At 64.7% G+C, this 722575-nt stretch carries 643 protein-coding genes, 1 tRNA gene, 9 pseudogenes and 2 riboswitches (1 of these 655 only partly in view); of the genes and pseudogenes, 388 read left to right on the top strand and 265 right to left on the bottom strand.

Annotation, left to right across the window (positions count from 1 at the left end):
* Positions 1 to 508 precede the first annotated feature (508 nt).
* Both RAD04_RS03765 and pdxH read right to left on the bottom strand, forming a co-directional pair.
* Positions 509 to 1261, bottom strand: coding sequence for an SDR family NAD(P)-dependent oxidoreductase (locus tag RAD04_RS03765; protein ID WP_461622682.1), 753 nt, complete (start codon positions 1259 to 1261; stop codon positions 509 to 511).
* Between the two features lie 26 nt (positions 1262 to 1287).
* A complete protein-coding gene (gene pdxH / locus RAD04_RS03760) occupies positions 1288 to 1929 on the bottom strand; it encodes a pyridoxamine 5'-phosphate oxidase (protein ID WP_038950564.1) in 642 nt (213 codons plus the stop codon).
* A gap of 38 nt (positions 1930 to 1967) precedes the next feature.
* Between pdxH and RAD04_RS03755 the strand changes: the two genes are divergently transcribed.
* Positions 1968 to 2450 (top strand): RT0821/Lpp0805 family surface protein, encoded by a 483-nt coding sequence (locus tag RAD04_RS03755; protein WP_461622681.1) that lies wholly within the window; start codon positions 1968 to 1970, stop codon positions 2448 to 2450.
* A gap of 109 nt (positions 2451 to 2559) precedes the next feature.
* A complete protein-coding gene (locus RAD04_RS03750) occupies positions 2560 to 3522 on the top strand; it encodes a DnaJ C-terminal domain-containing protein (RefSeq protein ID WP_461622680.1) in 963 nt (320 codons plus the stop codon).
* Between the two features lie 321 nt (positions 3523 to 3843).
* Here the strand turns inward: RAD04_RS03750 and RAD04_RS03745 are convergent, their stop codons facing one another.
* Positions 3844 to 4614, bottom strand: coding sequence for an anti-sigma factor family protein (locus RAD04_RS03745; protein ID WP_461622679.1), 771 nt, complete (start codon positions 4612 to 4614; stop codon positions 3844 to 3846).
* Between the two features lie 106 nt (positions 4615 to 4720).
* Positions 4721 to 5209 (bottom strand): sigma-70 family RNA polymerase sigma factor, encoded by a 489-nt coding sequence (locus RAD04_RS03740; protein ID WP_461622678.1) that lies wholly within the window; start codon positions 5207 to 5209, stop codon positions 4721 to 4723.
* A 173-nt stretch (positions 5210 to 5382) separates the two neighbouring features.
* Here RAD04_RS03740 and fabI point away from each other — a divergent pair, with 173 nt between their 5' ends.
* From fabI to RAD04_RS03720, 4 genes are all read left to right on the top strand, one after another.
* Positions 5383 to 6198: an enoyl-ACP reductase FabI gene (fabI, locus tag RAD04_RS03735; RefSeq protein ID WP_092259949.1), complete on the top strand. Its 816-nt coding sequence runs from the start codon at positions 5383 to 5385 to the stop codon at positions 6196 to 6198.
* A gap of 13 nt (positions 6199 to 6211) precedes the next feature.
* Complete coding sequence (locus tag RAD04_RS03730; RefSeq protein ID WP_461622677.1) at positions 6212 to 6811, top strand: histidine phosphatase family protein; 600 nt, start codon at positions 6212 to 6214, stop codon at positions 6809 to 6811.
* Positions 6812 to 6993: 182 nt separating this feature from the next.
* A complete protein-coding gene (gene aroC / locus RAD04_RS03725) occupies positions 6994 to 8082 on the top strand; it encodes a chorismate synthase (protein ID WP_038972670.1) in 1089 nt (362 codons plus the stop codon).
* A 112-nt stretch (positions 8083 to 8194) separates the two neighbouring features.
* Positions 8195 to 9385, top strand: coding sequence for an adenylate/guanylate cyclase domain-containing protein (locus RAD04_RS03720; protein WP_461622676.1), 1191 nt, complete (start codon positions 8195 to 8197; stop codon positions 9383 to 9385).
* 25 nt (positions 9386 to 9410) lie between these two features.
* Here RAD04_RS03720 and RAD04_RS03715 read toward each other — a convergent pair whose 3' ends face one another.
* The 6 genes from RAD04_RS03715 to RAD04_RS03690 form a co-directional block, all read right to left on the bottom strand.
* Complete coding sequence (locus tag RAD04_RS03715; protein WP_461622675.1) at positions 9411 to 10166, bottom strand: hypothetical protein; 756 nt, start codon at positions 10164 to 10166, stop codon at positions 9411 to 9413.
* A gap of 78 nt (positions 10167 to 10244) precedes the next feature.
* Complete coding sequence (gene clpS / locus RAD04_RS03710) at positions 10245 to 10550, bottom strand: ATP-dependent Clp protease adapter ClpS (protein ID WP_018322577.1); 306 nt, start codon at positions 10548 to 10550, stop codon at positions 10245 to 10247.
* Between the two features lie 44 nt (positions 10551 to 10594).
* The gene (locus RAD04_RS03705) at positions 10595 to 10936 is read right to left on the bottom strand and encodes a DUF190 domain-containing protein (RefSeq protein WP_018322578.1); all 342 of its coding nucleotides are present in this window, start codon (positions 10934 to 10936) and stop codon (positions 10595 to 10597) included.
* A gap of 2 nt (positions 10937 to 10938) precedes the next feature.
* On the bottom strand, positions 10939 to 11361 hold the full coding sequence (gene crcB / locus RAD04_RS03700; protein WP_091964733.1) for a fluoride efflux transporter CrcB: 423 nt from the start codon (positions 11359 to 11361) through the stop codon (positions 10939 to 10941).
* Between the two features lie 6 nt (positions 11362 to 11367).
* Positions 11368 to 11757 (bottom strand): fluoride efflux transporter CrcB, encoded by a 390-nt coding sequence (gene crcB / locus RAD04_RS03695; RefSeq protein ID WP_461622674.1) that lies wholly within the window; start codon positions 11755 to 11757, stop codon positions 11368 to 11370.
* A gap of 19 nt (positions 11758 to 11776) precedes the next feature.
* Positions 11777 to 12985 (bottom strand): MFS transporter, encoded by a 1209-nt coding sequence (locus RAD04_RS03690; protein ID WP_461622673.1) that lies wholly within the window; start codon positions 12983 to 12985, stop codon positions 11777 to 11779.
* Between the two features lie 113 nt (positions 12986 to 13098).
* Positions 13099 to 13189: riboswitch (Fluoride riboswitch) on the bottom strand.
* Between the two features lie 272 nt (positions 13190 to 13461).
* Between RAD04_RS03690 and RAD04_RS03685 the strand changes: the two genes are divergently transcribed.
* Both RAD04_RS03685 and RAD04_RS03680 read left to right on the top strand, forming a co-directional pair.
* On the top strand, positions 13462 to 14325 hold the full coding sequence (locus tag RAD04_RS03685) for a DUF1194 domain-containing protein (RefSeq protein ID WP_091964726.1): 864 nt from the start codon (positions 13462 to 13464) through the stop codon (positions 14323 to 14325).
* A gap of 168 nt (positions 14326 to 14493) precedes the next feature.
* A complete protein-coding gene (locus RAD04_RS03680) occupies positions 14494 to 15129 on the top strand; it encodes a hypothetical protein (RefSeq protein ID WP_461622672.1) in 636 nt (211 codons plus the stop codon).
* A 38-nt stretch (positions 15130 to 15167) separates the two neighbouring features.
* On the opposite strand, the gene RAD04_RS03675 is transcribed toward RAD04_RS03680, so the two are convergent.
* Positions 15168 to 16121 (bottom strand): enoyl-CoA hydratase/isomerase family protein, encoded by a 954-nt coding sequence (locus RAD04_RS03675; RefSeq protein ID WP_461622671.1) that lies wholly within the window; start codon positions 16119 to 16121, stop codon positions 15168 to 15170.
* Positions 16122 to 16165: 44 nt separating this feature from the next.
* Between RAD04_RS03675 and RAD04_RS03670 the strand changes: the two genes are divergently transcribed.
* Together RAD04_RS03670 and RAD04_RS03665 are read left to right on the top strand one after the other, a co-directional pair.
* Entirely contained in the window at positions 16166 to 16549 is a 384-nt protein-coding gene (locus tag RAD04_RS03670) for a bleomycin resistance protein (protein ID WP_461622670.1), read from the top strand.
* A 77-nt stretch (positions 16550 to 16626) separates the two neighbouring features.
* Positions 16627 to 17259, top strand: coding sequence for a hypothetical protein (locus RAD04_RS03665; RefSeq protein WP_461622669.1), 633 nt, complete (start codon positions 16627 to 16629; stop codon positions 17257 to 17259).
* A gap of 52 nt (positions 17260 to 17311) precedes the next feature.
* On the opposite strand, the gene RAD04_RS03660 is transcribed toward RAD04_RS03665, so the two are convergent.
* Positions 17312 to 18142 carry a GntR family transcriptional regulator gene (locus tag RAD04_RS03660; protein ID WP_461622668.1) on the bottom strand — a complete coding sequence of 277 codons (831 nt, stop codon included), beginning with the start codon at positions 18140 to 18142 and terminating at the stop codon, positions 17312 to 17314.
* Between the two features lie 170 nt (positions 18143 to 18312).
* On the opposite strand from RAD04_RS03660, the gene RAD04_RS03655 reads away from it, so the two are divergent.
* Genes RAD04_RS03655 through RAD04_RS03635 form a run of 5 tightly spaced genes read left to right on the top strand, consistent with a single transcriptional unit; the run spans position 18313 to position 23247 of the window.
* On the top strand, positions 18313 to 19248 hold the full coding sequence (locus RAD04_RS03655; RefSeq protein ID WP_461622667.1) for a hydroxymethylglutaryl-CoA lyase: 936 nt from the start codon (positions 18313 to 18315) through the stop codon (positions 19246 to 19248).
* Positions 19245 to 20459 carry a CaiB/BaiF CoA transferase family protein gene (locus tag RAD04_RS03650; RefSeq protein WP_461622666.1) on the top strand — a complete coding sequence of 405 codons (1215 nt, stop codon included), beginning with the start codon at positions 19245 to 19247 and terminating at the stop codon, positions 20457 to 20459. Before RAD04_RS03655 ends, RAD04_RS03650 begins: the two co-directional genes overlap by 4 nt.
* A gap of 42 nt (positions 20460 to 20501) precedes the next feature.
* Positions 20502 to 21548 (top strand): ABC transporter substrate-binding protein, encoded by a 1047-nt coding sequence (locus RAD04_RS03645; protein ID WP_461622665.1) that lies wholly within the window; start codon positions 20502 to 20504, stop codon positions 21546 to 21548.
* The gene (locus tag RAD04_RS03640; protein ID WP_461617474.1) at positions 21545 to 22393 is read left to right on the top strand and encodes an ABC transporter ATP-binding protein; all 849 of its coding nucleotides are present in this window, start codon (positions 21545 to 21547) and stop codon (positions 22391 to 22393) included. Before RAD04_RS03645 ends, RAD04_RS03640 begins: the two co-directional genes overlap by 4 nt.
* A 2-nt stretch (positions 22394 to 22395) precedes the next feature.
* Complete coding sequence (locus tag RAD04_RS03635) at positions 22396 to 23247, top strand: ABC transporter permease (RefSeq protein ID WP_461622664.1); 852 nt, start codon at positions 22396 to 22398, stop codon at positions 23245 to 23247.
* Between the two features lie 10 nt (positions 23248 to 23257).
* Here RAD04_RS03635 and RAD04_RS03630 read toward each other — a convergent pair whose 3' ends face one another.
* The 8 genes from RAD04_RS03630 to RAD04_RS03595 form a co-directional block, all read right to left on the bottom strand.
* Complete coding sequence (locus RAD04_RS03630; RefSeq protein ID WP_461622663.1) at positions 23258 to 24505, bottom strand: class I SAM-dependent RNA methyltransferase; 1248 nt, start codon at positions 24503 to 24505, stop codon at positions 23258 to 23260.
* Positions 24498 to 25232, bottom strand: coding sequence for a TlyA family RNA methyltransferase (locus RAD04_RS03625; RefSeq protein WP_183231754.1), 735 nt, complete (start codon positions 25230 to 25232; stop codon positions 24498 to 24500). Before RAD04_RS03625 ends, RAD04_RS03630 begins: the two co-directional genes overlap by 8 nt.
* Before the next feature lie 39 nt (positions 25233 to 25271).
* The gene (locus RAD04_RS03620; RefSeq protein WP_461622662.1) at positions 25272 to 25826 is read right to left on the bottom strand and encodes a nucleoside 2-deoxyribosyltransferase; all 555 of its coding nucleotides are present in this window, start codon (positions 25824 to 25826) and stop codon (positions 25272 to 25274) included.
* Between the two features lie 203 nt (positions 25827 to 26029).
* A complete protein-coding gene (dxs, locus tag RAD04_RS03615) occupies positions 26030 to 27958 on the bottom strand; it encodes a 1-deoxy-D-xylulose-5-phosphate synthase (protein ID WP_028144212.1) in 1929 nt (642 codons plus the stop codon).
* Between the two features lie 611 nt (positions 27959 to 28569).
* Positions 28570 to 28821, bottom strand: coding sequence for an exodeoxyribonuclease VII small subunit (locus tag RAD04_RS03610; RefSeq protein WP_008132970.1), 252 nt, complete (start codon positions 28819 to 28821; stop codon positions 28570 to 28572).
* Positions 28822 to 28893: 72 nt separating this feature from the next.
* The gene (locus RAD04_RS03605; RefSeq protein WP_026202776.1) at positions 28894 to 29823 is read right to left on the bottom strand and encodes a histone deacetylase family protein; all 930 of its coding nucleotides are present in this window, start codon (positions 29821 to 29823) and stop codon (positions 28894 to 28896) included.
* Between the two features lie 133 nt (positions 29824 to 29956).
* Positions 29957 to 31612 (bottom strand): bifunctional metallophosphatase/5'-nucleotidase, encoded by a 1656-nt coding sequence (locus RAD04_RS03600; RefSeq protein ID WP_461622661.1) that lies wholly within the window; start codon positions 31610 to 31612, stop codon positions 29957 to 29959.
* 190 nt (positions 31613 to 31802) lie between these two features.
* Entirely contained in the window at positions 31803 to 32561 is a 759-nt protein-coding gene (locus RAD04_RS03595; RefSeq protein WP_461622660.1) for an enoyl-CoA hydratase-related protein, read from the bottom strand.
* A 207-nt stretch (positions 32562 to 32768) separates the two neighbouring features.
* On the opposite strand from RAD04_RS03595, the gene RAD04_RS03590 reads away from it, so the two are divergent.
* Complete coding sequence (locus tag RAD04_RS03590; RefSeq protein WP_461622659.1) at positions 32769 to 34022, top strand: MFS transporter; 1254 nt, start codon at positions 32769 to 32771, stop codon at positions 34020 to 34022.
* A 54-nt stretch (positions 34023 to 34076) separates the two neighbouring features.
* On the opposite strand, the gene RAD04_RS03585 is transcribed toward RAD04_RS03590, so the two are convergent.
* On the bottom strand, positions 34077 to 35855 hold the full coding sequence (locus RAD04_RS03585) for an acyl-CoA dehydrogenase (RefSeq protein ID WP_461622658.1): 1779 nt from the start codon (positions 35853 to 35855) through the stop codon (positions 34077 to 34079).
* 257 nt (positions 35856 to 36112) lie between these two features.
* On the opposite strand from RAD04_RS03585, the gene RAD04_RS03580 reads away from it, so the two are divergent.
* Positions 36113 to 36187, top strand: a tRNA-Gln gene (locus RAD04_RS03580).
* A gap of 87 nt (positions 36188 to 36274) precedes the next feature.
* Here the strand turns inward: RAD04_RS03580 and RAD04_RS03575 are convergent.
* Entirely contained in the window at positions 36275 to 37258 is a 984-nt protein-coding gene (locus RAD04_RS03575; protein ID WP_461622657.1) for a LysR family transcriptional regulator, read from the bottom strand.
* 102 nt (positions 37259 to 37360) lie between these two features.
* Between RAD04_RS03575 and RAD04_RS03570 the strand changes: the two genes are divergently transcribed.
* The 12 genes from RAD04_RS03570 to RAD04_RS03515 are packed head-to-tail and all read left to right on the top strand — an operon-like array spanning position 37361 to position 46698.
* Positions 37361 to 38305 carry a ketopantoate reductase family protein gene (locus tag RAD04_RS03570; protein WP_461622656.1) on the top strand — a complete coding sequence of 315 codons (945 nt, stop codon included), beginning with the start codon at positions 37361 to 37363 and terminating at the stop codon, positions 38303 to 38305.
* 4 nt (positions 38306 to 38309) lie between these two features.
* On the top strand, positions 38310 to 38696 hold the full coding sequence (locus tag RAD04_RS03565) for a VOC family protein (RefSeq protein ID WP_104464925.1): 387 nt from the start codon (positions 38310 to 38312) through the stop codon (positions 38694 to 38696).
* Positions 38697 to 38708: 12 nt separating this feature from the next.
* Complete coding sequence (locus RAD04_RS03560; protein ID WP_461622655.1) at positions 38709 to 39179, top strand: MaoC family dehydratase; 471 nt, start codon at positions 38709 to 38711, stop codon at positions 39177 to 39179.
* Positions 39176 to 40417 carry a CaiB/BaiF CoA transferase family protein gene (locus tag RAD04_RS03555; protein ID WP_461622654.1) on the top strand — a complete coding sequence of 414 codons (1242 nt, stop codon included), beginning with the start codon at positions 39176 to 39178 and terminating at the stop codon, positions 40415 to 40417. The genes RAD04_RS03560 and RAD04_RS03555 overlap by 4 nt, the downstream gene beginning before the upstream one ends.
* A 3-nt stretch (positions 40418 to 40420) precedes the next feature.
* Positions 40421 to 41248 (top strand): shikimate dehydrogenase, encoded by an 828-nt coding sequence (gene aroE / locus RAD04_RS03550; protein WP_461622653.1) that lies wholly within the window; start codon positions 40421 to 40423, stop codon positions 41246 to 41248.
* Positions 41249 to 41254: 6 nt separating this feature from the next.
* Complete coding sequence (locus tag RAD04_RS03545; RefSeq protein ID WP_461622652.1) at positions 41255 to 42118, top strand: shikimate dehydrogenase; 864 nt, start codon at positions 41255 to 41257, stop codon at positions 42116 to 42118.
* A 51-nt stretch (positions 42119 to 42169) separates the two neighbouring features.
* Positions 42170 to 42838, top strand: coding sequence for an amino acid ABC transporter permease (locus tag RAD04_RS03540; RefSeq protein WP_461622651.1), 669 nt, complete (start codon positions 42170 to 42172; stop codon positions 42836 to 42838).
* Positions 42839 to 42847: 9 nt separating this feature from the next.
* Positions 42848 to 43504: an amino acid ABC transporter permease gene (locus RAD04_RS03535; protein ID WP_461622650.1), complete on the top strand. Its 657-nt coding sequence runs from the start codon at positions 42848 to 42850 to the stop codon at positions 43502 to 43504.
* A 56-nt stretch (positions 43505 to 43560) separates the two neighbouring features.
* Positions 43561 to 44388, top strand: a complete 828-nt coding sequence (locus tag RAD04_RS03530) for a transporter substrate-binding domain-containing protein (protein ID WP_461622649.1) — start codon at positions 43561 to 43563, stop codon at positions 44386 to 44388.
* A gap of 59 nt (positions 44389 to 44447) precedes the next feature.
* Positions 44448 to 45194, top strand: coding sequence for an amino acid ABC transporter ATP-binding protein (locus RAD04_RS03525; protein WP_091964650.1), 747 nt, complete (start codon positions 44448 to 44450; stop codon positions 45192 to 45194).
* A 13-nt stretch (positions 45195 to 45207) separates the two neighbouring features.
* Complete coding sequence (gene aroQ, locus RAD04_RS03520) at positions 45208 to 45657, top strand: type II 3-dehydroquinate dehydratase (protein ID WP_461622648.1); 450 nt, start codon at positions 45208 to 45210, stop codon at positions 45655 to 45657.
* A 6-nt stretch (positions 45658 to 45663) separates the two neighbouring features.
* The gene (locus tag RAD04_RS03515) at positions 45664 to 46698 is read left to right on the top strand and encodes a Gfo/Idh/MocA family protein (protein WP_461622647.1); all 1035 of its coding nucleotides are present in this window, start codon (positions 45664 to 45666) and stop codon (positions 46696 to 46698) included.
* A 25-nt stretch (positions 46699 to 46723) separates the two neighbouring features.
* On the opposite strand, the gene RAD04_RS03510 is transcribed toward RAD04_RS03515, so the two are convergent.
* Positions 46724 to 47065 carry a hypothetical protein gene (locus tag RAD04_RS03510; RefSeq protein ID WP_461622646.1) on the bottom strand — a complete coding sequence of 114 codons (342 nt, stop codon included), beginning with the start codon at positions 47063 to 47065 and terminating at the stop codon, positions 46724 to 46726.
* 103 nt (positions 47066 to 47168) lie between these two features.
* On the bottom strand, positions 47169 to 47624 hold the full coding sequence (locus RAD04_RS03505) for an Hsp20 family protein (protein ID WP_461622645.1): 456 nt from the start codon (positions 47622 to 47624) through the stop codon (positions 47169 to 47171).
* A gap of 323 nt (positions 47625 to 47947) precedes the next feature.
* On the opposite strand from RAD04_RS03505, the gene RAD04_RS03500 reads away from it, so the two are divergent.
* Both RAD04_RS03500 and RAD04_RS03495 read left to right on the top strand, forming a co-directional pair.
* A complete protein-coding gene (locus tag RAD04_RS03500) occupies positions 47948 to 48172 on the top strand; it encodes a hypothetical protein (RefSeq protein ID WP_461622644.1) in 225 nt (74 codons plus the stop codon).
* Positions 48169 to 48348 carry a hypothetical protein gene (locus RAD04_RS03495; protein WP_028143162.1) on the top strand — a complete coding sequence of 60 codons (180 nt, stop codon included), beginning with the start codon at positions 48169 to 48171 and terminating at the stop codon, positions 48346 to 48348. Before RAD04_RS03500 ends, RAD04_RS03495 begins: the two co-directional genes overlap by 4 nt.
* Before the next feature lie 32 nt (positions 48349 to 48380).
* Here RAD04_RS03495 and RAD04_RS03490 read toward each other — a convergent pair whose 3' ends face one another.
* On the bottom strand, positions 48381 to 49292 hold the full coding sequence (locus tag RAD04_RS03490; protein ID WP_461622643.1) for a LysR substrate-binding domain-containing protein: 912 nt from the start codon (positions 49290 to 49292) through the stop codon (positions 48381 to 48383).
* 113 nt (positions 49293 to 49405) lie between these two features.
* Between RAD04_RS03490 and RAD04_RS03485 the strand changes: the two genes are divergently transcribed.
* The 3 genes from RAD04_RS03485 to RAD04_RS03475 all read left to right on the top strand — a co-directional run bounded on the left by RAD04_RS03485 (position 49406) and on the right by RAD04_RS03475 (position 52467).
* Positions 49406 to 50038 (top strand): DsbA family protein, encoded by a 633-nt coding sequence (locus RAD04_RS03485; RefSeq protein ID WP_461622642.1) that lies wholly within the window; start codon positions 49406 to 49408, stop codon positions 50036 to 50038.
* 43 nt (positions 50039 to 50081) lie between these two features.
* Entirely contained in the window at positions 50082 to 50981 is a 900-nt protein-coding gene (locus RAD04_RS03480) for an MBL fold metallo-hydrolase (RefSeq protein WP_461622641.1), read from the top strand.
* A gap of 298 nt (positions 50982 to 51279) precedes the next feature.
* Positions 51280 to 52467, top strand: a complete 1188-nt coding sequence (locus RAD04_RS03475; protein WP_461622640.1) for a CaiB/BaiF CoA transferase family protein — start codon at positions 51280 to 51282, stop codon at positions 52465 to 52467.
* On the opposite strand, the gene RAD04_RS03470 is transcribed toward RAD04_RS03475, so the two are convergent.
* Positions 52464 to 53186, bottom strand: coding sequence for a DUF72 domain-containing protein (locus RAD04_RS03470; RefSeq protein WP_183712239.1), 723 nt, complete (start codon positions 53184 to 53186; stop codon positions 52464 to 52466). The genes RAD04_RS03475 and RAD04_RS03470 overlap by 4 nt on opposite strands.
* 92 nt (positions 53187 to 53278) lie before the next feature.
* On the opposite strand from RAD04_RS03470, the gene RAD04_RS03465 reads away from it, so the two are divergent.
* Positions 53279 to 53494 (top strand): hypothetical protein, encoded by a 216-nt coding sequence (locus tag RAD04_RS03465; RefSeq protein WP_461622639.1) that lies wholly within the window; start codon positions 53279 to 53281, stop codon positions 53492 to 53494.
* A 1-nt stretch (position 53495) separates the two neighbouring features.
* On the opposite strand, the gene RAD04_RS03460 is transcribed toward RAD04_RS03465, so the two are convergent.
* The 3 genes from RAD04_RS03460 to RAD04_RS03450 form a co-directional block, all read right to left on the bottom strand.
* Positions 53496 to 54644 (bottom strand): amidohydrolase, encoded by a 1149-nt coding sequence (locus RAD04_RS03460; protein ID WP_461622638.1) that lies wholly within the window; start codon positions 54642 to 54644, stop codon positions 53496 to 53498.
* 275 nt (positions 54645 to 54919) lie between these two features.
* The gene (locus RAD04_RS03455; RefSeq protein ID WP_461622637.1) at positions 54920 to 56008 is read right to left on the bottom strand and encodes a mandelate racemase/muconate lactonizing enzyme family protein; all 1089 of its coding nucleotides are present in this window, start codon (positions 56006 to 56008) and stop codon (positions 54920 to 54922) included.
* Between the two features lie 172 nt (positions 56009 to 56180).
* Positions 56181 to 57374 carry a M20/M25/M40 family metallo-hydrolase gene (locus RAD04_RS03450; RefSeq protein WP_461622636.1) on the bottom strand — a complete coding sequence of 398 codons (1194 nt, stop codon included), beginning with the start codon at positions 57372 to 57374 and terminating at the stop codon, positions 56181 to 56183.
* 239 nt (positions 57375 to 57613) lie between these two features.
* On the opposite strand from RAD04_RS03450, the gene RAD04_RS03445 reads away from it, so the two are divergent.
* Positions 57614 to 58501, top strand: a complete 888-nt coding sequence (locus RAD04_RS03445; RefSeq protein ID WP_461622635.1) for an outer membrane protein — start codon at positions 57614 to 57616, stop codon at positions 58499 to 58501.
* 54 nt (positions 58502 to 58555) lie between these two features.
* On the opposite strand, the gene RAD04_RS03440 is transcribed toward RAD04_RS03445, so the two are convergent.
* Entirely contained in the window at positions 58556 to 59806 is a 1251-nt protein-coding gene (locus RAD04_RS03440) for an MFS transporter (protein ID WP_461622634.1), read from the bottom strand.
* Positions 59807 to 60112: 306 nt separating this feature from the next.
* The gene (locus RAD04_RS03435) at positions 60113 to 61633 is read right to left on the bottom strand and encodes a CYTH and CHAD domain-containing protein (RefSeq protein ID WP_461622633.1); all 1521 of its coding nucleotides are present in this window, start codon (positions 61631 to 61633) and stop codon (positions 60113 to 60115) included.
* Between the two features lie 286 nt (positions 61634 to 61919).
* Between RAD04_RS03435 and RAD04_RS03430 the strand changes: the two genes are divergently transcribed.
* From RAD04_RS03430 to RAD04_RS03420, 3 genes are all read left to right on the top strand, one after another.
* Entirely contained in the window at positions 61920 to 63338 is a 1419-nt protein-coding gene (locus RAD04_RS03430) for a TAXI family TRAP transporter solute-binding subunit (protein ID WP_461622632.1), read from the top strand.
* 177 nt (positions 63339 to 63515) lie between these two features.
* Positions 63516 to 63755 carry a hypothetical protein gene (locus RAD04_RS03425; RefSeq protein ID WP_461622631.1) on the top strand — a complete coding sequence of 80 codons (240 nt, stop codon included), beginning with the start codon at positions 63516 to 63518 and terminating at the stop codon, positions 63753 to 63755.
* A 197-nt stretch (positions 63756 to 63952) separates the two neighbouring features.
* Positions 63953 to 64117 (top strand): hypothetical protein, encoded by a 165-nt coding sequence (locus RAD04_RS03420; protein ID WP_461622630.1) that lies wholly within the window; start codon positions 63953 to 63955, stop codon positions 64115 to 64117.
* Between the two features lie 163 nt (positions 64118 to 64280).
* Here RAD04_RS03420 and RAD04_RS03415 read toward each other — a convergent pair whose 3' ends face one another.
* The gene (locus RAD04_RS03415; RefSeq protein WP_461622629.1) at positions 64281 to 64577 is read right to left on the bottom strand and encodes an HGGxSTG domain-containing protein; all 297 of its coding nucleotides are present in this window, start codon (positions 64575 to 64577) and stop codon (positions 64281 to 64283) included.
* 284 nt (positions 64578 to 64861) lie between these two features.
* Here RAD04_RS03415 and RAD04_RS03410 point away from each other — a divergent pair, with 284 nt between their 5' ends.
* The 4 genes from RAD04_RS03410 (at position 64862) to RAD04_RS03395 (ending at position 66965) form a co-directional block, all read left to right on the top strand.
* Complete coding sequence (locus tag RAD04_RS03410) at positions 64862 to 65377, top strand: hypothetical protein (protein ID WP_461622628.1); 516 nt, start codon at positions 64862 to 64864, stop codon at positions 65375 to 65377.
* 13 nt (positions 65378 to 65390) lie between these two features.
* Positions 65391 to 65720: a hypothetical protein gene (locus RAD04_RS03405; RefSeq protein WP_461622627.1), complete on the top strand. Its 330-nt coding sequence runs from the start codon at positions 65391 to 65393 to the stop codon at positions 65718 to 65720.
* A gap of 19 nt (positions 65721 to 65739) precedes the next feature.
* The gene (locus RAD04_RS03400; RefSeq protein WP_461622626.1) at positions 65740 to 66237 is read left to right on the top strand and encodes a hypothetical protein; all 498 of its coding nucleotides are present in this window, start codon (positions 65740 to 65742) and stop codon (positions 66235 to 66237) included.
* Between the two features lie 446 nt (positions 66238 to 66683).
* Positions 66684 to 66965, top strand: coding sequence for a hypothetical protein (locus RAD04_RS03395; protein WP_461622625.1), 282 nt, complete (start codon positions 66684 to 66686; stop codon positions 66963 to 66965).
* 45 nt (positions 66966 to 67010) lie between these two features.
* Here RAD04_RS03395 and RAD04_RS03390 read toward each other — a convergent pair whose 3' ends face one another.
* Positions 67011 to 67313: an HGGxSTG domain-containing protein gene (locus tag RAD04_RS03390; protein ID WP_461622624.1), complete on the bottom strand. Its 303-nt coding sequence runs from the start codon at positions 67311 to 67313 to the stop codon at positions 67011 to 67013.
* A complete protein-coding gene (locus tag RAD04_RS03385; RefSeq protein WP_461622707.1) occupies positions 67310 to 67963 on the bottom strand; it encodes a hypothetical protein in 654 nt (217 codons plus the stop codon). Before RAD04_RS03385 ends, RAD04_RS03390 begins: the two co-directional genes overlap by 4 nt.
* A gap of 453 nt (positions 67964 to 68416) precedes the next feature.
* Here RAD04_RS03385 and RAD04_RS03380 point away from each other — a divergent pair, with 453 nt between their 5' ends.
* Positions 68417 to 69400 (top strand): Bug family tripartite tricarboxylate transporter substrate binding protein, encoded by a 984-nt coding sequence (locus RAD04_RS03380; RefSeq protein WP_461622623.1) that lies wholly within the window; start codon positions 68417 to 68419, stop codon positions 69398 to 69400.
* 21 nt (positions 69401 to 69421) lie between these two features.
* Here RAD04_RS03380 and RAD04_RS03375 read toward each other — a convergent pair whose 3' ends face one another.
* Positions 69422 to 69883: an NUDIX domain-containing protein gene (locus RAD04_RS03375; RefSeq protein WP_461622622.1), complete on the bottom strand. Its 462-nt coding sequence runs from the start codon at positions 69881 to 69883 to the stop codon at positions 69422 to 69424.
* Between the two features lie 106 nt (positions 69884 to 69989).
* Here RAD04_RS03375 and RAD04_RS03370 point away from each other — a divergent pair, with 106 nt between their 5' ends.
* On the top strand, positions 69990 to 71117 hold the full coding sequence (locus tag RAD04_RS03370; RefSeq protein WP_461622621.1) for a DUF1236 domain-containing protein: 1128 nt from the start codon (positions 69990 to 69992) through the stop codon (positions 71115 to 71117).
* 48 nt (positions 71118 to 71165) lie between these two features.
* Here the strand turns inward: RAD04_RS03370 and RAD04_RS03365 are convergent, their stop codons facing one another.
* Positions 71166 to 72125, bottom strand: coding sequence for a lytic transglycosylase domain-containing protein (locus RAD04_RS03365; RefSeq protein WP_461622620.1), 960 nt, complete (start codon positions 72123 to 72125; stop codon positions 71166 to 71168).
* Between the two features lie 184 nt (positions 72126 to 72309).
* Between RAD04_RS03365 and RAD04_RS03360 the strand changes: the two genes are divergently transcribed.
* Complete coding sequence (locus RAD04_RS03360; protein ID WP_461622619.1) at positions 72310 to 73344, top strand: L,D-transpeptidase family protein; 1035 nt, start codon at positions 72310 to 72312, stop codon at positions 73342 to 73344.
* 7 nt (positions 73345 to 73351) lie between these two features.
* Here the strand turns inward: RAD04_RS03360 and RAD04_RS03355 are convergent, their stop codons facing one another.
* The 3 genes from RAD04_RS03355 to RAD04_RS03345 all read right to left on the bottom strand — a co-directional run bounded on the left by RAD04_RS03355 (position 73352) and on the right by RAD04_RS03345 (position 75911).
* Complete coding sequence (locus RAD04_RS03355; protein ID WP_461622618.1) at positions 73352 to 73627, bottom strand: hypothetical protein; 276 nt, start codon at positions 73625 to 73627, stop codon at positions 73352 to 73354.
* A 77-nt stretch (positions 73628 to 73704) separates the two neighbouring features.
* On the bottom strand, positions 73705 to 74562 hold the full coding sequence (locus tag RAD04_RS03350; protein WP_461622617.1) for a VOC family protein: 858 nt from the start codon (positions 74560 to 74562) through the stop codon (positions 73705 to 73707).
* A gap of 146 nt (positions 74563 to 74708) precedes the next feature.
* On the bottom strand, positions 74709 to 75911 hold the full coding sequence (locus RAD04_RS03345) for a urate hydroxylase PuuD (RefSeq protein ID WP_461622616.1): 1203 nt from the start codon (positions 75909 to 75911) through the stop codon (positions 74709 to 74711).
* Between the two features lie 178 nt (positions 75912 to 76089).
* On the opposite strand from RAD04_RS03345, the gene RAD04_RS03340 reads away from it, so the two are divergent.
* Positions 76090 to 77454: a PQQ-dependent sugar dehydrogenase gene (locus RAD04_RS03340; RefSeq protein WP_461622615.1), complete on the top strand. Its 1365-nt coding sequence runs from the start codon at positions 76090 to 76092 to the stop codon at positions 77452 to 77454.
* Positions 77455 to 77498: 44 nt separating this feature from the next.
* On the opposite strand, the gene RAD04_RS03335 is transcribed toward RAD04_RS03340, so the two are convergent.
* A complete protein-coding gene (locus tag RAD04_RS03335) occupies positions 77499 to 78299 on the bottom strand; it encodes an SDR family NAD(P)-dependent oxidoreductase (RefSeq protein WP_461622614.1) in 801 nt (266 codons plus the stop codon).
* A gap of 249 nt (positions 78300 to 78548) precedes the next feature.
* Here RAD04_RS03335 and RAD04_RS03330 point away from each other — a divergent pair, with 249 nt between their 5' ends.
* Genes RAD04_RS03330 through cyoD form a run of 4 tightly spaced genes read left to right on the top strand, consistent with a single transcriptional unit; the run spans position 78549 to position 82396 of the window.
* Entirely contained in the window at positions 78549 to 79382 is an 834-nt protein-coding gene (locus tag RAD04_RS03330; RefSeq protein WP_179735500.1) for a cytochrome ubiquinol oxidase subunit II family protein, read from the top strand.
* Entirely contained in the window at positions 79372 to 81372 is a 2001-nt protein-coding gene (cyoB, locus tag RAD04_RS03325) for a cytochrome o ubiquinol oxidase subunit I (protein WP_461622706.1), read from the top strand. The genes RAD04_RS03330 and cyoB overlap by 11 nt, the downstream gene beginning before the upstream one ends.
* Positions 81372 to 82013: a cytochrome (ubi)quinol oxidase subunit III gene (locus RAD04_RS03320; RefSeq protein WP_461622613.1), complete on the top strand. Its 642-nt coding sequence runs from the start codon at positions 81372 to 81374 to the stop codon at positions 82011 to 82013. Before cyoB ends, RAD04_RS03320 begins: the two co-directional genes overlap by 1 nt.
* Positions 82010 to 82396: a cytochrome o ubiquinol oxidase subunit IV gene (cyoD, locus tag RAD04_RS03315; protein WP_461622612.1), complete on the top strand. Its 387-nt coding sequence runs from the start codon at positions 82010 to 82012 to the stop codon at positions 82394 to 82396. Before RAD04_RS03320 ends, cyoD begins: the two co-directional genes overlap by 4 nt.
* Positions 82397 to 82615: 219 nt before the next feature.
* Here the strand turns inward: cyoD and RAD04_RS03310 are convergent, their stop codons facing one another.
* Positions 82616 to 83404 carry a thermonuclease family protein gene (locus RAD04_RS03310; RefSeq protein WP_179735506.1) on the bottom strand — a complete coding sequence of 263 codons (789 nt, stop codon included), beginning with the start codon at positions 83402 to 83404 and terminating at the stop codon, positions 82616 to 82618.
* Between the two features lie 200 nt (positions 83405 to 83604).
* Between RAD04_RS03310 and RAD04_RS03305 the strand changes: the two genes are divergently transcribed.
* From RAD04_RS03305 to RAD04_RS03290, 4 genes are all read left to right on the top strand, one after another.
* The gene (locus RAD04_RS03305; RefSeq protein ID WP_461622611.1) at positions 83605 to 85203 is read left to right on the top strand and encodes a GMC family oxidoreductase; all 1599 of its coding nucleotides are present in this window, start codon (positions 83605 to 83607) and stop codon (positions 85201 to 85203) included.
* A 7-nt stretch (positions 85204 to 85210) separates the two neighbouring features.
* The gene (locus RAD04_RS03300; protein WP_461622610.1) at positions 85211 to 85657 is read left to right on the top strand and encodes a hypothetical protein; all 447 of its coding nucleotides are present in this window, start codon (positions 85211 to 85213) and stop codon (positions 85655 to 85657) included.
* 92 nt (positions 85658 to 85749) lie between these two features.
* Positions 85750 to 86760 carry a S1C family serine protease gene (locus RAD04_RS03295; protein ID WP_461622609.1) on the top strand — a complete coding sequence of 337 codons (1011 nt, stop codon included), beginning with the start codon at positions 85750 to 85752 and terminating at the stop codon, positions 86758 to 86760.
* Positions 86761 to 86819: 59 nt separating this feature from the next.
* Positions 86820 to 88550, top strand: a complete 1731-nt coding sequence (locus RAD04_RS03290) for an FAD-dependent oxidoreductase (protein ID WP_461622608.1) — start codon at positions 86820 to 86822, stop codon at positions 88548 to 88550.
* 266 nt (positions 88551 to 88816) lie between these two features.
* Here RAD04_RS03290 and RAD04_RS03285 read toward each other — a convergent pair.
* Positions 88817 to 92305 (bottom strand): annotated as a pseudogene (locus tag RAD04_RS03285) (indolepyruvate ferredoxin oxidoreductase family protein); the annotation flags it as partial.
* A 152-nt stretch (positions 92306 to 92457) separates the two neighbouring features.
* Between RAD04_RS03285 and RAD04_RS03280 the strand changes: the two are divergent.
* From RAD04_RS03280 to RAD04_RS03270, 3 genes are all read left to right on the top strand, one after another.
* Positions 92458 to 93405 (top strand): hypothetical protein, encoded by a 948-nt coding sequence (locus RAD04_RS03280; protein WP_461622607.1) that lies wholly within the window; start codon positions 92458 to 92460, stop codon positions 93403 to 93405.
* 370 nt (positions 93406 to 93775) lie between these two features.
* Entirely contained in the window at positions 93776 to 94474 is a 699-nt protein-coding gene (locus RAD04_RS03275) for a cysteine hydrolase family protein (protein ID WP_461622606.1), read from the top strand.
* Between the two features lie 10 nt (positions 94475 to 94484).
* The gene (locus RAD04_RS03270) at positions 94485 to 96152 is read left to right on the top strand and encodes a regulator (RefSeq protein WP_461622605.1); all 1668 of its coding nucleotides are present in this window, start codon (positions 94485 to 94487) and stop codon (positions 96150 to 96152) included.
* 52 nt (positions 96153 to 96204) lie between these two features.
* Here the strand turns inward: RAD04_RS03270 and soxA are convergent, their stop codons facing one another.
* Genes soxA through RAD04_RS03235 form a run of 7 tightly spaced genes read right to left on the bottom strand, consistent with a single transcriptional unit; the run spans position 96205 to position 102188 of the window.
* Positions 96205 to 96984, bottom strand: a complete 780-nt coding sequence (soxA, locus tag RAD04_RS03265) for a sulfur oxidation c-type cytochrome SoxA (protein ID WP_461622604.1) — start codon at positions 96982 to 96984, stop codon at positions 96205 to 96207.
* Positions 96981 to 97298, bottom strand: a complete 318-nt coding sequence (gene soxZ, locus RAD04_RS03260) for a thiosulfate oxidation carrier complex protein SoxZ (protein WP_461622603.1) — start codon at positions 97296 to 97298, stop codon at positions 96981 to 96983. Before soxZ ends, soxA begins: the two co-directional genes overlap by 4 nt.
* Positions 97298 to 97765, bottom strand: coding sequence for a SoxY-related AACIE arm protein (locus tag RAD04_RS03255; protein WP_461622602.1), 468 nt, complete (start codon positions 97763 to 97765; stop codon positions 97298 to 97300). The genes soxZ and RAD04_RS03255 overlap by 1 nt, the downstream gene beginning before the upstream one ends.
* 8 nt (positions 97766 to 97773) lie before the next feature.
* Positions 97774 to 98226 (bottom strand): sulfur oxidation c-type cytochrome SoxX, encoded by a 453-nt coding sequence (soxX, locus tag RAD04_RS03250; RefSeq protein ID WP_461622601.1) that lies wholly within the window; start codon positions 98224 to 98226, stop codon positions 97774 to 97776.
* Positions 98219 to 99487, bottom strand: coding sequence for an FCSD flavin-binding domain-containing protein (locus RAD04_RS03245; RefSeq protein ID WP_461622600.1), 1269 nt, complete (start codon positions 99485 to 99487; stop codon positions 98219 to 98221). Before RAD04_RS03245 ends, soxX begins: the two co-directional genes overlap by 8 nt.
* Positions 99488 to 99539: 52 nt before the next feature.
* Complete coding sequence (locus RAD04_RS03240; RefSeq protein ID WP_461622599.1) at positions 99540 to 101726, bottom strand: xanthine dehydrogenase family protein molybdopterin-binding subunit; 2187 nt, start codon at positions 101724 to 101726, stop codon at positions 99540 to 99542.
* 12 nt (positions 101727 to 101738) lie between these two features.
* The gene (locus RAD04_RS03235; protein WP_165637755.1) at positions 101739 to 102188 is read right to left on the bottom strand and encodes a (2Fe-2S)-binding protein; all 450 of its coding nucleotides are present in this window, start codon (positions 102186 to 102188) and stop codon (positions 101739 to 101741) included.
* A gap of 332 nt (positions 102189 to 102520) precedes the next feature.
* On the opposite strand from RAD04_RS03235, the gene RAD04_RS03230 reads away from it, so the two are divergent.
* Both RAD04_RS03230 and RAD04_RS03225 read left to right on the top strand, forming a co-directional pair.
* A complete protein-coding gene (locus RAD04_RS03230; protein ID WP_461622598.1) occupies positions 102521 to 104137 on the top strand; it encodes a B12-binding domain-containing radical SAM protein in 1617 nt (538 codons plus the stop codon).
* A 261-nt stretch (positions 104138 to 104398) separates the two neighbouring features.
* Positions 104399 to 106594, top strand: coding sequence for a hypothetical protein (locus RAD04_RS03225; RefSeq protein WP_461622597.1), 2196 nt, complete (start codon positions 104399 to 104401; stop codon positions 106592 to 106594).
* Between the two features lie 38 nt (positions 106595 to 106632).
* Here the strand turns inward: RAD04_RS03225 and RAD04_RS03220 are convergent, their stop codons facing one another.
* Positions 106633 to 108021: an MFS transporter gene (locus RAD04_RS03220; RefSeq protein WP_461622596.1), complete on the bottom strand. Its 1389-nt coding sequence runs from the start codon at positions 108019 to 108021 to the stop codon at positions 106633 to 106635.
* Between the two features lie 173 nt (positions 108022 to 108194).
* Here RAD04_RS03220 and RAD04_RS03215 point away from each other — a divergent pair, with 173 nt between their 5' ends.
* On the top strand, positions 108195 to 109256 hold the full coding sequence (locus RAD04_RS03215; protein WP_461622595.1) for an isocitrate/isopropylmalate dehydrogenase family protein: 1062 nt from the start codon (positions 108195 to 108197) through the stop codon (positions 109254 to 109256).
* 209 nt (positions 109257 to 109465) lie between these two features.
* Here RAD04_RS03215 and RAD04_RS03210 read toward each other — a convergent pair whose 3' ends face one another.
* The 3 genes from RAD04_RS03210 to RAD04_RS03200 all read right to left on the bottom strand — a co-directional run bounded on the left by RAD04_RS03210 (position 109466) and on the right by RAD04_RS03200 (position 110588).
* Positions 109466 to 109741: a hypothetical protein gene (locus RAD04_RS03210; protein ID WP_461622705.1), complete on the bottom strand. Its 276-nt coding sequence runs from the start codon at positions 109739 to 109741 to the stop codon at positions 109466 to 109468.
* A 14-nt stretch (positions 109742 to 109755) separates the two neighbouring features.
* Positions 109756 to 110187, bottom strand: coding sequence for a pyridoxamine 5'-phosphate oxidase family protein (locus RAD04_RS03205; RefSeq protein WP_461622594.1), 432 nt, complete (start codon positions 110185 to 110187; stop codon positions 109756 to 109758).
* A 224-nt stretch (positions 110188 to 110411) separates the two neighbouring features.
* Positions 110412 to 110588 (bottom strand): hypothetical protein, encoded by a 177-nt coding sequence (locus tag RAD04_RS03200; RefSeq protein ID WP_018322718.1) that lies wholly within the window; start codon positions 110586 to 110588, stop codon positions 110412 to 110414.
* 938 nt (positions 110589 to 111526) lie between these two features.
* Here RAD04_RS03200 and RAD04_RS03195 point away from each other — a divergent pair.
* From RAD04_RS03195 to RAD04_RS03180, 4 genes are all read left to right on the top strand, one after another.
* Complete coding sequence (locus tag RAD04_RS03195) at positions 111527 to 113107, top strand: coiled-coil domain-containing protein (protein ID WP_461622593.1); 1581 nt, start codon at positions 111527 to 111529, stop codon at positions 113105 to 113107.
* A gap of 62 nt (positions 113108 to 113169) precedes the next feature.
* A complete protein-coding gene (locus RAD04_RS03190; protein ID WP_461622592.1) occupies positions 113170 to 114213 on the top strand; it encodes a TAXI family TRAP transporter solute-binding subunit in 1044 nt (347 codons plus the stop codon).
* Positions 114210 to 114839: a hypothetical protein gene (locus RAD04_RS03185; protein ID WP_461622591.1), complete on the top strand. Its 630-nt coding sequence runs from the start codon at positions 114210 to 114212 to the stop codon at positions 114837 to 114839. The genes RAD04_RS03190 and RAD04_RS03185 overlap by 4 nt, the downstream gene beginning before the upstream one ends.
* Before the next feature lie 24 nt (positions 114840 to 114863).
* Positions 114864 to 115481: a DsrE family protein gene (locus tag RAD04_RS03180; protein WP_461622590.1), complete on the top strand. Its 618-nt coding sequence runs from the start codon at positions 114864 to 114866 to the stop codon at positions 115479 to 115481.
* Positions 115482 to 115542: 61 nt separating this feature from the next.
* Here RAD04_RS03180 and RAD04_RS03175 read toward each other — a convergent pair whose 3' ends face one another.
* Positions 115543 to 116286, bottom strand: a complete 744-nt coding sequence (locus RAD04_RS03175) for an SDR family NAD(P)-dependent oxidoreductase (protein ID WP_461622589.1) — start codon at positions 116284 to 116286, stop codon at positions 115543 to 115545.
* A 146-nt stretch (positions 116287 to 116432) separates the two neighbouring features.
* Here RAD04_RS03175 and RAD04_RS03170 point away from each other — a divergent pair, with 146 nt between their 5' ends.
* From RAD04_RS03170 to RAD04_RS03150, 5 genes and pseudogenes are all read left to right on the top strand, one after another.
* On the top strand, positions 116433 to 117203 hold the full coding sequence (locus tag RAD04_RS03170) for a methyltransferase domain-containing protein (protein WP_461622588.1): 771 nt from the start codon (positions 116433 to 116435) through the stop codon (positions 117201 to 117203).
* Positions 117204 to 117401: 198 nt separating this feature from the next.
* Complete coding sequence (locus RAD04_RS03165; protein WP_461622587.1) at positions 117402 to 118403, top strand: DctP family TRAP transporter solute-binding subunit; 1002 nt, start codon at positions 117402 to 117404, stop codon at positions 118401 to 118403.
* 153 nt (positions 118404 to 118556) lie between these two features.
* Positions 118557 to 119033, top strand: a pseudogene (locus RAD04_RS03160) (TRAP transporter small permease); the annotation flags it as partial.
* A gap of 219 nt (positions 119034 to 119252) precedes the next feature.
* Positions 119253 to 120533: a TRAP transporter large permease gene (locus RAD04_RS03155; RefSeq protein ID WP_244550726.1), complete on the top strand. Its 1281-nt coding sequence runs from the start codon at positions 119253 to 119255 to the stop codon at positions 120531 to 120533.
* Between the two features lie 200 nt (positions 120534 to 120733).
* Positions 120734 to 122662, top strand: a complete 1929-nt coding sequence (locus RAD04_RS03150) for an alkyl/aryl-sulfatase (protein ID WP_461622586.1) — start codon at positions 120734 to 120736, stop codon at positions 122660 to 122662.
* Between the two features lie 160 nt (positions 122663 to 122822).
* Here the strand turns inward: RAD04_RS03150 and RAD04_RS03145 are convergent, their stop codons facing one another.
* A complete protein-coding gene (locus RAD04_RS03145) occupies positions 122823 to 123893 on the bottom strand; it encodes a glycosyltransferase family 4 protein (RefSeq protein WP_461622585.1) in 1071 nt (356 codons plus the stop codon).
* Positions 123894 to 124003: 110 nt separating this feature from the next.
* Positions 124004 to 124243: a hypothetical protein gene (locus RAD04_RS03140; protein ID WP_461622710.1), complete on the bottom strand. Its 240-nt coding sequence runs from the start codon at positions 124241 to 124243 to the stop codon at positions 124004 to 124006.
* Here RAD04_RS03140 and RAD04_RS03135 point away from each other — a divergent pair.
* The 4 genes from RAD04_RS03135 to RAD04_RS03120 are packed head-to-tail and all read left to right on the top strand — an operon-like array spanning position 124171 to position 130046.
* Positions 124171 to 125934, top strand: a complete 1764-nt coding sequence (locus tag RAD04_RS03135; RefSeq protein WP_461622584.1) for an ABC transporter ATP-binding protein — start codon at positions 124171 to 124173, stop codon at positions 125932 to 125934. The genes RAD04_RS03140 and RAD04_RS03135 overlap by 73 nt on opposite strands.
* Before the next feature lie 58 nt (positions 125935 to 125992).
* Complete coding sequence (locus tag RAD04_RS03130; protein ID WP_461622583.1) at positions 125993 to 128197, top strand: amylo-alpha-1,6-glucosidase; 2205 nt, start codon at positions 125993 to 125995, stop codon at positions 128195 to 128197.
* Between the two features lie 20 nt (positions 128198 to 128217).
* Positions 128218 to 128736 carry a PRC-barrel domain-containing protein gene (locus RAD04_RS03125; RefSeq protein ID WP_461622582.1) on the top strand — a complete coding sequence of 173 codons (519 nt, stop codon included), beginning with the start codon at positions 128218 to 128220 and terminating at the stop codon, positions 128734 to 128736.
* A 23-nt stretch (positions 128737 to 128759) separates the two neighbouring features.
* A complete protein-coding gene (locus RAD04_RS03120) occupies positions 128760 to 130046 on the top strand; it encodes an MFS transporter (protein WP_461622581.1) in 1287 nt (428 codons plus the stop codon).
* Positions 130047 to 130114: 68 nt separating this feature from the next.
* Here the strand turns inward: RAD04_RS03120 and RAD04_RS03115 are convergent, their stop codons facing one another.
* The 4 genes from RAD04_RS03115 to fixL all read right to left on the bottom strand — a co-directional run bounded on the left by RAD04_RS03115 (position 130115) and on the right by fixL (position 133551).
* The gene (locus RAD04_RS03115; protein ID WP_026202804.1) at positions 130115 to 130813 is read right to left on the bottom strand and encodes a helix-turn-helix domain-containing protein; all 699 of its coding nucleotides are present in this window, start codon (positions 130811 to 130813) and stop codon (positions 130115 to 130117) included.
* Between the two features lie 103 nt (positions 130814 to 130916).
* Positions 130917 to 131339, bottom strand: coding sequence for a response regulator transcription factor (locus tag RAD04_RS03110; protein ID WP_461622580.1), 423 nt, complete (start codon positions 131337 to 131339; stop codon positions 130917 to 130919).
* Positions 131340 to 131398: 59 nt separating this feature from the next.
* Positions 131399 to 132016 carry a response regulator FixJ gene (fixJ, locus tag RAD04_RS03105; protein WP_461622579.1) on the bottom strand — a complete coding sequence of 206 codons (618 nt, stop codon included), beginning with the start codon at positions 132014 to 132016 and terminating at the stop codon, positions 131399 to 131401.
* Between the two features lie 17 nt (positions 132017 to 132033).
* The gene (gene fixL / locus RAD04_RS03100; RefSeq protein ID WP_461622578.1) at positions 132034 to 133551 is read right to left on the bottom strand and encodes a sensor protein FixL; all 1518 of its coding nucleotides are present in this window, start codon (positions 133549 to 133551) and stop codon (positions 132034 to 132036) included.
* Positions 133552 to 133751: 200 nt separating this feature from the next.
* Between fixL and RAD04_RS03095 the strand changes: the two are divergent.
* The 10 genes and pseudogenes from RAD04_RS03095 (at position 133752) to ccoS (ending at position 143181) form a co-directional block, all read left to right on the top strand.
* Positions 133752 to 134584 (top strand): annotated as a pseudogene (locus RAD04_RS03095) (universal stress protein).
* A 34-nt stretch (positions 134585 to 134618) separates the two neighbouring features.
* Positions 134619 to 135044, top strand: a complete 426-nt coding sequence (locus RAD04_RS03090; protein ID WP_461622577.1) for a CBS domain-containing protein — start codon at positions 134619 to 134621, stop codon at positions 135042 to 135044.
* A 220-nt stretch (positions 135045 to 135264) separates the two neighbouring features.
* Positions 135265 to 136914, top strand: a complete 1650-nt coding sequence (gene ccoN, locus RAD04_RS03085; protein WP_461622576.1) for a cytochrome-c oxidase, cbb3-type subunit I — start codon at positions 135265 to 135267, stop codon at positions 136912 to 136914.
* 11 nt (positions 136915 to 136925) lie between these two features.
* Positions 136926 to 137660: a cytochrome-c oxidase, cbb3-type subunit II gene (gene ccoO / locus RAD04_RS03080; protein ID WP_018322741.1), complete on the top strand. Its 735-nt coding sequence runs from the start codon at positions 136926 to 136928 to the stop codon at positions 137658 to 137660.
* A 13-nt stretch (positions 137661 to 137673) separates the two neighbouring features.
* Complete coding sequence (locus RAD04_RS03075; protein ID WP_018322742.1) at positions 137674 to 137838, top strand: cbb3-type cytochrome oxidase subunit 3; 165 nt, start codon at positions 137674 to 137676, stop codon at positions 137836 to 137838.
* A gap of 6 nt (positions 137839 to 137844) precedes the next feature.
* On the top strand, positions 137845 to 138720 hold the full coding sequence (ccoP, locus tag RAD04_RS03070) for a cytochrome-c oxidase, cbb3-type subunit III (RefSeq protein ID WP_461622575.1): 876 nt from the start codon (positions 137845 to 137847) through the stop codon (positions 138718 to 138720).
* A gap of 112 nt (positions 138721 to 138832) precedes the next feature.
* Positions 138833 to 140299 carry a cytochrome c oxidase accessory protein CcoG gene (ccoG, locus tag RAD04_RS03065; RefSeq protein ID WP_461622574.1) on the top strand — a complete coding sequence of 489 codons (1467 nt, stop codon included), beginning with the start codon at positions 138833 to 138835 and terminating at the stop codon, positions 140297 to 140299.
* A 19-nt stretch (positions 140300 to 140318) separates the two neighbouring features.
* Positions 140319 to 140810, top strand: a complete 492-nt coding sequence (locus tag RAD04_RS03060) for a FixH family protein (protein ID WP_461622573.1) — start codon at positions 140319 to 140321, stop codon at positions 140808 to 140810.
* Between the two features lie 11 nt (positions 140811 to 140821).
* Complete coding sequence (locus RAD04_RS03055; protein ID WP_461622572.1) at positions 140822 to 143014, top strand: cation-translocating P-type ATPase; 2193 nt, start codon at positions 140822 to 140824, stop codon at positions 143012 to 143014.
* Positions 143014 to 143181 carry a cbb3-type cytochrome oxidase assembly protein CcoS gene (ccoS, locus tag RAD04_RS03050; RefSeq protein WP_461622571.1) on the top strand — a complete coding sequence of 56 codons (168 nt, stop codon included), beginning with the start codon at positions 143014 to 143016 and terminating at the stop codon, positions 143179 to 143181. The genes RAD04_RS03055 and ccoS overlap by 1 nt, the downstream gene beginning before the upstream one ends.
* Here the strand turns inward: ccoS and RAD04_RS03045 are convergent.
* Both RAD04_RS03045 and RAD04_RS03040 read right to left on the bottom strand, forming a co-directional pair.
* Entirely contained in the window at positions 143178 to 144380 is a 1203-nt protein-coding gene (locus RAD04_RS03045; protein WP_461622570.1) for an MFS transporter, read from the bottom strand. The genes ccoS and RAD04_RS03045 overlap by 4 nt on opposite strands.
* Positions 144381 to 144470: 90 nt before the next feature.
* Positions 144471 to 144953 (bottom strand): cupin domain-containing protein, encoded by a 483-nt coding sequence (locus tag RAD04_RS03040; RefSeq protein ID WP_461622569.1) that lies wholly within the window; start codon positions 144951 to 144953, stop codon positions 144471 to 144473.
* A gap of 235 nt (positions 144954 to 145188) precedes the next feature.
* Here RAD04_RS03040 and RAD04_RS03035 point away from each other — a divergent pair, with 235 nt between their 5' ends.
* On the top strand, positions 145189 to 145473 hold the full coding sequence (locus tag RAD04_RS03035; RefSeq protein ID WP_461617324.1) for a hypothetical protein: 285 nt from the start codon (positions 145189 to 145191) through the stop codon (positions 145471 to 145473).
* Between the two features lie 73 nt (positions 145474 to 145546).
* Positions 145547 to 146263, top strand: coding sequence for a peroxiredoxin-like family protein (locus RAD04_RS03030; protein ID WP_461622568.1), 717 nt, complete (start codon positions 145547 to 145549; stop codon positions 146261 to 146263).
* 17 nt (positions 146264 to 146280) lie between these two features.
* Here RAD04_RS03030 and RAD04_RS03025 read toward each other — a convergent pair whose 3' ends face one another.
* Positions 146281 to 147162, bottom strand: a complete 882-nt coding sequence (locus tag RAD04_RS03025) for a LysR family transcriptional regulator (RefSeq protein WP_461622567.1) — start codon at positions 147160 to 147162, stop codon at positions 146281 to 146283.
* Positions 147163 to 147363: 201 nt separating this feature from the next.
* On the opposite strand from RAD04_RS03025, the gene RAD04_RS03020 reads away from it, so the two are divergent.
* Both RAD04_RS03020 and RAD04_RS03015 read left to right on the top strand, forming a co-directional pair.
* Positions 147364 to 148500, top strand: a complete 1137-nt coding sequence (locus tag RAD04_RS03020; RefSeq protein ID WP_461622566.1) for a DUF3734 domain-containing protein — start codon at positions 147364 to 147366, stop codon at positions 148498 to 148500.
* A gap of 91 nt (positions 148501 to 148591) precedes the next feature.
* Positions 148592 to 149542, top strand: a complete 951-nt coding sequence (locus RAD04_RS03015) for an oxygenase MpaB family protein (RefSeq protein WP_461622565.1) — start codon at positions 148592 to 148594, stop codon at positions 149540 to 149542.
* Between the two features lie 290 nt (positions 149543 to 149832).
* On the opposite strand, the gene glgA is transcribed toward RAD04_RS03015, so the two are convergent.
* Entirely contained in the window at positions 149833 to 151248 is a 1416-nt protein-coding gene (glgA, locus tag RAD04_RS03010; RefSeq protein WP_461622564.1) for a glycogen synthase GlgA, read from the bottom strand.
* 191 nt (positions 151249 to 151439) lie between these two features.
* Here glgA and RAD04_RS03005 point away from each other — a divergent pair, with 191 nt between their 5' ends.
* From RAD04_RS03005 to RAD04_RS02970, 8 genes are all read left to right on the top strand, one after another.
* A complete protein-coding gene (locus tag RAD04_RS03005) occupies positions 151440 to 152636 on the top strand; it encodes a CaiB/BaiF CoA transferase family protein (RefSeq protein WP_461622563.1) in 1197 nt (398 codons plus the stop codon).
* Positions 152637 to 152767: 131 nt separating this feature from the next.
* Positions 152768 to 154312 carry an ABC transporter substrate-binding protein gene (locus RAD04_RS03000; RefSeq protein WP_461622562.1) on the top strand — a complete coding sequence of 515 codons (1545 nt, stop codon included), beginning with the start codon at positions 152768 to 152770 and terminating at the stop codon, positions 154310 to 154312.
* A gap of 7 nt (positions 154313 to 154319) precedes the next feature.
* Positions 154320 to 155270, top strand: coding sequence for an ABC transporter permease (locus tag RAD04_RS02995; protein ID WP_461622561.1), 951 nt, complete (start codon positions 154320 to 154322; stop codon positions 155268 to 155270).
* A complete protein-coding gene (locus RAD04_RS02990) occupies positions 155257 to 156129 on the top strand; it encodes an ABC transporter permease (protein ID WP_461622560.1) in 873 nt (290 codons plus the stop codon). Before RAD04_RS02995 ends, RAD04_RS02990 begins: the two co-directional genes overlap by 14 nt.
* Positions 156126 to 157118 carry an ABC transporter ATP-binding protein gene (locus RAD04_RS02985; protein ID WP_461622559.1) on the top strand — a complete coding sequence of 331 codons (993 nt, stop codon included), beginning with the start codon at positions 156126 to 156128 and terminating at the stop codon, positions 157116 to 157118. Before RAD04_RS02990 ends, RAD04_RS02985 begins: the two co-directional genes overlap by 4 nt.
* Entirely contained in the window at positions 157115 to 158086 is a 972-nt protein-coding gene (locus tag RAD04_RS02980; protein ID WP_461622558.1) for an ABC transporter ATP-binding protein, read from the top strand. The genes RAD04_RS02985 and RAD04_RS02980 overlap by 4 nt, the downstream gene beginning before the upstream one ends.
* Positions 158087 to 158162: 76 nt before the next feature.
* Positions 158163 to 159230: an alcohol dehydrogenase gene (locus RAD04_RS02975; RefSeq protein WP_028143068.1), complete on the top strand. Its 1068-nt coding sequence runs from the start codon at positions 158163 to 158165 to the stop codon at positions 159228 to 159230.
* Positions 159231 to 159338: 108 nt separating this feature from the next.
* The gene (locus RAD04_RS02970; protein ID WP_461622557.1) at positions 159339 to 160418 is read left to right on the top strand and encodes an isocitrate/isopropylmalate dehydrogenase family protein; all 1080 of its coding nucleotides are present in this window, start codon (positions 159339 to 159341) and stop codon (positions 160416 to 160418) included.
* A gap of 66 nt (positions 160419 to 160484) precedes the next feature.
* Here the strand turns inward: RAD04_RS02970 and RAD04_RS02965 are convergent, their stop codons facing one another.
* The 4 genes from RAD04_RS02965 to RAD04_RS02950 form a co-directional block, all read right to left on the bottom strand.
* Complete coding sequence (locus RAD04_RS02965) at positions 160485 to 160772, bottom strand: hypothetical protein (protein ID WP_461622556.1); 288 nt, start codon at positions 160770 to 160772, stop codon at positions 160485 to 160487.
* Between the two features lie 103 nt (positions 160773 to 160875).
* Positions 160876 to 161697 carry an enoyl-CoA hydratase gene (locus RAD04_RS02960; RefSeq protein WP_461622555.1) on the bottom strand — a complete coding sequence of 274 codons (822 nt, stop codon included), beginning with the start codon at positions 161695 to 161697 and terminating at the stop codon, positions 160876 to 160878.
* 271 nt (positions 161698 to 161968) lie between these two features.
* On the bottom strand, positions 161969 to 162340 hold the full coding sequence (locus RAD04_RS02955; RefSeq protein WP_020608151.1) for a helix-turn-helix domain-containing protein: 372 nt from the start codon (positions 162338 to 162340) through the stop codon (positions 161969 to 161971).
* 29 nt (positions 162341 to 162369) lie between these two features.
* On the bottom strand, positions 162370 to 163419 hold the full coding sequence (locus tag RAD04_RS02950; protein WP_461622554.1) for a LysR family transcriptional regulator: 1050 nt from the start codon (positions 163417 to 163419) through the stop codon (positions 162370 to 162372).
* Positions 163420 to 163900: 481 nt separating this feature from the next.
* Between RAD04_RS02950 and RAD04_RS02945 the strand changes: the two genes are divergently transcribed.
* Both RAD04_RS02945 and RAD04_RS02940 read left to right on the top strand, forming a co-directional pair.
* On the top strand, positions 163901 to 164167 hold the full coding sequence (locus RAD04_RS02945; RefSeq protein ID WP_028143063.1) for a hypothetical protein: 267 nt from the start codon (positions 163901 to 163903) through the stop codon (positions 164165 to 164167).
* A gap of 206 nt (positions 164168 to 164373) precedes the next feature.
* Positions 164374 to 165105 carry a cytochrome c biogenesis CcdA family protein gene (locus RAD04_RS02940; RefSeq protein WP_461622553.1) on the top strand — a complete coding sequence of 244 codons (732 nt, stop codon included), beginning with the start codon at positions 164374 to 164376 and terminating at the stop codon, positions 165103 to 165105.
* Positions 165106 to 165136: 31 nt separating this feature from the next.
* On the opposite strand, the gene RAD04_RS02935 is transcribed toward RAD04_RS02940, so the two are convergent.
* Together RAD04_RS02935 and RAD04_RS02930 are read right to left on the bottom strand one after the other, a co-directional pair.
* Positions 165137 to 166354, bottom strand: coding sequence for a 3-hydroxybenzoate 6-monooxygenase (locus tag RAD04_RS02935; protein ID WP_461622552.1), 1218 nt, complete (start codon positions 166352 to 166354; stop codon positions 165137 to 165139).
* Between the two features lie 18 nt (positions 166355 to 166372).
* Positions 166373 to 166927 carry a MarR family winged helix-turn-helix transcriptional regulator gene (locus RAD04_RS02930; protein WP_177237259.1) on the bottom strand — a complete coding sequence of 185 codons (555 nt, stop codon included), beginning with the start codon at positions 166925 to 166927 and terminating at the stop codon, positions 166373 to 166375.
* A gap of 177 nt (positions 166928 to 167104) precedes the next feature.
* Here RAD04_RS02930 and RAD04_RS02925 point away from each other — a divergent pair, with 177 nt between their 5' ends.
* From RAD04_RS02925 to RAD04_RS02915, 3 genes and pseudogenes are all read left to right on the top strand, one after another.
* Positions 167105 to 168172, top strand: coding sequence for an amidohydrolase family protein (locus tag RAD04_RS02925; protein ID WP_461622551.1), 1068 nt, complete (start codon positions 167105 to 167107; stop codon positions 168170 to 168172).
* Positions 168141 to 169499: an MFS transporter gene (locus RAD04_RS02920; protein WP_461622550.1), complete on the top strand. Its 1359-nt coding sequence runs from the start codon at positions 168141 to 168143 to the stop codon at positions 169497 to 169499. The genes RAD04_RS02925 and RAD04_RS02920 overlap by 32 nt, the downstream gene beginning before the upstream one ends.
* A gap of 87 nt (positions 169500 to 169586) precedes the next feature.
* Positions 169587 to 169823: pseudogene (locus RAD04_RS02915) on the top strand (DoxX family membrane protein); the annotation flags it as partial.
* Here RAD04_RS02915 and RAD04_RS02910 read toward each other — a convergent pair.
* Positions 169749 to 169919: a hypothetical protein gene (locus tag RAD04_RS02910; RefSeq protein WP_461622709.1), complete on the bottom strand. Its 171-nt coding sequence runs from the start codon at positions 169917 to 169919 to the stop codon at positions 169749 to 169751. The pseudogene RAD04_RS02915 and the gene RAD04_RS02910 sit on opposite strands and share 75 nt — an antisense overlap.
* Between RAD04_RS02910 and RAD04_RS02905 the strand changes: the two genes are divergently transcribed.
* Positions 169918 to 170052 (top strand): hypothetical protein, encoded by a 135-nt coding sequence (locus tag RAD04_RS02905; RefSeq protein WP_461622708.1) that lies wholly within the window; start codon positions 169918 to 169920, stop codon positions 170050 to 170052. The genes RAD04_RS02910 and RAD04_RS02905 overlap by 2 nt on opposite strands.
* A 39-nt stretch (positions 170053 to 170091) precedes the next feature.
* Here the strand turns inward: RAD04_RS02905 and RAD04_RS02900 are convergent, their stop codons facing one another.
* Both RAD04_RS02900 and RAD04_RS02895 read right to left on the bottom strand, forming a co-directional pair.
* Entirely contained in the window at positions 170092 to 171549 is a 1458-nt protein-coding gene (locus RAD04_RS02900; protein WP_461622704.1) for a sensor histidine kinase, read from the bottom strand.
* Between the two features lie 309 nt (positions 171550 to 171858).
* Positions 171859 to 171996, bottom strand: a complete 138-nt coding sequence (locus RAD04_RS02895) for a DUF1236 domain-containing protein (protein WP_461622549.1) — start codon at positions 171994 to 171996, stop codon at positions 171859 to 171861.
* 512 nt (positions 171997 to 172508) lie between these two features.
* Here RAD04_RS02895 and RAD04_RS02890 point away from each other — a divergent pair.
* The 3 genes from RAD04_RS02890 (at position 172509) to RAD04_RS02880 (ending at position 175423) form a co-directional block, all read left to right on the top strand.
* The gene (locus RAD04_RS02890; protein WP_018322778.1) at positions 172509 to 173507 is read left to right on the top strand and encodes a TRAP transporter substrate-binding protein; all 999 of its coding nucleotides are present in this window, start codon (positions 172509 to 172511) and stop codon (positions 173505 to 173507) included.
* Between the two features lie 84 nt (positions 173508 to 173591).
* Positions 173592 to 174107, top strand: coding sequence for a TRAP transporter small permease (locus RAD04_RS02885; protein ID WP_461622548.1), 516 nt, complete (start codon positions 173592 to 173594; stop codon positions 174105 to 174107).
* The gene (locus RAD04_RS02880) at positions 174104 to 175423 is read left to right on the top strand and encodes a TRAP transporter large permease (RefSeq protein WP_461622547.1); all 1320 of its coding nucleotides are present in this window, start codon (positions 174104 to 174106) and stop codon (positions 175421 to 175423) included. The genes RAD04_RS02885 and RAD04_RS02880 overlap by 4 nt, the downstream gene beginning before the upstream one ends.
* 52 nt (positions 175424 to 175475) lie before the next feature.
* On the opposite strand, the gene RAD04_RS02875 is transcribed toward RAD04_RS02880, so the two are convergent.
* The gene (locus RAD04_RS02875; protein ID WP_461622546.1) at positions 175476 to 176750 is read right to left on the bottom strand and encodes a serine hydrolase domain-containing protein; all 1275 of its coding nucleotides are present in this window, start codon (positions 176748 to 176750) and stop codon (positions 175476 to 175478) included.
* A 158-nt stretch (positions 176751 to 176908) separates the two neighbouring features.
* On the opposite strand from RAD04_RS02875, the gene RAD04_RS02870 reads away from it, so the two are divergent.
* Together RAD04_RS02870 and RAD04_RS02865 are read left to right on the top strand one after the other, a co-directional pair.
* Positions 176909 to 177826, top strand: a complete 918-nt coding sequence (locus RAD04_RS02870) for a dioxygenase family protein (RefSeq protein ID WP_461622545.1) — start codon at positions 176909 to 176911, stop codon at positions 177824 to 177826.
* Positions 177827 to 178204: 378 nt separating this feature from the next.
* The gene (locus tag RAD04_RS02865) at positions 178205 to 178354 is read left to right on the top strand and encodes a hypothetical protein (protein ID WP_165637759.1); all 150 of its coding nucleotides are present in this window, start codon (positions 178205 to 178207) and stop codon (positions 178352 to 178354) included.
* Between the two features lie 801 nt (positions 178355 to 179155).
* Here RAD04_RS02865 and RAD04_RS02860 read toward each other — a convergent pair.
* Together RAD04_RS02860 and RAD04_RS02855 are read right to left on the bottom strand one after the other, a co-directional pair.
* Positions 179156 to 180892 carry a protein kinase domain-containing protein gene (locus tag RAD04_RS02860; RefSeq protein ID WP_461622703.1) on the bottom strand — a complete coding sequence of 579 codons (1737 nt, stop codon included), beginning with the start codon at positions 180890 to 180892 and terminating at the stop codon, positions 179156 to 179158.
* A 60-nt stretch (positions 180893 to 180952) separates the two neighbouring features.
* The gene (locus RAD04_RS02855) at positions 180953 to 181792 is read right to left on the bottom strand and encodes a formate/nitrite transporter family protein (RefSeq protein ID WP_092259682.1); all 840 of its coding nucleotides are present in this window, start codon (positions 181790 to 181792) and stop codon (positions 180953 to 180955) included.
* A 675-nt stretch (positions 181793 to 182467) separates the two neighbouring features.
* Between RAD04_RS02855 and RAD04_RS02850 the strand changes: the two genes are divergently transcribed.
* From RAD04_RS02850 to RAD04_RS02800, 11 genes are all read left to right on the top strand, one after another.
* Positions 182468 to 183787: a CmpA/NrtA family ABC transporter substrate-binding protein gene (locus tag RAD04_RS02850; protein WP_183258565.1), complete on the top strand. Its 1320-nt coding sequence runs from the start codon at positions 182468 to 182470 to the stop codon at positions 183785 to 183787.
* Positions 183788 to 183847: 60 nt separating this feature from the next.
* A complete protein-coding gene (ntrB, locus tag RAD04_RS02845; protein WP_461622544.1) occupies positions 183848 to 184744 on the top strand; it encodes a nitrate ABC transporter permease in 897 nt (298 codons plus the stop codon).
* Positions 184745 to 184757: 13 nt separating this feature from the next.
* Complete coding sequence (locus tag RAD04_RS02840; RefSeq protein WP_461622543.1) at positions 184758 to 185552, top strand: ABC transporter ATP-binding protein; 795 nt, start codon at positions 184758 to 184760, stop codon at positions 185550 to 185552.
* A 336-nt stretch (positions 185553 to 185888) separates the two neighbouring features.
* Positions 185889 to 187268, top strand: coding sequence for an MFS transporter (locus RAD04_RS02835; protein ID WP_461622542.1), 1380 nt, complete (start codon positions 185889 to 185891; stop codon positions 187266 to 187268).
* A 119-nt stretch (positions 187269 to 187387) separates the two neighbouring features.
* Positions 187388 to 187816: a globin family protein gene (locus RAD04_RS02830; protein ID WP_461617297.1), complete on the top strand. Its 429-nt coding sequence runs from the start codon at positions 187388 to 187390 to the stop codon at positions 187814 to 187816.
* Positions 187817 to 187826: 10 nt separating this feature from the next.
* Complete coding sequence (locus RAD04_RS02825; RefSeq protein WP_461622541.1) at positions 187827 to 189044, top strand: NAD(P)/FAD-dependent oxidoreductase; 1218 nt, start codon at positions 187827 to 187829, stop codon at positions 189042 to 189044.
* A gap of 28 nt (positions 189045 to 189072) precedes the next feature.
* Positions 189073 to 191769: a nitrate reductase gene (locus RAD04_RS02820; RefSeq protein WP_461622702.1), complete on the top strand. Its 2697-nt coding sequence runs from the start codon at positions 189073 to 189075 to the stop codon at positions 191767 to 191769.
* 207 nt (positions 191770 to 191976) lie between these two features.
* Positions 191977 to 192879, top strand: coding sequence for an SMP-30/gluconolactonase/LRE family protein (locus tag RAD04_RS02815; RefSeq protein WP_461622701.1), 903 nt, complete (start codon positions 191977 to 191979; stop codon positions 192877 to 192879).
* A 45-nt stretch (positions 192880 to 192924) separates the two neighbouring features.
* On the top strand, positions 192925 to 193764 hold the full coding sequence (locus RAD04_RS02810) for an aldo/keto reductase (RefSeq protein WP_461622540.1): 840 nt from the start codon (positions 192925 to 192927) through the stop codon (positions 193762 to 193764).
* Between the two features lie 186 nt (positions 193765 to 193950).
* A complete protein-coding gene (locus RAD04_RS02805; RefSeq protein WP_461622700.1) occupies positions 193951 to 194892 on the top strand; it encodes a DMT family transporter in 942 nt (313 codons plus the stop codon).
* Positions 194893 to 194952: 60 nt separating this feature from the next.
* Complete coding sequence (locus tag RAD04_RS02800) at positions 194953 to 196032, top strand: zinc-binding dehydrogenase (RefSeq protein WP_461622539.1); 1080 nt, start codon at positions 194953 to 194955, stop codon at positions 196030 to 196032.
* 157 nt (positions 196033 to 196189) lie between these two features.
* Here the strand turns inward: RAD04_RS02800 and ppk2 are convergent, their stop codons facing one another.
* Together ppk2 and RAD04_RS02790 are read right to left on the bottom strand one after the other, a co-directional pair.
* Positions 196190 to 197110 (bottom strand): polyphosphate kinase 2, encoded by a 921-nt coding sequence (gene ppk2, locus RAD04_RS02795; RefSeq protein WP_179739524.1) that lies wholly within the window; start codon positions 197108 to 197110, stop codon positions 196190 to 196192.
* A gap of 96 nt (positions 197111 to 197206) precedes the next feature.
* Positions 197207 to 197668: an Lrp/AsnC family transcriptional regulator gene (locus tag RAD04_RS02790; protein WP_028144303.1), complete on the bottom strand. Its 462-nt coding sequence runs from the start codon at positions 197666 to 197668 to the stop codon at positions 197207 to 197209.
* A gap of 134 nt (positions 197669 to 197802) precedes the next feature.
* Between RAD04_RS02790 and RAD04_RS02785 the strand changes: the two genes are divergently transcribed.
* Both RAD04_RS02785 and RAD04_RS02780 read left to right on the top strand, forming a co-directional pair.
* Complete coding sequence (locus tag RAD04_RS02785; RefSeq protein WP_461622538.1) at positions 197803 to 200166, top strand: transketolase; 2364 nt, start codon at positions 197803 to 197805, stop codon at positions 200164 to 200166.
* 324 nt (positions 200167 to 200490) lie between these two features.
* Positions 200491 to 201921: an aldehyde dehydrogenase family protein gene (locus RAD04_RS02780; RefSeq protein WP_461622537.1), complete on the top strand. Its 1431-nt coding sequence runs from the start codon at positions 200491 to 200493 to the stop codon at positions 201919 to 201921.
* Between the two features lie 202 nt (positions 201922 to 202123).
* Here the strand turns inward: RAD04_RS02780 and RAD04_RS02775 are convergent, their stop codons facing one another.
* The gene (locus tag RAD04_RS02775) at positions 202124 to 203101 is read right to left on the bottom strand and encodes an SMP-30/gluconolactonase/LRE family protein (protein ID WP_461622536.1); all 978 of its coding nucleotides are present in this window, start codon (positions 203099 to 203101) and stop codon (positions 202124 to 202126) included.
* Positions 203102 to 203190: 89 nt separating this feature from the next.
* Here RAD04_RS02775 and RAD04_RS02770 point away from each other — a divergent pair, with 89 nt between their 5' ends.
* The 3 genes from RAD04_RS02770 to RAD04_RS02760 all read left to right on the top strand — a co-directional run bounded on the left by RAD04_RS02770 (position 203191) and on the right by RAD04_RS02760 (position 204800).
* On the top strand, positions 203191 to 204015 hold the full coding sequence (locus tag RAD04_RS02770; protein ID WP_461622535.1) for an NAD-dependent epimerase/dehydratase family protein: 825 nt from the start codon (positions 203191 to 203193) through the stop codon (positions 204013 to 204015).
* A 36-nt stretch (positions 204016 to 204051) separates the two neighbouring features.
* Positions 204052 to 204252, top strand: coding sequence for a hypothetical protein (locus RAD04_RS02765; RefSeq protein WP_461622534.1), 201 nt, complete (start codon positions 204052 to 204054; stop codon positions 204250 to 204252).
* A gap of 122 nt (positions 204253 to 204374) precedes the next feature.
* Positions 204375 to 204800 carry a hypothetical protein gene (locus tag RAD04_RS02760; RefSeq protein ID WP_461622533.1) on the top strand — a complete coding sequence of 142 codons (426 nt, stop codon included), beginning with the start codon at positions 204375 to 204377 and terminating at the stop codon, positions 204798 to 204800.
* Between the two features lie 36 nt (positions 204801 to 204836).
* On the opposite strand, the gene RAD04_RS02755 is transcribed toward RAD04_RS02760, so the two are convergent.
* The 3 genes from RAD04_RS02755 to RAD04_RS02745 form a co-directional block, all read right to left on the bottom strand.
* Positions 204837 to 205394 (bottom strand): hypothetical protein, encoded by a 558-nt coding sequence (locus tag RAD04_RS02755; RefSeq protein WP_461622532.1) that lies wholly within the window; start codon positions 205392 to 205394, stop codon positions 204837 to 204839.
* 34 nt (positions 205395 to 205428) lie between these two features.
* Complete coding sequence (locus tag RAD04_RS02750) at positions 205429 to 206604, bottom strand: TAXI family TRAP transporter solute-binding subunit (protein WP_461622531.1); 1176 nt, start codon at positions 206602 to 206604, stop codon at positions 205429 to 205431.
* A 176-nt stretch (positions 206605 to 206780) separates the two neighbouring features.
* The gene (locus RAD04_RS02745) at positions 206781 to 207464 is read right to left on the bottom strand and encodes a GntR family transcriptional regulator (protein ID WP_461622530.1); all 684 of its coding nucleotides are present in this window, start codon (positions 207462 to 207464) and stop codon (positions 206781 to 206783) included.
* 174 nt (positions 207465 to 207638) lie between these two features.
* On the opposite strand from RAD04_RS02745, the gene RAD04_RS02740 reads away from it, so the two are divergent.
* From RAD04_RS02740 to RAD04_RS02725, 4 genes are all read left to right on the top strand, one after another.
* On the top strand, positions 207639 to 209354 hold the full coding sequence (locus RAD04_RS02740; protein ID WP_461622529.1) for an IlvD/Edd family dehydratase: 1716 nt from the start codon (positions 207639 to 207641) through the stop codon (positions 209352 to 209354).
* Positions 209355 to 209409: 55 nt separating this feature from the next.
* Positions 209410 to 210417 carry a TRAP transporter substrate-binding protein gene (locus RAD04_RS02735; protein ID WP_461622528.1) on the top strand — a complete coding sequence of 336 codons (1008 nt, stop codon included), beginning with the start codon at positions 209410 to 209412 and terminating at the stop codon, positions 210415 to 210417.
* Between the two features lie 187 nt (positions 210418 to 210604).
* Positions 210605 to 211183 carry a TRAP transporter small permease gene (locus RAD04_RS02730; RefSeq protein ID WP_018322810.1) on the top strand — a complete coding sequence of 193 codons (579 nt, stop codon included), beginning with the start codon at positions 210605 to 210607 and terminating at the stop codon, positions 211181 to 211183.
* Positions 211180 to 212520, top strand: coding sequence for a TRAP transporter large permease (locus RAD04_RS02725; RefSeq protein ID WP_461622527.1), 1341 nt, complete (start codon positions 211180 to 211182; stop codon positions 212518 to 212520). The genes RAD04_RS02730 and RAD04_RS02725 overlap by 4 nt, the downstream gene beginning before the upstream one ends.
* On the opposite strand, the gene RAD04_RS02720 is transcribed toward RAD04_RS02725, so the two are convergent.
* Both RAD04_RS02720 and RAD04_RS02715 read right to left on the bottom strand, forming a co-directional pair.
* A complete protein-coding gene (locus RAD04_RS02720) occupies positions 212480 to 213088 on the bottom strand; it encodes a histidine phosphatase family protein (RefSeq protein WP_461622526.1) in 609 nt (202 codons plus the stop codon). The two genes, RAD04_RS02725 and RAD04_RS02720, sit on opposite strands and share 41 nt — an antisense overlap.
* A complete protein-coding gene (locus RAD04_RS02715; RefSeq protein ID WP_461622525.1) occupies positions 213085 to 213879 on the bottom strand; it encodes an enoyl-CoA hydratase/isomerase family protein in 795 nt (264 codons plus the stop codon). Before RAD04_RS02715 ends, RAD04_RS02720 begins: the two co-directional genes overlap by 4 nt.
* A gap of 228 nt (positions 213880 to 214107) precedes the next feature.
* On the opposite strand from RAD04_RS02715, the gene RAD04_RS02710 reads away from it, so the two are divergent.
* Positions 214108 to 215328: an NAD(P)/FAD-dependent oxidoreductase gene (locus RAD04_RS02710; protein ID WP_028143468.1), complete on the top strand. Its 1221-nt coding sequence runs from the start codon at positions 214108 to 214110 to the stop codon at positions 215326 to 215328.
* On the opposite strand, the gene rbsK is transcribed toward RAD04_RS02710, so the two are convergent.
* Both rbsK and RAD04_RS02700 read right to left on the bottom strand, forming a co-directional pair.
* Positions 215329 to 216243 carry a ribokinase gene (gene rbsK / locus RAD04_RS02705; RefSeq protein ID WP_461622524.1) on the bottom strand — a complete coding sequence of 305 codons (915 nt, stop codon included), beginning with the start codon at positions 216241 to 216243 and terminating at the stop codon, positions 215329 to 215331. It abuts the gene before it with no gap.
* 18 nt (positions 216244 to 216261) lie between these two features.
* Positions 216262 to 217155, bottom strand: coding sequence for a sugar kinase (locus tag RAD04_RS02700; RefSeq protein ID WP_461622523.1), 894 nt, complete (start codon positions 217153 to 217155; stop codon positions 216262 to 216264).
* Positions 217156 to 217378: 223 nt separating this feature from the next.
* On the opposite strand from RAD04_RS02700, the gene RAD04_RS02695 reads away from it, so the two are divergent.
* The 11 genes from RAD04_RS02695 to RAD04_RS02645 all read left to right on the top strand — a co-directional run bounded on the left by RAD04_RS02695 (position 217379) and on the right by RAD04_RS02645 (position 228130).
* A complete protein-coding gene (locus RAD04_RS02695; protein WP_461622522.1) occupies positions 217379 to 218227 on the top strand; it encodes a VOC family protein in 849 nt (282 codons plus the stop codon).
* Positions 218228 to 218449: 222 nt separating this feature from the next.
* Positions 218450 to 219157, top strand: coding sequence for a TetR family transcriptional regulator (locus tag RAD04_RS02690; RefSeq protein ID WP_461622521.1), 708 nt, complete (start codon positions 218450 to 218452; stop codon positions 219155 to 219157).
* A gap of 419 nt (positions 219158 to 219576) precedes the next feature.
* The gene (locus tag RAD04_RS02685; RefSeq protein ID WP_461622520.1) at positions 219577 to 220386 is read left to right on the top strand and encodes an ABC transporter permease; all 810 of its coding nucleotides are present in this window, start codon (positions 219577 to 219579) and stop codon (positions 220384 to 220386) included.
* Between the two features lie 53 nt (positions 220387 to 220439).
* A complete protein-coding gene (locus tag RAD04_RS02680) occupies positions 220440 to 221432 on the top strand; it encodes an ABC transporter substrate-binding protein (protein ID WP_461622519.1) in 993 nt (330 codons plus the stop codon).
* Between the two features lie 151 nt (positions 221433 to 221583).
* Positions 221584 to 222426, top strand: a complete 843-nt coding sequence (locus tag RAD04_RS02675; protein WP_461622518.1) for an ABC transporter ATP-binding protein — start codon at positions 221584 to 221586, stop codon at positions 222424 to 222426.
* 203 nt (positions 222427 to 222629) lie between these two features.
* Positions 222630 to 224027: an enolase-like domain-containing protein gene (locus RAD04_RS02670; protein ID WP_461622517.1), complete on the top strand. Its 1398-nt coding sequence runs from the start codon at positions 222630 to 222632 to the stop codon at positions 224025 to 224027.
* Complete coding sequence (locus RAD04_RS02665) at positions 224024 to 225175, top strand: Gfo/Idh/MocA family protein (protein WP_092259617.1); 1152 nt, start codon at positions 224024 to 224026, stop codon at positions 225173 to 225175. The genes RAD04_RS02670 and RAD04_RS02665 overlap by 4 nt, the downstream gene beginning before the upstream one ends.
* Before the next feature lie 136 nt (positions 225176 to 225311).
* Positions 225312 to 226502: a dihydrodipicolinate synthase family protein gene (locus tag RAD04_RS02660; protein WP_461622516.1), complete on the top strand. Its 1191-nt coding sequence runs from the start codon at positions 225312 to 225314 to the stop codon at positions 226500 to 226502.
* A complete protein-coding gene (locus RAD04_RS02655; RefSeq protein WP_461622515.1) occupies positions 226502 to 227365 on the top strand; it encodes a sugar phosphate isomerase/epimerase family protein in 864 nt (287 codons plus the stop codon). The genes RAD04_RS02660 and RAD04_RS02655 overlap by 1 nt, the downstream gene beginning before the upstream one ends.
* A 188-nt stretch (positions 227366 to 227553) precedes the next feature.
* Positions 227554 to 227829, top strand: coding sequence for a hypothetical protein (locus RAD04_RS02650; protein ID WP_461622514.1), 276 nt, complete (start codon positions 227554 to 227556; stop codon positions 227827 to 227829).
* Between the two features lie 127 nt (positions 227830 to 227956).
* Positions 227957 to 228130, top strand: a complete 174-nt coding sequence (locus RAD04_RS02645; RefSeq protein WP_165637131.1) for a hypothetical protein — start codon at positions 227957 to 227959, stop codon at positions 228128 to 228130.
* 190 nt (positions 228131 to 228320) lie between these two features.
* On the opposite strand, the gene RAD04_RS02640 is transcribed toward RAD04_RS02645, so the two are convergent.
* The 3 genes from RAD04_RS02640 to RAD04_RS02630 form a co-directional block, all read right to left on the bottom strand.
* Positions 228321 to 229691 (bottom strand): Spy/CpxP family protein refolding chaperone, encoded by a 1371-nt coding sequence (locus RAD04_RS02640; protein ID WP_461622513.1) that lies wholly within the window; start codon positions 229689 to 229691, stop codon positions 228321 to 228323.
* A gap of 585 nt (positions 229692 to 230276) precedes the next feature.
* Positions 230277 to 231491 carry an ornithine--oxo-acid transaminase gene (rocD, locus tag RAD04_RS02635; protein ID WP_461622512.1) on the bottom strand — a complete coding sequence of 405 codons (1215 nt, stop codon included), beginning with the start codon at positions 231489 to 231491 and terminating at the stop codon, positions 230277 to 230279.
* A 193-nt stretch (positions 231492 to 231684) separates the two neighbouring features.
* Positions 231685 to 232905, bottom strand: coding sequence for a cytochrome P450 (locus RAD04_RS02630; RefSeq protein WP_461622511.1), 1221 nt, complete (start codon positions 232903 to 232905; stop codon positions 231685 to 231687).
* 105 nt (positions 232906 to 233010) lie between these two features.
* On the opposite strand from RAD04_RS02630, the gene RAD04_RS02625 reads away from it, so the two are divergent.
* The 9 genes from RAD04_RS02625 to cnbZ all read left to right on the top strand — a co-directional run bounded on the left by RAD04_RS02625 (position 233011) and on the right by cnbZ (position 244491).
* Positions 233011 to 233553 (top strand): phosphonopyruvate decarboxylase, encoded by a 543-nt coding sequence (locus RAD04_RS02625; protein ID WP_028143453.1) that lies wholly within the window; start codon positions 233011 to 233013, stop codon positions 233551 to 233553.
* Positions 233550 to 234140, top strand: coding sequence for a thiamine pyrophosphate-dependent enzyme (locus RAD04_RS02620; RefSeq protein WP_461622510.1), 591 nt, complete (start codon positions 233550 to 233552; stop codon positions 234138 to 234140). The genes RAD04_RS02625 and RAD04_RS02620 overlap by 4 nt, the downstream gene beginning before the upstream one ends.
* A 160-nt stretch (positions 234141 to 234300) precedes the next feature.
* Positions 234301 to 234987 carry a TetR/AcrR family transcriptional regulator gene (locus RAD04_RS02615; RefSeq protein WP_177237251.1) on the top strand — a complete coding sequence of 229 codons (687 nt, stop codon included), beginning with the start codon at positions 234301 to 234303 and terminating at the stop codon, positions 234985 to 234987.
* A 1-nt stretch (position 234988) separates the two neighbouring features.
* Positions 234989 to 236182, top strand: coding sequence for an efflux RND transporter periplasmic adaptor subunit (locus RAD04_RS02610; protein WP_165637128.1), 1194 nt, complete (start codon positions 234989 to 234991; stop codon positions 236180 to 236182).
* A 71-nt stretch (positions 236183 to 236253) separates the two neighbouring features.
* A complete protein-coding gene (locus RAD04_RS02605) occupies positions 236254 to 239349 on the top strand; it encodes a MexW/MexI family multidrug efflux RND transporter permease subunit (protein ID WP_461622509.1) in 3096 nt (1031 codons plus the stop codon).
* A gap of 155 nt (positions 239350 to 239504) precedes the next feature.
* Complete coding sequence (locus RAD04_RS02600; protein WP_461622508.1) at positions 239505 to 242102, top strand: sensor histidine kinase; 2598 nt, start codon at positions 239505 to 239507, stop codon at positions 242100 to 242102.
* A complete protein-coding gene (locus RAD04_RS02595; RefSeq protein WP_461622507.1) occupies positions 242099 to 242488 on the top strand; it encodes a response regulator in 390 nt (129 codons plus the stop codon). The genes RAD04_RS02600 and RAD04_RS02595 overlap by 4 nt, the downstream gene beginning before the upstream one ends.
* Complete coding sequence (locus RAD04_RS02590; RefSeq protein ID WP_461622506.1) at positions 242485 to 243735, top strand: adenylate/guanylate cyclase domain-containing protein; 1251 nt, start codon at positions 242485 to 242487, stop codon at positions 243733 to 243735. The genes RAD04_RS02595 and RAD04_RS02590 overlap by 4 nt, the downstream gene beginning before the upstream one ends.
* A gap of 9 nt (positions 243736 to 243744) precedes the next feature.
* Entirely contained in the window at positions 243745 to 244491 is a 747-nt protein-coding gene (gene cnbZ, locus RAD04_RS02585; protein WP_461622505.1) for a 2-amino-5-chloromuconate deaminase CnbZ, read from the top strand.
* Positions 244492 to 244707: 216 nt separating this feature from the next.
* Here the strand turns inward: cnbZ and RAD04_RS02580 are convergent, their stop codons facing one another.
* The 12 genes from RAD04_RS02580 to RAD04_RS02525 all read right to left on the bottom strand — a co-directional run bounded on the left by RAD04_RS02580 (position 244708) and on the right by RAD04_RS02525 (position 258619).
* Entirely contained in the window at positions 244708 to 245592 is an 885-nt protein-coding gene (locus RAD04_RS02580; RefSeq protein ID WP_461622504.1) for an ABC transporter permease, read from the bottom strand.
* A gap of 3 nt (positions 245593 to 245595) precedes the next feature.
* Complete coding sequence (locus RAD04_RS02575; RefSeq protein WP_461622503.1) at positions 245596 to 246537, bottom strand: ABC transporter permease; 942 nt, start codon at positions 246535 to 246537, stop codon at positions 245596 to 245598.
* A gap of 10 nt (positions 246538 to 246547) precedes the next feature.
* The gene (locus tag RAD04_RS02570) at positions 246548 to 248056 is read right to left on the bottom strand and encodes an ABC transporter substrate-binding protein (protein ID WP_461622502.1); all 1509 of its coding nucleotides are present in this window, start codon (positions 248054 to 248056) and stop codon (positions 246548 to 246550) included.
* A gap of 22 nt (positions 248057 to 248078) precedes the next feature.
* Positions 248079 to 249188, bottom strand: a complete 1110-nt coding sequence (locus RAD04_RS02565; RefSeq protein ID WP_461622501.1) for an ABC transporter ATP-binding protein — start codon at positions 249186 to 249188, stop codon at positions 248079 to 248081.
* A gap of 175 nt (positions 249189 to 249363) precedes the next feature.
* Complete coding sequence (locus tag RAD04_RS02560) at positions 249364 to 250353, bottom strand: ABC transporter ATP-binding protein (protein WP_461622500.1); 990 nt, start codon at positions 250351 to 250353, stop codon at positions 249364 to 249366.
* A complete protein-coding gene (locus RAD04_RS02555) occupies positions 250350 to 251060 on the bottom strand; it encodes a DUF1028 domain-containing protein (RefSeq protein WP_461622499.1) in 711 nt (236 codons plus the stop codon). Before RAD04_RS02555 ends, RAD04_RS02560 begins: the two co-directional genes overlap by 4 nt.
* Before the next feature lie 9 nt (positions 251061 to 251069).
* On the bottom strand, positions 251070 to 252875 hold the full coding sequence (locus RAD04_RS02550) for a gamma-glutamyltransferase family protein (RefSeq protein WP_461622498.1): 1806 nt from the start codon (positions 252873 to 252875) through the stop codon (positions 251070 to 251072).
* A gap of 81 nt (positions 252876 to 252956) precedes the next feature.
* Positions 252957 to 253946: an ABC transporter ATP-binding protein gene (locus tag RAD04_RS02545; protein ID WP_091953652.1), complete on the bottom strand. Its 990-nt coding sequence runs from the start codon at positions 253944 to 253946 to the stop codon at positions 252957 to 252959.
* Positions 253943 to 254929, bottom strand: coding sequence for an ABC transporter ATP-binding protein (locus tag RAD04_RS02540; RefSeq protein WP_028143437.1), 987 nt, complete (start codon positions 254927 to 254929; stop codon positions 253943 to 253945). Before RAD04_RS02540 ends, RAD04_RS02545 begins: the two co-directional genes overlap by 4 nt.
* A 28-nt stretch (positions 254930 to 254957) precedes the next feature.
* Entirely contained in the window at positions 254958 to 255929 is a 972-nt protein-coding gene (locus tag RAD04_RS02535; RefSeq protein WP_028143436.1) for an ABC transporter permease, read from the bottom strand.
* A 9-nt stretch (positions 255930 to 255938) separates the two neighbouring features.
* Positions 255939 to 256919 (bottom strand): ABC transporter permease, encoded by a 981-nt coding sequence (locus tag RAD04_RS02530; protein ID WP_026201522.1) that lies wholly within the window; start codon positions 256917 to 256919, stop codon positions 255939 to 255941.
* A 104-nt stretch (positions 256920 to 257023) separates the two neighbouring features.
* Entirely contained in the window at positions 257024 to 258619 is a 1596-nt protein-coding gene (locus RAD04_RS02525) for an ABC transporter substrate-binding protein (protein ID WP_461622497.1), read from the bottom strand.
* Positions 258620 to 258924: 305 nt separating this feature from the next.
* Here RAD04_RS02525 and RAD04_RS02520 point away from each other — a divergent pair, with 305 nt between their 5' ends.
* From RAD04_RS02520 to RAD04_RS02495, 6 genes are all read left to right on the top strand, one after another.
* Positions 258925 to 259182, top strand: coding sequence for a DUF6489 family protein (locus tag RAD04_RS02520; RefSeq protein ID WP_028135213.1), 258 nt, complete (start codon positions 258925 to 258927; stop codon positions 259180 to 259182).
* Positions 259182 to 259982, top strand: coding sequence for an esterase/lipase family protein (locus RAD04_RS02515; protein WP_461622496.1), 801 nt, complete (start codon positions 259182 to 259184; stop codon positions 259980 to 259982). Before RAD04_RS02520 ends, RAD04_RS02515 begins: the two co-directional genes overlap by 1 nt.
* A 47-nt stretch (positions 259983 to 260029) precedes the next feature.
* Entirely contained in the window at positions 260030 to 261580 is a 1551-nt protein-coding gene (locus RAD04_RS02510) for a WS/DGAT/MGAT family O-acyltransferase (protein ID WP_461622495.1), read from the top strand.
* A gap of 10 nt (positions 261581 to 261590) precedes the next feature.
* Entirely contained in the window at positions 261591 to 262586 is a 996-nt protein-coding gene (locus RAD04_RS02505; protein ID WP_461622494.1) for an alpha/beta fold hydrolase, read from the top strand.
* 115 nt (positions 262587 to 262701) lie between these two features.
* Complete coding sequence (locus tag RAD04_RS02500) at positions 262702 to 265938, top strand: bifunctional cytochrome P450/NADPH--P450 reductase (protein ID WP_461622493.1); 3237 nt, start codon at positions 262702 to 262704, stop codon at positions 265936 to 265938.
* Positions 265939 to 265968: 30 nt separating this feature from the next.
* Complete coding sequence (locus RAD04_RS02495) at positions 265969 to 266643, top strand: spermidine synthase (protein WP_461622492.1); 675 nt, start codon at positions 265969 to 265971, stop codon at positions 266641 to 266643.
* Here RAD04_RS02495 and RAD04_RS02490 read toward each other — a convergent pair.
* A complete protein-coding gene (locus tag RAD04_RS02490) occupies positions 266640 to 267554 on the bottom strand; it encodes an alpha/beta fold hydrolase (protein ID WP_461622491.1) in 915 nt (304 codons plus the stop codon). The two genes, RAD04_RS02495 and RAD04_RS02490, sit on opposite strands and share 4 nt — an antisense overlap.
* Positions 267555 to 267720: 166 nt before the next feature.
* Here RAD04_RS02490 and RAD04_RS02485 point away from each other — a divergent pair, with 166 nt between their 5' ends.
* From RAD04_RS02485 to RAD04_RS02410, 16 genes are all read left to right on the top strand, one after another.
* Entirely contained in the window at positions 267721 to 268104 is a 384-nt protein-coding gene (locus tag RAD04_RS02485; RefSeq protein ID WP_461622490.1) for a hypothetical protein, read from the top strand.
* A complete protein-coding gene (locus tag RAD04_RS02480) occupies positions 268101 to 269183 on the top strand; it encodes a PHA/PHB synthase family protein (protein ID WP_461622489.1) in 1083 nt (360 codons plus the stop codon). Before RAD04_RS02485 ends, RAD04_RS02480 begins: the two co-directional genes overlap by 4 nt.
* Positions 269180 to 269773, top strand: a complete 594-nt coding sequence (locus tag RAD04_RS02475; RefSeq protein ID WP_161966493.1) for a GNAT family N-acetyltransferase — start codon at positions 269180 to 269182, stop codon at positions 269771 to 269773. Before RAD04_RS02480 ends, RAD04_RS02475 begins: the two co-directional genes overlap by 4 nt.
* 224 nt (positions 269774 to 269997) lie before the next feature.
* Positions 269998 to 270453, top strand: coding sequence for a phasin (locus tag RAD04_RS02470; RefSeq protein WP_092259565.1), 456 nt, complete (start codon positions 269998 to 270000; stop codon positions 270451 to 270453).
* 221 nt (positions 270454 to 270674) lie between these two features.
* Positions 270675 to 271961 (top strand): DUF445 domain-containing protein, encoded by a 1287-nt coding sequence (locus RAD04_RS02465; RefSeq protein WP_461617247.1) that lies wholly within the window; start codon positions 270675 to 270677, stop codon positions 271959 to 271961.
* A 188-nt stretch (positions 271962 to 272149) separates the two neighbouring features.
* Positions 272150 to 272920, top strand: a complete 771-nt coding sequence (locus RAD04_RS02460) for an esterase/lipase family protein (RefSeq protein WP_461622488.1) — start codon at positions 272150 to 272152, stop codon at positions 272918 to 272920.
* Positions 272921 to 273017: 97 nt separating this feature from the next.
* Positions 273018 to 273884: a phenylacetic acid degradation operon negative regulatory protein PaaX gene (paaX, locus tag RAD04_RS02455; RefSeq protein WP_461622699.1), complete on the top strand. Its 867-nt coding sequence runs from the start codon at positions 273018 to 273020 to the stop codon at positions 273882 to 273884.
* Positions 273885 to 273960: 76 nt separating this feature from the next.
* The gene (gene paaA, locus RAD04_RS02450) at positions 273961 to 274953 is read left to right on the top strand and encodes a 1,2-phenylacetyl-CoA epoxidase subunit PaaA (protein ID WP_461622487.1); all 993 of its coding nucleotides are present in this window, start codon (positions 273961 to 273963) and stop codon (positions 274951 to 274953) included.
* A gap of 10 nt (positions 274954 to 274963) precedes the next feature.
* The gene (gene paaB, locus RAD04_RS02445) at positions 274964 to 275251 is read left to right on the top strand and encodes a 1,2-phenylacetyl-CoA epoxidase subunit PaaB (RefSeq protein ID WP_008136594.1); all 288 of its coding nucleotides are present in this window, start codon (positions 274964 to 274966) and stop codon (positions 275249 to 275251) included.
* Positions 275251 to 276027: a 1,2-phenylacetyl-CoA epoxidase subunit PaaC gene (paaC, locus tag RAD04_RS02440; protein WP_461622486.1), complete on the top strand. Its 777-nt coding sequence runs from the start codon at positions 275251 to 275253 to the stop codon at positions 276025 to 276027. The genes paaB and paaC overlap by 1 nt, the downstream gene beginning before the upstream one ends.
* Positions 276021 to 276524: a 1,2-phenylacetyl-CoA epoxidase subunit PaaD gene (gene paaD, locus RAD04_RS02435; protein WP_461622485.1), complete on the top strand. Its 504-nt coding sequence runs from the start codon at positions 276021 to 276023 to the stop codon at positions 276522 to 276524. The genes paaC and paaD overlap by 7 nt, the downstream gene beginning before the upstream one ends.
* 2 nt (positions 276525 to 276526) lie before the next feature.
* A complete protein-coding gene (gene paaE, locus RAD04_RS02430) occupies positions 276527 to 277609 on the top strand; it encodes a 1,2-phenylacetyl-CoA epoxidase subunit PaaE (protein ID WP_461622484.1) in 1083 nt (360 codons plus the stop codon).
* Positions 277610 to 277710: 101 nt separating this feature from the next.
* A complete protein-coding gene (gene paaI / locus RAD04_RS02425; RefSeq protein ID WP_461622483.1) occupies positions 277711 to 278160 on the top strand; it encodes a hydroxyphenylacetyl-CoA thioesterase PaaI in 450 nt (149 codons plus the stop codon).
* 38 nt (positions 278161 to 278198) lie between these two features.
* Positions 278199 to 279530, top strand: coding sequence for a phenylacetate--CoA ligase PaaK (gene paaK, locus RAD04_RS02420; protein WP_461622482.1), 1332 nt, complete (start codon positions 278199 to 278201; stop codon positions 279528 to 279530).
* Between the two features lie 63 nt (positions 279531 to 279593).
* Positions 279594 to 280598: a quinone oxidoreductase family protein gene (locus RAD04_RS02415; protein WP_461622481.1), complete on the top strand. Its 1005-nt coding sequence runs from the start codon at positions 279594 to 279596 to the stop codon at positions 280596 to 280598.
* 2 nt (positions 280599 to 280600) lie between these two features.
* Positions 280601 to 281659: a YeeE/YedE family protein gene (locus RAD04_RS02410; protein WP_461622480.1), complete on the top strand. Its 1059-nt coding sequence runs from the start codon at positions 280601 to 280603 to the stop codon at positions 281657 to 281659.
* On the opposite strand, the gene RAD04_RS02405 is transcribed toward RAD04_RS02410, so the two are convergent.
* On the bottom strand, positions 281638 to 282552 hold the full coding sequence (locus RAD04_RS02405) for a DMT family transporter (RefSeq protein WP_461622479.1): 915 nt from the start codon (positions 282550 to 282552) through the stop codon (positions 281638 to 281640). The two genes, RAD04_RS02410 and RAD04_RS02405, sit on opposite strands and share 22 nt — an antisense overlap.
* 100 nt (positions 282553 to 282652) lie before the next feature.
* On the opposite strand from RAD04_RS02405, the gene pdxR reads away from it, so the two are divergent.
* Positions 282653 to 284083 (top strand): MocR-like pyridoxine biosynthesis transcription factor PdxR, encoded by a 1431-nt coding sequence (pdxR, locus tag RAD04_RS02400; RefSeq protein ID WP_461622698.1) that lies wholly within the window; start codon positions 282653 to 282655, stop codon positions 284081 to 284083.
* Between the two features lie 10 nt (positions 284084 to 284093).
* Here the strand turns inward: pdxR and RAD04_RS02395 are convergent, their stop codons facing one another.
* From RAD04_RS02395 to RAD04_RS02375, 5 genes are read right to left on the bottom strand one after another with little or no spacing between them, the layout of a single operon-like run.
* Positions 284094 to 285317 carry a bifunctional alpha/beta hydrolase/OsmC family protein gene (locus tag RAD04_RS02395; RefSeq protein WP_461622478.1) on the bottom strand — a complete coding sequence of 408 codons (1224 nt, stop codon included), beginning with the start codon at positions 285315 to 285317 and terminating at the stop codon, positions 284094 to 284096.
* 27 nt (positions 285318 to 285344) lie between these two features.
* A complete protein-coding gene (locus tag RAD04_RS02390; RefSeq protein WP_461622477.1) occupies positions 285345 to 286004 on the bottom strand; it encodes a sulfite oxidase-like oxidoreductase in 660 nt (219 codons plus the stop codon).
* 3 nt (positions 286005 to 286007) lie between these two features.
* Positions 286008 to 287330, bottom strand: a complete 1323-nt coding sequence (locus RAD04_RS02385) for an MFS transporter (RefSeq protein WP_461622476.1) — start codon at positions 287328 to 287330, stop codon at positions 286008 to 286010.
* A gap of 28 nt (positions 287331 to 287358) precedes the next feature.
* The gene (locus RAD04_RS02380; protein ID WP_461622475.1) at positions 287359 to 288579 is read right to left on the bottom strand and encodes a cytochrome P450; all 1221 of its coding nucleotides are present in this window, start codon (positions 288577 to 288579) and stop codon (positions 287359 to 287361) included.
* A gap of 57 nt (positions 288580 to 288636) precedes the next feature.
* Positions 288637 to 288846 (bottom strand): ferredoxin, encoded by a 210-nt coding sequence (locus RAD04_RS02375; RefSeq protein WP_007607931.1) that lies wholly within the window; start codon positions 288844 to 288846, stop codon positions 288637 to 288639.
* 154 nt (positions 288847 to 289000) lie between these two features.
* Between RAD04_RS02375 and RAD04_RS02370 the strand changes: the two genes are divergently transcribed.
* Entirely contained in the window at positions 289001 to 289648 is a 648-nt protein-coding gene (locus RAD04_RS02370) for a TetR/AcrR family transcriptional regulator (protein WP_461622474.1), read from the top strand.
* Here the strand turns inward: RAD04_RS02370 and RAD04_RS02365 are convergent.
* The 4 genes from RAD04_RS02365 to RAD04_RS02350 form a co-directional block, all read right to left on the bottom strand.
* Positions 289645 to 290295: an aspartate/glutamate racemase family protein gene (locus RAD04_RS02365; RefSeq protein WP_461622473.1), complete on the bottom strand. Its 651-nt coding sequence runs from the start codon at positions 290293 to 290295 to the stop codon at positions 289645 to 289647. The two genes, RAD04_RS02370 and RAD04_RS02365, sit on opposite strands and share 4 nt — an antisense overlap.
* Before the next feature lie 82 nt (positions 290296 to 290377).
* Complete coding sequence (locus RAD04_RS02360) at positions 290378 to 291391, bottom strand: amino acid ABC transporter substrate-binding protein (RefSeq protein WP_461622472.1); 1014 nt, start codon at positions 291389 to 291391, stop codon at positions 290378 to 290380.
* 1 nt (position 291392) lies between these two features.
* Entirely contained in the window at positions 291393 to 292751 is a 1359-nt protein-coding gene (locus RAD04_RS02355) for an aspartate aminotransferase family protein (RefSeq protein ID WP_461622471.1), read from the bottom strand.
* A gap of 3 nt (positions 292752 to 292754) precedes the next feature.
* The gene (locus RAD04_RS02350; protein ID WP_461622470.1) at positions 292755 to 293627 is read right to left on the bottom strand and encodes a MurR/RpiR family transcriptional regulator; all 873 of its coding nucleotides are present in this window, start codon (positions 293625 to 293627) and stop codon (positions 292755 to 292757) included.
* Positions 293628 to 293715: 88 nt separating this feature from the next.
* Between RAD04_RS02350 and RAD04_RS02345 the strand changes: the two genes are divergently transcribed.
* Positions 293716 to 294903 carry an amino acid ABC transporter permease gene (locus RAD04_RS02345; protein WP_461622469.1) on the top strand — a complete coding sequence of 396 codons (1188 nt, stop codon included), beginning with the start codon at positions 293716 to 293718 and terminating at the stop codon, positions 294901 to 294903.
* A 2-nt stretch (positions 294904 to 294905) separates the two neighbouring features.
* Positions 294906 to 296012 carry an amino acid ABC transporter permease gene (locus RAD04_RS02340; RefSeq protein WP_461622468.1) on the top strand — a complete coding sequence of 369 codons (1107 nt, stop codon included), beginning with the start codon at positions 294906 to 294908 and terminating at the stop codon, positions 296010 to 296012.
* A 147-nt stretch (positions 296013 to 296159) separates the two neighbouring features.
* Here RAD04_RS02340 and RAD04_RS02335 read toward each other — a convergent pair whose 3' ends face one another.
* Positions 296160 to 297578: an amidase gene (locus RAD04_RS02335; protein ID WP_461622467.1), complete on the bottom strand. Its 1419-nt coding sequence runs from the start codon at positions 297576 to 297578 to the stop codon at positions 296160 to 296162.
* A gap of 122 nt (positions 297579 to 297700) precedes the next feature.
* Positions 297701 to 298477, bottom strand: a complete 777-nt coding sequence (locus tag RAD04_RS02330) for an SDR family oxidoreductase (RefSeq protein WP_461622466.1) — start codon at positions 298475 to 298477, stop codon at positions 297701 to 297703.
* A 154-nt stretch (positions 298478 to 298631) separates the two neighbouring features.
* Here RAD04_RS02330 and RAD04_RS02325 point away from each other — a divergent pair, with 154 nt between their 5' ends.
* Positions 298632 to 299705 carry a tartrate dehydrogenase gene (locus tag RAD04_RS02325; RefSeq protein ID WP_461622465.1) on the top strand — a complete coding sequence of 358 codons (1074 nt, stop codon included), beginning with the start codon at positions 298632 to 298634 and terminating at the stop codon, positions 299703 to 299705.
* A 115-nt stretch (positions 299706 to 299820) separates the two neighbouring features.
* Here RAD04_RS02325 and RAD04_RS02320 read toward each other — a convergent pair whose 3' ends face one another.
* The 4 genes from RAD04_RS02320 to RAD04_RS02305 all read right to left on the bottom strand — a co-directional run bounded on the left by RAD04_RS02320 (position 299821) and on the right by RAD04_RS02305 (position 304167).
* A complete protein-coding gene (locus RAD04_RS02320; RefSeq protein ID WP_461622464.1) occupies positions 299821 to 300894 on the bottom strand; it encodes a malate/lactate/ureidoglycolate dehydrogenase in 1074 nt (357 codons plus the stop codon).
* Positions 300895 to 301042: 148 nt separating this feature from the next.
* Entirely contained in the window at positions 301043 to 301954 is a 912-nt protein-coding gene (locus RAD04_RS02315) for an NAD(P)-dependent oxidoreductase (RefSeq protein WP_461622463.1), read from the bottom strand.
* A 12-nt stretch (positions 301955 to 301966) separates the two neighbouring features.
* Positions 301967 to 303217: an allantoate amidohydrolase gene (locus RAD04_RS02310; RefSeq protein ID WP_461622462.1), complete on the bottom strand. Its 1251-nt coding sequence runs from the start codon at positions 303215 to 303217 to the stop codon at positions 301967 to 301969.
* Between the two features lie 32 nt (positions 303218 to 303249).
* Positions 303250 to 304167 carry a LysR family transcriptional regulator gene (locus tag RAD04_RS02305; protein ID WP_018315615.1) on the bottom strand — a complete coding sequence of 306 codons (918 nt, stop codon included), beginning with the start codon at positions 304165 to 304167 and terminating at the stop codon, positions 303250 to 303252.
* A gap of 119 nt (positions 304168 to 304286) precedes the next feature.
* Here RAD04_RS02305 and RAD04_RS02300 point away from each other — a divergent pair, with 119 nt between their 5' ends.
* The 6 genes from RAD04_RS02300 to RAD04_RS02275 all read left to right on the top strand — a co-directional run bounded on the left by RAD04_RS02300 (position 304287) and on the right by RAD04_RS02275 (position 309865).
* Positions 304287 to 305102: a putative hydro-lyase gene (locus RAD04_RS02300; RefSeq protein ID WP_461622461.1), complete on the top strand. Its 816-nt coding sequence runs from the start codon at positions 304287 to 304289 to the stop codon at positions 305100 to 305102.
* An 89-nt stretch (positions 305103 to 305191) separates the two neighbouring features.
* Positions 305192 to 306436 carry an ABC transporter substrate-binding protein gene (locus RAD04_RS02295; RefSeq protein ID WP_026201530.1) on the top strand — a complete coding sequence of 415 codons (1245 nt, stop codon included), beginning with the start codon at positions 305192 to 305194 and terminating at the stop codon, positions 306434 to 306436.
* A 196-nt stretch (positions 306437 to 306632) separates the two neighbouring features.
* Positions 306633 to 307466 (top strand): branched-chain amino acid ABC transporter permease, encoded by an 834-nt coding sequence (locus RAD04_RS02290; protein ID WP_240536472.1) that lies wholly within the window; start codon positions 306633 to 306635, stop codon positions 307464 to 307466.
* Entirely contained in the window at positions 307466 to 308449 is a 984-nt protein-coding gene (locus tag RAD04_RS02285) for a branched-chain amino acid ABC transporter permease (protein ID WP_091953533.1), read from the top strand. The genes RAD04_RS02290 and RAD04_RS02285 overlap by 1 nt, the downstream gene beginning before the upstream one ends.
* Positions 308446 to 309177: an ABC transporter ATP-binding protein gene (locus RAD04_RS02280; RefSeq protein ID WP_018315620.1), complete on the top strand. Its 732-nt coding sequence runs from the start codon at positions 308446 to 308448 to the stop codon at positions 309175 to 309177. Before RAD04_RS02285 ends, RAD04_RS02280 begins: the two co-directional genes overlap by 4 nt.
* Positions 309161 to 309865, top strand: a complete 705-nt coding sequence (locus tag RAD04_RS02275) for an ABC transporter ATP-binding protein (protein ID WP_461622460.1) — start codon at positions 309161 to 309163, stop codon at positions 309863 to 309865. The genes RAD04_RS02280 and RAD04_RS02275 overlap by 17 nt, the downstream gene beginning before the upstream one ends.
* A 16-nt stretch (positions 309866 to 309881) precedes the next feature.
* On the opposite strand, the gene RAD04_RS02270 is transcribed toward RAD04_RS02275, so the two are convergent.
* Positions 309882 to 310283 carry a hypothetical protein gene (locus RAD04_RS02270; protein ID WP_461622459.1) on the bottom strand — a complete coding sequence of 134 codons (402 nt, stop codon included), beginning with the start codon at positions 310281 to 310283 and terminating at the stop codon, positions 309882 to 309884.
* 384 nt (positions 310284 to 310667) lie between these two features.
* Complete coding sequence (gene otnC, locus RAD04_RS02265; protein ID WP_461622458.1) at positions 310668 to 311354, bottom strand: 3-oxo-tetronate 4-phosphate decarboxylase; 687 nt, start codon at positions 311352 to 311354, stop codon at positions 310668 to 310670.
* A gap of 104 nt (positions 311355 to 311458) precedes the next feature.
* Here otnC and ltnD point away from each other — a divergent pair, with 104 nt between their 5' ends.
* From ltnD to RAD04_RS02235, 6 genes are all read left to right on the top strand, one after another.
* Entirely contained in the window at positions 311459 to 312376 is a 918-nt protein-coding gene (ltnD, locus tag RAD04_RS02260) for an L-threonate dehydrogenase (RefSeq protein WP_461622457.1), read from the top strand.
* A gap of 14 nt (positions 312377 to 312390) precedes the next feature.
* On the top strand, positions 312391 to 313173 hold the full coding sequence (otnI, locus tag RAD04_RS02255; protein ID WP_091953525.1) for a 2-oxo-tetronate isomerase: 783 nt from the start codon (positions 312391 to 312393) through the stop codon (positions 313171 to 313173).
* On the top strand, positions 313170 to 314444 hold the full coding sequence (otnK, locus tag RAD04_RS02250) for a 3-oxo-tetronate kinase (protein WP_461622456.1): 1275 nt from the start codon (positions 313170 to 313172) through the stop codon (positions 314442 to 314444). The genes otnI and otnK overlap by 4 nt, the downstream gene beginning before the upstream one ends.
* 168 nt (positions 314445 to 314612) lie before the next feature.
* Entirely contained in the window at positions 314613 to 316304 is a 1692-nt protein-coding gene (locus tag RAD04_RS02245) for a methyl-accepting chemotaxis protein (protein ID WP_461622455.1), read from the top strand.
* Positions 316305 to 316578: 274 nt separating this feature from the next.
* Positions 316579 to 319758, top strand: a complete 3180-nt coding sequence (locus RAD04_RS02240) for an efflux RND transporter permease subunit (RefSeq protein WP_461622454.1) — start codon at positions 316579 to 316581, stop codon at positions 319756 to 319758.
* Entirely contained in the window at positions 319745 to 320941 is a 1197-nt protein-coding gene (locus RAD04_RS02235) for an efflux RND transporter periplasmic adaptor subunit (RefSeq protein ID WP_461622453.1), read from the top strand. Before RAD04_RS02240 ends, RAD04_RS02235 begins: the two co-directional genes overlap by 14 nt.
* A gap of 151 nt (positions 320942 to 321092) precedes the next feature.
* On the opposite strand, the gene RAD04_RS02230 is transcribed toward RAD04_RS02235, so the two are convergent.
* Complete coding sequence (locus tag RAD04_RS02230) at positions 321093 to 322601, bottom strand: acetyl-CoA acetyltransferase (protein WP_461622452.1); 1509 nt, start codon at positions 322599 to 322601, stop codon at positions 321093 to 321095.
* Positions 322602 to 322787: 186 nt separating this feature from the next.
* Positions 322788 to 323921: a nitronate monooxygenase gene (locus RAD04_RS02225; RefSeq protein ID WP_461622451.1), complete on the bottom strand. Its 1134-nt coding sequence runs from the start codon at positions 323919 to 323921 to the stop codon at positions 322788 to 322790.
* Positions 323922 to 324307: 386 nt separating this feature from the next.
* Here RAD04_RS02225 and yghU point away from each other — a divergent pair, with 386 nt between their 5' ends.
* Positions 324308 to 325186, top strand: coding sequence for a glutathione-dependent disulfide-bond oxidoreductase (gene yghU / locus RAD04_RS02220; RefSeq protein WP_461622450.1), 879 nt, complete (start codon positions 324308 to 324310; stop codon positions 325184 to 325186).
* Between the two features lie 90 nt (positions 325187 to 325276).
* Here the strand turns inward: yghU and RAD04_RS02215 are convergent, their stop codons facing one another.
* The 3 genes from RAD04_RS02215 to RAD04_RS02205 form a co-directional block, all read right to left on the bottom strand.
* On the bottom strand, positions 325277 to 326554 hold the full coding sequence (locus RAD04_RS02215; protein WP_461622449.1) for an acyl-CoA dehydrogenase family protein: 1278 nt from the start codon (positions 326552 to 326554) through the stop codon (positions 325277 to 325279).
* 312 nt (positions 326555 to 326866) lie between these two features.
* Positions 326867 to 327247 (bottom strand): VOC family protein, encoded by a 381-nt coding sequence (locus RAD04_RS02210; protein ID WP_461622448.1) that lies wholly within the window; start codon positions 327245 to 327247, stop codon positions 326867 to 326869.
* Between the two features lie 110 nt (positions 327248 to 327357).
* Positions 327358 to 328137 (bottom strand): SDR family NAD(P)-dependent oxidoreductase, encoded by a 780-nt coding sequence (locus RAD04_RS02205; RefSeq protein ID WP_461622447.1) that lies wholly within the window; start codon positions 328135 to 328137, stop codon positions 327358 to 327360.
* Between the two features lie 167 nt (positions 328138 to 328304).
* On the opposite strand from RAD04_RS02205, the gene RAD04_RS02200 reads away from it, so the two are divergent.
* From RAD04_RS02200 to RAD04_RS02190, 3 genes are read left to right on the top strand one after another with little or no spacing between them, the layout of a single operon-like run.
* A complete protein-coding gene (locus tag RAD04_RS02200; RefSeq protein WP_104462367.1) occupies positions 328305 to 329093 on the top strand; it encodes an enoyl-CoA hydratase/isomerase in 789 nt (262 codons plus the stop codon).
* Positions 329090 to 330076, top strand: coding sequence for a phosphotransferase family protein (locus tag RAD04_RS02195; RefSeq protein WP_461622446.1), 987 nt, complete (start codon positions 329090 to 329092; stop codon positions 330074 to 330076). Before RAD04_RS02200 ends, RAD04_RS02195 begins: the two co-directional genes overlap by 4 nt.
* A gap of 3 nt (positions 330077 to 330079) precedes the next feature.
* A complete protein-coding gene (locus RAD04_RS02190) occupies positions 330080 to 330457 on the top strand; it encodes a DUF6285 domain-containing protein (RefSeq protein WP_461622445.1) in 378 nt (125 codons plus the stop codon).
* A gap of 212 nt (positions 330458 to 330669) precedes the next feature.
* On the opposite strand, the gene RAD04_RS02185 is transcribed toward RAD04_RS02190, so the two are convergent.
* On the bottom strand, positions 330670 to 331449 hold the full coding sequence (locus tag RAD04_RS02185; RefSeq protein WP_461622444.1) for an enoyl-CoA hydratase-related protein: 780 nt from the start codon (positions 331447 to 331449) through the stop codon (positions 330670 to 330672).
* Between the two features lie 213 nt (positions 331450 to 331662).
* Between RAD04_RS02185 and RAD04_RS02180 the strand changes: the two genes are divergently transcribed.
* On the top strand, positions 331663 to 332937 hold the full coding sequence (locus RAD04_RS02180; RefSeq protein ID WP_461622443.1) for an acyl-CoA dehydrogenase family protein: 1275 nt from the start codon (positions 331663 to 331665) through the stop codon (positions 332935 to 332937).
* A 119-nt stretch (positions 332938 to 333056) separates the two neighbouring features.
* On the opposite strand, the gene RAD04_RS02175 is transcribed toward RAD04_RS02180, so the two are convergent.
* Positions 333057 to 334634, bottom strand: a complete 1578-nt coding sequence (locus RAD04_RS02175; RefSeq protein WP_461622442.1) for a fatty acid--CoA ligase — start codon at positions 334632 to 334634, stop codon at positions 333057 to 333059.
* Between the two features lie 278 nt (positions 334635 to 334912).
* Complete coding sequence (locus RAD04_RS02170) at positions 334913 to 335785, bottom strand: SDR family oxidoreductase (protein ID WP_461622441.1); 873 nt, start codon at positions 335783 to 335785, stop codon at positions 334913 to 334915.
* A gap of 116 nt (positions 335786 to 335901) precedes the next feature.
* Between RAD04_RS02170 and RAD04_RS02165 the strand changes: the two genes are divergently transcribed.
* The 4 genes from RAD04_RS02165 (at position 335902) to RAD04_RS02150 (ending at position 339894) form a co-directional block, all read left to right on the top strand.
* Positions 335902 to 336711, top strand: coding sequence for a crotonase/enoyl-CoA hydratase family protein (locus RAD04_RS02165; protein WP_461622440.1), 810 nt, complete (start codon positions 335902 to 335904; stop codon positions 336709 to 336711).
* A gap of 110 nt (positions 336712 to 336821) precedes the next feature.
* Positions 336822 to 338366, top strand: coding sequence for an acyl-CoA synthetase (locus RAD04_RS02160; RefSeq protein ID WP_461622439.1), 1545 nt, complete (start codon positions 336822 to 336824; stop codon positions 338364 to 338366).
* A gap of 139 nt (positions 338367 to 338505) precedes the next feature.
* The gene (locus tag RAD04_RS02155; RefSeq protein ID WP_461622438.1) at positions 338506 to 339300 is read left to right on the top strand and encodes an enoyl-CoA hydratase/isomerase family protein; all 795 of its coding nucleotides are present in this window, start codon (positions 338506 to 338508) and stop codon (positions 339298 to 339300) included.
* 189 nt (positions 339301 to 339489) lie between these two features.
* Positions 339490 to 339894, top strand: a complete 405-nt coding sequence (locus RAD04_RS02150) for a YccF domain-containing protein (protein ID WP_461617197.1) — start codon at positions 339490 to 339492, stop codon at positions 339892 to 339894.
* Between the two features lie 80 nt (positions 339895 to 339974).
* Here the strand turns inward: RAD04_RS02150 and RAD04_RS02145 are convergent, their stop codons facing one another.
* Complete coding sequence (locus tag RAD04_RS02145; RefSeq protein ID WP_461622437.1) at positions 339975 to 340892, bottom strand: NADP-dependent oxidoreductase; 918 nt, start codon at positions 340890 to 340892, stop codon at positions 339975 to 339977.
* A gap of 632 nt (positions 340893 to 341524) precedes the next feature.
* Here RAD04_RS02145 and RAD04_RS02140 point away from each other — a divergent pair.
* A complete protein-coding gene (locus tag RAD04_RS02140; protein WP_461622436.1) occupies positions 341525 to 342559 on the top strand; it encodes a phosphatase PAP2 family protein in 1035 nt (344 codons plus the stop codon).
* A gap of 294 nt (positions 342560 to 342853) precedes the next feature.
* Here the strand turns inward: RAD04_RS02140 and RAD04_RS02135 are convergent, their stop codons facing one another.
* The 3 genes from RAD04_RS02135 to RAD04_RS02125 all read right to left on the bottom strand — a co-directional run bounded on the left by RAD04_RS02135 (position 342854) and on the right by RAD04_RS02125 (position 344477).
* Positions 342854 to 343123 carry a hypothetical protein gene (locus RAD04_RS02135; protein WP_461622435.1) on the bottom strand — a complete coding sequence of 90 codons (270 nt, stop codon included), beginning with the start codon at positions 343121 to 343123 and terminating at the stop codon, positions 342854 to 342856.
* Positions 343124 to 343571: 448 nt separating this feature from the next.
* Complete coding sequence (locus RAD04_RS02130) at positions 343572 to 344000, bottom strand: hypothetical protein (protein WP_461622434.1); 429 nt, start codon at positions 343998 to 344000, stop codon at positions 343572 to 343574.
* An 87-nt stretch (positions 344001 to 344087) separates the two neighbouring features.
* The gene (locus RAD04_RS02125; protein WP_461622433.1) at positions 344088 to 344477 is read right to left on the bottom strand and encodes a hypothetical protein; all 390 of its coding nucleotides are present in this window, start codon (positions 344475 to 344477) and stop codon (positions 344088 to 344090) included.
* 977 nt (positions 344478 to 345454) lie between these two features.
* Between RAD04_RS02125 and ppc the strand changes: the two genes are divergently transcribed.
* On the top strand, positions 345455 to 348247 hold the full coding sequence (gene ppc, locus RAD04_RS02120; RefSeq protein ID WP_461622432.1) for a phosphoenolpyruvate carboxylase: 2793 nt from the start codon (positions 345455 to 345457) through the stop codon (positions 348245 to 348247).
* A 119-nt stretch (positions 348248 to 348366) separates the two neighbouring features.
* On the opposite strand, the gene RAD04_RS02115 is transcribed toward ppc, so the two are convergent.
* From RAD04_RS02115 to RAD04_RS02100, 4 genes are all read right to left on the bottom strand, one after another.
* Positions 348367 to 349479, bottom strand: a complete 1113-nt coding sequence (locus tag RAD04_RS02115) for an SMP-30/gluconolactonase/LRE family protein (RefSeq protein ID WP_461622431.1) — start codon at positions 349477 to 349479, stop codon at positions 348367 to 348369.
* Positions 349480 to 349595: 116 nt separating this feature from the next.
* Entirely contained in the window at positions 349596 to 350510 is a 915-nt protein-coding gene (locus RAD04_RS02110; RefSeq protein WP_038947755.1) for an SDR family oxidoreductase, read from the bottom strand.
* A 136-nt stretch (positions 350511 to 350646) separates the two neighbouring features.
* On the bottom strand, positions 350647 to 351786 hold the full coding sequence (locus RAD04_RS02105; RefSeq protein ID WP_461622430.1) for a thiolase C-terminal domain-containing protein: 1140 nt from the start codon (positions 351784 to 351786) through the stop codon (positions 350647 to 350649).
* Positions 351787 to 351789: 3 nt separating this feature from the next.
* On the bottom strand, positions 351790 to 352203 hold the full coding sequence (locus tag RAD04_RS02100) for a Zn-ribbon domain-containing OB-fold protein (protein ID WP_027568974.1): 414 nt from the start codon (positions 352201 to 352203) through the stop codon (positions 351790 to 351792).
* A gap of 193 nt (positions 352204 to 352396) precedes the next feature.
* Here RAD04_RS02100 and RAD04_RS02095 point away from each other — a divergent pair, with 193 nt between their 5' ends.
* The 4 genes from RAD04_RS02095 to alkB all read left to right on the top strand — a co-directional run bounded on the left by RAD04_RS02095 (position 352397) and on the right by alkB (position 355992).
* Complete coding sequence (locus RAD04_RS02095; protein ID WP_461622429.1) at positions 352397 to 353746, top strand: amidase; 1350 nt, start codon at positions 352397 to 352399, stop codon at positions 353744 to 353746.
* Positions 353739 to 354425, top strand: a complete 687-nt coding sequence (locus RAD04_RS02090) for a DUF2848 domain-containing protein (RefSeq protein WP_461622428.1) — start codon at positions 353739 to 353741, stop codon at positions 354423 to 354425. Before RAD04_RS02095 ends, RAD04_RS02090 begins: the two co-directional genes overlap by 8 nt.
* Positions 354426 to 354583: 158 nt before the next feature.
* Positions 354584 to 355330, top strand: coding sequence for a 2OG-Fe(II) oxygenase (locus RAD04_RS02085; RefSeq protein WP_461622427.1), 747 nt, complete (start codon positions 354584 to 354586; stop codon positions 355328 to 355330).
* Between the two features lie 8 nt (positions 355331 to 355338).
* A complete protein-coding gene (alkB, locus tag RAD04_RS02080) occupies positions 355339 to 355992 on the top strand; it encodes a DNA oxidative demethylase AlkB (RefSeq protein WP_461622697.1) in 654 nt (217 codons plus the stop codon).
* Positions 355993 to 356160: 168 nt separating this feature from the next.
* On the opposite strand, the gene RAD04_RS02075 is transcribed toward alkB, so the two are convergent.
* From RAD04_RS02075 to hpaH, 6 genes are all read right to left on the bottom strand, one after another.
* Positions 356161 to 357789, bottom strand: coding sequence for a thiamine pyrophosphate-dependent enzyme (locus RAD04_RS02075; RefSeq protein ID WP_461622426.1), 1629 nt, complete (start codon positions 357787 to 357789; stop codon positions 356161 to 356163).
* Positions 357790 to 357814: 25 nt separating this feature from the next.
* Positions 357815 to 358684, bottom strand: coding sequence for a fumarylacetoacetate hydrolase family protein (locus tag RAD04_RS02070; RefSeq protein ID WP_461622425.1), 870 nt, complete (start codon positions 358682 to 358684; stop codon positions 357815 to 357817).
* Entirely contained in the window at positions 358684 to 359667 is a 984-nt protein-coding gene (hpaD, locus tag RAD04_RS02065) for a 3,4-dihydroxyphenylacetate 2,3-dioxygenase (protein WP_183258476.1), read from the bottom strand. The genes RAD04_RS02070 and hpaD overlap by 1 nt, the downstream gene beginning before the upstream one ends.
* Before the next feature lie 105 nt (positions 359668 to 359772).
* Positions 359773 to 361311, bottom strand: a complete 1539-nt coding sequence (gene hpaE, locus RAD04_RS02060; RefSeq protein WP_461622424.1) for a 5-carboxymethyl-2-hydroxymuconate semialdehyde dehydrogenase — start codon at positions 361309 to 361311, stop codon at positions 359773 to 359775.
* Positions 361304 to 361702 (bottom strand): 5-carboxymethyl-2-hydroxymuconate Delta-isomerase, encoded by a 399-nt coding sequence (locus tag RAD04_RS02055; RefSeq protein WP_339038451.1) that lies wholly within the window; start codon positions 361700 to 361702, stop codon positions 361304 to 361306. The genes hpaE and RAD04_RS02055 overlap by 8 nt, the downstream gene beginning before the upstream one ends.
* A gap of 30 nt (positions 361703 to 361732) precedes the next feature.
* Complete coding sequence (hpaH, locus tag RAD04_RS02050) at positions 361733 to 362539, bottom strand: 2-oxo-hept-4-ene-1,7-dioate hydratase (RefSeq protein ID WP_091953424.1); 807 nt, start codon at positions 362537 to 362539, stop codon at positions 361733 to 361735.
* Between the two features lie 111 nt (positions 362540 to 362650).
* Here hpaH and hpaR point away from each other — a divergent pair, with 111 nt between their 5' ends.
* From hpaR to RAD04_RS01975, 15 genes are all read left to right on the top strand, one after another.
* Complete coding sequence (gene hpaR / locus RAD04_RS02045; RefSeq protein WP_183258472.1) at positions 362651 to 363169, top strand: homoprotocatechuate degradation operon regulator HpaR; 519 nt, start codon at positions 362651 to 362653, stop codon at positions 363167 to 363169.
* 396 nt (positions 363170 to 363565) lie between these two features.
* On the top strand, positions 363566 to 364342 hold the full coding sequence (locus RAD04_RS02040; protein ID WP_008549964.1) for an HpcH/HpaI aldolase family protein: 777 nt from the start codon (positions 363566 to 363568) through the stop codon (positions 364340 to 364342).
* 96 nt (positions 364343 to 364438) lie between these two features.
* Positions 364439 to 365962, top strand: coding sequence for a UxaA family hydrolase (locus RAD04_RS02035; RefSeq protein WP_461622423.1), 1524 nt, complete (start codon positions 364439 to 364441; stop codon positions 365960 to 365962).
* A gap of 228 nt (positions 365963 to 366190) precedes the next feature.
* On the top strand, positions 366191 to 366709 hold the full coding sequence (locus tag RAD04_RS02030) for a PAS domain-containing protein (protein WP_461622422.1): 519 nt from the start codon (positions 366191 to 366193) through the stop codon (positions 366707 to 366709).
* Positions 366687 to 367991 carry a methyl-accepting chemotaxis protein gene (locus tag RAD04_RS02025; protein WP_461622421.1) on the top strand — a complete coding sequence of 435 codons (1305 nt, stop codon included), beginning with the start codon at positions 366687 to 366689 and terminating at the stop codon, positions 367989 to 367991. The genes RAD04_RS02030 and RAD04_RS02025 overlap by 23 nt, the downstream gene beginning before the upstream one ends.
* Before the next feature lie 285 nt (positions 367992 to 368276).
* The gene (locus RAD04_RS02020) at positions 368277 to 371546 is read left to right on the top strand and encodes a transglutaminase family protein (RefSeq protein ID WP_461622420.1); all 3270 of its coding nucleotides are present in this window, start codon (positions 368277 to 368279) and stop codon (positions 371544 to 371546) included.
* A 27-nt stretch (positions 371547 to 371573) separates the two neighbouring features.
* Positions 371574 to 374096, top strand: a complete 2523-nt coding sequence (locus RAD04_RS02015; RefSeq protein WP_461622419.1) for a circularly permuted type 2 ATP-grasp protein — start codon at positions 371574 to 371576, stop codon at positions 374094 to 374096.
* A complete protein-coding gene (locus RAD04_RS02010) occupies positions 374093 to 374971 on the top strand; it encodes a transglutaminase family protein (RefSeq protein WP_461622418.1) in 879 nt (292 codons plus the stop codon). The genes RAD04_RS02015 and RAD04_RS02010 overlap by 4 nt, the downstream gene beginning before the upstream one ends.
* 215 nt (positions 374972 to 375186) lie before the next feature.
* Positions 375187 to 376014: a metal-dependent phosphohydrolase gene (locus RAD04_RS02005; RefSeq protein WP_461622417.1), complete on the top strand. Its 828-nt coding sequence runs from the start codon at positions 375187 to 375189 to the stop codon at positions 376012 to 376014.
* A gap of 112 nt (positions 376015 to 376126) precedes the next feature.
* Positions 376127 to 377017, top strand: coding sequence for an alpha/beta fold hydrolase (locus tag RAD04_RS02000; protein ID WP_461622416.1), 891 nt, complete (start codon positions 376127 to 376129; stop codon positions 377015 to 377017).
* Between the two features lie 136 nt (positions 377018 to 377153).
* Positions 377154 to 377780: a GTP cyclohydrolase I FolE gene (folE, locus tag RAD04_RS01995; protein ID WP_461622415.1), complete on the top strand. Its 627-nt coding sequence runs from the start codon at positions 377154 to 377156 to the stop codon at positions 377778 to 377780.
* Between the two features lie 27 nt (positions 377781 to 377807).
* A complete protein-coding gene (locus tag RAD04_RS01990) occupies positions 377808 to 379331 on the top strand; it encodes an FAD-dependent oxidoreductase (RefSeq protein ID WP_461622414.1) in 1524 nt (507 codons plus the stop codon).
* 127 nt (positions 379332 to 379458) lie between these two features.
* Positions 379459 to 380034 (top strand): HdeD family acid-resistance protein, encoded by a 576-nt coding sequence (locus RAD04_RS01985; protein WP_461617174.1) that lies wholly within the window; start codon positions 379459 to 379461, stop codon positions 380032 to 380034.
* Between the two features lie 112 nt (positions 380035 to 380146).
* Complete coding sequence (locus RAD04_RS01980) at positions 380147 to 381358, top strand: ABC transporter substrate-binding protein (protein ID WP_461622413.1); 1212 nt, start codon at positions 380147 to 380149, stop codon at positions 381356 to 381358.
* A gap of 186 nt (positions 381359 to 381544) precedes the next feature.
* Entirely contained in the window at positions 381545 to 382759 is a 1215-nt protein-coding gene (locus tag RAD04_RS01975; protein ID WP_461622412.1) for an acyl-CoA dehydrogenase family protein, read from the top strand.
* 65 nt (positions 382760 to 382824) lie between these two features.
* On the opposite strand, the gene RAD04_RS01970 is transcribed toward RAD04_RS01975, so the two are convergent.
* Positions 382825 to 383733, bottom strand: coding sequence for a LysR family transcriptional regulator (locus tag RAD04_RS01970; RefSeq protein ID WP_461622411.1), 909 nt, complete (start codon positions 383731 to 383733; stop codon positions 382825 to 382827).
* A 219-nt stretch (positions 383734 to 383952) separates the two neighbouring features.
* Here RAD04_RS01970 and RAD04_RS01965 point away from each other — a divergent pair, with 219 nt between their 5' ends.
* Together RAD04_RS01965 and RAD04_RS01960 are read left to right on the top strand one after the other, a co-directional pair.
* Complete coding sequence (locus RAD04_RS01965; protein ID WP_461622410.1) at positions 383953 to 384969, top strand: zinc-dependent alcohol dehydrogenase family protein; 1017 nt, start codon at positions 383953 to 383955, stop codon at positions 384967 to 384969.
* An 84-nt stretch (positions 384970 to 385053) separates the two neighbouring features.
* Positions 385054 to 385818: an SDR family NAD(P)-dependent oxidoreductase gene (locus RAD04_RS01960; RefSeq protein ID WP_461622409.1), complete on the top strand. Its 765-nt coding sequence runs from the start codon at positions 385054 to 385056 to the stop codon at positions 385816 to 385818.
* Positions 385819 to 385843: 25 nt separating this feature from the next.
* Here the strand turns inward: RAD04_RS01960 and RAD04_RS01955 are convergent, their stop codons facing one another.
* Entirely contained in the window at positions 385844 to 387184 is a 1341-nt protein-coding gene (locus tag RAD04_RS01955) for an epoxide hydrolase family protein (protein ID WP_461622408.1), read from the bottom strand.
* Between the two features lie 564 nt (positions 387185 to 387748).
* On the opposite strand from RAD04_RS01955, the gene RAD04_RS01950 reads away from it, so the two are divergent.
* A complete protein-coding gene (locus RAD04_RS01950; RefSeq protein ID WP_461622407.1) occupies positions 387749 to 388141 on the top strand; it encodes a hypothetical protein in 393 nt (130 codons plus the stop codon).
* Positions 388142 to 388383: 242 nt separating this feature from the next.
* Here the strand turns inward: RAD04_RS01950 and RAD04_RS01945 are convergent, their stop codons facing one another.
* A complete protein-coding gene (locus RAD04_RS01945; protein WP_461622406.1) occupies positions 388384 to 390123 on the bottom strand; it encodes a methyl-accepting chemotaxis protein in 1740 nt (579 codons plus the stop codon).
* Positions 390124 to 390345: 222 nt separating this feature from the next.
* Here RAD04_RS01945 and RAD04_RS01940 point away from each other — a divergent pair, with 222 nt between their 5' ends.
* The 5 genes from RAD04_RS01940 to RAD04_RS01920 all read left to right on the top strand — a co-directional run bounded on the left by RAD04_RS01940 (position 390346) and on the right by RAD04_RS01920 (position 398332).
* On the top strand, positions 390346 to 391728 hold the full coding sequence (locus tag RAD04_RS01940) for an ethanolamine ammonia-lyase subunit EutB (protein WP_461622405.1): 1383 nt from the start codon (positions 390346 to 390348) through the stop codon (positions 391726 to 391728).
* 151 nt (positions 391729 to 391879) lie between these two features.
* Positions 391880 to 393466 carry a B12-binding domain-containing radical SAM protein gene (locus RAD04_RS01935; RefSeq protein ID WP_461622404.1) on the top strand — a complete coding sequence of 529 codons (1587 nt, stop codon included), beginning with the start codon at positions 391880 to 391882 and terminating at the stop codon, positions 393464 to 393466.
* 6 nt (positions 393467 to 393472) lie between these two features.
* Positions 393473 to 394258, top strand: a complete 786-nt coding sequence (gene eutC / locus RAD04_RS01930; protein ID WP_461622403.1) for an ethanolamine ammonia-lyase subunit EutC — start codon at positions 393473 to 393475, stop codon at positions 394256 to 394258.
* A 209-nt stretch (positions 394259 to 394467) separates the two neighbouring features.
* Positions 394468 to 396834 carry an efflux RND transporter permease subunit gene (locus RAD04_RS01925; RefSeq protein ID WP_018315688.1) on the top strand — a complete coding sequence of 789 codons (2367 nt, stop codon included), beginning with the start codon at positions 394468 to 394470 and terminating at the stop codon, positions 396832 to 396834.
* Between the two features lie 229 nt (positions 396835 to 397063).
* A complete protein-coding gene (locus RAD04_RS01920) occupies positions 397064 to 398332 on the top strand; it encodes an MFS transporter (RefSeq protein ID WP_461622402.1) in 1269 nt (422 codons plus the stop codon).
* On the opposite strand, the gene RAD04_RS01915 is transcribed toward RAD04_RS01920, so the two are convergent.
* Together RAD04_RS01915 and RAD04_RS01910 are read right to left on the bottom strand one after the other, a co-directional pair.
* A complete protein-coding gene (locus RAD04_RS01915; RefSeq protein ID WP_461622401.1) occupies positions 398298 to 399131 on the bottom strand; it encodes a hypothetical protein in 834 nt (277 codons plus the stop codon). The two genes, RAD04_RS01920 and RAD04_RS01915, sit on opposite strands and share 35 nt — an antisense overlap.
* A 92-nt stretch (positions 399132 to 399223) precedes the next feature.
* A complete protein-coding gene (locus RAD04_RS01910; RefSeq protein ID WP_091953368.1) occupies positions 399224 to 399721 on the bottom strand; it encodes a hypothetical protein in 498 nt (165 codons plus the stop codon).
* Between the two features lie 459 nt (positions 399722 to 400180).
* Between RAD04_RS01910 and RAD04_RS01905 the strand changes: the two genes are divergently transcribed.
* The 9 genes from RAD04_RS01905 (at position 400181) to RAD04_RS01865 (ending at position 408136) form a co-directional block, all read left to right on the top strand.
* A complete protein-coding gene (locus tag RAD04_RS01905) occupies positions 400181 to 400414 on the top strand; it encodes a hypothetical protein (RefSeq protein ID WP_461622400.1) in 234 nt (77 codons plus the stop codon).
* 193 nt (positions 400415 to 400607) lie between these two features.
* Positions 400608 to 401492, top strand: coding sequence for a squalene synthase HpnC (gene hpnC / locus RAD04_RS01900; protein WP_461622399.1), 885 nt, complete (start codon positions 400608 to 400610; stop codon positions 401490 to 401492).
* Positions 401482 to 402321, top strand: coding sequence for a presqualene diphosphate synthase HpnD (hpnD, locus tag RAD04_RS01895; RefSeq protein WP_461622398.1), 840 nt, complete (start codon positions 401482 to 401484; stop codon positions 402319 to 402321). Before hpnC ends, hpnD begins: the two co-directional genes overlap by 11 nt.
* On the top strand, positions 402321 to 403577 hold the full coding sequence (hpnE, locus tag RAD04_RS01890) for a hydroxysqualene dehydroxylase HpnE (protein WP_461622397.1): 1257 nt from the start codon (positions 402321 to 402323) through the stop codon (positions 403575 to 403577). The genes hpnD and hpnE overlap by 1 nt, the downstream gene beginning before the upstream one ends.
* Before the next feature lie 64 nt (positions 403578 to 403641).
* Entirely contained in the window at positions 403642 to 405624 is a 1983-nt protein-coding gene (gene shc, locus RAD04_RS01885; protein ID WP_461622396.1) for a squalene--hopene cyclase, read from the top strand.
* On the top strand, positions 405558 to 406370 hold the full coding sequence (locus tag RAD04_RS01880) for a phosphorylase (protein WP_461622395.1): 813 nt from the start codon (positions 405558 to 405560) through the stop codon (positions 406368 to 406370). The genes shc and RAD04_RS01880 overlap by 67 nt, the downstream gene beginning before the upstream one ends.
* A 188-nt stretch (positions 406371 to 406558) precedes the next feature.
* Positions 406559 to 406834 carry an AbrB/MazE/SpoVT family DNA-binding domain-containing protein gene (locus RAD04_RS01875; protein WP_461622394.1) on the top strand — a complete coding sequence of 92 codons (276 nt, stop codon included), beginning with the start codon at positions 406559 to 406561 and terminating at the stop codon, positions 406832 to 406834.
* Positions 406821 to 407213, top strand: coding sequence for a type II toxin-antitoxin system VapC family toxin (locus RAD04_RS01870; RefSeq protein ID WP_179733964.1), 393 nt, complete (start codon positions 406821 to 406823; stop codon positions 407211 to 407213). The genes RAD04_RS01875 and RAD04_RS01870 overlap by 14 nt, the downstream gene beginning before the upstream one ends.
* 74 nt (positions 407214 to 407287) lie before the next feature.
* Complete coding sequence (locus tag RAD04_RS01865; RefSeq protein WP_461622393.1) at positions 407288 to 408136, top strand: hypothetical protein; 849 nt, start codon at positions 407288 to 407290, stop codon at positions 408134 to 408136.
* Positions 408137 to 408280: 144 nt separating this feature from the next.
* Here RAD04_RS01865 and RAD04_RS01860 read toward each other — a convergent pair.
* The 5 genes and pseudogenes from RAD04_RS01860 to ispH all read right to left on the bottom strand — a co-directional run.
* Positions 408281 to 408535, bottom strand: a pseudogene (locus tag RAD04_RS01860) (transposase); the annotation flags it as partial.
* Complete coding sequence (locus tag RAD04_RS01855; protein WP_461622392.1) at positions 408507 to 408776, bottom strand: hypothetical protein; 270 nt, start codon at positions 408774 to 408776, stop codon at positions 408507 to 408509. The pseudogene RAD04_RS01860 and the gene RAD04_RS01855, both read right to left, overlap by 29 nt.
* Positions 408777 to 409075: 299 nt before the next feature.
* A complete protein-coding gene (locus tag RAD04_RS01850) occupies positions 409076 to 409381 on the bottom strand; it encodes an antitoxin (protein ID WP_461622391.1) in 306 nt (101 codons plus the stop codon).
* Between the two features lie 1144 nt (positions 409382 to 410525).
* Positions 410526 to 411686 (bottom strand): adenosyl-hopene transferase HpnH, encoded by a 1161-nt coding sequence (gene hpnH / locus RAD04_RS01845; RefSeq protein WP_461622390.1) that lies wholly within the window; start codon positions 411684 to 411686, stop codon positions 410526 to 410528.
* A gap of 37 nt (positions 411687 to 411723) precedes the next feature.
* Positions 411724 to 412650 (bottom strand): 4-hydroxy-3-methylbut-2-enyl diphosphate reductase, encoded by a 927-nt coding sequence (gene ispH / locus RAD04_RS01840; RefSeq protein ID WP_461622389.1) that lies wholly within the window; start codon positions 412648 to 412650, stop codon positions 411724 to 411726.
* A gap of 460 nt (positions 412651 to 413110) precedes the next feature.
* Here ispH and hpnN point away from each other — a divergent pair, with 460 nt between their 5' ends.
* Positions 413111 to 415699 (top strand): hopanoid transporter HpnN, encoded by a 2589-nt coding sequence (hpnN, locus tag RAD04_RS01835; RefSeq protein ID WP_461622388.1) that lies wholly within the window; start codon positions 413111 to 413113, stop codon positions 415697 to 415699.
* On the opposite strand, the gene RAD04_RS01830 is transcribed toward hpnN, so the two are convergent.
* Positions 415667 to 416299, bottom strand: coding sequence for a DUF2147 domain-containing protein (locus tag RAD04_RS01830; RefSeq protein ID WP_461622387.1), 633 nt, complete (start codon positions 416297 to 416299; stop codon positions 415667 to 415669). The two genes, hpnN and RAD04_RS01830, sit on opposite strands and share 33 nt — an antisense overlap.
* Before the next feature lie 141 nt (positions 416300 to 416440).
* Here RAD04_RS01830 and hpnO point away from each other — a divergent pair, with 141 nt between their 5' ends.
* Positions 416441 to 417832 carry an aminobacteriohopanetriol synthase HpnO gene (gene hpnO, locus RAD04_RS01825; RefSeq protein ID WP_018315705.1) on the top strand — a complete coding sequence of 464 codons (1392 nt, stop codon included), beginning with the start codon at positions 416441 to 416443 and terminating at the stop codon, positions 417830 to 417832.
* 118 nt (positions 417833 to 417950) lie between these two features.
* Here the strand turns inward: hpnO and RAD04_RS01820 are convergent, their stop codons facing one another.
* From RAD04_RS01820 to RAD04_RS01795, 6 genes are all read right to left on the bottom strand, one after another.
* Positions 417951 to 418715, bottom strand: coding sequence for an anti-sigma factor family protein (locus RAD04_RS01820; protein ID WP_461622386.1), 765 nt, complete (start codon positions 418713 to 418715; stop codon positions 417951 to 417953).
* Entirely contained in the window at positions 418712 to 419263 is a 552-nt protein-coding gene (locus RAD04_RS01815) for a sigma-70 family RNA polymerase sigma factor (RefSeq protein ID WP_461622385.1), read from the bottom strand. The genes RAD04_RS01820 and RAD04_RS01815 overlap by 4 nt, the downstream gene beginning before the upstream one ends.
* Before the next feature lie 103 nt (positions 419264 to 419366).
* The gene (locus RAD04_RS01810) at positions 419367 to 419702 is read right to left on the bottom strand and encodes a cupredoxin domain-containing protein (RefSeq protein ID WP_461622384.1); all 336 of its coding nucleotides are present in this window, start codon (positions 419700 to 419702) and stop codon (positions 419367 to 419369) included.
* Between the two features lie 14 nt (positions 419703 to 419716).
* On the bottom strand, positions 419717 to 420661 hold the full coding sequence (locus RAD04_RS01805) for a metallophosphoesterase family protein (RefSeq protein WP_461622383.1): 945 nt from the start codon (positions 420659 to 420661) through the stop codon (positions 419717 to 419719).
* Between the two features lie 306 nt (positions 420662 to 420967).
* On the bottom strand, positions 420968 to 421795 hold the full coding sequence (locus tag RAD04_RS01800; protein ID WP_461622382.1) for an alpha/beta fold hydrolase: 828 nt from the start codon (positions 421793 to 421795) through the stop codon (positions 420968 to 420970).
* Positions 421785 to 423404, bottom strand: coding sequence for a GMC family oxidoreductase (locus RAD04_RS01795; protein ID WP_461622381.1), 1620 nt, complete (start codon positions 423402 to 423404; stop codon positions 421785 to 421787). Before RAD04_RS01795 ends, RAD04_RS01800 begins: the two co-directional genes overlap by 11 nt.
* Positions 423405 to 423604: 200 nt before the next feature.
* Between RAD04_RS01795 and RAD04_RS01790 the strand changes: the two genes are divergently transcribed.
* Positions 423605 to 424777: a M20 aminoacylase family protein gene (locus RAD04_RS01790; protein WP_461622380.1), complete on the top strand. Its 1173-nt coding sequence runs from the start codon at positions 423605 to 423607 to the stop codon at positions 424775 to 424777.
* A 72-nt stretch (positions 424778 to 424849) separates the two neighbouring features.
* On the opposite strand, the gene RAD04_RS01785 is transcribed toward RAD04_RS01790, so the two are convergent.
* From RAD04_RS01785 to RAD04_RS01775, 3 genes are all read right to left on the bottom strand, one after another.
* A complete protein-coding gene (locus RAD04_RS01785) occupies positions 424850 to 426478 on the bottom strand; it encodes an inorganic phosphate transporter (protein WP_461622379.1) in 1629 nt (542 codons plus the stop codon).
* 98 nt (positions 426479 to 426576) lie between these two features.
* Positions 426577 to 428019, bottom strand: coding sequence for a UdgX family uracil-DNA binding protein (locus RAD04_RS01780; protein ID WP_461622378.1), 1443 nt, complete (start codon positions 428017 to 428019; stop codon positions 426577 to 426579).
* The gene (locus RAD04_RS01775; RefSeq protein ID WP_461622377.1) at positions 428019 to 429254 is read right to left on the bottom strand and encodes a putative DNA modification/repair radical SAM protein; all 1236 of its coding nucleotides are present in this window, start codon (positions 429252 to 429254) and stop codon (positions 428019 to 428021) included. The genes RAD04_RS01780 and RAD04_RS01775 overlap by 1 nt, the downstream gene beginning before the upstream one ends.
* A 163-nt stretch (positions 429255 to 429417) precedes the next feature.
* Here RAD04_RS01775 and RAD04_RS01770 point away from each other — a divergent pair, with 163 nt between their 5' ends.
* The 3 genes from RAD04_RS01770 to RAD04_RS01760 are packed head-to-tail and all read left to right on the top strand — an operon-like array spanning position 429418 to position 435075.
* The gene (locus RAD04_RS01770; RefSeq protein WP_461622376.1) at positions 429418 to 430206 is read left to right on the top strand and encodes an ImuA family protein; all 789 of its coding nucleotides are present in this window, start codon (positions 429418 to 429420) and stop codon (positions 430204 to 430206) included.
* Entirely contained in the window at positions 430103 to 431698 is a 1596-nt protein-coding gene (locus RAD04_RS01765) for a Y-family DNA polymerase (RefSeq protein ID WP_461622375.1), read from the top strand. The genes RAD04_RS01770 and RAD04_RS01765 overlap by 104 nt, the downstream gene beginning before the upstream one ends.
* Entirely contained in the window at positions 431695 to 435075 is a 3381-nt protein-coding gene (locus tag RAD04_RS01760; protein WP_461622374.1) for an error-prone DNA polymerase, read from the top strand. The genes RAD04_RS01765 and RAD04_RS01760 overlap by 4 nt, the downstream gene beginning before the upstream one ends.
* A 158-nt stretch (positions 435076 to 435233) precedes the next feature.
* On the opposite strand, the gene RAD04_RS01755 is transcribed toward RAD04_RS01760, so the two are convergent.
* The gene (locus RAD04_RS01755) at positions 435234 to 436004 is read right to left on the bottom strand and encodes an SDR family NAD(P)-dependent oxidoreductase (RefSeq protein WP_461622373.1); all 771 of its coding nucleotides are present in this window, start codon (positions 436002 to 436004) and stop codon (positions 435234 to 435236) included.
* A 242-nt stretch (positions 436005 to 436246) separates the two neighbouring features.
* Positions 436247 to 436534, bottom strand: a complete 288-nt coding sequence (locus RAD04_RS01750; protein WP_212251384.1) for a hypothetical protein — start codon at positions 436532 to 436534, stop codon at positions 436247 to 436249.
* A 53-nt stretch (positions 436535 to 436587) separates the two neighbouring features.
* On the opposite strand from RAD04_RS01750, the gene RAD04_RS01745 reads away from it, so the two are divergent.
* The 3 genes from RAD04_RS01745 (at position 436588) to RAD04_RS01735 (ending at position 442535) form a co-directional block, all read left to right on the top strand.
* Complete coding sequence (locus tag RAD04_RS01745; protein WP_461622372.1) at positions 436588 to 437988, top strand: CoA transferase; 1401 nt, start codon at positions 436588 to 436590, stop codon at positions 437986 to 437988.
* A 145-nt stretch (positions 437989 to 438133) separates the two neighbouring features.
* Positions 438134 to 439384 (top strand): efflux RND transporter periplasmic adaptor subunit, encoded by a 1251-nt coding sequence (locus tag RAD04_RS01740; protein ID WP_461622371.1) that lies wholly within the window; start codon positions 438134 to 438136, stop codon positions 439382 to 439384.
* Between the two features lie 34 nt (positions 439385 to 439418).
* Positions 439419 to 442535 (top strand): efflux RND transporter permease subunit, encoded by a 3117-nt coding sequence (locus RAD04_RS01735; RefSeq protein WP_461622370.1) that lies wholly within the window; start codon positions 439419 to 439421, stop codon positions 442533 to 442535.
* Positions 442536 to 442538: 3 nt separating this feature from the next.
* On the opposite strand, the gene RAD04_RS01730 is transcribed toward RAD04_RS01735, so the two are convergent.
* From RAD04_RS01730 to RAD04_RS01710, 5 genes are all read right to left on the bottom strand, one after another.
* A complete protein-coding gene (locus tag RAD04_RS01730; protein WP_461622369.1) occupies positions 442539 to 443501 on the bottom strand; it encodes an amidohydrolase family protein in 963 nt (320 codons plus the stop codon).
* A gap of 51 nt (positions 443502 to 443552) precedes the next feature.
* Positions 443553 to 444110: a P-loop NTPase family protein gene (locus RAD04_RS01725; protein ID WP_092256703.1), complete on the bottom strand. Its 558-nt coding sequence runs from the start codon at positions 444108 to 444110 to the stop codon at positions 443553 to 443555.
* A gap of 24 nt (positions 444111 to 444134) precedes the next feature.
* Positions 444135 to 445532 (bottom strand): TolC family outer membrane protein, encoded by a 1398-nt coding sequence (locus RAD04_RS01720; RefSeq protein WP_461622368.1) that lies wholly within the window; start codon positions 445530 to 445532, stop codon positions 444135 to 444137.
* 221 nt (positions 445533 to 445753) lie between these two features.
* Positions 445754 to 446533: an enoyl-CoA hydratase gene (locus RAD04_RS01715; protein ID WP_028143187.1), complete on the bottom strand. Its 780-nt coding sequence runs from the start codon at positions 446531 to 446533 to the stop codon at positions 445754 to 445756.
* Positions 446534 to 446667: 134 nt separating this feature from the next.
* Positions 446668 to 447369 carry a hypothetical protein gene (locus RAD04_RS01710; RefSeq protein WP_461622367.1) on the bottom strand — a complete coding sequence of 234 codons (702 nt, stop codon included), beginning with the start codon at positions 447367 to 447369 and terminating at the stop codon, positions 446668 to 446670.
* Positions 447370 to 447659: 290 nt separating this feature from the next.
* On the opposite strand from RAD04_RS01710, the gene RAD04_RS01705 reads away from it, so the two are divergent.
* On the top strand, positions 447660 to 448205 hold the full coding sequence (locus tag RAD04_RS01705; RefSeq protein ID WP_028143185.1) for a sigma-70 family RNA polymerase sigma factor: 546 nt from the start codon (positions 447660 to 447662) through the stop codon (positions 448203 to 448205).
* Between the two features lie 2 nt (positions 448206 to 448207).
* Positions 448208 to 448846 (top strand): NrsF family protein, encoded by a 639-nt coding sequence (locus RAD04_RS01700; RefSeq protein WP_461617135.1) that lies wholly within the window; start codon positions 448208 to 448210, stop codon positions 448844 to 448846.
* 11 nt (positions 448847 to 448857) lie between these two features.
* On the opposite strand, the gene RAD04_RS01695 is transcribed toward RAD04_RS01700, so the two are convergent.
* A complete protein-coding gene (locus tag RAD04_RS01695) occupies positions 448858 to 449961 on the bottom strand; it encodes a DUF2336 domain-containing protein (RefSeq protein WP_461622366.1) in 1104 nt (367 codons plus the stop codon).
* 63 nt (positions 449962 to 450024) lie between these two features.
* Positions 450025 to 451182 (bottom strand): GGDEF domain-containing protein, encoded by a 1158-nt coding sequence (locus RAD04_RS01690; protein ID WP_461622365.1) that lies wholly within the window; start codon positions 451180 to 451182, stop codon positions 450025 to 450027.
* A 438-nt stretch (positions 451183 to 451620) separates the two neighbouring features.
* Between RAD04_RS01690 and RAD04_RS01685 the strand changes: the two genes are divergently transcribed.
* The 4 genes and pseudogenes from RAD04_RS01685 (at position 451621) to RAD04_RS01670 (ending at position 455885) form a co-directional block, all read left to right on the top strand.
* The gene (locus RAD04_RS01685) at positions 451621 to 452190 is read left to right on the top strand and encodes a sigma-70 family RNA polymerase sigma factor (RefSeq protein ID WP_018315733.1); all 570 of its coding nucleotides are present in this window, start codon (positions 451621 to 451623) and stop codon (positions 452188 to 452190) included.
* The gene (locus tag RAD04_RS01680; protein WP_091953286.1) at positions 452187 to 452882 is read left to right on the top strand and encodes a hypothetical protein; all 696 of its coding nucleotides are present in this window, start codon (positions 452187 to 452189) and stop codon (positions 452880 to 452882) included. The genes RAD04_RS01685 and RAD04_RS01680 overlap by 4 nt, the downstream gene beginning before the upstream one ends.
* A gap of 16 nt (positions 452883 to 452898) precedes the next feature.
* Positions 452899 to 454613: pseudogene (locus RAD04_RS01675) on the top strand (S8 family serine peptidase).
* A gap of 525 nt (positions 454614 to 455138) precedes the next feature.
* Positions 455139 to 455885, top strand: coding sequence for a TIGR03809 family protein (locus RAD04_RS01670; RefSeq protein ID WP_461622696.1), 747 nt, complete (start codon positions 455139 to 455141; stop codon positions 455883 to 455885).
* Positions 455886 to 455914: 29 nt separating this feature from the next.
* On the opposite strand, the gene RAD04_RS01665 is transcribed toward RAD04_RS01670, so the two are convergent.
* From RAD04_RS01665 to RAD04_RS01640, 6 genes are all read right to left on the bottom strand, one after another.
* Positions 455915 to 457285, bottom strand: a complete 1371-nt coding sequence (locus RAD04_RS01665) for a TIGR03808 family TAT-translocated repetitive protein (protein ID WP_461622364.1) — start codon at positions 457283 to 457285, stop codon at positions 455915 to 455917.
* Between the two features lie 234 nt (positions 457286 to 457519).
* On the bottom strand, positions 457520 to 458176 hold the full coding sequence (locus RAD04_RS01660) for a pyroglutamyl-peptidase I (protein WP_461622363.1): 657 nt from the start codon (positions 458174 to 458176) through the stop codon (positions 457520 to 457522).
* A complete protein-coding gene (meaB, locus tag RAD04_RS01655; RefSeq protein ID WP_461622362.1) occupies positions 458173 to 459162 on the bottom strand; it encodes a methylmalonyl Co-A mutase-associated GTPase MeaB in 990 nt (329 codons plus the stop codon). The genes RAD04_RS01660 and meaB overlap by 4 nt, the downstream gene beginning before the upstream one ends.
* 51 nt (positions 459163 to 459213) lie before the next feature.
* Complete coding sequence (locus RAD04_RS01650; RefSeq protein WP_091953273.1) at positions 459214 to 460725, bottom strand: tripartite tricarboxylate transporter permease; 1512 nt, start codon at positions 460723 to 460725, stop codon at positions 459214 to 459216.
* Positions 460726 to 460731: 6 nt separating this feature from the next.
* The gene (locus tag RAD04_RS01645) at positions 460732 to 461223 is read right to left on the bottom strand and encodes a tripartite tricarboxylate transporter TctB family protein (RefSeq protein ID WP_461622361.1); all 492 of its coding nucleotides are present in this window, start codon (positions 461221 to 461223) and stop codon (positions 460732 to 460734) included.
* 141 nt (positions 461224 to 461364) lie between these two features.
* Positions 461365 to 462357: a tripartite tricarboxylate transporter substrate binding protein gene (locus tag RAD04_RS01640; protein ID WP_152103274.1), complete on the bottom strand. Its 993-nt coding sequence runs from the start codon at positions 462355 to 462357 to the stop codon at positions 461365 to 461367.
* Positions 462358 to 462462: 105 nt separating this feature from the next.
* Here RAD04_RS01640 and RAD04_RS01635 point away from each other — a divergent pair, with 105 nt between their 5' ends.
* Positions 462463 to 463041, top strand: coding sequence for an SRPBCC family protein (locus RAD04_RS01635; RefSeq protein WP_461622360.1), 579 nt, complete (start codon positions 462463 to 462465; stop codon positions 463039 to 463041).
* Positions 463042 to 463048: 7 nt separating this feature from the next.
* Here the strand turns inward: RAD04_RS01635 and RAD04_RS01630 are convergent.
* The 11 genes and pseudogenes from RAD04_RS01630 to RAD04_RS01580 form a co-directional block, all read right to left on the bottom strand.
* Positions 463049 to 463820: pseudogene (locus tag RAD04_RS01630) on the bottom strand (RsiV family protein).
* A 31-nt stretch (positions 463821 to 463851) separates the two neighbouring features.
* Complete coding sequence (locus RAD04_RS01625; protein ID WP_461622359.1) at positions 463852 to 464148, bottom strand: nucleotidyltransferase family protein; 297 nt, start codon at positions 464146 to 464148, stop codon at positions 463852 to 463854.
* A gap of 36 nt (positions 464149 to 464184) precedes the next feature.
* Complete coding sequence (gene scpA, locus RAD04_RS01620; RefSeq protein ID WP_461622695.1) at positions 464185 to 466341, bottom strand: methylmalonyl-CoA mutase; 2157 nt, start codon at positions 466339 to 466341, stop codon at positions 464185 to 464187.
* A gap of 16 nt (positions 466342 to 466357) precedes the next feature.
* Complete coding sequence (locus tag RAD04_RS01615; protein ID WP_461622358.1) at positions 466358 to 466822, bottom strand: GFA family protein; 465 nt, start codon at positions 466820 to 466822, stop codon at positions 466358 to 466360.
* A complete protein-coding gene (locus RAD04_RS01610) occupies positions 466819 to 468690 on the bottom strand; it encodes a methylmalonyl-CoA mutase family protein (RefSeq protein WP_461622357.1) in 1872 nt (623 codons plus the stop codon). Before RAD04_RS01610 ends, RAD04_RS01615 begins: the two co-directional genes overlap by 4 nt.
* Positions 468691 to 468771: 81 nt before the next feature.
* Positions 468772 to 469263, bottom strand: coding sequence for a 2-amino-4-hydroxy-6-hydroxymethyldihydropteridine diphosphokinase (gene folK / locus RAD04_RS01605; RefSeq protein WP_091953251.1), 492 nt, complete (start codon positions 469261 to 469263; stop codon positions 468772 to 468774).
* Positions 469263 to 469631, bottom strand: coding sequence for a dihydroneopterin aldolase (folB, locus tag RAD04_RS01600; protein ID WP_091953248.1), 369 nt, complete (start codon positions 469629 to 469631; stop codon positions 469263 to 469265). Before folB ends, folK begins: the two co-directional genes overlap by 1 nt.
* Positions 469628 to 470488, bottom strand: a complete 861-nt coding sequence (gene folP / locus RAD04_RS01595) for a dihydropteroate synthase (RefSeq protein ID WP_461622356.1) — start codon at positions 470486 to 470488, stop codon at positions 469628 to 469630. Before folP ends, folB begins: the two co-directional genes overlap by 4 nt.
* A 246-nt stretch (positions 470489 to 470734) precedes the next feature.
* On the bottom strand, positions 470735 to 471142 hold the full coding sequence (locus tag RAD04_RS01590) for a DUF4332 domain-containing protein (RefSeq protein WP_028142940.1): 408 nt from the start codon (positions 471140 to 471142) through the stop codon (positions 470735 to 470737).
* Positions 471143 to 471168: 26 nt separating this feature from the next.
* Positions 471169 to 471534, bottom strand: coding sequence for a DUF2267 domain-containing protein (locus RAD04_RS01585; protein WP_461622355.1), 366 nt, complete (start codon positions 471532 to 471534; stop codon positions 471169 to 471171).
* 12 nt (positions 471535 to 471546) lie between these two features.
* Positions 471547 to 471837 (bottom strand): hypothetical protein, encoded by a 291-nt coding sequence (locus RAD04_RS01580; protein WP_461622354.1) that lies wholly within the window; start codon positions 471835 to 471837, stop codon positions 471547 to 471549.
* A 45-nt stretch (positions 471838 to 471882) separates the two neighbouring features.
* Here RAD04_RS01580 and RAD04_RS01575 point away from each other — a divergent pair, with 45 nt between their 5' ends.
* From RAD04_RS01575 to RAD04_RS01560, 4 genes are all read left to right on the top strand, one after another.
* Complete coding sequence (locus tag RAD04_RS01575) at positions 471883 to 473505, top strand: helicase HerA-like domain-containing protein (protein WP_461622353.1); 1623 nt, start codon at positions 471883 to 471885, stop codon at positions 473503 to 473505.
* Positions 473506 to 473548: 43 nt separating this feature from the next.
* Complete coding sequence (locus RAD04_RS01570; protein WP_461622352.1) at positions 473549 to 473701, top strand: hypothetical protein; 153 nt, start codon at positions 473549 to 473551, stop codon at positions 473699 to 473701.
* 61 nt (positions 473702 to 473762) lie between these two features.
* Positions 473763 to 475091 carry a glycosyltransferase family 87 protein gene (locus RAD04_RS01565; RefSeq protein WP_461622351.1) on the top strand — a complete coding sequence of 443 codons (1329 nt, stop codon included), beginning with the start codon at positions 473763 to 473765 and terminating at the stop codon, positions 475089 to 475091.
* Positions 475092 to 475116: 25 nt separating this feature from the next.
* Positions 475117 to 476511, top strand: a complete 1395-nt coding sequence (locus RAD04_RS01560; RefSeq protein WP_028142943.1) for a M20/M25/M40 family metallo-hydrolase — start codon at positions 475117 to 475119, stop codon at positions 476509 to 476511.
* Between the two features lie 219 nt (positions 476512 to 476730).
* Here the strand turns inward: RAD04_RS01560 and RAD04_RS01555 are convergent, their stop codons facing one another.
* Positions 476731 to 477510, bottom strand: a complete 780-nt coding sequence (locus tag RAD04_RS01555; protein WP_461622350.1) for a class II aldolase/adducin family protein — start codon at positions 477508 to 477510, stop codon at positions 476731 to 476733.
* A gap of 183 nt (positions 477511 to 477693) precedes the next feature.
* Positions 477694 to 479343: a glycosyltransferase family 39 protein gene (locus RAD04_RS01550; protein WP_091953227.1), complete on the bottom strand. Its 1650-nt coding sequence runs from the start codon at positions 479341 to 479343 to the stop codon at positions 477694 to 477696.
* 312 nt (positions 479344 to 479655) lie between these two features.
* On the opposite strand from RAD04_RS01550, the gene RAD04_RS01545 reads away from it, so the two are divergent.
* Positions 479656 to 480543 (top strand): DUF308 domain-containing protein, encoded by an 888-nt coding sequence (locus RAD04_RS01545; RefSeq protein WP_461622349.1) that lies wholly within the window; start codon positions 479656 to 479658, stop codon positions 480541 to 480543.
* 132 nt (positions 480544 to 480675) lie between these two features.
* Positions 480676 to 481092, top strand: a complete 417-nt coding sequence (locus tag RAD04_RS01540) for a Ros/MucR family transcriptional regulator (RefSeq protein ID WP_036005917.1) — start codon at positions 480676 to 480678, stop codon at positions 481090 to 481092.
* Positions 481093 to 481246: 154 nt separating this feature from the next.
* On the opposite strand, the gene RAD04_RS01535 is transcribed toward RAD04_RS01540, so the two are convergent.
* Positions 481247 to 481675 (bottom strand): SufE family protein, encoded by a 429-nt coding sequence (locus RAD04_RS01535; protein ID WP_028142948.1) that lies wholly within the window; start codon positions 481673 to 481675, stop codon positions 481247 to 481249.
* A gap of 67 nt (positions 481676 to 481742) precedes the next feature.
* Entirely contained in the window at positions 481743 to 482186 is a 444-nt protein-coding gene (locus tag RAD04_RS01530; RefSeq protein ID WP_461622348.1) for a DUF5330 domain-containing protein, read from the bottom strand.
* A gap of 411 nt (positions 482187 to 482597) precedes the next feature.
* On the opposite strand from RAD04_RS01530, the gene RAD04_RS01525 reads away from it, so the two are divergent.
* The 4 genes from RAD04_RS01525 to RAD04_RS01510 all read left to right on the top strand — a co-directional run bounded on the left by RAD04_RS01525 (position 482598) and on the right by RAD04_RS01510 (position 485920).
* Positions 482598 to 484463 carry a PAS domain-containing sensor histidine kinase gene (locus RAD04_RS01525; RefSeq protein ID WP_461622347.1) on the top strand — a complete coding sequence of 622 codons (1866 nt, stop codon included), beginning with the start codon at positions 482598 to 482600 and terminating at the stop codon, positions 484461 to 484463.
* Positions 484456 to 485166 carry a peptidoglycan-binding domain-containing protein gene (locus RAD04_RS01520; RefSeq protein WP_461622346.1) on the top strand — a complete coding sequence of 237 codons (711 nt, stop codon included), beginning with the start codon at positions 484456 to 484458 and terminating at the stop codon, positions 485164 to 485166. Before RAD04_RS01525 ends, RAD04_RS01520 begins: the two co-directional genes overlap by 8 nt.
* A gap of 146 nt (positions 485167 to 485312) precedes the next feature.
* Complete coding sequence (locus RAD04_RS01515) at positions 485313 to 485522, top strand: hypothetical protein (RefSeq protein WP_461622345.1); 210 nt, start codon at positions 485313 to 485315, stop codon at positions 485520 to 485522.
* Positions 485523 to 485575: 53 nt separating this feature from the next.
* Entirely contained in the window at positions 485576 to 485920 is a 345-nt protein-coding gene (locus RAD04_RS01510) for a DUF1491 family protein (protein WP_461622344.1), read from the top strand.
* A gap of 139 nt (positions 485921 to 486059) precedes the next feature.
* On the opposite strand, the gene RAD04_RS01505 is transcribed toward RAD04_RS01510, so the two are convergent.
* The gene (locus tag RAD04_RS01505) at positions 486060 to 487037 is read right to left on the bottom strand and encodes a DUF2336 domain-containing protein (protein ID WP_461622343.1); all 978 of its coding nucleotides are present in this window, start codon (positions 487035 to 487037) and stop codon (positions 486060 to 486062) included.
* A 253-nt stretch (positions 487038 to 487290) separates the two neighbouring features.
* Here RAD04_RS01505 and RAD04_RS01500 point away from each other — a divergent pair, with 253 nt between their 5' ends.
* Positions 487291 to 487479, top strand: coding sequence for a hypothetical protein (locus RAD04_RS01500; protein WP_018315770.1), 189 nt, complete (start codon positions 487291 to 487293; stop codon positions 487477 to 487479).
* Between the two features lie 15 nt (positions 487480 to 487494).
* Complete coding sequence (locus RAD04_RS01495) at positions 487495 to 488256, top strand: hypothetical protein (protein WP_104462801.1); 762 nt, start codon at positions 487495 to 487497, stop codon at positions 488254 to 488256.
* Here RAD04_RS01495 and RAD04_RS01490 read toward each other — a convergent pair.
* Complete coding sequence (locus tag RAD04_RS01490) at positions 488240 to 489112, bottom strand: LysR family transcriptional regulator (protein WP_461622342.1); 873 nt, start codon at positions 489110 to 489112, stop codon at positions 488240 to 488242. The two genes, RAD04_RS01495 and RAD04_RS01490, sit on opposite strands and share 17 nt — an antisense overlap.
* 95 nt (positions 489113 to 489207) lie before the next feature.
* Between RAD04_RS01490 and RAD04_RS01485 the strand changes: the two genes are divergently transcribed.
* Entirely contained in the window at positions 489208 to 490071 is an 864-nt protein-coding gene (locus RAD04_RS01485; protein ID WP_461622341.1) for an MBL fold metallo-hydrolase, read from the top strand.
* Here the strand turns inward: RAD04_RS01485 and RAD04_RS01480 are convergent.
* The gene (locus RAD04_RS01480; RefSeq protein WP_461622694.1) at positions 490055 to 490972 is read right to left on the bottom strand and encodes a LysR substrate-binding domain-containing protein; all 918 of its coding nucleotides are present in this window, start codon (positions 490970 to 490972) and stop codon (positions 490055 to 490057) included. The two genes, RAD04_RS01485 and RAD04_RS01480, sit on opposite strands and share 17 nt — an antisense overlap.
* A 133-nt stretch (positions 490973 to 491105) precedes the next feature.
* On the opposite strand from RAD04_RS01480, the gene RAD04_RS01475 reads away from it, so the two are divergent.
* The 5 genes from RAD04_RS01475 to RAD04_RS01455 all read left to right on the top strand — a co-directional run bounded on the left by RAD04_RS01475 (position 491106) and on the right by RAD04_RS01455 (position 496812).
* Positions 491106 to 491867, top strand: a complete 762-nt coding sequence (locus RAD04_RS01475) for an SDR family NAD(P)-dependent oxidoreductase (RefSeq protein ID WP_461622340.1) — start codon at positions 491106 to 491108, stop codon at positions 491865 to 491867.
* Between the two features lie 17 nt (positions 491868 to 491884).
* On the top strand, positions 491885 to 492730 hold the full coding sequence (locus RAD04_RS01470; protein WP_461622339.1) for a transketolase: 846 nt from the start codon (positions 491885 to 491887) through the stop codon (positions 492728 to 492730).
* A complete protein-coding gene (locus tag RAD04_RS01465; RefSeq protein ID WP_461622338.1) occupies positions 492727 to 493734 on the top strand; it encodes a transketolase family protein in 1008 nt (335 codons plus the stop codon). Before RAD04_RS01470 ends, RAD04_RS01465 begins: the two co-directional genes overlap by 4 nt.
* 163 nt (positions 493735 to 493897) lie before the next feature.
* Positions 493898 to 494923, top strand: coding sequence for a TRAP transporter substrate-binding protein (locus RAD04_RS01460; protein ID WP_461622337.1), 1026 nt, complete (start codon positions 493898 to 493900; stop codon positions 494921 to 494923).
* Positions 494920 to 496812 (top strand): TRAP transporter large permease, encoded by a 1893-nt coding sequence (locus tag RAD04_RS01455; RefSeq protein WP_461622336.1) that lies wholly within the window; start codon positions 494920 to 494922, stop codon positions 496810 to 496812. Before RAD04_RS01460 ends, RAD04_RS01455 begins: the two co-directional genes overlap by 4 nt.
* Before the next feature lie 18 nt (positions 496813 to 496830).
* On the opposite strand, the gene RAD04_RS01450 is transcribed toward RAD04_RS01455, so the two are convergent.
* The 3 genes from RAD04_RS01450 to RAD04_RS01440 all read right to left on the bottom strand — a co-directional run bounded on the left by RAD04_RS01450 (position 496831) and on the right by RAD04_RS01440 (position 499078).
* Positions 496831 to 497409, bottom strand: a complete 579-nt coding sequence (locus RAD04_RS01450) for an amino acid synthesis family protein (protein WP_461622335.1) — start codon at positions 497407 to 497409, stop codon at positions 496831 to 496833.
* Between the two features lie 8 nt (positions 497410 to 497417).
* Positions 497418 to 498281 (bottom strand): fumarylacetoacetate hydrolase family protein, encoded by an 864-nt coding sequence (locus RAD04_RS01445; RefSeq protein ID WP_461622334.1) that lies wholly within the window; start codon positions 498279 to 498281, stop codon positions 497418 to 497420.
* A 92-nt stretch (positions 498282 to 498373) separates the two neighbouring features.
* Complete coding sequence (locus RAD04_RS01440; RefSeq protein WP_461622333.1) at positions 498374 to 499078, bottom strand: GntR family transcriptional regulator; 705 nt, start codon at positions 499076 to 499078, stop codon at positions 498374 to 498376.
* A gap of 112 nt (positions 499079 to 499190) precedes the next feature.
* Here RAD04_RS01440 and RAD04_RS01435 point away from each other — a divergent pair, with 112 nt between their 5' ends.
* The 7 genes and pseudogenes from RAD04_RS01435 to RAD04_RS01405 all read left to right on the top strand — a co-directional run bounded on the left by RAD04_RS01435 (position 499191) and on the right by RAD04_RS01405 (position 507814).
* Positions 499191 to 500183, top strand: a complete 993-nt coding sequence (locus RAD04_RS01435; protein ID WP_461622332.1) for a zinc-dependent alcohol dehydrogenase family protein — start codon at positions 499191 to 499193, stop codon at positions 500181 to 500183.
* Positions 500184 to 500199: 16 nt separating this feature from the next.
* Positions 500200 to 501102, top strand: a complete 903-nt coding sequence (locus RAD04_RS01430; protein ID WP_461622331.1) for a VOC family protein — start codon at positions 500200 to 500202, stop codon at positions 501100 to 501102.
* A gap of 72 nt (positions 501103 to 501174) precedes the next feature.
* Positions 501175 to 502152: a tripartite tricarboxylate transporter substrate binding protein gene (locus tag RAD04_RS01425; protein ID WP_461622330.1), complete on the top strand. Its 978-nt coding sequence runs from the start codon at positions 501175 to 501177 to the stop codon at positions 502150 to 502152.
* A gap of 132 nt (positions 502153 to 502284) precedes the next feature.
* Positions 502285 to 502650 (top strand): hypothetical protein, encoded by a 366-nt coding sequence (locus tag RAD04_RS01420; protein ID WP_461622329.1) that lies wholly within the window; start codon positions 502285 to 502287, stop codon positions 502648 to 502650.
* Positions 502651 to 502751: 101 nt separating this feature from the next.
* The gene (locus RAD04_RS01415; RefSeq protein WP_461622328.1) at positions 502752 to 503144 is read left to right on the top strand and encodes a FixH family protein; all 393 of its coding nucleotides are present in this window, start codon (positions 502752 to 502754) and stop codon (positions 503142 to 503144) included.
* An 80-nt stretch (positions 503145 to 503224) separates the two neighbouring features.
* Positions 503225 to 504643 (top strand): efflux RND transporter periplasmic adaptor subunit, encoded by a 1419-nt coding sequence (locus RAD04_RS01410; RefSeq protein ID WP_461622327.1) that lies wholly within the window; start codon positions 503225 to 503227, stop codon positions 504641 to 504643.
* Positions 504640 to 507814: pseudogene (locus RAD04_RS01405) on the top strand (efflux RND transporter permease subunit). Before RAD04_RS01410 ends, RAD04_RS01405 begins: the two are co-directional and overlap by 4 nt.
* A 35-nt stretch (positions 507815 to 507849) precedes the next feature.
* On the opposite strand, the gene RAD04_RS01400 reads toward RAD04_RS01405, so the two are convergent.
* The gene (locus RAD04_RS01400; RefSeq protein ID WP_461622326.1) at positions 507850 to 508926 is read right to left on the bottom strand and encodes a Cj0069 family protein; all 1077 of its coding nucleotides are present in this window, start codon (positions 508924 to 508926) and stop codon (positions 507850 to 507852) included.
* Between the two features lie 417 nt (positions 508927 to 509343).
* Between RAD04_RS01400 and RAD04_RS01395 the strand changes: the two genes are divergently transcribed.
* A complete protein-coding gene (locus RAD04_RS01395) occupies positions 509344 to 509577 on the top strand; it encodes a PepSY domain-containing protein (RefSeq protein ID WP_461622325.1) in 234 nt (77 codons plus the stop codon).
* Between the two features lie 39 nt (positions 509578 to 509616).
* Positions 509617 to 510504, top strand: coding sequence for a DUF1259 domain-containing protein (locus RAD04_RS01390; protein ID WP_461622324.1), 888 nt, complete (start codon positions 509617 to 509619; stop codon positions 510502 to 510504).
* Positions 510505 to 510538: 34 nt separating this feature from the next.
* Here RAD04_RS01390 and RAD04_RS01385 read toward each other — a convergent pair whose 3' ends face one another.
* The gene (locus RAD04_RS01385; protein WP_461622323.1) at positions 510539 to 510946 is read right to left on the bottom strand and encodes a GFA family protein; all 408 of its coding nucleotides are present in this window, start codon (positions 510944 to 510946) and stop codon (positions 510539 to 510541) included.
* A 276-nt stretch (positions 510947 to 511222) separates the two neighbouring features.
* Here RAD04_RS01385 and RAD04_RS01380 point away from each other — a divergent pair, with 276 nt between their 5' ends.
* Complete coding sequence (locus tag RAD04_RS01380; RefSeq protein ID WP_461622322.1) at positions 511223 to 511648, top strand: hypothetical protein; 426 nt, start codon at positions 511223 to 511225, stop codon at positions 511646 to 511648.
* Positions 511649 to 511793: 145 nt separating this feature from the next.
* On the opposite strand, the gene RAD04_RS01375 is transcribed toward RAD04_RS01380, so the two are convergent.
* A complete protein-coding gene (locus RAD04_RS01375) occupies positions 511794 to 512507 on the bottom strand; it encodes a Crp/Fnr family transcriptional regulator (RefSeq protein ID WP_461622321.1) in 714 nt (237 codons plus the stop codon).
* A gap of 1067 nt (positions 512508 to 513574) precedes the next feature.
* Between RAD04_RS01375 and RAD04_RS01370 the strand changes: the two genes are divergently transcribed.
* Together RAD04_RS01370 and RAD04_RS01365 are read left to right on the top strand one after the other, a co-directional pair.
* Positions 513575 to 514042 carry a phasin family protein gene (locus tag RAD04_RS01370; RefSeq protein ID WP_461622320.1) on the top strand — a complete coding sequence of 156 codons (468 nt, stop codon included), beginning with the start codon at positions 513575 to 513577 and terminating at the stop codon, positions 514040 to 514042.
* A gap of 209 nt (positions 514043 to 514251) precedes the next feature.
* Positions 514252 to 514467, top strand: coding sequence for a hypothetical protein (locus RAD04_RS01365; protein ID WP_461622319.1), 216 nt, complete (start codon positions 514252 to 514254; stop codon positions 514465 to 514467).
* Positions 514468 to 514671: 204 nt separating this feature from the next.
* On the opposite strand, the gene RAD04_RS01360 is transcribed toward RAD04_RS01365, so the two are convergent.
* Positions 514672 to 515718 (bottom strand): LysR family transcriptional regulator, encoded by a 1047-nt coding sequence (locus RAD04_RS01360; RefSeq protein ID WP_461622318.1) that lies wholly within the window; start codon positions 515716 to 515718, stop codon positions 514672 to 514674.
* Positions 515719 to 515915: 197 nt separating this feature from the next.
* Between RAD04_RS01360 and purU the strand changes: the two genes are divergently transcribed.
* From purU to RAD04_RS01310, 10 genes are all read left to right on the top strand, one after another.
* The gene (gene purU / locus RAD04_RS01355; protein ID WP_461622317.1) at positions 515916 to 516788 is read left to right on the top strand and encodes a formyltetrahydrofolate deformylase; all 873 of its coding nucleotides are present in this window, start codon (positions 515916 to 515918) and stop codon (positions 516786 to 516788) included.
* A gap of 16 nt (positions 516789 to 516804) precedes the next feature.
* Positions 516805 to 518085, top strand: a complete 1281-nt coding sequence (locus RAD04_RS01350; protein WP_461622316.1) for an aminomethyltransferase family protein — start codon at positions 516805 to 516807, stop codon at positions 518083 to 518085.
* Between the two features lie 7 nt (positions 518086 to 518092).
* The gene (locus tag RAD04_RS01345; RefSeq protein WP_461622315.1) at positions 518093 to 519001 is read left to right on the top strand and encodes a bifunctional 5,10-methylenetetrahydrofolate dehydrogenase/5,10-methenyltetrahydrofolate cyclohydrolase; all 909 of its coding nucleotides are present in this window, start codon (positions 518093 to 518095) and stop codon (positions 518999 to 519001) included.
* A 102-nt stretch (positions 519002 to 519103) separates the two neighbouring features.
* Positions 519104 to 520474, top strand: a complete 1371-nt coding sequence (locus tag RAD04_RS01340; RefSeq protein ID WP_461622314.1) for an MFS transporter — start codon at positions 519104 to 519106, stop codon at positions 520472 to 520474.
* A 350-nt stretch (positions 520475 to 520824) separates the two neighbouring features.
* Positions 520825 to 521244, top strand: coding sequence for a CopG family transcriptional regulator (locus tag RAD04_RS01335; protein WP_091953913.1), 420 nt, complete (start codon positions 520825 to 520827; stop codon positions 521242 to 521244).
* 3 nt (positions 521245 to 521247) lie between these two features.
* A complete protein-coding gene (locus RAD04_RS01330) occupies positions 521248 to 522441 on the top strand; it encodes an extracellular catalytic domain type 1 short-chain-length polyhydroxyalkanoate depolymerase (RefSeq protein ID WP_461622313.1) in 1194 nt (397 codons plus the stop codon).
* Positions 522442 to 522795: 354 nt separating this feature from the next.
* Positions 522796 to 523308 (top strand): phasin family protein, encoded by a 513-nt coding sequence (locus RAD04_RS01325; RefSeq protein ID WP_461622312.1) that lies wholly within the window; start codon positions 522796 to 522798, stop codon positions 523306 to 523308.
* A 177-nt stretch (positions 523309 to 523485) separates the two neighbouring features.
* On the top strand, positions 523486 to 524445 hold the full coding sequence (locus RAD04_RS01320; RefSeq protein ID WP_461622311.1) for an alpha/beta fold hydrolase: 960 nt from the start codon (positions 523486 to 523488) through the stop codon (positions 524443 to 524445).
* 180 nt (positions 524446 to 524625) lie between these two features.
* Positions 524626 to 525582: an ABC transporter substrate-binding protein gene (locus RAD04_RS01315; RefSeq protein ID WP_018315804.1), complete on the top strand. Its 957-nt coding sequence runs from the start codon at positions 524626 to 524628 to the stop codon at positions 525580 to 525582.
* A 245-nt stretch (positions 525583 to 525827) separates the two neighbouring features.
* A complete protein-coding gene (locus tag RAD04_RS01310) occupies positions 525828 to 526808 on the top strand; it encodes an ABC transporter substrate-binding protein (RefSeq protein ID WP_092256520.1) in 981 nt (326 codons plus the stop codon).
* Positions 526809 to 527024: 216 nt separating this feature from the next.
* Here the strand turns inward: RAD04_RS01310 and RAD04_RS01305 are convergent, their stop codons facing one another.
* From RAD04_RS01305 to RAD04_RS01295, 3 genes are read right to left on the bottom strand one after another with little or no spacing between them, the layout of a single operon-like run.
* Positions 527025 to 527609 carry a DUF1254 domain-containing protein gene (locus RAD04_RS01305; protein ID WP_461622310.1) on the bottom strand — a complete coding sequence of 195 codons (585 nt, stop codon included), beginning with the start codon at positions 527607 to 527609 and terminating at the stop codon, positions 527025 to 527027.
* On the bottom strand, positions 527606 to 528184 hold the full coding sequence (locus RAD04_RS01300) for a DUF1214 domain-containing protein (protein ID WP_018315808.1): 579 nt from the start codon (positions 528182 to 528184) through the stop codon (positions 527606 to 527608). The genes RAD04_RS01305 and RAD04_RS01300 overlap by 4 nt, the downstream gene beginning before the upstream one ends.
* Positions 528185 to 528193: 9 nt before the next feature.
* Positions 528194 to 530482 (bottom strand): transglycosylase domain-containing protein, encoded by a 2289-nt coding sequence (locus RAD04_RS01295; protein ID WP_461622309.1) that lies wholly within the window; start codon positions 530480 to 530482, stop codon positions 528194 to 528196.
* A gap of 294 nt (positions 530483 to 530776) precedes the next feature.
* Between RAD04_RS01295 and RAD04_RS01290 the strand changes: the two genes are divergently transcribed.
* Complete coding sequence (locus RAD04_RS01290) at positions 530777 to 531292, top strand: YcgN family cysteine cluster protein (protein WP_018315810.1); 516 nt, start codon at positions 530777 to 530779, stop codon at positions 531290 to 531292.
* Positions 531293 to 531455: 163 nt separating this feature from the next.
* Entirely contained in the window at positions 531456 to 533039 is a 1584-nt protein-coding gene (locus RAD04_RS01285; protein ID WP_461622308.1) for an MDR family MFS transporter, read from the top strand.
* Positions 533040 to 533144: 105 nt separating this feature from the next.
* Here RAD04_RS01285 and RAD04_RS01280 read toward each other — a convergent pair whose 3' ends face one another.
* The 7 genes from RAD04_RS01280 to ku all read right to left on the bottom strand — a co-directional run bounded on the left by RAD04_RS01280 (position 533145) and on the right by ku (position 543400).
* Complete coding sequence (locus tag RAD04_RS01280) at positions 533145 to 534845, bottom strand: alpha/beta hydrolase (protein WP_461622307.1); 1701 nt, start codon at positions 534843 to 534845, stop codon at positions 533145 to 533147.
* 27 nt (positions 534846 to 534872) lie between these two features.
* The gene (locus RAD04_RS01275) at positions 534873 to 538451 is read right to left on the bottom strand and encodes a GAF domain-containing sensor histidine kinase (protein ID WP_461622306.1); all 3579 of its coding nucleotides are present in this window, start codon (positions 538449 to 538451) and stop codon (positions 534873 to 534875) included.
* Positions 538452 to 538545: 94 nt separating this feature from the next.
* Positions 538546 to 540201 carry a thiamine pyrophosphate-requiring protein gene (locus RAD04_RS01270; protein WP_461622693.1) on the bottom strand — a complete coding sequence of 552 codons (1656 nt, stop codon included), beginning with the start codon at positions 540199 to 540201 and terminating at the stop codon, positions 538546 to 538548.
* 114 nt (positions 540202 to 540315) lie between these two features.
* Positions 540316 to 540735 (bottom strand): hypothetical protein, encoded by a 420-nt coding sequence (locus tag RAD04_RS01265; protein WP_461622305.1) that lies wholly within the window; start codon positions 540733 to 540735, stop codon positions 540316 to 540318.
* 921 nt (positions 540736 to 541656) lie between these two features.
* The gene (locus RAD04_RS01260) at positions 541657 to 541821 is read right to left on the bottom strand and encodes a Flp family type IVb pilin (RefSeq protein ID WP_461622304.1); all 165 of its coding nucleotides are present in this window, start codon (positions 541819 to 541821) and stop codon (positions 541657 to 541659) included.
* A gap of 289 nt (positions 541822 to 542110) precedes the next feature.
* The gene (locus RAD04_RS01255) at positions 542111 to 542347 is read right to left on the bottom strand and encodes a hypothetical protein (RefSeq protein WP_461622303.1); all 237 of its coding nucleotides are present in this window, start codon (positions 542345 to 542347) and stop codon (positions 542111 to 542113) included.
* A gap of 57 nt (positions 542348 to 542404) precedes the next feature.
* Positions 542405 to 543400, bottom strand: coding sequence for a non-homologous end joining protein Ku (ku, locus tag RAD04_RS01250; protein WP_461622302.1), 996 nt, complete (start codon positions 543398 to 543400; stop codon positions 542405 to 542407).
* A 237-nt stretch (positions 543401 to 543637) separates the two neighbouring features.
* On the opposite strand from ku, the gene RAD04_RS01245 reads away from it, so the two are divergent.
* The 14 genes from RAD04_RS01245 (at position 543638) to RAD04_RS01180 (ending at position 560979) form a co-directional block, all read left to right on the top strand.
* On the top strand, positions 543638 to 543793 hold the full coding sequence (locus RAD04_RS01245) for a hypothetical protein (protein WP_018315820.1): 156 nt from the start codon (positions 543638 to 543640) through the stop codon (positions 543791 to 543793).
* 231 nt (positions 543794 to 544024) lie between these two features.
* Entirely contained in the window at positions 544025 to 544690 is a 666-nt protein-coding gene (locus RAD04_RS01240) for a response regulator transcription factor (RefSeq protein WP_018315821.1), read from the top strand.
* Between the two features lie 94 nt (positions 544691 to 544784).
* Complete coding sequence (locus RAD04_RS01235; protein WP_461622301.1) at positions 544785 to 546161, top strand: ATP-binding protein; 1377 nt, start codon at positions 544785 to 544787, stop codon at positions 546159 to 546161.
* A 161-nt stretch (positions 546162 to 546322) separates the two neighbouring features.
* On the top strand, positions 546323 to 547723 hold the full coding sequence (locus RAD04_RS01230; protein WP_461622300.1) for a hypothetical protein: 1401 nt from the start codon (positions 546323 to 546325) through the stop codon (positions 547721 to 547723).
* Positions 547724 to 547823: 100 nt separating this feature from the next.
* Complete coding sequence (locus tag RAD04_RS01225) at positions 547824 to 548093, top strand: hypothetical protein (RefSeq protein WP_461622299.1); 270 nt, start codon at positions 547824 to 547826, stop codon at positions 548091 to 548093.
* Positions 548094 to 548224: 131 nt separating this feature from the next.
* Positions 548225 to 549334, top strand: a complete 1110-nt coding sequence (ccmI, locus tag RAD04_RS01220) for a c-type cytochrome biogenesis protein CcmI (protein WP_461619171.1) — start codon at positions 548225 to 548227, stop codon at positions 549332 to 549334.
* Positions 549335 to 549371: 37 nt separating this feature from the next.
* Positions 549372 to 549899, top strand: coding sequence for a cytochrome c maturation protein CcmE (gene ccmE / locus RAD04_RS01215; protein WP_461622298.1), 528 nt, complete (start codon positions 549372 to 549374; stop codon positions 549897 to 549899).
* Complete coding sequence (locus RAD04_RS01210; protein ID WP_461622297.1) at positions 549896 to 551878, top strand: heme lyase CcmF/NrfE family subunit; 1983 nt, start codon at positions 549896 to 549898, stop codon at positions 551876 to 551878. The genes ccmE and RAD04_RS01210 overlap by 4 nt, the downstream gene beginning before the upstream one ends.
* Before the next feature lie 4 nt (positions 551879 to 551882).
* Positions 551883 to 552365, top strand: a complete 483-nt coding sequence (locus RAD04_RS01205) for a cytochrome c-type biogenesis protein (protein ID WP_461622296.1) — start codon at positions 551883 to 551885, stop codon at positions 552363 to 552365.
* A gap of 105 nt (positions 552366 to 552470) precedes the next feature.
* Positions 552471 to 553814, top strand: coding sequence for a methyl-accepting chemotaxis protein (locus RAD04_RS01200; protein ID WP_461622295.1), 1344 nt, complete (start codon positions 552471 to 552473; stop codon positions 553812 to 553814).
* Between the two features lie 222 nt (positions 553815 to 554036).
* Positions 554037 to 555614 (top strand): Do family serine endopeptidase, encoded by a 1578-nt coding sequence (locus RAD04_RS01195; protein WP_038970595.1) that lies wholly within the window; start codon positions 554037 to 554039, stop codon positions 555612 to 555614.
* Between the two features lie 274 nt (positions 555615 to 555888).
* Positions 555889 to 556569, top strand: coding sequence for a response regulator transcription factor (locus RAD04_RS01190; RefSeq protein ID WP_038947105.1), 681 nt, complete (start codon positions 555889 to 555891; stop codon positions 556567 to 556569).
* Positions 556553 to 558013, top strand: a complete 1461-nt coding sequence (locus RAD04_RS01185; RefSeq protein WP_461622294.1) for a sensor histidine kinase — start codon at positions 556553 to 556555, stop codon at positions 558011 to 558013. Before RAD04_RS01190 ends, RAD04_RS01185 begins: the two co-directional genes overlap by 17 nt.
* Positions 558010 to 560979: a bifunctional [glutamine synthetase] adenylyltransferase/[glutamine synthetase]-adenylyl-L-tyrosine phosphorylase gene (locus tag RAD04_RS01180; RefSeq protein WP_461622293.1), complete on the top strand. Its 2970-nt coding sequence runs from the start codon at positions 558010 to 558012 to the stop codon at positions 560977 to 560979. Before RAD04_RS01185 ends, RAD04_RS01180 begins: the two co-directional genes overlap by 4 nt.
* Here RAD04_RS01180 and RAD04_RS01175 read toward each other — a convergent pair.
* The 5 genes from RAD04_RS01175 to RAD04_RS01155 are packed head-to-tail and all read right to left on the bottom strand — an operon-like array spanning position 560954 to position 566919.
* The gene (locus RAD04_RS01175) at positions 560954 to 561184 is read right to left on the bottom strand and encodes a formate dehydrogenase subunit delta (RefSeq protein ID WP_461622292.1); all 231 of its coding nucleotides are present in this window, start codon (positions 561182 to 561184) and stop codon (positions 560954 to 560956) included. The genes RAD04_RS01180 and RAD04_RS01175 overlap by 26 nt on opposite strands.
* Positions 561174 to 562001 carry a formate dehydrogenase accessory sulfurtransferase FdhD gene (fdhD, locus tag RAD04_RS01170; protein WP_461622291.1) on the bottom strand — a complete coding sequence of 276 codons (828 nt, stop codon included), beginning with the start codon at positions 561999 to 562001 and terminating at the stop codon, positions 561174 to 561176. The genes RAD04_RS01175 and fdhD overlap by 11 nt, the downstream gene beginning before the upstream one ends.
* A gap of 4 nt (positions 562002 to 562005) precedes the next feature.
* Positions 562006 to 564879 (bottom strand): formate dehydrogenase subunit alpha, encoded by a 2874-nt coding sequence (fdhF, locus tag RAD04_RS01165; RefSeq protein ID WP_461622290.1) that lies wholly within the window; start codon positions 564877 to 564879, stop codon positions 562006 to 562008.
* Positions 564880 to 564889: 10 nt separating this feature from the next.
* On the bottom strand, positions 564890 to 566446 hold the full coding sequence (locus RAD04_RS01160) for a formate dehydrogenase beta subunit (protein ID WP_461622289.1): 1557 nt from the start codon (positions 566444 to 566446) through the stop codon (positions 564890 to 564892).
* Positions 566443 to 566919, bottom strand: a complete 477-nt coding sequence (locus RAD04_RS01155) for a formate dehydrogenase subunit gamma (RefSeq protein ID WP_183258692.1) — start codon at positions 566917 to 566919, stop codon at positions 566443 to 566445. Before RAD04_RS01155 ends, RAD04_RS01160 begins: the two co-directional genes overlap by 4 nt.
* 224 nt (positions 566920 to 567143) lie before the next feature.
* Between RAD04_RS01155 and RAD04_RS01150 the strand changes: the two genes are divergently transcribed.
* Positions 567144 to 568037, top strand: coding sequence for a LysR family transcriptional regulator (locus RAD04_RS01150; RefSeq protein WP_018315839.1), 894 nt, complete (start codon positions 567144 to 567146; stop codon positions 568035 to 568037).
* Between the two features lie 3 nt (positions 568038 to 568040).
* Here the strand turns inward: RAD04_RS01150 and RAD04_RS01145 are convergent, their stop codons facing one another.
* From RAD04_RS01145 to RAD04_RS01075, 15 genes are all read right to left on the bottom strand, one after another.
* Positions 568041 to 570371 (bottom strand): PAS domain-containing sensor histidine kinase, encoded by a 2331-nt coding sequence (locus RAD04_RS01145; protein WP_461622288.1) that lies wholly within the window; start codon positions 570369 to 570371, stop codon positions 568041 to 568043.
* 225 nt (positions 570372 to 570596) lie between these two features.
* On the bottom strand, positions 570597 to 571970 hold the full coding sequence (locus RAD04_RS01140; RefSeq protein WP_461622287.1) for a cation diffusion facilitator family transporter: 1374 nt from the start codon (positions 571968 to 571970) through the stop codon (positions 570597 to 570599).
* A 178-nt stretch (positions 571971 to 572148) separates the two neighbouring features.
* Positions 572149 to 573117, bottom strand: a complete 969-nt coding sequence (locus RAD04_RS01135; protein ID WP_461622286.1) for a quinone oxidoreductase family protein — start codon at positions 573115 to 573117, stop codon at positions 572149 to 572151.
* Between the two features lie 25 nt (positions 573118 to 573142).
* Complete coding sequence (locus RAD04_RS01130) at positions 573143 to 574195, bottom strand: NAD(P)H-dependent flavin oxidoreductase (protein WP_461622692.1); 1053 nt, start codon at positions 574193 to 574195, stop codon at positions 573143 to 573145.
* A 1173-nt stretch (positions 574196 to 575368) separates the two neighbouring features.
* Positions 575369 to 576019 (bottom strand): hypothetical protein, encoded by a 651-nt coding sequence (locus RAD04_RS01125; RefSeq protein WP_461622285.1) that lies wholly within the window; start codon positions 576017 to 576019, stop codon positions 575369 to 575371.
* A gap of 57 nt (positions 576020 to 576076) precedes the next feature.
* The gene (locus RAD04_RS01120) at positions 576077 to 576274 is read right to left on the bottom strand and encodes a hypothetical protein (RefSeq protein ID WP_246926536.1); all 198 of its coding nucleotides are present in this window, start codon (positions 576272 to 576274) and stop codon (positions 576077 to 576079) included.
* 515 nt (positions 576275 to 576789) lie between these two features.
* Positions 576790 to 577563, bottom strand: a complete 774-nt coding sequence (locus tag RAD04_RS01115) for a fumarylacetoacetate hydrolase family protein (protein ID WP_461622284.1) — start codon at positions 577561 to 577563, stop codon at positions 576790 to 576792.
* An 11-nt stretch (positions 577564 to 577574) separates the two neighbouring features.
* Entirely contained in the window at positions 577575 to 578594 is a 1020-nt protein-coding gene (locus RAD04_RS01110) for a 2-dehydropantoate 2-reductase (protein ID WP_461622283.1), read from the bottom strand.
* A 98-nt stretch (positions 578595 to 578692) separates the two neighbouring features.
* Positions 578693 to 579121 (bottom strand): CBS domain-containing protein, encoded by a 429-nt coding sequence (locus RAD04_RS01105; protein WP_091953045.1) that lies wholly within the window; start codon positions 579119 to 579121, stop codon positions 578693 to 578695.
* A 175-nt stretch (positions 579122 to 579296) separates the two neighbouring features.
* Entirely contained in the window at positions 579297 to 580631 is a 1335-nt protein-coding gene (gene oxlT / locus RAD04_RS01100) for an oxalate/formate MFS antiporter (protein WP_461622282.1), read from the bottom strand.
* Between the two features lie 258 nt (positions 580632 to 580889).
* Positions 580890 to 582179 (bottom strand): oxalate/formate MFS antiporter, encoded by a 1290-nt coding sequence (oxlT, locus tag RAD04_RS01095; RefSeq protein WP_461622281.1) that lies wholly within the window; start codon positions 582177 to 582179, stop codon positions 580890 to 580892.
* Between the two features lie 404 nt (positions 582180 to 582583).
* On the bottom strand, positions 582584 to 584083 hold the full coding sequence (locus tag RAD04_RS01090; protein ID WP_028143032.1) for a tripartite tricarboxylate transporter permease: 1500 nt from the start codon (positions 584081 to 584083) through the stop codon (positions 582584 to 582586).
* Between the two features lie 42 nt (positions 584084 to 584125).
* Positions 584126 to 584617, bottom strand: coding sequence for a tripartite tricarboxylate transporter TctB family protein (locus tag RAD04_RS01085; RefSeq protein ID WP_461622280.1), 492 nt, complete (start codon positions 584615 to 584617; stop codon positions 584126 to 584128).
* 92 nt (positions 584618 to 584709) lie between these two features.
* Positions 584710 to 585717: a Bug family tripartite tricarboxylate transporter substrate binding protein gene (locus tag RAD04_RS01080; protein WP_461622279.1), complete on the bottom strand. Its 1008-nt coding sequence runs from the start codon at positions 585715 to 585717 to the stop codon at positions 584710 to 584712.
* Positions 585718 to 586172: 455 nt separating this feature from the next.
* Positions 586173 to 586310, bottom strand: coding sequence for a hypothetical protein (locus RAD04_RS01075; RefSeq protein WP_162832240.1), 138 nt, complete (start codon positions 586308 to 586310; stop codon positions 586173 to 586175).
* Between the two features lie 393 nt (positions 586311 to 586703).
* On the opposite strand from RAD04_RS01075, the gene RAD04_RS01070 reads away from it, so the two are divergent.
* Entirely contained in the window at positions 586704 to 588035 is a 1332-nt protein-coding gene (locus tag RAD04_RS01070; protein WP_461622278.1) for an Hsp70 family protein, read from the top strand.
* A gap of 231 nt (positions 588036 to 588266) precedes the next feature.
* On the opposite strand, the gene RAD04_RS01065 is transcribed toward RAD04_RS01070, so the two are convergent.
* On the bottom strand, positions 588267 to 588710 hold the full coding sequence (locus RAD04_RS01065) for an SRPBCC family protein (protein WP_461622277.1): 444 nt from the start codon (positions 588708 to 588710) through the stop codon (positions 588267 to 588269).
* Positions 588711 to 588842: 132 nt separating this feature from the next.
* Positions 588843 to 589532: a hypothetical protein gene (locus RAD04_RS01060; protein WP_461622276.1), complete on the bottom strand. Its 690-nt coding sequence runs from the start codon at positions 589530 to 589532 to the stop codon at positions 588843 to 588845.
* A gap of 346 nt (positions 589533 to 589878) precedes the next feature.
* On the opposite strand from RAD04_RS01060, the gene RAD04_RS01055 reads away from it, so the two are divergent.
* From RAD04_RS01055 to RAD04_RS01045, 3 genes are all read left to right on the top strand, one after another.
* Entirely contained in the window at positions 589879 to 590088 is a 210-nt protein-coding gene (locus RAD04_RS01055) for a cold-shock protein (protein WP_026201564.1), read from the top strand.
* A 200-nt stretch (positions 590089 to 590288) separates the two neighbouring features.
* The gene (locus RAD04_RS01050) at positions 590289 to 590531 is read left to right on the top strand and encodes a transcriptional regulator (RefSeq protein WP_461619145.1); all 243 of its coding nucleotides are present in this window, start codon (positions 590289 to 590291) and stop codon (positions 590529 to 590531) included.
* 56 nt (positions 590532 to 590587) lie between these two features.
* A complete protein-coding gene (locus tag RAD04_RS01045; protein WP_018315861.1) occupies positions 590588 to 590812 on the top strand; it encodes a hypothetical protein in 225 nt (74 codons plus the stop codon).
* Between the two features lie 72 nt (positions 590813 to 590884).
* On the opposite strand, the gene RAD04_RS01040 is transcribed toward RAD04_RS01045, so the two are convergent.
* The 4 genes from RAD04_RS01040 to RAD04_RS01025 form a co-directional block, all read right to left on the bottom strand.
* Positions 590885 to 591082 carry a hypothetical protein gene (locus tag RAD04_RS01040; RefSeq protein WP_104463936.1) on the bottom strand — a complete coding sequence of 66 codons (198 nt, stop codon included), beginning with the start codon at positions 591080 to 591082 and terminating at the stop codon, positions 590885 to 590887.
* Between the two features lie 281 nt (positions 591083 to 591363).
* Positions 591364 to 592641, bottom strand: a complete 1278-nt coding sequence (gene frc, locus RAD04_RS01035; RefSeq protein ID WP_018315863.1) for a formyl-CoA transferase — start codon at positions 592639 to 592641, stop codon at positions 591364 to 591366.
* A gap of 65 nt (positions 592642 to 592706) precedes the next feature.
* A complete protein-coding gene (gene oxc / locus RAD04_RS01030; protein ID WP_461622275.1) occupies positions 592707 to 594440 on the bottom strand; it encodes an oxalyl-CoA decarboxylase in 1734 nt (577 codons plus the stop codon).
* A gap of 66 nt (positions 594441 to 594506) precedes the next feature.
* The gene (locus RAD04_RS01025; RefSeq protein ID WP_161966556.1) at positions 594507 to 595202 is read right to left on the bottom strand and encodes a GntR family transcriptional regulator; all 696 of its coding nucleotides are present in this window, start codon (positions 595200 to 595202) and stop codon (positions 594507 to 594509) included.
* 351 nt (positions 595203 to 595553) lie between these two features.
* Between RAD04_RS01025 and RAD04_RS01020 the strand changes: the two genes are divergently transcribed.
* The 7 genes from RAD04_RS01020 to RAD04_RS00990 all read left to right on the top strand — a co-directional run bounded on the left by RAD04_RS01020 (position 595554) and on the right by RAD04_RS00990 (position 604490).
* Positions 595554 to 597683, top strand: coding sequence for an acetate--CoA ligase family protein (locus tag RAD04_RS01020; protein WP_461622274.1), 2130 nt, complete (start codon positions 595554 to 595556; stop codon positions 597681 to 597683).
* A 167-nt stretch (positions 597684 to 597850) separates the two neighbouring features.
* Positions 597851 to 598693, top strand: coding sequence for an IclR family transcriptional regulator (locus RAD04_RS01015; protein ID WP_461622691.1), 843 nt, complete (start codon positions 597851 to 597853; stop codon positions 598691 to 598693).
* 106 nt (positions 598694 to 598799) lie between these two features.
* Positions 598800 to 599768 (top strand): Bug family tripartite tricarboxylate transporter substrate binding protein, encoded by a 969-nt coding sequence (locus RAD04_RS01010; RefSeq protein WP_461622273.1) that lies wholly within the window; start codon positions 598800 to 598802, stop codon positions 599766 to 599768.
* Positions 599765 to 600250 carry a tripartite tricarboxylate transporter TctB family protein gene (locus tag RAD04_RS01005; protein ID WP_461622272.1) on the top strand — a complete coding sequence of 162 codons (486 nt, stop codon included), beginning with the start codon at positions 599765 to 599767 and terminating at the stop codon, positions 600248 to 600250. The genes RAD04_RS01010 and RAD04_RS01005 overlap by 4 nt, the downstream gene beginning before the upstream one ends.
* Positions 600250 to 601749, top strand: coding sequence for a tripartite tricarboxylate transporter permease (locus tag RAD04_RS01000; RefSeq protein ID WP_183238291.1), 1500 nt, complete (start codon positions 600250 to 600252; stop codon positions 601747 to 601749). Before RAD04_RS01005 ends, RAD04_RS01000 begins: the two co-directional genes overlap by 1 nt.
* Before the next feature lie 52 nt (positions 601750 to 601801).
* Positions 601802 to 602602 (top strand): NYN domain-containing protein, encoded by an 801-nt coding sequence (locus RAD04_RS00995; protein WP_461622271.1) that lies wholly within the window; start codon positions 601802 to 601804, stop codon positions 602600 to 602602.
* 85 nt (positions 602603 to 602687) lie between these two features.
* Positions 602688 to 604490 carry an adenine deaminase gene (locus RAD04_RS00990; protein ID WP_461622270.1) on the top strand — a complete coding sequence of 601 codons (1803 nt, stop codon included), beginning with the start codon at positions 602688 to 602690 and terminating at the stop codon, positions 604488 to 604490.
* Between the two features lie 61 nt (positions 604491 to 604551).
* On the opposite strand, the gene RAD04_RS00985 is transcribed toward RAD04_RS00990, so the two are convergent.
* Positions 604552 to 605757: a tetratricopeptide repeat protein gene (locus RAD04_RS00985; RefSeq protein WP_461622269.1), complete on the bottom strand. Its 1206-nt coding sequence runs from the start codon at positions 605755 to 605757 to the stop codon at positions 604552 to 604554.
* Between the two features lie 247 nt (positions 605758 to 606004).
* On the opposite strand from RAD04_RS00985, the gene gcl reads away from it, so the two are divergent.
* The 4 genes from gcl (at position 606005) to RAD04_RS00965 (ending at position 610191) form a co-directional block, all read left to right on the top strand.
* Positions 606005 to 607795, top strand: a complete 1791-nt coding sequence (gene gcl / locus RAD04_RS00980; RefSeq protein WP_461622268.1) for a glyoxylate carboligase — start codon at positions 606005 to 606007, stop codon at positions 607793 to 607795.
* Positions 607796 to 607809: 14 nt separating this feature from the next.
* On the top strand, positions 607810 to 608595 hold the full coding sequence (gene hyi, locus RAD04_RS00975; protein WP_461622267.1) for a hydroxypyruvate isomerase: 786 nt from the start codon (positions 607810 to 607812) through the stop codon (positions 608593 to 608595).
* A 209-nt stretch (positions 608596 to 608804) separates the two neighbouring features.
* Positions 608805 to 609692 carry a 2-hydroxy-3-oxopropionate reductase gene (locus RAD04_RS00970; RefSeq protein ID WP_461622266.1) on the top strand — a complete coding sequence of 296 codons (888 nt, stop codon included), beginning with the start codon at positions 608805 to 608807 and terminating at the stop codon, positions 609690 to 609692.
* A 115-nt stretch (positions 609693 to 609807) separates the two neighbouring features.
* Entirely contained in the window at positions 609808 to 610191 is a 384-nt protein-coding gene (locus tag RAD04_RS00965; protein ID WP_018315876.1) for a DUF1236 domain-containing protein, read from the top strand.
* A 45-nt stretch (positions 610192 to 610236) separates the two neighbouring features.
* Here the strand turns inward: RAD04_RS00965 and RAD04_RS00960 are convergent, their stop codons facing one another.
* The 3 genes from RAD04_RS00960 to RAD04_RS00950 form a co-directional block, all read right to left on the bottom strand.
* The gene (locus tag RAD04_RS00960; RefSeq protein WP_461622265.1) at positions 610237 to 610614 is read right to left on the bottom strand and encodes a VanZ family protein; all 378 of its coding nucleotides are present in this window, start codon (positions 610612 to 610614) and stop codon (positions 610237 to 610239) included.
* Between the two features lie 77 nt (positions 610615 to 610691).
* Positions 610692 to 611288: a thiamine pyrophosphate-dependent enzyme gene (locus tag RAD04_RS00955; protein WP_461622264.1), complete on the bottom strand. Its 597-nt coding sequence runs from the start codon at positions 611286 to 611288 to the stop codon at positions 610692 to 610694.
* 8 nt (positions 611289 to 611296) lie between these two features.
* Complete coding sequence (locus RAD04_RS00950; protein ID WP_461622263.1) at positions 611297 to 611857, bottom strand: thiamine pyrophosphate-binding protein; 561 nt, start codon at positions 611855 to 611857, stop codon at positions 611297 to 611299.
* A gap of 241 nt (positions 611858 to 612098) precedes the next feature.
* On the opposite strand from RAD04_RS00950, the gene RAD04_RS00945 reads away from it, so the two are divergent.
* From RAD04_RS00945 to RAD04_RS00935, 3 genes and pseudogenes are all read left to right on the top strand, one after another.
* Positions 612099 to 613148, top strand: coding sequence for a hydroxyacid dehydrogenase (locus tag RAD04_RS00945; RefSeq protein ID WP_461622262.1), 1050 nt, complete (start codon positions 612099 to 612101; stop codon positions 613146 to 613148).
* A 115-nt stretch (positions 613149 to 613263) separates the two neighbouring features.
* A pseudogene (locus RAD04_RS00940) lies at positions 613264 to 613714 on the top strand (flagellar basal body rod protein FlgC).
* A 119-nt stretch (positions 613715 to 613833) separates the two neighbouring features.
* Complete coding sequence (locus tag RAD04_RS00935) at positions 613834 to 614046, top strand: hypothetical protein (RefSeq protein ID WP_018315882.1); 213 nt, start codon at positions 613834 to 613836, stop codon at positions 614044 to 614046.
* Positions 614047 to 614049: 3 nt separating this feature from the next.
* Here the strand turns inward: RAD04_RS00935 and RAD04_RS00930 are convergent, their stop codons facing one another.
* The 6 genes from RAD04_RS00930 to RAD04_RS00905 all read right to left on the bottom strand — a co-directional run bounded on the left by RAD04_RS00930 (position 614050) and on the right by RAD04_RS00905 (position 621417).
* Positions 614050 to 614625: a GNAT family N-acetyltransferase gene (locus RAD04_RS00930; protein WP_461622261.1), complete on the bottom strand. Its 576-nt coding sequence runs from the start codon at positions 614623 to 614625 to the stop codon at positions 614050 to 614052.
* A 6-nt stretch (positions 614626 to 614631) separates the two neighbouring features.
* On the bottom strand, positions 614632 to 616986 hold the full coding sequence (locus RAD04_RS00925; RefSeq protein WP_461622260.1) for an Orn/Lys/Arg family decarboxylase: 2355 nt from the start codon (positions 616984 to 616986) through the stop codon (positions 614632 to 614634).
* A 100-nt stretch (positions 616987 to 617086) separates the two neighbouring features.
* A complete protein-coding gene (locus tag RAD04_RS00920; protein ID WP_461622259.1) occupies positions 617087 to 619291 on the bottom strand; it encodes a xanthine dehydrogenase family protein molybdopterin-binding subunit in 2205 nt (734 codons plus the stop codon).
* Between the two features lie 7 nt (positions 619292 to 619298).
* Positions 619299 to 620315, bottom strand: coding sequence for an FAD binding domain-containing protein (locus RAD04_RS00915; protein WP_018315886.1), 1017 nt, complete (start codon positions 620313 to 620315; stop codon positions 619299 to 619301).
* Positions 620312 to 620797 carry a (2Fe-2S)-binding protein gene (locus RAD04_RS00910; RefSeq protein WP_461622258.1) on the bottom strand — a complete coding sequence of 162 codons (486 nt, stop codon included), beginning with the start codon at positions 620795 to 620797 and terminating at the stop codon, positions 620312 to 620314. Before RAD04_RS00910 ends, RAD04_RS00915 begins: the two co-directional genes overlap by 4 nt.
* A gap of 140 nt (positions 620798 to 620937) precedes the next feature.
* Positions 620938 to 621417: an Lrp/AsnC family transcriptional regulator gene (locus RAD04_RS00905; RefSeq protein ID WP_201759988.1), complete on the bottom strand. Its 480-nt coding sequence runs from the start codon at positions 621415 to 621417 to the stop codon at positions 620938 to 620940.
* Positions 621418 to 621562: 145 nt separating this feature from the next.
* Between RAD04_RS00905 and ald the strand changes: the two genes are divergently transcribed.
* The gene (gene ald, locus RAD04_RS00900; RefSeq protein ID WP_461622257.1) at positions 621563 to 622678 is read left to right on the top strand and encodes an alanine dehydrogenase; all 1116 of its coding nucleotides are present in this window, start codon (positions 621563 to 621565) and stop codon (positions 622676 to 622678) included.
* Positions 622679 to 622908: 230 nt separating this feature from the next.
* Here the strand turns inward: ald and RAD04_RS00895 are convergent, their stop codons facing one another.
* Genes RAD04_RS00895 through RAD04_RS00885 form a run of 3 tightly spaced genes read right to left on the bottom strand, consistent with a single transcriptional unit; the run spans position 622909 to position 626953 of the window.
* On the bottom strand, positions 622909 to 624819 hold the full coding sequence (locus RAD04_RS00895) for a flavin-containing monooxygenase (protein ID WP_461622256.1): 1911 nt from the start codon (positions 624817 to 624819) through the stop codon (positions 622909 to 622911).
* On the bottom strand, positions 624816 to 625463 hold the full coding sequence (locus RAD04_RS00890; RefSeq protein WP_461622255.1) for a TetR/AcrR family transcriptional regulator: 648 nt from the start codon (positions 625461 to 625463) through the stop codon (positions 624816 to 624818). Before RAD04_RS00890 ends, RAD04_RS00895 begins: the two co-directional genes overlap by 4 nt.
* Entirely contained in the window at positions 625460 to 626953 is a 1494-nt protein-coding gene (locus RAD04_RS00885) for an AMP-binding protein (RefSeq protein ID WP_461622254.1), read from the bottom strand. Before RAD04_RS00885 ends, RAD04_RS00890 begins: the two co-directional genes overlap by 4 nt.
* Positions 626954 to 627125: 172 nt before the next feature.
* Between RAD04_RS00885 and RAD04_RS00880 the strand changes: the two genes are divergently transcribed.
* The 19 genes from RAD04_RS00880 (at position 627126) to mmsB (ending at position 647333) form a co-directional block, all read left to right on the top strand.
* Positions 627126 to 628385, top strand: a complete 1260-nt coding sequence (locus RAD04_RS00880) for an ABC transporter substrate-binding protein (RefSeq protein WP_461622253.1) — start codon at positions 627126 to 627128, stop codon at positions 628383 to 628385.
* Between the two features lie 90 nt (positions 628386 to 628475).
* Positions 628476 to 629378, top strand: coding sequence for a branched-chain amino acid ABC transporter permease (locus RAD04_RS00875; RefSeq protein WP_461622252.1), 903 nt, complete (start codon positions 628476 to 628478; stop codon positions 629376 to 629378).
* Positions 629375 to 630394, top strand: coding sequence for a branched-chain amino acid ABC transporter permease (locus tag RAD04_RS00870; protein ID WP_461622251.1), 1020 nt, complete (start codon positions 629375 to 629377; stop codon positions 630392 to 630394). Before RAD04_RS00875 ends, RAD04_RS00870 begins: the two co-directional genes overlap by 4 nt.
* A gap of 2 nt (positions 630395 to 630396) precedes the next feature.
* A complete protein-coding gene (locus RAD04_RS00865) occupies positions 630397 to 631152 on the top strand; it encodes an ABC transporter ATP-binding protein (protein WP_461622250.1) in 756 nt (251 codons plus the stop codon).
* Complete coding sequence (locus RAD04_RS00860; RefSeq protein ID WP_461622249.1) at positions 631149 to 631862, top strand: ABC transporter ATP-binding protein; 714 nt, start codon at positions 631149 to 631151, stop codon at positions 631860 to 631862. The genes RAD04_RS00865 and RAD04_RS00860 overlap by 4 nt, the downstream gene beginning before the upstream one ends.
* A 166-nt stretch (positions 631863 to 632028) precedes the next feature.
* Positions 632029 to 632247 (top strand): hypothetical protein, encoded by a 219-nt coding sequence (locus RAD04_RS00855; RefSeq protein WP_461622248.1) that lies wholly within the window; start codon positions 632029 to 632031, stop codon positions 632245 to 632247.
* A 112-nt stretch (positions 632248 to 632359) separates the two neighbouring features.
* Positions 632360 to 633418 carry a YeiH family protein gene (locus tag RAD04_RS00850; RefSeq protein ID WP_461622247.1) on the top strand — a complete coding sequence of 353 codons (1059 nt, stop codon included), beginning with the start codon at positions 632360 to 632362 and terminating at the stop codon, positions 633416 to 633418.
* Positions 633419 to 633513: 95 nt separating this feature from the next.
* Positions 633514 to 634686: a fumarylacetoacetate hydrolase family protein gene (locus RAD04_RS00845; RefSeq protein ID WP_461622246.1), complete on the top strand. Its 1173-nt coding sequence runs from the start codon at positions 633514 to 633516 to the stop codon at positions 634684 to 634686.
* 381 nt (positions 634687 to 635067) lie between these two features.
* Positions 635068 to 636033, top strand: coding sequence for a galactofuranose ABC transporter, galactofuranose-binding protein YtfQ (gene ytfQ / locus RAD04_RS00840; protein WP_018315902.1), 966 nt, complete (start codon positions 635068 to 635070; stop codon positions 636031 to 636033).
* Positions 636034 to 636151: 118 nt separating this feature from the next.
* Positions 636152 to 637696 (top strand): sugar ABC transporter ATP-binding protein, encoded by a 1545-nt coding sequence (locus RAD04_RS00835; RefSeq protein WP_461622245.1) that lies wholly within the window; start codon positions 636152 to 636154, stop codon positions 637694 to 637696.
* Positions 637693 to 638685 carry an ABC transporter permease gene (locus tag RAD04_RS00830; protein ID WP_461619114.1) on the top strand — a complete coding sequence of 331 codons (993 nt, stop codon included), beginning with the start codon at positions 637693 to 637695 and terminating at the stop codon, positions 638683 to 638685. The genes RAD04_RS00835 and RAD04_RS00830 overlap by 4 nt, the downstream gene beginning before the upstream one ends.
* Positions 638682 to 639662, top strand: coding sequence for a galactofuranose ABC transporter, permease protein YjfF (gene yjfF, locus RAD04_RS00825; RefSeq protein ID WP_461622244.1), 981 nt, complete (start codon positions 638682 to 638684; stop codon positions 639660 to 639662). The genes RAD04_RS00830 and yjfF overlap by 4 nt, the downstream gene beginning before the upstream one ends.
* Positions 639659 to 640423, top strand: a complete 765-nt coding sequence (locus RAD04_RS00820; RefSeq protein WP_104463054.1) for a FadR/GntR family transcriptional regulator — start codon at positions 639659 to 639661, stop codon at positions 640421 to 640423. Before yjfF ends, RAD04_RS00820 begins: the two co-directional genes overlap by 4 nt.
* The gene (locus RAD04_RS00815) at positions 640420 to 641346 is read left to right on the top strand and encodes a Gfo/Idh/MocA family protein (RefSeq protein WP_461622243.1); all 927 of its coding nucleotides are present in this window, start codon (positions 640420 to 640422) and stop codon (positions 641344 to 641346) included. Before RAD04_RS00820 ends, RAD04_RS00815 begins: the two co-directional genes overlap by 4 nt.
* 2 nt (positions 641347 to 641348) lie before the next feature.
* Positions 641349 to 642425, top strand: a complete 1077-nt coding sequence (locus tag RAD04_RS00810; RefSeq protein ID WP_461622242.1) for an aldose epimerase family protein — start codon at positions 641349 to 641351, stop codon at positions 642423 to 642425.
* Positions 642425 to 643303 carry an SMP-30/gluconolactonase/LRE family protein gene (locus RAD04_RS00805; RefSeq protein WP_461622690.1) on the top strand — a complete coding sequence of 293 codons (879 nt, stop codon included), beginning with the start codon at positions 642425 to 642427 and terminating at the stop codon, positions 643301 to 643303. The genes RAD04_RS00810 and RAD04_RS00805 overlap by 1 nt, the downstream gene beginning before the upstream one ends.
* A gap of 72 nt (positions 643304 to 643375) precedes the next feature.
* Entirely contained in the window at positions 643376 to 644449 is a 1074-nt protein-coding gene (gene chvE / locus RAD04_RS00800; RefSeq protein WP_461622241.1) for a multiple monosaccharide ABC transporter substrate-binding protein, read from the top strand.
* Between the two features lie 122 nt (positions 644450 to 644571).
* Positions 644572 to 646146: a multiple monosaccharide ABC transporter ATP-binding protein gene (gene mmsA, locus RAD04_RS00795; RefSeq protein ID WP_461622240.1), complete on the top strand. Its 1575-nt coding sequence runs from the start codon at positions 644572 to 644574 to the stop codon at positions 646144 to 646146.
* Positions 646143 to 647333, top strand: coding sequence for a multiple monosaccharide ABC transporter permease (gene mmsB, locus RAD04_RS00790; protein ID WP_461622239.1), 1191 nt, complete (start codon positions 646143 to 646145; stop codon positions 647331 to 647333). The genes mmsA and mmsB overlap by 4 nt, the downstream gene beginning before the upstream one ends.
* Positions 647334 to 647460: 127 nt before the next feature.
* Here mmsB and RAD04_RS00785 read toward each other — a convergent pair whose 3' ends face one another.
* Complete coding sequence (locus tag RAD04_RS00785) at positions 647461 to 647628, bottom strand: hypothetical protein (protein ID WP_461619107.1); 168 nt, start codon at positions 647626 to 647628, stop codon at positions 647461 to 647463.
* 173 nt (positions 647629 to 647801) lie between these two features.
* On the opposite strand from RAD04_RS00785, the gene RAD04_RS00780 reads away from it, so the two are divergent.
* The 15 genes from RAD04_RS00780 (at position 647802) to RAD04_RS00710 (ending at position 663024) form a co-directional block, all read left to right on the top strand.
* Positions 647802 to 648380, top strand: coding sequence for a cytochrome c oxidase subunit 3 family protein (locus RAD04_RS00780; protein WP_461622238.1), 579 nt, complete (start codon positions 647802 to 647804; stop codon positions 648378 to 648380).
* Positions 648380 to 648640: a cytochrome C oxidase subunit IV family protein gene (locus RAD04_RS00775; RefSeq protein ID WP_461619191.1), complete on the top strand. Its 261-nt coding sequence runs from the start codon at positions 648380 to 648382 to the stop codon at positions 648638 to 648640. The genes RAD04_RS00780 and RAD04_RS00775 overlap by 1 nt, the downstream gene beginning before the upstream one ends.
* A 113-nt stretch (positions 648641 to 648753) precedes the next feature.
* Positions 648754 to 649206, top strand: coding sequence for a c-type cytochrome (locus RAD04_RS00770; protein WP_018315916.1), 453 nt, complete (start codon positions 648754 to 648756; stop codon positions 649204 to 649206).
* A gap of 100 nt (positions 649207 to 649306) precedes the next feature.
* Positions 649307 to 650653, top strand: coding sequence for a cbb3-type cytochrome c oxidase subunit I (locus RAD04_RS00765; protein WP_461622237.1), 1347 nt, complete (start codon positions 649307 to 649309; stop codon positions 650651 to 650653).
* 63 nt (positions 650654 to 650716) lie between these two features.
* Positions 650717 to 651526, top strand: coding sequence for an AAA family ATPase (locus RAD04_RS00760; RefSeq protein WP_461622236.1), 810 nt, complete (start codon positions 650717 to 650719; stop codon positions 651524 to 651526).
* 10 nt (positions 651527 to 651536) lie between these two features.
* Positions 651537 to 653453, top strand: coding sequence for a nitric oxide reductase activation protein NorD (locus RAD04_RS00755; protein ID WP_461622235.1), 1917 nt, complete (start codon positions 651537 to 651539; stop codon positions 653451 to 653453).
* Positions 653454 to 653525: 72 nt separating this feature from the next.
* Positions 653526 to 654188 carry an HAD family hydrolase gene (locus RAD04_RS00750; RefSeq protein ID WP_461622234.1) on the top strand — a complete coding sequence of 221 codons (663 nt, stop codon included), beginning with the start codon at positions 653526 to 653528 and terminating at the stop codon, positions 654186 to 654188.
* Positions 654189 to 654195: 7 nt separating this feature from the next.
* Complete coding sequence (locus RAD04_RS00745) at positions 654196 to 655146, top strand: sugar-binding transcriptional regulator (protein WP_461622233.1); 951 nt, start codon at positions 654196 to 654198, stop codon at positions 655144 to 655146.
* A gap of 316 nt (positions 655147 to 655462) precedes the next feature.
* The gene (locus RAD04_RS00740; protein ID WP_461622232.1) at positions 655463 to 656776 is read left to right on the top strand and encodes an ABC transporter substrate-binding protein; all 1314 of its coding nucleotides are present in this window, start codon (positions 655463 to 655465) and stop codon (positions 656774 to 656776) included.
* 85 nt (positions 656777 to 656861) lie between these two features.
* Positions 656862 to 657734: a carbohydrate ABC transporter permease gene (locus RAD04_RS00735; protein WP_091953901.1), complete on the top strand. Its 873-nt coding sequence runs from the start codon at positions 656862 to 656864 to the stop codon at positions 657732 to 657734.
* A gap of 3 nt (positions 657735 to 657737) precedes the next feature.
* Positions 657738 to 658568 carry a carbohydrate ABC transporter permease gene (locus tag RAD04_RS00730; RefSeq protein WP_091952887.1) on the top strand — a complete coding sequence of 277 codons (831 nt, stop codon included), beginning with the start codon at positions 657738 to 657740 and terminating at the stop codon, positions 658566 to 658568.
* 15 nt (positions 658569 to 658583) lie between these two features.
* The gene (locus tag RAD04_RS00725; RefSeq protein ID WP_104463041.1) at positions 658584 to 659591 is read left to right on the top strand and encodes an ABC transporter ATP-binding protein; all 1008 of its coding nucleotides are present in this window, start codon (positions 658584 to 658586) and stop codon (positions 659589 to 659591) included.
* A 31-nt stretch (positions 659592 to 659622) separates the two neighbouring features.
* On the top strand, positions 659623 to 660396 hold the full coding sequence (locus tag RAD04_RS00720; RefSeq protein WP_461622231.1) for an SDR family NAD(P)-dependent oxidoreductase: 774 nt from the start codon (positions 659623 to 659625) through the stop codon (positions 660394 to 660396).
* 40 nt (positions 660397 to 660436) lie between these two features.
* Positions 660437 to 662083 (top strand): FGGY-family carbohydrate kinase, encoded by a 1647-nt coding sequence (locus RAD04_RS00715; RefSeq protein ID WP_461622230.1) that lies wholly within the window; start codon positions 660437 to 660439, stop codon positions 662081 to 662083.
* A gap of 5 nt (positions 662084 to 662088) precedes the next feature.
* Positions 662089 to 663024 (top strand): carbohydrate kinase family protein, encoded by a 936-nt coding sequence (locus tag RAD04_RS00710; protein ID WP_461622229.1) that lies wholly within the window; start codon positions 662089 to 662091, stop codon positions 663022 to 663024.
* Between the two features lie 9 nt (positions 663025 to 663033).
* Here the strand turns inward: RAD04_RS00710 and RAD04_RS00705 are convergent, their stop codons facing one another.
* Entirely contained in the window at positions 663034 to 663921 is an 888-nt protein-coding gene (locus tag RAD04_RS00705) for a LysR family transcriptional regulator (RefSeq protein ID WP_461622228.1), read from the bottom strand.
* 123 nt (positions 663922 to 664044) lie between these two features.
* Here RAD04_RS00705 and RAD04_RS00700 point away from each other — a divergent pair, with 123 nt between their 5' ends.
* The 9 genes from RAD04_RS00700 (at position 664045) to RAD04_RS00660 (ending at position 674360) form a co-directional block, all read left to right on the top strand.
* Entirely contained in the window at positions 664045 to 665466 is a 1422-nt protein-coding gene (locus tag RAD04_RS00700) for an amidase (protein ID WP_461622689.1), read from the top strand.
* A gap of 253 nt (positions 665467 to 665719) precedes the next feature.
* Positions 665720 to 666670, top strand: coding sequence for an ABC transporter permease (locus RAD04_RS00695; protein WP_461622227.1), 951 nt, complete (start codon positions 665720 to 665722; stop codon positions 666668 to 666670).
* Complete coding sequence (locus tag RAD04_RS00690) at positions 666667 to 667560, top strand: ABC transporter permease (RefSeq protein ID WP_461622226.1); 894 nt, start codon at positions 666667 to 666669, stop codon at positions 667558 to 667560. The genes RAD04_RS00695 and RAD04_RS00690 overlap by 4 nt, the downstream gene beginning before the upstream one ends.
* A 2-nt stretch (positions 667561 to 667562) precedes the next feature.
* Positions 667563 to 668576, top strand: coding sequence for an ABC transporter ATP-binding protein (locus RAD04_RS00685; protein ID WP_461622225.1), 1014 nt, complete (start codon positions 667563 to 667565; stop codon positions 668574 to 668576).
* Positions 668573 to 669577 (top strand): ABC transporter ATP-binding protein, encoded by a 1005-nt coding sequence (locus RAD04_RS00680; protein ID WP_461622224.1) that lies wholly within the window; start codon positions 668573 to 668575, stop codon positions 669575 to 669577. The genes RAD04_RS00685 and RAD04_RS00680 overlap by 4 nt, the downstream gene beginning before the upstream one ends.
* A gap of 54 nt (positions 669578 to 669631) precedes the next feature.
* Positions 669632 to 671128, top strand: coding sequence for an ABC transporter substrate-binding protein (locus RAD04_RS00675; RefSeq protein WP_461622223.1), 1497 nt, complete (start codon positions 669632 to 669634; stop codon positions 671126 to 671128).
* 202 nt (positions 671129 to 671330) lie between these two features.
* Positions 671331 to 671519: a hypothetical protein gene (locus tag RAD04_RS00670; protein ID WP_461622222.1), complete on the top strand. Its 189-nt coding sequence runs from the start codon at positions 671331 to 671333 to the stop codon at positions 671517 to 671519.
* Between the two features lie 191 nt (positions 671520 to 671710).
* Positions 671711 to 672913 (top strand): calcium-binding protein, encoded by a 1203-nt coding sequence (locus RAD04_RS00665; protein WP_461622221.1) that lies wholly within the window; start codon positions 671711 to 671713, stop codon positions 672911 to 672913.
* 241 nt (positions 672914 to 673154) lie between these two features.
* The gene (locus RAD04_RS00660) at positions 673155 to 674360 is read left to right on the top strand and encodes a calcium-binding protein (RefSeq protein ID WP_461622220.1); all 1206 of its coding nucleotides are present in this window, start codon (positions 673155 to 673157) and stop codon (positions 674358 to 674360) included.
* A gap of 152 nt (positions 674361 to 674512) precedes the next feature.
* On the opposite strand, the gene RAD04_RS00655 is transcribed toward RAD04_RS00660, so the two are convergent.
* From RAD04_RS00655 to RAD04_RS00645, 3 genes are all read right to left on the bottom strand, one after another.
* The gene (locus RAD04_RS00655) at positions 674513 to 674665 is read right to left on the bottom strand and encodes a hypothetical protein (protein ID WP_018315939.1); all 153 of its coding nucleotides are present in this window, start codon (positions 674663 to 674665) and stop codon (positions 674513 to 674515) included.
* 395 nt (positions 674666 to 675060) lie between these two features.
* Complete coding sequence (locus RAD04_RS00650) at positions 675061 to 675687, bottom strand: alpha/beta hydrolase (protein WP_461622219.1); 627 nt, start codon at positions 675685 to 675687, stop codon at positions 675061 to 675063.
* Positions 675684 to 676622, bottom strand: coding sequence for a ring-cleaving dioxygenase (locus RAD04_RS00645; RefSeq protein WP_461622218.1), 939 nt, complete (start codon positions 676620 to 676622; stop codon positions 675684 to 675686). Before RAD04_RS00645 ends, RAD04_RS00650 begins: the two co-directional genes overlap by 4 nt.
* Positions 676623 to 676750: 128 nt before the next feature.
* On the opposite strand from RAD04_RS00645, the gene RAD04_RS00640 reads away from it, so the two are divergent.
* Together RAD04_RS00640 and RAD04_RS00635 are read left to right on the top strand one after the other, a co-directional pair.
* Entirely contained in the window at positions 676751 to 677683 is a 933-nt protein-coding gene (locus RAD04_RS00640; RefSeq protein WP_461622217.1) for a LysR family transcriptional regulator, read from the top strand.
* 315 nt (positions 677684 to 677998) lie between these two features.
* The gene (locus RAD04_RS00635; RefSeq protein ID WP_461622216.1) at positions 677999 to 678475 is read left to right on the top strand and encodes a hypothetical protein; all 477 of its coding nucleotides are present in this window, start codon (positions 677999 to 678001) and stop codon (positions 678473 to 678475) included.
* 137 nt (positions 678476 to 678612) lie between these two features.
* Here the strand turns inward: RAD04_RS00635 and RAD04_RS00630 are convergent, their stop codons facing one another.
* The 3 genes from RAD04_RS00630 to RAD04_RS00620 all read right to left on the bottom strand — a co-directional run bounded on the left by RAD04_RS00630 (position 678613) and on the right by RAD04_RS00620 (position 683515).
* Positions 678613 to 679548: a c-type cytochrome gene (locus tag RAD04_RS00630; protein WP_461622688.1), complete on the bottom strand. Its 936-nt coding sequence runs from the start codon at positions 679546 to 679548 to the stop codon at positions 678613 to 678615.
* A 245-nt stretch (positions 679549 to 679793) separates the two neighbouring features.
* Positions 679794 to 682487 carry a hybrid sensor histidine kinase/response regulator gene (locus RAD04_RS00625; RefSeq protein ID WP_461622215.1) on the bottom strand — a complete coding sequence of 898 codons (2694 nt, stop codon included), beginning with the start codon at positions 682485 to 682487 and terminating at the stop codon, positions 679794 to 679796.
* Complete coding sequence (locus RAD04_RS00620) at positions 682484 to 683515, bottom strand: ABC transporter substrate-binding protein (protein WP_461622214.1); 1032 nt, start codon at positions 683513 to 683515, stop codon at positions 682484 to 682486. The genes RAD04_RS00625 and RAD04_RS00620 overlap by 4 nt, the downstream gene beginning before the upstream one ends.
* 293 nt (positions 683516 to 683808) lie before the next feature.
* Here RAD04_RS00620 and RAD04_RS00615 point away from each other — a divergent pair, with 293 nt between their 5' ends.
* The 3 genes from RAD04_RS00615 (at position 683809) to RAD04_RS00605 (ending at position 703358) form a co-directional block, all read left to right on the top strand.
* The gene (locus RAD04_RS00615) at positions 683809 to 684558 is read left to right on the top strand and encodes a hypothetical protein (protein WP_461622213.1); all 750 of its coding nucleotides are present in this window, start codon (positions 683809 to 683811) and stop codon (positions 684556 to 684558) included.
* Between the two features lie 69 nt (positions 684559 to 684627).
* Complete coding sequence (locus RAD04_RS00610; protein WP_461622212.1) at positions 684628 to 701658, top strand: leukotoxin LktA family filamentous adhesin; 17031 nt, start codon at positions 684628 to 684630, stop codon at positions 701656 to 701658.
* Between the two features lie 11 nt (positions 701659 to 701669).
* On the top strand, positions 701670 to 703358 hold the full coding sequence (locus RAD04_RS00605; RefSeq protein WP_461622211.1) for a ShlB/FhaC/HecB family hemolysin secretion/activation protein: 1689 nt from the start codon (positions 701670 to 701672) through the stop codon (positions 703356 to 703358).
* A 108-nt stretch (positions 703359 to 703466) separates the two neighbouring features.
* Here the strand turns inward: RAD04_RS00605 and bluB are convergent, their stop codons facing one another.
* The 3 genes from bluB to cobU are packed head-to-tail and all read right to left on the bottom strand — an operon-like array spanning position 703467 to position 705386.
* On the bottom strand, positions 703467 to 704099 hold the full coding sequence (bluB, locus tag RAD04_RS00600; protein WP_461622210.1) for a 5,6-dimethylbenzimidazole synthase: 633 nt from the start codon (positions 704097 to 704099) through the stop codon (positions 703467 to 703469).
* A 4-nt stretch (positions 704100 to 704103) separates the two neighbouring features.
* Entirely contained in the window at positions 704104 to 704886 is a 783-nt protein-coding gene (gene cobS, locus RAD04_RS00595; RefSeq protein WP_461622209.1) for an adenosylcobinamide-GDP ribazoletransferase, read from the bottom strand.
* Positions 704883 to 705386, bottom strand: a complete 504-nt coding sequence (cobU, locus tag RAD04_RS00590) for a bifunctional adenosylcobinamide kinase/adenosylcobinamide-phosphate guanylyltransferase (protein WP_461622208.1) — start codon at positions 705384 to 705386, stop codon at positions 704883 to 704885. The genes cobS and cobU overlap by 4 nt, the downstream gene beginning before the upstream one ends.
* Positions 705387 to 705507: 121 nt before the next feature.
* Between cobU and cbiB the strand changes: the two genes are divergently transcribed.
* Together cbiB and cobD are read left to right on the top strand one after the other, a co-directional pair.
* Entirely contained in the window at positions 705508 to 706449 is a 942-nt protein-coding gene (gene cbiB, locus RAD04_RS00585; RefSeq protein WP_461622207.1) for an adenosylcobinamide-phosphate synthase CbiB, read from the top strand.
* Positions 706450 to 706460: 11 nt separating this feature from the next.
* On the top strand, positions 706461 to 707426 hold the full coding sequence (gene cobD, locus RAD04_RS00580; protein WP_461622206.1) for a threonine-phosphate decarboxylase CobD: 966 nt from the start codon (positions 706461 to 706463) through the stop codon (positions 707424 to 707426).
* Here the strand turns inward: cobD and RAD04_RS00575 are convergent.
* Positions 707415 to 708863 carry a cobyric acid synthase gene (locus tag RAD04_RS00575; protein WP_461622205.1) on the bottom strand — a complete coding sequence of 483 codons (1449 nt, stop codon included), beginning with the start codon at positions 708861 to 708863 and terminating at the stop codon, positions 707415 to 707417. The two genes, cobD and RAD04_RS00575, sit on opposite strands and share 12 nt — an antisense overlap.
* A gap of 5 nt (positions 708864 to 708868) precedes the next feature.
* Complete coding sequence (cobO, locus tag RAD04_RS00570; protein WP_461622204.1) at positions 708869 to 709504, bottom strand: cob(I)yrinic acid a,c-diamide adenosyltransferase; 636 nt, start codon at positions 709502 to 709504, stop codon at positions 708869 to 708871.
* A gap of 40 nt (positions 709505 to 709544) precedes the next feature.
* A riboswitch (cobalamin riboswitch) is annotated at positions 709545 to 709764 on the top strand.
* Positions 709765 to 709859: 95 nt separating this feature from the next.
* Between cobO and RAD04_RS00565 the strand changes: the two genes are divergently transcribed.
* The 7 genes from RAD04_RS00565 to cobJ are packed head-to-tail and all read left to right on the top strand — an operon-like array spanning position 709860 to position 717767.
* A complete protein-coding gene (locus RAD04_RS00565) occupies positions 709860 to 710234 on the top strand; it encodes a DUF1636 family protein (RefSeq protein WP_018315957.1) in 375 nt (124 codons plus the stop codon).
* Positions 710231 to 711265 (top strand): cobalamin biosynthesis protein CobW, encoded by a 1035-nt coding sequence (cobW, locus tag RAD04_RS00560; RefSeq protein WP_461622203.1) that lies wholly within the window; start codon positions 710231 to 710233, stop codon positions 711263 to 711265. Before RAD04_RS00565 ends, cobW begins: the two co-directional genes overlap by 4 nt.
* On the top strand, positions 711265 to 714513 hold the full coding sequence (gene cobN / locus RAD04_RS00555) for a cobaltochelatase subunit CobN (protein WP_461622202.1): 3249 nt from the start codon (positions 711265 to 711267) through the stop codon (positions 714511 to 714513). Before cobW ends, cobN begins: the two co-directional genes overlap by 1 nt.
* Entirely contained in the window at positions 714510 to 715673 is a 1164-nt protein-coding gene (gene cobG, locus RAD04_RS00550) for a precorrin-3B synthase (RefSeq protein WP_461622201.1), read from the top strand. Before cobN ends, cobG begins: the two co-directional genes overlap by 4 nt.
* Positions 715673 to 716302 carry a precorrin-8X methylmutase gene (locus tag RAD04_RS00545; protein ID WP_461622200.1) on the top strand — a complete coding sequence of 210 codons (630 nt, stop codon included), beginning with the start codon at positions 715673 to 715675 and terminating at the stop codon, positions 716300 to 716302. Before cobG ends, RAD04_RS00545 begins: the two co-directional genes overlap by 1 nt.
* A 2-nt stretch (positions 716303 to 716304) precedes the next feature.
* A complete protein-coding gene (locus RAD04_RS00540) occupies positions 716305 to 717036 on the top strand; it encodes a precorrin-2 C(20)-methyltransferase (protein ID WP_461622199.1) in 732 nt (243 codons plus the stop codon).
* Positions 717033 to 717767, top strand: coding sequence for a precorrin-3B C(17)-methyltransferase (gene cobJ / locus RAD04_RS00535; RefSeq protein WP_461622198.1), 735 nt, complete (start codon positions 717033 to 717035; stop codon positions 717765 to 717767). Before RAD04_RS00540 ends, cobJ begins: the two co-directional genes overlap by 4 nt.
* Here the strand turns inward: cobJ and RAD04_RS00530 are convergent.
* Positions 717743 to 718489 carry a cobalt-precorrin-6A reductase gene (locus RAD04_RS00530; protein ID WP_461622197.1) on the bottom strand — a complete coding sequence of 249 codons (747 nt, stop codon included), beginning with the start codon at positions 718487 to 718489 and terminating at the stop codon, positions 717743 to 717745. The genes cobJ and RAD04_RS00530 overlap by 25 nt on opposite strands.
* 10 nt (positions 718490 to 718499) lie before the next feature.
* Between RAD04_RS00530 and cbiE the strand changes: the two genes are divergently transcribed.
* The 5 genes in view from cbiE to cobA are tightly spaced (each overlapping or abutting the next) and all read left to right on the top strand, a layout consistent with a single transcriptional unit that may run on beyond the window.
* On the top strand, positions 718500 to 719681 hold the full coding sequence (cbiE, locus tag RAD04_RS00525; RefSeq protein WP_461622687.1) for a precorrin-6y C5,15-methyltransferase (decarboxylating) subunit CbiE: 1182 nt from the start codon (positions 718500 to 718502) through the stop codon (positions 719679 to 719681).
* Positions 719678 to 720046 (top strand): cobalamin biosynthesis protein, encoded by a 369-nt coding sequence (locus RAD04_RS00520; RefSeq protein ID WP_461622196.1) that lies wholly within the window; start codon positions 719678 to 719680, stop codon positions 720044 to 720046. The genes cbiE and RAD04_RS00520 overlap by 4 nt, the downstream gene beginning before the upstream one ends.
* Positions 720043 to 720825 (top strand): precorrin-4 C(11)-methyltransferase, encoded by a 783-nt coding sequence (gene cobM, locus RAD04_RS00515; RefSeq protein WP_461622195.1) that lies wholly within the window; start codon positions 720043 to 720045, stop codon positions 720823 to 720825. The genes RAD04_RS00520 and cobM overlap by 4 nt, the downstream gene beginning before the upstream one ends.
* On the top strand, positions 720825 to 722135 hold the full coding sequence (locus RAD04_RS00510; RefSeq protein WP_461622194.1) for a cobyrinate a,c-diamide synthase: 1311 nt from the start codon (positions 720825 to 720827) through the stop codon (positions 722133 to 722135). The genes cobM and RAD04_RS00510 overlap by 1 nt, the downstream gene beginning before the upstream one ends.
* Positions 722132 to 722575, top strand: the 5' portion of a protein-coding gene (gene cobA / locus RAD04_RS00505; RefSeq protein ID WP_461622193.1) for a uroporphyrinogen-III C-methyltransferase. 288 nt of this gene lie beyond the right edge of the window; only the first 444 of its 732 coding nucleotides appear in the window; its start codon is at positions 722132 to 722134; its stop codon lies off the right edge, out of view. The genes RAD04_RS00510 and cobA overlap by 4 nt, the downstream gene beginning before the upstream one ends.

The following is a 722575-nucleotide window of genomic DNA, read 5'->3' as shown; positions in this document are numbered from 1 at the left end:
GCGAGCCCAACCGGGCAGACTGCATCATCAATTCGCGGGGCGAGGGAGGCCAGAAGGAATGGTCGGCTCCCGGGAGATCACGGCATAAGCCGTCCAACCATCGCGCAGGGAAGGCCGAGTGATTGGCCACACCTGTATGCTGCTGTGCGGTTCTTCTGCGTGTGCCTATTGCGCAGCAGACCGCGGGTGCGAGCTGGGCACCCGGCCTTCCCTGCGCCCTCTTGGATTTAGAGGGTAGCGAGACCAAGCAAAGCTCGGGCGAAATCCGCCGCGAGGCCGAGGAGGCATGTCTGCAGCCACATACTCGCTGTCATCGCCCGCCTTGTGCGCACTTGCGCACTGGGGCGGGCGATCCAGTATTCCAGAGACGCTCGTGGCTGAACCGATGGGCCGCGGCGTACTGGATTCCCCGCCTGCGCGGGGAATGACGGCGTCACCTGGAGAAGCAAGCTGTCACCTCATACTCCGTCATTGCGAGGAGCGCTGCGCTCGCAATGACGCGAACCGGTCAAACGTGCTGGCCGCCGTTGATGTGGATCTCGGCGCCGTTGACGTAGGACGAGGTGTCCGTGCACAGCACGTAGATGATTTTTGCCACTTCGTCGGGCGTGCCGAGGCGGTGCATCGGGATCTGCTGTTCGACGATCTTCTCGGTGCCCGGCGACAGGATCGAGGTGTCGATCTCGCCCGGTGCGATCGCGTTGACGCGGACGCCGACGCGGCCGAAATCGGAGGCCATCTCGCGCGTCAGCGATGCGAGTGCGGCCTTCGACGTGGCGTAGGCGGCGCCCGCAAAGGGGTGCACGCGCGAGCCCGCGATCGAGGTGACGTTCACGACCGAGCCCTTGGCCGCCTTCAATTCCTCGATCAGCCCGCGCGCCATCATGATCGGCGCGAAGAAATTGACGTGGAAGACGTGCGTCCAGGTGTCGAGATCGGTGTCGACCGAGCCGAGCCTGGAGCCGCCCGCGCCCTTCGGCGAGATCGCGGCGTTGTTGACCAGCGCATGCAGCGTGCCGCCCTCCAGCCGGCTGCGTATCTCGCTGATCGCGCGCGCGGTATCCTCGGGATTGCCGAGGTCGACCTGGATGTGGTCCTCGGGTCCCGCGTCCCACGGGCAGTCCTCCGGAAACGGATGCCGCGAGCAGGTGATGACGCGCCAGCCCGCCGAGGAGAAGCGGATCACGGTGGCGTGGCCGATGCCGCGGCTGGCTCCGGTCAGGAGCAGTGTGCGGCGCGGCGCATTGGACGAATGCGGCATGGACATCTTTCAGGTCGGCCTAAAGCTTAGGGGTACATCCGCGTCTTGGACCACTTCTGGCCGGCCGCGTCACGGCGAAATTCGATGCGGTCGTGCAAGCGGAACGGGCGGTCGTGCCAGAACTCGATACGCGAGGGCGTGATGCGCCAGCCGCTCCAGCCCGGCGGCCGCGGCACTTCGCCGATGACGTATCTGGCCGCGACCTTCGCGATCGCCTGCTCGAAGGCGAAGCGGGACTCCAGCTCTTGCGACTGCTTGCTTGCCCAGGCGCCGATCTGGGCCTGCTTGGGTCGGGTGGCGAAATAGGCGTCGGCCTCGGCCTCGGTCACCGGCGTCACGTTGCCGCGGATGCGGACCTGACGGCGCAGCGACTTCCAGTGAAAAAGTAACGCTGCCTTAGGATTTGAGGCGAGTTCGCGGCCCTTCTGGCTGGCGATGTGGCTGTAGAAGACAAAACCCTCGGTATCGAAGCCTTTCATCAGCACCATGCGCACGTCAGGCAGCCCGTCGGGGTCGACGGTTGCGAGCGCCATAGCGTTCGGATCGTTCGGCTCGCTCTTGATCGCCTCGTTCAGCCAGGCCTCGAACAGCGCAAATGGCTCGTCGGCGGCGGTGAAATCACCGGATGTTAAGGGTGTCTGGTGTTTCATCGAGGTCGTGTCGGTCATGTCTGGAGTCCGAGTTGCGTCCCGCGGCCCAAAACGCGATGTCGTCCGCTACCGCCCTATATAGGGCATGGGGACGCGTTGGCCTATCGGCGATCCGGCCGTCCGGCTTTGTCGTGACGATCATTCTCATCGGGGTCGGTGCCGGAGGATGCAGCTTTTCCCGCAATGACAAGAGTGCCTACGCCAAGGCCGACGACAGCGACCTCACCGGTTCGATCGCGCGGCCGGCGAAGGACGCCCCGCCGACCGAGACCGATCTCGCCTTCGCCCGCAACGCCGCCTCCGACGTCCTCAGCAAGGGCGACAGGGATTCCAGCCAGCATTGGGAGAATCCGGAGACCGGCGCGCGCGGTTCGGTGACGCCGATCGCGCAGTCCTATGCCGCCGAGGACGGCCGCAGATGCCGCGATTTCCTGGCGAGCTACGTCAACGGGGCGACCGAAAGCTGGCTCCAGGGCGCCGGCTGCCAAAGCACCCGTGGCCGTTGGGAGATTCATACGCTAAAGCCGTGGCGGAGCTAGGATTCGGCGCGCGCCCCTAGTTGCAAAAATGCCACTCTCTTCCCACATGAATCCCTGGTGGGGCGGGGAGCCCTTTGAACAATTCGATTTCTTGAAGGAGACGTGACGGATGCGCGACCCCTATGAGGTCTTGGGGGTGCCGCGGAGCGCCAGCGCTGCCGCGATCAAGAGCGCCTATCGCAAGCTTGCCAAGAAGCATCATCCCGACAGCAACAAGGACGACCCGAAGGCCGCCGAGCGCTTCTCCGAGATCAACTCGGCGAACGAGATCATCGGTGACGAGGACAAGCGCAAGCAGTTCGACCGCGGCGAGATCGACGCGGACGGCAAGCCGCGCTTCCAGGGTTTTCCGGGCGGTGGGGGGCCGCGCGGCCGCGCCGGTCCCGGCGGGTTCGAAAGCTATACGTTCCGCTCCGGCGGCGGCCCCGGCCAGGGCGGCGGCGCGTTCGAGGATATCCTCAACAGCATGTTCGGCGGCGGGGTGCGCGGCGCCCGGCCTGGGGCTGGCGGCGCCGGGCAGTTCGAATTCGACACCGGCGGCGTCGGGCTCGATCTCGACGTGAATGTCGCCATGTCCGTCTCGCTGGAAGAGTCGGTCAAGGGCGGCGAGAAGCGCGTCCGGCTGCCGACGGGCAAGGAGCTCAACGTCAAGATTCCGGCCGGCGTAACCGAGGGCCAGCAGATCCGGCTCCGGGGACAGGGCGAGTCCGCGCAGGGCCATCCGCCCGGCGATCTCCTGATCACGATCAGCATCGCGCCGCACGCCCACTTCAAGGTTGAGGGCGCTGACTTGCGGATCGATCTGCCGGTGACGCTCTACGAGGCGGTGCTCGGGGCCAAGGTTCGCGTGCCCACCCTCGGCAACGCCGTGGAGCTTTCGGTTCCGAAAAACACCTCCAGTGGCCGGACCTTCCGCCTCAAAGGTAAGGGATTGCCGAAATCTGGCGGAACCGGGGATCTCTTCGTCACCATCAGGATTATGCTACCGGACGGGAACGACGCCGAGCTTGAAGCATTGATGGAGAAGTGGCGGGACCAACACCCCTACAATCCACGTAGCGGACTCGGCTAGGGCGCTAGCCGAGGCATCCCGACGATCGGAGCATTCTCTTCCCGAAAGGATGATGCTCAACATACGCCTGAAGCGCGGCTCGCGCTTCGACGCTGACGTTCGAGACGTGTCGGTTGCCCGGCGGGGCAGCCGATAAAAAGGTGCGGCCTCGAGAGGGGGACCAGCGCGGTACCAAAAACCCCAATCGAGGCCGCCCGCGTCGATCGGCGGATCGAACGCTGCTCATTTTCGCGTGATCATCCGGTGCGATAATGAGACGCGCCGATGTCTTCATTCCAAATTTTCAATGACGGAATCTAGGCACCGCCCTCAAGCGGCTGTCTAGGTGCCGTTTTTCTCGGCCTGATCATAGACCGCCTGCGCCACCCGGGTCAGCCGGTCGCGATCACCGCCGCCGCTGACGACGTAGCCGACGCCGCGCTCGGCCCAGAACAACGCGCCGTCCTTGTCCGTCTTGGCGTAGCGCATTTGCGTCGCACCATTCTCGGTCTTGGCGGTGTAGATCGTGTAGCGTTCGCCCGAGGCGCCCTCATACATCAGGAAGGAGGCCGGACCGCTCGGACCCGGCAACAGCCGGCCGCCGACGAGCTTCAGCCCGCTCGCCTCCAGGTTCGGCGCGAACACGGTCCAGCCGCATCGCCGGGTCAGCCAGGCCTGCAGGTGGTCGCGCTCGTTGCCGCCGACCTCGACGGGGTGGCGGACCTCCACGACATAGAGGCGGTGGGCGTCGAGCGCGTCCGCCGTAAAGCTCCGGAAGGTGGAGGGGGCATTGGCGGCGCCATGCCCGACCCAGCCGGCAGCGCCGCCGGCGACGAAGGCGACCAGCACCGCCGCCGCGGCGCCATAGAGCCATTGCCGCGGGCGGCGTTCCAGCCGCTCGAGCTCCAGTCGGGCCGGCACCGGCTCCTGGGCGACGGAGTCGTAGCGGGCGTGCAGCATCTCAGCCATGGCGCGCCAGGACTGCACGCGCTCGGCCTCTTCAGGATGGGCGGCGAGCCAGGCCTCGACGTCGGCGCGGCGCTCGGCCGGCAGCTCGCCGTCGACATAGGCGTGCAGCTCGTCCTCGGTCACTGGGATATTGCGGTCGTTCATATCAATCGTCTCTGGCTCTGTGGCCTTAAATGTCGTTCAAAGCTCGACGTCGCGTAGCTCATCTTCGTGCTGCGGGCGGACGACACGCGATGCATCAACCCTGCCATCATTTCACCCGCCTGAGCGTCGGTCGCTCGCCCTCCAGCGATGCCTTGACGTGGGCGCGGGCACGGGCGAGGCGCGACATCACGGTGCCGATCGGCACGCCCTGGATGTCGGCGACCTCGCGATAGCTCATGCCTTCCAGCATCACGAGGAGCAGCACCGAGCGTTGCTCCTCGACGAGCGTCGCCAGCGCCCTCTCGATGTCGCGCGCTTCGGCTTCGGTGCCGCTGGCATCCGGGTTGTTCTCCGTCAGCTGCATGAACTGCGGCCGCCTCGCCAGCGAGCGCCGCCGGTTCTTGTTGAGGTTGGTCAGGATCGTGTAGAGCCAGCTCCTGACGTCGCCTCCGAGAAACAATCGCTCCGAACGCAGTGCCCGCACCAGCGTGTCCTGCACCAGATCGTCGGCCGCGTCCGCGTCGCGCGTGAGCGCGCGGGCGTAGCGGCGCAACGCCGGGATCATGGCTTCCACACTCTGGCGAAACGCACTCATTGCGGTCTTGACGTCCTGGTATCAGGCGCGAGCGCCTATAGCGATCATAACACCCGAACGGAACGGCTATTCCGGCGCTCGAAACAGCGTTAACGCGGCGTATTAGGGCTGTACCGCAGGGTAGGGCTGGTGTACCTCCAGACCTCACCAAGAGTTCGACGGGACGTTCAAAAATGGCGCAGAATTCGGGTCTGATGCAAGGAAAGCGCGGAGTGGTCCTCGGCGTTGCCAACAACCGCTCGATTGCCTGGGGCATCGCCAAGGCATGCCACGCCGCCGGCGCCGAGCTCGCCTTCACCTATCAGGGCGATGCGCTGAAGAAGCGCGTCGAGCCGCTCGCCGCCGAGATCGGTGGTCTCGTGCTCGGCCATTGCGACGTCACGGATGCCGCGACCATCGATGCCGCGTTCGCGGTGCTGAAGGAGAAATGGGGCAAGATCGACTTCCTGGTGCACGCGATCGCCTATGGCGAGCAGCTCGACGGTCGCTATGTCGACACCACGCAGGAGAATTTCTCCAAGTCGATGCTGATCTCCTGCTACTCGTTCACGGCCGTGGCGCAGCGCGCCGAGAAGCTGATGACCGACGGCGGCTCGCTGATCACGCTCAGCTATTACGGCGCCGAGAAGTGGATGCCGCATTACAACGTGATGGGCGTCGCCAAGGCGGCGCTGGAGGCCAGCGTGCGCTATCTCGCCGCCGACCTCGGCGAGAAGAACATCCGCGTCAATGCGATCTCGGCTGGTCCGATCAAGACGCTCGCGGCATCAGGCATCGGCGATTTCCGCTATATCCTGAAGTGGAACGAGGCCAACGCGCCGATGCGACGTAACGTGTCGACCGAGGACGTCGGCGGCAGTGCGCTGTATTTCCTCTCCGACCTCTCGCGCGGCGTCACCGGCGAGGTGCATCACGTCGACTCTGGCTATCACGTGCTCGGCATGAAGCGCCCGGACGCGCCGGACATCTCGTTCGGCGGCAAGGACTAGCCGCAAATCCGGAATGGCCGTGCCCACGATCTATTACCTTCGCCATGGTGAGACCGAGTGGAATGCGCTCGGGAGGCTTCAGGGCACCAAGGACGTTCCGCTGAACGCGCGTGGACGCGGTCAGGCCGTGCAGGCCGGCGGCATTCTCGCCGATCTCTTCAAACGCGAAGGGCGTGACAAGGCGGCGCTACCGTATGTGTCGAGCCCGCTCGGCCGTGCGCGCCAGACCATGGAACTCGCGCGCGCCAAGCTCGAGCTGCCGGTGGCGGACTATTCGCTCGACGATCGCCTGCGCGAGATCGGCTACGGCGTCTGGGAAGGTCTGACGTTGGCCGAGAGCGAGGCGAAGGATCCCGGCGTCTATGCCAGGCGCCTCGCCGACAAATGGACGGTCGGCCCCGACGGCGGGGAGACCTATGCCGACGTGCAGGTCCGCGTTCGCGCCTGGTACGACCAGCTGCGGACCGACATCGTCGCGGTCGCCCATGGCGGGACCTGCCGGGCCCTGATGGTTTCGCTCGGCCTGGAGACCCCCGTCAGTGCTGCCGAGCTCTATATCGAGCAGGGCGCCGTCTACGTGTTCCGCGACGGCCGGCTGGAGAAGTTTAGTTAAGCCCATCGCTGTCATTCCGGGGCGGTGCGAAGGGCGAACTCCGGTGCGCCCTTGCGCACCTGAGAATCTCGAGATTCCGGGTCTGGTCCTTCGGACCATCCCGGAATGACGGAACGGGGTTGAACGACCTGTTCCCGGGCGCTACCACAAGTCAGAACTGACTTACGCACCAGCGAGCAGCGATGTCCTTCAACACCTTCGGCCACATGTTCCGCGTCACCACTTTCGGCGAGAGCCATGGGGTGGCAATCGGCTGCGTGGTCGACGGCTGTCCGCCCATGATCCCGCTCACCGAGGCCGACATCCAGCAGGACCTCGATCGCCGCCGGCCGGGCCAGTCGCGCTTCACCACCCAGCGCCAGGAGCCGGACCAGGTCAAGATCCTCTCCGGCGTGATGGCGCATCCGGAGACCGGTGTGCAGGTGACGACGGGCACGCCGATCGGGCTCCTGATCGAGAACACCGACCAGCGCTCGAAGGACTATTCCGAGATCAAGGACAAGTTTCGCCCCGGTCACGCCGACTTCACCTATGAGGCCAAATACGGCCTGCGCGATTATCGCGGCGGCGGCCGCTCCTCGGCGCGCGAGACCGCGACGCGCGTTGCCGCCGGCGCCATCGCGCGCAAGGTGCTGCCCGACGTCAAGGTGCGCGGCGCGCTGGTGCAGATCGGCCCGCACAAGATCGACCGTGCGAAGTGGGATTGGGACGAGATCGCCAGAAATCCGTTCTTCTGCCCGGACAAGGACAAGGCCGCGTTCTTCGAGACCTATCTCGACGGCATCCGCAAGAGCGGCTCTTCGATCGGCGCGGTGATCGAGGTCGTCGCCGAAGGCGTGCCGGCCGGCCTTGGCGCACCGATCTACGCCAAGCTCGATTCCGATCTGGCGGGCGCGATGATGACCATCAACGCGGTGAAGGGTGTCGAGATCGGCGCCGGTTTCGGCGCGGCGGAATTGACCGGCGAGGAGAACGCCGACGAGATGCGCACCGGCAACGACGGCACGCGCTTCCTGTCCAACCATGCCGGCGGCGTGCTGGGCGGCATCTCCACGGGGCAGCCGGTGGTGGTGCGTTTCGCGGTGAAGCCGACGTCCTCGATCCTGCAGCCGCGCCGGACCGTCGATCGCAAGGGCGCGGACACCGAAATCTTCACCAAGGGCCGCCACGACCCCTGCGTCGGCATCCGCGCCGTCCCCGTCGGCGAAGCCATGATGGCCTGCGTGCTGGCCGATCACTTCCTGCGCGACCGCGGGCAGGTGGGACGCTAGGTCTTCACCTCTCCCGTATTTAGAGGTGAAGATCCGCGGTGACGCTTTAATGTCGCGGTACTAGCCCACCGCGCAGCTTGACGGCGCTACAACTTCGTCCGCAAATGCGGGCATGCATAGCTCCGAGCTCCAGCGCATCACCAACTGGCTGATCGACGGCGCGCGGTCGTCGGGCACCCCGGCCGCGATGATCGCGGACGTCTGCGAACATCTGGTCGAAGCCGGCCTGCCAATCTGGCGGTTCGGCATTTTCATCCGCACCCTGCATCCCGAAATCTTCGGCCGCAACTTCATCTGGCGGCAGGGCGAGGAGGTCGAGGTCGGCACCGTCGATTTCGATGTCCTGGACACGCCCGAATTCGCCGCAAGCCCGCTCCGCATCGTGTTCGAGCAGGGAATCGAGGTCAGGGGGCGCGTCGGCGATCCCGACAATGCGCGCTTTCCGATCGTCAACGACATGGGCGCCGAAGGAGCGACCGACTATATCGCGGTGCCGATGCCGTTTCTCGACGGCTCGGTCCACGCGACGAGCTGGGTGACACGTCATCCCGGCGGCTTCACCGACGACCACATCGCGGCGATCCGCTCCATCGTGACGCCGCTGGCGCGCGTCAGCGAGATCATCAGCCTGCGCCGCACCGCCGAGATGCTGCTCGACACCTATGTCGGCAACCGTGCCGGCGCGCGCATCCTCGGCGGCCAGATCCGTCGCGGCCACAACGACACCATGCAGGCCGCGATCTGGCTCTCGGACCTGCGCGGCTTCACCGCGCTGTCGGACCGGCTGCCGGCCGAGACGGTGGTCGAGATCCTCAATCACTATTTCGACTGCCAGGTGACGGCGATCCGCGGCCATGGCGGCGAAGTGCTGAAATTCATGGGCGACGGCCTGCTCGCGGTGTTTCCGATCGACGAATATGTCGGCGATGCCGCCCATGTCTGTTCGCGCGTACTGGAGGCGGCGCGCGAGTCCCGCGCCAGCGTCGAGGCGCTGGCCTTTCCGGTCGGCGAGGCCGTCGAGCGCTTCCGCTTCGGCGTCGCGCTGCACGTCGGAAACATCCTCTACGGCAATATCGGCGGCGGCAACCGCCTCGACTTCACCTGCATCGGACCGGCCGTCAATCTTGCCGCGAGGCTGGAGAAGATCACGGGCCGCCTGGGGCGGACCGTCGTTGCCTCGGAAGGTTTTGCCAATGTCTGCCGCCACGACTGGCGCGAGCTCGGCGAGTTTCCGATCGCGGGATTTTCCAAGGCGCAGCGCGTGTATGGGCTTGGCGAGGAGACCCCGGTTGTGATGGCCTAGCGGACGGCACCGGCGACGAAACTAGTCAGCGCACATATGACTGCCTCAGCCCAAGCGTCAGGATCGTCAGAGTGATCCACAGCCGCAGCATCGCAAAGCTGAAGATGAAAACGAAATAGATCAGGTTCTTGCTGAACTGGCTCGCTGACGAGGTCTGCCAGAAATTCCAGATAGCGCTCCGCACCGCTTCCTGTCCGTAGGCGAGGGCGACGTTGATGACACCGAGCGCGATCACGGCGGCGCCGAGCCACAGCCCGCGCCGTGCAAACTCGCCGACGGCGGCGAACAGGGCGACCCTGCCGTCATCGCGCTCGGCACGGATGATCATGAGCAGCACGATGGTGCCGATCCATGCACTCCAGAAGCGCCCGGGATGGGTGAACTGGTCGAACGCCATGCCATCGAGCCCCGCCAAGAGATGATAGGAAGCCTCAAAGCCGGCTAATCTGGCGCTGAGCGCCGCCGCGATCATCACGAGTGCGATCCGCCACAGGATCGAGAAGGACAGCTTGAACTGCTCGCCCAATCTCAGCGCGCCGATCGAGGACTGGCCGCCGGCCGCCTCGATCGATTGTTGCGCCGTTGCGAAGAAGGCCAGGAGCACCGAAATGTCGGCAATGATTATTGCCGGCAGCGCCACGGCGCCGCCGCCGAACGCGATCACCCGCATCGCAGCCGCCAGGATTAGCCAGGGCAGGGCGTGCAGGAGCTTGAACGGACCGAACGAGGTTTCTGGGCGGGCCGGCTTGAGCGCGAGCTGTTTGCGCAGTGCAACTGTCATCTCACGGTGGTGACACAGGAGATTGAACCTGTGGTAGCGGGGATCGATAAAATTGACCGGAAGCGGGCAAACGACGCCCTATTCCTCCGGCTCCGTCGTAAACAGCAGCGGATAGCCCTTGGCGCGGCCGGCATCGGTGGCGCGGGTGGCCTTGGTCTCGGCGACGTCCCTGGTGAACACGGCGACGACGCAGGCGCCGAGCTTGTGCGCGGTGATCATCACCTTGTAGGCCTGATCCTCGGTCATGCGGAATTCGGCCTTCAGGATCATGGTGACGAATTCGCGCGGCGTGTAGTCGTCGTTGATCAGGATGACCTTGTGCAGCTTCGGCCGCTCGACCTTGGTCTTGGTCCGCGTCTTCGGCTTGGTGACAGTGTTGTTCATTCCGCCTCCCGGACACCGCGGGCTCGGGTTCCCTGCCGCAGCGATCAGCTTGCAGCCTTCGCACCATATTGCAGGACCTGCACCTTCTCCAAGGTGATCAGCCCGCTCGACATCATGCCATCCAGGATGGGCAGGAATGCGTTGATGTTGTCCTCGCTGTCGACGATCTCGATCAGGAGCGGCAAATCTTCCGACAGCCGCAGGATCTTCGACGTATGCAGCCGGCTCGACTTGCCGAAGCCCATGGGGCCGCGCAGCACGGTGGCGCCGGCAAGGTGCCGCTCGCGCGCGGTCATCACGATCGCTTCATAAAGCGGCTTGCCGTCGAAATGGTCGCTCTCGCCGATGAAGATCCGGAGCGAAACTGCCTGATTGGGGATTTGCATGGTCAGCTCCTCGCCAAGCGGTTGTAGCGGCTCGCCATCATATGCCCTGCCCATACCGACACCAGCCAGCAGATGACGGATGCCGCGATATAGGCCAGCGCGGTGTATTTCATGCCGCTGTGGAACAGGCGGAAGGTCTCCAGGCTGAAGGTCGAAAAGGTGGTGTAGCCGCCGCAGAACCCGGTCATGACGAATTGCCGGTGCTCGGGCCGCGCCAGCATGCGGCCGTCGGGGCCGGTCAGCGTCGCGTAGAAGCCGATGATCAGCGAGCCCGTGGCGTTGATGAACAGCGTCGCGAAGGGAAAGCCCGGCCCGGTGTCGAGCGCGAGCCCGACGAGATAGCGCGTCAGGCCGCCTACGATGCTGCCGGCGGCAACCCAGGCATAGAGCAGCGCAGTGCGCCAGCGCTCGGCGGGAGAGTTCATCGGCCTCTATCCTCCCAGACCGTCGGTAAGGAGGAAACCGCAGCTGACGGCGGCAAGGCAGAGCCCGACCGAGAACACGATATTGCCGAGCGCATGCATCGGTTCGCCGTTACGCGCGAGTGTCAGGGTCTGCAGGCTGAACGAGGACACCGTGGTGTAGCAGCCGAGAAATCCCGTCACCGCGAACAGCCACGGATTGGGCGTGGCGAAGGCCGAGCCGGGATGGGTCGCCAGCGCGCCGAAAATACCGATCAGGAAGGCGCCGGTGACGTTGATGGTCATGGTGCCCCACGGAAACGTCTCGCCCAGCCGCCGCGCGATCACGCCAGACAAGAAATAGCGCGCGCAGCCGCCGAGCACGCTGCCGACCATGATCGCGATTGCTCCGCTCAGCACGATGAACGACCTCCCATCCTCATTTGTCCTCCGCTGCCAGACCGTTGCCGACGGCCAGGAGGCCCACGAGCGAGACCAGCGCGAAGCCGAGCCCCGCAAAGAACGTTCCTGCCGGACCATAGGCGTCCCACAGCGCGCCGGCGATCACGCTCGCGGCCAGCAAGGCAAGGCCGGTGAACAGGTTGAAATAGCCGAACGCGGTGCCGCGCAGGCTGGGCGGCGCGGCGTCGGCGACGAGGGCCGAGAGCAATCCTTGCGTCAGTCCCATATGCAGCCCCCACAGCGCGACGCCGAGCGCGAGGCCGCCAAGGCTCGGCAGCAGCGCCAGCGCGAGATCGGCACACGCGAGGAAGACGAGCCCGAGCGCGAGCAGGCCGGTCCGGTTGATCCGGTCCGAGAGCACGCCGGCCGGATAGGCCGACAGCGCGTAGACGATGTTCATCAGCACCAGCACCGCCGGCACCCACATTGCATTGAGCCCGATGTTCTGTGCCCGCAGGATCAAAAAGGCCTCGCTGAAGCGCGCGAGGGTGAAGACGACGCCGACAGCCACGACGCGCCAATAGACCGCGCCGAGCTGCCGCATCGCGGCAAGATTGAGCGGATTCCCTGCAGGCTCCCGGCTCGGATCCGGCTCCGGCTCGCTCACCGCGAACGCGATCAAGCCGAAGGACAGGAATGCCGGCAGCACCGCCACCCAGAACACCGCGGTAAAATTGTCGGCGGTCCACCACATCAGGCCGATCGCCACGAGCGGTCCGACGAAGGCGCCGATGGTGTCGAGCGACTGCCGCAGGCCAAAGCTCGCCCCGCGCAGGCCGCGAGGTGCGATATCGGCGATCAGCGCATCGCGGGGCGCGCCGCGAATGCCCTTGCCGACGCGGTCGATGAAGCGCGCGGCCACCAGCCATCCGACGCTGGGGGCAAGCGGGAACAACGGCTTGGTGAAGGCTGCGAGCCCGTAGCCGAGCGCTGCGAGCAGCTTGCGCCGGCCGAGCCAGTCGGACAATGCGCCGGAAAAGATCTTCGTGATCGAGGCCGTCGCCTCCGCGATGCCCTCGATGAAGCCGACGGTGAGCGTCGAAGCGCCGAGCACGGTGACGAGATAGACCGGCAGGAGCGCGTGGATCATCTCGGAGGAGATGTCCATCAGCATCGACACGAAGCCGAGCACCCAGATCCCCCTGGGCAGCCCCGCACGCGCAGCATTCGGTGTCGTCGTCGTCACGTCTTCGCCGTCTCCTTCGCGTTCTCCCGGCTTTCGTCGCCAGACAACAAAAAACCCGCCACCGGCGGGTTTGTCCATGCTCCCGCCGAAGGCAGAGGCCCAAGAACGCCCCTCCTCAAGCAGGAGTCATCAGCCCATCACGGTCCAAGATTCGGGTTCAAGGCCGCCGGGCGGTTATCGGGGGACTCCATCCCCATCTGTGTGGCCAACCTAGCATGGAAATCGTGCCGGACAAGTAGGCGGGACGCTCTGTCCCGCGGCTCGTCGTTCGGGCTTTGCGCATCGCGAGCCCGATGATGCGAGCAATCTGGCGCGTTCCAGCGGCGCGAGCGCGGCAACACGGCGGCAGCCTTGCGCAAGGGCGTGCACATACCCAACCCGCAGCTTCCTAACTCGAATGTGAAGCGCAAGCGATCTTCGCCCTTTGCGGCTCGGCGATTGCATGTCACCATCGCGTCATACGACGGGAGACTGCGATGCGCTTGCTGTTCTCGATCGGGGCTGTGCTGGTTGCCGGCATGTTTGCCGGAGGGGACGTCGCGGGCATCGCGGCACCAGGACCAAAATTCGAACCGCCAAAGAACGAGCCGCAGCGGCTTGCAGCCGACAGGGACGCGCAGACGGTCGACGTCGAGCTGATCCTCGCCGTCGACGTGTCCTACTCCATGGACATGGACGAGCTCGCGATCCAGCGCGAAGGCTATGCGCAGGCAATCCAGTCGAAGGAATTTCTTCAGGCGCTGAAGCTCGGTCCGAACGGCCGGATCGCGGTGACCTATTTCGAGTGGGCCGCCTCGAGCGACCAGAAGATCATCATCCCCTGGCGGCTGGTCGACGGGCCGGAGACGGCGGATGCGGTCGCGGCCGAGATCATGAAGACGCCGATCCGGCGCGCCTCGCGCACCTCGATCTCCGGCGCGATCACGTTCGCGATGCCGCTGTTCGACGAGGATCCCTATCGGGGCCTGCGCCGTGTGATCGACATTTCCGGCGACGGCCCCAACAACAATGGCGGCCCCGTCACGGTGGCGCGCGATGCTGCGCTGGAGAAGGGCGTCGTCATCAACGGCCTGCCGATCATGGTCAAGGAGCCGTCCTATTCGACCATGGATATCGACAATCTCGATTTCTATTACGAGGACTGCGTCATCGGCGGTCCGGGCTCCTTCGTCATCACGATCAAGGACCGTGACAAGTTCAAGGAGGCGATCCGCACCAAGCTGCTGATGGAGGTCGCCGGCCGCACGCCGGAGCGCCCCGTGATGCGGGTCGCCGACAAGGAGCCGCGCGTCAATTGCCTGATCGGCGAGAAGATCTGGTCGGACCGCTGGGGGCGCTGAAGCCCCCCGGCTGAGACCTTTTGCCCATCCAACCGGCAGTTGAACTTAACGGCTCGTTAACCGGTGCATGGCCCTAATCGGTCGGTTTCTGTCCGTTTCCAGTCGGCGTCCCGATATCGCTGAAGCCGAACGAAGCGGGTCTGTCGGGCCCGTCTTCCGAGCAATCACATGGCCGTCATCTCATCGAGCACCAACCAGATTTCGCCCGCCAACGAGCGCCTGTATCACCAGAGTGCTCTGGTCGGCGACTGGAAGGGCAATTGGGTGGGCAACAACCAGCCCGTCGGCTTCAAGGTCGTGAACATCCGCGGTGCCCGGGCGCAGGTCGAGTACACCCATAACGGGCACACCGAGCGCGGCTTTGCCGAGGTCCAGGGCACGCTCATCACCTTCGGCGGGGTCACGGTCGGCACCAAGGACGGCAAGAACATGGTGATGCTGTTCTCCTTCGGGGGCGCTGGCAAGCAGACCGCGAATCTCGAGAAGCAGGCCCCGCCGGCTTCCGACAGCCGTCTCATGGGAAGTTGGGGCGGCTATTCCAGCGCCAACGGCAAAAGCGCGAGCTTCAAGGTGCTCGCGGTCAATGGCAAGGAAGCGCAGGTCAGCGTCACCACCGATGGCGTCACGCGCCAGGGCACCGGCTACGTCTACAAGAACGTCATCATGTTCGGGCAGACGCAGATCGCGACCGATGACGGGCAGAACGGCAATGTCATCTACCAGGTCGGCACCAAATCCTTCATGGTGCCGGTGACGAAATATCCGCCGGCCGATTCATCGTCCTCCGTCGACAGGACCGCCTGAACGCGCAGCGCTTCCGACGCGCGGGGGCCCTGCTGTCCTCACCATTTCGGCGCCCGCTTCTCCACGAACGCCCTCAAGCCCTCCTGCGCCTCATCCGACGTCGCGACGTTGCAGAAATCGTCCACCGCGCTCGCAATGCTGCGGCGATAGTCGAGATCGATCTGGCGCATGAAGGCGGCCCGCCCCATCCGCAGCACCGCGGCCGATTTGCCGGTGAACTGCGCAGCGAGCTTCGCCACCTCGGCCTCGAGCGCCGCATCCGCGACGACGCGGTTCACCACGCCGAGCTCGCGTGCTTCCATGGCGCTGAAGACCCGGCCGGTGAACAGCAGCTCGAAGGCGCGGTGTCGTCCCACGATGCGCGGCAGATGCGCGTAGTGGATCGCGGGAATGACGCCGACGTCGATCTCGGGATAGCCGAACGTCGCGCTCTCGGCTGCCAGCACCACGTCGCAGGACACCGCCATGGTCATGCCGCCGCCGCGCGCCGCACCGCCGACCGCGGCGATCGAGGGCTTTCCGAGCCCGTACTGTGCATCGTAAAGGTCGATATAGAGCGCCTGGAGGAATTCCCGGATCTCGGCGCCGGATCTGCCAAGCAGGATGTCGAGGTCGAGGCCCGCCGAAAAACGTTTTGCAATTGCGCTCGCCAGCACGACCACGCGTGCGCCGTCGTCGTCCGCAGCGCGGCGCAAGGCTGCGACAACTGCGCGGATCATCTCGAGGTTCAGCGCATTGACGGGCGGGCGGCGCAGCGTGATGCGGGCGATGTTGCCAACGCATTCGTACGCGACGGGATTGTCAGAGGTCACCGAGTTCTCCATGCTTCGTTGGGGCAGCACCTTCAACTGCCGCTCGATCTTGCGCAAGACTTCGCGGGCGGGCGCAAGGGCGCCATCGCCGATCAGCCGCGCCAGACATTCGGCCCGTTCCGCCAGATGCGGGATCAGCTTACGTTGCGGCGCGACCCGTGCAAGACCTCGGGCGCGCATGCTAGGCTGCGTGCGGGAGATTGCTCGCGACTTGGAGAGGACAGATGACCGACGAACATCCCATGATGGCCGGCTCCGCCACCGTTTTCGTCGTCTCCGACATCGCCGCGAGCCTCGTCTATTACCGCGACGTGCTCGGGTTCGAGGTCACCTTCGAATATGGTGCGCCCTTGTCCTATGCCTGCCTCTGCCGCGACGTGGTCGCCCTGCATCTGCTGGCAGCGGCCAGGACGAAACGATTGCCCGGGCAGGGCGGCCTCTGCATTTTCGTCCGCGACGTCGACCAGCTCTATGCCGAATTGTCCGGCCGTGGTGCCAGGCCCATCAACCAGCCGGAGGATCGCGATTACGGCATGCGCGATTTCGACATCGTTGATGCCGACGGCAATCAGCTCACCTTCGGCATGGGTATCCCGGAACCCGGCTGAGGCGACGCCGGCGCAGCCTCGCTGGCATTCCTCATCGCCGGAGGGTATGATTTGCGAGGTTTTCGAAGGTTACCTGAATGTCTCGCCTTGCAACTTCATGCGGTCTTGCAGCTATCTTCGCCGTGCTCTGGCTCGGCGGCACCTCCGTTGATGCGCAAGTTGCACCGCTGAGGTATGTCATACCGGGCGGACCGTTTGGCTTTGGCGGCAGCGATGGCCAGGGCTCCGATCCTTACGGGAATTTTCCGAGCTTCAATGCCGGTGACGCAGGCGGGCGCACTAATTTTGCGAACGGCTTCTTCGTCGGCAGCCAGCGCGGCAACCTCAATTGGAGCGGGCTCAGTCAGACCGGACTTAGTCAGAGCGGACTTAGTCAGAACGGACTTGCCGGCAATTTCAGCGCGCTCTCCTATGACAGCACGCAGTTCGGCTACACCACCAAGACAGCCGGCGGCTTGCCCGTGACGTTCTTTGCCGGCTTCGACACGCTGAAATATGGCAATGGCATCGGCAGCTCGGTGGCGCCGCTGACCTCGGGCGGGGCCCCCGGCACCAGCGCATTTGCGGGTGTCGAGTTCAAACCGACGTCCAATCTCAGCCTGTCGTTCGGCGCCGGTTTCATCCAGCAGGACTCGGGTCGCATGGACAGCGATATCAGGTCGAACATGCTGCCCGGCGAGTCGCCGGCCCTGAGCGGCCTTCGGCGTTAGGATCGCATCGATCACGTTCGGATGACGGGGCCACGCAATCCTGGTTTGGGCATCACGACAAGCCCGCCACCAGCGGCCGTTGCAGGTGCTTGGCCATCAGTTCCGCCGCTTCGGCATAACGCCCGGTTTCCAGAATGTCGAGCAGGCGCAGATGCTCGCGCACGTGACGCCGCATGCCGTCGCGGTCGGCGAAGCTGCGGTAGGCGAACAGGCGTCTGATCGAGTTCACGCGCCTGAGCGCTTCAAGGAAGAAAGGATTGCCGGCGCCGCGGATGATGTCTTCGTGGAATTCGCAGCCGGAGTGAAAGATCTCCCCGATCGTCATCTTCTCGAGTTCGCCTTCGAAGACGCGCTGCTGGCGCTCGCGCAGACGTACGATCACTTCCCGCGGCAGGGCAAAACCCGGCTGCGCGATTGCTGCCGGCTCGATCACCGCACGAAACGCCTTGGCCTGTGCTTGAGATTCGGGACTTGAGACCGTCTCTGCGAAACGCCAGCCATAGCCCGGCAGGCGTGCGATCCAGCCCTCGGCAGCAATCCGGTCGAGCAGCCGCTGCAGCTCGGCCCGCGTGACGTCATAGCGACGCATCAGCTCCGCCTCGGTAACGTCGGTCGGCAGCCGGCTCGCGAGCACGTCGCCTGCGACGGACGCATAAACCTGCTCGTTGCGCCTGACTGCCGCGAGCGCCGGTTGGGCTGCGCCGCTGGTGGGATTCTTGGCCAGCACAAAGCCGCGATGCGGCTCGCCGCGCGCCAACCCCGCGGCCTCCAGAGCCTTGAGGCCGAGCCGGATCGGCGCGCGTGAAAGGTCCAGCGCGTCGGCAAGCCTTTGTTCGATCAAGCGGTCGCCGGCCTTCATGCCTTCGCGCCGGGCGAACGCCATGATGAGGCCGGCGAGGTGCTCGGCGCGTTCGGAACCGTCGGTTCGGGTGCCGCGCTGTCGGGAACTGTCGGATGCAGTCATTGCAGTGCACGCAAAGTTTAGGGCTTGACAGACTGTCCCATGGATTGTTCTTTTATGCAACAATATACAATCGACCCAGGGAGAACCCGATGGCACGCGCGCCGGATGTCCATATTTGCGAGGTCGCTCCCCGCGATGGTCTGCAGAATCTCGACATCTTCGTTCCGACCGAAGCCAAATGCGCGTTGATCGACACGATAGCTGCTGCCGGCGTGCGTGAGATCGATGCCGGCTCGTTCGTGCCGCCAAAGGTCGTGCCGCAATTCGCCGACGTCGATACGGTGATGGCGCACGCGCTCACGCACAAATCGGCAACCATCGGTGCGCTGGTGCCGAACGTGAAGGGCGCCGAACGCGCCATCGCCGCCGGTGTCGACGCCATCTATTTCGTCATCTCGGCGAGCGAGACGCACAACCAGGCCAATGTGCGCCGCACGGTCGATGAGCAGATCGAAGGATTTCGCGCGGTTCGCGCCGCGATCGACTCTCGTCCGGCGGACCAGCGGCCGCAGCTGATGGGCGCGATCTCCACCTCCTTCGGCTGCTCGCTGGAAGGTGAGGTGAGCGAAGCAGCCGTGTGCCGGGTGGCGCGCGCCTTTGCCGAGGCCCGTGCCGACGAGATCGGGCTTGCCGACACCGTCGGTTACGCCACCCCAAAGCTGATCGGCCAGATCGTTGCAGCCGTGCGGCGCGAGATCGGGCCGCAAATGACGTTGCGGCTGCATCTGCACGATACGCTCGGCGCGGGCCTTGCCAATGCCGTCGCCGGTCTCGAAGCCGGCATCCGCCGTTTCGACGCCGCCGTATCAGGCCTCGGTGGCTGCCCCTTTGCTCCCGGTGCGCGCGGCAACATCGTCACCGAGGACCTCGTATTCATGCTGGAACGCATGGGCCTCTCCACCGGCATCGACCTCGACCGTCTGATGCAGACGCGCGAGATTCTCGCCCGTCATATCCCGGCAAAACATTTGACGGGGCATCTGCACGAGGCGGGTATTCCCAAAGTCCTGCGGAGTGCGGCATGACCTCGGTTGCGCGTGAGACGGCATCGGAGCTTCGCCCGCTCGCCGGGCTTCGCGTCATCGAGTTCAGTCAGATGGTGATGGGGCCGAGTTGCGGCTTGATCCTCGCTGATCTCGGCGCCGACGTGATCAAGGTCGAGCCGCCCAAGGGCGACCGCACCCGCACTTTCAAGGGCCCAGCCGCCGGTTTCTTCGCCACCTACAGCCGCAACAAGCGCAGCATAGCGTTGGATACGTCGACCGCGGAAGGCCAGAACATCGCACGCAGGCTGATCGAGAACAGCGACGTCCTGATCGAGAATTTCCGGCCGGGCCTCTTGAAGCGGATCGGCCTCGACTACGAGAGCGTCGCGGCCTTCGCACCGCGCCTGATCTATTGTTCGCTCAAGGGGTATCTGCCTGGACCCTACGAGAACCGCCTCGCACTCGACGAGGTCGTGCAGATGATGGGGGGCCTCGCCTACATGACCGGCTTGCCCGATCGTCCCATGCGCGCCGGGGCTTCGGTCAACGACGTCATGGGCGGCATGTTCGGCGTGATCGCGATCCAGGCGGCGCTCGCCGAGCGGCAGCGCACCGGCCGAGGCCGTTACATCCAGAGCGCGCTCTACGAGAACAACGTGTTCCTGATGGCGCAGGCCATGATGTGCGAGGTGGTCAGCGGCCAGCCTTCGATTCCCTATTCGATCAAGGACAGCCCGTGGCCGGTTTACGATCTCTTCGACACCAGGGACGGATCGAAGCTGTTCGTGACCATCGTCGGCGAGGAGCAATGGGAGGCGTTCTGTCGTGCCTTCGATCGTGAAGCCTGGCTCATTGATCCGCGGTTTGCGACGAGCAATGACCGCGTCGATCATCGCGGCTGGCTGATCCCGGAAATCGCGAAGATCTTCAAGCAATGGGACAAGGCCGATCTCGCCGCGCGCCTCGAGCAGCTTGATCTGCCCTACGCGCCGGTCAACAAGCCCGGCGATCTCTTCGACGATCCGCATCTCAACCAGTCCGGCGGCCTGATCGACATCAGGCTGCCCGACGGTAACGAGGCCAAGACGCCGCTGTTACCGATTTCCATGGACGGAAGGCGCCTGCCCAACCGCTACGATCCACCTGGGATCGGTGAGCACAGCAGCGAGATCCTGCGCGAGATCGGCATGTCTCCGGAAGACATCGAGGCGCTGCGACAAGCAGGGACGATCAAGTTCGCGCCGTCCTGACCGATCGGCGTGATCGAACAAGAAACGAGGGGGGAGGAGCACATGAGCATTACCAGGCGCCAGGCGCTGATCGCGGGCTCCACACTGGCCGGAGCATCGCTGTTGCCGGGACGATTGCTTGCGCAGAGCAAGCAAGTCTCCCTTGCGTTCGGACCGGTGTCGCCGGTGTACGCCATCGGCATGATCGCGGAGCTGAAGGGGTACTTCAAGGACGAAGGACTCGATTCAAAGCTCATCACCGGCAATGCCGGGACGTTCGGACGCCAGACGCTGGCGGCAGGGCAGGCGCTGTTCGCGCATGGCGATGCCAGCCACCCGCTCCAGCTCGGCGCGCGCGGCAAGCCCTGCAAGATCCTGCTCGCCACCGAGATGGTGTGCTCCTACGCCAACATCATGGTCCGGCAGGACCTCCACGACAGCGGCATCAATTCGGTCGAGAAGCTCGCGGAGTACAAGCGCGCCGACGGCGCCAAGCCGATCGTTGCGGCGACCGCCATCGGCTCGGGCACCTGGGTGTTCGGCACCTATGTGTTCGAAGCGCGCGGGCTCGGCGACAAGGTGAACTGGGTCGCGGGCGGCGGGACCAACACGATGTTCCCCTCGCTTCAGACCAAGCAGTTCGACGCCATTATGGCGCCGCCGAGCTGGATCGTCGAGGTCGAGAAGAAAGGGTTTGGCAAGACGATTTACGACACGTCCAAGCCGGGCGTGTTCGAGAAGGATTTCGGCGGCACGCTGCCCGTGCTCGTGATCTACGCGCTCCAGGATACGGTGGAGCAGGACAAGGCGTTGGTGCAGGCCTACGTCAATGCGATCTACCGCGCCATGGCCTTCGTGAAAGCGGCGCCGCTCGCGGAGGTGCAGGCGCTGGTCGCGCCGAAATATTTCTCGGGCATCGATCCCGACGCGGTCAGTGCCGAACTCGGGTTCGACAAGTCGACCTGGGCCTATGACGGTGTCATCGACAAGCCCGCGTTCGAACGCGGCGCCAAGCCCTGGTATCGCAAGGGCACGGATATTCCCGAGACGAAATACGAGGATGCCGTCGACATGAGCTTCCTCCAGGCGGCCAGGGCGAAATACAAATGATCGCCGCGCCGGGCCAGGGCCTTGCGCTCGCGCGCGACGAAGGTCACACAGCGGCAGCGCGCGTCCGCATTGCCGTGCAGGGGCTTGCCAAGCGCTTCAACGCGTCCGGCCGCGAGTTCGTGGCGGTGGATGACGTCTCCTTCGAGGTCAAGCAGGGTGAGTTCGTTGCGCTGCTGGGTCCATCCGGCTGCGGCAAGAGCACCATTCTCAACATGGTCGCGGGGTTGTTGCCGCGCTCTGGTGGACGCATCCTGATCGATCAGGACACGGTCGAGACCGGCAAGGTCAACCCCAGGGTTGGTTATGTCTTCCAGCGCGATACGCTGTTTCCCTGGCGAACCGTGGAGCAGAACATCGGCTATGGGCTGGAGATCGCGGGATTGCGGAAGACCGAGCGCGCCAGCCGCGTCGCTTCGGCGGTCGAGAAGGCCGGGCTCTCGGGGTTTGGGCAAAGCTTTCCACGCATGCTGTCCGGCGGCATGCGCCAGCGCGTCGCCTTGATGCGCACGCTGATCCTGGAGCCCGAGATCCTGCTGATGGACGAGCCGTTCGGCGCGCTGGACACCCACACCAAGCTGGAGATGCACAAGACGCTTCTGGAGATCTGGGAGCGCGAGCGGCAGACCGTGCTGTTCGTGACGCACGATCTCGGCGAGGCGCTGACGCTGGCGAGCCGCATCATCCTGCTTTCGGCGCGGCCCGGGCGACTGAAGGAGGACTTCGACGTCGCCATCCCGCGGCCGCGTGACCCCGTGGCCGTGCGCGAGAGCGCCGAATTCGGTCGCCTCTATTCTCACATCTGGCACTCCCTCGGCGAAGAATTCCGCCGCACCAGGGCCGATTGACCATGTCCAACAGCCGCATTGTGATCCTGTTCTGGCAATTGGCCATTCTCGCAGCCGTGCTCGTCATCTGGCAGTGGGGCTTTGAATGGAGCAAGGCGTTGCTGCCGAGGGCTTACGTGCCCAAAATCCTCGATCCTTATTTCGTCGCCAAGCCGTCGCTGATCTGGCAGAGCTTTCTGCGGCTCGGCTGCTTCTCTGACGCCGGCGGCTTTGCCGCCTGCATCAGGGGCAACGACAACAATCTGTGGCTCGCCACGCTCGTCACGCTGAAGAATACTTGGTGGGGCTTTCTGTTCGGCTCTGCGAGCGGCATCGCGGCTGGCCTGGTCCTCGGCCGTTCGGATTTCCTTGCCCGCGTGTTCGGACCCTACATCGTGGCGCTCAACTCGATACCGCGCATTGCGCTGGTGCCGCTGGTCATCCTGATCTTCGGCCTCGGCGATCTCTCCAAGATCGCGACCGCCTGGCTTGTCGTGTTCTTCGTGGTGTTCTTCAACACGTTCGAGGGAACGCGGGCGGTCGACCGCGACCAGATCGCTGCCGCCCGTCTGCTCGGCGCCAGCGAGTTCACCGTGCTGCGTACGGTCGTGATCCCGTCCGCGCTCGCCTGGGTGTTCGCTTCGCTTTTGCCGGCGGTGTCCTTCGCGCTGATCGGTGTCATCGTCGGCGAGTTCATCGGCGCCGAGCGCGGCCTCGGCAAGCTCATCATCGAAGCGGAGGCGCGCGCCAATGCCAGCGAGATGATGGTCGCCATCTTCGTCATGATGTTCGTCGGCATCCTGCTGGCGATCGCGGTGCGCTCGCTGCAGTCCTATTTGTTGCGATGGCAGCCGCAATTCGAGCCGTCAGCATAGCGGCCCGACCTCAACGGCTGAACCGCGCCACCAGCTCCACATGCGGCGTGTGGCGGAACTGATCGACCGGCACCACCGCCTCCAGCCGGTAGCCGCCGTCGATCAGCAGCCGCGCGTCGCGGGCAAATGTCGCAACGTTGCAGGACACCGCGACCACGACGGGCACCTTGCTCGCGGCGAGCTTGAGCGCCTGCGCCTGTGCGCCCTGGCGCGGCGGGTCGAACACCACGGCATCGAAATCGCGCAACTCCGGCGGCACCAGGGGAAGGCGGAACAGATCGCGCGGCTCGGCCTTGATCGGCTTCAGGCCCGGCGTGCGCGCGGCTTTTGCCAGCGCTGCGACAGCGCCGGCGTCGTTATCATAGGCGGTGACGCGCGCTTTTTCGGCGAGCCGCAAGGCGAACGGCCCGACGCCGCAGAAGAGGTCGAGAACCTCCTTGGCCTTGCCGATGCGTTCCGCGACGAGCGCTGCCAGCGTCTCTTCGCCCGCGACGGTCGCCTGCAGGAACGAGCCCGGCGGCAGCGTCACCTCTGCGCGGCCCATCTTTATTGTCGGCGCCAGGCGTTGCAGCACCAATTCGCCATGCCGCGTCAACCGCGCCAGGCGGTGCTGCTCGGCGACGCGCGAGAGCGCGGTGACGAGCGCTGTCGGCAGCGGGCCGGAGCCGCGCACGTCGACATCGAGGCCGTTGGCGGTGGCGGTGACCTGGATGTCCAGCGGCTTGGTCACCGGCATTCTGGACGTCAAAGGCTCGGCGAGCGCCCAGGCGGCATCGAGCGCGCCATGGAGCGCGGGATCGAGGATCGGGCAGCGGTGGATCGGGATGACGTCATGAGAGCTCGTCGCGGAGAAACCGACCTTGAGGATATCATGCGTGCCGAAGCGGCCGTGCAGCGTGACACGCCGGCGGCCGGCGCCATGGGCGTCGACCAGCGGCGCCACTTCGCAATCGATGCCGGCCTGTGCCAGCGTCTCCACCACGATGCCGCGCTTCCAGGCGTGATACGGCTCGGCCGCCCAATGCTGGATGGCGCAGCCGCCACAGACGCCGAAATGCGGACAGAACGGCTCGATGCGCTCCGAGCTTGCCACATCGACCGCGAGCAGCTTGCGGCGGTCGGGATGGTTGCCCACGACGTGATCCACCTCGACGGTCTCACCGCCAAGCGTATAGGGCACGTAGATCGCTTCGCCGGCGTCGAGGCAGACGCCGTCGCCGCGATGGCCGACATGATCGATCCTGATGCGCTCAACCACGACGCGCGCCCAGGAAGAATTCGATATTGCCGTCGCCGCCCGTGATCGGCGAGGGGAATATCTCGATGTCGGTGCAGCCGAGCGAAGCGGCAAAGGCGGCGATGTCGTCGCAGATCTCCCGGTGCACGGCGGCGTCGCGGACGATGCCCTTCTTGTTGTGCTTCCTGTCAGCCTCGAATTGCGGCTTGATCAGCGCCAGCAGGCTCATCGGCGCGGCCGCCAGCGACAGCGCCACCGGCAACACGGTCTTCAGCGAGATGAAGCTGACGTCGATGACGACGACATCGGGCCGCGCCGGCAGCCGCTTGCCCTCATAGCTGCGGATGTCGGTCTCCTCCATCGACACGATCTTGGGATGGTCGCGCAGCGAGGGATGCAGCTGGCTGGTGCCGACATCGATGGCGAACACCAGGCTCGCGCCGTTCGCCAGCAGTACCTCGGTGAAGCCGCCGGTGGAGGCGCCGACGTCGAGGCAGACATGGTCCTCGATCTCGATCGGATACCGCTCCAGCGCGCCGGCGAGCTTGACGCCGCCGCGGGAGACGTAGGGGTGCGCGGGCTCGGCCTGGATCACGGCGTCCTCGGCAATCGTCTCCGACGGTTTGGCGACCGGCTTGTCGTCGGCCGTGACGAGGCCCGCCTCGATCGCCGCGCGCGCCCGCGCCCGGCTCTCGAACAGGCCGCGCTCGACCAGCAATACATCTGCGCGCTTGCGGGCAGGGGACATCACGCTCTCTTGGGACTCTTCTTGGAACGATTGATCTGCTTATGTAGCGATCAATCGCGCGGCCGCCATCCGGACGCAAGTCTCGAACGCGGCCAGATCGTGCCAGACGTCGATCGGCATCGCGGCCGGCGTCACCAGCGGGCAGCCGTGCAGCTCCAGGGCATGGATCATCATGAGATTGTCGACGAGGCCGAAATCCTCGACCGTCAGCCCCTGCGCATCGACCAGCCGCCCGTCCTCGGAGGTGACCTCCATGAAGCGGCCGACACGGTCGGCATAGGCGGCGCCGTCGTTGGAATAGGCCAGACAGAATTTGCGGCGGCCGGCCATGTAGCCGAGCTCGTAGACGGTGCCGGGATCGGCGCCGGCGCCGCGGAACGGGGTGAGGTTGGCAATGATGGCGTCGGCCGCGTCCATCATCGCCTCGTTGCCGCAAAAGATCTGCCGCGCGGCATCGGGCACCGTGAGGTCGATGGCGTTGTCGAGCGGATAGAGGCCGGTGAGCCCGTAGCGATCGCAGATCGCGACCTTCTGCCGGCCGATCTCGATTGCATCCGGCAGGAACACGTCGGGGCCTGCCAGATAGATTTTCATGGCGTCACAGCCGGACAAGATTGGATCGAGGTGCGAGCCGCAGCGCGTGCTCTACTCCCTCTCCCGTTTGCGGGGAGGGTTGGGGTGGGGGTGTCTCCGCGAGCGAGAACCCCCAGGAGGAGAGAACCCCCTCACCCGGATCGCTTGCGCGATCCGACCTCTCCCGCAAGCGGGAGAGGTAAGGGGCAGCGTCCGTTCGGCAATCAGGCCAGCTTGACCGTCTCGGCCTTCACGTCCTTGCCGAGCGCCTCGAACACCTTGGCGACGATGCCCTTGGCGTCGAGACCGGCGCGGCCGTACATCGCGGCCGGCGTGTCGTGGTCCTGGAACACGTCGGGCAGCACCATCGAGCGGAACTTGACCATGCCGGTGTCGAGCACACCCTGATCGGTCAGGTACTGCGCGACATGCGAGCCGAAGCCGCCGACCGAGCCTTCCTCGATCGTGATCAGGATCTCGTGGTCGCGGGCAAGCTTGAGCACCAGCTCGGTGTCCAGCGGCTTCATGAAGCGCGCGTCGGCGATCGTGGTCGACAGGCCGTGGGCTGCGAGCTCATCGGCCGCCTTCTCGCATTCGGCGAGGCGGGTGCCGAAGGAGAGCAGGGCGATCTTGCTGCCCTGGCGAATCACACGGCCCTTGCCGACCTCGAGCGGAATGCCGACCTCGGGCATCTCGATGCCGCGGCCTTCGCCGCGCGGATAGCGCAGCGAGCTCGGACGGTCGTCGATCGCGACCTGGGTCGCCACCATGTGCACGAGCTCGGCTTCATCCGCCGCCGCCATGATCACCATGTTCGGCAGGCAGCCGAGATAGGCGTTGTCGAACGAGCCGGCATGCGTGGCGCCGTCGGCGCCGACGAGGCCGGCACGGTCGATGGCGAAGCGGACGGGCAGGTTCTGGATCGCGACGTCATGGACGATCTGGTCGTAGCCGCGCTGCAGGAAGGTCGAGTAGATCGCGCAGAACGGCTTGTAGCCTTCGCTGGCAAGACCGGCGGCGAAGGTCACCGCGTGCTGCTCGGCGATACCGACGTCGAAGGTGCGGTCGGGGAAGGCCTTGTTGAAGATGTCGACACCGGTGCCCGACGGCATCGCCGCGGTGATGGCGACGATCTTGTCGTCCTTCTGCGCTTCCTTGACGAGGCTCTGGCCGAACACGTTCTGGTAGGCCGGCGCATTCGGCTTGGCCTTGGCCTGGGTGCCGGTTGCGACGTCGAACTTGACGACGGCGTGGTACTTGTCGGCGGACGCTTCCGCCGGGCCGTAGCCCTTGCCCTTCTGCGTCACGACGTGGACCAGGATCGGGCCGGTCTCCATGTCGCGCACGTTCTTCAGGACGGGCAGCAGATGGTCGAGATTGTGGCCGTCGATCGGGCCGACATAGTAGAAGCCGAGCTCCTCGAACAGCGTGCCGCCGTCCATCATGAAGCCGCGGGAATATTCCTCGACGCGGTTGGCGCGGTTGGCGATGATCTTGGGCAGGCGCTTGTTGATCTGCTTGGCCGCATCGCGCAGCGTGCGATAGGTCTTGCCGGAGTAGAGCCGCGACAGATAGGCGCTCATGGCGCCGACCGGCGGCGCGATCGACATGTCGTTGTCGTTGAGGATGACGATCAGGCGCGAGTTCATCGCACCTGCATTGTTCATGGCTTCATAGGCCATGCCGGCCGACATCGCGCCGTCACCGATCACGGCGATAACGTTGTTCTTGCCGCCGGAGAGGTCGCGCGCCACCGCCATGCCGAGGCCGGCGGAGATTGAAGTCGAGGAATGGGCCGCGCCGAACGGATCGTAATCGCTCTCGCTGCGCTTGGTGAAGCCGGACAGGCCGCCGCCGGTGCGCAGCGTGCGGATGCGGTCGCGCCGGCCGGTGAGGATCTTGTGCGGATAGGCCTGATGGCCGACGTCCCAGATCAGCCGGTCGCGCGGCGTGTCGAAGACGTAATGAATCGCGGTGGTGAGCTCGACCACGCCGAGGCCCGCGCCGAAGTGACCGCCGGTCACCGAGACGGCATCGATGGTCTCCTGCCGCAGCTCGTCGGCGACTTGGCGAACCTGCTCGATCTTGAGCTTGCGCAGGTCGTCCGGCGTCCGGATGGTGTCGAGAAGCGGCGTTTTACTGTATGCGTTCACGGCGATTTCCAATTTGTCAGCGCCGGAAGGTCATTCCGGTGCGCGATGGGTTTGCACAATATCGGCGCAGCGCGAGTCCTCAAACCGTCGGAGCCACCTGCATGGGGCAAGGCCCCGTCTTCAAGCTTAGGTAAGCTTAAGTGCGCTCCGGTTCAGTCTCTGTGATCCCTGTCACTTAGATCGGCTTCGTCCGTCCCAGCCAATTTCATTAGCAGTTTGAAGCGCTTGTCGTCGGAATTCTCTGCCCACGCAAGGCTTGCAAAAAGCCACACTCCGCGCAGCTTTACACCAAAGCTTGGGCCAAAGCCAACCCGCAGGACCGATTGGGGGTATGCAGATGCAACCGGCGGGCCAGAGTGGTTAACCGTGGCCCGGGACAATGGGTTCCAGCCTAGCCGGGTCCCCTGGCAGGCTTTTTCGCCTGAATGAGCTCTTTTTTTGGTCCTGAAGGACGGATTTCCGCAAGGGGCGGCAGCGATCCGCGTGCACGGAACCGCGCTGCTCAGCGGGATAGCGCTGTGCGATCGTGAAATCGATGCGGGCAGCCACGCTGCCGTGATGACGTTTCGGGGCCTGCCCTCAGAAGACTGGGCGGGAAAGTCTCGGCTTTCCTACTGCACGTCCAGCGGCGCGGTGCCGGTGGCCTGGCCGCTGGCATCGGTGGTGATCTTGTCGACGCGCGCCTCGGCCTGGCGCAGCAATTCCTCGCAGCGGCGCTTCAGCGCCTCGCCGCGCTCGTAGATCGTCACGGATTCCTCGAGCGGCACCTTGCCGTCCTCGAGCCGCTTCACGATCGTTTCGAGTTCCTCGATCGCGCGCTCGAAGGTAAGCCTGGAGACGTCGACTTGGGTATTTTCGGCCATATCCGTTTCCGATTGCCCGATTCGCTTTCCTTGCAGTGAAGGCGGTTTGCGGGCTTAATGTGGCGGGCGTCGTCAGGCGCCCATCAGGGCGCCGACATGCGCCGTAACAGATTCTTTCAGTCCTTGCAGGTCATAGCCGCCCTCGAGCACCGAAACAACGCGCCCCCCCGCGGACTTGTCGGCGAGATCCATCAGCTTGCGCGTCACCCAGGCATAATCCTCCGCGCGCAAATTCAGCGAGGCCAGCGGATCGCGATAATGCGCGTCGAAGCCGGCGGAGATGATGAGCAGCTCGGGGCTGAATTTCTCGAGCTGCGGCAGAATCAAATTCTCGAACGCGGAGCGGAATTCCGGCCCGCCGTCCTCGGAGGCGAGCGGCGCGTTGACGATGGTGTCGTGGTCGCCGCGCTCGCCGGTGGCGCCGGTGCCCGGAAACAGCGGCATCTGGTGCGTCGAGCAGTACATCACGGTCGGGTCCGACCAGAAGATGTCCTGCGTGCCGTTGCCGTGATGCACGTCGAAATCGACGATGGCCGCGCGCTTGATGCCGTATTTGCGCTGCGCGTGGCGCGCGGCGATGGCGACATTGTCGAAGAAGCAGAAGCCCATCGGCTTGCCGATCTCGGCGTGATGGCCGGGCGGGCGCACCGCGACGAAGGCGTTGCGATGCTCGCCCGCCATCACCGCTTCGGTCGCCGCCACCGCGCCGCCGACGCCGCGCATCACCGCTTCCCACGTGCCCGGCGACATCGAGGTGTCGCCGTCGATATAGACCTGCCCGCTGCTCGGTGCGATGTGGCGCAGCTCGGTGACGTAGTGCTCGTTGTGGCACAGCGTGACGAGATCGAGATCACCCTCCGGCGCCTGGTCGCGCACCAGGAACTGGAAGCGCTCATGCGACAGCGCTTCCTCCACCGCACGCAGGCGATCCGGCCTTTCAGGGTGTCCTGGCGGCGTGACATGGTCGAGGCAGGCCTTGTGGGAAAGGAGAAGCGTGCTCATCAGGTCGGCCTCATGGATCCGGGCTTTCGACGTCGCTTGGCGCATCCGGCGCCAAAACGCAATGCAAATCCCAATCTATGCGTTTGAACGGGAATGGCAAAGGGTCGTCCGGTTCTGGCCCGTTTGATCCGGATCAATTCACGCGCAGGATGCGGCTCAGCGGCAGCGGGCCGATCGGGCCGTGTGCCCGGAAGAACGCGAACAGCGCGTCCGCGTCGTAGCCGCCATATTGTGGCGCCGTGCCTTGTTTGGCGACGGTAAAACCATCGCCGCCGACGGCGAGGTAATCGTTGAGGGTGACGCGGTAGCCGCTGGCTTGCTCGATCGGTCTGCCGCCCAGCGTCATCTTGTCGGCGATCACGCGCTCGCCGAATGACTTCGACGCATCCCAGGCATAGCTGAACCCGTTCGACACCTGGAGAATCCGCGGCCGCTTCGGGTCCAGCCATTGCTGCTCGAGCATGTCCTTGAGCTGACTGCCCGTCAGCGTCATCGTCACGAGGCGGTTGCGGAATGGCTGGCTGGCGAAAACATCGCCGAAGGAGATCGCGCCGTTCTCCTTCGGGACGATGTCGGTCCGGATGCCGCCCGGATTGGTGAGTGCGATGACAGCGCTGCCATCCTTGGCGTCCCTGGTCGCAGCAAGCTGCGCGTCCGCGATGATGTCGCCGAGCGCGCTTTCGCCGGCCTCGTTCGGCACGCGCGATAGCGTCTGCGTCACCGATCCGGCCGGCCGGTTGGCAATCGGCGCCGAGAGCCGATCATAGGCCTCGATCAGCGCGGTCTGCTCCGCGTCCTTCGCCAGCGAGGCATTGGCGACGATGACGTTCTCGGCTTTGGCGCTGACGATGTCGCGGGTTACAGGATCGAGCTTGAGATCGATCGCGGTGACCAGCGTGCCGTATTTGTCGCCGCTGGTGACGAGCCGCCCGTCGATGTCGCAGACATAGGCGCGGTGGGTATGGCCGCTGACGACGACGTCGACGGCGCGGTCGAATTTCTTGACGATGTCGACGATCGGCCCGGTAATGGCAGGGCATTCATTGTAGTCGCCGGCGGGCTCGCCGCCCTGGTGGATCAGCACCACGATCGCCTCGACGCCGCGCGCCTTCAACTGCGGCACCAGCGCGTTCACCGTCGCGGCTTCGTCGCGGAATTCGAGCCCGGCGATGCCCGACGGTGAAACGATGCCCGCGGTCTCCTTCAGGGTCAGCCCGATGAAGGCGATCGGAATGCCGTCGAATTCCCTGATATCGTAGGGCGGCAGCACGCTGTTGCCCGTCGCGGTCTCGATGGTGGACGCGGCGAGATAGCGGAATTTGGCGCCCGTGAACGGATGCGGCCCCTGGCAGCCGTCGACCGGATGGCAGCCGCCGTTCTGCATCCTGAGCAGCTCGGTCTTGCCCTCGTCGAACTCGTGATTGCCGACCGAGCTGATCGCAAGACCCATCAGCGAAAGCGCCTCGATTGAAGGCTCGTCGTGAAACATCGCCGACAGGAAGGGGCTCGCGCCGATCAGGTCGCCGGCGGCGACGAAGATCGTGTTCTTGTGCCCCTCGCGCAGCTGCTTCACCAGCGTCGCCATGTATTCGGCGCCGCCGGCCGCCACCATCACCTTCCTGGCTCCGTCCTCGGGATCGGCGATGCGGATGCCGCCCGGCGGCGGCCGCAGATTGCCGTGAAAATCGTTGATCGCGAGCACGCGCAGCTCGACCGGCGCGGCGATCTGGGCCGAGGCGGGGAGGGCGGCGATGAGGGCGAGGGCGGCAAGGATGGATCGGTATCGCATGGAACAAGATTAGTCGGTCCGCGCGAAGATTTCACGAAGCATTGTCGTGACCGTACGGGATGAGAGGGTCTGTCCCCGACTACGGCCTCGTAGGGTCGGCAAAGGCGCACTTGCGCCGTGCCCAAGCCTTAAGACGTGGGCACGCTTCGCTTTGCCCACCCTACGATACCGGGCTCGCGGAGAGAGCCCGCTACTTCTTCTTCCGGTTCGCAAACGCGTTGAACGCCGCCACCGCTTCCTCCGACTTGAGTCGCTCGCCGAACAGATGGCCTTCCTGGTCGATGCGGCGGGTGAGCTCTTCGGCCGGCGCGCGCAGCAATTTGCGGGAGGTTGCGACCGCCTCGGCCGGCAGCCGGCAGATGTCGCGCGCCACCTTGCGCGCCTCGACCTCGGTATGTCCGGGCGACACCACGGTGTTGACGAAGCCTGCCGCATGCGCCTCCGCGGCGGAAAAAGTCCGCCCCATCACCAGCATCGCGAAGGCGCGCTGATATCCCATCGTGTTCGGCATCAAGAGGCTGGCGGCGCCGACCGGCACCAGCCCGAGATGGATGTAGGGCGCGGAGAAGGTCGCAGCGTTCGAGGCCAGCACATAGTCGCAGTGAAACAGCATCACGGTGCCCACGCCGATCGAGGCGCCGTCGACGGCGGCGATGATCGGCTTGACGTTGAGGGCGAGCGAATAGAGAAACTTGGCGCCTTCCGACAGCGTCTCGGGGCGCGCAGTGTCGGCGTGCATGAAATCGTCGATGTCATCGCCTGCGGTGAACACGCCGGAGCCGCCGGTGATGATCATGCAGCGGATATCGGGGTTGTTCTGCGCGGTGTCGATCGCGTGGCTCATCTCCCGGTACATGTCCTGGGTGATCGCGTTCTTCTTGCCCGGGCGGCGCAGGGTGATGACACGCGTTCCGCGCTCTTCGGTGACGACGATATTGCCATTCGGCATGAGAGCCCCCTGCGCTCGCCGCGATGCTCGCCGCTTCGCGAGTCTCGCCGAGTATCAGCCTACATGATCCCGCAGGCGTGCCAATGCGCTGAGTCAACCTTTTCGGCGCCAACGCGCCGCAACAATTGGCTACAATGTTTCATTTGAAAAACCGGTGGTTGTGGCGCACGATCCCGCGCGGTTCCATGTGACCCGATTGCCCGATTGATGATTGCCGCAACCCGCGTCGACGAATCCTCGCTGCACTACCGCGGCTGGCGCGTCGTGCTGGCCTGCTTCCTGATGGCCTTTTTCATGTTCGGCTTCGGCCTGTATGGGCAGGGCGTCTATCTCGCCGAGCTGCAGCGCGCCCATGGCTGGCCGGGCACGCTGGTCTCCGCGGCCAGCACGTTCTCGTTTCTCCTGACCTCCGTCCTCGTCATCTTCACCGACGATCTGCTCGCGCGCATCGGCCTGCGGTCGCTGATCCTGTGCGGCCTGGCGGCGCTCGGCGCCTCGACGGTGCTGCTGGCGCTGATGCAGACGCCGTGGCAGCTGTATCTCGCCTATGCGCTGATGTCGGTCGGCTGGACCGGCATGGGCACCGTGGTGATCGCGACCGTGCTGAACTCCTGGTTCGAGCGCCGGCGCGGGCTCGCGCTCAGCCTCGCATTCAACGGCGCGACCTGCGGCGGCATCATCCTCGTTCCACTGCTGCTGTCATTGACCGGCAGCATCGGATTTCGCTCCGCCATGCTGGCGGCCACGCTCGCGATGATGGTGCTGGTGCTGCCAGTGGTCGTGACCTTCATCGGCTGGCCTGCCGGGACCTCGCCGGCTTCGGGCGGACGCCCTTCCGGTGAGAGCGCGGCCGCGCCAAGCCATTCCCGCAAGACGCTGCTCGCCAACGCGGCGTTCTGGACCATGGTGCTGCCGATCGCGATCGCGCTGCTGGCGCAGATGGGATTCATCATCCACCAGGTGACGTTTCTCGAGCCGCTGATCGGCCGCTCGGCCGCAGGAGGCGCGGTCACCATCATGGCGGCGATGGCGGTGGTCGGCCGCCTGTCGCTCGGCCTGTTCGTCGACCGGCTCGATCCCAGGCTCGCCTGCGCGGCGTCGATGACGAGCCAGGCGGCGGCGCTGTTCGTTCTCGTGCAGAGCACGAGCCCGACCGTGCTGCTGGTGTGCTGCGCCGTCTACGGCTTCTCGATCGGCAACATGATCACGTTTCCGCCCCTGATCATCCAGCGCGAGATCGGCGCCGCCGCCTTCGCCGCCGCAATGGGATTGGGCACCTCGATCAGCGGCGTCGTCAGCGCCTTCGGTCCGGGCATCGTCGGCCTCGTGCGGAGTTTGACGGGCAACTACACGATGGCGTTTGCGATGTGCGTCGTGCTGGATCTCGTGGCGGCGGGCATCGTGTTGTGGCGGCCGGGGAGAGGAGCGGGAGAGTCGCACAATCTATCCCCGTCACCCTGAGGTGCCGGAGCGAAGCGGAGGCCTCGAAGGATGACGGGTTGGCAGTAAGCCTCCTTACCCCAGCAGCACCGCATCCGCCGCCGCGACCGATTCCGCGCTCTCGGTCACGGTGCGCTCCAGCGCGCCGGCCTGCACACTGATGTTCTCGGCGAAGAAGCGTGCGAGCGAGACGTAGCGCGCGGCGTCCGTGTTGCCGTCGGCCTTGGCGGCAAGCGCCTCGGAGGCGAGCACGCAGCCGCCGAGCGTCGAGCCGAACTGCTGCAAATAGGGTGTCGCACCGGCAAGCGCCTCGTTCGGCGCGGACGTCACGCGCTCCAGCAGCCATTTGCTGGTGCGCGTCAAGGCCTCCAGCGCTTCGCGCAGCTTGACGCCCGTGGTGCCAAAAGCCGGATCGTTCGACGCTTCGACTTTCTTGACCGTCGCTGCGAGCTCGTCGAGCAGCGCCCAGACGGCAGCGCCGCCATTGGCCGCGAGCTTGCGCGTGACGAGGTCGATCGCCTGAATGCCGTTGGTGCCTTCGTAGATCGCGGTGATGCGGGCATCGCGATAATGTTGGGCCGCACCGGTCTCCTCGATGAAGCCCATGCCGCCATGCACCTGCACGCCGAGATAGGCGACCTCATTGCCGATGTCGGTGGAATAGCCCTTGGCCATCGGCGTCAGTAGCGCTGCGCGCGCGGCGGCATCGGCACGCACCTTGGGATCCCTGGCGCGCGTCGAGACGTCGATCGCGACCGCGGTCGCATAGCAGATGGTGCGCGCGGCGGCGGTCTGCGCCCGCATCCGCATCAGCATGCGCTTGACGTCGGGATGCACGAAGATCGCGTCCGAGCCTTCGCTCTTGCTGCCGACGGCGCGGCCCTGCTTGCGTTCCTGCGCATATGACAAAGCCTGCTGATAGGCACGGTCGGCGACGCCGACGCCTTCGAGGCCGACGCCGAGGCGGGCCTGGTTCATCATCGTGAACATGCAGCGCATGCCCTGGTTCTCTTCGCCGATGAGGAAGCCGATGGCGCCGCCATGATCGCCCATGGTCATGGTGCAGGTGGGGGAGGCATGCATGCCGAGCTTGTGTTCGACGCCGCTCGCATAGATGTCGTTGCGCTGCCCCAGCGAGCCGTCTGCATTGACCATGAACTTGGGCACGAGGAACAGCGAGATGCCCTTGGTGCCGGCGGGCGCATCGGGCAGACGCGCCAGCACGAAATGGACGATGTTGTCGGTCATGTCGTGCTCGCCATAGGTGATGAAGATCTTCGTCCCCTTGATGAGATAGGTGCCGTCGGCTTGCTTCTCGGCGCGGGTGCGCAGCGCGCCGACGTCGGAGCCGGCCTGCGGCTCTGTGAGCTGCATCGTGCCGGTCCATTCGCCGGAGACGAGCTTTTCGAGATAGATCTTCTTCAGCTCACTGCTGCCATGCGCGTCCAGCGCCTCCATCGCCGACGCCGTCAGCAGCGGGCAGAGGCCGAAGGCGAGGTTCGAGGCGCTCCAGATCTCGGTGCAGGCCGCATTGATCGCGATCGGCAGGCCCTGGCCGCCGAAATCTTCGGGGCCGGACACCGCGTTCCAGCCGCCCTCGGTCCAGCGCTTGTAGGCATCGGGCCAGCCCGGCGCGGTCGTGACCTTGCCGTCGCTGAGCTTGATGCCGTGCTCGTCGCCGACCTTGTTGAGCGGGGCCAGGACGTCGGTTGCGAACTTGCCGGCTTCCTCCAGCACGGCCGCGGCGATGTCGGCGTCGAAATCGCCGTAATGACCGGCCTCCACGGCAGCCTTGAGGCCGGCGCCGTGATTGAGCGACAGCAGCATGTCAGAAATCGGCGCGCGGTAGGTCATGGCTCACTCCCGTGGACAGGTCTTGGCGCCCTATTCCCATGAAATGGGGGAGGTCTCAATGGGGCGGGAGGGGCCGGACGGTGGCGGTCAGAACGGGGCCGTCGCGGGCCCATAATAGAGAGTGTAGCGGGGCCGATCCCGGGGCTGTGGTATTTTGCCCTTCCAGGCGGTTGAAATGCTGCGCCGCTCCCTATAGACCGGCTGCGACCAAGGGAATCTGCGGTAGCCAGTTCTTCCGCCGGCCCCAGGTCGCCTGTTGGGGCGTAGCCAAGCGGTAAGGCAGCGGATTTTGATTCCGCCATTCGGAGGTTCGATCCCTCCCGCCCCAGCCAGAAGCTTAAGCTGCTGTCTTGCGCAAGACGGAGGTTCGGCTTCGATCGTTTGGCAGCGAAGAGCCGAAAACTGTCTCAATAAGCGCTTCACTGCGACCGCATTTTGCGTGGCCCTCGTTTCTTTGGCCGACTGGAAGGATGCAGACCCCGCACCTCCTGTTGTTGAAAAAGTTCCGCGCAGATGCCACGCAGCCATTGGCTTGCCGGGTCGTGATGGAAGCGGGCGTGCCAATATTGCTTCACAGTAAAGCCGGCGATCGCCAGCGGGCAGTCGAGCACGCGCAGTCCGTAATAGTGAGCCAGCGTTTCGCCAATGTGCCTTGGCAGGGTGGCGATCAGGTCGGTCGTCCCCACGATTGCGGGCAGTCCCAAAAAGCCGGGTAGCTCAAGCGCCACGTCAAGGACTAGCCGCTGCTCCTGTAGCGCGGTCGCGAGCAACTGATGTCCAGTGCCGGAGCGAATGAGGACGTGGGCCTCGCGCCTGAAATCCTTTGCGGTGATACGGTCGCGGATCCGGGCATGTTTGGCGTTCGCCAAGCAGACCCAATCCTGCGGAAAAAGTGCCTGTTGGAAATGTCCGGCGTCGAGACCCGAGATGTAGCCGAGGGCCAGATCGGCCTCACCGGATTGCAGCATCCGTGGAGTGTCCGCGCCGATCTGTGTCGCCTCGATACGAACGCCCGGGGCGACGCGGCGGATGTGAGCGAGGATGGACGGAAGCAGCGTGACGTGGCTTCCATCCGTCATGCAGATCGCGAAACGGCGCTTTGCGGTTGTGGGATCGAAGTCGGTGCGAAGCTCAGCCAGACGACGCAGCGTTTCCAGGGCCTGCCTCGCCGTGCCGATGAGAGCCTCGGCGCGCGGCGTTGGCAGCATTCCCTCCGCCGACCGGATGAAGAGCGGATCGTCCAGTTCCTTACGCAGTCGCGCCAGCCAGATCGAGATGGTCGGCTGACTTTGACCGAGCTTTTCTGCTGCCTTGGTGACGCTGCCCGTGGTGAATAACGCGTCGAAGAGCCTCAGCAGGCGCGGGTCCAGCAGGTTGGTCTCGACATTATCCGCGTGCGTCATTGCGATTCACAATAATGGATATAAAGATCATATCATATCTTAATATGGATCGGCCTGCTACCACGCTTCCAGCGCCAAGAAGGGCGCGCGGGGAAGCGTTGGATGAGGATCTGCTTTATTGGAGCGGGAGCCTTGGGCTCGACCATCGGCGGCACGCTGGCGCGCGGCGGTGCCGAGGTGTGGTTGATCGATCCGTTTCAGGCTCATGTCGACGCCATCAATGCCGCGGGCCTTCGGATGCTCGAAGGCGACGCCGAAACCATCGTGAAGGTCGCCGCTTGCACCTCCGCGGCCCAAGTCGGCGTAGAGGCCGACCTCGTCATCGTCCTTGTCAAATCCTACTACACGCGGGATGCGATCCGCGCTGCAGCGCCGATCATCGGGCCGCAGACGGTTGTGATGTCGCTTCAGAACGGTCTTGGTCACGAAGACATCCTTTCGGAGGAAGTTGGTCGTGACCGGGTCATGGCGGGGAAGACCTACGTTGGTGGCGTGCTGCTTGGCCCCGGTCATGTTCGCTCCGGGGTCATCGGCAAGGAAACCATCATCGGTGAACTTGACGGACGCTTGACGGAACGCGCGCAGCGAATCTCCGAGGTTTTCAATCGTGCCGGCATTCTCATGCTGCTCAGCGACAACATCTTGGGCACGATGTGGGACAAGCTTTTTATCAATGTCGCCGGCGGCGGCGTTACGGCCATTACCGGCCTGACCTATGGCGGCCTCTATTCGCTCCCCATCCTGGAGGAGTGTGCGCTGGCAGCGATTTCAGAGGGCATCGCGGTCGCGCAGGCGGCCGGCGTGAAGATCTCGATTACCGACCCGCTCCGCGCCTGGACAATGGCATCCGCCGGTCTGCCGCCCGAGTTCAAGACGTCGATGTTGCAGAGCTTGCAGTCCGGCAATCCGACCGAGGTTGACTACATTCACGGCTCTGTCGTCCGTTGGGGCGCAAAGCTCAACGTGCCGACCCCGGTCAATTCTACCCTCGTCGCGTTGGTCAAAGGGCTCGAATACGCCCGCAGCGACTATCCCGGAAAGAGCTGAGACGATGTCGCTGCCTCGCGCTTATATCGAGCACGTCGCGATCCGTGTGCCGGACATTGATCGTCACGTCGACTTCTTTCGCGAGGTGCTTGGTCTCGCCATTCGCGACGAGCAACCCGCCGATGGTGCGCGCCCGCGCCAGGTGTGGGTGCTCGGAAGCGTGCAACTCATCGAAGATCCGAATTTTGTCGGACCGGAGGGGCGTCTCGCCCATCTCGGCATCATGGTCGACGACTACGAAGGCGTGCTCGCCCGCGCCGCCGCCTGGGGCGCCAGGGCGTTGCCCGCGGGGCCGAACTGGCTCGAACTGCCGGGCGGGCTCAACGTCGAGATCTTGCAAGCCAGCGCAGGCGCTGTGGAAGCCGCCCTGGCGATCAATCCACGGGCCTAGGGAAAACGCGACATGATCGATGAGCACTACTGGGACGATGCCAAGGTCGGTGACGAATGCGTCACCCCCTCGGTGACCGTCACCGAAGCAATGGTGAATACCTATGCCGAGCTGACGGGTGATTTTACCCCGGTCCATGTCGACGAGGAATACGCCAAGACCACACCATTCGGCACGCGCGTCGCGCACGGGCTGTTTGGTCTGTCGCTGGCCGACGGTTTGAAGACCCGTGCGGACTACCGCTTCCTTCCAGGGATGTCGCTGGGCTGGACGTGGGATTTCAAGCTGCCGATCAAGCTCGGCGACACCGTGCACGTGAAGTTCCGTGTCGGCTCGATGCGCACCACGAAGCGTGATGGGTGGGGCATCGTTGTGCTGCCCTCGGAGCTGATCAATCAGCGCGGCGAAGTCGTGCAGCTAGGCGAGCATCGGTTGATGATTCCGATGCGCCCGAAGAACAACGCCGCAGGAGAGCAGGCATGACCGCGCAAGATCTGCCGCTCCAAGATCTGCCGCTCAGAGGCATTCGCGTCATCGACTACAGCCATTTCCTGGCAGGCCCGTTCATGGGCCGTTGCCTCGCCGCGATGGGCGCGGAAGTCATCAAGGTGGAGCGCCCTAGGGAAGGCGATGCGGGACGCGCCCACGGATATTTCAAGGACGGGCAATCCGGCTACTTCCTGCAGCAGAACATGGGAAAGCAGGGGCTTTGCATCGACCTGCGCGACAAGCGCGGTCTCGACATGATGATGAAGCTCGTCGACACGGCCGATGTCTTCATCGAGAACTACCGCCCCGGCGCACTCGAGCGCCTCGGGCTCGGTTACAAGGCGCTGTCGGCCCGGAATCCCAGACTGATCTACTGCTCGGTCTCCGCCTACGGACACACCGGTCCCTATGCCGACCGTCCGGGCTTCGGTCTGATCGCGGAGGCGATGTCGGGTGCACTGGCGCAACTGGGCACTCCCGGTGAAGCTCCGCCGTTGCTGCGGATGCCGCTGGCAGACATGTATACCGGCATCCACGGCGTAGCAGCCATCAATGGGGCGCTGGTCGGCCGCGTATCGTCCGGCCGCGGCCAACACATCGATCTGGCGCTGTACGACTGCATGGTCTCGATGCACGATTATGCGGTTCAGCGTTACTTCCTCTCCGACGGCGCCGATATGCCGAAGCAGACCGGCAGCGGACAGCCGGACTCGACCGTCTACGGCGTCTTTCCGGCCAAGGACGGTAATCTCGTCATCGCCGCCCAGGTCGATGATGCCTGGCGGCGATTGGCGACGCTGATCGGCGGGAGCGCGTTGGCATCCGACCAACGCTTCGCCAAGCCTGCTGCGCGCAACGCCCATTACGCCGAGGCCATGGAGATTGTGCGCAACTGGACTCTGTCACAGCCGTCTCGAAATGCCTGTCTGGCGGCACTCGAGCAAGCAGGTGTGCCGTCCGCTCCCGTGCAGACCATCGAAGAGGTCGTGAAGGATCCGCAGATCCACGCGCGTGGCATGCTGGTCGAGCAGGAGCATCCCGTGCTCGGCAAGGTGACGTTGCCGAACCTGCCTTTCCGCTTCTCCGACTGCGACACCACGGTGCGCACTCCGGCGCCGCTGCTCGGCCAGGACAATCGCCGCATTGCAGAGTCGCTGGGATTGTCGGCCGAAACCGTCGACGCGATGGTGCGCGACGGCGTGCTGTACAACGAAGTCGCAGTGCAGGAGTGAGCGATGAGCGATCGTTATGCGGTGATTGGCAATCCGATCGGCTTCAGCAAATCACCCCTCATTCACAGTACTTTCGCCAAGATGACGGGACAGGACCTCGTCTATGAGGCGATCGAGGGCCCCCTCAATGGCTTCAACGGACGCGTTGATCAATTCCGGACAGAGGGTGCCAAGGGGTTGAACATCACCGCCCCGTTCAAGCTCGATGCCTTCGAGTACGCAAACGAGCTTTCGGAGAGCGCCGAGCGAGCTGGCGCCGCAAACTGCCTGAAGTTCGTCGGCGATCGGATCATTGCCGAGAATTTCGACGGAATCGGCCTCGTCCGTGACATCACCGTCAATCTCGGCGTCAAGATGGCGGGCCGGCGCGTCCTGATGCTCGGCGCTGGAGGCGCGGCGCGTGGCGCGTTGCTGCCGTTCCTGCGCGAAGAGCCGTCCGAGTTGGTTCTCGTCAACCGAACGCTGTCGAAAGCTGTGGCTTTGGCCGAAGAGTTTGCCGGCTGTGGTCCCCTGATCGTCAGCGGCTATGCTGAACTGGCCGATCTTGCCGAAGGCTACGACGTCGTCGTCAACGCGACCTCGGCCAGCCTGCGAGGTGAGATGCCGCCACTTCCGGGCAACGTCTTCCGCGGTGCGGAGCTGGCGTACGAACTTGCCTACGGCAAGGGGCTCACGCCCTTTCTGCACGTGGCCCGCGCCGAAGGCGTCGCCAAGCTCGCCGACGGCGTCGGCATGCTGGTGGAGCAGGCGGCAGAAGCTTTTGCCTGGTGGCGCGGCGTTCGACCTAGCACGGCTCAGGTCATCGCCGAGCTGACCCTTCCATTGCGCTGACGGACTATGCCGAGCATTCAACCCAAACCCAGCTTCCTCGTCGGCCTGATCGGCAGCGGCATTGCTGCGTCCCGCACGCCGCCCATGCACGAAGCGGCCGCTGACGCCGCTGGCATCCGCTATCTCTACAAGAAGATCGATCTGTCCGAGTTGAAGCTCGGTGCGGAGGCATTGCCGGAATTGCTCATGGCCGCGAGGCGGATGGGCTTTGACGGGCTGAATGTGACCCATCCCTGCAAGCAGGCGATTATTCCACTCCTGGACGAGCTCTCGACTGACGCGGAGGCGCTTGGCGCCGTGAACGCCGTGGTCGTCAGGAATGGCCGGATGACCGGCCACAACACCGACTGGTTCGGTTTCGCCGAGAACTTTCGCCGCAACATGCAAGGCGCATCACTCGGTCGGGTCGTCCAGTTCGGCGCGGGCGGCGCAGGCGCGGCAGTCGCTTTTGCGCTGATGAAACTCGGCGTGCAGGAGTTGATCATTGTCGACTTGGACCTGGCCAAGGCGCAGAGCGTGGTGGACGGATTGTCCTCCCGATTTGCAGAAGGACGCTTAAAGGCCGGCCAGGATGTTGCAACGGCCGTGGCGGCCGCAGACGGAATCGTCAACGCAACGCCGATCGGCATGGAGAAGTATCCGGGCACGCCGCTGCCGACGGCCTTGCTGCGTCCCGATCTATGGGTCGCCGAGATCGTCTATTTCCCGCTGGAAACCGCACTGCTGCGCGAGGCGCGCGCCCTCGGTTGCCGCACCGTCGACGGTGGTGGCATGGCGATCTTCCAGGGCACCGAAGCATTCCGCCTGTTCACGGGTATTTCACCCGATCCAGACGTCTTCTTCTCAACTTTCGCATCCCTGGGAGGGTGACACCCGGCCGATGGGCGAGCGGCACGCACAACGCCCGAGAGGAAACGCAAGATGGGCTATACGCTCGATTTCTCGGTGGTTTGGCATGCCATGCCCGCGCTGCTGTGGGGGTGCGTGGGCACGCTGGGGCTGGCGCTTGCCGGCATGACACTGGCGATGATCATCGGCGTCGCCGGCGTCGCGGCACGCGATTCGAAGATGGCCTGGTTGCGTGCCATCGTGATCGGCTTCGTCGAGATCGTGCGCAATACGCCTTTCCTGGTGCAGATCTTCTTTCTGTTCTTTGCACTGCCGCTCATCGGATTGAAGCTCAATCCGACCGCCACCGCCATCATCGCACTCGGCGTGAATGGAGGCGCGTACGCCATCGAGATCATCCGGGGCGGTGTGCAGTCTGTTCACCAAGGACAGGTTGAGGCCGGCTACGCGCTCGGATTGCACAAAGGACAGGTGTTCCGCTTCATTGTACTCAAGCCCGCGCTTCGCGCGATCTACCCGTCGCTCACGGGGCAGTTCATCATGCTGACGCTGACTTCGTCGATCTGTTCGGCGGTATCGGCCTACGAATTGACGTCGGTTGCGCAGCGGATCGAGAGCGACACGTTCCGCAGTTTCGAAGTCTATTTCTCCGTCACCTTCCTCTATCTCGCGATCTCCTGGCTGCTGATGCTGGGCTTTGCGGTCATCTCTCACCGTTTCTTCTCCTATCCGACACGCTGAGGAGGGATCATGACACCGCATTTTGGCCTTCCGGAGTTCGGCTTCCTGCTACGTGGTCTGCAATGGACCGTGCTGCTTACGCTGGTCGCATTCGCAGGCGGCTGCACGGCGGGGCTCGCCGTCGCATTGCTACGCACCTGTGGTCACAAGGGCGTGGAATGGATCACCAGCGTCTACATCGGGATATTCCAGGGCACTCCGCTGCTGCTGCAGCTTTTCGTCGTGTATTACGGATTGGCGCTGACCGGGCTGAAGCTCGACGCCTTCGCCGCGGTGGCGATCGGCTTCACCGTGAATGCCTCCGCCTTCCTCGGCGAGATCTGGCGCGGCGCGATACAGGCCGTACCGCGCGGTCAAACTGAGGCCGCAATGGCGCTCGGCCTGCATTATTCCTCCCGCATGCGCGACATCGTGCTGCCGCAGGCGATCCGCATCTCGCTGCCGGCGACCATCGGCTATCTCGTGCAGCTGATCAAGGGCACCTCGCTTGCCGCCATTGTCGGCTTCATCGAACTCGCCCGCGCCGGTCAAATCGTATCGAACCAGACCTACCAGCCGTTGCTCGTCTTCGGCGTGGTTGGCGCGATGTATTTCATCCTCTGCTGGCCACTCTCATGGTGGGGCAGCCGGATGGAGGCCAGGCTCGCCCTGGCCAATCAAAGGTAGGAACGGCGCACCTACCCAATCAAATACAGTCATCACCAGGAGGAGGAGAACACCAAATGCTATTTTCGATCACTCGCCACCAGCTCGGCATCGCGCTACTCGCACTGGCAGCTGTCGCCACCGCGGGCAAATTGCAGGCCGCTACGTTGGAAGACGTGAAGAAGAAGGGTGTCGTCGTCATCGGCATTCAGGGCGATAATGCGCCTTGGGGCTTTGTCGACAGCTCGGGAAAGCAGGAGGGCATCGACGCTGACATGGGGCGTGCCTTCGCTGAATTCCTTGGCGTGAAGGCCGAGTTCTCGCCTCTGGCCGTGGCCAATCGTATCCCGGCACTGACCACGGGCCGTGTGGACATCCTGTTCGCGACCATGGCTATGCTGCCGGAGCGTGCGAAGGCGGTGCAGTATTCCAAGCCGTATGTCGCCAATGAGATTACGCTCGTCGCGGCCCAGGCAACGCCGATCAACAGCAATGCCGATATGGGCAAATATGTCATCGGTGTCCCGCGCTCCTCGACGCAAGATACGCAGGTCACCAACAACGCGCCGTCCGGGACCGAAATCCGCAGATTCGACGATGACGCGGCCACGATACAGGCACTGCTCTCTGGCCAGGTCCAGGCCGTCGGTGCGAACTTGTTTTACCCGCAGCGTCTGAATGCCGCGAAACCGGAACTCGGGTTCGAACCGAAGCTTCATTTCTCCGCTCTATACAACGGCGCATGTACGCGCCTGGGAGACAAGGAGTGGAACGAGACGGTCAACAAGTTCATCGACCAGATCAAATCGAACGGCAAGCTGGCCGCCTTCTACGCCAAATGGATGAAGGTGCCGGTCCCGGTTTTCCCCGACTCGGTCCCCGGCGTCCCTTTCACCGTTCAGTAGTCCCTGCGAGCGGTCGACGCGCGATCCGCGTTGGCCGCCGCCCGACAGCGGAGGCAAGCATGCAGGACCAGAACCTGATCGAAATGAAGGGCGTGCAGAAGTGGTACGGCGGGTACCAAGCTCTCCGCGATGTCGATCTCACCGTGCGCAAGGGCGAGAAGATCGTGCTCTGCGGTCCGTCCGGTTCGGGCAAGTCGACGCTGATCCGCTGTATCAACCGCCTGGAGGCGATCCAGCAGGGCAGTATTGTGGTGAACGGTCATCGGCTGGACGACAGCATCAAGGCGATCGATGTCGTACGTCAGGACGTCGGCATGGTTTTTCAGAGCTTCAACCTTTTTCCGCATATGACGGTGTTGCAGAACTGCATGCTCGCCCCCATTCGCGCGCGCCGCATCGGCAAGGCCGAGGCAGAGGCGACCGCGCGAAAATATCTGGAGCGGGTACGCATCGGTGACCAGGCCGAGAAATATCCGGCTCAGCTTTCGGGCGGCCAGCAGCAACGTGTCGCGATCGCGCGTGCGCTCTGTATGCAGCCCAAGGTGATGCTGTTTGACGAGCCGACCTCGGCTCTCGATCCTGAAATGGTCAAGGAGGTGCTCGATACGATGATTGGCCTCGCCAACGACGGCATGACCATGATTTGCGTCACCCACGAGATGGGCTTTGCCCGCCAGGTTGCCGATCGTGTCATCTTCATGGCCGAAGGGCACATCATCGAGGAAGGCGCGCCCGACGCTTTCTTCCGCAATCCACAGCACGCCCGCACCAGGCAGTTCCTCGGCGAGATCCTTGCCCATCACTGAACGGAGTTCTTCCATGAGTCGTCTTGTCTACGTCCTCAACGGGCCAAATCTCAATTTGCTTGGCAAGCGCCAGCCTCACATCTACGGTCACGAGACGCTTGCGGACGTGGAGCGGGATTGCCGGGCGCTGGCCGGGGAGCTTGCACTGGAGATGCGCTTTTACCAATCGAACAGGGAATACGAGCTGATCGACTGGATCCACGAGGCGCGCGAGACGGCCGCCGGTATCGTGATGAATCCGGCGGCCTTCACCCATACGTCGGTCGCCATCCTGGATGCTTTGAACACGTTCGAGGGCACAGTGATCGAGGTGCACATTTCGAACGTGCACAAACGCGAGGAATTACGCCACCACTCGTTTGTGTCCAAACGAGCTGATGGGGTCATCGCAGGCTTCGGTACTCAGGGCTATCTGCTCGGCTTGCGTCGTGTGGCCAAGCTGCTCGATGAGAAGAAGGGGTAGTCTCGCATGAGTGCACCCGTCCGCCTGTCAGTGATGGGAGCGGGTCTCATCGGCAAGCGACACATCGAACACATTCTCGCGCGGCCGGAGGCGGTGCTGTCGTCGATCGTCGATCCGACGCCGGCGGCCCGAGAGTTGGCGGTTTCGCTGAAGGTGGACTGGTTTCCATCCTTGCAGGACATGCTGTCCGAGAACCGGCCAGAGGGAGTGGTTGTCGCCACCCCCAATCGGATGCACGTGGCCAACGGCATGGATTGTATCGCTGCGGGCCTCCCGGCTCTCATCGAGAAGCCGCTAGCGGATGACGTCGTCGCTGCACAGGTCCTGGTCGAAGCCTCCGAGCGGGCGGGGGTGCCGCTGCTCACCGGCCATCATCGCCGCCACAATCCGATGATCCAACGCGCCAAGGCGGAGATCGAGAGCGGTCGCCTTGGCCAGATCGTGTCGGTCCATGGCATGTTCTGGCTGATCAAGCCGGACGAATATTTCGATATGGCGTGGCGCCGCGAAAAAGGGGCGGGGCCTGTTTTTCTGAATCTCATTCACGATGTTGACCTGCTGCGGTACCTGTGTGGGGATATCGCGGCTGTACAAGCTGCCCAATCCAATCGACTGCGTGGAAATGCGGTCGAAGAGACAGCGGTGATGATCCTGCACTTCGTCTGCGGCGCGCTGGGAACGGTCAACGTCTCGGATACCATCCAGTCGCCCTGGAGCTGGGAATTCACCGCCGGTGAGAACCCGGCGTACAGTCATGCGCAGGAGACGTGCTATCACATCGGCGGCACGAGGGCATCGCTGGCTATTCCGCAACTCGATCTATGGCATCATCCGAGCAAGGCCAGCTGGTGGGCGCCGATCGAGCGCGAGCGGCTGAGCTACGAGAAGGAAGATCCGCTCGGCCTGCAGATCGCCAATTTCTGTGGGGTTATCCGCGGCACGGCCAAGCCTGTGGTGAGCGGGCGCGAGGGGCTGAAGACCCTCAGAGTGATCGACGCGGTCAAACGTGCAGCGGAAACCGGAGATCTCGTGTCGGTTTGATACTGGAAAGCCAAGCCGGCCTTGTTCAGATCCTTTGGCTGGTCCTCGATGACGGCGTTGCGGCGGCCCAGGGCCGCCGCAGCCGCATCGGGACGCCGCCGCCGGGCGGCGGGTCGTCGTCGTCATCGAGCTGGCGCAGCGCGGCGAGGATGTCCGCGAGCCGGATCGGCCGATCCATGCCGGGAATCTCGCGCAGCGCCGGATGGGATTCGACGGCGTACATGTCCGAGGCCCACGACGACAATATGATCCGCTTCTCCGCCGTCGAGAGCTTGCCGTCGTCGAGGACGGCGCTAGGCGAAGCATAATGCGCAGCGGGATGGAACAGCGCACCGAGCCCGCCGGAGGTCGCATTGGCATTGGTCATCTCTCGTCTCCCTCTACACTCCTTTCGAAGGGATGTTCGATCGGCGGATGGCGATCCGGTCGCCATCCGCCATGGTCGTCGTAGTCAAACGCGTTCGACTGGCCTAAGCCGCCTTCTTCTGCTCGATCTGCTGTGACGCAGCACCCGTGATCTGGATTCGGCGCGGCTTCATGGCTTCCGGAATCTCGCGCAGCAGATCGATGACCAGGAGACCGTCCTGGAAAGCGGCCTGCTTGACCTGAACGTAGTCGGCGAGATTGAACACGCGGCGGAACGGACGCGCGGCGATACCCTGATAGAGATATTCGCGTGTGGCGCTGTCCGGCTTCCGGCCCTCGATGGTGAGCGCGTTCTGTTCGGCGGTCACGCTGATGTCGTTGACGCCAAAGCCCGCCACGGCCAGCGTGATCCGGTATTGGTCTTCGCCGGAGCGCTCGATGTTGTAGGGCGGATAATTGTCCTCGCCCGCCTGGCGCAGCGTGCTGTCGACGAGGTCGGCCAGATGGTCGAAGCCGATGGTGGAGCGCCACAGCGGCGCGAAGTCAAAGGTGGTCCTCATACCAAGTCCTCCAAAGAGCAAGATGGATACGAAGGAGCGCCAGTCAGGAATCGGGAAGATCCGAAGACCCGGCCCGGCGCCCGCGCCGGACCCGATCGGGCATCCGGCACACCGCTCTCGCGGCGAAAAACGACTTAGAGCGCCGCAAGGCCCTTGCAAGAGGGACGCGCAAAATTTTTTCGGTGGCCCCCGGGCGGCGTCCGGGAAGCGGCGAGAAGGGTCTTGACAGGAAAACAGGTCTGAATATTTTTTGCGCCGGAAGATGCTTCTTCCGACACCGCTAATTCGAAAAGGACCGTGAAAGACCGTCAGGAGTGACGACGATGCTCGATCAGGATTTCGCCCGTATCCGCGCGCACCGCAACAACCTCTCTCGTTATCGACGTTTGCTCAAGACTGAGCTGTCGGACATTGAGCGCCAGTTTATCGAACGACGCCTCGCCGAGGAGCAGACCGCGCTCGAGGCTCTCGCCGCCAATGCCTTCCCGGCCGCATTCACCGTTCCGAACTCGCCATCGCCGATTGCCACGACCGGAGCGGAACGATGAGTGACGTCCGCAACCTCCTCATCAGCGGCAGCGAGAAAGTAATCGGGCACTATCGCGTGTTGCTGGCCGGTGCCAGAAGCGAGAGCGAACGCGAGCTCTACCGCGCCCGGATCGAGCGCGAGCAGCGCCTGCTTGACGCCCTGCGGGGCGGCCTGCCGGATCGATCGGCGGCGTGAACAGGCGCGCATGTGTCATTCCGGAAATTTTTTCATTCCGGAAATTTGCTGGCGAGCGTGCGGCCTTCCTGCACCAGCATGGCCACGAACGCCGTGATCTTCGGCGGCCGGAACCGGGCTGCGGGGTACACGGCATGGATGCCGCCGGTCGGCAAGCTCCAGGACGGCAGGACATGGACCAGCCGACGGGATTTCAAATGCTCCGCGGCCAAATAGTCGGGCAACACGCAGAGCCCGCCGCCGGCGAGGGCTGCGCCCAGCACCGCAGGCGTCGTGTTGATCGAGATCGACTGCCGCATGCGGATCGTGCGGCTGTCGATATCGCGTCTGGTGAAGCGCCAGACCAGCGGCTCGTCGAGCGCGCCGTTGGCGATGAACGGCAGAGCCGCAAGCGCGTCGGGCGTCTTGCTCCGGAACGCCGCGGCCACGTCCGGCGCGGCCACCAGCAATTGCCGAAACGATCCGATCCGCCTGGCCTGCTGACTTGAATCGTTCAGCCAGCCGACCCGGATCGACAGGTCGATCTGGTTGGCGAGGAGGTCCGTTCGCGTGTCCGACAGGATCAGCTCGACACTGCAAGCGGGATATTTGCGCGCAAACTTCGCCGCCAGCGGCGCGATCATCGTTGCGCCATAGTCGTTCGGCGCGGCGATCCGCAGCATGCCCATCGGCTCGGCGTTGGTCTGGGCGAGTTCGTCCACGGCATCTTCCGCCGTGCGCAGAATCATGACGCAACGGGCATGCAGCAACCGGCCGGCTTCGGTCGGCTCGACCCTCCTGGTGGTCCGCAGCAGCAAGGCCGTTTTCAATTCCGCTTCGAGCCGTGCGACCTGCTGGCTGACGACGGTCTTGGTGATGCCGAGGCGCTCGGCAGCGCGTGTGAACGAGCCGGCATCGACCACGGCTGCGAAATAAGCGAGGCGGTTGAGGTTGATCGCTTCCACGCGGTTGTCGCCATTGTTAGCTAATAACAAACAATATGTACCATTATCTGATATTTATCAAATAATGATCGGCCGCTAGGTTTCTCTGCATCGAACATTGGCGGCCCGACATCATGCAAATCACCTATCTCTTCGACCCTCTCTGCGGCTGGTGCTACGGCGCCTCGCCGGTGCTGGAGCAGCTTGCCGCGCACGGCGATGTGACGCTGGTGCTGGCACCGACCGGCCTGTTTGCGGGCCCTGCGGCGCGGACCATGGACCAGCATTTTGCCGCCTATGCCTGGCAGAACGACCAGCGCATCGCGCGGTTGACCGGCCAGCCGTTCAGTGAGGCCTATCGCACTGGCATTCTCGGCAATACCGGCAGTCTGTTCGACTCGGCGGCGGCGACCCTTGGCGTCGTCGCCGTGGGTCTCACTGACCCCATCCGTGAGCTCGAGGCGCTCAAGCTCTTGCAGCGCGCCCGCTATGTCGATGGCCGCGACAATTCCAGCCTTCAAATCGTCGCCGACGTGCTCGAGGGCGCGCAACTGACCGATGCGGCACGGCGCGTGCGGGCGCCTGACGAGGCATTGATCGCGGCTTACCAGACGCGGATCGCGGCCGCGCGCGCCGACATGACGCGATTTGGGGCCGGTGGCGTGCCGGCCTTGGTGGTCGGCGAGGGCGTCGGGCGGAGGCTGCTCGACGGCAGCATGCTGTTCGGGCGGTTCGATCTGCTGGCCGCACAACTCCGTGCCGCCTGATCACCCAAACCGATTTTCCCTGCAGAGTTCGATGGAGAGAGCCATGTTGTCGAGGAGACAGATCATGAAGACCAGCCTTGCCGCGGGTGCTGCCGCATTATTCGCAGCCGCCGACGTCGGTCATGCCGCGGAGGCCAAGCTGAGCTGGAAACATTTTCCCGCAGGCCCCAACGGATTTTTCCGTGCGCCCGTCCTGCTTTCCGGTCCGACCGAGGCGGTGCTGATCGACGGCGGCTTCTCCTATCCGGACGGACGCGCGCTCGTCGAGGCGATCAAGGCGAGCGGCAAGAAGCTCACCACCATCTATATCAGCCAATCCGATCCGGACTATTATTTCAGCCTGAAGCCGGTGCGGGAGGCTTTCCCGAATGCCAAGGTGCTGGCGGCGTCCGCGACGCTCGCGGCCATCAAGGCGAATGTGGAGAAGAAGCTCGCCGTCTGGGGACCGCAGCTCAAGGAGAACGGTCCGCAGACGCTTGCCGATGTCGTGCTGCCGGAAGCTTTCGACGAGGCTTCTCTTGGTGTTGACGGCGAGGCGATCGAAATCGTCAACGCCGAAGGTCTCGCCAACCGCCGCTATGTCTTCGTTCCGTCCCTGAATGCCGTGTTCGGTGGCGTGATGATCTTCTCCGGGGTGCATGTCTGGACCGCCGATACCCCGACCAGGGAGCAGCGCGCAGCCTGGATCGCCAACCTCGACAAGATCGCGGCTCGCAAGCCGTCCCTCGTCGTGCCCGGTCACATGGCAGCGGGCGTCGCCGTCGATCTTTCCGCTGTCGAGCATACCAGGACATATCTGCTCGCATTCGACGAAGAGCTGGCGAAGGCCGCTGACAGCGCTGCGCTGAAGGCGGCCATGGAAGCGCGCTTCCCGAATCTCGGCATGGGCGTCGCGCTCGATATCGGCTCCAAGGTCGCCAAGGGCGAGATGAAGTGGGGCTGAAGGGAAGAAGCTACGCCAACGCCGCCGACAATTTGCGCATCGACCCGGTCGAGCACCGCCACTTCTTCGGCGGTTAGCGCCCCAAGCAGCTTCGTCTCCCGCGCCAGCGCGTAGGGCACGATCTTGCGATAAAGCGCGCGACCGGCTGGGGTCAGCGAGACGATCAGCTCGCGCCGATCGTCTGGTTGCGGGCCCGCGGGCCCGGCGGCAAAGGCCCATGCGCCCTGCGATCTTGCCGTGGCAGCCAGTCCCTGTAATCTGGCGAAAACACCAGGCAAACGGCGCAGGGAAGGAATCGATGGGAGGAGTTCTGGAGGGCGTGCGCGTGCTCGATTTCGGGCGCTATATCGCAGGGCCCTATTGCGCGACATTGCTGGCCGAATTCGGCGCCGAGGTCATTCGCGTGGAGAAACGCGAGGGCAGCGAGGATCGGTTCGTCGCGCCGGTCGGCGAAGGCGGCGAGGGCGCGTTGTTCCTCCAGGTCAACCGCAACAAGAAGTGCATCACGCTCGATCCGATGAAGCCGGAAGGGCAGGAGGTGATGCGCCGCCTGGTTGCGACCGCGGACGTCGTCGTCGCCAACCTGCCGCCGCAAACCCTGCGCGCGATGAAGCTCGACTACGAGTCCTTGAAGGCGATCAAGCCCGACATCATCCTGACGACCGCAACCGCGTTCGGCGGGCCGGGCCCCTGGTCCGACCGGGTCGGCTTCGACGGCGTCGGGCAGGTGATGTCGGGATCGGTCTACATGACGGGCACCGGCGAGCCGCCGTACCGCGCCGCGGTGAACTGGGTCGATTTCGGCACCGCGCTGCACTGCGCGTTCGGCACGCTCGCCGCGCTGATCGAGCGCGGCAAATCAGGGCGCGGGCAGGTCGTCGAAGGCGCGCTGCTCGCAACCGCGCTGTCCTTCACCAACGCGACGCTGATCGAGCAGGCTGTCATCAACGTCAATCGCGTGCCGACGGGCAATCTCGGCCAGACCGCAGCGCCCGCCGACATCTACCGCACCCGGGACGGCTGGGTGCTGTGCCAGGTCACGGGACATCCGCTGTTCAAGCGCTGGGCGAGGCTGATGGGCGAGGAGGAGGTGTGGCTGAACGATCCTCGCTTTGCCGATGACATCAGCCGCGGCAACAACGGCGCCATCATCAGCGAGCGGATGGCGCGCTGGTGCGCCGGGCGCACCACGCAGGAAGCCGTCGATGCGCTGGGCCAGGCCATGATCCCGACCGGGCCGGTCCTCTCACCGCAACAGGCGCTGGATCATCCGCACATCCGCGCCGCCGGCTTCATGCAGGACGTCGATTATCCCGGCCTGCCGAGGCCCGCCCCGGTGACGCGTGCCGCCGTCAGGTTGTCGGAAACGCCGGGCGAGATCGCGAGCCGCCCGCCGACGCTCGGTGAGCACACCGATCACGTCCTCGCTGAACTCGGCTATGACGAGGCTGCGATCGCGGCGCTTCGGCAAAGCCGTGTCATCTAGAGCAGCTGCTTCAACGCCTTGGCGTCCGCGGGTGCCGCGCTCTTCTGGTCGTTGTCGAAATAGACATAGACGTCGCAGCCTTGCCGCTTCCACGACTTGATGCGCTTCGCCCATTGCGCCAGCGCCGCCCTGGTATAGTGCCCGTGATAGCGCCCGCCCGGGCCGTGCCCGCGGACATAGACGAAATCCGCCGTGCGCTTCCATGGCGCGGGTGCATCGTGATGGTCGGATAGGCACAGCGAGATGTTCTCGTCCGCCAGCATTTTGAGGATGCGCGGCTGATACCAGCTCGGATGCCGGAATTCGAAGCTGTAACGCCGTTTCCGCGACAACAGCTTGAAGAAGGAGGCGAGGCGGTCCGCATCCGCCTGGAATTGCGGCGGCAGCTGGAACAGGATCGGGCCGGCCTTGCCGCCAAGCCGTGAGATGCGGTCCTCCAGCAGCTCGAGGCTGTTGACGGAGCGCTCCGACAGGCGCTTCCAGTGCGTGATGAATTTTGATGCCTTCCAGGCGAACACGAAATCGCGGCCGGTCTGCTCGCGCCAGCCTTTCACCGCTTCAGGCGTCGGCGTGCGGTAGAACACGCCGTTCAGCTCCGTGGTGTCGAACTGTCCGGCGTAATAGCTAAGCTGCTGCTTCAGCGTCACGCCTTCAGGAAAGAACGGGCCGCGCCAGGAGTCGTAATGCCAGCCCGAAGTTCCGACCAGAACGCGCGCCATTGTTTCCGTGCCCTCCGTTGCCTTTGCCGGAGAGGAACGTCCAGGCAGCCGATACGTTGCTGGTGAACCCGCCAACGCAAGGACCGGAACCGATGTACGCGCTGTTCGAAGGCAACAAGCAGATCGGCGATCCCTTTCCGACCGAGAAGGAGGTGTGGGAAGCCGCCTTGATCGAAGGCCTCGTGACCGACGTTCCGGTCGCAGACGAGGAGGGCGGCCGGCTTCTCCCTGCCGGATATCACGTGGCGCCCGTCGAGGAGAACTTCGCGCCGCGGTCGGATTGGAAGCTGCCGCGCGAGATTTCGTGAACTAGTTCGACGCCAGCGCCGCCTTGGCGACTTCCGCCATCCAGCTCGACGCCACCGGCAGAATCGCGTCGTTGAAATCGTAGCGCGGGCCGTGCAGCTCGGCGCCGTCGCGCAGTTCGCCATTGCCGATCCAGACGAAGGCGCCCGGCCGCTGCTGGAGATAGTGGGCAAAATCCTCGCCGGCCATGCTGGGCGCGAGGTCGCGCCGCACCTCGGCCTGCACCTTCTCGGCGGCGATGCGCGCAAGGGCGGCCTCATCAGGCGTGTTGACCACGACGCCGACACCCCAGACGATTTCGGGCGTCACCTTGATGCCAAAGCTGGTCGCGATCCCGGCGCAGGTCCGTTCGATGCCGTCGAGGATGACGTGCTTGACTGCCTCGCGATGGTACCGCAGCGTGCCGCGAATGGTCACGCGACCGGCGATCTGGTTCGGCGCGGTGCCGCCCTCGATGGTGCAGAGCGACAGCACGGCGGTGTCGAGCGGATCGACGCTGCGCGAGGCGATCGATTGCAGCGCCACGATCAGATGGCCCGCCGCCATCACCGGATCGCGCGTCAGATGCGGCATGCCGGCGTGGCCTGCATGGCCCTCGATGGTGATGGTGATGCGTCCGCCGGAGGCCATGACGACGCCGTCATGCACGGCGATGGTGCCGGCGGCAAGGCCCGGCCAATTGTGAAAGCCAAACACCCGTTCCATCGGAAAGCGGTCGAACAGTCCGGCCGCGACCATCGCGCGCGAGCCGCCAAAGCCTTCCTCGGCCGGCTGGAAGATGAAATCGACCGTGCCGCTCCAGCTGCTGTCAGCGGCGAGCAGCGCAGCGGCGCCGAGCAGCGAGGCGGTGTGTCCGTCATGGCCGCAGGCATGCATCACGCCTGATGTCCTGGAGGCGTAGGCAAGCCCGGTATCTTCGGTGATCGGCAGCGCATCCATGTCAGCGCGCAAGCCGACGCGGCTGCGTGCGTGCCCGCGCGTCAAGGTCGCGACGATGCCGTGGCCGCCAATGCCCGCCTCGAAGGGAATCCCGAGCTCGGTGAGCTTGTCCTGCACGAAGGCGGCGGTCTCCTTCTCCTGGAGCGACAGCTCCGGGTGCGCGTGAAGGTGCCGGCGCCACGCGGTCAGTTTCTGGTGCAGCTCGGGGGTCAAGGCGGGGGGATCTTTCGCAAAGTGTTGGTTGCCGCCACCATAGCGGATTATCCGCGCCCCGCATCAAGCGCCTTGGAATGCCTCGCGTGCAGCAACGCGCTTCGTCGGCGTGAGATCAGGTTCGACGGTGCCGCGGGAAAAGATGCGCCCCCTCTCCCGCTTGCGGGGGGAGGGTCGGGGTGGGGGTGCCTCCGCGGTGGGATTCCCAACGAGGAGAAAGTCCTCACCCGCGCCCTTCGGCGCGACCTCTCCCAGGAGAGGTTAGGACACCGAGTCTAAGGCACCAGCTTCGCCAGCCCCGCCCAGTCGAAGCTGATGCCGTGCCCGGGTCGGTCCGGAGCCAGCGCCTTGCCCTCCTGCAGCACCAGCGGGTGCGCGATATATTTGTCGAGCCCGAAGCCGTGCGCCTCCAGATAGGATCGGTTCGGGCAGGCCGCGAGCAGGTGCACGGTAATGTCGTGCGCGCCGTGGCTGGTGACGGGCAGGTTGAAGGCCTCTGCCAGCCGCGCGATCTTCATGAAGGCGGAAACGCCGCCGCAATTGGTGACGTCAGGCTCGGGATAGGACACCGCGCCACTGGCGATGTAGCTCTTGAACTCCCACAGCGAGCGCAAATTCTCGCCCGCCGCGATCGGAACGCCGCCTGCTTGCAAGATGCGCGCGTGGCCGGCGACGTCGTCGGGGATGATCGGCTCCTCGAGCCAGGTGAGGTCGTAGGGAACGAAGGCCCGGGCGGCGCGGATCGCCTCTTCGACCGTCCATTTCATGTTGGCGTCCACCATCAGCGGAAAACCGTCGCCGAGGTGCTGTCGCATTGCGGAGACCTTCGCGACGTCGGATTTGAGATCGGGCCGGCCGACCTTCATCTTGATGGCGCGAAAGCCCTTGGCGAGATTGCCGTCGGTCTGCTTGAGCAGCGCCTCCACGGAGAGATCGAGGTCAATGCCGCCGGCATAGCACGGCACGCGCGCATCGAATCCGCCGAGCAATTGGTACAGCGGCAGCTTGGCGCGCCGCGCCTTCAAATCCCACAGCGCGATGTCGAGCGCCGAGAGCGCCAGCACCACGGGCCCGCCACGGCCGCCATAATGCAGCGCCCACCAGACGTGATGCCAGATCGCCTCGGTATCGTCGGCCTCGCGTCCTTCGATCAGTGCCGGGATCTCGCGCTTGAGGATGTCGGCGACGGCGCCGCCGTTACGGCCCACGGTGTAGGTGTAGCCGACGCCCTCGGCGCCGTCGGCATCGCGGATGCGGCAGGTGATCAGCTCGAACGCCGCGATCTCGCCATGCGTGGAGTCGGAGAGCGTGACGGGGAGGGGGATCCGGTAGAGCCCGGTCTCGATATTTGCGATGTGCGGCATGTGGCCTCCCTTTTTGTTTTTGTTTCGTAGGGTGGGTTAGCCGAGCAGATGCGCAAAGCGCATGTGCTCGGCGTAACCCACCACTTCTGTCGGCGCGGAAAGTAAAGAGGTGGGTTACGCCAGCGGACTGCGCTTCGCGCAGCCGCTAGCTAACCCACCCTCCGCCCTTGCCTCACCGCATCGTCGCAAGCTGCACGGCCAGCGCGCAGGCGCGGTCGTATTCGTCGAGATTGATCCATTCGTCGATCGTGTGCGCCTCGTTCTGGCCGGCGCCAAAGGTCACGGTCGGAATGCCGTGGCGGACCATCCAGTTGGCATCCAGGCCGCCATTGGCGGTGCGGACGTTCGGCGTGCCGCCGACCGCGGAAACAGCCTCGACCGCGCGCTTGATGACGGGCTGGCTGTCCTTCATGCGGAACGGATAATAGTCGGTCTCGGCCTTGAACTTGACTTTGCCGGATTTGCCCTGCGCATTCGTCACCTTCTTGGCCGCCTTCTCGAACGCGGCCTTGTAGGCTTTGGTGATCTCCTTGAAGAACTTTCCGTCATGGCTGCGGCTTTCGCCACGGACATGCACGTAGTCGGTGACGACATTGGTGGCGTCGCCTGCGGGGCGGCCCTCGCCGCCGGTGACGGGACCGACATTGCTGGTGCCTTGCCGCTTGCCCTTCACCACTTTGCCGAACCAGCCGCCGGCCTTCACCTCGGCAAGCGCGAGCGCCATGATCATGGTCGAGGAGATGCCGCGCTCGGGCGCGACGCCGGCGTGCGAGGCGCGCCCCATGATCTCGACGGTCCAGCGGTCGGCGCCGACGGCACCGATGATGACGTTGGAGGCCGAGCCGCCGTCATAATTGAAGGCCATCACGGGCGAGCCGAGCTCGTCCAGCTTGACATGGCGCGCGCCATAGAGCCCGCTCTCCTCGCGCACGCAGAACAACAGCGTGATCGGGGGATGGTCGAGCTTGTGCTTCTCGAGCTCGGCCGCCAGCGTCACCAGCACGCCACAGCCGCAGCGATTGTCGCCGCCGAGCGCGGTCTTGGCGGAGTTGACGATTTTGCGGCCCGATTTCTTCGGCTTGGCCCCGGCACACAGCGGCACGGTGTCCATGTGGGTCATGAACATGATGCGCGGCTGGTTGTGCAGCGCGCCGCGGCCGGGCAGGTCGACGATCAGGTTGCCGGTCTCGGTCGGCACGGGAATGCGGGTGTTGGCATCGTCGAGCCGGATCGCCTTCGCCGCCACGCCGCTCTCCTTCAATGCGGCGGTGATCTCTCGCCCGATCGCCGCCTCCTGTCCGGTCACGCCCTCGACGGCGAGGAAGCGCATGAGGCGGTCGGTGGCGGCTTTAGTGTCGACAGGCATGAGTTCATTCCCTTGATGCGCGATGCTTGCTAGCATCCCTTGCAGCACGCCGTTGTGCAAGGCGGCCTCGACGCATGAAGGACGGAGCTGCGTTGCCATGCGCGCATGGTCCCGCAGGCGGCGTCGCGTCGCGCGAACACAATGTGTCCGGATGTTGCTGTCAGGTGACAGCGTCGGCTGCGATTCGCTTCTAACTTAAGGGTGTTTCTTGGCGCCGCGGCACGCCGACACTTGCCGAAATGTTGGGGACGACGATGCGGATCGCGGCCGTTGCGGGTAGTGCCTTATTGTTCGGTGTCGTGGCGGCAAATGCCGCGGATATGGCAGTCAAGGCGAGACCCGTGCCGGTCGCTGCGCAGATCTTCAGCTGGACCGGCTTCTATGTCGGCGCCAATGTCGGCGGCGCCTGGACTCCCGGCAGCGGTGACAGCGATTTCGGACCGCTGTTTCCCGCTTTCGGCGTGCCGCCCCCGGTCGCACCCGTGCTGACGATTGTTCCCGAACAGAGGGGCACCATTCCCGGTGACGGCCGCCACAGCGGTGTCATCGGCGGCGGCCAGATCGGATACAATTGGCAGGTCCAGCAGTTCGTGCTCGGCGTGGAAGCCGACGTGGTCGGCACCGGCTTGAACGGCAGCAGCGGCAGCGCGTCGCGTACCTTCGGCGCTCCGACATTTGCGCCGCCGGTGACGCAGACGGTGACGGTCGATTTCGGTCACATCGACTGGATGGCCACCTTCCGCGGCCGCGCCGGCGTCACGGTGGACCGGGCGCTGTTCTACGTCACCGGCGGCGCCGCCGTTGCGGAGATCGGCGGTTCCAGGACCACCGTCGTCAACGGCCCGGGTATCGGCATTCCGGCGGGAACGTTCACGGCAACGAACGGCTCGACCACGCGCTGGGGCTGGACCGTCGGCGGAGGCATCGAGTGGGCGTTCACCCCGAACTGGAGCCTGGCCGGCGAATATCGCTACACCGACTTCGGCCGCCGCAGCGTCGCCTTCACCGTTCCCGATGGGTTCGGCGGCGTTTTCGCGACGGGGACGTCAAGCTCGCGGCTGACCGTCGAGCAAGCGGCCCTCAGGGTCAATTATCGCTTCGGCGGGCCGGTCGTCGCCAGGTACTGAGCTCGGCCGCGGGAGCGCTCTGAGAGCGTGGAAGGATGGGGTTGAGCGAAGCGCTCAGCCCGTCCCGCGTAGCGGCAGCGTATAGGCCAGGAAGACCAGCACGCCGATTGCCAGCATCGCTGCCATGAACAGCAGCACCGCCGGCAATCCCGCGAGCGCCGCCACCGCGCCGGTCACCGACTGCACCAGCGCCGCGCCGAGGAAGAAGGCGAGGTTCACGGCCGCCAGCGCCTTGCCCGTAGTCTGCGCGTCGACCAGCTGCCGCGACATCCCGAACAGCAGCGGCTGGGCGGAGGTCGCAAGGCCGATCAGCACAAACAGAACGAGGTCGTATTGCGGCGGCATCACGGGCACGCCGAACAAAACGGACACGGGGTAATGTGGCGCCCCGAGCGCCATCAGCGCCAGCAACAGCGCCCCGGCCATATGCGAGCCTGCCACCAGCGCGCGGCGCCGGCCGAGCCTGCGATCGATCATGCCGATGCACAGGGGCCCTGCGATCATCGCCAGGGTGAACGCGCCGAGCTGATTGCCGGCCTCGACCCGCGACAAGCCCTTGACGTCCATCAGCCACGGTCCGCCCCACAGGCCGCGCAGCACCAGCGAGGTTGCCAGCGACACCAGCGCGAGCGCAATCAGCCCGCGTAAGGGACGTGAGAGGCCGAGCCTGAGCACCTCGATCATCTGTGACAACGGCGAGGAATCGTCCTTGTGCTCGGCCGGCTGCTGCGGCACCAGCGCGAACACGGCGAGCGCGACTGCAACGCCGCCAGCCGCGGACATCCAGAACCCGGCGCGCCAGCCGTAAACGTCGACCACGAAGGCGAGCGGGCTCGACGACAGCAGCATGCCGATATTGCCGATCGAGAGGATCGCGCCCGACCACAGCCCGAAGCGGCCCGCCGACAATTGCTTGGCCGCCAGCGTCATCGGGCACATCAGCATGCCGGACGTGGCAACGCCCAGCATGAACTGCCCGACCGCAAAGCTCGCAGCCCCCGTGGCAAAGCCCGACGCCACCGCGCCGAGTACGGTCCCCGCGAGCAGGCTCAGCGACACCGGCCGCACGCCAAACCGGTCCATCGCCGCCCCGACCGGGATCTGCGCTGCGGCAAAGGCGAAAGGATAGATCGAGGTGAGGCTGGCGAGGGCTTGCGGCTCGATGTGGAAATCCGCGGCCATGAGGTCGAGGCTGACGGCGGGAATAGTGCGCAACAAGGTCGAGAGCATATGGCCGCAGGCGAGCGCGAGAAGTGCAAAGATCAGCGTGCGGGTGGCGGTGCCCGCGTCGTCGGTGGTGGCCATGGGCGTCCCGTCCCGGAAGGTTTGGATGGGCGTACATGATGACGAGGCGGGCGCCAATGGCGGCAGCGCGACCCCCTCATTCCGGATTGTGGCGTCTCGGGATCAGCGCGCGGAAAGACGAGATACAGGCAGCCGGCGGTTCGTCGTCGGCTACCTCAGGGCCCGCGCGAGCACGACGTTGCTGATCGTCGCCGTTCGCGGGCCCCTTTTTGCTGACGGTTCGCATCGTCAGTGATGGGCAAGATGGAGCCGAACTGATTTCGCCAGTTGCCGACCCAAGCGATGTCAGTTGCCATGCCGGCCCTCCTACGCTCGCGCGCTCGGCATCGCGCGCAGCCGGCGCAACCTGCTCAGCTGCTTCGTTGCGTCCTTCATCAGGCCGTCAGCGGCCTCGCGTTCCTGGCCGACGACGACGCCCGATGCGAAGGCCTGGGCGCGGCGGTGCGCAGGCGGCGCCGTCAGCGCCGCCTCCGTTGCCAGCTCGCGGTGCGCCATGAAGTCGTTCAGCGATCCGAGCGCGGATTGAATCTGCTTCAGGCGGTCGGACAGGGCTGCAAGCTCCTTGCGGTCGCGATCAGCGTAGAGGCTTTCGAAGAAATCGACGGCGTAGCGGATCTTCTTGATCTTTATCCGCAGCTTGTGGCGCCGCATCGGATCCAGATCGTGCAGGCGCTTGCCCTCCTTTCGCGCCTTCCTGATGCGCCGGTCGAGCAACTCCGCGGCGTAAGCGGCGATCGAACGGTCATCATCGCCGTGGGGCCGTCCGCCTCCGATCCACTCGATCACGTCGATCAGCAGGCGGCGGTAAGGCGCCGACATGACCGCATCGCGTGCCCGCTCGAATGCCGCCACCCGTTGCCGGGAGAACCTCTTGCGGATCGCGCGGGCGCCGCGTCGCGGCACGTCCCGTTCGGTGATCGGCCGGATGCTCTCGTTCAGGAATACGTCGATTTCACGCGCCGGCGCCAGCTCGCTCGTGAGCCATTTCAGCTCGGCCTTGATCCGCGCGGTGCTCGTCCGCGGAAGGATATCAGCGAACAGCGAGATGGCCGCACGCAGACGCCGCAGGCCGACCCGCATCTGATGAATCCCTTCGGCGTCCATCTCACGCACCGGATCGGCATTCGCGGTGACCTGACGCAACGTCGAATGCGCGATGACGCGGAACGCCTCGCGCGGTGAGAGTCCGTCATCCAGCGCGATCGGCTCGGCGTGCTGTGCGCCGCCGCCACTGCCCGCGACGAGCAGGTAGCCGCGCTCGGATTTCGAACGCAGATCGAGCTCCGCCCCGGTTTTGCGTTCGAGATCGCGGGCAAGGCGGAACAGGTCCGCGACATGCCCGGACTTCAGCTCCAGCTCCAACTCGGCGACGGGCCGCGACCGGTGGCCGGCGCTGATGCGGCCACGGTCGACCGCTAGTTCGATCTGGCTCTTCCGGACGCGTCGCGCCTGAGCCAGGCGATGAATGTCGGTCTGGAAGACCGGCTTCAGCTTGCGAGGAAGCTTTCGCGTCGCAAGATCCCGGAGCGGCGTGTGTCCCGTCTTGTTCAGGTCGGGACGTGCACCGGAAACCTCGTGCTCCCATTCGCCCCGCTTCACGCCACCCGTGCTGCCGGCTTTCACGGTCTGCACGTAGCGCCCCTCGATCTTGCGGACGCGCAGCGTCAGGCCATGGCGCCTGAGCTTGTGCTTGGTCGTATCGTAGTAGGTCGACACGAGCGACTGCTCGGACTGGTCGCCGCGCCGCCCACTCAAACCGCCCGTCCGCAACACTGGCGACAATTTTTGCGGCGCAACGCGGAATTTAAGTTCCGTTTCGGAGGCCATGGCGAATTCTTCCGTTTGCTGAATTCAAAGTGGTGCTGGCTCGGGAAGTTCCGGGCCCGCCAGCTTTTCAACCCGCACGCTGCTGCGGGAGCCGCAAAGGCACGGAAACGTTACACGATTGAAAGGCAACGCCATGAACTGAAGCGGCGCCCTGGGCCGAACCAACGCAATCGCGATCCTCGTCACCGTTCGCGGTACGGACCAGGCCGGCTGCCAGAGATTGTTCCCGGGAAAACGTGGTATCCTGCGGAGCAGGGAGAACCACGATCTGCGGTTGGCTGCGGCCATGTCTTCGTCCGAGAGTACGAGTAAAACGACCAGTGAAGCGGCCCGCCGCGAGCGGAGAAGGAGCAATTCCTTACTGTTGGTCCTCGCCGTTGGATTTCTCATTTTTGCCGCCGCAGCCGGCGCGCTCTATTATGCGTTGCGGCCGGACACTCTCCGGATCGCCGTTGGACCGTCCGGCAGCGATGACTACAAAGTCATTCAGGCGATGGCCGACACCTTCGCGAGCGAAAGCCGAACTGTCAGGCTGCTTCCCGTCAAAACCGACGGGGCGGTGGAGTCCCTCGCCCTGCTTGGGGCGGGCAAGGCCGACCTTGCCGTCGGCCGCGGCGATCTGGACATGCCCGCCGAGGCACAGACCGTCGCCGTCGTGCGCAAGAACTTCGTCGTGCTGTGGGCTCCGTCTGGACCTGCCGGCAAGAGCTCGAAAAGAAAGCCCTCGCCGAGAATCAAGGAGGTCGCCGATCTCGCAGGGCGCCGCGTCGGCGTGATCGGCCGGACCCCGGTAAACGCCGCATTGCTACGCGTCATCCTGAGCGCCTCCGGAGTGGAGGCGGACAAGGTCGTCGTGACACATTTCGGCACGGACCAGACCGAGGAGCTGGCACGCGATCTCACCATCGATGCATTCATGGCGGTCGGGCCGCTCGACAGCAAAATCACGTCCGATGCCGTGGCTGCAACGGCGCGCCTGCGCGGCGAGCCGAAGTTTCTCGCCATCGAGACATCGGAAGCGATCGCCCTGAAGCATCCGCGGTATGAATCGGAGGAAATTCCGCCCAGCGTCTTCAATGCGGATCCGGCCTGGCCGGGTGACAAGGTTGAAACGGTCAGCGTCAGCCACCTCATCGTCGCGAGAAAGTCCCTGCCTGAAACGACAGTCGCCGCCTTTTTCCGCCAGCTCTTTGCCGTTCGCCAGGCGATTGCAAGACAGGTCCCGGGTGCTGCGCATATTATCAAGCCTGATGTCGACAAGGACACGGAGCTGCCGGTGCATCGGGGAGCGGCGGCTGTCATCGACGGCAACGAACGTACCTTCCTCGACCGATACGGCGATTTCTTCTGGTTCGGGTTGCTGCTTCTCTCCGGGATCGGCTCGGCCGCCGCGTGGTTGCGTCGCTATTTGAATCGCGACGAAAGAGAGGAAACCAACGACCACCGCAAGAGAATCCTGGCCATGGTGTCCAGTGCGCGAACTGCGGGATCGAACCAGGAGCTTGTGGCTCTGCAGCGCGAGGCCGACGCCATCATAGCTGAAACGCTCGAATGCTACGACGACGGCGCGATCGAGGAAGAGGAGCTCGCAGCATTCGGTCTGGTGCTCGGCCTGTTGAGCAACGCCATCGCGGAGAGACGAGCCGCGCTGCAGCCCGCCAACTTCGAAACCGTTCGAGGCGCGGCGAGCGCGCCGCGAGGTTGAGACGACCGGCGCTGCGACGCATCGGCCCGCAACGGATCGAGGGGCGGAGCCGCCTAGGTCAACTTCTGCTTGTGTGCATGGGCTTCCGACGCGGTCGAAGTTCTCCGCCCGCGCTGTTCGGGAAGAATCGGAACAAAACGGACATCATCGCTCTTACTCTAGATAGGAGACCTGCTCATGCTGTGCTCAAGGCCGCCACGGGTCATTCGCACGACGCTTGATCTTGCGAACGCAAAGCAGGTCAAGTCCGTTCGAAAGCGCCTCAAGATCTCCGATGCCGATCTGGTCAGGATCGTCGAAAGGATCGGCAACTCTCTGACGGCCATCGAGAAGGAAGTTCAGCTCGAAAAGCTCGAGCTCGTGGAGCAGAGCAGCGCCAAGGATGGACTCAAGGGTGGACTCACGTCCTCCGGATAGATTCAGTTACCCGATCGAAAAAGGAGAACTCCGATGAACGGCCTGATTTACCTGATAGGATTAGTCGTCGTGATCGCAGCCATTCTGTCGTTCTTTGGCTTGCGTTGACCGTTCTTCTTGTGCGTTCGCGATGCGCCACCTCTTCCGGGTGAATCCGTTCGCAACTTCGCGTGCATCAAATGGATGATTTGCACCAGGTGAATACCATCATCGCCACGACCATTTGCGCGTTCTTCAAGGGACATCCCGACGCGCAGATCGGGACCGAAGAGGCCAAGCTGCTGGCGAAGCAGATTGCCCAGGCGCTGGATGAGGCAGGGCTGCAGATTTCCGCAGTCGATCCGACAGACGCGCCGCGCTAGCTTTTCGGCTGGCACCCGGTGATGTGGCCAGACGCCGGTTGCGCAGCCGGGCAGCCTTTGCAGGTCCTTCGCGACACAGTCCGATTGCGGTTGATCTTGCTGCGGGGCTCGGGATGCCGGCATTCAAGGCGCGACGGCCTGCTTCAGCCGGAGATCGCGCCTGCTAAGCGGTTTGATCCCTCGGATCGCCCGACACCATCTCCCCCAGCAGTCTTCCTGCCTCATCGAGCAGTTCCCGGATCGCCCTTCGCTCCGCGATCCGCTCCTTTGTGAAGGCGCCATGCTTGTGCGCGTTGTGGTTTCCCCATCGCGCGCCCGATCCGAGCGCGCCGCCGTGCATACGGCAGCGGAGCTTGCCGCGCACGGCCGGCGCGCGGCAGGCGAGGCCGCCGCGGGTGCCGGCGCCGCAGCGCGGGCTCGCCGCCATCGCGCGCGTGTTGCGGATGTGACCGGCACTCACGCCGTCGCACCTTGCATGGCCTCCGCCGATTTATACTGGTGTTCGCCGGCTTCGCGGGACTGGACCAGTCCTGGTCTGTCGCGGGGCCCGGCTCGGCAACGATCGGATGCGCGTGCTGCGCGACATTCCCCACAATCGCCTTGCCGCCGTCCTGGGCAGCTTATTGGCGCGCGTAAGCATCCGCTTACAACAGTTGCTCTTCCCTCAATGGTTGTGCATACTTCGCTTGGGGCCGTTCCTTAACGAAAAGGATCATCTGTCATCCGGGCAACTTCGGGGGGAGTATGTCTGTCGTATTTTTGCGTTCGACTATTGCCGCGTTTCTTTTTCTAACGCTCGCTGCCTGTGGCACGCTCATTGCGCCTTATGACGATACGTTCGATCAGGGCCTGAATAAGTTTTCGGACGATACGGCCAAGCTTCTTGCGTCGGCGTCAGCCGGCGCGGCTGAGCAGTCATATGTGTCCAAGGAAGCCGCGGCGTATTATGCGAGCGCCTACAACCTTCTCGATCGTCTCGATGCAAGAGCCCAGCTCTCGCGCGCCAGCGTTGGATGCCCTGCAAACGACGCTCTTAAGGCGACATTAGCCGATCCGGCCACGCTTCCGGCAGGGTATGAAAAGTTCGATTGCAGAGAGGTTCAGCTCTTTATCGTCCGCAATTTCGTTCACCAGCTGGAGGCGGATCACAAGAGCGGCGGAGCGCTTTCACGCGCAGAGGCAAAGATATCGGGAGGCCAGCTCCAAAGAGCAATTCTTGGAGCCATTCAGGTCTTCTTGATCAACAAGCCGAGCAAATAGTCAGGGGAGCAATATGGCAACCGACGTCAATTCGATCATCCAGCAGATATTGGATGCCGCGTCGCTACGCGGTGGAGAAACCTGGGACAAGATAAAGAGCGGCGCACCTTTGTATACGAAGGCGTATGCCCAAAGTCTGGTCGACATAGCAGAGGCGGTCGCATCCGGAGATATGTCTGTTACCGATGGCGAGGCCCATGCCCAAACGGCCAGGCTGTTGCTGATTCAGGGCTTTGCGTTCAGCTCTCAAGTGGTGCTGTACGAGGTGCAAAAGTTCATCGACAGCGTGATTCAGACCCTGAAGGACGCGATCAACTCCAAGCTTCCCATTGCTCTTCTCTAGGCGTACCGGGAGACCATCTGTGCCAAATCCGCCACCTGAAGCACCCAAGAGCGGCGATACGCCGCAAGACCGGCTTGCAAAGCTCTTGCCCGGCGACGTGACCGCCGCGTTCCTCAGCGCAAAAGTCGCGCTAGTGGCTCAAGCCAACGACAAGGCAGCTCCGTATGTCTTCTGGACTTTTGTCGCCGTGCTTTGCCTTTGTCCGTTCTATTTCTGGTTCGTGACCAAGGCAAAGTCGGTGTTCCACACGTTTTTTCTCACTGCTTCATTCGCAGTTTTCGCAATCTCGATCGCCAATGTGGAGTTCGAAGCGTTCTTCAAAGACACGATTCCGCAAGCTGTTATTCGCGCGGTGGCGATCGTGCTTCCCATCCTATGGACTTATCTCGTCACGCAGATTTCCGTCGCAGCGCTCGACCAACAAACGCCGCCCGGTGGTGTTCCGAAGCCGGATAGCCCTGATCCGGCAGCCGGCTCCGCCGCAGCTCGACCCGTCAGTGTGGGTGCCGGCTCGTGAATACTCTCGTCCGTTTCGCAGTAAGTTCTGCGCTCTGCGCGATCGCCGGGACTGCGGTGGCCCAGGACGCTTGCTCGCGTCCGACGCCGGTTGCTGCCTTGAGCCACGTTCGGGCCAATATCCTGGCTCTGAGATCGAGCTTTGGGCCCGCTTCTGTCGAAGAAGGGTGCAGCCGTCTTGATCACGACGGACGCTTCACCGGAATAATCCAGTTCTACCTGTTTCCGCCAGCGTCCAGCGACGCTGCCCCCGCATACGTCTTGATCAAGTCCTACCGAACGTTCGCGAGGCGAACTCGGGACAAGATCAAGATGAGTCGCGGAGGAGGTTGGCACACCGAAAGATCGACGTCTGCGAAACCGGATTATATGTCGCCACCTCTGTTGAGAGATCGTCCGTTCAGCGGGAGCGTGCCCCAGTGGAACGAAGCCCACACGTCCAGCGCCTTGCCTGAGGCCATGGCGGACAGGCTTGGCCAACCGTTTCACGCTTATGCGGATGCCGACAAAGCCTTGCCGTCGACGGAGCCGGCGGCGTTCTGGCAAACCGGCGCCTTCGATTTCAGCAAGGGGTCGCAAACCAATTATATGATCCGCTTTCCAGCCAACTCCAGTACGCCGATTCCATTCGAGGTGGGCTACGGCGAAGACCTGACGGAATTTCGGCTCGAATTCTATTCGAGTATCGATGCTCTGTCCGAGAAGAGCTACCGCTTCGTTTTTAGATGATATCGACGAGTGGACCGCTAGTAGCGCACGAACGGCACTTTTGGACTACCCAGTTGGCTCCCTCGCTGGCAGGCCGCCCGACGCCATCTCCCTCAGCAGTCTTCCTGCCTCATCGAGCAGTTCCCGGATCGCCCTTCGCTCCGCGATCCGCTCCTTTGTGAAGGCGCCATGCTTGTGCGCGTTGTGGTTTCCCCATCGCGCGCCCGATCCGGGCGCGCCGCCGTGCATGCGGCAGCGGAGCTTGCCGCGCACGGCCGGCGCGCGGCAGGCGAGGCCGCCGCGGGTGCCGGCGCCGCAGCGCGGGCTCGCCGCCATCGCGCGCGTGTTGCGGATGTGACCGGCACTCATGCGGTGGCGCCTTGCATGGCCTCGGCCCGGTCGTGTTCGCGTTCGCCGACGTTGCGGGACGGGACCGGTCCCGCGTCGATGGCGGTGCCCGGCTCGGCGACGCTGAGATGGGCATGCTGCGCGACATTCCCCACGATCGCGCTGCCGCCGTCCTGCACCGACAGATTTTGCACCGTAATCGGACGCTCGCCGTTGCCGCGATGGCGGTTGAGAGCCTCCATCTGGGCTGCGAAGGTGCGGGCCAGCCGGGTCAATGTGCGTGCGACGCCTTCCTGCTGCGGGATGCCTTCGGCGAAGGCGAGGCGACAGGCAAAGCGCATGGTCGCGACGTGGACGGACACCATCTGCGCCGTCAACATGGTCTCGAGGGAATCCCGCGGCGCGATGCTTTTCACCATCGAGATCATGAAGGCGAGATTATTCTCATCGGGCTTCTGCAGGATCACGCTGGCTTTCATCAATTGCTTGAGGATGCCATGCAGAGCGTCTTGATCGGCGGCACCGAGCGCCTCGCCCATCAAGTGCTCGCCGGTCTCCGCGTCCGGATGCTGAATTGCGATCCGTTGTCCGGTGAGCTTGACCCGCGGGGTGGGCCTGCTGCCGTACCTGACGATTGGCGTCGTGCTGTTGCGTGTCATGGCTGTTGTCATGTCGATGTCTCCTTTGAGCCCACGGCACGCGCGAGCAGGCCTCTCTGGTGCGAGCCGACCCTCTCGGTTGCCGTGCGGCGGTTGCGTATTCAAATTGTCGATGCTGGGCTTGTTCGCGATCGAAGCGAGGCCCACATGGCTGTGGAGGCCGATTGCTCACGCGGATCGCGATGATGGCATTATGCCCCTGTTTTGCCCGACGAGTCAAAATTGACTTCGTACAATCCGAACGACTCTGCCTGGCGTAAGTCCTTGTTCCGACAGGGGCCGTCTACTGTGCATGGGGTTGTTTTCGCATTTTTTGTTTGCAAGCGATGCGCACGTGCCGCGCGGCGGAATGCCGGCGAGCAAACGCGATTGCGAAATCCCGGACGGCCGCTATTCATGTTCTTCGGATGCGTCGCACCAACAAGCCTGCACAAGCGGCGCTGCTGATGTCTGGGGAGAGAACCAATGCAACGAACCGCCCGTCTGCTCGCCGTCGTCGCCGGATTGTGTGCCTCTGCGCTGTCGACGCAGGCCATGGCGCAGAAATATCCGGTGCGGCCGGTCAAGGTCATGGTCGGCTTCAGCGCCGGCGGTCCGGTCGATGTTGTCGCGCGCATTATCGGCGATCGCCTGGGCAACAAACTCGGGCAGCCCTTCGTGGTGGAGAACCGCGCCGGCGCGAACGGCATGATCGCAGCCGAGGGCGTCGCGCGTGCGGACGGCGACGGCTACACCATGCTCGCCTGCAATTCGTCCACCATCACGCTCAACAAGACGCTGTTCAGGGATATCCGCTACGATCCGGAAAAGGACTTCGCGCCGCTGACAACCGTCGTGTCGGCACCGCTCGTGCTCGTGGTCAATCCGGAGAATCCGAAGACGGCTAGTATCAAGACCGTCGCCGATCTCGTCGCCGCGGCGAAGGCGGCACCCGGCGCGCTGGCTTACGGTTCGGGCGGCAACGGCAACCTTGCCCATCTCGCCATGGAGCTGCTCAGCCAGAAGGCCGGCATCAAGCTGATCCACGTGCCCTATCGCGGCGGTTCGGCCGCCGAGGTTGGCATCCTCGCCCAGGAGGTGCTGGCCGTGTTCGATCCGCTCTCCGCCGTGCCGCTGGTCGAGGCCGGAAAGTTGCGCGCGCTCGCGGTGTCGTCGGCCGAGCGGCTGCCCTCACTGCCGGATGTGCCGACCGTCGCGGAAGCAGGCTTCCCCGGCTTCGACATCTCGTTCTGGGTCGGCTTCTTCATGCCGAAGTCGACGCCGGCGCCGATCCTGGAGACGCTGCATCGGGAGATCGCCGCGGCCGCCAAGGATCCGGCGGTCGCGGAGAAGCTCGGCTCGCAGGGCGTGGTCAGCGTGCTGACCCCGGCCGAGTACGCCGCGAAGATCGCGAAGGAGACGAAGGAGCTCGCCGAGGTCGTCGCAGCCGCGGACATCAAGGCGGAGTAGGGAGCGCACCTGCTTCCATCGCTATTCGCCGCCGGTCAGCTGCGCCAGCCGATCGAGCAGCGGGCGTTGTCCCGCGTTGATCTTCTCTCGCGCCTCCTCGAGCGTGAACCACTCGGCACGGTCGACCTCCGGGAAGACTTGCCGTTTGCTGCTGCGCGGCGGCCATTCCATCTCGAACGTGTTGCTGCGGATGCTGTGCACGTCGATATCGAGCTCGGCGGCGAACGCGGTGACGAGCTTGCCGCCGCGCTGCTTGACCTGGCCAAGCGCGATCAGCGGCACGGACAGCTCGAATCCCAGCTCCTCGGCAAATTCCCGTCGCGCGGCGGCCTCCGCATCTTCTTCGTCCGCATACTCGCCCTTGGGGATCGACCACGCGCCGAGATCCTTGTTGCGCCAGAACGGACCGCCGGGATGAACGAGAAGGATCTCGATCGCCCGGCGTTTGCGATAGGCGATGGTCCCGGCACTCTTCGATGGCATCGCAGGTTCCGTACAGAAGCGGTCCGCTTTGTCTCGGGAAAAAGTGGAACCGGCCGTTTTAGCGCAGGTTAGTAGCCAACGTTCATTTGATAAAAGGGAGTGAACCATGATCCGCCTGTTGGCAACCACCGCATTGGGGCTGGTGCTGGCGAACGCCGCCTTCGCGCAATCGCCCAGTATGACCACGAAGTCTGAGCAGACGCCGCAATCCCAATCACATTCCACGGCGCCAGCGACGACCTCGCCATCCGGCACGGCAGGCACGCAGCAGACCACATCGCAGCCGCAGCAATCACCGCCGACAGGAACTTCGGCGCAGACGACGCAGAGCACCGCGCCGTCCTCCGGGGCTGCCAATTCCGGATCGGGCACGTCCAATGCTGCGAACAGCACGGACACCTCGCGGCCGCAGAGCGGCACGGCAAGCTCGAACACGACCGGCAACCAGCCCGCGACCCAGCAGGGCGCCAACCCGCCGCCGGCAAACACGAACCAGGCGCAGGATCGGTCCAATCCGCCGCCGGCCAATAGCAATCAGGCGCAGCAGGCGCCCGCTGCATCCGGGACCAACCAGGCTCAGCAGGCGCCGACTGCGCCAACCGGCAATCAGGCGCAGGGCGAGCGGTCCGGAACCAACTCTCAGGCGGCTGCGCAGACCAACGTCAATCTGAACCGCCAGCAGGAGACCAGGATCAGCACCTCGATCTCGCGCCTGAACGTTCGGCCGCTGACCAGCGTCAATTTCTCGCTGAATGTCGGCACGGTGGTGCCGCGCGATGTGCATCTGTCGACACTGCCGCCTGACGTGGTCGAGGTCGTGCCGCAATATCGCGGCTACAGCTTCGCGCTGGTGAAGAATGAAATCGTCGTGGTCGATCCGGCGACGTACAAGATCGTGACGGTGCTACCCTATTCGGGGCAGTCCACGGCAACGACGACGTCAACCACCCGCGAGCGTACCGCCAGCAAGTTCTCCGACCGCGATCGCGATGCGATCCGCAAGCATGCGAAAGCTCGTCCCGAAGGCCGGAGCGAACGGCAGACCACCGGAAGCACTGCACGCACCGAGATCCATGTCGGCGATCGCGTCCCTGATAGTGTCGAGGTCGAGGAATTTCCGAGCACGGTCTACCGTGATGCGCCCGACCTGCGGGAGTACCGCTACATCCATCGCGATACCCGGACTTATGTCATCGAGCCTCGCGAACGACGCGTGATCGAGGAGATCGACTAGTTCGCAGCCGTCGGAAGCCGCCAATCGGGCGGCTTCTCGATCTGTGCGTCAGATCGCCGAACGTTCGCGCGCTGCAATGCGGATGGCGCGAGCCTTGGTGCCCTTCGCCGCGCGGACTGCAATCATGCTCCTCGCCTTGCCACGGGCCGAGGCGTTCTTGTGGAGCAGGGATACGAATCGCTTGTGCGCGCGGTTTGTCGACAGGCGCGCCGCAAGCTGTTCGGCCTTGCGAATGATGGTCGCGACCGAGGGTGTCAGGTTGACCGGGACCCAGGCGACATCCTTCGCCTTGGAGAGGCTGCCGATGCCTTCGCACGGCGCCTCGCGCGGCAGGTCGATCCTGATCGCGAGCGCCTCCGACCGCTCGGTCCAGTCCTCAGCCTTGGTGCCGGTGATGATGCGGACATAGTCGCGCGTCTCACGGGGCAGCTCGCTCTCCTTGGCGAGCCACTTCTGAACGCGGCCGGGACCGGCATTATACGCAGCCGCGGCGAGGCCGAGATTGCCGAAATCGTCGCGAAGCTTGCGCAGGAATTTTGCCGATGCAGGCAGCGCCTGCATGGGATCGAAGGGATCGTCGAGCCCGACTTCGGCGGCCGTCCCGGGCATGAACTGCGCCACGCCCTGGGCGCCGGCCTGGCTCACCTCGTTGGACTTGAAGCGGCTCTCCTGCCAGAGCAGGCGGGCAAAGAATGGCACGGGAATGCCGCTGGCCTCGGCGGCCTCGCGAAGCGCGTGGCAAAATCGCTCGGTCGGGGAAACCGGCGCCCGTAGGGCTGGCTCGTCCGCGCGGGGCGGCTCGATCACCTGCTCATGGGCGGCACGCGCGTTGGCGAGCTCGATGGCCTGCACACTTGCGAGGAAGAGTTCGACCACTGGAACAAGTGGGGAGGCCTGATTGTTCTGAATAACGGCGCGGTCGAAAGTTGATGTTTGCCGGGACGCCGACGGATCGAGGTCGCACATCAGAATCATGAACGCGGCGCAAGCCGCGATGACAAATCGCATTTGCGGAGACAACCTCGAACTGTGTGATGAACGGCCAGCGGTGCGCCGGCGATAAGGAGTTCTTAACCGTTCGATTGCGGCAAAGCTGCGGTCTCGTCGGTTCCTTCGGTGTTACTACGGTGTTCCCAAACAGAAACTTCCCGCGGTTTCGCGGACCTCTATTTTGCGAATTGGACGAGCGATCATGATGCGATGGATGCTTGGCGCGGTGATGTCGCTGTGGTTCGTCTGCCCGGTGCTCGCGGGCAATCTCGATGCGAAAGCGGTGAATGATGCCGCGCGGCCCGCAAAACAGCCGGCCACCGACAAGCTCAACGCATCGGTGGTGAAGCTTCAGGTCCTGCTCGATCGTGCGCAATTCTCGCCCGGCGAGATCGACGGCAAGCTCGGCGAGAACGCGCAGAAGGCGCTGAAGGCATTCGCCGAGCAGAACGGTATCGCATCCGACAAGGCAATTGCGCCCGAACTCTGGGACAAGCTGACGGCAGCGAGCGAGGGGTCCATCGTCGTGGACTACAAGATCGAGGAGGCCGATGTAAAAGGGCCCTTCCTGAAGGAGCTGCCGGCCAGGCTCGATCAGATGAGGTCGCTGAAGGCGCTGAGCTACACCAGCGCGCTCGAGGGGCTCGCCGAGAAATTCCACATGAGCGCGGATCTGCTCAAGGCGCTCAATCCGGGAAAATCCTTTGACAAGGCCGACGAGACGATCGTCGTTGCGAATGTCTCCGCGCGAAAGGAGCTGCCGCGCATTGCACGTCTCGAGGTCGACAAGAAACAGGGGACGCTCAAAGCGTTCGACGGGAGTGGTGCTCTGCTCGCGTTCTACCCAGCTTCAATCGGTAGCCCGGATCGTCCGACGCCGAGCGGCACACTCAAGGTCACGAGCACCAACGAGAAGCCGACCTACCACTACAATCCCGAGTACAAGTTCAAGAGCGTTAAATCCAGGGAGCCATTCGACATCAAGCCGGGCCCGAACAATCCGGTGGGATCGTACTGGATCGGGCTGTCGGCGCAGGGCTATGGCATCCACGGGACGGCGGAGCCCGACAGGGTCAGCAAGTCGGCGTCCCACGGCTGCGTCAGGCTGACCAATTGGGACGCCCGCACGCTCGGCGACAACACCAAGCGCGGTACGCCCGTCGTCTTCCTCGATGCGCCGACGGAATCTTCCTCGAAGCAGAAGGGCAATACGGCCGGCAGGCGCGCTGCGAATTAGTCCTTGCTTAGTCCTTGGGGAAATCCTTGCGCATCGCCATCTCGGCGGCATCGCCCGGCGACAGCACGGTCTGATCGAAGGCCGCTTGCGGCTTCGTCATGATGTCGTAGAGCGAGATGCCCTTGATCGGCTTGCCCATGAGCTGGCGGACGCAGTCGGCGAGCGTGCCGTTGTAGATGAGATAGGGCGGACCTCGGTCCTTCTGCCTCTCGCCCTTCAGCGACGGCCACTTCTTCAGTTCGGCCGGCGCGTCATAGGCGATCGGCGATCCCTCTTTGAACATGCGTCGGGCCCCGGTGGCTTGGATTGCAGGGAATCCTAGAGCCGCCGGGTAAACACGCGTTGAAGAACTAGTTCAAATCAGGCGGCAATGAAGGCGAGCAGGGTGCCGTTGGCCTTGGCTGGCGGCACACAGAGCGCAGCCCCGCTCCGCACGGCGGCCGACCCCAGCGCCTTCTCGGTTGCCGCGAGATCGCCGCTGACCAGCACCAGCGCCGCGCCGCCGCGCTCGGAGAGGCCCGCGAGCGGGACGCCGGGATAGCGCTTTCCGAGCTGGTCCAGCGTCAGATAGACGAAATCGGCGCGCTCGCCGCCGGAGGGCACGGTCACGGCGCCGTCGGCCTCGGCCTTCGGCTCGCGGTCGATCAGCCGGCCGAGATGGGCGGCATCCTTCGCCGGCTCCGGCGTTGCGATCAGCGTCTGCTTGATCCGCCTGGCCGCATTGGCGTGCTTCATCAGCTCGGGGATCCACACGGTCTCGCGGGTCTTGTGCTGGCAGGCGAAGATGCGCACGCCGCCCGGCGCCTCCGCGGTCGGCCACATGAAGGTGCGGAATTTCGCCGCCGAGATCGTACCATCGGGCAGCGTGACAGGGCGTTCGAAATCAGTGGGGCCGATCGGCGTCAGGCCGCGCGCGCGAATCTCCTCCGCGCCGGCGGCGCTGTCGACCGCGGTGAAGGCGATGCGCTCGATACCCTCGCCGTGCCGCTCGACGAATGTGCGGGCCGGCGCATTGTGCTCGGTCGCCACCAGCACGCCGAGCAGCTCCATATAGTCGGGGTCGAACATGATGGTGTAGTTGCCGGTGCCCATATGCGCGCTGTGGGTGCCGCGCGGGGAGATGGTGAAGCCGAGCTGGCGATAGTTCTCGGCGGCCTTGTCGAGATCCTTCACCATGACCACGGCGTGGTCGATACCGATGACGTTTTTGAGGGCCACTGTTCTTATCCCCGAATGCAAACTGAGTTGGACCGCACCAGCGGCCGCCGTCCCTGTCTACGCCGGATAAGCGGTCAAGTCATTTTCAATTCAGTGGGAGATGCGGAATTTCATTCCGCGAAACGCGTTATCGACGCATGACGGCCTCAGCGGGCCTGCTCGATATAGGCGGCGAGGATGGCGCGCTCCTCGTTGGTCATCTCGGTGATGTTGCCCGGCGGCATTGCATTGGACCAGGCGGCGACGCGGCCGATCAGGCGAATGTTGCGCTGGATGTGCTCGGGCGCATCGAGCAGGATGCCCTTCGGTGCGGTCACGATGCCGGCCCAGACCGGCTCGGCGGCGTGGCACATGCTGCAACGGGACGTCACGATCTCCTCGACAGCGGCAAGGGTCGGCTGTGTCGGCAGTGCGCCGGACTTGACCTCGCGCGGTCCTGCGGCGGAAAGGAAGAGGATCGCAATCACGCCGATTGCCGCGACGCCCCACACCCACCATGGCGATTTCCGCCCCGCGTGACGCTCGTTGAAGAAGTGACGGATCACCGGCCCCAGCCCCAGAATGATCGCGACGATGATCCAGTTGAATTTTGTCGCGTAGAGCAGGGGATAGTGGTTGCTGATCATCAGCACGACCACCGGCAGGGTCAGGTAGTTGTTGTGGACCGAGCGCTCCTTGCTGGCCTTGCCGAGCTTCGGATCCGGCGTCTGTCCCGCGATCAGGCTGGCCACGATCTTCTTCTGGTTTGGGATGATCAGCGCGAAGACGTTGGCGACCATGATGGTGCCGATGATCGCGCCGATCTGGTTGAAGGCGCCACGGCCGCTCAGCACATGGGTGAAGGCATAGGTCAGCGCGACCAGGAACAGATAGCCGCCGATGGCGAAGGGCAGCTCGCGCTGGGCAAGGCCGGTACGGCAGGCGGCTTCATAGAGCAGCCACGCCAGTGCCAGGCTTGCGAGGCTGAACAGGCCGGCCTGGAACGGCGTGAGGTCGAGGATCGACTTGTCGACCAGGAACAGATCGGCCTCGAGATAATACACCACCACCATCAGCGCGAAGCCGGACAGCCAGGTGGTGTAGGCCTCCCATTTGAACCAGGTCAGCTCGTCCGGCATTTGGTTTGGAGCGACCAGATATTTCATGATCCGGTAGAAGCCGCCGCCATGGACCTGCCAGGCTTCGCCCTGGACGCCGTCGGGCAGGTCACTCGTTCGGTTGCCCTTGGGCCTGAGGCTGAGGTCGAGGGCGATGAAATAGAAGGAGCTGCCAATCCAGGCGATCGCCGCCACGACGTGGAGCCAGCGCAGCAGCAGGCTCGCCCATTCCGATATGATGGATCCCCACATGATCATCCCGTCAATTGCGACAGCGATGCCGCAGCTTTGATGACCGCAACCCCCGCCCTTACAATGTGTCGCACCTATCTGCGGTGTTTTCCAGTACGATGGGCGCAGCTGATGCACATCGTGCGGGCATCGGTTGACGTGGGATGCGGCAGAGCTTCGACCTGTCGCGGTGGTATCGATGTTCGAGATCGCAGGCCGGGAGGACAATTTGAAGAGCAGAATTTTGTCCGTCGCGATATCCGCGGGGCTACTGATTGCTACCGGTGCGCAGGCCGAGCCGGTGTTGCAGGGCAAGGACGCTTATGGCGATTGGAAGGCTGACAAGCCGGGCACGGTCAGGCTGATCCGGCCGCAGGATCTGGTCAGGCCCGGCGCGACGCGGTCGATTGCGAGCTCGTCGCGCGTGGTGCCGCGTCCGCCGGAGGCTGCGCTCCAGGTGCCGGCGGGCTTCAAGATCGAGCTGTTCGCCGAAGGCCTGCGCGCGCCGCGCATCGTGCGGGTGGCGCCGAACGGCGACGTCTTTGTCGCGGAGACGCGGGCCAGCACCATACGCGTGCTTCGTGCCGGGGAGGGCAACAAGCTCGCGACCAACGAGGTGTTTGCCAGCGGACTGAGGCAGCCGTTCGGCATCGCCTTCTTCCCGAACGGTGACAATCCGCAATGGGTCTATGTCGCCAACACCGACAGCGTCGTCCGCTTTCCCTATCAGGCCGGCGATCTCAAGGCGCGCGGCAAGGCCGAGACGATCGTGCCGAGCCTGCCGCATGACGGCGGTCATTCCACCCGCGACATCGTCTTCACGCCCGACAACAAGCGTATGCTGGTCTCCGTCGGCTCGCTCAGCAACGTTGCGGAAGGCATGGGCACGCCGCCGGGCGGGATGGAGGCGTGGGCGAAAACGCAACCGCTCGGCGCAGCCTGGGCCAGCGAGACCGAACGCGCGGCGGTGCTGGCTTTCAATCCCGATGGCAAGGAGCGGAAGATCTACGCCACTGGCATCCGCAATTGCGTCGGCCTTGCGATCCAGCCGCAGACCGGTCTGCCCTGGTGCTCGACCAACGAGCGCGACGGCCTCGGCGACGATCTCGTTCCTGATTACGTGACCAGCGTGAAGGAAGGCGCATTCTACGGCTGGCCCTGGTTCTATATTGGCGGCAATGAGGACCCACGCCATGCCGGTGCGCGGCCTGATATCAAGGACAAGGTGACAATCCCCGATGTGCTGGTGCAGCCGCACTCGGCCTCGCTCGGCTTGGCCTTCTATCAGGGCACGCAGTTTCCGCCCGAGTATCAGAGCGACGCCTTCGCGGCCGAGCATGGCTCCTGGAACCGGTCGAAGCGCACCGGCTATAAGGTGATCCGCATCCGGATCAAGGACGGCAAGCCGACGGGCGAGTACGAGGATTTCGTCACGGGTTTTGTCGTCAGCGACACGGAGGTGTGGGGCAGGCCGGTGGGAGTGGCCTTGGCGAAGGATGGATCGCTGCTGGTGTCGGAGGACGGCAACGGCACGATCTGGCGGGTCACGCACGCGCCGCCCTGACGGTGCACCCCTCCAGGGGAGGGTAAGAAAGGCGCTCGCCTGACCTACCCCCGTCTCACGCTCGCCCCACCATCCACCGGCAGCGTCACGCCCGTAATGAAGTTCGCCTCATCCGACGCCAAAAACAGCGCCGCGTTGGCGACGTCCCATCCGGTGCCCATTTTCTTGCGCAGCGGCACCTTGCTGTCGCGTTCGGCTTCGACCTCGGCGCGGGTCTTGTGCCATTCGCGGGCGCGGGTGTCGACGGCCATCGGCGTGTTCATCAGGCCGGGCAGGATGACGTTGGCGCGGATGCCGTATCCGGCGTTCTGGTAGGCGAGCTGTTCGGTGAAGGCGATCATCGCCGACTTCGTCGCCTTGTAGGCGACATAGGGATAATTCGTGATCGCCGCCATCGAGGAGATGTTGATGATGGCGCCGCTGCCTTGCGCGCGCATGATCGGGATCACTTCTTTTGCCGCCAGGATGCAGCTCTTCAGATTGATGGCGACGACACGGTCGAACGCTTCCTCGGTCAGTTGCAGCAGCTCGGCATCGCCGCCGGACAGGCTGACGCCGACATTGTTGTGCAGCACGTCGATCCGGCCCCAGCGCGACTGCGCGTCCTCAACCATCGCCTTGATGTCGGCCGACTTCGTGACGTCGGCCTTGAAGGCCGCGGCGGTGCCATGTTTCGCGGTGATCATTGCCACCGTTTCCTGCGCCGATTCCAGATGATGATCGACGCACAAGACCTTTGCGCCCTCGCGCGCAAAGGTCAGCGCGGTGGCGCGGCCGTTGCCCATGCCTTCGCCGGGACTTTGCCCGGCTCCGACGACGATGGCGACCTTGTCCTTCAAGCGCATCTCGGTTCACTCCCTGATCCCGGACTTCTCGCTATTTTCGTGCAGATTAGCAATCGCCCCGACCGGAGAGAAGGGTGCGGCTTTTGCGTTCATGTCATTGACATCGCATGGAATTGCATGTTGCGCCGGCCCAACGCGCATGGCTGGCCCTCGCGGTTCAGGAACCGTTCTGACCTCGCAGCGTTTGTTGCGGAGCCTTTCCCGCGCTAGGCTGTGTCCCGGGGCTTCCCAACCGCCAGTGGCTTGCCGATGAATCTGCTCGACCCACAAGGGCCCGTGGCTGCGGCCAACAGCACCATTCTGGTCGATTCCGTCTTCATCATGCTCGTGATCGTGGTGCCGACCATTTTCGCGATTCTCGGCTTTGCGTTCTGGTTTCGCGCCTCGAATCCAAAAGCGCGCTACCAGCCTGACTTCGTTTATTCCGGCCGGGTCGAGATGGTGGTGTGGGCGATCCCTGCGCTCACCGTCATCCTGCTCGGTGGCGTCGCCTGGATCGGCTCGCATCAGCTCGATCCCGCAGCACCGGTGCCGGGGACCGGAAGCCCGGTGCGGATCCAAGCGGTCTCGCTCGACTGGAAATGGCTGTTCATCTATCCGGACCAGCGCATCGCCACCGTCAACACGCTGACCGTGCCGGCCGGCGCCGAACTGAACTTTCAGCTGACGTCGTCGAGCGTGATGAACACGTTCTTCATCCCGCAGCTCGGCAGCATGATCTACACCATGAACGGCATGGTGACGAAGCTGAACCTGCGCGCCGACAACGAAGGCAAGCTGCAGGGGTTGTCCGCGCATTTCTCCGGCGACGGCTTTCCCGACATGATGTTCGACGTCAACGTGGTCTCGCCGCTCGCCTTTCCGGAGTGGGTGGCGGCCACGGCGAAGACCGATGCCGTGCTGAATGAGGACAGCTACAAGAAGCTGATGCAGCAGGGCGTCGAGAAGGGCAGGCCGATCTATCGCCTGGAAGATCCCCGCCTGTTCGATCTGATCGCGACCCAGCACATTCCGCCGGGACCGGGGCCGGAGCTGCTCTCCGATGCAGGCCGTCCGCACAGTGGAGGCCATGATGCTCGGTAAGCTCGATTGGTCGGCCATTCCGTTCGATCAGCCCATTCCGCTGGTCGCGGGTGCAGTGGTGCTGGTCGCGATCCTGGGCGTGCTGACCTGGGTCGTGGTGAAGGGGCATCTGCCCTATCTCTGGAGCGAATGGATCACCAGCGTCGATCACAAGCGCATCGGCGTCATGTACATTCTGCTGGCCTCGGTGATGCTGCTGCGCGGTGGCAGCGACGCCATCATGATGCGGATCCAGCAGGCCGTCGCCTACCAGTCGCAGGGCTACCTGCCGCCGGAGCACCACAACCAGATCTTCTCGGCGCACGGCACCATCATGATCTTCTTCGTGGCGATGCCGTTCGTGATCGGGCTGATGAACCTGATCGTGCCGCTGCAGCTCGGCGTCCGCGACGTCGCTTTCCCGACGCTCAACTCGGTCGGGTTCTGGCTGACCGCGACCGGTGCGCTGCTGGTCAATCTCTCGCTCGTGATCGGCGAGTTCGCGCGCACCGGCTGGCTCGCCTTTCCGCCGCTGTCGGAACTGTCCTATTCGCCGGGCGTCGGCGTCGACTATTACGCCTGGTCGCTGCAGATATCCGGCGTCGGCACGCTGGTCGCCGGCATCAACCTTGTCACCACGGTGCTGAAGCTGCGCACCAGGGGCATGAATTATCTGCGCATGCCGATGTTCTGCTGGACCACGCTGGCCTCGAACCTTCTCATCGTCGCGGCCTTCCCGATCCTCACCGCCACGCTCGCGATGCTGCTGCTCGACCGTTACCTCGGTTTCCACTTCTTCACCAACGAAGCCGGCGGCAACGTGATGATGTTCATGAACCTGATCTGGGCCTGGGGACATCCGGAGGTCTACATCCTGGTGCTGCCGGCGTTCGGCATCTTCTCCGAGGTGGTCTCGACCTTCTCCGGCAAGGGGCTGTTCGGCTATCGCTCGATGGTGCTCGCGACCATGGCGATCTGCGTCATCTCCTTCATGGTCTGGCTGCATCATTTCTTCACGATGGGGGCAGGGCCCGACGTCAATGCGATCTTCGGCATCGCCAGCATGATCATCGCGGTGCCCACGGGCGTGAAGATCTACAACTGGCTGTTCACGATGTATGGCGGCCGCATCCGCTTCGCGACGCCGATGCTGTGGGCGGTCGGCTTCATGGTGACATTCATCGTCGGTGGATTGACGGGCGTCCTGCTCGCGGTGCCACCGGCTGACTTCATGCTTCACAACAGCATGTTCCTGGTGGCGCACTTCCACAACGTCATCATCGGCGGCGTGCTGTTCGGCGCCTTCGCCGGCTTCGAATACTGGTTTCCGAAGGCGTTTGGCTTCCGCCTCGACGAACGCTGGGGCAAGCTGGCGTTCTGGTTCACCTTCCTCGGCTTCTTCATCACCTTCATCCCGCTCTACATTGCCGGCATGCTCGGCATGACCCGGCGCATGCAGCACTATGACGTCGCGGCGTGGAGGCCCTGGATGATCGTTGCAGCAATTGGCATGGCCGTGCTGACGATCGGGGTGATCTGCCAGATCGTGCAACTCGTGGTCAGCATCCGCAACCGCGAGGCGCTGCGCGACCGCACCGGCGATCCCTGGGACGGCCGCTCGCTGGAATGGGCGACCTCGTCGCCGCCGCCGGTGTTCAACTTCGCCTTCAATCCCGATGTACGCGGCGAGGACGCCTATTGGGACATGAAAGTCCATGCCCAGCAGCAATCGCTCGAACGCGACAGGCCGGAATATCAGGACATCGAGATGCCCCGGAATTCTCCCACCGGTTTCGTCTGCGCGTTCTTTGCCACCATCATGGGCTTTGCACTGATCTGGCACATTTGGTGGATGGTGATTTTGGGCGGCCTCGGCGCGTTCGCGACCTTCGTCGTGTTCGCCTGGCGCGACCATGACGAATACGTCATTCCGGCGGAGGAGGTCGCCGCGATCGACCGCATCAATCTCGAGGAGCGACGCGGCCTCATCAGCATGGCGGGGGCAGTCTGATGGCGATGACTGCGACCGCCGGCCACGCGCATGCCGATCCCCATCACATCGGGCTCGTCGTCGAGCATCCCGGACCCGCTTCGAAGCGGATCGTGACCGCCTACGGCTTCTGGATCTTCCTGCTCTCCGACATCGTGATGTTCTCCTGCTTCTTCGCGGCCTATGCGGTGCTGTCTGGCCAGACGGCCGGCGGCCCGAAGGGCTCGGAAATCTTCGAGCAGCGGAATGTCGCGATCGAGACGGTCTGCCTGCTTCTATCGAGCTTCACCTGCGGCATGGCCAGCATTGCGGCCGATGTGCGCAACCGGTTCTGGTTCTATCTCGGCATGGCCGTGACTTGTCTGTTGGGACTCATATTCCTGGCGATCGAATTCCGCGAATTCGCCGACCTCGTCGCGCGCGGCTATGGCCCGTCGCGCAGCGCGTTCCTGACCGCGTTTTTCTCGCTGGTCGGCTGCCACGGCCTGCATGTCTCGGCCGGCGTGCTGTGGCTCCTCACCATGATGGCCCAGGTGTTCGCGAAAGGCTTTCGCGCCGACGTTCTGCGCCGGATGATGTGCTTTGCGCTGTTCTGGCATGCGCTCGACATCGTCTGGGTCGGGGTGTTCTCCGTCGTCTATTTGCTTGGGAGTGCCGCATGAGCGATCAGAGCCACGCGCGGACCGACCACGACCTCGCGCCGGGCGAGGAAGAGCAACACAGTGTCGGCACCCGCATTCTCGGCTACGTCGTCGGCCTTGTCCTGGCGCTGCTGCTCACGGCGACGTCGTTCTTCATCGCCGGCACCGATCTGGTCTGGCAGCCATCCATCCCGGTTGCGTTGATCGTGCTGGCGATCGCGCAGATGGGGGTGCATCTGGTGTTCTTCCTGCACATCACGACCGGCCCCGACAACACCAACAACGTGCTGGCGCTGGCCTTCGGCCTGCTGGTGGTCTTCCTGGTGGTGGGCGGCACGGTCTGGATCATGGCGCATCTGAATGCGAACATGCCGCCGATGGACCAGATCATGCGGATGCAGTGAAAGGACCGCCCAAAAAAGAAGAGCCGCTTGTTGTGACAAGCGGCCCAAGTCTAGGGAGGAAACGCCCAAGCAAGGCAATCAGGCCGGAGCCGGATTTCTGCCAAGGAAACGCCCGCGCAAGCGCTTGCGTATCTTTATGAGTGCAGCAACTCGCGAAGGAGTTCAATTCCGGATCAATACGGTCATGGAGTACTACTCACGGATGCGTGAGGGAATTATTCACTTCGGCCGGCGGCAATTGTAGGCCTTGCGGAAGCCGGCGGCCTGGGCGTCGTCCTCCGAGCAGAACCAACGGTCCGGCTTGGTGGTCGCCGGGTAGCTCGGGCAACCCCGCAAATGATAGATGCCGATATTGCCGGTGACGCGTGCGCGCACCGCGAGCTTTCCCTTGATGCTGCAACTCGGCGGCATCGTCAGCTCCTCCGGGAACAGCACGGCTCGAATTTCCTTGTCGCGGTCCGGGCGGCAGGCGGCGCCCAGCAGTGCGCCGTCCTTCTTGCCCGCGCGAAAGTCTTGCGGTGCAACAAAACAGCCCTTCCAGATCCCGGCGGCGGCTGACTTGGCCTCGGCCACGGCCGGCTTGACGTTCGCCTTGATCGGCTCCCGCGCGACGGCAAAGCCGAGCTTGACCAGCTGTTCGTTCAAGCTGGCCTTGTCGCCCTCGGCCGTGCAGATCGCGCGGTGCCGTTTGCCAAAGCTCTTCTCCGGCCCGACATCGTCACAGCGCACGGAGCGCTTGTTGATCAGCTTCGCCAGCTGGTCACGAGCCTCGATGCCGCAGGTCCAGGAATCGGCGTGGTCGTCGATGCAGACCTGGTCCAGCTCGGGCGCGTCGACGCCGTCGAGCCGGTAGGTGACGTCGCCAAGCTGGATGGAGTTGCCGTCGCGGACTGTCGCGGCGGCGGTCAGCGCGGAAGCCGGCTCGGAAGACGCCAGGACTCCGGACAAGGCGAAAAACAAAACGAGCGCAAAAGCGCGGGCGGCGGCAAAGACATTTCGGAAGGACATACGGTCTCGCTATCGATTGCTCGTGCGCCTGTTCCTAGCATCCGGATGTGGCGATACCAATGGTCTGCACCCTGCGAAGTGCGACATTCCGGCCCCGCGGCTTTACTCCCCGCCTGCTCTGACCCTATCGTTCGCAGGCCTTGCGGACTGTGCAGGCCGAATCGCCCGGGAAGCGGCGAGGGCGGGAGGAAAAGGTTGCGATGAAAGACCCCGTGGACGTCCTGATCATCGGCGCCGGCGCTTCGGGCGCGGCGGTGGCGTGGTCGCTGGCCGAGACCAAGATGCACATTCTCTGCCTGGAGCAGGGCGGCTGGATGAACCCGGCGGAATATCCCAGCACCGGCCGCGATTGGGAGGCCAAGTTCTACGGCGAGTGGTCGTCGAGCCCGAACGTGCGCGGCCGGCCCGAGGACTATCCGATCAACGACGACAATTCGCCGATCAAGGTCGTGAACTACAATGCGGTCGGCGGCTCCACGGTGATGTACACCGCGCACTGGCCGCGGCTGCATCCCTCCGATTTCAAGGTGAGGACGCTCGACGGCGTCGCCGACGACTGGCCGATCGATTACGACACGCTGACCCCGTTCTTCGAGGAGAACGATCGGATCATGGGCACGTCGGGACTATCGGGCGATCCGCTGTCGCCGCTGACGCATCCGCCGATGCCGCAACAGCCGCTCGGATTGTCCGGCGCCATCATCGGCAAGGCCATGAACAAGCTCGGCTGGCACTGGTGGCCGTCGGATACGACGGTCGCGACGATGGACTATGAGGGCCGGGCGCGCTGCATCAATCTCGGCCATTGCACGCCGGCCTGCGCGCAAGGCGCGAAATCCTCCACCGACATCACCTATTGGCCGCAGGCGATCCGCGCCGGCGTCGAGCTGCGCACGCATTGCCGGGTGCGCGAGATCACCACCGACGAGAGCGGTATGGCTTCGGGCGTGGTCTATTACGACAAGGACGGCATCGAGCAGTTCCAGCCCGCGCATGTCGTCATCATCGCCTGCAACGGCGTCGGCACGCCACGGCTATTGCTGAATTCGGCGTCCTCGCGCTTTCCGAACGGCCTTGCCAATTCGTCGGGCCTCGTCGGCAAGAATTTGATGTTCCATCCCTACGCACAGATCTACGGCTATGTAAAAGAACCGACCGATAGCAACCGCGCGCCGCCGACCTGCCTGTGGAGCAAGGAGTGGTATGACACGGACCCCTCGCGCGGCTTCGTGCGCGGCTATGGCGTTCAGTTCGTGCGCGGGGCCGGACCGGTGTTCGAGGCTGTCGTCAGCGAGCAAAAGGGCATTCTGCCCTGGGGCGAGGATCATCACCGCGTCTTCCGCAAGCTGAACGGCCATCGGCTCGGATTCTCCGCGATCTGTGAGGACCTGCCGGAGGAGCATAATCGCGTCACGCTCGATCCCGTCCTGAAAGACAGTCACGGCATTCCCGCGCCGAAGATCGACTACACCATCAGCGAGAACAGCCGGAAGATGATGGAGCATGCGCTGGCGCGCGGCCGGGAGGTTTTGGAGACCGCGGGCGCCACCGATATCTGCATCAACTCGCCGATCCCCTGGGGCGGTTGGCACCTGCTCGGCACCGCGCGCATGGGCACCGACCCCGAAAAATCCGTCGTCAACGAATGGGGCCGCACGCACGACGTGAAGAACCTCTTCATCGTCGACGGCAGCATCTTCGTCACGTCCGGCGGCGTGAACCCGACCTCCACCATCCAGGCCCTCGCGCTCTACATCGCCGACCAGATGAAGCAGCGCCTCGCCAATTTGTTCGACTGAGGCCGCCATGTCCGCAGACAATCTCACGCGCGCCCAACGCGACGACCTCCGCAGCATCGCCGCGATGATCGTTCCCGCGAGCGACGAGTACAAGGTGCCCGGCGCCGACGACCCCGCGATCCAGGCAGATATGCTCGCAACGCTTGGCCGCGATACCAAATTGGTCGTGGCCGCGCTGGATGATCTGGCGCGGCTGGCAGGAGCGCCGCTGGCCGAGCTCGATGCCACCAGGCGCGATGCGGTGGCGCAGGAGTTTCGCAAACACGGCGGCGTCGCCGCCGCGACGCTCGTCCGCGTCGTGCTGCAATGCTACTACCGCGACGACCGCGTGCTGGGTTCGCTGGGGATCGAACTGCGGGCGCCATTCCCGAAGGGCCATGTGCTTCCGGATGGGGACTGGTCGCTGCTCGACCCGGTGAAGGCGAGGGCCGGTACGCTCAGGCGGGCGCCCTAGCCATCCGGGCAGTCCAGCCCTGCGCGCCCGGCTGGCACCTTGCGCGGCCGGGCAAAGGCTACCATCTGTGTGAGCCTTCAAGGACTCTTGCCATGCTGGATTTCACCTCAGATATCGTCGATGACGCACCGTCGGCGGCCTCTGCCCCGGTCGACGACCGGGCGCTGCTGGACGCCTATTCCAATGCCGTGATCGATGTGACCGATCGGGTCGGTCCTGCGGTCGTGCGCGTCGAGACCGGACCAAAAGTGCCGAACGGCTGTGAGCGCGGCGGACTCGGCTCGGGCATCGTGATCTCGCCTGATGGCCTCGTCCTCACCAACAGCCACGTGGTCGGCACGTCGAAGGAGATCCGGCTGCGCGACGTCGAGGGCCATGTCGGCGAAGCCCAGGTGCTCGGTGTCGATCCCGACACCGACCTCGCGCTCTTGCGTGCCAATGGCGTGCGTGACTTGCCCTATGCCGCGCTCGGCAATTCCAAGACGCTGCGCCGCGGCCAGCTCGTGATCGCGATCGGCAATCCGCTCGGTTTCGAATCGACCGTGACTGCCGGCGTGGTCTCGGCACTCGGCCGCTCGATCCGCTCGGTCAGCGGGCGCACCATCGAGGACGTGATCCAGACCGATGCCGCGCTCAACCCCGGCAATTCCGGCGGCCCGCTGCTGTCGTCGAATGCCGAGGTGATCGGCATCAACACCGCCATCATCAACGGCGCCCAAGGCATCTGCTTCGCGGTCGCCAGCAACACCGCGCAATTCGTGCTGTCGGAGATCATCCGTCACGGCTATGTCCGCCGCGCCTATATCGGCGTCGCCGGACAGACCGCGCCGGTGCCGAGGCGGCATGCGGTGCTGGCCGGCATCGAAAACAAGATGGGCGCGCTGCTCGCGCAGATCGAGCCGGATGGTCCGGCGGCGAAGGCGGGCCTGCTGCCCGGCGACGTCGTGATCAGGCTCGACGGCGTCGAGATCAACGGCGTCGACGATTTGATCCGCGTGCTCGATCGTGACCGGATCGGCAGGCGCCTGGCCATGGACGTGCTGCGGCTCGGCCGCCTGCGGGCGATCGATATCGACCCGATCGAGCGCAAGCCGCGGCGCTAGCGCCGAAGGGGCGAGGCGAGGTATGACGGTGTCATGCCTCGCATTTGGACACTCGCCGCATGATGCCGGCGTATGAGACCTACGACGTCATTGTCATCGGCGCTGGTGCCGGCGGGATGACGGCGGCGGCCGTGGCCGCTGCGCAAGGCCAGCGCGTGCTGGTGATCGAGAAGACCGCGTTCGTCGGCGGCACCACCGCCTGGTCTGATGGCATGGTCTGGATCCCCGCCAATGCCAGGATGAAGGAGGCCGGGCTCTCCGACAGCGTCACGGATGCGGTCCAATATCTGTCGAGCACGGTGCCCGAGCCCGCCAATGCCGGCCTGCGCGCCGCCTTCCTCGCGCGCGGGCCCGAGGCGATCGCCTATCTCGAAGCCAACACGGAAGTTCGCCTTCAGCCGGTGAAGGCCTGTCCGGATTGTTATCCGGAGCGGCTGGGCGCAACGGCTGGCGGCCGCGTGCTGGAGCCGGTCGGTTTCGATGGCGCGCGGCTGGGCGAGGCTCTTGCGCGATTGCGGCCGCCGCTGCCGGAGTTCACGCTGTTCGGCGGGATGATGGTCGATCCTGTCGACGTTCCGCACCTGCGCAGCGTTGGAAAATCGCTGCGCTCGACCATGCGTGTGGCGCGGCTGGTCTCTCGATATGCGCTGCAGCGGCTGCGCAGCCCGCGTGGCACGTCGCTGCATCTCGGCAACGCACTTGCCGCGCAACTCTATGCTTCGCTGCTGGCGCGGCAGGTTGAAGTTTTCTTCAGCGTCGACGTCGAAGACCTCTTGATGCAGGGCGAACGCGTCAGCGGCGTGGTGATCCGTCATGGCTCCCGCGACCGGCCGATCGCAGCGCGCCGCGGCGTGGTGCTGGCGACCGGCGGCTTTTCGCACGATGCGAGCTTGCGCAAACGCTTCTTCCCGGCTGGCGCCGGTTTTATCTCGGCGGCCAGCACCTCGGCGACGGGCGATGGACTTCGCCTCGGAGCCACGGCCGGTGCCGCGCTCAACACGGACGCGTCCAGCCCGGCCTATTGGGTGCCGGCATCGCTATTCCGACGCAGGGACGGAAGTCGCGGCGTTTTCCCGCATACCGTGACCGACCGCGCCAAGCCCGGCGTGATCGCGATCAACGCAGTGGGCCGGCGTTTCGTCAACGAGGCGCTGTCCCACCACGAGTTCGTGCTCGCCATGCTCCGTCATGGCGATGGCGATCCGGACCGGCCGTTCTATTTGATCTGCGACCGCCGGTTCCTGTGGGCTTACGGCCTCGGCCGGATCAAGCCGTTCACGCGAAGCTATCGGCGCTATGTGGCGAGCGGCGAGCTGGTCGAGGCGCCTGATATCGCGGGACTCGCGGCGAAGATCGGCATCAAACCGCGGGTGCTGGCGGCGACGATCGCGAGCTACAACGAAGGCGCGAACGAGGGGCGCGATGGCGAATTCGGCCGCGGCAGCACTATCTACCAGCGCCATCTCGGCGATATCAGCCACAAGCCCAATCCCTGCGTTGCGCCGATCGTCCGCGCGCCGTTCTTCGCGATGCGCATCCATCCGGCTGATCTCGGCACCGCGATTGGTATGAAGGTCGATGCGCAGGCCCGCGTGCTGCGCGCGGACGGAGCGCCGATTGCGGGCCTCTACGCCTGCGGCAATGACATGGGCTCGATCATGAACGGGAATTATCCGGCGCCGGGGGTCACGCTGGGGCCGGTGCTGGTGTTTGGATATATCGCAGGAAAGCATTTGGCGGAGGGGAGCGTCACACGTGAGACCGCTGCCGGCGTGTCGGCGTCGGTTTAGCTATTTCCACCGCTGTCATGCTCCGCGAAAGCGGGGCATCCAGTACGCCGCGGCCCATCGGTTCAATCACAAACGCCTCGGAGTACTGGATCGCCCGGTCCCGGCTCCGCCAAGGCTACGCCGAGGCCCACACGAGCGCTTGGCACGCCGAAGCTTCAGCGAAGGCGGCAAGCCGGGCGATGACACTGAGTATGTGGCGAGACTCTGGATTGCTTCGTCGCAAGGGCTCGTCGCAACGACGCGCGGAAAGAGTGTGCGACCATTCGCTACTCCGCCGCCGCCGCAAAACGGCTGTTCTCCAGCTCCGCTTCCAGCCGCGCCTTCTCAGCCTCCGCCAATTTGATGTTGGCCTCCTTGACGTGGCCGAAGCCTCGGATGGTCTCCGGCACCCTCGCGAGCCTTGCCAGCAGCGGGATCTGCTCCGCTTTCAGCCTCGCGATCCGCTGATCGATCATGCCGAGATAATCCTCAACCAGCTTGCGCTCGGTCCGGCGCTCTTCGGTGCGGCCGAACGGGTCGAAGGCGCCGCCGCGCAGGAACTTGAGTTTGGCGAGAACGCCGAAGGCATGGATCATCCAGCCGCCGAACTCCTGCTTCTGCAGCCGGCCCGTCGTCTTGTCGCGCTTGGCGAAGATCGGCGGGGCCAAATGGTATTTCAGGGTGAAGTCGCCGTCGAACTTCTCCGACACCTTCTTCGCAAAGCTGCCGTCGGTGTAGAGCCGTGCGACCTCGTACTCGTCCTTGTAGGACATCAGCTTGAACAGATTCTTCGCGACGGCCTCGGTCAGTTCGGTTGACGCGGGCGAGGCGAATGTTTCTGCCTTGCGTACCTTGGCGACGGCCGCGAGATAGCGGTCGGCATAGGCCTTGTCCTGATAGCTGGTCAAAAACTCCGTGCGGGTCGCGATGATGTCGTCGAGCGACTTCGTCGGCGCCGACGCCCGGCTCTTGAACTGGAGCACGTTGCGCACTCGCGACATGTCGTGGGCGGCCAGGCGCCCCCAGGTGAAGGCGAGCTTGTTCATCTCGATTGCGGCACCGTTAATCTCAATGGCGCGCAGCAGCGCCTCCAGCGACAACGGGATCGCGCCCTTCTGGAAGGCAAAACCGAGCATGAAGGGGTTGGTCGCGATGCTGTCGCCCATCAGCGCGGCGGCAATGCCGGTGGCATCGATGATATCGAGGTTCTTGTCTCCGACGGCGTCGCGCAGCACCGTCTGCATCGTGCCCATCTCGAAGTCGAGATCGGGATTTTGCACGAAGCTCGCGGTCGGCTGCAGATCGGCGTTGATATAGGCTTTGGTCACGCCACGTTCGGCGCGGCTGAGCGCGGTGGGGCCGGCCGAGACAATCATGTCGCAGCCGAGGATGACGTCCGCGCCGCCCGTGGTGATGCGGACCGCGGAGATGTCTTCGGGCCTCCGTGCGATGCGGACATGGCTCATCACGGCGCCGTTCTTCTGCGACAGGCCGGTGAAGTCGAGCGCCGAGCAGCCGCGGCCGTCGACATGGGCCGCCATGCCGAGCAGGGCGCCGATGGTGATGACGCCGGTGCCGCCGATGCCGGTGACGAGGATGTTGTAGGGCGCGTCCAGCTCGCGTGCGGGCGGCAACGGCAAATCGGCGAATAGCTGGCCGGAATCGACCGCCGAGGTCTTCATGCGCTTCAGCGAACCGCCATGCACGGTCACGAAACTCGGGCAGAAACCTTCGACGCAGGAAAAGTCCTTGTTGCAGTTCGACTGGTCGATCTGGCGCTTGCGGCCGAACTCGGTCTCCAGCGGCTGCACCGAGACGCAGTTGGAGGCCTGCGAGCAATCGCCGCAGCCTTCGCAGACGAGTTCGTTGATGAAGGCGCGCTTGGCGGGATCGGGATAGAGGCCGCGCTTGCGGCGGCGGCGCTTTTCCGCGGCGCAGGTCTGGTCGTAGATCACGACGGTGAGACCCTCGATGTCGCGCAGCTCGCGCTGCACGGCATCGAGCTCGCGGCGGTGGTGGATGGTCGCGCCTTGCGGGAAGTAATTTCCTTGCGGGTACTTGCCCGGATCGTCCGAGACGATGGCCAGGCGCTTGACGCCCTCGGCCCAGACCTGATGCGCGATCTGCGCGACGTTGAAGGCGCCTTCGGCGGGCTGGCCGCCGGTCATCGCGACGGCGTCGTTGTAGAGGATCTTGTAGGTGATGTTGATGCCGGCGGCCGAAGCCGCGCGAAGGGCGAGAAGCCCGGAATGCGTATAGGTGCCGTCGCCAAGATTCTGGAAGATGTGCGTCTCGGTGGTGAAGGGCGATTGCCCGATCCAGTTCACGCCCTCGGCGCCCATATGCGAGATCAGATCGGTGCGGCGGGTCGGCATGCTCAGGGCCATGCCGTGACAGCCGATGCCGGCCATGGCGCGGCTGCCTTCGGGCACGCGGGTCGAGGTGTTGTGCGGGCAGCCCGAGCAGAAGAACGGCGTGCGCGCGAGCTTGATCTGCGTGCTGGTGGTGACAGGATTGTCGAAGGTCTCGAGCCGGGCGAGGCGCTGCTCCAGCACCGGGCTATGATGGCCGAGCTTGCGCAAGCGTGCCACCAGCGCGGAGGCGACGATGGTCGGCGTCAGCTCGCCTTCGCTCGGCAGCAGTGGCGCGCCGCGCTCGTCGCGCTTGCCTGTGATCGTCGGGCGCCTGGACGCATCGATATTGTAGAGGATGCGCATCAGCTGGTCTTCGATGAAGCCGCGCTTCTCCTCGACCACGAGCACGTCTTGCAGACCCTCGGCGAAACGCTTGGCGCCACTCTCCTCCAGCGGCCAGGTCATCGCGACCTTGTAGATGCGAAGGCCCAGATCCTGCGCGTCCTTGTCGGTAATGCCGAGATCGGCGAGCGCCTGGCGCAGATCGAGATAGGCCTTGCCGGTGGCGACGATGCCGAGCCGTGCCGGCTTTGAATCAAGCACGATGCGGTCGAGCTGGTTGGCGCGGGCGAAGGCCTGCACCGCGGCCATCTTCGGCCCGAACAGGCGCCTCTCGGCATCCAGCGGCGGATCGGGCCAGCGGATGTTGAGGCCGCCGGGCGGCATCTCGAAATCCTCGGGCAGCACGATCTTGATGCGTTCAGGGTCGCTGTCGATCGACGCCGAGCTTTCCACGGTCTCGCTGATCGCCTTGAAGCCGACCCAGCAGCCGGAGAAGCGCGACAGCGCGAACCCATAGAGGCCGAGATCGAGATAGTCCTGCAGCGTCGCCGGATTGATCACGGGGATCAGCGCCGCCGCGAACACCTGCTCGCTCTGATGCGCCAGCGTCGAGGACTGGCAGCCGTGGTCGTCGCCGGCCAGCGCCAGCACGCCGCCGTTGAGCGAGGTGCCGGCCGCATTGGCATGCTTGAGCGCATCGACCGAGCGATCGACGCCGGGGCCCTTGCCGTACCAGATGCCGAATACGCCATCGACCTTGGCGCCCGGAAACAGGCCGACCTGCTGGCTGCCCCAGACCGCGGTTGCAGCCAGATCCTCGTTCAGGCCCGGGACGAAGGCGATGTCATGCTGCTGGAGGTGCGACTTTGCGCGCCACAACGCGTGGTCGTACATGCCGAGCGGGGAGCCGCGATAGCCGGAGATGAAGCCGCCGGTGTTGAGGCCCTGGAGCCGGTCGCGTTCGCGCTGCAACATCGGCAATCGAACCAGGGCCTGCGTGCCGGACAGGAAGATCCGCTTCGATTCGAGCCGGTATTTGTCGTCCAGCTCGACCTGCAACAGCGTCATTTCGGCAGTCCTCGTTGTACTATCCGGCGAGGGATTTTGCGCCGCGGGAGGTTTGCGGCTTTGCGAAGCGGAAGATCGCAGTCAAGAGCATGGGCCCGCGAAGTCAATATCGCTGGCCGCATCCGTGGCGCTCCTGCTAGTCATGGCTTCCAGTGGAGAACATCATGGCTGCAAGCGCATTCGACACCGAGATCACAGCGACGGCCGAGGCCCTGATCGGACCGTGGCGCCAGCCGCGTCAGATGCTGCAAGCGCAAACCTACGACGCGCACGCGTCCATTCATGACGACGCCACCGCGCAGAAGCTCGGCTTCAAGGGCGGCACCATCGAGGGCCCGACGCATTTCAGCCAGTTCGCCCCGCTCGGCGCGCAGCTGTGGGGACGCGCCTGGTTCGAGACCGGCTGCCTGTCCGCGCATTATCGCAGCGTGTGCTATGAAGGTGAGGAGGTGCAGGCGATCCTGTCGAAGCCACTGCCCGGGACAAGCCAGTGCCAAATCCAAATGGTCAAGCGCGATGGCACGGAGGTGCTGCGCGGCTCGGCGTCCGTCGGCGAGCCGCACGCAGCGACGGCGCTGGAGGCGCGCCTCGCCGAGCTCAAGCCGTTCGCCGACCCCGTGATCCTGCGCGACGTCAAGGTGGCGCAGACCGGCAAGCGGCAGACGGTCCGCATGACGTTCGATCAGACCATGGGCGACCTTTATCCCTTCTCCCTCAGGCAGAAGCTCGCCGTCATCACCGAGAACTCGTCCTATTATTCCGGCGCGGACAATCCGTGGCGCAAGCCCATCATCCCGATGGAGATGCTGAGCGTGCTGTTCCAGTATCGCTCGAAGGACGATCCGCTGCCGGCCAAGGGGCCGGCCGTCGGCTTGTTCGCCGACCAGGAGATCCGGCTGATCAAGGGCCCGCTTTTCGTCGACGAGGAGTACGCGGTCGAGCGCGAGATCGTCGCGCTCTCCGGCAGCCGCCGCACGGAAAGCGCCTGGGCCAGGACGCGTGTGTTCGACAAGGCGGGCAGCATGGTCGCCACCATGCTGCTGAACATGGCGACGATGAAGGACTCCTATGCGCCGTACGAGGAAGAGTATCGGCAGCTGTATGGGGCGTAGGGGTGATGACTGCACCCTCTCCCCTTTGTGGGAGAGGGTGGCTCGCCGCGCAGCGGCGAGACGGGTGAGGGGTCTCTCTCCGCGGTGACGCTGACTATGGTACGCGCGGATAGAGACCCCTCATCCGGCGCTTCGCGCCACCTTCTCCCACAAGGGGAGAAGGGAAGAATGCTGCCAATCGGCCGCTCATCCCTTAGGCAAATGCTCTTCGCGAAGCCGTCGCACAGGGAATGAGCAGACGTCGATCTGCGTCCTAACCGTCTGAGCGCACTTCAAATTCTCTCGCCGCCCACGCTCCACCGCAATTGTACACAATGGCACGGCGCTTGCAGAACTCCGGCAAAGAGAGTTCTCGCGAGGGGCGGGCGTCATGCTGGACTCGAGCAAGTCGACATTGGGCGTCATCAGCGCCGAGCCCGAGCCCATCAAGCTCGATTGGCCGAGCACCGCGCTTCTCATCATCGACATGCAGCGCGACTTCATGGAGCCCGGCGGCTTCGGCGAGACGCTCGGCAACGACGTCAGCCAGCTTGCGCGCGCGGTGAAGCCGATCGGCACCGTGCTGACGGCGGCGCGCGACACCGGCATGCTGGTGATCCACACCCGCGAGGGCCATCTGCCCGATCTCTCCGATGCGCCGCCGGCGAAAGTCGAGCGCGGCGCGCCGTCTTTGCGCATCGGCGATCCCGGCCCGATGGGCCGCATCCTCATCCGTGGCGAAGCCGGTCACGACATCATTCCCGAACTCTATCCGCTCGACAGCGAGATCGTGATCGACAAGCCCGGCAAGGGCGCGTTCTACGCCACTGAGCTCTCCGACGTGCTGGAGAAATACGGCATCGAGAATTTGCTGGTGTGCGGCGTCACCACCGAGGTGTGCGTCAACACCACGGTGCGCGAAGCCAATGACCGCGGCTACCGCTGCGTCGTCATGTCGGACGGCTGCGCGTCCTACTTCCCCGAGTTTCACGAGATGGGCCTGAAGATGATCAAGGCCCAGGGCGGCATCTTCGGCTGGGTCGCAACCTCGGCCGCGGTTCTGGAGGCAATGAAGGTTTCGACCACATAGGGGTATTGTCATGAGCACATTGACGGGGACGACCGGCAAGTCTGAGATCAATACGTCCGAGTTCAGGCCGGCACTATGGACATCGGGCGACTGGAACGCGTTCTTCGGCTTCGGCACCAACATCCTCGTCAACATGCTGGTGCTCACGGGGCTCCTCCGCTTCGTTTTGAAGATGCCGGACAGCCTGGTGTTCGGCCGCATCCTGCCCGCGCTCGGGCTGATGATGTGCCTCTCGACCTTCTACTACGCCTACCTCGCCTATCGTCTGGCGCAGAAGACCGGCCGCAACGACGTCTGCGCGCTGCCCTCGGGCGTCAGCGTGCCGCACATGTTCATTGTCACCTTCGTGATCATGCTGCCGATCACGCTGAAGACCGGTGACCCGCTCAAGGGCTGGTCGGCCGGCCTGGTCTGGGTGTTCTTCCAGAGCTTCATTCTCATGATCGGCGGCTTCATCGCGCCGTTCATCCGCAAGATCACGCCGCGCGCGGCGCTGCTCGGCACGCTTGCCGGCGTTTCCGTCACCTTCATCTCGATGCGCCCGGCGCTTGAGATGTATATGACGCCGCAGATTGGTCTCGTCTGCTTCGCCATCATCCTGGTGAGCTGGTTCGGCGGCGTGAAATACTGGCGCGGCATTCCCGCCGGTCTTGTCGCGATTGCCGTCGGCATGATCATCGCCTGGGGTTCGAACCTGTTTGGTCTCGGTCTCGGCGGCTTGAGCGTGAAGGGCGTCGGCGATGCCTTCGCCAATTTCGGCTTCTCGGTGCCGATTCCCGCCGTGGGCTACGTGTTCTCCGGCTTCGAATTCCTCGGCATCATCCTGGTCACCGCCATTCCGTTCGGCATCTACGACCTCGTCGAAGCCATGGACAATGTCGAGAGCGCGGAAGCCGCCGGCGACGAATATCCGACCACGCGGGTGCTCACGGCCGACGGCGTCGTCAGCCTGATCGGCTGCCTGATGGGCAATCCTTTCATCAACGCCGTCTATATCGGCCATCCCGGCTGGAAAGCGATGGGCGGCCGCATCGGCTACTCCGCCGCAACCGGCATCATGGTGATCGTGCTGGCCTGGTTCGGCATCATCTCGGTGCTGCTGGCGCTCGTGCCCGTGGTCGCGATCTCGCCGATCCTGCTCTATATCGGCATGCTGATCGGAGCGCAGGCGTTTCAGACCACGCCGGTCAAGCACGCGCCCGCGATCGTGCTGGCGCTGACGCCGCATCTGGCCGCCTGGGCCAAGCTGCAGATCGACACGATGCTCGGCTCGACCATGAATGCGGCGGCAACCGTCGGCGGCATGGCGGCCGACAAGGCCGACGCGGTGAAGGCTGCTGCGATCGCCGCGCTGCCGCAGCAGGGTGTGTTCTATCACGGCCTCGAGGTCATGGGCGGCGGCTCCATCCTCGGCGGCCTCATCCTGGGCGCGATCGGCGTCTTCATCATCGAGCGCGACTTCGAGAAGGCCTCAGGCTTCGCGCTGGTCGGTGCGGTCCTGACCTATTTCGGCTTCATGCATGGCGAGGCCGTCGGCATTGGCGGTGGATTCGGTGTCACGCCCGCTGTCGCGCTCGCCTACGCCGCGATGGCCGCCGGCCTGTTCGCGGCCAGCAAGCTCGGCGCCGGCGAACACTATGCCGCGCATCCCGAGATGTCCGCCGCGCCGGCGGAGTAGGTAACGGCGCGGACTTCCGTAAAGCGGCCGGCCGATGCCGGCCGCGTTCGTTTCAGGGCCGCACGGCCGGCGTCTCCATCGGCAGGCCGCGCGCGCGCGACATCAGATAGAGCTCGAGCGCGACCAGCTCGGGCGAGCCGTAATCATAGGCCTGGGCGCGGACGCCGCTCATGCAGCTGCGCAGCCGCCGCTCCAGCGATCCCAGCGTTTGCCATTCCAGGCGGTAGAGCGGATAGCCGGTCGGCTGTCCTTGCGTGATCGGCGCGCCCGCGAGGCGCTTGTCGAAATTGTCGTCGTGGCAATTGGTGCAGGCGAGGTTGAGCTGGCCCTGCCGCTGCATGAAGAGGTCGCGGCCTTGCTCCGCGAAGAGCTTTGCTTGCGGATCGTCGCCGGCGGTGATCGCGACACCGCGCGATTGATGGGCAACGAAGGCGGACAGCGCCAGGAGCTCGCGGCTCTCGTAAGGCAATGGCGACGCCTGTTGATGATTGGTGCGGCAGAGATTGATGCGCTGGTCGAGCGTGACGGGGCGACTGAGCGCCTTGTCGAAGGCCGGGTAGCGTGCGGCAACACCCTTCATGCTGCTGCGTGCATCGCCATGGCAATCCGCGCAGGCCTTCTCGGCGCTGCCGGACTTCTTCGTCCAGAGGGCCTCGCCGTCGAGCACGAACAGCATGCCCGGATTGGAGGTGTCGTCATCCTGCATGGCGCGCGTGTCCGGGCCCATGAAGGAGTAGCCGGACCGGCGCGCGTCGGGCAGGATTTCACCGGCGAGCAGGGCAGGGGCTGCGGCGAACAACGCCGCTGCTGCTATCGCGTGCCAAACGCTCATTCGACAGTGATCGACGCCGACGCAGTGGACGAATAGCCGTTGTCGCCGATCCATTCGAACTCGAACTTGCCGCTTTCCCTGGCGATCGTGAAGAACGACAGATAAGGATTGGCCGCGATCGCCGGAAACAGGTCGGCGCGAAAGATCTCGGCGCCGTTGTAGCGGCAGGTGAAGCTCGTGATGATGTCGCGCGGCACCAGCTTGCCGTCCACGGTGTGGCGGAAGCCTGTTTCCATGATGTGCGAGGTCAGCGTGCGGATCTCGATGACGTCGCCGCGCTTGGCCTTCGCGGGAACGTTGATGAGCGCGGCCATCAGTTCATCTCCTCGGTACAGGCGGCCAGCGTCACGACCACGTCGACGGCGACCTGCCAGAACGTGTCGTCGGACAGGCGGGCGATCGCAACCACCTTCTGGGTGTCGGCGAGGCGGATGCGGGTCGCGACCTGGGCGCGGCCGGAGGAGGGGCCGAGATAGAAATTGCCGATGTTCGGCTGCGGGTTCTTCTCGTTGAAGATGTGGATGCTCTTGACGTGGTCGTCAGCGGTCATCGGGCTTGCAACGCTCACCGTCACCGGCACCGTATTGCCGTTCTCGACCAGCGGCGGAATGTCGAGCTTCACCTTGCCGGTGCGAATCGGCGCTTCGCCGACGGCGTTGCGGATCGCGGTGTTGAGCATCGCTGGCGTCGCGTGAAGCGGACGCAGGGTGACGATCGGGATCGTCCCGGCGGCAGTGATGCCTCCGGCGAGGCTCAAGAATTGTCGTCGCGTGGTTGGCATGAACAGTCCTAGTCGCGAAGCGTTGCAAGAAAAGCCACGATGTCCTCGATCTCCGCCGCCGACAATATCGGCTTGCCGGTGAAATTGCGTCCGACACGCACGAAGCCATCGTTGCGATAATAGGACGGCATGATGGTCTCCGGGTTGAAGCGGGCCGCATCGACCAGCCGAAGCCGCAACTGGCTCACCGACCAGCGGTTCCCGGCGCCTGTGAGGTCAGGTGCGAGATCGCCCTGGAACCGCGTTTCCGGGAAGGGACCGGAATGGCAGAGGATGCAGGTCGTGGTGCGCGCCAGCACCAGCGCGCGGCCGCGCACGGCATCGCCTGGCGTGCCCGTGAGCGATTCCACAATGCCGTCGCCGGCTACCTTGTAGGAGGCGAGTTCGTCCGCGCGCGCAACGCTGACGAAGGCCAGATTGGCAGCGATCAGCGCCACGCCATGGATGGAGGATTTAGCCAAAGGTGTCCGCCGTGATGGTTTGAAACCAGCGCTCGGCTTCGGTCGCCTCGCGGGCGCGCAATTCGCGCGGGGCATCGACCGGGCTGGTCGCGCCGCCCTCGACCTCGGCAAAGATGTCGCCTTTCGGCTGATAATTGCCTGCAAGCAAAAATCCATAGCCTGGCGCGACGGTGTTGTAGCAGACGCCTGTCAGCCGTGGCGTCTCGGGTGCTCGGCCCGCGAGCAAAGCGACGATGGCAGCGGCGCACGCCTTGCCCTGCGCGCTTGCGGCCGAGGCCGATTTGGGAATGCCGCCGCCGAGGCAGGCGTCGCCGATGACATGGATGTTCTTGACGAGCTTCGACTCGAAGGTCACGGGATCGATCGGACACCAGCCGGTGTGGTCCGCCACGCCTGCGATCTCGGCAATGCGTCCCGCGCGTTGCGGCGGAATGACATTGGCGACATCTGGCGTGTAGTTGCCGAACTCGGTGACAATGGTCATGGTCGCCGGATCGACCGAGGTCACGCGGCCGCCTTGCGACAGCGCGATGCGCTCGATCATGTCGCCGTAGAGCTCCTTCCACGCCTTTTCGAACAGCCGCTGTTGGGAGAAATTGTCCTTGGCGTCGAGGATCAGAACTTTTGACCGTGGCTTGTTCGTCTTTAGATAATGCGCGATCAGGCTGGCACGCTCGTAAGGCGCCGGCGGGCAGCGCAAGGGATTGGCGGGGATTGCGATCGCGACCGTACCGCCGTCCGCCATCGCTTGCAGCTGCCGGCGTAGCAGCAGCGTCTGCGCGCCGGCTTTCCAGGCGTGCGGCATCTTCTCCGATGCGGCGTCATAGCCGGGCAGGGCTTCGAAGTGGAAGTCGATGCCGGGCGAAAGGACGAGGCGGTCATAAGCAAACGTGGTGCCATCGGCGGCCGTCACGCTGCGCTTTTGCGCGTCGACGGCCGTAGCGGCCTGAGCGGCGACGGTGATGCCCTCGGCGGCGAGCCTGTCATAGCCGAACTGCTGCGCTTCGATCTCGCGCAGGCCGGCGATCACCTCGTTGCTGAAGGGGCACGACGTGAAGGTCTTGTTCGGCTCGATCAGCGTCACCTGCAAGCCCGCCTGCGCGCGCTTGAGCGCCCGCGCGCAGGCCGCGCCGCCAAAGCCGCCGCCGATCACGACGATGCGGCCTGCCGATTGCGCGCGGAGGATCGAGGGGACGGCAAACGATGTGGCCGCGGCAGTGATGCCGAGAACGGCATTCCGCCGTGTCACCGGCGCATTCATGAATCTTGTCCGTAGAATGCCGCGGCGGCCGATAGGACCGCCGCGGCTGCTTTTAGGCGAAGGTGATGTTCTGGTCCCGCAGCGGCACCGAGCGGATGCGCTTGCCAGTGGCGGCGAAGTACGCGTTGAGAACCGCCGGCGCGGCGACGCCGATGGTCGGCTCGCCGACACCGCCCCAGAACCCGCCGCTCGGCACCATCACCGATTCCACCTTCGGCATCTCGTTGATGCGCATCGAGTTGTAGGTGTCGAAGTTGGTTTGCTCGATCTTGCCGTCCTTGACGGTGCAGCCGCCGTAGAACAGCGCGGAGAGGCCATAGACGAAGGAGCCCGCGATCTGCCGCTCCACCTGCGCCGGATTGACGACGTAGCCGGGATCGGTCGAGGCGACGATGCGATGCACCTTGATCTTGCTGCCATCGGTCACCGAGATTTCGGCGGCGCCGGCAACATAGCTGCCATAGCCCATGACCTGGGCGATGCCGCGATAGACGCCCTGCGGCGCCGGCGTCGTCCAGCCGATCTTCTCGGCGACCGCATTGAGCACCGCCAAATGCTTGGGATGGTTGCTCATCAGCTTGCGGCGGAATTCGAGCGGGTCCTGGCCTGCGGCCTGGGCCAGCTCGTCCATGAAGCATTCCATGTAGATCGCGTTGTGATTGACGTTGACGCCGCGCCAGAAGCCCGGCGGAACGTGCGGGTTGCGCATCGCGTGCTCGACCAGCAGGTTTGGCACCGAATAGCCGAACGCGGCTTCGCCGGATTGGGCGACGCCCTGGAAGGCGGCCGGATCCATGCCATTCTGCAGCGCTTCGGGGCGCAGCGAGAACAGGATCGATTGCCCGGACAGGCGGTAGTGTAGCGCGACCAGATTGTTGTTAGCGTCGAACGCGCCGGTCATCTTGCATTGGGTGATCGGGTGATACCTGCCATGCGCCATGTCCTCTTCGCGCGACCACAACAGCTTGACCGGCGTTCCCGGCATCTCTTTGGCGATCATCACGGCCTGGCGGACATAGTCGGTCTGGCCGCGCCGGCCGAAACCGCCGCCTAACATCACCTTGTGCACGTCGCACTTGTCCGCCGGCAGGCCGGAGGCCTCCAGCACCGCTGCGAATGCCGCCTCGCCATTCTGCGTGCCGCACCAGACCTCGCATTTGTCCGCCGTGTAGAGCGCGGTGGCGTTCATCGGTTCCATCGTGGCGTGGTTCTGGTAGGGATAGGAGTAGACGGCCTCGACCTTCTTGGCGGCGCCGGCAATCGCGGCCTTCGCATCGCCGTTCTTGTTGCCGACATAGGCCGGCTGGTCGTTGTTGAGGCCTTCGGCCAGCCACTTCGCAATCGACTCGCTGGAGACTTTTGCGTTGTCGCCCTCGTCCCAGACGATCGGCAACGCCTCGAGCGCGGTCTTGGCGTGCCACCAGGTGTCGGCAACGACCGCGACCGCGGTATCGCCGACTTTGACGACTTTCTTGACGCCTTTCATGCTGGCGATCTTGGCTTCGTCAAAGCTCTTCAGCTTGCCGCCGAACACGGGGCAATCCTTGATCGCGGCATTCAGCATGCCCGGCAGCTTGATGTCGGCGCCGTAGATCATGGCGCCGTTGGTCTTGTCGACGGTGTCGAGCCGTTTCACACCCTTGCCGATCAGCTTCCAGTCCTTGGGGTCCTTCAGCTTGACCTCGGCCGGCGGCGACAGCTTGGCGGCGGCCTCGGCGACCTTGCCGTAGGTGGTGGTCCGGCCGGACGGCGTATGGGTGATGACGCTGTTCGCGGCCGCGCATTCGGAGGCCGGCACCTTCCAGGCGTCGGCGGCGGCCTGGATCAGCATCACGCGCGCGGTGGCGCCGCCCTTGCGGACATAGTCCTGCGAGGAGCGGATGCCGCGGCTGCCGCCGGTCGAGAAATCGCCCCATACGCGCTTGCGAGCGACGCTCTGGCCGGGTGTCGGATATTCGGTCGTGACCTTGGTCCAGTCGCATTCGAGCTCCTCGGCGACGAGCTGGGCGAGACCGGTGAGTGAGCCCTGGCCCATCTCGGAGCGGGCGATGCGAATCACGACGGTGTCGTCGGGCCTGACCACGACCCAGGCGCCGATCTCGGGCGAGCCGTCGGCGGCGCGAACCACGGCGGGGCCGCCGAAGGGGAGGTCGAGGCCGATGGCGAGGCCGGCACCGACCGCGGCCGTGCCGATGACGAAGGCGCGGCGGTTGAGCCGCGGCGAGACATGCTTGTTCATGTAGGGATTTCCTTACGCGCTTGCGATCGTGTGGATCGCTTCGCGCACCTGCTGGAAGGTGCCGCAGCGGCAAATATTGGTGATGGCCTCATCGATATCGGCGTCGGTCGGCTTCGGCTTCTCGCTCAGCAGCGCCGCCACCGCCATGATCATGCCGCTCTGGCAATAGCCGCATTGCGGCACGTCCTGGGCGATCCAGGCCTCCTGTACCTTGTGCAGCGTATCCCCGGAGGCGAGCCCCTCGATGGTGGTGATCTTCTTGCCCTCGGCTTCGCTGACCGAGACTCCGCAGGAGCGGGTGGCGACGCCCTCGATGTGCACGGTGCAGGCGCCGCATTGTGCAATGCCGCAACCATATTTGGTGCCCGTCAGGCCGGCATTCTCGCGAATCGCCCAGAGCAGCGGCGTATCCGGCTCGACGTCGAGAGTGAAGGTTTTTCCGTTGATTGTTAGGTTTGCCATCGCAGTCCCCTGATTGGCCCAATCCACCGATTGAACTCAGGGGCGCAATGTGTCCGGCAAACTGGAACTGTTCAAATCAACAGTCCGAGGGGTGAAATGCGAAGAATTACGCCGCCGAGGGAAGATTGTGGGGAGGGTGGTGTTTTGTCTCGCCCTCCATCATGGTTGATTCGGTCGACCTTCCGCGGGCGCCAATCCATGGGTCTGAGGCGACGCCCGGCTGTGAAGGCCGGTTCCATGGCCGGTCGAGGGCACGGCGACAGTTTGTCCCTTTTGCCGGGGTGCAAGACGCAGGCGCTTTGATACACTGCGCCGATGCCAGAAGGAGTTCCATGAACGTGCCGAGTCCCAACGTGCTGATGCTGTACCCGCTGTTCTCGGCAGAGTCCTTCTGGACCTTTGGCGAATCCTGCAAGGTATTGGGCGTAAAGCGCCCGGCCGCTCCTTTGGGCCTGATCACCGTTGCCGCGATGCTGCCCGAAAGCTGGACGGTCCGGCTGATCGATTGCAACACGGCGCCCTTCAACGACGAGGATCTCGCCTGGGCTGACGTCGTCTTCACCGGCGGGATGATGCCGCAGCAGGCCGACACGCTGCGCCTGATCGAGCTCTGCCGTGCCGCAGGCAAGCCGGTGGTCGTGGGCGGTCCCGACCCGACTTCAAGCCCCCACATCTATGAGCGGGCCGACTTCCGGGTGCTCGGCGAGGCCGAGAGCGTCATCGACGAATTCATTGCGGCCTGGGAGGGTGGCGCGCGGAGCGGTACCTTCACCGCACCGAAATTCCAGGCGGACGTGACCAAGACGCCGGTGCCGCGTTTCGACTTGCTCAAGTTCGAGGACTATCTCTATCTCGGTGTGCAGTATTCGCGCGGTTGTCCCTTCACCTGCGAGTTCTGCGACATCATCGAGCTCTATGGCCGCGTGCCGCGGACCAAGACGATCGAGCAGATGTTCGTCGAGCTCGAGAGGCTCTATCAGATGGGCTATCGCGGCCATCTCGACTTCGTCGACGACAATTTCATCGGCAACAAGAAGTCGCTGCGGCAGTTCCTGCCGAAACTCGCAGAATGGCAGCGGACCCACGGCTATCCGTTCGAATTGTCGACCGAAGCCTCGGTCAACCTGGCCGATGATCCCGAGCTATTGGAGTTGATGGGGGCTGCGAATTTCTTCGCCATCTTCGTCGGTATCGAGAGTCCGGATCCGGCAACGCTGGTCGCGATGCGGAAGAAGCAGAATACGCGGCGCAACATCGCCGAGAGCATCCACAAGATCTACGCCGCCGGCATGCTCGTCACCGCTGGCTTCATCGTCGGCTTCGACAATGAGAAGGTCTCCATGGCGGACGCCATGATCGATTTCATCGAGGAAGCGGCGATTCCCGTCAGCATGGTCGGACTACTCTATGCCTTGCCGAACACGCAGCTGACGCGCCGCCTGGAGCGCGAAGGCCGGCTCCACGCGGGCCACGATGTGGCGCCGACCATCGGCGCCGATCAGTGCACGGCTGGAATCAATTTCGATCCGGTGCGCCCGCTCCGCGACATCCTGACGGACTACAAGCGGGTGCTGGAGCACGTCTACAGCCCGGCTGCCTATTCAGGACGCGTCGACCGCCTCATGACGCTGCTCGACCGGTCCCGGCAGCGCCACGAGCTCGCCGAAGGCGATATCCGCGCCAAGCTCGGTGCGATGGAGACGGTGCACAAGGTGGTCACCGCCCTTCCCGAGGCGCGTGGACCGTTGTGGCAAACTTTCATGAACTGCGCCAAGCGCGACACGACATCCGCGCGCATTGCCGTGCAGATGATCGCAGCCTATGCCCATCTCGGACCGTTCTCGCGCAAGGTCATCGCCGCCATTGATTCGCGCCTGGCGGCGCTGGACGAGCAAATGCCGAGTCCAGCCGTGGCTGCGGGCGCGACCGAGGCTCGACATCTGGCCTGACATCGGGAGCGATGGAACCGCCCACGACGCTGTGATGCGCTGCCCGGCGTGCCATCGGCAATCAAACTGGCTGTCATGTGTGAGATCCCCGCTTGACAGCAGGACAACCTCAAGCTGATCGTCATCAGGACGACACCGGGCCTGCCGCGATTTCGGCGTCTCGACGTTCCGCGCGGGCATTTGAATTTGCCCGCGAGGCTCAGTGCTCGTCTGCCATTGCGACCGACGTCATCGCCGGAAAAGCTTTAGCGGGGGTGGGCCATGTTCAAGAAGGTGATCCGCTGGTCTGTTGCGCTGATTGTCGTAGCGGTGCTGGTCCTCGCGTATCTGCCTTCCTTCATCGCCGATTCCATCTACAAGAACGTCGACGACATCACCGACGGTGAGATGCCCGCCACCGTCACGGCCTTTCAATCGGGGCCGGACGTCGTCAGTACCATCGGTGGCAGCGGCGAGGGCTTGAACTGCAGCCTGCCGCCTTGGGCCAACATATTTTTCGACGGCGGCAGGGATTCCAACCAAAAGCGCCATCTCGTCCTGCAGCGCTTCAGGCAGGCGTGCGTCTTCCATGACCTGTGCTATCGCCACGGCCTTGCGACCTACGGCTATAACCAGAACGATTGCGATCGCATTCTGCAGAACGCGGCTTTTCGACTCTGTCTCTACATACGAAACGGCAGCCAGGAGAGCAGCGCGGCGCGTTGTCAGACCGACTCCAAGATGGTTCTAGCGGGCGTGAGCCTCGGCGGATACGACGCCTATCGCGGCTGGGACCGATCGACCTATTTCGAGTTCGATTCGGACCCGTCGCGGTCGAACGGATTTCTGGTCAGCCGTGTGGTGGATCATCCGTTCAAGGCGGCCGCGCCGGCCAAATACGGCAGCGACCCCGATCAGGTCATTCTCATGTTCGAGAACGTCCGCTCCAATCTTGCGGTGACCTGCATCACCTGCGCGAGTGTTCCCGTTCTCGAGTGGACGACCGATCCCAACGCCGTCAGCGCCGAGTTGCGCTCGCTCGGCGTGACGCGGTTGCCGGAAGCGCTGCTCAAGCGGGAGCCCATGCTGTCCGAAACCATGCCGGTCTGGTTGCCGCCGCGCCGTCGACACGCGGCGCCGCATCTCCTGGTCGACGGAGCGGGCAAGGACCATCTGATCTGGATGAGCCGGAACAACCCGCAGGACAGCATGTCCTGCATCGTCGGCGCCGATCCGGCGCGTCTCCTCACCAATACCCTGCCGACCCGGGATCTCTGCTCGGTCGATGCGGGCCCGTCGCTCAGCAGGGTGGAGGTCGACATGTTCGCGACCTCTCCGCTTCCGATGGAAGTGCCCGGAAGTCCGGATCTCGTCTACGCGACGTCGATCAGCACACAGAAGACAAAGGAGCAGCATCTGAGCTTCTGCTCCCGCTCTGCATCCAGGAAGGTCGAGGAGTCCGGAGGCGACGACCAGTCCAAATGCGTCACCTTCCCCGAACCGGAGGTTCGCAAGGGCGCGGCGCTCGGTGCATTTCAGAACTTTCCGCTGGTTCGCGCCGGACAGCAGATTTATTTCGCGCGGGACATCGATCAGCGGACGGATTCGCTGCTGACTGCCGCCTGGCAGCGCGCCTTCGGCAACAGCTTTTCGCCCGGCGGTGCCCTGCTTGTGATCGACGTGGCACCGCCGCTCGCCGCCAAAGGGCCTCTCTCGGCCAAGCTGAAGAAGATCGTCCGGTTCAACATCGACGATCGCTTCGATCCGATGATGCCGATCACGCGCAAGGCCGACGATTTGCGATTCCTGAGCCTCGAGGCGTCGAAGTCGAGCGTGCACCTTCGCACGATCGATTTCGCGAGGGACAACCCTTCCGTTGGCAATGTGCTGTTGACGATGGGCAACGGTGAGGTGGACCTGGACCGCTCGTGGGCGGAGAGACCCATGCTGGTGCTGGAGACCAAGGAGGCGCGACCGAGGACCAAGCTGGTGTTCTCGCGTGGGGAAATAGCGATCGAGCCGGGCAAGCCGGACGTGTCCCGCGCGACGAGCGAAGTGCTGACGCTGCAGACCCTGGTTTTCGAACGCGATGCGGCCGCGCCGTCGGATGCGCCGTTTGTGAAATCGGCTGGCGCGGCATGCCGGATCGTCTATGAGTTCGAAGCGAACCACACCGATTGGCCGTGCTACCGCGCGTTCGACCCCGACCGCACGATGCGGGCCTCCCCGGCGACGCGGATGCAGGCTTCCCAGACGCTGGTTGGGCGGTTCAGCCCAGGCGGGGGCCATGGCCTCGCATTTCCCGATCTCTGCCTGAAGTCGGAGCCGATCATCCTGACCCCGCAAGGGGGCACGTTTGCGCCTCTGCGCGAGACCGCGGGCTGGAACGGCCCGCCAAGGCTGACACGGACGATCAAATGCGAGCCGCTCGATGCCGCGGCAATCGTGAGCCGTCCCATCGCGCAAAAGGCTCCGTGAAGGCAGGCCGGCCGATGAGGCGCGGAAATGCGTTCGGTCTACTTCACCGCCAGCCTCAGAAAGCTCATCACGCTGCCGAGTGCGGCAAAGCCGGCGCCGAGCGCCAGCGCGACGGTTGCCCCGTCGTGGCCGGCGAGCGCGAAGCAGAGCGCCGCGAGGGCCGCCCCCGTCGTCTGTCCCGTCAGGCGCGCGGTCGCGACGATGCCCGAGGCGCTGCCGCTGCGATGCGGCGGCGCGCTTGACATCACCGCCTTCATGTTCGGCGCCTGGAAGAAGCCGAAGCCCATGCCGCAGATCACCATCCGCCAGATGATGTCGGCGATGGCGGGGTTGGCCGGAAGCGTCGCAAGCAGCGCCATGCCGAGGCCGAGCAGCACCAGGCCGATGCCGCCGAGCAGGCCAACCGCATGGCGGTCGGACAGGCGTCCCGCGATCGGCGCCATGATGCCGACCACCAGCGGCCACGGCGTCATGAAGAAGCCGGTCTCGACCTGCGAGCGCCCGAGCACGTCCTCGAAATAGAACGGCAGCGAGACGAAGGCGAGGCCCTGCACGGCGAAGGAGCACACCGCGGTCGCGGCCGACAGCGCGAACATCGGCCGGCTGAACAGGTCGATCGGCAGCATCGGCGCCGGGTGATCGGCGTGACGTCGCGTCAGGATGAAGCCGAGCGCGAGGGCCGTGACCAGCTCGATGCCCACGACGATCGGCGACAGATTATGCGCGGCACTGCCGATGCCGGTGATGAACAGGCCGAGGCAGGCGGCGGCCAGCAGCGCGCCGAGAAAGTCAAAGCCGTGATCGGCCCGCGGCGTCTTCGGCAGCATCGCAAAGCCGATGCCGATCGCGACGAGGCCGAACGGGATGTTGACGGCGAACAGCCACGGCCACGGGCCGATCGCCAGGATGGCGGAGGCGATCGTGGGGCCGAAGGTGAAGGCGGTCGCGACCACAAGCGCGTTGTGGCCAAAGCCGCGGCCCAGCATCCGGCCGGGATAGACGAAGCGCACCAGCGCGGTGTTGACGCTCATGATGCCGCTGGCACCCAGCCCCTGCAGCGTGCGCGCGACCAGCAAACTGTCCAGCGACCAAGCCTCCGCGCAGAGCAGCGAGGCGATGGTGAACAGGATGAGGCCGCCGAGATAAATGCGCTGGTGTCCGACGATCTCGCCGAGCGCGCCCAACGGCAGCAGCGTCGCCACCAGGGCGATCTGGTAGACGTTGACCACCCAGACCGACTGCTCCGGCGAGACATGCAGATCGGCGGCAATGGCGGGCAGGGCGATGTTGGCGATCGCGGTGTCGAGCGAGGCCATCGCCAGCGCGGTGAAGATCGCGGCGATCGCCCAGCGCCGCTGCGCGGCGGGGAGGCCGTCAGAGATGGTGTGGTCGGGCTCGCGCGCGGCGGCAGGTAACGTGATCGTCATTGCGTTGGCGCGTGGCTCCGGCGGCGCGGCTCAAATCGGTCATTTCGCATGTACTACGGTGGGGCCGCCTTCCACAGGCATATGCTTGCATGCTGTGTATGCGTGAAGGTGGGGCGATGCCGCCTCGCGCTGCCGTACGATCGCGCCGCTGCTGCAAAAATCAGGGGGTCGCCATGCAAATCGTCGTTCTGCCCGGTGACGGCATCGGACCCGAGATCACGACCGCGACATCGGGCGTGCTGCGCGCGGCCTCCGAGCGCTTCCAGCTCAATTTGCGCCTCGAGGAGCACGCAGTCGGACATGCGAGCCTGAAGCTATCAGGCACGACCGTGCGCCCCGAGTTGCTCGACATCGTCCGCGCCGCTGACGGCTTGATCCTGGGTCCGACTGCGACGTTCGACTTCAAGGACGAGGCGCGTGGCGAGATCAATCCGTCCAGGTACTTCCGCAAGAACCTCGACCTCTACGCCAATATCAGGCCCGCGCGCACCTATGCGGGGCGGCCCGGCCGCCTTGGTGATTTCGACCTCGTCGTGGTCCGCGAGAATACCGAGGGGTTCTACGCCGACCGAAACCTGGAGCAGGGCAATGGCGAGATGCTGGTCACGCCTGATGTGGTGATCTCGCTGCGAAGGATCACACGCCTATGCTGTGAGCGCATCGCGCATGCCGCATGCCGGCTCGCCATGAAGCGGCAGAGACACCTCACCATCGTGCACAAGGCCAATGTGCTCAAGATCGGCGACGGCATGTTTCTCGAGATCTGCCGCGCGACGGCGAAGGCCTATGCAGGACTGAGCGTCGACGACATCCTGGTCGATGCCATGATGGCGCATGTGGTGCGCAGTCCCGATCGTTTCGACGTCATCGTGTCCACCAACATGTTCGGCGACATCCTGTCCGATCTTACCGCCGAACTTTCGGGGAGCCTCGGCCTCGGCGGCTCGCTCAATGTCGGCGAGCGCTACGCGATGGCGCAGGCCGCGCACGGCTCCGCGCCCGACATTGCCGGACAGGACGTCGCCAATCCCGTCTCGTTGATCCTGTCGACCGCGCTGCTGCTGGCCTGGCACGGCGAGAAGACTGGTGCGGTCCGCTATGAAGAGGCCGGGCACGCCATCGAGGCGGCGGTGGCGAAGGCGATTGGCGAGGGCAGGGCGACGCGGGACGTCGGCGGCAAGCTCGGCACGGTAGCGGCGGGGGCGGCGATTGCGGAGATCCTGCAGGCGGAGTGAGCGGTGCTTGTACATTTTTCTCGGGGTCCAAGACAAAAAGTCGAAAAACAACCCCATGCACAGTAGAAGTCCCCTTGATTGACAAGGGATTTTTGTACCGCCTTGCGACGGCAGTCGCGGCTGCGATCAAGTTGACCCGTCGGGCAAAACGTGATCCCCGAAAGTTTTCTGATCGGTGCCGATCAGGTGATGGACTGAAATACGTGGGTTCACGGCAGAAGCGTCATGAATTCATAGACGACTACGGCAGCGCCGAGACAGCGCCGCCAGGGATTCACGCCGCGGAAGACCTCGTCGGCGCCCCAGACGACGAGTCCGCCCTTCATGACGATCGTCAAGCCGGCGCTGACTTTGCCTGAGGAAGGCCAGATCCAAAGCAGAAGGCCCGCAACGATAACGATCCAAAGAAGAAGATTCGGCCACTGCGCGATGGTGATGGCACCTGTTTCGCGGCTCCGGAACAACCAATCAACGAATCGCCGCACCGTCACGGAGCCGATCAGAGCGCAACCACACCCTCTTCACGGCCCTTCCAATAAGTGATGCGGTTGGCTTTGACCTTGATCAGCACGATGCCAGGCGTATCGATGCCGTGGTCGAACCATTTGTCGAGATCGCTCGTCCAGTGCTGCTGGAAAGCCGCCTTGTCCCGGATCAGTTCGGCCGTTCCCTCGACGGCGACGTAGATCCCCTTCGAGAAGAGGCCCGCTTCTGACGAAAACCCGAGCGCGACTTTCGGATTTCGTTGGATGTCCGAGACGGTGCGGGTCTGTTCATAGGCGAAGTAATAAGACGTGCCGTCGTAGGCGACATCGCCGTTGTTGCTCATGGGACGGTTGGCGATTTCGCCGTTCTCGGTGTGGGTCGAAAGAATGGCGATATCGATGTCGGCCATTTCCTTCGCGATCTCGGCGAGCGATGTCTTGGACATGAACTTTCCTCCAGTGGGGCTGGAGCAACGGCGGGATGCAGACCATGTTCCCTGATGGATAGAGCGGGGGGCCATGCCCATCGGCCATTACATCGCTGATGTTTTGGGCAGGCTTGGCGGGTTTGAAGGAAAGGCCGTCGGCGCGGGTCTGATTGGCGCGCGCTTTCTACCTCGAAATAAAACCGCCCCCGACATCAGCCGGGGGCGGTTTGGATGAGATCGTATCAGTGGCCGGTGCCGGGCTTGGTGGTCTTCGGGGGCTTGCCGTCTTCCATGCGGCCCTCATTGCGAAGATCGCGTCCCTCTTGAGCCTTGCGCTGGCTCTCGGGATCCTTGCCATGCTCGTTCATCTCTTCCTTGATGTAACCGGCGCCTTCCTTGATCTTGCCTTCAACGCTCATGATCTTCTCCTTCGATATGGGAGATAAACGCGTTGGCGGACTTGGCGTTCCGGCCTCAGAACGGCGCAGATTTGCGGAACCGAGTTGTGCCTTCCCGAGCGTCTAACGCGCAGAATGGCAGAGCATTTGCGAAACTCATCGTGCTGAGTGCTGAACGTTCGTCGATGGGTGTCGCTGCGCGTTCATGGCGTGGCTCGCTGCCACGGGAGGGGCGACTTGCGCCATGCAGTACCTGTTGATCCGCAGGTGGTGGTTGAAGAAGCCGGCGGCGGGTCAGTGATCGTGCGCGCACCTCTCACGAGCACGATTGGCCGCCTTTGAAGGCAAGGAAGATGCTCGGCGCGCTGTCGCCGACATTGTTGTCGGCGCGAGGTCGCGGCAAGACGGCTGGTAAGAAACCGGCGGGCTAAGTGACGTGGAGATCAACGCTCGTGGTGGAAAACCGTCACTCGAATACAAGCCCCAACGCCAACCAGGTCGCAAGAGACAAACAGACGCCAATTCCCAAATAGGGCAATGCAAGGCGCATCGGTCACTCCTCAGCTCCGAGACGCTGCGAAAACGCCGTCAGCTTCGCATGTTCGCCGTGCCCTGCCCATATTCCATACGATGTACGAGCTTTGGTTCACCGTGGGCGGCAACGTACCCGACTGCGCGATGAAGACGATGCCAACAGGAAACAAGCGCGCCTGATTTGACGCCCCCTTGCCGTACCAGGCTGATTTAATTTGACTCCGCATTTCGTTCAAAATATATAATTTATTTAAATATTTAATTGCGGTATGATTTCTGCCAAGCCATTTTGATCTAAGGGATTTTCTTCCATGCCGGACTGCGAAACAGGCGGAGCAAGCGCGCCGCTCTAGCCGTTATCTAAAGAGGCGTGATCGATGCGCCGACCGATTGATACTGCACCCAGGGACGGAGAAGACATCTGGGTGGAAGATGTGACCGGGGCTGTTGACGTGGCTCGCTGGTCGCCTCAAGCAGGCAAATGGGTCTCCAAAGACGGCGCTCCAATCAACGCTGAGCCGACCCATTGGTATTCCGAAACTGAGGACAGTGACCCGGAGGGCGGGCCATTGGGCATTCCGCTCGGAGCGGGTGTCATTTTGCTTCCCGCGATCCTGATTGGAGCGGCCTTACTGGGTGTGTTCGACACTTTCGGTGCACGAGCGATTCCGGAAACGACGCAAATCGGCGGCGAGAGTGCCCTCAGCCTCGACCAACGGCCGGAAATAGGGGCGGGGTCGCAAGCGCTCCTTCAGCGCGAAGCGAGCGGAGCCCTGACGTACACGGTGCCGGCAGGGATGGTGCAGCCTGAGCCATGGCCCGATCGAGATGCTTTGCACAGTCATGCGCGCGCCAGTGAACTGGACGGGGCGCGCAGGGAACTTGACGAGGCGGTCCAGCACGCGCAGGCGGCAAAAATTGAGGCGGACGAGTTGCGGCAGTCGCTGCAACAGGAGCAAGCGCGCAACGTTGCGCTCGCGAACGACGTTGCCGAATTCCGCCGCGAGATCGATGCCCGCGACGCAGGATCGCGGAAGGCGGAGGATGTGGCCGCGCAGCAGAGAGAGGCGGCGCAGCGGGAGATCGCAGAACTAGAGCAGTCCCTGCAGCGCGAGCGGGAAAATAGCGCCGTCCGCGCAAGGCAGGTGAACGCCGCACAGGCAGCGGCGGCGAGCGCCGAGCAGGAACGCCACGAGGCGCAGTCGCGCGCCGCCGCGCTCGCGAGCGAACTCGCCGGAATGCCTCGCCACTTGCCTATGACGGAAGCTGCGACCGCGGAGCAAAGCCCGGCGGCGGGCCCGGAGATTGCGGAACTGCGGCAATCCTTGCAGCAAGAGCAGGAAAAGAACGCCGCTCTCGTCACGGAAGCCAAAGCAGCACAGGCAGCAGCTGTCGATGCCGATCAACAACGCCGCGCTCTCGAACAGGCTCAGGCGCACGCCGCTGCGCTGGAGAGCGAACTTGCCGAAGTGCGCCGGGAGATCGAAACCCGCAACGTGCAATTTCGCGAGGCCGAAAATGCGACCCGGCAGCAGAGACAGGCAGCCGAACGAGAGATCAGTGAACTGCGGCAGTCGCTGAAACAGGAGCTGAGCAAAACCGAGGCCAGGGAGAGAGACCTTGCACGGCGCTCCACCCATGAGCGCGTCCTCGCCGAGCGAGCAAATGCCGCCCCGGTCTCGCCGGCGACGCGGAGCGTGGAAGTGGCGGCGCCACCGACCGACGCAGTCAAGAACGAGGCGGAGGCCCGTTTGATCCCGCGTGCCAGGGCGCTGCTCGATCAGGGAAATATTGGTGCAGCACGCATTGTACTCGAGCTCGCGGCTGAGAAAGACATTGCGCGGGCAAGTTTCATGCTCGCCGAGACCTATGATCCGGCGGTTCTATCCGCTTGGGGTACTTATGGAACTCGCGGCGAAGCGGCCAAGGCGCGCGAACTCTACGCGAAGGCACACAGGGGCGGAATTCGCGAAGCAAAGGAACGGCTGGATGCGTTGCGACCCTGAGAGTGGGCTTCTTGCAGTCCGAGAGACGAAAGCTTGCGGTGGCTGAGCCGGAAGGGAACGACATGAACAAGGCGCCAAAGTCACGCTCGTTGCTCCTGCTCACTTGGTTGGTGCCGGTCGCTATGATGCTTCAAACGGCCTGCCTGGAAGCGCAAACGGCGAGAAATGCCAAGGCCGATGCACAGCTCGAACGACGGCCGCTTCCGAAAGAGAACGAAAAGGACCGGATGAACGCCTGGACGGTCGGGCTCGCCGGGGGCCTGCTCGAGGGCGCGCCGATCCGCCTCGCCGCAGAAATGGCTCGCGTCGTCGACGACGGAGCAGACCTGCATCTCCTGCCGATCGTCACCCGTGGGGCCACCGACAATCTGAATGCGCTGCTCTATTTGCGCGGCGTCGATACTGCCATCATCAATTCCGACGCGTTCGAGGAGTATAAGATTCAGGCACCGCAGATCAAAAGCCGCATAACCTATCTGCTCAATCTCTTCCCATCCGAGCTGCACATCTTTGTGCGGCCTGAAATCACAAGCCTGCAGGATCTTGTCGGCAAGAAGGTGAACTTCAACACCCTGGGCACCGCGGCCGCTTATTCAGGACCACTCATCTTCAGCCGTCTCGGGATCGATGTCGAAAAGACATTCATCCCGCATCAGGTTGCCCTGGAACAGATGCGCAAAGGCGAAATGTCGGCCGTGGTGTTCATCACCTCGAAACCCGTCGACGCCTTCGTAAAGGGTCGCTGGGAGGCTGGATTCAAGTTCCTCCCGATCGGTTACGACAAGAAGTTCGAGGACTATTATCTGCCCGCGACCTTGGACGCCAATGAGTATCCCAACCTGATCAAGCAGGGTGAGCGGATCTCGACCATCGCGGTCCCGACAGCGCTTGTCGCTTTCAACTGGTCGCCGGGCTCCAATCGCTATCAACGCGTGGCTCGCCTTGTCGAGTACCTGTTCTCGCGCATCGATCGCCTGCAGGCACCAGGCTTCGATCCGAAATGGCAGTCGATCAATCTTGCGGCATCCGTCCCGGGTCTCACCCGTTTCCAAGCCGCGCAGGAATGGCTGGATCGCAAAGCGCGCAGCGTACAGGCGAGGCCATGAAGACTGCCGCGCCGCCGCTCGCTGTCGCCTTCAACGTCGCCTGCGGTATCGCCTACGCGCAAAGTACGAGCGATCCCATGGAAACACTTAGGGCTTGTTCGGCGATGGAGGGACAAGCCCGGCTGGAATGTCTGCAAGACGTATCGCGCAAGATTCCACCGTCCAGTCGGAGTAGCCGGGATACTGACTGGATCGTCAGCGAGACGACTTCGCCAGTCGATTATCTGCCGGTCGTCACCGCCACCGCCACTTCTGTCGGCAGCTCGGATGGCGCCGCGATGCAGCTCGCAATCCACTGCCGCAGAGGCCGCACGGAAGTCATCGTCGCCGGACCGGCGCTGTCACTTAGCGCCAGCGAATACGTCATATCCTTTCGGCTGAATGCGGATACGCCAATGCAATTCACGGCAGCGTCGCCGTCGTTCGGCTCCGGCGTCGCTTTCGGAGGCGACGTCGTAAAGTTGTTGAGCTCACTACCCGACGAGGGTCAAATCGTTGTGAGCCTTTTCACCCGCACTGGCCCGGCGCAAGGCGGACAATTCCTGCTCAGCGGATTCGAAAACGTGCGCAAGAAAATGGCCGCAGCATGCAAATGGCCACATGCTGTCGCCAGACCGGGTAGGTGATGGCCAGGAAATGGGAGACACGAGATGATAACTCCAAAATTGGTGATGGCAATCATCGGCGGCTTGACGATAGGGCTTCTGGTCGGACCAAGCGCGCGGGCGCAGCAGGACCACCAGTGGATCCCGCAGGCGCGCGAGAAGAGCCAAGCGAGCACCCCGAAGCATCCGGGTGGCCAGAAGCAGGTGAGCAAGCCGCGGCAGAATCACGCGATCAGGCAGGATCCTGCGAACAACACGAAGATGGCTCAGGCTACAAAAACCGAGAGCGCGAAAAAGCCGCACCGGCTGATACTGCAGGTCAATTCCAACGAGCCTGCGATGATGAACCTCACGCTCAACAATGCGAGCAACGTCGCGCAATACTATCGCGATCTCGGTGAACCGGTGTCGATCGAGGTCGTCACCTTTGGTCCCGGCCTTCACATGCTGCGCGACGACACCTCGCCGGTAAAGCCGCGCATCGAGGTGCTCGCGATGAGCCATCCCGAAATCTCCTTTAAAGCTTGCGGCAACACGCAGGAAAACATGCGCAAGGCGGAGAACAAGGACATAAGCCTGATTCCACAGGCCACGATCGTCAAATCCGGCGTCGTCCGCGTCATGGAGCTGCAGGAGCAGGGCTGGAGCTACGTCAAACCGTGAGGTCCGGCGGCAAACCAGGACGTGGCGTGCGTTCGCGGGCCGTGGATTCAGGAGGCCAACCCTAGAACTGATACCGCCGCAGGCCGCCATCCACCGGGATCACCGTGCCCGTGATGTAGCGCGCCACCGGTGAGGCCAGGAACACTGCCAGTGCCGCCAGATCTTCCGGCTCGCCCCAATAGCCGACCGGAATCTCCTCCTCCGCAAAGCGCTCGCGATAATCAGGCGCGTAGTTGCGCCGGATCTGCTCGCTCATGATGCGGCCGGGCGGGATGCAGTTGATGGTGATGCCGTGCTCGCCGATCTCGCGCGACAGGCCCTTGGCCCAGGCGTGCACGGCGGCCTTGGCGGCGAACGCCGCGTTGAGGCCTTCTGGCTCGGACTTGCCGGTGATGTTGACGATGCGGCCCCATTTGCGTTCGATCATCTGCGGCAGCAACGCATGCGCGATGCGGCGGTAGCTGGTGAAGTTCAGCGCGATCGCCTCGTCCCATTTGCTGTCGGGTGCATCGATCGGCAGGGGGCGGCTGCCGCCGGCATTGTTGATGAGGATGTCGACATGGCCGAGCTCCTTCACCGCAAAGGCCGCGATCCGCTCCGCCGCGTCCTTGGCCATGACGTCCTGCTCGAGCGGCGTGATCAGCCCGCCATCGACCTCCTTCACTAGCTCGACGAGAAGATCGGTGCGCCGCGCCACGCCGACCACGCGCACGCCCTCGGCGGCGAGGCCCTTGGCGATGGCGCGGCCGATGCCGATGCTCGCGCCGGTGACGACAGCGGTTTTCGATTTGAGCCCGAGGTCCATTGTGACACGCTCTCTTGTTTGGTTCTTGCTTATTGCTGTTCGTTTCCTGCCCTTCCCGCGCGCCTTGCGAATTGCCTGAGCGGGACGAGCAGTGGTAACCAAGTGCGACCTTGAAGGAAACACGAAAAAGAAGAAGGCGTTGAGCGATGGTCTGGGATCCGCAGCAATACTTGAAATTCTCCGGCCACCGGCTCCGGCCCGCCGTTGACCTCTTGATGCGGATTCCGGATTTTGGCCCGCGCGAGATTGCCGATCTCGGCGCGGGTGCCGGCAACGTGACAAAACTCATCAAGGAGCGCTGGCCGGAGGCGAGCGTGACCGGCGTCGAGGGCTCCGCCGAGATGGTTGCCGCCGGCCGCAAGGCTGCACCCGATGTGGAATGGTCCCACGAGGACCTCGGCCATTGGCGCCCGGCCAGGCAATACGACTTGATCTATTCCAATGCCGCACTGCACTGGCTGCCCAATCATGCGGCGCTGTTTCCCTCGGTCATGGAGAAGGTGAAGCCTAGCGGCATGCTTGCGGTGCAGATGCCGCGCAACTTTCTGGCGCCGTCGCATGTGCTGATCGGCGAGACTGCGCTTGATGGTCCGTGGCGGTCCAAGCTCGAGCATCTCGTGACGCCGCCGCCGGTCGAGGGGCCGGCGTTCTATCATGATCTTCTTGCGCCGATGTCGGCCAACATCGACATCTGGGAGACCGAATATCTGCAAGTGCTCGAAGGCGAGAACCCCGTCAAGGAATGGACCAAGGGGACCTGGCTGACGCGCTATCTCGACGTGCTCGCAGGCGAGGAGAAGATCGCATTCGAAGCCGCCTATGGCGCGCGGGTTGCGAGGGCCTATCCGAAGAATGCGGCGGGGCAGACCCTGTTCCCGTTCCGCCGCCTTTTCATGGTCGCGCAGCGCAAGAGCTGATGCACTGCCGCAATGCGACATAAGCGCTCGTTCCCCTGGACGGAAGCAGGTGCCGGGTTGCGTAGACAACGCTCGTCAAGATAGCTTGGCTGCGGCAAATTGGGCTTAGGTCTAGTTGTTCGGCCTGCGGATTGCTGCCACTACTCAAACCGGAAAACAAAAAAGCACCCGGTTTGTCGAGGTTGTTGGGAGGTCTTCATGCGCAAACTGCTTCTTGCGGTCGCGGCGGCCGCGCTGATTCTGGCCCCTGCCGCTGCGCAGGCCCAAACTCCGATCGTCATCAAGTTCAGCCACGTTGTCGCCAACGACACCCCGAAGGGGAAAGGCGCGCTGAAGTTCAAGGAGCTCGCCGAGAAATACACCGACGGCAAGGTCAAGGTCGAAATCTACCCGAACTCCACGCTCTACAAGGACAAGGAAGAGATCGAGGCGCTGCAGCTCGGCTCCGTGCAGATGCTCGCGCCCTCGACCGCGAAATTCGCCCCGCTCGGCATCAAGGAGTTCGAGGCGCTCGACCTGCCCTGGCTGTTCAAGGACGACCAGACCTATTCCAATGCGATGAAGGGTACGGTCGGCAAGTGGCTGTTCCAGAAGCTGGAAGCCAAGGGCATCACCGGGCTCGCCTATTGGGACAACGGCTTCCACATGGTTTCTTCTAATCGTCCGTTGGTGAAGCCGACGGATTTCCAGGGCCTGAAATTCCGCATCTCCGGATCAAAGGTCGCCGACCAGTACTTCCGTCTGGTCGGCACGATCCCGCAAATCATGGCGTTCTCGGAAGTCTATCAGGCGCTCCAGACCGGCGTGGTCGACGGCTGCGAGAACACGGCGTCGAATTATTGGACGCAGAAATTCTACGAGGTGCAGAAAGACATCACCGTCTCCTATCACGCGCATCTGCAATATGCGGTCATCGTCAATTCGAAGTTCTGGTCGAGCCTGCCGCCCGATATCCGCACCCAGCTCGACAAGGCAATGGCGGAGGCATCCGACTACACCAATTCGATCGCACGCCAGGAGAACGAGGATGCGCTGGCCGAGATCAAGAAGACAGGCAAAACCAATCTGCATTACCTGACCGATGCCGATCGCAAGGCGTGGCAGGAGGCGATGCAGCCGACGTATAAATGGGCAAAGGGCCGGGTCGGGCAGGAAGTGCTCGACCTCGTCGCCAAGGAACTCGACGTCAAGATGAACTGACGGCCGCCCTAACAAGAACAATAGCAACGGTCGGGGGTGATCGCACTCCCGGCCGTTTCGCTCTTGAATGGACGAGCCAATCCTGGGGGAACGAAGTTGCTGCGTGTGCTGAATCGTGTGCTCGATCATCTCGAGGAATGGCTGATCGCGACGATGATCGCGGCTGCGACGTCGCTCATCTTCGTCGCCGTGCTGCACCGCTACGGCGCCGGGCTGTCGATCGACCTCGCCAAATGGGCGGAAGCCCGCAACCTGACCTTCCTCGCCGTCCCGGCGCGCGCGACGTTCACCTGGCTTGCCGCCCTCGATCTGTCCTGGGCGCAGGAACTCTGCATCTACATGTTCATCTGGATGGCCAAGTTCGGTGCCGCCTACGGCGTGCGGACCGGCATCCATGTCGGCGTCGACGTGCTCGTCAACATCCTGCCCGGCGGATCGCGCCGGCGCGTCATCACCTTCGGTCTGCTGTGCGGCGCTCTCTTCACCGCCATCGTCGCCTATTTCGGCGCCGCGTTCGTCGGTCAGATGTGGCAGACCGGCCAGCAGTCCAACGATCTGGAAGCACCGATGTGGATGGTCTATCTCACCATCCCGCTCGGCTCCGGTCTGATGTGCTTCCGCTTCCTGCAGGTCGCCTGGTCGTTCCACCGCACCGGCGAGCTGCCGCATCACGACATGGCGGGCGTCGAGGGCGTCGAGGCCGATCCGGTGCATCCGGCGCCGGTCACGCATAGTCAGGTCGTCCGCGACGAGCGCAGCCCGCTCGGCTGGATCCTGATGCTGCTGCCCGTCCTGATCGTCGCGCTTTGCTTCGCGCATGCGGGCCATGTCATCACGCTGCCGCAGGGCTTGCGCGTCCTCATCGTGTTCGCGCTTCTGCTCTCCTTGATGCTGACGGGCATGCCGATCTCGATCGCGCTCGGTCTCACCGTGCTCAGCTTCATGTTCACGCTGACCGACGTGCGAACGGAATCGGTGGCGCTGAAGCTGTTCACCGGCATCGAGAATTTCGAGATCATGGCGATCCCGTTCTTCATCCTCGCCGGCAACTTCCTGACCCATGGCGGGGTGGCGCGGCGGATGATCACCTTCGCGACCTCGCTGGTGGGCCATTGGTACGGCGGTCTCGCGCTGTCGGGGGTGGTCGCCTGCGCGCTGTTTGCCGCCATTTCCGGCTCGTCGCCGGCGACCGTGGTGGCGATCGGCTCGGTGATCCTGCCGGCGATGGTCGCGCAAGGCTTCCCGAAGCGGTTCGGCGCGGGCGTGATCACGACGTCGGGCTCGCTCGGCATTCTGATTCCGCCGTCGATCCCGATGGTCCTCTACGCCGTCTCCACCAACAGCTCGGTCGGCAAGCTGTTCATTGCCGGCATCGTGCCGGGATTGGTCCTGGCCACGCTTCTCGGCGCCACCACATTCTATCGGGCCTGGCGCAACGACTATCCGCGGATGCCGAAGGCAACGCTGCGCGAGCGCTTCGATGCCTTCCGCAAGTCGATCTGGGGCATCCTGCTGATCGTGATCGTGATCGGCGGCATCTACAGCGGCCTGTTCACGCCGACCGAAGCTGCCGCCGTCAGTGCGGTCTACGCCTTCATCGTCGCCGTGTTCATCTACAAGGACCTGAAGCTGAGCGACGTGCCGCGGGTGCTGCTGTCGTCCGCGAATCTTTCGGCGATGCTGCTCTACATCATCACCAACGCCGTCCTGTTCTCGTTCCTGATGACCTACGAGAACGTGCCGCAAGCGCTGGCGCAATGGATGATCGACCAGGGCTTGGGGTGGATCGGCTTCCTGCTCCTCGTCAACCTGCTGCTGCTGCTGGCGGGCAACGTGATGGAGCCGTCCTCGATCATCCTGATCATGGCTCCGATCCTGTTTCCGGTCGCGATCAAGCTCGGCATCGACCCGATCCATTTCGGCATCCTGATGACGGTCAACATGGAGGTCGGCCTCTGCCATCCGCCTGTCGGCCTCAACCTCTACGTCGCTTCCGGCATCGCCAAGATGGGCATCACCGAGCTTACGGTCGCGGTCTGGCCATGGCTGCTGACGATGCTGGGATTCCTGGTGGTGGTGACGTACTGGCCCGGCCTGTCGCTGTGGCTGCCGCGATTGTTGGGGATGTAGCATTCGCCGTCCCCTTTCCCTTGCGGAAGAGGGGACGTGTCGTAGCCCGGATGGAGCGTAGCGCTATCCGGGGCCTCCGTATCAGCGGATAGATTCCCGGATTGCGCTTCGCTCCATCCGGGCTACGCGTCCTCCATCGCCGATAGTAATCGCCTGCGAGATGCGGTTAGATGCCGCGCAACCGGCGGGGAGGAGCAAATATGACAGAACCCAGCAGCGAACCAAAGGACGCGACGCCGTCCGTCATCGCGCAGCAGACGGCGATGCTGAATGCGCTGCCGTTTTCCGACACGCGGGATTTCGACGATGCCGCGCGCGGCTTCCTCGGCACGATCGAGAATGCGGCGATCACGAACTCACAGGGGCGGACGGTCTGGAGCCTCGAGCCTTACGGCTTCCTGTCCACCGAACAGGCGCCGCCCACGGTCAATCCGAGCCTGTGGCGGCAGTCGCAACTCAACATGCAGCACGGCCTGTTCGAGGTCGTGCCCGGTGTCTACCAGGTACGCGGGCTCGACATCGCCAACATGACGCTGATCGAGGGCGATAGCGGCGTCATCGTCGTCGACACCCTGACCTCGATCGAAGGCGCCCGCGCCGCGCTCGATCTTTACTTTACCCATCGCGGCCTGAAGCCCGTTGCGGCCGTGATCTTCACCCACACCCACACCGATCATTGGGGCGGCGCGCGCGGCGTGCTGGAGGAAGACGCACTCGCAACCGGCCGCGTGCCGATCATCGCTCCGAACCTGTTCATGGAGCACGCCGTCTCCGAGAACATCATCGCGGGCCCCGCGATGCTGCGCCGGGCGCAATACCAGTTCGGGCCGCTGCTCGCCAAGGGGGCGCGGGGGCAGGTCGATTGCGGGCTCGGCAAGTCGATGGCGGCAGGATCAGTCGCGCTGCTGCGGCCGACCGATTTGATCATGGCGACCGGCGACAGGCGCGTCATCGACGGCGTCGAATTCGAATTCCAGATGGCGCCGAACAGCGAAGCACCGGCGGAGATGCATTTCTTCATCCCGCGCTACAAGCTGTTGAACCTCGCCGAGAACTGCACGCACAATTTCCACAATCTGCTGCCGTTCCGCGGTGCCGACGTGCGCGACGCGCTGGCCTGGTCAAAATATCTGGGCGAGGCCTTGCAACTCTGGGACGGTAAGGCGGAGGCGATGTGCGGCCAGCATCATTGGCCGGTGTGGGGAGCTGAGCGCATCGGCACGATGATCCGGCAGCAGCGTGACCTCTACAAATTCGCGCATGACCAGACCATTCGTCTGATGAATCACGGCCTCACCGCGGCCGAGATCGCCGAGACGATCCAGTTGCCGAAGAGCCTGGAAGGCGCCTGGCACGGCCGCGGCTATTACGGCCACATCCGCCACAATGTGAAGGCGATCTACCAGAAATATCTCGGCTGGTACGACGCCAACCCGGTCAATCTCGATCCGCTGCCGCCGGTTGAGTCGGGCAAGAAGTATGTCGAGTATATGGGCGGGGCGGATGCGATCCTCGCGCGGGCGCGTGCGGATTTCGACAAGGGTGAGTTTCGTTTCGTCGCCCAAGTGCTCGGCCATCTCGTCTTCGCCGAGCCTGACAATGCGGCGGCGCGCGGTCTGCTGGCCGACACGCTGGAGCAGCTCGGTTACGCCGCCGAAAGCGCGACCTGGCGCAACGCCTATCTGTTCGGCGCGCAGGAATTGCGCCACGGCATGCCGAAGGTGCCGGCGCGCCCGCCGATGCCGCGCGAGACGCTGGCGGCGCTGCGCACCTCGCAGCTCTGGGACGTGCTCGGCATCCGCCTCAACGGTCCGAAGGCGGAAGGAAAGCACATCGTGCTGAACTGGAGTTTTTCCGATACCGGCGAGACCTTCGAGCTTAATCTGGAGAACTGCGCGCTGACCTATACCGAGGGCGTGCAGGCAGAGGGCGCCGATGCCAGCTTCACGCTGGCGCGCGCAACGCTTGACGAGGTGATCGCCAAGCTGACGAGCTTTCCGGAAGCGGTGGCTGCCGGCAAGGTCAAGCTGTCGGGCAACCCGATCAAGCTCGCCGAGCTGATGGGCTTGATGGACGAATTCCCGCGCATGTTCGAGATCGTGGAGCCGAAGCGGGCGGTGGTGAGGTAGGGTGTGCCCCGGACGCAGTGCAGCGCTTCTTCAGCGGAGCGCTGCAGAGCCGGGGCCCATGCCTCCGAGAGCATGCCCTGCCGCGTGGGTCCCGGCTCTGCGCCGCAACGCGAAGAGCGTTGCAGCGCGTCCGGGACACGTGAGTTGCGGGTGGGCCTCGCTACTCCGCGCTGCTCACCAGCTTGATCCGCGGCGACTGTTCCTCGGCGAGGCTGCGATAGGCGGCGAGGTAATCCAGCGCCATTCGCCGCGCCGTGAAACGCGTCTCGAACTGCTTGCGGATCGCGGTGCGGTCGAGTTGCGGAAGGCGATTGACGACGCCGGCTGCGCTGAGGACGTCCTCGACGACGAAGCCGGTCAGCCCCTCGTCGATGATCTCAGGCACCGAGCCGCGGTTGAAGGCGACCACCGGCGTTCCGCAGGCCATGGCTTCGATCATCACGAGGCCAAACGGCTCCGGCCAGTCGATCGGCAGCAGAAGGCCGAGCGCGCCGCTCAAAAAGTCCGACTTCTCGTGATCGCTGATCTCGCCGATGAACTCCACCAGCGGATTGTTCTCGATCATCGGCCGGATCAGCTCGTCGTAGTAATCCTGATCGGCGCGATCGACCTTGGCCGCGATCTTCAGCGGAATGCCGCAATGGGTCGCGATCTTGATGGCGCGGTCGACGCCCTTCTCGGGCGCGATGCGGCCGAGCACGGCGAGATATTCCTGTTTCACCGGCTTCGGCGTCAGCAGATTCTCCGGAAGACCGTGATGAATCGTCGTCACCCAGTTCGCCTGCGGCACCGGCCGTCGCTGCGCATTGGAGATCGAAATGACGGGCATCTTCGAGAAGGTGTTGAACACCGGCTGATGCTCCGGCAGGTCGAGCCGGCCGTGCAGCGTGGTCAGGAATGGCGTCGGCTGGCGGTGGAACAACGACCACGGATAATAGTCGAGATGGAAGTGGAGGAAGTCGAACTCCTCGTCGTCACATTTTTGCCGCACACGCTCCAGCAGCACCATGTGCAGTGCATTGGGGTCACGTACGGAACCGTCGAGACGGAGCGCCTTGGGCCACAGCGCATCCAGCTTGGCTGATGTCTGCGAGTCGCCGCTGGCGAAAAGCGTCACGTCGTGCCCGAGGGCCACCAGCTCTTCCGTCAACCAATGCACCACCCGCTCGGTGCCGCCATACAGCTTGGGTGGAACAGCCTCCGTCAACGGAGCAACCTGCGCGATGCGCATCTCACCATCTCCTTTGTGCGATCATGATCGTAGAAAGCCCCCGCTTGTCGGCACCGGCAATGCCAGCCAAGGGAACGTTCCCGCACTTGCGAAGTTCCTTCCTCCAAACGTTACTTATTCGACACGTCCGGTGTTCGTCGCGATGATGCCATCACATCTTCGCAGATCGTCCGCATCCGCATGTCGTGATGAGGTTGCCCGGGAACCGAGGCGAACTGGTCGATGTTCAGTCGATCAGTAACAAAATTGAAGATCAGCAGAACGGGGCGATAGCCATATGGATCATCTTTCTGGATACGCGCGCAGGCCATTTGCCTTTGTCTTGCGCTATCTTCGGATGCGAATGACATCGCATCTGGTGATCCTGGCCGCGGTCGTCGCGGCGGTTGCCTGCTCCGTAGGCACCCAATACGGGGTCAAATCCCTTGTCGACGCCTTGTCTGCGGGTCCTTCGCAAGGCGGTGGCGTATGGCTGGCATTCATTTTACTCATGTCGCTGATCGCCGCCGACAACTTCCTGTGGCGGATCGCGAGCTGGACGGCGAGCTTCACCTTCGTTCGTGTCACGGGTGATTTACGACGTGACATCTTTCGTCATCTGACCGGACACGCGCCCAGCTACTTCTCGGACCGGATGCCCGGCATGCTGACGAGCCGTATCACCGCGACTTCGAACGCGGTGTTCACGGTCGAGAACATGTTCGTCTGGAACGTGTTGCCGCCCTGCATTGCCACAATTGCGGCAATCGCCCTGATTGGAACCGTCAGTCCTTACATGGCGCTTGGCCTGAGCGTGATTGCCGGCGGCATGGTGGTTGCGATGTTCCGTCTCGCCGCCGCGGGCAAGCCGCTGCATGACGACTTCGCCGACAAGGCCGCTGTGGTCGACGGCGAGATGATCGACGTCATCAGCAACATGCCCCTGGTGCGGGCCTTCTGCGGTATCGGCCACGAGCACGAGCGGTTCGACGCGACGGTAAGCCGGGAACTGACCGCTCGAAGCCGCAGCCTGCGTTATCTGGAAAAGCTGCGGCTGTTGCATGCCGCGGTGACCGTGCTTCTGACGATCGCGCTGATGGCCTGGGCAGTCACGCTCTGGCAGCAGGGCGAGGCGACCACCGGCGACGTGGTGCTGGTCTGTACGCTCGGTATCTCCATCCTGAGCGCGACACGCGACCTTGCGGTGGCGCTGGTCGATGTCACCCAGCACGTTGCGCGGCTGACCGAGGCGATCGCCACGCTGCTGGTGCCGCACGAATTGCGTGATCATCCCGAGGCGGAACCCCTGGTCAAGAGCGGCGCCGCGATCGCGTACAATAACGTCACCTTCGGCTATCCCGGCGGCGAGAAGATTTTCGAGCGCTTCAGCCTGCGGCTCCAGCCCGGCCAGCGCGTCGGCCTGGTCGGCCAATCCGGCGGCGGCAAGTCCACACTGTTCACGCTGCTGCAGCGCTTCTACGATACCGACGAGGGCAGCATCACGATCGACGGCCAGGACATTTCGAAGGTTACGCAGCAGAGCCTGCGCGAGGCGATCTCCGTGGTGCCCCAGGACATTTCCCTGTTCCACCGTTCCATTCGCGAGAATATCCGCTATGGTCGGCCGAACGCGACCGATGACGAGGTGCTGCGCGCGGCGATCGCGGCGCGCTGCGATTTCGTCGAGAGCCTGCCCGAGGGCCTCGATACCATGGTCGGCGACCGCGGCGTCAAGATGTCCGGCGGCCAGCGCCAGCGCATCGCGATCGCGCGCGCCTTCCTGAAGGATGCGCCGATCCTGCTGCTGGACGAGGCGACCGCCGCGCTCGACAGCGAATCCGAGGAGGCCATCCGCGAGGCGCTGTCGCGCCTGATGCGCGGCCGCACGGTGATCGCGATCGCGCATCGGCTGGCGACGCTGCGCAATTTCGACCGCGTGGTGGTGCTGAGGGCCGGCAAGATCATCGAGGACGGCGCGCCCGACCGACTGATGCAGGGTCACGGTCCCTACCGTGAGCTGGTGACGCAGGAGATGAGCCGGCTCGCGAAGTTCGCCGCGTAAACCCAGCAGTCGCGTTCGCGTTGGTTGCGTTTCGAATCAAGCCGCAGGGGAGCAGCTCATGGCAGCCGAAGCCGTAACCAAGATCGTCTCCGTATCGCAGACGGTGGAGGCCGTCGCGGAGCAGACGTTCTACATTCCGATGACGGGGCCCGCCGCGCGGCCGCGGCGGTCCCTGAAACATGACGACACCTTCATCGTGCTCGACAGCCATGGCGACATCGGCGCGTCGGCCGGCGGGCCGGACGGCCTGTTTCACTACGACACCCGCTATCTGGCGCGGCTGGAGCTCGTGCTCGAGGATCTCCAGCCGCTGCTGCTCGGCTCCAACCTGCGCGACGACAATTCGGCGCTCACCGTCGATCTCACCAATCCCGACATCTATCGTCAGGGCCGCCTCGTCTTCCAGAAGGACCTGCTGCACATCGTGCGCACGATCTTCCTGTGGCACGGCACGGCCTATCAGCGCATCGGCGTGCAGAACCACGGCGACGGACGGGCCAGTTTCGAGCTGACGCTACTGTTCGACAACGACTTTGCGGACCTGTTCGAGGTCCGCGGCGAGCGGCGCCCGCGGCGCGGGACCGGCACGAGCAAATTGCTTGGGCCGACCGACGTGCTGTTCGAATATCGCGGTCTCGACGACACCGAGCGCACCACGGGGCTGCATTTCGACCCGCGTCCGACGCGGCTGTCGGTGAATGCCGCGACCTGGCAGATCGAGCTGGACCCGCATGAATCGAAATCGCTGTTCGTAGCCGTATCCTGCAATCGGCCGGTCGCGGAGAAGCCCGCACGCTTCTTCAGGGGCCTGCTCGCCCATCGCCGCGAGATGCGCCAGTCCACGATGGGCGCCGCCAGCATCGAGACCTCGAACAACATCTTCAACGAGGTGCTGTGCCAGGCCATGGCCGACCTCAACATGCTGATGACGGAGACGCCGCAAGGGCGTTATCCCTATGCCGGCATTCCCTGGTACTCGACGACGTTCGGCCGCGACGGCCTGATCACCGCGCTCCAGATGCTGTGGGTCGATCCGCGCGTCGCCAAGGGCGTCTTGCGCCGGCTTGCGCATTTCCAGGCCAAGGCGACAGATCCGCTCGCCGATGCCGCGCCCGGCAAGATCCTGCATGAGATGCGCGGCGGCGAGATGGCGGCGCTGCGCGAGGTGCCGTTCGCGCAATATTACGGCAGCGTCGATTCGACCGCGCTGTTCGTCCTGCTCGCCGGAAGCTATGTCGAACGGACCGGCGACGAGAAGACCTTGATCGAGCTATGGCCGGCGATCGAGGCGGGGCTGGCCTGGATCGACGGTCCCGGCGATCCTGATAAGGACGGCTTCGTCGAATACCAGCGCGCCACCGAGAAGGGACTTGCCAACCAGGGTTGGAAGGATTCCTACGACGCGATCTTCCATGCCGACGGCCAGCTTGCGGAAGGCAATATCGCGCTCGCCGAAGTCCAGGGCTACGTCTATGCCGCCAAGCTGCTCGCCGCGCGTTGCGCGCAGCGGCTCGGCAAGCTGGACCGCGTGCGCAAGCTCGAGGCCGAAGCCACGGCGCTGGCCGAGCGCTTCGAGAAGGCATTCTGGTGCGAGGAGCTCGGCACATACGCGCTCGCCCTCGACGGCAGGAAGCGGCCCTGCAAGGTGCGGACCTCGAACGCCGGGCAGGTGCTGTTCAGCGGCATGATCCGCGAGGACCGTGCTCGCCTTGTCGCCGCCGATCTGATGCGGCCGCATTTCTTCTCGGGCTGGGGCATCCGCACCGTCGCGCGGGGCGAAGTGCGCTACAACCCGATGTCCTATCATGACGGGTCGATCTGGCCACACGACAACGCGCTGATCGCGCTCGGGCTCGCGCGCTACGGCCTCAAGCATTCGGTCGCGCATGTCTTCAAGGGGCTGTTCGACGCCGCCACCTATATGGACCTGCGCCGGCTGCCCGAATTGTTCTGTGGCTTCCGGCGCGAGAAGCGCCGCGGTCCGACGCTCTATCCGGTCGCCTGCGCGCCGCAGGCCTGGGCCAGCGCGACGCCGTTCACGCTGCTGGAGGCGGCGCTCGGCATCGAGTTCGACGTGGCGCGCAGCGAGATTCGTCTGCGCAACCCGCATCTACCGGCGTTCCTCAACGAGGTGATCCTGCGCGATCTCAGGCTCGGCGAATCCAGCGTCGATCTTCGCGTCAGCCGCCACGGCGACGACGTGGCGCTGGAAGTCTTGCGCACGCGCGGCCAGATCCAGGTCTCGATCGTGCTGGCGCGCTAGCGGCGCGCAGGGAGAGTGTCATGCGTGCGATCGGAGCGTTGATCCTAGGCATAGCCATCGTCGCGGGCCTGGCGGTGCCAACGTCGCGCGCCGCAGAGGAGCCGCCTGCAGGGCAGAGTGAGGCGAAAGCGCCGACGGCACCGTCGCCGACCTCGGCCGTCCCGGTCACGCCGAAGGACGCCGCGCCGCCGCCGTCGGTGACCATCATCGGCGCGAGCGAGGCCCATGGCGTGCTCGGTCGCGACGTCCGTAGCGCCGCGGATGAGGACATGGGCCGTATCGTTGACGTCATCGTCGATCGCGGCGGCCATGTCCGTGCCGCGGCCATCGATTTCGGCGGATTTCTCGGCGTCGGCAGCCGCAAGATCGTGGTGGACTGGAACGCATTGCGCTTCGGCAAGATTGCCAACAAGAAGGACAGCATCACGCTGGAATTGACCAAGGCGCAGGTCGCGGCCGCGCCGGAATACAAGGAAGACACGCCGATCGTCGTGCTCGGCGCATCCGGCAGCCTTCAACCGCTGCAAGCGATCCAGTGAGGTGCCGGGAGGGCTGACCGCCTGTGCTGTTGTCGAGGAAGCCGAACCATGCAGATCGTGACGCCGGCGCCGAACAGGACAACGTCGCCGCGCTATCGGCCGCGAGCATTCCGGCGCCGTCGCGCCAGAGCCTGCGCGGCCTCGACTGGTTCATCTTCTTCCTCGCCGACGTGCAGACCGGATTCGGTCCCTTCATCGCGGTCTATCTGACGACCCAGAAATGGACCCAGGTCGAGATCGGCCTTGTGCTGTCGATCGGCGGTATCGTCGCGTTGATCGGGCAGATGCCGGGCGGGGCGATCATCGATGCCGCGAAATCGGAGCGACTGGTCGCCGCCCTTGCGATCGCGACCATCGGCGCTTGCGCGCTGGCCTATGCCGCGATGCCGATCTTTCCCGTGGTGGTGGCCGCAGCCACCTTGCACGCGGCGGCGAGCTGCGTGCTGGGGCCTGCGATTGCGGCGATCAGCCTTGGTCTGGTCGGCCCATTCGCGATCGGCGAGCGGCTCGGCCGCAACGCGCGCTTTGCCTCCCTCGGCAACGGCGTTGCCGCGGCGGTGATGGGCACCGCGGGCTATCTGCTGTCGAGCCGCTCGGTCTTCCTGGTCACCTTCCTGCTCGCGATCCCCACCCTGATCGCGCTCTCGCGCATCCGCGAGAACGAGGTCGACATCGCCCGCTGTCATGGCGAGATGCCGCGCGAATCGGCGGATCGCGGCGACACCAACATCTGGCACCTGATCCGGCAGCGCCCGCTCATCGTCTTCGCGCTCAGCGTGCTGCTGCTGCAACTCGCAAACGCCTCGATGATGCCGCTGATGGCGAGCGCTGTGACGGCGCGGTCCGCCCAATGGGCGACGGTGCTCGTCGCCTTTTGCATCGTCGTTCCGCAAGCGATCGTGGCGCTGCTGTCGCCGACGGTCGGGCGCAAGGCGCAAGCGTGGGGCCGGCGGCCGCTGCTGCTGATCGGTTTCGGTGCGCTGGCTATTCGCGGCCTGTTGTTTGCGACCGTGCGCGATCCGTATCTGCTGGTCGCCGTGCAGGTGTTTGACGGCATCACCGCGGCGGTGTTCGCAGTGATGATTCCGCTGATCGTGGCCGACGTCGCCTTCGGCAGCGGACATTTCAATCTGGCCCAAGGGATCGTCGGCACCGCAACCGGCATCGGCGCGTCGCTGAGCACGGTGCTCGGCGGCTATGTCAGCGACAAGTTCGGCAATGCGACTGCCTTCATCGGGCTATCCGGCGTTGCCGCGACGGGCCTGTTGCTGATTCTTTTCGTGATGCCGGAGACGCGGCGCACGGCATGACTCGCGGCCCAAAGAAAATGGCCGGCCGAAACGCATTCGGCCGGCCAAGTGGGTAGGGAGGAGGAAGATCAGGCGTCGAGATGTTGCAGGCGCTGGCGGTTGCGCAGCACGATCTGGCGGGCGCCGGAGAAGCCAAGAATGCCCTGGGCGTGAAGCTGCGACAGCGCGCGCGACACGGTTTCAAGAGTGAGGCCGAGATAGTCGCCGATGTCGCGGCGGCACATCGGCAACGCCATCATGCCGGCAACGGCGAGGCGGCGGTCCATTTCGAGCAGGAAGGTCGCAACGCGCTCCATCGCGGTCTTGCGGCCCAGCAGCAGCATGTGGTCCTCGGCATGGCGCAGCTCGGAGGCGGTCATCGCCCAGAGCTTGCGGGCAACCTGGACGTCGGTGCCTGCGGCCTTCTCGAGGCTGGCGCGCTTCACGAGGCGCACGGTGGTGTCGATGATGGCTTCGGCAGCAAGGCGGTGAGCCGGACCGGATTCGAGGCCGAACACGTCGCCGGGAAGATGGAAGGCGCCGATCTGGCGGCGGCCGTCGGACAGGAGCTTGTAGCTGCTCACTGCGCCGGACACGACCTGGTAGACATATTCGGCCGGCTCGTCCTCGCCATAGATTTCCTCATCCTTGCGGTAGGAGAACTCGGTGGCGACGAGGCCGACATGGCCGGTGATGGCGCCGAACTGGTCGGTGACGGGATGGCCGGGGGCGATCTTGCCAACAATCTGGGTGTTGATCGCCTGGGTGTTGAGGGTCTGGGTGAGCATCTGCGCCATCTCCGTTGTGATGGAGCATTGCTACGCGGGATCGTGCAATCCGGAAATTTCGAGCGATATCTTAAGGATGATTACCTACGTAGAATCCCGTAGGTCAGGTGTGGGGACGGTCCTGGATGGCATGGCGGATGCACTTGACCAGGTTTTCGTCCAGAAGCGGCTTCAAAACCACGTCTTTGATGCCCGCAGTCGCAGCCCGGGCCGAGATGTTCTCGTCGGGATAGCCGGTGATCAGGATCACAGGCGTGTCGCGGGAGGATTCGCGCAACTGGCCGGCGAGCTCGATGCCGTTGATGCCTGGCATCTTGTAGTCGATCACGTAGCAGTCCGCCCCGCGCGCGCCGCCGGCGTTGAGCAGCGCGGTGCCGCTCCTGAAGGTTCGCACGGCAAAGCCGTCGGTTTCCAGCAGGAATTGCAGGGAGCCCAGCACGGCGGCGTCGTCGTCGACCACGTAGACGGTGGGCCTTGCCGGTGACGCCATAGGGAGCTGTTGAGGGTGCGAGCCGATCTCGATCATGCAGCCTTGGCTAGCACAGCCGGGCGGAGCGATCTTGACTTGCCTCAATCCGGTTTGGCTCAATCCTTGAGCATGCCGGCGCGCATTGCGAGGCGGACCAGCTCCGACAGGCTGTTGGCCTGCATCTTGGTCATGACGTTGGCGCGGTAGACCTCGATGGTGCGCGGGCTGATGTCGTATTCGCGGGCGATCAGCTTGTTGGACAGGCCTGCGATCAGCCCTTCCATGACCTGGCGCTCCCGGGGGCTCAAGGAGGCGACGCGGGCGGCGATGTCCTGCGTGACGGCCTCGCTCTTGGCGGCGGGCTCGGCCTGGCGGATCGCCGTCTCGATCATGGTGGTGAGGCGATCGTCCTCGAACGGCTTTTCCAGGAAGTCGACCGCGCCCAGCTTCATCGCCTCGACCGCGAGTGGCACGTCGCCGTGACCGGTCATGATCAGGATCGGAAACGGGCTTTGCTGCGCCTTCATCCGTTTGAGCAGCTCGATCCCGTCGAGTCCCGGCATGCGCACGTCGGAGACGACGCAGCCGAAGGCGAGGCTGGGCAGGGCGTCGAGGAAGCTCTGCGCATTGTCGAACAGCGTGACGCCGAAGCCGGAGGAATCCAGCAGGAAGTTCAGCGAATCCCGCATCGCCGCATCGTCGTCGATGACGTAGATATGTCCCTTGGTGGTCATGAATCGGTTCTCGTCAGTCAGTTCTCGGCGGTCGCCGGCAAGGTGAAGCGGAATGTCGCGCCGCTCGATGCATTGCTCTCGGCCCACATGCGGCCGCCGTGAGCCTCGATGATCGAGCGGCTGATGGACAGTCCCACGCCCATGCCGGTTTCCTTGGTGGTGAAGAAGGTCTGAAACAGGTTTGGAATGACGTCGCCCTGGAAGCCGGAGCCGGTGTCGGAGACCTCCACCTCGATCATGTCGTCGGCGACACGGGTGTTGGCGACGACGAGCTCGCGGCGCGGCGACTGCGCCATCGCCTCCAGCGCGTTGCGGAACAGATTGACCAGCACCTGCTGGATCTGCACGCGGTCGGCGAGGACGAGATCGGCGTCGGGATCGAGGCTGAAGCGGAGCTGCACGTTCTGCTCGCGCGCGCCGGCGAGCCCGAGCGCGCCGGCCTCCTCGATCAGCTTGGACAGGCTCTCGACCCGCTTCTCCGACTCGCCGCGCGAGACGAAGTCGCGCAGACGCCGGATGATCTGACCGGCGCGCAAGGCCTGCTCAGCCGCGCGATCCAGCGCACTTTCGATCTTCGGCGTGTTCGCGTCGGTGCTGCCGGCGAGCAGCCGCCGCGATCCCTTCATGTAGTTGCTGATCGCGGCCAGCGGCTGGTTGAGCTCGTGGGCGAGCGCGGAGGCCATTTCGCCCATCGCGGTCAGTCGCGAGACGTGGACGAGCTCGGATTGCAATTCCTGGAGCCGGGCCTGGGTCTGCTGGTGCTCCGTGAGGTCGCGGACGAATCCGGTGAAATAGGGCTCGCCGGCGGATTCCATCTCTCCGATCGACAGGTGCATCGGAAAGGTCGTGCCGTCGCGGCGCTTGCCGGTCACGATGCGGCCGATGCCGATGATGTGCGGATCGTTCGTGGAGCGGTAGCGGGCGATGTAGCCGTCGTGGCGGGTGCGATCAGGCTCCGGCATCAGAATGCTGACGTTCTGACCGATCGCCTCGTGCTCAGACCAGCCGAACAGGCGCTCCGCAGCCGTGCTGAACAGCTGCATGATGCCGTGGCCGTCGATGACGATCATGGCGTCGGGAATAGTATGGAGAATCGAGCGGAGGTGGGTCTCGCGCGTGCGCAGCGCCTCCTCGACCTGCTTTTCCTCGTCGATGTCGAGAAAGATGCCGCTGAGATGACGTGCCGTGCCGGCTTCGTCCCGAATGAGTCCGGCCCGGGCGCGGATCCATTGCCCGTTGCCTGAGGGGTTCGCGACCTTGAAAGACACGTCGAAGCTGCCGCCACGTTCGGAAACGCGCTTGATAGCGCTCTCGACCCGCTCCCTGTCGATCGGTTGAAGCCGCGACAGGAAGAGATCGTAACTCGCCGGCTGATCCGGTTCGACGCCGAGCAGAGCCCTGGCGGTATCGGACCAGTCCAATTCCCGTGTCGCGAGGTCGAGATCCCAGGTGCCGACGCCGAACCCTTCGATCCGAACGCGAAAACTTTCGCCCCGACCGTCGTCATGCGAGTGCGTTACGCGGGTCGGCGACAAATGTTGTTCCTCATCCTGATGCGGCGGCACCGGACGCGGTTACCGCTCCCCTAATGTCGCCTAAGGCCGGGCCGGAGGCAAGTTCTGTCGGCTTGCCGATTGACGGCACGTCGGACGCCGGCGCCCTCCTTGATCTATCTCATCCCGATGTGCGGAGGCAGGCGTAAATTTCACCAAAGTCTTTGCACTGGAGAATTCCGATGACATACGCGACGGTGATGGTCAGCCTGGCGCTCGACCAGCCCAACCAAGCGCGTCTTCAGGTCGCGGGCGAGCTCGCCGAACGATTCGAGGCTGATATCGTCGGGGTCGCCGCAGCCCGGTTCGCGCCGCCGCTTTATTTCACCGATGGTGCGGAGGCCCAGCGCCTGATCGATCAGGAGGAGGCCTCAGTCAAGCGGTGTCTGGGCGATCTGGAGGCGGAATTCCGCGCCGCGACCCGGACTCGCGGCGGGCGCGTGGAATGGCGCTGCGCCACGGATTTTCCCACGCGGTTCGTCCTGGCTCAGACGCGCTGCGCCGACATCATCGTCAGCGGCGGGCAGAGTCCGGCCTTCTCCGATGCCTTTTCGCTCGCAAGCCCCAGGGACTTGGTGATGCAGGTCGGCCGACCGTTGCTGGTGGTGCCTGATCGAATCAACTGGCTCGATCTGCGCAGCGTGCTGTGGCCTGGAAGGACACGCCCGAGGCGCGGCGCGCGGTGGCGGACGCACTGCCGATGCTGCGCAAGGCGAGGGATGTCACCATCGTTGAAATCCCAGAGCGCGATGATGACCGCTCGGCCGTGATGGCCGGCGTCACCGACGTTGCCGCCTGGCTAGCCCGCCACGGCGTCACCGCGGCCGCGCGCATCTGCGAAGGCGCCCGGAACGAAACCGCCGCCGCGCAATTGGAGAAAGTCGCCGGCGACGTCGATGCCGGACTGATCGTTGCGGGCGCCTATGGTCATTCGAGGTTTCGTGAACTGATCCTTGGAGGCGTCACCCAATATCTGGTCACGCAGACCGCCCGCAGCGTGCTGCTGTCGCACTGACGGCCGGCCAGAATCGAATCGAGGAGGACGCGCCGTGTACAGATTTCTTGAACAGACCGTCGACGGCTACATGACGCGCAACGTCAAGGCGGTGCAGCGCGACCGTGACCTGCTCGAGCTCAGCGAGATGTTCGAGGCCGACGATTTCAACTCTTATCCGGTCGAGGACGACGGGCAGGTGGTCGGCATCGTCACCAAATTCGACATCCTGAAGTGCTTCGCCTTCACGCCGAGCCAGATGCTGCCCCGCTATCACGACCTGATGAGCCGCAAGATCGGCGACGTCATGACGCCCGAATTCATCTACGTCAGCCCCGACACGCGGCTGACGCGCGTGCTCCAGATCATGGTGGAGCATCGCATCAGGAGCATCATCGTGCTCGACGGTGGGCAGAAGCTGGTCGGAATCATCGCCCGCGAGGATGTCATCGCGGCGCTGAAGGCGACGGCGCGCGACTGACGGACTATCCCTGATCGATTTCATTGTCGCCTCCGTGATCATACGGAGGCTATTCCCGCTTGCGCGTCACGCCGGGCCGGCCTGCTCGTGCGTCGAGATTTTGAAGGGAACCAGCGGGATCGCCGACTGCGAAGAACTTAAGTGCCGCTCTTGATTTCAATCAATTCCCGGTGAGAGTGGATGTGGTTTCTGGCGCTGTGTTCTTTCAGAGAGAATCCGCATGAGCCAGCCCTCCATTTCCAAATCCATGACCATCGGTGAAAGCGGCCTGGCTGTCGTGTTCGCAGTCACCGCCTTCCTCTGCGTGATCGCCTCGGCCAAGGCGCTCGATGCGCCGTTCGCCTTCCACGCCGCGCTCAGCGCGGCGGCGAGCCTCGCTGCGGTTTTCGTCATCGTCAACCGCTACCTCGACCGTCCGGTGGCGCTGCCGCCACAGGAGATCAACGGGCGCCCGAACTACAACATGGGCCCGATCAAATTCTCCTCCTTCATGGCGATGTTCTGGGGCATTGCCGGCTTCCTCGTCGGCCTCATCATCGCCTCGCAACTGGCGTGGCCCGCGCTGAACTTCGATCTGCCCTGGACCAGCTTCGGCCGCCTGCGGCCGCTGCACACCTCCGCCGTGATCTTCGCCTTCGGCGGCAACGTGCTGATCGCGACCTCCTTCTACGTGGTGCAGAAGTCCTGTCGCGCGCGCCTCGCCGGCGACCTCGCGCCTTGGTTCGTCGTGGTGGGCTACAATTTCTTCATTCTGATCGCCGGCACCGGCTATCTGCTCGGCGTCACCCAGTCGAAGGAATATGCCGAGCCGGAATGGTATGCCGATTTATGGCTGACCATCGTCTGGGTGACCTATCTGCTCGTCTTCCTTGCCACCGTCATCAAGCGCAAGGAGCCGCATATCTTCGTCGCGAACTGGTTCTATCTCGCCTTCATCGTGACGATCGCGGTTCTGCATCTCGGCAACAACCCCGCGCTTCCCGTCTCGGTGTTCGGCTCGAAGTCCTACGTCGCCTGGGGCGGCATCCAGGACGCCATGTTCCAGTGGTGGTACGGCCACAACGCGGTCGGCTTCTTCCTGACCGCCGGCTTCCTCGCCATCATGTACTACTTCATCCCGAAGCGCGCCGAGCGGCCGATCTATTCCTACCGGCTGTCGATCATCCATTTCTGGGCGCTGATCTTCCTCTACATCTGGGCAGGTCCCCACCATCTGCACTACACGGCGCTGCCGGACTGGACGCAGACGCTGGGCATGACCTTCTCGATCATGCTGTGGATGCCCTCCTGGGGCGGCATGATCAACGGCCTGATGACGCTGTCGGGCGCCTGGGACAAGCTGCGCACCGATCCCGTGCTGCGCATGCTCGTGGTCTCCGTCGCCTTCTACGGCATGTCGACCTTCGAGGGCCCGATGATGTCGATCAAGGTGGTCAACTCGCTCAGCCACTACACCGACTGGACCATCGGCCACGTGCACTCCGGCGCGCTCGGCTGGGTCGGCTTCGTGTCCTTCGGCGCGCTCTACTGCCTGGTGCCGTGGGCCTGGAATCGCAAGGGGCTCTACAGCCTGAAGCTCGTCAACTGGCACTTCTGGGTCGCGACCCTCGGCATCGTCCTCTACATCTCGGCGATGTGGGTGTCCGGCATCCTCCAGGGCCTGATGTGGCGCGCCTACACCTCGCTCGGCTTCCTCGAATATTCCTTCATCGAGACCGTCGAGGCGATGCATCCCTTCTACATCATCCGCGCCGCCGGCGGCGGGCTGTTCCTGATCGGCTCGTTGATCATGGCCTATAACCTCTGGATGACCGTTCGCGTCGGCGAGGCGGAAGTCCAGATGCCCGTCGCTCTTCAGCCGGCGGAATGAGGAGCTCCACCATGTCGTTCTGGACACGCCACCAAATCTTCGAAAAGAACTCGATCATCCTGATCGTCGGCATCCTGCTGGTGATCGCGATCGGCGGTCTCGTCGAGATCACCCCGCTGTTCTACCTCAAGAGCACGATCGAGAAGGTCGACGGGGTCAGGCCCTACACGCCGCTGGAGCTGGCGGGCCGCAACGTCTACGTTCGCGAGGGCTGCTATCTCTGCCACTCGCAGATGGTCCGCCCGCTGCGCGACGAGGTCGAGCGCTACGGCCACTTCTCGCTCGCCGCCGAGAGCATGTACGACCATCCGTTCCAGTGGGGCTCGAAGCGCACCGGTCCCGACCTTGCCCGCGTCGGCGCAAAGTATTCCGACGACTGGCACGTCACCCATCTGACCAATCCGCGCGCGATCGTGCCGCAGTCGGTGATGCCGGGCTATCCGTTCCTCAGCCAGACCGAGGTCGACCCGGACACGATCGCCGACCACATGCGGACGCTGAAGGCCGTCGGCACGCCTTACACGGACGACCAGATCGCCAACGCGGGCGCCGACATGAAGGCCCAGGCCGACCCGGACAATTCCGGCGGCGATGCCTTCAACAAGCGCTACGCCAAAGCCGTCGTGCGCAATTTCGACGGCAAGGCCGGCACGCCGACCGAGATGGACGCGCTGGTCGCGTACCTGCAGATGCTCGGCACGCTGGTCGACTTCAAGATCTACAACGAGAAAGCCAATCTTCGCTGAGAAGGCATGAACGATGAAAGCTATCCTGTCAGTCCATAATCTAGCGTCCGAACTCGTGACGACGATCTGGACCCCGGTGTTCGTCGCGATCTTTCTCGCGATCATCGCCTACGCATTTTGGCCCCGTAACAAGGCTGTCTTCGACGAAGCAGCGCACCTGCCGTTGCGGGAGGAGTGAGAGACCATGACCGATCATCATAGCGACATCGATTCCGTCTCCGGCAAGTCCACGACCGGACACGAGTGGGACGGTATCAAGGAGCTCAACACACCGTTGCCGCGCTGGTGGGTGATCTCGTTCTACCTCACCATCGTCTGGTCGATCGGCTACTGGATCGTGTATCCGGCCTGGCCGCTGATCCAAGGCAATACCACGGGCATGTTCGGCTACTCCTCGCGCGCCGACGTCGCGGTCGAGCTCGCCAACCTCGAGAAGATCCGCGGTGACAAGATGGCGGCGCTGGGCGCGGCCTCGCTCGCCGACATCGAGAAGGACCCGGCCTTGCTGGCGCTCGCCCGCGCCAAGGGCAAGACCGTGTTCGGCGACAATTGCGCACCTTGCCACGGCTCCGGCGCGGCCGGCGCCAAGGGCTATCCGAACCTGAACGACGACGACTGGCTGTGGGGCGGCACGCTCGACCAGATCATGCAGACCATCCAGTTCGGGGCGCGCTCGGGTCATGCCAAGACCCATGAGGGCCAGATGCTCGCCTTCGGCAAGGACGGCGTGCTGAAGAGCGACGAGATCGTCACGGTTGCCAATTACGTGCGATCGCTGTCGGGCCTTTCGACCCGCAACGGCTTTGATGCCGCCAAGGGTGAGAAGATCTTCGCGGAAAATTGCGTCGCCTGCCACGGCGACGGCGGCAAGGGCAACCAGGAAATGGGCGCCCCGAACCTGACCGACAAGATCTGGCTCTACGGCTCCGACGAGGCGGCTCTGATCGAGACCATCAGCCAGGGCCGTGCCGGCGTCATGCCGGCCTGGGAAGGGCGGCTCGATCCCGCCACCATCAAGGCAATGGCGGTCTACGTCCATTCGCTGGGCGGTGGAAAATAGCAGATCTCGCTGCAGGCGGGGGTGAACAAAAATGCCCCCGTTTGCGCTGGATCAACTGACGCGGCGGTGTCGGGTCTAGGTTCAATCGCACCTTTTCGAGAAGCTCCAGGCGATGAACAAGACCGTGAACCCCAAAGACCTCACATCGGAAGATGACGTCGGGCCGCTCTACGCAGCCCACAAGAAGGTCTATCCCCAGAGCGTCAACGGCACCTTCCGCCGGATCAAATGGGGCCTGATGGCGTTCTGCCTCGGCGTCTATTATTTCCTGCCCTTCGTGCGCTGGAATCGCGGCCTCGGCGCCCCCAGCCAGGCGGTGCTGATCGATCTTCCCAACAGCCGCTTCTATTTCTTCTTCATCGAGCTGTGGCCGCAGGAGGTCTACTACTTCACCGGCCTCTTGATCGTCGCCGCGGTGGCGCTGTTCCTGATGAATTCCATCGGCGGCCGCATCTGGTGCGGCTATCTCTGCCCGCAGACCGTCTGGACTGACCTGTTCTATGCCGTCGAACGCCTGATCGAGGGCGACCGGCGGGAGCGCATGAAGAAGGATGCGTCGTCCGATCCGATGAAGCTCGAGCGCATCTCCGAGATCGTGCTCAAGCATTCGATCTGGCTGCTGATCGCCTGGTGGACCGGCGGCGCCTGGGTGCTCTATTTCAACGACGCGCCGACCCTGGTGAAGGAGCTCGTCACCTTCCAGGGGCCGATGATCGCCTATATCTGGATCGGCATCCTCACCGCGACGACCTATGTGCTCGCCGGCTACATGCGCGAGCAGGTCTGCACCTATATGTGCCCGTGGCCGCGCATCCAGGCCGCGCTGACCGACGAATGGGCGCTCAACGTCACCTACCGCTATGACCGCGGCGAGAAGCGTACGTCGGTCAAGAAGGCCGCCGAACTGCGCGCGCTCGGCCAGCAGGTCGGCGATTGCGTCGATTGCTACCAGTGCGTCGCGGTCTGCCCGACCGGCATCGATATCCGCAACGGGCCGCAGATGGAATGCATCCAGTGCGGCCTCTGCATCGACGCCTGCGACAACGTGATGACCAAGATCGGCCGGCCGAAGCGGCTGATCGGCTACGACAACGACATCAACGTCCATCGCCGCCAGGAAGGCAAGGCGCCGATCTACCGCATCGTCCGCTCCCGCACCATCGTCTACAGCGCGATCATCGCGGCGATCGGCGGCTTCATGATCTACACGCTGGCGACGCGCAGCCTGCTCGACGTCAACGTGCTGCACGATCGCAATCCGGTCGCGGTCAAGCTCAGTGACGGCTCGATCCGCAACGCCTACACGGTGCGGCTGCTCAACAAGAGCGGCTATGACCGCGTCATCGCGATCGACGCGAACGGCCCGGCCAACGCGACTATCCACGTCATCGGCATCGATTCCGTGACGCCTGATAGGCCGATGATCGTGATCCCGCGCGACTCCACCAGCGAGCTGCGGCTGCTCGTCACCGCGCCGGCCGAGGTCAATCCGGAGAAGTCCGTTCCCGTCCGTTTCCACGTCACCGATATCGGGCTCGGCGAGGTCGCTTCCGCCACCGACAATTTCGTCTCGCCTTGAGAAAATTCTGGAGTTAGCCATGGCATCCGCCCCGAAGCCGCTGACCGGAACCAAAGTCTTCCTGATGCTGGTCGCCTTTTTCGGCCTCGTGATCGGCGTCAACGTCACCATGATGAAGCTCGCGATCGCGACGCTGCCCGGCACCGAGGTCGACAGCCCCTATGCCGCGGGCCTGACCTACGATCGCGAGATCTCGGCAGCGCACGACCAGACCGCGCGTAAATGGAAGGTCAACGCCCATATCGAGCGCCGCAACGACGGCGGTGCCGTGCTTCAGGTCGAAGCACGCGATGCCGGCGGCCAGCCGATCGCCGGACTGAAATTCGGCGGCCGGCTGGAGCGGCCGACCGACAAGCGCGCCGATCTCGCCGTCGAGCTCACCGAAGCCGGTATCGGCCTCTATCGCGGCAATGCCGCGTCGGTCGCGCCCGGGCAATGGGATCTGGTGATCGAGGGCGAGGCGCGGGGGACGCGTGTGTTCCTGTCCCGTAATCGCGTGATCTTGAACTGAAGGACTTCGACATGCACGTCACGCGGGATTTCTCGCACTACGTCCGGGCCGCGGGCGAGGGCGTCCAGCACATCGATCTCGCGGTCGAAGGTGTTCACTGCGCCGGCTGCATGGCCAAGATCGAACGCGGCCTGTCCGCCATTCCCGACGTCACGCTGGCGCGCGTCAACCTCACTGACCGCCGCGTCGCACTGGAATGGAAGGCGGGCACGCTCGACCCCGGCCGCTTCATCGATCGCCTCGAGGAACTCGGCTACAAGGCCTATCCGTTCGAGACCGAGAGCGCGGAAGCGTCCGAGGTCGCCGAGTCGCGTTTCCTGCTACGCTGCCTCGGTGTCGCCGCCTTCGCCACCATGAACGTGATGATGCTGTCGATCCCGGTGTGGTCGGGCAACGTCTCGGACATGCTGCCCGAGCAGCGCGACTTCTTCCACTGGCTCTCGGCGTTGATCGCATTGCCTGCGGCGGCCTATGCCGGCCAGCCGTTCTTTCGCTCGGCCTGGCGCGCGCTGTCGGCGAAGACGACCAACATGGACGTGCCGATCTCGATCGGCGTGATCCTGGCGCTCGGCATGTCTGTGGTGGAGACCATCCACCACGCCGAGCACGCCTATTTCGACGCGGCGATCATGCTGCTGACCTTCCTGCTTGTCGGCCGCTTCCTCGACCAGAACATGCGGCGGCGGACCCGTGCGGTCGCCGGCAATCTCGCGGCGCTGAAGGCGGAGACGGCCGCGAAGTTCGTCGGACCCGACGAGATCTCGCAGGTACCGGTCGCCGCGATCCATCCCGGCGATATCGTGCTGCTCAGGCCCGGTGAGCGATGCGCGGTCGACGGCACCGTGATCGAGGGGCGTTCGGAGATCGACCAGAGCCTGATCACTGGCGAGACGCTCTACGTCACGGCCGAGCAGGGCACGCCGGTCTATGCGGGCTCCATGAACATCTCCGGCACGCTGCGGGTGCTGGTCTCGGCGGCCTCCGAGGCGACACTGCTCGCCGAGATCACGCGGCTGCTCGACAACGCGCTGCAGGCGCGCTCGCGCTACATGCGGCTCGCCGACCGTGCCTCGCGGCTCTATGCGCCGGTGGTGCATGCGACCGCGTTCATCACCATCCTCGGCTGGGTCATCGCCGGCGCATCCTGGCATGATGCGATCGTGACCGGCGTTGCCGTGCTGATCATCACCTGTCCCTGCGCGCTGGGGCTTGCCATTCCGACCGTGCAGACCATCGCCTCCGGCGCGATGTTCAAGTCCGGGGTGTTGCTGAATTCTGGCGATGCGATCGAGCGGCTGGCCGAGGCTGACCACGTCATCTTCGACAAGACCGGCACGCTGACGCTGCCCGATCTCGAAGTGATGAATGCCGCCGATATCCCCCGCGAGATCTTCGAGCTCGCCGGCCGGCTCGCGCTGTCGAGCCATCACCCGGTCGCCGCCGCCGTGGCGCAGGCTGCGAGCGCGAGATCGCCGGTCGTCGGCGCGGTCGAAGAGTCAGGGCAGGGCGTGCGTGCCGTGGTCGACGGCACCGAGCTTCGTCTTGGCCGTCCGTCCTTCTGCGGTGCCGAGGCGCTGGTTGCGGACGCCACCCGTCTCGACCCCGAGGCCTCGATCGTGGCGTTCAGCAAGGGCAGCGAGAAGTTCATCCTCTCGGTCCGCCAGGGCCTGCGTCCGGATGCGCAGGCTGTGATCGCGGCGTTGAAGGCCCGCAACATCGGCATCGAGATTCTCTCCGGCGATCGGGAGCCGGCAGTGATCGCGGCGGCCCATGCGCTGGGCATCGCGGAATGGCGTGCCGGCGTCACGCCGGCCGACAAGATCGCACGGATCGAGGAATTGAAGCAGCGCGGCGCCAAGGTGCTGATGGTCGGCGACGGCATGAACGACGCGCCGTCGCTCGCGGCAGCCCATGTCTCGATGTCGCCGATCTCGGCCGCGCATCTGAGCCAGGCCACCGCCGATCTCGTCTTCCTTGGCCGGCCGCTGGCGCCGGTGGTTGCCGCCATCGACGCCTCGCGCAAGGCGCTGCATTTGATGCGGCAGAACCTCTGGCTTGCGATCGGCTACAATGTGCTCGCCGTGCCGGTTGCGATCAGCGGTGTCGTGACGCCCCTGATCGCGGCGGCGGCCATGAGCGGATCCTCGATCCTGGTCATGCTGAATTCGTTGCGCGCCCGCAGCACCTCGCGGGAGATCAAGTGATGGAGATCCTGGTCATCCTGGTCCCGCTGGCGCTGATGCTCGGAGGCGCCGGTCTCCTCGCCTTTCTCTGGTCGCTCCGGAGCGGCCAGTACGACGATCTCGACGGTGCCGCCTGGCGCGCCATCGCCGACGACGAGCCGCCGCAGGAGGCGCCGGCCAAGCGCTAGCGCTTCAGGTTCAGCGCGAGCAGACCAGCGGCCGCAAGGGCTATGCCCACGCCGGTCACGCAAGCGTGCCAGCCGAAGGCATCGAACAGTCGGCCGAGCACGGCTGTGCCGACGAGCCCCCCGCAGAAATAGCACGCAAGATAGGTGCCGCTGGCGACGCCACGGTTCTCAGTCGCGGTCTGCCCGACGAAGCCCGTGGCTACCGCCTGTGCAAAGAAGGTCCCGACCGCGACCAGCACCATTCCGGTGAGCACTTCAGGCAGCCGCGCAGTCAGCATCAGCGGCAGCCCGATGCCGGCAACCGCGAGCGAGCCCCAGATTGTCGGGCGCGCTCCGATGCGCGAGGCGACCCGTCCCGCCAGCAAGGTCGTGACGACCGAGGGCAGGAACACCAGATAGACAAGGCCAAGATCCATCATGCCGAGCGACAGCGGCGGTCGGACCAGAACGAAATTGACGAAGGTGAAGGTGCCGATGAAGGCGAACAGGATGCAGAAGCCGATGCCGAAGGCCGCGCGCAATCGCGGATTGCGCCAATGCGCGATGGTGGCTTTGAGCGGCGAAGCAGTCGGCATCATCGCATGCATCGGCTGCACGCGTCGAATCGTGAAATAGACCAGCACCGCGCCGGCCAGATTGAGCGCTGCGAACAGATAGAAATTCCAGGCGAGGCCCAGGCCATCGGCAATTGCGGCCGAGATCAGCCGGCCGACGAGATTGCTCGCGACATTGCCGGTGATGTAGGCGGCAAAGGCGCCGCCGGCGTCCATCGCGCTGCATTGCTCGCCGAGATAGGCGAGGGTGAGCGCGAAGGCGGAGGCCATGCACAGGCCCTGCGCGACTCGCAAGGTGGTGAAGACGACAAGATTTGGCGCCGAGGCCAGCAGGCTCGTCGGGAGCGCCAGCAGCGCCAAGCTGAGCAGGATGCCGAGCCGGCGATCGATATGCGGGCTGAGAAAGCCAATCACGAGGCTGGCTGCAGCCATGCCGAATGTGCTGGCGTTGACGGCAAAGCTCATCGCCGCCGGCGTGACGCCGTAATGGCGCGTCAGCGAGGGCAGGATCGCTTGCGTTGCAAAGAGATCGACAACGGTCAGGAACGCGGTCAGGCCGATGACGAGCGAGCGCAGCCCGAGACCCGGCGAGTGCGCTTCCATCGTCATCGCGACCGGTTTGATCGGCGCGGAAAGGTCGGTCATGGCGATTGTCCTGTGGGGATGCGGCGCCCGGAGTGGGGAGTTCCGGGCGCCACATCTCGTAACGAGTGCGCTGGGGCTGGAATGTGCTCGTTACATGTGGTGGTCGTTGGGATCCTTGCGGACGTCGCCGACATAGAGAATGACGGTGTCCTTGCCGAGGTTCTTCCACCAATGCGAGGTGCCGAGAACCTCGGGGCGGATGTCGCCGGCCTTGTGCACGATCGGATCGACGCAGTTGGAGGCGTATTCGACGATCTCGCCCTGCTGCACGAAAATGAGAGCGGGGCGGTCGTCATGGCTGTGCCAGGGCACGATGCCGCCAGGCTCGATGGTCAGCTTGCGGAAGCGCAGCTCGCGGCCCTCGATATGCGCCGGCTGCTTGCCGAGGTCGATCGCCCCCAGCGTGACGTCGGTAACGCCGACGGGTTTGTAGTCGACCATCTGCTGGGCGTTCGGCTTGATCTTACCGGCCGGGCACTCGCCGGCAACGACCGGCTGTGCCGAGAGCGTCAGCGCGGCGGCGATGGCAAGGCCTGGCCAGATCAGACGCGACAAGGCATGGCTCTTGAACATGGGGAGATCTCCTGTGTTGGCCGCAACCCCGCTGGTCGCCGGCGATGACGGAAGCTTCATCGAGATCGCGTCGATCCTGAAATGCCGGCTTGCTCTCGATGCGATAGCGGTGCGCTATGTTGATGCGCGGCGGCTATCGATCCGATTGGCCAACGGCATTTCCGCTTTCGCGGCATTCGGCGTCCGATGGCAAGGCGCCCGATGGTGGGCGTCACATCAATCCGCAGGAGCCCCAATGCCGAAATTGTCCAGGACCCTGATCGCCGCCGCCGCGTTTGCGGTCATCGCCACCTCGGCCTTCTCGGAGGTCGCCTGGGACTTCAAGGCCGGCATGGCCTATGTCTATGGCGGACCCGGCAAGATGTCGGCGATGGCCATGGCCCCGGCCGAAAAGAACCACGAGGCGATGATGAAGAACGCCAAGAAGGTGCCCGACAACACCGTCTTCTTCATGAGCAACGGATCGCTGTACTCCACCTCGGGACGGCTCGATCCGACCGGAAATTTCTACGTGAATTGAACGGGCCCTGGCGGCCGCCCCTTGCGGGCGGCCGAACCGGGAAACTAATATTGGCCGAATGCCGGAGCAGAAGATGACAGCTCTCTCGCCAGCCGACGCCGAACAGCTCAGGCTTGCCTTCCAGCGCTGCCGCGACATGGACGGCACGCTGAACGAGCAGCTCAGCGCCTATGCCGATGCCAGCCGTGCGGTGTTTCCGGCCTATGGCGAGGCCGTCGATCGTCTGGTGGTGAGATTGGGCGGGAACGGCGGTGGCGAGACCGCGCCTCACCCGGGCGATGCGATGCCGCCGTTCATGCTGCCGGACGACGCCGGGCGTCTCGTCACGCTGCCTTCGCTGCTGGAGCGCGGTCCGCTCGCCGTGATGTTCTTCCGCGGCCATTGGTGTCCCTATTGCCGGCTCAATGTCCGCGCCGTGGTCCAGGCGCTCGACCGCATCACAGCCATGGGTGCGCAGATCATTGCGGTCATGCCGGAGACGCAGGAATTTACCCGCCAGCTCAAGGCTGAATCCGGCGCGCCGTTTCCGATCCTGACCGATCTCGACAACGGCTATGCGCTGTCGCTCAATCTCGCGATCTGGCTCGGCGGCGAGATCCAGGACCTGTTGTCCTATCAGGACATGGCGAAATTCCACGGCAATGACGGCTGGATGCTGCCGATCCCGGCCGTGTTCGTGGTCGGCCGCGACGGCATCGTGAAGGCCCGCTTCGTCGATCCCGATTTCCGCAAGCGCATGGAGATCGACGATCTGCTCGCGGCACTGGAGAGCGCGGGCAGGGAGAACTGAGCGCTCGCGACGCGGGCTTATCCTGCAATTTCCCGCCAGTCGGCACCGCGCAGCATGCGCATCACTGCGTTGGCCACCGCCGTGCGTTGCCGGCCGGCGACCCCGTAAAGGCTGACGGTGCGGCGGGCGTCCAGGCCGGCGACGGCGGCACGCGTCAGTGTCTGCGGCAGGGGCGAGGTGTGCGGCACCATGGCGACGCCGATGTCGGCTTCGACGAGCTCGATCAGGTCGCGCTCGCTCGAAATCTCGTGGCCATGCTCGATGCCGTGCTCGCGCAGGCTCGCGGAGATGCGGCGCGAATGCTCGCAGAACGTCCGGCTCAGCAGTTGCTCCGAGCGCAAATCGTCCAGTTCGATGCTGCTGCGTCCGGCCAGCCGATGTCCGTCGCCAACGACGAGTTCGAAGCTCTCGGTGAACAGCGGCCAGGCGTCGAGCCGGTCCCAGGCCTCATCGATCTCGGCGGCGATGCCGAGCTCGGCTTCACCCTTCTTCAAGAACTCGCCGACCTCACGGCTCGTCCCGCGCAGGAAGCGGAATTCGAGCCGGTTGAACTGCCTCCTGATCTCGTTGAGATGCGGAATGAGCAATGCCAGATCGATCGAATGCGTCAGAGCGATACGGAGCGCGCCGACCTCTCCGCTCCGGAACGAGGAGGCGAGCGAGCGGGCGCCGGCGGCGGCGTCGAAACACTGCTTCAGGAGCGGATGCATGCGCTGGCCGAGCTCGGTCAGTTGCGCGGCCGGCCGTTCTCGGCGGAACAGATCGCCGCCAAGCTCGGCCTCGAGCTGCTTGATCGCGCGCGTCAGCGAGGGCTGCGTCACGTTGCACTCCTCGGCCGCGCGCGTGAAATTGAGCAGCTGCGCCACCGCGAGGAAATAGCGGACCTGGTGCATTTCCATGGATCGGCTCCCAGCGAAATCGACCTCAAATCTAGCCGATCGGAGCCAGAAATGACATCCCACGCGCGATAGCACGGACGCATGGACTTGGAAGCCAACCGGCATTTCAAAAGATCCCGCCATCTCTTAAAATGATCGCGGGTAACAATGCCGCCGCGTCCGACGAAAATTCGGCCGGTGCAGGCTCACCAGGAGCGAACCATGAACGGCATGAAGGGCAAAGGTGCGGATATCCCAGGTCAGGTCGTGCTGGTGCTTCAGGGGGGTGGTGCGCTCGGCTCCTATCAGGCGGGCGTCTACCAGGCGCTGCACGAGGCCGGCATAGAGCCGGACTGGGTCATCGGCACCTCGATCGGCGCCATCAACGCGAGCCTGATTGCCGGCAACGTGCCGGAGCAACGGCTTGCGCGCCTGAAGGAATTCTGGAAGCGGATGGAGCAGACCCCGGTCTGGACCCTGGGCGGTGCCTTTCCCGACTTCAACGACAGGCTCGCTTACTGGTCGACTGTCACCGGCGGCATTCGCGGCTTCTTCTGGCCCAATCCATTGGCGCATGCGGGCGATGCCTATCCGCTCGGTGCCGACAACGCGGGCTATTATTCGACCGCGCCGCTGGAGAAGACGCTGAGCGAGCTGGTCGATTTCGATCTCGCCAATCGCTGTGCCCCGCGCCTGACGGTCGGTGCGGCTCATGTCGGCACCAGTGAAATGCGCTATTTCGACAGCCGCAACAGTGAACTCACGGTGAAGCATGTGATGGCGTCGGGCGCGCTGCCGCCGGCTTTCCCGGCGGTGCGCATCGACGGCGAGCTCTATTGGGACGGCGGCATCCTGTCGAACACGCCGACGGAAGCGGTGTTCGACGATAATCCGCGCAGGGATTCGCTGATCTTCTCCGTGCATTTGTGGAATCCCGTCGGGGCCGAGCCGAACACGATCGCGGAGGTGCTGAACCGGCACAAGGACGTGCAATATTCCAGCCGCATTTCGAGCCAGATTGCGCGCCAGCAGCAGGCCCATCGCCTGCGCCATGTCATCAACCAGCTTGCGGCACGGCTTCCGGAGAGCGAGCGCAGCGATCCTGCGGTGAGAGAGTTGATGAGCTATGGCTGTCCGACCCGCATGCATGTGGTACGGCTGCTGGCGCCGCAGCTCGAGCGCGAGACCCATACCAAGGATATCGACTTCAGTCCGTCGGGGATCACACGGCGCTGGCACGCTGGTTACGCTCACACGCGATCGGTCCTGGCACGCAAGCCCTGGATCGGCGAATTCGATCCGCTTGCCGGCGTTGTGCTGCATGAGCATACGGACGAGATGCCGATTGCGGCGGAGTGAGGGCTTTGCGCGTTATTGTCTTGCGCAGTGACGATTTCCCGACGGCACGGTCTGGGCTATTGTTGCCGCGTCTTCGTCGCGAGGCTTGCAATTGGTCGCTGAAAAGGATCTCGAGGCAACGCTCGATCTGGTCCGCGCCCACGCGGCGGGACCGGTGGCGGGCGTTTTCGGTCCTGATACGCTGACCTGGCGGATCGACCGGGAGGCCGTCATCTTTCTCGGCGCGGGACGCGCGCTGTTGCTGCAACTGGCGCATCCCTGGGTCGCCGCCGCCATCGCCGAGCATTCGAAAACCCTTGCCGATCCGATCGGCCGCTTCCATCGCACCTTCGACATCGTCTTTGCCATGGTGTTCGGCTCACTCGACCGTGCCTTGCGCTCGTCCCGGCAGCTGCATCGGCGGCACAGCATGATCGTCGGAGAGATGCCCGAGACGGTCGGTCCCTTTGCGGCAGGCTCGCGCTACAGCGCCAACGATATCCCCTCGCTGCGTTGGGTCCATGCGACGCTGGTCGAGACGGCGCTGATGGCGCACGAGCTGGTTCTGCCGCCATTCTCGGTGGAGGAGCGCGAGCGCTACTGGACCGAGAGTCGGACGTTCGGTGCATTGTTCGGATTGACGGCGGATGATCTGCCCGCGGACTGGTCGGGCTTTACGGCCTACACCGCGGCGATGGCGCAGTCGGACACGCTGACCGTGAGCCCGGCGGCGCGCGAGATCGCGGCGCAGATTTTTAGCGGCGCGCGACCGTGGTTGCGGCCGCCACGATGGTATCGCGCGCTCACGGCGAGCCTGCTGCCGGAACGATTGCGCGCCGGCTTCGGGTTTGAGCTCGGCGAGCGGGAGGTCAGATCGGCCGACAACGCGCTGCGATGGATCCGGCGCATCTATCCGACATTGCCGGACCGGCTGCGCTATGTCGGCCCCTACCAGGAAGCCCAGGCCCGCTTGCGGGGCGAGCCGCAGCCCGACTGGATGACCCGCTGCCTCAACCGCGCCTGGATCGGACGGTCGCAGATGGATGTGCGCGGGAAGGGGTAAAGGCCCGATTTCTCGTGTCTCGGACAAGCCACAACGCGCATAGCGCGTTGCGGCGCAGAGCCGGGACCCAGAGGCCACGAGCTCCGCCGAGACATGGGCCCCGGCTCAGCAGCGCACCACGTCGCAAGCGCGACGCGCTGCGTCCGGGGCACGAGAGGAGAGTGAGGCGCACACTTTTTCCGCACCGTCATCGCGAGGAGTGCTTGCGACGAAGCAATCCAGACAGTCGCTGCGGAAGGATTCTGGATTGCTTCGCTGCGCTTGCAATGACGGAGAATGAGCGGCGCGCCTCACACCGATGCCAGCTTCCGGTAGAGCGCGCTGTAGGTCCCCGCCGAGATGCTCCAGGAGAACGATCGCCCCATGGCGCTGCGGCGCATGGTGTCGAGCTGGTCTTGCGCCATGAAGGCCGAGAACGCGCGGCGGACACCGCCGAGGAAGGACTCGCGCGAGGGCCTCGTGAACAGGAAGCCGGTCTCGCCGTCGGTGATGGTTTCGGCAAGGCCGCCGGTCTGGTGACCGATCGGCAGCGAGCCGAAGCGCTGGGCGTACATCTGGCTAAGCCCGCACGGCTCGAAGCGCGAGGGCATCAGGGTGAAATCGCTGCCGGCGAAGATGCGGCGCGCCTGGGCTTCGTTGAAGCCGATCACCACCCCGATGGCGTCGGGGCGGCGGCGATGCGCGTCGATCAGGGCCTGCTCCAGCGCCGGCTCGCCGGAGCCGGTGACGACGATCTGCCCGCCGGCATCGACGATCTCGTCGGCCGCCGACAGCACGAGGTCGATGCCCTTCTGATGGACGAGGCGCGCGACGATGCCGAACATCGGGCCGCGCGACACCGCCAAGCCAAACTGCTTGCGGACGTAATCCGCATTGGCCCTCTTGCCGACCCAGTCGCCGGCGCCGAACTGCTGGGCGAGCTGGGCGCAGGAGCGCGGGTCCCAGCTCTCGTCGATGCCGTTGAGGATGCCGGTGAGCTCGGACGCGTCCGAGCGCAGGCGGAGCAGGCCCTCCAGGCCGCAGCCGAATTCGGCCGTGGTGATCTCGCGCGCATAGGTGCCGCTGACGGTGGTGAGGTGCGAGGCGTAGACGAGGCCGGCCTTGAGGAAGGACAGTTGGTCGTAGAACTCGACACCGTCGATGTGGAAAGAGCTCTCCGGTGCGCCGATCCGCCGCAGCGAGTCCTTCGGGAAGAGGCCCTGATAGGCGAGGTTGTGAATGGTCAGGATCGACGGCAGCTTGGAGCCGCGCCAGGCGAGATAAGCCGGCACGAGCGAGGCCTGCCAGTCATTGGCATGGATCAGGTCAGCTGCCCAATTCTTGTCCAGCTTGCCCATGGCAAGCTCAGCGGCGGCCGAGGCAAAGCGCGCGAAGCGGATGTCGTTGTCGGGCCAGTCGCGCCCGGACTCGTCGCCATAGGGGTTGCCGGGCCGGTCGTAGAGTTGCGAGCAGAGTAGCACGTAGACCGGCAGGCCGTCCTTGGTCGCGGCCCGTCCGAGCGAGCAGGCCGGCATCTCCGCGAAGGCCGGGCAGCGGCCAACGATCTGAATATGCGTGAGTTGCTCGATGATGTCGCGATAGCCGGGCAGCATGATCCGGATATCGGTAAAGGAGCGAAGGGCGCGGGGCAGCGCAGCGGATACGGCTCCAAGGCCGCCGACGCGGACGAAGTCGTCCATCTCCGTGGTGACGAACAAGACCTTCAAGAACAGCTGCCCTCTGTCGATCCCGTTCGATGCTATGCAAGAACGGGTCCAGTTGTCCGGGAATTCTTAAAGCCCACCCACGCGGCGCGTCGGTTCGGTAAACACTTTCCTACTCGGCCGCCGCCCTCTAGGGTCGCGCATCAACAACAGAGAACTTCGAGAGTTCCTAAGACCCAAGGACGTGAGCAGGCATGCAGCTAGCAGATAAGCATGAGGGGACGACGACAAAAGCCTTCGCAGGGCTCAGGGTCCTGGATTTTTCGACCACCATTGCCGGTCCTCACTGCGCGCGGATGCTTGCCGACATGGGCGCTGAGGTCATCAAGATCGAGACCGACGGCGGGGAGACGATGCGAACGCGGCCGCCGCTGCGCAAGGGATGCAGCACCGCGTTCGGCCAGCTCAATGTCGGCAAGAAGAGCGTCGTGCTCGACCTCAAGTCCGAGGACGGCAAGGAGGCGGTGCGCCGGCTGGCCGCGACATCAGACATCCTGGTCGAGAACTTTCGCCCCGGCGTGATGCACCGTCTGCGGCTCGACTACGACAGGCTGCGCACCGTCAACTCAAGGCTGATCTATTGCTCGATCTCGGGCTACGGCCAGACCGGCCCCTCGGCCGAGCTGCCGGCTTATGCTCCGGTGATCCATGCGGCCTCCGGCTACGATATGGCGCATCTGGCCTACCAGCCGGGCCGCAATCGCCCTGATTATTGCGGCATCTATCACGCCGACGTGGTCACCGGCACCTATGGCTTCGGCGCGATTGCTTCGGCGCTCTATCAGCGGACCGTGACCGGCCTTGGCCAGCACATCGACGTGTCGATGCTGGAATCGATGCTGTCACTGACGTTGACCGAATTGCAGAGCGCACAATTCGCCGTGAAGCCGCCGCCGCGCCCGATGTTCGGGCCGACCGAGACGGCAAGCGGCTACGTCATGATCACGGTCGCCAGCGAAAAGACGTTCCAGGGATTGATGGGTGTGATCAGTCACCCCGAATGGATCTCCGATCCGCGCTTTGCGACCTATGCCGCGCGCCGCGACAATTGGGCGGAGGTGATGGACGGCGTCGAAGCCTGGTCGCGGGAACTCACGACCGATGCGTGTCTCACAGCGCTAGGGGCTGCCGGCGTGCCGGCGTCGGCCTATCGCACCGTGTCCGAGGCGCTGGCCGATCCGCAGCTTGCGCACCGGCAGGCGCTCTCCGAGGTGCGTGACGAGGGCGGCTCCTTTCAGGTGCTCAACCTGCCATTCCGGATGTCGGGTGCTGATACCACGCCGGCCAAGACGATGGCCGTGCTCGGCGAGCATACGGATGCGCTGCGCGAGGAGATCAGCCTCGCCGACGATGCATCAATTCCGACAGGCAAAACTGCCGCGACAGGCTGAGCACCATTACGCCGCACGTGCGGCGTGTGATCTGTCGCGCGTTCCTCTTGCCGTGGCGAGCTTTTGTCGCCAATCTCGTCCCCAGTCATTCAACGATCCGAAACATCGGACGAGGGATCCCGGGAGGAACCATGACGAACATTGCTGCCGCAGCGCGCAAGCACGCGCCGATTTTCCTTGTTGCGGCATTTGCCCTCCTTCCGCTGGCCGGGCCGGCGCAGGCACAGAAGCCGGGCGGCAGCATCACCGTCGGCCAGGAGCTGGAGATTGCGGGCTTCGATCCACTCAAGGTCGGCGTCTACGACACCTCCACCTTCACCGCGGCCGCAGCGATCTTCGATACGCTGACCACGCTCGACGACAAGGGCGAAGCCGCGCCGAAGCTCGCGGTGTCCTGGACTCATTCCGACGACTACATGACCTGGACCTTCAAGCTGCGCGATGGCGTGAAATTCCATGACGGCACACCGTTCAATGCGCAGGCCTTCAAGGAGAATTTCGACCGGCAAAAGGACCCGGCCAACAAATGCCGCTGCGCCTTCTACATCACCAACGTCAAGGAGGTCTTGGCGCCCGACGACAACACCCTCGTCTACAAGCTCACCGATCCCTCGGTGAACCTGCCAGCGGTGATCACGATCCAGAGCTCCAACAACGTCATTCAGTCGCCGACCGCCTGGAAGACCAAGGGCGACGATTACAATCGCAATCCCGTCGGCACCGGTCCCTACATCCTGAAATCATGGACCGCCGGCGACCGCATGGTGCTGGAGAAGAACCCCAACTACTGGGACAAGGGCCTTCCCTATCTCGACCGCATCATCTTAAAGCCGCTGCCCGATGCGCAGTCGCGCTTCGCCTCGCTGCAATCGGGCGAGGCCGACATCATCTGGGACGACGAGAACGACGCCGACAACATCATGAGGGCGCAGAAGGAATCCAAGCTCACGGTGCACACCTACAAGGGCTCGGGCGCGCAGGTCTACGCCTTCAACACCAAGGTCGCGCCGTTCGACGATGTCCGCGTGCGTCAGGCGCTGGTGATGGCGCTCGACCGCCCGAAAATGTCGCAGGCGATCAGCAACGGCCTGAGCCGGCCCGCGACCAATCCCTATGGCGATGGCTCCTGGGTCAAATGCAAGGACGACGGCGCGCTGCCGTTCGATGTCGAGAAGGCCAAGGCGCTGATCAAGGATTACGGCAAGCCGGTCGAGTTCAAGACGCTGGTGACTGCGACGCCGCGCGGTCGGATGATCGGCCAGGTGCTCCAGCAGTTCTGGAAACGCGCCGGTGCCAATATGGAGATCGAGCAGGTCGATCAGGCCACCATTCCCTCGCGCGCCTTCACCCGCCAGTTCCAGATGACGCCGTGGCGCATCGTCGATCTCGCTGATCCCGATCCGCAGATGTACGCGAATTTCCGCAGCGGCAGCCCGCTGGCATTGGCCGGATACTCAAATCCTGAGCTCGACAAGCTGCTGGACCACGCCCGCGTCACTGCCGACCTCGGCCAGCGCACCGAGGATTACTGCGCCATCAGCCGCCTGATCAACAAGGAGGCGATCTGGTTCTGGACCTTCCAGAACACCTATTACGCGCTGTCGAGCGCCAAGCTGAAGGGCTTCCCCAAGATCTACAACGGCGTGATCGACGTTTCGCGGACCTGGCTGGAATGAACGCGCGATGCTGAACTTCGTCGTTCGGCGGCTGCTTGGCATGCTGCCGGTGTTGCTCGCCGTCTCTCTGCTGACATTCCTGATCGCCTCGCTGCTGCCGGGCGATCTCGCTCTCGTCATCCTCGGCGATCAGGCGACGCCGGAGAATGTCGCGGCGCTGCGCCGCGACATGGGGCTCGACCAGCCGCTGTGGTGGCGCTATTTGAGCTGGCTCGGTCACGTCTTGCAGGGCGATCTCGGCCGCTCGTTCCGCACCGGGCAGACGGTGTTGCAGGCGGTGGCCGAGCGCATTCCGGTTTCACTTCAATTGATGCTGATGGCTGAGTTCATTGGCCTCGTGATCGGCGTTCCCGTCGCGATCGCATGCGCTGCGCGTGCCGGCGGCGCCTTCGACCGTTTCATGACCGGCAGCGCGTTCGCGATGCTGTCGATGCCGTCCTTCCTGGTGGCGATCCTGCTGATCTATCTGTTCGCGGTCGAACTGCACTGGCTGCCGGCGACCGGCTATGTGCCGTTCACCGAGGCGCCGCTGGCCAATCTGCGCTTTTTCGTGCTGCCGGCACTGACGCTGGCACTGGCGGAATGGCCGGGAATCATGCGGGTGCTGCGCTCCGACATGATCGCGACCTTGCAGGAGGATTATATCGCGCTCGCCAAGGCCAAGGGTCTCAAGCCCGCGCGTATCCTGTTCGTGCATGCGCTCAAGCCCTCGTCGCTGACGCTGGTGACGGTGACTGGCATCAATATCGGCCGTCTGCTCGGCGGCACGCTGATCGTGGAATCGATCTTCGCGCTGCCCGGCATCGGCCGGCTTCTGGTCGGGGCGATCTACACCCGCGACCTGGTCATCCTCCAGGGCGTGGTGCTGCTGGTCGCCTGCGGCTTCGTCATCGTGAATTTCATCGTCGACATGCTCTACGCCGTGCTCGACCCCAGGATCCGCCATGGCCACGCTTGAGCTCTCGATGCAGGACGAGGCGGCGCCCGTGCCCGTCGGCCGCAAGCGCAGGCTCGGCCTGCTGTTCTGGCTCGCGAGCACCTGGCTTGCGATTATCCTTGCGCTCGCGATCCTTGCGCCGGTGCTGCCGCTGCAGAACCCCGTGGACATGGACATGCTGGAGCGCCGCGCCGCGTTCTCCGGCGAGCATTGGCTCGGCACCGACGGACTCGGCCGCGACGAGCTCGCCCGCCTGATTTTTGGCGCGCGCGTGTCGCTGACCGTCGGGCTGATCGCGCCGATGATCGGCCTTACGCTCGGCGGCGCGCTCGGCCTGCTCGCCGGCTATTTCCGCGGCCGGTTTGAGACGCTGGTGGTCGGCAGCATGGACGTGCTGCTCGCCTTTCCGCCGCTGATCTTCGCGCTCGCGGTGACGGCTTATCTCGGTCAGTCCGTCCCCAACCTCACCCTGATCCTCGGCGTGCTCGGCATTCCCGCCTTCATGCGTGTGGCGCGGGCCGCGACGTTGACGCTGGCGCGACGCGAATTCGTGATCGCTGCCGAGGCATTAGGTGCCAGCCATGCGCGCATCCTGCTGCGCGAGCTGTTGCCGAACGTGATCCTGCCGCTGCTGGCCTTCTTCCTGCTCGGCGTCGCCGTCACCATCGTGGTCGAGGGGGCGCTGTCGTTCCTCGGTCTCGGCGTGCCGCCGCCGATGGCGAGCTGGGGCAGCATGATCGGCGAGGGACGCGACAGCCTCGACGTCGCGCCGCGGCTGGCGTTCCTGCCGGCGGCCGGACTGTTCCTCACCGTGCTGGCCTTCAATCTGGTCGGCGATACCTTGCGGGCGCTGACCGACCCGCGTCAGGGGGCGCTGTGAGCGCTCCGCTCTTGACCATCGAGGACGTCGCGGTCGAGCTGCCGACGCCGCGCGGTAATCTGCGCGCCGTGGATCACGTCGACCTGTCGCTGGAGGCGGGCCGCACCCTCGGCATCGTCGGCGAATCCGGTTGCGGCAAGACCATGCTCTCGCGCGCGGTGCTTCAGCTGCTACCGAAAAAAGCAAAGCTCACGGGCCGCGTGATGTTCGACGGCCAGGATCTGGTGCGGCTCGATGCGGAACGCTTGCGTCGCTTGCGCGGGCGCGATCTCGCAGTCGTGTTCCAGGACCCCATGACCTCGCTCAACCCGGTTCTGACCATCGGCACGCAGTTGATGGAGACGATCCAGGAGCATCTCGAGCTCGATGCTCCCGCGGCGCGGAAGCGCAGCATCGAGCTGCTGGCGGCTGTCGGTATTCCGGCGCCTGAGCAGCGGCTCGCGCAATATCCGCATCAATGTTCCGGCGGCATGCGCCAGCGCATCGCAATTGCGATCGCGTTGTCCTGCGAACCGAAGCTGCTGATCGCGGACGAGCCGACCACCGCGCTCGACGTCACCATCCAGGCACAGATCCTCGATCTGCTCGCGCGCGAGCAGCGCCGCCGCCACATGGCGATGATCATCATCACCCACGATCTCGGTGTGGTCGCGGGCCGCGCCGACGAGGTCGCCGTGATGTATGCGGGCAGGGTGGTGGAGCGCGCCCCGACCCAGGCGCTGTTCAGGCGCATGCACATGCCCTACACAGAGGCGCTGCTGGCGGCGATCCCGAAGCTGGAGACCGCGCCGCATACGCCGCTGCCCGCGATCTCGGGCCGTCCGCCCGATCCGACACGACCGCTAAAGGGCTGCTCCTTCGCGCCGCGCTGCCGCTATGCCGCTAGCCGCTGTCATGAGGCCAAGCCCAACCTGAAGAGCGCCGAGATGCCCGATCATCTCTATGCCTGCTTCCATCCGATCCAGATGACGGAGGGAGTTGGCGCATGATGCAGCTTGCCACGCGCGCCGAGCCGCTGCTGAACGTCGACAATCTCGTCGTCGAATATGGTCTCGGCAACAAGACGGTGCATGCGGTGTCCGGTGTCAGCCTTGCGGTCGCGCGCGGCGAGACGCTGGGGCTGGTCGGAGAATCCGGCTGCGGCAAGTCGACGCTAGGGCGCGCCGTGCTGCAATTGCGCCGCGCCAAATCCGGCCGCGTGCTGTTCGACGGTGAGGACCTCACCGCGATGGAGGGCGAGGCGTTGCGCAAGATGCGCCGCCGCGTGCAGTTGATCTTCCAGGATCCGATCGCCTCGCTCAATCCGCGCCGTCGCATCGGCGACATCGTGGCCGAGCCGCTGATCATCGCCGGCGTCAAGGATGCCGCCGAGCGCAAGCGCAGGGTTCACGAGGTGCTCTCTGCGGTCGGGCTCGATCCTGATCTCGTGGCGGGCCGCCTGCCGCATGAATTCTCCGGCGGGCAGTGCCAGCGCATCTGTATCGCGCGGTCGCTCGTCCTCAATCCGGAATTCATTGTCTGCGACGAACCGGTCTCAGCGCTGGACGTCTCCATCCGCGCACAGATCCTCAATCTGCTGGAGGAGATGAAAGCACGCTTCGGCCTCACGCTGTTGTTCATCGCGCATGATCTCGCAGTGGTCAAAGCGGTCAGCGACCGCGTCGCGGTGATGTATCTCGGCCGGCTCTGCGAGGTCGGTCCGTCGGAGCAATTGTTCGCAAATCCTGCGCATCCCTATACCGGGCTCTTGTTGCAGGCGATCCCGGTGCCCGATCCGGATGTGCGTCCCGCCGAGAGTGTGGCGGCGGGTGAGCCACCATCGCCGATTGCGCCGCCGTCCGGCTGCCGCTTCCGCACCCGCTGTCCGCGGGCAGATCAGCGATGCAGCGCGGAGATACCGGAGTTGCGCGAAGTCGGGCCCGGCCAGTTCGCGGCTTGCCATCATCCGCTGACCTGAACTAAGACCGGTTTGTCTCGCCTCGCCGGCCATGGCATGGTGGCGCGACAACGACAAGCATGCCGGGAGAACGCCGATGAAGAGTTTCAAGGTCGCCGATTTCAAGGCGCCGCTGCAGGAGTTCGACGAGGCGACGCCGCAGCCCTCGGGCACGCAGGTGCTGATCAAGGTGAAGGCCGCCGGCGTCTGCCACAGCGACCTCCACATCTGGGAGGGCGGCTACGATCTCGGCCATGGCCGCAAGCCGCTGTCGCTGAAGGACCGCGGCATCAATCTGCCGCTGACCATGGGTCACGAGACGGTCGGCGAAATCCTGGCCTTCGGCCCTGACGTGAAACCGACCGACCAGGGCGACCTGAAGCTCGGCGATGTCGGGCTGGTCTATCCCTGGATCGGCTGCGGCAAGTGCGCGACGTGCCTCGCCGGTGACGAGAACATGTGCCTGACGCCGCGCTCGCTCGGCGTCTATTGCGACGGCGGCTATTCCGATCACATGCTGGTGCCGCATCCGCGCTATCTGCTCAATCTCAGGGGACTCGATCCCGCAACGACCGCGCCCTATGCCTGCTCGGGCGTCACCACCTACAGCGCGCTGAAAAAGGTCGAGCAGCATTTCGACACGCCGATCGTGATGTTCGGCGCCGGCGGGCTCGGCCTGATGGCGCTGTCGCTCTTGAAAGCCATGGGCGGCAAGGGCGCGATCATGGTCGATATCGACGCCAGGAAGCGCGAGGCGGCGGAGAAGGCCGGCGCGCTCGCCACCGTCGATCCCAAGGCGCCGGATGCGCTGGAGCAACTCGCCAAGAAAGCGGGCGGGCCGATCCGTGCCGTGATCGACCTCGTCGGCAATGCCGCGACGACGCAGCTTGGATTCGACTGCCTGACCAAGGGCGGCAAGCTCGTGATCGTCGGCCTGTTCGGCGGCGGCGCGACCTGGGCGCTGCCGCTGATTCCGATCAAGGCCGTGACGATCCAGGGCAGCTATGTCGGAAACCTGCGCGAGACGCAGGAATTGCTCGACCTCGTCCGCACCAAGAAGGTGCCGCCGATCCCGGTGACGACGGCACCGCTCGCCAAGGCCAACGACGCGCTGGTGCAATTGCAGCAGGGCGCGGTGGTCGGGCGCACGGTGCTGACGCCGTAGTTTCTTCTGTCATTCCGGGGCGGTCCGCAGGACCGAACCCGGAATCTCGAGATCCCGGGTTCGGCTCTTCGAGCCGCCCCGGGATGACGCATCCGCTATAGGAACCCCATGTCCGCAAACAACGCCTTCCACATTGCCGTGCTCGCCGGTGACGGCATCGGTCCCGAAGTCATGGCGCCGGCCGTCGAGGTGCTGCGCAAGATCGAGCAGAAATCGGATTTGCGCTTCCGCTTCACCGAGGCACCCGCCGGCGCCAACAATTATCTGGCCACCGGCAAGTCAATGCCTGACTCGACCATCAAGCTGTGCGAGGAGGCGGACGCAATCCTGCTCGGCGCCTGCGGCCTGCCGTCGGTGCGCTACCCCGACAATACCGAGATCGCGCCGCAGATCGAGCTGCGTTTCATCTTCGATCTTTATGCCGGCGTGCGACCGGCGCGCCTCATTCCGGGCGTGCCGAGCCCGATCGTCGGCGCTGATGCGCGCGGCATCGATCTCGTCGTGATCCGGGAATCGACCGAAGGCTTGTTCGCCTCGATGGGCAAGGGCGTCGTCACCGATGAGGACGCGCGCGAGACCATGGTGATCACGCGCAGGACATCAGAGCGCCTGTTCGACTTCTCGTTCCGCCTCGCCGAGCGGCGCAAGGCGCGCGGCAAGCCCGGCGCGCTTGCCTGCGTCGACAAGGCGAACGTGTTCAAGGCGTTCGCGTTCTTTCGCGGCATTTTCGACGAGATCGCCAAGAAGCATCCCGACGTGAAGACCGATCGGCTCTATGTCGATGCCTGCTCGGCCATGCTGGTGAAGCGTCCCTGGGATTTCGACGTGATGGTGATGGAGAACATGTTCGGCGACATCGTCTCCGACATCACTGCGAGCCTGATCGGCGGTCTCGGCATGGCGCCGTCGGCGGACATCGGCGACAAATATGCCGTGTTCCAGCCCTGCCACGGCACCGCGCCCGACATCATGGGGCAGGGCAAGGCCAATCCCACCGGCATGATCCTGTCGGCGGCGATGATGCTGGACTGGCTCGCCGACAAGCACGGCGTCGAGAGCGCGGCGGAAGCCGGCGAGACGATCGAGCGTGCGGTGGATCAGGTCTATGCGGGCGGCATCAAGCCGATGGAGTTCGGCGGCAGCAACGGCACCGCGGACATCACGAAAGCGGTGCTCGCGGCGCTCTGAAAAGCAGTCGAGCCGCGGGCGCCGGTTCATCTCAAAGAAAAAGGGGCCTTGCGGCCCCTTTGTCGTTCACCAGCGGCGCCAATGGTGGTGGCGATGGCCCCAGCCCCACGGGCGCGGGCCGTAGAAGCGTCGCGGGCCGCCGTAATAGCCGTAGGCGCCGTAATAGTTCGGACGCCAGAAGCAGCGGCCCCACGGGTTGCACACCCAGCGCACCTGATCGATGTCAGCGGCCGGACCGCTTGCAATCTTGTCCGCCTGCGGGATGCCATTCGGCATGGCTGCGAGCGCCTCGCCCGACGCGAGCGCCACACCGCCGATGGCAGCCAGAGCAAGAACAGCAGATTTCATTGTCATCGCGATCTCCCTCGTTGTGGCGGGAGAACTTTCGTCAGATCAACTAGTTGCTACCGCGCGGAGCTGCACGAGGAATTTAATCTTCCTGAACGTCGGTTCAGCTTCAACGCCCCTGGAACTGCGGTTTGCGCTTTTCCATGAAGGCCTGCCGGCCCTCGCGAAAATCCCGGGAATCCATGCAGGCATTGCCGATCGCCTTGATCGCGTCCATGTCGCGCTGACTCTCATCCTTCAGCACCTGCGCGATGGTGATCTTAGCGGCCTTGATCGCGAGCGGGGCGTTCTGCGAGATCGTCTCGGCAATCGTCATGGTCTCGCCCCAGAACTCGTCGACCGGGAACACGCGCTCGATAAGGCCAATGCGCAGCGCTTCGGCGGAATCGATGCGCATGCCCGTGTACATCAGAAGCCGCGCCCAGGACGGGCCGACCAGCGACACCAGGTGCCGCAGGCCGTCGAAGCCATAGGCGATGCCGAGCTTGGCCGCGGGAATGCCGAACTGGCTGCCGTGCGCGGCGATGCGGATGTCGGCGAGCATCGCGACCTGCATGCCGCCGCCGAGGCAAAAACCCTCGATGCAGGCAATCGTCGGCTTGGGATAGTCTGCGAGCAGTGCGCGCTGGGCGGCGCTGCGCCTGGCATATTCCTCGGACGCTGCCGCGTTATGGCGGGTCTTCTCGAACTGGCTGATGTCGGCGCCGGAGACAAAGGCCTTGCCGCCGGCCCCGCGCAGGATCACGACGCGCACCGTCTCGTCGTCGCGCAGGCTCGTCAAGGCCTCGCCAAATCCCTCCCACATCTCCAGCGACATCGCGTTGCGCTTGTCGGGATTGTTGAAGGTGATCACGCCGACGCCGTCGGTGGTGTGCTGGAGAATCTTGCCGTCCGCGTAGGGTGTACCGGTCGTGCTGAATATGTCGGACATCGCTTGCTCGCTCGTCATGTGCGAGGGGCAATGTGCTGCGCTGGCGCTTCCGGGGTCAACCGCGGCAGGGTGGGCGAGTCTGCATCCGCCTGTACCGGGATTGCATGGCGCGTCGTCCCGAGTGTCGCGCGCGCAAAAAAAAGGGGCGGTCGTGCCGCCCCGCAAAGGCCGCGCGCAAGCGCGCGAGCCGGAATATGATCGTTCAATCCGGCCGCGTCCCCGCGACGCGGCGGATTGAAGATCGGCCGCAAAGGCCAGACCGTCGACGGCCTCAGCTCTCGTTCGCCGCGATCGATTCCATCAGCGAGACCAACTGACGCTGCACGGTCTGGTCCTTGATCTTGCTGTAGGCGCGCAGCAGGCGGAGGCTGAAGGCCGAATCGAGGAACAGCAGGCTCTCGACTTCGCGCGCCTTGTTGTCACCATCGTAGAAGAAGGTCACGGGCACGTCGAGGGCGGAAGCGATCTGCTGCAGACGAGCTGCGCCGACGCGATTGACGCCCTTCTCGTATTTCTGGACCTGCTGGAAGCTGACGCCGAGCTTCTCGCCGAGCTCGGCCTGCGAGATCTTCATCTCGACGCGCCGCAGACGAATCCGCTTGCCAAGCTCGATGTCCGGCTTGCCAGCACTGCGCTGCTTCATTCTTTTCGCCGCTGCTTTCATCTTCGTTTTCACCTTTGTTCTTCGGTTGAAAATCCCCCGAAGAGCTGGGTCAGGGGTTCGCCCATATACGAGTCCTTGAATTCATGCGGATGCACGAACTCTTCCTTAAACCACGGGAAGCGAGCCGGACTGAAAGCTTCGATCAGCCAATCAATCATGTGCCGCACGCGTGGAATACGGCCGCTACCGGGATGGTAGGACAACCAGATATCCAGCGGTCGGTTCAACTCGACCTCCAGTGGAATCAACTTCCCGCCAAGCGCAATGGCGTAGCTCGGGAAGACGCCGATGCCGGCGCCATTCGCGACCGCCCAGTAGTTGGCGCTTGAGACGTTGGTCTTCATGACCAGAAGGTCACGTTCCGATACGCCCGGGAAGAAGCTCTCGAAGGATTCCTTGGCGGCAAGCTGGTCGGCGAATTGCAGCACCAGGCGATGCTTGATCAATTCCGCCGCCGAGCGCGGCGCGCCATGCTTCTCGATGTATTTCTCGGAGGCCCAGAACATCAGATGCATGCGACCGAGCCGGACCAGCTTGATGTCGAGCGCCGAGGGACGCGACAGATGGATGGCGACGTCGGCCTCGTGGCGCGAGACGTCGGCCGAGCGCATCGCGCAATGCAGGTCGACCAGGATCTTCGGATAGGCCTGCTGGAATTCGACCAGGCGCGGGGCGAGCCAGAACGTGCCGAGCCCCTCGGTCACGGCGACGCGCACCTCGCCGGACAGGGCGTTGGCCATCGAATCGCTGGCGCGCAGCACGTCGAAGGTGGCGGCCTCCATGCGCTCGACGGCGGAGACCACGAGCGCGCCCTCATCGGTGAGATGAGTGCCATGGACATCACGGGTGAAGAGTGTGGTGCCGGTCTGGCGTTCGAAATCGTCGATTCGCCGGCGCACGGCGTTGATCGACAGCGACAGGCGCTCGGCCGCCGATCGGAAACTTCCGCATCGGACGACTTCAAGGAATATGCGGGCCGCATCCCAATCAGAGAGGCCGCTGAGATTTGTTTTTGGGCGTTCCGCCACAGGAACGCCCCTTTCCGCCAAGGACTGCATACAATTCCCTTCGGTTGGCTAAAGTGGCAGAATCTGGCGCAAACCACAACCACTGCGGGTTGGGGGATGACGAGTTTTGAACGTCATCCTTACTACCGGTGGGTGGTATCTGAGTGCTGCCAAGAGTTGGGAATCGGGCAGGCCATTGCCCGGATGAGGGGTGTGGCGTGAGTTCCGTTGCGAGCCGTGAAATGGCTGCGGGATTGCAGGCGCTGTTGGCAACGAGTGTGCTTGCGCGAAAGCCGGCGCCATCTCTCTCAATGGATCAATCACAGCGCGCTGGGCGTTTGCTCTCGGACCGTTTCGACCATGGCCAACGGCGCAGCGCGGCGATGTTAGCCGAAACCGCAGTTCCGCGGCAGAAACCCACTGAAATCAGGTTCAGAGGCGCGGTGGCCTCGTGCTATCCTCCGTATTCCATGGGGGCCGAAGGGGTCGTCACCAACACGTCTCGCAGGCCGAATTAACGGAAAGAACGCCGGTGTCGCATTCAGACGAACAGTTGCAGTCGGTGCTGGAAACGCTCGAGGGGTGCCGCAGGGTTCTCAACGCGTGCGACAGCCGTGAGTCGGCCGAGCTGCTGTCCATTGTCATCCTCGACGTCAGGATGAAACTCAAAGGAATTGACAGTGCCGATCTCAAGGCACTGTGCGACGAAATGCTGCGGAGCGCTGCGAGCGAGCCGCCGTCCCCTTCCAAGCAGACGCAGGACCAGCCCCGGCGTCCGCTGCTCCGCGTGGTGAAGTAGCCGCGCCGCCGAATCTCGCTTTTTGGCGAGGTTTGTGCGCGTCCCGATGCCGCACCTGTGATCGCAGGCGGCATCGGGAGGAGCCCTGGTTTGGTGCGCCTCTGTTGCGCATTCTCCGGCATCGGTTACACCAGAGCCGGTTCGGCTCCGGGCCGCGCGCATTCCCGGCGCGCTGCACCGGTGCCTGAGATGGCTCAGACGGCATCATGCAAAATGTTTCGATCCCGGCGGCGCTGATTGCCGGCCTCGTCAGCTTCCTCTCGCCATGCGTCCTGCCCCTGGTCCCGCCCTACCTGATCTACCTGACGGGCGCCACGATCGAGCATGTCGAGAGCGACGAGAAGGGCTCGGCCTCCAAGCGCGCGATCATGATGTCGGCGCTCCTGTTCGTGCTCGGCTTCTCCACGGTGTTTGTCGCGCTCGGCGCCAGCGCCTCGCTGGTCGGCGGGCTGATCCGGGCCTGGTCGGCCGAGTTGTCGATCCTCGCCGGCATCGTCATCATCATCATGGGCCTGCACTTTCTCGGATTGACGCGCATCGGCCTGTTGATGCGCGAGGGACGGCTGCCGATCCCCAAACCGGTCGGCCTCTGGGGCGCCTACATCATGGGGCTCGCCTTCGCCTTCGGCTGGACGCCCTGCATCGGCCCGATCCTCGCCGCGATCCTTTCGATCGCCGCCGCTGAGGCCACGGTGACGAAGGGCGCAGGGCTGCTCGCGGTCTATTCGGCCGGTCTCGGCATTCCCTTCCTGATCGCCGCGCTGATGATCGAGCAGTTCTCCGCGCTGTTCGCACGCATGAAGGGCCATCTCGTCAATGTCGAGCGCGCCATGGGCGTCCTGATGGTGATCACCGGCATCGGCTTTCTCACCGGCGCGGTCTCGAATGTGAGCATCTGGTTGCTGGAAACGTTCCCGGCGCTGCAGACGTTCGGATAGAGCCAAGCCCGGCCGGGTAAGCCACATCGGCTCAGGACTGCGCGACTCGCGGTGCCGCATCTGACGGCCGCTCGGAGAACGGGTCCTCATAGAGCCAGGCGAGATTCTCGCAGAAGCGCTCCAGGCTGGTCTCGCGCATCAGCTGATTGCGCAGCAGCGCATGGACGCCGGCCGGGTGATAGACGTGAGTGCCGAGCTCCCGGGCCTGGAGCTGGACGCGCGCGGTGCGCAGCAGGCGGGCATTCCTGTAGCGATCGAGCGCATGCGCGATGTCGTCCTGCGTCTCGTCGAGCGCATCAGCGAGACAAACCGCGTCCTCCAGCGCCATGCAGGCGCCTTGCGCGAAATATTGCAGCATCGGATGCGCGGCATCGCCCAGCAGAACGACGCGGCCGTCGATCCAGCGTTCGGTGGGATCGCGGTCGCAGGTCACCCACGCCTTCCAGTCCCTTCCGTGATGAATGATCGCCTTTGCGCGCGGATGCACATCCCGAAAACCTGCGAGGACTTCTTCGTGGGTCACGGGCCTCGCCGCGAAGGCCTCGGCGGGGTCGTTGTGGCAGGTGATCGCGAGGTTGAACACCTTCCAGCCCGAAAGCGGGTAGTGCACGAGGTGGCACTTCGCGCCGGCCCACAGGGTCGCCGCGTTCCAGCGCAGATCCTCGGGCATCTGTTCGGTCGGGATGACCGAGCGATAGGTGGTGTGGCCGGCAATGCGCGGCGCGCCGTCGCCGACCATCTGCTGGCGAATGCGGGAGCGAAGCCCGTCCGCGCCGATCAGCAGACACCCGGTGACGCGCTCGCTGGACTTGAGCGCTGCCGAGGCCTCTGTGCCGTTCTGCTCATAGGCGACTACGTCGCAGTCGGTTCGCAGCGTGACATTGGGATGCGCCTCGCCGGCGCGGACGAAGATGCCGTGCAGGTCGCCACGATGGACCACCGCGTAGGGATTGCCGAAGCGCCTACGGAAATAGCTGGCGAGATCGACATGGGTGATCTCCTCAGCCGAGATCGCGTCCATCAGGCGGAGCTTGTCGATGAAGACGGCAATCGCGCGCGCGGCATCGCCGAGCCCGAGACGATCGAAGGCGTGAAATGCATTGGGACCGAGCTGAATGCCGGCGCCAATCTCCTGGTAGCGCGACGCGCGCTCGAGGACCGTGACCTGGAAACCCTTCTGCGCCAGCGCGATCGCGGCCGCGAGCCCGCCGATGCCGCCGCCTGCAATGATGATGGGATCCTGTCGCATGGCCTCTCCTTGGTTTCCCTATTTTCTAGATGTCCTGCCGCGCGGCTGGCTCGTCCTGGCTTTCGCCTCGGGCCGCTCGTCGCGGATTTCTTTCGGCCGCGCGGGCGGCGGGACCTTGATCGATCCGGCTTCGACTTCCTGCTCGAGCCGGTCGATGTTCTTGTAGAGCTCGACCAGCACGCGCTTGAGCTCCGCCGCTTCCTTGGCGGACATGCTGCCGGTGACGACTTCTTCATAATAGGCGGCGAGCGGCATCAGCCTTCCCGCCAACTCGGTGCCCTTGGGCGTCAGGACGACCTGGAGGCTGCGCTGGTCGTTTTCGGGACGGTCGCGCGTCAACAGGCCCGCACGGCTCATCTCAGCGACGATGCGCGACAAGGTAGACACGTCGGCCGATGTCAGCTCGGCGATTTCGCCGAGACGCAGCGGGTGACCCTGCTCGGATAGAGCGGCCAGCACGCGGTACATCGGAAGCGTCAACTTCTCGTGACGGATCACGCGCGCGAAGAGGTCGCCCATGCGCACGCCCAGCCGGGCGAGCAGATAGGGAAGCGAATTCGAAAATCGGTACATGAGTTTAGGTCCGGGCTTGGGTCCTGGCGGGAGAGCTCCGCCCGGAATAAGCGTCAACCTTCGCATATGCAATATTTGCATATCAATCATTTGCAAGTGCAACTTTCTCATTGACAAGTATCTGGATCAGGCGCTTTGCTTTGTCAACGCCGAAAGCGGAGCCGAAGGAACGACGCCATGCAGGGAAAGATTGCGCTCGAGGAGCATTTCGCGATGGACGAGACCGTCCAGGACAGCGCGGGCTTCGCGCCGACCGAGGACTGGGTCGAGCTGAAGGCCCGGCTGCTCGACATCCACGATCGCCGGCTCGCGGAGATGGACGCCCACGGCATCGAGATGATGCTGCTGTCGCTGAACGCGCCCGCCGTGCAGGCCATTCCCGACCGCAACCGGGCGCTGGACCTGTCGCGCCGCGCTAACGACTTTCTGGCGGAGCAGGTCGCAAGACGGCCTGACCGCTTCCGCGGCCTCGCGGCGCTGCCGATGCAGGATCCCGAGGCGGCGGCAAGCGAACTCGATCGCTGCGTCAGCGCGCTTCGCTTTCGCGGCGCGCTCGTCAACGGTTTCAGCGAGCTCGCCGGTGTCGATCAGGCCATCTATTACGATCGCAAGGAGTTCTGGCCGTTCTGGTCGGAGGTCGAGCGTCTCGGCGTTCCCTTCTACCTGCATCCGCGCAATCCGTTGCCGAAGGACGCGGCCATCTACGAGGGGCATCGCTGGCTGCTCGGCCCAACCTGGGCGTTCGGGCAGGAGACCGCGGTGCATGCGTTGCGCCTGATGGGATCCGGCCTATTCGACGCGCACCCGCGGCTCCAGATCATCCTCGGCCACATGGGGGAGGGGTTGCCCTATTCGATGTGGCGCGTCGATAACCACAACAAGTGGATGCGGGCGCAGAAAGTCTATCCCGCACGGCGCAAGATCGCCGACTACTTCAGGGAAAATTTCTACATCACCACGTCGGGCAATTTCCGCACCCAGGCGCTGATCGACGCGATGCTCGAAATCGGCGCCGACCGCATCCTCTTCTCCGCCGACTGGCCATTCGAGAACATCGACCACGCCGCCGACTGGTTTGACACGGCTGCCATCTCCGAAGGCGACCGCATCAAGATCGGCCGCGACAACGCGTGCGCCCTGTTCGGGCTCGGCAAGGCCTCAATTCAATCTGCCGCAGAGCAGAGCAATTCATCAATTTCCATGGAGGAACCCCGTGAGCATCTCGTCCGAAATCGACGTGCATGAGGAATTGTCCGCCGCTCCGATCGGCCCGTTCCACAAGCTGCTCGGCATTCTCATCACGCTCATCACGCTGTTCGACGGCTATGACACCTTCAATCCGGCCTATGTCATCCATTACGTGGTCCAGCCCTGGGGGCTCGCACCAAGCCAGGCGGGGTTTTTGGTAAGCTCGGGTCTCGTCGGATTCCTGTTCGGCGCAATCGGACACGGTAGCGTGGCGGATCGCTTCGGCCGGCGCGGCACGCTGCTCGCGGGCTTGTGGATCGTCAACGTCTTCACGCTGCTGACTGCCGTGCTGGCGAACGATTTCTGGAGCTACTGCGCCCTCCGCTTCGTCACCGGGCTCGGCCTCGGCGTGCTGCTGCCGCTCGGCACGACCTTCATCAACGAGCTTGCGCCGAAGCGTGTCAGCAACACGTTCTCGCTCTGGGGCGTGACGCTGGGCTGGTCGCTCGGCGGCGTCTGCGCCGGTCTCGTCGGCGTTTTCCTGACGCCGCAACACGGCTGGCAGATCCTTTATTATGTTGGCGCGTTGTCGATCCCGCTGACCTTCGTGGCGCACGCCATCCTGCCCGAAAGCCCGCAATTTCTGGCCACGAGGTCGCGGGTCCCGGAGCTGCGCGCACTGCTTGCGCGATTGCGGCCGGAGCGGGCGTCCGTCTACCAGACTGCGACATTCGCCGCGGTCGGCGGCGGGACGCCGCAGAGCACGATCGGTGCCTTGCTCGGTCCGCGCTATCGCCGCGTCTCGCTGACCATCTGGGTCACGGCGTTCCTCAGCCTGTTCGCGATCTTCGGTCTCACCAGCTGGATTCCGACGGTGATGCTGAAGCGCGGCGAGACCTTTGCCGCCTCGTTCGGCTTCGGGGCCCTGATGCAGGCGATGTCCTTCATCGGCGGTCTCACGCTGGCCATGCTGGCCGACCGCAATTTTACGCTGACGCCGCGCTATCTGGCGACATGGTGGCTGAGCGGCGGGATCGCGGTGCTGGCGCTCGTCTTCGTCAGCGGCCACGGCGTCAATCTCGCCATCGTCGCAATTGCCGGCTTCTGCATCATCGGCGCGCAGCACGTCCTCAACAATTTCACCGCCGGCTCGTACGAAACCTGCTTCCGCGCCAGCGGCGTCGGGATGGAGCTCGGCATCGGCCGTGTCGGAGCGATCCTCGGCCCCTATGTCATCGGTCTCCTCCAGCAAGCCACCGGCGGTCCGGATGCCGTGTTCTGGGCGATCGGCGGAGCGTCGATCGTCGGCGCGCTGGCGATCGGATCGCTTGGTCTTGCCGCTGCAACGCGCCTGCCGACGGCCGATGTCGCCGCCGCGGAGTGACGAGGCGCGTTGATCCATCGATGGGGGTGATGTGGATCATCCCTCCGCTTTCCCCGACGAAAACTAAAAACTAGAAGGAGATCCCGAATGCCGATATCCACTCGTTCCACTGACGCCGCAGGCCAGTTCGATGCCTGGGTGCTCCTGTTCGCGCGCGTCGCGATCGCGCCGCTGTTTCTCTACAGCGGCGTCGGAAAGGTGCTGGCATTTGCCGTGACCGCCGGCAGGCTTCCGGGAGGAGCGGATGGGTTAGGGGCCGTTCTCGCCGCGGGCGCGATTGCGGTCGAGCTCGGAGGCGGCATGGCCCTGCTGCTTGGGCTGTTCGCGCGCCAGGCGGCGATGGCTCTGATTCCGTTCACCGTCGCCGCGACGCTGATGTTCCACAATTTCTGGGCCGTGCCGGGAAGCCGCGGTCGTCATGCAGACCATCAACTTCCTGAAGAATCTCGGCCTGCTCGGCGCCCTTGCTCTCATCGCCTGCTATGGACCCGGCGCTTATGCCGTACAGGCCGCCATGAAGGCCGATCCCAGGGGGGCTCCCCGGCTCTCGTGATGGTCTGCCAGGCTGGCCGCGGGAGTTCTGCTCTCCCGCTCACCGCGCCTCGTCCAGCGTACAGACCACCGTGCAGACCACGCCGCGCGGCAGGAAATCGACCGTGGCCTCGCCGCCGAGCTGGTCGCGTGCGCTGCGCTCGATCAGGCGCGAGCCGAAGCCGCGCTGTACCGGCGCGGTCACCGGCGGTCCGCCGATCTCGGTCCAGATCAGGCGCAGCCGCGGTTTCGGGGCATCGGCGATGATCTCCCAGTCCAGCGTCACCCGGCCGGTCTCGTTGGACAGCGCACCATATTTCGCGGCGTTGGTGGCGATCTCGTGCACGATCATCGACAGCACCACGGCGAGCCGCGGCGACAGCGGCACGGCGGGTCCGGCCATGCGGATGCGGTCGGGACTGTTCATCAGGAACGGCTGAAGCGCGCGGGCGATCACCTCGCGCAGCTCAGAGCCCGCCCATTTCTCCTGGCTCAGCAAATTATGCGCTTCGGCCAGTGCGCCAAGCCGTCCCTCGAACTTCGTCCGCTCGTCCCGGCTGGCGCTTCGGAAGGTCTGCACCGCGATCGCCTGCATCAAGGCAAGCGTGTTCTTGACGCGATGGTTGAGCTCATCGATCAGGAGATTGTGCAGCATCTCGCCGCGCGCGATCGTGGTCGCCATCCTGACCGCGAAGGTCAGGCCGGTCAGCAGCAGGATGCCGCCGATCAGGCTGGTGATCGCGATGTTGCGCCAGAGCGGCGCAATCAGTGAGCTTTCGTCGACGCCGGCGGCGATCGTCCAGCCCGTCAGCCGCGATCGTGTGTAGGCCGCGGCCAGAGCGACGCCGTCGAGCGACACCGTCGGGAGCGATGCCTCGCTGCGGCGAAACATCTCGGCATAAAGCGAGGGCGAGGCGCGCTTGCCAAAGGTCTCGCTGGGGTTCGGCGCGCGCGCAAACACGATGCCCTTGGTGTCGAGCAGAGTCACGGTCCAGAGCCGGTCGGGCCGTTGCTTGTCCACCAGGTCCTGAAAGATGCTGATCGGTGGGCTGAAGCAGAGGTCGTAGATCACCTCGCCGTCGCGGAACACGGGAACCTCGACGGTGAGCACCTGCCGCCCGTTGATCGCGCCGGTGAACAGGTCGGAATATTGCGGCGACCTGGTCGCAAATACCTTTTCGATGATCTCGAGATGGCCGCGTGGCGGCAGGCTTGCGGTGTCTTCCGTTGCGGAGGAGAACAGCAACCGGCCCTTGCGATCGGAGATCAGCACCAGCCCGCCCTTGCCATATTGGTCGAGGAAGCCGAGCGCGATACGGCGGAAATTCTGGAAGTCGTCGTTGCGCAGCGAATTCGTCAGTGCAAGGACCTGCAAGCCGCCGGTCATCCGCTGCACCTCGGAGTCGAGCACGAGGCGCATGCTGCGCACGTTCTCCAGCACCCGGCGGGTCGCGTCGCTTCGATCCTGCTTGTAATTGTAGAACACAATGCCAACCGCAAAGACGATCAGCGGCAACATCGTTCCCGTCACCAGAAGAGCGAGCCGGACCGGCAGGGTGAGCTTTGACAAACGCGGGCGTCCCGGTTCCGGCGCAGCGGCGCCGGATTATGATTTTGGGCAGACCATACGTGCGGGACTTGCGCAGCGCCATGTATTTCACAGATAGCGAGCGGTTCGGAAACGAGATGTTGCAGCGCGGTCCGGGATGTCCGCGCGTCAGCTCATGCGGAGTGCGGTCAGGAGTGGCGATCCGGGCCTCTCGATGCGATGTTATGCGGTCAAGTCCGGGCAGGCGACCGCCTTCAGGCCGGCCGCCTCACGACTTGATCAATCGATTTCCTGAACCACTGTGCGCGAGCCTGGGTCCACGAGCATCACGCGATCGCCGGAATACAGGTAGCGATACTTGGTGAGCGACGGACCCCAATCGGACGGCACGGCCTCCAGCTCGACGTCGCCGGGCACGGTCGCGCCGTCGTCGACAAGAAGCCGACGGACACGATGATGACCGTCGTCAGCCCGTCGGGCACGATCTACAAATCGCGGACCGAAGCTGAATGCGGCATGAAGACCGTGAAGGTCTGCTCGTCAAACTGAGGAGGATGACAAATGCCGGTATTGATCTTGTGGGCCGTACCGGCCGTGCTGGTGATGGCGGCGGCATCTATCTGATCGGGCATATGCACTAGGCCTGCAGCAGCGGGCGAGCGGGTCCGTGCGTGGCAGCGCACAGGTCCGCTCGTGGCCGGCCTCCTCCGGGAGTGCGACCGTGCCCATGGCCTGCCCGCGCCGTCAGGGGCGCGAGTTGCAGTGCAACAGGTGTGCCGGGCGTAGCCCTGCGACGAAGAGTACCTCCAGCGCACGCGAAATGACTTCCGTCCGGCCGACGTTTTTCATACGCTTCCCCTTCGTCAGCCGCATACCGGCTGCGCTCACGGCCCGGCTACAGGGCCGGAGCATCAAAGGGAGGGGAGACGATGAAGCGAAGGTCATTTCTCGCTGGTATCGGTGCGACCACTGCGGCGGCCACGATTGGGATGCCGTCGATCCTCAGGGCGCAAGCGCCGATCTCGCTGAACGGCGCAGTCCAGTTCAACGACGACCACGCCTTCAACCGGGCACTGCTCCGGTTCGAGGAGTTGGTGAAGAAGTATTACGGCAAGCCCGTCAACTTCACCCTGCACAGGAACTCCTCGCTCGGCCTCGAGAAGCAGTATTTCGAGTACATGTCGCAGGGCAAGGCGGTCGATTACGGCATCGTCTCGCCGGCTCACATGTCGACCTTCGCCAAGGCGGCCCCCTTCATCGATGCACCCTTCGTGTTCAAGGGCATCGAGCACATGAACAAGGTCGTCGAAGCCAATATCCTGGCGCCGATCGCCGACGAGGTCGCGGCGAAGGCCGAGGTCGTCCTGATCGGCTATTCCGGCGGCGGCATCCGCAACATCTTCGCCAACAAGCCACTCAAGAATCTCGCCGATCTCAAGGGACTCAAGGTTCGCGTGCAGGGCGCGCCGATCTGGTCGAAGACCTTTGCGGCGGTCGGCATGAGCCCGACGGTGATCGCCTATAACGAGATCTACAACGCGATCCAGAACGGCGTGATATCGGCCGGCGAAAATGAGGCGGCCGGCGTCGAGGCGATGAAGTTCTACGAAGTCGCTCCGCATCTCAACCTGACTCAGCACGCCGTATCGATCCGGCCGATCTGCTTCTCGGTGAAGACGTTGAAGACCCTGCCGAAGGAGTTGCAGGATGCGATCATGAAGGCCGGCAAGGAGGCTGGCGACTACGGCCGTCAGCTCGAATCGAGCGAGGAGGTGGTCAAGCTCGACACGCTCGAGAAGGCCGGCAAGCTCAAGCGCGTTCCCTTCGAGGAGCGGGACGCCATGAAGAAGCTCGCCGACCCCGTGATGGCCACCTACGCCAAGGAAATCGGTGCGGAGGGCATTTTCGAGAAGATCAACGTCGTCTGAGGTCTTTGCGTCCGCCGACAGCATCTCCGGGCAAGCCCCGCTTCTTGCCCGGCGCTGGCGGATGAGCCGCTGCACGGAGCCCCAATGTCTGAAATGCCCGTCCCGTCCACACCGTCGCTGTGGCGCCGCGTATCGGCGGCCTATGCGAAGCTGCTGGAATTCCTGCTGGCCGCCTGTGTCGGCGTCCTGGTTGTTCCGGTCACGCTGCAAATCATCTCACGCTACACGCCCTTCATTCCGTCCTACATCTGGACGGAGGAGATGGCGCGCTTCCTGTTCGTCTGGACGATCATGATCGGCGCCATGGTCGGCGTGCGCGAAGCGCAGCATTTCGAGGTCGATGTGTGGCCTGACCTGTCGCGGCGGTCGGAGGCCGCGGTGCGAATCCTCGCGCGGCTCGGCGTACTGGCGCTGGCGCTGGTGTTCGTATCGGCCGGCCTCGAGTTCACCCGCTTTGCCTGGAACAGGACTTCAGAACTGGCCGATCTGCCGCTTTGGCTGATTCACGTCGCCTGGCCTGTGACTGGCATGACGTGGATCGTCTTTGCGGGTGAACAGATCATCGATGAAATGCGCATTCTGGTTGGGGCAGGGCGATGAGCGGCAATGTACTCTCTGCCGGACAGGCCGCGATGGTGCTGTTCGGGGTTTTCATCGGCCTGCTCATCGTGCGCGTGCCGGTCGCCTTCGCGCTCGGCCTTGCCTGCGTGCCGATTCTGCTGATCGAGCCTCATCTCTCGATGATGATGCTCGCGCAGGAAACCTTCAACGCCTACAATTCATTCATCCTGCTCGCGGTGCCGTTCTTCCTGCTGACGGCCAACCTGATGAGCATCGGCGGCATCACCGACCGCCTGGTGGCGCTGTCGCGCTCGATGGTCGGGCACTGGCCGGGGTCGCTGGCGCAGATCAATGTCGTGCTGTCGGTGTTCTTTGCCGGTATCTCCGGCTCCTCGACCGCCGATGCGGCGAGCCAGTCCAAGATCTTCATCGATGCGCAGACCAAGGAGGGCTACGATCTCTCGTTCTCCATCGCCATCACGGCGGTGTCGGCGGTCCTGGCGGTCATCATCCCGCCGTCGATCCTCATGATCGTGTGGGGCGGGCTGATCTCGACCTCGATTGCGGCGATGTATCTGGCCGGCATCGTGCCGGGTTTGCTGATCGCGGGCGCGCAGATGGCGACGGTGCACGTCTATGCCGTGCGCCGCGGCTACCCGACTTATCCGAAGACAAGCTGGGTCGAGATGCGATGCGCCATTTGGAAGTCAATTCCGGCGCTGATGACGCCCTTCATCATCGTTGGGGGCATTCTGCTCGGCTGGTTCACCGCAACCGAGTCCGCCTGCGTCGCGGTGCTATATTCCGTCGCGCTCTCTGCGTTCTTCTATCGGGAGACAGGGATACGGGAATTGTACAAGGCCTTGCTCGACACCGGGGGCCTTGCCGGCGTGGCGCTGTTCTGCGTCGGCACCGCAAGTGCGTTCGGCTGGCTGCTCGCCTACTACAAGATCCCGCAGGAGCTGCTGGCCAACGTCTCGACATGGGGCATGGGCGCTGTTGCGGCCGGCTTCTTCATCTCCTTCTGCTTTCTGGTGGTGGGCTGCTTCCTCGATGCCATCCCGGCGATCGTCATCGTCGGTACCGTGCTGGAGCCGCTCGCCAGGTCTGTCGATCTCCATCCCGTCCAGTTCGCGATCATTTCCATCGTGTCGCTGGCCTTCGGACTGGTGACGCCGCCCTACGGCCTGTGTCTGATGATCGCCTGTTCGATCGCCGGCGTGCGGCTGCGCTATGCGCTGAAGGACACGGTCATCATGCTGATTCCGATGCTGCTCGTGCTCGCGGCAGTCATCGTCTGGCCAAGCGTGTCGCTGTTCTTGCCGCGTCTGATCGTGCCGGAGATGCTCAAATGAGCGTCTGATGGCGCGATCCCGCGGCGGTGGGCCGCGGGATCGGCTGGATTGGTTACAGATTGCTCTCGGTAATCGCGGCGTAGACCATGCTGCGCAGCTCGCGCCGGATCGGGTAGGCGCTCGACGGCAGCACCTGCGTCATGAAGATCGCGATCAGCTCTTCGGCCGGATCGATCCAGAACGAAGTCGTGGCCGCGCCGCCCCAATTGTATTCGCCGGGGCTGCCGGCGATCAGCGTCTCGGACGGGCGCATGGTCACCGCGAAGCCGAGGCCGAAGCCGATGCCGTTATAGGTGGCCTCGGAGAACAGCGAGCGCGACACTTCGGGCAGGGCGCCGCCGCCCGGAATGTGGTTGCTGGTCATCAGCGCCAGCGTCTTGGGACCGATCAGCCTGATACCGCCGAGTTCGCCGCCGTTGAGCAGGGCGCGGCAGAAGGTGAGATAGTCGGCCACCGTCGAGCACAGGCCGCCGCCGCCGGAGATGAAGGAGGGCGGAGACAGGAATGAGCTCGTTGCCGGATCGTCCTGGAGCGTCAGGCCCTCGCGCCGCTGGCCGGCATGGAAGGTCATGCCGCCGCCGGGATCGGCGGAATAGCAGGCGGCAAAGCGATGCGCCTTGGAGGCCGGGACGTAGAAATCGGTGTCGGTCATGCCGAGCGGCTCGAGAATGCGTTGCTTCAGGAATTGCTCAAAGGGGATTCCCGAGATCTTGCCGATGAGATAGCCGAGCACGTCGGTCGAGACCGAATAGTTCCAGGCCTCGCCCGGCGAGAACTCCAGCGGGATTTTTGCGAGGCTCTCGATCATGGTCTGGAGCGTGCCTGACTTCTCGACCTCGCCGATTTTCTCCGCGCGATAGGCGGCATCGACATTGGAGCGCTGCTGGAAGCCGTAAGTGAGGCCGGAGGTGTGGCGCAACAGATCCACGATCAGCATCGGCCGGGACGGCGGGCGGGTCAGGAAGGCAGGCGAAGTGCCGGCGACGAACACGCCGAGATCCTTCCATTCCGGAATGAATTTGGCGACGGGCTCGTCGATCGCGACCAGGCCTTCCTCGACCAGCATCATGAAGGCGACGCTGGTGAGCGGCTTGGTCATGGAATAGATGCGGTAGATGGTGTCGTCCTTGACCGCCAGCTTGCGCTCGACGTCGGCAAAGCCTTGAACCGAGCTGTGCGCAACCTTGCCGCGGCGGTAGACCAGAAGATGCGTGCCGGGGAAGCGGCCGGCATCGATGTACCGTTTCCTCAGATGCGCATCGATGCGGTCGAGCGCGGCCTTGGACATGCCGACGGATTCGGGCGAGGCGGGGGTGGGGGCGAGCATCAGTTCCTCCGGGCAGTTTTGTCGGTCCGTTGATAGCCAAATGACGGGCCCATTCCAAGCCGCTCGCGCTTAACGCGAGCGGGCCGACTGGTGTAGGCTGGCCCCTGGAACGCCTCCAGGCCCCCCGGGGCCAATGAGAAAACGCAGGGCAAACCATCATGACCCAGTTCAACGAGACTGATCTCACCCAGGCCGTCGTCAAAAGCTTCGACAGCACGCCCAATCCGCGCGCGAAATTCCTGCTCCAGGAATTGGTGAAGTCGCTGCACGATTACGTGAGCAAGACGGGTCTCACCTTCGAGGAATGGGACCACGCCATCGATTTCCTGACCCGCACCGGGCAGAAATGCACCGACACCCGCCAGGAATTCATCCTGCTGTCCGACGTGCTCGGTGTCTCCATGCTGGTCGACGCGGTCAACCATCGCGACCGCGAGGGCGCCACCCAGACCACCGTGCTCGGCCCGTTCTATGTCGGCGAGCATAAGGTCACCGCGCACGGCACCGATATCTCGCCGAACAATCAAACCGGCGAGCGGATGTTCGTGCAGAGCCGCGTTACCGATCTCAATGGCAAGCCGCTGGCCAATGTCCCCGTCGACGTCTGGCATGCCGATGACGACGGCTTCTACGATTCCCAGAAGCCGAACTATGACGAGGTCGGCGCTTCGGCGCGGGCGCGCTTCATCACCGATCACGACGGTCGCTTCTTCTTCCGTACCATCTTGCCGTGCAGCTATCCGATCCCGACCGATGGCCCGGTCGGCGAGATGATCGTGCAGACCAAGCGTCATCCGATGCGCCCGGCGCATGTGCACTTCCTGGTCAACGCGAAGGGATACGAGCCGCTGATCACGCACGTCTTCATGGACGGCGACAAATATCTGGATTCCGACGTGGTGTTCGGGGTCAAGGATGATCTCGTCGCCAAGGTCGAGCCGCGCAACGATCCCGCGATGCCTGACGGCTCCAAGGCGAACGGCCAGTGGCATCTGATGACCTACGAATTCCACCTCAAGCCCGGTGGCGGCATGGCGCCGACGCCGCTCGGTGTGAAGGCTGTGGAGCGGGCCTGATGGCCCGCCGGGATGCCGCGGCACTCCGGGCGCGTACGACGTCCGCTGTGTTTCTGATAGCGGCACAATAACGGACCTCAGCGTTCGGAGTTGGAAGTCGTCAACCTACCAGCGATTAAACCGGCACTTGGTCGACTGATCCCGAGTCACCGCCCAAGTCTACCTAGGTATGGTCACTTCATACCTGCGCGCGATGGCGCTGACCAAGTGCTTGGTGTTACCGATGCATCCAGAGTGAAAAGCAACGGAACCGGCCTGCGAGCCGGCAGTTGCGGGACAAGGCCGGCGGCGTAGCGCCCGCCGGCCCTTCTCCCAAACCAGCGGGAGCTTTGTCGCTCAATTGATGCTTATTGCCATGGTTGGTGCAGAGAGTACGCCATGAGAAACATCGCCGATCTCCTGATGCGGTTCTGGCAGGGAAGCCGACCCGCGTCCAATACTCAGATTGCGGCTATGGCTGAAAACCAGGATCGATCCAGCATGGCTGATTTTGTCAGGATCCTGCAGGCCTACGATCAAGCCCCGTAGGGCCGAGTGCGTCAGTCCGTGAAGACGCGGCCTCACCGCTAGATGGGCTCGTCAGCGACGGGGATCTTGAAGTCTCGGAATTCGGCCGGTGTGCGCACAATGCGTTGCACGATTACCGATCAGGGTTTGGGACCCATTCCTCCGCGGTCGAGTCCCAATGATGGGTGTCGTCGAACTGTTTCCAGAGTGGCCGCCCTGACTTACTTTCACCGCTCTGTCGGTTTGCATTCGGTGCGCGGAGTTGGACGACGAGCGCCCCGGCCTTCATCACCCATTCGCGAGCGTTATATCGGGAGTTCCATTTGATTGCCGCGAGCATTGGATGCCTCCTTCGAAGTAAGAAGCCTTCGTCACTTTAGCCCGAGCCAGCCCCCAACGATGTAAACCACTTCACAGTTGGTCAACAATCTTCGACATAGCCGCGGGCGATCTCACTATGCGGCGACCGCAAGCTACGTTCGCTCGCTATTCAGGCCTCGGCATGGGTCACGTTGCCGCGCGATCAAAAGGCACGCGACGAAACGCAGCATTGTACTTGCGCGCGAAGGCGCGTCACTTTGAGAAAGTGTATTCTATCGCTGATGGGCGGCGCTCGATAGAGGCCAGCGCATGCTTGAGCTTTGGAACAGCTGGTACGACACCTTGGCCTCGGTGGAGGCGCTTGCCACGGTCATCATCATTGTCCTAGTGGCTGCAGGCGCTATCACGCTGGCGGATAGTCGGCGCCGAGGTGTCCGAGATTGATTGGGGGGAGACCTCGATAAGGTTCCCGTATGACCGCCAGAAGCTGACGCTTCGGCCCTAGCGGGCGTGCAGTAGCGCCAGCAGCACGACAACGGCGCAGGCGAGCGCGGCCGAGGTCAGCTTCCAGAACATCAGCGGGCTGCGCTCCAATAGCGGCGTGATCCGCGTGTCCAGATAGGCTGGATTGGGCGTGCGAAGCTCGAAGACGAACTCGGACAGGTCCTCGTGCCGCTTGTAGGGATCGGGATGCAGCGCGCGGCGGAGCGCGCCGTCGATCCAGGCCGGCACGTTGCGGTCGTCGTCTGCGGAGCGATATTTGAGCCTGCGCACGTCCGCCTTGCGCCGGATCCTGGCAATTTGGGCGCCGTAGGGAAGCTTTCCCGTCAGCATCTGGTAGCAGATCACCGCCAGCGAAAACATGTCGGAGCGCGGCGAGCCGCCTTGCCCGAGAAAATACTCCGGCGCCGTATACTGGACCGTGCCCAGGATTTCGTCGGCCTCGTCCCGTGGCGCGGCCTCCGCCACGCCCGCGACCCTGACCGATCCGAAGTCGATGATCTTCGCGGTGCCGGTCTTGTCGATCAGGATGTTGTCGGGCCTGAGATCCTGATGCAGCATCTCCATGCGGTGGAAGGCGCGCAGGCCCGCGGCGATCTGCTCAATGATGCCACGCACGGTTTCGAGATCGGGGCGCGGATTGTCGGTCATCCACTGCTTCAGGGTCTGCCCCTCGACGAATTCGGTCGCGACATAGAGATAATTGCGGCGCCGCGATTGCGAGAGCGGCTTCAGCACGTGCGGGCTGTCGATCCGGCGCGCGATCCACTCCTCCATCAGGAAGCGCTTGAGATAGGCGGCGTTGTCGCGCAAATCGACCGACGGCAGCTTGAGTGCGACCGGCTCCTCGGTCTCGACATCGACGGCGAGATAGATGTGGCTGCGGCTGCTGCCGTGGATCTCGCGGACGATCCGGTAGCCGTCGAACATCGCGCGCGGCTCCGGCAGCGGAGGCAGCGGCAATTGTGAGGTCTGATTGAAGATGCCGGCCGGCTCGCGCTGCGGCACCGCGTCGATGCGGATAATCTGGACGGTGATGTTGTCGTCGCTGCCGCGCCGGTAGGCTTCCTCGACGATCGCCCTTGCCGCTCCGTCGAGCTCGCCTGCGTGCTCGTTCAGCGCGCTCGTGATGAAGCGCGCGTCGACAAATTCGTAGGCGCCGTCGGTCGCCAGCAGGAACGTGTCGCCGGCCTCGACCTCGAACGCCAGGTAGTCGATCTCGAGCTGTGGATTGATGCCGAGCGCGCGGCCGAGATAGGTCTGCTCCGACGACACGATGATCCGATGATCGTCGGTCAGTTGCTCGAGCGCCTTGCCGGCGACGCGGTAGATGCGGCAGTCGCCGACATGGAAGATGTGCGCGGTGGTCGCCTTGATGACCATGGCGCTCAGGGTGCAGACGTAGCCCTTGTCGCGGTCATAGGCGTATTGGCTCTTGCGCGTCTGCGCGTGCAGCCAGGAATTGGTCGCGTCCAGCACGCGGCGGGCGGAGGTCTTCACCGTCCAGGATTCCGACGTGCAGTAATAGTCCATCAGGAAGCTCTTGACCGCCGACTCGCTGGCGATCTGGCTCACCGTGCTGCTCGAGATGCCGTCGGCGAGGACCGCCGCGATGCCCTTCAGGCCGAGCAGCGGCTCCTCGGGAATCAGGACGCCGTGGAAATCCTGGTTGACCGGCTTGCGGCCCTTGTCCGAGTGCTGGCCGACCGAGATCAGGAGTCCGCGGGTCATCGTCATCACCAGGAGAGGGGAGCCTCACCCTGCTCGGGCGAGGCTCCCCTGTCGAGACGTATTCGATCAGGCGGCGACGCGGGGCTTTGCAGCCTTGTCGACCTGGCGCTTCGGCAGGGTCATGACGTGCGTGGCGTAGAGGGTCATGCCGGTGAAGGCGAGGCCGCCGACGAGGTTGCCGAGCACAGTCGGGATCTCGTTCCAGATCAGATAATCCAGGATCGAGAATTTTGCGCCGAGCAGCAGGCCGGACGGGAACAGGAACATGTTCACGACGGAATGCTCGAACACCATGTAGAAGAACACCAGGATTGGCATCCACATCGCGATGACCTTGCCGGGGACCGAGGTCGAGATCATGGCGCCGACGACGCCGGTCGAGACCATCCAGTTGCAGAGCATGCCGCGCATGAACAGCGTCGCCATGCCGGCCGCACCGTGCGCGGCGTAACCGAGCGTGCGGCTTTCGCCGATGATTCCGATCGCGGTACCGACCTTGTCCGGCGGCTGCGTGAAGCCGAAGGTGGTGACGAAGGCCATCATGAAGGCGACCGTGAACGCACCGGCGAAATTACCGATGAACACGAGGCCCCAGTTGCGCAACACGCCGCCGATCGTGACGCCAGGACGCTTGTCGATGAGGGCAAGCGGCGAGAGCACGAACACGCCGGTCAGGAGGTCGAAGCCGAGGAGGTACAGCATGACGAAGCCGACCGGAAACAAGAGCGCGCCGACCAGCGGCTGACCCGTGTTGACGTTGATCGTGACGGCGAACCATGCGGCGAGCGTGAGGATGGCGCCGGCCATGTAGGCGCGGATGATGGTATCCCGGGTGGACATGAAGATCTTGGACTCGCCCGCATCCACCATCTTGGTGACGAATTCCGAAGGCGCGAGATACGACATCAATGGTTCCTTTTGCTTCGTAAGAGAGATCGACGCGCCCGGGAGCGCGGCTGCAACGTCATGGACCGTGCCGGCCGGCCTGCCGCGCACGAGGGCTATGGAATGTCTGGAAGCCTTGGGAATCGCGTCGCGAGGACTAAAGCCGGGAAGGGCCGCGAAGCAGTTGAGCTTCCGGATGCAGCCGCCAGAGGCTGCAGCAATGCGGCGAACCGCAGTCTTCGTTGACGTCTAAGGAAATGCAAGTTGCGTGCCGTACCGCTGACCAAGAAAGATATGAGCAATATCAAAGAGATGGATGGTGGCTCGATCCGGCGCTACTGCGCTTGGTAGCCTCTTGCTTGATCTGCTGCACAAGGTTTGTGCGGCGCACAAGGATTGAGCAGGTCGCAACTTTCGCATGCGGAGCGCCCCTGCGACAGTCGCGCGCAGTCTCTACAACACACTGATTGATAAGCAATTTTTGTGGTGTCGGGCTTGGCATGAAGCTTGAATAGTTCCATGCCGACGCCATTGAAGCCGTCCCGCGAGACTTCTCATCCGACTTGCCGACGCCATCAGGCGGGGGTCTCCCCGCCGTGCGTTCGCATGCGCCAAAGACGGCGCCGCCGGACGGACGGGCTGCTCGTGTGCACTGACGCCATCAATTCTGCAACGATGCAAAGGACGACACTGCCTATGACCAAGCGCACCCGCCGGCCCTCGGAGACGGGCCTCAGCCGCCGTCAATTGTTGAAGGCCACCGGCTCGACCGCCGCACTTCTCGCCGCCGCAAAACTGAATTTCCCCGCCGGCGCTTTCGCGCAGGATTCAGGCCCCGAGGTCAAGGGTGCCAAGCTCGGCTTCATCGCGCTGAGCGATGCCGGCCCACTCTTCGTCGCCAAGGACAAGGGCCTGTTCGCTAAATACGGCATGCCCGACACCGACGTGCAGAAGCAGGCCTCCTGGGGCACCACGCGCGACAATCTCGTGCTCGGCTCCGAAGGCAATGGCATCGACGGCGCGCATATCCTGACGCCGATGCCGTATCTGATCTCGGCCGGCAAGGTGACACAGAACAACCAGCCGACGCCGATGTACATCCTGGCGCGGCTCAATCTCGACAGTCAGTGCATTTCGGTCGCCAACGAATATGCCGACCTCAAGCTCGGCGTCGATGCATCGCCGTTCAAGGCCGCGCTGGAGAAGAAGAAGGCCTCCGGCAAGGCCGTGAAAGCCGCGATGACCTTCCCGGGCGGCACGCACGACCTCTGGATCCGCTATTGGCTCGCTGCCGGCGGCATCGATCCCGATAAGGACATCGAGACCATCGTGGTGCCGCCGCCGCAGATGGTGGCCAACATGAAGGTCGGCACCATGGACTGCTTCTGCGTCGGCGAGCCCTGGAATCTGCAGCTGATCAATCAGAAGATCGGCTACACCGCGGTCAACACCGGCGAGCTCTGGAATAAGCATCCGGAAAAGTCCTTCGGCATGCGCGCCGCCTTCGTCGACAAATATCCGAAGGCCGCCAAGGCGCTGCTGATGGCCGTGATGGAAGCCCAGCAATGGGCCGACAAGGCCGAGAACAAGGCCGAGCTCGCCGCCATCATGGGCAAACGGCAGTGGATGAACTGCCCGGTCGAGGACGTGCTCGATCGCAGCGCCGGCAAGTTCGACTACGGCATTCCCGGCAAGGTGGTCGAGAACTCGCCGCACATCATGAAGTACTGGCGCGACTTCGCTTCTTACCCCTTCCAGAGCCACGACCTCTGGTTCCTCACCGAGGACATCCGCTGGGGCAAGTATGAGCCTGGCTTCGACACCAAGGCGCTGATCGCCAAGGTCAATCGCGAGGACATGTGGCGCGATGCGGCCAAGACGCTCGGCGTTGCCGCCGCGGAAATTCCAACCTCCACCTCGCGCGGCAAGGAGACCTTCTTCGACGGCAAGGTGTTCGATCCGGAAAATCCGGCAGCCTATCTGAAATCGCTCGCGATCAAGCGCGTCGAAGTCTGATGGAGCCTGCGGCCGCCGTCAGGCGGCCGCTTCGTCCTTTGAAGCCGGAGAGGGATTTCGATGAACATGCCTGCCACGAAGATTGAGCTTGAGACCGCGTCACCTGCGGCCGTTGCCGCGCCGGTCGTCGCACTGACGCCGAAGCGTCCGCCGCGCAAGGAAGCCTATGCACGGATGGCGCGGGAAACCGCCGTGCGCGTGCTCCCGCCGCTGGTCGTGATCGCGCTTTTGACGCTGGTGTGGGAACTGGTCTGCCGTCGCGCCGGCTCGGCGCTGCCGCCGCCGTCGAAAGTGTTCAAGGACACCAAGGAGCTGATCCTCGATCCGTTCTTCGACCATGGCGGCATCGACAAGGGCCTGTTCTGGCATCTGTCCGCCAGTCTGCAGCGCGTTGCCCTGGGCTATTCGCTCTCGGCGATCGCCGGCATCGCGCTCGGCGTCCTGGTCGGACAGTCGGTCTGGGCCATGCGCGGGCTCGATCCGCTGTTCCAGGTGCTGCGCACGATTCCGCCGCTGGCCTGGCTGCCGCTGTCGCTCGCGGCCTTCCGCGACGGTCAGCCCTCGGCGATCTTCGTCATCTTCATCACCTCGATCTGGCCGATCATCATCAACACAGCGGTCGGCATCCGCAACATCCCGCAGGACTATCGCAACGTCGCCGCGGTGGTGCAGCTCAATCCGCTCGAATTCTTCGCCAAGATCATGATCCCGGCGGCTGCGCCCTACATCTTCACCGGCCTTCGCATCGGCATCGGCCTGTCGTGGCTGGCGATCGTCGCGGCGGAAATGCTGATCGGCGGTGTTGGCATCGGTTTCTTCATCTGGGACGCCTGGAACTCCTCACATATCAGCGAGATCATCCTGGCGCTGTTCTATGTCGGCATCGTCGGCTTCGTGCTGGACCGCGTGATCGCTGGCCTCGGCAAGGTCGTCACCCGCGGCACCGCGCTGAACTGAGAGGAGAGGGCACATGACCGCCTATCTGAAGCTCGACCACATCGACAAGGTCTTTACCCGCGGTGCCGCCACCACGGAGGTGCTGAAGGAGATCAATCTCACGATCGAGAAGGGCGAATACGTCTCGATCATCGGCCATTCCGGCTGCGGTAAGTCGACCCTGCTCAACATCATCGCGGGGCTGACCAACGCCACCACCGGCGGCGTGCTGCTGGAAAACCGCGAGGTCAACTCGCCGGGGCCCGACCGCGCCGTGGTGTTCCAGAACCACAGCCTGTTGCCGTGGCTCACCGTGTACGAGAACGTCAGGCTCGGCGTCGACAAGGTCTTTGCCAGGACCAAGTCCCGCGCCGAGCGTGACGCCTGGGTCACGCACAATCTCAATCTGGTGCAGATGGCCCATGCCAAGGACAAGCGTCCTTCCGAAATCTCCGGCGGCATGAAACAGCGCGTCGGCATTGCGCGGGCGCTGGCGATGGAGCCGAAGGTGCTGCTGCTGGATGAGCCGTTCGGCGCGCTCGACGCGCTGACCCGTGCTCACCTGCAGGACTCGGTGATGGCGCTGCATCAGAAGCTCGGCAATACCATTTTGATGATCACTCACGACGTCGACGAGGCCGTGCTGCTGTCCGACCGCATCGTGATGATGACCAATGGGCCGAGCGCGCGGATCGGCGAGGTGCTGGAGGTGCCGCTGGTGCGTCCGCGCAAGCGGCTCGAGCTCGCCACCAACACCACCTATCTGAAGTGCCGTCAGCGCGTGCTCGAATTCCTCTACGAGCGTCATCGCTTCGTCGAGGCCGCGTAACGAAGAGTTAACGCAAGCGGATGCCCGCGCACAAATAATCGACATCCCGCTCAATCCTTGTGCGTCGCACAAGGTTTGAGCGAATCGCAAATTTAGCGTGCGGAAAAGCCCTGCAAAAACTTCTGGCAATACGAATAACGTCCTGAAATCCCTATATTTCCAGCGTGCGCGCAACTGGCACGGAAATTGAAGTGTCTTTGCGCGACGCCAACGACGACGTCCCTCAACATCATCAATCAGCATCGTGAACTCGCCACCGGGGTGAAGCCTCGGAGCGTGCCTCCATGTGAGGCAGAGCCTGCAACGACGCAGCGGTGAGCCTGGAAGGGATACTCAATGACGAAGAATCCTACTTGGATTTCAGACTGGCGCCCCGAAGATGAGGCGTTCTGGAATGCGACTGGCAAGACTATCGCGCGACGCAACCTGATCTGGTCGATCGTGGCCGAGCATATCGGCTTCTCGGTCTGGCTGATCTGGAGCATCGTCACCACCAAGCTGCCGCAGGCGGGCTTTCACTATTCAACCGACCAGCTGTTCCAGCTGATCGCGGTGCCGGGGCTGATCGGCGCCCTGATGCGCTTTCCCTACACTTTCGCGGTGACCACGTTCGGCGGCCGCAACTGGACTATCTTCAGCGCGGCGATCCTGTTCATTCCGACCTTGTCGCTTGCCTATTTCGTGAGCCAGCCTGATACGCCGTTCTGGCTGATGCTACTGATCGCCTCGACCGCGGGTCTCGGCGGCGGCAACTTCGCCTCCAGCATGACCAACATCTCCTTCTTCTTCCCTGACCGGATGAAGGGCTGGGCGCTCGGCCTGAACGCGGCCGGCGGCAATATCGGCGTCTCCAGCGTGCAGCTCCTGACCCCGATCCTGATGACGCTCGCCGTCTTCAACCTGTTCCAGGCGACCCCGGTCGACGGCATCTTCCTGCAGAATGCCGGCCTGATGTGGGTGCTGCCGATCGCGATCGCGGTGTTCGGTGCCGTGTTCTTCATGAACAACCTGACCACGGCGAAGTCGTCGGTGAAGAACCAGCTTGCGATCGTCAAGCGCAAGCACACCTGGATCATGGCGTATCTCTATATCGGCACGTTCGGCTCCTTCATCGGCTATTCGGCTGCGTTTCCGCTGCTGATCAAGACCCAGTTCCCGCAAATCACGATTGCGATCGCGTTCCTCGGGCCTCTGGTCGGATCGCTGTCGCGTCCGCTCGGCGGCTGGCTCGCCGACAAGATCGGTGGCTCCATCATCACCTTCTGGAACTTCATGGTGATGGCGGGCGCAACGGTCGGCGTGCTCTACTTCGTCGGGCAGAAGGATTTCATCGGCTTCCTGTCGATGTTCCTGATCCTGTTCGTGACGACGGGCATCGGCAACGGGTCGACCTATCGCATGATCCCCTCGATCTTCCGCGAAGAGAACCTGTTCAAGGTGCGCGGCAAGGGCGATGCGGCGCGCGCGCTCGCGCTGAAGACGGCGAGCATCGAGAGCGGTGCGGCGGTCGGCTTCATCGGCGCGATCGGCGCCGTCGGCGGCTACCTGATCCCGACCGGTTTCGGCAAGTCGATCGCCCTGACCGGCGGCCCCCAGCTCGCGCTCGCGATCTATCTCGGCTTCTACGCCAGCTGCCTCGGCTTGACGTGGTGGTTCTACCTGCGTCGCGGCCCGCAGGGTGAGGGCGCCTCAAGCCTCGCGGAGGCGCGAGTCTGACACTTGGTACGAATCTCGCTTCTCCCCGTACGCGGGGAGAAGCATTGCCCGACAGTTTGACCATGAACCTGGTTCGCAATGGCGCGCACCAAGGCAAACCCAACAGGCAGGAGAACATCATGACGCCAGAACAGATCACCCTCATCCAGCAGAGCTTCGCCAAGGTCGCGCCGATTTCGCAAGCTGCCTCCGTGTTGTTCTACGATCGTCTGTTCGAGGTGGCGCCGTCCGTGCGCGCGATGTTCCCTGAAGACATGACCGAGCAGCGCAAGAAGCTGATGGGCATGCTCGCCGCCGTCGTCAGCGGCCTGTCGAACCTGGAGACGATTCTTCCCGCGGCCTCCGCGCTCGCCAAGCGTCACGTCGCTTACGGCGCCACGGCCGAGCACTATCCCGTGGTCGGTGCGACCTTGCTGTGGACCTTGGAGAAGGGCCTTGGCGAGGCCTGGACGCCCGAATTGGCAAAGGCCTGGACCGACGCTTACGGCGTGCTGTCCGGCTACATGATGTCCGAGGCCTATGGCGCGCAAGCGCAGGCCGCTGAATAGGAGATGCCTCGTGAGTGAACCGCTGGTCATCGTCGGTAACGGTATGGCAGCCGCGCGTCTGGTCGACGAGCTCGCCAAGACCGCACTCGGCCGCTACGCGGTCGCCGTGATCGGCGAAGAGCCGCGGCTCGCTTACAATCGCGTGCTGCTTTCATCCGTGTTGGCCGGCGAGACCGGCTCGCACGAGATCGAGCTCCGGCCGGCCGATTGGTGGCGTCATCGCGGCGTCACGGTGCGCTACGGCTATCGCGTCACCGAGATCGACACCGGCCGCCGCGAGCTCAAGATCGAGGGCGAGGAGAGCATGGAATATTCCAAGCTCGTGCTCGCCACCGGGTCGACGCCGCTGCGGCTGAATTTGCCGGGCGCCGATCTCGCCGGCGTGCACACGTTTCGCGATACGCGCGACGTCGACCTTTTGCTGACGCTGGCCGCTGCGAAGAAGCGCGTCGTCGTGGTTGGCGGCGGCCTGCTCGGGCTCGAGGCAGCCTACGGCCTTGCCAAGGCCGGTGCGCCGGTGACGCTGCTGCATTTGATGGACCGGCTGATGGAGCGTCAGCTCGATGGGCCGGCCGCCGACCTGCTCAAGACGCTGGTCGAGCGCAAGGGCATCCGCATCCTGCTCAATGCCTCGACCGCCCGCATCCAAGGCGATGGTCATGTCGAGGCCGTCGAGCTTGCCGATGGCAGCCGCATCGAGGCCGATGCGGTGATCTTCGCCGCCGGCATCAAGCCGAACGTGGCGCTTGCCAAAGACGCCGGCATCGCGGTCAACCGCGGCATCGTCGTCAACGATTTGATGCAGACGGCATCACCCGACATCTTCGCGCTCGGCGAATGCGCCGAGCATCGCGGCACCTGCTATGGCCTGGTCGAGCCCGCCTATGAGCAGGCGCGGGTGCTGGCACGGCATCTGGCCGGGCGGCCCGCCGCCTATCAGGGCAGCGTGGTCTCGACCAATTTGAAGGTCTCCGGCGTCAGCGTGTTCTCCGCCGGCGACTTCATGGGCGGGGAGGGCAGCGAGAGCCTGGTGCTGACCGACCGCAGGCGCGGCACCTACAAGAAGCTCGTGATCGCCGACGGCCGGCTCACCGGCGCGGTGCTGATCGGCGATACCGTCGATGCGCTCTGGTATATCGAGCTGATCCGCAATCGCGACAAGGTTGCGGCGATCCGCACCGACATGATGTTCGGCCGCGCGCTCGCGCGTCCTTCCAAGGCGGCTTGATAGAGCCGGCGTGACAAGGCAGCTTGATATGACGGCGATCGATCCCACGCTTCGTGCCACCAAGACGACCTGTCCCTATTGCGGCGTCGGCTGCGGCGTGTTGGCGACGCCGGACGGCAAGGGCGGGGCCGCGATCGCGGGCGACCCCGACCATCCCGCCAATTTCGGCCGGCTCTGCTCGAAGGGTTCAGCGCTCGGCGAGACCGTCGGGCTGGAAAGCCGGCTGCTCTATCCGATGATCCGCTGCAAGGGCGTGCTGGAGCGCGTCGCCTGGAGCGATGCGCTCGATCATGTCGCCCATCGCATGCAGCACATCGTGGCGCGAGATGGCGCCGATGCGGTCGCGTTCTATCTCTCCGGCCAGCTCCTCACCGAGGATTATTACGTCGCCAACAAGCTGATGAAGGGCTTTGTCGGCACGGCGAATGTCGACACCAATTCACGGCTCTGCATGTCGTCCTCGGTCGCCGGCCATCGCCGCGCCTTTGGCGCCGACACAGTCCCCGGCTGCTATGAGGATCTCGACCAGGCCGATCTGCTGGTCTTCGTCGGCTCGAACGCGGCCTGGTGCCATCCGGTGCTGTTCCAGCGCATGCTGAAGAACCGTGGGAAGCGTGGCGCGCGCATGATCGTGATCGATCCGCGCCACACCGACACTGCAAGCGATGTCGATCTGTTCCTCGGCCTCAAGCCGGGCACCGATACCGCGCTGTTCTCCGGCCTGTTTGTCCATCTCGCCGACAGCGGCGCGCTGGACCAGGACTACATCGCGCAGAACACGAGCGGTTTCGACGACGCGCTGGCGCGTGCGCGCAGCATCGCCGGCAGCGTCACTGCGACGGCGCTCGCGACGGGTCTCTCCGAGCAGGATGTCGCCACTTTCTTCAAGATGTTCCGCGACACGGACCGCGTCGTCACGCTGTATTCGCAGGGCGTCAACCAGTCGGCGCAGGGCACCGACAAGGTCAACGCGATCCTGAACTGCCATCTCGCGACGGGGCGCATCGGCAAGCCCGGTGCCTCGCCGTTCTCGCTCACCGGTCAGCCCAACGCGATGGGCGGCCGCGAGGTCGGTGGTCTTGCCAATATGCTCGCCGCGCATATGGGCTTCACGCCGCCCGACATCGATCGTGTCAGGCGGTTCTGGAAGGCGCCGCGCATCGCGACCCATGAGGGCTTGAAGGCGGTGCAGCTGTTCGAGGCCATCCATCGCGGCGAGGTCAAGGCACTCTGGGTGATGGGCACCAATCCCGCGGTGTCGCTGCCCGATGCTGACTTCGTGCGCGAGGCGTTGAAGAAGCTCGAGCTGTTCGTGGTCTCCGAGAACGTGCTCTCCAATGACACGGTCGATGCCGGTCCGCATGTGCTGCTGCCGGCGCTCGCCTGGGGCGAGAAGTCGGGCACAGTGACCAATTCCGAGCGCCGCATCTCGCGCCAACGCTCGTTCCTGCCGGCGCCGGGCGAGGCGCGGCCGGACTGGTGGATCCTGAGCGAGACGGCAAAGCGTCTCGGCTTCGGCGACAGCTTCAACTACAAATCGGCGGCCGAGATTTTCCGCGAGCACGCCGCGCTCTCGGCGTTCGAGAACGACGGTAGCCGCGATTTCGACATCGGCGCGCTGACCTCGCTTTCGGACGAAGGCTTCGATGCCCTAAAGCCGGTACAGTGGCCGGTGCGTGAAGGCGAGACGTCCAGCGAGCGCTTCTTTGCAAAGGGTGGCTTCTTCACCAATGACGGCAAGGGCCGCTTCATCGCGCCGGAGGTGCCGTCGCTGCGCGGCGAGACCGGCGCCTCGCGTCCCCTCAGGCTCAACACCGGACGCATCCGCGACCAGTGGCACACCATGACGCGCACGGGCCTCAGCCAGCGCCTGGGCGCGCATCTGCCGGAGCCCTTCGTCGAAATTCACCCTGATGATGCCGGCAAGTACGGCATCGTTCACGACGGCTTTGCCCGCGTTACCACCGATTACGGTCAGTGCATCCTGAAGGTCGTCGTTAGTGACGGCACTCAGCGTGGCACGTTGTTCGCGCCGATCCACTGGAGCGCGATGAACGCCTCGCATGGCCGCGTCGGAGCGCTGGTGCAGTCCTTCACCGATCCATTCTCAGGGCAGCCGGAATCCAAGGCGACGCCGGCTGCGATCGCGCCTTACGAATTCGTCTTCCGCGGCTTTGCGCTGTCGCGGAAGCAGCTCGATCTGCCGCCGAACCTGTTGTGGACCCGCGTCACGGTCACCGGCGGCTTCGGCTATCTCTTCGCCGACAACGCCGACCTTTCGCGCTGGCCGGCCTGGCTCGAGAGCGTCGCCGGCGAGGACGTTGCCGACTATCGCGACTTCGGCGGCGGGGTCTATCGTGCGGCGTCGTTCGCGGGCGATCAGATCGAGACCTGCCTGTTCGTCGGCCCCGCGCATGATGCGGGCGACTGGGAGGTGGTGAAGAGCCTGTTCGTGGCCGACCTCGTCACCGACGATCAGCGCCGCATGCTGCTGTCAGGCAAGTCCGGCGAAGGCGCCGCCTCGACCGGACCGATCGTCTGCGCCTGCTTCGGCGTCGGCCGCGGCACCATCTGCGAGACCATCGCGGCCGGCGCGCGCTCGGCTGCCGAGATCGGCGCCAAGCTCAAGGCCGGCACCAATTGCGGCTCCTGCATTCCGGAACTGAAGCGCCTGATCGCGACGACGGACGTGGCGCCGGTGAAGCAGGCGAAGGTCGTCGCATAGGCTCGGCTGTCATCGCCCGGCTTGACTGGGCGAGCCAGTACGCCGAGACATCTGTGATGAAGCGGTGAGGCCGCGGCGTACTGGATTCCCCGCTTTTGCGGGGAACGACAGTGAGGGCGAGGCGCCATGCCTCCGCCTCAATCGACGCGCCGTCGATTGTGCCCTATGCTGCCCGCTCCCCCCTCAACACGTCCAAAAACAACAATGATGTACCTGGAAACGCCGCCGCGCCTGATCGAGACGAAGATCTTCTCCACCATGCCCGAAAAGTTCCGCCGCAAGGGCGTGCGGACCGATTGGGCTGACGCCAACCGGCCGAATGTGCCGACCGACAGCTTCATCGAGGGGCCTTCCTTCGACAGGGACGGCAATCTCTACATCGTCGACATTCCCTTCGGCCGCATCTTCCGTATTGCGCCTGACGGTGAGTGGTCGCAGGTCGTCGAATATGAGGGTTGGCCGAATGGACTGAAGATCGCATCCGACGGCCGCATCCTGGTGGCCGACTACATGCACGGCATCATGGACCTCGATCCCAAGGCCGGTCGCATGAAGCCCGTCCTGACCGCGCGCAATTCGGAATCGTTTCGCGGCTGCAACGATCTGCATCTTGCTTCGAACGGCGACATCTATTTCACCGATCAGGGCCAGACCGGCCTGCACGACCCCAGCGGTCGCGTGTATCGCCTCGCATCGAATGGTCGGCTCGATTGCCTGATCGACACCGGCATCAGCCCGAATGGCCTGGTGCTCGATCCCACCGAAACCGTGCTGTTCGTCGCGATGACGCGCGACAACGCGGTGTGGCGGTTGCCGTTCATAAAGGACGGCCGCGTGTCCAAGGTCGGCCGCTTCTGCTCGCTGTTCGGCACCAGCGGTCCCGATGGCTTGACCATGGACGCCAAGGGCCGCCTGTTCGTCGGCCATGCCTCGCTCGGCCACGTCTTCGTGTTTGCGCCGAACGGCGAATTGCTTGCGCAAATCAAGTCGTGTGCGGGGCCGAATTGCACGAATTTGGCGATCGGTGGCGCCAACAAGGATCGTCTCTATATCACGGAGTCATCGACCGGCAGCGTGCTGGTTGCTGATATCAGCGGATTGAACTCCTGAGCCTTGTGGCGGTTGCCCGAGCGGAGGAGCGACAGCGGAGCAAACATGAACACAAACCCTTTCGGCAAAACCGGTGCCAACGTCTCCGTCATCGGGCAGGGCACCTGGTATCTCGACCATGGCGACCGCAAGCGCGCGGTCGCGGCGCTCCAGCGCGGGCTTGATCTCGGCATGACGCACATCGACACCGCCGAAATGTATGGCGATGCCGAGCTCGTCATTGCCGATGCGATCGCGGGTCGCCGTGATGAGGTGTTCCTCGTCTCCAAGGTCTTGCCGAACAACGCGTCGCGTAGCGGCACCATCACCGCCTGCGAGCGGTCCCTAAAGCGGCTGAAGACCGATCATCTCGATTGCTATCTCCTGCACTGGCGCGGTTCCTATCCGCTCGAAGACACCGTCGCCGCGTTCGAGGAACTGGTGAAATCAGGCAAGATCAAATCCTGGGGCGTTTCCAATTTCGACGCCGACGATCTCGACGAGATTCACGATGTCGCCGGCGAGGGTCGTATTGCCTGCAATCAGGTGCTTTATCATCTGAAGGAACGCGCGATCGAGCACGCGGTGATCCCCTGGTGCGAGCGGCATGGTGTCGCCGTGGTCGCCTATTCCCCGTTCGGTCATGACGATTTCCCTGATGCACGTAGCAAGGGCGGTGCCGTGCTGGCGCGCATCGCAGAGGCGCGTCGCGTGACGCCGCGTCAGGTCGCACTCAGCTTCCTCACCCGTGCGACTACGGTGTTCGCGATCCCGAAGGCCTCGTCTGCCGAACATGCCGGCGAGAATGCGGCCGCCGGTGATCTCGCGCTGACGAAAGACGAGATTTCGGCGCTCGATGCGGCGTTTCCGCGCGGGGCGAAGCCGCGCAGCCTACCCATGCTGTAATGCACAACGCCCATTATTAACGGAGCATTGACGCGCGCGGCGGCCCGCGCATATCGGCATCCTGTTTTCGGAAGTTGTGAACGCGGCGCATTTGTCGTTTTTTACAATCGTTCTCGATTCGCATTTTCCCGGGTTCCAACCGTGACACCGCCGCCCGCCGCAGCCGCAAGGCTCGACAGTATCCCCATGCCCGTGCCGGAGAAGAAGCAGAAGGCTCGCCGCGCGCCTGCGCGCGTCGACCATCCCTTCAAGGGCATTGCGCTGGTGCTGCTGTCGACGATCTTCCTCGGCTGCTCCGACACCACCGCGAAATACCTCTCGACCAGCCTGCCCTCGATCGAGATCACCTGGATCCGCTTCGTCACCTTCGCGCTGATGTTCACGCCGGTGATGCTGCCGGGCTCGCCGCTGCATGCGATGCGCACCGAGCGGCTCGGCCTGCAGCTGATGCGCGGTGCCGCGCTGCTCGGTTCCTCGCTGTTCTTCATCACCGGCCTAAGCTTCCTTCCCATCGCGGAAGCCTCCGCCACCGGCTTCGTCTCGCCGCTGTTCGTCACCGCGCTGTCGATCATATTCCTCAGCGAAAAGGTCGGTATGCGCCGCTGGATCGCGACCGGGATCGGCCTGACGGGTGTGCTGATCATCCTGCGGCCAGGCACCAGCGCGTTCCACGCCGCCGCGTTCTTCCCGATCATCTCGGCGTTCTGCTGGGCCGCCGCGCTGATCCTGACGCGGATGATGAGCGGGCGTGAAGCCGTGCTCACCACGATGGCGTATTCCGCGCTCACGGGCGTTGCGATCCTTTCCGTGATGGTGCCGTTCGTCTGGGTCACGCCGAGCTGGACCGCGATCGGGCTCGGCATCGTAATCGGCGTCGCCTCCACCGTCGGCCAGTGGATCATCGTGCTGGCCTATCGCTATGGCGATGCCTCGGTGCTTGCGCCGTTCTCCTACACGCAACTGCTCTGGGTCAGCATTTTGGGCTTCTTCATCTTCGGTGAAGTCCCTGATGTCTGGACGGTCGTCGGCGCAGCCTTCATTGTCGCCAGCGGTCTCTACATCGCCCATCGCGAGCGTATCCGCCGCGCTCAGCTGCTGGTGCTGGAAGAGCGTTCCCCGAACGCCTGACGCAAGATCACGCGTCCCGCTTCGTGCTATCAACGACTCCAACGACAGGGGAGGAGCCGGATGCGCGCTGCGATTTTCAGGAACGGTGAGATTGTCGTCGACCGGATGGCCGAGCCGAAGCCGGGCCCCGGCCAGGTGCTGGTCAAGACGCTCGCCTGCGGCATCTGCGGCTCCGACCTGCATGCGCGCCAGCACGCACCGCGGATGGTGGAGATGGCCAGGAAGACCGGTCGCACGCCGATGGATCTGTCGCGTGACGTCGTGTTCGGTCACGAATTCTGCTGCGAGATCGTCGATTACGGCCCCGGCACGGAACGCAAGCTCAAACTGGGGACGCATGTCTGCTCGCTGCCCGCGCTGGTGACGCCGGAAGGCATCAAGGGGATCGGCTATTCCAACGACTTCGTCGGCGGCTATGCGGAGCAGATGGTTTTGAGCGAGCCGCTCCTGCTCGAAGTGCCCAACGGCCTTGCGCCGGAACATGCGGCGTTGACCGAGCCGCTCGCAGTCGGCGTTCACGCCGTGGCAAAGGCCAATATCCGGGGCGGCGAGGTGCCGCTCGTCATCGGTTGCGGCCCTGTCGGGCTCGCAGTGATCGCGGCGCTGAAGATCAAGGGGCTGCACCCGATCGTCGCCGCCGACTATTCGCCGGCGCGCCGCGCGCTCGCGGCAAGGCTCGGCGCCGACATCGTCGTCGATCCCAGGGTGTCGCAGCCCTATGCGACCTGGGCCGAGCACGCGCAGATGTCGGATGCGGAGAAGGCCGCGCGGCCGCCGTTCCAGGCCATGCTGCCGGCGCTGAAGCCCGCGATCATCTTCGAATGCGTCGGCGTGCCCGGCCTGTTGCAGCAGGTTTTCGAAGGCGCGCCGCGCGACGCCAGGATCGTCGTGGTCGGCGTCTGCATGGAGACCGACAAGAGCGAGCCCATGCTCGGCATCATGAAGGAACTGAACGTCCAATACGTGCTCGGCTATACGCCGGAGGAGTTCGCCGCGTCACTTCGGCTGATCGCGGAAGGGCAGGTGGATGCGGCGGCGATGGTCACGGCCGAGGTCGGCATCGACGGCGTCGCCAAGGCGTTCGCCGATCTCGCCAATCCTGAAGTCCACACCAAGATCATCGTGCAGCCGTGGCGGTGACGTTGCTGCGTAGGGTGGGTTAGCCCTGCGACTGCGCGAAGCGCAGTTCGCGCGACGTAACCCACCACTTCTCTTGCGGCGGAGACAGAAGAGATGGGTTACGCCGAGCAGATGCGCTACGCGCATCAGCTCGTCTAACCCACCCTACGAGAACTTCTCAATACTTCTCCGGCACGTACATCTCCGGCGGAACCGGGCCACGCTGATAGTCGGGGTGGCGGACGCGCGGCGGCAGCATCACCGGCGCGCGAGCGACCTCCTGATACGGGATCTGGCTGAGGAGATGCGCGATGCAGTTGAGCCGCGCGCGCTTCTTGTCGACGGCATCGACGATCCACCACGGCGAGTCCGGCAGGTGCGTGTGTTCGAGCATCGTCTCCTTGGCCTTGGTGTATGCCTCCCAGCGGCTGCGCGCCTCGACGTCCATCGGGCTCAGCTTCCACTGCTTGAGCGGATCCTTGATGCGCATGGTGAAGCGGAACTGCTGCTCGTCGTCGGTGATCGAGAACCAGTATTTGACCAGGATGATGCCGGAGCGGATCAGCATGCGCTCGAACTCGGGCACCGTCTTGAAGAATTCCTGGTACTCCTCCTCCGAGCAGAAGCCCATCACGCGCTCGACGCCGGCGCGGTTGTACCAGCTGCGGTCGAACAGCACGATCTCGCCGCCGGCCGGCAGGTGCGACACGTAGCGCTGGAAGTACCATTGCGTGCGCTCGCGCTCGCTCGGGGCGGGAAGCGCCGCGACGCGGCAGATGCGCGGATTGAGGCGCTGGGTAATGCGCTTGATGACGCCGCCCTTGCCGGCGGAGTCGCGGCCCTCGAACAGCACGACAACCTTCTTGCGCTCGCTTTGCACCCAGTCCTGCAGCTTGACCAGTTCGCCCTGGAGCCGCAGCAGCTCCCGGAAATAGAGCTTGCGATCGACCGTCGGACCCGGAGTGTCGGTTTCGTCCAGGAGCTCGTCGAGCCTCGTGTCATCGAGCTCCATCTCCAACTCCTCGTCGAGGTCGTCGGCCATCTCCTGAATGATGCGCTCGCGCTTGGCGGTTTGGAAGGTGCGGTCGGATGCGGTCATGGGCTTCTTCTCTCGGCTAGGGTGCCAGTGTTACCAACGACCATCGGCGGGGTTTGTTGCGTCCATGTGACAGCCGCTCTGTCACGCTGAGGCAGGTCACACCGGCAGCGCGATCGAATATTTCACCTGGCTCAGTGCAAAGCTGGACTCGATCGAGGCGATGCCGTCGAGCCGGGTCAGCTTGGTCTTGAGAAACGTCTCGTAGGAGGCGAGGTCGGCCGCAACCACGCGAAGCAGATAGTCGCGGTTGCCGGTCATCAGATAGCATTCCAGCACCTCGTCCCATTTCGAGATCGCGCGCGCGAAGCGGTTGAGATCCTCCTCCTTCTGCCGCGCCAGCTTGATCGAGATGAAGACGCTGACATGCAGGCCGAGCGCCTTCTGGTCCACGGTCGCAACGTAGCGGCTGATGACGCCGCGCTCCTCCAGCAGCTTGACCCGGCGATGGCAGGGCGAGACCGAGAGCCCGACCTTGTCGGCGAGTTCCTGCATGGTCAGCCGGCTGTCGGCCTGAAGCAGCGCGAGGATTTTGCGGTCGATGGCGTCGAGCTCTGGCATTGGGACGAAACCTGTATATTCGGGGTAATCATTAGTATGGTATCCCAATATCGGGCGGTATTGCGCGAAAAATTGAGAAGTTTGGCGCCTCCCACGGGCGTATCATCGCGCCACCTGTTCCCGGGAGCATTGCCATGCCCGTCGATACCGCTCGCCTCGACACCTTGACCGCGCTTAGCCGCAAGGCGCTGTGGCTGTCGTCCTGGACCATCCACCACGCCAACCACATCCGCCCCAACGCCGACGGCCTCAAGGTCGGGGGACATCAGGCCTCGTCCGCCTCGCTCGCCACCATCATGTCGGCGCTGTATTTCCACGTGCTGCGCCCCGAGGATCGCGTCGCGGTGAAGCCGCATGCCAGCCCGGTGTTCCACGCCATCCAGTATCTGTTCGGCCGGCAGAGCCGCGAAAAGCTGGAGAACTTTCGCGGCTTCAAGGGCGCGCAGTCCTATCCCTCGCGCACCAAGGACGTCGACGACGTCGATTTCTCCACCGGCTCGGTCGGCCTCGGCGTCGCGCAGACGCTGTTCGCCTCGCTGGTGCAGGATTACGTCAAGGCCCATGGCTGGATGAAGGATCGCCGCGAAGGGCGGATGATTGCGCTGGTCGGCGATGCCGAGATGGACGAGGGCAACATCTGGGAGGCGCTTGCCGAAGGGTGGAAGCACGGCCTGCGCAACACCTGGTGGGTGGTCGACTATAACCGCCAGTCGCTCGATGCCGTCGTGCGCGAAGGGCTCTGGGAAAAATTCGAGACCATGTTCCGCAATTTCGGTTGGGACGTCGTCATCGTGAAATACGGCCGCCTGATGCGCGAGGCCTTCGCCGAGCCCGGCGGCGAGGCGCTTAAAGCTTGGATCGACAATTGCCCGAACGCGCTTTACGCCGCGCTCTGCTTCCAGGGCGGCGCCGCGTTCCGCAAACATCTGCACGACGAGATCGGCGACCAGGGGCCGATCACGAAACTCATCGACAGGCGCAGCGACGAGGAATTGCTGGCACTGATGTCGAACCTCGGCGGCCACGACATGGCGAGCATGCTGGAGGCGTTCGAATCCATCGATCACAATCGTCCGGTCTGCTTCATCGCCTACACCATCAAGGGCGTCGGCCTGCCGTTCCAGGGCCACAAGGATAATCACGCCGGCCTGATGACGGTCGCCCAAATGGAAAAATATCGCGACAGCCAGAACATCCGGCCCGGGCATGAATGGGAGAAGTACGAAGGCCTCGCGCAATCCGCTGCCGAGCTCGATGCGTTCCTCGCGCGCGTGCCGTTCAACCAGGACGGCCGCCGGCTGACCGCGCCCGTCGTCGAGGTGCCCCAGCAGCTCGCGTTCAAGCCGTCACCGCAGATGTCGACCCAGCAGGGCTTTGGCCTCGTGCTGAACGAGATCGCCCGCGGCGACAGCGAACTGGCCAAGCGCATCGTCACCACCTCACCCGACGTCACGGTCTCGACCAATCTCGGCCCCTGGGTGAACCGGCGCGGCCTGTTCGCGCGCGCCGAAAAGGCGGATTTATTCCGCAGCGAGAAAATTCCCTCCACCTTCAATTGGGACTTTTCGCCCAAGGGCCAGCATCTCGAGCTTGGAATCGCCGAGATGAACCTGTTCATCATGCTCTCGGCGCTCGGGCTGTCGCACCAGATCAACGGCGAGCGGCTGCTGCCCGTCGGCACGCTGTACGATCCCTTCATCGAGCGCGGGCTCGATGCGCTGAACTACGCCTGCTACCAGGACGCGCGCTTCATGGTGGCGGCGACGCCGTCAGGCATCACGCTCGCGCCCGAGGGCGGCGCGCACCAGTCGATCGCGACGCCCCTGATCGGCATGGCACAGGACGGGCTCGCCTCGTTCGAGCCGGCTTTCGTCGACGAGCTCGCCGTGATCATGGCGTTCGGTTTTGAGCACATGCAGCGCGAAGCGGGCGAGGGCGGCTCGGTGTACTTGCGGCTCTCGACGCGCAGTATCGAGCAGGCCCAGCGGATCATGACACCGGAGCTGCAGCAGGGCATCACCGACGGCGCCTATTGGCTGCGCAAGCCGGGCCCGAATGCCGAAGTCGTAATCGCCTATACCGGTGCGGTGGCACCTGAGGCGATCGAGGCGACCGGCTTCATCGGCGAGAGCCGGCGCGACATCGGCCTGCTTGCGATCACCTCGGCGGACCGCCTCCATGCGGGCTGGACCGCCGCACGGAAATTGCGGCGGGATCGCCGCGGCGTGCAGCATCTCAGCCACATCGAAAAACTGCTGGCGCCGCTGCCGCGCGACTGCGGCATCGTGACCGTGATCGACGGCCATCCGTCAGCACTCGGCTGGCTCGGCAGCGTCCGCGGCCACCGCGTCGAGGCGCTCGGCGTCGAGCAGTTCGGCCAGACCGGCACGATCGCGGACCTTTATCGGCACTACGGCATCGACGCCAACGCCATCATCGATGCGGCCGAAAGCCTCACCACCGGCGCGCCGGTGCTGCATCGGAAGATGGCGGTGTAGTCGAGGTAACCGGTCGCATGGGCCCCGGCTCTGCAACGCACCGCTGCTCTGGACGATGCTTCGCATCGCCAGGATAGCGCTGCGCTGCGTTCGGGGCACGAGCCTGGTTGGACTCACTCCAAATCGTGTCCCGGACACGGCGCGACACGAAATGTCGCGACGCAGAGCCGGGACCCAGGCCGCTTGCCTCGCTTCAAATCGCGTCCCATATTCCGCGCGTCCGCCGCAACGCTGGCCCCGCATATGGCGGGTTCAATTGCCGGCGCTTTCGTGCAAGGATGCCTGCCGAAACGCCCCCACCATGCCCCCAAGAAGAGGTTAACGATGGTCAATCGCATGCAATTCTACATCGACGGCGCCTGGGTCGATCCCGCCGTCAAGAAGTCCACCGCCGTGGTCAATCCCGCGACGGAAGAGGCGATGTACGAGGTTGCGCTGGGCTCCAAGGCCGACGTGGACAAGGCGGTTGCCGCCGCCAAGCGCGCCTTCGCAACCTTCTCCCAGACCAGCCGTGATGAGCGCGTCGCGCTGCTCACCAAGGTCATCGAGGTCTACAAGGGCCGTCTCAAGGAGATCGGCGCCGCCGTCTCCGACGAGATGGGCGCCCCGCTGCCGATGGCGGAGAAGCTCCAGGCCGGCGCCGGCCTCGGCCATCTCATGACCACGCTCGACGTGCTCAAGAACTATCATTTCGAGGAGCCGGTCGGCACCGCCATGGTGCTGCGCGAGCCGATCGGCGTGGTCGGCATGATCACGCCCTGGAACTGGCCGCTCAACCAGATCGCCTGCAAGGTCGCGCCCGCGCTCGCCGCCGGCTGCACCATGATCCTGAAGCCCAGTGAGTTCACCCCGACCTCGGCGCTGATCTTTGCGCAAATCCTCCATGATGCCGGCGTGCCCAAGGGCGTGTTCAACCTCGTCAACGGCCTCGGCCCCGAGGTCGGCGCCGCCATGAGCGAGCACCCCGACATCGACATGATCTCCTTCACCGGCTCGACCCGCGCCGGCATCGATGTGGCGAAGCGCGCTGCCCCCACCGTGAAGCGCGTCAGCCAGGAGCTCGGCGGCAAGTCCCCGAACGTCATCCTCGAAGGCGCCGACCTCACGAAGGCGGTGACCGGCGGCGTGATGCACATGTTCAACAACTCCGGCCAGTCCTGCAACGCGCCCTCACGCATGATCGTGCCGCTGTCCAAGATGAAGGACGTCGCCGCGATCGCGAAGGCGGTCGCCGACAAGACCAAAGCCGGTGATCCCCGCGCCGAAGGCACCACCATCGGCCCCGTCGTCAACCGCGGCCAGTGGGACAAGATCCAGGGCCTGATCAAGAAGGGCATCGACGAGGGCGCAACGCTCGTCGCCGGCGGCCCGGGCCTGCCCGAAGGCGTCAACAAGGGCTTCTATGTCCGTCCGACCATCTTCGCCGACGTCACGCCCGACATGACGATCGCCCGCGAGGAGATCTTCGGACCGGTGCTGACCATCATCGGCGCCAAGGACGAAGCCGAGGCGGTGCAGATCGCCAACGACACGCCGTATGGCCTCGCCGGCTATGTCACGGGTGCCTCGGTCGAGGACGCCAAGCGCGTCGGCCGCCAGATCCGCGCCGGCAACGTCAACCTTCAGGGCGTGCCAAACGACCGCACCGCGCCGTTCGGCGGCTACAAGCAGTCGGGCAACGGCCGCGAGTGGGGCAAGTACGGCCTCGAGGATTTCCTCGAAGTGAAGGCCGTCGCCGGCTTCAACGCGGCGTAAGTTTTTTTGCGCGTGAACGAACGACGCCGGAGCGGGCAACCGCTCCGGCGTTTTTGTTTTGGGCGGCGTGTCGCGACAAGGCGAGGTGCCGTAGAGTGGGCAAAGCGAAGCGTGCCCACGTCTTCGCGCCCGCGACGGCGCGGTGGTGGGCACGTCGCTTACGCTCCTTTGCCCACCCTACGAGACCGTCATTTGTGAGCGCCTATCCCCCCAACGCGCCCTGCGTGTTCACATACAGCGCGTAGATCGACTGGCTCGCCGCCATGAACAGGCGGTTGCGCTTGACGCCGCCGAAGCAGAGATTGGCGCAGCGCTCGGGCAGCGCGATGCGGCCGATCATGACGCCGTCGGGCGCGAACACCACCACGCCGTCGAGCTCGGGATCGCCCATGCCCCAGCCGCACCAGAGATTGCCGTCGATGTCGCAGCGCATGCCGTCCGGCGTGCCAGGACCTGCATCGATGTGGACGCGCTTGTTGGAAATCTCGGTGCCGTCAGCCGAAACGTCATAGGCGAGGATTTTTCGGTTTGGCACGCCGCGGGATTCCACGACATAGAGGATCTTCTCATCCGGCGAGAAGCACAGCCCGTTCGGCCCGAGCACCCCCTCGGCGACAATGGTCGCCTTGCGCGTCTCGGGATCGAGCCGGTAGACATTCGGCTCGATCTCGGGCTCGGCCTTGTAGCCCTCGTAATTGCCGAGCAGGCCGAAGGTCGGATCGGTGAACCAGATCGAGCCGTCCGATTTAACAACGACATCGTTCGGCGAGTTCAACCGCTTGCCGTTGAATTGATCCATCAGCACGGTGATGCTGCCGTCATATTCGGTGCGCACCACCCGCCGGCCGCCATGCTCGCAGGTGACGAGCCGTCCCTGCCGGTCGCGCGTGTTACCGTTGGCGAAATTGGAGGGCTTGCGGAACACGGAGACCGCGCCGGTCTCTTCCTCCCATTTGACGATGCGCTGGTTCGGGATGTCGCTGCACAGGAGATAGCGCCCGTCGCCGAACCACACCGGACCCTCGGCCCAGCGCAGGCCGGTCGCCAGCCGTTCCACCGCCGACAGTTTCAGCCAGTATTTTTCGAAGCGGGGATCGAGTGCACGAATGGCCGGGTCGGGGTAATACGTCGCAGGCCGCCAGCCTGGCCGCTCCTGGGTGTGGGACGATGCCTCATTCATGTCGGTTCTCTCGTTTCGTTCCCTCTGGACAATCCTGCTATCATTAGAGACATGTGACCGCAAATCGGTCACCACAGGCGAGGGAAGACATGCCGCGTATTTTGATGACGGGAGCTTCGGGCGGAATCGGCACGAGTCTGCGAAGACTGCTGCCGCCGATCTATTCGGATCTCCTGCTGTCCGACATCAAGCCGCCCGCCGATCTCGGCGCGAACGAGAAGTTCAAGGCAGCGGACCTCGCCGATCTCGCGCAGTGCGAGGCGATCTGCGAGGGCGTCGACGGCATCATTCATTTCGGCGGCTATTCGGTCGAAGGCAGCTGGGATCAGATCCTCCAGGCCAACATCATCGGTGGCTATAATCTGTTCGAGGCGGCCTACCGCAAGGGCGTCAAGCGCGTGGTGTTCGCCTCGTCGAACCACGCCGTCGGGTTCTATCCGCGACACCACAAGATCGGCACCGACGTCACCCCGCGTCCCGACGGGCGCTACGGCGTCAGCAAGGTGTTCGGCGAGGCCGTCGGCGCGCTCTACGCCGACAAGCACGGGATGAAGGTGACGTGCCTGCGCATCGGCAATTTCGGCGACATGCCGCTCGATCAGCGCCGGCTCTCGATCTGGCTCAAGCCCGACGACCTCGTGCAGCTCTGCCGCATCGGGCTCGAGCATCCCGACATCCATTTCGAAATCTTCTACGGTGCATCCCTCAACGAGCGCGCCTGGTGGGACAACAGCCGCGCCTACGAACTCGGCTATCGCCCCACCGGCCGCTCAGAGGATCACGTCGCGCACGCGTTGGCCGAGCAGGCCAAGCTGAAGCCGGATCCGGTCGGGGATTATTTCCAGGGCGGCACGTTCTGCAGCATGGAGTTCGATGGCGACACCAGCCGTATCATTGACTGGAAGAAGCGGTAGGGAAGCCGTGGCCGCGCAGCGCAAGTCATTCGGTACATGAAGGACTTGAATGACGCACTTGCGCTGCCGCAGGAACGATTTTTCTTCGTCCGAGAGGATACTGGTGTCCTGTATTTGACTGTTGGAGGCGTCAAGACAGATCGAGAAATGGGGTGGTTCGATCAGGCCGTCCTTTTCTGTCCATTTTGCGGGGCGGAGCTTCAAACGCGCGACGAGATCAAGTCGGCGACGACCTAGCGCTTCGGGCCGCTGGACAAGCCCGGGCATGACGACCCGTTGATCTAGATCAACCTTGCGCTCGTCGCTTGGCTCTCGATCCGTACGATCCTGGTCGATTGTCGGCAGCGAGAACCACGAGAATGAAAATCAAATTGTCAGTCGTCGCGACGCACGCGGCGATCGTGCAAGGACTCTTCTCAGGACCGGCGCTAGCCGTACCCCTCACCGAGGCCGAGGCGGCATTCCTCGACCAGCTTGTCACCGCATCAGTGGTGCTCGAACAGCGATGCGACGGTTACGAGGTCGATGGCAGCGGCAGCGTTCAGCTCGGCGCCCGGCTGCTCGGCAGTCCCGACGTCGCGATGGCCATGATCGACGCCTATGCCGCGGCCATCAAGGCCCGCGACGGCGAGAGCTACGATCCCCGCAAATTCCGTCCCGAAGTGTCCGACGCGGCCCGCAAAACGTTCAGGCGGGTCCGAACGGACCTGATCCAAAACCCGAAAAGGGCCTGCGCCGATTATGGCGAGACCAGCGTGGAGCGTGGCCTGCTGAGGCGGTACTGACATCGTCAGTGACGTGATCGCATGACCTGTCGTACGTCATTTGGCAACGCGCTCTTCCTGTTTCTTGGTCACGTGCCAGAGAACCACATGGTAGTGCGGCACATCCACGCCGGGGTGACCTGGGTTGAAGTAGAAGCTGACGTGGTCAACTGGTCCTGCTGACCCCGCCCCCTCCAACGTTTTGTGATCGTCGATGTCCTTGTTCGGGACCATGTAGACGGTCGCGACCAGACGGTCCCTGCGATCGAAGGTCAGGAACGGCCCCAGCGGCAAGGTGTCGGGCTTGACGAATATGATGCCGAGGCCCGGAAAGAACTTCGGAAAGTTCACGAGATCGCTGACCCGCTGGTATCCGTTTTTTTCCGCGACCTCCCGCTGGTTTGGCGGTGGACGAACGACTTTGTGCTTTCTATGTGCCTTCTTTCGGTGAGGAGCTGTCCTGGTTTTTTCGACCTCGTCGGCCGGTGGCGCTGTGCCCGGGAGCAGCTGCGGCGCTTGTGGCCAGAAGGGAGCAAATTGGGCGGCGGGGCGCCTCACATCGGCGATCAAGGCGAGCAACGCAACAAGGGCTGCGCCCACCACGGTTTTGCGCATCGATACCTCCCGAGGTTTGTTTGCCCAAGTCTGCTCACTTGGCCGGATTGCGTTCTCTCCAGCGCAGGAAATCCCGAAACAGTTCTTCGCGATCAGGTAGATCGGCAGTTGGCTTTCCCTCGATGAACCGGCCGAACGCCTTGCGAAGCGCGGCTTCCCCTCCCGATTGCTGCTGGAGCCAGCGCTCTGCTGGTCGGAATCGTCGCCATCCGGGGAGTTGTGCGGCCAGGTTTACTTCGCGCCACTTAGGATGATGGGCGTCGCCGAGAAATTCGGGAAAGCGCGTGAACAATGTCTGGACGAAGAACTCCAGCAACCGAAATCGCTCGTTGCCGCTCGGCCAGTTGTAGGCGAAGAGGGCGGATTTGATCGCGATCGTGTCAACGCTCGCTTCGGCGGCGATCAGATTCGGGTAATCCTTGTGGCGGAACGTCGATGGCAGATAATCTTGTTGCAGCAGCTCCTTGAAGTAGGGGATCGGCAGGAGGTGAATACCATCGAGTTGCGAGACCTGCGTCAGGAAGCTGAGCGGTTTTCCTGAGACCAGCAGAGCGGCGGAGAGATCTCCCTTCCTCAGACCATCCAGCGCGGCCTCCGGTCCCAGGTTCGACTCCATGATCTCGACGCCCAGACGGTTCAACACTTCGCGGCCGAGAATGGCGCCGGCACTGCCGTCGTCCCCGAGATTGACCCTCTTTCCCGAAAGCTCCGTCAGGCTTCCGATTTCCGCCCGTGCGAGAAGATGGAATTCTTCGATATGGAGCGGGGCAATGTAGGTCAGCCTGTCAGAAATATCCCCGAAGGTCCTTGTCTCCCGGAGCCGGTCGACGAGGACGACGGGCGAAATCGCCACGTCGGCACCTGCGAGGGTGAGCACATCAAGGACGTTGCGGGCACCACCGTCTCCCACGATGGGCAGGACCCGCAATGCGACCTGGCCATGAGGACCGGTCTCCTGGCCGCCGGCGAGCGTGGTCGCAATGTCCTGAGCGATCGCGAATTCAGTGCATTGCGGCGAACCGGTTACAAATCCCACCGTATACGGGTCCGCAGGTCGTCCCGCTTCCTTCTTGGGGGTGCCTTCCTTTCTCGGAGACACCTTCGTGGATTCGCCCGGAGAAACCGACGGCCGCTTTTGCGCGTAAGAATCCTGGACCTGTCCGCCGAGCCAGGCCGCCGCAATCAATGCGATGAACAAACCGGTCCGCATCGCTCCGCAGACCCTCATTGTTCAACCTGCTCGGTCAGTCCTCCCTTGGGCGTGACATACTGCGAGAAACTGCCGCCCGCGGCGTCCGAACCAAGACCGAGCCTTATGCTCGGCCTTCCAACGCGCCCGGGGCACCGGCGTTCCGTGATGGATGCCTGCAGCAGAAAGTTTGCCGACTAGCGCCTGGCCTCGTCCGCAATCCGCGCCAGATAGTCCTTCTTGCTGAACTGCATATGATCCACACACAGCTGCGCCAGCGCCCAGCTGTCGCGCCCCCTCAACAGCTCGATCATCATCTCATGCTGCCGCCGCGATTGCGCGAGCCCTTCGCGGTCGGCGAGATTCTTGGCGCGCATCGGCAGCGTCAGGTTCATGTAGTCCTGGAGGGAGCGGACCAGATAGGGATTGCCGCAGGCCGAAAACAGCGCGAGGTGGAAAGCGTCGTTGGCTTCGTGGATGCCGCGCAGATCCTGCGCATCGGCTCTCGCGCAATATTGCCGTTGCAGCGCGGAGAGCTCGTCGATCAGCGATCGCGGCGCGGGCAGGGGGATCATCAACGCGGCCTGCCGGGTCAGCATCTCCCGGACCTCGTAGATCTGCCGGACCTCCTCGGCCGAGTAGAACCGCACGGTGGCGCCGACGTTCTTCTCGCGGCGGACGATGCCGCGCCGCTCTGCATCCACCAAGGCCTGCCGCACGAAGTGGCGCGAGGTGCCGTAGCGCGACATCAGCGCGTCCTCGGTGAGGCGCCCGCCGGGCGGCAGGCGGCCAAAGATGATGTCCTCCTCCAGCCGCGCGACAATGTCGTCCGGATCGTCGTGCCGGACCGGCATGCTGTCTGCGGTGCGAATGTCGGACATGCCCTCGGCCTCCCGGCGTCTGGCCGGCTCGCCCTGTGGAGCAGGGAAGGGACGGATTGTCAATAATTTGTGCCGAAGAGGGTGCCTGCCGGCCGAAAATGCGACAATATGGACCAAGCTTATTGACAATCGAGGTTCAGGCTGTACCACAATGGCAAGTGAAGGAGTGGCATGATGACGAGTGGTTTGCGCAAGGGTCTGACGAGCTATGGCGATGCCGGCTTCTCGCTGTTCCTGCGCAAGGCGTTCATCAAGGCCATGGGCTATTCCGACGACGCGCTGGAGCGTCCGATCGTCGGCATCACCAACACCTATAGCGACTACAATCCCTGCCACGGCAACGTCCCGCAGATCATCGAGGCCGCCAAGCGCGGCGTGATGCTGTCGGGCGCGATGCCGTTCGTGTTCCCGACCATCTCGATCGCCGAGAGCTTTGCGCATCCGACCTCGATGTATCTGCGCAATCTGATGGCGATGGACACCGAGGAGATGATCCGGGCCCAGCCGATGGATTCGGTGATCGTGATCGGCGGCTGCGACAAGACCCTTCCCGCGCAGGTGATGGCCGCGATCAGCGCCGACCTGCCGACCGTGGTCATTCCGGTCGGTCCGATGGTGGTCGGCCATCACAAGGGCGAGGTGCTGGGCGCCTGCACCGATTGCCGCCGTCTCTGGGGCAAGTATCGCGCCGGTGAAATCGACGATGTCGAAATCGAAGCAGTGAACGGCCGCCTCGCGCCGTCGGTCGGCACCTGCATGGTGATGGGCACGGCGTCCACCATGGCCTGCATGATCGAAGCCATGGGCCTGTCGCTGCCGATGAGCGCGACGATTCCCGCGCCGCATGCCGAGCGTTTCCGTTTGGCGGAAGCGAGCGGCAGGGTTGCCGCCGAAATGGCCAAGACCAAGGGACCGAAGCCGAGCGAGCTTTTGACGCCGGCATCTTTCAAGAACGCGCAGGTCGTGCTCCAGGCGATCGGCGGCTCCACCAACGGCCTGATCCATCTGACCGCGATGGCGCATCGCTCGCCGCATCGGCTCGATCTCGACGTGTTCGACCAGATTGGCCGCGAGGTGCCGGTGCTGGTCGACCTCAAGCCGTCGGGCGAGCACTATATGGAGCATTTCCATCACGCCGGCGGCGTGCCGAAGCTGCTGGCGCAGCTCGGCGACCTCGTCGATCTTGATGCCAAGACGATCTCGGGCCAGACGCTGCGCGACGTCGTCGCCGATGCGGAGGACGTGCCGGGCCAGGATGCGATCCGTCCGCGCGACAATCCGATCAAGGCGGAAGGCGGCCTCGCCGTCCTGCACGGCAATCTCGCGCCGCGCGGCGCAGTGATCAAGCAATCGGCCGCGAGCCCGAAGCTGTTGAAGCATACCGGGCGGGCCGTCGTGTTCGAATCCGTCGAGGACATGACCTTGCGGGTCGACGATCCCGATCTCGACGTGACCGCCGACGACGTGCTGGTGCTGCGCAATGCCGGCCCCAAGGGTGCGCCGGGCATGCCGGAGGCGGGCTACCTGCCGATCCCGAAGAAGCTGGCGCGCGGCGGCATCAAGGACATGGTGCGCATTTCGGATGCGCGCATGAGCGGCACCGCGTTCGGCACCATCGTGCTGCACATCACCCCGGAATCCGCGGTGGGCGGGCCGCTGGCGCTGGTGAACAACGGCGACATGATCAGCCTGGATGTGGCCAAGCGCAGCATCGAGCTGCTGGTCGATGCGGCCGAGCTGGAGCGCCGGCGCACTGCATTGAAGACGGCCGCCGCGCCCGATGAAGCGCGGCGCGGCTATGCCTGGCTGTTCAACGAAACCATCATGCAGGCCGACGAGGGCTGCGACTTCGATTTCATGCAGAGGACTGGGAAGACCGAGACAAGCTGACCGAACGACGACTGCTCAGACCGCAGAAGCGGCGGGCATAACACAGGGGGAAACGATGATTGCACGATCCATGCCAGGATTCTTACATGGGTTGGCGGCTGCGGCTGCCGTGCTGTTCGTGACCGGGGCGGGGGCGCAGGAGGTGAAGCACTATCGCTTCGCCTACGACCAGCCGCGCAACACGGGCTATTCCATCGCGGGCGACATCTTTGCCGAAAAGCTCAAGGAGTTGAGCAAAGGCACCATGATCATCGACCAGTATCCCGGCGCGCAGCTCGGGCAGGAGCCGCAGGTGCTCCAGCTCGTGAAAGCCGGGGACGTCGAATTCTCGATCATCTCCTCCGCCAACACCGCGACGATCTCGCCGCAGGCCGGCGTGATGTCGCTGCACTATCTGTTCCGCGACGAGAACCACGTGGTGAAGGGCCTCGCGGATCCCCGCGTGTTCGAAGCGCTCAAGGCCATGATCGACGAGACCACCCAGGGCCTGCATGTGATCGCGACCGGCTCGCAGGGCGTGCGCCACATGTACGCGAAGCGGGAGATCCGCAATGTGGCTGATATCAAGGGCGCAAAGGTCCGCGTGCAGGCGACCGCGACTGAGGACACCATGTTCCCAGCTTACGGTGCCCAGACCGTGCACATGCCGTTCGGCAGCGTCTACACGAGCCTGCAGACCGGCGTCGTCGACGTCGCCGAAAACAGCATCAACGTCTACCTCGTCAACAAGCATTACGAGGTCGCGCCGGTCCTCAACATCACCGAGCACGAGGCCAACAACGCGCTGGTGTTCATCTCCGACAAGCTCTGGCAGAGCCTCTCGGCCGAGCAAAAGGGCTGGGTGCAGACCGCGGCCAACGAGATCAGCACCAAGGAACCGGCGAAGGCGTTCGAGCTGGAGCGCACCGCGGCCGAAAAGCTGAAGAAGATGGGCGTGAAGATCGTCGACAACGTCGACAAGAAGACCTTCACGACGGTCGCCGATCCCTATCTCGACAAGCTCGCCAAGGAGCTCGGCCCGCACGCCGAGAAGGTCAAGGATCTGATCCGGTCGATCAATTAGGTCGCTTGCGGCCATCCTTCGAGACTCCCGCCTTGCGGCGGGCCCTCAGGATGAGGTCTCGTTTCGCGGCGAGATTTTAGACCCTCATGGTGAGGAGCCCGCGAAGCGGGCGTCTCGAACCATGCAGGCCGAGCGTGATCGGCAGCTTCCCAGCTGTCACATCCGATAGCTTTGGGACGGGGGACTAATGGCCATCGCCGACAAACTGCTCGTGCATCGCCAGCGCCACCTGAAATGGCGCTGGCTCGACTGGCTCGAGCTCGCGCTGATGATCCTCTGTGGCGTGCTCTGCTTCGGCTTCTCGCTGTCGGTCACCGCGGACATCGTCACCCGGACCATCGGTCATCCCTGGCTGTGGCTGCAGGAGGTCACCTCGACGCTGTTCATCTACGCGATCTTCATCGGCACGGCGGCCGCGACCCGGCGCAACGACCACCTCTATCTCACCGCGATCTCCGAGGCCTTGCACGGCACCTCGCGGCTGATCGTCGAGCTGATCATCCGCCTCGTCGTGCTCGGCGTCGCCTTCTGCCTGATCTGGTACGGCTATCAGAATTATCTGCGCGGCTTCGGCAGCTTTCGCCTGCCGTCGGGCACGCCGATCGCCTCGCTCTACGCGATCATCCCGTTGTCGGGCGTGCTGATCGGACTGTTCACCATCGAGCAGCTCGTCAACGGCCTGCGCAACGGCTTCGACCATCCCGAGCCGCCCGAGGAAGATGGAACGCCCATCGTCACCGACGCGCAGGCGAGGGCGCAGCTATGAGCGCACCTGTTGTTCTGGCGTTGATGACGATCTGCTTCCTGTCGTTCGGCTATCTCGGCGTGCCCGTGCCGTTCTCGTTGATGGCCGGCGTCTTCATCGGCGCTCTCCTGTCCGACGTTTCGCTCGCCGCCATCATCCAGAAGATCTTTGACGGTGTCGATTCCGAGGCGCTGCTGGCGATCCCGTTCTTCCTGCTGGTCGGCGAGCTCATGAGCTCCGCGAACGTGGTGGTGCGAATAGCCAATCTGTCAGTGTCGCTGGTCGGTCACATCAGAGGCGGGCTGTCGCAGGTCGTGGTTGTCTTCAGCATGTTCTTCTCGGAAATGTCGGGCTCGACCACCGCCGACGTCGCCGTGATGAGCCGCGCGCTCGGCGGCCCGATGAAGCGCGAAGGCTATGATCCGGCCTTCATCGCCGCCATCATCGCCTCGGCCTCCACAATCGCCGCGCTGGTGCCGCCGAGCATTACCGCCGTGGTCTATGGCGCGGTCGGCAACGTCTCGATCGCGGGCCTGTTCATGGCGGGCGTGGTGCCCGGCCTGATGATCGGCTTCGGTCTGATGCTTTATTGCTACTTCTTCGGCCCTTCGGGCCTGCGCAAGCCGCGCGCGCCGCTGCGGCAGGTGGTGTTCGCGGCCGGTGATGCGGCCTTGCCGCTGATGATCCCGGTGATCCTGCTCGGTGGCATCCTGACCGGCTGGTTCACGCCGACCGAAGCCGGCGTGGTCGCCGTGGTCTGGATTGTCCTGGTCGTGATCCCCGCGCTCAATCGCGGGCACATCAAGAGTATCCCTTACGATTTCTGCATTGCCGGACTGATCTTCTCGCTGCCGCTGGTCACCATCGGCGCAGCCAATGCCTTCGGCTGGATGCTCGCTTATTTGCGAGGCGCGAGCTACATCGCCGATGTCATCACCTCGATGGCAGGTAACGATCCGCATCTGATCATGCTGCTGATGGTGCTGCTCTTCACCGTCGTCGGCGACTTCATCGAACCGGTGCCGACCATCATCATCTTCATGCCGCTGGTCAACACACTGACGGAGGCGGGTGACATCAATAGCGTCCATATGGGCGTGGTGCTGATCGCCACGCTCGCCTTCGGCCTGATCACGCCGCCTTACGGACTGGTGCTGCTGATGGCGTCGAAATTCGTCGGCATAAGTTTCGCGAAAGCGCTACGCGCTGCGTTGCCGATCTATCTGGTGTTCCTGGGGACGATCGCATTCGCGATCTACTTCCCGAGCGTGGTGCTGTGGCTGCCGCAGAAGGTGCTGCCGGAATCGGTCGGCTGCTTCAAGTCGCCGGCGGGGACGGGCTATATCTGTCCGAAGTAACGACTTGCTCGACCCGCCAATGAGCTTGCTCGCGCACGTAACGGAACGGTGTGCCATGGCTATTCTTGAAGTAGCTACCGCACAGCGCGTTGGCCATGCCCTGCATCACGGCGTCGTGGCAGACGAACAGCAAATTATCACCGGGATGACGGTCGAGCCACGCGGAGACGCAAGCCAACGACCGTTCCGTCATGGCGTCCCAGCTCTCGCCGTCGGCCGGCAGGATCGAGACAAGGCCCGTCGCTGACGTGACGCCGTGCTTGATCATGAGGTCGCGGACAGGGAGGCCCTCGAAGCTGCCGAAGTCGAACTCGATGATGCCGTCGTCGATCGCGAGCGGCACCGAGATCGCGGCCGCGATGATCTCGGCCGTTCGCGCCGCGCGGGCCAAGGGACTTGCGACGATGCGGCTGATGCCTGCGCCGCGCAGCATGTCCACGGCCTCGTGCGCCTGCCGCAGGCCGTCCTCGTTCAGCGGATTGTCGGTCCGCCCCTGGAATCGTCCCTCGCGATTCCAGTCGGTCGCGCCGTGACGAAGGCCGTAGAACGTACGCGCCGGCGTCGTCACTTCGACTTGCTCGTGAACTTCTTCACGGCGCTGCGAAATTCGTCCGTGTTCATCGCCATGATGATCTTGTGCTCCTCGGCATCGAGCTGCTGCTTCACCGGCGTGGTGGCGGCCTGATAGACCAGCGATTTGGTGCCGGCGATTGCGGCCGGCGGGTTCTGCGCCAGACGCTCGGCGAGTTTTCGCGTGGCCGCTTTCAGTTCGGCGGCCGGAACGGTCTTGGCGACGAGGCCCCATTCATAGGCTTGCTGCGCGGTAAAATTGTCCTCGGATAGGAAGATCTGCAGCGCCCGGCGCGAGCCGACCGTGCCGACGATGCCGACCGTCGAGCCGCCGTCCGGCGACACCCCGATCTTGGCATAAGCCGGCGTGAACTTGGCATCATCGGCGGCGATGCAGAGATCGGTGACGAAGGCGAGACCCATGCCGGCGCCGGCGGCCGAGCCGTGAACGCTGGACAACGAAATTTTCGGCATGCGCCTGACGATCTCGATGAAGGCGTGATAGTGCTTCAGGAGCTCGCCGACAACGGGCGTCACCGTGCCCGCTTCGGCGGCGGCACCAATCGTCTGCAGATCGCCGCCGGCCGAGAACGCTCGGCCCTCGCCTTCGAGCACGACGACCCTGATGTCGTCAGCGGCTTCGATATAGGCCGCGAGTTGCTCGAGCTTCTGCGCGATGGCGAGATCGATGGAGTTGTACGCTGCGGGGCGGTTGAGCGTGATGGTCGCGATCGGGCCGTCGATCCGCAGCAGGGCGGGATCATCGGGCTGGGAGATGGGGGCTGGCATCTGAGAAAGTCTCCGGCAGGAGGTGGTTGCTGCAACTAAATCGCAGAAGGGCAGGGGTGACAATCCCCGACCGCCGCCCTTGCGCGGGGCGAAACGATAGGCTCAAATGGGGCTGCCTTCGCCAAGGGACGGACACGAGCGCCGGCTCCTCGTAAGGCCAGCAACCAAAATCAGCGAGAGAGGAGACGACATGGGTCACGCTCGTGTCTTCCGGAAATGGGCTGTCCAATGAGCGACGGTCCGGTGATCATCGTCGGTGCCGGCCATGGCGGCTATCAGGTCGCGGCATCCCTGCGCCAGGCGGGCTTTTCGCAGCGCATCTGCCTGATCAATGACGAGGCGCATCTGCCCTATCAGCGGCCGCCTTTGTCCAAGGCCTATATCAAGGGGTCGGCCGGGCCGGAGAGCCTGATGTTCCGCCCCGAAAAATTCTACCAGGACCAGAAGATCGAGCTGATCGCGGGCCGCGCAGTGTCGATCGACCGCGCCGGCCACAAGGTGCTGCTCGCCTCGGGCGAGACGCTGGCCTACGCTCACCTCGTGCTGGCCACCGGCGCACGCAACCGGCTGCTCGACCTGCCCAACGCCAATCTGCCCGACGTGAAATATTTGCGCATCCTCGACGAGAGCGATGCGCTGCGTGCGATCATGCCCTCGAAGACACGGGTCGTGGTGATCGGCGCCGGCTTCATTGGTCTCGAATTCGCGGCCACCGCCCGGATCAAGGGCCTCGAGGTCGACGTGCTCGAGCTTGCCCCGCGCGTGATGGCGCGGGCGGTGACGGCGGAGGTGTCGGAGTATTTTCAGGAACGCCATCGCGAGGCCGGTATCCGCGTCCATCTCGGCGTGCAGGCGACCTCGATCGAGGCGGAGGGCGGCAAGGTCACCGGGGTCTCCCTGAGCGACGGACGGCATCTGCCCGCCGACCTCGTCGTGGTCGGCGTCGGCGTGCTGCCGAACATCGAGCTTGCGGCTGAGGCCGGGCTGCCGGTCGCCGCCGGCATCATCGTCGACGAATATCTGTCGACGGCTGACCCTGACATTTCCGCGATCGGCGATTGCGCACTGTTCGCAAGCCCCCGCTTCGGCGGATCGCTGCGGCTGGAATCGGTGCAGAACGCGACCGACCACGCCCGCTGCCTCGCCGCGCGGCTGACCGGCGACAAGAAGCCCTACGACAGCCATCCCTGGTTCTGGAGCGACCAGGGCGATGACAAGCTCCAGATCTCAGGCCTCACCACCGGCTACGACCGCGTCGTGCTGCGTGGCAGCGCCGCGAACAAGGCGTTCTCCGCCTTCTGCTACAAGGGTGAGACGCTGCTCGGCATCGAATCCATCAACCGCGCCGGCGACCACATGTTCGGCCGCCGCTTGCAGGGCATGAATCGCTCGATCACGCCGGCGCAGGCCGCGGATGAGAGCTTCGATCTGAAGAGCGCGCTGGCGTGATCAGCCAGCGCGGAGCACCGCCGCCACTTCCGTGGCCGTCGGCATCGACGGCCCCGCGCCCATGCGCTGCACGCTGATCGAGGCGGCGGCGTTGGCGAAGGCGAGGGCGGCGCGCAAGGGCACACCGTCAGCCAGTTGCGCGGCGAGCGCGCCGACAAAACAATCGCCGGCACCGGTGGTATCGACCGCCTTCACGGCACGCCCGGGCACGGCGACCTCTTCGCGTCCCGCAAGCGCAAGCACGCCGCGCTTGCCGAGCGTGATGCAGATGGTCTGGTCCGCGCGCGCCTGAAGTTTTCGCGCGACGTCGAAGATCTTTGCGGTCTCGTCGGCGTCCTTAAGCTCCACTCCGGTAAGGAAGCCGAGCTCGGTCTCGTTCAGCACGAGGATGTCGACCAGCGCGAGCAGCTCACCGGACATCTTCTGCGCCGGCGCCGGGTTGAGCACGGTCACGACGCCGGCCTCGCGCGCACGCCGGAAGAACGCGGCGATCGTCGGCAGCGGGATCTCGAACTGGCTGACCGCGACATCGCCCTTCGCCAGCGGCACGTCCGCCACATCATCCGCGCTGACCAGGGCATTGCTGCCGGGGATGACGACAATCGTATTGTCGGAGGCGGCGACGGTGATGATCGCGGTGCCAGTATGCGTGTCGGCGTCGCGCACCGAGCCGAGATCGATACCCTGCGCGCCGAGGAACGTCTTCAGCTCAGTGCCAAATGAATCCTTCCCCAATCGCCCGATCAACGTGGTCTTCGCGCCAAGCCGCGACGCGGCCACCGCCTGGTTCGCCCCCTTGCCGCCTGGAAAATACAGCACCTCGCGGCCGGCGACGGTCTCGCCGACGCGCGGGTGGCGATCGGCGGTCGCCACCACATCCATGTTGATGCTGCCGGCGACGAAAACGCGCCCCATAACAAACCCCAGCGAACGCTAAACCCTGACCTCGAACTCGTGCCGGACCTTGGCGATATCGACGAGCGTCGGCAGGCCGGCCTCGTTGCCGAGGCGCTGGATCTTGAAGGTCGAGGCGGCCCGGGCAAAATCGAAGTGCTCGCGCCAGCTTTTGCCGGGATGGGCGAGGTAGGAGTAGACATAGGCGCCGTGGAAGACGTCGCCGGCACCGTTGGTGTCGATCACGCGCTCGCGCGGGATTGGCATCGCCGGCATGATCTCGACCGCACCTGTCTCGTTGTACCAGAGCAGGCCCTTCTCGCCCATGGTGATGCCGCCGATCCTGCAGCCGCGGCTCTTGAGATAGTCGAGCATCTTCTCCGGCGTCAGGTCCATCTGCTCGCACAGGCGCTCGGCCACGATGGCGACGTCGATAAATTCCAGCAGCTCATGGGTGTTGGTGCGCAGGCCGCCGCCGTCGAGCGAGGTCAGGATGCCGGCCTCGCGGCAGACTTTTGCGTAGTGGATCGCGGCATCCGGTTGGTGGCCGTCGACATGCAGCGCGCGGCAGCCGCCGAGATTGAGCATCGGAAAGGGATGGATGTGCTCGTCGTCGCGGCAGCGGACGATGGCGCGCTTGCCGTCCTTGGGCATGATGAAGGAGAGCGAGGACTGGTTGACCTTCCGCCCGTGCAGCGAGATCGCGTATTTCGCGCACATGTCCTGGAACATGCGCCCCAGCCAGTCATTGGCCGCGGTGGCGATGAGATCCGGCACGATGCCGAGCTTGGCGCAGCAGAACGCCGCCGTCACCGCGTTGCCGCCGAAGGAGACCGCGTAGTCCGAGGCCACGTGCTTCTCGTCCCCGGTCGGCATGTGGTCGGTGATGAAGACGACGTCGATATAGGTCTGTCCGATGAAGAGAGCCTGCATTGCTTGTCCGTCATGCGCTTTGTGGTCCAGGCCGGCGCGCTTACTGTAACACCGGTTCCGCTCAGGGATCGCTGAAATTATTCGCAAATCTGCCGCCCCAAGCGCTTGAGGTCAGCATGAGGCCGGAATACGACCATCGCCGGGCAATGCCAAGCCCGGACAAGCGCCGTGTTTCGGCGCATTGGTTCCAGGTCAATAAAAGGGTCGATCAAAAGGGGGACATATGATCACCGGCCTCGATCACATCGTCGCTCTGGTCAGGGATATCGGTGCAGCCAAGGCGGCCTACCAGACGCTGCTCGCCCGCGCGCCGGCATGGCAGAATTCCGGCGAGGGCGCCGACCGCGTGCTGTTCACCCTCGAGAACATGACGATCGAATTGATGGCGCCGAGCGGTTTCAGCGTGACGGCCGATCGCATGCGCGCGCTGCTCGACGACCAGGAGGGCGTGCTCGCCAGCCTGTGCTTTCGTGTCGCAGACATGAGCAGGATGCATCGGCGGCTGCAGCGGGTGGCCTTGAGCCCGGATCCGGTCGCCGAGGTCGAAAGCAGCGATTCGGAAACCGGCAACGTCCTGCACTGGAGGCGCACGCGGGCCGCCACGGAACTGACGCGCGGCGTGCGCATGTTCTTCCTCGAGCTGGCCGACGAGCGTCCGCTCTCCCCGGCGACCGACATCGCGCCGATCGACGCGCTCGATCACGTCGTGGTCACCACCGAGGATTCCGAACGCGCCGCCGCGCTCTACGGTGCGCGGCTCGGGCTCGATCTGGCGCTCGACCGCTCGCACCAGGATTGGGGCCAGCTGATGTTCTTCCGCTGCGGCGATCTGATCGTCGAGGTGGTGCGCCGGCCGGTCGCCGGCGGCGACCTCGCGCATGACCGGCTCTGGGGCCTGAGCTGGCGGGTCGCCGACATCGACGCCACGCGCGCCCGCCTGATCGCCGCCGGCCTCGACGTTACCGAGGTCCGCAACGGTCGTAAGCCCGGCACGCGAATCATGACGGTGCGAAACGGCACCTGCGGCATTCAGACGGTGCTGCTGGAGCGCTCGCCCAAGCCGGTGGAGTGAGGGACGCCCGCAGGTGGCAAAGCGACTTGTCCGCCGAAGCTCGTAGAGCGAAGGCGGAAGCGTGCCCACGTCCTTGCCCAATTGATGCGAGGACGTGGGCACGGCGCAAGAGCGCCTTTGCCACCCTACGAAACCGGCTTGCTCGGCTTTCACTGTCGCGAAACTATGCGGCGGGCTGCGCGCGTGTTACACGCGTACCGACAGCACCAGCGAGCACCCGGTTTGGCGAAGGCAAAGCGAACTCTGAAATGGCAGCGCGATCCCGAGGGGATGCGGCTGCGCATTCTCGAAGCCGCCAAGCAGGAGTTTTCCGCTCACGGGCTCGCCGGCGCGCGCGTCGACCGCATTGCGGCCAAGGCCGGCGCCAACAAGCGCATGCTGTACTACCACGTCGGCAACAAGGACGAGCTTTACCTCGCGGTGCTCGAAGGCGCCTATGACAAGATCCGCAGCGAGGAGCGGGGGCTCGATCTCGAGCATCTCGAGCCGCCCGAGGCGATCCGGCGGCTGATCGAGTTCACCTGGAATTACTTCCTGCGCAATCCCGAATTCCTGTCGCTGCTCCAGACCGAGAACCTCGCGCGTGCAAAGCACCTGAAGAAATCGACCAAGGTCAAGTCGATGCACTCGCCCTTCGTCGAGATGATCCGCACCGTGGTGCGGCGCGGCGTCGACAGCGGCGACTTCCAGGTCGCGGTCGATCCGGTGCAGCTCTACATCTCGATTGCAGGGCTATGCTTCTTCTATCTCTCGAACTCGGCGACGCTTAGCGTGATCTTCGGCCGCGACCTCCTGGACAAAAAGGCCAAGGACGAGCGGTTGGCCCACATGGTCGGCCTGGTGCTCGCAGCGCTGACCGGGCAGTCCGTGGCGTTGTTCGAGATCGCGAAAGCGCCGAAGTCGCGCAGCGTGGTGGCGCAGACGGTCTAGCGGCGCACAGCGCGCTGGTAGGCGGCCCGACCGTTTCCCACAATCTCAGTGTCATCGCCCGCGAAGGCGGGCGATCCAGTATTCCAGAGAGCGTGAGGGCGCCCCGGAGGGGCCGCGGCGTACTGGATTCCCCGCTTTCGCGGGGAATGACACCGAGGGTGAGGCGCTCTCGTGCCCCGGACGCAGCGCAGCGCCCTTAGCGGTGCGCTGCAGAGCCGGGGCCCACGCTTCGACGGAGCACGTAGCTTATGGGTCCCGGCTCTGCGCAGCAACGCTTCGCGCTGCAGCGCGTCCGGGACACGGAGACGACAATCCCACAGCCCGGAACCGGCACAAAACGTCACAGGGAAAGCTCTGGACAGTATTTATCCAACGGGTTAATTTCTCCCCACAACGAAGAAGACTGCCGGGAGTGAAAATTGGCCGAGCCGAAGCCGCAGAATGCGATCTCCAAGGTGCTGAATGCAGCCTGGGTTCGGCCGTTCTTGTTCCTCGTCTTCATCGTCGTTGCCTGGGATCTGGCCATCCGGCTGTTCAGGATCCCCGCCTACCAGATACCGGCGCCTCTCGATGTCGTCGCCGTCCTGCGGACCGAGTGGCCGGAACTGCTGCGACAGTCCTGGCCGACGACCTATGCGACGGTCTGCGGTTTCGCGCTGTCCGCTCTGTTCGGCATTCCCGTCGCGATGCTGATCGCAGGCTCGAAGACGGTGGAGAGCTACGTCTATCCGCTGCTGGTGTTCTCGCAATCCGTGCCCAAGATCGCGATCGCGCCGCTGTTCGTGGTGTGGTTCGGCTTCGGCATCATTCCAAAGGTGATCTCGGCGTTCCTGCTCGGCTTCTTCCCGGTGGTGGTCTCGGCCGTGCAGGGCTTCAAATCGGTCGATCCTGACATGGTCGACCTCGCCCGCGCCATGCAGGGCAGCCGCTTCCAGGTGTTTTGTGCGGTGAATCTGCCGCACGCGCTGCCTGCGATCTTCTCGGGTCTCAAAGTGTCGGTGACGCTCGCGGTGGTCGGCGCCGTCGTCGGCGAGTTCGTGGGATCCAATTCCGGGATCGGCTACGTGATGCAGCGCTCGATCGGCACCTTCGACTTGCCGACCATGTTCGCGGCCCTCGTCATTCTCGCGCTGCTCGGCGTGATCCTGTTCTGGATCGTCGACCGGATCGAGAAGCTGGTCATTCCCTGGCATGTCAGCCAGCGCGAGGACGTGATTTTCGCTTCTTAACTAGCACAAACGGCCACCAACGGCCGAAACAACAACGGCAAGGGAGAGTGACGATGAAGCGGTTGATTGGGGCTGTCTCAGCGGTGCTGATGGTGTTTGCGGCCATGCCGGCACAAGCGGCCGACAAGGTCGTGCTGATGTTGAACTGGTACGTCTACGGCGAGCACGCGCCGTTCTATTACGGCAAGGCCAAGGGCATCTACGCGGCCGAAGGCATCGAGCTAGAGATCCAGGAAGGCCGCGGCTCGGCTGCGACCACGCAAGCCGTCGCTGCCAAGACCGCCGATTTCGGCTATGTCGACGTTCCCACCATGATGCGCGCCGCGATCAAGGGTGCGCCGGTGGTTGCGACCGGCGTGCTGCTGCAGACCTCACCGATGTCCGCCATGGGTTTTGCTGACAAGAACATCAAAAAGCCCGAAGACATCAAGGGCAAGACGGTGGCGATCACGCCGGCCGATTCCATGACCCAGATCTGGCCGCTGTTCCTGAAGAAGACGGGTCTGAAGGAGAGCGACTTCCAGACCGTTGCCGGCGACGGCCAGACCAAGCTCAACGCGGTCATCAACGGCCAGGCTGATCTGCTGCTCGGCTATGTCATGGACCAGTCGATGAAGATCAAGGACGCCACCGGCAAGGACGTCTACCCGATCAAGTTTGCCGACTACGGCATCAACATGGTTTCGTCAGGCATCATCGCCAACGCCGATTATGTGAAGGCCAATGCCGATCTCGTCCGCCGCTTCATGTCGGCGACGACCAAGGCGGTTGAAGCCGCCGAGAAGGAGCCGAAGGCGGCGGCGCAGTCGATCCTCGATGCCAACCCGAAGGGCGGCAAGATCGACACGCTGACGCAGGGTTTTGAGCTGACCATTCCGCTGTACCGGACCGCGGAAACCAAGGCCAAGCGGCCATTCCAGGTCACCGACCAGAACATGACGGACTCCGTCAATCTGATGGTCGAATATGGCGGACTGGATGCCAAGGCCAAGGACAACCCGAAAGCCTTCTACACCAACGACTATCTGCCGAAGAGTGGCTCGTGAGCGATCAATATTCGCTGTCGTCCCTGCGAACGCAGGGACCCATAACCACCGGCCTCGATTGTTGCAGAAGGTCTCTCCCCGCGTGCCCGGACGCGCCGGCACGGCGTATGGGTCCCTGCGTTCGCAGGGACGACGCGGGGAGAGCGCTGCGATGAACCCTGCGACCAAACCAATCGACGTCCAGCCCACCGCACATCTGAGACTGGTGAGCGACCGGGCCGGTGATGCCTCGGGGATCAAGCTCTCAGGCGTGTCGAAGACCTACAGGACGCGCGACGGCGATGTGCCGTCGCTGCGTCCGCTCGACTTCCACATCAACGACGGCGAGTTCTTCGTCGTGGTCGGGCCATCCGGCTGCGGCAAGTCCACGCTGCTCAAGCTGATCTCGGGCTTGCTGCCGCCGACATCGGGCGAGATCCTGGTCGAGGGCGAGAAGGTGACGACCCCGCACGGCAATGTCGGCATCGTCTTCCAGAACGCGTTGCTGCTGCCCTGGCGCAACATCCTGTCCAACGTCATGCTGCCGATCGACATGAAGCGGCTGCCGCGGGACGAATATCTTGCCCGTGCCAAGGCGCTGTTAAAGCTGGTCGGGCTCGAAGGCTTCGAGAAGAAGCTGCCCTGGCAGCTTTCCGGCGGCATGCAGCAACGTGCCTCGATCTGCCGCGCGCTGGTGCACGATCCCAAGATCATGCTCATGGACGAGCCGTTCGGCGCGCTGGACGCACTGACGCGCGAGCGGATGAATGTCGAGCTGATGCGGATCCAGCGCGAGACCAGGAAGACAGTGCTCCTGATCACGCATTCGATTCCGGAAGCCGTGTTCCTCGCCGACCGCGTCCTCGTCATGACCGAGCGTCCCGGCGCGGTCGCCGCGATCTACGACGTGCCGCTGCCGCGCCCGCGCTCGCTCGACGTGATGGCCGACCCGGTTTTCACCGAACTCGTGCAGCGCATCCGCAAGCATTTCTTCTCGCAAGGGGCATTGGACTGAGGCAATGCGATTGATCTCGGCTGCAACCACGACGACGGTGCGCTCCCTCTCCCGCTTGCGGGGGAGGGTTGGGGAGGGGGTGTCTCCGCTCGCGAGGACCCCTAACAGGAGAAAACCCTCACCCGGCGTGTTGCGCCGACCTCTCCCGCAAGCGGGAGAGGTGCACCGCCGCCGTGGCGAAATCGTCGGGACTAACTAGCACCATGTCACCCCGCCTGAAGCTGCGAGACATCGCCTTCTTCGAACGTCCCGTGCAGTTCGCGCGGCCGTTCCGCTTCGGCGCAATCACCATCAACGCGACGCCGCAGCTGTTCGTGCGCGCCGAGATCGAGGTCGAAGGCAGGGGCGTTGCGGTCGGTGCCAGTGCCGAGCTGCTGGTGCCAAAGTGGTTCGACAAGCGGCCGGACTTGTCGCCGGCGCAGACGGTCGATGGCCTGCGCCGTTCGCTGGAGATTGCGCGGGGGCTCTATCTGGCGCGCAACGGATACCAGACCGCGTTCGATCTGCATGCCTCGTGCATCGGCGCCCAATTCGCAACCTGCGCGAAAAAGAACATTCCGCCGCTCGCCGCGGCTTACGGTCCAGCGGAAATCGACAAGGCGATCCTCGACGCGTTGCTGCGAGCCGCCGAAATCAGCTTCTTCGATGGAATGGCCGGCAACATCGCCGGCATCGATGCGCGACTCTCACCCGACCTCGTGGGATCGGACATCACGACCTTTCTCTCCGGCCGGGCGGCGCTGGAGCGTGTTGCCATCAGGCACACCGTCGGCCTTGATGATGCCATCGAAGGCGAGGGCGGCGTCGCCGATGCCCGCGAGAACTCCGGTGCACGTTACTTCAAGCTGAAGCTGTCGGGCGATCCCGCAGCCGACGCGGCGCGGCTCGCCCGCATCGGCAAGCAGCTCGCTAGGCTGGGACACGACTACAAGGTGACGCTCGACGCCAACGAGCAATATGCCGACCTCGCCGCGCTGCGGGCGCTGATGGACCGGCTCGATCATGACGCCGCGCTGCGCCCGATCGCAGCGCGCCTGCTCTATGTCGAGCAGCCGATGCCGCGCGACATCACGAGGCAATCGCCGCTTGGCGCATTGGCCGCGCACGGCTTCATCATCGACGAGGCCGACGATTCCTACGATGCGTTCCCGGCAGCGCGGACGCTCGGCTATTGCGGTATTTCCTCGAAATCCTGCAAGGGTCTCTACAAGTCGATCGTCAATGCGACGCGCGCCGCGAAGTGGAGCGCGGACAGCGAGAGGTTCTTCGTGACCGGCGAGGACCTTACCTGCCAGGCCGGCCTTGCCGTGCAGCAGGACCTCGCGCTCGGCGCCTTCATCGGCGTCACCCATGCCGAACGCAACGGCCATCACTATGTCGACGGCTTTGGCGAGACGCCTCTCGCCGAAGCGCGGGCCTTCGCGGCGGCGCATCCCGATCTCTATGCCGATTCCGGGCAGGGTATCCGGCTTTCCATTCACGACGGCGATCTCCTGACGGGATCGCTCAACACGGTGGGCTTTGCGACGTCGGTTCATCCGGACTGGTCGGCGCTCCGCCCGCTCGAACAGCCAAGATCACTTCAGGAGCAATTGACATGACCACCCAACGCCTCGGCCTCATCATGAACGGCGTCACCGGCCGCATGGGGCTCAACCAGCATCTGATCCGCTCGATCGTCGCGATCCGCGAGCAGGGCGGTGTACGGCTGAAGAACGGCGACCGCGTGATGCCCGATCCGATCCTGGTCGGCCGCAGCGCCGAGAAGGTCGAGGCGCTTGCCAAGCGCTACAACATCACACGTTGGACCACCGATCTCGATGCGGCGCTCGCCGACAAGAACGACACCATGTTCTTTGATGCCGCGACCACGCAGGCGCGCCCGGGTTTGCTGACCCAGGCGATCAATGCCGGCAAGCACGTCTATTGCGAGAAGCCGATCGCGACGAATTTTGAGGAGGCGCTTGAAGTCGTCAAGCTCGCCAATGCCAAGGGCGTCAAGCACGGCACGGTGCAGGACAAGCTGTTCCTGCCCGGCCTGAAGAAGATCGCGTTCCTGCGCGATAGCGGCTTCTTCGGCCGCATCCTCTCGGTGCGCGGCGAGTTCGGCTATTGGGTGTTCGAAGGTGGTTGGCAGGAAGCGCAGCGGCCGTCCTGGAACTACCGCGACGAGGACGGCGGCGGCATCATTCTGGACATGGTTTGCCACTGGCGCTACGTGCTCGATAACCTCTTCGGCAATGTCCAGAGCGTGAGCTGCATCGGCAACACCGACATCCCCGAGCGTTTCGACGAGCAGGGCAAGAAGTACAAGGCGACCGCGGATGATTCCGCCTATGCGACCTTCCAGCTCGAAGGCGGTGTCATCGCCCACATCAACATGTCCTGGGTGACGCGCGTCTATCGCGACGACCTCGTCACCTTCCAGGTCGACGGCACGCATGGCTCGGCGGTCGCGGGGCTCAGCGACTGCATGATCCAGGCGCGGCAGGCTACCCCGAGGCCGGTCTGGAATCCCGACGAGAAGCGGCTGCACGATTTCTACGGCGACTGGCAGAAGCTGCCCGACAACGTCAGCTACGACAACGGCTTCAAGGAGCAGTGGGAGATGTTCATTCGCCACGTCTACGAGGATGCGCCCTACAAGTTCACGCTGTTGGAAGGCGTCAAGGGCGTGCAGCTCGCCGAATGCGCGCTCAAGAGCTGGAAGGAGCGGCGCTGGATCGACGTCGCGCCGATCAAGGCGTGAGATCGAATAGATAGAGCCCCGATGTCTACCAAGCCGTCATTGCGAGCGGAGCGAAGCAATCCAGAGTCTTTCCGCAGAGACAGCCTCGATTGCTTCGTTGCTCGCTCCTCGCAATGACGGGGAGAGGTCCGAAAACATGAACAAGCCCGTCCAACCGATGTCGTCATTGTCGCTGAAATTGCCGAAGGCCGATCGCTCGATCGAGACCTACCGCCTCGCGGCCTCGCGCACGTTCCCCGCAAAGCTCGAAGGACCGCTGAACCGCATAGCCTTCTCGGCCGTGCACACGGTCGTCGATCCCTTCGCGGACAACGATCCCTGGCTGTCGGCTGCCGTCGACTGGGACAAGACTATCGCCTTCCGCGAGCACGTCTGGGACCTCGGTCTTGGCGTTGCCGAGGCCATGGACACCGCGCAGCGCGGCATGGGGCTGGACTGGCCGACCTCGCTGGAGCTGATCACGCGTTCGGTCGCCGCCGCCAAGCGCCGCAACGCGCTGGTGTTCTCCGGCGCCGGCACGGACCATCTCGCGGTCGAGGATGCCAGGAGCCTCGACGACGTGATCCGCGCCTATGAGGAGCAGATCTCGGCGGTGGAGAAGGTCGGCGGCCGCATCATCCTGATGGCGTCGCGCGCGCTGGCAAAACTCGGCCGCAATGCCGACGATTACGCCAAGGTCTATGACCGCGTGCTGTCGCAGGTCCGCGAACCCGTGATCATCCATTGGCTCGGCGACATGTTCGATCCGGCGCTGTCGGGATATTGGGGCACCGGGGATCTCGACAGGGCGATGGACACGGCGGTCGCCATCATCAACGGCAACGCCGCCAAGGTCGACGGCGTAAAAGTGTCGCTGCTCGACAAGCAGCGCGAGATCGACATGCGCCGGCGCCTCGACAAGCGCATCAAGATGTACACCGGCGATGACTTCAACTATGCGGAGCTGATCGCCGGCGACGAGCAGGGTTTTTCACACGCGCTGCTTGGCATTTTTGACGCCATTGCGCCGGCGGCATCCTACGCACTGTCGCGACTGGCGGCCGGCGACGAAGCCGGATTCCACGACGTGCTGGGGCCGACAGTGCCGCTGTCGCGTCACATCTTCAAGGCGCCGACGCGGTTCTACAAGACCGGCGTGGTGTTCATGGCGTATCTCAATGGCCACCAGGACCATTTCACCATGGTTGGGGGACAGGAGAGCACGCGCTCCACGTTGCATCTGGCCGAGCTGTTCCGTCTGGCCGACAAGGCCGGCCTGCTCGCCAACCCTGAACTCGCGACGCAGCGGATGAAGACCGTGCTCGCCACCCACGGTATCGAATCCTGATGCGCGATTTTTCGTCCGACCATCGCTGGCTGTCGCTCAACACGGCGACCGTCCGCAAGCAGGGTGACCTCGTCGAGATCATCAACGCCTGTGCAAAGCAAGGCATCCGCGCGATCGATCCCTGGCGCGATCAGGTCGCATCCGTCGGTCTCGAGCGCGCCGCGCGCGCGGTGCGCGATGCCGGCCTCGAACTCTCAGGCTATTGCCGCGGCGGCATGTTCACCTCGGACGCATCGCGCCGAGGCGAGGTGCGCGACGACAACAGGCGCTGCGTCGACGAAGCCAAGGCGCTGGGCGCGCCCTGCATCGTCCTCGTCGTCGGTGGCCTGCCGCAATATTCCAGGCCGGGCAGCGAGGCCTCGAAGGATATCGTGACGGCGCGCGGGCAGGTCGAGGAGGCTCTCGCCGATATGCTCGACTATGCCAGGCAGGCAAACCTGCCGCTGGCGATCGAGCCCTTGCATCCGGCTTACGCGGCCGACCGCGCCTGTGTGAACACCACGAAGCAGGCGCTCGATATCTGCGACCGGCTCGATCCCGCACGCAGCGGCATGCTCGGCGTCGCGCTCGACGTCTATCACATCTGGTGGGACCCGGAGCTGATGAGCCAGATCGCGCGCGCCGGCAAGGATCGCCTGCTCGCGTTCCATGTCTGCGACTGGCTGGTGCCGACAAAGGACATCCTCAACGATCGCGGCATGATGGGCGACGGCGTGATCGACATCAAATCGGTGCGTGCGGCGGTCGAAGCGCAGGGGTTCGCCGGCTATTCCGAGATCGAGATTTTCTCCATCGACTGGTGGGGCAAGCCGATGGAGGAGGTGCTGCGAACCTGCATCGCGCGTCACAAGGCGGCGGTGTAAAGTTACCACGAGTGCGGCCCCTACGGGCTTGCGAGCTGTTGCAGCGTGTTGAAGCGGACCTTCTGCTCGCTGTTCGGCGTCGCATAGAACTCGTCCAGCAAGTTTGCCCCGCTGGCGAAGCAGCGAGCTGGTCGGAGTACCACCAAAGATGTGGTGGACTGCCATCAGCTTTCAGGCAGAATGTCATCATGCCGATGCCGCAGCCTCGCCAGATCGGATGCGGTAATCAGTGGCATCAACGATCAGCAGGGACGGCGGATGTACCCAAGCCTGTTGATCTTGAATGGCCCCGACGTGCAACCGTCGGGGCCATTGCCATGATCGGCGTGGCATGGCTGGCAAGCTTTGCCGAAGGCACCGGCGTGCTTTATTGCGGCGAAAGACCGCCAAGGACGATCTGCAATTCAATGCGCCAGGCCAAACTGGTTTGCGATCGAATTTGCCGGGCACCGGCCGTCCGCTGAAAAGTCGGACGATTGCGCTATCATTGATTCACCGTCAAACACCGGACTATCACCCGTCAATTTGATCTGCGAAGCTGTGACAACACAAATGCGCTTGCAAACAAGCAAGCGTGAAGGAGGGTCCGCAGTGGATAAGGTGCAGCGTTTGCGTGCGATGAGCTCACTGTGCCGCCAACAGGCAGCGTACAACAGCATGAACAAATGGAAGCTGCTCGCAGAAGCGGAATACTGGGATCATCTGGCTAATCTCGAATTGTCTTCTCACTTCGAGCAATGCAACGCGATCCCAAGCGCGAATTAGGCTGGGCAGAAGACGATTTCCTCGTGAGGTCGGAAACGGGGCTGTCGCTTGCGTTACGTGCCGCTGCACCCTCACAGAGAGTGCCTGCAGGGACATACATGGTCTCGTCGAGCTTTGAAGCAGGACGATTACGTCACCCCGCTTCGTTCGACCGCGGCGCAAATTGCAACGAGAGAACGCGATGCCGTCCTCACGGCCCCGCGACCTGTTGCAGCGTGTTGAAGCGCGCCTTCTGCTCGCTGCTCAGCGTGGCATAGAACTCGTCCAGCGCAGGCTCTACCAGCTTGGCGGCCGTCAGCATCGCCTCGAGCCGGCGCTGCATCGCCTCCAGCCGTCCGACCGGCGTCAGCGGCACATCGTTCGGGCAAGCCGCTTGCAGGCCTTCAACGCCTTTGGCTGTCGCTTCACTGAGGCGGTCGAGCGCCTCCTTCTGCTTGCCGGCGGGGTGGAGCACGGCCTCGATCCTTTGCATCGGGAGCTGGGTCAGGCCGGATTTCGGATCGCCGCAGCCCTCGACGTTGGCTTGCTGCTGCGGCGAGCGTTCGCCGATATTCGGACCGAGCGCATTGAAGCCAGCCTGCTGCTCGTCACTAAGCGAGTTGTAAAAATTCTCCAGTGCCGGTCGCACGATCTTGACGGCTTCAAGCGTCGCGCTGATGCGGTTCATCATCGCGCGCAAGCGGCCAGGGGGAGTCAGTGCATAAGTCTCCGCGCAGGAGTCCTTGAACACGCCGGCAGCGTTGGCCGCCGCGGTCTTCAATTCGTCGAGCAGTGCGCGTTGCTCCGGCGACGGCCGCACCGCTTTCGCGATATCGGCAAGCGGCCAGGCGGTGACGCCCTTGTCCGGTGTGCCGCACAATTGCTGTAGCGTTTGCGGGCTCACGCTCGCGCGCGGACGGGCGCGGCTGCCGCCACCGGCTTGCGGATAGTCATAAGGGTTGGTGCTGGCATAGGCGGAATAGGGGCCGTCGCCACCCCAGAACACGGTGTCGACGAAGTCGTCATAGGCGTATGCCCAATAACCGGGCTCGTAGCCGTAGGACCAGAACGTGTAGTTGAAAATGTCGGAATAAGCGTAAGGCCAGAACACGGGCCCAAGCCACGCCACGAACACCGCGGGATGGCGGTGTCGCCAGGCCTGCCGGGGAGCCCAGCCGCTCTGGCGGGTGGTGAGCGCTGCCTGCGCTTGCGCAGGGGCCTGCTCGCGGAAGCGCTCGGCAAATCGCCCGCGCTCGGCCGCCTGCACGGCGGCGGCAGTGGCAACTCGCCCAACTGTGGTGGACTCGGGGCCCAACCGCTGCAGGCGCGCCTGATCGCGCTGCTGCATGCCCTGTTCGCGCTGGAGCAGGCGGTTCTGCGTCTGCAGCGTCCGCTCCTGTGCACGTTGCGCCCGCACCCCTTCCGGCTTCTGCGACTGCAATTGCTGCACGCGCTGTTGCATCCGATCGATGCGGCTCTGCCGTTCCGAGCTCTGACGTGTGAGCATCTCGCGCTGCCGCTGCTGCACGATTTGCTGTCGCTGCTGGATCTGCTGCTGGTGTTGCTGCGCGCGCTGCTCCATCCGCTCCTGTCGCGACGGCCGCGCGGTCACAGCCGGTGGCGCGCTTGGGCGCGAGGGGGCTGCGATATGCGGCGTCGGCCGCGGGGCCATGGCCGGACGTTGCGGTGCTGCCGGCGCCCGGTGGATTTCAGGTCGCGGCGCCGCCACGTGCGGGGCCGCTCGCGGCGGTGGTGCTGCAAAGCGGGGGGCCGGACGCGGCGGCGGTGCGGCGATGTGGGGCGCCGGGTGCGGCGCCATGGCCGGTCGCTGCGGCATGGCCGGTGGATGGAATGCCGGGGCGGCGGGTCGTGCCATGGCTGGCGGTGCCGCCGGACGGGCCATGGCCGGTGGTGCTGCTGGCCGTGCTGCCGGCGCTGCGGCCGGACCGGCAGGTCCGCCCCTTCCATGTCCCTGGCCGGGTCCTTGGGCGAGCGCGCCGACGCTCGTCAGCATCGAGACACCAATGAAAGCAGCCGTAAGGCAAGCGCCATGCGGAAGCATGATTGTCGCTCCCAGCTCGTAATCGCCCACGACGTTCAACGCGCAGCTGGCGGAATCGTTCGTTGCTGGCCGCGGCCGGCATTGCGATCTTCCGACGCAGGCCGCTCAGGAAAAATCCTGCGTCAGGGCGGTGGCGAGCCGCTCCAGCGCCCAGTCGACCTGGTCGCTTGTGATCACCAGCGGCGGAGCGATGCGGATCGTTTGCTCGTGGGTATCCTTGGCGAGGATGCCCATGCCCTGAAGCGCCTCGCAGTAGCGGCGGGCGCGGCCGGCGTCGGGATGCAGTTCGACCGCCAGCATCAAGCCACGTCCGCGCACCTCGCGGATCGTGTTGGCACGAATGTCTTTCAAACCTTCCAGAAAGCGCGCGCCCTGCCTGGCCGCGTTCTCGATCATGCCTTCCTCGGTCAGCACGCGCAGCGCGGCGCGCGCCACCGCGCAAGCAAGCGGATTGCCGCCGAACGTCGAACCGTGCTGGCCGGGCCTCAATGTCCCGAGCACGTCGTTGTTCGAGAGCACGGCCGACACCGGATAGAAGCCGCCGGACAAGGCTTTGCCGAGCAGCGTCACGTCCGCCTCGATTCCCTCGTGCTGTTCAGCGAGAAGCTTGCCGGTGCGGCCGAGCCCGGTCTGGATCTCATCGAGCACCAGCATCACGTTGTTGGTGGTGCAGAGCTCCCGCACCTCAGTGAAATAGCCGGCTGGAGGAAGGATGACACCGGCTTCGCCCTGGATCGGCTCGACCAGAAAGGCGACCGTGTTTGGGGTGATTGCCTCCGCCAGCGCCGCGGCGTCGCCGAACGGGATGATCTTGAAGCCCGGCGCGAACGGTCCGAAATGTGTGCGTGTGTCGGGGTCGGTTGAAAAGCCGACGATGCCCAACGTGCGTCCGTGGAAATTATTGGCACAGACGATGATCTCGGCCTGGCCGTCCGGCACGCCCTTCACCTCGTAGCCCCATTTGCGCACCGACTTGATCGCGCTTTCGACCGCCTCGGCGCCGCTGTTCATCGGCAGCACCTTATGGGAGCCGGTGAGCGCCGCGATCTCTTCGTAGAAGGGGGCGAGCTGGTCGTTGTGGAAGGCCCGCGAGGTCAGCGTCAGCCTGTGCGCCTGTTCCACCATCGCCGCCAGGATCTTGGGGTGGCAGTGGCCCTGGCTGACCGCCGAATAGGCCGAGAGGCAATCGAGATAGCGGTTGCCTTCGGTATCCCAGACCCAGACACCTTCGCCGCGCGACAGGACGACCCCGATCGGCTCGTAATTATGGGCCCCAAAGCGTGCTTCCGTTGCGACGAAATCAATGACCGACGCGCTCATCTGTCGTCACTCCATTGCTGCGCGCGGCGGTGCCAACCAACTGCACCGGCGGCCTCAGCTTGATCTGGGTATCAACTTGCCGCCTTGGAAGTCTTCATCCTTCCGATGGTGTAGCCCGATCTGATTTGCCTAAAGTATCAGAGGGTTCTCTACTGTGCATGGGGTTGTTTTCGCAGTTTTTGGTGTCGGGCCCTCAGCGAAGCGCACACGGCACGCCCAAGAAGCCACGAAACCGCACCCGTCCGCCCCGCACCGGCTGCCCGCTCACGGCATAGTTCGGGAAGCGCGCCAGGAAGCGCGAGATCGCAATCGCGCCTTCGAGCCGCGCCAGTGCCATGCCGGCGCATTGATGCGCGCCGGTGGCGAAGGCGAGATGCCGGTTCGGCGTGCGCGCGATGTCGAAGCTTTCAGGGTCCGGAAACTGCGCGGGATCGCGGTTGGCCGCGCCAATGCACAGGGTCACCGACGTGCCGGCCTCGAGCATGACGCCGCCGAGCTCGACCTTCTCCGTGGTCATGCGGTTGCCGAGCTGGTTGGAGCTCTCGTAGCGCAGCATCTCTTCGACGGCGGTCTTGATCATGTCGGGATTGCCGATCAGCCGCTGCTTCTGGTCCGGATTGCGGTCGAGCGCGACGAGGCCGTTGCCGATCAGATTGGTGGTGGTCTCGTGTCCGGCATTGAGCAGGAAGATGCAATTGTGCAGCAGCTCCTTCTCGGTCAGCCGCTCGCCGTTCTCCTCACCCTGGATCAGGCGCGTCAGCACATCGCGCTCGGGATTGCCGGGCTTGTCGCGCCGGCGTGCAACCAGCGTCTGGAGATAGCTGAGAAAATCCGTCACCGCCTTGTTGCCGCGCGCGGCGACCTCGGGCGACACCACAGGTTCGAGCGCACCAAGGATCGCCAGCGACCAGTCGCGCAGTGGTCCGCGTTCCTCATGAGGCACGTCGAGCAGATTGCCGATCACCTCGATCGGAATGGACGCCGCGAAATCCTCGATCAGCTCGCAAGCACCTTTGGCCGCGATGGCGTCGAGCAAGCCGTCCACCAGCTTGACGATGTCGGACTCCATGCCGGCGATCGCCCGCGGCGACAGCGCGCCCATGATCAGGCGACGCACGCGGGTATGCGCCGGCGGATCGTTGAAGACGAGGCTGGTGGTGTGATGCTCGTAGAGCGGGGTGTCGCCGTATTTCGGCGCGAACTCGCGCTTCTTGTCCGAGCTGAACGACTTGGTGTTCTTGTAGGTGGTGACGAGATCGTCATAACGAGTCAGGAACACGGTGCCGTTCGGCAGGCGCTTGACCGGCTCGTTCTCCCGCAGTGCACGATAGGTCGGGTAGGGGTCGTCGTAGAATTCCGGCGTCAGCTTCTCGAGGTCGAAGCTTGCCGCCAGCGCCTTCGCATCTGCGTTCATCCCGTTATACTCGCCGGTTAAAGCCGTTATGCCGTTTTTGTTGTTCTGGTCGGCGCATTCATGCGTCTACAGTCTTCCCACCTTGCTAGCCGACCGGACAGGAAAATGCACGCACGCGCTGACGCTGCCGACACGGCGCCGAATTGGCCCGACGATATTTTCGCGACCCTGCAACGCTTCGATATCCGGCAGGTGCCTTACGTGCCGGATGCCGGCCATTCGAGGCTGATCCAGCGCGTGCTGGCCTCATCCACGATGCGCGGCATTCCGCTCACGACGGAGGAGGAGGGCGTGGCGCTTCTTGCCGGCGCCTGGGCCGGCGGACAGCGCGGCGTCTTGCTGATGCAGTCGAGCGGCGTCGGCAATTGCATCAACATGCTGTCGCTGATCCCGATCCTGCGCTTTCCGTTCCTCACGCTGGTGACCATGCGCGGCGAGTGGGGCGAGTTCAATCCGTGGCAGGTGCCGATGGGATCGACCACGCAGGGCGTGTTCGAACTGTCGGGTGTCCAGGTGCTGCGGGCCTCGAACGCAGCCGAGGTGCCGGCCGTGCTCGAAGCCGCTGCGTCGCAAGCCTACAACGCGCTCACGCCTACCGCCGTCCTTCTGTCGCAGCGCCTGATCGGCGCCAAGGTTTTCACCAAATGAGCAAGGCCAATCTCCTCGACCGCCGGCAGGTGGTGTCCACGCTCCTCGCGAACCGCAAGGACGTCGTCGCGATCGGCGGCCTCGGTGCCTCGACCAACGACATGTGCGCGGCCGGCGACCACGCCCGCAATTTCTACCTTTGGGGCGGCATGGGCGGCGCCGCGATGATCGGGCTCGGCCTCGCCCTGGCGCAGCCAAAACTGCCGGTGCTGGTCATCACCGGCGACGGCGAGATGCTGATGGGCATGGGCAGCCTGGCCACCATCGGGCTGCAAAAACCGTCGAACCTCTCGATCGCAGTGCTCGACAACGAGGCCTATGGCGAAACGGGCGGCCAGACCAGCCACACCTCCGCTGCCGCCGACCTCGTCGGCGTCGCCAAGGCCTGCGGCATCGGGGATAGCCGGGCCGTCACGACCATGGCCGAGGTCGAGGCCTTCGGCAAAGCCGTCCACGACGTCTCTGCGGGGCCTCGCTTTGCCAATATGAAGATCGACAGCGCCAGCCTGGAGCGGATTTTGCCAAGCCGGGACGGGACTTACATCCTCAACCGGATCCGCGGCGACCTAGGCTTCCAGCCAATCTAGGGCGGGCCTGTCCATTCCCGTCGGCGCCCAGGTCCTGCACGGAAGCCGTGCAGGCGGAGCCAATTTCCACTGAATTAACGACGCACTCAGGTTGCGATGCAACATAGTGCTTGACTTTTGCGTGGGTGAGTGCTTACTCACTAGCATGAGCTCATTGCGTATGACGAGCGACCTGAGGCGTCAATTGATCCTCGGAGCCGCGAAACGCTGCTTTGCCCGACATGGCTATACCGGCACCACGACCAAGAGCGTGGCGGCCGCCGCTGCCATTTCCGAGGCGTTGCTGTTCAAGCATTTCCCGTCCAAGGCGGCCCTCTACGCCGAAATCCTCAGCGACGAATGTGAGGCGGACCCGGCACTCACCGAGCTTCTCGAGCGGGAGCCTTCGACCGCCACGCTGGTCGAGGTGATCCGCGGCATGGTCGAGCATTTCCTGCACATCGCTGATGGTCCCGATCAGGAAGAGGCCCAGCGCCTGCGACTGATGGCCACCAGCCATTTGGATGATGGCGAATTCGCCCGTTTGCTGTATGCCAAGATCGAGACGCTGATCGGGGCGATCTTCGTCTCCTCGCTCGAACGTGCCGTTGCCGCCGGGGACGCGCGGCCATGCAGCGGCAATCCACTCAACCTGTTCTGGTTTGCGCATCACTCGGTGATGACTGCGGCGCTGACCAGGCTGCCGGCCACGCCTTGCCTCGCTTACGGCAAGGCTGAAGACCTCGAGCGGCAGCTGTGTGAGTTTCTCCTGAGGGGTATCGGACTTAACGACGCCGCAATTGCTTCGCATCTGGGCCACAATCAGGCCGCGGATGCCGGCAAGGCGGCGATTGCAGAGAGTGCATGACATGAACATCGTAACCGAACACAAGATTTCGGGCGAACCGATCGACAACAAGGCTCCCAAGCGTCCGGTCCGGCCGGTGCTCTGGTTCATCATCGTCGGCACGCTCCTGGCGGTGCTGGTCGGCGGCCTCGTCTGGTTCAATTATTTCCGCGGCCAGATGATCAAGCAGTTCTTCGCCAACAACAAGCCGCCGCCGACCGCGGTCAGCGCGGCAGAGGCCAAGTCCGAGGTGGTGCCGAACTTGCTCACCGCGGTCGGCGGCCTCGTCGCCGTGCACCAGGTCGACGTCAGTGCCGACGTCAACGGCCGCGTCACCGAGATCAAGTTCGCGCCGGGCACGCGGGTCGAGGCCGGCACGCCGCTGGTCCAGCTGTTCGACGCGCCGGAGCAGGGCGATCTTGCCAATTACAAGGCCCAGGCGACCGTGGCGCAGCTTTCACTCGATCGCGCCAAGCAGCTGGCCTCGCGCCAGTTCGGTCCGCAGGCGACCGTCGATAACGCGCAGGCCGCCTACGACCAGGCGCAGGCCGGCATCGCCAAGACCGAGGCGCTGATCTCGCAGAAGCTGGTGCGCGCACCGTTCTCCGGCGATCTCGGCGTCCGCAAGGTCGAGGTTGGTCAGTATCTGACGGCGGGTACGGCGATCGTGTCGTTGACCGATCTGTCGGAGCTGTGGGCCAACTTCACCGTGACGGAAAAGGATTCCGGCAACCTCAAGGTCGGCCAGACTGTCAAGTTGAAGGTCGATGCCTATCCGGGCCGCATCTTCGAAGGCAAGATCACCACGATCGAACCGCAAATCTCGACCGACACCCGCAATATCCGCGTGCAGGCGACGATCGCCAATCCGGAGAAGATCCTGAAGCCCGGCATGTTCGTGACCACCACGGTGGTGCTGCCGGACAAGCCGGCCGTGATCACCGTTCCGGAGACGGCGGTCGACTACACGCTGTACGGCGACTCGGTGTTCGTGATCACCGAGAAGAAGGAAGCCGACGGCAAGACCAGCCTGTCCGCGGTGCGCACCTTCGTGCAGACCGGCAATCGGGTCGAAGGTCGCGTCGAAATCATCAAGGGCGTGAAGGCGGGCGACAAGGTCGTTGCCGTCGGCCAGCTCAAGCTGCAATCGGGTGCAGCGGTGTCGATTTCGACCGACCCGGCTCCGCAGATCCCGGCGCAGCCGCCGCGCTACTGATCCATTGGCACTCAAGTGATCCGGCTCGGCCGGATCACTTTTCTTGAGACATATAAATCGAGATCGCCGCGATGCGCTTTACCGACATTTTCATCAAACGCCCGGTTCTGTCGGTCGTCGTCAGCCTGTTGATCCTGCTGATCGGCTTGCGCGCGGCCATGGTGCTGCCGATCCGGCAATATCCCAAGCTGTCGAACACGGTCATCAACATCACGACCGTCTATCCGGGCGCGTCCGCGGACCTGATCCAGGGCTTCATCACGACGCCGATCGAGCAAGCGGTCGCGTCCGCCGAGGGCGTCGACTACATCACCTCGTCCTCGGTGCTCGGCACCTCGACGATCCAGGTCTACATCAAGCTGAACTTCGATCCGAACCAGGCGCTCACCGAGGTGCTGGCGAAGACCAATTCGGTCAAATACCTGATCCCGAAGGAATCCAACGACCCGATCGTCACCAAGACCACGGGCCAGACTACGGCCGTGATGTATCTCGGCTTCTCGTCCGAGGAGCTCTCGGGCTCGGCGATCTCGGATTATCTGACGCGCGTGGTGCAGCCGGTGCTGTCGACCGTCGACGGCGTGGCTTCTGCCGACATTCTCGGCGGGCAGACCTTCGCGATGCGGCTGTGGCTCGATCCCGAGAAGATGGCCGGCCGCAACGTGTCGCCGGCTGACGTCGCTGCGGCGATCACCGCCAACAACTTCCAGTCCGCGGCGGGCCAGACCAAGGGCTATCTCATCGTCTCGAACGTCTCGACGAACACGGGCCTGACCGACGTCAACCAGTTCAAGAAGATGATCGTCAAGGCCAAGGACGGCGGCTTCGTGCGGATGGAGGACATCGGCACCGTCGAGCTTGCCGCCCAAAGCACGGACGCGAGCGTCGCCTTCAACGGCGAGCACGCGATCTTCATCGGTGTGCAGGCAACCCCACAGGGCAACCCGCTGACACTGGTCAAGGGCGTGCGCGCGCTGTTCCCCGAGCTCGAGCGCAATCTGCCGCCTTCGATGAAGATGAAGGTCGCCTACGACTCGACCAAGTTCATCCAATCCTCGATCGATGAGGTGGAGAAGACGCTCGGCGAAGCCGTGATCATCGTGATCGTGGTGATCTTCCTGTTCCTGGCGTCGCTGCGGTCGGTCATCATTCCCGTCGTCACCATCCCGCTGTCGATGATCGGCGTCTGCACCCTGATGCTGGCGCTGGGATTCAGCTTCAACCTTTTGACCCTGCTCGCGATGGTGCTCGCGATCGGCCTCGTGGTCGACGACGCCATCGTCGTGGTGGAGAACATCCATCGCCATCTGGAGGAGGGCAAGACGCCGGTCCAGGCGTCGCTGCAAGGCGCGCGTGAAATCGTCGGCCCGGTCATCTCGATGACCATCACGCTCGCCGCGGTGTACGCGCCGATCGGCTTCCTTGGCGGCCTCACCGGTTCGCTGTTCCGCGAATTCGCCTTTACGCTGGCGGGCTCGGTGATCGTGTCGGGCGTGATCGCGCTGACATTGTCGCCGATGATGTGCTCGGTGCTGCTGAAGAACACCGAAGAGGGCCGCTTCGCCAAGGCCGTCAACAAGGTGTTCGGTGCGCTGACGCGCTGGTATGGCCGCAGGCTCGACCGCTCGCTTGACTACAAGGCGATCACGGGCCTGTTCGCGGTGACGATCCTCGGACTCGTCGGCTTCCTCTACATGCACACGTCGAAGGAGCTGGCGCCCGAAGAAGACCAGGGCATCGTGTTCGCGGTGACCAAGGCGCCGAAATACGCCAACATCGACTATGTCGATTTCTACGGGGACAAGCTCGACCACGAATTTTCGAAATTCCCCGAGACCGATCTGCGTTTCGTGCTGAACGGCATCAACGGCCCGCAGGGCGGCATCGCCGGCATGCTGCTCAAGCCCTGGGAGGAGCGCAAGCGCTCGTCGATCCAGTTGAAGCCGCTGGTGCAGGCCGAGCTCTCCAAGATCGAGGGCGTGCAGGCCTTCGCATTCAACCTGCCGCCGCTGCCGGGCGGGCCAGGCGGTCTTCCGGTGCAGATGGTGATCAATTCCACCGCCGGGTTCCAGACGGTCTATGAGCAGATGGAGAAGCTGAAGGACGCTGCGCGCAAGAGCGGCATGTTCATCGTCTCCGACAGCGATCTTGCCTACAACCAGCCGAACGTGAAGGTGACGATTGACCGCACCAAGGCACAGGATCTCGGCGTCAACATGCAGAACCTCGGCGCCACGCTCGCGGTCCTGCTGGGTGGCAACTACGTCAATCGCTTCAATCTGGAGGGCCGGTCCTACCAGGTGATCCCGCAGGTTCCGCGCGCCAAGCGGCTCTCGCCGGAATCGCTCGGTGGCTTCTATGTGACGACCAACACCGGCCAACAGCTTCCGCTGTCGACGGTGGTGTCGATCGAGACCAAGACTGACCCGAACTCGCTGACGCACTACAATCAGCTCAATTCGGCGACGTTCTCGGCCGTGCCGATGCCCGGCGTGACCGTCGGTGCGGCGGTCGACTTCCTCGAAAGCGAGGCCAAGAAGCTGCCGCAAGGTTTCAGCCACGACTATCTCGCGGACTCCAGGCAGTACGTGCAGGAAGGCAATCAGCTCGCGATCACCTTCGGCTTCGCGCTGATCATCATCTTCCTGGTGCTGGCCGCGCAGTTCGAGAGCTTGCGTGACCCGTTGGTGATCATGATCTCGGTGCCGATGGCGATCGTCGGTGCGCTGATCCCGCTGTTCTTCGGCGTGGCGACCATGAACATCTACACCCAGGTCGGTCTGCTCACCCTGGTCGGCCTGATCACCAAGCATGGCATCCTGATGGTGGAGTTCGCCAACGAGCTCCAGGTCAACGAGCGGCTCGACCGCCGCTCGGCCATTGAAATGTCGGCCCGCATCCGCCTGCGGCCGATCCTGATGACGACGGCCGCGATGGTGACCGGCCTGATCCCGCTGCTGACCGCGACCGGCGCGGGCGCGGCCAGCCGCTTCTCGATCGGCCTGGTGGTCGTGGCCGGCATGTCGATCGGCACGCTGTTCACGCTGTTCGTGCTGCCCGCGGTCTATGTGGTGCTGGCGACCGACCATCGCGCGGCGGCCGATTCCGAGCGGAACAAGCAGGTCAACGACCTTGACCTCGGCTCCAAGGCGCTGCGGCCGACCTGACGCCGTTACTAGCAAAGCGAACCAGAGGGCGGCAGCGGTCAATCCGCTGCCGCCTTTTCGTTGTGCCCGGGGGCGCTGGCACGGGATCCAATGGACGGGGCCTTATCCCGTGCTAGCGAAAGACAAGGTGCCGCCTTCTTGCTAGATTTGGGGGCATGAGCCTTTCCCTCCATCCCGACGCCCCGCAAGCCAGGACGCTGCCGAGCGCGGCTACGGCTGGCGCTGCCTCCGGCGCGGCCGCGGGGCGGGGGATCAGGACCCGGCTGTTCACAAAATATGTCGCGCTGTTCGTGGCCGTCGTCGCCATCGCGCTGCTGGCCAACGGCCTGTTCGAGGTCTTCTTTTATTATCGCGAGCACAAGGCTTCGCTGATCCGGGTCCAGCACGAGCAGGCCGAGGCGGCCGCGGCCAAGATCGGCCAATTCGTCAAGGAGATCGAGAGCCAGCTCGGCTGGACCACGCAACTGCCGTGGTCGGCGGGCTCGATCGAGCAGCGCCGCTTCGACGCGCTGCGGCTGCTGCGCCAGGTGCCTGCCATCACCGAGCTTGCCCAGGTGGATTCGACCGGCAAGGAACGGTTGCGGGTCTCGCGGTTGGCGATGGACGCGATCGAGAGCGGGATCGACCTGTCCAATGATCCGAAGTTCACCGAGGCGGTCGCGCACAAGGTCTATTATGGCCCGGTCTATTTCCGCCGGGAGTCCGAGCCCTACATGACGCTGGCGCTGGCCGGCGCGCGCAGGGATGCCGGCGTCAGCATCGCCGAGGTCAATCTCAAGCTGATCTGGGACGTGGTCTCGCAGATCAAGGTCGGCCAACACGGGCATGCCTATGTCGTCGGCCCGGAAGGGCGCCTGATCGCGCATCCCGATATCAGTCTCGTGCTGCGCAACACCGACATGTCCGGCCTCGCGCAGGTGCGCGCCGCGCAGGCTGCCGGTGGCACCATGCCGGACGCGCTCGAGGAAGCGCGCAACATCCAGGGTCGGAAGGTCCTGACCGCGTCGGCGCCAATCGCGCCGTTGCACTGGACCATGTTCGTCGAGCTGCCGGTCGAGGAGGCCTATGCCTCGCTCTATGCCTCGCTGCAGCGGCTTGCGATCGTGCTGCTCGCGGCGTCGATCTTCGCGGTGCTTGCGGGGATATTCCTTGCGCGCCGCATGGTGGGGCCGATCCAGGCGCTGCGCAGCGGCGCCGAACGGATCGGCGGTGGCGACTTCTCCCAGCGCATCTCGATCCGGACGGGCGACGAGCTCGAAGGGCTCGCTGACCAGTTCAACGACATGGGCGCGCGCCTGCAGGAGTCCTATGCAGACCTCGAAAACAAGGTCGAACGTCGAACCGCGGAGTTGAGCGAGACTCTGCAGCAGCAGACGGCGACGGCAGAAGTGCTCGAAGCAATTAGTTCGTCGCCCGGGGAGCTCGAGCCGGTGTTCCGGAAGATGCTCGAGAACGCCACGCGGGTCTGCGCGGCCAATTTCGGCGTGATGCATTTGATGCAGGGCGGTAGTTGCATGGTCGTCGCAGATCATAACTTGCCCGAAGCGTATCGCGCTTCGCGAGCCGGGCTTCAGGTCCACCCGCATCCGGAAAGCGGTCTCGCGACGGTCATACGCACGCATGCGATCTCTCACATGGCAGACTTGCGGGAGGGCGGTGCCTATCGCGCCGGGGCTCCTCACGCGCTCAAGCTCGCCGACATTGCCGGGGCGCGTACGGTCCTCGTCGTGCCGATGCTGAAGGAAGACGAGCTGATCGGCACGATCACGATCTTCCGGCAGGAGGTTCGGCCGTTCACCGAAAAACAAATTGCTCTAGTCGAGAACTTCACCAGGCAAGCCGTCATCGCCATCGAGAACACGCGGCTGCTTCGTGAGCTGCGCGAGCGCACCGAGGCGCTGTCTCAATCCCTCGACGACCTGCGCGCCGCCCAGGATCGCCTGATCCAGACCGAGAAGCTTGCCTCGCTCGGCCAGCTCACCGCCGGCATCGCTCACGAGATCAAGAACCCGCTCAACTTCGTCAACAATTTCTCCGCGGTCTCGACCGAGCTGATCGACGATCTCAACGAGGCGCTGCAATCGGCCGCGCTCGACGGCAAGACCAGGGAGGATGTCGACGAGCTGACCGGCATGCTCAGGAGCAATCTCGAGAAGGTGGTGCAGCACGGCAAGCGCGCCGATTCCATCGTCAGGAACATGTTGCTGCATTCGCGCGAGGGCTCCGGCGAGCATCGGGCCGTCGACATCAATGCGGTCGTCGAGGAGAGCCTCAATCTCGCCTATCACGGTGCGCGGGCCGAACGTCCCTCCTTCAACGTCACGCTCCAGCGCGCGTTCGATCCCGCTGCCGGCATGGTCGACATCTATCCGCAGGAGATCACGCGCGTCTTCCTCAACCTGATCTCGAACGGCTTCTATGCCACGGCCAAGCGCAAGGAGAGCGCGGGCGAGGCGTTCGAGCCGACCTTGAGCGCGGCAACCAAGGATCTCGGCGGCAGTGTCGAAATCCGGATCCGTGACAATGGCATGGGAATTCCGCCCGAGGTGAAGGAGAAGATGTTCAATCCCTTCTTCACCACCAAGCCGGTCGGCGAGGGCACCGGGCTCGGGCTGTCAATGAGCCATGACATCGTCGTGAAGCAGCACGGCGGCACCATCGACGTGAACACCACACAAGGTGTATTCACCGAGTTCATCATCACCCTGCCGCGCACGATGGCGGCGGACGGCACTTCCGGAGGCAAGTCGTGAACGTTTACATCCTGGTCGTCGACGACGAGCCCGACATCGAGGTGCTGTTCCGGCAGCAATTCCGGCGCGAGCTGCGCGCGGGCCGTTTCCAGATGGAGTTCGCCTCCTCCGCGCCCGATGCACTCAAGCGGGCCGCCGAGGTTCGCGATCCTTCGTTGATCCTGATCCTGTCCGACATCAACATGCCCGGCATGAGCGGGCTGGACATGCTGCCGAAGGTGCGTGCCGCGCATCCGGACGTTCCCGTCATCATGATCACGGCCTATGGCGACGCCGAGACACGGCGGAAGGCGATCGAGCGCGGCGCCGTCGGGCTTCTGACCAAGCCGATCGACTTCGCGCTGCTGCGGCAGGAGATCGACACGAGGCTCGAGCAAGCCGCATGAGCGCGACCATCCTCTTCGTCGACGACGAGCCGGATCTCGAAGCGCTGGTCCTGCAAAAATTTCGCAGGCAGATCCGCGACGGACAGGTCGCCATCATATTCGCCCGCGACGGTCTCGAGGCGCTGGCCTCGCTCGAGCAGAATCCGCAAGTCGACATGGTGGTCTCCGATATCAACATGCCCAGGATGGACGGGCTATCGCTGCTCGCGAAACTCCAGGAGGCCGAAGACAAGAAGTCGACCATCATCGTCTCGGCCTACGGCGATATGAGCAACATCCGCACCGCCATGAACCGCGGCGCGTTCGACTTCCTGACCAAGCCGATCGACTTTGCCGATCTGGAAGCCACGATCGGGAAGACCATCCGCCATATCGAGATGCTGCGCGAGGTGCGCCGGCGCCAGATGGAAGCCGAGCGCGCCCATGCCGCGCTATCGCGTCATTTCTCGCCCGAGCTTGCCAAGCGTCTGGCCGCCAGCGGCGACGGCGAGGGCATCGAAGTCCAATGGCGCGATGTCGCCACCATCTTCACCGATATTACCGGCTTCACCTCGTTGGTCGAGAGCGCGCCGCCCGAGACATTGGGTAAGTTGCTCAACGAGTATGTGGGCGGCATGACCGAAATCGTCTTCGTCCATGAGGGCACGGTCGCGAAGATCATCGGCGATGCTATCCAGGTGCTCTTCAACGCGCCCGGCGATCAGCCAGATTATGCCACGCGTGCGGTCGCCTGCGCCCATGAGCTCGACGCCTGGGCGCAGAACTTTCGCGCGCGCCAGAGCGCCATGGGCGTGACCTTCGGTGCCACCCGCATCGGCATTCACGCCGGTCCCGCGCTGGTCGGCAATTTCGGCGGCAATCGCTTCTTCGACTACACCGCCTATGGGGACTCCATCAACATTGCGGCGCGGCTGGAGGCCGCCAACAAGCATCTGGGCACCCGCATTTGCGTCAGCGCCAGCGTCGCCGAGGCGGCCGACAATTTTCAGGGCCGCCCCGTGGGGGAGCTGATGCTGCGCGGACGCAGCGAGCCGTTGCGCGCCTTCGAGCCGCTGCCGCCGGGCAAGTTCGAAGCGCCGGAAACGGCGCTGTATTCGGAGGCCTTCGCCAAGATGGAGGCCGGCGATGCCGCAGCCATGCCGGCCTTTGCCGCGCTGGTCGGCATGCACGCCGACGATCCCCTGGCCGGCTTTCACCTGAAGCGCCTGCTCAACGGCGCCAAGGGAATTCGCATGCAACTGGAATAGGGGTTCGACATGATACGTGACTTCTCTGCCGGCAATTATCGTTTCATTCCGTCCGTGTTCCAGTATTCGGCGGGCGCCGCCGCGGATGACGGCTACGAAATCGAACGCGTCCGCTTCGACCGTGTGGTCCCGCTCGCGGAAGGGTTTGCGCTGGCGGCGAAATTCATCCAGGAGGCAGGGCGTCCGCTGACGGCGTTCTGTGCCTGCGAGCTGCGTTCACCGGCAGCCTTCAGCGAAGAGGGCTTTCGCGCCTTCAACCTGCACTACGTGAAGACGCTGTCCGAATGGGGCATCTTCGACGGCACCACCAATCCGGTGGCGCGCAGCAATGTCTGTCCCGAGATCGATCCGCCGTCCGAGCCGTCGTTCTATGCGTTCTCGTTCACGCGTCCGACCCGCTCGAAAGCGCCGTCCTTCGTGATATCAGGCGGTGCCGAGGCGCGCGAGGGCAGCGGCACCTATGTCGAGCGCACCGTGCGCTATCGCGACCTCAGCCCGGAGGGGCTGCGGGAGAAGGTGCGCTTCACGACGACGTCGCAGATGGAAAGCCGGATGGCGGCCTTCGGCTTCGGCTGGAGCGACACCACCGCGGTGCAGGCCTATTCCGTGCACGACTTCCACCATGCGCTCGTCGACGAACTGGTGCGCCGCGGCGCGTTGCGCTCCGGCCTGACCTGGCATTTCGCCCGCCCGCCCGTGGTCGATCTCGAATACGAGATGGATTGCCGTCGGGTATTGCGGGAAGTGGTGATCTAGAGTTTCTGACGGCAACGCTCTCTCCGTTCCCTCCCCCCTTGTGGGGGAGGGGCAGGGAGGGGGGCCACACGGGGATTCCCTCCGTGGCGCAGCCGTCCTCCGCGCGCAATCAACCGGCACCTTTTCCTGGTTACCCCTCTCCCTAGCCCTCCCCCACAAGGGGGGAGGGAACGCACCTCCGCTGGAGGTGCTAGCTGAGTTTACTCTGATCGGACCTCAGCGCTGCCTCGGGTCCAGCGCGTCGCGCAGGCCGTCGCCGAGCAGATTCAGCGACAGCACCACGAGGAAGATCGCAAGCCCTGGCCAGATCGCCATCCACGGCGCCTGCGTCAGGAAGCGTTGCGCGGCATTGAGCATGCTGCCCCAGGACGGTGCCGGCGGCTGCTGGCCGAGCCCGAGGAACGACAGCGCGGCTTCGGCGATGATGGCGGCGGCAATCGACAGTGTCGCCTGCACCAGCAGCGCGGGCAGGATGTTCGGCAGGATATGCGACAGCGCGATCCGCCATGGCGGATTGCCGAGCGCGCGCGCGGCTTCGACATAGTCCTCGGCCTTAACGACGAGCACCTGGCCGCGGGTCAGGCGGATGAAGATCGGTGTTGCGGAGATGCCGATCGCAATCATGGCATTGCCGAGGCTCGGCCCGAGGAACGCCGCCAGCGCGATCGCCAGGATCAGGAACGGGCAGGCCAGCATCGCATCCGTGATCCGGCTGATCAGTGCATCGACGAAGCCGCCGCGATAGCCGGCGAGCAGGCCGAGCGGCACGCCGATGCCGAGCGCAATCGCAACCGAGATGAGGCCCGCGAGCAGCGAGGCCCGCGCGCCGTAGACGATCCGGCTGAAGATGTCGCGGCCGAGCTCATCGGTGCCGAACCAATGCGCCGCGGTGGGCGGCTTGCGCACCAGGCTCCAGCTCGTCGCGATGGGATCATAGGGCACGATCAGCGGGGCCAGCACGGCGAGCACGATGAACATCGTGAGCACGACGAGCCCGAATATCGCCGCCTTGCGCTTGAGCAGCCGCCGGCGCGCGCGGCGGGCCGGGCTATCCAGCTCGTCGGCTTGCGTGAGAGGGCCCGGCAGCGCGGCGTCGGTCATGCTCTAACCCCGCAGCCGCGGATTGACGAGGATATAGGCGATGTCGGCAACGAGATTCAGCGTGATGTAGATCGTGGCCGTCACCAGCACGACGCCTTGCACCACTGCGTAGTCGCGGTTGAAGACGGCATCCACGATCAGCTTGCCGAAGCCGGGGATGGAGAAGATCTGCTCGGTCAGGACTGCGCCCGACAACAGCGTGCCGAGCTCGAGTGCGCCGAGCGTGATGACGGGCGTCAGCGCATTGCGCATGGCGTGCTTCAGGATCACCGAGCGCTCCAACAATCCCTTGGCGCGCGCGGTGCGGACGTAGTCGCTCTCCAGCACCTGCAGCATGGCGCTGCGGGTATGCCGCATCAGGACCGCGGCAATGGCATTGCCGAGCACGAAGGCCGGCATGATGGTGACCGCCAGGCTCGCGCGCCAGTTCTCGGTGAGCGGCACGTAGCCGGACGCCGGTAGCCAGCCGAGCTCGATCGAGAACAGGAAGATCAGCATGATCCCGAGCCAGAAGTTCGGCGTCGAGATGCCCCACAGCGCAAACAGGTTCGCGCCGTAGTCCCAGGCCGAGCCCTTCTTCACGGCGGCGACGATGCCGGCGGGGATGCCGATCAGGAACGCGATCACGATCGCCATGCCGCCGAGCTGCAGCGTCACCGGCAGCTTCTGCGCGATCAGCTCGCGCACCGGCATCTTGTTGCGCAGCGACTCGCCGAAATCGCCTGAGAGCACGCCCTTGATCCAGTAGGCGTACTGCACCGGGACGGGCTGATCGAGCCGGTACTGGTGGCGGATCTGTTCGATCACGGCCGGGTCACGCTCTTCGCCCGCCATCACCAGCGCGGGATCGCCAGGCAGCAATTGCTGCAGCGAGAAGATCAGCACCGAGACGAAGAACAGCGTCGGCACGATCTGCGCAAGGCGGCGGACGAGAAAGTTCAGCATTCTGGCGGCGTCACTTCAGCTTGAGCCCGATCACGCGCACGAGGCCGTCGGGCATCTGCTTGTAGCCTTCGAGCTTGGTCGTGTGCGCGATGATGATGCGGCGGTGGTAGAGGTACAGCAGCGGCTCTTCGTCCTGGACCAACTTGGCCAGGGTCTCATAGCTGGCCTTGCGCTTGGTGGGATCGGTGACCGATCGCGCGTCCTCCAGCGCCTTGTCGGCCTGCGGGTTGTTCCACGCGCCGTAATTCTGCGGCGCACCGCTGTGCAGGAATACAAAGGTGTTGCCGTCGGGATCGACGCGCCCGCTCCAGGCAAGCATATAGGCCTGGTAATCGCCGGACTCCGCCTGCTTCAGCCCGGTCGCGAATTCGGTGAGGCGGATTTTCATGTCGAACCCGGCCTCGGCCGCCATCGACTGGATTACCTGCGCTGGCGTCTCGGTCTCCGCGCCCTTGGGCACCAGGAAATCGACGCTGACCGGCGGCGTCACGCCGGCTTCCTTCAGCAGCCCTTTGGCCTTCTCGACGTTGCGGGGACGGACCGGAAGGGATTTCTGATAGTAGGGATGATCAGGGTTGACCCATTGATTGCCGACCTGAAACTCGCCGTTGAACACGACCTGGTTGATGGCGTCGCGGTCGATCGCGAGGTCGAGCGCCTGCCGCACCTTTGCGGACTGGCTGAGCGGCCCCTTGGCCTTGTCCTTGCCGATATTGAGCGTGACGCCCTGATAGCCGAGCTCGATGGCGGTCGCGACCTTCAGCCGTGAATCCGCGCGGACCTCCTTCAGATCGGTGGCGAGCACGCGCTCGATCAAATCGAGGCCGCCGGATTTCAAGTTCGCGAGCCGCACGGTGGCATCGACGATCGGCTGGAACACGATCTTGTCGATGAAGACGTTGTCCTTGTTCCAATAGTCCGCGAATTTCTCGAAGACGATGCGGTCCTGCTGCACGCGCTCGACGAATTTATAGGGGCCGGCGCAGACCGGACGCAGGCCGAACTTGTCGCCGGCGTCCTTCGCCGCCTTTGGCGACACCATCATCCCGGCGCGGTCGGTGAGCTGGGCGAGCAGCGGCGAGAACGGCGACTTCAGCACCAGCCTGATGGTGAGGGGATCGACGATCTCGATGTGGTCGACCGAGGCGAGCTCGGGCTTGCGGAACGAGCCGGGGAACGTCAGATGCCGTTCCAGCGAGAATTTGGCGGCTTCCGCGTCGAACGGTTCGCCGTCGTGGAATTTCACGCCGGGCCGCAGCTTGATGACCAGCGCCTTGCCGTCGTCGGCGGTTTCGCTCGACAGCGCAAGCTGCGGCACGATGTTGAGCTTCTCGTCGATGTCGAACAGCTTGTCGCAGAAGGCGGAGAACACGATGCGGCCGACATAGGTGCGCGCCATCGTGGGATCGAGGATATCAGGATCCTCGGCGAGGCCGATGCGCAGCGTGGTCTGGGCCTGCGCGGCTCCAAGCGACAGCAGGACAGCGGCGGCCGTTGCGGCCAGGCGAAACATCTTCATCGGATAGTCCCCATTGCTTCGGCTACGTCGTTGTGGGCGCGGTGCCTTGTATACCAACCCCGGCGGTGTCAGCGCCTTCCGTCTTTCGGCTGAAGGCGGCGACCAATTTTGCAAGCGCCGGCGAAAACCCGCCGGCGGTCGGTAGAATGGCGTCGGCAGACGGCAGTTCCGCCGTGCGGTGACAGGCGGTGGCGTGGCCCGAGCCGTCGGCCAAGAGCGCCGGCGCCTCGTTGCGGCAGCGCTCGATCACGAACGGGCAGCGGGTGTGGAAGCGGCAGCCGGCGGGCGGATTGAGCGCGCTCGGGATCTCGCCCTCCAGCAGGACGGTCGCGCGCTTCGCCTTCGGCTGTGGCAGCGGGATCGCGGACAGCAGCGCCCGGCTATAGGGGTGGCGCGGCGAGGCGAACAGCGCGTCCGCCTCCGCCGTCTCGACGATCTGGCCGAGATTCATCACCGCGACGTGGTCGGCGATGTGCTTGACCACGGCGAGGTCGTGCGAGACGAAAATATAGGCGAGGCCGAGCCGGTCCTGAAGCTCGCGCAGCAGATTGAGGATCTGCGAGCGGATCGAGACGTCGAGCGCCGAGACCGGCTCGTCGCAGATAATCAGCTTCGGCTCGACCGCGAGCGCGCGGGCAATGGCGATGCGCTGGCGCTGGCCGCCGGAGAATTCATGCGGATAGCGCCGCGCCAGCCTCGGCTCGAGGCCGACCAGCCGCAGCAGCTCCCCGACGCGCGCGCGCCGCTGCGCATGTGGCACGAGATCGTGCAGTGCCAGCGGTTCGGTCAGGATCTGGCCGACCGTCATGCGCGGATTGAGCGAGGCATAGGGGTCCTGGAAGATGATCTGGGCCTCGCGGCGGAAGGCGCGGAGCGTATTGGGATCAAGCGAGAGGAGATCGCGGCCGTCGAACCGGATCGTGCCCGCATCCGGCTCGATCAGCCGCAGCACCAGGCGGCTGACGGTGGATTTGCCGCAACCGGATTCGCCGACCAGGGCCAGCGTCTTGCCGGCCTCGAGCGAGAAGGAGACGCCATCAACGGCTTTGACATGCGCCAACGCCCGGCCGAACAGCGAACGCTCGGCGACGAAATGCTTGACCAGGCCTTCGACTTCGAGAAGCGCGGTCATCGTCTTTGCCCCTTACAAAGCCCGATCTCGTGTCCCGGGCGCGGCGCAACATGAAATGTTGCGACGCTGAACCGGGACCCAGCCTGTCGCCGCATGGGCCCCGATTCAGCGGCGCACCACTGCGCTTCGCTTGTGCTGCGCCGCGCCCGGGGCACGAGAGGAGAGAGCAGGGCCATCACGACACCAGGCGTTCGAGCGGCGCGCGGATGCAGCGCGAGAGGTGGCCGGGCCTGACTTCGATCAGCGGTGGCGGCGCCGTGGTGCAGGCGTCCAGAACGAACGGGCAACGCGCGGCGAAGCGGCAGCCTGCCGGCGGCTGCGCCATGTTCGGCACCATGCCCTCGATCGTCGCAAGCTGTTCGGCGCGATGGTCGAGCCGCGGGATCGAGCCGAGCAGGCCGACAGTGTAAGGGTGCTGTGGCGCCGAGAACAATTCGTCCACTGGCGCGCGCTCGACGATCTCGCCGGCATACATCACCGCGACCTCGTCGCAGACCTCGGCGACGACGCCGAGATCGTGGGTGATCAGGATGATGGCGGCGCCGCTCGCCGCCTTCAACTCCCGCATCAGCTCCAGGATCTGCGCCTGCAAGGTGACGTCGAGGGCGGTCGTCGGTTCGTCCGCGATCAGCAGGCGCGGATCGCAAGCCAGCGCCATCGCGATCATCACGCGCTGGCGCATGCCGCCGGAGAGCTTGTGGGGATATTCGTCGATCCGCCGCTCGGGCGAGGGGATGTGGACGCGGCGCAACAGCTCGATCGCCCGTTCGCGCGCGCTTTTCCGCGAGCCGCCGCGGTGGCGCAAAATGGTCTCGATGATCTGGTCGCCGATGGTGAAGCTCGGGTTGAGCGAGGTCATCGGCTCCTGGAAGATCATCGCGAGCCGGTTGCCACGCAGATTGCGCAGGGTTTGGTCCGGCGTCTGCAGGAGGTCGAGGCCGTCGAAGCGGATCGCGCCCGATATCTCCGCGCTTTGTTTCGGCAGCAGGCCCATGATCGCCAGCGAGGTCACGCTCTTGCCGCAGCCGGATTCGCCGACGAGGCCGAGCGTCGCGCCGTTGGCGACACTGAGGTCGACACTGTCGACCGCGTGGGTGATGCGGCCGTCGTCGCCGTGGAAGCGGATGCGGAGGTCCCTGATCTCGATGAGAGGGCTCGCGCTCATGATTGCCTTGCACGCGCGGCGGCGATGCTGGCGTCGATGACGCTGCGATCGGTGTTGCCGGCCGGGTTCTGCCGCGTCGGCATGGATGTGCGAAAATGCACCCAGAGCTCTTGGCTGACCTGCTCGAGCCGTTCGAGCTCGCCGAGCGGATCGGGATGGTCGTCGGCGCGAATGTCCAGCGCCGGCCATTCCTCCTCGCCGTGGATCAACAGCGCGGCGGACTGCTTGCCGCGCTTGTCGCCGCCGGCGGCTTCCCCGGCGCGCATCGCGGCAAGCAGACGGCGCGGGAAAGGCAGGCTGTCGTTGGCGATGTAGGTCTTGGCGGTCTCATCGAGTACGTCGGCGCCCGCCAGCATGTTGCCGGCGATGGAAAAGCCGCTGCCTGCGATGTGCCCGCACCAGTCGACGCAGTCACGCCCGGTATGTACGGCGATCTCGCCGCTCGCACCCATGATGTGGATCTGACGGCTCTCGCGGCCATCGTCGATCGCGAGCAGCGCGGCCAGCACGTCGTGCGTATTGAGGCCTTCACGCAGCAGCCTGACGCCGTCGATGCCGTAATAGGGATTGACGAAGGCCTGCGTGGCGATGGCGCCGAGCCCGGCGGCAATATACGGCACGCGTGCGCCAACGGCGAAGAAGCGGGTCGCAACGGCGATGCCCAACTGGCCGGTGGAAGGGTCTCGCGCGATGATCGACCAGGTCATGTGCTGCCTTCAGCGTCCCGCGGCGTAACCTTGCATGCCGCGCGGATTGGCGGCGGCGCGCCGACGCCGACCCACGCGCGAGGCCGCGGTGAGGCGGCCTTCGGACCAGTCGGGGCCGACTTCCACGATGTGTCCGCGCTCACGAAGGTTCTCGATCGTCGCTTTGGGCACGCGATTCTCGACCACGAGCACGCCGGGGCGCGCGGTACGCGGCCAGAACGAGATCGGGAAATGCTCGGAATGCCAGGCCGGCGCGTCGATCGCCTCCTGGAGATTGAGGTTGCAATGGACGTGGCGCAGGAAGAACTGCGTGATCCACTGGTCCTGCTGGTCGCCGCCGGGCGAACCCCAGGCGAGATACGGCTCGCCGTCGCGCAGCGCCATGGTCGGCGACAGCGTGGTCCGCGGCCGCTTGCCCGGCGCGAGCGAACCGGGTTGGTTCTCCTCCAAATCGAACATCTGCGCGCGGCTGCCGAGGCAGAAACCCAGCTCGGGAATGACAGGCGAGGATTGCAGCCAGCCTCCTGAAGGCGTCGAGGACACCATGTTTCCAGCTTTGTCGATGATGTCGAAATGCACGGTGTCGCCGCGCACCTCGCCGAAGCGCCCCACGGTTGGTTCACCGGCGCCGAGCGCGCCAACGGCCTCGCGTTGGCCTTCAGCGCGGCGCAGCTTGACGACGCCGCCAAAGCCCTCGATCGCGCCGGGCCGGAGATCGAGCGAAGCCTTCTCGGTAACCAGCTTACGACGTTCGTCGTTATAGGCGTCCGATAGCAGCGTCGCGATCGGGATCTCGCTGAACTTGGGATCGCCGTAGAATTTCTCGCGGTCGGCGAAGGCGAGTTTGGCGCATTCGATCTGGAGGTGGATGAACTCAGGCCCGGTCGGGTCGAGCCCGTCGAGGGCAAAGCCCTTCAGCAGCGCGAGCTGTTGCAGCGTCACCGGGCCCTGGCTCCAGACGCCGGCCTTGCAGACGGTATAGCGGCCATAGTCGTAGGTGAGCGGCGCTTCGATCGTCGGTTGCCAGCGCGCCATGTCGTCAGCAGAGAGCACGCCGCGATGCGGCGTGCCGCTGACGTCCATCACCTCCTGGGTGCGGCAGAATTTGTCGATGGCTTCTGCGACGAAGCCTTGCGACCAGGCTTTGCGCGCGCGCTCGATCTCGGCGTCGCGGCCACCGCCGCCGCTCTCGGCTTCGCTGAGAATTCGTGCGTAGGTCGCGGCCAGCGTCTTGTTGGTAAAGAGCGTGCCGGGCTTCGGTACCTCGCCGTTCGGCAGGTAGACGGCGGCCGACGTTGGCCAATGCTTGCGGAATAGTTGTTCGACGGTCTGGATCGTGGCGCAGGCGCGTTCCACCAGCGGGTAGCCGTCGCGCGCATAGGAGATCGCGGGCTCCAGCACGTCGCGTACGTGCATCGTACCGTAGTCGCGCAGCAGCATCATCCAGGATTCGAAGGTGCCGGGGACGCAGGCCGCGAGCAGGCCGGTGCCGGGCACCATGTCGAGGCCTTCGCTCTTGTAATGCGCGATGGTGGCGCGTGCCGGGGCGGGGCCCTGGCCGCAGATCACCTCGGTGCGGCCGCGCTTCACGTCATGGACGATGATCGGCACGTCGCCGCCGGGGCCGTTGAGATGCGGCTCGACCACCTGCAGCGTGAAGGCGGTGGCGACACCAGCGTCGAAGGCATTGCCGCCCTTTTCCAGGATGGCCATGCCGACGGCGGTCGCGATCCAGTGCGTTGTGGCGACGACCCCGAACGTGCCCTCGATTTCGGGGCGGGTCGTGAACGGATCGGGATTGACATTGCTGGCCATGGATTACCTCATTTGCGGCGCGCGCAATTGATCACAGGCGATGCCGCGCCGCCAATGCGCTGCCAGCATGGCACGCGCGCGTCACGCCGGGACCGGCGCGGTGTTGACGGCGTGGCAGGCGACGCCGTCAATCAGTTCCGGCGTTTCCTTGCGGCAGAGATCGAACGCCAGCGGGCAGCGGGGATTGAAGGCGCAGCCGGGCGGCGGATTGATCGGGTTCGGGATCTCGCCTTTCACCGGAATGCGCTGGCGGCCGCTCATGGCGAGGTCGGGCACGGCGCCCAGCAGCATCTTGGTGTAGGGCATGCGCGGACGGGCGAACAGCTCGCGTCCCTCCGCGATCTCTACGATGCGGCCGAGATACATCACGCCGACGCGGCTCGCCATGTGGCGGACCACGGCAAGGTTGTGACTGATGAACATGTAGGTCAGGCCGAACTTGTCCTGGAGGTCGCGCATCAGGTTCAGGATCTGCGCCTGCACCGAGACGTCGAGCGCCGAGGTCGGCTCGTCGCAGACGATGAACTCGGCATCCGATGCGAGCGCCCGGGCGATCGCGATGCGCTGGCGCTGGCCGCCGGAGAATTCGTGCGGAAACTTCAGCCGGTCGTCGGGATGCAGGCCGACCAGGCTGAGCAGCTCGCCGACGCGCGCCTGGATGTCGCGCTCGCCCTGGATCAGGTCGAAAGCGCGGATCGGCTCGGAGATGATGGCATCGACGCGGAAGCGCGGGTTCAGGCTCGCATAGGGATCCTGGAAGATCATCTGAATGCGGCGGCGCAGCTTCCTGCGCGCCGGCGCCTGCCGCGGATCCGTCATCGAGACGCCGTCGATCAAGACATCGCCGGAGCTCGGCGGCAACAGGCCGACGACCATCCGCGCCACCGTGGTCTTGCCCGAGCCGGACTCGCCGACCAGCGCAAAGGTCTCGCCCTTCCTGATATCGAAGGTGACGTGATCGACCGCCTTTAGATATTCGAGATGCCCGCCTTCGAGCACGCGGTTGAGCCAGGGCTTCGAGACGTCAAACACCCGGCGCAGATTTGTGGCCTGGACGAAGGAAGCGCTCATGCCGCGCTCTCCGCCGGCACGCTGTCATAGAGATGGCAGGCGACCGATTGCGCACCGCGCGGCAGCGGCTCCGGTCGATCAACCCGACAGCGATCGAACGCGAACGCGCAGCGCGGATTGAACGAGCAGCCGCGCGGGATCGCCGACAGCCGCGGCATCGAGCCGGGAATTTGCATGAGACGCTTGTCGTCGCCGGCCAGCGTCGGGATCGCGCCCATCAGGCCCTTGGCATAGGGATGCAGTGGATTTCTGACGACATCCTGCACCGGACCGATCTCGGCGACACGGCCGGCATACATCACGGCGACGCGGTCGGAGGTCTCCGCGATCACACCCATGTCGTGCGTCACCAGCATCACGGCGGTACCGTGGTCGCGGCCGAGCCGCTTGATCAGCGAGATGATCTGCGCCTGCACGGAGACGTCGAGCGCGGTGGTCGGCTCGTCCGCGATGATCAGCTCGGGCTCGGCGCAGATCGCGAGCGCAATCACGACGCGCTGACGCATGCCGCCGGAGAATTCGTGCGGGTAGCCGTCGATGCGCTTTTCCGGCGCGGGAATGCCGACCTCGGCAAGCAGGTCGATGGCGCGGCGGCGGGCGGCCGTCTCGGACAGGTTCAGGTGGGTTCGGATCGTCTCGATGATCTGGTCACCGACCCGGTAGAGCGGATTGAGCGAGGTGAGGGGGTCCTGGAAGATCATGCCGATCCGTTTGCCACGGATGCGGCGCATCTCCTCGGGCGGCAGATTGTCGATGCGCAGGCCGGCCAGGCGAACCTCGCCGCCGGCGATGCGGCCGGGCGGGTCGATCAGGCCGATCACGGCGAGGCCGGTGACGGATTTGCCGGCGCCGGATTCGCCGACCACGCCCAGCACTTCGCCCTTGGCGATGTCGAAGGAGACGCCGTCGATGGCGCGCAGCGTGCCGCGGCGGGAGGCGAACTCCACCTGAAGGTTGCGGACGGAGAGGATGGGCTCGGTCATGAGTGAGGCGCTCTTGTCGAGGTTTTGCTCATCGGAGCTTCGGGTTGAGCGCGTCGCGCAGCCAGTCGCCGAGAAGGTTGATCGACAGGATCAGCCCGGCCAGCGCGAGGCCGGGGAAAGCGACGATCCACCATTCGCCCGCGAACAGATAATTGTTGCCGATGCGGATCAGCGTGCCCAGCGAGGGCATGGTGTCGGGCAGGCCGACGCCGAGGAAGGACAGCGTTGCCTCGGTGATGATGGCCAGCGCGAGGTTGATGGTGGCGATGACCAGGATCGGGCCCATCGTGTTTGGCAGCACGTGCCGCAGCATGATCTTTGGCGCGGGCAGGCCGATCAGCTGCGCGGCGGCCACGTAGTCCTTGTTCTTCTCGACCATCACGGAGCCACGCACCGTCCTTGCATATCCGACCCAGAAACTGAGGCCGATCGAGATCACCAGCACCACGAGCATGCTGGTGGCATCAAGGCGGTTGCCGAGGATCGATTTCGCGATGCCATTGACCAGCAGCGCGATCAGAATGGCGGGAAAGGTCAGTTGCACGTCGGCGATCCGCATGATCACGCCATCGACCGCGCCGCCGAAATAGCCGGCGATCAGGCCGAGGGCGATGCCGAGCGCGCCGGCGAAGATCACACCGGCCACGCCCACGGCGAGCGAGATGCGCATCCCGTAGAGAATGGCGGAGAACACGTCGCGACCCTGCTCGTCGGTGCCGAGCAGGAACGGGCTTTGGCCGTCGGCGGTCCAGAGCGGCGAGATGCGCGAGTTCATCAACTGGAGCTGCGCCGGATCGAATGGGTTCTGCACCGCGAGCGCGGATGCAAAGATCGCGAGCAGGAAAAGCAGCACGGTAATGGCCGCCGCCACCATGGTCAGCTTGGAACGGCGGAATGAATAGAAGATGTCGCTGTCGAGGGCGCGGCTGAGCCAGCTGCGACCGGCATGCGCGGGCGGCGCGCTCTGCTTGTCGGAATTGGAGGCGACGGCGTCAGACATGCAGGGGCCTTATGTAGCGCGGCCGACGGTCGCGCGCAGGCGCGGATCGACTACGGTGTAGAGAATGTCGACCACCAGATTGATGGTGACGAAGATCAGCGAGACCATCAGCAGGTAGGCCGCCATGATCGGGATATCGACGTTTTGCACGGCCTGCACGAACAGCAGTCCCATCCCCGGCCATTGGAACACGGTTTCGGTGATGATCGAAAATGCAATAACCGAGCCAAACTGAAGGCCAGCCACGGTGATGACGGGAATGAGCGTGTTCTTCAGCGCGTGGCCGAAATGGATGGCGCGGGTGGTCAGCCCGCGGGCGCGGGCGAAACGAATATAGTCGGTTCGCAGCACTTCCAGCATCTCCGCGCGCACCAGCCGCATGATCAGGGTCATCTGGAACAGGCCGAGCGTGATCGAGGGCATGATCAATGCCTTCAGTCCCGACAGCGTGAGCAGGCCTGTGCTCCACCAGCCGAGCTTGACCACCTCGCCGCGGCCGAACGAGGGCAACCAGCCCAATGTCACCGCGAACAGATAGATCAGGAGAATGCCGATCAGGAAAGTCGGCAACGAGATGCCGATCAGCGAAACCGCCTGGAATAATTTGGCGAGCACGGTATCGCGCCTCAGCGCCGAATAGACGCCCATCAGAATGCCGAAAACCATCGCAAATACGGTGGCGCAGATCGCAAGTTCCAGCGTGGCGGGCATACGCTCCATCAACAGCGTCGAGACCGGCTGGCGGAACTGGTAGGAGACGCCGAACTTGAACTGCGCGGCGTCGGCGAAATAACGCACGAACTGCACCGGCACGGGATCGTCGAGGCCGAGCGACTTGCGCACGGCTTCGCGTTCGGCCGCCGACGTGTCGATCGAGACGATCTGATTGACGGGGTCGCCGGCGAAACGGAACATCGAGAAGGCGATGATGCCGACGGCGAACATGACGCCGATGGCCTGAACGGCGCGGCGAAGAGTGAAAGCGAGCATGCCTTCCACTATCCTTGGGTGTGCGTGCGGTCGACGTCTTTGTCAGCCGGAAAAGGAAAGGTCCCGGATGCCTGACGCCGCCGGGACCTCGTGTTCAACCGGTGCTATTCCTTCTTGGACGCCCAATGGAACATGACCAGATTGTCGGCGCGCTGCGGCAGGTTGACCTTCTTCGACACGCCCCAGGCCAGCGCCTGCTGGTGCAGCGGGATGTAGGACCAGTCCTTGTTGCCAATTTCGTAGGCCTGCTTGATCAGCTGGTTGCGCTTGGCAGTATCGGTTTCGACCAGCACCTTGTCGGTGATGGCGTCGAACTCCTTGTTGCAGTAGCCGCCGAGATTGGCCTCGCCGCGTGAGGATTTCGCATCGTCGCGGCAGCCCATGATGTCGTAGAGCACGTTGTGGGAGTCCATCGTGCTCGGCGTCCAGCCCAGGAGGTAGAACGAGGTCTGGTAGCCGCCTTGCTTCAGCACCTTGGCGAAGTACTGCGCCTTCGGCTGCGCCAGCAGGTTGATCTTGACGCCGATGCGGGCAAGCATGCCGACGACGGCCTGGCAAATCGCGGCGTCGTTGACGTAACGGTCGTTCGGACAATCCATCGTGACCTCGAAGCCATCGGGATAGCCGGCTTCGGTCAGGAGCTTCTTGGCTCCATCAGGGTCGAATTTCGGCCGCGCGAACTCCTTGGACAGCACGAACAACTCCGGAGCGATCATCAGCGCCGACGGCGTCGACAGCTCGCGCATCACGCGTTTCTTGATCAGCTCGATGTCGATCGCCTTGTAGAAAGCCTCGCGGACGCGGACGTCCTTGAACGGGTTCTTGCCCTTGATGTTGGAGTAGAGCAGCTCATCGCGCATCTGATCGAAGCCGATGAAGATGGTGCGCAGCTCCGGCCCCTTCAGCACCTGGGCGTTCGGGCTGGAATCGACGCGGGAGATGTCCTGGATCGGCACCGGCTCGATGACATCGACTTCGCCCGAGAGCAGCGCAGCGACACGGGTGGCATCCGAAGCGATCGGGGTGAAGACGATCTCCTTCAGGTTACCCTCGACCTTGCCCCAGTAATTGGGGTTGGCCTTGAAAACCGTCTTCACGCCGGGCTGATGGCTTTCGATGGTGAACGGACCGGTGCCGTTCTCGTGGAGCGAGGCGTAGCTCGGCGTGGTCGCCGCCACCGGCGTCGGATCGACGACGTTGTTCTCCTCAGCCCATTTCTTGTCCATGATGTACCAGACATCCCACGAGTTATGCAGGATGGGATTGGGCGAAGGCAGGACGAAGTCGACGGTGTAGTCGTCGACCTTGACGACCTTGACGTCGGGCGCAAGGCGGGTCTGCATATTGGACCCTTTCTTGCGGACGCGATCGGCGGAGAACACGACGTCGTCGGCGGTGAAGGGGTCGCCGTTGTGGAATTTCACGCCCTTGCGCAAATGGAAGCGCCAGCGGGTCGGCTCCGGAGTTTCCCAGCTTTCCGCCAGCGCCGGAATGATCTTGAGGTCCTTGTCGCGCGCGGTGAGGCCTTGATAGACGTGACCGAGATGGGCGTGGGTGGTGCTTTCGTTCAGCGTATAGGGATCAAGGGATTTCAGGTCACCCTGGTTGGCATAACGCAGCGTCTGGCTCGACGCCGGCGCGACCGTCAACGCAAGCGTACCGGCGAGCGTCGCCGCAAACAGACTTCGACCGACTGACATTCTTGACCCTCTCCACTCTGCCGTGCCGATGATTTTTGATTGTTCGGCAGGGCTGATTGATCCATGTTGCCCAGAGTTCTCGACCGGTGCAAGCGCCATTCCAGCAAGGAACGCGCCAAGTTGCACCGCTGTGCAGCAATGCTGACCATGCCGCCTGGCATGGAGGACCGCGTCTTTCGACTTTGGTTGACTATATCGGCCGATTGCGGGACGGGGCATGTCGCGCCGGCATCAGGTCGCTTGCGTCGCACCACAACTCGCGGCGATACTGCCGACAGGCCGCTCGAATCTCATCCGGAGGGGACATGAAAGTAAATATCGAAATCGACTGCACCCCCCTCGAGGCCCGCCAGTTCTTCGGTTTGCCTGACGTGGGGCCGATGCAGACGGCAGTGATGGACAAGCTGCAGCAGCAGGTGCTCAGCAATATCGAGAAGGTCTCGCCGGAATCGCTGATCCAGAGCTGGTTCACCTTCGATCCCAAGATCGCCGAGCGGTTTCAGGACATGTTCGTCACGATGGCGGGCCTCGGCGGCACGCGCAGCAGCGACAAGAAGAAATAATGTCGTCCGGGCCGGACGGGCGGCAGGCGCCGGGCGGGCTTCGACCGCCGGGCCTCGCCCTGCTGCTTGCAGAAGCGCGCGGCCTGTTCGAATTCAATGCGAGCCTGCTGCTGTCGCCAGTCCTGATGCGCGCGCCCAGGGGTGACGGTCATCCGGTGCTGGCGCTGCCGGGCTTTCTGGCCAGTGACCTCTCGATGGCCCCGATGCGGCGCTATCTCGCCGAGCTCGGCTATGAGGCACATGCCTGGCGGATGGGCCGCAATCTCGGCGGCCTGGGGCGGATGCGCCAGTCGCTGCGCGCCCGTCTTGCCGAAATCCATGCTGCGAGCGGACGCAAGGTCAGCCTGGTCGGATGGAGCCTCGGCGGCGTCTATGCCCGCGATCTCGCGCTCCAGGCGCCCGACATGGTCCGTTATGTCGTCACGCTCGGCAGCCCTTTTGCCAATGACGTGCGGGCGACCAACGCCACGCGGCTCTACGAGGCGCTGTCCGGCGAACGGGTCGAGGATTTCGCCGAACTGCGCGAGGCGATCGCCGGCGATCTTCCGGTGCCGGCGACGTCGATCTATTCGCGGGCTGACGGTGTCGTGAATTGGCGGACCTGTCTCTTGCGCCCCTCCGACCGTGCCGAGAACATCGAGGTGCATCTGGCGAGCCATATCGGGCTCGGGGTGAACCCTGCGGCGCTGTGGGCCGTGGCCGACCGCCTGGCGCAACCGGAGGGGGAATTCTCGCCATTTGACCGGGCCGGGCCGTTTGCCATTGCATATGCCCCGCCGGAACAGGCAGTATCGGCCTGACGAGAAGCGCTGGCCAAGGCGCCCGTCAAATCTTGCGGGAGGGAACTATGGCTGACGGTAAGAAGCTGTCGTCGCTGGACGCGTCATTTCTCTATCTGGAAACGCCGGAAATGCCGATGCATGTCGGGAGCATGGCGATCTTTCGCTTGCCTGACGACTACAAGGGCGACTTCTTCGAAGACTTCAAGGCGATGATCGTCTCGCGCCTGCACATAGCGCCGATCTTGAAGGCGCGGCTGGAGAAGGCGCCGCTCGACATCGATCACCCCTCCTGGGTCGAGGACGATCAGTTCGACATCGATCGCCACATCTTCCGCGCCAGCCTGCCGCAGCCGCGCGACCGCGCCACGCTGGAGCGCATCGTCGGCTGGATGCACGCCAAGCTCTTGAACCGCGCTCGCCCGCTTTGGGAGTTCTACGTGTTCGAGGGTATGAAGGACAACGAGGTCGGGCTCTATTCCAAGATGCACCATGCCGCCATCGACGGCGGTGCTGGTGCGGCGCTGACCAACATGATCTACGACATCTCGCCGATCCCGCGGAAGGTCGATCCGCCGGCGGCTGGCAGCAAGCCCGGACAGGAGCCGCGCGACATCGCGGCGAACCTGCTCGATTCCTACCAGCAGCTGTTCAACCAGCCGCTCGACGCCGGCAAGGCCGCTCAGAACCTGCAATTGCCGCGCACCGGCAAGAGCGACATCGGCTCGATCCTGTTCGACAACGCGATGTATCAGATCGAGAGCGCGGTGCGCTTCGCGGGCAATATCCCGACCATGGTCAAGAGCGTCTCCGAGGTGCTCGGCAAGGTTGCCGATCCCAAGTCGCGCGAGAGTCTCGCCAGCATGGTGTCGCCGCCGACCATGCTCAACAAGACCATCTCCTCGGAGCGGAGCTTTGCCGGCGTCTCGATCCCGCTGTCGCGGGCCAAGGCGTTGGCCAAGCAGGCCGGCGGCAAGCTCAACGACGTCGTGCTGGCGCTCGCCTCGGGCGTGGTCCGTCGCTACCTGAAGGAGTACAGCACGCTGCCTGCGAAATCGCTGACCGCGGCGGTGCCGATCTCGCTGCGCGAGGAGGGCAACACCGAGGCCAACAACCAGGTGTTCGGCATGATCTGCTCGATCGCGACCAACATCGACGATCCCAAGGCGCGGCTCGAAGCCATCATCGCGCAATCGACCAAGTCCAAGGAGATGTCGCATCCGTTGCGCGCGCTGATGCCCCAGGTCTCCAACATCTCGATGCTGGGCGCGCCGATCATGGTGCAGATCCTGGCGTTGCTCTACAGCCGCTCGAACCTGTCGGACGTGCTGCCGCCGGCCGCCAACATCACCGTGTCCAACGTGCCGGGGCCGCGGCAGACGCTTTACGCTGCCGGCGCGGAGCTATTGCACATCTTCCCGGTGTCGATCTCGACGCATGGGCAGGCGCTCAACATCACCGTGCAGAGCTATCGCGACCAGCTCGATTTCGGCTTCATCGTCGGCGCCAACATCATTCCGCATGTGCAGGTGATGTGCGACATGCTGCCGGAGGAGTTCGCCGCGCTGGAGGCGGCCTACGCGCCGCCGGCGACCGACATCAAGGGTGCCGCTGAGTAGGAATGGTTCGATGATTGAAATGCCACCGCTTAAGTTCGTGCAGACGAACGGAATCCGCATGGGCTATTACGAGGCTGGCCCGATCACGGACACGCCACCGATCGTGCTGTGCCACGGCTGGCCCGAGCTCGCCTTCTCCTGGCGCCACCAGATCAAAGCGCTGAGCGACGCCGGCATCCGCGTGATCGCGCCCGACCAACGCGGCTATGGCGCGACCGACCGGCCCGAGGCGGTCGAGGATTACGACATCGAGCACCTGACCGGTGATCTCGTCGGGCTGCTCGACCATTTGCAGATCGACAAGGCAGTCTTCGTCGGTCACGACTGGGGCGGCTTCATCGTCTGGCAGATGCCGTTGCGGCACATCGACCGGGTGGCGGGCGTGGTCGGCATCAACACGCCGCATACCAACCGTGCCTGGGCCGATCCGATCGAGCTCTTGCGCGCGCGCTTCGGCGACAAGATGTACATCGTGCAGTTCCAGGACCCGGCGCGTGAGCCCGACAGGATTTTCGGAAGTCGCGTCGAACAGACTTTTGACGCGTTCATGCGCAAGCCGGCGCCGCGCCCGGCCGACGCGCCGGCAGAGGAGGTGGTTGCCGGCGTCGGCGCTTCTCCGCGGCTCAATCTGGCGTTTCCGCAGATGATCGCCAGCTATGACGCAAAGCATGATCCGCGTACGCCGATCCTGTCGCCGGAAGAAAAGAAGGTGTTCGTCGACAATTTCACCAGGACCGGCTTTACCGGAGGCATCAACTGGTACCGCAACATGTCGCGCAACTGGACGCGCGCCGAAGGGCTCGATCATACGGTGCGGGTGCCGTCGTTGATGATCATGGCCGAGAACGACGCGGTATTGCCGCCGTCTTCCGCCGACGGCATGGACAAGCTGATCCCCGACCTCGAGAAGTATCTGGTGAAGGATAGCGGCCATTGGACGCAGCAGGAGAAGCCGGAAGAGGTCAGCGCCAAGCTGATCGAATGGCGTAGAAGGCGATTTGGGTGAGGACGCAGACGTCATCCCGGGGCGATGCATAGCATCGAACCCGGGATCTCGAGATTCCGGGTCTGGTCCTTCGGACCATCCCGGAATGACGCAAGGCAGGGGGAAACGCACGTCAATGTCATCCAAGAACCGTCTGGACCCGATTCCGCATCCGCCGACCAAGCCGGTGGTCGGCAACATGCTGTCGCTGGACTCGGCCGCGCCGGTGCAGCATTTGACGCGGCTCGCCAAGGAGCTCGGTCCGATCTTTTGGCTCGACATGATGGGCTCGCCGATCGTGGTCGTCTCAGGCCACGATCTCGTCGATGAACTCTCCGACGAGAAGCGCTTCGACAAGACGGTGCGCGGTGCATTGCGGCGCGTACGCGCGGTCGGCGGCGACGGGCTGTTCACGGCGGATACCAGAGAGCCGAACTGGAGCAAGGCGCACAACATCCTGCTCCAGCCGTTCGGCAACCGCGCCATGCAGTCCTACCACCCGAGCATGGTCGATATCGCCGAGCAGCTCGTCCAGAAATGGGAGCGGCTCAACGCCGATGACGAGATCGACGTCGTCCACGACATGACCGCCCTGACGCTGGACACGATCGGCCTGTGCGGTTTCGAGTATCGCTTCAATTCGTTCTACCGGCGCGACTACCATCCCTTCGTCGAGTCGCTGGTGCGCTCGCTCGAAACCATCATGATGACCCGCGGCCTGCCGTTCGAGCAGCTCTGGATGCAGAAGCGGCGCAAGACGCTCGCCGAAGACGTCGCCTTCATGAACAAGATGGTCGACGAGATCATCGCCGAGCGCCGCAAGAGCGCGGAAGGGATCGACGACAAGAAGGACATGCTGGCCGCGATGATGACCGGTGTCGACCGTTCGACCGGCGAGCAGCTCGACGACGTCAACATCCGCTACCAGATCAACACCTTCCTGATCGCGGGCCACGAGACCACCAGCGGCCTGTTGTCCTACACGCTCTATGCGCTGCTCAAGCATCCGGAGATCCTGAAGAAGGCCTATGACGAGGTCGATCGTGTCTTCGGCCCCGACGTCAACGCGAAGCCGACCTACCAGCAGGTGACGCAGCTCACCTACATCACGCAGATCCTGAAAGAGGCGCTGCGGCTGTGGCCGCCGGCGCCGGCCTATGGCATCTCGCCGCTCAAGGACGAGACGCTCGGCGGCGGCAAGTACAAGCTCCGGAAGGGCACCTTCACCACCATCCTGGTGACGGCGCTGCATCGCGATCCCAGCGTCTGGGGGCCAAATCCGGATGCGTTCGATCCCGAGAATTTCAGCCGTGAGGCGGAGGCCAAGCGGCCGGTCAATGCCTGGAAGCCGTTCGGCAACGGCCAGCGCGCCTGCATCGGCCGCGGCTTTGCCATGCACGAGGCCGCGCTCGCGCTCGGCATGATCCTGCAGCGGTTCAAGCTGGTCGATCACCAGCGCTACCAGATGCATTTGAAGGAAACCCTGACGATGAAGCCGGAAGGCTTCAAGATCAGGGTGCGTCCGCGCGCTGATCGCGAGCGTGGCGCCTATGGCGGGCCAGTCGCGGCCGCTACTTCAGCACCGAAGGCGCCGCGCCAGCCGACGGCCCGGCCCGGCCATAACACGCCGATGCTGGTGCTTTACGGCTCCAATCTCGGCACCGCCGAGGAGCTCGCGACGCGCATGGCTGATCTCGCCGAGATCAATGGCTTTGCCGTGCATCTCGGCCCGCTCGACGATTACGTCGGCAAGTTGCCGCAGGAGGGCGGCGTTCTGATCATCTGCGCCTCCTATAACGGCGCGCCGCCTGATAACGCGACGCAGTTCGTCAAATGGCTCGGCGGCGACCTGCCGAAGGATGCCTTTGCCGGCGTGCGCTACGCCGTGTTCGGCTGCGGCAACAGCGACTGGGCAGCGACTTATCAATCGGTGCCGCGTTTGATCGACGAGCAATTGTCGGCGCATGGCGCGCGCGCGGTCTATCCGCGCGGCGAGGGCGATGCGCGCAGCGATCTCGACGGCCAGTTCCAGAAGTGGTTCCCGGCAGCGGCCCAGGTCGCGACCAAGGAATTCGGCATCGACTGGAATTTCACCCGCACCGCCGAGGACGATCCGCTCTATGCGATCGAGCCGGTGGCGGCGAGCGCCGTCAACACCATCGTCGCCCAGGGCGGGGCCGTGGCGATGAAGGTGCTGGCCAATGACGAGCTTCAGAACAAGAGCGGGTCCAATCCGTCGGAGCGCTCGACACGCCATATCGAGGTGCAGCTGCCGTCTAACGTCAGCTACCGCGTCGGCGATCACCTAAGCGTCGTGCCGCGCAACGATCCGACGCTGGTGGATTCGGTCGCCCGCCGCTTCGGCTTCCTGCCTGCCGACCAGATCAGGCTTCAGGTCGCCGAGGGCCGCCGTGCGCAATTGCCGGTGGGGGATGCCGTGTCGGTCGGCCGCCTGCTCAGCGAGTTCGTCGAGCTGCAGCAGGTCGCGACGCGCAAGCAGATCCAGATCATGGCCGAGCACACCCGCTGTCCGGTCACCAAGCCGAAGCTGCTGGCCTTCGTTGGCGAGGAGGCTGAGCCGCTCGAGCGTTACCGCGGCGAGATTCTGGCCAGGCGCAAATCGGTGTTCGACCTGCTGCTCGAATATCCGGCCTGCGAATTGCCGTTCCACGTCTATCTCGAAATGCTCTCGCTGCTGGCGCCGCGCTATTACTCGATCTCGTCCTCGCCGTCGGTCGAGCCGGCGCGCTGCAGTGTCACGGTCGGCGTGGTCGAAGGGCCGGCCGCCTCCGGCCGCGGCACCTACAAGGGCATCTGCTCGAACTATCTCGCCAACCGTCGCGCGGGCGATGCGATCTACGCCACCGTACGCGAGACCAAGGCCGGCTTCCGGCTTCCCGACGATCCCTCGGTGCCCATCATCATGATCGGCCCCGGCACGGGCCTCGCGCCGTTCCGCGGCTTCCTTCAGGAACGCGCCGCGCGTAAGGTGAAGGGCGCCAGCCTCGGACCCGCGATGCTTTTTTTCGGCTGCCGCCATCCCGACCAGGATTTTCTCTACGCGGACGAGCTGAAGGCGTTGGCGGCGAGCGGCATCACGGAACTCTTCACTGCGTTCTCGCGCGCGGACGGACCGAAGACCTATGTGCAGCACCTGCTCGCCGCGCAGAAGGACAAGGTCTGGCCGCTGATCGAGCAGGGCGCGATCATCTATATCTGCGGCGACGGCGGCAAGATGGAGCCCGATGTGAAGGCGGCGCTGGTCGCAATCCATCGCGAGAAGAGCGGCAGCGACGCGGCCGCAGCTGCGCGCTGGATCGAGGAGATGGGGACGAAGAACCGGTATGTGCTTGACGTCTGGGCGGGCGGGTGATTGTTCGCTCGATCGTGCTAAACGTCTCCCATGATTCCCTGGGAAAAAATCGACACCGCCAAAATCCCCGGCTCCGACGAAGAGCTCCGCCTGATGCGGCGGGGCAAGGAGTTTTCCATCAAGCTCGGCACCAACGAGCTGATGAACAACCGCCTGTCGGGCTCGGAAGCCGCGCTCGCAACGCTCGCGGCGAAGCAGATCGAGACGGTCGCCAAGCCCGTTGTCCTGATCGGCGGCCTCGGGATGGGCTTTACGCTGCGTGCGGCACTCACCGTGCTTGGAGCCAAGTCGAAGATCGTGGTCTCCGAGCTGGTCCCCGCGGTGGTCACGTGGGCGCGGGGCCCGATGGCGGAGGTCTTCGGCGACAGCCTCGATGATGCCAGGGTCCGCATCCGGGAAACCGATGTTGGTGAAGTCATCCGTGCCAAGAGCGCGGCCTTCGACGCTATCCTGCTCGATGTCGACAACGGGCCGGAGGGGCTGACCCGCAAAGGCAATGATGCGCTTTACAGCGCAAGCGGGCTGGCGGCGGCGAAGACAGCACTGCGGCCGGGCGGCGTGCTCGCCGTCTGGTCGTCGGGACCCAATCCCGCCTTCACCAAGCGCCTTAAGCGCGCGGGCTTCGACGTCAATGAAGTCGCCGTCCGCGCCACCGGCAGAGGCGGCGGCGCGCGCCACGTGATCTGGATGGCGAAGAAGAGTTAAGCTGCCTGCGCGGCCGCGCCATGCGCGTGCTTGTCGATGGCGCCGATGATCTCAGGCCAGAACCGCATCGGCAGCGCGTGGCCCATGCCGTCGATCATCAACAGTTTTGCGCCTGGAATTGACTCGGCGGTGTCCTTGCCGCCTTCGGGACGGACCAGGGGATCGACGGTGCCGTGGATCACGAGCGTCGGCGTCTGCACGGCATGCAGCCGCTCCTTGCGGCTGCCGGACGCCAGCACGGCGCGGAGCTGGCGGCCGACGCCGGCCGGATTGAGCCCGCGCGCGAACACGCGCTCGGCGCGTTCCGGGTCGAGCGCTTCCTCCTCCGGAAAATGTCCGGCGCGCAACACCTTCCAGGTCTGGCCGTAACGGACGATGAACTCTTCCTTGCTGCGCGGCGGCGGCGCCATCAGCATTGCGGCGGCCTCGCGCGTCGGCGGCGGCACGCGCGGATTGCCCGTCGTCGACATGATCGAGGTCAGCGAGCGCACGCGCTGCGGGAACGACAGCGTCACCTCCTGCGCGATCATGCCGCCCATGGAGGCACCGACAAGATGCGCCGATTTGATGCCGAGCGAATCCATCAGCCCGATCGTATCCTTGGCCATGTCGATCAGCTTGTAGGTTGCGGCAACGGGAATCCTGAAGAATCGCAGCTTCAGTAGCTCGAGCGGGGTCAACCGCTTGCCGCCCGTCAGGTGGCTCGACTTGCCGATGTCGCGATTGTCGAAGCGGATCACGCGGAAGCCGCGTGCGGCGAGCTGCTCGCAGAACGCATCGTCCCAATGAATCATCTGCGCCCCGAGCCCCATGATCAGCAGCAGCGGCTCGGCATTGTCGCTGCCGAAGATCTCGTAGCGGATGTCGATGCCGTTGGCGCGGACGGTCTGAGGCGGCTGATGGGCGTTCACGGGCGCTTTCCCTTGGCTTTTGCTCGATTGTGTATCGCACGGTTTCCCGTTGCAATGAAAGCCGCACGCGGCACCGAGCCGCTGCTTGCCGGTTGACCGGCACGGCGCAACGGTGTGGTATGGCGAAAAGAAGGGCATCGAAGCTCTCGACACCTGGAGGACGCCGATGACCGACAAGACCTATGACCCGGTCGCCATGTGGCAAAAGATGGTTGGTGAGATGGAGAAGGGGTTCAACTCCTTCGCCAACCAGGCCATGTCGTCGCCCGAGTTTTCGCAGGCGATGAACCGCGCGGGGGGAGTTGCTGCAGGTGCTCAGAAGCAGCTCGGCGAACTCATGGAGAAGTACCTGGTCTCCATGAACCTGCCGAGCCGCGAGCAGGTCACAGGCCTTGCCGAAAGGCTGCAAGCTATCGAAGGCCAGATCGGTGAGATCAAGTCGCTGCTGAGCCAGATGGCTGCAAGTGCCGGCGTGTCTCAGGGGGCCGATTCCGCATTGCGGCCGCCGCGCACCAAGCGTCCGCCGTCTGAGGGCGGAGAGCAGGCATGAATGCAGCTCCCGGACTTGATTTCGCATCTATCCCGGAACGCATCCAGAGCGAGGTGCAGCGCGCCATCCAGCGCAGCATCAAGGGCGTCGAATATTTCTCGACCTCGGGTCCATCACTTGGATCGACGCCCAAGGACGTGCTGCATTCGCGCGGCACCATGAATCTCTATCATTATCGGCCGATGTCGGACGAGATCTACCGCGTGCCGGTGCTGATCGTGATGGCCACCACCAACCGCGGCTACATCCTCGACCTCGTGCCCGGCCAGAGCTTTATCGAATTCCTGCTCAAGCGTGGTTACGACGTCTATATGCTCGACTGGAGCGCGCCGCGGCCGGAGGAGAAGAACCTGCGGATGGAGGACTATGTCCTCGACTTCATCCCTGACTGCGTCCGCCGCGTACAGGCGGATTCCGGCGAGCAGGACGTCTCCGTCATCGGCTATTGCTTCGGCGGCGTGCTGTCACTGCTCTACGGCGCGATCCACAAGGATGGGCCGATGAAGAACCTGATCTGCTTCACCACGCCGATCGACTTCCGCGAGATGAAGCTGTTCTCGAATTTCTCCGACCGTCGCTATTTCGACGTCGACCGACTCGTCGACAGTGTCGGCAACGTGCCGCCGGAGATGATCCTGTCCTCGTTCGAGATGCTGCGTCCGGCCTCGCGCACGGTGAGCCAGATCCAGCTCTGGGAAAACATCTGGAACGACGAGTTCGTCAAGTCCTACCGCATGTTCGACCGTTGGGCGACCGACACGCTGCCGCTGGCGGGCGAGTATTTCCGCGCCATCACCAAGGACCTGATGTGGGACAACAAGCTGTTCAACGACACCATGTCGGTCGGCGGCCGGCCTGCGAAGCTCGACAACATCAAGGTGCCGATTCTGCATGCGGTCGCCGAGCATGATCACATCGTGCCGTATGACGCCGCCAAGCACCTGATCGCGAAGATTGGATCTGCGGACAAGGAAGAGGTGATGCTGAAGGGCGGTCACGTCTCGCTCGTCGCGGGAGCCAACGCCGTGAAGCGGCTGTGGCCGAAATTGGATTCCTGGCTAGGGAAGAGATCGACATGAGCGAGCAGCGTTCCTATCCGCGCCACGTCAAGACCGACGCCGGCGATATCGAGATTCGCCTGATGTCGCCCGCGGATGAAGCCGCGGTGCTCGCCTTCGGCAAAGGCCTGCCGACCCACGACCTGTTGTTTCTGCCGCGCAATATCAGCGAGCCGAAGGTGCTGTCGGCCTGGGTCAAGGAGATCGAGCGTGGCGCGATTACGAGCCTGCTTGCGGTCAGGGACGGCAAGGTCGTCGGCTGCGGCACGCTGGTGCGCGATCCGCACTCCTGGTCACCCCATGTCGGCGAGATCCGCATGGTGGTCTCGCTCGACGTGCGCGGGAAGGGGGTAGGGCGGGCGCTGTCGCAGGAGACCTTTGCGCTCGCGCTCGGCGCGGGCCTGGAGAAACTTTCGGTTCAGATGACGGTCGACCAGCAGGCTGCGATCGCCGTGTTCGAGAGCCTCGGTTTTAAGGCCGAGGCGCTGCTGCGCGACCATGTCCGGGACGTCGACGGCAAGACCCACGACATCGTCGTGCTCGGCCACAACATCGCGCAGGTCCAGGCCCAGATGGAGGCCTACGGGCTGCCAGGCGCCGTCCAGCACTAGGACCGCCGTCCAGCAACGGGGAGAGGTCCCAAACCGCTTTCCGGGAACCTGCTTGGCCATGGAGGCATCGTATTGCCTTCTGTTAAGGCTGTTCACAGTTTCGTGATATCGCAGTGCAATAATAATATTGCATCGCACAATTAACTATGCCATATCAGCCGTGCCTCGGGCCAATGCGGACGGGGTGAGCCCATAGCTCAAACAATGAGGATGGAGAGAACCCCATGACCACCGAAACCAACACCGCTTTCGAAGGCTTCAAGGACGCTTTCAAGAACATCCAGAACCTGGAAGTTCCCGAGGCCGCCCGCGAGTTCGTCAAGAAGACCGCCAACACCGCCAAGGACCGTGCTGCGGAGGCTTTCGCAGGCTCCGAGCGCGTGACCGCCGCCGTCGAGAACGCGGTGACCGAATCCGTCGCTGAGGCCGGCAAGATCAGCCGCAACATTCAGCAGGCGATCTATGACGACGCCCAGGCGTTCTTCGCCGGCATCGACAAGCTCGCTTCCGCCAAGTCGGTCAGCGAAGCCGTCGAGATCCAGTCGAGCCTGCTCCGCGCCCGCGGCGAAGTGTTCGTCTCGCGTGCCAAGGCGACCGCCGACTATTTCGGCCAGCTCGCGGCCAACGGTGCGAAGTCCGCTCAGGACAACTTTGCCAAGGTCTACAACAAGACCGCCTGATCCGGCGCCCTGGGTGAAAACTGAAATTTGAGGCCCGCTTCGGCGGGCCTTTTGTTTCTACGCTGCCGTCATCGTGACTGACCGTCATTCCGGGGCGATGCGAAGGGCGAACTCTGGTGCGCAATTGCGCACCAGAGAATCTCGAGCTTCTCAGGTGCGCAAGAGCGCACCATAGTTCGATGCTTCGCATCGCCCCGGAATGACGTAATCTCCCATCCGTCATGAATGCACCCGCCACCTTCTCCTTCGACACCCCCGGCGATGCCGAACGTGCGGCCGAGCTGCGCCGTGTGAAAGCGCTGGCGACACTGGTCTTGGCCGCGACGCTTCTGCTTTTCATCGTCGCGAAATGGCTGCTGCCGGTGCATCCCGTGTTCGGCTTCATCGCCGCCTTCGCGGAAGCCGCGACCATCGGCGGCCTCGCCGACTGGTATGCCGTGGTCGCGCTGTTCAAGCGGCCGCTTGGCCTGCCGATTCCGCATACTGCGATCATCCAGAGCAACCAGGCCCGGATCGCCGACAAGCTCGGCGAATTCATCCAGGTGCATTTCCTCGAGGCGGGTCCGGTCGAGGCCAAGCTGAAGGAGATCGATTTCGGCTCCTTCGTCGCCGACTGGCTCCGCGACCGCAAGCGCAGCGACGATCTCGCGCGTTTCGCGCTCCGCCTGTTGCCGGAGGCCGTCTCGGCGACCGAGAGCTCGGGCTTGATGACTTTCATCATCCGCCGCATGTCATCGCAGCTCCAGGCGATCGACCTTGCGCCACTCGCCGCCGGCACGCTGCGCGGTTTCGTGGCGGAGGGGCGCCATCAGATCCTGTTCGACGATCTCCTGCGCGTGATGCACGAGACGCTGAACCAGAAAGAGACGATGGGGATGATCCGCGACAAGGTGCGCGCGGAATTGCCGACCCTGCTGCGGCTCTATCGTGCCGACAAGTTTCTGGTGAACAAGATCGTGGCATCCGCAACCGCCTTCTTCAATGAAGTGCGCAGCGATCCCAAGCATCCGTTCCGCGGCGAGTTCGACCGCATGGTGTTGAGCTTCGTCGACCGGCTCGGCACCGACCAGGCCTATATCGACCGGATCGACGGGCTGAAGCGCGATCTGCTTGCGCGGCCGGAGCTCGCCGATCTGGCCCGCACCGTCTGGGCCAACACGCGCTCGTTCATCGAACGCAGCGCGAGCGGTGAGACACAGGTGCTTCAGCATCACCTCGCCGGCATGTTCGCCGCTGCCGGTGAAGCCCTCGCCGGCGATGCCGAGCTCCGCGACGAGATCAACAAGGGTCTGGTGACGGTGTTGCGCAGCTTCGTCGCCGACCAGAAGAGCGGCGTCTCCATTTTCATCTCCGACCAGGTCAAGGCGTGGGATATGGCGCAGCTGATTTCGCTGATCGAAATCAACATCGGGCGCGACCTGCAATACATCCGTTTCAACGGTTCGCTGATCGGTGGGCTCGCCGGGCTGGTGCTCTACTCCGTAGAATTCCTGCTCCGATTGCTGTGACTTTTGCGTCACGGACGTTAGCATTAATGCGCGGGCCTATTGTCGCCCCGCGACTCTCCCGCTTGAATATCGGGAACCGGCCGCCTAGCTGATTCATGCTGCGCTGCGGAACGATCAAGAAGCCGGCGTATTGGAATTCATGCCCATTTGCCGGCATCGCGCCCGGCGTCTTCTCAGGGGAAACATTGATGACCGCTACTGCCCAGACGCTGCGTCCGCCGTCGAGAACACTGATGTTTTTGGAAGGGCGCGCGATCCACGAGTTCGGCGCATTCCTCGGCGCGCTGCCGCTGCTCAGCCTTGCGCCGCGTGGCGATGGGCATCCGGTGCTGGTGCTGCCGGGCCTCGTGGCCTCGGACGCATCCACGCGTGCGTTGCGCACGTTTCTGACCAGCAAGGGCTATGCGGTAAGCGGCTGGCGCCAGGGCCGCAACTATGGCCTGCGCGAGGGCGTGCAGCATGCGATGGTCGATCTGGTCGAGGAGCTCAGCGACACACATGGCCGCAAGATCAGCCTGGTCGGCTGGAGCCTCGGCGGCCTCTATGCGCGCCAGCTCGCCAAGATGATGCCCGACCGCGTGCGTCAGGTGATCACGCTCGGCAGTCCCTTTGCCGGCAATCCCCGTTCGACCAATGCCTGGCGCGTCTATGAATGGGCGAGCGGGCGGAAGTCCGACGAGGTCGATCCGCGGTTCGGCGGCGAGCTCGCTGTCCCGCCGCCGGTGCCGACCACCGCCATCTTCAGCCGCACCGACGGCGTTTGCGCCTGGCAGGGCTGCATGGAGAAGTCAGGGGCGCAGACCGAGAGCATCGAGGTCGAGAGCAGCCATTGCGGCATGGGCCATCATCCCGCCGTGGTCTACGCGGTTGCCGACCGCCTTGCGCAGAAAGAAGGCCAGTGGCGCCCGTTTGACCGCAGCGGCTGGCGCAGCCTGGCGTATCCCGATCCGCATCGGTAGCTTTCTTCGCCTCTCCCCGTAAGAACGGGAAGAGGGAGAGCAAGAGTGTCGCTCCCATCCATTGTCGCGCCTGCACCAAACGCGCTATGCCTCGCGCATGGCGCATCCGCTCTCCCGCATCGTCGATCAGCTCAAGCGTGAACCGTCGCGCACCGGCTCCATCGTCATCACCGTGTTCGGCGATGCCATCGTGCCGCGCGGCGGTTCGGTGTGGCTCGGCACGCTGCTGGAATTCTTCGAGAGTCTGGACATCGACAGCGGGGTTGTCCGCACCGCAATGTCGCGGCTTGCCGCCGATGGCTGGCTGACGCGCGAGAAGGTCGGCCGCAACAGTTTCTATCGGCTCGCCGACAAGGGACGCCAGACGTTCGAGGCTGCCACGCGCCACATCTACGATCCGCCGCCATCGGACTGGACCGGCCGCTTCGAGCTGCTGCTGATCGGCAATGGCGAGGATCGCGATGTCTCGCGCGAGGCGCTCCGCAACGCCGGCTTCGGCAGCCCGTTGCCGGGGGTCTGGGTCGCGCCGTCGGGCCTGCCGGTGCCGGATGAAGCCTCGGGCGCGATCCGTCTCGAAGTCTCGGCGGAGGATGACAGCGGGCGTCGCCTGCTCAGCGCAAGCTGGCCGCTGGATCGCACCGCGGATGCCTATCTGAAATTCATGAAGACGTTCGAGCCGCTGCGCGCCGCGATCGGCCGCGGCGCCGATCTGTCCGAGGCCGACGCCTTCACCGCGCGCATCCTCTTGATCCACCATTACCGCCGCGTCGTGCTGCGCGATCCGCTGCTGCCCGAAAGCCTGTTGCCGGCGGACTGGCCGGGCAGGGCGGCCCGCGAGCTCTGCGGCGACATCTATCGCGCGCTGCTCGCCCCCTCCGAACAATGGCTTGATGGACATGGAACCAACGAGAAGGGGCCATTGCCGCCGGCGCGAAAGCTGCTGGAAAGGAGGTTCGGGGCCTGAGTTTTATGTTACAGAAATATCTTGCATGACGTAATTTTTGTTATATATTGCCTCCCAATAAATCGGGAGGATGCGCATGTATACCCAGGCGCTGAATACGGCCGAGACCGACGACCGCGGTCTTGAGGACGCAGGCCGAGCTGCGCAGTTCCAGGCCCGCATCGATGCCGAGGAGCGCATCGAGCCGAACGACTGGATGCCGGCGGCCTATCGCAAGACGCTCACCCGGCAGATTTCCCAGCACGCCCATTCCGAAATCGTCGGCATGCTGCCTGAGGGCAACTGGATCACCCGTGCGCCGACCCTGCGCCGCAAGGCCGCGCTGCTCGCCAAGGTGCAGGACGAGTGCGGCCACGGGCTCTATCTTTATGCCGCGGCCGAGACACTCGGCTCATCGCGCGAGGAGCTGATCGATGCCATGCTCGCGGGCAAAGCCAAGTACTCCTCGATCTTCAACTATCCGACGCTGACCTGGGCTGATATCGGCACCATCGGCTGGCTGGTCGACGGCGCCGCGATCATGAACCAGATCCCGCTGTGCCGCTGCTCCTACGGTCCCTATGCGCGCGCGATGATCCGGGTCTGCAAGGAGGAGTCGTTCCATCAGCGTCAGGGCTACGAGATCATGCTGACGCTGTGCCGCGGCTCGGACGAGCAGAAGGCGATGGCACAGGATGCGCTGAACCGCTGGTGGTGGCCGGTGCTGATGATGTTCGGCCCGCCAGATAGCACCAGCCAGCATAGCGACACCTCGACCAAGTGGAAGATCAAGCGCTTCTCCAATGACGAGCTGCGCCAGAAATTCGTCGATGCCACGGTGCCGCAGGCGCAATATCTCGGCCTCACCATCCCCGATCCCGGCATGATTCAGGATGCCGACGGGCACTGGCGTTACAGCGAGATCGACTGGACCGAGTTCAAGCAGGTGCTCGCCGGCAACGGCCCGTGCAATCGCGACCGCATAGCCGCGCGTCGCAAGGCGCATGCAGACGGCGCCTGGGTGCGCGAGGCCGCAGCTAGCTATGCCGCCAAACGTGCGCATCGCCAGACTGCGCAAGCCGCGGAATAGGGAGTTCAATATGGCCACGCCGAACACGCCGCTGTGGGAAGTCTTCATTCGCAGCCGCAACGGGCTCGCGCACAAGCACGTGGGATCGCTGCATGCGAGCGATGCCACTATGGCGCTGCAAGCCGCCCGCGACATCTACACCCGCCGCGGCGAGGGCCTGTCGATCTGGGTCGTGCCGTCGACCGCGATCACCGCGAGCGATCCCGCCGAAAAAGGCATGATGTTCGAGCCGGCGGAATCGAAGATCTACCGGCATCCGACCTTTTACGAGGTGCCCGAGGAAGTGGGGCATATGTGATGCCCGTCGCCAACATCCAGGTCTCCGAAAAGCCGCTGGTGCTCTACGCGCTGCGCCGCGCCGACGATGCGCTGATCCTCGGCCATCGGCTATCGGAATGGTGCGGTCACGCGCCGATGCTGGAAGAGGATATGGCCCTCTCCAACGTCGCGCTCGATCTCATCGGTCAGGCGCGCGAGCTTTACAGCTATGCCGCCAAGGCTGAAGGCAAGGACAACGACGAGGACAAGCTCGCTTATCTGCGCGACGTCAGGCAGTACCGAAACCTCCTTCTGGTCGAGCAGCCCAACGGCGATTTTGCCCAGACTTTGGTGCGGCAGTTCTTCTATTCGGCCTTCGCCGACCTCTACTGGCGCGCGATGATGAATTCGCGCGACACGACGCTGGCAGCGATTGCCGCCAAGTCGGAGAAGGAGAGCGCTTATCATCTGCGCCACGCCTCCGAATGGATCATCCGGCTCGGCGACGGCACCGATGAGAGCCACGCCCGCGCGCAAGCCGCGATCGATCAGCTCTGGGCCTTCACCGGCGAGATGTTTGCCGTCGATGACGGCGAGCGCGCGCTGATCCATGCCGGTATCGCGATCGATCCCGGCACCTTGCGTGGTCGCTGGTTGCAGACGCTTTCCGATGTCGTCAGCGAAGCCACGCTGGTCTTGCCGCAGAACGACTGGATGCAGCAAGGTGGCCGCGTGGGCCGGCACAGCGAACATCTCGGCCATCTCCTGTCCGAGCTGCAATCGATGCAGCGCACCTTTCCGGGGCTGACATGGTGAGCCTGCTCGACCGCGACAGCGAACTGCGCCGGCGCGCCTGGGACGCTGCGGCGAGCGTGGTCGATCCCGAAATTCCGGTGCTGACCATCGCCGACCTCGGCGTGCTACGCGAGGTTGCGTTCGACGGCGATCACGTCGAGGTCGCGATCACCCCGACCTATTCCGGCTGTCCGGCGATGAACATGATCGCGTTGGAGATCGAGCTGGCGCTGGAGCGCGCCGGTTTTCGCCGGTCAAAAGTCCGCACCGTGCTGTCGCCGGCCTGGACCACCGACTGGATGAGCGAGGAGGGCCGCCAAAAGCTGCGCGCCTACGGCGTCGCGCCGCCGCAAGCCTCGGGCTCGCGTCGCGCGTTGTTCGGCGGGCAGGCCGTCGCGTGCCCGCAATGCGGCTCGGAAAATACCGAGCTTCTGTCTGAATTCGGCTCGACCTCCTGCAAGGCGCTGTGGCGTTGCAAGGCCTGCCGCGAACCCTTCGACTATTTCAAGTGTCATTGATCATGTCAGCAGCCGCACCGCGCTTCCATCGCCTGGCCGTCAGCGACCTTCGTCGCGAGGCGTCGGACGCCGTCTCGATGACCTTCGCCATCCCCGGCGATCTCGCTGGCGATTACGCTTTCACGCCCGGCCAGTACCTCACGCTCCGCACCACGCTGGACGGAGAGGAGGTGCGGCGCTCCTATTCGATCTGTTCCGGCCCTGATGACGGAGAGATTCGTATCGCCGTGAAGAAGATCGACGGCGGCGCGTTTTCGAACTGGGCGGCGGACGAGCTCAAATGCGGCGACCAGCTCGACGTGATGACGCCGACCGGGCGGTTCGGTGCAGTCCCGCCGGCGGATAGCGCACGCATCCATGTCGGTTTCGCCGCAGGCTCCGGCATCACGCCGATCCTGTCGATCGTCAAGGGCACGCTTGCGCGTGAGCCGGGCAGTCGTTTCTTCCTGTTCTACGGCAACCGCTCGACTGACAACATCATGTTCCTCGAGGCGCTGGAGGAACTGAAGGACCGCTTCATCGATCGCCTCTCGATCTTCCACGTCATCTCCGGCGAGGAGCAGGACATCCCGATCCTGCATGGCCGGCTCGACGGCGACAAGGTGAGGGTGCTGCTGCGCTCGCTGGTGCCGGCGGGAAGCGTCGATCATGTCTACATTTGCGGGCCCCTCGGCATGAGCGAGGATATCGAGGTAACCTGCCGCGAGCTCGGCATCCTGCAGGAACGCATCCACGTCGAGCGCTTCGTCTCCGAGTTCGGCGGCAAGCCGCGGCCGAAGAAGGTGGTCGCGCCCGACGCGCCGCCGAAGGCAATCGCCTCGCTGATCATCGACGGCAAGCGCCGCGACGTTCCGGTTGCCGAGGACGAGGCGATCCTCGATGCAGCGCTACGCGCCGGCGTTGATCTGCCCTTCGCCTGCAAGGGCGGCATGTGCTCGACCTGCCGCGCCAAGCTGGTCGAAGGTGAGGCGCCGATGGACATCAACTATTCGCTGGAGCCCTGGGAGCTGAAGGCGGGCTTCGTTCTGACGTGCCAGGCCAAGCCGTCGTCGGAGCGCGTCGTGGTCGATTATGATCATGTCTGAGCTGGCACATCAGACGCTGACGATGCAAATGCGTCGCATTATTTGACAGTTCTGACCAACCAGCAGAACATCATGGGCAAACATCTGGCCGGGAGAAGCGCGTGAACGTCAAAGCTGCCCTGTCGCCCGAGGATATTTCCCGCGCCTGCGCCGAGGCGATGTGGGCTGAGGACGATGCCTCCAAAGGGCTCGGCATGGAGATCGTCGAGATCGGCCCCGGCTATGCAACGCTCGCGATGACGGTGCGGCCGGACATGGTCAACGGCCAACGCATTGCCCATGGCGGCTTCATCTTCACGCTCGCCGATTCCGCCTTCGCCTTTGCCTGCAACTCGCACAACGAACGCGTGGTCGCAGCGCAGGGGCAGATCACCTTCATCAAGCCGGGAAGGCTCGGCGACCGCCTTGTTGCGAAGGCGCGCGAGGTCACGCGCGGCGGCCGCTCCGGCATCTATGACGTGCGAGTTACCGCAGGCGATACCGTCATCGCCGAGTTCCGCGGGCACTCGCGTGTCATTCCCGGCACGTGGTTGCCGACGCAGGACCAATAATCAATCAAGAAAAAACTGATCAATGATGGGAAACGAGGATGGCTCTGACGAGACTCAAGGAAGGCGGCAGCGCCTATAGCGCCGAGATGGACGCGCATGAGCGCGCCTCGCGCGACGAGATCATGGCGCTGCAGAAGCAGCGGCTGAGCTGGTCGCTGAAGCACGCCTATGACAACGTCGCGCATTATCGCAAGGCCTTCGACGAGGCCGGCGTACATCCGTCCGATTTTCGCGAGCTCTCCGATCTCGCGAAATTCCCGTTCACGGTGAAGACGGATCTTCGCGACAATTATCCCTTCAACATGTTCGCCGTGCCGCGCGAGAAGCTGGTGCGCGTGCATGCCTCCTCCGGCACGACCGGCAAGCCGATCGTGGTGGGGTATACACAAGGAGACATCGACACCTGGTCGGACGTGATGGCGCGCTCGATCCGCGCGGCCGGCGGCCGTACGGGCATGATCATCCACAACGCCTACGGCTATGGTCTCTTCACCGGTGGTCTCGGCGTGCATTACGGCGCCGAAAAACTTGGCTGCACCGTGGTGCCGATCTCGGGCGGCATGACCGAGCGGCAGGTGCAGCTGATCAACGATTTCCGGCCCGACATCATCACGGTGACGCCGAGCTACATGCTGGCGATCCTGGACGAGTTCAAGCGTCAGAAGCTCGATCCGCGCCAGTGCTCGCTCAAGGTCGGCATCTTCGGCGCCGAGCCCTGGACCAATGCGATGCGCGGCGAGATCGAGGAGGCCTTCGATATGGACGCGACCGACATCTACGGTCTCTCCGAGGTGATCGGACCCGGCGTCGCCCAGGAATGCATCGAGACCAAGGATGGCCTGCACATCTGGGAGGATCATTTCTACCCCGAAGTGATCGATCCCGAGACCGGCGCGGTGCTGCCCGACGGGGAGAAGGGCGAATTGGTGTTCACCTCACTGACCAAAGAAGCTTTTCCCGTGATCCGCTATCGCACCCGCGACCTGACGCGGCTGCTGCCGGGTACGGCGCGGCCGGGGATGCGGCGGATGGAGAAGGTGACGGGCCGCTCGGACGACATGATCATCCTGCGCGGTGTCAACCTGTTCCCGACCCAGATCGAGGAGGTGCTGCTCGCGACCGACTGGTGCGGCGGCCACTTCATCCTGGAACTGACCCGCGAAGGCCGGATGGACGAGCTCACCATCATCGCGGAGGCGCGATCCGAAAGCTGGGACGGCCGCGGTCTTCTCGACCATGCCGACCGGATTTCGACCCACATCAAGAACACCATCGGCATCAGCTCCAGGGTGCAGGTGGTCGCGCCCGCCACGCTGGAACGCTCGCTCGGCAAGGCCAAACGCCTCTACGACAAGCGGCCCAAGGATTGACTTGACCGATTGACTTGACCGGCCCCAAAGGCGACAAGGCCCGCGAGCAATCGCGGGTCTTTCATGTCGCCAGCCGATACCAAAACCGTCGAAGCGCGCTGCGTGCGCCTCAATGCCAAGGCCGAGAACGCTGCGGCGCTCGCCCCCGGCGTCGAGCTTCTCGCCCTCGCGCGCGGTCCAAACGATGTCCTGATCGAGGTGAAGGCCGCCGCCGTCAATCCCTCCGACGTCAAGGCCGCGACCGGTTTGATGCCCTATGCCGTGTTCCCGCGCACGCCGGGCCGCGACTATTCCGGCGTGGTGATCGACGGGCCGGCCGGCACGGTCGGCCGCGAGGTGTTCGGCTCTTCCGGCGATCTCGGCATCCGCCGCGACGGCACCCACGCAACCCATCTCGTGGTCGAAGCGGACGCCGTCGTCGATAAGCCGAAGACGCTGTCCTGGGAGGAGGCCGCCGGCATCGGCGTGCCCTTCGTCACCGCGATGGAAGGCTTTCGCCGCGCGGGCGTGCCGAAGAACGGTGAGACCGTTTTGGTGTTCGGCGTCAATGGCAAGGTCGGCCAGGCCGCTGTGCAGATCGCGACCTGGCAGGGCGCGCGCGTCGTCGGCGTGGTGCGCAAGGCGGAAGCTCACGAAGGCCACACCAACGCCCCCATCGAGGTGGTCGACGCCTCCGCGACCGACGTCGCCACGCGCGTGCGCGAATTGACCGGCGGCAAGGGAGCCGACATCGTCTTCAACACGGTCGGCGATCCCTACTTCCAGGCCGCGCACAAGTCGCTCGCATTGCGTGGCCGTCAGATCCTGATCGCCGCGATCGATCGGATCGTGCAGTTCAACATCCTCGAATTCTACCGGGGCCAGCACACCTATGTCGGCATCGACACGCTCGGCCTGTCGTCTGCCGCGACAGGCGCAGTGCTGCGCGATCTCGGCCCCGGGTTTGCGAGCGGCCAGCTGAAGCCGTTCCCGATCAAGGCGAATGCCGTCTATCCGCTGGAGCGCGCCAAGGAGGCGTATGTCGCGGTTGCCGGCTCCTCGCGGGATCGCGTGGTCCTGAAGCCGTAATCATGGATTCGTCCGCCGCACTCGTCATCTTCGCTGGCCTTGCCATCGGCCTCGTCTACGGCGCCGTCGGCCTGCTCAGCGGCTTCTGCCTGATGAGCAGCATGCGCGGCTGGCTCGCGGAAGGAGACGGGCGGCTGGTGCGGACCTATGCGCTGGCGATCGCCGTTGCGATCGCCGCCAGCCAGTTCCTTGCCGGCAACGGCATGGCCGATCTGGGCAAGTCGATCTACCTGCAGCAGACGTTCTCGGTGCCGGTGCTGTTCCTCGGCGGAGTGCTGTTTGGTTACGGCATGGTGCTGTCGAACGGCTGCGGCTCGCGCGCCCTGGTGCTGCTCGGCCGCGGCAATCTCCGTTCCTTCGTCGTGGTGATTGTGCTCGCCATCGCAGCGCAGATGACGCTCAAGGGGCTGGTCGCGCCGGCGCGCATCGCGCTGGTTCAGGCCTCGCAAACCACCGTCAATGTCAATTCGCTGCCTTCGTTGCTGGCATCGATTGGCCCCGGTGAAGCGCTCTCGCGTGCGCTGGCGGCGGCCGTGATCGTCGTCGCGCTGATCCTGTTTGCCTTCGCGCATCCGATGTTCCGGCGCTCGCCGGGCCAGATCGCGGCGGGCGTCGTCGTCGGCCTGCTCGTCGCCGCCGGCTGGCTCGTCACCGGCTATCTCGGTGCCGACGACTTCAATCCGGTGCCGGTGACCTCGCTCACCTTCATCGCGCCGATCGCGGACGCGCTGCAATACGCCATGCTCTCGACCGGCCTGACGCTCAACTTCGGCATTGCGACGGTCGCCGGCGTCTTCGCCGGCAGCCTGATCACCGCCCTCGCCACAGGCCGCTTCAAGCTCGAAGGCTATTCCTCGCCGCGCCACATGCTGCGCTCAGGCAGCGGCGCCGCGCTGATGGGCATCGGCGGCGTGATGGCGTTCGGCTGCTCGATCGGGCAGGGGCTCACGGGCGTATCGACGCTGGCGCTGGGCTCGTTCGTCGCGCTCGCCGGCATCCTGCTTGGCACGACCGCAGGTTTGCGTGGCGTGCTGCGGGTTCAACCGCCCGCGGTGGCCTGACTGCGCAACAGCCGGTCGCCGAGCGTCGCAAGTCCGATGCCGGTGACGATCAATCCGGCCGCGACAGCGAGGCTCATGTCGATGGGCTCGCCCAGCAGGATCGCTGCACTGGCGATGCCGACGAGCGGCGTCCCGGTGGTGCCAAGCGACGTCGTCAGCGCCGAGATGCTCTTGTTGACCATCGACATCGCCCAATAGGCCAGCGCGCTTCCGATCAGGCCAGAGTACAGGAAAAGCATAGCCAGCCGCCACGACCATTCCACATGTGGTAGTCCGTCGATGACCATCGCCAGGGTCGAGAGCACGCCCGTGGCCACGAGCAGCTGCCAGAACAAGAGCTGGAGCGGGGAGGCGATCCAGCGATGCGCGCGGATATAGATGATGTTCGCTGCCCAGGAGATCGCGGCCAGGATGACCATGCCGGCGCCGAGCACGACGTTGGCATTGCTCCAATCGATTGAGGACGGATTCAGGATCACGGCAAGGCCGATCAGTCCGAGCAGGGCGCCGGCAAGCTTGGGTGCGGTCAGCGTGTCCTTCCCGAGCAGGGGGGCTGCAATCGCCACCCAGAGCGGCGTGGTGTAGCCGAGCACGATGCCCTTGCTCGCGGGCAGGAAGCGCAGGCCGGCCGCGACCAGAATGGAGAAGAGCGTCATGTGCAGCAGCGCGACGCTGAGGACCACCGGCACGTCGCGCCGCTCCGGAATCACAAGATTGTTGCTCAGTCCGAGGATCACAAACAATCCTGCCAGCGCGATCCAGCTCCGGATCGCCGAGCTCCACAGCGGCGGGACGAGCTGCACCAATTGCTTCGTCACCGACCAGTTTACGCCCCAGGCCAGCACGACGATGAGGAACAGGCCGACGGCCGCGCGGGGTGACAGGGAGTTCATCGCAAGATCCTTGAAGCAGTCCGGTCCGGCAGATAGCATCCGCGCTGGTACCCACAAAAGCGCCAGATGAGAAAGGAACAAGGTGCCAGTCTCGGATGATATGATCTCGGCCCTGATCGACCTGAAACGGGCCGGCGACGACGGGCTGGTGGCTCAACTGACGAGTCAGCTCCGTGGCTTGATCGCGACCGGTCGCCTCGGCAAAGGTCGCGCGCTGCCATCGAGCCGCCGGCTCGCCAGCGATCTCGGCGTTTCCCGCAACACCGTCACCTATGCATTCGAGCAGCTCGCCGCGGAGGGATATCTCGAGGCGTCGCACGGCCGCCGTCCGGTGGTCACCGTCGACGGCGGCGAACGACGGCAAGGGGCAGATGCCGTTGCGGCGCGCGTGCGCTCCGGCAAGCTGCGGCTTTCACCCTGGGCCTCGCAGCTCAAGCAGACCGACTGGCCGATGTCCTATCAGGTGCCGCTCAGACCGTTGCGGCCAGGGCTTGGAGATGCGCGAGAGTTTCCGAACGAGATCTGGGCTCGCTGCCTGCGCCGCAGCGCCGTGCGTGCGGCCAAACGCGAACTCGGACCGGTCAACCGAACGCGCCTGCGCGAGGCGCTCGCGCATTATCTGGCAGCGAGCAGAGGCGTTCGCGCCACGCCAGAGCAGATCATGATCCTGCCGAGCGCGCAGGCCGCGCTGACCTTGATCGCGGCTGTTCTCATCTCGCCCGGTGACGAGGTCTGGGTCGAGGACCCCGGTTATCCTGGCGCAGCCGCAGCCCTCCGTGCCTCCGGCGCGCGCGTGACCGGCATGAGGCTGGACGCGCAGGGCATGCAGCGGATGCCGGGTCTCGCGGCCCCGAAATTGATCTTCATGACGCCATCGCACCAGCATCCCACCGGACGGCTGATGTCGCTGACGCGTCGCACCGAATTTCTTGGTGTGTGCAGGCCCGGCAAGAGCTGGATCGTGGAGGACGATTACGACGGCGAATTCCACTATGACAGCCGGCCGGTGCCGGCCTTGCAAGGGCTCGATGCCCATGGTCGCGTGTTCTATGTCGGTACCTTCTCAAAGGTGATGACGTCGGAAATCCGGCTCGGCTATCTCGTTGTGCCGCCGGCGCTGGTCAGCACCTTCGAGATCGCACAGCGGCACATCGGGCTGATCGCATCCAGCCACATCCAGGAAGCGCTGGCCGAGTTCATTGCCGACGGGCATTTCCTTGCGCATCTGCGCCGGATGCGCCGGCTCTATCACGCGCGCCGCGACCACATCGTTGCAGGACTGGAGCGCCATCTGGGCGAGATGCTCTCGGTCGAAGTGCCGGCGGGCGGCATCCAGCTCGTCGCTCGCCTCAAACACGGTAGCGCCGATCGGGCGGCGGTCAAGCGACTGGCTGCCGCGGGCGTTGAAACGCGGGCGCTGTCCGGCCTGGCGCTGGACCGGCCCCGCGATCACGGCCTGCTGCTCGGTTTTGCGGCCTGGCGCGAGAACGAGATCAGCGCTGCATTGCGGACGATGGCATCGTGCTTCTAGCGCAGTGGCGCTAGTCCACGGCCTTCGTCACGATGCGGATCTCCGACGTCAATGTCCGGTGCACCGGGCACTTGTCGGCGATCTCCATCAATTTCTTGCGCTGCTCGGCATCGAGCGCCCCGTCGATTACGATGTCGCGCTCGATCTGGTCGAGCATGCCGTCGCGTGTCTCGCACTCCGCGCAGTCTTTGGCGTAGATCTTGGAATGCTTCAATCTGACGGTGACGCGGTCGAGCGGCAGCGATTTGCGGTCGGCATAAAGACGCATGGTCATGGAGGTGCACGCGCCGAGGCCAGCAAGCAGGAAATCGTAGGGCCCGGGGCCGGCGTCCTCGCCCCCGGCAGCCACCGGCTCGTCCGCCACAAGCTGATGCGGGCCGACGCTGACGACCTGGTTGAACTTGCTCTTGCGGGTCTCCCGTACCACGACCTGGCGCGGCGCCTCGGGCAGATCCATCGCCTTCGCAGGTTTTGCGGTGTCGATGTAGCGGCTGGCCCAGGCCGCGATCAGATCGGCCGTATAGAGCGCGTCGGCGGGCTTGGCGAGCAGATGATCGGCATGGTCGAGCGAGACAAAGCTCTTGGGGTGCCTGGCCGCAACGAAGATCTTGGTCGCATTGTCGATGCCGACGGTGTCGTCGACCGGCGAGTGCATCACCAGCAGCGCCTTGTGCAGCCCTGTGATGTCCTTCATCAGCTCGTGCTCGGCGATGTCCTCGAGGAACTCGCGCTTGATCCGGAACGGGCGTCCTGCGAGCGAGACCTCGACCTCGCCGTGCGCGCGGATGGTGTCGAGATGCTCCCTGAAGAGGCCGGTCACATGCGCCGGATCGGATGGCGCCGCGATGGTCACAACTGCCCTGGCTTCCGGGATATGTCCGGCTGCCGCGAGGATCGCTGCGCCGCCGAGGCTGTGGCCGATCAGGATCGACGGCGCCTTGCGGGCGTTGCGCAAATGGTCGGCCGCGCGGACGAGGTCGGCGACGTTGGAGGAGAACGTCGAATTGGCGAAATCGCCTTCGCTCGAGCCGAGCCCGGTGAAGTCGAAGCGCAGGACCGCGATGCCCTTGGCTGCCAGCGCGACCGAGATGCGCTTGGCGGCCAGCGTGTCCTTGCCGCAAGTGAAGCAGTGCGCAAACAGCGCGTAGGCCGCGGGCTCGCCATCCGGCAACTCCAGCGCGGCGGCAAGCTGATGTCCGCCTTCGCCCGTGAATTGAAAGCGCTCCGTCGACATGGGCTTCCCCTCGTTCCTGCTTGAATTCTAATCGTCGGAATAGCGTTGCTCGGCCCAGGGGTCGCCGCGATTATGATAGCCGCGGACTTCCCAGAAGCCCGGCGCGTCCTCGGTCAGGAATTCGATGGCCTGAAGCCATTTCGCGCTCTTCCAGAAATAGAGATGCGGCACGACCAGCCGCACCGGGCCGCCATGCTCCTCCGTCAGCGGCTGGCCGGACCAGCTATGGGCGAGCAGCGCATCCTCGGCGGCAAAGTCTTCCAGCGCGAGGTTGGTGGTGTAGCCGTCATGGGAATGCAGCGTCACGAAGCGTGCATCCTCGCGCGGCTGGCAGGCCGCGAGCAGCTCGCGCGTGGCAAGCCCTTCCCACTCATTGTCGTAGCGCGACCAGGTGGTGACGCAATGGATGTCGGAGGTGAACCGGGCCTGCTTCTGCGCGATGAATTCGGCGAAGGTCCAGAATACGGGCGTCTCGATCGCGCCATAGACGTCGAGCCGCCAGCGCTCGCGTGACACCGGCGGCACGACTCCGAGATCGAGCACAGGCCAGTCCTTGGTGAGGTGCTGGCCGGGCGGCAGCCGTTGGTCCTCCGGCCGCGTGATCTTCCCCGTGAGAAAACGGCCCTCGCGCGCCCACTTCTCCTTGGTGCGCGTCAGCTTGCTGTCGGATGGCGTCTCGTCAGCCATGGTCTACTCGTGCCGATGCATTGCCGAAGTGTGCTTGGTGTCGCGCATGGTAGCATAGATCACCAAGGACAGGCAGATGATGCCGCTGAGGTAAAAGTAGAACCATTCCTCGTGCCCGATGCTCTTGAAATAGAGCGCGATTGCTGGCGCCGTGCCGCCGAAGACCGACACCGTGATGGCATAGGGCAGGCCGACGCCGAGCGCGCGGACATTGGTCGGGAACAGCTCGGCCTTCACCACCGCGTTGATCGAGGTGTAACCGGCGACGAACAGCCAGGCACAGCAGATCAGGACGAACGCGACGAAGGGCGACTTGGTCTCCTTCAGCGTCATCAACAGCGGCACGGTCGCGAGCGTGCCGGCGACACCGAAGAAGATCAGCAGCGGCTTGCGTCCGATCTTGTCGGAGATCGCGCCGTAGATCGGCTGGAGGATGGTCGCGAAGACCAAGGTGCCGAAGATCACGAAAGTGGTCTGGTCCTCGGTCAGCCCGACCGAAAGCTTGACAAAGGTCTGCATGTAGGTGGTGAAGGTGTAGAACGCCGCGGTGCCGCCGGCGGTGAGGCCGACCACCAGCAGGAGCTCGCGCGGATAACGCAGCAAATTGGTGATCGAACCGGTCGGCTTCACCACCTTCTTGGCTTCCTCGAACGCCTCCGTCTCGTGCAGGCCGCGCCGCATCACCGCTGCGAAGATCGCAAGCGCCGCGCCGATCGCGAAGGGGATACGCCACCCCCAGTCCTTCAGCTCCTGCGGCGTGAGGAAGACCTTTTGCAGGAGCAGCAGCACGATGATCGCGGTGAGCTGGCCGCCGATCAGGGTGACGTATTGAAAGCTCGAATAGAAGCCGCGGTGCTTGGGATCGGCGACCTCGCTGAGATAGGTGGCGCTGGCGCCATATTCGCCGCCGAGGCTCAGGCCCTCGATGACGCGGGCAAGCGCCAGGATCACCGGCGCGGCGAACCCGATCGTGGCATAGGTCGGCGTCAGCGCGATGATCAGCGAACCAAAGCACATGAAGACGACAGAGAGCGTGAGCGAGATGCGCCGTCCGAAATGGTCGGCGAGATAGCCGAAGAACCAGCCGCCCAGCGGCCGCATCAGGAACGTCGCCGCGAAGACGACGGCGACGTTCAATTGCTGCACGACCGGGTCGTTGCCGGGGAAGAAGGCGGGAGCAAAATAGAGCGCGAACGCTGTATAGGCGTAGAAATCGTACCACTCGACCAGATTGCCGATGGAGCCGATGAAGATCGCCTTGATCCGCCGCTTGGCGTCGGCGATGTCGATGTGGTCGGAGGCCGGCTTGATTGCTTGTTCAGTCACGTCCGGCCTCTCCGTTGTCTGGAAAGGCCTACATCGCCTTTCCGAGCAAGAATGGCAACTGGCGGGGGCCCCGCACCGTGCCCTGTGACCAGGTCACGGCGCCTGCCGGATCGAGCCGGAAATCTGGAATGCGTTTCAGCCATTCCTCCAGCGCAACCTGCATCTCCATGCGCGCCAGGTTGGAACCGACGCATCGGTGAATGCCGAGACCGAAGGCGGCGTGCCGGTTTTCGCGACGGTCGATCACGACTTTGTCAGCGTCCGGAAACATCTTGGGGTCGCGATTTGCGGCCGGGAAGGACAGCAGCACCATGTTGCCCGCCTTGACCGGGCAGCCCGAGATCGTGGTCTCCTTGACCACCTCGCGGGCCATCGTCACCGGAGAATAGGCGCGCAGCAGCTCCTCAACTGCGGTCGGGATCAGTCCTGGCTCGGCGATCAGTCGCTCGCGGTCGCCCGGCGTCTTCGCGAGGTGCCAGAGCGAGGAACCGATCGCGCTCCAGGTGGTGTCGATGCCGGCGATCAGGAGCAGGCGCAGCGAGCCCAGGACGTGCGAGTCTTCGAGCGGGTTGCCCTCCTTGTCCTTGGCGTTCATCAGGTAGGAGATGAGATCGTCGGTCGGCTTGTCCTTGCGCGCCTCGATATGCGCGCTGAAATAGGCACTCATCTCCTGCACGGCCTGCAGCAGCTTGCTCTCGTCCTTGATGCCGAGCTCCAGGATCATGTGGATCCAGTTGATGAAGAGATCGCTGTCGCTCTCGGGGATGCCGAGCATGTGGGCGATGGCCCGAACCGGGATATATTTGGCGTAGCGTGCGGCGGCGTCGACCTTGCCATCGGCGATGAAGCCGTCGATCAGCTCGTTGCAGATCGCGCGCATCCGCGGTTCCAGCTTCTTCATCGCGTCCGGCGTGAAGGGCGGCAGCAACAGCTGCTTGGCCGGCTTGTGCGCGGGCGGATCTGAAGTGATCGGCGGGGCGGCGTTCCTCGCGATCTCGGGACGGACGTCGCGCACGATGATGCGGCGCGAGGAGAAATGCTCGGTGTCGTTGGCGATCTCGCGCACAGTTTCATAGGTCGTCGGCATGTAGCAGCCGAGGAACCGCTCGGTGTGCACGACCGGGCTCGCTGCGCGCAGCTCGTCCCAGATCGGGAAGGGATCCTCCGTCCATTGCGGATCGGTATGGTCGAAATCATGGACCCAGTCGGTGACGGGCGGATGGGCGGCGGGCGGACTGGCGTCGGACATGGCATGGAATCCCTTGGCTCGTGTTCGCTGAAAGGATGCGGGGCGGCAGGGGCCGCACTACTCCTCGATCACATCGATCGCGATTTCCGGGCAGTTGGATTTGGCAAGCCAGGCCTTGTCCTCGAGCCCCGGCGGGACCGTGCCATCGCCGGCTTCGTGGGCGTTGCCGTATTCGTCCAGCTCGAAAAGTTCCGGCGCGAGTGCCTTGCAACGCGCGTGGCCCTGGCATTTGTCGGGATCCACGTGGACCCTCAGTCGCTCTGTCATGGCGGCATCCTCGGTCGTATGCGCGGGGCCCGCAGGGCGGCGCGTTCCTCATGTCGATCTTATCCGCGGCATTTGCCGCGGGCTTTAAGTTATATGCTATTACATTCGCGGCAGGCTTTCCCTGTCAAGCGCAAACTTATAGGTTCGCCACACCATGCGCTCACAACTCGCCCGCAAGCCTGCGAACACCTACCACCATGGCGATCTTCGCGATGCCTTGGTCAAGGCCGCTTTGCGCGAGGCGGAACAGGGCGGCGCCGAGGCCATCAGCATCAAGGCGCTGGCAAAGCAGCTCGGCGTGTCACAGCCGGCGCCCTACCGCCATTTTGCCGACCGCGAGGCGCTGCTTGCAGCGGTGACGGCGGAGGCGTTCAGGCAGCTCAGCGCGATCTTGCGTGAGGCCATGGCTGGGACGTCGAAGCAATCCAAGCTGTCGCGGCTGGCGCAGGCGACGCTCGAGTTCGGCCTGCGCCGCAACGGCATCTACCGCTTGATGTTCGCGTCCCGCACCGTGGCATGCGCCGACAAGGGCAGCGAGCTCCACGAGGCCACGCGCGAGACCTTCTCGCTCGTGATCGAAGCCCTGGAAGCGCCTGCCGTGGGCTATTTGCGCGAACGCCAGGCGCTCAAGATCTGGGCGGCATTGCACGGCGTGGTGATGCTGGCCGAGCAGGGCCTGTTCACCGGCGAGGCCGCCCATACCACCCGCGAGGACCTGGTCGAGGATTTCGTCAGCGAAACGAAGGCCGCGCTCGCGGCTGCAATCAAGGGCGCGCGGCGTCGAAAAGTGACAGGTGGCTAAGCCTTCGCTTTCAGCAGTGTCATCAGCTTGTCGACCGCGCTGTCAGGCGTGGTCACGACGGCACGGCCGGTGGCTTCCGCCACCAGAGGCGCCGTCGCGGCGATGCTGAACTGGGCCAGCGCGATGACGTCGCAATCGCGCAGGTCCTTAGACGCTTCGACGATCAGCCGGTCGTGCGTAGCGCGGTCGCCGCGGTCGAGCGCCGCCAGGGCCCCATCGGCAAGCTTGGGCACGATCTGGACCGAGGCCGGAAACTCCGGCGGCATCGACACAAGGGTCGGCGGAAAGGTGGACAACAGGCCGATGCGTCTGCCCATTGTCACCGCCCGCGCGATCATCGCTTCGTTCGGCTTGAGCACCGGCATCGGCGCATGCGCGCGTGCGACCGCCTCGATACAGGGGCCGAAGGCCGAGCAGGTGAACAGGATCCCGTTCGCCCCGGCCGCCGCCGCATAATCGCCGAGTGCGAGGAAGCGCTCGGTCATGGCATCGTTGAGTGCGCCGTCGCGGGCCAGATCCGCCGACAGGCTGTCGTCGAGCAGGTTCATCAGCCGCGCCTCTGGCCAGGCCTTGGCGAACGCCGCTTCGATCGGGGCGATGGAATGCTTGAGGGCGTGGATCAGGGCGATGCGAGGGGACGTCGTCATCTAAGGTGGCTATCCATGGGTCTCATGCCCCGGACGCAGCGCAATGCGCAGTATTGCGCTGCGTCCGGGACTCGGCAGTCGTTTACTTGAACGGCACCGCGTACATCAAGCCGCCCTTGCTCCAGAGGCCATTGAGGCCGCGATCGAGCTTGAGCGGGCTCGCCTTGCCGACATTGCGCTCGTAGATCTCGCCGTAATTGCCGGTGACCTTGATCGCGGTGACCAGCCATTTGTTGTCGAGCCCGAGCCGCGAGCCGAGGTCGCCGGAGGCGCCCAGCAGGCGTTGGATCGCGGGCGTCTGTGACTTCGCCATCTCCTCGACATTGGCCTGCGTCACGCCGAGCTCCTCGGCCTCGATCAGGCCGTAATGCAGCCAGGTGATGATGTCGCTCCAGACCTCGTCGCCGTTGCGGGTGAAGGGCCCGAGCGGCTCCTTGCTGATGGTCTGCGGCAGCACGACGTAATCGGCCGGGTTCGGTGCCGCCGTGGTCACGGCGCCGGCGAGCGCGGAGGCATCCTGGGTCATGGCATCGCAGCGGCCGCCGAAGAAGGTCTGGTACATGGTGTCGACGCGGTCGAACACCAGCGGCTTCCAATCGATGCCATTGGCGCGGCCGTAATCGCCGAGCGTCACCTCGTGCGTGGTGCCTTGCGCCACGCAGACGGTGGCGCCTTTGAGGTCCTTGATGTCCTTGACGCCCAGATCCTTCTTCACGACAAAGCCCTGGCCGTCGTAGAAGTTGATCGGGCCTTGCCGTAGGCCCAGCGTCACACCGCGCAGATAGGTCTGCGTCGAGTTGCGGTAGAGCACGTCGATCTCGCCCGATTGCAGGGCGGTGAAGCGGTTCTGCGCGGTCAGCGAGACGTAGCGCACCTTGCTGGCATCACCGAGCACGCCGGCCGCGAGCGCGCGGCAATAATCGACGTCGAGACCTTTGTAATTGCCTTGCGAGTCGGGCGCGGAGAACCCGGCAAAGCCGGCGCTGACGCCGCACACCAGCGTGCCACGGCTCTTCACCGTATCGAGCGTCGCGGCGGATGCGACAACTGTCGATGCAGCGAACACGCTCGCTGCGATAACCACTTTCCTCATCATGCTACTCCCCACAGTGATTGACACTACGCAATACGTTATCGACGGCCGTGCCGAGCTTGTCGACGATCAGGTCGATCTCCTCTGCGGAGGCGATATAGGGCGGCGCCAGCAACACGTGGTCGCCGCGCACGCCATCCACGGTGCCGCCGCCGGGATAGCAGCCGAGCCCATTGGCGAAGGCCTCCGCCTTGATCTTCTGATTGAGCTTGAGTGCGGGATCGAACGAGGCGCGGCTGGCGCGATCGGCGACGAGCTCGATCGCCCAGAACAGGCCACGGCCCCTGATATCGCCGACATGGCGGTGATTGCCGAAGCGCTCGGTCAGGCGCTGTTCGAGCTGCTTGCCGCGCTCCTTCACGCGCTCGAGCAGGCCGTCCTCGCGGATCACCTCTTGCACCGCCAGTGCGGCGGCGCAGGCGAGGGGATGTGCCAGATAAGTGTGGCCGTGCTGAAAGGCGCCCGAGCCGGCGCGGATGGTGTCGATGATCTTCCCGCTCGCAAGCATCGCCCCGATCGGCTGGTAGCCGCCACCGAGGCCCTTGGCGATCGCCTGGATGTCCGGCGCGACGCCTTCCTGCTCCCAGGCATGCGTGGTGCCGGTGCGGCCCATGCCGCACATGACCTCGTCGAGGATGAGCAGTGCACCGTGCCGGTCGCAGATCTCACGCACCGCCCTGAAGTAGCCGTCCGGTGCCGTCACCGCGCCGGCGGTGGCGCCGACGACCGGTTCGGCGAGGAACGCCGCGACCGTGTTGGGACCGAGCCGCTGAAATTCCGCTTCGAGCTCCGCCGCCAGCCGCGCCACGAACTGCGCATCGGATTCACCCTCGCGCTTCTCGTGATAGGCAAACGCCGGCGTCACATGGCTGAAGGCGGCCGAGAGCAGCGGCGCATAGGGCGCGCGGCGCCAGGCGTTGCCACCGGCCGCGAGGGCGCCCAGCGTGTTGCCGTGGTAGCTCTGACGCCGCGCGATGAAATGTTGCCGCTGCGTCTCGCCGCGCTCGATGAAATATTGCCGCGCGAGCTTGATGCTCGCCTCGATCGCCTCGGACCCGCCGCTGACGAAATAGGCATAAGCGAGGCCGCCGGGCTCGTGCCCGACCAGCGTGTCGGCGAGGGCCTCGGCCGGCTCGGACGAGAAGAAGGCGGTGTGCGCATAGGCCAGCGTGGAGGCCTGCTTTGCCATCGCCGCGATCACGCGTGGATGCTGGTGGCCGAGACACGAGACGGCCGCGCCGCCGGAGGCATCGATGATGCGTCTTCCGTCCTCGGCAAAGAGATAGACGCCTTCGCCGCCGATCGCCTTGGGCGGCGTCTCGCGGAGCGAGCGGTGCAGCACGCGGCTGGTGCGAGCGGCCATGGGTCAACCTTTCTCTGAGACGTAGATGGAGGCAGCAGTGAGCCGCGTCTCGGTATTCTCCAGGCGCTTCTTCGCGGCCACGCCGCCGAGCGAGAACGTCACCGCAGCCAGCGACTGCGCGATCGCGATGGCGCCGGTGAGACTCGGGAAGAAGCCGGGAGAGGAGGCCGCCTCGAACAGCAGCACGTGGTCGGCGCCCTCGGCCATCGGCGCAGAGAGGCTGTCCGCGATGGCAATCAGCGTTGCGCCGCTGTGGTGGGCGGCTTGCGCGACGCGGACACTCGCGTGCGTGTACGGCAGGAAGCCGATGACGATGACGGCCTCGCCGGGGCGGAAGGCGCCGAGATCGAGATCGTCGGGGCCGGACACGCCGACGAGCTGCACCTGTTCGGGACGGAACAGCCGCAACTCGTAGTTCAGCAACTCAGCGACGCTGCGGCAGCTGCGATAGCCTGCGATCCAGATCCGCTTGGCCTCATGCAGGGAGCGTGCGGCCTCCGCAATCGGCTGGGCCGGGATGCGCGGAAGGCCGGCGGCCTCGGCCTCGAGCTTGTCGGTGACGAGCGCGACATCGGCATGCGGGCCGGGCCGGCGGCCTCTGGCGCGGCCGGAGAAGGGCGAGGTCTGCGACGGACGCCGCGCCTCGGTCAGCGCCGCGCGCAATTCGTCCCAGCCCGAATAACCGATCGCCTTGGCGAGCCGCGTGAACGCGGCGGGATCGGCGCCGGCTTCCGCCGCGAGGTCGCGCATCGAACGGGTGGTGGCGTCGTAATCGTTGGCGGCGACGAAGCGCCCGACTTCCTGCAGCCGCATCGGCAGCGATGGCAATGCAATGCGCAGTTCGCTCAGCGGCGAGGATTTCGCGGGCTCGGCCATGAAACATTTGTTGCACGAAATATAGATTGGTGCAACAGTTGACGTGCGCCGCCGGCAATCGCTGCCTCTCGAGAAGGGTTTTTGTGCCGTGACATCGGACACGCCGAGACCGCCACCGCGCCGCCGCCTGTTCGGGGCATGGGGACGCCGCGAGCTGCAGGGCCTGTTCTGGCAGGTGCTGGTGGTCGGGATCGCGGTCGCGGTCATCGCGTTTCTCTGGTCCAACACCGTCACCAACCTGTCGGCGCGCCGCATCACGACCGGCTTTGCCTTCCTCGGCCGCGAGGCCGGCATGCCCATCGCCGACAGTCTGCTCGCCTATAATCCGAGAGACACCTATCTCTGGGCCTTCGTCGTCGGCGTCGGCAATACCTTGCGCGTCGCCGTGATCGGCATCGTGCTCGCGACCATCCTGGGTACGCTGATCGGCATCTCGCGATTGTCGGCCAACTGGCTGCTGTCACGACTTGCCGCCGTCTATGTCGAAACGCTCCGCGACATCCCGCTGCTGCTTCAGCTCCTGTTCTGGTACGTGCTGATGCAGGCGCTGCCGGCCGCGCGCGCGGCTTGGCGGCCGGTCGAGGGCGTGTTCCTGTCCAATCGCGGCCTGATCCTGCCGGCCATTCCGCTTGGCCCGCCCCAGCTTTGGGTGCTCGGCACGGCGGTGTTCGGCCTTGCCGTGGTCTATCTCATCCGGCGATGGCTGATCGTGCAGCAGATGCGCGACGGCAAACCGCGGCCGGTATGGCCCTTCGCGGTGAGCTTCATCCTCGCGTTGCCCGTGCTGGTGTCCATACTGCTTCACGTGTCCTGGAAGATCGAATGGCCGGAGCTGCGCGGCTTCAATTTCGTCGGCGGGCTGACGCTCGCCCCGGAATATTTCGCGCTGCTGATCGCACTCGTCACCTACACCTCGGCCTTCATTGCCGAGATCGTGCGCAGCGGCATCCAGTCCGTGCCACGCGGACAGTGGGATGCCGCCAACGCGCTTGGCCTGCGCCGCAGCTTCATGCTGCGACAGATCATCCTGCCGCAGGCGTTGCGGGTCATCGTGCCGCCGATGACGAGCCAGTATCTCAATCTCACCAAGAATTCCTCGCTCGCGGTCGCGATCGGCTACCAGGACGTGGTCTCGATCGCCAACACCACGCTGAACCAGACCGGGCAAGCGATCGAGGCGATCGCGCTGATCATGGCGGTGTTCCTGACCATCAGCCTTTCCATCAGCTTCTTCATGAACTGGTACAATTCGCGCATTGCGCTGGTGGAGCGCTGAGCATGACCGCGATCGCCGACATGCCGGAAGTGCCGCGCGCCGCCCGCCGCCCGCAGACGGGAAATCCGGCGCTGCGCTGGCTGCGCGCCAATCTGTTCTCGTCGATCCCGAACGGCATCCTCACCGTCGTGCTGCTGGCGATCCTCGCCAAAGGCATCTTCAGTTTCGTGCAGTGGGGCATCGCCAATGCCGTGTGGCTCACCCCGGCGAACGATTCCAGTGCCTGCCGCGCGGTGCGTGGCCTCGGCGCCTGCTGGGCGATCATTCCCGAAAAGTACCGCTTCATCCTGTTCGGCACCTATCCGTTCGACGAGCAGTGGCGGCCGGCACTGTCGGTCGTACTGTTCGTCGCGCTGTACTTTCTCTCGACCCGCCGCGCTTTCTGGCGGCGCGAACTCGTCTATCTCTGGACCGGCACGCTCGCGCTCATTAGCGTGCTGATGTGGGGCGGCGTGCTCGGGCTTTCCTTCGTCTCGCAGGATCGCTGGGGTGGTCTGCCGGTGACGCTGATACTGGCGACGTTTGGATTGGCCTTCGGCTTCCCGCTCGGCATCCTCGTCGCGCTCGGCCGGCGCTCAAAGCTGCCGGCGATCCGCTCGCTCAGCGTGCTCTATGTCGAGCTGATCCGCGGCGTGCCGCTGGTGAGCCTGCTGTTCATGGCGAGCGTGATGTTTCCGCTGTTCATGCCCAGTGGATTCAACATCGACAAGCTGCTCCGCGCACAGATCGCGATCATCCTGTTTGCGGGCGCCTATCTCGCCGAGGTCATCCGCGGCGGCCTTCAGGCCGTGCCGCGCGGGCAATACGAGGCTGCCGACGCGCTCGGGCTGTCCTACTGGCGCAAGAACCGGTTGATCGTCCTGCCGCAGGCGATCCGCCACGTCATCCCGCCGCTGGTCAATACCTTCATCGCGTTCTTCAAGGACACCAGCCTCGTCCTGATCATCGGCATCTTCGATCTGCTGACGACGGCAAAGACCGCGATCATCGATCCGGCGTGGCAGCAATTCTCGGTCGAGGTCTACATCTTCGTTGCCGCGATCTACTTTGTGTTCTGCTTCGCGATGTCGCGGTACAGCCGCAGCCTGGAAGCGACGAGCGGGCGGTGATCTCGCGTGTCCCGGACAAGGTGCAGCGCATTAACGCTGCGCCGCAGAGCCGGGACCCAGAGCCACACGGGAAGTCTCGGCGAGATGGGCCCCGGCTCTGCAGCGCACCGCTGAAGGAGCGCCGCGCTGCGTCCGGGGCACCGCACCCTACTTCCTCACCTTCGGATCGATCGGTGTCGTGCCGCGCAGGCCCAAAATATCCTCCAGCACCTTTGCGCCCGCGAGCACTTGTGCGTCCGCGCGCGGCGCGCCGACGACCTGCACGCCGACCGGCAGGCCCGACGCCGTGAAGCCGCACGGCAGCGACAGGGAGGGGCAGCAGGCGAGCGTGATGGCGTAGACGATGCCGAGCCACTCGACGTAATTGTCGAATCTCTTGCCGGCGCATTCGGCGACATAGCGGTGCTCGATCGGGAAGGGCGGCACGATCGTGGTCGGCGTCAGCAACAGATCGTAGGTCTTGAAGAACTCGACCGCCCGCGCAGTCATGCCGACGCGCTGGGCCTCGGCGCGTTCGAGCTGCTCGACCGTGAGCTTGAGGCCTTCCTCGATGTTCCAGATCACCTCGGGCTTGAGCAGGTCGCGCTTGGTGCGCAGCAGATTGGCCTTGGTGATCGCGAAATCGAAGGCGCGCAGCACGTGGAAGCATTCATGCGCCTCGCGCCAATCCGGATGCGCCTCCTCGACGATGGCGCCGGCCTCGGCAAAGCGTTCCGCAGCCTTGCGCGTGATCGCCTTCACCTCGGGGTCGACGGGCGTGATGCCGAGATCGGGCGAATAGGCGATGCGCTTCGGTTTCTTGCCGGCCTGAGCCGCCGACAGGAACGAGGTCGTGGGCACCGGCAGCGAAAGCGGATCGTCCGCGTAGTCGCCGCTCATCGCATCCAGCAGCAGCGCGAGATCCTCGACGTTACGCGCCATCGGGCCGACCACGCCGAGATTGCGATCGATGCCGGATTTGGGGGTATGCGCGACGCGGCCGATGCTCGGGCGCATGCCGACGACGCCGCAGAAAGCCGCGGGGCTGCGTAAGCTGCCGCCCATGTCGGAGCCCTGCGCCAGCCAGGCCATGCCGGTGGCGAGCGCCACGGCCGCGCCGCCGGAAGAGCCCGCCGCGGATTTTGAAGTATCCCAGGGATTGAGGGTCGCGCCGAACACCTCGTTGAAGGTGTTGGCGCCGGCGCCGAATTCAGGCGTGTTGGATTTGGCGTAGACGACCGCGCCGTTGGCCTCGAGATTCTCGACCATGAGGTCGGACTTGGCAGGGATGTTGTCCTTGAAGATCGGCGAGCCCTGCGTATTCAACACGCCTGCAACGTCGGTCAGATCCTTGATCGGCACCGGCAGGCCCGCGAGCAGACCCCGCGCACCGGCGGGTTTCCGCATCAAGGCCTTGGCGCTGTCCCGCGCCCGATCGAAACACAGGGTCGGCAGCGCGTTGACCTTGCCGTCGACCTCACTGATGCGCTTCTCCACGACATCCAGCAGCTCGAGCGGCGAGACATCGCCGGATCGCAGCTTGTCGACGACGGCGCAGGCGGTTTCGCGGATCAGGTCTTGAGACAATTACTTTACTCCTGTGCTTATTGTGTTCGTCATTGCGAGGAGCGAAGCGACGAAGCAATCCAGAGTCCCTCCGCGGCAACAGTCTGGATTGCTTCGCTTCGCTCGCAATGACGTGGATAGAGTTAACCCCAGCCAGCGCTGATGCCGCCATCCACGGTGTAGATCACGCCCGACGTATACCCGGCGCGGTCCGACGCCAGGAACGCCATGAGATCGCCGATCTCGCGCGCATGTGCGGGACGGCCGAGCGGCAGGCTCTTCTGGAATTCCTTGTACCGGCTCTCGTCGCCGAACTGGTGCTTGGCCCGCGTCTTCAGCAGGGTGACGTGACGGTCGGTGCCGACAGGCCCGGGATTGATGCCGACCACGCGGATGTTGTCGGCGAGACTTTTTCCCCCGAGCGCGCGGGTGAAGGCCATCAGCGCGGCGTTGCCGGCGCTGCCGCAGATGTAGTTGGCATCGAACTTTTCGCCGGCCGCCCCGATGTCGTTGACGATGACGCCGCCACCCTTTGCTTTCATCTGCGCATAGATCTGCCGCGTCAGGTTGATATAGCCGAACACCTTCAATTCCCAGGCGTGGCGCCAGGTCGCCTCATCGATCTTGTCGATCGAGCCGCCGGGGATGTCGCCGGCATTGTTGACGAGCACGTCGATGTCGGCGGCTTCCTTCGCGAGCCGCGCCAGATCCTCGGCCTTGCGAAGATCGACGATGCTCGTTGCGGCATCGATCTGGTGGGCGGAACGCAGGCGCTCGGCCAGCGCCATGAGCTGGTCGCCGTTGCGGGCGGCGAGCAGGAGGTGCGCGCCTTCCTCGGCAAACGCTTCGGCGGCGGCGGCGCCAATGCCCTTGGACGCGCCAGTGATCAGGACGCGCTTGCCACGCAGATGCAGATCCATGAGGGTACTCGCAGGATAGGAACAGGATAAAATCAGTAGGCGCTTGGCCGCGCCATGGTCAACATTGCAGTGCAGCGTTGCACTGCCGCTGCGTTTGGTCCATTGCAATGCGGTCAAAAGGCGGCGACTGCCGGACCAACCAAGGACGTTCTCGATGAGCAAGAAACAATACCGGATCGCGGTCATTCCCGGCGACGGCATCGGCAAGGAAGTGATGCCCGAGGGCCTGCGCGTCGTGGAGGCCGCGGCGAAGAAGCACGGGGTCTCCCTGCATTTCGACCATTTCGACTTCTCGTCGTGGGACTATTACGAGAAGCACGGCCAGATGATGCCTGACGACTGGAAGGAGAAGATCGGCAAGCACGACGCGATCTATTTCGGAGCGGTCGGCTGGCCGGCCAAGATTCCGGACCACGTCTCGCTGTGGGGCTCGCTGATCAAATTCCGCAGGGAGTTCGACCAGTATGTGAACCTGCGCCCGGTGCGGCTGATGCCCGGCGTGCCGTCGCCGCTGGCGGGCCGCAAGCCCGGCGATATCGATTTCTGGGTGGTGCGCGAGAACACCGAAGGTGAATACTCCTCCGTCGGTGGCCGCATGTTCCCCGACACCGACCGCGAGTTCGTCACCCAGCAGACGGTGATGACCCGCACCGGCGTCGACCGCATCCTGAAGTTCGCCTTCGAGCTCGCGCAGTCGCGGCCGAAGAAGCATTTGACCTCGGCGACCAAGTCCAACGGCATCTCCATCACCATGCCCTATTGGGACGAGCGCGTGGAGGCGATGGCGAAGAAGTTTCCGGGCGTGAAGTGGGACAAGTACCACATCGACATTCTCACCGCGAACTTCGTGCTGCATCCGGATTGGTTCGACGTCGTGGTCGGCTCCAATTTGTTCGGCGACATCCTCTCCGACCTCGGTCCGGCCTGCACCGGCACGATCGGCATCGCGCCGTCAGGCAATATCAACCCCGAGGGCGATTTCCCCTCGGTGTTCGAGCCGGTGCACGGCTCGGCGCCTGATATCGCCGGCCAAGGCATCGCCAACCCGATCGGCGCGATCTGGTCGGGCGCGATGATGCTCGAGCATCTCGGCGAGAAGGAAGCCGGCCAATCGATCGTCGAGGCGATCGAGCGCACGCTGGCCGAACGCACGCTCCGCACCAAGGACCTCGGCGGCAACGCCGACACCACGGCCTGCGGCAAGGCCGTCGCGGATATGGTGGATTGATGGAGAATGCGTAGGGTGGGTTAGCATAGCGTAACCCACCTCTTTTTTCTCGGCGAAGAAGGTGGTGGGTTACGCCTGCGGCTAACCCACCCTACGATTTCTATTTCGTTCTCGATCAGCCAGCGATGTTCTCGATCGCCGCCAGGTCCAGCCCGAACTTCTGGCCGGCTGCGAGAATCTCCTGCCAGGTGGTCGGATCGACCGGAATGCCTTCGGCGAGGCGCTTCTTCTTGGTCTCGCGCTCAGGCTCGCCGGCGATCTTCACCTTCTCCACACCGGGACCGGGAGGCGAGCCGGTGTGCCAGGCGACGAAGCTTTCGACTTCGCTCGCCAGGTTCTCGCCGGTGCCGAGCTTGCCGGGATCTATGACGATCGAGAGCATGCCGTTGAGGACGTTGTACTTGCCGTCGGAGGGGCCCTTGACCACCTGCCCGCCGGAGAGCGCGCCGCCGAGGATTTCGCACACCAGCGCGAGCCCCGAGCCCTTGTGCTCGCCGAATGGGAGGATGGCGCCGTGCGGCGGGATCACGGTGTAGCGCGGGTTGGTGGTGGGCTTGCCTTCATTGTCGATGATGGTGCCGGGCTCGAGCGCGACGCCCTTGTTGTGGGCGACGCGGGTCTTGCCCTGCGCGATCCTGCTGGTGGCGAAGTCGAGCACGATGGGGTCCTTGCCGGCACGCGGAATGCCGACGCAGAACGGGTTGGTGCCGTGGCGCGCATCGCTGCCGCCCCAGGGCGCCACGATCGGGCGGGAAATGACATTGACGAAGTGGATCGAGACCAATCCGTGGTCGATGCACTGCTCAGCCCAGTGGCCGATGCGACCGATGTGATGCGAATTGGAGAGGCCGACGAGGCACACGCCGTTTCGCTTAGCGCGTCCGGCTGCCAGCTCCATGGCTTCATGACCGATCACCTGGCCGTAGCCGGTGAGGCCGTCGAGGGTGAGGAGCGGCCCTGTGTCGAGCACGATCTTGACGTGCGCGTTCACGGCGAGGCCACCCTTGGTTACGCTCTGGACATAGCGCGGGATCATGCCGACGCCGTGGGAGTCGTGGCCCTTGAGATTGGCCTCGACCAGATTGGTGGCCACGAGCTCGGCTTCGCGGTCTGAGGAGCCGCCGGCCTTGACGATGGCGCGGATGGCGTTGGTGAGCGGCTCTGCCTTGATGGTGCGATAGTCGGCCATTGTTGTTGCTCTTATCCTTTCACAATTTGGCGGGGAGCGTAGGGTGGGTTAGCCGAAGGCGTAACCCACCACGTCTGTCTCCGCGGAAACTAAAGAGGTGGGTTACGCCTTGCAGATGCGCTTCACGCACCTGCAAGGCTAACCCACCCTACGAATTCACGATTCGGCGGCAGTGCTCCCACGCCGCGCCAATCAGGTTCTCGCTCGCCTCCGGCGTGCGGAACGCCGAATGCGCCGACAGCGTGACGTTGGGCAGCTTTGTGAGCGGATGATCGCCGGGCAGCGGCTCGATGTTGAAAACGTCGAGGCCGGCATGGCGGATGTGGCCGGACTTCAGCGCATCGATCATGGCGGCCTCGTCGACGACAGCGGCGCGGGCAGTGTTGATTAGGATGACACCACGCTTCATTTTTGCGATCTTCTCGCGCGTGATCATGCCGCGCGTCTCGTCGTTGAGCAGCAGATGCAGCGACACGACGTCGCTCCTTGCCAGCACGCTGTCGAGATCGGTGAATTCCACGCCCGGATGGCTCTTCGGCGAGCGGTTCCAGGCGATCACCTTCATGCCGCTGCCGGAGGCAATGCGCGCGACCTCGGCTGCGATGCCGCCGAAACCGATCAGGCCGAGCGTCTTGCCGGTGAGCTGCATGCCGTCTTCGCGCAGCCAGTTGCCGCCGCGCATCTCGCGATCCATCATGGCGATGACGCGGGCCGAGGCCCACATCAGCGCGATTGCGGATTCGGCGACCGCGGTGTCACCATAGCCCTTGATCAGATGCACGGAGATGCCGAGTTCAGCCAGCTCCTCGGGGTTCATGTAGCTGCGCGCGCCGGTGCCGAGGAACACGACGTGCTTCAGCCCCGCACACTTCTTCGCCACCTCGGTCGGCAGTGCGGTGTGATCGACGATGGCGATCTCGGCGCCGTCGAGGATGTCAGGATATTGCTCGGGCTTGATGTCGGGATCCCGGTGGATCCGCACCTTGGGATCCCCGGGCTTCTCCAGCCGTTCCATGATCACGGCAAGCGCTTCATTGGCGTCGACGAAAACTCCGCGCATGGCTCTCTCCGGTCAGGACGCGACGCCGGCGATCGCCAGCACGGTATGCATGAGAACGTTGGTGCCGGCGGTGCAATCCGGCTGCGTGGCATCCTCCAGCTCGTTGTGGCTGATGCCGTCCTTGCAGGGCACGAACACCATCGCCGCCGGCATGATCGTGTTGAGATTGCAGGCGTCGTGGCCGGCGCCGGAGGTGATGCGGCGCGAGGAATAGCCGAGTGTCTTTGCCGCGTTCTCGACCGCCGAGATCAGCTTGGGATCGAAATGCGTCGGCGGCTTGCGCCAGACCAGGTCGATCTTGACCTCGACCTTGCGGCGCGCGGCGATCTCCGCAATCGCGGCGCGCAGATCGCGATCGAGCCCGTCCATGATGGCGCCGTCCGCGCTGCGGCAATCCATGGTGAAGGCGATCTCGCCGGGAATCACGTTGCGCGAGGGGTTTGCGATCACGGCTTCGCCGATAGTGCCCACCGCGTTTGGTCCGTGCTTCCTGGCGATGGACTCCATCGCCAGCACGATCTCCGACAGCGTCGCCAGCGCGTCGCGCCGTAGCGGCATCGGCGTCGATCCGGCATGACTCTCGAAGCCGGAAATCTTGCCGTCGTACCACAGCACGCCCTGGCCGGAATCGACCACGCCGATGGTCTTGCCCTCGGCCTCCAGGATCGGGCCCTGCTCGATGTGCAATTCGACGAAGCAGCCGAGCTTCTGGAAGCCGACCGGCTTGTCGCCGCGATAGCCGATGCTGTCCAGCGCCTGGCCGACGGTGGTGCCCTCGGCGTCCTTGCGCGACAAAATGTCGTCGGTGGTGAAATCGCCGACATAGGCGGCCGAGGCCATCATCGCAGGTGCGAAGCGCGAGCCTTCCTCATTGGTCCAGTTGACGACGCAGATCGGTGCTTCGGTCTCGATGCCGGCATCGTTCAGCGTGCGGATCACCTCCAGCGCGCCGAGCGTGCCCAGAATGCCGTCATACTTGCCGCCGGTCGGCTGCGTGTCGAGATGCGAGCCGATGCCGACGGGCGGCTTCGACATGTCGCGGCCCTTGCGCAGGCCGAATTGTGAGCCGAGCGCATCGGCGTGCACTTCAAGACCAGCGTCCTCGCAGGCCTTGCGGAACCAGTCGCGCACCTGCTTGTCTTCGCTGCTCAGAGTCAGCCGCCGCACGCCGCCTTTGGCCGTCGCGCCGAATTGCGCGGTCTCGTGGATGGAGCCCCAGAGGCGGGCGGAATCGATTTGCAGATTGGTGGCGGCTCGGCTCATGCGGTTGGTCTCTCGATTGTCCGGCGCCTTTTTCAATGACGCGCCAGCGCGGGCGCGTCAACTGCGAGGCTGCTCTGCGCAATCTGCCGTGCAAGCTCGGCGACGCGCTCCACGGCGACGACGTCGGGCGAGGCGAGCCAGCTTGCGGTGAACGTCAGCGGTGCGATGGCAAGATCGGTGTCGAGCAGCTGCAATCGCCCGTCGGCGAGTTCGTTCTCGACGATCGCATCGGGGATCACGGCGACGCCGAGGCCTTCGACCGCCATGTGGATGACGGTCGCGAGCGATGCGGACGCGTGCAGCCGGATCGGCGGCAGCTCCGGCCGGTCGAACACCTCGCGCACGACCTCGTAAGGCTTGGTCTTGCGCGGGAAGGTGATGATCGGAAACCGCGCAAGCTCCGCCGGTGTCACCCGGCCTTTGCCGAGGCCGAGCGAAGGGCTTGCGAGGAAGCCGATCGGGTAATCGGCGAGCACGCGATTATGCACGCCGGACGCCGACAGCGGTCCAACCACGAAGGCAAGCTCGATCTCCTGCGCGAGCAGGCGCGCGGTGAGATTGGGCGTGATGTCGACCTCGATCTCGAGCGACAGGTTCGGATAGACCTGGTTCACGCTCTTCACGAGGCGCGGCAGCCAGGTGTGCACGATGGTCTCGGCGACGCCGAGCCGCATCACGCCGCGCATCGCCGAACGGTCGCCGATCTCGGCCATCATCTGCGCGCGCAGGCCGATCAGCTTCTCCGCATAGACCATCATCTGCCGGCCGCTCGGCGTCGGCGAGGCCACGCGGTGGTCGCGGTTGAGGAGCTTGACGCCCATCTCGCGCTCGAGCTGGGCGATGCGCTGGGAGATCGCCGGCTGGGTCGTATTGAGCCGTGCTGCGGCGCCGCGGAAGCTGCCGAGCTTTACGACCCAGAGAAAAGTCTCGATCGACCTGAAGTCCAGCATTGGAAGGATTTTCCTCGTCGATAAAATGAATTTATCGATATCGATTAGAAAGGACGATTAGACTTTATAGCACGCTTGGTGTTGGCTGTCTTTGTCGAGTTTATAGGCAGGTCGATTACATGACTGTTTTGGTGGCAGTGCAGCAAACTGAAACGCCCGACGCCCTCCCGAGCCGCAAGGCGCGGCTTGCCTACCGGCAAGGGCTGGTCGCCTCCAGCGCCGGCGTCGCCCCCGGCTTCGTCCAGGGCAATCTGGCGATCCTGCCGGCGGAATATGCCAGCGCCTTTCATCGCTTCTGCCAGCTCAATCCGAAGCCGTGCCCGATCATCGGCATGTCCGATGTCGGCAGTCCGCACATTCCTTCGCTCGGCGCCGATCTCGACATCCGCACCGACGTGCCGCGCTACCGCGTCTGGCGCGACGGCGAGGTCGTTGACGAGCCGACCGATGTGACGAAGCATTGGCGCGACGATCTCGTGACCTTCGTGCTCGGCTGCTCCTTCTCGTTCGAGGAAGCCTTGCTCGACGAGGGCATGCCGATCCGGCACATCGAGCGCAATGTGCGCGTGCCGATGTATCGTACCAACATCGCCTGCGGCGAGGCCGGTCCGTTCGCCGGTCCCATGGTGGTGTCGATGCGTCCGTTCAAGCCGGCGGATGCGATCCGCGCGGTGCAGATCACGTCGCGTTATCCCGCTGTGCACGGCGCGCCCGTCCATCTCGGCCATCCGCATCTGATCGGCATCAAGGACATCGCCAAGCCGGACTACGGTGATCCGGTGCCGGTCGCCGACGACGAGATTCCGGTGTTCTGGGCCTGCGGCGTGACGCCGCAATCAGTGATCAACGCCGCCAAGCTCCCGTTCGCGATCACGCATTCGCCCGGCCTGATGCTGGTGACGGATCTCAAGAACAGGACCATGGCCGTGATTTAGTGGGCAGCGCTTGCTGCTTCTTCGGGCTTTACCGCATCCATCAATCGCTTCATTCGATCAGCCGAAATTCAGTAACAGGGGACTTTGCCATGACGATCACTCGCCGCGACGTATTGTTGGGAGCCACCGCGACTGCCGCACTGGTGCCGCTCGCGGCGCGCGCACAGACTTCGGAAGTCGTGATCGGTGTCATCTATCCGTTCTCCGGTGGCAGCGCGCAGCAAGGCGTCGATGCGCAGAAGGCCTACGAGACCGCGCTCGAGGTCATCAACAAGGACACCGATTTCGACCTGCCGCTGGCGAAGGGCGAGGGCCTGCCGGGCCTCGGCGGCGCCAAGGTCCGCCTCGTGTTCGCCGATCACCAGGCCGATCCGCAGAAGGGCCGCGCCGAAGCCGAGCGCCTGATCACGCAGGAGAAGGTCTCCGCCATCATCGGCACCTATCAGAGCGCCGTCGCCGTCACCGTCAGCCAGATCTGCGAGCGCTACCAGGTCCCGTTCGTCTCCGCCGACAACTCCTCGCCGAGCCTGCATCGCCGCGGCCTGAAGTATTATTTCCGCGCCGCGCCGCATGACGAGATGTATTCGGCCGCGATGTTCGACTTCTTCGACGCCATGAAGAAGAAGGGCACCAAGATCGAGACGCTGTCGCTGTTCCACGAGGACACCATCTTCGGCACCGATTCCGGCAACGCCCAGGCCAAGATCGCCGGCGAGCGCGCCTACAAGATCGTCACCGACATCAAGTATCGCGCCAACTCGCCCTCGCTCTCGGCCGAGGTGCAGCAGCTCAAGTCTGCGAACGCCGACGTGCTGATGCCCTCGAGCTACACCACCGACGGCATCCTCCTGGTCAAGACCATGGCCGAGCTCGGCTACAAGCCGAATGCGATCGTGGCGCAGGACGCCGGCTTCTCCGAGAAGGCGCTCTATGATGCCGTCGGCGACAAGCTCGAAGGCGTGATTTCGCGCGGCACCTTCTCGCTCGACCTCGCGCAGAAGCGCCCGATGGTCGGCAAGATCAACGAGATGTTCAAGACGCGGTCGGGCAAGGACTTCAACGACCTCACCTCGCGCCAATTCATGGGCCTGATCATCCTTGCCGACGCCATCAGCCGCGCCAAGTCGACCGACGGCGAGAAGATCCGCGATGCGCTGGCCGCGACCGACATCCCGGGCGAGCAGACCATCATGCCCTGGAAGCGCGTCAAGTTCGACGAGATGGGCCAGAACAACGATGCCGACCCGGTGCTGCTGCAGTATATCGGCGGCAAATTCGTCACCATCTTCCCGCCGCAGGCCGCGATCGCCGAGGCGGTCTGGCCGATGAAGTAAGACTGGGACGCGGGAGCTCAGATGCAGCTCCCGCCCTCATCCTGAGAAGCGGGCGCGGCCCGCGTCTCGAAGGACGAGGGCTGGGCCATCCTTCGAGACGCGCGCCTGTGCGCGCTCCTCGGGATGAGGATCTATTTCGGGGGACAGACTTTTGACAGCCCAAGCCATTATCCAAAGTCTCGCCAGCGGTCTCCTGATGGGGCTGCTGTACGGACTGATCGCGGTCGGCCTCGCGCTGATCTTCGGCCTGATGGACGTCACGAACTTCGCCCATGGCGAGTTCCTGATGATCGCGATGTACCTGTCCTTCTTCCTGTTCGCGTTCTTCGCGATCGACCCCTTGCTGTCGGCGCCGTTGGTCGCCGCGGCGCTCTTTATCTTCGGAGCGGTGGTCTACTTGCTCATTGTACGCTTCGCCATGCGGGCCAAGGCCAACGCCGGCATGGTGCAGATCTTCACCACCTTCGGCCTTGCCATCGTGATGCGGGGTCTGGCGCAGTTCTTCTTCACGCCTGATTATCGCAGCATTCCGCAATCCTGGCTCGGCGGCAAAACCATCTCGGTCGCCGGCATCTTCCTGCCGGAGCCGCAGCTGGTTGGCGCGCTGGTCTCGATCCTCGCCTTTGCCGGCCTCTACTTCTTCATCCATCGCACCGATTTCGGCCGCGCGCTGGAAGCCACCCGTGAAGATCCCGGAGCGGTCGCGCTGGTCGGCATCGACAAGAACCGCGTGTTTGCGTTCGGCTGGGGCCTTGGTGCCGCGCTGGTCGGTCTCGCCGGAGCGATCATGGCAAGCTTCTTCTATATCTATCCCGATGTCGGCGCGTCCTTTGCGCTGATCGCCTACGTCACGGTGGCGCTCGGCGGCTTCGGCAGCGTGTTCGGCGCCTTTGCCGGCGGCATCATCGTCGGCCTGGTCGAAGCGACCACCGCGCTGGTACTGCCGCCCTCGCTGAAATCGGTCGGCATTTACGCGGTCTATCTGCTGGTCGTCTTCATCCGGCCGCGCGGCCTGTTCGGATCGATCTGATGGACAAGGATTTTGCAGCGCGGCGCCGCCGCGACCTCATCATCGCCGCGGTGCTCGCCGTGATTGCCGCGCTGACGCCATTGTTCGTGAAGGACGTCGTCGTCCAGAATATCCTGATCCTGACGCTGATGTATGCGGGACTGTCGCAGAGCTGGAACATCCTGTCCGGCTATTGCGGGCAGATCTCGCTCGGGCACGCGCTGTATTTCGGCCTGGGTGCCTACACCACCGAGTTGCTGTTCACGAAGTTCGGCGTGCTGCCCTGGTTCGGCATGCTGGCGGGCGGCGTGGTGTCGGCGCTGATCGCGATGGGGCTCGGTTATCCCTTCTTCCGCCTGCGCGGTCATTACTTCGTGATCGCCACCATCGTCATCGCCGAGATCGGCTTGCTTCTGTTCCACAACTGGGAATGGGCCGGCGCTGCGATGGGCATCACCATCCCGATCCGCGGCGACAGCTGGCTGAAATTCCAGTTCCTGCGCACCAAGCTGCCATACTTCTATTTCGCGCTGGCGCTGTGCTGCCTCGCCTGGTTCGTCACCTGGTGGCTGGAGAACTCGAAATGGGGATTCTGGTGGCGCGCGGTGAAGGACAATCCGGACGCGGCCGAGAGCCTCGGTGTCGACGTGTTCAATTCCAAGATGGGCGCGGCCGCCGTCTCCGCCTTCCTGGTCGCGGTGGGTGGCAGCTTCTATGCCCAGTTCGTCTCCTACATCGATCCTGAAAGCGTCATGGGCTTCCAGTTCTCGCTCTTGATGGCGCTGCCCGCCGTGCTCGGCGGCATCGGCACCCTCTGGGGGCCGGTGCTCGGCGCCGCGATTCTGATCCCGCTGACGGAGCTGACCCGCTTCAAGTTCGGCGGTTCGGGGCGCGGCGTCGACCTCATCGTCTACGGCACGCTGATCGTGCTGATCTCGCTGGCCTTGCCGCGAGGACTGCTCAGTCTGTTCTCACGCCCGAAGAAGACGGGGGCCGCACGATGACCGCGCTTCTTGAAACCCGCGGCGTCTGGCAGCGGTTCGGCGGCCTCGTCGCCAACAGCGACGTCTCGATCTCGGTCGGCCGTGGCGAGATCGTCGGCCTGATCGGCCCGAATGGCGCCGGCAAGTCGACGCTGTTCAATCTCATCGCCGGCGTGCTGCCGCCGACGCAAGGCTCGATTCTGTTCGACGGCGAGGACGTCACCCACATGCCGGCGGCCGAACGCTGCCAGCGCGGGGTGGGGCGTACCTTCCAGGTGGTCAAGAGCTTCGAGACCATGACCGTCATCGACAACGTCATCGTCGGTGCGCTCGTGCGCAACACGGTAATGCGCGAGGCCCGCCGCAAGGCGCACGAGGTGCTGGAGTTCACTGGCCTTGCCGCGCGCGCCGACGTGCTCGCCAGCGACCTCGTGCCGGCCGAGAAGCGCCGTCTCGAAGTCGCCCGTGCACTCGCGACCGAGCCGAAGCTGCTGCTGCTCGACGAAGTCCTCACCGGCCTGACGCCGACCGAGGCGCAGACCGGTGTCGCGCTGGTGCGCAAGGTGCGCGATGCCGGCATCACCGTGTTGATGGTCGAGCACGTCATGGAAATCGTAATGCCGCTGGTTGATCGCGCCATCGTACTCGACCTCGGCAAGGTGCTGGTCGAGGGCAAGCCCGCCGATGTCGTCCGCGATCCCAAGGTGATCAGCGCATATCTGGGAGATCGTCATGCTGTCGGTGCGTGAAGTCACGACCGCCTATCAGGGCCTGGTCGCGATCTCCGCGATCTCGATCGAGGTTCAGAAGGGCGAGATCGTCTGCGTTGCCGGCGCCAATGGCGCGGGCAAGTCGACGCTGCTCAAATCCATCGCCGGTGCCGAGCGTCCGCGCTCAGGCACCGTGACGTTCGACGGCAAGCGCCTCGACGGCATGGCGCAGCACCACATCACGGCGACCGGCATTGCCTACGTGCCGGAAAATCGCCGCCTGTTCCCGCGCCTGTCGGTGCGCGACAATCTGCGTCTCGGCAGCTATCTCTACCGCGGTGAGGCGAACCGCGAGGGGCCGCTCGATCTCGTCTTCCAGCTGTTTCCCCGCCTGGGCGAGCGCCTGGAGCAGCGCGCCGAAACGCTCAGCGGCGGCGAGCAGCAGATGCTGGCGATCGGCCGCGCGCTGATGACGCGCCCGCGTCTGTTGATGCTGGACGAGCCCTCGCAGGGCATCATGCCAAAGCTGGTCGACGAGATTTTTCAGGCCGTGAAGCGCATCCGCGACGCCGGCATGACCGTGCTGATCGTCGAACAGCGCATGGCCGAGTGTTTGGAGATCGCCGACCGCGCCTACATCCTGCAAACCGGCCGCGTGCTGATGCAGGGCCCCGCGGCTGAGATCAGGGGCAATCCCGACGTGAGGAAGGCGTATCTCGGATTGTAGCCGCTCGCTACGATCCCTATCCCGATTGCTTCTTGTTCCGGTTCTTGCTTGCGCCGCGCAGCGTTGACGCGGGTGCAGAAGGTTGCCCGAAGCCATTCATCTGGATGCGCGAGAGCAGGTCGACATAGCTTTCGATGCTACCGGCGGAGGCCTCGGTGTAGCATTGGATGCGAATTGTCTCCGGCGTTGTCGTCCAGATGGACCCGAGCTGTTGCTGTGCGGTCTGCTCGTCGCTCATGCAGGCCTCGTAGGACTGCGGCTCGGTCAGCGACTTGTCGATCTCCTGAGTTGCCTTGCAGTTGGCCTCGACCTTGAGATCGGGGACGCCGCCGCGCCCGGACGTCTGGGCGTTTGCGGAAAGTGACAAGACAATAAAGCAGGCGGCAGAGAGGAAGGCGCAGGATACTTTGAAATCCATGACAATTCTCCCAGCGATCGATGAAACAACTCCTTCAGTCAGTTACAGGGGGATCATGTGCTCGCGATCCCGGTGATGCAAATCAATTCGGCAGTGTCAGACGGTGTCGTAGCCCGGGTGAGCAAAGCGATATCCGGGGCCCTGGTCCCGCATATCGCTTTGCTCATGCGGGCTACGATCGTCTCGTTCCACAATCTCTGCCGTCATCCTGAGGTGCGCGATCTTCGCGCGCCTCGAAGGATGGGCCGCGAGCGCCTGTAGCCCATCCTTCGAGGCTTCACCTTGCGATGCGAATGCATCGCAAGGCTCGCACCTCAGGATGACGTCGGTGGGTGTGATGGGCGGCCGTCGCCATATTCTCCGCAATGACGGTGGGAGCCGGGCTCAATGCCCGTGCCCATGCTCCGGCAGCGCCACCCCGAACACCTTCACCAGATCCGTCACCTGCTCCGGCGACAGATAGCGCGGGTTCATCCCGCGCAGCAGCAGATACAGCTTCGCCGTCTCCTCCAGCTCCTCCGTCGCGAACACCGCGGCTTCCAGCGTGTCGCCGGCAACCACCGGGCCGTGATTGGCGAGCAGCACCGATGAATATTTCCCCGCCAGGCCCTTGATCGCATCCGCAACCGCGGGATCGCCGGGGCGGTAATACGGCACGAGCGCGGTGGCGCCGCATTTCATCAGATAATAGGCCGTCATCGGCGGCAGCGCGGCGCGCGGGTCGATCTCGGGCAGCATCGAGAGGGCGACCGAGTGTGTCGAATGCAGATGCACGATGGCGCGGGCACTGCCGCGCGTGTCGTAGAGCGCGGTGTGCAGCGGAACTTCCTTGGTCGGGGCATCGCCCGACACCAGCCGGCCCTGCTCGTCGAGCCGCGACAGCCTCGCAGGATCGAGGAAACCGAGCGAGGCATTGGTCGGCGTCACCAGCCAGCCGCCGCCGTCCAGCCGGACGCTGATATTGCCGGAGGAGCCGGGCGTCAGCCCGCGCTCGAACAGGGACCGTCCGAAGCGGCAGATATCCTCGCGCAGCCTTGTCTCGTTGCTCGTTTCGGTTCTCATGGCCGTCATGCCCGCTTGTCTCACGCTTTGGCAGCGCGGCCAAGCCGTGTTATCGGTTCGCCGAGCCGCCGCAAAAGCCGGCCGTCCGGGAAACGTTCGCAAGGGTTAGTTGCATGTCCGCCTCCACGTCACAAAATCAGCGCATCGCGGTCATCGGGCTCGGCTCGATGGGGTTTGGCATGGCGACCTCGCTGAAGCGCGCCGGTCACGCCGTCACCGGCTGCGATGTTTCGGCCGAGGCGGTGGCGCGTTTCGCGAAGGATGGTGGCGCGGGTGCCAAAACGCCGGCCGAGGCGGCCAAGGGCGCGGACATCGTCGTCAGCGTCGTCGTCAATGCCGCGCAGACGGAAGCTGTCCTGTTCGGCAAGGATGGGGCCGCCGAGACCATGCCCGAAGGCAGCGTCTTCGTATCCTCCGCCACGATGGACCCCGACGTGGCGCGACGCCTTGCCAGGCAGCTGGAGGCGACCGGCCGGCATTATCTGGATGCACCGATTTCCGGCGGGGCGCAGCGCGCCGCGCAAGGCGAGCTGACGATCCTCGCCTCCGGCAGTCCCACAGCGTTCGCGAAGGCACGGCCTGCGCTCGATGCCATGGCCGCGAAGCTCTATGAGCTCGGCGATGCCGCCGGCCAGGGCGCCGCCTTCAAGATGATCAACCAGCTGCTCGCCGGCGTGCACATCGCCGCCGCCTCGGAGGCGATGGCATTTGCCGCCAAGCAGGGCCTCGACATCCGCAAGGTCTACGAGGTGATCACGGCCTCGGCCGGCAATTCCTGGATGTTCGAGAACCGCATGCCGCACGTGCTGGACGGCGACTACACACCGCGCAGCGCGGTCGAGATTTTCGTGAAAGATCTCGGCATCATTCAGGACATGGCGCGCAGTGCCCGATTTCCCGTGCCGGTCTCCGCCGCCGCGCTCCAGATGTTCCTGATGACATCAGCCGCCGGCATGGGCCGGGACGACGACGCCTCGGTGGCGCGGATGTATGCGCAGGTCACCGGCGTCAAGCTGCCCGGCGACAAGTAACGAAGAGGACTCCAATGCCCCGTTTTGCCGCCAATCTCTCGATGATGTTCACCGAGGTGCCGTTCCTCGATCGCTTCGATGCCGCCGCATCAGCCGGCTTCACCGCGGTCGAGTTTCTCTTTCCCTATGAGCATCCGGCCGAGGCGGTCGGCGAGCGCCTCAAGCGCAACGGCCTGACCCAGGCGCTGTTCAACCTGCCGCCGGGCGACTGGAACGCCGGCGAGAAGGGCTTTGCGGCGCTCCCCTCGCGCTTCTCCGATCTCAAGGCGGGCCTGGAGACGGCGCTGCCTTACGCCAAGGCGACCGGCGTCAAGCGGCTGCACCTGATGGCCGGCATCGCCAACCGTGGCGAGCGCGTCGCGATCGAGGCATTCTACAAATCGGTGGCATGGGCTGCGGAGTTCTTCGCCCCGCACGGCATCGATATCGTGCTCGAGCCGATCAATGCGCGCAACGTGCCCGGCTACTTCCTCAACGATTTCGGCTTCGCGCGCGACCTGATCCAGGAGCTGAGGCTTCCGAACCTCAAGCTCCAGTTCGACATCTATCACTGCCAGATCATTCATGGCGACGTGACGATGCGGCTGCGCGAGATGATGCCGATCATCGGTCACATCCAGATCGCCAGCATCCCGTCGCGCAACGAGCCTGACGGCGAGGAGCTGAACTATCCGTTCCTGTTTGAAGAGCTCGACCGCCTCGGCTATGCCGGCTTCGTCGGTTGCGAGTACAATCCGCGCGGCAAGACCACGGATGGCCTTGCCTGGTTCAAGCCTTACGCTGGAGTGAAGCCGTGACACTTGCGTTGGGCTGCATCGCCGACGATTACACCGGCGCTTCCGATCTCGCCAACACGCTGACGCGCGCGGGCTTGCGCACCGTGCAGACCATCGGCGTGCCCGCGGACGATCTCGCACTGCCCGAGGTCGACGCCGTCGTGGTGTCGCTGAAGAGCCGCTCGATCGAGGCCGGCCTTGCCGTGTCGCGTTCGCGCGCGGCGGATCAGTGGCTGCGCGGCCGCGGCGCCGGCCACGTGCTGTTCAAGATCTGCTCGACCTTCGATTCCACCAACGCGGGCAATATCGGCCCGGTGATGGACGCGCTGCGCGCCGATAGCGGCGAAGGTGCGGTGCTGGTGACGCCGGCCTTCCCGGAGACCGGCCGCACCGTCTACCAGGGCAACCTTTTCGTCGGCGCGGTGCCATTGAATGAAAGCCCGCTGAAGGACCATCCGCTCAACCCGATGCATGATTCCAACCTGGTGCGCGTGCTGGCGCGCCAGAGCAGGACGCAGATCGGTCTCGTCGACCTCGCCACCGTCACGCGCGGCGCAGATGCCGTGCGGGCGCGGCTGGCTGAGCTGGCGGGCAAGGGCATTGGAGCGGCGATCATCGACGCGGTCTTCGACCGCGACCTCGAGACCATCGGCCTCGTCGCCGCCGAACATCGGCTGTCGGTCGGCGCCTCCGGCATCGGCCTCGGGCTCGCGCGTGCGCTGGTGTCGACGGGCAAAGTCAAATCGGCCAGGGCGAACGGCGAGACCGGCACTGCCGTCGGCGGACCGGCGGCCTGCCTCGCCGGGAGCTGCTCTCAGGCGACGCTTCAGCAGATCGCCAACGCCGAACAGGTCATGCCGGTGCACCATCTCGATCCGGACCGTATCATTACGGGGGGCGGCGAAGCGCAGCGCGCGCTGGATTGGGCCAGACCGCGGCTTGCGGAGGGGCCGGTGCTGATCGCCTCGAGCGCGACGCCCGATCAGGTCGCCGCATTGCAGGCGCGCCACGGTCGCGATGCGGCTGGCCACGCGATCGAGCAGGCCATGGCTGACATTGCAGAAAGCCTCGTAAAATCAGGCGTGCGGCGACTGATCGTCGCCGGCGGCGAGACCTCCGGTGCGGTGGTCGATCGGTTGAAGATTCCCGGATTTCTCGTCGGGGTAGAAATTGCAGCAGGTGTCCCGGTGCTGCATTCGGTGGGCGCCGAAGCCGACATGCTGCTCGCTCTGAAGTCCGGAAATTTCGGCGGCGCTGAATTTTTTTCCGACGCGCTTAGGCTCATGCGCTGAACGCAGAGCATTTTTAGCGGCGTGTTCATCTCTTTGAGGCTCCGTACTCGTACGGAGTCGTAGTTAACATCTGCGCAGGTGCTCTGGTGTTGGATGTTGGTGCTGCTCCCTTTGGTTGATTCGTAAAACTTTCGGACGCGCACCGCGCCAGCACAATGAGACCCGATTATGCTTTCCACCATTTCCATCCGCGCCAAGATCATCAGTGTCGTGGCGTTCCTGCTGGTCGCAATGGCCGGCATGGGTCTCCTGGCCGTCATGAAAATGCGGTCGATGAACGCCAACACCACCGACATCACCACGAGCTGGATGCCCAGTGTGCGGGTGCTTGGCGAGCTTCGGGCGAGCGTGATCACCTATCGCAACGTGGTCCGCCAGCACATGCTTTCCGAAACGCTGGACGAGAAGCTCGCCAACGAGAAGACGGGTGTGACAGTGATCGAGGCGCTCGCCAAGATCCGCAGCCGGTACGAGCCAATGATCACCTCGCCGGAGGAGCGGGCGCTCTACAACCAGTGGGCAAAAATCTGGGACGACTACAAGAAGGGCACCGAGGAGGTGATGGCGCTCTCGCGCAAGGAGGCCGGTAAGGTCCCGCACGAAGCGCAGGAGCTGAACACCAAGACGGTCAACAAGATCGGTCTTGCGTCGGATGAGGTCCTGATGAAGGACATCGAGCTCAACACCAAGGGTGGCGATCAGGCGGCTCAGGATGCTGCGGACAGCTACTCCTATGCTTTCATGCTGGTCTCGATCATTCTCGGCGCCGCCGTCCTCATCGGCATCGGCGTCGGCTTCTATCTCGTCCAGGACGTCTCGAAGGGCATCAACTCGATCATCGAGCCGATGCAGGCGCTGGGCAAGGGCGACCTCTCCGCCGAAGTCCCTCACCGCGGCGAGAAGACGGAGATCGGCGCCATGGCCGACGTGCTTCAGATCTTCAAGGAGGCGCTGATCGCCAAGAAGGCCGCCGACGAGGCTGCGGCCACGGACGCCGAAGCCAAGATCGAGCGCGGCCGCCGCGTCGACAACATCACCCGCGAATTCGAAACCATGATCGGCGAGATCGTCCAGACCGTGTCGTCGGCTTCGACCCAGTTAGAGGCCTCCGCATCGACGCTGACCTCGACCGCCGACCGCTCCCAGAGGCTGGCGACCACCGTTGCCAGCGCTTCGGAGGAAGCCTCGACCAACGTGCAGTCGGTGGCTTCGGCCACCGAGGAGATGGCCTCGTCGGTCGGCGAGATCAGCCGTCAGGTGCAGGAATCGGCGCGGATGGCGGGCGACGCCGTCGGCCAGGCGCGCGCCACTACCGAGCGCGTCAGCGAGCTGTCGAAGGCGGCGTCCCGTATCGGCGACGTCGTCGAGCTGATCAACACCATCGCCGGCCAGACCAACCTGCTGGCGCTGAACGCGACCATCGAAGCCGCACGTGCCGGCGAGGCCGGCCGCGGTTTCGCCGTGGTGGCCTCCGAGGTGAAGGCGCTCGCCGAGCAGACCGCGAAGGCGACCGGCGAGATCGGCCAGCAGATCTCCGGCATCCAGGCAGCGACCAACGACTCGGTCGGCGCCATCAAGGAGATCTCCTCGACCATCGAGCGTCTGTCGGAGATCTCGTCGGCGATTGCAGCGGCGGTGGAAGAGCAGGGCGCGGCGACGCAGGAGATCGCCCGCAACGTGCAGCAGGCCGCGCAAGGCACCCAACAGGTCTCCTCCAACATCACCGACGTGCAACGCGGTGCGACCGAGACCGGCACGGCCTCCTCACAGGTGCTGTCGGCGGCGCAAATGCTGTCGAACGACTCGGGCCGGCTGAAGAATGAGGTCAGCAAGTTCCTGACCAATGTCCGCGCGGCATAAATCCTCGCGCGACCTGTTTATCGAACGACGAGCGGCGCCAAAGGCGCCGCTCGTTTTGTTGACCTGTCTCGAAATCGGCATGTTCCTGAACTCGTCCGCGCCGCATGGGCTCGGCCGCATGGCTGCGATGTCAATTTCGCAGTGCGGTAGCAGGGAAGTGAATGCAGGATAGTGCCTGGTAATTAGCGTTTCCGGTGGTGCTCGGGTAAAGGGGAATGGGGATCGCCGCGGGGGCGGATTCCGTATTCTCATCTGACCCGGATTTGCCTGGCGCATGATTGCTCTGGTCCGTATTGCCCTGAGCCGGCCCTATACGTTCGTCGTGCTGGCACTCTTGCTGCTGATCATCGGACCGCTCGCGGCGCTGCGGACCCCGACCGACATCTTCCCGGACATCCGCATTCCCGTGATCGGCGTGGTCTGGCAGTACACCGGCCTGCCGCCCGACCAGATGTCCGGCCGTATCACCACGCCGTTCCAGCGGGCGCTGACGACGACGGTCAACGACATCGAGCACATCACGGCCAACTCCTATAACGGCTTTGGCATCATCAAGATCTTCTTCCAGCCCAATGTCGATATCCGCACCGCCAACGCGCAGGTCACCGCGATCTCGCAGACGCTGATCAAGCAGATGCCGCCGGGCGCGACGCCGCCATTGATCCTGAACTACTCGGCCTCCACCGTGCCGATCATCCAGGTGGCGCTGTCGGGCGACGGGCTGACCGAGCAGAACCTCGCCGACATCGGCATCAACAATCTGCGCACGCCGCTGGTCACCGTGCCCGGCGCAGCGATCCCCTATCCGTTCGGCGGCAAGCAGCGCCAGGTCCAGATCGACCTCGATCCCACCGCGCTGCAGGCTCGCGGCCTGTCCGGCCAGGACGTCGCCAATGCGCTCGCCGCGCAGAACCTGATCACGCCCGTCGGCACCCAGAAAATCGGTCAGTTCGAGTACAACATCCAGCTCAACAACTCGCCGCTCAGGATCGACGAGCTCGGCAACCTTCCGATCAAGACGGTCAACGGCGCGATGGTCTATGTGCGCGACGTCGCCACCGTGCGCGACGGCAATCCGCCGCAGACCAACATCGTCCATGTCGACGGCAACCGCTCGGTGCTGATGATGGTGCTGAAGGCGGGCGCGACCTCGACGCTCGATATCATCGCCGGCATCAAGCAGAAGGTGATCGACGTCAAGGACCAGCTCCCCGACGCGCTGAAGATTGGCTTCATCGGCGACCAGTCGGTGTTCGTCCGCGGCGCGATTCAGGGCGTCGCGGTCGAAGGCGTGATCGCGGCGCTGCTCACCAGCGTCATGATCCTGCTGTTCCTCGGCAGCTGGCGCTCGACCATCATCATCGCGGTCTCGATCCCGCTGTCGGTGCTGGGCGCCATCATCATGCTGTCGGCGATCGGCGAGACGCTCAACATCATGACGCTCGGCGGCCTTGCGCTCGCGGTCGGCATCCTCGTCGACGACGCCACGGTGACCATCGAGAACATCAACTACCATCTGGAGCAGGGCAAGCCGGTCGAGCAGTCGATCCTCGACGGCGCCAACCAGATCGTGACGCCGGCCTTCGTGTCGCTGCTCTGCATCTGCATCGTGTTCGTGCCGATGTTCTTCCTCTCGGGCGTCGCGCGCTTCCTGTTCGTGCCGATGGCGGAAGCCGTGATGTTCGCGATGATCTGGTCGTTCATCCTGTCGCGCACGCTGGTGCCGACCATGGCGAACTATTTGTTGCAGGCGCATGTCCATCATGAAGGCGGGCCGCCGAAATCGCGCAATCCGCTCGTCTGGTTCCAGCGCGGCTTCGAGGCACGGTTCGAGCGCATCCGCGGCGGCTACCATGGCTTCCTCGGGCTCGCGCTGGCGCACCGTGCGGTGTTCGTGATCGGCTTCCTCTGGGTGGTCGGCGTATCTTTCGCGCTGGTGCCGTTCCTCGGTCGCAATTTCTTTCCCGCGGTCGACGCCGGCAACATCCTGATGCATGTCCGCACCCAGGTCGGCACCCGCGTCGAGGAGACCGCCAACCAGCTCGCCGACGTGCAGAAGGCGGTCCGCAAGCTGATCCCCGGCGAGATCGAGACCATGACCGACAACATCGGCATGCCGATCTCCGGCATCAACATGACCTACAACAACACCGGCGTGATCGGTCCGCAGGACGGCGACATCCAGATCAAGCTGAAGGAGGGCCACAAGCCGACCGAGGAGCATGTGCGCGTGCTGCGCGAGCAGTTGCCGCGGCTATTCCCCGGCGTCAGCTTCGCGTTCCTCCCCGCAGACATCGTCAGCCAGATCCTGAATTTCGGCGCGCCGGCGCCGATCGATCTGCAGATCCGCGGCGCCAATCTCAGTGCCAATTTCGCTTACGCCAACAATCTGCTGGCAAAAGTCCGCAGGATCCCCGGCGTTGCAGATGCGCGCATCCAGCAATCGCCGAATGCTCCGACCTTCAACATCGATGTCGACCGCACCCGCGCGCAATATGTCGGCCTGACCGAGCGCGACGTCACCAACAGTCTCGTGGTCAATCTCGCCGGCTCCTCGCAGGTGGCGCCGACCTACTATCTCAACCCCGAGAACGGCGTGTCCTACTCGATCGTGATGCAGACGCCGCAGTACCAGATCGATTCGCTCAGCGCGTTGCAGACGCTGCCGATCACCGCGGCCGGCAATGCGCAGTCGCCGATCCTCGGCGGCATCGCAGACATCAGGCGCTCGGCCTCGAGCGCGGTTGTCTCGCAATACGACATCCAGTCGATGGTGCAGATCTTTGCGACCACCTCGGGCCGCGATCTCGGCGCGGTCGCCGCCGATATCCGCAAGGTGATCGCCGATACCGCCAAGGAGGTGCCGAAGGGCTCTTCCGTGGTGCTGCTCGGACAGGTGCAGACCATGAACAGCGCCTTCACCGGCCTGTTGTTCGGCCTGCTCGGTGCCGTCGTGCTGATCTATTTCCTGATCGTCGTGAACTTCCAGTCCTGGTCCGATCCGTTCGTGATCATCACGGCGCTGCCGGCGGCGCTTGCCGGCATCGTCTGGATGCTGTTCGCGACCGGGACCACGCTGTCGGTCCCCGCGCTCACCGGCGCCATCATGTGCATGGGCGTTGCCACCGCCAACAGCGTGCTGGTGATCTCCTTCGCGCGCGAGCGTTACGAGGAGCTCGGCGATCCCGTCGCCGCGGCGCTGGAGGCCGGCTTCGTCCGGTTCCGTCCGGTGCTGATGACCGCGCTCGCCATGATCATCGGCATGGCGCCGATGGCGCTGGGGCTGGGCGAGGGCGGCGAGCAGAATGCGCCGCTCGGCCGCGCCGTAATCGGCGGCCTGATCTTTGCAACCTTCGCCACGCTGATGTTTGTTCCCGTGGTGTTCAGCATGGTACACAAGAAGCAAGGCGCCAAAGCCGCCGCCCCATTGGAGACCCCGCATGTCGCCCACTGAACCCCGCTCCCCGGTCTCGCACCGGAAACTGGGCATCTTCGGCGTGGTGGCGCTGATCGCGGCCGGCCTCGTCGTCGGCACCGGCATCCGCGCGCGCGAGGAGCAGGGCTCCAGGCTGAAGGAATGGACCGACGATCAGGCCGTTCCCAGCGTCGCGGTGACGCAGCCCAGCGCCAAGGCGCTCAACGCCACCATCGATCTGCCGGGCCGGCTGGAAGCGTATTATCGCGCCCCGATCTTCGCGCGCGTGTCCGGCTATCTGAAGAGCTGGAGCGCCGACATCGGCGCCCGCGTCAAGGCCGGGCAGGTGATCGCCGAGATCGAGGCGCCGGACCTTGATCAGCAACTCTTGCAGGCGAGAGCCGACCTCGCCAGCCAGCAGGCGAGCGCCAGGCTGTCGGAGGCAACGCTGAACCGGCGCAAGACGCTGGTCGCCTCCAACTTCGTCTCGGCACAGGAGATCGACGAGCGCACCGCCGATCTCTCCAACAAGAACGCCGCCGTCAATTCGGGCAAGGCCAATGTCGAGCGGCTGGAAGCGCTGGCCGGCTACAAGAAGATCACCGCGCCATTCGACGGTGTCGTCACCGCGCGCGACACCGATGTCGGCGCGCTGATCAATGCCGGCGGCGGCTCGGGCCCGGCGATGTTCGTGATCTCCGACATCACCAAGCTGCGCGTCTATGTCAACGTGCCCCAGAACTACGTGCCGGCGATCAAGATCGGCGCCAAGGCGACGATCGCGCTGCCGGAGTATCCGAACCGGACTTTCCAGGCGACGGTGGAGGCGTCCTCGCAGGCCGTCGACGTCGCCTCCGGCACCACGCGCATGCAGCTCGGGCTCGACAATTCCTCAGGCGAGCTGATGCCCGGCGGTTATGCCAGCGTGAAGCTCAACCTCCAGCGCGATTCCGCGCCGCTCAGCATCCCCGCCAGCGCGTTGATCTTCAACAGCAGCGGCCTGCGCGTTGCCACCGTCGGTGCGGACGACAAGGTTCTGTTCAAGCCCGTGACCATCGCCCGCGACCTCGGCCGCGAGATCGAGCTCGCCTCGGGCATAACAGCGGACGACCGCGTCATCACCGCGCCGCCGGACGGGTTGTCGGACGGCGATGCAGTGCGTGTCGTCGGCGCCAAGGCCAAGCCGGCGACGGCATCCGAGAAGCAGGCGCCGAGGAGCTGAAGACAGTCTCGCGCCCCGGACGCAGCGCAGCACGCAGTGATGCGCTGCTGAGCCGGGGCCCATCTCTCCTCGCCGTACTCTTTAGCTTTCTGGGTCCCGGCTCTGCGGAGCGGCACTTCGCGCCGCACCGCGTCCGGGACACGAAAGCGCGTCACGCCAACTTCCACTCCGGCACGCCGTCCCCCGCCATCTTGATCTCGCCGAGCGATCCCACCGGCGTGCGGTCCATGTTGAGCAGATGCGCCAACGTCGCGCTATCACTCGCCGGAATCCGCGCCAGCGTGCGCCTATCATCTTCCGTCCGCAGCATCACCACGCCGTGCTCGACGTCGCCGCCGCGGCCATAGAGCACCGTAAAGCTCTCGACCTTGCCCTTGCCCGACGCCTCCGCGACGAACTCCGGCACCGCGCGCTTGTTACGATCAGCTTCGCCCTGCACGCTCGTCTCCTGCGTCAGCGCCTCGCGCGGCGCCGTCTTCGACACCACCAGGGCGTGATGCTTGGTGATGAAGCCGCCCTGGCCATAGAGCAGGCCAAGCTTTGCACCATCACGCACACGCCGCACCATCGCGCAGGCGGCATGCGTCATGTAGGTGTTGAGCGGCGCGCCGAAGAAGGTGAGGCCGCCGGTCACGGTCGGCTGCACGTCGGCGGACAGGCCAAGCGTTCGCCGCGCCATCTTGGGCACGCAGGGGAAGCAGCTATAGAGCTCGATCGCGTCGAACTTTTTGCCGTCGCCGCCGGCAAGATCCATCACCGCTTTCAGCACCGCGTTCTGCGGATGGCTCTCGTAGAATTGGTCGCGCAACAGATAGTCGCGTGGCTCCTCCGCCGAGGCGCCGCCGAGCGGATAGACCAGCTTGCTCTTCGCGATACCGAGCGCACGCGCCCTGGCGAGGCTCGTGAGCAGCAGCGCGCCACCCATGTTGACGCTGGGGTTGGCGACCATCAGCTTGTTGTAGGGCCACGCGATCAGCCGGTTGTCTGCGGTCGGCGTCGTGATCTCCTCGGGCGCATAGCGCCGCTTGAGCCAGGCATTGGGATTTTGCGTGGCGGCCTCCGAATAGCGCGACCACAGCGTGCCTGATTCCGCCATCGCCTCGCGCGGCGTCTGGCCCCAATGCGCGGAGGAGGCGGCTTCGTAGAACGGATAGACGGTGACGGGGCGGAACACGCCGAGCTTCACCGCCAGCGGCTTCTGGAACGCCGCGCCGCGCTTGGGCTCCTCGACGTCATGGGCGAACGGCGTCCACGGCAATTTGGCGCCAGCGCGCTCCGCCTTGGTTGCAGTCGACTGCGCCTCGGCACCGCAGACCGCGGCCACCGTGCATTCGCCGCGTGCGATGCGCTTGGCGGCTTCGTGGATGTAGCGGATCGGGCTCTCGCCGCCGACCTGGCCGTAATAGCAATGCGACGGCGTAACGCCGAGGCGCTGCGCCAACAGCTTCTCGGGATCGCGATAGCGCCAGCTCAGGAAGTTGACGACGTCGAGCGATTGCAGCTCGCCGAGCAACTTTGCGTCGGCGTCAGCCTCCGCGCGCCGTAGCGCTTGTTCCAAGAGATCGAGCGGCTCGAGGCCCTCGGTGATGTCTTTCGGGCGATCGACGATTTCGCCGATGCCGACGATGACGGGGATGCGGTCTTCGGGGATATTGGTCATTTCTTCTTGCTTTACGTTTCAGATCTCGGGCACGCCGTCGCCCTTCGAGGGCCGCTGAAGAAGCGGCCACCTCAGGATGACGGCTACGGATACAGCGTCATCCTGAGGTGCGAGTGGCACGATGCGCTAGCATCGCGCCGCGAGCCTCGAAGGATGGGCCGCGAGCAACATGCCGGCCAAGAGCAATTACTCCGCCACCAGCGCATTCATGTGCTCGACGGCTTCGGCGAAATCTTCCTTGAACTCCTGCACCACCGCGCCCGCCGACTTCACGCTGTCGACCAGCCCGACGCCCTGGCCGACGAAATAGCTGACGAGATCGCGCGCCTTGGCGTTACCGCCTGCCGCCGCGCGGTCGATTGAGTTGAAGGCATCGCGGCTAATGACGCTTTGCAGCGGCATCGGCAGTGCGCCAGGGCTGTCCGGCGCACGGTCCCAGGCATCGGTCCAGACCGAGCGGAGCTGCCGCGCCGGCTTGCCCGTGCGGCCTTTCGAGCGGACGGCATCACGGGAAGAGGCGGCGATCATCTTCTCGCGAAAGATCTCCGTGGTCTCGGCTTCCACCGTCGCAAGCCACACCGAGCCGGTCCAGGCGCCGGCCGCGCCCATCGCCATGCACGCCGCCATCTGCCGTCCCGTCATGATGCCGCCGGCCGCCAGCACCGGCACGTCGCGGATGGGCTTGATCGCCTTGATCACCTCGGGCACCAGCACCATCGTCGAGACCTCGCCGCAATGGCCGCCGGCTTCGGTGCCCTGCACCACGAGAATGTCGACACCAGCCGCGACCTGGCGCAGCGCGTGCTCCTTGGCGCCGACGAGCGCTGCGACCGGCACACCGTGCTTCTTGCCCATCTCGATCATCGCCTTCGGCGGTACGCCCAGCGCATTTGCGATCAGCCGGATCGGATGATTGAAGGAGACCTCGAGCAATTGCAGCGCCGTCTTTCCGTCGAACGGCTGCGGCTGATTGGCTGCGACCTCCGTGGTCGTCAGCTCGATATCGTACTTCTTCAGGAGCTCGCGCGTATAGGTCCGGTGCTCCTGCGGCACGCGCGCTTCCAGGCTCTTCCAGGTGACGTCCTTCTCGCCCGCGGTCGAGATGTTTTCGGGGATCAGCACGTCGATGCCGTAGGGCTTGCCGTCGACGTGATCGTCGATCCACTTCAGCTCGCGTTCGAGCGTCTCCGGCGTGTGCACGGTGGCGCCGAGCACACCGAAGCCGCCGGCGCGGCTGACGGCAGCGACGACATCGCGGCAATGGCTGAAGGCCAGCAGGGGGAATTCTATGCCCAGCATGTCGCAGATCGGCGATTTCATGGCTCTCTCTCCCGGCGGTCTTCGCGTTCTCGTTGCTTTGGCGCGCGAAGCAAGATGACGCTAGCCGATCGTCACTGGCGATGACAGGCCGGATTCGGCGAGGCATCTTGTGTGTAGACGTCGCGTTATACCCCAAGGCGCGGCGTCCTGGGTGACGCCGTCATTCCGGGACTCGCGTCAGCGAGAATCCGGAATCCATTTTTCAGAGCATTCCAGGCGGCGCGATGGATTCCTGGCTCGCCCTGCGGGCGCCCCGGAATGACGGGGAGGGAGCGTGCCATGACGAAACGGTGAGACGCCCCGCCCGGCAATGCATCTCAGAGGGCTTGCCATCGGCCAATCGGGGTCTAATTAATGCAGGCGCATCTTTCCGCCGGAGCCCTCGCATGACCGACACCCCCGCCTACGTGCCGCCCAAAGTCTGGACCTGGAACAAGGAAAATGGCGGGCAGTTCGCCAGCATCAATCGCCCGATCGCCGGCCCGACCCACGGCAAGGAGCTCCCGGTCGGCAAGCATCCCTTCCAGCTCTATTCGCTGGCGACGCCGAACGGGGTGAAGGTCACGGTGATGCTGGAGGAACTTCTGGCGCTCGGCCACAAGGGGGCCGAATACGACGCCTGGCTGATCAGGATTGGCAACGGCGACCAGTTCGGCAGCGGCTTCGTCGACATCAACCCGAACTCGAAGATTCCCGCGCTGGTGGATCGCTCCGGTCCGGAGCCGATCCGGGTGTTCGAATCCGGCTCGATTCTGCTTTATCTCGCCGAGAAGTTCGGCGCGTTCCTGCCGAAGGACATCAAGAGCCGCACCGAGGCGATGTCCTGGCTGTTCTGGCAGATGGGCAGCGCGCCCTATCTCGGCGGCGGCTTTGGCCATTTCTACGCCTATGCGCCGTTCAAGATCGAATACGCCATCGACCGTTTCGCGATGGAGACCAAGCGTCAGCTCGACGTGCTCGACAGGCGTCTTGCCGACAACGAATATCTCGCGGGCAAGGAGTATACGATCGCCGACATGGCGGTGTGGCCCTGGTACGGCGCGCTCGCCAAGGGGCTGGTCTATGGCGCCGGCGAATTCCTCTCGGTGCAGGACTACAAGAACGTGCAGCGCTGGACCGACCAGATCGCGCAGCGCCCCGCCGTGAAGCGCGGCCGCATGGTCAACCGCGTCTCCGGCGATCCCGCCAGCCAGCTCCACGAGCGGCATGACGCAAGTGATTTCGAGACGAAGACGCAGGACAAGGTCGAGGCGGTCGCGACGTAGGTCTCGTAGGGCGGATTAGCCGAAGGCGTAATCCGCCATCTCGCAAGAAAGACGGCGGATTACGCTTCGCTTCCGCCCTACGATCCTCGCTTACGCCATGCTCAGCTCGTGGCGACCAACCACCATCCAGTGCACCTCGTCCGGACCGTCGGCAAAGCGCAGATGGCGGACGTCCTGGTACATCTCGGCGAGCGGGGTCCAGTGCGAGATGCCGGTGGCGCCGTGCATCTGGATCGCCTGGTCGATGATCTTGCAGGCCCGCTCCGGCACCATGGCCTTGACCATTGAGACCCAGACGCGGGCCTCCTTGTTGCCGAGCACGTCCATCGCCTTGGCCGCCTTCAGCACCATCAACCGCATCGCCTCGATCTCGCAGCGCGCCTGCGCGATGATCTGCATGTTGCCGCCGAGATGGGCGATCTTCTTGCCAAAGGCTTCGCGGGTGAGGCCACGCTGCACCATGAGGTCGAGCGCCTTCTCGGCCTTGCCGATGGTGCGCATGCAGTGATGGATACGGCCGGGACCAAGGCGGAGCTGCGAGATCTCGAAGCCGCGGCCTTCGCCGAGCAGCATGTTCTCCTTGGGGACGCGGACATTGTTGAAGCGCATGTGCATGTGGCCGCGCGGGGCATGGTCCTGCCCGAACACGTACATGGGACCGAGCACCTCGACGCCGGGCGTATCGCGCGGCACCAGGATCTGCGACTGCTGCTTGCTCGGCGCCGCGTCCGGATTGGTCTTCACCATCACGATCAGGATCTTGCAGCGGGGATCGCCGACGCCGGAGATGTAATATTTCTCGCCGTTGATCACCCATTCGTCGCCGACGAGCTTGGCCGTCGTCGAGATGTTCTTGGCGTCGGAGGAAGCGACGTTCGGCTCTGTCATGACGTAGGCCGAGCGGATCTCGCCGTTGAGCAGCGGCTTCAACCACTTCTCCTTCTGCTCCTTGGTGCCGACGCGCTCCAGCACCTCCATGTTGCCGGTATCAGGCGCCGAGCAGTTCATGCTCTCGGACGCCAGCGGGCTCTTGCCGAGCTCGGAGGCGATATAGGCGTAGTCGAGATTCTTCAGGCCCTGGCCGGTCTCGTCATCCGGCAGGAAGAAGTTCCAGAGGCCTTCCTGCTTGGCCTTGTTCTTGGCCTTTTCCAGCACTTCGAGCTGCTTCGGCGTGAAGCTCCAGCGATCCTCCTTGCCTTCGCCGGCCTTGGCGAATTCGATCGACATCGGCTCGACGGTCTCGCGAATGAACTTCTTGACGTGATCGTAGAGCGGCCGGACCTGGTCCGACATGCGGAGGTCGTTGAGCTCGTCGCCGGGATTGAGGGTGTAGTTGGTGGTGCGGGGAATATAGGTGTGTTTTGTCATTGTTCCTCCCGGGGATGCTGAGATCGTTCTGGGCGCAAGAATAGTCGCCGCGCGGCCAAAGTGCGAGCGCGCATTTTTCACGCGCAGCCATGCCACGCGATGGAATTTCGCGAGGGCGTTTGAAATGTTGTTTGAATGGGGTGGAGTGAGGCGCTCCCTAGCCGGTGTCGTCCCGGACAAGCGAAGCGCAGATCCGGGACCCATAACCACAGGGAGTGGCTTGGCGATGACTCGGAGTTGAGAGCTTCGTGCCCTAATTTCTCCCTGTGGTTATGGGTCCCCGCTTTCGCGGGGACGACACTGAGTGTGTGGTCAGTTCGGCATCCGATGCATCGCGCAGATCTTGTTGCCGTCGAGGTCGCGCAAATAGGCGAGATACAGTTTGCCGCCCGGGCCCTGGCGGATGCCGGGCGGATCCTCGATCGATTTTGCGCCTGCCGCGAGGCCGGCTGCGTGCCATTTGTCGACCTGCTCCGGCGAATTGCAGGCAAAGCCGATGGTGCTGCCATTCGCGCACGTGGCCGGCTCGCCGTTGATCGGCTTCGACACCGAGAACACGCCGGTCTTGGTGATGTAGAAGATGCGGTGGCCGTCGACCCTGGCCGGCCGCACTTCGAGCGTGCTCAGCAAATCGTCGTAGAACGACTTGGCCTTGTCGAGATCATTGGTGCCGATCATGATGTGTGAGAACATTTGCCCATTCCCTCAGAGTTTGTAGCCCGGATGGAGCGTAGCGAAATCCGGGTCTTGTTAACTTCTGACAGTCCCCGGATTGCGCTGCGCTCCATCCGGGCTACGAAAAATCAAAACGCCGTATAGCCGCCGTCGATCACGAACGTATCCGCCGTGTGATACGACGATGCCTTGCTCATCAGATACACGGCGATGCCGCCGAAATCGGATGCCTCGCCGAAGCGGCGCACCGGAATGCGGGGCATGACGTTGGCGACGAATTTTTCGTTGGCCATGAGACCTGACGTCATGTCGCTCTTGATCCAGCCGGGCAGGATCGCGTTCGCGGTGACGCCGTGGCGGGCGAGCTCGACGCCGAGCGCGCGGACCAGCGCGTTGATCGCGGCCTTGGTCGCGGCATAATGCTCGTTGCGCGCGGTGCCGAAGATCGAGGCGAGGCTCGAGGTCGCGACCAGCCGGCCGAAGGGATCGCCGGCATTGGCGCGGTCGGTCATGTGTCTCGCCGCGGCCTGGAAGGCGTGGAACACGCCGTCGAGATTGGTCGCAAACATCGTGCGCCATTCTTCCTCGGTGCGCTCGATGAAGGAGCGCCGGCCGCCGCCGCCGATGCCGGCATTGGCGAAACAGCCGTCGACCCGGCCGAAAACGTCGAGCGTCGCCTTCATCGCGGCGTTGACCGAAGCTGGATCGGTGACGTCGCAGACGCGGGCATCGACCTTGCCTGATAGCCCCGCCATGCTCGCGGCAGCGGCCTTGTTCTTGTCGGCATTGCGGCCCCAGATCGAGACGTTGCAGCCCTGGCTGGCGAGCGCCTGCGCGATGCCGAGGCCGATGCCGCCATTGCCGCCGGTGATCACGGCGACGCGGCCGGAGAGGTCGAAAAGGTTCATGGCGCGTTTCCTGTTTTTGGGTATGCGGCGCATCAGCCGCTGCGCGCAAGATTGCTTGCTATGCTCTGATCACCATGGACAAGACCGCGCTAAAAATCAAATATGCGCCCCGGCAAAACGAATTCCGGTCTGCGAAACTGACGCAGGCCGCAACTCACGAGGAAACCATGCAGTTCAAACACGTCACGCTCGATTTCGATGGCTCGGTCGCGATCCTCAGGCTCGACCATCAGGAGGTGATGAACGCGGTCTCCGTGGACATGCTGGGCGGCCTCGCCGAAGCACTCGATACGATCGAGGAGAAGAAGGACGAGGTGCGCTGCGTGGTGCTGACCGGCGCGGGGCGGGCGTTCTGCACGGGTGCGAATCTCCAGGGCCGCAACAACCAGTCGAAGAAGACCAAGGCCGGCCTGACGCTGGAGACCGGCTTTCACCCCTTCCTGCGCCGCATTCGCAATCTGCATTGCCCGATCGTCACGGCGGTCAACGGTCCGGCGGCGGGCGCCGGCATGAGCTTCGCGCTGCTCGGCGACATGATTTTGTGCGCGCGGTCCTCCTACTTCCTGCAGGCCTTCCGCCGCATCGGCCTCGTGCCGGATTGCGGCTCGACCTGGCTGTTGCCGCGCCTCGTCGGCCGGGCGCGCTCGATCGAATTGTCGCTGATGGGCGAGCGGCTGCCGGCCGAGAAGGCGCTGGAATGGGGCCTCGTCAACCGCGTCTATGATGACGGCGTGCTGATGGAGGAGGCGATGAAGCTTGCGCGCGATCTCGCCAGCGGCCCGACGGTGGCGCTGTCGCTGATCCGCAAGCTCTATTGGGACAGCCCGGAAAATTCCTTCGAGGATCAGCTCAACCTCGAATTCCAGTGCCAGCTCCGCGCCGGCGACACCCAGGATTTCCGCGAGGGCGTCGGCGCCTTCCTGGAGAAGCGGCCCGCGCAGTTCAAAGGCAAATGATCGAGGCCGAGCTTTCACGCAGCGTCCGGCGCTGGTGCAAGGGCGCGAGCGGCGCGACCTCTGCGGCCAAATTGTCGGGCGGCGCCAGTCAGGAAACCTGGCGCTTCGACATCAGGCATCCCGATGGTGTGATCGGCGCGATCCTGCGCCGCTCGCCGAAGGGTTATGGCGCGGCGCCGACGCGCGCGGCCGGGCTTGCCGCAGAAGCGCAGCTGATGCAGCTCGCTTATGAGGCCGGCGTGCCGTCGCCGCGCGTGATGCATGTGCTCGTGCCGGAGGATGATCTCGGCACCGGCTTCATCATGCAGCGGGTCGAGGGCGAAACTATCGCGCGCAAGATTCTTCGCGATGACGAATATGCGGCGGCGCGGCCGCATCTGGCGCGGCAGATCGGCGGCATTCTCGCTGGCTTGCATCGACTGCCAAAGGACAAGCTTCCCGAGCTTCGCAGCAGGTCGGCGACCCAGGAGATTTCCGAGTTCGAGCGCGATTATCGCAGCCTGAACTGGCCCAAGCCCGTATTCGAGCTGGCGCTGCGCTGGCTGCGCGACCACGATCCCGGCCCGTCAACCGAAACCACGCTGGTGCACGGCGATTTCCGCAACGGCAATCTCATCATCGGCCGCGATGGCGTACGCGCGGTGCTCGACTGGGAGCTCGCCCATCTCGGCGATCCCATGGAGGATCTCGGCTGGGTCTGCGTCAACTCCTGGCGTTTCGGCGAGATCGACAAGCCGGTCGGCGGTTTTGGCACACGCGAGGAGCTGTTTGCGGGCTACGAGGCTGCCGGCCGGCGGGTCGATCCGGTGCGTGTGAAATTCTGGGAAGTCATGGGCACGCTGCGCTGGGGCATCATGTGCGGCGGCATGATGCAGCGGTTTCGCGAGGGCCCTGACCATTCCATGGAACGCGCGATGATCGGCCGCCGTGCGAGCGAAACCGAGATCGATCTGTTGCGGCTCTTGGCGCCGCGCGGGAGCTGAACCATGCAGGACGAGCCGACACCGATCGAGCTGACCAAGTCAGTCGCCGATTTCTTGCGCAACGACATCACGCCGTTGATCTCCGGTCACCAGGCCTTCAAGCTGCGCGTCGCCATCAACATCCTCGACCTCGTCACGCGCCAGCTGACGCGGGAGGAGGGAAGTGATGCTGCGGAAGTGGCGCGCCTGCGCGCGCTGCTCGGCGAGGACGGCTCGGTGACCGAACTCAACCACGCGCTCGCCGAGCGCATTGCCAAGGGCGAGGTCGATTTGGCAACGCCGGGCCTCGCGGAGCACCTGTGGGCGACCACGATGGACAAGCTCGCGGTCGATCAGCCGAACTACGCCTCGTACAAGCGCGAGCTAGGGCGGGGCGGGTAGGCGCCGCCGCACATTTCGATCGTCGTCCCGGCGAAGGCCGGGACCCATACCGCGTGATCTATCGATCGTGCGTTGTGCTAATCCCGAACGACCAGTCTTCGTCCCATTCCTCCCTGTGGTTATGGGTCCCGGCTTTCGCCGGGACGACCAAGTAGAGAGTTATGAGCTTCGACACGCTGCTGCTCTGCACGCCGGGCCGCTTTACCGAGTTCCTACTTCCCCACCCATTTCGGCGGCCGCTTCTCCGAGAACGCCTTCGGGCCCTCGATGTAATCCTGCGAGGCCACCATCGCCTTCACCGCGGGGTACTCCCGCTGCTCCTCGATCGCCTGCTCCAGCGAGACGCCGAGCCCCTTCTGGATCGCCTGCTTGGAGGCGCGGATCGACATCGGCGAGTTCTTGGTGATCATGTCCGCCCAACGCAGCGCGCCCGACAGCGCTTCGCCCTGCGGCACCACCTCGTTGACGAAGCCGAGCTCATGGCCTTCCTTGGCGCTGACATGGCGTGCGGTGAGGATCATGCCCATGGCGCGCTTCAGCCCGATCTGCCGCGGTAGCCTGTGCAGGCCGCCGGCGAGCGCGGCGAGGCCCACGCGCGGCTCGGGCAGGGCGAAGGTCGCGTTCTCCGAGGCAATGATGAGGTCGCACGCCAGTGCGATCTCGAAGCCGCCGCCCATGGCGACGCCGTTCACCGCCGCGATGATCGGCTTGTCGCAGTCGAAGCGCGCGGTGAGGCCGGCAAAGCCGCCCTTGTCCCAACCGCGCTTGCCGCCGGCCGCCTGCCACTTCAGATCGTTGCCGGCGCAGAACGCCTTGTCGCCGGCGCCGGTGACGATCGCGACCCACTGCTCGGCATCCGCAGAGAAATCGTCGAACACCTTCTGCAGTTCGAAATGCGCATCGGTGTGCAGCGCGTTGTAGACCTCGGGACGCGACAGCGTGACGATCGTGATCGGCCCCTTGCGTTCCACCTTTGAGAATTTCAGCTCCATCGCGCACTCCCGCATTTTCTTCCGAAGGAATATTGGCGTCATACTACCGCGCGTCGGCGCTGGAGCACCATCGAATTGCGCTGGTGCGCCTTGCGCGCGCCACACGCCTCGCTTTGCTTGACTTGCGCGCGCTCTTCTCAGCTTAATCGCACGAAGCAGAAACGCGCCTAGCGCCTTAACGCAAAACGACAAAATCAATCCGGGAGAGAACCTGTGGATTTCTCATTGCCTGCCGATCTCGTCGCCTATCTCGGAGAGCTCGATCGTTTCATCGCACGCGAAATCAAGCCGCTGGAAGACGCCGACGACAACATCCGCTTCTTCGATCATCGCCGCGAATGGGCGCGCACCGATTTCGAGAATGGCGGCCTGCCGCGGCATGAATGGGAAGCGCTGCTGCGCAAGGCCAAGGATCTCGCCGACGCCGCCGGCCACCTGCGCTTTCCGGTGCCGAAGCAGTATGGCGGCAAGGATGGCTCCAACCTCTGGATGGCCGTGATCCGCGAGCACTTTGCCGCAAAAGGCCTCGGCCTGCACAACGATCTCCAGAACGAGCATTCCATCGTCGGAAATTTTCCTGTCGTCACCATGCTCGATCGCTACGGCCGCGACGACCAGAAGGCGATGATCGACGGTTCGATCAGGGGCAAGTACCGCATCACCTTCGGCCTGACCGAGCCGCATCACGGCTCGGATGCGACCCATATGGAGACGCGCGCGGTGCCGGCCACCCGCGACAACGTCAAGGGCTGGATCATCAACGGCGAGAAGATGTGGACCACAGGCATGCACGTCGCCACCCACTGCGCGCTGTTTGCGCGCACTGGCGGCAATGACGGCGATGCCCGCGGCATCACCTGCTTCCTGGTTCCGGCCAAGAGCCACGGCGTCAAGGTCGAGGAGTACATGTGGACCTTCAACATGCCGACGGATCATCCGCGCGTCAGCTTCACCGACGTGTTCGTGCCGGAGGACGCGCTGTTCGGCGAGGTCGGTCGCGGCCTGTCGCTGGCGCAGTGTTTTGTCCACCAGAACCGCATCCGTCAGGCTGCGAGCTCGCTGGGCGCGGCGGTCTATTGCATCAACGAGAGTGTGAAGTACGCGCGCGAGCGAAAACCGTTCGGCCGCGCGCTCGCGGAGAACCAGGCGATCCAGTTCCCGCTGGTCGAGCTTGCGACGCAGGCCGAGATGCTGCGCCTTCTGATCCGCAAGACCGCCTGGGAGATGGACCAGCTCACCGAGGAGCAGATCGAGCGCACGCTCTCCGACCGCGTCTCGATGTGCAACTACTGGGCAAACCGCCTCGCTTGCGAATCCGCCGACCGCGCCATGCAGGTCCATGGCGGCATGGGCTACTCACGCCACAAGCCGTTCGAGCACATCTACCGCCATCACCGCAGGTATCGTATCACCGAGGGCAGCGAGGAGATTCAGATGCGGAAGGTGGCGGGGTTCCTGTTCGGGTATATGGGCCCGGGGAAGCACTAACGGCCTGCACCGCTACCGTAGGGTGGGCAAAGCGAAGCGTGCCCACGATCCTTTCTAATACGGAGTGAGATGGTGGGCACGGCGCTTCGCGCCTTTGCCCACCCTACGGCACCGCGGGATCAATTCACCCGTCGATCCTTCCCCGCCCAATACGGCTCCCGCAATTGCCGCCGCAAGATCTTGCCGCTCGGATTCCGCGGCAGCGCCGGCAGGAACTCCACGCTCTTCGGCGTCTTGTAGCCGGCGATGCGCGTCCGGGTGAAGTTGATGATGTCGGGGGCGCTTGCCTCTTTGCCGGGCTTCATCACCACCACGGCCTTCACCGCCTCGCCCCATTTGTCGTCGGGCACGCCGATCACCGCGGCTTCGGCGACGTCAGGATGATCGCACAGGGCGCTCTCGACCTCGGCGGGGTAGATGTTCTCGCCGCCAGAGATGATCATGTCCTTGATGCGGTCGTGGATGTAGAGATAGCCGTCCTCGTCCATGTAGCCGGCATCGCCGGTGCGCAGCCAACCATCGGAACGAAGCGTCGCGGCGGTCGCCTCCGGCAGGTTCCAGTAGCCGGCCATGTTGGAGCCCGAGCGCGTCGCGATCTCGCCGACCTCTCGTGGCGGCAACGGCTTGCCGTCCACATCCAGGATCGCCAGCTCGATACCCGGCAGCGCCTTGCCGGCCGAGCGCATCCGCTCCAGCCCCTCGACGTGATCCTCCGGCGGCAGCGCAACGATGGTGCCCGTGGTTTCGGTCATCCCATACAGCTGCACGAAGCCGCATTTGAAAACCTCGATGCACTCCTTCAGCAGCGCGGCCGGTATCGGTGAGGCGCCATAGAGCATGTATTTCAATCGTGAAAAGTCCACCGTCCTGGCGTGCGGCTGCCGCACCACGAACTGCATCGCCGCCGGCACCATGAACAGCTTTGTGATGCCCGACTGCTCGAAGAAATCCAGAACCTTGGTCGGATCGAATTCGCGCGCGATCACGCCGCGGGCGCCGTGATAGAGGCCCATCACGCCCCAGCCGGAGCCGCCGATGTGGAAGACCGGCATCGCCACCAGCGAGACGTCGTCGGTCGACCACCGGTTCCACTCCGGCTTGTCCTCGGCATTGCCTGATTGCACGAGGTTGAGGAAGTTGGCGTGGCTCAGCATCGCGCCCTTCGGCTTGCCCGTGGTGCCGGACGTGTAGAGCTGGATCGCGATGTCTTTCGTGTCGATCGGCACCCCGGGATCGTCGCCGCTCTGCGCATCCCGCCACGCCGAAAAATCCTGCCATTCCGGCGCGCCGCCTTCCGTGGTGATAACCGTGCGCACGCCCGGCAGCTGATCCCTGATCTGGCGGACCTGCGTGATGAACTCCGGCCCGACGAACAGCACCGCGGCCTTGCAATCTTCGACGATGAAGGCGACCTCGGGCCCCGCGAGCCGCCAGTTCACCGGCGCCGTCACCACGCCGGCCTTCATCGCGCCCATCAGCAGCTCGAAATAGAGATCGCTGTTCTTGCCGAGATAGGCGATGCGGTCTCCCTTCTTCACGCCCATCGCAATCAGCGCGTTGCCGACCTTGTTGGTCCTCGCGTCGAATTCGGCAAAGCTGGTGAGGCGGCCCTCGAACTCGTAGGCGATGGCGTTGCCGCGGCTTCTGGCGCGTTCGCGCACCATGTCGGCGAGAGTTGCCAATGGCTGTGTGGACATGTTTCTCCCGTGGCGTCTTGTTCTTATGCCCAAGAGTGTGGCGTCATCCGCGGGGGAAGACAAGGTGGGAGCCCCGCTGTCGTCCCGGACAAGCGCGCCTCAAGCGCGCGTAGATCCGGGACCCATAACCACAGGGAGAAGTTTTACGATAACTCGGAGTTACCGTCTCGCCCCACACTTCTCCCTGTGGTTATGGGTCCCCGCGTTCGCGGGGACGACAGGTGAGCGTGGGGCGAAAGCGTCAGCCCCTTACACGTCCTCGCCCTGGCAAGGCGCCATCACCCCCGCTTCGCCCGATCCTTCTCGTTCTGCGCCATGATGCTCTCGCGCGCGGTTTTCCAGTCGTCGTCGCTCCAGTCGCGGAGCTGGTAGAAATTGCCGCCCATCGCCAGCGCCTGCGCGCCGTCCATGGCGATAGTCTCGCCGTTGATCCAGTCGCAGCCGCCGGAGATCAGGAACACGGCGACGTTCTGCAGTTCCTCCATGGTGCCGACGCGGCCCATCGGATTCATCGCCTTGGTGCGCGCGCCGGCCTCGTCACCGGGCTTGATGCGCTTGCTCATGCCCTCGGTCGGGATTTCGCCGGGCGCGATGGTGTTGAGGCGGATGCCGTAGCGGCCCCATTCGGCCGCGAGCGACATCGTCATGGCGTGGATCGCCGACTTGCTCATCGCCGACGGCACGACGTAGGGCGAGCCGTTGCGCACCCAGGTCGTGGTGATCGAGACCACGTTGCCGGGCTGCCTGGCCGCGATCCAGCGCTTGCCGATCGCCTGCGTCACGTAGAACGTGCCGTGCATGACGATGTTGGCGACGGCGTCGAAACCGCGCGGCGACAGCTCCTCGCTGCGCGAGATGAAATTGCCGGCGGCGTTGTTGATGAGGTCGGTCAGCGGCGCGTCGCGGAAGATGGTCTCCACCATCTCCTCGACCGCGAGCGCGTTGCGGATGTCGACGCCGTGACTGGTGACGCGGCCGCCATACTCGGCCATCAGCTCGGTCGCGGTCTCGTCGCAGACGATCTTGCGCCGGCCGCAGATATGCACCTCGGCGCCGAGCTGGAGGAAGCGCGCCGCCATCGACTTGCCGAGCCCAGTACCGCCGCCGGTCACGAGAATGCGCCGTCCGGCCAGAAGATTTTCCTTGAACATGGCTGTTTCTCCCGTACGGATTGTCAGTTAATTGGTCGATTGACTAAATCCGGCCGCCGGCTTCCTGTAAAGCGGCACTGAACAAGAACAGGCAAGAACTAGGGGAGAATTCATCCATGGAAGAGCGCGTCTCGATCTCGATCTCGGAAGGCGTCGCCGACGTGCGCCTGGTGCGCGCGGACAAGATGAACGCGCTGGATCAGGCGATGTTCGAGGCCCTTGTCGCCGCAACCGACCGGCTTTCGAAGGACAAGAGCGTGCGCGTCGTCGTGCTGTCAGGCGAAGGCCGCGCCTTCTGCGCCGGTCTCGACATGGGGCGTTTTGCCGCCATGAAGGAGAAGGGCGGCAATGGAATTCCGGGTGGCGAAAATCGCGATCTCACCAAGCGGACCCACGGCCAGGCGAACTTTCCGCAACAGGCGGTGTGGGGCTGGCGCCAGCTTCCGGTTCCCGTGATTGCGGCCGTGCACGGTGTCGCCTTCGGCGGCGGCTTCCAGCTCTCGCTCGGCGCCGACATGCGCTTCCTCTCGGCGGATGCGCGGATGTCGATCATGGAGATCAAATGGGGCCTCGTGCCTGACATGGCGGGCACGCCGATCCTTGCGAGCCTCGTGCGCGACGACATTTTGCGCGATCTCACCTATACCGGCCGCATCTTCTCCGCGCAGGAGGCGATGAGTTACGGCCTCGCCACGCGCATTTGCGACGACCCGCGCGCCGCGGCGCTCGAAGTCGCGCGCGAGATCGCCGGCAAGAGCCCCGATGCGATCCGCGCGGCCAAGCGGCTGCTCAACAATCTCTCGGTCGATCCGGGTCCGGCACTGCTGGCGGAGTCGGTCGAGCAGCAGAAGCTGATCGGCAGCGCGAACCAGACCGAGGCCGTGCGCTCCAACCTGGAGAAGCGCGCGGCGAAGTATGCGGATTGATTGCCTGTCGTTCCGGGGCGATGCGTAGCATCGAACCCGGAACCTCGAGATTCCGGGTCTGGTCCTTTGGACCATCCCGGAATGACAACACGACAACAAAGAAAAACAAAATGAGCGAAACACCCCCATTCCTCGGCATCGTCTCCGGCGAGCGCCGCCGCACCCACACTGAGGTCGCCAACCGCGCCGATCGCATCGCCTCAGGCCTCGCCAACATCGGCGTCCGCCAAGGCGATTGCGTCTGCATGCTGATGCGCAACGACATCGCCTTTCTGGAGGCCGCCTACGCCGCGATGCGCCTCGGGGCCTATGGCGTACCCATCAACTGGCACTTCAAGCCGGAAGAGATCACCTACATCCTGAACGACACCGGCACCTCCGTTCTGATCGGACATGCCGACATGCTGCACGCCTTGCGCGATGCGATCCCTGAGGGCGTCACCGTGCTCAGCGTGCCGACGCCGCCGGAGATCCTGTCCAACTACAAGATCGATCCCGATCATCTGAAGACGCCGGACTTCGCCATCGATTTCGAATCCTGGCTCGCGCAATTCCAGCCCTATGATGGCCCGGTCGTGCCGCAGCCGATGAACATGATCTACACCTCGGGCACCACGGGCCACCCCAAGGGCGTACGCCGCAACGCACCGACGCCGGAGCAGCAGGCGGCCGGCGAGCGCATGCGCGCGATGATCTATGGCCTCAAGCCCGGCGCCCGCGCGATCCTGCCGGGTCCGCTCTATCACTCCGCGCCAAATTCCTTCGGCATTCGCGCCGGCAAGCTCGGCGGCGCGCTGGTGCTGATGCCGCGCTTCGAGGCCGAAGAATTCCTCGAACTGATCGAGCACTACAAAATCGACACCATCTTCATGGTGCCGACCATGTTCATCCGCCTGATGAAGCTGCCGGAGGCGGTGCGGAGGAAGTACGACGTCTCCTCGCTGCGCCACGTCATTCACGCCGCCGCCCCCTGTCCGGCCGACGTCAAGCGCGCCATGATCGAATGGTGGGGGCCGGTGATCTACGAATTCTACGGCTCGACCGAATCCAGCGCGGTGACGTTCGCGACCTCCGAGGACGCGCTGAGGAAACCCGGCACCGTCGGCAAAATCTCGCCCGGCGCGGAGCTGCGCTTCCTCGGTGAGGATGGCCGCGTGCTCGGCGTCGGCGAGATCGGCGAGATCTATTCCCGCATGGCCGCGCTTGCCGATTTCACCTACCACAACAAGCCGGAGAAGCGCGCGGAGATCGACCGCGACGGCTTCATCACCTCGGGCGACGTCGGTTACATCGACGCGGACGGCTACGTCTTCATCTGCGACCGCAAGCGCGATATGGTGATTTCCGGCGGCGTCAACATCTACCCGGCCGAGATCGAGTCCGTGCTGCACGCCGTATCAGGCGTGCACGATTGCGCCGTGTTCGGCATCCCCGATGCCGAGTTCGGCGAAGCCCTGATGGCGGTGGTCGAGCCGCAAGCCGGCGTCACGCTCGTGGCTGCAGGTGTTCGCGCCGCGCTGAAGGCGCATCTGGCGGATTACAAAGTGCCCAAGCACATCGAGATCCGCACCGGCCTGCCGCGCGAGGACTCCGGCAAAATCTTCAAGCGCCGCCTGCGCGATCCCTATTGGGAGCAGGCGGGGCGGAAGATCTGACAATTCGACGAGGACCTGTAAGGTGGTCAAAAGCGTGTAGCGCTGTGCCCACGAAATTCGCTTACGGAGACAGATCGTGGGCACGGCGCAAACGCGCCTTTGCCCACCCTACGAGATCAGGGACAAGGAAACATTTGTCATGACCGACGCTGCGAATGAAGTCCTCTACACAGTCGCCGATCACATCGCGACCATCACGCTGAACGCACCCGAGCGCATGAACACGATCTCCGGCCCGATGCTCAACGATCTGGCGCGGCTCCTGACCAAAGCCAACGAGGACAAGGACGTCCGCGTCGTGATCCTCACCGGCAAGGGCAGGGCGTTCTGCGCCGGCCTCGATTTGCGCAAAGAACGTGACGGCAACGGCCTCAGCGCCGCGTCCTCGCCGACCACGATCAATCTGCGCAACACACCGCCGACAGTGTTGCAGGCGATGGACAAGCCGACCATCTGCGCCGTCAACGGCGGTGCCGCTGGCTACGGCATGGACACCGCGCTCGGCTGCGACATCCGCATCATGGCGGAAACCGCAAAGCTCGCCGCCGCCTTCGTCAAGCGCGGCGTGGTGCCGGAATCCGGCGGCACCTGGCTGCTGCCGCGCATGCTCGGCTGGGCCAAGGCTTCCGAGCTGATCTTCACCGGCCGCACGCTCGGCGCGCGCGAGTGCCCGGAATGGGGCCTCGCCAACGAGGTCGTGCCGGATGCCGAGCTGATGAACCGCGCCACGGCGGTCGCCCGCGAGATCGCCGCCAACGCGCCGCTGGCGGTGCAGGCCTCCAAGCGCATGATGCGGATGGGCCTCAACGAGAATTTCCACGACCATGTCCACCACGTCTATCTCCAGCTCCTGCCGCTGTTCAAAACCCAGGACATGGCCGAGGGCATGAAGGCCTTCATGGAAAAGCGCGAGCCGAAATTCGAGGGGCGGTAGCCGCCGGTTCGTAGCCCGGATGGAGCGCAAGCGTAATCCGGGACGGTGCTTGTGACAGAATCCCGGATTGCGCTTCCGCCTTCGCTCTTCGAGCTACGGCGGACAAGTCGCTCCATCCGGGCTACGCCGTCTTAGCAGAGACAGATTTCGTGCCTATATAAGCGGGATCATCCACCTCTGGATCGTCCCATGGCCCCCGTATCCATCCTGCTCAACCTGCTCTGGATCCTCTTCGGCGGCGCCTGGATGGCGTTCGGCTGGGTGATCGCCGCGGTCATCATGGCCATCACCATCGTCGGCCTGCCCTGGGCGCGGGCGGGGTTCAACATCGCCGTGTACACGCTGCTGCCGTTCGGCTCGCGTGCGGTCAACCGCTACGACGTTACCGGTATTGAGGACATCGGCACCGGCCCGCTCGGGGTGATCGGCAACATCATCTGGTTCGTGCTGGCCGGCTGGTGGCTGGCGCTCGGCCACTTATTGACCGCACTGGCGCTCGCGATCACCATCATCGGCATCCCCTTCGCCTGGGCCCATCTCAAGCTCGCAGGCATCGCGCTCTGGCCGATCGGCAAGGTGATCGTGCCGGCGTGAGACCCAACTCGTGGCTCGTAGGATGGGTTTCGCAAGTTCACCCCATCCTACGCGCTGCGGACATCAATGAGCATGCTCCCTCAGGGACGAACGCGAATGATCGTATTTCCCTTGCGTCGCCCGGTCGGATTTAAGGCGGCGACCGCATCGTCGAAGGTCGAGACCTTGCCGATGTTCGTCCGCAGTCGTCCATCCCGCACCCGCTGGACGATCTCACTGAGTTGGGCGCGATCCGCCTCGACGACGAAGTCGACCGCCAATCCATCGGAGGGCCGCGCCTCGGCCGGTCCGACGATGGTCACCAATGTTCCTCCGGCTCGAATGCGTTCTACTGACCGCTTCTGTATGTCACCGCCAATGACATCGAACACCAGATCGACCTTGCCGACGTCTTGCAGCGAGGCTTTGTCGAGGTCGACGAACTCGTTTGCGCCGAAGTCGAGCACCGTCTGACGGTCGGCGGCGCGTCCGGTGCCGATGACGTAGGCGCCGGCCTCTCGTGCGAGTTGCGTCACCATCGACCCGACGGCGCCGGCCGCGCCGTGTGCGAGGATGCTCTGCCCCGATTTGAGACCGCCATGCTGGAACAGCCCTTGCCATGCGGTCAGCCCCGAGATCGGCAGGCTCGCCCCCACTGTGAAGTCGACGTCGCCCGGCAGCGGCGCAAGATTGCGCGCCTCGATCGCCACATACTCGGCCAGCGTGCCGTCGCGATACCAGTCCGCCAGGCCGAACACCCGCTGTCCCAACATCAGCCCTGTCGTTCCATAGCCAAGAGCAGTGACCACTCCGGCCAGCTCGTGTCCAGGGATCGATGGTGTTCGGTCGCGATCAAGGCGATCAGTCCAGGTCGAAGGCCACGTCAGCTCAGTCGGGACAAATCCCGACGCATGAACCTGAACCACGACGTCGTTTATCGCAGGTTGCGGCTCGGGCCGGTCCACCAGCTTCATCCCTGTCGTTCCCGCGGCCTGTTCCGTTACAACGATCGCCTTCATTGGATTGTCTCCTCAGTCATTGTCCCTTGATGCAACGGTCGCAGTCAGCGTGAGCCGCGACGGCTATCCACAAACTGCCAGACAGTGTGGAAGTGTCCGCGATCTGCATTGACCGGGGCTCCCACTGAGACTGCCGATCGGATCGCTTCGTTCGTGGTGCTAGCAGTTAGATGCGTCACGCCTGGACATGAGACCAGTACCAAGATTGCAAAATTCGGCTGTACCAAGGGCCATTGAGACGGCTTACAGATTGAGCTCGCAGGATGGTAAAGCGCGAGCGAAACCCATCAACCCGACGGTTGACGAGGCATGATGGGTTTCGCAAGGGCTCCACCCATCCTACGCGCTGATCGGCAACATCATCTGGTTCGTGCTCGCTGGCTGGTGGCTGGCGCTCGCGCCTCGTCCTGCTCGCCAGGGAGGTTCCATATAGGAACGCGGGCAGCAACGTTTGGAAACAAAATCTTCACCAAAAATAACGATAGCGCCAGTCATGGGAGGCAACCGGAAAGTGTGGGCGCTACAATTCTGGGAGAACCGCCCGAGATTGCACGTGGGCTGGAATGGGGTTTGGAATGTTCAGCGCGCCGCCTTTTGCGAGAGCAAATTGTGCTGTCAAGGAGGAGCTGCGCTTGGTCGCTCGCACCGAACGGCGAATTGCGAACAGGTTACAACTGGTCAACTGGAGCCTTGTGGTTGGGTGGGCGCTGGCGCTCTGCGTCGGGCTTGCCGTAACAACCTTCACGCTGGAAGGCTTTATGACGACGGAGGTCGTCACAGCGCCGGCGCTGGCGGTTGCCGGGTTGTGGCTCATGCGGTGGGGCTGGGGCGAGCGGCCGGCGTTCACGATGCTCGCATTTGCGCAGATGGGTTTTGTCGCGATCTGCGCGGCGCCGCTGTCGTATATCGGCTTGGGCGCCGCGATGCCGCTGCAGGACTCGAGATTCGCCGAGCTTGACAGATGGCTCGGCCTGGATTGGCCTGCATATTTCCATTTCGCGATGGCCCGTCCGGAATTGCTGCTGTACGCCAAGTTCTTTTACGCAATGATCCTCGTGCCGGCCTTCTGCGTTCCGGTCGTGCTGGGGCTGACGGGTCAATATATCCGTCTGCAGCAGTTCGTGATGGCGTCAACATTGGCGTTGTGCGTGGTGATTGTCGTCTCCTCCCTGCTTCCGGCGATCGGCACCTATTTCGAGTTCGGACTGCCCTCCGATACCCCGCTATTCAAGGCGAACGGATATGGAGGACAGGCGAGCGACATACCCATGCTGCGCGATGGTACGTTGCGAGCTCTCAACATCGTGAAGCTCGGCGGCATCCTCACTTTCCCGAGCTTTCACGCTGCCACGGCGCTTCTCGGCATCTGGAGCTTATGGAGCATTTGGTGGCTGCGTCCCGCCCTGCTGGTGCTGAATGGGGGAATGCTCGTCGCGACCCCGCTGGTCGGAGGACATTACTTCGTGGATGTGATCGCGGGCGTGGCGGTGGCTGCGCTGACGATCCAGGCGTCGAAAGGCCTGACCGCGGTCGTCGTTGCAAGTCCGCTGGCGGTCTCGACGCAGCCGAACTCGGCTACCCCGGGTCGGCTGGTCGCTCTTGCCTTCGCCGCGTTGTTCGTGCGGCCGTTCCGGCGGAACATGTCCCGGCATCCGATACGCCTATGAACGTCGGCTCCTGGTCCAAGGGAGACCTGCGCGGCCGTCGTCTTCATTTCCGATAACGGTGCCAGAGCTGACAACCCTATCCAGGTCCAGCTCGGCGTCCAGGCAGTTGCTGCCCGGAATTCCTGGCGGTCGATGGCAACGGGCGGCCTTCCGGCCGCACGATACCTTGTGATCACGAGGGTATCGTCGCCACATTCGCAATGCAGACGGACTCAGCCCGTAGGATGGGTAGAGCGCCAGCGAAACCCATCAATCGCTCCGCCTGTGACGAAGCAGGATGGCTTTCGCAAGTGCTCAACCCATCCTGCGTGCTTTGGACCGGAGGAAGAGAGCGCCTGCAAGTCCAACCAAGAGGCATATCCCAACCGTGTAGCCGGCTGGATTCAAGAAACCCAGATGATCGGCAAGGACGGTGAGGGCGATCGATGCAATCACTTGCGCGATCCAGACGCGCCACGCTGTTTCTATCGCTTGCCCAAACGTCGCCCGTTCAAAATAAAGCACGCCACATGAAGGTGCCAACAAGACGACCAGCAGAACGACAACTACGACTGCCGCAAACATTATTGCCCTCTCCGCCTGCCGACAGGCGAGAACCGTCCTGCTTCGCCGCTTAAATGGCCGCCAAAGGGATGACCACCGCTAAGAAATAGAGGACCACGCAGGGGATTGAGGCCCACGCAAGAAAGCGGGCTCCCTCTCGTTTGCCAAGATAGCACAGAAGGCTTGGCACAAGCACGAAGACCAGCACCGACGGCGCCATATACAAGAAGATGGCGCTACGCCGCCCATATCCTCGTTCGTATAAGGCGATGACCGCTCCGCCGAGGGCGTGAAGCAGTCCGCCCCAAACTAGCGCACTGACCAGGATGACAGGAATGACGGATCTAAGCCTTGGCATGCTCATCGTGAGGCCAACCGATAGTCCTATCCCATACAATATTTAGCTGCTCGTAGGATGGCCATAGCAAAAGCGGCTTCGCAAGGGCTCAGCCCATCCTAGGTGCCGACGTCACTTTTCGAGTTCGACGATTTCGAAGGACGGCTCAACGCCGGAAAGTACGTCCATGCAGCCCCACCCGGTGATAAACTGGTAATGTTGCACAGGACGATGAACCTTCTTCCATGTCGCCGACTGCGCATCGGCGAACGCGGCACCGTCGACGCGGTAGGCGAAATGTCGGGGAACGAGACCTTCGTTTCTCGTGGGCTGTTCTTCAGTACTGAGCGGCATCTCGTCCAAAAGACGCACGATGGTCGCGCCATCGAAGCGAACGCGAAGGCTTCGCTTTTCAGTCGCAGGCAGCAGAAAGTCCGCCACCAGGCATTCTGCCTCCCACCTGATGGAGAGAAGGTCGCTCTTGTCGCAGTCAAACGTTACGCCTGCATCGATGGGAGAATACTTCGGCATGGCCTGGTTCAGAGCGTAAGCGAAACCCATCGAGCTCCGCCGACGACGCAACATGATGGGTTTCGCAAGGCTCAATCCGTCCTACGTGCTGGCAGACGCGAAGCCGATCATCAAAGCTTAGGCAATGCGCCTTCGCGTGTAGAAAAGTACCAAGGCGAAGATTGAGTACGCAAGACCAAACCCGGCCATTACAATGAGATAAAGCAGCGCCGTGAAGGCGTTTGTCGGCTCGCTCGCTGCGTCCGGGTCTATTCTGCCCCATAGACTAATGAACGCGGGCAGGGCCGCTAACAAACATCCGAAAACGCAGAGGTGGATGATCCATCGCCTGCTTTGCGCCCGCAGGGCAAATACTCCACCCACAATTGTCACGAAAATGGGGGCTAGCCAGCTCCAACCGAAGATAATCAAGAAGAAGTCCGCCATTAGCCGAACTGCACATTGTGAATGTGAATGGCGTGCCATGTCGTTGTTATCTGCGTCTTTACGCTCATGACGGCCGTTCAATTGACTATCCTTATCATATTCCTCGGGGTGCCCGTCGCGCAAAACACACCACATGCAGGTCAAGCGCCGGCTCTGAAAAATATTCTGATTGACCGAATTGTCTGTTTCGGCTAAACCGCATTCCATCCCGGCCCGTCAAAGGGACGTTTCGCGATCGTCACGATACGTAGGCTGGGATGCGATGGACGCGGCAGCGCCGGCGCGTGACGGGTTGGCAGGGCGGGCTACGCCCGTGAGCCATCGTGATCCGCGGTACGACACGGCGCGGTCACAGCGTTTCTTTTCGGCGTTGGGGGCGAGCACGCGCGAGCTTCCGACTGTCCGGGGAGGGACGTCCGCGGACGGCAAAAGCGTGTGGTCCTGACGCCCGGGGTCTGTGCGTCAAGGCTTGCGGTGATGAAGCGGCCCGACCGGGCGCGCACATCAGCCATCTGCAAGACGACGGGGGCAATAGTGCATCGCTCCCCGGGGAGAGCACGCCATAAGCCGTAAAACCATTGCGCAGGGAAGGCCGGGAGCCCGGCATCACCTGTGGTCAACCCCGCGTGCGTCTTGTCGCGTGCGGACCTTCGGGTGCCAGCCGGCCCCCGGCCTTCCCTGCGCCCTTTCTCTTCGATGAGGGCGAAACGGACAGCAAAGCTCGGGCGGAATACGCCGCGAGAAGGCGAAGGCGTGTTTATTGATGATGCCAATTATTTCTCGTGCCCCGGACGCAGCGCAGCGCGTCGCGCCTTCGCGGCGTGATGCGCTGCAGAGCCGGGGCCCAGACCTGAGGCAACGGGAGTCGTGGCTTTTTGGGTCCCGGCTCTGCGCAGCAACGCTCAAGGGCGTTGCAGCGCGTCCGGGACACGAGCGTGGCCGGCAGTTTGCACCGCCTCCAACTTCGTCTTGCACTGCGGTAGAAAAATATCGCACACTCCTCTGGGCCGAGGAGCCCAAGGAAGCTCTTCAAGGGAGCTCTTGAAGAGGAGCGAGCCATGTCCCTCCAGACCATACCATCCGACGCCACTGAGCATCGCCCCAACCGTCCCGAGGACGTTCAGGTGACGGAAGCGGAAGCCCGCCTGCGGGACGATATCCGCCTGCTCGGGCGCATCCTCGGCGACACCGTGCGGGACCAAGAGGGCGCCGAATTGTTCGACCTGGTCGAGCGCATCCGCCAGACCTCGATCCGGTTCCACCGCGACGAGGACCGGCTCGCCCGCCGCGAGCTCGAGCAGATCCTCGACGGTATGTCGACGTCGGAAACCGTGCGGATCGTCCGCGCCTTCAGCTATTTCTCCCACCTCGCCAACATCGCCGAGGACCAGAACAACATCCGCCAGATGCGCGCCCGCAGCGCAGGCAAGAGCACCGGCGTGCTGGCGGAGACGCTGGCCCACGCCAAGGCGGCGGGCATCGGCCCCGATCAGCTCCGCAGCTTCTTCAAGTCCGCGCTGGTCAGCCCGGTCCTGACCGCGCACCCGACCGAAGTCCGCCGCAAGAGCACCATGGATCGCGAGATGGAGGTCGCCGGCCTGCTCGACCGCCGCGAGCGCGTCGCGCTGACCGCGGAGGAGGCCGATGCCAGCGACGAGCAGCTTCGCCGCGAGGTGCTGACGCTGTGGCAGACCAATCTGCTCCGCCGCACCAAGCTCACCGTGTTAGATGAGGTCGCCAACGGCCTGTCGTTCTACGATTACACCTTCCTGCGCGAGGTGCCGCGCCTGGTCAACACGCTGGAAGACCGGCTGGAGGAGGGCGGCGAGCAGGCGGCCTCCGAGCTGGCCTCGTTCCTGCGTATGGGCAGCTGGATCGGCGGCGACCGCGACGGCAATCCCTTCGTCACCGCCGACGTGATGCGCGGCACGCTGCGGCTGCAGTCGAGCCGGGTGATGCAGTTCTATCTGAACGAGCTGCACGTGCTCGGCTCGGAATTGTCGATCGCGGCGCATCTTGCCGACGTCTCCGAAGAGCTGCGCAATTTGGCGGAACGCTCGCCGGATACCTCGCCGCACCGGAGCGGCGAGCCTTATCGCCTCGCGGTCTCCGGCATCTATGCGCGCCTGACCGCGACGGCCGAAAAGCTCGCGGTCGAGATCACGCGCCGGCCGGTCGGCAAGGGTGCGCCATATGCGAGCGTGAAGGAGCTGCAGGCCGATCTCGATGTGCTGCACCGCTCGCTGATCTCCAACAATGCCCGCGTCATCGCCCGCGGCCGGCTGCGGCTGCTGCGGCGCGCGGTGGATTGCTTCGGCTTCCATCTCGCCCGGCTCGACATCCGTCAGAACTCGGCGGTGCACGAACGCACCATCGCCGAGCTGATGGACGCCGCCAACCCCGGCATGTCCTATCTCGCGCTCGGCGAAGAGGCGCGCATCTCGCTGCTCACCAACGAGCTGCGCTCGACGCGCGCGCTGGTCTCGCCGTTCGTCAAGTACAGCGACGAGACCATGGGCGAGCTCAACGTCTTCCATGCCGCCGCGGAAGCGCATGCGATGTTCGGCTCGGACGCCATTCCCCAATGCATCATCTCGATGTGCAAGGGCATGTCCGACATGCTCGAGGTCGCGGTGCTGCTGAAGGAGGTCGGCCTCGTCCATCCCTCCGGGCGCAGCGCCATCAACATCGTGCCGTTGTTCGAGACCATCGAGGATCTGCAGGCCTCGAGCGGCATCATGGATCGCATGCTGTCGCTGCACGATTACCGACGCCTCGTCGACAGCCGCGGCAGCGTGCAGGAGGTCATGCTCGGCTATTCCGACAGCAACAAGGACGGCGGCTTCGTCACCTCGGGCTGGGAGCTCTACAAGGCCGAGATCGGTCTCGTCGACGTGTTCGAGCGGCATCACGTGCGGCTGCGCCTGTTCCACGGCCGCGGCGGCTCGGTCGGGCGCGGCGGCGGTCCGAGCTACGACGCCATCATCGCCCAGCCCGGCGGCGCCGTGAACGGCCAGATCCGTATCACCGAGCAGGGCGAGATCATCTCGTCGAAATATTCCAACGCCGAAGTCGGCCGCAACAATCTGGAGATTCTTGCTGCCGCGACGCTGGAGGCGAGCCTGCTCAATCCGCGCCAGAGCGCGCCGCGCCGCGAATATCTGACCGCGATGGACGAATTGTCGAACCTCGCCTTCAAAGCCTATCGCGGCCTCGTCTACGAGACCGACGGCTTCGTCGATTATTTCTGGTCCTCGACCGTCATCAACGAGATTGCGACGCTGAACATCGGCAGCCGTCCGGCCTCGCGCAAGAAGACCCGCGCGATCGAGGATCTGCGCGCGATCCCCTGGGTGTTTTCATGGGCGCAATGCCGCCTGATGTTGCCGGGCTGGTACGGTTTTGGCAGCGCGGTCGAGCAGTGGATCGCGGAGCATCCCGACAAGGGCATGCCGTTCCTGAAAGAGCTCTACAGGGAATGGCCGTTCTTCCGCATGCTGCTGTCGAACATGGACATGGTGCTCGCCAAGAGCTCGATCGCGATCGCCTCGCGCTATGCCGAACTGGTGCCGGACGAAGCCTTGCGCGAAAAGATCTTCGGCCGCATCCGCCGCGAATGGCATTCCTGCATCGAGACGCTGCTCGACATCATGGGGCAGGACCGCTTGCTGCAGGGCAATCCGCTGCTGGAGCGCTCGGTGCGCCACCGCTTCCCCTATCTCGATCCGCTCAACCACGTGCAGGTCGAGCTCTTGAAGGAGCACCGCGCGCAGAACCCGGATGAGCAGGTGCTGCGCGGGATTCAGCTGACGATCAACGGGATTTCGGCGGGGCTGAGGAATACGGGGTAGGGGCTACACCCTCGGTCGTCATGGCCGGGCTTGACCCGGCCATCCACGCGCTTCAGCAATCGCGGACAGACGTGGATGCCCGGGTCAAGCCCGGGCATGACCAGGAGAGAGCAGGGCACTCAACAGAAATGCGCGCCTTGCGTCTCCACATAGACCGCGTAGAGCGACTGGCTCGCGGTCATGAACAGGCGGTTGCGCTTCTTGCCGCCGAAGCAGACATTGGCGCAGGTCTCGGGCAACAGGATCTGTCCGATGCGCGCGCCGTCGTTCGGCGCGAACACCTGCACGCCGTCATAGCCGGGACCGACCCAGCCGGCGCCGACCCAGATGTTGCCCTCGGTGTCGACGCGCAATCCGTCGGGGAAGCCCGACTTGCCGTCGAGCGTCATGTCGATCAGCTTCTTGGGGTTCGACAGCTTGGCGCCGTCGATGTCGTAGGACCACACCACGTTCTTGGCTTCAGGGTAATGCGTGATGCCGGTGTCGCAGACATAGAGCTTCTTGTAGTCGTGGCTGAAGGCGATGCCGTTCGGCTTGAACGGCTCGTCCGCGACCTTGGCCACCTGTCCGGTCTGGGTGTCCAGGCGATAGACGGCTTCCTTCTGGTGCGGTTGCAGCGAGCCGGTATTGGCGAGCTTGCCCTCGTAGATGCTGATCGCCCCGTAGCCGGGATCGGTGAACCAGATCGCCTTGTCGTTGGGATGCACCACCATATCGTTCGGGCCGTTGAGCGGCTTGCCACCGGCCTGCTCGGCCAGCGCCGTCACCGAGCCGTCGTGCTCATAGCGGACGAGGCGGGTGCGCTCGGCACTGAGCTGGCGGCCCTCGGTGTCGAACGAATTGCCGTTGGCCTCGTTCGACGGCTTGTGGAACTGCTCGGAGATATGGCCGTCATCGTCGAGATAACGCAGCTGCCGGTTGGCGGGGATGTCGCTCCAGACGAGATATTGTCCCTGCGCATTCCAGGCCGGTCCCTCCGCCCACAGGCAGCCGGTATAGAGCCTCTTGATCGCAGTGTTGCCGACCTTGGCCTTGAAGCGCTTGGGGTCGATGGCGATGATGTCGGGGTCGGGATAGCGCTGCGGCTCGGCATTGGCGCCGAAGTCGCGGGCGTCGGCTCGCGAGGCGAGGACAGTGGATGCGGCGAGAGCCGCCGTGCCTTTGAGCAGAGTGCGGCGGCCGAGGCCGCCCGCTACAGAGGTATCGTCGGAGTTGGTCAGTGTTCTTGTCATGGTTTCCTCCCAAAGTTTCGTTGGGAGGACACCATTCGCCTGCAATCGGGCGTAAACCGGGGCGATCTCTGGCCGAGACAACCAGAGATCGCAGGGCAGGGATGCCGGAAATGCGGCTAGACGGGATCCCAGGTGAAAATGTCGGCGGAGCGGTCGAGCTTGTAGAACGAGCCCTTCAGCGCCGGCATGCCGTGTTCCGCGATCGACTGCGGCGTCCAGCCCTCGCTCCGCTGCACCGAGCGGATCGGTCTGTTCTGGCTGAACAGGAAGATCTCGTTCATGCGCACGCCAAAGATCTGGCCGGTGACGTCCTTGGCGGAATCGGAGATCAGATAGCCGCAGAGCGGGGCGATCTTCTCCGGTCCCATCTGCTTGATCTTCTCGACCCGCGCCTTTTCGGCCTCAGTCTCGGTCGGGATGGTGCCGATCATGCGCGTCCAGGCGAACGGCGAGACGCAGTTGGAGCGGACATTGAAGCGGCCCATGTCGAGCGCGATGGACTTCGACAGGCCCACGATGCCGAGCTTGGCGGCGGCGTAATTGGCCTGGCCGAAATTGCCGATCAGGCCGGAGGTCGAGGTGAAGTGCACGAAGGAGCCGCTCTCCTGCTCGCGGAAGATGCGCGCGGCGGCGTGGCTGACGTAGAACGAGCCCATCAGATGCACCTTGATGACGGCCTCGAACGCCTCCACGCTCATCTTGTGGAAGATCATGTCGCGCAAAATGCCGGCATTGTTGACGACACCGTCGAGCCGGCCGAAATGATCGGTCGCGGTCTTCACGATCTTGCTGGCGGGAATGGCTTCGGCGACCGACTCGAAATTGGCGACCGCGGTGCCGCCGCGCTTCTTGATCTCCTCGACCACTTCTTCGGCGGGCGCCGCGTTCGAACCGGCACCGTCCGAGGCTCCACCGGGATCGTTGACCACGACCTTGGCGCCCTCCGCCGCACAGAGCAGCGCGATCTCGCGCCCGATGCCGCGGCCTGCGCCGGTGACGATGATGACCTTGTCTTGCAGTGATTTGCTCATGCTAGCCTCTCCACGTTGCCTCTGGCCGCAGCTAACCCAGCTCGTCATGCGCGGGCTTGACCCGCGCATCCATCTCAGAAGAGGATGGATTGCCGGGTCAAGCCCGGCAATGACGAGCATGTGTTGTCCGCGCCGCTTACCTCTCGTTCGTAAACACGATCGTGCCACTCGCCGCGAACATGCCGCCAACGCCGTGGCACACCGAAATCTTCGCATTCGGCACTTGCGCCGGCGCGATCCCGCGCATCTGGCGCACGCTCTCCTGCAGCGCGTACATGCCGTACATGCCGGAGTGCATGTACGAGAGGCCGCCGCCATTGGTGTTGAGCGGCAGCTTGCCGCCCGGGCGCGTATTGCCGTCGGCGATAAACTTGCCGGTCTCCTCGTGCGGCATGAAGCCAAGGTCGCCGAGGCCGAACAGCGGCAGATGCGCGAACGCATCGTAGATCATGAGGTGATCGACGTCCTTGTGGGCGATGCCGGCCTCCTTGAACGCGAAGGGGCCTGCGGTCTTGAACGCGCGCGAGGAGTTGAAGGTCTCCATCTGGCTGACCATCGGCGTCTCCACGCTCTCGCCGGTGCCCATGATGTAGACGGGCTTGCGCGGAAAATCCCTGGCGCGATCGGCCGAGGTCAGGATCAGCGCGCCACCGCCGTCGGTGACGAGGCAGCACTGCAGCAGGCGAAACGGATAGGCGATCATGCGCGAGTTGAGGACGTCGGCAACCGTGATCGGGTCCTTCATCATCGCGCGCGGATTCTTCGCGGCCCATTCCCGCTGCACCACCGCAACGGCAGCAAGCTGCTCGTGCGTGATGCCGTAGGTCTTCATGAACCGCAGCACGGGGATCGGAAACATGCTGGGCGGACCGTAGACGCCGTAGGGCGCCTCGAACTGGCCCTGCAGGCTGTCGGCGGGGATCGAGCGCGGCGCCTTGCCGATCATCGACTTGCCGCTCTCGGCATGCGTGATCAGCACGGTCTTGCACAAGCCCGCCTCGATCGCCGCCGCGGCATGACGAACGTGCAGCATGAAGGAGCAGCCACCGACCGAGGTGCCGTCGACCCAGGTCGGCTTAATGCCGAGATAGTGGCAGACCTGCTGCGGCGTTTCGACCGCGGTGGCAAAGCCGTCGATGTCGGAGAGCTTCAGTCCGGCATCGGCGATCGCGTTGAGCGCGGCATCCGCGTGCAGCTGGAGCTGCGAGGCGTTGGGGATGACACCGAGCTCGGTGGTCTCGGCCGCGCCGACGACGGCAACCTGGTTTTTGCGCATGGCTTATCCCTTCGCCGGACGAAACACGGGAAGGGTGATCTTGTCGTCGAGCGCCTCGAATGCGACCTCGAGCTTCATGTCGAGCTCGAGCGCCTCGGGCGTCTGAGGGCAATCGATGATGTTGCTCATCATCCGCGGTCCCTCGGCAAGCTCCACCACGGCGATCGCATATGGCGGCGTGAAGCCGGGCGCGGCGGGACGGTGATTGATCACGTAGCTGTAAAGGAAGCCCTTGCCGCTCGCCTTGAAGATGCTGACCTTGCGCGAGGCGCAGGACGGGCAGAACGGGCGCGGCGGGAAGTAGACATGCGCGCAGGCGTCGCAGCGCTGCAGGCGCAATTCGCCCGCCTTCGTGCCGTCCCAGAAATGCTGGGTCTCCGGCGTCGGTTTCGGTCGCGCGCGCTGCGGTTCGGCCATGTCGGAACGCCCTCCCAGAAAGCAAATCTTGATAGGGCAGGCTTCACGCCCGCCCGTTTCGATCTTGATGCGACAATCGACCATGGTGCGTCAACGGTCCAGCAATACGCATGCATGCCATCATGCGCACAATGCTTGTGTCGAACTGAGGCAGCGCTATAGATTGCGCGCGACAATATTCCGTGAGACAGACATGCCCGAATTTCCAACGCTGGCGAAGCTCGCCGAAGACCTCGAAAGCGGCCGCACCACCGCCCGCAAGCTGGTCGAGGCCTGCATCGCCAGGATCGCCGATCCCGCCGGGGAGGGCCAGCGCACCTTCCTCCATGTCGACAAGGACGCCGCGCTCGCCGCGGCCGACGCGATGGACGGCTTGCGCAAGGCCAAGGCGGCGCCATCGCGCTATGCCGGCATCCCGATCTCGATCAAGGATCTGTTCGACATCAAGGGCCAGGTGACGCGCGCTGGCTCGCGCGCGCTCGACGATTCGCCGCCGGCCGAGCAGGATGCGGCGACGGTGGCGCGGCTGCGCAGGGCCGGTTTCGTCGTGATCGGGCGCACCAACATGACCGAGTTCGCCTATTCCGGCATCGGCATCAATCCGCACTACGGCACGCCGAAGGGCGGCTGGAACCGGGCCGTGGGCCATGTGCCCGGCGGCTCGTCCTCGGGCGCGGCGGTATCCGTGCTCGATGGCATGGCACACGGCGCGCTTGGCACCGACACCGGCGGCTCCTGCCGGATTCCGGCCGCGTTCAACGGCATCGTCGGCTACAAGCCGACGCAGCGTCGCGTGCCGCTCGAAGGCTCCGTGCCGCTCTCATTCTCGCTCGACAGCATCGGGCCGCTGGCACGATCGGTCAGTTGCTGTGCCATACTGGACGCCGTGCTCACGAACGAGCCGATCGCCCCGCTGAAGCCGCGGCCGATCCAGGGCATGCGGCTGGCGGTGCCGACCACGATCGCGCTCGACGACCTCGATGCTGAAGTCGCCGAGACGTTCGAACGCGCCCTGAAGACGCTTTCCGATCATGGCGCCATCATCGAGCGCATCGAGATGGCCGAATTCCACGACATCGGTCCGATGAACGCCAAGGGCGGCTTTGCCGCGTCCGAGAGCTACGCCTGGCACCGCTATCTCATCACCTCCAAGGGCGACGTCTACGACCCCCGCGTCTCCGTGCGGATCATGCGCGGCGAAGCGCAGAGCGCGGCCGATTACATCGATCTCCTCAACGAGCGCCGCTCGCTGATCGCCCGCGTCAACGCACGCATTGCGCCCTATGATGCGCTGGTGCTGCCGACCACGCCCAACACGCCGCCGAAGATCGCCGACCTTGCCGATGACAAGGCATTCACGCGCGAGAACATCCGCGCACTGCGCAACTGCACCCTGATCAACATGATCGACGGCTGCGCCATCTCGCTGCCCGCACATCGCCAGGGCGACGTTCCCGTCGGCCTGATGCTGGCGGGCGCGGGCGGAACGGACCATCGTATTTTTGAACTTGCTGCCGGCATGGAGGCCGTCATTCGTGTTTGACCTGACTTTCACCGTCGATGCCCAGGACACCACCACGCCGCTGACGCTCGCGATCGACCAGATGGTCATCGCCGGATGGACCGGCCGCGACCCCGTCGCGCGCGACAAGCACATCGCCGAGCTGCAAGAGATGGGCATCGCCCCGCCGGCCTCGACGCCGATTTACTACCGCGCCTCGGCGCGGCGGCTGACCCAGGAAGACAGCATCGAATGCACCGGCGGGGATTCCTCCGGCGAGGTCGAGTTCGTGCTGATCGGCTGGCAGGGCCGCATCTTCGTCGGCTGCGGCTCCGACCACACCGACCGCAAGGTCGAGGCCTACAACGTCACCGTGTCCAAGCAGATGTGCGACAAGCCGATCGCCGCCACGCTGTGGGAGCTCGAGGACGTCATCGGCCATTGGGACCAGATGATCCTGCGCTCCTACGCCACCATCAAGGGCGAGCGCGTGCTCTACCAGGAGGGCACGCTGGACGCGATGCTGCCGGTGAACGACCTGATCGCGCGCGGCTTCGAAGGAGGAAAATTCCCCGACGGCTGCGCCATGTTCGGCGGCACGTTTGCGGCCAAGGGCGGCATCCGCCCCGCGGACCGCTTCGATTTCGAGCTGGAGGATCCCGTGCTGAAGCGGACGATCAGGCATGGGTACGACGTGGCGACGTTGCCGGTGAGGGGCTGAGGACTCTCCGCCGTCATTGCGAGGAGCCCTTGCGACGAAGCAATCCAGACTGGTTCCGCGGAGGGACTCTAGATTGCTTCGCTTCGCTCGCAATGACGGGGAGATAGTCATCGGAAATCGGGTGGCGGGGTGAACGTCGGACTGCAAAGGTGATTGCTATGACAATGTCCGCACGAAAATCAGACCAACGATCCGCTCCCGATCTCACGACCCACGTCGACGCGCTCGACTGGCCTCAGATCACGGCCGAACTCGATTCCCAGGGCTGTGCCGTCCTGAAGGGCCTCCTCATGCCGGACCAGTGCCGCGCCGTTGCGGCGCTCTACCCGGACGACACGCAGTTTCGCAGCCGCATCGTCATGGGCCGTCACGGCTTTGGCCGCGGCGAGTACAAATATTTCGCCTATCCGCTGCCGGATCTGATCGCACAGCTCCGCCCAGCGCTCTACGCGCATCTGCAAGGCGTCGCCAACCGCTGGAACGAGGCGATGGGGATCGACATTCGCTATCCCGCCGCGCATGCGGCGTTCCTGAAACGCTGCCACGAGGCGGGGCAGGCGCGGCCGACGCCGCTGCTGCTGCAATATGAGGCCGGCGACTACAATTGCCTGCACCAGGACCTCTATGGCGAGCACGTGTTCCCGCTCCAGGTCGCGATCCTGCTCTCCGAGCCGGACCGCGACTTCACCGGCGGCGAGTTCGTGCTGACCGAGCAGCGGCCGCGCATGCAGTCCCGCGCCGAGGTGGTGCCGCTGGCGCAGGGCGATGCGGTCGCCTTTGCCGTGCATCACCGTCCGGTGCAGGGGACACGCGGCACTTACCGCGTTAATCTGCGCCATGGCGTCAGCCGCATCAGGTCCGGCCAGCGCCACACACTGGGTGTAATTTTTCACGATGCCAAATGAGCGGAGCGTTGACGGCTGATTTGTTCGATAGCGTTGCCGAAGCGCAGCCGTCGCGCGAGGAGATCGCGGACGGTGCCGTGTTGTTGCGCGGCTTCGTCAAGCCGATCGAAACCGAGCTGATCGCCGCCGTGCGCGCGATCGTGGCGCAATCGCCGTTCCGCCGGATGACCACGCCCGGCGGCCATCTGATGTCGGTGGCGATGACCAATTGCGGCGAGCGTGGCTGGATCACCGATCACACCGGCTATCGCTACGATCCGATCGACCCGCGCACCGGCGCGCCATGGCCCGAAATGCCGCCGGTGCTGCGCGATCTCGCGCGCCACGCCGCGGAGCAGGGCGACTTTCAAAACTTCGCGCCCGATGCCTGCCTCGTCAACCGCTACGAGCCCGGCACGCGGCTGTCGCTGCATCAGGACAAGGACGAGCTGGATTATGCGGCGCCGATCGTCTCGGTCTCGCTCGGATTGCCCGCGACCTTCCTGTTCGGCGGCCTGGTGCGCAGCGACAAGCCGCGCCGCTTCCGCCTGGTGCATGGCGATGTCGTGGTCTGGGGCGGAGCCAGCAGGCTCGCCTATCACGGCGTCGCGCCGCTCGCCGATGGTGAGCATGCGCTGCTCGGGCGCAAGCGGATCAATCTGACGTTCCGCAGGACGCGGTGACCTTCCTTCTCCCCTTGTGGGAGAAGGTGCCTTCCCGAAGGGAAGGCGGATGAGGGGTCTTTATCCGCGGAGACAGACCCCTCATCCGTCTCGCTGCCGCTTCGCGTCAGCGATCCACCTTCCCCCACAAGGGGAGAAGGGAAGAACCCTGGAACGACGATGCTCCGACTAAGGCTTCGGCGGATGAATAAACGCCCACGGGCTGACTTCCGAGTCCCTGGTCACCTCGACCGAAATCAAATACGGCCCGCCATGCGCCAGCGCCTTTTCCAGCACGGCCTTGAACTGATCGGGCGCGGTGACACGCGCAGCCGCAACGCCAAAGGACTCCGCAAGCTTGACGAAATCGGGATTGACGAGGTCCGACGCCACCACGCGGCCGTCGAAACGTTCGCGCTGGTCGCGGCGGACATTGCCGTAGGCGTTGTTGTTGAACACCAGCGTCACCACGCCGATGCTGAACTGCACGGCGGTTGACAACTCCTGCACGCCGAACATGAAGCCGCCGTCGCCGGTGATCGCCACCACCGGCTTGTCCGGGTTCGCCACCTTGGCACCTAGCGCGGTCGGGAAGCCCGAGCCGAGCGTGCCCTGGTAGCCCGAGGTGATGAAGGTGCGCGGCTGGTAGATTGGAAAGCCGTACCAGGAGGCAAAGCCAACTTGCGACAATTCGTCGGTGACGATCGCGTTCGCCGGCAGCACCTCGCGCAGGATGTTGAGATACGCCATCTGCGGCTGGATGCGCTGGATCTCGGCTTGTGCGGTCGCAGTGGCCTCGCGGATGTCCTCCCGCCGGCCTCGGGTCCGCGCAAAGCCCGCTTTCTTCACGGCCGCGACGAGATCGGCCGTTCCGGCCTTGGCATCGGCGACGATGGCTGCATCGGCGACGACCCGGCGCATCTCGACCGGATCGATGTCGATCCGAACGGATTTCAGCCCCTTCGGCTGATAGGGCCAGCGGAAGCCCGATGTCGGCAGCTCCGCGCGGGTGCCGATTGCGATCATCAAATCGGTCGTCGGCCACAGCTTGTAGGCGGCTGCCATGGTCAGTCCAAGCTCGTGCGCGTTGGAGACGATGCCGCGGCCGCTGCGGAAGGCGACCACGGGCGCATCGATCATCTCAGCGAGCTCGAGGATCTCCTCGCCCGCCTCGATCGCGCCGCTGCCAACGAAGATCATCGGCGCCTTGCTGGCCTTGATCAGCGCGGCGGCCTGCTTGACGAGATCCGGATCGGGCTGTGGCGCGGGCAACGGCTCCAGCACCCGGGCGGCGGCGGTGCCCGCGCGCTGGGTGAAGACGTCCCAGGGCATCTCGACCGAGGCCGGGCCACGCCGTCCCGACATCATCTCCTGGAAGGCGCGCGCGACGACCGTCGGCGCGTTGCCGGGATATTCGATCCGGTCGGCCCATTTCACATAGGTGCGCAAGGTCGCGAGCTGGTCCGGCATCTCGTGCAGGTGGCCGCGACCCTTGCCCAAAAATGGCGTCGGCACCTGGCCGGTGACGCACAGCACCGGCTCGTTGCAGCCGAACGCGGTGAGCAATGCCGCGCTGGCATTGAGCACGCCGGGGCCGGGCACCACGCTGAACACGCCGGGCTTGCCGCTGGAGCGCGCGTAGCCGAACGCCATGTAGCCGCAGGCCTGCTCGTGCCGCGCGCCGATCACCTTGAGCTGGGCCTGGTGGAAGGCATCGAACAGGCCGTAGACCTGCGCGCCGGGCAGGCCGAACACGGTATCGACGCCATGGGCGACCAGGCCGCTTACGATCGCTTCGCCGCCGGTGAGGGTGGTCATTGCATCATTCCACTTCGATTGTTGATCAGGCTTCGTCGACGACACCGTTGCGCAAGCTGCCGATACCTTCGGCCGTGACCTCGATGACGTCGCCGGGCTTCAGGTAACGCGGCGGATCGAACCGGGCACCGGCACCGGTCGGCGTGCCCGTGACGATGATATCGCCGGGGACGAGCGTTGCGAAGGTAGAGATATAGTTGATGAGATAACGGAAGGAGAACATCAGCCGGCTGGTGCGATCGTCCTGCCTCAGTTCGCCGTTGACATGCGTGGTGAGCCTGACATCGGCGATCTGCGATTCCTGCACGTAGGGCACGAGCCATGGGCCGAGGCTGCCGCTGGAATCAAAATTCTTGCCCTGGGTGACGTTGAACTTGGCGTGGCGCAGCCAGTCGCGCACCGAGCCTTCGTTGCAGAGCGCGAGTGCTGCGATATGATCGAGCGCAGCGCTTTCCGGAATATGCCGGCCTTGCTTGCCGATCACCAGCACGATCTCGCCTTCATAGTCGAGTTGCGCGGAAGCCCGTGGGCGCACGAGCGGCGTGTCGTGGCCGACGAAGGAGCGGGGCGAGCGCATGAACATGCTCGGATATTTCGGCGCGTCCTGGCCGTCCTTGTATTCGGCGTTACGGTCGGGATAGTTGACGCCGATGCAGATGATCTTTTCCGGCGTGGGCACCGGCGGCAGCCAGGTGATATCGGCGAGCGCGTGATCCGGCGTGCGGCTGGCGGCTTCCTCGGCAAGGCTCACGAGCTTTCCGGCCGCGAGGACTTCGCGCAGCGTTGGATAGTGTTTTGCGTAGCGCGCGGAGAGATCGACGATGCCGCCCTCGAGGACGGCCCCGTAGCTTACATCACCCTTGACGGAATAGGTGGCGAGGCGAGGAAGTTTCATCAGTCGGCCACCAGCACGTCCGCGACAAACTTCGGCTCGCGCACGGCCTGCCCGCTAAACAGCGAGCCCTGCTCGAACCAGGAACGCGGGGCGGGTGCGCCCCACAGCGTCTGGCGGCGCGGATCGCGCAGCGACCAGCGCAGCGGCTCATGGTCGTGATCCCCCGTGAAATAGTCGCTGGTGTAGAGCTCGAGCCTGTGTCCGTCGGGATCCCGCACATAGAGGAAGAACGCGTTCGAGATGCCGTGGCGTCCCGGGCCGCGCTCGATGTTCTTGACGAAGCCTTGGGACGCCATGACGTCGCAGAGATGGATAATGTTCATCGCCGTCGGCGTCCAGTAGGCGAAATGGTGCAGGCGAGGGCCCTTGCCGTTGGTGATCGCGAAGTCGTGGACATTGCCCTTGCGATGCATCCAGGCCGCGGCGATGCGCCCGTTCGGTCCATCCTCCTCGGCGTATTCGGTGAGGCGGAAGCCGAGCCGGGCGTAGAACTCGACGGTGTCCTGCACCTCGGCGGCGAAGACATTGAAATGATCGAGCCGTTGCGGGTGGCAACCCCTGTAGAGATCATAGCGGCGCAAGAGATGCGGCCGCCGGTCCATCGACGCATAGAGCTCGATCTGGAAGCCGAAGGGATCGGTGAACTGCAGGGTCCGGCCCTGGAAGGGCTGGTCGACGAAGGCGTAGGCGAGGCCGTTCTCGGACAGGAAAGCGGCGGCCTTGTCGAGATCCCCGTCGTTGCCGACCTTGAAGCCGAGGCGCGCGCACGCCGGGACTGCTGCTTTCCGCAGCACCAGCGAGTGATGCTGATGCTCCTCCGCGGCGCGCAAATACACGACCTTGTCGTCGGCGTCCTCGACATGCAGGCCGACAATGGTCTCGTAGAACTCGCGGCTCAGCTTCAAGTCGGTGACGTCAAGCACGACGTGGCTGGAGCGGATGATGTTGAACGGCGGCTCGAAGATATGTTGCGGTACGGGCATTTGCGTTTCCCCTCGGCTCGGTCGTCATTCCGGGCGGCTCGAAGAGCCGAACTATGGTGCGCAATTGCGCACCTGAGAATCTCGAGGTTCCGGAACGACGAAGCGTTAAATTCCCAGTTTCTGAATCTTGTGCGTGCCCCGCGCCAGCGAGACGTGCTTGGTTTCCATGTAGAAATCGAACGAGTAATCGCCGCCGTCGCGGCCGATGCCGGACGCCTTCATGCCGCCGAACGGCGTCGGCAAATGGCGGACATTTTCCGAGTTCAGCCAGATCATGCCAGCCTCCAGCGCATCGGCGACGCGCAGTGCGCGGCCGACATCGTTGGTCCAGACATAACCGGTCAGGCCATAGCGGATGTCATTGGCGATCTCGATGGCTTCAGCTTCGTCTTTGAAGGGCAGCACGGTGAGGAACGGGCCGAACACCTCCTCCTGCGCCACGCGCATCTTGCCGTGCGCGCCGGTGACCAAGGTAGGTTCGACATAATGTCCGCCGCCCGGGCCGTCATGGGCCTTGCCGCCGACCGCGATCACAGCGCCGTCCTGGCGCGCAACGTCGAAATAGGAGCAGACCTTTGCCAGATGCCGTTCGTGGATCAGCGGCCCGATCTCGGTGGCGGGATCGAGGGGATGGCCGACCTTCAGCGCCTTCACGCGCGCGGTGAGCTTCTCCGTGAACTTGTCCGCAATGCCGGCCTGAACCAAGAGGCGACTGGATGACGTGCAGCGTTCGCCGTTGAGCGAGTAGATCATGAACACGACGGCATCGAGCGCGCGGTCGAGATCGGCGTCGTCGAACACGATCACGGGGTTCTTGCCGCCGAGCTCGAAATGCACGCGCTTCAGCGTCGGCGCGCCCTGCACCATGATCGCCGAGCCGGTCGCGCTCTCGCCGACGAAGCCGATCGCCTTGATCGCGGGATGCTCGGTCAGCGCCTTGCCGGCCTCTTCGCCGAAGCCGTGGACGGTGTTGAGCACGCCGTCGGGAACGCCGGCCTGCTTGACGAGCTTGCTGAGCATGTCCGCGGTGACCGGCGACCATTCCGCCGGCTTGTGCACGACGGTGCAGCCGGCCGCGAGGGCAGGGGCGATCTTCCAGGTCGAGAGCATGAACGGCGTATTCCACGGCGTGATCACGCCGACCGGGCCAATCGGCACGCGCGTCGAGATATTCCAGTGCTCGTCGCTCGGCGTGTTGAGGCCGTCGCGCGCCTCCGCGCATTTGTCGGCGAAGAAGCGGAAATTCTCGGCGGCGCGGATCGCGGCCTTGGCCATGAAGCGATAGGCCTGGCCGGTGTCGATGCATTCGAGCACCGCGATGTCGTCGGCGTTGTCCTCGATCGCGTCGGCGACACGATGCAGCAGCTTCTTCCGCATCGCCGGGCCCATATCGCGCCAGGACTTGAAGGCAAGCGCCGCGGCCGTTGCGGCGCGGTCGATGTCCTCGGCGGTGCCGCGCGCGACGCTTGCGAGCGTCGTGCCGTCGACTGGCGATTTCGTCTCGAACGTCTCGCCGGAGATCGAGGCGACGGTCTTGCCGTCGATCATGTGGCCGATGCCGTCGGCTCGCAGCCTGTTCAGCAGCGGTGCGACGCGGTCGCGGTTGGCCTGGAATATATCGGTTTTCGGGCTGGGCTTATCCATGGGCGGCTTCCACTTTCAGGGCGTCGTGGATGTTGTTGCGCTTCCAGCTGGTGTCCTTGTCGTTGATCTGCATGTCGAACGACAGAGCGAACTTGCTGGCAGCGAAGACGGGATCTAGATGTCGGGAGAGTGCCTGGAAGACGTGCTCGCCGGCTTGCTGCCGCGTCTTGAGATCGCGGCCCTCGCCGATGCGTAGCACCATGTCGAGAAAGCCGTAGTCGTTCCGCGCGTCAGCGATCGCATAGTGCTCGCACCTGATCGCGCGGACGCGGATGCCGCCGAGCGGGAAGATGCCAGTCTCGACCGCCGCCTTGCGCACGATCTCGCACACCGCCGCGATATCGAGGCGGCCATCGAGATTGGCCGAATATTCAATCGTGAAATGCGGCATCGCGGTTTCACTCCCTGTATTCTTATGCGCCTAAGCGAAGTAGCAGCTGACCGAGCCGTAGGCGCCATAATCGGCCTGAATTGTGTCGCCCTTGCGGGTCTCGATCGGACGGATGAAGGAGCCCGCAAGCACGACCTGTCCAGGCTCCAGCGCAAGGCCGAGGGGCGCGATCTTGTTGGCGAGCCAGGCGACGGCGGTCGCCGGATGATTGAGCACGCCGGCGGCAAGGCCGGTCTCTTCGAGCTGGCCGTTCCGAAAACACAGCGCGCCGATCCAGCGCAGGTCTGCGTCGAGCGGGCGGATCGGCCGTCCGCCGAGCACGATGCCGGCATTCGCCGCATTGTCGGCGATGGTGTCGAAAATCTTTCGCGTCGCTTTGGTCTTGGGATCGACGCGCTCGATCCGCGTGTCCAGAATCTCCAGTGCCGGCACCACGAAATCGGTGGCGTTGAGCACGTCGAACAGCGTGCAGTCGGGCCCCGCGAGCCGCTTGCTCATGACGAAGGCGAGCTCGGCCTCGACGCGTGTCGCGATGAAGCGCTCGGTCGGAATGATCCCGCCATCGGCGAAGAACATGTCGTCGAGCAGCACGCCGGAATCGGGCTCGTCGATATTGAGCGCGCTCTGCATCGCCTTCGAGGTCAGGCCGATCTTGTGGCCCTTGACGATGCGCCCCTCGGCGATCTTGACGTCGACCCAGGCCTTCTGAATTGCGTAGGCATCGGTGATGGTGATGCCGGGGAAATCCTGCGACAGCTGCCGGATCTGCGTGCGGGTCTTCTCCGCCTGATGCAGACGCCTCGCGCAAGCTTGGATATCGTCGTTGGAAAGCGCCATTTGTGATCTTACAAATTGGGGTGCCGGGAGATACTTAACATGTTAAGTGAATGCGTCAAACACAATTTCGGCTTGCTGCACTGCAAACGTTTTGCGGTTTGAAAGGGCATCATGGTGAAGAGACCGGCTGATCCAGCCAACGGAAGCGCGCCTGCCGCACGGCAGGTGCCGATGCGCGATTTCTCGCGCTCGCTGCCGATGTCGCTGTTGCGGGCCCGCGAAGCGGTGATGCGGCAGTTTCGTCCCTCGCTGCGCGAGCACGGCTTGACCGAGCAGCAATGGCGCATCCTGCGTGCACTGGCGGCGATTGAGGCGGTCGAGGTGACGGAACTCGCGCGCACGGCGTTCCTGCTCGGCCCGAGCCTGTCGCGCATCCTGCGCGATCTCGAGGCGCGCAATCTGATCGAGCGAAAGACGGCGAAAGCGGACCAGCGCCGCAGCATGGTCTCGATCTCGAAAGAGGGCGTGAAGCTGATGGCCTCGGTGGCGCCGACATCGGAGGCGATCTATGCCGAGATCACGCGACGCTTCGGCGCACGCAAGCTCGCCGAATTGCAGGAGATGCTCGGCGCGCTCGAACAAAGTCTTGCAGAGCTTGGCGCAAGCGAGGAGGCAAGTGCGGAGGAGTGAGCGCGTGATGGCCGGAACCGGGGGCGTCGGGCGATGGTTTGACGTCGATTCGAAGGTGGTTGACGCTGGCCGTGTCGATGCCGGGGAGGTTAAACTGCCCATGCACGCCGCCAGGCCGATGCGGGGGTCGGGAGGTGCCGATTCCGGGCGATCCGAGGCGGAAAATCGTGACAGCGCGGACCCGAAAGGGCGTCCCTTGCCGGATGACACCCCGGGCGGCAATAGTGGGCGCCGCCTGCGAGGTCGGTGTCAGCGAAGTCAGTATCCAGCGCGAGCGCATAGGCGTTGCGTCATTGCGAGCGTAGCGCGGCGCTCCGGTTCGCGCTAACAGCGGGTCGTGCTGTCGCGGCGCTCGTCATGGTGACGAAGGTCCAAACAACAAAGAAGGAAGGCAACGTGGCGAACAAGGTCAAGGAAATCTGGAAGTCGGGCAAGGCCGTGGTCAACGCGTGGCTCGCTATACCCTCCGGCTTCTCGGCCGAGATGATCGCGCAATGCGGCTTCGACAGCGTCACCGTCGACATGCAGCATGGCGTGCAGGACTATCTCTCGATGGTGCAGTGCTTCCAGGCCATGGACAAGCACCCCGTGACCCCGATGGTCCGCGTGCCCTGGAACGAGCCCGGCATCATTGGCAAGGTGCTCGACGGCGGCGCCTATGGCGTGATCTGCCCGATGGTCAACACGCCGCAGGAAGCCAGGAACCTGGTCTCCTATTCCAAATATCCGCCGCAGGGCGTGCGCTCCAACGGCCCGATCCGCGCCGGCATGTACGGCACCGCGGGCTCGTATCAGAAGACCGCGAATGCCGACACCATCCTTCTGCCGATGATGGAGACCAAGACCGCGGTCGAGAACATGGAAGCGATCCTCGACGTCGAAGGCATCGACGGCGTCTATATCGGACCGTCCGACCTCGGCTTCTCCTACGGCCTTGAGCCCAAGCTCGACCGCAGCGAGCCCGAGATCCTCGCGATCTATGAGAAGATCATCAAGGAATGCGGCAAGCGCGGCCTCAACCCGGGCATCCATTGCAGCGGCGCCGAGGGCGCCGCGCGCGCCATCAACATGGGCTTCAAGCTGGTGACGCTCTCGAACGAAGTCGGCCTGATGACGACCTACGCCAAGATGCAGGTCAACGCGACCCGCAAGGATTCGGGCGGCAAGGCCTGAGACGTCGCGAATGGCGAATGGGGAGTAGCGAATGGGCTACTCCCTTTTTCCATTCGCTATTCACCATTCGCTACTCGCCTCCGAAGGAGATTCGCCATGACCATCAGCCCCGTCATCCGCCTGCATCCCGATGATGGCGTGCTGATCGCGCGCGCCAGCCTGCCGCCCGGCACCGTCGTTGCCGACGGCGTGACCACGGTCGAGCGCATCCCCTCCGGCCACAAGGTCGCGATCAAGCCGATCGCGGTAGGCGAGCCTGTCATCCGCTACGGCCAGATCATCGGCTTTGCGACCATTCCGATCGCGCCGGGCCAGCATGTGCACGTGCAGAACATCGGCATGGGCGACTTTTCAAAAGACTATGCCTATTGCGCCGACGTCAAGCCGACGCCGAACTTCGACCTGCCGGCGACCTTCGAAGGCATCCGCCGCCCGGACGGCCGCGTCGCCACGCGCAACTATATCGGCATCCTCACCTCGGTGAATTGCAGTGCGCATGTCGCAAGCCTCGTCGCCGACGTCTTCAAGAAGAATCCCTTCACCGGCGACAATCCGCTGGCCGATTTCCCCAATGTCGACGGTGTGGTCGCGCTGACCCACAAGACCGGCTGCGGCATGACGCAGAACGAGCCCTTGGCGCTGCTCCGCCGCACGCTCGGCGGATATGCGCGCCACGTCAATTTCTCCCACGTCATCGTGCTCGGCCTCGGCTGCGAGGTGAACCAGATCGGTGGTCTGATGGAGGAGCAGAAGCTCGCGGGACGCCTGCGCGCGATGGACATCCAGGAGGTCGGCGGCACCCGCAAGACGGTGGAGGCGGGCATCGCCTTCGTGCGCGAAGCGCTGGCTGACGCCAACAAGGTCAAGCGCGAGACGGTGCCGGCGAGCGAGCTGACGGTCGCTCTACAATGCGGCGGCTCGGACGGCTATTCCGGCGTATCCGCCAATCCCGCGCTTGGCGCCGCGAGCGATCTCATCGTGCGCCATGGCGGCACCGTGATCCTGTCGGAGACGCCGGAGACCTACGGCGCCGAGCATCTGCTGACGCGCCGCGCCGTCAGCCGCGAGGTCGGCGAGAAGCTGGTCGACCTGATGCGCTGGTGGGACGAATACACGGAGCGCGAAGGCGCCGAGATGAACGCCAATCCGAGCCCCGGCAACAAGGCCGGCGGCCTCACCACCATTCTTGAAAAATCGCTCGGTGCGATGGCGAAGGCCGGCACCACCAACCTCGTCGAGGTGCTGCGTTACGCCGAGCCCATCACCAAGAAGGGTTTCGTCTTCATGGACACGCCCGGCTACGACCCTGTCGCGGCAACCGGGCAGGTCGCCGGCGGTGCCAATCTCGTCTGCTTCACCACCGGCCGCGGCAGCGTGTTCGGCTGCAAGCCGGCGCCCTCGATCAAGCTCGCCACCAACACGCCCATGTACAAGCGCATGGAAGAGGACATGGACGTCAATTGCGGCACCATCCTCGAAGGCGAGGAGAGCGTCGAGCAATGCGGCCAGCGCATCTTCGATCTCATCCTCAAGACGGCCTCGGGACAGCCGACCAAGAGCGAGAGGTTTGATTTCGGCGGTGCCGAGTTCGCGCCCTGGGTGCTCGGCGCGACGATGTAGCCGCGCTTCGCGCAGAACACATGCAATTGCGTGTCATTGGGGGAGACGCGAGGCCGATGGGCAGCGCGTGTGGTTGCGCGAATTGCACCGATCGTTCGCTACGTAATGATACGGAGGCGAGGTTTCTTCGCTGGGGATCCGCGGCTTACACCTGTTTAACACTGTTGCCGTAGACAGGGGGCGATGCGGCTCCACAGCGTGGTGGGCCGGCCTTTAAGGATCGAACCGATGCAAGCGATACGTCCCACGGGGGTGGAAAATCTCCTCGGTGAGGAGGAGCTGATTGTATCGAAGACCGATCTCAAAGGCCGCATCACCTACGCCAATGAAGTCTTTCTCCGCATGGCGAAATACCCCTGGAAGCAGCTGATGGGCGCGCCCCACAGCCTGATCCGCCATCCCGACATGCCACGCTGCGTCTTCAAGCTGCTGTGGGATACGCTCCAGGCCAAGCAGGAAATCTTCGCCTACGTCGTCAATCTCGCGGGAGATGGCAGCCATTATTGGGTGTTCGCCCACGTCACCCCGACGCTCGACGATCGCGGCAACATCATCGGCTATCATTCCAATCGACGCAGGCCCGATCCGGCGTCGCTCGAGCGCATCAAGCCGATCTACAAGGCGCTCTGCGCAGAAGAGGCACGCCACGCCAATGCCAAGGACGGTATGCGTGCGAGCTTCGACATGATGGTCGGTCTGCTCAAGCAAAACGGTGTCGGCTACGATGAATTTGTGCTCTCTCTCTAAGGCGCAAGGAGCGACCGCAATCGCGTGCCTCCTCGCCAGCATCGCGTTCGTCGCCTCGCTGCTCGGCTGGACCGCAATCGTCAGTGCAGCGCCGCTCGGCGCGGCGATCCTGCTGCTCGGCTACGCGCTCTGGTGCCAGCACCGCACGGCGGTGGCCGTCGATGAGGTCGCCGATGTCTGCCGCAGGGCGGCGCGCGGCGATCTCGAAGCGCGGATCCTGAGCGAGCGCCAGGCCGGGCACATCGGCACCATCCAGAAGTCGGTCAACGACATGCTCGACATCGCCGACGCCTTCGTTCGCGAGGCTTCGGCATCGATGGAATATGCCAGCCGCGGCAAGTATTTTCGCAGGATTCTCGCGCGCGGATTGCCTGGCTCGTTCCGCCGCTCGGCAACCGTCATCAATGCCGGCACCGACAGCCTCGGCCGCCGGGTGGTCGAGATCGCCGGCCTTGCAAAGCAGTTCGGCACGCATCTCGACGAGGTCGCAGGCACCCTGATGAGCGCCGCGACCGATCTCGAATCCGACGCCGGCCAGATGGCAGCGGCGGCGGAGACGACGAACCGCCAGACCTCCGGCATGCGCAGTGCGTCCGATCAGGCCTCGAGCAACGTCGCGACGGTGGCGAGCGCCGCGGAACAGCTCGCATCCTCGATCGCAGAGATCAGCCGCCAGGTGGCCGGCTCGACCACGAGCACCGGCCGCGCCGTCGACGAAGCCAATCGTGCCGGCAGCGAGATTCGTAGCCTCGCGGATGCGGCGCTGCGGATCGGCGATGTCGTCAAGTTGATCAGCGAGATCGCCGAGCAGACCAATTTGCTGGCGCTCAATGCCACGATCGAGGCGGCGCGGGCAGGCGAGGCTGGCCGCGGCTTCGCCGTCGTGGCCTCCGAGGTCAAGAGCCTCGCCAACCAGACCGCCAAGGCGACCGAGGAGATCAGCGCCAAGGTCGGCGAGATGCAGCAATCGACCACCAACTCGGTCGCGGCCGTCGAGGCGATCGCGCAGACCATCGCGGAGATCGACGGCATCACCGCGAGCATCGCGGCCTCGATCGAGCAGCAGGGCTCCGCGACCCGCGAGATCGCCCGCAACGTCCAGGAAGCATCAGTCGGCACCTCGCAAGTGTCCTCCAACGTGTCAGGCATCAGCGAAGCCGCTGCCGACACCGGCCGCGTCGCGAGCCGCGTCAACGGTGCCTCCGAACGCGTCCACGGCGAAGTCGAGACCCTCCGCCGCGAGGTGACGCAGTTCCTGCAGCGGCTGACGTCGGCGGCGTAGGGATTCGCCGAGAGGGGGTGCTCTCTTTCCCTCTCCCCTTGTGGGAGAGGGTGGCTCGCCGCAAAGCGGCGAGACGGGTGAGGGGTTCTCTCCGCGAGTGATCCTGCATCGGATTTGCGGAGACATACCCCTCATCCGGCGCTTCGCGCCACCTTCTCCCACAAGGGGAGAAGGAAGAAAGCACTCGGCCCGCACCTTACCTAGGCACGGTCTGCCCGTTGTTAGTGCTTGATCGCGTCCACCTCAGGTGTTCTGCTCAAAAAAGCTGCTGGAGCATCGCACCCCGTGTCGATCTACGTCGCATTACACCACGTCACGCACTACAAATACGATCGCCCGATCGATGTAGGCCCGCAGACCATCCGCCTGCGGCCGGCGCCGCATACGCGCACGCCGATCATGAGCTATTCGCTCAAGGTCACGCCATCCAACCATTTCGTGAACTGGCAGCAGGATCCGCAAGGCAATTGGCTCGCCCGCTACGTCTTCCCGGAGAAGACGACCGAATTGAAGATCGAGGTCGACTTCACGGCGCAGATGACCGTGGTCAACCCATTCGACTTCTTCGTCGAGCCCTATGCCGACAGTTTTCCGTTCGACTATCCGAACGACCTGAGGACCGAACTGGCGCCTTATCTGGAGACCATCAAGCCCGATCGCCTGTTTGCGAAATATCTGGACTCGATCCCGCAGGACGCTCCGAACACGGTCAACTTCCTGGTCGAGCTCAATCGCGAGCTTTCGAAGAAGATCCGCTACATCATCCGCATGGAGCCCGGCGTGCAGACGCCGGAGGAGACGCTCGCATCTAGCGCAGGCTCGTGCCGCGACTCCGCCTGGCTCCTGATCCAGACCTTCCGGCATCTCGGGCTCGCCGCGCGTTTCGTCTCCGGCTATCTCATCCAGATCCGTCCCGACATCGATCCGATCGAGGGTCCGCCGGAAGTGGAGAACGATTTCACTGATCTGCACGCCTGGGCCGAGGTCTATCTGCCCGGCGCCGGCTGGATCGGTTTCGACGCGACCTCCGGCATGCTCGCGGGCGAGGGCCACATCCCGGTCGCTGCCACGCCGCATTATCGCTCGGCTGCGCCGATTTCCGGCAGCGCCGGCTTTGCCGAGGTCGAGTTCGCCTTCGACATGAGCGTGCGCCGCATTCGCGAGGCGCCGCGCATCACCAAGCCGTTCTCCGACGAATCCTGGGCGCGGCTCAACGATCTCGGCGAGCAAGTCGACGGCGATCTCGCCGCGCAGGACGTGCGGCTCACCATGGGGGGCGAGCCCACCTTCGTCTCGGTTGACGATCTGGAAGCTGCGGAGTGGAATACGGAGGCCGTCGGCCCGACCAAGCGCGCACTGGGCGACGATCTGATCCGCCGCCTGCGCACGCGCTTCGCGTCCGGCGGCCTTCTGCATTACGGCCAGGGCAAATGGTATCCCGGCGAAACCTTGCCGCGCTGGGCCTTTGGCTTGTATTGGCGCAAGGATGGCGTGCCGATCTGGAAGAACGCCGACCTCATCGCCAAGATCGAGAATCCACGGCGCGCCGAGACGAAGGATGCTGAGGCCTTCATGGAGGGCACGGTGGCGCGGCTCGGGCTCGATCCCGGCTATATCATCCCGGCTTACGAGGACACTGCCTACTGGCTCCAGAAGGAAGCCGAGCTGCCCGTCAACGTCGATCCGTCGGACCCCAAATTATCCGATCCGGAAGCGCGCGCGCGGATGGCGCGTGTGTTCGACGACGGCCTCAACACGCCGCGCGGCTTCGTGCTGCCGGTGCAGCGCTGGAACGCGCCGCCGCGCTGGCGCAGCGAGCGCTGGGCTCTCCGGCGCAATCATCTGTTCCTGATGCCGGGCGATTCGCCTCTCGGCCTGCGCTTGCCGCTCGGCTCGCTCGGCTACGTCCCGCCCAATCAATATCCCTACATTATCGAGCGGGATCCGATGGAGGCGCGAGGCAAGCTGCCGGTGTTCAGCCTTCCGGCGCGCCCGGAATCGCCGCCGCGGGTCGAGCCCGAGCATCTCAACACGTCTGTTCCGGTGCGTACTGCGCTGTCGATCGAAGTCCGCGACGGCGTGCTCTGCGCCTTCATGCCGCCGGTCGAGCGGATCGAGGATTATCTCGAAATGATCGCGGCGCTCGAAGCCACGGCGGAGGAGATGCAGCTCCAGATCCATGTCGAGGGCTATCCGCCGCCATTCGATCCGCGCGTCGAGGTCATCAAAGTGACGCCCGATCCCGGCGTGATCGAGGTCAACGTCCAGCCGGCAAAGAATTGGCGTGAGGCGGTCGACATCACCGTCGGGCTCTATGAGGATGCCGCCAAGATTCGCCTCGGCGCCAACCGCTTCCTGGTCGACGGCCGCCACACCGGCACCGGCGGGGGCAACCACGTCGTGGTCGGCGGCTCCTCGCCGCAGGACTCGCCGTTCCTGCGCCGGCCCGACCTGCTCAAGAGTCTCGTCTTGTACTGGCAGCGGCATCCGTCGCTGTCCTATTTCTTCTCCGGCCTGTTCATCGGCCCGACCAGCCAGGCGCCGCGCATCGACGAAGCCCGCCACGACAGCATCTACGAGCTCGAGATCGCGCTCTCGCACGTGCCGCCGCCGGGCTACCAGACGCCGCTGTGGCTGGTCGACCGCTTGTTCCGGCATGTGCTCGTCGACATCACCGGCAATACCCACCGCGCCGAGATCTGCATCGACAAGCTCTATTCGCCGGAGGGCTCGACCGGCCGGCTCGGCCTCGTCGAATTCCGTGCCCTCGAGATGCCGCCCGATCCGCGCATGTCGCTGGCGCAGCAGCTCTTGATCCGCGCGTTGATCGCGAAGATGTGGCGCGAGCCGCAGGCCGGCAAGTTCGTGCGCTGGGGCACGGCGCTGCACGACCGCTTCATGCTGCCGCATTTCATCTGGGAGGATTTTCTGGACGTGCTCTCCGAGCTGAAGCAATCCGGCTATCCTTTCGAGCCGGAATGGTATCTGGCCCAGCTCGAATTCCGCTTCCCCGCCTTCGGCCGCGTCCATCATGGCGGCGTGACGCTGGAGCTGCGCCAGGCGCTGGAGCCCTGGCACGTGCTGGGCGAGGAGGGCTCGGCCGGCGGCACCGTGCGCTATGTCGATTCATCGGTCGAGCGGCTTCAGGTCAAGGCGGAGGGTTTTGTCGAGGGCCGCCACATCGTCACCTGCAACGGCCGCCGCCTGCCGATGACCTCGACCGGCCGCTCCGCCGAGGCTGTCGCCGGGGTCCGCTTCAAGGCCTGGCAGCCGGCCTCCGGCCTGCACCCGACCATCCCGGTCCATGCGCCCCTGACCTTTGACCTGATTGACACCTGGAACGGCCGCTCGCTCGGCGGCTGCGTCTACCACGTCGCCCATCCCGGCGGTCGCAGCTATGACACCAAGCCGGTCAACACCTACGAGGCCGAGGCGCGGCGGCTGGCGCGTTTCCAGGACCACGGCCATACGCCGGGGCCGGTCCAGCCACCGCCCGAGGAACGCACAAATGAGTTTCCGCTGACCCTCGACTTGCGGACCCCGCTCCTGCAATGAGTATGATGGTGGGGCAGGGAGAGGCGCATGAGCGAGGGCGCAGCCGAGCAGGACAAGGCGGGTAGGGCGCAAGGCCAGCGTGAAGGCCAGCGCCGCCTTGCCCAATGGGTCCGCGACTATCGCCGCCTGCCCGGCATTCCCGACGAGTTCCTGGGGCCCGACGGCGCCCCGCGCGCGGTCTGGAGCCGCTTCTTCGATGCCTTCGGTGCGCTCGCGCCCGACGAGATCGAGCGTCGCTTCGGCATGGCCGACCGCCATCTGCGGGAGGCCGGCGTCACCTACCGTGCGCCCGGCGACAGCGCCGACCGGCCGTGGTCGATCAGCCATCTGCCACTCCTGATCGACGAGGCCGACTGGCAGCAGCTTTGCGCCGGCATCACCCAGCGCGCCGAGCTGCTCGAGCTCGTGCTGGCCGACATCTATGGCAAGGGCCGGCTGGTCGCGGAAGGCGCGCTGCCGGCGGCCGCGATCGCCGGCAGTCCCGAATATCTCCGTCCCGTCTGCGGCGTGCCGCCGCCGGGCGGGCGCTATCTGTCGATCTATGCCGCGGATGTCGGCCGCGGACCCGATGGCCGCTGGTGGGTGCTCGGCGACCGCACCCAGGCGCCGTCGGGCGCGGGCTACGCGCTGGAGAACCGTCTGGTGCTCTCGCGCGCCTTCTCCGACCTCTACAAGTCGATGAACGTGCCGCGCGTCGCGCCGTTCTTCGAGGCGTTCCGCGACAGTCTTCGCGCGCGCGCCGACCGCGACGAGCCCAGGATCGGCGTGCTCACGCCGGGCAGCTTCAGCGAGACCTATTTCGAGCATGCGACGCTGGCGCGCTATCTCGGCTTCCTCTTGGTCGAGGGCGACGATCTCGCCGTCAGCGACAACCGCATCCACATCCGCACCGTTGCGGGCCTCAAGCGACTCGACGTGCTCTTGCGCCGCGTCGATTCCAATTCGCTCGATCCGCTCGAGCTCGATGCCTCCTCGCATCTCGGTGTGCCCGGCCTGATCGACGTGCTGCGCAAGGACGGCGTCGTCGTCGCCAACATGCCGGGCTCGGGCGTGCTGGAGGCGCGGGCGCTGCTCGGCTTCCTGCCGGCGCTCAGCCGCCGCCTGCTCGGCGAAGAGCTGAAGATGCCTCATATCGCGACCTGGTGGTGCGGCCAGCGCAGCGCGCGCGAGGAGGTGCTGTCGCGGCTCGACGAGGTCGCGATCGAAGGCGCCTATCGGCGCGGCGTGCCCGGTTTCGACAGTGCGGGACCGGTGCTCGCGAGCGAGCTGGATGCGAGCGACCGCCAGCGCCTGATCGACGCCATCGCCGCGCGCGGCATGGATTATGTCGGCCAGGAGGTGGTGCGGCTCTCGACCATGCCGGTGTGGGAGCAGGGCCAGATCACGCCGCGTCCGTTCGTGCTGCGCGTGTTCGCTGCCGCAACGCCCGACGGCTGGGTCATCATGCCCGGCGGCTTCTGTCGCATCGCCGAGCAGGCGGATGCGCGCGCGGTGTCGATGGGCGACGGCGCGCGCGCCGCCGACGTCTGGGTGGTCTCCGACAAGCAGGTCTCGACCGCGACGCTGCTGCCGGCGACCGACAAGGTCCGCATCCGCCGCATCGCCGGCGTGCTGCCGAGCCGCGCCGCCGACAATCTGTTCTGGCTCGGCCGCTATCTCGAACGCGCCGAGGCGACGCTGCGGCTGGTGCGCGCGCTGGGCTCGCCGAGCGGGCCCAACAAGGGCACCGCGGCCTCGCTGCAAGCGGGCGAACGCATCCAGCGCCTGCTGGTGGCCTGGGGCGCGATCTCGCAAACTTCGCGCGCCGCGCCCGGCCGGATCACCGCCGAAGCGTTGCAGAGCGCGGAACGTTTCGGCTCGGCGCTGTCGCTGGTGCGCGCGGCGCAGCGCACGGCGACCTCCTTGCGCGAGCGGCTGTCGCCCGATGCCTGGCAGGTCATCACCGAGATGGCCGAGCGCCTGGCCTACCAGGTCGAGGGCGACGACGGCGTGCTGAGCGCGGCCGAGCTGACCTTGCAGGAGCTCGCCAGCCTCGCAGGGCTGGCGCAGGAGAACATGAACCGCGCCGCCGGCTGGCGCTTTCTCGACATCGGCCGCCGCACCGAGCGCGCCATCAACACCACGCGCTTCACCCGCCAGTTCGCCCATGACGAGGCCGGCGATGAGGATCTCGACATCCTGCTGACGCTGGTGGATTGCCAGATCACCTACCGCTCGCGCTATCTGCTGGCGCCGATCCTGGCGCCGGTGCGCGACCTTGCCGTGCTCGACGGCTACAATCCACGTTCGGTGGCGTTCCAGGTGACGACGCTGAACGAGCACATCGCCGCGCTGCCCAGCCTGAAGGAGCACGGCCTGATCGAGAAGCCGCAGCGCCTTGCGGTGGCGATGCAGGCGATGCTTGCAACTGCGGAAGCCGAGAAGCTCGAGGGCAAGACGCTGTTCGCACTGGAGCAGGACTTGCTCAGCCTCGCCGAGGCGATCGGGCAGCACTACTTCCCGCACGGCCCCAATGCCGCCCGGCCGGAAAAGCTGACGGGGCTGGCGTGATCTACGACATCCGTCACGTCACCACCTACGAGTACGAGAATCCAGTCAGCTTCGCCCGCTGCACGCTGCGGCTGGAGCCCAGGAGCGGCGGCGGCCAGGAGCTGATCTCGCACAAGGTCGAGATCCGTCCGCGGCCGTCCGAGCGCAACGTCCGGCGCGATTTCTTCGGCACGCTGACCGAAAGCATCGTGATCGAAGCGGCGCATCGCAATTTGCGCATCGATTCGCGTTCGCGTGTCTCCGTGTCACGTAAGCCGCGGGCGCGCGAGGCCGACAGTCCGAGCTGGGAGAGCATCCGCGACATCGCCTTCGAGGCGACCAGCCTCGGGCCGTCCTCGCCGGTCGGTTATGTCTTCGCGAGCCCGCTGGTGCCGGTGCTGCGTCCGGTCAGCGCCTATGCGGGGATGAGCTTTGCGCCGGGCGCGGGCATCCTCGAGGGCGCGGTCGATCTCATGCATCGCATTCGCACCGAGTTTCGCTACGACCCCAAGGCGACGGTGATCTCGACGCCGCTGAACGAGGTCTTCGACAAGCGACACGGCGTCTGCCAGGATTTTGCCCATGTGATGATCGCAGGGCTGCGCGGGCTCGGTCTGCCGGCGGCCTATGTCAGCGGCTATCTGCGCACCATCCCGCCGCCGGGCCAGGCCCGCCTGCAAGGCGCCGATGCCACCCATGCCTGGGTGTCGCTGTGGTGCGGGGCGGAGCTTGGCTGGGTCGATTTCGACCCGACCAACGATCTGCTGATTGCCAACGACCATATCGTGCTTGCGGTCGGGCGCGACTTTTCCGACGTCTCGCCGGTCGACGGCATCATCGTCGGCTCGCCGAAGCAGAAGCTCGGCGTCGCCGTGGACGTGGTGATGGTGGAATAAACACGGCCTCATCGGCCGGGCTCGCCGCCCGGCTGCGCCGCGCCTTCACCGCAACCGCGATCTTGCATAGCACAACGGTAACATATTTCCGTAATCGCATTCCCGGGGGTTTGGTCACGCGGCCCAAGATGGGCTATGCTGGGTCGTTGCGTCGAGGACAAGAACGAGACTTCGGGAGCTGACATGGGACACCACCGACACGCGGGGCTGCATCCATGATGACGTTGCCGAGACTGGCGGCGGAATCCCTGGAGAAGGTGCTGGGCTCGTTCATGCGTCGCAGGTTTGGCGATTCACCGGCAAACATCATCGAGAGCGCCACCCGCACCACGATGGAATGCATCGGCAACAGCGATGCGCTCTATCACAATATCGAGCACACGATGCTGGTGACTCTGGCGGGCCATTCCATTCTCAGTGGCCGATATCTCCACACCCATCTGGAGGCGGAGGACTACGTTCATGTCCTGATCGCCTGCCTTGCTCACGACATCGGCTATGTGCGCGGCCTGTTCGAGGAGGACGACGAGGACGGTTTCCTGGTCGACGAGGCCGGTACCAAGGTCTCTCTTCAAAGGGGTGCCTCCGACGCCAGCTTGATGATGTATCACGTCGACCGCTCCAAGCTCTACGTCTCGCGGCGCCTGCAGCACATTCCCGGTCTCGATCCTGAACGCATTGCCCGCGCTATCGAGGGAACGCGCTTTCCGGCCCAGGAAGGCCATGAGTACGACGTCGATGCCTCGATCCTGCGCGCCGCCGATTTCATCGGCCAGCTCGGCGATCCCAACTATCTGCGAAAGGCCAACGCGCTCTATTACGAGTTCGAGGAAGTCGGCATCAATCGCCAGCTCGGCTACGATTCGCCGGCCGACATCGTGAACCGCTATCCACAATTCTATTGGAACAGCGTCGCACCGCACATCCAGACCGAGATCGGCTATCTCAACAAGACCGAGATCGGCCGGCAGTGGATCGCCAATCTCTACAGCAACGTCTTCCGCGCCGAGCGCGACATCTCGCTGTCGGGGCCGCAGAGGTAGACCTCTTGTAGCGGATGGAGCGCAGCGAAATCCGGGATTCTCGGATGCTGGCGTTCCCGGATTGCGCTACGCTCCATCCGGGCTACGAAATCCCCAATCCGTGAAAACAACCATGCAACAAAAAACGATCACCACGGACGTCCTCGACATCGCCTATCGCGAATACGGCGCGCCCGACGGCTGGCCCTGCATCATGGGCCACGGCTTTCCCCACGACGTGAACGCCTATGCCGAGACCGCGCCGATCATTGCCGAGGCCGGCGCGCGCGTGCTGGTGCCCTGGCTGCGCGGCTATGGACCGACGCGATTTCGTTCCGCGGAGACGCCGCGCTCCGGCGAGCAGGCGGCGCTCGGCGCGGATCTGCTGGCCTTCATGGACGCCCTCGGCATCAAGCGTGCCGTCGTCGGCGGCTATGACTGGGGCGGGCGCGCGGCCTGCGTGGTCTCAGCGCTCTATCCGGAGCGCGTGATCGCCCTCGTCTCCGGCAACTCCTACAACATCCAGAACATCGCCCGCGCCATGGAGCCGGCCTCGCCGCCGGAAGAGGCGGCGCTCTGGTATCAATATCTCTTCCACAATGAGCGCGGCCGCCGCGCGCTGGAGCGCAACCGGCGCGGCTTTGCCCGTCAGCTCTGGGCGATGTGGTCGCCGAAATGGGCGTTCGACGACACGACGTTCGAGCAGAGCGCGGTGTCGTTCGACAATCCTGACTTCGTCGATGTCGTGATCCACTCCTACCGCCACCGCTACGCGCTGGTCGAGGGCGACCCCGCCTATGCCGCGATCGAGGCGCAGCTCGCGGCCCAACCGCCGATCCGCGTCCCGACCATCGCAATCGACGGCGACAGCGACGGCGTCAATCCCGGCACCGCCCATCACGCACGCAAGTTCGAGGGCCCATTCGAGCGGCGCGTCTTCACAGATGCCGGCCACAACCTGCCGCAGGAGCGCCCGGCCGACTGGGCGCAGGCGGTGGTCGAGGTCCGGAAAGCGGCCTCATAAAGGTCGTTTCTCGACCGGCCGGCTGGCTTGTCTGCCATCCCTCCGATTTTTCCTGATCCTGGGAACCTTTTGCGATTGCAGCCGTCCAAGCTGAGGAGCCGCTTCTATATGCGGCTCGTTGCAGGGGAGGATCTCGATGACGTCACAAGTGCGCAAGCTGGAACGTGTCGCGGTGGCGCAGGCGCCGGTCGAACGGCCCGACAGGGCGGAGGTCGAGCAGGCGATCCGGACCATGATCCGCTGGGCCGGCGACGATCCCGCGCGCGACGGTTTACGCGAGACACCGGACCGGGTCGCACGTGCCTTCCAAGAGTATTTTTCCGGCTATGCGCAGGATCCGACGGAAATCCTGCAAAAGACCTTCGAGGAGATCGAAGGCTATGACGAGATGATCGTCCTGCGCGGCGTTCGCTTCGAGAGCCATTGCGAGCACCACATGGCGCCGATCGTCGGCCGCGCCTGGGTCGCCTATATCCCGCAGGGCCGTGTCGTCGGCATCAGCAAGCTTGCGCGCGTGGTGGACATCTACGCCAAGCGCCTCCAGATCCAGGAGAAGATGACCGCGCAGATCGCCAATACCATCAACGACGTGCTCAAGCCTGAAGGCGTCGGCGTCATCATCAAGGCGACGCATCACTGCATGACAACGCGCGGCGCGCACAAGCCCGGGACCGATCTCGTCACCAGCCGCATGCTGGGCGTGTTCCGCGACAATGCGCTGACGCGGCAGGAACTGTTGGGGCTCGCCAATTCGGACGATTGACTCGCGGCTGCTCAAGGAGACGGCGCCATGACAGAGAACAACAAGCCGAGCGGACCCGACCTGAGCAAAGGCGTGTCGCTGACCGCGTTCAGGGATGGCAAACTGCTCGGTCATGTCGGCGAGGAAGACGTCCTGCTGGTGCAGGCCGGCAGCGAGATCTTTGCGATCGAGCCGGCCTGCAGCCATTACCACGGGCCGCTCGCCGAGGGCCTGGTGGTGGGCGACACCATCCGCTGTCCCTGGCATCATGCCTGCTTCTCCTTGCGCACGGGCGAAGCCACGCGACCGCCGGCATTGAATGCGCTGGCGGTGTGGGAGGTCGCGCGCGAACGGGACAACATCATCGTTCGGCGCAAGCGCGAGGCGCCGAAGCCGTCGATCGCTCATCGCAACGCGCCGACGCCGGAGAAATTCGTCATCGTCGGCGGCGGCGCAGCCGGCTTCGCGGCCGCCGAGACGCTCCGGCGCGAGGGCTTTGCCGGCGCCATCACCATGCTCAGCAATGACGGCGCGATGCCGGTCGACCGGCCCAATCTCTCGAAGGATTATCTCGCGGGCAGCGCACCGGAGGATTGGCTGCCGCTGCGGGGCGAGGACTATTATCAGGACGCGGGCATCGATCTCAGGCTCAACACTGACGTCTCCGCCATCGATGCGAAGACGCGCAACGTCACGCTCGGCAATGGCGACAGGCTTCCGTTCGACCGGCTGCTGCTCGCGACCGGCGCCGAGCCGGTCAAACTGCAGATCCCGGGCGCCGACCAGCCGCATGTCCACACCTTGCGCTCCGTCGCCGACAGCCGCGCCATCATCAAGGCCGCGGGGAGTGCCGGACGCGCTCTGGTCATCGGCGCCAGTTTCATCGGCCTCGAAGTCGCGGCGTCCCTGCGGGCACGCAAGATCGAGGTGCACGTGGTCGCGCCGGAAGAGCGGCCGATGCAGAAGGTGCTCGGCTCCGAGATGGGTGACTTCGTCCGGTCGCTCCATGAAGAGAACGGCGTGATCTTTCACCTCAAGGACACGGTCGAAAAGCTCGACGGCACCCGCGCCACGCTGAAGACCGGAGCTGTCATCGAAGCCGACCTCGTCGTGGTCGGCATCGGCGTCAAGCCGCGCCTTGCGCTGGCCGAGCACGCCGGCCTTGCGGCGGATCGCGGTGTCAGCGTGAGCGAATATCTCGAAACCAGTGTCACCGGCATTTTCGCGGCCGGCGACATCGCGCGCTGGCCCGATCCGCATTCCCGGCAAACCATCCGCGTCGAACATTGGGTCGTTGCCGAACGCCAGGGCCAGACCGCAGCGCGCAACATGCTCGGCAAGCGCGAGCGCTTCGACGCGGTGCCGTTCTTCTGGTCGCAGCACTACGACGTGCCGATCAACTATGTCGGCCATGCCGAGAACTTTGACGAGGTCGCGATCGACGGCAGCATCGGAGGCAAGGACTGCCTGTTGAAGTACCGCAAGGACGGCCGCGTGCTCGCGGTTGCGTCGATCTACCGCGATCTCGACAACCTCAAGGCCGAGCTCGAGATGGAGCGGTCGCGCGGCTGACGCCCGCATTCGATCTTGATTTGCGTCAATGTTACTGCCGGTACGGGTGCTCTGCTGGCTGTCGTCCCGGCACGGTGTGTGCTATTCTGGCGCGTGCCCCCGGGCTACGCAAGCAGGAGTGGCCGTCATGACCAGTGCTTCGGACACGTCACATCACCCAAGTCTTGGCTCCGGCATCGCGGCGCTGCATGCCAAATGGGGCTGGATCGTCGCGCTAGGCGTCGTCTATCTCATCGCCGGCTTCGTCGCGCTCGGCAGCATGGTGATGGCGACGGTGGCGAGCGTGATCGTGGTCGGCGCCATGATGATCGTCGCGGGCGTCACGGAGATCATCGGCGCGTTCCAGATGAAGAGCTGGGGCAAGTTCCTGATCTGGGCCTTGCTCGGCGTGCTCTACGTGATCGCGGGCTTCTTGACCTTCGAGAATCCGCTGTTCGCGGCGGTCCTGCTGACGTTGTTTCTCGGCGCCTCGCTGATCGCCTCGGGCGCCGTCAGGCTGTTTCTCGCCTTCAGCATGAAGCGCGAGAGCCCGTGGGTCTGGGTGGCGCTGTCGGCCGTCATCACGCTGCTGCTGGGCCTGCTGATCGTGGCACGCTGGCCGGTGAACAGCGTCTATATCCTCGGCCTCTTCCTCGGCATCGATCTGATCATGGCGGGAGCGGGTTGGATCAGCTTGGGCTTCAGCTTGAAGCGGCGCGGCTAAGCCATCAGCAACTCGACGCAAGACCATGTTGCGGAACTCCGCTGATCTGACGCGCTGACAAAAAGCAACACGCCGCGCGGCCGCCTCGCGCGGAGATCACCGGGGAGAAACCATGAAAGCCGCCTTGGCCCTGGCCGCAGCGCTCGCTGCCGCCTGCCTGTCCACATCCGTCTCCGCGCAGAAATCCTACGGTCCCGGCGTCAGCGATACCGAGATCAAGATCGGCAACACCATGCCCTATAGCGGGCCGGCTTCGCCCCTCAGCATCACGGGCAGGGTCATTGCGGCCTATTTCGACGAGGTCAACGAGAAGGGCGGGGTTGCCGGCCGCAAGCTCAATTTGATCTCGCTGGACGACGCGTTCTCGCCGCCGAAGACCATGGAGGCGGCGCGGCGGCTGGTCGAAGGCGACGGCGTCGCCTTCATCTTCGCGACCATGGGCACCGCGCCAAGCTCGGCGATCGCAAAATATCTCAACAGCAACAAGGTGCCGCAGCTGTTTCTGATCAGCTCGGCCTCGAAGTGGAACGATCCGGCCAACATGCCCTGGTCAATGGCGCTGCCCTGGGCGCCGAACTACACCAGCGAGGCCGCGATCGACGTCGCCTATGCCCGCGCCAAGAACCCGAACGCGCGCTTCGCCGTGCTCTATCAGAACGACGATGCCGGCAAGGAATATCTGCGCGGCGTCAAGGAGGCGCTCGGCGCCGACGCCGACAAGGCGATCGCGATGGCCTCGAGCTTCGAGGTCGCCGACCCCACCGTCGATTCCCAGGTGCTGACGCTGGCGAACACCAAAGCCGACGTCTTCATGATCTATTCGGTGACGCCGCGCGCCTGTGCGCAGGCGATCCGCAAGGCGCACGAGGTCGGCTGGCAGCCCACGCGCTTCCTCGCCTCCGGCTGCGCCAACAAGGCGACCGTAATGGTCCCTGCGGGCCTCGAGGCCGGCAAAGGCGTGCTCTCGCTCGGCGCGCTCAAGCCGTTCGTCGAAGCGCCGAAGAACGACCCGGCGATGACGGCCTATATCGATTTCATGAAGAAGCGCCTGCCCAATGCCGACGTCAACAACGTCGCCGGCCTCTACGGCTACACCGTCGCCGAGGCGCTGGTGGTGCTGCTGAAGCAGTGCAAGGACAATCTGACGCGCGAGAACATCATGGCGCAGGCCGCGAACCTGAAGAACGTGCCGTTGTCGCTGCTGATGCCCGGCATCACGCTCAACACCACGCCGCAGGATTTCCGCCCGATCAAGGATGGCTATATGCTCCAGTTCGACGGCAACGACTGGGTCGTCGCGAGCGAATTGCTGAAAGGGACGTGAGGGCAGGGCTCTCTCCGCGAACTCGGAATCGTAGGGTGGGCAAAGGCGCACTTGCGCCGTGCCCACCACCTACTCAATACGGAAACAGGAGCGTGGGCACGCTTCCGCCTTCGCTCTTCGAGCTACGGCGGCCGCTTTGCCCGCCCTACGAGACTGACGCGAAGGTCGGCGAGCGGGAGGACTAAAATGGACTTTCAGCATTCCGCCCGTTCGCGGGAGCTGCAGGAGCGCGTCCGGCAGTTCATGCGGACACATGTCGAGCCGGTCGAGGAGCTCTATTACGAGCAGGTGAAGCCCGAGGCCGCGCGCTACAAGACGCCGCTTGTGCTGCAGGACCTGAAGAAGATGGCGCGGGAGCAGGGGCTCTGGAACCTGTTCCTGTCGGGCGAGCACGGCCCGGGTCTGACCAATCTCGAATATGCGCCGGTGAAAGAGATCATGGGCCGCATCCTCTGGGCGCCCGAGGTCTTCAACTGCTCGGCGCCCGATGTCGGCAACATGGAGGTGCTGGCGAATTACGGCACGCCGGCGCAGCAGGAGCGCTGGCTGAAGCCGCTGCTGGAGGGCCGCATCCGCTCCGGCTTCTCGATGACCGAGCCGCAGGTCGCCTCCAGCGACGCCACCAACATCCAGTGCGCTATCACGCGCGACGGCGACGACTACGTCATCAACGGCCGCAAATGGTTCACCTCAGGCGCGATGAACGAGGATTGCGAGATCCTGATCGTGATGGGCAAGACCGCGCCCGACGATCCCGACCGCCACCGCCAGCAATCCATGATCCTGGTGCCCAGAAACACGCCGGGCGTGCGCATCGTGCGCGACATGCTCACCTATGGCTATGACGACGCCCCGGTCGGCCATCCCGAGATCGTCTACGAGAACGTCCGCGTGCCCGCGGAAAACATGCTGCTCGGCGAGGGCCGCGGCTTCGAGATCGCGCAGGGGCGGCTCGGGCCCGGCCGCATCCACCATTGCATGCGGCTGATCGGCTGCGCCCAGCGTGCGCTCGAATTGATGTGCCAACGCGCCGTCTCCCGCGTGGCCTTCGGCAGGCCGCTCGCCGAGCAGGGCTCGGTGCGCGAGGACATCGCAAACTCGTTCTGCGAGATCGCGCAGGCGCGGCTCTTGACGCTGCAAGCCGCCGACAAGATGGACCGCGAAGGCAACAAGGCCGCGCGCGACCTGATCGCCGCGGCCAAGATCGTGGTGCCCAGCATGGCCGCCCGCGTCATCGACCGCGCGATCCAGATCCACGGCGCCGCCGGCGTCTCGCAGGATACGTTCCTGGCGCGTGCTTACGTCTACGCCCGCTTCATCCGCATCGGCGACGGCCCGGACCAGGTGCATCTGGCCGCTGTCGGCAAGGAGCTGATCAAGCGCGGCGGGGTGTTGGGATAGACCACCGGCGCTTGATCTGTTGATGTGCGGCTTCGCGCTATCTGCAAGCGCGGCGGCGAAGCAAACTAGCCGCGTCTTGCTCGCGCTTGGTGATGGCGGAGCGCGTCGACGATCACCTTGAATGCAGCCGAGTTCTGCCGCGAGGTCGGATAATAGATATAGTAGCCGTCGAATTTCGGCGACCAGTCGTCGAGCACGATGACGAGCTCGCCGGATCGGACGTGCCGTGTCACCATGTCCTCGGGGACATAGGCGATGCCGAAACCTTTGACGGCGGCGTCGATCATCGCCCGGGAATCGTTGAAGGTCAGTTGTCCCTCGACGCGCACCCGGAGGTCGGGACCGTTCCTGGCGAACTCCCACACATAGTGGCCGCCTGCGGCGGCGCGCCGCTTGATGCAGACGTGCTTCAGCAGGTCCTGCGGATGTCTTGGTTTCGGATGCTCCTTCAGATAGGCAGGCGAGGCGACCGCGACGAGCCGCCAGTCCGGACCGATGCGCACCGCGATCATGTCCTTCTCGACGCTCTCGCCGAGGCGGATGCCCGCATCGAAGCCGTCTTCGACGATGTTGCGGAAGGCCGTGTCGAGGCTGAACTCGACCTTGAGGTCGGGGTATTTCTTCAGGACGGGCGACAGCTTCGGCCAGACGACCGTGTCCAGCGCATGGTCCGAGAGCGTAATCCGGATCGTGCCTGACGGCTTGTCACGCAGCGACATCAGCGCGGCGATATCGCGCTCGATCTCTTCGATGCGGGGCGCAACTGATTTTTGAAGGCGCTCGCCCGCCTCGGTCAGGCCGACGCTTCGGGTCGTGCGCGTGAGCAGCCGCAGTCCCATCTGCGATTCCAGGCGCTTGATCGTATGGCTGAGCGTCGATTGCACCACGCCCAGTTTCGCGGCGGCCTTCGTGAAGCTGCGCTCGCGGGCGACGGCCACGAAAGCCAGCAAATCGTTGAAATCCTGGCTTGCCATGGCCGCCACTATTCATGGCCCGTATCGATTAATGCAAGCAAATTATATCGACTAATCGGCCGCCGCCCGGGACCCTAGATGATGTCGTAAACGCGCAGGCTGGGCTTCGCATCCCGCAGCCGCGTGGAGTGCGGTCTTCGCGCTGTCGCTTTGTGCCTCGGCGCGATGCGCGGCCTGTGTGTCGGCGAGTCCGGCTTTGTGACTCGAAGGAGAAAAGCAATGAAAGCGACAATCCTCTACGGACCCGGCGATGTCCGTTACGAAACCGTCGACGATCCCAAAATCGTCCACCCGACCGACGCCATCATCAAGCTGTCGGCGACGTGCATCTGCGGCTCCGACCTCTGGCCGTATCGCGGCCTGCAGCCGAGTGACGGCCCCGCACATATGGGTCACGAATATTGCGGCGTGGTCGTCGAGATCGGCAGTGCGGTGCGGACCGTCAGGCCCGGCCAGTTCGTCGTCGGCTCGTTCTGCCTGTCGGACAATACTTGCCCGCACTGCAAGTTCGGCTTTCAGTCGTCGTGCGAAAAGCGCGAGTTCATGTCGGGCGCGCAGGCGCCTTACGCCCGCGTTCCCCTTGCGGATGGCACGCTCGTCGCGACCAGGGAAGTGCCGGGCAGCGATCTCATCCCGCATCTGCTCGCGACCTCCGACGTGCTCGGGACCGGCTGGTACGCGGCCGACGCTGCGAATGTGAAGCAGGGCTCCGTGGTCGCGGTGGTCGGTGACGGCGCGGTCGGCCTCATGGGCGTGCTTGCGGCGAAAGAGATGGGTGCCTCGCGCATCATCGCCATGAGCCGCCACAAGACGCGGCAGGATCTGGCCAAAGCGTTCGGCGCGACCGATATCGTCGTCGAGCGCGGCACAGAAGGCATCGCGCGCGTCAAGGAGCTGACCCGGGAGGTCGGCGCCGATTCGGTGCTCGAATGCGTCGGCACCCAGGAAGCGATGTCGCAAGCCCTGGAATGCGCGCGTCCCGGCGGCAGCATCGGTTATGTCGGTGTTCCCCACGGTGTGACGTTCGACGGCCAGGCCTTGTTCTTCGGCCAGCGGCGCATGATGGGCGGTCCTGCCCCGGTGCGGCGGTTCCTGCCCGATCTCATGGACCGCGTCCTCAATGGCCGCATAAAGCCGGGCAGGGTGTTCGATCTGACCCTGCCAATCGACCAGGTCGCGGACGGCTACAAGGCGATGGACCAGCGCCGCGCGATCAAGACGCTGCTGACGGTGTGACGGCGGGCAGGGTGCTGTCTATCGGGGCGGCTTGGCAGCTCCCCTCGGCAGCCCGACGAACCTATCGATAAAGGAGATCGTGACGTGAACATCTCATTCGAAGGCAAGGTCGCCTTGGTGACCGGCGCAGCGTCCGGTCTCGGCCTCGCGGCCGCAAGGGCTTTCGCGGAATCGGGGGCGTCTGTCGCGCTAGCCGACTGGAACGAGAATGCTGCGCGCGCTGCCGCCGACGAACTCAATGCTCGAGGTCACAAGGCGATCGGCATCCGTTGCAATGTGGCCGATGATGCCGAGGTTGAAGCCATGGTCTCAAGGACGGTCGAGACTTTCGGTCGGCTCGATGTCGCCTACAACAACGCCGGCGTCCAGAATGTGCTCGCGGAGACGGCCGACACCACTCGCGAGGACTATGACCGTGTCATGGGAGTCAATCTGCGGGGCGTATGGAGCTGCATGAAGTTCGAATTGCAGCAGATGCGCAAGCAGGGCAGCGGCGCCATCGTCAATTGCTCGTCTCTCGGCGGTCTCGTCGGAGGTGCGGAACGCGGGATCTATCACGCCGCCAAGCATGGCATCCTTGGGTTCACCAAGAGCGCGGCGCTCGAATATGGAACGCGTGGTATCCGCGTCAATGCCATTTGCCCGGGATTGATATGGACGCCGATGGTGGACCAGATGGTGGCCGACGGGCAAGGCGATGCGCTCAAGGCCATGGAAAAAAGCATTCCGGTGGGGCGTGTCGGGCGTCCCGAGGAGATCGCAAATGCAGTTCTGTGGCTTTGCAGCGATGCTGCGAGCTATGTCACCGGCCAGTCCATCTCGGTGGACGGCGGCTTCGTCATGCGTTGATCGACATGTCGAGCCGCCGAGTGCGTCAGATTGCGGGCCGAAGCGGTTTGAACGCGGCGCGTAGCTCCGCGGAAAAAAGCTCGGGCTGCTCCCAGGCCGCAAAATGACCGCCTTTGTCGACCTCATGGAAGTAGGTGAGGTTGCGATAGGCGCGCCGAGCCCACGTCTCCGGCGCTTGATAGCTCTCGCCGGGAAAGACGGTGATGGCCACCGGGAGCGAGATCTCCGCGGTCTTCTCGGGGGCGGCGAGAGCGGGACTGCGCCCGCTGTATTCCCAGTAAAGTCGCGCCGATGAAACCGCGCTGTTTGTCAGCCAGTAGAGCGTGATGTCGTCCAGCACCTCGTCGCGGGGCTTCTCGGGGTCGGTGCCATCGTAATTCCAATGCGAGAAGCCTGGATGACCGAGCATCCAGGCCGCCAGTCCCGCGGGAGAATCCGTCAAGCCATAGCCGACCGTCTGCGGCCTTGTTCCCATCAGCACCGCATACGACCGGTTGCCCATCCTGGCCGCCGCGCTGAATGCGTCAAACGCCGTGCGTTCCTTCTCGGACAGTCCCGCCGGGGCAGACCCGCCGGCGGCGAGGATCGCGGCGATCTCGGGCGGCACGATCGCCGGCAAGTTGATGTGAATGCCGAGCAGGCCTGCCGGCGCCAGCCGCGCCATCGCGCTGGAGACCGGCGAACCCCAGTCGCCGCCCTGGGCGACGTAATGGGTGTAACCCAGTCGCTTCATGAGTTCTGCCCAGATGCGCGCGGTGTGCTCAGGACCCCAGCCGGTATCGAGCGGCTTGCCTGAGAATCCGTAGCCAGGCATCGAGGGGATCACCACGTCGAACGCGTCTTCAGGCCGCCCGCCATGGGCCGTTGGATCCGTGAGCGGATCGATCACCTTGAGCTGCTCGAACACCGATCCCGGCCAGCCGTGGGTGATCACGACAGGGAGCGCATTGGGATGTCTGGAGCGGACATGAATGAAATGAATGTCGATCCCGTCGATCGTCGTGACGAATTGGGGAAGCGCGTTCATCTTTGCTTCGATCTTCCGCCAGTCGTAGCCCGTGCCCCAATAGCGCACGAGCGTCTGAAGCTTCGCCAGCGGGATGCCCTGGGACTGATCGGAAACCGTCTCGCGGTCAGGCCATCGTGTCGCCAGCACACGACGTCGAAGCTCAACGAGATCGGCCTCGGGGACATCGATCCGGAAGGGGCGAATTGCGCTCTCGCCGGCCGCCGACGCTTCGTGCGCCGGGAACACGCTCGCGGAAATCGCTGCTGCAATTCCAAGCACGGCGGTGCTCAGAAGCGCGCGCCGATCTCTGTCAATGATGATCCCGGAATCGGATGACGAATTGGATGATACCAGCATGGGATGGCCTCCTGGCTTCAGGCGATCGGTGCCTGCGGGGCAGGATAGTCCTTCGTCTGTCCCTGCAATATGGCCTGGAAGCTCGCCAATGGCTCGTTAGGCGTTGTTAAATGCTGTGAGCTGTCGCGAACGCTCGGCGTGGCGAAGCGAGACAAGTTCAGCATGGCTGTCCATGTCCGCTCACAAGGGCAGGGCGGACGGGGATAATGGCGGCACCCGGCGGTAGCGGCGCTGGGAACCATCCCAGTCGTATTACGTTTCTGTTGGTTGTGGAGGCCCCTCATGAGTAACGAGTGGAATAGCCACCGCACCTCAGTCGTCCTTTTCGCTGCTGCGGTGATCGTCGCAATACTCGCGGCGTTCGTCACGACGCTTGATCGGGTCGACACGAGGACGGCGAGCAACGAGACGCCGCCCGGTACGATGGGCCTCGCAAGGCCGCATCCGCCACTGGACCGAGCACCAGGCCAGCCGGTCCTCGGCAACAATGAGTTGCCGCATAGCGCGCCTGCCCGATGACCGAATTGTCCCTTGGTCGGGCAGCTCGCGCGGCGGAGACGCACAATGGACCGCTCGCTATTTCTCGCCAGGCTGATGGGGCCAACATTTGTCGCAATCGCGCTCGGCATACTGATCAACCTCGGCATGTACCAAAGCATGATCGTGGAGGCGCTCCACACGGGCATCCTGTTCTATTTGTCCGGCTTGCTGTCGTTGCTTGCGGGCCTCGCGATCATCAATCTGCACAATAGATGGCAGGCGGACTGGCGCTCGATCATCACAGTAATGGGCTGGCTGATGACCTTCGGCGGCATCATGCGTATCGTCTTGCCGCAGGTCGCGGTGGCGATCGGTTCGGCCGTCTACAGTGGCCGGGCCGCTACCGTCGTGGTAGCGCTGATAACTGGCGCCATAGGTGCTTTCCTCAGCTTCAATGGTTACGTCCGGCGCGCCTGAGGGCGCGGCGAACGGGACGCGCCCCGGGTGGGCGACTAGGATCCCAAGCAGACCGCCATCGCCATGATGACATCATGCCGGTGTCTTGCCCGACGAGTCAAATTTATTTCGTAAAATCAGAATGATTTCGCGCCGGCAGCTAAGCCATTGATTTAGCTGTCCCCGGCTACTGTGCATGGGGTTTTTTTTCAGTTTTTTGTCGGAGCGACCCCACCGAAGGCCCTGCAGCGGTGGACGCGCCGTTACTCCGCCTTGGCGATGCGGCCGTCCGCCGACCCCGCGCGCAGGTTCTGGAAGAACTTCTCCACCTCCCGCGACAGCGTCTCTGCCGTCTCGGTCAGGCTGCCCGCCGCCGTCAACACCGAGGATGCGGCGGTATCGGTCTCGCCGATGGCGTCGCGCAGCGAGGTGATGTTGGCGACCAGCGTCTCGTTGCCCTGCGCCGCGCTTTGCGCGTTGGACGAGATCTCGCGCGTGGCGGCGTCCTGCTGGCCGATGGCGCCGGCGATCGCCGAGGTGACCTCGTTGATCTCGCGCACCGCGCCGCCGATCTCGCGCACGGCCTCGACCGCGTTGCGTGTCGAAGCCTGGATCATCGAGACGTTCTCGCTGATCTCAGCGGTGGCCTTGGCGGTCTGGCCCGCGAGCGCCTTCACTTCATGAGCGACCACGGCAAAGCCGCGGCCGGCGTCGCCGGCGCGCGCGGCCTCGATGGTCGCGTTCAGCGCCAGCAGATTGGTCTGCTCGGCGATGGCCTGGATCAGATTGAGCACGCCGTCGATGCGTTGCGTCGCCGCGGCGAGGCTCTCGATCTCGGAGATCGACTTCTCGGTGCGCTGGCCGGTCTGCTCGACCGCGCCGGCGCTCTGCCGCACCTGGCGGCCGATCTCGACGACCGAGGCCGACAGCTCCTCGGCCGCGCCCGCCACCGCCGTGACGTTGTGCGAGGCCTGCTCGGTGGCGTTCGCCGCCGTGCCGGCGCGGCTGTTCGCGTCCGCGGTGACGCGCGTGATGGTCTGCGCGGTCTCACGCATGACCGAGGCGTTGTCGCTGAGGCCGCGCATGATCGCGCCGATCGCCCCGCGAAACTCCTCGACGGATTGCTCGATGTGGCGCGCGCGTTCCTCGCGCGCCGCCGAGCCCTGTGAGACCTGCGAGGCGAGGTTGCGGTTGCGGCCCATGGCGTCCTGGAACACCTGGATCGCGCGCGCCAGTGCGCCGATCTCGTCGGCGCGGTCGGAGTGCGGCACCACGACGTTCTCCGCGCCGTCGGCGACCTGCTTGATGGTCGCGGTGATCGCGGCGAGCGGCCGGGCGACCGAGCGGGCGATGATGACGATGCCGATCACGACCAGGGCCAGCGCCACGCCGCCGAGGCAGGTCAGGACGAAGGAGAGGGTGCGATTGGTCTCCGTCTCACGCGCGATCTGTCTGGCGCGCTCGGCATAGACCTTGGACAGCGCCTCGAGGTCCTTATTCAGCGCCGAGCGCACGGTGCGGTTGGCATCGTTGTCGCCCCATTCGCGGCCCGCGGCCGCATTGATCTCGACGCCGCGGCGCACCAGCTCCTTGCGGAACTCGACGAACTGCTCGATGCGCTTCTTGAAGGTGGCGAACTGCTCGGCATCGTCGGCTTTGACGATGGTCTCCCAACGCTTCACGACATCGAGGATCTGGGCGTTGAACTTGAGCAGGCCCTCGCCGTATTTCTTCACCACGGCGGGCTCGGTCGACATGTAGACGCCGCGCGATTCCATCACGACCGCATAGACCAGCGAGTTGACGCGCTCGACGTTCAGCGCGGCGGCGTTCGCCGTCTCGATCGCGCTGGTCAGGTCGGCGCCGCGGCGGCTGTTGTAGTCGGACAGCATCGCGATCGCGGCCGTCAGCAGCGCGAACAGCGCGAAGATCGCATAAAGCTTGGTGGCAAGCGTGAAACGGCCGGCCAGCTTGGCGGCATTCCCAGATCGGTCTGATGTCATGGTGTTCAGGGGCCCGGAATGGCCTGAAGCGGCCGGTGAGCGGGGTGGTTTGAATTTGATGCAAAACTATGCAGAACGAAGATGGATGCGGCGTTAACACGGCCGTTGGCTGCCTCCGTCCTTGGTCGTAGGAAAGGCAAGTTATTTCAGCGTCTTGATCCGAAGGTAGAATTTCAGGATAGTCTTAGGTCGGCCACCGGCCGACGCACCCCGGAGAGACCCTTGGTCTACCGCCATACCATCGACGCCACGACCCACACCTTCCCGGACCTGCGCGATCTCCTTGCCAGGGCGACGCCGCCGCGCTCCGGCGACCGGCTGGCCGGGATCGCCGCCGACACTGCCGAGCAGATGATCGCGGCGCGGATGGCGCTCGCAGACGTTCCGCTCGGCCAATTCCTGCAGGAAGCCGTGATCCCCTACGAGGCCGACGAGGTCACCCGCCTCGTCATCGACAGCCATGACGCGAAGGCCTTCGCGCCGGTGGCGTCCCTGACGGTCGGCGGCTTCCGCGACTGGCTGCTGTCGGATGCGGCGACGCCGGAGGTCCTGCGCAAGCTGGCAGGCGGCATCACGCCGGAGATGGCAGCGGCGGTGTCGAAGTTGATGCGCAACCAGGATCTGATCCTGGCGGCGCGGAAATGCGAGGTCACCACCGCCTTCCGCAACACCATCGGCCTGAAGGGGCGGATGAGCACGCGGCTGCAGCCCAACCATCCGTTCGACGATGCCAGGGGCATCACCGCTTCGATCCTCGACGGCATCCTGCTAGGGGCCGGCGATGCCTGCATCGGCATTAATCCTGCAAGCGACGATCCGGCCGTCATCGCGCAATTGCTGCGACTGCTCGACGAGATCATCACGCGGCTGAAGATCCCGACGCAGGCTTGCGTGCTGACCCATGTCACGACGACGCTGGCGCTGATCGGGCAGGGCGTGCCGGTCGACCTCGTCTTCCAGTCGGTCGCCGGCACCGAGGCCGCCAATCGCAGTTTCGGCATCGACCTTGCGCTTCTGAAGGAAGCGCAGCAGGCCGGGTTGTCGCAGGGGCGCGGCACGGTTGGACAGAACGTGATGTATTTCGAGACCGGCCAGGGCTCGGCGCTGTCGGCGGGCGCCCATCACGGCGTCGACCAGCAGACCTGCGAGGCGCGCGCCTATGCGGTCGCCCGCGCCTTTGCCCCGCTGCTGGTCAACAGCGTGGTCGGCTTCATCGGCCCGGAATATCTCTATGACGGCAAGGAAATCATCCGCGCCGGGCTGGAGGATCATTTCTGCGGCAAATTGCTCGGCCTGCCGCTCGGGATCGACATCTGCTACACCAACCACGCCGAGGCGGACCAGGACGACATGGACAATCTGCTGACGCTGCTCGCCGCCGCCGGCGTCACCTTCATCATGGGTGTCCCCGGCGCCGACGACGTCATGTTGAACTACCAGTCGACGTCTTTTCACGACGCGCTCTATGTCCGGGACGTCTTCGGTCTGCGCCGCGCGCCGGAATTCGACGACTGGCTGGTGCAGGCAGGTATTACGGGCGCCGATTTCCGTCTTGCCGGCGATGCAGGCCTGCTGCCCGATTTTGCCTCGCGGCTGATCGCCTGAGGCTGGAAGCGCCCTAAGGCCTTCAGGAAACCATTGGTCCCTCTCCGAATTATGGTTGTGCCACAATATTGAGAAATTCCGGCGACGGCATTACGCTATGTGTCTGGCTGGCTATTTCCGCAACCAGATCGAGCGTGGCGGGGGAGCTTTGATGCGAGCTGAAAGTAACGGAACGTCCCGGCGGATTCTCTGCGTGTTTCCGCGCTACACCTCATCGTTCGGGACGTTCGAGCATTCCTATCCCCTGACCGATGGTGTCCGTGCCTTCATGCCGCCGCAGGGGCTGCTGCTGCTCGCGGCCTATCTGCCTCGGGAGTGGCAGGTCGAATTCGTCGACGAGAACCTGCGTCGGGCGACCAGGGAAGAGTTCGAGTGGGCCGAGGCGGTCTTCGTCAGCGGCATGCACATCCAGCGCCAGCAGATGAACGACATCTGCCGCCGCGCTCATGAATTCAATCTGCCGGTCGCGCTCGGCGGTCCCTCCGTCAGTGCCTGTCCCGACTATTATCCGTCTTTCGACTATCTCCATGTCGGCGAGCTCGGCGACGCCACCAACCGGCTGATCGAGATCCTGTCGCGCGACACCTCGCGTCCCGAGGCCCAGGTGGTGCTGACCACCAAAGACCGCGTGCCGATGACGGAGTTTCCGATCCCGGCCTATGAGCTTGCCGACGTGAAGAAATACTTCCTCGGCAGCATCCAATATTCCAGCGGCTGTCCCTATCAGTGCGAGTTCTGCGATATCCCCGGCCTCTACGGCCGCAACCCGCGACTCAAGTCGCCGGAGCAGATCATCGCCGAGCTCGACCGCCTGCGCGAATGCGGCATGACCGACACGGTCTATTTCGTCGACGACAATTTCATCGGCAACCGCAAGGCGGCGATGGACCTGCTGCCGCATCTGATCGAATGGCAGAAGCGGACCGGCTACGTGGTGCGGCTCGCCTGCGAGGCGACGCTCAACATCGCCAAGCGGCCCGAGATCCTCGAGAAGATGCGCGAGGCCTATTTCATCACCATCTTCTGCGGAATCGAGACGCCCGATCCCGACGCGCTGAAGGCGATGCAGAAGGACCACAACATGATGGTCCCGATCCTGGAGGGCGTGCGCACCATCAACTCCTACGGCATGGAGGTCGTCTCCGGCATCATCATGGGGCTCGACACCGACAAGCCGAATACGTCCGAGGCGCTGCTCGGCTTCGTCGAGGAGTCCCGGATTCCGCTGCTGACGATCAACCTGCTTCAGGCGCTGCCGAAGACGCCGCTGTGGGACCGGCTGGAGCGCGAGGGGCGCCTGGTCGAGGACGACGGTCGCGATTCCAACGTCGACTTCCTGCTGCCCTATGATGACGTCGTCGCGTCCTGGAAGCACGCCATGGCGGTCGCGTATGCGCCCGAGAAGGTCTACGCGCGCTTCCAGTATCAATGCGACCACGTTTATGTTCACCGCCTCAAGGTGCCGACCCCGGATGAGATGAAGACCTGGGCCAACATCAGGCGTGGCCTCGTCATGCTGCGCAACATCTTCTGGAAGGTCGGCGTGCTCGGCGACTACAAGCGCGTGTTCTGGAAGTTCGCGCTGGGGCGCCTCAAGCGCGGCGATATCGAAGGCCTGATCGGATGCACCCTGATCGCGCACCACCTCATCACCTTTGCGCGCGCGGCCTCCAGCGGCAGGCAGAACGCCTCGAACTATTCGATCCGGCTGCGAGAGGCCGCCGTTCCCGCCGAATGATGCGACATGTCTGATCCGGCCCTGCCGCGCCGTCCGACCCTCGATCTGCGGGCGTTCACGCCCGCGCGCGTGGCGCTCGGGCGCAGCGGCGCGAGCGTGCCGACCAAGGCGCTGCTCGATTTTACGCTCGATCATGCCCGCGCCCGCGATGCCGTGCATGCCGCCTTCGATGCAGCGCGTCTGGTCGCCGATCTCGGCGCGCTGGGGCTTGCCGTCACCGAGGTGAGGAGCCAGGCGGTCGACCGCAGGGACTATCTGCGGCGGCCGGATCTGGGACGTCGGCTCGACTCCGGCTCGGCCGAGGTCCTGGCGCGGGCGGCCTCGGCGCCGTGCCGGCTTGCGCTCGTGATCGGCGACGGCCTGTCCGCGGCGGCGGTCAACGCCCATGCGGTGGCCCTGGCGAGGCGCCTGCTGCCGCTGCTGGCGGAAGGGGATGATGTCGCGATCGACCATGTCGTCGTCGCCTCAGGCGCGCGCGTTGCGCTTGGCGACGAGATCGGCGCCATTCTCGGCGCGCGCATGGCCCTGATGCTGATCGGCGAGCGGCCGGGCCTGTCCGCACCCGACAGCCTCGGTGCCTACCTGACCTTTGCGCCGAAGCCCGGCCGCACCGACGCGGAGCGAAATTGCGTGTCCAACATCCACTACGCTGGGTTGAGCTACGACGAGGCCGCCTTCAAGATCGCCTGGCTGGTTCGCGAGGGGCTGGCCCGGCAGGTCAGCGGCGTGGCGCTGAAGGACGAGAGCGCGGACCGCGCGCCGCGTCGAATTGGCACGGCGTTGCCCGAATGACGGGCATCTCCGGGCCCTGATCGCCACTTCTTGATCGATTTGGCCACACTTGGCCTGCTTGCGAAAAGACCGGTTCACCTGCTAAACCCCCTCGCGGCGATTTTCCGCGCATTTTCAAAGGGCAAGCCTCCCATTTGTATGGCGTTTTCAAGCCGTTCGCGGGGCGCAATAAGCTCTCAGACCGAGCCGATTTAGGAACTGGATAAGGCATGCTCGAAAAGCACAGCGAGAATGAGGTTCATGTCGACAAGGTCGAGCAGGGACCTACGTCCTCGATCGCCTTCGGGCTGGAGCGCATCGGGCTGATCGCCGTCCGGGCGCCGATCGTCTCCTGCATCGTCCTGCTCGTCCTGATCGTCGGAGCCGTGTTCGGCATCCACCGGATCAAGATCGACGATTCGCTATCGCAGCTGTTTCGCTCTGACAGTCGCGAATTCCACCAATATGAAGAGGTGACCAAGAAGTTCCCGGCCGAGGAATTCGACGTCCTCGTCGTGGTCGAGGGCAAGAACCTGCTGGCCCGGAACAATCTGGAGAAGCTGCGCGACTTCATCACCGACCTGCAACTGGTCGAAGGCACGCGCGGTCTGGTCTCGCTGTTCTCGGCACGCCAGGCGCCGGCGCCGGGCAAGCTGCCGGCGGCGCTGTTCCCGGCCGAACTGCCCGAAGGCGCCGACTACGACAAGTTCATCGAGACCGTCAAAAACAACGAGATCATCCGCGGCAAGCTGTTGTCGGAAGACGGTACGCTGGCGCTCGTCGTGCTGTCGCTCGATCCGGAGGTGGTGGCGTCCAGCAAGCTGACCAAGACCGTCGGCGACATCCGCGCGCTGATGAAGGAGGATCTCAGCGACACCGGTCTCAACGTGCAGCTCTCCGGCGTGCCGGTGATGCAGCTCGAGATCCGCAACGCCGTCGAGCGCGACGGGCTGACCTACAACATCCTCGGCATCCTCGCCGGCTGCATCATCGCCATCATCTTCTTCCGCAAGATCTCGTTCATGGTCGCCGCGGCGTTCCCGCCGATGATCGCGATCCTCTTGGCGCTCGGCGCGCTCGGCTGGGCCAATTTCAATCTCAACATGTTCCTGAATGTGATGACGCCGCTCATCATGGTCATCAGCTTCTCGGACTCGATGCAGCTCACCTTCGCCGCGCGCGACCGGCTGATCGCGGGCCAGGACAAGTTCACCGCGTTCAAGAACGCGGTGCTGGTGGTGGGCCCGGCCTGCGTGCTGACGCACGGCACCGCCGGCATTTCCTTCATCGCGCTGCAGTTCTCCAACTCGGACCTGATCCGCAAGTTCGGCGAGGCGGGCCTCGCCGCCACCATCATCGCGCTGGTTGCGGTGCTGTCGCTGGTGCCGGTGTTCGGCGTGCTGCTCGTGCGCAACGAGAAGACGTTCGCGGTCAAATTCCAGAGCGCGGATGCCGGCGTCCAGGCGCTGCGCAATTTCTGCTACTGGATCGCGGTGCGCATGGTGGGCCGGCCCGGCCTGTTCAGCCTGATCGCGGTGCTGTTCGTCGGCGGCCTCGGCGTCATCTACGCCAATCTGGAGCCGCGCTACCGGCTTGCCGACCAGGTGCCGGACAAGCGTCAGGCCGTCGCCGCCAGCAACCGGCTCGATGCCAAGCTCACCGGCGCCAACCCGGTCAATGTGCTGATCCAGTTCCCCAAGGGTGAATCGCTCTATTCGCCGGAGACGCTGCAGACCATCGCGGACGTGCATGCGACCGTGGAGAAGGCGGCCGGTGTCGGCAATGTCTGGTCGGTCGAGACCCTGCGCCGCTGGCTTGCGGAAAAGGCCGGCAGCGCCGACGTCGCCACGCTGAAGGAATATGTCAGCGTCATTCCCGAGCATCTGGTGCGGCGCTTCATTGACGCCGAGCAGGACGCGGTCGTGGTCGCCGGCCGCGTGCCGGACAAGGATTCCAGCCAGCTCCTGCCGATCGTCGACAAGCTCGATGCCGAGCTCGACGCTGTCCGCAAGAAGCATCCCGGCTACGAGGTCGCGGTGACGGGCCTTGCCGCGATCGCCGCGCGCAACTCGGCCAGCATGATCGAGAAGCTGAACCGCGGGCTCACCGTCGAATTCGCGCTGGTCGCGATCTTCATCGGCCTCGCCTTCCGCTCCTGGGTGGTGATGTTCGCCTGCATCCTGCCGGGCATCTTCCCGGTGGTGATGTCGGGAACGGTGCTGTGGGCGATGGGGGAGGGCCTGCAATTCGCCAGCGTCGTCGCGCTCACGGTCTCGTTCGGGCTCGGCCTCAGCGCCACCATCCACTTCCTCAACCGCCTCCGCCTGGAGAGCAAGCCAGGCGTCGGCTCCGCGCTCGCGGTGGAGCGGGCGACGGTGCTGGTCGGCCCGGCGCTGATCCTGACCACGGTGGTGCTGGCCTGCGGCCTCGTCGTCACCGTGTTCTCCGACCTGCCGTCGCTCCGGCTGTTCGGCTGGCTCAGCGCCTTCTCGATGGTGATGGCGCTGGTCGCCGACCTCTTCATCCTGCGGCCGACGGCGATGTGGCTGATCAATCTGCACGCCAAGCTGCAAGGGACCGACAAGCCGGCGATCTAGTCGTCATCGCGCCACACCACGGCGTCCGCGCGATTCCGGGAGAGCCCTCCCGCGTCCGCGCGGAACCGCCCATCTTTTCTTCACGGCTGAACGAACCTTTGCTGTGCCCGCCTGTTCAACCAGAGCTGTGAACGGCCCCCAGTTGATATTGTCGTTTCAACAAGCAGGCGTGCGAGCGATGGCGCGCTGAGAAACTTCGGCGACAACCTCAACTCTGAGGATGGGCGACATGCGCGCTGAGCCGGCCCATGAGGCTGCGTCTGGAGGTGGCGTCGACAGCGCCGAGGCGCCGGATCGGGCTCCTGCCAATCTGGCTCGAACGGTCGGGCCTGCCGCGTCCGCGCCGGATTGGGCGAAGGTCGCCCTCGTGACCGCAACGGTGGGCGTGTTCGCGGTCGCGGTCGGCATGTCGTCGCCGCTGCTCGCTCTCGTTCTCAAGAGAGAGCAATTCAGCGGCCTTTTGATCGGCACCAATGCCGCGATGATGCCGATCGGGCTTTTGAGCTCCGCGCTTTGCGTGCCGCGTCTTGTGCAGGGAACGGGTGCCTACAAGGCTGCCGTCGGGCTTGCCCTGATCGCGGCCGCCGCGCTCGCCCTGATGATGGTCTTTCGCACGCTATGGATCTGGTTTCCGGCGCGGTTCGTGCTTGGTCTCGCCATCGGCGGCTTCTACATCGTCAACAAGGCGTGGTTGAACGAGATCGCCGTGCCGGTCTATCGCGGCCGCGTCATGGGACTCTATGCGGCCGTGCTGGCCGCCGGTTTCTCGCTTGGGCCCTTCGCGCTTGCGCTTACGGGCTCCTCGGGGTGGTGGCCATTCGCGGTCGGCATATTGGCCCTGCTCGCGGCTGCGCTGATCACGGCCATATTCGCGACGCGGCTGCCCAGCTTCTCCGTCAAGGAGCGCACGCCGATCACGAGCTTCCTTCCGCGCGCGCCCGTGCTTCTCGCGGCGGTCGCGACTTTTGCCCTGTTCGATCATGCCACGCTGACCTTTCTGCCGGCCTTCGGGATAAGGAACGGATATTCCGAGCAGGCGATGGCCATCGGCCTTGCCTTGCTCAATGGTGGCAACGTGTTGCTGCAAGTGCCGGTCGGTTGGCTTGCAGACCGGTATCCGCGGCGGCTCGTGCTTTTGGGGCTTGCAGCCGCGACCGCAGCCGGCGCCGTCCTGCTCGCCATTGCCGTCCAGCAGGGACTGCTCATGCTGTTCATACTGTTGTTCGTCTGGGGTGCATGCGCATACGGCGTCACCACCGTCGCGCTTGCAGAGCTGGGCGATCGTTTCGGTGGCCCGACTTTGCTAGCGGGCAGTGCGGCCTTCACGCTCGCCAGCGGCATCGGCGGAATGTTGGGCGGCCCGCTCACCGGCGCTGCCGTCGACACTGCCGGCGACAGCGGCCTGATCCTGGTCCTGGCAGGTGCCTACGGACTGCTCGGGCTGCTCGTCGCGGCTGTCCCGCTCAGGCCTCGACGCGGACGATCCCGTACGGATTGAACTTGAAGTTGTCCTCGGCGTAGTCCTGCTCGTGCGACAGCGTGAGCTTGCGATCGCGCAGCGTTGCATCGATGCCGCGCTCGGCCATGGCGTCGGCGATCTCGTCCATCAGCATCACCGCGGACCATTCGTTGCCGCGCGATTTCGCAACATAGACCTCCGGCAGGCCGACGAGGTGATAGCCGACGCTCTCAAAGTAGCGATCGCCGGCGAGCGGGCGCTTGGCGAAGGCGAGGCGACAGGCCTTGGCGACGGCGGACGTCATGCGAAGGCCTTGGTCCGTCTTCGCGCCGTTGCGCGCCTGATCGGCGAGGCTGCGCCAGCGCGCGACGCCGTGTGCGACGCCGGCGCTTTCGCCCTTTGCCGCAACCGCGCCTGCGTCGAACATCTCGTCCACGATCTGTAGCGCTGCGGCCGAACCGGCAGCTGTTTTCTCCTGATCCATCCGCGGGCTCAGCACGTAGAGCACCGCCTTGTGGTTGGCCACGGCCGCTTCGTCCGCCGCGGACCATGCCTTCGGAAAGACGCGGTCCCAGCACACGCCGAACGATCGCGCCATGTTCGCATCGGGTTTGGCCTGCGAATAGGTGCGGTCGATCTCGAAGCCGAAATCGGCGATTGTTTTGGCCACCGCCTTCGGTGGTCGCAGCAGGCTGTCGTTCCTGCCGAGGAAGCAGAGCACGTGACGCGGCTTCACGGACGAAGGCTGCATGTTCGCTCCCTGCTGATCATTGGCGAAGGCGCGAGTGGCGACGAAGAGACCGGCGGCCTTGAGCAGATGTCTGCGTATCGGGTCCATCTCGGCAAGTCCGTTCCGGGTGAGTTCATGCCAGCAAAAAGCCCCCGGCTCGCGAGAACCGGGGGCCATGATTCCATTCAAGCTGGACGAAATCAGCTCTTCGTCATGGTGATGTTGACGCCGCGGATCTCGCCCTTGGAGCTGATCTGCACCGTCTGCTTGGTGCCGTTGGTACGCAGCGACAGATTGGCGGCAAAGCCGTTGGCCTCGACGAACACGTCGATCTGGCCGCCGCCGGCGGTGCCCTGGAGATTGCCGAAGATATTGCGGCTGGACTCGCTCCAATTCCCGGAGATGCGCTCGCCCTGGCTCGTCACGTCGCTGGTGAGGTCGAACTTGTAGCTGTCGGACGCGCAGTGCAGAGCCTGCTTCAAATTGAGGCCGCTGCCGGCGACCTTGTAGTCAGCCTTGCAGCGAATGCGCTCGGTGGAGCCGTCGGACAGCGACACCGTGCCGGTGCCGGTCCACGCGCCGTCGAAACCGGCAAAGGGGCCCGACGACTGAGCGTGGCCTGCCGAAACCGAGAAGAGCAGCGCCGCCCCGATGCCGGCCGCCTTGATTGCCAGTCCAGATCGCCCAAAGAATTTCATCTCAAATATCCCGTTTTGGAACGACGCCCGCTTACGCGTGATAACGTCTCGCCACATCGAAAGTTTAGTGCTCCGAGCCAGTGTCAGGTTCAAAGCCCGGCCGCCAGAGATGGCGGTTCACGACGTCTCTCGCCAGACCTGGACCGGTCGATTTGCCCTGTTTCTGCGTGTTTCCGGCGGGAAAGGCGGGGCGGACAGATGCAGCTCTGCAACAGGTATGCAGTAAAACGCAGTGCTTCCGAATTATGACGTAGTATCAATCTCTTACATCTGCCAATGAAGGCGCAGGGAAGACCTGATTTGGTGGGCGTGGCGCCAATTTGGCCGCATTTGCCAGTGCTTGTGCCTTCTCTGAGGCCGCACCTCCCGCGGCGACTTGCCATCAGAACAATCCGTTCCGGTGTCCGCCCTGTGCAGTCCGGGTCCGGTGCGATTCTGCCGTCAGAATGAAGGAATACAATGCGTAAGCTTCTCGTCGCTCTCACCCTGCTGTCGGCCTCCCTTTCGACGGCGGCGTTTGCCCAGCAAGGGCGCGGCACGGACGCCGAGCAGAAGGCCTGCACGCGCGACGTGCAGAAGTTCTGCCGCCCGGTCATCGACCAGGGCGATTTCACCATCCTGGCCTGCCTCAAGGAGAACCGGGCCAAGATCTCGCAGGCCTGCGACCAGGTCCTGAAGACCCACAACCAGTAAGCTCGGCCACTGGCCCACAAAAGGCGGCCTCCGGGCCGCCTTTTCGGGCCCGATCCGCGGAAGGGCAGCCATCGAGAGACAGGATTGGTTTTGCGGTCGTATTCCCCTATATGGGGGCCGCGGCGGATCGCCGGCATGAGCCCGCGCGAGCGAACAAGCCCTTCCTGTCCAAACGATTGTAAACCAGCCCTCGATGACCTCTGCGAGCGAATTGCGATCCGGTAAAGGTGACCGCGACGAGAATTTTCCCGTCGCGTCCTGGATCATTCATCCGCGTCATCGCGCCCTGATCCTGGCGTATTACAATTTCGTCCGCACCGCCGACGACATTGCCGATCACGCGACCCTGCCGCCCGACCAGAAGCTCGCTTATCTCGACCTGCTCGAGGCGGAGCTGCTCGGCAAGGGCGACACCCAGGCTGAGGCCGTGATCCTGCGCCGTGCACTGGCCGAGCGCGGCATGGCGCCGCGCCATGCGCTCGACGTGCTCATCGCGTTCCGCATGGACGTGACCAAGCTGCGCTACGAGAACTGGGACGAGGTCATCCACTATTGCCGTTACTCGGCGATGCCGGTCGGCCGCTTCATGCTCGATGTCCACGGCGAGAGCACCTCGACCTGGGCCGCATCGGATGCGCTCTGTGCAGGCTTGCAGATCAACAATCACCTCCAGGATTGCGGCAAGGATTTTCGCGAGCTCAACCGCGTCTATCTGCCGCGCGATGCGCTGGCAGCACACGGTGCCTCCGTCGAGCAGCTCGGGCTTTCGCAGTCGCCACCGGCGATGCTGGCCTGCTTGCAAGCGCTTGCCGTTCGCAACGAAGCGTTGCTCGACGAGGGCAGGGCGCTCGCTGCGGAGATCCGGGATTTTCGTCTCGGCGTCGACGTCGCGGTGATCCAGGCCTATGCCGACCGCATCGTGCGCCTGCTCAAAGTGCGCGATCCCCTGCGCGAGCGGGTGCACCTGAACAAGTTCGAACTGCTCACCTTCAGCCTTGCCGGAATGATCGGCGAGGTCGGCCGCCGCGCGATTGGACGCAAGGCCATTTCCAGACCGGGGACTGCACATGACGCTTGAGGCGACCTCGCCCGGCGCCAATTATGGCTCGACCGCATCCGGCAGCTCGTTCTATGCCGCGATGCGCATCCTGCCGCATGACCAGCGCGAAGCGATGTTCCAGATCTACAGCTTCTGCCGGCAGGTCGACGACATCGCCGATTCCGACGGCCCGCGCGCCGAGCGGCTCGCCGCGCTTCAGGAATGGCGCAACGACATCGACGCGCTCTATCAGGGCAATCCGCCGCCGCGCCTGAAGGACTACGTCGGCTCGGTGAAGACCTTCGGCCTCAAGCGCGAGGATTTCCTCGCCATCGTCGACGGCATGGAGATGGACGTCCCGCAGGACATCCGCGCGCCCGACATGGCGACGCTGGATCTGTATTGCGATCGCGTCGCCAGCGCGGTGGGACGGCTGTCGGTGCGGGTGTTCGGCTTGCCGGAAGAGGACGGCATCCAGCTCGCCTATCATCTGGGCCGCGCGCTTCAGCTCACCAATATCCTGCGCGACATCGACGAAGACGCCGGCCTTGGCCGGCTCTATCTGCCGCGCGAGGCGTTGCTGCATGCCGGCATCACCTCCGACGATCCGAACCGCGTGATCGCCGAGCGCGCGCTGCCGAAGGTCTGCCTGCCGCTGATGCAGCGTGCGAAGGCGCATTTCGAGAAGTCGGACGAGATCATGAACCGCAACAAGCGCCGCACGGTGCGCGCGCCGCGGATCATGTCGAAATACTATCATTCCATTCTGGATCTCCTGATTGCGCGCGGCTTCAACGCGCCGCGCCAGCCGGTGCGTGTGTCAAAGGTCACACGTATCCTGATCCTGCTCCGCTACGCTTTCATCTGATGCAAAAGACAGCTCATATCATCGGCGCCGGGATTTCCGGCCTTTCCGCCGCCGTGCGGCTCGCCAATGCCGGCTTCAAGGTCGCCGTGCACGAGGCGACGCAGCAGGCCGGCGGCCGTTGCCGTTCCTATTTCGACGGCGCCACCAATCTCACCATCGACAACGGCAATCATCTGCTGCTGTCGGGCAACAGCCACGCGCGTGCCTATGCGCGTTCGATCGGCAGCGAGGCCGGCCTCGTCGGTCCTGACAGCGCGCAGTTTCCCTTCGTCGACATCAAGACCGGGCAGCGCTGGCAGATCGATCTCGGCACCGGCCGGCTGCCGACCTGGGTGCTCGACGAAGGCCGCCGCGTGCCCGACACGAGCCTCACCGATTATCTGAAACTGGCGCCGCTGATCTGGGCGTCGGAAGACACATTGGTCGGCAAATCCATTCCTTGCGAAGGCGTGCTCTATCAGCGTCTGGTGCAGCCGCTGCTGCTCGCGGCGCTCAACGTCGATCCGCCCGAGGGCTCGGCCGGGCTTGCCGGCGCCATCGTGCGCGAGACGCTGCTTGCCGGCGGACAGGCCTGCCGTCCCCTCATCGCGCGCGACGGCCTCAGCGCCGTTCTGATCGAGCCGGCCGTGAAGTTCCTGCAGGACCGTGGCCATACCGTGCAGCTCGGCCATGAGCTGCGCTCCTTCACGACCACCGACGGCAGGGCGAGTGCGCTGAATTTCGGCGGCGAGGATGTCGTTCAGATCGGGGAGGGCGATGTCGTCGTGATGGCGGTGCCGCCGCGTGCTGCTGCGAGCCTGCTGCCGGGCGTGAAGACGCCGACCGAATATCGCGCCATCGTGAATGCGCATTTCCGGATCACACCGCCGCGGGGTTCGGCGCCGATCCTCGGCGTGATCGGCGGCGTCGTGGAGTGGCTGTTCGCGTTCCCGAACCGCTTGTCCGTCACCATCAGCAACAGCGACCGTCTGGTCGACATGCCGCGTGAGGAACTCGCGCAGACGATCTGGAACGACGTTTGCAAGGCCGGCGGCGTGTCCGGCGAGTTGCCCCCCTGGCAGATCGTGCGCGAGCGTCGTGCCACATTTGCGGCGACGCCGGCGCAGAATGCCCTGCGTCCGGGGCCGGTCACTGCGCTGAAAAACCTGTTCCTCGCGGGTGATTGGACTGCTACGGGATTGCCTGCAACCATCGAGGGATCGGTCCGGTCCGGTGATCGCGCCGCCGATCTGGTTCTCGCCGCCAAAGGATCCTGAAAGGCGGCCCTGACGGGCAGACGTCCCGGCCAATTTCAATCGACTATCGGAGCAATCGAGCGAGATGGATTCCGTGAACGCGACCAGCCGCGAAGCCCTTCAATCGGGCATCTTGCAATCGGGCATCCTGGAATCGAGCATTGCATCGGCGACGCAGGGCGTCGTCGACTTCCAGCAGGCGGACGGCCATTGGGTGTTCGAGCTCGAGGCCGACTGCACGATTCCGGCCGAATACGTCCTGTTGCGCCACTATCTCGCCGAGCCGGTCGATGCCGTGCTCGAAGCCAAGATCGCCAATTATCTGCGCCGCGTGCAGGGCGCCCATGGCGGCTGGCCGCTGGTGCATGACGGCGAGTTCGACATGAGCGCCAGCGTGAAGGCCTATTTCGCGCTGAAGATGATTGGCGATTCCGTCGACGCCCCGCACATGGTGCGCGCGCGCGAGGCCATTCACGCGCGCGGCGGTGCGATTCACAGCAACGTCTTCACGCGCTTCCTGCTTGCGATGTTTGGCGTCGTCACCTGGCGCGCGGTGCCGGTGCTACCGATCGAGATCGTGCTGCTACCGTTCTGGTCGCCGTTCCACCTCAACAAGATCTCATACTGGGCGCGCACCACCATGGTGCCGTTGATGGTGCTCGCAGCGCTGAAGCCGCGCGCGAAGAACCCGAAGGGCGTCGGCATCGACGAGCTGTTCCTGCAGGATCCGCGCTCGATCGGCATGACCGCGAAGGCGCCGCACCAGAGCATGGCCTGGTTCGTGCTGTTTCGCTCGCTCGACGCCGTCTTGCGCGTGATCGAGCCGATGTTCCCGAAGGCCTTGCGCAAGCGCGCCATCGATGCGGCGCTCGCCTTCACCGAGGAGCGGCTCAACGGCGAGGACGGCATGGGCGCGATCTACCCGCCCATGGCCAACATCGTCATGATGTACGACGCGCTCGGCAAGGATGAGAACTTCCCGCCGCGCGCGATCACGCGCCGGGGCATCGACAAACTGCTCGTGATCAAAGACGACGAGGCCTATTGCCAGCCCTGCGTCTCGCCGGTGTGGGACACGACGCTGACGGCGCATGCGCTGCTGGAAGCCAGCGGCGACAAGGCGGTGCCTGCGGCCAAGCAGGGCCTCGACTGGCTGATCCCGAAGCAGGAGCTCGAGGTGAAGGGCGACTGGGCCGTGAAGCGGCCCGACGTGCGTCCGGGCGGCTGGGCCTTCCAGTACAACAATGCGCATTACCCCGATCTCGACGACACCGCCGTGGTGGTGATGTCGATGGACCGCATGCGCCGGGAGCACGGTGCGACCGGCTACGACGCCGCGATCGATCGCGGCCGGGAGTGGATCGAGGGCATGCAGAGCGACGATGGCGGCTGGGCTGCCTTCGACGTCAACAATCTCGAATACTATCTCAACAACATCCCGTTCTCGGACCACGGCGCGTTGCTCGACCCGCCGACTGAGGACGTCACGGCGCGCTGCATCTCGATGCTGGCCCAGCTCGGCGAGACCGAGAAGACCAGCAAGCACGTGGCTGACGGGGTCGCCTATTTGCGGAAGACCCAGCACCCTGAGGGCTCCTGGTACGGCCGTTGGGGCATGAATTTCATCTATGGAACCTGGTCGGTGCTCTGTGCCCTCAACATGGCCGGGGTCGACCACAAGGACCCCATGATTCGGAAGGCTGCCGGCTGGCTGGCCTCGATCCAGAACGAGGACGGCGGCTGGGGCGAGGACGCCGTCAGCTACCGCCTCGACTACCGGGGATGGGAGGCCGCCCCCTCGACCGCCTCGCAAACGGCATGGGCCTTGCTTGCCCTGATGGCGGCAGGCGAGGTTGATCACCCGGCCGTCGCCCGCGGGGTGGAGTACCTGATTGCAACACAGAACGAAAAAGGACTGTGGGACGAGCAGCGGTACACCGCCACAGGCTTCCCCCGCGTGTTCTATCTGCGGTATCATGGTTACCCAAAGTTCTTTCCGCTGTGGGCACTGGCGCGGTATCGGAACTTGCGGAACACCAACAGCAGGGTGGTAGGGGTCGGAATGTGACTTTGGGGACGGGGGACTATTTTACCGTGGGTAATGCCATCGACCCGCGGCCGATACTGATCGTGACCGGACTGGTTCAGGAGGCCCGCATCGCAGCCGGGCCCGGAATGGCTGTTATTTGTTCATCCAGCAGCCCGACCCAGTTGCGGGCGCTGCTGACGGTGGTGGATCCAGAGACGATTCGCGGCGTGATCTCGTTCGGCGTGGCCGGCGGGCTCGACCCGAGCTTGCGCTCCGGAGACGTCGTGCTGGCGACCGAAGTGCTCGACGGCGACACCCGCTGGGCCGCAGGGCTCTCGCTCGGCGACGAATTGATCGACCGCCTGACCTCGGGCCGTCGCCGCGTGGTACGCGGCAGCCTCGCCGGTGCCGAGGAAGTGGTCACCAAGCGCGCCTGCAAGGCGGCGCTGCACTCGGAGACGGGCGCTGCGGCTGTCGACATGGAAAGCCACATCGCCGCCGCCTACGCCGCTGAAGCCGGCTTGCCGTTTGCCGCAGTTCGCGTCATCAGCGACCCCGCCCACCGCGCGCTGCCGGCGCTCGCCCGTGCCGCGATCAAGCCGAACGGCCAGATCGACCTCGCGGCCGTGCTGCGCGGCATCGTGCGCAATCCGGCGACGCTGCATGCGCTGGTCTCGACCGGTATAGACTTCAACCGCGCGCTGCGCTCACTGCGCGGATGCCGCGACTATCTGATCGGTACCGAGATCGTCGAGAGCGAGACGCTGGTGTCGAAGGCGGCCTGAGCGGTTTCTGCGAGCACGCAAGAGGATAAGGGCCCGGTCGTGTGACTGGGCCTTTCTTTTTGAATTGCGTGATCGTCGTCACGGGCGGCGGAATCCATCGACCTGGCCTCCGCACCACCATCTGACGGCTTGAATGTGAGCCCATCTGCGATTATCTTACATTTGTCTTACTTTGAAAAGGTTGGGCAATGGCCGTCACGGACAAGCTCACGACTATCGTTTCCACCAAGGGCCAGGTCATTCTGCCCAACTCCATTCGCCGACGGCGGGAGTGGAAGGCGGGAACGCGGCTCACCGTCGAGGAGACTTCGGAGGGCGTCCTGCTGAAGCCGGCGCCGGCCTTTGCGGCGACGCGGCCGGAAGAGGTGTTCGGGGTCCTGGCTTACCGCGACAAGCCGAAGACGCTCGAAGAGATGGACGAAAGCGTGCTTACTGAAGCCAGGCGGCGGCATGATCGCGATTGATACCAACTTGATCGTCCGCTACCTGACCGGAGATCACGCCACCCAATCCGCACGTGCCCGCGCCTTGATCGACGGCGAGAGGGTCTTCGCCGCGGCTACGGTGCTACTCGAAGTCGAGTGGGTGCTGCGAAGCGCGTACGGCTTTCAGGCCGCGGACGTCGTGCATGCGCTTCGTGCCTTCGCAGGACTTCCGACCGTTACCGTCGAGGACGGCGCGACGGTTGCGACGGCACTCGACCTTGCCGAGAGAGGAATGGATTTCGCCGATGCGCTGCATCTGACGAGATCCGGGCATTGCGAGGCCTTCGTCACTTTCGATCGCAAGCTCGTCAAGGCGGCGAAACAGGTGGGTTATGAGGGGGTACGCGAAGCCGAGTAGTGTGGCCCGAAGCCGACGGAGGGTGGATAACGATGATTGAGTAAACTCGCGCCCCGCAATTCCCGAGGAATAAAATGACAGTTGGATTGGCGCGCCGCTTTGGCGATCGAATACTGATCATTGCCGACACGATGATTTCATCGAGGTCGGCCGCGAAGAAAGACATTATCCCGGGCCGGGTCAAGGCGGTGGTCCTGGCGGAGCACGTTTCGGCAGCCTACGCGGGTTCAGTCGATCATGCATTGCCAGCGTTACAGCGGGCGGCTCAAATCGCGCGTAGCAATGCCCGGATCGAGGATATAATCGAGCCGTTGAGGTCAACGAACGCTGAGACTGCGCACGATGAAGAATTAGTAACGGAGTTCTTGATTGCATCGCATCGCGATGGAATTGCGATGATGAAGGTGTGGCGAGGCGGCGAGATCACGAGGAGCGATAGTCTCTTATGGATAGGAGAGCCGTCAGTCGCGGATGCTCTAGTGAGTCTTGAATCTGCTGCGCCTACCCCAATAGGCTGGCCAGATGAGGTTCGGCTCAATTGGGTCGCGGCGCAATTCCTCGGTGATCCTACTCGGTTCGTTGACAAGCACGTCGGTGGATTTTTCGTCACTCTGTTGGCTTCGCCAGTCGGGCATACTTATCAGGACATGGCCGGAGCAACCTTGTGCAACGATCTCCGTCTCAGTGGCGCGACTGCTGATGATAGTGGGGGACTGAAGGTCTATCACTATCAGGTTCTGCATGGTTTCTGGCGAGGCGCTGCCGTGTTGGCGGTCTATTTGCCTCAGCCCAAGCTGGGCTTCTTGTATCGCCCTCTTAGCATGGATCGGCCCGCTGACGTCATTGGCAATACTTCTCCAGAAGAGCTCCTTGGTCTCATCAGGAATGAAGCAACAGCCATGGGGGCAACGATACGAAATTAGGGCGTAGGATGGGTTGAGCCCTTGCGAAACCCATCTCTTCCCGATCGCCGCTCTCCGTAATCGCGGTCATCATCTGATTGATCGCCCGCCAAATCGGCTGGAGGTTTGATGGGGAGGGCGTAGGCTAAACCCATCGCTTTCCGATTACCGTTCTCCATAATCGCGGCCGTCATCTGCCTGATCGCCCGCCCAATCGGCTGGATAGTTGCCGAGCTCCACGTGACGATGAAACGAGGACGGCGCCCAGTCGCGGACCCGGTCGACGAGCCTGTGTTTGACCGGATTGATGTGAACATAATCGACATGCCGGGCGAAATCGATTTCGTCGCGAATGGTATGCTCCCAATATCTGCGTTGCCAGATGCCCCGTTCACCTTTGGCCGAGCGGCTTCGGGATATCCTTTCGTTTCGCGCCGTGCGAGATGTAACCGAGAACCTGTTGAACGAGGTAGAGACTGTTCACCGAAAGGTCGCCGACATCAAAGAAATTGAAGGTTGGCTCGCCTTTCGACATCGCGATTTCCATCCCGTTGGATTTGTCTCTCTGCCAGATGAAATGGGGGAAGCTCTGGTCCTCCAGAGCGATGGAAGGTGATACGCTGCACGAAAGCAATGAGAACGAGATCAACGCGACAGCCATTACTCGCACGGCGATATCCCGACCAGCTTGAGCTAGCCGCCCCCTAGCCGAGCAAATCGGGACATGTCCTGTGAGGGGAAGGGGCAGAGCATTCGATTGGGCGTTAACGACCGCTCCGATTGCCCCTGGCAAGATTGCGAAAAATGCTCTTGTCGCGCTTCGAAGACGCCACGCTGGCAAGCGCCCCTCGGCAAATTCATAGTTGGATACTAACATCGCAAACTCTTGGCTCGTGGGATGGTAGAGTGAAGCGAAACCCATCGATTGGTGAGGGGGCGACGATGGGTTTCGCGAAGAGCTCAAGCATCCCACGGCCTATCCGGCTGTTCCTTGGTTGTGAAGTCAGTGCTGAAGCCGCGCGCGACGGCAGTTCGAAGAGATGCCCAAGTTTCGGCGGTCTCCCGCTGGGGGCGTAGAACGACGGCATCACCTTGCCGCGCCACCTCGATTTCATCGCACGACAGATGAAATTGCATCGGCAATCGGACGAACTGGGAGTTGCCAGACTTGAAGACCTTGGCGGTGTTGGGCAGGGCAGCCTCCTGTAGACGCTGACGCGAATATACAGCTTCAGGTCGAGGCACGCGAGATCGTTCATCGTGCATTCCTCGCTCCTTCCGTGGGGTCGGAGGCGGGGGCAATGAGGCGACCGCTGTCTTCGACCGACGGCTAGTGGCGCGGCAAGCGGCTGGTCGAAATGACCCGTCGGGCAAAACACCCCAACACCCGTCAACCCCACCGCCCAAAAATATTCCACTTTCCAGAATTTCGGATTTGTGGCATAGAGCGCTCATCCCGGCCCTCCCAGAGGGGCGCTTCGCGATCGTCACGAGATGCGGGTCGGGGTGCGGTGGACGCGGCAGCGCCGGCGCGAGAGGCGATGACAGGGCGGGCGACCGTGAGTCATGCGCAACGCGGGACGAACGGCGTGGTCACAGCGGTTTTGGTCGTCGTCGGGGTCGAGCACACGCTAGCTCTCGGCGATCAGGTCAAACCGTCCGCGGACGGAGAAGTCGTGTGGTCCTGACGCCCGCAGGCTGGCGTCAAGCCTTGCGGTGATGCGGCGGCCCGACCGGGCGCGCATCGATTAGCCGCAACGCGACGGGGGCAACAGTGCATCGCTCCCCGAGGAGAGCACGAAGGAGGCCGTTAAAACCATCCGCGCAGGGAAGGCCGGGCGACCGGCAACACCTGTAGTCCACCCCGTGTGCGTTTTTCCATGCACGCGGACCGCGGGTGCCGCCGGCGCCCGGCCTTCCCTGCGCCCTCTGGCTTCATGGGGCGCGAACGAACAGCAAAGCTCGGGCGAAAGAAGCCGCGAGAGTGCGCAGGTGTGTCTGCGAGGAAGAGCGCTGATGGTGAAAGCGAGCCGGTGCCACATACGCCGTCATTGCGAGCGCAGCGAAGCAATCCAGAATCTTTCCGCGGAAGGATTCTGGATTGCTTCGTCGCAAGAGTTCCTCGCAATGACGGCGTGGAGAGAGCGGGCAACACATTCGCGACTCGTGCCCCGGACGCAGCGCAGCGTCCCCCCGGCGATGCGAAGCATCGTCCGGTTCGACGATGCGCTGCAGAGCCGGGGCCCATGCATCGACACGGCACCCGGCTGCTGGGTCCCGGCTCTGCGCAGCAGCGCAAAGAGCGCTGCAGCGCGTCCGGGACACGGGCCGCTCGTCTGACGGCGCACAAGACAAAGGCCCGGTCGCGTTCGCGACCGGGCCTTTCTCGGTTGTAAATATGATTGCCGCTTTACGCCGCAGTCGAAGCCTTCTGCGCGGCCTTCGCCTGCGCGGCCTCGGCCTCGTCCTTGCGAATCTCCGACATGCGCTTCTGCACTTCCGCCGAGAAGATGTACTGCGCCGGGCGCTGCTTGCTCATGTCGATCTCCGGCGCCATCGGCCCCGAGGTCTTGATGCCGCGCAGCGACACCCACATCGCCTTCAGCGGGTTGTTGAGGGCTGCGGTCGCCGCCGTCGGCTCATAGCCGCAATGGGCCATACAGTCGGCGCACTTCTCGTACTTGCCGGTGCCGTAGGTCTCCCAGTCGGTGGTGTCCATCAGCTCCTTGAAGGTCTTGGCGTAGCCTTCACCGAGCAAATAGCAGGGCTTCTGCCAGCCGAAGATGTTGCGCGCGGGCATGCCCCACGGCGTGCACTCGTATTCCTGGTTGCCGGCGAGGAAGTCCAGGAACAGGCCGGAATGCATGAAATTCCACTTCTTGCCCTTGCCCATCGCAAAGACGTCGCGGAACAGCTTCTTGGTCTTGGTGCGGTTGAGGAAGTGCTCCTGGTCCGGCGCGCGCTCATAGGCGTAGCCGGGCGACATCGAGACGCCGACACCGAGCTCGACGGTGAGGTCCAGGAACTTCGCGATCTCCTCGGCCGGGTGGCCGTCGAAGATGGTGGCGTTGACGTTGACGGTGAAGCCGCGCGCCTTGGCCGCCTTGATCGCGGAGACGGCGCGGTCGAACACGCCCTTCTGCGACACCGCCTTGTCGTGATGGTCCTTCAGGCCGTCGAGATGCACGGAGAAGAACAGATACGGGGAGGGCTCGAACAGATCGAGCTTCTTCTCGAGCAGCAGCGCGTTGGTGCAGAGCGAGACGAACTTCTTGCGCTCAACGAGGCCGCGCACGATCTCGCCGATCTCCTTGTGGATCAGCGGTTCGCCGCCGGGAATGGCGACCATCGGCGCGCCGCACTCGTCGGCCGCGTCCCAGCACTCCTGCGCGGTCATGCGGCGGTTGAGGATCGCATCCGGATAATCGATCTTGCCGCAGCCGACGCAGGCGAGGTTGCAACGAAACAGCGGCTCCAGCATCAGCACGAGCGGATAGCGCTTGCGGCCAAGCAGTTTCTGCTTGAGCAAATAGCCGCCGATACGCATTTCCTTGAAGAAGGGGATGGCCATTACAAAGTTTCTTTCTGGGCTTTTCAATTCGGGTGGGTCAGCTCGCAGCCAATTGGGCCGGAAGCCGGAATTCGATGTTTTCCTCGCGGCCCGGCAACACCTGGACCTTGACCGGTCCGATTCGCCGCATCGCTTCGATCACGTCATCCACGAGTACCTCGGGCGCCGAAGCGCCGGCCGTGATGCCGACGGTCCTGGCATTTTTCAACCACTCCGGATTGAGCTCGCTGCCGTCGGCAATCAAATAACTCGCGACGCCGGCTTCGGTGCCGATTTCGCGAAGCCGGTTCGAATTCGAGCTATTGGCAGCGCCCACCACCAAGATCACGTCGACCAGCTTGCTCAAGTCCCTTACCGCAGATTGGCGGTTCTGTGTCGCATAGCAGATATCCCGGATATCCGGACCTTGAATATCTGTAAAGCGGGTCTGAAGGGCCGCGATGATATCCTTGGTGTCGTCGACCGACAGGGTGGTCTGGGTGATGTAGGCCACTGGCGTATCAGCCGGCAACGTCAGGGCCATAACCTCTTGAACGCTTTGGACAAGCAGCACGGGGGCGGGAACCTGGCCCATCGTGCCCTCGACCTCGGGGTGGCCGGCATGGCCGATCAGGATCAGCGTGCGGCCCTTGGTGATGTAGCGCTTCCCCTGATTGTGAACTTTCGTGACCAGCGGGCAGGTGGCATTGAGCACGGGAAGGTCGCGCGCGGCGGCCTCTTCCTCGACGCTGCGGGCGACGCCGTGAGCGCTGAAGACCGTTACTGCCTTCGGCGGCACCTCGGACAGCTCCTCGACGAAGATGGCGCCTTTGTTCTTCAGGCTTTCGACCACGTATTTGTTGTGTACGATCTCATGGCGCACGTAGACGGGCGGGCCGTACTTTTCCAGCGCCCGTTCCACGATCTCGATCGCACGCACCACGCCCGCGCAAAAGCCGCGCGGTTGCGCCAGATAAACTTCCATTGGACGCCCATCACGCAAGTTGCACCAATCCGCTTCAGTTCCCGGCGGCACCTCGATACTGACCAATGCGTTGCAATATCCGCACCATTGGTTCGCGCACGCGGTAGCCACCCACCCCCGTCGGGGCTCCGGCGCATGGAGGCGCAATACTTTGTGTCAAAAAATCGGCGGTAAGGAAAGGCCGAATGGACCTGAGTTCCCTGCTAGGCCGATTTTACGGTATTATAGTAGAGAGGTGGGTGTATGCAAGCCAGCGACATCAGTGACCAGCCCTTCGTCACTTTCCCGCCTCAACTCCCCGGCTATACCCACCGCCCCGCTTGATTTTGCCACGGTCTGCCGCCGTTTACCTCGAACCTTCTGGCGGCGAGAACCTCTCAAAACAGCAATAGGTTTCGCCCGGGAACTCCGATAAACAGCGGGCGTTTCCGGCAAGCTGTTAACCGCAGAAAGAAAAGAAGTGCTGCAAAGCGTAGTCGTTGCCATCGTCAGGGCCTGCACCCGGTTTGCCTCCCTCGTCGTCGTTCTCGGGCTCCTGCTGTCGGTGGGAGCGGGCTATTACGCTGCGCGCCACTTCGCCATCAACACCGACATCAATTCGCTGATTTCCCAGAATCTCGACTGGCGCAAGCGTGACCAGCAGTTCGACAAGGCGTTCGATCAAAACGAAACGATCCTCGCCGTGGTCGAGGCCCGGACCCCGGAGATGACGAGCGCAGCGGCGGACGCGCTCTATGCCAGGCTGAAGGACGACAAGACCAACTTCCAGTCCCTGCAGCAACTCGGCAGCGGCGAGTTCTTCGAAAAGAACGGACTGTTGTTCCTGCCGACCGAAGAGGTCGGCAAGATCACCAGCCAATTCGAATCTGCAGCGCCCCTGATCGAGATCATGGCTGGCGATCCCTCGATCCGCGGCCTGACCGGCGCGCTGGAGACGGGACTTGCCGGCGTCAAGCGCGGCCAGGTCAAGCTCGACAACACCGAGCGTCCGTTCAACCTGATCGCGCAGACGGTCGAGACCGTGCTCAACAAGGGCAATGCGAGCTTCTCCTGGCGCGAGCTCGTCAGCGACGAGCCGCTGAAGGATTCGGACAAGCGCGCCTTCATCGAGTTCAAGCCGATCCTCGACTACAACGCGCTGGAGCCCGGCAAGGATGCCACCGACGCGATCCGCAAGGCGGCAGTGGATCTGGATTTTGCGACCAAATACCAGGCCCGGGTGCGGCTGACCGGCCCGGTGCCGATCGCCAACGAGGAATACGCGACAGTCCAGGAAGGCGCCGTCGTCAACGGCGTCGGCACGGTGCTCGTCGTGTTGCTCATCCTGTGGCTGGCGCTGCATTCGTCGAAGATCATCTTCGCGGTGTTCGTCAATCTCTTCGTCGGCCTCGCGCTGACGACCGCGGCCGGCCTGATGATGGTCGGATCGTTCAATCTGCTGTCGATCGCATTCGCGGTGCTTTTCGTCGGCCTCGGCGTCGATTTCGGCATCCAGTACAGCGTCCGCTACCGCTCCGAGCGCTACAAGCACAACGATCTCACGGGCGCGCTGGTGCTGGCGGCGAAGCGCTCGGCGGTGCCGCTGTCGCTCGCGGCGATGGCGACCGCGGCCGGCTTCCTTTGCTTCATGCCGACCGACTACAAGGGCATCGCGGAGCTGGGCCAGATCGCCGGCGTCGGCATGCTGGTGGCGTTCCTTTCCTCGATCACCGTTCTGCCGGCCATGCTGAAGCTGCTGAATCCGCCCGGCGAGAAGGAGCCGGTCGGCTACGCCTTCCTGGCGCCGCTCGATCACTTTCTGGAGAAGCACCGCGTGCTGGTCGTGGGCGGCACGCTGATGCTGGCGCTCGCCGGCCTGCCGCTACTCTATTTCATGAAGTTCGATTTCAACCCGATGAACCTGCGCAACCCGAGGGCGGAATCGATCGCGACCTTCCTCGACCTGCGCAAGGATCCGAACACCGGCGCCAATGCCATCAACGTGATGACCACGTCCGAGGAGCAGGCAAAGCAGGTCGAGGCGAAGCTCGAAAAGGTGCCCGAGGTGCTGCGGGTGATGTCGCTCAACAGCTTCGTGCCGGAGGATCAGCCGCCGAAGCTGAAGCTGCTCGCGCAGGGCGCCAAGGTGCTGAATCCCGCGCTCAACCCTGATCAGATCGATGCGGCGCCGACCGACAAGGAAAACGTCGAGGCGCTGAAATCCTCGGTCGACAATCTGCGCCGGACCGCGGGCGATGCGAAGGGGCCGGGCTCGATCGCCTCGCGCCGTCTGGCAGACGCGCTCGAAAAGCTCGCCAATGGCGACGAGGCCACGCGCAACAAGGCGCAGGACGTGTTCGTCACGCCGATGAAGATCGTGTTCGACCAGCTCAGGAACGCGATGCAGGCCGGGCCTGTCACCCTGAGCTCACTGCCGCCCGATCTCGTCAGCGCCTGGAAGAGCAAGGACGGCATCATCCGCGTCGAGGCGCTGCCCAAGGGCGATCCCAACGACAACGACACGCTGCGCAAATTTGCGGCGGCGGTGCTCGTTGCCGAGCCGACCGCGATCGGCGGGCCGGTCTCGATCCTGAAATCAGGTGACACCGTGGTGCGGGCGTTCATTCACGCCGGCATCTACGCGCTGCTGGTGATCGGCCTCTTGCTGTGGATCACGCTACGCCGCTTCGTCGACGTGCTGATGACGCTGGTGCCGCTCCTGGTTGCCGGCGCGGTGACGCTCGAGATCTGCGTGTTGATCGGCCTGCCGCTCAACTTCGCCAACATCGTCGCGTTCCCGCTGCTGCTCGGCGTCGGCGTCGCCTTCAAGATCTACTATGTCGTGGCATGGCGCTCGGGCAGGACAAACCTGCTCCAGACCAGCCTGACGCGCGCGATCTTTTTCAGCGCGCTGACGACGGCGACCGCGTTCGGCAGCCTGTGGCTGTCCAGCCATCCCGGCACGTCCAGCATGGGCAAGCTGCTGGCACTCTCGCTGGTGACGACGCTCGCCGCCGTGCTGCTGTTCCAGCCGGCCCTAATGGGCAAACCCCGCAATCTCAGGGAGTAGGCAGATGTCGCCGACCGGGTCGGCGGCCGCTTTCTGACCCGGCTTGGCGGGGGCGGTGGCGCTCTTTGGGGCCGCCGGCGCCGGCGCCGCTGTCGCGCCCATCGTGCCCTGAGCCTTCGGCGCGGCGCCGGTGGACTTGGGCGCGCCCTTGGCCATGGCATTGGCGGTGCTCAAGGGGATCGGCGGGCCGACCCGGGTCCAGGTCTCGCCGCCGCAGAGGAAGCCCATTACGCAGCCCTTGATTTCGAGCTGGTCGGCGCCGGCCGGCGTGATGGTCGCGCTATAGAGCTGGCCGTCCTTGGCGTTGTAGACCTGCCCTTCCCACTGATCGGCGCCGGGCTTCTTCTTCATGTCGATCAGCGTCGCCATGCCCAGCGTCGGACGGGTCTTTTTCGAGGCATCCGGATTGTTCTCGTCGCGGCCGCCGGGCTGCTTTTCCCAGGAAACCGCGCCCCACATGCTGCCATTGCATTGGGCGACGCGAATGTTGGCGACGCCGTCGGCAACCCGCCAATCGCCGGTGGGATCGGCGGCGAGCGCCGGGGTCAGGCAGGTGTAACCGCCAGCCAGTATTAGTCCGGTGTAAAGGGCTAAACGCATGATAGTTCCTTGGCAGTGCAACATGGGCTAAAGCTGTGCTTGCGAAGATGGTCCGAAAAAGGGCAAAAGGCCGCACAGACCGTTTTCAGTAACGGTCCCTTTTCAGTTGACGAGACGGCCCTCAACCGAAGTATGTAACGGATGCACAGCCCAAATCCAGACATGTCTGAGCTTTTCGCGGACCGTCAGGCCCAGCGCAGCACCCTGCATAATCGGTATCTGAACGAGCAGTTCGTTCGGGTTCTCAAGACCATCGGCTACGATGTCGGCTTCCAGAAGGGGCAGGGGCAGTATCTCTACGATCGCGACGGCGCGCGCTATCTCGACCTGCTGTCCGGCTTTGGCGTGTTTGCGATCGGGCGCAATCATCCGGTCATGCGCGACGCGCTCAAGAGCGTGCTCGATGCCGACCTGCCCAACCTCGTCCAGTTCGACGTCTCCGTGCTCGCCGGCGTGCTCGCCGAGCGGCTGCTGAAATATGTCCCCTACCTGGACAAGGCGTTCTTCGCCAATTCCGGCGCCGAATGCGTCGAAGCCGCGATCAAGTTCGCGCGCGGCGCCACCGGCCGCCCCGGCATCGTCTACTGCGCCCACGGCTATCACGGCCTAACCTATGGTGCGCTGTCGCTGACGGGTGATTCGAACTTCCGCACCGGCTTCGAGCCGCTGCTGCCGGGTTGCACCTCGATCCCGTTCAACGATCTGGCCGCGCTGGAAAAGGCGCTGGCCTCGCGTGAGGTCGCAGCGTTCGTGGTCGAGCCGATCCAGGGCAAGGGCGTCAACATGCCCACCGACGAGTTCCTGCCGGGCGCCGCCGCGCTCTGCAAGAAATACGGCACGCTGTTCGTCGCCGACGAAATCCAGACCGGCATGGGCCGCACCGGCCGCTTCCTCGCGGTCGAGCACTGGAACGTCGAGCCCGACATGGTGCTGCTGTCGAAGTCGCTGTCGGGCGGCCACGTGCCGGTCGGCGCGGTGCTGACGCGCAAGGCCATCTTCGACAAGATATTCAACCAGATGGACCGCGCGGTGGTGCACGGTTCCACCTTCTCCAAGAACGACCTCGCGATGGCTGCAGGCATCGCTACGCTGGACGTGATGGAGTCCGAGAAGTTGATCGAGTCCGCCGCCAAGCGCGGCGCCGAGCTGCGCCTCGCGCTGACGCGCATGGTGCCCGGCTACGAGCTGATGAAGGAAGTGCGCGGCAAGGGCCTGATGATCGGCGTCGAGTTCGGCCCGCCGAAATCGCTGCGGCTGCGCGCCTCCTGGAACGTGCTGGAGACGGCCAACAAGGGCCTGTTCTGCCAGCTCATCACCGTGCCGCTGTTCAAGGATCACAAGATCCTGACTCAGGTCGCCGGCCACGGCAGCCACACCATCAAGCTGCTGCCGCCGCTCACCATCACCGAGGAAGACTGCAGCTGGATCGAGAAGGCGTTCGACGACGTCATCGCCGGCAGCCACAAGGTCCCCGGCGCGATCTGGTCGCTCGGCAAGACGCTGGTGGACAACGCGGTGCGACGGTCGGCCTGATTTCGGCCGAGCCATCTCGGCAATCGTCATTGCGAGCGAAGCAATCCAAACTATCTCGGCGGAGGCAGCCTGGATTGCTTCGTCGCTGCGCTCCGCGCAATGACGTTGTGCGTTAGTTCTACCCCTCCACATTCGCCTTCATGGCCACCTCGAACTTGTCGACGAACTCGGCGAGCTCGTCGGCGCCGATGTCGCTAACGGCCCAGAAGTTCAGGCCGCGCTCGCCCCAGCGGCGGCAGTTGAAGCCCTGCATGGTCTGGGTCTTCGGCGGCCGATGTTCGGTGCTCGCGGTCTGTGCCACGAACAGGTTGATCACGTGCTGGCGACGCTTGTAGACGACCGCGCCGATGGCGCGGGCGTCGATATAATCGAGCCGGCCGCCGACCAGCGTAAAACCCTGCGCGGTGAGATCGATTACGGGCGGGGCGACGTCGAGCTTGCCGTTGAACCACGGTTTCACGGTGTGCTGGTCCGTCGAGATCACGTCGGTGAGGTGGCCGGCCTGCAGCGAGCGCAGATGCGCGGAGACGACCTCCGAGAGGATGCGCTGCTGGTCGTCCTGGCGCAGCACGATGGCGACGATTCCGGTTGCCGCGAGCGCGGAGACCGCCGAGCCCATCGCAAAGCCGCGCAGCACGGAGCGGCGGCTCGGCTGGCGTTGCGGTTGCGGCAGCGAGGCCTCGATCCTGGTGCGCAGGCTTGCGGGCGCGGTGTAGCGCAGACTGGTATTGGCGAGCACGCCCTGCATCTCGCGCTGTGCGACAAGCTCCGCAGCGCAGCCCGGACAGCCGGCGATATGGGCTTCGACCTCGCGCGCGTGGCCGGCATCGAGCTCGTTGTCGAGCAGCGCGTGAAGCAGGATCCTTGCTTCGTCGCAGGTCATTTCGCTTGCTCCTCTTCCGCCGTCCAGGCCGCGCGCAGCAGGGCACGGGCGCGAGCGAGGCGGGACATCACGGTGCCGATGGGCGCGCCGACGGCTTCTGCGATCTCACGATAGGACAGGTTGTTGATCTCGCGCAGCACGAAGGTTTCCTTGAACGGCTCGGCGAGCGCCTCGATCAGCTTGCGGATGGCGCCGGCATCGCGGCTGCGCAGGACTTCGGTCTCCGGGCTCGCCTCGCTCTCCTGCCAGATCGGGGTCTGCTCGGCCGCGCCGGGCGTATCCTCGAGCGCGCTGGGCCTGTGCGCGCGCCGTGCGTATTCCGCGTTGCAGACATTGCGCAGGATCGCGAACAGCCAGGGCTTCATCGCCGGCCCGCGATAGCTGTCGAAGTGCTTCAGTGCGCGCAGATAGCACTCCTGCACCGCATCTTCCGCGTCGGAGGCGTCGCGCAGCAGATAGCGCGCGAGCGTGTAGACGTCGTCGAGATGGGGCAGCGCCGCTTCGCGGAAGCGTTGCGCCTTGTCCAGATCGTCGCTTGTCAGTGGCATCGCCGCTCGCTTTGCCGTTTCGCCTGATGTCGCCGGAGACGCAGGAGCCCGGCCGGCGTGGGACCACCGGCCGGGCAAGACGTTGATGCCTTGGTTGGAGACGTTACTCAACCTTGATCATCCCCGTCATGTGCGGATGCAGCGAACAAAAATACTTGTAGTCGCCCGCGTTGGTGAAGGTGAACGAGAACTTGTCTTCGGTGTCCAGGGTCTTGGACCTGAACTTGCCGGCCGACACCACGGTGTGCGGGATGTCGTCCCGGTTGGTCCAGGTCACGGTGGTGCCGACCTTGATCTTGAGCTCGGCCGGCTGGAAAACGAAATTGTCGATATGCACGTCCATGTCGTCGGCACGAGCGCTTGTTGCGGGCAGCAGGATGGCCGCAGCCAAAGCGAGGCCGAGATCGACGCCGAAGTCGCGGCGATTGAGTGTCTTCATTGTCAGCTTCCACCTCAGCCCTGGAGCGGCGTGTCGATGATCGCGAGCCGCTGCTCGTTCTGCTTGAAGTTGATGCTGGCAACGCCGAGCATGCCGCGCAGCTTGGCGTCCTCGACCTTCATCGGTCCGGGAGAGGGGGCGGCCCCTGGCGCTGGCTGCGGGAAGGCGGTGGAGCGCGCGGTGTGGAAGGTGACGTTACCCTCGACCTTCTGCATCACCTGGTGGATGTGGCCGTTCAGCACGGTGACCGAGCCGAAGCCTTTCACCTGTTCCAGCGCACGGCCGCCGTCTTCGGTGCCCCAGCCCCATTCGGGATAGACGGTCCAGAGTGGGATGTGCGCGAACAGCACGATCGGCGTCGATTTCGACTTGCCGCGCAGATCGTCCTGGAGCCAGGCGAGCTGCTCGGCGCCGAGATTGCCGAGACCGCCGGCCTTGAGGTCGACGACGTTGACGAGGCCGATGAAGTGCACGCCGCCGGCATCGAAGGAGTACCAGCCCTGGCCCTTGGTGCCGCGGCCATAACGCTCGCGATAGAACTTCACCTCCTCGTCGAGGAAGTCATGCTCGCCGGGCACGTAGTGCACGTCGAGCTTGCTCTGCGAGATGATGCGCTCGGCATTGTCGAACTCGGCGGCTTTGGACAGATGCGTGATGTCGCCGGTGTGGATCATGAAGGACGGTTTTGCCGGCATCGCGTTGATCTTGTTCACGGCCTCCTCCAGCGTGCCGAGCGCGTTGGGATTGGCCGGCTTGTCGAAGCCGACATGGCTGTCGCTGATCTGGAGGAAGCTCATGCCGGGCGTGGCGGCGGTCGCGGCCTGCGCGGAATCGATGATGCCGAGCGAGCGCGGCACGCCGCCGGTGACGGTCCAGAGCACCCCGGTGCCGGCCCAGGTCATGCATTCGAGCACCTTGCGACGGCTGACGCCGTCGCCGCCGTGATCGTGTCCGCTCATCGCGCATCTCCGCTTCGCCCGGAATTGGGCTTCGGAGAGGTGATTGGGGGAGGAGGGGACTTATTCGCGGGAGGTGTTGACGATTTCGTGAGGTGATTCGTGTCCCGGACGCGCTGCAACACGTAGCGTTGCTGCGCAGAGCCGGGACCCAGAAAGCCTCACGGGACGTGGCGAGATGGGCCCCGGCTCAGCGCAGCAGCGTTGCACGCTGCAGCGCGTCCGGGGCACGAGACCTATTTCGAAAAATCTCTGACGGCTTCGACCACACGCGCCGGCACTTCCTGCGCCACGCAATGCCCGGCGTCTTCAAAGACCATCGTGCTGGCCTGCGGGATCAGCGCCACCGCGCGTCGCGCCATCTTCCATAGATTGGCCCCGACTTCGCAGCGGTCGTGACGCGCACCGAGCAGTCGATTTCGGTGAGCGAGGCAAACGGATTACCGCGGGCATCGCCGACATAGACCTGCTCCATCGCCTCGTAGATCGGACGCAGGATTGCGCACTCGATCTCCGGCGCGCAGCAGAGTCGCACCCGGCCATCGTCGAGCGGCACGAAACCGTGGCGTACATAGGCTCGAAGCGAGGTCTCGGTCCAATCCGCAAACGCCGGCGCTGCGCGGTAGCGTTCGAAGACGGCCTCAGCACTGTCGAACTCAGCGCGTCGGCGCAGCGTACCTCTACTCGCGACAGGGATTCCTCGTCCAACCTTCCGGCGCGTGCCGCGCGCGGGTCCATGACGGCCGGCTCCATCACGAACAGGCGTGTGAAGCGTCCGGGCAGAAGTTTTGCCGCGAGCAGCAGATCCGGCGCGCCGGCGCTGTGGCCGATGCCGTAGATGTTGCGCAGCTCGAGTGCATCGACCACCCGGCAGACATCCTCGGCATAGTCCAGGAAGTGATAGGCGCCGGGCTTGTGGCTCGCTCCATGGCCGCGGCGGTCGAGCGCATAGATCGTATAGGCCGATGCAAGCTTGCGCGCGACCTCGTCCCAGACGTCGGCGACGAAGCCGGTGCCATGCACGAGCAGAGCAGGCGGCTTGCCGCTTTCGCCCATTGCAACATGGCGATCGCTGCGTCGGCGGGGCCGATTGAAAAGCGGTGAGGATTGATCATGCGACAGGATGCTACTTCGCATCCTCCAAAATCATCGTCGCGCCCTTCTCGGCGATCATAGCCGTCGGCGTATTCGTGTTGCCCGAGGTGATGGTCGGCATGATCGAGGCGTCGACAATGCGCAAGCCACTGAGGCCGTAGAAGCGCAGCCGCTCGTCCACCACCGCCATGGGATCGCTCACCGCGCCCATCTTGGCGGTGCCGACGGGATGGAAGATCGTGGTGCCGATATCGCCGGCAGCCTTTGCGAGCGATGCATCGTCGTCGCCAACGGAGGGACCCGGCAGATATTCGCTCGGGCGATATCGTGCCAGCGCCTTCTGCTGCATCAGGCGGCGCGTGGTGCGGATGGCGTCGGCGCCGACCTGGCGGTCGTCGTCGGTCGACAGATAATTCGGCGCGATGATCGGCTTCTCGTCAGGGCTCGCCGAACGCAACCGCACGGTGCCGCGCGAGGTCGGCTGCAGATTGCAGGCGCTCACCGTGATCGCGGGGAAGCGGTGCAGGGGATCGCCGAACTTGTCGAGCGACAGCGGTTGCACGTGGAACTGGATGTTGGCGCGGGCGCGCGTCGCATCCGAGCGGGTGAAGATGCCGAGCTGCGACGGCGCCATGGTCAGGGGACCGCGGCGGCGGAAGGCGTAGTCGAGGCCCATCAACCCGCGGCGGAACAGGTTGTAATAGGTCTCGTTCAGCGTGCGCACGCCCTCGACCTTGTAGATCGCACGCTGCTGCAGATGGTCCTGCAGATTGCGGCCGACGCCGGGCTTGTCCATGACGATGTCGATGCCGAGCGGCGACAGCCAGTCGGCGGGGCCGATGCCGGAACGGTGCAGCACCTGCACCGAGCCGATCGAGCCTGCCGAGAGGACTACCTCGCGTTTCGCACGCGCTTCGATCATCTCGCCGTTCTGGATGAAACGCACGCCGACGGCGCGGCCTTGCTCGATGATGACGCGGTCGACCAGCACATGCTTCTCGAGCCGCAGGTTCGGGCGGTTCAACGCAGGCTTGAGGAAGCCGCGCGCTGAGGACCAGCGCCGACCGCGCTTCTGGTTGACGTGGAAGTAGCTGGTTCCTTCATTGTCGCCGGTGTTGAAATCCGGGATGCGCTTGATGCCCATCTCCTCGGCGGCATCGCCGACGGCATCGAGAACGTCCCATGACAGCCGCGGCGCCTCGATGCGCCAGCCGCCGCCGGCGCCGTGATGCTCGCTCGCCCCCAGGAAGTGATCCTCGAGCCGCTTGAACAGCGGCAGCACATCGTCATAGCCCCAGCCGGTCATGCCGAGCTGGCGCCAATGATCATAGTCGGCAGCCTGGCCGCGCATCGAGATCATGGCGTTGATCGCCGAGCAGCCGCCGATCACCTTGCCGCGGGGATAGGCGAGCGAACGGCCGTTCAGGCCCGGCTCGGCCTCGGTCTTGAACATCCAGTCCGAGCGCGGATTGCCGATCGCAAAGAGATAGCCGACCGGGATATGGAACCAGATCCAGTTGTCGTCGCCGCCGGCTTCGAGGACGAGGACGCGATTGCCGGGATCGGCCGACAGGCGGTTGGCGACGATGCAGCCCGCCGTACCTGCCCCGACGACAATGTAATCAAATTCACCTTCGAGCCGTCTCGGCATTCTGCTTCCACCCAACCGGCGTCATGCCCGGGCTTGTCCCGGGCATCCACGCACTTTCTGTTCTAATAGTCAGACGTGGATGGCCGGGACAAGCCCGGCCATGACGAGAGGACAGGGTTACCCTCGGCCGGCGGCAGTTGGGTGGACTGGCGCTTGCATGGTAGACAGTCCTGCATTTTCAACAAAGCTTGAGACCCTCCATGCCCATCGTGAACCGCGTCGCCGACCTTCAACCCGATATTCAGGCCTGGCGCCGGGACATCCACGAGCATCCCGAGCTGCTGTATGACGTCCACCGCACCGCAGCATTCGTCGCGGACCGGCTGCGCGAGTTCGGCTGCGATCAGGTCGTCACTGGGCTCGGCCAGACCGGCGTGGTCGGGGTGATCAAGGGCAACAAGCCGGCCGGCGAGGGGCTCAAGACCATCGGCCTGCGCGCCGACATGGATGCGCTGCCCGTGGAGGAGCAGACCAACCTGCCTTACGCCTCCAAGACCCCGGGAAAGATGCACGCCTGCGGCCATGACGGCCACACTGCGATGCTGCTCGGGGCCGCCCGCTACCTCGCCGAAACCCGCAATTTCGCCGGCGATGCGGTCGTGATCTTCCAGCCCGCAGAGGAGGGCGGCGCCGGCGGCGCGGCCATGGTCAAGGACGGCCTGATGGAGCGCTTCGGCATCGAGCAGGTCTACGGCATGCACAACGGCCCCGGTATTCCGATCGGCTCGTTCGCGATCCGGCCGGGTCCGATCATGGCGGCGACCGATGAGGTCGACATCATGATCGAGGGTCTCGGCGGTCATGCCGCGCGTCCGCACAAATGCATCGATTCCGTGCTGGTCGGCGCGCAGGTGATCACCGCCCTGCAGTCGATCGTCGCGCGCAGCGTCGATCCGCTGGAATCGGCCGTGATCTCGATCTGCGAATTCCACGCCGGCAACGCCCGCAACGTCATTCCGCAGACCGCGACGCTGAAGGGCACCATCCGCACGCTGTCGCCCGAGGTGCGCAAGCTGGTCGAGAAGCGCGTGCATGAAGTGGTGGCGGGCGTCGCGCAGATCACCGGTGCCAAGATCGACCTGCGCTACCAGCGCAACTATCCGGTCGTGAACAACCACGCCGCGGAGACCGAGGTGGCGCGGCGCATTGCGAAGCAGGTTGCCGGCGATGCCAACGTGCACGAGATGCCGCCGCTGATGGGCGGCGAGGATTTCGCCTACATGCTGGAAGCGCGCCCCGGCGCTTTCATCTTCTGCGGCAACGGCGACAGCGCCGGCCTGCATCACCCCGCCTACAATTTCAACGACGAGGCGATCGTGTTCGGCACGTCCTACTGGGTCAAGCTGGTGGAGGAATCGTTGGCGGCGTCGTGAAGGGCGTCGAAGCACAAATGAAAAGGGCCCGTGCATCGCACGGGCCCTTTGTTTTTGAGTGATGCAATCCGCTCAGAAGATCCGCGAGAAGATCACGTAGAGCGTGGCCGACAGCATGATCGCGCAGGGCAGCGTCAGCACCCAGGCCATCAGCAGATTGCGGATGGTCGCCATTTGCAGGCCCGAGCCGTTGGCGGCCATGGTGCCGGCGACGCCGGACGACAGCACGTGGGTGGTGGAGACCGGCAGGCCGAACACGTCGGCGGCGCCGATCGTAGCGGCGGCCACCAGCTCGGCCGAGGCGCCCTGTGCGTAGGTCAGATGGCTCTTGCCGATCTTCTCGCCGACCGTGATCACAATGCGCTTCCAGCCGATCATGGTGCCGAGGCCGAGCGCGATGGCGACGGCGACCTTCACCCAGGTCGGGATGAACTTCGTGGCGCTGTCGAGCCCGCCCTTGTAGGCGTTCAAGGTCGCAACCTCGTCCTTGTTGAGGTCGTTTTCCTTGTCCTTCATCAGGAAGCGGATCGCTTCCGAGGTCAGGTACATGTCGTTACGGGTGTTGCCGACCACTTCCGCCGGCACCTTGTTGAGCGTGCCGTATTTCGCGACCTGGTCGCCGACATCCTTCACCAGCACCGACAGCGAGGGGTAGGTGCCTTCGCTGATGTGGTGCGAGGTGATGTACTGCGTCACCGCAGGACGGGGATCGCCGATGATCGAGTGACCGGCACCCTTGGCCGCGATCACCTTGGACGCGGCATCCGAGACCTTCTGGAACTGGGCGACCTGGGATTCCGGCAGCGCGCGGTTGAGCGCATAGGCGGTCGGCACGGTGCCGATCAGGATCAGCATGATCAGGCCCATGCCCTTCTGGCCGTCGTTCGAACCGTGCGCGAAGCTGACGCCGGTGCAGGTCGCGATCAAGAGGCCGCGGATCCAGAGCGGCGGCGCCTTGTTGCCTTCGGGCGCAGCATACAGGGCCGGGTTGCGTACGATGAACTTGAGCAGCAGCAGCAGCGTCGCGGCGCAGATGAAGCCGAACAGCGGCGACAGCAGCAGCGCGTAGCCGATCTCGGTCGCCTTGGTCCAGTCCACGCCCGAGGTGCCGTCTCGGCCGCGCATGACGGCGTTGGCGACGCCGACGCCGATGATCGAGCCGATCAGCGTGTGCGAGGAGGAGGCGGGCAGGCCGAAGAACCAGGTGCCGAGATTCCACAGGATCGCGGCGATCAGCAGCGCGAACACCATCGCGAAGCCGGCGCTGGAGCCGACCTGCAAGATCAGTTCGACCGGCAGCAGCGAGACGATGCCGAACGCCACCGCGCCGGAGGACATGAGCACACCGAGGAAGTTGAAGAAGCCCGACCACATCACCGCGACTTCGGCCGGCAGCGAATGGGTGTAGATCACGGTCGCCACCGCATTGGCGGTGTCGTGGAAGCCGTTGACGAATTCGAAGCCGAGAGCGATCAGGAGTGCGACGAACAACAGGATGTAGGGCAGGTAGCTCGTCACGCGCGCGCCGGTCGCGTTGACGTCGACATAGATGCTGTAGGCGACGAACAGCAGGCCCGCGGCGAGGATGCCGAAGAACAGGATCATCGTCAGCGGATTGAAGCCCTTGTCGAGATTTGGCCGCGAGGCCGGCTGGATCGGCGCGGGATCGGCTACCGCGCGGTCGAATGCTACATCGGTCATGTCTGGACGCCCCTTAACTTTGAAGTAAGGGTATTGTCCGCGATGGATTTGAAGGCTGGATGACAAGCGGCGGTTGAAAACCGTTTTCCTGCCAGTATTTAGGCGGCCCGCGCGGCTTTCTTCTGCAAGCCGGCAGCGATCTTCAAATCTTCGACAAAGCGCTGATATTCCAGAACCTTGGCTTCCGGATCGGGCAGCCGCAGCAGATAGGACGGGTGCACCGTCACCAGCGCTTTGCGTCCGTCGGGAAGATCGATGAGCCGGCCGCGGGTCTTGCCGATGGGAGTGATCTTGCCGAACACGCTTTGCGCGGCGGTAGCGCCCATCGCCACGATCAGATCAGGCTGAATTGCCAAGACTTCCCGCTCATACCATTGCCGGCAGGCTCGGATCTCAGGCGTATTCGGCTTCTGGTGCAGGCGGATCTTTCCGCGCGGTACGAATTTGAAGTGCTTCACCGCATTGGTGACATAGACCTTCTTGCGATCGACACCGGCCTCCTCCAGCGCACGGTCGAGCATCTGGCCGGCCGGACCAACGAAGGGATGGCCGGCGAGGTCTTCCTTGTCGCCGGGCTGCTCGCCGACCAGCATGATGTTGGCGGATCTCGGGCCTTCGCCGAACACGGTCTGGGTCGCGTCCTTGTAGAGATGGCAGGCGCGGCAATGCGCGGCCTCCTCGCGGAGCGCTTCGAGATCGTCGGCAGCTCGCTTGCGTTTCATCGGAGCCTCCGGCCGCTTCTGAGGCTTGTGCGGATCGGTTGCGGCATTGGCGATCATGGTGCCGGTCATGCGTTCGGCGTCCTCGATCAAGGGCTTAATGATCGAAGCCTCGGGCAGGTTCCTCCAATATTTCTTCGGCATCTCGGCCTGCATCGCCTTCACCTTGAGCCGGGCCGGATTGAAGATGCTGGCGTAATAGCGCCGCCAGGTTTCCTCCAGCCGGTCTTCGCCCGGTGCTTCGCTCTTGCTGACTCCCGGCGTGAACGCGAGCGCGTGGCCGTCCCAATGTGCGCAGAGGTCCGGCGTCAGGATCGACCAGGGCATGTCGGCAAAGCGTTTTGCGAAGAACGGAGCTGCGAGCTCGACGATGTGATGCTCCGGCTCGAACCAGGCGACGTAATGCGCCTCGCGTTCCCTGCCGATCTCGCGGAAGCGGACGAAGGCGTGCATCTTGTGCTCGTCGCGATGGACCGCGCGGGCCATCGCCGTAACTTGCGCGACGTCAGGGTCGGTCGCGACCTCGATGAGATCGTGGTTGTCCTTCAGCCGAAACAGCAGCCGATAGAGGATCGCAAAGCGCTCGCCATCGCGATGCAGGATTGCGGCCTGGGCTAGTTCGACGAATTTTGCGGAGACATTGAAGGTGCCGTCGTTCACCTCGAGGATTGGAGACGGCGCGGGCGGTGCGAACAAATCGGCTTCGCCGCCCTGCACGGTCCAGGTGACATCGGTGGGCTGCGCGTGATGAAGCACGAGGCTGCGCGCGGCTTTGCGCCAGCCGTCGAAATCGGTTTCGGTGTCGAGGGTGATGTACTGCATCAGAAGCCAAACCCCAGTTGAGTTGCTTTCGGCTTGAAGCGCTCGATCAGCCCGGCGGCATCGAGACGATGCGGCGAGGGCCGGTGATCGCTGAGGACGATGAATGGCAATGCCTTGTGCTTGGGCACGTGCAGCCGGGCGAGATCGGCGAGGCGGATCGTGGTGGTGCGCCGTGTTGCAATGATGCGCTCGACCGCCTTGGTGCCGAAGCCCGGCACGCGCAGCAGCTCCTCGCGGCTGGCGCGGTTGACGTCGAGCGGGAAGCGGTCGCGATGGCGTAGCGCCCAGGCCAGTTTTGGATCGATGTCGAGCGGCAGCATCGCGCTGTCGTCGACGATCTCCGCAACGTCGAAGCCGTAGAACCGCATCAGCCAGTCGGCCTGGTAGAGCCGGTGCTCGCGCAGCAGCGGCGGCTGCACCAGAGGCAAGGCGCGGCTGGCGTCGGGGATCGGGCTGAAGGCGGAGTAGTAGACGCGCCGCAGCCGGTAGGCGCCGTAGAGATTGGCGCTGGTGTGGAGAATGGTGTGGTCGGAGGCAGCATCAGCGCCGACGATCATCTGCGTGCTTTGGCCCGCTGGCGCGAAACGCTGCGGCTTTGCCTTGGTCTTCGCGCTGCGGCCTTCCTCGGCCTCGTCCAGCTTCAGCCGCAGCCGGCCCATGGTGCGGCGGATCGCGCGCACGTCCTTCTCCGGCGCGAATTGCTGCAGGCTCGTCTCCTCGGGCATCTCGATGTTGATGGAGAGACGATCGGCATATTTGCCGGCTTCCGCGATCAGCGCATCATCGGCCTCGGGAATGGTCTTGAGATGGATATAGCCGCGGAAGTGATGCTCCTCGCGCAGTTTTCGCGCGACGCTCACCACCTGCTCCATGGTGTAGTCGGGGCTGCGGATGATGCCGGAGGAGAGGAACAGACCCTCGATGTAATTGCGCCGGTAGAAGTCGAGCGTGAGCTTGACCAATTCGTCGACGGTGAAGCGGGCGCGGGGCACGTTCGAGGAGGCGCGGTTGACGCAATAGAGGCAATCGTAATTGCAGGCGTTGGTCAGCAGCACCTTGAGCAGCGAGATGCAGCGTCCATCAGGCGCGTAGGAATGGCAGATGCCCATGCCGGGCGCGGTCGACCCCATGCCCTTGCCGTCGCTGGAATCCCGCTTCTCGGTGCCGCTGGAGGCGCAGGACGCGTCGTATTTGGCGGCGTCCGCCAGGATTTCCAGCTTGCGTTGTACGTCCATCTTGGAATCCCTTTGATTCAACTCATGAATCTATTTGCGCGCCAATTCGATTGACTCTCTACGCGCCGTTAGCTTTATATTAGAACATATCATGAACAAATGAGCCAGCCGCTGGTTCTCTTTTTGAGAGCCATCGGCAATCACCTCTGAAGGAGCGGCGAGCATGAGCGGCGCACGTCAAAGCGCGCTTGCGACCTTGCGCGGCCAGATCGAGCGCATCGAGACCGCGGAGGTCGTGCATCAGCACGATCGCGTCGCACTCGGTCACAGCGAAGCCGACAACGCGCTGAAGGGCGGGCTCGCGCGCGCGGCGATCCACGAGGTGTTTTGCACTGGGTCTCAGGGGACGGCCGCGACCGGCTTCGTCATGGGGCTTGCCGGGCGCGTCTCGGCGCAGCGGCCGCTGCTGTGGGTACGGCAGGATTTCTTGGAGATAGAGGCAGGCGCGCTGTCGATGAGCGGGATCGCCGAGCTCGGCCTCGATCCGCGCCGCGTGGTGATGGTGCGCGCCGCCGATGTCGAGAGCGCGCTGCGCACCTCGGCCGATGCGCTCGCCTGCGATGCGCTGGGCGCCGTCGTGCTCGAGCTCTGGGGCGAGACCAGGCAGTTCGATCTCGTGGCGAGCCGCAAGCTGACGCTGGCCGCGCAAGGCTCCGGTGTCACCGGCCTGATGCTGCGGATGGCGGCGCAGCCGCTGCCTTCGACCGCGGAGACCAGGTGGATGCTGCGCGCGGCGCATTCGCCGCCGGGGTCGGTGTGGGACGCATGGGGCGCGCCGCGCTTCGATGCCGAACTCTTGCGTAATCGTCATGGCCCGTGCGGCCGGTGGATCATGGAATGGAATTGTGATGAGTGCCAGTTCAGTGAACCGTCGACGTATTCTCAGCCTGTGGCTGCCACGACTGCCCATCGACCGGATCCAGCGGTTCTTCAACAGCGCCGGGCTGGGTAAAACCAATAATGAGCCGAGCATCGTCGTCATCAAGGACAACAATGCGCTGGTGATCCATGCGCTGGACGAGGCTGCCGAGCGTCTCGGCCTGTACATCGGTCAGCCGCTCGCCAATGCGCGGGCGATGTGCCCGGATTTGCGCGTGTTCGATGCTGATGTCGCGGCCGATGCGAAGACGCTTAGCGACATCGCCGACTGGTGCGACCGCTTCACGCCGCTGGTGGCGCTCGATCCGCCGCATGGGCTGTTCCTCGATATCACCGGCTGTGCGCATCTGTTCGGCGGCGAGGCTGCGCTGTTGCAAGCGCTGGTTCGTGCGCTCGGCCGACAAGGCTTTGCCGTCAGCGCGGCCATCGCCGGCACCTCGGTCTGCGCGCGTACGCTGACGCGGCAGGCGACGGGCACCATCGTTGCCGATGGCGAAGAGGCGAGGGCGATCAGCCGGTTTCCGGTGTCCGCGCTCGGTGCGGGCGAGGCCATCACCACCGGCCTGCGCCGCGCCGGCCTCAAGACCATCGGCGACGTCGCTGCGCGCTCGCCGAGCGAGATCACGGCGCGGTTCGGGGCGCGGTTCTCAACCTTGCTCGCGCATGCGTTGGGGCAGGGTGATGCGCCGATCAACCCGCGAAAGCCGCTGCCCGATTACATCGTCGAGAAGCGTTTCGCCGAGCCGATCGCGACCGACACCATGATCGCGATGACGCTGTCGCGGCTCGCCGATACGCTGATCGCGTCGATGGAGAAACAGGGCAAGGGCGCGCGCCGACTGGAAGCCGCGTTCTTCCGCACCGACGGCGTGGTGCGCGCGATCATGGTCGAGACCGGGCGGCCGGTGACGCGAAGCGCGGTGATAGATCGTCTGTTCCGCGAGCGTCTCGATGCGCTCGCCGATCCCCTCGATCCCGGTTTCGGCTTCGACATGGTGCGGCTGTCGGCGAGCCGCACCGAGATCGTGGTGCAGGAGCAGCGCGATCTCGACGCCCATGTCCACGACAATGACGAGCTTGCCGCGCTGATCGACCGCATCGCCGCGCGCATCGGCGGAAAGCGCGTCGTCGTGCACCTGCCTGAGGATACCCATATCCCCGAATGTGCGGTGATGGCCGCGCCGGCGCAGCATCATCTCGCTGCTGCCATGCAGGCTGAATGGCCGGCACGGACCGAGAGCGAGCCGCCGCTGCGCCCCTTGAGGCTGTTCGACAAGCCGGAGCCGATCAAGGTGCCGTTCGCGGCCGTGCCGGATGGTCCGCCGCATCAGTTCACCTGGCGCCGCGCGCTGCATGCCGTGGTGCGGGTGGAAGGACCCGAGCGTATCGCGATGGAATGGTGGCGGCAGGACGGCAAGCAGCTGACCCGGGATTACTTTCGCATCGAGGACGCCGAGGGCCTGCGCTTCTGGATTTTTCGCGACGGACTTTACGAGGGGGAGGTGTTCGACGGCGACGGCGAGCCTGCTTCTCCCGGCTGGTATGTGCACGGTCTCTTCGCATGAATAGCCCCGCTTATGCCGAAATCGGCATCACCACCAATTTCTCCTTCCTGCGTGGCGGCTCGGATCCGCGCGCCTATGTGCATCAGGCGAGCAAGCTCGGCATTCCCGCGATCGGAATCGCCGATCACAACACGCTCGCCGGCGTGGTGCGGGCCTGGAATGAGCTCGACAATGACAAGGTGCTGCACAAGCCGAAGCTGCTGATCGGCGCGCGCATCGTCTTCATCGACGGCACGCCCGACATTTTTGTCTACCCGCGCGACCGCGCCGCCTATGGCCGGCTCTGCCAGCTCCTGACCAAAGGCAAGCGCGGCGACGACATCACGCGGATCGAGAAGGGCGAGTGCCGTCTCACCTTTGCCGATCTCCTGGAATTTTCGGAAGGCCAGCTCCTGGCCCTGACGTTGCCGCATCGCTTCGAGCCGGCGCAGGCGCTGGATGTGCTTGCAAAGCTGAGGGCGAGCCGCGCCGAAGGCGTGTGGCTGGCGGCGAGCCTGATCTATCGCGGCGACGACCGGCGCCGACTGGCGCGGCTCGATGACCTCGCGGCCAAAGCAAAAGTGCCGCTGCTCGCGACCAACGATGTGCTCTATCACGATCCCGGCCGCCGTCCGCTTCAGGATGTGCTGACTTGCATTCGGGAAAAGACCACGATCGAGGCGGTCGGAAAGAAGCTGGAAGCCAATGCCGAGCGCTTTCTGAAAACACCCAGGGAGATGGCGCGGTTATTCCGCGATATCCCCGAGGCGATCGCGGAGACCATGCGTTTTGCGGGGAAGATCGACTTCTCGCTCGACCAGCTCAAATACCAGTATCCGGACGAGCCGGTGCCGCCGGGCAAGACCGCGCAAGGGCATCTGGAGGATTTGACCTGGGCGGGCGTCGATAAATACTTTGGCGGCATCGAGAACATTGACGACAAGCTGCGCGCCACGCTCAAGAAAGAACTCGCGCTGATCGCCGAGCTGAAATACGCGCATTACTTCCTCACCGTGCACGACATCGTGCACTACGCGCGCAGCCAGAACATTTTGTGCCAGGGCCGCGGCTCGGCGGCGAACTCGGCCGTGTGCTACGTGCTCGGCATCACCTCGGTCGATCCGACCAAGGTCGATCTGCTGTTCGAGCGCTTCATCTCCAAGGAGCGGCTGGAGCCGCCCGACATCGACGTCGATTTCGAGCATTCCCGGCGCGAGGAGGTGATGCAATATGTCTATCGCCGCTACGGCCGCCATCGTGCTGCGATCATCGCAACGGTCATCCACTATCGCCCGCGCAGCGCCATCCGCGACGTCGGCAAGGCGCTGGGCCTGACCGAGGACGTCACCGCCGCGCTCGCCGACACCGTCTGGGGCAGCTGGGGCAAGGGCCTCAACGACATGCAGGTCAGGCAGGCCGGGCTCGATCCCAATAATCCCATGATCAACCTTGCGGTCGAGCTTGCGACCGAGCTGATCGAATTCCCGCGGCATTTGTCCCAGCATGTCGGCGGCTATGTGCTGACGCAGGACCGGCTCGACACCTATGTCCCCATCGGCAACGCGGCGATGGACGACCGCACCTTCATCGAATGGGACAAGGACGACGTCGATGCGCTCAACATGATGAAGGTCGACGTGCTCGCGCTGGGCATGCTGACCTGCATCCGCAAATGTTTTGATCTGATCGATCAGCACAAGGGTGAGCGTTTTGTGCTGGCGAGTGTCCCGCAGGATGATCCCAAAGTTTACGACATGCTGTGCGCCGGGGAATCGCTCGGCGTATTCCAAGTCGAGAGCCGCGCCCAGATGAACATGCTGCCGCGCCTGAAGCCGCGGACCTTCTACGATCTCGTCATCGAAGTCGCGATCGTGCGACCGGGACCGATCCAGGGCGACATGGTGCATCCGTATTTGCGCCGGCGGAACGGGCTTGAGAAAGTGACCTATCCCTCGCCATCGCCCGAGCATGGCTCCGCGGACGAGCTCTACAAGGTGCTGCACAAGACGAAGGGCGTGCCTCTGTTCCAGGAGCAGGCCATGCGTATCGCGATCGAGGCGGCAAAATTCACGTCCGAGGAAGCCAACGGCCTGCGCCGCTCGATGGCGACCTTCCGGAATGTCGGCACCATTGGCCAATACGAGGAGAAGCTGATCGGCAACATGGTCGCGCGCGGCTACGATGCCAATTTTGCCAGAAGCTGCTTTGACCAGATCAAGGGCTTCGGCTCCTATGGCTTCCCGGAGAGCCACGCCGCGAGCTTCGCCCAGCTCGTCTACATCTCGTCATGGCTGAAATATCATCACCCCGACGCCTTCTGCTGTGGACTCCTGAACTCGCAGCCGATGGGCTTTTATGCACCCGCACAGATCGTCAGCGACGCCCGCAAGAACGACGTCGAGGTGCGCGACATCGATGTGTCCTACAGCTTTGCGCAGAATACGCTGGAGAACACCGACAAAAAATATTGTGCCGTCCGCCTTGGCTTTCGCCAGATCGACGGCTTCCATTGGCTCGATCCTGATGAGGAGGCCCTCAAGAAGGAGCAGGCGAAGCGGCAAGGCAAGGTCTATGTCACTCAGGAAGACTGGGCCGACCGCATCATCGCCGCCCGCAACCGACGTCCTTTCACCTCGCTGGAGGATTTCGCCCGCGACACCGGCCTGCCCAAGCGCGCGCTGATCCTGCTGGCCGATGCCGACGCGTTTCGCTCGCTCGGGCTCGACCGTCGCGAGGCGCTGTGGCAGGTGCGGCGGCTGCCCGACGACGTGCCGCTGCCGCTGTTCGAGGTGGCGACCGCGCGCGAGCAGCCGGACGAGCACGCGCAACCGCTGCCGGTGATGCCGCGTTCCGAGCAGGTGGTCGCGGACTACCAGACCATCCGGCTATCGCTGAAGGGGCACCCGATGGAATTCTTGCGCGAGATGTTTTCGCGCGAGCGCGTCGTCGCCTGCAAGGATATCAGTCACGAGAACGAGCGCCGCCGCGTCCGCTGCGCCGGCGTGGTGCTGGTGCGGCAACGGCCGGGCAGCGCCAGCGGCGTCGTGTTCATGACGCTGGAGGACGAAACCGGCATCGCCAATGTCGTGGTGTGGCCCAAGATCATGGAGCAGTACCGGAAGGAGGTGATGGGCGCGCGCCTCATCCTGGTCGAGGGCTATATCCAGAGCAGTCCCGAAAAGGTGACGCATCTCATCGCCCAGCGCATGGTCGACCGCTCGCATGATCTGGTCGGCCTCGCCAACGACGCCCTGAGCCGCAAGCATCCGGTGCCATCAGGCGCCACGGTGATCGAGCCGCTCAACGAAGACCCTCGCGCGCTCACGGACATGCCGGCGCAAAAACACCGCCACCCCCGCAACGTCCGCATCCTGCCGCCATCGCGGGATTTTCATTGAGGGATGGCGCGGAGTGCTGCCACACGCACGGCTACCGCAGCGTGGGCAAAGGCGCGTCAGCGCCGTGCCCACCTCCTTTTGCGGCTTCTCGGCTCTAGCCGCGCCGTCTCTGGAATACTGGATCGCCCGATCAAGTCGGGCGATGACAGTGTGCCCTTCTAAAAATTCACCCGGTTCGAGATCGCGCCGTCGACGACGAGATTCGATCCCGTCGTGAACCCCGACACCGGGCTTGCCAGAAACACCGCGGCGCTCGCGATTTCCTGCGGCGTGGCCATCCGGCCGGTCGGATTGCGCTTCATCGCGTCGTTGTAACGCTCGGGCATGTTCTTCTCGACCATCTCCCAGACGCCGCCCTTGAAATAGACCGTGCCGGGCGACACCACATTCACGCGGATCTTCTTCTTTGCATATTGCCGAGCCAGCCCCTTGGCCATGTGGATCAGCGCCGCCTTGATCGGGCCGTAAGAGCTGGCCGTGTCGGCCTGCGCCGCCGAGATCGAGGAGATGATGACGAAAGCGGTATCGCCGCTTCTTTCGCCGCTGGCTTCGAGGAACGGCCGCGCGGCATCGAAGGCATGCACGGCGCCGAGCAGGTCGAGCTGGAAGTTCTGCTGCCAGGATGCGGCATCGTGGCCCTGCGCCATCGCGCCGGCATTGGAGAACAACAAGTCGACGCCGCCGAGCTCTTTTGCTGCACCCTCGATCCAGGATTTCAGCGCTGCGCCGTCGGTCACGTCGACTGGGCCGCCGGTGGCGTTGACGCCCTTCGCCTTCAGCTCGGCAACGGTAGCCGCAACCTGATCGGCATTGCGCGCGCACACCGCGACATTGGTGCCTTCACCGGCGAGCGTCTCCGCAATCGCCCGCCCGATGCCGCGCGTGCCGCCGAGCACGATGGCGTTCTTGCCTTTGAGACCGAGATCCATTGTTGGGTTTTCTTTTTGTTGGTCGTGGAGAGTGTAGTCGCGTGCGCGGCATCGCCGCAAATCCCATTGTTCGACCGTCACCCTGAGGTGCCGGAGCGTAGCGGAGGCCTCGAAGGGCGACAGCCCGGCTGCCAACTCGGCCGTGCATCCTTCGAGGCTCGACTTGCGATGCGATGCATCGCAAGCCTCGCACCTCAGGATGACGGGATTAGCATTGGAGGACATGCCACCACTTTACGTCCTCACTCCGGCGCCGCGCCGACCGGCGGGCCGCCGGGCGGGCGATGCAGGAAGGTCAGCGAGGCGTAGGCGCCAGCCCATGAGCCGATTGCCGCGAAAGCGACATAGAACGGGTTCTCGGTGTAGCTGATCACGGCGTAGGAGGAGAGCATGTACCAGACGGCGCTCCAGTTCGCCGCTGACATGCGTTTGCGCGCGATCACGGCCGAGGTGAACATGACATAGACCGCGTCTGTGGCCGCCGTTGCGATGAACACGGCACCTGCGGTGAGAGGGTCGATGGCGGCCATTGCATTTCCTTATGTGCTAATGGGATGCTGAAGGCTAAAGGGAGAGAAGGGTCATGCAAAGCCCCGCCGACATTCTTAGGGATATCTGGACCTCTGCCGGTGGTGACGCGGCCGCGCTCGAACGCGTGTGGCTGACCGGCGAGGAGCCGCAAATCCCGTCCTCGTTTCGCATCGCCGTCGCCGGCCAGGTCACGATTGCCGCAGCCGGCCTGGCCGCGGCCGAAATATGGAAGCTGCGCAGCGGCCGGACACAGGACGTCACCGTCGACATGCGCCATGCCGTCGCCGAATGCCGCTCCGAGCGCTATTTGCTTCTCGACGACAAGCCGCCGCCGCCGGCATGGGACGCCATCGCCGGCGTCTACAAGACCGCCGACAATCGCTTCGTTCGTTGCCACACCAATTTCCCGCATCACCGCGACGCCGTGTGCAAGGTGCTCGGCTGCGAGGCGGAGCGCGACAAGGTGCAGGCCGCGCTGATGCAATGGAAGGGCGAGGATTTCGAGACTGCGGCTTATGCCGCGGGCGGCGTCGTTGCGCTCATGCGCTCCCACGACGAATGGTCGGCGCTGCCGCAGGCGCGCGCGCTCGCCGAGTTGCCGCTGATCTCGATCGAGAAGATCGGTGAGGCCCCGCCAAAGCCGTGGCCAAAAGGCGATCGTCCGCTTGCAGGCCTGCGCGTGCTCGATCTCTCCCGCGTCATCGCGGGGCCCGTCGCCGGCCGCACGCTCGCTGCGCATGGTGCGGATGTACTGCTGGTGTCAGGGCCGGAGCTGCCCGCCATTCCCTGGCTCACCATCGACACCGGCCGCGGCAAGCTCACCACCTTCATCGCGCTGAAGAGCGAGACGGGCAGGGCGCAATTGCGCGAACTGTTGCGGGACGCCGACATCTTCTCGCAAGGCTATCGCCCGCGCGCGCTCGCCGCCCTCGGCTTTGCGCCCGAGGATGCAGCGCAGATCAATCCGGGCATCGTCTATGTGTCGCTGTCGGCCTATGGCCACGCCGGCCCCTGGGCCGAGCGGCGCGGCTTCGATTCCCTCGTGCAGACCACGACCGGATTCAATCATGCCGAGGGACGCGCTGCCGGTCTCGATGGCCCCAAGGAATTGCCGGCACAGATGCTCGACCACGCCACCGGCTATCTGATGGCGTTCGGCGCGATGATGGCCAAGGCGCGTCAGGCACGCGAAGGCGGCAGCTGGCACGTGCGTGTGTCGCTGGCGCAGACCGGACGCTGGCTTTGGAATCTCGGCCGCCTCGATCGCGGACTGAATACCCCGGATCTTACGGGCGACGCCGTACATGCTGCGTTCATCGAGAGCGTGCCATCTGGCTTCGGCATGTTGAAGGCGGTGCGCCATTCGGCGATGCTGTCGAAGACGCCGGCGCAATGGAGCCGTCCGGCAATGCCGCTCGGCTGTCATCTGGCACAGTGGCCGGCGCGAAGCTGACGTGAAGCTGACATGTCGCGAAATTTTAACGCAAACCGAAAGGCGCCCTGCGTTTTTTAGGTTGTTTGAACTCCCAATTCGGCACTATTAGCGCAACCGATAAGGCAGCCATCTGCCGAGATCGTCGCAGACACGACCGGGCTCCATGGTAGTTGAAAATACCAAGCGATTGCAGGTGTTTACAAAACAACGGGTGATCACATCCGTAGTTTTACTAGCTCTTGCCGGTGTCGGCGCCGGGGCCTACGGCTTCCTCTCTTCCGGGTCCAAGGAAAAGAAGCACTCCGAGATCTCCAGCCAGTCGCGCAGGAATGCCCAGAACTTCACGCCGACGCCATCCGAATGGGCGACGCTGACGATCGAGCCGGTCAAGGCCAAGGCCTTCCGCGCCGAATATGTCACCGAAGGCAAGGTCGCCGTCGACGAGGATCGCTCGACGCCGGTGTTCTCGCCCTATGCCGGCCGCGTCACCAAGCTGCTGGCCAAGCCGGGTGAGATGCTGAAGCAGGGCCAACCGCTGTTCACGATCGAGGCCGCCGACACCGTGCAGGCCCAGAACGATTTCATCGCGGCGATGACCTCGCAGAACAAGGCGAAGTCGGCGCTCGAGCTCTCCGACATCCAGTTCAAGCGCGCCAAGGACCTCTACGAGGGCCATGCCATTCCGCTGAAGGATTATCAGCAGGCCGAAGCGACCCAGGTTCAGGCGCGGAACGACATGCGCTCCTCGGGGACCGCGCTGGAAGCCGCGCGCAACAAGCTGCGTATCCTCGGCTTCACCGACGAGACCATCAAGGCGTTCCAGGACAAGGGCGCCATCAATCCGGAAGTCACGATCTATTCGCCGATCGCGGGCACGGTCGTGCAGCGCAAGATCGGCCCCGGCCAGTACGTCAATTCCGGCGCCAGCGATCCGGTCTTCGTGGTCGGCGATCTCTCCACGGTCTGGCTCACCGCCTTCGTGCGCGAGAGCGACGCCGCCGCGGTCTGCATCGGCCAGGACATCACCGTCAACGTGATGGCACTGCCGGGCCGCCCCTTGACAGCCAAGATCAATTACGTCGCTGCCGCGATCGACCCCAACACCCGCCGCCTGCAGGTTCGCGCCACCATCGACAACAAGGACGGGCTGCTCAAGCCCGAGATGTTCGCCAACGTCACGATCTATTCGGCCGGCGATCGCGCAGCGCCTGCGGTGCCGAAGCAGGCGTTGATCTATGAAGCCGACAAGGTCCGCATCTGGGTCGCGCGCGAGGACAAGTCGGTCGAGCTGCGCCAGATCAAGATCGGCCTTATCAACGGCAACCTCGTCGAGGTCACCAGCAATCTGAAACCCGGCGAGCAGATCGTCTCCAAAGGCAGCCTGTTCATCGACCGCGCGGCGTCCGGCAGCTGATCGACGACCCAAAAAATTGCAGACTGAAGCTTGAATGGATCGTCTCGTCGCCCTTGCCGTCAACCGGCGCTTCCTGATGGTCGGGATGTTCGTCGCCGTGCTGATCGGCGGCGTCATCGCGTTCAACCAGCTCAACATCGAGGCCTATCCCGATCCGACCCCGCCGATGGTCGACATCGTGACGCAGAGCCCGGGACTGTCGGCGGAGGAGATCGAGCGCTACATCACGATCCCGATCGAGACCCAGGTCGCAGGCCTGAAGAACGTCACGACCATCCGCACCATCTCGCTCTATGGTCTCTCCGACGTCAAAATCCAATTCTCCTTCGCCTATACTTACGAAGAGGCGTTGCAGCAGGTGCTGAACCGCCTGGCGCAGCTCGCGCCGCTGCCGGGCAACGTGCAGCCGCAGATCTCGCCGCTCAGCCCGATCGGCGAGATCTTCCGCTACCGTCTCGTGGGTCCGCCGAACTACAGCGTGCTCGATCTCAAGACCATCCAGGACTGGATCCTGCAGCGTCGCTTCCGCGCCGTGCCGGGCGTCATCGACGTCACCGGGTGGGGCGGCAAGAGCAAGACCTATGAGCTCCAGGTCGACTTCAACAAGCTGGTCGCCAACGGTCTGACGCTGCCGCAATTGCTCCAGGCGGTCGGCAATTCCAACGTCAATGTCGGCGGCAACACCGTCAATATCGGCCAGCAATCGGCCGTGGTACGCGGCGTCGGCCTGATCCGGTCGATCGACGATCTCGCCAACACCATGGTGGCGCAGACCGGCGGCAATCCGGTGCTGGTCAAGGACGTCGCCACCGTCACCGTCGGCCAGAAGCCGCGCCTCGGCATTGCCGGCCTCGACGAGTCCGACGACATCGTGCAGGGCATCGTCCTGATGCGCCGCGGCGAGCAGAGCTCGCCAACCATCAAGCGTGTCCACCAGCTCGTTCAGACCATCAACAACTCCAGCATCCTGCCGCCCGGCGTGCGCATCGAGCGCATCTACGACCGCGGGGACCTGATCGAGCTCACCACCCATACGGTGCTGCACAACATGGTGGTCGGCATTCTCTTGATCGTGCTGTTGCAGTGGATCTTCCTCGGCGATCTGCGCAGCGCGCTGATCGTCGGCGCCACCATTCCGTTCGCGCTGTTCTTCGCCGTCATCATCCTGGTGCTGCGGGGGGAATCGGCCAATTTGCTGTCGGTCGGCGCGATCGATTTCGGCCTGATCGTCGATGCCACCGTCATCATGGTGGAGGCGATCTTCCGCCGTCTGACCCAGACGACGCCGATGTCCGAGACCGAGCACATGTCCAATGAGACGCTGTTCGGCATGAAGAGCCACGCCATCCTCAGCGCGGCCGCCGACGTCTCGCGCTCGATCTTCTTCGCCGCAGCGATCATCATCGCGGCCTTCCTGCCGCTGTTCACGCTGTCGGGCGTCGAGGGCAACATCTTCGGGCCGATGGCCCGCACCTATGCCTATGCGCTGGCCGGCGGGCTGCTTGCGACCTTCACCGTCACGCCGGCGTTGTCCGCGATCATCCTGCCCGCGCATGTCGAGGAAACCGAGACCAGGGTGATGCGGATCCTGCACCGGTTGTACTCGCCGTTGCTTCAATGGGCGGTCGCCAACCGCAACATCGTGCTCGGCGGTGCGGTCGGCCTCGTGCTGATGACGGTGGCGCTCAGCCGGATGCTCGGCCTCGAATTCCTGCCGAAGCTGGAAGAGGGCAATCTCTGGATTCGCGCCACGCTGCCGCCGACCATCTCGCTCCAGGAAGGCAACAGCTACGTCAACGAGATGCGCAAGGTGATCCGCGCCCGGCCCGAGGTCGAGGCCGTCGTGTCTCAGCACGGCCGTCCCGACGACGGCACCGACGCAGCCGGCTTCTTCAACGCCGAGTTCTTCGCGCCGCTCAAGCCAATCAGCCAATGGCCCGGGACCCGCGACAAGGAAGAGCTGACCGCGCAACTGCTCAAGCAGCTCGACGATCGCTTCCCCGGCGTCGAGTTCAACTTCTCGCAATATCTCCAGGATAATGTCTCCGAGGCCGTCTCCGGCGTGAAGGGCGAGAACTCGATCAAGCTGTTCGGCAGCGACCTGCAGGCGCTCACCGACACCGCCAACAAGATCAAGTCGGTGCTGGCCACGGTGCAGGGCGTCACCGACCTTGCGGTGTTCACCTCGCTAGGCCAGCCGACCGTCCAGATCGACATCGACCGCGCCAAGGCCGCGCGCTACGGCCTTGCGCCGGGCGACATCAACGCCACGATCAAGGTCGCGATCGGCGGCGACACGGCGGGCGATCTCTACGAGTCCGGCTCCGATCGTCACTTCCCGATCATCGTCCGCCTCGCGCCGGAATACCGCCGCAGTGCCGAGGCGATCCAGAATTTGCGCATCGGCGCACCCGGGCCGAACGGCACCGTCACGCAGATTCCCCTGAGCGAGGTCGCCACCATCAGCCTCGTCTCGGGCGCGGCCTACATCTATCGCGAGCAGCAGGAACGCTATCTGCCGATCAAGTTCTCGGTGCGCGAGCGCGACCTCGGCAGTGCGATCCGCGAGGCGCAGCAGAAGATTGCCGAGCAGGTGCAGCTGCCGCCCGGCTCGCACATGGACTGGGTCGGCGAGTTCGGCAATCTCCAGGATGCGATCCGGCGGTTGTCGATCGTGGTGCCGATCTCGCTGGCGCTGATCGGCGTGCTGCTCTGGTTCAATTTCGGCTCGATGACCGACACGCTGCTCGCGATGAGCGTGATCCCGATGGCGATCTTCGGCGGCGTGCTGGGCCTGTTGATTACCGGCACTGCGTTCAGCGTCTCCGCAGCGATCGGGTTCATCGCGCTGTTCGGCATCGCCGTGATGGACGGCATCATCATCCTGTCGCAGTTCAACCAGCTCATCGAGGAGGGCATGGACCGCGCGAGCGCGGTGGTGCGCACCGGTGAGTTGCAGCTCCGGCCGGTGCTGATGACCTGCGTCGTTGCCGGCGTCGGCCTGCTGCCGGCGGCGCTGTCCGAGGGCATCGGCTCGCAGGTGCAGAAGCCGCTCGCGGTCGTCGTCGTCACCGGCATGATGCTGGCGCCGGTCGTGATCCTCGTGACCCTACCGGTCCTGATCTCGTTCTTCTCGCGGCGCGCGCGCTGACCGTCAAAATCCGTAGAGTCGTGCCGAGTTGTCGACCAGGATCTTCTTGCGCACGTCGGCATCCGGTGCCCACACCGGAAGCTGGTTGAGCAGGCGGCCGTCGTCGATCTGATAGAGCGGCGCGATGTCGGTGGCTTTGCGTCCCTCGACACGGCTCGAATCCGGATGCGGCCAGTCGGTGCCCCAGACGACGCGATCCGGGTTGGCCGCGATCAGCGCCTGCGCGAACGGCACCATGTCCTGATAATCCGGCGCGAGCTTGGACGAGCGATAGGCGCCGGAGATCTTCACATAGGCCTTGCCGGACTTCACCAGCGCAGCGAGATCGGAGAAACCCGGCTGCTCCAGGCCGAGCGAAGCTTCCAGCCCGCCGAAATGGTCGAACACGACAGGTACCGGCGCCGTCTCGACGAGGTCCTTGATCGCCGAGATCATAGGAAGCGTAGTGTAGAGCTGCACGTGCCAGCCGCGCGCCTTCATGCGCTCGATGGCGGTGGTGAAGCGTGACCTGCCGACATTGGGATCGTTGACGCCGCCGGTTGCGAGATTGAGGCGCATGCCGCGGAAACCGTCCGCCTGCATCGCATCGAGCTGTGCCTCGGTGGTCTTGTCGTCGATCACGGCGACGCCGCGCGCATTGGCGCCGCGTGCCTTCATGCCGAACAAGGTCGACGAATTGTCGGTGCCGTAGACGCTGGGGGTGACGATCACCACGCGCTCGATATGCAGCGCCTTGTGCAGTGCAGCCATTTCTTCGGGGCTTGCCGGCTCGGGCGTGTAGACGCGCCCGGCGAAGAACGGAAACTTCTCGACGTCGCCATGAATGTGAGTGTGGCAGTCGCAGGCATGCGCGGGGACGTCGAAATTGACCGGCGTCGCAGGCTGCGCCGCGCGGGCGTGGGCTCTGTTGGTCATGGCTACTCCGGCGGCGAGGGAGGCAAGCAGGACGCTGCGTCGATTGAGCACGGTTTCTCTCCCTGGTTGTTTTATTTGGCAGTGTGCCGGGACGGTACCACATCAGCCGAATCGAAGCTGCGCTTCGTTGCATAGCTGCTCGACGATGTCCGCAAGCAGACGTGAGCCGTCCACGCGCACGACCGGGCAGGGCAGGCCCGCGAGCCATGCTTCATGCTTGGCGAGACTGCGACCTTCGCGGTCACCGGCCTCGTAATGCGAAGCCCATTCGACGAAGGCTTCGGTCTGCTCATGACGCCAGCCGCCCGGTGCGACGGCATCAGCACCGAAATGCGCGGCCTCGCGGGCGCGCAACCGCGTCAACCGTAGTTCGCGGGGCGTGACCACGAAGACCACGAGGTCGAAATACGCGACAAGTTCGTCGCCCCAGCCGGTGGCGGTTCCGCTCAAGACCCAGTCGTGCCGCGGTAGGAACATCTCGCGCATCAGGCGTAGCCGATCCGCGGCCGGGCGCGTCGTCTGGTAGGGCGGCGCGGTCGGCAGCCAGAAATAGTCGTCGCTATCGTGATGCGGCAGCGCAAGTCGGCCGGCGAGCGCCCGGCCGAGCGTCGTCACGCCGGAGCCCGAAGCGCCCGTCAGATGGATGCGGCGGCTTTTCATGGGCACCGGCCCGATAGATTGAAACTACTGCCCCGACGGCGTGCGCAGCCCGTGCCAGGCGTCGCGGACCTGGTGGTAGTGAACCTCGGGCAGATAATCCGGCGTGTTCAGGCTCAACGTCTTGACGTCGAGATGGCCGATGGCGCTGAGCAGCGTGTAGGAGGCGATGACGCGATCGCGGTTGGCGCCGATCAGGCGGGCCTTGGCCTGGATCAGATCGGCCTGCGAGTTCAAGACGTCGACCGTGGTGCGTTGTCCGCCGGCGGCCTCGCGCTGCACGCCCTGGAGCGCGACGGTCGCAGCCTTCACTTCGGATTCCGAGGCCGACACGGTGATCTTGGCGCCTTCATTGGCGACCCAGGCGCTCACTGCCGCCGTGCGTGCCTGGTTGCGGACCTGATCGAGCACGAGCCGGCTCTGCGCCGTGATCTCCTTGGCCTGCCGGGTCTGCGCGGCGGCCTGGCCGCCGTCGTAGATCGGCGCGGTGACATTGGCGACGATCGAGGCCTGGTCCTCGGCGAAGGTGCCGAGCGTCGGGTCGTTGTTGCGGCTCTTGCTGGCGCTGCCCTGAATGGTGGCGCTCGGCAGCAATGAGCCTTCGGCGATGCGGATGTTGGTGGAGGCGACATCGACGTCGAAGCTGGCGGCCATCACCGCCGGGTGCTGGCGGATTGCCATCGTCATGGCGTCTTCGCGGCTCTTCGGCAGATAGCGATCGACGGCCTCGGCGGGGCGAAGCTGCGATGGTGCATTGCCGATCACTTGCGCATAGGTCGCCTGGCTGACGGCAAGCGCGACCTCGGCGGCGTTGAGATCGGCAAGGCCGCGGTTGAGGCGCGCTTCGGCCTGCGCGCTGTCGGTCGGCGTGACATCGCCGGCGTTGAGACGGCGCTGGGTGACCGAGAGCGTCTCGCGCAGGAAGGCGACGTTGGAACGCTGCGCCTCGACCAGCGACTGGTTGGCGAGCACGTTGGTGTAGGCGGTGACCGCGTCGAGCAGCACGCCCTGGCCGACATTGCGCAGCGCCTCGCGGCCCGACTGCACCTGAAGTTCGGCGGCCCGCACGTTGTTGGCGGTGCGGAAGCCGTTGAACAAGGTCTGCGTCACGGTGACGCCGATGATCCATGGCTTCAAATTGCCGGTCTGGATTGTGTTGTCGGGCAGCAGATTGCGCACCGATTGCAGGCCGGCGCTGAGGCTCGCCACGATCTGCGGCCGGTAACCCGCGAGGGCCTGCGGCACGTTCTCGTCCGTGGCGCGTTGTCGCGCACGTTCGGCATTGAGCTGCGGATTGGTCTGGTAGGCCTTGGCGAGCGCCTCCGGCAGGGCTTCGGCCCAGGCGGCGGAGGGCAGGGCGCAGCAGAGCGCCAACGTGGTCCATGTCGCAAGCACAGGACCCACGCCCGATCGATGCCGCGTCATCACGCGACCAGCTCTGGCGGTACGCCCAATCATGTAATCCCGCTTAACCCCGGCTGTCCGCCCCCGCCGACGGTGGCCTCTTAACTGTTTAACCAGCCGAGGTCCCGCAGGCAAACTGCCGCGGGGGAAACCCCCATGAAATCCGTGCTTGTTGCAGCTTCGTCACAGGGTCTCACGGGAACGCAGCAGAGCCTTACACCAGCCTGACCCGTTCCCTGACGTTACCGGTTCTTGTTCACCGGCTTGCGCTTCTCGATGAACGCCGCCATGCCCTCGGAGCGGTCCTCCAGCGCGAAGGTCGAGTGGAACAGGTTGCGCTCGACGCTCATGCCCTCGGCGAGCGTGGTCTCGAAGGCGCGGTTCACCGCTTCCTTGGCCATCGCGGCCGCAGGGCGCGACATCGCGGCGATCTTCTCGGCCGCCGCCATCACTTCGTCCATCAGCTTGTCAGCGGGCACGATGCGACTGACGAGGCCGCTTCGCTCGGCTTCCGCCGCATCCATCATGCGGCCGGTGAGGCAGAGGTCCATCGCCTTGGACTTGCCGATCGCGCGCGTCAGGCGCTGGGTGCCGCCGATGCCGGGAATGGTGCCGAGCGTGATCTCGGGCTGGCCGAACTTTGCGGTGTCGGCGGCGATGATGAAATCGCACATCATGGCGAGCTCGCAGCCGCCGCCGAGCGCATAGCCGGCAACCGCCGCAACCGTCGGCTTGCGGCAACGCGCGATACGGTCGCCGCCGATCGCGGCGAAATCCTCGGAGAACATGTCGATGAAGCCCTTCGGCTGCATCTCCTTGATGTCGGCGCCGGCGGCAAAGGCCTTCTCGCTGCCGGTCACGACGATGCAGCCGATGGCGTCATCGGCCTCGAGATCGTCCACCGCCGCGGCGATCTCGCGGAAGACGCCGAACGAGAGCGCGTTGAGCAGCTTCGGCCGGTTCAGCTTGATGATGCCGACCGCGCCTTTGCTTTCGACGATGATGTGTTCGAACGTGCTCATGCTCCACCCACGCTTTTGATTGGGCGGGCAATGTGCCCGCTGGCGCGGTGAGCTTCAAGGGGCTAACGGCCGCCGGAACACGCAGCAAGATGCGGGTTCCGGGGAGGTCTCTCAGGCCAGGATCGGGCCCGCAATCACGCCATGAACATACGCGCGGCGGACGCCAGCGTCAGCAGCGTGCCGACGCCGATGAAGATCTTGCCGATCAGGGAACTCTGGTCCCAGGCCGAGCTCTGCTGGGTGCTTGCCATCACCGGTGCCGGCCGGGGCTGGGCCTCGGTTGCGGCAATCACCGCCTTCTGCGCCGGCGGGCTGTCCTGTTGCGCGGCGCGGTCGATGTCGTTGAGCTGATCGGGGGCGACGACTTGGCTCTCGGCGTTCGCAGCGTTGGTATTATCGGCCGCTGCCTGGACATTGGTGTTGGCGCGGTCCGTCATCGCCGAGGCCGCTGCCGCAGTCGGAGTATCGGTGGTGGCGAGCTGCGCATTGGCGTTGGCGACCGCCGGCGGCATCTGGCTCGAGGCCGGGACGTTATTATTGGCCGTGTTGTCGGCCGCCTTGTTGTCAGACTTGGCCTCGTCGGCCTTGTTGTCGGCCTTGGCCGGAGCGGCGTTCTTGTCGGCCTTGTCGTCGGATTTCTGTGCTGTCTTGCCGCTGGTGGTGGTGCGGCGTGACTCATGGCGCCGGTGCTTGCTCGGCTTGGCCTCGTCGGTCTGCTTGCCCGCGCTGTCCGAATTGCTTGTGGCTGAGCTTGGGGCCGCCTGTGCAAGGCCTCCGAACAGCAACAATAGGCCGGCCAGAACGATCAGGGCGGCGCGCCCGCTGGCTTTCATCATGGTGATGATCTCCCCAATTCCGCCCGTCCCGGAAACGAACAGAGACCCCGGGGCGTGACGACAGCGGGGCAGAAAATGGGAATCTTCGGGCCACACCGGGCAAAACCGGGGCAGACCGGACCCCCTGAAGCCAGCCGCCGGGTGCGGGGCGGGCCGATCGGTGTTATGAGCCGTCGCAGACGTTTACGGCCGGATCGGTCGCGGGGGCGGGGCATATCACGAATTCGTGATATCGTCGGACCCGCGTAACAAATTGAACGGACGGCCGAATTGCATGGTGAGGGGCGCGCGTGCGCGGACGTGAGGACGAATGGACCGGCCTGATGCGGTCGGCCATGGCTGGCGATGATGCGGCCTATCATCGCCTGTTGAGGGCGGTCACGCCGGTGCTGCGCGCTGCCGCGAGACGAGGCCTGGCACGGGCAGGCCAGCCTCCCGACCAGGCAGAGGATATCGTGCAGGAGATTCTGTTGGCGGTGCATCTGAAGCGGCACACCTGGGACAGCGAAGCCCCCTTCGCGCCCTGGCTGTTTGCCATCGGCCGCAACAAGCTGATCGACTCGCTGCGCCGGCGCGGCAGGCGCGTCTTCGTCAATATCGACGATTTCGCCGAAACCCTGCCGGGCGAGGCGCCCGAGGAAACGGCGTCCGCGGGCGAGGTCGCAGCCCAGCTCAACACCCTGCCGCAGCGCCAGCGCGACGTGCTGCAGTCGATCGCGGTCGAGAGCGCCTCGATCAAGGATACGGCGGCGAAGTTTTCGATGAGCGAGGGCGCGGTGCGCGTCGCGCTGCATCGCGGACTTGCGGCGCTGACGACCAAACTGCGGGACCAGTAGTCATGGACACCGATCAACTCATCCGCTCGCTCGCAGCCGACAACGCCCATCGCGCGCCGCGCGTCGGCGCCGTGCTCACCATGGCGCTCCTGGTGGCCGCGCCCTTGTCGATCCTGATCTTCGCGACGTTCCTCGGCGTGCGTCACGACGTGATGAGCGCGATGCACAACCCGTTCTTCGACATGAAATTCGCGGTGACGCTGTCGCTCGCGATTCCCGCCATCATCGTCAGCCTGCATCTGTCGCGTCCCGAAGCCCTGCTGCGCGGCTGGGGCTGGCTGCTGCTGCTTCCCGTCGGGCTGCTCGCGGTCGCGATCGGCAGTGAGGCGATGATGGCGCCGGCCATGCCGATGACGATGCGCTTGATGGGCAAGAACTCAAGGGTGTGCCTGGTCGCAATTCCGGCGATGTCGCTGCCGCTGCTTGCGGGGGCGCTGTTCGGCCTGCGCCATGGCGCGCCGTCGCGCCCGGCGCTTGCCGGAGCACTCGCCGGCCTGGTGTCGGCCGGCCTTGCCGCGACGCTCTATGCCTCGCACTGCACCGACGATTCGCCGCTGTTCGTCGCGACCTGGTACACGCTCGCGACCGCGCTGGTGACGGCAATCGGCGCGGCGGTCGGGGCGAAAGTCCTGAGATACTGACCGCGCCGGCCTCACGCCGCCGGCGTCGGGCCCAGCTGCATGCGGTGGAAGCGCAGCACCTGCTGCGCGGTCGAGCTGCGCAGCGCCTCGTAAACGTCGCGCAGCGTCAGCATGTCGGTCTGCGACCCGCCGGAGAGCTTCTCGCGCATCGCGATGATGGCGCGCACGCTTGGCCAGGACATGCCGGCGACCTTGGCGAGGATCATCACGCCCTCGGTGCGGCTTTCGATCATCATGGTCTCGGCGGTCTCGACCGCGACGCCGGCGAGCGCCGCGAGCCCCGCATTGGTTTCGTCGAACTTGCCCTGCTCGGCGAAACTGGTGACCTGGAATTCGTTGAGACGGCCGTCCTCGTGCAGCGACTTCACCAGCGCGCGCGCCATCTCGGTCTGCTTCGTCATGGCGGCAGCGCGGACCCTCTGGGCCACTTCCTGCACCACGCTCGACACCTCGTCCACGAGTTCCGGATGCGCGGCCTCGAGCTTCCTGCGCACGCTCAAGGACGCTTTCGCGACCAGCTTCAAATAGTGATGGCGCGGCAGGTCGGGCCGCTGGCCGATGCAGGTGGCGAGGTCGTCGTCGCGTTCGGCGCGGGTGACGAGATCGGAGAGGCTTCCCTCGGAGAGCCGCGCGCCCGGATTGCCGACGGTCGACTGCACCACGTCCTCGTTGCCGCGCGTCACCAGCACGTCGGTCAGCGCTTCCGACAGCACCCGCCGCAGCGAGATCGCCTTGAGATGCGCCTGGCCCCTCGTGCGCGCGATCTCGATCAGGGTCGTCTCGTCGAGCTGTTCCGATTTCGACAGCACGGGGCCGGAGACCTCGATGACCTCGTCGAGCGCGAGCGTGCGCATGATTTTCGGCGGCGCGGCCGCGATCGGTGCGAGGCGGTCGGCGAGCAGCGCCTTGGCCGACGTCTCGATCTGCTCGATCAGACACTGGAACACGTCGTCGAACACGCGGATGTGGTCATCGGCATAATCCACCGCGTTGCCGACGAACAGATCGGTGACGCGGCGCAGCGTCTCGACCCGGCGCGCGACGGTGCCGTGCGAGAGTGCAGCCTGCAATTCCTCGAGCAGATTCTCGGATGTTTTTGCGGATTTTGATCTCATGGCCCTGTCCTGGAGCGTTCGATCCGGCGGCGGCTTCTGTCGCAGCGGGAAAAAATGGATTGGTCAGCTCGTTGCAATGCGGTTGCGCCCTTGCGCCTTGGCGGAATAGAGCGCGCGATCGGCGCGCGCGAGAAACGTGTCGGCAGTATCGACGTCGCGCAGCGTCACCACGCCCGCGGAAATGGTCACGCGCAAATTCAGGGAGAATGCGCTCCAGTCGAGGTCGGCGACGATGCTGCGCAAGCGCTCGAGCATGCGCTGTGCAGCGTCATCCGACGTGTCGGGCAGCAGCAGCAGGAATTCCTCGCCGCCGTAGCGGCCGAAGCAGTCGGCCGGGCGGATGTTGGCGAACATGGTGATCGCGAAAGTGCGCAGCACCTCGTCGCCGACGGGATGGCCGTGGGCGTCGTTGATGCGCTTGAACCAGTCGAGATCGATCAGTGCGATCGCGCAAGGCATCGATGTCTGCCGCGACTTTTCGATCTCGGCGTCGAGAAGGCGCATGATGCAGCGGCGGTTGTAGGAGCCGGTGAGTTCGTCGAGCTCGGCCAGCTCCTCGATGCGCTGATAGGCGGCCTTCAGCTCGATACTGCGCCGGTACAGGATCTTGCGCAGGGTGGCGCCGAACAGGCCGAGAAAGGCGCACTGGCCGATCACCAGCACGAAGCAGAGCATCGAGGCGGTTCGCTCCAGGCGGGTCGTGACCGGCAGTCCGATCGGCAGGTCCGAGCCCAGGAAGACCAAAGCGAGCCCGCAGGTGGCAAGGCCCCAGGTCACCATCGCCTGGCTCGAGGTCATCCGCAGCGTGCCGAACGCGAAGATCAGAAACAGCACGGCGAGGAACGCGACCCCGACCGTCGGCACTGCGAGCAGGAACAGCAGCTGCAGCGCCATATGCGCCGAGATCTGGAAGACGGTGAGGTAATGATCCTCGAACCGGTCGCCGAAGCCGGCTTCCGAGAGCACGGTGAACGTACCGATGATCAGGAGGCCGCCGAGCCAGAACAGCGATGGAACGGCCATGGAGACCGCGCCGCCATAGGCGTAGAGCAGCAGGACCGAGGCGCCCAGCGAATAGCTCGCCACCTGGCCGATATACATCTGGCGGCGCTGCCGGGCTCGGCGCGCCAGCACTTCGGAAGCCGCCGCCTCGGGCGTGAGCACGAGATCCGCGACCTCAGCGGCATTCCTCTCGGGAAAGGACGTCGCGGCCGTGCTCATGGTCCCGCCAATGGTGATGTCAGCGTAAAAATCTACGTGGCAAGCCTTTAGGTTTGGTATCCTTGGAAACCGAATCCGAGCCGTGCAGCGCGGAACAAGGTGGTGGACCGGCGGGAGAAATTTTGCCGGTGATCAGGCATCCGTTTGCGATGCGATCGAGCCTAAGCCGGGCTTGGCGAGACATATGTCGTGCAGGGCTGCTATGGAACCGAACGAGGCCGGGCCGCCTGTGCCGGACAGGCATTCCGCAGGGAAGTGTTGCAGTATTATGTTACCGATCTGGATGACGGCGGCTGACGGCCGCGGGTGGGACAAGAAAAATGCGCGTATGTGGGGTAGGTCACATAGGCCTCCTTATGACCGCGGTAGACTGAAGAATTTTGCCCCCCCTATCGAACCGTCCGCCGCGCCGACCCGACCAACTTTGCGAGACGGGCATTGAGCGTGACACAGGCGGCTTCGGACGAGGTCCTGATCGCCAGGATCGCCCAAGGTGACCGGCTCGCCATGCAGGTGCTGTACGGGCGGCACCATGTCAGGGTCTACAGGTTCGGGCTCAGGCTCGTGCGGGACGAGCAGGCGGCGGAAGACCTCATCAGCGAGGTGTTTCTCGACGTCTGGCGTCAAGCCGGCAAGTTCGAGGGCCGATCCGCCGTTTCTACCTGGCTGCTGGCAATCACCCGTTTCAAGGCCCTGTCTGCGCTCCGGCGCAGGAAGGATTTCGAACTGGACGAAGACGCCGCCAACGCGATCGAGGATACGTCCGACAATCCGGAAACGGTGGTGCAGAAAAAGGATACCAGTGAAGCGTTGCGGGAGTGTCTGACGGGCCTCTCGCCGGACCATCGGGAAATCGTCGATCTCGTCTACTACCACGAGAAATCCGTGGAAGAGGTGGCCGAAATCGTCGGGATACCGGAGAACACTGTGAAGACGCGCTTGTTCTATGCGCGCAAGAAACTGGCCGAACTGCTGAAGGCAGCCGGCGTTGAGCGAGGCTGGCCATGATGGCTTTGAGCAAGAAGATGCTGGAGCAAGAGCCCAGTGAGATTGAACTGCTGCTGCCGTGGCACGCGGCCGGCACGCTGAACGCGCGCGATGCGCGGCGGGTCGAGGAAGCGCTGGCGCGCGATCCCGAGCTTGCCAGGCAATATGCGGCTATCCGCGGCGAGTACGAAGAGACCATCCATCTGAACGAGAGCTTGGGCGCTCCGTCGGCGCGCGCGCTGCAGAAGCTGTTCGCCGCGATCGATGCCGAGCCGGCGCGGGCGAGCGGCTCGCTGCCGCTATCGGCGCGCATCTCGACCTTCTTCGCGAGCCTGTCGCCGCGCACGCTGGCGTGGTCGGCGAGCCTCGGCGCCATCGCGCTGATGCTGCAAGCCGGAATCATCGGCGCCGTGCTGATGAAGAACCAGCCCGCGACCTTCCAGACCGCTTCGCTCTCGACCAGCGGTCCGATCACACGCGAACTCGGTACGACTGTTCCGCCGGCGCGCGCGTTGGTGCGCTTCACGCCCGAGGCCCGCGTCGCCGACATCACCGCGCTGCTCGACAGCTACCAGGCCTCGATCATCGGCGATGCCAAGGGCGGCATGTTCCGCCTCCAGTTCGACAAGGCGATGAGCCAGGACGAGCTCGCCTCGCTGCTCGGCAAGATGCAGCGCGAGAAGTTCGTCAACCTCGCCGTCGCGGCGCCGTAAGCGCGCCGCTGATCCGATGACAGGCAAGTCCGAGAGCAGGGTGCGCGCCGGGGCCTACGCTTCATCGGTCGGCGCGGCGCTTTTGATCGCCGCCTGTCTCGGCGTCGAGGTTGCGCAGGCGCAGGCGATCATGCGCACGCCGACGATCAGCGTGCCCACGCGAACGCCGACCATCTCTCCGAGCATCGCCCCGCGCATCGGTCCGACCATCTCGGCCAGGGCGGTGTCCGTCGACCGCGGCCCGCGGACGATGGCGACCATTCCCCACACCACGACGTCGCGCCTGCGGCCGACGATGACGGTGCTGCCCTATGCGCGCTACTCGCCGAACCTGTATCCGGCCTGCACCGCGCCCTATCGCGATGCCGACGGCGAATGCCTGGCGCAGCCGAATGCCGGCGGCGGTGGCTCGGGCAAACCCGCCAAGAAGAGCGCCGGCAAGGGCCGCGGCAACGCCACGCCGGCCGCCGCCAATCTTCGCAGCTTCGCCAACGAATTCGTGGCCGAGATCGACGGCACATTGTCGCCCGGTGATGCCGACGCGTTGGCCCGCCGGCACGGCTTGACGCGGATCTCGTCGGAGAGCTTCCCGCTGATCGGGGCTACGTTCGGTCTGTTTCGCATCACGGATGGCCGGCCGTACGAGACGGTGCGGCGCGAATTCGCGGCCGACGGCAGCGTGCGCTCGGTCCAGGCGAACTTCCGCTATGTGCTGCAGGACCAGAAATCGCCGCCCCCCAGCGAAGGCGATCCTGCGCAATATGCACTGACAAAACTCCGCTTGCCGCAGGCGCATACGCTGGCGCACGGCGCCAACGTCACGGTTGCCGTGATCGACTCCGGCATCGACACCAAGCATCCCGAGCTCGCCAATTCCGTCGCCGACAATTTCGATGCGCTCGGCAGCGCGGAGGGGCCGCACGTCCACGGCACCGGCATAGCCGGCGCGATCGTGGCGCATGACCGGCTGATGGGCAGCGCGCCCCAGGCGCGCATCATCGCGATCCGTGCCTTCGGTGGCAGCAATGGCGGCGCCGAGAGCTCGTCCTACATCATCCTGCGGTCGCTGAATTACGCCGCCGAGCACGGCGCGCAGATCGTCAATATGAGCTTTGCCGGTCCGAAGGATGCGGTGATCGAGCGGGCCATCGCGGCGACCGCCGCGCGCGGCCTCGTGCTGATCGCCGCCGCCGGCAATGCCGGCGCAAAATCGCCGCCGCTCTATCCGGCCGCCAATCCCAACGTGATCGCCGTCAGCGCGACCGATCAGCAGGACAGGCTGTTTACCGCATCCAACCGCGGCAATTACATCGCCGTCTCAGCGCCCGGGGTCGACATCTTCCTGCCGGCGCCGGACGGCAAGTACCAGATGACGTCGGGAACCTCGTTCTCGGCCGCCTATGTCTCCGGCGTCGCGGCGTTGCTGCTCGAGCGCAATTACACCTTGAAGCCGGAAGCGCTGCGCATGACGCTGGCGAAGACCGCGCGCGACCTCGGCTCCCCCGGGCGTGACGAGCTTTTCGGCGACGGCCAGACCGATGCGTTTGCCGCGGTCATGGCTGTTCCCGCCGACAGCGCGACGCCGGTTGCGGCTGCGTCCGGTACAACAAAACGTGAAGATGCCGGGAAGCGTCGCGACGAGCCTGGCACCCGCGCGATCGAACAACCCTCGCTGTGAGCGCAGACGATAAATCCACGGTTTCTCAGGCGGATAGGCCGGCGACGCGATAGCGGCTGCGACAAAGATGCGCGCGGGCCGAAGGTCAAAAAAGCGAACCCCGCATTGAACGTTCAGCCAGCTGCCACGACCAAATTATGTGGGAGCGGTCATCCCTCCCCATCAGTCATATCAGGCGCGAGCGCCCATCCACCCCAAGCGCCCATATGGCTTGACCCGTCCGGTTGTCCCCCCGGACGGGTCTTTTCTTTTTAAGCGTTCGATTCTTTGAAGCTTCGCGCGGATTCAGCTTGCGGTTGAAAGATCTGAGCGGCGTCCCTGGCCCGCTTCGAGCAGCACGCCGCAAGCCGGCTATGCTTGTGCGAAGCTTGACTCGAAAACACAGCAAATCTCCGCACGACTACGGTGATTGACGACGACTTCCGTGTCGTTGCTGGACAAGTCAAAACTTTTCCACAAAATATTCATGTCGCGTCTAAATTGATTCGTGTGCGTTGCGTCCCCCGCGTCCGTGTTTTCCCCTGACGGGCTGGTTCATGACACATCGCCAAGAGTCTGATTGCGCGTCTGCGCGTGCCGTGGTCGCTGGCCGCGACGTCGCGGCGCGCTGGTGCGCTCTCGCCGAGCAGCGGCTGCAACATCTCTCCGAAATGTTCGAGACCGGCCGCTGGCGCCGTTATCACTCCGAGATGGCATTCCTCGAAAACATCCAGGAAGCCAAGCGCGCGGTCCAGACCTGGCGCGCGCTTGCGACCGGTGCTGATGTCGCCGAGGCGGCCGCGAGCGTGACGCCCGCATTCGGCTGGTCGCCGGCGACCATGCCCCGTGTATTTCCGCGCGAGCAGCAGGCGCAGATCGTGCAGCCCAAGACCCTGCAGCCAAAGGCCGTCCACATCGCCCCCGAGACCGCCGTGCCGGTCAGGCTCGATCCGAAGCCGGACGTTCTCGCCGAGATCACCGAAGCCCCGATCGCGCCGCTCGCCGCGCCCGCAGCCCCCGCTGCGATGGCGTCGTTTATCGCGCCTGCCGAGGTACCGCCGCTCAAGGCTCCGGCTGCGAGGGCGCCGCTGACCGCACCCGCCGTGAGGTCACCGCTCGCCGTGCCCGCCGCAACGGCCCCATTCACCGCGCCTGAAGTGAGGCCGCCGCTGGCTGCGTCTGCCGCGAAGCCGCCGAAGACCGCGCCCGCCGCGATGGCATCGCTCCTGCCGCAGTTCGCCCCGCCAGCCGAGGAAATCGTCGCAGCCCCGGAGCGCGTCGTCGAATTCACCCTCAGCCTCGACGGCCTGCAAGCCAAGTACCCGCTGCTCAGGAACGCGTTCTAGCGTCTGGCGGCCAGAGGCGACGGGCGGCTTTAGCGCCGCACCGCATTGCCGCCGAGCACCACCTGTGCGAACCGCTGCGCGCCGTCGGCTGACAGATCCGAGGTTACGGCACGCGCGTGATCGAGGCCGACCACGGCGCCGCGCGGGGTCTCGGAGATCATGTTGTTGTTGACCAGCGCGATGCCGGCGCCCGGCACGACGGAGACGCCGATCCCGGCCAGGGCCTTGCGGATCACGTTGCCCGTGATGGCGACGTCGCGCAGATATTTGCCCCAGCCGGCGACGATGCCGTAGGACGGCGCATTCTCGATCACGTTTCCGGTCACCGAGGTATCCGCCTCGATGTAGATGCCGACGCCGGCGTCGTCGTCCGGCGCGGTGCCGATCGGCCGTTTCGGGATCAGGTTGCGGATGATGTTGCCCTGGACCACCGCGATGCGGCCGCCTTCGTTGAAATTGCAGACGGAGACGCCGACGGCCGCGCCATCCACCGTATTGTTGGCGATCACCGCGGCCTCGAACGCGAACTCCGAATAGAGCGCGACCTCGCGCACATCGCTGACGCTGTTGCCTGATATGTGGATGTTCGAGGCGGAGTTGCCGCGCACTGCGGAGTAATCGCAGTTCCTGATGCGGTTGCCGCGCACAATGACGTTGCCGGCGCGGAAGGCATTGATGGCGTTGCCGTACTGGCCGGAGCCGCCGGGGCCGGCCTTGATGTTCTCGATGCGGTTATCGGCGACCAGCGTGCCGTCGTCGCCGATCGCGGTCCGCAAGATCTCGATGCCGTTGTCGTTGGTGCCGAGAATCGTGTTGCGGGAGACGCCGAGGCCCTTTGCGTCGAAGGAGACCACCGCGGTGACCGCGATGTCAGTGAAGATGTTGCCGGAAATGTCGCCGGATACCTGCTCGAGCCAGATGCCGCTGCCGCCGGAGCGGGTGATCTCGCAATCGGCGATGCGGACGTCGCGCCCGCCGAGAACATGGATCAGCCCGCGCCGCGCCGGCAGCGGGATGCTGCCGCCGTCGAAGGTGATGCCGGTGAGGCCGATGGAGTCCGAGCCGTCGCTCTCGATCGCCGAGGCGCCGCCGGTGAAGACGAGCTTCGTCGCCCCGCGTACGCCGATCAATTGTGCGCCGTTCGGCAGCCGCAACAGCCCGGTGCGAAAGACGCCGGGTGGTAGCGCCAGTGGCAGCTGTGCGCGTGCAGTCTCGTCGATCGCGCGCTGCAGCGCGCGGGTCTGATCCTCGCTGCTGCCGGGACGCACGCCATATTGCGTGGCATCGCGGCCGAGCAGGGATGTCAGCGGCGCCGCGCGCGCGGCGTCGGCCGGCATGGCGAGGGCGCCCGCGATGCCTGCGGTCGAAGCTCCGATGAGATGACGGCGATTGAGGTCCATGACGCGTCCTCCGGCGGAGGCGGGAGGGCATCCGCGCCGACTAGGTAGCGCAGGGCAGGCGGGGGCGCGGGGATTGTTCGCGGTAGGGTTAAATGTTTACCGCAAAGACGGTGCCGTAGGGTGGGTTAGCCCGCGGCTGCGCGAAGCGCAGTCCGCGCGGCGTAACCCACCATCTCACCGCGACTACGGTGTGTGCTGCAGCCAAGATGGTGGATTACGCTTCGCTAATCCACCCTACGAAGCCGGCGTGTTCCGCCCCTTCCGCGCCAACTGCATCATCTCCATCAGCATGGCTTCCCCCGCATCCACCAGCTCGTCCAGCGTGATCCGCGACGCGCCCTTGCGCCGGACCGCACCGCTGCGCGCGAGCAGGGGAATGTGGATGAACGCCGCAAGCTGCGGCCCGCCCGCCTTCACGTTCTCGATCGCGCGCCAGCTCAGATAGTTGCAGAGATAGGCGCCGGCATCGCGCGAGGCGCGCGCATCGATGCCGGTGAGGCGCGCGGCGCGCAGCAGCCTTGCCGTGTGCGGACCGAAATTCATGGCGTCGGCATGGCCGGCGATGCCGCGCTTGCTCGATCGGGTGTTGGCGGCATCGGGCCAGAGCATGGTGACGGCGTTACGCGCGCGGGTCTCGATCCGCAGGTAAGGCGTGCGCGCTGCGAGGCCGAACATCAACAGCGCATCCGGCTTCACCTTCGCGAGCACCTCCGGCAATTGCCGGTCGACCGCGGCATAGGTGACCGGGAAGATGTGGCTGGAGAGTGCGACATCATCGAGTGCCGGACGGCGCAGTTGCGCGAGCCGCGAGACCAGCGGCGGGGTCGGGTTATAGGGCGCGCCGGGAAACGGGCCGAAGCCGGTGAGGAGAATGCGGAGCTTTTCGCTCATTTCAGCAACTCCAAGATCTGCTCGGCGGCGAGGGCCGGCGTGAGATGGCCGTCGGCGACCTCGGTCTCGATCTTCCGGACCTTGCTGCGAACCGAGGCCTCGCTGCGCAGCCGCGCCAGCATCCGTTGCTCCAGCATCGACCACATCCATTTCACCTGCTGCTGACGCCGCCGCGCGGCGAAATCGCCGGACGCGTTCATCGCCTTGCGATGGTCTAAAACCTTCTGCCAGAGGTCGGTGATGCCGGTGCCGGCCAGCGCCGAATAGGTGACGACCGGCGGATGCCAATGTTCGGACCGCGGCGCCAAAATATGCAGCGCGCCGCGATAGTCGGCGGCGGTGATGTTGGCGCGCTTGAGATTGTCACCATCGGCCTTGTTGATCGCGATCATGTCGGCGAGCTCGACCAGGCCCTTCTTGATGCCCTGCAATTCGTCGCCGCCGCCCGGCAGCATCAACGCCAGGAAGAAATCCGTCATGTCGCAGACCGCGGTCTCGGACTGGCCGATGCCGACGGTTTCGACCAGCACGACGTCGAAGCCGGCGGCCTCGCAAAGCAGCATCGCCTCGCGCGTTTTTGCCGCGACGCCGCCGAGCGTGCCCGAGGACGGCGAAGGGCGGATGAAGGCTTGGTCCGAGGCCGACAGCCGCGCCATTCGCGTCTTGTCGCCGAGGATCGAGCCGCCGCTGCGTGCCGAGGACGGATCGACCGCGAGCACCGCGACCTTGTGGCCCTGTTCGATCAGATAGGTCCCGAGCACATCGATGGTGGTGGACTTGCCGACGCCGGGCGATCCCGTGATGCCGACGCGGAACGCCTTGCCGGTGTCGGGCAGCAGCATCTGCACCAGCTCGCGCGCCAGCGCCTGGTGGTCGCCGCGACGGCTCTCCACCAGCGTGATGGCGCGGGCAAGGGCGGCGCGGCTGCCGGCGCGCAGGTCGCGGGCGAGGGATTTGATGTCCAGCGAGGCCTTCTTCTCAGTCATGCCCTGCTTTACAACGCCGAGGCGGGGCAGGCGAGGGCCGCTCGCCCGGAATCACCTGCTTGTCGCCGCCGCCGTCTGCACCGGTTTCACCTTGCGCCACACCCACACCATCACCGGCCACAGCAGGGCGCCGATCGCCATCGCGGCGAGGATGGCCGCGACCGGGCGCTCGAAGAACGGCAGGATACTGCCGTCGGACTTGATCAGTGACGTCACGAAGGCCTGCTCGACCATGGTCCCCATGACGATGCCGAGCACCATGGCGGCGACGGGATAGCCGTTCGCCTCCATGACGTAGCCGATCACGCCGAAGGCGGCGACGGTGACGACGCCGAACATGTTGTTGCCGATCGCGAACGAGCCGACCGCGCAGCACAACATGATGATCGGCATTATGGTCGAGCGCGGCGCCAGCAGGATGTAGGCGGCGACGCGGATCATGGCGATGCCGAGCGGGATCATCAGGATGTTCGCGATGATGAACATCAGGTAGATCGCGTACATGCTCGACGCCTTCTCGGTGAACAGCGTCGGGCCCGGATTGAGGCCCTTCATGTAGAGCACGCCGATCGCGATCGCGGCGATGGTGTCGCCGGGGATGCCGAACAGCAGCGAGGGCACCCAGCCCGAGGCGATGCTGGCATTGTTGCTGGCGCCGGCCTCGACCAGCCCCTCGACATGGCCGGTGCCGAATTTTTCCGGCTCCTTGGAGAAGCGCTTCGACATCGCGTAGGAGACCCAGGCGGCCATGTCGGCACCGGCGCCGGGCAGCACGCCGATGATGATGCCGACGATGTTCCCGCGCGTCATCTGCCAGTGATACAGCTTGGTCAGCCTCCACTGTCCCGCCATGATGCTTCCGAATTTTCGCCGCGGCAGCGGCGGCGGCTCCGGCGTCAGCATCGCGCGCATCACCTGCGCCACCGCGAACACGCCGACCAGCGCCGGGATCGGCTCGATGCCGCCGAACAGGTCGGTGAGGCCGAAGGTGAAGCGCGGCACGCCGCCGGGATTTTCGATGCCGATGCAGGAAACCAGCAGACCGAGGAACATGCCGGCGATCGCCTTCACCGGGGAGGAGCGCGCCACCAAGGTGGCGCACATCAGGCCGAGCAGCGCCAGCCAGAAATATTCGAAGGTCGAGAACGACAGCGCGATCTCGGCAAGCGGCGGCGCCAGGATCATCAGCGACAGCACGCCGGCGATGCCGCCGACGGCGGAGAACCAGACGCCGGCCCCGAGTGCGAGCTCGGCCTGGCCCTTGCGCGTCATGGCGTAAGCTTCATCCGCATAGGCGGCCGAGGCGGGCGTGCCAGGGATGCGCAGCAGTGCGCCCGGAATGTCGCCCGAGAAGATCGCCATCGAGGACGCCGCGACGATGGTCGCTATCGCCGCGATCGGCGAGAGGTAGAAGGTGACGGGGACGAGCAGGGCGGTCGCCATCGTTGCCGACAGGCCCGGCAGCGAGCCGATCACGAGGCCGTACACGGAGGCCGCGAACATCGCGATGATGACCTCCCAGGTGGAGATCAGCGCGAATGCTTCAATCAGGGTCTTGAGCATGGGGAATTACCAGGGCGTCGGCAGCAGGCCGGCAGGCAGCGGCACACGCAGCAGCTTGCCGAAGATGAGGTGGATGGCGAACGGCGACAGCGCGGCAAGCGGCAGCGCCAGCCTCCACTTCGCACCGAGCGCGGTGGACGTCACATAGACCATGATCGCCGCTGTGATGATGAAGCCGAGCCGGTCGGCGGCGGCGACGTAGAACAGCAGCAGCGCCGGCGGCAGCAAGGCGCGCAGGCCGTAGAGCTTGCCTTGCGGCGGCGGGGCGGCTGCCTGGCCGTCTTCAAGCGGAATCAGCTCTTCCTCCTCCTCGAAGGAGTGGCCGATCCCGAACACGATCGCGAGCCCGCACAGCGCAAGGCCGCTGCCGATCACGAGCGGAAACACGTTGGGGCCGACCGGCTGGCCCGGCACCGGCGGCAAGATCCAGCCGCCATAGGCGGCCGCAGCACCAAGCACGACGAGAAACGATCCCGTGACGGAGTCGGGAAGACGCATGGGAGGAGTCCTATGAGAGAAGTTCTCCCTCGCCCCGCTTGCGGGGAGAGGGTTGGGGTGAGGGGGCTCTCCAGGTAGGACGGTGAGAGTTGGACTCTCCACGCAGGCGGGGAGAGGCGATCAGACCGTCTCGGTACCAGATCACGCCTTGCTCAAGCCCGCCGCTTTCATCGCTTCGCCCATCTGGGCGTCGCCCTTGTCCATGAAGCCCGCGAACTGGCCAGCATCGCCCCACACGGTGCCGAAGCCGCGATTGCTCATGAAGTCCTTGAACTCGGCGGACTCGTAGACCTTCTTCAGCGCCGCGGTGAGCTTGGTTGCGATCTCCGGCGGCAGGTTCTTCGGGGCGCCGATGCCGCGCCAGGCGCCGGTCGCATAGTCGATGCCCATCGCTTCCTTCAGCGTCGGCACGTCCTTGAAGATCGGGTTGCGCGCGGGGGCCATGATGGCGAGGCTCCTAGCTTTGCCAGCCTCGATGATGGCGCGCGCCTCCGGCACCGAGCAGGTGGTGAGGTCGAGGCCGCCGGCGGCGAGATCCTGCATCGCAGGGGCCGCGCCGTTCGAGGGCACCCAGGCGACCTGGTTGGCGGGCAGGCCCATCGCCTGCATCCAGCCGACCAGCGCGAGATGCCAGATGCCGCCCTGGCCGGTGCCGGAGGCCTTGAACTTGCCGGGAGGTGCCGCCTTGATCGCCTCGGCGAGCTCCTTGACCGTCTTGTAGGGCGAGGACGAGGAGACCTGGATGCCCGGCGGGTCCTCGTTCATCAGCGCCAGCGGCGTGTAGCTCTTCGGCGTCAGCTCGGTGAGGCCCTGCCAGTGCATCATCGAGATTTCGACGGTGAGCATGCCGATGGTGTAGCCGTCGGGCTGTGCGGTCGCGATCGCGCTATGGCCGACCACGCCGGAGCCGCCGGTGCGGTTGACCACGTTGAAGGGCTGGCCGAGGTCCTTTTCCAGCAGCGCTGCGACAATGCGCGCGGTCGCATCGGTTCCGCCACCCGCGCCCCACGGCACGATCACGGTGACCGGCCGGGCCGGATAGGCTTGCGCAAGTGCTGGCTTGAAGCCGAAAGCGGCGGATGCCGCAACTGCGGCGGTCGAAGCCGCAAAGGTACGGCGCGAAATCTTGGACATTGAATCCCTCCCAGCGGCGCCCGTGACGTCGGGTGCTCTTCTCAATGCGCCATTCTAGTCGGCTTTGCAGCGCCGCCGCAAGGTAGCGCTACCAACGAGATCGACATGTTGTGTGAAAACAGCATGCCCGTCGGATGGGCAGTCGGAAATCGGGTGGGTTTTGCCCGCGCAATTCGCCAACCTCTGCGCGTAACGAAAGCCAAAGGCAAGCCACCGATGACCCAAGCCTATTACAGCGCCGTGCTGGACCGCCCGCTGAACGAAGTCTGGTCGCTGATCCGCGACTTCAACAACTATCCCGCTTACATCGACGGCGTGAGCGAGAGCGAGATCGAAGACGACAAGCGCGGGGATGAAGTGGGCGCCATCAGACGCTTCTGCTATCTCGGAAACTGGATTCGCCAGCGCCTGGTCGATCACTCGGATCGGCAGCACACCCTGACCTATGCCGGTCTCGAAGCGCTGCCGTGTCCGCAAGATGACGGAAGCCAGACGCCGGCGCCGACGCGCTATCAAGGCACCATGCACCTGCGCCCGATCATCGAGGGCGATCGAACCCTCATCGAATGGTCGGTCGCGCTCGATACCGAGCCGGCGGATGCCGATCGCTGGCAAGCCCTGTTTGCGTCCTGGATTCCTGATTGGACGGACTCACTTGCGCGAACGCTGGCGCGGGCCAGTTAGCGACCGCTCACGGCTCCTCGGCGTCGCCCTTCGGCCGCGCGCCGCCGAAGATGCGCGCGCCTTCCGCGGTGAGATACGGCTTCAGCGTCTCCCACGGCACGAAGGCGACATACTCGCCCTCGGCGTAGGGGCCGACGGCGTAGGGCGGATAGTGGAAGGTCAGCCCGGAGCTCTTGCCCGCTTCAGTCGAGGGCGCGAGCGTCACCGCGCCGACCTTGAGCAGGCTCGGCGCGACGCTCTTGAACCATTCGTCGGTTGCGGTCTCGCTGGCGTCGCGTTTTTTCTTCTCGGTGCGGAGCGAGGCGATGATGGCCTTCACCATGGCCTTCATCGTCGCCCCGTTATCGGCGGTCTCGGTGAAGAACGGGCGGATCGAGATGCGCTTGTTGTCGGCCTTGTCCCACAGGATCGTGTTCACGTCAGAGTTGGGGATGCGCACCGCGGGTGTTCATGTAGTCGTTGCGGAGGACGCTGACGTAGCGGTCGGCGATCACCGAGCGGATTTCGTATTTGCGCTCAAACTCCCAGCCGCCTTCCTTGAAGAACTGCGGATCGACTTTGCGCGCGGCGGCAGCTTCGGCGGCATTCTTGTCCAGCCACTTCTTGCCCTCCGCGAGGCAATCCGCCGCCAGCGCCGCATCCGCCTTGATCCTGTCGTCGAGGAACACGCGCGCCTCGATGCTCTTGGTTTTGATGACGGCGTCAGGCTTGGGGTCGGCGGCGAGGGCGGAGAACACGCATGTTGCGCTCAGCGCCAGGGCGGCACTCAAACCGGCGATAAGTTTCAAGGATAGTGCTCCTGCGTGAGCGTCAGAATATCTCGTGTATGTCGTCTGCGATCCGCTCCGCAAAGCGGGGAGAGATGGAGCGACGAACAGTTGCCTGTGCTTGCAAGCCAGTCGCATCCTCGATGATGTGCTCGACATCGATCAAGTTGAGCAGCGAAAAAGAAGTGTCCGGCTCGATCTCGACGAGAACGTCGATATCACTGTCAGGCCGATAATCGTCCCGGGCGCGCGAGCCGAAAATGGCAAGCTCCGATACGCCCTTGCCTTTGATGGCATCCGCGTTCTTGCGTATCGCAGCGATGATTTCGTCACGTGTCATGGACGCAACCGGCCGGTTACCCGGCCAGTCTATCAGCTACTCCGCCGCCTCGCTATGGCCGAGCCGGGCGTTCAGCTTGCGGATCAGTTCCTCCGCGGCGTCCGCAATCACGGTGCCGGGCGGGAAGATCGCCTCGGCACCGGCGGCATAGAGCGCGTCGTAATCCTGCGGCGGCACCACGCCGCCGACGATGATCATGATGTCGTCGCGGCCCTGCTTCTTGAGCGCGGCCTTCAGCTCCGGCACGGCGGTGAGGTGGGCCGCGGCGAGCGAGGAGACGCCGAGGATGTGCACGTCGTTCTCGACCGCCTGCCGCGCGGCCTCATCGGCGGTCGCAAACAACGGCCCAATGTCGACGTCGAAGCCGATGTCGGCGAAGGCCGACGCGATCACCTTCTGGCCGCGGTCGTGGCCGTCCTGGCCGATCTTGGCGACGAGGATGCGCGGGCGGCGGCCTTCCGCCTCCTCGAAGGCGTCGATCAGCGCCTGAACCTTCTCGACCTGGTTGCCCATGCTGGACGCCTCCCGCTTGTAGACGCCGGTGATGGATTTGATCTCGGCGCGGTGCCGGCCGAACACCTTCTCCATCGCGTCCGAGATTTCGCCGACGGTCGCTTTCGCCCGTGCCGCGTCGATCGCCAGCGCCAGCAGATTGCCGTTGCCTTCGCCGGCCGAGCGCGTCAGCGCGGCGAGCGCGGCATCGACGTCCATCTGGTTGCGCTCGGATTTCAGCCGCGTCAGCTTGTCGATCTGCAGGCGCCGGACATTGGTGTTGTCGACCTTCAGGATGTCGATCGGCACCTCGTCGGTCGGCTTGTACTTGTTGACGCCGATCACCGCCTGCTTGCCGGCGTCGATCCGCGCCTGCGTCTTGGCGGACGCTTCCTCGATGCGCAGCTTCGGCAGGCCGGCTTCGATGGCCTTCGCCATGCCGCCGAGCTCCTGGACCTCCTGGATGTGTCCCCACGCTTTCGCCGCGAGGTCGCGCGTCAGACGCTCGACATAATAGGAGCCGCCCCAGGGGTCGATGATGCGGGTGGTGCCGCTCTCCTGCTGCAGGAACAGCTGGGTGTTACGGGCGATGCGCGCCGAGAAGTCGGTCGGCAGCGCCAGCGCTTCGTCAAGCGCGTTGGTGTGCAGCGACTGGGTATGGCCTTGCGTTGCCGCCATCGCCTCGACCGTGGTGCGCATCACGTTGTTGAAGACGTCCTGCGCGGTCAGCGACCAGCCGGAGGTCTGGGAATGCGTGCGCAGCGACAGCGAGCGCGGGTCTTTGGGATTGAAGGGTTTCAGCAACTTCGCCCAGAGCAGGCGCGCGGCGCGCAGTTTGGCGACTTCCATGAAGAAGTTCATGCCGATCGCCCAGAAGAACGACAGGCGCGGCGCGAAGCGGTCGACGTCGAGGCCGGCGGCAAGGCCGGCGCGCAGATATTCGACGCCGTCGGCGAGCGTATAGGCGAGCTCGAGGTCCTGCGTCGCGCCGGCCTCCTGCATGTGATAGCCGGAGATCGAGATCGAATTGTATTTCGGCATCTTTTGCGAGGTGTACGCAAAAATGTCCGAGATGATCCGCATCGAGGGCGCAGGCGGATAGATGTAGGTGTTGCGCACCATGAACTCTTTCAGAATGTCGTTCTGAATGGTGCCCGACAACTTCTCCGGCGGCACGCCCTGTTCCTCGGCGGCGGCGACGTAGAGCGCGAGGATCGGCAGCACCGCGCCGTTCATGGTCATGGACACGCTCATCTGGTCGAGCGGAATCCCCGCGAACAGCGTGCGCATGTCGTAGATCGAGTCGATGGCAACGCCGGCCATGCCGACGTCGCCGCCGACGCGCGGATGATCGGAATCATAGCCGCGATGGGTGGCGAGATCGAAAGCGACCGAGAGGCCTTTCTGTCCGGCCGCGAGGTTGCGGCGGTAGAACGCGTTGGAATCCTCCGCCGTGGAGAAGCCGGCATATTGCCTGACGGTCCAGGGCTGGTTGACATACATGGTCGGGTAGGGTCCGCGCAGATAAGGCGCGATGCCGGGATAGGTCTCGAGGAAATCGAACCCGGCCAGGTCAGCCTCGCCATAAGCGGGCTTCACCAGAATGCCCTCGGGCGTCAGCCACGGTTCGGCGCTGCCTGACGGCGCGGCGGTCATGGCGCGCTCGAAGGCGACGTCTGCGAAATTGGGAATGCGGCTCACGGTTTCAACCATATCCTCAATCATGATCCGGATGCTGATGGCTGACGATGGTCGCCATCTTCTCCGGTCCGTAATTCTGTTGCGTGGTCTGGCTCGGCAGATTGGCGATGCCCACCACCCAGCCGAGACGGGATTCAGTGCCGAACTGCCGCGTCGGAATGATCTGGTCAGGGCGGTCGAAGGCGCCGGTCATGATCTCGATCCGGTCGCCGTCGATGCGGCCGAAGCTCAGCGGCGTGCCGCAGCCGGCGCAAAAGCCGCGTTCGGCGATCGACGAGGAGCGGAAGAACGACGGCTGCCCCTTGGTCCAGGCAAAGTCCGTCTTGTTGATGTCGGCAAAGGAGGCGAATGGCGCGCCGGCCGCCTTCTGGCACATGCGGCAGTGGCAGATCGAAATCCTGGTTGGCGCGGTCGTGACGCCAAAGCGCACGGACCCGCATTGGCAGCCGCCGGTGAGAACTGGTTTGCCTGGTTCGGTCATTTCTGTTCCATCCGTCGATAGGCGTCTTGCAGCGTGGCAAGCGCATCGCCTCCGGCGAAGACAAAAGCCGTGACGCCGGCGGCCCGCAGCGCCGCCTCGGTCTCGCTCGGGCGGCCTGCCAGATAGATATGTCGCCCGCCGGCCGTTTGCAGGGCCTTCGCTGCAGCTTCGGCGTGTTCCGCATAGACCTTGTCGCTGGAACAAAGACAGACAAGCTCGGCGCCCGAGGCCTTGAACGCTGCCGCGACCGTCGCTGGATCGTCAAAGCCCTCGCTGTCGACAGCCTGGATGCCGCCGGCCTCGAAGAAGCTCTTGGCGAAGGTCGCGCGCGCCGTGAAATCGGCGGCCGTGCCGAGATTGGCCAGGAACACTTTTGGCCGCGCACCGCGCGACTTGAGTGCTGCATCCGACTTGTCGCGCAGCGCCTCGAACGGTTCCGCCAGCCGGATCGGCGGCAGCGCATCGAACTTGTATTTCTGTTCCCCGTAAGGCGCGAGCGCAACCGGCGTTGCCTTCAGCACCGTGGCTTCGCTCTCGTGCAGGTTCGGAAACTCGCTGGCGCCGGTCAGCACGTCGCGACGCTTTGCGATGTTGGCGTCACGCGCTTTTCGCGCGGCCGCGACCTTGCTCTGGAACAGGCCCTGCTGAAGGGCGGCGAAGGCGCCGCCGGCTTTCTCGCTGTCCTGGAACAGCGCCCAGGCAGCGTCGCAGAGTTGCGCGGTCAGCGTCTCGATGCCGCCTGCGCCAGCGGCGGGATCGCTGACCTTGGCAAGGTTGCTCTCTTCCAGCAGCAGGGCTTGCGTGTTGCGCGCGACGCGCCGCGCGAACGGGTCGGGCAGGCCGAGCGCCAGCGTGTGCGGCAGCACGGTGATCGCGTTGGCGCCGGCGAGCCCGGCAGCGAACGTCGCGATGGTCGCCCGCAGCATGTTCACATAGGGATCGCGCTGCGTCAGCATGCGCCAGGCCGTATCGGCGGCGATGAACAATGGTTTGGGCGTCAGCCCGCACGCCGTTTCGATGCGCGCCCACAACAGCCGCAGCGCGCGGAATTTCGCCATGGTCAGGAACTGGTCGGCATCTGCGGCAAGCCGCGCATAGACCATGCCTTGCGCGGCTTCGAGCGGAATGCCGGCGCCTTCGATCGCGCGCAGATAAGCGACGCCGCAGGCGAGCACGAAGGCGAGCTCCTGCACCTCGGAGCCGCCGGCATCGTGGATCACGCGTCCGTCGGCGGAGGCGAACGGTCCCTTGAAGCCGAGCCCGGCGAGGCCCTTGATCGCGCCGGTGACGGCGGGAGCGATCTCCTCCCAGGTATAGGGACTGTGGCCCCACACCGCGCCGGCCGCGAGCGGATCGAGTCCGAAGCGGATGTTGCAGGCGGCGGGATCGAGGCTGTTGCTCTTCACATATTCCGCGACGTGGATCGCGGCCATCCGCGATTGCGGACCGATCTCGAGCTCGATGCCGATGCCGGCGTCGAGGTGAATGTCCTTCAGGACCTTTGCGATGGCTTCGGCCGAAGGTTGCAGGCCGAAACCGCGTGCGCAGTTGGCTCCCGCAAACACCAGCGCTAGCCCGGTCGCGCCGTTCTCAAGATCCTGCAAAGCCTGCGCATTCGCGAGCGCCGCATCGGGATGGTCGATCCGCTGGATGATCTGCCAGGGCGCGGCCGCTGGCCGTCCCACCACGGGCGCAACGTCCTTGGCGCGCGGATAGAGCGGTTCGATCCTGAGTCCGTCATAGGTCTTGCCGACCAGCTTCTCGAACGGCGCGCCCTTCAGCACGCCGTCGACCAGCTTGCGCCAATCCTCGACGGTCGCCTTGGGAAAATCGGCCGCCAGCGGCAGGTCGTCAGTCACGGAGGTCATGCGGCCAAGGGCTCCCAAACGTATCGTTAGTCGCAGGCAAAATTGCCACGGCGGGCCGCCCCTGCAAACGGTTGTTTTTGGTTAACCGGTATCCGGAAGCCGCTCAATGCCTTGCGTCGAGACGCTGGCGAGCCCGTCGCGCACTGGAATGCCAGAGATCACGCGGTCGGGTGCAATCTCGGCCAGCGGCACCAGCACGAAAGCGCGCTCGAACAGGCGCGGATGCGGTAGAGTCAGATCCGGCTTCTGCAAGCTGACATCGTCATAGGCGATCATGTCGAGATCGAGCGTGCGCGGGCCCCAGCGCCGCTCCTTGTTCCGCGTGCGGCCGAATTTCTGCTCGACCTTCTGCAGCACGAACAGCAGCGCGTGCGGATCGAGGTCGGTCTCGATCTCGATGCAGGCATTGATGAAGGGCGCCTGGTCCTCGTCGCCCCACGGCGGCGTCGCATAGTCCGAGGATCGCGCGATCAGCGCAGCTTGCGCCATGCCGCAGATATGCGCGATCGCCTTGGCGAATGTCGCGCGGACATCGCCGACATTGCCGCCGAGCGCGATCAGCACGCTTGCCATCAGGGGTGCCGCGAGCGGGTCAGCATGATGCCGACATCGTCGAAGATCGCGGCGATCGGCGCGTGCGGCTTGTGCACGGTGATCTTCACGGCGCGGATGCGCGGGAAGTGCGACAGGATGGCGTCGGCCACCGCGCCGGCCGCGCGCTCCAGAAGCTTGTAATTGGTATTCTTGAACGCCGCCGTCGTCGTCGCCACGACCTCGGCGTAGGACACGGTGTCGGCGAGCCGGTCGCTGCGCGAAGGCTCCGACAGGTCGGTATAGAGTTCGAGATCGATGACGAAGCGCTGGCCGACTTCGGTCTCGTGATCCATCACGCCGTGGCGGGCGTGGATCGACAGGCCAGAGACGAAGATCGTATCGGTCATTGCTTGCCCTCGATTGCGTTCGCCACCCGCAGCGCCTGCAAGGTCTCGGCGACGTCATGAGTCCGGATGATCTTTGCGCCGCGCTGCGCGGCGATCAGATGCGCGGCGATCGAGCCGGCGAGCCGGTCCTTCGGCTCGGACGGCGACACCGAGGCGATGAAACGCTTGCGCGAGGCGCCGACGAGGATCGGCAGGCCGAACATCTCGAATTCGCGCAAGCGCGCCAGCGCGGTCATGCTTTGCTCGGCGGTCTTGCCGAAGCCGATGCCGGGATCGAGCACGATCTTGTCGCGCGCAATGCCGGCCTTTGCGGCGATGTCCAGCGAACGCAGGAAGAACGTCTTCATGTCCGTTATGATGTCGATGGCGGGATCGGCGTCGTCGCGGTTGTGCATGACGATGACGGGGACGCCTCTTGCGGCCACCAGCGGCGCCATCGCGGCGTCGCGTTGCAGGCCCCAGACGTCGTTGGCGATCGCCGCGCCATGGTCGAGCGCGAAGGCCACCACCTCCGCCTTCATGCTGTCGATCGAGACCGGCACGCCGAGGGCCACGACGCTCGCCAGCACCGGCTTCAGCCGGGCGAGCTCGTCGTCCGCCGTGACGGCCTTCGCGCCCTTGTAGGGCCGGGTGGATTCGGCGCCGATATCGATGATGTCGACGCCATCCGCGATCATCGCCCGCGCTCGCGCGAGCGCCTGGTCGGGCGCGATGAACTCGCCGCCGTCGGAGAAGGAATCCGGGGTGATGTTGAGCACGCCCATCACCGCCGGGATCGGTCGTTCCAGCAGTTTCCGCAGCGCATCTGGCCTGGCCGAGCCGGCCGGCGGGACGGATGTGGAGGGCGAGGCATTCATGGCGCCCGCTTTGCGCGGTCGGGGAGGGGGAGTCAAGACGGAAGGGCGCAGTGCTGGTTGCGCAAGGGCCATGTTCGCAAGATATGCGCTCTCGTGCCCCGGACGCAGCGCAGCGCTCCTTCAGCGGTGCGCTGCAGAGCCGGGGTCCATATGACCGGGAGCTGTTTGTGGGGCATGGGTCCCGGCTCTGCGCAGCAACGCTAAAGGGCGTTGCAGCGCGTCCGGGACACGAGACCGAACGCAGAGCTAATACGTAATCTTCGGCGGCAGCTTCTTCGCCTTGGCGATGATGTCGCCGACCGACTTTTCGGAAGGCAGGATGCGCAGCAGCTTCTTCTTCTCGTTGGCGTCACGCATGCTCTGGGCGAGCCTTGCCGGATTCCGATAGGCGAGCTCGCGCACGGTGGTGACGCCGGCGGCGCGGACCAGGCCGACCTTGGCCCGGCCCATGCCGGGGATACGCATGTAGTCGGAAACGTTGGCCCATTCCAGCAGCAGCTGCTCGCTGATGCCGGTCTTGGCGGAAAGCGCCTTGCGGCCCTTCACCGTGCCGGCCGCCTCGAGCAGCCCGTCGGTGGTGCGGATGCCTTGCGCCTTCAACTTGTTGGCGGCAAAGACCGACAGGCCCTCAATCTCGGAGATCGGATATGTCATGATACTCGATATGAATTGCCAAAGCTTCAGGCGAACTGGCTGAGGCCCGGCGTCCCCGCAACGATCTTGCCCATCTGATCTGCTCCGATTTTGTCTCGGCCGAAGCGGAAAAGTTCACGGGCGACGTTTTGAATCTCCGACATGCCAAGTCCCAGGCCCATCAGGCGCGTGCCGACCGCCATCAGGCCGCCGCCCATCAGCCGCGACAGTCCGCCGCCGCTCCTGGATGCCTCGATCGCGGCTTCCGCTCCGGGGATATGATCGATCAGGGCCTGCACGCTGTCGGAAGGACCCTCGCTCTGGAGGAAGCCCAGGATGATGCCGACGCTCTTTTCAGCGACAGCACTATCTATGCTGGCGTTTGTCGCCAGCTGCCCGATCAGCTCGTCCATAAGGCCCGCCCCTCAGCCGGTTTGCTTGCCGGAGTATTTCTTTCGAAAATGATCTTGAGCCGGTGTGATGTGAAATTCAAGCGATGAACGCACGCGCCGTCGCGATTCACCTTCGAACGCGCGAAAAGTGTTGCAGCGGTGCAAGAGCGGAGATGGAATCGGCGAAAAATTGCCGCGTTGCGAATACCCCGATCCTACTTTCGGCTGATGTCGTCCGTCTGTTTCCGACAATGTCGCATGTTCGGCCGCGTTGAACCGTTTTAATCGGCGCGCAACATGCGTTAAACTACGGAACTGGTGCATTTGAGTTTCAATACGCGAAACCCGGCAGAGAGATCAGAGAGAATAATGACCGCACAGGACAGCAAGCTCGGCGATACCGACGACAAGATCTTCGTCGGCAAGGGAGACGAGCAGGCATGGCTGACGCTGGCGCTCGCCAATCGCCACGGCCTCGTCACGGGTGCAACCGGAACCGGCAAGACCGTGACGCTGCAGGTGATGGCGGAAGGATTTGCGCGCGCCGGTGTTCCGGTCTTCGCGGCGGACATCAAGGGCGACCTCTCCGGCATCTCCGAGGTTGGCGAGGCCAAGGACTTCATCCTCAAGCGCGCTTCCGAAATGGGGCTGAATTTCCAACCCGACCAGTTCTCGACGGTGTTCTGGGACGTGTTCGGCGAGCAGGGCCACCCGGTGCGCGCGACCGTCACGGAAATGGGGCCGCTTCTGCTCGCGCGCATGCTCGACCTCAACGACGTGCAGGAAGGCGTGCTCAACGTCGCCTTCCGCGTCGCTGACGACAACGGGCTGACCCTCATCGACATGAAGGATCTGCGCGCACTGCTCGACGCCATTGTGCCCGATAGCGCGAAGAAGGGGGCGGACGTGGGGGAGGATCCGCTCGCCGCCATCCGCAAGGCCGCGCAGGGATTCGGCAACGTCACCAAGGCCACCGTCGGCACCATCCAGCGCCAGTTGCTGGTGCTGGAGAACCAGGGCGGCACCAAATTCTTCGGCGAGCCGGCGCTGACGCTGAAGGACTTCATGAAGACGGATCGCGACGGCCGCGGCATGGTCAACATCCTGGTCGCCGACAAGCTGCTCCAGAACCCCAGGCTTTACGCGACATTCCTGCTGTGGATGTTGTCGGAGCTGTTCGAGGAGCTGCCCGAGGCCGGCGATCTGCCCAAGCCGAAGCTCGTGTTCTTCTTTGACGAAGCCCATCTGCTGTTCAACGATGCGCCCAAGGCGCTGATGGACAAGATCGAGCAGGTGGTCCGCCTGATCCGCTCCAAGGGCGTCGGCGTCTACTTCGTGACGCAAAACCCGGTCGACGTCCCCGACCGCGTGCTCGGACAGCTTGGCAACCGGGTGCAGCACGCGCTGCGCGCCTTCACCCCGCGCGACCAGAAGGCGGTCGCCGCTGCGGCCCAGACCTTCCGGCCCAACCCGAAGCTCGATACCGCCAAGGTGATCATGGAGCTCGGCAAGGGCGAAGCGCTGGTGTCCTTCCTCGAGGGCAACGGCACGCCGGCGATGGTGGAGCGGGTGATGATCCGGCCGCCCTCGGCCCGCATCGGGCCGATCACGCCGGACGAGCGCAAGGCGATCATGGCCGCAAGCCCGGTGAAGGGCAAATACGACACCGCCGTCGACGAGGAATCCGCCTACGAGATGATCCAGAAGCGCATTGCCGGCACGGCGGCCACTGCGGACGGCTCGGCCGGCGGAAATGGCGGCGGGCTCCTTGGCCAGATCGGCTCGATCGTCGGCACCATCTTCGGCACCAACGTCAAGCGCGGCCGCCTGTCGACCGGCCAGGTCATTGCGCGGGACGTGACGCGATCGGTCACAAACCAGGTGATTGGCGGGATGGCCGCCAATATCGGCAAGTCGGTCGGCGGCCAGCTCGGCGGCTCGATCGGCCGCACGCTGGTTCGCGGTGCGCTCGGCGGATTGCTGCGGCGCTAGGCAATACGCTTTGGGCAATTCCGCTTGCCCCCAAAAGGTCGTCATGCCCGGGCTTGTCCCGGGCATCCAGTTTCTCAGTGCTGCGACAAAGGTCGTGGATGGCCGGGACAAGCCCGGCCATGACGCCGTGGAAGCTCGAACTCAGTCACCCGACGTGCCGTTGCCGGAGACCATCACCCCCTACAATTTCAGGTGAGGGACTCTCCAAGCGTGCGCCGGTCTGCTACGTCCTGTTCGCCGCCGCACAGGACCACTCCGTGACCCCGCCCGCCCCGTTAGCCAAGCCTGACGCGCCCCGACACCTGTCGCTGCGCGCGCCGCTGGACCTGCTGTTTCTGTTCTGCTGCGTCCTGCTCACCGCGGACGTGCTCGTTCCCGAGATCTTCGGCAGCGGCAAGACCAAGGATTACCCGCTGTGGTTCTGGGCCGGGCAGCAGGTCCTGCAGGGTGAGCCACTCTATCCCGCCACCGCCGTCGAGTATTTCGAGTTCATCTATCCGCCGCTGCCGGCGATCCTGCTGGCGATCCCGAGCTGGTTCGGCAAGATCCCGCTCTATGTCGTCCTGTCGATCCTGAATGCCGTGGCGTGGTGGTACACCGGGACGTTCTCCCAGGTCATGGCCGGCTCGGGGCGCAGCCCCGGCCGCTGGCTGGAGGCGCTGCCCGCCGTCGTCACCGTGCCGTTCGTGTTCGACATGTTCGACCTCGGCCAGCCGAACCTCGTCCTGCTGGCCATGATGCTCTACGGTTTCTGGAGCTTGCGGCATCAACGTCCCTGGCTTGCGGGCTTCATGTTCGCGCTCGCCGCTGCCATCAAGGTGTTTCCGATCGCGGTCCTGCCGTATCTGGTCTGGCGGCGGAAATGGGCGGCGGCCGCCGCCACGGTCGCCTTCGCCGGCATCCTTCTCTATGTCGTGCCGGCGCCGATCCGCGGCTTCGAGCGCAACGCGGCCGAGCTTGCGATCTGGTATCAGGGCATGGTCGGAACGAGCTCGGAAAAGGGCTTTGGCCAGCGTGACGAGCAGAACTGGTCGTGGGTCAACCAGTCCCTCATCGCCGTCACGCACCGCCTGGTCCGTCCAATCAACTTCAATCTGGAGGATCCCGGCAAGCCGCCGCGCACGATGAACATCATCGACGTCGACTACAGGACGGCGAATTGGATCGTGCTGGTGCTGTCGGCCTTGCTCGGGCTCGGCTTCGTCGCGATCATGCCCCAGCAAGCACGGCGAACGGCGCGCTCGGATGCGGAGGAGCTCGCCATCCTGTTCTGCCTGATCACGGTGGCCTCGCCTTTGGCACGGCAATACTACTTCATGTGGCTGTTTTTCCCGATGACGGTGCTGATGCATCGCGCCGCCTTCGACGAACGGGCGAATGTGCGTCTCGGAACCTGGCTCGCGCTCGGCGCGGCCGGCCTTCTCATGCTGCTGGCGCTGCCGTGGTTTCCCAATGTCCTCCAGGCCTGGGGCAACAATCTCCTCGCGACCGCCGTTCTTGCAGGTAGTCTTGCATGGCACATCCGGCATCCGCCCGTTGCGGCTGGCTCCGAGCCCGCGACGGCGCTAAAACCCGGTACCTCTTGAGACACGAACGTCAGGACCCACAACCATGGCCAATGCGCAGCTTCAATCCGTGCTCGACCACATCGACAAGGATTTCGACAACAGCCTGGAGCGCCTGTTCGCGCTGCTCAGGATCAAGTCGATCTCCGCCGATCCGGCCTTCGCCGGGGATTGCAAGGCGGCGGCCGAGCATCTCGCCAAGGACATCGCGAGCCTCGGCGTCGCCACTGAAGTGAGGCCGACCGCGGGCCATCCCGCCATCGTCGGCAAGACCGGGGCCGGCGGACGGCCGCATGTGATCTTCTACGGCCATTACGATGTGCAGCCGGTCGACCCGCTCGATCTCTGGCACCGTCCGCCGTTCGAGCCCGTCGTCACCGACCATGCCGACGGCCGCAAGATCATCGTCGCGCGCGGCGCCGAGGACGACAAGGGCCAGGTGATGACTTTCGTCGAGGCCTGCCGCGCCTGGAAGAAGGTGACGGGCTCGCTGCCCGTCGACATCACCTTCCTGATCGAAGGCGAGGAGGAGGTCGGCTCGAAGAACTTCGTGCCCTTCATCGAGGCCAACAAGGACGAGTTCAAAGCCGACTACGTGCTGGTCTGCGACACCGGCATGTGGGACCGCAACACGCCGGCGATCACGACCTCACTGCGCGGCCTGCTCTATGAAGAGCTGAAGATCACCGCCGCCAATCGCGACCTGCATTCCGGCGTGTTCGGCGGCAGCGCAATGAACCCGATCCGGGTGCTCACCAAAATTCTGGGCGGCCTGTTCGACGACGACAACCGCATCACCATTCCCGGCTTCTACGACGGCGTGAAGGATCTGCCGCCCGATATCCTGGAGCAGTGGAAGAAGCTCAATCTGACGCCGGAGATGTTCCTCAAGCCGATCGGCCTGTCGATCCCGGCCGGCGAGAAGGGGCGCCTCCTGATCGAGCAGGCCTCATCGCGCCCGACCTGCGACGTCAACGGCATCTGGGGCGGCTATATCGGCGAGGGCTCCAAGACGGTGATCCCGTCGCATGCCTCGGCCAAGGTCTCGTTCCGCCTGGTCGAAGGGCAGGACCCGCAGAAGATCCGCAAAGCCTTCCGCGACTACGTGACGGCGCGCATTCCCGGCGACTGCAAGGTCGAGTTCGGCGACCATTCCGCCGCGCCCGCCGTCGCGCTCGACTGGAACATGAAGCCGCTTGCCGCTGCCAGCAAGGCGCTGACGGAGGAATGGGGCAAGGAGACCGTGCTGATGGGCTCCGGCGCCTCGATCCCGATCGTCGCCGACTTCAAGCGCACGCTCGGCCTCGACTCGCTGCTGGTCGGATTCGGCCTCGACGACGACAACATCCACTCGCCGAACGAGAAGTACGATCTTCGCAGCTTCCAGAAAGGCATCCGCTCCTGGGCCCGCATCCTCGCGGCACTGGCGGAGGTGAAATAGGCGTGGTGCCGTAGGGTGGATTAGCCGAAGGCGTAATCCACCAGCCTTTGCGCAGGCGTCGAGAGAAGAGGTGGATTACGCTTCGCTAATCCACCCTACGGCTCTGCTGTCGTGGCGACCACCGCCCCAAAATAAAAACGCCGCCCGGAATTGGGCGGCGTTTCATTCCAAAAGGCGTAGAGGTTAGTTGGGACTACCCTACACCAAATCCCGAAAATCTCAAGACCGGTAGCCGGGGAGCTCGCGGTCGAGCTTGCGCAGCAATGGCGGCCATACGAGGTTGGTGGCGCGCAGCTCGGCGCGGTCGCGGTTGGCGAGCAGCTCGGTGTTCTTCTCGATCGCAATCTCCTCGACCGGATAGACCGGCGTGCCGAGCGCGCGCGTGCGCACCTGCATCGAGCAGGCGCGCTCGAGATGATACATGCGCTCGAAGGCGGATGCGACCGAACGGCCGACGGTGAGCGTGCCGTGATTGCGCAGCAGCATGTGGTTGTGGTCGCCGAGATCCTTCTGCAGCCGCGGCCGCTCGTCGTGATCGAGCGCGATGCCTTCATAGTCGTGATAGGCGAGGTCGTGGGTGACGAGCTGGGCGGTCTGGTTCAGCGGCAACAGGCCTTCTGCGCTGCTCGACACCGCGGTGCCGTCGAGGGTGTGGAGATGCAGCACGCAGATCGCGTCCTCGCGCACCTCGTGGATCGCCGAATGGATGGTGAAGCCCGCCGGGTTGATGCTGTATTCGCTCTCGGAGAGCTGGTTGCCGTGCAAATCGACCTTGACGAGGCTCGAGGCCGTGATCTCGTCGAACATCAGCCCGTAGGGGTTGATGAGAAAATGATGGTCGGGGCCGGGCACGCGCGCGGAGATGTGGGTGTCGACCAGGTCGTCCCAGCCGTACAGCGCGACGAGGCGGTAGCAGGCGGCGAGATTGACCCGTTGCTGCCACTCGGCCTCCGTCATTTCAGACGGCACTTCCTTCAGGCGCGCTTCCGCTGGCGACATGGCTGATCTCTCCGAACATCGTTGTTGCGGGGAGGGAGCGTAGACGTGGTGGAAGCTGGCAGCAAGGCGCGACAAGCGCGCGGCAGTCAAGCGTAGCCCGCATGGAGCGCAGTGGAATGCGGGGGCCTTGCGAGAGGTCCCGGATGTCGCTTTCGCTCATCCGGGCGACGAGAGAGAAAATTATTACGGCGCCGGGATCGACAGCAGGCTGGAAATGCTGCGGCCGCGGATGTCGTAGACGCGGGCGAACACCACGTCGTCGCGCTTGATCTCGACCATTACGGGCGCGGTGAGGCCCTTGCAGTAGAACTCGCCGAGCGTCATCGCGAAATCGGCCGCGTTGGAATCCCAGCCGATGGTGAAGTCGGGCCCGAGCGCGACCTGGGCGGGCCGCTGCGGACCGCAGACCGCGACCTTCCATTTGCGATTGGTCGGCGGCACTTCCTGGCGCTCGACGATCTGCTCGCGCAACTCATCGGAGGCCTGCTTCAGCGCGAGACCCCAATAGTCCAGCATGAAGCGGTCGTCGGCGCCGCGCACGGTGCCGGCGATGTGGTTGAAGTGGGTGTACTGATAGGGATGCAGCCGGATCATCTCGGCGAGCGAGAGCGCGAGGCCAAAGCAGAACGTGGCGAGCACGACCGGCTGCCAGGTGCGGTGATTGGCGCGCAGGCGCTCCATGGCCCACGCGAAAGCGACGCCGCCGAGCACCGCCATCGGCGGAATCACGAACACGAAATGGCGGATGCCGTTGTACAGCGCCGGCCGCTTCACCATCGCGATCGCGAGCGGCAGGGTCGCGGCCAGCGTCAGCATCAGCATGATGGTCTTGCGCCGCGCCGGCACCTCGCTTCGCGGCAGCATGGCGAAAGTGCTGACCACGGCGCCGGCCATCAGCACCAGCATCACCTCGGGCAGCTGTAGCGCGAACAGCGTCGGCAGATAGGACCAGGGCATGTCCGGCACGGACACGATCGCGCCGTCGAACATCTCCTTCCACGGCTTCTCGAAGAAATGCGAGAAGTAGGTCAGCGCCTCGAACGGATTGCCGGGCTCCATGATCGACCACGGCCAGATCAGGCCCATCACGAGGTAGCCGAACGCCAGGCCAGGCAGCAGCACATAGACGACATGGGCGAAGCGGCGGACCGACTCGCGCAGGCCCTCGCTGCGCAGTTCCTCCAGGAACAGCGGGACGAAGCCGAGCACGGCGTAGACCAGCGCGAGCCCGCCGAGAACGCGGCAGCCCAGCGAAAGGCCGGCACCCAGGCCGACGATCAGGATCGTGCGCGGCGACGGCTTGGGATATTCCTCGGCGAGCCGGACCAGGCCGAGCATCAGGATGATCATGGCCACCGCGAAGGGCGCATCCTTCGGATTCATGAACATGTGGCCGTAGAAGATCGGGCACAGCGCGAGCAGCAGCAGCGAGGCAAGACCGGCAAGGGGCCCGCCGATGCGGCGGCCGAGCCTCCACGTCACCGCAAGTCCGACCACGCCGACAATGGCGCCGACCAGACGTCGCGTCTCGAACAGCTCGAGCGGAATGATCTTGTGCAGGAGGGCCGCGACCATGTCGAAGCCGCCGCCATACATGTAGAGATTGGCGAAGGAGAGCGCCGCGGTATCCTTGAAGCCGGAACCGAACATGCGCAGCAGCAAATCGGCATATTCAGCGTGGGTGTAGTCGTCCCAGCCGAGGCCGTAGTCGCGGAACGTCAGGCCCGCAATGACCGCGACCGCGGCCAGCACCAGCATGGCGAGATCGTCGCAAGTCCGTTCGACCGAGCGCCGCAGAGGCGTGTCGATCGCCGAAGTCGTGATGGATGTCATGGCTATCGGTGCCCCGGAATCCCCTCTTGGCCCTGCTGGTGCGCGCGGGCCTCAACCCCGGACTCCCTATAGCGCAGTTCCATTACCAAGTAATTGGGCATTATGGCTAAATTCCTGATGCGACGCAGCAATTCCGGTTACTTGAGAGCAGTCTAAGCAGTAGCGAGCCGTAGCTGAAGGGAATGTGAATAAGTCCCTGATTTCCTTCCCTTTAGGAACGCTACCGACGATTCCTCGTTGGCGTGGAACACCGGATGACGGTATCGTGGCGGAGCGGTTGTCGCGTGTGGATGGCGACCGGGGGTGAGTTCGATGAATCTGGCATTGTTGATCGCGGGGATTTTCGCCGTCGTGGCGGGCTTCCTTTCGATCCTGTTTGGCTTCTCCGTCAGGGAGTTCAGCCTCGGCAGCCCCCTCATAATCTCGGGCACGATCGCCGTCTGCTCCGGATTGTTACTGGCCGGCCTCTATGTCGTGGTCACGGAACTGAAGGGCCTCGCGCGTCGGCTGGCCGGTGCGCCGTCCGAGGTTCGGGTCAGGCCCGTGCTGCCGGGCCTCGCAGCAACCGGGCCGGGCCTTGCCGTGCCAGGCGCCGCTGCGCCCGAGCCGATGCCTGCCGCTGCGGCGGCAAGGATCGAGCCGCCACCGCCACCCGCCGCAGGCCCGCCGCCGTGGCAGAGCGAAGCCGCCGCGCGCGAGCGTCCGCGTGTCGAGACGCCGCCGGTGCCGGAAGCTCCAACGCCGCCCGCGGCTCCGGAAGCGCCGCGCCGTCGCAACCTGTTGTTCGCCTCGACCTCGCGCAAGGAGCGGGAGCGTGCGGAGGCAAAGGCCATCGAGGACGCGCCGCCGCAGCTACCTGCGGAGCCCGGTGAGGCCCTGGATATTCCGCCTGCAAGCTTTGACGATGCCTGGCCGAAGCCGGACCGCATGCGTCCGTCGGAGCCGCCGGCCGCCTTGCGCCGGCCGCCGCCGCGCTCGCCATCGACCTTTGCGGAGGCCGCTCCGCCGCCTGCACCCGAGCCGCCGCCCCCACCGCCACCTGTCGAGCAGCCGCCCGTCACCGTGCTCAAATCCGGCATCGTCGACGGCATGGCCTATTCGCTCTATTCCGACGGCTCGATCGAAGCGCAGATGCCGGAGGGCATGATGCGCTTTGCCTCGATCGACGAGCTGCGCGCCCATCTCGACCAGCGGTCCTGAGCTCTGCCGCGCAGAAGTCGAGCGCCGTTGTCGCACCGCGTCGGTCATCGTCTTGTTTCAGCCGAACGTCTTGTTGACACGGAAGAGTTCGGCGTCGTCTATCCCGTGAAGCGCAAGTAGAGGGGCGGGCCGATGTCGGACGCTGGGGCGAAGAATTTCATCGAGCTGACGGCGAGCATCGTGTCGGCCTATCTCAGCAACAATCCGACGCCTGCGGCGGAGATTCCGAACCTGATCAGCCAGGTGCATGGCGCCCTGGTGCGGGTGTCGTCAGGTCGCACCGAGACCGCGCCGCTCGAGCCGGCCAAGCCGGCGGTCTCGCTGAAGAAGTCGATAGCGCCCGATTATCTGGTCTGCTTGGAAGACGGCAAGCGCTTCAAGTCGCTGAAGCGCCATCTGCGCACGCAGTACAACATGACGCCGGAGCAATACCGCGAGAAATGGGGCCTGCCGGCCGACTATCCCATGGTCGCACCGAACTATGCGGTGGCGCGCTCGCAGCTCGCCAAGCAGATGGGCCTCGGACAGCAGCAGCGGAAGCGGAAGTAACCCGTCCGCTCGGCCAGCTCTGGTAGAGTGGGCAAAGGCGCGAAGCGCCGTGCCCACGAATTCTCACCAGTCACGCGCAAATCGTGGGCACGCTTCCGCCTTCGCTCTTCGAGCTACGGCGGACAAGCCGCTTAGCCCACCCTACGAGAGCCTCTCACGACGCCTCCGCGAGCGCCTCTTTCGCATCGGTCTTGATGCGCTCGACCATCGAGCGCAGGCCGTTGGAGCGCTGCGGCGTCAGATGATCGCGAAAGCCGAACTCGTTGAACACGGCGATCGCGTCGGTATCGATGATCTCCTGCGGCGTGCGGCCGGAATAGAGCGAGAGCACGATCGCGACCAGCCCGCGCACGATATGCGCGTCGCTGTCGCCGCGATATTTCAGGATCGGCGCGCCATGGCCGCGGTCGACCAGCTTTTGCAGCCAGACCTGGCTGACGCAGCCGTTGACCTTGTTCTCGGCGGAGTGTTCCGCCTCCGGCATCGGTTCCAGGGTGCGGCCGAGCTCGATGACGTACCGGTAGCGGTCGTCCCACTCGTCCAGAAGCTCGAAATTGTCCCTGATTTCGTCGATCGTCGTCATGTTGGCCCGTGTTCCCGTTAGGGCCAATATAAGGATGCGAGGAGATGAAATCGATAGGGTTTGGGCGCTAATTCGCCGCCGCCGGGCCGCGCCATTCCAGCGCAAGGTCGTCCTGGCTCAGGGTATCGCGCGGCGCCTCGGTCGATGCGGTATCGCCTTCGCCGGCCATCGCGATCGAGCCCGTGTGGTCGGGCGCCTTCTTGTCGTTCTTGTCGGTCTTCTCGTTCTTGTCGTTGGAGATCTGCTCTTTCTTGTCGTTGATGATCTGGTAGATCTTGCGCGCGCCATCCTGGGCGCGCTGGCCGATGATGGTCGCGGCCTGTCCGCCGACCTCGCAGGCCGCCGGCTGGCGCTTGCAGAACTGGGTCATGTCGGAGACGGCCGCGGTCGCAGCCTGCACCGCGTCGGCGGCACCGATCTGGGGCAGCTTCTCCGATTCGGGCGTCTTGTCCCTGGGCAGGAGCACCAGCACCAGCCCGAGCCAGAATGTGATGCGGAGCAGAAAGCGCATCTTATCGACCTGTTCGTTAGATCCCGCCCGCGGCGATGGTCCGCGCGCGTTTCGACCTAGCAACTCTCGATAAATCGCAAGTGATTGCCTTGAGCTTAATTCGCGGAAAATTTACGCAAAATTCTTCGGGATCGACGGTGTCGTAAATTTTCGATTGACGCCGGCGCCCGTGATCTTGCCGGCACGCATATCCACCAATTCGAAACCATGCCGGGAGGCGTGAAACCCTGTGTTCACCATCCTCGCCGAAGACGTCGCCAAATCGTCTAAAAAGCCCCGCGATGTCCCGGCGTTCGGCCGCACACCGGGCCGCCTTAGCACTCGTTTAAGGTCGCTCTGACACGGTGGCTCAACGACAAGGAGGCGTTGCGGCGCGTCTTCCAAAGACGATTGAGCCGAAGCGCGAGACCCGTGACAGTTTTGAGTATCATCCGCGATTGTCTCGATGCACTGCTGCATCCCTCCGCGCGTTACGATGCGCTGATGCGGGCGCGTCATCGTGCCTTCATGGCGCCGCGGCTGCTCGGCAGCCTGGCCGCCTTCGCCGCATTCCCGGTCTATCTCGCCATGCGCGGCGCGCCGAGCGCGGTCGAGGTCGCCGCTTTCGCCTGGCTGATCGCGCCGATCCTGCTGTCCTGGTTCCTGTCGCGCACCGGCCGCTACGAAGGCGCGCATGTGCTGTCGTCGTTGGCGCTCGCCGGCCTGATCATGGCGGTCGCGGGCACCACGGGCGGCATCGAATCATTCGCCGCGGTCTGGCTGGTCGTGGTTCCCCTCGAAGCCGCGCTGTCGGCCTCACGCCGCGTCGCGGCCTTCGCATCCTTGCTCGCGCTGTCGTGCGCGGGACTCCTGATCCTCGTCGGCCAGCTCGGCTGGCTGCCGGTTGCAGACACCAGCGCTGCTGAACGCGGCGTGCTGATGGCGTGCGGCGTCGTCTCGGCGACCCTCTATGCCGCCGGCCTTGCCTTCGGCGCGGAATCGCTGGCACGCACCAGCGTTGCGCTGCTGTCGCGCGAGGAGGAGCGTTATCGCCTGCTCGCCCGCAACATGAGCGACGTCGTCTCGCGGCATCAGCGCAACGGTGCGGTGCAGTTCATCTCGCCGGCGGCGGAAGCCATGCTCGGCACGCCGGTGGCGCAACTGCTCGGGCATGGCCTGTTCGACCGCGTCCACGTTGCCGATCGCCCGGCCTATCTCACCGCGCTCTCCGATGCCGCGCGCGGCGACGTGCGCAGCATCGAGTTCCGGCTGCGGCGTGAGCCTGACGGTTCGGAGCGCGGCCAGGTCGATTTCCTCTGGGTCGAGATGCGCTGCCGCCCGCTCGACCGGGATATCGGCCAGAATCCTCATAGCGACGTCACGCGCGAGGCCGAAGTCGTCGCCGTGATGCGCGACGTCACCGACCACAAGCTGTCCGAGCAGGCGCTGGATCAGGCGCGCACCGCCGCCGAGTCTGCCGATGCCGCCAAGACGCGCTTCCTCGCCACCATGAGCCATGAGCTGCGCACGCCGCTGAACGCCATCATCGGCTTCTCCGAGATGATCGCGCAGGAGCAGACCCTGATGCTGGGGGCGGCCCAGCGCCAGGAATACGCCCAGCTCATCAACGATTCCGGCCAGCATCTGTTGTCAGTCGTCAACGGCATCCTGGACATGTCGAAGATGGAGTCGGGCAATTTCGAGATCGCGTCCGAGCCGTTCGCGCCGCGCGCCTCGCTGTTGCATTGCTGCAATCTCTTGGCGCTCAAGGCGCGGGAGAACGGCATCGACCTCATCACCGATGCGCCGCAGGATCTGCCTGTCATGACCGGCGATCCCAGGGCGTTCAAGCAGATCGTGCTCAACCTCGTCGCCAACGCCATCAAGTTCACCGAGCGTGGCGGTCAGGTCTCGGTGACCGCTTCGGTGTCGGGTTCGCAGCTGACGCTGCGCATCAGCGACACCGGCGTCGGCATCGCGCCCGACGATCTCAAACGCATCGGCGCGCCGTTCTTCCAGGCCGGCAAGACCTATCAGCGCCGCCACGAGGGAACCGGCCTCGGACTTTCGATCGTGAAGAGTCTCGTGGCGTTGCATCTCGGCGAATTGACGGTACAAAGCAGATTGGGAGAGGGCACCGCCGTCACCGTCAGGCTGCCGCTCGTCTACACGCCGCCGCAAGTCAAGCCGGTCGAGAGCAAGGTCGCGACGCTGACGCCGGTGCTGCGCCAGGACCTTCAGGACCAAACTCACGACCAGTCTCAGGACCAACCCGCTCTGGTGAAGAAAAGTGCCTAAGAAGTCTGCCAAGGACGAAGCCGCTCCGCGCCGCCGTGGCGCCAAGGCCGCGGTCATTGATGTCGAGACCGAGCGCAACCTCGTGATGCGCGTGCTGCTGCATAGCCCGAAGGACACGCTGGCTGGTCTCGTCGCCGTCGCCGCGATCGGCGCGATCGTTGCCAATGCGCTGTTCCTGCAGACCGGCCGGCATCCGGCGCCGATGTTCGGCACCGTGATCAATCTTCCCGCACCGTCCTCCGTGGCGCTGTCGAACCCAATGCCGCGTCCTCGCCCGGTCGGCGCCGATACCTCGCCGCTGGAGCCGCGCGCGACGGAGTTCCGCGCCGAGCCGAAACCTGCCGAGCGAGCCGCCGAGAAGCCGCCCGAAAGACCGGTCGAGGCGACCGCATCGACGCCGCGCGCGGGCAGTGATCCCATGACCAATCTGGTCAAAGCGACGACCTCGACGCCGCCGTCTGCCATGCGTCCGCCCGCGCCGATTCCCGTGCCGCAGAGCCCGGCCGCACGGCGTATCGCCGGCGTTCAGCGCGCGCTGTCCGAATATGGCTACGGGAATTTGAAGATCACGGGCACGATGAGCGGCGAAACCCAGTCCGCGATCCAGAAGTTCGAGCGCGAGCACAAGATGCAGGTCACCGGCCAGTTGTCCGACCGGCTGCTGCGCGAGCTCGGCGCCGCAATCGGCCATCCCGTCGAATAACCCCATCGCCCGCTGTCATTGACGCCGATCAATTCCGGGCATCGCGCGCCGCCGCGCCCGCGCGCGGGCGATTTGCTTGGGATCAATGACGGCCGACAGCTTCGGGGAACATGATCGCTCATCTTCAACGAAGAAGAGAGGTTGTCATGTTCAAGGTCTCGGTTCTGGTCTGGATCATGCTGGGCACGACGCTGGCGGGCGTCAGTCTGATCGTCGTGCTGATGGTGCCGAGCTTCGCCGCCGACGCGATCAGGAACATCCCTTATGCGGTCGCCGTGGGATTCGCACTTGCGATGCCGCTGTCATATCTCGTCGCGCGCCAGATCAACGGCGGGCGAGGTGTAAGCAAGGCGTGACAATCGGACGCTGAGACTGGCGGCGCGCGTCACGCTGGCCTATCGTTCGACTCATGCGTTTGAAATCCAACATATGGGTCGCGGCTTACCTGCGCCGGTGCCAGACCGAGGGCGTGTTCGGCGCGGTGCGCCGTCGCGGTGCCGAGGAGGCGGGCGCGGTGTTCGTGAAGGTGTCGCTGCTCGACGGCCATGCGATGCTCTACGCGCCGGCGCCGCAGACCGTCTACGACGATGGCCGTCCCGTCGATCGCTTCTTTGTGCCGGTCGCGCAGCAAGCTCTGCCCGAGCACACGATCGAGGAGCGTCTGGCCAAGGAAATCCGCTTCGATCCGGACGCCTGGATCGTCGAGACCGAGGACCGTGCGGGCCGGCATTTCCTCGAGCTGGCGAAGACGTAGCTGCTGCTCTTCCGTAGCGAGCCCAACACCCAGCCTTGTAGCCCGGATGGAGCGAAGCGTAATCCGGGACTTCCGCCACGAGTGACGGAGACCCGGATTACGCTGCGCTCCATCCGGGCTACGGGCTAAACCGTCTGCGCTACCGCTCCGACGATCCGTCGGTGCCGGTGCGGCGCGGCGGCATTGCGCCGGGCTGCACGCCCGGCCGGGTCTGGCTCGCGCCCGCGCGGGCGCGCTGGCGTTCGCCGTCGTGCAGTGACGGCTGGTACTTCGCGCGGGTGACGGCGAGCGTCGAGCCGCGCCAGGCTGCCAGCATCACCAGCGCAGAGCGGTCGCTGAGCCGGTCGTAGAGCCGCGACAGCCGGTACACCTCGTTCACGGAGGTGCCGATCGCCGGTTTGAAGAACAGCAGGATGCGCTGGAACACAGGGCTTGGCATGTCGAGCGCGCGCGCGGCGACCGCGAGCGCCTCGCCGCCGGCGTCGTCGACGATCTGGGCTGCGACGCGCGAGGGCAGGATCAGGCTGTCGCCGAGCTCCAGGGTGAAATTCTCGACATCGCCCGCGATCGCCGCCATCTCCAGGATATGAAACGCACGCTTGGCGCGCACGGTCGGAATGCGGGGCGCGGCCTTCAGCGGGGTCTGCGCCAGATTGTGCAGGATCAGCGCGCGCTCGGAGGCGCCGGCGCGGAAGAACATGTCGTGGATCTCGGCGGCGTCCGTCGGCTGCATCGCCATGTTGGCGGCCATGCGCAGCTCGGCGTCGGTCGGCGTGCGGGCCGGCGAGGGGGCGGGTGCGGGCGTGGGGATTTCGCGCGCCAGCGGAACCCTGCGGCCTTCATGTGCGGCAACCAGCCCGAGCTTCTGCAGGACCGGGACGGGCGTTGACGGATAGATCGCGAGCTTGGCCTTAATCGCCGCGCGGGTCGCATCGTCGACCTGGTCGATCAGCCGCGTTGCAAGCTCGGTGAACTGGCGCTGCTCGTCTTCGCTGTGGATGCGCGTCTGCACATAGAGGTCGGTCAGCACGCGCAGCAGCGTCGGCCGAACATCGACGCCTTCGCGACGGGAGAGGGACATCAGCCCGTCGAATCCGGGAAACAGCGACTTGGTCATGGAGGGATACGCGACCTGGAAGAGATACTGCCCGCCAGCCTATCGCAGGCTCCTTTAAAGGCTCGTTAAGGAAAACGAGGCGTGAAGCCGAACGCTCGATTTGTAGCGATCCCGTGCCGCAACGGGACGTCGCGGTCGGCCCGTGCGGTTACGGTCCGACCGCGACGTTTACACCCCGTTAACCATGAACTGATCTTAATGAATGCATGTTGCATGAGCGCGCTTGGTCGCGCGGCAATTGAAGAGAGCTGACATGGGGACCATCATTGAATTTCCGGCCGGTCGCCGGGTGGGCTCGTCGGGGGATGTCGCTCCGCGCGCGGACATGGGAACGATCCTGATCCTTCCCGTCATCCGTATCGAGCGCGAGGCAGACGAAACCAGCGGCGATCACGGGCCGGAGCAGGGCACAGCGCCGGGGCGCCGTCGTCGTCGTCGCTGATTTCGGGCCTTTGCAATGCCGGACACCATCCGCCAGATCCGGTCTGTCCTATCGGCCGTGCTGCTCACGCTGCTTGGCGCTGCGCTCGGGGCCTGTAGCGGCGGCGATTTCGGCCGCACCCGCGCTGACATGCGCAGCGACGACATGCATCGCTGGTTAGGGGCCGAAGCCACCGGCAGTGTCGGCCTGGGTCCCTCGCAATTCCAGCTCACCGACGAGGAGCGCCAGCTGCGCGACCTCGCCTATCCCATGATCGAGCCGCCGCTGTCGCGCCCCGCCTGGAAGAGCGTGTTCGGCGACTACAAGGCGATGCCCTCGCCCTGGCGGCAGAAGATCGTGTTCGACCGCACCATGTACGGCCGCACGCTGATCGACGAGCCGCACCGCTCGCATTCCTCGCGCTATGCGCAGCTGATCGAGGACGTGCGCAACGACATCACCCGCTTCGAGCCGTTCTTCGCCAGCGCGATCCGCGTCATCGACCTCGACAGGAAGCGCAATGCCAGCATGGCGCGCGTCTCCGCGCTCTCGCCGAGAGAGAGGGACGACGCGGTCGCGCGGATGCAGGAGAACTCGCTGATCGTGCAGTGGGTGCAGCAATGCCTGGAGCAGCGCATCTCGTCCTATCGCTGGGCGCTCGAGCGTCTGGTGATCCAGGCCCCGGACGGCATGGCCGCCGACGCCGACCGCCTGATCGGCGAGCTCGCAGCCCAGACCGCCAACCCGCCGGTCCAGGCGCAACCGCCCTATGGGCGCGCGGTCATCTCGAAGGGCTGAGCTTTTTGCGCGCGCCGACCCGGCGCTTGGTTCGATCCGGCCGCCGCTGCTTCTGCAGCTTCCCGACAAACTCCTTCAGCGCATCCGCCAGCGGCACCGAGGCGCGGTAGGCGAGGCCGACCTCGCGCTTCACCTTGACCTCGATCTCGCGCACCGCGACATCAAGATTGCCCTTGGCCACGCCTTCCGGGACAATGGCGATACCGACACCGGCGGCGACCAGTGCAATGGCCCAGTCCTCCGATTGTGCGATCGCCGCGGTCTGGCGGCGCTGCGCATTGCGGCCGAAGAATGCGCTCTGCTCGCAATGGCAGCGATCGATCAGCGGCACGCCGGCAAGGTCGGCGGCCCGGAGCTTGTCCTTCAGCGTCAGCGGGTGCGACGGCGGCAGTGCTGCGACATAACGCTCGCTCCACAGCGCGACGAAATGCTCGTCATCGCGCACCATGGTCTTGGCGATGATCCGCGCATCTGCGCGCTCGTCGCTGCCGACGAGGCGAAGCGCGATGTCGTTGCGCGCCGTCAGCGGCTTCAAGAGCGCGATGGTCCGGGGCACGTCGAGCGTGCGCATCAGGCCCAGCGTCACCGTGGTCTTCGTGCTGGGCTTTTTGAACAGGCTGCGCGCGGCATCGGTCTCGTCGATGATGCGGCGGGCGAGGGTGTGAAACTGCTCGGCCGAGGCGGTGGGCGCGACGCCCTTCTTGTGTCGAATGAACAGAGTAGTGCCGAGCTCCGCCTCCAGATTGGTGATCGCGGTCGAGATCGACGGCTGCGACACGAAGCAGGCACGCGCCGCCGCGGTCAGATTGCGCTCGCGGTAGACGGCGGCGAAGTAGCGAAGCTCGCGGATATCCATAGGATTGGCCTAGATATAATATCAATATTCGATATTTTACCTATGGATTGAACTATGACAAGAGCGTCCTGCTCACGAACAGGCAGGGATACGCGATGAAGATCCACCATCTCAACACCGGCACGATGTGCCCGGTCGGCCGCCGCCTGGTGAACGGCACCGGCAGCCTGTTCCAGCGTGCCCAGCTGGTTTGCCACTGCCTGCTGATAGAGACGAATGACGGGCTGGCTTTGGTCGACACCGGGATCGGCCTCGATGATATCGCCTCGCCCGAGCGGCTGGGGCGGCGCTGGGTGCGGCAGACCGCGCCAAAGCTCGATCCCGCGGAAACGGCAGCCGAGCAGGTGAGGGCGCTCGGCCATTCACCGAACGACGTGCGTCACGTGCTGCTGACGCATCTCGACCGCGATCATGCCGGCGGCGTGCCCGACTTTCCCCACGCCGCGATCCACGTCCATCGCGCCGAATACGACATGGCGGTGCTGCGCAAGCCCGCGCCGCCGGAAGGCCGCTATGTCACGGGGCAGTGGAGCCACGGTCCGCGCTGGCAATTCTATGGCGAAGCCGGTGAAGACTGGTTCGGCTTCAAGGGTGTGCGCGCGCTCGGCGACAAGGAGGCGGACATCCTGATGATCCCGCTCGCCGGCCACACGCTCGGCCATTGCGGCATCGCGGTGCGCTCGGGCGACACCTGGCTGTTGCATGCCGGCGACAGCTATTTCCACCACGGCCAGCTCGATGCATCGCCGCGCGTCCCCTTGATGCTCGGCTATTTCCAGCGCCGCGGCGACATGGACCGCGCAATGCGGATCGCTAACCAGGCCCGGCTGCGCGCGCTGAAGCGCGATCACGGTGATCGCGTGACGATCGTCAACAGCCACGACCCCGCGGATTACGAGCGCTGCCGGTGCGGGATCCACGGAGCGATCAAAGCCCGAGCCGTCAGCCCGTCGACTTGACTCTCGACCGGCCTGAGACCGGCCCGGCGACCGCCACCTCACGCGTGATCCACTCGGCGAAGACGCGGATCGGTCGCCGCTGCTGGCTCGCGCGCGGGAACACCAGGTGATGGCCAATATAACGGATGTCGACGGAGCGTCCAGCGAGGGGGGCAACCAGCCGCCTTGTGGCGATCTCGCGTTCGGCAAGCCGGGTTGACTCCAGCGTCACGCCGAGGCCGCTCGACGCCATCGCGATCGCCAGAAAGCTGCGATCGAAGCGCATGCCGTGAATGGCAGGCGCTTCGAGCCCGTTGGCGGTGAACCATTGATGCCACTGCACCTGCTTCACTTCCGAGCGGATCAGCACCTGATCGAGCAAGTCCTTCGGCTTGCGGATCTTCTTCGCGAGCTCGGGCGTGCAGAGCGGCGTCACGGTCTCTTCGCCGAGCGGTATGACCTCGACACCCTCGGCTCTCGGCTGCCCGTAGACGATGTCGATGTCGAAATCGTCGTTGCTGAACCGGGCATATTCCGTGCTGGCGGCAAGCCGGACCTCGAGCTGGGGCTCTGCGGCCATGAAACGGGCGAGGCGCGGGGCGAGCCACTGCGCGGCAAAGCTCGGCGCGCAGTGCACCCTGAGCAATTGCGGGCCGCGGCCCGCGACCTCTTCGATCCCGCGCCGCAGATTGTCGAAGGCGGCGCCGGCATGACGCATCAGGTTCTCGCCCGCAGGCGTCAGACGGACGGCGCGGGCGCTCCGTTCGAACAATATCGTGCCCATCGCGCTTTCGAGCTTGCGGATGGCGTGGCTCACCGCGCTCGGCGTCAAATGGAGTTCGTTCGCCGCATCCCGGAACGAGCCGGTGCGTGCGGCCGCCTCGAACGCGCGGATGGACGATATCGGAATACTGGACAGCAGCATCCGACGAGTGAACCAAATTCACCTATGCAAGACAACAGCGCGTTTGTCGGAAACGGGGCAGGGGCATAATCAACGGGTCAAGAACAGTGGCGCCGTTGGTGCCGGCAACAGCCGTTCAGGGAGGATCACAATGCTGCTACGCGGCAAGACAGCCATCATCACCGGAGCGGCCTCGCCGCGGGGCATCGGCCTTGCAACGGCCCGCCGCTTTGCGGCCGAAGGCGCGCGGGTCGCCATTCTCGACATCGACGGTTCGGCCGCGGAAGCCGCAGCGCGCGGGCTCGAATCCGGCACTGGCGAGCCGCATCTTGGCCTCGCCCTGGACGTCACCGACAAGCAGGCCTGCATCAAGGCCGTTGAGGCGGTCATCGCGAAATTCGGCCAGATCGACATCCTCATCAACAATGCCGGCGTGACGCAGCCGGTGAAGCTTCTCGACATCACGCCTGAAGACTGGTCCCGTATCCAGGACGTCAACCTCAAGGGCATCCTGTTCCTGTCGCAGGCCGTGATCCCGCATATGCAGAAGCGAAAGAGCGGGTCGATCGCGTGCATGTCGTCGGTCTCCGCGCAACGCGGTGGCGGTATCTTCGGCGGACCGCATTACTCGGCGGCGAAGGCCGGCGTGCTGGGACTCGCCAAGGCAATGGCTCGCGAATTCGGGCCCGACGGTATCCGCGTCAACTGCGTGACGCCGGGCCTGATCGGCACCGATATCACCGCGGGCAAGCTCACCGACGAGATGCGGACGAAGATCCTGGAGGGCATACCGCTCGGCCGCCTCGGCGAGGCCGCCGACGTCGCGGGCATCTATACCTTCCTCGCCTCGGACCTGTCGGCCTATGTCACCGGCGCGGTCATCGACGTGAACGGCGGCATGCTGATCCACTAGGCGAGGAGGAGAGATCCATGACTACACCGACACTCGCCAACGCACCGACGCTGGCACAGCGCGCCCGCAATATCCGCCGAAACGCCTTGCTGATGGGCGAGGTTCAGGGCCAGGGCTATATCGCCCAGGCGCTCGACATCGCCGACGTGCTGGCCGTGGCCTATTTTCACGCGATGCGCTTTCGCGCCGAAGATCCGGCCTGGGAAGGCCGCGACCGTTTTCTGCTGTCGAACGGACACTATGCGATTGCACTCTACGCGGCCTTGATCGAGGCCGGGATCATCCCCGAAGCGGAATTGGAAACCTACGGATTCGACGAGAGTCGTCTGCCGATGTCGGGCATGGCCTCCTATACCCCGGGCATGGAGATGTCCGGCGGCTCGCTCGGCCTTGGCCTTGGCCTCGCCGTCGGCATGGCGCTCGGGCTGAAGCGCAAGAAATCGGCGGCGCGAATCTTCACCCTGTTTTCCGACGGCGAGCTCGACGAGGGCTCGAAATGGGAAGGCATCATGTCTGCGGCCCATCACAAGCTCGACAACATCATCGCAATCGTCGACGTTAACAATCAGCAGGCCGACGGTCCCTCCAAGCAGATGCTCGGCTTCGAGCCGCTGGTCGATAAGCTCGAGGCTTTCGGCTGGTTCGTGCAGCGCGTCGACGGCAACGATCTCGACGCAGTGGTGGGGGCTTTCGATGCCGCGACGGCGCATGCCGCGCCGAAGCCTCGCATGATCGTCGCCGACACGCTGATGGGCAAGGGCGTTCCCTTCCTGGAGCAGCGCGAGAAGAACCATTTCATTCGCGTCGAGCCGCATGAATGGCAGCTCGCGCTGTCTGCACTGAACGCGGGAGACCAGCCATGAAGTCCGCCGGAACCCCCTCGGCAAAGCCGCGCCTGACGACGTCGGCCATGATCGCCTCGATCGCAGCAGAGGGCCAGCGCACCAAGCCCGCCCCCTTCGGCCACGCGCTCGTCGAGCTCGCCCGCAGCCGCGAGGACGTGGTCGGCATGACCGCCGATCTCGGCAAATACACCGACCTGCACATCTTCGCGCAGGCCTATCCCGATCGTTACTACCAGATGGGCATGGCCGAGCAGCTGCTGTTCGCCGCAGCCTCGGGGCTCGCCGCCGAAGGCTTCATGCCGTTCGCGACGACTTATGCAGTGTTCGCCTCGCGCCGGGCCTACGACTTCATCCACCAGACCATCGCGGAAGAAGACCGCAACGTGAAGATCGCCTGCGCGCTGCCCGGCCTGACCTCGGGTTATGGACCCAGCCACCAGGCCGCCGAGGATCTCGCGCTGTTCCGTGCGATGCCGAACATGACGGTGATCGATCCCTGCGATGCGCACGAGATCGAGCAGGTCGTGCCGGCGATCGCCGCGCATCGCGGACCGGTCTATATGCGCCTGCTGCGCGGCCAGGTGCCGCTGGTGCTCGACGAGTACAATTACCGGTTCGAGCTCGGCAAGGCTGCGCTGCTGCGCGACGGCAATGACGTCCTGATCATCTCCTCGGGCATCATGACCATGCGCGCGCTGGAGGCGGCCCAGGCCTTGTCGGATGACCGCATTGGTGCGGCGGTCCTGCACGTTCCGACCATCAAGCCGCTCGACACCGAGGCGATCCTGCGCGAAGCGGGCAAGCCCGGCCGCCTCGTCGTCGTCGCCGAGAACCACACCGTGATCGGCGGGCTCGGCGAGGCCGTGGCGACGCTGCTGATGCGCGCGGGCGTTCATCCGGCGTTCCGCCAGATCGGACTTCCCGACGAGTTTCTCGCCGCCGGCGCGCTGCCGACCTTGCACGACCGCTACGGTATCTCGACCGCGGAAGTGAAGCGGCAGATCAAGGATTGGCTGCGCTAGCAGGCCGCTCTCCACGATCGAATCGACCGACATGCTTCGCGGCGCCGCTGCGAAGAACGACGGCTGCTGTCCAATGCCGGCGCATCGAGAGCCGGCCAGCAGCAACACGGGCGGCGAAGAGCCGCCTTTAGATCAAACAATCCATGCTCGACAGGAGGAAACGATGACCTTGCGCAAGCCGATAACCCTGAGCCGCCGCAAGTTGCTCATGGCCGGCGCCACCGTGCCGCTATGTGCCATTCTCACCCGCCCGGCCTCGGCCGCGGAATTCACCTACAAGCTCGCGACGGGGCAGGATCCGACGCATCCCGTCAACATCCGCGCCAAGGAAGCGGCCGACCGCATTCGCGAGGCGACGAGCGGCCGGCTCGAGATCAACCTGTTTCCGGCCAACCAACTCGGGTCGGATACCGACCTGTTGACGCAGGTCCGCAACGGCGGCGTCGAGTTCTTCAACCTGTCCTCGCTGATCCTCGCGACGCTGGTGCCGGCTGCAGGCATCGTCAACCTCGGCTTTCTCTTCACGAACTATGACGCGGTCTGGAAGGCGATGGATGGCGAGCTCGGCGCCTATATCCGCGCGCAGATCGCGCGGACGCCGATCATGGCGGTGTCGAGCCCCTGGGACAACGGCTTCCGCCACGTCACGTCGTCCGGCCGCGAGATCAGGACGCCGGACGATCTCAAGAATTTCAAGCTGCGCGTGCCGGCCGCCCCCAATCTGACATCGTTGTTCCAGGCGCTTGGGGCGGGTCCCGCGCCGATCAATTTCAACGAGGTCTACTCCGCGCTCCAGACCAAGGTGGTCGACGGTCAGGAAAATCCGCTGCCGATCATCGCGACGGCCCGGCTGTACGAGGTGCAGAAGACCTGCTCCCTGACCGGACACGTCTGGGACAATTACTGGATCCTCGGCAACAAGCGCGCTTTCGAAAAGCTGCCGAAGGATGTGCAGGGGATCGTGACGCGCGAGCTGGATCGCTCGGCCAAGGACGAGCGCGCCGACGTCGCCAAGCTCAGCGAGTCCTTGCGCGCCGACCTGACCGCCAAGGGCATGCAGTTCATCGACGTCGACCGCGGCGCGTTCCGCCAGGCCCTGGCGAAGACCAGCTTTTATGCCGACTGGAAGGCCAAGTTCGGCGATGAGGCCTGGGCTCAGCTCGAGAAAGCGGCGGGCAAGCTGTCATGACCGCGATCAACCATATGCCTGGGATCGATCAGGGCGCCGCGGTCGCAGTGCCTCAATCCGGTGTGCACCGCTGGGCCGTCGCGGCCAACAAGGTGCTTGGTCATGTGGTTGCGATCCCGGCGGCACTCCTGGTGCTCGCCGAGATCGTCGTTTTGTCGGCCGGCATCGTCGGACGATATGTCTTTCACGCTCCGATCATCTGGGCCGATGAACTCGCCGGCATCCTGTTCCTGTGGCTCGCCATGCTGGGATCGGTGATCGCGTTCCAGCGCGGTGAGCACATGCGGATGACGGCCATCGTCGGCATGCTCCGTCCCGGCGCACGTGCCTTCCTGGATGTCGTTGCCGCCGCGGCATCGCTGGCGTTCCTGTTGTTGGTGATCCATCCCGCCTACGAGTTCGCGGCCGACGAGGTGTTCGTCACGACGCCGGCGCTCGAAATCGTCAACAGTTGGCGGGCTGCCGCGTTACCCGTCGGCATCGGATTGATGCTGATCGCGGCGGTCCTGCGGCTCGCCCGCATCTCGAGCCTGCGCAGCCTGCTGGCGGCCGCGGTGCTCGTCGCAGGCATCATCACCGCGCTCGTTCTCATCGCGCCGGTGTTGAAACCGCTCGGCAATCTCAACCTGCTGATCTTCTTCGTGGTCATCGTCGGCGCCATGGTGCTGGCGGCGGTGCCGATCGCCTTTGCCTTCGGTCTTGCCACCGTCGGCTACCTGGCGCTGACGACGAACACGCCCGAGATGGTCATCATCGGGCGCATGGACGAAGGCATGAGCCATCTGATCCTGCTGGCCGTGCCGCTCTTCGTGTTCCTCGGACTGCTGATCGAGATGACCGGCATGGCGCGGGCCATGGTCGGCTTTCTCGCCAGCCTGCTCGGCCACGTGCGCGGCGGCCTGCACTATGTGCTGGTCGGCGCGATGTACCTGGTGTCGGGCATCTCCGGCTCGAAGGCGGCCGACATGGCCGCCGTGGCGCCGGTGCTGTTTCCGGAGATGACCAAGCGCGGCGCCAGGCCCGGTGATCTCGTCGCGCTGCTCGCGGCGACCGGGGCCCAGACCGAGACCATTCCGCCGTCGCTCGTGCTGATCACCATCGGCTCAGTGACGGGAGTGTCGATCGCGGCGCTGTTCACCGGGGGGCTACTGCCCGGCATCGTGCTCGCCATCGGTCTTTGCGCCGTGGTCTGGTGGCGATACCGGGGTGAGGACCTGTCGCATGTGAAGCGGGCCACGGGGAGGGAGATCGGCCGCGCCTTCGTCATTGCCATCCCGGCAATGGCGCTGCCCTTCGTCATTCGCGCCGCAGTGGTCGAGGGCGTCGCCACCGCGACCGAGGTGTCGACCATCGGCATCGTCTACTCGGTTCTCACCGGGCTTCTGATCTATCGCCAGTTCTCCTGGCGCCGGCTCTATCCGATGCTGGTGGAGACGGCGTCACTCTCCGGCGCGATCCTGCTGATCATCGGCGCTGCGACAGGGATGGCGTGGGCTCTCACCCAATCGGGTTTCTCGGCATCGCTTGCAAAGTTCATGACGGCTCTGCCGGGCGGAACGCCTGTCTTTCTCGGCGTGACCATCCTCGCCTTCGTCATTCTGGGCAGCGTGCTGGAAGGCATCCCCGCCATCGTCCTATTCGGGCCGCTATTGTTTCCGATCGCCCGCCAAGTCGGCGTGCACGAAGTGCACTACGCGATGGTCGTCGTGCTCGCGATGGGCATCGGCCTGTTCGCCCCGCCATTCGGCGTCGGCTATTACGCGGCCTGCGCCATCAGCCGCATCAGTCCCGACGAGGGTATCAGGCCGATCGTCGGCTATATCGTGGCGCTGCTGATCGGCACGCTGATCGTCGCGGCGATCCCGTGGATCTCGACCGGCTTCCTGTGACGCGGAGAGGGGCGGCGCTCAGCGCTGCCCGTCATGCACGGAGATCTCGGATGCCTTGAGGCCGCCGATGCGCGCGTGCGGTCGGCTGCCGGTTGCCATCACGAGGCCGAAGGCGATCTCGTCGCGCCGTGGGGCATCCCACAGCGTCATCTCCGCGGTGCCGAAATGGCTGCGGACATAGGCGGCATGGATGTGGCCGAGCGGCACCATCAGGCGCGTGCCGGGACCGCCGATGGTTTTAGCAGCAGGGACGATCGCCTTCGGCTGACCGAGCACCTCGCGCATGCCATGGGCGCCGGCTTCGTGCCAGACGGCGCCATGCTCGAGCTCGCCGTCTTCGCCGACGATGATGCCCTTGCCGTAGGCTTCGATCCGCGGCGCACCGCCGAGCTGCGCGATCAGCGCGCCGGCGAGCTCGCGCCCGAGCTCACGCAAGGACGCCTGCAACGGCATCAGATCGGACTCATAGCGTCCGGCGAAAGGATTGCGGATCACCGCGACGGCGGTTCCGACCAGCAGCGGCTGCTCCAGCCGTGGGCCGCGCTCATGCCAGATGGTCTCGACGCTGAGCGCGGTCTTGCGAATATCGTAGGACATCGGCGGCCCTACGCCTCGTCCACGACGGGATTGCTGAGCACGCCGATGTTCTCGATCTCGACCTCGACCACGTCGCCCGGCTTGAGGAAGATCGGCGGCTTGCGGGTGAAGCCGACGCCGGCCGGCGTGCCCGTGGCGATGACGTCGCCGGGGACGAGATCGAAAATGGTCGAGCAATATTCGATCAGCCGCGGGATCGAGAAGATCAGCATCGAGGTGTCGGAGGACTGCACGGTCGCGCCGTTGACGCGCGTTTCGAGCTTGAGCTTGGTGGGATCGCCGATCTCGTCCGGCGTGACCAGCCACGGTCCGAACGGGCCGGTGCCGACGAAGTTCTTGCCGGAGGCGATCTGCTGGGCATGACGTTGCCAGTCGCGCACGCTGACGTCGTTGTAGATCGAATAGCCCGCCACATGATTCCATGCATCGGCCTGGCTGATGTGACGGCCGCCCTTGCCGATGACGACGGCGAGCTCGCCCTCCCAGTCGAAATTGTCCGAGACCTTCGGGCGGATCACCGGCGCGTTGTGCGCGACCTGGGAGCGCCAGACCCGCAGGAAGATCGGCGGAAATTCCGTGATCTCGCGCTTCATGCCGAACGCCACCGCTTCATTGTGGTGGTCGAGATAGTTGCGCACGGCGCAGACGATCTTCTCGGGCCGCGGGATCACCGGCAGATATTTGACGTCGCTCAGCGCCAGCGTCGGCTTGTGCCCGGCGACGATCGCTTCGCGCCTGGTGTAGTCATCGCTGCCGAGGAAGTCCGCGAGCGTCGGGTACTGGGGCAGGGCGCGGCCCAGATCCACCACGCGGTTTTCGACAACGGCGCCCCAGCTTTCCCGATTTCCATCCAAGAACGACAGCAGCTTCATGGTTTCGCCCCAAGGGTTTCTATTTTCGATCAAGCGTATTATTTTCGAAAATTTGTCTCGGCGCAAGCCCACGGCGCAAAAATGCCGGTCGCCTATTCGGCGTCGAGCAGATGGCCGGCGTATTTGGCGACGTTGTCGGAGGTCGAGCGGATATGGGTCTCGATCAGCTGCACGGCGAGATCCGCGTTGCGCGAGATGGCGGCCTGCATGATGGCTTGGTGCTCGCCGGCCTTATCGCGCGGGCGCGGCCGGAAATTGGCGGAGAGATGCCGGTAGCGCTCGGCGCGGTCGAACAGCTCGGCGCGAATGGCGAGCAGCGTGGCCGAGCCGCAGGCGGAGACCAGCGCCTGGTGGAATTGGCGATGCGCGATCTTCCATTCGGGATCGCGTAGCGGATGCTCGGGATCGCGCTGCTCGATTCGCTTCAAGCGGTGCAGGGTCGAGATCACGGCGATTTCCCAATCGTCATCGCCCCGCTCGATCGAGCGGCGGATCAATTCCACCTCGATCAGCACCCTTGCATCGGTGACCTCGACCAGATCCTGGCGGCTGACCGGCGCCACGCGAAAGCCGCGCTGCTCCTGCGCATCGACCAGCCCTTCGGCGGCAAGCGCGGTCAGCGCCTCGCGCAGCGTCGTGAAGCTCGCGCCGAACCGTTCGCGCAGCACGTCGAAGCGCAGCGGCTCGCCGGGCGGAAGGGCGCAGGCAATGATCTCCTCGCGCAGCCGATGCGTGATGTCGGCGGCGATGGTCTTGCCGAATTCCTTGCGGCGGGGGCGGATGGCGCTCTCGGGCATGGGGATCTGTCGCTGAATCGATGCCTCAACATGCCGCGCTAACGAGCATCTTGCAATAATTTTCGTAAACGGTATGATTTTCGAAAATATGGTCTAGGGAGCACGTGAAGTCATGAGGGCGGTGCTGGTGCGTCAGCCGGGTGGGCCGGATGCACTCGAGGTGGTCGAGCTTCCGGTGCCTGTGCCCGGAGCCGGCCAGGTGCAAATCCGGGCTGAGGCGTTCGGGGTCGGTCAGCCCGACGTGCTGATCCGGCGCGGCGTCTACAAATGGATGCCGCCGCTGCCGGCCAATCCCGGCAACGATGTTGCGGGGCGCATTTCTGCGCTCGGGTCCGGCGTCGAGGGGTTTTCCCTCGGCCAGAAGGTGCTGCTCAGCGCCCGCGATCTGTCCCAGCGCGGCGGCTGCTACGCCGATTACGTGGTCGCGCCCGCGGATGCCGTTCACGCGCTGCCCGACAATGTCGATCTGCAGGCCGCCGTGTGCCTGTCGAACTATCAGGTCGCTTACGCGCTGCTGCACGAATGCCGCCATCCCCGCGCGCCCGCAAGCGCGCTCGTGATCGGCGCAGCCGGCGGCGTCGGCACTGCGCTGGTGCAACTGGCCAAGCTTGCTGGCATGACCGTCATCGGCACCGTCTCCACCGAAGAGAAAGCCGCCTTCGCCAAGGCCAACGGCGCCGATCACATCGTCTACTACCGAACCGAGGATGTCGTGGCGCGCACCCGCGAGCTGACGAATGGTGAGGGCGTCGGCGTCGTGCTCGATCACGTCTGCGGGGCCGAGTTCACCTCTTATCTCGGCGCGCTCGGCAAATGGGGCACGCTGCTCTCGTACAACGCCTTCGCCGGATTGCCGGAAGAGAATCTGATGGCGGCGATGCGCGATCATCTCGACATCTGTCCGGCGATACGCTGCTTCTCCTTCCACATCTACGACCACGATCGTGACGGACGCCGTGCCCTGATGCGCAGCGTGATCGAGGCCTTGAGCCGCAATGCGATCAAGCCGGCGATCTCGGCGGTGCTGAAGCTCGACGAGGTCAGGAAAGCCCATACGCTGCTCGAGCAGGGCTCCGCGCTCGGCAAGATCATCATGATTCCATGAGGGGATGGACCGCACGATGACACAAGCACCCATTGCACGTTTCACCCGGCTGCGACACGCGACCTTCACCTCGCCCGATCCGGAGCGGCTGCTCGACTATTATCGCGGCGTGATCGGACTTGGCCTCGTTGCCCGCGATGGCAACCGCATTTTCCTCGCCAGCGATTCCGAGCAGCTCTCGCTCGTGATCGAGCCTGGCGATGCGCTACTTAGCAGCATCGCCTTTGAGATCTCCCCGGAGGTCCAGATCGAGGCGCTGGGCGCCGCGCTCAAGCAGGCGGACTTACGGCCCGAGCTTCGGAGCGATCCCCTGCCTGGTGTGTCCCGGCTGCTGTCGTTTAGCGATCCCGAAGGGACACGTTTCGAGTTGATCCAGGGCTGGACGCCCACGCCCACGCAGGAGCGGATCGGCGGGCTCGCTGTGGCCAAGCTCGGCCATGTCGCCCTTCGCACGCCCGATCCAAAAGCCGCTTCGGAATTCTACGCGAACGTAATGGGGCTGCGGGTCTCCGACTGGATCGAGGATCGCTTCGTGTTCATGCGCAGCGGCTTCGAGCATCACACGTTGAATTTCGCGCTCGCGCCTGGCCGCGGTCTGCATCATTTCGCGTTCGAGCTGCGCGGTCCCGAGCACATGCATCGGGCCTGCGATCTTCTGGCGCGGCACAAGCTGCCGGTGCTCTGGGGACCGGTGCGTCACGGCCCGGGCCACAACACGGCGATCTATCACCGCAATCCCGACGGACATCTGGTCGAGTTGTTCCATGACCTCGACCGGATGGTGGACGAGGAGCTCGGCTATTTCGAGCCGCGTCCCTGGCATCGTGATCGTCCGCAGCGGCCAAAAGTCTGGGTCGGGCTGCCGCGCGACGTCTGGGGCATGCCGCCATCGCCTGAATGCACGGAGTTCGCGCGCTAGCGAATTCATTTCGACCTGAACGACGCCGCGCGCGTTGCGGCCAACGACATAACAATTGAGGGAGAAGCATCCATGCGAGGGATGAAGCGGCTTGCTGCGGCCATTTTTCTGCTTGGTGGTTGTCTCGCAACCATCCCGGCGTCGGCGGACAATTATCCGTCGCGTCCGATCCGCCTGCTGCATGGCTTTGCCGCCGGCGGCGCCGCCGACACGCTGTCGCGCATCATCGCCGACGGGCTGTCGAAGAAGCTTGGGCAGCCGATCATCGTCGAGGCCAAGCCGGGTGCCGGCGGCAACATCGCGGCGGACGCGGTCGCCAAGGCGGCGCCCGACGGTTACACGCTCGGCCTCGTCACCGGCGCGCACGCGATTTCCGCGGCGACCTACAAGAGCCTCGCCTATCAACCGGCCGAGAGCTTCGAGATGATCTCGACGCTGGTCTACTACGCGCTCGTCATCGCCGTGCGCAGCGACTACCCCGCAAAATCGCTGGGTGAGCTCATCGCCATGGCCAAGGCAAAGCCGGGTTCACTCAGCTTCGGATCGGTCGGTTTCGGCAGCACGCATCATCTTGCGGGAGAGTTGCTCAACGCCACCGCCGGCGTCGAGATCGTGCACGTGCCGTATCGCGGCGATTCCCAATCCGTCACCGCGCTGCTCGGCGGCGACGTTCCCGTCATCGTCGGCACGCCCGTGCTGCTCGCCCCGCAGATCCAGAGCGGCGCGATCCGCGGCCTGGCGGTAACCTCGCCGACGCGCACGGCGTTGCTGCCCGATGTCCCGACCGTGCAGGAAGCCGGCATCAAGGGCTACGACGTGCGCACCTGGGCTGGCCTCTTGGCGCCCAAGGGAACGCCGCCCGCCATCATCGCCGCGCTCAATGCCGCGACGCTGGAGGCGCTTAGGGATCCCGAGCTCAGGCAGCGTCTGGAGACGGCCGTCGGCGGCGAGGTCCGCGGCAGCTCGCCGGAGGAGATGAAGACGCTGATCGGGACCGAGATCGCCAAATGGACCGGCGTGGTCGAGCGCGCGAAGATCCCGAAGATCTGAGCCGGGCCGGCGGCAGGGTCGGTACCGGCCGGGCCCTGCTCACGAATGCTTGATCCGGATCAACAAGCGCGACCGGCACTGGGATATGCTACGAGAGTTACGCTGCGACCTTGATAAGGTAACTCGATAAAGATGCGCCTCGTCCGTACCATCCTGGCATTCGCAATCGCCATATCCCTGGCGATGCTGCCCGTTGGCGCGTCCGCATCCGGCCTTGCCATGTCGTCGGACGACATGCCGGCGACCATGCAGATGGGCAGCGACGCCGGGATGGCGATGGACGATTGCTGCCCCGACATGAAGGGGACGCCGTCCCAGACCGGCGGTTACAAATGCGGGATGGGCTTCTGCTGCGTCGGCGGCACCATCGCACTCGATGCCATCAGGCCCGTCGTCTTCTGGCATTTCGCCGTAGCGGTGAGCACGATCGCCATTCCCGCGGACCAAGTCGTCTCCTTCTCCCGCGGCAGTCCTCCCTTCCGACCTCCTCGAATCTGATCTCGCAACAGTCGAACGCGCGCAGCACGTTTGCGCGCGACGACGACTGACGTGCGCGCTTCACGCGCCACGGCGAAAGATCAGATCATGAGGACAGGACAATGCTTTCCAGATTCACCACCGCGGCGCTCGCCGCCACCCTTTCGCTTGCCGCCTCCGCGGCGATGGCGGGCCCCGGCGACTACGCCTTCGAGCCGGTCACTGCGCAAACGAAGAAGGGCGACGACGTCACGCTCTCGGTTCGCCTGACCAACAAGCAGACCGGCAAGCCGGTGGCGGACGCCGTCATCTTCAAGACCCGCGTCGACATGGCCCCGGACGGAATGGCCGAGATGGAATCGGCGGTGGCGCCGCTGCCGTCGCAGGAGCCGGGCGTCTATGCCTTCCGCACGGATCTGCCGATGGCCGGCCGCTACCAGGTCACGTTGTCGGCCAAGGTGCAGGGCGAGGTGGAGACCGTCACCGGCAAGGTGATCGTCACGGCGACCAAGTGAGCGTGCGGACGCCGCCCGCGGCGTCCGAACTTTCTCTGTCCCATTCACATGGATGCGCGCCGGGCGCGCGAAGGCACACCATGAAGACGCTACGTCTCCTGACAACTCTCGCGCTGGCCGGCTTGGCTATGGGCGCGTACTGGTCCTCGCACGACGGACGCTGGTCCGTTCATGCCGAGGCGACCCCGGCTCCGGCCCAGGCGGATCGGACTCCGCTCTACTATCGCGATCCCAGCGGCGCGCCGCTCTGGTCCGCTGCTCCGAAGCAGGACGACCGCGGCCGGGATTATCTGCCGGTCTATGAGGACGGTCAGGCGGCTGCGACGGCACCAAAGCCACCGCAGGCGACTTCCTCGCGAAAAATCCTCTACTACCGCAATCCCATGGGCCTGCCCGACACCTCGCCGGTGCCGAAGAAGGATCCGATGGGGATGAACTACGTCCCCGTCTACGAAGGCGACGAGGTCGACGACGGCACGGTGAAGCTGTCGCCGGGCAAAATCCAGCGCACCGGCGTCAAGTCCGAGCCCGCCCGGCGGCGCGCGATCCGCGTCGCGGTGAAGGCACCCGGCACGATCCAGCTCGACGAGCGCCGCGTCTCTGTCATCGCGATGCGCGCCGAAAGCTTCGTGCAGAAAGTCGCCGACGTCACCACCGGCACGCGCGTGACGGCGGGCCAGCCGCTGATGGAGATCTACAGTTCGGCGGTCGCGTCCGCCGCCGCGGAATATCTCGCGACGATCACCTCGAAGACGGTGGGCGGCGTCGAGATGTACGGCCGCGGCTCGCGGCAACGGCTGGTCAATCTCGACGTGCCCGAGCAGGTCATCGCCGAGATGGAGCGGACGCGCGTTGCGCCTGTCACCGTGCATTGGTCGGCGCCACGCGACGGCATCGTGCTCGAGCGCAACGCGATCGAAGGCATGCGCGCCAATCCCGGCGACGTGCTGTTCCGGATTGCGGACACCTCGCTGGTCTGGGCATTGGTCGACGTCGCCGAGCGCGATCTCGGCCATATCGCGGTGGGGCAGTCGGTGGCGGTGCGCGCGCGGAGCTTTCCCGGCCGTATCTTCAGCGGCAAGATCGCCGTGGTCTATCCGCAAGTGAACCGCGACACCAGGACGGTTCGCGTCCGGATCGAGCTCGCCAATCCCGATGCGGCGCTGCTACCGGACATGTATGTCGATGCCGAGATCGACACGGCCGATAGCGCGCCCGTCCTGGCGATCCAGGATAGTTCGGTGCTCGACACCGGCACGCGCCAGGCCGTCCTCGTCGACAAGGGGGAAGGGCGCTTCGAGCCGCGTGAGGTGAAGCTCGGCCGGCGCGGCGGCGGCTACATCGAGGTGCGGGACGGGCTTGCCGACGGCGAGGCGGTGGTCACATCCGCCACCTTCCTGATCGATGCGGAAAGCAATCTGAAGGCCGCGCTCAAGGGTTTTGCGGAGGGAGCGCCTCAGGCGTCCGATGCGGGCCATGCGGCGGGAGAGCACAAATGATCGCCCGCATCATCGCCTGGTCGGCGCGCAATTTGCTGCTGGTGCTGTTTGGCACCGGCTTTGCGGCTGCCGCCGGCCTCTATGCGCTGATCCACCTGCCGCTGGATGCAATCCCGGATCTCTCCGACACGCAGGTCATCGTCTACACCGAATATCCCGGTCAGGCGCCGCAGGTGATCGAGGACCAGGTCACCTATCCCCTGACGACGGCGATGCTGACCGTGCCGAAATCGAAAGTGGTGCGCGGCTTCTCCTTCTTCGGCGCGTCGTTCGTCTACGTGATCTTCGAGGACGGCACCGACATCTATTGGGCGCGCTCGCGCGTGCTGGAATTCCTCAACGGCGCGGCCTCGCGGCTTCCCGCCGGCGTCAGCCCGACCATCGGGCCCGACGCCACCGGCGTCGGCTGGGTCTACCAGTACGCGGTCCTGTCGAAGGAATTGAACTTGGCGGACACCCGCACGATCCAGGACTGGAATCTGAAATTCGCGCTGGCCAAGGCCGAAGGGGTCGCCGAGGTCGCCAGCATCGGCGGCTTCGTCAAGCAGTACAATGTCGTGCTCGATCCGCAGCGGATGCGCGACCGCGGCATCAGCATGCAGAAGATCCGGGACGCCATCCGCGCCAGCAACGCCGACGTCGGCGGGCGCACCGTCGAGCTCGCCGAGTTCGAATACGTCATCCGCGGCAAGGGCTATATCAAGAGCATCAACGATCTCGGCAACATCGTGCTGAAGACCGCCGGCGGAACGCCGGTGCTGCTCCGCGACGTCGCCAATGTCGAGCTTGGACCGGACGAGCGCAGGGGCATCACCGAGTTGAACGGCGAGGGCGAGGTCGCGAGCGGCATCGTGCTGCAGCGTTTCGGCGTCAACGCGCTCGACGTCATCGAGAACGTCAAGAAGCGCTTCAGGGAAATCGCGAGCAGCCTGCCGAAATCGGTCGAGGTCGTGCCGGTCTACGATCGCTCCAACCTGATCTATGCGGCCATCGACACGCTCAAGCATACGCTGTTCGAGGAGAGCATCGTCGTCGCGCTGGTCTGCATCGTGTTCCTGCTGCACGTCCGCAGCGCGCTGGTCGCGATCCTGATGCTGCCGGTCGGCGTGCTGATGGCGTTCGGCGCCATGAAGCTGCTCGGCCTCGGCTCCAACATCATGAGCCTGGGCGGTATTGCGATTGCGATCGGCGCCATGGTCGATGCCGCGATCGTCATGATCGAGAATGCCCACAAGCACCTCGAGCGGGCAAGGCCCGATCAGTCCCGTGTTCAGGTCCTGATCGATGCCGCCGCGGAGGTCGGCCCCGCGCTGTTCTTCAGCCTGCTGATCATCACCGTGTCCTTCATGCCGATCTTCACGCTGGAATCGCAGGAGGGGCGGCTGTTCAGCCCGCTGGCGTTCACCAAGACCTTCTCGATGGCAGCCGCCGCCCTCTTGTCCGTCACGCTTGTACCCGCGCTGATGGTGATCTTCGTCCGCGGCCGGATCGTGCCGGAGAGCAAAAATGTCATCAATCGTTTCCTGATCTGGATCTACCGGCCCGTGATCAAGGGCGTGCTTCGCGCCAGGACGCTGGTGATCCTGGCCTCGCTCGCAGTCCTTGCCGTCACGATCTGGCCGGCGCGGCAGCTCGGCACCGAGTTCATGCCGGCGCTGAACGAGGGCACGTTGCTCTACATGCCGACGACGCTGCCCGGCATCTCCGTCACCAAGGCGGCCGAGCTGATGCAGATTCAGGATCGCATCATCAAGTCGTTCCCCGAAGTCGCCTCCGTCTACGGCAAGGCGGGACGGGCGGCGACCGCGACCGATCCGGCGCCGACCGAAATGTTCGAGACGGTGGTCAATCTGAAGCCGAAGGAGCAGTGGCGGCCCGGCGTCACCATCGACAGTCTGATTGCGGAGATGGACAAGGCGCTGCAGTTTCCCGGCGTCTCCAACGCCTGGACCATGCCGATCAAGGCGCGCATCGACATGCTCTCCACCGGCATCCGCACGCCTGTCGGCGTCAAGGTCATGGGCACCGACCTCATCGAGATCGACCGGCTGGCGCGGCAGGTCGAGCGGGTGATCAAGACCGTCCCGGGCACGTCGTCGGCTTACGCCGAGCGCGGTATCGGCGGCTACTATCTCGAGATCGTCCCGGATCGGGAGGCGCTCGCCCGCTACGGCATCCTGATCCAGGACGTTCAGGACACCATCGCGGCCGCGCTCGGCGGCCAGACAGTCACGACGACCGTGGAGGGACGGCAGCGCTTCACGGTGAACATGCGCTATCCCCGTGATCTGCGCGACAATCCCAAGGCGATCGCGAGTGATATCCTGGTGCCGATGCCCGCGGGCGGCGCCGTGCCGCTCGGCGAGGTGGCGAAGGTCGAGCCGGCGCGCGGGCCGACATCGATCCGGACCGAGAACGGCCAGCTGGCGACCTACATCTATGTCGACATCCGAGATCGCGACATCGGCAGCTACGTCGCGGACGCGCAACGCGCGGTGACGGAAAGTATCCAGTCTCCCGCCGGCACCTATGTCGTCTGGAGCGGCCAGTACGAATATCTGCAACGCGCCGCCGCCCGCCTGAAGATCGTCGTGCCCGTGACGCTCACGATCATCTTCCTGCTGCTCTACCTGAACTTCAGGGCCATGACCGAGACGCTGATCGTGATGCTATCGCTGCCGTTTGCGCTGGTCGGCGGCATCTGGATGATGTGGTGGTTCGGCTTCAACCTGTCCGTCGCGGTCGCCGTCGGCTTCATCGCGCTTGCCGGCGTCGCCGCCGAGACCGGCGTCGTGATGCTGATCTATCTCGATCACGCGCTGGCCGCGCGATGCCAAGGGCGGGGTCTTCACCCGGCGCGACCTCCACGATGCCATCATGGTCGGCGCGGTCGAGCGCGTCCGGCCCAAGATGATGACGGTGGTTGCCATCATGGCGGGCCTGCTGCCGATCATGTGGAGCACCGGTGCCGGCTCGGAGATCATGCAGCGCATCGCGCTGCCGATGATCGGCGGGATGATCTCCTCGACATTGCTGACGCTGGTCGTGATCCCGGCGATCTTCGGGCTGGTGAAGGGGCGGGGGCTGCCTGATGGCGAGCAATCGGCGCTCGCCGACCAGCCTGCCGTTGAAACGGAGAACGGCATGCGCGCTCCGCAAGCGGCCGAATAGGATCGCGGGACGTCGTCCGGCGCCCCCGGCTTGTCTCAGCCGGACCGTGTCTCCTGGCTCCGCAGCAGGCGGTGCGTCACCGTTCGTGCGATCGCCGCCGGCGCTTCCTCGGGGATCGCAAAGCAGGAGCTGGCGTTGATCTCGCACAGCACGTAGGTGTCGGCGCCCGCCGCATCGCGCGGCCCGTACAGGAAATCCGCATCCCAGATCACCGGCAGTGACGATTCATCGATGCCGAGCGTTTCCATCATCTGCGGCGTCCATTCGTCCTCCATCGACCTTCGCAGCGCTTGGAACGGCGGAGCATCAGGCCCGTGCATGATGCGCGGTCCCGGCTGCGCCGCCGGCGCATCAGGGCCTTCCGGCGGCGGCGGGATCAAGGCCTTGATCAATTGGTGCCCAAAGCCCGCGACCCTGGCGCCGCTCATGTAGCAGCGGATCATCCCGTCGGGCAGGCGAGGTTGAAACGCCTGGTCGATGATGCAGCCGCCCCATCCGAAATACGGTGCGCAGCGCGCCACCAGCTCGTCGAACCTGACGTCCTCGGGCCGGCTCTCGCGCTGGGCATGGAGTACACGAACCGTCTCGTTCGTGTGCGGAAGCGCTTCGACCTTCCAGACGCCCTGGCCGCCATTGCCGCGATTTTGCTTGAGCACGCGGGGACCGTCCGCCCGAAGGCGCGAGGGAAATTCGGCGCGGAACGCCGCGGCGGTGTCATAGCGATGCGTGTCGGTCCCCCAGCCCAGGTGACGCGTGCGGTAGAGCACCTCCTTGACGCCCATCTTCAGGATCACGTCGGGATGGGCGCTCACCCAGGGACCTCGCGCCGCGACGTCGCGCAACAGGGCATCGAGCTCGGCGCGCGTCTTGCCCTGGTGGACCGGATCGACCCAGACCAGCACGCCCTCGGCCGCCAGCAGCTGATCGCGGACTGCACCAGCAAAGCTCTCGTCGTAGATCACGGGACGCGCGTCGATGCCGACGGCGGCGAGCGCTTCGAAGACGCGGACGAAGCGGCTGTTTTGCGGCGTTGCATCCTGGCGAGCGGCGGCGTCTCCGCGCGAGAGGATGGCGAGTGTTTGGCGGGGGGATGGGTGTCGTTCGGTGTCCATGCGCAAGCTCCACGAATGGCGTGCTGCGCAGAGCTTGGACCGGGGTCTCACGGGGAGTCTGCTTCGTCCCCACGTGACGAACCCTAATGAGATCGTCCGGTCGTTTCAAGATGCCGATTGGCGCGGTTCCGTTCCGAGTGAACTCTTCGTGACGCGCCTCGGCCTTGCGCCGGTTGACAGCTGGGCCACCCGGGTTTCTATTCGTCGCGACGGGGATTTGCGATCTCCCCGCGAGGCGACATGCCCAAGAATCGCGTCCTGATCACCAAGGGCGCAGCATGTCATCGTTTCCCGATCTCATCAGACAAATCGTGATTTTTCATTCGTGCGCGGCGGCCGCGCCGAAGCGCTTTGGCATCATCTCGTCGCGCCGCGCCGAACGATTTCACCTGGGGCAGGAGACGCCAGGAGAATGTCATGCGGACGAAGGTCATCTTTCACACTATCCTCTTTCTGGCGATCGCCAGCGGGCTGCCGGGTGCACGCGCTCTGACACAAGAGGAGGTCGTCGCCAAAATCCAGGCGGCCGGCTACACGCAGGTCAGCGACATCAAATCGACAGCCGAGGGCACGACCGCAAAAGCCGTGAAGAACGGCAAGGACGTGCGGCTCGTCGTCGACAGCGCCGGCCAGATCAAGGAGCAGAAGTGAGACACTGACGGCTGAAATCCAAGCTTAGGGAGCAGTTCAATGCGAAAGACAATTTTGGCACTGATCGGCGTCGGTGCCTGCTTCATCGCGGGCGCTCATGCGCAGGATCCCGACTGGAAGAAGGTCGACGAGACGCTCGGCCGCAAGCCCGCCGTTGCGGACGATGTCCACCGCTACGGCTTTCCCCGCACCGATCTCACCGTGACCTTGGACGGGGTGACGATCAAGCCGGCGCTGGCGCTCGGGGGCTGGCTCGCGTTCAAGCCCGCGCATGGCGGTGCCATGGTCATGGGCGATCTCGTGCTCCTCGAGACCGAGATCAATCCCGTGATGGCGAAGATGATCGCGAGCGGTCTGGAGATCACCGCCGTGCACAATCATCTGCTGCGCGCGAGCCCGGCGACGTTTTACATGCACGTCGCCGGACACGGCGATCCCGTCAAGCTGGCCTCGGCGATCCACGATGCGCTGGCCGAAAGCAAGACTCCCTTGACGGTCGCGGCGCCGGCGGGCCCGCCGCCGGCCATCGACCTCGACACCGCCAAGCTCGATCAGGTCATCGGCGTCAAGGGGCAGGCCAACGGCGGCGTCTATCAGTTCAACGTCAAGCGGCGCGACCCGATCACGGAGGACGGCATGCTGCTCACCCCCGTCGGTGCGATGGGCGTTGCGATCGCCATCAACTTCCAGCCGACCGGAGCAGGCAAGGCCGCCATCACCGGCGATTTCGTCCTGACCAGCGACGAGGTGAACCCGGTCATCGTGGCGCTGCGGACGCACGGCATCGAAGTGACGGCGCTGCACAGCCACATGCTGGACGAGCAGCCGCGGCTGTTCTTCATGCATTTCTGGGCCAATGACGACGCCGTCAAGCTGGCGAATGGCCTGCGTGCCGCGCTCGACAAGACGGCCAGCACGAAGAGCTAATGGCGAGGCCGAGCCGGTGATGATGTCTCGCCGCTTACGGCTGCGGCGGGAAGCGGTCGAACGTCGGCAGTTCGTGTGCGTGCTCCATCCAGCGCAGGCGCTCGGCGACCTGGATCTGCATCGTCGCCGGCACGGCCTCTGGATCGTCATAGGTCGCGCTCTGGATATCGATGATCCCGGGCATCAGGCTGGCATTGTCGTAGAACAGGCCGGTGCCGCAATTGGCGCAAAAGTGCCGCCGGACATGTTCAGAGGAGCGGTACACCTTCGGCTCGCCCTTGGTAACCTTGAGCGCGCTCTCCGCATACATCGTCCAGCCGACCACCGGAGCGCCGGCGTGGAGCCTGCAGTCGCGGCAATGGCACAGCGCATGCACGATCGCGTCGCCCTCGGCCTCGTAACGGATTGCGCCGCAGTGACAGCCGCCGGTGATGGTGCTCATGCGTTCCTCCGATGAAAGGCGGGTTTCGTGGATCGATAACTCGCGAGACGCGCGGCTTCAACGGCGCAAACGATTTGAAGTTGCGTCCTACTGTCGCCTGACAGCTGCTGCCATGCCAAGCCTTCGGTGCCGCGGCTTCGTTTCGGCGCCGCGACTTCACCGCGGGATCTTCAGCCTCGGTTGTCCACACCCACGACCCGCAGTGTCGAACTGCGCGCTCGACCTACTAGCAATCGATAATTTGCCAGCGCCGTCGGGCGCGGCTTTGATGACGGCATGGGCACCAAATCACGCGAGGTCATCTGGAGCGGCCGAATTCTGGGTGCGGAAATTTCGGCCAAGCACGCGCGCGAAGAGGCCAGGAAGGCCGTTCGCGAGGCCGACCGCGCTGAAGCCGAGGCCTGGTCGGTACGCATGGAAGGTTACGGCGGCCCGTCGCAGCCCTCGCCGACGATCGGCCAATGCCTCAACGGCGGCATGGGCTGGCTCGAAGTCGAGTGCAACAGGTGCAAGGCGCGTGCGAGCCTGCCGCTCGACGCAATCCGCCGTCCCCGCGATACGCCGATCTGGAAGCTGGAAGCCTCGCTCAAGTGCCGGTCATGCCGAAAGGGACGTTCCGCGCCGCCCGTCCACATGATCAAGCTGACCGCAACGCAAAGCATCACGCCCTACAAATGGGTGCATCCGACCGAGGAGAGATAGTCAGACGCTGCGACGACAACAGCCCGCGCGCCTTGTCGACCTCTGGCCCTGGCGCCGGATGTCTATCCTCGCTTTGGCGTCGGCACTTCGGGCTAAACCGGTCATCGTCACGGTCAAATGTGCCTCGGCAGAACCAAACGCGAGTTCAGGCTGGATCGATAGAAAAGATATCGTCGACTTCGAGACGCATGGTGTCGCGGCATTCGCATGCCGCCGCTGCGAGCCGCGATGGGTCGATCTCGATTTCGCCTCGCCGTTCAGATCTGATCGCTCCGGAAGCACGCAGATTGCGCATCAGGAGCGTCACCGTCGTCCGTCGCACACCCAGTATTTGCGAAAGCGTCTCCTGCGTGAGCGGGAGGACGTCGTGGTCGACGCGGTCGTGAAGATGGAGCAGCCAGCGTGCCATGCGGGCTTGGACCGGGTGCAGCGCATTGCAGGCTCCGCCGATTTGTAGCTGTATCAGCATCGCCTTGAAGTGAAGCTGGACAGCGTGGCGGATCGCGGGGCTACGGCTAAAAGCCGCGTGGAATCGCGATACGGGGATCCGCGAGGCGGTGCCGCCGGCACGAACGATGGCGGTAAGGGCCGCAGGGGACGGCCCCAGCACGGAAAGGGTGCCTACTGCTCCTTCGCGCCCTATCGCAGCACTGGCGACCGTCTCCCCGTTCGCCATGTCGATCATCACCGAAATGGCCCCACTATGAGGGAAGAGGACGTGCTCGGTCTGGTCACCCGCCCGCGAGATGACCGCGTCCCGATCGAGCGCGACCATCTCCAGCTCGGGTGCTAGCAGACCGAGGTCTGCCACCGGCAGGGCTGCGAGAAGTCGGTTACCAATTCCGCTGGGATGCGTCACGGTAGCGCACCGCGAACCGCATTTCGAGCGGCATAGGACGGCAAACTCGAACTTTGTTTGAACCCGCGTACGCTTCGCGCTCCGAAATCGAATTCGGCCGCGGAAGCTCTCAATTTCAAAAATAAAACTCCGAACACAGGCGATCCTGAGGCGACGTTTTGTCTTACGCCATCATTCAGGACTTAGATTCAAGCGCTATGTGGCACAATTGCAAAATGCGTATGGGTAACACCATAGGGGTTCCAATTTCCGGAGTGCGGCAAACGCTGCGGTGAGAGAGTTGCGCGAACCATGCCCTTCACCGCGATCGGAGCGATCTACGCGATGATGAGCACAAGCTACTGAAGGAGCCGTTCAGCAACTCCGCCAGCACACTCCGCCGGCTTCGTTTGGTCCGAAAGTAGCCCGTGACCGAAATCGCGGTAGGCATCATCGACCGTCGGCAGGTTGCGGTATGCCGGACCTGTCTTAGGCGCGGCTAGATCGACGCGATTTCGCGGAGCTGGCTGCATCAAACCCGATCGTCGCGGACTGCTGAACCTCGAGCGAACTCAACTGGAGGGTATTGCTTGCGAGTGCTATGGTGTCATGCGAGGCCGAATTGATCGCATGTGCTGTCAGGAGCTATCCTGCGAAGCGGGTAGAAAACGAGAAAGTTTCAACTAGGCAGAGTGAAGCGGAAGGGCAGGCGGCTCGAGGCTTGCGAGCTACCGTTGCCGGTACGTCGCGTGATGTCCGTTCTTGCGCAAACGTAGCGCATCCCAACGCAGCTAGCGCGGGGCTCCTTTTGCAATGCTTGCGCTAAAGGAAGGAACTTCCTGCCCCTTGCGATATCCCTGTTATGCACAGTCACTCCCCGACATACCTTCGTCTGTGTTGACAATCCCAAAAAAAGTTTGAGCGAGAGTCACAAACCGAACCGACTTCCCGCTTCTCGCAGCACAAAGTCGTGCCGGGTCGGGGCTAGATCAAGGCTCATCCAAAATCTGATCGAACACGGAGCGTGAGCTCTCGTGACGCAAGCACGCGTTGCGAGGAATGCTTTCGCTTGAGAAAGGAAATGTTGCGTGACTGAAAGCCAAACGAAACTGCCGCCGAACGGAACGAACGTTTTCGCGATGCCATGGTTGGACTTCTCGAAGGTCGTGTTGCCTGGCGTAGGGCGCGAGCTTGCCGAGCAGGGCCTCGCCCGCGCACGGGAAGGCTGCGAGAAGATCAAGGCCGCATCGGAAGAGATGACGCAGACGCTGCGTGAGACCTATTCGAGCAATGCGAGATGCACGACCGACTACGGGCTCAAGGTGTTCGAAATCTCAAACGCCAATGCCGCTTCTGCGCTCGATTTCTTCGTCCATCTGTTCGGCAGCAAGTCCGCGACCGATGCCTATACATTGTCGGCGTCGCACGCGCGCAAGGCTTTCGACACCGCCTCTGACCAGAACAGGGAATTGTGGGCGCTTGCCCAGAAGCTCGCGACGGAAACGGGTGAGCCGATCAGGAAGCATTTCACCAGGGTCCTCCACCCAGGCGGCTAAAAGCGCGTTCAATTTCACATTCGGATTCGTTTGAAGAGGAGATCCGGCTGGTTGGAACACGCCCAACTGAGCGAGCACGCCCCACTGCCCCATGCTCGACCAACAAGGTGCGCGATGCCTCTCAGGCCTCGCACCGACGAGAGGCGCATTCCAACCGGCCGGTGCTTTTCTGCAAACTACAACAAAGACAAATCGCAAGGGAGGGCAACATGGGAATGGTCATGGTCAAATGTCCACAAACCGGACACGCGATTCCCACCGGCATCAAGACTGATCGCGAGAGCTTTGGACGCCGCGCGGTGTTTTTCTCCCGCACCCGGTGTCCGATCTGCCGCACCGATCACGCATGGTTCGCGCGGGAAGCCTGGGTCGACGAGCCGGCCACCCGCGCCGCGAACTGGCGTCTGGCACCGGAATATGGATGAAATGGTCGCCGGCGCCCCTCATTGAAAGGCACCGCGTCAAAGACGACATGACGCACGAGTTGGTGCTGGCGGACCACAGCTCAGGGTCTTGATCTTTCCAGCAGCGTTAAATGCGAAGACCGCGTCGAGGAAAACGCGACCGAAGCCGCCGGTACGCGCAGACTGGCGCGGCTTCCTCCAAATGGTGAACTCTTCGTGACGCGTTTACCGCCGCCGTGACGCGGTCGTTGTCGCAGACCGCCCGGCGATGGGTGCCGCGGCTTTGGCGCGCGACTTGGCATAATCGGCCGACATCGCCAGCGCCGGGTCGCGGTCCCGGAGCTCCTCGGCCACGATTGTTTGAAGCCAGCGCACGGCGGGTTCGTTGTCCATCCGCCGGTGCCAGTGCTGCTTCAACTCGATGAGAGGTATCGAGACCGGCGGGGGCAGCAGCTTCAGCCCGGCGTTCGCGTACCAGGCCCCGAGCGAGAACGGCACGGTGGAGATCATGTCGCTCGTCGCAATCAATTGCGGCACGCTCATGAAATGCGGCAGGTGCAGCACGACGCGGCGTTGCAGCTTGAGCTCGCGAACGCGCCTTTCGAAGATCTCCTGACTGCGCCCCTGCTGGTTTACGACGATATGGTCCGCAGCGAGAAACTGTTCGAGCGAGAGGGTGTCACCGATCGTTGGATGGTCCTTTCGGACGATGCTGGTGAAGGGATGATCGAACAGGTCCTCTGTCACGATGTTCGGACCGACGAGGTCCGGAAAATAGCCTATCGCCAGATCGATCTCGCCGCTTTCGAGCGCGTCTTCCAGATCCTCGTGCGACGTCGGCAGGCACCGCAAGCTCGCTCCGGGAGCCATGCTGCGAATGCGTTGGAGGATCGGCGGGATGAAAATCAGGACGCCAATATCCGAGGTTGTGACCGTGAACACGCGGTCGCTCTCTTCCGGCACGAAACGCGGCTTGCGGAGTATCTGCTGATCCACGGTGGACAGCACTGTCCGCACGGCTTCGGCGATTGATTCCGCGAAGGGCGTTGGCCGCATGCCGCGCCCGGTCGAGAGAAACAGGGGATCGCCAAAGAAATCCCGCAGCTTTCGCAGGCCGGTGCTAGCCATCGGCTGGCTCATTCCGAGCTCACGGGAGAGCGCCGACAGGTTCTGGGTGCGGAAGAGCCCGTCGAGCAGCAGAAGAAGGTTCAGGTCGAGCCGTCTGATATCCATCACATTGATAGCTTGTATTGAACAATACCGGATTTTCAATGACGGCTTTATGCGCGATGGTCCCCAGCACAACGCCCGCAGGGGCGACTTTGGGAGTGAAATCAAAGCCGTAGGTCGCCGGCCGCGCAGGCCGGGCCGGTCCTCTTCCTCAGTCCGCCTCTCACCTTTCCCCACATCCGCTCACCCCGTCGGTGCGTCGGACCACGACCGCGCGTGGCGCGAGGAATCGTCCGTAGATGCAGCCTAAACTTGCTGGAAGCTCTCAATACATCCTGATCCTGTCATGCCGCGATGTGCCCGGGATTGTGGCCGACGTTTCGCGCTGTCTGTTCGAGAACGGCGGCAACATCATCGAGGCGGCGCAGGTCGACGAGATCATGAGCGAACGCTTCTTCATGAGGGTCGGTGTCACACTGTCGGACGAGGGCGCGCAGAAGGCGCGAGCAGGCCTTGAGATCATCGCCCGAAGGTTCGGCATGGAGTGGAAGCTCCGATCCCAGGCCGAACGCAAGCGCGTGCTCCTGTTCGTCTCCAAATTCGATCACTGCCTGGGCGATCTCCTCTATCGCCACAGGCTCGGCGAGCTCCAGATGGACATCGTCGGGATCGTTTCCAACCATCCGCGTTCGGCCTTAGCCGTCAGCCTCGTCGGCGACATCCCTTTCCATCACCTTCCGGTTACGAAGGAAACGAAGATGGAGCAGGAAGCGCAGATCAAGGCGCTTGTCGCGATGACGAATGCCGATCTCGTCGTTCTCGCGCGTTACATGCAGATCCTCTCGGATGATCTCTCGCGCCATCTCCATGGCCGTTGCATCAACATCCACCATAGCTTCCTGCCGGGGTTCAAGGGCGCAAAACCCTATCACCAGGCGCACGCGCGCGGCGTGAAGCTCATCGGAGCGACCGCGCACTTCGCGACGAGCGATCTGGACGAAGGTCCGATCATCGAACAGGACGTCGAACGCGTCAGCCACCGCGATACGCCGGACGATCTGGTCCGGAAGGGGCGCGACATCGAACGGCGCGTCCTCTCGCGCGCGGTCCACCTCTTCCTCGAGGACCGCGTCATCATCAACGGCGATCGAACGATCGTCTTCTCCAATTGAGAAACGGAGCACGACAATGTTGACCCCCAAGGGCATGCGCAAGACACCCGAAGGCTATTTCACCTCGCGTTGGGGCCTTCCCGAATACACCGACTGGATCGACGAGAGCATGTCGTGGAAGGAGACCTGCGCGATCGGCGACTGGTCGTTCCTCTGGGAGCGGCGCTTCAAGGGACCCGACGCCCTGAAGCTTTTCTCGGATACTTCCGTCAACAGCTTCCAGAAGTTCGACATCCGTCAGTCCAAGCACGTCGTCCATACGACAAAGCAGGGAAAAGTCATCGCCGAGGGCATCCTCACGCGGTTGTCCGAAGACGAGTTCATGTTGTTCGGGCGCGGCACATTCTGGGTCGACTACATCCGCCGGCACGGCGACTACAAGGTGACGTCCGCAGCCGATGACTGGTTCAATTTCCAGGTCCAGGGGCCGACGTCGCTCGCGCTTCTTGAAAAGGTCGCGAAGCAGTCGCTGCGAGACGTCAAGTTCATGCATTCGGGCGAGATCGAGATTGCCGGCTGCAAGATGCTCGCGCTGCGACAGGGCATGTCTGGCGAGGTCGGCTTCGAGCTTCAGGGGCCGATGGGGCAGGCGGCGGCCGTCTACGACGCCATCGTCGCTGCCGGCCAGGAGTTCGGCCTGCGCCGGATCGGCGGCCGCGCGATTTTCATCAACCATCTCGAGGCCTGCTTCCCGACGATCGTCACCGACTACATGCCCGCGATCTTCGACGCGGACATGAAGGAGTATCAGGATGAGTTCCGCGCAGCGATGCCGGGGTTTGCCTCGACCTTCAACATCGCAGGCAGCTTCCAGTCGGACGACGTCCGTGACTGGTACCGGAGCCCGGTCGAGCTGGGCTGGGCCAAGAACATCAAGTTCGATCATGAGTTCATCGGACGCGCGGCGCTCGAGGACGAAGTTGCCCATCCAAAGCGCGTGATCCGCACGCTCGTCTGGAACGGAGACGACGTGGCCGACGTTCACGCCTCCCTCTTTCAGAAGGAGCAGGAGCCGTACCAGTACATGGAGATGCCTCGCGATCAGCGCGGCTTCATGTACGCCGACCGCGTGCTGAGTGGCGGACAGGACGTCGGCGTGACGACGTCGCGGGGATATAGCTACTTCTTCCGCGAAATGTTGTCGCTCTGCACCATCGACGTCGATCATTCCGAGATTGGCAATGAGGTCGTCGTGGTCTGGGGCGAGCCCGGACGTCGGCAAAAGCTGATCCGCGCGAAGGTGGCGCCGGCGCCCTACAAGAAGGACAACCGTCGCGCTGATCTCTCCAAGGTCTGACCTGCCCATGTCAGCCCGCATCATCGATGGAAGGGCGCTCGCTGCCGAGGTTCGGAACGAAGTGGCCAAAGGCGTCGCCGCCCTGGTTGCCGGCGGCGCGGCGGTCCCGGAGTTGGCCGTCGTGCTGATCGGCGACGACCCCGCCAGTCACGTCTATGTCTCGAACAAGGTACGGCAGACCGAAGCTGTTGGCATGCGATCACGCCGGTTCGTGCTCGCTGCGGACACGACGGAGCGGTTGTTGCTCGACTTGATCGAGCAGTTGAACCGCGATCCCGCGGTGAGCGGGATATTGGTTCAGTTTCCGTTGCCCCCTCAGATCGATGCCGCGCGCGTCGTGACGGCTATCCGGCCCGACAAGGATGTCGATGGATTCAATCCGTTGAACGTGGGGCGGACGGCCGCAGGAATGGAAGGCGCCTTGGTTCCGTGCACGCCTCTGGGCATCCTGCGTTTGATCAAATCGGTGCACGACGACATCGCCGGCTTCGGAGCACTGGTCGTGGGAGCATCGAACGTCGTGGGCCGGCCGATGGCGCGGCTGCTGTTGCAAGAGATGTGCACGGTCTCCATTGCGCACGTTCGGACCACCGATCTGGAACGACGCTGCAGGGAAGCCGACATCCTCGTTGTCGCAACCGGCGTCCCAGGCCTGATCCGCGGTCATTTCATCAAGCCGGGCGCAACGGTCATCGACGTCGGCATCACTCGCATCAAGTCCGGTTCAGGAGCCGAGAGGCTTGTCGGAGATGTCGCTTTCGACGAGGCGATTGAGGTCGCCGGCGCGATCACGCCTGTCCCGGGTGGCGTCGGGCCGATGACCATCGCGTATCTGCTCGCCAACACGTTGGGCGCGGCCCGAATGGAAGCCGCCCGGTCGAAGGCGAAAGAGGCGGACGTGACGACGGCTGTCTGACCGGAGCGCCGGACGGACGTGCCTGGCGAGAATTGGGCGGCCGAGTTCCGGCCGCCCGAGCAGAGATATTCGAAAGCGTTTACAAAAAGGGGGAGAACGAACGTGACGACACAGGTCCTGGACACACCGCAGCAGCGGGTTATCGACATCGGCTCACTCGCAGAGGAGGGGACGTGGAACGCTTCGCGAAAGCAGGTGCTGCTCCTCTGCGCTCTCGCTATCGTCCTCGACGGTCTGGACAATCAAATTCTCGGCTTCGCCATACCATCGATGATCAAGGAGTGGAGCGTCACGCGCGGCGATTTCGCTCCAGCCCTCGCGTTGGGCTTCGTGGGCATGACGATCGGCACGCCGATCGGGGGCGTCGTCGGCGACTGGCTCGGACGCAAGGTTGCCCTCATCGCATCCGTCTTCCTGTTTGGTGCGGCGACCTTTGCGATTGCGGTCGCTCATGGTGTCGGCGAGGTCGGCTTGTATCGTTTCCTGGCGGGCCTTGGGCTTGGCGGTGCCCTTCCGGCGGCGACCGCGTTGATCGCAGAATTCACGCCTAGGCGAAATCGCAGTCTTTCCGTGATGTTGGGCATTGTCTGCATCCCCATCGGAGGCATGATTGGTGGCCTGATCGCCGCTCAACTGCAGCCCGAATATGGTTGGCGCATGCTCTTCGTGGTCAGCGGCGTGTTGCCGGTGATCGTCGCCGCGATCCTGATGTTCGCACTGCCGGAATCGCCGCAATATCTATTGGCGCGTGGCGCTGACATGGAAAGGGTTGCGAAATCCGTTCGGATCCTGGACGAGACCGCTGCCGCTTCCAAAGCTTTCATCGACCGGCGCGACGTCGGTGTTGAACGTGCTTCGCTCACCGCACTGTTCATTGCCGGATTTCGTCGTACGACGACGGCGCTCTGGATCGCGTTCTTCTTCTGTTTGTTGCCGGTCTACGTCCTCTACGCGTGGGCTCCCACTCTCTTGACCAGCAAGGGTCTTGACGTGCAGACGGCGAGCTTCGGTCTGGCACTGTTCAACTTCGGGGGCGTCGGTGGTTGCATCGTCACCGGTTGGGCGATCGGCAGGTATGGAACGCGCGTTGCGATCCTGACTGTTGCCGGCGCAGCAACCATCGGCGCAGTGATCCTGGCATCGATACCGCTATCGACCGAAACCCAGCCGCTGCTCATGGCTCTCTTGTGCATCGAAGGCTTCTGTCTGCTCGGCGCGCAAGGCTCCCTCTATGCGCTGGCGGCCCACATCTATCCGACCAACGTCCGGTCGACCGGTGTCGGTGCGGCAGCCGGCTTCGGCCGAGCGGGGGCGATTGTCAGCGCGTATATCGGCACATTCGCACTCAACTACGGTGCGACCGTGTTCTTCGCCGTCATCGCCTTCTGCGTCGCGATTACGTTCATCGCGGTGGCGGTCATCGATATGCATCAGGCCGCGACGAGAGCCGAAACTGCGAGTTCCGGCATCTGAGGAGATGCATCCGCTACTGTGCATGGGGTTGTTTTCGCGCTTTTGTTTTGCGAACGCCTAAACAGCCCCGCTCAGCGCCGGCCACGCGGGGCCTCGCCTTGGCCGGCGCTGACCAAGTAATCGAATAGAATAGGATTTGCCGCGATCCCGAGCCCGGAATTGGCCCGTGGCTGACGGTACCCCCAGAGCAACGAAGACGTCCGCTTCCGACAGGTGACCCGACCAAGCTCATGCTGGCCGGCGAGGGCAGCCTTTGACCAAAAGCCGTCCTTCGCTACGGAAGGGGGCCTTGAAGTATCTGGATAACATCCATATACCATCCAATGGGATGGTTAGAGTGGATGTTAGCGATGGCTGATAACGTGCGCGAGCTGCGACCCAAGGCCCCCGACACCGAAAAGATCACGATCAACCTTGGCTATGTCGACCTCGGTCATGTCGATCTCATGGTGCAGGAAGGGTTCTATTCGAATCGGACCGATTTCATCCGGACAGCAATCCGGAACCAGCTCGAGCGCCACGTAGAGGTCGTCAGACAATCCACGGCCCGGAAGAATCTGGACCTCGGGCTGCGCAACTACACTCGCGAGGATCTCGAAGCGGCGCGGCGCGCCGGCGAAATGCTGCAGATCAACGTTTTGGGCTTAGCCACCATCGCCCAGGACGTCACTCCCGAGTTGGCTCGCGCCACAATCGCGTCGATCTCGGTGCTGGGGGCCCTTCACGCCACTCCCGCGGTCAAGGCCGCTCTCGCCGACAGAACGAGGTGAACGATGCTGGATCAAGACATAGTCCGCGAAGCCACCCGCCTCACGCGTGCCGGCCAACTGGTCGAGGCCACCGCGCTCCTGCAACGCATGCTCCAGGGCGGTGGCGCTCCAAGACCGGAGTCTCGCAGCGCCGCTCAAGCTCGGCTCCCGCGGCTCGATCCGCTTACCATCGACGCCACGGCCAACTTCGTCGAGGAGCGGGAGGCTCCGCAGATCTCGCCGGCCCGCTTTGATCGAGGACGCGGACGCTCCTCACCGCTCAACGGCATGCGGGATTTTTCCGGACTCGCCCTGCGAAGTCCGATCACGCGCGCTCCTCTGTCCCCATCGGACATCATGCCCGACGGCACACGGTTTATCGCCGGTACTTTCAGTAACGCCGCGGGAAGCCGGACCTACAAGCTGTTCATCCCAAGCCGCTATCAGGGACAACGGCTTCCCCTGATCGTCATGCTTCATGGCTGCACCCAGTCGCCGGACGATTTCGCGGCCGGCACCCGGATGAACTTCCGGGCGGAAGAGCAGAACTGCTTCGTGGTCTATCCTGAGCAGCCGAGCGGAGCCAACCAGTCGAAGTGCTGGAACTGGTTTCGCACCGGTGACCAGCGCCGCGGCGGGGGCGAGCCTTCGATGATCGCCGGCATTACCCGCCAGATCATGCGCGACCATGCGATCGATCCGACGCGCGTATACGTCGCGGGTCTCTCTGCCGGTGGGGCCGCCGCCGCCATCATGGGCGCAACCTATAGCGACCTGTACGCGGCCGTCGGCATTCATTCAGGCCTGGCGTGTGGGGCCGCGAGCGATCTTCCCTCCGCGTTCGTCGCGATGCGGCAGGGGGGCGGCTCCAAGGCAATTGCGGCTGGCAAAACTTGTGTGCCGCCGACCATCGTTTTCCATGGTGATCGCGACACGACGGTGCATCCAAAGAATGGCGATCAGATTATCGAGCAATCCGCCAGGGCAACGAGGCCGACGACGAAGGTATTTCGCGGACGCGTACCGCACGGCCATGCCTATACTCGCACGGTCCTAACCGACGGTTCCGGTTGGGCGATCTCCGAACACTGGACTATCGATGGCGCCGGACATGCGTGGTCAGGCGGCAGTCCCGCCGGGTCCTACACTGATCCACATGGGCCGGATGCGACGAGGGAAATGCTGCGCTTCTTCCTCGAGCATTCGCTCGGTGGGTAATCTGGTTGCAAGGGCGCTGTCAATGGCCGCAGCCAATGCTGCCCTCCGAAGGTTCGATACGAGGCGTTCTCGCGATCAAGGCATGAATGCTTGCGTAGTCGCCGCAAAGCACAACGAGCGGAAAGCTAATTGTTCTCAGGCCGACGCCCATTGAGCATAGGTCTGGAAGATCGCCAGCTGGACGTTTGTTCGTTGGAGTTGCTACCTGAAATCATCGTCCACATCGCAGAACCTGCGTGATCTCAGTTCATGCGGGACTGTAACAATTCGCGGGTTTGGAACGCCACATCACAAAGCCTGTTGTCCGTTCAGAAATGACTGTGTGGTCGCCCCCCATATTCTTTGGAGCGTCAGATGAGCAAACGCAAACCGCCGCCAGCGTCAAAGCGCGCCCCCAATCCGAAAACGGCCGCGCGGGCCCAACGGAACAAGCAGGCCATTGTTAAAAGCTCGAAAGAGAATGGACCTCGCTCAGTTGCGGCAGCCTCGATTGAACCACCTCCTAGGCTTCGTGACGATCCTAGACCCGGGGTTCCTGTCATTGAGTCTCGGGTGGATGCCCTGCCAGATGACCTCAGTCGGAGAATGATTCATAGCGATCCAATGAAAGGCTTTGCCTTAGCCACGGCAAACATGCAGGCGTACCAAGCAAAGCTTCTCGAGATAGCTCAGGCCAACGTGCAATTTGCTTTCGATTTCGGCCTGAGACTTGCGACGATCAGGTCACCAACTGAATTTTTCGCCGTCATGATGGAGTTTACAACCAGACGGGTCGATATGTTCGGGCAGCATTCGAAAGAATTGGCGGCATATCCGTTCTGGCGCATCGAGCCGCCCCGAGAGCTCACGATTCTGCCGAGACGATAACTGCAAGCCGTACCTGCTGCGGTAAAGGATGGACGCAGTGTGGACCACGCACGCGGCGATCACGGGCTTTCGGCCGGGGATAGCGCGGTGCACAACGAGGGAGCGGAATCCGCAGCCCTTAGAGGGCTCGATGCCGCCAATCCGAGGGACCCGCGATCGGGAATGGAGGTGGACACCATGTCCACAACTGAAGCCGTTCTGCTGATCGTTTTGGCAGGGCTTGTCGTTCTGATCCTCTGCAACATCACGTTTCAGGTGACAGCGGAACGAAGGAATCCGCCTATCGGCGTCTTCATCGTGTGCGACGGAATGCGCCTTCACTATATCGAACGGGGCGATGCCGCCGCGCCTTGCGTGGTCTTGCTCCACGGAAATGGCACCATGGTTCAGGATCTCGTCCTCAGCGGATTGGTCGACCGTCTGGCCCGCAACTATCGCGTTGTTTGCTTCGACCGGCCAGGGTTTGGCTACAGCGACCGTCCGCGCACGCGCATCTGGACGCCCACAACGCAAGCTTCCTTGTTCGCGAAGGCTCTTGATCAGCTCGGCGTGCGCAATCCCGTGGTGCTCGGCCACTCCTGGGGAACGCTGGTGGCAATCGCGCTGGCGCTGCGAAGCGGTTATGCCGTGAGCGGGCTGGTGCTTGTGTCCGGCTACTATTTTCCAACCTCCCGGATGGACTTTTGGCTCATGTCAGGTCCGGCACTGCCGCTGCTGGGCGATCTGATGCGCTACACGATCTCGCCGATCATATCGTGGGCTATCGCGCCGAAGCTGATGCGCACGCTGTTCGCGCCGCGTGCCATTCCACCGGAATTCAAGAATGAATTTCCGATCTCGTTGGCTCTCCGGCCCAAGCAGTTGAGGGCGGCAGCCGAGGAGAGCGCGTTCCTTATTCCCGCTGCTGCGCAATTGCAGCTTCAGTATCAAGGTATCCGGTGTCCCGTCAGGATCGTGCATGGGAAGAGTGACCGGCTCATCGAGGCCGACCAGTCGCGCCGCCTGCACGAGGCGTTGCCCCGCTCCGTGCTACACTTGGTCGAGGATGCCGGTCACATGGTTACCTATGCAGATTCGCCGGGAATAGCGGATGCCGTGGCGGCGCTGGCGCTCACCGCGCCGCTGAGGACCGCATAGGGTGTTGCAATGCGGGCGTCCGGAAGTGGCCCTTAGCCGAACCACGCTGGTCCCACACTAGACATCGCCAACGTTTCAATCCACCATTTCAACGGCTATGATGGCAAGCTCGCGCGCTGCCGAAATTGGAAATGCACCATCAGAGCGATCATGAGTGGGCGCCGGTGTTTTATAGCTTTAATGGGAGCGGCCATCGTCGTCGCGCCGCTCTCGACACGCGCGCAACAGCCGGCCACACCGGTCATTGGATTCCTCAACAACTTGTCGCCTGGTGCGATCGCCCGCCCCGTAGCCGCGTTCCGCGAGGGCCTGAAGGAAGCCGGCTTTATCGAAGGCCACAACCTCGTGATCGAATATCGCTGGGCCGAGAATCACAATGATCGTTTGCCCGCGCTGGCTGCCGATCTGGTCCGGCGCCAGGTTGCGGTGGTTGTTGCGACCGGCGGTGGCGCCTCGGCGCTAGCCGCGAAGGCTGCGACCACGACAATTCCGACCGTGTTTTCCTCGGCCACTGATCCTGTCGAGCTGGGCCTCGTTGTCAGCCTGAACCGACCCGGCGGAAACGCCACCGGCGTTTATGTGATGACCAACTCTTTGGAAGCCAAGCGGCTGGGCCTGCTGCACGAACTGGTGCCAAACGCCGCGACCATCGCCATGCTGGTCAATCCGGGCACTCCCGGCGCCGACAGCCAGTTGACGGAAGCAAAGACGGCTGCGCAAACCCTCGCGCGGGAGATTCACGTTCTAAGGGCACACAACGAGCCGGAACTCGACAGGGCCTTCGCGATCCTGGCCGAGCATCATACCGACGCTCTCCTCGTCGCGGCCGATCCGTTCTTCAACGCTCACCGCCAGCAGATCGTCACAATGGCAGCGCGCTACGCCGTTCCCGCAATCTACGAATTCCGGGAGTTTGTGGTGGCCGGCGGCCTGATGAGCTACGGGATCAGTCTGGCCGACGCGTACCGGCAGATTGGACTTTATACCGGCAAAATTCTTCAGGGTGCCAAGGCCGCTGACTTGCCGGTTATGCAGCCGACCAAATTCGAGTTGGTCATCAATCTCAAGGCCGCGAAGGCGCTGGGCATCACTGTCCCGCCGATGCTGCTCGCCCGCGCCGACGAGGTGATCGATTAGGGGAGTTGTTGCTGCCGTGCACGAGTCAGCTTGTGGCCCTTGCTGATCTCAGCCCAGAGCTGCGTCGATGTCCGCTTCATAGAGGTGACCCGACCAAGGTCTTCTGGCTGCCGAAGGCAGCCTTTGACCCATTGCGGGCATATCTTCGCGCCGCTTTGCGATGCAATATTGCACTCACCAAGTGCCACCTCTGTCGAGAACTGATATACTGCACCGCGTCGTCCTCAAGTTGTGATGAGGGTCGAATGAAGCGGCGGGAGTTCATCGCGGCCGCTGCGGCGTTACTCGTTTCGTCACGGGGTTTGCGGGCGCAGAGCAGACGCTATCGACTTGGCTTTCTCGCTGTAGGTGACGGAAGCGCGCGGACGCTCAATCAAACCGAACTGGCGTTGTTTGATGGGCTGCGAAACCACGGTTGGATAGACGGAAGAAATCTGATTATCGATTATCGTTTTTCCCAACCTCCGGATCGACTGCCCGCTTCAGTTGCCGATCTGATTGCCCTCAGTCCCGATGTGCTCATCGTCGCGGCACCGCAGGCAACCAAGGCCCTGAAATCGGCAACTGCTACCATTCCCATCGTATTCGTAGCTGTGGCTGACCCTGTGGGACTTGGCCTCGTGCAAAGCCTAGCGCGTCCCGGCGGCAACATAACGGGACTTGCGACTTACGTGCCGGGGGATTTTGTCGCAAAACGAATAGAAATCCTGCGGGAACTGGTGCCTGGTGCCTCGCGGTTTGCAATCCTGGCCAATCCAGGCAACCCGATGCATAGGCTGTTGTTAGCCGACGAGGTACCCAGTACGGCCCGCAACCTGGGTGTGGCTCTGCCGATAGTTCAGGCGATCACGGCCGAGGAGCTTGATGTGGCCTTTGCCTCGGCTGCCGCCCAGCGCGCTGATGCTATCATTGTTTTTGGCGATACTCTGACCGTTGTCGAGGCCCCCCGAGTCGTCGCGCTCGCGGCGAAACATCATCTGCCTGCTGTTCATTTCTCCCGACAATTCGCCAATGGGGGATTGATCGTCTACGGGCCCGATATCGCCGATCTGTTCCGCCGTGCAGGCGGCTACGTCGATAGGATACTTAAAGGCGCCAAACCGTCCGATCTGCCGGTAGAGCAGCCGACTAAATTCGAGTTCGTGATCAACATGAAGACTGCCAGAGCACTCGGCCTCAGCGTGCCGACCTCATTACTGCTTCGCGCTGATGAGGTGATCGAATAGAGATCCTATTTGCTGCGATGCACGAGTTTCTTGTTGGCCCCAAAAGCGAAGTTCAGTCGTGGCCACTTTCGCGGCGCTGTTGGACACTGAGCCGACATGGGGGCGCCGGGCGTGCGTAGGAGCCCACGCACAAGCCCAATGATCTCAACGTCCCCGCTACTGTGCATGGGGTTGTTTTTCAGCTTTTTGTTTTGAGGGCCGCCGAACCAGCCGCGCTCAGCGCCGGCCGCGCGGGGCCTCGGCCTTGGCGGGCTGTTCGGTCTGCGGGCCGCAGCTCGCAGCTGCAAGCGTCGCCTGCGCCTGCGGCATCAGGCCGGGCTCGGGGGCGAGCGCCTTCATCACGATAAGGCCGGTGGTGCTGGGGGAATCGATGATCAGGCGGTCGGCCGCGGTGACCTCTTCGTCCTCGGGCAGCTCGTTGTGCTGCGCTTCCGTCATCAAATCGAGCTCGATCACCTTGCGGCCCGCCGAGCGGTCGTTGATGGCGTAATAGGCGATCTCGTTGCGGGTGTAGAACGACACCGAGGTGTAGGCCTGGCTTACCGGCACCGTCAGCTTGATCGGTCCGCTTGTGAGGTCGTAGCGGCAGATCGCCAGCGCGAAGGCCGGGTCCATGAACGGCATCGGTGAAGTGTTGGGATCGGCGAGGGGAAGCTGGCTGACGCCGTTGAGCTTGGTCATCGGCGTCATTCGCGAATAGGCATCCTGCGTCGCGATCCGCGGCAGCGCCAGCACGCTGACGAGGTGGACCACGAGGCCCAGCACCACGCCGGCAACGACGGTGAACAAGAGGCGGATCATGAGCAGCCCACCGTCGAAATCGTCGGCATCGGCGCATCGCGCTGGGTGCGCGTCGCAACGCCGACCGGCGTGTCGTAGAGGCGCAGCATCAGCGCGTAGCGCTCGATGCCGCCGGTCGGCAGCCAGTTGCCGGCGCGCGAGCGCGAGGCGATGCGGATCTCGAACGAGCCGTCGGACTGGCGTACGATCTCCTGGCTGGTGAAGCCGTAGCGGGCCAGCGAGTTGGCGACGAGGTGGCCTTTGCGGTCGTACAGCGTCAGCGTCCAGAACCGCGCCGGCGGCGTCACGCCGGAGACGATCACGTCGCAGCGGCCGTCGAGCGCCTTCTTCTTGTCGTCGGTGGTGGCGGTGAAGGCGACGCCGTCGCCGGTGCCGATCGGCAGCTCGCCGTTGCGCACGATGGTGGCGCGCGAATAGGGGTCGACGTCGGCGGTGCCGGTGCGCGGCCGCGCGGTCCAGGCGCCGATGGTCAGCGCGCCGATCTCGGTGCCGCGCGTCGTCGTCATCCAGGTCGCGCCGAGGCCCACCACCGTCGCGAGCAGAAGGGCCGTCAATGTGATCAGGATCAGCCGCACTTGTTTCGATCAGTTCTTGCGCGGGGCGGAGGCGTTGGCATTTTCTTCCGCATAGTTCTGCGGGAAGGCGAGCGCGCTCGTCGCCGAGGGCGGCCTGGCCGCCTTGGTGTCGGCATCCGCCGATTTCTTTGCCGTCTTGGCGGCGTCATCCAGCAGCTTCTCGACGCGCACCAGGATGTCGGCGCCGCGCTTGGTCAGCACCGGCGGCGGACCCGGCTTGGTCTCGAGCACCTTCGGCGCCGCGTTGGCCTGCGCGTTGCTGACATGCTGCGGCGGCAGCTTCTGGCCCATGCCGATGCCGGGGATTTCCCGGACCTCGACGCCCTGATGCGCCGCGAGCATGATGTCGTGCCAGGTCTGCGCCGGCAGCGAGCCGCCGGTCATGCGGTTGGTCGGCGAATAGTCGTCGTTGCCGTACCAGACCGCGCAGGTGAAATTGCCGGTGTAGCCGACGAACCAGGCGTCGCGATACGCATTGGTCGTGCCGGTTTTGCCCGCGGTCGGAATGCCGTCGAGCGCGGCACGACGCGCGGTGCCTTCGCTGACGACGTGGCTCATCATGCCGGCCATGTCGGCGGCAACGGAGGCGGGGATCGCCTGCCGCGGCTTCGGGCCGTCGCGGTCCCAGCGCCAGACGAGGTCGCCGGCGCCGGTGCGCACTTCGAGCACCGAATGCGGCGTCACCGCCTTGCCGCGGTTGGGGAAGGTCGCGTAGGCGACGGCGTGCTCGAGCACGGTGACTTCGTCCGAGCCGATCGGCAGCGACGGCGTGTCGGGCAGCGGCGCCTTGAGGCCGAAGCGGCGCGCGACCTCGACGATCTTGGCGCGACCGATCTTGGCCGGGTTCGGCGCCTTCGGCTGCTCCTTCTGGCCGATCGCGATCGAGAGCTTCACCGGCACGACGTTGATCGAGCGCGTGATCGCCTGCGTCAGGGTCACCGAGCCGGAATAGGAATGGCCATAGTTCTGCGGGCACCAATTGCCGATGCAGACCGGGCCGTCGACCACGATCGAGTTCGGCGTAAAACCGTTCAGCAGCGCGGTGGTGTAGACGTAGGGCTTGAACGACGATCCCGGCTGGCGGTAGGCGTCGGTGGCGCGGTTGAACTGGCTGGCGCCGTAGTCGCGGCCGCCGACCATGGCGCGGATGCCGCCGTCGAGGTCGGACACCACGGTCGCCGCCTGCGTTGCGTGATAGTCGCGGCCGAACTGGCGCAACTGGTTCTCGACCGCGTCTTCGGCGGCCTTCTGCACGTTGGTGTCGATGGCGAGGCGCACCACGAAGACGCGCTCGGTGTACGATTTCGGGAAAGTGTCGACCAGCTTGCGCATCTCGTCGAAGGCATAGTCGAGATAGTAGTTCGGCGAAGCCTCGTCGCGGCGATCGACCGCGAAGGCTGGGTTGCGACGGGCGCCGAACACCTGGCCCTCGGTCATGAAGCCGGCATCGACGAGGTTGTCGAGCACGACGTTGGCGCGGGCGCGCGCGGCGGGCAGGTTGATGTGGGGTGCGTATTTCGTCGGGGCCTTGAACAGGCCGGCGAGCATCGCGGCTTCCGCTAGCGTCACGTCGCGCGCGGATTTGTTGAAGTAGAAATGCGCCGCGCCGTCGACGCCGAAAGTGCCGCCGCCCATATAGGCGCGATCGAGATAGAGCTTGAGGATCTCGTTCTTGGTCAGGCGCCATTCCAGCCAGACCGCGAGGAAGGCCTCGTTGACCTTGCGCTCGATGGTGCGCTCGTTGCTCAGGAACAGGTTCTTGGCGAGCTGCTGGGTGATCGAGGAGCCGCCCTGGCGGACGCCGCCAGCTTGCGCGTTGGTGACGAGCGCGCGCGCGGTGCCGGCGATGTCGATGCCGAAATGCTCGTAGAAGCGGCGGTCCTCGGTCGCCAGCGTCGCCTTGATCAGCACGTCCGGAAAATCTTCCAGCGGGATCGAATCGTTGTGCTTGATGCCGCGGCTGCCGATCGGGTTGCCGTAGCGGTCGAGGAAGCTCACGGCGAGATCGGACTTCTTCAGCCAGTCCTCGTCCGCGGTCTCGCGGAAGGCGGGGATGGCGAGGGTGAGCATCACGACCAGGCCGCCGAGGCCGAGGGTTGCGGCCTCCGACAGCGGCTCGATGAACACCCAGCGCTTCCAGCGTCCGACATAGAACCGGTCCATGAAGGTCGAGTAGCGCTCGTAGAGCTCGCGGATGCCCTTGGCTGAGGAGAACAGCGAGGAGTCGATGCGCGCATCGAGGTCCAGGAAGAAATTCCGGATCTTCTGTTTCCAATGCGGTGGTAAGATCTGGCGCACCTAGAACCCTTGAGGCTTGGTTCGAAAGCGTTCAAGCACCCGGCCGGGGGCGGCATCGAGACGTCTTGAGGGAATGTTGCGGCAAACCCAAGGCGCCCGGCCAGCATCCGAGGGACTTGCTGTTCCTTCTAGCCGAGCGGGGCCCATAAACCAATGGTCAGGCTCGCGATTTTGAGCAACAGGCCTAATTGACCCCGGTTCATTACGGGCCTCAAAGGCACCTTGCTTGCACCACCCCGGCCGCACGCCCTAGATGGCTTGAGCCGTAGCTCTTTCGAACTTTTGTTGAGGCGCATGACCGCAGTTCCCAAACGACCTTCAGGCCAGGAAGGATTCTTCTGGAAAACCAAGACGTTGGAAGAGATGTCGGCCGGCGAATGGGAAAGCCTGTGCGACGGCTGCGGGCGCTGCTGCCTGAACAAGCTCGAGGACGAGGACACCGGGCAGATCTATTTCACCCATATCGGCTGCAAGCTGCTCGATGGGATGAGCTGCGCCTGCAAGGACTATCCGAATCGCTCCGACAAGGTTCCTGACTGCGTCCGCCTGACCCCGGCCAATGTCCGCACCCTGAACTGGCTGCCGCCGAGTTGCGGCTACAAGCTCGTCGCTGAGGGGCGCGATCTCTATTGGTGGCATCCGCTGGTCTCCGGTGATCCCAACACCGTGCATGACGCCGGCGTCTCCGTGCGCGGACGGGTGGAAGGCAGCGAGGACGAGATCCCGGACGAGGAGCTCGAGGACCACATCGTGCAATGGCCGGCACTGCTGCCGAAACGGGCCCGTCTGAAGCGACGTCCGAAGGACTGAACCGCCGTCAGGTCTTGCGCGGCGATCACGTCTTCGGGATGGCCCGGGGGCGGGATGCACCCATGCGCCGCGGCGTCTGCCTGGGAAGAACTTTGCTGTCTACATTGGGCTGCATAGAACGAATCCTTTGCGGCGTTGCGCCGCCCCACGACGTCCGAGCGAGATGAACAAGTTCGACCGGCAGAGCAGTTCTGCCGACATCCAGACTTTGCCTGACGATATCGCCGAGGAGCTGTCCCGGCTTCCGAGCGAGGTCATCAGCGTCGATGACGCGCCCTCCATCGCGCCGCCGGTGCCGCTGTCGCAGGACGAGGTCCGCACCATCGTCATCAGCCTGATGCTGACGATGTTCCTGGCAGCCCTCGACCAGACCATCGTGGCGACTGCGCTGCCGACCATCGGGCGCCAGTTCCAGGACGTCTCCAATCTCTCCTGGGTCATCACCGCCTATCTGCTCGCCTCGACCGCGGTGGCGCCGGTGTTCGGCACGCTCAGCGACATCTACGGCCGCCGCGTCATGATCATCATCTCGCTCAGCCTGTTCGTGGCGGGCTCGGTGCTGTGCGCGGTCGCGCCGAACATGCCGATGTTGATCCTGGCGCGCGGCCTGCAGGGACTCGGCGGCGGCGGCATCATGCCTGTCGTGCAGACCGTGATCTCGGACGTCGTCTCCCCGCGCGAGCGCGGCCAGTACCAGGCCTATTTCTCCAGCGTCTGGATGGTCGGCGGCATTTTGGGCCCGGTCATCGGCGGCGTGTTCGCCGAGCATCTGCATTGGTCGATGATCTTCTGGATCAACCTGCCGCTCGCGGCCGCGGCCATCGTGATGCTGCTGCCGAAGATGAAGAAGATCCCGGTGTTCCACCGCAAGCGCAAGGTCGACTGGCTCGGCGGCGTGCTGCTGATGGCCTCCGCCGTCGTCTTCATGCTGGTGCTGACCTGGGGCGGCACGCGCTATCCCTGGCTGTCGCCGACCGTGCTGGCGATGGTGGGCGGCGCCGTCGCGCTCGCGGTCAGCTTCGTCTGGCACGCCCGGCGGGCCGACGAGCCGTTCCTGCCGTTGAAGCTGCTGACCGGATCGGTGGCGCCGTTCGCGCTGACCGCCGGCGGCTGCGGGCTCGGGGCGATCACCGGCCTCACCGTGCAGCTGCCGCTGTATTACGAGTCGGTCTACCATTTGAGCGCAAGCGAGGCCGGCCTTGCGTTGATCCCGCTCGCGGCGGTCTCGACCGTCGGCGCGGCCGTCGCCGGCCGCACCATGGCCCGTGCAAAACACTACAAGCGCGTCGCGATCATCGGCACCTCCTGGGCCGCGCTGTGCGGCCTCGGGCTCACGCTCACCACGCTGCCGCTGTGGGGCTTGCTGACGCTGATGGCGGCGTTCGCGCTCGGGCTCGGCACCACCTTCCCGGTGTGCGTGGTCTCGCTGCAGAACTCGGTCGCGCGCCCGCAAGTCGGCACCATCACCGGCGCGATGAACTTCTTCCGCTCGCTGATGTCCTCGTTCACGGTTGCCGCGTTCGCCGCGATCCTGCTGATCGCGCTCGGCATCGACGTTCCGCTCGCCGGCGAGCACCACGCCGCGGGCGCCGTCGCTATCCCCACCGAGGACATGCGCCACGCGTTCCGCTACGTGTTCGGCGCCGCCACCGCGCTGATGACCATTGCCGCGCTGTGCCTGATCGCGATGGAGGAGCGGCCGCTGGCCGGTCCCACCACGGCGCAGCCAGTGGAGATGGCGGAGTAGGCGCCTAAAGCGCGATGCGACGAGGATGAATCGTCATCGCGCTTTAGGTTGTTGTTTAAGCATGATCTTTTCGGAAAACCGCTGCGCACTTTTCCGGATCATGCTCTAGCCGCCGCGATCGGGATCGTCGTCGGCATTGCCCGCGCCCGTCTTCCGCGCTTTCGCCGCAAGCTGCTCTTTGAGCTGTGCCAGCGCCTCTGCGGACCGGTCATGGACATCGGTCACTGCGATCCAGGCATCGACATAATGCTCGGGCGCGTAGACATGGCCAAAGCCCATCGGCGTGTTGGTCGCAACCGCCATGTCGAGGGCGAGCTGGAGCATCGTCACGATCGGATACCAACGCAGCTCCGGTGACACGTCCGGCCCGCGCGGCGCGCTCATCCAGGCCGGGGCCTGGTAGGCATCGCGATAAGCGAAGAACGTGATCGCGTCGCTGGCATATTGCAGGTAGACGACGCGCATCGGACCCCACGGCGCGTCTGCCCGGACCGTCGGCCCGTTCTGGTTCATGAAGCGCACGAAGCGGTTGTCGCGGAATTCCGGCAGCCACGCCGGCGATCCCGGATTGCGGTTCGCAGTGATCGAGCGCCAGAAGCGGCTCTCGAACGGCGCCCCGCTCCATAGCGCGCCGGCAATGGGATCGCCGATCATCTCGAACAGCTCCGCGGATTTCTCCGAGTTCATGGCGCCGAGGCTGAGCCCGTGCAGATATAGTTTCGGCCGCCTGTCCTTCGGCAGCGTCGTCCAGTAGCCGTAGATCTCCGCGAACAGCGCGCGCGCCGCCTCCGCGCCGTATTCGGGCTGAAACAGCAGCGACATCGGGCTGTTGAGATAGGAGTACTGCATCGCGACGCTGGCGACATCGCCATGGTGGAGATGTTCGACGGTGTCCATCGCTGCAGGGTCGATCCAGCCGGTGCCGGTCGGCGTGACGACGATCAGGATGTTGCGATCAAAACCGTGCTGGCGCTTGAGCTCCTCGAGCGCAAGCCTGGCGCGCGCCTGCGCGGTGGCGCCGCCGGCGAGGCCCACATAGACCCGGACCGGGTCCTGCGCCGGCCTTCCGCTGACGGCGCTGATCTCGGTTGCGTTCGGACCCGAGGCAATGAACCGGCGCCCCATGCGCCCGAGCTCTTGCCACTTCACCAGTGATGCCGGGCTTCCGGTCCGACCGGGATCAGTCGGCTGCGGGCGCTCGGGCTCGAGCAGGACGTCGAGTTCGCGGAAGGAGGAGTCGAGCGCGTTGAACGCCGTGCGGATCAGGACATTGCTGGCGATCGACCAGAACAGCAGGCCTGCGGCCAGTATGCCGATGACGTTGGCGACCTTCCGCGGAATGACGCGCCTCGTATGCTCGGCGAGGAAGCGGGCGAGCAGCGCGAATAGCCGTCCCAGCACCAGCAGCACGACGAACGTGATCAGGGCGATGACGCAGACCTTGAGCGGATGCGCGGTCTCGACCGGCGCCATCTTCATCACGGCGCGGATTGAGTTCTGCCATTCGGCTGCTCGCCACAGAAAGACGATGACGACGAGCAGGCAGGCGGCTGCCGCCAGCGCATTCGCAATCGATCTGGCGCGCGCCGAAGGCTCGGGCAGCTCGAGATAGTGCCACAGCCGCCGCCACAGGACGCCGGCGAAATAGCCGATCGCAAAGCAGCCGCCGGCGAGGACGCCTTGCGTGAGATAGCTCCTGGGGATCAGCGTCGGCGTCAGTGCAGCCGCGAAGAACAGCGCGCCAAGCATGAGGCCGACGCCGGATAGCGAGAGGAGTTGTCGCCGAATGAACCGCGCCAGATTCATCAAAACGCCTCCCGGGCGAAATTGTCCTCAGGGCTTGTCTGAAAAGCTGCTCTTGCGCGGCAGCACAATCGTGAATTCGGTAAACTCGCCGGGCGTGGTCGCGACGTCGATCGTGCCGCCGTGCTGTTTCACCACGATGTCGTGGCTCATCGACAATCCGAGGCCGGTGCCTTCGCCGGCCGGCTTGGTGGTGAAGAACGGATTGAACATCTTCTCCTTCACCGCGTCCGGGATTCCGGTGCCGTTGTCGCGGATGCGGATCTCGACGTGATCGCCGCGGTCGCGGGTCGCGGCCGTCACGACCGGCTCGTAACCGGCCGCCGCGGTCTCCGCCTTGCGCCTGGCGACCGCATGGAATCCGTTTCCGATCAGGTTCAGCAGCACCCGGGTGATCTCCTGCGGGAACACGTCGGCCGAGCCTGCTGCCGGATCGAGCTCGCGCTTCAGCGTCACGTCGAACTGCGGCTTCTCGGCCCGTGCGCCGTGATAGGCGAGGTTGAGGCTCTCCTCGACCACAGCGTTGACGTCGCTCAACCGATGCTCGCCGCCGCCCTCGCGCGAATGCAGCAGCATGTTCTTGACGATGGAATCGGCGCGCCGTCCGTGCTGCACGATCTTTCCGAGATTGTCCTTGAGAAGCCCCGTGAGCTCGTCGACTTCGCTGCGGACATCGTCCGCGAGCGTCACGGGCGCGAGCACCTCGTTCAGCTCGTCGGTCAGCTCGGCGGACAGCGAGGCGAAATTGTTGACGAAGTTGAGCGGGTTCTTGATCTCATGCGCGATGCCGGCGGTGAGCTGGCCGAGCGAGGCGAGCTTCTCGGTCTGGACCAGACGGTCCTGCGCCGCGCGCAAATCGTCGAGCGACTTCGCAAGCTCCCGCGTGCGGTCCTGCACTTCGTCGAAGAGGCGCACATTCTCGATCGCGATGACGGCTTGATCGGCGAAACTGGTAACGAGTTCGATTTGCTTTTCGCTAAACGGCCGGATCGCGCGACGTGCGAGAACAATAGCGCCAACGGTGCTGCCTTCGCGCAGCAGGGGCACACCCAGGAAGCTACGCGGATTGCCGCTCAATTCCTGGCCTTCAAAGGAGTAATCGGGGTCCTCGAGCACATCGGTGACATGAACAACCTTGTCGCCGAGCAGAGTCCTGCCCGTGATGGTACGCCTATCCGGCCGGACCGGAAGATCTCTTACATATTCGACGAATTTGGCTGGAAAGCCGTAGGAGCCCGCCCGGAAATAGGTGCTGCCGGATTTGCGGGTAATCGCCGCCACATCGGCTTCGCATAGTCGCGCCGCCGATTCGACCAGCGTATCGAGCACGGCCTGCAAGTCGAACGCCGAGCGGCTGATAACCTTGAGCACGTCGGCCGTTGCCGTCTGTTGTTGCAGCGACTCGGTCAAATTCTCGGTGCGCTGACGTAATTCACCAAGCAGCCGCGCGTTCTCGATGGCGATCACGGCTTGCGCCGCGAACTGGTTCAGCAAGGTGATCTGCTTCTCCGAGAAGCGTCGGCTCTCCTGCCTGAAGATCATGACGTTGCCGACCACGCGCTCATCCTGAAGCAACGGTACCGCAAGCAGGCAGCGGGCGCCGCCGAGATTGACCAGCGCCCGACGGTTCGGCTCGCCGCTGCGATAGACGTCTGACTCCCGCAGGTCGACGATTTCGACGAACGGTTCGCCCTTCAAAAGGCGCGCGGGCGCGGTGGCCGGACCATAGTTGAGGGGCGCCTTGCGCCGGTATTCGTCGTAAGCGGGGGGCAGTCCGTAAGTGGCGGCTGTGCGGAACTGCGCGCCGTCGTAGGTGTTGAGCACGCCGAAACTGGCGCCGCAGAGCTGCATTGCCTTGCCGAGCATCGCCTCGAAGACCGGCGCGAGATCCCCGGCCGATCGGCTGATGACGCTGAGCACCTCCGATGTTGCAGTCTGCTGCTCCAGTGACTCTGCGAGTTCGTGCGTCCGCGCCTGCACCTCGTTGAACAGCCGCGTGTTCTCGATCGCGATCACGGCCTGGTCGGCGAAGGTCTGGAGCAGGGCGATCGCCTTGTCCGGGAAAGCACCGGCCTCCGGCCGCGTCACGCCGATGGTGCCGATCGCAACGCCGTCGCGCAGCATCGGGATCACGAGGATGCTGCGATAGCCTCTGGTGCGCGCCAGCTCCTTCATGGCGTCCGTGAGGTCGCTTTCGTTCTGCATGTCGCTGCGGAATGCGAACTTTCCGCTCGTCGCGACCCGGCTGTGGATGCCGGATGCCGATAGTGGCGCCGGGAACGAGCTGAGCAGATCCGCGTTGCCCGCCTCGTTGTCGGTGGTGAAGGCCGCCAGATGCAGCAGGCCGTCGATGACGCGGGTGACGGCGGAGGAATGTCCGCCGACCAGCGCCTTGGCGCTGTCGGAGATGGCCTGGAACACCGGCGTGACGTCGGCAGGCGAAGCCGCGATCACCTTGAGGATGTCGGCCGTGGCGGTCTGTCGCTCCAGCGCTTCACGGGTGGCGTTGAACAGGCTGACATTCTTGATGGCGATCACCGCCTGGTCGGCGAAGGTCTGCAGCAGCCGCACGTGATGCGGGGCGAACGCACCGGTCGTACGGCGCGTGGCGATGATGATGCCGATCGCTTCGCCCTCGCTCATCAGCGGCGCGAACAGCATGCTGCGATAGCCGCGGGCGCGGGCGATGTCGCGCGCGGCAGGCTCGTTCTCGGTGTCGGGCAGTTGCGCCGCCGCACCCTTGGCCACGAGCTGGTAGGGCGGGAATTGCGCGAACGGCACCGGGAACGAGGCCTGCAGGACGCGGTCGCCGGCCGGATCGGTCGGCGTGAATGCCGCAAGGTGCGCGGCGCCGTCGATGTAGCGCAGCACCGCCGTGGAGAAGCCGCCGATCAGCCGGTTGGCGTTGGCCGCAATGGCCTCGAACACCGGCTGCACGTCCGAGGGCGAGGCCGCCATCACCTTCAAAATGTCCGCCGTGGCGGTCTGGCGCTCCAGTGCCTCGCGCGTCGTGTTGAACAGCCGTGCATTCTCGATCGCGATCACGGCCTGGTTGGCAAAGGTCTGCAGCAGCTGCACGAGGTCGGGCGCGAACGCGCCAGGCTCGGCGCGGGTGACGCTGATCATGCCGACCGGGGTGCCCCGGTTCATCAGCGGCATGAACAGCACGCTGCGGAAGCCGCGCAGCCGCGCCAGATCGCGGTTCAGCTGCGGCACGTCGGCGGCTTCGCTGTCGGGAAACTGGATCGTCTCGCCGCCACGCACCAGCGCAAAGGTCGGAAACTCCGCGATCTTGCGCGGGAACGACGCCTTGAGCCCTTCGTCCGCCTCCGGGCTGGTCGGCGTGTAGGCCACGAGGTGCAGCTCGTCGCCGATGAACTGGAGCACGGTGGCGGAGAAGCCGTCGAGCAAGCGTTTGGAACTCGACGCGATCGCCTCGAACACCGGCCGGGCATCGGAGGGCGAGGCCGCGATGGTGCGCAGGATCTCCGCGCTGGCGCTTTGGCGATCCCGCGCAGTCGCGAGCTCACTGCGCAGCTGCGTGTTCTCGGCTGCGGCCGACAGCAATCGGCGCTCGAGTTGTTTGATTTCGTTGGAAGGGGACGTCATTCCTGATCCGGCTTGATGCCGCGACATGCGCGGCACCGGCCCGGATTATCACATCTTCCGCGTCCTGAGCCAGCGCTTGCGGCGGAGGCCCGTCTCACGTGCCCGGCCGCGACACCTCCGTCTCCTTGCTGGTGATGAACTCCAGCAGCACCGGAACGCCTTCCTTCGTCTTCTGGATGCCGCGTTTGATCGCGGGGATGATGTCCTCTGGCCTCGTCACCCGCTCGCCATAGCCGCCGAAGGCGCGCGCCATCGCGGCATAGTCGCCGGAGATGTCGGTCGAGCGATATTTTTCGGTCGAGACCGGCATCACCTTCAGCTCGATCGCCATCGAGAAATTGTTCAAGAGGATCGACATGATCGGGATGCGCTCGCGCACCGCGGTCTCGAAATCCATGCCGGTGAAGCCGATCGCCGCATCGCCCCAGACATTGATGCAGAGCTGGTCGGGTTTTGCGAGTTTCGCTCCCATCGCAAGGCCCAAGCCGTAGCCGAGTTGCGTCGTCTTGCCCCAGCCGAGATAGGTGAGGGGTTTTACCGATTTCCAGAACGGCGAGAGCTGGTCGCGCGGACTGCCGGCATCGTGCGTGATGATGGTGTTCTCGATGTCGACGGTGTGTTGGAGATCCCACAGCACGCGATAGGGGCTCAGCGGCGCGTCGTTGCTGGTGAGCTTCGGCGTCCATTTCGCCAGCCACTCCTTGTGCGAGGCCGCGATCTCCGCCGCGACCGCGGAGGCATCACGGTCCGCGGTGACGGACTTGCCGATCTCCTCGAGCAGGGCATCGAGCACGAGGCCGGCATCACCGACGAGGCCAATCTTCGCTTCCACATCCTTGTTGAGATGATTGGGATCGAGCGTGGAATGGATGATGGTCTTGCCCTTCGGCATCGCAATGCCGAAATTGGTCTCGGTGAAGGAGCAGCCGATGCCGAAGATGATTTCGGCCTCTGCAAGGAATTTTGGCACCGCGCGCGGCACCGCAAGACCGCCCGAGCCGAGCGAGAGCGGATGCGTTTCCGGAAACGCCGATTTGCCCCCTAAGCTGGTGGTGACGGGGATCGCCAGCCGCTCCGCGAGCCGCTTCAGCTGCGGCCAGGCCTGCGCGTAATGCACGCCCTGGCCGGCATAGATCACCGCACGCTTGGCGTTGACGAGCAGGCCGGCTGCTTCCTTCACATGCACGGGGTCGGCGCCGTAGCGGGTGCGCAGCACCGGCGTGTAGTCGAGCGGCTCCGGCACCTCCTCGTTCCACATGTCCGAGGGAATCTCGACGATGACGGGACCACCGCGGCCGTTCTTCAGTTTTGTGAAGGCGCGGCGGAAGATGTTGGCGACCTCGGCCGCCAGGATGATCGGCTCCGACGATTTCGCGAACGGCTTCATCGCTTCGCTGGAATTGAAGTTCGGCTCGACATGCGCAAGCCGGCGTTGATAGCCCATCGGCAGCACCAGCACGGGAACGGATTCGCCAAAGCACTGCGCGACGCCGCCCATCGCATTCTCCGCGCCGGGTCCATGCTGCATGCAGAACGCGCCGATGCTGCGCCCCGACGTCACCCGCGAGATCGCATCCGCCATGTGAATGCCGACGCGCTCCTGCCGCACCATCACCGGGCGGATCTCGGCCTTGGCCGCATGCTCGATCAGATGGTTGACCGGATAGCCGCAGAGGATCTCGATTCCCTCGCGCCTCATGATTTCCGCAATGGCGGTGCCGAGCTTCATGGCGTCTCTCTCCCTGGGCAGGCCGGTTGGTCCGGCGATTAAGGGGAGAGGATCAGGAAATTGGGGGAGGGTAAAGTGCGGGACGCGAAGGAGACGGTAGGTCAGCCATGCGCTCGGGCTGCGGGAAGCGCCGTCCTACTTGCAGTTCCGACAGATCATCAGCTTGCGTTTCAACGCCTCGTCTTCCTGATCGATCAATTCCTGAGCCGAGTTGCCTTTCGTATCCGGATTGGACTTGTCCGGATTGACCTTGGCGCCCTTTGCGGCACGCGACGTGATCGGTCGCGTCGTCGGACCCGGAGTGTCATTGTCGTCACTGGTGGCACGGAAGCCGTCATAGTCGGCGGCAGAATTCGGCGCTTGTGGAAGTCCGCCAGTCGCGGGTGCCGGTAACATCCTGTCCGACGCTGCCGGGGAATTTTTGGCATTCGCCCGTGGCGGCGATGCCTTGGGCGGAGCAAGCGAAACCGGCGGCGCGGTCTGTCCCCTCGCGCTGTCCTGAGACCAGACGCCGACAAACAAGAGGCTGAGTGCCAGGAGCGTCACGCTTCTCATCCGCATCCTTCACCAGCTCCGGTCCGTCGATTGACAGCATGGCTCGTCGAGCCACGCCGTGCCGAAGACTATCAGGACTCATATGACGGTCAAAGCGCTACGATCGCTTGTGTTGCCCGACAGGCAAAACACACCAGCGGTAGGTCTATGACTGTACGTCAAAATATTCGTATTTACAGAAATTCCGATTTGACGTACAACCTGCGCCATCCCGCCCGCCACAAGGGGCGTTTCGCGATCGTCACGGGACGCGGGTCGGGATGCGGTGGCCGCGACGGCGTCGGCGCGTCATGTTGGTTGCAGGGCGGAAATCCCGTGAGCAGCGGCAGGCGCGATACGACACGGCGCTGACAGCGTCCTTGTTCGGCCCCGTCGGCGAGCGCACGCCAGCCGTCGGGAATGCGGATGGGGATGTGCGCGGACGGAGAAGTCGTGTGGTCCTGACGCCCGGGGTCTGTGCGTCAAGGCTTGCGGTGATGTGGCGGCCCGACCGGGCGCGTGCATCAGCCATCTGCAAGGCGACGGGGGCAATAGTGCATCGCTCCCCGGGGAGAGCACGAAGGACACCGTGAAAACCATCGCGCAGGGAAGGCCGGGCGACCGGCATCACCTGTCGTCCACCCCGTGCGCGTTCTCTAGCACACGCGGGACTTCGGGTGCCAGCCGGCGCCCGGCCTTCCTTGCGCCCTTGCTTTTAAGGGGCGGAAGAAGACAGCAAAGCTCGGGCAAGACACGCCGCGAGAACGCGAAGGTGTGTCGGCAGATGAAATGCAAGTCGGTAGAGCGACGTCATCTCTCCACACTCCGTCATTGCGAGCGAAGCTCATCATGGCAAGCGCGCCGGTCCGGAGATGATGCGAAGGGGGAGGGAATGCATCGGCGATATCGCCGATGTTGGCCTGGTTCGTTCAACCCCGGCCGTTACTTGATCGCCGAACTGATCGAGTTGAATTTGTTGTTGAGGAGCGCGCCGCCCGTGTTGTTCACGACGGTCACGATCGCGAGCGCAATGCCGGCGGCGATCAGGCAGTACTCGATCGCGGTTGCGCCGTTCTCATCGGCGAGGAACGACCTGAGCAGACGCATTGCCAACTCCCGTTCATCCGATCCAACGTATGCTCGCGTCGTCATCGGACTTGCAAAAGGATCGAATAAGTATTCATGCGCGCCAAATGAATTAAGCCCCGGCGAACGCGCCCCTGCTCATACGACGGCATTCATTAAATTAAGGTTCTATCGATCCGTCCAAATGGATTCATACCGGCAGGGCTCCGCCGGGCTGCGCGGGCGTGGCGCCCGTCAGGGCGCGATGGTGCGGCCGCTTAACCAATTGTTGAGCCTGTTCGTCAACGGGCCGGCGAGGACACCATGGCGCTCATTCGCGCCGGTCGTCCGCATTCAGCGCTCGCAACATCGCGATGCGGGCGAACATCACCCAGCCGCCGCCCGTCTCGGCCGCATTGATCAAGGTCTCGATGGCGGTTTGCCAGCGCGGCTCGTGCTGGACGTCCTCGGGCAGCCGCATGATGTAGTCGGCCGCCTCCTGAAGCGACAGCAGTTGGCGCTTGTTGCTCACGCGAACGGGATCGTCGAACGCCGTCGACCAGGGCATGTCAGGCCGCCTGATCGGCGAGGGGTGGCATCACGGCGCAATCGCGGGGGGATGCGGCTAGCCGGCCTTCTTCGCCCGAGCAGGCGCGCGCGCCGGCTTGTCTGCCTTCTTGGAAGTTTCCCTGGTCGCTTCCCTGGTCGCCGTCTTCGCAGCAGCGTCCTTGCCGCCTTTGCCGGCGATCGGCAGCAGCATCTCGCGCTGGCCCGCGACGCGCTTCTTCGGCTTCTTGGCTTTCGCGGTCTCCTTGGCGACCTTCGCCGCAGGCGCGGCGTCCTTCTCGTTCGCGATGCTCTTCTTCAGCGCGTCCATCAAGTTGATGACGTTGCCGCCGCTCTTCGGCGCGGCCTTGGCGGTGATCGGGGCGCCGCTGCGCTTCTTGTTGATGAGATCGATCAGCGCGGTCTCGTAATGGTCCTCGAACAGCTCGGGCTCGAATGCGCCGGACTTCTTCTCGACGATATGCTTGGCGAGGTCGAGCATGTCCCTGGTCAGCTTCACGTCCTGGATGTCGTCGAAATACTCGGTCTCGCTGCGGACCTCATAGGGATAGCGCAGCAGCGTGCCCATCAGCCCGCTTTCCAGCGGCTCGAGCGCGATGATGTGCTCGCGGTTGGTCAGCACCACGCGGCCGATCGCGACCTTGTCCATGCTGCGGATGGTCTCGCGGATCACCGCATAGGCGTCATGGCCGACCTTGCCGTCGGGCACGAGATAATAGGGGCGGATCAGATAGCGGTTGTCGATGTCGGCCTTCGGCACGAACTCGTCGATATCGATCGTGTGGGTCGAATCGAGCGCGATGTCGTCAAGCTCGTCCTTGGTGACCTCGATATAGGTGTCGGTGTCGACCTTGTAGCCCTTGACGATGTCCTCGGAGGTCACCTCGTCGCCGGTCTCGGCGTCGACCTTGAGATACTTGATCCGGTGGCCGGTCTTGCGGTTGATCTGGTTGAAAGAGACCTTCTCGGTATCCGAAGTGGCCGGATAGAGCGCGACCGGACAGGTCACGAGCGATAAACGCAGAAAACCCTTCCAATTGGCGCGGGGGGCCATGGGCTACTCCAAACGCAACAAGGACAGACTTACGAGGATACCATCGGGAAACAGCGAATCATAGCAAGGCCGGGCGTTGAATCTTCCAACTGCGTTAATCGGCCATAGGGCGTGGGGTTGCTGTCCCGATCGGGTGGCAAAAGCCGGAACATCATATCGGATCGGGCGTTGGCTCCGCATACACGGCTGCGAGGAGGTCGCGGTCATCGGAGGCGACACGCAGAGATTGAGGGCATCATGGCAACTACGCGAGAGCAGCGTCAGATCGTCGAAACACCAACCGAGGCGCGTCAGGGCGAACCTGGGCCGTCAGTTGCCGCATTGCTCGCCATCTCGACCGGGCTTGCGATCCTGATCCTCGCCGTCATCTGGTTCGTGTTCTTCCGGACCTGACCGCCGAATTCACGGGAGGGGGCGGACCTTCCGACCTGCCGCGGGACGCGGCACACTGCGCCCGCCATGTTGCCGGCTCGTCCGGTCGCATGGCGGGCGCAGTCGCATCGGCTGCTGACCTATCGTATATGACCAAAAAGTAACGCGCCCGGTTCCCCGCGTTCATATTCAGTTCACGCCGGAATTGCTCATCTGGTGCGGTGTTGATGCGGCCTATGTCTGGAGAGAAGCGTGCGCCTGCTCGTTGTTGAGGACGACCCCGATCTCAATCGCCAGCTCACCAAGGCGTTGACCGACGCCGGCTATGTCGTCGATCGCGCCTTCGACGGAGAGGAGGGGCACTATCTCGGCGATAACGAGCCGTATGATGCCGTCGTGCTCGACATCGGCCTGCCGAAGAAGGACGGCATCTCGGTGCTGGAGGCCTGGCGCCGCAACGGCCGCACCATGCCGGTCCTGATCCTCACCGCACGCGACCGCTGGAGCGACAAGGTGCAGGGCTTCGATGCCGGCGCCGACGACTATGTCGCAAAGCCGTTCCATTTGGAGGAGGTGCTGGCGCGCATCCGCGCGCTGCTGCGCCGCTCGACCGGCCATGCCCAGAGCGAGCTCAGCTGCGGCCCCGTCACGCTCGACACCAGGACCGGCCGGGTCAGCGTGTCAGGCAATCCCGTCAAGATGACCTCACACGAATATCGGCTTCTGGCCTACCTGATGCACCATTCCGGCCGGGTGGTCTCGCGCACCGAGCTGGTCGAGCACCTCTACGACCAGGATTTCGACCGCGACTCGAATACGATCGAGGTGTTCGTCGGCCGCATCCGCAAGAAGCTCGACGTCGACATCATCCAGACCGTCCGCGGCCTCGGCTATCTCCTGACCCCGCCGGCCGCCTGACGCGTTCCGGGGCTTGACGGGCAGCCTGACAGGGGCCTTGGTCCGGGACATGAGTTCTGACGCCCGCCACCCTGCGCCTTCCCGGATCATTCCGATGGCCGCTAGTTCGCTTGCGACCCGCCTGTTCCTGTCGGCGACCGCCTGGCTCGTGGTGATCCTGGCCATCACCGGCGTGGTGCTGTCGTCGGTCTACAAGAACGCCACCGAGCGCGCCTTCGACCGCCGGCTCAATCTCTATCTCCGCACGCTGATCGCGGAGGTCGCCACCCCCGACGAGCCGCCCGACCGCCAGTTCCAGTCGCTCGGTGAGCCGCTGTTCGAGCTGCCGCTGTCGGGCTGGTACTGGCAGATCACGCGGACCGACACCGAAAAGCCGGAGGTGCGCTCCTCGCGCTCGCTCTGGGACAAGAAGCTGCCGAAGCTGGAAGAGCAGAGCACCGAGCTCACCGCCGCCGGCATCCGGCTGGCCTATGTCGACGGCCCCGAGGGGCAGAATCTGCGCATGGTCGAGCGTCCCGTCGATCTCGGCGCCGACGGTAAGTTTCTGGTCAGCGTCGCCGGCGACGATACCGAGATTTTCGACGAGACGCGCAGTTTCGACTATTATCTCGGCGGCACCTTCACCGCGCTCGGCATCGTGCTGCTGCTGACGACCGTGTTCCAGGTCCGCTTCGGCCTCGCACCGCTCAAGCGCATCTCGGAATCGATCGCCGACATCCGCTCCGGGCGGGCGGAGCGGCTCGAGGGCGAATTCCCGGTCGAGATCGCGCCGCTGGCGCGCGAGACCAACGCGCTGATCGATGCCAATCGCGAGATCGTCGAGCGCGCGCGCACCCATGTCGGCAATCTCGCCCACGCGATCAAGACGCCGCTCTCGGTCATCGTCAACGAGGCCGGCGCCCACATCACCGATCCCTTCGCGGCCAAGGTGATGGAGCAGGCGGATGTGATGCGCGACCAGGTCGCTCATCACCTGGAGCGCGCGCGCATCGCCGCGCGGGTCTCGGTGGTCGCGACCGTGACGGAGGTGGCGCCTGCCATCGAAGCGCTGCGGCGGACCATGGAGAAGATCCATCGCGATCGCGGCATCTTGGTCGAGGCCAAGGCCGACCCGTCGGCAAGATTTCGCGGCGAGCGGCAGGATCTGGAAGAGATGGTCGGCAATCTCGTCGACAATGCCTGCAAATGGGCGGCCTCGCGCGTCTTCATCGAGGTCCTGGTGGAGCCGCCGCACCAGGCGGGGGTGGGCCCGCGGCTGCGGATCATCGTCGATGACGACGGCCGCGGCCTGTCGGAAGCCGAGCGTGCGCAGGTCTCGCGGCGCGGCCAGCGGCTCGACGAGTCCAAGCCCGGCTCGGGGCTGGGGCTGTCGATCGTGACCGACCTCGCCGCGCTCTATGGCGGCAGCCTCACGCTCGGTGGTGCGCCGACCGGCGGCCTGCGCGCCGAACTGGTCCTTCCGGGTGTATAATCCATTGTTCCGACGAGGTTATTCGTCCTCGCTGGACGCCCGGCCGCAGCAAACCGGCGGGATTCGGTCCGACTTCCTAAACGGCTTCTTAAGTGGGGGGCCCCTATGATCGCGCCGGACCCATCCCATGTCCGCCATTTTACCGTGCATTACCCGGGCGCATGAGCCAGACATCGATCGAGCGGCTGAGGGAATATCTCGCGCAGCTCCCGCCGCAGGCGCAGGCGCTGCTGATGCGGGAGTTCGAGCGCGCGCTCGAGCGCGGCCAGGACACGGCTGTCGCGACCCTCGTGCTCGAGCAGTTGCGCAAGATCGTCCGCAAGTCCGAAGCTGATGAGGCCCCGCCACCGCGCACGGACGATCTGTCGCGGCTGTTGTTCCAGGCGCTGGAACCGTTCCTGATCGAGGGCGGCGTCCCGCTGCGGGTCGGCCAGATCCGCCGCACCTCGCTCCAGCCGATCTGGCAATGGCTCGGCCGCGACGGCGCACCGGACAAGGTGAACGAGTTCGAGGCCGCGCTGGCGCGGATGCCCCCCGATAGCGCGGGGCAGGTCGAGGCCCTCGCGCAGAAGCTCCAGGGGGTGGCTGCGGATGCCATTTTCGAGCTGACCGGTCCTGGCGGCGGCGACAAATCGCGCGCGCTGGCCCGGGTCGGCGCACCCAACGTGATCGAGGACCTCTATTCGATCGGAGCGGTGCTTCAGGTCCGGGAGGCCATCGCCGGCTTGAACGAGAAGCTGCCGCGCACTCTGCGCGCTTTCGGCGATCCCCAGATCGCCTCGGTGACGTCGACGCTCAACATTCCGGTCCTTCAGACCCCGCAAATGCTGCCCTTCGCGCTGTCGATCGTGGTGCAGCGGATGACCGCGCCGTGGCAGATCATCCGCCTCGCCATCAAGATTGCCGCGTCCGACGACGAGATCCGCGTCGCGGCGACGCCTTACGGTGTTGCCGTCACGATCGCGCTGCACGATCTGTCCTGCGTTGCCGCCACCCTGCGCATGGACATCAAGCGCGGCCATTTCGACAACGTTGCCGGCAACCTCAAGGCGCTGCACGACGGCGTGCGCGGCCTGCGCACCGAGCTCGACCTGCGCAACGATTCCGCCTGGGGCAAGCAACTGACCTCGATCCGGGCCGACATCTCCAATGCGCTGCAATCCGAGATCGACAGCGTTCCCGGCCGCGTTCGCCGCATCCTGCGCCAGCGCCCCGAGAAAGACATTCCGCCGGGCGCGCGGATCGACAGCACCGAGGTGGAGGAAACGGCGGCGCTGATCGATTTCGTCGCGACCTGCCGCAATTATGCGAGCGAGCTTGCGATCAACGAGGTGACGCTGCGGACCTATTCCGACCTCCAGCAATATGTCGAACGCTCGACCGAGCAATTGGTGCAGTCGCTGCGCGCCGCCGATCACAAGGTGCGCATCTATCGGCAGCAGCAGGTGCAGGCCGCGATTCGCTTCTGCCAGGTGCTGTTTGGCGATGATTACGCCTCGTTGATGAGCCGGGCCGCGGAGAACGCAGCGACCGGCGAGCGCAAATCGTCGCGCGCAAGCTAACCCAAGCGCATATTTTCGTGATCACAATTTGTGGTTGACGGTGCCAGTGGTGCGCCGTACGGTCCCCGTGCAAGTCCGGGGAACTTCTATTTGTGGGCGCATGAAACCCGTAATCAGCTCCATCGAAATTGAGAACCGCATCATTGTTGCCAAGTATCAAAGACTGATGGTCGGTGCCAAAGTGGTGCTGGTCGAGAAGGCAAGCGGTCGGCGACTGTCGGAGACGATCACGAGGGTTGCATCCCCGGTTCCGGTCGGTGCGCTGCGCATCAGATTGCCGGACGCAGTCAGGCCGGGAACATACTTCCTGAGGGCCTTCAACGGCCACGGTGAGGACGCCGCGCGAAGTACGGACTTCGAGATCGGCTAAGCCGTTGGATTTTCACCGTTTCGAGACCGTGCGCGGTCGCGCCAAATTGACAATTGTCAATTGCCGCATCGTCCGGCCGTGGTGTAAAGCCACCTATGGGCGCGGTTCGTGCGCTGCCGGAAGCTTGCCTGATGACGCTATGGTTCGTGTTCGCGCTGATGACGGTCGCGGCGATTTTCGCCGTGCTCTGGCCGCTTGGCCGCAATGGACGCGCGCAAGACCAGGGCAGCGAGGTCGCGGTTTACAAGGACCAGTTGGCCGAGATCGAGCGTGATCTCGCCGCAGGCTTGATTCCTGCGCCGGACGCCGAGGCTGCGCGCGTCGAGATCAGCCGCAGGCTGCTCGCTGCGGCCGCCAGCGAGCCCGCCATGGCGCCGAAATCGAATCTCAAATGGCGCCGCGCGGCGGCCGTGCTGGCGCTCGCCGGCCTGCCGCTCGTTGCGATTGGCATTTACATGCCACTCGGCTCGCCCCGGCTTCAGGACTTTCCCCTGGCGCAGCGCGAGCGGGGATCCGGGTCCGGCGTCGCGCAGTCGCTCGAGAATCTCGTCGTGCAGGTCCAGCAGCATCTGGAGAAGAATCCGACCGACGGGCGCGGCTGGAATGTGCTCGCGCCGGTGTTGGAGCGGCTTGGCCGTTTCGACGATGCGGTGCGCGCCTATCGCAACTCGCTCACCTATAATGGCGAGAGCGCGGAGCGCCGGTCCGATCTCGGCGAAGCGATCTCGGCTGCGGCCGGCGGTGTGGTGACCGTCGAGGCCAAGGCGGAGTTCGAGCGTGCACAGGCCCTGAACGCGGACGATCCCAAGGCGAACTACTTCCTGGGCCTTGCCGCCGAGCAGGACGGCCGCAAGGACGATGCAGCCACGATCTGGCGCGCGCTGCTTGCGAAAGCGCCTGCGGATGCGCCGTGGCGTGCCCTGGTGCAGTCCTCGCTGGTGCGGGTCGGTGGCGGAACGATGCCGGCGCTGTCGGACGAGACGATTGCTGCGTCCAAGGATATGGCCGAAGGCGATCGCAACGCGATGGTGCGCGGCATGGTCGATCGTCTGGCCACCCGGTTGAAGCAGAACGGCGACGACGTCGATGGATGGCTGCGCCTGGTGCGCGCCTATCTCGTGATGGGCGAGCGGGACAAGGCCATGGGGGCATCGGCCGATGCCCGGCAGGCGGTTGCCAGCGACGCCGAGAGGCTGCGCCAGCTCAACGAAGGCCTCAGGACTCTCGGGTTCGGCGGATGACGATGTCGGAACGAGACGAGCGGAGAACGGATACGCCATGACGCGCAAGCAGCGACGTATGACCATCATCGGCGGCTCGCTCGCCGTGCTCGCGCTCGCGGCCGCGCTGGTGCTCAACGCACTTCGCGACTCCATCGTGTTCTTCTCGACGCCGACCATGGTCGCCGAGAAGCACGTCGAGCCAGGCAAGCGGTTTCGCCTCGGCGGACTGGTGCAGCCGGGCTCGCTCCAGCGCGGCGACAATCTCGCGGTGACCTTCGAGGTTGCCGACGGCAATGCCAAGCTGCCGGTGGCCTATAAGGGCATCCTGCCCGATCTATTCCGCGAGGGGCAGGGCGTCGTCGCCGAGGGCGCGCTCGACGCCCATGGCGTGTTCAAGGCCGATACGGTGCTTGCCAAGCACGACGAGACCTACATGCCCAAGGACGTCGCCGATGCCCTGAAGAAGCAGGGGCACTGGAAGGACGATTACGGCGGCAAGCCTTCTGACGGCGGCAAGACGTCCGACGCGGGCACGCCCGCGGCGACGACCGCGCAGGGCAATCCGCAGGGAGCAATGCGGTGATCGCAGAATCCGGACATTACGCGCTGGTGCTGGCGCTTGGGCTCGCACTGATCCAGTCAATTGTGCCCCTGATCGGCGCACGCCTGAACGATGTCGCGCTGATGAATGTGGCGCGCTCCACGGCGCTGGCGCAGCTGCTGTTCGTCGGTGCTTCGTTCGTCGCTCTCGTGATGCTGCACGTGAACTCGGACTTCTCGGTCGCCAACGTTTACGAGAACTCCCACTCGATGAAGCCGCTGCTCTACAAGATCACCGGCGTGTGGGGAAACCATGAAGGCTCAATGCTGTTGTGGGTGTCGATCCTCGCGCTGTTCGGCGGGCTCGTTGCAGCGTTCGGTAACAATCTGCCGCTGTCGCTGCGCGCGCACGTGCTCGCCGTGCAGGCCTGGGTCGCCAGCGCCTTCTATCTGTTCATCCTCGTGACGTCGAACCCGTTCCTGCGCATCGCCACTCCGCCGATCGAGGGGCGCGATCTCAATCCGGTGCTCCAGGACATCGGCCTCGCCGTGCATCCGCCGATGCTCTATCTTGGCTATGTCGGCTTCTCGATCTCGTTCTCCTTTGCGATCGCGGCGCTGATGGAGGGCCGGATCGATGCGGCCTGGGCGCGCTGGGTGCGGCCGTGGACGCTGGTCGCCTGGATCTTCCTGACGCTCGGCATCGCCATGGGCTCGTACTGGGCCTATTACGAGCTCGGCTGGGGCGGCTGGTGGTTCTGGGATCCGGTCGAGAACGCCTCGCTGATGCCGTGGCTCTCCGGCACGGCGCTGCTCCATTCGGCCCTGGTGATGGAGAAGCGCAACGCGCTGAAGGTCTGGACCATCCTGCTCTCGATCCTGACCTTCTCGCTGTCGCTGCTCGGCACCTTCCTGGTACGTTCGGGCGTCATCACCTCGGTGCACGCCTTCGCCACCGATCCCACCCGCGGCGTGTTCATTCTGCTGATCCTCTGCCTGTTCATCGGCGGCAGCCTGTCCCTGTTCGCGGGCCGCGCCACCTCGTTGAAGCAGGGCGGCCTGTTCGCGCCGATCTCGCGCGAGGGGGCGCTGGTGCTGAACAACCTGCTGCTCACGGTCGCTTGCGCGGTCGTGCTGTTCGGCACGCTCTATCCGCTCGCGATGGAAATGCTCGCCGACTTCAAGATGTCGGTCGGCGCGCCCTTCTACAACCTCACCTTCGCGCCGCTGTTTACGCTGTTGCTGCTTGCCGTGCCGTTCGGGCCGATGCTGGCGTGGAAGCGCGGCGATCTGCTCGGCGTGACGCAGCGCCTGCTCGCGGCGGGCGTCGCCGGGCTCGTCGCCGTCGCCATCGCCTGGGGCTGGGCGAGCGGGGGCAGCACGCTGGCGCCGCTCGCGATCGGGCTTGGCATCTTCGTCATCGGCGGCGCGGTCACCGACATCGTCGAGCGGACCGGCCTCGTGCGGCTGCCGTTCGCAACGGTGCTGCACCGGGCGCGCGGCATGCCGCGCTCGGCCTGGGGCACGGCGTTCGCGCATGCCGGCCTCGGCGTCGCGCTGATCGGGATCGTCTGCGAAACCACCTGGAACAGCGAATATATCGCGACCATGAAGCAGAACGACGTCGCCCAGATCGCCGGCTTCGACGTGAAGCTCGACGGATTGCTGCAGCGTCAGGGCCCGAACTACCGCGAGATGATCGCCGAGTTCAACGTCAGCCTCGATGGCAAGCCGCTCAGCGTCATGACGCCCTCCAAGCGCAGCTTCACCACCCGCGGCTCCTCGACCACCGAGGCCGCGCTGCTGACGCGCGGCGCGAGCCAGCTCTATATTTCGCTCGGCGAGGCCAATGCCGAGGGCGCCATCGCCGTGCGTATCTATTACAAGCCGATGGTGCTCATGATCTGGTGGGGGCCGGTGCTGATGGCGTTCGGTGGCGTGCTGTCGCTGTCCGACCGGCGCCTGCGGGTCGGCGCGCCGAAGCCGGCGCGGGCCAAGCAGCGCCTCCAGCCGGCGGAGTGATCCGATGCGCCGGATGATGGCCGCGTTCGTCCTGCTGTTGCTGCTGGCCTTGCCTGCGGCCCACGCCGTGCAGCCCGACGAGATCATGCCGGATCCCGCCAAGGAAGCCCGCGCGCGCGAGCTGTCGCGCGAGCTGCGCTGCATGGTCTGCCAGAACCAGTCGATCGACGATTCCGATGCGCCGCTGGCGCGCGACCTGCGGCTCCTGGTGCGCGAGCGCATCGGCGCCGGCGACAGCAACTCGCAGGTGCTCGACTTCCTGGTCGCGCGGTATGGCGAGTTCGTGCTGCTGAAACCACGCTTCGAACGTCAGACCCTGCTGCTGTGGCTGCTCGGGCCGCTGCTTCTGATCGGCGGTGGCCTGGCGCTGTGGCTGCAAATCCGGCGTCGCTCGCGGAGTGGTGCAGACGTACCTGCTCCGCCGCTCACTGCGGACGAACAGGCGCGGCTCGCCGCGTTGATGTCCGATGATGCGAAGTCGTCCTAGCCTACGTAATGATACTTAGGCCGCTTGGCGCAGCTTGCTTCATGCTCTGTTGACCTTTGTCTGGAAGCTTGTCGCAAGATTCGATTCCAGCCTTTGAGTCCCCCGATGTTCGCGAACAGCAATCTGACGATCCGCTTCCTGGTCGGCGCCGTCGTCGCTGCATTATTGTTTCTGTTGGGCATCGGCGGCGGCACCGGCTTCATCGCGGTGCTCTATCTCAACAACGAGGTCACCAGCCTGTCGGCGGACTTCGCCGCGCTGAGCGGCCCCGCGCGCGACCATGCCATGCAGATCTACCAGCAGGCGCAGACCGCGTTCTCCTATTTCCTGATGGCCTGCGGCGTGATCGCCGTCGTCGCCGTCGCAATCTGCCTCACCACCTGGTTCGCCGTGCGCAACGGCATCCTCAGTCCGCTGGCCGCGATCGTGCACGCCATGCGCGAGGTCGCCGACCAGAAATTCCAGACATCGGTTCCGGGACTCGGCCGCACCAACGAGATCGGCCTGCTCGCCGGTGCGCTGGAGGTCTTCAAGACCAACGGGCTCGAGCGGCGCCACCTCACCGAGCAGCAGCTGCGTGAAGCCCAGCACCAGGCCGAGCGGTCGAAATTCCTGGACGACCGGATCAAGCGCTTCAACGACCTCGTCGCCAGCGTCGTCGACAGCGTGGCCTCATCGGCCGTGCATCTGAAGAGCAACGCCGAGACGCTGTCGCGGACCGCCAACGACACCAGCACCAAGGCCAATGCGGTCGCGAGCGCCGCGAGCCAGGCCAGCGCCAGCGTGCAGACGGTCGCAGGTTCTGCCGAGGAGATGACGAACTCGATCGGCACGATCAGCCGCCGCGTCACCGACGCGACCCAGCGCGCCGAGGGCGCGGCGTCCCAGGCGGAGAAGAGCCGCGACACCATCCACACGCTGTCGGATGCCGCCGACAAGATCGGCGAGGTCGTGCAGCTCGTGCAGGCGATCGCATCGCAGACCAATCTACTGGCGCTGAACGCCACCATCGAGGCGGCGCGGGCAGGGGAGGCCGGCAAGGGGTTTGCGGTGGTCGCCTCCGAGGTGAAGAATCTGGCGCATCAGACCAGCAAGGCGACGGAGGAGATCACCTCTCATGTCGCCAGCATTCAGGGCATCACCGCGGAGACGCGCGGCGCGATCGACGGCATTTCCAAGACGCTGTCGGAGATCTCGTCCATCATGTCCGGCATCGAGGTCGATACCGCCCAGCAGCGCAACGCGACGCAGGAGATCACGCGCAGCGCCCAGAACGCCGCGCACGGAACCCTCGACGTCTCCAAACATATCGTCCAGATCACCTCGACCTCCGCACAGACCGGCCGCATGGCCGCCGAGGCGCGGGATTCCGCGGTCGACCTGTCGCAGCAGGCCGCGACCCTGAAGCGCGAGGTCGACGAGTTCATCGTCAGCGTCAGGGCAAGCTGAGCGCGCCCAAAACGCGCCTGCGACGCCATCACGGGAACTCGGTTAAGTTCCTGTGAGACCACAATTTTCGGTCTGCGCTGAACTGCCGCATCAAACCCGCGCCTTCATTACAAAAGTTTAACCCCGCCGCCAGCGCACGGTAAGGCGGGAGCCCCCATCTTCAGGACCGTAAGGTGCCGCCATCGGGCACCAAATGGATTTCAAGGCCCTGGAGATCTCCGCATGACCGACCGTCCCGACCTCTCGAACCTTCCGTCCTACCGGCAGCCGCGCCGGTCGGTGTTTTCCGCGCGCAAGTTCGCGCTGATGGCCTCGGTCGTCGCCGGTCTCGGCGCGGCCGTCTATGGCTTCAGCCCCTCGACCTCGCCGGCCGACCTGTTCTCGAGCCCGGCGCATGCGCAGGTCAACAACGAGGTCCGCAAGGTCGAACGCCCGGTCGGTTTCGCCGACATCGTCGAGCGTGTGAAGCCGTCGGTGATCTCGGTGAAGGTCAACATCAAGGAGAAGACCGCGAGCAACGACGACGGCGATGATTCGTCCTCGCCATTCCAGCCGGGCTCGCCGATGGAGCGCTTCTTCCGCCGCTTCGGCGGTCCGGATGGTTTTCCGGGCCTGAAGGGTGGCCGTGGCCGCGTCGTGCAGGGCCAGGGCTCCGGCTTCTTCATCTCGGCTGACGGCTTTGCCGTGACCAACAACCACGTGGTCGACGGCGCCGACAAGGTCGAGGTCACCACCGATGACGGCAAGACCTACACCGCCAAGGTGATCGGCACCGACCAGCGCACCGACCTCGCTTTGATCAAGGTCGAGGGCAGCTCGAACTTCCCGTTCGCCAAGCTCGCCGACGCCAAGCCGCGCATCGGCGACTGGGTGCTCGCGGTCGGCAATCCCTTCGGTCTCGGCGGCACCGTGACCGCCGGCATCGTCTCGGCGAGCGGCCGCGACATCGGCAACGGTCCGTATGACGATTTCATCCAGATCGACGCGCCCGTGAACAAGGGCAATTCCGGCGGTCCCGCTTTCGACACCAACGGCGAGGTGATGGGCGTCAACACCGCGATCTACTCGCCCTCCGGCGGCAGCGTCGGCATCGCGTTCTCGATTCCGGCGAGCACCGTCAAGAGCGTGGTCGCCCAGCTCAAGGACAAGGGCTCGGTCAGCCGCGGCTGGATCGGCGTGCAGATTCAGCCTGTCACCTCCGACATCGCCGACAGCCTCGGCATGAAGAAGGCTGAAGGCGCGCTGGTGGCGGAACCTCAGGCCAACGGTCCGGCCGCGAAGGCCGGCATCGAGTCCGGTGACGTGATCACCGCGGTCAACGGGGAGTCCGTCAAGGATGCCCGCGAGCTTGCCCGCACCATCGGCGGCATGGCGCCCGGCGCGACCGTGAAGCTCAACGTGCTGCACAAGGGGCAGGACAAGGTCGTGAACATGACGCTCGGCCAGCTGCCGAACACGGTCGAGGCCAAAGCCGACAACGACAATGACAGCGGCAAGGGTGCGAGCAAGGGCACCGACGTGCCCAAGCTCGGCATGACCGTTGCCCCCGCCAACTCGGTGGCCGGCGCCGGCAAGGAAGGCGTCGTGGTCACCGAAGTCGATCCGAAGAGCGCCGCGGCCGAGCGCGGCTTCAAGGAAGGCGACGTGATTCTCGAAGTCGGCGGCAAGAGCGTGGCCACCGCCGGCGAAGTCCGCGACGCCATCAACATGGCGCGGACCGACAACAAGAACAGCGTCCTGATGCGCGTGAAGAGCGGCGGCCAGTCGCGCTTCGTCGCGGTGCCCCTCGCCAAGGGCTGAGGCTTCAGGAGGCCTACAAGATGAAGGGTGTCGCCGGCATCAGTCGCCCCCGCCGACGGCGCCCTTCGGGGAAGCAGCGCAACGTTCGCTTCCCCTCTCTACCTTCCGGTGGAATTACGCCCCCCTCCGTCGGAAGGCCTAGGGCGGTGAAGTCCCCCCAGCTTCACCGCCCGCCTTTTTCTCGATGCCAGAGTCTCCCACTCGGCTTGCATGCGATTGCCGCTCGCGCCATGTTTAGAGAAGGTTGACCTCCTTGACCGCCGCCGAACGCACGATGCGCCTCCTCATCATTGAAGACGACCGCGAATCCGCCGACTACCTCGTGAAGGCGTTTCGCGAGGTCGGACACATTGCCGACCACGCCGCCGACGGCGAGGAAGGCCTCGCCATGGCCGAGAACGGCGATTACGACGTACTGGTGGTCGACCGCATGCTGCCCAAGCGCGACGGCCTGTCGCTGATCGGTGCACTGCGCGACCAGGATAACACCACGCCGGTGTTGATCCTGTCCGCGCTCGGACAGGTCGACGACCGCATCAAGGGCCTGCGCGCCGGCGGCGACGACTATCTGCCAAAGCCCTATTCCTTCGCCGAGCTGCTGGCCCGGGTCGAGGTGCTGTCGCGCCGCCGCGGGGGACCTGCCGAGGACACGCTCTACCGCGTCGGCGATCTCGAGCTCGACCGGCTCTCCCATCGCGTCGCCCGCGGCAAGGACGAACTGACGCTGCAGCCGCGCGAATTCCGCCTGCTCGAATATCTGATGAAGCATGCCGGCCAGGTGGTGACGCGCACGATGCTGCTCGAGAACGTCTGGGACTATCATTTCGATCCGCAGACCAACGTGATCGACGTGCACATTTCGCGGCTGCGCTCCAAGATCGACAAGGGCTTCGAGCGGCCGCTGCTGCACACGATCCGCGGCGCCGGGTACATGATCCGTGACGGCATTCGGTAAACTCGTCCGCACCACGGCGTTCCGGCTGACGCTGGTCTATCTGCTGCTGTTCGCGATGTTCGCGGCCTCGCTGCTGGCCTATTTCGCCTGGAATACGCGGCGGCTGATCACCGAGGAAATCACGCAGACGGTCAATGCCGAGACCTCGGAGATCTCCGAAATCTACGGCCGTCGCGGCCTGCGCGGCCTGGTGCTTGCGATCGAATATCGGGCGCTGCGCCCGGGCGCCAACCTCTATCTCGTGACGACGCCGACAGGGCAGGCGATCGCCGGCAATGTCGGCTCGCTGGCGCCGGGCGTAATGGCGACACGTGGCTGGTCGGAGACGGCCTACCGGCGCATCGAGGACGCCGATGACCGCGACCATCGTGCGCTCGTGCGCGTCACCGAACTGGAAAATGGTTTCCGGCTCCTGATCGGCCGCGACCTCGCCGAGCGGCGTCGCCTGTTCGGCATCGTCGCCAAGGCGGCGCAATGGTCGATCCTGATCGTCGTCGTGCTCGGTCTCGGCGGCGGCATCTTCGTCGCGCGCCGCGTGCTGAGGCGCATCGACGCCATGACCGGGACCGCGCAGCGCATCATGACCGGCGATCTCAGCGGGCGTCTACCGGTGGGGCGCAGCGGCGACGAGCTCGACCGCCTCGCGGAAAATCTCAATGCCATGCTGGAGCGGATCGAGGCGCTGATGGCTGGCTTGAAGGAAGTCTCCGACAACATCGCCCACGACCTCAAGACGCCGCTGACGCGCTTGCGCAACCGCGCCGAGGAAGCGCTGGCGAAATCGGGCTGCGAAGCCGATTACCGAGCGGCGCTGGAGCGAACCATCGAGGAATCCGACGGGCTGATCCGCACCTTCAACGCGCTGCTGATGATCGCGCGCGCGGAGTCCGGGCAGGCGCGCGGCAACATGGATAATTTCGATGCGGCCGATGTCGCAAACGGCATCCACGAGCTCTACGAGCCACTGGCCGAGGACGACGGCATGACCTTGAAGGTCAAGGCCGAGCCGACGCCCGTTCACGCCAATCGCGAGTTGATCAGCCAGGCGCTCGCCAATCTGGTCGAGAATGCGATCAAATACGGCAAGCCGGTCGCGCAGACCGGCGGAACCGTGGTCAGCATGGACGCGAGGCCGATCACAATCGAGGCCAGACGCGACGGCGACAAGGTGCTGCTCAGCGTCACCGATCGCGGTCCCGGCATCCCCGAGGCCGACCGCGCGCATGCTGTCGAACGATTCGTACGCCTGGAAGCGAGCCGCACGCTGCCGGGCTCGGGCCTTGGTCTCAGCCTCGCCTCGGCTGTTGCGACATTGCACGGCGGTGAGTTGAAATTGGGCGATGCCCAGCCCGGTCTCGTCGCCACGCTGGTGCTGCCCGCGCGCGCCGGGGCCGGCGACAGGGTTGCTCCGCCAATACCGGATGTGCCACAGAAGGTGGCATGAACCACTCCGCGCCGGGAAACGCGGACAAGCATGGTGAGAGGCTTGCCGCACGCTTCGCGGAGGCTCCCCATATTGCCGCTTCCACAACCGACGAACAACGTCTTGAAAGCTGGCTGTCCGAACTCGAGCCGGCCCAATCGGCGCGTCTCGACACGCTGCTGGCGCAGCCCTTCGCCCGGAACATCTTGGCCGGGATCGCGGAATTCTCGCCCTATCTGTTCGATCTGGTGCGCGCCGATGCCTTGCGCCTGATCCGGCTGCTCGAATGCGATCCGGATGCGCACCTTTCGGCACTGATCGCGGAGGCGAGAGGCGCGGTGCTCGCGGCCCCTGACGAGGCCGGGGTGATGCGACTGCTCCGCCGCATGAAGGCTGAGGCCGCGCTCCTGACTGCCTTGTGCGACATTGGCGGGGTCTGGCCGGTGATGCGGGTGACGGCGGCGCTGACCGATGTCGCGGTGTCCTCGGTGCAGGCGGCGCTCCAGTACCTGCTGCGGCAGGAAGCCGCACGTGGGAAGATCTCACCGCCCAATCCCGAAGCGCCCGAGGAAGGCTGCGGGCTGATCGTGCTCGCCATGGGCAAGATGGGTGCGGGCGAGCTGAACTATTCCAGCGATATCGATCTCATCGTGTTCTTCGATCCTGATGCCACGACGCTCGCGCCCGATATCGAGCCGCAGCCGTTCTTCGTCCGGGTCACGCAGGGGATGGCGCGCATCCTGCAGCAGCGCACCTATGACGGCTACGTCTTCCGCGTCGATCTGCGCCTGAGGCCCGATCCGTCCTCGACCCAGGTCGCGATCTCCAGGGACGCCGCGCTGAACTACTATGAGCGGGAAGGGCGCACCTGGGAGCGCGCGGCGATGATCAAGGCGCGTGCTTGCGCCGGCGATTCCAGCGCGGGCGAAGCGTTGCTCGCCGAGATCGCGCCCTTCGTCTGGCGCAAGCATCTCGACTTCGCCGCGCTCGCCGACGTCCACGACATGAAGCGGCAGATGCAGACCTATCGCGGCCAGAGCGAGGTCGCGGTGGAAGGGCACAATGTCAAGGTCGGCCGCGGCGGCATCCGCGAGATCGAGTTTTTCGCCCAGACCCAGCAATTGATCGCCGGCGGCCGCCATCCGGAATTGCGGGTGCGGCCGACGCTGAGGGCGCTCGACATTCTCGCGTCCAGCAACTGGATCACGGTTGCGGCGCGCGACGAGCTGACCGTTGCGTATGAATTCCTGCGCCGGGTCGAGCATCGCCTGCAGATGATCGCCGACGAGCAGACCCACGCGCTGCCCGAAGACAAGGACGCAGTCGAGCGCTTTGCGCGCTTCTTCGGCTATGCGGATCGCGAGGCCTTCGCGGGCGAGCTGCTGCGACAGCTCAAGATCGTGCAGGGACACTACGAAAAACTGTTCGAGGGCGACGATCCGACCGGCACGGCAAAACTGCCGGCGCTCGACTACAGTGCGGGTCCCGACGATCCGCGCCTGCTCCAGCATCTGGCGGCGCTCGGCTTCAAGAAGCCGGCCGCGGTCGCGCAGACGGTGCGCGACTGGATCACCGGCGACTATCGCGTGTTCCGCAATGAGGCGACGCGCAGCGCCTTCGTCGAGTTCGTGCCGGCCCTGATCGACGGTCTCGCCCATGCCGAGGAGCCGGATCGCGCCGTCGTGGCGTTCGATCAATTCCTTGGCGCGCTCCAGCGTGGCGGCCGGCTCATCACGCTGCTCGGCCAGAACCGCGATCTCGTCGCGCTCGTGGCGCTGGTGCTGGGCGCGGCGCCCCGGCTCGGCGAGATGCTGGCGCGGCAGCCGCAGCTCATGGACGGCCTGATTGATCCGCGCTTCTTCGGCGCCATGCCGGACAGGCAGGAATTGTCGGGACGGCTCGCGACCACGGTGCATGACGCCGGCTCGTACGAAGAGTTCCTCGACCGGCTGCGCCTGTTCGGGCAGGAGAGCCTGTTCCTTATCGGCACGCGCATCCTGTCCGGCACCGTCTCGGCGCAGCATGCCGGCACGGCCTTTGCCGATGTCGCCGAAGGCATCGTCCATACCGTGCACGGTCTTGTCGCCGATCGCTTCGCCGCCCAGCACGGCCGGATCAAGGCGCAGGAGACCGCGATCATCGCGATGGGCCGGCTCGGCAGCCGCGAGATGACGGCGTCGTCCGATCTCGACCTGATCCTGCTCTACGATTTCGACAGCGACAGTCCGGACTCGGACGGAGCGAAGTCGCTTCAGGGCGCGCACTACTTCGCACGCTTCACCCAGCGCCTGATCAGCGCGTTCACGACGCGCACCAATTACGGCGTGCTCTACGAGATCGACATGCGGCTGCGTCCGTCGGGGCGCGCCGGCCCCGTGGCCTCGAGCCTCGTCTCGTTCGCGGATTACCAGGCCAACGAGGCATGGACCTGGGAGCACATGGCGCTGACGCGGGCGCGCGTGGTGTCGGCTTCGCCCCAATTCCGGGAACGGATCGAGCGCGTCATCCGCGATGTCCTGACCCGCCGCCGGGATCGCGTGATCATCGCCAACGACGTCGCCGACATGCGGCGGGCGATCGCGCAGGAGAAGGGCGAGACCGACTACTGGGATCTCAAATATGCCGCCGGCGGCATGATCGACATCGACTTCATCGCGCAGTATCTGCAGCTCGTGCACGCGCACGATAAGCCGGAGATTCTCGACGTCAGCACGATGCAGGTGCTCGACAATGCATGCAGGCTCAGCGTCCTCCCGCAATCCGAGACCGAGATATTACGTGCCGCGGCGCGGCTCTATCACGATCTGACGCAGATCCTGCGGCTTTGCGTCAGCGACCGCTTCAAGCCCGAAACCGCCGGCACGGATCTGCAGCGCGTCATGGCGCGCGCCGGCGATGCGCCGGACTTCTCGTCCCTGGAGGCACGCGTGAAGGAGACGCAGGGCGAGGTGCGGCGCGTGTTCAGGGCGCTGCTGGAAGGGACGTAGCCTTCAACGAGCTGAGCGCCGCGCGGACGTCAGGCTCCAGGCCCGCGCCGCCGGCGTCGAGATGGGCGAAGATCGCGCGCTTCATCCGGGGATCCCAGAACTTCTTGATGTGCTCGGCAATCCCCGACACGGCCTTGTCGTGGCCCTGGCTCTGGAAGAACTTGCCGATCTGGTTGGCCATGTAGATCAGGCGGTCAGGCGACATCGGCAACCTCCGTGGCATGGCGAGCGGCGACCCGGCTGCCGTGCGTAAATATCTCGAACCCGTCCTGGCGGGCAATGGCGATCAGCGTGATGCCTGCGGCCTCCGCCGTGCGTACTGCGAGTGCGGTGGGCGCGGACACCGCGACCATCACCGGCGCGCCGATCGCGGCGGTCTTTTGCACCATCTCGACCGAGACGCGGCTCGTCAGCAGCACCATGCCGCCGTTTGCATCCGTGCGGCTGCGCGCCAGCGCGCCGGCGAGCTTGTCCAGCGCATTGTGGCGGCCGACATCCTCGCGCAGCGCGACGATGTTGCCGGCAGGCGACCAGAACGCGGCGGCGTGAACGGCGCGGGTTTGCAGATTGATCGATTGCAGCGGCGCGATGGCCTGCATCGCCGTCATGATCTGCTCGGGCGTGAAGGTCTGCCCGTGCGGCACGACCGCCGCGGGTCGCACGGCTTCGGCAATGGATTCGATGCCGCAGATGCCGCAGCCGGTGGGACCGGCGATGTGACGCCGCCGCTCGCTGATCAGTGCCGCATCTTCCGGTGCAAGCCACATCCTGAGCTCAATGCCGTCGTCGAGGCGAACGATGTCGAGTGACTTGATGTCGTCGACCGACTTGATGATGCCTTCGTCGAGACTGAAGCCGACGGCAAAATCTTCCAGGTTCTGCGGCGTCCCCATCATGACGGCATAGGTGCCGCCATTATAGGTCAGCGCCAGCGGCGTCTCCTCCGGGATCAGCCGCACGCCCTCCGACGCGACACCGTCGCGCCAGGTTTCTCGGTCGATGGCCTGGACCGGCACGTGCATGCGGTTACTCCGCGGCCTCGGCCGGCGCGATGCGGCGCGAGTGCCGCGCCTGCTCGTCATAGCTCTTCTGCCAGTCGGATGGGCCGTTCGACGGCGAGATCTGCACCGCCGTGACCTTGTATTCGGGACAGTTGGTCGCCCAGTCCGAATAGTCGGTGGTGATCACGTTGGCCTGCGTGTCCGGGTGATGGAAGGTGGTGTAGACGACGCCGGGCGCCACGCGGTCGGTGATCTCCGCGCGCAGCGTGGTCTCGCCGGCGCGGCTCTGCAACCGCACCCAGTCGCCGTCGCGCACGCCGCGCAGCTCGGCGTCGTGCGGATGGATCTCGAGGCGATCCTCGGCGTGCCAGACCACGTTCTCGGTGCGCCTTGTCTGCGCGCCGACATTGTACTGGCTGAGGATGCGTCCCGTCGTGAGCAGCAGCGGGAAGCGCGGGCCGGTGCGTTCGTCGGTCGCGACATATTCGGTGACGACGAATTTGCCCTTGCCGCGGACGAAGCCGCCGATATGCATCACCGGCGTGCCCTCCGGCGCCTTCTCGTTGCACGGCCACTGCACCGATCCGAGCTCGTCGAGCCTAGCGTAGGAGACGCCGGCGAAGGTCGGCGTCAGCGCCGCGATCTCGTCCATGATCTCGGACGGATGGCTGTAGTTCATCTCGAGGCCCATGGCCTTCGCGAGGGCGATGGTGACCTCCCAGTCCGCCATACCGTTCTTCGGCGTCATCACCTTGCGCACGCGCTGAATGCGGCGTTCGGCGTTGGTGAAGGTGCCATCCTTCTCGAGGAAGCTCGAGCCGGGCAGGAAGACGTGGGCGTAGTTCGCGGTCTCGTTGAGGAAGAGGTCGTGGACGATGACGCATTCCATCGCCGACAGAGCCGCCACCACGTGCTTGGTGTTGGGATCGGACTGGAGGATGTCCTCGCCCTGGACGTAGATGCCCATGAACGTGCCTTCGATCGCGGCATCGAACATGTTGGGAATGCGCAGGCCCGGCTCCGGGTTGAGCTTGACGTTCCACAGCGCCTCGAACTGGTCGCGCACGGCGTCGCCCGAGATGTGGCGATAGCCCGGCAGCTCGTGCGGGAACGAGCCCATGTCGCAGGAGCCCTGAACGTTGTTCTGGCCGCGCAGCGGGTTCACGCCGACGCCGGGACGGCCGATATTGCCGGTTGCCATCGCAAGGTTGGCGATCGCGATCACCGTGGTCGAACCCTGGCTGTGCTCGGTGACGCCGAGGCCGTAGTAGATCGCGCCATTGCCGCCGGTGGCGTAGATGCGGGCCGCTTCACGCAGGACCATCGGGTCGACGCCGGTGAGGATCGCGGTCGATTCCGGGCTGTGCTTCGGTTGCGCGACGAAGGCGGCCCATTCCTCGAACTCGGCCCAGTCGCAGCGCTCGCGTACGAAGGCCTCGTTGACGAGACCCTCGGTGACGATGACATGCGCCAGCGCCGTCACGACGGCGACGTTGGTGCCGGGCATCAACGGCAGATGCAGTGCCTTCACGTGCGGCGATTCCACCATCTCGGTGCGGCGCGGATCGATCACGATCAGCTTGGCACCCTGGCGCAGCCGCTTCTTCAGGCGAGAGGCGAAGACGGGATGAGCCGAGGCCGGATTGGCGCCGATGATCAAGGCGACATCGGTATTCTCGACCGAATCGAAGTCCTGTGTGCCGGCCGAGGTGCCGAAGGTGACCGAAAGACCATAACCGGTCGGGGAATGGCAGACGCGGGCGCAGGTGTCGACGTTGTTGTTGCCGAACCCGGCACGGATCAGCTTCTGCACCAGATAGGTTTCTTCATTGGTGCAGCGGGACGAGGTGATGCCGCCGATGGAGTCGCGGCCGTACTTCTGCTGGATGCCGCGCATCCTGGCTGCGGCGAACGAGAACGCCTCGTCCCAGGAGACTTCACGCCAGGGGTCCTCGATCCGCTCGCGGATCATGGGGTTGAGAATGCGTTCCTTGTGGTTGGTGTAGCCCCAGGCGAAGCGGCCCTTGACGCAGGAATGGCCGCGATTGGCCTTGCCGTCCTTGTAGGGCACCATGCGCACGACTTCCTCGCCGCGCATCTCGGCCTTGAAGGTGCAGCCGACGCCGCAATAGGCGCAGGTGGTGACGACGGAGTGCTCGGGCTGGCCGATCTCGATCACCGACTTTTCGGTCAGCGTTGCAGTTGGGCAGGCCTGCACGCAGGCGCCGCAGGAGACGCATTCGGAGCCGAGGAAGCTCTCGCTCATGCCCGGCGAGACGCGGCTGTCGAAGCCACGGCCGGAGATGGTCAGCGCGAAGGTGCCCTGCACCTCCTCGCAAGCGCGGACGCAGCGCGAGCAGACGATGCACTTGGAGGGATCATAGGTGAAATAGGGGTTGGACTCGTCCTTCGGCATCCAATGGTCGTTGTCGCAGCCGTGGCTCTTGGCGAAGACGTGGTTCTCGCCCTCATAGCCGTAGCGCACGTCGCGCAGGCCGACCGCGCCCGCCATGTCCTGCAACTCGCAATCGCCGTTGGCGCCGCAGGTGAGGCAGTCGAGCGGATGGTCGGAGATGTAGAGCTCCATCACGCCCTTGCGTAGCTTCTTCAGCCGCTCGCTCTGGGTGTGAACGACGAGGCCGGGCATCACCGGCGTGGTGCAGGACGCCGGCGTGCCGGCGCGGCCCTCGATCTCGACGAGGCAGAGGCGGCAGGAGCCGAACGCGTCGACCATGTCGGTGGCGCAGAGCTTTGGGATTTGGTGGCCCGCGTCCATCGCGGCCCGCATGATCGAGGTGCCCTCGGGCACCGTGACTTGATTGCCGTCGATGGTCAGCGTCACCATCGTTTCCGATTTGGAAGCCGGCGTGCCGAAGTCGATTTCTTCGATCAGAGACATTGTCGTTCTCCTATTCCGCGGCCTGAAGCGTGGTCGGTACGGGGGCGAAATCCTCCCGGAAGTGCTTCAATGCGCTGAGCACGGGGTAGGGCGTGAAGCCGCCGAGTGCGCAGAGCGAGCCGAATTTCATGGTGTTGCAGAGGTCTTCGACCAGCGCGAGGTTTTCGCTGACGCGCTCGCCGTTGATGATCTTCTCGATGGTCTCGACGCCGCGAGTCGAGCCGATCCGGCAGGGCGTGCACTTGCCGCAGGATTCGACGGCGCAGAACTCCATCGCGAAGCGCGCTTGCTTGCGCATGTCGACGCTGTCGTCGAACACGACGATGCCGCCATGGCCGATCAGGCCGTCGCGCGCGGCGAAGGCCTCGTAGTCGAAGGGCGTGTCGAACAGCGAGCGAGGGAAATAGGCGCCCAGCGGACCGCCGACCTGCACGGCGCGGACCGGCCGGCCCGTGAACGTGCCGCCGCCGATGTCGTCGACGAGCTCGCCGAGCGTCACGCCGAAGGCGGTCTCGAACAGCCCGCCCTGGCGGATGTTGCCGGCAAGCTGGATCGGCATCGTGCCGCGCGAACGGCCCATGCCGTAATCCGCGTAGGCCTTGGCGCCTTCGGCGAGGATGAAGGGGACGGCCGCGAACGACAGCACGTTGTTGATGACGGTCGGCTTGCCGAACAGGCCGTGATGCGCCGGCAGCGGAGGTTTTGCACGCACGATACCGCGGCGGCCTTCGAGGCTCTCCAGCAGCGAAGTTTCCTCGCCGCAGACGTAAGCACCGGCGCCGACCCGGACTTCGAGGTCGAAGCTGTGGATGGATCCGCCGATCTTGTCGCCGAGATAACCGCCGCGCTTCGCAGCCTGGATCGCAGCGTTCATCGCTTCCACCGCATGCGGATATTCGCTGCGGATGTAGATGTAGCCTTTGGTCGCGCCGACGGTGATGCCGGCGATGGTCATCCCTTCGATCACCAGGAAGGGGTCGCCTTCCATGATCATGCGGTCGGCAAAGGTGCCGCTGTCGCCCTCGTCGGCGTTGCAGACGATGAACTTGCGGTCGGCCTTGGCCTGCGTGACCGTCTTCCATTTGATGCCGGTCGGAAAGCCGGCGCCGCCGCGGCCGCGCAAGCCCGAGGCCGTGACTTCGTTGAGGATGGCGTCGGAGCCAAGCGGCAGTGCCCGCTCCAGCCCCTTGTAGCCGCCATGGGCGCGGTAGTCGTCGAGCGAGCGCGGGTCGATCACGCCGCAGCGGGCGAAGGTGAGGCGGGTCTGACGCTTGAGCCAGGGCAGCTGGTCGGTTGCCCCCAGCCGCAGCAGATGCGGCGTGTTGTTCGCGAGCGCGTCGAGCAGGGAGGGCACATCGGCTTCAGTAACCGGACCGAAGGCGATCCGGCCCTGTGGCGTCGCCACCTCGACCAGCGGCTCCAGCCAGTACATGCCGCGCGAGCCGGTCCTGGCAATCTCGACTGCGATGCCGCGCCCGGCTGCTGCCTGCTCCAGCGCCAGCGCAACCTGGTCAGCACCAACGGCGATCGCGCCGGCGTCGCGTGAGACGAACAGACGCAAGCTCATCGCTGTGCCTCCACAATCAACGCATCGAGGCGCTTCTGATCGAGCCTGCCGATGAGGCGGCCGTCGAGCATCGCGGACGGTGCGGTCGCGCACAGGCCGAGGCAGTAGATCGGCTCCAGCGTGACGCGATCGTCGGCCGTGGTGCTGCCGAGCGACACGCCGAGCTTTGCCTCGGCGCGCGCCGCCAATGCATCGCCGCCGGCGGCCTGGCAGGCCTCCGCGCGGCAGAGCTTCAGCACATGGCGGCCGGCCGGCTTGTGGCGGAAATCATGATAGAACGTGAATACGCCGTGGACTTCGGCGCGCGACAGGTTGAGCGCTTGCGCCACCATGGGAATGGCCGCCTCCGGCACGTAGCCGAACGCCTCCTGCAGCGCATGCAGGATGACCAGCGTCGCGCCCTCCTGGTTGGCGTGTTCGGCGATGATTTCGGCGCCGCGCGTCTCGTTCCAAGGCTCAAAAACCGCTGTCATTCTTCGTTCTCAACCAGAGCGTTTCCTTGGCGCAAACTAGTTGGAATCATTCGAAGATCAATAAAGCTATCCCGTGCTGCGATTGCGAATTCGGATCGATTTGCAACCGCAATCGATCGATACGAAATAGCAATGAAGATTGTATCGGCTGCCGGTTTTTGCGTGTTGGCGCAGGCCCGGCATGCTAGCTTGCACGCCACGATGGAATTCGAGGGGACGCCCGGTTGATCGACAAGCTTGAACTATTGCTGGCGCTGGCGAAGGAGCGGCATTTCGGACGCGCGGCGGAGGTCTGCGGCGTGACGCAACCGACGATGTCGACCGGGCTCAAGCAGCTCGAGGAAATCCTCGGCGTGATGCTGGTGCAGCGCGGCTCCCGATTCCAGGGGTTCACTCCCGAGGGCGAGCGGGCGCTCGACTGGGCGCGGCGGATCGTCGGCGATGCCCGCGCGATGCGTGACGAGATCAACGGGCTGAAGCATCAGCTCTCCGGCGAAATCCGCATCGCGGCGATCCCGACCGTGCTCGGCATGGTCGCAGCGCTGACGACGCCGTTTCGCGCCCGGCATCCCGAGGTGCGTTTCAGCATCCGCTCGACGACCTCATCGGAGGTGCTGGGATTGCTCGAAAATCTCGAGGTCGATGCGGGCCTGACCTATATCGAGAACGAGCCGATCGGCAAGGTGCGGACCATTCCGCTCTACAATGAGAGTTATCGTTTGCTGACTTCGCCGGACGGAATGTTTGGCGATCGCGAGACGGTGACCTGGAAGGAGGTCGGGCAGGTGCCGTTGTGCCTGCTGACGCCCGACATGCAGAATCGCCGCATCATCGACCGCGCGCTGCGTTCGGTCGGCGCGGAGGCGACGCCGACGCTGACCTCGAACTCGCTGCTGGTGCTGTTCACGCATGTGAAGACGGGGCGCTGGGCGAGCGTGATGCCGGCCAAGCTCGCCGAGACGCTCGGCCTGTCCGACACGGTGCGCTCGATCCCGATCACCGATCCCGACGTCAATTACAGCATCGGCATGGTGATCCCGCAGCGCGATCCGATGACGCCGCTGATCGCGGCGCTGGTCAATGTCGCGCGGGAAGTCGCGCCATCGCTGCAGCTGTAGGGATCACGCGGCAGCCGAAATCCCGGACGCGGCCTTGATCGCGTCGCGTGGCAGGGTCACGCGCACGACGGTGCCGACCTCGAGCCTGGAGCGCAGCCGCATCGAGCCGCCGTGGAGTTGCGCCAGCGAGCGGGCGATCGCGAGGCCGAGGCCCGAGCCGTGATAGGTCTTGGTGAGCTGGCTCTCCACCTGCTCGAACGGGCGGCCGAGCCGCGCCAGCGAATGCGGCGCGATGCCGATGCCGGTGTCGGCGATCATCAGCACGATCCGGTCGTCGAGCTGCCGGCTGCGCACCACGACGCGTCCGCCGTCCGGCGTGAATTTCACCGCGTTGGAGAGCAGGTTGACGATGATCTGCTTGGTGGCGCGGCGGTCGGCGACGACGGAGATGGATTTTGCGATGTCGGCGTCGAGCGTGATGTGCTTGTCCTGGGCCCGGCCGGTGACGACCCGCAAGGATTCCGCCAGCGTCCGCGACAGGTCGAGCTCTTCCATGTCGAGCTTCATGCGGCCCGCCTCGATCTTGGACATGTCGAGGATGTCGTTGATGACCTCGAGCAGATAGTGGCCGCTGGTCAGGATGTCCTGGCAGTATTCCTGGTACTTTTCGCTGCCGAGCTCGCCGAACATGCCCGAGCCCATGATCTCGGAGAAGCCGATGATGGCGTTCAGCGGCGTGCGCAGCTCGTGGCTCATATTGGCGAGGAATTTCGACTTGGTCTGGTTGGCTTCCTCGGCCCGGGTCTTCTCGCGCTGGTACTTCTCGGCGAGGTCGGCGAGTTCGACCGCCTGACGCTCCAGTGCCGCCTGCGAGCGCTTCAGGTCGATGACGGTGGCGCGCAGGCGCAGATCGTTGTCGACCAGCTTCTGCTCGTGCTCCTTGATGCGGGTGATGTCGGTGCCGACCGAGACGTAGCCGCCGTCCTTGGTGCGGCGCTCGCTGATGTGCAGCCAGCTGCCGTCGTCGAGCTGCGCCTCGAAGGTGCGCGCGCCGGGGCCTTGGGCAGCGGTCTCGTTGTGGCGGGTGCGCACCTCCGGCATGCGGCCGACCTCGAGCACGGTCTCGTAGGAGGTGCCGGGGATCACGGCGGTGTCGGGCAGCTTGTGCAGGCGCTGGAAGTGCGAGTTGCAGAGCACGAGGCGGTCGCTGGCGTCCCACAGCACGAAGGCTTCCGGAATGGTCTCGATCGCGTCGCGCAGGCGGAGATCGGCTTCCACGGTCCTCTCTGCGAGGCTCTTCTGCTCGGTGATGTCGACGGCGATCCCGATCAGGTGCACGCTGGAATCGGTCGCCCCGCGCGTCTTCTCGCAGCGGACGCGGAGCCAGATCCAGTGGCCGTCGACATGCTGCATGCGGAAGGTCTGGTCGATGTGGTCGATCTTCTCGGAGATGAGCTGGTCGGCGATCGCGAACAGGTCGATGTCGTCGGACTTCACCAGCGCATTGACCTCGCCGAAGGTGAGGAGCTCGTTGCGGCCGTCGAGGCCCAGCATCGAGAACATCGATTGCGACCAGAAGATCCGGCCGCGCGACAGGTCCCAGTCCCACAGCCCGCAACGGCCGCGGTTGAGGGCGGTGTCGATCCGGCCGCGCACGGCGTCGTTGATGAGATCGCCTTCGCGGGCGCGGGTGGACTGCCAGTGGAAGGCGAAGCCCAGGATCAGGACGACGAATCCTGTTGTCGCCGACAGCGTCACCGAGAGCGCGGCGTCCGAGCCCCAGATCGGCTCGTTGCGTTCCTGGATCACGGTGACGAAGCCGGGCAGCGACTTGATCTGCCGCGAGGTCGCCATCGCGGCGTTGCCGCTCGGCAGCGTCATGTCGGAGACGTTGCCGTCGCGCGTCGGCGCCGCGAGCAATTGTGCGGTCGTGATGGCATCGAGCAGGCGGTCGTTGCCGGAAGGATCGCTGTCGACCGGGACGCGGGCGAGCAGACGGCGATCGACGCCGGCCGAGGTGACGATGACGTGGCGGCCCGAGGCCGTGCCCCAGGACGGGATCATATCCGGCAACAGCGCCGGCAGGCTCTCGATGTTCTTGAGCCGCTCCTGTCGCGCGGAGGTGAGGCGGTCGATGCGTTCGGCGAGCAGGTCTGCCAGCGCCGAGATGTCGTGCCGGATCACCAGCCGCTTCTGACGCGTCTGATCGACCACCTGCACGAATGCACCGAGGCAGATCGTGATCAGGAATGCGATGATGAGCGTCGGCACGGCGCGACGAAGCGCCGGCTCTGCAATCAAGAGCCGATGATAGGCAGGTTTCGCGATCGATTGCGCCAATCCCTTGATCGAATCGGATTGGACGCACGCGTTCGCGGCGTCTGCACGCGACATGCCTTCGGCCCCCTAAAAACCTGCTTGCAACTGAAGTTCGGAGGCAGCCCCACATCGCTTCCGAATCACAGCGATTTGAATCCAGTTTTCGCGGGGTGTCGAGAGTCAATGAATCGTTAACGCGTAATTATTCTTATCCAATGCGCAGTTTGCGCAGCGCGCATCCGCAAACGCACGGGCGCGAGGAGTCCGAAACGAGAACGTGCGTCTCCTCGCGCGCTCCAGTCACGCACGCGGCGGTTCGGCGTGGCTGATCACGCGCTTCACGCTCGGGAACGCACGCCGCAGCGCGCGCTCGATGGCGTCGACGTGCTCGTGCACCCTGATCACGCTCATGGACGGCGCGGCGCGGCAGTGGAAATTGACGATCTCGCCGGCGTCGGTGTTGCGGACGCGCACATTATGGATGTCGTGGATCTCGCCTTCGCCGGCGAACTCGGCTAGCGCGGCGGCGATGGCCTGGACGCGTTCCGGCGCGGCATCGACCCCGAACGGCAGTTCCGGTTCCAGCGGCTCGATATGGACGTCGACCTCGACGTCCGCGCCGAACTCCTCCTGGATGTTGCGCTCCAGCGTGTTGGCGACGTCATGGGCTGCGTCGAGTCGCATCCGGGCGTCGACCTCGAGGTCGATGCTGACGATCAGCTTGGCGCCGAGATCGTGCACCGTGACGTGGTGGACGGCGAGGCCCGAATTGCGCGCGATCACCATGATGCGGTCGCGCACGGTCTCGTTGTCGCGTGCGACGGGAACGGCGGTGAAGGAGAGGTCGGTGTCGCCGAACGCCCTGGCGACGGCGGCTTGCGCGTTGTGCTTGATGTCCTCGACGCGGTCGATCGGATAGGTCCGCGGCACCTTGACGATGGTGTCGATGAACGTGGTCGCCCCGACCATGCGCACCCGCAGCCGCTCCACGTCGATCACGCCAGGGACGCTCCGGATCGCGGCCGTGGCCTTCTCCTGCGCGCCCTCCGGGGCGCGGTCGACCAGCGTCTGCACGGTCGAGCCGGCCATGCGAAGGCCGAGCGCTGCGATCATCACGGCGACCGCGGCGGCGGCCGCGGCGTCGCCCCACCAGAAGCCGAGGGCGGCGAGGATCAGGCCGATGATCACGGCGAAGGAGCCCATCACGTCGGAGGCGAAATGCAGCGCGTCGGCCGCGAGCGCCTGGCTCCTGGTCTCGCGCGCGGCGCGATGCAGGGCGCGGGCGCGCCAGAGATTGACGACGATGTCGATCACCAGCACGACGAACGGCACGGCCGAAATGGTCGGCGGCGGGGTTCCCTCGCGCAGCCGGCTATAGGCCTCGACCAGGATGCCGCCGGCGAGCACGTAGAGCAGGGCGGTAACACCGAGCGCCGAGACGCTCTCCAGCTTGCCATGGCCGTAATGGTGCTCCTCGTCGGCCGGCTTGTCCGACACCCGCACCACTGCCCAGGTGATGATGGTCGCGACCAGGTCGATCGAGGAGTGCAGGGCCTCGGAGATCAGCGCGAGCGAGCCGATTGCGATGCCGACCGCGAATTTGGCCGCCGCCATGCCGCCGCTGGCGAAGATCGAGATCGCGGCGACCGAGGTTTTGTTGTGCTGGGAGGTCATGGCGGGGGATTTAGCAGCCCGGGGGTGAACATCAAGCGGCGATCCACAGCCGTTGTCGCTAGTGATTTGCAGGAGCGCTCGTCACGTCATTCCGGGGCGCCGAAGGCGAACCCGGAATCTCGAGATTCCGGGTTCGATGCTTCGCATCGCCCCGGAATGACGGAGAGAAGGGCCGCCCCTACAGCGTCACCACGATCTTCCCCAGATGCTTGTTCGCCTCCATGTGCTCGAACGCCTTGTCGATGTCGTCGAATGCGAACACCCGGTCGATCGGCAGCTGCAGTTTTCGCGATTCCACCGCGCCCCAGATGTCCTTCCTGACCTCCTCGAAGATCTCGCGGACTTCTTCGATGGTGCGGGTGCGGAAGGTGACGCCGACATAGTCGATGCGGCGCGCGGCATGCAGGTCGAAGTTGAAATCGGCATGGGTGCCGCCGAGCCGGCCGACATTGACGATGCGGCCCTTCACTTTGGTCGCCGCGAGGTTCTGGCTCGCGACCTTGCCCGAGACCTGGTCGACGATGAGGTCGACGCCTTCGCCTTTCGTCGCCTTCAGGACGTCGTCGACCCATTTCGGATCCGAGCTGTCGACGGCAAGGTCGGCGCCGTACTCCTTCAGCCGGCCGCGGCGCGTGGCATCGGTCGAGGAGCCGATCACGAGCTTTGCGCCCTTGAGTTTTGCAATTTGCATCGCCATCAGGCCGACACCGGAGCTGGCGCCCTGGATCAGCACGCTCTGGCCCGCCTGCACGCCGCCGACGGTGACGACGGCATTGTGCATGGTCGCGAGCGCGACGGGGAGGGTGGCGGCTTCCTCGAAGTTCATGTTCGAGGGCGCGCAGAACAGCCGGCCGTGATCGGCCAGTGTGTACTCGGCAAATGCAGCGCCGCCCGAGCCCATGATGCGGTCGCCGATCTTCACGCCCTTGGCATCCGGTCCGAGCTCGGCGACCTCGCCGGCCCATTCCATGCCGAGCACGGTGCCGGCGCCGCCGGCCGCGCCGTGGGCGTGCCCCTTGCGCATGCCGGTGTCGGCGCGGTTGAGCCCGCAGGCGCGGACGCGCACCAGCACCTGCGTGCCTTTCGGCTTTGGTTGAGCGACGTCGGAAATCCGAGCGCCATCAGGACCGTAGACGTAGGCTTTCATCTGTTGCTCTCGCTTCTTGCGGTGATTATTCGGCGGCTTCGCGTTGCGGCTGAACGATCATGCCTTCGAGCCGGTTGCGAATGATCGCCTCCGCCTCGCGCACGATGCGGGAGATGAGCTCGCCGCAGGTCGGGATGTCCTGGATCAGGCCCTGCACCTGTCCGGCCGACCAGATGCCTTCGTCGGAATTCCCGGTCGCATAGACCATCTTGCCGCGGGCACCGGCGACGAGCTCGCGGATGTCCTCGAACTTCGCGCCCTCCTTCTCCATCGCGACCACCTTGGTCGAGATCTCGTTTTTGGCGACGCGCGAGGTGTTGCGCATGGTGCGGAAGATCAGCTCGGTCTCGCGCTCGTCATTGGCGACGATTTTCTCCTTGATGAGCTGGTGGATCGGGCTTTCCCTGGTCGCCATGAAGCGCGTGCCCATGTTGATGCCGTCGGCGCCCAGCGCCAGCGCGGCGACGAGGCCGCGGGCATCGGCAAAGCCGCCCGAGGCGATCATCGGGATCTTGATCCTGTTGGCGGCGGCGGGGATCAGGATCAGGCCGGGCGTGTCGTCCTCGCCGGGATGGCCGGCGCATTCGAAGCCGTCGATCGAGATGGCGTCAACGCCCATGCGTTCGGCCGAGAGGGCGTGGCGGACGCTGGTGCATTTGTGCACGACCTTGACGCCGTGCTTCCTGAACTCGTCGACATGCTCCTGCGGCTTGTTGCCGGCGGTCTCGACCACCTTGATCCCGGCGTCGATAATGGCGGCGCGGTATTCGGCATAAGGCGGCGGCTTGATCGCGGGCAGGATGGTGAGGTTGACGCCGAACGGCTTGTCGGTGAGGTCGCGGCAGCGCGCGATCTCCTTGGTCAGGTCCTCCGGCGTCGGCTGGGTCAGCGCCGTGATGAAGCCGAGCGCGCCGGCGTTGGCAACGGCGGCGACCAGCTCGGCGCGGCCGACCCATTGCATGCCGCCCTGGACGATCGGGTGCTCGACGCCGACGAGTTTCGTGAACCGTGTCTGCAACATGACCTGTTTCCCCCGCGCCTCGCGGGGCGCTCTGCTATCGGTTGATGCGTGGAGGATGCCGCCGCGGTCGGGAAATGTCTATTGCGGGGACGTGCGGTGAGGGCGGGACGATCATGCGAGCGGCGGGGGATTCCGTGGGGCGGATAATTGGGGCAGCATTCGTCCGTCATCCCCGCGCAACCGCGAACCGGTTGTTGCTGGAGGTGCGACTTGCACGGTGCGAAGCAACGTGCAGGGAGCCTCGAAGGATGGGCGGTCACGCTGCGAGCGTCGGGCTGTCGCCCTTCGAGGCTTGCTCAGTGGCGCGATGCGCCCCCGAGCGCGCACCTCAGGGTGACGGTCGTAGATTTGCGCTCGCGGGGCCATGTGCAATTCTTGTCCGATCAAGACATACCTTCGCGCTCTCGCGGCATCTGCGCCCGAGCTTTGCTTCGCCGCGTTGCCCTCACGAAAGACAAGGGCGCAGGGAAGGCCGGGCGCCGGCTGGCACCCGTAAGTCCGTGCGCGAAAAGATGCACACGGGGTGGACTGGACTACAGGTGAGCCGAACGCCCGGCCTTCCCTGCGCGATGGTTTACGGCGTACTTCGTGCTCTCCCCGGGGAGCGATGCACTATTGCCCCCGTCGCCTTGCGGTTGACTGATGCGCGCACCGGTTGGCCGCCACATCACCGCAGGACTTGACGCACAGACCCCGGGCGTCAGGACCACACGACTTGACCGTCCGCGCACGTCTTCGCTGGGACTTCGAGTGCTGGCGCGTGCTCACGCCCGAAGCCATGCGAAGACGCTGTCGGCGCCGGGTCGTATGCGCGAAGCGCTTTGCTCACGGTTTCCCGCCCTGCAATTGCTGCTCGCGCCCGACGCCGTCGCGTCCATCGCACCCCGGCCCGCGGTTCGTGACGATCGCGATCCGCCCCTTGTCTCGGGCCAGGGTGGCTTGTGTGTACGATAAATCAGAATTTCGGTAAAGTGGAATATTTTGACGGGTCGGGCTTGACAGGCGGAGTGGAGAAATTGCCGGGGTGTTTTGCCCGACGGGCGAGGGGCTTCGAACGTGATTGACGTGCCGTTCGCGCGGCTGCATCAACGCTCGCAATGACGACGGAAACAGTGGAGGTTCGTAGCCCTGATGGAGCGCAGCGCAATCCGGGGCCTGTCGACAAGCGAGGGTCGTCCCGGATTTCGCTTTCGCTTCATCCGGGTTACAAGGCCGCCACTACAGGGACAGCTACTCCGCCGACAGCCGCACCAACTGGCGGCCGCCGTTCATGTCCTTGAGGCTGTTGACGAAGTTTTCCGGGCGCTGCCAGCGATACGGCACCTTCAGGCCCATGAACTCGGCGATGTCGCCGATGAAGCCGGTGCAGTTTGTGGTCTCGGCGTTCCAGACCGGCGAGCTCGCCTGCAATTTCTTGATGTAGGCGAACACGCGCTTGGCGTCGGCTTCGTTCAGGTAGACGCGATAGCTCGCGGTCAGATATTCCGGATCGAGATCGCCGTAGCTCGCACCGGTCTCCGACGGCACGAAGGTGATGTGCCCGAGCACGTAAGCCAGCGTGTCGCCGGCGGGCGTGAGGCCTGCGACCTCGACCGCCTTCTCGCTGGTCTTGCCGTACCAGACGAAGGCGTGGCCCCAGCTCGCGGCCGTGCGGGCGCGGAAGTCGACGTAATAGGGACCTTTCTCCACGCGCGCGACGGAGCGCCGCGTCGATTGCGGCTGAGGTCGTGACGTGGTGTCGGTCGTGGCAAGCGCGTTGGCGTCGGCAACGCGCTTGTTCGCTTCGTGGGCCGAGGCCGAGGGCGTCGTACACGCGATCATGGCCGCGAGGGCGAACCCCGCAAGGATGCAGGGTCCCGATCGATCAGGTTTGTTCGCCACGCTGTGCCCCTCGACTGTCAGCCGCTTACGCTAGTTTTGCGCTTGGTCTATTGCGCGTCAGTAGCGCGCAGCGACCGGGCCGGGCGCCTTGCCGATCGGGGCCTTTCCAACCGGGCTCTTGCCAATCGGCATCTTGCCGATCGGCGCCTGCTCGGCCGGATAGGCCGGCACCGGCTGGCGGCGCGGCAGATCCGCAGCGTTCGCAGCCGTCACCAGAGCAAGCGTGGCACCCAGAGCAATTACAATCTTCTTCACAGCGATACCCCTAGAAGGTTTGGTCCAAACACGGCAGTGCCGTGCCCCCCAGACACGCCTCACAGAAGGGCGGCGGAATGCGACGACAGTGCGGCACCCCCGCGACATGTTGGCGGCATATCTCTGACGCGCGCAGATGTGATGTGTCTGGATGTTTCGGAGTGCGGACCGCGGTGCCGTAGCCCGGAAGAGCGTAGCGATATCCGGGGTGCTTTGCGGGTCGTCCGTCCCCGATGTCGCTTGGCTCATCCGACTGCGGCGCCGTGCGCGCTATTTCCCGAGGAAGTTCGAGCGCATCTTGTCGGCGAACCAGACCGCGAAGATCGCACCGAACGCGAGAGCAAAGTACAGCGCCGTCCACAAAAGTGCATTACCTGCATTCGTCATGGCGTCCTCCCTGGCGACAGAAATTGACTACCGGGAAGGATAAGGCGGCCGTGCCGGCGCGATTTGCGCCGGATCAATTTTGCCGCGCTGCGGCGAGAATAAATCGGGCTACGGGACGGTGTTTGCAGCTACAGCCGAAACTCGTTGGTGAGCTCGCCGATGCCGTCGATCGCGACGGTGACCGTGTTGACCGGCTCCTTCATCACGCCGACGCCGACCGAGGTGCCGACGGCGATGAGGTCGCCGGGGAGCAGGGTCATGTCGTGGGAGATCTTGCTGACCAGCTCCTGCGCCGAGAAGATCATGTCGGAGATCGGGTAATTCTGCCGCTCCGCGCCGTTGAGGATGGTGCGGACGGTCAGCTTGGCCGGATCGAGGCCGGTTGCGATGACCGGGCCGAACGGGCCGTAATCGTCGATGCCCTTGGCGCGGGCCCATTGCGGGAAGGTGGGGTCGCTGGTCAGGATGTCGTTGGCGGTGATGTCGTTGACGCAGGTATAGCCGAAGATGCAGCTGTTGGCTTCGCTGGGGGAGACACGCGCGCAGGTCTTGCCGATGACGATGCCGAGCTCGCCTTCATAGGTGGTCTTGCCGTCGTAATAGGAGGGACGGCGGATCACGGCGCCGGGCGTCGTGATGGTGGTGGTGGCCTTGAGCAGATAAAGCGGCTCCGGCGGCTCGGGCTGGTTCAGCTTGGCCGCGAGCGCGTGGAAATTATTCCAGAGCGCGACGATCTTGCTGGGCGCGCAAGGCGCCAGCAGCTCGACCTCCGACAGCGCCAGAATCTTGCCGGTCGCGGTGTTGCGGCCGAACATCTCGCCCTCGTGCGCGCTGATGCCCGATGGCGTCAGCGTGCCGAACCTGGTCGCGCCATTATTCCGGAAGCGCAGCCACTGCTTCATCTCGCCCGCCATCACGCCACCGCCAGTGTGCGGGGATCTGAAGGTGTCGAGACGCCGTCATAGAGCCCGGCGATGCGGGCGCGCTGGGTCACCATCGCCAGCACCGAGTCGAGCGCGGGCGTCGCGATGCCGGTGAGGCGGCCCATCTCCTGCACCACGGTGACGAGCGGGTCGATCTCCATCGGGCGGCCGCGCTCGAGATCCTGCAGCATCGAGGTCTTGTGCGCGCCGACCTTGCGGGCGCCCTCGATGCGGCGCTCGACGTCGACGCGGAATTTGACGCCGAAGGTCTCGGCGATCGCTTGCGTCTCCACCATGATCGCGCGCGACAGCGCACGCGTAGAGGGATCGGTGCAGATCACGTCGAGCGTTGCATGGGTCAGCGCGCTGATTGGATTGAAGCAGACATTGCCCCACAGCTTGAGCCAGATCTCGTCGCGGATGCGGTCGAGCACCGGTGCCTTCAGCCCGGCCGCGACGAACAGATCGGCAAGGCGCTGCACGTCGCTGGTGATCTCGCCGGAGGGCTCGCCGAGCGGGAAGTTGTTGCCGTAGACGTGGCGGATCACGCCGGGCGCCTCGATCTCGGTGGCGGGATAGACGATGCAGCCGATGGCGCGCTCGGCGCCGATCTCGCGCCACTGCCGCCCGCCGGGGTCGATGCTCTCCAGCGTCGAATTCTCGTATTGGCCGCCGTGCTTGTAGAAGTACCAATAGGGGATGCCGTTGACGGCGGTGACGATGCGGGTGTGCGGCCCGAGCAGCGGCTGCATCTTCTCGATCACGCCGGTGATCGAATGCGCCTTCAACGTGATGATGATGTAGTCCTGCACGCCGAGCTCGGCGGGATCGTCGGTGCAGCGCGGATGTACGGTGAGCTTCTCCTCGCCCGCGAGCAGCGTCAGGCCGCGCTCGCGCATTGCGGCAAGGTGCGCGCCGCGTGCGATGAGGCTGACATCGGCGCCTGCGCGCGCAAGCTGAACCCCGAGATATCCGCCGATCGCGCCGGCGCCGTAGATGCAGATCTTCATGAAATCCTCGCGGGAGACCGGAATTTTGGGACGAAAGATCCGGTCCGGCTCGAACGTGTCCGAGCCGGCCGGTAGTCACAGGGGAAGTGTGCGTCGCTCTAGGCTGCCGCTTGCGGCGTGCCGTTGATGGCCTCGTCCATGGCAGCTGCGATGTCGCGCATGCTGATGACGGAGACGAGGCTGTAATCGTCGATGACGGGCAAATGGCGGATGTGATGCCGGTTCATCAGATGCCGGACCTGCTCGATCGTATCGCTGGAGCTGCAGGACACCAGCTGCTGCACCGAGACGAGCTGCGAGACCTTGACGTTGACGGCGTTCGCGCCGTGCTCGGCGACGGCGCGCACCACGTCGCGCTCGGTGAACATGCCGACGGCGGTATTACCCTCGGAGCGGACCACGTCCTTGACCACGAGAGCGCTGATGTTGTTGGCGCGCATCAGCTTGGCGGCGATACCCACCGTTTCGTTCATTCGCACCGTGACAACGCGCGGTGTCTTCTTGCGCAGAATGTCTCCGACCAGCATTGCAACCTCCCTGGGTGAATGTTGCTGGAATTGTGGTATACATAATGCCAATCGTCAAGCGCTGGTTTGGGCGATCCGAAAAATCTTGCGACAGCAAGACTGACGTTTGCCGTGTGCGAAAAAGAAAGGGGCGCATCGCTGCGCCCCTTGTTGATCCCTGCAATGTCAGCGGCGGCTACGCCGTCTCGGTCTTTGCAGTGGTCTCGGCGCTGCCGGTTGCGGTGTTCGCGCTCTCGGCTTCCTTGCCGAGGATGAAGGAGCGGCGCATCGGCTTGATCACGAACAACGCCGTCAGCGCCGCCGTCGCGTTCAAGGCGACCGCGACCACGAACACGGCCTTCCAGCCGTACGTCGCCGAGATCACGCTGGCGAGCGGGACGAGCAGGGAGGCGGTGCCTTTCGCGGTGTAGAGCATGCCGTTGTTGGTGGTCGCGAATTTCGAGCCGAAGGTGTCGCCGCAGGTCGCCGGGAACAGCGAGTAGATCTCGCCGAACACGCCGAAATACACCGCGGTCGCGAGCACGAACACGACCGGGACATGACCGTAGGCCGACAGCGTCAGCAGCATCAGCGCCGCGGTGCCGAAGGCGATGAACATGGTGTGCTCGCGGCCGATCGTGTCGGAGACCCAGCCGAAGAAGGGGCGTCCGAAACCGTCGAGGATGCGGTCGAGCGAGATCGCGAAGGTCAGTGCCGCCATCTGGAAGCCGGCCAGCGTGACCGGGGTGTCGGCGATCTTGAAGTCGTGCGCGATCGGGCCGATCTGCGCCGCGGTCATCAGGCCGCCGGATGCGACCATGACGAAGACGAGATACATCACCCAGAAAATAGGGCTGCGCAGCACCTGCGGCGGGGTGAAGTCGATCTTGGTCTGCGGCAGGTTGAGCTGCTTCTTCTTCGGCGGAATCGAGAGCCGCGGCGGCTGGATGAAGAAGGCGAGCACGAACACGATCACGCCCTGGCCGATGCCGAAGGTGAAGAAGGCGTGCTGATAGCCGCTCGATGCGATCATGGTCGCGATCGGCACGATGGTGAGCGCGGCGCCCGCGCCGAAGCCTGCGGCAGTCGCGCCGGCGGCAAGGCCCCGGCGGTCGGGAAACCATTTCAGCGCGTTGCCGACGCAGGTGCCGTACACCGCGCCCGCGCCCATGCCGCCGATGATCGCGGCCGCGTAGAGCAAGGTGAGACTGTCGGCATAGGAGTTGAGAATCCAGGACAGTGCGATCATCACGCCGCCGAACATGACGACGATGCGCGGGCCGTATTTGTCGACGAACCAGGCCTCGATCGGCACCAGCCAGGTCTCGGTGACGACGAAGACGGTGAAGGCAAGCTGGATCGCGGCGCGTCCCCAGTGATGGGCCGCATCGATCGGATCAACGAACAGCGTCCAGCCATATTGCAGGTTGGCGATCATCGCCATGCAGATGATGCCCATGACGAGCTGGAGCCAACGGAAACCGGTGCGAAGAGGCGCGGCCGTGACGGCGCCGTCCGTGCTGGAAATCATCAATAACCTCCCAACGCGCCTGATTGATCACGACTTGGGATGGCAAGATGACCCAGTGTCGCAAATATTGTGGCTTATCGTCGCAAGCGCGGCGCGGAGCTTGGTATACCATATTCCAGAATGCAAGCCCTATCTGCGGCGGATTGTCACAAATCTGCGGTTCCATTGGAGCGGGAACGGCGCTGCAAAGTCGCCAAAACGAAAACGCCCGGCCGTGAGGCCGGGCGTCTGCTCGATGAAGAGCTGCGATGGAGCGTGTCAGACGGTCGATTTGGCGACCACGACCTTGCGCCAGGGCTTGAGCACCGCGATCGCCAGCAGCGAAGCCAGGATGTTGGCACCGGCCGCGATGATGAACACGCTGTCCCAAGTGCCCGACGACTGCTGCATGTAGTTGCCGATCGGGACCAGCAGTGCGGCGGTGCCCTTCGCAGTGTAGAGCAGGCCGGCATTGGTGGTCGCGAACTTGGCGCCGAACGTGTCGGTGCAGGTCGAGGGGAACAGCGAGTAGATCTCACCCCAGGCGAAGAACACGAAGCCCGAGAGCAGCACGAACCAGATCGGATCGTGGCCCCAGAGGTAGAGCATCCAGATGCCGAACCCTTCCATGCCGAAGGCGATGAACATCGTGTTCTCGCGGCCGATCATGTCGGAGATCCAGCCGAAGAACGGACGCGTCAGGCCGTTGAGCACGCGGTCGATCGTGGCCGCGAAGGTCACCGCCGTCATCGTCACCGCCATCAGCGTGACCGGCACGTTGTCGACCTTCCAGTCGGCAGCGATGGGCTTCAGGTTGGCCGTCACCATCAAGCCGCCGGCGCCGACGATCACGAACATGAAGTACATCAGCCAGAAGATCGGCTGACGCAGCACCTCGGTCGGCTGGTAGTTGCGCCGGGTCTGCAGCAGATTGGCATTGGCCACCACGTTCGGCACCTGGCCCGCTTTCGGCGCGAGCAGGAAGAAGGCGAGGATGCAGATGATGATGCCTTGTCCGAGGCCGAAATAGAGGAAGGTGGTCTGGAATCCACTGTCCTTGATCATGGCCTGGATCGGCGCGACGGTGAGCGCGGAGCCCGCACCGAAGCCCGCGGCGGTGATGCCCGCGGCAAGACCGCGCTTGTCCGGGAACCACTTCAGCGCGTTGCCAACGCAGGTGCCGTAGACGCCGCCGGCGCCGATGCCGGCGATGATCATGCCGAGATAGTAGCCGTTGAGCGAGGTGGCCTGGGCGTTGATCGCCCAGCCGATGGCGCAGAGCACGCCGCCGACCAGCACGACGATGCGCGGTCCGTATTTGTCGACGAACCATCCTTCGACCGGGACCAGCCAGGTCTCGAACAGCACGAACAGCGTAAAGGCCCATTGGATCGACGCGCGATCCCAGCCGAACTTCTTCTGGATGTCAGGGACGAAGAACGTCCAGCCGTACTGATAATTGGCGATCATCACCATCGCGGCGACGCCAACTGCCAACTGCGTCCAGCGATAGGCGTCGCTGACGCGCGCGACGCTTGGGGCCGCTGTTGACTGCACCATGTCTGTCATAAAAAACCCTCCCGAAGGCGCCGATCATTTTTATGCGTGCGCTGGTCGCATCCTGGTATTCATTATGCCAAGATTCAAGCGAAGGACTGGAGGGTGCGGCGAAATATCGCGGCTTTATCACATGCGCCATGGCTGGGCGATTGTAAAGCCCCAATCGCTTTCGGCCTGCGATCAACGCATTGATTTCGTGAGAAGTCTTCCCCGTTGCGGCGAAGCCGCAAGCAGCTGGTGGGAACCTACGCATCCGAAATTTTCAGCTTCTGGGTCGGTCGAGCGCGCGGCCCCCTCGCACATCGGTGCGCGGCTGCGTCGTGACTGCTCAGTCGTGGAATTCTGTATTCCAGAAGTTCGGCCGCATGGCGGGTTTAACGTCGGCCGCCGACGCGATTGCGCCGGGGCGCGCCTTACGCCATCGACATGCGCAGCCGGCTGTAGCCTTCCTGGATCGCGGACCAGAACAGGGCGACCAGGCCGAGCGCCATGATAGTACTGACGAGGCCGTTGGAGAAGAACACCCCGAGCGAGCCCTGCGATCCCAGCAGCGATTGGCGGAAGGCTTCCTCCGCCTTGTCGCCGAGCACGATGGCGAGCACGAGAGGTGCGAGCGGGTAGTTGCACTTCTTCAGGAGATAGCCGAGCACGCCGAACACCAGCATCAGCATGACGTCGAAGGTGCTGTTGTGCACCGAATAGGCGCCGATCGCGCACAGCACCAGGATCAGCGGGGCGATGATGCCGAACGGCACGCGAAGGATCGCGGCGAAGAGCGGCACGCAGGTGAGCACGACGATGAGGCCGGCGAGATTGCCGAGATACATCGAGGCGATCAGGCCCCAGACGAATTCCTTCTGCTCGACGAACAGCATCGGACCCGGCTGCAGGCCCCAGATCAAGAGGCCGCCGAGCAGCACGGCAGCCGTCGGCGAGCCGGGCACGCCGAGCGACAGCATCGGCAGCAGCGCCGAGGTGCCCGCCGCATGCGCGGCCGTCTCCGGCGCGATCACGCCTTCGATCTCGCCCTTGCCGAAATTGTTGCCGCGCCGCGCCAGCCGCTTGGCGATGCCGTAGCTCATGAAGGATGCCGGCGTCGCTCCGGCGGGCGTGACGCCCATCCAGCAGCCGATCAGGCAGGAGCGCAGCGACGTCATCCAGTAGGTGGGCAGCTCGCGCCAGGTCTGAAGCACGACCCGAAGGTTGATGCTGGCATTGCCGCCGCGGAAGGCGAGCCCTTCCTCCATGGTCAGCAGAATCTCGCCGATCCCGAACAGGCCGATCACGGCGATCAGGAAGTCGAAGCCGTTGAGCAGCTCGGTGACGCCGAAGGTGAGCCGCAACTGACCCGTGATCGAATCGAGGCCGACCGCTGCGAGCGCGAAACCCATCATCATCGCCGCGATGGTTTTGAACGGCGGCTCCTTGCTGAGGCCGACGAAGCTGCAGAAGGCGAGGAAGTACACCGCGAACTTCTCCGCCGGACCAAATCGCAGCGCAAAGCCCGCGACCAGCGGTGCGACCAGCGTGATCATGATGACGGCAAACAGCGCGCCCACAAAGGAGGAGGTGAAGGCGGCCGTCAGGGCTTCGCCGGGCTTGCCCTGCTGCGCCATGGGATAGCCGTCGAAGGTGGTCGCCACCGACCATGGCTCGCCGGGGATGTTGAACAGGATCGAGGTGATGGCGCCGCCGAACAATGCGCCCCAATAGATGCATGACAGCATGATGATCGCCGATGTCGGCGGCATGCTGAAGGTCAAAGGAAGCAGGATCGCTACGCCGTTGGCGCCCCCGAGCCCCGGCAGCACGCCGATGATGACCCCGAGCGTGATGCCGATGATCATCAGCATGATGTTGTAGGGCTGCAGGGCGACCGCGAAGCCGTGAAATAGATTGGCCAACTCTTCCATATCGATACGTCCTGCAGCAGCAATTGAATGAATGCGTGGCCCTTACAGACCGAGCCATTCCTCGAACGGCCCCTTGGGAAGCGGGACCAGGAACCAGCGCTCGAAAACGAGATAGGTCACCACCGGCATGCCGACAGCCACCGCGATGACCGTCAGCCAGCGATAACCGCCGAGCCAGCGCATGAACCAGGCGATGAAGACCATCGAGGCGACGTAGAGGCCGATGAACGGCATCGAGCCGACATAGATCGCGGTGGGCACGACGACGCTCATGACCTGGCGCAGCTGTCCCCATTCCGCGAACAGCCGGCCGTCGTCGTCGCGCTGCGCGTGCCACAGGTTGATGGCACTCGCGCCGACGATGACGGCGCCGACATAGAAGGGGAAGAATCCGGCACGCGGACCCTCCGCGCCCCAGTTGATGCCGGCCTTCAGGCTGCCGAAGATCACGACGAGACCAAAGGCGCCGATCAACAGCGCCATGCCGATTTCCAGCGTCTTGTGGGCCGGGCCGGATTCGGATTGTTCAGTCATGGGAGCTCCAGGCGGAATCGGACTGTTTCGCAGCAGACGGGAGGACGACCGGCGTCCTCATCCGTCATCGATGTCGCGGATCGATTCGGGAATCAATTTCCCGGCGCGAGGAAACCGGCATCCTTCATCAGGCCTTCGTGGCGCTTCTCCTCCGCCTCGATCCATTTGGCGTAGTCGGCTCCAGCCAGGAAGGTCGTGTTGAAGGCGCCGCTCTTCATGAAATCCTGCCATTCCGGCGTGGCGCGAACCTTCTTGAACAGCTCGACGTAATATTCGACCTGATCCTTGGTGGCCTTGGGCGACATGAAGATGCCGCGCAGCATGAGATATTCCATCGCGAGGCCCTGCGACTTGCAGGTCGGAATATCCTTCCAGGCCTTGCCCTCGGCGATCGGCTCGTCATAGGCCATCGGCTGGGCGTCGAAGACGCAGAGCGGACGGAGCTTGCCGCCGCGCCATTGCGCGACCGCCTCGATCGGATTGTTGACGGTGGAATCGACGTGATTGCCGACGAGCTGAACCGCGACCTCGCCGCCGCCCTTGTAGGGGATGTAGGTGAACTTTGCGTCGATCGCCTTCTCGATGCCGACCGTAATGATCTGGTCTTCCTGCTTCGAGCCGGTGCCGCCCATCTTGAATGTGCCGCTTGGTGCCTTCTTCGCGGCGTCGACGTAATCCTTGACGCTGGTGTACGGCTTTTCGGCATTCACCCAGAGCACGAATTCATCCAGCGCCAGCATCGCGACCGGAGTCAAATCCTTCCAGTTGAACGGAATCCCCGTTGCCAGCGGCGTCGTGAACAAGTTCGAGAGCGTAATGATGATCTTGTGCGGATTGCCCGACGACGTCTTCACGTCGAGAAAGCCTTCGCCGCCTGCACCGCCAGCCTTGTTGATGACGACCAGCGGCTGCTTCATGAGATTATGCTTGGTGACGATGCCCTGGATGGTTCGTGCCATCTGATCGGCGCCGCCGCCGGTGCCCGCCGGCACGATGAACTCGACCGGACGAACCGGCTCCCAGGCCGCAAAACTTGCAGTGCTGCCGGCGCATGACATCGCCATTGCCGCCAAAGCGACATTCAGAACGAATGACTTCATCTCGTTTCTCTCCCTGTCGAAACGCGGCCGTTCTTTGCCAGCTCGCGTCAGCCCATCTGGATTCACACGCTTGGGGTCACCTTTGCGGTCGATCTCCCATTGCAGCCTCACCAACCAGAAGTTTATGAGCGGGGACAAGGCGCGACATCCGCTCCTTTGGGCTAAGGCTCCGCCATGATTGGCAAACGTGCCATCTCCTTGGCCGTTCCTGTCCCGCGCTCTGCATCCCCATCCAGCACCTTGGTCGTGCAATCGTTTTTGTTGTCGAATGGTATGCGAGATGCCAGCTGGCTCACAATTGGACGGCCGGCCAAATCGGCGGACCAATCGTCGCAGTTGTGTTCGCGGGCGAAGCGGGGACCAAAAGAAAATGGCCCCGACGAGGGGGCCATTGATCAAAAATAGCGTCGGCGGTTGCCGGCCGGCGCCGTTTCGGCTGCGCAGGGAAGGCCTTCTTACAGGCCGAAACGCGGCAGGTCGCCGTTGTGGTTCGAGATCTCGGCGCTCGCCATCAGGAAACGGTCGACCGCAGCCATAAAACGGCTGAACAGCGAAGAGGAGGGGGCGAAAGCGACGGAAGCGGTCTTGGACATTGGAATTCCCTTTCTTGAGACGATCAGTCTTGGCGTCTCGTTGGGGATGAAACTATGTATACCAGATGCCACTGTCTATGCGCTTGTTTGCATAGCAGCATAGAAATTCCCGCATCGCAGCATAATGCCGGGTTAATGGGGCCGGTTCGGGCTTAAATGGCCCACCAACGGGCTTTTCCGTCTTAGACGCCGTCCTCGGACGCTGAAGATTAGCGATCAGGGGCCTATTCATTCGATTGAAGTGGAAACCGGGGCCCACCGGCGTGCGCCTGAAGCGAGCCTCAATGGCCGAGGGCTTTGCAGGGCAAGGCTTTCTTGGCAGGGCAAGGCTTGGCAGGGCAAGTCAAAGCCGCTAGTGGTCTGCCCCCTTCCAATCATCTGTCAGAGTGGTTCATGTCGAGCGCCTCGCCCGCCGTCTCGATCGGCATCGATTTTGGGACCAGCAATACGGTCGTCGCCCTTGCCGCGGACGACCGCCGGGTCGAGGCCATCCGCTTCGATCACGGCGGACAGCGTCACAGCACCTATGTGTCGGCGCTGTGCTTCTGGGAGGACCGGCCAGGCGCCGGCGCCCAGGCCGAGGGCGGCCCCTGGGCGATCGAGACGTTCCTCGAGGGGCGCCACGTCTACCGCTTCCTGCAGTCGTTCAAGACGTTTGCGGCGAGCAGCAGCTTCAACACCACGCAAGTGTTCCGGCAGCGCTTCAAGTTCGAGGATATTCTGGCGGCGTTCCTGCGGACGCTGGCGCGCCATGGCGGCGACAGGTTCGGCTTCGAGACCTCGACCATCACGGTCGGCCGCCCGGTGCGCTTCGCCGGCGGCAATCCGGACGAGGCGCTGGCGATGCAGCGCTACCGCGCCGCCTTCGAGCGCCTGGGCGCCGGCCACGCACGCTACGTCTACGAGCCCGTGGGCGCGGCGTTCTCCTTCGCGCGCCGGTTGGAGCGCGATGCCACCGTGCTGGTCGCGGATTTCGGCGGCGGCACCAGCGATTTCTCCGTGATGCGTTTCTCGCGCGCGGGCGGCAGCCTTCGCGCCGAGCCGCTCGGCCACGCCGGCATCGGCATCGCCGGCGACACGTTCGACTACCGCATCGTCGACCACGTCGTCTCGCCGCGGCTCGGCAAGGGCTCCAGCTTCCGCTCCTTCGACAAGGTGCTGCCGATCCCCAGCGGCCATTACACCAACCTCGCGCGCTGGCATCAGCTCGCGATGATGAAGAGCAACGGCGATCTGCGCGAGCTGAGGGAGCTTGCGCGCACCGCGCTGAAGCCGAAGCTGCTGGAGGATTTCATCACCATCGTCGATCTCGACCTCGGCTTTTCGCTGTACCGCGCGGTGTCCGACGCAAAGGTCGCGCTGTCGGCGCAGGACGAGGTGGATTTCCGCTTCAAGGGCGGCGGCGTCGACATCGGCGCGGCCATCACGCGGAAGAAATTCGAATCCTGGATTGCCGACGACATCGCCCGGCTCGGGGCCACCGTCGACAAGGTGCTAGCCGAAGCCGGCATCACCGCGCGCGAGATCGAGAAGGTGTTCTTGACCGGCGGCACGTCCTTCGTACCGGCAGTGCGAAAACTGTTCGCCGAGCGGTTCGGCAACGAACGGCTGATGTCAGGCGACCAGTTCGAGTCGATCGCCTACGGCCTCGCGTTGATCGGGCACAGCCCTAACCCGGACCGCTGGACTGCCGGCGGCGGGCTCGAGGCGAAAGCGCGGGCTTAACGATTCTCCGTCATTGCGAGCGCAGCGAAGCAATCCAGAATCCCTCCGCGGAAACACTCTGGATTGCTTCGCTACGCTCGCAATGACGGCGTGGGTAGAACGGCGCATCGGATCGAACAGTGCCGTAGGGTGGGCAAAGCGAAGCGTGCCCACGTGCCTGTCGCCGTATCGGGAAGATTGTGGGCACGGCGCAAGTGCGCCTTTGCCCACCCTACGGCACCAACGCCTTCGCTACTGATTGATCTCGGGCTCGACCAGCTTCGCCAGATTGCGTAGCGATTCCTGCCAGCCGAGATAGCAGGCCTCCGGCGGGATCACGTCGGGGATGCCGGCCTGCGTGATGTCCACTTCGGTGCCAACCGAGACCTTCTTCAGGATCACGGTGACCTGGATCTCGCCGGGCAGGTTGGGATCGTCGAACCTGTCGGTGTAGCGAAGGCGTTCGCCGGGCACGAGCTCGACATATTCGCCGCCGAACGAATGGCTGTTGCCCGTCGTGAAATTCCGGAACGACATCTTGAACGTGCCGCCGACCTTGGGCTCGAAATGATGCACGGTGCAGGTGAAGCCGTTCGGCGGCAGCCATTTCGCCATCGCATCGGCCTCCAGGAAAGCGCGATAGACTTTTTGCGGGCTGGTGGCGAGAACGCGGTGCAGGCGGATCGTGCTGGGCATGGTTGTTATCCTCAGTGATTGATGGGCCCGAGATTGGCGTCTATGGCCCATTCATGTCACGAGGACGACCGGGAAGCCGCCGATCCGACATGGCATCTCGTTTTTTTGTCGGCGGTCCTTCTGGCCGGGTTGCTAGATCGCTGCGACATCCTGTGGCGCCATCGTGAATGCCAGCCCGTAGCGGCCGATCATGATATCCTCGCGAGCGCCCGCTGCGTGAAGCGACGACGGCGAGAATTGGCCGGCGATCCCTTGGTCAACCACATTGCCATCGTAACCCGACAGCAGGACGATCCAGTCGGCAGCGCCGTCCCTGCCGCGGATCTGCTGCTCGGTGGTGGGCGCGCTCGTGCGAGGCGTGTCGGTGAAGAGGAGGTGGGCGCCTGTCAGCCCCGGCTGCAGCGCCAATGCGCTGAGCGTTTCCGACAGGCGCGTCTGCAATTGCGCATCCCGTCCGGCTTCCGGCGACAGCCTGATGGTGGCAAGCGAGGTCGCCACACCTCCGCCAAAGCTCGCGACGATCCGGCACTGGCTGCGGACCATGCCGAGATGATGCGGCATCATCCTGGTCGACCACGGCGTCGGCGCATTGAGCCGGTCGAGATATCCGCTCGAGGTGAGGACCTCGTACTGCTCGAGCTCGTAGAGCACGAAGAAGCCCTCGGCGTCCGTCGTGCTCGTCCATCGCGACCCGCGCCGGAAGCCGGGAATGCTCATCCGCTCCGGGAAGTGTTCATGCGAATGCCAGTCGCCGAACTCGGTGCGCTGCTCGGGGCGAACGCTCCACCACATCGCGACGGCGGCCTTGCCCAGTAGTGACATGGTGACCTCCCATTCCGAGCAGCAAGTCAGCCCGAATGTCTACGCCTGGTCAACGGAAGCCACAATTCCGCAGCCGTTCCTCGTTCAACTCCTAATCCGTTTCGCCAGAGGGGGGCCCCGCGTAGTCGCCTCAAACCTGGGATCTGTTCCGCCGAGGTCCCTGGTGCAATTAAGCTTGGCCAAGCCTTGCAAGTGGGGATGGTGGGGTATACCCTGAATTGGTTCGTTCAGCCGCTGTGCCTTGTTGAATGCGCCCGCGGGCTCCTTTTCCATAGACATCGACGAATTGAATTGGTTCTGCGTGAGCGTCACGCGGAATGTGCGCTTGCGCGCTTTGGAGAAGAAAATGACGACAGGTACCGTGAAGTGGTTCAACGGCCAGAAGGGCTTTGGATTCATTCAGCCCGACGACGGCGGCAACGATGTGTTCGTTCACATCAGTGCGGTCGAGCGGGCTGGTCTTGCGGGTCTCGCTGAAGGCCAAAAGGTCAACTTCGAGGCCAAGACCGACAAGATGCGGGGCAAAGTCAGCGCTGAGAATCTCTCGCTGGCTTGAGTTCGCCAAGGCATGATCCGGAAAAGTGCGCAGCGGTTTTCCGGAAAGATCATGCTTAGACAACAAATCTAAGAGCGCGATGACGGTTCATCGTGATCGCATCGCGCTTTGGGGCCGTTCACGGATGTACTGAAACGGCCACGCTGCCCGCTCGATTGTAAGGATTGAGCGGGTTTTGTCTATTCGGAGCAGGGTGAAGGATGAGCGCCAGGAAATCGGCAGAACCGTCACCCGAAGGTATCGCGCGTTCCAACCGTCAGCGCCTGGCGGCTGAAGAAGGAGCGCGCGCGATGGCGGATGCCGAAAAGCAGGCGGTCGACGTTCGCAAGAACATGGCGCGCCTTCGGGAGCTGCGCGAAGCCAAGGAAGCGGCCGACGCAGCCCTTCGCGCATCAATGCCGGCACCAACCTCGACGAGGCGCAAGAAGAAGCCGCCGCAATAATCGACTTCAGCAGCGCCGCCGACGAAATCTGGAGAGGACCGGTCACATGCCAAAGAGTGCGGGTCGTGCCTAGAGCCAAGTCGGACGGCGGTGGCACAATCACCTTTTTCCTGGCGCTTGGCGCAGGCCGACAGATGTGCCGGCTCGCGACTACGTTCCAAACGCAGAAACAGGCTTTCAGCTATCTTCAGAAACACCGCACGGAGTTCGAGCGCATCGCGCGGACCCGGCTGGCGTCCGGGGAGCTCGAAGACGGCATCGTCGTTCTCTCGATGCTCTAGCTCAAGATCAGGTGCCAATTCGGCGGCCTTCACCGGCCGGATGTCAGATCGTAACCAGCGACAGGGCGCTTCCTATTCGGGCAAGCCTTTTTCAAGCAGCTCCTTCGACTTTGCCTCGCGGGCTAATCGCTCCGCCTTGAGCCGCTCCCGATTCTCGTTGAGGGAGTGCTGGTCCTTCGCATAGTCAGTCATGGGCTTCTGCGTCTTGACAGGCTTGAACGCCTTGTTGGCTTCGCGTTTGGCCCGATCAGAGGATTGATCTCTCAACATTTCGACCTCGCTTCGATCAGTGGGCGTGACCCGCAAGTGCCGGACGCGACGCCTCCCGCTTGCAAGCTGATTAGTCACCCTCTGAACGGGAGGGTGGACAATCCTTCAGTGTTGGGCGGGTCTGGCGCGAGGCTGGGTCACTCGCCGTGGAGGCGGCACGCTCGCACTGCTGAGAGCATGCCGGTCGAAGCAATAACGGCCGGCCTGCGGTTCGGTTCCCTTGGCCCGAACAAAAAGGCCGCCGAAACCGGCGGCCTTTCGTCGTCCACTGATAGGTCCGCTTACTCCGCGGCCTGCTTCTGCGGCGGGTCGAGCGCGCCGGACTTGTGGATGTCGGCGACCTGGTGGTCGCTGAAGCCGAGCACGGAGCGCAGGATCTCGTCGGTGTGCTCGCCGAGCAGCGGGGAGCGCTCGACGTCGCTCGGAGAATCCGACAGCTTGATCGGGTTGCCGACCGAGATATACTTGCCGCGGGTGGGGTGGTCGACCTCGACCAAGGTGCCGGTGGCGCGCAGCGACTGGTCCTCGATGATCTCCTTCATCGACAGGATCGGGCCGCAGGGGATGTCGTCCTTGTTGAGGATTTCCATCGCCTCGAACTTCGTCTTCGTCATCGTCCACTGCTCGATGCGGGCGAAGATCTCGTTGAGGCGCGACAGCCGGGCCGGCGGCTTGGCGTAGTCGGGATGAGTCTTCCAGCCGGGTTCGCCGATCACGTCGCAGATCTTCTCCCAGACCGGCGCCTGGGTGATGAAGTAGAGGTAGGCGTTGGGATCGGTCTCCCAGCCTTTGCACTTGACGATGCGGCCGGGCTGGCCGCCGCCGGAATCATTGCCGGCGCGCGGCACGGCGTCGCCGAACGGAATGCCTTCGCCGTACTGGCTGTATTCCTTCAGCGGGCCATGGGCGAGGCGCTGCTGGTCGCGCAGTTTTACGCGGGCGAGGTTGAGTACGCCGTCCTGCATCGCAGCCGTAACCTTCTGGCCCTTGCCGGTGACGGTGCGCTGGTAGAGCGCGGTGACGATGCCGAGCGCGAGGTGGAGGCCGGTGCCGCTGTCGCCGATCTGCGCGCCGGTGACGAGCGGAAGACCGTCGCGGAAGCCGGTGGTGGAAGCGGCGCCGCCGGTGCACTGCGCGACGTTCTCATAGACCTTGCAGTCTTCGTACGGTCCGGGGCCGAAGCCCTTGATCGAGGCGACGATCATCTTCGGGTTGATCGCCTGGATCTTCTCCCAGGGGAAGCCCATGCGGTCGAGCACGCCGGGGCCGAAGTTTTCCACCAGCACGTCGCACTTCTTGATCAGCTCGGTGAGGACTTCCTTGCCCTTGGGGTTCTTGGTGTCGAGCGTGATCGAGCGCTTGTTGTGGTTGAGCATGGTGAAATACAGGCTGTCCACGTTCGGGATGTCCTGCAGCTGGCCGCGGGTGATGTCACCCACGCCCGGACGTTCCACCTTGATCACGTCGGCGCCGAACCAGGCGAGCAGCTGCGTGCAGGTCGGTCCTGATTGAACGTGGGTGAAGTCGAGAATGCGAACGCCCGTGAGCGCTTTGGTCATGCTGTTGCTCCGTACTCTGTGTCTGCCCCCGCCAACCGCAGGGAATTGAGGGTTGAGGGGTGGACTTACTTCTTCTTCTGCAGAACGCTCTGCGGATTGAGGTTGCCGATACGGCCGCTCTCCGAGCCCGCGGCCGGATCGATCACCGCGTTGATGAGCGTCGGCTTGCCGGACTTCATGGCTTCGTTGACGGCGCGCTTGAGCTCGTCGGGCGAGGTCGCGTTGACGCCGACGCCGCCGAAGGCTTCCATCATCTTGTCGTAGCGCGCGCCCTTGACGAATACCGTCGTCGCGGGATCGGCGTTGGCACCGTTGACGTCGGTGCCGCGATAGATGCCGTCATTGTTGAAGATGACGACGCAGATCGGAAGGTTGTAGCGGCAGATGGTCTCGACCTCCATGCCGGAGAAGCCGAAGGCCGAGTCGCCTTCCACTGCGAGCACGGGGTGACCGGTCTCGAGCGCGGCCGCGATCGCCTGGCCCATGCCGATGCCCATCACGCCCCAGGTGCCGACGTCGAGACGCTTGCGCGGGCGGTACATGTCGATGACGCCGCGGGCGAGGTCGAGCGTGTTGGCACCTTCGTTGACGAGGATCGCCTCGGGGTACTCCTTGATGACGTTCTTCAGCACGCCGAGCGCGCCGTGATAGTCCATCGGCGATTTGTTGTTCATGAGCTTCGGCGCCATCTTGGCGACGTTCTCTTCGCGCTTGGACGAGATCGCCTTGGTCCATTCGGCAGGCGGGGCGGTCCAGCCCGAAGCCATCGCCTGGTTGAAGGCGGAGACGACCGAGCCGATGTCGCCGACCACGGGCGCGACGATTTCGACGTTGGAGTCCATCTCGCGCGGCTCGATATCGACCTGGATGAACTTCTTGGGCGCTTCGCCCCAGTTCTTGCCCTTGCCGTGCGAGAGCAGCCAGTTCAGCCGCGCGCCGATCAGCAGCACGACATCGGACTCTTTCAGCACCGTCGAGCGGGCAGCGCCTGCGCATTGCGGATGCGTGTCGGAGAGGAGGCCCTTGGCCATGCTCATCGGCAGGAAGGGAATGCCGCTCTTCTCGACGAAGGTCTTGATCTCCTCGTCGGCCTGCGCGTAGGCCGCGCCCTTGCCGAGGATGATGAGCGGACGCTTGGCGCTCTTGAGCACGTCGAGCGCACGCTTGACCGAAGCGGGCGAGGGGATCTGCGCGGGCGCAGCATCAATCACCTTGACCAGCGACTTCCGTCCGGCATCGGCGTTCATCACCTGGCCGAACAGCTTGGCCGGCAGGTCGAGATAGACGCCGCCCGGACGGCCCGAGACAGCAGCGCGGATGGCGCGGGCCAGGCCGATGCCGATGTCCTGTGCGTGCAGCACGCGATAGGCCGCCTTGCACAGCGGCTTCGCAATCGCGAGCTGGTCCATCTCTTCGTAGTCGCCCTGCTGGAGGTCGACGATCTCGCGCTCGGATGAGCCTGAGATCAGGATCATCGGATAGCAGTTGGTGGTGGCGTGGGCGAGCGCGGTGAGACCATTGAGGAAGCCGGGCGCGGAGACGGTGAGGCAGATGCCGGGCTTCTTGGTGAGGTAGCCGGCGATGCCCGCCGCATAACCGGCATTCTGCTCGTGGCGGAATGAGATCATGCGAATGCCCTCGGCCTGCGCCATGCGGCCCAAATCCGTGATCGGGATGCCCGGCACATTATAGATGGTGGTGATGCCGTTCAGCTTGAGCGCGTCGATGACGAGATGAAAGCCATCCGTCAGCTCCTGCTCGGTGCCCGGTGCCTCGGACTTGGTCGCGGTATTCAGCATGGGCCTTGTCTCCCTGGTCTCAGATAGTGGGGCGAATTGTTCGCCCTTCTGGTGAACGTTGCTTGGTTAAGTAAACAGTTCCTGGCCGTGCGCTTCGACGTAAGCGGCAAGGCCGAGAGTGTGGTCGCGGGCACGCTTCTCGGCGAGCTCGGTGTCGCGTGCCTCCAGCGCTTCGATCATGCCGAGATGCTCGGGCAGCGAGGTCGCGGTGCGGTCCTTGCGTCCGATGGTCAGCTGGCGATAGCCGCGCACGTGCAGCAGCAGGTCGTTGGTGAGATCGACCAGCACCGGCGATTCCGACAGTGAGATCAGTGCCTGATGGAAGGCGATATTGGCGCGCGAATATTCCTCGACGTGATCCTCGGGCAGGCGGTCCTTGCCGAAATCCTTGAAGTAGTCGCGCAGCGCCGTGATGTCCTTCTTGCGGGCGGTGGTGGTGATGAGGCGCGCGGCCATGCTCTCCAGCGCCGCCCAGGCGCGGATCATGTCGACGATCTCGCTCTTGGTCCTGCGCACCACCATGATGCCGCGGCGCGGCACCGTCTTCACGAAGCCGTCCTGCTCGAGCATCGCGATCGCTTCGCGGATCGGGGTGCGGCTGACACCCAGACGTTCGGACAGCGCGCGCTCGTCGAGCATCACCGGCTCGGGCGTCGAATAGATGTCCATCCTGAGGATGGCTTCCTTCAAGGCGTCATACGCCTTGTTCTTGAAGCTGCTCTCCGGGGCAATACGAACGATTGCGATATCTGCCTCGGCCATGTTCGGCAACGCCTTGGTTGGTTTCCGCAGTGACACGACGAATCTCCTCCAGTGGGAGTCGTCTTTTACAGGATTATTAACGGGAAAGTTTTTGGCATACCACATGCCAGAATGTCAAGCTGGCTATTTTTTGCGGCGTTCTAAGTGATGCCGCAGCTTGACAAGTTGGCTTCTGGCATACCAAATGCCATCGCCAGCCATTTTTGATCCACGGCGGCGGAGTAATCTGGCGCTTGTGCCGCTCCGTTCCGCGGAATGGAACAGAGCGCGGCGAATGGCAAGCATCACGGGCAGCCGCAAAACCACGCGCGCGCTTTGAAAAGAACGAACTGAGGTCAAGGGAGAAGCCACATGTCCAATTCCAAAGAAGCCGTCCGCAAGGTGCTTGACCAGGTCAAGGCGGACAACCGCACCAGCCTGACGGCGCCGGAAGGCAAGCTGGTCTGCGACGCTTACGGCATTCCGGTGCCGAAGGAGGGCGTGGCCAAGTCGGCGGGCGAGGCCGGCAAGATGGCGTCGTCGATGGGCTTCCCGGTCGTGATGAAGATCGTCTCGCCGGACATTCTCCACAAGACCGAAGCCGGCGGCGTCATCGTCGGCCTCAAGACCGCCGAGGATGCCGAAAAGGCCTATGAGACCATTCTCGGCAACGCCAGGAAGTACAAGGCCGACGCCAAGATCGACGGCGTCCAGGTGCAGCAGATGCTGGCCGGCGGCACCGAGGTCATCGTCGGCTCGATCACCGACGGCTCTTTCGGCAAGCTGGTCGCCTTCGGCCTCGGCGGCGTGCTGGTCGAAGTCCTCAAGGACATCACCTTCCGCCTCGCGCCCGCGACCAAGGAAGACGCGCTCTCGATGCTCGACGGCATCCAGGCGCACGAGATCCTGAAGGGCGTGCGCGGCGGTGAGCCGGTGAACCGCAACGCCCTTGCCGATGTCATCGTCAAGGTCTCGCAGCTCGTCACCGATTTCCCGGAGATTGTCGAGCTCGACCTCAATCCGGTGTTCGCGACGGCGAAGGGCGCGACCGCCGCCGACGTGCGCATCGTCGTCGACTTCGCCTATGTGCCGAAGCCAAAGCCGCGCCCGACCGAAGAGATCGTCGCGGCGATGAGCCGCATCATGCAGCCGAAGGCGGTCGCCGTGGTCGGCGCCTCCGCCGAGGACGGCAAGATCGGCAACTCCGTGATGAAGAACCTCATCAACGGCGGCTACAAGGGCGACATCTATCCGATCCATCCCAAGGCCGCCGAGATCCTCGGCTACAAGGCCTACAAGAGCGTCAAGGACGTGCCGGGCGTGATCGACACGGCCGTGTTCGCGATCCCCGCCAAGTTCGTCGCGGCGGCGCTGACCGAATGCGGTGAGAAGAAGATCCCGGGTGCGGTGCTGATCCCGTCGGGCTTCGCCGAAGCCGGCGCGCCCGAGCTGCAGGCCGAGATCGTCGAGGTCGGCAAGAAGTACGACATCCGCCTGATGGGGCCGAACATCTACGGCTTCTACTATACGCCCGCCAATCTCTGCGCGACCTTCTGCACGGCCTACGACGTCAAGGGCCACGCGGCGCTGTCGTCGCAGTCGGGCGGCATCGGCATGGCCATCATCGGCTTCTCGCGCTCGGCGAAGATGGGTGTCTCCGCCATCGTCGGCCTCGGCAACAAGTCCGATATCGACGAGGACGATCTGCTCGCCTTCTTCGAGCAGGATCCGAACACGAATCTGATCGCGCAGCACTGCGAAGACCTCAAGGACGGCCGCGCCTTCGCGGAAGCCGCCAAGCGCGTCTCCAAGAAGAAGCCGGTCGTCGTGCTCAAGGCCGGCCGCACTTCGGCCGGCGCGAAGGCGGCCTCGTCGCACACCGGCGCGCTCGCCGGCAACGACAAGATCTACGAGGACGTGCTGGCGCAGTCGGGCGTGATCCGTGCCCGCAGCCTGCGGCAGCTGCTCGAATTCGCCCGTGGCGTGCCGGTGCTGCCGACGCCGAAGGGCGAGAACGTGCTGATCATCACCGGTGCCGGCGGCTCAGGCGTGCTGCTGTCGGATAGCTGCGTCGACAACGGTCTGTCGCTGATGTCGATGCCGCCGGATCTCGATGCGGCGTTCCGCAAGTTCATCCCGCCGTTCGGCGCGGCCGGAAATCCTGTGGATATCACCGGCGGCGAGCCGCCGATCACCTACGTCAACACGGTGAAGCTCGGCCTCTCCGACGAGCGCATCCACTCGCTGATCCTCGGCTACTGGCACACCATCGTCACGCCGCCGATGGTGTTCGCCCGCAACATGGTCGAGGTGAAGAAGGAGATGGAGGCGAAAGGCTTTGTGAAGCCGATCGTCGCCTCGCTCGCGGGCGATGTCGAGGTCGAGGAAGCCGCCGAATATCTCTACCAGAACGGCATCCCGGCCTACGCCTACTCGACCGAGCTTCCGGTCGAGGTGCTCGGCGCCAAGTATAAGTGGGCGCGCGGGGCAGGGCTGCTCTGAGCGTTATCTCTCCAGTCATCCCGGGGCGATGCGACGGGACCGCGCAAGCGCGGCCCGGAGCGTCAAACCCGGGATCTCGAGATTCCGGGTCTGGTACGCCAGGCCCGCGCTACGCGCAGTCCCGGCGCACCATCCCGGAATGACGGATGCACAAGCGGCAGGTCGCGATGAGCAAGAACGTGATCCGGCGCAAATCGCCCGAGCCTCGATCGGCATCGGAGGCCGATAACGACACGCGCGACGGCGGCGTGCAGTCCGTCGATCGCGCGTTGTCGATCCTTGAAACGCTGGCCGAGGATGACGAAGGCTATCGCCTCAGCGATCTCGCGGTGCGCACCGGCCTGTCGGCCTCCACCGTGCATCGCCTGCTCGCGACGCTGGAAAGCCGCCGCTTCGTCCAGTTCGACCGCACGCAATCAAAATGGCATGTCGGCTCGCGCGCCTTCACGGTGGGCGCGAGCTTTGCGCGGCGGCGCAATTTCTCCACACAGGCAATTCCCTACTTACGCAAGCTGCGCGATCTCACCCGCGAGACCGCCAATCTCGCCGTGGTCGACGACGAGTTCATCATCGTGCTGACCCGCATGGAGAGCCGCGAGATCATGCGCTCGCTGACCCAGGTCGGCGGCCGCGTTCCCATGGTGACGTCGGGCGTCGGCAAGGCCGTGCTCGCAACCTATTCCGATGAGGACGTCGGCGCCGTCATCCGCCATCACGGCATGCCCCGGTTGACCGAGAAATCCATCGTGCGGCCGAGCGACCTGTTCAAGGAGCTCGAAAAAATCCGCAAGCAGGGTTTTGCGCTCGACGATGAAGAGGCCTGCATGGGGCTGCGCTGTATTGCCGCAGTGGTCTACAACGACTGTGCCGAGCCGCTTGCGGCGATTTCCGTCTCGGGCATGACCAGCCGCCTGACCGACGACAGGCTGCCGGAAATCGGCCAAATCGTGCGCGACGTCGCCAGCGAACTGACGGTCGCGCTCGGCGGGGTGATGCCGGCGCCGCGCTAACTGGGGAACCCGGGCACTGTCGCTGGACAGCATCGGCCGTTTTGGCTGATATGCGACCAAACGACACAATGCGGCAAACGTCCGCATGAGCCTGGAGAGCGTCCTCATGTTTCAATTTTCCGCGCGCCTTGCCGGCGCAGCCGTCGCGCTGACCCTTGCGGCAGCGGCGCCGTCCTTTGCCCAGCAGCTCGAGCTCAAGCTGATGGCGCCGGCGGCCCCGGGCGGGGGCTGGGACCAGACCGCGCGCTCCATGCAGCAGGCGCTGGTCGCCGCGGGCGTCGCGCGCAGCGTGCAGGTCACCAACGTTCCCGGCGCCGGCGGCAGCGTCGGCATCGCCCAATTCGTCAATGGCGCCAAGGGCGACGGCAACCAGCTGATGGTCAACGGTTTCGTCATGGTGGGCGCGCTCGCCATGAACAAGTCGCCGGTGACGCTCGAGCAGGTGACGCCGATCGCGCGCCTCACCGAGGAAATCCAGGTGATCGTGGTTCCCGCGAATTCGCCAATCAAGACTGCCCAGGATCTGGCCGCCGCGGTGAAGGCCGATATCGCCAAGGTGACTTTCGCCGGCGGCTCGGCCGGCGGCGTCGATCATGTGATGGCGGCGTTATTCGCCGGCGCGGTCGGTGCCGACGCCAAGAAGATCAACTACATCCCGTTCTCTGGCGGCGGCGAGTCGCTGGCGGCGATCCTCGGCGGCAAGGTCACCGCGGGCATTTCGGGCCTCAGCGAATATGAAGGGCAGATCAAGTCCGGCAAGCTGCGGGCGATCGGCGTGACTTCGGAGAAGCGCATCGCGGGCAGCGACATCCCGACCTTCAAGGAGCAGGGCATCGACCTCGTGATCGCCAACTGGCGGTCGGTGGTGGCGCCCCCCGGCATCACGCCGGAGCAGCGCAAGACCTTGAGCGATGCGGTCGAGAAGATGGTGAAGTCGGACGCCTGGAAGGAGATCCTGAAGCAGAAGGGCTGGGAAGACGCCTATCTCGGCGGTGACGCCTTCGCCGACTTCCTGAAGAAGGAAACCGTGCGCGTCACCGACGTGCTGAAGTCGGTCGGCCTGGTCAAGTCATGACCTCAGGCGATCCCGCCCAGCCGCCGCGGCGCGTCGATCGCGCCGGCATCGTCATCGCCGCACTGCTCGCAGGTCTCGCCGCGGTGCTGGTCTGGGACGCGCGGGGCCTGTCATCTACCGCGATGTACGGCATGGGGCCCGAGGCGATGCCGGTCGTGGTCGCCAGCGGCCTTGCGCTGCTTGCGATCGGCAACTTCATCGACGCGCTGCGCGGCAATTTGCCGGCGCGCGAGAGCGCCGATCCCGTGCCCGTGGTTCTGATCCTCATCGGCCTTGCGCTGCTGATCGCCATCATCGGCTTTGGCGGCGGCTTCATCCTGGCGACGTCGGCGCTGTTCGTGACGACGTCGGCCGCCTTCGGGCGCCGTGCCATCCTCGTCGACAGCGTCATCGCCCTCGTGATGTCGACCCTGATCTATCTCGCGTTCGACCGGCTGCTCACGCTCAGCCTTCCGACCGGCCCGCTGGAGCGACTGCTGTGATGGACACTTTTGCCGCGTTGGCCCACGGCATGGCGGTCGCCGTCCAGCCGATGAATCTGCTTTACGCGCTGATCGGCGTGTTCCTCGGCACCGCCGTGGGCGTGCTGCCCGGCATCGGCCCGGCGCTGACGGTCGCGCTGCTGTTGCCGGTGACCTACAAGCTCGATCCCGGCGGCTCGCTGATCATGTTCGCCGGCATCTATTATGGCGGCATGTATGGCGGCTCCACCACCGCGATCCTGATCAATACGCCGGGCGAGAGCGCCTCGATGGCGACCGCGCTCGAAGGCAACAAGATGGCCAAGGCCGGCCGCGGCGGGCCGGCGCTTGCGACATCCGCGATCGGCTCCTTTGTCGCCGGAACGATCGCTACCATCGGTCTGGCCTTCCTCGCACCGTGGCTGGTCGATTTCGCCGTGCGCTTCGGACCGGAGGACTATTTCGCGCTGATGTGCGTCGCCTTCGTCACGGTGTCGGCGACCTTCGGCGATTCCCCGGTGCGCGGCCTGACCAGCCTGTTCATCGGCCTGACGCTGGGCCTCGTCGGCATCGACAAGCTGACCGGTCAGGCGCGGCTTGCGTTCGGCGTTCCTGAATTGCTCGACGGCGTCGAGGTGACGACGCTTGCGGTCGGCCTGTTCGCGGTGGGCGAGGCGCTCTACGTCGCATCGCGCCGCCACCACAGCGAGGAGAAGCTCGAGCCGGTGCGCGGCTCGCTGTGGATGACCAGGGAGGACTGGAAGCGTTCGTGGAAGCCGTGGCTGCGCGGCACGATGTTCGGCTTTCCGATCGGCGCGTTGCCGGCGGGCGGTGCGGAGATCCCGACTTTCCTGTCTTATTCCACCGAGAAGCGCCTCACGAAACATCCCGAGGAATTCGGCAAGGGCGCGATCGAAGGCGTCGCGGGACCGGAAGCGGCCAACAACGCCTCCGCCGCCGGCACGCTGGTGCCGCTGCTGACGCTGGGACTGCCGACCTCGGCGACGGCCGCGATGATGCTGGCGGGCTTCCAGCAATACGGTCTCAACCCGGGGCCGCTGCTGTTTGCAGAGCGGCCCGACCTCGTGTGGGGCCTGATCGCCAGCCTGTTCATCGCCAATTGCATGCTGCTGGTGCTGAACCTGCCGCTGGTCGGCCTCTGGGTGCGGCTGCTCGCGATCCCGCAGCCGTGGCTTTATGCCGGCATCCTCGTGTTCGCGACCATGGGCACCATCGCCGCAAAACCGTCAGTGGTCGAGCTGTCGATGCTGGCCGGCTTCGGCGTGCTCGGCTTCCTGATGCGCCGGTTCGATTTTCCAATCGCGCCCGTTGTGGTCGGCCTGATCCTCGGTCCGATCGCCGAGAGCCAGTTGCGCAGGGCGCTCGCGATCAGCCTCGGCGATCCCATGACGCTGCTGCAGAGCCCGATCTCGGCGACGCTGCTGGCGCTGGCACTGATCGCGCTGCTGGCGCCCTTCGTGCTGAAGGGGCTCGGCCGGTTCAAGGCGACCGAAGATTAGTCATCCCGGCGCACGCGTCTTTTGATGCTGCGTCCATCCGTAGGGACATGCCATGCCGTCAGAACTTCGCTCGCCCCGTCTCGCCGTCCTGATCGATGCGGACAATGCGTCGGCGAAAATCGCGGACGGATTGTTCGAGGAGATCGCCAAGATCGGCGAGGCCAGCGTCCGCCGTATCTACGGCGACTTTTCCAATGCGCGGTCCAGGGGGTGGGCCGACATTCTGTCGAAGCACGCCATCATCCCGCAGCAGCAGTTCGCCTATACGACCGGAAAGAATGCATCAGACATCACGCTGGTCATCGACGCCATGGACCTGCTTCACAGCGGCCGGTTCGACGGCTTCTGCCTGGTGTCATCCGACAGCGACTTTACCCGTCTGGCCGCCCGCATCCGGGAGCAGGGAATCGATGTCTTTGGCTTTGGCGAGCAGAAGACGCCCGAAAGCTTCCGGCAGGCCTGTCGCAGATTCGTCTATACGGAGAACCTGCTTGCCGGCACTGCGACCACCCAGGACGCATCCTCACGCTCAGCGCCGCTTCAGCCGCCCGATGCCGCCACGCCCATCATCAAGAAGGTCATCACCCAGATGGAGAGCGAGGACGGCTGGGTCGCGCTCGGTGAAGTCGGACGGCAGCTCGCCAATCTCGCTTCCGATTTTGATCCGAGGACCTACGGCTTCCGCAAGCTGAGCGACCTCGTGCGCAAGACGAATTCGTTCGAGATCGATGAGCCGAAGGGCCGGTCGATGCGGATTCGGGTCAAGCCCGCTGCGGCACCGCCGGCGCGAACGCGGAACCGGCGCCGGCCTGCAAAGTCGGGAACGGCAGGGGGTGCGGCGCCCAAGGCGTAAGCAGGGCGTGCCGTCATATTTGCACTTGCCCGGTTTGGTGCAGGGCGTAACCATCGCTGGGCCGTAACGCCGCGCGAGGGTCCCGATGACCAAACTCACCCGCTTCACCGTCGCCCCGCTGCATGCGATGACCCGGCGCCTGGCCGACGTCGCTTCCGCGCGCCTCGCGCCAGATCTGGTCATTACCGGCGCGCGGGTGCTCTCGACCTATTCGGAACGCATCCATCCCGGTCGCGAGATGTGGATCACCGGCGGGCGCATCGCGGCGGTGAAGCCATCAGGTGCGGCGAAGAAGATCTGGCCCAGCGTGCCGCTCTACGACGCCGGCGGCGGCATCGTCGCACCGGGGCTGGTCGACCCGCACATCCACATCGAATCCTCGATGGTGACGGCCTGCGCCTATGCCGAGGCCGCGCTGCTCAACGGCACCACCACGATCTTCTGCGACAGCCATGAGATCGGCAATGTCATGGACGTCGCCGGCGTCGAGGCGATGCTGGAGGACGCGCGCGAGGCGCCGCTCTCGATCTTCTTGACGGTGCCGAGCACGGTGCCGGCGACGTCGGCCGAGTTGGAAACAGCCGGCGGCGATCTTACGCCGGACAAGATCGCCGGCCTGTTCGACCGCTGGCCGGAGGCCGTGGGGCTGGGCGAGAAGATGGATTTTGTCCCGGTCACGATGGGCGACGAGCGCAGCCATGCCATCCTCGCGGCCGCCTTGAAGCGGGGACGTCCGGTGTCCGGCCATGTCTACGGCCGCGAATTCGTCGCGGCCTATGCGGCGAGCGGCGTCACCGACACCCATGAAGCGATCGAGCGCGACATCGCCGACGACCTGCTCGATGCCGGCGTCTGGGTATTCCTGCGCGGCGGTCCGCCGACGACGCCCTGGCACTCGCTGCCGCAGGCGATCCGCACCATCACCGAGCTCGGTGCCTCGCACAAGCGCACGGCGGTGTGCACCGATGACCGCGACGCCGACGATCTCCTGATGTTCGGTCTCGACTGGGTGGTGCGCGAAGCCGTGAAGGCCGGGATGTCGCCGGAGCAGGCCTGGTCGATGGGCTCGCTGCATGGCGCCACGCGCTTCGGCATGGATGGCGACATCGGTGGCCTCGGCGGCGGCCGCCGCGCCGATCTCGTGCTGATGGACGACCAGCTCAAGCCGCAATGCACCTGGTATGGCGGCGAGCTCGTGGTCGAGAACCGCAAGATCACCGGGCTGCTCGATCAGGCGTTGTCTCACCGCTATCAATATCCAAAGGCGGCCTATACGACCGTGAAGCTGCCGGAGAAGGTCAAGCTGACTCCGGATCTGCCGGCGAAGGCCTGCACCGTCAATGCAATCAAGACGACGCTGCCGGGCATCACGCTGATCCATGAGAAGGTCGCGATCGAGCCAGCAAAGGACTGGCCGTCGCTGTTCACGCGCTACGGTCTCTGTTTCGTCACCGTCGTCGAGCGCCACGGTAAATCCGCCGGCAATGTTGCCCATGGCCTGCTCAAGGATTTTGGTCTGAAGCGCGGCGCAGTCGCTTCCAGCGTCGGGCACGACAGCCACAACATCATTGTCGCCGGCACTAACGAGCCCGATATGCAAGTCGCGATCGCGGCCATCAAGGACCAGCAGGGCGGCGTCTGCGTCGTCGCCGACGGCAAGGTAAGGGCACTGGTTCCGCTACCGATCGCGGGGCTTCTCTCGGACAAGCGCGTCACGGAGGTGGCCGAAGAGGTCAAGGCGCTCAAGAAGGAGTGGGCGGAGGCCGGCTGCACCATTCCCTACATGGGCTTCAATTTGATTCCGCTATCGGTCATTCCGGAAATACGCATCACCGACAAGGGCCTTGTACTGGTGCCGCAGATGGAGCTCACGCCGCTGTTCGAGTGAACGGCGTTACATATCAAGAGGTCAGTGCGCACTGAGACGAGGTCTCGTCCGGGAAAAATGACTATTTGATGCCATAGAGTGCGGCTTCGTCGACGACATTCGGCCGGATAGCCACCGCTGCCGAGATATCAGCCTCGCTGCCGGCCATGTCTCCTTTATGTCGTCTTGCGACCGCGCGCCCGTATAGCGACATCGCCTTTTTATCGTCGCTGCGGAGCGCTGCGGTATAGTCGTCGATGGAGCTGTCGAGCGCGCCTTTTCTTAGATGAACGAAGCCGCGCGAATCGAGAAAGGAGGATTCGCCAGGTCGTATCTTCAGCGCTTCGTTGCAGTCGTCGAGCGCGCCTTCCAAGGCGCCGGATACGGCCTTGAAAAAGCAGCGGTTGTTCAATGCGTAAGCGTTGCGGGGCTCGAGCTTCAACGCTTGTTCGAGGTCGCTCATGGCGCGGTTGAAATCACGTTTGCCTTCGTATGAACGAGCTCGGCGCAAAAAGGCGGTGGCATTGCCCGGAGTGGGGTCAAGTTGAATCGCGCGATCATAATCGGCGCTGGCTCGATCATGATCTCCCTTCAGATCAAAAATCTGTCCTCTGACGCTGTACGTATTCGGGCACTGAGAATCCAGTTTGATCGACTGTTCGAGGTCTTGGATGGCCCGATCGTAGTCGCGCCTGTTCGCGTGGATCGTACCGCGCATGAGGTAGGCGCGAGCATTGCCAGGAAACAGCTTAACCGCCTCGTTCAAATCCTCGATCGCACGATCAGAGTCGGACATTTTGAGATAGACCTCTGCGCGCCCGAGAAAAGCTAGTGAAGAAGTAGGATCGATGGCGATCGAGCGATTGTAGTCGTCCAGAGCCTTGTCCACCTGTCGGCTTCTCAGTCGAGCGATCCCCCTTGCGGTGTACAGTCGTGCGTTTTCCGGATCGAGCTCGATCGCTTGATTCAGTCGCTCAACGACCTTTTCATAAGCTCCGGCAAACAGAAATGACGCCGAAGACCTGACAAGAAGCTCTGCCTCTCTGCTCTTTGGCGGTGTTTCGGGGATCTTGCCAGACGCCGGAGGAGGCACATCGCTACGGCAAGCCGAAACGATCCGGTTGGACGGATAATCCTGCGCGTGGGCACCGACCCAGCCAAAGGCGACCAGACTTGCGAATAAGACAAATGCTGCCTGAACCGTCTTCCGGGAACGTTGGTGCCACGAAAGCGATGATCCCTCGTCCGCAGCAGAAAGGACTGACGGACCACTTCCAAACCAGCACATTGACGAATTATTCCCATGCCCGGCGCAACTTTAGCATGTATCTAGGTCGAGCAAATGACTTTCCGCGAATGTCAGCGGGATTTTCAATAGTCCTTGGATTTTCATGGATTGATCCGGTCAACAGACTGATTTTCGAGGGCTTTTTTCAACGCCTTCCACTCCGTGGAAAATAAAATCGATCTCGTTGAGATCGGCTTCTGCGCACCCGATGATCTCGCCCGCTGACGCAACTTAAGCGAGGTCCGATATGGCGAAGATGCGAGCTATCGATGCTGCCGTGCGAATTCTGGAGAAGGAAGGCATCTCCACCGCCTTCGGCGTTCCCGGGGCCGCGATCAATCCGCTTTACTCGGCGCTGAAGAAGCGCGGCTCGATCCGGCACATCCTGGCGCGCCATGTCGAGGGCGCCTCGCACATGGCCGAGGGCTATACGCGGGCGAAGGCCGGCAACATCGGGGTCTGCATCGGAACCTCGGGGCCGGCCGGCACCGACATGATCACCGGGCTTTATTCCGCGATCGCCGATTCCATTCCGATCCTCTGCATCACCGGGCAGGCGCCGCGGGCACGGCTCTACAAGGAAGATTTTCAGGCCGTCGACATCGAGTCGATCGCAAAGCCCGTGACGAAATGGGCGGTGACGGTGCGCGAGCCGGCGCTGGTGCCGCGCGTGTTCAGCCAGGCGTTTCATGTGATGCGCTCGGGCCGGCCGGGGCCGGTGCTGATCGACATGCCGCTCGACGTGCAGCTCGCCGAGATCGAGTTCGACGACGAGACCTATGAGCCGCTGCCGGTCTACAAGCCCACCGCGACGCGCAAGCAGGTCGAAAAGGCGCTGGAGATGCTCAACGCCGCCGAGCGGCCGCTGATCGTTGCGGGCGGCGGCATCATCAATGCCGATGCTTCCGACCTCCTGGTCGAATTCGCCGAGATCGCCAACGTGCCTGTTGTCCCGACGCTGATGGGGTGGGGCGCGATCCCCGACGATCACGTGCTGATGGCGGGCATGGTCGGCCTTCAGACCAGCCACCGCTACGGCAATGCCACCATGCTCGAATCCGACTTCGTGCTCGGCATCGGCAACCGCTGGGCCAACCGGCATACCGGTTCGGTCGAGACCTACACCAAGGGCCGCACCTTCGTGCATGTCGACATCGAGCCGACCCAGATCGGGCGCGTGTTCAATCCCGATCTCGGCATCGTCTCGGACGCCAAGGCCGCGCTCGAGCTGTTCGTCACCGTCGCCAGGGAGTGGCGCCGGTCAGGCAGGCTCCGCGAGCGCCAGGCGTGGCCCGCTTCCTGCCGCGATCGCAAGAAGACGATGCTACGCAAGAGCCACTTCGACAACGTCCCGATCAAGCCGCAGCGCGTCTATGAGGAGATGACCAAGGCCTTTGGTCGCGACACCTGCTACGTCACCGTGATCGGCCTGTCGCAGATCGCCGGCGCCCAGTTCCTCGGCGTCTACAAGCCGCGCAACTGGATCAATGCCGGGCAGGCGGGTCCGCTCGGCTGGACGCTGCCCGCCGCGCTCGGCGTGCGTGCCGCGTGCCCGGATCGCGACATCGTCGCGCTCTCCGGCGACTACGACTTCCAGTTCCTGATCGAGGAGCTCGCAGTCGGGGCTCAGTTCAATCTGCCTTACATCCACGTCGTCGTGAACAATTCCTATCTCGGCTTGATCCGCCAGGCCCAGCGCGGCTTCGAGATGGACTATCACGTCCAGCTCTCCTTCGAGAACATCAACGCGCCCGAGATCGGCGTCTACGGCGTCGACCACGTCGCGGTCGCCGAAGGCCTCGGCTGCAAGGCGATCCGCGTCACCGATCCGAAGGACACGCAGGCCGCGTTCGCGACAGCGCGCGAATTGATGGCCAAGCACTGCGTGCCCGTGGTGGTCGAGTTCATCCTTGAGCGCGTCACCAACATCGCTATGGGCACGGAGATCGACAACATCGTCGAGTTCGAGGAGGTGCTGGACCTGCCGCTCGACGAGGTCGAGCGGGCGCGCCCCGGCGTGCTGCAGCCGGCGGAATAGGAGAGGACGTCATCATGCCGAAATTCGCCGCCAACCTCACCATGCTCTTCAACGAGATGCCGTTCCTGGACCGCTTCGCAGCGGCGAAGGCGGCGGGCTTTTCCGGGGTCGAGTATCTTTTCCCCTATGATTTCGACAAGGCGCAGCTGCGCGAGCAGCTGGAAGCCCACGGCCTGACGCAGGTGCTGCACAATCTGCCGGCCGGAAACTGGGCGGGGGGCGAGCGCGGCATTGCGATCCTGCCCGATCGCACTGCTGAATTCCGCGACGGCGTGTTTCGCGCCATCGACTATGCCAAGGCGCTCGATTGCGAGCAGCTCAACTGCCTCGTGGGTATTGCGCCTGCCGATGCCGATCCGCGCGAACTCAACGAGACGCTGGTGGGAAATTTGCGCTTTGCCGCCTCGACGCTGGCGCGCGAGAACATCAAGCTGCTGGTCGAGCCGATCAACACGCTCGACATTCCCGGCTTCTTCCTCAACGGCACCGAGCAGGCGGTGCAGCTGATCTCGGAGGTGCGGTCGAACAATTTGTTCGTCCAGTACGACATCTATCACATGCAGATCATGGAGGGCGATCTCGCCCGCACCATGCAGGAATATCTGCCCCAGATCGCCCACATCCAGCTCGCCGATAATCCCGGCCGCCACGAGCCCGGCACCGGCGAGATCAACTATCCCTTCCTGTTCCGCCATCTCGACGCGATCGGCTATCGCGGCTGGGTCGGCTGCGAATACAAGCCGCGCACCACGACGCTCGAGGGTCTGTCCTGGCACGCCGCGCAGACCTTCGAGACCTGAGAATGCACCCACAGCGACGGTGCGCTCCCTCTCCCGCTTGCGGGGGAGGGCTGGGGTGGGGGTATCTCCGCGAAGAGATTCGATCGAGATGCGGAGAAAGTCCCCAAGCGGATAGAGCCCCACCCGGCACTACGCGCCGACCTCCTCCGCAAGCGGGAGAGGCACACCGAGCTTGTGGATCGACTTGGCCTAAATCTGGAGAATGAGACATGATCGACATCGGCTTCATCGGACTTGGCACCATGGGACGGCCGATGGCCGGCCATCTTCTGGCCGCCGGCCATCGCGTGCTCCTGCATGATGTCGCGCCGGTCGCGCCCGAACTGATCGCGGCGGGCGGCATCGCCTGCAAGTCGAGCAAGCAGGTCGCCGAGGAGGCCGATGCGATCATCATCATGGTCCCGGACACGCCGCATGTCGAAGCGGTGCTGTTCGGCAAGGATGGTGTTGCGAGCGGCATCTCGAAGGGCAAGATCGTCGTCGACATGAGCTCGATCTCGCCGCTGGCGACGAAGGAGTTCGCGAAGAAGATCGAGGCGCTGGGGGCGGACTATCTCGACGCGCCGGTCTCAGGTGGAGAGGTCGGCGCCAAGGCGGCGAGCCTCACCATCATGGTCGGCGGGCCGGAGCGGGCCTTTGGCACCATGAAGCCGGTGTTCGACAAGATGGGCAAGAATGTCACCCGCGTCGGCGCCAATGGCGACGGGCAGACGACGAAGGTTGCCAACCAGATCATCGTCGCGCTCACGATCGAGGCGGTGAGCGAGGCGTTGTTGTTCGCATCGAAAGCCGGGGCCGATCCGGCGCTGGTGCGGCAGGCGCTGATGGGCGGCTTTGCCTCCTCGCGCATCCTCGAAGTGCATGGCGAGCGCATGGTGAAGCGTAATTTCGCTCCCGGCTTCCGCATCGAGCTGCATCAGAAGGATCTCAATCTCGCACTCGAAGGTGCGCGCTCGCTGGGCCTGTCGTTGCCGAGCACGGCAGTGGCGCAGCAATTGTTCTCGGCCTGCACCGCGCATGGCGGCAAGGGCTGGGATCATTCCGCGATGGTGCGGGCACTGGAACTGATGGCAGGCCACGAGATCGCGGCAGCCTGAACTGTTACGCCGTAACAGTCTCCAGTTTTTGAGGCGTCTTCGCTTCGGGGGGAACCGGAACAATGCTCCGGCCCCGCGGTTGAAGGCGCAGGACAATCACTGGAGACAAAACAACATGAAAACCCGTCTTGCGATTACGTTGGCTGCAGCGTCGCTGCTGGCGTCGAGCGCAGCCTTTGCCCAGTCGACGACCGAACAAGGCGCCAGGGACGGCGCGCGTGCGGGCGGCGACATCGGCGGACCGATCGGCGCCATGGTTGGCGGTACCGTCGGTGCGGCCGTTGGTGCGGGCCTGGAAATTCCGAATGCGGTCCTTGGCGGAATTCCTCGCAGCGATTCCGTCGTGGTCGAGGAGCGCGTCGTGGTAGGCGAGCCGCTGCCGCCGACCGTGGTGCTCCGCCCCGTGCCGAACTACACCGAGTATCGCTATGCGGTCGTGAACGATCGCCGCGTGATCGTCGAGCCGCGCACGCGTCGCGTCGTCAAGATCATCGACTGATCCAGGCCGACCACAGGTGTGGAGAGAAAAGGGCCCTGCGGAGTTCTACTCCGCGGGGCCTTCGCTTGCTGCAGAGGGGCTTGCGCGAAAGCGTGTCACAACCCAATCGGTGATCGCCGCGAGCGCAAAGCCGAGGCAGGCCGTGAGCGCGTCGACCAGAAAGTCCTCCAGCCGGGCGTGGCGTCCGGGTGCCCAAAATTGCATCAGCTCGAGGATGCCAATCAGGACGACCGCGGCTCCTGCGCCCAGCAGGCGCCGCCGCGGATAGGCGAGGCCGAAGGCCAGTCCCACCAGGATGAAGGCGAGGGCATGCTCGCCATCCTGGCCGAGGTCGGAATGGGGCCGCATGCCGGGGGGACCGAGGGTGGCGAAAGTAACGGCGGCCGCGAGCAGCCAGGCAAATGAACGTATCAAAATGGACATCCGGTTCGCTTAGCACAGATTGGCCGCGGACCGGTACAGTCCCTCCATCAGATCGGTGTGTAGTTAATGACAAAATGTTAAAGCGGCTCGCGGACGCCGAGCCCGTGCATGAAGCGCTCCCGGATTTGTACGGGATCGCGCCTTGTGGTGCCGACGCCGGGCTTGTCGTCGATGCGGACCGCGATCAGGCTCGGCGCGGCAGCGGACATCGCCGCATCGACCAGGCGCTCGAAATCCTCCTCGTCCGCGGCCCAGGTGCTGTTGGAAAGGCCAGAGCCTGCGGCGATGGCAACGATGTCGGCGACGCTTGCCGCGGGCGTCGGCTGTGCGCCGGTAATTTGGTAGATGCCATTGTCCATCACGATCATGATGAGGTTCTTCGGCTTCAACGTCGCGATCGTCGAGAGCGCGCCGAGCTGCATCAACAGCGAGCCGTCGCCTTCGAGCGCGAAGACGCGTCGGTCGGGCTGCGCCAGCGCCACGCCGAGCGCGATCGGGAAGGCGAGGCCCATGCTGCCCAGCATGTAGAAATTCTGCGGGCGATGCCCGGCGGCCCAGAGGTCGAAATTGGTGTTGCCGATGCCGCCGATCACGGCCTCCTCGTGCTCGAGCTTTCCGATCAGGCGCGAGGTCACATCGAAACGGTTCATCACCTTGGTGTTGCCAATGTTCATGGTGGCGCTCACTTGTCGAAAACCTTGCCGCCCGTGAGCAGCGGGTTGAGGATCAGGGCCACCGGCGCCTGTGTCGTGACGGCCTGCTTGATCGAGCGGTCGGTGATGAATTCGAGCTCGTCGAGCCGGGTGATGGTGTGGTGCTCCAGCGTCAGCGAATCCAGCACCGGGCGCATGGTGCGGCAGACCAGCGATTGCCCGTAGTTGAACTCGCCGAGCGTGCCGCGCTCGGATACGAACATGATCAACGGGATCTGGTAGGGCACTGCGAGCGAGGCGAGCACATTGGCGAGCGTGGCAAAGCCGGAGGTCTGCATCAGGACTGCGCCGCGCCGCCCACCCATCCAGGCGCCTGAGACGATGCCGACGGCTTCCTCCTCGCGGGCAGTGGCGAAGGTGGTGAAGAAGGGATCGGCGTGCAGGTTCTTGATCAGGGGCGTCAGAACCCGGTCGGGCACGTAAGGGATGAGGCTGATCTCGTTCCGCTTCAGGGTTTGCAGGACGATGCCGTGCCAGCTGTTGTCGCCGGACGCCTGTCCCGCCTGAGTACGCTGTTCCGCAATCGCCATCGCGTCCTCCCTTGGGCCGCGCATGCTTCTTGGTTCTGGCCGTCGCGGCGATCGGCCGAACTTGACGGAGCGGGCGGGATTGTCAACATGTCCGGGCCCGCACCGTGATCTGCGCTGGACGGCCTGTCGTGGTCGGCACCGCCATGTCATAAGCGGCGACAACGAGAAAACGGGAGGGGGCACGGACGGGCGCGCATCGCGCCGACCTTGCGGATCTCCCTGGAGAGCCGGAAGGGTCCTGATGTCCGTCAACAGCAAGCGCGTCTTCTACTCCAATTATTTGGCCAATCCGATCTATGTCGACATCCTGAAGGCGCGGCCCGACGTCCGGCTCGATCGCATCGAGAACGGGAGTCCCGAAGATGTCTACGCGCCGATTTTGAATGCGGCGCACGTTTACCAGATCGGCGCCGCCCGCGACGAGCTCGCCCCTCATTTCCATGTCGATGCCACCTTCCTGAAGCGGACGCCGAACCTGCTGCTGGTCTCCAGCAATGGCGCGGGCTTCGACCCTGTCGATGTCGAGGCCTGCACGGATGCGGGCGTGCTGGTCGTCAACCAGTCCGGCGGCAATGCCCATTCCGTCGCCGAGCACGCGCTGGCGATGATGCTGACCTTGTCCAAACGTATCATCCAGTCGGATCGCCGCCTGCGCCGCGAGCGCGACGTCAACCGCAACGATCTGGTGGGCAACGAGGTCGAGCACAAGACCGTCGGCATCATCGGCCTCGGCAATGTCGGCCGCCGCATCGCCGCGCTGTGCAAGGGCCTGCTCGGCATGAAGGTGCTGGCTTATGATCCGTACCTCACCGCCGACGTGATGGCGGAGCGGGGCGGCGAGAAGGTCGAACTCGACGAGCTGTTGCGCCGCGCCGATTTCGTCTCGATCTCCTGCCCGCTCGACAAGGGCAGCCGCAACATGATCAGCACGCGCGAGTTCGGGCTGATGCAGCCGCATGCGTATTTCATCACCACGGCGCGCGGCTTCATTCATGACGAGGATGCGTTGCTCCAGGCCCTGCGCGACAAGCGCATCGCCGGTGCCGGCCTCGACGTCTGGTCCAAGGAGCCCCCACCGCCGGAGCACCCGCTGCTCCAGTTCGACAACGTGCTGGCGAGCCCGCACACCGCCGGCGTCACGATCGAGGCGCGGCAGAACATGGGGCGGATCGCGGCCGAGCAGGTGCTGGACACGCTCGACGGCAAGCGCCCGCCTCGCATCATCAATCCCGAGGTCTGGCCGCGCTATGCGGAGCGCTTCAAGCAGGCTTTTGGCGTGACGCCGGGGTAGGGGCGCGAAGGGTCAGCGCGCTCCGATCATTGGTTACCACGACGGAAAGGCAAAGCGCCGGATCTTATCGATCGGGTAAGGGAACGTGTATCACTTGTCCTGTAGTTGAAAGTCCATGAGCATCTTCTCGATTGCGACATCCGGACTTTCCGCGGCGAGTTTGCGCGTGAACGTCGCCGCGAGCAACATCGCCAATGTTCAAACGGCCGGCCCGCTGCCGGCGCCGGGCGGGTCGAGCCCGTCGGCCGTTACAGGCAGTCCGGGCATTGCTCCTACGTTTCCCGCGGCTTACGTGCCATTGCGCGTCGATCAGGTCGACCAATCGAGCGGCTCGACGCCGGGGCGGCACGATCGCGAAGGTGTCGACGGTATCGCCGAGCTATACCGCGCAATCCGACCCGAGCGCTTCCTTCGCAAACCAGGATGGGCTGGTCGCAGCGCCGAATGTCGATATCGCCAGCGAATTCGTTCAACTGGCGGCCGCCAAGTACAGCTTCATTGCCAATGCGAAAGTCATTCAGGCTTACGCGGAAACGACAGAGTCGCTTCTCGACATAACCACATGAGGGGACTGCCGCCCGGATGGGCGGCGGGAACCTTGCCGGCCTTTGATCCGCGTCAAAATCTCCTTCCCAGGTCCGGCTTAAATGGGATTAGAGTGCGGCCGGGGCAGCAGGGAGGTCCCATGTCAACCTATGTCGTCAAGTTCATGAAGGATGTGCTCGGCGAGTACGGCCGGCAGAGCGAGATTTGCCAGGGTACGCTGGAAATCGACGCCTCCGATGAGGACGAGGCCAGGGAGCGGGCGAAGGCCAGGTTCTGCAAGGACCAGGCCCTGCATCACTGGTCGCTGCATGCCGACCGCATCCATGTGCGAGCGGCCGACTTTCCGTCCTGAGGTTTACCGGCCCGGCGCCATGACGGGCGGGGGCGCCGTGGTCCCCGCGCCGAGCGATCGCTGCACCATGACAGTGTCGGACCAGCGGCCGTGGCGATAGGCCACGCCGCAAAGCAGGCCGGCGCGCGCGAAGCCGAACTTCTCGTGCAGCGCCAGCGAAGGCGCGTTGTCGGCGTCGATATAGCCGATCATCTGGCGGAAGCCGGCCGCCGCACAAGCATCGATCAATTCCTGCAGCAGCAGCCGTCCGACCCCGCGGCCGAGCTGCTCATGGTGGACGTAGATCGAGTGCTTGGCCGTGTAGCGATAGGCCGGGCGCTTGCGGAACAACACTGCATAGGCATAGCCGACCACCTCGCCGCGAAACGTTGCGACCAGATGCGGCAGGCGGGTCTGCTTGAGGTTCTTGCGCCGGTCGCGCAGATCGTCCGGCTCGGGCGCGCCGGTTCCCTCGATGTTGCGCGCCACGCCGTTGCGGACGTGATGGCGGTAGATCGCCAGCATCGCCTCGACATCCCTGTCGCGTGACGGCCTGACCAGGACGGCTTCGTCGCTCGCGCGCGCAGCTGTTTCGTTCATTCGCACCTACTCGGCAACGACGTAAGTATAGAGCCCGATGCGCCCCTGGGCATCGATCTCCTTGTAGACGCCCTGGATCTCGACGTCGAAGCCCGGAAATGTGTTGAAGCAGGTTTCGAACATCTTGAGATAATCCACCATGGGCTTGGCTCGTTCCGTCAGCCGCTCCCCGGGCACGATGGTGGCGATGCCCGGCGGATAGACCACGAAGGGCGTGGTCGCGATGCGGCCCGCGATGGCCTCGATCGGCAAATAGTCGACGTCGTTCTTGAACAGATAGCGGGCAGCATCGCGAGGCGACATCGCGATCTCAGGCATGTGCTCGGGCATGAACTGCCGGGCCTGAAGCGCGCTGACGTCGGCGGCGCGGAAGAAGCGGTGCATCTCGCCGCAGAGATCGCGTAAGCGCACGCCGGCATAGCGTGCCTGCCGCCGCTGGTAGAACTCCGGAATGACGTCGGCCAGCAGCGCATTGTCGTCGTGCAGCCGCTTGAAGGCGACGAGGCCGGAGATCAGCGTGCCGGCCTTGCTCGCCTCGACGCCGGGGGTGAGCAGGAAGAGCAGGGAGTTGAGGTCGTTCTTCTCGGGGACGATGCGGTTCTCGCGCAGATATTGCGCCACGATGGGTGCGGGGATGCCGTGCTCGGCATAGGCACCGGAGCGGTCGAAGCCGGGGGTGAGCAGCGTCAGCTTGTTCGGATCGGTCATGGCAAAGCCTTCGGCCATGCCGGGGAAGCCGTGCCAGTTGGTGTCGGGCGAGAGCTGCCACAGCGCGGCGTTGGTGGCGAGCTCGTCGGTGGAGAGGGTTTCCCAGGCGACGTTGTGCGCGGCGCCGGGGCGGCCGACATCGGGAATGGCGACGCGGTCGGGAACGAAGGGTTCGAAGAACCAGCGCCGATCGGCGTTCTGCTCCTTTTCCTCGAACTCCCTGCGCATCGCGCGGATCTTCTTGCGCAGCTCGATGCCGAGGCGGATCGTGTCGTCCCACAGCACTTCGCCCGAGCGGCCCTTCATCATCTGGGCGCCGACGTCGAGCGAGGCGAACAGCGGATAGAAGGGCGAGGTGGAGGCGTGCTGCATGAAGCTTTCGTTGAAGCGGCGGTGCTCGACGCGCCGCTTCTGGCCGCGGATGTGGCGATCCTTGATGTGGATCTGTGAGGCCTGCGAGAAGCTGGCAAGCTGCTTGTGGGTCGATTGCGTCGCGATGATGCCCGGTGCCTCGGGCGGAAGGTTCGCCAGCCCCATGGCGAAGCGGCCGGCATAGAGCGGATGGAATTTCATGAAGCCGGCCCAGGCCTCGTCGAACAGGATGTACTCGCAGAGATGGCCGATGCGCTTCAGGATCATCTCGGCGCTGTGGATCGTCCCATCATAGGTGCACTGTTCGACGACGGCGACGCGGAACGGCCGCTCCTTGCGCCAGGCATCCTTGTCCGTGACCAGCGGGTGATTGCGGATCGCCTCGCGCAAGGTTTTCTCGTCCAGCACGTCCCAGCGCATCGGGCCGATCAGGCCCCAGGCGTTGCGGATGGTCGGCACGTAAACCGGGACGCCGCCGTTGATCATCAGGGCGCCGTGATGGGCGGCCTTGTGGTTGTTGCGGTCGAACAGCACGAGGTCGCCGTCGGTGACGAGGGCGCCGAGCGCGACCTTGTTCGAGGTCGAGGTGCCGTTGAGCACGAAATAGGTCTTCTCCGCGCCAAAAATCTGCGCGGCTTCCTTCTGCGCCTTCAGCGCCGGCCCTTCATGGGTGAGGAGGTCGCCGAGATCGAGCACGGAATTGTCGAGGTCGTCGCGGAACACGGATTCGCCGAGGTGCTCGACGAAGACCCGGCCGATCGGGCTGCGGTTGTAGAACACGCCGCCATTGTGCCCCGGGCAGGTCCAGAGCTGGTTGCCTTCCTCGGCATAGTCGACCAGGGCGCCGAAGAACGGCGTCTTCAGCGTTTCGGCATATTGCTTGAGCCGGCTGATCAGATTCTTGGCGATGAAGGTCGGCGTCTCCTCGGACAGGAAGACATAGCCGTCGATGAAATCGAGCACCTCGACCGGCAGGTCCTCGAAGCGCTTGCGCCGGATCAGGAGGATGATCGGGAAATCGAGGCCGCGGCGGCGCATCAGGTTGATCAGCGCCGAGGTCTTGCCCTCCAGGCCCTTCTTGCCCCAGTCCACCACCATGCACCCGATCGCGGCATCGGTCTGCACCGCGATTTCGGCATCCTCCAGCTTGCGAGCCCGGACCACCTCGAAGCCGGAGCGCTGGATCTCCTCGATGATCTGGCTGAAGCGGATGCCTTCGAGATCGTCGGCGTCGAACACAGGTGCGGCGAATAGGAAGTTGAATCGCTTGAAATAGTCCATGTCGCGTCCTGAATGTGCCAGAGACACAGCTCATCGACACATTCGATGACAGCTGGATGACACTGGCCCGATCCAAGCATGGCTCGGATGACAAGGCAGGTCAGCCGAGCAGCTTGTCGAGCGTGATCGGGAAGTGCCGAATACGCTTGCCGGTGGCATGATAGACGGCGTTCGCGATTGCCGCAGGCACGCCCACGATGCCGATCTCGCCGAGACCCTTGACGCCGAGCTTGTTGATCCGGTCGTCCGGCTCGTCGACGAAGATGACGTCGATGTCGTGAATATCGGCATTCACCGGGATGTGGTACTCGGCGATGTTCGCGTTCATGATGCGGCCGAAGCGGTGGTCCATCACCGTCTCCTCGTGCAGCGCCATTCCGATCCCCCAGACCACGCTGCCCATGATCTGGCTGCGGCCTGTCTTGGTATTCAGGATCCGCCCGGCCGCGACGGCGCTCACGACCCGCGTGACCCGAATGACGCCGAGTTCCTCGTCGACCTTCACCTCGGCGAAGACAGCCGAATGCGTGTTGCGGGCGTGCGACTTGTCCTCCGCGAACTGGTTGAGCTTCTGCTTCTCGATCCGCTCGAGCTTGCCGTGACGCATCGCATCGGCGATCGAGACGGCGCAGCTCTTGTCGCCGGCCTTGGAAATCGTGCCGTTAACAAGAACCATTTCGGATGCATTGAGGCCGCCAAGTGGCGAGTCAGGTATCGCCTTGGCCAGACGCGCGAGCTCCTGGCGGATGTCCTCGGCCGCTCCCAAGACCGCATGTGCGCTCGAAGCGGCCATCCAGGAGCCGCCCTCGACGGGCGCTTGGGGCAGGGTTGAATCGGCAAGCTTCACGTCGATATTCCCGATCGGCAGCCCGAGGGCGTCGGCCGCGACCTGCGCCATGATGGTGTAGGTGCCGGTGCCGATATCGGACGCGGCGCAGGATACCTCGGCGTGGCCGTTGGCGGTCAGCACGATGCGCACGGCGACCGGCATCTGCAGCGCCTCCCACACCCCTGTCGCCATGCCCCAGCCGACCAGGTCCTTGCCATCGCGCATCGCACGTGGCGCGGGATTGCGGCGGGCCCAGCCGAAGGCTTCCGCGCCACGGGCGTAACATTCGCGCAGCTGCTTGCTGGTGAAGGGCAGGTCTTCGCTCTGGTCGCGATCCGAGTAGCACTTCAGGCGCAGCTCGATCGGATCGAGCTTGAGCGCGACGGCCAGCTCGTCCATGGCGCATTCGAGTGCGCAGACGCCCGTTGCCGCGCCCGGCGCACGCATGTCGCAGGGGGTGGGGACGTCGAGGTGGACGAGCTTGTGGGAAAGGCGACTGTTGGGGCTCTTGTAGAGCTGCTCCGCCCAGCCGGTGTCATTGCGTGAGAAATCCTCGTAGCGCGAGGTGACGGCAATGGCTTCGTGCGTGACCGCATCGAGCGTGCCGTCCGACTTTGCGCCGAGCGCGACGCGCTCGATGGTCATCGGCCGGTAGCCGAGCCCATACATCTGCTGCCGCGTCAATACGACACGAACGGATCGCTTCAGCGCGAGGGCGGCAAGCGTTGCCAGCACCACCTGGTGCTGCGGCCGCAGGCCGGAGCCGAAGGCGCCGCCGACATAGGGCGAGACCACGCGGATGTCCTCCGGCTTCATGTCGAACACGCCGCAGAGATATTTATGAACGTTCTGGACGCCCTGCGTCTTGTCGTAGACCGTGAGGCTGCCGCTGCCGTCCCAGACCGCTGTCGTCGCATAGAGCTCCATCGGGTTGTGGTGCTCGGTCGGGAGGACGTAGTCGGCCTCATGGCGAACCGCTGCCCCAGCCAGCGCCGCTGCGGCGTCGCCGCGCGGCTTGTGCGGCTGGTCCACCTTGGCGGATGTGCCGCGTTCGGTTTCGAGATCGGTCGCAAACGCCTCCTGCTCGTATTCGACACGCACGCGCGTTGCCGCGAATTTGGCAGTTTCCCAGTCCTCCGCGATGACGAGCGCGATTGGCTGACCGTTGAACTTGACCCTGTCGTCATAAAGCGGGCGGAAGGGTGAACCCTTCTCCGGCGCCACCTCGTCCTTCCAGGCCTCATCCTTGTCGGCGAGGGCCACGCGATGCGCATGCGTGAGCACGTCGACCACGCCCTTCACCTTCAGCGCGTCGCTGGTGTCGAGCCGAGCGATGCGCCCGCGCGGAACCGTGGCATCGACGATGAAGCCATGGAGGAGGCCGTCTGCCGCGAATTCGCCGGCATATTTGGCGGCGCCAGTGACTTTGGCCCGGCCATCGACGCGGGACGTTGGTGTTCCGACATAGCCGTTCATCGGTCCCTCACGCGATCTTCTTGTGGGCTTGTGACTGTGGTGTGCCGCTTGCGGCCTGCATCAGCGTACGCACGACGGCCCGGCGTGCGAGTTCGAGCTTGAAGCCGTTGTGCGAACCAGCGACCGCTCCCTGCAGCAGCAGATCGGCAGCGCGTCCAAAATGATCCGGCGTTGCCGCCTGGCCGCGCAACGCCGCTTCAGCTTCGAGCCTGCGCCACGGCTTGTGAGCCACACCGCCGAGTGCCAGGCGCGCTTCGCTGATTGCGTTGCCCTCCAGTTCGAGCGCAGCCGCGACCGAGACCAAGGCAAAGGCGTAGGACAGCCGGTCACGGATCTTCAGATAGCTGTAGTTCCGGGCAAAGCCGCGCGGCGGCAGCCCGATCGCGGTGATGATCTCGCCGGTGCTGAGATTGGTATCGACGTGAGGTTTGTCGCCTGGAAGCCGATGGAAATCTGTCAGCGCGATGGTGCGCTCACCAGTGGGGCCTGCGATGTGCACCAGCGCGCCGAGCGCGGCCAGCGCCACGCTCATGTCGGATGGGTTGGTCGCGATGCAGGAATTGCTGGCGCCTAGGATCGCGTGGTTGCGGTTGAGACCGTCGATCGCCGAGCAGCCGCTGCCGGGCTCTCGCTTGTTACAAGGGGTGGTCGTATCATAGAAATAGGCGCAACGCGTTCGCTGCATCAGATTGCCGCCGACCGAAGCCATGTTGCGCAATTGCGCGGAGGCGCCGGCGAGGATGGCGCTGGCGAGCAGGGGATAGCGCTGTTCGATCAACGGATGGTAAGCGAGGTCCGAATTCGGCACCAGGGCGCCGATGCGCAGCCCCTGATCGGGTGTCTCCTCGACGTTGCGGAGCGGCAGGCGGGAGATGTCGATCAGCCGCGAGGGGCGTTCGACGTTCTCCTTCATCAGGTCGATCAGATTGGTCCCGCCGGCAATCAGTTTTGCGCCAGGATCGGCGGCCAGAAGGCGGATCGCGTCGGCGACATCGTTGGCGCGGGAATACTGAAAATTATTCATGACCGGCTCATTGCCTGCTCGATCGCAGCCACGATGTTGGGATATGCGCCGCAGCGGCAGAGATTTCCGCTCATCAACTCCCGGATCTCGTCGGCATCGCGCGCCCGGCCTTCGGCCAACAAGCCCGCGGCAGAGCAAATCTGTCCCGGCGTGCAATAGCCGCACTGGAAGGCATCGTGGTCGATGAAGGCCTGTTGCAGGGGATGCAACGTGCCGTCCCTGGCCAAGCCTTCGATCGTCGTGATCTCGGCGCCATCCTTCATGACCGCGAGGGTCAGGCAGGAATTGACCCGTCTTCCGTCGACCAGCACGGTGCAAGCGCCGCATTGGCCGTGATCGCAGCCTTTCTTGGTGCCGGTCAACTCCAGGCGGTCACGCAGCGCATCGAGAAGCGTGGTCCACGGCACGACCTGAAGCGCGCGCCTTTCGCCATTGACGACGAGGTTGATCAGAATGCGCTCGGGGATCGTAGTGTCGGCCATATCCTAATTCCTTGCGGAAAGGCCGAGCCGGACAAATAGTGGAAGTGACGCAAGAATGCGCTGCCGCCGCTGGCCGATAGCGCCCAACGGATGACGCGTTGCTTGGTTCCAGATCGATTCTCCCGACCGGATAGACGAGGTCAGCGCTTTGCTTCGCCGAACACCACCGTCGGCACCGCGCGGTTGACGATTTCGCGCAGGGCGAAGCTCGATTGCACGCGCGCGACGCGCGGCAGGCGGGACAGCTCGGTGCGGTGGATGCGCTCGAAATCCTGGATGTCGCGGGCCAGCACGATCAGGATGTAGTCGTCGGTTCCCGACATCAGGAAGCAGCGCACGACGGAAGGGCATTTCACCACCTCGGCCTCGAACGCCTTCAATGCGTCGTCGCTCTGGCTCTCCAGCGCGATGCGAACCAGCACGGTGGTGGTGAGGCCGAACTGGGCCAGATCGAGTGCGGCCTGGTAGGCCTGGATGTAGCCCTCGTCCTCCAGTGCCTTCTGCCGCCGGGCCAGCGCCGTGCTGGAAAGCCCCACCTTGTTGGCAAGCTCGGTGTGGCTGGCACGAGCATTGGTCGTGAGTTCCGCGAGGATCGCGAGGTCTTTCCGGTCGAGGGCCAATGTTTCGTTTCCAGCGTGAAAGGGCAGCTTGGCGCCGGAAACCGGCGCGGGCCTGCCGAAACTAGCGGATATTTGCACGAAACCAAACCGGCCCCGTCGCTACGATGAGGAACGGAATCAAGGCGTTGGCAAAGGAGCCCGGAAGATGCGCGTCGGTGTGCCCAAGGAGATCAAGGTGCAGGAATATCGCGTCGGGCTCACCCCGGGCGCGGTTCGTGAATATGTCGCGGCCGGGCACCAGGTCACGGTCGAGACCGGCGCCGGCGGCGGCATCGGCGCGTCGGACGAGGTGTATCGGCGGGCGGGGGCCACCATTGCCGAGAGCGCCCGCGACATCTTTGCCAAGTCCGACATGATCGTGAAGGTAAAGGAGCCGCAGAAGAGCGAATGGGCCCAGCTCCGGGACGGCCAGATCCTGTTCACTTATCTTCATCTTGCGCCGGATCCGGAGCAGGCCAAGGGCCTGCTTGCCTCCGGCTGTACCGCGATCGCCTATGAAACCGTCACGGACGCGAACGGTCACCTCCCGCTGCTCGCCCCGATGAGCGAAGTCGCCGGCCGCCTCGCCATCGAGGCCGCCGGCGCCGCGCTCAAGCGCTCGGCAGGCGGCCGCGGCTTGCTGCTGGGCGGCGTGCCCGGCGTGCAGCCGGCGCGGCTCGTCGTGCTCGGCGGCGGCGTGGTCGGAACGCAGGCCGCGCGCATGGCCGCAGGCTTCGGCGCCGAGGTCACGGTGATCGACCGTTCAATTCCTCGTTTGCGCCAACTGGATGATCTCTTTCTCGGGCGGGTGCGCACCCGCTTTTCGACCATCGAGTCGGTCGAGGACGAGGTGTTTGCCGCCGACGTCGTGATCGGCGCGGTGCTGGTGCCGGGCGCCAGTGCCCCCAAGCTGGTCACGCGCGCGATGCTGAAATCGATGCGGCCGGGCGCGGTGCTGGTCGACGTCGCGATCGATCAGGGCGGCTGCTTCGAGACTTCGCACGCGACCACGCACACCGACCCGACCTACGAGGTCGACGGCGTCGTGCACTATTGCGTCGCCAATATGCCGGGCGCGGTACCGGTGACGTCGAGCCAGGCGCTGAACAATGCGACGCTGCCGTTCGGCCTGATGCTCGCGAACAAGGGCTTTGCCGCGGTGCTGGAAAACCCGCATTTGCGCAACGGGCTGAACGTCCATCGCGGCCGCATCACCAACAGGGCGGTGGCGGAAAGCCTCGGGCTGGAGTTTGCTCCGGTGGAGACTGGGCTGGCGGCGTAGCGGCGCGGCGTACGCGGGTGTCTTTCGCCCTTCTCCCTTGTGGGAGAAGGTGGCGTAGGCCTCTGGCCGCCGTTCTTAGAGAACGCCGAAGCGAAGCTTCGGCTATGGCGCCGGATGAGGGGTTCTCTCCACGTGCAACACCGTTCGTGGGGATAGAACCCCTCACCCGGCTTCGCTGTCGCGAAGCCACCCTCTCCCACAAGGGGAGAGGGTGCACCGGTCCTCCACGTTCACACCCTCGTCAGCCTGTACTGCCCCAGATCCGGATCATGCGTCATGCGCCAATAGTCGACGAACCGCCACGGCATCGCCGAAAACACCCGGCCGCTTGAATTGCGGTAGTAGGTGCTCATGCCCGGATGGGTCCAGATCATTGTCTCGTGCTCGGCGTCGACCTTGCGGACGTAGTCGTCGAGCACATCAGGGCGGACGTCGATGGCAGCGACGTCGTGCTCGATCATTTCGGCTAGGCAGGCGGCGATGTAGCGGCTCTGGCATTCCGACTGGAAGATCACGCTGCCGCCATGGGCGGGGCCGGAGTTGGGGCCGAGCATGCAGAAGAAGTTGGGGAAATCAGGCACGGTGAGGCCGAGGAACGCGGTCGGATTGTCGTTGGCCCATGCCTCGCGCAAATCCTTGCCGTTGCGGCCGCTGATGTTGAGGCGCGCCGCCATCTCCGTCACCTTGAAGCCGGTCGAGACCACGATGACGTCGGCGGGGCGGTGCCTGCCGTCGGCGGTGACGATGCCGCTCTGGTCGAAATGGTCGATCGCGTCGGTGACGAGCTCCACGTTCGGCCGCGTCAACGTCTTGAACCAGTTGTTGTCGAGCAGGATGCGCTTGCCGTAGGGCGGATAGGTTGGCACGCATTTCGCGATCAAGTCCGGCCGGCCCTGTAATTCCGACAGGATGAAATCGGTCAGCTCCTGGCGGTGCCGGTCGTTGCCCTTGTTGACTGCGCGCTCCGGATGCGGCCAGGCCGGGTCCTTGCGCAGGAAGGGCAGTAGGCCGTCGCCGTAGCGCCAGAACATGTTGAAGCGGTACCACTGCACATAGAACGGCAGATGCGCCAACAGCCAGCGCGCGCCCTCGCTGATCGGATCGGAATAGCCCTTCACCGGCCGCGCCCATTGCGCGCTGCGCTGATAGACCGTGACCGATGCGACGCGGCCGGCGATCGACGGCACCAGCTGCATCGAGGTCGCGCCGGTGCCGATCACGGCGACATGCTTGCCGTCGATGTCGATGTCATCCGACCACAGCGCCGAATGCAGGATCGTTCCCTTGAACTTGTCCTCGCCGTTGAATCTGGCACGGGAGGGATCGTTGAGCTGGCCGATCGCGCTGACAAGCGCGGTGGATTCGAAGGTCTCCTCGCCGCTCTCGGTCTTGAGTGTCGAGATCCAGCGCCGCTTGCCTTCGTCCCAGCGCGACGAGGTCAGCTCGGTGTTGACGCGCAGATGCTTGCGAATGCCGTATTCATCTGCAACCTTCTTGAGATAGCCGAGCAGCTCCTCGCGCTGGCAGAAGTAGCGGGTCCATGCATTGCCAGAGCCGAACGAGTAGGAATAGGAGTGGTTCGGCGTGTCGACGCCGCAGCCGGGGTAGCGGTTGATCCACCAGGTGCCGCCGAGCTCGGCGTTCTTCTCGACGATGGTGTAGGGAATGCCGAGATGGCCGAGCGCCACGCCGAGCGCAATGGCGCAGACGCCGGCGCCGACGATCAGCACGTGCTGGCTTGCCAGCTTGTCGTCGGAGGGGCGCTTGGTCCAACGTGCCTCGCGCGACACGAAGCCCATTTCCTCGCGCATCAGGGGAGCATATTCCGACGCGACGTTCTCGCCGAGGCAGCCGCGCATCATCTTCAGCAGCAGCTCGTCGCCGGGATCAGTGATGACGGGCTTCGGCGTGCCGTTGGCGAAGAGCTCGACGACCGCGGCGCGGATTTCGTCCTGGATTTCCTTGGGCACGCCGGCTTCGGGATCGGGAATGAGGCGGATGTCGCGCTTGGGCAAGTACGGCGGCGCGAGCCATTTCTCGTCGCCGGTCATATGCACCAGCACCATCAGGAGACAGCGGATGTCACCTTCTGCGATGGTCGAGGCAAGGTCGAGCGGCCTGTGCGGAGATTCGATGTTCATGGCGTTTCCTGATCTCCGGAGGCAGTGAAGAGGCCGCGCGTCATTAGCTTGCGATAGGCGGAGATGACGTGCTCGGGCACGGCGGTGACGCCGCCGGCCGAGTAGGAGTAGCGCCGGCTGAGATAGCCGCGCGCCCCCATCAGCATGTGGACGATCGCCTCGAACTCGTCGTCGCTGAAATCCTCGATGGCGCCGGCAAGGCGCGCACGGCGGAGGATGCGGACATAGGCGACCGAGATGTTGTCGAGATGTTTCTGGTAACCGATGGGTGCGAAGAATTCGGCCTCGTTGAGGATGCGCAAAAATTCCGGGACCTCGCGGATGAAGTCGAAGAAGGCGGCGAAGCGCTCGATCTCCTGCCGCGCTGCTTCCGCCGTGCCGGTGCGGGCGCGGATGAACTCGACCATGTCGAGGCCGATCTTGGGTAGCAGCTGGTCGAGCAGCTCCTGGCGGTTCTCGAAATGATTGTAGAAGGTGCCTTGCGCGACGCCGGCCTGTTCGGTGATGCGGGCAACGGAGGCTTCGGCATAGCCATGCTTGCCGACGACCTTGGTCGCGGCCTCGAAGATCTTCTGCTTGGTCCAGGCGTTGCGCTCGACGCGGTTCAGCTTTGTGATCTTCGCGGTGGCTGGGCCTTGCGTCATGCCACGGTCTCCAGTTCGGCGCGCAGCACGCGCTTGAGAATCTTTCCAGAGGGGTTGCGCGGGAGGCTGTCACGGATGATCAGCTCTTTCGGCACCTTGAAGCTCGCCAGCCGCGCGCGACAGTGCTCGGTGAGGGCAGGGAGCTCGAGCCTAGTGCCTTCGGCCAGCACGACGATCGCGACCGGACGTTCGCCCCAGCGTGCGTCGCGCAGGCCGATCACCGCGACCTCGCGCACCCCAGGCAATTCATAGATGACGCGTTCGACCTCGGAGGAGGCGATGTTCTCGCCGCCGGAGATGATCATGTCCTTCTTGCGGTCGGTGAGGTACAGGAAGCCGTCGTCATCGAGATAGCCGACGTCGCCGCTGCGGAACCAGTCGCCGAAGAAGGCGGAGGCCGTTTTTTCCGGATCCTTCCAGTAGCCGCGCGTGATCTTCGGTCCACGCAGACAGATCTCGCCGTTGACGTTCGCCGGCAAGGTCTTGCCGTCCTCGTCGCGGATCTCGATCTCGACATGGGCAATCGCACGCCCGGTCGAGCCGATCTTCTCGATCTCGCGGCCGGACTCCATGAAGGTGTCGCCGCCGACGGTCTCGGTGAGGCCATAGGCATCGATGTAGCGCGCGTTGCGGAAATATTCGGAGAAGGAGCGGATGCGCAGCTCCGGCGTCTTCTCGCCGCCGCCGATGGCCCATTGCAGGCTGGAGACGTCATAACGCTCACGCGTCGGGCAGGTGAGCATCGCGCTGGTCATCACAGGTGCGAACCAGGCGGCGTTGAGCTTGTCCTCGGCGATGGCCGCAAGCGCTGCCTCCGGCTCGAAATTGCGTTCGATGTGGATGAAGCCGCCATGCCAGAGCCCGGCGATGCCGGGCAGGTCGAGCGCGCCGACGTGATAGAGCGGGCCGACGACGAGCAGTCGCGTCTCGGCGCTGAGCCCCAGCGCGATCGTCTGGTCGGCGGACTTCCAGTAGAAATTATCGTAAGAGAGCATCACGCCCTTGGGGCGGTCGGTCGTGCCCGAGGTATACATCAGCCGCATCAGGTCCGATGGTGCGCGGGCACGCATCGGCGCGGGCGGCGCATCGGCTGCGAGGTGCGTGAGGCTCTGCTGCGCGGCCTCGTCGAGCGCGACAATCCCTGTGCCCGCGGCATTCGCAGCCAATTCCTCGTCGACGATCAGAAGCCGCGCGCCGGCATTGCCGGCGATGTAGCCGACTTCGTCGCGGGAGAGGCGGAAGTTGATCGGCAGAAACACCGCGCCGAGATGGCTGGTGGCGAAGACGAGCTCCAGGAACGCCGCGCTATTCTTCATCAGCACCGCCACGATGTCGCCGGCGCCAATGCCCTGCGCGGCGAGCCAGCCGGCCGCTTTCCGGATGCGCGCGTCGAAGGCCGCGTAGGAAATCTCCTCGCCGCGATATTTCAGCGCGGGCCGGTCCGGCGTGCGCCGGGCATGAAAGGCGATGAAGCTCGAAAGATTGATCATTTTCGCTGGTTTCAGGCCAATTGTCGGCCTCGTTCCTCTCCTATGAATTCTGACTCATAGTTCATGTTTGGCTTGACGTCACCCCCTCCCTCTGAAATCCTTGGGAATACGGAGACGAGACGATCTCCGGCAAGGGACCAGGAAAACGCCGACCCGACAGAGGGAGGGAAAAATGACGAGGACCCGCACACCGGGCATCAGCCGCCGATCAACGCTGGCGCTGATGGGCGCCGGTGCGATGAGTGTTGCCGCGCCGTGGGTGGCGCGTGCGCAAGCCAAGACCATCAAGATCGGTATGCCGACGATCCTGTCGGGCCGCGTCGCCCAGCTCGGCACGTCCTCGCGTAATGCGGTGATGCTCGAGGTCGAGAAGGTCAACGTCGCCGGCGGCCTCGCCGGGCGTCAGATCGAGATGGTGATCCGCGATTCCAAGGGCCAGCCGCAGGAAGCCGCCCGCGTCGCGCGCGAGCTCGTCAACACCGATGGCTGCGAGTTGCTGCTCGACGGCGAGGCGTCCTCCGGATCGTTTGCGGTGCATGAGGTGGCGCGCGACCTCGGCGTGCTCTGTATCCATACCTGCTCGGAAGCGTCCTCACTGACGGCTGATCCGAAGCAGCACATCCCGAATGCGTTCCGCTGCGTGCGCCAGGGCATCCACGATTCCATCGTCGGCGGCAGCTACGCCGCCGCGATCGCGAAGACCAAGGGCCTGAAGAAATGGGCGACCTGTTCGCCCGATTATGCCTATGGCCGCGACACAACCGGCGAGTTTACGCTGTATCTGAAGCGTTTCGCGCCTGATGTGGAGATCATCAGCGAGTCCTGGCCAAAGCTGTTCCAGCCCGACTACACCGAGGTCGTGACCAAGATCCTGCAAGCCAAACCGCAGGCGCTTTATTCCTGCCTATGGGGCGGCGATCTCACCTCCTATATCGACCAGGCCAACATCTACGCGATGTTCAGCCAGATGGAGGTGTTCGCGGTCAACATGGCCGACTACACCGCACTCACCGTCGTGAAGAACCTGCCCAAGGGCATCCACTCCGGCAACCGTTACATCAAGACCTTTCCGACCACGCCGGAGAACGCGGCCTGGGGCGATGCCTACAAGGCGAAGTACAACGAGTATCCGACCAATTGGTCGTGGCAGAACGCAACCGCCGTGATGTTCCTGGCCGAAGCCGCAAAGAAGGCGAACTCCGCTGACGGCAAGAAGATCGCGGAGACATTGAAGGGCCTCACCATCAAGTGCCCGTTCGGTGCCGACGGCACCGTGACGATGCGCGGTGATGATCACACGCTGGTCGGCTACGCCATCGGCTGGGGCACCACGATCCCGCAGGAGCCGTATGTGCCGGAGGTCAAGGCCGGCGACTGGAAAACGATCTTCGAGCTCGAGGCCGAGTGGAAGAAGAGCAAGGGCTACACCTGATCTGATGCGCGGCGGAGACGGGCGACCGTCTTCGCCGTTTTCGTTTGATTTTTCGCGCCGTGTCAGGCGCGCCGCAATGAAAGTGCTCCCGTGGATCTCGACGCGCTTGCCGGCTGCCTCTCCAGCTCCGCCTGCCTGGTGACGCAGACCACCAGCGGCCTCATCATCGGCATGCTGCTGTTCCTGGTCGCGGTCGGGCTGACGCTGATCTTCGGCGTGCTCAAGGTGGTCAATTTCAGCCACGGCGCCTTCTACATGTTCGGCGCCTATTTCGCGATGACCGCCTATCAGCTCACGGGGAGCTTCGCACTCGCGATGCTGGCGGGCGCGGCCGGCACCGCCATTCTCGGATTGATCTTCGAGCGCGTCTTCATGAGCCGCGTCTATGGCGCGGACGTCTTGATGCAGCTCCTCGTCTGCTACGCCTTCGTGCTGATCTTCGACGATGTCGTGCGCATCATATGGGGACCGGAATTCAAGTCGATGGGCATGCCGTCGGCGTTCCAGGTGATGCCGCTGTTCATCGCCGGCGGCGTGGTGCCGCCTTATTATCTGCTGCTGATCGGCGTCGCGCTTGTCGCGGCCATCGTGCTCGGCATCGGGCTGTCTCGCAGCCGGATCGGCAAGGTGATCCGCGCCGCCGCGCAAAATCCTGGCATGGTGTCCGCGCTCGGCATCAACACCGGCCTGATCTATGGCGGCGTGTTCGCGCTCGGCGGCATGCTGGCGGGACTCGCCGGCGCGCTCGCCGCGCCGGTGCGCTCGCTCACGCCCGGCATGGGATTCTCGGTGCTGATCGAATCCTTCATTGTCACCGTGATCGGCGGCATGGGCTCGATCCTGGGCGCCCTGATCGGCGCGCTTCTGCTCGGCCTGATCCGCTCGTTCGGCTCGCTCGGCTTTCCCCTGTTCACCGAAGGCCTGATGTATTTGTTCATGGTGATCGTGCTGGTCTCGAAACCCACCGGCCTGTTCGGCAAGGAGGCGGCATGACCGAGCTGGAGGCCGGACGCGCGCAAGGGCTGGCACCCGTGCGCGGTGGCTCGGTGCTGCAACGCTATCGCGACGTCCTGATCGCGTTGGTCGCCTTTGCCGTGCTGGCGAGCCTGCCGCTGTTGACGGGCAGCAAGGCGCTGCTCGATTTCGTCATCCGCTGCTCCGCCTACGGCCTGTTCGCGACCTCGCTCAACCTCCTGGTCGGCTACACTGGCCTGACCTCGTTCGGCCACGGCATGTTCTTCGGCCTTGGCGCCTACGGTTTCGGCCTGATCATGCAGAAGCTCGGCGTACCCATTCCGGTCGCCTTCGTGGCGACGCTGGCGATCACGGCGGCGATCGCGACCGTCATCGGCGCGATCTGCGTGCGGCTGAAGGAGATCTATTTCGCCTTCGTCACGCTCGCCTTCCAGATGCTGATCCACTCGACCATCCTGTCCTGGGCTTCGTTCACCGGCGGCGACCAGGGCCTGCGCGGCGGGATTCCGCGACCCGTCTTTCTCGGGATTGATCTTTCCAACCACGTCCATCTCTACATCGCGAGCTGCGCGCTGTTGATCCTCGGCCTGCTCGGGATGCGCCAGATCGCGCAATCGCCGTTCGGTTACACCCTGCGCATGATCCGCGACAATGCCGCGCGCGCGAGCTTTCTCGGTATCGACGTCTGGCGCGCCAAGCTCACCGTGTTTGTGCTGGCGGCGCTGTTCGCGTCGATGGGCGGCATGGTGATGGCGCTGTTCGTCTCCGGCGCCTATCCGGAATTCGCCTATTGGACGATCTCGGGCGAGGCCATCTTCATCAACATGCTCGGCGGTGTCTCGACCTTCTTAGGTCCGATGGTCGGCACCGTGCTGCTGCTGCTCCTCAACGACACCGTGACGCGGTTCACCGAATACCATGGCATCGTGCTCGGCGTGGTCATCCTGTTCTTCGCGCTGGGCCTGCGCAAAGGCCTACTGGATTTCGTCGCCGAATGGGTCGCGCGCCGGCGCGAGACGGGCGAGGGCCGCTAGCCATGCTCGAGATCCGCAACCTCGCAAAGTCCTTTGGCGGCGTGAAGGCGACCAATGACGTCACACTCGATTTCCCCGACGGCTCGCTCACGGCCGTGATCGGCCCGAACGGCGCGGGCAAGAGCACCTTCTTCAACCTGATCACCGGCGCGTTGAAGCCTGACACCGGCCAGGTGCTGCTCGATGGCGTCGATCTCGCGGGGCGCTCGCCGCCGGAGATCGTCCGTCACGGCATCGGCCGCGCCTTCCAGGTCGCGAGCATCTTCAAGTCGCTGACGGTGCAGGAGACGATGCTGGCTGCCGTCAGCGCCGACCAGCGCTCGTCCGCGGTGCTGCACAAGCGCTTTCCGCTGCCCGAGACGCGTGACCGCGCCGAACATGTGATGGAGCTGTTGGGCCTTGCGGGCAAACGCCATCGCACCGCGGCGACTCTCTCGCATGGCGACCAGAAGCTGCTCGACATCGCGCTTGCGCTGGTGCTCGAACCAAAGGTGCTGCTGCTGGACGAACCGACGGCCGGAATGGGACCGGAAGAGCGCTGGCGCATGATCGACAAGGTGCGCGAGCTCTGGGAGACCCAGAAGATCACCGTCGTCTTCATCGAGCACGACATGGACATCGTGTTCAAGATCGCGCCCAAAATCGTGGTGCTGTGCTACGGCCGCATTCTCGCAACCGGAACGCCCGACGAGATCCGCAACAACAGCGCCGTGATCGACGCCTATCTCGGCACCGAACATGCGGGAGCCGCCGCATGAGCGCCGTCGTCATCGAAGTCGCCGATCTCGACGTCTATTACGGCACCAGCCAGATCCTGTTCGGCGTCGGCCTCTCGGTACGGCAGGGCGAGACCATGGCGTTGCTCGGCCGCAACGGCGCCGGCAAGTCAACGACGATGAAGGCGATCATGGGTCTTGCGCCGCCGCGGCGAGGCAAGGTCAGCCTGCGCGGCGCGGTGATCTCCGGCCGGAAGCCGCACACAATCGCGCGCGCCGGCCTCGGCTTCGTGCCGGAGGATCGCCAGATCTTCCCGGAGCACAGTGTCGAAGACAATCTCGTCATCGGAAAGAAGAAGGGACCGGAGGGCCAGGACGAATGGCCGATCAAGCGCATCTATGAAGTGTTCCCGCTGCTGGAGCCGCTGCGCCATCGCATTGCCGGACGCCTCTCCGGCGGCGAGCAGCAGATGCTCGCGATCGCGCGAACGCTGATGGGCAATCCGGCGCTGTTGCTGCTGGATGAGCCGAGCGAGGGGCTGGCGCCGATCATCGTGCAGCGGATCGGTGAGCTGCTGCGCCAGCTTCGAAGCATCGGGTCGACGGTGCTGATCGCCGAGCAGAACATGCATTTCTGTCTCGGCCTTGCGAGCCACGCCACTGTGATCGACAAGGGCCAGATCGTCTATGCCGCGGGAATCGACGAGCTGAAGGCCAATGACGCCATCCGGCGGCGTTATCTGGCCTTGTAGGCCCCGGCGCCGGTGCCTCAGTAGGCCGGAAGAAGAAAACTATTGTCCCCAAGGCGCCTCACGGAAGGAGTTTCCCTCCGGACAGGCAAAAACGCCAATCGCTTCCATTGCCGTTTGGGCGGGAAACGACGACATTCCCATCAGAATTTGATGGATCGGCGTAGCCATGGAACGCACTGGATTTGACCCCTTCGGCGAGCAGCTGGTGTCCGCAACGGACGCCCAGCCGAAATCGCGCGCCTCAAAGCTCCTGCTGCGGGCCGGCACCACGGTTTTCTGGTCGCTTGTCGCCGGCATCGTTCTGGCCCGTGCGGCTTTCTTCGAGCCGGGCATCTATGACGGCTTCAGCAAGGTCGCCTCGCTCGCCAAAAGCCTGATCTTCTGAGGCGCGGATATTCCGGGCTGAGGATAGAACTTCCCTCGGCCCTGATATGCCGAAAACTTATTCCCCATTGAGCCGACGCTGCGTATAAATATTTCTCCTCTGGGAGAGATTTGTGTCGCAGAATCAAGCATCCAGCCCGGCCGACGCCAAGCCGACCACCGCCGCTAGCCGCGTCGTCGCGCTGATTCCCGGCATTCTCCTCTGTATCGCCGTGGCCGGCGTCTCGGCCCTGCTCGAGCACCTGGAACTGGGCGTCTTCGAGCACCCCTATGTCGAGGCCCTGGTGATGGCGATCCTGCTCGGCATGGCGCTGCGCAGCTTCTGGAAGCCGGCCCCGCGCTGGCAGGCCGGCATCGCCTTCAGCGCCAAGCAGCTGCTGGAAGTCGCGGTGATGCTACTGGGGGCTTCGATCAGCTTCGCTGCCATCGCCGCCTCTGGCATCGCGCTCCTGGCCTCGATCGCGGCCGTCGTCGTGATCGCGCTCTGTGTCTCCTTCGGCCTCAGCCGGATGCTGGGCCTGTCGACGCGGCTGTCGATCCTGATCGCCTGCGGCAACTCGATCTGCGGAAATTCGGCGATCGCCGCCGTGGCGCCGATCATCGGCGCCAACAATGACGAGATCGCATCCTCGATCTCCTTCACCGCGATCCTTGGCGTGATGATGGTGCTCGGCCTGCCGCTGTTGATTCCGCTGTTGCAATTGTCTGCCACGCAATACGGCATCCTCGCCGGCCTCACGGTCTATGCGGTGCCGCAGGTGCTGGCCGCGACGGTCCCGGCCGGGCTCGTCTCGACACAGATCGGCACGCTCGTGAAGCTGATGCGTGTGCTGATGCTCGGGCCGGTCGTCGTCGGCCTGTCGCTCGCCGCCTCGCGCTGGCAGAGCGATGCCAAGAAGACCCATGTTGGCTTCTTCCGCCTGGTGCCCTGGTTCATCCTCGGCTTTCTGGCGCTGGCGACCTTGCGTTCTCTCGAAATCGTGCCGGGGACGGTGGTTGGTCCGGTGACCAAGATCACGAGCTTTCTTACCGTGGTGTCGATGGCGGCCCTCGGTCTCGGCGTCGACGTGCGCGTGCTCGCCAATGTCGGCGGGCGGGTGACGGCCGCGGTGACGCTCTCGCTGATGCTGCTGCTCGGCATCAGCATCGCACTCGTGCATTGGTTCAAGTGAGGGGCGCGCTCTCTGGACTTCCCCCGCCAGACGTTTATTGGTTTTCGCCAATGTGATCGGCTGCGGCTGATCCGAGAAACAGCGAGGGCGCGGCCATGACGACATTGACGGTGAAAGACCTTCTCCCTGAGGACGGAACACGCGGCACACTCGCCGGCCGCGTCTGGCTGCCGCAGGCGAACGGTCCGGCCGTGGTCGCCGTCCGTGGCGACGGCGTCTTCGACGTCACCGCAAGATTTCCGACCATCAGCGCGCTCTGCGAAGAAGACAATCCGGCCAAGGCGCTGAGCCTGACCAAGGGCGAGCGCATCGGCGACCTCGATGCCATCGTGGCCAACACGGCGCCGGACCAGCGCGATCGCCAAAAGCCGTGGCTGCTTGCGCCCGTGGACCTGCAGACGCTGAAGGCTGCCGGCGTCACTTTTGCCATCTCGATGCTGGAGCGCGTGATTGAGGAGCGCGCAAAGGGCAATCCGGCCTCGGCCGAAGCGATCCGCAAGGAAGTGACGCGGCTGATCGGCGATGATTTGTCGAAGCTGAAGCCAGGCTCCGACCAGGCGATGCATCTGAAGCAGGTGCTGATCGACCAGAACGCCTGGAGCCAATATCTCGAGGTGGGCATCGGTCCCGATGCCGAAGTGTTCACCAAGGCGCCGACCATGTCCTCCGTCGGCACCGGCATGGATGCCGGACTGCATCCGAAATCGACCTGGAACAACCCGGAGCCGGAGCTCGTGCTGTTCGTGTCGAGCCGCGGCGAGATCGTCGGCGGCGCGCTCGGCAACGACGTCAATCTGCGCGACTTCGAAGGACGCTCGGCGCTGCTGCTGTCGAAGGCCAAGGACAACAACGCCTCCTGCGCGATCGGACCGCTGCTGCGCCTGTTCGACGACAGCTTTACGCTCGACGATGCGCGCAAGCTCGACATCAGCCTGAACGTGAAGGGGGCGGACGGCTTCGTTCTCGACGGCCATTCCTCGATCAGCAAGATCAGCCGCGATCCGACCGATCTGGTCGAGCAGACCATCGGCAAGGTGCATCAATACCCTGATGGCTTCGTGCTGTTCCTCGGCACGATGTTCGCGCCGGTCAAGGATCGCGATGCGCCGGGGCAGGGGTTCACCCACAAGCGGGATGATATCGTCACGATCGCAGCGCCCCAGCTCGGCAAGCTCGTCAACCGCATGCGCACCAGCGACGAGTGCGAGCCCTGGACCTTCGGCATCGGTGCGCTGATGAAGAGCCTGGCGCAGCGGAAGCTGATTTAGCGCTTTACGTCTCGCAGCTGACCTCCCACGCCAACGTCTATGAGGCCGTCATGCCCGGGCTTGTCCCGGGCATCCACGTTTCTTCGTCATGGGAGGGAGGCGTGGATGGCCGGGACAAGCCCGGCCATGACGGTGTCCGCGGCTGGACCCAACTACAAACTGCCTTCATCTTCCCGTTGCATCGGTGGAACAAAATCGCGCTTGGCGTGTCTTAGAAGCGCCCGCGGCCGCTTGGCGCGATTTCCCCCAAATAGTCAAATAATATGACTAGTCGGAACCGATCTTCCGTGAAATAGTCCCTCCCGCCGCCTCGAAGGCCGGCCTGCGGGTGCCATGTTACCAATCGGTGCCCCGGATAACATATCTTGGGAGACTCGCCTGATGATCCTCAAAGCCCTCTTTGCGGCCAGCGCCACGGCCGCCTTGCTGCTCGCGCTGCCGGCGAATGCCGCCGAGCTCACCATCGGCTTCTCGCAGATCGGATCGGAATCCGGCTGGCGCGCGGCCGAGACGTCGGTCTCCAAGCAGGAGGCCGCCAAGCGTAAGGTCAATCTCAAGATCGCCGACGCGCAGCAGAAGCAGGAGAACCAGATCAAGGCGATCCGCTCCTTCATCGCGCAGAACGTCGATGCGATCTTCCTCGCGCCCGTGGTCTCGACCGGCTGGGACTCGGTGCTGAAGGAGGCCAAGGAAGCCAAGATCCCGGTCGTGCTGCTCGACCGCGACATCGATCCGTCCGGCAAGGAGCTCTATCTCACCGCGGTCACCTCGGACAGCGTGCATGAGGGCGAGGTCGCCGGCGACTGGCTGGCCAAGACAGTCGGCGCCAAGGCTTGCAACATCGTCGAGCTGCAGGGCACGGTCGGCGCCAGCGTCGCCACCAACCGCAAGAAAGGCTTCGACACCGCCATCGCCAAGCACGCAAACCTGAAGGTGGTGCGCAGCCAGACCGGCGACTTCACCCGCGCCAAGGGCAAGGAGGTGATGGAAAGCTTCATCAAGGCCGAAGGCGGCGGCAAGAACATCTGCGCGGTCTACGCCCACAACGACGACATGATGGTGGGCGCGATTCAGGCGATGAAGGAAGCCGGCCTCAAGCCCGGCAAGGACATCCTCACGGTTTCGATCGACGCGGTCCCCGATATCTTCAAGGCGATGGTTGCCGGCGAAGCGAACGCTACGGTGGAGCTGACGCCGAACATGGCGGGCCCGGCGCTCGATGCCGTCGCAGCCTTCAAGGGCAAGGGCACGGTTCCGCCGAAGTGGATTCAGACCGAGTCCAAGCTCTATACCGCCGCCGACGATCCGCAGAAGATCTACGACAGCAAGAAGGGCCTCGGTTACTGAGGCGGGCTCCGCGCCGGACCGCTTCCAGTGGTCCGGCGACCCCCCTTCGAAACCGCTGCACGAACGGCTAGGCTGGGTGTCCGCTTCAATGGCGGGCACCCGTGGGAGTGAATTTGCCATGCAGAAAAGCCCCGATCCTGCTCTTCCCCTTCTTGAGGTGCGCGGGATCAGCAAGAGCTTTGGCGCTGTGCGCGCGCTGCAGGAGGTCGACTTCACGCTGCGCGCCGGCGAGATCCATGCGTTGCTCGGCGAGAACGGCGCCGGCAAGTCCACGCTGATCAAGGTCGTCACCGGCGTATTCCCGCGCGATGCCGGCATTGTCAGGATCGGCGGTGAAGAGGTCGCGCCGCGCTCGGCCAAGGCAGCGCTGGCAGCGGGCATTGCCACCGTCTACCAGGAAGTCAACCTGCTGCCGAACCTGTCGGTGGCGCAGAACCTGTTCCTCGATCGCCAGCCAATGCGCTTCGGCATCGTGCGCGAGGGCGAGATGCGCCGCTGCGCCAAGGCGCTGCTTGCGGAGTTTGGCCTCGACATCGACGTCGCCGCGCCGCTCGGCAACTATTCGGTGGCCATCCAGCACGTCACAGCGATTGCCCGCGCGGTGGATCTCTCCGCGCGGGTGCTGATCCTGGACGAGCCGACCGCAAGTCTCGACCGTCACGAGGTCGAGATCCTGTTCGGCATCATGCGCCAGCTCGCAAAACGTGGCATCGGCATCGTCTTCGTCAGCCACTTCCTCGACCAGGTCTACGAGATCTCCGATCGCATTACGGTGCTGCGTAACGGCCGCCTCGTTGGGGAGCGCGAGACCGCCTCGCTGCCCCGGCTCGAGCTGATCCGGCTGATGCTCGGCCGCGAGTTGGCCGAGACCACCAGCGCGCGCGCATCGGTGGGCCAGCACAAAGCGCGCGAGGTCTGCGCGAGTTTCGAGAATTACGGCAAGGCCGGCTATGTCGCGCCGTTCAATCTCGAGCTGCGCCATGGCGAGGTCGTCGGTCTCGCCGGCCTGCTCGGCTCGGGCCGCACCGAGACGGCGCGGCTGGTATTCGGCGCCGAGCGCGCCGATGTCGGGAAGGCGAGGGTGGAGGGTGCGCCGGTGCGGCTGCAGTCGCCCCGCGACGGCGTCCGCCACGGCTTTGGCTATTGCCCGGAGGAGCGCAAGACCGACGGCATCGTCGCCGAGCTCACGGTGCGCGAGAACATCGTGCTCGCGCTCCAGGCCAAGCGCGGCCTGCATCGGCCGCTGTCGCGCCGCGAGCAGGACGAGATCGCGCGCCGATACGTCAAGATGCTCGACATCCGCCCGCCCGATCCGGAGCGCCCCGTGGGCCTGCTCTCCGGCGGCAACCAGCAAAAGGTGTTGCTGGCGCGCTGGCTCGCGACCTCGCCGCGGCTTCTCGTGCTGGACGAGCCGACCCGCGGCATCGATGTCGGCGCGCACGCCGAAATCATCCGCCTGATCCGCGAGCTCTGCGACGACGGGCTTTCGCTGCTCGTGATCTCCTCCGAGCTCGACGAGATCGTGACCTATTCGGACCGCGTCGTCGTTCTGCGCGACCGCGCCCATATCGAGGAGCTCGCGGGCGAGGCGATCGACGTCGGCAACATTCTCGCCGCCATTGCCGCCGATAGCGTCGCTGTTGCGCTTGAGGCCCACACATGACAGCGCTGCTGCCGCGCCGCGGCCTTGCCCAGATCCTGGCGCTGATCGTCATCCTCGCGGTCGATCGCGTGGTGTCGCCGCAATTCTTCGACCTGCGCCTCCAGGACGGCCGTCTGTTCGGCAGCCTGATCGACGTGCTCAACCGCGGCACGCCGGTGGCGCTGCTCTCGCTCGGCATGGTGCTGGTGATCGCGACGCGCGGCATTGATCTGTCGGTCGGCGCCGTCATGGCGATCGCGGGCGCGATTGCGGCGAGCCTCGCCGACACTCACAGTCTCGCCGTCGTGCTGGCGGCAGCGCTCGGCGCGGGCTTGATTTGCGGCTTGTGGAACGGCTTCCTTGTCGCGGTACTCGGCATGCAGCCGATCGTGGCGACGTTGATCCTCATGGTGGCGGGACGCGGCATCGCCCAGCTCATCACCGAGGGGCGCATCGTGACGTTCTCCTCCCCCGATCTGGTCTGGCTCGGCAATGGCTCGGTGCTCGGCCTGCCGGTACCGGTCGTGATTGCCCTGGGCATGCTCATCCTGACCGGCGCGGTGGTGCGGGGCTCCGCGCTCGGCCTGCTGATCGAGGCGACCGGCGGCAATGCGCGCGCGAGCGAGCTTGCCGGCGTCGGCACCCGTGCGATGATCCTGTCGGTCTATGTCTGGTGCGGCGTCTGCGCCGCGCTGGCCGGTGTGATCGCGGCGGCCGACATCATGGGAGCGGACGCGAACAATGCCGGCCTCTGGCTCGAGCTCGATGCCATTCTGGCCGTGGTGATCGGCGGCACCTCGTTGTTCGGCGGCCGTTTCAGCCTCTTGCTGGCCGTCCTCGGTGCGCTGATTATCCAGACCATGAACACCGGCATCCTCTTGTCCGGCTATCCGCCGGAGTTCAACCTGCTGGTCAAGGCGGTGGTGGTGCTCACGGTGCTGTTGTTGCAATCGCCCAAGCTGACCGGTTTTGCCGGCATCGCCGCGCGGCTGCGGAGGACGAAAGCATGAGAGGTCTGCCGCCCGCCCTCATCACGGCGATCGTGCTCGTCACGGGCTTCGCAGCCTGCGCCGTGCAGTTTCCCAACATCGCCTCGACCCGCGTCGTCGGCAATCTTCTCACCGACAATGCCTTCTTGGGCATCGTCGCAGCCGGCATGACCTTCGTCATCATCTCCGGCGGCATCGATCTCTCGGTCGGCTCGGTGATCGGCTTCACCACCGTCTTCGTTGCGCTCGCGATCGAGCGCTGGGGCATGCCGCCGCTGGCTGCTTTCGTCGTCGTCCTCGCACTCTCGGCGGCCTTCGGTGCGGCGATGGGCGCGGTGATCCATGTCTTTGATTTGCCACCCTTCATCGTGACGCTCGCCGGCATGTTTCTGGCGCGCGGTGCGAGCTTCCTGCTCTCCACCGAATCCATACCGATCACCGCGCCGATCTATTCCACCGTGTCGGACTTCGCCTTGCGATTGCCGGGTGGGGGGCGGTTGACGGCGATTGCGATCATCATGCTCGCGATCGTGATCGGCGGAGCCTTGCTGCTGCATCTCACCCGGTTCGGCGCCAATGTTTATGCGCTCGGCGGCAGCCGGACGACCGCGAGCCTGATGGGCGTTGCGGTCGGCAAGATGACGGTGAAGATCTACATGCTGTCGAGCCTGCTCGCAGGCATCGCCGGCATCGTCTTCTCGTTCTACACCAGCGCCGGCTATTCGCTTTCCGCCGTCGGCGTCGAGCTCGACACCATCGCCGCCGTCGTGATCGGCGGCACGCTGCTCACGGGCGGGCAGGGCTCGGTGATCGGTACTTTCCTCGGCGTGCTGATCCAGGGCCTGATCCAGACCTACATCAATTTCGACGGCACGCTGTCGAGCTGGTGGACCAAGATCGCGACCGGCATCTTGCTGTTCGCCTTCATTGCCTTGCAGCAGGGTCTCGTCGCGCTCGCGCGCCGGCCGCTGGCAAAGAGCGCAGGAGCCGCCACATGACATCGCGCATCGTCGTCATCCCGACGCGGCGGGCTCACTCCAATCATGCGGAGGTCGCCCGCTCGATCGGCATCGACATCATCGCCGGCCGCTACGCGGAAGGGACGCGCGTGCCTGGCGATGCCGAGATGATCGCGATGTTCGGCGTGTCACGGCCGGTGCTGCGGGAGAGCGTGAAGACCCTGGTCGCCAAGGGCCTGCTCACCACCAAGGCGCGCGTCGGCACCGTCGTACGCGAACGCGCCGCCTGGAACATGTTCGACGCCGACGTGCTGGCCTGGCATCTGGACGCCGGCATCGACAAGCGTTTCCTCAACGACCTCGCCGAGATCCGTCTCGCGGTCGAGCCGCGCGCGGCCATGCTGGCGGCCAAGCAGCGGTCGGAGGAGGATCTGGCCGAACTTCGGCGCAGCATGGAGCGAATGCGGCTCGAAGCGTCCGACTCGGTCGGCTTTGCCGATGCCGACCTCGCGCTTCACGTCGCCGTGGCGCGCGCCTCCGGCAACCTGTTCATGCGCTCGATCGGCCACGTCATCGAGGCCGCGCTTCGCGCCTCGTTCCTGCTGAGTGCGCCGGTCGAATTGGAGGACCGCGATACGGTGCTGCTCTGGCACCAGAAGATCGTCGATGCGATTGCGGCCGGCGATGCGGAGGCCGCCTCTGAGGCGATGATTTTCGTCATTCACAACGGCATGCATCGCCATGAGGGCACGGTTATCGAGACCGCACCGGCCTCCGTGGAATCTGGAGAGGGATCGTGACGGAACTCCGCATCGCCATCGTTGGATTCGGCAAGATCGCGCGTGACCAGCATGTCGGCGCGATCGCCGCCGTGCCGGGCGCGGCGCTGGCGGCGATTGCCAGCCGTAACGCCTCGCTGCCGGGACTGCCGCATTTCGCCACCATCGAGGAGCTGCTGGAAAAGGGACCGCCGATCGATGCGGTCTCGCTCTGCACACCGCCGCAGGTGAGGCGCGCGCAGGCTGCCGCGGCGCTCGCCGCCGGCAAGCATGTCATGCTGGAGAAGCCGCCGGGCATCGGTGTCGCCGAGCTCGATCCGCTGGTCGCGATGGCGGCGGAGGCAAAGCGAACGCTGTTTGCGACCTGGCATTCGCGCCATGCGCCGGCCGTCGAGCCCGCGCGACAATGGCTCAGTGAGCGGCGCATCAAGTCGGCGCACATCAGCTGGAAGGAGGATGTTCGCGTCTGGCATCCCGGGCAGGGCTGGATCTGGGAGCCGGGCGGCCTCGGCGTGTTCGACCCCGGCATCAATGCGCTGTCGATCCTGACCAAAATCCTGTCGAAGCCCGTGTTCGTCACCGCGGCCGAGCTGGCGTTTCCCGCCAATTGCCAGGCACCGATTGCGGCGAACCTGACGCTGACCGACATCGACGGCCTTGCTGTCACCGCCGAGTTCGATTTCCGCCAGACCGGACCGCAGAGCTGGGATATCCTCGTCGATACCGACCAGGGTCGGATGACCTTGTCCAGCGGTGGCGCGCGGATGGAGGTCGACGGCAAGGTGCTTGCCGAGGCGCCCGATGAGGAATATCGCGGACTCTACCGGCGCTTCGTCGAGCTCGCGGCGACCGGCGCAAGCGACGTCGATCTGACACCGCTTCGCCTCGTCGCCGACGCCTTCCTGCTCGGCAGGCGCACCGTCGTCGAACCGTTTGTGGATTAGACATGGCCGCATCAAAAATCACAAAAGACATCTTCGGAACACTGCCTGACGGTCGCAAGGTCGAGCGCATCGTGCTGCGCGGCGAGGGCGACTTCGAGGCGCGCATCATCACCCACGGCGCGGTGATCCAGGCGCTGATTGCGCCGGATGCGAAGGGTGGTCACGACGACGTCGTGCTCGGCCATGACGCGTTCGCCGGTTATCTCGCGGAGCGAAAGTTCCTTGGGGCCACCGTCGGCCGCTACGCCAACCGCATTGCCAAAGGACAGTTCTCGCTCGACGGCGAGACGGTGCAGCTTGCCGTCAACAACGGGCCGAATGCGCTGCATGGCGGCCTCGATGGATTCGACCGCAAGCTCTGGCAGATTGCGGAGATCGACGACGGCGCCGCGCCCGGGGTAACGCTCACTTACACAAGTCCGCATGGCGAGGAGAATTATCCCGGCCACCTCGATGTCCGCCTGACCTATCGCGTCACCGGCCCGACCGAATTGTCGTTGAGCATGGAGGCGCGGACCGACCGTCCCACCATCGTCAACCTGACCAACCACAGCTTCTTCAATCTGGAAGGCGCAACGTCAGGCACGCCCATTCTCGATCACAGGCTGACGGTTGCCGCCGAACATTTCCTCGCCATCGATCCCACTGCCATTCCGCTGCCCGGACCGCCGCGCGCGGTGGCCGGCACGCCGTTCGACTTCCGCGAGCCTCGGCAGGTTGGCGAGCGCATCCGGCAGAGCGATGAGCAATTGCAGAACGGCAGGGGCTATGACCACACCTACTGCCTCGCGCGCGACGGCTTGCTCGCGCTTGCTGCCCGGCTGGAGGCGCCGCGCTCCGGGCGGATCATGGAGCTGTTCACCGACCAGCCCGGCCTTCAGGTCTATTCCGGCAACTATCTCGACGGCACGATTTCGGGGAAGGGCGGCAAGCTGATCCGGCAATCGGATGCCATGTGCCTGGAGCCGCACATCTGGCCTGACGCGCCGAACCGGCCGGATTTCCCGAGCCCGCGTCTCGATCCCGGCGGAGCCTATCGGCACCACACGGTCTATCGCTTCGGTGTGAGGGCGTCATGATGGAACAGGTGCCGACATCAGTTCTCTCGGACGATCCCTGTCATCTCGGCGAGGGCCCGACCTATGACGTGACCACAGACACCGCCTGGTGGTTCGACATCCGCGAGGGGCGGCTGTTCGAGGCACAGCTTGGCAGTGGCAGCGTCCGCGTTCATGCGCTCGGCCGGATGGCGAGCGCGCTCGGGCGCATCGATGCCGAGCGCCAGTTGATCGTCGCCGAGGACGGTGTCTATGTCCGCGAGCTCGCCGATGGCGCGATGACGCTGTTCTGTCCGCTCGAGGCGGACAATTCTGCCACGCGCTCCAATGATTGCCGTGTGCATCAGTCCGGCACGTTCTGGATCGGCACCATGGGGAAGAAGGCCGAGCCGAAGGCGGGGGCGATCTACGCGCTCCATCGCGGCAAGATCTCGACGCTGTTTCCCGGCATCAGCATCCCCAATTCGATCTGCTTCTCGCCGGATGGCGCCATTGGCTATTTCACCGACACTGCGCGCGCCGTGCTCTACGCAGTCCCGCTCAATCCCGCGACCGGTCTGCCGCGCGGCGAGCCGGAGGTGTTGTTGCGACACACCGGTATCGGCGGCCTCGATGGCTCAGTGTGCGATGCCGACGGAAAGATCTGGAATGCCTGCTGGGGCGCGAGCCGTATCGATGTCTATTCTCCGCAAGGCGAGCGTCTGCGCTCACTGAGCGTGCCGGCGAAGCAGGCGAGCTGTCCCGCTTTCGTCGGTTCCGATCTGTCGCGCCTCCTCGTCACGTCAGCGTGGCAGGATATGGACGCGGCGGCACGCGCCGCCGATCCGCAAGCCGGTTGCACTTTTCTATTGGAGGCATCCGCGCGCGGTCGCGCGGAGCCAGACGTCAAGCTCGCATAGGAGTCCACAGACAGCCCACGACGACGTTCTCGATGAAACAAAGAAACCGTCTGACACCCAAGGGAGTAAAACATGCTGACACTGAAGACGACATTCCTCGCGCTGGCGCTGGCCGGCGCTGCGACGATGGCCACGGGCCTCACCGCCTCCGCCCAAGACAAGGCGACCGTCGGCATCGCGATGCCGACCAAATCGTCGGCGCGCTGGATCGACGACGGCAACAACATGGTGAAGGTGCTGAAGGAGCGCGGCTACAACACTGACCTGCAATATGCCGAGGACGACATCCCGAACCAGCTCTCGCAGGTCGAGAACATGGTGACCAAGGGCGCGAAAGCCCTGGTGATCGCCGCGATCGACGGCACCACGCTGTCCGACGTGCTCAAGCAGGCCAAGGCGAAGGGCATCACCGTGATCGCCTATGACCGCCTGATCCGCGGCACACCGAACGTCGACTATTACGCGACCTTCGACAATTTCCAGGTCGGCGTGCTCCAGGCCGAGTCGATCGTGCAGGGCCTCGGTCTCAAAGACGGCAAGGGCCCGTTCAACATCGAGCTGTTCGGCGGCTCGCCCGACGACAACAACGCCTACTTCTTCTACAACGGCGCGATGAGCGTGCTGAAACCCTATATCGACAGCGGCAAGCTCGTCGTCGGCTCGGGCCAGATGGGCATGGACAAGGTCGCGACGCTCCGCTGGGACGGCGCCACCGCCCAGGCCCGCATGGACAATCTGCTCAGCGCCTATTACGGCAACAAGAAGATCAACGCCGTGCTCTCGCCCTATGACGGCATCTCGATCGGCATCATCTCCTCGCTGAAGGGCGTCGGCTACGGCAGCGCCGATCAGCCCATGCCGATCATCTCGGGTCAGGACGCCGAGGTGCCCTCGATCAAGGCGATGCTGCGCGGCGACCAGTACTCGACCATCTTCAAGGACACCCGCGACCTCGCCAAGGTGACCGCCGACATGGTCGACGCCGCGCTGGCCGGCAAGCAGGTCACGGTCAACGACACCAAGACCTACGAGAACGGTGTCAAGACCGTGCCGTCCTACCTGCTCAAGCCGGTCGTAGTCTACAAGGACAATTGGGAGAAGGTGCTGGTCGACAGCGGCTACTACAAGAAGTCGCAGTTCCAGTAGATTTCTCGTGCCGTCGTTCCGGGCCGCCCGAAGGGCGAACCCGGAACCTCGAGATTCCGGGTTCGATGCTCCGCATCGCCCCGGAATGACGGCGGACCAAAGTTTCCAAGGACATCAAGCCAATGACCGCCATGCTGGAGATGCGCAACGTCAGCAAGAGCTTTGCAGGCGTGCAGGCGCTGCGCGACGTCAACTTCTCGGTTCACGCCGGGCAGATCCACGCGCTCGTCGGCGAGAACGGTGCCGGAAAGTCGACGCTGATGAAGGTGCTCAGCGGGGTCTACCCGCATGGCAGCTACGAGGGCACCATCGTCTTTGATGGTGAGGAGCGGCGCTTCCGCGACATCAACGATTCCGAGGCGCTCGGCATCATCATCATTCACCAGGAGCTGGCGCTGATCCCGCTGATGTCGATCGCCGAGAACATCTTCCTGTCGCATCCGCCGTCGAAGCTCGGCGTGATCGACCGCGACGAGGTGTACCGGCGCACGCGCGAACTGCTGGCGCAGGTCGGCCTGAAGGAATCCCCGGACACCCTGATCACCGATCTCGGCGTCGGCAAGCAGCAGCTGGTCGAAATCGCCAAGGCACTGTCCAAGCGGGTGCGGATGCTGATCCTGGACGAGCCGACCGCGAGCCTCAACGAGGCCGACAGCGCCGCGCTGCTCGAACGCCTGATGGCGTTCCGCGAGCAGGGCATCGGCTCGATCCTGATCTCGCACAAGCTCAACGAGGTTGCCAAGGTAGCCGACCACATCACCGTGCTCCGCGACGGCCGCACCGTCGACAGCATCGATTGCCGCGCCGAGCCGATCCAGGAAGACCGCATCATCCGCAGTATGGTCAATCGCGACATGGCGCACCGTTTCCCGGAGCGCAGCGTGAAGATCGGCGAGCCCGTGCTCGACGTCGCGAACTGGTCGGTCTATCACCCCATCCATCCCGAGCGGCAGGTGATCAAGAACGTCAATTTCGGCGTCAGGCGCGGCGAGGTCGTCGGCATTGCCGGCCTGATGGGGGCCGGCCGCACCGAATTCGCCATGAGCCTGTTCGGCCATTCCTGGGGCACCAATATCGGCGGCAGCATCCGGCTCGAAGGCAGAGACATGGTGCTGCCGAGTGTCGCGGCTGCGATCGACGCCGGCCTTGCCTATGTCACCGAGGACCGAAAGCAGCTCGGCCTGATCCTGGCCGACGACGTCCGCAAGAACATCACGCTCGCCAGCCTCGATCAGGTTGCACCTAAACGCGTGATCGACGACATCGCCGAGCTGAAGATCGCCAGCGACTATCGCACCCGCATGCGCATCCGCTGCTCAGACGTCTACCAGGAGACCGGCCAGCTCTCCGGCGGCAACCAGCAGAAGGTGGTGCTGTCGAAATGGCTGATGACGGACCCCAAGGTCCTGATCCTGGACGAGCCGACGCGGGGCATCGATGTCGGTGCCAAATACGAGATTTACTGTATCATCAACGAGCTGGCGGAGGCCGGCCGCGGCGTCGTGGTGATCTCCTCGGAGATGCCCGAGCTGCTCGGCATCTGCGACCGCATCTGCGTCATGAACGACGGCGCCTTCGTCGGCGAGTTCAAAGGTGCGGACGCGACGCAGGAAAAGATCATGCGCGCCATCATGCGCAACGAACGAAACATTGGGAACGCCGCGCCCGCGGCGGAAATGGGAGGAACGCAGCCATGACCGACAAGACGGTATCGCTGCCCGAGGAGCGCCGGCACGGCAGCTTCATCAAGAACAATTTGCGTAACTACGGCATGCTGATGTCGTTGATCGCGATCATGCTGTTCTTCCAGGTCATGACCGGCGGCACGCTGTTGCAGCCGCTCAACCTGACCAACCTGGTGCTGCAGAACAGCTACATCGTCATCATGGCGCTCGGCATGCTGCTGGTGATCGTCACCGGCCATATCGACCTGTCGGTCGGCTCGGTCGCCGGCTTTGTCGGCGCGGTGGCCGCCGTGCTGATGGTGACCTACAAAGTCGACTACACGCTCGCCTTCATCGCCTGCCTGTTGCTGGGGGCGGCGATCGGCGCGGCGCAGGGCTATTGGGTGGCCTTTTTCGGCATTCCATCCTTCATCGTGACACTGGCGGGCATGTTGGTTTTCAAGGGCCTGGCGCTCGCGGTGCTGCAAGGCCAATCACTCGGCCCGTTCCCGGCGACCTTCCAGAAGCTGTCGTCGGGCTTTATTCCGGAACTGCTGCCCGAAGCCGGCACGCTGCATCCGACCTCCATGCTGATCGGTGCCGTGCTCGCGCTCGGCCTCGTCTATGCCAGCGCCAAGGGCCGCTCGCGTGAGCAATCGCATGGCATCGAGGTCGAGCCATATGCGTTCTTCCTGGGGAAGAGCGTTCTGCTCGCCTGCGCCGTGCTCTATTTCACCTATCTGATCGCCTCGCATCGCGGCCTGCCCAACGTGCTGGTCATCATGACCGCTCTGATCGCGCTCTATGGCTTCGTCACCCGGCGCACCGTGATCGGCCGGCAAGTCTATGCGGTGGGCGGTAATGCGAAAGCGGCAAAACTGTCGGGCATCAAGACCGAACGGCTGACCTTCCTCACCTTCGTCAACATGGGCGTGCTGGCGGCGCTCGCCGGCCTCGTCTTCGCCGCGCGCCTCAACACCGCGACGCCGAAGGCCGGCCTCGGCTTCGAGCTCGACGTCATCGCCGCCTGCTTCATCGGCGGCGCCTCGGCCTATGGCGGGGTCGGGCGCGTCGGCGGCGCCGTGGTCGGCGCCATGATCATGGGCGTGATGAACAACGGCATGTCCATCCTCGGCATCGGCATCGACTATCAGCAGGTCATCAAGGGCCTGGTGCTGCTCGGGGCGGTGTGTATCGACGTGTATAATCAGCGGCGGTAGCCGCATTGACGGTCTGGTAGGGTGGGTTAGCCGGGTAGATGCGCAAAGCGCATCTGCGCGGCGTAACCCACCAACTTCGTCCCGCGTGCGCGGAAGCATGGTGGGTTACGCCTTCGGCTAACCCACCCTACGGCAGCGGTGATTGCGTCGTGAACAGCACCGTCGCGATCGCGACGGAAAGCGTCACCGCCGATACGGTTGCCACGGTCGACAGCACTCCCATTCTCCGTAGCGCGATGGCGAACACGATGATGATGGGGGTCGCGGTCATCAGCCCGATTTGCGCATCGCTCATCTCATCGCTCGCCATTTCGCGGAACCGCCGGATGCATCGACCTTATGGCGGTCGGGCGGGCGGGACGTTGCGATAGCGCAAACCCGCCTCTGGCCAGTTGCACTATTTGTCTGGCGACAAAGTTGGAATCGCGCCGGTGGGATATCTGCTCGGCGTCTTGATGCGGAAGTCAGATGTCGGCAACGGATTGCGAACAACAGGGAACCGGCTGGGGAATCCTGGAAGATCTTCCCGGTGATCCCATGATCTGGGTGCTGATCTTCAGCGAGCTCGCCGCCTTCGGCCTGTTCCTTGGCGCTTTCGTCATCGCGCGCGCGCTTCACCCGGCGGTCTTCGCGGCCGGTCAGGCCAGCCTTGATGCGCATCTGGCCGGAATCAACACCATCGTGCTCGTGACCAGCGGCTGGGCTGCCGCGCGCGGGGCGGCGGCTGCACGGGCGCGCGAGAGCCGGCGCGCGCGCGGCTGGCTGTTTGGCGCCATGGCCCTTGGCGGCGTCTTCATCGCGGTCAAGCTGTTCGAATATGCCGGCGAGATCGCGTTAGGAAACGGCTTGGAGACTAGCCCGTTCTTCACGCTGTACTTCCTCCTCACCGGCTTCCATCTCCTGCATGTCGGCCTCGGCATCGTGATTCTGGCCGTAGTGTCCCGGGGTGCCCGAGCGGCGGGCGTCGAGACCGGAACGGCTTTCTGGCACATGGTCGACCTGCTCTGGATCGTCATGTTTCCCATCATCTATCTGGTGCACCCGTGATTCCGGATCGTCTCGACATCACCTGGATCGCGTTGATCGGCCTTGCGCTCGCGACCATTCTGGTCCCGCCGCTGGTGTCGCGTCCCTTGTTGGCCAATGCCTTGCTGCTGACGTTCGCCGCCCTCAAGGGCCGCCGTATCGTGCTCGATTTCCTCGATCTTCGCTCAGCGCCAGCGCTTTGGCGCGGCATCGTCAGCGCCTGGGTCTTCATCGTGGTGCTGTTTGCCTGGCTCGCATCGGCCGTCGTTGCCTTGATCTGACTGGCGGTTGCGCATCGTCGCGCTGCTTGCGCTTCGTCAAAGAGTGCCCCCCGGCAATCGGCAATAAATCGCAGGATCGCATCTTCTCAGGAATCAAACGGAAAGGATTGGCAATGGCTGAACGCCTGACCAAGTCGGCCGCTCGAAATGTCTTCTACGGCGGTTCGGCCTTCTTCTTCGCCATTTTCATAGGGCTGACGGCGCACAGCCATTACTACATGGCCACGACCTCGACCGACGCGAAGACGCTGACGTCCTCGGTCGCCCGCGGCAAGCATGTCTGGGAGAAGAACTCCTGCATCAATTGCCACACGCTACTGGGCGAGGGCGCCTATTTCGCCCCAGAGGTCGGCAACGTCTGGGATCGCTGGGGCGGCAACGAGGACCCGGCCGCCGCGCGCGAGACGCTGAAGGCCTGGATGCAGTCGCAGCCCTCGGGCGCGGAGGGCCGGCGGCAGATGCCGCAGTTCAACCTGACCGACCAGGAACTCAACGATCTCGCCGACTTCCTGCAATGGACCAGCACGATCAAGCGTCAGAGCTGGCCGCCGAACAAGGCGGGCTGAGCATGATCCGGAAAAGTGTGAAGCGGTTTTCCGAAGAGATCATGCTCAAACGACATGCAAGGCGCACAGCTTTCCTCTTTCAAGACAGAGAGAACCCGAGATGAAGTACCAAACCCAGAAAGTCGCGATGCTGTATTTCTACGGCGCGCTGACCCTGTTCCTGGCCCAGGTCGTGTTCGGCCTGCTCGCCGGGACCATCTACGTCCTACCCAATACGCTGTCGACGCTGCTGCCGTTCAACATCGTCAGGATGATCCACACCAACGCGCTGATCGTATGGTCGCTGATCGGCTTCATGGGCGCGACCTACTATCTGCTCCCGGAAGAGACCGAGAACGAGCTCTACAGCCCGCTGCTGGCGAAGATCCAGTTCTGGATGTTCTTCGGCGCAGCCGGCGTCGCCGTGGTCGGCTATCTCTTCCACTACCACGAGGGCCGTGAGTTCCTCGAACAGCCCTTCATCATCAAGGTCGGCATCGTCGTCGTCTGCCTGATGTTCCTGTTCAACGTCACGATGACGGCGCTGAAGGGCCGCAAGACCACGGTCACCAACATCCTGTTGTTCGGCTTGTGGGGCGTTGCGATCTTCTTCCTGTTCGCCTTCTACAACCCGGCGAACCTTGCCGTCGACAAGATGTACTGGTGGTACGTCGTCCATCTCTGGGTCGAGGGCGTCTGGGAGCTGATCATGGCCTCCGTGCTCGCCTATCTCATGATCAAGCTCAACGGCATCGATCGTGAGGTCGTCGAGAAGTGGCTCTACGTCATCATCGGCCTTGCCCTGTTCTCGGGCATTCTCGGCACCGGCCATCACTTCTACTGGATCGGCGCGCCCGGCTATTGGCAGTGGATCGGCTCGCTGTTCTCCACGCTCGAAGTCGCGCCGTTCTTCACCATGGTGATCTTCACCGTGCAGATGACCTGGAAGGCCGGCCGCAAGCATCCGAACCGCGCCGCGCTGTTGTGGTCGGTCGGCTGCTCGGTGATGGCGTTCCTAGGGGCCGGCGTCTGGGGCTTCCTGCACACGCTGTCTTCGGTGAACTACTACACTCACGGCACGCAGGTCACCGCCGCGCACGGCCATCTCGCCTTCTTCGGCGCCTATGTGATGCTGAACCTGTCGGTGATGGCCTACGCGATCCCGCAGATCAAGGGACGCGCGCCCTACAACCAATGGCTCTCCATGACGAGCTTCTGGATCATGTGCACGGCCATGATGACCATGACCTTCGCGCTGACCTTCGCCGGCGTGGTCCAGGTCCATCTCCAGCGCGTGCTCGGCCAGGGCTACATGGACGTGCAGGACCAGCTCGCGATGTTCTACTGGGTCAGGCTCGGCTCCGGCGTGTTCGTCGCGATCTCCGCGCTGATGTTTGTCTGGGCCGTGCTGGCGCCGGGCCGCGAGAAGCAGGCGATCATTCCCGCCGTGCTGCAGCCGGCCGAGTGAACGAGAAAGGGCGGCCGCGGTTCGCCGCGGCCGCCTGCTTCCTGGAAAATCCGGAGAGACATCATGAAATCTGCCCTTCACACGGTGACCTCGGCGCCCGAGCTGCCGGCCTATGTTCCATCCGGAAACGAATGCGAGCTTTTCGAACATGCCTGGCGGCGTCGTCTGCCGGTTCTGCTCAAGGGGCCGACCGGCTGCGGCAAGACCCGCTTCGTCGCGCATATGGCAGCGCGGCTGGGCCTGCCGCTTCACACGGTTGCCTGTCACGACGATCTCACCGCCGCCGATCTCACCGGCCGCTATTTGCTCAGGGGCGGGGACACCGTGTGGACCGATGGTCCGCTGACGCGCGCCGTGCGCGAGGGCGGCATCTGCTATCTCGACGAGGTCGTGGAGGCCCGCAAGGACGTCACAGTAGTGCTGCATCCTCTGACCGACGACCGCCGCATCCTGCCGCTGGAGCGGACCGGCGAGGAGCTGGTGGCGCCGAACAGCTTCATGCTCGTGGTCTCTTACAACCCCGGCTACCAGACGCTGCTGAAGGCGCTGAAGCCATCGACGCGGCAGCGCTTCATCGCCATCGAATTTGGCTTCCTGCCGCCCGAGCAGGAGATCGCCGTCGTGTCCGCCGAAAGCGGACTGCCGCCGGAGCGCGTGCGGCCGCTGGTCGGGCTGGCTGGCCGGCTGCGCGCGCTGAGGGGCCACGATCTGGAAGAGGGCGTCTCGACCCGGCTCGTGGTCTATTGCGCGACCCTGATTGCCGCGGGCACGCCGATTGCCGATGCCGTGCTGGCCGGCATGATCGAGCCGCTGACCGACGATTCCGACGTGAAGGCGGCGCTGCTGGACGTCGCACGCGCTGTCATCGGGTGAGGCCGCTCCCATGCTCGACTTCCTCGAACTGGAGGAGACGGTCGGCCGCGCCTGGCACAGGATGGTCGGCGGCACCGCGAGCTATCCGGTTCACGATGAGCACGCCGTTGCACTGACCGAGGTGAGAGGCCGGCTCGCGGTGATGTTCCGCGCGCTTGGCGGCGAGACCGGGGTGCAGATCGCAAGCGCGGGCGCGCGAAAATCGGGGCACCGTCTCGGCTGGCGACAGCGCATCGGCCTCGGTGACGAGCGGTTGGAGCAGCCGGGCCGTGACGCGGCGACCATCTTCCTGCCCGATCGGATCTCGATCTTTCCCGACCGCGCGTTGAACGCGGCGCTCTATCGCTGGCTTGCGGCATGGTTCGCAGCTGCACCGATCGAGACGATCACGGAAGCCGATCCGCTGCGGCGGGATCTTCTGGTATTGCGCCGGGCAAGTGAGACGGCGGTCTGGGTGCTCGCGCAATTCCCCGGGCTTGTCGCCGATTATGCCCAGCTCGCCGCGGCAACCGCCGAGGCTCGGCCTCGTCGCCCTTTGCCACGCATCGAGCAGGAGGTCGAGCAGATCGTCTTGGCCTTGCTCGGCGCCGGCAAGGCGCCTGCGGGCAGACTGTGGCCGGCGATGATGGGGACGGGCCTGCTGCCGGACAAGGCGCCGCCGGGCTATCATTCGATCCTGCCGTGCCCGCTCTGGGGGGATTGCTGGACGCGCGAGTTCTCGCCCGCGCATGCAGGCGAGGACGAATGTGCGCCGGGCGCCGAGCCCGAGGCCCAGGACAATCGCAAGCGCTTTGCCGTCCGCGAGCGTGAGGATAATGCCAATCGCCGCGACCCCTTCGTGCTCAACCGCTTCGAGAAGATCCTTGCGATGGCCGAAATGGTCAATGTCGACCGTCCGGCCGACGACAGCGAGGACGAGGATGCGCAGAAGGCGGCCGACGATCTCGAGGAGATCACGCTCAGCCGCCGCACCGGCAAGCCGGCGAGCCGGTTCAAGTTCGATCTCGACCTGCCGCCCGAGGCCCTCGATGCGTCGCGGCTGAATGCGGACCTTACCTATCCCGAATGGGATTACCGTAGCGGATCCTATCTGCCCGACCATTGCCGCGTGCTGGCCGGTGCGGCCTCCGAGCAAGGTGAGAGCTGGACGCCTGACGACGCCATGCGCCGGCACATCCGCCAGGTGCGCCGCCGCTTCGAGGTGTTGCGGCCGCGTCACGAATTGATGCGCGCCCAGGTCGACGGACATGATCTCGACCTCGACGCGCTGGTGCGCGCGCGGTGCGACCTGCGCGCCGGCAGCAGCAGCGGTCTCGATCGCATCCACGTCGCGATGCGCCCGCAAGGGCACGATCTCGCCGTCACGCTGCTCGTCGACGTCTCGCTGTCCACGGACGCCTGGGTCGACGGCTACCGCGTGCTCGACGTCGAGAAGGAGGCGCTGCTGGCGCTCGCCCACGGGATTTCGGCCTGCGGGGACCACCACAGCATCCTCACCTTCACCTCGCGCCGGCGGTCCTGGGTGCGGCTCGAGACGGTCAAGGCTTTCGGCGAGCCGATGAGCGGGACGGTCGAGCGCCGTATCGGCGCGCTGAAGCCGGGCTATTACACGCGGATCGGCGCGGCGGTGCGCCACGCCGCGGCCGAGCTCGCCCGCCAGCCGCAGCGCAAGAAGCTGCTGCTCGTCCTCACCGATGGCAAGCCGAACGACGTCGACCATTACGAGGGCCGCTTCGCGGTCGAAGACACCCGCAAGTCGGTGCAAGAGGCGCGCCGGCTCGGCATCGCCGCCTTCGGCGTCACGGTGGACGCCACCGCGCAATCCTATTTCCCGACCCTGTTCGGGCGCGGCGGCTATGCCATCGTCGGCAACATCAAGCGGTTGCCCGCGGCGCTGCCGGCGATCTACCGGCAGGTCGCGCACTAACAGGGGGAAGGCCGCGGCGCCACACCAGGGCGAACTATTGCTCATCAGTTGGGTATATGATCGAATGGCCGGATGGACTACTTCCAGTCAAAACCCGACCTGATCATCTTCGACTGCGACGGCGTGCTGGTCGATAGCGAGCTTTTGAGCTGCCAGTGCCTGTCGGAGGTGCTGGGCGAGTTCGGCATTGCGCTCACCCAGGCGCAGGCGCTCGAGCTTTTCCTCGGGCGCAGCACCAAGGCGATCGAGCAGCATTATCGTGATCTCGGGCAGGTCGTGCCGGATGGCTTTCTGCCGCGCCTGAAGTCGCACGTGCTGGAGACGTTCGCGGGCTCGCTCCGGCCGATCCCCGGCGTTGCCGCCATCATGTCCGACCTGCGAATGCCGTTTTGCGTGGGGTCGTCGAGCGATATCGACCGCGTCTCGCTCTCTCTCGACGTCACGGACTTGCGGGCGCATGTCGGCGAGCGGATCTATACCGCGCAAATGGTCAGGCATGGCAAGCCGGCGCCCGATCTGTTTCTCCTTGCGGCCGAGAAGATGGGCGCGCAACCTGCGCGCACGTTGGTGATCGAGGACAGCGTCAGCGGCGTGCAGGCGGGCAAGGCAGCCGGCATGACGGTCTGGGGATTTGTCGGCGGCAGCCATTATCGCGGTCGCGACGGCCGGGCTATATTGTCCGAGGCGGGGGCCGACCGGGTCTTTGCGCGCATGAGCGATTTCTGGGAGGCGTGAGGCCCGCATGGCCGCCGAGAACGACAAATCCCGACTCGATGACGCCGCGCGCGCCGGCTGGCTGTATTTCATCGCCGGTCACACTCAGGACGAGATCGCAAAGATGCTCCAGGTCTCGCGGGCCTCGGCGCAACGGCTGGTCTCGTTGTGCCTCGCCGAGCGCCTCATCACGTTCCGGCTCGAACACCCCATCGCCGCCTGCATGGAGCTTGCGGCGCGCCTGAAGGAGCGTTTCGATCTCGCTCATTGCGAGGTGGTGCCTGCCGATCCAGCGGCGCCGCAGGCTACTTCCGGCATCGCCGAACGCTGCGCCAATCTGCTCGATGCGACGCTGCGTTCGGAGACGCCGGTGATCGTCGCGCTCGGCACCGGCCGTGCGGTGCGCGCCGCCGTCGAGCGTGTCACGCCGATCGACCGGCCCAATCATCAGATCGTCTCGCTGGTCGGCACCATCTCCGCCGACGGTTCGGCGAGCTTTTACGACACCGTCGGCCGGCTGGCAGACCGCACGGGTGCGCGGCACTATCCGATGCCGCTGCCGTTCCTGATGTCGTCCGAGGACGAGCGCAACAAGATGGTGCGCATCGAGCCGATCGCCAAGGTGAAGGCGGTCGCGGCCAAGGCTGACTTGCGCCTCGTCGGCATCGGCCAGATGGACCAGAAGGCACAGGTGCATGTCGATGGTTTCGTCACCCGCGACGAATTGTTCGAGATGATGCGGCTGGGTGCCATCGGCGAGATCACCGGCTGGGCCTATGATTCCAAGGGCCGCCTGCTCAAGGCCGGCACCAACAAGCGCCTCACCAGCATCCCGCCGGAAGTGCCGGCGAAGACCACCACCATCGCCGCAGCGGTCGGTGCCGCCAAGGTGCCGGCGATCGCGGCGGCGCTGAACGGCGGCCTGGTCAACGGGCTGATTACCGACGAGACGACCGCGCAGGCGATTTTGGAGCGGTAGCCGCTCGCGCTTCGCGTGCGTGTGAGGCTGGCGGTGTTTCTCCACATACCACTGTCATCGTCCGCGAAGGCGGACGATCCAGTACGCCGCGGCCAAGCTTGGGGCAAACCAACAGACGTCACGGAGTACTGCATGCCCCGCTTTCGCGGAGCATGACAGCTGTGGGCTAAGCAACACTTTCGATCCCCTCCCGCACCGCAGCACTCATAAGTTGCGAAAACGGCTTCGCGCCTGCTTGACAATCCTCCTCCCTTGCGTTGAACATACGCCCAACGCGTGGGCATATGCTCAAAACGCGAGTTTGAGGGAGGTCACCGTGAAACACGTCTTGGGCGCCGTCTGCGGCGCGTCTGCAATTTTGCTGGCCGTCCCCGCGATGGCCGAGACGACCCTGACGATCGCCACCGTCAACAACGGCGACATGATCCGCATGCAGGGGCTGACGGCTGAATTCACCAAGAAAAACCCGGACATCTCGGTCAAATGGGTCACGTTGGAGGAGAACGTGCTGCGCCAGCGCGTCACCACCGACATCGCCACCAAGGGCGGCCAGTTCGACGTCCTCACCATTGGCACCTATGAGGTGCCGATCTGGGCCAAGAAGGGCTGGCTGGTGCCGCTCGCCAATCTCGGCGGCGATTACGACGTCGCCGACCTCCTGCCCAAGATCAAGGACGCGGTCTCCGTCGACGGCAAGCTCTATGCCGCGCCGTTCTACGGCGAGAGCTCGATGGTGATGTATCGCACCGACCTGTTCGAGAAGGCCGGCCTGAAGATGCCGGAAAAGCCGGCCTGGGATTTCGTGATCGACGCCGCCAAGAAGCTGACCGACAAGAGCGCCGGCACGTATGGCATCTGCCTGCGCGGCAAGGCCGGCTGGGGCGAGAATATGGCGTTCCTCTCGGCCATGGCCAATTCCTACGGTGCGCGCTGGTTCGATGAGAAGTGGGAACCGCAGTTCAACACGCCGGAATGGAAGACGACGCTCACGACTTACGTCAATCTGATGAAGGAAGCCGGCCCTCCCGGCGCAAGCTCCAACGGCTTCAACGAGAATCTGGCGCTGTTCAACGCCGGCAAATGCGCGATGTGGATCGACGCCACCGTGGCGGCGTCCTTCGTCACCAATCCGAAGGATTCCAAGGTCGCCGACAAGGTCGGCTTTGCACTCGCGCCCAACACCGGGCTCGGCAAGAACGCCAACTGGCTGTGGGCCTGGAATCTCGCGATCCCCGCCGGATCCAAGAAGATGGAGGCCGCCGAGAAGTTCATCGCCTGGGCGACGAGCAAGGACTACACCAAGCTCGTGGCATCGAAGGAGGGCTGGGCCAACGTGCCGCCAGGCACGCGGACCTCGCTTTACAAGAACGATGAATATCTGAAGGTCGCACCCTTCGCAAAACTGACGCTGGCCTCGATCGATGCGGCCGATCCGAACAAGCCGACAGTGAAGCCGGTGCCTTATGTCGGCGTGCAATACGCTGCGATCCCAGAATTCCAGGGCATCGGCACCCAGGTCGGCCAGCAATTCTCCGCCGCGCTTGCGGGCTCGATGACCGTCGATGCCGCGCTCACTGCGGCGCAATCGGCAACCGAGCGCGAGATGAAGCGCGCCGGCTACATCAAGTGAACCCGAGCTCTTCCTCCTGAGCTCAGACTAGCGGCCATCCAGCGTCATGGATGGCCGCCTTCTTCCCGCCAGTGGAGAAGCGTTGATGGCAACCCGGCAGACGCAGACTCTTGCGCGCTCGCTCCTGACGCCGGCCGTCGGGCTGCTGTTCATCTGGATGATCGTTCCGCTGGCGCTGACGATCTATTTCTCGACGCTGCATTACAGCCTGCTCGATCCCGGCTCGGAATCATTCATCGGGCTGGAGAACTTCCGCTACTTCCTCACCGATCCAGCCTTCCTGGCCTCGCTCCAGAACACGCTGGTGCTGGTCGGCTCGGTGCTCGCGCTGACGATCCTGCTCGGGATTCCGCTGGCGCTGCTGATGGACCAGCCGGTGATCGGACGCAATTTCGTGCGGCTGATGGTGATCGCGCCGTTCTTCGTGATGCCGACGGTGAGCGCACTGGTTTGGAAGAACCTGCTGATGCATCCGGTGTCCGGCCTGTTCGCCTGGCTCGCCTCGCTGTTCCATCTGACGCCGATCGACTGGTTCAACGATTTGCCGCTGTTTGCCGTCATCCTGATCGTGACGTGGCAGTGGCTGCCCTTCGCGACGCTGATCCTGCTCACCGCGCTGCAGTCGCTCGACGAGGAGCAGAAGGAGGCCGCCGAGATGGACGGCGCCAGCGCCGTCTCGACCTTCATCTACATCACGCTGCCGCATTTGGCGCGGCCCATCACCGTGGTGATCCTGATCGAGACGATCTTCCTGCTCACGGTCTTTGCCGAAATTTATGTCACCACGGGCGGTGGCCCGGGACTGTCGACCACCAACATCGCCTTCCTGATCTATTCGCAGGCGCTGATCCAGTTCGACGTTGGCAGCGCCTCCGCGGGCGGCCTCGTCGCGGTGGTGATCGCCAACGTCGTCGCCTTCTTCCTCGTCCGCATCGTCGGCCGCAATCTGGAGGCTTGAAGCATGGCACGGATGGCGACGACGCGGCGGGTGGTGATATCGACGGCTGTGGCCTGGCTGTTCGGCTTCCTGATCTTCTTCCCGATCCTCTGGATGGTGCTGGCGAGCTTCAAGACCGAGCTAGAGGCCTTCGCCATCCCGCCATCCTTCCTGTTCTTCCACTGGACCACCGAAAACTATGCGACCGTGCAGGAGCGCAGCGACTATTTCCACCACGCCATGAACTCGGTCATCATCGCAGGTGGCTCGACGCTGATTGCGCTGCTGATCGCGATCCCCGCGGCCTGGTCGATGGCGTTCTCGCCGACCAAGCGCACCAAGGACATCCTGCTCTGGATGCTCTCGACCAAGATGATGCCGCCGGTCGGCGTGCTGGTGCCGATCTACCTGATCTACAAGACCTTCGGCCTGCTCGATTCCCGCATCGGCCTCGTCTTCATCCTGTGCCTCGGAAACTTGCCGATCGTGATCTGGATGCTGTTCACCTATTTCAAGGAGATCCCGCGCGACATCCTTGAAGCCGCCCGCATGGACGGCGCCACCATCGGCCGCGAGCTCGTCTATGTCTTGACGCCGATGGCGATCCCGGGCCTGGCCTCGACCATGCTGCTCAATTTGATCCTGGCCTGGAACGAGGCGTTCTGGACGCTCAATCTGTCGACTTCGAACGCGGCGCCGCTCACCACGTTCATCGCCTCCTATTCGAGCCCGGAAGGGCTGTTCTGGGCAAAGCTGTCGGCGGCCTCCACGCTGGCGATCGCGCCCATTCTCGTCCTCGGTTGGTTCAGCCAGAAGCAGCTCGTGCGCGGGCTCACCTTCGGCGCGGTGAAGTAGAGGGGCTGCCGGATCATGGGTCAGATCACACTTCAGGGCGTGCAGAAATCCTTCGGCCCCGTGCACATCATCAAGGGCGCCGACCTCGAAATTGCCGACGGCTCCTTCGTGGTGTTCGTCGGTCCGTCCGGCTGCGGCAAGACCACGCTCTTGCGGCTGATCGCGGGGCTCGAGGATGTCTCTGGCGGCAAGATCGTGATCGATGGCAAGAACGTCGTGGACACGCCGCCAGCCAAGCGCGGGCTCTCGATGGTGTTCCAGTCCTACGCGCTCTATCCGCATATGAGCGTGCGCGGCAATATCGGCTTTGGCCTGAAGATGGCGGGGCTCGCCAAGGACGAGATCAACCGCAAGGTCGAGGCGGCCGCCGCAACGCTGAACCTCACGCCCTATCTCGACCGCAAGCCGCGCGAGCTCTCCGGCGGCCAGCGCCAGCGCGTCGCAATCGGCCGCGCCATCGTGCGCGAGCCCAAGGCCTTCCTGTTCGACGAGCCCCTGTCCAACCTCGATGCGGCGCTGCGCGTGCAGATGCGCATCGAGGTGACGCGGCTGCAGAAGCAGCTCGGCACCACCGCGATCTACGTCACCCATGACCAGGTCGAGGCCATGACCATGGCCGACAAGATCGTCGTGCTCAACGGCGGCAAGATCGAGCAATATGGGTCGCCCCTGGAACTCTACGAGCGGCCGGCCAATCTGTTCGTCGCCGGCTTCATAGGTTCGCCCAAGATGAATTTCGTCACTGGCGAGCTCGCGTTGCAACGTGGTGCGGCCACCATCGGCGTCCGGCCGGAGCACCTCAAGATCGACCGCGATGGCACCGGAGGCTGGCAGGGGACCATCGCGGTGGCCGAGCATCTTGGCAGCGACACCTTCCTCTATGTCGATGCCGGTCCGCTCGGGATGCTGACCGCACGCTATATCGGCGAATTGAGCCTGCATGCCGGCGACCATGTGTCGCTGGTGCCGGACCCCGCGCGCATTCACCGCTTCGACGCGAGCGGCAACGCGCTTCGGAACTGACAAGAAAACGGCAAGAAACGGAAAGACCACCATGTACCTGGAAAAATTCAAGCTGAACGGCAAGACCGCGTTCATCACCGGCGGCGGGCAGGGCATTGGCCTTGGTTGCGCGGAAGCGCTGGCCGAAGCCGGCGCCAGGGTCGTCATCGGCGACCGCGATAGCAAAATCGCCGACAGCGCCAAGGCCAGCCTGAAGGCGAAGGGCTTTGACGTGGAGACCGCGATCATGGACGTGACCGACACCAAGCGCGTGGCGGAGGTCGCGAACGACCTCGTCGCCCGCCATGGCAAGGTCGACATCCTCGTCAACAATGCCGGCATCGCCCGCAGCGAAACGCCGGCGGAAACCGTCACCGACGAGCACTGGCTCAACGTCATCGACGTCAATCTCAACGGCACCTTCTGGTGCTGCCGCGAATTCGGCAAGCACATGCTGAAGGCGAAAAGCGGCGCCATCGTCAATGTCGGCTCGATGTCCGGCTTCATCGTCAACAAGCCGCAGGAGCAGTGCTTCTACAATGCCTCCAAGGCGGGGGTGCATCATTTGACCAAATCGCTGGCCGCCGAATGGGGCGCGCGCGGCATCCGCGTCAATGCGGTGGCGCCGACCTATATCGAGACGCCGCTCAACGCCTTCGTGAAGAGCAACGCCAAAATGTACGACGCCTGGATCGGCGGAACCCCGATGGCGCGGATGGGGCAGGTCGAGGAGATCGCCTCGGTCGTATTGTTCCTGAGCTCCGAAGCGGCGAGCCTGATGACCGGCAGCATCGTGCTGGTGGATGGCGGCTATACTTGCTGGTAGGCTCACCGTCAAAGCTGACGGAAAGCGACCGGGAGCGACAATGCCGCGAGCGTATATCGGCGTCGACGTGGGGACCACCAGCACGCGGGCCGGGGTGTTTGACGAGGCCGGCACGCTTTTGGCCACCGCCCGGCATCCGATCCGGATCTGGCACGAGGCCGGCGATATCGTCGAGCAATCGTCCCAGGACATCTGGGAGGCCTGCACGACATCGGTGCGGGCTGCAATGGCGGAAGCCGCCATCGATCCCGACAGTGTCGGCGGCATCGGTTTCGACGCGACGTGCTCGCTGGTTGTCCTCGACAGGCAGGGCGAACCGCTCACGGTCAGCGCGTCCGGCGACAAGCAACGCAATGTCATCGTCTGGATGGATCATCGCGCCATCGCCGAGGCGCGGCTGATCAACGAGACCGAGGACGCCGTGCTGCGCTATGTCGGCGGCTCGATCTCGCCCGAGATGGAGATGCCGAAGCTGCTATGGCTGAAGCGGCACCTTCGTGGGAGCTTCGACGCCGCCGGCCACTTCTTCGATCTCGCGGATTATCTGACCTGGCGCGCGACCGGCTCGCTCCAGCGCTCCACCTGCACCGTCACCTGCAAATGGAACTATCTCGCCCATGACGGCGGTGGCTGGAGCGCGCAATTCTTCAAGCGCATCGGCCTGTCCGATTTCGTCAATGAGAAATACGCTCGCATCGGCACCGAGATCGTCGCCCCCGGCACGCGGCTCGGCGCGGGGCTCACCGGCACAGCTGCTGCCGAGCTCGGCTTGTCGCCGGGCATACCGGTGGGCGCTTCGCTGATCGATGCCCATGCCGGCGGCATCGGCGCGATCGGCGGCCGCGACGGATCGGGCGGGGCGAGCGATGTCAGCGACCGCCTTGCCTACATCATGGGAACGTCCGCCTGCATCATGGCGACGACGGCGGAGCCGTGCTTCGTCCCCGGCGTGTGGGGGCCTTATTACTCCGGGATGGTCCCGGATTTCTGGCTCAACGAGGGCGGCCAGTCGGCCGCGGGCGCGGCGATCGACCATCTCCTCAAATCGCATCCGGGCCATACCGAGGCGAGCGCGGCGGCGCGCAGCGAGGGTCTCGACCTCATCGACTTCCTCGAGCGCCGTATCATCGCGCGCGCAGGCAGCGCCAGCCGTGCCGCGCTGCTCGCCCGCGACATCCATGTTCTCCCCGAATTCATCGGCAACCGCTCGCCCTATGCCGACCCCGATACGCGCGCGGTGATCGCGGGCCTCGATCTCGACACCGACATCGCCGCGATGGAGCGGCTGTTCGTCGCTGGCCTGTGCGGGCTCGCTTATGGGCTCGCCGAGGTGATCGAGGCCTTTGCCGCGCATGGCGTTCGCTCCAGCATCATGATCATGGGGGGCGGTGCGAGCCGCAGCCCGCTGGTGCGGCAGATCATGGCGGATACGACGGGCCTCACCGTCGCGCTGCCGCAGACCAGGGAGCCGGTGCTGCTGGGGGCTGCGATGCTGGGGGCGGTGGCCGGCGGCGCCTATGCCTCGATCGGCGAGACCATGGCAGAAATGTCGGCGCTGGGACGGAAGAGCGAGCCGACCGCGCCCGACATGGCCGCGTTTCACGCCCGCAAGCGCGAGGTCTATAAGCTCCTGCGCGAAGCCGATCGCGGCAGCCGCGCGGCGATGGCCGACATCGCGAGAGGTTGAAGGACATGCTGGTTGCCTGCGGCGATGCGCTGATCGATTTCGTGCCGACGCGAAATGCGCAAGGGCGCGAGGCGGTGATGCCGGCGGTCGGCGGCTCCTGTCTCAACGTCGCCATCGGCATGGCCCGGCTGGGCGCACCCACTGGGTTCGTCGGCGGCATCTCGACCGATATGTTCGGGTGGATGATTGCAGATCATGCGGCGGCCTCCAACGTCGACCTCAATCTCGCCACCCGCAGTGATCACCAGACCACGCTCGCTTTCGTCCGCATCGTCGCGGGCGAGTCGCATTACGCCTTCTACGACGCCGGAACCGCGACGCGGAACTGGACCTACCGGCGCGGGACGATTCCGTTCGCGAATGTGGAAGCCGTTCATGTCGGCTCGACCACCCTCGTCAACGACCAGGGTGCGGCGGAGACGACAGCGCTGATCGCGGACGCGCGGGCGTCATCGACGGTCTCGTTCGATCCGAACTGCCGGCCCAATCTGGTCAAGGACAAGCCGGCTTACCTGGCGCGCATGGCCGAGTTCACTGGCCGCGCCGATCTCATCAAAATGTCCGACGTCGACTTCGCCTATCTCTTCGGCGACGAGCCTTACGAGCGGCGGGCGAGCGCGCTGCTCGGGCAGGGCACGCGCCTCGTCGTCATCACTCGCGGCGACAATGGCGCGATCGCGTGGCACGCGGGGGTAGGGCAGATCGAGGTCGCCGCGCCCAGGGTCGAAGTCGCTGACACGATTGGCGCGGGCGACAGTTTTCAGGCGGCGCTGCTCTTTGCCCTTCACAAGCAGGGACGCATTGCTCGGCAAGCATTGAAGGACATCAGCGCCGTCGAGCTCCGCCGGGCGCTATCCTTTGCCGCCAACTGCGCCGGCCTGACCTGCACCCGCCCGGGCGCCGATCCGCCCTGGAGCCGTGAGATCAATTGGAGCTGGTAGCGCGCCGCCTCACATCCGCGCAACGGCCTTCTCGGCGCATTTTATGAACCTTGAGATCAGCGGGCTCTGGGAATCCCTCCGCCAGCACACCGCGATGTCGATGGAATCGGCGGCATCGCGCAGCGGCCTGAACACGATGCCGCGCGGCGCGCCGAGCTGGGCGCAGGCCGGCACGATCGCAAGACCTTCGCCGGCGAGAACCAGGCTCATGGCCGAATGCACCGTCTCCACCCGGCTCGCGATCGGCATCACGATCTGATGTCGTCGCAGCAGGGCTGCGACCGCGGAGGAGGCGGGATCTTGCTCCGGCGGCGGCAACGCGATCAGCGGGCGGCCCTGCAACCGCGCCATCGGCACGGCACCGAGACGTGCGAGCGGCGAGCGGATCGGCATTGCCAGCATAAAAGGCTGCGCACCGATCCGAGCCACCTGAATCTCGGGATGGTTGATGGCCGGCATGCACAGCGCAACCGAGACGCTGCGGTCGAGCAGTCTGGCCTCGCGCGTCGATGCGCTGAGCTCGGCGAAGTCGAGGTCGACGCCCGGAACCGAGCGGCGCAGCTCAGGGATGAGCCGCGGCAGCATCGCATTCGCCAGGACGAACATGTAGCCGACCGAGAGCCGACCGCGCTTGCCGGCGGCGACCGCGCGCGCGGCTTCGGCGCCGTCGACGGCCAGCGCCAGAGCTTCGCTCGCACGCGCCAGCAGCGCCTGGCCTGCCTCGGTCAGGTCCATGCCGCGGGTGCCGCGGCGGAACAGCGGCGCGCCGATCTCGGCCTCGAGCTTGCGGATCTGGACGGACAGCGGAGGCTGAGCCATCCGTAGCCGCTCGGCGGCCTTGCCGACGCTGCGTGTCTCGGCGACGGCGACGAAATAGCGGAGGCGGCGAAGATCCATTGGCATACCGTAAACGTATGGGTTGGCCATCAAAATCGTATTGGACGGCGAGTTAACAAAACTGTCATTCTCGCTGTCAATGCTTTGGGCCAACGGCGGCCCGCTTCGGAGCGTGACGTGACGATGAACGGCGATCCCTGTCTCCTGTCCGCAACCGAGCTGCGCGGCCTCATCGCCGAAAAGCGGATTTCGCCCGTCGAGATCGTCAGTGCCGTGCTTGCGCGCGCCGAGGCCCTCCAGCCCGAGTTGAACTGCTTCATCACGCTGTGTGGCGACGAGGCGATGGCGCAGGCGCGCGTCGCCGAGCGCAAAATGATGGCCGGCGAGCCGCTCGGTCTGCTCCACGGCATCCCCGTCACCGTCAAGGACATCGTCAACACCAAGGGCGTCAAGACCACCTTCGGCGCCGTTCCCTACAAGGACAATGTGCCGAACGAGGATGCCGTCGCGGTGGCGCGGCTGCGCAGCGAAGGCGCGATCCTGATCGGCAAGACCACGACGCCGGAATTCGGCAGCAAGTGCCTGACCGATTCACCTTTGTTCGGCCGCACCCGCAATGCGTGGGATCGGTGCCGGTCCTCCGGCGGCTCCAGCGGCGGCGCGGCAGTTGCCGTGGCCAGCGGCATCGCGCCGCTCGCGATCGCGACCGACGGCGGCGGCTCGACGCGAATTCCCGCCGCCTGCAATGGCGTGGTGGGGTTAAAGCAGAGCAACGGAGTTATCCCCCATAGTCAGGCGCTGGATGCGTTCGGCAACCAGACCTATGTCACGCCGACCACGCGGACCGTCGCCGACACCGCGTTGATGATGCAGGCGATATCAGGCGAGGATGCCTGCGACCCCTGGTCGATCGGCGTTCCCGTGCCTGATTTCATCGGCGCGGCCGCCCCGCGCGGCGATCTGCGCGGGCAGCGGATCCTATACTGCTTGACGCCGCCGGGTCGTCCGGTATCTGCCGAAGTCGCCGCCAATTTCAAGGCGAGCCTTGATCTTTTGGCTGGGCTCGGCGCCGAACTCGAAGAATTCTCGGGCGAGGGTTTCGATATCGAGCCGATCTGGCGCGCGATCAACCACACGGTCTGGCGCACGCGCTTTGCAAAACTCGCGGCCGAGCACAAGGATGAGCTGAGCGAGGCCTTCCTGAAGCAGCTCGCGCTTGCCACCGAAGTGAGTGGTGTTGATTACCAGGAGGCGATGTTCGCGCGCACCGCGCTGTTCCGCCGTGTGCAATCGTTGCTTGCGCGCGGACACTTCCTGGCGATGCCGACACTCACGCGCACCGCGCTGCCGATCAAGCAGGATTTGTTCGGCTCCATCGAGATAGACGGAGCGCATTTCGACAGTGTCCGGCCGCACTGGTTCCCCTGGACCATGCCGTTCAACATGACCGGCCATCCCGCCGTCAGCCTGCCCTCTGGCTTTGGCCGCGACGGCCTGCCGATCGGGCTTCAGCTCGTCGGCCGCTTCCGTGCCGATGCGGAATTGCTGCGCGTGAGCGCACTGTTCGAGGCTTCGAGCAACCCCCTGTCCCGTTGGCCCGGCTGATGGCAGCTTTCCAGTTCCGTCATCCTGAGGCGCGAGCCGTGCGGCGCAACGCGCCGCGCAGCGAGCCTCGAAGGATGTACGGCCCGGATGCAGCCGGGCCGTCGCCCTTCGAGGCTTGCCCTGCGGCGCGATGCGCCGAGGGGCGCGCACCTCAGGGTGACGGTAATAGGGCGATAGTGCGCGAGCAAAGGGCTTGCCTCAGCCGCCCGGACATGTTGATCGTGCCGCAGCTGAGCCCTGAAGCCGAGCGCGCATGAGCGTATTTGTCCTCCGACGTCTGTTGACCTTGCTGGCGACGCTGGTCGGCGCATCCCTGATCATTTTCCTGGTGCTCGATGCGCTCCCCGGCAATGCCGCGCAGATGCTGATGGGCGCTGATGCCTCGCCAGACGCGGTCCGCGCGCTCACCGTCAAGCTTGGGCTCGACCAGCCGCTGGCGATTCGCTATTTGCAATGGATCAAGGGCCTCCTCGTCGGCGATCTCGGCAACTCCTATGTCTACGGCACGTCGGTCGCCAGCCTGATCGCGGAACGGCTGGTGCTGACCATTCCGCTCGCGATCATGGCCATGACGATCACGGTGACGCTGGCGCTCTCGGCCGGCATCTACACCGCCGCCAACCACAACAAGCTCGGCGACGTCGGCGTGATGTCGCTGACACAGGTCGGCATCGCGCTGCCGAATTTCTGGTTCGCGATCCTTCTGGTGCTCCTGTTCTCCGTGCGGCTGCAATGGCTCTCCGCAGGCGGCTTTCCCGGCTGGGAGGATGGCATCTGGCTCGGCGTCAAGTCGCTGCTGCTGCCGGCCATCTCGCTCGCGGTGGTGCAGGCCGCGATCCTTGCGCGGGTCACGCGCTCGGCGGTGCTGGAAGTGCTGCGTGAGGATTTTGTTCGAACCGCCCGCGCGAAGGGGCTCGGCAAGCGCGAGGTGCTGTGGAGCCACGTGCTGCGCAATGCGATGATCCCCGTCATGACGGTGATAGGGCTGCAATTCGCCAATCTGCTCGCCGGCACCATCGTGATCGAGAACGTGTTCTATCTGCCGGGCCTCGGCCGCCTAATCTTCCAGTCCATCGCCAACCGCGACCTGATCGTGGTGCGCAATTGCGTGATGTTGCTGGCGACCATGGTCGTCATCGTCAATTTCGTGGTCGACGTGCTCTATGCCTTCATTGACCCCCGCATCAAGGTCCACGACCTGTGAGCGCGCCCCTGACCACTCCGATTGACGCGCCGATCGCGGCGCGTCGCGTGCCGGCCAAGACCTTCTGGGGCCGCGCGCTGCGCCATCGCAGTTTCGTGCTCGGCGGTTCGCTTAGCCTGCTGGTGCTCGCCTCGGCGCTGCTCTCGCTGGTGTGGACGCCGTGGTCGCCCTACGAGATCGACATCGCCTCGAAGCTGCGGCCGCCGTCGGCGGCGCACTGGCTCGGCACCGATTCTTTCGGCCGCGATATCGTCTCGCTGCTGCTCGCCGGCGCCCGCGCCACCATCATGGTCGGCGTCATCGCCGTCAGCATCGGTCTCACCTTCGGCGTCACGCTCGGCCTGATCGCCTCGGCCCGGCGCGGCTGGACCGAAGAGATCATCATGCGCTTCTCCGACTTCACCTTCGCCTTTCCGGCCGTGCTCTCCGCGATCATGCTCGCCGCGGTGGTGGGGCCGGGGATGGTGACCTCGATCGTCGCGATCGGCATCTTCCAGATCCCGACGCTGACCCGGCTGACGCGTGGCTCGGCCAACGCGATCTGGGCGCGCGAATTCGTGCTGGCCGCGCGCGCGGCAGGCAAGGGCGCCTTCCGCATCACCATCGAGCACGTGCTGCCGAATATTCTGTCGATCCTGATCGTGCAGGTCACCATCCAGTTCGCGCTCGCCATTCTCGCCGAAGCCGCTTTGTCCTATCTCGGTCTCGGCACGCAGCCGCCGCAGCCGTCCTGGGGGCGGATGCTGAACGATGCCCAGACGCTGTTGTTCCAGTCGCCGATGCTCGCCGTCTATCCGGGCGCTGCGATCGCGATCGCGGTGCTCGGCCTCAATCTTCTCGGTGACGGATTGCGCGACCTGCTCGATCCCCGACTGGCGCGGGAGCGATGACGATGGGCGAGCAACGCGTCATGCCGCTGATCGAGGTTGAAAATCTCGGCGTGCGCCTCAACACCAGCCGCGGGCCGGCGCAGGCCGTGCGCGGCGTCAGCTTCGCCCTGAAGCGCGGCGAGACACTGGGGCTGGTCGGCGAGTCCGGCTGCGGCAAATCGGTCACGGCGATGTCCCTGATGGGGTTGCTGCCCGATAGCGCCGTGGTCTCGGGCAGCATCAAGCTCGACGGCAACGAACTCGCGCGATTGCCGGATGCCGATTATTGCCGCCTGCGCGGCAACCGCATCAGCATGATCTTCCAGGAGCCGATGACTGCGCTCAATCCGATGCACACGATCGGGCATCAGGTCGCCGAGCCGCTGCGACGTCACAAGAAGCATTCGGCGGCGCAGGCGCGCAAAGAGGTGATCGCCTTGCTCGACCGCGTCGGGCTGCCCGATCCCGCGCGGCGCGTCGATGCCTATCCGCACCAGTTTTCCGGCGGCCAGCGCCAACGCATCACCATCGCCATGGCGCTCGCCTGCGAGCCGGATCTGTTGATCGCGGACGAGCCGACGACCGCGCTCGACGTCACCATCCAGGGCCAGATCCTCGACCTCATCGCCGATCTCGTCGAGGAGCGCGGCATGTCGATGATCCTGATCTCGCACGATCTCGGCGTCATCGCCGAGAACGTGCAGCGCATGATGGTGATGTATGGCGGCACCGTCGTCGAGAGCGGGCCGACCGACGACGTGTTCCGCCGCATGGGGCATCCCTATACGCAGGGCCTGTTCCGCGCCCGGCCGAAGCTCGGCGCGCGCAAGGGGACGCGGCTGAAGACGATATCGGGCACCGTGCCGGAGCTTGCGGATCTGGCGGCGGGCTGCACGTTCTCCGACCGATGTCCGCTCGTGATCGATCAGTGCCGCGCCGCGTTGCCGTCGATGGTGGACGTCGGACCCGGGCACGTCGTGCGTTGCATCAGGACGGATGTCTCGATGGCTGAGAACGTTGGAGCGGTGACCGCATGACCGCTGCGCCGCTTCTCGACGTGAAGGATCTCGAACAGCGCTACGCCCTGCCGCGGGAAAGCCTGTTCCGTCCGCCGGGGCAGGTGCGCGCGCTCAATGGCGTCAGCGTGCAGGTCGCCGCCGGCAAGAGCCTCGGCGTCGTCGGCGAATCCGGTTCGGGCAAGTCGACCTTCGCGCGGCTGGTGATGGCGCTGGAGCGGCCGACGTCGGGCCAGGTCGCGCTGCTCGGCCGTGACCTCAATCGCATCTCCGCGGACGAACTGCGCCGCGCGCGGCGCGATTTCCAGATGGTGTTCCAGGACCCCTACGGATCGCTCGATCCGCGCCAGACCATCGCCCGCATCGTCGCCGAGCCGCTCACCGTGCTGGAAGACGCCGACCGCACCACCTTTCGCGCGCGCGTCTCCGCAGCGCTGCGCCAGGTCGGCTTGCGCGATGCCGACATGGAGAAATATCCGCACGAATTCTCCGGCGGCCAGCGCCAGCGCATCGCGATCGCACGTGCGCTGATCACCCAGCCGAAGCTGATCGTCGCCGACGAGCCGGTCTCCGCGCTCGACGTCTCCGTGCAGGCGCAGGTGCTGAACCTGATGCAGGACCTGCAGGAGCAGTTCGGGCTGAGCTATATCCTGATCAGCCACGACCTCGCCGTGGTCGATTATCTCTGCGACGAGGTCGCGGTGATGTATCTCGGCCGCATCGTCGAGCAGGGACGGCCCGAAGATCTGTTCGAGCACTGCGCCCATCCGTATACGCGGGCGCTGCTGGATGCCGTGCCGCGGGCGCGCGCCGGCGGCGGCCGGCGGCGGCGCGGTGGCCAGGCGATCGCCTCGCAATCGGCGGCCGCGACCGGATGCCCCTATGTCGCGCGCTGTCCGCTCGCCGACCAGCATTGCCGCGAGGCCCTGCCTGAGTTACGCAAGGTGGGCGAGGGGCACCTTGCCGCCTGCCACAAAGCGGAGGCCGTGATGGCGTTGCCGCAGGCGGCCATGGAAGGTTAGTGTCCAGAGCAGGATTGGCGTAGGCTTAGAACAGAACTGGCCGGGGAGTTACGCATGTTCAGGAAATTGTCGATCGTTGCATTTGCCGCCGCGCTGGTCGCAACGCCTTTACCCGTGCTAGCGCAGAGCAAGAAGGACAGCGTCGTCATGGCGATGGCGCTGGAGCCGCCGGGGCTCGATCCGACCAATGCGGCCGCAGCCGCGATCGCCGAGGTCACGCTCTACAACATCTACGAGACACTGACCAAGATCAACGAGGACGGCTCCGTTTCGCCCCTGCTGGCGGAGAGCTGGACCGCTTCGCCCGACCTGAAGACCTATACGTTCAAGCTGCGCAAGGGCGTCAAATTCCACAACGGCGAGGCATTCGATTCCGCCGCGGTGAAGTTCTCGTTCGAGCGCAACGCCGCGCCGACCAGCACCAACAAGGACAAGAGCCTCTATCAGGCCTTCGAGAAGGTCGAGGCGCCCGACGCCGACACGGTCGTGATCACGGTCAAATATTCCGAGCCGAACCTGCCGTTCTTGCTGGGCCAGGCCGGCGGCTCGATCGTCGAGCCGAAGAGCGCTGCCACCAATGTCACGCAGCCGGTCGGCACCGGGCCCTATCAGCTCGGCGCCTGGGCCAAGGGTTCCTCGCTCACGCTGACCAAATGGGCCGATTATCGCAACGCCTCGGCGATCAAGCTTTCGAAGGTGACGATCCGCTTCATCTCCGATCCGGCCGCGCAGGTGGCGGCGCTGCTGTCGGGCGACGTCGATGCATTCCCGCGCGTCGCCGCGGCGCGCGCCCTGGCCCAGTTCAAGGCCGATCCGCGCTTCACGGTGCTGGTCGGCGGCTCCAGGGCCAAGACCATCGTTGCGATCAACCATCGCAAGAAGCCGCTGGACGACGTCCGCGTCCGCCGCGCCATCCTCGCCGCGATCGACCGCAAGGCCATGATCGACGGCGCCGTCGACGGTTTCGGCACGCCGATCGGCAGCTTCTATGTGCCGGGGGCGCTCGGCTATGTCGACACGACAGGCATCAATCCCTACGACCCCGAGAAGGCCAAGAAGCTGCTCACTGAAGCCGGCGTCACCACGCCGCTCGAATTGTCGCTCAAGCTGCCGCCGCCGTCCTATGCGCGGCAGGGCGGCGAGATCGCCGCAGCCCAGCTCGCCAAGGTCGGCATCGTCGCCAAGATCGAGAACGTCGAATGGGCGCAATGGCTGTCGCAGGTGTTCGCCGGCAACGGTCCGCACAATTTCGACCTCACCATCGTCAGCCATGTCGAACCGTTCGATCTCGTGAAGATCACCGAGCCGGATTACTACCTCGGCTACAACAACGAGAAGTTCAACGCACTCTACAAGCAGATCGTGTCGACGCCGGAGGAGGCCGCCCGCGCAAAACTGCTCGGCGACGCCCAGCGCATGCTCGCGACCGACGCCGTCTCCGCCTACCTGTACCAACCGCAGCTCATCACCATCACCAACAAGAAGCTGAAGGGCGTCTGGAAGGACGTTCCGCAATACGAGAACGACTTCTCGACCTGGTCTTGGGAGTAAGGAGCGCTCCATCAAGTCGAGCCTGTCGCTTCAATCTTGGCCTCTCCCCATCGGGGAGAGGTCATTCGTTTGGCAGGCCCCAAAACAAAAACTGAAAAAACAACCCCATGCACAGTAGCCGGGCATAGTCATTTCAATGGCTTGCACGTTGCGTCGCAATGGCTTGTGCGTTGCGTCGTTCAATGGTCGATACGCCGGAACATTGACCCGTCGGGCAAAACACCGGCAATATCTCATCATCGCGGTCTCGTGGTTCGGGCCGCTGTCGGGCAAGGCACGCCATGAAGATGCCGATGCCGCCTGGTGGAGTCGCAAGCAGATGCGCCGGCGTTCGGTCGGCTGCTTTTGCCAGCAGGTCATCAAACCTTCACGGATGCGCGATCTGAGGTGACGATCGATCCGCACGACGCCGCCGCGGTTCCATGGGCGCGATCAAACTCTCTCCCGAATTCCTGCAAATCTCTGCCATCTACCAAAGGTAGATTCGCTCCCGGTGAAGCGTGGCCAACAACGCGTCTTGCAAAAAAAGAAAGCTCTGCAGGCGTCAGGTCCGCTTCCGACAATGGAAATGGGAGTTACGCCATGCAGCATCTGCCGAATGACACCTACGACGTCACGCTTGACCAATTTGGCCAAATCGCGACCGTATATGGAGACCCCGGCTTTCCGGCATCCACCGACGTCGTGGGCGGCAACGACACCGTGACGGCCAGTGTCGCCGCGCTCAATGCAAAACTCACGATCTTCGGTGACGACCACACGATGCTCCTTGGTCATTCCCAAGGCGGAAACGACACGTTGATCGCCGACATCGACGGCGGCTGGGACACCGCCCTCGTGGTCGGCGATACCCAATCGATGATCGATGATTCCAAGGGCGGCAACGACACCATCGTTGCGGATGCCGGCCGCACCATCTACACGACGATCTCGGCGTTCGGGGATGTCGCCGGCGACATGTCGGGCAATGCGCAGGGCGGCCATGACGACATCACCGGCTCAATCGCGTGGCGCGGCGGCGCCAACCTGTTCGCCGGCGATGCCGGCGGTTCAATGATGGACACTTCGCACGGCGGCAACGACACACTCGATGTCAGCGTGCTCACGACGGACGGCGGGGCAACTGTCAGCGGAGACGCCATCGGTTCCCTGAGGGGGCTCGTGCAGGGCGGCAACGACAACCTGACCGTCACCTTGAACGGTGGCAGCCCCATCTCGAGCGGAGCCTTGTTCGGGGATTCGGCTGAAACCCTGATGGACTTCGCCCAAGGCGGCGACGATGTGCTCACCGTCAAGCTCGACGGCCAGTACGCGGAAGCCGGCGCGCAGATGTACGGCGATGCGCCGACCATGGTGGGCAATTCCCATGGCGGCAACGACGTCGTCAATGGCGGCGCGGGCCGCGATTTCATGTATGGCGACGCGCGAATCTACGAACCGGCGACACCAGGCTCGATCACCGGCGGCGTCGACACGCTGAACGGCGGAGCTGGCGACGACCGGATGTGGGGCGGGGGAAACAGCGACTTGTTCGTCTTCAACACCGGCTCGGGCAACGACACGATCGTCGACTTCGGTCAGGGCAACAAGGCCGTCGGCAGCACCGCGGTGGAACAGGATCTGATCGATGTGCAGGACTACGGCTTTGCAGACTGGACGGCGCTGTCGAAGCTAATAAGCGACAACTCCGCCGGCGATGCCGTGATCCATCTTTCCGCCAATGATTCAATCACGCTGGACGGGGTTCACACGGCGAACCTGCATTCAACCGACTTCATCATCTGAAGGCGCAGAGCAAGAGCGGCGGTGTCGCCCCGCGACGCGCGGAGCGCCATCGCGGCTGCGCAATGACGAGTTTCGCCGCACGGCGCAGCGAACCCGTCGCCATCAAACTCTGTCCCGAATTCCAGCAAACCTCCGCCATCGACCAGAACTAGATTCGTCTCCGTGAAGCGTGGTCACAGCACGTCGCGCAAAAATTCAGCGACGTGAGCCCCGCTTCCGACAATGAAATGGGAGTTACGCCATGCAATATCTGCCGAACGACACCATCGACGTCCTGCTCGACCAGTTTGGTCAGATCGAAACCCTCTACGGCGACCCGAATTTTCCGACCACCACGGATGCCTGGGGCGGCAACGACACCGTGACGGTCACCGTCACCCAGCCGGAAGTTGACGTCTCGATCTTCGGTGAGGACGACACGACGTTGCATGGCCACTCCCGCGGCGGCAACGACACCCTGACCGTTACTGGGAGCTACGGCTGGAATGCCTTCCTCGTGGCCGGCGACGCCGGGGCAATGACCGACGACGCCAGGGGCGGCAACGACACGATCAGTGTCGGGGCCGACTCGCTTTACACCGACGTGCATGTTTTCGGTGATGTCGCCGGCGACATGTCGGGCAATTCGCACGGCGGCAGCGACACCATCACGAGCGCGGTGGGCTGGCGAAGCTACGACCATGTGTACGCCGGCGATGCCGGCGGTTCCATGAGCGGCACGGCGCAGGGCGGCAATGACACGCTCGACATCACTGTGGACACCCTGCAGGGCTTCGCGACGGCCAGCGGCGATGCCATCGGCTCCATCGGCGGCGATGCGCATGGCGGCAACGACAACATCACCTTCACCTTCGGTACCGACGTCGTCTGGACCGCTGGATTCGGCTACGGAGATTCGGCGACCTCGCTGACCGACAATGCCCAAGGGGGAGATGATATTCTCACAGTCGAGTTCGATGGCATCGACAGCCTCCATTATACGAACCCGGAGCTCTTCGGCGATGCGCGGACCATGTCCGGCAATGCCAAAGGCGGTAACGATATTCTCACCGGCGGAGCAACCAACGATCACCTCTATGGTGATGCCGCGAACTATGCCCCCGCGACACCGGGCTCGATCACGGGCGGCAGGGATATCCTCAACGGCGGCGCCGGCGATGACCAGCTTTCCGGCGGCGGAAACAGCGACACCTTCATCTTCAATGCCGGCTCCGGCAATGACCTGATCACCGACTTCGATCAGGGCAACAAGGCGGTCGGCAGCACGGTGACCGAGCACGACCTGATCAATGTGCACGATTACGGGTTTGCGGATTGGACGGCGCTGTCGAGCCTGATCAGCGACAATGCCGCCGGCGACGCCGTGATTCATCTGTCGGCGAGCGACAGCATCACGCTCGACGGCGTCCACGCGGCGAGCCTGCACCAGACCGACTTCCTCATCTGAGCGAGTTGCTCTTAAAGCAACGATCTCGCCCCGCCCACAGCGGGGCGAGACGCGGGTTGCACTCTTGGCCGCCCAGCAGCGCTACCACTTCCGCGCTTGGACGACGACCGCTTCTGACCCGAAGCGGGCTCGCTGTGCCAGGCCGAAGCTGATTATTCAGTTTTATCAGCTGAACCCTTGCGCAGCGCCTCTAAGGCTATACGGGCGTGGTGAGCTGCTTTCTGGTTGCCCACCGTTTCGATCTTTTCCAGTGCCCAGGTCAAATACTGCATAGCAGCCTGGACGTCAGCAGTTTGGTCGGTCATATGACCGTTTCTATCGAATTATGGTCGGTTCGTCCCGCACTTGCTGCGCATAAGCGAATTGCATCAATGGCGGCTGTGGCCAAAAGTGAACAGTCTCGCGGTGACGGAAGGAGCATTATCGGCTGTTGCTCCCCGAGTTCAGCGCCATACTCCGTCCTGATTAATGCAGAGGTCATGCAGTGATCGATGGTGGTATCCCATTTTGAGCCCTCGGGAGAAGCGCCTCTTGCGTCGCTCAGCCCGAGGCTGCCCTGACCACACCATTGCGGTTCAGATCGGCGGAAGAGCTGATCAGGTTGGCGAACAGCGGAAGCGGCTGCTGGATGCGACCCACGACGGGCGGTTCGAGTGAAGGCGGCGGCGCACCGTTTGGAAACGATGCGCCGCCTGCCAGGTCATGCTGCCTTGGCGTCGACCTTGCCGATCCAGTCGCGGGCGAGCGTCAAATCGGCTTGCGACAATTGATGGCCCGCCGGCAGGACCCTGTGGGTCACGCTCGCGCCTGCTTGCGAGAGCAGAGCCGCAAGCCTGGCCGAATTGCTGGCCGGCACGATCGGATCAACCTGTCCGGACAGCAGCAGGACTGGCTTGCCACCAAGCTCGGCCTCCGGCGGATCCGACAGCGGCACCATCGCGCGCAGCAGGATCGCGCCGGCCAGAACGTCCGGCTTCAGCAGCAACAGCGCGGCTGCGATGTTGGCGCCATTGGAGAAGCCGACCGCGACCGGCGCGGCCATGCCGTAGCGCTGCCGCGCCGCGTTGACGAACTCGCCGAGTTCATGGGCGCGGCGGCGGACGTCGTCCTCGTCGAACACACCTTCGGCGAGACGGCGGAAGAAGCGCGGCATGCCGTGCTCGAGCACGCGGCCGCGCGGCGAGAGCAGGGCGGACCCCGGCGAGATCGTCTTGCCGAGCCCAAGCAGGTCGTTCTCGTCGCCGCCGGTGCCGTGCAGCAGGAGGAGCGGGGCCGAGCCCGCGCTCGTCGCGGGCTCGAAACGATGGATGAATTCAGTCTCGGTCATGACACGGTCTCTTCCAGATTCGGCAGAACGCCCTCGATCTGCTTGCGCTGCGCTTCGAGGAAGGCAGGCAGCTTCAGGTCTTGTCCCAGCGTCGCGACAGGTTCGTCGACGGCGAAGCCGGGGATGTCGGTCGCAATCTCGAACAGCACGCCGCCGCGCTCGCGGAAGTAGATCGAGCGGAAGTAGTTGCGGTCCCTCTGCTCGGTCGGATGCAGGCCGTGATTGCTCACGAGCCTTTGCGCCATCTTGCCCTGCTCGGCATCGTCAGCCGCGCGGAACGCGATGTGATGCACCGAGCCGCCGCCCTGATGGCCGCGCAAGAAGCCCTTGGCTTCGTAGATGTCGACGACGCTGCCCTCGGCATCGCCAGGCGCCTTGAAGCGGATCACCGAGCCTTCGCGACCGGTCTCCTTGAAGCCGAACACGTCGGTGAGGACAGCGGCCGTCTTCGCCGCGCTGTCGAGCAGCAAGGTCACGCCGTGGAAGCCGCGGATCGCATGCTCCGCCGGCACGTCGCCGTTACTCCAGCCGGGCTCGTTCTCGGCGCCGGGAATGCCGACCAGCGCCAGCGCCATGCCGTCGGGATCGGTGAACGGCAGCACGGACTCGCCAAAGCGCTTTTCCAGCGCCTCGTAGGCAATGCCCTTCTCAGTGAAACGCTGGGTCCAGTAGCCGAGCGAGCGCTGCGGCACGCGGAAGGCGGTCTGATGGGTCTCGCCGACGCCGCGGCGCCCGGCCGGAACGCCCGCCCAAGGGAAGAAGGTCAGGATGGTGCCGGGGCGGCCGGTCTCGTCGCCATAATAGAAGTGATAGGTGCCGGGATCGTCGAAATTGACCGTCTTCTTGACGAAGCGCAGGCCGAGATCCCGGGTGTAGAAGCCGAAATTCCTGATGGGGTCGCCGGCGATCGCGGTGACATGGTGCAGTCCAGACATTGTCGTCCTCCTGAGTTCGGGGAGCGTCTTACTCTGGCCGGAAATATCGTTCCGCTTTGGATTGGAGACAATCCATGCAAATATGACGGCTATGTCTACGATTTGGAAACAATCGGCGGGAGCAGCCTTTGGATAAGCTCGGCAGTCTCCGGGCCTTCGTGAAGGTGGTCGAAAGCGGCAGCTTTGCGGAAGCTGGCCGGCAGCTGCGGCTGTCGCGCTCGGCGATCAGCAAATACATCGCCGACCTCGAGGAGAGCCTCGGCGTCCAGCTGTTGAACCGGACGACACGGCATGCGAGCCCGACCGAGAACGGCCAGCGCTATTTCGAACGCGCGCTCGTCATCCTTTCGGAGGTCGAGGCGGCCGACCAAGCGGTGACACAGGCCCAGTCGGCGCCGCGCGGATTGTTGCGCGTCAACGCGCCGATGTCGTTCGGCACGATGCGGCTCGGGCCCGTGCTGGCCGATTTCATGGCGCGCTATGGCGAACTTCAGCTCCAGATCGTGCTCAGTGACGACCTGCTCGATCCCGTCCAGGACGGTTTTGACGTGACCTTGCGGATCGCGGAGTTGGAATCGTCGAGCCTGATCGCGCGAAAAATCATGGCGGTGCCGCGCATGATCTGCGCTTCGCCGGATTATCTGGCACGTCACGGCACGCCAGAGCACCCGCAGGATCTGCGCGAGCACGCCTCGCTGACCTACGGCTTCCTGCTCACCGGCAATCAGTGGAAGCTTACCGGCGCCGATGGCGATCACTGGATCCAGCCGGCCTGGTCGCTCTGCGTGAACAATGCCGAGGTGCTGCGCGACGTCGCGATCAAGGGCAGGGGGCTGGCGCTGCTGCCGGAGTTCATCGCTGCTGACGCGTTGAAGAAGGGCGAGCTGCGGGCGGTACTGCAAGACTATTCCGCGCCGCCGCTGGCGCTCTATGCGGTCTATCCGCCGACGCGGCATTTGTCGGTGAAGGTGCGGCTGTTCATCGACTTTCTCGTCGAGCGCTTCGGCCGTGACGAGGACGAAGCCGGCGGCGTGGGCAGACGTGCGGAGGCCAGGCCGTGACCCATAAATCTGCCGGGCGACTTGCCCCCCGCTAAGCGAGTCTTGGTCAGCTTGATCATGTCGCCCGTATCGGCCCACTGAGAGGCCCGCGCAGGTGGCTGGACACTATTATACCGTAACGGAAACCTGAACTTTCTTCCCATCGCGCGGGACTCATACTTGCGTCCCGACATCTCGCCTTCAGATACGGACAGCTTCAGGCGCTGCCGGGGCGTCGCCGAGGGCCCTCTTTCGCGCCGCCGCGAAGAGCCGGGGCATGATGTGTGGCTCGCCGGCGCTTCTCGACTTTGATTTCAACAAGCTCAGGAGGAACACATGCGGAAGTCTATCAGCTTTTTCCTTTCTGGCGTGGCATTGGCCGTCGCGGCATCGACTGCTGTAGCCGGTGAGCGAGTGCTTGAGTTCAAGCTGGTTACGAAGCCAATCGACCTCAAGGTAATAGAGGCCGCAAACGTCGAGGGACAGACGGTTGTGTCTGGCAAATTCTTTGGGGTCGCCGTCTTCAACGATGGCCGTATCGGAGTGAAAGAGTTCGTCAATAGTTCGGACTTGCTCAAAGGGTCGGGCCCCTTCTTCGGCTACAGCACGTACACGTTCGAGGAAGGCTCGATTACGGCGCGCTACACCGGTTCGGCCAAAGACGGCAAATCAACGGGCGAATACACCATCCTGTCGGGCACAGGTGCCTACGCGAACGCCACGGGTACGGGAACAATCGAAAGCGCGCCGAACCCATTCAAGGGCGTCAATCTGCTGAACATAAAGCTCGTCGTTAAAACGTCCGGTTCGTGACAGCGCAATGGTCACAGGCCGCAAAGGAAGTTGACGCGGCGCGTTCGCCCGGCCGGCGGCAGATTGCCGGCCGGGCGACCTGCCGAAGAACCGACCGCGCCAAGCGCGCCGGCTGGCTGCACAGCAACCGAAGAATTTCAGTGCTTGAGCGAAGCTGAAAAGGCGACCAGTGCGATCATGTCGTCGACGCTGAGATTCTCGACAACCGGTTTCATGAGTTCGCTGTTGGCGCCCTTCCGTGCGCCCGATTTGAAGTCATAGAGCTGCCGGAACATGTAAGTGGGCGAACGGGACGCAAGCCCCGGCGCGATGGCAGTTCCGTTGAGGTCAGCACCGTGACAGGTCCCGCACTGGACGCGGGGATCGTTGTTCGTTGCCAGCGTCCGTCCTTTCTCAACGCTGCCTACCGGGACGTAGGCGATGAAACGAGCGCGCGAGTCCCGGCTGACAAAGTGTTCAACGTTTTCCGGTATCTCGATGATGCGCTGACCGATGGGTTCTTTCTCGGCGCCGTCCAGCGGAGCCAGGAACAAGTCTCTCACCTGTGTTTTTGGCACCGCCTCGGCCTCGACGACGACAATATTCGATCTCGGTTTGATGGAAGCGAAGTAGGTTGCGGCTTCTGCGAGTTCCTGATCGGTCACCGCTTTGGACAATTTGATCATCAGGTCGGTGGCGACGCGAGACGCAGAGTTCGTGCGCAGGCCCGTCTTGAACTCCGCCGTTTGCTGAATGATGTATTCCGCGGAGAGGCCAAATAGGCTGGCATTCTCAGGACCGCCCGGCCCGTCTGCCCGGTGGCAGACGCCGCACGCGAACACATCTGGCTTTCTCCCCCTCGCCACGATTTCTGGCATTGGTAGATGATCGTCCGGATGCCAGTCGGGCGCGGCGAACAGATCGCGCACTTGCGTGAGCGTAAAACCGGCGGCGCTGTCAGGAACGTGCCTGATCGTGCCATCGTCTGGCGTGCGTTGAAAATTGGGCGGGTTGACCGGGTAGGCCCATGCTGGCGGGCCCTCCTGGATTTGCGCACGCGCCCCCGCCGCGGTGAGCAATGCCAACGAGAACACCCGTAGAGCAGTTGGAAATCTCATGGCTCTCGACCTCCCAGCGCGTCGGTGAAGCCAAACTGTACTTCCCGAAGGCGAAGATCAGGAGCGGCTAACCGACCGCTTGTCGGGCGACGGGACGCCGCAGCTCCTCCGCCACATCGAAAACACCATTCAACGCCGGGGACTCGCAGACGTCAATGTGCGATTTCAGCCGTCTTGGTTTGCTCGGGGGCAAAACCGCTAAGAGCTCGATCTGAGCAAATCTAGCTGACCGACCGCTGCTCGGCGGGCCGGAGCAGATCGTCGAGCGCGCTTATCGAGGCTGCTCGCAGCGCAGCGAGCTCACGCGCGGCTCTCTGGCACTCGGGTGGAGACATCGTGGCCGCCGCCAGCTCGATCTCGCGGCAGCGCTCGAACAGGCGGACGAGGCCGAGCGCGCCGGCGGCGCTGCCGAGTTGATGTGCGTGTCGGGCGAGCTGTTTGTGGTCGCCGGTCGCGGCGGCCTTGGTGATGTCGTCGATCAGCTTTTCGCTGGTCTCCTCCAGCAGGTGGTGGAGCTTTGTGATTTGCGCGGCGCCGAGCAGCTCTTTCTGGTCGTCGAGATAGTGCCGGTCGATCAAGGCGCCGGCGGCGAGTTGCACGGCTGCCGGCTCGACCTCCGGATCGTCCTCGATCGCCTCACGCAACGCGTTGATCAGGATCGGCTTGCTGACGATCTGGACAATGCCTGCGTCGGCGAGCCGCTCGCGTGCGCTGGAGGACACGTCCGCGGTGACGGCGATGATGCGCGGCATCTTCGGCAGACCGAGCTTGCCGATCAGCGACGCCGCCTCGACGCCGTCCATGTCGGGCATGTGCAGATCCATCAGGATGATGTCGAACGTCTGACCGCTGGCGAGCTCAATGGCCGATGCACCGTTTCTGGCAATGATCGCGCGGTGGCCGAGCCGCTTCAGGATCGCTTCGCCGACCTCGCAATTGACGGGATCGTCGTCGACCAGCAGCACGCGAAGCTGCCGCGACGGTGGCGGAAGTGCCCCTTGGGCGATGCCGCTAGCGGCCGGATCGAGCGGTACTTCGAGTGTGAACGTGCTGCCCGCGCCCGGCGTGCTCGCCACCGTCAGCTCGCCGCGCATCAAACGGCTGAGGCGCCGCGCGATTGCGAGTCCGAGGCCGGTGCCGCCGAACCGCCGCGCGATGCTGTCGTCCGCCTGGACGAAATCCTCAAAAATCCGCTCGTGCATGTCGGGGGCGATGCCGATGCCGGTGTCGCGAACGGTAACGCGCAGCAGGACATGACCATCATGGCGCTCGGCGGCTGCGTTGACGGCGATCCCGCCTGATGGTGTGAACTTGATCGCGTTGCCGATCAAATTGAGCAGGATGCGATTGAGCCGCACGGGATCGCCGTGCACGGAGGTATTGACCGTGGCATCGCAGGCGAGGTCAAAAGTCAGTCCCTTGCCGAAGGCCTGCGGACGCATCAGGTCGGCGGCCGTCTCGATCAGCTGGTCGAGGCGGAAATTGCGCGGCTCCAGGGTTTCGGCGCTGGCCTCCAGGCGCGCATATTCCAGGATGGCATCGACCAGCGCGATCAGCGTCTCACCCGATGCGGCCGCGGTCGTGAGGTGGCGCCGCTGCGCTTCGCCGAGTTTGCCGTCGTCGAGCAGCTGCAGCACGCCCATGACGCCGTTCAGCGGCGTGCGCAGTTCGTGGCTGACGACGGCGAGGAAGCGCGATTTGGTCTCATTGGCTGCCACCGCCGCGCTGCGCGCGCGTTCGGCCGCATCGTGCTCGGCAAGGGCCTGATCGCGCGCTTTCTCCAGCTCGGAGGTGCGCTCGATCACCTTGCGCTCCAGCGTCGCGTAGGAATAGCGCAGCTGCGCGGCCATCCGGTTGAACTGGTCGCCGAGCGCTTCCAGCTCGTCGCCGGTCTTGATCGCGAGCCGCAGGCCGAGATCGCCGCTCCCGATCCGCCGTGCGCCCTGCGTCAGGAGCTGGATCGGCCCCGTCATGCGCCGGCTGAGAAAGAGAGAGACCAGCACCGCACCGGCCAGCAGGACGACGAGGAGAAAGGTCGAACGGCCAATCGACGCATAGATCGGCGCATAGGCCTCGCTGAGCGGCAGCTCGACGAACACCAGCAAGCCGAGCGAGGGGACCGTCGCATAGGTCGACAGTACGCGCTGGCCGGAAAGATCCTCCTTGACCAGGCCGCCGGAGGGCGGCCCCACGCCGTCGAGCGCGGCGCGGACGTCGGCATGGCCGGAGAGATCGCTGCGTTGCAGGGCTCGCCACAAATCGGGATGCGCGATCAAGACCCCCGTGCGGTCCACCACGTAGGCCTTGCCGGTGTTGCCGACCCTGATCCCGGCGACGAGGTCCCAGATGAAACGCAGATTGACCTCGGCGACGATCACATTGGGATTGCGGCCAATTCCGCGCGTGGCGAGCGTCATGAAGGGTTCGGTGTCGCCGAAGAAGTAGACCGGCCCGTAATAGGCCCGGCTTTCATTGGCTCCGCGAAAGGCGGGCGAGGCGGAGAGGTCGGCTTTACTGCCGATTCGGTCCGCCACACGGCGGGACACACGCATCTGTTCAAGCCCGTGCGAGTCGAGCTCGGCGATTTCCGCGATCGCCGGGGAGAGGCGCAGGAGACGGATGGCGTTCAGGCGTTCGTCTTCGTTGGTCGACAGCTCCGGCGGCAGGCGCGAGAGCCATCTGATCTGGTTTTCGATCTGGCCGATGAATTGGCCGATGTGAATCGCCGCGGACGCTGCCTGCTCGCGCTGGGTCGCCGCCAGAAGCTGCTTCTGCTCGCGATAGGAGAACCAGACGTCGAAGCCGGTGTTGATGGCGAGCGCGGCGAAGGCGAGGGCGACGATCGAGTAGAGATATTTGCGGAACAGCCGGCCGGGAGGCGTTCGCAAATGTCCCTGGTCGACCGTTTCGTTCACTCGCGGATCTCGTCGGCGCGCGCGAGCAGCGTGAATGGGATGGTCAATCCCAGCGTGCGGGCGACCGTGCGGTTGATCAAGAGCTCGTATTTGCGCGGCGATTGCACCGGCAGGTCGCCGGCCTTGGTGCCGCGCAGGATGAGATCGACATAGTCGGCCGAGCGCACTTCCAGCGTCGGCCCGTAGCTCATCAATCCGCCGGCCTCCATGAAGTAGTGGAACGGATAGATCGTGGGCACGCGATACTTGGCCGCCGCCGCAACGACCGCCTTCCGGTTGACGACCAGGAAGCTGTCGACCAGCGCAATCATTGCCGCCTTGGGCGGCTCGGAGAAGCGCCTGACGGCTTCGTCGATGTCCGCCGGTGCGTTGACGGGGGCGGGGACTGCGGACACTCCGGACTCGGCCGCCTCTTGCTCGATCGAGTCGAGGAAGAAGCGCCCGCCGCGAGGGGTGGTCGCCGGGTTGAACAGGATACCGACGCGCGCAAGATCAGGCACGGCCTCGCGGATCAGCTGCAGCCATTTGCCGCCCATCTCGGCGGTGCTGTTGGTGAAGCCGGTGACGTTGCCGCCGGGATGCGCAAGGCTTTCGACGAAGCCATTGCCGACGGGATCGTTGGCGGTCGCGAAGACGATCGGGATGGTCCTGGTGGCGGCAAGGACCGCCGCGGTTTCGACCGTCGACCCCGTCAGGATCACGTCCGGCTTCAGGTCCAGCAATTCCTGAATCGCGGCCTTGAGCCGGTCCGGTCCGCCGAAGGTCGAACGGAGCTCGAGACGGAAGTTGGCGCCTTCGACCCAGCCGCGCTGCCTCAAGCCGGCGACGAGGCCACCGAGGCGGGAGGTCGTGCTGTCGATCAGGCTCCGCCGGGTCAGCTCGTCGTCGAGCGGCAATGCGGTCAACGACGCGACGATCCGCATGCGATCCGATGTTGCGCCGAGCGCGACCCATCCCGCGGCAGTTGCGCCCGCAAGGCGAATGAACCCGCGGCGATCGACCGCGAGAGCGGAAGGCCGTTCGGTCATGAAACTCTTTGCATGATGGCTTGCCCCGGAGCGGATGCTTAGCGCGAACGGCCGGCATCCACAATTGATGAAAAAATGCGCTTATGAATGCTCATTCGCAGCGTTTGGCAGCCCGATACCGTACTCCTACGCTGCCAAAGAGTCGCTGTTTCGAGCGTTGTCTCCTTCGTGACGCCTTGTAACGCCTTGTCGCGTTGCAACATTTTCCGTCTCGGTTGCGACGACGGTGCGGGGGAGGCGATTTCGCAGCTGCCGATTTTTGAAGCGTTGTTTCAGTTTTTTCGAAGGTTTCGATGCGCAAAATCTATCTCATTCCGGCCGTCGTCGGCCTGCTCACCTCCATTGCAGCCGGACCGCTCGCGGCCCAGGGCGCCGTACCGAAGCAGAAGGCCGCGCCGGCACCCAAAGCCGCTGCGGCCGGCGCTCCCGCTGCAGCCGGCACGTCCGTCGCCGCCGGGGCGAATTCGGCCGAGACACCGGCCGCGGACGACAAGATCAAGGCGATCGACGGTTTCCGCTCCGCCAAGTTCGGCATGAACGAGGCCGATGTGCGCGCGGCGATGACGAAGGATTTCAACGCCAAGCCCGACGCCATCAAGGCGCAGGACAACGCGTCCGAGCTGACGCACAGCCTGCTGTATTCGGCTCCCGACTTGCTGCCGAACGGCGGCACCGCCGAGCTCTCCTACGTGTTCGGCTACAAGTCGAAGTCGCTGATCCAGGTCGGCGCGGTCTGGTCGAAGGGGACCGACGCCGCGATCACGCCGGAGAAGCTGTTCTCCAACGCCAACATCCTGCGCGCTCATTTCATGGGCGAAGGCTTCAAGCCGGACTCCATCGCCGTCAACATGCCCGTCGCCGGCGGCATCGTGATGTTCCGCGGCAGCGACGCCAAGGATCGCTCGGTGATCCTGCTGCTCCAGGGCACGTTCGAGAACAAGGAGAACAACCAGCGTGTGCTGACGCCGACCAGCCTGCTGCTGTTCTACGTGGCCGACGCCAAGAGCCCCGATATCTTCAAGCTGCCGCCCGGCCAGTTCTGATGTCGGGATCGCACGACATTCTCCCACCCGGTTGTGGATCGGCGCCAATGCCGATGACGAGGATCTGAAATGCGCGGACCATCTGCGGCGCGAAACGATGACGAGCGGACGACGCTGCGCCGGCTGGCGCGGTTCCGTTCGATGTCGCTGCTCTGCGCGATGCAGATGGTCTTCCTGCCGGTGTTCAGCGTCCGCCTTCAGGCGCAGACGGCGAACGTCATCGTTCCCCATGGACGGACCGGGACCAGCCTTCAGACCTCCGGCAGCGTCACCAACGTCACGACGTCGACGGTCTCGGGCAACAATGCCTTCAACTCGTTCTCGCAGTTCAGCGTCGGGCAGGGCAACACCGTCAACCTGCAACTGCCGACCGGCACGCGAAACCTCGTCAACATCGTTCGCGACGCGCCGGTCTACGTCAACGGCACGCTGAACTCCTACATGAACGGCTCGATCGGCGGTAACGTCTATTTCGCCGACCCCAAGGGCTTCGTGGTCGGCCGCAGCGGCGTGGTCAATGTCGGCAGCCTCAACGTCTCGACCCCGACGCGCGAGTTCACCGACAGCCTGATCGGTCCCGGAGGCGCGATCAACGGCACGGCGGTCGGCAATCTCATGGCGGGCTCATTCCCGGTCTCGCCGGACGGCAACATCCGCATCTACGGCCGCGTCAATGCCCAGGACGGCGTGCGCCTGACCGGGCAGAACGTCTTCGTCGGCGGCGCGACCCAGCGCGACATCGCCAATCTCGACCACGCCGCAAAGTTCGCGGCATCCGTCAATTCCAAGGGCCTGCGCAGCGCCAGCTCGATCACCGTCAGCAACGGTTCGATCCATATCGGCGCCGTCAACAACGCTCGCGTCAACGGCCGCCTGACCGCGCACAGCAAGACCTCGACGCCGAGCAACATCACGGTGCAGGCCGGCAACAATATCGATATCGGCAAGAACGCCAGGCTGAACATTGTCAGCAAGACCGGCGATGCCGGTGAGATCCGCCTGAAGGCGGCGCAGAACCTGACCGTGGCGGGCGGGGCCAGGTTCAACGCCAGCGCCAAGACCGGCAATGCGGGCCTGGTCGATTTCAGCGCGAACGGGGTCATCGACATCGGCCAGGGCATCAAGGTCAACCTTAGCGCGGCCAACGGCAAGGCCGGCACGCTGCTGATCGACCCGACCGACCTGGTCGTCGGCGATGCCGCCCAGGGCGACACCGGCGTGACGCTTTCGAACAGCTCCGTCGCGGCTGCGCTCGCCGGGCTCAGCGCCGGTGCCGACTACCTCATCCAGGCCGATCATTCCATCACACTCGCCGCGCATGCGGTGATCGATGCCCGCCGCCTCGATGGCTCCGGCCATTCGACCGGCAACGCCAACAACGTCATCATCGATGCGCCGAATATCGATATCAAGAATGGTGCGCAGATCCTGGCGCAGTCGGTCAATTTCGGCGGAACCAACTACGCCGACGGCAACGTCACGCTGACGGCAACGGCGAGCGACATCAAGCTGTCCGGCCAAGCCACCGCGGCGACGTCGATCACGGTCGACGGCAAGATCACCGGCGGCACCGTCTCGATCACCGCGACGTCGACGGCTGTATCCAGTTTCCTGGACGGTTCGGCAGCGGGTGCTTTCGCGCTCGTCGGCTCGACGCTTGCCGGCTCGCTGCTGGGCCTCAATGGCGGCTATGTCGCGGCCAGTGCCACGGCGACCATCAACATCAACAGCCATGCCGACATCAACGGTCGCGGCGATGTCAGTATTTCCGCGCATGCGTCGGAGACCGCCTCGGATCCGGCCGTCGCGTCCACCTTGCTCGGCAGCCTCACGCCGGTCGCGGCCGGCGTCGTCGTTGGCAAGATCGACGGCACTGCCACCACCAACGTGGCCTCGGGCGCCACGATCAATGCCGGCGGCAACCTCGAGATCAAGGCCCTCAACGACGCCACCATCGCTGTCTCCGCCCTCGCGGCATCGACGAGCGCGCAGATCGTCCCGACGGTGGCCTATTCCAAGGGATCGGTGACAACGACCGCCAACGTCGAGACCGGCGCGCATCTTGCGGCGGGTCTGGTGAATACGAGCGGCAGCACCCTGAAGGTGCGCGCGATCAACAACAACTCGTTCTCGACCAGCGCAACCTCGGTCGCGGCACCCGGGACGGGTGCGAGCGGCGCCGTCGGGGGAGCATTGGCCATCAGCGATATCACGACGTCCGTGACCGCGACGCTCGGCGCATCGCTCGGAACCGACGTCAACAACCGGATGAACGGCTCCGTTCTAATCGAAGCGACGTCCGACACCACGAGCAATTCCACGATGGCTTCGTCCATCGCCGGCCTGCCCGCGCTGATCGCGGCGATCGAGAGAGGACTGCGCTCCGTCACCTCGCCGACGTCGATCATCAGGGACCACATGGGATCGCTGGTGCCGCTGAGCTTCGATTTCAAGGTCGCAGGCGCGCTGTCGCTGGCCAACAGCACCCAGAGCGCGACCGCTGCGATCGCGCAGAATCCGAGCGGTGGCGCGCCGAGCATCTATGCCAGCGGCAACGTCGCTGTCGCCAGCAACGTCATCGATCGCGGCGTTCGCAGCAATGCGACGGCCAGCGCGATCACGAAGGACATATCAACCGGCGAAAGCACGGCGATCAGCGCGGCCGTTGCCTGGGGCAACTTCACGCATAATTCGAACGCCTATGTTGGCAATGGCACGCTGATCAACGCGGCGAACATCGCTGTCGACGCCACCACCGAGCTGCCGATCACTAACACCTGGCTGAAGTGGGATGGGCTGGGTGCGGTGCTGAGCCATCTCAACGGCAATCTCGGCGTCGGCGGCAACATCCTGACCAGCTATGCCAATGCCACGGCCGATGCCGGCGACACGATCGGCATCGCCGGTTCGCTGAACCATTTCGTCGTGAACAACAACACGACGGCCTGGGTTGCCGGCGATGCGAATCTGACTACGACCTGCACGAGTGCGGCCTGCGGCAGCAGCTGGTCGGCCGGGATGGATAATGGCGACGTCCACACTTACAATGCCAGCCTTCAGGTCGTGGCCACAACGACCACGGCGTCGATCGACGCGGCCGGCAATGTCGGCACGCTCGGCTTCCTCCCGGGCAACACGTCGGGCGGCTCTTCGGTCGGCGGCGCGCTCAATATGGTCCAGTTCAATACCAACACGATCGCCGGCATTTCGGACGGCGCGAGGGTGCGGGCGGCGGACGACATCGCCGTCAACGCGACCACGTCGGATCAGTTCGTGGCTGTCGCGCCGACCAACGGCAAGGCCGCCGGCACGCTGGCCCTGAACGGCATCACCTCGCTCGGCTTCCTGAACAACACGACGCACGCCTCGATATCGAGCCAAGCCACCGTCTATGCGCCGACAGTCGGCATCCTGGCGCAGCAGGATCTTTCAGTCGTCACGCTGGCCGGCGCGATGAGCCGAAACACCAGCGGAGGTTCGGCGGTCGGGTTGGCGGTCGCCTATCTGGGCGCGAATACCGACACCTCTGCCTATATCGGCGACAACCATTCCGACATTCGCCCCGGCCCGTTCAGCTCCAACGATCCGTTTGCCGGCAATGGCGGCGGCAGCGGAGCCGTCAATGTCGACAATCTCACGCTCAGCGCGACCACCTCCGGGCGCATCACCGCAGCCGCCGTCGCGGCATCGATCTCCGAGCCGCAAGCGTCCAGTTTCTCCGACAAGGCGGGTGCAGCGGGCGCCGGCGCGACCGGAGGGGCCGCCGGCGTGGCAACGGCTGCAAGCAAGATCGGCTCGACCTCGGGATCGAGCACCGACGGTTTCAGCATCGATCTCGCCGGCAGTTCGTCGATCAGCGACGTTTCGCTCGGCACCAGCGCCTATATCAGGAATACGACGGTCAACAAGTACACCACGACCGGCACCGTGGTGACCAATACGATCGTTCAGGCGCTGAACGACACCATGCTCAACAACGGTTCCGGCTCCGCGGCGCTCAATCTGGCCGGCGCGTCCGCTCAAGGCGCCGCGATCGGCGGGGCGATCGCCGCGGCGATGTCGAACAACGCAACGCTCGCCTACATCTACGGCACCACCATGAACAATCAGAGTTCGGTGACGGTGCAGGCGCTCAATGGCGGCTCGGAGACCGTCGTCGCCCTGGGTGTGGCAGGATCAAAATCCAATGCGGCGTCGCTGTCCGCCTCCGTCGGCATCATCACGGACAGCGCCAACGCCTATATCGAGAACTCGACGATCACGGGCCAGTCGACCGGCGTCAATCGCGCGCTCGAAGTCGATGCCTACCAGACCACGAACATCGCGATCGGCGGTGGCTCGCTCTATATCTCGGGCGGCCAGGCCGGCGTCGGCATCGGGCTGACCTATGCTTCGATTGCCGATCCCACCGGCGGCAACGCGACCGACGCGCATATCCGCAGCACCTCGATCTCGAACTACGACACCCTGCTGGTGCTGGCCGACAGCGCCAGCGTGATTGCGGCCGGTGCGGCCTCGGGCGGGGCGGGGTCGAACGGACTGGCCGGCGCGATCGTCGTCAGCGAGATCTCGCCCAGCACGACGGCCTACATCAACAGCGGCTCGACCGTGAGCATCAACGTCGGGCGCGTGACGGTGCTCGCGGACAGCGGCGCGGTATCGGCACTGGATACGGCGCTCGGAAACCTCGTCAGGACGTCGAACAACAATCATCTCGCCACGGACACCTGCACGGTTGCCGGCGGCACGGGCGGGCAGAACTGCATCGACTTCAGCGCGGCGGCGCTCAACGACGGCACGGGGAATGGTCCGGGTGCCAGCATCGTCTCCGTCGCGGGCCTCATCCAGGCCGGCAAGAACAATGTCGGCGCCTCCATCGTGTACGACACCATCGCAACGACGCATTCGGCCTATATCGCCAACGTCCTGATGTCGGCGGTCAGCAATGTCAGCGTGAGCGCGGTCGATTCATCGAAGATTCAGTCTGTCTCGATCGGCCTCGGTCTGGCGACCGGACAGTTTGCAGGCGTCGGCGGCACGACGATCAGCTCGATCGCCAATACCGTCTCGGCGGCCATCGGCAACAATCTGTCCAGCACGACGCAATCGTCCGTCACGGCCCGCAACATCTCCGTCAGTGCGACCGACAATTCCAGTATCACCGGAACCGCCGCGATCGCGAGCGCCTCGTCGCAAGGCAGCGCCGCAGGTCTGGCGCTGGTCTACAGCAGCATCGCCAACAATGTCAGCGCCGGCGTCACCGGCTCCAAGCTGACGGCCTCGGGCAGCGTTGCCGTCGGTGCGAACTCGAATGCCACCATCTCGACGGTCGCCGTCGGTGTCGCGATGTCCTCGCAGGTCGGGCTGGCCGGCTCGGTCGCCACCAATCTGATGGGAACCAACGTCACTGCCAGCATCACCGCTGCCGGTACCAACGGCATCAACGGTGCCGACGTCACCGCCGCCAACAATGTCGGCGTGATCGCCGGCAACAACGACAAGGCGGCCGTGTTCGCCGGTGCCTTGTCGATCAGCAAGGGCGCGGCCGGCGGCGCGGGCTCGCTGGTGACCAACCAGATCACCGGAACCACCGCGGCCTATATCACCGGGGCGAACACCAAGGTCGATGCGCTCGGAACCAGCTCGTCCGATACGCTGTCGGTCAACAACGGCACGCTCGTCCATGCTTTCGATCTCGGCACAGCCCATGCGCCGACCGACACCACGCCCGACCTCACCGAGAACCAGGACGTCCTGCGCGGCCTTGCCGTGGTGGCGAGCTCGCACCAGGCCGTCGTGACCAACGTCGCCTCGCTCGCCGCGAGCTCCAGCATCGCCATCATGATCAACCCGATCACCAATGTGATGAGCGGGTCGACCAGGGCCTATATCGACAGCGCGAGCATCGACACGCGCCTGACGTCGTCGACGCTGGCGCCACAGATCGAGGTCGCCGCGTCGAGCTTCTCCTATTCCGGCGCGTTCGGCGCCGGCATTGCCTACGGCAGCACCGGCGGCGGTGGTGCGACGATCATCTCGACGACGATGTCGCGCGAGACCTTCGCCACCATCACCAATGCCACGGTCGGCGGCGTGCAATCGTCGAGCGCGACGGTTGGTGCCGTCACCGTGAAGGCCAATGCCGAGCAGGACGCCTCGTCGGTGGCCGTCGGCTTCAACACCGGCTCGGTCGGGCTGAACGTCTTCCAGGCGACCACGGAAGCCTATGTCGACGGCGGCGCGCTGACGGCCGCGTCCCTGACGGTAAACGCCACCAACAACACCGGCATCTTCTCCGCGAACGGCTCCGGCGCCTATGGCAGCCAGGCCGCGATCGGCGCGGCGTTCCTGGTGCAGGTCTCTTCGAACCGGACCGAGGCCTATGTCGGCGACGAGTTCCATTACCAGGGCAACGGTGCCGCACACACCACCGCGCTCAATTTGAGCGGCGCGCTCGACGTCGAGGCCAAGACCAAGAACCGCTTCGAAGCCTACGCGATCGGCGGCGCGCTCTCGACCGGCACGGCCGCGATCGCGGGTATGGCGAACATCGAGGTCGCCAACAACACCACCATCGCCGGCGTCTACGACACCACGCTGCAGGGGGTGACGGGTGGTTCGGCCGGTGCGGTCACCATCAACGCCAACGAGGACGTGGCGATCAAGGAGATCGCGGGTGCGCTCGCGGTCGGCGCCAGCGGGGCGGGCGTCGGTGTCGGCGCCGCCGCCAACGTCATCGTGTTCAAGAGCCGGACCATTGCCGAGAGCTGGAACAGCAATCTGAACTCGGCGGGCGCCGTCAACGTCAATGCGTCCAGCACCAAGGAGGTGCTGTCCTACGCGGTCACCGCCGGCATCGGCGGCAGCGTCGGCATCGGTGCGACCGTCGGCGTCATCATCATCGGCACCAATACCGCGGACGCCGACACCCAGGGCCAGCAGACCGGCCAGCTCAATCAGGGCGGCAACGGCACCATCGCCTCCGTGAACAGCCGCACCAGCAACAGCCAGGGCAGCGGCGCCGTCGCCAGCGGCACGGCCGGCAATCCGAACAGCGCCAATGTCAGCTCGACCTACGACGTCAGCAACGTCCTGAGCGGCGGCAACGACGTCGTGGTCGCGCAGATCGCGGGCGGCCACGTCACGGGCACGCAGGTCAATGTCGCCGCCACCAGCGCCAATGCGGCCAAGATGTATCTGCTCGGCGCGGGCTTTGCGAAGAATGTCGGCATCGGGGCCGGTATCGGCTACACCAGCGTCAACAGCACCGTGCTCGCCAATCTGAGTGATTACGGACGCAACGGCTCTGGCGTGCTGGTCGCGGCCGATACGCCTCTGGCCGTCACGGCACCGATTGTCACCGTCGCAGCGCTCGTCAAGGACGCCTCCGACGGTCCCTATGCCGGCAAGACCATCGACACCGAGGCCATCGCCGGCGGTGCGGCGCTCTACTTCGGCGCCCAGGCGGCTGTCGCGGTCGGCAATGTCAGCAATTCCGTGGTGGCGCTGCTCGGCGGCCAGATCACCGGCGCGAGCGGCGCCAGCAATGGCGCCGCCGTCATGGCGCAGGATTCGACGACCCAAATCGTCTTCACCGGCGGCGTCACCGGCGGCGCCGTGGCGGTCGGCGCTTCCGTCGCAACGGCAAGCCGAGGGAGTTCGGTCGCCGCGAGGGTTCTCGACGGCTCCACGGTCAACGTCGCGACCCTGTCCGTTGGCGCAAGCGGCGCCGGCACGCTGACGACGACGGCCACCTCGCTCGGCGGCGGCATCGTCGCGGGCGTCGGTGCGGATGCGGAGGCTCACGAGAACTCGTCGGTGCTGGCGGAGATCGGCAGCAGTGCCGCGATCACGACGTCTGCGACCGGTGTCGGGACGCTGGTGTCGGCCTCGATCATGCCAAATCTGTCGAGCGAGGCGATCGGCGTCTCGGTCGGCGGCGGCGCCGTCGGCGTCGCCATCGCCAAGTCCACGGTCGGCGCCACGGTCACGGCCGATGTCGGCGACAATGTCAGCTTCTCGGGCGGTGCGCTCGCGGTGACCGCCATGGCGCTGGTTCCGATTGTCGGTACACAGAACAACTCCGACGGAACGACTACGACAATATATGGCACCACGACCTGGGCCAAGGCGCTCGCCGGCGGCGGCGGCTCGCTGATCGGCGCGCAGGGCAGCCTAGCTGTGGCGTCCGAGAACGCCACGGTGAACGCCTATGGCGGGGTTGGAATCCGGCTTCCCAATGCCGACGTGACCATCGCGGCCGAGAACGACAGCTCCCAATACGCTAAGGCGACGGGCCTTTCGAGCGGATTCCTGGCGCTCGGCGCCACCGTCGCGCAGACTTCGTCGAGCGCGCACACCTACGCCTATCTGGGTGCGCCGGCGGACATGGATTCCCTGAACCAGGGCAGCTACACCGGCATCCTCCGGATCACGGCGACCGGCTCCGACACCAATGTTTCCGACGCGACCGTCGGCGCGGGCGGCACCTATGCCGGCGCGGCCGCGGTCGCCACGACCAACTCAACCGCCGTGACCAACGCGCGGTTCGACGGCGGCACGGCGGACGACACGCTCTATTTCGGCGGCCTCCGCATCAATGCCAAGCACACCACGAACTATATCGCCAGCGGCGACGCCTATCAGGCCTCCACGGCCGGCGTCTCCGCCGGCAAGGCGCAGAACGACGTCAACTCGACCACCACCGTCGACATCGGCACGCATCTGATCATCAATTCGGCGGGCGGCGACATGGTCGCCATCGCCAACGACATCGTCAACCAGGGCGGCGGCGGCGCGCGTTCGGGCTCCGGCGGCTCGTTCTCGGGAGCGGCCGCGCTCAGCACGTCGACCGTCACCCAGACCGTTACCACCAATATCGGCGCCGGCACGGTGCTGAGCCTCAACGACGATCCCAGGACCTCGACGGCCGTGATCAACATCGAGGCCTACAACACGCTGAACACCAACGACACGGCGAGCCTCGCCACGGCCAGCTTCTTCGCCGGCGGCGGCGCCGAATCCAACATGACGGCGAATGCCACGCTGGCGGTCAACATCAACGCCCGCGAGCTGTTCAGTGCCGGCAAGATCTATGTCGGCACGGCCGCGAAGATGGCGGCTGCCAACAATGCCAATGCCAGCCTCTACGGCGCGATCGCAGGTGTTGGCGCCAGCACCAACAGCTGGGTCCACGCCAACCAGTCCGTCAATGTCGGCGACGGCGCGAAGATCGTGGCCTGGCGCGACATCACCATGTATGCGGGCCTGTCCGGCGATGGCCTCGTCTTCAGCAGCGTGCAGGCGACGGCAACGACGGTCGTCTACAACAACACCGCCATTCCGATCTCGACGCTCTACCGCGGCACCGCCAATGCCGACGACACCACGAGCCTGACGCTCGCGCCCACCTCGAGCGTGCTCGGCGCGCGCGACATCTATCTCGGGGCCACGCAGGGGCAGGTCACGGCCGCCGGCAATGGCAGCAACTACAACCCGTATCTGGACATCTTCAGCGCCAAGAACAGCGACAACCACAGCCACACCAGCGGAACCGGCGACGTCGCGCTCAATGGCCTGGTTGTGGCGGGCATCAACAACGACGTGACCCTCATGATCGACCTCGGCGCAACCACGCCGACCCTGAGCACGACCAGTCCGTACACGGCGCTGACGCTCGAATCCGTCGCCGACGTCAATCACTTCAACCCGACGATGAGCTGGAACCACCAGACGGTCCAGTACACCATCGTCGGCAACTTCAATCCCTACCAGCTCGTGGTCAATCAGCTGGTGACGCTGACCGGCCTGAGCGAAACCCAGGTTCGCTCCCAGCTCGCGGCGGCGACAGCGACGAATCCCGCCACCATGTCGCCGTCCGGCACCGATCCGACCGGCGACGTGCAGCGCCAGATCGACACCTTGATCAAGCAGGCGCCATTCACCTCCGACGCGCCCGGCAACGCCTTCGCGTTCGGCGACATCCTGGTATCGGCAGGTAACGTCTCGATCCTCGCGCAGAAGCTGACCGGAAACAGCGGCACGAATCCTGCCGCACCGGCGGTGATCGCGCGCAGCTCGCCCTTGATCAAGATCGAGAACAAGGGCCTCGACTTCATGAGCCTCGGCAACCTCACGGTCACCGACGTGAGCGGTGGCAACATCACCTACCGCCAGACCGATCATGTCGATCCGGACTCGCATTCCAACGTGACCTTCACCGCGATGCCGAGCGCCACGCCGACCATCGACATCTCGGCCACCTACAACCGCCTCGATCCCGACAGCGGCCAGGGCATCGACCAGAACGGCAACGTGCTGACCCGCACGCCCGACATCTATTTCAACGGGGCCGTCAACAACGCGAACGGTCTGCTCAAGATCATCAACAATCTCGGCAGCGTCGTCGCATCGCAGTCGCTCAGCGCCGCGACCGTTCAGATCGTCGTGCCCAAGGGCACCTTCACCTTCCTCGGCGGCATCGGCAGCTTCTACGACAGCGGCAGCGCGGTCACCTCGCAATGGGCCAGCACCGAGAACAGGCCAGAGGATGCGCTGACGGCGGTGATGACGGCGGCGACCTATCTCGGCGCCTATGGCGATTACTACACCGCTCCGCATATCGCTTCCGGCGGCGATCATCCGTACTTCTATTACTGCTGCGCCGACGGCAGTCACGGCATTTATCAGCCCGTCGGCAACGCCGACGCCAGCACGATCTTCACCGCGCGCATGCTGATGACGTATTACGACGGCACCTCGCTCTATTCGTCGATCTTCCTGCCGATGGGCAAAGGCACGCCCGGTGCCGCCGGCAATCCCAACGCCGGCAGCGTGCCTGATGTCGCGACCCTCAGGATCATCGAGGGGCAGTCGGCGGACTCGACCAATGTCGTCGTCGCGCCATGGCAGAAGACGACTTATGATGGCCGGAACGTTTATGCGGATACGGGCGTGTACAAGACGCCGTTCAATTGCTCGCGAGACTGCGATGGCTTCTTCCAGGTCATCAACATCCAGCCGGACGCGATCACGCCGAAGACCGCGGACTCGCCGGTCTCCGCGACGGCCACCCGGACCATCACCGGCCAGGCGGTGATCATCTCGGCGTCGGTGATCAACATCAACGGCACCATCCAGGCCGGCTCGAGCAGCAATTACTCGGTCAATATCGGCGCCGCGGCGTACGATGCCATCTATGGCAGCAACGGCCTCAAGAACCGCAATGGCGGCGCGGACTTTGCCGCGGCCCAGGCCAACGCGCGCAACGGTGTCTTTTACGACATCTCGGGTTCCGTGACGGCGTCGGCCAGCGGCGATGCCAAGATCGGGGTCAGGTACAACGCTCTCACCGACCAGCTCATCCTGAACGGCGTGGCGCAGGGCGCCGGCGGCTACGTCTATCTGAACGGCAAGATCATCTCGACCTCGACCGACAGCACCCAGACCCAGGGAAACATCGAGATCAAGGGCGGCGCCGGCACGGTCACGGTCAACAACACCAGCGGGCTTGCGCTCGTCACCAACGCCATCAATACCACCGCCACCGCCCAGAGCGTGGTCGAGATCGTCGATCAGCTGAAGGGGAAAACGACGTGGTGGGTCTACGATCCCAAGGCGGCGAGCAACCAGCAGGTCTCGAAGTATGAGGCCAACAGCGTCACCGCGGCCGCGATCGATCCGTCGATGCTGACAGCCCGGACCGGTACGGCAGGTATCCAGTACGCGACGCAGGCGAACATGCTCTACCAGTGGGTCGACACCGCCACGGTGGATCGTCTGACCAACAGCACGCAGTTCGACTACGGCTGGCACTTCACGCCCAATCAGACCACCGGGGAGAACTGGACTCGCTCGATCAGCCTGGTTTCGGGCACGCAGGCCAGCAACTACCAGAAGGTCACCACCGCCACCGGCAGCTATCACTGGGCGGACGGGGTAGACTCGCACGGCAACATCAATCCGCTCAACACTCACCCCGAAATGTGCTGCGGCGCGGACGCTCAGTACAATTGGTACCAGGCGATCTACGATCATTTGACGCTCTCGCTGACCAACACGGTCAAGGCGTCGAACCCAATCAACATCAAGTTCACCGGCGGCAGCAGCAGCGACGTCGTGGTCAATTCGACCTCCGGCATCGTCGTCAACGGGTCGATCAACAACCAGCAGGGGGCGACGACGCTCAGCGCGACCGGCACCAACTCGACGATCACGGTCGGTGCCAATGCCAACAACCCGGTGATCTCGGGCACGAACGTGACGCTTCGGGGTGACGGTGGCATCGGCACGCTCGGCACCACCAAGACTCCCGTCCAAGTCCAGCTCTATGGCGGCAGCCTGACGGCCAGCTCGATCGACCGCAACATCGCGATCTCGGCCGTCGGCGCGCTGTCGATCAACCAGGTGAAGGTGAATTCGGCGGGCGCCACGCCACAGGGCAGCGTCTTCCTCTCGGCGACCGGCGACATCAACTCGGCCTCCGCCTACAACGTCGCTAGTCCGGTCGTGATCGGCAAGAACATCGAGATCAACTCCACCTCCGGTGCGATCGGCGCGACCAGCGCCGTCGTCAACGGCGCCTCCACCCTGACCAACATCAATCCGCTGGTGATCCAGGCGACGGGGACGGTGCAGGCGGGCGGCAGCGTCGATGGCGGTGTGCTCGACAGCGCTTCGGCCACCGGCACCTACATCGTCCAGTCCAAGGGCGATCTCCGCCTCGGCACGATCCAGTCGACCGGCGGCCCGGTCTTCCTGGAAGCCGCCGGCTCCGACGGCAACCAGGCCAGCATCCTGAACGGCCGCGCCGCGGTCGGCCTCACCCAGGCGCAGAGCCAGCATCTGCAGGACGTCTGGGCCAGCCTCGACCTGCTCAGCGGCAACGCCGCCACCAACGCCGTCAACAGCTACCAGTCGATGGTGACGTCGGCCTACAACGACTACTTCCAGCTCAAGAACATCGCCTTCCCGAACGGCAGCACCTACAACCCGACGTCTGTTGGGCTGACGGTGCTGCGGGCGCAGGTGGCGGCCAAGCTCGGCATCGACCCAGCCAACGTCACGACGACGCAGATGAAGACCGAGGCCACGACGCGGTTCCTGCGGGATCAGTTCCTGCTCGGCCAGATCAATACCGCCGAGCTCAAGACCTCGCTGACGACGTTGCTCGGAACTGCACCTGCGGATCCGCTGGCCTCAGTGTTCGGCAGCTCGCTCTCGACGACGCTGTTCACAAAACTGTTCGACGGCGTCGCAACCAATCAGCAGTACCTGCCGACCAACGCCGCGCTCCAGTCCGCCCTGCAGCCGGGCCATTTCAGCTCGAGCTACACCTATACGCTTGCATCGACCGAGCGGGTCTACGGCATCATCACCGCCGGCTCGCAATGGACCCAGAGCCAGCTCGCCTACACGGTGTCGTCGTCGGCCGTCGGCGCGGCGCCGCCGCCGATCGACGAGAACGTCATCGCCAATGTCAGCGCCAACCAGATCATGCTCTACGCGCCGCGCGGCTCGGTCGGCAATTCGGCGGCGCCCCAGACGTTCACCTTCACCAGCGTCGATGCGTCCTCGCTGACGCCGGAGCAGAGAGGATTGCTGGCGACGGCCGGTCCCGGCCAGCTCACGGTCGGCGCGGTCACGGATCCGACCAGCCATGTCACGACCTATACGGTCAGCCTGTCGCAGCAGAACCTCGTCGTCGTCGACAATCCGATCGCGATCTCGGCGAAGGCGCTGACCAACGTCTATCTCGGCAGCAAGAACAGCCTTTCGCTCGGCGGCGTCACCGCGAATTACGGCCCGATCGCAGCCGCGCAGGCCAACGGCATCGAGGTGACCGGCCGCGGCGACGTCAAGCTCGACGCCGTGACCAACATCTCCGCCAATGTGGGCGGGGCCGTGATTTCGGGCGATATCGCCAACCTGACCCTGATCGCCGAGCACGGCAATGTCGGCGCGCCCGGCGCCGCCGGAAGCAATCCCGCGACGAACGCGAACGCGCTTCAGATCGCGTTTGCCGACCCGGGCAACGACCAGCTCGACCAGGTCTCGTCGGCGCAGGGCATCTATGTGAAGCAGACCACCGGCGATCTCATCCTCGGCAACATCGCCGCCGGCAATGCGATCCAGCTCGCCGCGACCGGCAGCATCTACGCCGAAGCCGATTTCACGGACCGGACCGCGATCCACATCCTCGGCACCGACCTCGATCTGCGCGCCGGCGGCAGCATCGGCTTCAACGGCTCGACCTTCCAGCCGCTGCAGGTGAATATCTCCGGCGCGGTAACCGGCTCTGCGGTCGGCGATGTCAGCCTCCTCGCGGTGACCGGCGATCTCGCGGTCGGCACGAGCGGTCCCTATGGGGCGCTGACGGCCGGCGGCGCGTTGACGCTGAACGTGGCGCGCGGCGCGCTCACCATCAATACTGGCATCACCAGCGCCGGCCCGATGCAGCTGCTCGCCAATCGCGGCATGACCTTCGCGGCCGGCACCAGTGCGGCGCCGGTGGTTGCGACCAGCAGCACGGACGGCGTGACGCTGGTGGCTTCCACCCTGTCGATGGGCGCTTATTCCGCCATCAACGCGACCGGATTGATCTCGGTGACCACCACTGGCGATGCGACGATCGGCCAGCTGAATTCGTCGCTGTCCTATGCGGCCGCCTCGAACACCCCGTCGATCATCGTCACCGCCGGCGGCGTCGCTTCGCTCGGTGCGATCATCGACAATGGCGACGGCCAGACCAAGTTCATCGCCTCCGGTGCGGGCGCCGAACTCTCGCTGAGCGCATCGAACGGCATCGGCAGCGCGACCGGCCGGTTCGCTCTCAGTGCCGCGCGTCTGTCGGCGAGCGCGAGCGCCGGCGACATCTACGTCAAGTTTCTCACCGACAGCGAGGTGAGCCTGCTGTCCGCGGTGAAGGGGAGTGTGGACATCATCGGCACCGGCGGACTGACGCTCGACCAGGTGCTGGCGGGCACGGCGACCGGCGCGAGCGGGGCTTTCCGCGCCGTCACGAACAACGGCAGCATCCTCATCGGCACCGCCGACAGCAGCGGTTCGCAGACGATCCACGCGACCCAGAACGTGACGTTCAAGTCGCTGGCGGCCACCGGTAATAGCGGCGATGCCGGCAGCATCAACGTCACCGCCGACACCGGCTTCATCCTGGCGCAGACGCTGACCTCGGGCGGCGTGACCACGCTGGGCTCGGTCTCGGCCCATGGCTCGGCGACACTGCTGGCGGCGACGACCATCACCGGCAACACGCTCGCCGCCACGACCGGCTCAGGGCTGCTGACGGCCACCGGCCCGATCAACTGGAGCGCCCTCAATGTCGGCACCACACTGGGTGCGACGGCGAGCCAGAGCAGCATCACCCTTCAGACCGCGCAGAGCGGCGGCACGCAAACCATCCACGCCCGCGACAACGTCACCTTCAACGCGCTGACGGCGACGGGCATCAACGGTGATGCCGGCAGCATCAACGTCACCGCCGACACCGGCTTCATCCTGGCGCAGACGGTGATTTCAGGCGGCGTGCCGACGCTCGGCTCGGTCTCGGCCCATGGCTCGGCCAGCCTCGTTGCGGCCACGACCATCACCGGCAACACGCTCGCGGCTTCGACGGGCTCGGGCCTGCTGACGGCCACCGGCCCGATCAACTGGAGCGCCCTCAATGTTGGCACCACACTGGGCGCGACCGCGCGGCAGAGCAGCATCACGTTCCAGACCGCGCAGAGCGGCGGCACGCAGTCCATTCGCGCCCACGACAACGTCACCTTCAACGCGTTGACGGCGACGGGCATCAACGGCGATGCCGGCAGCATCAACGTCACCGCGGACAACGGTTTCATCCTCGCGCAGACCGTGATTTCAGGCGGCGCGCCGACGCTGGGCTCGGTCTCGGCCCACGGCTCGGCGAGGCTGATCGCGGCGGGTACCAACACCGGGCATAACCTCACGGCCACGACCGGGAACGCAGTCCTGAGCGGCACTGTCGTTCACTGGGATAATCTCAACGTTGGCGGCGCGCTCGACGTCACCGCGACGACCGGAGGGATCACCGTCGGCACCGCCATCAGCGGCGGCACGCAGACCCTGCATGCCGTGAACGACGTCGTCTTCAGCCAGCTCACCACGACGGGTATCCCGGGCGATGCCGGCGACCTCAACATCAAGTCCGATACGGGCTCGCTCCGCGGCGGATCGATCTCCGCCCACGGCGACACGCATTTCGATATGGTCGGACCGGTCTCGCTCGACCGGATCAGCGGCGACATCGTCAAGATGACCTCGTCGGGTGATTTGACGATCAACTGGGTCAGCGTCGTGCGGGAGCTCGACCTCGCGGCTGATACGATCAACGTCAGGGGTGAGCAGATCCGTTCGAACCCGGCGGTCCCGCTGATCCTGAACGTCACCGGCTATAACGGCGGCGTTGCGAAGTCCGCCAACATCTCGATCGACCCGGACCACATCATCGTCAACCAGTTCAGGGTGGTGGACGCGACCTTCTGGACCGATGCGCCGGCGGTCTCGATCCTGAACGGCTATGTGCCGGGCCAGCTCATGCTCACCACGGCCACCCAGCAGATCCTCCTGAACAACCGTACGCCGGCGCCGTCCAATTGGCCGACGCTCCAGCTCTACCAGCCGGGCGGCGTGTTCACGATGAGCCAGGTCGGCAACGCCAATGTCAGCAATGCCTATGTGGTGTTCTACACCGGCGACGTCTCGGCGACCGTCACCAATTACGGCCCGACCCACACCTGCTGCAACGCCTTCACCGGCGCGAGCATGATGCGCAACATCGCGGTCGACGGCGAGGGCAAAGAGAGCATCGAGACCTGGCTGGCGAAGAAGGACGGGGGCACGTTCTACCTGCTCGGTCTCTCCGGCCAGGCGCGGCTCGACGCGCTGCTGACGCCACGGCCGGTCGAGGCTGTTGGGTCCGGTCCCGCCGTCAACATCGAAGGGCTCAGCGACATGCGCAAGCTGCGCCAGAAGGGGCAGCGTGCGGGACGTCCGGGCTGGAAGGATGCGGCGGTTGAAACGGCGAAGCCGGCCGTTGGCCGTCTCGCACAGGCATGGTAATTGGATTCGGGATGCGGATTCTGGGGGCATCGTTGGGGATCGTGCTTGCAGCTTGCTGCATCGTCTCCGCGCGTGCCCAGTCGATCAATCCAGGCGTGATCCAGAACGACGTCGACCGCCAGCGGCGGCAGCTCGAGCAGCAGAGCGCGCCGCCCAAGCTCACCGGGCCGGCGGTGATCGGCGGCGAGCGCGAAAAATCCCAGCTCCTGAAACCGGGCGGGCCGAAATTTCGTCTGCGCAAGGTCACGTTCGACGAGTCCAAGTTCATCACGCCGGCGGAGCTGGATGAGATCGCGAAGAAATATGTCGGCAAGGACGTCGACATCGCCTCGTTGTTGCAGCTCGTTGCCGACATCAATGCGGTCTATGCCTCGCGCGGCATCGTCACGGGCATCGCGACCCTGCCCGAGCAGGATGCCAAGGGCGGCGTCGTCCGCGTCAAGCTGACCGAAGGACGGCTGCAGAAGACCACTGTCGAGGGCAACAAGCAGACCCGCACCGATTACATCCTCGATCGCGTGAAGGAGCCCGAAGGCGAGGTCCTAGACGTTCCTAAACTCAACCGCGACGTGATCTGGTTCAACCGGACCAACGACGTCCAGATCAAGGCGCTGCTGCAGCCCGGCACGAGCTTCGGCCTCACCGACCTCCAATTCGCGGTGATCGAGCCGCCGGTCGATACCTTGCAGCTCTTCACCGACAACCAGGGTTCCGAGAACACCGGGCGCTGGGAGGGCGGGGCCTTCTACAAGCGCCACGGCTTGTTCGGCGTCGACGACCGCCTGACCTTCTACGGCGTCCGCTCCGACGGCAATCTCAACGGCAATGTCGCCTACAGCATCCCGGTCAATCCCTGGGGCGGCCGCGCCGGCGTCAGCTATACCGAAGGCAAGATCAAGATCGTCCAGGGGCCGTTCGTCGCGCTCGACGTCACCGGTCGCTCGAGCCAGGCCGCTGTCAATTTCAGCCAGCCGGTCTGGGTGACGCAGGACTGGCTGGTGTTGCTCAACGCAGCCTTGACCGAGGGCAAGACCGTTAGCCGCTTTGCCACGGTCGCCGTGACCGACGACCACTACGACAAGACCACGGCTGGAATCTCGGTGACCAAGTCCGGCAACACCTATTCGATCACGGTCTCGCCGGCAGTGAACTACATCGCGTGGCATGACTATGTGCTCGGCAACAACCGCGCGTTCAACACCTATACCGGCTCGCTGATCGCGACCAGCGCCGCAGGGCCCCAGAACTTCAGCGCCAATGTGCTGGCGAGCTGGCAGTACACGCAGGAGAAGCTGCTGCCGGGCGATCAGATCTTCTCGATCGGCGGCCCCACCACCGTACGCGGTTATCCCTCCAATGCGGCCTCCGGCGACAGCGGCTATTATTTAAATGCCGAGCTGCACTACAACTGGTCGCAATGGCTGAGGGGTTTCGACACCTACATCTTTACCGACTGGGGTGCGGTGTATTCGACCTTCCCCGGCGTCACTGAAATGGCCTCTGTCGGCGTCGGCTTCTCCTGGACTTATGCGTCGTTCATGACGTTCGAGGCAAATTACGCGACGCCGCTGAAGATGGCGGTCTCGACTCAGAACCATTACGAGGCCTATGGCCGCGTCATCTTCCGCCCGCTGCTGATGTTCCAGAAGCCGGAGCCACCCGCGCCTGTGGCGGCGGTGGCCGGCAGGAGCAGGTCGTAGCGTCTCCGTCATGGCCGGGCGTGTACGTGTCCCGGCCATCCACGTTCTTTTGACGTGGAAACGAAGACGTGGATGCCCGGGACAAGCCCGGGCATGACGAGCTTGGGGTTAACGCCGCAACGTAAACTCATCCGCTCCGCGCCGGTGCTCCCATTTCGCCTGCTCCAGCTCGGGCTGGTCGCATTCGACTTCCGGATAGCCGATGCAGAGATAGGCGATGAACTTCCAGGTATCGGGCACGTCGAGAACGGCGTGGATACGATCCGGATTGAGGATCGAGACCCAGCCGATGCCGATACTCTCGGCGCGTGCGGCGAGCCACATCGCGGTAATAGCGGCGACCACGGAATACTCGGTCGTCTCCGGCATGGTCGCACGGCCGAGGCCGTGGCCGATGTCGCTGGCCTTGTCGGCGAACACGGCGAGGTGACCGGGGGCCTGTTCGAGGCCCGACAGTTTCAGCGTGGCGTAGCGGGCCGCACGTTCGCCGGAATAGCAATTCAGTGCTTCGGCGTTGCACGCCGTGAAATCGTCGATGATGGCGCGACGTCGCGCAGCATCATCGACGGTGACGAAGCGCCAGGGCTGGCTGAGGCCGACCGAGGGCGAGAGACAGGCGGTCTCGATCAGGCGATCGATGGCGCCGGCCGGCAGCGGGTCAGCTCGAAAGCGGCGGACGTCGCGGCGCCACACGAACAGCTCGCGCAAGTGCTGACGGAAGGTGTCGTCGAACTCGACCATGAGATCAGCCTCCCATCCGGAAGGATGCCGCGACCAGCAGAATAAGGATCTCGCCGATCTGCTCGAATGCACCGAGGATGTCGCCGGTCTGCCCGCCGATCTGGCGCACGGCAAGCCGCGCCAACAACAGGCCGGCGAGCGACAGCAGGATCAGGCCGACCAGCGCCTTGCCCGGCCCCAACGCGAGAGCGAGCGCGAGCGTTCCAAGAGCGAAGGCGATGGCGATGCTGCGACCCGGCGGCGATCCCGCGCTCGCCGACAGCCCGTCAGGCCGCGCTGGCGGTACCAGTGACATGAAGGCCGGCACGCCGGCGCGGGCGGCGGCATGCGCTGACAACAGTGCACATGCCACCAGCAAGGGATCGGCGATCGCCGCGAGTGCGCTCCAGCGCAGGCCGAACGACAGGATCAGCGCGCAGACGCCGTAGGTCCCGATCCGGCTGTCGCGCATGATCTCGAGCTTGCGCTCGCGCGTGCGGCCGCCGCCGAGCCCATCGGCGGTATCGGCAAGACCGTCTTCGTGCAGCGCGCCGGTGATGAGGACGGTCGTCGCCAGCGCGAGCAGGGCGGCAATGTTCGGCGTCAGTCCGAAGCGGACGGCGACCTTGTAGACGAAAGCGCCGGCAAGGCCGACCAGCAGTCCGGCCACGGGTAGCGCCCATGTCGCACGCGCGACGGCGCCATCGGCCGCGGGCTTGGACGATGCCACGGGAAGGATCGTGACGAACGACGTCGCCATCCTGAGATCGGCGATGACGTCCCGCAAAAATTCGGCGCGCAGCATCATTTCAGTTTCATGGGCAAACCGGCGACGACGAACTCGACCTCGTCGGCGGCTTCGGCGATGATCTGGTTCATGATGCCGGCGGCGTCGCGATAGCTGCGCGCCAGCGCATTGTCGGGGACGATGCCGAGGCCGACCTCGTTGGTGACGAGGACGACGGGGCTTTTCAGGCGAGGCAGGGCGGCCGCGAGTTCTCCGACTTCGCGCTCCCAGTCGCGCTCGGCATGCATCAGGTTGGAGAGCCACAGCGTCAGGCAGTCCACGAGCCTTGCGCCGCCGCCATCGCTTGCGACCAACGCTGGGACGAGATCGAGGGGCACTTCGCGCTCGATCCAGTCGGTTCCGCGGCGCGCGCGGTGCTTGACGATCCGCGCTTCCATTTCGCTATCAAGCGCCTCAGCCGTCGCGACATAGACGGGCTGCCCGGGGAAGGCGCGCGTGCACATTTCCGCACGCTTGCTCTTGCCCGATCGCGCTCCGCCCGTGATCAAGATGACGGCCATAAAGGTCTCCTGTGAGCCTGACTAATCACCAAACGCGGCCAAAGACAAAGCCGAAATCAGCCGGGCGGGGGCTTGCGCTCTGCCTTCGCTTTGCGCAACAGGGGCGGGACAGGAGGCGTGTGTGGGCTTTGCGGGTGCGATGGTGGTGGCGATGGCGGTGGATGCCCTCCTGGGCTGGCCGTCGTGGCTGTTCGCGCGGATCGGTCATCCCGTGACCTGGCTGGGTCGGCTGATCGGTGCCATCGACATTGCCTGGAACCGCTCGTCCGATCCGCCGGCACTTCGCCACGCCGCAGGCCTTGCTGGCGCGCTTCTGGTGATTGCGCTCTCCGTCGCATTCGGCTGGACGCTTCAGTCCTTGCTTCCCTTGGGTTGGATGCAAATCGTGCTGGTCGGTATCCTGGCCTGGCCGCTGGTTGCGCTGCGCTCGTTGCATGATCACGTTGCCGCCGTCGCAAATCCCCTGCAAGCCGCCGACATCGCCGGTGCGCGCGAGGCGGTCTCGCGCATCGTCGGCCGCGATCCTGCAGCGCTCGATGAAGCCGGAATCGCGCGCGCGGCGATCGAGAGCCTTGCGGAAAACGCCTCCGATGGCATCGTGGCGCCGGTGTTCTGGGGCGCGCTGTTCGGCCTGCCGGGCATCCTCGGATACAAGGCGATCAACACGCTGGATTCGATGATCGGCCATCGCACCGAGCGGCACGAGGCCTTCGGCTGGGCGGCTGCGCGCATCGACGATGTCGCCAATTTCATTCCGGCGCGGCTGACCGGATTTCTGTTCGTGCTACTGGCGCCGCGGCGATCGGAGGCGCTGTCTTGCATGACGCGCGACGCACGCCGTCACCGCTCGCCCAATGCCGGCTGGCCGGAAGCGGCCATGGCCGGTGCGCTCGGCGTCCGGCTCAGCGGCCCCCGCATCTATCAAGGCAGCGCGACCGTCGAGCCCTGGCTAAACGAAGGCGCGCGCGATCCGCGCGCCGCCGATATCGCCGAGGCACTGACGGTCTACCGCCGCGCCATGGTGCTGCTCGCTGGCACCCTTGCGATCCTGGCTTTCGTGTGAAAGAACAGGATATGCGCGAGCACGGTGGAAATCTGGATCTGGCACAGCAGCGTTTTGGCGGACGCTCGGAGGACTGGATTGATCTGTCGACAGGGATCAACCGGCTGCCTTATCCAGTGGACGAGATCGATCCGCACCATTGGAATGCGCTGCCCTCGCGATTCGACATCAACGCCCTGCATCAGGCGGCGCAGCATGCCTATCGCACCAGCGCACCGATCCTTGCGACGGGCGGCGCGCAGGCTGCCATTCAATTCCTGCCGCAACTGGTACCAACCGGCCGCGCCCGCATCCTCGGGCCGACGTACAATGAATACGCAGGGGTTCTGTCGGCCGCAGGCTGGGATGTCCAGGAGGCCAGCGAGCTCGACGCGCTGGCAAGCGCGGATCTCGCCGTCGTCGTCAATCCCAACAATCCCGGCGGTCAGCATCATGCAGCAAAGGATCTGCTCGCACTGCTGCCGCGCGTCGGCCGCCTCGTCATCGACGAGAGCTTTGTCGACGCCGTTCCGCAGCTGTCACTTGCGTCGGAAGCCGATCGGCCGGGACTGCTGATCCTGCGTTCGTTCGGAAAGTTTTATGGCCTTGCCGGCCTGCGGCTCGGCTTCGCGATCGGCAATGCCGCCGACATTGGCAAGCTTGCGTCGACGTCGGGTCCATGGCCGGTTTCGGGAGCGGCGATCGCGATCGGCTGTCGCGCGTTGCGTGACGACGCCTGGGCCGAGACCACGTCAGCGCGACTTGCCCGGGACTGTGTTCGCCTCGATGCCATAGCGCAAGCGCAAAGCTGGATGCTGCTTGGGGGGACGCCGCTATTCCGTCTCTACGAGACGCCCGACGCGCTCGCCGCGCAAGACAGATTGGCACGAAGCCAGATCTGGTCGCGCGTCTTCGCGCAAAAGCCGACATGGCTTCGGCTCGGGCTTCCCGGCTGCGAAGCCGAATGGATGCGCCTTGCCGAGGTGCTAGCGCGCTAGCGCGAGCAGTCCTTCCAGGTCGAGATGCTTTTCGATGTGGTCGGCGAGCGCATCGAGCGCACTCTCGACCCTGGCGTGGTAGGGCTCGTTGCCAGCGGGAATGTCGAGCTTTGCCAGATACGCCTTGCGGAAATCATCCGACGTGAACAGGCCGTGCAGATAGCTGCCCTGCACGCGGCCGTCGCGCGAGATCGCGCCTTCCGGCTCGCCGTTCAGCTTCGCGAACGGCCGCGCACGATCGGGCCCATCGGTACGGCCGATGTGGATTTCGTACGCCTCGATCGGCTGGTCCGTGTCGGCATGCACGGCCGCAACACGCGTCAGCGTCTTCTGCGGGCTCATCACCGTTTCCACATCCAGTAGGCCAAGGCCCGGCGTGTCGCCTGCGGGACCTTCAATCCCCACTGGGTCCGCAACGCTGCGCCCGAGCATCTGATAGCCGCCGCAGAGGCCGAGCACATGGCCACCCCTGCGGTGATGCGCGAGCAGATCGATGTCCCAGCCTTGCGCGCGCAGGAAGGCGAGATCGCCGCGGGTGGACTTTGAGCCGGGGATGATGACGAGGCGGACATCGCCGGGAATCGCTTCGCCGGGGCGTACCATCACGAGATCGACGCCCGGCTCGAGCTTGAGTGGATCGAGATCGTCGAAATTGGCGATCCGCGACAGCGCCAGGCACGCAATCTTGCACTGACCCGGCTTGCGCGCGTCGCTGAGGCCGAGTGCATCCTCGGCCGGCAGCTCGCCGGCGCGGGCGAACCAGGGCAGCACGCCAAGGCCGCGCCATGCGGTCTTTTGCTCGATCAGCTTGTAGCCATCGTCGAACAGCGTGGGGTCGCCGCGGAACTTGTTGATGACAAAGCCTCGGATCATCGCGGCATCGCTGGGGTCGATCACCGTCTTGATGCCGACGAGCTGGGCGATGACGCCGCCGCGGTCGATGTCGCCGACCAGCACGACCGGCACGTCGGCCTTGCGCGCAAAACCCATATTGGCGATGTCGGCCTTACGCAGGTTCACCTCGGCCGGACTGCCCGCGCCTTCGACCAGAACGAGATCGGCGCGCGCCTTCAGCCGCTCAAAGCTCTCCAACACCGCGCCCATCAGTGAGGGCTTCATGGCCGCGTAGTCGCGCGCACGCGCGGTCGCGATGCGCTTTCCGTGGACGATCACCTGCGCGCCGACATCGGTCTCGGGCTTGAGCAGCACGGGGTTCATGTCCGTGTGCGGCTCGACGCCGGCGGCGAGGGCCTGCAACGCCTGGGCACGGCCGATCTCGCCGCCGTCGATGGTGACGGCGGCATTGTTCGACATATTCTGCGGCTTGAACGGGAGCACGCGCAGGCCGCGCCGCGTGAAGGCACGCGCGAGACCGGCGACGATGAGCGACTTGCCCACGTCCGAGCCGGCCCCCTGAATCATCAGCGCGCGTGCCATCGAACTCAGAACTCGACGCCGGCCTGTGCCTTGATGCCGCAGCGGAAGGGATGTTTCACCAGCGTCATCTCGGTGACGAGATCGGCGATCTCGATCAACTCGTCCTTGGCGTTGCGGCCGGTGAGCACGACATGCGTCATCGGTGGCTTCGAGGTGGTCAGAAACTCGACGACCTCGGCGATGTCGAGATAGTCGTAGCGCAACGCGATGTTGATCTCGTCGAGCACGACCATGCGCAAGCTCTCATCGAGGATCAGCTCCTTAGCCTTCTCCCAGCCGGCGCGCGCGGCGGCGATGTCGCGGGCGCGGTCCTGCGTCTCCCAGGTAAAACCTTCGCCCATGGCGTGGAACTGGCAGAGGTCGCCGAAATGGCCGGTGAGCAGGCGCCGCTCGCCGGTATCCCAGGCGCCCTTGATGAACTGGACGACCGCGCAGGGAAAGCCGTGCGCGACGCAGCGGACGATCATGCCGAAGGCCGAGGAGGACTTGCCCTTGCCGGCGCCGGTGTGGACGATGATGAGGCCCTTTTCGCCGCTCTTGGTCGCCATGATCTTGTCGCGGGCGGCCTTCTTCTTCGCCATTTTCGTGGCGTGGCGGGCGTCGGTTTCCTCGGCCGTTTTTGTATCCGGTTCAGGCGTCATCGGTCCCGGTCCTTCGGCTTGACAAGTGGCGGCCACCAGCAAATGGTGGCCCAGCGTTGGTTCCTGTCCTATGACAGGCGAAGAGGGAATGCGATAGGGTCCGAATCGGCAAGATTTGGGTCCAAAATGCAGCCGCCCCCGCGACCGTGACCGGAGAGATGTCCGAAGCCACTGATTCCCGCGGGAATCGGGAAGGCGGGGATCGAAGGGGAAAACCCTGCTCCGCAAGCCGGGAGACCTGCCAGCGCGGACGAGTTTTGGACCGGCGGACGGGGTGTTCCGCGACGGGGAAAACGGGCCTCCAAAAGAGCGGTCCGTCTGCCTCATCGCCTCCCGCTGTTATCTGGAAGAGGCGATGACCGTCACACTTCACGTCTGCATCACCTGCCGTGCCGGCGAGACGCCTGGCGAGGGCGAGGCGACGCCCGGCAAGCGCCTGCATGGTGCGATCCTCGACGCCGGCGTGCCCGAGGGCGTCAATGTGGTTCCCGTCGAATGCCTATCGGCCTGCAACCAGGGCTGCTCGGTCGCGCTCAGCGCGCCCGGTCGGTGGTCTTACGTCTATGGCCGCCTCTCGGATGCAAATGCGCAGGATGTGGTCGCAGGCGCCGCGGCTTATGCCGCCGCGCCTGACGGCCTCGTGCCCTGGCGCAGCCGGCCGGAAATATTCCGCAAGCAGTCGCTTGCCCGCATTCCCCCTATTGCCGTCGTGCCGGAGGCCGCCGAATGAACTCGCTCGCAAAAGTCCCCGTGACGGTGGTCACCGGTTTTCTCGGCTCCGGCAAGACGACGCTGATCCAGCATCTGCTCAGCAATGCCGGCGGCAAGAAGCTCGCGGTGCTCGTCAACGAGTTCGGTAGTGAGGGCGTCGACGGCGAGATCTTGAAATCCTGTGCCGATGCCAATTGCCCGGAGGAGAACATCGTCGAGCTCGCCAACGGCTGCATCTGCTGCACCGTTGCCGACGATTTCATTCCGACCATGGAAAAACTGCTGGCGCGGCCCGTGCGGCCCGATCACATCCTGATCGAGACCTCGGGCCTGGCGCTGCCGAAGCCGCTGCTGAAGGCATTCGACTGGCCGGAGATCCGCTCGCGCATCACCGTCGACGGCGTGATCGCGCTTGCGGATGCCGAGGCTGTCGCCGCTGGCCGCTTTGCACCAGATCCGATTGCCGTCGAAGCCCAGCGCGCGGCGGACGAGAATTTGGACCACGAGACGCCGCTGTCGGAAGTATTCGAGGACCAGATCGCCTGCGCCGACATCGTGCTGCTGACCAAGGCCGACCTCGCTGGGGCGGCGGGACTTGAAGCGGCCAAGGCTGCCATCACCGCCGAGATGCCGCGCCGCGTGCCGATGCTCCCCGTGACCGACGGTGCGATCGATGCGCGCGTCATCCTCGGTCTCGGCGCCGCCGCCGAGAACGATCTCGCCGCGCGTCCCTCGCATCATGACGGCGAGGAAGAGCACGAGCACGATGATTTCGCCTCGGTCGTGGTCGACCTTCCTGAAGTCGCCGACGTCGATGCGCTGGTCGCATCCGTCCAGAAGCTGGCGCGCGAGCAGAACGTGCTGCGGGCCAAGGGCTACATCGCGGTCGCGGGCAAGCCGATGCGGCTGCTGCTGCAGGCGGTCGGCGAGCGCGTGCGCCACCAGTTCGACAAGCCCTGGGGCGCAGGTCACAGGCGGTCGAAGCTCGTCGTGATCGGCGAGCACGGCGATATCGACGAGGCCGCCATCAAGGCAGGACTAGGTATCTGATGCACGTCGTCTTCCGCGAGAGCCGCGGTCTGGAGGAGACCGCGACGCCAAGGGATATCGGCCAGGACCCGGCCGATCTCGTGGTGCTCTCGTATTCGGATTCGGATCTCGCGGCGTTCGCAGCCGGCTGGCGGCGTGGTCGCGAGAGCCTGCCGACGCTGCGGCTCGCGAATCTTGCTGAGCTGCGTCATCCGCTGTCGGTCGACACCTATATCGAGCGCACGCTGTCGCAGGCACGTGGCATTCTGGTGCGGTTGATCGGCGGTGAGTCCTATTGGTCCTATGGACTTGCGGCCCTGCAACAGCTCGCCAGCGATCGCAATATCGTGCTGGCCGTGCTGCCGGCCGACGGCCGTGACGACATGCGGCTCGATGCATACTCGACCTTGCCTGTCTCGACGCTGCGCCGGCTCAAGGTGCTCTGCGACACCGGCGGCCCGGTCGCGGCGCAGGCCGCGATCGCACAGCTCGCGCTGGCCTCGGGCCTCTATGCCGGGCCTGTCATCGGCGAGACGGCCGTGCCCGAGATGGGATTCTACGATCCCGCCCGCGGCGTCATTGCGGCACCGGCGCATGGCGAGGGCAGGCCGAGTGTGCTGGTGGCGTTCTACCGTTCCTATCTCACCGCCGCGGATACGGGCCCCGTCGATGCTCTGATCGCAGCGCTGCGCGAGCGCGGCTTTGACGCCTGCGGCGTGTTCGTGACCTCGCTGAAGGCTGCGGGCGTCGCGGATTGGTTGCGGGCGCAGTTCGCGCAAAATCGTCCGGCGGCGATCATCAACGCGACGGCGTTCTCAGCCCTGGGCGATGACGGCACGACGCCTTTCGATGCCGCATCGTGCCCGGTGTTCCAGGTTGCGCTCTCAACGGCCCGGCGCGAGGACTGGACGGAGTCGCTGCGCGGCCTGTCGCCCGGCGATCTCGCGATGCATGTGGTGCTGCCCGAGGTGGATGGCCGTCTGTTCGTGGGCGTGGTGAGCTTCAAGTCGGCAGCCGGGCGCGATCCCGATCTGCAATTCGCGCATCTGGCGCATCGCGCCGATGAGGAGCGCGTGACAGCCGTCGCCGCGCGCGTCGCGGCCTGGCGGAGCCTTGCGGTGAAGTCGGTTGCCGAGAAGCGGCTGGCAATTGTGCTCTCGAACTATCCGGGCCGGCCGCATCAGATCGCGCATGCGGTCGGTCTCGATGCGCTGGCCTCGGTCGAGGCGTTGGTGTCCGATCTCGCTGAGGCCGGCTTCAATGTTGTTCCGGTCCATGCGCTCGGCGAGGCGCTGCTCAAGCAGAATCTCACTTGGAGCGTCGCAGACTACCGCGCGGCGATTTCGCGCCTGCCGCAAGTCTTGCAGGATGATCTCGCGCAAGCCTGGGGCGCGCCGGAGGATGATCCGAGCTGCCGCGACGGCGCGTTTCATTTCGCCGCGATCCAATGCGGCCGATCGATCATCGCGGTTCAGCCGGAACGCGGCGATGCGGCCACGCGCGATACCGACTATCACGATCTCGCCCGCACGCCGCGCCACGGTTATGTGGCGTTCTATCTCTGGCTTCGGCAGCAGGCTTGTGATGCCGTCGTGCACATGGGCGCACATGGTACGCTGGAATGGCTGCCCGGAAAATCCGTGGCGCTGTCATCGCACTGTTGGCCGGAAGCCCTGATCGGCGATCTCCCCGTGATCTATCCCTTCATCGTCAACGATCCCGGCGAGGCCGCGCAGGCCAAGCGGCGCTTGGGGGCCGTGACCATCGGCCATCTGCCGCCGCCGCTCACCGCATCCGCCGTGCCGGAAGGCTTGCGCCGGCTCGAACAGCTCCTCGACGAATATTCGACTGCCGATGGTCTCGATCCCGCGCGCCGTCAGCGATTGATCGCAGCGATCCGCGACGAGGCGCGCGTGGCGGGCCTCGAAGACGATCTCGGTTTGGATGCTTCGGCCGCACCCGCCGAAGCCATTCCGCGGATCGATCGCTTCGTCTGCGATCTCAAGGAAAGCCAATTCGGCGACGGCCTGCATGTGTTCGGCCGAGGCGCCTGCGGCGATGCGGAGCGCGACGCGTTGCGTTCGGCACTTGCCGGCAAGCGCGTTGCGCCGGGACCGTCAGGCTCGCCCTATCGCGGCCGTCAGGACGTGCTCCCAACCGGACGCAACCTCTTTGCCGTCGATCCGCGCGCGGTGCCGACGCCGTCGGCACATGCGCAGGGCATCAAGCTTGCGGAAGAGCTGCTGCGCCGCCACCTGCAGGATCATGGCGACTGGCCGAAGGGGCTCGTGGTCGATCTCTGGGGCTCGGCGACGATGCGCACCGCGGGCGAGGAGTTCGCGATGGCGCTGCATCTGGCAGGCCTTGCGCCGCGCTGGGATCACGCCTCCGGCCGCGTCACCGGTTACGACATCATCGCGCCGGCCGAGCTCGGCCGTCCCCGCATCGACGTCACGTTGCGGGTGTCGGGCCTGTTCCGCGACGTCTTCGCAGGCCTTGCGCAATTGTTCGAGGCCGCCTCCGAAGCGCTTGCGGCGCGCGAGGACGAGGGCGACGAGAATCCGTACCGCCACCGCACCTCCCGCGTGTTCGCGCCGCGCCCCGGACAATACGGCGTGGGTCTATCCGCGATCCCCGATGCCTTCACGCCGGAGACGCGCGAGGCTGCCGGCGAAGCCTGGTTGTCGGCATCGTCCTGGGCGTTCTCGGCCGACGGCGAGATGCAGCCGAATCGCGCCGGCATCGAGCAGCGCCTCGCTGCGGCCGATGGCTTTGTCCATGTCCAGGACTTGCCGGAAACCGATCTTCTGCTCGCCGCCGATTATGCCGCGCATGAAGCCGGCGTTGCGGCGGCTGCGGCGCATCTCGGCGCGGCAGGGCCTTCGCTCTATCACCTCGATACGACGCGTCCCGAGCAGCCCCACGCGCGCACCCTGACCGAGGAGATCTCACGTGTCGTCCGTGCGCGCGCGGCCAATCCGGCCTGGATCGCCGGGATGATGCGTCACGGTTTTCGCGGCGCCGCCGAGATCACCGCGACGCTGGAGCACATGGCCGCTTTCGCGCATCTCGCCGGTGCCGTGCCGCCGCATCTATTCGACCTCTACTACGATGCTACGCTCGGCAATGACGACGTCCGCGCTTTCATGGCGCGTGAAAATCCGTCCGCTCTCGCCGCGATGGAAACCTGTTTTGCGCGCCTGCATGATGCGGCGCTTTGGCAAACGCGCCGCAATTCGATCGCGGCGGCGCTGCGGGAGGCCTCATGAGCGCGGCCACGGTCAAGGGCTGGTGTCCCGGTGCGCTGCGCCCGATGCTCTCGGGCGATGGGCTCGTGGTGCGCGTGCGTCCGTTCGGTGGGCGGCTTGAAGCACCGCAAATCACAGGACTTGCCGAGCTCGCCGGGCAACACGGCAATGGTCTGATCGACGTGACGAGCCGCGCCAATCTGCAGATCAGGGGCGTCAGTGAAGAAGGCCATCGACCGTTGATCGACGGCCTTGCGGGATTGGCGCTGCTCGATCCCGATCCGGCGACGGAAGCTCGTCGCAACATCCTCGTGACGCCGTTCTGGCGCGCTGGCGACGCGACTCAATCGCTCGCCGCCGAGCTTGAAGAAGCGCTTGAGGATAATTCGCTCGCGCTTCCAACGAAATTCGGCTTCGCCATCGACGACGGGACCTCGCGCGTGCTCGCCGGCGATTCCGCCGATATACGGATCGAGCGCGATCGCACAGGCGGTCTCCTGGTGCGAGCCGACGGCGCAAAGCTCGGCCGCTCGGTGGCACGCGGAGAGGCCGTGAGCACAGCGCTCGCTCTGGCAAGCTGGTTCCTGGTCTCCGGCGGCGCGACCGGGGGGCGAGGGCGCATGGCGGCGCACATTGCGTCCGGAGCGGCATTGCCTCAATCGCTACGCGGCGAGACCGAGCCCGCGCCCGTGATGGCCGCCTCGCGCCCCGGGCACTATCCGCAAGGCGCGATGGTCGGCGTCGCGTTCGGGCAGATGCTGCACACGACGCTGCATCAGTTCGCCGGTTGCGGACATGCGCTGCGCATGACTCCCTGGCGGATGGTGCTGAGCGAGGGCAAGCGCGAGATGCCGAGCGCGCCGGGCCTGATCACCGAGCCGTTTGATCCCGCGTTGCGCGTCATCGCCTGCAGCGGCGCGCCGCGCTGCCGCGAAGCCCATGCCGATACGCGCGCGCTCGCCGCAGCGCTCGCCCCGCGCATTGCCGCCGATACGCGGCTCCACGTCTCCGGCTGCGGCAAGGGCTGTGCCCATTCTGGCACGGCCGCGGTCACGCTGGTTGCGACCCGCGCCGGATTCGATCTCGTCCGTGACGGCTCGATCCGCGACGAGCCGGTGCTGCGCGGCCTGAACGGCGCCGACATCGTCAGCGATCCCTCCATCCTGGTGGGAGGGAACTGATGCCGCACACTTACGAGACCGATGGCGCTGCGATCTACCGGCAGTCCTTTGCGACCATCCGCGCCGAAGCCGATCTCGCGCGCTTTTCGCCCGACGAGGAGCAGGTGGTGGTGCGGATGATCCATGCTGCCGGCATGGTCGGTCTGGAGGCGCATATCCGTTTCACGCCGGGCATGGCGACCGCTGCGCGCGCCGCCCTGCAAAGGGGCGCGCCGATCCTCTGCGACGCGCGCATGGTCTCGGAAGGGATTACCCGCGCGAGGCTTCCTGCGGCCAACGCCGTCATCTGCACGCTTGGCGACGAGACCGTGCCGGCACTCGCGCAATCCATGCAGAACACCCGCTCGGCCGCGGCGCTGGAGCTGTGGCGGCCGCATCTGGGTGGTGCGATCGTTGCGATCGGTAATGCGCCGACCGCCCTGTTTCATCTTCTCAACATGCTGGAGGACGGCGATTGCCCGCGGCCCGCGGCGATCATCGGCTGTCCCGTCGGCTTCGTCGGCGCGGCCGAATCCAAGGCCGCGCTGATGGCTGATCCGCCTGTGCCGGCGCTGACGGTCCAGGGCCGCCTCGGCGGCTCCGCGATCACGGTTGCGGCCGTGAACGCGCTGGCGAGCCGGAGCGAATAGCGATGGGACGCATCATCTGCTGCGGTCTCGGCCCCGGCGATCCCGATCTGATGAGCGTGCGTTCCGATCGCACCGTGCGCGCCGCACAGCACGTCGCCTACTTCCGCAAGAAGGGCAGGCCGGGCCAGGCCCGGCGGATCGTCGAGGGCATGCTGGCGGCCGACGTCACCGAATATCCCATGGAATATCCCGTTACGACGGAGATCGCCTTCGACAGCGCCGAGTACGTGCAGCTGCTGACCGGCTTCTACGACGAGTGGGCGGAGCGCCTGGCGCGGCTTTCGCGCGCGGTCGACGTCGTCGTGCTGTGCGAGGGCGATCCATACTTCTACGGCTCCTTCATGCATCTGCACACGCGCCTGCAAGGCCGCGTCGAGATCGAGGTGATTGCCGGCATTCCCGGCATGGTCGGCTGCTGGAACGGCGTCGGACAGCCGATCGCGCTCGGCGACGACGTGACGACGGTGCTGATGGGCACGCTTCCCGAAGACGAGCTCGAGCGGCGTATGCGTGATTCCGATGCGCTCGTCGTCATGAAGACCGGGCGCAATCTCGCAAAGGTGCGCCGCGCGCTCAGCTCAGCCGGCCGGCTCGATGATGCCTGGCTGGTCGAGCGCGGCACCATGCCGGGCGAGCGCGTGGTGCGGCTCGCCGAGGTCGATGGCGCGGACTGTCCCTATTTCGCGATCGTGCTGGTGCACGGCAAGGGCCGGCACCTGGACGCCGCCGAATGACGGGCACGCTGACCATCGCGGGCCTGGGGCCGGGCAGCGATGCTCTGGTGACGCCCGAGGTCACGGCTGCGCTGGCCGCCGCAACCGATATTCTGGGCTATGCGCCCTATGTCGCGCGCGTACCGCCGCGTGCTGGGCTTAAGCTGCATCCCTCGGATAACCGCGAGGAGCTGCAGCGCGCGAGCGAAGCCCTGCGGCTTGCCGCAGAAGGTGGACAGGTCGTCGTCGTCTCCTCCGGCGATCCCGGCGTCTTCGCGATGGCCTCTGCCGTGTTCGAGGCGCTCGAACAGGCGCCGCAATGGCGGGATCTTTCGATTCGCGTGTTGCCTGGCATCACCGCGATGTTGGCCGCGGCCGCACGCGTGGGCGCGCCGCTCGGCCATGATTTCTGCGCGATCAATCTCTCCGACAATCTCAAGCCGTGGGCAGTCATCGAGAAGCGGCTGCGGCTCGCCGCCGAAGCCGATTTTTCCATTGCGATGTACAATCCGCGCTCCGCAAGTCGGCCCGAAGGATTTGGCCGCGCGCTCGCGCTGCTGAAGGAGGCCGGTTGCGGCGAGCGCCTCGTGATTTTTGCGCGCGCGGTCAGCACAGCTGACGAGAGGATCGAGACTGTCACGCTGAACGAAGCCCGGCCCGAGATGGCCGACATGCGCACGCTGGTGATCGTCGGCAATTCGCAGACGCGTCGGGTCGGCCGCTGGGTCTATGCGCCGAGGCGGGTAGAATGACCGAGCCACTGCATCACCTCGGTGACGCTCTCAACCCGTCGGCGCGCGGGCAGCTTCGGCCGCGAGATCATGATCACGGGCAGGCCGAGCAAGCGAGCCGCGTCGATCTTGGCGCGCGCGCCATCGCCGCCGGAATTGCGGGCGACGATCCAGCCGATGCCACGCCCACGCATCAGATCAAGCTCACTGTCGAATGTGAACGGTCCGCGCGATACGATCACATCGGCGGCGAAGGGCAGCGGCGCCTCCGGCGGATCGACGAACCGCAGCGTGTAGGTATGCTGCGGCTTGCTCGCGAACGGCGCAATGTGCTGGCGGCCGATGGCGAGGAACACGTTTGCGGGCGGCTCGGGCAGCGCGGCGACCGCGGCATCGACGGCAGTGACTTCGATCCAGTTGTCGCCGGGCGCTTTCGTCCAAGGCGCGCGCTCCAGCGCAATCAGCGGTGTGGCGGTTTCCGCGCACGCCTCGATCGCATTGCGGCTCATCTCCGCGGCGAAGGGATGCGTCGCGTCGATCACATGCGTGATGCCTTCGCTGCGGATGGTGTCGGCAAGCCCGCTCACCCCACCGAAGCCGCCGATGCGGGTCGGCAGCGGCTGATCCGCCGGTGCGCGGGTGCGGCCGCCATAGGAATAGATGGCCTCGATGCCTGCGCGCGCGATCGCCGCCGCGAGCTGGCTCGCATCGGCAGTTCCGCCCAGAATGAGGGCGCGCGTCATGGCTGATTCCTTGGCTGATCCCTGGCTGACCATCATCGGTATCGGCGAAGATGGCCTTGCCGGGCTGTCCGAAGCAAGCCGAAAGGCGCTCAATGAGGCCGAAACCGTCTTCGGTGGTGAACGGCATCTCGCGCTTGCCGGCGTCGGCAGCCGCGGCCGTCCCTGGCCGGTGCCGTTCGACGCCGACGTCGTTCTGGGCAGCCGCGGCAGGCCGACGGCGGTGCTCGCCTCCGGTGATCCGTTCTGGCATGGCGCCGGTGCAGCTCTCGCCGAGAGGCTGCAAGCCGGCGAGTGGATCGCGCGTTCGGCACCGTCGACCTTCTCGCTTGCGGCCGCGCGGCTGGGCTGGCGGCTCGAAACCGCCGTCTGCCTTGGGATTCACGCCGCACCGTTCGAACGTCTCGTTCCGCATCTGGCGCGAGGAGCGCGCATCATCTGCCTCGTGCGCGATGGGAAAGCGGCAAGCGATCTCGCAAAATGGTTGAGCGAGCGCGGATGGGGTACCTCGACCTTCTGGACGCTCGCCGCACTCGGTGGTCCGCGCGAAAGCATCCAAGAATATCGCGCCGACGGTTTCGCCGGTGATCCCGCTGGAAACCTGGTCGCAGTCGCCGTTGAGGCGACGGGCACGCAGGGCATCCCCCGCAGCTCGGGAATTTCGGACGATCTGTTCGTCCATGACGGCCAGATCACCAAGCGGCCGGTGCGCGCGCTGGCGCTCTCGGCGCTGGCGCCGCGTCCCGGCGAGCGGCTGTGGGATGTCGGCGCCGGTTCGGGCTCGATCTCGGTCGAGTGGGCGCTGTGCGGTGGAGCGGCAACCGCCATCGAGGTGCGCGAAGATCGTGCCGCAAACATCGGCCGCAATGCAACGGCGTTTGGGCTTTCGCACAGGATCACCGTCGTCACAGGGAGGGCGCCTGAAGCTGTTGCTGCACTCGAAGCACCGGATGCGGTCTTCATCGGCGGCGGTCTCGACATCGCGATGTTCGATGCGATCTGGTCGCGGCTTTCGCCGGGCACACGGCTGGTCGCGCATTCTGTGACACTGGAGACGGAAGCGCTGCTCGGCGAGCTGCATCAGCGCCACAGCGGTGAGCTGATGCGGGTGGAGATCGCGCACGCTTCCCCGCTCGGCCGTTACCGGTCCTGGGAGGCGGCACGGCCGGTGGTGCAGTGGAGTACCGTCCGATGAAGGTGGCCGGGTTCGGGTTCAGGAGAGATGTCAGTCTCGCTTCGCTGCGCGAAGCGCTGCTGGCGGCGGGTGATCCCGAAGGTCTTACGGCGATTGCAACCGTTAGCGACAAGGCTGATGCGGAGCCGCTGAAGCAGCTCGCGCTTGAGTGCGGCGTGCCGATCAAGGCTGTTCCGGCCGACATGTTGGCCGGTATCGCCACGCCGACCCAGTCAAACCTTGTGATGGAGAAGTTCGACACCGGATCGGTCGCCGAGGCGGCTGCTCTCGCGGCTGCCGGCCCGCGCGCAAGATTGATTGCAATACGTGTTGTCTCGCGGGATCGCACCGCGACCGCCGCGATCGCGGAAGGAGACGGCGCATGACGGTGCATTTCATCGGGGCAGGACCGGGCGCGCCTGACTTGCTGACGTTGCGCGGTCGCGACCTGATCGCGGCCTGTCCAGTCTGTCTCTATGCCGGCTCGCTGGTGCCCGAGGGCGTGCTGGCGCATTGCCCGCCCGGCGCGCGCATCGTCAACACCGCATCCCTATCGCTCGACGAGATCATCGCGGAGATCGGCGCCGCGCATACGGCGGGCAAGGATGTGGCGCGACTGCATTCCGGCGATCTCGCGATCTGGTCCGCGATGGGTGAGCAGCTGCGCCGCCTGCGCGCACTCGGCATTCCGTTTACCGTGACGCCTGGTGTGCCGTCCTTCTCCGCCGCTGCGGCAGCGTTGGAGGCCGAGCTGACGCTGCCGGGGCTTGCCCAGACAGTGGTGCTGACGCGCACGCCGGGCCGAGCCAGCGCCATGCCTGAAGGCGAGAAACTCGCCGCATTCGCCGCCACCGGCGCTGTGCTTGCGATCCATCTGTCGATCCACCTGCTCGACAAGGTCGTCGCCGAGCTCGCGCCGCATTATGGCGCGGATTGCCCGGTCGCCATCGTCTGGCGCGCGAGCTGGCCGGACCAGCGCATCGTCCGCGCGACGCTTGCGACGCTCGATGCTGCCGTCGGCACCGAGATGGAGCGCACCGCGATCATTCTGGTCGGCAGAACGCTTGGCGCTGCGGATTTCGACGAGAGCCGCCTCTATGCTGCCGATTATGATCGCCGCTATCGGCCTGTCGGTGCCGAGCCACGCTTTCCGGAGGCCTCGTGATGGCGGCAGGGCTCGTCATCTCCGCACCGGCTTCCGGCGTCGGCAAGACCACGGTGACGCTGGCGCTCGCGCGCGCCTGGCGCAATCGCGGATTGAACGTGCAGTGCTTCAAGAGCGGTCCCGATTACATCGATCCCGCCTTCCACGCCGCCGCTACGGGGCGCGCTTCCGTCAACGTCGATAGCTGGGCGATGGACCGCGGGGGCATCGCGCATCTCGTCAGTCGCGGCGCGGACGCCGATATCGTGCTCGCCGAGGGCTCGATGGGCCTGTTCGACGGTGTCGCCATGCGCGGCGTCTCCGGTACCGGTGCCACCGCCGACATTGCGGAGATGCTGGGCTGGCCGGTGGTGCTGGTGATCGATCCCTCCGGCCAGGCGCAGACCGCGGCGGCGATCGCCGCGGGACTTCGCGATTATCGCCCCGGTGTGCGGCTTGCCGGCGTCGTGCTCAACCGCGTCGCCAGCCCGCGCCATGAAGACCTCGTGCGGCGTGCGCTCAACGATTCCGGCATTGCCGTGTTCGGCGCGCTGCCGCGTCATGCCGAGATCAGCCTGCCGAAGCGACATCTCGGCCTGGTACAGGCCGAAGAGCAGGGCGAGATCGGCAAGCTGATCGACGAGGCGGCGCGCTTCGTCGCCGAGCATGTCGATCTCGATGCGGTGCTACGATCGGCTGCGTCCTGGACCCCACAACCTGCCGCGAACGGCCTGAACGTGACGCCGCCGGGCCAGCGCATCGCGCTGGCCCGCGATGCGGCGTTCTCCTTCGTCTATCCGCATATGCTGGAAGCCTGGCGCGGGGCGGGCGCGGAGATCTCGACATTCTCGCCGCTTGCCGATGAGGCGCCCGACGCGAGCGCCGACGTGTGCTGGCTGCCCGGCGGCTATCCCGAACTCCATGCCGGCAAGATCGCGGCCAATGCGCGCTTTCGCAGCGGCCTGCGCGCCTTTGCCGAAACGCGGCCGGTGCATGGCGAATGCGGTGGCTATATGGTGCTGGGCACCGCCTTGACCGATGCGGACGGAATCCGCCATGAGATGACAGGGCTGCTTGGCCTCGAGACCAGCTTTGCCAAACGCCGCATGCATCTCGGTTATCGTCTGGCCGAACTCGCCGCGCCGATGCCGGGACATCGCCCCAGTGCGCGCCTGCGCGGCCACGAATTCCACTATTCGACGATTCTTGCCCAGCCTGACGTGCCGCTGGCCGTCGTGCATGATGCGACCGGCGCGGTCATCGCGGAGACCGGCTCGCAGCGCGGTCACGCCACCGGCACCTTCTTTCATCTGATCGCGGAGGACCGGTGAGCGGATTCGTCTCCTTCATCTCCGCCGGACCCGGCGACCCCGAGCTTCTCACGCTCAAGGGTGCCGCGCGGCTGCGCGAAGCCGATGTCGTGCTCTATGACGATCTTGCTTCCGGCGCGATCCTCGATCTCGCCCGGCCCGGCGCCAATCTCGTCGCGGTGGGGAAGCGGGCAGGGCGTCCCTCGACCAAGCAGCACCACGTCAACCGTCTCTTGGTCGACTATGCCGCAACAGGCGTGCGCGTGGTGCGGCTCAAGTCGGGCGACGCGGGCATTTTCGGCCGGCTCGAGGAGGAATTGGAGACGCTGCGTGAGGCCGGTATCGGCTACGAGATCGTTCCCGGCGTCACCTCGGCCTGCGTTGCCGCGGCGCAAGCCGGCATTCCCCTGACCCGGCGCCATACCTCGCGCCGGGTGCAGTTCGTCACCGGCGCCGATGTC

This window comes from Bradyrhizobium sp. 25ACV (genome assembly GCF_054863005.1).
This window is presented reverse-complemented; position numbering and strand designations above follow the sequence as displayed.

Bases quoted from the DNA above. Each gene is read 5' to 3' on its own strand.
- RAD04_RS03765 (WP_461622682.1), bottom strand. From the start codon at position 1,261: ATGCCGCATTCGTCCAATGCGCCGCGCCGCACACTGCTCCTGACCGGA.
- pdxH (WP_038950564.1), bottom strand. From the start codon at position 1,929: ATGACCGACACGACCTCGATGAAACACCAGACACCCTTAACATCCGGT.
- RAD04_RS03755 (WP_461622681.1), top strand. From the start codon at position 1,968: ATGTCGTCCGCTACCGCCCTATATAGGGCATGGGGACGCGTTGGCCTA.
- RAD04_RS03750 (WP_461622680.1), top strand. From the start codon at position 2,560: ATGCGCGACCCCTATGAGGTCTTGGGGGTGCCGCGGAGCGCCAGCGCT.
- RAD04_RS03745 (WP_461622679.1), bottom strand. From the start codon at position 4,614: ATGAACGACCGCAATATCCCAGTGACCGAGGACGAGCTGCACGCCTAT.
- RAD04_RS03740 (WP_461622678.1), bottom strand. From the start codon at position 5,209: ATGAGTGCGTTTCGCCAGAGTGTGGAAGCCATGATCCCGGCGTTGCGC.
- fabI (WP_092259949.1), top strand. From the start codon at position 5,383: ATGGCGCAGAATTCGGGTCTGATGCAAGGAAAGCGCGGAGTGGTCCTC.
- RAD04_RS03730 (WP_461622677.1), top strand. From the start codon at position 6,212: ATGGCCGTGCCCACGATCTATTACCTTCGCCATGGTGAGACCGAGTGG.
- aroC (WP_038972670.1), top strand. From the start codon at position 6,994: ATGTCCTTCAACACCTTCGGCCACATGTTCCGCGTCACCACTTTCGGC.
- RAD04_RS03720 (WP_461622676.1), top strand. From the start codon at position 8,195: ATGCATAGCTCCGAGCTCCAGCGCATCACCAACTGGCTGATCGACGGC.
- RAD04_RS03715 (WP_461622675.1), bottom strand. From the start codon at position 10,166: ATGACAGTTGCACTGCGCAAACAGCTCGCGCTCAAGCCGGCCCGCCCA.
- clpS (WP_018322577.1), bottom strand. From the start codon at position 10,550: ATGAACAACACTGTCACCAAGCCGAAGACGCGGACCAAGACCAAGGTC.
- RAD04_RS03705 (WP_018322578.1), bottom strand. From the start codon at position 10,936: ATGCAAATCCCCAATCAGGCAGTTTCGCTCCGGATCTTCATCGGCGAG.
- crcB (WP_091964733.1), bottom strand. From the start codon at position 11,361: ATGAACTCTCCCGCCGAGCGCTGGCGCACTGCGCTGCTCTATGCCTGG.
- RAD04_RS03685 (WP_091964726.1), top strand. From the start codon at position 13,462: ATGCGCTTGCTGTTCTCGATCGGGGCTGTGCTGGTTGCCGGCATGTTT.
- RAD04_RS03680 (WP_461622672.1), top strand. From the start codon at position 14,494: ATGGCCGTCATCTCATCGAGCACCAACCAGATTTCGCCCGCCAACGAG.
- RAD04_RS03675 (WP_461622671.1), bottom strand. From the start codon at position 16,121: ATGCGCGCCCGAGGTCTTGCACGGGTCGCGCCGCAACGTAAGCTGATC.
- RAD04_RS03670 (WP_461622670.1), top strand. From the start codon at position 16,166: ATGACCGACGAACATCCCATGATGGCCGGCTCCGCCACCGTTTTCGTC.
- RAD04_RS03665 (WP_461622669.1), top strand. From the start codon at position 16,627: ATGTCTCGCCTTGCAACTTCATGCGGTCTTGCAGCTATCTTCGCCGTG.
- RAD04_RS03660 (WP_461622668.1), bottom strand. From the start codon at position 18,142: ATGGCGTTCGCCCGGCGCGAAGGCATGAAGGCCGGCGACCGCTTGATC.
- RAD04_RS03655 (WP_461622667.1), top strand. From the start codon at position 18,313: ATGGCACGCGCGCCGGATGTCCATATTTGCGAGGTCGCTCCCCGCGAT.
- RAD04_RS03650 (WP_461622666.1), top strand. From the start codon at position 19,245: ATGACCTCGGTTGCGCGTGAGACGGCATCGGAGCTTCGCCCGCTCGCC.
- RAD04_RS03645 (WP_461622665.1), top strand. From the start codon at position 20,502: ATGAGCATTACCAGGCGCCAGGCGCTGATCGCGGGCTCCACACTGGCC.
- RAD04_RS03640 (WP_461617474.1), top strand. From the start codon at position 21,545: ATGATCGCCGCGCCGGGCCAGGGCCTTGCGCTCGCGCGCGACGAAGGT.
- RAD04_RS03635 (WP_461622664.1), top strand. From the start codon at position 22,396: ATGTCCAACAGCCGCATTGTGATCCTGTTCTGGCAATTGGCCATTCTC.
- RAD04_RS03625 (WP_183231754.1), bottom strand. From the start codon at position 25,232: ATGTCCCCTGCCCGCAAGCGCGCAGATGTATTGCTGGTCGAGCGCGGC.
- RAD04_RS03620 (WP_461622662.1), bottom strand. From the start codon at position 25,826: ATGAAAATCTATCTGGCAGGCCCCGACGTGTTCCTGCCGGATGCAATC.
- RAD04_RS03610 (WP_008132970.1), bottom strand. From the start codon at position 28,821: ATGGCCGAAAATACCCAAGTCGACGTCTCCAGGCTTACCTTCGAGCGC.
- RAD04_RS03605 (WP_026202776.1), bottom strand. From the start codon at position 29,823: ATGAGCACGCTTCTCCTTTCCCACAAGGCCTGCCTCGACCATGTCACG.
- RAD04_RS03600 (WP_461622661.1), bottom strand. From the start codon at position 31,612: ATGCGATACCGATCCATCCTTGCCGCCCTCGCCCTCATCGCCGCCCTC.
- RAD04_RS03595 (WP_461622660.1), bottom strand. From the start codon at position 32,561: ATGCCGAATGGCAATATCGTCGTCACCGAAGAGCGCGGAACGCGTGTC.
- RAD04_RS03590 (WP_461622659.1), top strand. From the start codon at position 32,769: ATGATTGCCGCAACCCGCGTCGACGAATCCTCGCTGCACTACCGCGGC.
- RAD04_RS03585 (WP_461622658.1), bottom strand. From the start codon at position 35,855: ATGACCTACCGCGCGCCGATTTCTGACATGCTGCTGTCGCTCAATCAC.
- RAD04_RS03575 (WP_461622657.1), bottom strand. From the start codon at position 37,258: ATGACGCACGCGGATAATGTCGAGACCAACCTGCTGGACCCGCGCCTG.
- RAD04_RS03570 (WP_461622656.1), top strand. From the start codon at position 37,361: ATGAGGATCTGCTTTATTGGAGCGGGAGCCTTGGGCTCGACCATCGGC.
- RAD04_RS03565 (WP_104464925.1), top strand. From the start codon at position 38,310: ATGTCGCTGCCTCGCGCTTATATCGAGCACGTCGCGATCCGTGTGCCG.
- RAD04_RS03560 (WP_461622655.1), top strand. From the start codon at position 38,709: ATGATCGATGAGCACTACTGGGACGATGCCAAGGTCGGTGACGAATGC.
- RAD04_RS03555 (WP_461622654.1), top strand. From the start codon at position 39,176: ATGACCGCGCAAGATCTGCCGCTCCAAGATCTGCCGCTCAGAGGCATT.
- aroE (WP_461622653.1), top strand. From the start codon at position 40,421: ATGAGCGATCGTTATGCGGTGATTGGCAATCCGATCGGCTTCAGCAAA.
- RAD04_RS03545 (WP_461622652.1), top strand. From the start codon at position 41,255: ATGCCGAGCATTCAACCCAAACCCAGCTTCCTCGTCGGCCTGATCGGC.
- RAD04_RS03540 (WP_461622651.1), top strand. From the start codon at position 42,170: ATGGGCTATACGCTCGATTTCTCGGTGGTTTGGCATGCCATGCCCGCG.
- RAD04_RS03535 (WP_461622650.1), top strand. From the start codon at position 42,848: ATGACACCGCATTTTGGCCTTCCGGAGTTCGGCTTCCTGCTACGTGGT.
- RAD04_RS03530 (WP_461622649.1), top strand. From the start codon at position 43,561: ATGCTATTTTCGATCACTCGCCACCAGCTCGGCATCGCGCTACTCGCA.
- RAD04_RS03525 (WP_091964650.1), top strand. From the start codon at position 44,448: ATGCAGGACCAGAACCTGATCGAAATGAAGGGCGTGCAGAAGTGGTAC.
- aroQ (WP_461622648.1), top strand. From the start codon at position 45,208: ATGAGTCGTCTTGTCTACGTCCTCAACGGGCCAAATCTCAATTTGCTT.
- RAD04_RS03515 (WP_461622647.1), top strand. From the start codon at position 45,664: ATGAGTGCACCCGTCCGCCTGTCAGTGATGGGAGCGGGTCTCATCGGC.
- RAD04_RS03510 (WP_461622646.1), bottom strand. From the start codon at position 47,065: ATGACCAATGCCAATGCGACCTCCGGCGGGCTCGGTGCGCTGTTCCAT.
- RAD04_RS03505 (WP_461622645.1), bottom strand. From the start codon at position 47,624: ATGAGGACCACCTTTGACTTCGCGCCGCTGTGGCGCTCCACCATCGGC.
- RAD04_RS03500 (WP_461622644.1), top strand. From the start codon at position 47,948: ATGCTCGATCAGGATTTCGCCCGTATCCGCGCGCACCGCAACAACCTC.
- RAD04_RS03495 (WP_028143162.1), top strand. From the start codon at position 48,169: ATGAGTGACGTCCGCAACCTCCTCATCAGCGGCAGCGAGAAAGTAATC.
- RAD04_RS03485 (WP_461622642.1), top strand. From the start codon at position 49,406: ATGCAAATCACCTATCTCTTCGACCCTCTCTGCGGCTGGTGCTACGGC.
- RAD04_RS03480 (WP_461622641.1), top strand. From the start codon at position 50,082: ATGTTGTCGAGGAGACAGATCATGAAGACCAGCCTTGCCGCGGGTGCT.
- RAD04_RS03475 (WP_461622640.1), top strand. From the start codon at position 51,280: ATGGGAGGAGTTCTGGAGGGCGTGCGCGTGCTCGATTTCGGGCGCTAT.
- RAD04_RS03470 (WP_183712239.1), bottom strand. From the start codon at position 53,186: ATGGCGCGCGTTCTGGTCGGAACTTCGGGCTGGCATTACGACTCCTGG.
- RAD04_RS03465 (WP_461622639.1), top strand. From the start codon at position 53,279: ATGTACGCGCTGTTCGAAGGCAACAAGCAGATCGGCGATCCCTTTCCG.
- RAD04_RS03455 (WP_461622637.1), bottom strand. From the start codon at position 56,008: ATGCCGCACATCGCAAATATCGAGACCGGGCTCTACCGGATCCCCCTC.
- RAD04_RS03450 (WP_461622636.1), bottom strand. From the start codon at position 57,374: ATGCCTGTCGACACTAAAGCCGCCACCGACCGCCTCATGCGCTTCCTC.
- RAD04_RS03445 (WP_461622635.1), top strand. From the start codon at position 57,614: ATGTTGGGGACGACGATGCGGATCGCGGCCGTTGCGGGTAGTGCCTTA.
- RAD04_RS03440 (WP_461622634.1), bottom strand. From the start codon at position 59,806: ATGGCCACCACCGACGACGCGGGCACCGCCACCCGCACGCTGATCTTT.
- RAD04_RS03435 (WP_461622633.1), bottom strand. From the start codon at position 61,633: ATGGCCTCCGAAACGGAACTTAAATTCCGCGTTGCGCCGCAAAAATTG.
- RAD04_RS03430 (WP_461622632.1), top strand. From the start codon at position 61,920: ATGTCTTCGTCCGAGAGTACGAGTAAAACGACCAGTGAAGCGGCCCGC.
- RAD04_RS03425 (WP_461622631.1), top strand. From the start codon at position 63,516: ATGCTGTGCTCAAGGCCGCCACGGGTCATTCGCACGACGCTTGATCTT.
- RAD04_RS03410 (WP_461622628.1), top strand. From the start codon at position 64,862: ATGTCTGTCGTATTTTTGCGTTCGACTATTGCCGCGTTTCTTTTTCTA.
- RAD04_RS03405 (WP_461622627.1), top strand. From the start codon at position 65,391: ATGGCAACCGACGTCAATTCGATCATCCAGCAGATATTGGATGCCGCG.
- RAD04_RS03390 (WP_461622624.1), bottom strand. From the start codon at position 67,313: ATGAGTGCCGGTCACATCCGCAACACGCGCGCGATGGCGGCGAGCCCG.
- RAD04_RS03385 (WP_461622707.1), bottom strand. From the start codon at position 67,963: ATGACAACAGCCATGACACGCAACAGCACGACGCCAATCGTCAGGTAC.
- RAD04_RS03380 (WP_461622623.1), top strand. From the start codon at position 68,417: ATGCAACGAACCGCCCGTCTGCTCGCCGTCGTCGCCGGATTGTGTGCC.
- RAD04_RS03375 (WP_461622622.1), bottom strand. From the start codon at position 69,883: ATGCCATCGAAGAGTGCCGGGACCATCGCCTATCGCAAACGCCGGGCG.
- RAD04_RS03370 (WP_461622621.1), top strand. From the start codon at position 69,990: ATGATCCGCCTGTTGGCAACCACCGCATTGGGGCTGGTGCTGGCGAAC.
- RAD04_RS03365 (WP_461622620.1), bottom strand. From the start codon at position 72,125: ATGCGATTTGTCATCGCGGCTTGCGCCGCGTTCATGATTCTGATGTGC.
- RAD04_RS03360 (WP_461622619.1), top strand. From the start codon at position 72,310: ATGATGCGATGGATGCTTGGCGCGGTGATGTCGCTGTGGTTCGTCTGC.
- RAD04_RS03355 (WP_461622618.1), bottom strand. From the start codon at position 73,627: ATGTTCAAAGAGGGATCGCCGATCGCCTATGACGCGCCGGCCGAACTG.
- RAD04_RS03345 (WP_461622616.1), bottom strand. From the start codon at position 75,911: ATGTGGGGATCCATCATATCGGAATGGGCGAGCCTGCTGCTGCGCTGG.
- RAD04_RS03340 (WP_461622615.1), top strand. From the start codon at position 76,090: ATGTTCGAGATCGCAGGCCGGGAGGACAATTTGAAGAGCAGAATTTTG.
- RAD04_RS03335 (WP_461622614.1), bottom strand. From the start codon at position 78,299: ATGCGCTTGAAGGACAAGGTCGCCATCGTCGTCGGAGCCGGGCAAAGT.
- RAD04_RS03330 (WP_179735500.1), top strand. From the start codon at position 78,549: ATGAATCTGCTCGACCCACAAGGGCCCGTGGCTGCGGCCAACAGCACC.
- cyoB (WP_461622706.1), top strand. From the start codon at position 79,372: ATGCTCGGTAAGCTCGATTGGTCGGCCATTCCGTTCGATCAGCCCATT.
- RAD04_RS03320 (WP_461622613.1), top strand. From the start codon at position 81,372: ATGGCGATGACTGCGACCGCCGGCCACGCGCATGCCGATCCCCATCAC.
- cyoD (WP_461622612.1), top strand. From the start codon at position 82,010: ATGAGCGATCAGAGCCACGCGCGGACCGACCACGACCTCGCGCCGGGC.
- RAD04_RS03310 (WP_179735506.1), bottom strand. From the start codon at position 83,404: ATGTCCTTCCGAAATGTCTTTGCCGCCGCCCGCGCTTTTGCGCTCGTT.
- RAD04_RS03305 (WP_461622611.1), top strand. From the start codon at position 83,605: ATGAAAGACCCCGTGGACGTCCTGATCATCGGCGCCGGCGCTTCGGGC.
- RAD04_RS03300 (WP_461622610.1), top strand. From the start codon at position 85,211: ATGTCCGCAGACAATCTCACGCGCGCCCAACGCGACGACCTCCGCAGC.
- RAD04_RS03295 (WP_461622609.1), top strand. From the start codon at position 85,750: ATGCTGGATTTCACCTCAGATATCGTCGATGACGCACCGTCGGCGGCC.
- RAD04_RS03290 (WP_461622608.1), top strand. From the start codon at position 86,820: ATGATGCCGGCGTATGAGACCTACGACGTCATTGTCATCGGCGCTGGT.
- RAD04_RS03280 (WP_461622607.1), top strand. From the start codon at position 92,458: ATGGCTGCAAGCGCATTCGACACCGAGATCACAGCGACGGCCGAGGCC.
- RAD04_RS03275 (WP_461622606.1), top strand. From the start codon at position 93,776: ATGCTGGACTCGAGCAAGTCGACATTGGGCGTCATCAGCGCCGAGCCC.
- RAD04_RS03270 (WP_461622605.1), top strand. From the start codon at position 94,485: ATGAGCACATTGACGGGGACGACCGGCAAGTCTGAGATCAATACGTCC.
- soxA (WP_461622604.1), bottom strand. From the start codon at position 96,984: ATGAGCGTTTGGCACGCGATAGCAGCAGCGGCGTTGTTCGCCGCAGCC.
- soxZ (WP_461622603.1), bottom strand. From the start codon at position 97,298: ATGGCCGCGCTCATCAACGTTCCCGCGAAGGCCAAGCGCGGCGACGTC.
- RAD04_RS03255 (WP_461622602.1), bottom strand. From the start codon at position 97,765: ATGCCAACCACGCGACGACAATTCTTGAGCCTCGCCGGAGGCATCACT.
- RAD04_RS03245 (WP_461622600.1), bottom strand. From the start codon at position 99,487: ATGAATGCGCCGGTGACACGGCGGAATGCCGTTCTCGGCATCACTGCC.
- RAD04_RS03240 (WP_461622599.1), bottom strand. From the start codon at position 101,726: ATGAACAAGCATGTCTCGCCGCGGCTCAACCGCCGCGCCTTCGTCATC.
- RAD04_RS03235 (WP_165637755.1), bottom strand. From the start codon at position 102,188: ATGGCAAACCTAACAATCAACGGAAAAACCTTCACTCTCGACGTCGAG.
- RAD04_RS03230 (WP_461622598.1), top strand. From the start codon at position 102,521: ATGAACGTGCCGAGTCCCAACGTGCTGATGCTGTACCCGCTGTTCTCG.
- RAD04_RS03225 (WP_461622597.1), top strand. From the start codon at position 104,399: ATGTTCAAGAAGGTGATCCGCTGGTCTGTTGCGCTGATTGTCGTAGCG.
- RAD04_RS03220 (WP_461622596.1), bottom strand. From the start codon at position 108,021: ATGACGATCACGTTACCTGCCGCCGCGCGCGAGCCCGACCACACCATC.
- RAD04_RS03215 (WP_461622595.1), top strand. From the start codon at position 108,195: ATGCAAATCGTCGTTCTGCCCGGTGACGGCATCGGACCCGAGATCACG.
- RAD04_RS03205 (WP_461622594.1), bottom strand. From the start codon at position 110,187: ATGTCCAAGACATCGCTCGCCGAGATCGCGAAGGAAATGGCCGACATC.
- RAD04_RS03200 (WP_018322718.1), bottom strand. From the start codon at position 110,588: ATGAGCGTTGAAGGCAAGATCAAGGAAGGCGCCGGTTACATCAAGGAA.
- RAD04_RS03190 (WP_461622592.1), top strand. From the start codon at position 113,170: ATGAACAAGGCGCCAAAGTCACGCTCGTTGCTCCTGCTCACTTGGTTG.
- RAD04_RS03185 (WP_461622591.1), top strand. From the start codon at position 114,210: ATGAAGACTGCCGCGCCGCCGCTCGCTGTCGCCTTCAACGTCGCCTGC.
- RAD04_RS03180 (WP_461622590.1), top strand. From the start codon at position 114,864: ATGATAACTCCAAAATTGGTGATGGCAATCATCGGCGGCTTGACGATA.
- RAD04_RS03175 (WP_461622589.1), bottom strand. From the start codon at position 116,286: ATGGACCTCGGGCTCAAATCGAAAACCGCTGTCGTCACCGGCGCGAGC.
- RAD04_RS03170 (WP_461622588.1), top strand. From the start codon at position 116,433: ATGGTCTGGGATCCGCAGCAATACTTGAAATTCTCCGGCCACCGGCTC.
- RAD04_RS03165 (WP_461622587.1), top strand. From the start codon at position 117,402: ATGCGCAAACTGCTTCTTGCGGTCGCGGCGGCCGCGCTGATTCTGGCC.
- RAD04_RS03150 (WP_461622586.1), top strand. From the start codon at position 120,734: ATGACAGAACCCAGCAGCGAACCAAAGGACGCGACGCCGTCCGTCATC.
- RAD04_RS03145 (WP_461622585.1), bottom strand. From the start codon at position 123,893: ATGCGCATCGCGCAGGTTGCTCCGTTGACGGAGGCTGTTCCACCCAAG.
- RAD04_RS03135 (WP_461622584.1), top strand. From the start codon at position 124,171: ATGGATCATCTTTCTGGATACGCGCGCAGGCCATTTGCCTTTGTCTTG.
- RAD04_RS03140 (WP_461622710.1), bottom strand. From the start codon at position 124,243: ATGTCATTCGCATCCGAAGATAGCGCAAGACAAAGGCAAATGGCCTGC.
- RAD04_RS03130 (WP_461622583.1), top strand. From the start codon at position 125,993: ATGGCAGCCGAAGCCGTAACCAAGATCGTCTCCGTATCGCAGACGGTG.
- RAD04_RS03125 (WP_461622582.1), top strand. From the start codon at position 128,218: ATGCGTGCGATCGGAGCGTTGATCCTAGGCATAGCCATCGTCGCGGGC.
- RAD04_RS03115 (WP_026202804.1), bottom strand. From the start codon at position 130,813: ATGCTCACCCAGACCCTCAACACCCAGGCGATCAACACCCAGATTGTT.
- RAD04_RS03110 (WP_461622580.1), bottom strand. From the start codon at position 131,339: ATGATCGAGATCGGCTCGCACCCTCAACAGCTCCCTATGGCGTCACCG.
- fixJ (WP_461622579.1), bottom strand. From the start codon at position 132,016: ATGACCACCAAGGGACATATCTACGTCATCGACGACGATGCGGCGATG.
- ccoN (WP_461622576.1), top strand. From the start codon at position 135,265: ATGAGCCAGCCCTCCATTTCCAAATCCATGACCATCGGTGAAAGCGGC.
- ccoO (WP_018322741.1), top strand. From the start codon at position 136,926: ATGTCGTTCTGGACACGCCACCAAATCTTCGAAAAGAACTCGATCATC.
- RAD04_RS03075 (WP_018322742.1), top strand. From the start codon at position 137,674: ATGAAAGCTATCCTGTCAGTCCATAATCTAGCGTCCGAACTCGTGACG.
- ccoP (WP_461622575.1), top strand. From the start codon at position 137,845: ATGACCGATCATCATAGCGACATCGATTCCGTCTCCGGCAAGTCCACG.
- ccoG (WP_461622574.1), top strand. From the start codon at position 138,833: ATGAACAAGACCGTGAACCCCAAAGACCTCACATCGGAAGATGACGTC.
- RAD04_RS03060 (WP_461622573.1), top strand. From the start codon at position 140,319: ATGGCATCCGCCCCGAAGCCGCTGACCGGAACCAAAGTCTTCCTGATG.
- RAD04_RS03055 (WP_461622572.1), top strand. From the start codon at position 140,822: ATGCACGTCACGCGGGATTTCTCGCACTACGTCCGGGCCGCGGGCGAG.
- ccoS (WP_461622571.1), top strand. From the start codon at position 143,014: ATGGAGATCCTGGTCATCCTGGTCCCGCTGGCGCTGATGCTCGGAGGC.
- RAD04_RS03045 (WP_461622570.1), bottom strand. From the start codon at position 144,380: ATGACCGACCTTTCCGCGCCGATCAAACCGGTCGCGATGACGATGGAA.
- RAD04_RS03040 (WP_461622569.1), bottom strand. From the start codon at position 144,953: ATGTTCAAGAGCCATGCCTTGTCGCGTCTGATCTGGCCAGGCCTTGCC.
- RAD04_RS03035 (WP_461617324.1), top strand. From the start codon at position 145,189: ATGCCGAAATTGTCCAGGACCCTGATCGCCGCCGCCGCGTTTGCGGTC.
- RAD04_RS03030 (WP_461622568.1), top strand. From the start codon at position 145,547: ATGACAGCTCTCTCGCCAGCCGACGCCGAACAGCTCAGGCTTGCCTTC.
- RAD04_RS03025 (WP_461622567.1), bottom strand. From the start codon at position 147,162: ATGGAAATGCACCAGGTCCGCTATTTCCTCGCGGTGGCGCAGCTGCTC.
- RAD04_RS03020 (WP_461622566.1), top strand. From the start codon at position 147,364: ATGAACGGCATGAAGGGCAAAGGTGCGGATATCCCAGGTCAGGTCGTG.
- RAD04_RS03005 (WP_461622563.1), top strand. From the start codon at position 151,440: ATGCAGCTAGCAGATAAGCATGAGGGGACGACGACAAAAGCCTTCGCA.
- RAD04_RS03000 (WP_461622562.1), top strand. From the start codon at position 152,768: ATGACGAACATTGCTGCCGCAGCGCGCAAGCACGCGCCGATTTTCCTT.
- RAD04_RS02995 (WP_461622561.1), top strand. From the start codon at position 154,320: ATGCTGAACTTCGTCGTTCGGCGGCTGCTTGGCATGCTGCCGGTGTTG.
- RAD04_RS02990 (WP_461622560.1), top strand. From the start codon at position 155,257: ATGGCCACGCTTGAGCTCTCGATGCAGGACGAGGCGGCGCCCGTGCCC.
- RAD04_RS02980 (WP_461622558.1), top strand. From the start codon at position 157,115: ATGATGCAGCTTGCCACGCGCGCCGAGCCGCTGCTGAACGTCGACAAT.
- RAD04_RS02975 (WP_028143068.1), top strand. From the start codon at position 158,163: ATGAAGAGTTTCAAGGTCGCCGATTTCAAGGCGCCGCTGCAGGAGTTC.
- RAD04_RS02970 (WP_461622557.1), top strand. From the start codon at position 159,339: ATGTCCGCAAACAACGCCTTCCACATTGCCGTGCTCGCCGGTGACGGC.
- RAD04_RS02965 (WP_461622556.1), bottom strand. From the start codon at position 160,772: ATGACAATGAAATCTGCTGTTCTTGCTCTGGCTGCCATCGGCGGTGTG.
- RAD04_RS02960 (WP_461622555.1), bottom strand. From the start codon at position 161,697: ATGTCCGACATATTCAGCACGACCGGTACACCCTACGCGGACGGCAAG.
- RAD04_RS02955 (WP_020608151.1), bottom strand. From the start codon at position 162,340: ATGAAGCAGCGCAGTGCTGGCAAGCCGGACATCGAGCTTGGCAAGCGG.
- RAD04_RS02950 (WP_461622554.1), bottom strand. From the start codon at position 163,419: ATGCAGTCCTTGGCGGAAAGGGGCGTTCCTGTGGCGGAACGCCCAAAA.
- RAD04_RS02940 (WP_461622553.1), top strand. From the start codon at position 164,374: ATGCAAAATGTTTCGATCCCGGCGGCGCTGATTGCCGGCCTCGTCAGC.
- RAD04_RS02935 (WP_461622552.1), bottom strand. From the start codon at position 166,354: ATGCGACAGGATCCCATCATCATTGCAGGCGGCGGCATCGGCGGGCTC.
- RAD04_RS02930 (WP_177237259.1), bottom strand. From the start codon at position 166,927: ATGTACCGATTTTCGAATTCGCTTCCCTATCTGCTCGCCCGGCTGGGC.
- RAD04_RS02925 (WP_461622551.1), top strand. From the start codon at position 167,105: ATGCAGGGAAAGATTGCGCTCGAGGAGCATTTCGCGATGGACGAGACC.
- RAD04_RS02905 (WP_461622708.1), top strand. From the start codon at position 169,918: ATGCAGACCATCAACTTCCTGAAGAATCTCGGCCTGCTCGGCGCCCTT.
- RAD04_RS02910 (WP_461622709.1), bottom strand. From the start codon at position 169,919: ATGACGACCGCGGCTTCCCGGCACGGCCCAGAAATTGTGGAACATCAG.
- RAD04_RS02900 (WP_461622704.1), bottom strand. From the start codon at position 171,549: ATGTTGCCGCTGATCGTCTTTGCGGTTGGCATTGTGTTCTACAATTAC.
- RAD04_RS02890 (WP_018322778.1), top strand. From the start codon at position 172,509: ATGAAGCGAAGGTCATTTCTCGCTGGTATCGGTGCGACCACTGCGGCG.
- RAD04_RS02885 (WP_461622548.1), top strand. From the start codon at position 173,592: ATGTCTGAAATGCCCGTCCCGTCCACACCGTCGCTGTGGCGCCGCGTA.
- RAD04_RS02880 (WP_461622547.1), top strand. From the start codon at position 174,104: ATGAGCGGCAATGTACTCTCTGCCGGACAGGCCGCGATGGTGCTGTTC.
- RAD04_RS02875 (WP_461622546.1), bottom strand. From the start codon at position 176,750: ATGCTCGCCCCCACCCCCGCCTCGCCCGAATCCGTCGGCATGTCCAAG.
- RAD04_RS02870 (WP_461622545.1), top strand. From the start codon at position 176,909: ATGACCCAGTTCAACGAGACTGATCTCACCCAGGCCGTCGTCAAAAGC.
- RAD04_RS02865 (WP_165637759.1), top strand. From the start codon at position 178,205: ATGAGAAACATCGCCGATCTCCTGATGCGGTTCTGGCAGGGAAGCCGA.
- RAD04_RS02860 (WP_461622703.1), bottom strand. From the start codon at position 180,892: ATGACGATGACCCGCGGACTCCTGATCTCGGTCGGCCAGCACTCGGAC.
- RAD04_RS02855 (WP_092259682.1), bottom strand. From the start codon at position 181,792: ATGTCGTATCTCGCGCCTTCGGAATTCGTCACCAAGATGGTGGATGCG.
- RAD04_RS02850 (WP_183258565.1), top strand. From the start codon at position 182,468: ATGACCAAGCGCACCCGCCGGCCCTCGGAGACGGGCCTCAGCCGCCGT.
- ntrB (WP_461622544.1), top strand. From the start codon at position 183,848: ATGAACATGCCTGCCACGAAGATTGAGCTTGAGACCGCGTCACCTGCG.
- RAD04_RS02840 (WP_461622543.1), top strand. From the start codon at position 184,758: ATGACCGCCTATCTGAAGCTCGACCACATCGACAAGGTCTTTACCCGC.
- RAD04_RS02835 (WP_461622542.1), top strand. From the start codon at position 185,889: ATGACGAAGAATCCTACTTGGATTTCAGACTGGCGCCCCGAAGATGAG.
- RAD04_RS02830 (WP_461617297.1), top strand. From the start codon at position 187,388: ATGACGCCAGAACAGATCACCCTCATCCAGCAGAGCTTCGCCAAGGTC.
- RAD04_RS02820 (WP_461622702.1), top strand. From the start codon at position 189,073: ATGACGGCGATCGATCCCACGCTTCGTGCCACCAAGACGACCTGTCCC.
- RAD04_RS02815 (WP_461622701.1), top strand. From the start codon at position 191,977: ATGTACCTGGAAACGCCGCCGCGCCTGATCGAGACGAAGATCTTCTCC.
- RAD04_RS02810 (WP_461622540.1), top strand. From the start codon at position 192,925: ATGAACACAAACCCTTTCGGCAAAACCGGTGCCAACGTCTCCGTCATC.
- RAD04_RS02805 (WP_461622700.1), top strand. From the start codon at position 193,951: ATGCCCGTGCCGGAGAAGAAGCAGAAGGCTCGCCGCGCGCCTGCGCGC.
- RAD04_RS02800 (WP_461622539.1), top strand. From the start codon at position 194,953: ATGCGCGCTGCGATTTTCAGGAACGGTGAGATTGTCGTCGACCGGATG.
- ppk2 (WP_179739524.1), bottom strand. From the start codon at position 197,110: ATGACCGCATCCGACCGCACCTTCCAAACCGCCAAGCGCGAGCGCATC.
- RAD04_RS02790 (WP_028144303.1), bottom strand. From the start codon at position 197,668: ATGCCAGAGCTCGACGCCATCGACCGCAAAATCCTCGCGCTGCTTCAG.
- RAD04_RS02785 (WP_461622538.1), top strand. From the start codon at position 197,803: ATGCCCGTCGATACCGCTCGCCTCGACACCTTGACCGCGCTTAGCCGC.
- RAD04_RS02780 (WP_461622537.1), top strand. From the start codon at position 200,491: ATGGTCAATCGCATGCAATTCTACATCGACGGCGCCTGGGTCGATCCC.
- RAD04_RS02775 (WP_461622536.1), bottom strand. From the start codon at position 203,101: ATGAATGAGGCATCGTCCCACACCCAGGAGCGGCCAGGCTGGCGGCCT.
- RAD04_RS02770 (WP_461622535.1), top strand. From the start codon at position 203,191: ATGCCGCGTATTTTGATGACGGGAGCTTCGGGCGGAATCGGCACGAGT.
- RAD04_RS02765 (WP_461622534.1), top strand. From the start codon at position 204,052: ATGAAGGACTTGAATGACGCACTTGCGCTGCCGCAGGAACGATTTTTC.
- RAD04_RS02760 (WP_461622533.1), top strand. From the start codon at position 204,375: ATGAAAATCAAATTGTCAGTCGTCGCGACGCACGCGGCGATCGTGCAA.
- RAD04_RS02755 (WP_461622532.1), bottom strand. From the start codon at position 205,394: ATGCGCAAAACCGTGGTGGGCGCAGCCCTTGTTGCGTTGCTCGCCTTG.
- RAD04_RS02750 (WP_461622531.1), bottom strand. From the start codon at position 206,604: ATGCGGACCGGTTTGTTCATCGCATTGATTGCGGCGGCCTGGCTCGGC.
- RAD04_RS02745 (WP_461622530.1), bottom strand. From the start codon at position 207,464: ATGTCCGACATTCGCACCGCAGACAGCATGCCGGTCCGGCACGACGAT.
- RAD04_RS02740 (WP_461622529.1), top strand. From the start codon at position 207,639: ATGACGAGTGGTTTGCGCAAGGGTCTGACGAGCTATGGCGATGCCGGC.
- RAD04_RS02735 (WP_461622528.1), top strand. From the start codon at position 209,410: ATGATTGCACGATCCATGCCAGGATTCTTACATGGGTTGGCGGCTGCG.
- RAD04_RS02730 (WP_018322810.1), top strand. From the start codon at position 210,605: ATGGCCATCGCCGACAAACTGCTCGTGCATCGCCAGCGCCACCTGAAA.
- RAD04_RS02725 (WP_461622527.1), top strand. From the start codon at position 211,180: ATGAGCGCACCTGTTGTTCTGGCGTTGATGACGATCTGCTTCCTGTCG.
- RAD04_RS02715 (WP_461622525.1), bottom strand. From the start codon at position 213,879: ATGCCAGCCCCCATCTCCCAGCCCGATGATCCCGCCCTGCTGCGGATC.
- RAD04_RS02710 (WP_028143468.1), top strand. From the start codon at position 214,108: ATGAGCGACGGTCCGGTGATCATCGTCGGTGCCGGCCATGGCGGCTAT.
- rbsK (WP_461622524.1), bottom strand. From the start codon at position 216,243: ATGGGGCGCGTTTTCGTCGCCGGCAGCATCAACATGGATGTGGTGGCG.
- RAD04_RS02700 (WP_461622523.1), bottom strand. From the start codon at position 217,155: ATGCAGGCTCTCTTCATCGGACAGACCTATATCGACGTCGTCTTCATC.
- RAD04_RS02695 (WP_461622522.1), top strand. From the start codon at position 217,379: ATGATCACCGGCCTCGATCACATCGTCGCTCTGGTCAGGGATATCGGT.
- RAD04_RS02680 (WP_461622519.1), top strand. From the start codon at position 220,440: ATGAAGCGGTTGATTGGGGCTGTCTCAGCGGTGCTGATGGTGTTTGCG.
- RAD04_RS02675 (WP_461622518.1), top strand. From the start codon at position 221,584: ATGAACCCTGCGACCAAACCAATCGACGTCCAGCCCACCGCACATCTG.
- RAD04_RS02670 (WP_461622517.1), top strand. From the start codon at position 222,630: ATGTCACCCCGCCTGAAGCTGCGAGACATCGCCTTCTTCGAACGTCCC.
- RAD04_RS02665 (WP_092259617.1), top strand. From the start codon at position 224,024: ATGACCACCCAACGCCTCGGCCTCATCATGAACGGCGTCACCGGCCGC.
- RAD04_RS02660 (WP_461622516.1), top strand. From the start codon at position 225,312: ATGAACAAGCCCGTCCAACCGATGTCGTCATTGTCGCTGAAATTGCCG.
- RAD04_RS02655 (WP_461622515.1), top strand. From the start codon at position 226,502: ATGCGCGATTTTTCGTCCGACCATCGCTGGCTGTCGCTCAACACGGCG.
- RAD04_RS02650 (WP_461622514.1), top strand. From the start codon at position 227,554: ATGCCGATGCCGCAGCCTCGCCAGATCGGATGCGGTAATCAGTGGCAT.
- RAD04_RS02640 (WP_461622513.1), bottom strand. From the start codon at position 229,691: ATGGAGCAGCGCGCGCAGCAACACCAGCAGCAGATCCAGCAGCGACAG.
- rocD (WP_461622512.1), bottom strand. From the start codon at position 231,491: ATGAGCGCGTCGGTCATTGATTTCGTCGCAACGGAAGCACGCTTTGGG.
- RAD04_RS02630 (WP_461622511.1), bottom strand. From the start codon at position 232,905: ATGAACGCAGATGCGAAGGCGCTGGCGGCAAGCTTCGACCTCGAGAAG.
- RAD04_RS02625 (WP_028143453.1), top strand. From the start codon at position 233,011: ATGCACGCACGCGCTGACGCTGCCGACACGGCGCCGAATTGGCCCGAC.
- RAD04_RS02620 (WP_461622510.1), top strand. From the start codon at position 233,550: ATGAGCAAGGCCAATCTCCTCGACCGCCGGCAGGTGGTGTCCACGCTC.
- RAD04_RS02615 (WP_177237251.1), top strand. From the start codon at position 234,301: ATGACGAGCGACCTGAGGCGTCAATTGATCCTCGGAGCCGCGAAACGC.
- RAD04_RS02610 (WP_165637128.1), top strand. From the start codon at position 234,989: ATGAACATCGTAACCGAACACAAGATTTCGGGCGAACCGATCGACAAC.
- RAD04_RS02605 (WP_461622509.1), top strand. From the start codon at position 236,254: ATGCGCTTTACCGACATTTTCATCAAACGCCCGGTTCTGTCGGTCGTC.
- RAD04_RS02600 (WP_461622508.1), top strand. From the start codon at position 239,505: ATGAGCCTTTCCCTCCATCCCGACGCCCCGCAAGCCAGGACGCTGCCG.
- RAD04_RS02590 (WP_461622506.1), top strand. From the start codon at position 242,485: ATGAGCGCGACCATCCTCTTCGTCGACGACGAGCCGGATCTCGAAGCG.
- cnbZ (WP_461622505.1), top strand. From the start codon at position 243,745: ATGATACGTGACTTCTCTGCCGGCAATTATCGTTTCATTCCGTCCGTG.
- RAD04_RS02580 (WP_461622504.1), bottom strand. From the start codon at position 245,592: ATGACCGACGCCGCGCTGCCGGGCCCTCTCACGCAAGCCGACGAGCTG.
- RAD04_RS02575 (WP_461622503.1), bottom strand. From the start codon at position 246,537: ATGCTGAACTTTCTCGTCCGCCGCCTTGCGCAGATCGTGCCGACGCTG.
- RAD04_RS02570 (WP_461622502.1), bottom strand. From the start codon at position 248,056: ATGAAGATGTTTCGCCTGGCCGCAACGGCCGCCGCTGTCCTGCTGTCG.
- RAD04_RS02565 (WP_461622501.1), bottom strand. From the start codon at position 249,188: ATGACCGCGCTTCTCGAAGTCGAAGGCCTGGTCAAGCATTTCGTCGCC.
- RAD04_RS02560 (WP_461622500.1), bottom strand. From the start codon at position 250,353: ATGAGCGCGAGCCCTCTCATCGAGATCAGGGACCTCCGCATCCGCTTC.
- RAD04_RS02555 (WP_461622499.1), bottom strand. From the start codon at position 251,060: ATGACCTGGTCGATCATCGCGCGAGACCCTTCCACCGGCCAGTTGGGC.
- RAD04_RS02550 (WP_461622498.1), bottom strand. From the start codon at position 252,875: ATGGCCAGCAATGTCAATCCCGATCCGTTCACGACCCGCCCCGAAATC.
- RAD04_RS02545 (WP_091953652.1), bottom strand. From the start codon at position 253,946: ATGAGCGCTTCCTTCGTCCAGGCCACAAATCTGCGCCGGGTGTTTGAC.
- RAD04_RS02540 (WP_028143437.1), bottom strand. From the start codon at position 254,929: ATGACCGAGCCCATCCTCTCCGTCCGCAACCTTCAGGTGGAGTTCGCC.
- RAD04_RS02535 (WP_028143436.1), bottom strand. From the start codon at position 255,929: ATGTCTGACGCCGTCGCCTCCAATTCCGACAAGCAGAGCGCGCCGCCC.
- RAD04_RS02530 (WP_026201522.1), bottom strand. From the start codon at position 256,919: ATGCTCGCTTTCACTCTTCGCCGCGCCGTTCAGGCCATCGGCGTCATG.
- RAD04_RS02525 (WP_461622497.1), bottom strand. From the start codon at position 258,619: ATGTCAGTCGGTCGAAGTCTGTTTGCGGCGACGCTCGCCGGTACGCTT.
- RAD04_RS02520 (WP_028135213.1), top strand. From the start codon at position 258,925: ATGAAAGTAAATATCGAAATCGACTGCACCCCCCTCGAGGCCCGCCAG.
- RAD04_RS02515 (WP_461622496.1), top strand. From the start codon at position 259,182: ATGTCGTCCGGGCCGGACGGGCGGCAGGCGCCGGGCGGGCTTCGACCG.
- RAD04_RS02510 (WP_461622495.1), top strand. From the start codon at position 260,030: ATGGCTGACGGTAAGAAGCTGTCGTCGCTGGACGCGTCATTTCTCTAT.
- RAD04_RS02505 (WP_461622494.1), top strand. From the start codon at position 261,591: ATGATTGAAATGCCACCGCTTAAGTTCGTGCAGACGAACGGAATCCGC.
- RAD04_RS02500 (WP_461622493.1), top strand. From the start codon at position 262,702: ATGTCATCCAAGAACCGTCTGGACCCGATTCCGCATCCGCCGACCAAG.
- RAD04_RS02495 (WP_461622492.1), top strand. From the start codon at position 265,969: ATGATTCCCTGGGAAAAAATCGACACCGCCAAAATCCCCGGCTCCGAC.
- RAD04_RS02485 (WP_461622490.1), top strand. From the start codon at position 267,721: ATGACCGACAAGACCTATGACCCGGTCGCCATGTGGCAAAAGATGGTT.
- RAD04_RS02480 (WP_461622489.1), top strand. From the start codon at position 268,101: ATGAATGCAGCTCCCGGACTTGATTTCGCATCTATCCCGGAACGCATC.
- RAD04_RS02475 (WP_161966493.1), top strand. From the start codon at position 269,180: ATGAGCGAGCAGCGTTCCTATCCGCGCCACGTCAAGACCGACGCCGGC.
- RAD04_RS02470 (WP_092259565.1), top strand. From the start codon at position 269,998: ATGACCACCGAAACCAACACCGCTTTCGAAGGCTTCAAGGACGCTTTC.
- RAD04_RS02465 (WP_461617247.1), top strand. From the start codon at position 270,675: ATGAATGCACCCGCCACCTTCTCCTTCGACACCCCCGGCGATGCCGAA.
- RAD04_RS02460 (WP_461622488.1), top strand. From the start codon at position 272,150: ATGACCGCTACTGCCCAGACGCTGCGTCCGCCGTCGAGAACACTGATG.
- paaX (WP_461622699.1), top strand. From the start codon at position 273,018: ATGGCGCATCCGCTCTCCCGCATCGTCGATCAGCTCAAGCGTGAACCG.
- paaA (WP_461622487.1), top strand. From the start codon at position 273,961: ATGTATACCCAGGCGCTGAATACGGCCGAGACCGACGACCGCGGTCTT.
- paaB (WP_008136594.1), top strand. From the start codon at position 274,964: ATGGCCACGCCGAACACGCCGCTGTGGGAAGTCTTCATTCGCAGCCGC.
- paaC (WP_461622486.1), top strand. From the start codon at position 275,251: ATGCCCGTCGCCAACATCCAGGTCTCCGAAAAGCCGCTGGTGCTCTAC.
- paaD (WP_461622485.1), top strand. From the start codon at position 276,021: ATGGTGAGCCTGCTCGACCGCGACAGCGAACTGCGCCGGCGCGCCTGG.
- paaE (WP_461622484.1), top strand. From the start codon at position 276,527: ATGTCAGCAGCCGCACCGCGCTTCCATCGCCTGGCCGTCAGCGACCTT.
- paaK (WP_461622482.1), top strand. From the start codon at position 278,199: ATGGCTCTGACGAGACTCAAGGAAGGCGGCAGCGCCTATAGCGCCGAG.
- RAD04_RS02415 (WP_461622481.1), top strand. From the start codon at position 279,594: ATGTCGCCAGCCGATACCAAAACCGTCGAAGCGCGCTGCGTGCGCCTC.
- RAD04_RS02410 (WP_461622480.1), top strand. From the start codon at position 280,601: ATGGATTCGTCCGCCGCACTCGTCATCTTCGCTGGCCTTGCCATCGGC.
- RAD04_RS02405 (WP_461622479.1), bottom strand. From the start codon at position 282,552: ATGAACTCCCTGTCACCCCGCGCGGCCGTCGGCCTGTTCCTCATCGTC.
- pdxR (WP_461622698.1), top strand. From the start codon at position 282,653: ATGATCTCGGCCCTGATCGACCTGAAACGGGCCGGCGACGACGGGCTG.
- RAD04_RS02395 (WP_461622478.1), bottom strand. From the start codon at position 285,317: ATGTCGACGGAGCGCTTTCAATTCACGGGCGAAGGCGGACATCAGCTT.
- RAD04_RS02390 (WP_461622477.1), bottom strand. From the start codon at position 286,004: ATGGCTGACGAGACGCCATCCGACAGCAAGCTGACGCGCACCAAGGAG.
- RAD04_RS02380 (WP_461622475.1), bottom strand. From the start codon at position 288,579: ATGTCCGACGCCAGTCCGCCCGCCGCCCATCCGCCCGTCACCGACTGG.
- RAD04_RS02375 (WP_007607931.1), bottom strand. From the start codon at position 288,846: ATGACAGAGCGACTGAGGGTCCACGTGGATCCCGACAAATGCCAGGGC.
- RAD04_RS02370 (WP_461622474.1), top strand. From the start codon at position 289,001: ATGCGCTCACAACTCGCCCGCAAGCCTGCGAACACCTACCACCATGGC.
- RAD04_RS02365 (WP_461622473.1), bottom strand. From the start codon at position 290,295: ATGACGACGTCCCCTCGCATCGCCCTGATCCACGCCCTCAAGCATTCC.
- RAD04_RS02360 (WP_461622472.1), bottom strand. From the start codon at position 291,391: ATGATGAGGAAAGTGGTTATCGCAGCGAGCGTGTTCGCTGCATCGACA.
- RAD04_RS02355 (WP_461622471.1), bottom strand. From the start codon at position 292,751: ATGGCCGCTCGCACCAGCCGCGTGCTGCACCGCTCGCTCCGCGAGACG.
- RAD04_RS02350 (WP_461622470.1), bottom strand. From the start codon at position 293,627: ATGGCCGAGCCCGCGAAATCCTCGCCGCTGAGCGAACTGCGCATTGCA.
- RAD04_RS02340 (WP_461622468.1), top strand. From the start codon at position 294,906: ATGACCGCGATCGCCGACATGCCGGAAGTGCCGCGCGCCGCCCGCCGC.
- RAD04_RS02330 (WP_461622466.1), bottom strand. From the start codon at position 298,477: ATGGATCTGCATCTGCGTGGCAAGCGCGTCCTGATCACTGGCGCGTCC.
- RAD04_RS02325 (WP_461622465.1), top strand. From the start codon at position 298,632: ATGAGCAAGAAACAATACCGGATCGCGGTCATTCCCGGCGACGGCATC.
- RAD04_RS02320 (WP_461622464.1), bottom strand. From the start codon at position 300,894: ATGGCCGACTATCGCACCATCAAGGCAGAGCCGCTCACCAACGCCATC.
- RAD04_RS02315 (WP_461622463.1), bottom strand. From the start codon at position 301,954: ATGCGCGGAGTTTTCGTCGACGCCAATGAAGCGCTTGCCGTGATCATG.
- RAD04_RS02310 (WP_461622462.1), bottom strand. From the start codon at position 303,217: ATGAGCCGAGCCGCCACCAATCTGCAAATCGATTCCGCCCGCCTCTGG.
- RAD04_RS02305 (WP_018315615.1), bottom strand. From the start codon at position 304,167: ATGCTGGACTTCAGGTCGATCGAGACTTTTCTCTGGGTCGTAAAGCTC.
- RAD04_RS02300 (WP_461622461.1), top strand. From the start codon at position 304,287: ATGACTGTTTTGGTGGCAGTGCAGCAAACTGAAACGCCCGACGCCCTC.
- RAD04_RS02295 (WP_026201530.1), top strand. From the start codon at position 305,192: ATGACGATCACTCGCCGCGACGTATTGTTGGGAGCCACCGCGACTGCC.
- RAD04_RS02290 (WP_240536472.1), top strand. From the start codon at position 306,633: ATGGGGCTGCTGTACGGACTGATCGCGGTCGGCCTCGCGCTGATCTTC.
- RAD04_RS02285 (WP_091953533.1), top strand. From the start codon at position 307,466: ATGGACAAGGATTTTGCAGCGCGGCGCCGCCGCGACCTCATCATCGCC.
- RAD04_RS02280 (WP_018315620.1), top strand. From the start codon at position 308,446: ATGACCGCGCTTCTTGAAACCCGCGGCGTCTGGCAGCGGTTCGGCGGC.
- RAD04_RS02275 (WP_461622460.1), top strand. From the start codon at position 309,161: ATGCTGTCGGTGCGTGAAGTCACGACCGCCTATCAGGGCCTGGTCGCG.
- RAD04_RS02270 (WP_461622459.1), bottom strand. From the start codon at position 310,283: ATGGATTTCAAAGTATCCTGCGCCTTCCTCTCTGCCGCCTGCTTTATT.
- otnC (WP_461622458.1), bottom strand. From the start codon at position 311,354: ATGACGGCCATGAGAACCGAAACGAGCAACGAGACAAGGCTGCGCGAG.
- ltnD (WP_461622457.1), top strand. From the start codon at position 311,459: ATGTCCGCCTCCACGTCACAAAATCAGCGCATCGCGGTCATCGGGCTC.
- otnI (WP_091953525.1), top strand. From the start codon at position 312,391: ATGCCCCGTTTTGCCGCCAATCTCTCGATGATGTTCACCGAGGTGCCG.
- RAD04_RS02245 (WP_461622455.1), top strand. From the start codon at position 314,613: ATGCTTTCCACCATTTCCATCCGCGCCAAGATCATCAGTGTCGTGGCG.
- RAD04_RS02240 (WP_461622454.1), top strand. From the start codon at position 316,579: ATGATTGCTCTGGTCCGTATTGCCCTGAGCCGGCCCTATACGTTCGTC.
- RAD04_RS02235 (WP_461622453.1), top strand. From the start codon at position 319,745: ATGTCGCCCACTGAACCCCGCTCCCCGGTCTCGCACCGGAAACTGGGC.
- RAD04_RS02230 (WP_461622452.1), bottom strand. From the start codon at position 322,601: ATGACCAATATCCCCGAAGACCGCATCCCCGTCATCGTCGGCATCGGC.
- RAD04_RS02225 (WP_461622451.1), bottom strand. From the start codon at position 323,921: ATGAAATCGCCGATCTGCGACATGCTGGGCATAGAATTCCCCCTGCTG.
- yghU (WP_461622450.1), top strand. From the start codon at position 324,308: ATGACCGACACCCCCGCCTACGTGCCGCCCAAAGTCTGGACCTGGAAC.
- RAD04_RS02215 (WP_461622449.1), bottom strand. From the start codon at position 326,554: ATGACAAAACACACCTATATTCCCCGCACCACCAACTACACCCTCAAT.
- RAD04_RS02210 (WP_461622448.1), bottom strand. From the start codon at position 327,247: ATGTTCTCACACATCATGATCGGCACCAATGATCTCGACAAGGCCAAG.
- RAD04_RS02205 (WP_461622447.1), bottom strand. From the start codon at position 328,137: ATGAACCTTTTCGACCTCTCCGGCCGCGTCGCCGTGATCACCGGCGGC.
- RAD04_RS02200 (WP_104462367.1), top strand. From the start codon at position 328,305: ATGCAGTTCAAACACGTCACGCTCGATTTCGATGGCTCGGTCGCGATC.
- RAD04_RS02195 (WP_461622446.1), top strand. From the start codon at position 329,090: ATGATCGAGGCCGAGCTTTCACGCAGCGTCCGGCGCTGGTGCAAGGGC.
- RAD04_RS02190 (WP_461622445.1), top strand. From the start codon at position 330,080: ATGCAGGACGAGCCGACACCGATCGAGCTGACCAAGTCAGTCGCCGAT.
- RAD04_RS02185 (WP_461622444.1), bottom strand. From the start codon at position 331,449: ATGGAGCTGAAATTCTCAAAGGTGGAACGCAAGGGGCCGATCACGATC.
- RAD04_RS02175 (WP_461622442.1), bottom strand. From the start codon at position 334,634: ATGTCCACACAGCCATTGGCAACTCTCGCCGACATGGTGCGCGAACGC.
- RAD04_RS02170 (WP_461622441.1), bottom strand. From the start codon at position 335,785: ATGTTCAAGGAAAATCTTCTGGCCGGACGGCGCATTCTCGTGACCGGC.
- RAD04_RS02165 (WP_461622440.1), top strand. From the start codon at position 335,902: ATGGAAGAGCGCGTCTCGATCTCGATCTCGGAAGGCGTCGCCGACGTG.
- RAD04_RS02160 (WP_461622439.1), top strand. From the start codon at position 336,822: ATGAGCGAAACACCCCCATTCCTCGGCATCGTCTCCGGCGAGCGCCGC.
- RAD04_RS02155 (WP_461622438.1), top strand. From the start codon at position 338,506: ATGACCGACGCTGCGAATGAAGTCCTCTACACAGTCGCCGATCACATC.
- RAD04_RS02150 (WP_461617197.1), top strand. From the start codon at position 339,490: ATGGCCCCCGTATCCATCCTGCTCAACCTGCTCTGGATCCTCTTCGGC.
- RAD04_RS02145 (WP_461622437.1), bottom strand. From the start codon at position 340,892: ATGAAGGCGATCGTTGTAACGGAACAGGCCGCGGGAACGACAGGGATG.
- RAD04_RS02135 (WP_461622435.1), bottom strand. From the start codon at position 343,123: ATGTTTGCGGCAGTCGTAGTTGTCGTTCTGCTGGTCGTCTTGTTGGCA.
- RAD04_RS02130 (WP_461622434.1), bottom strand. From the start codon at position 344,000: ATGGGTTTCGCTTACGCTCTGAACCAGGCCATGCCGAAGTATTCTCCC.
- ppc (WP_461622432.1), top strand. From the start codon at position 345,455: ATGTCCCTCCAGACCATACCATCCGACGCCACTGAGCATCGCCCCAAC.
- RAD04_RS02115 (WP_461622431.1), bottom strand. From the start codon at position 349,479: ATGACAAGAACACTGACCAACTCCGACGATACCTCTGTAGCGGGCGGC.
- RAD04_RS02110 (WP_038947755.1), bottom strand. From the start codon at position 350,510: ATGAGCAAATCACTGCAAGACAAGGTCATCATCGTCACCGGCGCAGGC.
- RAD04_RS02105 (WP_461622430.1), bottom strand. From the start codon at position 351,786: ATGCGCAAAAACCAGGTTGCCGTCGTCGGCGCGGCCGAGACCACCGAG.
- RAD04_RS02100 (WP_027568974.1), bottom strand. From the start codon at position 352,203: ATGGCCGAACCGCAGCGCGCGCGACCGAAACCGACGCCGGAGACCCAG.
- RAD04_RS02095 (WP_461622429.1), top strand. From the start codon at position 352,397: ATGCCCGAATTTCCAACGCTGGCGAAGCTCGCCGAAGACCTCGAAAGC.
- RAD04_RS02085 (WP_461622427.1), top strand. From the start codon at position 354,584: ATGACAATGTCCGCACGAAAATCAGACCAACGATCCGCTCCCGATCTC.
- RAD04_RS02075 (WP_461622426.1), bottom strand. From the start codon at position 357,789: ATGACCACCCTCACCGGCGGCGAAGCGATCGTAAGCGGCCTGGTCGCC.
- RAD04_RS02070 (WP_461622425.1), bottom strand. From the start codon at position 358,684: ATGAAACTTCCTCGCCTCGCCACCTATTCCGTCAAGGGTGATGTAAGC.
- hpaD (WP_183258476.1), bottom strand. From the start codon at position 359,667: ATGCCCGTACCGCAACATATCTTCGAGCCGCCGTTCAACATCATCCGC.
- hpaE (WP_461622424.1), bottom strand. From the start codon at position 361,311: ATGGATAAGCCCAGCCCGAAAACCGATATATTCCAGGCCAACCGCGAC.
- RAD04_RS02055 (WP_339038451.1), bottom strand. From the start codon at position 361,702: ATGCCGCATTTCACGATTGAATATTCGGCCAATCTCGATGGCCGCCTC.
- hpaH (WP_091953424.1), bottom strand. From the start codon at position 362,539: ATGGCGCTTTCCAACGACGATATCCAAGCTTGCGCGAGGCGTCTGCAT.
- hpaR (WP_183258472.1), top strand. From the start codon at position 362,651: ATGGTGAAGAGACCGGCTGATCCAGCCAACGGAAGCGCGCCTGCCGCA.
- RAD04_RS02035 (WP_461622423.1), top strand. From the start codon at position 364,439: ATGACCATCAGCCCCGTCATCCGCCTGCATCCCGATGATGGCGTGCTG.
- RAD04_RS02030 (WP_461622422.1), top strand. From the start codon at position 366,191: ATGCAAGCGATACGTCCCACGGGGGTGGAAAATCTCCTCGGTGAGGAG.
- RAD04_RS02025 (WP_461622421.1), top strand. From the start codon at position 366,687: ATGAATTTGTGCTCTCTCTCTAAGGCGCAAGGAGCGACCGCAATCGCG.
- RAD04_RS02015 (WP_461622419.1), top strand. From the start codon at position 371,574: ATGAGCGAGGGCGCAGCCGAGCAGGACAAGGCGGGTAGGGCGCAAGGC.
- RAD04_RS02005 (WP_461622417.1), top strand. From the start codon at position 375,187: ATGATGACGTTGCCGAGACTGGCGGCGGAATCCCTGGAGAAGGTGCTG.
- RAD04_RS02000 (WP_461622416.1), top strand. From the start codon at position 376,127: ATGCAACAAAAAACGATCACCACGGACGTCCTCGACATCGCCTATCGC.
- folE (WP_461622415.1), top strand. From the start codon at position 377,154: ATGACGTCACAAGTGCGCAAGCTGGAACGTGTCGCGGTGGCGCAGGCG.
- RAD04_RS01990 (WP_461622414.1), top strand. From the start codon at position 377,808: ATGACAGAGAACAACAAGCCGAGCGGACCCGACCTGAGCAAAGGCGTG.
- RAD04_RS01985 (WP_461617174.1), top strand. From the start codon at position 379,459: ATGACCAGTGCTTCGGACACGTCACATCACCCAAGTCTTGGCTCCGGC.
- RAD04_RS01980 (WP_461622413.1), top strand. From the start codon at position 380,147: ATGAAAGCCGCCTTGGCCCTGGCCGCAGCGCTCGCTGCCGCCTGCCTG.
- RAD04_RS01975 (WP_461622412.1), top strand. From the start codon at position 381,545: ATGGACTTTCAGCATTCCGCCCGTTCGCGGGAGCTGCAGGAGCGCGTC.
- RAD04_RS01970 (WP_461622411.1), bottom strand. From the start codon at position 383,733: ATGGCAAGCCAGGATTTCAACGATTTGCTGGCTTTCGTGGCCGTCGCC.
- RAD04_RS01965 (WP_461622410.1), top strand. From the start codon at position 383,953: ATGAAAGCGACAATCCTCTACGGACCCGGCGATGTCCGTTACGAAACC.
- RAD04_RS01955 (WP_461622408.1), bottom strand. From the start codon at position 387,184: ATGCTGGTATCATCCAATTCGTCATCCGATTCCGGGATCATCATTGAC.
- RAD04_RS01950 (WP_461622407.1), top strand. From the start codon at position 387,749: ATGGACCGCTCGCTATTTCTCGCCAGGCTGATGGGGCCAACATTTGTC.
- RAD04_RS01945 (WP_461622406.1), bottom strand. From the start codon at position 390,123: ATGACATCAGACCGATCTGGGAATGCCGCCAAGCTGGCCGGCCGTTTC.
- RAD04_RS01935 (WP_461622404.1), top strand. From the start codon at position 391,880: ATGCGAGCTGAAAGTAACGGAACGTCCCGGCGGATTCTCTGCGTGTTT.
- eutC (WP_461622403.1), top strand. From the start codon at position 393,473: ATGTCTGATCCGGCCCTGCCGCGCCGTCCGACCCTCGATCTGCGGGCG.
- RAD04_RS01925 (WP_018315688.1), top strand. From the start codon at position 394,468: ATGCTCGAAAAGCACAGCGAGAATGAGGTTCATGTCGACAAGGTCGAG.
- RAD04_RS01920 (WP_461622402.1), top strand. From the start codon at position 397,064: ATGCGCGCTGAGCCGGCCCATGAGGCTGCGTCTGGAGGTGGCGTCGAC.
- RAD04_RS01915 (WP_461622401.1), bottom strand. From the start codon at position 399,131: ATGGACCCGATACGCAGACATCTGCTCAAGGCCGCCGGTCTCTTCGTC.
- RAD04_RS01910 (WP_091953368.1), bottom strand. From the start codon at position 399,721: ATGAAATTCTTTGGGCGATCTGGACTGGCAATCAAGGCGGCCGGCATC.
- RAD04_RS01905 (WP_461622400.1), top strand. From the start codon at position 400,181: ATGCGTAAGCTTCTCGTCGCTCTCACCCTGCTGTCGGCCTCCCTTTCG.
- hpnC (WP_461622399.1), top strand. From the start codon at position 400,608: ATGACCTCTGCGAGCGAATTGCGATCCGGTAAAGGTGACCGCGACGAG.
- hpnD (WP_461622398.1), top strand. From the start codon at position 401,482: ATGACGCTTGAGGCGACCTCGCCCGGCGCCAATTATGGCTCGACCGCA.
- hpnE (WP_461622397.1), top strand. From the start codon at position 402,321: ATGCAAAAGACAGCTCATATCATCGGCGCCGGGATTTCCGGCCTTTCC.
- shc (WP_461622396.1), top strand. From the start codon at position 403,642: ATGGATTCCGTGAACGCGACCAGCCGCGAAGCCCTTCAATCGGGCATC.
- RAD04_RS01875 (WP_461622394.1), top strand. From the start codon at position 406,559: ATGGCCGTCACGGACAAGCTCACGACTATCGTTTCCACCAAGGGCCAG.
- RAD04_RS01870 (WP_179733964.1), top strand. From the start codon at position 406,821: ATGATCGCGATTGATACCAACTTGATCGTCCGCTACCTGACCGGAGAT.
- RAD04_RS01865 (WP_461622393.1), top strand. From the start codon at position 407,288: ATGACAGTTGGATTGGCGCGCCGCTTTGGCGATCGAATACTGATCATT.
- RAD04_RS01855 (WP_461622392.1), bottom strand. From the start codon at position 408,776: ATGGCTGTCGCGTTGATCTCGTTCTCATTGCTTTCGTGCAGCGTATCA.
- RAD04_RS01850 (WP_461622391.1), bottom strand. From the start codon at position 409,381: ATGCACGATGAACGATCTCGCGTGCCTCGACCTGAAGCTGTATATTCG.
- hpnH (WP_461622390.1), bottom strand. From the start codon at position 411,686: ATGGCCATCCCCTTCTTCAAGGAAATGCGTATCGGCGGCTATTTGCTC.
- ispH (WP_461622389.1), bottom strand. From the start codon at position 412,650: ATGGAAGTTTATCTGGCGCAACCGCGCGGCTTTTGCGCGGGCGTGGTG.
- RAD04_RS01830 (WP_461622387.1), bottom strand. From the start codon at position 416,299: ATGCGTTTAGCCCTTTACACCGGACTAATACTGGCTGGCGGTTACACC.
- hpnO (WP_018315705.1), top strand. From the start codon at position 416,441: ATGCACAGCCCAAATCCAGACATGTCTGAGCTTTTCGCGGACCGTCAG.
- RAD04_RS01820 (WP_461622386.1), bottom strand. From the start codon at position 418,715: ATGACCTGCGACGAAGCAAGGATCCTGCTTCACGCGCTGCTCGACAAC.
- RAD04_RS01815 (WP_461622385.1), bottom strand. From the start codon at position 419,263: ATGCCACTGACAAGCGACGATCTGGACAAGGCGCAACGCTTCCGCGAA.
- RAD04_RS01810 (WP_461622384.1), bottom strand. From the start codon at position 419,702: ATGAAGACACTCAATCGCCGCGACTTCGGCGTCGATCTCGGCCTCGCT.
- RAD04_RS01805 (WP_461622383.1), bottom strand. From the start codon at position 420,661: ATGAGCGGACACGATCACGGCGGCGACGGCGTCAGCCGTCGCAAGGTG.
- RAD04_RS01800 (WP_461622382.1), bottom strand. From the start codon at position 421,795: ATGCGAAGTAGCATCCTGTCGCATGATCAATCCTCACCGCTTTTCAAT.
- RAD04_RS01795 (WP_461622381.1), bottom strand. From the start codon at position 423,404: ATGCCGAGACGGCTCGAAGGTGAATTTGATTACATTGTCGTCGGGGCA.
- RAD04_RS01790 (WP_461622380.1), top strand. From the start codon at position 423,605: ATGCCCATCGTGAACCGCGTCGCCGACCTTCAACCCGATATTCAGGCC.
- RAD04_RS01785 (WP_461622379.1), bottom strand. From the start codon at position 426,478: ATGACCGATGTAGCATTCGACCGCGCGGTAGCCGATCCCGCGCCGATC.
- RAD04_RS01780 (WP_461622378.1), bottom strand. From the start codon at position 428,019: ATGCAGTACATCACCCTCGACACCGAAACCGATTTCGACGGCTGGCGC.
- RAD04_RS01775 (WP_461622377.1), bottom strand. From the start codon at position 429,254: ATGGACGTACAACGCAAGCTGGAAATCCTGGCGGACGCCGCCAAATAC.
- RAD04_RS01770 (WP_461622376.1), top strand. From the start codon at position 429,418: ATGAGCGGCGCACGTCAAAGCGCGCTTGCGACCTTGCGCGGCCAGATC.
- RAD04_RS01765 (WP_461622375.1), top strand. From the start codon at position 430,103: ATGAGTGCCAGTTCAGTGAACCGTCGACGTATTCTCAGCCTGTGGCTG.
- RAD04_RS01760 (WP_461622374.1), top strand. From the start codon at position 431,695: ATGAATAGCCCCGCTTATGCCGAAATCGGCATCACCACCAATTTCTCC.
- RAD04_RS01755 (WP_461622373.1), bottom strand. From the start codon at position 436,004: ATGGATCTCGGTCTCAAAGGCAAGAACGCCATCGTGCTCGGCGGCACG.
- RAD04_RS01750 (WP_212251384.1), bottom strand. From the start codon at position 436,534: ATGGCCGCCATCGACCCTCTCACCGCAGGTGCCGTGTTCATCGCAACG.
- RAD04_RS01745 (WP_461622372.1), top strand. From the start codon at position 436,588: ATGCAAAGCCCCGCCGACATTCTTAGGGATATCTGGACCTCTGCCGGT.
- RAD04_RS01740 (WP_461622371.1), top strand. From the start codon at position 438,134: ATGGTAGTTGAAAATACCAAGCGATTGCAGGTGTTTACAAAACAACGG.
- RAD04_RS01735 (WP_461622370.1), top strand. From the start codon at position 439,419: ATGGATCGTCTCGTCGCCCTTGCCGTCAACCGGCGCTTCCTGATGGTC.
- RAD04_RS01725 (WP_092256703.1), bottom strand. From the start codon at position 444,110: ATGAAAAGCCGCCGCATCCATCTGACGGGCGCTTCGGGCTCCGGCGTG.
- RAD04_RS01720 (WP_461622368.1), bottom strand. From the start codon at position 445,532: ATGACGCGGCATCGATCGGGCGTGGGTCCTGTGCTTGCGACATGGACC.
- RAD04_RS01715 (WP_028143187.1), bottom strand. From the start codon at position 446,533: ATGAGCACGTTCGAACACATCATCGTCGAAAGCAAAGGCGCGGTCGGC.
- RAD04_RS01710 (WP_461622367.1), bottom strand. From the start codon at position 447,369: ATGATGAAAGCCAGCGGGCGCGCCGCCCTGATCGTTCTGGCCGGCCTA.
- RAD04_RS01700 (WP_461617135.1), top strand. From the start codon at position 448,208: ATGGACACCGATCAACTCATCCGCTCGCTCGCAGCCGACAACGCCCAT.
- RAD04_RS01695 (WP_461622366.1), bottom strand. From the start codon at position 449,961: ATGAGATCAAAATCCGCAAAAACATCCGAGAATCTGCTCGAGGAATTG.
- RAD04_RS01690 (WP_461622365.1), bottom strand. From the start codon at position 451,182: ATGAGCACGGCCGCGACGTCCTTTCCCGAGAGGAATGCCGCTGAGGTC.
- RAD04_RS01680 (WP_091953286.1), top strand. From the start codon at position 452,187: ATGATGGCTTTGAGCAAGAAGATGCTGGAGCAAGAGCCCAGTGAGATT.
- RAD04_RS01665 (WP_461622364.1), bottom strand. From the start codon at position 457,285: ATGGACCTCAATCGCCGTCATCTCATCGGAGCTTCGACCGCAGGCATC.
- RAD04_RS01660 (WP_461622363.1), bottom strand. From the start codon at position 458,176: ATGAGCGAAAAGCTCCGCATTCTCCTCACCGGCTTCGGCCCGTTTCCC.
- meaB (WP_461622362.1), bottom strand. From the start codon at position 459,162: ATGACTGAGAAGAAGGCCTCGCTGGACATCAAATCCCTCGCCCGCGAC.
- RAD04_RS01650 (WP_091953273.1), bottom strand. From the start codon at position 460,725: ATGCTCAAGACCCTGATTGAAGCATTCGCGCTGATCTCCACCTGGGAG.
- RAD04_RS01645 (WP_461622361.1), bottom strand. From the start codon at position 461,223: ATGCGTCTTCCCGACTCCGTCACGGGATCGTTTCTCGTCGTGCTTGGT.
- RAD04_RS01640 (WP_152103274.1), bottom strand. From the start codon at position 462,357: ATGTCCAAGATTTCGCGCCGTACCTTTGCGGCTTCGACCGCCGCAGTT.
- RAD04_RS01635 (WP_461622360.1), top strand. From the start codon at position 462,463: ATGTTGTGTGAAAACAGCATGCCCGTCGGATGGGCAGTCGGAAATCGG.
- RAD04_RS01625 (WP_461622359.1), bottom strand. From the start codon at position 464,148: ATGACACGTGACGAAATCATCGCTGCGATACGCAAGAACGCGGATGCC.
- RAD04_RS01615 (WP_461622358.1), bottom strand. From the start codon at position 466,822: ATGACCGAACCAGGCAAACCAGTTCTCACCGGCGGCTGCCAATGCGGG.
- RAD04_RS01610 (WP_461622357.1), bottom strand. From the start codon at position 468,690: ATGACCTCCGTGACTGACGACCTGCCGCTGGCGGCCGATTTTCCCAAG.
- folK (WP_091953251.1), bottom strand. From the start codon at position 469,263: ATGGCAAGCGTGCTGATCGCGCTCGGCGGCAATGTCGGCGATGTCCGC.
- folB (WP_091953248.1), bottom strand. From the start codon at position 469,631: ATGACCGATACGATCTTCGTCTCTGGCCTGTCGATCCACGCCCGCCAC.
- folP (WP_461622356.1), bottom strand. From the start codon at position 470,488: ATGAATGCCTCGCCCTCCACATCCGTCCCGCCGGCCGGCTCGGCCAGG.
- RAD04_RS01590 (WP_028142940.1), bottom strand. From the start codon at position 471,142: ATGACATATCCGATCTCCGAGATTGAGGGCCTGTCGGTCTTTGCCGCC.
- RAD04_RS01585 (WP_461622355.1), bottom strand. From the start codon at position 471,534: ATGGACGAGCTGATCGGGCAGCTGGCGACAAACGCCAGCATAGATAGT.
- RAD04_RS01580 (WP_461622354.1), bottom strand. From the start codon at position 471,837: ATGCACCAGTTCCGTAGTTTAACGCATGTTGCGCGCCGATTAAAACGG.
- RAD04_RS01575 (WP_461622353.1), top strand. From the start codon at position 471,883: ATGACCGCACAGGACAGCAAGCTCGGCGATACCGACGACAAGATCTTC.
- RAD04_RS01570 (WP_461622352.1), top strand. From the start codon at position 473,549: ATGCCCGGGCTTGTCCCGGGCATCCAGTTTCTCAGTGCTGCGACAAAG.
- RAD04_RS01560 (WP_028142943.1), top strand. From the start codon at position 475,117: ATGGCCAATGCGCAGCTTCAATCCGTGCTCGACCACATCGACAAGGAT.
- RAD04_RS01555 (WP_461622350.1), bottom strand. From the start codon at position 477,510: ATGTCGCCAGCGGAAGCGCGCCTGAAGGAAGTGCCGTCTGAAATGACG.
- RAD04_RS01550 (WP_091953227.1), bottom strand. From the start codon at position 479,343: ATGACATCCATCACGACTTCGGCGATCGACACGCCTCTGCGGCGCTCG.
- RAD04_RS01545 (WP_461622349.1), top strand. From the start codon at position 479,656: ATGAATCTGGCATTGTTGATCGCGGGGATTTTCGCCGTCGTGGCGGGC.
- RAD04_RS01540 (WP_036005917.1), top strand. From the start codon at position 480,676: ATGTCGGACGCTGGGGCGAAGAATTTCATCGAGCTGACGGCGAGCATC.
- RAD04_RS01535 (WP_028142948.1), bottom strand. From the start codon at position 481,675: ATGACGACGATCGACGAAATCAGGGACAATTTCGAGCTTCTGGACGAG.
- RAD04_RS01530 (WP_461622348.1), bottom strand. From the start codon at position 482,186: ATGCGCTTTCTGCTCCGCATCACATTCTGGCTCGGGCTGGTGCTGGTG.
- RAD04_RS01515 (WP_461622345.1), top strand. From the start codon at position 485,313: ATGTTCAAGGTCTCGGTTCTGGTCTGGATCATGCTGGGCACGACGCTG.
- RAD04_RS01510 (WP_461622344.1), top strand. From the start codon at position 485,576: ATGCGTTTGAAATCCAACATATGGGTCGCGGCTTACCTGCGCCGGTGC.
- RAD04_RS01505 (WP_461622343.1), bottom strand. From the start codon at position 487,037: ATGACCAAGTCGCTGTTTCCCGGATTCGACGGGCTGATGTCCCTCTCC.
- RAD04_RS01500 (WP_018315770.1), top strand. From the start codon at position 487,291: ATGGGGACCATCATTGAATTTCCGGCCGGTCGCCGGGTGGGCTCGTCG.
- RAD04_RS01495 (WP_104462801.1), top strand. From the start codon at position 487,495: ATGCCGGACACCATCCGCCAGATCCGGTCTGTCCTATCGGCCGTGCTG.
- RAD04_RS01490 (WP_461622342.1), bottom strand. From the start codon at position 489,112: ATGGATATCCGCGAGCTTCGCTACTTCGCCGCCGTCTACCGCGAGCGC.
- RAD04_RS01485 (WP_461622341.1), top strand. From the start codon at position 489,208: ATGAAGATCCACCATCTCAACACCGGCACGATGTGCCCGGTCGGCCGC.
- RAD04_RS01475 (WP_461622340.1), top strand. From the start codon at position 491,106: ATGCTGCTACGCGGCAAGACAGCCATCATCACCGGAGCGGCCTCGCCG.
- RAD04_RS01470 (WP_461622339.1), top strand. From the start codon at position 491,885: ATGACTACACCGACACTCGCCAACGCACCGACGCTGGCACAGCGCGCC.
- RAD04_RS01465 (WP_461622338.1), top strand. From the start codon at position 492,727: ATGAAGTCCGCCGGAACCCCCTCGGCAAAGCCGCGCCTGACGACGTCG.
- RAD04_RS01460 (WP_461622337.1), top strand. From the start codon at position 493,898: ATGACCTTGCGCAAGCCGATAACCCTGAGCCGCCGCAAGTTGCTCATG.
- RAD04_RS01455 (WP_461622336.1), top strand. From the start codon at position 494,920: ATGACCGCGATCAACCATATGCCTGGGATCGATCAGGGCGCCGCGGTC.
- RAD04_RS01450 (WP_461622335.1), bottom strand. From the start codon at position 497,409: ATGTCCTACGATATTCGCAAGACCGCGCTCAGCGTCGAGACCATCTGG.
- RAD04_RS01445 (WP_461622334.1), bottom strand. From the start codon at position 498,281: ATGAAGCTGCTGTCGTTCTTGGATGGAAATCGGGAAAGCTGGGGCGCC.
- RAD04_RS01440 (WP_461622333.1), bottom strand. From the start codon at position 499,078: ATGCCCGAGAGCGCCATCCGCCCCCGCCGCAAGGAATTCGGCAAGACC.
- RAD04_RS01435 (WP_461622332.1), top strand. From the start codon at position 499,191: ATGAGGGCGGTGCTGGTGCGTCAGCCGGGTGGGCCGGATGCACTCGAG.
- RAD04_RS01430 (WP_461622331.1), top strand. From the start codon at position 500,200: ATGACACAAGCACCCATTGCACGTTTCACCCGGCTGCGACACGCGACC.
- RAD04_RS01425 (WP_461622330.1), top strand. From the start codon at position 501,175: ATGCGAGGGATGAAGCGGCTTGCTGCGGCCATTTTTCTGCTTGGTGGT.
- RAD04_RS01420 (WP_461622329.1), top strand. From the start codon at position 502,285: ATGCGCCTCGTCCGTACCATCCTGGCATTCGCAATCGCCATATCCCTG.
- RAD04_RS01415 (WP_461622328.1), top strand. From the start codon at position 502,752: ATGCTTTCCAGATTCACCACCGCGGCGCTCGCCGCCACCCTTTCGCTT.
- RAD04_RS01410 (WP_461622327.1), top strand. From the start codon at position 503,225: ATGAAGACGCTACGTCTCCTGACAACTCTCGCGCTGGCCGGCTTGGCT.
- RAD04_RS01400 (WP_461622326.1), bottom strand. From the start codon at position 508,926: ATGGACACCGAACGACACCCATCCCCCCGCCAAACACTCGCCATCCTC.
- RAD04_RS01395 (WP_461622325.1), top strand. From the start codon at position 509,344: ATGCGGACGAAGGTCATCTTTCACACTATCCTCTTTCTGGCGATCGCC.
- RAD04_RS01390 (WP_461622324.1), top strand. From the start codon at position 509,617: ATGCGAAAGACAATTTTGGCACTGATCGGCGTCGGTGCCTGCTTCATC.
- RAD04_RS01385 (WP_461622323.1), bottom strand. From the start codon at position 510,946: ATGAGCACCATCACCGGCGGCTGTCACTGCGGCGCAATCCGTTACGAG.
- RAD04_RS01380 (WP_461622322.1), top strand. From the start codon at position 511,223: ATGGGCACCAAATCACGCGAGGTCATCTGGAGCGGCCGAATTCTGGGT.
- RAD04_RS01365 (WP_461622319.1), top strand. From the start codon at position 514,252: ATGGGAATGGTCATGGTCAAATGTCCACAAACCGGACACGCGATTCCC.
- purU (WP_461622317.1), top strand. From the start codon at position 515,916: ATGCAGCCTAAACTTGCTGGAAGCTCTCAATACATCCTGATCCTGTCA.
- RAD04_RS01350 (WP_461622316.1), top strand. From the start codon at position 516,805: ATGTTGACCCCCAAGGGCATGCGCAAGACACCCGAAGGCTATTTCACC.
- RAD04_RS01345 (WP_461622315.1), top strand. From the start codon at position 518,093: ATGTCAGCCCGCATCATCGATGGAAGGGCGCTCGCTGCCGAGGTTCGG.
- RAD04_RS01335 (WP_091953913.1), top strand. From the start codon at position 520,825: ATGGCTGATAACGTGCGCGAGCTGCGACCCAAGGCCCCCGACACCGAA.
- RAD04_RS01330 (WP_461622313.1), top strand. From the start codon at position 521,248: ATGCTGGATCAAGACATAGTCCGCGAAGCCACCCGCCTCACGCGTGCC.
- RAD04_RS01325 (WP_461622312.1), top strand. From the start codon at position 522,796: ATGAGCAAACGCAAACCGCCGCCAGCGTCAAAGCGCGCCCCCAATCCG.
- RAD04_RS01320 (WP_461622311.1), top strand. From the start codon at position 523,486: ATGTCCACAACTGAAGCCGTTCTGCTGATCGTTTTGGCAGGGCTTGTC.
- RAD04_RS01315 (WP_018315804.1), top strand. From the start codon at position 524,626: ATGGGAGCGGCCATCGTCGTCGCGCCGCTCTCGACACGCGCGCAACAG.
- RAD04_RS01310 (WP_092256520.1), top strand. From the start codon at position 525,828: ATGAAGCGGCGGGAGTTCATCGCGGCCGCTGCGGCGTTACTCGTTTCG.
- RAD04_RS01305 (WP_461622310.1), bottom strand. From the start codon at position 527,609: ATGATCCGCCTCTTGTTCACCGTCGTTGCCGGCGTGGTGCTGGGCCTC.
- RAD04_RS01290 (WP_018315810.1), top strand. From the start codon at position 530,777: ATGACCGCAGTTCCCAAACGACCTTCAGGCCAGGAAGGATTCTTCTGG.
- RAD04_RS01285 (WP_461622308.1), top strand. From the start codon at position 531,456: ATGAACAAGTTCGACCGGCAGAGCAGTTCTGCCGACATCCAGACTTTG.
- RAD04_RS01280 (WP_461622307.1), bottom strand. From the start codon at position 534,845: ATGAATCTGGCGCGGTTCATTCGGCGACAACTCCTCTCGCTATCCGGC.
- RAD04_RS01275 (WP_461622306.1), bottom strand. From the start codon at position 538,451: ATGACGTCCCCTTCCAACGAAATCAAACAACTCGAGCGCCGATTGCTG.
- RAD04_RS01265 (WP_461622305.1), bottom strand. From the start codon at position 540,735: ATGAGAAGCGTGACGCTCCTGGCACTCAGCCTCTTGTTTGTCGGCGTC.
- RAD04_RS01260 (WP_461622304.1), bottom strand. From the start codon at position 541,821: ATGCGTCTGCTCAGGTCGTTCCTCGCCGATGAGAACGGCGCAACCGCG.
- RAD04_RS01255 (WP_461622303.1), bottom strand. From the start codon at position 542,347: ATGCCCTGGTCGACGGCGTTCGACGATCCCGTTCGCGTGAGCAACAAG.
- ku (WP_461622302.1), bottom strand. From the start codon at position 543,400: ATGGCCCCCCGCGCCAATTGGAAGGGTTTTCTGCGTTTATCGCTCGTG.
- RAD04_RS01245 (WP_018315820.1), top strand. From the start codon at position 543,638: ATGGCAACTACGCGAGAGCAGCGTCAGATCGTCGAAACACCAACCGAG.
- RAD04_RS01235 (WP_461622301.1), top strand. From the start codon at position 544,785: ATGGCCGCTAGTTCGCTTGCGACCCGCCTGTTCCTGTCGGCGACCGCC.
- RAD04_RS01230 (WP_461622300.1), top strand. From the start codon at position 546,323: ATGAGCCAGACATCGATCGAGCGGCTGAGGGAATATCTCGCGCAGCTC.
- RAD04_RS01225 (WP_461622299.1), top strand. From the start codon at position 547,824: ATGAAACCCGTAATCAGCTCCATCGAAATTGAGAACCGCATCATTGTT.
- ccmI (WP_461619171.1), top strand. From the start codon at position 548,225: ATGACGCTATGGTTCGTGTTCGCGCTGATGACGGTCGCGGCGATTTTC.
- ccmE (WP_461622298.1), top strand. From the start codon at position 549,372: ATGACGCGCAAGCAGCGACGTATGACCATCATCGGCGGCTCGCTCGCC.
- RAD04_RS01205 (WP_461622296.1), top strand. From the start codon at position 551,883: ATGCGCCGGATGATGGCCGCGTTCGTCCTGCTGTTGCTGCTGGCCTTG.
- RAD04_RS01200 (WP_461622295.1), top strand. From the start codon at position 552,471: ATGTTCGCGAACAGCAATCTGACGATCCGCTTCCTGGTCGGCGCCGTC.
- RAD04_RS01195 (WP_038970595.1), top strand. From the start codon at position 554,037: ATGACCGACCGTCCCGACCTCTCGAACCTTCCGTCCTACCGGCAGCCG.
- RAD04_RS01190 (WP_038947105.1), top strand. From the start codon at position 555,889: ATGCGCCTCCTCATCATTGAAGACGACCGCGAATCCGCCGACTACCTC.
- RAD04_RS01180 (WP_461622293.1), top strand. From the start codon at position 558,010: ATGAACCACTCCGCGCCGGGAAACGCGGACAAGCATGGTGAGAGGCTT.
- RAD04_RS01175 (WP_461622292.1), bottom strand. From the start codon at position 561,184: ATGTCGCCTGACCGCCTGATCTACATGGCCAACCAGATCGGCAAGTTC.
- fdhD (WP_461622291.1), bottom strand. From the start codon at position 562,001: ATGCACGTGCCGGTCCAGGCCATCGACCGAGAAACCTGGCGCGACGGT.
- fdhF (WP_461622290.1), bottom strand. From the start codon at position 564,879: ATGTCTCTGATCGAAGAAATCGACTTCGGCACGCCGGCTTCCAAATCG.
- RAD04_RS01160 (WP_461622289.1), bottom strand. From the start codon at position 566,446: ATGAGCTTGCGTCTGTTCGTCTCACGCGACGCCGGCGCGATCGCCGTT.
- RAD04_RS01155 (WP_183258692.1), bottom strand. From the start codon at position 566,919: ATGACAGCGGTTTTTGAGCCTTGGAACGAGACGCGCGGCGCCGAAATC.
- RAD04_RS01145 (WP_461622288.1), bottom strand. From the start codon at position 570,371: ATGTCGCGTGCAGACGCCGCGAACGCGTGCGTCCAATCCGATTCGATC.
- RAD04_RS01140 (WP_461622287.1), bottom strand. From the start codon at position 571,970: ATGACCTCCCAGCACAACAAAACCTCGGTCGCCGCGATCTCGATCTTC.
- RAD04_RS01135 (WP_461622286.1), bottom strand. From the start codon at position 573,117: ATGAAAGCCTACGTCTACGGTCCTGATGGCGCTCGGATTTCCGACGTC.
- RAD04_RS01115 (WP_461622284.1), bottom strand. From the start codon at position 577,563: ATGAAGCAGTGGCTGCGCTTCCGGAATAATGGCGCGACCAGGTTCGGC.
- RAD04_RS01110 (WP_461622283.1), bottom strand. From the start codon at position 578,594: ATGAAGATCTGCATCTACGGCGCCGGCGCGATCGGCGGATATCTCGGG.
- RAD04_RS01105 (WP_091953045.1), bottom strand. From the start codon at position 579,121: ATGCTGGTCGGAGACATTCTGCGCAAGAAGACACCGCGCGTTGTCACG.
- oxlT (WP_461622282.1), bottom strand. From the start codon at position 580,631: ATGATTTCCAGCACGGACGGCGCCGTCACGGCCGCGCCTCTTCGCACC.
- oxlT (WP_461622281.1), bottom strand. From the start codon at position 582,179: ATGACAGACATGGTGCAGTCAACAGCGGCCCCAAGCGTCGCGCGCGTC.
- RAD04_RS01090 (WP_028143032.1), bottom strand. From the start codon at position 584,083: ATGGAAGAGTTGGCCAATCTATTTCACGGCTTCGCGGTCGCCCTGCAG.
- RAD04_RS01085 (WP_461622280.1), bottom strand. From the start codon at position 584,617: ATGACTGAACAATCCGAATCCGGCCCGGCCCACAAGACGCTGGAAATC.
- RAD04_RS01080 (WP_461622279.1), bottom strand. From the start codon at position 585,717: ATGAAGTCATTCGTTCTGAATGTCGCTTTGGCGGCAATGGCGATGTCA.
- RAD04_RS01075 (WP_162832240.1), bottom strand. From the start codon at position 586,310: ATGTCCAAGACCGCTTCCGTCGCTTTCGCCCCCTCCTCTTCGCTGTTC.
- RAD04_RS01070 (WP_461622278.1), top strand. From the start codon at position 586,704: ATGTCGAGCGCCTCGCCCGCCGTCTCGATCGGCATCGATTTTGGGACC.
- RAD04_RS01065 (WP_461622277.1), bottom strand. From the start codon at position 588,710: ATGCCCAGCACGATCCGCCTGCACCGCGTTCTCGCCACCAGCCCGCAA.
- RAD04_RS01060 (WP_461622276.1), bottom strand. From the start codon at position 589,532: ATGTCACTACTGGGCAAGGCCGCCGTCGCGATGTGGTGGAGCGTTCGC.
- RAD04_RS01055 (WP_026201564.1), top strand. From the start codon at position 589,879: ATGACGACAGGTACCGTGAAGTGGTTCAACGGCCAGAAGGGCTTTGGA.
- RAD04_RS01050 (WP_461619145.1), top strand. From the start codon at position 590,289: ATGAGCGCCAGGAAATCGGCAGAACCGTCACCCGAAGGTATCGCGCGT.
- RAD04_RS01040 (WP_104463936.1), bottom strand. From the start codon at position 591,082: ATGTTGAGAGATCAATCCTCTGATCGGGCCAAACGCGAAGCCAACAAG.
- frc (WP_018315863.1), bottom strand. From the start codon at position 592,641: ATGACCAAAGCGCTCACGGGCGTTCGCATTCTCGACTTCACCCACGTT.
- oxc (WP_461622275.1), bottom strand. From the start codon at position 594,440: ATGCTGAATACCGCGACCAAGTCCGAGGCACCGGGCACCGAGCAGGAG.
- RAD04_RS01025 (WP_161966556.1), bottom strand. From the start codon at position 595,202: ATGGCCGAGGCAGATATCGCAATCGTTCGTATTGCCCCGGAGAGCAGC.
- RAD04_RS01020 (WP_461622274.1), top strand. From the start codon at position 595,554: ATGTCCAATTCCAAAGAAGCCGTCCGCAAGGTGCTTGACCAGGTCAAG.
- RAD04_RS01015 (WP_461622691.1), top strand. From the start codon at position 597,851: ATGAGCAAGAACGTGATCCGGCGCAAATCGCCCGAGCCTCGATCGGCA.
- RAD04_RS01010 (WP_461622273.1), top strand. From the start codon at position 598,800: ATGTTTCAATTTTCCGCGCGCCTTGCCGGCGCAGCCGTCGCGCTGACC.
- RAD04_RS01005 (WP_461622272.1), top strand. From the start codon at position 599,765: ATGACCTCAGGCGATCCCGCCCAGCCGCCGCGGCGCGTCGATCGCGCC.
- RAD04_RS01000 (WP_183238291.1), top strand. From the start codon at position 600,250: ATGGACACTTTTGCCGCGTTGGCCCACGGCATGGCGGTCGCCGTCCAG.
- RAD04_RS00995 (WP_461622271.1), top strand. From the start codon at position 601,802: ATGCCGTCAGAACTTCGCTCGCCCCGTCTCGCCGTCCTGATCGATGCG.
- RAD04_RS00990 (WP_461622270.1), top strand. From the start codon at position 602,688: ATGACCAAACTCACCCGCTTCACCGTCGCCCCGCTGCATGCGATGACC.
- RAD04_RS00985 (WP_461622269.1), bottom strand. From the start codon at position 605,757: ATGTGCTGGTTTGGAAGTGGTCCGTCAGTCCTTTCTGCTGCGGACGAG.
- gcl (WP_461622268.1), top strand. From the start codon at position 606,005: ATGGCGAAGATGCGAGCTATCGATGCTGCCGTGCGAATTCTGGAGAAG.
- hyi (WP_461622267.1), top strand. From the start codon at position 607,810: ATGCCGAAATTCGCCGCCAACCTCACCATGCTCTTCAACGAGATGCCG.
- RAD04_RS00970 (WP_461622266.1), top strand. From the start codon at position 608,805: ATGATCGACATCGGCTTCATCGGACTTGGCACCATGGGACGGCCGATG.
- RAD04_RS00965 (WP_018315876.1), top strand. From the start codon at position 609,808: ATGAAAACCCGTCTTGCGATTACGTTGGCTGCAGCGTCGCTGCTGGCG.
- RAD04_RS00960 (WP_461622265.1), bottom strand. From the start codon at position 610,614: ATGTCCATTTTGATACGTTCATTTGCCTGGCTGCTCGCGGCCGCCGTT.
- RAD04_RS00955 (WP_461622264.1), bottom strand. From the start codon at position 611,288: ATGAACATTGGCAACACCAAGGTGATGAACCGTTTCGATGTGACCTCG.
- RAD04_RS00950 (WP_461622263.1), bottom strand. From the start codon at position 611,857: ATGGCGATTGCGGAACAGCGTACTCAGGCGGGACAGGCGTCCGGCGAC.
- RAD04_RS00945 (WP_461622262.1), top strand. From the start codon at position 612,099: ATGTCCGTCAACAGCAAGCGCGTCTTCTACTCCAATTATTTGGCCAAT.
- RAD04_RS00935 (WP_018315882.1), top strand. From the start codon at position 613,834: ATGTCAACCTATGTCGTCAAGTTCATGAAGGATGTGCTCGGCGAGTAC.
- RAD04_RS00930 (WP_461622261.1), bottom strand. From the start codon at position 614,625: ATGAACGAAACAGCTGCGCGCGCGAGCGACGAAGCCGTCCTGGTCAGG.
- RAD04_RS00925 (WP_461622260.1), bottom strand. From the start codon at position 616,986: ATGGACTATTTCAAGCGATTCAACTTCCTATTCGCCGCACCTGTGTTC.
- RAD04_RS00920 (WP_461622259.1), bottom strand. From the start codon at position 619,291: ATGAACGGCTATGTCGGAACACCAACGTCCCGCGTCGATGGCCGGGCC.
- RAD04_RS00915 (WP_018315886.1), bottom strand. From the start codon at position 620,315: ATGAATAATTTTCAGTATTCCCGCGCCAACGATGTCGCCGACGCGATC.
- RAD04_RS00910 (WP_461622258.1), bottom strand. From the start codon at position 620,797: ATGGCCGACACTACGATCCCCGAGCGCATTCTGATCAACCTCGTCGTC.
- ald (WP_461622257.1), top strand. From the start codon at position 621,563: ATGCGCGTCGGTGTGCCCAAGGAGATCAAGGTGCAGGAATATCGCGTC.
- RAD04_RS00895 (WP_461622256.1), bottom strand. From the start codon at position 624,819: ATGAACATCGAATCTCCGCACAGGCCGCTCGACCTTGCCTCGACCATC.
- RAD04_RS00890 (WP_461622255.1), bottom strand. From the start codon at position 625,463: ATGACGCAAGGCCCAGCCACCGCGAAGATCACAAAGCTGAACCGCGTC.
- RAD04_RS00885 (WP_461622254.1), bottom strand. From the start codon at position 626,953: ATGATCAATCTTTCGAGCTTCATCGCCTTTCATGCCCGGCGCACGCCG.
- RAD04_RS00880 (WP_461622253.1), top strand. From the start codon at position 627,126: ATGACGAGGACCCGCACACCGGGCATCAGCCGCCGATCAACGCTGGCG.
- RAD04_RS00870 (WP_461622251.1), top strand. From the start codon at position 629,375: ATGACCGAGCTGGAGGCCGGACGCGCGCAAGGGCTGGCACCCGTGCGC.
- RAD04_RS00865 (WP_461622250.1), top strand. From the start codon at position 630,397: ATGCTCGAGATCCGCAACCTCGCAAAGTCCTTTGGCGGCGTGAAGGCG.
- RAD04_RS00860 (WP_461622249.1), top strand. From the start codon at position 631,149: ATGAGCGCCGTCGTCATCGAAGTCGCCGATCTCGACGTCTATTACGGC.
- RAD04_RS00855 (WP_461622248.1), top strand. From the start codon at position 632,029: ATGGAACGCACTGGATTTGACCCCTTCGGCGAGCAGCTGGTGTCCGCA.
- RAD04_RS00845 (WP_461622246.1), top strand. From the start codon at position 633,514: ATGACGACATTGACGGTGAAAGACCTTCTCCCTGAGGACGGAACACGC.
- ytfQ (WP_018315902.1), top strand. From the start codon at position 635,068: ATGATCCTCAAAGCCCTCTTTGCGGCCAGCGCCACGGCCGCCTTGCTG.
- RAD04_RS00835 (WP_461622245.1), top strand. From the start codon at position 636,152: ATGCAGAAAAGCCCCGATCCTGCTCTTCCCCTTCTTGAGGTGCGCGGG.
- RAD04_RS00830 (WP_461619114.1), top strand. From the start codon at position 637,693: ATGACAGCGCTGCTGCCGCGCCGCGGCCTTGCCCAGATCCTGGCGCTG.
- yjfF (WP_461622244.1), top strand. From the start codon at position 638,682: ATGAGAGGTCTGCCGCCCGCCCTCATCACGGCGATCGTGCTCGTCACG.
- RAD04_RS00820 (WP_104463054.1), top strand. From the start codon at position 639,659: ATGACATCGCGCATCGTCGTCATCCCGACGCGGCGGGCTCACTCCAAT.
- RAD04_RS00810 (WP_461622242.1), top strand. From the start codon at position 641,349: ATGGCCGCATCAAAAATCACAAAAGACATCTTCGGAACACTGCCTGAC.
- RAD04_RS00805 (WP_461622690.1), top strand. From the start codon at position 642,425: ATGGAACAGGTGCCGACATCAGTTCTCTCGGACGATCCCTGTCATCTC.
- chvE (WP_461622241.1), top strand. From the start codon at position 643,376: ATGCTGACACTGAAGACGACATTCCTCGCGCTGGCGCTGGCCGGCGCT.
- mmsA (WP_461622240.1), top strand. From the start codon at position 644,572: ATGACCGCCATGCTGGAGATGCGCAACGTCAGCAAGAGCTTTGCAGGC.
- mmsB (WP_461622239.1), top strand. From the start codon at position 646,143: ATGACCGACAAGACGGTATCGCTGCCCGAGGAGCGCCGGCACGGCAGC.
- RAD04_RS00785 (WP_461619107.1), bottom strand. From the start codon at position 647,628: ATGAGCGATGCGCAAATCGGGCTGATGACCGCGACCCCCATCATCATC.
- RAD04_RS00780 (WP_461622238.1), top strand. From the start codon at position 647,802: ATGTCGGCAACGGATTGCGAACAACAGGGAACCGGCTGGGGAATCCTG.
- RAD04_RS00770 (WP_018315916.1), top strand. From the start codon at position 648,754: ATGGCTGAACGCCTGACCAAGTCGGCCGCTCGAAATGTCTTCTACGGC.
- RAD04_RS00765 (WP_461622237.1), top strand. From the start codon at position 649,307: ATGAAGTACCAAACCCAGAAAGTCGCGATGCTGTATTTCTACGGCGCG.
- RAD04_RS00760 (WP_461622236.1), top strand. From the start codon at position 650,717: ATGAAATCTGCCCTTCACACGGTGACCTCGGCGCCCGAGCTGCCGGCC.
- RAD04_RS00755 (WP_461622235.1), top strand. From the start codon at position 651,537: ATGCTCGACTTCCTCGAACTGGAGGAGACGGTCGGCCGCGCCTGGCAC.
- RAD04_RS00750 (WP_461622234.1), top strand. From the start codon at position 653,526: ATGGACTACTTCCAGTCAAAACCCGACCTGATCATCTTCGACTGCGAC.
- RAD04_RS00745 (WP_461622233.1), top strand. From the start codon at position 654,196: ATGGCCGCCGAGAACGACAAATCCCGACTCGATGACGCCGCGCGCGCC.
- RAD04_RS00735 (WP_091953901.1), top strand. From the start codon at position 656,862: ATGGCAACCCGGCAGACGCAGACTCTTGCGCGCTCGCTCCTGACGCCG.
- RAD04_RS00730 (WP_091952887.1), top strand. From the start codon at position 657,738: ATGGCACGGATGGCGACGACGCGGCGGGTGGTGATATCGACGGCTGTG.
- RAD04_RS00725 (WP_104463041.1), top strand. From the start codon at position 658,584: ATGGGTCAGATCACACTTCAGGGCGTGCAGAAATCCTTCGGCCCCGTG.
- RAD04_RS00720 (WP_461622231.1), top strand. From the start codon at position 659,623: ATGTACCTGGAAAAATTCAAGCTGAACGGCAAGACCGCGTTCATCACC.
- RAD04_RS00715 (WP_461622230.1), top strand. From the start codon at position 660,437: ATGCCGCGAGCGTATATCGGCGTCGACGTGGGGACCACCAGCACGCGG.
- RAD04_RS00710 (WP_461622229.1), top strand. From the start codon at position 662,089: ATGCTGGTTGCCTGCGGCGATGCGCTGATCGATTTCGTGCCGACGCGA.
- RAD04_RS00705 (WP_461622228.1), bottom strand. From the start codon at position 663,921: ATGGATCTTCGCCGCCTCCGCTATTTCGTCGCCGTCGCCGAGACACGC.
- RAD04_RS00700 (WP_461622689.1), top strand. From the start codon at position 664,045: ATGAACGGCGATCCCTGTCTCCTGTCCGCAACCGAGCTGCGCGGCCTC.
- RAD04_RS00695 (WP_461622227.1), top strand. From the start codon at position 665,720: ATGAGCGTATTTGTCCTCCGACGTCTGTTGACCTTGCTGGCGACGCTG.
- RAD04_RS00685 (WP_461622225.1), top strand. From the start codon at position 667,563: ATGGGCGAGCAACGCGTCATGCCGCTGATCGAGGTTGAAAATCTCGGC.
- RAD04_RS00680 (WP_461622224.1), top strand. From the start codon at position 668,573: ATGACCGCTGCGCCGCTTCTCGACGTGAAGGATCTCGAACAGCGCTAC.
- RAD04_RS00675 (WP_461622223.1), top strand. From the start codon at position 669,632: ATGTTCAGGAAATTGTCGATCGTTGCATTTGCCGCCGCGCTGGTCGCA.
- RAD04_RS00665 (WP_461622221.1), top strand. From the start codon at position 671,711: ATGCAGCATCTGCCGAATGACACCTACGACGTCACGCTTGACCAATTT.
- RAD04_RS00660 (WP_461622220.1), top strand. From the start codon at position 673,155: ATGCAATATCTGCCGAACGACACCATCGACGTCCTGCTCGACCAGTTT.
- RAD04_RS00655 (WP_018315939.1), bottom strand. From the start codon at position 674,665: ATGACCGACCAAACTGCTGACGTCCAGGCTGCTATGCAGTATTTGACC.
- RAD04_RS00650 (WP_461622219.1), bottom strand. From the start codon at position 675,687: ATGACCGAGACTGAATTCATCCATCGTTTCGAGCCCGCGACGAGCGCG.
- RAD04_RS00645 (WP_461622218.1), bottom strand. From the start codon at position 676,622: ATGTCTGGACTGCACCATGTCACCGCGATCGCCGGCGACCCCATCAGG.
- RAD04_RS00635 (WP_461622216.1), top strand. From the start codon at position 677,999: ATGCGGAAGTCTATCAGCTTTTTCCTTTCTGGCGTGGCATTGGCCGTC.
- RAD04_RS00620 (WP_461622214.1), bottom strand. From the start codon at position 683,515: ATGACCGAACGGCCTTCCGCTCTCGCGGTCGATCGCCGCGGGTTCATT.
- RAD04_RS00615 (WP_461622213.1), top strand. From the start codon at position 683,809: ATGCGCAAAATCTATCTCATTCCGGCCGTCGTCGGCCTGCTCACCTCC.
- RAD04_RS00610 (WP_461622212.1), top strand. From the start codon at position 684,628: ATGCGCGGACCATCTGCGGCGCGAAACGATGACGAGCGGACGACGCTG.
- RAD04_RS00605 (WP_461622211.1), top strand. From the start codon at position 701,670: ATGCGGATTCTGGGGGCATCGTTGGGGATCGTGCTTGCAGCTTGCTGC.
- bluB (WP_461622210.1), bottom strand. From the start codon at position 704,099: ATGGTCGAGTTCGACGACACCTTCCGTCAGCACTTGCGCGAGCTGTTC.
- cobS (WP_461622209.1), bottom strand. From the start codon at position 704,886: ATGATGCTGCGCGCCGAATTTTTGCGGGACGTCATCGCCGATCTCAGG.
- cobU (WP_461622208.1), bottom strand. From the start codon at position 705,386: ATGGCCGTCATCTTGATCACGGGCGGAGCGCGATCGGGCAAGAGCAAG.
- cobD (WP_461622206.1), top strand. From the start codon at position 706,461: ATGCGCGAGCACGGTGGAAATCTGGATCTGGCACAGCAGCGTTTTGGC.
- RAD04_RS00575 (WP_461622205.1), bottom strand. From the start codon at position 708,863: ATGGCACGCGCGCTGATGATTCAGGGGGCCGGCTCGGACGTGGGCAAG.
- cobO (WP_461622204.1), bottom strand. From the start codon at position 709,504: ATGACGCCTGAACCGGATACAAAAACGGCCGAGGAAACCGACGCCCGC.
- RAD04_RS00565 (WP_018315957.1), top strand. From the start codon at position 709,860: ATGACCGTCACACTTCACGTCTGCATCACCTGCCGTGCCGGCGAGACG.
- cobW (WP_461622203.1), top strand. From the start codon at position 710,231: ATGAACTCGCTCGCAAAAGTCCCCGTGACGGTGGTCACCGGTTTTCTC.
- cobN (WP_461622202.1), top strand. From the start codon at position 711,265: ATGCACGTCGTCTTCCGCGAGAGCCGCGGTCTGGAGGAGACCGCGACG.
- cobG (WP_461622201.1), top strand. From the start codon at position 714,510: ATGAGCGCGGCCACGGTCAAGGGCTGGTGTCCCGGTGCGCTGCGCCCG.
- RAD04_RS00545 (WP_461622200.1), top strand. From the start codon at position 715,673: ATGCCGCACACTTACGAGACCGATGGCGCTGCGATCTACCGGCAGTCC.
- RAD04_RS00540 (WP_461622199.1), top strand. From the start codon at position 716,305: ATGGGACGCATCATCTGCTGCGGTCTCGGCCCCGGCGATCCCGATCTG.
- cobJ (WP_461622198.1), top strand. From the start codon at position 717,033: ATGACGGGCACGCTGACCATCGCGGGCCTGGGGCCGGGCAGCGATGCT.
- RAD04_RS00530 (WP_461622197.1), bottom strand. From the start codon at position 718,489: ATGACGCGCGCCCTCATTCTGGGCGGAACTGCCGATGCGAGCCAGCTC.
- RAD04_RS00520 (WP_461622196.1), top strand. From the start codon at position 719,678: ATGAAGGTGGCCGGGTTCGGGTTCAGGAGAGATGTCAGTCTCGCTTCG.
- cobM (WP_461622195.1), top strand. From the start codon at position 720,043: ATGACGGTGCATTTCATCGGGGCAGGACCGGGCGCGCCTGACTTGCTG.
- RAD04_RS00510 (WP_461622194.1), top strand. From the start codon at position 720,825: ATGGCGGCAGGGCTCGTCATCTCCGCACCGGCTTCCGGCGTCGGCAAG.